The following is a 922,746-nucleotide window of genomic DNA, read 5'->3' on the forward strand; positions in this document are numbered from 1 at the left end:
AGACCGTATGAATAGCCGCTATCGCCGTCAGTTCTAGTGTGGCTTGCAACTGCCAATAAACTGTTTGTTGTAGTGACATAGTTAGACGGATAGTTGTCGACGTTGTCATTGTCTGAACCAGAGTTACCTGCTGCAGCAACAAACAAAATTCCAGCTTGGCCTGCCACTTCAATAGCTGTCTCTAGCGCTTCACTGTAGCCGCCACCGCCCCAGCTGTTGTTCGTAGCTTTTACGTTGACGCCACGGTTTTCTTTCAGGTCGGTGAAGTAATCAATACATTCGATAGCGCCAGCGGTTGACCCCGTTCCATCTGCACCGAGGAATTTACAGGCAGCGATAGACACATCGTGGTTTACGCCAACTACACCTATACCGTTTCCGCCCACAGCGCCAATAGTCCCAGCTACGTGCGTACCATGAGAATCATCGTCCATAGGGTCGGTATCACCGTTTGCTGTATCAATTCCGTAAACGTCATCAATGTAGCCGTTGCCATCATCATCAATACCGTTGCCGGCGATTTCACCTGGGTTTACCCATGCATTATCTGCAAGGTCTTCATGGTTGTAGTCAACGCCGGTATCGATAACACCTATCACTACATCGCTATCACCTGTTGTAATATCCCATGCTTCTGGTGCATCGATATCTACATCTGCAGTGCCGCCTGCTTGCCCGGTATTATCCAAGCCCCACAAATCACCGTAAGACGGGTCGTTAGGAATTAATGCTTTGCGATATAAAAAGTTTGGCTCGGCAATTTTAACCGCCGGGTTTTTCTTTAACGTTTCAATGGCGTCTTTAACCGATTTTCCACGAAGTTGAAGTTTGGCAATGCGGCCATTTAGAAGGTTGGCGAAGCGATCATCAACTTCATCACGGTTAGCGTCGCTGATTCTTGCGCCCACTGATGAACGAGCGCGCATTTTTTCCGCTTTGCTTACATTTTCTTTGTACACAACAATAACGCTATCGTCGAAAATTTCGGCTTTCGCGGCATGTGCGTGGCTAGAAGCCATTAGCGGAAGTAGGGCTAATGACAGTGCTGAAAGGCCTGTTTTAAAAGGCTTTGTTTTCATAGTTAGATTCCATAATTAGCAATAATGCTTTAATCACGAAACCTTCTCATTCGGTCTGATATAACTAACGGTTAAAACTTATAACGCAAATTTTAAAACCTGCCACCCTTAATGCAAAAAATAGTACAAAAATACAACTTAACCACTAGGCCATTACGATAAATAATGAGTGATGTGGTACTTAATTATTAGACAGCGTACCCAGAACGAGACGCTATCTCCTATTTCCATCAAGAGGTCTTACCAATAATTTTTTTTGGTGTGATTTTTAAACAAAACTAGCACTAAGGTATTAGCTTTAACCGCAAGAACGCTAATGAAGCGCATACTAATGTTATTTCGATTGCAATAAATACAACTTAATGGTGATGGATTCTCTCGCTTTTAAGGCGTTTTATAGAAGGGTCACCTTTGTTGTTAATCAAGGAAGCAGTCGTTCTCATGGACAAGAAACTAAAGGTTAAAAAATACCAATGCGCTAAAAACGTAAGAGCATTAAAAGCCTCTTCGCTTTTAGCTTCAGCGGTGTGTGGTCTTCTAACCGTCAACTCTTCTGTCTATGCCCAACAGTCTGATTTATCAACAAGCTCCGACATGGTGGAATCTTCTCTTTCAATGAGTCTGAATGCTCAAGCTATTACGATAGACGATGAAACGGTCTTCATTGCTGTCAGTCAGTTTGGGCTGAATAACATAACTAACATTATCCAAAGCGGCAACGGCGCCAACCTATCGAACGTTGTTCAAAACGGCAGTAATAACGAAGCTATCATCACTCAACTTGGTGAAGGCAACGTTGTGAATTTGCTGCAGCAAAACAACAACAACCATTTCGAAATTATTCAAGACGGGTTCGACAATGTTGCCAATGTTAATCAATTAGGTGAGCAGTCTTTCACTGTTTATCAGATAGGGAACGAAATGGTAATTAACATCACACAATATCAAGAATGATGTGATTGCCATAGGGAGACAAATGTGAAAATGAAAAAAACAAAAATAGCTAGTGCATTGCTTTTAGTAGCAGCCTCAGGATGGGCGTCAGCTCAGGAAGTTCCTGCAACTAAAACTGTCGACTTAAACGCCACAGCAGATTTTGTAGCAGCGGCAGAAGGCAATGAAATTACGCTAACTCAAACGGCACCAGAGGGAAACGAAGTAGGTAATGAATCAGTATTAAGCCAAGAAGGCGACCTTAACGCTATCGTTGTAGAGGTAACTGGTGACGCTAACGAAGTGCTTGCATCGCAAATGCAATCGGGTAACACCTTTTTTGCAAGCGTTACTGGTAACGGCAATTTCTTGGAATCAGAGCAAGATAGCTTAAGCAGCACGGCTGATTTCGTAGTTGAGGGTGACGACAACACGGTTTCACTTGTTCAATTAGGTGACGGTGGCCCCATTGGTTTTATCTTCAACCGCTCAATAAATAGCATTACGGGTAGCGGCAATATGCTATCTGTGTATCAAGGCGATGGTGGTAACTGGGCTAATAATGCGATTTCTGGTAATGACAATACGATTTTTGTTGATCAAAGCGGTGACTGGCACGAATCCTATGTGCGTGAACTTAGCGGCGATGCTAACGTGATTGATGTTATTCAGGACGGTTACTACAACATTTCAGATTTAACCGTAATCGGGTCTGACAATGAAGTTGAAATTGACCAAGATGGCGACCAGAACGTTATTGGTTGGACCATGATTGGCGATGCTAATGTGCTTGAGTTCGAACAAGACGGCGATGGCAATGAAATTGCCACTGGCGTGTTTGAAGGTTCGGGTAACGAAGTCAATGTTGACCAAATTGGCGATGTAAACCTTGCTACCGTTGAAACTGTCGGCGGAGCATCTAATACGTTCGAAATTAACCAGGTGGGCGAAGGAAATACGGCTTACGCTGGCGTGATTGGCTTATTAAACGAGTTCGATTTAACCCAGGTAGGTGATGGCAACGAAATCAGCACAGTAAACTTTGATGGTATTTTAAACACCGTTGAAATTGAACAAGATGGCGATGCTAACTTGGCGTTAGCGCAAGCCGGAATTGGTGATGCAACTTATTATGCAGATGGCAATATCATCGAAATGTCGCAAGAGGGTATTGAAAATACGGCATCAGTTGAGTTAGCTAGCAATGTTACTTCAAGCTACAACGAAATTATGGTTTCCCAAACAGGTGAGCTTAACTTACTAGACCTGCTGGTTAACGGTGACGAAAATATAGTTAGTGTTATGCAAGAAGGTGTTGGAAACTGGGTAACGGATGAAACGGGTGGGCAGTTTGTTATATCAGGCGATATGAATACCTTTGAAGTTACGCAAATGGGTAACGACAACTTAGTTACAGGTAGCATCACTGGCAATGGCGGCACGGTAAGTGTTACGCAGGTTGGTGACTACAACGTAGCTACCGTTGTTCAGATGTAAATGTGCTAACGTACAAAGTGAATAGCCGGGCGAGTGCCCGGCTCAGTTCAATAAAATGAAGTATCTGTATCGATTCTCCTTTCTCACACTAGTTTTAGGTGTGCTCTTTTCTCCGATTCACGCGGAAGAAATTCGCTTAGGCGGGTTACTGCTCGATAACAGTATAAGCCGCCAAGGTCATGAATTTGCTTCGCGAATTAGTCAATATTGGCGGGAGGTTCCCGACAGCTCAGGTAAAAACCTGGTAGTCAAAGAAATCATAGTGCCTCAAGCAGGTACCTTGCTATCAGTAATCTACGACAACAAAGTGGTTTACCAAACTTATATGGGGCGTAGGCAAGTTCCGATAGATGAGAAAGTGCAGCAAGCAATCATGTTGGTATTAGACGCAGTAGCAAATGCGAGTATAGACAGTAGAAGCCCAGATTTAGCAGGGGACGAATGGTAATGAAGAAAAAAATTGTAATTGCAGCGCTTGCAGTGGCGGCGGTAGTAGCGCCTGCAATAACGCAGGCAACTGAATTAGTTTATGAGCCAATAAACCCGTCTTTTGGTGGCAACCCACTTAACGGTTCATTTTTATTAAGTAAAGCAAATTCACAAAATGCGCATAGTGCTTCTCTAAGCGAGCGCTCCTATGATGAGCGTCTTCAAGAGTCACTAGAGCGTGCCTATATAAATCGCATCGTTCGTGAAATTACAGATATCGCTTTTGGCGAGCAAGAATACGACGAAGATGGCAATCCGATAGACAGTATTTTTAACCAAGATAGTATTTTTGTTAGCGGTGACTTCCAAGTTGAGCTTATAACAAGTAACGCTGATAGTATTATCGTAAACATTACTAACTTGTTGACAGGTGAAGTCACCATTGTAGAAATTCCACGGTTTGGGTAGGGACACACATGAGAAGTACCGTTTATTTATTATTGGCTTTGGCATTAACTGGTTGCCAGTCCATCACAAATACAATCCCGCCTGATACTACGGCTGCGGATATTATCAAAGATAGCGCCACCCTTTCTGAAGTCAAAAGCCTACCGGCACCCATGGGGCAAATTCCGGTTTCCGTTTATGCGTTTAGAGATCAAACTGGGCAATATAAGCCGAGTACAGGAGCAAGCTCTTTTTCAACCGCAGTGACACAGGGGGCTACGTCTATCCTTGTACAAACCCTAAGTGAAACATCGTGGTTTTTGCCTGTTGAGCGCGAAGGGCTACAAAATATTCTCACTGAAAGAAAAATTATCCGGGCCGACGAAAAAAGCGGGGGCGATTTACCGCCACTCACGACTGCTAGAATTATTATAGAAGGCGGCATAATTAGCTACGACACCAATATTCGTACTGGCGGGGCTGGCGTTGAGTACTTTGGTATCGGCGCGAGCGAGCTGTTTAGAGAAGATCAAATTTCTATATATATGCGCGCGGTTGACGTAAGAACGGGTCAAGTATTGGTATCAGTTTCTACATCTAAAAAGGTGCTTAGCCAAGAGATTAGAGCGGGATTATTCAGATACGTTTCTTTAAAGCGCTTGCTTGAAGCAGAGACGGGTTACACCACTAACGAACCCATGTTTGAATGCGTTAAACAAAGCATAGAGAAAGCGGTGAGTGAATTAGTATTACAAGGAATGGAGAAAGGAGTATGGCGCGCCAAAGCGTAAGCGCCATACAGTGTTTTAACTTACATTGCTCGTCAGTTTAGTAGCTTACCTGCTGGGGCTGGCTAAACTGATGGTCGAACCATTTGATGAGTTCAACCCTATTTCTGCATTCTGTTTTCCTGAATATGCTGTATACGTGTGTTTTCACCGTATTCACACTGATATGCAAGCAATCTGCAATTTCTTGGTTCTGTGCGCCGTCGGCAATTTTTCGTGTAATGGCCAATTCTCGTTTGGTTAAGACAGTCGTTGACGATTGAAGCGCAGCAACGGGCTTAGTTTTTGGTACTAGATTGGCATCAATATAACGGCTCATAATTTCGCGACTAAACCATTTGTTTCCTGCCTGAACCTGCTGAACACCTCTAACTAACAACTCTAAACTATCTTCAATATGAAACACCCCATTGATACCGTGTTGAAGTGCCGCGTAATGAAAGTCGATGTTACTTTCTGGCACGTTGAAAATCACCTTGTTCAATTCAGGGTAATCGTTAACAACCGGCAAGCTGAACATAGCAGCAGGGTCACAATACTGTGCATCAATGAAGAAGGTATAAGTGTTGTTGAGCACGCTTCTAGGCGGGTGGATAGCGCCAGTCGTAACGTTAAATCCACACGAAGGCAAAATACTAAGGAATCGTTCGTAAGCCCCATCCTTTTTAGTATTTTCCGAGAAACTACTTTTTGTTAAAACGAACGCTTGGTGTGACATGAAAGCTCCTTTTCGTGTACATCAACCTTACGAACTATACAATAGCTTTACAATACTCCTGTAGTCTTACTTGTAGCGCCAAAGCGTAACAAAATGTAACAGTGAAAAGCTTATATTAATTTTGCTTAAAAATAGCTGTTTTTTAAGCACTCGGTGAATTAAATATAAGTAAATTATCTCTATAAAAAACGTTTGCCCCCTTTGTTAAAAATGACGTTAGTGTATAGTTCATCACCAAACTAATCCTTCCAAAACTTCAACACACAGAGAGAACCATGACCGTAAATGTTGACACTCAGTCTTTGATTGCATCTATGCGCGATGTAGTAGGGCAAGCCTATTTGTTAACTGATAAAGCGAAGAAGCAGCCTTATACCAAAGGGTTTCGCTTTGGCGCAGGTGAGGCGCTCGCGGTAGTAAGACCGGGAACATTAGTGGAAATTTGGCGCGTGTTGAAGCTTTGTGTTGAAGCCGATGTTGCGGTAATTATGCAGGCGGCAAATACAGGATTGACAGGTGGTTCTACGCCAGACGGTAAAGATTACGATAGGCCTCTTGTTATCATAAGCACCATGCGAATTGATGAGATTCAGCTGGTGGACAATGGAAAGCAAATTGTTGGCTTAGCGGGTAGCACTTTGTTTGGGTTGGAAGAGACGCTTGCGCCTTACGGTCGAGAGCCACATTCGGTTATTGGCTCTTCGTGCATTGGTGCTTCTATCGTGGGTGGTATTTGCAACAATTCAGGTGGCGCTTTAGTAAAAAGAGGCCCTGCCTATACCGAGCTTGCTCTTTTTGCGCAAATTGATGCCAGCGGCAAGTTATCTTTAGTAAACAACCTTGGCATCAATCTAGGTAGCGAACCAGAAGAGATTTTAAATAATCTTGAAAACAAGCGTTATAAAGAAACTGATGTACAGCACCCCGACGCTCGCGCCTCAGACAACGAATATGATGAGCGTGTACGAGACGTTGACTCTAACACGCCATCGCGTTTTAACAATGACGGCAGGCGTCTTCATGAGGCTTCAGGCTGTGCAGGTAAACTTGCTGTGTTTGCAGTAAGGCTAGACACGTTTCCTATTCCTGAGAAAAAGCAGGTATTTTATGTGGGGTCTAACGACGCTGCAGTGTTTACCAAAGTGCGTCGCGACATTCTTTCTACCTTTGAGAACTTGCCTGACTCGGGTGAGTACCTTCACCGCGATTGCTACGACGTGTCGAAGAAATACGGCAAAGATATGTTTATCGTTATCAGCAAGCTTGGGGCGAAGTTCATTCCAAAACTGTTTGCGTTTAAACGCAAATTCGATGCATTTACTGACAAGTTAGGTTTTTTACCCAACAAAATGTCAGACCGCGTCATGCAGTACATGAGCTATATTTTTCCTAATCACTTACCTAAGCGCATGGAAGAGTTTAGGGACAAGTATCAACACCACTGGATTTTGGAAATGAGTAATGATGGGGTAGATGAAGCCAAAGCCTACCTAGATGAGTTCTTCAAAGCTAATGAAGGCAGCTACTTTGAGTGTACTGAGGAAGAAGCAGATAAAGCGATTTTACACCGCTTTGTTGCCGGTGGAGCAATAGGTCGTTACCACGTAATGCACAGTAAAGACGTGGGTGCCATGATGACCATAGACGTTGCGCTTCGCCGTAACGACCCTGATTGGTTTGAAGTGTTGCCTAAAGAAATAGACGACCAGATAGATACCAAACTCTATTACGGTCATTTGTTTTGCCACGTAATGCACCAAAACTATGTATTGAAGAAAGGCGCCGACGCGAAAGTGCTAAAAGGAAAAATCCTTGAAACCTTTGATGCTAGAAGTGCTGAGTATCCTGCAGAGCATAATGTGGGTCATGAGTATTTTGCCAAAGACGCACTTAAGAATTTCTATCGCGAACTTGACCCCACCAACAGCTTCAACCCGGGCATAGGTAAAACCACCAAACTCAAAAACTGGGCTGAGCATGAAGGTGGCTGTTGTGGTGGGCATCATTAAAAGCAAATAACTCGACTCCAATTTAAATATTGGCAAACATTGCGATAGAGTGGCATTTTATGACTACTAATTTCTTCAAATTGTCAGTCATCTCGAAAATTAAGCTGTTAATAGAATATATTAGCAGCGCTATATATCTATACTTTCTTATTTGATTGAACGCCAACGTTATTAAGTGTTGGCGTTAAAGTGAAATTAGCCTAAAAATAAACAACTAGTAGAGTGAGTTGTGATGTTTGTAAGGTTCTGTATTGCTGAAAAGCCTTTCATTCATAAGGTCGTAGGGATATGTCATAGCATTGCCAGAGTCTGTTTTTTCGATATCGAAAGCATCGTAAAGTTCTCCTGTTAGAGTATACGAGCGATATGTAAGGGTGCTCTCGTGTATTTTTATAGCTTGGTAGGTCGGTGTATTTTCTCCGACTCTTTCTAACATAACATTGAATTCTTCGTATTCATCCCATCGCGTACTCTTTAGTGGATAAGCTTTAGGACTGCTACTTGCCGTAACAAAAACACTATTTACATGTGTTCCCTGCTTGTTTTTTATACTTCCTCTAGAGTACGCGTGATCGTGTCCTTGTAAAACCAGATCAACTTTGAATTCTGTTATCAGTGGCAATAAAGCACTGCGAACTGCGGGCTCGTCTTGCCCCTGACTATTTAATGGCATCCCACAGTTTGAAAATATTGGGTGATGAAAGGCGATAACTTTCCATTTTGCTTTACTCTCACTAAGTGCATTTCTTAGCCATTTTGTTTGCATTGCGAATGCTGTTTCGTTGTGCCTGATTTCCGTATTAACAATGAATACGTCGGTGTTAGGGTAATGCAAAGTATAAGCAGTTTCTTGTAATTGGTTTGATAACTCTGGTGAGGACGGAAGCTTAAACTGATCTTGCCAAAAGCGGCTTAAAGCCCACTTTTTTTTGCCATCGTGAAAATGATGATGGGCATATTCATGATTTCCAACCACTGGGACTACAGGAATTTCTGCATGTATGAACTGCCCTGCAGAAAACCACTGCGCCCATTCGAAGTCCCTAGCTCCATGGTCCACAAGATCGCCAGTATAAAGAGCAAAGTCTGCATCAGGCATCGCCTTAAAGCCTTTTCTTAGAAGTGCCGGAAACTGTTCACGCACGCCATTCTGTGCGTCTGAAAAGTACAGAAATCGTGTAGTTGAAGAGGAGGGGAGATCGGCCGTCTTCGTTATAAACCATTCAGACCATTTACCTAAGCTTCCTCGTACTCTATACGCGTAACGCATATTTGGTTTTAAGTTTTCAAATGTAACTTCGTGATATGCAACGTCGGCAAGGTGCGTGTTGTAGTGATATTGAGCTCTCTCTTGATGAACCTCGTCTCTAGATTGTTCATGAACGTTAGAAGACATTAAGTTACCTCTACGCAATTCAACGCGCTGTGTTTTTGCTTTGTAGGTCTTTGCTCCCAAATCGAATCTGGCGGCTGATGTAACAGGTGCAATTTGGGCAACCGTAACTTCAACTTCATCCGACGTACGCCAATTAACAGAAAAGCTTTCACTCGGAAGTTGGGTAGGATTAAGTATAACTCTGTCAGGGTATTCGCTTGCTTGCTGCCAAACTGGTGTGGTAGCAAGTGCTATGGTAGGTAGGCAACTAAATAATAGTATAAGTACGAGCTGCTTCATAACAATGCCTCTTGTGGGCAGGCATCTGCAACCTGCAGATGCCTGCATTAGACTAGAAGGTAGTGCGAACGCCTACGCCGTATGTTGCTGGAGCACCAACGAGACGAGCACCTGCATTGAGTTCTAGAAAATACTCTTCATCAGTAATGTTTCTCCCATATGCAAATGCGGTAAACCCATTACCCAACTCAAGATCCATATTGATATTAAGCAAGCCGTAATCAGGCACCGTATTGCCAGCTCCTGCATTCAATCGGTTAGTTTCTTCGTCGTGGTAGGTATAAGTCAGACGAGTAGAGAGTAACCGGTTGGTTGCAACGAAAATGCTATGATTGAGCGAGATTGAATATGAAAGCTCGGGTGAGCCCGGTAACGGGTCACCAACTGTGTTTTGCACATCATCGACACGGTTAGATGAAAACTCCGTAATTTCTGTATCGAGATAGGTGACGGATGAATTGAACGTTAATTGTTGGTCGCTACTGTTAAACAGCTGGGAGTTGAAAGAAACTTCTGCGCCACGAACTTCAGCCGCTCCAACATTTGTCCGTCCATTGGTGTCATTTGAAAGTCGGGTGGTTGCTTGCATTTCTTCGAAATCGTACGCAAATAAGTCGACGCTAGCACTCAAGGTCTCATCTGTATAACGCAGTCCTAGTTCAAACGAATCTACGGTTTCAGAGTCAAATGGCTCCGTCTCTTCTAAGGAAAATATTGATGTACCATCAAAGCCACCTGCTCTGTATCCATTGCCTAACGAGGCAAAAATATTCAGGTTATCAGAAAGGTAGTATTGAGCGGTTAGCTTACCTGAGACATTATTGTCATCAAAATCTCTGTCCCAAGAAAACAGGCCAGGGGAGTTGAATACGTCTTCATAAATAGAAGTTCCCCAAGGGTCTAAGTCTTGGTTGTAGCCTGAAAACTTAGCGGTATCTTGAGTATAACGAACGCCTGCAGATAGTTTCAGGTCGTTGCTTACAAACCAATCAATATTGGCAAACGTAGCAAAGCTGTTTCGAGTCTGACTATACGGAGAGGTGTATTGTGAGCGAACTGCGAAGCTTGTCCAATCGCTTACGAAATCCACCGAGTCGCTGACATAGAAGACACCTGCGATCCAATCAATGTCTCCTCCTTGACTATCACTGAAGCGAATTTCTAAAGAGGACTGATCAAGTGTTTCATCAAATGCATATTTGTAGCGAGGAAATGAGGTTCCGTCACCATTTCCCTCCATAACACGCTCACTTTCTTGATAGCCAAATAACACGTTTACGTTCAGATCGGCGTCTATTTGATGAGCTAATTCTCCATTTACACCTTCGATATCTATAGTGTGTCGATAGTACTCATCCGAGTAAAACGCATAAGGGTCGTCGTTTTCGCCTGCATTTCTGCTTATGCCAGAGCCTGTCTCATTTTCCAAAGCGATACGATCGTATTGAAGTGTGTCGCCATTATCAGAGCTCATAAAGTAGCGCAAGGTTAAGTCAGTGTTAGTCTGGAAGGTATAAACCCCGGTTGCACGGAAGGCAAATAGGTCTTTATCACCAAACCCGTCTCGCTCTCCCGGATCGTTCACTGCCGGAATTACACCTTCAAATCCTTCTGGCACATAACCTGAGAACAGGCCCGCTCCCTTGCCGTCCATGTAGCCACCACCTTGCTCAAACTTGGTAGCGATACGTACCTTTAAATTATCAGAAACGCTTCCGCCAAAAGCAGCTTCACCCTGCGTATACTCGTAACTTCCATACTCTACGCTGGCATAGCCTTCGAATTCTTCTGTAGGACGCTTTGTGATGGCGTTAATGACTCCTGCTGTTGTATTACGTCCGTAAAGTGTTCCTTGAGGGCCCTTGAGGACTTCAATTCGCTCTAAGTCGAACAACGGCATGCCAAGATAAGCATTAGACGTTTGGTAGATACCATCAACATGTAATGCGACAGAGGGGTTGCCATTAGGTTTGTAGTCATCAGCCCCACCAATACCACGAATTGTAATGAAACTATTGTTGGCTCCGCCAAATGCAGAGTTAATTGAAATACCTGGCAGTGCGTCTACCAAGCCTTTAAAGTCAGTGACCCCCGCATCTTGAATCTGCTGTGTATTTAATACAGATACAGCCGCAGATACATCCATTAAATTGGTGTCGCGCTTTGTAGCCGTAACCACTATTTCATCGATAGGTGCTTCAGTATCAGCAGTATCCTTTGGGGTATGAGGCATCTTGGGCCCTCGTTTCTTTATTACAAACGCCCCGTTCGATTGCTTGACGGCCTCTAACTCAGAGTTGGAAAGCAATTTTTCAAGCGCTTCACCTATTTCATAGTTCCCATTTAGCGCAGGAGCTTTAATATTATTGACCAGTCGCCCAGGTGCGATGATCACAATGCCCGACTTGAATGAAAGTTGGTTGAGTGCTGATGCCAAAGGAGCTGGCTCAAGTTCAACGCTTATGCTTTCTTGGGCAGCCGCAATTGCAGCGGTATTTAGTGACAAAGCTGTACAAATGGAAAAAGCTAACAAGTGTTTCTTTACACAACGCGACGATGTCATTTTACATTCTCCGGTACGGTCAGTGGTTTACTGCCGATTGAGTTCAAATTAAGTGTGTTGCAGTCGACTGTCGTGAACAAAGAGGCAAAGGGAGGAAATCTTTTTCAGAATTATGTCAGGTTTCACAAAACCTTCATGAATGTAACTGAAATGTTTGCGGTACTTCAGCATTCAAAAAAGCACCGCTAGCTGTTAATTTTCCGAATAAGTAAATGTAATCGTGCTACTTGTTCTTACCATTTCTAGCGGATAAGCCGCAGGCAAAGAATCAAGCAATGTGTGAACATTGGAAGGGGTAACTATGGTGTTTATCGTAACAGCATCAGAACTAAAACCTTCAAGAGAGAGGGTTTGCTCTACATAAGGCTGTATTCGATACAAGAACTCTGTAATAGGGGTATTATTAAAAATAAGTTTATTGTCCATCCAAGCGAGTGTTTCTTTATCTGAGAAAGTCGTTATGCCCGTCATCGGACCCCCAGTCAGTGGTGCAGAAACTCGTTCTCCTTGAGATAGGAACACAGGTGCTTCGCCTTGACCTGAGACTTTAACACTGCCCTCCACAACACTTACCCGAGTGGTTTTTTTGAAGCTATTTACATCTACTTCAAATTCAGTGCCTGTCACTTCTACAGTATTAACACCACTACTTACTATGAAAGGTTTATTGGTCATCGAGACAACATCAAAAAATGCTCTTCCTTGACTCAGCTCAATAGAACGGGTGTTATCTAGCTCCGTATACGAAACCCTACTTGTAGGGCCGAGAGTGAGTTTGCTGCCATCAGGCAACGTAATACTTTTTATCTGTGCTGTTTTCGTAGAGTAAGCAAAGACTTGGCTGGGTTGAGAAAATGATTGGTCCTGTTTACTTAGCAAAGTAATAACTGTAATAACTAAGGTCGCGGCGAACGCTACGAGCGCACCAACTTTCTTGTGTAGCGCTTTATACTTGAATTGGGTTGATTTACCTGTTTCTAGTGTTGAATTTATTTCGGTCTCATATGCAATAATGTCATCAGTAAAACCTGTTTTATCCCACATTTTGGCGATAGCTTTAAACGCGTTCCGATGAAGTACGGATTGCGTGTACCATTTGGTAAATGCTTCCTGATTTTGATGTGCTAAGTCTTCATCATTTATTAAAGTAAACCAATGAATGGCTTGTTCATCGATAGACTTTTCAATATTAAGGTGGGTGACGTTCGAATCCTGTTTCACGTTCTGTCTCTTTGTTTGTTTTTCGCTAAGGCACAATCAATCATTAGCATCTAATGAGCTTGCGAGGATAACCAGTGCACTGTTAAGTTGACGACATATATCGGCTATACTCCACCCCGTATCGTCAGAAATTTGCTGATAGGTTTTGCCTTCAAGTCGGCTTGCACTTACGATGTATTTTTGCTTTTCCGACAAAGTACAATACAAAGCCCCTAGTTGCTGTAAAGCTTGCTGTGAATGCAAAATTTTATCGGGCTCAGATAGTGACAGTAACTCTGATTCAAACGACTCGTCGTTACCGGGTACAACGTTCGCAATCCATCTATCTGATTTCAAAAAACGCAGTGTCAGGTTAATTGAAATTTTATATAGAAACGCCTTAGGGTTTTCAATATGCTCGCGAGACTTCATCTTTGCCAGCTGGTAAAACGCGTCTTGTGCTACATCCTCAGGATCTGGAGGACCTGAACCAAAGGTTTTTCTTAAGAAAGCGCATAATCCCTCCCAATGCATATGATAAAACGAAGAAAAATCTGACTTTTTAGTGGGCACTTTCGCCTTTGGCAATCCTTTGCAAGGGGAGGCTATTTCATTTTCTTGTTCACCAACAAAATTAACAGCATGTACTTTAGATAACGTATTCACATCAATCCCAAACAAATATCTTTCGAAAAGCGGTGTATTTTGGAAGGGGGACTATGTTAATTACTAATTATTACAGAATTAGTGTATGTGCCTAGACAGGCAAGCAGTATGTTTTTGAGAACGTTTAAATGTCGCTGGAAGATAGATAAATAAAACACCATGAACGCTCGCTATATGGGGAGATTTTTGAGTTAACGCAGTCGGAATCTGAACGTTCCGATTTCATACGTTTACACCAAGCCTGAACCGATTTAGACCTTCACAAGTAGAAAATACAAAGTTTGTACGCATTACACAGGGTTTCAACTTACCTGTAAGTGAAAAGGGATTTGCTATGAAAGGTCAAGTAAACAACTCCACCATCCTTCTTCCTGTATTTCTTCCCGCCGTTGCCATTATTCTGCTTCTGGTTATCGGAACAATCAGTAACCCCGAACTCGCAGCCGAGGCTTTCAACAACACATTGGCATGGATCACCGAAAGCTTCGGTTGGTTCTATATGCTGTCGGTGGCGATCTTTTTGGTCTTTATCGTATCGATTGCGTCATCTAGCTGGGGGAATATCAAATTGGGGCCCGATCATGCTGAGCCTCAATATAGCTTTCCTGAGTGGTTTTCAATGTTATTTTCTGCGGGCTACGGGGTAGCGCTGCTCTACTTCGGCGTGGCAGAGCCTGTACTGCACTATTCTTCACCGCCAGCAGGATCGGCTGAAACTGTTGATGCGGCGAAACAAGCTATGCAAATCGCGTTTTTTCACTGGGGTTTCCACATATGGGCGATTTATGGGTTAGTGGGCTTGGTGCTTGCCTATTTCGCTTTTCGTCATGGTTTGCCCCTATCTATTCGCTCTGCTTTGTATCCGCTGATAGGTGATAAAATTTATGGCCCAATAGGTCATGCAGTAGATGTATTTGCCATTCTAGGAACACTGTTTGGTATCGCCACTACCCTTGGACTATCTGTTACGCAAATCAATGCGGGGCTTAACTATCTGTCCGGTGATATCCCCATCGACATCATGGTACAGGTAGGTACTATCGCTATAGTGACGATAGCCGCAACAATATCGGTTATTGCGGGAATGGATAAAGGCATCAAGCGACTTTCTATTCTGAACATGCTTTTGGCTGTATCTCTTATGGGCACAGTTTTTGTCATGGGGGAAACCGTTCATATTTTAGAGACTTTTCTGCAAAATACAGGGAGTTATGTTAACGGTATTATCGAGCGCACTTTTAATCTACAAGCTTACAGTCGTAGTGACTGGATAGGGAACTGGACCCTGTTTATTTTTGGCTGGACCATCGCTTGGGCGCCGTTTGTAGGCATGTTTATCGCCAAAATAAGTCGAGGCAGGACCATTAGACAGTTTGTGTTTGGTGTAATGCTAGTGCCTACCATGTTTACTTTCCTTTGGTTTTCCGTGTTTGGTGACACCGCACTAAATGCCATTATGAACCAAGGGGTGACAACGCTTATTAGTGATGTACAGGAAAACGAGGCCGTAGCTTTGTTTAAGCTCTACGACTTGTTACCCGGTGCGTCAATCATGTCAGGTTTGACCGTGTTATTAATCATTACGTTTTTTGTGACCTCATCAGACTCAGGGTCGCTGGTTATTGATTCACTTGCTTCTGGGGGGAAAGAGGAAAGTCCGGTTTGGCAGCGTATATTCTGGGCGTGTTTGGAAGGAACCGTTGCAGCGGTACTGCTGTTGGCTGGTGGACTAAATGCACTGCAAACGATGACCATAGCAAGCGCCTTACCTTTTGCCTTCATAATGTTAGCGTCTGCAGCAGGACTTTGGCGTGCACTTGTCATCGAGGGCTATCGAAACAATAGTTTGACGGCGAATACGCTTAATAGAAATCATGGCCGCTCAGCTAGCCTCAAAGGGCGGTTTGCCGCAATGGTCGATTACCCGAGTCGAAACGAGGTGCATGAATTTATTGATAAAACCGTGATTGCTGCGATGAAAGACGTTCAGGCTGCTTTGAAAGCGCGAGAGTGGGAGGCGTTCGTTAAACTTGATGAGGAAACGGGAAGAGCCACCTTCACTGTTGAGCGTCACGATCACATGGACTTTATCTACGACATTCGCGTGACCGAGTATTTAGTACCAGGGTTTAGCTACGCAGAGCTGCGCTCGGACGAAGACGAGTCGGAAAAGTACTTTCGCGCTGAAGTGTTCCTTCGACGCGGCGGTCAAGCCTACGATATTTATGGTTATGATAAGGAGAGTATAGCTAAGGATATCTTAGACCAGTTTGAAAGCTACTTGCATTTCCTTGATACCAGTCCAGGTGAACTTCCTTGGGAAATGGATGCTTATGACGATATGCTTAACCAGCCAAAAAAGTAGATGAACTTTAGTGAATTGAAGGGAAAGCATTATCGCTTTCCCCTCGTATCCCCTAATTGCTCATTTACTTAATAGTAATTAGCGATCTGGTTGATTACCGTGTTTACCGCACGATAAGCATTTGACTCATTCTCAACACCACACGCTTGACCATTACAGCCCGACCAGTAAGGGTCAGAAAAATAATCTAGCTGGGTAGCACTACCGAATGCCTGAGGGTAGGCCATGATAGTTGAGAAGTTATTATCAACGCCATGTCCTATACCGTCACTATAAACACCACCAACTGAACCCTGGCGCACAGAGTGACCTAAGCCCATGTTGTGACCAAGCTCATGAACGAATGTAGATAACCCGCAATCAACGGCGCTGATGCTGTACATACGACTTTGCGAACTAGAGTACAATATACCGTTGTTGCCTTGGCCTACCCAGCCAATACCGCACACATAGCCTGCCAATTGGCCGCCTTCATAAATGTTTTCACGGTTACCTAGAAGCACAACCATGTCTGCGCCGTTAGAGGTTCGCGCGTTTTGTACACCACTGCTATCAGTTAACAAATCTAATGCACTTTCAGTGGGTTGTAGGTCGCTAGATGTAGCAGCAGAAGACTGAGCGCCCACTAAACGCAACTGTAAATCTATAGCATTATTTTGATAAACACGGTTGGCGTGTGAAATGTATTGGTTAATTTTAGTGTCGATATTAGACACATTGTTTGCAGCAGGTTGGGTGTAAAGCACCATTACATCGATGGTGGCTGCTGTTACTGATGTTGCACAAAGCAGTGAAACTGCCATTGCCGTTAAACACTTAAATGTGTGTTTCATTTTTATTTCCTTCTTGTTGTTTTATTTGAGCTTGTTGAATTTCCTGTGAAGCTCAACAGGCACTAGGGGATTAGTTTTGGCCGAGATCGAAGACTTCTTCAGCGTTATCGTCACTAAGCGGGCGCTCACTGTCGGGTTCGCGTTCGATGTGGTTTTGCATCATTGAAGACTTCGGCGCGATCCATGCGTATTTATCGTTGCCTTCAAGCACAAACACATCGCGAGGCGTGGCTAAGTTTCCATAGGTAGCATTTTCGCCAAGCGTTATAACGGCAGCGTAGAGAGAGCCTGCACCTGGGATATGCGCCTCTACAGTGCGGTCGCCGTTTGGATGAGTGACAACGTGGTCAACTTCACCGGTGTAACTGCCACCGAACTGTGGGATGTATAAATCGAGATACTCGCCAACTTCTACCGTCATTAATTCTTCACGATCAAGCTCAATGTAAGCTTCATCGGTCACATCAGCGGGAATATGGCCTTCTGCTTGAAGTACCTTTTTACCATCTTCTGATGTCGTCCAGACGATGGTATCTTTCTCTGACTTACCGTTGGTGTTAGTTACAGCCTGAGCTTTTAAGTCGGCTTTATTTTTCGGTTTGAAGGTATCGACACCTGTCGATAGCACTTTGCCGTTTCGTTGCTTTTCAACAGCGCCTCCGTTACCAACCGATTTTGACTCCGTTTTGGTCGCTACTACCTCTTTTTTGCCCGAGGACGTAGTATCGATAAAGGCGAAAATACAACCAATAGCTACAATTGCCGTCGAAGCGGCAACAATACGCTTTTTCATAGTGTGTTCCTTTTATTTTTACTTACTGAATTTAGGAAGTTGAACGTTCGAAATTAGCGACACCCTGCTTCTTCAAGCTTGCTTTAAATGAGCGGCACGAAGAACCAATGTGTTTAGTGAAATTGCTTAGTGAATTAAGTAAGTCATTAAAATGTATAATGTTTTTACAGTTAAAAAAGTATCGATTTGCATAAGGGGGTATAAAATTTAGCCCTTTAGTGCAGTGTAGATTTCTTCGTTGAAATAGCGGATTGCAAGATGTAGACCTAACATCGAATCAGCTTGTTTTAATCAGGTCGGTGAGAACGAATAAGTCACCTAAAAGTGGATTTTTGATGGTGAAAAGGGAACACCAAATAACAAAGGAATAATCCCGCTTGGTAAGGGGGTTAGCGAATGTAACAACAGCGCCATCTGAGTGGGTAATTATCTGTGTGGACTGATATAAGTTGAAATAAAAAAAGAGCGAGTAAAATCCTTTACTCGCTCAGTAAGAAGGCCACCTCTTCTGAGGGAAAGTAGCCGTCGGAGAACTGTTGGTTTTCTCTTATGCTAATCGGTTGATTATTGAAGAGAAATCCATTTCTGCATTGCCTTCTTCACAATGCATTTCAAACCACTTTGCAGCAAGTTCACCCATTGGTACTTGCGCGTTGACGCCCTTCGCGCCCTGCATGGCCAGCCCCAAGTCTTTGAGCATAAGCGCAGAAGCGAAACCGCCAGCAAAATCGTTATCAGCAGGGCTTTGTGGTCCCACACCTTTTACAGGGCAGTAGGTGGTCATTGACCATGTCTGTCCCGAGGCATTTGACGCGATATCGAAGAACACTTGCGCATCTAAGCCTAGTTTTTGTGCCAGCTGGAAACTCTCGCAAGTCGCAATCATAGTCGCTCCCAGCAGCATGTTGTTGCAAATCTTCGCCGCTTGCCCCGCACCATGGCCGCCTGCATGAACAATTTTTTTGCCCATCGCACCAAGAACGCCTTGCGCTTTATCGAAAGCGTCAGTATCGCCGCCCACCATGAACGTGAGCGTGCCGCCTGCGGCTGCTGCAACGCCGCCTGAGACAGGGGCATCGAGCATTTTGAGGCCTTTTTTCTCAGCCAGTTCTGACACACTTTTCGCCGTTTCAACGTCAATGGTCGAGCAGTCAATAAGCAATGTGCCTTCGCGTACAGAAGCCAGGATCTGATTTGAATAGATATCTTTTACGTGCTTGCCTGCGGGTAGCATAGTTATAACGATGTCAGCTTCAGAAACAGCTTGTTCGGTACTTTGAGCGGTAGTGCATCCCGCTTCTTTAGCTTTTGCCAGCGCCACTTCGCTTAAGTCAAAGGCCAGTACGTTGTAATCGTTCTTAACTAGATTATCTGCCATCCCCGAGCCCATGTTACCTAGGCCAATAAATGCAACTGTGGTCATAATCGTCTCCTCACTTAGCCCATGGTTGGAATAACAAAGGCGTTGTCGTTGGTATCTGAGCCATCAGGCCAGCGCTGCGTAATGGTTTTAACCTTGGTCCAGAACTTCACTCCTTCCATACCATGTTGATTGGTATCGCCAAATGCAGAGCGTTTCCAGCCACCAAAAGTGTGATAAGCAACCGGCACAGGAATAGGCACGTTAATTCCCACCATGCCTACGTTTACACGTTGCGCAAATTCACGCGCCGCATGGCCGTTACGGGTGTACATAGCAACACCATTACCGTATTGATGGTCGCTAGCTAAGTTAACCGCTTCGTTGAAATCTTTTGCGCGCACCATTTGCAGCACGGGGCCAAAAATTTCTTCTTGGTATGAGCGCATGTCTTTGGTTACGTGGTCGAAGAATGTGGGGCCGATGAAGTAGCCTTGACTGTCGTCAGGGATCTGACTGGTTCTACCGTCGTAAACAAGCTCAGCACCTTCTTCTATGCAAAGGTCGATATAGCCTTCAACGCGCTCTTTGTGCGCAGCAGTAACCACAGGGCCATAATGAGCGTTAGGATCTTCACTATGACTTACCATAATGTCTTTAATCGCCGGAATAAGCTTGGCTTTAAGTTTTTCAGCGGTCTCGTCACCAACCGGAACGACAACCGGTAGCGCCATGCAGCGTTCACCGGCACTGCCGTATGCAGCACCCACTAAGTCGGTTACCACCTGATCTAAATCAGCATCAGGCATTACTATGCCGTGGTTTTTCGCGCCTCCCATAGCTTGAACACGCTTACCAGCACGAGCGCCACGCTCATATACATAGTTGGCTATATCAGAAGAGCCTACAAAGCTCACCGCCTTGATAGTTTGATGATCTAAAATACCATCAACCACTTCTTTATTGCCGTGTACAACGTTAAGTACGCCAGCAGGAAGGCCCGCTTCAATCATAAGCTTTGCCAATTCAACAGGTACAGACGGATCGCGCTCCGATGGTTTCAGAATAAACGCGTTACCGCAGGCAATAGCCACACCGAACATCCACATTGGGATCATAGCCGGGAAGTTAAATGGCGTAATACCTGCCACTACACCCAGTGCTTGGCGCATAGAATAGACATCGATTCCCGGGCCTGCGCCTTCGGTATATTCACCTTTTTGCGCATGAGGAATACCGCAGGCAAACTCGATAACTTCAAGACCGCGCTGAATATCACCTTGCGCATCAACCAACACTTTACCGTGCTCGCTTGATAATAGTGCCGCTAAGCGGTCGCGGTTTGCTTCAACTAACTCCTTAAACTTGAACATTACACGAGCGCGTCGTTGAGGATTTGTTGCTGCCCACTCAACCTGTGCAGCTTGGGCTGTTTCAATTGCATAGGCCAACGTTGAAGTGTTAGCCAAGCTTACTTCAGCCTGTACTTCACCTGTGTTAGGCGCAAATACCGACGCGGTATTTTCGCTGCTATCCTCAAAATCTTTACCTGCAATAAAGTGAACAATCTTTCTCATGACATAGCTCCTAGGGTTTTTAACAATATTGAAACCTTGTGTTTGCAAAGACAATACATATACTTGCAGTATGGTGCTGTAAAAATGCAGGTGTTTAAGTGAATTGGGACGACATGCGCTTGTTTCTTGGTTTGGCAAGAAATGGTCGTGTAGCTATTGCAGCTAAAGGCTTGAAGGTAGACCCTACGACATTAATTCGTCGTGTAAAAAAACTGGAGGACTCATTAAATTGCAAGTTGTTCGAGCTTACGAAAAAGGGATATGTGCTAACCACCCATGGTAGTGAGTTGGTTACGTATATTGAAAAAGCAGAGCATTACTTTCTAGAGGCACAAAATGAATTAGGTGATGAACGCTCGCATTTGGCAGGTACGATCAGAGTGAGTGTTTCTGAAGGTTTCGGTAGCTGGTTTTTAGCGCCTTTACTACCCGATTTTAAAAAGCAGTATCCGGGGATCAGTATTGAGCTTGTGGCAACCAGCGGCTTTTTAAACCTGAACAAACGAGAAGCCGATATGGCTATCTTGTTAGAAAAGCCCAGTAAAGGCTTGCTGGTTACACAAAAATTAACTGACTATAACCTTTATCTTTATACCCACCAGTCCCTTATCAGCGACAACGAACCACGAACATTACAAGAGCTCACCGCCTTCAATTTAGTGAGTTACGTGCCCGATTTGGTTTACGCTCCTCAATTAAAGTTCATTGAAGAGACTGCTTTGTCACAGTTAAGTGCGCTTCGCAGCACCAGTATTAATGCGCAATATCAAATGCTTGTTAATGGCGCAGGGGTAGGCATTTTACCTAAATTTATGGCTGAAACTCAGCCAGGCTTAGTTCGACTCATTGAAAACGAGATTCATATTAAGCGTACATTCTGGCTTGCCACACACAAAGAGACTCATTCTCAGGCACGCTTTCAGGTATTTACAAAATGGCTTACAGATAAAGTTACACAATACCATTCAAAATTTCTCGACTAAAAAATTAGACGTTTATCTACTGTCTTTTGCAGGGTAAATATGTGAAAAAACGCAGGATAAAATCGAAGAAATTTGTCTGTATTCATTTAACCCAAGTGGTGAATGTGGTCTAGGCTATATTTATTGCATGACTAAACTAGATCATAAGGTACTGTCGAAAAAACAAACTTAAGCATCACGCTTTGTAAATCTTGCATACATTTATCAAATTATAGTTAAGGCACGATAAATAACTGCCGATACATTTTATATTACTGCCATTCTCTGTCAGGGAAGATCCTATGTTCAATAAACACTTAGTTAAAGAAAACGAAGCACTTAGAGAGGAACTACACATACTCAAGCAAGTGCGAGACGGGTTACGTGAAGACATGATTTTTCTTCGCCTAAACGAGCGTGGTGAGATTGACGAGGTCAATAGGATGTTCGAAGAGGAACTAGGTTACTCTCTGTCTCAAGTAAAAGGTAAACGCTTTTTTGAATTTGTTCCTGAAATTGCACGGAACACTCCTCATTTTAAAAAGTTAAAAGATGCCCTTGAACAGCGCGTTCACTACTGGGGGGCAATAGAATTTGTGCGTGCAACTGGTGATGAGGCGTGGCTGCGGGGTGTAGTAGAGCCTATTTTCGATATTAATGGCAACATACATAAATACTCGGTAAACCTAAATGACCTCACGCGCACCATCGCCAAGTCGAAAGAACACGAAGACTTAGTAGCTGCTTTACACAAATCTAATGCGGCGATTGAGTTCGATCTTAATGGTGTAATTCAAGACGCTAACGAAGCCTTTTTGAAAACCGTCAAATACAGTTTGAACGAAATAAAGGGCAAGCACCATAGAATATTCTGCGATACTGAATACGCTAATTCTATGGAATACAAAAATTTTTGGGATCGTCTAGCCCGTGGTGAATTCGTTGCAGGGCGCTTTGAACGTTTTGATGCGCATGGCAACAGCTTTTGGTTAGAGGCAACTTATAACCCTATTTGTGACTCTCACGGCCGCATGTATAAAGTGGTTAAACTAGCTACTGATATTACTGAGCAAGTTGCTAGAGAAAATGCAATCTCTAATGCTGCTGATATTGCCTATCGTTCTTCTAATACTACTGATCAAATTGCATCACGAGGGAAGGAAGTCGTAAGTGAATTGCTTTCTGAAATGTCTTCGCTGTCGGATCAAATGGACAGAGCTAAGGAAGGAATAAACGCGCTAGATAGCCAGTCTCAGCAGATAGCCACTATCATAGGTAGTATTAGTGCCATCGCCGAGCAAACTAACCTACTAGCTTTAAATGCGGCCATTGAAGCCGCGCGCGCTGGCGATCAGGGACGAGGTTTCGCTGTAGTGGCAGACGAAGTACGCCAGTTAGCGTCGCGCACTACCGAGGCTACGGAAGAAATTATTAATGTGGTTAAGCACAACCAAACGTTGGCAACCGATGCCGTAAACCTTGTGAATGAGGGTGATGCAAAAGCACAGTCTGGGCTTAATTACGCCAACGAAGCGGGTGAGGTTATTGAGCAAATCCAAAACGGCGCGAAGGAAGTTGTGGATGCAGTCGGGCAGTTTAGCAGTCAGCTTGTAAATTAAACATTAATAAGTAGCGTTGACATGAACGTGTAGAACGTAATCAATAAGCGTACCTATTGCCTCACTTGTAACACCTATGCTTGAAAAAGTGAGTTCATCCTACCTTGGTAGGATGAATTCGCCCCTATTGCAGGATGTGCTTTTGAGCGCATGCTGTATAGCATAACCCTGTAATAAAAGGCTTGCAGGGGCGCTTATGTCAGGTTTTACGAAAATATCTACAGCTGTAGTGGCCGTATTCATTGGCTGCTTTTTGGTTTTTACCTGTCTGGTCTACTTCCACATACAGGATAATATAGAGGAAGAAATGACCGGCGCGCTTAATCAAGTGCGAGAAATGGTAAACCTCAATATCCCTGTCGCTGATATCGAAGCAATTGTAGAGCCTAGTCCTCACTTATCTGCCCATTATTTCACGGGCCGTCTTCGGGCAGAGCAGCCCTCAGCAATGTCTACATCTGAACGCAATGCACTGACACCCGTTATCATCCCAATTCAGGAAAATCAGTATCTTATTGTTACGCCTTCCGATACTACTGAGCTCACTCAGAATCTTACGTTTTTTGCCTTGGTAGCGGGGCTGTTTTTTGCGACTTTTGTTCTGCTTCTATTTACATTAAATGTAGCGGTTAAACAAAGGTTAGTGCCGCTAAATCAGCTCGCTGAAGCGTTATCTAAGCTACGAGAAGGCAAGGAATCACAGCCTCTACCACATTCAGATATTACCGAAATGAACAGGGTGTTAAATCAATTTAAGCACCTGCAAAATGCGCTTAAAACAAAAGAAAAGCAGCTCATCAAAATAGATAAGCAGTTAGCTCTTCTTCAAGAGCAAGAGCGAAATTACCTTGCCAGAGAACTTCACGATAACGTGGGGCAGTTGCTGACAACGATAAAAGCCCACGCCTATATTCTGGTTAACGCAAAAGAGCGCTCTGTTGTTGAATTCTCTGCTCAGAAAGTTCAGGTGATGTCACATCAAATAAGCGATGCAATTAGAAAGCTCACTGCTCACCTTCACCCGCTTGTTTTGGATAGAGTCTCTCTTCAGTCGTCGCTAGAACGTCTGGTTTACGAACAAGAAGTGGCACAGCCCGATACGCAGTGGAACGTGTCAATTAATCTAAAGCGCTATCAAGAAGATAATGAGCGAGATATTCATCTTTACCGATTTGCTCAAGAAGCCATTAATAACGTGATTAAGCATGCGAAGGCCACCAAGGTTAGCATTCAAATTTATGGCGATACTCACCGGGTTTCTGTGATGGTCAAAGACAACGGCCGGGGATTGGGTAACCACATTGTAGAAAATATTGGCATGTCTTCAATGCGCAGCCGAGCGCGTTGTATAGGAGCAAATTGCAGTGTGACGTCACCAGATGATGGCGGCGTTGCTGTATCGCTGTCCCTTACCCTTAAAAAAATGCCTCCTCTTATGGGCGCTAACGTCGCATGAATATTCTGATTGTCGACGACCACGCTGTGGTACGTGAAGGATACAAAGCTTTACTCAATGCGATGATGCCCGATTGCCGTATTTTTGATGCTGAAAACGGTGCACAAACCCATCGTTTATTAGCCAGTAGTGACATTGAGATCTTAATCCTCGACATAAACCTTTCAAATGAAAGTGGCCTTGTTTTAGCCAAGATTTTTTTGAAGCGACATCCAGATTTAAAAATTATCTTTTTCAGTATGTTCGAAGACAGTGTCATATTGCACCGCGCCATGCAGACCGGTGCTATGGGGTACATCAGTAAAAGTAGTTCGCCTGAAATATTGATCTCGGCAATTAAGGTCGTCGCAAAAGGGCAAAAGTATATTGAGCGAGGCCTGGCGGTAAATTTAGCCAATCAACTTCTTGATACCAATGTGGACATTGCTGCCAAATTAACAAAACGTGAGTTCGAAATATTTATTGCGATAGCAATGAATAAATCCCGCTTCGATATTGCTGATGAGTTGGGCCTATCGGCTAAGACTGTCTCTAACGCACTTACCGTCATTAAGCGAAAGCTCGACGCGGTGCCCTCCCAGTTTGCAGCCATTGCGGCTAAACACGGTTACATCGGTGATGCAGAGCTTTCACCGTCTCAATCGGTGTCTTTTGTCGAGAAAAGTGGCAAGTAGCCATAGGTTTCCCCTCCTAAAGTAGGAGTCAAATCGGTCTATCGCATCATGGTAGGTACAACGTAAAAGTACCATTATCAAACTACACAACAAACCAAGTTAGTGCGCGTGGTACGCGCAAAGTTATCAAAAGGTACTTCTTATGATTTATGCAAAGCCAGGTAGTGAAGGTTCGGTCGTAAGCTTCAATGAAAGCTACGGTAATTTTATCAATGGCGAATGGGTTGCACCGGTTAAAGGTGAGTACTTCACCGCGACATCACCAGTAGATGGCAGTGACATCGCACAAATCCCTCGCTCAACGTCTGAAGATATTGAGCTTGCTTTAGATGCCGCTCACGCTGCGAAAAAAGGTTGGGCAGATACATCAGTAGCTGAGCGTTCTAACATTCTTCTGAAAATAGCCGATCGCATCGAAGAAAACCTAGAGCTACTCGCCGTTGCAGAAACTTGGGATAACGGTAAAGCCGTTCGTGAAACACTGAATGCCGATATCCCGCTTTGCGCAGACCATTACCGTTATTACGCAGGCTGTATTCGAAGCCAAGAAGGCACCATCGGTGAAATTGATAAAAACACGGTGGCGTATCACTTCCATGAACCTTATGGTGTAGTTGGACAAATCATTCCATGGAACTTCCCGCTACTTATGGCGGCATGGAAACTTGCGCCAGCACTTGTTACCGGTAACGTAGTGGTGTTAAAGCCAGCAGAACAAACGCCAGTATCTATCTTATTGTTCGCCGAACTAATCCAAGACCTATTACCGCCGGGTGTACTAAACATTGTTAACGGGTTCGGCGCAGAGGCTGGACAGGCCCTTGCAACAAGCACAAGAATCGCAAAAATTGCATTTACTGGCTCTACGCCGGTTGGCGGGCACATCCTTCGCTGTGCTGCCGAAAACCTTATTCCATCTACTGTAGAGCTTGGCGGCAAATCGCCAAACTTATTCTTCGCAGACATTATGGATCACGAACCAGAATTTATCGATAAGTGTGCGGAAGGGTTAGTGCTTGGCTATTTCAACCAAGGTGAAGTATGTACGTGTCCTTCTCGAGCGATTATTCACGAAGACATCTATGATGCGTTCATGGAAAAAGTGTTGGAAAAAATTCAGAAGATCAAACGCGGCAACCCACTAGACACAGACACCATGGTAGGCGCGCAGGCATCTAACGAGCAGTTCGAAAAGATCCTTAAATACATCGATATCGGTAAGTCAGAAGGAGCTCAGGTTGTCACTGGAGGTGAGAAAGAACAGTTACCAGGCTTTGATGGAGGCTACTACATTCAGCCGACTATCTTGAAGGGGGAAAACCACATGCGTGTGTTCCAGGAAGAGATTTTTGGTCCGGTAATCGCTGTTCAAACCTTCAAAACCGAAGAAGAGGCGATTGAGATTGCCAATAATACAAGCTTCGGACTTGGCGCTGGTGTATGGAGCCGCGATGCGAATGTAGCATTCCGCGTAGGTCGAGCGATTGAAGCAGGTCGCGTATGGACGAACTGTTATCACTTGTATCCAGCTCACGCTGCATTTGGCGGCTACAAGAAATCGGGGATTGGCCGCGAAACCCACAAGATGATGCTAGATCACTACCAGCAGACAAAAAATCTATTGGTAAGCTACGACATCAACCCACTTGGTTTCTTCTAAGTAAACCTGAGGGCGGCGCCTACCGCCGCCCGCTACTTTTATGCGCATCGCATTTTCCTCAATCATTTTCTTGCTGTTTCTCAGCTCCAATGTGTTGGCGCAGTCTGACGCGACAGACATTCCACAAGACATTTACAAAATATTTCCTAACGCTACACGCGTGGGAGAAATGCACACAGATATCAAGGTAACCCCGGTCTATCAGCTTCAGCAAATACTCGGATATGTTTTTGAGTCGAATGACTTTGTCGACTTCATAGGCTTTTCAGGCAAACCGGTTAATGTGGTTATTGGGCTAGATACACAAGGCAATGTGGTCGATCTTTTCGTTAAGCAGCATAGCGAGCCGATTTTTTTGCACGGGCTTGGCGAGAAATCCATGTTTGATTTCGTTGCTCAATATCAAGGGCACAGTGTCAAAGAGCGTTTTATCATTGGTGGGAAAAGCAATGTAGGCAAAGACGCTACCTACTTTGATGGGGTTACGAAAGCCACCGTATCGGTGCTGGTTATCAACGATACCATCGTGACATCTGCATTAGCCGTTGCCAGAGCTAAGCTCGATGGCTTTGTTGCGCCTAGCAATAATATTATCAATCCAGACTTTTACGAACCTCTTACTTTTAGCGAGTTGGTGGACAAGGGCTACATCCAAAAGCACCAGATTATCCAGCAAAATACCAAAGGCCTCTCGAGAGAAGTGGTTCGGGCGGTTGACGATATTCAAAGAGAGTTTGCTCTTGATGGTGACATCATTGCCGAACACTACTATGCGTTTTTAAGTCTTCCTATTGTGGGGAAAAACCTGCTGGATGAAGAGGAGTTTGCTCGGTTACAGGAAAATCTAAATCCAGGAGAAATGGCACTGATGGTACTGAATACGAAAGGGTTCAGTTTTATCAGCGATGAGTTTATTCCCCAAACCACGCCTGAGCATTTACGGGTATCTCAAGGCGGTTTTCCCACGGCAATCCGCGATATCGATTTTTATAGCTTCTATGACCCCGCATTTTCACAACCATTGCCCGACTACAACGAGATCAAAGTACTTCGCGTAAAATCGAAAGGTGGGCTGTCACTTGACCAAGAAATGGAATTAGCGATTAGTGTGCCGTTTAAGCCAAGTTTCTTCGAGCAAGATGAGCATCTGTTCCCTTTGAAAGTGACACTGCCTAGTGAACTATTTATGGAAAATCCTGAGGCTCAGTTAGCGAAGCCCATTCCGTTGTGGCAGAAAATTTGGGGGGACAGAGCCTTAACGATAAGCATCACCGTTGTTTATCTTGTAGCGCTGTCGTTGTTTTTTGCATTCCAGCAAAGGCTAACGCCTTACACCAAGTTTGTGCATACAGTGCGGGCATTTTCCCTTGTGTTTGTGCTGTTTTTTATTGGCTTTTACGCTCAAGGGCAACTGTCTGTTGTCAACATATACACGCTGCTACTGGATATTGTCGATGGATTTTCCCTAGAGGTATATCTTCTCGACCCGGTCATTTTTATTTTGTGGAGCTTTGTATTTGTCTCGTTGTTTATTGTTGGTCGGGGACTATTTTGTGGCTGGCTTTGCCCCTTCGGAGCACTCCAGGAAATGATGGGAATACTGGCTGAAAAGCTCAGGATAAAACAAATTAGAATTAAGCCACAGCACCACAAACGGGCACAAAAAATTAAATATGTATTGCTTCTAGGCCTAGTTGCGTGCTCATTCTATTCGCTAAACCTTGCGGAGAAGCTCGCTGAGATAGAGCCGTTCAAAACGTCCATAACCCTACACTTTGTTCGATATTGGCCCTTTGTGCTGTATTCGGTTTTATTGCTGCTACTTAGCTTAAAAATTCATAAAGTGTACTGCCGCTATTTATGTCCGTTGGGAGCGGGGCTTGCCATTCTGGGGCGTTTCCCTTTAGTTAAGTTGCTTACACGTAAAGATGCCTGCGGTAATCCGTGTCAGCTGTGCAAACAAAAGAAATGTGGTATTGATGCTATAGAACAAGACGGCAGCATTGACTATGCTGAATGTATTCAGTGCCTTGAGTGTGTGGTTACGTTAGATAACCCTGACTTGTGCAAAATCGATAAATATAAAAAGAAAAAGGTGCCAACGCGTGTCAAAAACCTCAATCCTGTCCGCACTTAGTCAACCTGCTAATAGCAAGGTTAACGATGACAACCATTCTAGTTTATACGGTGCTAAAGAAGCCTGCCGTGATGTGGCCAATGAGATTTTAGCCAACGTTAAGTGCGATGAAATAGAGCTATTACTCTTTCATACCAGCACGCTTTTTGACTTAGACACCGTAGCAAAGGAAATCTCCGCACGTTTTCCGCACGTGAATATTGTTGGCTGCACCAGTGCAGGAGAATTTAATAAAAACGGCTACGGAACAGAAAAACTTTTGGCCGTCGCGTTTTTGAAAAACGAATTTTCTATTGCCACAGCATTGGTGCCTAATTTGGGCGAAGTAAACTTTGATGAAGCCCACGATATTGCCAGTGGTTTGCGCCGAGCCTTACAGGGGAGGGAGCGTCGTTACGATACAGAGCAGCACTTCGTTATTTCTGTGCTCGATGGACTTACCCGCCATGAGGAACATTTTCTAGAAACCTTTGCGACTGCATTTGGCAATATTCCACACTTAGGTGGTAGCGCTGGCGACGATTTAAAGCTTGAAGCCACCTATGTGTTTTACAACGGTGAATTTCATCGAGACGCAGCAGTACTGCTGCTTGTTGGCACGGGAAAGCCCTTCACGGTATTCTCCACTGATCACATTAACTCTCCCGTATCGAAGTTGGTGGTAACCCACGCCGATCCAGAATCGCGAACCGTGTATGAAATTAACGGAGAACCCGCAGCGCAATATTACGCAAGCTTGTTAGGGATGAAAGCAGAAGACTTAACGCCTGACGTGTTTTCTCTTTTTCCTTTGGCAGTATTGGTGGGTGGAAAATACTTTATTCGCTCAATCCAGAAAGTAGATCTGGCGACTAACGCTATTACGTTCTATTGCGCGGTTGATATTGGCATTATTCTTACGTTCATTCAGCTAGGCGATTGTATTGAAGCACTAGAAGACAAGTTGGATAAATTGCAAACCGAGCTTGGCGAGCCCGAGTTTGTTTATGCCTGTGACTGTTTCTTACGAAGGCTCGAAATTCAGCAAGGTAAAAATGACCACGAGATAAAACGCTTACAGCAAAAATACAAGGTTGCGGGCTTCAATGCCTATGGCGAGCATATCCACTCGGTTCACTTGAACCAAACGTTTACGGGGGTGTATTTTGCAGCCCAATAATCAATTTACCGACGTGGAAGCGCTCCAAAAGGCGCTTTACGATCAACGGCGTGAAAACGAAAAGCTTGAAAAAATAAACGCAGCGCTGATGTATCGCATGGAAGAGGGCGGTTTTAATCATCACAGTTATCGCGCCTTCGAACATTCGGTTCAACTTTCTGAAAAAGTAAGTCAGAAAACGGAAGAGCTTCAGTCAGTACTACAAAAGCTGGAACAGTCAAACGCCGAACTGGTGCGAGCTCACGAAGAAACCCATCAGGTTAAACAGCGTTTACATGACGCCATTGAAAGCACCAATCAGGCGATGGTGTTGCTAGATAGACTTGGCGGGATCATCTTCTTTAATCGGCACTTTGAAACTGTTTGGGATGACCTTTCCATTACCCCTAAAATTGGCGATAACTATTACGATATCACCCAAGCTGCCAAGCATTCCGGGGTTATTCGCCGCGCCCTGCCTGCTGATGTCGAAGGCAGGATGATCTATCAGTTGTCGACCCGGCGATGGTATCAGCTGACCAATCGACCCACGCAAGAAGGCGGGAACGTTATTCTGTTTAACGACATCACTGAAGTAAAACTGCTTGAATCGAATCGTTACGAGCAAGTCATTAAAGAGAAAAACAAGCTGTTGCAAAGCCTTATCGATAATATTGATGTTGGAATATTGCTCATTGATAAAGAAGGTGGCATTGCGTTTTGGAATAACACGTTTTTGACCCAATCAAACGTGCCCCAGCACGTACTGGTAAACAGTAAGAATATTTATGCCCTTCAAAATAACCGTCACTGGAGCGGGCTCAACTTAAACCCGGTGGGGCCAAGTACCCAGATTATACACGAGCAATTGGTGGTTGAACGCAACATCACTACACTGCCCGACGGCAATACGCTGTGCACGTTCACCAATGTTACATCGCAGCATCACTACGCGGAAACGCTGAAGCAAAACGAAAGCTGGATCCGCATGATAACCGATAACGTACCGGCGCTTATTGCTTACATTGGTACCGATAAAAAGTTTCAATACACCAATAAAGGTTATCGCGATTGGTATGGCGTTAGTGAGCAAGACATTAATGATATGCCCATGGATCGAAGCCATCTGAAAGAGGTTTACCCCAATCTTATTCAGTACTTGCGCCGTGTTAACCAAGGCGAAGTGGTGAGCTTTCAAAGCAAAGAAAAAAATGCTCATGGCGACGTTGGCTTTTTACAGAAAGTTTATTTGCCTCATTTCAATGAATCTGGCGATATCACCGGGCACTTTGTCTTGGCTACAGACGTGTCGCAGCAGGTAGAAAGCCAGCTTCAGCTTAAAGCGGCTAAGGATCAGTTAGAATCGAATGTAGAAAAGCGTACCCGTGAACTCAATCACGCCAACATCGCCCTTCAAGAAGCGATTGATTCAAAGAGCAAATTTTTGGCTGCTATTAGCCACGATCTTATGCAGCCCCTTAGCGCTGCCATCTTGTTCAACGAAACATTGAAAGATCAAGTGGATAGTTCATCCAGCACCATTGTTGCCGCCCTCGATAATTCACTGTCTGATTTACATGGCCTTATTCGCACGCTTATTGAAACATCCAAACTTGACGCTGGGGTGTTACAGCCCGATAAGCAGCAAGAAAATGTATTGCCGTTACTTATGCAGCTAGCCGAAGAGTTTACACATATCAGTAAAGACTACAGTGTAGATTTTCGCTATCGCTTGAAAGAAGCCTTCGTGGTGACAGACGTGAACTTACTTTCTCGAATATTGCGAAATTTATTAATAAATGCAATGAAATACGGTGCCAACGGTAAGGTGTTACTGGCAGCTCGAAAGGTGAATGAGAACCTGGAAATTAGCATCTATGATCAAGGTGTGGGTATAAGCGAAGACGATCAGAAAGTTATTTTTAAAGAGTTTTCCAGATTAGAAAACGATTTTAACTACTCTTACAGTTTGGGGCTGGGACTATACATTGTAGATAAAATGAGTAAGTTGCTAGAGCACAATATTCGAGTGCGCTCGAAAGAGGGCGTAGGCGCATGTTTCACGGTGACCATTCCTATTACCGATGTTTGTGATACGAGCCAGGAACAAGACTATCTTTATACTTTGGAGCCATCGTTACCAGATTACGTTTTGGATAAGCATATATGGCATATTGATAACGATGCGAATATGCGTATTGCTATGCAAACGTTGTTCGCAAACTGGGACATGGAAGTAGACACCTTCTCAGGTTTTGAACAATGCAGTGCCGTAAATAATGGCAGCTTTGACGAGTGCGACATGCTTATTGTCGATTACCACTTAGATGAAGAAGAAACCGGTTTAGACATTGCGAAACGCGTAAGAAAAATCGCGCCTTCAATGCCCATTATGATTTGCACCGCTAATCACTCAAAAGCGTTAGCGAATGAACTTGAAGGCACCGACATTCAGCTGCTGCACAAACCTGTTAACTCTTCGGTGCTTAAGGCGGCGCTAGTCTCAAGCTTGAATGGCTAAAAGTATAGGAACATGAGGCCTGTTAATCTTAGGTGCACAGCAAAGATCAACAGGTCTTAATTAAATACGTATTGGTTAAAGTCGATATTCGCGGCACTGGCCACAACCTTTACTCGGTTGCTTGCGCCTAATTTTTTGAGAATAGATGAGACGTGAGACTTAACCGTGGTTTCAGAAATATTAAGCTCGTAGGCAATCACTTTATTGGCTAACCCTTGAGTTAGATATTTCAGTACAGTCAGCTCTTTTCGTGTTAATGAACGAATTTGCTCCGGTGAAATACCGTTGTCATTGGTCATACGTGTTCTGGTAGACGGCGTTCTCAATATCTCTGAAGGTAAACACACGTTCCCTTCAAAAATACTCTCGATAGATGTGGCTATTTCTTCAATCTTGCTGCTTTTTGAAATAAAGCCAACGGCACCATAAGAAATGGTTTGCAGTATATTTTGCTTTTCCGTTTCAGCTGAAATAATCACTACAGGTACGTTAGGGTGTTGGTTTCGAATTTCTAAAAGTCCGTTTAGGCCACAGGTTTCCGGCATATTTAAATCAAGCATGATTAAGTCGAACTTCGCGTCTTGCTCTAGTAACGTTAACGCTTCAGAAATTGAATTGGCTTCGAGGGTTTCTGAGTCGGGAAACTTTTTCCCTAAGATAGTAATCATTGCGTGACGAAAAATAGGGTGGTCGTCAATTATCAGGATACGGTGCATGGTCTTTCCCTCAGCTAAAAAAGCGACATTTGCCGCTGGCCTTGTGACTTATTTGGGCTGGCGTTTTATTCACACATAAGCCTTTTAGTAAGACAAAATTATGGCGTAAATGAAACGCTTCAAAGTGACCAAATTCCCCGAAATATTAAAAGCTAAACAGTCACTTCATGTGTTTACAATGTTAACATTAATATAACATTAAATCAGGCCTAATAAGACCAATGGCTTATAATAAAAAAGCACGTAAGACCAGTACGGACGGGACTTTCGTTCTATAACTCGTCAAGTAACTGCCTTCTTTTTTCGGCGTATTCTGTTTCGCTAATTAGGTTTGCCTTTTTTAGTGCGTCTAACCGTTTAAAACGAGCAACGATATCGTTATCTGCTGGAAAGGAGCCCGAGCCAGCTACGTCTTTCTTACTGGGTGTGTTTTCCCTATTCGCTGGGGAAAGTGTTTCCTTTTCTACAGGTGCTTCAAATGCCAGCTGAGTCGGTGCGACCACCCAATCGAAGCGATTTTTCGTTTTCAGTTCTATACCAGGTGCGGAAAAAGAGAGTGGGGAATCGAATGAGAACTTTGCTTGTTTGCGATTACCAAAATCAAAGTCGTATTTTACCAAGCCCTGAGAAGTAGGATCATAGGCCATTTCGTAGGCTTTATTGGCTACTTTATCGAACTCGCCAATAAGAATATTGAGCTGGTCGTCTGCAACGAAAATACTGCCTGCAACGTAATACGTTTGGGTTTTAAGGCCTGCCAAATAGCGCTTCTCTTTACTAAGGGCAAAAATTACGTCTTGCTGAGCAGTCGCTGTTCGCAGCGCCTCAGGCAGATAGGCGGCAAGTAACGCAACCTGTTCGTTGGAAAAAAGCGGTGTTGAGGTATTTTTGTTCTTAACCACATCAATAGCGCTAAGTATGGCGGATACATCCTGCTCTTGCAGCGTAAAGGGGTGCTGGTTGGCACGCATGTCACCGTCTGTTTCGTTTTGCTTTTCAACAAGGCGAATAAAATTGTTTTTGTCCTCCTGAAATATGACCTGTGCGTCTGCGATATGTACTGTCGTTATGAAGAGTAGGGCTAACAGAATGGGTTGAGCTGAACGTAATGAAAATAGAGATATATTTTTCATGATCTTTCCTTTTTCAATAGGAAAAGCGAGAGTGAATCTCGCTTTTTTTATGTCATATCTTTTAGCTTAATTTTAATTTCTGACTTAAGTTTAAAATTGATCAGTTTTTTATCATTAATTAAATGAATCGAGTAATTTTTAAATTTAAGAGTAATTAGATATAAGTTCACTGTTAAAATATGACTGATTTTTAATTCTCAATTAAAAGAACACAGTGCCACCTAGTTGAATTAGGGTTAAGTCTTCTGCGCTGTTATAAATTCCTTGCGCAGATTCTGAACCATCAATATCTAAACTTAGATTTTCGTATTTCGCGTACACCAAGAAGCGCGAGCCAAAATACTGTTCCGCTGCAACACCCCACTGACTAAGCTCTGAGCCGGTAACGCCATCTAAATGAGCCATGCCGTATTGGTCGTTATAACTGGCATATTCAGCGTAGAAGGCAGAATCACCAAAGCGATTAAACTGTTTTCTAATGCCTGCCTTAAAGTAATAGGCATCCGTATCGTCACCCGAGCCAACAATCGCATCGTCAGCTTCTTCCATCTGATAAGTGGCTACCCCAAATACTCCTGACTTAATATGCATGAGCCCTGCTTGCAGTTGTAGCGTAGTTGAACTGTTGCCCCCAACATTGCTACCGCCATCTTTATTCACTGAGTAACCTGCGTGAAGGTTAGTTTTGAAGCCTTCGTGTTCAGCAGCATATTTAACCGCAATATCGTAGATTTCGTCGTTTGCATAACCAACTGCAATACTCACATTGCCCATTTGAGGAAGATCGTAGCGTACGCCATTACGGTAAATCCCGTTACAATCTAGTCCTATACCCAACCCAGGCGTAGCCAAGCACTGAGCAAATTGACCCCACGCGACATTGGTTGAACCTTCTTCCACGCCTTGAATAAAGAAGCCATTTGCTCTAAATAATGGAGAAATTCCCGACCAGATTGTGCCAGAGGGGTCGGCTAGAACGGCAATGTTATCGGTGGGAAGGCTTTGTAAACCAATGGTGATTTTACCCCAGTCGCCACCAAAGTAGAGGCTACTGCCCAACAGGCCTATGTCGCCGCCATTGAAGGTGTCTAAGTTATCCTGATTGGCAAACAAAAGCGGGGTTTGATGGCCACCACCGGCGTAGTTCGGTGCGCCTGAAAGAGGTTCAATAATGACCTCAAAGCCCACGTCAATGCCTTGTTCTTCCAGTTTATAATTCCCTGAAAGCGTAATACGGCTGCCTAGCGTTGTACCGTTGTCTGAAAGTTGTGCCACATCACTACCCACACCGTCGTCGTAATAGGTTAAGCCTTCGTTTATCCACCCAGAGATATTCCATGAATAGGGCTCGTCTTGGGCAAAACTATGGCTACTGACTGTGCTTAAAATGGCAATAGATAAACAGGTTTTTGTAAATGTATTCTTTTTCATTTTACTGTCCCAATATTGGTAGTGTTGATTAATTACAGTGGCTTTTTATTTTTATTTTTGACTGGTTTAATGCTTTCGGTGTCCAGTAAATTGATAATAGGTTTTATTGAATTTTGAACCATCAGCCGTAAGGCGTGTTAATCTCCTTCTTTAGTAGCGGGAAAATTAAATGTATAAATGATAAGAAACGCGACTACTGTAAAAAGTAAGTCGCGTTTTTTTTGTTTTTGTTGCAGTTATAGCGGCTTAATTAGTTGGCGATCGACCCACCGCAATCAGCGTTTATGCTATTATTAGAACCACCTCTTATTCTACAATTGAGTGTCCCTCTTACTTTTCCGCTATTTACCTTAGTGTTGGATGAGTCTTGAATATAAATACCTTCTTTATTGCTCGATGCTATATCTACATAGTTTACTGTTGTACCACTTGAGCCGCTGACGCTAAAGAAGCCGCGTCCGGAATTACGAGATTTGACTGAGCCTACTTGAATATTTCCGCCATTATTATTCGCAACTCTGAACGTGGCGTATCCCCCATATTGATCATTTTTGTCGCCTTCTACGCGAGAAACAGTACCAATTCTGCTGCGATTAAGTAGTAAACCACATCCATCTGTATTGTTCGCTTTGATTGTACCTATTGTAAACCCATTGGTGTCCCACAATTCCACGGCATGGCCACCCACATTGTCGGCTTCAACGTTGTTTATGGTGACGGTTTTATTTTCGGTGCCTTTATCAAACCTTATTCCGCCAACACTATTGCTCATATTTGTCATTTTAAAGTTTTCGATGGTGAAACTACTACACCCTCTTGCAAGTAAGGCGTAGCGAGGGCTGTTGGTTACCGTTACATTTTTTATCGTTACGCCCCGCCGGTTGAAGCAACGGAACAAACCATTGTCTGAAATATTGCCTCCATCAATGGTTCTGCCTCCAAAGTCGTAGGTCTCATTATCAATTAAATTAATAGCAGAGGAGGGTTTATTTGGAATCTGAGTGGTGTCCGCTGCATCAGCCACACTTACCAATGATAGAGCAATTGCCAATGCACCCAGTGGTGATATCCACGAAGCCTGTTTTCTTGCTATTTTTAAAGACATAAAGCATTCCTATTGTGTTGTTATGTTAACTGTGTGTTAAATTATTATTTGTTCAATCAATATTGGTCAGAATCAATTGCTAATATTCAATTTGATTCATAATTGAAACCTATTACGCGGATGGTACTAAATAGGAAAACATGCAGTGAGGTGAGCGAGTGAAAAAGGGGGATGGCATTGTACTAGGTGTCGCAATTGGCGTAGCTGTTTCATTTCTAGTATTCACAAAATGGTATGGAGAAATGAGTTACGACAACAACAAGCCTTTGCTGAGCGAAGTGAGTAATGGCAACGAAGCAATCGTAAATTGTACTATGCCTTCTTTAATATCATGGCAAAGTTCGCGTTCAGAGAGCAACGTAACAGCTAATATAGACGCTGGTTATAACGCGTTGATCAGCGGCGATAAATCAAAACTTCTGGATTTCTTGTTTTTGCTCCGAACCCATCCATCACCCCATGAGTTTATGGTTCACAAACTATTAAGCGCGAATTATTCCAACCTGATCTGGCACTAAGGCGAGCGGCCATTAAAGCAATGTACAGTGTCGAAGCATCGTGGCTCCACGCCAACTTGATTCATGAAGTAGAACACATTGCAAAAAAACCAATCTCAAGAAAATTCCTTACAAAAACTGGCTGAGGATATTATACATTTTCACGGCCTATGAAGTATTCGCGCGCTCATAATTCATCTATTGTTATGTTTCTCATTTGAACTTTAATGTTTCCTAGTATTTACATTGCTTGAGCATTTATGATTGAATTTGAATGTTAAAGGCTGGTGTGTGAAGTTTGACCGGTGTTACATAGGTTTTCGTGTTAATACGAGAAAACCATCGTCGATGTCAAAGTAAACGCGAGAGTCGTTTGTATATTTTTTGGCGCGTTTACGCATAATCACCTCAAACCCTACATGTAGGCGCGCCGCCTTATTTAAACCTTGCGCCACAGGGGGACTCGGCATAATCATTTTCATTTTACGAAATCAGTGCTGGGTAAGTGCGTTGTCAGTGAGCTCTAATAGGATATTTGAAATGGAAAAAATAGCGTTTGTAATGCAGTTGCTGCCCGGTTTTGAGGATGAATATAAAAAACGTCACGATGAGATTTGGCCTGAACTTGTGGCTTTATTGAAAAAAGCGGGTATCCACGACTACTCAATATTTCTGCACCCAGACACCTTGCAGTTGTTCGCGGTGTTAAAACGGGAATCGACTCACGATATGGATAACTTACCCGAATACGAAATCATGCAAAAGTGGTGGGCATTTATGGGCGATATTATGGAACACAACCCCGATAACAGCCCAGTTGTTCAGCCGCTTACGCGAGTATTTCATCTAGACTAGAGCCTGTTAGCTGCTGCCAAAAAGTTCTACAAAAAACAACAGGTTCGAGTATCACTTTTTGTTAGTTCGCATGTAGAGAAAATTAAGCCAGCTATGACACTGGCTTAGTGAGTGCTATGGGGTTGTATTGGCCCATACTTTTAAATTTCTATACTGGAACTGAGTCCATTTCATCTGTCTAAAACCTATAAAGCCGTCTGTCAAAGGTTTACCCGTGTCGACGTTGTCTATAACCGAGGTGTTATCTATATAGTCAATCACCTTTTCGTCATCAACAAACAGCTGTATGTGCGCGCTTTGCTTCACTAGCGTGATGTTATGTATCTGTGTTGACTGAGCAGGAATGCCTACTTTTCCTTTTTGCAGTAATGAGAACGTGTTGTTTTTTCTCAAATTTGCGTGTTGACGATTGGGATTGTGGGCCGCGTTTGCATAGTAAGATATATGATAGCTTTTAATATCACCCTCGGTATATTGAGTGAAAGTACCATTTCGAGGTACAAGCTGGTCGTCGAAAATAGACTCTCCATTTACCCCTTTAGCCGCGAAAAAAATAATGACTAACCCAGCGTCAGTATTGAGGGCTTGCGCTTGCCAACTCGCTACAAAGCTGTCTGGAAATGACACGGGAGCCCAATACACATGATGCATGGCTTCATCAGGTGACCACATTTGCATCCAATTACTCTTGAAGCTTACCTGCCCAGGCCCCTCCATTCGCCAACCAGCCATATCTTCGTCACTTTGCATGGGGTTGTCATAGATAAGCTGCATATGTTGAGTTACTTGTGCAGGGACAGCGTTAAGGGGCATAGTATCAGGTGCTTTTTGGTAGCTAGGCAATAACAGCACTACGAGTGTAAATAAGCTAGCTTTGGCTAGTAAAGTAAATATATTCGACACAGTGATCTCTCCCCTGAAGATTTAAATGCGCAATTATTATCAATCAAATCCAATCATAATTGGTTATTTTATTTCTTTTGTGATAAAAATTAAACAAAGATTAAAAACTAATTAACAATAAGCGTTATCGGAGTCCACATGGATAGACGAGAATTTATTATCCGTTCTGGGGTGGCAGCATCTGTGCCATTTTCATTAACAGCGTGTTCAGCATCAACGAAGCCGGCTAGCGGTACGCCTCTTCAATCATCAAAAAAAATAGAGCGTATTAAAGGCGCTCTCAATTGGCTAGACGGTGATGAGCCCGGCGAACTAAAAGGGACGACTTTTGGTTATCCATGGAAACAGGGTGCGTTGCGTAAAGGAGAGCCACTTTCGCTTGTTAATGAAAAAAGCGAGCAGATTCCTCTGCAAACATGGGTAACAGCATTTTGGCCTGATGGTTCTATAAAGTGGACGGCTCATGCTATACCTGCATCAGCAGAAGTCGGTCGCGCGGCAAAGATCATAAAATCAGCTCCAAAGATTCCCAGAACACCGGTCAAGGTAAGTGAAAACGCCAATGCGGTGACACTTTCAACAGGCATAGCGCAGTTTGAAATTCCTAAACAGGGTACGCATATTGTTAGTAAGTTGATGCGTGGTAACAAGTTAATTGGGCAAAACGCACATCTTGTCGGATTGGTAAAGTCCTCCCCTGACTTCGATGCAGTTACTACTCAATTTTCTTCAAAAATACAAAGCGTTACGGTTGAGCAGACCGGACCTGTGCGTGCTGTCATCAAAGTTAAGGGGGTTCATGCTAGAGAAAATAGTAAACAATGGTTGCCCTTCACAATACGACTGTATGGATACGCTGGCAGCGAGGCGTTACACATAACTCACTCTTTTGTTTTTGACGGCGATGTAAACAATGACTTTATACAAGGTTTAGGTTTGCGTTTCTCGGTACTGCAAAACGATGCACTTTACGACAGGCATCTGCGTTTAGTAGGGGAAGGAGAAGGGCTATGGGCAGAAGCGGTAAAGGGTATTACGGGACTTAGGCGAGACCCCGGTCAAGCGGTAAAAGATGCCCAGATCGCGGGACGCAAAACACCTCCTTTAAGTGAATGGGATGAGCGTGTAAGTAGTCGCTTGCAATACATCCCAGTTTGGAACGATGTTACATTAACGCAAATAGGTGCTAACGGCTTTGAGATCAAAAAGAGAACCAAAGCAGGTCACGGTTGGATAGGTGTAGATCAAGGGGCGCGTTCAAGTGGGGTAGGTTATCTGGGCGGTTGTAGTGGCGGTATCGCTTTTGGCATGCGTGACTTCTGGCAATTGCACCCAGTACAAATCGATATACGCGATGCAGGAGAAGCGATTTCTCACGCCACAATATGGTTTTACTCCCCTGAAGCTCCCGCCATGGACGTACGCTTTTATCACGACGGAATGGGTCAAGAAACCTATGAGGAGCAACTCGACGCCCTCAATATCATCTACGAAGATTATGAGCCTGGATTTGGCGATGCTCATGGCATCGCGCGTACCACCGAATTTACCCTTTCAGTGAAAGACAGTATACCAGCGAGAGATGATATTATTCGCATGGCGGAGCAAGTACGCCACCCCTCTAGATTAGTGGCGGCGCCAATTGATTACTTAGAAGCTAAAGTATTTGGCGGCGTGTGGAGCTTACCAGATCGTTCAACACCTGCACGCAAACAAATAGAGGACCGACTAGCATGGCAGGTTCACTATTATGCTGGACAAGTTGAACAGCGTCATTGGTACGGATTTTGGAATTACGGGGATATTATGCATACCTATGATGCTGATCGTCACGTTTGGCGATACGACATAGGGGGGTATGCATGGGATAATTCTGAGTTGTCTCCTGATTTATGGCTATGGTACTCGTTTTTACGTAGTGGCGATCCTACCAGCTTTCATTTAGCTGAGCGCATGACTCGGCACAATCGCGATGTGGATATATATCACGCCGGTAAATTTAAGGGGCTAGGTACTCGTCACAACGTACAGCATTGGGGGTGTAGTGCTAAACAAATGCGCATAAGCACCGCGGCTTATCGTCGTTTTCACTACTACATTACCGGTGACGAACGAACTGGTGATGTTCTCAACGAAGTTGCAAATGCAGACGCTGCACTAGCTGTGGTAAATCCAACCCGGAAGGTAGATAAAGTTAACCCTATTCCTGGATTGGCGAAGATGGGAGTAGGAACAGATTGGGGCTCTACTGCTGCAAACTGGCTGACGGCATGGGAGCGCAGCGGTAACGACGAGTACAAAGAAAAGCTCGTTAATGCGATGAAAGTTATTGGTTCTCACCCTCAAGGGTTCTTTGCAGGCGCATTTGGCTACAATGTGAAAACACAAAAATTAGTTCCCTATGAAGATACAGGGCCTAAGCTATCCCATTTAAGCTCTGTATTCGGACTAATAGAGATATCCACTGAATTACTGCAATTACTCGACGTGCCTGAATACAAAAAAGCATGGCTGCAATACGGCCGCTTATATAGTGCGCCCGCGAGTGAACAAACAGCAGTACTTGGCAAGCGTATGAAAGGCAACAGTCTTACGGTGGCTCATTCTAGACTTACAGCCTATGTTGCAGCTCAAGAGAATGATGAAACCCTGGCTAAACGAGCTTGGCGGGAGTTCAATAAGGCTAGTAGTCAAGGTGCCATCCAAACTGACTGCATTGCGGGGCCGAGAACCCTAAATTCGGTTGACGAGGCAGCTTGGCTTGCAACGAATGATGCGTCCCAGTGGGGACTTGCTGCAATCCAAAATCTTGCTCTTATTAAAGACGCCTTATAGAGCAGCCAACAATTAATCGTTTAACCTTTTATAAGGCGCTTAATTTTTGAGCGCCTTTTCTTATTTGAACAAATAAATTTCATATATGAATTTAAATTGTAAAAATCACTTCGGTAATCATGTTAAATTGATGTGAAATGATGTATTGTGATTGAAAGTGATTTTTTACGGCGGCTATATTTGAGCCCGTATTGTTTAATTAGAGGAATTGTTATGCCTGCTATCGTAAACGACATCGCCTATTCAACGGTTCGCAATAAGATTGATTTACTTATCGATAATCTTGTCAATATTACTGATGAAACCGGCGAGTTTTTGCTTAAACTCGAAGATGGACGTGTTATTGACACTAAAGGCTGGGGAGATTGGGAGTGGACGCACGGTATAGGTCTGTACGGCTTGCTAAAGTATTGGGATATTACCGGAGACAGCAAGGCGCAGGAAATTATTGAAGCATGGTTTGCTGACCGATTTGCAGAAGGCACGCCGACGAAAAACGTTAACACTATGTCTCCTTTCCTAACCCTTGCTTACATGCAAGAACGCACGAGTAATCGCAGCTACCTCCCTTATTTAGATGTGTGGGCAGAGTGGGTAATGCGAGACATGCCGCGCACCGAAGAAGATGGTTTACAACATATTGTGTTTAACGCAGACAACTATCAGCACTTGTGGGATGACACATTAATGATGAGTGTGCTTCCCCTGGCTAAAATAGGCCTGCTATTAGACAGACCTCATTATGTTGAAGAAGCGAAGCGTCAGTTTATGTTACATACCAAATACCTCGCTGATAGAAAAACAGGACTTTGGTTCCACGGGTGGACATTTGATGGTCGTCACAACTTTGCCGATGCGCGTTGGGCTAGGGGAAACTGTTGGGTCACTATCGCTATTCCTGAGTTTATCGAGTTGCTCGATTTACCAGAGACTGACAGCTTGAGATTGTTTTTAATTGAAACATTAGAAGCACAAATTAAAGCACTCGTTGAGACACAGCATGAAGATGGTTTATGGCATACCTTGCTTGATGATCCTGACTCTTATCTAGAGGCGTCTGCAGCCGCAGGATTTGCTTACGGCATTTTGAAAGCAGTGCGAAAAGGTTACGTTGGTAAGGAGTATCTCCCTTGCGCAGAAAAAGCAATCAAAGCGGTGATTGAACATATTGATGAAACCGGTGAACTTCAGCAGGTCTCATTTGGTACGCCTGTTTTCGATACCCTTCAAGGCTACAAGGATATCCCGTTAACGTCGATGCCGTATGGCCAGTCTATGGCGATACTGGCTCTGGTTGAGTATATGAATAACTACATCTAATCAACAATCACACGGGAAGAGGGAATAGAATAATGGCAAGACGAGAACTAAAACCCGTCAATTATATCGCGTATGGTCTTAATGACATCCTCGGTGCAGGCTCCATGGCCGTCATCAGTGGTTGGATTTTGTTTTTCTATACAACGTTTTGTGGTCTATCAGCAGTGGAAGCTGCGAGTATTTTTGCCATAGCACGTATACTAGACGCGGTTGCAAGTCCTCTTATTGGTCATATATCAGACGGCCTAGGCAATACGCGACTTGGGCGCCGGTTCGGCCGTCGCAGAGTCTTTTTATTGTTTTCTATTCCCTTGCTTCCGAGCTTTGCATTAATGTGGGTTAGTGGTCAGCATTACCTCTACTATTTAGTTACTTACGTATTTTTCGAATTAGTTTACGCAGCGGTGATCATTCCTTATGAAACGCTTGCTGCCGAAATGACAGATGACTATAAGAAAAAAGCAAAGCTTGCCGGTGCGCGTATTCTTACCGGACAAATGTCGGCAATTTTGGCGGGCATTCTACCTAGTTGGATTGTCAGTTCAGTTGGGGGGAAAGAGTCAGCATCAACTTTCCTAATTATGGGGGTTATTTTTGCGGCCTTGTTTATGGCAGTGGTTTTCATTGTGTGGTTGTTTACGTGGGAACGTGAACAAACCGGTGTGAGTGAAGACGCGCTGGCGCAGGAACGCAAAGGAAGTGTGGCTGATACCTTCAAAGTGTTATATACCAATCTCACTTCTACACTGAAGATTCGAGCATTTCGTTTACATCTAGGTATGTATCTCGGTGGTTATATTAGCCAAGATGTATTTAATGCTGTGTTCACCTATTTTGTCGTATTCGCAATTGGCGGAACCGTTGTCGTGGCATCTGAAATGATGGCGGTAACTTACATTGCACAGCTCGCCGCCGTGGCAGTGGCAATACCGTTAGTTATGCGGTTTGGACCTGCACCAACCTATCGCGTAGCAATTTCACTTTATATCGTTGCTATTGTCGCGCTAGTGCTGATGTACGTCATGAGTGGAGAGTTTAACCTGTTATGGTTAGCCGCAGGCGTGATTATTGCTGGTCTTGGTCGGGGCGCGCTTAATTACATTCCTTGGAACACGTACAACTACATGGCGGATGTAGACCAAATCGTGACCGCTCAGCGTCGCGAAGGAAGTTTTGCGGGTGTCATGACGTTCATTCGAAAAGCAACACAGGCGCTTGCGGTCATGTCAGTGGGGATCATCCTGGAAATGGGGGGATTTATTTCAGGCGCGGACGCGCAAAGTGACCAAGCAGTTTCCACTATTGTGGTCATGCTAGCGGTTGGGCCTATTATCGTTTTGTTGCTCGGCTTCTACGTTTCTACGTTCTTTAAATTAAGTAAAGAGACCCATGAAGTATTGATGGGAGAGATTGCTCATCTGAAAACAGGCGCCACTGCGCCAACGTCGGAACAAAACAAGCGCATTGTAGAAGATCTATCTGGTTTTAAATACGACGACCTCTGGGGACGCAATAACGTAGGGCGTTTTTCTCCTTCAGTTACCAAACCAGGAGTGAGAGATGCACTCAATGAAAAGTAATCACGCGTTTTCTAGCCTCCTACTCACTTTGGCATTATTCGCTACCTCAAGTGTTGCCAACACGATTCCTAAGGAGTGGATAGACGAGACGACGGGCCACCGTGTTGTAAGGCTGTCTGAAGAACCTGGCTCTCGCTCATTGTACTTCCATCAAAACGGTTACAGCGCCGAAGGAGATAAAATGGTTATCTCTGTTGATAATCCGCGAGGCATTGCAACAGTAGATTTGACTACCTTTGAAGTACGCAGGCTCTACGAACATCCTGATGTCGGGTTGTTATTCATGGGGCCGAAAAGTCGCAATGTGTATGTAACACAGATCGAAGGAGTTGGTAGCGGGAAAGTTGTAGCGAAAAACGAACTGCAGCAACCTACCCAAGTACTTGCGATTGATATTGATACTGGTGATGCAAAGCACGTTGCTACTGTGCCTAGGGGGAAAGTTCACTCAATCAATGCCGATGAAACTTTGCTTATAGGTGCGTTTGCAGAGCGTGCTTATCAACTTGAATCGGGACCAAGACATGCTCGATTTGAAGCGCGATATGAGGCGCTAGGTGAGGACGGTAAACCACTTACTTTTGCTGAAGCCAAAGAGGTAAGAATTAATGAACGCCTTGAAGCTAGAATTCCTATGCAGATGTTTGTGGTCGATATCAAGACCGGAGAACAGCGAACCATCTATAAAGCGACAGACTGGTTAAATCACATTCAGTTTTCTCCTCAAGATCCTAACAAGATTATGTATTGCCATGAGGGTCCATGGCATAAAGTTGATCGCATTTGGACCATGAATTTAGATGGCAGTGAACGTAAAAAAATGCACGCGCGGACGATGAATATGGAAATAGCAGGGCATGAGTTTTTTGATGCCTCAGGGGAACGAATTTTCTACGACCTGCAAACGCCGCGAGGAGAGGTATTTTGGCTGGCTAGTGTAAACATAAACACTAACGAGCGGGTATGGCGCCACCTTCCTCGAGACTGGTGGTCGGTTCATTTTAATATTGCGCCTAACGGAACTCTATTTGCCGGTGATGGCGGCGACAGTGAGATGGTTGCTCGCGCCAATGATGGCAAATGGATATACCTTTTTGATTCGCAACTTGTTAAAGACGTGGCAGGAATAAGTGCGCCCGATGCTGAGCATTTGATTAAGCCGTCAGTTTTGAAAGCAACTAAGTTAGTGAATATGGAAAACCACGATTACAGGTTAGAGCCTAATGTTACCTTCACACCAGATAATAAATGGGTTGTTTTCCGTTCCAATATGCACGGCCCAGTCCACGTATATGCCGTTGAAGTTGCACCAGCAAAGGTGCAGTAAATCGATAACTACTTTTAGCAATCAATTTTAGTATTAGGGAGCAAGAAGCGATGGCTTTAAATTTTGAACTACATGGCAAGACAGCCCTGGTTACAGGAGCAAGCCGAGGTATCGGACAAGCGCTTGCGGTGGGTCTGGCTCAATCAGGTGCAACTGTAATTTGTGCCAGTAGTCGAAAAGGTGGCTGTGATGACACAGTGACTAAAATTAAGGAACTAGGCCTGAATGCATATGCCCTTAGTGCTGATTTAAGTGACGCGGATGCAACGCGCGCTCTTGCTGATGAAGCACTGACAATAAAAGGTAGCATAGATATTTTAGTTAACAACGGCGGTACCATTTATCGCGCGCCAGCAACGGAATTTCCACTTGAACAATGGCAGAATGTGATGCATGTGAATATTGATTCTGCATTTATATTGTCCCAAGCAATTGGTAAGACTATGGTCAAACACGGGCGTGGAAAAATCATCAATATAGCTTCAATGCTCAGTTACAGCGGGGGTATTACGGTGCCTGCATACACCGCTAGCAAACATGCTATCGCTGGCTTAACTAAGGCATTAGCGAACGAGTGGGGGCAGCACAATATTCAAGTTAACGCCATTGCTCCTGGCTACATTCGTACCGATAACACGCAAGCGCTTCAAGATGACAGTGAACGCAGCAATGAAATACTCAAGCGTATCCCAGCAAATCGTTGGGGCGAGGCAGAAGATTTACAAGGTGCGGCGGTATTCTTAGCCAGTGATGCCAGTGCCTATGTAAATGGTCATATCCTTGCAGTCGATGGCGGTTTCTTAGCGCGTTAATAACCTTGAGTCCGAGGCGCGAAAGCGCTTCAGCACTTCAAAAAGATGGAGTCAACATGGCGACAGAACGTTACACAATACCCAGTGTGGTTCATGCTTGCGAAATTTTACGATTGATGGCAAACAGCGAGCAAGGGTTAAGTATGCAAGCCCTAGAGGAAGCGTTGTCTCTTCCAAGAACCACAGTGTTTCGTTTGTTAAAAACGCTACTGGCAGAAAACCTGCTCGAAAAGCGGGGCAAACTCTATTTCAGCGGAGCAAGTCTATTACAGCTAGGGTTACAAGTTATCCATTCTGACCGTCTGCAGCATTTTGCCATCCCCCATATTCAACGTTTAGCGCTGCAAACGGGGTATACCGCCCACTTAGCGGTGCCAAACCATGGGAAAGCACTAATAGTGGAAGTGTTTGACAGTCCTAGCCCCTTGATGGTGTCTAAGCGTCCGGGGGGGAAGCTCAGCTTCATTGCTCTGCCACAGGAAAGGTATTTCTCGCATTCTTATATGCAGATAATGTCGAGCTACTTATGGAAGAGCATCCGATGGAAAAACATACTGACCTGACGATTACTGAGATTGATGTGCTTGAGAAAGAGTTATCTAGGGTAAGAGCCATGGGGTATGCCGTCGATGAAAGGGAATACAACAAGGATATACGCTGTGTCGCTGTACCTGTCAGAGATAGCATGGGTACAGTAGTAGCCGCACTTGGTATCACAGCTCCTGCGGCAGTATTTCCTAAAGGTAATATCCAACAAGTATCCGACTTGGTTAAAGAAGCCGCTCGTGGCATCTATAAAGATACGTATCAGCTAGATAGAGCAAAATAAATTTTTCCGATTATCGCAAAACCACAAACAACCTAGAGCAAATTTATGTACCACAGTGTTTTTATTGGCGAGGTGATGGTAGAGCTGCCTATGACAGAGAGTAATAACGTTACCCTAAACGTCGCAGGTGATACCTTCAATAGTGCAATCTACTTCAAGCGGGTGTTTAACGAGAGTCAGGTGAGCTATTTAACCGCAATTGGTACTGATAAATTTAGTCAGCGTATAAGCCATTTCGCTGAAGAGGAGGGGATAGATAGCTCGCTGATGTTAAAACATCGCAACCGTTTGCCTGGACTTTATGCAATAGAAACCGACTCACAAGGTGAGCGCTCTTTTCATTATTGGCGTGATAGGTCCGCTGCTAAAGATCTTATGAATCTTGCTTTTAATCACGGTATAACGCTAGACAACGCTGATCTCATTTATTTTACAGGCATAACCCTTGCCGTGCTTTGTGCGGCTCAACGACAGATGTTGCTCGACTTCCTAGAAGAGAGTAAGGCCAAGGGGGCAACCATTGCTTTTGATCCGAACTATCGCCCTATGTTGTGGGAAGGGCTTGAAGATGCAGTCTATTGGACACAAAAAGCTTATTCTTTAAGCGATATTGTATTTCCAGGGTTGGAAGATCATACCGCATTATTTGGACATGCTTCTATACCTGAAATAGTAGACTTTTTTTCCTCTATGTCGCCACAGGAGATGATCTTAAAAGATGGGGTTAAACCTGTAAGAGTCGTTACTCCATTCGAAGACACCTCTGTCTCTATCGTACCAGTAACAGACGTAGTCGATACCACATCAGCGGGCGACGGTTTTACCGCAGGGTACTTGGCGTGCAGGGCAAAAAAAATGTCAGTAACGCACGCTGTTGAAGTTGCCGCAAAATTAGCGGGTACGATTATTCGCCATCCTGGCGCTATCATTCCTCGCCAAGTGATGGACTGTAACCATGTTGATTTATTATCTAGCCCGGTAGGTTAATCGCCTTAATTTAGGCACAAATACCATAAGGAAGTATTCATTCATGAGAAAAGCCGTTTTAGACATAGGGAAAACACACATTAAGCTGTTGTTTCTCGAAAATAATACTGAATTAGCCAGTTTTAGCTGTAAAAACTCGCCGGTTATAGGTATGTATAGTCAGTGCGATGTCAATGCAATCTGGTCTTGGCTTACCGAGACACTACGCTCATGTAATTTCACAGCCTCGGTAGAAGCGATTAGCGTAACAACGCACGGAGCAGCTGGTGCTTTAATTAATCATACAGATAAATCTAACCCTACGGGGTTGGTACTGCCTATATTAGACTACGAATACGAAGGTGTAGATAGTTGCGAAAAAGATTATATGACTGTGAGACCTAGTTTCAATGAAACGTTCTCTCCTTCGCTACCTTGCGGTCTAAACCTTGGTAAACAGTTGTTTTGGCTTGAGAGTCATTACCCAAAAGCATTTTCCTCTGCAACCGCGATGTTAATGTACCCGCAATATTGGGCCTGGAGGCTCTGCGGTGAACTGGCTACAGAAGTCACCTCCCTAGGGTGCCATACGGACCTATGGGAACCGGTTTCAGGTCAGTATTCCACCTTAGTCGAGAAACAAAGTTGGCACCGGCTTTTTCCCCCTTTAAAAAATGCGTGGGATTGTTTAGGCACTGTGACAGATAAGGTTAGTGAAGAGACGGGGTTACCGATAAGTTGCAAAGTCTATACGGGGGTCCATGACAGCAATGCGAGCTTACTGCGGTACTTGAAACTAAACCATAATAAAGCATTCTCTGTCATTTCAACGGGAACCTGGACCATTTTAATGCAAGTAAACGGTAACCTTGAAGGCTTGGGAAATCATAAGGATACTCTGTCAAACGTCGATGTTTATGGTAACCCCGTTGCTTGCGCCCGTTTTATGGGAGGTCGTGAATACGAACGAATCTGTGCTTCTTTGGGGGGCAATATAGTGATGTCACCGACCCAGCAAGATCTTCAAACCGCCATAGATAATTTGTGGATGGTAACGCCCGATTACAGTAACGGAAATGGGCCTTTTGGTGGACTTTCGCCCAGACAGTATTGCCCAGAGAACTCGAGTTCTGTGCACGCCATTGCAACCTTATATTGTGCATTGATGATTGATCGGCGATTAGACGATTTAGACGCGCACGGCGAAATTTATATTGAGGGCGCATTCTTAAAAAACCAACTACTCTGTGCGTTAGTAGCTCAATTACGCCCTCATCAAAAAGTTTGGTTGTCTGCTGACAATACCGGTACTGTACTGGGAGCATCGGCATTGACGGAATTTGAGCATTATGATGGAAGTGATATCGCAGTAGAGCCATGCTTAGCGTCAAATTTTAGCGGTATGGAAAAATACAGAGCACAATGGCTATTTCGCATAAACCAATCAAATTAACGCGTTTTCAATAGTGTATGATTGATGTTGAGCGTAACTGTGGTTATATTAATGTTAACAAAAAGACCTAACGACAAGGGATATTCATGCTTGAGAAACAGCGCCACCAATTGATTCTCGATATTCTTGATGAAGCCACCTTCATCAGCGTGCGAGATTTGTGCACGCAGCTGAATTCATCAGAAGCCACTATACGCCGAGACCTCAATAAATTGGCGGCACAAAATAAGCTAGAGAAAATACGTGGCGGCGCTCAAGTGATAGAGAGTCGATCCGTATCGAATATACGCCTATCAGGTAATGCATTCCTAGTCGATAGAGAAAAAAATACCAACACTAAACGTATGATTGCCAAGGCTGCTACGGAAATGTGTGAAGATGGCGAATCAATTATTATCAATGGTGGAAGCTCGACGTTCATGATGTCGGAGTTCTTAGTTGATCGACGTATGAATGTATTAACCAACTCGTTTGTACTTGCTCATGAGCTGCTTGAAAATAGTCAGAATCAGGTAACTTTGCCTGGCGGTGAGGTGTACCGAAAACAAAGCATAATTTTAAGTTCGTTTGAGAATGACACCACGCAAAATTATCGCGGCAGTAAAATGTTCATGGGTTCCCCTGGCGTAAGTGAATTCGGTGTAGTGGAGGGAGACCCGCTGCTTATACTTGCCGAGCAGAAGCTACGAAAACGGGCTGAGAAGCTTATTGTGCTTGCCGATAGCTCAAAAATTGGCGTGAAAGGGAATCTTATCTTTTGCGGGATAAAAGACGTAGATACCGTTATTACTGATAGTAATGCCGACGCTGCAACCTTGAAAAAATTGGAAGACAACGGCGTAAATGTGATTGTGGTACAGGCCTGCGATTAACTCGTGTTTGTTAGCGCTTTACTACCGCGTTTTTGTTTTGTAACGCGCTAAACATCAACTCCATTTTTTATAAAACACTCTTCTATTGCTGCATACCTTAAGCGTCTTAGCTAGGGTTCACTCCTACAATGCCTTTCTCTCTTTATTAACTTATTGCTGATGTAATCTTCATGTGTTTCATATGTAACATTAATGTTTAATTGTGATTGAAAATGATTGACATAGATTGTTGTGGATGTATATTGAGCGTTAGTGGGCTGGTTTAGTTTGCTTTTTGCCCAAAACTCGTAAAATACATTCACAGGACGCGCTTACATGCCTTATAAGCCAGAAGACTACAAATTCGTAAAGTACCTATGGGAAGATGACGTTGCTGACAAACTTGATCCCGTCGAAAACCTTGTATATCGCTCCAATAAACTTGGTGAAGACCAGCGAATTACTAATACCGGTGGCGGCAATACGTCAGCGAAACTTATTGAAACGGACCCCCTTACTGGAGAGGACGTCGAAGTATTGTGGGTAAAAGGGTCTGGTGGTGACTTAAGAACATCTAAAAAAGAGAACTTTTCATCACTTTATCAGGATAAGTTGAATGCCCTGGATAATACTTATCAGTCGTTTAGCGATAAGGGTTACAAATCTGCTGGTGAAGACCGCATGGTCGGTATGTTTAAGCACTGTAACTTTTGTTTAAACCCTCGCGCTTCTTCAATTGATACACCTTTGCACTCAATGATTAGTGAGAAGCATGTCGATCATTTACACCCGAATGCAGTGATATCTGTCGCATCTTGCAAAGATCAAAGAGTATTAACTGAGGTTATATGGGGAGGTAAGTTAGCTTATGTACCTTGGATGCGTCCGGGGTGGGAAGCTGCGAAACTGTGTGAAGATACTTATGCTGAAAACCCGGAAATATGGGGTATTCTGTTAGGCCAACACGGTCACACCAATTGGTCGAATGAAAGCAAAAGCTGTTATGAAACATCATTATGGGTTGTTGAAACGGCGGCGCGCTATATTGAAGAACACGATAAAGGTGAAATGACATTTGGTGGTCAAAAATACCCATCGCTCGATGAATATAGTAGTAAATCGATGCTAACTAAGTTTCTACCCGTAGCACGTGGTATGTTGTCTAACAATGTGAAGTTTATAGGCACAGTCCAAAACGATGAAGCTACATTGCGTTTTGTTAACAGTGTTGATGCGCCACGATTAGCCGAATTAGGTACGTCTTGTCCAGATCATTTCTTACGTACGAAGATAAAACCGCTTTATGTCGATTTTAATCCTGAGCAAGACGACATACATATCCTGATTGAGAAGTTCGAACGCGGTCTTGCGAAATATCGCGAGGATTACACGGCTTACTATAACGCGTGTAAACGGGCCGATTCTCCTAAGATGCGCGACCCGAGTCCAACGGTCGTATTGATTCCCGGTGTGGGTATGATTGCTTGGGGCAAAAACAAAAGTGAGTCGCGGGTTACCGCAGAATTCTACAATTGTGCTATTGAAGTGATGCGTGGGGCCGAGGCTATCTCTGAATATACGGCGCTGCCTGCTCAAGAAGCTTTTGACATAGAATACTGGGCACTTGAAGAAGCTAAACTGCAGCGTATGCCGGCCGAGAAAACACTGGCAAGAGATGTAGTGGTGGTTATTGGTGCTGGTGATGGCATCGGTAAAGCTACGGCGCACCGGGTTGCCAGAGAAGGGGCACATGTTGTATGCGCTGACCTTAATTTGGATAGTGCTGAAGCGACGGCTAAAGAGCTAACTGATATATATGGCCAAGGTATTGGCGTTGCAGGCAGTGGAATATCAGCTTGTGGCCCTGCTATTGCTTTAGCTGTCGATATCACACGGCGTGAAGCCGTTGAAGCAATGTTGGCAGAGGTTGTTTTCGCCTATGGCGGTATTGATAAGGTCATTGTTACTGCAGGCGTCTTTATTGCCGAAGGGCCAGATCTAATTAAAAACGACAGCGTCTTTGATGTTAGCTTCGGTGTGAACGTTAAAGGCGGTTACATTGTGGCGTCTGAAGCGCAAAAAATTTGGGAAAAGCAGGGGCTGAATGGCGCCATGGTTTTAACGACGAGTGTTAACGCCGCGGTATCGAAAAAGGGTTCACTTGCTTATGACACGAGTAAAGCCGCTGCAAATCACTTGATGCGTGAACTTGCGGTGACGCTTTCGCCGTTGATCAATGTGAATGCATTAGCGCCAGCGACTGTGGTACAAGGAAGCAACATGTTCCCTAGAGATCGCGTTATCTCTTCTCTTTCAAAATATGATATAGCCTTTGAAGATAGTGAATCAACAGAGTCACTGAGAAATAAGCTAGCGCAATTTTACGCACAACGCACACTAACAAAACAACCTATTACACCAGAAGACCAAGCTGAGGCGGCGTATTTACTTGTGTCGGGACAGTTGAGCAAAACTACCGGACAAGTTATCAGTGTTGATGGTGGTTTACACGAAGCATTTCTGCGGTAGGAGCGACTTTATGTTAAAACGAATAGATCAAACATTACTAGAAAAAGAGAACGTCACACTAAAGCGTGATTTAGAAGCAGATTATGCAGCGCTAGGCGAGAAGCTAGCACGGAGTGACGTGGATATTGAGCGGCTTACCTGCGCCGCGGGCGAATTTCAGATTGCTGTTCCTTCTTGGGGAACCGGTACGGGTGGAACACGATTTGCGCGTTTTCCTGGCGAAGGCGAACCTCGCAATATTTGGGAAAAGCTGGAGGATTGCGCCGTAATCAATGAGCTTTCTGGTTGTACTGATAGTGTTTCTCCGCACTTTCCGTGGGACAAGGTCTCAGATTTTAGTGAGCTAAAAGAGAAAGCAGACGAATATGGCATAAAGTGGGTATCGGTCAATTCTAATACCTTTCAAGATCAAGTGGGGCAAACCGCGTCTTACAAGTACGGCAGCTTGAGCAATACACAAAAAGCCTCTCGAGAACTCGCTATTGCCCACAATTTAGACTGTATTGAATACGGTAGAAAACTCGGTGCGAAAAGTCTCACGGTATGGGTAGGTGACGGCTCAAATCACCCCGGTCAACAACACTTCCAACGCGCATTTGAACGTTATCTGTCAAGCATGGAAGAAATTTATAAAGGGTTGCCTGACGATTGGGAAATGCATATTGAGCACAAAATGTTCGAGCCTGCGTTTTACTCGACCATTATTCAAGATTGGGGGTCAAATATTCTAGCAGCTATGCAGCTAGGACCTAAATGTAAATCGCTTGTTGATTTAGGGCATCATGCACCCAATACCAATATTGAGATGATTGTGTCTCGTCTAATTCAATTTAAAAAATTGGGCGGGTTCCACTTCAATGACAGTAAATACGGAGATGACGATTTAGACAGTGGCTCTCTGCATCCTTATCAGCAATTTCTTATTTTTAGTGAATTGGTTGATGCAGAATATCGTCAGCAAGAAGAGTTTGGGCCTGCATATATGTTGGACCAGTCGCACAATGTGACTGACCCTGCGGAGAGTTTGATTAACTCAGCGATTGAGGTTCAGCGTTCATATGTGAAAGCGCTCATCGTTGACCGTGAAAAGCTATATGGTTATCAAGATGAAAACGACGCACTAATGGCATCTCTTGAACTAAAAAATGCGTTTAATCTGGACGTGTCGCCTATTTTGGCAATGGCTCGATTGCGCAAAGGGGCGGCAATAGATCCGCTGGCGGTTTATCGCAAATCTAATTATCGAGAGAATATGGCGAAAGCACGCCCGAGAGATCCTAATGCAACGGGCTCAGGGATTGTGTAATGAGGAAGGCTCGACAACATATTTACACTATTGCTGGCAAGTAGTGTCATCAGTGTAAGTGTGCTTTATCATTAATTTTCAGCCCGTTTACGCGGGCTGTTTTCGTTTCATTCATCACTTTTGATGGCGGAGTTTTCATGAAATTGAGTCATTGTCACAACTTCCATGATTTCAGAAAGTTGGCACAAAAGAAATTACCCGGCCCCATATTTAATTACATTGATGGGGGCGCAGACGACGAAACAACGTTACGACGCAATTCCAATGCTTTCAATGACTGCGACCTAGTGCCTAATGTACTAACTGGTGTTAAAGAGATTGATTTAAGCGTGAGCGTAATGGGGCAACAGCTCAAGTTGCCTGTATATCTTTCACCTACCGCGCTGCAACGACTCTTTCATCACCAAGGGGAAAGGGCAGTGGCGTCGGTTGCAGAGAAGTACGGCACCATGTTTGGCGTATCCTCACTAGGTACTGTGAGTATGGAGGAGATAGCTAAGCAATTTAACACCCCACAAGTTTATCAATTTTACTTTCATAAAGACCGTGGTTTAAACCAAGCAATGATGGAGCGGGCTAAAGCGTCTGGGATCGAAGTAATGATGTTGACCGTTGACTCCATTACTGGGGGGAATCGAGAGCGTGATTTACGGACTGGATTTTCAATTCCGTTTAAATTGAATGCTGCTGGCCTGTGGCAATTTTTATCGAAGCCCGCTTGGGGCATTAACTACGTCACGCATGAAAAGTTTTCTCTGCCTCAATTAGATGCACACATCAATATGGGGGGCGGAACAAGTTCGATAGGCGACTATTTTACCAACATGTTAGACCCATCCATGAACTGGGACGATGTGGCCGAAATGGTTAAGTTTTGGGATGGTCAATTTTGTCTTAAGGGGATTATGAGTGTAGAAGATGCCAAGCGTGCTGTTGATATAGGCTGTACGGGCATTGTTATTTCTAACCATGGTGGTAGGCAATTAGACGGTTCAAGGAGCTCATTTGATCAACTCGCTGAGATAGTGGATGCGGTCGGTGAGCAAATCGACGTGATATTTGACAGCGGTATTCAACGAGGTACGCATGTGTTGAAAGCGCTGGCGCTCGGAGCTAAGGCGGTCGGATTAGGGCGCTACTACCTCTACGCCCTCGCCGCGGCTGGAGAGAAGGGCGTTGAGCGCGCAATGAAACTAATGGTGGCTGAAATTGAGCGTGATATGCGTTTGATGGGGTGTAGCTGTATAAGTGAACTTAATCGAGACCATATTCGTTTTCGTTAGCCTCTATGGCAACCAAAGCAAAAACTTCTTTTTGCATCAGAAGCAAAAGCATATACATCGTTTATTTCAAATATGGAACTAAGTCATAGTAGTTGAGAGTACACAGTGAGGTGTAAATTGTAGGTATGCTAGGCTAGCTCAATCTCGGATAAAGAAAGAATCAGTTTGGAGAAGTTATGAAAATTGCACTAATGATGGAAAACAGTCAAGCGACTAAGAATCCGATAATATTAAATGAGCTCACGAGCGTCGCAGACTCGTTGGGACACGATGTATTCAACGTGGGTATGAATAGTGAAACGGATCATCACCTTACCTATGTGCACTTGGGCATAATGGGAGCTATCTTACTCAATTCTAAGGCTGTCGATTTCGTCATTTCCGGCTGTGGAACGGGTCAAGGAGCAATGATGTCTTTGAATGCTCACCCAGGCGTTTTTTGCGGTTACTGCATCGACCCTTCAGATGCATTTCTGTTTAACCAAGTTAACAATGGAAATGCGTTAGCGCTACCTTTTGCCAAAGGCTTTGGGTGGGGCGCTGAACTTAATGCGCGCTATATCTTTGAGAAAGCGTTAACAGGCGAGCGTGGTGCTGGCTATCCTGTTGAACGTAAAGAACCCCAAGTACGAAACGCTGGTATTCTCGCAGATTTGAAACGTGGGTTGGCTCCAGAGAGCTATGTTGATTCACTGAAAAAAATGGACGTTGAACTGGTTAAAACAGCTGTATCTGGCGAGCGTTTTCAACAATGTCTATTTGACCACGGTCAAGATGAAGATATTAAAGCATACGTGAAGTCGTTATTGGCATAGGCGGTCGACATATAGTGAGACAATGAAAATGTCGGAAAAACGCTGATGCTCAGAAAAAAGCTTCAGCGTTTTTTTATTTGTCGACAAAAGCGATAGCTCAAGGCTTAACGCGTAAACGTAAATAACACGCCTAACCCGCGCCCTTTAAGAAGCGGGTAATGAATGAACCAAATGCTTCCATCGTGTAGCTTCACAATGGCGTATACGAGTGATAAGCCCAACCCATTTTCTTTGCTGGTTCTACTCCCGTCTGCCCGATAAAACCGGCGTTCTCGATTCACAATTACATGCTCACCCTCGCCAACTCCAGCACAGTTCACGGCAATCACGCTATGACTCGCCGTGATAGAAAGTTCTACGGTAACTACATTGTTTTCGTTACAGAACTTTATGGCACCATCTAACACGTTCGCTACAGCTTAAATAAGTAGATTAGGATCAGCAAGCATTGTGGCTGCGTCGAGCTCGATAGGGCGATATTGCGCTCCTCTGCAAGGGAATGGAAAGGTCAGCCACGTCTTCCACTATGGCGCGCACGTCGGTGGTACAAAAGCCTTCTTTTTTGTTAGGAGTTTCAAGGCTACTTATGTGTAGCAAGCTATTAAACATATTAAGCAGGTTATCTGCTTCTTGCGTTGTGTCTTCCCTAAGTTGGTCATCTTCGATTTTTTCTTTGTTTAAAAAAGCGGCCTGTACGGATTTCTTCGTCCTTTAGACTTAATGCAGACCTATCGTTTAGAAATGGGCACTAAATTAGCAAACCCTGAAGGTAAAGACCTGTATGCGTTATGGGACGCTCGCATAACTTATTTGCTAAATAGGGCATTAGAAGCACAGCGTGACAATGTGTTGAACAACCTTGCTCCAAATGAGTACTTTAAAGCAGTGAAGAAGAAGTCTTTAGACGGCATGAACATCACGCCAACGTTTAAAGACTGTAAAACGGTCAGTATAAATTTATGAGTTTTTTTGCGAAGAAAGCGCGTGGTTTAATGGCGCGCTATATTCTTGAAAACCAAGTAGAAGATGTAAAAGGTTTGAAAAACTTCGACGTAGACGATTATGCGTTTGGTGAATAACAAAGTTCATCAACTGAACTCGTGTTTCTACGTAACCAAGAGTGACCATTAGTTAAGTAAAATAGGGGCTATTAGCCCCTATATCTACATACTGCTATTTACATCTTATAAGTGAAGCCTACAGAAAACTCTCTTCCAGAGTATCGGATGTCACTGATACGGCCTGGGCCATTGACATATATATTGCCTTCTTTAAGTAGATTTCTAACGTCGAAGTGAAATTTGAAGTTTTCCAACATGCCATCTTGAGGGCGATAGACCACTTTCGCGTCTAAGAAACCTGCATCATCTACGTATACAGGGTTACCGCCTCTATCTGCAGGTGCTTGCAGATAGCTATCTCTGTAATTATAAGCGAATTTAACACTCACTTGTGGCGTCTCATAAAACCACGTAATGTTATAGCTATTTTGCGATTGAGAAGGGAAGTCTAGTTCCTCTCCCGTTAGTTGATTGAACAAGCCGACATCTTCGGAAGTCATGTAAGTGTAGTTTGCATTGATCCCCATATTGTTAAACGGGGCTGGTAGCATAGAGAAAAAGGTCGACCCTGCCAATTCTATACCATTTGTTGTTACGCCACTTCCATTAATTTTCTGTCTTACATCGTATAAGTTCCCGTCACCAAAAAAGTCCTGATCAAACGTTTCAATTGCATCTAGAATCCAACTATCCATTTTTTTGGTAAAATACGCCCCAGAAAGCATTGAATCCTCATTAGGATACCAATTTAATGCTACGTCCAGTTGCTTAGCCACGTAGGGCTGAAGGCGAGGGTTACCCGCAGTACACGTATTTGGTCGACCTTCTTGTTGTGAGAGTGCGTCTAAACGAAGAGTACAGCTCGCTGATATATTGAGATCTTTAGCTTTTGGGTGGGCCATAACTTTGGCAGCGCCAAAATAAAGAATTAGTTCATCAGGAATCAATCCAAAGTTTACATTAACGCTGGGCAAAAGCTCATTATAGTCGTTTGATAACGTCGTTTGGTCGTTAAAAGCTTCCGGGTGGTCTGGGTCAATCATATTGCCTTGATCTGGATCGCCATCTACCACATCTACCTGTACTTGAACGATAGCATTACCCGTTGTATCTACTTGGGTGCGAACGTAACGCATGCCCATGTTTCCCCAATAGGGAATATCGCCTATTTCAGATTCAAAATCAGCCTGGACATAAAAGGCCTGGGAGTCCATCTCTACTTCATAGTAGCCTGCCTGAGTAAAGGCTTTTTCAGCGTCGGATATATTGTCTCCGTGAATGTCCATAAAGCCGTTGTAAAACTCTAGGGGCTTAAGTGCTAACCAGCTATCAATAACTGGCACACCAGGATCATAGTTTCCAAAATAGTTATCAACAGTATAGGAGTTAGCGTCAATTAACGAGGCCTGGTCTTCTAAGGTCCACTCAGTACCGCTGTATTCATTGCCGGCAATTCTAGTAATACGGCGGTCTAGTAATTCATGATCTTGGTACTCTGAGCTTAAGCGTACACCTGAACGGACTTTGGAGAAAAAGCCTTCTGGTATATAATAGGTAAAATCAAGTTTACCCATTAGTTGGTCATTATCTTGCGCAATTGGCTTATCGTAGATTCGAGAGTAAAACCAATATGAGTCTGCGCTATTTGCGTCAAACATTTGATCGACATCGGCGCGATTGTTACCGGTATTGAGGTCATATATCGGAGCGCCATTATCAGCAAATTCTACCAAGACATTCTCGACTCTGTTGGCATTTACACGTGATTCGATTTGATAAATATTTTGAGTCTGCTTGGTATAACCTAGGACCCCTGAGACTGAAAATAGATCGTTGCTATAGTCAAAACCTGCATCGTATATTGCCGTTTTTAAATTCCAATCATTATTAATGCTACGATTTACTATTGTGGCGTCACGTGTGAGGAAAGATGAGGCGTTGTGATTATCGCCAACAGTAAAGCTGTCTTCGTATAGATGACTTTCACTAGGAACTTCTAATTGAAGATTAGTATCGACTTGAGTGAAGTCGCGCTCGGTATATGTAACACCAAAATGAGTTGAAAGGTCTGTACTAATCCGATACTGAAACATAGCGTTAGCACTTATTCTGTCTTCATCTCTAGACCATACACTGTTTCGCGGAATTCTCGCACGGAAATCATACCATTGAGCTTCACAGGCAGAGTCGGGGCAATCCGATACGTCAGTTATATCGGCATAGTCTTCATCAACAAAAGTCTTTTCTAAAGAGCCATCGTAATCAGCTTGTCGTACCCATTCGGTATTTCTCAATGCATGAAACGCTGTTGCACGATCTTGAGTTGTAAGGTTTAACATGGCGCCAACATCATCGCTAAACTTATAAACACCTGTGAAATTGTACTTCTGATTATTAATTTCAGTTAAGTCGTTGTACTGATTTTCAGCGCTTACTTGCAAGAAGTTTTCTTCGAAATCGTTAGGCTTACGGGTTATCACTTTAATTGTGCCGCCAATGCCCCCTTCGGTTAAACGAGCCTCAGAGCCTTTAATGACGTCTAGGGCTTTTACTAGTTCAGAAGACATACTAGCAAAGTCAACAGAGCGTCCAGAGCCGGCAAATGGATCAGATGCCCCTACAGCAGCAACGCCGTTAACTTCAACATTCACTAATTGAGGCTCGACACCGCGGATACTTACAGCTGTACCCTCACCGAATTCTCGCCCTAATTGAACGCCAGTTACGCGTTGTAATGCTTCACCAATATTTTTGTCAGGAAACTCACTAATATCTTCAGCTACGATAGAATCCGTTGCTGTGCCAGCTTCTTTTTTTCTATCGATAGCACTTCTCAAGCTAGAGCGCATTCCATAGACTTCAATAATTTCCGTTTGCTCCTCTTTCGCTTCTTCATCTTTATCGGAAACTTGCTCTTGGGCAAATGTTGGTATCGAAGCAAAAGTGACTCCAGTCAATAGTGCAATTGAAATACTGTTGGCAATAAATTTACGTGTAGCAGGCAATGAACCATCGGCGTATTTTGTGTTTTTCATTGTAACCTCGTTCTCCATATCAAAACTGGTTTAACAATCTGGCAATTAATGAATGACCTAAACCAACCTAAATAAACTTTTTATTAATATCTTGTTTACATATATTGCATGCTAGTGACAATTTAGGTGTCAAGTCAACACAAAATCCATCAAAACCACTCATAATGAAGCTTTATTGCTCAATGAGTTTCATATATGAATTTTCAAAGTTTCGAATATACTATAACGTTGGTAAAGTGCTTGGTGCTCAATAAGGTTGATATTCTAATTGCTTGTAGAATCTATTTGACCATGTGTGGGTAAAGGGTTTAGCTTTACCCACGCACACAGTTCGAACTGGCTAGAAGCATATTAATTTAGGTTTTAACTCTCTGGAATTGCTGAGATTCCAACTATTGGCGCAAGTTGCTTTGCCACGATACCTGCAGTGAGCTTCGCGCCCTCTTTATTCGTGTGAGTGCGGGCATCGCCAAAGAGAGCGTTGACTTCATATCGACCTAGCGCTTCGTAGCGTTGGGCAACTAAATTATGTAAATCGATAAAAGGCGTGTTGCTTTGTCGCGCTACCTGCAAAGCCCACAAAGGATAACTTTCATCATCTCTAGCAATAAAGGGTGTATTTTCATGCCATATTTTGCGGGGGACAGGCGAGCATATTATTGGAAGTATTCCATTTGCTTTTGCATCACCGATAATTTGCCGCAAATAAGCACCATAACTTTTCACAACTTCCTTTTGTCCTGTTAGCATATTTTCTATTGCTTTTCGCTCATGTCCTATTCCTGGAAGCGTACCACGTGCCCGAGTGGCATCATTGATTTGACTTGAATCATTATGACCAAACTGCACAAGAACGATGTCTCCAGGTTTCATCATAGCAAGAGCGCGTTTCCAATGTCCTTGGGTAATGTAAGTTCGGCTAGATAACCCTCCTACCGCGCGATTAACAATATTTATCCCAGAATCATCTAGCCACTCATAAACAAAATCACCCCAACCCCATTGTTGATCAGCGCCGTCTCCTCGACCATTTCTCACTGTAGAATCTCCTACAAAGAAAACACTTCTGTGCTCTTTATTGGCTACAACCGGTAGTTTTACAAAAGTCCACTCATAACCTTTTACCGCGTTTCCTTTATCAGAATAAAGAGATTGAGCTAATGACGGCCGTAAACCTTTAAGCTGGGCCACTATTAAACGGGCATGGAGGTCTGCTCCTTCACTATTGAAATGAGTATGATCTTTGGGGTATAAGGCGTCAGTGCTTGTTTTACCTAGGATCTCAAGTTCGTCAGCTGCGGAATTTGAAAGGTCGATATAAGGAATGTCGAGTTCTTTTGCTAACTGATACATCCATAAGCCATACTGTCCTGAGCCTCGTTCTATTCGGTGGTTTTTCCAGATGTTCCTAACAGTAAGAGAGACTAATATAGGTAGCGCCTTTTTTGCTTTCACATCCTCGACCATTTTGCGAATATAGTGGCCAAAAGAATATACGCGCTCTTGTTGATTGGTTATCAGGTTTTGTATATCAACAGTATTATCACCAATCCCTGCTAGTGTGCCGCGTGCCCTCCGACTATCATTAATTGGGCTTGCATCATTATGACCAAATTGAATTATGACTACATCTCCGGCAGTCACATTAGCAATCAATTTCTGCCACAATCCTTCAGTTATGAATGTCCGTGAACTTTTACCGCCACTAGCGTGATTTTCAATACTTATGTTGTCATTGTTAAAATAGCGCTGGAACATCGAACCCCAACCTTGCTGCGCCGAGTTTGTATAACTAGCTGCTGTTGAATCTCCAGCGATGAAAATTGTTGAAGGAGTTAGGGGATCGAAAGACTCCGCGCTCGCTTTATGGGCGAATAATAATATAAATAGTAAAAAAGCGTTTTTTGTTATAAATTTCATGTGTATAAATCTCATTGATGAGCGGTTGTCAACGCGATAACCAAATAGCTGTAGCCGCGATTAATGTAAGTTTGAATTTTTGTTAATTTATTTATTAGGACATTAACACTGCATTATTTAAGCGAAAATGTCGTAACTCTGTGGATGTACGTGATTTGATAATTTGTTCCATATTTGGAAAAAGCGTATTTTTCCATTGAAATTTGTTTTCAAAGACGTGGGGTCAAGCGAGAGGTATCTTTTTCGAAAAGGTAATGCACTGGGATCAAGGCTATAGAGCAGGTGAACACATGTTTTTATAAACCTTACAGTCAACATTAATTGAATTGAGTTACGCAGTGAGCAGATTAAGAACCAGAGTAGGCCAAAAGAAATCACTGCCATTCCTGCTTTACTTAACCTGCTGCATATAAAAGGCTGTTTGATATCAATTGATGCGATGGGTTGCCAACCCGATATTGCAGAACAAATTGTCGGTAGAAACGCATGTGCTAACAACTGCTACCTTATTAGAATCTCGCTTTTAGATTTACACTGACCATTCGCGGTTGTGCGGGGCCCACGAACTCTGCACCTTCTACGTCGGGATAAATGTCTTCTAATACCTCATCAGCCTCGCCATAAGTGCCAAAGGTTTCGTAGTCTTTGTCAAACAGGTTGTTCACACGTAGCGATGCGGTAAATGTGTCGTTGAAACGGTACGATGCAAAAATGTTTGCAATAACGTATCCGTCAATCTTTTCATTTTCGTTCGCCTCATCGCCCCTAAAGTACTGACTCGATGCTGAAATAACTTCTGCCCCCAAACGCGCTTTATCCGTTAAGGCGTAATCTGCGTAGAGCTTGACTAGATGCTCTGGCTGGCCTGGAATTTTGTCACCTGGCGTTACGACCCGATCCGGGCCCTGAGGGTTAAAGGGGCTAAACGACGTGAATGTCGATTCATAGGTTGCGTTAAGATAGTTGTAGTTTAACCGGTAGGTTAGTTTTTCCCACGTTGAGCCTACGCTGAATTCAACGCCCTGACGCTGGGTTTCATCAACGTTAATAAAGTATCCGCGAGAGGCAACAGAGCCTGCTTGTTGGAAGATAATGTCGTCCTTACTTCTACTATGAAAAACATTTAGCATCAGGTCGATGTTATCAATGCGTGTGGTGTAGTTCGCTTCAATAGTTTGGGTGACCACCTGATCAAGAGGTGGATCGGCCACAAATCCATTCGGTAAGCGGCACGGGTCGTCTTCATCTGCACAGCTTAACTCTGCTGGGCTTGGCGTTCTTGAAGACTGGCTGATTGCAAGATTCAACTGGCTTTGCTCATCAATAGTAATGTCTACACCTACCGCTGGGTTAAATTGGGTAAAACGGTGATTACCGTCCAATGAACCTTCACCGTCATCAATCAGGTCTTCCATAACAATATGGTCTCGGTTAAAACGTCCACCAAGATTGAGTGATACGGCTGAAGAGAGCTGTGTACTATTCATGAAAAATAGCGACCATGCGGTAGTGTCTACATCTAATCTAACCCTGGCTTCTTGTGCCATGAGCCCGTCGATGGGTAAAACGGTGCGTGAGTCTTGTGCAGATTCGTTTTCCAAAATACCAAATGTAGTATCAGCGGCGTAGTTAACATCTCCTTTGGTGTAGCTGGCACCAACAATTAACTCTGAACTGAAGCCGCTTAAGGCATATTGTTTGGCTAGCTGAAAAGATAACCCAGTCGCTTTGGCGTCTGTGCGGCCCGTATTGTATGTTCCATCAAGTTCATCTGCGTCCACATCTGATATTTCGGCAAGCGCGGTGTCGTCATCAAAGCCAATAAATTCAATCGCTTCTATATCGTCACCTTCTCCTACAACAGGCAAATCATCGTCATCGTCGTCGCCATCATCATCACTATCAAGCGGATCATCATCTTCATCGTCGTCATCATCTTCAAATTCACACAGTGTTACGCGTCCATCAGCGAACTGGCAGGCACCAAAATCACTGTCATCGCCGTTGATTGATTGAGTTTGTGTGTCGCGATAAAACATATTGGCGGTTAAAGATAAGGTGTCAGTTAAAACGAAATCACCGGTTATATTAACGTGCGTAAGTTCGTTGTTGGTCTGATCGGGGTGGGTGTAGACCGCTTCTCTTCCTTCAATATCCAGCAGTTCTATAGGTGACGCACCATTTCCGAGTAACTCGTTATCGGCCATAAACAGGTTCAAGTCGAGATGCATTTTGTCACTTTTATAGGCAAGCGATGTAAATACTTGCTGCACTTCAGAAGGCGAATAGTCGCGCCAGCCATCTTCCTCATAGTGATTCAGGTTCACATAATACGCCCAGTGATCGTTATGACCACCTGATTCCACAGACGCGGCTTTCTGGCCGAATTGTCCAGCCTGTAAATCTATTTCATTGGCGTTGAAGCTAAACCCTGTTTTCGTTCTTAGCGCAAGGGCGCCGCCTAGCGTGTTTTGGCCAAACAGAGGGTTTGAACCAGAGTACAAAGAAACGGTATCTATAGCATCTAGAGGCATTAGGTCCCAATGAACAGTATCGCCAAACGCTTCATTAACCCGACCGCCGTTCAAGTACACCGAAATGCCCTGAGGTAGACCAAGCAGCGGAGAGGCAGTAAACCCGCGGTATTGCAGATCGGGTTGGAACGGATTGTTTTGAACATCGTTTAGGTTCACGCTTGCCAGCTGAGTTTTGAGTAGCTCCGGCAATGAACGGTTGACGCCCCCTTCAATGTCATCTTGAGTGATTGTTTGAACGTTACCAAATACGGCAGAGTTATTGCTGTTGGCGCTAAGCGGCGTCGCTCCCTGCACCTCTATAACCTCGTAGTGGTCCATTGCATCGTTAGCTTCTGCAGCAGAGCTAAACGCATAGGTTACAGCGCTTGCAATAATCGCAAGAGCAAATGGTGAACGGGCAAGTTGGTGTGTTGGAAATCGTGAAACGTTTTGGCTAGAGCTTTTAGTAGAAATTCGCGTAGGCATGGTCTTGACTGCTTCGTTATTATTTATACTTTCAGTATTGCCTTAACCATTCCCTAAAAATATCCTCCTTAAGTGGGAGGAAGTATCATAAATTAGTAGCAGTGTTTTTTCCTGAATTCCCTACGATAGAATCGAAAAAACCTTATGACACCAGTTTTCACGCTCTGTGATATTTGTATCGCTGGCACCAAATAGAAAAAGATTATTTTCAAAAGTCGCAGCGCCCAGTGCGTAGCATTCCCCCGAGGTTCTTGGTTGCCAGAAAAGGTGGTGTGCCAGTACCGCTTGTAGTCTTGACTGTTGATAGAATGCGATGCGATACACCCAGTGTGAGGCTGAATAACCATAAGCTGAATTTGGAGAAGTCGGCGCTAGAGTTGTTGAGAGTGATTGGATGGCAAACGGCGTTAAGTGCAAAGCAATGTGTTCAGCGTTAAAGCGTTTTAAATTGGTGGTATTGTTGGCGAGTGGCCGCAATAAACGTGGAAGTGCAGGCAAGTGCTCTAACCCAACAAAATGTTGGTATTTAGAGACAAGACGCGGCATTAAAAGTGACTGGTCGCTATTGGAAGCGCTGGCCTGCGCGGAAAAGCCTTTACGTGCCTTTCTAATCCGCTCGCGAACGATTGACTTTTCAGGTGAAGGTAGAGCCCGCAAATAGGAGAGCGATACCTTATTAGCACTCGCCAAATAAGCGCTTTTGGTGGCACAATCTTTGGCGGCACGCCCGTTCAAAGACAACCCATTCGTTAGTTGCGCAAAATAGCGAATAGCCGCCCCCACACCTTCTGCGTGTTTATCAGTGTTTGCCATCGGGTTTGAAGGCGCGATATCTAATGAGGCGAGACACGTGGATACCACATTTTTTAGTCGTCGCAGCCTTTTATCATAATCATCGCTCACGAGCTTGTGTGTCAGATGTTGTGAAAGCTTTGGAAGTGCTTCTATCGAAAACTCTCTTGCTTCTTCTTTAATCGCTTCTTTTGTGACGAGGCGAATTGCGAATTTACCTTGTTGATTAATTTCGGGGTCAATAAATAAGGTGTTTTCAGGGCCTACTACAGTGTTAAGCGTTGCCTCTTGCTTCTGTAAACCATTTAGAAAGCACTGAGGAAACCACCAGGTTAAGACATGGCTTATTGATTCATTTTTGCCATTTATTGTTTGTGCATCAAGAGAGGCTTCTTTGTCTGAATATGAGTGTTCGCGTTGAGGTGGGTGCTGATTCAGAGGGGCGTCTCTGTTCAGGGGTGGACCTTCGCTTAAAGCCGCTTTCTCGCTCAGGTTTTTTTCAGCCCTCAAGGCTGTTTTTTCGCTCAAGGCTGTTTCCGAGCTCAAGGCTGTAACCACCTCTTTGCACTGTTCAAATAATAGGGTTGAATCGCTGTAAACCAGCGTAGTGATATTGTTTGGCTGATACCACTGGCGTTTGTAGTCTTGAAGCGCTTGAATACTGTTGCTGCCTATGGTTTGTGTAAAACCACCTGCGTGTTGATAGGCATCTTTATCGGTATCGGCTAATCGAATAGCGGCGTTTAACGCATAGTCGCTGTTTGCCTCTAACATGGCGAGCTCTTTAAAAATAACCCCGTCACGCTCCAAAGTAACCTCATCGGTACCGTAATCCCGGTTAAGCAGGCCACAGTACAGGTAATGTATAGCATCAAGCAGTACATTCGCTTTATCAGACGAGGCGAAAAAGAAGGTGTACTGGGCGAGCGTGGTAGCGTTAATAGTGACGGGCAGAAGTGTATTGGCCGTAAAAAGCTCGTGGGCAGCGGGGTAGTGGTGAGAGCGTCGAAAACTCATGTGCTCAGCTAAATGAGACAACCCAGTGTGGCCTGCTGCAGGGGTTTTTAGCGCAAAAACGACGCTATGCACTTTTGACCCAGAGCCGGCATCAATGAAATGAAATTCAGACATACACTTTTATCATAACGGGTTAACAGTCTCTCTTACCACTTAGCGCTCACCATTTCGTACTCGCCACATAGTATTTATCCCAAACACTTAGCTTGATGTATTTACTTCTAGAATGGGAATCGGCTTTTCCACCTTCCGATACTGTAGTGCCTTCGACGGTGCAGTACCTGCTTTATCGGTAATGTCTTTCATCAAATGGTGATCGGGCGACTTACTGCAAACCGGATCCGTCTTATACATATCACCTGTTAGTAGGTAGGCCTGACATCGGCAGCCGCCAAAGTCTTTATCTTTTTCATCGCAGTCCCTACAGGGCGAAGGCATCCAGCTATCGCCACGGAAATGATTAAAGCTAAAGTCTTGGTGCCAAATATCGTGCAACGAGCGTTCTTTCACATTAGGAAAACGAAGGGGCAATATTTTTGCACTGTGACACGGAAGGGCACTGCCATCTGGCGTTACGGTTAAAAACGTTGTGCCCCAGCCATTCATGCACGCCTTAGGGCGAGATTCGTAGTAGTCGGGCGACACAAATATGAAGGTTGGGCCTTTACCGTTTTGTTGCGCGCGGTAGCGGTTCACTGCGGTCTCAGCTTCCTGTAATTGCTGTGACGTAGGCAGCAAATGGTCTCTATTTTCATAGGCCCAGCCGTAATACTGTACGGTAGCTAGCTCGACAAAATCAGCGTTCAGCTGCTCGCTGAGCGCCATCACGTCTTCTATTTCGTGAATGTTCTGCGCGGTAATACAGAAGTTAAGCACCATAGGGTAGTTGTATTGTTTTACCAGCTTCGCAATTTTAAGTTTTTGTTCAAATGAGTGACGCTTGTTGCCTATTAAGTCGTTGACTTCAGCATTGGCTGCCTGAAAGCTCAGCTGAATGTGGTCAAGGCCGGCTTCTTTGAGCTTGGCAATACGTTTTTCTGTCATGCCAATGCCAGAGGTGATCAAGTTGGTGTAAAACCCCAAAGCCCGCGCATAAGCGACTAAGTGCTCTAAGTCTTTTCGAAGCAATGGCTCACCGCCAGAAAAGCCCAATTGCACGGCGCCCATTTCCCGCGCTTCACGCAGCACACGCTCCCAATGCTCAGTAGAGAGCTCATTAAATGTTTCTTCCATGTTTACTGGGTTTGAGCAATATGGGCAATGCAATGGGCACTGATAGGTAATTTCGGCTAGGAGCCACAGCGGAGGCGTTATGCTATTTTGTACGTCGGTTTGTAAATCAACGTCTGTATTATTCGTCATAGCGGATCCACTTCTTTTGCTCGGCATGGACTAGAAATGCATGAACATCTTCTTCTAAGTCATCGGGTGCATCTGGAAACGCTTGGCGAAGTTCAGCACAAATGGCATTTTCCGTATTGCTTCCATCTACTCGCTTAAGAATTTCTGCCGCAGAAGGGTTAAGTTTGATCATTCCTTCTGGGAACAACAAAACATAACAACCCTGAGCTTTCTCGTACTGCATACGAAAAAGCGGATTTAAAGAAGCTATTTTGTCTCTTGTGCGGCCGCCCTCGTTGCTGTGATTGCTGCTATTTTCAATGTTGTCTTCCGGGTTATTTGAACCAATGTCATCAGCACCGACGCTATCAGCATCTAAGTGGTGTTCGGTTTGCGATTGTAAATTCGACATCATTAAAACCTCCCTTTATGGCACACCCGTTGGTCGGCAATCCCATCAAACGGCTTTCTCTTATATTCATAGGCAAAGCAGATGGCATCAGCAATGCTCCACAAAATATCAATTTTGAACTGCAGTATATTGAGCGCACGTTCTTGCTGTTGTCGGGTAATAAAGTGGTCAAGGGTAATCTGCAGGCCATGCTCTACATCACGGCGCGCCTGACTTAACCGCATTTGAAAGTAGGTAAAGCCTTCACTATCAATCCATGTATAGTGCCCAGGCCAGGTATCTAATCGGCTTTGATGTATTTCAGGGGCAAACATTTCAGTTAGCGATGAGCAGGCTGCCTCTTCCCACGATGCACGGCGGGCAAAATTCACATAGGCATTCACGGCAAACTTAACTGCAGGCAACAGATGGGTCTCATCAAGTAATTCACTGCGGTTTAAGCCTACCGCTTCGCCTAACCGCAACCAGGCTTCTATACCGCCCAGTCCGTCTTCACCTTGCCGTCCATCGTGATCAATAATTCGTTGGATCCAGGTTCTGCGTACCGACTGGTCTTCGCAATTCGCTAAAATGGCCGCGTCTTTAACTGGTATCGCCATTTGATAATACAGTCGGTTGGCCACCCAGCCCTGAATCTCATCAACGCTGCAGTGTCCTTCATTCATACGTTTATGAAAGGGATGATGAATATGGTAGTAAGCGCCTTTTTCTCTCAGTTTTTGTTCGAATTCTTGTCTAGACCATGCGTGTTCTGTCATTGCTACACCTCAATTTCCATACCGTCGTAAGCCAATTCAATACCTTGCTCACACAGGCTGTGATAAGCACTGGAGTCTTCGTCAAGCACGCGATTTGTGTTGTTGATATGAATAAGCACTTTACGCTCGACGTTAAATTCATTTAAAAGCGCTATGGCTCCGCCTTTTCCATTAACCGGCATGTGGCCCATATCCGTGCCCAGCTTGTTGCTGAAACCGTGATCTATCATTTCTTCATTGGCCCACAGCGTACCGTCAAATAGCACGCAGTGAGATTCGCGCATCACCTGTTTTACTGTGTCGTTTGCCTGCATACATCCCGGCGCGTAAAAAAGCACGTTGCCCGTGGTGTCGTCAGTTATCTTCAGGCCGATATTGTTGCCCGGCACAATGTTGTCGCGATACGTCGAATAAGGGGGCGCATTAGACTCTAATACCACCGGTTGGAAAGTCAGCCCTTCTGCCCCTTTTGGTACAAACTGTTGATGATAATCGGTATTAATTGAATGCTGCTGTAGTCCGCCGTGCCAGTGATTTAATACGGTAAAAAGGGGGAAGCTGGTGGTTAGGTCTTCGGCCACAACATCGGTACAATAAACGGGAAGGGGTAAGCCTTCGCGCAATGTTAGCAGGCCTGTAGTATGGTCTATTTGACTGTCGGTAAGCACAATTGCGCTTATGCGTGTGCCGCGAGACACATGGGCGTCGGGCCACAGCTGCGGGTGGCTATTTATCTGCTCCCTTAAATCGGGGGAGGCATTAATGAGAACCCAATTTTTACCATCGCTACTGACAGCAATGCTCGACTGTGTTCTGCCTTTCGCCTTTATTTTACCTTCCCGTAAACCCTTACAATTTGGGCAGTGACAATTCCATTGCGGAAATCCACCCCCGGCGGCAGCACCAAGAATCAATACGTGCATAACAACTCCATACTACAAGTAAAAAAAGGCTGCATCGGCAGCCTTTTTGTTCATCATCCCAGAGGGCGTTGCCTAGCGGTTATTGATGTAAAGAGTTACTTCAAAACCAAGGCGCATTTCTGTGTATTGGGGTTTAGTCCACATAGTTGTTCCTCTTCTTTATGATTAAACGCATGACTGAGTATATGTTGAATATGTGTTAACAGATATCCTCCTAAGGGAGGAGAACTGTCATGAATTTTGATGATTTATTGATTATTTTTGATAGCGCAGCGGCTTAAATAAGATAAGAGTAAAGGAATAGGGCGGCCGGTTGCCGATAACGATTTGGTGTAGGTAAAAGCGGTTCCTGCTACATCGAGGTGAGCCCATGGTGTGCCTTCAGCAAATCGAGAGAGAAAGCAGCCTGCCGATATAGCACCGGGAGAGTTTATGCCCGTATTCATCATATCCGCGTGTTGAGAGGTAATGGCGTCTTGATATTCTGGCCAAAGTGGGAAAGGCCAGCACCTGTCGTTAGCCTGTTCACCCGCTTCAACTAACGCATTTTCAAGCGCTGGAGCGTTGCTAAAAAGCGCAGTGGCTTTGTGCCCCAGTGCGCTAATAGCCGCGCCGGTTAGCGTTGCAACATCAATAATAACCGAAGGGGAGAATTGTCTCGCGTAGCTGATTGCATCAGCCATGAGCATACGCCCCTCAGCATCGGTGCTCATGACTTCCACGGTTTTTCCTGAGTGCATAGTAATGATGTCACCCGGGCGATAGGCTTTGCCGTCAATGGCATTGTCGGCGCTTGCCACAATACCAATAATATTTAGATCTAACCCCAGTGTGGCAACCGCCTGAATAACGGCCAATACGCAGCCGGCGCCAGCCATGTCGTAAATCATATGGCGCATATCGGGGCTGCGTTTTAGCGTTATGCCGCCGCTGTCAAACGTTACGCCTTTGCCAATTAACACTACCGGCGGTGAATTCTCTAAACCTTTGGCTGTGTAGCGAAGAATAGGCATGGTGGCAGCGAACTGTGAACCTGCGTTTACCGCTAAATACCCGCTCATGCCTAACTGCTTTAGCGTGCTTTCATTGAGTATATCGCAAGACACCGTATTAAAGGTTTGCGCCAGATGCTGAGCTTGTTCGGCCAGATAATCTGGCGTACATAAGTTGGCTGGCATGTGGGCGAGGTCTTTAGCCCAGGTCATCGCGTCATTAAGGGCTGATTCATAGCGCATAGTGTGTGAAACGAGACGCTTTTGCGCGTTATTAAAATGCTTGGCATCTAATGCAAGAGACAGCGAGCCCCTAATATCAAGTGCTTGGTTAATCGCTTGATTAATTGCTTCAATATTTGCGTTGTTGTTGTCATTGAGAGGCTGACTGTTGGAAACCGATCGATTATTCGTTTTGTAGCCTTTAAAGTGATAGCCCTGTTTGAAATAGCTTCTAAGTAGCGCACTTAGAAACTGTGAATGGCTCGCAACGAAATTAACAGGATCACTGCTTGCCGTTTCATAGGTAGAAAGCGCCATTAACGACAGCTTTTCCAAGGTTACCGACATGCTTTTAAGCTTTTTAAATAATGCATCGAACTGCTGTTCTACGTAGCGAAATGCTGGCGCGTTAGTTTGCTTCAAGTCACTAGTGCTTTTCGAATTAAACGCGGAGTTTGAATCGCTAGCGTAGCTTGAGCGGTTGACTATGGAGGGGGCATTAGTTTTAGATAAAGTCGAGGCACGGCTAGAGACGTTGGGTGCATCTGACGCTTCAAAAAACGCAAAATCGACACCATAAAACAGCATTCGTTTTACTTCAGCTAATTGTTGGCTAATTTTGTTTTGTCCGCTGTTTTCAGTGTCTGGGATGTAACTTGTTTTAAACGCCTTAAGGCCTTGTACGAATATACATTCGCCTTTATTTCCTGCAAAACCTTCATCGTCAAAAACCTGCTCAATGTATGTCTTAGCGGGTGTTGAAAAGTGAAAGAGTTGGCTCGCTAATAACTCGGGCGTAGTTAAAATAAGTAAGCAGTCACTATCTTCTAACGCTTCAACTTTATTGCTTTCATTACCCCAGGCTAGATTTGCTTTTATCACGAGAAGCGCCCTTTTGAGGCTTTGGGGCGAAAGCTTCTCACAGCGAAAATAAAAGTGATAGCCGTAAGGCAAAGTACAACGGCAAGCGCGTTGTGTTCGAGTTTTTCATAGAGCGCGAATCGCAGTAATTCTACGCCGCTACTAAAGGGGTTAAAGGCGCAAATCTGATACAGCCATTCGCTGGCCTCACGCATTTTCCAAAGCGGGTATAGGGCGCTTGATAGAAAGAACAACGGGAAAATGACAAAATTCATTACCCCGGCAAAGTTCTCTAGCTGCTTAATATAGTTTGCCAGTAATAATCCTAACGAACCTAAAAACAATGACAGTAGCGCGATAACAGGCAACGCATAAACGTATCCCAACGCAGATAGGCGTACATCTAGTAAAAGCGCAAAGGCAAAGAAGATGTACACCTGAATAGCGCTTACCAAAGTGTTGGCTATAAGCTTGCTGCCTAGCAGAAAAGGGCGGGGAACTGGGCTTAACAGCAGTACTTTCATGCTGCCCATTTCTCTGTCGTACACCATGGACAATGAACTTTGCATACTATTAAAAAGCACAATCATGGCGGCAAGCCCAGGTACAATATACTCTTCGTATAAAATATAACTCTCGTACGGCTCGGTCATTGAAAGACCCAGGGCCGAACGAAACCCTGCGGCAAAAACAAATAGCCAAAGCAGCGGGCGCACCAATGCACTTAACAGGCGTGTACGTTGCTGCCAGAACTTCAGCATCTCTCGGGTAAGTACGCCCACAAAACAGCGCCAATACATCAGGAGCCTTCCTGCATCAAATGCTGCCAAAGGTGTTCAATATCTTGTTGATGATACTTGGCTAACAAGGCTTCACATTGGTCGTGGGCTAACACTCGTCCTTTTGATAAGACTATCAAGTTGTTTTTGTGCTTCACTTCTTCAAATAAATGCGTGGCCCACAGTACACTTACGTTTTGGGAATGAGCGAGTGCTTGTACTACCCGCAAAATAAGGTGACGGGATTCTATATCTAAGCCAACGGTAGGCTCGTCTAGTAGCAGCAAGGATGGCTTGTGAATAAGGCAGCGAGCTAACTCGACCCGACGTCTGTGCCCGCCATTTAAGTTGCGAATTTTTGTGTTGAGCTTACTCGTAAGATCGAGCTCGTCGAGCAGGCCATGAATATGAGATAGCGCGCTAGCGGTAGTTATGCCGTGGAGCGAAGCAAAGTAGGACAAATTTTGTTTTACTGATAAGTCGATATCTAAGGTACTTTGCTGAAATACCACGCCCATTTTCGCCATAATACTTGTGCGAGATTGAGACAGGGTAGCACCATCAAAGGTAATACTGCCTTGCGTGAGTTTTTGAAGGCCCGTAATAAGCGCAAATAAGGTACTTTTGCCTGCGCCATTTGGCCCAAGCAGCATGGTTAAGCCAGGTTTTAGGCAAAGGTTTATATTGTCCAGCGCGTGGTGGCCGCCGTACTGATGTGAAACTGCTTGAACCGCTATTTCCATTTAACCGCCACGCCCCAAGGGTAACGCCCCACTTTTACCGTATGCTCTACGTTTAACGTGTGGGTATTGATGACAGAAACATCACCGCTCACACCGTTAGTGGTCAGCAATAAAGACTGATCTTGATTAAACGCTAGTTGCCACACTCGTCGCCCAACCAAAATGTAGTCTTCCACTTCGAAGGTATCGGTATTGATGACCGCTATGCGATTCGCTGGGCCAAGCGCCACGAAGGCGTAGGGCTTATCTTTCATAAGCACAATACCCACTGGCTGAACCTTGTCGCGATAAACGCCTTTAATGGCAAAGGAAAGGGTCTTCACTTTTTGCTTAGTAGTAGTATCGAAAATACTAACGGTGCCACCTATTTCCGAGCTTACCCAAAGGTACTTGTCATCTTTGGTAAAGTGAGCATCTCTGGGTCTTGCATCAACTAAGCTATTTGCAATATTTTCATGCGTTTTGGTATCTATCCAGTGCACCATGTTAGTGGTTTCTGATGTGACGACCATCATGCTGCCGTCGTGACTCACAGCCAGCCCCTCAGGCTCTACGCCCACATCTATCTGAGAAATGACCTGAGCCGTTGGAATGTCGATAACAGTAAGAAGGGCATCGTCTTCATTAGCTGTGTAAATAGTGGTGCCGTTAGGATGTAATGCTATGGTTTCAGGATCTGCACCTGAGGGAAGATCGCCGACTATGGAATGGGTAGACAAATCCATAATTTGAATGCGATCAGCATCAGAGGCACAGATATACGCGTGGGACTGGTCCGCACTCAAAATAAACCCTCGGGGTCGCTCTCCAACCTCGATAGTTTCAATCACATCAAATGTCGTCATATCAATGACAGATAGCGTGTTGTCTTTTTCGTTAGTGACATACGCTTGAGGAAGTGCAAAGGCTTGAGGAAGTGCTAAGGCAAAGGCTGCCATTAAACTGCCAAGCAAGAGGGCAAAGCGATAGCTCATAACTTGTCCTTACAGGTAGTGTGTGTTGCGCCTAATGTGTCCAGTTCGTTGGTTTGGTGCAAAAAGCCTTCAAGGGGCGCATGAGTCACCAATGCGTCTTCGTGGGCCAGCGCAATAGGCTGACGAAATTGGTGGGTGTAGGGGCGAATAGAAAGAGGGCGGCCTTTATAGGCACCCAGCGTGTAGTGGTCGCTAAGCAAGGTTTTAAGTATTCCCTGCTGCGTTAAATCGCTTCCTTGCTGCGCAGCATTTGCCACCGCCGCTACCGCAAGATACGCGGCGAAGTCGACTTCATTCATGTGTCTGTTAAACCCGTCGTTAAAACGGCTTTGAAGCTGACGGGCGCCCCATTGTTCGTGGGTAAAGTGCCAACCTAGTGCTTTTAGGCCGGCAGCGCCTACCACAGGTACGGGATAATAGGTGTTAAAGGGTAGGCTATACGCGAATTGCGCCGCGCTATCGGCGGTAAAAACTGCCTGATAGGTTTCTGTTGTTCGCGTAAATTGAGGAATTTCAGCAAAGGCAGCCCTGCGTAAATCAAAACTGTCCTGCCACTGTTTAGTTTCAACAAGTGAAAGCTTAAATTTTTTAGCGCTGCGTTTAAACGCGGCTAGGTATGCAGCATCGTCAGCGGTTTTTCCGTAAACTGCAAATATCTCGTCAATACGCTTAGTGCGAAACCACTGGGCTAGCGCGTCGGCTTTCATCTGATAACTGGGGATCGTATGAAACAAAGGCAGGCGACATGAATTTTGTCTCAGCAAATCATCGCTATTAGCTACGTTAAAAAATACGGCATTAGGAAGCGTGCTTTGAATATTGGCAATCAACGGCTCAATTGAGGCAGCCTTTACCTTATCACTGCTTCGCATGTCCAGTAGTACAACGGGTGCAATGTTGCCTTGCTGATTGCTGCTTATTTCTTTGTGATTTGTGTTAGCACTTGAAGCAGAGTGCTGGCGTGTTTTAGCTAAAGAAGCTTGCAGTTCGCTGATAGAAGGTACACTGATTTTAGTTAACTCAAACTGATAACCAAGAAACTTTCCCGTGATATTGGCATCCTTTATCGCCACACTTGCACCAGCTGTCCCCTCATTGCTGGGGGACTTTAAATAGTCTGGTGTGCCTGGTGGAGATGTGCCCGCAACTTTTATGTAAATGACCACAATAGTGGCAAAAGAGGCCTGTGGTGCAGCTTGTTGGGCCTGAGAAGATTGCTCTTCATTAAATGCGAGCGCGCTGTTTAAAAACGACAACAGAACGCAGCAAAAAAGTGACGCTACACACTTTTGATAGCGCTTACCGGTTAATCGTTTTTTAACCGTGCTTTTTACACCCTTTGCCATATACCACCCCGAGCTCAGCTGCATGCTTTTGCTGATATCTGTTTGTCTGACATAAGGGTATATGGCAATTTTCCCGAAGAACATCCTCCTAAAGGAGGAATGCTATGGCGCTAAAGTAGCATTAGTAAAATCACGCTAACCCCTTAGTATGCTTAAGAAGTTCGATTGAATAAGTGGGTAAGCTGTGCAGTTAGTTAAACCTTTTCGAGTTATTTTCATTTTACTCTGCCTGATAACGGGTTCTGCGCTTTCTGCGTTCGGGGAAGCGAGGTCGTTAGACGATATTAAAGACAGCGGTTTAATTAGAATTGCGGTGTACACCGACTATCCTCCATTTTCATTTATTGAAAACGACAGCCCCACAGGTATTGATATTGATATCGCTCGTGAAATCGCGAGCGCCCTTGATGTTGAGCTAGAACTGATATGGATGACACCAGGTGAAACGACAGAGGACGATTTCAGAAATTACCTATGGAAGGGCCATATAATTCATCGCATCAAGGCTGATGTGATGATGCGCGCGCCTTACGACCCAAGCTTTTCTCAAAAACGTGACGACGTGGGCTTGTTGGTTAATGAGCTCGTTCATATGTTTGCCCCCTATCAGCGTGAAAGCTGGCAAATCATTCATAACACGCAAACCTTGCCCGAAGTGGAAACCATGGGCATGTTTCAGTATCACACGATTGGGGCGGAAATAGACAGCATTCCCCACTTTTACTTAACGTCAGCGTTTGGCGGCCGATTGCGAGAAAAAACATCGCACTATGGCTCAAACGCAGAAGCGTTTGACGCGATGAAAGCGGGAACCGTCGAAGCGGTAATGGGATTGCGCTCGCAAATATCCTACCTCAGTCAGTTTGTTGATAATGAGCAATATCGCCTTGCAAGCAACGCGTTTCCGCTTATTGGAAAGCAAAAGTGGGATATAGGACTTGCTGTTCATACTAATTATCGCGCGCTAGGCTATGAAATTGGTGATGTAATTACGCGAATGGTGGTCGAGGGCGATATGCAACGGCTATTTGAGAAATACAAAACCATTTATGAGATGCCGCCCTATTTTGCGGGGCAAGAGCGTTCAGATTAAGATAATTCAGTATAAAAGCATCTGACCAATAGCATTCAGCGCGATAGTACTTTAGGCAATAACTCTATGACCAACCGCCTTCTTACCTCTAGCGCCGTCATCAGTAACGCTTTACTTTAAAAAGACGTGAAAGCATAAAGGCATTGATCAAAAGGGAAAATAGCCCTTCATTCCTCCTCCTAAAGGAGGAGTCAAATCACTCCGCTGTTGCATAGGCATCGACATCCCCCCTAGCTATGCTAATCCTAACGAATAGTCTGAAACAGACCATTTATGGCCTACATGCAACTAGGAACCGTTATGAATAATAATATGCCAATTAAAAAACTTGCCCTATCTATGCTGGTTTGTGCAAGTGCGTTAACTCCTGTCCATGCTGTTGTCACCGACAAAGATATTCAAAATGACCACGTTACCACTGACGACGTAGTGACGTATGGAATGGGCCTGAAAGCTCAGCGCTATAGCCCGCTAACCGCCATTAACCGCGATACAGTAGAAGAAGTGCGTCCCGTGTGGGCGTTCTCATTAGGTGGTGAAAAGCAGCGAGGGCAAGAATCGCAGCCTCTGGTAAAAGATGGTGTGATGTATGTAACCGGATCTTACTCTCGTGTGTGGGCCATCGATGCGAGAACGGGTGAAGAATTATGGCAATATGAGGCGCGTTTGCCAGACGGCATTATGCCTTGCTGTGACGTTATAAACCGTGGCGTTGCGCTTTACGATAATCTGGTCATATTTGGCACCTTGGACGCCAAGCTAGTAGCACTGGATAAAGACACGGGCAAAACCGTTTGGAAGAAAAAAGTTGAAGACTACCGAGCGGGCTACGCCATTACTGCAGCGCCTATTGTTGTTGACGGAAAAGTCATTACAGGCATCTCCGGTGGTGAATTCGGTATCGTCGGTAAAGTGTATGCTTACGACGCGAAGTCTGGCAAACAGCTATGGGTTAGACCTACCGTTGAAGGGCACATGGGGTACTTATGGAAAGACGGTAAGAAAACCGAAAATGGAATTTCAGGCGGCGCGCCAGGCAAAACATGGCCTGCTGATTTATGGAAAACCGGTGGTGCAGCAACCTGGCTAGGCGGCACTTACGACTCAGATACAGGCTTGCTATTCTTCGGTACGGGTAACCCTGCACCGTGGAACTCTCACCTACGTCCGGGCGATAACTACTTCTCGTCGTCGCGCTTAGCTATCGACCCTAATACAGGAAAAATTGTTTGGCACTTCCAAACCACGCCGCACGATGGCTGGGACTTCGATGGCGTAAACGAGCTTATCTCGTTTGACTACAAGGAAAACGGCAAGACAGTGAAAGCGGCGGCAACCGCCGACAGAAACGGCTTTTTCTACGTCCTTAACCGCGAAAACGGTGACTTCATTCGCGGCTTTCCGTTTGTTGATAAATTAAACTGGGCAAAGGGGCTAGATGAAAAAGGTCGACCTATCTACATTGAAGAAAATCGTCCAGGAAGCCCAGCGCAATCAGCCGATGGTAAACAAGGTGCACAGGTCGTAGCGCGTCCTGCGTTCTTAGGTGGTAAAAACTGGATGCCAATGGCCTATTCAAAGGATACTGAACTCTTTTATGTGCCTTCAAACGAATGGGAAATGGATATCTGGAACGAGCCTACCTCTTACAAGAAAGGTGCAGCGTACCTAGGTGCGGGTTTCACCATCAAATCAGTGAATGAGGACTTTATCGGTGTGCTTAAAGCGATTGACCCTAAAACAGGTAAAACCGTTTGGCGCTACAACAACTTCTCTCCACTTTGGGGCGGTGTGTTAACTACAGGTGGTGGTTTGGTTTGGACCGGTAACCCTGAAGGTTATCTTATGGCCTTTGACGACAAAACTGGCGAAATGGTTTACAAGTTCCAAACTGGCTCAGGTATTGTTGGCTCTCCAGTGACATGGGAAATGGATGGTGAGCAGTACATCTCTGTACTATCAGGATGGGGCGGCGCAGTGCCATTATGGGGCGGTGAAGTTGCAAAACGCGTGAAGCACTTCAACCAAGGCGGCACAGTGTGGACGTTTAAATTGCCCAAGCGCTATCAGCAGGTGGCAAAAAACTAATCTTAGCTGAGCAGTAAATAGTGATTAATACATGGCCAGCGCCTACGTGCGCTGGCCTTTTTTCATCACCTATTCATTAACCTGTTGCAAGGTAAGTCTTTATCATTCTTATGGACGTTATTTCGACTCTGACTTTAGCTCTGACGTTGAAGCAGCTACGGTAAAGCTTGCGCTTTCAGAGGCTATCATTGTGGACTCCTACCAAAGGAGGAGCCTTTCGAAACCAAAGTAGAGTTACCCCTTATTTCCTCGTACGTATACTTAATTCATAGTCTTTTGAGGATGTATGAATTATGAAAACAAAAATATCGATGTTGTTTGCGGCACTCGTGGTAACTGGCTTGTCTGGCCACGTGTTTGCACATGGAAATGTTATCCCTCAAGGAGCAGATAGCTCAGCTATGCCGCCAATCACTGATGGCGATGAGTCTGAAAATGGCTGGGTGTTTGAAAACCCATATCGAAGCCTTGATGAAGAAACCAAAACGAAGGTCATCAAGTTTGGTGAGTCAGCTTATGCAAATAACTGTGCAGGTTGTCACGGCTTGCACGCGCAGTCTGGCGGAATAAACCCAGACCTTCGTGAACTCGACCCAGAAAGCTTTGAAGACGACGAATGGTTCGTTGAGCGCTTGCGTTTTGGCTCGGCGAAAGGCATGCCCGCACTTGGCGGTATTCCTGAAGGTCAAACCGATCCTATCCTAGATCAAGAAACACTTTGGGCTATTAAAACCTACGTTGAAGCACGTCGTGTTGTCGCTATTGAAGAGGGTGAGATAGAAGCAGATTAAGGTGACTGCTACACCTTTTTCGCCGGGTTAACGTCGAGTTGCCCGGCGCTTTTCGTTTTAGCGTGATTTTCGTACAACTTGGCTGTTTCTATTGCAATAGTGTCGGTAACTTAGCAGCATGGTGTTTGTGTTTACCGTTTAAAATGCTCTCTTCAATTGGAAACCTAATGACCACGTCAATTGCTCGCTCTTTTTGTGTCATCACGTTAATCACTTCTCCTATGTTGTGGAGTTCGTCCTATGCCAAAGCGACACAAGTCGCGTCTCCATCAGATGGGAACGAAACAGTAAAAAGCGCTTCGTTATTAGAAAATAAAGCGCCGCTTATCCCTATGGTCACCTATCCGGTAGATAACAAGCCTCTGCCTCGATTTAGCGTTGATGCAAGTTGGCCATCGTTGCCAGAAACCTGGATGTTAGGGCAGGTGTCGGGTCTTTCTATCGATAAATATGATCACGTGTGGATATTGCAGCGTCCCAACTCTCTGGGTAAAACCGATACAGGGCTTGTTGCAACACCTCCTACTGCGGTGTGTTGTGAACCAGCCCCCCATGTTATTCGTTTTACGCCCGATGGCGAGGTAGCTACAGCATGGGGCGGTGAAAACAATGCGCCTACGATTGACGGTGTAAACCAATGGCCGGTAAACGTACACGGGCTGTATGTTGATGAGAATGACACGGTTTGGTTAGCTGGCAACGGCAAAGATGACCATGTGTCTGTGGGTTTTACTTTTGATGGCGAGTTTGTGAAAGGCATAGGTAGGCGAGGGCAGACCAACGGCAATATGGACCTGCATACTTTGGGTAACCCCGCAGATATGTTCATGGACAGTACACACAACGAGTTAGTGATTGCAGATGGCTATATCAATGCGCGCATTGCAAGTTTTGATGTTGAGAAAGAGAAGGCCACTCACGTGCTTGGTGCTTATGGAGAAAAGCCATTAGGGCCCACTCGCGAAGGAGATTTCGATCAGTCCCAAGCTACTCAGCCGCAAAAGCAGGGAATAGACCCGGAAAATCCTTTGTTTGGGAATATCGTGCATTGTATAAATCAAGACCGCGACGAATTTATTTATGTATGTGACCGTCGAAACAACCGCCTTCAAATATTTAAACGGGAAAAAAGCGGAGATATCCGCTTTGTAAAAAACTTTGCCGTACGGCCAGAAACCGGGGGGTTAGGTACAGCAACTGATGTGGCATTTTCACCCGACGGAAAATACTTTTACGTTGCCGACATGATGAATGGGCGTATTTGGATTTACGATAGAAAATCTCATGAAAAGCTAGGTTCGATAGGTAAAAACGGCCGCTATCCAGGTCAATTTATTTGGCTACACAGTATTGATACCGATAGCGAAGGAAACTTGTACACCACCGAAGTTAATACGGGTAGACGAGTTCAAAAGCTGGTATTTCAGGGCGTTAAATAACGCCCTTTTATAACAGTAATGAACCGTTATCGGATTTGGGCGCAAAGGCAAAGAAAAATACCTTAATGCGCCCCAGAAATTTACTATCGGTTTTCTAGAAAGTAATGACTACGTGGAAATTAGTCATGTAATGCGTCTAAAAATGGCACCTTAAATCGCTCAAAAGCTTCAATGTGGGGCAGGTGCCCTAACCCTTCTAATTCAACAACATGGATGTTTGAATTGCGTGCTTTTACTTCATTGCCTAACCTGTCGTAGCGACCTAACTCTCTACTTACGTCGTCATGTTTATTAGCACTACCAGGCGCTGTGCGATCGCGGGTACCTAATAATAGTGTGGTTGGCAGGGTTAAACTATCAAACTCTTCAATAACTGGTTGCGTGAATATCATATCGTAGGTTAGGGCATTAACGCGCGCTAGCGTTTGCCAGTCTGGGCCGTTTATCCACCCTTGTAAAAACTCGGCATGCTCGGCATATGTGTTGTTCCACGCCCCATCATAATAGTTTTTTGTTTGATAATTAACGATCATCTCTGGCGTTTTCTTAAGCTCACTTTGGTATACCGTTTCAATGTCGGTGTAACTTTCATACAGCAAGTAGTTTTCTAAACCTATGGGGTTTATCAAAATAAGGCTTTCGCTTGTGTCGGGGGAAAGCAATGCAAATCGCGTAGCTAACATGCCGCCCATGGAGTGCCCTACAATAATACTTTTTTCGATGTTTAAAGACTGCATCAATTGTCGCGTATTGTTCGCAAGCGTGGCAAAACTGTATTGATATTGTGTAGGTTTAGACGATTTTCCAAAGCCTATTTGTTCGGGTATAAGCACACCATAGCCCTGGCTTTGCAGAAGGCGAGCTGTACTTTCCCAATAAGAGCCGTTGAAATTTTTGCCGTGAAAAAGTGTTACAACCGGCTTGTCTTTTTTAGGGGGCAAAAACATATAAGCCATTTCAAGATCGATCCCCTGTGAAGAGAAGCTAAACATTTTTACATCGAATGGATATTTCACCGTGCTTAAGCGTTTATCAAATGCGGGGCGGGCTAGCGAATTGGCGTCGGTTCCCAGTGCAAGAGAGACGTGTGAAAAGAGTAGCAATGACAGCATGCCATGAATTAGCAATACCTTTACATTTTTGAGCATAAATCACCTTCTGGCCGGATCAAAAGCGGAACGAGCCCAGTATGGCATACCCGCTTTTATCTACCCACTCATCCTCGCCTAGACACGACAACAGTACAAAATTTAGCGATGCTTCCCGATAATCTCAATATGGTGCAAATGCTCTTGCATTGTTCTTTTGATTATTCTTGCTTTATTTTTTCAATATTTGTAATCAAAAATAACCCTTTTGATAGCCTTTAAAGGTAAGGTTGTGTAAAAAGTGATTTTACTTTTTATTAAATTTTGAAAATTTACAATTAAAGTTAACAATTTAAAGCTCTTTAATATCAATTGCTTGTGATGTTTTCGCTATGCATTGATAAAAACTTGTTAATTTTTTGGTTGACGGGGGGTAACAAACAGTGGTCATATTCTCTCATGTTGAGCATTTGATCTTTATGTGAGCATTTGGGTTTTGGTGATGTTTTCCCGATTTCTCCAAGATACGAAGACTCTTCAAAAATTACACTCCACACAATTACGAAAGAATAATAGAGGGTTCACAATGGGACTAGATACAACGAAACACGTGACGCAATCAACTAAGTTCGCTAAACGCGCATCTTTAAGTCTGATCGCTGCCGCTGTATTGGCGGCCACCGTGCCAACGTTAGGTATGGCGCAAGAGCTAAGCCAAGAAAAGCCGATGTACGTACCACCTAGTGAACCCAATGAATTTCTTGATGGACGAGTGCAAGTTAACTTCTTAGCTATGCAGAACTACCAAGCTATCCAAGCCAAAGATGGTGCGTTTCGCCCAGAAGATGAAACTCAGTCTGACGGATTCGGACGCCTTCGCGTTAACTTAATGTTTAAGTTCAAAATTACCGAAAACATAACTGCCGATATTGATATCGCAGAAGAGCCAAATGACTTCGGTAATAATGGCGACAGAGACTTCTCATTCCACCAAGATTTTGCCGGTGTCGAGTTTGATATGTTTGGACTGACTGGCTATGAAAAAGAGAACGCTAGCCTTATTCTGCGTGTGGGCAACATAGGTGCTTCTCCTTTCCAGTTTAAAGGTTTCCAAGACGGTGCGGACAACCAAGGTAACGCACTTATCGGTAACGGCATTAACGACTACGCCACTGCCGAAAACGGTATTCAGCTAAGCTACACCGAAACCTTCGATAGCGGCATTCTTCGCTCTTACAATGTGGCTGGTCACATGACTACGTCAAGCTTTGGTGAAGCTTTTCAGGAAGATCGCGGCTACAACTACCGTTTGCAAGGTACCTTGGAATTTGAAGGTGGCTTTAAAGCCGGTCTTAACTTCTTCAATGCTAATCAAGGCGAGCAACTTGAATTCGAAAACGGTCTTGCCAGCTTAGATGGCGTTACCACTACCAACTATCGTTTTGGTGACGGTGAAAACTATAACTTTTCTGCGTCTGCCTCTAGTGAACGTGATACTCACGTAGGTGCACTACCAGGGCTTAATCAATCAATTATGCAGCTTAACTTGGCGTATCAGCCAAGTGACCAAACCAGCGTTATTTTAATGTTAGGTAAAGCAACTGATGATTATACCTTTGCAGACGTAGAAGGTAATGCTGTTGCAGGTATCACTTACTTCGGTAATGAAGGCGTGTTAGACCCAACAGGTACTACGTTCGATTCTAACCAAGTCATTGAAGCTGATTCGTCAGTTGAATACTGGGTAGTAGAAGCGCAGCAGTACATTATTCCAGAGAAGCTATATGTTGCTGCACGTTATGCAGAATCTGAAAATACGTCAGACCTTATTGAGCAAACAGATAATGAAGTTACTCGTCTACAGGTATCAGCGGGCTATTGGATCAACGACCGTACCCTTTGGAAAGTTGAATACGTAGACCAAGACGAAGGCGTTAACTCTGGCGGTCAGATTGGCGCAGGTTTCGACGGTCTAACGTCTGAAATTTCAGTTAAGTTTTAATCGCTAACCAAGTTTTAACACAAAAGGTTAGGCACTGAATTGCTTCGCTGCCTAACCACCTAACTTACTTTAATACCTCGGATTTTTTCATCCCCGCGTTAACCAAATTTGGGCGGGGAGGGGAAAGTCATATCTGATAAGAGTACAAAGGGGAGAGACCCGATGTTAAAAAAACTATCTTTAATTGTAGCCAGCGCACTAACCATTAACGCGGCGGCACAAGCAGAAACTATCACCATCGCTACCGTAAATAATGGCGATATGATCACCATGAAGTCGCTTAGCAGCGAGTTTGAGAAGCAGCACCCTGATATCGACCTCAAATGGGTAACGTTAGAAGAAAACATTCTTCGTCAGCGCGTTACTACCGACGTTGCTACTAGCGGTGGGCAGTACGATGTAATGACAATTGGCACTTATGAAGTACCAATTTGGGGCAAGCAAGGCTGGCTTACCGAACTTAACGGGCTAGGTGACGATTACGATATTGACGACTTATTGCCTGCTATTCGCAGCGGCCTTTCCGTAAACGACAAGCTTTATGCAGCGCCGTTTTATGGTGAAAGTTCAATGGTGATGTACCGCACTGACCTCATGGAAAAAGCGGGCTTAGAAATGCCAAAAGCGCCTACGTGGAGCTTTATCAAAGAAGCTGCTGCAGCAATGACTGATAAAGACGCCGGGGTATACGGCATTTGTCTTCGCGGTAAAGCTGGATGGGGCGAAAACATTGCGCTATTAACGTCAATGTCTAACTCTTTTGGTGCTCGCTGGTTCGACGAAAATTGGAAGCCGCAGTTCGACTCTAAAGCGTGGAAAGATACGCTGGAATACTACGTAGATGTGATGGAGAAATACGGTCCTCCAGGTTCTTCAGCCAATGGTTTTAACGAAAACTTAGCACTGTTCCAAACCGGTAAATGCGGCATGTGGATTGACGCTACCGTAGCGGGTGGCTTTGTTACTAATGAAAAAGACTCTGAAGTTGCCGACAAAGTAGGTTTCGCGCTTGCTCCTGATAACGGTCTAGGTAAACGTGGTAATTGGCTATGGGCTTGGACTTTAGCTATTCCATCAAGCAGTAAGAAAACCGATGCGGCGATGAAGTTCATCAGCTGGGCAACATCAAAGGGCTATTCAAACTTAGTTGCAGACAAAAAAGGGTGGGCGAATGTCCCTCCGGGCACACGTACCTCATTGTATGAGAACGACGCTTATTTAGAAGCCGCGCCGTTTGCACAAATTACCCTAGATTCGATTAATTCTGCAGACCCGAAAAAACCAACAGTAGAGCCTGTGCCCTACGTAGGTATTCAGTTTGTGGCAATTCCTGAGTTCCAAGGTATTGGTACCGCAGTAGGTCAGCAGTTTAGCGCCGCGTTAACCGGCCGAATGACGGTAGACCAAGCACTGCAAAGCTCACAGCGTTTAGTTGAACGCGCTATGCGCAAAGCGCGCTACCCAAAATAAACAGCGTTAACCACAGGGAAAGTGCTTTATTGCACTTTCCCATTTAATAATTATAAGAGGGCTAGTCATGGCGACCACACAATCTCGTACTTTAGCCAAAATCATGCTTTTTCCTTCGGTCTCTCTGCTTTTAGCATGGATGATCGTGCCTTTATGCATGACCCTTTATTTCTCGGTTTTAGACTACAACTTGCTGATGCCGGGCGATAACGAATTTATCGGCTTTCTCAACTACGAGTTCTTTTTAACTGACCCCGCGTTTATCGAGTCATTTTTTAACACCTTGCTGCTAGTAGGCGGTGTGTTGTTTATTACCATTTGCGGCGGAATTGGCTTAGCGGTTTTATTAGACCAGGCAATATGGGGGCGAAACTACGTACGTATTATGGTGCTAGCGCCATTTTTCGTTATGCCTACGGTATCTGCGCTGGTATGGAAAAACATGTTTATGAACCCAGTAAACGGTCTGTTTGCCCACTTCGCTGAGTTTATTGGCGTAACGCCTATCGACTTTTTTGCGGAACTACCTTTACTGTCAATCATCATCATTGTGTCGTGGCAGTGGCTACCGTTTGCTGCACTGATTTTACTTACGGCTATTCAATCGCTTGACCGAGAGCAGCTAGAAGCGGCAGATCTTGACGGTGCAGGCCCGTGGAGCAAGTTCGTTTATATTGTGCTACCTCACCTTTCTCGTGCGGTCACGGCGGTGATCCTCATTGAGACGATCTTCTTACTGTCTATTTTCGCTGAAATCCTAGTAACGACCAGCGGTGGCCCTGGATATTCATCGACCAACATTACTTACCTTATTTATACCCAATCGCTTTTGCAGTTTGATGTAGGCGGTGGTTCGGCAGGCGGCATCGTGGCAGTGGTTATTGCCAACATAGTCGCTATTTTCCTAATGCGCCTTATTGGCAAGAACTTAGAGGGATAAGTAATGGCGATTAAAGATACGAATAAATCAAAACTTATCTACACCTTTGCGGCGTGGACAGTAAGCGGGATGATTTTCTTCCCCATTCTTTGGACGATTATTACAAGCTTCAAAACAGAGTCAGAGGCCATTTCTGCTTCGCCTAGTTTGTTTATGTTCGATTGGACCTTAGAGAACTATGCAGAGGTGCTTTCTCGCTCTCCTTATTTCGACCATTTTATGAACTCAGTTGTGATTTCGCTTGGGGCTAGCCTTCTTGGGTTGCTTATTGCTATTCCAGCTGCTTGGTCTATGGCTTTCGTTCAAACGAAGCGCACAAAGAACCTACTTATGTGGATGCTATCGACCAAAATGCTTCCTCCTGTGGGCGTGTTAATTCCTATTTATCTGCTATTTCGCGACTTTGGATTATTAGATACACGCATTGGTTTGGTCATTGTAATGACGCTTATTAACCTGCCTATTATGGTGTGGATGCTTTATACCTACTTTAGAGAAATCCCTAATGAAATATTAGAAGCGGCACGCATGGATGGCGCGGGAATAAAGCAAGAGATCTTCCAAGTGCTGCTGCCGATAGCGCTGCCAGGCATTGCCTCAACATTATTGTTAAACGTTATTTTGGCGTGGAACGAGGCGTTTTGGACACTCATTCTTACCGCAGCTAACGCTGCGCCTTTAACCGCATTTATTGCCAGTTACTCAAGCCCAGAGGGTTTATTTTACGCAAAATTATCAGCCGCCTCAGTAATGGCCGTAGTGCCCATTCTTATTCTTGGTTGGTTTAGTCAGAAACAGTTAGTGCGCGGCTTAAGCTTCGGCGCAGTTAAATAGGAGAGCTTCAAAATGGGAAGTATTACCTTAAAACAAGTAACAAAGAGCTTCGGCGACGTCAACGTGATTAAGCCGCTGGACTTAGAAATTCGAGATGGTGAATTTATTGTATTCGTTGGGCCGTCGGGTTGCGGCAAGTCAACCTTACTTCGCATGATTGCCGGCCTTGAAGATACCACAAGTGGTACTATCGAAATCGATAACCAAGACGCAACTGACATGCCGCCCGCCCAGCGTGGTTTGGCTATGGTGTTTCAATCTTATGCCCTTTACCCTCATATGTCGGTAAGAAACAACATTGCGTTTCCGCTAAAACAAGCGAAAGTAGACCCTGCAATCATTGAGCAGAAAATTGAAAAAGCGGCGAAAATGCTTAACCTTACCGATTACCTTGACCGTAAACCAGGTCAGCTTTCGGGCGGACAGCGCCAGCGTGTTGCTATTGGACGTGCTATAGTACGCCAGCCTTCAGCGTTCTTGTTTGATGAGCCGCTTTCGAACTTAGATGCATCACTTCGCGTTAATATGCGCCTAGAAATATCTGAACTTCATAAAAGCTTAGATACCACCATGATTTATGTTACTCACGATCAAGTTGAAGCCATGACCATGGCCGACCGTATTGCGGTATTTAATGGCGGTATTATTGAACAAGTGGGTACGCCTTTAGAGCTTTATCAAAAGCCAGTAAACCAGTTCGTGGCAGGTTTTATCGGTTCACCAAAAATGAACTTTATTAGCGTAGATGCAAAAACGGGTGACCCGACGTGCAGCTTGGGCGTGCGCCCAGAGCACTTCAGAATTACCGAAGAAAAAGGCCTGTGGACCGGTAGAGTTGGCGTGATTGAACACTTAGGGTCCGAAACCTTTTTGCATGTTCATGTTGACGGTGCCGGTACGTTAACAGTGAAAGCTGATGGGGATTGTAAAGTCGCTTACGGAGACACCATTAACCTAACGGTTGCCGAGGAAAAAATTATGCACTTCGACAAAGATGGCGTAACCATCCCCGAGTTGTCTTGGGGAGAAAAAACGTCGTCTTCTGCGGCTTAGTTGCATTGTTGACGCGTTGAACACAAGGTATCAATGAGCGCATAGCAAGTACACTATTAGGTTCTCAACATTAGTTAATAGTGTACTTCTTTGCCGTTAGGACATTAGCGCTCACCGGAAAGACAGAACATAGATAGCATGTTTTAAACCAAGATTTAGTCAGTAACCGTAGCAAGGTATGGAAGGCATATCTGGCAAACAACGGGCAAAATAAGCAAGGAATTATTATGGAGCAGAAAAAGCCAACAGCACTTAACACCGATATCGAGTTGGTTATTTTCGACTGTGATGGCGTACTTATTGACAGTGAAATTTTGTGTAAACGCGTGCTTATTTCTATGCTTTACGACCTTGGCGTTAGAATAGATGGTGATTACTTTGATAGACACTTTTTAGGCAAGAGTTATGAGTCTGCAAAAGCGCAGATAGCCGAAGACTTTAACATCAACCTACCCGTGGCTTTTAAGGACGATTATCTAACTGCACTATTGGCTGTGTTCGCGGAAGAGCTTACCCCAACACCTGGCTTAGAGGCTATTTTACAGCGTCTTTTGGTTAGAAAATGTATTGCGACGAGTAGTCATCCTGAACGAGTCACCTTTTCTTTAAAAACAACGGCATTAGACAGTATTTTTAATGGCGATGTAACCACAAGTACTGAAGTTACAAGAGGGAAACCGGCGCCTGATATTTTTCTGTTGGCGGCAGAAAAGATGGGCGTATTACCTGAAAAATGCCTAGTTATAGAAGATTCTGATGCAGGCATTGAAGGTGCGTTAAGTGCTGGAATGTCAGTAGTTAAATACACGGGCGCAAGTCACTTAGAAAGAGGGGAAAAAAGTGCATTTGAAGGCGTACCGGTGATCGAGCACTGGCGCGAGCTCCCTGGTCTTTATCCAACGTTGTTTACACCATTTAACTAAGCTCAGTACTAATACCTCACAATATTGAAGGTACTTCTTAAGCTTATTTCCACTCTTCCCTTGTCTCCCATTGCTCCACCCAAGTAGGTAGGGCTTTGGAGGGCATAGGGCGTGCTATGCCGAACCCCTGCGCAAGCTCACAACCTAGTGCTAATAATGATGCTCCATGGGCAACACTTTCCACACCTTCAGCGATAACACTGCGGTTAAATGAATTAGCCAGCGCTATTACACCAGTAACAATCGTTTTATCTTCTAAGTCTACTAACATATCGCGAACGAATGACTGGTCTATTTTAATCACCTCAGCGGGCAGGCGTCTTAAGTAAGTTAAAGACGAATAACCCGTTCCAAAATCATCAATGGCAAAGGTTACACCGAGATTTACACAGTCTTCCATAATCTCAGACACCTTTTTGATATTAGATAGCTTGCTGGTTTCAAGTACTTCTAATTGGATTGCTTTAGGTGGTGTTTCGGGTACTTTTGAAAGCAAATGTTCTAAACGAGTAGGGAAGTTTCTTTGTTGTATCTGCAATGCAGAAATATTCACGCTAATTTTGATGTCTATGCCCAATTGCTTCCATTGGTGGTATTGCCGCAACGATTGTTCAATAACCCATTCGCCAACATCAATACTAAGCGGGTGATTTTCGATAAAGGGTAAAAACTCTGCCGGAGAAAGAAGCCCGCGGGTTGAATGCTGCCAGCGAATCAGCGCTTCTGCGCCAACGATTTCCCCCGTACGCATATTCACTTTAGGTTGGTAGTAAAGTTCAAATTCATTGTTTTTAAGCGCGCTGCCTATATTTTTAACTGTTTCGTGGCGAGTTTTAATCGCATCTTCTGACTCGATATCGAAAAGGTGGAAACAGTTTTTACCTTTCTGTTTCGCTAAATACATAGCTTGGTCTGCATGTCTAATTAGCTGCTCGGCATCGGTATCGTCAGTAGGGTAGACGGTTAATCCAATGCTTGCTGAGACTTTAAGTTCATTTTTACCATATTTAACCGGGGTTGAAGCTGCTCTAAGCATGTTCTTTACAGTAGACCTAAAGTCTTGGGCTTGCTTTAAATTGGTAAGTACTGCTACAAACTCATCTCCACCAAAACGGGAAATGGTATCTCCCTGGTTGAGTGTGCTTTTGAAGCGGTGAGCCAGTGTAATAAGTAGCTCGTCTCCCACGCTGTGTCCAAACGTATCGTTTATCTCTTTGAACCCGTCTAAATCAAGCAAAACAACAGCGGCGTAGCGTTTATCGGTCTGACATTGCCTAAGTGCACTATCCAAACGTTCAGCGAGTAGAGTGCGGTTAGGTAAGTTAGTTAAGATATCGTAGTGAGCCATCTGCTCAAGACGATATTGCTGTTCTTTTGTCTCGGAGATATCGCTAAAAATAGCAATGTAATTTTTAACTGTGCCGTCATCATCTTTTACAGCACTAACCGTTAGTAATTGAGCATATATTTCGTGGTTTTTTCTCTTGTTCCAAATTTCTCCCGCCCAATAGCCGTCATTGATTATCGATTTCCATAGATTCTCGTAAAATTCCTTAGACTGCTTTCCAGATTTAAACATACTGGGCTTCTTGCCTAATACGTCGCTTCGGGAGTAGCCAGTTATCTCTTCAAAGGTTTTGTTTACATCAATAATGTTCGATTCGCTATCGGTAATAAAGATACCTTCTCGGGCGTGAGAGAAGACGCTGGCTGATAACTTTAATTTATCTTCTAAGCGTTTGTTTACAGTAATGTCTTGAACTAATGAAACGACGCTTATTACTTTGCCAGAGAAGTCCAAGATTGGGGTGCTGTACCATTCGCAAGTGATTGTTTCGAGCAGTCTAGTGAGGTTATCGTTTACTCTACGGACAGTTTTTTTTCCCTCGACTAGTATTTCGAATACGTCATTTATTTCATGACGCAGTTCAATTGGAACCACAAGCTCCGAGGCATGCTTACCTATAGCTTCTTCTTTGCTATAGCCAAAGATCACCTCAGCCGATTTGTTCCAATCAGTGCAGATGAAGTCAGTATCCCAAGTAACGCACCCTAAAGGTGTGTTTTCAATATGACTCGCTAAGATATCTCGACTTTCCTGCAGTGAATTTTGACTATCAATAAGTTGTTTTTCAGCATCTAGGCGCGTTCTAGCCATCTGTGCAAAACGTAGCTGAAGCTTTCTTAGTTCTATACTGCCCTTTGTCGATGTCTCATCAACTTCTTTACCTTCGGCCAACGCTGTAGTCGACTTCAAAAGGGTTTTTATGGGTATCAAAACGTTTTTTCGAATCAGCCATACTGAAACACCGACGAAAAATAAAACAATCAACGCTAATATAAGGGTGGTTGTCGTTAACCTGGTATCAATTGCTTCAAACGTATGTTTCAGCGGAATACCAATGGTGATGTTGATATGCTTCCCATCATCAAATAGTGGGTGCGTTACATAAACCCGTTGATAAGGGTCTTCGGTCAGAAAAACAGTATTACCCAATGTTATGTCTGTATATTCGCTCTTATCACCCTTTTCTTCTATATCTAGCTGAGTGCCAATCAGCTCTTGTCTAGCAGGGAATGCTGCCACAATTTTGTTTTCACTATCAGTTATAAATGCCACGGTAGCATCAGGCAGGTAAGACTCAGAAAGTATTTCGTTCCACCACTCGAGTGATATAACAGCTACAACCAAACCGACTAAATTACCTTGTTTTGAATTTATAACAGGGTAGGCAAAGTTAATACTGGTTAAATTTGTCGCCCGGTCTATTTGAAATTCACTGATTGAAAATTTACGGGTGGCGATGGCTTGTTGTATATAAGGTCGGTCGTAAACGTTTACCGAACGTTTTAATTCTCGGGCATTACATAACAATTCACCATCTGCGCTTGGTACACCTAGATTTACATAATTACTGTTTACTTTAAGCACGTTAGCAAGGAAGCGACTACACTGTTGTGAACTAGGCTGCTGCACTGCATCGAATTGCGCCAAGTTCTTTAGAAAATGTTGTGTTTTATCAATGAGGTTTGCTTGGATCTTCGAGTGTGTTTTTGTGGTATTTACTGCTTGGATAACTGCAGCCTTTATTGCTTGTTCTCTTTCCACGAATGCATCGTAAAAGATGCTAATGAAGCCGGGCACGGCAATCATTAAAATCAGAATAATAACTCTTGCCTGTAGAGTCTGAAAAAGTTGTGACATGTAATTTGTTTAAATCCATTTAAGCTTGATTAGATTGGAGAACATCGGTGATTTTCGATATCCACAACTTTCCAAAAAATTATACGTGCGCTCAATTGTTAGTTACTAAAGGTAGTATAGTAAAAATATTATAGAAGGGTTATTAAAGTTAAAATGCTCAGCTCAAGAAAGTGACGGGCAAATTTTATAGGTAATGGGCTCCCTTGAAATAGCGCCACCAGCTATTCCTTTTTAGCGCGTGCTATTAATAAGAAAAATGGGGGAATATCCATTGCTAAAGTAAAAAGTAAGAATTTAAAATGAACAAAGCCTCTAATGAGGCTTTGTTTTAAGTTACTTCGCGATAAGAGTGAAGCGCTTTTCACCTATAGGCTTTTACATATAAAAGTAAGGGCCTACCCAGCTATAGCTATCACCGTTAATCTCAACCTTGTGTTTTGCGCTGTTATCATTATTGCTATTAGCGATAATAAACAGCTGAGTGTTACCTTTTACATCGGTAATACGCACGGCAGTGTACGCGTCACTATCTAAAACCACCTCAAGACTTTTGATACTGCTTCTTGAGTTAATCGACGATTCACTTACTGGGCTGTATGAACCATGAGGCTCTACCACAGAAACAAATAAAGTGTCTTGGGTGTCATTTCGTCTAAGCGTAATCGCCGCGTCGCGACGTAGGTTGAAGTCTGGATCGTTTGCGCCGATGCGAGTCAAATACACCTCGTCTTCAGCGTTGGTAACCGTAGTCAGCGTATAATACTTGCCATGCTGAAGCCACTGGAACTTAGTGTTGCCGTCACTCGCGTTACCCTTGCCCTCTACAAATAAATGTTGATAGCCATTGTCTTCACCAAATGGTGATAAGCTGGTAGGCGACACGTGAGTAAAGTTCTTATCGATTATCTGACCCATGTAATAGAAGGGCAGGTCGTATTGATTTTTCTTGTCAGAATCAACGCGTAAAATGTCTAGTACAAACGGCTTTTCAAAGTTTTCGTCTTTTATCACTGCCATGGTGCGGTGCATTAACGTACCCGGGTAGGCATTTTCTTCTGTTGCACTAACCACTTTTACATTGTCATTTTCTGCGTCGAAAGTGAAAAGTTCTGAGTGATGCTGGCTGGCAACCTCATACTTCCCGTCGAAATGCTTTGTGCCATTTATTGATAGGGTATTATGTGCAATGGTTGTTTTAGCCCACGTAGTGTTTTCTTTTAGATAGTTACCACCGCCTTTTTGACCTATATTCACAAAGCGAGCTAGACCATAATCTTGCAGGACTTCCTCACCTTTTTCATATAAAGAGAACGACAACTTATCGTAGTGGCCGTGACTTAAACCCTGAGCGGCATATTTAAACACCAGCGTTAGGTCTTCATTGCCATAACGCAAAATGCCTACACCCCCTTGGTCACCGTTCGGGCCATCACTTAAATTCACGGAAGACTTTACAAAAGGAACTGCTTTGCCATCTCGAATATCAATAGCGGCTTCAAGCCCCGACTCTTGGAGAAGCACTTGTCCTTGCTTCTCTACCACGCTTAGCAAGCGAGGATCTTTTTCTCCGTAAAAGTAGGCGAGATCGACTGCAGTTACCAAAGAGGCTTTCTTATAAGACATGCCCTTTTGAGCATCGTTAAGCGGGAAAAATTCGCCATCTGCGTCAGACAAATTAAGAAGCGCATCGATACCTTTTAACAATACATTGTCTTTATGCTGTAGCACTTTTAAGTCTGGACGATTGTTCTCCATAGCCAGCGCAAGTATTAGGAAAGGATACATTGCATAGCGCTGATAGTAAGGGCCTTCGGTATAGTAGCCATCAGGAGAGAAGGGCTCTTCTAAATTAGCAAAAAAGCCCTTACGCTGACCTTCTACTTTAATAGTGCCGCCATCGTTGTCTTTACCACCTACTTCTAAGCCATCATCTTCAATACCATAAAGCGCGCGTTGAATAAGCTCTTCATCGTTCATAACAAGGCCAATCATGCCTACGGCAGCGATGCCCCAAGTACTGTGATTGTGAACGCGGTTAAAAAATTGTGGGTTTTCTAATGAAATGAAATCGGCAAACGGACGGAAGAGGTTGTCCTCTAGTGTTTTGCGTTCTTCAGCAGAAAGGTAATCGTAAATAGCATCATAAGCTTGGCTCATGTAAACCAGCCAGTTGCTGTCGTTTAAGCATTGCCAGAAAAGTTTTCCACGAGAGTACGAACGCTCTTGCGGGTGCAAAGGTAAGTCTTTGTACATGGCTTCATATTGAAACAACATGTCACGGATGTATTTAGCGTATTTTTCTTCTTCTAATACTTGATAGAGTACGCCTGCTTTTTGCGCAATGAAGAAGTTTTGTTTATGGCGCTGGTGGGTGTAACCACCTGAAAAGTCTTTAGGGATGGGCGTATCAATACCCATTGCAATTTCGACGTCTACTTCTTGCTTAACGATTGCCAAGCTTTTATCAAACAGCGGAACTTCACCCAAGTTGTCTCTCATTCTTTCTACGCCAGGCTCGGTAAGAATAAGGTTAGGGTGACCTTTTGCTTCGCTAGCAAAAGACGACAGGCTGATACCAACAGCTAGCATGGTAAGGCTAAATTTTTTGATGTTCATTGTATTTATTTCCTTGTTATCAAATAGCCATTGATGAAAACAGGCAATAACGGTTGTAGGGTAAAAATGTTGTTATTTAAAAATGACAATTTGTAATAAACACAATAACAGAATAGAAGATATGATGGATAGGCCAATTTTAATTTTTGGTAAAAAATAAAAATAAAATTGGTAATATGCGTTGGCTAGCTGTTGCTAGGCTATGGGAGCTTTTTTTACTCAAGTGGAACGCTGTGAACGAGAAAATTGCGAAATAGCTCTATGCAAATAGGAATAGCCTTGATGCGTTACACAAGGTGCAATTTGCTTAGTACCCCAAAGGCGAGGGCGGTAATCGGTAAAGACACCAATGTGCTTACTGCGATTATGCTTGCCGCTAAGCGATAATCCCCGCCTAAATTTCTCACCATGACATAGCTTGCTGCAGCGGTTGGTGAGATGGCTAATAAAAGAACAATACCCAGCTCCATCCCTTTAAAACCAAATGCATAGGCAAGGGCAACCAATACAAATGGGTAAACTACACATTTGCTGGTTGTACTAAGCACAATATTAAACCTGTCACTGGAAAAAGAGCGGAACTGCAGTGATGCGCCGGTGCATATAAGTGCAAGTGGCAGGGTAAGCTGTGCGAAGTACTCCCCTGTTTTCACTAGGGTATCGGGAAGCTGCCATTCGAAGTATGAAAAGGGCAGTGCTGCGGCAATCGATAAGATCAACGGGTTTTTCGCCATGCCGGTAACTTGGCCCATTAAGGAGCGCGACGTACCTTGGTAAAAGTTAAGAACAAACACTGAAAGTACATTAAATAAGATGGTAATACACCCCATGTAGACAGACGCTACAGCAAGCCCTTCTTGCCCATAAGTGTTAGCACAATAGGCTAAGCCGATAATACCCATATTGGCTCGAAAGCCGCCCTGAACAACTACACCTCTGGCTTTGTAAGGATGTACTGTCAAATGAGAAATAACCATAAGCGCTGCAAATACAATAAGTGTACCTATCACGCCCACGCTCATAAGGGATAGATTCGCGGCTTTGGAAAAGTCAGCTCTGGCGATTGATAAGAACAGTAGAGCAGGGAGCGCAACGTTAAATACGAGTTTAGAGCCAGCCTCTATAAAGCCTTCATTGAGCCACTTAATACGAAAGAAAAGCCAACCCATTAAAAGAAGGATCAATACAGGAATAAGCGTACTGGTTATAAAGCTAAGCATAAAAAGAATTAACGCCATTGAGTAGATTTGCGAAACAAAGCAGTAGATTGCTGCTTTGCAAATAGGCATACAGGACCATAGTATGCCAAGCTTCTGAGCTTATGCATAAAGTAAATGTGTAATTTACGAAAGAAAAAGCGGCTACATAGTGATCTACTAAATAAACTTATTCACAAACCTTGTTGATAAGCGTAAGTTAATATTTAAGTTTACAAGGGTTAAGCTTTTCTAATTCCAACCCTGTCTCTGAACCCCTATTAGAAAGAACTGATGTATGAGAGCATTTCTTTTCTTTGTTGGCTTGGTGATAGTTTACAGTCTTTGGGGCGGGCTTTCTTTCGCTTATGCTAAAGGAACAGCGCCATTAGATAAGATGGAGCTGATAAATCACAAGCTTTGGATGTATTTCGAGGGCGGTAGTGCGTCAGCCGCCGAAGACATTTTAGCCAAATACCAGCAGAATAGTTTAGTCAAAAATGTAGGAAGGCAAGTCAGTTATGGGTTTACCGATAACACCGTTTGGGGTGTGCTAAAGATTGAACTTAATAACTACAACGTACTTACCAATCAGGTTGATGAAACCCGGCAACAAACGATTTCACCTTTACCTCTTACAATAAAAATAGACAATGCGTGGATCGATGATATCGACGTTTATTTTTTTGAAAGCGGTAAAAGAAAACACCATGTTCGTCTTGGCGACAACCAGGTGCATAGCGCACGTCGTGAAGATACTCGCATGCCATCACTTTCCTATCGGTTTATTCAGCCAGAAACGCTGGTAATTTTTCGGTTTGCGTCCCAAGACCCGATGACTATCCCCATTTATGTCGGACCTCCCAGAGCGGCAAAAGATAAATCGACGGAAAATGCGTATTTTTATGGTGCTCTATATGGGGCGCTTATCATTCTGTTGCTGTATAACCTCGTCTTATACTCTTATCTTAGAGAACAGCGCTACCTGCTTTATTCACTATATCTTTCGTCGTTTCTGTTGTTTAACTTCACCTACACAGGTCACGGTTTTTGGTGGTTGTGGTCAGAGTCGGTATTCATTCAGCAGTGGCTAATGCCAGCGCTTATGTTTTTTTATTTATTCAGCGCGGTAAGATTCACTATCGAGTTTCTTAATACCCAGCTTTACCTGCCCAGGCTTTATCGGTCAAGGAAGTATATTTACGGTGCTCTAGTTGGGCTTGCGGTATTCATCGTGCTAGTTGGAAACCGCTCTTTTGCGGTGATGTCACAACTGGTGGTACTGACATCAATTTCGGTTTGGATGCTGTGTATCGGAATACTAGCCTATCGCAATGGTGACACCCTTGCTAAGTTTTTTCTCCCCGCTATTTTGTGTGGAACAGGTGGTGCAACGGTGTCGAGTTTGGCCACGTGGGGGCTTATTCCTTATTCAAAATGGGTATTTAGAGGTATTGAAATTGGCATGGTATTGGAAATGTCTCTACTGTCTATTTCACTAGCGTTTAACTACAAGCAAGTGCAGCAAGCGCGAAAAAACGCTGAGCGCGACGCAAGACTCGATCCTCTCACTTCGCTCTATAACCGGCGTGCTTTTGAAGATTTGGTGTACCCTATTTGGGAGCTAGGAAAACGCAGTAATAAGTTTATGTCAGTTATGCTTATTGATATCGACTGGTTTAAAAAAGTTAACGATAAGTATGGTCATGACATGGGCGACAAGGTGCTGCAAAAAGTGGCAGAAGAAATAAAAGGGCAGGTTAGAGGCTCTGACATCACCTTTCGTTGGGGGGAGAAGAGTTTTTAGTATTTTTACCTAATACCCGCGTTCAGTACGCTAAGCAAATAGCCGAAAACCTGCGCCTACATCTATTCACTCATGACATCAATAAACTGCTTCGTGTAACCGTAAGTATCGGCGTGGCAGGCACCACTCCGGGCGAACATGATATCAATGTGTTAATTAAAGAGTCAGACCAAGCCTTGTATTTAGCAAAAGCGAAAGGGCGCAATAAGGTGGTGCTGTGGAACGAAGGCGTCGAGTAAAGAAAGAAGCCAAGAACCAAAGAAATTAAAAAGGAGTAGTTTGAAATAAGAGGAAGTACCTCGCTGTTTTATATATACAGCATTCTCACGTATGATTCTGTTTTCGTTTTCTCAGAGTATCCTTTTCATGTACCAAGACTTTCAAGCAGAGCTGGCGTGGGCCAGCCTTCATATGCCGCGCACTCGCAAAGCCATTGCATCACTTCCCGATCTGTCTAACGTCAAGCTTGCCTGCAACATGCATTTAGATTTAAAAATGGCACCTTTGGTAGAGGGGCTACTTTCACGTGGCTGCGATATCTTTTTAACCACGTGCAACCCTACTACGGTTCAAGATGACGTGGTGTCTTACCTTGTTGATAAAGGTGCAACAGCACATGCATGGCGAGACATGAACGACGCTGACTGGTCTGAGTCATTTGATAAAGCGCTAGCATGGCAACCCACTCACTTATGTGAAATGGGGGCAGACCTTACTACTCGACTGCATGAAAATATAAAAGCAAACAAGCCAGTTCCAAGCATTGTATCGGGCTTGGAAGCAACGGGTTCTGGCATTAACCGCCTAAACGGTATGGCGCCAAACTACCCGATATTTAACTGGGACGATTTGCCAGTTAAAGAAGGGCTTCACAACAGGCATATGGTGGGTTTAAGCGCATGGCAAACCTTTTTCCAAACCACACATTTAACCCTGCACGAAAAAGTAGTGGTTGTTATTGGTTATGGTTTGGTAGGGCAGGGCGTTGCTGCGTCGGCAAAGGCGTTTGGTGCACAGGTTCAAGTTGCAGAACTTGACCCAGCAAGAGCACTTCAGGCGAAATACGACGGCTGGCCAGTAGTAGATTTAAATGAAGCAGCTAGCCAAGCTGATGTTATTGCCACTGCAACTGGTGCGTATGGCGTAGTGAATTCGAGCCATTTAGAAAGCATGAAAGATGGGGCGTTTATTTTAAATGTGGGTCACGTGGCACAAGAAATTGATGTGCCGTATCTTAAAGATAACGCTACTCACAGTGAGCCAATGCCTTATGTTAACGCTTATAAGCTAGGCGATAAAACGCTGTATCTTCTCGCTGATGGCTCTATGTTTAACTTAACGGCGGGCTATGGCGACAGCATCAATGCGTTTGACGTAACCCTAGCCGTGATGGCTGCGGGCATCGGCTATATCGTGAATGAAGGTGCAGCAAGCGAGAAAGGTTTGTACTTACTTCCAGAAGCTGCGTGGAAAAGTGCACTGTAAAACTGAGTTGTAGTAAGCGAGTGTTCAGCAATAGTTACGCCATTTAACAGGCATCACTACCCTCGCTTATCTCGACTTTCCTACCCATTATTGTACAGTGTGCCCGTTTTAATAAATTTATAGTTAAGGCGGGCTGAGCGCACTCCAATAGATTATCAGCCTTGCGCTAGTGTAGGGACAAAAAATGGGCAGAACAATAGGCACAAAAACACCACAACAGGCTTTAGATAGCCTCGTCAACATGACAGGCGACCTAACACCCATCCCACTTTCAGAATACAAAGCCCGAATTGCCAAGGCGCAGCATTACATGCAGCAGCATGGCATTGGCGCGTTATATCTAAATGCGGGGACTAACTTAGCGTATTTTACAGGCATGCAATGGTACGCCAGTGAGCGTTTAGTTGGCGCGCTTATGCCCGCAAAAGGTGACCTTGTATATCTGGCCCCTACGTTTGAAATCGACTCATTAAACGAGCGTAAACTAGTAGAAGGCGAGATTATCGGTTGGCAAGAACATGAAAGCCCTTACGCGCTTGCCATTTCTATGTTAAGCGAGCTGGATACCGCGGGTGGCAGCAAGCTGGGTGTTGATGAGTCTACGCAATTTTTTATTGTAGATGGCTTTAATAAACTGCTTGAAAAACCATGGCAAATTATCAATGGTGCTGAGGTTACTACACACTGTCGTATGCACAAATCTAGCAATGAACTCGCGCTCATTCAGCGAGCCATGGACATGACCCTTGCTGTACACAAAGCCACAGCCAGTATGCTTTATGAAGGCATTACCACCACAGAAGTTGAAGCATTTATTAATGATGCACATAAAAAAGTAGGCGCCAGCGGTAACTATTTTTGTATTGTGCTTTTTGGTAAAGCGACCTCGTTTCCCCACGGCGTTAAAGACCCTCAAGTATTAAAGAAAAACGATCTTGTATTGATTGATACGGGTTGTAAAGTTCACGGCTACCTGTCTGATATTACTCGAACCTATTGCTTCGGTGAGCCAACCGATAAACAGCGCGCACTATGGGAAAGCGAAAAGCGCGCGCAGCTTGCGGCATTTAACGCTGCAAAGGTCGGTGTACCTTGTGGTGACGTGGATAAAGCCGCCCGAGATAGCTTAGCGAAAGACGGCTTAGGGCCAGACTATAACTTACCAGGCTTGCCACATCGAACAGGACATGGCATCGGCATGGATATTCACGAATGGCCGTATCTAGTAAAAGATAATCCTCACCCGCTAGCACCTGGCATGTGTTTCAGTAACGAGCCTATGATCGTGGTGCCAAACGAGTTCGGTATTCGCTTAGAAGATCATTTCTATATGACCGAAGAGGGCCCGGTTTGGTTTACTGAGCCTAGTGAATCTATCGAGTCTTTGTAAGTAAACTGAAGCTGCTCTTTATTACGAAGAGCAGCTGTAGTGGGCAACACCGCCAGCACTGAAAAATTCAAGTGGGCGCAGTTGGTAATACTTATTCTCTACCTCTTCTGTTTGCTCATCATAAGGCGCGGTAAGTATATTCTGTAGTTCGTGAATTTGGGTAAAGTCACCTTTCTCTGCAGCTTTGTAGGCAGGCACAATAAGCCATTCACGCCATGTGAATTTAGGGTTAGCTTGGCGCATGTTCTCTGCGGTAGCAGCAATAGCGTTGGCTGGATCAACTTGTGCTTCAGCGTCCTTTTCAATACGCTCACGCCAGTTTTGTAGCCAGGCTTCCCATTCTGTCATCACCTCTGCTTTAGGCGGGTAGTAAAAGCTCTTCGTCAAACTCGCCATATCTTCAGGTATTGATGATAGCTCTCTGAAAAACATATTGTAGTCAACGCCAGTGCGAAGCATTAATTGCAGCAGCTTAATTAGCAAGTCGTGGTCGTAGCTGGCAATGCCAAGCTTCGTTGCCCACATGCTCTCCATGGCGCGTTCCATAACAGCAGAAAAACCGTCGTTAATATCGTCAAGCTGAGCGAGTTGTTCACTGTTGCCTTCAAGTAACGTCATCAGTGAGCGACAGAACATATCAAAGTTCTTTTGGGCGGCAATGGGCTGGTTTAAAAACGAGAAGTGTCGACCTCCACCTGTCCAAGGCTGGTAGTCTGCTTCAAAAAACTCACAAAAGCCGAATGGTCCATAATCCAGCGTAAAGCCGCCGGCGGCGCAGTTGTCGCTATTAAAATTACCTTGGCAGTAACCTACGCGAACCCAATTAGAAACAAGACGCGTTCAGCCGGTCTCGAAATAGTGCAGCCAGCGTTACCACTTGCTCTTCAAATGGTGCTGCTGCGTCTATTTCACTTGCGTACTCTCGCTCAATAAGGTGTTTAATAATGGCTTCTAGCTCGTTTAATGCTTCGCTGTGTTCGTTACAGCGTGCTCGCCTAGCGAAAAGCTCTATTTGTCCTACGCGCAAAAACGATGGGGCGACGCGGGTGGATATCGCCGTTATATTTTCTACCATCACTTCAGGCTCATAGGAATGAGAGCCTTCGCGATACCAAGGCCTGTCTACTGTGTCTGATTCAGACATGAACAAACTTAAAGAGCGGGAAGTGGGTATACCAAGCGCATGCATGTGTTCTTGTACTAAAAATTCGCGCACGCTAGAGCGCAATACGGCTCGACCATCTGCGCCGCGACAATAAGGCGTGCGACCCGCGCCTTTTAACTGCATTTCCCAACGCTTACCGTTAAATATCCCTTCAACAATAGAGATTGCGCGACCGTCACCATAGCCATTACCCGTTCTAAAGGGGCATTGCTGTGTGTACTCCGTACCGTAAATAGAAAGCGCATAGCCGGTCGCCCAGCCGAAAGGCTTCATAGATTCAGGCACTGCAGACATTTCGCCTGAAAACAGCTGGGTGAAATCTTTAGTTGTAGCCAAGTTATCGTCTAAGCCCAATTCAGCAAATAGCGTTTCGCTGTGCGCAATATATTTGGGTGAAGATAATGGGGTCGGAGTAACCGGCACATAGTGACCAGAGAACACTTGGCGCGGGTCATGGTCGTTTCCATCACACGTCGACTGTGGGTCTGGGGTAAGGGTATTTAGTAATGAATAATCTACATGCTTTGCAAATTCATCTAGCGTTTTGATACGTTCTGTCACTATGCCTGCCTATTTCACTGAATGGGAAAATCTGTTTGCGAGCATCGAGGCTCAGGTTACTTTAGTACCTTTAACAATTAGTAACCTCGACACTGCTTACGGTGTTTCAATGATTATTGTTTAGGTCGAAGCGCAAGCTGCCCTTGCTCAACGGTTAGCTGTAAAGGCACGGTTGAAAGTACGTTCACCGCTTTGTTTGCTGGGTCTAAGCGATAAACCGGGTTCGATGCTAAATAACCGTTTATTAGCTGCATAAATTCACCGCTTACAGGCGCTAAGTTACCTTTAAAACCGCCTGCATCAATGGTGCTATCAAGTAGCGACAACGAGCGCACAAAAATCGCTTTTTCTTCACTGTCGTAATAAGGCGTGCCTTCTAATGAAAGGCTTACCTTAGCAGGGTAGTTCAAACCAAAGGCACTAACGCGAGCGGTGGCAATTGCGCCTAGCTGCACCACGTCTCTGCCATCTGGCCCAATGATCGCCGTCATATCTTCCACATCCAAATACAGAGGAATACCAGCAAGTGACGTTTGCTTTTGCAGTTTGCTTACTTGGCTATCAAGTACTTGTTCTAGCTCGGCATTAGAAACCGTATAAACCGCTAACTGAGAAAGGGTTGCACAGCCTGCAAGCGCAATAGTGAAAGCTATCGAAAGTAGAAATCTCATAAAAAAAGTCTCTTCAGTAATTAGGTGTCGAATTACACAGCGCGAGTCACTAATGCTAACGCCGTAACAACAGAATGCATTCATTGTAAGGGCTGAGGCAATAGATGAACAACGAAATCGTAAACGGGCTAAGACAACTGCTTATTCAGGCAATACATTTCTTTGTTTAATCTAGATATTCATAACAAAGAAACACCTAGTCTGTAGTGATGACTTTAAGGAAGCGCCATGAAAAAACAGCCATATACCAATTCCAATGATGCTGCAGAGCCTGAAAAACAAGATGATAGTAGCAGTGACTTTGACAGAGAAACTATCCAATCAACCAAGGATGCTCTGAATGAATCGATGGTGCTAACAGATAGCGAAGTAGAAACCTACCTTAAGTGGCTAAGCGGTTATCCAATGGAAAGCCGAGGCGAAGGAGTCTCTATTACCATCGAGTTTTTACCCGGCTTTGGTGAGCGTATAGTCGCTAAGCTTTCCAACAGCGAGTGTGTGTTGAGGGATTATTTTTAAAAAGGAAGCTAAGATTCAGGTTAGGTCCATACTAGTTAAATCTATGGACCTGCCTATCTCAATTGTCTAACTATATTTCGTTTGAAGTTGTTCCATCATGAATGTTACGACATTGAAGATCTCATCAATATCATCAGCTCTTGGGCGTACCTCAATATCTTTTTTAATCCCAGCTCGCTCAAGATAATTCTGCAACCCAATGTAGCTGCCTACACTGCCATTATTTACTTTTAGTGGGGCCATGGCCTGTGCAAAGCGCGTCTTCGATTCTTTATCTGTATTGGTGCTTACAAACTCTGGGCTGATCGTTCTTCCAGCTAATGGTAGTTTTAGCCTAATCGAAATGTCTATCGCAGGGTTATTTATCCATAAACCAGTGTCAGCAGGTGACTTACCGATAATTTCACTTACTGAATATTCAGTATCTTCAAGCAGAGGCTCGATATTCTCTTTGATTGACTCAAGCTTGGCTTCAATGTTGTTTTTCACAAACTTTTCTTGCTGAGCTTTAGTGAACGAACCGTCGTTGAGGCTAGGTGTGTACTCCACATCAATACCTGGGATCGTTTCGTAATTACCTATTGTTCGTATTAGCGCAGAATAACGGCCATGCACTTTATTCGTAAGGTTATCAAAGCCGTAAACCCACTTTATAAGCACAGTTTCAACAGCATGGGCTTCGCTCTCTGTATGGTATCGGCCCACAACACGTTTGCCGAATCGGTTGTCCTTTTGTAAGGCTTTTATCTTTTCAGTTTTTTCACTTTCGATAGCATCATTTTCATGATGATCAATTCTGAAACCTTTACCTTTCCCTACGTAGAAAACGTCGTTGGTCTTGGTATCAAACAGTATATAAACGTAATAATCCATATTGAAACTTCTCAGTGGTTGCTTTTATAAGTCTTTCTCTATCTATAGCCCAGTTAAAGGCAGCGCACTATAAGAGGATTTCCTACTTCTGGTTTACCATAAGAGTAGAGAAGCTTCGGTTATCTCGTTTCTAATAAGCTTAAACATATTCACTACAAAAACTTTTGCCATAACGTCTGTAACAAAGCAGTATAAGAAACTCTTCTTATTAAAAATAAAAACACGACAAGGCACTATCTATGGTTTCTCAGAGACTGGTTTCTCGGAAAATAGCGGCCGCTTTTGCTATTTGCGTAAGCGCACTTTCTAGTTTCTCGCATTCCGCATTCGCACTTGAAGATACGGTTAACCCCAAACTTTTCGATAAAATGGAGTATCGCTTCATTGGGCCATACCGTGGGGGACGCTCGGTGGCGGTTACTGGAGTTGAAGGTAATACCAACCTTTATTTCATGGGCACCGCAGGTGGCGGTGTTTGGAAAACCGAAAACGCGGGTTTATCCTGGAAAGCTATATCCGATAAAACATTTAAGGTAGGCAGCATAGGTTCTATCGCCGTTGCGCCTTCAGACCCTAACGTTATTTATGTAGGTACGGGTGAAGGCCCTATTCGAGGTGTAACTACTAGCCACGGAAAAGGTGTTTATAAATCTACAGACGGCGGTGAAACCTGGAAGCTGGTAGGCTTAGATAAGCGCGGTCAAATCCCTAAAATTCGCATACATCCCACCAACCCCGATATAGCTTGGGCTGCAGTGCAGGGCAATATCTGGGGGCCGAATGAAGAGCGCGGCATTTTCAAAACGACCGATGGCGGCGAAACATGGCAGCACGTATTAAAAGTGAATGCAGATACCGGCGCTGCCGATTTGGCTATTGACCCCACTAACCCCAGAATTCTTTATGCCAGCATGTGGCATCACGGCAGAACGCCTTGGTTTATTAAATCGGGCGGTGAGGGCGGTGGCCTTTATAAGTCAACAGATGGCGGCGAAAGCTGGGACAAGCTAGAAAAAGGCCTGCCCAAGCTTATTGGTAAAGTAGGTGTTGATATCGCCGCGTCTAACCCAAAGCGTCTTTACGCCATTATCGAGGCTGATGAAGGTGGTTTATATCGTAGTGATGATGCGGGTAAGTCTTGGTCGTTAATGAACGGCGATAATATTCTTAAAGCCCGTGCGTGGTACTACAATCATATTAAGGTTGACCCTAACGACGAAAATACCCTGTATGTGATGAATGTGCAGCTGCATAAATCCATTGATGGCGGTAAAACCTTCGAAATTAAATCTTTGCCCCACGGTGATACCCACGATATGTGGATAAACCCAGAAAACAGCTTAAACATGATCAACGCTAATGACGGTGGCGCAACCGTTACCTTCGACGGTGGTGAATCCTGGTCAAGCATTTACAATCAGCCAACAGCGCAGTTTTATCGTGTAATTACCGACAACTTAAACCCTTACTATGTTTATGGCGGGCAGCAAGATAACACGACCATGGCAACACCTTCTCAAACTTGGGGTGACGGCATGGGAATAGAAGACCAGTTTGCCGTGGGCGGCGGTGAAAGCGCGCATATTGCGTTCAACCCTGATGATCCAACCCTGATCTACGCTACTACCATCAACGGCACATTAACCGAATACAACCGCGATACTGGGCTAACGCGGCCCATTATGCCTTACCCTGAATATGTGTTCGGCAGAAACGCACGTGACCAAAAGTACCGCACCAACTGGAATGCCCCAGTGATAGTATCAAAGCATGATCCTGATACAGTCTATTACGGCACGCAGATGATCTTAAAAACCACAGATCGCGGTGTGAATTGGCAAGAAATCAGCCCAGATTTAACCCGTAACGAGCCTAAAAAGCAGGGGCTAAACGGCGGGCCGATCACCAATGAGCAAGCTGGTGCTGAATACTACAATACGGTTTTCTATATTGCCGAATCAGCAGTTAACAAAGGCGAGCTTTGGGTGGGAGCTGATGACGGTAAGCTTCATATAACCCGTAATGAAGGTAAAAACTGGAAAGATATTACTCCTCACAAAAAAGAAGCGCAGGTCAATGCCATAGAACTTAGCCCTCATGCACAGGGCAGAGCTTACGTTGCGGTAGCAGGCTATAAGTTAAATGACTATACGCCTTATATTTACAAAACCGACAACTACGGCAAGCGCTGGAAGCGTATTGACGAGGGGCTACCAAAAGACGCCTTTGTTCGTGTAGTGCGCGAAGATACAGAGCGCGAAGGTATGCTGTTCGCTGGCACAGAAAGCGGCATGTTTATTAGCTTTGACGACGGTAAACACTGGCAAGAACTAGACTTAAACCTGCCGCCTGTGGCGATTACCGATATGCAGGTTAAAGGTGATGATCTGGTCATTGCAACCCAAGGGCGAGGCTTTTGGATTTTAGACGACATTAGCCCGCTACGTGAAGTACATAAGTCGTTAGATAACGAAGCACTGTTTCAGTTTGAACCCATAGATGGTATTCGCTTGCTATCTGGCGGTGGCATGACTGACCAGCCTCAAGCGAAGAATCCACCGCGTGGCGCTACCTTCCGTTATTACTTGAAAGACGCATTAGAAGAAGAGCAAACGCTGCGCATTGATATATTTAATGCCGATAACGAGCTTGTTCGCACACTGTCATCGGCACCTAGTGCATTTGAAAAATGCGCGAAGGGTAATGAAGACGTTCGTAGCCCCATCAAATTTAAACACCCAGCAGCAAAAGCGGGTTACAACGAATTTGTATGGGATCTTCGACGTGAGCCGTTGAACTGCATCGAGAATGTAAAGCTGTTTGGTGGTTGGAAAGGCGCCCGTGTTATGCCTGGAGACTACAAAGCGAAAATCACAGTAGGTGAACAGGCACAAACCCGCACATTTAAAGTACTTCCAGACCCAAGGGAAGATGCAGATAAAGCGCAGCTTCAAGTAGTTGAAAAGAGCATTCAGGCTACAGAAACTTTACTGAATGATTTGTTTGCACACCTGCAAAAAGCCCGTGATGTGCGAGCGCAATTAAACGGTGTGTCTGAAAATAACGTAATGCTGGCGAGTGATGTGTCGGCTTCAATCGAGCGCATTGTTAGTGCAATCGACGACTGGGAAGCTTTGGTTATTCAGCCAAAACATCAAACTTTCGAAGACGACATTAACTGGCCGAATATGCTCGACAGACAAGTCCGCTTCTTAATGGATAACTTCGACAGAACAGGCGCGCCTGCACAAGCTGGCGCACTAAAACGGTTAGAAGATTTAGACGCAAAGTGGCAGCAGTACAAAGTGCAGCTAGAAACCTTGTTTGGTGAAGAAGTGAAACCGTTGAACGAAAAGCTTTCAAAGCAAGGCGCGTTTGATTTAGAGAGTTTATAACAAGGCAAACAACCCTTATATTTGCTGGAGTTATAAAATTGAAAAGCCGGAAGCGTGAAAACGCTTCCGGCTTTTGTTTTCGGTTTCAAACGTGCTCTTTGCGCAGTTTTAATAAACTTACTGAAACAGAGGTTCTCGAAACTGAATACTAGAACTGGTATTTAACGCTCACCGTATAGTTAGTTGGTGAGCCCGGCATGGTCCAAAGCTGATGGTATGAGTTCTCAAAGTAATCTCTGTCGAACAGATTGTTCACGTCAAATCTCATAGAAAGTTCATCGCTGATATTCACCGACCCTGCCAAGTTCACAAGGGTATAAGACGGCAAAATGAATGTTGGATCGGTAGTTTGCCCTAAGCGATCGCCCACGTAACGCATGGTCACACCAAAGAACGCTTCTTTTTCAAATACGCTGGTGTAATGGTTCAGCGAGATATAACCCGAATGCTTGGCAATATTGATTAAGCGCGACCCTTTTGGAATAGGCACGCCAAAATCTAAGTCATTCACTGCTTTCGCGGTCTTAGCGTCGGTATACGCATAGGCCATATCAAGGCGAATGTCTGAAGTAAGGTCAGTCGTTAACTGAAATTCTACCCCTTGGCTTTCAACTTCACCGAGTGTAGCTGAAAAGCCAGTGTTAGGTTCAGCGGTAAGCATGTTGGTCTTTTCAGCATCAAAAATAGCGACGCTACCAGAAAACATATCAGCAATGTTTTCCCACTTAGCTCCTACCTCAAAAGAGGTGGTCTCTTCAGGGTCAAACGCATTGCGGTCAGAGTCAAGTCCTGGGTTGGGTCTGAAACCTTCTGCATAACTAGTGTAAAGGCTTACAGAATCATTGATTTCATATACGAAGCCAAAGCGCGGTGTCACTTCCGTTTGGTCTTGTTCTTGCCCTTCATTGCTTAACTTATTAAGAATGTCTTGCTCGAATTTGTCCACGCGAAAGCCAACCAAAAGCTTGGTTGCATCGGTGAGTTCAATAACATCTTGTGCGTAGAAACCTAACCCTTTTTGCTTTTCAGCTGTGAGTGTAGTGGGCGTAACGTCAGGTCTGAAAATAGTGTAGTCTGGATTTTCAGGGTTGATGCTGTAAGTGGTATCACCAGCACCCCACGCAGTGCGCCAACGACGATAGTCTGTGTCGATGTGGTAGTTGTAATAGTCCAAACCAAACAAGACGTTATTTACGAAGCCTGCCACGTCTACCACGCCACTTAATTCAAAGCGTAGTGATAAGTCTTGCGCTTGATAGTCACGGGTTCTGCGTTGCCTTGAAAGTATAGATGGGTCGGTATACAAAAGCTGACGGCCTTCTGACAGTTCAGTATCTGAAGACTGCCCTTCAAAAGAAGAGTCTCTGTAGGCGAAGCCACTGAGTAAATGCCAGTTGTGATTCAACTCGTGATTTAACACTAGCTGATGTCCGAAGGCTTTAACTTCATGGGCTCCGTCTCTAACATCACCATAAAAGTCTTCGGCATCTACGGCGTCAAAGTCGTTATTTAATATGAACACACCGCGATCAAGCGGCTTTTCCTGATCCAGTATTTCCATCTGATAGCTTAAGCTGGTGTGATCAGAAATGTTCCAAATGAATGAAGGGTTAAGGTTCAAATTCTTGAAAAACACGTTATCGCGATAAGTATCAGAGTCTTCGTATGAACCGTTAACGCGATACGCCATGTCTGAATTAATGCCGTTCGTGTAATCGAACTCTACTTGTTTTTTATCAAAATTACCTACCGTGCCTTGAATGTAGCCTTGCTCTTCAAACTGAGGTTTTTTGGTAATAACGTTAATGGTACCGCCAGGTTCCCCTTGACCATATAAGGCTGATCCCGGACCCTTCATTACTTCTATGGTTTGAACGTTAACCGTGCTTCTATTACCGCTATAGCCACGCACGTTGAAGCCGTTTATTAAATAACCCGATGGGTTATTTTCATCGCCAGAAAAACCTCGGATCGCAAAGCTATCGAACATGCCGCCAGAGTTGTTTTGTCTAACAATGGTGGGCGCAAAATCTAGCGCATCGATGAAGCGAGTGATCCCTTCATTCGCTAAGGTATCAGCAGTAATTCGGTCGATTGCTTGTGGGGTGTCGATTAGCGGTACATTACCACGGTATGGCTGAAAGTGTCTTTTTACCTCAATGTGTTCAAGTTCATCATGAGCACCTTGAAGGGAGCTTTCATCACTTTGCGCAGCGGCGCTTACTGATAATGCAACTAAAGAAAATATAAACGGTGTTTTAAGGTCAAGCATAAGCAAGGTATTACGTGTCTTTGGCAGATTTTGCAGAGGTCGCGAATGTTATGTTATCTCGTTTCTTTCCGCAAGAGGTTCTAGGGGCCAAAAGGGTGAGATTGATGATTCTTGAAGACTAATTGCATACAGGGCACTTCATTTGGAAAGTGAAAACGCGCAAAGCGTTATTACAAAGCGTTGATGCAAAGTGAAAATACTGGTCCAAACTCAACTATCTGGCGTTTTCCTCTGCCTGCCAATGCTATACACTTCGCGTCTTTGTTACGCCTCCTTGCTGGCTACCCGTAAATTTGAACTAGGACCCTAAATGCGTCATACAACCCTCTCATTACTCTTTTGTACTCTACCTTTTTCTGTCATGGCCGCTGAAAGTGTTGATACTTCAAGCGCTAACGCTGGCGTGAACAGTAACGAAAAAGGCGTGGAGAAAATTACGATTGAAGGGGCGGCGACTGCGAATGACAAGCCAGTAGGCACGTTTAATTCACCTATTTCAAATTTAGAGTATGACCCGCGTGTCGATTTGCAGTCGAGGAACATGGCAGAAGCGCAGGCTGATGTCACTATTCGCGGCGGTATATTCGAAAACACGGGGTTTCGCATAGGAAGCGCGACGCTTATTGACCCGCAAACGGGGCACTATTTCGCTGAAATTCCTATTGCGCCAGAAATGTTGACGAAACCGAGTATTTTCACAGGCGTCGATAATGCGCTTTACGGCGTCAACAGCTCAGTAGGTACGGTGTCTTACGGCTGGCGTCCTATCCAAACAGCAGGCAGTGTGTCAGTGGGAGTAGGTAATAACAACTTCAATTTGCAGCGTGTACACGGTGCAGTAAAGCACTCGCTTGATGGCTTAATTGGTTTGAAAGCCGATTGGTCTGTTGGAGTTGAAGGCGAGTACTCTCGTTCTGAAAGTGATGGCACTATTGCTAATGGTGATCATAATTTCGAACGGGCGTCAGGGCGAATTCAGCTGGCAAGTGACGACTCACAAACAGACGTGTTTTATGGTTTTCAGCAAAAGTTTTTTGGCTGGCCTAACTTGTACACGCCTTTCAACGTCAACGAAACAGAAGACATTCAAACTCGTTTGGTTATGCTAAATCACAAACAGCGCTACGGCGAAAAGGGTATAGAAAATAACTTTGAAGTTTCTGCTTACTACAGAGAGAATGACGACCATTACGTATTCTCACGAGAAAACCCTGAAGCGTTTCAGGCATTTCACGAAACCCAATTGAAGTCATTTGCGTTTTCCGGTACTCATAATGTATCGCAAGAATTTGGTATCAACTACGCAGCACAGCTTACCGCAGACGATATCACTTCGACCACGCTAGAGAACAACTTTACCTCTCGCGATTACTACAAAATAAGCCTAGTACCCGAGTACCGAACTCAGTTGAACAGCAATGAATCGCTTACCGTTCGTTTAGGTGGAGCGTTTGACGATACGAATCGCGACGACGACCGACTGTCTTTTGTGGGCGATATTAGTTGGCTTACCCACACGGGCAACAACACCTCGCGTACACTCTATCTTTCGTATGCAGAGGCGACGCAGGTGGCTGGCTACACTGCTGTAGGCGGCAGTACCACAAGCGGTCTGTTTAGAAGTAACAAGCAGTTACAGCGAGAAGTCAGCAAAAACCTAGAGTTTGGGGCGTCATTTGATAAATCCTCTTTCAAAGTTGATACCGCCGTATTCTATCGCTGGGATAACGAGCTGACAGATTGGACGTATAGCTTCGACGCTACTTCAGCACGCAGTGCAAACCCAGTTGATATTGAAACCCTGGGTATTGAGTTAATTGCCATTAAACGCTTTGATAGCGCAGATGTGGTAGCAAGCTATACCTATTTAGATAAGTCTGAAGACTATCGAATTGATGAGGTAGACGCGAGCTTTTACGCGCTTAACTATCCGCCGCATCGCGCAACCCTTGGGTTGGTGTGGTTTGCAACCGATACGGTCGAGGTTCGCATTGATAACGAGTGGCGAAAACAAGAAGCCAATGCGCTTAGAAACGGCGGTGACTCTGCGTTTTTCTCACATGTCACTTTCACATATTCACCGGCTCAAATTGAAGGGTTAAACCTAGTATTGGCCGTGGATAATTTGTGGGATGAGCGCTTTGAAGAAATCCCAGGAACGCCAGGCCGAGGCGACCAATATTCAGCCACTGTAACCTATTTTTGGTAAGGGAGGCGCAATGACCATTAATTCTCCTAATACCTTGGACGATTTTGCTGGACGATGGACGCTATCGCGCAAAATTCTCCAGAGAAACGGCGATGTATTTACCTTTTCTGGCAAAGCTGAATTTAGCTGGCTTGAAGGCAAAAGCTACATAGGTGAAAGCTATGTAGATAACGGCCACATCGGCAAAGACAATATAGCCAAAAAACACAAAGGCAAAAAACACGAAGACAACGTCGGCGCAAAAAAGGAAATGTGCAGCTTAGCGTATAACGAAAAAGGTGAGGTAATTGCGCCTAACGGCAATGTAATGCCTGCAGAACGTCGGTATTTCTGGCAGCAGCCTCAAACTGGTTTGTTTGAGGTGTTGTTCGACGATGAACGCTATTTTCATACATTTAGTGCGAGCAACCCGAACGCCGAACACTTATGCGGCGATGACAAATACGTAGTGCGCTATGATTTCTCTGCCTGGCCGGTGTGGCGCTCAACATGGCAGGTCAAAGGCCCGCGCAAAGACTACACCATGGTAAGTGAGTATAGCCCAGCGTAGAGTCGGCTTTGTTTAGACTTAGATCTGCTTCTGTTTTTTGTTGTATTGATGAGACATCCAAAGCGCAATAGCAATGATAGCACCGCCAAGAAACAGACGAGTGAAATCAGTGTCTTTTTGCCAAAGCAGTAAGTTAACCACAAGCCCTGCCGGAATCAGCGCGTTATTCATTATGGCTAACGTACCACCAGAGACTTTTAGCGCGCCTTGATTCCAAAAGTAATAGCCAAGCCCCGATGCGACAATACCCAACCACAGTAGCACTCCCCACTGCTCGGTATTCTGCGGGAGCTGGCTTGTGTTGCCGAATAGGAAAAATGCAGGCAAGGCTACAACTAACGCGCCTAAATAAAACCACGCGAATACGTTGTGATAGGGTACTTGAGCTGTAAAAGTCGAGGTCAGCTTTTTATAACCCACTTGCCCTAGCGCAAAGGAAAGGTTAGCACCTTGAACAATGGCAAAACCAAACCAGTAGTTATCAGTCACGCCATCAAAACGAATTATTGCTGCCCCAGCGGTGGCGATAAGTGCGCACAATAAATAAAACGGGGTAAACCGCTTAAACAGGGCGTCGTTTAACATAACGACATAAAGTGGCGTAAAAATGGTGAAAAGCAACACTTCTGGCACGGTTAAATACAAAAACGCGTGGTAGAAGAAAATGTACATTAACCCCAGCTGCACAGCACCTAAAGCCGCCAACGCCGCTTTTTGCTTTGCGTTTAACAATGATACTTTTAGAAACGGAAGGAACACCGCTGCAGCAAGAATTATGCGGGTTAATACGGCAAAGTAGCTATCTACTGAGCCGGCCAAGAATTCACCGATAAGCGAAAAGGAAAATGCCCATAGGACTGTAACTGCAACAAGGTATAGCACGCGTTTCTCTTTTTCTAAGTAGGACGCGCGCTAAAGTATTGCAATGGGCAGTATTTATCAACTAATAGCTTGTTTGGACATTACTGATAACATTTAGTGAACAACGCTAGAAAGTACAGGCACTGGCGCTGACTCAACTTTTTTGTTGCCCTTATTACTTTCCTTAAATTCGCCAGCTTCCTCAACCAGCGCCGTCATAGCGTCAATAATATCTAAAAAGCTTGATAACTGCTCTGGCGTTAGGCCATTAGACAAATTTTCGATTTTATTGATAAGTTGTTTAGTAGGTAGGCGCATAGTGTCAAAATCTCGTTGTTTTCTAGCATGAAAGCTAAATTTTCAAGGTATAGCGTTATCAAAAACGTTATTTTCAACTAAATACTTCAATAAACTTGCCAACTTTTTTCTGACGGTTTTGTGCAAAAATCGTTGCTTATCAGTTTTTTGTATCATTTAAATTATTTCTAATCTTGTTTTGCGTTCAGCGATATCTATTAAACCTAATGATAACGGCTGCTTTTCCATGTCGAAATTATAAGTAGTTTCTCCGCGTGTTGCTCTATTAGCACGTTGTAGTGAGTTATTACTAAGCAGTGAGTTCATGATTAAGTACGTTTTAATCTGTTCTCGTAAACCTAGTTACTTCTTGTAGAAGTGAAAGAAGGCGTTGAATATGAAAAAAGTAAGAATGTCACTGACAGCAGCTGTTATTGCCATCAGTGCCTGTAGTTCTGATGAAAACAATGTTAATACACCCCCTGTAGTAGAAGCAGGGGAGAGGCAAACAATAGATGAAAGGTCTATGGTAGTGCTTCAGGGTAATGCTAGCGATACACAAGGTAGCGTTAGCGTTCAATGGGAGCAAATATCAGGAGAGTCGGTTGATATCGAAGATGCAAGCTCACTTAATGCGAGTTTTCGAGCACCGTCTACCTCAGATGACGAAACCCTAGTGTTTCGACTTACCGCAACAGATAGTGAAGGGGTTACGGCCTCAGACGATGTAACTGTTGTGGTAAACGACCGTAGAGCCTCGTCACAAGGTATCGACGAAGACGCCAATGAACGACGTGAACGAGTAAATAACGACAGGGACGACGACAACGACTTTGTTGATAACAGAGAAGTGAGAACAATTGATGGCTCTTTAAATAATAATGCCAATCCACTTTGGGGGGCAGCATTTACTCAATTAAAACGGTGGGTTGATCCTGATTACGAAGATGGCGTTGCTTCAATGTCAGGCATTAATCGTCCTAGTGCTCGTTTGATTTCCAATAATATACATCATCAAGATACGGGCGAAGTTATCCCAAACACTTTCGGTACATCTGATTTTGTTTGGCAGTGGGGGCAATTTATCGATCATGATTTTGGTCTAACGGATGGCTTAGAAGAAGTGGCCGATATTCCGGTGCCCGTTGGAGATGCGCTTTTTGACCCTCGAAGTACGGGAACCGCAACTATCCTGTTCTCAAGAGCTATTTTCGACCATGATACGGGCACATCTACCCGAAATCCGCGAGAGCAAGAAAACGAGCTAACTGCGTGGATCGATGGAAGCATGGTCTATGGGTCTGACGAAGAACGTGCTTTGGCGATAAGAGTAGGGGAAAATAGCCCTTACTTAGACACAAGCGAGGGTAACTTACTGCCTTTCAATACCAGCGGGCAAACCAATGGTAACGCGTTTGGTGTGGAAGACGACGAGCTGTTTCTAGGTGGTGAAGTGCGTGCCAATGAGCAGGTTGGACTTACTGTTATGCACACTCTGTGGGTAAGGGAGCACAATCGACTTGCGGCTATATTGGAAGAACAGTCGCCAGGTGCATCTGGTGAAGAAATTTTCCAAGCAGCACGGCGACTGGTTATAGCTGAAATACAGTCTATTACTTACAACGAATACTTGCCTGCACTGATAGGTGACAACGCATTGTCTCGCTATCAAGGCTATGACAACACAGTGGACCCTGGGCTTTATAATGCATTTTCTGTGGCTGCGTTTCGTCATGGTCATTCGCTAATAAACGACCAAATTTTGCGACTTGATGCACAAGGAAATACGATTGACGAAGGGAATTTGTCGGTAAGAGAAGTGTTCTTTACTGCGCCCAGCATTCTTACCGATGAGCAAAGTATTGAGCCTATTTTAAGAGGCCTCGCAAGTCAGTTGCACCAAGCCATCGACGTGAAAGTAACCAGTGAGCTGCGTAACTTTCTATTCGGTTTGCCGGGGCAAGGCGGACTAGACCTAGTTGCACTAAACATTCAACGAGGGCGAGATCATGGCGTACCTTCTTACAATGAAATGCGTGCCCAATTCGGTTTGGAGCCTAGACAGTCCTTTAGTGAAGTAACCTCAAATACTGAGTTACAACTTGCGCTAGAGGCGACCTACGACAGTATTGACGATATTGACTTGTTCACGGGCGGTCTTGCTGAAGACCCTGTGGCGGAAGAAGGTTCCCAGTTAGGCCCTTTGTTTCGCGCAATGATTACCGAGCAGTTTGAAGCACTTCGAGATGGTGACAGATTTTGGTACCAAAATTATCTAACAGATGAAGAGCTAGACATGATTGAGGGGGTGACGCTAGCTGATGTTATTCGTAACAACACAGGTATTGGAAATGAAATACCAGACAATGTGTTTTACGTAAGCGACTCGACTAACTAGCTACAAATTACATACCGCTACACAACTTGTGTAGTGGTATTTTCTTTATTCCAATTTATCTTTTAGTAGGGGAATACTATTTCTAAAAATAGAAAGGAATAGGCAACTTTTCTTTCAGTTCAGCTTTTTGGTATTCCTTCTTTCACTTCTCCATGTTGTTTACTCCACATCTTTCCACTGTTTTTGTCGCACAAGGCTGAAAATTTTATCATTGCCTATCATTCTGTTTTTATTGCAAAAAGCGTTTAAAAATAAATGGCCATGTGGGGTATTTATACTGAATATCCATTTTTCTTCTTGCAAAACGTTTCTAAATAAATAAGATCAAACGCAAATCATTATCATTTGCGTTAAAAGAAAAATAAATGAAACGAGCCTACGTTGTACCTTCACTTGCCATAGCCGCCACGCTTCCTTTGGCTTTTTCAGTTTTAGCGGAAGATGACCTAGAGCGCGTTGTGGTGACTGGTACTAGGACGCCGAAATTACTGGCTTCTTCACCAGTGAAGGTTGATGTAGTTGATAAAGAAGAGATTGCTCGATTAAGTAAAGGCACGCTACGCCAAGTGCTTGAAGTGATGCCCGGTGTTGTGGTTAGGCGCAGTCAAAAAGACGGGTACAACGTTCAGCTAAATGGCTTCAATGGTGACCATGTGCTGGTGCTAATCAACGGCCAACCTATTATTTCACCTACAGGTTCTTCGGTCGACCTTGACCAAATTAGCGTGGCTAATATTAAGCAAATTGAAATTGTGCGAGGCGCTGCTTCTGTGCTTTACGGCAGCTCTGCTATGGGCGGTGTTATCAATATCATTACCGAAAGGGTAGAAGGCTCGCGGTTTTCAGCAGACTACGAGGCATCTTATTTTACCGATGATGCAATTGACGGTGATGAATTCGGGCACACGTCTAGGGTTACTGCAGCGAAAGCAGTAAGCAATTGGCAGCTTGGCATAACGGCTCAGAACATTACTAACCCGGGTTTTGATTACGACGGCGAAACTACATCACAAGATGGTGGCGCGGTAGACAAATCTTTTGTGCAAATGTCTTTATCTACGTTGATAAATAGCGTTAGCGTGCAATATAAAGGGCAATGGCTGGACGAGCAAAAAGACAAACCTCAGTCATCAATACCAGGCCAAGCCACCATTATTAGTTATCTTTCTAACGTTACTCAGTGGCAGCACGATGTTCGCGTTGAGCAACAATACGATTGGCATATCAACACGCGCTATCTTTCACATGATGAAGAGAGTGGTAACAGCAACGGGTTGCGTCAAACCGATATTCAGCTAGCGGAACTAGAAGCGCAGAAAATTTATTCTACCGAAGATATCGAGTGGGTAGGCGGCCTTGTTTTACATGGCGACACGCTGGACCAGCAAAACCTCAGCACGGGCACGGTTGAAGTTGACGATGTAAGTCGTGAAAGTGCCGAGCTTTATTTACAAGGAAACTGGCAGAAAAACGACACCCAGCTTTTAGCAGGCGCAAGAATACAAAACGATTCTGATTTTGGTTGGCATACTGCATTTAAAGCAAGTGCAAGCCAGTCAATTAGTGCTGACAGTACTTCGTGGCAACTTCGCGCAGGGGCTGGCAGTAGTTATCGCGTGCCTAACCTTAAGGAACGCTATTACATATTTGACCACAGTAACTTGGGTTATATGGTGCTTGGCAACGACGCGCTTACCCCTGAAACAGCGCTAAATGCCAACTTAGGCGCTAACCTTCGAGTAGAACCGACCCAAAGTGACTGGTTATATCACCTTGATATTAACCTTCATTACACTAAAGCTGATGACTTCATCACCACGGCGGTAGATGTGGACGCATCGCAAGAAGCAGGTTTAGATATTTCAGTTTATCAAAACCTCGATGAAGCCACCCTTTACGGTGCAGATCTAAGCGCCAGCGTGCAGAATGATAATTGGCAGTGGCAACTGAATTACAGTTATTTAATTGCTGAAGATGGTAATTCTCAGCGCTTGCCTGAACGCCCTACGCACTTAGTTAAAGCATCCGTTACTTATCAGTTTAGCCAAACCGACACCAGCCTTCAGCTTTACGGAGTGCATGAGGGAAATGTATCTCCTTCCAGTGGCTATACATCAGTTTTCAAAGACAGCTTTACCACGCTAAACGCAGTTGTACAGCACCAGTTCACGCCTCAGTGGCAAGCGCGCCTCGGGCTTGAAAACCTCACCGATGAGCATCGCTCAACCGACGCACTTCTAGCGGGGACTTTCGACGCAAGGCCGATTGCTGCAAGGCGGTTGTATCTGGGCGTGAGTTTTCAGTATTGAAATAACCATTAAACGAAAGCACCGACATAGAAAACAGCGTTTGAGATCAAAACAAAAAATACCTAACGGCAGATCCCAAACCAACAACTAAAAACCGCTGGTTAATTCGGCGAACTTTAAAAAAGGAAAACACATGAACAAAACGTATTTGGCGCTATTGCTTGCCATGACATTCGGTTTAACTGCTTGTGGTGGTTCAAGTAGCGATGACACCTCAGTTGAAACGCCTGATCAAGTAACCGATGGCAGTGGAGATTCAGATGACGGAAGCAGTAACGGCGAAAACGAAGAGGCAACAATTTATGGGCCTTTTAGTACAGGGTCTACATCCGAGCCTGTGGCCGTTTATTTTGACTTAGATACACAAACACAACTTACGCTTACTGAAGAAGAAGCCGCAACGGATACCACGTGGGATATTGGCTTTAAGCGTACCAATGTGTTTTTGAATACAAACCAGGAAACCGCTGTTAGCCTTTACTTTACCGGAAATAACAGCGACTTTTACGATGATACGGGCGCACCAGTGTCTGACTTGTTCTTAAATGCTACGGCTGATAGCGAACTAGACGACTACTTAGCTGTTACTCAAAGCGATATACCAGAAGCTGAAGCGTTCAGCACAGATACAGAAACCCAAGTGATCGGCGATACCTTTTACAACTACGACTTTACTACTCACGTAGTAACGCCAAATGAAGAGACGTATTACATTGTGTCCTCTGACAGCAACTACACAAAATTTCACGTTACCGACATTGTCACTGAAGGGCGAGGTATTGGCGAAATAACCCTTGGCGTTATGCATCAAAGTGTACTTGACGGGCAAAGCACCTTTGCTGAAGAAGTTGCACTTACCGTTGATGCAGTGGGTTGTAGCGACGCCGTTTACGTTGACTTTGATATGCAGCAAGTAGTTACACAAGCGGACGGTTGGGACTTATCTATTCCGTGTGCGGACGGGGCGGGGGAATTTACCCTTTCTATTGCTGATGATGCAACCGTACTTCGCACCGACGCTGAAACGTACGATGGCGTGGATACCGAAGCGGCACAGTTTTATGGCTTCAGTGAAGAGACCGTTAGCGAGTACGCTATGGCTACGAACAACTGGTATTTCTACGACAGTACCAGCCACTTACTTTACTCACAGTTTGGGGTTTATTTAGTTCAGTCTGGCGACACTACCTACAAGCTTCAAATTACCAGCTATTACGATGAAGAGGGAACATCAGGTGCGTACAGTTTCCGCGCCGACCCGGTAAGTGGAGAGTAAACAATGTTGCAAAAGGCTCTTTCACTTTCATCTATTGCCGTAAAAGCGATGTGTACTGTGATGGCGGGGTGGAGTTTGTTTGCGGGAGGGGCGTTTAGCGCCCCTTTAGTTGAACCGCAAACTACATCTCCTAGAATTGTTACCGCTGGCGGCAGTATCACCGAAATTGTTTTCGCGTTAGGACGAGGCGATTGGGTAATTGCTACTGACAGTACCAGTATGTACCCAAAAGAAGCGGCAAGTTTAACTAAGCTTGGGTACTTTCGACAGCTCAGCACTGAAGGAGTATTGGCCCAACAGCCCACAATGCTGCTAGGAGCTGAGGCGACAGGCCCAAGTGTTGCGCTTGAACAAATAGCCCATGCTGGCGTAGAGGTTACTACCTTTAACGTAGACAAAAACTTAAGTGGCCTTAAGCGCCTAGTACTGGATATTGGCGAAAAACTATCGGCAAGTGATAACGCCATTACCCTTGTTCACGATATTGAAAAGAAGGTAGAGCAACAAAAAGCGCGGTTCGCAGATAAAACCTTAGCGTTCAATACGCCAATTAAAGCACTCTTTGTGGTGGCGAACAATGACAGAGGAATAACGGTTGCGGGTAAAAATACTGTGCCCCAAGCGCTATTCGATACGCTGGGTATCGTTAATATAGGTGCAGCAGTGGAAGGTTACAAAGTGATGAGCGCAGAGTCTGTGCTGATGCAAAATCCTGATATTGTGATTGCCGCTGGGCACATGCTACGTGGGAAAAGCGCGAAGGACGCCCTTTGTACGCACCATGCGTTGGCAGCCACCTTTGCTGGTATCCATTGCCTGGTTGAAGCCATGGATAGCAGCATAAGTTTGGGCCTTTCTCCGCGCTTTGATGTAGCGCTTCAGCATGTTGCAGAGTATGCAGAAAAAGCTATTGAAATTAAGCAAGCGCAAAACGCGGCTAACAGTAGTACGAGTCAATAATGCAGTTATCTTCGGCAGCTAAGCACAGTGATAACCTAGCTGATAAGCCAGGCGATAGTGCGTCTATGTCTGTGGTACTTCAGCTTATTAATGCCCGCGCGCAGCGAAAACGTATTGGCATAGGAATATTGGTTGTATTGCTGTTGCTCTGTGCTTATGTGGGGTTAACCCGCGGCAGTTTACCAATTGATATTGAACAGCAACTTAGATACTTCATTAGCGGCGGAAATACCGCGGCAAATAGCACCCATTGGTATGTGTTGTCTGAAATAAGGCTGCCGAGGGTGATCATGACAATGCTGATTGGCGCGCTTCTAGCCGTATCTGGCTGTGCAATGCAGGGGCTAGTGCGTAATCCTCTTGCCGACCCTGGTTTAATTGGTATTGCAGGTGGCGCAGCCGCAGCCGCAGCTCTTAGTATGACCATAGTACCTCCCCTCATCCCTGCGCTTGAGTCTATATGGGTAGCCATGTGGGCCTTTGGTGGTGCACTACTTTCTGTATGGACAGTGCTTCGGTTTTCAAATGGGCCGCAAGGCGTTTCAGTAGCCGCGCTTATTTTGGCAGGGGTTGCCATTAACGCCTTAACCGGAACTGTGATAGGGGCTATTAGTTATGTAGCAAGCGATGATGCACTTCGCCAAATAAGCTACTGGACCATGGGTAGCCTTGCCGGAGCAAGCTGGACGCTTTGTGGTCTTATTGCGCTAGCTGGGCTTGTTGCTTTTACTGGTCTTATGAAGTCACGTAATGCGCTTAATTTACTTGCGCTTGGTGAAAAAGAGGCGGCCTATATGGGGCTTAATGTTACCCGATACAAACACTGGGTTTTATGGCTGGTGGCGTTCTCTGTGGCACTAGCGACGGCGCTGTGCGGCATTATTGGCTTTGTAGGTTTGGTGGTGCCCCACATGTGCAGGGCAATTTTTGGTGTAAACCACCGGGTGCTAATACCTGCCTGCGCACTAATGGGCGCGTTGCTATTAATGGTTGCCGATACATTGGCTCGTACCTTATTTGTGCCTATGGAAATACCTATTGGTATTGTTACATCAGCAGTAGGGGCGCCATTTTTCCTTTACTTACTGTGGCAACAACGCCGTATATTTAGTGGTGGGGTGTAGCTGCTATGAAAATTGAAAGCTTAGAGCAAAGCGATAACGATAAACGGTTAAACACTGAGTTGCTTACATTAAAAAATGTTGTCATTGCCAGAGGTAAAAAGCGCTTGCTAGAGCAAATATCGTTGTCATTTAACACTGGCGAATTTACAGCGATAGCGGGTGAAAACGGATGTGGCAAATCTACGCTTCTAAGTATGCTCAGTGGTGTAGAAACGCCATCTGGTGGAACGCTAACCCTTGACGGGCAAGAGATTAGCTCGCTAAGCGCAAACCAGTTAGCAAAGCAGCGTGCAGTGATGGCACAAAGCGCTGCAACGCCATTTGGATTTATCGCCGACGAGCTACTTCATTTGGCGCGGTATCAGCATATTGAATCGCTAGAACACAAAAGTCGTCTGATTAATCTTGTAGCCGAGCAGTTCGACATTACGCACTTACTTACTCGAAATATTCAAACCTTATCTGGCGGAGAAAGGCAAAGGGTTTTTTTAGCCAAGGCAGTTCTTCAAATATTGCCAAGTGATCAGAATGAGACGTTGGAAGGCAAGCTTTTGCTGTTAGATGAACCCACCTCAGCGCTGGATTTACGTCACCAGAAACTGGTCATGCAGCAACTGGTCGCGTTACGAGAAAAAGGGCTTTGCATTATTTGCGTAAGTCACGATCTGAATTTAATTTCGCCTTACTGCAACAGACTTATTTTACTGGGTGAAAAGCGTTGCTTAGCCGACGGAGCACCAACGCAAGTGCTCACTACCGATATGCTATCTCGGTGCTATCACACCCAGTTAAACCTAATTAAAAACGAACAAAAACAAGTTTTCGTCACACATTAACTATAGCGAAAATATAGCGAAAACCGATAAACAAGAACGGAGTTAACCATGAGTATGCAATATATTGCATTTCAAGCAAAACAGCTAAGCCGCACCCATCACAGCGGTGTATTGGGAACGCATTCAACATCAATGCCCGGCTACCCTTTTGGTTCGGTTGTACCTTATTATTTAACGTCTGCCGGTGACGCAGTTATTTACATCAGCGATATCGCTCTGCATACGCGCAATATTAAAGCGAACGACAAGGTTAGCTTAACCATTTTCGATGCTAGTGAAGATGACTCTCAGGCGAATGGTCGCGTGACTATTATGGGGAGTGCGGAGCTAGCGAACCAAGATGACGTGAAAGCGCAGTATCTTCGTTTATTCCCACAAGCTAAAAAATACGAGCAAACTCACGACTTCAATTTTTACGTTATTCGTACTGAGCGAGTCCGTTTTATTGGTGGGTTCGGAAAAATCCATTGGGTTGATAAAAACTATTGGCGCGTTGAAGCCCAAGACTGGCATAGCGCACCAGAGGGCATGATTACCCATATGAATGAAGACCATCAGGACGCGATGCAGCTTATCTTGCAGCACAAAATAGGCGTTAACGTTGAAGCGCCGATAATGCACAGTGTATTTCCAGAAGGCATGCATTGCGGTACAGAAAAACAGACTTGGTTTATCCCCTTCGAGGAGCTATGCGCGTCTTCGACGGATGTAAGGAAAGCGTTAGTGAAACTGACCAATGACGCCCGGGAAGCGCTTAATGTACCAAAAGCGGTGTCATAGCTGCTGCAGTTTAGACGATAGCTGGCTGTTTTAAATAATAGCTGGCTATAGTTGCTTCGTTTTCGTCATAGTGCGATGGTAGGTAGACCTTCGATAAAGCGCTTAACCATGGAGCATCAAAGATGACGGATATAAAACGTAGAAAGTTTGTAACGAGTGCCGGCGCACTGGCTTCTTTTGCTGCATTACCTGCTAGTGCCAGTTCTCCAAGTTCTATACCTTCAGCCTCTGCTAAGTATTCAAGCATGAAAAGTAGTATGCTTCCCCCCATACTTCATATGGTTTATTTTTGGCTTAACAATCCCGACTCTAATGAAGATAGAGCGAAGTTGATAGCTGGCTTAGAATCTCTAAAAGCTATACCGCAAATTCATTCCCTTCATATCGGTGTACCTGCCAATACTTTAAAGCGCGATGTTATTGATAATTCCTTTGATGTTTCTGAGCTCATGTTTTTTGAAAGCGTCGAGGCCCAAAATGAATACCAATCTCATCCAATTCATAAACAGTTTGTTGAGCAGTGCTCGGGTTTATGGCGGAAAGTTGTAGTGCGAGATTCTGTCTCGGTATAGGGCTTATTGATTGCTTCTCTTTGTTAATAAAAGTTAGGTTCTGTATTTCGTTGTCGATACCAAGACGCTCAGTAAGAATATGTATTGAAGTGCTAAGGATTGCTTTAGGAGTCACTTCCGAAATACATTTTGGGGACAAATTTTTATCTCTTTGAAACCAATAAGCAGTGCTTGGAAAAATTAAAAGGAGCGTAATGTAAAGTTTCATCATCAAGCATTGAATTTCGCTATACTCCCGTTTTTTCCTCAAGGCATCTTTTATGTTTTTAACTCGTTTTCTAAAGCTTTGCGTACTTGTTGCGGTTGGCCTTTTTTCTTATGAAGCTGTCGCAGGTGTATCGATTAAAAACAAAGAACTTGTGTATGAAGGGCCAATTTCCCAACAAAATAACGAGCGAGCTTTTGAGCTGTATGAAAAAGCCAAAGAGAAGCCATCGTTGCTGGCGATTACCAGTGGTGGTGGCAATGTAGATTTAGGTATGGACTTAGGCGAGTTTATTCTTAAACACAACTTAGATATTAAGGTGAGTACGTTCTGTTTTTCTTCATGCGCAAATTACGTGTTCACTGCGGGCAAAAACAAATGGCTTGGTGAAAACGCAATATTGGGTTGGCACGGGGATGCGGCTTCTGCGTATTGGCGGGATAGCGATATCGATGCCATGGTAAGCCATTTAGAAGGCGAAGAGAAAAGCAAAAAATGGCAAGAACTTCGACAATACTACAACGACATTACACGAAGATCTGTAGCCCGAGAAAAGCGTTTTTTTGAACGAATTTCTACCGACCATGCACTGCTTACCATTGGTTTATCGAAAGAGTTAGTCAAAGCAGCCGTTGAACAAAAGGCAAGAGGGTGGACGGCAACCCCATCACTGCTAAAAAAAATGGGGGTTAATAACATCATGTCTATATCAATTCCTTGGCAGCCGAAGAACAATCCTCGTTTCCCGCTTTTAATTCTTCAATAAAGAAATGTAAAGATTTGAACTTTACATAAATGATAATTGATATCATTCGTATTATTTATTAGTATGCGCTCCCTTTTTGCTTGGAGTTGGCATATATGGCACTTAAGTTCGTTCAAAACAAAGAAAATAAACGAAGAGTTAATGGAAAATTGGCGTATGTGGCTACGTCTGTTTTAGCACTATCTGCATGCGGTGGCGGAAGTGGGGGCAATAGCGCACCTAGCTTAAGCCAAGCTAGTCTATCCATAACTACGCTTGAAGATAATGCCGTAACGGGAACTGTTGTGGCGTCCGACTCAGACGGTGACACGCTAGGCTATTCAGTTGGATCAAGCCCTACCAACGGAAGCTTAACGGTAAGCCAAGACGGTAGTTTTGTTTACACACCAAGTGCCGACTTTTTTGGTGAAGACACCGCAAGTATTATCGTATCTGACAGTATCGAGTCAGTAACTGCATCGCTTACTTTTACTGTTACCAATGTAAACGATTTACCTGTTATCCAAACCTCATCGCTTGTTGTTGGTAGTAATGGTGAAACTACGGGCGTTATCAACGCCACAGATGTTGATGGCGATGCATTAACATTTACTGTTAATACCCAACCTGAACAAGGTGTAGTTGAGATTGATAGTGCCACTGGAGCGTTTACTTTCATCGCGAATGAACTTGCTACGGTTGACGATAGCTTTGTGGTGAGTGTGTCAGATAGCATCGGTGAGCCAGTATTAGGCACTATCGATTTAGGCGCCTCGTATGTCAGTAACGAAGACAAACTGACTTATTATTACGCTTCCTCTCACTCACACATTGCAAACGCTGAAAGCTTGGTTGAAAGCGATAGTGCTGACGATGTAGTTGTTATTACTGACGCAGAAGTGGCAGAAGATAGCTACATCAATATTGCCGTTGGCTACGCGCTAGCAGGCTTCGCAGACTTGAGTTTGCAAACAATCAACGAAAAAATTATCACCCGCCCAGGTAAAGCAGAAGCGTTGCGCTTAAGTGCAAACGAACTGGAAAGGATCGGTAATAGCGACACTGCAAAAACCTTCAGAACCGAAGCCGTAATTCAGCAAAATGCGTATATTGCTGAGCTTGGTTTAGACAACCTAGGCTCGAGCGACGCCAACTTCTATCGTGAGCTTGTAGAAGATTATATAGCGGCGGATGATTTTGACTCTGCAAAGGTTGTGCTAAACATAACCCAAGCCTACGCCGATGAATTGTCAGATTTGACACAAGAGCGCACCACAGCACACGGCAGGTTCGGTGTTTTAGCCACTGATTTGTTAGCAAGCCGTATAGAAGCCTATGCTGAAGAGCAGTCTGATATAAACTACGAATCGGTTATTACCGCAATAGATTATGCTACGCATATTGCAGAGACCACAAGTTTTAACGAAGTAGGTGGGAACAACTATTTTACCAATCGAACCTACCTTTTAGTCGAGGCAACGCGTTATGCCTATGCAGCTAGCTTGATTGGTGATGATAATCAGCAAGTAGCACTTACTGATAGGGCAAAAACATTATTAGCACAAGCCATATCCATGTATGTTACCGCTGATTACGACGAAGACTACCTTGTTGATGTGGCCGATTACGCAGAAGAAACCTTGCGTCGTTACCCTACCGGTCTTGGTTTCCTCGCTGGTCCTTTTGCTGCACTGTATCCAGACTATGTTGCAGCAAACTCTACCGAGACTACTATTGGTAATTTACCCTTAATGTTAGTTGAAGAGGAAGAAGGATCTACAGACTCTGACACTAAAAGAGCCTATCGCGATCACTATGCTTACAGCATTGTAAGTGCCGCATTTAACGGCGAAGACATTGCCCCACTTATTGATGCGCTTACTTATACCTTTACTGAAACCTACAGTGACACCGAATACGTGGTTGAAGCGTTAGTAGAGCAGGATAATTCTGGCTTTTTGGATAAGCGAGCAGCATGGTTTTTACACTATGCGGGCCTGAATGCTGAAGCTCAGCAAGTAACCACAGCGGCTATCGACGTGCTGTCTACACAAGCCTATTTTGATGATGTTGGTTTTAATGTAGACAAATTAGTAGAAAACTATGGCTGTAGCCGTTTCGTCGAGCTTTACGCTGAATTTGGCGGTGATAGTGAAACGCGAAACTCTCTTTACAATACGTGTTTGAATATTGTGGATACGTATTTTGGTGAAGACAGTCAAGCCTCTGAATCGCAAAAAATGAATGCGTATATCAATGCTGCGTTAATTTATCGTACCTTGGGTGACGATGAAGGTATGCAAAGTGCTATGAATACCGCACAAGCAAACGTGGAAGCCCTAGCCGAAGGTGGCGAAGATATTGATAGTTTATTCGAATACCGAATCTATATTGCCAATACTTTCGCGTCGGTAGGCGAGCTTGAAACAGCGGCATCTCTATTTTCTACTATCGCAGACCAAGCGGTAGAAGCGGTAGCTAACGCTGCCACAATTGAAGACAAAGTTGATGCGGTAGACGATATTCTTGGTGAACTTGAGGCGGTTTTCGAACCTGACGACAGCAACGCATTCTTAAACATCGACCACCTGTTACTTGCCACTAAAAAGCATGCTGGAACAAATGAAGAGTACGCCCAGGCTATAGGTAGTATAAAAGCCACGGGTGCTTCTTTATTAGAAAGTTTGCTGGCAGCCACATCTGAATTCGCAGACAGTGAAAACGTCGATTTCTACGAGTCGTTCATTGAGCAATTTGCATGGTTAGGCAATTACGAAGACGCCCAGTCGTTGGCGATTAACGAGATTTACACCACCGCAGATAGCGAAGCCTTATTTGCTGTTATAGCAGAAACAATGGCGACACAAGATGACTTCCCGGCATCGACAATAGCTAACGTAGATACAGACAACGATGGTCTTCCAAACTTCTTTTTATTAAATGCAAGTGATGACGCTATCTCGCAGTCTGGACTTAGTACAGATAACGACGCTGATAACGATGGCATTGAAGATCCCAACGATCTTAACCCTTTAGATCAAGATTAAGCACAAGGTAACTTCCTATGAAATATGCAGCCCCTAGCGGGCTGCTGTTGTCGTTTTTAGCAAGCGCACCGTTTGCTAATGCCCAACAGCAGCAAGATGTAGTTGCTCCTAAGAGTGATGTTTGCATTTCTGAAGACGCATTGAACAGGATGACCGATGCTGAACGTTTGGCGTGTGTGGAAGAAAAAGAACACGCTAAAAAAGTAGAGCGTATTTTAGTTGAAGGCCGTTTTATCGGCCTACAAGTGCCAGAAGTAGAAGGCCGCTTTACGCTTGATAGAAACTTTATCGAGTATACGCCACGTACGGGCGGTGATTTTACCGAGTTACTCGGTTTATTGCCGGGCGTGGTGTTGGGCGGCGAGCAATACGACGCATCAGAGCAAGGTGAAATTAAGGCGCAACGCGTTTCAATAATGGGCGCTGAAGCATGGCAGACCGGGTTCTTTCTTGATGGTATGAATTTCAATAGCCGTCAAGATCCAAGCTCTTATCGTTCAAATACAACGCTTATAAATGATGTAGAGGGTACAACCCAAACCTTTAATATTAATCAGCAAATTATAGATAATATTACGGTTTACACGAACAATGTGCCGGCTCAGTACGGCAGTTTTAGTGGCGGAGTGGTAGATGTGGAAACCCGCGAAAGCTACAAAGAAACCGAGTTTGGTTTTAACTACCGCACGTCTCGAAGCGATTGGAACAGCTATAAAACCTTTTTAGCGGAAGATGTGACCGAGGGTAATGAAGAGGCACCTGATGAGCCCGCTTTCGAAAAGCAGATATTAAACGTTAATTTTGCCAAAGCACTTAACGAATACTACCACTTGCTGGTGTCGGCAAATTACACAACCAGTGAAATATCAAAGCTAAGTTTAAACCAACCGGTTGCCACCGAACGTGAGAATGCGAACGTACTTGTTAAACTGACCCAACGAAACCTGTGGGTAGACAAACTCACGCTTACGGCTAACTATTCGCCGTATACAAGTAACGATATTATAGCTAATGCTATTGATAGCGACTTTGAAATAGAGGGCGGCGGCTTCAGCAGTAGCATTAAAGTAGAGCATGGTTTTGACAAATTTGCCCTTGAATCAAAGCTTAGCTTCGCAGAAAGTTACAATACGCGCTCTGCAAACCCACATTATTATCCATGGGCTAAAGCTATTGGAAGAGAGTGGGGGATAGGCGACCCAACCCAAGAAACAGCAACGTCTAATCAAGGCGGCTACGGAGATTTAGATAAAACGCAACAAACTATCTTTTTTGATAATTTAGTCAGGTTTAATGAGTTTAATTGGTTGGATATTGAACACAGTATAAAAGCTGGTTTTCAGTACAATAATGAATCGCTTGAGCGTCAGCGATATTACGATACCTATGTGTATAACTCGCCGATTACAGGGGTGAGCAACTTAAACTGTAACGGCGCGGTGTTTGATTGCGTAGCGCTAACAACATCAATGAGCATAGAAGATTTAGAGGTACAGCTTGGTGAGCCTTTAGATTTTACAAACCCTGACCACGTATTGGCGTATTCAAATATTGTCACTGCGTCTCCCCAGTACTTCGCGTTGCGAAGCGTTTACCCAGAAGAATACATAGATGTAAATGTGCAAAATGTTTCATTTCACGTTACCGACAGTATGGATTTGGGCGATGTAACACTAAATGCTGCGCTGCGTGCTGACTACGATGATTTTCTTCAGAACTTAAATATTGCTCCTCGAATTAGTGGTGGTTACCGACTGTTTGGCGACGGGGATAAACTTATTACCTTTGGTGCAAACCGCTACTACGATACCAACTTGCTTTCATATGCAGTACGAGAAGCTCAGTTGCCCTATCAGCTGGAGCGCCGAAGTATTTCCTTAAATGGTGAACTTCAAGGTTGGTCGCCGTTATCTGGTGGCAGCGACTATCGTTACCGTTTTGATAACTTAGACACGCCTTATAACGACGAGATTGTACTTGGCTGGAAACAGGCTACCGATTGGGGGAACTATGCCATTGAGTATGTGAAACGTTGGCGTCGCGATCAGATTTCCGTTAGCGGTGACCCCGTTTATAACCCAGAAGACGGCTACTATTACCGTACTCAAACTAATAATGGTAAAGGTCAGAACGACCGTATTTCGCTTTCGTGGGCATGGCAATTTAATACCAGTAGTTTCTGGTTTAATACCACCTACCAAATAAGTGAAGAAGTCAGCTTCGACGAAGAAGACATAGATGTAGCGCCTATCGATGAGCTTATCTTTCTGCGTAGCGGAGATGAAGAGACCGGCTATACCTATGTAGAAACGACGCTCAACAATTTAAGTCTTGCTGAAACTGAATTTTCACAGCCTTTGGCGTTTAACTTAGGGTGGACGACAGGATGGACGGATACCTTTACCACCAGCTTAACAGGTTCCTATCGCCAATCGTTTGATGATTATGTTGCTACTGATGATGTACAGTCTAGCGGACAGCTTTTGCGTGTTTGCTCAATTTGTGACGGTGAAGAGGTGCTCAATGTTCCAGTGTATCAGCTGGTTAATGTTCCAAGCCGCTTCTTAGTTAATGCATCTGCTACCTGGATGCCTGAGGTAATTGGAGACCATGCGCTTCGATTTAGATTAGATGTCCAGAATCTTCTTGATTCGAGAACCTATTCGGTGGCGCCGGGTGAATCAGGTATCGAAACAGGTCGTTCAATTTGGTTTGAAGTAGGTTATCAATGGCATTAAGGGTTATCCCACTAATTGTTTGTGCTCTTTTGGCGTTTTCGACGTTCGCCAATGACAACTTAAGGCACATGTACGCAAAGCCGATAAAAAGTTGGCCAACAGCAGAAACCGCTGACGGCCAGCCTGCTGCTGCCCTAGCTCCATTAAACCCCAAAGCGCCTTTGGCGACCGCCCAGCAGATTGCATTGGGAAAAATGTTATTCAACGACCCGCTGTTATCTCGTGATAACAGTGTTAGTTGTGCAAGTTGCCATTTAAGCGAACGTGACTTTCAAGATGGCAAGCGAAGTGCTACTGGAGTTAGAGAACAAGTGGGAAGACGGAATACGCCACCTATTTTTGGTATTGATCACTGGGAAAGCTTTTTTTGGGATGGGCGTGCCCAGAGCGCCACTGAGCAAGCACTAAAGCCTATTGAAAACCCAATAGAAATGGATTTACCTATTGCGGACGCACTAAAGCGGTTAAATGAATCTGAGGTTTACCCCAGTTTGTTCAAAAACGCATATGGAAGAGAAGATATAACATCGCCTATGCTTGCAATGGCGTTAGTGGCATTTGAAAGAACTATTCCACCACCAAACAGTAAGTACCAGCAATTCATTACTTTTGCTGAAACGTCGCCAGAGAAAGCGCAAAGCATGCTATCTGACTCCGAGCTTCAAGGGTTACATCTTTTCAGAACTAAAGCGCAATGCATGACCTGCCACGAAGGCGCGCTACTTAGTGATAACGAGTTTCACGTAACAGGGTTTCATCTATATGGCAGACGCTTTGAGGACTTAGGAAGAAGTGAGTTCACACAAGATGCTAAAGACATTGGTAAATTCAGAACACCTTCCTTACTGGGTGTTTCCAACACAGGACCTTGGATGCACAATGGATTGTTCACGCAATTTCGCCCTATGATTATGCAATATAATGCAGGTGGTTTTAGACCGAAGGCTAGAGGAAGTAAAGCCAGCGACCCTTTTTTCCCCGAAACAACACCACTTATTCAACCGCTTAACTTAACGGAAGAAGAAGTTACAGCATTGGTAGAGTTTTTGAACATTCTCTAATCAAAGCAGATAGCGGAATAAATACACTTAGTAATAATAAACAATACAGCGAACACTTTTAGCCAATCACCTTATCCTCGCATAGTCGTAACTAAACCGCGGCTTTTTCAAAAAAGCCGCGTAAAATTTAATCGCTCTTTACATTCGACTTATAGCGACAGAAGAAGTCTTAATCTATTATTTACACACGTTTTCTTCGCACTTTGTGTAACCTTCCAACCCCTCGCTAATTGAATCAACAATGACACTACCAACATGCTTCTTTAAAGAAAAAAGAACTCGCAATCTATCATGCCTTTGCGTACTCATAGCTCTGTTATTTTCATTTTCAGCCTATGCTCATCACGGAAGTAGCGGACAATTCGATACCAATGCAACGGTCGAGTTTAGCGGTAACATCACTAGGGTTCGTCTTGTTAACCCACATGCTTACGTGTATTTCGACTCAATTGATGAAACCGGTAAGGTTACGAACAAACGTTGCGAATTACAGTCTGGTTCTTTGTTAAAGCGAAGAGGCTGGACTCAGTCGCTCTTTAAAACGGGTAGCTTCATTTCCATCAAGGGTTCACCAGACAGAACCGATCCTACTACTTGTTACATGAAAGAAATTACGTTTGAAAATGGCGTTGTTGCATCACGAAATAGCGAGTTTGATGAACAAGGGAATGTACTTGTAGCAAGTGAAGGGGCTTTAGAAGACGAGCCTTCCAAAGACTATCACGCTGAAGAGCATGACGAGGAAGACCATCATGATGAGGGTGATCACCATGATGAGGACGGCCATGTTGATACCACCTCTCCAGAGCAGGACGTAGAATTGAGTTCGCGTGAGCGTCTTCGCGAAGATGGTTCACTAAATATTGCCGGAAACTGGGCTATGGTTCGCGCGGGCGGTGGCCCTCCAGGTGGGGGAGGAGGCAGAGTTGTGTTAACGTCTGCTGGAGAAAAAGCGGTTGAAGGCGCTACATCTGCTGACAATCCTCGATATCAATGTGAGCCAACTAACATCATAATGGACTGGTGGTTCGATATGATGGTCAATCGTATTGATCAAACAGATGAACGAATCACGTTGACTTACGGCTTCATGAACTTAAAGCGTACGATTTACTTAGATGGCACTACTATTCCAAAAGACTACCAGCCTAATCGTGCCGGTTTTTCTACTGGACATTGGGAAGGCGATGAATTAGTTGTGACAACCACAGGGTTTGATGAAGGGTGGATCATGGCGCCTCTTGGGGGGAATCCTGGAGGACCGCCACCGGGAGAAGGAGGAGATCGACAAAAACGTCCACCTAGACCTGATAGTGCACAAGGTGCATCTGGTGCTGGCAGAAATGGCCCAGAGGGAAGACCAGGCCCACCTTCTCCAGCTAAGAACAGTACACAAATGACTATAGTAGAGCGCTTTACGCTAAGTGAAGATGGCACTGTTTTAACCAGAAAATATACGATAACAGACCCACTATATTTAGCGTCACCAATGGAAGGGCAAGATCAGGTAACCTTCACCAATGACAAATACATAGACTACGAATGTGAAGATCTAACCGCTGAACGAGGGTCAGACAGTTTAGGTGGGGTAGGTGTAACACGCGCCTCAGAAAAAGTTGGAGCAGGTCAATCGGTAAAACCTCTTTTGTATTGGTTAGAAGAGACAAAAATTGGAACAACGGTATCAAGCACGCAATGGGGCTATCCCATTATCCTGTCGCTGCATGCTATTGGTATGGCGATTATGGTGGGCGTTTCATTGATGTTATGTGCTCGTGTCTTAGGGTTTGCATCAACGATACCGCTCTCATCTTTTACTCCCTATTGGTCGATAGGCTTGATTGGTTTCGTGATTAATTTTCTATCGGGGTCAGCTTTGTTTTTCGGTAACGCTTCCGAACTTTATTTCAACTTAGCTTTTCGAGTAAAAATTGTAATGGTCATTTTGGGACTTACTTTTACTAAGTTGATGGTCAAAAAAGCGATGTCATCACCAAGCGAAAACGATAAAAGGCATAAAACGCTGGCTGTCGTCGCACTGCTTTGTTGGGTGTTTGCTATTATTGCTGGCCGCTTGATTGGCTACACAGGTTAGGGGCGTAAAAATGAATACTTTTCTATCCACAGTGATCGATACATTACAATCAAGCCAGCTTAATCATTTCGTTATGGACAATGCCGCAGTATTTCCAATATTAGAAATGGCACATTTTTTAGGTTTAAGCATGCTTTTTGGGGCTTTACTTGTCGTCGATTTAAGGCTTGTAGGTGTTGCCAAAAAAATTCCGCTAAACAATGTTGAGTTGTTTCTCCGTTTTGCCCTTATCGGTTTCGCTATTAATTTGATTTCGGGTGTTTTATTTGTAGTAGGCGACCCTGGACGATACCTAGTTAACCTTGCTTTCGGGCTTAAGATGCTGGCTATTGGGCTAGCCGGTGTTAATACGATTTACTTTGTAAAAAGAGTAAAACCGCAACTACATAAGACTCACCAGCCACCAACGATAGGCAAAGAAGCAGCGGTAGTGGCCTGGTTATCCCTAGCGCTTTGGTTGAGCGTTATTGTATTAGGTCGCTTCATTCCTTATGTAGAAACACCTTAAATAAAACTCATTTATTAAATCTTTCCATATTTTCATTGCAACGGAAGTCGTATTTTTAGCAAGATAAGAAGGTGTTACTTCGACTCAATAAGCCTTATCCAGTGGTTAAACACCCCTAAGTTTGCCAGTATTATTTTCACACACATTAAGATAGGTACAGCAAGCAACACACCAATTACGCCCCACAACCAACCTGTTATTGCTATCCAAATTATAATAATGAGTGGATTAAGCTGCATACTTCGTCCTAAAACAGCCGGTGTGATCAACTGAGACTCGGTGATATTTAAAATAAGAAAGACCCCCGCGGGTAAAAATACACTACTTGTAAGCCCAAACTGAACGAGCCCTACAACAAGAAGTACAACGCAGCTTGCAATGCCACCTAAATAGGGTACGAAGTTCATTAAAGCGACCAGTGCCCCCCACAATAAGGCATCTTCGATACCAAAGTAATGAAATGCGCCTGCAGTAGCCAGCCCTAAACAAGTATTTATAATACTAATCGTTACTATGTATGAAGAGAGTTCTCGTTGAATTTGATCGACTAACACTAATGCTCGCCTCTTATCCGTAACCACGGGGAAGTCTCTTATGAAAACGTGAAACAGGTTAGGACCAAAAACTAACAAGAAAAAGATTAATACTACACAGCCCAGCATTTGCGCTAGTAAAAAAGGCGCGCTACTAAAAAGCGTTAAACCCATATCAATACCGGTTTGCTTAATTTTGTCGGTCACTGAATTTGTTTTATCAGACTGAGTCTCCGGAATATCGGGTTCATCCTTGTCGCCAAACCAATCAAAAATCGAAGACTCTTTTCTTTCGGGCTCGGCCTCGGGAGGAGGTGGAGGGGTAGTAAAGGCGTCAATACTGCTACTAATTTCTTCTATCTCTTCCGTTATTTCGGCGGCTATTTTAGGAAGGGAGTGTAGCCAACGTTCAGCAGGCTCAGCGAGCTGTACTGATAACAAAGTAAAGGGTGCTACCAACAGTACAATTAGAGCGCCAGCCGAAATTGTCCGTGGCACATATACCTTTCTAGCAATGGCGACAAGTGGGCTGAGTAGTAAGGCTATAAAAGCTGAAAAGAACAGTGGAATTAGAAGTGATTTCGCTAAATACATGGTGTAAATAAAGGCGAAGATCACCAGGGTGTTCAGCAACTTAGTTTGCTTGGCTATTTTAGGGTACGCACCAGTTAAATTCTTTCGTTGTTGTTCGTTAGTAGAGCCAGCGTTATCCATGTCTTAGCCTTGGGTGAGAAGCGAAATTTGCGCGATTTTTTCGTCAATCTTGAAGAAGAAAGAGTATAAATATTACGAAAATTTCATGTTTAAAGTTCAATTCCTTCAAACCCTAGTCTTCTTATCTTCTTTGGCAATAGATGGGTGATCTGTATAGACAAGTAAAGCACTATTAAAAGCATACATGGATTATTGTCTAATGGAGAGGGCTAATGCCTCGTATTACTCGTCGTCACTTCCTTCAAATAGCGGGTTCAGGATTACTCGTTGCCCACAGCCCTTATTTACTCGCTCAGACACCTAAGAAGAAACTAGGCATAGCCTTGCTTGGTTTAGGCAATTACAGCACAAATTTATTAGCGCCAGCGCTACAGCACACCAAGCATTGCGAGCTGCGAGGCATCATCACGGGTAGCGAGGAAAAAATTCCCAAGTGGCAAAGAAAGTACGGCATTAAAGACGCCAACGTATATACATACGGCTCTATGGCTGAAATAGCCAATAACGACGATATCGACGTTATCTATGTCGTTACCCCCACAGGTACGCATAAAAACTTCGCAGTGCAAGCCGCAAATACGGGGAAACACGTGTGGTGTGAAAAGCCAATGGCCATGGATAGTGAGGAGTGCCAGGCCATCATCAATGCCTGTAGTAAAAATAATGTGACCCTGTCTATTGGTTATCGCATGCAGCACGAACCTAATACCCGCACTTTTCATCAATACCTCGAAACGAAACCCTACGGAGATATAACTGCCGTGTCGAGCTTCGCCGGTTATGCGGGGCAGGGTAGACCAGCTGACAACTGGCGTATGAAAAAGCATATGGGAGGCGGTGCTCTTTATGACATGGGCGTTTATGCAATAAACAGTGCGCGCTTTTTAACGGGGCGAGAGCCCTTGTCTGTTATCGGCAGCCATCCTCCACAACGTTTCCCAAACAAGTTTACTGAAGTTGATGAAACTACCTTATTCACTATGGACTTTGGTAACGGGCTGGTGGCGGATTGCGGCACTAGCGTAGTAAAAGGGTTGAATCATTTTAAAGCAGACTGTGAAGACGGTTGGTATCAATTAAAACCTATGCAGAGCTACAACGGTGTTACGGGTACAACATCTGATGGGAAAACACTGCCACCTGTTGACGGCATGCAGCAAACACTTCAAATGGATAACGACGCCCTAGCCATATTAACTGGGCGACAGCCAATGGTACCTGGTAGTGAAGGGCTTGCTGATATAAAAATTGTAAACGCTATATTTGACGCTGCGAAAACTGGTCAAATGGTTAGGCTGTAAGGTTTTATCACAAAGTTAATTAGGGTAAAGCGAACATCATTAATTAGTAGCTTACAATGCGCTCAGTTAGACATTCGCTTCGCCCTGAAAGTACACAGCCTTAAACTACAATACTTTTATATCCTAATTATTCCTCGGCGAGCGAATCGATCAGCGAATTTAGCTTTTTCGCGTCGGTTAACTCGCTAAACCATGAAGTTATCTCGACCCCGTGCATTAAACCTAGTATGGCCCCTAAAACAAAACCGCGATGCACGTTGTCACCGCCCACGTTAGTGTTTGCCATCAGTGCTTTTTTCGGATTATCTGCGTAGCGGTATGCGAAATACAAAACGGCGGGCCAGGCGTCTGAGATATAACACGCTGGCGAATACATGCGCCCTACAACTTCAATATCGCTTTTGTTTTTTGCCGTAAGGGACGGCAAGTTCAACCCTGCTGAGTTACGCGCAATTTCATCTAAAATGTCTTTGGGTGATTCATCTTGGCGGTGAACCAATTTGTATATCAGCTCTACATAGTGATCACAGACTGAAGCTAACGACTCATCGGGATGAGTTAGATACAAATGTTCACGGCACAGGTGTTTGATATCGCTAAACGCGTTATTTTTAGCTGCTTCTACTATCGCTAAAGGTGTTACTGATACAAAAGCCCCTATCGAAGCTGTATCGTGGGTAACCGCTCCACATTTTTCTGCGGGAATGCCTTGCTCAAGATTTGCGAAAAAACCTCTGTGATAAGACTCGGCGTATGTGTCAGGGTGTTTAGGAGCATCGGCGCGCATAAAGCTGATGTATTGGTTTAAAAATTCATCTGAATCATAGCCCTTAAGAGCACATGCTAGGACGATGTGCGCACAGTGGGCATTAAGCGTATTTTCACCAGCTTTCATTCCCTGATGGTAATGCACATTGTCTTTACCCCAGTACTGTCTTTTTCCTTTTAGAATGACCTCACCCACAATTTCTTTTTGGCTAGCTGATGCTTTGTTTGCACGACCACCTTGTTGTGTGGAATGCAGCGACATTATTGAAGAAGGGTGGAACGTAGGAGCATCTTCAAATTGTTCGATACCTAGTGGAAAGGCTTTATAGATATCAGCAGGGTTGTAAAACCAGTGTACCGGCATTGCGAGTGCGTCGCCGATGAATGCGTTTTTGAGTGCCGCTTTCGCTCGCTCGATCTTTATTGAAGCCATATATTCTTTCTCCTGCCAACAAAGCAGTATAGGTGGAAATGTGTGTAGTAAACTGTTTTAAACTACGCACAAATGGCTAAAAATGATCGCTTTCAATGCTCGTCAAAAAGCGACTTATTGCGAATATATTTCCGCATGTAGTGGTAGGTAATAGGGCGCAACAACCAGCTTTTAAGAGACATTAAAAATCGCCTGTGAGTAGGCGTGTTTTCATAAATTTTATCATCATGCAGCCACAGCATTTTACCCACATGCCAGAAGTAAAAAGGGAAGGGAGGCATAAAGGTAATAACGTCTAGGTCGCAGCAAATGCGATACGTTCGATGATGTAACAAGTAATGCTTGTACCAAGAGCGGGTGCCAACAGCAGGTTGCCCAAAGGTAACCACTCTTTTTACTGACTTAGGGAACCGTCTTTCGAAATAATCGGCCATGAGCACGGCGACCGCACCACCGGATGAGTGACCGATGAACGAAAACCGTTTGCCTTGTGCGCGAAGTGGCTCTAGTACTTTTACGAGTAGTTCTCTGAGTGGTAAGGCGTCATCAGAGGTTTTTGTACTTGAATACATTGGCTGCGCAAGTAATCGGGCAAACCCCCAGTGGACAAAGAAACATCTATTTAATTGGTGCAACTTATAGGGGATGAAAAATAAGTTAGCAAACCAATCTTTGAAGCCTAAGGAACCTCGAAAAACGATGATGACTTCTTTTTTGTTCTCAACCCACAATATCCTTACGCTCATTCTGCCATACTTGTCGACAAGATGACGTTCATGAAAAGGGTCGAGTATTTTTTCGTATTGCGCGTCGGCATCGGGGTAGGCGAGTTGACAGAGGATGGCATATCGTTCGTATTGATAGCGTTTCAATTTCTTCATGAAAACTCATATCGGAGCAATGTGCATTTTGAGATAGTGCTTTTGACAGCACTTTCAGAGAACCTTATACGCTATAGGATATTTATTTCAGAGATATGACGGCGAGAAAAATTTGGATAAGTTTAGCATGGAAGGGCTCTATGCAATTGCGGTATATCATCAATCATAGAGCCTTAGAATCCGTTCTTGCTTTTAATGCTTAGACTGCAATCTCAGCAGCAACAACAGAGATTTCTACGAGCAGAGCGTCGCGTGCCATATCGGCAGTAACACAAGCTCGCGCTGGGGCGTAACCCTCTGGTACCCAGTTGTCCCACACCTCATTCATTTTCGCAAAATCATCCATGGTCTTAAGGTAGATGGTCGCTGAAAGCATATGCTTTCTATCGCTTCCCGCTTGAACAAGTAAGTTATCCACTTTATCAAGCATGGTTTGAGTTTGGTGGGTAATATCTTGCGTGGCATCTGCGCATACTTGCCCGCATAAGTAGATAACGCCATTGTGCTTCACAATGCGACTCATGCGCTGCTTGGTTTCCATTCGTTCGATATTCATTAATTAAAGCCTTTTAAGAAGTGAGAAGGGTTTGTGCTGAGCGACTTTAATTGGTTTGGTGGGGGACTTCAATTGTTAGGCAGCACCAAATGAAGTAACCCCAACACATCCCACTATGAGTAAATTAAAAACGATAACCCAACATAAAAGCTGCGCTAGATTCATATTCATCGGCAACTTTCTGTATATTCACTTCAAAATCTAACGCGATGTTTTCGAAACCATATTGGTGCAAGCTAAGTGATGCTGCATCGATTGGCTCATCACTTCCATATTGGTTGAAGGTCCTACTTAAGCTAATCGCCAACTTACTATTCAGTTTTGTATATGCATATAGCCCAATAACGGGTTTGGCGTACACAAATGCTTCGTCCTTGTTAGCGCCTGCACCTACTATGATGTCGCTATACACCCCTAAACCTTGCATTACTTCACGTGTTAAGCCTAACCCAAACTCCGATTGAACAATGAGTTTGCGTTTTAGCTCGCCAGTTAACACGCGATTTATTCCAATGTTAAATGATGATGACCAGTTGCTTATATTTTGTGTAACAGGTACCCGCGACACCATTTTGTAAAGCATGGCCTTGTCCATATAGATATCACCTAAGTTGTTTTGTTCTAGACCAACTCTGAACTCAACGTCGGCCAAGATAAGCTCGGTTTCACCAATCATGCTCCTGTTGTCGTCGGCTAACCTTCTTGCAACAGGAAAGGCACGAAACGCCATGAACGAACGGCTGTCTTGATGAGTGAAGCCGGCAGCAACATAACCTTCTTGCTGGCGAGTGGAAGGAACAGGAAACTCAGACACGTCTAAAGAAAGGTGGTTATATTTAGCATCAAACGCTGCAATTTCACCGGAGTTCTTTTGATATTTCTGTTCTGAAATTGTTTGAGCTGACCTAAAGTATTGATTAAGCGCCAGTGCGTATTTGGTTTCAACAAACGAAAGTGATAATGAATCTAACTGAGCATGGGCTAAATGCGAAGATATGGCAGACGCACGTTTACTGCCGATATTTTCTTCTAACGTCGTTATCTCCCACTTATTAGAAGGTACGAATTGGGTCGATGCAACGAGAGAGTTTGCTTGTGCAAACTTAACAACATCTAGAGGGGTCAACCAGCTTGCAACCTGATTTAGATGAGCAGGACGAGCAATATTTACCAACAACTGAGTAACGGTGGCACAGTTGAATATATGAAAAAAATAAGCGGGGCTCTGCTGTCCCAATTCCCATATGTAGTCTTGTACAAAGTGACGCTGCTCTTTGTTGAAATCTAGCGTGTATCGCCAAATATTTCTTTGCTCTTCATAGAGATAAAACTGCTCAAATTCTTGGTAAGGAGCAACCTTAAACACGCCTTCTTTTCCTGTCATCAATGTTTCGTACATGATGTGAGGGACGTTTAAAGAGTCTAATTCTGTAAAAAACGTAATACCGTGCTTAACGGGAATGCCTTTATCGTTAGTTCCATCTAGACGAAGCATAATATGCCCCATCATAGAGCTCGCAGATGTAACATTTTCTGAGGCATAAATTAGTTTGATACTATCGGCCGGAACACTTTCAACAAATTTGCGATATTCTGCGCAGTGCACGACAGGTGTAATAGATGCAAACTCGGGTATGTAGCGCTTGAGCAGCCGTAAACGAGCAGGGTAGTTGCAAATGTTTTGGGTATTACGCTGAAAAAGGTCTATGGTAGCTTGCGCTTCGGCCAACGGGCTGACGAACGACTCTAATATATAAATAGAGGTGTCGTTAGTAATTGGCTTCCCATTTTTTAGTTGTAACAATAGGTGCCACAACGGGTCGTTAGCTATTTGCTGTAACGTTGCGCTATCAACTTTTGAGTAGCTAGTTTGAGTAACGTCACTGGCCGTGGAATTAGCTGAAAAAATCAAAAAAAAGGAAGCAAGAATGCTTCCTTTTAAAATTCGAGTAAACATATCTTATTTACAAGGTACGCTTACTGAATCTTGGTATTTCCACATTTTGTCTGAGCCGTAATCGGTAGACGAACCGAATACACCGCCACTAATAATGTTGATGAAAAACGCAGATTCGACTTCTTTGTTCAAGTTAACGTCGGTACATTTTGCATCGTCAGCAACTAGCACTTTATCTTTGTTCTCTTTCTTAACAGTAACTACACCAGGAACTGTTTGAGACATGCCATCAACAGTAACTGTAGTCGTTTCACCGCTAGTTGTTGTAACGTTTATTTTGTGTGTTTCTTCGGTAAGAATGGTGGCACAACCTGAGGTAAGAATAAGGCTTGCAGCAGCTAGTCCAATTATTTTTTTCATTATATTTCCCTTTCTGATTTTGAATGTCGAATTTTCGACGAGCGTTAATATAATGTTTACGCTATAAAAATCAAATAAAGATTGTTTCTAAATTGGTCTGCTGGTGGGAAAGGGCAAATATAAGTAAGCGTATGCGCCAAGATAATGAAGTTAGTGCCAAGTAACCCTGACACTAACCTTAAACGCGTTCCTATCACTTACTATAATCGAAGGCTTGGTTATTTAGCTTCCACAATTATTGCAGTAATCGTTGAGTCACCAATATTTTTAACTTGGTGCTCCCATTCGTCATGCCACATGACATAACCATCAGGGATTTCCAAGGTCATTGCTTTGTCAGCTGTTTTGATGATGGCTTTTCCGCCATCTTCAAAATAAACGGTTTCAGCATTGTGTTTGTGCCAAGTGTCTTCCTCGCCGGGCTGAAGCGTCATCTTTAAAACGAGCACGTTTTCGTTTTCTAAAAGAAGAGTGTAGTGCTTTGGCGATACAATATGAGCGTGTCCTGTATTGTCATCGTTCGCCATAGCGCACCCAGATAACATAGCACCCGTTGCCAAAAGGGCTGCTACGAAATTAGCCACTTTTTTCATAGAAGCTCCTATTTGTGCATACCGCGAATAGGGTAGTTGTTATCAGGGTTACGAATCCAGCCCAAACCACTTACTAATGTCTCTAACTCAGGTCTAACAAATGGGTTGTTAGAAATATCAGCGACGTGCACGTTACCTTCATTGTTCACAACAAACAGCGCGGGTTCAGAAAACGGGTGATCAGTTTCCTGAGGCGACCTTGGATCAGAGATATAAACGCCTAATTCTTCCATTTGCTCCACCGTTAAGCCGTACGCAATTGGAAAGTTAATGTCCAACCTAGGAAGGTGACTTTCAAGCTGCGCTTTACTGTCGCCAGACACTGCAATAAGGTCTACGCCAGTTTCGGCAAGATAACCTCTAACACTCTCAAGTTGATTGAGGTATCGAGTGCAAAGTGGGCAATGTTGCCCTCGGTAAACCACTATCATTTTCCAATCAAGACCGTTCTCAGGTGTCGCTAACTTTATAGTGTCGCCATTTAACAGCTTTGCTGAAATATCTGGAAAAGCAGAACCTGCATGTAACTTATTGGTGTATTCAGTACTCATGATAAATCCTTAAAAATGCTTGTTGATGTGGGCTTCAAAACGTTTGAAATCGTTTTCTACATCGGCGTTTTTCATTACGTCAAAGCTAGCGAAAGTTTCCATTGGCTTCATGCCAAAGAACTTGAAGTTCATATGCATTGGAAACAGTAAATCGTCTACAGATTTACCTTCAAAAAACTCTTCGCTGTCGTTAAATGACTCTTCTGGAGCATTGAAGGTTAAAGACATCATATATTTAACGTCGGTAAGGGTACCGCCTGTGCCGTAGTTTTTCTTCGGCGCTTCTTCAACGCGACCATCGCCGGCACATAGGGCTCCACCCATACCTGCAGTGTAAATTTCATCCATATACTTCTTGAAAGACCATGGCACACCCATCCAGTTAATTGGTGCCTGTAGAAGGACAATGTCAGCCCACTGATGATGGGCCAACTGTTCTTCAACGTTGTGTTCTTCAGTCATTGTCACTACGCGAGTGTTGTAGCCTTTAGCTTCAAGTAGCGTTACTGCTTTATCGACGAAAGATGCGTTTAGCTTGCCTTCCGAGAAAGGGTAATACTGGTGTGCATTAATAATTAGTACATTGCCTGTCTTTGTGGTGGTCATCTCAAAACTCCCAAAAATTGAAATAAATCTCGTTGTCTTCATGTGGTTTATTTTAGTAACCTTTTAACTGTTTTCAACTAGTGGTGTTTTGGTGACTATGTTGGGGACTAACTAAATATTGTATAAATTGACTTTAAATCAATTGGTTAAGTGATTAAAGAAAGTGGGTTGTTGAGCGAAGTTTATTGCAGCCTTCAAGCGCTTACTGCAACGAAGCTTATTTTTTATTGCTTCTAGGCAAGCAGTAAATTTTCACTCTATTCAATTAGACAAGACTTGGTGTATTTCATTTCTTAACCACCTTCTCATTGGGTCCTGATGCGTGCGTCCATGCCATATTTGGCTAATGTTTACCTTTGGTAAGTCAATCGGACACTCATGTATAGTTAATCTGTCAAAAGTGAAAGCATACATTTTTGCGATAGACTCCAAGCACACTAAAATGCAGTTTGTATCTTTTGCAATAAGCGGGGGCGTTAAAAAACTTGAAACGCCAGCAACAACATTTCTGGTTAAGTTTAGATTACGTAGTGCTTTATCTACTATTCCGTCAAGATCTCCGGTTAGTGTAGTGACGATATGCCTAGCGTCTAAAAAAGTGTTTAGGTCTAGTTGCGTTGTTGGGGCAAGCTTTTCGCTGCTACTTAAAACAACAAAAGACTCGTCTCTTAGTTTTTGCTGATAAAAGGTATCAGGTAACTCATTGTAAAAGCCTGCAATAGCTAAATCACATTCGCCTGTTTCCAACTCTTTTTTGGGCACTTTGCCCAAGGTATTGTGGCAGACTATCTTAAGGTTTGGTGCCTTCGTTTCTATTCGCGTTAGCAGATCAGGCAATAACAGTTGTTCAATAAAGTCTGTCGTATATATGTGAACAATATCTTCATTAAGTAAAAAGTTTTGAGATTCGAGTTGATGATATAAGCCTTCGATAGATTGAACGGCTTGCAATACGAGCGGCGCAATTTGTTCAGCTAATGGGGTTATGGTTAAGCCTCTAGCTGCCCTTACGAAAAGCGCGTCATCGAATTCATTCCTTAACTTATTTAGCTTATGGCTAAGCGCAGGTTGGCTAAGAGCCATGCGTTTAGCTGCATTGGATAAGTTCCTCTCTTCAAATAAAACCTTGAATACATAAAGTAAGTTTACGTCTTTCGTTGAGATATTCATAAATTGGATTGGTGTTATTTAAGCTATTCATTTCTTGTGATTCTAGTTCGTACTTAAACTTCCCGTCAATTAATCACTGGAGGTAAGTATGAATAAGTTACGTTTAGGTATTGTTGGTTCAGGCATGATAGCGGGTATTATCGCAAATGCAGTAAAGCAGGTAGAAAGTATTGAATTAGCAGCCGTGGCAAGTCGCCGCCCGGTTTCAGCTAAAGCATTTGCTGATGAGCATGGCATTAACCTCGTGTTTGATACATGGCAAGAGATGTTAGCGTCAGACTCGATTGATGCAATTTATGTAGCAACACCAACGGCAAGCAAAGAAGAAATTGCGATTTATGGCGCACAAAACAAAAAGCATTTGCTGGTGGAAAAGCCTTACTCAAGCGCAAAGTCACTAGAAAACATGATAAATGCTGCAAATGAGAATGGTGTTAGCTTTATGGACGCCACGCATTTCACCCATAATCCGCGGACTAAAGTCGTTAATGACATAATGGAGAAGGAAATAGGTGCACCACAAGCGGTTAGAACGTCTTTTTTCTTCCCATTCATGGATAAAACTAACATCCGTTTCGATACCTCAAAAGAACCGACAGGCGCAGTGGGTGACATGACTTGGTATTCAATGCGGGCCATTGCCGAGTATTTGAAGCCAACGGCACCGCTAAAACTAATTTCTGGCGCAATTGTTAGAGACGAGGAAACCAATGCTGTCATCCGAGGTTCGGGCGTTGCAGTGTTTGAAGATGGCAAATCGTCTACCTTTGACTTTGGCTACAACGTTGGAACGTGCCTGATGGATTTAGATATTCTGGGTCATGAGGGTGTATTTAGCATGTCTGACTATGTACTTGACTGGAAGAATGGTTTTGCATTTGATAACCAAGACCATGTTGTCGGTTTTACTAAGCGCAAAGAAATGCAGCAACCCAGCGAGCATCAATATATTGAAGCAGATTCCTCAGAAGCGCAGTCAGCCTTTATGATGAGAAATTTTGCGGCGCTAACATCAGATGTGGAATCGGCCGACAACAAGCAAGCGCAGTACCTAGCCTTGTTAACTCAGAGGTTGCTAGACGCATATTGGGATGCAGTGGCATAGAAGAGCAGACACTTAAATCCGGCCTTGATTGGTCCCAATGCGATGAAGCGAAGCTCGGCCGCCACGCTTGCGTGGCGATTTGCTGAATTCTGGACACAAAAAAACCGACTCAAAAGTCGGTTTCAGTATCTACTTCTGTAAAGAAAAAGATGGTACCAGTGGGCGGTCTTTGATTGGTCGCTACGCGATGGACCGATACTCGGCCGACACGCTATCGCTAGCAACGAATTTTGAAAAGATTGTTTTTATTTCAACCTTTAATAATCAATGTCTTATATGTTTTTTTGTGCACTTTGCGAATTCTTTGCAAATAAAGGTGCCAGCCCGCCCTAAATTAATACGTTGCAATCATACTAGCTCTAACTAGGTGACCAATCTTATGATGCCACTACAGTAATTAATATTCACATAGGGTCAACTCTTGACCCTGTATCTAATTATCATTCTTCAAAAATCAGTTAGCAGCCTCTCTTTTTAAGTTGCTGTGTAATAAATTGGATGGAAATGATAATGAAACATATAATAAAAGTGTTCGGACTGTTCAGTGTGCTTGTCAATTTGTCTGCAAACTCGGCAATTATTGACAGCCAATCATTCACGCAGGACAGCTTTGTCGATACGAATACCGGATTGGCATGGATGGACTTTGGTATTAACAACGGTCAGTCATATAGTTATGTCGAGACCCAATTGGCTGACAATGGTGACTACTTTGGCTGGCGATTACCCACCACAGATGAAATATTTACTCTATGGAGTAATGTAGCTGACCTAGATAATGTTGAAGCCGATTACGAAGACCCAAATAAGTATGGCGCCGGTCAATTTTATGCATGGGATAACAATTCCCGTAAGGTGGGCGGTGATGACTCCGTATGGGATGATGCTTTCTCAGTTATGGGTCATAACACTTCCAACAGCACAGACTTTGTAGAAAGAACAAACGCAATCGGTTTTTTCATGGGAGAGAACGGCTTAGCTAGCGTATCTCTTAGTGATGCTAAAAGTAAAACTGCCTATTATTTTACCTTTAAGGATGAAATCAGACTCCGGGACGATGCAGCTTATTCAGATTTCTTTTTAGACTTGGCACACGAAAATTACTCAACGATGTTAGTCAGAGAGGCCAAAGTGCCTGAACCAAGTACTGTTGGCATCTTTGCTAGTACGTTGACACTATTGGTTATGCGTCGAACGCGTAGCCACCGGCCCTCTCTCAAAAATCGATAGGTTAAATTAATCATCATCCATTGAACTATTTTATAAATAAAAAATTCGTATTGTGGCAGGTTATCAGAATTGGTAATCTGCTAAGTAACTACTTTCCATCACACCTTTGTCGCAGTGTGATAGTCATGCCAGCATACCAATCTAATTTCGCTAACTACTTTTTAAATATTAGTTCTCTTTACATGCACCACATCTAGTCGATGCTGCAACTCAAATTACTCATTAATATTTATAAGCCTCAAGCATAGCAAGCTTCTAAACTTGTCAGCAAAAACTGCGATGGGTCAGAGATTGGCCCTCTCGTAATGTACCTTTATCGTTCTATATGTTTGAAAGGTGACAAGATATGGCATATCCGCTTAACGTAATTATACCTACTAAATACGATACAGCATCTTTTGTATTTGAAGGCGACAAAGTGCCCTTTACGCGCTGGTTGCTGGATACTGAGAAGCTTATGCCCTTTTTGATGATGCAGGCTTTGCACCTTGCTACGTTGCGCCGCATTACATTGAAGCTGGAGTGCGAGTTTTATATCAAAGGCGAATCAGCATTTTTACTGCAAGGTAAAATGCCAGAGCTGAGTGCGCTTCCAGCCTGCGAACGCAGCACCTTGCAACGCCTGCTTAAAGAAGCGGCAACCGACCTGCTGGATACTTTTTTTCCCGTCGACAACGCTGGTAAAAGCGACACACCACTATCCCTGAAACTTTTTCTGCTGAGTTATTCTCATTTCTTGTTTGAACACTATGGCGATGGCGAAGTGGTAACCACCTCAGGGGTTATTCATTACTTGTTTGGCGGGAGGCCCTTTGATACCTATAAGCAGTCACAGGATTTATCTCACTTTTTGCCTGGCTCGCCTTTGAACGGTAAACAGTTTCAGGTCATCCACAAGAGCAACACGGAGAATAGAAATGGCGAACATAACATTGCCCCGATTATGCCTACGATGAAACAAATTCTCTGCCGCCCGGCAGTGGCACTTAAACCATTGATTAGCCGTTTTCAACACATCGCTAAGGCCAGTAGGAAGGATAAACCCATTGATGATACCGCCCTGCTAGCAGCGTTTATATCGGTGAAATCGGTACGCAATATATTTAAAGCCATGATGGGGGTAAAGCACGACATAATCGCTCCTCTCGCAGTTAATCAGTTACTGCAATTACTGACTGATAGCGTGGACATGCAACTTTGCTGCTCAGGGGAAGATGATGGAAAAAGCTGGTTCGCTACCAGATTACCAGACGTTACGCCAGCTCATTTTACCCAGTCGGCAGCGAATTTGTTGCAGCAATGCTGCGAATATGATGGCACAACGGATTCTACCAGCCTGTCGGATTATGCAATCTCTGAGTTGTGTGAAAATAAGAGGGTAAACACGTCGTCTATATTTTCGGAGTTTGTTACTTTTAACTTCCAATTTAACGAATCAAAAGAAAAGCGTTGCCTGCTGAGCTTAGTACAAAGCCAAATGGAAGCCGATGTGGTTGGACAGCCGACTGTGAAGAAAGCACTGCTTAGTAGCCTGCGCCAGCAACTTGATGGGGTGCCGAAGGAACAGCGGGGACCAGTATTTATTTATGGAGCGTCGGGCGTAGGGAAAACCTCTTTAGCTAAATCCTTCGCTAAATCTCTTAACGTCCATCTGGCAGATAGTTACGAACTACAAGTGATAAATATGGAGCAGTTTTACCATAAAAATGCTGCATTACAACTCTTCGGAGCTGGCTTTCAGTTTAACGCCGCAAACCTTGGTACGCTAACTACGCCAGGTGAATTTATCTCCAAACGGATTATTGTGTTTGATGAGATAGAAAAAGCACATGCCAACACTATCAATGCGCTGCTTACACTGTTATCAGAACACCAGGCGAAAGACGCTTCAACTAATCGGATGGTAGATTTCAGCGAGTGTATTTTTATTTTCACTTCAAATGTAGGCGAACAAAGCCGTACAGATGGTTTCGCCACTGATTACCGGAGCGAGTTGGCCACTACTTTCAGCCCTGAATTTATCAACCGTATTTCTCGTGGCTCGGTAGCCAAAGCCACCCCATTAAAGGAATCCGAAGTTGCCAGTCTGGCAACACAGCTGGCATATGATTTGGCTCTTGAATTCAATGCAGATATAGATGGTGACATAGCTAAAGCTATATGTCATCTAGCAGGCGAGCTCAATCCCAGAGCAATGCTTGGAGCAGTTGCCAGGCTTCGAGCTGAGATTCATGAGGAACTCGATAAGTCTTTTATCGATAATTGGGTATCAATACAGAAGTTCATCATTGAGTTTGATTTGAATGCAATTAATGACACAGTTGAGAGCTTATCGACATTTATCCATCGTCATTATTCACGAGTATGGCAATCGTCACTGTCATTACAAAGCGAATCAGGTGATGATGGAATGGTATTGCGACTTACATGCAAAGCCCCTAAACCACTTATTAGCCTAGTAGACAGACAAACCTCATTTATGCATTTCGTATCAGGTACCAACTGTTATTATCACGACCTCATTGGTAACCGCGAGGCAATAGAAAATATAAAACAGATGGTGAATATGCTAAATGCCCACTCTCACAATGCTCCGACCGCTAATACCGCACTTGCTCATACATTGTTGGTCGGCAAACCGGGAGCCGGCAAAACACATTTAGCTAGAGCAATTGCCACTGAGTTTGAGGGGGTGTTTATTCACGTGAATGCCTCGGAGCTGACCATCGGTGACACGGATAAAAATTTGAAAAGCCTGTTCACCGCAGCTAGAAAATATGCACCTTGTATTGTTTTTATTGATGAAATTGATGCCATAGCAGCAAAAAGGCAGCCTAACACCAAGACTAATAACATGATGGTAAATTCGTTATTGACCGGGTTGGATGGATTTGACAATAACACCGACACGGTGCTGGTGATAGGCGCGACTAATCACCCCGATTACATCGACGATGCCGTGGTACGGGTGGGTAGAATGAGTAACAGGCTTACCCTTAAATTCCCTACCCAGACAGAGCTGACAGCGTACCTCAAAAGTAGAATAAAAGAAGAGGAACTCACTTCGCATGTCGCTGATATTTTAAAAGCCATCGCTGGAAAACTGCAATATCATCCGGTTGCCATGGTAGATACGATTCTGCGTAACGCATTGGCCACGACTAATAAACATGGCAATATAGTTCAAGCCTTGCTAGCAGCCTATATCAACGAGATAGAAGGTGAACCTGAAGCTGAGATTGACATAAGCACTAGCCAAACCCAACGTTGCGCCTATCAAGAAGCTGGCCACGCCTTAGTTATTGCTGAGCTGTATGCACCCGAAGATGTGCTGGCAATTGATATCTGCAAAAGAGCTAATACCAAAGGTGTGGTACTGTTTTCAGATCTTCAGGGAAAATACGGTATTACCCGCGCCACAGTAAAAAAGCAATTACAGGTGTTATTGGCAGGGCGTGCTGCAGAACAAGTATTTTTAAACGACCCAGAGCAGCTTAGTCGCGCAAATGCGATGGATATTCGAAAGGCCACAGAACTGGCAAAAAAAGCAATCGGTCGATGGGGACTAGGGGGCTTTAGTGACATGGTAGATAAAAGCCAGTTCAGCATGAGTGAAGCAGAACTTCTCGATGAAGTAAATTTTTGGATCAAAAACGCGTTTGATAAGGCCAGACTAATTTGTGAAAAGAAGAGAGATAAGCTTGAGCGCCTTTCTGAAGCACTAATAAATCAGAATTCCTTGTACTACCATGAAATACAGCGCCTGATAAGCTATAAATGTAAACATAGTGTTCACTAATGTGTGAATGAATTCGAAAAAAAAGCCGCTATTAGCGGCTTATTTGCTTTGAATCGGTGCCATCGAATAGCCCCTAGGATGAGTTTCTTCTGAACACACGATGGGTTTAAAGCAAGATAACAAGTCCATGTCTCGATAAATCGTTTTCTTTGAGCACTCAAACCCATGAGTGGCCAGATCCTGTTGTAATTGAGCAACGGTTTTATGCTTAGGAAAACTGGGAATCAGTCTTTCCAATAAAAAACAACGAGCCACCCTCTCACCCGAACCTTTAACGACAGACGCACTAATCACCTTTTCCATTATCACCTACCTTTGTTGAGTTAGGATTCCTTCCTATTCACAGATAGCAAGCCATTGCTGACCCTATCTGTCTCAACATCAATCAACGATTGATTTGCTTCCTTCCTGCATGGTGGGCATGCCTTCCAGCATTATTCTTTTAAGTCATTAGTAAGACCAGTCAAATTTAGGTTTTTTGTTCTTCCAATGCAACTTTTATCTCCCTTATGCAAACAGTTTGATTGGATTCATTCAGTATTTTTTGTTTAAGGTTGAGGCTAAGTAGCTAGTAAAAATTTATTGATTTACCTGCTGGGACATTTTTTGACTCAGCGGAGTGTTAATTTTCTATTTGTAGCGTAGTTCTTTGTTTTCGCGAGAAGTAGAAAGAAAGCATGCAATTTGCCGCATGATATCCAAATGGAATTTTACGTGAAGGAGCATAGAACGATTGACGATATTGTTTGTTGGAATATCAATACGATAAGTGCCGAAGCTAACATAACCATAATTAGCTACGGCTCATAAGTGCAGGAAGTTATCAAAGATTCAACAAATAGTCTTGTTTGGACAGGCATTGATATGAAAAAAATGCTCAGCCATATAATTATTTAGCTACGGAGTTAAGCGATGAAGGTGACTATTTTGGCAAGTATTTTACCTAGTTCGAGTTTAGTTTTCTCCAGTGGGCTGATATTGTCATTTTAGCTCTGATTAATATAGCTCCCGTCAATTTTATGCTTAGGATAAGAAGTTTAGTAAGTTTAAGGGGTTCAGTTAAAGTAAGCACGGTAGATTAATTGAAAGCATTTACAATGTGCTTGATATATCGGGCTTCGTAAGTTACATCTACAAAAGCTAGCTGCGACTTAGAGGCTAAGGTAGACATTCGGGACTTTATTAAAACTTGGCACTTATTTGGGTGTTGAGAATAGGTAGAAAAGTATAGGGTAGTATCGAAATGGAATTGAATAACTGGGATTTATATTTTGAAGGGCGCCAAGACCAATTAGTTTGGCTAACTCAGCAGTGGAAGGAAGCGAAGCAAGGGAGACCTAAGTTAATCACTATATTGGGTGAGTCCGGGTTAGGTAAAACACGCTTAGTACAGGAATTATTCACTCATTTATCGCAAGACCAAACAGAAGACCCTAACGGATATTGGCCTCCATATTTAGACAAAGGTCACAACTTAGCGTGTAACCCCCCTTCATCATCCGTGAATACGAATGTCAATATTCCTTGGCTGTGGTGGGGAATGCGTTTCCCTATTCCTAGCGACCGAAATCAAGTTGTGTTGAAAAGCCCTTTTGTCGATCAAGACCCTAACTTAGCGATTCACGCCATACCGATATTACGAATGAGAAAACGTAGAGAGGCGCAATGGGAGAGCGCTAAAACACTGTCGACTCTCTTGGCTGACGCAGCTAGTTTTGGCATTTATGGTCAAGCACTCAGCATCATGGACATGCTCAAGCAGCGTACAAACTACAAGGAAAATATTGATTGGTCAGCAGCGCAAATCCTCGCTAAGCAAGTAGAAGATGTGGTTGAACAAACTTTATCTACATTATGCATGTTTTTAAAGCCTACCGAAACTGATGCCCCAACGGTTCCGGTGATCATGTTTGTAGATGACGCGCAATGGATAGATCCTGTCACGCTACATGCTATACATACACTTATGACGATGGCATTGGATGAGAATTGGCCATTGCTGATCGTGTGTACCCATTGGCATAAAGAGTGGAATCAATATTCAGGACTAGATGTCAACCAGCATGCCGCACTTCCGGAAAATTTAAAACAGTTAGCTGACATACTTAACCATAGGAGTGTAGATTGCGCGCTAACTCTGCAATTAAACAAGTTGAACAAGCACGAGCTGAAGCCTATAGTTACAACGGCCTTGCCTGGTATTGGCAGTACCAATCACGACTATTTACTCAATGAAGCTGACGGTAACCCCAGAGCACTGGAAGAAATGATCAGGTTATTACTTAATAAGCCTGTTCGCTATTTTCAGGCTGGCGATGTTAAAGGCACGCTGACCAGCCGGGGACAGAAGCGGTTGTCGAAAATGCAGGCTACTGATATCTATCAATTGGTTGCTGCCCGATTCGACGAGCTTGAGGCACCATTGCAGGATTTACTAAGTACAGGCGCGTTGATCGGACCTGAATTTCTCAAGCCTTTGGTGGTTGACATGCTCATAGCCTGTGAGGAATCGACCCCTGAATTCCTTGCAAATATTGGTTTATTAGCGAGAAAAGCACAAGACTTGCACGCCCTAATTAAGGCAAAAAGCAAACAAGCAGACGCATTTCAACAAAAACTTTACCAATCTGTAGCATTGAACTTTCTAAAAGACGAAGACGAGGATCGTTATCATTCTTTGATTGATGCTCAAGGCAAGGTGTATCACGAATGGTTACTCCCAAAGAAATATCAGCAGCTTGACGCTTCTGAGCAAATTCAACTGTTTGAACTAATCTTGGAGTTCGCCTGTGATACAGAGGATCACCGCCTCTCTGCAGAGTACCTAGCTCATGCTTTTGATGAACTTTATGTCCATTACAACCATAACAATCTGCAAGGCATGATTGCATCGTGGTGGGGAAGACTATTACAGCAGTCCCAGCATTGGTTGCAGGCCTTTGCATTGAATCTTCACGCAAGCAAATATGGACTCATCACGCTGCTTGAGTACGATACCAATCAGCTTCAGTCGATCCTTTTGTTAGAGAGCTCACTTACAGCTCATTTACATAATTTTAGTCATCCACCACTACATCATATTACTTGGCATAGCATTTTTGGAAAAATTCATTCTGAATATGCTTCTTATTCTGAGAAAAATGCCAGTATTCATTTTCAACAGCTGTATAAAAAAATCGTAGATTTGGCGGATGAAGGCGACCATTCCGAGAGTTCTTTAAGGGTTGTAAGCAACAGCTTGATCGAAATCGCTGACTGGATAGATAAAGCTGAATGTGATGAGGGCTTTACTGAAATCGATCATGACGGTTCTTCGAACACTCGCACGAGAATTGCAAAAGAATATGACGAGATGCAGGGTTCTCAAGGCACGTCATCTTTTCTCGGAATAGAGTTTCACACACCAGATTACTTATTTACAGCACTAGCCCTTTGTTCTGAATCTTTAAAAATTAGTCGTGACATTGCAGATAGGTTCGGTGACAGCCCCGAGCGTTTAAAGTCTATCGCGGCCAATCTCAATATTATGGCTGATTTCACAAAAAAAGCACACGATGACTTGGCTGCAGTTGAAGTCTATCTCAGAGAATCATTGCAAATTAATCGAGATGTCGTTGACCGCTATGGTGAAACTCCAAGCAGTTTAAGGTGTGTATCGGTCAGTCTCGGTAATGTTGCCGACCTAGCGCTATTGGCACGAGATGATGAAGCTACCGCCAAGCTCAACTATATGGAGTCGCTTCAGCTTGATAGAGAGATTGTTACCCGCTTTGGCGAGAACCCCGAGCGCTTGAGGGATATTTCGGTCAGTCTTGAAAAGGTTGCTTCTCTTGAACTGAATGAATATGGTGATGTGGCCACAGCAGAGGCTTATTACGAAGAGTCGTTAAGGATTCGGCGTGATATAGTGACGCGCTTTGGCGAAAGTCCCCAACGATTATGTGATATCTCAGATAGCCTAGAGCTTTTATCTGTTAATGTTCGCAATCCGTTAACTACGCAAGCTTATCTTGAAGAGTCTTCGGAAATAAATAGAGGCATCATAGATAAATATGGCCCTAGCTGGAGGAGAATCGAAAATGCCTTAGTTTCAAAGGCTCTTGTCGATTTGCAGTTTTAAGGTAAATGCACGAATTTAAATAGAAAATCACGTTAATGTTGATTAACATGCCTTAAATTTTTGAAATTCTATGCTATTGAATTGCGTTATTTTCGAAGTGTTGTTCGAGTTGATGATCTAGATAGCGGCATTTACTAATTTGCAAACCCTGTCTACTAGGTTCCGAGCTCGAGCAATATGGCATTCAACAATTAGCTATTGGTCGAAAGGGAGCTTCATAAACACCGTTGCTATGGAGGGGTTAAAATGGATAAGGCAATTCACAAAGAAATTTTCTACTATGAAGCACTTCGAACCATTGTTGGTTTGTTGGCAATTGCAACCGCCTTTATAACTACTATTACTTATTTTCTTTACACAAATATATCCTGGACTGTTTCCAATATTCCTACCAGCATAAGCGTTACTTTTTACTTAGGCTCGGTTATCCCGTTTGTTGGGATACTATTTATCGTTGCTGCATTTTTAATTGTCTTTCACGGCACAAGTAGGGCTCAATTCTTCTTAACCAAATTTGCTGGGGTATTTGCGCTTATGGTGGCCTGCTTCCCCACTGATATAAATGGAAAATGGATTGTACAACTAGCGGAAGAGAATCCAGATATAATTAATGACTTGCCTACAAAATGTAAAGAGTTGTGGGAAATATCCCCTGATGCTTATTGTAATATGTACTCTTGGGAGCATACGCCAATTTTACATTTTGTGGGGGCATTCGGACTTATCGGCATCTTGTGCATTTTGTGTTTTATATTCGCGAGGAGAACATGGGAGAAAGAGAAGAGGTATCCGCAATTTAAAAAACAGCTTCTTAGACGCAGAATAATTTACTATATTTGCGGTGGAATTATGATTGTCTCAATTGGTGTAAGGTTTCTATGCGCAGATACTGATGCACCTGGAGACCAGTCTATATTCTGGGTCGAAGTGGTTTGTTTAATAGCATTCGGAATAAGTTGGCTTGTGGCAGGGCTCAAGTTCGAGGCTACGGGGCTTTCTAGTGGTAAAGAAGATGAGCATAATATGTCAGCTGAGCTCGATAAAAAATTTTAAAGTGCACCTATTGTATGTGTGCGTCTATGTAGACACTACGACTCTAATTTAGTGAATATGTAGACTAGTTAATGACCAACTTGTGTTGTTATAAAGTACTAGGCAAATTTAAGATGTAAAAATTTGCAATAAATCTCTTATTGTAAATTGGAGAATACATATCTCAATAACTAGAAAAATAAACACTCTTACTTCTGCTGACTCCGTGATTTTGTACATGTGAAAATCACAAATACCTCGCTCCCTTCGGCTTCAATCCTTACCAGATTACGCATTTAAATTTGACACAAAAAGGATTTCCATTGACCTATTATCACTTTAAAATCAAACAGATAGATAAAGCAATGAGAAACTTAGCGAATACAAGTCACTTCACGTCAAAAATTAGGCTATTATAGAGCAATCGATGCTAATTTAATTGTGGGGTACAACATTTTTGTTGTGATTTTTCCCAAATTAAAGTATTGTTAGTACATATCTTAAGGAGCTTTCTCATGAATCGTCCAACAAACCCAGGATATTTGCGTCCAACAAACCCTAGGTATCTATAGTACTTTTGACTTATCCCTTGGCACTCTAAGCTTATTCAAGTTGCTAATGATACTGACTTTAGCACCTGGCTGTATCAGTATTATGTGTACTAGACTTTTTTCCCGATCTTTTCAAGCGAAGAAGTAGCTTTAAGTAACTACATTATCTTGGCAATGTCCTGTTTTACCCACACTTGTTTAAAAATCATATTCGTTAGTCAGGCGAGATATTTTGTATTCCCTAATCTGAGTATTTGGGATGGCCTTTCCCCCCGAATTTGCGCAAATCTCTCGATGAGAATAATAGAGTCATGCTGCCCGCTTTGCATACTCAACATGCGACATATAACTCAATAGACTACGTGGTCTGTGGTGGAACTTTATTTTAGTGAATCCGCCATAGACCGATATCGCATCTTGCTTCGCCCAACGCCTAAAGGGTTGGTTTAAGGAGCTGAACAAGACAAAGTTCCACGTTTATTTACTCCAGAAGAACATAGACTTGCTTGTGAACTCAGTAGCGTTGTCACAAAACACCTGTTTTGGCTGCCCAAATTGATTACTTAACTCATTGATTGAAGAGAAGATACTATTTTTCTGTCGTCAGAAAACGTATCATATTTTTTCCAGTAGAATTCATAATTCATTTTGTACACATTATTTTTAACGTTCAGTACATCTAGGTTTGTGTTATTTTCTAATATTTCCTCTGTCAATACACAAACTCTTTCCTTTGCTACCTCAGCATTACAGATTTGGGCTTCACCTATACACATTTTAACAAATAAAATACTGTCTGATATACCTGCTGCTCTATTTATAAACTCATCTAAATTGTCTTCATAATTTTTTATTTCGATATCAACCCATTTCTGAATATTACCTTCAAAGGCACTTAAGTCACTCTTTATTCGGGTAATAGCATCATTACGCAATTTTCCATAGCGAGTCATTTCACACTTATAATAAGCTAAATCCAGATGGGACTCATAATATAGCATTGCAGCTTCTAACACTTCATCCATTGCAAAACTAAACCGTTTAATAGCTTCTTTTTGGATTGATATTAGTTCATGCAGAACACTAGGTTGAAACTTATTATTCTCATGTTTTTTAAGTTCATCTTCATCTAGTTCACTAGGATCAAGGTAGTCAGAATAATTGTCTTCAACAAGGTATCTCATGCCATATAAGGCTACAGCAAGATTCTTGTAAATTAACCCATTTTTCATTTCATTTTCAGCCATAAGTTTACTATATGCGTCTTGAGCATCTTGAATTTTCGCCATATTTAGCTTTTCAAGTCTCGCCAGTTTCGCCTCATGACCAATGGTTAATCTTTCAATATCGGACAAGTGCTTCTCAGAAATTTTATCAAGCCTCTTTTTAGTTTCATCTTCAAATTGCCTTAAATCTCTATCGGACTCCTCTTTCACACTCTTTGTAGCTTTTGATTGGTTATACTGAGTAATCCCCACAAATAATCCAATTGCTGTAAAAACCAATGAGCAGATGGCGATAGAGTAAGTTATAGTTGAAGATATTTCCTTGTCTGTATAATCTCTAGCTTGGAGCAAGGTTTGACCTTTAACAATTGCATCATCTTGTTTCCACTCAACACTCAAATCCTCAGCTAAATCTTCAAACTCTAAATTAGATAATTTATCTCTAATATCCTTAATTTCTTTATCATAATGAGAACGGCTAAATGAGTTAGAATTATTCACTATTGATAAAAACAATTCCTTCACACTATTTATGTCTTGTTCTAACTCATGAATACGTTGTGAAATCTCCCGAGAAGAAAGTGAAGCATTTTGTAAGACCAAAATATCTCTGTTGATCTGGTCTATTTGATAATTGATACCTGCAAGACTTTTCAAGAATTGAGAGTCATTTTGCTGACCAAAACTTACAAATGACACAAAAATAAGGAAAGATAGTACAGCTCTTAACTGATTCAGCATAAACCCTGCCCATAGTTATTCCATTACTAATTATAAATGATATTAACAATTGATTAGTAAAAAACAAAAAGCTTTGTTTAAGATGACTCAAGTTAAGTTTTTACTATTGCTATATTTCAGAGTTTGAGACTTACTCTGCTTTTCTAGTGCTAGCGGCAGATAAGTGACATTAATGCTTATTAACGTTACCAATCTTTTGTCTTCTAGACGACGTTTAAAACTTGATAGCGACAAAGTCAATTAAGGGCGCAAAGATCCTACAGTTCACAAAGTGTTGATTAAAAAATGAACATCCTGTAAGTTGGAAGTATCCTTTTTCTTTTTTTTAACTTCGCGCGTGTAAAGGATGACACTCATGCGATTCAGGACAAGTGTTCAGGCAAAAATCTTAACGATAATTAGCATCATCTTCATCTCTTCTGGTTGTGCCCTTCAATATGTCGATACTGAAGGCAATCACAATACGATCGGTTTTGTGAATATCAAAAGCAATACAAATCTAAACAGCGAATACTGCACTGTTGAAAACATTGAAGTAACCACCTTTGGCATAAGCGGGATAAACATGCCCTCTCATGGCGCATTGACCTTGGGCTATTCCACTAATACCACCAAAATAGTTCAATCAACATCAAGAAAGGAAACAGATGATGAAATGGAGAACTAGTATAATTTTTATCTTAGCCTCCTTAACCATGGGATGCGCAAGTCGAGACGAAGCGGTATTTGTAACTAGTACATCGATAAGCGTCTTGGAGGGAGACACTAAGCCCGCAGGATTAAATGTCGGTTACAAAAGAGTGGAAGGATACATCGGACCTAATAATGCCGATGGCACTGCGCCACCAGTATTAGCCTCTATCGAGTCGAACTCTTCAATCACCAACCCAAAATATCGTCAGCTTTATGCCACTGGGGACGCGGCTGTTATCGCGGTTGGTGGGCAGCCTGCTGCCTTATCGACAGGCTCAGTAACCAAATCCGATGTCATGTTTTTCGGGACATCTACAAACATAGGCTTGAGTATTGGCACGACATCGGACATTCCTGACAGCTTTAACTTAGGATACAAGAGACAAGAATTATCTGTCATTCCTTTAGTAAAAGACGGTGATAAGTACCGATACCCGTCGGTCATAGCATCGATTGATAATGTAACTGAAACCAGTGTTGAAAATGTATCGTTGAATACTAATCAATTCTTCGCATCAGGTAATGCAGCCCGTGCACTTGCGCCAGAATTAGGCAACACTTTCATAGAAAGATCGAATGTTACACTCGATGCCGCGCAGAAGGTTGAGTCAAGTAGCATACTTAGTTGCTATTCAGGGATTGCACTAAATGACTTGGAAAAGGTTTGGAGGCATGCCACTGACCTCAACCTATTTCGAGAAGGAGAAGCCGAACTAGGAGAAATATATACTTTTTTAATGGAGCAACTTGACAGTGCGGTTGGTGTAATCGCTCCCACGCCCAATAGCGTTGAAAATGGGGGAGCTGACACAAGAGGCAACAATAGCCCACAAATTGTCGTAACTAACTACGACGTTCTGGTTAACGCTAACAAAGTCTACTCGCAGTCTGTCAATATATCGAATGCACTAGAAACTGATCGATTAGTAAATTTAAAACAACACAGAGCGTTTGTCTGTGGCCTTTCCAAAACCAATCGTTAATGGATTCAAATATGCCTAGCATGACTATTTTGTGTAAAGAATGCGCTAAAAAAAAGCGCGAGATAGAAGAAAACGGTGCATTTGAAGTAGTTTCTTGTAAGCCATTGAGCGCGCAGCAAAATGTGCCCGAAGAACAGAAGAAATGCGAGATTAAATGGAAGATTCGTAGATCGTAAGGTCGCACACTACTGTGCTACAAGAAAATAGAATAAATGGCAATAATCTATCTTTCTGCTGATTTGGAAGGTGCGGAAATTCAGAGTATGCTCGTTAGTAATCACCTAGAGAACCACAAGTGTCTAGGAAATCAGTAGCTATTACAGACTAGCAGAGGCATTGTGAAAACAGTTTTGCCTTAAGGTGTTTTATTGTATTGGCGAAACTACGTTATTCACATTGAGATATGAGCCATTTTACTTATTCTCTTTGTTTTCATCTTGACGCGAGTTATTCTGCGCCCATTGCCCACGCTCAACGCTGATTAACTGCTCGCAATTTTCTACCAGCAGGTTAAAGGCTTTTCGACGGTCTTTATACATTCCCGCGACAGCTCTGAACTGGGCCAGATGCGACTTTAGGTCTTCACAGGTGCTTCTAAATTTAATCCAATTGGTCTGAAACTGGAACAAACTCAACATTCCCGAGATGGCGGCACTTAGCCCCCCTAAGGACGCTATCAAGAAATTCTCTGGTGATGGCATGCTGCTAAAAACCGGTACAGAGGCGGCCGCTATGACAGCGACAGTTTGGAAGAGATAAAAGTAGAAGCGGCTTCTCGTGGCCTTATTGTCATACCTGGCAACGAGGCCATCCAAACGTTTGAGGTAGTTGGTTTGCCGTGCAGTGAGGTGTTCATCCATTTCCACGGGTTCGTACATCAACTCAAATTTGCACTTTTTTATGGCGTAAGCATCGCCTCCAACGGCTCGATCAAATACCAAATAATCGCCTGTTTCGTATGACGTTTTCCCTTCAAGCGTTTCAATGTCACCATCTTCCGTAGCTTCCTCGGCCCATACAGCGCCGATTTTATTGAACTGACCCGGTGAGATTTCCTGATAATTGCTATGAAAATAGTCTGCGGCTACAGTGTAGATATCCCCGCCATTATTCAAAAGCCAGTCACCTTGTACGCTTGTTTGCTCGTTGTTCCACTTGCGATAAGAAAAACCGTCAAAATCCAAGTCCAGCCTGACAGCGGTGACATGAAAATTGTCCCGTTTGCGATACTCTATTCGTTTGCTCACCTTTTACTCTCTCCAGTCAAACGCATTGACGCAGGTTATTTCATTACAGTTGCCTGTATTAATTCGACAGATATTCACCGATTGGGATGTAATAGCGTTGGTCTGCTTCACTTATAATGTAGTCGGCATCCTCTTCACTGATTGCTTGTTTGGATAGTTCCCTTAGTTCCGGGAATCCAGGTAATATAGGGACTAATAGTTGCTCGCCACTGCTTGTGACAAGCATAGTATTGTGTTGGTCGATGACTGTAACACCAAACAAGTGGGCGTGTTGCAACTGCGGATTTTTGTAAAAGAGTTGCACTTTTTGTTCTACGAGGTCCCAAACCCGCAATTGACCAATGTTCGTAACCCCTACCAGTCTCGCATCGCTATCATCACCGATAAAATCGATCGCCGAAAAATCCTCTCTCAGTTGCAAAGCCGTCATTTGCCGATTCAAAAAATCGTAAAGATGTACTTGCTGATAAGTCATGGTGGCAGCCCAGCGGCCTCCTTGACTAAACACTATTTCATCGGCATTGGTGACCGAATTGGGTAAATCGATGACGGTAGAGAGGTCCGGGATTCTTAAGACAGAGGCAATATCATCTGATCTGGCTATCACCGCAAATTTGCCCGACGGGTGAAATGCAGTATTAGGGTAGTAAGAACGGCCATCAGAGTTGAGCGGTAAGGTAGTGGTGGATAACTGCTGCAATGTGTTAGCGTCCCAAAGACTTAAAGTGTTTTCACTATGCATCACCAAAATATGCTGGCGATTTGCAGCAATGCTATGGATGTTAGTTATCGAATCTGTATCGGGCAAGGCTTGAAATGATGGAGCGTCAATATCAGTAAGATCCAGTACTTCTATGTCAACTCCTGTGGCAGCAACAAATCGATGCTGAGCAATTTTTGCAATCTGATTGTAACCACTGGCTTTATTTCGAATAGGGCGCACGTTGTCTTTCTGTGAACTCTTTTGCCAGAGAAAAAGTTCACCGCTGTCATTCCCAGCCAACAGATAGTTTCCACTTTCGCCAAATTCAATCGTGCGCACAAAGGAGCCTGAATCTGACTTCTCAGGCTCAAGCACATGGCGCTCAATAAGCGAGGCTTCAGGCAATGACCAAAACGCAAGCTCCCCTTCGTGAGTGCCAATGGCCGCCAGCTCCTCATCAGAACTCACAGCAACCTCAGATACCGTGCCTTTATGGGCTGCGAATTTTAGAGGCTGCCCAAGTTTTGTGTAGCTGAAAAAACGTATTGTCGTGTCCTCTGATGCCGCGGCGAAAACATCCTTACCCATACTTAGCCCAGATACCATACCAGAATTTTCACTGATATCGGTTCTTGTCCCCTTTGATTCTGTGTCAAACAACATGATCCTGCCGATGTTGTCCGCTACAGCCAACCACTTTCCATCGGGCGAGAAAGAGGCCGTATTTAAAAACAGACCATCAACTTTCGTTTCGACAGTGAGAGAGGACTCACCATTGCGCAAAGCATCAATAGCGTAAACTATGATGTGCCCCTCTTCACTGACCATGGCCACCTGGTCTTGGGCTTCGTCAACCGTTACCCAGAGCAAGGCCGAGGAGTGTTTCTCTTGTTTAATCAGATGGCCTTTTTTGTCGTACACCGTCAGTAGACCATACTCATAATCCTGATCGCTACCCACGACAAACACCAAGCCTGATTTTTCGTGTATGCTTGCGCACCAAGCAAACATTGCATCATTCGCATCAATAAGTAATTCCTGCTGGAAATCAGGCGTCTTTAATATCTCAACCTTTCCATCACCATCAGTGATTACAACTAACTGCTCTGAACGGGTACCCGTCAAACACACCGGCAATGCGCTTTCATGTATTATTTGATTTACCCTGTTTTCATCTATGAGGTACTCTTGTAAGCCGTCTATGTTGTCTACTACCAATAGTTTGTTTTGACTAGTTAAATCAACGAATCCTATGATTGCCGCTTCATTACCATCAGCGTTTTTTTTACCTGCTAAACCTAACGATAGCCTTGGCAGGTAGGGACCTGGGGTGTGGATATCTTCGATATAGAAATCCCCATATCTAGTCACAGCCGTAATTGAATCGTCCTCCTCGTTCCATGCAACATCGTACATTTGTGATTCGAAATTCATTAGTTCAATTTGTTGTAACTCTTGGTATGCCAATCCCAATGCAACGTTTGCCTGCCAAACATAAGGGCGGGGACTGTCAGTATCCGGTAATGCTTGAAGTGCTAAACTAACCCCCATCGCAGGACTATTATCTTTTACTGCATCGTGAGCGTGATTGGCTAGAGCACTCGACTCTCCTTTAAGTGCTCTAGACTCTTGAATCTTGGCTAGTCTTTGCTCATTCAAAGCCCAGGCTGTCAAACCAGACAGGATGATGATGACAAATGTGGCTAAGCTAGTATAGAGAGTATTGGCTTTTCTCAGCTCTCGTTTATTTCTTAAATTGTGCGCTGTTAGTTCATCGCCTTTGATATCAAAAAGGGTTGCCGTCAATTTGTACAAACCGTCGTTAATATGTTCACGGGAAGTAAAAGGCAAGGCTTTTTTCCAAGAATACAGATTCCAGTCAACCCAATCCCAGGTTGTTGACATGTTCTGCATGCAGCCAGGAATATCTTTTTCAGTAGTACCGGAACACAAGACAGGAATAATGCGTGTTCTTGGATCTATTTTTTTGCGTAAACAGATTTTTTCAAATTCTAAGAGTTCTTTAAGCGTCCAGTTTCTTTCGACGTCAGAGGCATTTTCATTGATAGAAGGACTGACCAGCACAATCAGAAAGTCGGCTTTTTCTAATTCAGGAACGATTTTCTCTAGCCAAAAATCAGAGCCTGCTCTCTCATACATTACGTCTAAAAAGACATGTGGCTGTTTGTAGAGAGATTGAAAGTTCTTATTGAGTTTAAATGATAAGAGCTTTTTGCGCAGGTAACGCGCTGGCGATGCAGCATCACGGCGTCGGTAGCTTAAAAACACATTAATAGACAAGGTAACCTCCTGTAAAAAAATCCAATTTTTAATTTCAATAAAGTTACACAAACCTAATAGCAGTGTTGCCATAGAGACTTAAATAGCAATTCATTTTTTAAGTGACGAAAGCCTTCCGACTTACCACTAACTGTATCTGAGTAAAATATTCTTCAAACGCTTTGCATCCGATTGAAGTACAAAATATAAACTAATGCAACAATTTACGAACTACTGCCAATGGCATTAACCACAAATAAAGACTGAAGCATTGTTCATAACATCAAGGTCCTTTTTCAAAAATCCCATTGTTTATGTTTTCTATTGGGGCGAATCAACATGAAATCATTGTTACAGCAAAGCAATATGCACAAGAGCATTTTAACGTACTTTATAAAGCTAATAGGATTAATTATTACCTTGCTGACCAGTATGAGGGAGTACGAAATATTAAGGCTAAAGAAAATGCTGAAGAAATGAGAAGTCAGTTAATCAACGCAATGACTGAAGGATATCTAAAAGTATTAATTGCTCGTAATGATAATTCTTCCATGTTTGATTAAATGGATAAAATTTTAATGAAACTCGTTGAGATACCCGAGAATGAAGCCTTAGAGCATTACATGGAGCTTGAATGAATTCCCAATATGGTACTGCGGGATTGAATATCTTCAAGAAGTTGATGAAAAACAGTCTTGGCAGGAGTACTTCGATTGCGGAAGTTTCGAAAGAATGATTCCCCATACCCAAAAGCCAAAAGCAAAAACTTGGTTTCATCTGGTTTCACACGTTTTTGAGCAATTTGACTGTGATAATTGGCTCGAACGGAATGCATTTGCAATGAAAGTTGCGCAGTTTGTTGCAGTTTTCCATCTGCTAGAAGCAGCGAGTGGCAATGACTGGAACAACATTGATGGAGAAGAGCTTCTTAGATTACCGTTTGATTCATTATGGATAGGAATTATGGCCCGTGATCTTGATATTTCATTAGAAGAGTATGTTGAATCGTCAGATGCCGAAGCTGCCATTGTCGAAAGACTTGCTATCCAGAATGTCTCGGAAGCGATTAGTGAGTTAAGAGATATTTTTTCGGGGCCTTCTGCGCTTCTTTTTGTATTGTGGGCTTCAATTTATCCCAATTACTTAGATACAATTAGCGAGAAATTTTTAAATATTACTGAAGGGCTTTCTGACAATCATGAGCTTGAAAAGGTATGGCATTTTATAGAATCAGAAAGTGTGTAAAATTGCTAAGCAAAGGTGAATCAACCTATAATATCATTAGTCGTCGTGACTAGTTTTTACGCCGCATACAAAAGGAAACTGTTAGAACTGGACGTTTCCACAGCGAATTAGATTGTACTTCTTGAAACAAAAAAACGACTAAAAGGTCGGTTTAATCAAGCAACTAGCTTTGCAAAGAATTCAAAGAATGGTACCAGAGGCCGGACTTAACCGGCACGCTATTTCTAGCAACGGATTTTGAATCCGTCATGTCTACCAATTTCATCACTCTGGCATCAAATTGTGTAATTGCGAAGTGTAAAAACTTTGCAAATCTTTGCAAGCAATTTTTAGCTTGTTAAAGTCAAAAGGCGCTTTCCTTTCAGTGACTTGCCTGTTTGAGGTTGTTAGACACTATCAGTTTTGAATCCGCCATGTCTACCAATTCCATCACACTGGCATAGTGTATAGACATCAACGTGGTGTTGATGCTTGGCATTATAGCGATGCGGCGCGCCTATACAACAACTTTTTACGCTTTTTATGATTAAGTGCCGAAAGATTGTCCAAAAGCAAGTACAGTCAAATCTATTTCTTTATTAATCAACAATGCAATGACGTTTACCACCGTTGCAGTGTCCAATTAAGTGCTATTACCGCAATTATTGATGACGCAATTGGCATAATGGCTTTCGAATATAACCTGACGTTTCTAAGTAGGATAAGTATGGGAAGTAGCAGTGCAACTATGGCAAGTTGTCCTATTTCTACACCTAAATTAAATGCAAGCACGTTCATCACCAAACTGCCTGACTGGGCATTTAGGTCGCTAAACACGCTTGCGAATCCCATCCCGTGAAGTAGGCCGAATCCAAAAGTAACAAATCCCAAGCGCATGATAACGGGGTACACGTTATTTAGTGCAGTAATGGCCACCGAAATCGCAATGCCTAGCTCAACAATACGACTATTAAGCGTTATTAAATCAAGAGCTGTAAGGGTCAACGTAATTGAGTGCGCTAAAGTAAAAGTGCTTACCAAAATCACCGTGCTTTTTACAATCCGTTTGATACTTTTTTCTTTTACCCAACGTTTACTTTTTCTAAGTAAGTTAACGGTCAGCAATGTGGCGACTAAAAACAGTATGTGATCTAACCCAATAAAAATGTGCCAAATACCCTGATAAACCATTTCGCTAAACTGTGAAATCCAGTGACTATTTTTAGGAGATACAGATACGAAAGTTTGCTCACTATCAAGTACATGCACACTTGTTTGTTCATTAAGGGTGACGGAAGTAAGCAGTTTATGTGTAGGAAAATCGCTCACTAAACCTGTGTAACGTACAGACACTTCGTTTAAAAAAGCGCAATTCACCGAAAGTGGATATACCAATAATGACTCCGCAGATATGTCACGTATGGAAGGTGATGCAAGACTTAATGTACATCGTGTTTCGCTACCGCGAATTATCAGGTGATTTTGAATGTAATCATTCGCTAGATTGTGGTTTCTTTTCACTTCACCCCATGTCAGATTGCCGTCATTATTGGTATCGAGTCCGGCAGCTTGCCCTATGTCTTTGGGTTTTAGCAAAAGCTCGCCTGAAAGTGTCTCGCCAGAATCATTTTTAAGGGTTAAATAACCGTTGCTTAGCTCGTGAGAAATGGTTGGAAAACTGAAAGACGCTACTATGAAAAATACAATAAATCTTATCATGGTTCGTTCGCTGAAATAGTTGGAAGACCTAAGCATTGGTTGATTCACCATTAGCTTTGCGGGCACGCTCTAAAAGCTTTTTGTCACTTAATGCTTGGGCATACTGCCAATTGATTTCAGCAAACTTGAGGGCTTGCGGGTAATTTTGCTCTATCTCTAAAAAGTAGGTGGCAACTTGTGCCGCGTGCGAGCTATCCTCTCGCCACACTCTAATTTCCATATTTTTTGACAGTTGAGATTGCACCGTTGAGGACGTGATACCCTGTGCACGTTCTGCGATAGCCCATTTCAAAAGCAAGCCGTCATCTGCTTTTTTGATATCGGGTACATTGCGGGCGAGCGTGGTGGTAACAGCCTCATAATTTCTTAATTGAAAATTAGCGTCTGACCATACTAACAGGGCACTTATAGGAAGCTTTTCAAACTCTGTTTGTGATAGATACTCAAGCGCTGCTTCAGGGTAGCCAAGCTGCAGTGACATATCCGCAAGTACTTCATAAAACCACTGGCGTTCAGAAGGCCGAGCATTACTGGTATGAGTTTCAAAGGCCTTCAGTTTTTGAAGCAGCCTCGCTTGAGCGTTCTGGGAAAACTCTGCGTTTACCATGCAAGTAAATGCAATTAGAAAACTCGTCTTCCCTACCAGTCTTTCACAGTTTTCTTTTGCTTTTTTAACATCACCTTGTTGCGTGGCAATGTCAGCCATAAGTAAGTGAGCGGCCGGCGAGCGAAAGTAGGCAATTTGTTTTAAATGTTGCTTGGCTTCTTCGAACCTATGAGTGCCTTGTAACAAGCGAGCCTCTAAGATTACTAGGCGTTCTTGTTGCCCAGCATTTAACGATGTGAAGTTTGCTCGCATAGAGTTGGCGAAGCGAGCCACCCGCTCTCTTTCGTCTCCTTTTGCGGAAATATAGCGACTTGATGACAGCACTTTTTCTGCTTCATTCAAACTTGTTATTGATAACTGTTCAGGCTCCCAGCTTGCTATTACAGTATTGATATCAGGGATTTGTTGTTGAGCGTATATTGAAAAAGTCGAAAGGGTTAGTGATGTACTCGCCAAAATGAACTTCAGAGCAGAGTACTTTATAAACTTCATTGCTACTTCCTTAAAAAAAGCCGTCCTTGGCTTTACGGTTGACACTGGTTATGTGCTAACAAACTCCTGTTATTTGATGCGTGTTATTGGTCTATCAACAAGTCATCAAATGTAGAGTCGTCAGCATCTTGGATGAACTCCCTTCCATTTATTGGTAATGGATCATCCGTTGGCGCTTGATTGAAGGCGTCGCGTGTATAGCTAGAAAGCGATACCTGCTGTGCCTCAATCGTAACGCTAATGGTGGCCGTAACCTCTGGGTTAACACCGTCAGAAACGGTGAATGTAAAGCTATCGCTTCCTGTTACCTGAGCGTTAGGTGTGTAGGTAAAGCTGCCATCAGCATTAACTTCTGCATTACCTAACGTACCGTTTTCACCAAGCCCGAACGTAAGCGCATCACCATCGGCATCGGTAGCTGACAAGGTGCCATCAATCGCAATATCCGCTTGTGTCGTCAACATTTCATCAACGGCTACCGGCGCAGCATTTTCTTCTGGGGCTTGATAGTCGTTATCGTCGTCACTATCGAAGCAACCTGAAAGTGCTAATACCAACCCTGAAGCAATCCACATACGGTGTTGTTGACGTTTACCTGACGTTTGCTTTTTAGGCGCAGTTGCATCACTGAGCTTATTTAATAACCTAATCTTCGTAGACATGATGGATCTCCTTATTCAGAGCCAGCAAGTGGTGTTTTTAGGTAAGGGAATGATGTATCAATCATGCTCGCATCTACAGGCGCGCCATCAGTGAATGGTACATTACCTACACTCGCGTCTTCAGGTGCACAAAGGCCAAGGTCTGTGTCTTCGCCTGCAACTGGAATGGGGTAGCATAAACGGCCCATTACTACGCGAAGCGCAATATCAACCACGTCATCACCAGGGCGACGACCATTTGGGAAGCCTGCTAAGTCATCACCTGCTACACCAAAAGCTGACTGCGATTCTGCTGGTGTTGCTGGGATCCCTGTATTTAGGCGCAGCATTTCAGACGCTGTAACCGTTGCTTGCTGGTTAACGCCAGGGAAGCCAGTAAGGAAGGCTGTGACCAAGTCCATACGCGGGAAGTTAGTAGGTGCAAGGGTTTCAATATCCGTACCCAGTGTGGTGTTCACTGCATCTTTAAACAGAATGTTCAGTAATTCTGGCAGCGATGGGTGAGTGACGTAATCGGCAAATTGACCATCTGCACTTGGATGAGAGCTAGAAAATTTATCTTTATCGCCAATACCAATAACAAGCTCATTCACTAGCGGACTACCTAAACGAGACACTTGTGTCATTGCGCCGCCGTTGGTTTCTGGTTTTTCAAACGTGGCATCTGGGTTAAGAATGCGCGCCTGAGGTAAACTTGCCGTGGTCCAGCTACCAATTACGCCATTGCCTTCACCGGTAACACAAGCCTTTGGTACTTCAATAGAGAGGGCAGTCACGTTTTTGTCGACTAAGTCATCATTCATTTCACTCTGTGTGATGCCGCCAGGGAAGCCCTCGCCATCGCCTGCACCCGGTGCGCTATCGCCCTCAACAGGTACATAATTGACCAAGTCGAAGGTTTTGCCTAAGTTAACAACGAAGGGGTCTTTGCGCTGGCCAACAAATACTTTGGCCATGTCGTCACAGCCAGGGATGTTGAATGAGTAGATAAAGCTTTCAGCATAGCGCGCGTATTCTGCTTCGCTGGTAAAGGTTTTATTACCGATGTAATCAAGGGGCTTTTTAAACATATCACCCATCGCTGGTGTTAGCGTTGTGCGCGTACCTGTTTGCATGTCACCGCTTACCATCGTAAGGCTATACATTTCTGAGAAATTCGCTGCGCTTGAATCATCTGCGCTTATACCACCTACATTTTTAAGCGGCACTTTCACCATCTTTTGATCGCCTTCAGGGCCTATTGGCAGGGCAATACCTTCGTTATCTGCAGCGAGCATATTGTTAAATTGGAAAACAAAGCTTAAATCTTCAACCGCGTCGCCGTCGCTATCGATATGGATGGCATAGTGCGCGTTCGGATCCATCGCAAAATAATTAGGGCCACCGTACGCATCCTGCAATGGAATGTAGTTTGCTATGAAAGTCACATAGTCTTCACGGCCTTCTTCATAACTGTTAAAAGCGTAAAAGTCTGTGCTATCTAAGGCTGGGTGACGGGTAATGTTCGGTGCTTCTCTGTGGCTTGATGCAATTGCACCCGCAGTGACGGCGGCGCATGTCACGGCAATAGCCAATGGTAAAGTTTTGCGTTTGAATTGGATCATGTTGGGTCTCTCTGTTTTTTTATGAGTTCAAAAGTTAAACGTCTGAGAATTCATGTTGGATGCAAAAGTTTTTAAAAAAATTAAAATAAAATTTTAGTTAAGTGTAAAAGCAGGTAGAGGGGAAAAGGAATAACGAAAAAGCGTTAGCAGTTAGAAGAGCAAGAGAGCCCTGAGAGACTACTGGTGAAAACTAAGCAAGCAGCGATAGAAAAATAAAAGGCCACAGATTGTGGCCTTTTGACGGAAAGTTTAGTGTTTAAAACTACACAGACACAATGGGTGCTATGTAAAGTACTTCGGTCGGTGCACCCGTTACCGAGCCACCAGGCGCTTCTAAACTCACTGCCAAAGCCATGATGCTTTGATCTAGCAGTATATCTGGTGTTGCCCTGGTATCTCCATTTGCTTCAGGCATTAGACCAAGGGAAATTGGCGCTTCACCGTTTGCCGGTACCATCCACAGCTCGTAGTCTTTGTCTGCTAGAGCCACGAAAGCATCGGTAACCTTAACATTCATGGTCGTGTCAGATACCTCTATCACCCACAGTGGCGTGTTATCAGCGTTGTTGACTACGGCGATATGGGAAACCTCTGGTGCAGGCACAGGTTGCATAACAAAGAGTAGTACGGCTAACACCATTGCAGCAGCCGTGGATATGAATGACAAGCTCTTCCAGCGTTTCTGCTTTTCTTTCTCAAAGTCAATAACCTCGCCAGACTTACTGGAGGGTTGTGTATCGCTAGCTATGTTTGCGTCGTTAGCGGCTTTATGTCCAAGTTTTACTTGGATGTTTTCCCACACGTTGTCTGGCGGCGTCACAGGCGGGAGCGTCTCCGCAAAGCCGGTTAGATATTGTTCCCATTGGGCCGTTGCATCGCTCACCGCTTGATATTGCATCATTAACTTTTGATAGCGTGTGCGCGCTTTACCTCTGAGGGTACCAACAACGTATTCCGCTGCCAGTGCATTAAGTCGTTCTTCTTTCAAATAATTCATAGTGACAGGCACCTCTGCAAGCTCTGCAAGCCTCGTCTTATCCAGCTTTTAATTGTACCAAGGGGCGAGGCCAAGTGACTCACCACTTCCTGGTGAGACATGCCGTTAACGTAAGCTAAGTGAATGGCTTGGCGCTGAGGGCCGTCTAATTCATCCAAGCACGCGGCTAATCTAGCTTGCTCTGCACCCAGTTTAACATTTTGTGAGCTTTCTACTCCTGATGGTGCATCATCGTTCAGCTCAACTTCATTTCTTACATTGTGATAGCGAATTAAATCCAGCGCTCGATAGCGTGCAATGCTTACCATCCAAGTTAGCACCGTACCTTTTCCTCGCTGATAATTGCCAGCGTTATGCCATATTTTAATGTAAGCATCTTGTGTGGCTTCATCGGCTAGCTCTGGCCTTTTTAAAAGCTTTAAAACAACAGCGTAGAGCTGACCACTTGTTAGTTCGTAAAGCTTTGCGAAAGCTTCTTTATTTCCCTCTGCTGTTTTACACAGCAGAGGGAACAGGGTTTCATGTTCCATAGATGCTCCTACATCTTGAATGTTGGCAGTGCCATATTCTTTTTGTTTGTTAGAAACTTACCATTTATCTGCTTTATTAAAGTAGCACGCTTTCTGAGCAAACGCTTCAAAGCTTTAGGCTAAAGAGCCACGTACATTATTAGTACTTCAACGAGAGTGTAAGGCGCACGTTTCTTGGTTCAACTGGGTGGTAATGCAAATCTTCAATACCTTCTTCAGGTTCACCCAGTAAGCGTGATGCATAGAAATAATCAATATCGTGATCGTCGCTATCCAGAACGTTGAGCACTTCTAATGTTACGTCCCATGACGGCTCGCGATAGGCAACCTGCGCATTCAACAAAAAGGTTGAAGGTGGTGAAATTTCATCGAAGCTTTCAACGGTACGAGAACTCAAATAGCGGCCACGTAAGGTATAGCTAAAACCTAACTGATTGCTTTGTTGGTAATAGGTTAGACCTGCGCTGACTACTCCCGGTACTGTTCCGTCTATGTGGCGGCCTTCGCCTTCCACACTGTCACTAAACCTTGCTTTCGTCCAAGCAGCTTCAATATCAGTAGTCAGGTGATGGCTGATCCAATAGTAGGCACTCACTTCGATACCATGTCTTTCGGACGGACGGCTGGCTTCAGTAAAACCGGCGTCGCCCACGTAAACCAGTTCGCTATCAAGCTCTAAGCGCCATAAGGCAGCGGATACGTTGTACGTCTTATTATCGGTATAATTAACACCCGCCTCATAGCCAAGGCTTTTTACTAGTAAAGGCGCTGGTTCGGTAGCATCACCGCTTACCGGGTCTATGCTAATGGTTGCTCCTCGCGCATCGTTAGAATGAAAGCCCTGACCAATATTGGCAAACGCGGTAAGTTCGTCAGAAACGCTATATTTTAAGCCTGCCTTTAGTGTAAATAAGCCATCGCTCTCATTACCTGAATTAGCATCAAGGTTACTCGTTACATCAACATCTAAATAGTCGTATCGGCCACCTAATGACAAACTAAGTGCGTCACTCAATACAATATTTGACTGAGCAAAAAGTGCATAGCTATTGCTGTCTATCTCGTCTTCTCGGACAGTGCCAAAGCGGACTAAGTTTTGGGTGCGGTACAAGCCTACATTATCGATATCATCAAAACGCCACTGGCCGCCAAGGGTAATACTACTGCCATCGGTAATGGCTAAGGGCAGGGTAGTAAATATTTCACCGCCATAGATTTTTCTATCATCAGCTTGTTCGAACTGATCGCCTCGCTCAGGGTTATCGAGGAAGTAAGTGAAGTTAGAAAATAAACTAAGCTCAGTATCTATGGCATAAATAGAGGCGTTCCATGTGTCGCTAGCGTAGTTTGCAGATAAACTATACCGAGAGGATTCACCGCCAACTTGAGTATCGATAGAGCCAAGACGGTCTATTAAGCCGCTTTGAATAGCACGCTCTGGTACCTGATCAGCGCCGTTCCAGCTATTGTCATAAGCCATGCCTGTTATGGTAAGTTGGCCATCTAGCAAGGGCGTAATATAACGAATGTGTGCGTTTTTCTTTTTTACGTCTTCGTCAACATCAGTCCATGGGCCGTCATAGGTTTGGTATTCTAAAGCCGTAATAATGCGGCTTTCTCCGGCTTCGAACTGGTTTAGTGCAACGGCGCGCTTAAAACCATATTCGCCCAAACCTAAGAATACCTGGTTGTTTTTAAGGGAATCTCTCAAATTAAAAATTGCGCCGCCTGCGCTAGAAAAATCGCCAATGTTGGCGTAATAGGTGCCTTTGAAGTAGCTAAGGTTGTCGATAAATTCAGGAATGATGAAGTTCAGGTCACTGTAGCCTTGACCGTGGCCATGACTACGCATGTTGACCGGCATTCCATCAACGCTTACGGTGAAATCGGTGCCATGGTCGAGGTTAAATCCGCGCAAAAAGTACTGGTTGGCTTTACCCGAACCGCTGTGCTGGGTCACCATCATGCCGGGGATAAATTCCAATATTTCGCCTGCCCGCAGCATAGGGCGGTCAATCATAGTGTCACCCGACACCCAGCCCTGAGAAGCCGAGATAAATTCACCATCTTTGACCGACGAGTCACCACTCACTCGAATATGCTCGATATCGCCTTCGGGGTCGTCGTAAGACCACGCTAGCGGATGTATAAAGCAAAGTGTACTAAGAGTAGAAAACGTTATTAATTTTGTATTGGTCACACTCGATGTCCTTTATGTGGTGTTTAACCATATAACGATTCATCGAGTGGATTGGATGCAAAAAAGTGAAACCAAAGTTTCACTTCAATGAATATTTATTAGAACCCTGTTCAAAATGCAGCAAGAATGACGTAGCTATCCATGCTTGGTGACGTAGGCGCTCTGAAGAGACTTTGGGACGACACTTCTCTTTCGCTGACTTTTTTTTCGAAACAGACATGTACTATTCCTCTTAAAGTCGATTTGATTTTGTGTATGTTCGAACACTTAAATTCGATCACTTTTAACCGCAACTGCAAAACTTTAAAATGGCGTTAAGGATACCTGCGCCTGTTTAAGCAATCACGCACATATGCCAAAATATAGACTGTCTAGGAAATATTGAAGAGAAACGCGTGGCAAAACACGACAAAAAAGCGAAACGAAGAGCTGAATCTACTTATCACTCTAAAAATATCGGCAGAGATAGTGCTAAAAAAAACGATGCCGAAAACAACCCAGTGCAAAGAGCAGGCTTCGTTAGACGTTTATTGGCAATGATTTACGATACGCTAGTGGCTACTGCTGTCGGTATGTGTGCGGCTATGGTGATGATAGTAACCTTGGTGGTTATGTTGAAAAATGGTGCGCTTGATTTACAAGGCTATGCTGAACCTGCCGACCTTATCCAGGCATCTTTTGGTTATAAGCTGCTTATTCAAACCTGGGTAGGCTTATGGATTGCGGGCTTCTTCTTGTGGTTTTGGCGTAGAGGCGGGCAAACGCTTGGCATGCGTGCTTGGCGGTTACGAATCTACAGCACAGTTGAAGAGCCTATGACATGGCCGCGTTTGTTAATTCGCCTTGTCGCATCATTGGGTGGTTTAGGGACATTACTTGTTTTGTTCGATTTTAAAAACAAACAATCTCTACAGGACCGCTTAGCAAAAACAGAAGTGTTGAAGCTGAGCAAAGAAGCGAACGACCACAAAAGTTGGTAGGACACAGCTTGTAGGGCGCTAAAAAATCATAAGAAAGAGGCTGCAAAGAGCCTCTTTTTTGTAAGCGTTGAGCGTTTAATTAGCCTATCGCTGATAGCTTTATCAACGTTTAAGCATCACACCTGCGACAGCAGCGAACAGTAAACTCGGTAGTAGAGCGCCCAAGAAAGGCGGCAGCTGATATACCAAACTGACAGGGCCAAACACTTCGTTAAGAATAAAGAAACCAAAGCCCGTGAGTACGCCCATAATAACTCTTGCGCCCATGGTAACGCTACGAAGCGGGCCGAAGATGAAAGACAACGCCATTAACAGCATTACGCCAACAGAAATAGGCTGAAAGATTTTTCGCCAAAGCGCTAGCTCATAGCGCGAGGGATCTTGGTCGTTGTTATCTAGATAGTTTACGTAATCTAGCAACCCAGTGATGGATAAAGCCTCTGGCTTAACGGCAACAATCCCTAGCTTGTCAGGCGTAAGCGTTGAGTTCCATCGCATACGCTCGTTTTCTTCTACCGACACCTTGGTCTCTGAAAACTCAGTTACTTCAACATCGCTTAACCACCAACCGTCGCCATCGAAAGCACTATTTTTCGCGTAGGTAATACTTTCAAGAGACAGGTCAGGGTTAAAGCTAAAAATGCTTACGTCTTTGAGTGAGTCTTGGCTAAGTACTTGGCCAATACTCACAAATCGGTCGCCATCTTTTGCCCACACCAGCTTATCGGAAGAAAATAAACTACCGCCTGAAATAGCCTCGGTTCTTATCTGTTTTGCTTTGGTTTCGCTGTATGGAGTAACCCATTCACCAACAGCCATCACCAGTAAAATCATTACAAGGGTGGATTTCATGGCTGAGTTTATGATGTTCCAACGGCTCATACCCGCGGCTTGCATTACTACCAATTCGCTGTTGCTGGCCAATACGCCCATTCCAATAAGGCCGCCAAGTAAGGTAGCCATAGGGAAGAATTGCTCTAGGTCGCGAGGCAAACTAAGTAAAACGTAGATAAAAGCGACCAGCATGTCATAGTCGCCTTCGCCAATTTTACGTAGCTGTTCTACAAATTTAATGAGCGCGCTCAAGCCGATAAGTACGCTAAGCGTAACGGTAATAGTACCTAACAGCGTACGGGCAATATATAAATCGAGGATCTTAAACATCTACTTTTTCCCCAATATCCAAGCGCGAAGCTCTGTGCCAGTTTTTCTGTCCCGCACGATTAACATGACTCCAATGACCAGCATGATGGTATGTACCCACCATAAGCCAAGCTGTGGCGGCATTTTTCCATCTTCCAGTACGCGTCTACTTGCAAGTAATAGCAAGAAGTAGCCTAAGTAAAGCAGGATGGCAGGGAACATTTTACCAAAGCGGCCCTGGCGCGGGTCGACTGCGCTTAGCGGCACAGCAATCAGTACTAAAAATGGAATGGAAAGCGGTATGGCAATACGCCACTGAAGCTCGGCTCTGGCTTCAATACTGTCGTCTTCCCACAGTTCGTTAGTAGGCAATACGCTTACCTTACGACGAGTTTCGTCAGCAGGTTTATCGGCAATCTGAATTTGGTATTCGTCAAATTCTACTTTGCGGTAAGCCTTTTCAGATTGTTTGCCTTCGTACTGCACACCTTCTTTTAATACAAGATTTCGGGTACCGTCGGGGTTGTTTGCAACTTCACCAGTTTGTGCATATACAACGCGCACATCGCCTTCGCTGTCGTCCGTTTGATTTTGCGATAAAAATACGCGTTGCAGCTTATCGTTGCTATCTACATCGTGCACAAATATAACCGCTTTTTCGTTACCCGTTTGCTGGAATCTACCTGGCATTAGGGCAGAAAGCCCCGCTTCGTTACGGGCTTTTTCACGTAGTTGGTATTCGTTTTCAGCGGCCAAGGGCGCGAAATAAAGAGTGATTGCGCCTGTGACTATCATGATGATTACGGATAAAAACAGCATCACCCGTGTGACGTACCATTCACTGATGCCACAAGCCCGCATTACGGTCATTTCGCTGTCTACATACAGCCTGCCGTGTGCCAGCATAATGCCCAAATAAGCACTGATAGGCAGCACCAAAGATGAGAGAATAGGAGCATATAAACCTAAGAAGCCAAGCACTAGCCCAGCAGGGATATCACCGTCTGATGCGTCGCCCAAAACGCGCACAAATCTTAAGGTGACAAAAATTGCCATTAGGATAAAGAAAATCGCTAACTGAGATTTCAGCGTTTCCTTAAGTAAATAGCGGAATATCAGCATCTCAGCCCTTCCGGAAAATTAGGAATTTTAGTGAAAGAAAGCACAATTTTGTTTAAACTTACCGTTTTTACAAGTTTTGCCTGCAATCATAAACCGTTTGCATGGTGTTTTGACGCAAATTTAACCTATATTCAATAGGTCTGTAAGCGTGAATTGCAGCGAACTAAAAAGTTATGCTGCGTATTAAAACATAAAGCAGCGCGAAACGTTACGTGATTTTAGTCATCGTGCAAACCATAAACGACGAAAAGCGAGGTGATATCGTGGAGTTTAGTGTAAAAAGTGGCAGTCCTGAAAAACAACGCAGCGCATGTATTGTTGTGGGTGTCTTCGAGCCGCGCCGCCTTACGGCAGTGGCTGAACAACTAGACGAAATCAGTGAAGGTTATATCAGCAACTTGTTGCGCCGTGGCGACCTTGAAGGTAAAGCGGGCCAAATGTTGTTGCTACACAACGTGCCAAACGTACTAAGCGAGCGCGTGCTTCTTGTTGGTTGTGGTAAAGAACGCGAGCTAGATGAGCGTCAGTACAAAAATATTATTGCTAAAACCATTCAAACATTGAATGAAACCGGCTCGATGGAAGCGGTGTGTTTCTTAACCGAGCTTCACGTTAAAGGTCGCGATACTTACTGGAAAGTGCGTCAGGCTGTAGAAGCGACTGAAGATACGCTTTACACCTTTATGCAGCTTAAAACCAAAAAAGGCGAGCCTCGCCGCCCGCTGCGTAAAATTGTATTTAACGTGCCTACCCGTCGCGAGCTTACTGTTGGTGAGCGCGCGGTTGAGCATGGTTTAGCTGTAGCCCGTGGCTCGAAAGTAACCAAAGACGTAGCTAACATGCCACCAAATATCTGTAACCCAGCGTATCTGTGGCAGCAAGCACAAGAATTAGCAAGCCAGTACGACAGCGTAACCGCCGAAGTAGTAGACGAAACTCAAATGGCAGAGCTGGGTATGCAGTCTTACCTTGCCGTTGGTCGTGGTTCTGCAAATGAAAGCATGATGAGTATTATGCATCACCGCGGTGGCCCAACTGATCAAGCGCCAATCGTGCTTGTAGGTAAAGGCCTTACTTTCGATTCAGGCGGTATTTCAATAAAGCCTGGTGAAGCCATGGATGAAATGAAGTACGACATGGGTGGGGCAGCAGGCGTATTAGGTACAATGCACACTATCGCGGCGCTTAACTTGCCAATTAACGTTATTGGCGTATTGGCTGGCTGTGAAAACATGCCAGATGGCAAAGCGTACCGTCCGGGCGACATACTAACGACTATGTCGGGTCAAACTGTTGAAGTACTAAATACTGATGCGGAAGGCCGTTTGGTGTTGTGCGACGCGCTGACCTACGTTGAGCGTTACGAGCCAGAGCTAGTGATTGACGTAGCCACGCTAACTGGCGCAGCGATTATCGCACTTGGTCATCACGCAACAGCAGTAATGAGCACGCACAACCCACTAGCTCACGAGCTACTTAATGCATCAGAGCAAAGTTCAGATCGCGCATGGCGCTTACCGCTATGGGACGATTACCAAGAGCAGCTTGAAAGCCCGTTTGCCGACATGACGAACCTTGGTGGTCGTCCAGCTGGGTCAATTACGGCGGGTTGTTTCTTGTCACGCTTCACTAAGAAGTACAACTGGGCTCACCTTGATATTGCCGGTACGGCATGGCGCAGTGGTAAGAACAAAGGCGCAACAGGCCGTCCAGTGCCTATGCTGTCTCAGTTCTTAATGAACCGCGCTGATATCAAGCTAGAGGACTAATCATTTATGCCACAAGTGATTTTTTATCAACTTACCCGCGGTGACAATGGTGTGGCAGGCCGCGCCAGTGAAGTCATTGCCTCAGCGTTTGCTAATAAGCAAAAAATTAGCGTGCTGTGTGATACACAGGCGCAAGCTGAAGAAGTTGATGAATTGTTATGGCAGCTGCCGGCAGACCGCTTTGTGCCCCATAACCTTTATGGTGAAGGGCCGCAATCGGGAACGCCGGTGGAAATTTGTTGGCAGCCCGAGCAGGTAGCCAGACGACAAATGGTGGTGAACGTGGGTTCCGGTATGGTGCCTTCACCCAACCAGCATCGTCAAATCATCGATTTTGTACCCGTGGACGAGAATGCCAAACAGGCCGCGCGGGTAAGATACAAAAACTATCAGCAAGCTGGATGCAACATGCAGTTCAAATCTGCATAAGTCATTCGCGTTTAGCTTCAATTTGAGAGTGTGTAATGGATAAAACCTTCGAACCGCAGTCCATCGAGCAGCAATGCTACAAGTCATGGGAAGAGGCGGGTTTATTTAAAGCTTCAGGCAGCGGCGACCCATATTGTATTCTGCTTCCGCCGCCGAACGTTACCGGTAGCCTTCACATGGGCCATGGCTTCCAGCAAACCATTATGGATGCCCTAACTCGTTATCACCGCATGAAGGGCGACAACACCCTTTGGCAAGTGGGTACCGACCACGCAGGTATTGCTACCCAAATGGTAGTAGAACGCCAACTTAACGCTGAAGGTAAGACGCGCCACGATTTAGGTCGCGAAGACTTCATCAAAAAAGTGTGGGAATGGAAAGAGCACAGCGGCGGTACTATTACTAGTCAAATGCGCCGTTTAGGTACGTCACCTGACTGGTCTCGCGAAGTATTCACCATGGACGAAGACCTGTCTAAAGCCGTAACCGAAGTATTCGTGAAACTACACGAAGAAGGTCTTATCTACCGTGGTAAGCGTTTGGTTAACTGGGATCCAGTGCTTCACACTGCAGTATCTGATCTTGAAGTACTAAACGAAGAAGAAGACGGCCACATGTGGCACATGCGCTACCCGTTAGCTGATGGTAGCGGTGAGCTAGTGGTTGCAACAACGCGCCCTGAAACCATGCTAGGTGATACAGCGGTTGCGGTTCACCCAGATGACGAGCGTTATCAGGGCTTTATCGGCAAAGAAATTAAGCTGCCTATTACTGGTCGTTTAATTCCGGTTATTGCCGATGACTATGTAGATCAAGAATTCGGTACAGGCTGCGTTAAAATTACGCCTGCTCACGATTTTAACGACTACGATATGGGTAAGCGTCACAATCTACCTATGATCAACATTCTTACCGACGATGCGAAAATTAACGATGATGCGCCAGAAGCGTACCGTGGTTTAGATCGCTTCGATGCCCGTAAGCAAATTGTTGCTGATTTAGAAGCCCAGGGCGCATTGGTTAAGATTGAGCCGCACAAGCTTAAAGTGCCACGTGGCGACAGAACCAACGCGGTTATCGAGCCATACCTAACTGACCAGTGGTATGTAGCGGTTGAGTCTCTTGCTAAACCTGCGATTGAAGCGGTTGAAAGTGGCGAAATTCGTTTTGTGCCAGAGAACTGGAACAAAACCTACTACCAGTGGATGCACAACATTCAAGACTGGTGTATTTCGCGTCAGCTGTGGTGGGGACACCGCATTCCGGCGTGGTACGACGAAAACGGCAAGGTTTTTGTTGGCCGCACCGAAGAAGAAGTACGTGAAAAGCACGGCCTTGGCAGTGAGGTAACCCTTTCTCAAGACGACGATGTACTAGATACCTGGTTCTCAAGTGCATTATGGCCGTTCGCCACCATGGGCTGGCCAGAAGAAACGCCTGATCTAGAAACTTTCGTGCCGTCTTCAGTGCTAGTAACCGGTTTTGACATCATTTTCTTCTGGGTTGCCAGAATGATCATGATGACCAAGAAGTTCACTGGCAAAATTCCGTTTAAAGACATCTACATTACTGGTCTTATCCGCGATGAGAACGGCGATAAAATGTCAAAGTCGAAGGGCAACGTGCTTGACCCAATCGACTTGATTGACGGTATCGATATTGAGTCACTAGTCACAAAACGCACCGCGGGCATGATGCAGCCTCAGCTTGCAGAAAAGATTGCTAAGCGTACTCGCAAGCAATTCCCTGATGGTATTCAGGCCTATGGTACAGATGCACTACGCTTTACCTTTGCAGCTATGGCGTCAACCAGCCGCGATATCAACTTTGATATGGCCCGTGTTGAAGGCTACCGCAACTTCTGTAACAAAATTTGGAATGCATCGCGTTTCGTATTGATGAACACAGAAGAGCACGATACAGGTCGTGACGGTGGCGAAATGGTACTTAGTATGGCCGATCGCTGGATTTGGGCTAAGTTCCAACAAACGCTAGTTGAGTTTGAAAAAGCGCTTGAAGACTACCGTTTCGACATTGCAGCGCAAACCGTTTACGAGTTTACCTGGAACCAGTTCTGTGACTGGTATCTAGAGCTTACTAAGCCAGTGCTTAACAATGACGCCAGCACCGAAGCTGAAAAGCGCGGTACGCGTCATACGCTTATCAATGTACTTGAAAGCCTGCTGCGCTTATTGCACCCGCTAATGCCATTTATCACCGACACTATTTGGCAGCGTGTGGTGCCACTAAGTGCGCTTAAGGTGGAAGAGGGCGCTAGCATTATGGTTCAGGCATTCCCTGAAATTGATGCAGCGAAACAAGACGACAAAGTACTTGCTGATATCGAGTGGGTGAAGAAGTTTATCGTGGGTATTCGTAATATCCGTGGTGAAATGGATATCTCGCCAAACAAACCGCTTAATGCGCTACTTAAAAACGTAAGCGACGAAGACGCTCGTCGTCTTGATGCGGCTAAGGCATTCCTTGATAAGCTTTCTAAGCTTGAAACCGTAACCATATTAAAAGACGGTGAAGAAGCGCCAGCCAGCGCGACCGCGCTTGTGGGTGAGATGGAAATTCTTATCCCAATGGCAGGACTTATCGACAAAGACGCAGAGCTTGCGCGTATTACTAAAGCCATGGAGAAAATCGAGAAAGATGTATCTCGTACACGTGGCAAGTTGGGTAATGATAAGTTTGTAAGTAACGCGCCAGAAGCGGTAATTGAAAAAGAACGCGGTAAGTTGGAAGAGGGTGAAAAAGCCCTAGCCAAACTTAAAGAGCAGTTCGAGACTATCAAAGCGCTATAGCTAGATACGCTTCATCATAATGACTAAAAACTAAAACGCTGCCATTTGGCAGCGTTTTTTTATGAATATTTTGGTCGCTATACCAACGTTGTTTCTGCTATGACCTCTGGCGACACCCTGTTTCGCCCTGTTTTTTTTGCGTTATACAGTTCTTTATCTGCCCGATTAAACAGTGTATTCCACGTATCTTCGACGTTGCTTGAAGAAGACATACCTACGCTAATGGTTACTTTAATTTCTTCAGAGCCACTGAATATAACAAGCGAAGACACCGATTCTCTCAATCTATCGGCAACGGTAAAAGGGGGCTCAGAATGTCGATTAGAGATAATAACGCCGAACTCTTCTCCGCCTAAGCGACCCACTATGTCACCTTTGCGCAACTGTGCTTGTAGACACTGTGCCACATTTTTTAGCACTCTATCGCCTTCAGGATGACCATAGCTGTCGTTAATGGTTTTAAAAAAATCGATGTCAATTACTAGTAAAGTGAAAGGCCTTTTGCTTTTGGACTTCAACTTTTTCAATACCGTGCGAATAAACGCGCGACGTCCTAACACGCCGGTTAACTCGTCGAAGTTTGCCATTGCTTCCCATTCGCCTTTTTCTTTTGACAGAATAATAAATGGGAGAAGTGCTGAGGTGGCAAGGCAAAGTAGTACGTGGAGCCCGACAGTAACCGTTATAAAAACTTGCAAGTTAGATACTAAGCCATAATAGGTAACACCAGTGGTAAGCCCCGCCCGTATCACCATTATGATAAAGTGAATGAACAGTATGCTTCGTATCAGAACAGAAATACCCTCAATGGTTTTCCATTGCTGTGATTGAAAGCTCTGAAAACAAAATAGAAACATTAAAGCAATAAAAAAGGACGTTGTTGGCTCGACTAATTCAGGGTACCAAGACGCTCCAATCAAAGAGAGAATAGCTATTACAAAAACACGGTTACCTGTGCGTTTGACGGTAGAATGTACACATTGAATGTTAAAACTTAAAAAGCCATGAAGTAGCAAATAGCTGGCCGTTAAATAAAGAAGCCCAGTGAGTGTGCTGAGCACGTTTATACTTGGCGCGAACATAGTGAGCGCGCTGCCGACTAGCCCTAAGCAATACACCAAGCACGATGCGGCCCAAAAGTTGAACGCGACAGGTTCGTATTGGTTTTTCGCCAAGATGCGAAAATATCCACCTACCGCAGCATTTATAGCGAGCGACAGGAGCAACACAATTAAAACGGAACTTGTCATTTTTTCGCCAACAAAATTAGACAAAAGTATTATTAATAATGGCGTTGAATTAAAAATTTACGTAACGATAAAGGTATGGTGGTGAATAAATAAGTATTTTTTTATATACCTTTGAGGCAAAAGTCTTTTTGAAAAAGAGGTGCTAAGCTTATGCAATATAAGAATTTGTTAATTTATTTAGGGCTCGCTGTTTGTGAACGTCAACTTAAAAAGTTTTTTACCACTGCAATAAGCGACTTCTGCTTTATAGGCTTGGTTAAATAATCATTCATTCCCGATTGAAGCGCGTTTTGTTTATCTTCTTTCATCGCATTGGCTGACAGGCCAATGATAGGTACGGCTGTAAAGCCTTTTTCGCGAAGCAGCTTAGTGGCTTCATATCCATCCATAACGGGCATTTGTACGTCCATTAAGATAAGATCGTATTGAGGGGCGTTTTCTACTTTTTGTACTGCTTGCTTACCATCTTCAGCGATATCAAACGTAAGTCCCAGGTTTGTTAGAATTTCACCGGTAACGAGTTGGTTTATATTATTGTCCTCTACAAGCAATATGTGCCCTTCAAGTTTTAAGCTATCGGGTTCCTCGTTATATTCTTTACTTTGATAATTAGCATCTTTTGAGATTATTTGGTGTACAAAAATTTCAAATTGGGCGGGGGTGAAAGGGTGCATAATTAAAGGGCCTTTCCACAGCGAATCATATTTAGACTGCAGGGCACTACCAGCGCTCTCCATCACTAAGCCTACAGACTTTCCGCTTTCTAAAAGACTGTTCAGCCAGCTAATATTTTTCCTAAACGAGCTAAATTCATGAACGTCAACAACAATATGATCAGGGAGAGTAGCAGCATTTTTAGCATTTTCAATTGACATGCTTGATGCTGTCGACAGCTGAATTTGAGAGCAATAGGCTTCTGGGAGTAACGGCGATTCAGTTACGTAAAGGCTATTAGCAGGCAACTGTGGAGAGTTTTGTAATACCCCTGGCTGATTCTTAAATGCTTTAAGAGGAAGTTCAACCTCGAATCTACTGCCTTTCCCCATAGTCGAGGTTGCATCAAGGCGTCCATTCATAAGTTCAGTAAGCTGGCTGACAATGGCAAGACCCAGTCCAGTACCGCCGTATTTGCGGTTAGTTGAGCCATCAGCCTGTGTAAAAGGCTTAAATATTTTATCGAGCTGTGCTGGGCTCATGCCTATACCTGAGTCGGCAATTCGCATGATGAGGTTTAGTAGGTTACCTTTTTCATTCAAGTTACCGTCAAACTCTATATCTATACGCCCTTGTTCGGTAAATTTCACGGCGTTGTTGCCAATGTTCATAATAATTTGAGCAATACGCAACGGGTCGCCTATAACCTGAGGTGGTATTCTAGGGTTAACCGTAAAATGAACAGATAGATTCTTCTCTTTTGCTCGCAGCGCTATTACGGCGATGAGGTTGTCAAATAGCGAGTGCAGTGAAAAGCTAACCTCTTCTATCTTTAATTCACCTGCTTCAATCTTGGAAAAGTCCAGAATGTCGTTAATTACGCTCAGTAATATTTGCCCAGAGTACGAAGCTTTATCAAGATAGCCTCGTACTGTTGGAGATAGTTCTTGCTGTTGGGCTAGCTCTATCAGGCCAATAATGCCGTTCATAGGCGTGCGTATTTCGTGACTCATATTGGCCAAAAACATACTTTTCGATGCGGTAGCTTGCTCGGCTTTAACTTTAGATTCAGTAATAACCTTGTTCAAGCTTTCTAGCTGAGAGTTCATCGATCTCGCTTCATTTAATAGCTTTTCTGTCTCACGATTCTTATCACTAAACACAAGCGCTGCTTTCGCTAGCTTGCCAATTTCGTCTTTTCGATTGCTGCCAGGAATATTAGAGATTTGTATGCCTTGAGCGAGCTTGTTGAAAACTTCAGTGATAGACCGGATAGGACCAAGGATACGGAAGGTAGAAAAAAGCGCAGCCGACAGAGCAAGTAAAATGGCAAATAGAGAAAAGAGCTCGCCATTGCGTTGTGTACTCTCTGCTATTTGGTAGGTACGCTGGGTTATAACTTCAGAATCGGTACTTACCTTTTTAGCCAGCTCTCCACTTAAATAGAGAAATTCGTTGGCAGAGCCTGCCATAACAACATTAACCAGAAAAAGGTTGCCCTGTGTTATTTGCGTCAGCTTAAAAAAGTCGTTTTTAATTCTATCTATAATGCGCTCAATACGCTGCTGCAGTTCAGGGGAAGCAGCAGATGGTAAGCGTTTCAAAGCGTCAATAGCATCATTAAACGACTGGATGAATTCCATATCAGGCTTCATCAGGTATTTCAGCATCGCATTTTCTGTACGTATAAGAATGACCTTGGCATCGTCTACGAAAGCTGCAGAAACCTTTCCTTGTGCTAAAGCCTTATCTAGCTCACTCCCGAGTAGCGTAATGTCAGACATAGTGCCTTGGTCGATGAGGTTGTCTCTTTCTGAGCGTGCTTCAACAACCTGAGAGAAGTTTTCTTGATAAGCGTTCAAATGCTCTCTCATTCTATTGAGAATTTGATTGCTGTCATCTTTTTGTTCGGCGCGTTCGTTCACCACCGCAAGCTTATCGAGTTTACTGTTGATGGTAACCATCAGGCGACTAAAGCGCGTAATGGCCGACTTACTGGCATTTTCTTTAAATATTAAAACATTGCGCTGAAGGTCGACAACGTCTCGCTCAAGCTCTTTAACTATACCAACATCAATGACGGCTTTCGCAGCAGACGCAACCCCTTCGTTTAAGACCTCTTGGTTTTTTCGTGCCACAAAACCTTGGGCGAGTATCAGCGCGATTAAGGCAACTAAAACTGTTATAAGCTGTATCCGGATTGACGATAACATATAAGCCTAAAGAACCTTCTTCCATTTAAGATGTGGTATTACACTGTTTTATGCAGTGATAAATTCGTACCACTTTTGTAAGCTATATTCATAGCTTGGCATAACCGTATTCCAAACTGCAACGTTGCTAAAGCGCTCTTCATAACTACCGCCGGTCCGCTGCGCGCCTTTTTGTACACTCACCTTGCCATCTGGGCCTTTTAGCGGTGTGGAGGCAATTTGCCCTCTATACCAATAGTCCCACTCAGCTTGCGACAAATACTCGGCAGAACGTTGAGGGTTTGAAATGTAATAGCCTTGTCTTGCTATAAATGCACCAGGCCAGCCTGAAAGCCACCAATTCATATATTCGTAAGCTACATCTTTCATTCTTCCTTGGGTAGCAGAAGAAAGGCACATGACGCCGTGCCATCCTCTATACCCTTCTTTAGGGGCTGCAAATGTGACGGGAATATTCTGGCCATTTAGCGCGGAGACCGCTGGGGAGAACATACTTTCAATGGCAACCCGGCCACTTTTCATAAATTCAACAGATTCGGGAACCGATGTCCAAAACCCACTAAAGTGATTCAACTGATTTAACTCTATAAGCAGGTTAAACAGGTCGTCTAGCTCGTATTCCGTGATAGCACCAATATCTTTAAAAGTGATAAACCCTTTAGCTTGTGCTGCTAGCGCTAAATCGAATAGCCCGATAGTAGGGTCGTTCACAATGCCCACTTTTCCAGAAAAATTACGGTCTAACAGCCATCCCCAACTTTCTTCTTGCCCTTTTAGTTCAGCGGGGAGTTTTGAAGTGTCGTAACCAAATGAGTCTACGTTGTGCACATAAGGTAAAAAGCTGATGGTATCGGTGTGCTTCTCACCCAAAGAGCCATCTCCTTGCACATTAAGAATCTTGTGGGGAGCGTCGCCCGCGCCCATGCGAGCGTTTTCAGTGAGCTTACCGGTTTTGCTTAAGTCATTTATTTCTTCCCAATAGCGAAGGCGCTTTTTTTGTATCGGTTGAATAGCCTTCGCACGCCACAGCACGTTAATGCTATTTGACCATTGTTCGTATAAATCAAAGGAGTTGGGATTCATAGAGGCTTTTTGTAGCACAGTTGCGCTACCGCCAGGTTCAAACACTATGTTAATACCTAAGTCTTCGATAGCCCGCTGACGAATAGCCTCCTGTAAAGTAACGTGAGTTCCCATAACCCGAAGTGTTGGCTTAGCTTTACCTATAGCGAAAGGTGTTATGCCGGCTGATAATCCAAACGCTAATCCGCCTTTTAGTAAAGTTCGGCGTGATGCTGAAGAGTCATTGTTTTTAGAAGGCTTAGTAGGCATTGTGAAATTCCGTATAAAGAAGTTCCTTTGATACATTCTGGCACTTATTTCATTTTGTTACCAAAAAAAGTAAGAAGATTGTTGAAAAAGTGGTTGTGGAGGTCGAAGATATTCAACCGTCGAAGGGGGATGGTTTATAAGGATCACTAAGAGGCCTAGTGTTTAACAGCGCGAGCATTTTTAAAGTGAGTGGTATGCGCTTTTTTTTGATGTAGTTTAGAGCGCTTCCCGTGATGTATCGTCCAATGGCTCTGACGCTGAAATTTGTGAAATTTTAGTATCTTCCTGAATGCACTCCACCGTATTTCGGCCATTGTTTTTGGCTTTATAAAGCGCTTTATCAGCATAGGTCAAAAGCTGTTTAGTGCTTTTGTGCTGAAGCTCATGCGTTTGCACTGCCCCAATACTTACCGTGATTTTATGCCCTTTTAAAAGCGGCTGGGTTTCGTGTAATTTGCTTATTTTCTGCCTTAGTCTATCTAGTATTTGGTAGGGGGAAACCTGGCTTAGAAGCACAATGCAAAAAGCAAATTCTTCCCCTCCAATTCTGCCTATTGCGTCTTCGGCGCGAAAAAAACTCTGCATTGTTTGCGCAACGATAGTCAGGACTTCATCGCCAAACCCATGGCCATTGTTGTCGTTTATTGATTTAAAGTGATCAACATCTGCAATGCCTACCAGAACTTCATGGTTGTTGCGCTTAGCAAACATTAAAGATTTAGAGAACGCATCCATAAACGCTCGCCTGTTAGGAATATTGGTTAAGGCGTCAAAATATGCCAGCTTTTCTAATTTCAGGTTTGCATCTCGCAGCTCACTTGTACGTTCGTGAACCAAGTTCTCTAAATCTTGTTTTATTCTTTTTAGCTCTGAATTTCTTTTATCCAGCTGTTCAGACTGAAACTTCATCTCGCTTACATTGCGCTGAACCGCAGCAAAATGCGTAACTTCACCAAAATCGTTTGTTAGAGGGAATATATTCATTTGTACCCAGAACGGTGTACCTGCTTTCGTATAGTTCAGCAGTGTCTCAGTACACGGAATTTGTTCAACAAGGGCTTGGCGAATGCGATCAGTGGAGGCTTTGTCTGTTAGGGGTCCTTGGAAAATCCTGGGTGTTTCGCCAATTAGCTCTTCGAAGTCATACTCAGTATGTTTACAGAGGGCTTCGTTGGCGTAAATTATTTTAGGAGAGAGTGGGGCATTGATGTTTTTCGCTTCTGTCACCAGGATCATGTCTTGTGAATTTTGCACAATATCTTTATAGGAAAAGTCGTTTATTTTCTTGGTGATGTTCGTAAAGTAAACGACCACAAAGGGCGGTGTAATTCCCTTCCCGCTATGTTTCTCTGGGTAGGCATTTACACTAAACCAAGCTGTCGTTTCTGTGGTTTTGTCGATAATGCCTACTATTTGATTATCTACAGGTTTACCCGTCGATAGTACGCGAACTACGGGTAATTCATTGTAGGAAATCCGTCGGTTTTGCCTATCAATGAACTCCCACGTCTCAGCATCCATACTTTTGTTTTTAAGCGCCTCAAGACTTAATTTAAGCATCAACAACGCAGCAGGGTTGGCGTACTCCACAGCGCCAGTCGCGTTGTGAATGACCACACCAATTTGCGTGTTTTCTAATAGATTGAACAAGTTAACATTGTTGAAGCTCATTGCACTACACCACTTGAAAGCGTCAGTATGTACTGTTTTTCCTTGTACATTGGCGAATCAACGTTAATTAGAAAGAAGAGTTAACCTATATATTAGACTTTAGTTTAAAAAATAGCCAAAAGCTGTGATTAAAACAGCTTTTGGCAAAGATAAATTTAGAAGGAATATTAATGGCGAGCGGATTTGCTCAAGCGTCTCGTAAGTACAATGCCTCCTAGTAGGAACAATGGAAGTAGCGACCAAGCACCGCCGTGCTCTTCTACTATTACTACCGTATCCTCTACGATGTACTCGTTGTTTTCGCTTTCAAGAGGAAGATAGGCAAGTGCGTTGTCATCATAAGCATCGGTAAATGCCACTAGCTCTTCAGTGTCGGCATCGTAAAGTTCTAGCAGTATGTCGTATTCACCAGGAGGGAAACCAGATACTAATGAACTTTCGATAGTAAATGTATCGGTTGAATCTTCTGAATAAATATAAAACTCAGACGACACGTGAATGGCATCGTAAATACCGTCTTTACCTAAATACAATACAGCGTATACCGGTGCTCGAGTAAAGATAGTGTCGGCATCAAATTCAATCGAAAACGTGGAGTGATAGCCATCGTAATCGATATCTTGTTCTAGCGTTACCCAACTTTCATAAATCCAAAATTCATTAACGCTGCTAACTACAATATCGCTTGATGACTTGGTTAAACCTAGGTGTTGTTGATGCTTATTCGTTTGGGCGTGTGTAGTGTGTTGTGCGTTGATCTTATCGGTAGACTGCTCGACAACACTATCATTGACCAATTCACTCGTGGTTTTTGGCTGTAGTGATTCAGCGGCGGCAAAGGGTTTGTCGTAGCGGAATTCAGTTGAGTTAACCTGTTTTTCTTCTGAACTATTATCAGTATTTGCATGCACAGGTGACAAAAACGCAAGCTGTAATGTGACGATAGCAGAATATGCTGTAAGTGCTGATACTAAGTTTTTCATCTGTCCATCCTTTTCCAATCGATAATGACAGGGTCATTGTTGAATAAAAAAGATGAACAAAAGCTGAAGAGTAACTTAATACCCCTTCAGCTTTATCGGGGAATTTAAGAATTAGTCGTCGAAGTGATAGTCTTCTTCTTCGTACTCGCCTTCTTCACGCGGTTCAAAATAGGTGCCCCATCCATCGTAGGTTACATCGTGTTTGTCGGCAATTTTTAACAGTGCGTCTGAATCAGCATTAAGCTTTTCAATATCTAGCTTTCTTTCTACCACGGCGTCGAAGCAAAAAATGGTTTCGCCGTCATCAAGAATTAGCTCTTCGGCGTCAGTCACCTCAAAGCCCGCTTTAAAGGCATCTACAGCGGCTTTTTCTAATACGTCGAAGTCGGTACTGGCGAAATGGTGCTCAATGGTATAGTCGGCATCTGCTTGACTGCCATCTTCTAGAAGGGCATCAATAGTTTCTTGGTTAAACTCGTACCACTCTTCTCTTTCATCGAACTGGGTCATAATAAACACTCGTTAGCAATTTAGGCGCAAGTTTACCTGCTTTTTTCCAGTTCATCGACCTGTGTATTAAGCACATCAAACTTTTGTTTCATTTCATCATTGAATTGCACCATCCACTCTTTAATTGTATGTTCTTCGGTCAGTGGTTGAGGCGCTGCAATATCAATCAGCACAATTCCATTGTTCCAGCGGTTCCATTTAACCTTCTTATGCAGGTTGCTCGCTGTAACCATAACAACAGGTTCATTCGTGGTTTTGGCTAAACGAAAAGCCCCTTGTTTAAACGGCAAAATGCCTCTGCCGTAACTTCGGGTACCTTCAGGGAATAGCCACACAGACGTTTTCTTTTTAGCTATGCGGTTAGCGGCAATATCTAAGGTGTTTCGCGCTTTTCCTGAATTTTTTCTATCGATCATGATATTCCCCGACAGCCAATAAATTTGGCCGAAAATAGGGATCCATTTCAAACTCTTTTTACCGATGGTAACTACGCCGGGAAGTGCTGCCTTACAAATTGTAATAACGTCAAAGCTGTTTTGGTGATTAGCGATGAAAACATAGGGCTCGTTCGTTTTTACAGCGGGGTCTCTTTTTATAATAATTTTGAGGCCCACTATTTTAGCCATAAGCGAATACAAACTACCGGCAGCATGCACGTTGTCTTTGTGAAAAGGGCGCACAATACAAATGATCAGCAAAATAATGTTGATTAATAAAAAGGCGATAAATAGTGCCGGTATGCGAAATAAAGCGATCAAAACAACTCCTAGATACAATTGACGCGCGCAGTATAGATGAAGTTTCAGCGTACACTTGTCCGATGAGTTTTTACAGCGTTTAGATCTAATTTGGTCATTACTTGTGAAAGCTCTTTTTTATCGCCTTTAGTATGAGGAAATTTTGCCGATACCGAATTACAATAATAGAAAGCTTAATAGAACCTAACTCGGTATTCATTACATGCAGACATTTACTCCAGACGACCTAGAAGAAGATATTCTTGCTGACCTTATGGAGGAAATTAACGAACTCTATGAATCAAGTGAGCAAACTTTGATTGAATTAGAGCTTCGGCCGGAAGATAACGAGTTGCAACGAGCCCTGTTTCGTTCAATCCACACTATTAAGGGCGATTTAGGCTTAGTTAATTTCTCTCCGATGATCCCCCTTTTACAGCATGTTGAAGATTTGCTCGATTACTTACGCAAAGGGCAGGTGGCATATACCAGCACTATGAGTGATTTGGTACTTCTTACCATGGACAGGGTAAAAGCCTTTGTCGAAGCTGTAATGGCTGACGGTAAGGCCGAGTATGATGACAATCTTCACAACCAGCTAGTGCTGGCTATCAGTCGTGTTACGCCAGAGAATTCTGCTGAGCATGAAAAGCGTCTTACCGAAGCGGTGTTGTTACTTAATCCTGCGTTAGACATTGTCGCTGACGGCGACGACCCCGAAAACGTGCAAATAAAGCCGCCCACATTAGCTGCGACAGGTATACCTAAAGACATTAGCAGTGAGAAGAAACAAGACATTTTGTTTTTCCGCGATCTTATGCAAACCATTGAGCGGCGTTCTAACTATTGGGTTGGAAGAGGTGATCGCATTGCTAAATTGGCCATGTACATTAACGATGTTGCTGAAAATCCAATTGACGAAGACCAGCTGGCGGTAGCCAGTTACGTTCATGATTTTGGCATGGCGTTTATGCCTTTAAAGCTGCTGCATAAAGGCGATGAATTGACTGATATCGAGTTTAATCTGATGCGATCTCATGTTTACAAAAGCGCCCGTTTGTTAGAGCACCTAGATCAATGGGACATGGCACGTAAAATAGTGATGCAACACCATGAGCGCACGGATGGGACCGGTTATCCGCTAGGCATAAAAGAAGACGATATCTGTGAAGGCGCGAAGCTACTTGCCATTGTCGATACCTACGATGCAATGACGCACCCCAGAGCGCACAATGAAGATAATGTGCTTTCCAAAAAAGAAGCGGTGATCGAGATAAATCGCAGTGCCAAAGGACAGTTCAGTATGAAGTGGGTGAGGCTGTTTAATCAGGCTATGACAGCGCTATTGACTAAAGGGCAGTAAACACCGCCCTAATCTTGCTACGTGATGTTGGCTGAGAGCCTAATTCAGCTAAAGGCTTCTCAGCTACTTCAAGAAGCGAAGCAGGTTTAATTTACCCCTAATTCCTTTAGTTTACGGGTAAGGGTATTTCGCCCCCAACCTAAACGCTTAGCCGCATCTTGCTTGTGACCGTGAGTGTGCTGGAGTGCTCGCTCAAGCATAACGCGTTCGAAAGTAAGCATAGCGTCGTTAAGAATATTATGGTGACCATCGCGTAGTTGTTTGTCGGTCCAACTCGCAAGCAATTCTGGCCAATCACCCGATTCGGCACTAGGTTTTTCGATACTGCTATCGCTGTGAATTTCTGGCGGCAGATCGCTCGGTAAGACTTCTTGTCCACTCGCCATCACCGTTAACCAGCGGCACACGTTTTCTAACTGCCGTACGTTACCCGGCCACGGTAACTGAGACATAACGCGCTCAGCTTCTTTTGAAATGCTTTTCGCCTCCACATCAAGTTCTTTGGCTGCTCGGCGAAGGAAGTGACGCGTTAACAAAGGAATATCTTCTCGGCGCTCGTTCAGCGATGGAAGGTGCACACGAATAACGTTCAGGCGGTGAAATAAATCTTCCCTGAATTTTCCTTCAGCGACACGCTGCTCTAGGTTTTGGTGGGTTGCTGCAATAATGCGTACATCAACGCTTACCGACTGATGGCCACCTACGCGATAAAACTGACCATCCGCGAGTACTCGCAAAAGGCGTGTTTGCACATCTAACGGCATATCGCCTATTTCATCTAAGAAAAGTGTACCGCCGTCAGCTTGCTCAAAACGCCCTTGGCGTGCCGCTTGTGCACCGGTAAAGGCGCCTTTTTCATGACCAAACAGTTCGGATTCTACAAGATCTGCAGGTATGGCCGCCATATTAAGCGCAATAAAAGGCTTACTCGATCTAGGGCTGTGTCGGTGAAGTGCGTGCGCTACCAATTCTTTACCCGTACCTGATTGGCCGTTGATAAGCACGCTTATCGAAGAACGTGAAAGTCGACCTATAGCACGGAAAACTTCCTGCATAGCAGGTGCTTCACCAATTATTTCGGTTACAACGTCTTCAACTTGTGATTTGGATACCGTCGACTGCTCTCTTGCATGAGCAAGGGCGCGCTGGGTTAAGGTTACCGCTTCGTCAATATCAAAAGGTTTTGGCAAGTATTCAAATGCCCCTTTTTGATAAGCGTTTACCGCACTGTCTAAATCCGAATGCGCCGTCATAATGATAACGGGAAGCAACGGATGGGAAGCGTGCACTTCGTTCAGTAATGTCATGCCGTCCATTTGTGGCATTCTTATGTCTGAAATGATGACTTCGGGGGCTTGGCCGCTTTGAAGTTGAAGCAATAAATCTTCAGGGTTTTCAAAACTCAAGCAGCTGATGTCAGCGGCTTGTAAGGCCTTTTGCAGCACCCAACGAATAGAACTGTCATCATCGACAATCCACACAGACTCATTCGTCATCGTCTGTCTCCTTACGATCTATTGGTAGGTAAATTACGAACTCAGTGTGACCAGGGTAGCTGTCTACATCTATTTTGCCGCCGTGGTGGTTAATAAGGGTTTGTGAAATAGACAAACCCAGCCCAGAGCCATTTTGTTTACTTGTGACCATGGGATAGAAAAGTGTGTCTTTAATTTCAGCGGGAATACCCGGGCCGTTATCTATAATTTTTATTTTTGCTACCAGCGCATGACGTTTCGTTTGAATCGTCATCTGGCGCTCTATTCGCGTAACTAGCCTAATCTCTGGGTTAGGGGTTTGGCTCTCGGTTAAAGCCTGAATACTATTCCTGACTATATTGAGCACCGCCTGCTGAATCATGTCTGGGTCTAGTAAAAGTGGTGGTATGCTAGGGTCATAGTCGCGAACTATGGTTATAGGGTTGTCTGAATCAAAACGCATAAGACTACGTATTTTTTCAAGTGCTTGATGCACATTGCTTTCTTCGAATCTAGGCAGTGAATTCGGTCCTAGCAAACGGTCTACCAGGTTGCGCAGACGGTCAGACTGCTCAATGATCATACGGGTGAATTCTTTATGTTCTTCCGACAGCTCCTTTTCTAAAAGCTGCGCCGCGCCGCGAATGCCACCTAGTGGATTTTTTATCTCATGCGCTAAACCACGTACTAGCTCTCGAGCCGCATAATGCTGTGCGTTTTGTAAGTTTTCGCGAGAAATTCGTTTTTGTTGATCAATCTTTTTGACTTCGAACAGCAGTCGAGGGCCATCGTCAAAGTGTAAGTTGGTAACGGTCAAATCCGCAGAAACATAGCGGTTGTCTCTGAACGCTAGTTTAATTTCGTTCTCGGTAAAGTCTTCACCTTTTCTAATGGCCGCTTTTAGTCGGGTAGTCTCTATTGTTCCCGGTAAGAAAAAGTCTTGAAGCGGGTGCCCGATAAGTTGCTTCAAGCCTGTTTCGAACAAAGCTTCACCCGCGTGGTTAGCGTAAACAATGGTAAGTTTGTTATCTACCATTACCAACGCTGTGTTTAGGCTATTTATAAGCTGTTGTGTTTCTAACTCGGTGGAATGCATCCGAGCTCGTCTCCTTTGCACCATAATTGTGCATTGTAGCTTGCAATGATGCGATGCGCGAGTAAGAGGCTAAGCAAACATAGTCTACTGAACCTCGGTGGTGCGCTTACAGAACAATGATTGCACGCTATTAGTTATTAATTAACGCCGATGCCTGATGTAGGTAAAGGGTTTGTTCTGGAGACGATGCAAGAGTCTTGCCCGTATTGTTCGTTAGCTCAACTTTGTAGGTATGTGCTCCACGATGGATACCTGAAAGTTTAAATACGCCTGAACTATTGCTTGCAAATGGGGCGTTATCGAAAATTAAGCGATAGATAGGCGCTTTGGGTGCACCAGTTTGTGCCGCAGAAATAATTAACTCACCTAGATTATTTCTAATAGTTGCTTCTGGTGCAGGAGATTTGATAACTACGCGATAATTTGGTTTAGGGGAATCAGGCTTAAGCGGCGGTGGGGGGGCAACTTTGGCTGCTGTAACTACGTTTTGCGTTTTATCATCGAATGCCAACGGCTCAGCATTTTTTTGCGGCTTATCGGTGAAAGTAATAGAGCCGTCTTTTCCTACCACCTTATAGATTGTTGTAGTCGATGGGGATGTCGTAGTCGATGCATCGGGAGCTCGTTCTGCCTCGTTCGTCAGTGGTTCTTGCTGCGCATTGTCTTGCTCTAAACCAAGCGTAGCGGCTTGCAAAGGTAACACTCCATTACTGCAACACAATAATAGGGAAGTTAAGCAGATATATCGCATCATGTTTTGCACGTGTTGTTACCTAATCATTGTATTTGAAAACTGCCAGCTTACTACTTTTATCATAAGAGGCCTGTGGCTAAATCTTTTCAGCATTGCCTATATGAGATTAGCCCCTAGGTCATTGTCCTAAGTGAGCAAACGTAGAAGATGCTTTTAGCGCAGACACAAATATATAGTAGTTAATTAGCACCCATAAAAAAAGCCCGCAGAGCGGGCTTTAGTATATATCGCTATACAGTGTGTTATTACACGCTGTAGTACATGTCGAACTCAACTGGGTGAGTTGTCATGTTAAGTTTAGTTACTTCTTCTGACTTAAGGTCGATGTATGCATCGATCATGTCGTCAGTCATTACGCCACCGGCTTTAAGGAAGTCACGGTCGTTATCAAGTGCTTCAAGTGCCATTTCAAGCGAGCTTGCAACAGTTGGAATTTCAGCCGCTTCTTCTGCAGGTAGATCGTACAAGTCTTTATCCATAGCATCGCCAGGGTGGATCTTGTTTTTGATACCGTCAAGGCCAGCCATTAGCATCGCAGAGAATGCAAGGTAAGGGTTAGCTGTTGGGTCAGGGAAACGTACTTCAATACGACGCGCTTTATCGCTAGTTACGTGAGGAATACGAATTGATGCAGAACGGTTACGTGCAGAGTATGCAAGCATTACCGGCGCTTCGAAGCCAGGAACTAGACGCTTGTAAGAGTTAGTAGAAGCGTTAGCGAAGGCATTGATTGCACGCGCGTGCTTAATGATACCGCCGATGTAGTAAAGTGCTTCTTCAGAAAGACCTGCGTATTTGTCACCTGCGAAGATGTTAACGCCGTCTTTAGAGATAGACTGGTGACAATGCATACCAGAACCGTTATCGCCAACAAGTGGCTTAGGCATAAAGGTAGCAGTTTGGCCGTATGCGTGTGCAACGTTGTGTACCACATACTTGTAAACTTGAATTTCGTCAGCTTTCTTAACTAGCGTGTTGAATTCACAAGCGATCTCGTTTTGACCCGCTGTCGCTACTTCGTGGTGGTGAGCTTCAATAACAAGGCCCATTTCTTCCATAACCATACACATAGCAGCACGAATGTCGTGAGCAGAATCTACCGGAGGTACTGGGAAGTAGCCGCCTTTAACGCCAGGGCGGTGAGCCATGTTGCCGCCTTCGAATTCTTCACCTGAGTTCCACTTTGCTTCTGAAGAGTCAATCTTGTAGAACGAGCCTGCCATATCTGTGTGGAAACGCACGTCGTCGAAAAGGAAGAACTCTGGCTCTGGGCCGAAGAAGCATGTGTCGCCGATACCTGTAGATTTCAAGTACTCTTCTGCGCGACGTGCAACAGAACGTGGGTCACGCTCGTAACCTTCCATTGTTGAAGGCTCAACAATGTCACAACGGATGTTTACTTGTGTTTCTTCTGCGAAAGGGTCTACTACGCAGCTGTCTGCGTCTGGAAGAAGAACCATATCTGATTCGTTGATGCCTTTCCAACCAGCAATTGAAGAACCGTCGAACATTTTACCTTCTTCGAAGAATTCTTCATCAACAACACTTGCAGGAATTGATACGTGTTGTTCTTTACCTTTGGTGTCGGTAAAACGTAAATCTACAAACTTCGCTTCACTTTCTTTAATCAGTTCTAATGCCTTATCTACTGACATCGTGTCCTCCAGGTTTAATGTAAAAATGCGGAATGATCAGCTTCACTCCAACAGTGGCAAAAGTGAAAGCGATTATCATGCCATTTACAAGCATGCCGGTTTTTGTGGCATGGACAGGCATCTATCACTTCCATTTGAATAGCAATGCACCAGAAGGGTGCATCAATGCTTCATAGTGGTGCTTAATTGTTACTTTTATGTCATCTAGCCTAGATCACTTTGTATCACACCACCACTGTATATGTTCAATTCGGTGCAAATAATATTGTCTATTTTTTAAACTGAAGAGTTAATTCTAATAAAAGTGACTTCTTATCAAAAAAAGGTGCGCAAACGTCGTGGTTTTTCTGTACAATCCGCGCAAATTTCTCTATCTGCATTTTTTTGCAACAAATCTAATGCAGACTTATTCGATTCCCGAATTAAGTTGGCATCGATTTACACAGGCTCTATATAAGCATGAATACCACTGATATTAGTAAATTGCGTAACATCGCAATCATCGCCCACGTTGACCACGGTAAAACCACCCTGGTAGACAAACTGTTACAGCAGTCTGGCACCCTTGAATCTCGAGGCGAGCAAGAAGAGCGCGTAATGGACTCGAACGACATCGAGAAAGAACGTGGCATTACCATCCTAGCTAAGAACACAGCGATTAACTGGAACGACTACCGTATCAATATCGTAGATACTCCAGGACACGCTGACTTCGGTGGTGAAGTAGAACGTGTAATGTCAATGGCCGACTCTGTACTTCTACTTGTAGATGCACAAGAAGGCCCAATGCCACAAACGCGTTTCGTTACGCAAAAGGCATTTGCTCAAGGTCTTAAGCCAATTGTTGTTATTAATAAAATCGACAAGCCTGGCGCACGCCCTGATTGGGTAATGGATCAAGTATTCGACCTTTTCGATAACTTAGGCGCAACTGATGAGCAGCTTGACTTCCAAGTTGTTTACGCTTCTGCACTAAATGGCTGGGCATCACACGATGCAGACGAGCCTCAAGAAGACATGAATGCACTATTTGAAACTATCGTTGAGCAAGTTTCTGCACCTGATGCAGACGTAGACGGTCCTTTCCAAATGCAGATTTCTCAGCTTGATTACAACTCATACGTAGGTGTAATCGGTGTAGGTCGTGTTAAGCGCGGTTCAGTTAAGCCAAACCAACAAGTAACGGTTGTTACTGCTGATGGCGAAAAACGCAACGGTAAAGTTGGCTTAGTTTACGGCTATCTTGGTCTTGCACGTCATGAAGTTGAATCAGCGCATGCTGGCGACATCATTGCTATTACAGGTCTTGGCGAACTTAAGATTTCTGACACAATCTGTGACCAAAACACAGTTGAAGCGCTTCCTCCGCTTACGGTTGATGAGCCTACTGTAACTATGACTTTCCAGGTAAACACGTCTCCGTTTGCGGGTAAAGAAGGTAAGTATGTAACGTCACGTAATATCCTAGAGCGTCTTAACGACGAATTAGTACACAACGTTGCGCTTCGCGTTGAAGAAACTCAAGACCCTGATAAGTTCCGCGTATCAGGTCGTGGTGAACTTCACCTAGGTATTCTTATTGAAAACATGCGTCGTGAAGGTTACGAGCTTGCTGTATCTCGTCCAGAAGTAATTCTTAAAGAAGTTGATGGCGAAACACAAGAACCTTACGAAACACTAACGATTGACTGTGAAGAAGAGCACCAAGGCTCAATCATGGAACAGCTTGGTCTTCGTAAAGCTGAAATGACCGATATGTCTCCAGATGGCAAAGGTCGTGTACGTATCGACTTCATTATTCCAAGCCGTGGCCTAATTGGTTTCCAAACAGACTTTATGACAATGACATCTGGTTCTGGTTTGCTTTACCACACGTTCGATCACTACGGTCCGTACAAGGGCGGTATTATCGGTAAGCGTAAAAACGGTGTACTTATCGCAAACGCAAACGGTAAAGCATTAACTAACGCCCTGTTTAACTTGCAAGAGCGTGGTCGCCTATTTATCGGTCACGGTGTTGAAGTGTACGAAGGTATGGTTATTGGTATTCACAGCCGTGACAATGACCTAACTGTAAACGCACTTAAAGGTAAGCAGCTTACAAACGTTCGTGCCTCTGGTACTGACGAAGCGCAAACCCTAGTTCCACCAATCAAGATGTCACTTGAGCAAGCGCTTGAGTTTATTGATGACGACGAACTAGTAGAAGTAACACCTGAATCTATCCGTATTCGTAAGAAGCTTCTTACAGAAAACGAACGTAAGCGTGCATCTCGCGCACCTAAGTCTTAATACTCTTTAAGACTTTAACAATCTTAAAAATGCCAGCTTATGCTGGCATTTTTTATTTAGCGTTTAAACTTTGTTAATCTAGTATTTGCCGCTGGTCTTTCCTATTTTTGAACGGTTGAAGGTTTTCTTTTCGAAATCACCAACTCAGTTAATTCACTGTAATGGTGAACATCGAAAAGCGTAAATATCGACCAAAGGTTAGTGGTCAAACATGCTTAGAGCTTCTATGCTTATTCAAGTACATGTTTACGCATTAACTCGTAAGCTAAGTCGTTGTAATATCGACGGATAATGACCTAACAAAAGGGGAAGGGTAGTGTTTTCTGTAGCCGTTGTTGAAGATGATCCTATTACGCTAGACCTCATTACTGATGCGTTAGAGACGCAGTTAGACGCTACTGTTTTTCCATTTACGCGTAGTAAATTTGCAAGAGATTTCTTGCTGCAACAAACTTCCGACACTATAAGCTTAATCATAAGCGACCAAGTAATGCCGGATTATGACGGGCTTAGCCTTTTAAAAACTTGTCAATCGTCTGGTTTGGACGTCCCTTTTTTGCTTATTACTGCCGACCCTAACAAAGAGCTCGTTATTGAAGCGCGTAAGCTCCAAGTATCAGGCTTTTTAGCTAAACCCCTGAATATGGAAGAACTGGTTCAAAAGTCGAAAGAAGCAGTTACACAAGCAAGTTAGCCTTAAAGCTTGTCTTACATGTTACGGTTTTATTGACGCCGTCAATTTATAATGGACACCTAATAACGAAAGTAAGCAGGCTTTCACCGTAACTTGGTATAAAATGGAAAAGTCCACTTTGCCATTGCTTGTTTAACGCCTTAACTTTACCTCTATAAAAGTACATTTCGATATAGCAAATCTGAGTTAATTCATCTTAAGCCACTAGTTTATGAGGCGCTAAAATTCTACACTGGTGTCATAAGTTTTTGAGCAACAGGATGTAATGTGAGCGCCTTATTCGATAATACCCCTTCTAGAAAAGATACGTTTTCGTTCAAATGGCAAAAGTACAAAGGAAAAGACATCATTCCTGCTTGGGTGGCTGATACCGAGTTTCGTTGTGCTCAGCCAATCTTAGATGCCATCTCTGGTCAAGTTGAACATGGCAATATGGGGTATATACTGCCTGCCCATCACGCTGGTGCTATTCAGGCTGTAGTACGATGGCTTAAAGATAAGCATAATTGGGAAATCCAGCCCGAGTGGCTAGTGTGGACACCAGGAGTTGTACCTGCGTTCAACGTAGCGTGCAAAGCGTATTGTGACCCCGGCGATAAAGTGCTTATTCAAACGCCTAATTACCCGCCACTGCTGGCGGCGCCAAAGCTAAACGGCCTAGAGCGAGTAGATATAGGTACGGTCGTAGAAAGCGCGAACGGTGAACGTTTAGATAGTATCAGTGAAGTCGATGGAGCGCGCTATACACTGGACTTTGACGCGTTAGAAAAAGAAGCTGCGGATCCTAAGTGCAAGCTGTTTATTCTTTGTAACCCAATGAACCCTGTAGGTTCGGTACTTTCAAAAGCGGAGCTGGACCGCATTGCCGAAATCTGTAATGCGAACAATGTTAAGCTTTGCTCTGATGAAATACACTGTGACCTTATTTTAGAAGACGGGAAGCAGCATATCCCAGCAGGCCGCGAGGCTAATCTTGCTGAAAATAGCGTAACGCTTATGGCTGCCAGTAAAACATTCAATATTGCGGGGTTAGGTACGTCTTTTGCCATTATTCCTAATCGCCAACTGCGTCAGGCATTTACTAATGCCGCAGCAGGCATAGTGCCGTGGGTAACCGTATTAGGCTTAGCGGCAACAGAAGCTGCATTTACTCAGTGTGACGATTGGCATCAGCAGCAGCTTAGCTACTTACGTGAAAACAGAGACATGGTGTTTAACACCATCAACAGTATTGACGGGCTTAAAATGCTAAAAGCCGATGCGACGTTTCTTGCGTGGGTAGACGCCAGCGGGCTTGGCGTAGAAAACGTACAGGAATGGGCGGAAGAGAAGGGCGTTGGCCCATCTCCGGGTATTGATTTCCACAAAGCGGATCATTTCAGAATCAATTTTGGCTGTAGCAAATCCATGCTTCAAGACATACTCCAACGCCTCGCCAGCTAAAAAAAACTGTGGGGTCAGAGTCAGGACTCTGACCCACACCTCAAAGGTGTTAGCTGAAAACACCGATCAGTTTATATAGGCCTAAACCAATCACTGTGCCTACTACCACAAAGCCTGCCAGATTACTTTTCCACGTGTTTCTAAACTCACCCAGCGCTGTGCTTTTATTCATAACGACCAGCAAAAATATCGCGATAATAGGTAGCAGTAGGGCATTAGTTGCCTGCGCAAACAAAATAGCGGGTAGAGGCTTAAAGCCAAGTGCTGCAACACTTACCCCAACTACAATGATAATGAACCAAACAGCTTTAAAGCTTTTACTTTGCATATCATCAGATAGTCCTAGCGCGCCAGTTACGGCATAAGCGGCGGCTAAAGGCGCGGTAATGGCGCTGGTTAAACCGGCCGCGAACAAACCTAATGCAAAGAACCACTGCGCCTTATCACCTAACACCGGTTTAAGCTGCTCGCCCATATTAGACGCGTCCATGGTGGCTGCTTGGTTGAAAAACGCCATCATAGCTGTAGCCATAACAATTAGCGTAATAAGCCCTCCCATACTGATTGCCCTAGCCGACTGGTTTCGACAGGCTATTACGGCGTCATTTTTATCCTGCCCTTTTGACGATTTCGCAACTAGGCTGGCGTGAAGGAATAAGTTGTATGGCACAATGGTTGTACCAATGAGGGCTAGCACAGTGGTAATAGCATCTGTGTCTAGTCGCGGTGAAGTAAGCTGGCTAAACATAGCAGCAATATCAGGCTTGGCTACAAGCAGCGTCACTAAAAATACCCCCGCCATGATAAAGACAAGGTAAACCAATACTGTTTCTATCCACTTGTAGCTGCCTGACCATAGCAACACAATTGCGATAGTGCCCAATATGCTGGCCCACTGACCAATGCCTAAATTGATAAACGCGTCTAGACCGATTGCAGCGCCGGTTAGGTTGCCCGATTCATAGGCTGCGTTACCAATGCCAATAGCGCTAACGATGAGTACAATGAAGGCGTTTTTAAGCCATGGCTTATACGCCATGTTTTTCATTGCGCTTGCCAAGCCTTGACCACTTGCAACACCAAGACGTGCCGCCATGTCTTGCAATATTATGGTTGCAAAAATGGAAAAAAGCAGCGCCCATACCAAGTGAAAACCAAAGTTTGCACCCGCCAAGCTTGCTGTAGTTACTGTTCCAGGGCCAATGAAGGCGGCCGCGATGATATATCCTGATTTATCTTTTGCCATTGCAACGACTCTTAGTTAAGTTTTGCTATCATGACAATAGGTGGGCGAGCACGCAACAGTACCGCTAAACCAATACAGTAACAGATTGGTTTTAAACCTATTGTCGCGTACCCAGTGCAAAGGACTTATTTTTTCTGCGTGCCTAACCCCAACTATGTGGGAGAAGTATAAGGTCAGAAAACACGCCCTCTGCAAAGTGGCCGCGCAGACTACCGTTTCGAGAAAGAGAACGCAAATTAAAAAAGGAAGGTAATGATGAAAGACGGGTTTCCAGTACACATCATCAGCGATATTGTTTCGCATCCCAATTTCAAAAATGTACTTCCGAATGCTTATCAGGTTGATGGGATGATCTTTGCGGTTGCCGCCGCACCAGAAATCCCCATGCCCGAGCAATGGATGCCTTGGCTCATTCAATCTAGTGATAGCAAGCTAGTAGATAAAGATGTCGATAAGCTTGCAGATACCCTGATGAACGGCTTGCGCTCCCATTTAGATTTAATGCGCCAGAGTAAACCACCTTTATCTAGTGAACTCACCGAAGCGATAGAAGTGAAAGGAGTGATGAGGCCTTCAAAGGAATTAGAAAGCTGGCTGAACGGGCTTTTACAAGTACATAAGCAGTTAGAGCCAGTGTGGCAAAATGCTTGGAACCATCTTGATAAGCGCTCTGCACAGAATACAAGTGACGACAAGGATAAACTAGCTGAACCTGCGGAGGCGAGGTTGTCCCGTTGTTTAAAACTTTTTTCAACGCTTGCCAATATAGAATTGGCTTTGTCCTACAGAAACGAAACGCAAGTTGCACAGCTTGAAAGTAATATACACATGCTTGTTAAGCAGTTGCCATCGGTACTCGCAGATTACACAAAGTTATCCGGAGAGCTGGCGCAAGCACTACCCAATCAATTCGAAACCTTTAACAAAGTTACTTAAGGCTTAATATAATCGGTCTCACCGTAGCTGGTTAACGCTGCCGTTGCTGTTGGTGACGTTGATTTAACGTGTGTTTTAGCGAAGCCGTGTAGCTATCTAGCTCAAGTTTCGCCTTCTCGTATTGCTCATTTAACAGTATAGAGGCTGGCTCTCTCATTAGCGCCTTAAACGCAATATCCGTCTGTTGTAGTAGGTGTTTGAGGTGTTGATTACTGTCATCCATGGTAAACATTCCGATAAAAACAATTCAATAAACCCGATATATCGTGACTCTCGGGCGGCTATGTGTGATGTCTACAACACTCTCTACATAAAGATTCAAAAACTTTTTTGCATCACACTGTAGTACGAATTCCTTGAATACTGACTTCCTTACTGACTATGGATGTCTGCGTGTAGCTAAGCCCTAGAAGGGTTTAACTACAGCTAGACATACAACTGCGAGAATAATTAACACTGGGGCTTCATTCAAAAAGCGATAGAAGCGGGGAGTGTGCCTATTTTCATCTCGTGCGAACTGCTTCATCAACTTAAACAAATAGAAGTGGTAAGCGTAAATAGCAAGTAGCAGCAGCAATTTTATGTGAAGCCATCCTGACATTTTAAACCAGGTGCCACCATAGCTGACAATAAGCGCAACGCCGAATGCCAGAGTTAATAAGGCGAATGGAGTAACGAAGAGCCACAATCGGCGCTCCATAACTTTAAATTCATCTTTAACTATTTGAGACTTAGTCGTGGCGTGATAAACGAAAAGTCGTGGTAAATAGAAAAGACCTGCCATCCACGCCAGCATGAAAAAGATGTGCAGTGCCTTAAACCATAAAATGTACATATTAGTAGTGTGCCTTTTGTAAGAAGCTTTGCAAAATATTCCAGGTTACTACGCCAATGATATCGTTAAGCTCCTGATCGTAAATATAAACTGCGCCAGAGCGCGAATTTTTAAGATGTTCGTATACTTCGTGCAGCGTAGACTGCGCGCTGATGCCTTCCATTTCATAATAGTTTAACGCGGAGGCATCGTGTTCCAAACTTACATTGTATTGGACCAGTTTATACTGCACATCTATTTCAAATTTTGACTTCTGAATGACAATTTTTGTCGGATCGCCTTCTAAATAGTTAATTAGCGCTTGTTCTGGGGCATCGTGAAAAAGCTTATAATCTCTATTCATTGCTGCCAGTACACCGGTCTTTTCAAGAGCCTCTCGGATAGATGAAATGGCGTATGGTAGATTCTGATAGTCAAGCTGACGTATAAAAATAGAGCGGTTGCCGAAAAACTGCGTTGAAGTTACGTAAGCAGGTACTATCACCAGCATGGCTGGCAGAATGATTTGAGGGCTATAGGAAAGCTCCATAACCGCAGATAGTGCAGCGAGAGGCGCGTGTAATACCGCCGTCAACATACCCGCAATACCTAGCAATGCGAAGCTGTTAGTGAACTCAGGCACGTTGATAAAGTAGGATAGCGGCAATAAAAGCACGGCACCAGCGAGCATACCGATAACCATCACCGGGCCTATGATCCCACCAGGAATACCAAGGCCGATAGCAAATACCGCTAAGATAACCTTAAACACAAGGGTAGATACCAACAATAGCGCGCCAGGTGAACTATCGAATAAGTGCTCTACATCGATAAAGTTCGCCCCAAGTGCCTCAGGTATAAACATACCTATAGTACCGGTAATTAGCGCTGCAAGTATTAAACGCCACACCATAGAAACCGGTCGGAACCAGGTCATAACACGCATAAGTTGGCTATTAAAAAGCACAGCCAACATACCCAGTAAAATGCCTAACAGTACTAAATAGAAATACATCCACTGGCTAAAGGCATTGAAAGATAAGAACGAAAGTTCGTTGACCTCTCCAAATACAATACGGGTAAGCACAGAGCCACAGGCTGCGGCCAGCATGATAGGTACAAATATGTGGATTTTGTATTCTCGAAGCACGACTTCCATTACAAAGATAACGGCAGCGAAAGGGGTATTAAACGATGCAGAAATGCCCGCAGCAATGCCACAGCCTGCAAGAATTCTAATACTGTTATAGGGCAGACGAAGCCATTGCCCAAGAAAACTACTGCCCGATGCTCCCATATGAACAGAAGGACCTTCTCTTCCTACGACGAAGCCTCCAGCAAGCGCTAGCATACCGCCAAAGAACTGATTGATGGTCGTTCGAAACGGAATATGACCGTAATAGTATTTTACCCGGTGAATAACGAAAGGAATACCCAAGCGGTAGTGTTTGAAGCCAGTGAGAAAAGCAATGAATAGTATTAAGCCAACACTAATAAGCGGCATGATAAGCCACACTAACCAGTCGTAAGCAAGAACTGACTTAAGCGACGATCCCCCTGTTTCTTGAAGCCATTCAACGCATAGTCGAAACAGTATGATAATAAGCGCCGCGCAGGTTCCCCCTACAATGCCCAGCATGCACAACTGAATAGTAGTGCGTGGATGAGCTAACTCCTCTCTTAAAGCCTGCAAGCGCATGTTGTGGTACAGTAGATTAACGTAGCTAGCAGCTTACCATAAACACTTAAAATTCATAATATTTAGAACGCGTTAGCGTTTTTGTAGTTTTTTATTGAAGAAATTATGACGACAGACCAATTAAAAGAATTATTAGGCAACTATAAATGGACCTTGATGGTAGCGCTCATCATGTTCGTCATGATTGGGTTCGGTTACAAGCTGGCGCGAATTATTGACGAAGGCGACAGCAAGAAAGTGCAGGCTCAAAAGGAAACTATTGCTATTTTATCTGAAGAGAATAATGCGCTAACGACGAAAGTAAACCAGCTTGAAGTAGCCGTGGAACTTGCCTCACTCGAGTCAGAAAATATCGCAAAAACGTTAAGTGAACAGAAGAAAGAGCTAGAAGCACAACAAGAGCTGTTAAGCTTCTATGAGCGTGTTATGGCGCCCGAGAAAACCGATGAAGGTTTTGCTATTGAAGGGGTAGAGATCTTTAAATTAAGCGATACATCATATCAGCTCAGGTTAGTCTTACTGCAATCTAAACAGAGAAAAGCAGTGATAAATGGCAACTTAGATATTGCTATTGTAGGCAAAAGAGATGGAAAGCCTGTTAGGCTAGAATCTGGCAGTTCAAGCCTACTTGCTGAAGACGTTAAGTATCGTTTTCGTTTTTTCCAAGCGGTTAACGTAACGCTTAATATCGAAGAGGATATAGATGTAGAGTCTATTGATTTTACTACACGGGTTTATCAATATAAAACCCGCAAGGGCAACTATGAAGTTAGCGTCCCATGGAGCGAAGCGCTTTCAGTTGACCTAGAGTAAGTCTCTAACAACCATAGTTTAGCTAAGCACATAGCTAGGTATACTTAGGTTTTCCACACATATGATTTATTCACGCCCATGGTTTTGGTAAGTAAAAGCTTAATAATTTCTAGGGCATGATCTTGTTAATATTCAAACAGGTACCAGTAGCCATAGCCTACAAGAAAAGCTGGAATGGCAGAGTAGACAGTAGCGATAAGGGCTGCCTTTGGTGAAAGCGCGATAGCGGGAAACAAGGCATCGCCATCGTTACTAATCGCGTTGCCTAATTGAGCTGAAAAAGGGACTGCGCCATTTAAATACAAACTGGTGACCAATATTTGAGGGCCGCAGCCGGGTAGAAAACCTATAACAATAGCCAAGCCGACCAAGCCAAGTCCCATAGCTTTAAGCATTCCCGCTATGTCTAGTCCAAACCAGACAACAGAAAGCTCGAAAATCAAAAATGCGAGTATCACCCATGCCAATACAAATTGCGTATCTAATGCGGCTTTTTCCTGCCACTTAGGCGGGGGCGGAATGACGTCTTCTTTGGCAATAGAGGCGTATCCGCTTCCAGAACCACATAGTGACCAAAGCACCAAACTTGCTATACACAAACAGGCGCCAATTAGTGTTAGTGTATTCTCACTGATAGCCAAGTAACTGTGAACGGGGAGTTGAAACGCCATCGCTAAGGCAATTGCTAGCGACGGTAAGCTCACAATCATCCAGAATGCTGTAGATAGTGAAGCGGCTTTATGGCTTAGTGCTTTCGGTTTATCTGTGTTCAGGGGCTCTTGGTTAGAATCAACAGTTTCAGGTGCTCGATAATTATGGAATTTATTAACCACTAATCCCGTTGCAGCGCCTACAGTGACACTTACTGCCATTACCGTTAACGCATCTAATGGTGCTTGGGCTAGTAATAGAAACGCCGCATCTCCCATGGTGCTGGTTAATACCGCTACCACGGCTCCAAAACTGGTAACACCTCGTGTGTACTGCGTTACCACAATAATTGCACCACCACAGCCGGGTAAAGCACCAAGCAGTGCCGAAAGGCCTACCTCGTGGACGGGGTGGGTTTTCATGTAGTTGCCAATAGCATCGGCTGAGACCCGCAATGTGGCCACGTAATAAAGTGCAAGCGATGCATAAACAAATGCTGCTACTTGGAAGTATGCGTCTGATAAAACTGAAAGCGTCACAGAGCGGGTACTGCTGTATGTGAGTAGGGCGATAACTAATAGCGGCATAAGCAGACGCTTGTTAGCTAACAGCGGGTAAAGAGTGCTTTGCATAAAACCTTGAGTAAAGCCACCAAGAAAACGTGGCCGATAATTATCGCGCTCCAACGCTTTTGCATTTTTCGATGTGTGGGACGCTGTATTCATTACAACTTCACTCTTAAATTACTGAACACTGTTTTGAAGGCGCACAATTGAAAGTGCGCCTTCCGTTTGCCTATCGGCAAATTGCATACGCTTAGCTAGAAAGGGTAACCGTGCCTTGCATAATTCCGATATGACCGGGGAAGGAGCAGAAGAACATGTATTCTTCATCTTTACTTAGACCTTCAACAGAAAACGTAGTAGAAGTTTGTTCACCACCACCAATAATCTCTGTAGCGCCAATTACACGTTCGTCACCAGGCTTAATGTAGTCATTATCGAGTCCAGCACTCATGCCATCTGTTGCTACCGCTTGCCCATTGGCCTTGGTGGTCATTACCCAATTATGACCCATAGATTGCTTCGGGAGTTGACCAGTATGCTTAAGCGTTACGGTAAATTCGCTGCAGCTTGCAGGAATCGTTACGTTTTTTGTATTGAACTGCATCGCGTCATTTGATTCCACAGTAGTCTCACATTCGTTAGCAAATGCACTGGAAGCTAAAAGGAAAAGGGCTGTGCCGCCAAGTAGTTTCTTAATCATGAATAATATCCTTTGAATATAGATTAACCGCACCTTTCGGTGGAATTAGAAGATTCCATCTTCAATACGAAGAAGCATAGCACTGGATCATGTTAAATGCTAATAATTATCATTTGAGTTTTTGTGGTGGGTTTGCTATCAATAGTTCTTGCCTATTCATCGCGTTATTTTTTGATGCACTCTTGATAAACGATAAAGCTAATGTCATCGATACGAAATGCACGTAAACAAATTCGTTTTGGACACAACGGTGGTGAACTGAATGTATTGGTTAACTATCTAGAAAGTGTGGCCTGCATCGCAAATTTATTACCACAGAAAAGCGACAAATTTACGATTTATAAAAATGCAGTCGAATTGCTGTATGAAGTCATTTGTGACCCGCTAGTTTGTAAACAATGGCGTTATGCCTGTTTAGACAACTTATACAGGCCTTTACTTAACGCTGAGCGCTACGCCTGTACCGAGAGTGATCGAATTACGCTTGCAAGATTAAAAATAGATATGCATGTGCTAGTCCCACATTTTTTATGAGCGGCTAACGAGGGAGATACCTACTGAGTACTCTTAGTTTGCACTTGGTAGCCCGAGTAGACCTTTGATGACAGTGTGATAAGCACACCGAAAATTAAGTTACATCAACACAAGGATACGAATTATGACAGCAACACGCACAGAACGGGACAGTATGGGTGAGTTACAGGTGCCTGAAAATGCGCTATACGGCGCACAAACTCAACGTGCTATTCAAAACTTTCCGGTCAGTGGACAGCGAATGCCTGAAGCTTTTATACGCGCGTTGCTCACTGTGAAAAAAGCCGCAGCACAAGCAAATATGAAGCTCAAAGCACTAGATAGCGACCGCGGTTTGGCGATAGTTAAAGCCTGTGATGAACTGTTAGCCCTAGAAGATGTTATGCAGCACTTTCCGGTAGATGTCTTTCAGACGGGGTCCGGCACCAGCACAAACATGAATGCCAACGAGGTAGTAGCGCGGTTGGCATCTCGCTATTCAAGTGAAGAGGTTCACCCGAACGATCATGTAAATTATGGGCAAAGTTCAAATGATGTAATACCAACAACCATTCACGTAAGCGCAGCTAATGCCTTGTCAAATGAGCTAGTGCCTGCTGTGGAAGGTTTGGTTAGCATTATTGAAACGAAAGCAAAGTCTGTCGCGCAATATTGTAAAACGGGGCGCACTCACTTAATGGATGCGATGCCAGTAAGGATGGATCAAAGCCTACTAGCATGGGCATCTCAACTTAAGCAGCAGTTAAAAAATCTTCGCGCTGTGCAACCTGCTATCCAAACCCTTGCTCAGGGAGGCACTGCGGTGGGGACGGGTGTAAACGCTCATGCTGACTTCGCAACAACATTTTCAGACACCCTAGGAGAGCTGACCGATATCGCGTTTAAACCAGCAGATAATTTCTTTGCGCTTATTGGTTCTCAAGACACCGCAGTAACGCTTTCAGGTGCCACGAAAAGCCTGGCTGTAACACTTATGAAGATTGCTAACGACCTGCGTTGGATGAATTCCGGTCCGCTAGCAGGTTTGGGTGAAATAGCATTGCCTGCGTTACAGCCTGGATCATCGATTATGCCAGGCAAGGTTAACCCAGTTATTCCTGAAGCGGTGGCAATGGCTTCAGCACAGGTAATAGGTAACGACGCGGCAATTACTGTAGGCGGGCAGTCTGGAAACTTTGAGCTCAATGTCATGCTGCCTATGATTGCCAGTAATCTACTATCAAGCTTGTCGCTAATGACCAACAGTGCAACGCTTATCGGCGAACAAGCAATAGAAGGATTCACAGTGAATCAAGATAACATTGAAGCGCCTCTTTATAGAAATCCTGTCCTAGTTACCGCGCTTAACCCTGTCATTGGCTATGCTAAAGCCGCGGAAATTGCCAAAGCAGCTTACAAAGAGAATAAGCCTGTTATCGATGTGGCTGAAGCAATGACGGACATCTCTAGAGACGAGCTAGAAACCTTACTAGACCCTAGAAATCTCACTTAGCTGAAATAGGACCTAAACAAGGTCTAAACCAAGTGCTATAGACCGATGTGGACTGAAAAAAGTGCGACTAACCATCGCACTTTTTTTGTGGTTTGGCTCAAAGGGGGTTGGGTAAAAAAATCGCAGAGCGCCTGCTAGCCTAAAAACTATTCGATGGTTGGCACGTTCCTAGCTAAAAGCTTGGGTAAAACCTGTTTTAACCGGTATACAGTTGCTGTATGTAATCAGGAATTTTGGTACAGTGATGTTATAAATTATTTGTATAGCTGCGTAAGACAGCGACAGACATTAGCGCTAATAGGTTTTACTTATTTTGATGGCCAATTGCTAGGAAAAAAGTAACGCCTTTTCGGGATGAAAAAATGACAGAAACTTGCTTTCGCATGAAGGGCACTACGCTCACCAGTATTGTGTTAGAAGTAATAGATTTTGAGCCAGATAACTTCGAAGCTCAGTTATCTAAGAAAGTTGAGAGCGCACCGCAGTTCTTTACCCGTTCCTCATTGATTTTGCATTTGATAAAGCCTTTGTCTGCTACCGAGTTTGAACTGCTCGTGGCCCTTTGCCGTCGTTTGCAATTACAGCCTATGGCGGTGAAAGGTGAAGTGGCAGAGCTGAAACCGACCATTAATGATTTGGGATTAGCTGATGTAAGCCAAAGTAAATTTACAGATAGCGCGCTTCGTTCACAAAAAGAGAACGCTAATAACGGCACTGAAAGCGGCAGCGACAAAGCCCATAGCAACGAGCACGCGCCTCAGACTCAACAGCAAGCGGCTGCAGAGCCATCCAAAAGCGAGCCTGCGCCTACAGCAGCTCCCGCACTTAAGCCTGCTAAAGTTGTCAATCGTCCTGTACGTTCTGGTCAGCAAGTTTATGCTGAAGGCAGTGACTTAGTAGTAACTGCGTCAGTGAGCGAAGGTGCTGAGCTTTTGGCTGATGGCAACATTCATGTTTACGGTACGTTGCGCGGACGCGCGTTAGCTGGCGTAAAAGGCAACACGGGGGCTCGTGTTTTTTGTCAGTCATTAGACGCAGAACTCATTTCAATTGCTGGGCAATTCATTATGCACGACACCGTAAAGGGAGAGTGCTGGAAGAAGCCTGCACAAGTGTATTTAGAAGAAGAAACATTACGTATAGAGCCGTTAGCTTAATGCTTTGTACGCACTAATAGGAAAGAACAGATGGCAAAGATTATCGTAGTAACCTCAGGAAAAGGTGGTGTAGGTAAAACTACATCGAGTGCAGCAATAAGTACGGGGCTTGCGTTAGCAGGCCATAAAACGGTAGTGATAGATTTCGATGTTGGCTTGCGAAACCTTGACCTTATCATGGGTTGTGAGCGCCGCGTTGTTTACGATTTTGTTAACGTTATCAACAAAGAAGCGTCACTAAAACAAGCGCTAATTAAAGATAAAAGAACAGAAAACCTTTTCATCCTTCCCGCTTCTCAAACTCGCGATAAAGATGCACTCACTGTAGAGGGTGTACAAGCAGTATTAGATGAGCTTAAGAAAGACTTCGAGTACATCATTTGTGATTCGCCAGCAGGTATCGAACAAGGTGCTCAAATGGCGCTTTATTTTGCTGATGAAGCCATTGTAGTAACCAATCCGGAAGTATCGTCGGTACGTGACTCAGATCGTATTTTAGGTATTTTACAAAGCAAATCGATGCGCGCAGAAAAAGGCGAACCAGTTAAAGAGCACCTGCTTCTTACTCGCTACAACCCAATGCGTGTAGAAAGTGCGGAAATGTTGAGTGTTGCCGATGTGGAAGAAATTTTGGCTATTCCACTTTTAGGTGTCATTCCAGAATCAGAGTCAGTGCTTAAAGCGTCAAACCAAGGGCAGCCGGTTATTCTTGACGAAGAGGCTAATGCAGGACAAGCTTATGCTGACGCCGTTAAACGTCTGCTAGGCGAAACTGTTCCACATCGTTTCCTTGAAGCAGAAAAGAAAGGGTTCTTTAAGCGTCTTCTAGGAGGGAAGTAATGGGAATTTTCGACCTGCTCAAAAAGAAGCAAAAGCCGAGCACTGCCGCTGTAGCTAAAGAGCGGTTACAAATTATCGTTGCACATGAACGTAAAAAGCGTACCGAACCTGATTACTTGCCCATGATGCAGCAAGAAATTATCCAAGTGATTAGAAAATACGTTTCTATCGCGGATGATCAGGTATCAGTTCAGCTTGATAATAATGACGAATGCAGCGTACTAGAGCTAAACGTAACGCTTCCGGAAAACTAGTTGGTAATAACCGATAGAAAATAGTAATAGATTATTCTTTATCGGTGCTTCTTAGCTTTTCCTCATTAACGTCTAGTTGTTTTGAAGCCATAGCAATGAGCTTCTCATCTAAAGGGGGAGGGGTAATATCTACCCCTTCACTTAATGCTTGAACGAGGGTCTCAAGTACGTCAACTCTCGCCTGCCACTTGTACTCTCCATTTATAATATGCCATGGGGCGTAATCGGTATGAGTCTTCTCGAACATATCGTTGATAGCTTCAACGTAATGTTCGCGCATGCGACGATTATGTAAATCCTCTTCAGTGAGCTTCCAACGCTTAAAAGGGTTGTGTAAGCGCTCTTCAAACCTTTCGCGCTGCTCGTCGGCAGAGATATGCATAAACAACTTTATGATGCGAACGCCATTATCGCTAAGCGTTTTTTCAAATTCGTTTATCTCTTTATAACTACGCTGCCAGTCTGTGGCCGGGGTTAGCCCGTCAACACGCTCTACCAGCACTCGTCCATAGTGGGAGCGGTCAAAAATTGTGAGCTTTCCAGGTGAAGGGATCTGTTTCCAAAAACGATAAAGAAAGTGTTTTTCACGCTCTTCCTTGGTTGGTGCAGCTACTGGACACACGTTCACGGAGCGAGGATCTAACTTTTCTGTGATACGTCGTATAACTCCACCTTTGCCTGACGCATCCCAACCTTCAAAAACGATAAGCGCGCGTCTTTTTTGGTGATAGTAGGACTGCTGAACATGAAAAAGAGATTCTTGGCATGCACTTAACTGATTTTTGTATTCTTCTTTCTCACTAAATCGAGAACGACCGAAATCGTCAAACAAGGTAACGGAAGTTTTTGAATGAGAAGAGCTCATATAAATAACCTATATTTCAGATAGATATCAGATTTTTTTACCACGAATTATTAATTTTTAAGAAATCTCATGCAGAATTAAAAAGAGCGTCTACACTTACCTGTCAAATTACGCTAACAGGATTTAAGTATGCAGTTCAACGTTTATTCGTTGGTTCTTTTGACGGCAATTTTTCTTTTTTCTCTTAATACCCATAGTGCAACATGGAGTGAAAACGAGCTTCATATCCAGCACGGGAAGCTCAATCAGCCTTTTGCCGAGGCCTCGGGTACCGAACTTACTACAACAATTTTTACGTTCCAGCATGCCAGCGGGTGGGAGTATGGCGGAAACTTCTTTTTTGCTGACTATTCAAGCACGTCCGCCGGTGATGAACTATACGCAGAGTGGTACCCCACTTTAAGCTCTAAAGCTCTATTTAATGCTAATTACAGTGGCGTGCTTAGCGATATCAGTTTTGTCATGGGCGTAAATATGGCGCCAGAGTCAGACGTTTTAAAATATCTGCCAGGCATTCAACTTCATCTCAACGTAGAAGGCTTCCAGTTTTTGAATGTGCTTGTCACCGCATATTTAGATGATAGCGAGGGACTCAGTGCTGGTGGAGCACCTAAAGAAGACGACAGCTGGATGGTTGATATTGCTTGGCGATACCCCCTAAGTCTTTATTCACAGCAATTTTATATTGAAGGACATGCAGAGTACATCGATGAAAGAACGTCTGAAATACCTGGCGCTGTAGTCGAGTCGTGGGTATTGGCTCAAATCCAAGCGCGATGGGACGCTGGTCAGGCTTTCTTCAATGTGAAGGACAGGTTGTTTCTAGGGGTAGAGTATCAGTATTGGAACAATAAGCTAGGAACGCAAGAAGAAGACAGCGTTGTTCAAGCGCTGGCAGTATGGCGTTTTTAAGCCACACATAGTGTTGATAGTTATTTAATTTTATTTGGAGTAAATAAATATGCAATTAAAGCGTTTGCTTTTCATTGCGTTAATTTCCGCGCTTATTGTACCTGTGGTGATTACCACGGCCGTATTTGCAACGTCTATTTTAACTTTTCTTACTAATAAGGTAGAGACATCAGACCTACCTACTGCCCTTGAAGAGGTCAAGAATGCTGTTGAACTAGATTTGCAGAGTACAATACTCCCAAGCCGTTCATTGGCTAATAATATGTACATAAAGCGTTGGATGCAAAATGGTGAGCCTTCAGAAGGCGTTAACGTACTCACCAGCCACCTTGCAGAAATAAAGCGAGAAAGTAATGCCATTAGTGCTTATGTTGTGTCGGGAAACTCTAATAATTACTATACCCATGATGGTATAGATCGCCAGATCACACCTCAAGGCGACGCTTGGTTTCAAACCTTTATTAATAGTAGCCAGCCTTTTGAAATAGCTATTGATATCGACAAATCGAACGGTGTTGCTTCGGCGTTTATTAACTATGCGATAAAAATTGAAGGTGAGCGCGTAGCGCTGGCAGGAGTGGGTTTATCGTTAGATGCCATGTCTAAGCTGATAGCTTCTTATAAAGTTGCTGAGAGTGGCATTGTTTATCTAGTTGACGACGCCGGTAGTATTGCTTTGCACCCAAACATGTCAAAGCGTGGCGAAAAGTTGAATGCAAGTGCATTTGTGAACAATCCCAGTAAACTAGAAGTGTCTGGCAATGATGTAACACGTCTTGCAGTAAAACTGAATTCCTTGGATTGGTATTTAGTTACAGAAGTTCCAACCGATGAGCTTTACGGAGCCATTAACACGGCTGTTTTAACTAACATACTCATTGCGCTTGTTATCATAGCGCTAGGTTTGGTGGGAATGAGATTCTTGTCGAACAAGATTTTTGCGCCTATTGATACTATTACCGCCGCTGTTACTTCGTTAAACGAACGGGATGGCGACCTTACTGCTCGCTTGAATATCAGTGAAGATAACGAGGTTGGCGCTTTATCTGCTCAAATAGATTTATTTTTGGAAAAGCTCCATGCCATGTTCATCCAAGTTTCAGAAAGCGCGCAGCACGTAAAGGGCATAGCTGCCCAAGTTTACGAACAAATAGAGCTTTCCCAAAGCTACTCTTCAAGACAAACCGACAGCACCAACTCGGTAGCTGCAGCAATTGAAGAAATGGACTTGACCGTACGTGAAATATCAAACAGTGCCCAGGGCGCATCTGAAGTCGCTAATACTACCGAAGAAAACGTCAGCGCTAGTGCCAATACAATAGACAAAGCTATGCAAAACATGAGTGAGCTTAGCGGTGTCATGACAAAGTCGGTCAACTCAGTTAACGAGCTCTCTAGCAGTATTAATTCTATTTCTTCTATTTTAGATGAGATTAGAGGCATTTCTGAGCAGACTAATCTACTTGCGTTAAATGCAGCTATTGAAGCGGCTAGAGCTGGGGAACAGGGCAGAGGTTTCGCAGTGGTGGCAGACGAGGTTAGAAACCTTGCGAAAAGAACAAACGAGTCTACGACAGAAATTAGCCAGCTTATGGATGAATTAAACAAGCGCACGTCGGACACAGTAGCGGATATTCTGCGAGGTAACGAAAGTACACAAGCCACGTCTGAGTTCTTATCAACCTGTGTGCAGGCTCTCTCAAACATATCGGCTGAGGTAAGCAAGTTAACCGAAGCCAATACCCATGTGGCTTCAGCAACACGGGAGCAATCTGCGGCTACCGGTGAGATCAGCGAAAATATTTCTGTCATTTCGCAAACGGCAGAGGAAACATCTCGCAGTATGGAAAGAAGCTATAGCTTGGTAAATGAGCTAGATGATGAGGCGAAAGCGTTGGATAACACTATCAGTAAATTTACGCTTTAATGCAGGTTAGCCACAGTCGTTGTTTGGATAGTTCGAGAGCTACTAGAGTTAATTCAGGTGCTACTAGTTGGTTCAAGTGCTATTACATGGCTTAATTTTTATCTCATGGTTTGCTTGTTATCTCATGGTTTGATTGTTAACTCATGGCTGAGGTTGATTCGTTAAGTTTTGCCCCAATAATTGCTAACTATCCGCAAGTATTAGATAATTGCGGGCAAGCAGAAAGTGCGTTAGCACGAGATTATTGTAGAGGTGGGTATGTCTGTAGAAACGGCGTTGCCAATTGAGTTTTCAGACGCTGCAGCAGCGAAAGTGAAAGCCCTTGTTTCAGAAGAAGAAAATCCTGATTTGAAATTACGTGTATACGTAACAGGTGGTGGTTGTTCGGGCTTTCAATATGGCTTCACATTCGATGAGAAGGTGAACGAAGGCGATATGACTATTGAGAAAGACACAGTAACTATGGTTGTCGACCCAATGAGCCTACAATATCTAGTAGGTGGTATTGTTGATTACGTGGATGGTCTGGAAGGGTCACGCTTTTTAGTTCAAAACCCAAATGCCACGACTACCTGTGGCTGTGGTGCAAGTTTTAGCGTTTAAATAAATTCGCTTAAAAGCGAGCTAAACGCTGTGCTTTTTAAACCCGAAAGTCTGCATTTATAACCATTTGCAGTTAAAGCGATAGGCATACATCGCACCATTTTGTATGCCTGTCGGTTGTTCTGCTTACAATACTTCCTTTTAATTTCAAATTCTGGCTACACTGATTTCAACAAGCGACCATAGTTTAGGACAGCGTTTATGAAATTATATGGCTCTACTACTTCTCCCTATGTACGCCGCATTCGCATTGTATTAGCGTCTACAGAACACGAATTTTTAAATCTTCAAATCTTTTCAGGTGAAGACCGCGAACTGCTTGCTTCGCGCAACCCAACCTTAAAAGTACCTTGCCTTGAAGACGATGGGCAAATGATTTTCGATTCTCGCATTATCTATAGTTATCTTGCCGATAAGCTTGATCATGATGGGTTAAGTTGGGAAGAAGAAAATCAGCTAACGTTAATTGACGCCGCTAACGATTCATTTGTTCAGCTTATGCTTCTAAAGCGTTCAGATTTTGATATCAGCGAAGATAAAATGTATTACCGACTTCAAAATGAGCGGATTGAAGCAGTATTGGATGCGTTGTCAGAACAACTCGATGCGGGTGGCTTTAGTGGGTGGACTTACCCGGAAATCTGTTTGTATAGCATGATCGACTGGGTGCTCTTTCGCGAATTACACAGCATGAAAGACTACCCACAATTGTTAGCGTTTCACGAAAAGCACCATGACAGAATTGAAGTAACCGCAACTGACCCGCGTAGTTAGATTTAGTCAGATATCATGGCCAGGTAAATGTAGGCAAATTAGGTATAAATAGGTAAGGTTGTCCTAACTTACAATCACCACTCTATAGTTACGCTCAACCAAGTTTCCGACTTTGCTACAGAGAGGGCTGCTATAGAAAAGGCTGCTAAAATAAGGGCTGTTAAACAATTAATAGCCCTTATTAAAATCAAACTGGTATTTGAGCGGTTCGCCTTTAATATAGCGCAGCGCATTGTCTAAAAACACATCTGCCACATCGCTAGGTTGAGATTCTGCGGCCGTGTGAGCAGTCACTGAAATATTAGGGTGCTGCCAAAACGGGTGAACGGGGTCGAGGGGCTCGCTGCGAAATACGTCCAATACTGCATGCGCCAAAGCGCCTTTGTCTAAAGCTTGCAAAAGCGCATCGTCGTCAACTGCACTGCCTCTACCCGCGTTAATGAAGACACTATGAGGTTTAAGTGCATTAAAAAAGCCGTGAGATAGCAAGTTTTGTGTTGTGGGAGTATCTGGCATTAAATTTACTACGTGGTCACACGCACTGGCAAACCCTTCGATGTCGTCAGGAGTGTAAACAGCATTAGCGCCTTCCACCCTTTGCCCGCTTCTCGTTAAGCCTACAACCTGCATACCGAAGGCGTGAGCAACCGGCATAAGTGCTTGCCCGATACTGCCAAGTCCGACTATACCCAGCGTTTGGCCATTTAACGGTACCCGTTTTGATGCCTCCCACTTTGGACGGGCGGCTCGCTGATTTTGTTCAAACGCTTTTGTATTTCTGGCATGCTCCAGTAAATAGGCAAAAACGTATTCCCGCATTAACTTACCGAAAATTCCTTTTAAGCCGGTAAGTGTGTAGTCTGATTTATTCGCATTCAGCAGCGGGGCATTGCCCGCCCACGTTGATTGACACCAAGTAATCGCTGCACAGCTGTGGATGATATTAGAAGCGAGATCAGGGTCTGCGAGCATCACGCTGACGTCTTTGGTATCTACATCTTCTGAACGCGTAGTTATTTGTTTAAGCGTTATAAGTGGGCAGCCATCGGCCCCGATAAAGCTATCGTTATCTGCTATTTTTTCTCGAAGTGCATCTGCAATATCGTTAGCTTCATTGCTTAAAATAGTAAGTTCAATCACTTTCGAACTCCTTGCTGTCATTGGCCTAACACTCCTAAAGTAAACTTTTCTTTCCTCTGCCTGAATGCATTATCGTCAAGCTGGTTGTTCTAAAAATGTGATTTAAGTTTTACATTTTTGTAAACATTGTCGGTGTTATGTATTTACACCTGAAGTTAAATTGCAACGGAATCGCTATGCAGTCAGAAAACAAATTCCAAAATTCAATAGATGTTGATGTAATGCACGCTAAAGTGCTATCACCTAAGCGTAACACGACCCAAGCCTCAACATCGCAGGCTTTAGTTGAAGAGCAACTTTCACATTTCGGCATAAGCGCCGAAAGCGACTATGGCAAGGCACTCGCCAATACGGCTCATCACTTGTACGGTGCTCAGGCCAGCGTTATGCAGCTTTGGGATATTACTAGCAACACGTTGCAAGAACTTGATAAAGAAGACAGACTTGCCTACTTCAATGCCAAAAAGTTTTTGTCTTTTCAAATTGCTAAGATATTAGATACGCTGCAAAACCCGTTTCGAGCCACATACCAAAGCTTGTCGAGCGGCAACGGCTCACAAGGGCACTATCCGCTGTTCGACAATGTCACTGCACTTTTTTCAGCTACACCCGTGGTGGTAAGAACAGCAACCTATGTGTATGCCTGTACTGAATGGGTAGACGATGCTTTTCAAGGAAAAGAGTTTACCCATCAAATTTATTCGCGATTATTAAACCCTACCAACATCTCCCTTGCCAACGCAATTGTAGATATGGAAGCGGGCCCTTACGCCGCTGAATACTTGGCGTGGAATTTTAATTCGGGCATGGCGGCAATTGATGCCTGTTTATCGAACGTGCTGAGTCATGGCGATGTGCTCATTGTTTCTAGAAACGTATATGGTGGGGTGTATCAGCTGCTTCATGATTACTTCGCTCGCAGCAACCGTATGGATATTCAAATTGCATGGTTTGATGGCTATGACGCACAAAGCTTTGCGTCATTTATGCAGCAAACAAAGGCCGAGCATGCCTCACGTTTAGACAATGGCGCCAAAATGCATGTGTATCTAGAGTCGCCATGCAACCCACATGGCTACGTACTGGACGTACCCGGAATATGTGAGTTAGCACACGCACAAAATGCGTTAGTTATGTTGGACTCTACGCTTGCTACGCCTGTGTTGCACCAACCGCTACAGCATAAAAACAAAGCCTCACGTCCCGATTATGTCATCCACAGCTACACCAAAGATCTGTGTGGTAGTGGCGCAACCACAGCGGGCGTTGTAATAGGCGAGGGACATCGCATGTTCCAGCCAAAAGGCAGCTCAGTAAACGGGGTAGACTGGTCCGAAACCATGTTCTGGGATGTGTACTACATCAAAGGTGCATTCCTAGATTCTGAAAAGGCGTTTGATGTATTAAACGGTATGAAGACCTTGGAACAGCGCATGATGACTAAGGTTATCAATACTCAAGTCTTTACCTCGTTTCTTAACGCCCACGAGCAAATTCGCGTCAACTGTCATGCGTTGCCTGAACACAGCAATGCAGGGTTGCGCGAGAAACAGCATACGCATGGTTGGCCTTGCACCTTATTCACCGTAGACATGGCGCCCGCGAATTTACCTCGCGACGTGTTTGTGCGCTTTTTCGATGCCCTAGAGCCGGCCTTTAGCCACCAAGTAAGCATAGGTCAAAACAATACAATAATTTTGTGTCCTGCGCTGACGTCTCATTCAGAACTCAGTGGCGACGAACAGAAAAAAGCCGGAATAGAATTAACGACTATGCGTATTGCAATGGGTACAGACAATGTTAAGCAGCTTATTGCTCATTTCATGTTGGCCGCCAAGCATTTTATCGAACCTCATGCGCCTGGTTTTTGTGAGAAGTTTATGGCAAACGCCGACATTGATAACTTGTATTTATCAGTAAGTGAGAGAGTAAGCTCACAGCATTTTGGCAGCAAGGCCAGTATGGATTCACTGATGAAAGGGGCTTAGGTGCACTTTTAGTTCAAGAATTTGTCTTGAACTGTCGATAAAACATATTGAGGATGTTCTCCTTCTCCCGGGCCTTTCCTTACGCGGGCTCGGGATTTTTTATTTTTGGCAAAGCTTATTAGTGATGATGAGCGATTCTCTTTGCTATAAAGTGAAAAGACACTAAAACCCTTACCTTCATAAAATAACTAAGGCGGCTTTATGCACGAGTTTAAAATTGATGTAACGCTAGATGCATCATTGCCCTTTATTTTTACAGCATTTCACGAACCTGAGTATCTCTCAGAGTGGTTTGCACCAGGCGATTGTTCAGTCACACAAATTATGAGTGACTTCAAAGAGGGCGGACGTTATCGCATCAAGATGATGGATCCCAGCGGTATAGAAATGTCATTGACCGGTGAATACGTGAAAATTTTAGCCAACGAACAGTTATCGTTCTCTTGGGCGTGGGAAGATGACATGGAAGAGTCGGTAATGACATCGGTGGACATTCACTTCGAAAACACCGAAGAAGACAACGTAAGGCTAGTTCTTATTCAACAGGGCTTTTTAAACAAGCAAGAGTGCGATCAGCACAACTTCGCGTGGATGTCGTGCTTGGAAAAACTTGCCGTGTTAGCAGCTAGGACGAAATCGTTTAATTAACCATTTTTCTGCAGTCACCAGCTTTCTGCAAGTTAGGCATAGTTTAAGCCTAGTTTAGGCATAGATCAGGTATAGTTTAGGTATAGTACTAAGAGCGACGCGAATACATGGAGCATCGTATTTGATACAAACTGTTTGATTAAAATTCAGTGGGCGCAAGGCAAGGGCAGAGCGGCTTGCTCTGCCCTTAGCTAATTTAGGTTAGCGACGTCATCGCGTCTTTTCCGCTTTTTTCTCGGTAAGTGTCAAAGTCGTTATAGCCTTCTTCACCTCCCCCGTACCATGCAGACGGATCGTCAAACGACGCTAACAGGTAGCCGTGTTTAAAGCGAGTAGGTAGATCCGGGTTTGTGATCCAAGGTCTTCCAAAAGCAATCATGTCTCCATCACCGTCAGATAACCGCTTTTCCGCTTCTTCTTTTGTATAGCCACAATTCCCCATCAACATACCGTCAAAAAGGGCCCTGAATTCTGCTAACGTCATGGCTTCACCACGCTCATGAAACCCGAATGCTAGGCCATCCATTACATGTAAATAGCCTATCTCTAGTTTATTTAGCTGTTGGGCCACATAAGTAAAGGTTTCTCGAAAGTCGTCAGCACCCATGTCGTTAAATGCGCCATTTGGCGATAACCTTACACCGACATGCTCTTTTTCCCATACGCTCAGTACTGCGTTCATTACCTCGCTTAAGAAGCGATATCGATTGTCTACGCCACCTCCGTAATTATCGTCGCGTTGGTTGCTACGGCTATCTAAGAATTGGTTTATAAGGTAGCCATTTGCCGCATGTACTTCCACGCCATCAAACCCTGCAGCTTTGGCGTTAATAGCTGCCTTTTTGTAGTCTTCTACAGTGCGCTTTATATCATCAAATGTCATGGCTTTCGGCACCTCGTAGGGCTTTTTGCCCTTAGGCGTGTGAATCTCATCGCCTTCAATTTTGATAGCAGATGCTGAAAGAGGTAAATTACCGTTGTGAAAGTCGCTGTGAGATGCGCGCCCGGTGTGCCAGAGTTGAAGTACAATCTTTCCACCCGCTTCATGAACGCGGTTCACGATTGAGCGCCAGCCTTCAACCATCTCGTCAGTGTAAATTCCAGGGGTATCAACCCAACCAATGCCTTCTTCTGATATGGTCGTTGCTTCAGTGATAATAAGCCCTGCATCTGCACGCTGAACATAGTGATCGCCCATAATTTTATTGGGTATGCGGTCGGCGCCCGCTCTACCTCTTGTCATTGGTGCCAATACCATGCGGTTTTGCAATGTGTTACCTGCCCAATCGAACGAGCTGAAAAGTACTGAGTCTGTCATTCGTATTCCTTATTCAACGAAGAAGAGTTTGTTGATGAAGCGTTACGCTTGTTAGCGCTATAAACGCCATAAGATAAGTATTGAATACAGGAATAGCGGGGAGTTGGATTTATAAAAGAGCGCCCGAAGGCGCTATTGAGTGTATTGCAGGGAGAAAAACTTTACAGTAAAGCTGCTAGGTTGACGTCGAACCTTAGGCCTAGAACAATAGCATCATCAAGTGCCATTACTCTGTCGCGCTCTGCGAATTGGTCGGGATTGATGATGTAGTGAACGTTTGGCTGAATCCTTACGTGGTCGTTGAGTTGATAGCCATAACTCAGCTCTAACATGGTTTGGCTACTTGCTGGAGTACCAACCCCGCCGTTTATGGCTCTTAATATACGCTGATCCTCTAGCGCTTCATCACTGTATTGCTGACGGGTAAACACGAAGCCCAGAGTATCGTCAGGACGTGACGCCATGGTACCTCTTAGTACAAAGCCTGCTTTGACATAATAGTCTTCAATCAATTCGCCAGATGTACCGGTTAGCACGGCGCCGAAAAGCGTTAACCCTTCTTTCGTGAGTGGGTTAGGGCGAGTAACAGTTTGTTCAAATCGAGCAAATATACCCGAGCGACCGTTTCTAACAGCGTAATCATTACCTGTTTGCGCCGCATAGTTGCCTTCATCATCAAAGACAGGATCGGTGTAGTCTGCGCCATCATACCAACCGCCAATTTCATATCTTCTTGGTAGTTCGTCATTATCCCAAGTAGTTTGATACCCTAGAGTGAACGGAACAACAACGCCAGTAGCTTCATTAGTCGCCCAATCGAAGCCGTGATCGCCTAAGTCCTGATGACTGGTATTATCTTCGTACACGCCGGTATGAAAGTATGTTTTTGGTGAAAGCCAGTATTTAGCATGGCCACCCCAACTCGAAACCGGCCACCAAGTAAAATTACTGGTTCTAAATACAAAAGTCGGGTTCCCACAGGCAGCATTGGTTTGAAAGTACTGGCAAAGTTCAGAGCCTAAAAAGCTGATATTCGCTACAGTACGGCCACCTTCTAGTTCTAAATCGCCATCAAGAAATGTGGAAGAAATCGTAAACCGTGCAAGACGGGTATTTTGACCGCCAAAGATCTCTTGTACAGATGTGCTGTTTCCGATGTAGTGCTCGGCTAAGTTTTTACCGTGTCGATTTGTCATGGCAATATGAATTTTAGTGTCATCCCAACCTGCTAACGTATTTAAGTCGAGTTCTCCACCTACAAAAAGCTGACCAGCATAGGCACTACCTCTGCGCTCACCACCGTCAATGTTGGTTGCTGACTCGCCTGTGTAACTTGCTTGAAAGTCAAACGCTTCTTGAAACTTACTTTGTGATGCTGACGCGGTGGCAGCAAAAAGAACGGTACCAGCGAGTATTGTGGTGTATGACCCTCTCTTATATCTAGAAAGGCGACGTGTAGCTGTAGTTGTTTTCATCGTTATTCTCTCAATTAAAAATGTTTATCAGCCGTAGCTTGTTACGAGCGTGTGACTGATGGCATCTAAACATTCTTTGCTAACTCTTTGTTGACGCTAGATAAATCAGAGCGGGCTCTCGTTACAGCGTTTTAACATGTCTATGCTTTTGACGAAATTTAACGAACCTTTGCCAATAAATCAACCATGTTTATTTATTTGATTTTCTAATTTTGTGTATTTTTGGTTAATAAAAAAATGGTGTCTTGGAAATGAACGCGTCACGATAAAATTTTTTCGGTTAGTTATCTTATTCATGTATCATTCTGATTATTAAGTGGATTTTTATTTGTGGTTGTAATGAATAGAAGTGGGTGGGATTATTTTGTTAATGCTCATCTAAATATAAAGTCTAATTCTTAACGTATTTTAGTATAAATAAATTAAATTGATTTATTGACAGAGGAAATGGTCGGTGCTTAAATTGCTTAACTAATTTTTTACAAGCGAAAGGCCGTTTTTATGAAAAACAACGCCCCTTTGGTTTCCAAAGACACACTGATTCCCTTTGTATTGTTAACGATTTGCTTTGCTGCATGGGGTGTGGCTGCGAACATGACAGACCCTTTGGTAAAGGTATTTAGTAAGATATTTACTATGTCGTCTCTGCAATCGGCACTGGTTCAATTTGCTTACTATGGCGCATATTTTTGCTTAGCCATTCCAGCTGCTTTTATTAACAAGCGCTTTTCTTACAAAACAGGCGTTTTGACAGGATTGGGCTGCGCGGCCGCGGGAGCATTTCTTTTCTACCCTGCTAGCCAAACTATGACGTATGGTTTTTTTCTAGCCGCTCTTTTTGTATTGGCTGGTGGCTTATCTATTCTTGAAACGTCGGCCAACCCTTACGTTATGGCGATGGGAAATCAAAAAAGTGCGACACGTCGTTTAAATTTAGCGCAAGCGTTTAACCCTGTCGGTACCAATTTAGGTGTATTTTTGGCCGCAACACTTATATTGCCAAATTTGAATCAAGCATCTGCACAAGAGCGTGCCGCCATGTCAGTAAGCGAGCTTAAAAACGTGATAGGGGCGGAGCTTGATGCAGTAATGCTTCCTTACGTAGGTATGGCATGTGTGCTTGTTTTAGTTTGGGTTGCTATCTTCCTAATTAAAGCGCCAATTCAAGAATCGGTTGAGTCAAGTGTGGAAGACGTTAAATTGGGCGCATCGCTTAAGCGCTTAGTTGCTAACAGGCATTACCGTTTTGGTGTATTGGCTCAGTTTTTCAACGTTGGCGCACAAACATGCGTGTGGACCTTCACTATTCAATATGCGATGAAAGCGACTGGCGGCAATGAGGTGAGTGGTGGCGAAATCTTACAGTACAGCATGATTGTATTTCTAATTTCTCGCTTTGTGATGACGTGGGTAATGCAATATCTCTACCCAGCTAGACTACTAATGATCATGTCACTGGTTGCCATGGCGCTATGTATCTTCATGACACAGTCTCCTAATTTAGCAGGCGTAATCGCATTGGTATCTATCTCTGCTTGTTTGTCACTAATGTTTCCAACGATTTACGGCATTGCGCTTGAAGGGCTGGGTGAAGATACCAAACTAGGCGCAGCTGGCCTTGTGATGGCGATTCTCGGCGGCGCTATCATGCCACTCTTCCAAGCAGCCATTATTGACAGTGCTGGTGTGGTTGTATCTTACGTCGTACCGGCCATCTGCTTTTTACTTGTGGGCGGTTATGGCTATTTCGATATGCGAGCCAAAAAGAGCATTGCTAAACCACATTCTGATAGTGATGTTAGCACATTAAAAGATATGGAAATGGAAATCGCTAAATAGTACTTCTGAATGAATGGTATCAAAGGGCCGCTGATTGCATCAGTGGCTCTTTTTTATGCTTTTTTAAATAGCGCACCTAAAACCGCTGCTTTTGAAGCGCCAGTCACTGTAGGCACATTACCGGGAATATCATGCAAATAAGCATGTGCAAACCACGCAAACGCAGCGCCTTCTACATGCTGTGGATGTATGCCCAGAGCATAACTGTCAGCTACGGCATAGTCGCTCAAAGCGTTGTTTAAATAGACCATTAACGCTTTATTAAACGCGCCGCCACCGCACACAATCACTTCACTTTGTAAGTTCGCATTGCTCGCTTTTGGGAGGTGTTTCATTATTTCCTGAGCGATGGTGCTGCCGGTAAGGCTAAGCAAAGTGGCTTGAACATCCTCTGGAGCTAAATTATTGTTTTCTTCGTCGCTTTGTAAATCAGCACTAGAGGGAAAGTAATCGGCAAGGGCGTTGCTTAACCAATCAATATTGAAATGCTCTCTACCTGTGCTCTTAGGTGCGGGTAAAGAAAAGTAGTTATCTAATAAAAACCTGCCTAGTAAGCCGCTATGGCATTGTCCTGTCGCGGCCCATTTCCCGTCTTTATCGAAACTTTCATTTAAATGTAGGCTAATCCATTGGTCCATCAAGGTGTTACCTGGCCCAGTATCAAACCCTCTAGGTGGTGTGCTATCTTGCTTTGGCGCAAGCAATGAGATGTTTGCGATACCGCCAATATTTACCAACGCTCGATATTTGTTTTCAGTGGCGAAGACCGCATTATGAAAAGCGGGGACCAGGGGTGCACCTTGTCCGCCTAACGCAATATCTTTGCGCCTAAAATCGGCGATAACATCAATGCCGGTTAGCGCAGCGATAGTGTTAGGGTCGCCAATCTGACAAGTGAAGCCTCGGATAGAATGGCTGGTAAAATGGCCAGACATCACATCAGAGTTTGGGTAGTGCCGCACTGTTTGGCCGTGAGATCCAATGGCAGTGATATCTGACGCATTAAGATTGTTTTTATCAAGTAACGCTAACGTAACTTCTGAAAAGGCTTCTGCAACGAGTCTATCTGCAATGCCAAGCGTGTTGAGCTCGTCAGGGCCTTCATTACACAAATCATTAAGCGCGTGAAGCAGTTCGCTAGGGTAGGGGATGGTATGTGCTGAAAGCGTTTTGCACGTCGTTGCAGAGATGTCGCATAGAACGGCGTCAACGCCGTCCATGCTTGTGCCTGACATCAAGCCAATATATTTTGCCATAGCGCAACTATTTCATCGCGAGCATAATACGCTTGTTGTTGTTGAGTTGCTGCTGACGAAGTTTTGCAATTTCCATAAATCTTTCTCGCTCTTCCTTTGCTATGGGTAAAGCTTTTGGCAGCTCTACAGTGCGTGGATTTCTATGCACACCATCTACTAAAAATTCATAGTGAAGATGTGCACCTGTCACCATGCCAGAACTTCCAAGGTAACCGACCGTTTGGCCCTGTTTAACGATGTCGCCCACTTTGACCGCACGTTTTTTAAAGTGAAGGTACTTAGTGGTGTATTTCTCGCCGTGCTGGATAAATACATGATGACCGTTATATTTATCATAGCCTGCTTTGATAACTTTTCCATCGCCAGCGGCCATAATTGGTGTACCAACGGCTGCTACGTAGTCGGTACCACGGTGTGCTTTCCAGCGTTTTTGTACTGGGTGGAAACGTGCCTTCGTGAAATTAGAGCTGACGTATCTGAAATTAACTGGCGCACGTAAAAAGCTCTTGCGCATACTACGACCTTCCGGGGTGTAGTAGGTACCGTCTTCATGAAGGATTGCACTGAACTGTTCGCCTTGGTTGGTAAATTCAGCCGCTACGATATCGCCGTATCCTACGAATTCGCCATCAATGTATTGCTCTTCAAAAACAACGTTGAACGTATCACCAGAGCGTATTTCCATCGCGAAATCTATGTCCCAGCCGAAAATACCTGCCAAATTCATAATTTGGTTGCTGGTAAGCCCAGCATCTCTCGCGGCATTCCAAAAGCTTGAGTGAATTTCACCTTGGGCAAAGTTGTAGCGAATATCTACATCGCGTTTTTCTAATTCAGCGACAAGACTGCTGTTCTCGTCAGTCGAATCCGGACGAACGAAAAGAGTCTCCGTTGAAGATAGCTTGTACTTTAACTCGCCGAAGCTACCGTCTTTGTTCGCTTTAAACGATAATTCGTCGCCAGGCAGTAAAGTAACAAGCGTTTTTGTTAGTTCACCAGCCTGAGTCACATTGTAAACATCGCGCGATGTGAACCCTGCACGCTTAAAAAGCTTTGCTAGGGTATCGCCACTTCGCACTTTATACGTTTGCCAAGTAGACTCTTCTTCATTCGAAAAAACGTCGGTTGACGGTGTAATGTTAAGATCTACAGGGTAGCGGACACCTGCGTCTAAGATATGTGCCTCTTGATGACGGCTAGCCTCTACAGACTCCGACGGCAAAAGGATAAGCCCGCCAAGAAACAAGCTTGCGATAGCAATGCCGGTTCTATGTTGCTTAGGTAAATTTTTATATAAATGTAGCGCTTTAGAAGCGTCTAATTTCTTTCTCATACTACAACCCACCTGAGAAATGTTATGTGCACAACACTATTTCACATACGTTGCTTAAAAATGCAACTTTTCTCATTATTTTGTTAGCGCAAATTGTTACACCCAATAGCTCTTAAACTCGCAATTACATAATGCGCTATCTAAATATCAGTGAATGTAAGGGGAGGGTTGGAGCAAACTCTCCACCGCAGGGAAGCGGTGGCGGAGCGCCCATGGGTGGGGTTACCGCGTGTTTGCGAAAGCCCTTCCCCTCTCTTTCAGTTCAGCTATATTAATACGCTAATTTTGCGTTCAAAGCTGTTGGGTTTAACAACATGACTGTTTGTAATCCTTTTTTGACGCGCAAAGCTTTTAATGGTTCCGTTGTACGCGTAAAATGCCCGCCAATATTGAATGTACAGTTATGTAGAGTGTGATTAACAAATGAAAGATTGGCAAACAGCGATAGCTGAGATTAAACGGGGCGTTGATGAAATACTCCCCGAAGAGGATTTAATTGAAAAACTAAAATCCGGCAAAACCCTAACCATTAAAGCGGGTTTTGATCCAACTGCGCCTGATCTGCATCTAGGTCATACTGTGTTGCTCAACAAGTTGCGTACATTCCAGCAACTAGGCCACAAAGTTGTTTTTCTTATTGGTGATTTTACTGGCCTAATTGGCGATCCTACAGGTAAAAATGTCACACGCAAGCCTTTAAGTAAAGAACAGGTATTAGAAAACGCTAAAACGTATCAAGAACAAGTGTTCAAGATCCTTGATGAAGATAAAACGGAAATTCGTTTTAACTCTGAGTGGATGGACGGTCTTGGTGCGGCGGGTATGATCAAACTTGCGGCAAGCCAAACCGTGGCGCGTATGCTAGAGCGTGATGATTTTAAGAAGCGCTACAACAACGGCCAGCCTATTGCTATCCACGAATTCCTATATCCACTGGTGCAAGGTTGGGACTCGGTAGCCCTTGAGTCAGACGTTGAAATGGGCGGTACTGACCAGCGTTTCAACTTGCTAATGGGCCGTGAGCTTCAAAAAGAGCAAGGCCAAAAGCAGCAGTCAATTGTGATGGTTCCGCTACTTGAAGGCTTAGACGGTGTTCAAAAGATGTCGAAGTCATTGAACAACTACATTGGTATCACAGACGCGCCAAACGATATGTTTGGTAAAGTGATGTCTATCTCTGATGACTTGATGTGGCGTTACTACGACCTTATCAGCTTCCGTCCGTTAGAAGAGATAGCAGAGCTTAAAGCGCGCGTTGAAGGCGGTGAAAATCCGCGTGATATCAAAATCATGTTGGCAAAAGAAATTATCGCTCGTTTCCACGACGATGCTGCCGCTGAAGGCGCGCACCAAGACTTTATTCAACGCTTCCAGAAAAATGCTATTCCTGATGACATGCCAGAGCTTGAAGTAGCGCTAGGTGAAGAAGGCATCGCTATCGGCAATTTATTAAAAGAAGCGAAACTTGTTGGTTCAACGTCAGATGCCATGCGCATGATCAAACAGGGCGCAGTTAAAATAAACGGCGACAAAGTAGAAGACACCCGTTTAGTGCTCACTGAAAAAGGTGAAAACGTGTATCAAGTAGGTAAACGCAAGTTTGCCCGTATCACGTTAGCTTAACGCTTCACTAAGCTAGTATTGGAAAGCCCGCTTATTTAAGCGGGCTTTTTTTTGCCTTAAATATCTCGTTCAAGAAAGGGCGAACTTTCTAAAAAAAGGATTTTTTGCTGATATGCAACAGCGTTGTACTTCCCGTTTGGGCGTGAGGGATTTGCTTTTTATTGTTTAAATGGTTGATTTAATTTTATTTTTAATTTTATTCACTTTTTTTGAAAAAAGTTTGTCAGTTTTTTGTCATAGCCATCGTCTATAGGGGAAAAGTTAAACAATAATCCCAACTGTACGATGAGCAGTTTACGCGTAGCAGCCTGGGTGAAATTCCAATGATACTTAGGTCAACTGACCTTTAAATATACGCTTACGCAATGCGAAAGGATAATGTGATGACAACTGTAACTACAACCCGTGCAACATACCAACAAGTTAACCAAAGTCTTCAAGCTAAAGAAGCGCTCACATGGCTTAAAGAGGGCTGGCAGCTTTTTGCAAAAGCGCCATTTAAACTATTAGGGCTCTCATTTGCTACGCTACTTACTGCTGGCCTTATGCAGGCTTTGGCAGGTCCTGTAGGTTTAGGGATATCTAAATGGGTAAGCCCGCTTTTAGCCACAGTAATGTGGTTGGCCATTGCTAATTTAGCGGTAAAAGGCAAGGTAAGCTTAACGGGCGGAACCGTACGTTCATGGGCAAACATCGCACTTTGGAGTTTAACCGGTCCGTTGATCGCATGGATGCAGTTTCAAATTGGCGCTATGTTAATGGGAGCAGAACCAGTAGCGGCATTAGCAAGCGGTAATGTGGTAGACGTACCGGCGTGGAAAGTAAGCCTAATGATGGGCTCGGCAACACCAATAAACCTACTGCTTTTATTTGTACCTATGTTGCTTATTTTAAAGCATCGTTCACTTTCAGCGTCATTTTCAAATAGTATTGCTACAGTAGCGGGAGCTTATAAGCCAATGTTGGTAATAGGTGCCATGATTTTCTTAACAGTTGCACTTGCACCTTATACCTTCGCACTGTCGGGGTTAGTGTTCGGCCCTGTTGTTTCTTGTGTGTGCTTTATTGCTTACCAACGTTTGTTTCGCTAATCGACAACAAAAAAGTTACCAGCTATTTAATGCGTGGAATTAATAAGAATAAAAATGGAATTGCAGTGAAAGAAACCATTCAAATAGAAAAACTGCTCAGTGAATACGCGCCGCTTATGGCGCGTATTGCCGCAACGTTTGAGGCCAATAAATCACTTCAAGATGAACTGATACAAGAAATGTCACTGGCGGTCTGGCGCGCCTTTGATGGAGCTTCGAAAGGTAGTGATAGTGGCTTTCGCGGTGAGGCGAGTGTGAAAACCTTTGTGGCCAAAATTGCGCATAACAAGGCGGTAGACCACGTAATTAAAGAGCAGCGACACAAAGAGTTCACCCACGACGGAGAATTTGACCCCTCTAATGCACCGGGCGCCGGTTCATCTCGTGATGCGACGTTGCAAGAGAATGCGATGGATCTTATGACAGGCTTACGTCAGCTAGAAATAAAGTACAGACAGGTACTTTCTATGATGCTAGAAGGGTTCAGTCAGATAGAAATAGCCAATATGTTGGGCATCAACGAGGGCGCTGTCGCCAAGCGAATAGCTCGAGCCCGCCAACAGCTTACTCAGGTAATGGAGCAGCAGCCATGAGCGACAACAAAAAAGTGATTAGCGAAGATAAAAAAGCTATTAGCGAGGATAAAAAACTCGTTAGCGAATACAGAGAAGGTGTGCGTGACCAAGAATCAGATACTAGCGCCAACAGCCCGCAAATGAGCGAGTTAGATAAGCAATTTTCACAGTGGCAAAGTGCCTATAAGAATGCAACCCCTTCGGTAGATACAGATTCACTGTTTAAAGAAATCAAAAGCGTGAGGTTTAAACTAAAACTAAAAGGTGCCGTTGATTTGCTACTCGGGCTTGCGGTTTCAGTGTGGTGTTTGACTTTGGTATTGTTTGAGCCGCTCTCCACGTACCAATTTTTGTTATTCACGGTACTGGCGCCTATCCCTGCCGCTTTTGGGGTATGGGGATATCGGGTAAGACAAAAACAGTGGAAAGCTCAAACGTTAGATGTGCATTCGATGCTGTCATTTAAACAAACCCAGCTACAGCAGCAGTTACATTACTGGAAAATTAGTCTTTATGGGTGTGCAGCACTTTGGTGTGGGTTATTTGTATTAGCCATTTTCAACGTAGTCATGTTCAACGCCTATACTCTGTGGGGCACGCAGCTGGTGATAAACAGCGTGGTCGTCTATATCGTATACCGCAGGTACAAAAAGCTAAACGCCGATTTGCCGTCGGCGCTAAAGAAAATAGAGGATATGAAATAGCTGAAACTGATAGTGTTACAATTCCAACATAGGAACGAAGCCCCCGTAAATAAGGCGTTTACCGTCAAAAGGCATGGGGTTTTCGTTCTCCTGCATTCGTGGATCTTCCATTACTTTTTTCCACGCAGTATCGCGTACTTCTTTTGATGGCCAGAACGCGATAGAAAACACCACGGTTTCATTTTCTTTGGCTTGTACCGCTAAAGGAAAAGACGTTATCTCACCGTCGGGTACATCGTCACCCCAAGCTTCAAGAATTTTAGTGGCACCATACTCTTTAAAAATATCGCCAGCGAGTTTGGCGTGTTCAATGTATAACGCTTTGTTTTCTGTGGGAACGGCTACAGCAAAGGCATCGATGTATGACATGAGGTGGCTCCGTCAGTGATTAGAATACTAACATAGCCTAAATAACGAACAGTGCGCAATGGTGAATACGGCAGACTTTTCGTAAACAATCTACTAAGACTAACGCTCTGCAATTTTAGCCCACTGATATAAACCGTGCAGCGCTAGTCTTCTTGCCTTGGGAAATGGATATTTTTTAAGGGGCGATTGATAAATAGGAAGAGATAAGTCGAGGTCGCTTGTGCCCATCATTCGCTGAGCAAGCCGCTGCCCGGCAAAGGCGGCAAAGGAAACCCCTGAACCACAATACCCCATAGCATAACCGATAGAATAAGCAGAACGGTTTGCGTTATTACTGCTGGCTTCACTGTCTACGAAAATACGTGGCATGCTATCTAGCGACACGCTCACCCAACCACTCCAAAAATAATCCATGGCGATTCCGCTAAGTGAGGGGAAGCTTTTAACCATAGCGCGGTATAAGCGCTGCTTCTCTGAAGCGTTATCTGCATCTTTACCTTTTACGGCACCACGACCGCCAAATAACAATCGACCATCTGGCAATACCCGATAGTAGTATTTCATCATTCGCGTATCCATAAAGCTCATGGGGGTGGTCAACCCGGTCGATGCGCGTTGTTCCTTATTTAAAGGGGCGGTAACAAAGATACTCGACTGTACGGGGAATTGCTTATTATCTACGCTGTCGTGAAAGCGTTTGGGGGTATAGGCGTTAGTAGCAATGAGTAAATGCTTAGCAGATACCGAGCCGCTCGGCGTGGTGACAAGGAACCCTGTTTTTTGCTTTTCAATGCGAATGGCTGGTGAGTCGTAAAAAAGTGTGGCACCAAGTTCTTTAGCGAAACTTGCATATTCACTTGCCAGTTTTAAAGGGTGTAAGCATGCACCTTCAAGTTCAATGCCACCGTAAGCCCCGTTTATTCCAAAACGGGCAGCAAGGTCTTTTGAAGTGAGGGTAGTGCTTGGTACATTGAAGCTTGATGCTAGATGATTAGCACTGGCGTATAGTTGCTCGGCTTGCTTAACGTTATGGGCCAATTTTAAATAAGGCCCTTCTACTAAATCGACCTGCATATCAAAGGCTGTAATACGCTTTTTAAGCAAATCCACGGCGCCGTCAAACTCGGCCTGCATGCCCGTAGCAACTGTATGACCCCATTTATCTTCTATAGCGCTTAACGACAGTCTACCGCTTCCAGAGAGGATAAAGCCGCCATTGCGGCCTGCACAGCCGAACCCAAGTGAGTTTGCATCAAGTAGCGTAACATCATGCTTAGCTTGAGCAAGCGTAATTGCAGCAGACAAGCCGGTATAGCCACCCCCGATAACGAGATATTCGGAATCAACCTTTTTGTTCAAAGGCGGCAGTGCTGGCACCTTATGCGTGGCATGCCAGTAGCTTTTGGGCGCGGGAAGCATTGATGAAACGCCGCGGGAAATAAGAGGGTCGTAGGTCATAAAATAAGATGGCTGTGAGCGTTTACGTCATGTTGGGCATTAGAATTGTAGTAGCATTTCCGCACCTTCACATTCACAGTAGCCCTCACAGACTGGGCAATCATAGCCCTCGTGAATAGATGCGTAGCGCCATTTGTTGGCGTGTTTTTTTATCAATTGGCCGCCATTTTTGGTGAAGTATTTAAATGCACTATTGCCCGGGCTTGCCAACCAAATATGCGCTAAACCCGCTTCTGCACCTTGAGCTTGCGCACACTTTATAGACTTGCGTAATAGCGCACTGCCAATTCCACAACCCTGCATGGCGGGGTCTACAGTGTTGCATTTAAAATAACATACGGTATTTGACTCTACGGGCCAAAGAGTAGGCGTACACCACTCATCGGTTTGCCACTGCGTATGTGCAAAGGTAAGCCTGAAACCCACCACCTTATTTTTGTATAGTGCTACCCAGCTAGCATTAGTATTGCCAACAAAACTTTTGGTGTAGTAATCAGCGAGCAACGCATCGGTCAGGTAGTTGTCTCCGTGCACTAAGTTACCAAGAGAAATAACGCCAGCAAAAAACTCAGGCGCTAGCGGCTCGTAGTAAATGTCACTCTGAATTATGTGGCTCAGATGGTTAGAGGGTTTCATACTTTTTCTTTTTGTGGAGCGTTTTTCATCCCATCAAGGTGAACATCTAACGCTTCTACAGAAATTAGAATTTCTCTTACCGACATCCACAATGAATAGAGTAGTGACACTAAACTTGCTGCGAATACCCAGTTTCCCACTTGTTGATAGGTGAGATAAATGGCCAACATTGAGACCACACAAAGAAAAAAGCTGCCCACCCCCGCTATTTGCATACGCTTAATCAGTTGAATGCGCAACCGAAGGTTTTTTATTTGGGCTTGAGTGTTGTCATCTTTCTCTTCTTTTGAAAAGTTTCGGATGATAGTTGCAAGGGTTAAAAAGCGATTGGTATAGGCTAGAAGCAATAAAGAAATTGCCGGAAATAACATAGCCGGAGTAGCAATATCTATTTTCATAGGTGTTTCATGCAATCGTCGAATAAAAAGAGTGTATCACAGGGGATGCGTTACACACAGTTATCAGCTAAGCGCTTGGTTTTTAGCGCATTGCGTGGTTTTCAGGGGAAAGCAACTAGACTACATTCTGTCAACTGTCATGCCTGCCGCGCTCCAGCCTAACATGTCGCCTTCTAAATGCATGACTTCGGAGAAATCGAGTTCTTCCAACACTTTCATCGCCAATTTAGCGCGTCTACCGGAACGGCAGTAAATGATGATAGGTTTGTTTTTGTGGCCTTCTAATTCGCTGAGGTAGTCATTGATGTTCTCGTGGGGCATATTCACGGCACCAGGAATGTGGCCATCGGCAAATTCTTTAGGTGAGCGAACATCAATAAGCAGCCAGTCATTATTAGCCACACGTTCGATAAGATAGGGAGAAGCGGCAACAGAAGCTTGTGCGGTCGCTTTCGCTGTACACTGAAGCGAAACGAATAATGCAACACTAACAATAACTAGAAAACCCGCAACAACAATCCGCATGAAATGATGCTCTTACCTTCTTACTGATATTTTAGACTTAAGTATAACGCTTATGCGTTTTATTTAATACCTTCACATAATGATTTTAGTTCATTTATTAATCGTAGTGAAAAGCGGCTAGTGACATCCGGGTCGACCACAATAAGCGGTGCATCAAGAAACCCGCGATGAGCGCGCCAGAATACTTCTAGGTCTTCGTGTGAACTCTTGGAGGCGGCAATGAGTGCATGAGGTTTGCGAACTAGCACGTCTTTAACCGCTACTTGAGGGTAATCTATCGGGCTATCGTGAAATAGCGTTTGCGCCCCACAAACATTTAATAGTTTATTTCCCCATGCATTGGGGCCAATAGTCATAAGTGGCGCCGTCCATGAATAGTAAAACACTGGTTTACGTGGCTTCTTATCGTATTTTTGTCTTAGGTTTTTTAACTCGCTGAGAAAATCATTGGCGAGCTGGGTGGCTTTTTTTTGCGTGTTAGTAAGTGCACCAAGCCTTTTTATTTCACTAGCAATATCTGTGATATTTCCAACCTTGCTGGTAAATACATTAAGCCCCATTGAAGAAAGTCTATGTATATCCTGAGGTTTGTTACCTCCGTCCCAAGCAAGTATTAAATCTGGTTCTAATGCCACTATTGCCGCAATGTCAGCACCTTGAAAATCGGCTATTCGTTGAATACTCTTGGCAGCTTCTGGATAGTCACTGTAGTCGCTTACACCTACAAGGTTTGACCCTAAACCTAAACTAAATGCCCATTCTGTAAGGTGTGGTGCAAGGCTAATTATTTTTAAGTAGGAAGGTTCCGCATCCAATTGTTCATTTAAACCGCCGGAAGGAAGTTGCTCTTCGTTGGTAATTTTTCTTGTCCCGACGGTAGGCTCTGTTGCTTTGTTGGCATGTGCGCAAATAGGCATTGAGCACAGCATAAAAAAAGAAAAAGCGCTTAGTGCGCGCAATATTTTCATAGCGCGACGGCCATGGCAAACAGGGTTAAAGATGCAAATGCACTCGTTGCTATCATTGCCAAAGTAACCGTGTTTTTAGCTTTTAACATGTGAGAATACTTAACGTCATTTATGCCTCCTACGCGGGCATATCGGATTTTCTTATTGGCATAAATGGCAGGGCCCCCCAGTTTTACATCTAGTACACCACCCATAAGCGCCAGAAGTAGTGACGTCTTATCTTTTACTGGTGAGCGTTTTATAGCGCTAATGCCTTTTACGGGGTGGCTAATCAACAGAGTTATAAAGCCACCAATAGCAGCGGGTGGAAGGGAAAGTAGATAAACCAGTTTGCGAACGGGTTTTGCAAAGAGTGCCATTGCAGGCGTGCGGTAGTGCCATTGCCACGACGTAAGCAAAAGTAACCTATAGATTAATGCGCCTATTGGCCCTGCAACCACAAAGTAAAAAATAACGCCGCAATACAGGTAAAGAAATTTAAGCCAAAGCGACTCAATCGCTGCTTTAGCAATACCAATATCTGTTAGAGAGTTACATTGTCGTGCGGTAATGGTTTGGACCATTTCTCGGGCAAGAGACTTTTTGTTTCTACCTACACTTGCCAGCACTTTTTTATACTGCTGGCGCTGGTAGCCAAAATCGAGCAGCGCGACGAGAATGATTGCTTCAAAGAAAACGGGGTACTGAGCCATATACACTAAGATGGCAATACAAACTACTAAAGGCGCAAGTAAAACTAGAGCGGCTAACGAACCTGAAATGTAGTGTTGAGACGGGCCGAAGTCTCGGGATGGCACTACCTTTCGTCCCATTTGCAAAACAAGATAGCGCATAAGTGTTAGGGGATGTGTACTTTGAGGCCAGCGCCACAATGCGTCTACGGCGAGAGCCAGCCAAAGTACTAATAGCGACTGATATTGCGGGTCGCTAATTACCTCTGTCATATTATTTTGCGAGGGCCTTGATCATTGCCATAACTAGCTGTGCAGAATGCTTAGCAGCAGTGTCTAAATATTCTTTAAAGCTCACTGACGATGTTTTACCAGCAATATCTGATAACGAGCGAATCACAAGAAACGGTGTATCTAGCATATGGCAGGTTTGACCGATAGCCGCACCTTCCATTTCTACCGCTTTCATATCAGGAAAGTTTTCACGCAATTCCGCCACCGCTTCATCGCTCCCGATAAATGCATCACCAGTGCAAATCAAGCCCGTTGTCGATTGTAATGAAGTTATCTCTGCAGCTGCACTACGTGCTGTTTCCATCAATGCGGTATCACAGCGAAAATCTTCAGGCATACCTGCACATTGACCCAGCTTGTAACCAAAATGGGTTAAATCGGCGTCGTGGTGAATAACGTGACTTGCTATCACTAAGTCACCAATATTCAGGTTCTTGTCAAAACCACCTGCAGAACCTGTATTAACAACTGCATCAGGAGCGTACTGCTCAATCAATACAGTGGTAGCGATAGCCGCTGCTACTTTACCAATGCCGCATTTAACCAACACCACTTCAATGTCGTTGAGTGTGCCTTCATAGAATGTAAGGTGTTTCCACTGTGTTTCTTTTACGTTCCAAAGCGATGCTTTAAGTAGCGCAACTTCTTCATCCATTGCACCTAAAATACCAATTTTTTTCATAACATTACCGAGGGTGTTAAGAGAGTTAAAAGCGTGAACACGCTATTGAATGCACTAATTGTATAAGGAAAATAGAGAAACTGACAGAAAAATGCCTTTGTTACCGCTATTTGAGAGTAAGAAAACAGCAAAGTAACAAAGGCTAGGGGAAGCTCTGATTAACCGTATCAGGCGGCAGCTGGTCTGCTTGAACGCACAGGACGGGTAGGGCGCTTAGGTGGTTCTGGGTTGTGCGTAGGTAGCTGTGCCATTTTATTTTGTAAACGGCGAAAAGGAATCAGTTTGTTTTCCAAGCACTCGCGAATATCGTCAACCGTGTAGCCAGATTTAACTTTAATCCTTGCGTGCGGAAGGCCTGCAGCATCTAAAGCGCCCGTTACAAACCAGTCTTTTTGCGTTTTATAGCCTTCTTTGCCTTGGCTGTGAACCAAATCGATAGCCATAACAGGGCTCATATCTTGTTTATCGACCAGTACAAAGTCGAGTTGTCTGCTAGATGCTCTGCTAAGCGCTTGGCTTGCTGTCTTCTTGTTGGTTGATTGACGTACTGATACAAGGTCATTAAGACGTACGCGGCACACTATTCTAAACTCTCGACCCATGGCCTGTTCAATAAGGTTTAAAAAAGTATGCTCTACCGGAGTGAACAGTTGTGCTTTCCGCCTAAATGGAAATGCCACTCCACCGTCTGACAACTTTATGGCACCTAGTGCAACGACTATAAGTAACATCATTAAAATAATTGCCAATTCCATCGTAACCCTCGCAAATATCAATAGAAAAAGTCATGACATGAGTAACTGAAGGTCAGCCTGGCCCAGTGTATATAGCTTAGCGGCATGTGCTTCGTTTACGGCATAGGCGTCATAAAAATGACGCTTATTGCTGTCATGAAGTAGTTATTGATGAAATTGCAAAGCGGGTGCCAACATTAGCTTTGTTGGCAAATTTCTACGATGTATTTATTGATTTTTTGAGGTGACTAGAATATCAACCTGAGAACCGGCATTGTCAGGGCTTATAACTACCCTTACGGCATTATCTTGAGAGGACAATAATGTACGGCCTCTAATAGCTGGATGGGGTTTAAGTAGTGGGTGAGCGCCTTGGTATTCGCTAAGTATCTCACTTGGGGAGCGTGGTGAGTGATAAACCATAACTGCCGACGTGTCTTTTTCGAAGGCTTGGCACTGTCTTGCATCATTAGATATTTTCACCTGCTGGAACTCGGCGGGGCACGACACAATAGAAGGTTGGCTTAAAGACGGCATCGCACCCTGGTTAACTTTTTGCTCATTAACTTGGGCGTTCGACGAAGAATCTACTGAAAGAGTGTCTGCAAAACAGGCACTTCCTGAGGCTAATGCTAAACAAAATAAAAGCTTCTTAGTGTTGACGTGCTTCATAGGTAGGTTCTTCATCCAGTGGGCGATATTCTTAATTCCTTGTTACGATACTAGAGGCGTTGCGCTTTTGCTTCAACTAAACCTTGGTCTATTAAGGTATGTAAGTAGAGCTTTTCGTATCTTCTGTGGCGTGTAAAACAAAAAAGCTCGATAGCGAGGCTATCGAGCTTTTAATGACCAGGAATATTCGCGAAGGTTAAACGCCAATATAATCCATGATACCTTCGGCAGCTTTACGGCCTTCGTCGATAGCGGTAACAACCAGGTCACTACCACGCACCATATCACCACCAGCAAAAACTTGAGGGTGTGAGGTTTGGAAGGCAAACTTACCAGCAGAAGGCGCGCGTACACGACCTTTCTCATCAAGCATAATGCCGAAATCGGCAAACCATGGTGCAGGGCTTGGTTGGAAACCAAATGCAATGATAACTGCATCTGCTTCAAGTACGTGTTCAGAACCTTCTACTTCAACAGGGCGGCGGCGACCATTTACATCTGGCGGCCCCATTTCTGTTTTTACGAACTTAACGCCACAGGCTTTTCCGTTTTCATCAACGGCTATATCAAGAGGCTGTAGATTGAATTTGAATTCAACACCCTCTTCTTTAGCGTTAACTACTTCGCGGCGTGAACCAGGCATACTTTCTTCGTCACGACGATACGCACAGGTTACTTGCGCAGCGTCTTGACGAATAGAGGTGCGTACACAGTCCATAGTGGTATCACCACCACCTAGCACAACAACACGCTTGCCTTTCATGTCAACAAAGTCAGCAGGGTCTTTTTCAAGACCCATTACGCGGTTGGTGTTGGCGATAAGGAAAGGAAGTGCGTCATATACGCCTTCAACGTGTTCGTTATCGAAACCACCTTGCATCGACTTGTACGTACCCATGCCCAGAAATACTGCATCGTATTTATCAAGCAAATCCTGGAACTGGATGTCTTTACCAATTTCGGTATTGAGTACGAACTCAACACCCATCTCGGTAAAAATTTGGCGGCGTAGCTTAATTACGTCTTTCTCTAATTTAAAAGACGGAATACCAAATGTAAGTAGGCCACCAATTTCTTCGTATTTATCGTAAACAACAGGTTTAACGCCGTTGCGAACGAGAATATCAGCACATGCAAGACCCGCAGGGCCTGCACCTACAATCGCCACTTTCTTGTCGGTCCATACCACGTCAGACATATCTGGGCGCCAGCCCATTTTGAATGCCGTATCGGTAATGTATTTTTCAATACTACCGATGGTAACAGCACCAAAATCGTCATTCAGCGTACACGCACCTTCGCAAAGTCTGTCCTGCGGGCATACGCGACCACATACTTCCGGCAAGCTGTTGGTTTTATGAGAAAGTTCTGCCGCTTCTAGAATACGGCCTTCATTTGCCAAGCTTAACCATTGGGGAATGTAGTTGTGCACAGGGCACTTCCATTCACAGTATGGGTTACCGCAGTCCAAGCAGCGATCTGCTTGGCCTTCGGTTTGAGATTGGCTTAGCGGCTGATAAATTTCCGCGAACTCTTGCTTACGTACCATGATCGGCTTTTTAGGCGGATCGATACGTTCAACATCGACAAATTGATATACGTTCTTTGCCATAAACTAAATCCTCCTACTGAGCCTGAATGCGTAATTCAGCACTTGAACGACTGATGTGACCAAGCAAGTTTTTCACATCACTGGTTTTTGGCTTAATAAGCTTGAAGCGTTTCAGCGTTGCGGCGAAGTCAGTAAGCAACGACAACGAGTGCTCGCTTCCTGTTTCTTCGTAATGCTGATTAATTAAGCCACGTAAGTGCTCAGCAAGAATCGCTTTATCTTCAATTGGCATTACATCGACCAGTTCGGCGTTCACGCGGTTATCAAGGTCGTCGCCATCATCCATAAGATAAGCAAAACCACCAGTCATACCTGCACCGAAGTTAACACCAACCGGACCAAGTACAGCCACGATACCGCCTGTCATATACTCACAGCCGTTATCGCCAATGCCTTCAACTACCGCAATAGCACCAGAGTTACGTACGCCAAAGCGCTCACCAGCACGGCCAGCAGCAAACAGCTTACCGCCTGTTGCACCGTAAAGGCAGGTGTTACCCATAATGGCGCTGTCGTGGGCGTCATACGAGATATCGCGCGGCGGGTGGATAACAAGCTTACCGCCAGTCATACCTTTACCTACGTAATCGTTGGCATCACCCTCAAGGTGCATATGTAAGCCGCCAGCATTCCACACGCCAAAGCTCTGACCCGCTGTGCCGGTAAGTTCAACTTTAATCGGTGTATCTTCAAAGTCGTGATTACCGTGATGTTTAGCAATTTCACCCGACAGCAGAGCGCCTACAGAGCGGTCAGTATTGCGTACAGGGTATTTAAGGGTAATTGACTCACCATCTACCACAGCTTGCTGAGCATCTTTAAGCATCTGAGCATTTAACTCGCCTTTATCGATAGGCGCGTTAGTGGTTTGCGAGCAGAATAGGCGAGTGTGGTCGCCCGCTTTAGGCTGCGCAAGTAGTGGCGACAGGTCCAAGCGATTTTGTTTAGCAGTAATGCCGTCTAGCACTTTAAGTAGCTCTGTGCGGCCAACTAAGTCGTCGAACTTAGCCACACCCATAGACGCCATGATCTCACGTACTTCCTGAGCGATAAACTTGAAGTAGTTCATCACCATGTCAGGTAAGCCAATAAAGTGATCGTCACGCAGCTTTTGATCCTGCGTTGCTACACCGGTCGCACAGTTGTTTAAGTGGCAAATTCGTAAGTATTTACAACCAAGCGCTACCATTGGGCCTGTACCAAAACCAAAGCTCTCAGCACCTAAAATACCTGCCTTAACTACGTCAAGACCGGTCTTCAAACCTCCGTCGGTTTGAACGCGTACTTTATGACGCAAGCCGTTTTCAATTAGGGCTTGTTGCGTTTCAGATAGGCCTAGTTCGAACGGACTACCGGCGTACTTAACAGACGTTAATGGGCTTGCTCCTGTACCGCCGTCGTAGCCTGAAACGGTAATAAGGTCGGCATAAGCTTTTGCTACACCTGTTGCAATGGTGCCTACACCCGGCTCAGATACCAGCTTAACCGATATAAGTGCCGTTGGATTAACCTGCTTCAAATCAAAAATTAGCTGAGCCAAATCTTCAATTGAATAGATATCGTGGTGCGGTGGTGGTGAAATAAGGGTTACACCTGGCACAGAGAAACGAAGCTGTGCGATGTACTTATTTACTTTATCACCAGGAAGCTGACCACCTTCACCCGGTTTAGCACCTTGCGCCACTTTAATTTGGATAACGTTAGCGTTAACCAAATAGTGAGGTGTTACACCGAAGCGACCTGACGCAACTTGCTTAATTTTAGAATTCTTTTCAGTACCAAAACGAGAAGGGTGTTCGCCGCCTTCACCTGAGTTAGACTGACCGCCTAAGCGGTTCATGGCAATCGCTAGCGCTTCGTGCGCTTCAGGGCTTAGTGCACCGATTGACATGGCTGCGGTATCAAAGCGCGGGAATAAGTTCTCCGCTGCTTCTACTTCGCTAACATCAATAGGATCGCAATCAGGGTTAATAGCTAGCAAGTCACGAATGTGCGCTGGCGCACGGTCGTTAACAAGCTTGGCATATTGCTGATAGTCGTCGTAGTTACCTGACACCACAGCCTTTTGAAGCGTACTCACTACGTCTGGGTTATAGGCGTGATATTCGCCACCGTGAACGTATTTAAGCAAGCCGCCGTGATCGACAGATTTACGCTTAAGCCAAGCAATACGGTTTAGGTTGATAAGATCTTGCTGGAAATCATCGAAGCCCGCACCTTGAATGCGTGAGGTCACACCTTTAAAGCATAACTTCATCACTTCGTTGTTAATACCCACTGCTTCAAACAGTTTAGAGCTACGGTAGCTAGCAACAGTGCTAATACCCATTTTCGACATGATCTTGTACAAGCCTTTGTTGATACCCTTACGGTAGTTCAACGTGGCCTGCATAGGAGAAATATCTAGCTCGCCTTTTTCACAAAGCTGCTCAATAGTTTCATATGCTAGGAATGGGTAAACCGCAGTGGCACCTAAGCCAATCAACACCGCGAAATGGTGTGGATCGCGGGCACTTGCTGTCTCAACAACAACGTTCGCGTCACAGCGCAATGACTTTTCAACAAGACGGCGCTGTACCGCACCTACCGCCATAGCTGCTGGAATAACCAAACGGTTTTGCTTAATGTTTCTGTCAGACAGAATAACGAATGCTGCACGCTTGTTCTTAACCAGCATTTCTACTTCGTTACACACGCGCTCGATGGCTTTCTTTAAACCTTCTTGCGGTGAGTATTGAAGCTCTACAACCTCTGAATAGTAGTTGTCAGGGTTAAATTCACGCAGCTGCTTAAGATCGGTATACATTAATACAGGCGAGTCGAACAACACGCGGTCAGCGTAACCTGAAGTTTCGCTAAAGACGTTTTGCTCGCGGCCAATACAGGTTGCTAACGACATAACGTGGTTTTCACGTAGCGGGTCGATAGGCGGGTTAGTAACCTGTGCAAATTGCTGACGGAAGTAATCGTAAACAGTACGCTGGCGCGATGACATAACCGCCATTGGGGTGTCGTCACCCATTGAACCAACGGCTTCTTGACCGTCTTTTGCAAGCACTTTAACCACTTGCTGAATTTCTTCGTAGCTGTAGGCGTGTAGCTTGTGATATACCGCCATGGCATCATCGTCAAACACGCGTTTGCCAATTAGAGAGGCGTCAAGCTGCTCGATAGGGGTCAAGCGACGAATGTGTTTTTCTAGCCACTCTTTATATGGATGACGCGCTTTTAAGTCGTCATCAATTTCTGTAGAACGCCATATTTTGCCTGTGTAGGTATCTACAGCAAGCATTTCACCTGGGCCTACTCGGCCTTTCTCAATAACGTCAGCTTGCTCGTAGTCCCAAATACCCACTTCTGAGGCAAGAGTAATAAACCCGTTTTTGGTGATAACGTAACGTGCTGGACGTAGGCCATTTCTATCCAGGTTACAGGCAACGTGACGGCCATTCGTTAATACAATGCCGGCAGGGCCATCCCATGGTTCCATGTGCATCGAGTTAAACTCGTAGAATGCTCGAAGGTCATCATCCATGGTTTTGTTATTTTGATATGCAGGTGGAACAAGCAAGCGCATGGCGCGGAATAAATCCATACCACCGGCTGAGGAATAGTTCCAGCATGTTATCCAGTGACGATGAGTCTGAACCTTCAGTATTTACAAAAGGTGCGGCATCTTTAAGGTCGGGGATAAGCGGCGTTGAAAACTTAGCAGCACGAGCCATCGCCCAATCGCGGTTACCTTTAATAGTGTTAATTTCACCATTATGGGCAAGGAAACGGAAAGGTTGGGCTAGCGGCCAGCGTGGTAGTGTATTCGTTGAAAAGCGTTGGTGGAAAACACAGATTGCGCTTTGCATACGTTCATCGGCAAGATCGTGATAAAAGGCGGGTAAATCTTTTGGCATTACCAAGCCTTTATAGATAGTTACCAAGCCTGATAAACAAGCTACGTAAAAATCGGGATCTTTTTCAAGACGTTTTTCAGCGCGGCGACGGATCATATACAAACGACGCTCTAGGTCGCGTTTTCTCCAGCCCGCAGGGGCGTTCACAAAAACCTGTTCGATCTGTGGAACGCCGGTCAGCGCTAATTCACCCAGTACTGAGCGGTCGACAGGCACTTCGCGCCATCCCACTACTGAAAGTGTTTCTTTTTCTAGTTCTTCATTAAGTACTTCACGCGCAGTTTGCGCAAGTACCGGGTCCTGACTTAAGAAAATCATGCCCACGCCGTATTTTTTGCTGAGTTTCCAGCCATTTTCTTCGGCGATTGCATGGAAGAACGCATCCGGTTTCTGTAGTAATAAACCACAGCCGTCACCGGTTTTCCCGTCGGCGGCGATACCGCCACGATGCTGCATACGGTCAAGACCGTGTATAGCAGTAGTTACCAATTCGTGACTGGCTTCCCCATGAGTGTGAGCAATTAAGCCAAACCCACAGTTGTCCCGGGAATCATTGGGATTATATAAACTCATCTCTTAACTCCTTCAACCTTTTGACTGGGCAAGGTATGCGTTGCGTGTAGATGCGCCTAGGTTTGCGTATCACAACATTATTAGACGTCTTTTAAACCTGCGAGCGGTATTGCTCGCGGCATGCGCCTTTCTTGTCGTTATTTATTATTAGAGGATTCCAGTCTTTTCCGCATGTTTATGCATTATTGCTGTGCGGGCCGTACAAAATACCCACATTGAAAAATAAAATCAAACGCTAAAAATTCGAGGTTTATAGAGAATTGGTATAAATATAAATAAGTTTATTAAAATCATGGGTTTGTAGTTGAGCTTTCAGGTTTGTAACAAAAATGTTATCAGCGAATAAAAATGATAAGTTTTAGCTGGACAAATGATATTGGTTCTCATTTGCTTTTATGGGGTGAATAATTATGCTCTAAGATTGTCGTTTTATGTTGTCAAATGCCATTTACTTGTATTTTTATTAAATCGTAAAGTTACGGTTCCACTCATATAAGTAGTTTGCTATATTGATTAAAAATTATTCGTATGTAAGGTTGTGCCTCACTTGATAGGACATTCGTGTAATTTCCACGAGCGCAATAGCGTTAGTTAGAGAATAAAAATTCACTGAAAGCACATGCTACCAAGTCAGTGAGGACTATCGAATGACAGCATTACAGGCAAGCCCCAACAGCACCTTTATTATAAACGACCATATAATAACCGGCGAAGGCGTGAGTTTTAAGCCTTCTCCCAATACCTCAGGGCTCTTTAAGCAGGGCTTTCCTGACACTATCGTCATACACTTCACCGCAGGCAGTAGTCTAGCGTCGTCAGTTAATGTATTAACCAGGCCAGGCAGTGGCGTGTCGGCTCATTTTGCCGTGGGACGCAGTGGCAATATCGTACAAATGTTGCCAACCAATAAGATTGCATGGCATGCAGGGGAAAGCTATTTCGAAGGGCGTAGCGGATTAAACCAATATTCAATAGGTATTGAACTAGATAACGCAGGCCAGCTTAAAGAAAGAAGTGACGGCACTTATGAGAGTTGGTTCGGTAAAGTGTTTGAAAAAAACGAAGTATTCGAAGCTAAAAAGAAAAAACAGCATGCCACTGGCTATTGGCATAAGTATTCTGATATTCAAATTTCGCGAACCCTTACCTTGTGTAAAGCACTGTGTGAGCACTACCAAATTTCTACCATTGTAGGGCATGAAGAGATTGCGCCCTCGCGTAAAGTAGATCCCGGCCCCGCCTTTCCCTTACAAAAATTTAAAGAACTCGCATTACATCCCGACAGTAACGTTTGGGAAACTGATTCAAATAACACCAATTCACAGCGAGAAGCCCACGACCAATTCCGACGTGACATAACTAGCCCCATAAAGAAAATTGCGAATGTAAGTGCAAATGCGCTTAATGTTAGAAAAGGGCCTGGCACTTCATTTCCCATTATTGATAATGGTTTAAATAAAGGAGAAATATTAAAAGTACTAGAGAGGCAGGGCGACTGGGCGAAAGTATCTTTTACTAAAGTTGGCTGGGTTAACACTGCGTTTATTCACGAAGTTACGGAAAAGTCGCCGTTTAAATCGTGAATGTGAAGTGGTGTCATCGCTTTGCTACAACAAACCGCATTCCCGAAGTGATTAAAGCCTGATAGGATACAGGCAAAATAAGACTAGATTAGACGTACATGCATTCAGATTCACCAAACGATTCTTGGGCAATCCGCTTTGCTCAATTTGTTCAGCGTTTTGGCACTCTCAAACTCAGCATTTTGTTTGTTGTTCTTTCGCTGGTGTTCACGCTAGGCGGTTCTTACGTGATACGCGTGAGTATGGGAAGCCAAGTTCAACCTGACGATTTCATAAGTGCAGTCATTCTCACGATGCTATCTGCGCCTTGGGTACTCTACTTTTTCAGTGAACTAATAAAGCAGCTAGAGAATTCGCGTACCAACTTAAAAGAAGTTGTTAGCCAATTAGAAAGCTTACGTGAAGAAGACGTATTTCTTAACCGAGAATTACAGAGCAATATTCGTCAGCTTAATCATGAAATTGAGCAGCGTAAACAGGCGCAGGAAGAGCGAGAAGCTCTGTTCAAAGATTTAGAAAGAGAAATTCAAGACAAATCTGAGCAAGAGGCTCAAGCGCGTCGTTTGTCCACGCTATTGCGCTCTATTATTGATGCGTCGCCTGACTTAATTTACTACCGCAATGAGGAGGGTCGATTTGCAGGCTGTAACCGCATTGCCGAGTTAATGACGGGCAAAACCGAGCAAGAGTTGCTTGGGCTGACGCCAAAAGATGTATACGAAGAAGAGCTAGCCCGCCAAATTGTAGCAAGCGACCATGAAGTATTAGAAACCAACGCAAGTATCACAGAAGAGTTGTGGCTTCGCTTCGCTGACGGCCGTCGTCGCTACTTTGAAATGAAGCGCGTACCTTTCTTCGACAAAGAAGGTAATCGTCTAGGTTTATTGTCTTTCGGTCGAGATATGACGGAACGTAAACAAGCCGAAAATGCTGCGGCGAAAGCTAGCACCGATAAGACGCGCTTTATAGCGACCATCAGTCATGAACTTCGTACCCCATTGAACGGTATTGTAGGCCTAAGCCGCATGCTGCGTGATACAGAGTTAAGCGACGAGCAATTTAGCTGGGTTAGTACCATTTACGCTAGTGCTATTACATTAGGTAATATCTTCAACGATATTATTGATCTCGACAAATTAGACAGAGATAAACTAGAGCTAAGCCTTAAAACGATTTCGCTAAAAGATTTCACAGAAGAATTAAGCAGTATTATTCGACTGCTAGCGGCAGATAAACAGCTTGAACTAAAAACAACGATTAATGAGCCGTTACCCCGTTTAGTGGAAATTGACGGTACCCGTCTTCGCCAAATTTTGTGGAATATATTGTTTAACGCAGTGAAGTTCACACAAAAGGGGCACGTGAGTTTATCAGTATCATCAACGAAACCTGATGGTGATAAGGCATACGTTACCTTCATTATTGAAGATACCGGCGTGGGTATTCCTGAAAGCGAAATCGATAAGATTTTTGCTATGTATTACCAAGTCGATCACCCCGATCACCAGTCAGCCACAGGCACGGGTATCGGTCTGGCTATTTGTAAGCAAATGGTCGATTTAATGAAAGGTGAAATTCACGTTTCTAGTAGCGTGGGTAAAGGCACCCGTTTTGAGATTGTACTGCCAGTGCAAATCTCTAACAGCCCAATGAAGGTCGCACAGCTTCAAGTGACGGGGCTTAATATCTTGTTGGTAGAAGATATTGAGCTGAACGTTATGGTTGCCAAAGCCTTGCTTGAGAAGCTTGGGCAAAAGGTTGATGTTGCAATGACGGGCCAAGAAGCTATTGATAAGGTAAGGGAGAACCAATACGACCTTATCCTGCTCGACATTCAGCTGCCTGATATGACTGGGTTCGATGTGGCGAGCACTATTATTGAAGAAGACTTGGTCATGCAGACGCCTATTGTGGCGCTAACGGCTAACGTAATTAAAAAGCGTGATGAATATTTAGAAAACGGTATGGACGATGTGATTGCAAAGCCAATCAAGAAGTCTCGGGTTATTGAGGTGTTCAACGAGCTGTTCCATGCACCTCCAGCTCCGCTAGAAGTAGACGGCGAAGTAGAGCGCCCTGAACCAACTAAAACATTAAGTAACATTTTAGATATGGACTTATTACAGATGTTAGTTGATACCATAGGGGATGAGATGGTTCGCGCTAGCGTCAAAGTATTCCAAGAAAAAATGCCTGAATACATGGAAATACTGCAGCTTAGCTTAAGCGCCGATGAAAAGTCCGAAGTGTGCTCACAGGCTCACAAAATTAAAGGTGCAGCTGGCTCTGTAGGCTTGGCTCGCGTACAACGTATCGCTAATCAAATCCAACAAGGTGATCACCCAACGTGGTGGGAGAACGTGCACGATTGGGTAGAAGAGCTTCAAATGGCGGTTCAACACGACATGAAGGCGCTGCACGATTGGTTAAACGAACAACAGGTTGACGACTAGTCAGCGCAACGCGCTCTTTGATTTGTAATGTTAAAAAGAGGGCTTGCCCTCTTTTTTGTTATAAAAATAGCGGTAGAGTAGACGTTAAGAACAGCGTTGCTACGTAGCTAAATGGCTCTCAAAAAGGCGGAAGGCTTTTTATATCTATTCAGTGGTAAAAGGAATTAATGTGATGACAATAAGCGCACAACAAGAAACCGTATTTTCAAACGATCAGTTAAGCGTTGACGAGATTCCCTCACTTCAAACGCTCGCGTTACTGCCTATTTCTAAAAAGTACCGAGCGCTGAATATTTTCTCAATTGGATTGATAGCTTTAGTGCTAATAGGCATCGCCACTGGACTACGAGTACAAAACTTTTGGTCACTACCAGAAGGGTTACTACACGCTTATCCATATGTTATCGCAGGTATCGTCGCTTTAGGCAGCGTGTGGGCGCTGTACCACTTCTTTGCTGATGTCCGCATATTTTATGCAATACGAGAGCAAGACATTAGCAAGCAGTCTGGGCTCTTTTTTAGAAAGCTTTCGTGTCAGCCTATATTACGTGTTCAACACGTTGAAGTTAACCGCGGGCCGTTTGATAGATGGGCGGGTCTTGCTTCTCTTCAAGTATTTTCGGCTGGCGGTGAAATGCACACCTTTGAAATACCCGGGCTAAGTATTGAAAGGGCTGAGCAGTTACGTGAATTTATACTTGCTCACAAAGATATTGGTGCTCGCTAATGTCGGTATCAGAAACGTCCTCAAACGAAGCGTCAGAACATAATCTGTCACAAGAGATAAAACCTGATGCTGCTGTGCAAGCACCGACATTAAAGGTAGAAACGGGTGATGAGTGGCAGCGTCTTTCTCTTATTTCTATTCTGTACTTTACCATTCGTAATTTTTCCGCCTCGGCACAAGTACTTATCTACACCATTCCCGCGTTAGCCATATCGTTTAATATTTGGGATAACTTGCTGTCGCCTGAAGTGCTAATTGGTGCCGGGATCCTGTTTTTATCTACTAGTAGTAGCGGCGTAATAAGCTTTCTTATGTACAAGTTTCGCGTGCACAACCAACACGTTGAGATTCACCATGGTGTGTTTCAGCGCCGCTATACCAACTTGCCTTTGTGGCGTATTCAAAACGTTAAAATAGAACGCCCTTTCTATTATCGCCCGTTTGGGTATGCGTTAGTGGTGCTTGATACCGCAGGAAGCGGTAAAGAAGAAGCAAAAATAGTGGCGGTGCCTCAAGACTATGCTGAAGCACTGAAGAAGCAGGTGCTGTATGAAAAAGCTCATCATGACGTGGGCGATATAGATGAGCTAGCTGGTGAGAACCTTTCTGATAGTGAATTGGCTGACGGAAGTTCGATTTCACGTACAAAAAGCATGAGTGATAAAGCTGCAAGTAACGCCCATACAAGTGAAGAAGTATTAAATCGTCGTTCCGTAAAAGACATTATTATTCACGGCATCACTAACAATCGAGTTTGGATCATACTGGGTGCGGCAGCGCCTTTTTACGACGATGTGTTTAGGATTGTGTCAGAGTGGTTAGCTGATAAGGGATTGCAGCTTAATCAGCTGGTCGGTGAACAAACGGTAGCTTGGTGGCAGTTTGGACTGTATGCCTTCGTCATACTAATGATGCTAATGGCTTTAGTTGCGCTACTTAGCGTAGGTGGCGCTCTTTTCACGTTCTATGGCTATACGCTTTCACGATCGGGAGACCGCTATATCCGTCGCAGCGGCTTGCTCAATAAGCTGGAAGTCAGCATGCGTGCATCACGCATTCAAATGATTACGGCGAAGCAAGACTGGCTGGATAAAATACTAAAGCGGGTGAATTTGTATTTTGAGCAGAACTCTACGGCTGGGCAGCAAATGCAAGAATTGATGTCGCCAAATAAACTCATTGTGCCATCGGTAACTGAAAATGAAGCCTTTGAACTTAGCCAAGAGGTTATGCCTGGTTGCGACCTGAGAGGTAAAAGTTATCAAACCATCAGTAAGCGGTTTATTAGGTTTTGGTTACTTGCCGTTTGGGCGTTGCCAGTTTTTGGTTTTTTCACACTGGGAGCCGTCACTTCCCATTTAGACATTATGATTGGCGCAGTTACTATTTTTATCTCTGTTGCGCTTTTGCTGACACTTAGATGGTGGCGATGGGGAATAGCTTACGATAACAAATATGTGTATATAAGACGAGGTCGTATAGGTGTCGACTATCAATGTTTTGAGCCCTATAAAGCACAGCAAGTAATTTTGAAACAGAGCGTTTTCATGAAACGAAAAAAGCTTGCCACGATAAAATTTGTGCTGGCCTCAGGCGCGGTGACGGTACCGTTTTTACCAGAGGAATACGTCGATAAACTAGCAGATAGTGTTTTGTTTGAAGTGGAGTCGACGAGAAAGTCTTGGATGTAATGTAAGGCACTTCTACAGCGCAATTATCTATTCACTGTTTTAAGTACTGTTTCTATACACCGTTTTTTTATGCAAACAGCGCGAGTTTGTGTAAAGGTAGATATCAAGTTACACAACCCTGCGTTTATATGGATATTCTTGATTACAGTGTTATTGCGATCTACCTCATTATTTTACTTATCATTGGTTTTAGTCTACGAGGACAGCAGTCGAAGAAAGACTACTTTTTAGCTGGCAGAAGCTTAAGTTGGAAGCCGCTATTGCTGTCCATCATGGCGACTCAACTTTCAGCGGTTAGTTTTATTTCGGCTCCGGCGTTTGTTGGGTTTCGCGAGGGGGGCGGGCTAATTTGGCTTTCTTACGAACTTGCTGTGCCTTTAGCAATGCTGTTACTCGCTACTGTTGTATTGCCAACCCTGTATCGAAGTGGCGTAGTGAGTATATACGACTACCTTGAACGCCGCTTTTCCACCTCCACGCGTATTTTTATTAGTATTGTGTTTCAATTCAGTAGAGCGTTCGCCACCGGGATAATGGTTTACGCCTTGTCTATTATCTTGCAAGGAACGATGCAAGTATCAGCTACACAGGCGATATTGCTAATTGGTGTTATTACGCTTTTGTATTCCTTACAGGGCGGTATGAAAGCGGTCGTTTACGGTGACGCTGTTCAAATGATCGTTATCGTGATGGGCACCGCTGTTTGTATCGCGTTTGGTCTTAATGCACTGGGTGGCTGGGACGCCTTTATGCAACTCCTCCCCAGTGAGCGGGTATCGACCATTAACTTCTCCTCACTAGGCTTCGACGGCGATAGTTTTGGTTTTTTACCCATGGTGTTAGGAGGTGTAATACTTTATGCCTCCTATTATGGATGCGATCAATCTGAAGCGCAGCGAGCATTATCCGCTCAGTCCGAAAACGATCTTAAAAAGATGATGTTAGCTAATGGAATATTTAGGTTTCCAATTACGCTTCTTTATTGTTTAGCTGGTTTAGTGGTTGGCACTTTGGCGTTCAACGATGGCGACTTGTTATCTCAAATTCCCAAAGATAATCCAGACTGGCTAATGCCAGTATTTATTCTTAACTACTTGCCCCACGGACTTATAGGCTTGTTAGTCGTCGCTATACTTGCTGCCGCCATGTCATCGTTAAGCTCAGCAATAAATTCTCTCGCAGCAGTATCACTGGAAGATTTTTTCAAGTTAACGGGAAGGCAGTCCAAACCTGAAGGCTACCTTCGCAGCGCTAAACTCGCGGGATTGATATGGGGCGTGATCATTTTGTTGCTTTCGCTCAATGCCGGCGACATAGCGCCCACTGTAATAGAAGCAGTGAATAAGGTGGGCTCAGTCTTTTTCGGTCCTGTGTTGTCTGTTTTTTTACTTGGTATTTTGACTAAAAAAGTAGATACAAAGCACGTTAACCTCGCGCTTTTATGTGGTGTTGCAACAAATCTAAGCTTCGCATTTTTTGTAGAGGGCGTATTTTGGTTTTGGTGGAACGTCACAGGGTTTTTGGGAACAATGTTACCTGCGGTTATTTTTTCGGTGCTTGTTCCTAGCGATAAAGCTAACACTAGCAATGCCCGTCGAGAGAATGAAGGCAATGCACTGAAAAACAAAACCATTGCCGCCTTGTTAGTAAGCTATTTCGGCTTACTGGTGGTTTTCTGTTATTTGATACCAGGGGGGCTGCAGTAGCGTTGACATTTTAAGCTTAAGCAGTTTGTGCAACTGCATCCCTAAGAATAATCTGATCTTTGCCGGCATGTTTAGCTTTATACAAACGCGCGTCGGCTTTTTCTAGCTGCGACTCTAAACATTTGTGCTCTTCAGTACTCACACCGATACTGCACGTAATGTTAAATTTGTGGCTGGTAAAGAGCGTAGTGCGAACTGCATCCATAAATGCTGAAAGCGCCGATAAATACACCTTAGGCGGCCTCACCGATACCACCGTAAACTCTTCGCCGCCGTAGCGCACAATTAGGTCGTCAGGAAAGTAATCTTTCAGTAACGCTGCGAACTCCTGCAATAACATGTCGCCAGTTTTGTGGCCATACGTATCGTTCACGCTTTTAAAGTTGTCAGCATCAATCATAGATACAATAACGTCTTTTCTAGACGTACTATTGGCGAAAAGCTCCTCCGCTTTTTCGTGTAGAAAACGGCGATTATACACTTTCGTCAATGCGTCTAAGTTCGCCGAGTTACGAATGGTTTGAATCATTTCTTGGGATTCAAGGTTTTGCATTACACGGCAGTAAAATTCTTCGTGATAAAACGGCTTAGATAAAAAGTCATTAGCACCGCTTTTAATAAACTTAGAAGTGAGCACGCTGTCGCCGGTGGCTGAAAGGCCAATAAAAACTAAGTCTTGCATCCGCCTTTCGTGTCTAATCGTTTTAACTAGCTCATAGCCATCCATATTAGGCATTCTATGATCTGCGATCACCATTTTGATATCGCGATGGTTTTCCAGCACCTCAAGCGCTTCAAGACCGTCGTTGGCCTCATGCACCTGAAACTGGAATTTGCGAAGTAATGAACAAATGTGATTGCGGCTCGTTTTTGAATCTTCTACAACAAGCACTTTAGTCGTTAGGTTTTTTCTTAAGCGGTCAACTAATTTAGAAACTTGAAGGTATGAGTAACGAGATTCTTTTGTAATGTAGTCCAGTACGCCTTGATCTAATAATTGGGCTCGAGTGAACTCGTCAAAGTTCCCAGTTAGCACTATAGTTGGAACGTTGTAAGAAAGCGCGAGCTCAACGCTCTCGCCATTCGGAGCATCGGGAAGATTCAAGTCGACGATAGCTGCCAAGTATTCGGTATCGCTCTCAAGCGCACTTCGGGCTTCAGCGAGGTCTTCACAAAGATCACAGGTAAAGTGAGGGTTATCCTCAATGAGTTTGTTTACTATCTTTCGGACAGTTAAGCTGTCTTCTACTACAAGAACTTTATACATGTGATTTACTCAAGGCATTTAACTTATGATAATAACCAATAAAATATAAAAAAGCCCTCAATGAGAGGGCGTTTCATACTTATGTCTAAATAAGGTTCTTCTAATATTGTATTAGTTAGAAAGGCGCTACTAACTTTGCTCAACGGGAACGCGCACCTTACCTTCCATCAAAACACGGGCGCTTCTGCTCATTACAGCTTGCTCGATTTTCCACTTGTCGTTTTCAAAAGTGGCTTTAGCGCCTACTCGAAGCGTTCCGGATGGGTGGCCAAAAGTCACCGATTCTCTGTCTTCACCTCCTGCGGCTATATTCACCAAGGTTCCTGGAATGGCAGCAGCGGCGGCAATAGCTACTGCTGCTGTGCCCATCATGGCGTGGTGAAGTTTCCCCATAGAAAGCGCGCGTACTAGTACGTCTATGTCGGAACCTAATATATCTTTGCCGCTTGACGCTTTATAACCTCTCGGAGAGGCGACAAACGCAACCTTAGGTGTATGCTGCCTGTTTGCAGCTTCACCGACATCTTTGATTAGCCCCATTTGAACCGCGCCGTATGCACGAATGGCTTCGAACTTCGAAAGCGCCTCTGCATCACTGTTAATGTCGTCTTGCAGCTCAGTGCCTGTGTAGCCAAGATCTTCCGCATTAATAAAAATAGTCGGAATACCCGCGTTTATCATAGTCGCCTGAAGTGAACCTACGCCCGGTACTTCAAGCGTGTCGACTAAGCGTCCAGTAGGGAAAATAGCGCCTTCACCGTCGGCTGGGTCAACAAAAGCTACCTCTACTTCTGCGGCTGGGAAAGTAACGCCGTCTAGCTCAAAATCGCCCGTTTCCTGTACTTCGCCATTGGTCATTGGCACCTTAGCGATTATGGCTTTGTTAATATTCGCCTGCCAAATGTTGACGGTGGCAATGCCGTTTTCCGGAATCTTACTTTCATCAACTAAGCCATTGCTAATAGCAAAAGCACCAACCGCTGCGGTAAGATTTCCGCAGTTTCCGCTCCAGTCTACAAAAGGTTTGTCGATAGCTACTTGACCAAACAGGTAGTCGACATCAAAACCTTCACGTTCGCTTTTGCTTAAAATCACTGTTTTGCTAGTACTTGAGGTAGCACCGCCCATACCGTCAGTTTGTTTGCCGTATGGATCTGGGCTTCCGATGACACGAAGAAGTAGGGCATCGCGCGCCGGTCCCGGCTGTTGTGCTGCCTCTGGCAAATCAGTTAAATTAAAAAACACACCTTTACTGGTACCGCCACGCATGTAGGTAGCCGGTACTCGAAGTTGTGGCGCATACTTTGTCATGTTCTTTCCCTCAGCTAGCTTCCGCTTCTAAGAAGTCCTTGGCGAAGCGCTGTAATACGCCGCCTGCGCTGTAAATAGAGACTTCCTCTGCTGTATCTAAGCGACAGGTTACCGGCACGTCTAGTTGCTCGCCGTTTTGACGGTTCACTACCAGTGTTAGCGTTGCACCTGGTGACGGTTCGCCGTTAACGTCGTAAGTTTCTGTACCATCTAGTTCTAACGTTTTACGGGTTGTGCCCGGTTTAAACTCAAGCGGTAACACGCCCATTCCAATTAGGTTGGTACGGTGAATACGCTCAAAGCCTTCTGCCACAATTACTTCAACGCCTGCTAGACGTACACCTTTAGCTGCCCAGTCACGTGATGAACCCTGACCATAATCAGCACCTGCTACAATAATCAGCGGTTGTTTACGGTTCATGTAAGTTTCGATAGCTTCCCACATGCGTACTACTTTACCCTCGGGCTCAACGCGGGCCAGTGAACCTTGCTTCACTTCACCGTTTTCCAGCACCATCTCATTGAACACTTTCGGATTCGCAAGAGTAGCGCGCTGTGCGGTTAAATGATCGCCCCGGTGGGTAGCGTAGGAGTTGAAGTCTTCTTCGGGTAGCCCCATTTTTGCTAAGTATTCACCTGCAGCACTGCTTGCCATAATGGCGTTCGAAGGTGATAGATGGTCAGTGGTGATGTTGTCACCCAAAATGGCTAACGGACGCATACCTTTCATTGTACGCTCGGCATCCATTGCGCCTTCCCAGTAGGGCGGGCGGCGAATGTAGGTGCTCATTTCACGCCAGTCATAAAGCGGGTTAATGTCTTTGCCATAGTCCACGCTTAAATCGAACATTGGCTCGTACACTTTTCTGAAGTGTTCAGGCTTCACTGACTTCGCAACAATAGCATCAATTTCTTCGTCGCTTGGCCAAATGTCTTTAAGCGTTACTGGGTTGCCTTCTTTGTCAGTGCCCAATACGTCTTTTTCAATATCAAAACGCACGGTACCGGCGATGGCGTAAGCTACAACAAGTGGTGGCGAAGCTAGGAATGCTTGCTTTGCGTAAGGGTGAATACGGCCGTCGAAGTTACGGTTACCCGACAATACTGCTGTTGAGTAAAGATCGCGGTCGATGATCTCTTGCTGAATTTTTGGGTCTAGCGCACCGCTCATACCGTTACAGGTAGTACACGCAAACGCCACAACGCCAAAGCCTAAATCTTCCAGTTCGCTCATTAAGTTAGCTTCTTCAAGATACAACTTAACGGCTTTAGAGCCTGGTGCTAGTGAGCTTTTAACCCACGGTTTGCGGGTTAGACCGCGCTGGTTGGCATTGCGCGCAAGTAGGCCTGCTGCAATAACATTGCGCGGGTTTGACGTATTAGTACAGCTGGTGATAGCCGCGATAATAACCGCGCCATCAGGCATTTTGCCTTCTTCTTCGGTCCATTTCGCTGCTATACCGCGACTTTCTAAATCGCTGGTAGGTAAACGTGCGTGAGGGTTAGACGGGCCAGCCATGTTACGGCCAACTGCAGAAAGGTCGAATGTAAGCACGCGCTCGTATTCGGCGGTTTCTAAATCCTCTGCCCATAAACCAGTATGCTTAGCGTATTGCTCAACAAGTGCAATTTGCTTTTCTTCACGCCCCGTTAGGCGCAAGTAATCAATGGTTTGCTGATCGATGTAGAACATCGCTGCAGTGGCGCCGTATTCCGGCGTCATGTTCGAAATGGTGGCACGGTCACCCAGCGTTAAGTGCGATGCACCTTCACCGTAGAATTCAAGATAAGCAGATACCACGCGTTCTTTACGCAAAAATTCAGTAAGCGCTAATACAATGTCAGTAGCGGTAATACCCGGCTGTGGTTTGCCTGTTAGCTCAACACCTACAATATCAGGTAATCGCATATATGACGCGCGGCCCAGCATTACGCTTTCCGCTTCAAGGCCGCCCACACCCACGGCAATTACGCCAAGTGCATCAACATGCGGCGTATGGCTGTCTGTACCTACTAGCGTGTCAGGGAAGGCTACGCCGTCGCGAGCTTGAATAACCGGCGACATACGCTCCAAGTTGATTTGGTGCATAATGCCGTTACCCGGGGGGATAACATCCACGTTCTTAAATGCCGTTTTTGTCCAGTTGATAAAGTGGAAACGGTCGTCGTTACGTCTGTCTTCGATAGCGCGGTTTTTCTCGAACGCGTCTTTTTCAAACCCTGCGTGTTCCACCGCTAATGAGTGATCCACAATTAGCTGTGTAGGAACAACAGGATTTACCTTCGCTGGGTCGCCGCCCTTGGCCGCAATAGCATCCCGAAGACCTGCCAAGTCTACCAGTGCCGTTTGACCCAAAATGTCATGACACACTACGCGAGCAGGAAACCACGGAAAGTCCAAGTCGCGCTTGCGGTAAACAAGCTGTTTAAGCGAGTCGGTAAGCATTTCAGGGGCGCATTTGCGCACTAAGTTTTCAGCCAGCACACGCGACGTATAAGGCAGTTTGGCGTAGGCGCCAGGTTCAATAGCATCTACCGCTTCACGGGTATCGAAAAAATCGATCCCCGCGTTTGGAAGCGGTTTACGGTAATCAATATTCATAAAACCTCAACCTTACGCGCGTTCGTTGATAGCAGGCACTGGGCGAAGTTCTTCGCCTGTGTATTCTGCTGACGGACGAATAATACGGTTGTCAGCGCGCTGTTCCATAACGTGTGCCGCCCAACCGGTTAGGCGTGACATTACGAAGATTGGCGTAAATAGCGGTGTAGGAATACCCATGAAGTTATACGCAGAGGCGTGGAAGAAATCAGCGTTACAGAATAGTTTCTTCTCGCGCCACATCACTTCTTCACAACGAACTGATACAGGGTAAAGCACGTCGTCGCCCACATCGGCAGCTAGCTTTTCAGACCATTGTTTAATGATTTCATTACGCGGGTCAGACTCTGAGTAAATCGCGTGACCAAAGCCCATAATTTTCTCTTTACGCTCAAGCATGCCCATCATTTTTTCTTCAGCATCATCGGCAGACGTAAAGCCTTCAATCATTTCCATTGCTGCTTCGTTGGCACCACCGTGAAGCGGGCCGCGAAGTGAGCCGATAGCACCGGTCACGCAAGAATGCATATCAGATAGAGTTGATGCACATACACGAGCGGTAAAGGTAGACGCGTTGAATTCATGCTCGGCATATAGAATTAGCGATACATGCATCACTTGCTCATGAAGTTCACGTGGCTTTTCGCCATGAAGCATATGAAGGAAGTGACCACCGATTGAATCGTCATCGGTTTCAACATCTACGCGCACACCATCGTGCGAGAAGCGGTACCAGTAGCAGATAATACTTGGGAAACATGCCAACATACGGTCTGTCACGTCTTGCTGCTCATCGAAGCTGGTTTCCATTTCAAGGTTACCCAGCATTGAACAGCCTGTGCGAAGTACGTCCATTGGGTGAGCATTCTTCGGAATGCGCTCTAGCACTTCTTTAAGTGCTGTTGGAAGGCCGCGCATGCCGCGAAGTTTTGTTTTATATGCGTCAAGTTCAGACTGATTAGGTAGCTTGCCCTTAAGAATAAGATACGCCACTTCTTCAAATTGACAGTTTTGCGCTAAGTCTTTTACGTCGTAACCACGATACGTTAAACCAGAACCTGATTTACCTACGGTTGATAATGCCGTTTTACCTGCAACTTGGCCGCGTAAACCCGCGCCACTTAACTGTTTAGCCATCTTGTTGTCTCCGGTCTTGTATAATATGTAAGGTACTTTTTAGTGTGATATCTTCGTCATTTGGCGCTTGAAGTTGGCGGGCACATTGGCTGCAGGAGCAAAGCACAGTTCCCTGCCACGCCGTAAACCCATCCATGGGGGCTCCGCTTCGGCATCCATGCCTCAGAGGGGCAGGGAACTGTACTTCACCCCTGCATCTTCGCGCCCGCCAACTTCAAGCTGAATTTATTTACTAATTTTTGCCTTCTGCGAATAGCGCATCTAGCTTTTGCTCGTACTCGTGGTAGCCAAGATAATCGTACAGTTCCATGCGTGTTTGCATACTGTCGACAACGGCTTTTTGGTCGCCGTTTTCAAGTATAGATTTGTACACCATTTCTGCTGCTTTATTCATGGCGCGGAATGCACTTAGCGGGTAAAGCACCATGTCGGCACCCCATTCTCCAAGCTCTTCTTTGTTCCATAGTTCGGTTTTGCCGAACTCAGTGATATTGGCAAGGATCGGTACGTCTAGGGCCTCTGAGAATGCACGATAGTGCTCTTCAGTTTGAACCGCTTCTGCGAATATGCCGTCGGCACCTGCTGCCACATAGGCTTTTGCGCGCTCAATGGCTTTTTCTAAACCTTCTTGTGCGAACGCATCGGTGCGCGCCATAATGAAAAAGTCTGGATCGGTTCTGGCATCTACCGCTGCTTTAATCCGGTCTACCATTTCAGCCGTGCTCACGATTTCTTTGTTAGGGCGGTGGCCACAGCGCTTTTGCGCAACCTGGTCTTCCATATGAACTGCCGCCGCGCCTGCTTTTTCCATATCGCGAATGGTTTTGGCAATGTTAAATGCACCGCCCCAACCCGTGTCGATGTCTACCATTAATGGAAGGTCGCATGCGCTGGTAATGCGCTGAACATCCGCAATCACATCGTTAAGCGATGTCATGCCTAAATCGGGTAGGCCGTAAGATGCATTCGCTACTCCGCCACCTGATAGATAAATAGCTTGGTGTCCAATGGCTTTGGCCATCATTGCGGTATAGGCGTTTATGGTGCCTACAATTTGTAGCGGTTTGTTTTTCTCTAATGCGGTTCTGAATTTCTTTCCTGCACTCATGATAATCACTCGCTTATTTGAAAGTAGGGTAGAGGTGAATTAGGTATGAAGAAGACTGATTGGTGTTAACCATGACTAAGCTTCTTCTCGATATTGTTTTTGGAATATAGGATGTGGCGACGCATTAGCATTTCAGCTAATTCCTCGTCGCGATTGGCAATAGCGTTGACGATGTGCCTGTGCTCATCAAACGCTGTGCTTACGCGAGGGCCAGCCATACCGAGCTGCACGCGATACATGCGCACTAAATGGTAAAGCCCGTCTACAAGTACACTGATGAGATGATCATTCTTACTGCCAGTTACAATTCTGTAGTGAAAGTCTACATCGCCCGCTTCTTGGTAGTAGCTTTGGCCATCTTTTACTTTATCGAAGTGGCTATCGAGCAATGCCTGCATATCGGCAATTTCTTCATCGCTCATGTAGCGTGCGGCTAAGCGTGCCGCCATGCCTTCTAACGCTTCGCGCACTTGATAAAGCTGAATAAGGCCTTCAGGTGAAAGTGCAACCACGCGAGCGCCTACGTTCGCTTTACGTTCTACTAGGTGGCAAGTGGCTAGGCGGTTTATAGCTTCACGTATAACGGCGCGACTAACTTCATACTTTGTCGACAATTCCATTTCACTAAGCTTACTGCCTGCTGGAATGATGCCCTCAACAATATCCTTTCTTAATTGAAAGAAAGTGCGGTCGGCATTGGTGATGGCTTGTTCGCTTTTTACTAACACTTTACATCGTCTTTGATTAACTAATGTCGACAATATATGCCTGTTAGACGTCTTTTTCAACCTTTCTAAGCCCAAATTGTCGACAACGAGCGTAAGCTGTTGGTCTTATGGAGGTGTTTAAAATATTGCTTAAACGAGGGGTAGAAAGCTTTGGTTCTATCTGAATATGAACGCAAACTAGTTGTCGGAACTCGCATTCGAACGCTGTAGCAGCGGGGTTGAAAGTTGGGGGCGGGTATTGATTGGAATTATGTGTGGTAACCAGCGTCACAACAGAAATATCTGCAGTGAGTAATTTGATTAAAGTTTGTCCGCTTGGTCTAGGTTTTGATTTATCATTCTAAACAGACTTTGTTAGGTGGTTGTTATATTTATTTGTTTGATATTTATTCTCTTTTTTGGCTTTTAAAGAAATCGGAGTCTTGGTGTTTAACTTAACCAATTAGTCTAATTTTGAAGTCTTATTTTAGTAAAAGTGTAATATTTTACTTTGCAAGGTCGCAATCTAACGGTAACATATCGTTCCAGTCTTCAAGCCTAAATTCTTCTACTGAGTTTTAGAGGACTGGAAAAGTATTCACTACTTTTAAAGCAGAGTTTTATTGAAAGTAAGTTTGTAATGTTTTATTGCGACTTACTTTTTTATTGCCTGTAATCCAGTATTAGCACAAGGTTATGTGTGCCTCTTAGTTCAATGAGTTTAGTCTTTCAAGGTTCCAAAGAAGAACTTGAAGCAGCTTATAACAACAAATTTATACCTAACACTCACGCAAAAGGGGTTACACCATGAAATCCAATACTGACGTGTCTAAGACACTCGCCAGTAAGCTTTCACCTGTCGCACTAGCAGTAGCGATGATCGTTCCAGCTCTTTCAAACATTGCTGTTGCTCAAGAAGCTGAAGCAACTGAAGAACAACAGTTTGAAGCCATTACCGTTACCGCGACAAAACGCCCTCAAGTTATTTATGAAGTACCAATTGCTATCAGTGCTTTTGACGGCGATAAGCTAGCTTCTCAAGGTATTACTGACCTGACGGACGTTGGTAAGTTTGTACCAAATCTAAACGTTACTGGTTTTTCTGCCGGTCATACGTCTTCTGTAAACCCATTTATTCGTGGTATTGGTCTTCAAGATCACCTAATTACTACAGACCCGGGTGTAAGTGTTTATGTTGATGGTGTTTACCTAGGCCGCCAAGTTGGTCAAAACTGGAGCCTTAACAACATTGAGCGTATTGAGGTACTTCGTGGTCCTCAAGGCACCCTGTACGGTCGTAACTCTATTGGTGGTGCAATAAACATCATCACTAAAGAGCCAGACCAAGGCGATGTAACTAAAATCAATACTGAGTTTGGTACACGTGGTCGCGTAAAAGCAGACCTTTTTGTTAACCACGCTTTATCAGAAACTGTTGCGTTCAATATGAATTTGGCTTTCAACAAGCGCGACGGGCTTGGCGAATTTATCAACGTGCCAAATGCTGAATACGACGTAGGTGAAACTGAAGATATTTCAGGTCGTGTTTCACTTAAGTGGGAGCCTTCAAATGACTTCCGTATGGTATTAACTGCAGACGCTAACAATGGCGACGGCGGCCTTCGCCCATACACTGTGCTTATTGATGAAGTGGGCTCAGCACGTTACTTTGGTGGTGGTAATGGCCTTGGTATAGAGCTGCGTAATAGCGATGTGACGCCTGAAGGCGCTGATATCTACGATAACGCAACAGGTACTGAAGCAGTAACTGGCGTATCGAACGAAGCGCGCGGCATTTCATTGACTACCGAATGGGACATCAACGACGACTACACAGCTAAAGTGGTAGCAAGCCAACGTACATCAAAGTACAAGGCTGGCCTTGACGATGACGGCACGGTTTTCTCTCTAGACCAGTTCCCTGAGCGCGGTGAAGCAGATCAAACGTCAATTGAGCTTCAGCTTAATGGCTATATCAACGAATACACGGACTTCGTAGCCGGTCTTTACTACTTCAACGAAGAAGGTAGCAACCGCCAAGGTGATGACTCTAGTTTTGACGGCGGGGCTAACCTCCTAGAACTAGATCAAGAAACCACCTCTAAAGCCGTATATGTAAATGTACGTCATGATTTGACTGACGAGCTAAGCGTATCTGGTGGCCTTCGCTACACCAAAGATGAAAAAGACGCGTCTGCGAACGTATTCTCAGCACTTGGAACTATCTACGATTCAAACGATTGGGATGAAGTAACTTGGGAGCTTGCTACAAACTATACGTTTGAAAATGGCATGACAGGTTATGCGACTATTCAATCTGGTTATCAGTCTGGTCAGTTCCCAGCGCGCCCTTACTGCCTAATAGGCCAGTTCTTTGGTGCTGGTGGATTCGATGATATCGAAGGTGCACAAGCAGCAGTTCGTGCAAACAACTGTTTCACAGCTTCAGACAATATTACCGCTACTAACTACGAAGTGGGTATTAAAGGTCGTGTGAATGACTACTTCGATATCAGTGTTGCCGTATTTAACACTGAGTTTGAAGATCTTCCTTACCAAGTAAGTCGAGTTAGCGAAGGTGGTTTCGATACAGCAAACCTTGTTGTTGAACAAACTTCTCGTGGTGTTGAAGCTGATGCTACGTTTTCTTACGGCAACTTCAGCATGATGACCAGCATTGGTTACATGGATGTTGATGTTGAAGAGCAAGACGGTTTCAACCCTGTTGCACCGCTTACGCCTGATCTAACGTTAGCAATTGGCCCGCAATATACCTTCGAGCTTGATGGTGGCGATTCAATTCGCGTGCGTGCTGATTACTCATACCGCGCTGAAATGTATGGCGAGCCGACGTCTGCACCTGAGCGTATGACCGAGCTAGATAGCCGTGAGCTAGTAAACTTTGACATTGCTTACACGCCAGCGAATGATGCTTACACCGTAGCCCTTTATGGTCGCAACATTTTCGATGAGCGTTACGACAACGCACGCTTGAATACAGGTGACTATATCCTGCAAATTTTAAGCAACGATGCGAGCGAGTTTGGTGTTAGGTTCTCAACTGAATTCTAATATCAACAACGAGTTATAATAATAAAGCCAGTCTTGTGACTGGCTTTTTTTTGCTTATTTTTTCTTGTTTTATCTGCATTATTAGCATAGTTTTAGAATTGTATTAAAAGTAATCGACCAATAACAATGAAGCTAAAATCAATTTCTCGTTTAATCACCATGTTTGCGACAAGTCTGCTTTTTAGCTGCACATACACTGTATATCTACCGGATGATGAAGCAGGTAATGCCACTCGCAACGAAAGAGCAGCATTAGCCAACCCTGAGTTTGGTAACCAGTGCCGCTATGGTAGTAACGGCGAGTACGGCACATGCCCCACGTCGAACGGTGAAATGGTTGGTACGTCTTGTTCTTGTCCGACTCCTTCAGGGCAAATTATGGGAACGGTGTCGAAATATTAGAAATGCTTTAGCTGCACGTTAAGCCTTTCAATCATACGGAGATGGAGCGTGGGTTTTTTTACCAGTTTCAAAAAATCGCGGTTAGAAAGAAAGTTTAAGAAAAACGAATGGGTAATCATTCAGCCTATTCCGTTCTCTCAATTCGAACAACTTATCGTAGAGCATGTTGACGCAGGTTGGGAAATTGAGGATGACTATGAACGACTTGCTGAAACCACAGCTAAATGGCAGTGTGAATTACGCAAAGGTACCAGCATTTTAACCTGCGTATGGACTGCAAAGCATCAAGGAATACTCTACGGTCCTGAGCGCGTGCTTACCGGTTTGTCAGAAAAATTAACTATACCCACGTCTACGACAATTTCTACGACGTGGTTTTAAGCTTCTATTAAAGCCAGCCTTTTTGTTTCGCGATGCGTGCTGCGTCGACACGGTTCGTTGCATCAAGCTTTGATATCGCTTCGGAAAGATAGTTTCTTACTGTACCTTCTGATAAAAACAACGATTGCGCGATGTCTTGGGTTTTGAGTCCGTCAGAAGCAAGCTTAAGTGCCGCCATTTCTTTCTGCGAAAGCGGATTGTTGTCGTCGAGGGCCATGATAGCCAGCTCTGTCGAAATCACTTTTTCCCCCGCAGATACTCTATGTATGGCATCTATCAGGTAGTCGCTGTCAGACTCTTTTAAAATAAAACCTTTAACCCCTAAGCTTAATGCACGTTTAATATATCCCGGTTTCGAAAATGTCGTCATTAAAACTACCTTGGTACTAAGGCATTTTTCTGTCACGTGGGCGGCCAAATCTAGGCCTGAGACCAGCGGCATTTCAATATCGCTTAGGATAATGTCTGGCGCAGGGTGATCGCTTAAATACTTAATCGCTTCTTGCCCATTACTGCATTTAGCTGCGATGGTTAGGTCGTCCTCTAGTGACAGAAGCATGGCTATGGCATCTCGAATTAGCGATTGGTCTTCAACAATTAAAATGGTTGTTTTCGCTTTTAAATTCATAGTGCCACCTTTTCAGACGATGGGTTTTCTATAATAAGCTGCACGTTTACAGAAGGGTGGGGGTGAAACGAAATGCTCACATCTGCATTTATAGATGCTGCACGTTCTCTAATACCCATTAATCCGTTTCCTTCTTTAATTGACCCGCTGTCCTCAACTACACCGTCATCTTGATAGGTCATGACCAAAGTTTGCGGATTATCGTTAAGGTCAAAATTAATAGATACCGTCTTTCCCTTTGAATAGCGCAAGGTATTGGTGGTTAATTCCTTTACTATAAGCGCAAGCTGGCTTTCTTGCTTTGAAGTCAGCTTCATCAAAGCGCTGTCATCAATAGTGGTTGAAACGTTAAAGCCGTTTTCTTCTAGCAGTGCTTTATCTTTCGCTATTTCATCGCCAAGGGAAAGTTGTTTAATGTCTGATACTGCCTGACGAATGTCGCTTAATAATGCTTGAGATAGTTGCGCCAACGCCTTTACTTCCCTATGCGCGTCAGCAATTTTATCCTTACTAATAAGCTTATCAGCCAGTTGAGCTTTCAACGAAATTGAGCTTAATGCGTGACCTGCAACATCGTGTAAGTCTCTGCCAATGCGTTCTCTTTCAGCTATCGCGGATAATACGTGCAAGGCTTCAGCTTGCTGGCTTTCTTTTAGGCCATGAAGGGTTTCCTTACGCTCCATAACGCCAAAACCAAACAATACCAAACTGTTAATTATTGAAGCACCTAAGAGGAAGTGTGCATTTTCAAACATAGTAATATTTAGCGTGAAGAGCACGATCATCATTATGCTTATGCTTGCTAACCCCGTTTTGAACGAGTTGTAATAGCCAATAATGAATGCAATGAAACCTATAATCGTCGCGCCACCTGGATTTTGAAAACAACAGGCGACAGAAAGCAAAAACATAGACAATAAATAGGAAGGAATAGCTTTGACAGGCTGGCTTATCGCTTTGATGTACAGAACAATAAAGCTTAGGTATCCCAAGCTTTGAATTACCCATACCTCGATGGGAAGAGGATGGGAAATTATGAGGGGCACAAAAAAGAACAGCGAAAAAAACAAGCTGGCATGAGACCAGCGCTTTTTTCTACCACTTCCCAATAATGGCATGACCGGCGCCATATCGCTTTTGCCTACATTATTTATTGAGCCACCCACTGTCGCAGTGCCTTCATTTAAATGAGCTGTAGGCACTGCGTCGTTGTTATTTTGCATGCTGTTATGGCTGCGCATTGTGAGTACTTCGTCCTTACTGAAATACAACGGCTGACTTGCTAGTAATTAGCAAGGTACCAGAGATAATTAACATAATACCTAGCACGGCATAAATGTCGAAAGTTTGTTTCCAAAATATCACCGAAGCAGCAGTGATTAGCGCGATACCCATCCCTGACCATATCGCATAGGCAACGCCAATTCCCATGTTTTTTAGGACCATGGCAAACAACATTCCTGACACCGTATAAAAAAATATAGCGCCGTAGCCAAAGGCCCATTTCTCCCAACCGTTCGACATTTTAAGCAGCATGGTAGCCGTAACCTCAGTGATAATTGCAACCGCTAAAAGTAAGTAAGTCATCGTATGTTCCTTCTTGTTAAAGTGAAATTAGTTAGATTTGATTGTTTGAAAACGGCGTTCAAGAGTGATGAGCGACACAATGTAAACCGCGACAATTACCGCCGAAATTGCTTCTACTCGTGCTTCGGGAAACAGGTACCAAGCTACAACAATCCCGAAGGTTCTTGCGATAGTGTGAAAATAGCCAACCCAATGCTCTATAGCCCACGATAAAGGCATCCACATTAGTCCAGCAAGAATGCCGATACTCAACGGCACGGTTGTGTGGTCGATGGCTGCAACCGGAAGGGCGATGGCAAAGACCAGTAGGCTCATAAACATACCAACAAAGAAAAGGCGGTCGAAGCTGTTCTTTACTGCGCTTTTCGCAAAGAATCTTTCACCGGTAAGGTAAGACAAGCCTGCGCCTAGATAGAAAATTGCCCCTGTGCCGATATAAATCATCCAGGTTATGGTGAGCTCAGATACAAAGGGAGCACTAATACCAAGCAACGCCCAAACAAGGGTGCCTGCAAGCGGCATTGCAATGAATCTATTGTTTTTGAAGTCTTCACGCTGTTCTTCCAATGAAAGAGGGAAACTCTGAACATTGGTTCCAGGAGTGTGATTTAGGAGGTGTTCCATTTGCTTTACCTAGTGTTGTAATGTCGATAGGTAAAGTATGCAAAAGTGTCTTAGATAGCGTTAGTCACAAACGTCACCAATCGCATGTGACATTTGTCACAAGATTTACAAGCATGGGCTTGGGCTAGCTTTGTCGCGCTTTTTTCGCCTTGCGCTTGTTTAAGACAGAGTCACCATCTTCTTTCGAAAGCATTAAGCTGTCGTAAATACTCACTAGCGCCACCGCTCCCATAAACATCATAGATAGGGTGAAGGTTTGTAGATTTGGCGTGTCGGGGCTTTGTCCAAGAATGAAAGCTGCAGCAGCGATTGCAAGCGCTGATAAGGTAATACCAAGGCCACGATTCATTTGCATTAGAATAGCGCCTAGCGTATTCGCATCTCGCATTTTATTAGGCGGTACGTCGGCAAAAGCAATAGTATTTATTAACGTTAAGTGCATTGAACGAGTGACACCGTTAGCAAACAAGATAGCGGCAATGGTAAACGACGACGTAGTGTGATTTATCATCGCTAGTGCGACAAACCCAAGAGCGATGAGCACGCCGTTCACTACAAGTACACGTTTGAAACCAAACGTATTCATGATCCACGTTGTAGCGGGCTTTATTGCTAAGTTTCCTGCAAAAAGCCACAGCAAAAGGGAACCAGCCTCTACAGGCGAGTAACCTAGACCTAGCTGTAGCATAAGCGGCACAAGAAAAGGCGCACTTCCAAGTGCCACTCGCACAACAGAGCCTCCGTAGACTGAAAGTCTGAAGGTTTTATGCTGCATGGCATCGAATGAAAATAGGGGATTTTTGGCTTTTTTAACATGTTGTATTGCGAGAATCATGAGTGTTAAGCCAACGGCAATGACGCCAAGAGACTGAAGAAGTTTGTCGCTGGTACTGGCAAGAAACTCGATACCAGCCATAAAAAGCGCAAAGCCTACGCCGGTAAGCAAAAAGCCTTTAATATCAAACTTGCCTACATCACCTTTGGTGTTTCGCAATAGGTAAAGAGAGGCGAGGATCGCGATAATACCCAGCGGAATATTCATATAAAAAATCCACTGCCAGCTAAAATGTGTGGCTATGTAGCCGCCAAGTACTGGGCCTAATAGCGGCGCACTCAAGGCGGGCCATGTAATAATCGCTACGGTTTTTACTAGTTTTTCTTTTGGCAAATCCCGCAATACTACCAATCTACCAACCGGCACCATCATAGAACCACCTAAACCTTGAAGAATACGGGATAAGGTAAATTCAAATAAACTGGTACTTAAGCCACAAAGAACCGAAGCAAAAGTAAAAACCGCAATCGCCGCTATAAATATTGTGCGAGCCCCAAATTTGTCAGCAGCGTAACCACTTAAAGGGATAAAGAGCGTAACGGCTACCAAATAAGCCGACACGCCGATAGAAAGGTGAGCTGCTGGCACGTTAAAGTCAGCAGCAATAACAGGGAGCGCCGTGGTAATTACCGTGGCGTCTAGAATTTCCATAAAGAGTGCCCCTGCTACCAAAAGGGCAGTGGCAAGCTCTTTATTGAACAATTTCAAAGGCTCTAACGACGCGAGCTACACCCGTAATATTACGAGCAATATCGACCGCTGCTGTAGCTTCAAGGTTGGTTAATCGACCCATTAAAAATACCTCTGAGTCTTGCACAACCACTTTAATCTGAAGCGCCGGTACGCGCTCATCAGCGACTATCTTAGTGCGTACTTTTGACGCGAGCCACAGGTCGTTGGCTTGTGTGCCAGCACCTATGGGTTCACCAATGCGTATTTGGTTGTGAATTTTTTTAATGTAGCTGACTTCCTGAGCACGGCTAACTGCCTCGTCTATAAGCCCTTGATTAGGGGCTTGACCGGTAAGTAAGGCAACACCGTTATAAACATCAACCTGAAGGTTAGTCTGCTCTTTAAGCGCGTCACTTTTCGACCATTGGTAAGACACCGCCGCATCGGCATTTTGATCGTCAAGTTGTGTACCTACCGTACGTCTATCGTTAGCCACTTTTGCTGCCATGGCGCCGGCAGCACCGACTGCCACTACGCAACCTTGTAATGTTAAAATTAGGGCTAATACAGTGCCAAGCAGGCTTAAGTTTTTTATTTGTCTACTCATAGTTAGTTTGATCAGTCGTCGCCATGATCAGCAGGGAATAAGCTGTCGTCAATGCATTCACATAGGTTGTGAATAACTAGAAGGTGCACTTCTTGAATACGTGCGGTACGGTTAGAAGGAACGCGAATTTCTACGTCATGCTCACTCAAAAAACCAGCCATTTCGCCGCCGTCTTTGCCGGTAAGGGCCACAATAGTCATATCGCGAGACAATGCCGCTTCCATTGCTGCGATAACATTACGAGAATTACCGCTAGTGGAGATAGCCAAAAGAATATCTCCCGGCTGGCCTAACGCACGTACTTGCTTGGCAAATATTTCGTCGTAGCTGTAGTCATTAGCGATAGACGTGATGGTCGACGTGTCTGTGCTTAACGCAATAGCAGGCAGGCTAGGGCGGTCACGTTCGTAGCGGTTTAACATTTCTGATGAAAAGTGCTGGGCATCGCCAGCAGAACCGCCATTACCACAGCTCAGTACTTTATTGCCTCTTATCAAGGCTTCAACCATCATGTACGCCGCTTTTTCAATATATTCTGGCAATATTTCCGATGCTGCAATTTTTGTCTGAATGCTCTCGGTAAAGTTCGCTTTTATTTGTTCAATCATCTGTTATCTCTTTTTTTCAACTGCCTACTGATCATTATTTAGTGGTTGCAGCACTAAGTTACAACGCATGGCTAAACATAATGATCAGTATCTGAGAAATATTTGCTTATGTTTTGCATTATCAAAATCAAATATCAAATACCACGTGACATTGGCCTTTACTGCAATGCCAAGGCGTTATTTATTGAAGCGAGCGAAAAAACTCTACTAAGTTCTTTGCTTCATCTTCAACCTTAAAGTTTTTTACAACGTGTTCGCGACCTGCTTTGCCCATTTCTGCAAGTTTATCCATATCTGAAAGTAGCAGGTCCATTTTTTCAGTTACAGATTGCTGGTCTCTGGTAGGAACGATGTATCCGTCAATGCCTGGTCTAACGATATCTTCCCAAGCTCCCGCCTGTGTCGCTAGTACAGCCGCGCCAGCACTCATGGCTTCCGGCACGGTTAAACCAAAGCCTTCATTGTAACTAAGAGCACTCACAAGTGACAGTGCACTGAATATTTTAGGAATCTGTTCAAACGGCAACTCACCGGTGAAAATAATGCGATCAGTTAAACCTGCTTCACACACCTTTTCTTTAAGTTCGTTTACAAACCCTTGGTTGCTTGGCGAAATGGCACCCACCACTACCGCATTCACATTAGGGTATTTAGGTAATATTTTGATGCAGGCCTCCACAAAAAGGTGAACCCCTTTTTGCTCTCTTACTCTACCTAAAATTCCTATTCCGTATTTTCCTCCGTAACCTAATGACTGCCAAGCTTCCTGCTTGTTTTCTGCTGGTGTGTAATTATCAATTTGCACACCGTGAAGATTAATCTTGGCAGGAGGTTTGTTTAAGTACTTTGCAGAACGGTTACTCATCGCAATAATAGCGTCCATTCTGTTGCTTAACCATACGGTGGAAGCGGAACGCTCCCGTTGAGCCGCTGAGCTAAATACAAGCTTTATCTTTGCGCGAAAAATGTATTTCAGCAGCACTCCCTGAATCATTTCGTCAACGCGGCGTGCGTGAAAAATACGCCACTTACCATTGCTAAGCGGGCGTCGGCACATTTTAACGACTTCCCAGAATGTTATCGTCATCGACGGATCTGAAACAAAGTGTTTACCCATGATCCGCAAATTGATCATGTGCTTTTGTATCGATGTTACTTGCAACATAGTAGACGTTACACCAGAAAAGTTGGCACTAGAGTTACCGACTATTAATTCTATTTCTTGGTTATCAAGGTTACAGGGCGACATCTTGTTGTTGGGGTGACTCATTATTTGTAGGAACCTAAGCACTATTTGCCAAATAGAAGAAAGCTTGTAAAACTAAGATAAAACAAATGGAATAGCGCTTACTTAAAGACCTTGCCATTTATTCTTGAACACGTTCACATCCAACACTTATATTCTTCCGTTTAAGCGAACATAAACCGTCAAGCTATATGCTGTGAGCATCTATCCAACGTTCTTCAGCCACTGAAGGTTGCTTCCGTCTATGGCAATAACGTCTATCCGTAAGGGCGTAGATGCTGGATTCAGGTTATTATCTAACAAATAGAAACCAAACGCAGCATGAATTCGGTTTAGCTTTTTAGCCGTTACAAATTCTATTGCACTGCCAAAATGATTCCGTTTCCTATATTTGACTTCAATACACACAATAGTATTGCCGTCTTGCATTACAATATCTAACTCACCACGTCGCGTACGGTAGTTTCTACACAGAAGCCTAAGACCTTGTTCCTCAAGATATTGACAGGCTTTGTCTTCTGCTGCATTCCCTTGCAGTTTTGACATATTTTACTCCGACAGCATCTGTACTTTTTCGTTACGGATCATAGCTTGAGGCTGCCGGCGAATTACTTCGCCTTTCTCATTAAGCGAAAGGGTTCCGGTCAAGCCTTCATGTGAAAGGTATTTAAGCGTGTTTAGCATGCCTAGCTGAGGAAGCAGCTGGTAAGCATCGAAGCCAAACGCAAACAAACGTTTTTGCATGGTATTCTGATTTTGCCAAGCTTGCTCCACCTCTTGCTGAAGAGGTTGCCAATTGTGTGAAGGCATCAACCATGGCATATCGATAAAATGCACATTTTGTAAATCACGCCATTGGTTTTTTCCGCTGTCGTAATCCATCGAACGAGATGTGGCATACACAGGAACTTGCTTACCGTCGTAAGGGTTTAAGCTTGCTTCAATTATTGGGTTAAGTAGCTCTGTGTCTTGCGGAGACGCAAATGCGACAATAGCATCAATATCACGCCTGCTGCGAGGCATGTTATATACCTCATCGTTGGTCATATACTCAATTTGATTAATGCGATCATTGCTTTGGGCAACATCGAGTGCTTGAGTGATTCCCTCGCGAAGCGAGTTACTGTCGTTAAAAGAAACCGATGTTATGTTAGTGCGACGCTTATTCTCTTTATTGTTAAGCGCTCTCCAATGCGTCTTAAACGTGGTGTCCATTCGCTGATATAAACTGCTTTGAGCCGCAATAACGATAGGGGCACGGTAGCCTTTATTGAAGATATATTCAGCAAGCTGCTTGGCTTCATCTTCTGGGGCAAGACCGAAATAGTTCAACGAAGTGGCTAGACCTAATGCATCCAACTCCCCTTGGGGTTCGGTGGCTTTCAAAACGTTGGCAGGCATAGTTGAATCATTATTTAGCGCAGGACTGGGCGATGTCGTTAGCGTATTGCTGGTCGACGTATCATTTGCTACTACTTTGTCTATCAGTTCTTCTGGCCGATTCAATGCTAGTACGTTCACACCTGTCGGTAAATTAGGAATTAAACTTTCTACGGTATCTTTTAACAGCGGGCCAACAATGAATTTAGTGTCGCCAATTTCATTTAGTAGGTGCTGCGTATCAACGCCATTAGTGTCAATAAAACGAAGTCGCGGCAGTAAGTGCTCATCTTGACGTTTTTCAACATCGGTATAATAGGCCGACATTATACCATTTTTTACTACTTGCCCCGTGCGCGCTAAGCGGCCGGAAAGTGGAAGTAGTACTGCAATATCATTGGCGCCAGCGTCAGTAAGCTGTGTTGCTTTAAGCACATTGTTAGGCAAAGTCGTTTCTAAAATGTGCCCGCGATAAACTTGTTGAAACTTTTGAAGTTCTCTTGCTAATGTTGCGGGCGATGAAGCATTCGCTTCAGTCAACTCGCGAAGCGTGATGAAAGGTGATAGAGCGGGATACGCTTTTCCTACTTTTGAAAGCGTTTCTGTCGGTATGGAAGTGAGCCACTGCCATACCTGCTGTACTTTATCTTCGTCTGGCAAGTTGGTTTGTAGCACACTATTGGCTGCTGCTGCAAAATTACCTTGCTGTGAGTACAGCTGAGTTTGAAGTTTTGCTTTTTGGAATGCAGTTTCCCCTGTGCCCATTACACCATCGAGCATTGCCAGCAATTCGTCTGCTGACGCATCAGGCATCCCCGCATAGGCTTTGGTAACTAAAAGAGAATAGTACGAGTAGTTACGTTCTGACACACCATCTTCTTTAACTTCATACAACACCTGCTGCGCTAATACAGGTTGCTGGTTTTGAAGGTATAAATCAGCGGCTTGCAGTAATAAGCTATTACGCTGTTCTTTATCTCGGGTACGTTCCCATACCTTCTTAGCTTCTAGGAGTTTGTGCGAAGGTGTGACGTTCTCTTCAACCTGGGTGGTTTCAATTGGAGTCGGTTCCACTACCACAGGTTTCGACTGAGTTTTTGGAGTACTCCCACAACCCGATAGTACCAATACCATAGCAATGGCTGATAGCGTAAAAATTTTTCCAGATTGTCCGATATGACGCACAGTTTCATTCCTTTTACATCGTTATAGGTCAAGTTTATCTTAACCAGTGTGAAAATCTACGCTTGCCAGCATAATCTGGACTAATGGCGTGATACACTTATCGCATAACCTTTCAATTTAACGTAAGACTTAACCACTGTTATGACAGACACCGCCACTCTTTATATTGTTCCTACGCCTATTGGCAACTTAGATGACATCAGTGCTAGAGCAATTCGCGTATTAAGTGAAGTTAACTGGATTGCTGCCGAGGACACCCGTCATAGCGCGCGACTTCTACAGCACTTTAGTATTGGAACTAAGACCCTTTCACTTCACGAGCATAATGAAGATAAGCGTACAGCTATGCTTTGTGAACGTTTGAAAGGTGGTGAATCTGTTGCTTTGATAAGTGATGCGGGCACGCCACTTATCAGCGACCCTGGTTTTGTTTTAGTGCGTAAATGCCGTGAGCAAGGCATTCCAGTTAGTGCTTTGCCCGGACCATGCGCCGCAATTACTGCATTAAGCGCGTCAGGACTGCCTACAGATAAATTTACATTTGAAGGCTTTTTGCCAGTTAAAACCCAAGCGCGTGAAGGTGTATTATCAGCGCTATTAGATAGAACTTTCACCACGGTTTACTATGAAGCGCCTCGTCGAATTCTAGATACGGTTACCGACATTCAGCGTGTATTAGGCGAACGCCACATTGTTGTGGCTAAAGAGTTGACTAAAACCTTTGAAACCTATGTAAGTGGTAACGCACAAGATGTGATTGATTATCTTAATGCCGATGCTGCACACCAAAAAGGTGAGTTCGTTGTGATGATTGGTCCCGCTAAGGTAAGTGACCAAGCAATACCCAGTGAAGCAATGTCACTCCTAAATACCTTGTGCGAGCACATGCCGTTGAAAAAAGCAGCGGCTGTGGTAGCAAGTCATTATGACTTGAAAAAGAATGCGCTGTATCAAGCAGGGCTAGATGCAAAAGCGTAATTTGCTCTAAGAAAGATTGATCTTAAGCGTCATAGGCGAAATACAAAGTAGTACATTGTATGACAGTCCAAGATGAATGGGCTGGTTACTAAAGGAGGCGCAGATGACAAAGACTCTTAAAATCACCATGTCTGATGGCAAATGGCTGGTAGATATATTCTCTCAAACGAATGACTCTGGCGTTTACGATTTAATTCATCCAAATGATGTGACAGAAGTCTCATTGAACGAAGGTGAGATGTACGGCTTTCGCTACAGTTTGCAGGGGAAGCCTGGCACAACCTTTAAAATAGAATTAGGTAATGATGTCCTTGCTGAAGGAGAGATTGACAAATCTGAAGCTGCTTCGGGTAGTGGTGTGGTATAGCTATAACGTGTTACTACTATCAAAAGTATTGAGAGCCGAAGCCGCAATTTGCGGCTTCGGGTTCAATGTTCTAATAGCTAAATACCCTCTGGGAACAAGCTTTCTTTTGTTACTACCTGTATGCTTTCAATAACTTGACGCACTTCGTCGTCGAGTTTTTCATTTCGAAGCGCTAATGTCCGGTTTCGCTCAAACAGCTCGGTGTGGCTTTCCAACCTTCTTCCCATTTTTCTCCATGCTTGCACCCTAGCTTCATATGGCCATGCTTCAAGTTCAATACGGTGAGAATCTAACTGAGTTAGAAGCATGGTCGCGGCTGCCGCCATAGACATTCCGCCTGGCCAGTTAGGATTGTTATTTTCGGGGTCGAAGGAGACGAACGCAGTCATTAACGGGCCATAGTTTTTCAGCCAGTCATAGTACCTATTAAAGGCTTTTTCATCGTATTCATCGACGTCAAAATTGTAAGACCTGCGGTCTGAAACGGTGACCCTAGAAGGCGTGTTGTCGACATAGACGGCAGTGGTTGTTGTTGAGGTAGTTATCGCTGGCGCATCGGTAGCATCTGGCATGGCATCATCAGCGCCCCCCACTGTTAACCTTCCTCCTTTTCCTAGCCCCCCTTCAACTTCTTGTGCTTTGTAAGAGCGAAGTGCGACCACCATCTGGTTAAAAGAATCGGCAAAAGCAGTGACCAGCATTTTACCTTCAGGTGTTTTTGAGAAGCCGCCAGCGCCACCTGCTGCTGCGCCAGCAAACATGCCGCCAAACAAGCTAAAGTCGTGATTCGCAGCACTACCTGTTGCAGCAGAAACCTGGACACCGGAGCGGTTATCTATAAGCAGTAACGAGGTAGCCGCTTCATTCTTGCTAAAACCTCCGCCAACGATAGAGCCTAATGTGCCAAACAGTGCACCGGCTATGGCTTTACCACCCTGGGTTTTTTCGGCAAAAAGTACAGATGGGCTGAGCGTGTAATCAGCTGCTACCATTTGGCCGCCCCCAATATTTGAACCAGAGCGAAGTTGCCCAGATTGCATTAGCTGACGCTCGGTGTTCATTGCATTCATAGCGCGGCCACGCTCAACAATGACAAAACAGTTAGACTGTTGAATCATTAACCTGATAACAGGAATGGTACTGCCGAGTTTTGGGTAAGTTCTGCGGTACTCTGACCACCAGGGCAAACTTGTATCTTCAAAAACACTTAATGTACCGAGTGTTTCGTCACAATTTTCTAATTGCGCATTATTGTTTGAAGCCGTAGCGCCGCCGGCGCCACCACTTACTGCGCCTGAACTTCCACCTCCCATAGAAGGAGTTGTCGACATACAGGCCGTGGTTAAAAGTAGCGCACTAAGCGCAGATACGATAGGTTTGGCAAATGTGTGTACTTGAGTTGCACAGTTTGAGCCTAGATTATTCCTTCTCACGATCAATTCCTCTGATAAAGATAAGATATAACCGAGACAGGCAATTTTTGATGGTTTGATACAACACCTGAATTCGGTGTTGAACAAAAGACGACGGAGATTAAGGACTCACCTTAAAAGGACTGGTAGGTCGAAATTCCCTTTTGACTACTCAACAATCTCAAAATAGCACTAGAGCAGATTGGGAACAAGCTAATTGATCAAATATTGATCAATTAGCTTTTGGTATACTTTTTAGTGAAGGGTTAAGACTAAGACAAACGGCCTTTAAAGTCTTCGTAACTGAACTCACGAACTAGTTCGAAGTCGCCATTAGTTCGTAAAATACCAATAGCAGGGTGCTCTACACCGTTAAAGAATGTGGTTTTTACCATGGTGTAATGCATCATATCTTCGAACTGTAAACGATCGCCAGCTTTTAACGGTGCGTCAAATGAATAGACATCAATAACATCGCCAGCAAGACATGAATTTCCGCCTAGCTTTACGTTACACGCTTTTTCATCTGGCATACCTGCACCTAAAATGGCAGGGCGGTAAGGCATTTCCAAAACGTCCGGCATGTGAGCGGTTGCCGAGATATCTAGAATGGCAATATCACCATCGTTTTCTACCATATCAACCACTTCGCAAATTAGAGGACCTGTTTGCCACGCAACCGCAGAGCCTGGCTCTAAGATAACGTCTAAGTGCGGGTAACGCGCTTTAAAGTCTTTTAGTGTTTTAATAAGGTGCTCAACATCATAACCGTCTCGGGTCATAAGATGACCGCCGCCTAGGTTCAACCATTTCAATTGACCAAGCCATTTACCAAAGCGTTTTTCGATGGCCTCAAGGGTACGTGCAGTAGCAAAAGAATCACACTCACAAAGGTTGTGGCAGTGAAAACCCTCTATACCTGTCAGAGCTACGCCTTCTAGTTCACTGGCGCGTATGCCCAAGCGCGAACCTGGCGCTGCTGGATCGTACAGTGGTGTATCAGCCTCTTGATGCTCAGGGTTTATGCGAAGGCCTAATGAAACGTTCGATAACGTTTCTTTATGCGCATTCCACTGAGACAAACTATTGAAAGACAGATGGTTAACAAGGCTCGCTAGTTCCTTAGCGTCATTAATTTTATACGCTGGAGAATAAGCGTGAACTTCTTTACCCATCTCTGCAGCAAGTTTCGCTTCCCATACCGAGCTTGCTGTTGCACCGTGTAAATACTGCTTAATAATGTCGAAGCAAGACCACATCGAAAAGCCTTTCAGCGCGAGAATAATGCGGGCGCCAGATTCATCTTGAACCCGTTTCATTAGCTCAAGGTTTTTAATTAATTTTGCTTCTTCCAGCACGTAGCAAGGAGAGGGGATATCAGTGCGTTGAGTTAAATCGGTCAATGGGGTAAAGCTCCAAAAATAAAACTGCTTTCAATATTTATCTAACGCCCAATGTATTACATTACAGGTCATAGCTCAAAACTACGCGGAATAATACGCTCGCGTAATTTGGCCTAGTTTAAACTGTGGCGTTAATAAAAAAGGCGCTTGAATTAAGCGCCCGGGTATCTACTATTTGGTGAAAGGGCTGCTTTCACATTCAAGAACGTGCCATGGTAGGCCGTGCTCGTTAAGCATATCCATGAATGGGTCCGGGTCGAATTGTTCCATGTTCCAAACGCCCGACTCTTTCCATGTACCGTTAAGCATAAGCGCCGCACCAATCATTGCCGGAACACCTGTAGTATAAGATACCGCTTGTGCGCCCACTTCTTCATTACATTTTGCATGGTCACAGTTATTGTAGATAAAGATGGTCTTTTCTTTGCCGTCTTTAATACCTGTGATGTAAGTGCCAATGCACGTCATACCGCTATAGCCTTCAGCAAGTGAGCCTGGGTTAGGCAGTACTGCTTTCAAGAACTCCAAAGGCACAATCTTCTGACCTTGGAATTCTACTGGCTCAATGCTAGTCATACCAATGCCTTCAAGTACGCGCAGGTGGTTAAGATAAGCATCGCCGAAGGTCATCCAGAAGCGTGCGCGCTTCAAAGTAGGGAAGTGCTTAACAATAGACTCTAGTTCTTCGTGGAACATCAGATAAGACGCACGAACTCCAATGTTTTGGTAATCTAGGTCTTCACGTACGCTTAGCGGATCCGTTTCTTTCCACTCACCGTTTTCCCAAAAACGACCGCGCTGAGTAATTTCGCGAATATTGATTTCTGGGTTGAAATTAGTTGCGAAAGCCTGACCGTGATCGCCGCCATTACAGTCTACGATATCAAGGTAGTGGATTTCGTCAAAATAGTGCTTTGCTGCGTACGCCGTATAAACGTTCGTTACACCTGGATCGAAGCCACTGCCAAGAAGGGCCATAATGCCCGCGTCTTTAAATTTGTCTTGGTAAGCCCACTGCCATGAGTATTCGAATTTTGCTTCGTCTTTAGGCTCATAGTTGGCAGTGTCTAAGTAATCTGTGTTAGTCGCAAGACACGCATCCATAATAGGAAGGTCTTGGTATGGCAACGCTAGGTTGATTACTAGGTCTGGTTTTACTTCGTTGATAAGTGCTTCAACTTCTTTTGCATTGTCGGCATCAACAGCGAAAACGCCCTTAACGCGATCTGCACCTACTTCTTGCTGTAGCGCTTCACACTTAGATACCGTGCGGCTTGCTAAGTAAATTTCGTCGAAATGTTGCGGTAAACGTGCACATTTTTTCACAGTTACCGACGCAACTCCGCCAGCACCAATAATTAAAACGCGAGACATAATAACTAATCCCTAATTTTGCTAATGAATTTTGGGCTGAATGCTAGCAGACCAATGGGATTTGGCAAGCAAAGACAGCCTATGAAAGGACAAAAAATTTTAATCGTAACAACGAATGTAAAAGGTAGTGCACGCACTAGCGATACTACCTTAAAAGACTATTGTAATAACCGATCCGGGTTTGTACTAGGTAATTTGAAAAACAATGCTTTCACTACCGTATTGCACTAACGGGTTACCGTATCTATAGGCGGAGAAATGACTACTTTGTCATCTACTTTGTAGTAAGGATAAAGTATGAGTCGTTCTTCGTGATTTGGTGTGGCAGTTGCAATGGCAATCGCATCAAGGGTCTTACTGTCTTGAGTGTTAACTGCCGCAGCATATACTAAGACACTGTAACTGTTTGTATCTGTTGTGGTATCGATTATTCGCCACTGAAGCTGTTCAATAAGCTGTGACTCGCGCTTTTTAGTTCCAGACTCGTCGGCAAATATACAGCCGATGCGACCATTTTCATAAATAGCAGCAAAAGGATAAAACACATCACACACGGGTAACATAAGCCCACATAGATTTAGTGACTTTGACACGAGTGCATTTAACTGCGTTGGCAATGTAACTGGACGGTCGATCATAGCGTATCTCCTGTGAGTTAGCGTTGCTGTACACCTGATAATACCTACGCGTTCTCAGTCACATTAGTTTAATAATCAAAATTTTGATAGTAAAAAATTGCCTGTTCAGACAAAAAGATTATAAGTCACATCACCTTTCTCAAACCGCAATTACGCGTGCGGCAAGGTTAATAACGAAATACGCTTACTCTTCTGATATTAGCTGTTTTTGATACTTAAGCGGTGTGGTGGAAAACCACTTTTTAAACGCGTGGGTAAATGATGATTGCTCTTGAAACCCCAATAAATCTGCGGTGTCGGCAATAGAGTATTGTTTAAGAAGGTCGTCTAAACGAGATTTGCGCTCACTATCAAGAATTTGATGAAAGCTGGTGTTACTTTGCTTCAACTTCCGCTGCAGTGTGCGTGGGCTTATGAATAACGCTTCAGCCATACGCTTTTGATTACAGCCCTTTAGCGTAGGGTTAGCGTTTAAAAGCGAAGCGACTTCGTAGGCGATATCTTCGTGTGGATTAGGGCCAAAATGGCGTTTGTTGGTTTTAGCAAGCCGTTCACCTTTGCATTCGCTCATCTCTTTTTCTGTCACTTCTATAAGCGCGCTGAACATAGCCTTATTTTCACTGGTAAACGGAACATGCAGTAAGTGTAGGGGAAAAATAATGGCGTTAGTGTGGGCGCAATCAATCACCTCGCAGTTAAACCACTGCGCTAACGTATTTTTTTCCAATGTACTTAAGGGGAAAGTAAAGGTAATAGCGTTTAATTGGCAGGCTGAACCCAATATTTTATAAACGGTTGCTACCCAAGCAGTGGTATTGCGCAACACCATTTGTTTGCAATCTGAGCTTTTAGGCACCCATTCAACCCGGGCATTGTTAGACTCAAAAAGTACGTTTGTTGTGCCGATGTCCGCGACTAGCGCATCAAACCGAGTAAGCGCCCCTATGGCTTGAGCTAAATTCTCGCAACTTTCAACGAGGTATCCCAACACCCCATAATCTTTTGCCTGAATATGTTTGCCTAACTCAAACCCAAATAATGCATTGTTGGTGAGCGATGCACCTTGGTTTAACAGCTCGACGTAGGCTGCCATGGAAACACGGGATGAACCTGGAAGTGAGCTATGCTTTTGCGTGAGTCGCGACAGTTCTCTTGTATCAACCTCTAAGCTAGCTAAATAGCTTTCTATACTTTGAATATAGGCAAAAGAAACTGATGGCATATACATGTCGCAAAATAACAAAAAACATGACGTATTAACGCAAGATCAAATATGAATGTCAATTTATGCTATTGGCCATGAGAAGAGGACATATCGTAAATGGTTGACGTTCACTACCAAAGAATTATTCATGCAACGCCACAAGTGCTTCGCGATACGCTGCTTGATCACCCGAATTTAAGCGATTTCTTTAACGCTTCGTTTAAGGTATTAAGGGCAGCAAATAATAGTGAAGTCAGTGGCGGAGTGGGCTGCGTGAGAGAAGTGAGTATTCTAGGCGTTAGCTTTAAAGAAGAGATTGTGAAAGCAGACACAGATGGTATTGAATATCGTGTTGTTGACGACTTTCCAGTAAAAGATCATCGGGGAGTTATCAGGTTTTCCGCACAGGGTAGCCTAACCAAAGTTTCTTATCGCATTAGCTGTTGCGCGCCTTGGTATATACCCAACTGGCTACTGACACGCCTTTTACAAAACGACGTAGAGCAATGTTTGAATAAGTTAGGAGCACGTTTTGATCCCTGTTGAACTTATTTTACTTGGCTTAAGCCCGGTTTTCTTACTGTGTGTTTTTGTGGAGTTCAAAAAGGCACGGCAGTTTTATAACGTAAAAGACAGTGTGAACAATGCATTACTTGCATTACTTCATCAGGGCTCTGATGCTTTGGTATTACTACTACTAATGCCTTTGTTTCTTTGGCTGCACCAGTTTTCTCTATTTAACATAGAGCTTACGGCAGTATCGCTTGTTACAGGTTTTATCCTGCAAGACTTTTTGTACTACTGGTTTCATCGGGCTTCACACAACATACACTGGTTTTGGCTGGCCCATGTGGTGCATCACAGCTCAACAAAAATGAATTTCACGACAGCGTTTAGACAAAGTATTTTGTACCCATTCGTGGGCATGTGGCTGTTCTGGGTGCCAATGATACTCATCGGTTTTTCACCAAGTTTGGTCTTCGCCATTGTCGCAATAAATCTTGCTTATCAGTTTTTTGTACATACGCAAACGATTGGTCATTTAGGCTGGGCAGAGCATATCTTCAACACGCCTACTCATCACCGCATTCACCACGCAACCAATAAGCCTTATATTGATAAGAATTATGGTGGCGTACTTATTATATGGGATAAGTTATTCGGCACTTTTGCTGAAGAAGACAAAACAATCAGTATAAAGTACGGCATCGTCGGAAAGATGCCTAATGATAACCCCTTAAGCGCAAACTTCAGTCAATTAGGCGTGCTGCGTGAACAGCTTCAGCAGGCAAAAGGAATAAAAGCAAAGTTGAAAAGGTTGTTTGGCTATCCTGTTGCAGATTGATGAAATCATCTAGCTCCTTGCAAACCTCCTGTATGCAATACAACAATGCGTGAACCGTCCTCAAACTTGCCTTTAGCCAGCATATCTTTAACGGCCCAGAAGGCTTTGCCCGAGTATACGGGCTCTATCTCAAAATCCATAGTGTTATTGAAATCGCTGCAAAAGGTTTGAAGTTCACTTGGCGCTTTCGCGTAGCCACCAAAATGGTAGTTATGCTCAATATGCCAATTTGTCGAGTTAGTTATTGGAAGAAATTGCTCAACCAACCCCTCTAGGTAGCCTTCACCTTTTAGTGCGCCTATGCCAATGGCTTTGCTGCGAGAACGAAAGTCAGTAGCCATTGAACTATTACGTTTATTTAATGCATTTACAATTCCCGCCATTGTGGCGCCGCTTGCGACAGGGGCAACGATAAAATCGAAGTCTACCTCGATTTCATCGACCATATCTTTTATCCCCTGAAGCGCCAGGGCCTGGCTTCCACCTTCAGGAATGATAATCGCATTGGGGAACTCCAGCTTTAGTTCATCTAAATAAGTACTATCGTTACGCCTTTTGTAGGTAATTCTATTTACATATTCAATGCGAGTCTGCCACTGCATCAAATCCTTAATCATTGGCGATGGTGCAGCACTGTAGTCGCCGCGAATAATGGCGGTAAGGGGAATTCCAAGTTTGTAACAAGCAAACCCCAACGCATGAAGGTGGTTAGAAAAGCCGCCTCCGAAACTGATGACGGCGTTTGGCAAAGGACTCGTTAGCGCATGGCTTAGCTTTCGCCATTTATTTCCTGACATCACAGGGTGAATAGCATCGTCACGCTTAACATAAAGCGATACCTTATTTGCACCCTCCCAGTTCGGTTTAAAAGGGATAAGAGGCGAAGGAAGAGCGAGTGACGTTTTAAATTCATCAAGGGAAAGCACGATGAGAGCCTAGAGACAGTTGATCAATTGGACATAGACAAGAGTATAACCAGATAGAAATTCAATAAAAGACCTGTAATTTTTATTACGCTTTATAAGAGCATTTTTATGGTTACTAATAAAAACGGTATTTTACGAAAAGCTGTGATTTATACCCCATCATGGTTTCTTCATTACGTAAAAAACGCTAGCGCTTTTTTTATGTCTTACGTTAATAAAATAGGCGCGGTATTCACCTTTGCTATGTTTGTTTCCATATCACTGAGCGGACTAACCATGCCAAACAACGCCCATGCACAAGAGCCAAATTTGAAGAACATTTCTGAGCATGTCCCTAATGCGAAACTGGTGGGGGAGGGCATGTTTTCTTACTACTTTTGGGACGTATATACCGGTGAGCTTTTTGCTTCTGAAGGCAAGTACGCAAAGCAGCCTCCTTTCGCCCTTCGTTTGACCTACCAACGAGATCTTGAAGGGAAAAAGATTGCCGAGCGCTCTATTGATGAAATGAAAAAACAGGGAGATATCGCTGCCGATGATGCAGAAAAATGGCTGTCGCTAATGGAGCGTATCTTTCCTGACGTTAGCGAGGGCGATGTAATTACAGGGATTGCAACGAAAGAAGGCACAAGCGTGTTTTACGTAAATGGCGAAAAAGCGGATGAGATAAGTGACAAAACGTTTACGCAGCGTTTTTTTGATATCTGGTTAAGTGATGAAACATCGGAACCTAAGTTTAGAAGAAAGCTACTCGGAAAAGATTAGTTTAGTGATTTTATAGATATAAAGCCCAAGCAGGGTTAGTTGAGCAGGATAAGTAAAATGATAAAAAATATGATGAAGTTATGTTTAGGGGTAGGGTTTGCAGCATTGACCATGGCAGGGCTTTCTGGATGCTCTGTGTCGGTCGATGGTGAAGATTATCAGTCGGTATCTCCGGTTTTTGATATTGAGCAGTTTTTCGATGGAAATGTTAAGGCATGGGGCATAGTACAAAACCGCTCAGGTGAGGTGGTACAAAGGTTTGTGGTAAACATTGATGGCTCAATAGTGGGGAATACCCTAACACTTGATGAAACGTTTGATTATGGCGTAGGTGAAGGGCCAGAATCTCGGACTTGGAAAATAGTAAAGCAAAGCGATAACACTTTTGTCGGTAACGCGGGTGATATTGATGGTCCTGCAAAAGGTACGAGCTATGGTAACGCTTTCAATTTTCACTACCAGATGGATTTGCCGGTAGATGATACTACTTATTCAGTAACATTTGATGACTGGTTTTGGGCTTTCGATGACACTACCATGATGAACCGTTCGTACATTCGTAAGTTCGGTATTGTGATGGCAGAAGTTACTATCTTTATGCAAAAGCAAATTGATTGATAATTTACAGATATAAATCTGGAAGGTTTGCTGACCTGTACCATCCATAGGTCAGCTTCCAGAAAAAGAAAAATAAAATTAGCGAGTACAACTTAGCGCACCAGATATCTAGATAGTGCCTGCAATTTGCTGATTCAGACTAGCTGATTTTGACGCAGATTAATCGGAAAACAAAAAACAACACCAAGACCATGTCCTTGCATTAGCGGGTCGTGCACAAACCAAGTTTGCCCACCGTGAAGCTTCACTATTGCGGAGACAAGTGATAAGCCTAGCCCATTGCCTTTGCTCGTTCTGCTGCCATCAGCGCGATAAAAGCGGCGTTCTAGATTTAATATCTCGTGTTCACCCACGCCTATGCCTGCATCATTGACGGCAATAACGATGTGTTTTTCCGTGGTAATTAGCTGAACCGCAACCATACTATTTTCATTTGAATACTTGATAGCATTATCTAATACGTTGGCTACAGCTTGGAAAAGTAAGTTAGGGTCAGCAAGCATAGTCACGCTTTCAAGCTGACTGGACAGCTGAATATTGCGCTCCTCGGCAAGGGGGTGGTAAAGGTCGACCACATCTTCAACAATAGCTTGGGCATCGGTACTACAGAACCCCTCTTTTTTGTTCGTGGTCTCAAGACCGCTTATGCGCAATAAACTGTTGAACATATTGAGTAGGTTATCTGCTTCTTGAGTCGTGTCTTCTCGTAGCTGGTCGTCTTCAATTCTTTCTAGGGTATTACGAAGTCTGGAAAGCGGTGTGCGTAGGTCATGAGCAATACTGTCTGTGACTGACTTGATGTTATTAACCGAGCTTTCAATGGTATCCAGCATTTGATTAAAAACGAAGGAAAGACTGCTGAGATCGTCCCAATTGCTATCAATCTCTAGCCGCTCTTCAAGGTTACCAGTCTTTATAATCTTATCAGCGGTTTGAGACATGCGGTTAATTCGATTGACCACATACACGGCAATGGCGAAGCTTAGAATACTTAAGGCACAAAGCAACACAACGATAATCCAGCTAAAGGTTTTGCCAAACCACTGTGCGCTATATAAGTCATCGATACCACGCCCGACATAGAGGGTATAGTCCCCTAGTACATCTTCCCTCATCAATGCTTGGCGTAAGGTTTTCCTTGATGAGCTGTTAGGCCGGGTAATAACGATTTCTGCAGTATCAAAGTTGGCCCCTTTGTGCCGCTCTAATACCAGAGGGATAGATGCTAAGTTCCCCGCAACTACTTGCTCATCTTTGCTCAGAACGACAAATGATCGCAAATGTTCGAATGAATGAGAGGGTGTTTTCGCGCTAGAAGGGTTGTGGTTATTATCGTTTACAATGGCCGACTTAACGGCATCAATACCAAGGTTTTCATAGAGAGTTACGAGCGCGTTTGCTTTGGCATTAACGGCAGCATTCGACTCGGAAATAAACAAGTCACTGCTCGTTAATCGCCAAAAGTAAACAATTAAAACAATGGCAATACAAGCTAGGGTGGTGAGCAATACGCCTACGCGAAAACTAGAACTACGCGTAAAGTCGCGTATTGCTATCATGCAAGCTCGTCCGCTATGCGGTAGCCAGTGCCTCTTACGGTTTCAATAAGTGGAACATTAAACGCTTTATCCACTTTCTGACGTAGACGGCTAATGTGAACATCAATCACGTTAGTTTGCGGGTCAAAATGATAATTCCAAACCTGCTCCAACAACATGCTCCGCGTTACAACTTTACCTTTATGACGAAGTAGACATTCAAGTAGTTGGAATTCCTTTGATTGAAGATCAATTTCTTGATCGCCACGCAATACTTTACGGTTAACTAAGTCTAGCGTGAGGTCTCCAACTTTTATCAAGGTCTTGTCATCGCCGTCTTTATTGCGACCAGCCAAACCTTCAACGCGAGCAAGCAGCTCTTCAAAGGCGAAGGGTTTAGTTAGATAGTCGTTAGCGCCGGTGCGAAGGCCTTTAACCTTATCTTCAACTTGGCTCTTGGCGCTTAGTAATAGAACAGGGGTCGTGTTACCTTCTTCGCGAAGTTTCTCAAGCACAGTGAAACCGTCGAGTTCGGGTAACATTACGTCTAAAATTACCGCGTCTAGTTCGTTACTAGCGGCTTGTTGGTAGCCTGATGTTCCATCACCTACAGTAATACATTCATGCCCTTCACCCAACAGTCCATTTGCAATGTGCGAGGCAACCTTTGGATCATCTTCTACAAGTAGCACTTTCATTATCAGGATTCTTCTATTTATCTACATTCACACACTTGTTTGGCATTGCTGATACCGATATACGGTATTTAACAAACAGCAAGCGAGAACAAGTAGTCAAAAAGCAATATCGCTTTGCCTCTTTTACGAGCTATACGACTTAAAACGATCACTTTTAAGCTTTTTCGCATGTAGCTAAATTTTGTCCTTATTTATAGAGCGCTATATCCCTTTGAACGTTAGTTTAAGATGATACGGAGGATGCTTTTTATTCACGTATCCAGTCTATTCACCTTTGTTAAAGCGCATGCTCGGGTTATAAGGGGTAAAATGCTGCACATCTCCACGGGCACACTTCTTTTGTACACCGTGCCAGTACTCCGGTGTCATCAAGTCGCCGTGCAATGACTTAAGTATATCTTTGAACTTTCGCTTACCAACGATGAAGTGCTCGAATTGTTCGGGGAATACGTCGTTAGGCGCTACTGAAAGTGTATCAATGGCATAGGGGTCATCAGATTTTGGCAACTCCCTGAAGTTACGCTCGTTCATTAAGCAAATTTCATCATAGTCGTAGAAGATCACGCGACCATGACGGGTAATGCCGAAGTTTTTGTGCAGCATGTCGCCGGGAAAGATATTTGCCATGGCAATTTGCTTAATACATAGACCCAGCTCATCAAGCGCACGCGTTATTTTTTCATCGTCGGTTTCTTCTTGAAGGTATATATTTAGCGGCGTCATTTTCCGCTCAATGTACATGTGCTTGATGATAAGTTCTGTCTCAGTAAATTCTAAACTCGACGCACAAGTTTCTTTTAGTTCTTCAATAAGCTCGGGTTCAATTCTATTTAACGGGAACCTAAAATTAACGTATTCATGGGTGTCAGCCATTCGGCCAACACGATCTGACATCTTCACTAACTTGTAGCATTCTTTTACGTGCTCACGAGTGATTTTCTTACTTTCTGCAAATTCATCTTTAATAATTTTAAAAACAACGCCATAAGAGGGCAGATGGAAAACCATCATCACTAAGCCGCGAATTCCCGGCGCAGCTTCGAACTTGTCATCAGTCTCGTCCATGTGTGCCAAAAAGTTGCGATAGAAAACCGTTTTGCCGTGTTTGTAATGCCCCATCGACATATATAATTCGAAGTGTTTTTTATTCGGCAATAACTCTTGTAGAAAAGCGGCAACCTCGGCCGGGTTTTGCGTGTCGGCCATAAAATAGCTACGAGCAAAACCAAAAATGACGCTTAGGTCTTTGCGGTCGGTCAGAAGGGCATCAACGAACATATGTGGCTCGTTGTATCTTCGCATGGCGATGACAAACGGCAGGGTTTCATCGGGCATACAAATGCGACCAATCAAATAAGCCGCTTTACCACGAAAAAAAGTAGGCTTAAGGATCTCAACGGCTTGTACACTGGCTAGTTGTTCTTTGTTTAATCGTGCGCGTAGGGCCGTTTCAAGGTTTTGTAAGTCCCGTTCAAAGTTTTCAAACGGAATATTGTATCGATAAATTTTGAATATCGACTCGTACATTTCACGTACGGTAGTGGTGGTGTCAAAGCTGTTGACTACTTTGTCTCTGTCTTGCCCCGGCAAAAAGCAACGGCTAGGCAGAACAAACATCATGTCGTTGTCTATTTTTCTGTGCTTAAACAGTCGACCAATCACTGAGTTATAAAAGGTTTCAGCTAACTCAAACTGCGGGTGCCCTTCAAGCTGTAGCGCAAACACTTTTTTGAGCTCTTGCCAAAAAGCATCATCTTTTTGGTGGACCTGAGTAAGCTGATAAATTTCGGCAACCGCATCTGACAGGCTTTGTTCATAAATAGTAATGCGCTCTTTAGAGGCTAGCTGTGTTTCTTTCCAATTACCCTTTTCAAATCTTTCTTGAGCGCCCCGTGTAATTCGGGTGAACCATCGGTAACTCTTATCAAAATGAGACAAAATCTGATAGGCAACTTTTCTGACCAAGTTTTTGTCTTGGGTCGCAGCTAACTCTTGCATAGGGATGTTTTCCTTTTTTGTTACGCCTTATATCTACCACAAAACATGCTAATAGGAGAGGAGAGTTTGGTGTCGTTATCGAGTAAGTAGCCAATAATTCGATGTTTTTATTATTTTCTTATACTTTCGTTTAATGTATTCTAACGGTGGATTAGTAACCAATTATAAGATTGTAGTTAATGGGTTTTAATATTCTGATTTGTGACGATTCAGCGCTTGCACGGAAAATGGCTAGAAGTAACTTGCCTGGTGGGTTCGCTGAAGCTATTTATGAAGTGTCAAATGGTATGGACGCTCTAGAAGTATTAGCCCATCATACTATTGACCTTGTATTACTAGATTTAACAATGCCTGTGCTGGGCGGGCTCAGCGTTTTGAGCGAAATTAAACGCCGTAAACTTGAGACTTTTGTCATTGTTATTTCAGGTGATATTCAGCCATTGATGCAAGAGAAAGTGATGTCTTTGGGCGCATTAGGTTTTATTGAAAAGCCAATTAAGCGAAACGAACTTACGGCGGTTCTACAACGCTTTGGTTTCATTCTTCCCGATACTTATAAAGCGCCAATTGCGGTTTAAGAATTTAAAAGATGAGAAGGGCGAGCCATGGGCTCGCCCTTTTTTATTTCCGCGATGTCACCGCTGCAGACTGGGATAACACTGCTTAGTCAAACCAATGGCGAGTTTTGTTTGCAAACCACACTAGCGAAAGCATAACGGGCACTTCAACTAGTACGCCAACGACGGTGGCAAGCGCTGCGCCGCTGTGTAAACCAAATAGTGAAATGGCTACGGCTACCGCCAACTCGAAGAAGTTAGACGTACCTATCATACATGCTGGTGCAGCTACATTGTGCGGCAGTTTCATGCGCTTTGCGGCAAAGTAGGCAATAGCAAAAATACCGTAAGTTTGTATAAGCAGGGGTATCGCAATAAGCACGATATCTTGGGGCTGCGATAATATCGTTTCTGCTTGAAGGCCAAACAAAATAACTATTGTCAGCAGTAACCCAATTACTGAAAACGGCTTAAATTTACTTACTAGCGCGTCGACCGCGTTATTTCCTGAACCTGTTTTCTGTGTGCTGTTGTTTTTGTTTTCCAAGTGGCGGCGCGTGATATAACCCGCTACCAGCGGCAATACTACATAGAGCGCTACAGACAGTAGCAGGGTGTCCCAAGGAACCGTGATATCTGTTACACCCAACAGCATGGCGGTAAGCGGTGCAAAGGCAACGACCATAATAAGGTCGTTAATTGATACCTGAACTAGAGTGTAGTTAGCATCTCCTTTGGTAAGGTGGCTCCATACAAAAACCATGGCAGTACAAGGAGCAACACCAAGTAAGATCATACCTGCAATGTATTCTGTGGCAGTTTGCGGGTCTACCCAGTCGGCAAAAATACCTTTAAAGAATAGCCAGCCTAATAGCGCCATAGTGAAAGGCTTTATCAGCCAGTTAACCACAAGCGTTAGCACCAGGCCTTTTGGCTTTTTACCCACATCTTTAATAGAGCCAAAGTCTATTTGCACCATCATTGGGTAAATCATTAGCCAAATAAGTACTGCCACTACAAGATTTACGTGTGCATATTCAAGCGCTGCAATAGACTCGAATACGCCAGGCAAAGTATAACCTAGGCCCACCCCCGCAATAATGCAAAGACCAACCCACACTGATAAATAACGTTCAAAGAACCCCATTTCTACTCACCTTTGTCTTAATTTTACAGCGATTTTTGATTAACACGCTTACTCACTTCCTCTGCGCTTTCAACGCGCTCGGAATAGCGATCAACAAGAAAGTCTTTGTTGTCGCGGGTAAGCAAAGTAAATTTCACCAATTCTTCAACTACATCTACTATTCGGTTGTAGTAAGGTGACGGTTTCATGCGTCCATTGTCTTCAAATTCTAAAAACGCTTTTGCCACAGAAGACTGGTTAGGGATGGTTAACATGCGCATCCAGCGGCCTAAAATGCGCATTTGGTTTACCGCATTAAACGATTGTGAACCGCCTGATACCTGCATAATGGCCAGCGTTTTCCCTTGAGTAGGGCGCACGCCACCAAGGCTAAGCGGTACCCAGTCGATCATGCTTTTCATGATGCCGGTCATGCTGCCGTGACGCTCAGGTGAACACCAAATTTGACCTTCAGACCACATCATAAGCTCGCGTAGCTCTTTTACTTTCGGATGTGATTCATCTTCAGTATCGGGCTGCGGCAAACCGTGCGGGTCAAAAATCTTGGCCTCTGCACCAAAGTATTCAAGCAATCGGGCTGATTCTTCTATAACTAGGCGGCTGTAAGAGCGTTCTCTAAGCGAACCGTAAAGCAACAAAATGCGCGGTTTGTGGTCTGAAAACCTTGTTGCAAAGTTTGCCATAATCGGCTTGTGCATTTGCTCCATTACTGCATTATTAGAGGGGCTTTCAGCTGTTAATGTTTTCTGTTCCATTGATTTACCTTTACTCTTTACTGGGCGCCTAATTTTGATAGCGCCTCTTTAAGCGCTGCTTTATCTAAGTTTTTTTCAGCAAGCTCTGCTAATGCCGCTACACGCTTTTCAATAATATTGATAGTGTTGTTGAATGCTTCAGCTTTTTCCTGTTCGCTACCTTCTAACTTAGACGGGTCTTCTAAGCCCCAGTGCACCTTAAGCGATTTGCCGAAATAAACGGGGCATGATTCACCCGCCGCTGAATCACAAACGGTAACAACGAGATCAGCGTCATAATCTTCAAATTCATCCCACGATTGGCTTTGAAGCCCGTTGGTCTCAAATCCGCGCTCTGCAAGGTATTTAAGAGAGAGAGGGTGAACTTCACCGACAGGCTGACTGCCCGCGCTGCGCGCTTCTACATTACCGTTAGAGGCATTAGTGATGGCCTCGCAAAGAATACTGCGGCAACGGTTGTGCGTACAAATGTATAAAATCTTCATATAAAAACCTTATTTAAATGACTGAAGCTACTTTAGTTAGCTATCAAAAAGTTGAAAAAATATTGAAAAATAGAAAACTGGCGGCTTACCAAGATGCAATCATCACTATTGATTTGCACCACACTACGTAAGAGTTAGCAATTCTCGCAGAGCAAGTTCGCTAATGGCTCTTCGATGTATGCACTATTATTCGAGGCAGTGTTTTTGATAACGTCTAGCGCCCAAGCAGGCAAGTCAGGATGAAGTTGGTAATACACCCATTTGCCCTTACGGGTATCGAGCACTAAACCGCATTTTCGTAAATCTGCAAGATGACGTGAAATTTTTGGCTGGCTTAGTTGAAGCGCATCGGTGAGATCGCACACGCATAACTCGCCTTTTACGCTAAGCATAAGCAGCGTCTTTAAGCGAGTGTCTTCCGACAGACATTTAAAAAATGCTAGGGGCGCTACCTGCGCAGGTTCACAACAATTCGACATAAAAACATCACATATGAAATTTCGTATGTGATATATCGTATATGAAATTTCGTATGTGTCAATAACGCATCTGAAATTTCATATATGTGTAATAGAAATGAAGTGGTTTAAAAGCTAATTAAGGAAGTGCTTAAATCTATTGGCTTTCAGAAACGGCGGCCTCAAACGACATCGCTACTTGTTTGCCGCTTACCCCGTTGTAGTGAGTGATAACTTCGTTCATAAAGGCGTACCATGTCGGGTTCGGGTGCCAAATAGCCATAAGGTCTTTTTTAGCATTTTGTTCACTTTCGCCCAGTACGTTAATTCTATAAAGATAGGTAAAAGCAGCACCCCGCCAATTCAGTTTACAGTGGGTGAGTACCTTGTCTTCCTTAACATCTACGCTTTGCATAAATGCCGCGTAATTTAAAAAGTTAGCGAGCGTTGGGCCTTCCCAATCTACGGGCACATTAAAGTAGTCGAGTCCTAATTCTGAGGTCGTTAAAATCTCACTCGCTCGATTTCCAGGAATCAAATCTATAACGTGTGTCACCCCTTCCTCTTTTAGCAAAGAAAGATGAGAGGCATCAGGCAAGCCTGAAGAATACATAAAGGGCGCGTTTTTTTGGTAGTTAGTGAGCGTTGAAAGGGTAGGTGTGGTCTCAACCTGCGTGTCGGCACTTGTTTTCGATGCTGTAGCGTGAGCGTTCACAGGTGCACTTAAACCTAGCCCTAGACCGATACAAGCAGCGGTAACAGTAAAACTAAATGTAGGCTTTTTAAACGATAGTGACTTTTTCATTCTTGTATCTACTGCTGGCTGGGGCTTTTTCATAATTTAGCGCTCAATGTTGACACTGTTTAAAGGTGGCAATGTTGCCACGTCTTACGTTACACACTTGATTGCGTGTTGTCCAAACGGTAAAGCCACCCTTTTGTAATTAGGGCCAGTTGACCTTTGATTTTAAGTAAAGGTCAACAAGCCCAAACACTAACATAGATAACTGCCGTTATATTTTGGATTCAGCCCTCAGCTTTTTACCGCCTTAGGCTTTAAAGAAGGTGCCTTATTTCAGTTGAAGATCAAATACTGACGTGAGAGATAGAACAAGGGCCGTGCTCAAAGCATTAGAGCACCGAGTTATTTAGTTATACTTTTATACGACATGCTAAAGAATAAGATACACAGGTTGGACCACTTGATAAAATATACTTATAGAATCGCGCGTGGTTTTGGAGAAGTACATGAGCAAGTGGTTACAAGTTCTATTTTTAGTTTTAGGTGTGAGTACGTCCGCTCATGCTAACTTGATATTAAATGGTAGTTTTGAAAATAACGATATCAGAAGTAACAGCTGGAAAGCCTTTACCGCCGGAACCGTAGAGGGTTGGAGCGGCACGAATATGGAGTTATGGGATAACTTTCAACGTTTAAACGCTTTTGATGGTAGTCAATACGCTGAACTAAATGCTAATGGAAACGGCGGTCGATATTCTATTTTTCAGACTTTTTCTACTGAGGTAGGAAATACTTACGATGTGTCATTTGCCTATGCAGCACGACGCAGTGGAGAAAGTTTCCAGTTAGACATACTCAGTGATACCAATAGCGTTTTATACAGTCAGGTGTTTGATGATCATGCCATAAAAAGTTGGTCTGAGTTCTACGGTGATTTTGTTGCACAAACTGCTCTAACTACCATTCGTTTCTCTACCATTAATACAGGAACCTATGGCAACTTTGTTGACGATATCGTGGTAACTGCAGCGCCTAGCTTTGCAGCAAGCGTATCGAGTGTTTCTGTTTCTGAACCGGCAAGCTTGGCAATATTGCTACCTCTATCGGCTTTGGCGCTGATAAGACGCAAGAGAGCCAAGTAAATTCACATATGAAGTAATTACGAAAAGGCCCGCATTTATGCGGGCCTTTGTTTTACATTCAAAAAATATCTGCGCTTTGGTTCTAACGCTTATTTATCCATATGCACAACGGAGCGGATACTTTCGCCTTTATGCATTAAATCAAAGGCTTCGTTTATTTCATCAAGGCCCATAGTATGAGTGATAAACTCTTGGAGGCCAAAATCACCGTTTAGGTATTGTTCAACAATACCTGGCAGTTCTGAGCGACCTTTAACACCACCAAAAGCAGAACCGCGCCATACACGACCTGTCACCAACTGGAATGGACGCGTTGAAATTTCTTGCCCTGCACCTGCAACACCGATGATTACTGATTCACCCCAACCTTTGTGGCAGCACTCAAGTGCAGAACGCATTACGTTGACGTTACCAATACATTCAAATGAGTAGTCAACGCCGCCGTCAGTCATTTCAACAATCACTTCCTGAATAGGCTTGTCGAAATTCTTAGGATTGACTAGGTCAGTTGCGCCAAGCTGTTTCGCTAGGTCAAATTTGCTCTCGTTAATATCAATACCAATAATGCGACCAGCGCCCGCCATGCGCGCTCCAATGATGGCTGATAGACCAATTCCGCCTAGGCCAAAAATAGCAACCGTGTCGCCTTGTTGCACTTTTGCAGTTTTAAGTACAGCACCCATACCCGTAGTTACACCACAACCAAGCAGGCAAACTTCGTCTAGCGGCGCATTTTTGTTTACTTTCGCTAGCGATATTTCAGGTAGAACTGTGTACTCAGAAAACGTTGAGCAGCCCATATAGTGATAAATTGGCTCGCCATCTTTAGAAAAACGACTTGTGCCATCTGGCATTAGGCCTTTACCTTGCGTCTCGCGCACTGCTTGGCAAAGGTTAGTCTTACCTGATTTACAGAACTTACATTCGCCACACTCGGCGGTATAAAGAGGGATAACGTGGTCGCCAACTTCTACACTAGTAACGCCTTCGCCCACCATTTCAACAATACCACCACCTTCGTGGCCAAGAATTGAAGGGAATACGCCTTCAGGATCATCACCGGACAGCGTAAATGCGTCAGTGTGGCATACACCAGTTGCAACGATGCGTACAAGTACCTCGCCTTTCTTAGGAAGCTCTACGTCAACTTCTTCCATCTTTAACGGCTCACCTGGGCCCCAAGCCACCGCAGCTTTCGACTTGATGTGGGTTTGACCTTCTTGCAACGAATCTTTAAACGATGTCATGTGATGACTCCTTAATCATAAATATACGATGATGTTTTATAGGCCAAAGTATAGGAGACGGATTACTAATGATAAATACATTTTCAGTAAATCACTTTTGCAAATTTGTAATAATTGCGCTTGACGAATAGAATTGGTGGATAGAAAAGAGTACTACATTGAGTAACGCTCAATTAACGGGTGAGAATAATGAAATATCTAGAGGGAATAGCTGAGTTTTGTGCAGTAGCAGACGTAGGAAATTTTACAGGGGCTGCAAATAAGCTAGATACTTCAGTGGCGCAAATAAGCCGTAAAGTCGCATCGTTAGAAAAGCAGTTAGGCGTTAAATTATTGCAGCGTACTACGCGAAGTGTTTCACTTACTGAAGCAGGTTCCCAGTATTTTCAGCAAGTTTTACCCGCGTTAAAAGTGCTTGAAGATGCCCAGCTATCCGTAAGCGCGCTTCAAGCATCGCCGCAAGGGTTAATTAAGCTCACCGCACCAGTCGCCTTTGGCGAAGCATTTATTGCGCCTCTGCTCAATACCTTTATGCAAAAGTATTCTGGCATTAGCGTACAGTGCACCTTCTCAAACGAAAAGCTCGATATTGTCGAGCAAGGCCTCGACCTGGCCATCCGTATTGGCAAACTAGAAGACTCGACGCTGGTTGCCAAAAAGCTGGCTACTCGTCACTTGTTTGTATGCGGAAGTAGGGAATATTTAAAAGATAAAGGACAGCCTAAAAGTATTGAAGAGTTAAAAGCGCACTCGCTACTGGTGGGGTCACAACCCTATTGGCGTTTACTTATTGATAATAAAATTCAATCAATTCCAGTACAGGGAAGGGTTCGGTATAACAGCGGTAATGCACTATGTAGCGCCGCGATTGCTGGTTTAGGTATTGCACAACTGCCCGGGTTTTACGTGCGTAAAGCACTAGCCTCAGGTCAGCTAATAGAGCTGTTCCCCGAGTATAAAGATAAGCAAGAAGCTATTTGGGCGGTATTTCCTTCAAACAGAAATGTTGCACCTAAAATTAGGTTACTGGTGGACTTTTTAGCTCAACATCTTGTCTCAGATAGCTAAAGTGCCTGTTTTAAAAATAGTGATCGAAATATAGCGCCTGCATCTAAGTAATCTTTAATTAAGGTGACATGCAGGTGATGAAGTGCTCAATGATGAGGGAAAAATTCACGTACGCGGTGCCCGTGTACACAACTTAAAGAATATTAGTATCGATATACCGCGAAATGAAGTGGTGGTGTTCACCGGTGTATCTGGTTCAGGAAAATCTTCTTTGGCTTTCGGCACGCTTTATGCCGAGGCTCAGCACCGCTATTTAGATTCAATATCACCTTATGCCCGGCGGTTGATTGAGCAGGTGGAGAAACCTGACGTAGACGCGATTGAAGGCCTACCTCCTGCTGTGGGCCTCCATCAGCGCCGTGGCGCACCTTCCGTTCGTTCTTCTGTTGGCAGTATCACCACGCTATCTAATAGCCTGCGAATGCTTTATTCCCGGGCAGGCGACTATCCCGAAGGGCAGAACATTGTTTACGCAGACAGTTTCTCTCCTAATACGCCTGAAGGTGCATGTGAACACTGTGACGGTATTGGAAAAGTTTTTGACACACAAGCTCATCGCCTTGTACCCGACGATAGCCTTACTATACGGAAGGGCGCTGTGGCAGCTTGGCCTGGGGCGTGGCAGGGCAAAAACCTAGTAAGGGTATTGTTATCGCTTGATATTGATGTTGATATTCCATGGCGTGAACTGCCTCAAAAAACGCGCGACTGGATCCTGTATACCGACGAAATGCCACAGGTACCCGTCTATCGAAATTACAATCTAGCGCAAACTCGTAAAGCACAACAAGAAGGTGAACCTGCTAGCTACAATGGAAAGTTTATCAGCGCGCGGCGTCATGTGCTCGACACCTTCAAAACGTCTCAAAAAGAGAAAATGAAGCAGCGAATCGCTCCCTTCATATCTGTTGAAGCATGTCCAGTTTGCCGTGGAAAAAAGCTTAAGCAAAAAGCGCTGGCAGTGAAAGTTGATGGCTTAGATATTATTGATTTTTCAAGGCTGCCACTACAGCAAGTTCATGAAAAGCTTCAGGCGTTAAGAAAGTCAGTCGACGGCGATACTTCAGAGCGTGGTCAGGTAATACGCAATATTACGGGCGACATTATTGAAAGAGTGAAACCGATAATAGCGCTTGGGCTTCATTACCTGTCGTTAGATAGAAGTACAACAAGTATCTCAGTAGGCGAACTACAGCGATTGCGTCTGGCGACCCAGCTTAAATCGAACTTATTTGGCGTTGTATTTGTGATGGATGAACCCTCATCAGGTCTTCACCCTCGCGATGTAGAAGGGCTTATTCGCGCGCTTCACACTATTACCGAAACGGGAAATTCGTTGCTTGTTGTCGAGCACAATCCTTATGTTATCAAAGGCGCTAACTGGGTTGTAGACGTAGGGCCGCGAGCGGGAGTGAACGGAGGTGATCTGGTTTATAGTGGGCCGGTTAAAGAACTGGCAAGCAATAAAAGCTCCCCAACGGCAGACTACGTTTTTAACAATAAAGCCCTAAGCCAGCGTAGCAAACGCAAATCATCAAAGGCATTGCGTTTAAAAGACGTTTCCAAAAATAATGTCAGCCATGTTGATATTAATATTCCACTTGGCGTGATGACCTGTGTTACTGGCGTTTCCGGCTCTGGAAAGTCGAGTTTGATTAGCCAAGCATTAGTTGAGTTAGTCAAAGATGGTTTAAGTACAGTCGAGAAAGAAGAGAAGCGAGCGAAAGAAACGAAAGAGACGAGAAAAACGAAAGAACTGCTTACTGACGCCAATTCGCTCCTTGCTCAAGACGCTTTTTCTCATGAAACTGAGCCGCAGCAAGGCTATGTTGAAAGCGGGCTTGATGAGTTAAGTCGTATAGTTGTGGTAGATCAGTCTCCCATCGGCAGGACACCTCGTTCAACATTGGCAACCTATACCGGCATATTTGATCAAATCAGAAGTTTATTTGCTTCAACCGAAGAAGCGAAAGCCCGTGGGTACGATGCGGGTCATTTTTCGTTTAACGTCGCAAAAGGGCGGTGCCCACATTGTGAAGGCTTGGGCGTGGTATCGGTAGAACTACTGTTTATGCCGAGTGTTTATTCCCCCTGTACCGTTTGTAACGGACAGCGTTTTAACGATAACGTACTGGAAGTTGGTTACAACGAACACTCTATCGCTGACGTACTATCGCTTACGGTTGAAGAAGCACTATCTATATTCAAGAGTAATCAAGTCATTACGCGGGGGCTTCGAACGCTAATGAATGTAGGGCTTGGCTATTTAACTCTGGGGCAAAGTGCTACTGAATTATCAGGCGGCGAGGCGCAGCGCATTAAATTAGCGTCAGAACTTAAACGTGCTCAAAATGCTAATACTCTTTACGTGCTGGATGAACCTACAACAGGTTTACACCTTTCAGACACCTCGCTACTTATGCAGCATTTAACCACGCTAGTTGAAGCGGGGAATACGGTGGTGATGGTTGAGCACAATATGCAGGTGGCTGTGGCTTGTGACCACATTATAGATATGGGGCCGGGCGCTGGTGATGAGGGGGGAGAAATCGTTGCTGAAGGTAGCCCAGAGGAGGTTGCTAAGGTTAAACAAAGTGCAACAGCCCCATTTTTGAAGGCGAGCTTGCTCTAACAAAGGCTTTCACTGAATGAGTTCGGTTTAAATGATCGTAGAAATAAGTACTTGTTTAAAGCTACTTAAGTACAAGTAAGCCAATTTAGAAACTGCTTAAACTGTATTTGTACCTCAAAAAGAAATATTAATTAAAGAGTGTTTCATATTTTGCAATACAGTGTGGTGAAAACTGCGGTTGACTTATAGACGTCTATACGGCAAATTGCTTGTATGAAAAAGATTCTACTTACTCGCACCACCATTATGTTAATTACCACCTTAAAAAGGGCGGTCGCTGACTAGTGCAAGTAAGCAAAAGACAACGAAAGCCCGCCTAACACAGAGCGGGCTTTTTTTTACACACGTTTTAGCATGCGTAACCTTAAGGAGCAGCATATGAAAGTCTTAAAGTTTGGGGGTTCTTCTCTAGCCGATGCACCGCGATACATGCGCGTTATGGAAATTAGCACGGCAACCCACCAAACCGACGGTGCTGCGGTTGTACTCTCTGCCCCAAAGGGGGTAACGAACGCGCTTTCACTACTTTGTGAACAAGCAGCCGCGGGTGAAGATTTCCAGCCATTATTCGATAAGTTGAATGACACGGTCACAGGCATTGCCAACGACCTGAACGATGAACTCGACGGATTTGAACACGCAAGCGTGGTGGAATTTATCAATAGTCACTTATCAGTATTAAAACAGCACCTTGAAGGCATTAAACTGCTCGGCGTTGCGCCAGATAATGTTGCTGCTGGTATTCTTAGTATTGGCGAATACATCTCGGTTACGCTCTTTAGCGCTATGTTATCGGCTAAAGGCATTGCAAACCGCGTTATCGACCCAGTTAAATATGTGCTTGCTGAGGGCGATTACTTAGACAGTATTGCCGACGTATCGCTAAGTAAAGCGCGTTTTTCAGATGTGCCTACCGATGGCAGTGAGTTTTTGGTTATGCCTGGCTTTGTAGCTGTTAACGAAGCAGGCGAAAAAGTAACGCTAGGACGTAATGGCTCTGACTATTCAGCGGCTATTTTAGCGGCGTGTATAGACGCTAGCTGCTGTGAAATTTGGACAGACGTAGACGGTGTGTATAACGCTGACCCCAATCAAGTGGAAGGCGCGGTGCTGCTAGACAAGCTTACTTATCAAGAGGCGATGGAGCTGTCTTACTTCGGTGCCAAGGTGCTTCACCCTAAAACTATCGGGCCTATCGCCCAGCATCACATACCTTGTTTGATCAGAAATACGTTGAACCCGGCAGCGCCTGGTACGTTAATCAGTAATGAGAAAAGCGAAGTGTGGACGTCGGTGAAAGGTATTTCACAGCTTGATAACGTCACCATGTTCAACGTTGCAGGGCCAGGCCTTAAAGGCATGGTGGGTATGGCGAGCCGTGTGTTTGAGGTTATGTCGAACGCTAATATTTCAATTAGCCTTATTACGCAGTCATCTTCGGAATACTCAATTAGTTTTTGTATTCAAAGCAAAGACGCCAGCCGTGCATTAACGCTACTTGAAGATGCTTTCGCGCTAGAGCTGCAAAATCAATTGCTAGATCCTATCGAAGTACGTCACGATCTGGCCATTGTTACTTTGGTAGGCGATGGTATGCGTCAAACCAAAGGTTTGGCAGCGCGATTCTTTAACTCACTAGCCCAAGCACGAGTAAATAACGTTGCTATCGCACAGGGCTCTTCAGAACGCTCAATTTCCACAGTAATCGAAAGTAAGCGTGCTAAGAAAGCGGTTAAGGTTATTCATCAGAATTTTTTCTCTGACCGCCATACCATAGACGTATTCCTAGTAGGGTGTGGCAATGTAGGCACTGAACTGCTAGGTCAGATTGAAAAACAACAGCCAGCACTTTTAAAACGTAATATTCAGCTGCGCGTTTACGGTATAGCAAATAGCCGTAAATTGCTGTTGAACAGCCAAGGTATTGATTTAAGCAGCGATTGGAAAGCGGCCCTGGACTCTGCAAGTGAAGGCTTGAGTGTAGAGCGCTTGCATCAGTTCGCAAACGATACCAGCTTGGTCAACCCAGTCATTGTTGATTGTACAAGCCATGAAGCCATCGCTAATCAGTACGTTGATATGATGGAAAGCGGCTTCCACGTAGTAACGCCTAACAAAAAGGCGAATACCAGCGCTATGTCTTATTACCGCAAGTTACGTAAGACTGCACTTAATACGAATCGCCAATATTTGTATGAGACAACAGTGGGCGCGGGCCTTCCTGTTATCGACAACCTGCAAAAACTATTCAGTGCAGGTGATGTGCTGCATCGTTTTGAAGGTATTCTTTCAGGCAGCTTGTCTTACGTATTCGGTAAGCTTGAAGAGGGCATGAGCCTGTCGCAAGCGACACAAACGGCCAAAGACAACGGTTTTACCGAGCCAGATCCTCGCGACGATTTAAGCGGTATGGACGTTGCTCGTAAGTTGCTTATTATGGCCCGTGAAGCCGATTTAGAGCTTGAGCTTTCTGATATAGAGATTGAGTCGGTACTGCCTTCGGGATTTGCAGAAAACTGTTCTATCGACGAATTTATGCAGCAGCTACCCGAGTTAGATGCTGCGATGAATGATAAAGTTGAGGCGGCTAAAGCGGAAGGCAAAGTGCTTCGCTATATTGGCAGCATTGAAGATGGAAAGTGCAAAGTTAGTGTACAGGCCGTCCCTGCTAGCAATCCGCTTTCTCAGGTGAAAGACGGCGAGAATGCACTGGCGATTAATAGTGACTACTACAGTCCAATCCCTTATGTAATTAGAGGATATGGTGCAGGTGGTACGGTAACGGCGGCAGGGGTATTTGCCGACATTTTACGCACTATGCCGTGGAAACAAATGGCGCATTAACCGCTAAATAACGCAAAGCATGCTTTGCGTAATGGGTAAGTGGCTAAAGTAAGAAATTCGAAGGTGTGACTTAGGCCAGTGATTTATCGCGTTAAGTCGCAAGCGAAGTAAGAGAAATTATATGAAAGCATTCAAGGCCTTTGCGCCGGCATCAATTGGAAATGTAAGCCTAGGCTTTGACGTACTGGGCGCAGCGCTTGCGCCGGTTGACGGTACTAAGCTCGGTGATGAAGTTGAAATAAAAGCGGCTGAGTCATTTTCATTAGAAACGGTGGGGCGCTTTGCTCACAAGCTTCCGGGCGATGCGGATAGCAATATAGTTACTAAGTGCTATCACTATTTTTGTGAGCAAATGGAAAAGGCTGGAAAGCCAACCTCTCCTGTTGCACTAACGCTACATAAAAATCTACCTATTGGTAGTGGTTTAGGTTCAAGCGCAAGTTCTATTGTGGCAGCGTTTGCGGCACTTAATGCTTACTTCGATACGCCATTTGATGAAGATACGCTACTTATTATGATGGGTGAGTTAGAAGGTCAAATAAGCGGTAGTATTCACTTTGACAATGTTGCGCCATGTTATTTAGGTGGCATGACTTTGATGACAGGTAGCGATGCGCCGGTCACTCTGTCTCTACCTCTTAACGATGACTGGTACTATGCAGTTTGCTATTCGGGTATTAGCGTATCCACAGCCGCAGCGCGTGACATCTTGCCTAAGCAGGTGGATATGGCGACGGCGCTTACCTTTGGTCGACAACTTGGCGTGTTCGTACACGCACTGCATGCGGGTAACTTTGACTTGGCGGCGTCGGTAATGAAAGATGTTATTGCCGAGCCTTACAGAAAATCGCTATTGCCAGGTTTTGATGAAGCTCGCGCGTTTAGCGAGCAAGCCGGGGCACTAGCTTTTGGCATTTCGGGCTCGGGGCCTACGGTGTTCGCTGTATGCCCAAGCAAGGCGCAAGCGGAAGAAGTCGCGGCATATTTAACCGCGAACTACATCCAAAACGAAGATGGCTTTAGCCATGTGTGCCAAATACCAAGCCAAGGTACTACTATTTGTTAAAAGCACATGTATTTGTTAAAAGCACATGATTTCTTAAAGTCATAGTAACTTTTAAAAGCAAAAAGATTATTTAAAAGATTGAAAGGGCGAAGTATTTGCCCACATAAAAAGGTAACAGCAAGTGGAATTGGTAAATTTAAAAGATTCATCGGACACAGCAAATTTTGCTGAAGCCGTTAAGCGCGGCTTAGGTAAAAACCAAGGGCTTTATTTTCCAGAGCATATACCAACACTAGATAATATCGATGAACTGTTGGAAAAACCGTTTGTCGAGCGCAGCATTGACGTGCTTCGCGCGCTCATCGGTGACGAACTGAACAATGGCGAACTAGAAGAAATTGTTAAAACCGCATTTGCTTTTGGTGCGCCGGTTGAGCAGGTTAATGATAATGTCTACAGCCTAGAGCTTTTCCACGGTCCAACGCTGGCATTTAAAGATTTCGGCGGCCGTTTCATGGCGCAAACCCTTTCGCGCATCAGCGAGGGCAAGCCAGTGACTATTTTAACCGCAACATCAGGTGATACAGGTGCCGCAGTTGCTCACGCGTTCCATGGTATTGATAACATCAACGTGGTTATCTTGTTCCCGAAAGGAAAGATTAGCGCGCTGCAAGAAAAGTTATTCACTACGCTAGGCGGTAACATTCATACCGTTGCTGTAGAGTCAGACTTCGATGCATGCCAATCGCTAGTGAAAACCGCGTTTGACGACCCTGATGTGCGTGAAGGTCTTCACTTAAACTCAGCAAACTCAATCAATATTAGCCGTTTGTTGGCGCAGGTTTGCTATTACTTTGAAGCGGTAAGTCAGCTGCCTAAAGAGAAGCGCGATCAGCTTGTTATATCAGTTCCTAGCGGTAACTTTGGTAACCTGACCGCAGGCATGATTGCTAAATCTTTGGGTCTACCTATTAAGCGTTTTATCGCGGCAACTAACCTAAATGATACGGTACCTCGCTACCTTAAAACTGGCGAGTGGGACCCTAAAGCGACGGTTGCAACTATGTCTAACGCGATGGATGTTAGTCAGCCAAACAACTGGCCTCGTATTGAGGCGCTTATAGAGCGTGGTTATATCGACAAAGCGTGCCTGAAAGGTGAGATGGTAGACGAAGAGTATACTCAGCTTGCAATGCGTCAACTAGCGCAGCAGGGCTATACCAGTGAGCCGCACGCCGCTATTGCCTATCGCGCGGTAAGTCACGACTTAGAAGACGGTGAAATTGGTTTGTTCTTAGGAACAGCGCACCCGGCTAAGTTCAGAGAAACAGTTGAAAACGTGTTAGGTAACCCAATCAGTTTACCGAAAGCCTTGGCCGATGTAGCGGGAGAAGACAGCTTAGCGGTGGACTTACCCGCGTCCTACGATGCACTTAAACAGCACATGATGGATTTGCTTAAGTAATGTCATCATCGGAGTTGACTTGGCAAAGCACGTTAGGTGATGAAAAACAAAAAGACTATTTTGTTGAATTGCTTGAACGGGTGAAAAACGCTCGTGAAGCGGGTAGCGTTATTTACCCGCCTCAGTCTGACGTATTTAATGCACTTAAATACACCCCGCTTGATAAGGTTAAAGTCGTGATCTTAGGGCAAGATCCCTATCACGGACCTAATCAAGCACACGGGCTATGTTTTTCAGTAAAAGCGGGCGTTAAGACACCTCCATCTCTGAAAAACATGTACAAAGAATTGTCAGCCGATATAGACGGTTTTAGCGAGCCTAATCATGGCACGCTTACGTCTTGGGCAGAACAAGGCGTACTTTTACTCAATACCGTGCTAACGGTAGAGCAGGGGAAAGCCCACAGCCATGCGAAATGGGGATGGGAAACCTTCACCAATAAGGTAATCGATGTGGTCAATACGCACGGCCACAACGTTGTATTCCTTTTGTGGGGAAGTCACGCGCAAAAAAAAGGTAAGCACATAGACCGTGAAAAACACCACGTCTTACATGCACCTCATCCATCTCCGCTTTCAGCGCACAGAGGCTTTTTAGGTTGTAAACACTTCAGCCAAACCAACCAATATTTGGTCGACAAAGGTAAAACGCCGATCACCTGGCAGGTATAGCGTTAGCTTTTACGCTAAGTATTTACACCATGCTAGAAAGTAAAAAGGCCGCCTGTATTACAGGCGGCCTTTTTATTTATCTTTCCAGTGTCTCTAGCTCGTACTCGAAACCACAATCGAGTTCGGCGAGTTCTTTTTCTAAAGCGTACCTATCGCGTAGTGCCTCGATTTCTCTCCACTTCCTTTTTTTGCTTTTGGTTTTTGCTGGGCTTGCTTCGATGTCTAACATGGCAAATAGATCTGATTTATCCACTGGGATCTCCTTTTTATACCACTACAACTAATACAGAGTTTTTGTTTTTAATTCCCTCTGTACGATTTTGTATCACAGCCGCCACTAAAATAAAATAGTTTAATTTACCTTTTATTAACAAATTGTGACGATATGATGACAAGGGTTAGGAAATGTCCAGTGTGTTTAAAGCGTGAACAATAACTGTATGTAATTGATCCTATTTGGTTTCTTAGTAATCAACTGTACAGTGTTACGGGCATCAAAAATGTCTGTCGTGTGCTTGATAAATACCGCAACAAAAAACGGCTAGCTTCCGAAAAAGCTAGCCGTTCAGTTTGTTATTTGCACCAAGTGGGTGATTTTAAATCACCTCGCATTCCTTATTTTGGTGCATTCGCTGCTCTGAATTTAGCAATCAATTGTTGTGTTGAAGCGTCGAAATTATCTTTGTCTGCTTCGCCTTGAATGCCAGCAAGTACTTGGTTTCCTAGTACTTTACCTAACTCTACGCCCCATTGGTCGAATGAGTTAAGGTTCCAGATAACACCCTGAACGAATACCTTATGCTCATACATTGCAACCAGCGCGCCAAGTGTTTTAGGCGTAAGGCTATCAAACAAGAAAGTATTGCTAGGCTTGTTGCCAGGCATGGTTTTATGAGCCGCCAAGCGTTTGCGTTCAGCGTCGTCTAGGCCTTTACCGTCAAGGTCTGCATAACACTCTTCAAAGGTTTTACCCTGCATCAGCGCTTGGGTTTGACCAAAACAATTAGACGCAAGCATAGCGTGATGCGTGTCGTCTTGGTTAGGAACGTTAAGCGGCAGCATAAAGTCTGCTGGTATAACCCCAGAGCCTTGGTGAATAAGCTGATGGAAACTGTGCTGCCCGTTTGTACCTTCGCTACCCCAAATAATTGGGCCAGTAGGGTAGTCTACGCTTTCACCTTCTTGCGTTACTTCCTTGCCATTACTTTCCATATCCAACTGCTGTACGTAGGCAGGTAAACCGCGAAGATAGTGGTAATAAGGCAGCAATACATGAGACTGTGCATCGAAAAAGTTTCTGTACCATACGCCTAACAACGCAAGCAATACAGGCATGTTTTCTTCAAGTGGTGCAGTAGTGAAATGGTTATCCATCTCAAACGCACCTTCAAGTAAGCCTTTAAAGTTTTCAAAGCCGAGAGCTAATGAAATAGGTAGGCCTATAGCAGACCAAAGCGAATAACGACCGCCTACCCAGTCCCACATAGGGAAAATGTTATCAGCGCTGATACCAAATTCGGTCGCTGCTTTAACGTTTGAAGATACCGCGACAAAGTGCTTAGCGATATCTTCTTGTGTACCGCCAGACTTTAAGAACCAGTCTTTAGCCGTTAGCGTGTTCTGCAGCGTCTCTTGGGTAGAGAAAGACTTTGATGACATAACCACAAGGGTTTCTTCAAAATCAACGCTAGATAGCACGTCGTGAATGTGGCAACCGTCAACGTTGGCCACGAAGTGAACCTTAACCGCCTCAACCGTATGAGGTTTTAACGCCTCGGTCATGATTTTAGGGCCAAGGAACGAACCACCAATACCAATCGCTACAATGTGCTTAATAGGTTTGCCAGTATAGCCCTTGTGTTCACCACTGTGGATTGAGGCAGTAAAGGCTTCAATTTTTTCAAGGGTGGCGTGCACCTCAGGCATGACGTCTTCACCGTCTACCAATACTTTGCGGTCAGAGAAGTTACGAAGCGCGGTATGCAGCACTGCGCGACCTTCTGTTGAGTTAATCTGCTCACCAGAAAACATTGCGTCGCGCAGGGTTTCTAGTTTGCACGCTCGAGCAAGATCGAAAAGCCCTTTAAGCGCGTCGTCATTTACACGGTTTTTTGAGTAATCAAGAAAAATACCGCAGGCTTCAAGCTGCATCTTTTCTGCGCGATTTGCATCTTGTGCAAACCAGTCGCGCATATGGGCATCTTTCACCGCTGATGCAAGTTCAGACAGCTTTTTCCATTCGGGAAGAGAAGTTAAAACACTCATTGTCTCGTCGGTTCCTTATGCACTTAGTTTTTCGCGAAGCATGGTTTCAAGCTTTTCTTGGTCAGCTGCGAAGTTGCGAATGCCTTCAGATAGTTTTTCCGTTGCCATCGCATCTTCGTTCATTGCCCAGCGGAACTCACTTTCTGTTAAACGGTCGCCTGGCGTTTTTGTCGCACCATTGTCTTTAAGCTTAACTTCTAGTTCACCTGGCTCGTTGGCTAGTTCTTCAAGTAGTGCAGGGCTGATAGTTAGACGGTCACAGCCAGCTAGTGCCTGAATTTCGCCAATGTTGCGGAAGCTTGCGCCCATTACAACCGTGTTGTAGCCGTGCTCTTTGTAGTAGTTATAAATTTTGGTCACTGACACTACGCCAGGATCTTCATCTGCTGCGTAAGATTCAGTGCCAGTCGCCTTTTTGTACCAGTCTAGAATACGGCCTACAAATGGAGAGATAAGGTAAACGCCTGCTTCTGCACATGCTTGTGCTTGGGCGAAGCTGAATAGCAGGGTTAGGTTGCACTGAATACCTTTTTTCTCAAGTGCTTCAGCAGCTTGAATACCTTCCCACGTAGACGCAATTTTAATAAGAATGCGTGACTTATCGATACCTGCATCTTCGTACAACTGTACCAAGCGCTCTGCTTTTTCAATAGTAGCGGCAGTATCAAATGATAGGCGGGCGTCTACTTCTGTAGAAATACGGCCAGGGATGGTTGCAGAAATTTCTTTACCAATGGCTACTGCTAACTTGTCAGAGGCATCAGTTAATTGCTGGTCAGCATCGTTTGACTGAAGTTTTGCCCACGCTACAGCGTCATCAATTAAGCTTGCATACTGAGGAAGACCTGCTGCTTTTAGCAGTAGCGACGGGTTGGTAGTAGCGTCAACCGGCTGATATTTTTTGATGGCATCGATGTCGCCGGTATCGGCAACTACGGTAGTGATATCACGTAATGAAGCTAACTGATTGCTCATAATTCTCTCTGTACTTTATCAATAATAAACTTGGACAACTCGCTAGAATAGCCAGTTGAATAAAACGATACGCTTGCGCGTTTTTGTAGGATATTGCGCTTGCGTTTTCTCTTTGTTTACTTAGCTTTTAAAAAACAAACTAAGCTAAGTCGAAAATAGCGCTTTGGTTTTCAAGAAGCACTCATAAGCAGTGCATCAAGGTTATTGTTTGAATATTTTTTGTAATGCTATTTATATCAAACCCGTGTGACAATTCATACATTGAATAATGACAAATTCGCTAATCGGATTTCTCTGTTAAGCCAATTTGTGTCTTTCTTATGCCATTTTGCTTTTTACTGCGTATCAGGTGGTACAATAAGTGCGTAAAAATTTAAGGAGTCGAAATGTTAGTTGTAGTATCCCCAGCAAAAAATTTAGATTTTGAAAGCGAAGTTCCTGTAAGTCAGTTTACACAACCTGACATGCTTGAAGACACTGAACGTTTGATGGAAGTGTGCCGCACTTTGTCTCCGGCTGACTTATCATCGCTAATGAAAATAAGCGATAAATTGGCAACCTTAAATGCTAACCGTTTTGCTGAGTTTTCTACACCGTTCACACCAGAGAATGCGCGTCAGGCAATGTATGCATTTAACGGTGATGTTTATACTGGGCTTGATGCTTACTCGCTAGACAGCGACAGTGTAGAATACGCACAAAAACATCTTCGTATTTTGTCTGGTCTGTATGGGCTGCTAAGACCGCTAGATTTAATGCAGGCCTATCGTCTAGAAATGGGCACTAAACTCGCGAATCCTGAAGGTAAAGACCTGTATGCGTTTTGGGATGACCGCATTACCTACGTCTTAAACAAGGCGTTAAAGGCGCAGGGTGATAATGTGTTAATTAATCTTGCGTCGAATGAATACTTTAAAGCAGTAAAGAAAAAGTCCTTAGACGGCATGATCATTACGCCCACCTTCAAAGATTACAAAAACGGTCAGTATAAAATTATCAGCTTTTTCGCGAAGAAAGCCCGCGGCCTAATGGCGCGCTACATTCTTGAAAACCGTGTTGAAGATGTAGAAGGCTTGAAAAACTTCGACGTAGACGGCTATCAATTTAGCGAAGAGCAAAGCTCATCAACAGAATTGGTATTTCTGCGTAACCAAGAAAGTTAATAGCTTTTTTGAGTAATAATGACTGATAGTGAGCCGGGCTCAGCAGCTTCGCTCTGGATTAGCTAAAGAAACTTCGCCTTCGATACATAGCCATCGCATTTGCGCGATGGCTATTCTATATCGAGGCCCAATCACACGCTTACAATAGCTGAAGTCAAATCTTTTACCTTCTTTGTAATAAAAGCGAATCGCCGTACTACGATAAGATTAGCTATCATACTAACTGCTGCATGCTACAATACGCATAGTACTTTTCAGCCACAAAGTAAGGCACAAACTTGAGCATATTAGTTCGTAATTTACCCAAATCATTTACTCATGAAAATCTTGAAGATTTGTTTTTTGAGTTTGGCACTATAGAGTCATGCGACCTAGTGATGGATGAGGCCTCGGGTTTATCTAAAGGCTTCGGCTTCGTTGAAATGAGTACCCAAGAAGAAACCGATAAAGCGATTAAAACGCTTAACGCCAAAGTTATCGAAGGTAAAAAGATTCGAGTTAAATGGTCAAATCAAGAGAAGAAGCAAGCAGCAATAGACGATGCTCCCGCGCATAAAAGAGACATCCCAGAAGATGTATGGGGAAGTGTTTCTCGCAATAATTCCGAACTCGAAAACGACGACCGTTAATAGTTGAGTTAACTAAATAGCAAAACTTTGTCTTATTTTTAAACTTTTGTTTTGAGAATTAGAGCAGTGCTGACAACCATTGTTGTCAGCACTAACAGGTAACTCAGCTAGATAATGCTGTTGCTCGCTCTCGGGTATTGCGAGCAGTCATAACAATGGCTAGCCATATCAACACGCCACCACCGGCAAGCGCTAGGCCTACCCAACCCGTTGATGTATAGCCGTAACCCGCTGACAGCGTCATTCCAGCCAACCAAGGCCCAAGCGCATTAGCGGTATTAAATGCTGCATGGTTCATGGCGCCTGCCAAAGTTTGCGCTTCGCCAGCTACGTCCATCAAGCGTGTTTGCAGTGGCACGACCATACCGCCGCCGATGCCAATAAAAAACAGCGAGGCCGCCATCAGGTAAGGGTTGCCCATAGACGCGGCGTATGCGGCTGCAGATAAGCCCAATAGAACCTGAAAAACGATAGCTGATGTCAGTAATCTGCCTTCAGAATATCTACCCGCAATAATGTTGCCGAGGGTTACGCCAATGCCATAGATAAGCAAGGTTGCAGAGATTCCCCATTCTGGTGCTGAGGTCGTGTTTAAGTATGAGGCACTGAAATAAGAATAAACGGAGAACATGCCCCCAAAGCCAATTGCGCCCATGAGTAATACCAGCAGCACGTCTTTGTTTTTCAGAGCTTTAAGTTCGGTTAGCGGTTTGGCATCTGGATTAGGTCCGCGGTATGGTGCAGTTTTCCACACCATAAGCGCAGTCACTAACGCAAAGGCTGAAATAATAAAGAAGCCAGTTCGCCATCCGAACAATTGCCCGATACCGCTAATTGAGGGCACACCAATAATATTGGCAATAGCCAAGCCTAAAATGACGTTACTGACAGCTTGCGCCCGTTTGTTTTTACCGGCAATGTCTGCAGCAAAGAGCATGGCAATGCCGAAATAAGCGCCATGAGGAAGGCCAGCAATAAAGCGCGCTATATTCATTGTCCATTCTGACCACGCTAGTGCTGTTAGCAAGTTTCCGCCAGCATAAAATACCATCATTGAAATAAGCATGGTGCGTCGGGCAAGGCGAGAAAAGAAAATAGTGATGAGCGGTGCGCCTACTACAACGCCAATGGCATAGGCACTAATCGCATGGCCCGCAACGTTTTCCGTGATACCAAAATCTTCAGCAAAGTAAGGCAGTAAACCCATTGCCGCAAATTCGCTGCAACCTATTACGAAAGTACCGAAAGCTAGCCAGAATGTAATTGTCGCCAGTGAATATTCTTCTGCCGCTGATTGCTCTTCCGAACGGGCTCCCTTATACGCTGCCTGAGTAGAAGTGATATTGTCAGTTTGATTCGCCATAAACTATCTTTTTTCCTTCATATCGTACCATTCAGTCGCTTGCTTGCTGCTTGAGCATGGCGCACTTGCACAAGGTTAAAATACAAAAACCGGCAAATGGTATGTTTGCCGGCTTTCTATTTTTAAAAGCTATTGCTTTGGTTATTCAAAAAAGGCCAAAAGCCCCAAGTTTGTGCTTTGTTCATTCATTAATAAGCTGAGATCTTAGCAGCGAATGACTATTTAGTAACGGTAGCTGATAAGATTTCTTAATCATTTCAGCGCTTTAAATGTAGTGTGTTTGTTAATGATTTGATTCACGTCATTTTTTCAGTAATACACATGAGAGCTAACTCAATACTAAAGTGGTTGTTTTCTGAGTGTAAAAGCCTTCGGCATCTTTCGTTTTTACTCAGCTAACTATTAACATTTTATGCAGGGCTAGCTGTCATAGCTGGTTTTATCTTTTAACGATTATTCGTATAAAAAACAAACATCTTGACTTTGAGGTGTTCTATATATAGAACGTTCTTTAAATGGAACAAAATGAAGTTGGTAAGCTGTGAATCAATCAACGCTCAACATTCTCGGAAGGCATTTGCAGAAACTCAGGCAAGACAAAGGTGTCTCGCTGTCGCAATTGGCAGCAGGGGCAGGTATCGCAAAATCTAACCTCTCTAGGCTAGAGCAGGGCAACGGCAATCCGACGTTAGATACGATTTGGCGATTGGCCAAACAACTAGACGTGCCCTTTGGTCAGCTTGTTCAGCCCCTTAGCACAAGTGTAGGAGAGAATGGTGTGGAAGTGCGCCTTATTGAACAAGGGCAGGGTGTACCTAATGTTGATGCTTACTGGATGTCGGTCGCACCTAATACACTGCGAGAAGCCGAGGCTCACGCGACTGGAACAAAGGAAACCATTACGGTAATAAGCGGTTCCTTAGAAGCCGGGAATATGGGCAGTACTCAGCTACTGCTACCCGGCCAAAGTACCGACTTTAGGGCTGATTTACCTCACGTTTACAAAACTCAAGATGACTGGGCAACCTGCCTTATCACTATCGTTTATCACAAAGAGGCAACGGAATGAGCCAAATTCCTTCAAAAAGTGGGCTTAAGCAGGGGATTATAGATGGGTTACCCTTGCTAGGAGGTTATATCCCAGTTGCTATCTCATTTGGCGTGATCGCTATTCAAGCTGGCTTTTCAACATTAGAAGCAACACTGATCTCTGTGTTCATTTACGCTGGCGCGTCGCAGTTTCTTCTAGTTGCCATGGTGGCTTCAGGTGGACCCCTTTGGCTAGCGGTGTGTATGACGTTATTAGTTAATGTACGCCATGTGGTTTACGCGCCCAATTTAGTGCCTTACTTACCACAGAGTAAGGCGTGGCCCTATTTAATGCATGGGCTTACCGATCAAATTTTTGCGCTAGCCCATACACGTTTACCCTCTATGGAAGACGCAAAGAAAGTTGATTGGTTTAAAGGTGTTTCAATGGTGGCGTGGTTTAGTTGGATTTTAGGTACTGCGCTTGGCGGGTTAGCTGGAGATTCGCTTACACAGAAATGGCCTGTCTTAGATAGTGTAATGCCGTTTGCCTTACCAGCCTTATTTCTCGTTCTGCTAGCGCCAAAGTTTTCTAGTAAACAATGGGTTGTTACCTTATTGGTCACTATCTCTATCGCCCTTTTCATTGCACTTAGTAGTTTCAAAAATGCGGCTATTCCTTTAGCTGCACTGTTTGGGGCGCTTACATTTTATGTTCTTACCTCCCATGTCGGAAGGAAACCGTCTCATGCAAACTGATATTTGGGTAGCAATTATCGTAGCGGCTATAGGCACCTATGCATTGCGCGTTGCACCATTGTTATGGACACAGCGTCACTTCAATAAACACAAAGCCAATAATTCCGAAGCGCGCCTGCCTACATGGTTGAGTGTGCTAGGACCACTAATGATAGCCGCTATGTTAGGGGCTTCCCTTGTTCCTAAGGTTCCGTCAACGTCTAGTTGGATAGCAACAGTTGTGGCAACAGCCATAACAATACTCGTTTGGAGAAAAACCAAAACATTGGGCCTACCTGTTTTTTCAGGCGTCGCCTTTTTTGGCGTAATATATTGGTGCGCTTTACATTTTCTATATATATAACGCAGGCTAAATGGAAAAGTTAATTGATAGTTAGCCTCCCATGGCTTTGTCACCCCAGATTTCTCTTAAGCGCTGGTCGCGACCACAGTTCCAACGGTAGAATTTGTAGCGAACAGGGCTTTTCTTATAGAAATCTTGGTGACCTATTTCATCACCTTTAATTGGATAAAAGGTGGAAGCATCGAGTATTGGTGTTACCACGTCTTTATTCGGAAACTGGGAGATTACGTTAGCTTTTGTTTTTTTGGCGATAGCGCGTTCTTTATCGTTCGCAACAAAAATAGCGCTCAAGTAGCTGGGGCCTTTATCACAAAACTGGCCTCGGTCATCAAAAGGGTCAATATTTACCCAAAAATGATCGAGTATATCTTTATAAGAAAGCACTTCACCGTCATAAGTGATTTTAACGGCTTCGTAATGCCCTTTGTGATTGCCATTGTAGGTAGGGTTTGGTGCACTTCCACCAGTAAACCCAGAAACTACGTCGGTTACGCCTTCTAATTTTTCAAAGTCAGACTCCATACACCAAAAGCAGCCTCCCGCTAAAATAGCTTCATCGGCTTTTGTCGATGGTGTAAATACCGCGGCACTCAAAGATGCGCCGAACAATACTGCGGTGATTGTAGATTTCATCTTGTACCTTTTACGTTTTGACAGAGCCATATAGCTATGCGCTTTGGCTAAGTTTTCCTTTTAAGCTTTTCGACTTATAAAGTGAGGCTATGTTAGTGAACATATACGAGTATCAAATAAAGAACGGTTTAGGCTGCAATTTATTTCACTGCAATTTGAAGCATCACCTTTTCCTCGCTTACAAAAGAAAGAGCTTAGCTAGCGATTAATAGCATCGCACTAGAATCAAAAACAATTAATGCCAAAAGAGGGTAAGTAAAATTTTCATCAGACTCTGTAGTCTGCGTTCACTGATAGCAAAGTCACTGCAATTTCATTTCCCCAAACTGCTCTGTAGCCCTTCCATGACAGGGCCTTAGAATAAGAGGCTGTCGGTCGGCAGAGCACTTGCATCTCAGCAAGTACGTGTGAGTCAAAATACGCGACAACTTGTGATTTCACTTAGTGAGGTAGTTCAGCTTTGTTTAGCGCTGATCAAACACTGCTTTACTTAGTGCAGCCGGTTGTCGGTTATTCGGCTCTCTAAAAGAGCTTGGCTCAGATTTAATTAAGTCGAAAGTAAGGAAGGTAATATGTCTATAGTCAAATCAGGTAGTGCAGCTTACAAACCGTTAGGTAAAAAAGGGAAGGGCAGCATTTCTACGGAAACAGGCGCTTTGTCTAATCAACCTTATGGTTTTAATACGCGGTTTGAAGATGAAAAAGGGACAAACCCTGAAGAGTTAATTGGAGCGGCCCATGCGAGCTGCTTCACTATGGCGCTTTCTTTTGCATTATCCGATGCAGGGTATGAAGACGGTGAACTAAATACAACGGCCAAGATCAGCCTAGACAAAAACGATGATGGTTTTGAAATTACTCAGTCGGCATTGACGTTAGATGCTGAAGTTGATGGTATCACTGAAGATGAATTTGAAAAAATAGCTCAAGAAGCGAAAGAGAATTGCCCTGTTTCTCAACTACTGAATGCCAATATTACGTTAGAGTACCGATTAAATAGGGGCTAACTGTTTTAACCGAAATCGCCTGCTTGAGTAGTGGGCCATTCTTTTACATTTTAAAAATAGTGAAAAAAAAGCGGCTTATCAAAGCCGCTTTCCTCTATTTACAGCGAGTAGAAGTGATTTATTTTCCTATTACACCACAAGCCACACGTTCGCCACCGCCGCCAAGCTTTTTGGGTGAATCAGAATAGTTATCACCACCGGCATGAATCATCAGCGCACGACCTTCAATATCTTCCAGTTCAAGTTCTGGCGCGAAAATCGGCTGAGTAGCCTCGCCTTCTTCGTTCACATAAAGCACAGGAAGATCGCCTTCATGACCGCGCTCAGACCATGGGGCGCTATGTTTATCGGTATTTTCTAGGTCAAAGTGACCGCCAGCTGCGCCACCTAGCACCTTTTTTCCATCCTTCATTGCTGAGGAGCAATCTCCATTTTGATGAACGTGGAAGCCATGGACTCCCGGCGTTAACCCTGACAGCTTAGGTGTGAATACCACGCCATCATCATCGTGACTACTCACCATAACCGTACCAATAGCATTGCCAGTTTCTAAATTTTTCATCATCACTTCTTTTCCTTCTTCGTGATGACCGGCAAAACTCCCAGCACTTAGCACTAAAGAAATTGAGCCTGCTAACGTAGTAAGTAAACATTTCTTCATAGTATTCTCCTTCACTAAATTAATGATTCGTTTTCGAGCAACTACAGAGTTAACCAGCATAAAATAAACCAGTTCGAGCGAAGTGGCAGAGAAGGTGCTGAAGGCCTTATCACTGTGAGCCTTAGGCCATACATAGCTCTCAGCATTTAAAAAAATCCCCTACGTAGGCTGCAAGACTTATAGCGTCCCTATGAAAAAGTTACCGAATGCATTTCTATATTTTTTTATGCGTTTTATGAAATGAAGGCGGGTAAGTTTGTAGTAGCGCGGTAAAACTCAGTAACAATATGGTAGTGGCACTTTTCTCCTATTCGACTTACAGTTAGCACCAATTAGGCTATCAAAGGACATAGGCATGTATACACTTTATGGTTATCCGAAAACCCGCTCGGTTCGCGTGGCATGGGCATTGGAAGAGCTCGGCTTGCCTTTTGATTACAAGTTGGTTGACCTAAAACAAGGACAGCACCTATCAGAGGAATACAAAGCTATAAGCCCGGCTGCAAAAATTCCAGCGCTAGCGACACCCGAAGGCACCTTGACTGAGTCTGCTGCTATTGTCACCTTTTTAGCTGAAAGACACGGCATGCATGAATTTATCCCAGAGCCAGGCAGTTTTGAGCGTGCAAAATATGAAGAGATGATGCTGTTTCTTACCAGTGAATTAGAGCAGCCCATTTGGAATTTAGCAAAACACACTTTCGCACTGCCTAAAGAGCAAAGACTTGAACAAATGCGTGAAGTGGCGGTATGGGAGTTTAAGCGCGTACTGCCGGTGTTTTCTTCTATGCTGGGCGATAAAGAATTTGTATGCGGCACCATGTTTACCATGGCCGACGTGATAGCAGGTCATATTTTGGCGTGGGCAAAAGGCAGTAAACTCGATATTGTGCTTGACGGCAAAACGGACAATGTAGGGGTTTACGCGAAACGTGTATTGGGCCGTGAAGCCTATGAAAGGGCATGGCGACGAGAGATGGCTCATTTGCCTGAGTAAACCGTGCTGCGATTAGAAAACACATAACGACAGCGCTTTTTTTGCGAAATATAAGCAAAAACAGCGACGAAATAACAAGGGAATAAAAATGAAAGCATTTAAAACACTGCTCGTAAGTAGTGCTGTAACTATGGCTCTGGGCCTTAGCTCAGCTGTGGCTCATGCACACAATCACGCAGATATGCAGACTCCATCAACAAGTGAATCAGTGACAAAAGAAGCGTCTGAGCACGAGAAGCTTTTTGGGTTATTTGCAGCCGCTGACCAGCGCAATATCGAGTTAAACCCAATTATGGCCATTTTTCGCGGCGATATGCGTTACGCAGACAGAATGGGCGATTTCTTTACAGACTCTCACGCTTTAGCGGGAAAAACGGCCACATTACTCAACTTGTCAGAACTTAAACAAATTGACCGCAGTAAGCTAAGCGATACTGACAAACTTGCCTACGATGTATTCAAATACAATCAAGAGCGCTCGCTAAAAATGTCGAGCGATGAAATTGAAGCACTGACAGCTGTGCGCCCTATAAACCACTTTAGCGGATTCCACACTTTTTACCCGACCTTTGCGAGCGGAAAAGGCGCTGCGCCATTTAAAACAGTAGAAGATTACGAAAATAATTTATCTCGCCATAAGGATTACATTGCTATTTCTGACCGCGCTATCGGAAAGTTCCGCGAGGGCATGGAAACCGGTGTGCTTGAAACTAAGCTGACTATCGACCGCGTGATCAAGCAGTTCGATACACAGCTGGCTATCCCTATCAAAGAGTCACAGTTTTGGGGGCCAATTACCATGTTCCCAGAAAGTTTCTCTGACGAAGAAAAAGCCCGTTTAACCGCTGAGTACGAACAAGCGACGCAAGAAATTTACGATGCAACCACCCGTATGCGCGATTTCCTTCGCGACGAGTATTTGCCTGTTGCCCGTGAAAGCATTGGCCTTAGCGATATGAAAGGTGGTGCAAAGCTATATCAATTGATGGTGGAAGGTTCAACGACACTGCCAATGACCCCTGATGAGCTGCATAATCTTGGTTTAAAAGAAGTTAAGCGTATCAAAAATGATATGCTTGAAATTAAAGACGAAGTAAAGTTTGAAGGAACATTAAACGAGTTCTTCGACTATGTACGCACCGATCCTAAGTTCAAGCCTGAAAGCCGTGAGGCGCTAACCCAGAGCTATTATGATATTGGTCGTGAAGTGGATGAAAAAATTGACCAATACTTTTCTCTACTGCCAAAATCTGAGTTAGAAATAAAACCTTACGACCCTGCTATTGAGCAATTCAGTGCGGGTGGATCCTATCAACCAGGCACGCCAGATGGCTCTCGTCCTGGTACTTTCTATTTTAACGCCTACGATTTGCCTAGCCGCTTAACCACCGGCAACGTTACCTTGTACCTACACGAAGGTGCTCCGGGCCATCATTTCCAAGTGAGCCTTGCCCAGGAAAACGAAGCGCTGCCGTCTTTCATGCGCTTTAGCTTCCTACCAGCCTTCGGTGAAGGGTGGGCGCTATATTCAGAAACCTTGGGCTATGAAATGGGCTTTTTTGATGACCCATGGAACCGTTACGGAACGCTTCAGGATGAGCAGCTGCGCGCTATGCGTTTGGTAGTAGATACGGGGATTCACGCCAAAGGTTGGAGCCGTGAACAAGCTATCGATTTTATGCTCGAAAACTCAGGCATGACTCGCACGGAAGTCGTGGTAGAAGTAGAGCGTTATATTGCTATACCATCGCAAGCGCTATCTTACAAAGTAGGCGCGCTAAAAATTCAAGAATTGCGTGCGCGCGCAGAGAAGGCATTAGGTGATGATTTCGATATCCGTGAATTCCACGCACAAGTGTTAAACACGGGCGGCATTCCACTTGCTATTCTTGAACAGAAAATTGACCGCTGGATTGCTAGCCAACAAAGTTAGTGAAAAACGGCAAATTAAATAGAACTTAAAACACTATAAAGCCAGTAAGTTTCAGACCTTGCTGGCTTTTTTGGTTTTTGCGACCAATAGCAGTGATATTGACGTACAGCTTCACTAGAGTAGTAATTGTACAATTTTTCTAAAGGTTTAAAGGAGCGCAAGGTGGAGTTAGGGTTATTTTCATTAAGTTTAACGGTCAAGGATATTAATAAATCGAAAGCCTTCTACGAAGCATTAGGTTTTGAAGCTATGCCTTCATGTGGCTCGGTGGAAGACAAATGGTTAATGATGAAAAACGGCACCACCATGATTGGCTTATTCGAAGGTATGTTTGAAGACAACATTATGACTTTTAACCCCAGCGATGTTAGAGCACTTCAGGCGAGTTTAGTTGAGCAAGACGTTGCATTAGAAGTGCCGGTGAAAGGCGACAGTGGCCCAGGGCATTTTATTGTTAAAGACCCTGACGGCAACACTATTATGTTTGATCAATTTTAAGAAGAATTTCTTCTCATTGCCATTGGAAGCTAACTAGCCAACTTTTTTGAACAATTACTCTTATACAAAAGGAAGTGAGGGAGGGAAGGCAGGTTGAAAACAAAACTGTTATTTCTAGCTATAGCATTGATGGCTAATGTGGCGTGCCAGAGCACTAAAAGCAGTGATGACCAGAATAAGAGTGAGTTAGCTCCTTTCAATTGGCAGATTAGCGAATTCGCATTGGTCGATGTGGAAGAGCCCGAGGCACTCTTTGCGTTATCTGAGCAGCAAAAGCAGCACTTTCTTTCTTATTATAACTCGCCGAGTAAAGCACATGTATCACCTAATTTTCGCCTTGCAAAGTACTTAGAAAATCTGGTCTCAAACTTTAGTTACGCAGGGGACACGCTCAAAGCAAGAGATGTTTTAAACAACCGTTACGGAAACTGTATGTCGCTTGCTTTACTTACTACAGCGCTTGCTAAGCTCGTTAACCTTGATGTGGTTTATCAACAAGTCCATACCCCACCACTGTATCGGCGATTTGGAAACATGCTCACTACGTCAACACATGTGAGAAGTATTATTTTAGGGCCTGAACCTGAAAAAACAGGCGACAGCATTGTTTTTAGGGGAAGAGCGATCATTGATTATTTTCCATCAAGCCGAAACGACCGGGGAGTTTACATCTCCGAGGCTGACTTCATCTCAATGTATTACCAAAATATGTCTGCTGAAGTGATGAGTGACAACCCTGATTTAGCCTACAGTTATTTGTATCGCGCAATGCAGTTAAACACAGCGAATGCATCTACGCTAAATTCTCTCGCTGTACTCTACCGTTCAAACGGCTACGAAGAAGAAGCTCGGAGACTATACGAATTCGCTATCGAGAATCATATCCAGTCGGTACATACGCTATCAAATTTCGCAGTGTTGCTTAAAAAGGTAGGCGATGTAGAAACGCTATCGCGTATTGGGGATATGTATTTAAAAACAGACGACGATAACCCTTATCGTTGGATAGATTTAGGTAATGCATTTTTAGCGAAGGGCAAGCTTTCGGAGGCAGAAATGTTTTTCAACAAAGCCATCGCTACAGGCCCTTATCTGGGAGAAAGCTACTCGGCTATGGCTAAGACTTATTTTTTACAGGGGAAGGTGCTTAAAGCTGAAAGTATGATGGAAAAAGCGCTCTCTCTTTCACTGCCTTCGCAGAACAGAGCGCTTTACACCGCTAAGCTAAAGGCTATTCAAAATAGCCATTAATGACTTAGTTTCCATAGCTCGCTTAGCACTTAGATTCGCGCTGCCAGTTCAGCGCCTTGACGAATAGCACGCTTGGCATCGAGTTCAGCCGCGACGTCAGCACCGCCGATAATGTGCACGGTAAATCCTGCCTCTTCTAGAGGTTGCTGCAGAGGTTTAAAGGGCTCTTGGCCTGCACATACAATAACATTATCGACAGGCAGCACCTTAGGCGTGTCGTTAATGAGTACGTGAAGGCCTTCATCATCCACTTTGTCGTAGGAAACGCCATTTATCATTTGAACGTTGTGGTGTTTCAATGATTGCCTATGGATCCAGCCCGTAGTTTTGCCCAGCCCTTTACCTACTTTAGAGGTCTTTCGTTGTAGTAAATACACTTCGCGTTCAGAAGGCTCTATCGCCTTTTCTTTAAGTGCCCCTGGTGCTGAGTAATTTTTGTCGATACCCCAGTGAGCTAGCCATTTTTCTTTATCCTTAGCTAAGTGTTCGTGCTCAACTAAGAACTCTGCTACGTCGAAGCCAATACCGCCAGCACCAACAATAGCCACTTTCTTACCTACGGGCTTGTGGTCACGCAATACGTCTAAATAACTCATCACTTTAGGGTGGTCGTGCCCTTCAATTGTAAGCGTTCGAGGATTGATGCCTGTGGCTAACACCACTTCATCAAACCCCTCATCGACAAGGCTTTCTGCGTTCACTTCTGTGTTAAGGTGAATCGTAACGCCAACTCTCGCAAGTTGATTGTCAAAATAACGCAGGGTTTCATAAAACTCTTCTTTACCCGGCACTTGCTTGGCGTAATTAAATTGACCGCCAATTTCACTGGCCTTATCAAACAAATGTACGTCGTGGCCACGCTCTGCGGCATACATAGAAAACGCCAAACCCGCAGGCCCTGCACCTACTACCGCTAGTTTTTTCTTGTTTTGAGTAGGGGTAAAGGTAAGTTCGGTTTCATAGCACGCTTGTGGATTTACTAAGCAACTTGCACGCTTTTGCTCAAACGCATGATCAAGGCAGGCCTGGTTACAGGCAATACAGGTATTGATAAGTTTAGATTCATTGCGCATGGCCTTGGCCACAAAATGAGCGTCAGCTAAGAAAGGGCGGGCCATCGATACCATGTCAGCATGCCCTTGCGCCAATACCGATTCTGCCACTTCTGGGGTATTAATACGGTTAGTGGTAATAAGAGGGATAGACACCTCTTTTTTCATGCGTTCGGTTATCCAGGTAAACGCCGCGCGAGGTACAGAAGTGGAAATCGTAGGAACACGGGCTTCATGCCATCCAATACCAGTATTAATAAGCGTAGCACCTGCTTTTTCAATTTCTTTAGCCAAGTACACGACTTCATCCCACTTAGCGCCACCTTCAACCAAATCCAGCATAGACAGGCGATAAATAATAATGAAGTTAGTACCTAATTTCTCGCGCACACCTTTAACTATCTCAATAGCTAAGCGGGCTCGGTTTTCTAAACTTCCGCCCCATTCATCATTTCTGTGGTTAGTACGTTCGCAAAAGAATTGATTAATGAGGTAACCTTCTGAACCCATTATTTCTACACCGTCGTAACCTGCTTGTTGGGCAAGGGCAGCACATTTAACATAGTCTTTAATGGTGCTTCTTACACCGCGTGAGGACAATTCGCGAGGCTTAAAAGGGGTAATGGGCGACTTCATAGGTGAAGCTGAAACGGCAAGCGGGTGATAACCATAGCGACCCGAATGCAGTATTTGCATGCAAATTTTACCGTCTTCTTTATGCACAGCATCGGTAATAACACGGTGCTTCTTGGCATGACGAGAGCGCGTCATTCTGCCGGCGAAGGGCGCAACCCAACCTGAAATGTTAGGGCTAATACCGCCAGTCACAATTAGCCCAGCACCGCCTTTGGCCCGCTCGGCATAGAAAGCGGCCAGTTTATCAAAGCCGCCTTTTTCCTCCTCTAAACCTAAATGCATCGAGCCCATCAGGGTACGGTTACGTAGTGTAGTGAAACCTAAATCTAATGGGGCTAATAGGTTAGGGTAAAAAGGTGACTGCTGTTCTGACGTATTTACAGAATGGGCAGCGGCGGTCTGAGGTGCAGACTGTGACGAGGGCGTATTCATATTTATTCTCTATTTTTTACTATGAAGGCATTTAGCATGTTGTGTAGTAATTAAAGTACGTAGAAACTGATTTTAATCGCGCTTCAGCAGGCTTCAGTAACTAATGCTTTAATCTTTACGAGCCAACTTGCCCGACCAGTTGCTTTGATTATTTACTACTGCATCAGATTGGTAAAGGGGAGTTATCAATTTTTTAACACAATAAAAAAAGCGAGATACCGATTATCGGCAATCTCGCTAAATCGTTTTAAAATTATGTTTAGTAAAAAGAGGTTACAAATTACTAGGGTTGGCATGGTTTAACGAGTAAACAATATTGCCCTTAGAAAGTAATCTGCAGTTGCCTATTCATCCACATACATTTTTTGTTGGAATTTCAGCGTCTGTTTACTTGCACCCTTTTGCACGTCTATTTCAAACCTGAACGTTTCCTGATCGCGAAACGGTAGTACAGCGAGGTAATAAATGGCATCGCCTTCTTCCACTTTCTTAAAGGTAAGTTTGCGAGCATTGCCTAAAAGGTTCTTTGCCGTACCTGTTACGTCTGCACGCTGCGCTTCACCTGAAACCTTGTCGAGTACGGAAATGTTGACCAGCGCGTTAAACTTGCTTCTTACAATACCGTAATTAGCCGCAACTTCAGGCGTTAGAAATGGCGTACTTACGACCATGTAGTGTACATCCCATTCGCCGAGCGTTTTCTTCTGTTCAGCAAATGCAGAGAAGCTTAAGCAAGCTATAGCTATTGCAAGAAGGGCTACGTACCCTTTCTTAAGTTGTTTTATCTTACTCATGATAGACCTTACTTTGCCTTCATATTTATCTTTTACAAAACAGCGGGCTTACCCGCTGCCTGATACCGTATGACCTAAGGTTTCACCGTTAATACATGTAATAAACATTGTTTACATAGGGAAACTGTCTTGGATCAGAAGCTGTAAAAACTGTAATGCGATGATGGCAATCAGTACCGACAAGTCAAGGCCACCTAGCGGAGGAATGACTTTGCGAATAGGCGCTAGAAAGGGTTCAGTTAGTTGATACAGCACATAGTCTACCGGAGATTGACCTTGCGATACCCAGCTTAAAATTGCACGTAACAGCAATACCCAGAACATTAGCGATAGGGTTTCTTTTACCACGCCAATTACCGATAAAATGGCTATGCCTACGGGGTTTAGCGTACCGCCAAACATAAGCCCAAGAGTAACGAGTTTAAGCGCGCATACCGCTATCGCCAATACAAAGGTAGCGGTGTCGAATCTGCCGATTGACGGGATAACACGGCGCAACGGCCCCACGATAGGGTGGGTTGCTTTTACTACAAATTGACTCATTGGGTTATAAAAGTCTGCTTGAACCATTTGTAACCAAAGGCGCAGAATAACCACCATCAAATAAAGGCTAAATAAGGTATCAACCAAAAATACCGTTGCATTCATGTTGTGTTTTTCCTAAAACGTTATAGCTGTTTTGCCATTTCTTCAGCACGCGCTACGGCTGCCCGCATCGACTTGCTAACAATATCTTTTAAGCCTTCATTAATGAAGGTATTTACGGCCTCGGCTGTAGTGCCGCCCTTTGACGTAACTTGGGCACGAAGCTCACTTAATTCAAGGTCTGGGTTGTTACAAACCATTTCAGCTGCACCCAACATAGCCTGCTGCACCATAAGGCGTGACTGGGCTTGATCAAATCCCATGTTCATGGCTTCTTCTTGCATGTTTTGTAGGAACAAGAAGAAATAGGCTGGGCTGCTACCCGCTGCGGCAATAACACCGTTAATGCCATCTTCTTTATCTACCCAAACGGTTTCGCCCACGCTGTTCATCACATCGTCTACGTACTGTCTGTCAGAATCAGACACTGTATCGTCGGCGTACATACCCGACATGCCTTTGCCTAACAAGCTTGGTGTATTTGGCATAATACGAACCACAGGGTATTCGCCGCCTAACATCTCTTGTAATCTGGCAACGGGTAGACCGGCTGCGATGCTCATAAACAACTTACCCGATAGGTCGTTATTTTTTTGCAGTTCGCCGCACATATCACCCATAATTTGTGGTTTTACCGCAAGCACAATGGCGTCAGCGAATTGGCACGCTTCATCGTTAGATTGCGTGGTGTGAATACCAAACTCGGCTTTAAGGCCGTCTAACTTTGGAGTGGACGGGTTTGCCGCAAGAATATTTTCTTTCGCATACCCAGATTTGATAAGACCACTGATGATGCTGCGGCTCATGTTACCCGCGCCAATAAATGCTAATTTTTTCTGTTGCATGTAAATCCTATTTGTTGATTGCATTTAAGTCTGTGTAGCATGGCTAATCACTAAAAGCTCAGCACGATAGGTATCACTAAGTACGTTTTCCGAAAATAGCGGTACCTATTCGAACCATGGTAGAGCCATGTTGAATTGCTTCTGCCATATCACTACTCATTCCTACGGATAGGGTATCAAAATTGCTCAGTGATGTATGGTAGTGGTCAAATAATTCTTTTAGCTCAGTTAGCGTAGCGCGCTGTTGTTCTTCACTAGGATTGGCCTTGGGAATAGCCATCAAACCGCGTAAGCAAAGGCGCTCCTGTGACGTTACGAACTCAACTAAAGACGCTAATTCGTCGAGCGCTACGCCAGACTTACTGCCTTCATCATCAATATTCACCTGAATACATACGTTTAATGGCGGCATTGAGGCAGGGCGTTGCTCATTTAGACGGCGGGCTATTTTCTCTCTATCTACTGACTGAACCCAGTCGAAATGTTCAGCTACTACTTTAGTTTTATTTGACTGAATAGGGCCAATCATATGCCACTCAATATTTTCAAGCCTTGCAAGTTCCTGAACCTTTTCAACACCTTCCTGCACGTAGTTTTCGCCAAACATTCGTTGTCCCGCTTCATACGCTTCAATGATATCTGATACGGGTTTTGTTTTGCTAACCGCTAGCAATTTAACGGTTTTTGGTGGACGATGTGCACTGGTAGCGGCTTGGTCTATTCCTTTTCGTGCGGAATCTAGTCTTTCTGCTATTGTTTGCATTATTCACCTTGTTTTGGAGAAGTGGTTGTGGATATTACCGAACTTTTGGCTTTCAGTGTTAAGAATAACGCCTCAGATTTACACTTATCAGCGGGCCTACCACCAATTATTCGTGTAGATGGAGAGATGCGTAAACTTAACGTGCCTGCCCTCGATCACAAGCAAGTTCATGGTCTTGTTTATGAGATTATGAATGACATGCAGCGCAAAGAGTACGAAGAAAACTTAGAAACCGATTTTTCATTCGAAGTAAATGGCTTGTCTCGTTTTCGTGTTAATGCCTTTGTTCAAAATCGCGGTGCCGCGGCGGTGCTGCGTACCATTCCTAGCAAGGTGTTAACCTTAGACGACCTTGGCGCGCCCGAAATTTTTAAAGACATCATCAATCAGCCTACCGGAATTGTGCTAGTCACTGGCGCTACAGGTTCGGGTAAAAGTACCACCCTAGCAGCCATGGTTGACCATATTAATACGCATAAACGTGAGCATATTCTTACCATTGAAGACCCGATTGAATTTGTTCACGACAATAAACTTAGTTTGGTAAACCAGCGTGAAGTACACCGCGATACGCACTCGTTTAATAACGCCCTGCGCTCAGCCCTTCGTGAAGATCCAGATGTTATTCTGGTGGGTGAGCTTCGTGACTTAGAAACCATTCGCCTTGCAATTTCAGCTGCAGAAACAGGCCACTTGGTATTTGGTACCCTGCACACTAATTCAGCACCGAAAACCATTGACCGTATCATTGATGTGTTCCCTGCAGAAGAAAAAGCCATGGTGCGCTCAATGTTATCGGAGTCGCTTCGCGCGGTTATATCGCAAACGTTACTTAAGAAAGTAGGTGGGGGCCGTGTTGCTGCTCACGAGATCATGGTGGGCATCCCAGCTATTAGAAACCTTATTCGTGAAGATAAAGTGCCGCAGATGTACTCGGTTATTCAAACCGGGCAAGCGCACGGTATGCAAACCATGGATCAATGCTTACAGAGATTGGTTGCTATGGGGGTCATTAGCAAAGAAGATGCGGCGGCAAAGTCGGTAGATAAACAGTCTATGAACAACTTCTAGAGGGCATCATGCTAGATTCACTATTACAAAAAATGGTTGATACCAATGCCTCTGATTTGTTTATAACGGCAGAGTTTCCGGTAAGTGCCAAAATCAACGGCAAACTTACCCCAGTAACAGAAAATGCTACGTCGGTAGAAGAATCGCTCGCGCTGGTTCACGAAGCGATGACTGAAAAGCAGCGAGACGAATTTCATACGTCGAAGGAGTGCAATTTTGCTATTGTGCGCGATGGCATTGGCCGTTTCCGTTGTTCTGCGTTTTGGCAACGAGACCAAGCGGGTATGGTTATCCGTCGTATTGTTACTCAAATCCCGAAAGCGGATGATTTAGGTCTTCCTCGGGTATTAAAAGAAATTATTATGTCTAAGCGCGGCCTTGTTCTATTTGTAGGTGGGACAGGTACCGGTAAGTCAACCTCGCTCGCGGCACTTATTGGGCATAGAAATGAAAACACTCATGGGCATATATTAACCATTGAAGACCCTATTGAGTTTGTGCACGAGCACAAAAACTGTGTTATCACACAGCGTGAAGTGGGCATTGATACCCAGTCTTTCGACGATGCTCTTAAAAGCTCGTTGCGTCAGGCGCCGGACGTGATTCTTATTGGTGAAATTCGCTCAATGGAAACCATGGAATATGCCATGTCGTTTGCCGATACGGGGCATTTATGTGTAGCCACACTGCATGCCAACAACGCGAACCAGGCCATTGAGCGTATCATGCATTTAGCACCTAAAGATCAGCACGATAAGCTGCGTTTCGATTTAAGCTTAAACATACGCGCTATTGTGGCACAGCAACTTGTGCCTACTCCTGACGGTAAGGGCAGGGTAGCGGCAATAGAAATACTGCTTAACTCGCCGTTAGTGCGCGATCTTATTCAGCGCAACGAAATAGGCGCATTAAAAGAAGCTATGAAAAAGGGTAAAGAGCAGGGCATGCAAAGCTTTGATATGGCTCTTTATGACCTTTATAAAGCGGGCAAGATTGATATGGACCAGGCACTTCACCATGCTGACTCGCCTAACGATTTGCGCTTAATGATCAAGCTTGATACCAGTGACGGCTCTAGCTTAGGCACCTTGTCTAATGTATCTATTGATATGGATGACTAGACGCAGCTTCTTCAGTGCTGCAGTTACACTTTGAAAAAGCGGCACCTAGATAATTACGTCATTGAGTAATTCGGTTTTCTTACTTAAAAAGCAGCTAAAGGGCTGCTTTTTCGTATAAGCTTTACGCGATGTGCATTATTTTTTGCAATAGGATAGCCATTGAAAAAACTTTTCACTTCACAAGACGCTTTTGAAATGCAAGCGGTTCGCAGCGAACTCGATGCGCTGTCTATTCCCTACATGGTAAAAAACGAATTTGCTGGTGGTGCTATAGGAGAGCTACCTTGGCAGGATTCTCAGCAGGAAGTATGGCTCGTCGACGATAGCTGGTATGCGCGAGCGTCGAAAGTTATCGAGGCCTTCGTTCACAAATCACGTAATACGAATAACAGCAATGAAGACTGGCGATGTGACGCGTGTGGAGAGGAAAACGGCAGCGCATTCGATGTATGCTGGCAGTGCGGCGCGGAAAAATAGAAGTACAGGAACTTAAAATTAAAAGCAAAGAGTAGCGCAAAAGCGGCTACTCGTATTGGCTTTCGCTCCAGCTGGTGAAGATCACGCAAGCTGATACGCTATCCACTTTATCCTTAGTAAGCTTTTTGTAGCCACCTAACTCAAACAGCATAGCTTTAGCGTCTGTAGTAGTAAGACGCTCGTCACAGGTTTCCACTGCAACACGAAAACGACCGTGGAGTCGATTGGCGAACTTGCGAGCTCGTTGGGTCATTTCCTGCTCTGTGCCGTCCATATTTAGCGGTAAACCCACTACGACAACATGGGGTTGCCATTCTTCATAAAGCTTTTCTATCAATGCCCAATCTGGAATGCCGTCTCGTGCCTTAAGCGCTGCAAGAGGTGAAGCAGTGCCCGTAATTTCTTGGCCTACCGCTACGCCAATACTCTTGGTACCAAAGTCAAACGCAAGTACAGTACGATTTCCTATATCAGGCATGCCCGGCTCCTGGCGCTAGCTGCCATACATCAACACCGAGTTTATTTACTGTTGCTTGCCATTTTTTATGCATAGGTGTGTTAAACAAAATTTCTTCGTCCGCTTCTATGGTTAGCCAGGCGTTTTCCTGCATTTCCTTTTCAAGCTGCCCAGGTGTCCACCCGGCGTAACCTAAAGCAATAAGTACGTCTTCTGGGCCCTCATCATTGGCGATAGCTGTCAAAATGTCCTTTGATGTGGTAACCATGATTCCCGGCGCGAGCTTAAGGCTAGATGCCCAAGACTTTTGCGACGAATGCAAAACAAAGCCACGTTCTTGGTTGACCGGTCCGCCCGCAAGTACGATTTGTTCCGCCTTGTCTTCAGAAACTGTCAACTCTTTGTCAGTTTGTTCAAGAAGTTGTTTGACGTTCATAGTAGAGGGCTGATTTACCACAATGCCCATAGCGCCTTCAGCGTTGTGCTCACAAACATAAATGAGTGAACGAGAAAAGTAGGGATCGTCTAAGCTAGGCATTGCGACCAAAAAGTGATTTTGTAGGCTTTTTAATTCCGTCATAGTTTGCTTTTTACTACTATATTTTACTAACGTCTTTTACTTTAGAGGGCCTTTAAATATTAAGTACAAAGGCCCTGTATTCACCCATGTTGAGCTTTATCTGAGCTACTCGCGCCGGTGACTAGTGCAAAGTACGTTTTATCTGTTGGCTAAGCGCTTTTCAATTGCGTCAAACAGTGCGCCCATAATGTCTACGTCGTACGCGGCTTCTATTTCTCTTACGCACGTTGGGCTGGTAATGTTTATTTCTGTAATTTTATTGCCAATGACATCAAGCCCTACAAACAAAATATTATTATCTTTAAGCGTAGGAGCTATGGCTTCAGCCAATGCGCGGTCTGAATCAGAAATTGGCTGAGGGCGGCCAGTGCCACCGGCGGCCAAGTTCCCTCTTGTTTCCCCTTTGGTTGGCAGTCGCGCTAAGCAGTATGGCATTACTTCACCATCTACAATCAATACACGCTTGTCACCGTCTTTAATCTCTGGAAGGTACTCTTGTACCATCATATAGCGGGTGCCTAGATGCGTCAGCGTTTCAATAATTACACCTAAATTATTACCGTCAGGTTTTACTCTAAATATAGAGGCCCCACCCATGCCATCCAGAGGCTTACAAATAATATCTTGATGCTTGGCATGAAACTCACGAATAAGCGCCTGATTGTTCGAAACTAGAGTATTCGGGATATGCTCTGGGAAATACGACGTAAACAATTTTTCGTTGTAGTCACGTAGGGCCTGAGGATTATTTACAACCAGTGCTCCAGCGTCTTGCGCTAGCGACAATATCTGGGTAGCGTACAGAAATTCGCTGTCAAAAGGCGGGTCTTTACGCATAAGTAAAACATCAATATCCCCTAAATGCAGGGTCGCTTCGTCTTCAATCGCATAGAAATCTGTCGCTTGGTCTTTAACCGACACGGTTTTGCCCAACCCCATAGGCTTACCATTGTCTAAATACAGGTCTTTTAGTTCGAAATAAACAACCTTTGCACCGCGGCGCTGAGCTTCAAGCATCATCGCAAAGCTTGTGTCTTTATGTGGCTTAACGCTTGCGATGGGGTCCATAATTACGCCAACGGTATATTGCATAATGTTCTCACCTTGATGTTTATAAAATGCCGGCTCATATAGCCCTGCTGATAATCTTTGTATATTGGGTCACACCCTAATACTTCAAGTTATGGGTATAGCATAGGCCTGTAAAAAAAAGGGTTTAGACTATATCCTCAAAAGTCGCCGTGTTGTGCCTGGAGAATACTTAAACTGGTAATTGCCGCCGTTTCGGTACGTAAAATACGTGGGCCTAAACTTACCGATTGATAACCGTTTTCGTTAGCTTGGTGAATTTCTGTGTCTGATAACCCGCCTTCTGGACCTATTAGTAGTCGAAACCCTTGCTTATTATAGGGTTGCCTCGCTAAGCTTTGTTCTGCACCGGGTGCTAATACCAACCGCGTAGTATTGGTCGATGAGGACAGCCACTGACTTAAATTTACCGGGGCGTTAAGCACAGGAATAATATTGCGACCACTTTGTTCACAGGCTCCAATGATAATTTTCTGCCATTGCTGAATTTTCTTTTCCCAACGCGACTCGTCAAGCTTTACTGTGCATCGTTCAGTAATAACCGGCGTTATTTCTGTTACGCCAAGTTCGACGCTTTTTTGAAGCACAGTGTCCATTCTATCGCCCTTAGAAACACCTTGACCTAAGTGAAGGTAGAGGGGGGACTCTTTTGCTAAGGAAAGGCATGCATCGGCCTCAACCGTTACTTTCTTCCTTTGAACACTTATGACTTGTGCACTGTATTCGTTGCCATCGCCATTAAATAGCACGATAGGGCGATTGGGTTTTATGCGCAGCACAGTAGCGATGTGATGACCCGCATCTTCGGTTAATTCAAATTCTTGTTCTAAAGGAATGGGGTTGGGGTAATAAACTCTTGGTATACGCATAAGGAATCAGGTGTTTGGTTTTGATGCGTATGATACGTGTCAGTATATGCAGGTTGCAATGCTGTCGACGGCATCATGTAAATAATTGGAGAAAAACTTACACAAACGGCAACACGCGACCTATCTTTAATAATCACCTGACTCGTAGGTTTACTCTATGCCGCAGAGGGCGAAGAGTTGCTCGAAGAGTTTTCCAACACTGTGGAAGATGGCTTCGATTTTTGTGCTGGGCGGTATTCCGCTCTTGCATACTTAGTGTGTTTTCCTTTATCGGTGCGAAGTGAATACAAAAATAAACACAAAACAACCGAAAATAGGGTTATGAGAAGCAACATGCGTTAATCCTTTAAGTGACATAGTTTGCTAAAGCTCGTTCACAAGAAATAAAACAAATTCATCAAAAACGATAATTTGGTTTAGTTCTTATGAGACTTTAGTCTAAAACTTTAAGGCTAAAAAATCATCAAAAAAAAAGTCTTAAAACTCGGTAACTTCCGACAAAGTTAAAAAGACAACAAAGCGCATTCAAGCTTCGGTGTAAAATAGTGCATTTGTTGAGTGACATGTGTGTGACAATTATTCAAAAAAATACTTAAACTTTGGTATACGTTGTACCCAAGATTAGCGTTATGTATCGCTACTTTTGGATAATGCTAACACTATCAAAGGCCTATGGGGCTTAGACTTTAGGGCGAATTTATGCTGTTTGGACCTATTGTGTATTGGTGATAATACGAATAGCTGCTACCGTATACGTGCTAATTACAACTAACCATGACAAGGACCATATTATGGAAGAAAAACTCTCACTTTTTTCAGCAAGTGATGTTGAAAGGTACATAAACGACTACGCCATTCCGTGGGGTATCAACATTTTAATGGCAATAGCGATTTATGTAGTCGGTAAAATCGTAGTTGGATTTATTTTGTCTTTATTTAGACGCCTGATGGCTAAGTCTAAATATGATGACATGTTAGTAGATTTCCTAGAGGCGATAATCAGCGCTATTTTGATGTTATTCGTTATAGTAGCGTCACTGAATCAACTAGGTGTGGATACTACTTCTCTTGTTGCTATTTTAGGTGCGGCTGGTTTAGCCATTGGTCTGTCACTTCAAGACTCACTTAAAAACTTTGCAGCAGGCGTAATGCTATTAGTATTTAAGCCGTTCAAAGCAGGTGATTTTGTTGAAGCTGCGGGTACTGCTGGATCAATCAAAAAGATTGGTATTTTCACAACTACAATGAATACGCCTGATAACAAAGAAATTATCGTTCCAAACGGTAATATCTATAGCGGTAACATCACTAACTACTCTGCTAAAGATACTCGCCGTGTAGATATGGTTGTTGGTATTGGTTATGACGCTGACTTGCTTAAAGCTAAGCAAGTATTGCAAGAAATGGTTGCAGCAGACGACAGAATTTTAGCTGAACCTGCTCCAACTGTAGCGGTTTCTGAACTTGCCGATAGCAGCGTTAACTTTGTAGTACGCCCTTGGGTAAATGCTGCAGATTTCTGGGCAGTTAAGTTCGATTTTACAGAGCAAGTTAAACTTCGCTTTGATAAAGAAGGTATATCAATTCCATTCCCACAAATGGATGTGCACCTACACAAACAAGACGGCGAGTAATCGTTATCTTGAAAACGAAAAACGCTGCTTGATGCAGCGTTTTTTTTTGCCTAAAAAAGTATAACTCTATAAGACTGTACTTTTATTTACAGTTAGGTCGATAAGCAGTAGCCTGATAGTCAGCATAGGCAGCGGGCATATTTGCCTGTAAATTATCTATTCTTGTTTGTGGCGCAGGGTGGGTAGATAGTAATTCCATTGGGCGTTCACCGCCGCTCGCCGCATCCATATTTTGCCACAAGTTTACAGACTGCCTTGGGTCAAACCCAGATTTCGCCATCAACTGAAGACCGATAACATCGGCTTCCGATTCATGGGTTCTGCTAAAAGGTAACTGAACACCTACTTGCACGCCTAAACCAATCGCTGCCATGATAGGGCCTGATTGAGGAACTTCGTTCGCGGCCAACACTTGACCTACTGCCTGACTACCTACATTAATTAACGTTGACTGAGACATACGCTCGTTACCGTGCTCTGCTATAACGTGTCCTACTTCGTGACCAATAACAGCTGCTAGCTGATGTTGATTTTCCGCTACGTTAAGTAACCCGGTATATACGCCTATTTTCCCGCCAGGTAACGCGAAAGCATTAACCTGTTCATCTTCAAACACTACTACTTCCCATTGACCACTAAAAACGCTTGTCGGAACTTGGGCAGTAATGGCGTTTGCAACGCATTCCACATAGGTATTTTGTACTGCTTTACTCGATATTTTTAGCTCTTCTTTCATACCTGAAAAAGCTTGATCGCCCATTTGTGCTAGCTGAGCTTCTGAATAAAGTAATACTTGATTTCTGCCGGTAGGAGATGTTGCACATGCAGTTAATGTGAGCGCAGCAGCAATAACCGCTGAGGCAGTGAATTTCAATTTCATAGTTAATCCTTTTGATTGCTGAATACACTCATTTTTCGTGACGCTGTCACAAAAAATGATATTCCATTCAGTTTATACATCTGTTTGACCGTATTAGTATCAGATAGCGAGAGCAAATAAAACTAGACCTTCGCGCTAAAGATACTGCTTTGTGCTCACGGGCGTTTCTATTGGATTCAATAAGTAATAAAAGATGTTGAAATATGCACTTACAATTGGCGCAAAGTCGGCTAGGTGTGTACTTTTTATAGAAAAATGACACGCTTTTGCCTTCTTAATATTTGTGTCATAAACTGATTTTAATTTATACATAGAAGTTGAATAAATTTTCTGGTGTACTAAGAGCAGAAATCCCAGATTTCTCGGACCTCGCAACGTACGACAAAAAACAAATAAAAAGGAAATCAAATGGCAGTGCGTAACAAGTTTAAATACGGATTAATTGCATTTTTAGTTTCAGCTGCGCTCACAGGATGCGGCCTTGATGGTGACGATGGTGCTCAGGGTGAAACAGGGGCACAAGGGCCACAGGGCGAACAGGGTGATCCAGGTACTGATGGCAGCGACGGCACCGATGCTTCTATCGGTATTGCAATGGATATCGTTGGTCGTGCCTTCTTAGGCAATCAAACGGCAGCTGAAATCGTTCAATATCATTCTGATTCCAGCACTATTTACGCCACTAACGGCGAAACAAATACAATTGCAGTTATTGATGCCTCAGGCGTTAGTACGGCAACAATGTCAGATCCAATCAATACGACCACGCTAACACCGACTACGATAGCATTACCTGCTGACATTAACGGTGTGGCACTAGGCAGTTTAACAAGCATTGCAATAAGCGGTGACCTTATGGCCGTTGCAGTACCTGCGGATGTTAAAACTGATAATGGTTACGTGTTGTTTTACAACGGACTTGATAGCTCTGCTCCCGCATTTTTAGACTCGGTAGAGGTAGGCGCACTACCTGATATGGTCACTTTCACCCCTGATGGTGGTAAAGTGTTAGTGGCCAACGAAGGCGAACCGTCTGATGACTATACTGTTGATCCTGAAGGTTCTATCACGGTTATCAACATTCTTGCCAGTGGTGAGCCTGAAGAAACAGGCACTACCGTAGGCTTTAGCGCATTTAACGGCAGTGAAGCTGAGCTTATAGCACAAGGAATGATGTTCCCAAATCCAGCAGGACGCACAATTAATGGAACAGCTATCACCTCAACTGTAGCGAAAGACCTAGAGCCTGAATATATTACGGCGACTAACGACGTTGCCTATGTAAGCCTTCAGGAAAACAATGGCCTGGCGATATTAGATTTAGAAGAGTTAACCGTGGATGTTGTTGGTTTAGGGACTAAGTCTTGGGCTGGCCTTAACATAGATATCCAAGAGGATGATGCGGTTAGCTTTGGCCAATATACTGGCCTGTATGGTGTATATCAGCCAGATACTATCGCTAATTTTACGTGGAAAGACGCAACTTTCATCGTGACGGCGAACGAAGGTGACGCCCGTGAGTACTTCTTTGAAGCTGCTGATGAAGCTGCATGTACTGCCGCTGGTGGTGTTGATTTCGACGAAGATGATGGTTGCCTTGCCTACACAGATGAAGTGAAAGTAGAAGACCTAACGGCTGCTGCAAACTCTGAATTGGCCATGCTACAAGCAACAGGTGAGGCTGATGATTTACGTGTAACTTCAGCTATGGGTGATGCTGATGGAGACGGTGAGTACGAGGCAGCATACGCTTATGGTGCGCGCTCATTTACCATTTGGGATCAAAACGGCTTAGTGGTTTATGACTCTGGCGACGATTTTGAACGCATTACCGCTTCAGTTCACGGCGCACAGTTCAATAACGGTGACGACGAAAACGCTAGCGATTCACGTTCTGAGAACAAAGGACCAGAGCCAGAGGCATTGACCGTGGGTCAAGTTGGCGACCGTACTTATGCATTTATCGGTACAGAGCGCATGGGGGGTATTTTTGTTTACGATGTAACGAACCCTTACGATGTTCAATTTGCTGAGTATGTGATCAACCGCAATCTTACCGAAGGTTTAACCAGCGATGATGTTATTGGTGACCTTGCGCCAGAAAGTTTGGTATTTGTTAGCGCTGACGACAGCCCAAGTGGTGTGCCTCTTCTTGTTGTAGGCAATGAAGTTAGCGGTACAGTATCGGTATGGCAAATTAACCAGCTGTAATTTAACACTAAATAGTTAAACAAAAAACCGCTTAATTAAGCGGGTTTTTTATTATCTAATAAAAAAGCCCGAGCTTGAACTCGGGCCTTTCAGAGTCGCGTAATGCCTTGCGTTTGCTAAGGCATTATCTGTTGCGATTGGAAGTGCTTAGTACTTAACCGTGACACCTGCAAACAAGCGAGGACCATAGTCGTTAACTTCGCCAAGGTTACCTTGAACGTAGTAGTCTTGAGACTTAGGTGCGCTGAATAGGTTAATTGCTTCAACCTTAACACGTACGTGGTCATTAACCTTGTACGATGCGCGTGCTTCCCACACACCTACCTCGTCTACGTAACGCAAGCGCGTCCCGTTGCTGGTGTAAGGTTGGAAATATTCGCTTCTGTACTTATAGATAAGCGCTGTATCTAGGTCTCCAATCTGGTAATAAACCTGACCGCTAAACACATGCTCAGAGAATCCAGGTACGGCGCCCGGAGGTATGATACCTTGGGTTAACTGAGTAGTATTACCGTCAAGGTCGGTAATAAATGTATCACCGTAATTACTATCCTCAAACTCGTAATCTGTGTCAGCATAGTTATAACCAAACTTAACACCAATACCGCTATCCCAACGATAAGCGATTGAGGTTTCGATACCAATGATGCTGCTGCTTTCGTCTGTTGTTACAGAGTTAGTAATAGGCAAGTCATAATCATCGCCCTCAATTTCAAACGTTTCTAGCACCGTTTGCTGTTGGAAGCCACCGTTAAACTGCTTGTAGTAAACACCGAAAGCAAAAATTGAGTCTTCATTCGGATACCATTCAATGGCAACGTCATAGTTCCAAGACATAAGTGGCTTAGTACTCGGGTTACCAGAACCGTTTACGCCAACAATTAAGTCTGAAATAGTCGTAGGAGCCACTTCATCATCAGTTTGGAACGTACGGCTAAAGCCTAGGTCTGATGGGTCTGCGCGAGACATACCGCGATAAATACCAGCACGTAGCAGAATATCGTCGCTATAATCCATTACGAAGTTAGCGCTAGGCAGCACTTCAGTGTAGCTACCACCACCTTCGATACGCTCAACTACTGAGTCATCTTCAACAAGTGTCAGTGTACCCAGTTCACCTTCAATAACTTCAAATGAATTTCTGAAGCCAATTGAAGTAACTTCAGTGTTTACAACACGAACACCAAAGTTACCGCGAATGAATTTACCCCACATTTCTGTGTCGTAGTTCGCCATCAAATAACCGGCATAAGTGCGCTCAGTGACATCTATTGTTCCCGAGTTTTCATATTCCAACTCAGGGTAATCGAAATCATCGCCGTTAGATGCAGCTACGGCACGGGCGAAGCAGTTGTTGTCATAGGTTGCCCACGAAGAACCAGTGCCGCTATCTACGGTATTTCCGTCTCCATCAACGTGAGTAATAATGTCACCGTCTGAAACAGAAGATAAGAAGTCACTTTCTGGGAAGTCAATTTGACAGCCTTGCATAAGCGCAATTGCTTGGGCGATCTCTTCTTCGTCAGATGAGCCTTCAGTAGGAGAGAACGTCCACTCAGTTCTAGAACCGTTGCCCTGAGAGCCACCAAGTTGAACGAATGTCATTTCAGATGCACGTAAGCCACCTTCGATGCTTACGAAAACGTCGTGGTCAAGAATATAGCTGAAATCTACCCTAGCCGACTTAACTTCGTTTTCGCGCGTATTTTCTCTGTCTGCACGGGTACGTAAGCTATCGTAGAAGTTAGTGATATCAGTCACGTCAAAGTTCTGTACCGTGAAATGAGGAATATCATCACCCATATCCCACGAGAAGAATTGTCTGTCTTCGGTGCGGGCACGGTTTGAAATTTGTAGCTCTTCACGCTCGGTTTTTGAGTAGGCAAGGTCGAAACTTAACGTTAATGCATCAGTAGCGAAGTGCTCTACGTTAATACCAAAACCGTGGTAAGTCTCGTCACGCGAGAACTGTTCACCAGAGCTTTCAATACGATCTTGACCTTCCCAGTGTAGAATGCCGCCCACATCATTGGTTACTAACGTAGGGCCGGTCAAGCCAGGTATCGCACGCTTTTGTAGGAAGATTAAGTCGTGTCTTGCTTCTTGTTGCAAGCGATTCGAGTACTGGAAGTCAGTGTTAATATCCCAGGCGTCATTAGGCTGAAACTGTAGTGCTAAGAAGAATGCATCTCGCTCATCAGATGTTTCGTTTTGACGATAGCTACGAGAACTACCTGTCCACGCATAAGGTGAACCTGCACTGATTGCCTCACCAGTTTCTGGGTCGATTTCTGTGTTGTAGCCTTGGTTTGAGCTACCGCTAACCTGGTCTTCACAGTCGCCAGCGCTGCTGCGGAAAAAACCTTCATTAGTGTTGGTAGGATCGTTCAAACACGCCCATAGTGAAGAGCCCGTCGGGCTTGAGCTTCTGTACTCGGCCTCAGGTTGAGTTATATCCTGGCGCTGGGCACCGATAGAGATACCTAACGCAGAGCCGTTATTGAACTCAAACTGGTCAACATAGCTTATCGTTCCACGATAGCCTAAGTCACTGTGCAGTGAGTTATCTACATTGCCTTCGTCAGGGTTATAGTTGCCTTTAACTTCACCCTGAATACGCTGTTTGCCGTAATCAAGAGGGGCAACAGTTTCAAGGGCGATAACACCAGCCACACCACCTTCAATCATAGAGGCGTCTTGGGTTTTATAGATAGCAATTTTCTTAACCAGTTCGCTTGGGAACTGTGAGAAATTAACCGAACGGTCACCGCTACCGTTAGTCGCTTCACGGCCGTTAATGTGCGTCGCACTTAAGAACGGACCTAGACCACGAATAGTAATTTCTGTAGCACCACCATTTTCACGGTGTGATGCTGCGCCCGTAATTGATTCTAGTGCTTCACCAATAGAAAGCGCAGGTAGATCACCAATGTCTTCGGCCGATAAGCCGTCAACAACAGTAGTAGATTCGCGCTTGATTGAAATTTGGTCTTGTATAGTACGACGTGAGCCAACAACGTCGATAACTTCTACGTCCTCCGCCGCGGTCTGCTCTTGCGTTTCTTGCGCTTGTACTGAAAAAGCGGCAGTGCTGGCTACACCAGCGATGAATGCGGCTCTTACCCAACGCGCAGTTGGGTTTAGGGTAAAGGGTGTGCTTCTTTTCAACGACATTACAATTTCTCCGTTGTGTTATCGATGCACTAACGCCCCGAAGGGCGCAGTGACTTAATGTGTAGGGTATTTGTGTTTTATGTATTAATTATCTGCCGTCCATGTAGAGCCAGCACCTACATCAGTAGACTGAATGTAGTAAAGCCCTTTAGCTCCAGCGACTGCTTGTGCACCGTTCGGGTCGGTTTCAATTAGACCGTTGGTAGCGGTAACAAACTCTGGCACTTCCTTGCCATTGTCTGCGGGGGCTTGGTCGATAGCGCCGTCGGTATCAAATTCGCCGTTGCCGTTAAGGTTGCGAATGTCTACCCAAGACTCATCTTCAACATCGCCCGATGCATAGCTATCGGTAAAGCCGAAGTTGTTAGAAAGTAGTGATTCTTCGTGGTTAATTAGATCACAGTCGTATTCAAAAGCGTGGTCACTACTAATCGCTTCAGAATCAAATGCAAGCCCAAGCGTGCTTTCTTTATCTGCTTCGTTAAAGCCATTTGCAATTGCATTAGCATCGAAGTCGATTACAAAGAAGTTTTTGGTAAGACCATAAAGAACTGGCGCGTTATCTGCAGTTAGTTCGTCACAGTCACCCACAGGTGCTCTGCTGCCAATCTCGGTGCTGAACACAATGGGTTGAAGTGAGTTTAGTACGGTATTCTTGGTAACAGTTAGCGTTAGGTCACCGCTGCCGTCAAGCACAGCTTGGTTACCTGCGTTAGGTACACCGCCGTCAGCTTGAGAAAATGGGTTAGCCGTGAACACTAAGCCGCCAGCTTCTTTATTGCCTGAACGAATACCTGCAATGTAGTTATTCGTTACCGTATGACCGAGCGGTGTCATCAATACACCACTTGGGCGTTCGTCTGAACCAGAAATATCAGTGGTCCGAATAATGATATTGTCAGCAACGGTGTTAAACCCACCGTCTTCTAAGGAAATACCGCCTTTCGGGTCAATAATCGTGTTACCTTGAATAGTAGCGCCAGACGTTTGAACACGCATTAGGCGACGGCCTGAAGTGAAGTTATCAATACGGTTGTACTGAACAACAAAGTTAGCGTCTTCTGCCGCATCTGCACCCGTAGTGCTTCCGATGTTAAGAAGCAGTAGGCTTGATTGGTTGAAGTTCGGGTTAACCGCATTTTCAAACAAATTGTACTGGATTGTATGGTTTAGGCCCGAAGAAGAGAGCTTGATTACCGAGCCTTTAACCGCGTTGTTTCTATTGCGGAAGGTATTACGCTCAATCATGGCGCCTTCACCATTAACAACAAGCCAATGATGAGTTTCTTCATTCAATGTGGTCTGGTCGCCGTCCATTGTATTTTCAGCAAAAGTGAAGTTATCGCCTTCTGAATAAATAACTGCGGCTGCTTCGCTTTCACAGTAAGAATCTAATGCCGTATCAATGCTTTCAAAACGCATGCCCTTTATTGCTGCACCGTCTACAGTACTAGCAACATTTATACATGCTTCACCAGATATGACCGGCGTTTCGCCTTCTACTGCAGTCATGGTTACAGCACTGGTTAATAAAATTGGTGCTAGGTCAGCATAAACGTTGGTGTTTAGACCTAAGACATCGCCGTCGGCAAGGCCGCTATTAAGTGCACTTTCAAGACCGGCTTTATCGTTAACTACAGTAGTATAAACAATGGTATCAACAGCATCTGATGCTGAACCTTCAAAACCGTCATTATCGGTGTAAGAGGCTTCTACAGAAATGATTGCGCCAGCGTTAGCACTTGGTGTGAAAGTGCTGCTGTTGCTATCAGCAATCGCTACGCCATCAGCAAACCATGTGTATTCAACGCTTGCTTCGTCAAACCCATTATTGTCTGTCAGTGTTGCCGTTAATACACCGTCTACCAAATAAGGGACGGTTCCCGTTATTTCAATTGAGCCAGCCTCGTCAACAGCTTGCTCATTAACAGGAATGGTAGGTTCTGAGGTAATAACTTCTTCAAAACCATTATCATCAGTATAAGACGCTTCTACCGTAATGACCTGGCCTACAAGGCTTGCGTCAACGACGTAACTGCTTTGAGTAGCACCTGAGATGGCAACGTCATCGCCATACCATTGGTATGTCACTTCACCGGTAGCGCCATCTTCATCGCTAATTTCTGTAGAAAGGGTGTTGCCAACAGTAGGCGTGCCTACAATAACGATTGCACCTTCTGAATTTACGCGACCTACAGGGTCTGTTGGTTCAGACATAGGGGCTTCATCGAAGCCGCGGTTATCAGTAAAAGCCGCTGATACGGTAATAACCTTACCAAACTCATTTTCTGTAAGCGTGATTGTAGATGTAACTTCATTCTCAATAGCAACATCATCTGCATACCACGTATAAACAATGCTTTCTGGTTCTACACCGTTTTCATCTGAAACTGTGGCAGTAAGCATACCGCCTACTACAACATCGCCAGAGATGGCAATACTTGACTCAAACGCTATTGCCATTACATCACTTGTTGGTTCACTCACGTGAGATTCGTTAATACCACCATCGTCAGTATAAGAGCCTTGCACCGTAATAGCCGAACCAATTTGATCGTCAGTAAGAGTAAAACTTGCACCGCTTGCGTCAGCAATAAGTTGATTGTCAGCGTACCAAAAGTAGTTTACGTCTGATGAAATACCATCTGGGTCGCTGACTGAGGCAGTTAGCGTTTCGCCAGAAGTTGGCGTACCAGATAGCGTGATACTACCTAGGGTATTAGGGTTGTTGTCAGAATCTACATCACATCCCGTAATGGCTGCGGCTATGGCGCAAAGTGCAAATGCTTTAATCTTCATGATGGCATCGTGCTCCAAGTTTAATTATAGGGTGGTAAAGTTTTTATTGTATTTTGGTGTTACCAATATGTGTATTTGTTTTTACCAAATTGGTAATAAGGCTAATAAAAACACAATTTATTAACATTTGCTAGCAAATTTACTAAATTTCTTAAAAATTAAGACGTTTAAAATGAGCTCGATAAGAGGGATTGGCGGAATTGGTCAGACAGGTCTGGGGTCAGAGTACTTTTTAGGCTCGAAGTCAGAGTACTTTTCACTGTGACATCCAAATGAGTTTTAGGTTAGGGGCAGGTTATAGACACCTGTTAATTGCGTTTACGTTATGGGTAAAAAATGCGCTACCAGACACCTAATAATTCTGATAGCGCACCAATTTACTAACTCTTAGGCTTAAGCATTTCTATTTTTGGGATAAGAAGCCAAATGGCTGCAATTGCAATGATAGCTAACGACGCTCCGATGACGAAGGCTGGCGTATAATTTCCATCTGCAGTAAGCCATGGAACCAAAGATGTTAAGCCCACCGCACCCAGCTTCGCCGCCATACCTGAAAAACCAGATAGCGTACCCACAGCTTTTTTACCAAATAAATCGCTCGGAAGGGTTTGAACGTTACCTATTGCTGTTTGGAAACCGAAAAGGATAACCGCCATAATAAGCACCGCTACCGTTGGCGCGCCAGGGTCTGACATTGCGATAAGAGCAGGGAGCATTATTAGACAACCCAAGGTGATAACTAGCTTCCTTGTCTTGTTCGGCGTCCAGCCAGCCGCTATACGATTTTGCGCCAACAAACCGCCAAACCATGCGCCAAGCATTGCGCCCACATAGGGCACCCAGCCGTATATACCTATCTCGGTAACGTTCATGCCATACACTTCGTTAAGGTAGATAGGGATCCAGAATACAAATAACCACCAAATAGGGTCGATTGCCGCCGAAGCGATAATTACGCCCCAGCTTTCTTTGCGAGAAAGCAGTTCACCTGTTGAAGGGCTGTATTCCTCCATTTCCTTGGCATTACCATTTTCATCTTTATCTTCGCTCACAGTACGCTGACCAGAAAGAATATAGTGTTTTTCTTCCTCAGTAATCCATGCGTGCATCGCTGGTGGAGCTTTAACTATGATAACCCAAGGCAATAGCCATAAAAGACCGATGACACCTACGATAATAAATACCGCCTGCCAGCTAAAATGCAGAGTTAAAAAGCCAATGATTGGAAAGGCTATGATGCCACCAATAGCCGCACCAGAGTTAAAGATGCCTTGGGCTAGCGCACGTTCTTTCGTAGGAAACCATTCGGCGTTACCTTTGGTTGCACCAGGCCAGTTACCAGCTTCGGCAATACCTAAAATCGATCTGAAGATACTGAAGCTCAACATGCCTTGCGCAAATGCATGAGCAATAGTGGCGAGTGACCAAACACCGATAGAAAGAACGAAGCCAATTCGCGTTCCAATCCAGTCGAAAATCTTACCGAAAATCGCCTGGCCAAACGCGTAAGAGAAAACAAACACGATGGAGATATTAGCGTAAATCTGTTTCCTTTCTAACGCTGATTCATCGGGAAACAAGTCTTCTACAATAGCAGGCCATAATACGCTTAAAGCTTGTCTATCGATGTAATTTATAATTGTTGCGAGAGCAATAAGTGTAATTACCCACCAACGTAGACCTTGAATTTTCACGGCATCACTTCTCTTTTAGGTTGTGTATAGTTTCGCCTGAGCGTTCGTTTACTACTTATCTAATTTGACAAAATAGTCGTAGATTTCAGGTACGTTGCCGTTACCCAAGCCGGCGTCTAATGCTGCTTGTAAATTAGCAGATGAACCTTCAGCAATTTTTGACTCAGTACCTAAGTCTTCTACCATCTTCAAGAAATAGCCTAAATCCTTGTTGGCATTAGCAATAGAAAAGCCTAAGTCACTATTATTATCCACTGCATAGTTTTTGCAGAATTGCATAAATGGCGAGTTAGATGGACCTGCAGACATGATGTCGAAAAGCTGTTGGCGGTCAACGCTAGCGCGCTCTGCTACAGCAAAAGCTTGTGACATTGCACATACGGTGGTCATACCCATGAAGTTATTAATCAGTTTTGTAGTGTGACCTGCACCAAGCTGACCGAGGTAAAAGACATTTTCACCTTGTTCATCAAGAACTGGTTTCACTTTTTCAAACGTTTCTTTGTCGCCAGACGCCATAATATTAAGTAGGCCATCTTTCGCATGTGCAGGAGTTCGACCTAGTGGTGCATCTACCATACCTACGCCTTTGGCTGCTAAGTCTGCGCCAATTTTTCTTGTTGAAGAAGGAATAGAAGTTCCAAAATCAATAACCACGGCACCTTCTTTTAGCCCCGCCATAATGCCGTCTTCAGCATACATTACTGATTCGACAATATTCGATGTCGTTAAGCAAAGCATGACGATATCCGCGGTTTCAGCTAATTCCTTACCTGTTTTTGCAACCTTTGCGCCGCGTTCGGTGCACTTAGCCACTGCATCAGGGTTTAAGTCCATAACTGTGGTTGGAAAACCTTTGTTTAAAAGGTTTTCAACCATGTTGCCGCCCATTAGACCAAGTCCGATGAAACCAATTGATGGTTTAGACATTATCTTTTCCTCATAAGTAAAATTTCGAAGGTTAGATACAACCTCGTCACCTTTGGTATCACCTAGTCTTAAACAGATTATTGCCGAAAAAACGGCACTGAATAATCGAGAGACTATTGTTATTACCAATTTAATGTTTAAACCCTATTTCTATCTTGCCAATTTGTCAACCAATATCGCGTTGAAGGTCATTATTTTGTAAATAAATTGTAGAGGTGTGAGGGCGTCTATTTGCTAGTCACTTTAATTTACGCTCGTTTTAAATCTCTAACTCTTTAATATTTTGAGGTTTCTGTTTGCTTACTTAAGCTGTGGATGTGAAAGGGAAAGAAGTTAATTTTGTTTCTTTGAATAAACAATTCTTTTTAATGTAGTTCAATGGATGCTGTTTTATTGGTCAAGTCAATTCTATTTCAGCAGCGATTTAGGTGTTTGAGAGGGAACGGTGGCTTTCACCATAGTTACAGTGACCACGGATTAAGGTAAGCTATAGCTCATAAAACGCAGTCGTATTGCTAACAAAAGGTACGATTAGGCTTAATTGCACTGGCACCGTAGCGTGAAGGACACGAAGTAACGCGACGTTTTAAAAGCCAGAAGTGTTAACAGATAATAGAGAATGCTTATGTCTCAACAAATAGTGATTAGCGGTGTGGGTGTTTGGCACCCAAAAGACAGTATTACCAATGAAGAACTAGTAGAAAGTTATAACGCATACGCCGACGCGTTTAACGCTGAAAACAAAACTAAAATTGAAGCAGGTGAGCTAGCCGCCGTGCCTTACTCAAGTGCAGAGTTTATTGAAAAGGCGTCGGGAATTATAAGCCGCTATATTTATCAAAAAGAGGGCGCGCTAGACATCACTCGCATGAAACCAAAAATTGCGCCGCGAGAAGATGATGAACTTTCTCATCAGGCAGAAATTGCCGTTGAAGCCGCTAAGTTAGCTATGGCTTCAGCGAACGTGAGTTCGGATGAAATTGATGCCGTCATTGTATCGTGTGCCTATACACAACGCGCCTATCCCGCTATCGCTATTGAAGTGCAAGAAGCACTGAACATTGAGGGCTTTGGCTTTGATATGTTAGTCGCCTGCTCAGCAGCAACTTTCGGCATGCATCGCGCTTATGAGATGCTAAGCGCTAAAAATGCTACTCGCGTACTTGTTATCAACCCTGAGCTAGTTTCTCCTCAAATTAACTACGCAGACCGCGACAGCCACTTTATCTTTGGTGATGTAGCAACAGCGACTGTGTTAGAACTCGCTGAAACGGCAAAAAGCGAACACGTTTATGACGTACTTAGCACTAAGGCACTGACGAAGTATTCAAATAATATTCGTTCGAATTTTGGCTATATGACCCGTGCTGAAGATGTAGACCCTTACGGTCCTGACAAACTTTTCCACCAAGCTGGGCGCAAAGTATTTAAAGAGGTTTGCCCGATGGCTGCAGCTCATATAGAAGCGCACCTGGCAAGTCATAACATTACACCAGAAGGCGTGAAGCGTTGGTGGCTACATCAGGCTAATATCAATATGAACACCTTAATTTGTAAGCGCTTATTAGGGCGCGATGCAGACAGAACAGAAGCGCCTATCGTACTCGATGAATACGCAAATACTGCTTCTGCTGGTTCTGTCATTGCTTTTGGTTTGAATCATGAAGACTTAGTCTCTGGCGATATCGGTGTGCTTTGCTCATTTGGCGCGGGCTATTCAATTGGTTCCTTGGTAATTCAAAAACGATAAAGGTTTAATCGGTAAAAGCTCATAGCGCAGGCTTGGCCTGCGCATCACAAAGGGCGTAAGTTAACTATTTATTTTGTGAGCCCGTTTTACCAACTCGTTGCTTTATCTAATGCGGCAATAGGACTAGGTGCACAGCATAAGTGCGGTTCTTGCTGCTACTTAGGAGTTATACAAAAAACGAGATGGAGTTTTGCAGCATCTAACATGGTCGGTATATATCGAGTGTTATCAATGTAATGATCTGCTAGCACGCAGATCTATGCCTCCTAATAATGATAATAAAGGTGAGATAAAAGGATGATTTCAGATGTAGGCTACGGGCTAAATAGTCTCGCGCACCTAGCCCTTTTATTGTTATTGCTAACAGTAAGAAAGCCAGGCGTTGCCAAGCACCTGCTTGTCGTTGCGACCGCTGCCACTTTTTTATGGTCGACAAGTTTAATTACCTCGCTGTTCGGCCCCATTTCCCTTAGCTGGCTGTTAAGCGTTGACGTTGTAAAGCAATTGGCTTGGCTTCTGTTTTTGTCTGCTTGTATTCAAACTAACTTCAGTAATATAGCTGCTGTATTAAAACGCCCCATTACGCTGATTATTGTCGCCCCAGCGCTTATCGCGCTTCTTGCACCCTATTTATTGGCAATTAACCCTGCGTGGAGCTTTCTCGTTTTAATCGTACTTTCTTTAGAAGTTCTTGTACTTTTAGAGGTTGTTTATCGGCAAGCAGGAAGAGAGCAGTGGGCCTTCAAACCGCTTATTATCTATCTTGGCGCAACAAATTTGTTCGAATTTGTAACCTACGCTAATGCGACCATGGTTAACCAAGTGGAAATTGGTTATATCGCTGCACGGGGTTATATCTACTTCTTGCTCATGCCTTTACTCGTAATATCAATTCGCCGTATTCATCACTGGGGGATAGATATATTTATATCCCGCGATGTCGTCTTACATAGCTCGTTATTACTTGTAGCGGGCGGTTACTTATTCGTAATGGCTGTGGTTGGCTATGCCATCAACTATGTCGGGGGTAACTGGGGCGCTACCGTACAAATTATCTTGGTGGTGATGTCATTCGCGTTGTTAGCTACCGTATTTTTATCGAATGCCTTTCGTACTAAGATAAAAGTTTTTATTACGAAGCATTTCTTTGCTAATCAGTTCGACTATCGCGTCGAATGGGTGAAGTTAACCCAGTGGCTAACTAGGGCCGGGGATTCGTCATCAGATGTTTATCACGCTGGGCTAACGGGCATGCTTAACGCTATTCAGTATGAATCGGGCCTGCTCTATAGGGTGAATGCAAATGGTTATGAACGTGTGGCCGAAGCATCGCCTATTACAGATATAGCCAGTGAAGCGAAAGGCAGTGCCACCTACACTACGTTAGAAACGTTAGCGCAATATAGTGATAAAAACGGTTGGATTATTGATACAGATGCTTATCTGGTGAAGCCTTTTGATTACGAAGGGTTAAAACTAGACCGCAATGCTTTAAAAGAGTGGGGCTACCAGCTCTTTGTACCTTTCTTGAAAGACGGAGGGTTATGGGGATTTGCCTTACTTGCGCCTGGAGACAAAGAAAAAATTAGTCTCAATTGGGAAGTTAAAGACTATCTTACTGCGGTCTCTGAGCAGGTAGGTACCTATATGCAGCATCATGAGGCGGCACAAGTAGTTGCTGAAAATGCACAGTTTGCTGCGTTTAACAGAATGTCTGCATTCGTACTGCATGATTTAAAAAATGTACTAGCGCAAGTGGACCTTATTTTGGCGAACGCGCAACAACATAAGCACAATCCCGAGTTTATCGACGATACCTTTGAAACTTTAGAACATACTAAAGCTAGAATGGAGAAAATGTTAAAGCAACTCACAGACAAAAAGGCGGTACAGGAAGGGGTTGACGCTGAGCTTTTACTCTCGGAAGTTGCCAAGGATGTGGTAAGTAGTCGTTGCTCAGGTTTAAACCCTATACCGAAAGTGCATGTGCTTAAAGAAACAGCTGTTATGGTTGATAAAGAAAAAGTAGCCAATGTCTTTTACCATTTAATCAGTAACGCGCAACAAGCAACAGGCGATGACGGTGAAGTTGATGTAGTGATAACTGCCAATTCCGACAGCAATATCCAGCTTGTCATGATAGAAGATACTGGCGTGGGGATGGAAAAAAGCTTTATTGAAGAACGTTTATTTAAACCCTTTGATACGACAAAAGGGAATGCAGGTATGGGAATAGGCGCTTACGATGCGAAAACCTATATCGAGTCTATCGGTGGTAAACTAACGGTCCAAAGTGAACCGGGACGCGGTAGCTGTTTTACTCTGCATTTTCCGATAGGATAGACAAATAATTAGAAAGCGGATCCGTACCTGACAAAAATCCACATTCCTCGGATGGATGAAGTAGATTAATAGGATGATGAAATGACCGATACCATTTTGGTAGTAGATGATGATTTAGGCATTCAAAAGCAGCTTAAATGGAGCCTTACGGATTACAATGTTGTTTTTGCTGACGATCATACTTCTGCCATTGCGCAGCTGCGTCGTTTTGAACCTAAAGTGGTTACGCTAGATTTGGGGCTTCCACCAGACCCTGCCAACGCTTCTGAGGGCTTACGAATCCTTCACGACATCATTAAGCTGGCGCCAAGAACAAAGGTCATAGTGGTCACAGGTAACAGTGATAAGCAAAATGCGCTAAAAGCAATTGATTTCGGGGCGTACGATTTTTATCAAAAACCTATCGACTCAGACACTATTAAATTATTGGTCAATCGCGCACTAAACCTGTCGAAATTAGAACATGAGAACAGTATTTTAGCGCGCACGCGTTCAGGTATGTCGAGGATAGTTGGCAATAGTGAAGCTATTCAAAAAGTGGTTCGTCGCGCCGAGAAAATTGCCAACACCGATATCAGCACGCTTCTACTTGGTGAAAGTGGTACCGGTAAAGAAGTGTTTGCACGAAGCATTCATGAACACAGCCCTAGAAAAGATAAACCCTTTGTGGCGATTAACTGTGCTTCTATTCCCGAAAATTTGCTTGAAAGTGAGCTGTTTGGGTATGAAAAAGGGGCATTTACAGGCGCTAATAAAACCACGGTAGGCAAGATTGAAACGGCACAGGGCGGTACCCTATTTTTAGATGAAATTGGCGATATGCCTATTGGTTTGCAAGCTAAGATGCTACGTTTCTTGCAAGAGAGAGTGATTGAACGGGTTGGTGGGCGCAATGAAATTCCCGTTGATATACGCGTGATTTGTGCGACTCACCGAGATTTGCAAGCCATGGTCGCGCAAGAAACCTTTAGAGAAGATTTATATTATCGAGTGGGCGAAATGCCCATTATGATCCCGCCGCTACGGGAGAGGGATCAAGACATTATTCTGCTTGCTCGTACCTTCTTGAACATTTACCGAGAAGAGTTTAAAGCCAAAGCTAAGAGTTTTTCAGAAACGGCGGTCAATGCCATGTTAGCTCACAAATGGCCGGGCAACATTCGTGAGATGCAAAACAAGCTCAAGTCAGCAGTGATTATGGCTGAAGGGACGGTAATACAGCCTGATGACCTAGGGTTAATGCCAGTTGACGCCCACGATGAGCCTGAAACATTAAACTTGCGTGAAGTGAGAGAAATAGCTGAAAGTCGCGCCATACGAAGGGCATATCAAAAAGCGGACAAAAACATGTCGAAAACTGCCGAGCTGCTTGGCGTTACCCGACCTACACTTTATTCGTTAATTGATAAGTATCACATGGAAGACATTAAAAGCAGTGACTAAGCGTTTGTCATCATAGCTTTAGGTGCTAACGGAAAAAGGGTGAGATGCATCCCACCCTTTTCATCCGCGTTATTAAACAGTCAATAGGCTTTGTTGTATATCGCTTGTTCTTATTTAACTGAGCTGAACTGAGCTAAACCGACTAGAACTGCTTTATAAGATAAATTGGCGGTGAGGCTCAGCTAAAGCGTCGTGACCGCTAAACGCGACGTCAAGTAGCACTTTATTTGGGCTCACCTCTATGCATATTACGCTTCCACACACGTTACATACATGGTGCGTTTCACCGTTTGCTTGATGTAACTCGGCTAACGCGGAAGGCGCGCAGTCAATGACAAGCCTTTCTTTTTCAACTGCCATACGCAGTTTACTAGTGTCTGTCTGAGTGAGTGTCTCATCGTCGGCTTCGAACTCATCAATATGTTCAATTTCATATTGAATGGCTTGGCAACTGCAACTTCCTCTATACATATCTCATTTCCTCTACTGCTATTTATCGAGGGTATCTGGCCATTGAATACTGGCTACGTTATTAAAAGACGTGGCAATTCTAGAACCAGGAAAGTTGAACTTAGTATCTAACAAAGTTGGGTGCGCTCTCGGTGTTTCAAGGGTTTCGATAACGCCCACCCAGCCGTTTCTACCGGACAGCTTAGTTGCGTACAGCGCATAATCTACAACGGCAAACGTGCGCTTCCATGCGGTATCAAAATCATCTTCTTTATCTGGGGGAAGAAGAGAGAAACCAATGCTACAGGTAATGTAGATAGGCTCTTCTAAACCGATATCAAAAGAAGTGCGAGCCACCATTTCCCGACAACGCTCAGCCAGCTCTGGTAATTCTTCTCTGTTTGATTGTCGACACACTACTAAGAACTCTTCGCCGCCCCAACGAATAATCAGGTCGGTTTGCCGGAATACCTCTTTTAGGACGCCGGCAAATGCTGACAACACCTTGTCTCCTGCTATATGCCCATAGTCATCGTTAATTCGCTTGAAGTGATCAATATCAATCAGAAGGCAAAGTAAGTCTTGTTTAGACTTATTGGCATTTGGGTTTTGTCTTGCTGAAAATTGACTACGCCTAATTTCGCCCGGAAGCTGTGACTCCAGATAGTGCCTGTTGTACAAGCCGGTTAATGGGTCGCGTAAGCTTACTTCCTCTAGGGTTTTGTAAGCGCGTTCTAGTTCTTGGTTTTTCTCTTGTAGCGTTAGCGTTTGCTGTCTAACTTCGCGACGTAGAATAATAGTTTGTTGGCGCTGTTTGTATCGACTCCAAACTAAAAATGTGAGCAGAAGTGCAGCTAGAGATACACTCCAAAACAAGGTAGTTTGTAAGTTTTCACGTTCAGCTTGGGCAAGTACAAGCTGCTTAGACTCTTCCAGCTTTTCAAGCGTACGGGACTGACGCACAAGCTCGATTTCAGCCTGAAGCCCCTCAATGGCTGACTTGTTTTCTGAGTCGAGTAAAACTTCGCGCAACTGTTGAATGACAGATTGAACATCCAAGGCTTTCTTAAATTCACCTAAAGATACAAAAGCACTAAGCTGCAATGAAAGGAAGCTTAACTGCCCACGAATATCTCTGTTTGTACGCGCATCGATAGTACCTGTTCTCGCTTCTGTAAGTGCCAGTTCGAAATTTTGTTCTTTCATATAGGCTTGAGCGAGGGCGAGTCGGCCTTCTTTCATTAATTTTGTCTGCCCCGATGAACTTGCGAACTGCATGGCTTCTTGCAGAAGCGCTCTACCTTTAGCAACCTCGCCACTTTCAACGAAGGCTTTACCCATTAGCATCTTTGCTTGTGCAATGGCACCAACGTCGTTAGTTGAAAGCAGAAGAGTGAGGCCCTCATTTATGGTTTGTATGGCTTGCTTAATGGCGCCGGATTTTAGTGACAGCTCGCCCATGCGTGTTTTTATTGAACCGAGAAGTTTAGGCGTCCCTGTGCTTTGAATGCTATCGAATGCATCTTGGTAGTAGGTGTGGGCTAACGTGGACTGATTAAGTAAACTATAAATTTCGCCAATGCGAAGAAGGGAGAGGCTCATTTCGTTAGCCATGTTATTTTCCCGAAAGTAACGTAGCGCATTTTTCAGTGGCTCTAACGCCGCTTCTATTTCGCCTTGTTCTTGTTGGATTATACCTAGCTCGAGATTTAATCGGGCTTTTAAAAGATCATCGCCCTCAATTTGAGCGATAGACATTGCGCGCCTGACATAGGTTACGGCATTCGTATAATTAGACAGGTGCCGCTCTGAGGTGGCGAGCTGTAAAAGCGTTGACGCCATTTTATTAAGACGGCCTTCAAGGGTGTAACGCTCTAACGCAGCATTAAAAATGGCTTTTGCTACCTCAAAGCGAGATGCGTTTTGCAGTAGCTCACCTAGTGATGAAAAGGTATCTGCAGGCATCTGCTTTTGTTGCAACGCTTGTTCTAAAAGCAAGAGCGCAGTGCTGTCTGCATCCGAATACTGCTTGGCATTGAGCAGGTTTTCAATTCGTGTAACTTCAGTATGAAAAAGTTCGAATGCCTTTACCGGTTTGCTCGGTATAAGATATACAGCAATCACTAGGGCACACAACAGCACGCGCGCTGTGCTTATTCCTCCACGGCCCATTCTATTGTATCTCCTATACGCTGTCAGAATACGCTTAATACTAAGTATCTCAATAGGCCTTTGGCCTAGCAACTTTATTATTTTGAAAGATAAAACGAATCTTATACGTATTTGGATTTATACTTTAGTTTAATATTTGCTATTTTCTTCAATCCACTCGCGAATAAGCGCTGACTTTGCTTTTCCTGTTCTATGAGCAATATTTGCAAGCTTTTCAATACACTGCGGCGTTAAGGTAAAGGTAGCGTGACGCATACCTTCCGTTTTCGCCGGTTTTCTTATTGGTGCAACGTTCTGGTTGTTTACGGTTTTAACGCAACCTTTTCTTCCTTGTTCTTCTTGTTTATCAACTTTGCCTTGCGCATAAAGCAGCGCATCATCGATAAAATCTTCTATCGAACGAAGATTGGGCTTAGCTAACGGCTTCGACTTTTTGAGGTTGAGCAAACTCATAAGCATCCTCCAATTTGCCAGCTAATAGCTCTTCAAACAGCGTTCGTATTTCCGTAGCGGCTTTGCCTTCAGGTTCACTCTCAATCACTGATTGCCCTGATTCTTCAGAATCGTCATACATGTTTCTACTGAAAGTGACAGCGTTTAAAACAGGGATGCCGAACGAACGACACACTTCTTTTGCCTCTAAAATGCGGTTAGCGAGACTAGGAAGAGAAGGGCATTGTGTAATGACAAATGCCGCGTTCATTTTTGGGTTGACCATTTTACAAGTCGACAATATATCTTCCATATGAGGCACGGTTTTAAGGTCACGACGCTTAGGTCTAAGTGGAATCAGTATGTGATCAGCAACCGCCATTGATGAGCGCAAGGCTAGGTTGTCTTGACCACCACAATCGATCACTACGTAATCGTAATACTGTCGTAGACTGAGTAATTCGTTGCGTATTTTGCCGTATAATTGAACACAGTTAATTTCAGCAAGACGAGGGTTTGCTTTACGCTCTTGGATCCAGTCTGAGGTCGTTCGCTGCGGGTCACAATCTACCATCAATACCTTGGCACCTTTTTCAGTGCGAAGATACACCGCAATGTTCTGTGCCAAGCAGCTTTTTCCGCTACCGCCTTTTTCTCCACCAACTAAAATAATCATGGTGATAACCCTCGAATATCGCTTACGTTAAAATGTTGAGCGTTGCGGGAACCGTCATTGATAACATGACTCTCCCCAACCTCGGCTAAAAGCATAGGCAGGCTAGAAGCGAGCTTCAGCATCAAAATCGATATTAACGAATGTAAGATAATACCTATTGATTTGTGACTGGACTCATTCTAGTCTTCTACTCTTAAATGAATATTTACAGTAGAAATTACCGATAAGAGGTTGTTATGTCAGAAAGTCGCTTCACTTCCAAAGAAGGCCAAAAAGTACCAAGCGTGTCGTTTCCATGTCGAGAAGGGGATGCATGGGTAACGAAAACGACCGATGAATTATTTTCTGGCAAAAATGTCGTGGTGTTCTCACTTCCAGGTGCTTTTACACCAACTTGCTCGTCCACGCATCTACCTCGTTATAACGCATTAGCAAAGAAGTTTGCGAAGCACGGTATCGACAACATAGTGTGTATCTCAGTAAACGACACTTTCGTTATGAACGCATGGGCAGCTGACCAAGAAGCCGCAAACATAACGGTGATCCCAGATGGCAATGGTGAATTTACTCACGGCATGGGCATGTTAGTAGATAAAGCGGAGCTAGGCTTTGGAAAAAGAAGCTGGCGTTACTCTATGCTTGTGAAAGATGGCGTTGTGGACAAGATGTTTATTGAGCCAGATGTTCCTGGAGACCCGTTTGAAGTGTCAGATGCAGATACTATGTTGGCTTACATTGCGCCAGAAGAGCAAACTAATGCGCCTGTGTCTATTATCACAAAACCAGGCTGCCCTTTCTGCGCTAAAGCTAAACAGTTGCTAGATGAAAAGGGTTATGAATACGAAGAAGTAGTGTTGGGCAAAGATGCCTCTCTAACAAGCTTAACGGCGATTAGTGGTCGCGAAACCGTGCCGCAAGTTTTCATTGGCGGTAAGCACATCGGTGGTTCTGATGATCTAGAGGCGTACTTTAGTTAATACCTTGTAGGTTTTAATCGGTACAAAAAACGGGAGCATGGTAAACTGCTCCCGTTTTTTATTAATTATCCGTAGCGGAGAATAATGGTGTCATCGAAGTTTTTTGTAAAAATGCTTGTAGGTATTGTTGCGCTTTTAGGCGCGAATCTGGCCATAGCTGCAAATGTGTCTATACCCGATACTAGCGAAATGAAAAGCAGAGGTTTTTCAGATCTGCAAAATCTGTTCAAAGCATTTTATGAAAAAGAGTGGGGTCAAACCCAGCCGTGTAGAGAAACAGCACTCAATCGCTTTTCTGTTTGCAGCAACGTATTGCGTAATGAAGGCAATGCCCCTTTCATGCTGACTAACAAGTCAAGCAGCAAGGTGGCAGTGCTTATCCACGGCCTAAGTGATTCGCCTTTCTTCATGCGTGAAATCGCCAACATCTTATTTGAACAGGGTTTTACCGTAGTCGTGCCGCTTCTACCTGGGCATGGTAAACGCGACGCCGGTGATGACATGTCTGACTGGGATTTAGCTGAACGCTGGCAGTCACACGTTGATGAGGTCATTAAATTGGCTGATAGCATGGGTGATACCTTGCTTGTTGGTGGCTTTTCTACAGGTGGGGCACTGGCGGTTGAACATTATCTAGATAATGCTAATAACGAACTAAATAATATCGATGGTCTTATGTTATTTTCTGGTGCGCTAGCCCTGTCTGATAACGCGGAAAGCATGTCTCGAATATGGGGAATTAAGCTTTTAGCGCGAGTGATTGATGGTAGTTATCAAACCCATGGGCCTAACCCTTACAAATATCCTAACGTGGCGGGTTTAGCTGGGTTGGAATTGATGGACTTAATTAACACCATTCGCGACAAAGTCGAGGAAGGGCAGCAAATTGAAGTGCCATTGTTTGCCGCTCATTCTCAAGCTGATGTCACTACGCCAATTCACGGCATAGAGCAGTTAATGGAAGCAAGTAAAGGTCCGAACACTTTTTTCGTTATCGATGAATCCTACGGGTTGTGCCACGCAGATTTAGTCGTGAATACAAGCTTGCTCAATAAAATGAATTTCAACGCAAACATGGTGAATCAGCAGGAAGAATGTGCGGTACCTAAAGCAAACCCACTGTTCTCGACAATGGGCTTGATGTTGAAAGATTATTTGTCGCAATTTAAGTAAATTTGAAGCGTGATGAAACACTCCCTTGCCTTTACTGAACAGTGACATCACGCTATTATTTGAGTGAATTTTAAGTCGATACAGCAGTGTTCTGAGTACAGTATTTGAAAACGTTTCGGATTGGTTTAACGCTTAATCGGTATAAATCGGCGAATGCAAGTTCGTGGTTTATTATACTGTTTTTAATGATGGCCCTTGTGTCTTCAGGTAGCGCTGTATCTATTGAACATTCATATGAACATGCCCATTCAGAGTCGGCGATGACGCAGCAATCTGATTCACCTCATGCTAAGCATCAAGTTCAATCACCTGAGTCTGCTAATACACATTGTCAGCACCACGAGGTGTCATCACAACATGCAGATTTAAGTACTAAAACCAGCATGAGCGAGCCTGCCCAAATCGATGGCGTCCACGTCAGCGAGGCAGGCGTGAATAGCGTGAAAGTTGCGCAGAAGAGCGACATGTCTTGCTGCAAAGACGAATGTAATTGCCCAACCGATCATTGTTTTAATATTAGCGCTAGTGCGCTTATCCAGCCTACAGTCGAGACCGAAATATCGGTAGCAAGAATGGCTGCAGCTGCACCTATTCTAGGACAGTGTACACCTCCTCACTTCGGGCAGTTTCGCCCACCTAAATCACTTTTCACAGCATAGATCTATCTCGCGGATTTATTTCGCAGCAGAGACGTTTTTGATTCAACGAGGTGTCTTTTCGTTTTGAGATATCTCTGATCTTTTATCTATGTAACGCGTGGTAAGCCTTTTTGCTAATCCCCTTTGTCGAATTTAGCGAAGAGCGGGGCAACGTCAACACGCCTTACACCTAAAAAGTGATGTTATACATGAGCAACTATTCGGTACCTAAAAAAGTGGGCACTGCCAGGCTTAATAAAATAAGAGCCTTGTTCGGCCTATTTTTTGTCCTTTCTTCTTGTTTGATGACTAATAAACCTGTTAAGGCGCAGACTTTGAGCCTAGAACAAGCGCTGCAGTTAGCTATTCAACACGACCCTTTGCTTAAAGGGAATGTGCATCGCAAGAATAGCTTTAATGCAGAAGCTGAAGCGTCATCATATTGGGCAAATCCACAGGTTTCAGCGTCTGTACAAAACTTGCCTACCGACGGCTTCGCATTTGACCAAGAGCCTATGACGCAATTTAAAGTTGGTTTGAAGCAGCAGTTACCGCGAGGCGATGAAAACCTCTACAGCCAGCAAAAGTATCAGGTTATGGCTGATCAAATGTCGGTACAGAGCCAAGCAAGAAAGGCGTGGCTTAAACGTGAAGTTACCCTTACTTGGTTAGACTGGGTTTATGCAACACGTCGCATTGGATTATTGGACAAAGAGAAATCATTGCTTACACAGCTACTCGATTTTACTGACTCCAGATACAGCCAAGGCGTTGGTGCAGCGGCGCAGCAAGACATACTGCAAGTGCGGTTGGCATTGTTGTCACTAGACGACAAATATGTGCAGGCCTACCAGCAAAAAAATGAAGCGAGATCTGCACTTTCAAAATGGTTCGGCGCACCGCTAGATGCGTCTGTAATCACGCCGCTAGGTGACTCTGTAAGCGCACCGCTGGCTCAATCAACGCAAGAATCAACTTCTTATCCAAAGCGCTTCGAGATCGATGCTATCTTAAACGACAGCAACCTCAACCTTTCTTCGTTCTTAACGATTATTGAGAGCAGTGAGCCTTTTTCAATACTACAGCATCATCCTGAGGCTATGCTACTTCAAATTCAGACCCAGATAGAAGCGCAAAATGTGAACATAGCGCGAGAGCAAACTAAGCCTCAGTGGGCATTTGAAGCGAGCTATGGGTACAGGCAAGACGCGCAAAACGGCGCAAGCCGCGCTGATTTTGTGTCAGTGGGTGTTCAAGTAGACCTTCCGTTTTTCAATAAGTCTCGTCAAGACGCTTCAATAGCCGCGGCGGCTTCCAAAATGAGTGCGTCTGAAACGGATTTCCGCTTGAAAGTGAACGAGCTTGCCGCGAATGCAGAGGTGCTTAAGTCTCGCTTGTCGGCGTTAAGTGAGCGCAAAGCGCTTTATGAAACGGTATTAATTAGTGAAACACAGCAACTTTCTGAAGCTGAACTGACAGCTTACACCACGGATACCGGTGATATTAGTGATGTTGTCAATGCTAACCTCAAGCAAGTACAGGTACAGGATGATTTACTCAAAATCGACATCGAGCGCGCCAAGACACTGGCGTCACTTGCTTATTTGTATTTGCCCACTCACGCCCATTTTTCGAATAAAGAGTAGTTAATATGACATCTTCAACTAACCCTGCTCCCGATACAAAAAGCACGCTTATAAAAGGCTTGCTAATAGGTCTGCTACTCGGCGGCCTTTTAGCGTTTGGCTTGGCCTCACTATTGTTGGCTGATTCATCAAAACACGGAAATGCTGAAAGTGCCCACAGCGGAGTAAACACCCGCAGCGATAAAAGTGCTCAAAGCGACAACAAAGCCCCTTTATATTGGGTTGCGCCTATGGATGACAGTTATCGCCGTGACGAACCGGGAAAGTCACCAATGGGAATGGACTTGGTGCCGGTTTACGCCACTGACGAAGCAACGTCTGCGCAAAGTAAAGAGCGTACGCCGGGTACGGTAATGATTCCGCCAAATGTACAGCACAATATGGGGGTTAAAGTCGCGCCCGTTACCATTGGAACACTTCAACAGACCGTAACGGCGGTGGGCAACGTTGCCTACGATGAAGAGAGTATTATGCACATCCACCCTAGAGTATCAGGTTGGGTCGACAGGCTTTTCATTAAATCTCAAGGTGAGCAAGTTGAAAAAGGACAGGCACTTTATACCCTGTATTCGCCAGAATTAGTTAGCGCACAGGAAGAGTTCGTTCTAGCCCTTAGACGAGGAGACGCACGTTTAATTGATGGCGCAGCCGAGCGCCTAAAAACTCTGGGGCTATCAAAGGGCGTTATTGATGCATTGCAAAAAACTAGACGGGTAACACAAACCGTTACATTTAACGCGCCACAAAGCGGTGTGGTAGAAGCGCTGAATATTAGAGAAGGGTTTTACGTTCAGCCCGGGACAACCTTAATGAGCATCGCACAGCTGGATACGGTGTGGGTGATTGCTGAGGTGCCAGAAAAATACGCGCAAATCATAGCGCCTCATAATAGCGCTGTAGTTACCCTTGATGAAATGGCCCATGGGTCCGATGCTAAATGGGAAAGCCACGTTGAGTATATTTATCCCTCTTTATCAGAAGTAACGCGAACCTTAAAGGTACGCATACCGCTAAACAATAACAACCACACGTTAAAGCCCAATATGCTTGCCCACGTTGGAATAAAGCCTACTCAACGCAAGGCGGCGTTACTGGTTCCTCGCAGTGCCGTTATTCGCACGGCTGAGGGCGCAAAAGTGGTACTCAGTGATGGCGATGGCAACTTTAAGTCGGTACGGGTAAAACTGGGGCAAAGCGATAGTACACATTTTGAAGTCGTCGAAGGCTTGCTGCCAGAGGATGATGTGGTGGTATCCGCACAATTTTTGATTGATTCAGAGTCGTCGAAAAGCAGTGACTTTGGGCGAATGAAAGCGCCCGACCACCAGGCCACGACAACAGGTACTATTAAATCGATTGAATTACCCGTTAAAAACACGGCAGATGACAGTGAATACAATGCAGAAGTAGTTATTGCCCGTGGTCCCATAGAAAAGTGGAATCGAGGACCTGCGACAATGTCATTTGCGGTATCAAAGCATATTGACTTATCTCAGTTCAAAGAAGGCGACAACATCATGTTCACCTTTGTGACTGGCGAAGAATTCACGGTTATTGATATGCGTAAACATAGTGAACATGCGGTGGGCAAGGGCATGGTGCATGACTCAGGTCACAGTAATCATAAACATGATAAGGGCAACCTGAAGGGCGATGGAAAGCAAAGCGATGCTCATGAGTTCACGGTTCGTAAGTCAATGGCTCATAAATCTATGGAGCATAAATCAATAGAGCATAAGTCGGCAGAACAAAAATCGATAAATCATAAGGAGCATATGCACCATGATTGAATCGGTAATTCGCTGGTCGGTAAACAATAGAATACTGGTATTGCTGAGCGCTATTATTCTCAGTATTGCGGGTGTCTGGGCGGTGAAAAACACCCCCGTTGATGCTATCCCTGATTTATCTGATGTCCAAGTCATAGTGAAAGTAAGTTATCCCGGTCAGTCGCCGCAAGTGGTGGAAGATCAGGTGACCTTTCCTCTCACCTCTGCGCTAATGTCAGTGCCTGGCGCACAGACGGTGCGAGGGTATTCATTCTTCGGCGATGCCTACGTGTATATTATCTTTGATGACGATACAGACATGTACTGGGCTCGAAGCCGCGTTCTGGAATACCTAAGCCAGGCGTCTTCGCAACTTCCAGAAGGCGTGACACCCCAGCTAGGTCCAGATGCGACAGGGGTAGGTTGGGTTTACATTTATGCGTTGGAAAACGATGCTAGTCAGCCAAATGCGCTAGATGCTGGTAAGTTAAGGGCGTTGCAAGACTGGTTCTTAAAGTTTGAGCTTCAGTCAGTTGAAGGCGTATCTGAAGTTGCGTCTGTTGGAGGGATGGTTAAACAATACCAAGTTATTGTCGACCCTGAAAAATTACGTGCCTATAACATTCAGCCATCCATGATAGACATTGCCCTTCAGCGGGGTAACCGCGCGTCAGGCGCTTCGGTTATCGAAATGGCGGAAGCGGAATATATGGTCACTGCGCAAAGCTACATACAGGGCATAGACGATATAAAGGCCTTGCCAACGGGCGTTATTAAGGATGGGGTAAGTATAGCGATCAATGATGTGGCCCAAGTTGTAGAAAGTCCGATAATGCGCCGCGGTATTGCCGAGCTAAACGGAAAAGGGGAAACTGTTGGCGGCATCATTGTGATGCGCTACGGCGAAAACGCGAAAGCCACTATTGATGCGGTCAAAGCTAAATTGAATACGCTAAAAGCGAGTTTGCCTGAAGGCGTTAATATTGTTTCGGTTTACGACCGTTCGACATTAATCGATAACGCAATCGATACCCTCTCCGATAAGCTTCTTGAAGAGCTATTAGTGGTAGGTGTGGTATGCGCAATCTTTTTGTTCCACTTACGTTCCTCAATGGTGGCGATGATCAGTTTACCCATCGGTATTCTCACCGCCTTTATCGTAATGAAGCTGCAGGGACTTAATGCCAACATCATGTCTTTAGGTGGCATTGCTATCGCTATTGGTGCAATGGTGGATGGTGCTATTGTTGTGGTTGAAAATTTACACAAGCACATTCATCAGCATGCTGTTTCATCAAGTCAGGGAGCCTCAGCGAGTCAAAGGGATTCAGCAAGTCAAAGGGTTCCAGCAAGTCATGTGGGGTCAGGGAGTGCCCAAGCGCGAACATCTATACCAGCCTCTGCGCCAACATCTGCAAAGCTTTCGGCAGCCAAACGTTGGGAACTGGTGATTAAGTCGACCACCGAAGTTGGTCCAGCTTTATTCTTTGCGCTCCTAATAATAACCGTATCCTTTATTCCTGTTTTTGCATTGGAAGCGCAAGAAGGGCGTCTTTTTGCGCCTCTTGCCTTTACCAAAACCTATGCCATGGCAGCAGCTGCGGCGCTGGCAATTACTTTAGTTCCTGTGCTGGCGGGTTATTTTGTACGCGGAAAAATACGTTCTGAAGCCCAGAACCCGGTAAATCGAGCTTTAGAGCGTGTGTATCAACCATTGTTGATGCGGTTGCTTAACTACCCACGGACCACCTTGGTGGGTGCATTTTGCTTATTGCTTTCCATGTACTGGCCGCTAAGTCACCTAGGTAGTGAATTTATGCCCGAACTGGACGAAGGCGATTTGATGTATATGCCTACAACCTACCCGGGTATTTCGGTGGGCAAAGCCAGAGAGCTTTTACAGCAGACGGATAAGCTTATTGCAACCTTGCCCGAGGTTGAAACGGTATTTGGGAAAATTGGACGCGCAGATACGGCCACAGACCCTGCACCATTGACCATGATTGAAACCTTCATTCAGCTTAAACCGAAAGCCCAGTGGAGGGAGGGCGTGACCACTGAAAAGCTCAAAGAAGAGCTTAACGCTCTGGTGCAATTTCCTGGGCTGACCAATGCGTGGGTAATGCCAATTAAAACCCGTATCGACATGTTGGCAACCGGGATAAAAACACCGGTTGGGATCAAGATTGCGGGGCCTGACCTTGCGGGCATTGAAGCCGTTGGAAAGGATATTGAGATACTGCTTAAAGACCTACCCAATACAGCATCAGTATACGCTGAGCGGGTAGTGGGTGGTCGCTACGTTTATATCGATGTCGACAGGCAGTTGGCGGCGCGTTACGGCATGACCATAGACGATGTTCACAGTATTCTAGCGTCGTCAGTGGGCGGCAAAGTGGTTACACAAGCAGTAGAAGGGCGTGAGCGTTTTCCTATTGCCATGCGTTTTTTACAGCACTACCGCGATACGCCTGAATCTTTAGCATCCATGCCTTTCGTCACACCAAGCGGTGTTCACATTACCCTTGGAGATGTGGCAACTGTGCGTATTGACGACGGGCCGGCGGGGATTAAAAGCGAAAATGCTCGATTAAATGGGTGGGTGTATGTTGATATATCGTCAAACTCAGCCACGGGCGTTGACTTAGGGGGCTATGTAGATAGCGCGAAACGTCATTTGTCAGAGCACCTCGATTTACCCACTGGATACTCCATTACGTGGGCGGGGCAGTTTGCTTACCTTGAGCGCGCGAAAGCAAAACTGTCGGTGGTTATACCGCTAACATTAGCCATTATCTGCCTTTTGCTTTATCTGGCATTTAAACGCCTTCGCGATGTGGCGCTCATACTTGCTACCCTACCTTTGGCGCTGGTGGGCAGTGTGTGGTTGCTCTATCTTCTTAATTTTAATCTATCGGTGGCGGTAGGCGTAGGGTTTATTGCCTTAGCTGGTGTAGCGGTAGAAATAGGCGTTATCATGTTGGTCTATCTAAACCAATATGTATCAGAAGCACTCACTAGCCACTCAACAGAAAATGGCAACATTAAAAAAGATGAGCTTGTCAAAACGGCTATTGTCCATGCTGCATCTGCAAGGCTTCGCCCTGTTATGATGACATCGCTTTCTATTATTGTGGGCTTATTACCTGTGCTTTATGCCACTGGAACCGGTAGTGAGGTGATGCAGCGAATTGCGGCGCCTATGGTAGGTGGTATGGCGAGTGCACTGGTATTAACGCTGTTGGTATTGCCAAGCGCGTTTTACTTAAGTGTGTCACGCAAAAGATAATAGAATTGAAAATACTATAGAGTAGATAAAGCATGGGGAAGCGATAACACGCTTCCCTACGCTTCATTTTTAAAGCGTTGTGCGACTAGTGCGATGCCGCCTGATCTTTCGAATAACCTTCCGCATAAACTTCCACTTGTTGCCAAACGCGCAAAAGGTTTCCGCTCAATATCTTTTCAATATCGGTACGGCTATATCCTCTATCCAGCAATCCTTGTACTAAGTTTGGAAAACTCGCCACGTCTTTAAGCCCAATGGGGAGTGAGTCACCTACACCGTCATAGTCTGAACCAATACCTACATGATCAACACCAATCAGTTTTACCACGTGATCGATATGGTCAAGCACTTCATCAAGGGTTGAATAAGGGTAAGGTACTTTTTCACGGTAGCTTTCTTCAAAGTTCTCTAGCTTAGGGCTGTCTTCGCCTTCTTTCTCAACCAAGGCTTTGCGCGCAGCATTAAGGCCACTACGCCACTTACCAGCTTCTTTAGACACAAAACTTGAACCAAAGTTAATCATAATTACACCGCCATTTTCGCCGAGTTTTTTGATCATCTCGTCGTCCATGTTGCGCTCAAAGCCAGGAGTAAATCGGCGCAGTGAAGAGTGCGATGCTATGACTGGCACCTTTGTTAACTCAATAACCTGATAAAAGGCGTCGTCAGACACATGGGAAATATCCAGCATGATGCCGATGTTGTTCATTTCGCCCACTAGGGTTTTGCCAAACGGGCTTAAGCCTTTCCATTTTCTACGCAGATCATACGAAGAGTCAGAGATGTGGTTGGCTTGACTATGAGCAAGGGTAATATAGCGAATGCCGCGCTCGTAAAAAGCCGTTAAATTTGCTAAGTCACCTTGAATAGGCGAACCATTTTCCATACCCATTGGCAGTGAAATTAACCCCTTTTCAAATTGGACTTTTACGTCAGAAGGGCTTTTAGCAATAGCAAATTTATCCGGGGCGCGGGCAACAATGGCTTCTACTGAATCGATGAGCTCATGCGCAAGTTGAGTAGATTCAGGCGAATTGTCCAAGCTGGCAGGTACATAAATACTCATAAAGGGGGCGTTCAGGCCGCCAGATACTGCACGAGGGTAGTCAAAGTCTCCACCTTCAGTGGCTTTAGTAACATCCACCCACTTTTCCTTTACGCGATAGGGAACGTCGATGTGACCATCTACAATAATAGTTTCTTGTGCGATCGTGATAGCTTTTTCAGATGCTGAATAAGTTGAGCTCTTAGCAAGAGAAGAGTGTGAAGCAAAAAGCGCAGAGATAAGTAATGCGCAAGTAGAGAGTGGGAAGCGCCCCTTCATAGAAAATCCTTATTTTGTTTTTTTGTCGCTTAGGTCAACAACCGCTAACTAAGTAGCAATACGAGACTAAAGGATTATGCACACCGCGACAATAGACTTTTACTTGCTATGCATTTACCTCAGATTGAACACGTACATCCCTAAATTAGTCGATATTGCTCATTTTTAGAGCGCTTGTGCTTGTTTACCTCAAGTTTACATTGCAATAAAAATTTAAAACTTGTTATGGTGAAGACTGCGTGACTTCATTGCGCGAATACGGGATACTCCCAAGCGCTCCGCCAACTATCGATGACTACTAAGCATCAGCGCGGCCGACGTAATTTTTTTAGTGGCACCCGCTCTTCTCACATAATTAAGCTGGGGCCACAGCTAACAAGTATGAGAAATAAATATGGCTATTAATTTTGTACCGCTAGATAAAGAAAAGCATAAAGACCTAAAGGTTGCGGTAAACACATCTTTCAGCTTCGCGAAAAACACACACCTTGCAGCAGCAACTATCCGTGAATTTGCACAACTTGCTGCAACAATGCCGCTAGTGTTCATTGAAGACACTGCATCTAAGCGTCACCACGTTGTGACTATGCTTGGTATGGAGCAAGGTCAAAACCTTTTCCTAACTGGCGACAGCTGGAAAGGTCCTCACGTTCCAATGAACATCCTTCGCTACCCGTTTGACGTACGTCCAGACGGCGATAAGCTTGGGGTTTATATTGATGAAAATTCTGACCTAATTTCTGATGAAGGCCAAGCTCTATTCACTGAAGCTGGTGAAGCCAGTGAATTCCTTGATAGCCGTCAGAAGTTCCTAGCAGACCTTGCTAATAGTGAAATGCTAACACAGCGTTTTGTAGCAAAAGTTGTTGAACTAGACCTTCTTGATCCAATTCAAATTCGCCTTACTTACCAAGACGGTAAGCAGCGCAATGTTACAGGCATGATGAGCATTAACGAGAAGAAACTTCTTGAGCTACCTGAAGAGCAAGTACTTGAGCTACATAAACAAGGCTTCCTAGGTGCAATTTATGCGGTAATGATGTCAGTGGGTCAGCTTAATCGTCTTGTTGAGCTTTCAAACGATACAGATAACCCAATTCGCAACATGCAGCTTTCTGCTGTTAAAGCGGAAGAAGCGCCAGCGGAAGCGACGCCAAACGCGTAATCGCTCCTTCATTTTTTAAGTTTAAAAGCCCGCAAAGTTGCGGGTTTTTTTGTACCTTAAATTTACGTTCAGACTTCGTCATGTTTCGTTCAGAAACCGTTAAGTTTTAATACTTTATCTTACACATCGTTCCCAACACATTTTTTAAGGACAAAAGACATGAACATCAAATCTAATAAGCTTTCAACAACGCTAACTGCACTGTCACTCATAACGGCTTCAGTATTTTCAGTCTCAGCAGTACATGCCGCTACACAAAACGAAGTACAAGTTACCGCTGTCGATTTTGAAGGGGTAGATGATAACCTCTACGGTGCTAGATATGTGCGCTACCTTGACGAGGTGAGTGGCGATAGCGGCGCTTACCTTATTAATCCTTATCTACAGCGCGTATCAAGTCTGTCTGGTGGATACGCTAATTTAGACGGTATCGACGTGTTTAATTTAGGTACAACTTTCTATTTCGACGATACGTGGATGCTAGCCATTGAAGGTGCCCATAGTAAATTTGACGACGACTTTGGTGATGAGGATTACACCAATATCGATTTAAAAGTAGGGTTTAACTTATCACGCCAATGGCAAATAGGCGCAGGTGTCATCTATCAGCGTGCCACGTACGACTTCAATGCCGGTGAAGAAAGCTACAGCGAAAGCGAGAATGAAACTTCACCTCTTGTCTTCACACGCTACACCACGGTAGGTAATGGGGGAACTGGCTGGGACTTCGCCGCCCAATACATCGCCGATGATGTTGATGTATTATCTGGAAGTGCGCGTTACTTCTTTAGCCCAGGTCTAAGTGTTCAAGGCAGCTATAGCTACACCAATGCGCCAGATGGCTTTGACAACTTAAAAACTGTAGGGGTGGCTTTAGATTACTGGGTGAATGAACAATTCTCAGTAGCGGCAAGCTATGAAACAGATATTGATAGCGATATCGAAAGCGACGTAGCGTCGCTCACAGCTTCTTACCGTTTTTAAGGTAACTCAGCCATCAACTATCGATAGCTAGCAATTGTTAATAATGAACTATCAGTTTCGGTTGGTAGTTCATTTTTTGCGTTTATTCCTAGACACTGCTTTTAACTTAACCAACGTATTTAATTTAGATAAAAACAGCCATTCATCGATAAATTTTAAGTTTAATTTTGCCCACCTGAATATTTTTTAATCTTTTTTACACGCCTAATCATACACTTCCTAAAAATACTGTATATCTAACCAGTTTAATCCCAGTGTTTATGCGGCTTTCACGCCTTTTTCTACTTGACAGTGGGGATCATTGGTACCTAAACTGTATCTCAGTGGGTAAATGTGGCGAATTGTGGATCAAATCATCATCACTTTGCAGATTAGTACTCAAAAAACAAGAAAACCAAGAGCAAATAATAAAAGGCTAGGGGAATGTTCCGCGGCGCTAACGCAATCAATCTGGATACAAAAGGCAGACTGGCTATACCGACGAAGTATCGTCAGTCGCTGCTGGATGATTGTCAGGGACAACTGGTCTGCACAGTCGATACACAACAAAGTTGTTTGCTGCTTTACCCACTTCCCGAATGGGAAGAGATTGAGCTAAAACTCTCTAAACTTTCAAGCATGATCCCAGCCGAGCGTCGCTTGCAGCGATTGCTACTAGGTTATGCTTCAGAAGGCGAGATGGATAAAAGCGGACGTATTCTTATTCCTACTCCACTGCGAAGTTTCGCAAAACTCTCAAAAGAAGTCATGTTAGTTGGTCAGTTAAACAAATTCGAAATTTGGGATGCCGATATTTGGGCGCAACAAGTTGAAGCTGATATAGACACCGAACGCAAAGGCGAATTTGAACTTACCGAACGATTACAGGACTTTTCTCTATGACGCAGCCTAGCGAATTTAAACACATTTCAGTACTGCTTGATGAGTGCATTGAAGCGCTGGCCATTAAACCGGACGGCATTTATATCGATGCTACGTTTGGACGTGGTGGGCATTCAGCACATATTTTGAAGGCTTTAGGTGAAAATGGGCGTCTCATCGCTTTTGACCGTGACCCGCAAGCAATCAAAGCGGCGGAACGCTTCGCTGAAGATAAGCGTTTTAGCATTATCCATTCACCGTTTGGTGATATGGCAGAAGAAATCGAAGCGCTAGGGCTAACCGGTAAGATTGACGGTGTGCTTATGGACTTAGGCGTATCTTCACCTCAACTTGACGATGCTGAACGCGGCTTTAGCTTTCTTCGTGACGGCCCGCTGGATATGCGTATGGACACCTCACGTGGACAAAGTGCTGCAGACTGGTTGGCTAGCGCAGAAGAGCAAGACATAACACAGGTCATTAAAGAGTTTGGCGAAGAGAAGTTCGGCAAGCGCATTGCTCACGCTATTGTTAACACACGTAAAGATACACCTATTACCCGTACTGCTCAGCTTGCCAAAATCATCGATGAAGCCGTACCTGTAAAAGACAAATTCAAGCATCCTGCAACCCGCGCATTCCAAGGTATCCGCATTTATATCAATGCTGAGCTAGAGCAACTTCGCGTGGGTCTTAAAGCTGCCACACAAGTGTTAGCAAAAGAAGGCCGATTAGCCGTTATTTCATTTCACTCGTTAGAAGACCGCTTAGTAAAGCGTTTCATTAAGGATCAAAGTAAAGGGAAAGTTGTACCGCACAATTTACCGATAACCCAAGCTGAAATAGATGCAGATAAAGTGCTCAAAGCTCTGGGTAAAGCAATAAAACCCTCAGAACAGGAGATTGCGAACAACGTTCGCTCCCGCAGTTCGGTATTGCGTGTGGCAGAAAAGTTATGACCAAAGCCATACCAGACAAGGCCAGCACTAATTTCAAATTACTGCTCATTATTGTTTCAGATTTGACCCGCAACAAGTTGCGGGTTTTGTTGTATTTAATGGTTATCACAAGTGCTATGGCGGTAACGCTTAGCAGTCACCACAACAGACAGCAAGTCATCGCCCTTGAAGACCTAATGCAAGAGAAAGATGAGCTTGATGTTGAGTGGCGTAACCTGGTGCTTGAGCAACGGGCGTTAACTGAGCACAATCGCATAGAAAACCTGGTTGAAAAGCAGTTAGAAATGTACCGTGCCACGGCAGACGATGAAGTAGTGGTGAGGCTGAAATGAGTACATCTGCACTTTCTCGCAAGCGCAACAAGACAGGCGCAAAACAAAATGTGACGCCAAGCCTAGTACACTGGCGTTTTGTGGTTGTGCTTATTGTGATCATGCTAGTGTTTGGTGTGTTAGCCGCACGGGCTGCTTACATTCAAGTTATCGAACCTGATGAGCTTATTCAACAAGGCGACAACCGCACGCTTAGAACCCGTGACATGCCAACTTATCGCGGCTTGATCACCGACCGAAACGGTGTTGAACTGGCGGTAAGTGTTCCTGTTCGCGCCATTTACGCAGACCCTAAGATTATCCATGAGAACAACGGCTTCGAGGAAGAACGCCGCTGGGAAGCGCTGGCAGATGTACTGCGCCAAGACGTAAATGAATTGAAAGATAAAGTGGCAAACCCTAAACGCCGCTTTGTTTATTTGCAGCGTCAGGTGTCGCCGGCTATGGCAGAATACGTTGATAAACTGGACATTCCAGGCATTTATCTTCGCCGTGAAAGCCGCCGCTACTATCCTACCGGTGAGGTGTCAGCACAGTTAATCGGTGTTACCGATGTGGATGACACAGGTGTTGAAGGCTTAGAGCGCATGTATAACGAGTGGCTAACGGGCACCCCTGGCTCTCGTAAAATACGCCGTGATGCGAAAGGCCGTCAGGTAGAAATCTTAGAAACTAAATCTGGTGAAAAAGCCGGTGACCTGCAGTTGACTATCGATCAGCGCATTCAAGCACTTGCTTACAAAGAAATTAAAGAAGCCATGATTTACTATCAATCAAGTTCGGCTTCCGCCATTGTCATCGATGTAAAAAGCGGTGATGTATTAGCAATGGTTAACGCGCCTTCATTTAATCCGAACGACAGAAGCAAATTGTCTGCGCATAGAATGCGTAACCGAGTTATTACTGACGCGTTCGAGCCGGGTTCAGCATTGAAGCCGCTGGCCGTGCTTACTGCATTAGAATTCGGTGAAGTTGAGCCTGAAGATTCAGTAAACACCCACCCAGGTTGGATGCGTTTAGGCGGCAGTCTAGTAAAAGACTCACGCAACTATGGCGAGCTAACGCTAGAAGAAATTATTCAGCACTCCTCGAACATGGGCACATCTAAACTGGCGTTGTCTGTGCCTAAGCAGTTCCTGCTGGATACCTACTACAACATGGGCCTTATGAGTGATACTGGGCTTAATATGGCGGGTGAAAGTAGCGGTATCTTTCATGAGCGCAGTCGCTGGTCTGAGTTTGAATTAGCCACGCTGTCGTTTGGGTACGGTATCTCTGTAACTACAGCACAGCTAGGGCGTCTTTACGCTACATTGGCAAACGGCGGTACAAAAACACCACTAAATATCATCAAGTCACCAGAGCAACCTTCGTGGCAAGCTCAATCAGAACGCGTGATCAGCGAAGAAAATGCAAAAGCCATTGTTCAAATGATGGAAAGCGTAACCCAGCGCGGTGGCACGGCAACCAAAGCTGCAGTTCCAGGTTATCGAGTAGCGGGCAAAACAGGTACCAGCCGCAAAGCAGTAGCCGGCGGTTACGGGGAAGAGTACGTCAATATTTTCGCCGGTATTGCACCAGTGTCTGACCCAAGACTAGTGACTATTGTGTTGATCAACGAACCCGGCGGCGATTTGTATCACGCGGGGGATACCGCTGCACCTGTCTTTTCATCAATTATGGGTGGTGCACTGCACATGCTAAACGTAACGCCCGATGACAAGCAGGTTACTTCTAGTCGCTTATTGAAAGGAGGTCAAAGTGGTAGTTAGTGCCTTTATTCAAAGTATAAAAGCCTTGTTAGCGAAATTTGGAGTGGATGCTCCCGATATTCGCATTGAGGGTTTAACTCTAGACAGCCGAGAAGTGAATACACGCTTAGCGTTTGTTGCGGTGAAAGGCCACGAACGCGATGGTCGCGATTTTATACCCCAGGCAATAAGTTTAGGGGCCCGTGTAATTCTGGCGCAAACTGAAGACAGTCGCGCTCACGGTCAAATGGAAATGCGTGACCACAGCGTCATCATTTCGCTTTATGAACTACCGCAAATGCTCTCTGCATTGGCTGCTGCGTTTTATGACTACCCTGCCCAGAAAATGACAACGGTAGCAGTGACAGGAACTAATGGAAAAACCTCCACAGTTCAACTGCTTACCCAGCTTAAGGATGCATTGGGTACCCGTTGCGCGAGCATAGGAACCTTAGGAAGTAGTGTGTTTGAGGGCGATGAAACTCAGTGGTCGAACACGCCAGCGGCAAATACCACCCCCGATGCCATACGTATGCAATATTTGTTGGCAGACTTTGTGCAGAGCGAAGTGCGCCATACGGCCTTTGAAGCAAGTTCTCACGCATTGGTTCAAGGACGTCTTGGTACAGTAAAAACCGATATCGCTGTTTTCACCAACCTTACTCGTGACCACTTAGATTATCACGGCACAATGGAAGAGTATGGCAGAGCCAAGCGCTTGCTACTTCAGCAGCCAGGTTTAAAGGCTGTGGTATTAAACGCTAACGACGATGAAAGTAAGAAGTGGGATGGCGCAGCAGATAAGACGATTACACGAATCTGGACAGGAATAGACGAAGGTGGTCTGGATGGAAGCGGTCTGGATGAAAACGGTGACAGTGAGTTCTTGCGAGAGCATAACAATCCTCAAAGTCGCCATTGTTTCGCCACAAATGCTTCTTATCATGCAGGTGGATGTAGCTTTGAACTGTTAAGTTCGTGGGGAAGCGCTGCTATTTCGCTGCCACTATTTGGAAAGTTCAATATCAGCAATGTACTTAGCGCTATAGGTACGCTACTCGCTGAGGGTGAGCGTTTCGATGACGTGGTTAACGCGGTAAATGCAATCACGCCTGTACCCGGGCGAATGGAAGTTTTCCCTGTAACGGGTGCTGCTAACTTGGTGGTGGACTACGCGCACACGCCAGATGCACTAGAAAAAGTGCTGCTAAGCGCCAAATTCCACACCGCGGGCAAAGTATGGTGTGTGTTTGGTTGTGGCGGAGACCGAGACAAAGGTAAGCGACCACTAATGGGCCAGGCTGCTGAGTCAGGCGCTGACGCTATTGTGATCACCACCGACAACAGCAGAAGCGAAAGCCCTGAGTCTATTGCTAAGGACATCATTGCGGGCTTAAAAAACTCTGAGCTGGCAGTGTCTATTCCCGACCGCGAGCAAGCTATTCGCCACTGCCTTAAGCATGGGCATGAAAGCGACATCATCATTGTGGCCGGAAAAGGCCATGAAGATTACCAAATTATCGGTGACAAAAAGACTAACTATAACGAACGTGCAGTTGTGGCGCGACTGCAACAGGAGTACAGCAAATGATAACAACAACGCTGTCATGGATAGCCGAAAAGGTTAATGGAAAATTATTAAAAGGTGCTGCTGACGTTGAAGTGTCAGCGGTAAGTACCGATACCCGCACCCTTGAAGATGGCGCAGTTTATTTGGCCTTGAAAGGCCCGAATTTCAATGGCCATGATTTTATTTCAACGGCTGAGAAAGCGGGAGCTAGCGCGGTTATTGCCAGTGAAGACGTAGCGACCACGTTACCTGTCATCATGGTTGAAGATACCAAAGAAGCGCTTGGCCTCTTAGGCGCGGCCGTAAAATCACACGTGGCGCCCAAAACGATTGCTATCACCGGAAGCAGTGGTAAAACCACCGTAAAGGAAATGTGCGCGGCTATTTTGGCGCGAAGAGGAAATGTATTAGCCACAAACGGTAACTTCAATAATGATATCGGTGTGCCGCTAACCCTTTTACGCCTAGAGCCTCAGCATGAATACGCGGTTATGGAGTTAGGCGCAAATCACATTGGTGAAATTGCCTATACCACGAACCTTGTTAAGCCGGACGTAGCGACTATCGTAAATGCCGCCGCTTCTCATCTAGAAGGTTTTGGCAGTTTGCTAGGCGTGGCACGCGCTAAAAGCGAAATCTTTAAAGGCTTAGGCAGTGACGGTGTAGCGATAGTCAATGTTGATAGCCAGTTTGCTGAATTTTGGCAAGGCAAACTTAAACAGACCAAAACGCTAACGTTTTCGCCCCAGCAGAAAAACGATGCTGACTTTAGAGCAGAAGATATCACCATTGGATTAGATGGGTGCGCCGAATTCCACTTGGTTTGCCCGCAAGGTGATATGTCTATTCAGCTTACTATTCCAGGCGTTCACAACGTGGGTAATGCACTTGTAGCTGCCGCATTAACCCTGCAAGTTGGCGCAACATTAGAAAACGTGCGCGACGGCTTACTTGCCATGAAGCAAGTTAGCGGCCGCTTAAATGTAAAACAACTTACCGAACAAGTTCGCCTGTTAGATGACACCTACAACGCCAACGTTGCGTCTGTTAATGCAGCAATTGATACGCTAAGTAGCTTTTCAGGCATCCGCGTTCTTGTATTAGGCGATATGAAAGAGCTGGGCGAAAAAGCGCGTTATTACCACGAGCAGGTAGGGGAATACGCTAAACAAAAAGGAATTAATTACCTGTATACCATGGGTGTTTTGAGTCAATCAGCGAGTGCTGTGTTTAATGAAAACGGTGGTCATTTCAGCGATGTTGAAAGTTTGTTGGCCGCAATGGAGAGTGATTTGTTAGTGCAGCAGCGCGATATTTCAATTTTAGTTAAAGGTTCACGCAGCTCCAAAATGGAGCGTGTGGTAGAGGCGGTAGAGGCCTCTGCGCTGGGAAAGCACGATAGCCGTCGGGAGCGAATAGCATGTTAATTTGGCTAGCCGACTGGCTGACACAATTCGATTCAGGGTTTAACGTATTTTCATACCTTACCCTTCGTGCAATTTTAAGCACGCTGACCGCATTACTTATTGCCATTCTAATTGGCCCTAAGATGATTCGTTATTTGCAGCGCATGCAAATTGGTCAAACTGTACGAGACGATGGCCCGCAAAGCCATTTATCAAAATCAGGCACACCCACAATGGGCGGGTTACTTATACTCGCAGCAATTGTAGTAAGCGGCCTGCTTTGGGCTGACCTGACTAACCGTTATGTGTTGGTAACCCTTACCGTGGTTGTGGCCTACGGTATTATTGGGTTTGTCGACGACTACAGAAAAGTGATCCGCAAAGACTCTAAGGGGCTCATCGCCCGTTGGAAGTATTTCTGGCAATCGGTAGTTGCATTAGGGGTTGCGTTCTATCTATATAGCAGCGCAACGATAAGCGCTGAAACCTCGCTGCTAGTGCCTTTTTTCAAAGAAGTGTTCCCGCAGTTAGGGGCGTTCTTCATCATCATTACTTACTTTGCCATTGTAGGCACAAGTAACGCGGTAAACCTTACCGATGGACTGGATGGACTTGCCATCGTTCCAACCATACTAGTCGCGGGCGCATTTGCCATTTTTGCCTATGTGACAGGCAACGCGAACTTTGCTGAATACCTGAATATTCCTCATATTCCGCTTACTAGTGAACTGGTGATTGTGTGTACCGCTATGGTCGGTGCAGGCTTAGGCTTCTTATGGTTTAACACGTACCCAGCACAAGTTTTTATGGGCGATGTTGGTTCACTAGCACTAGGCGGCACATTAGGCGTGCTTGCAGTACTAGTGCGTCAGGAACTGGTATTAATCATTATGGGTGGTGTTTTTGTTATGGAAACCCTGTCGGTCATCCTTCAGGTAGGTTCTTACAAATTGCGTGGTCAGCGAATTTTCCGCATGGCCCCTATTCACCACCACTATGAATTGAAGGGCTGGCCAGAGCCGCGGGTTATCGTGCGTTTTTGGATCATTTCAATCATTTTGGTGTTGGTGGGTCTTGCTACCCTCAAACTTAGATAAGCGGTAAAGAGATAAATCGTAATGTCGTATAACGTACGTGAGCATAGTTATGTAGTCGGTGGCCTAGGTGTTACAGGTCAGGCTTGCGTGCGCTTTTTGTTGCAAAAGAAAGCAACGGTTAAAGCGTTTGATACCCGTGCTAATTTTACTGCACCTGCTGATCTTGATACTGACATGCAAGCGTTTATGGCAGACAAGGTCACTTGCCATGCCCTAAGCGAAGATTACTTTGATGGTGTAAACACCTTGGTGTTAAGCCCGGGGCTTGCTCTGGATATTGAACAAGTGGCTTTAGCGCAAAAGTGTGGCGTTGAGGTGATCGGCGATGTTGAGTTGTTCGCCCGTTTAAATGCCAACACGAGCAGTACTGCGCCAACTAAACGCGTAGTCGGCATAACCGGTTCTAACGGTAAAACCACGGTTACTCTATTAGTGAACCATCTGCTTAAAAGCTGTGGTGTAAAAAGCATTGAAGCGGGCAATGTAGGCCGCCCTGTGCTTGAAGCACTACAAAGTGATGCAGATGTAGTGGTGATGGAGCTATCAAGTTTTCAACTTGAAACAACCTCTAGCCTTGTGCTTGAAGCTGCTACTGTGCTTAATATTTCCGATGATCACCTAGACCGTCATATCACCCTTGAGGCATATATTGATGCTAAGCATCGCATTTTTGATAACGCAAAATCTGCGGTTGTGTGGCGAGACGGTGAGTTTGTAGCGCCAGACGAGCAGATTATTGCTGATGCTAAGGCTAATGTTGCATTAAACGCCGTATCTATTGAAGATTCGCTAGCGTCAATGAATATCATTGAATATGGGCTGGGGGAGTCGACCACAGGGTTTGCGATTGCGTCATTTAACGGTGACAGTAACACGCTTAGCGATAAACAAGGTCTATACATCACGTTTAACGGCGAAAAGCTTATTGCCCTTAGCGATATTCACTTAGCGGGCATGCATAACGTTCTAAACATCATGGCTGCATTAGGCATCTGCCTTCAGCTAGGTGTTTCGCCAGAGCTAGCGGTTAAACATCTACACAGTTTTAAAGCAGCACCACATCGGTGTGTGGAAATAGCCAGTGTAAACGACGTTCGCTATATCGACGATTCCAAAGCAACCAACATTGGTGCCACGGTCGCAGCTCTTGAAGGGTTAGCCCCGACTATACAAGGGAAGCTTATTCTTATTGCAGGTGGTGACGCTAAAGGCGCTGATATAGCGAGCCTCTCGCCTTATCTAACTAAATATGTATCGCATGTGTTTGCTTTGGGCAAAGATGCACACCTGTTTGAAAAGAGCTTTGCGCATACCACTCGTGTGGCAACCATGAAAGATGCCGTAAAAGCAGCAACAAGACTTGCTGCCCCTGGTGATGTAGTGCTGCTTTCTCCGGCGTGTGCAAGTTTAGATATGTTTAAAAACTATATGCATCGCGGTGACGTGTTTAAACAAGACGTGCACGACCTACATAATTTACACAGTAAGGGCAAGGGCGCTGTGGAGGCTGCATCATGATGACTGCCTCTACTAAACTTAGCGCGTTATTTGCCGCGAAGCACGACGGGCAGCCCTCGGTAACGCAACCCTATGATGTAACGCTGATCTTGATTGCGCTTGCACTGATGAGCATTGGGGTTGTTATTGTTACCTCGGCGTCTATGCCGGTGGCAGATAGGCTGCACGACAATCCCTTCTACTTTGCTATTCGCCACGGTATTTATATTGCGTGTGCCTTGACGGCTGCAATGATAACCCTTCAACTGCCGATGCAGTTTTGGCGTACCACTAACCCGTACCTGTTACTCGCGGCGATTGCGCTGCTCGTAGCAGTATTGCTTGTTGGTCGAACAGTGAACGGCAGTACCCGTTGGTTAGTCATCGGTCCTATTACGGTGCAAGCCGCTGAACCTGCTAAACTCTACTTTTTCGCTTATCTAGCAGGGTATCTGGTTCGCCGATACGAAGAAGTTACCGAGAACCTAAAAGGCTTCATAAAGCCCCTTGTGGTGTTCTTTGCACTTGCAATGTTGCTTTTGCTTCAGCCCGACTTAGGTACAGTAGTCGTGATGTTTGCCACCACAATTGGCCTGTTGTTTTTAGCAGGTGCACGACTTTGGCAGTTCTTTGCATTGGTGTTCGCGGGCATATTGGCGGTTGTAGCGCTTATTGTGTTTGAAGAATACCGAATGAAACGGGTTACCTCATTTTTAGATCCTTGGGCCGATCCATTTGGTGCTGGTTATCAGCTTACCCAGTCTTTAATGGCCTATGGCCGTGGTAACTGGTTTGGGCAAGGCCTGGGTAACAGCTTACAAAAATTAGAATTTCTGCCAGAAGCGCACACTGACTTTGTTATGGCTATTTTAGCTGAAGAGCTCGGCTTTGTTGGCGTACTTGCCGTACTTGGCCTTATTTTATGGATGGTATTGCGTGCACTGAGTATTGGAAATAAGGCACTTGAAAAAGGGCGAGCGTTTGATGGTTACATGGCTTACAGCATAGGCATCTGGTTCAGTTTCCAAACGGCGGTAAATATTGGTGCAAGCGCCGGTATTCTGCCAACCAAAGGGTTAACACTGCCGTTGGTTAGCTACGGTGGCTCGTCACTTATCATTATGTCAGTAGCGGTAGCCATATTACTTCGAATCGATTTTGAATTACGCGTTGATGGCGTACAGGCGATTGGCCGAGGAGACAGCAAATCCGGTAAAAGCAAAGCCCGACGTAAAAAGCCTATTCCTACAAGCGCGTCTCAATCTAAAGCGGCACATGCTGATGATGGAGCGAGTGTAGAGAGCAATAAAGATGAAACAGACTTTTCTACAGCGACGGTTGAAGCTAAACCTAGCGCCAAAACATCAAGTGCGGAAGATGAAGGCAAGGCCGGCATTAAAGCCATACTCGCGCGCGTAGCGCAGGAGGCTGATAATGGCTAAGCGTTGCTTAATTATGGCTGGTGGTACAGGCGGGCATGTTTTCCCTGGTCTTGCGGTAGCAAACGCGCTTCGAAATGAAGGCTGGGACATTCATTGGCTAGGCACTGCCGAGCGAATGGAAGCGCAGGTTGTGCCTAAGCACGAGATACCTATTCACTTTATTCCGGTAAAAGGGCTTCGTGGCAAAGGTATGTCGGCACGCCTTCAAGGTGCTGTCGCTTTAGTAAAAAGCTTATTTTCTGCAAGACGAATTATAAAACGTCTACAGCCGGATATTGTTATTGGTTTTGGCGGCTATGCGAGCGGTCCTGGCGGCGTTGCAGCGAAGAGCTTAGGTATTCCTGTGATAGTGCATGAACAAAACGCAGCGGCTGGCATGACTAATAAGCTTCTCAGTAAATTTGCAAGCCGTGTGTTGCTTGGCTTTAACGATGCTAAAGAACAATTTTCAGGGGTTGCAGATAAGGTGCATACTGTTGGCAATCCTGTTCGCGATGAAATTTGGCAGGTGATACCTAAACCTGTAGACATTAACGCAGACGCTCGTGCAAACACCTTTGAAAACACTAGTGAGCACAAGCAAGGTTTAAATATGCTTGTAGTTGGCGGCAGTTTAGGTGCACAGATTTTGAATGAAACTGTGCCTGAGACATGCGGTGTCCTAGAAGGTTTATCAATAAAGCACCAGTGCGGTAAAGGCAACAGTGAAAGTGTTGCTCAAGCTTATAAATCCGTAGGCGCTGATATGGCGAAAGTTGATGTCAGTGATTTTATTGATGATATGGCCGCAGCCTATGAATGGGCTGACTTTATTGTCTGCAGAGCCGGTGCGCTTACGGTGAGCGAGGTTGCAGCTGCAGGACGCGCGGCGATTTTCGTTCCGCTACCTTTTGCGGTGGACGATCACCAAGCCAAAAATGCGCAGTCGTTGGTGAAGCAAAATGCGGCACTGATGATTGCTCAATCTGTATTGAAAGAAAATTTGGGGCAGGCGGTGCGTCAGTGGTTAAAACACCCTGAAGACTGCTTAAGAATGGGTGCTGTAGCGAAAATATGTGCAAGCACTCATGCCACGGAAAATGTAGTAAGCCACGTTAAAAGCGTGGTAGGAGTAGGGGACTAATGGTTTTTAAAACCCCATTTGAAAGCCCGCAAATGCGCCGGGTTAAAAATATATTCTTTATTGGTATCGGCGGTGCCGGTATGGGTGGTATTGCCGAAGTATTACTAAACGAAGGTTATGCTATTGCTGGCTCTGACATTCAAGAAGGGCCAATGACCCAGCGCTTAAGCGAATTAGGTGCTGATGTTAAAATAGGTCATCGCGCGGAAAATGTCGAAGGCATGGACGTTATTGTGGTTTCTAGCGCCATCAATGAGCAAAACCCAGAAATTATCGTAGCTCGTGAAAAGCGCATTCCGATCATTCGTCGTGCAGAAATGTTGGCAGAGCTGATGCGCTTCCGCCACGGTATTGCAGTAGCGGGTACCCATGGAAAAACGACCACAACCAGTTTGATTTCTACGATTTTCGCAGAAGCTGAGTATGACCCTACCTTTGTTATTGGTGGCCTGCTTAATAGCGCTGGTACGAATGCGCGACTAGGCAAAAGCCGTTATCTAATCGCCGAGGCTGATGAGAGTGACGCGTCCTTCCTTCACTTGCAGCCAATGGTATCGGTTGTAACCAATATTGAAGCGGACCATATGGATACCTATGGTGGCGACTTCTCGAAAGTAAAAGATACCTTTGTTGAGTTTTTGTCAAACCTACCGTTTTACGGTCAGGCCATCGTATGTGGTGACGATGCGAATATTCAAGAGATTCGTCCTCGCATAGGCCGAAGTATTCTCACCTACGGCTTTGAATCTCATAACGACTATCGTGCAGAGAATATTTCACTGTCATTTGGTAAAGCGAGTTTTACCGTTATTCGACCAGAGCGTGAACCGTTAGATATTACGTTGAACCTCACCGGTAACCACAACGTGCTTAATGCCCTTGCTGCTATTGCTGTAGCAACGGATGAAGGTGTAGATGACGACGCTATCATTCGCGCGCTAGCCAGCTTTGGCGGCATAGGCCGTCGTTTCGAGCAGCTAGGTACGTTTACTACCAGTAAAGGTGAAGTTTGTTTGGTGGATGACTATGGTCACCACCCAACGGAAGTTAAAGCGACTATCGCTGCGGCTCGGGCAAACTGGCCTGATAAACGCTTAGTTATGGTTTATCAGCCCCATCGCTTTACGCGAACCCGCGACCTCTATGAAGATTTCGTTGAAGTGCTATCTAGCGTCGATGCACTGTTGCTTCTAGATGTATATGCCGCCAGCGAACAGCCTATTGAAGGCGCTGACAGTAAAGCACTGTGCCGCTCCATACGTCAGCGCGGCCAGATAGAGCCTGTTTATGTGGGCGATAAAGAGGCGCTGCCAGGTATTTTGGCGAATATCATACAGGATGGCGATATCGTCATGACCCAAGGTGCCGGTAATATCGGACAAATTGCTAAGCTTCTAGCACGCCATGAGTTAGAGCCTGCCACACTTGCTAAGGAAGGGGAATAACATGATTAGTCCTTCGGTAAGTGCTCGCTCGCAGAAAACTCATTCGCCCAGCGAGTACGGTAAAGTGGCTGTGCTGCTTGGTGGTGACTCTGCAGAGCGCGAAGTATCACTTAATTCAGGTAACGCGGTATTAAAAGCGCTATTGAGGCAAGGCGTGGATGCCTTTGGTTTTGACCCAGCAGAGCGGCCGCTTACGGATCTTCTTGAATTAAACGTCGACAGAGCACTAATCATGCTTCACGGTCGCGGCGGTGAAGATGGCTCTATGCAAGGGGCCCTTCAGTTCCTAAAAATTCCCTATACGGGGAGCCCAGTTTTAGGCTCTGCGCTGGCAATGGATAAAATTCATACTAAGCAAGTGTGGCAAAGTTTAGGTTTACCCACTGCAAAATATGAAATTGCTGATAAAAGGCACTTTGAAGCTGGTAAGTGCAGCGCTATAATGGATAAATTGGGGAATGAAGTCATGGTAAAACCGGCCAGAGAAGGGTCGAGTATTGGCATGGCGAGAGTGACAAGCGCTAAACAACTCGAAACTGCCATTCAGGACGCCTTTAAATACGATAATCAAGTCCTGTTAGAGCAGTATATAGACGGCCCCGAATTCACTGTTTCTGTTTTACAGGGGCAGGCGTTGCCGTCTATTCGCATGTCTACTCCACATACGTTCTATGATTATGCTGCGAAATATCAGGATAATACAACAGAATACTATTGCCCAAGCGGCTTGTCTGAAGAGCAAGAAGCACAGTTAGCAAAACTGGCATCTCGTGCTTTTGACGCTATTTCTGGCAGCGGTTGGGGAAGAATTGACGTTATGCAGGACAACCAAAGGCAATTTTACTTGCTAGAGGCGAACACAGTACCTGGCATGACAGAAAAGAGTTTGGTGCCCAAGGCAGCCAAAGTTGCAGGATTAACATTTGACGAACTGGTACTAAGTATTCTTTCTACCAGTTTTGATGACGTTGCAAACAAGGCGTAAACGTGGCGGATACCAATACTAACCAAGTTAAGTCTGCTTCTGAAAAAGGCGGAAAAAGCAAAACGGCAGTGTGGGGCGGTGTCGCGTTCTTACTGTTTGTAATTGCTGGGTTAGTATTTGGCGGGCTTAAAGCAAACCAGTATTTGCAAGACGAACAGCAAATGCCGGTTCAGGTTATCGATTTTTCTGGTGATTATCAGCACATCGATATTACCAAGCTAGAGCGGTTAATACGCAAGGCGCAGCCTGGAAGCTTTTTTGCGCTTGACGTAAACGAAGTATTTGAGCTTGTTGAAGCGCAGCCTTGGGTTTATCGCGCGTCAGTAAGAAAGAAGTGGCCAAATACGTTAAAAATTTATTTGGTTGAGCAGCAGCCGGTTGCGCAATGGAATGAAGATTTGTTGTTAAACCCTTATGGGGACACGTTTAACGACGAAGGCGTGAAGCTTGATTTGCCGCGCTTGTACGGTCCGGGCGGCAGTGAAAAAACCGCCCTCGAAGGCTACAACGCGATGCACGCGTTAATAGCAACAACAGACATGACAATTGATGAATTGTCACTGAGTGAGCGATTTGCGTGGCAAGTGCAGTTGGAAAACGGCATTAAATTGAATTTAGGGCGTCAGGAGTTTATCGATAGGCTACAAAGGTTTATTGATGTTTATCCACTTTTGGCGCAACAAGAGAAGGCGGTGAAATACGTCGACCTTCGCTATGACACGGGCGTTGCAGTCGGATGGAAAGATGACAGCGCCACAGATGAAGAGAGTTAAGGAAACCATGTCAAAACCTGCTGAACGCAATTTGATTGTAGGGCTAGATATCGGCACCAGCCAAGTAAAGGCCGTGGTGGGTGAATTACTAGAAGACGATCAAATCAGTATCGTTGGCGTGGGCACCCATGCATCGAAAGGCATGGATAAGGGCGGCGTTAACGATTTAAACCTGGTCGTTAAGTCAGTACAGCGTGCAGTAAACGAGATGGAGTTAATGGCAGATTGCCGTGTATCTTCAGTTTTCATGTCTATCTCGGGGCGTCACGTAAAATGCCAAAACGAAAACGGCATGGTACCGATTAACAACCAAGAAGTAACACAAGAAGATGTAGATAACGTTATTCATGCGGCGCGCAGTGTGCCAATTGCTGCAGAACGTCGTTTACTTCATGTGTTACCTCAAGAGTTTACCATTGATGTACAAGAAGGTATTAAAAACCCTATCGGTATGTCAGGAGTACGAATGGAAGCCGACGCCCACATTATCACCTGCGCCGACGATATGGCGAAAAACATGGTGAAATGTGTAGAGCGTTGTGAACTGAATGCCGACCAGCTGATTTTTTCAGCGTTGGCGTCAAGTTATGCTGTGTTAACTGACGACGAGCGAGAGCTTGGCGTGTGTGTGGTTGACATTGGTGGCGGCACTATGGATATGGTTATATTCACAGATGGTGCGATTCGCCACACGGCAGTTATACCGGTTGCGGGTAATCAAATTACTAGCGACATTGCTAAAATATTTAGAACGCCTATCAGCAATGCAGAAGAAATTAAGGTGAATTATGCCTGTGCATTGAAAGATATGGTGAGTATGGAAGACAGTATTGAAGTACCTAGCGTGGGCGGGCGCCCGGCTAGAGTGATGTCTCGACATACGCTAGCTGAGGTGATTGAACCTCGCTATCAAGAGCTTTTTGAGCTGGTACATGATGAAATTCGTGCCAGCGGTCTGGAAGAGCAAATCGCAGCAGGTCTTGTACTTACTGGTGGTACCGCTAAGATGGAAGGTGCTGTGGAATTTGCCGAAGAACTTTTCCAGATGCCCGTGCGCGTGGGCAAACCCATCGACGTAAAAGGCTTGTCTGAATACGTTGATGATGCTGGCTTTGCAACAGTCGTAGGGCTGCTGCAATATGGCAAAGTACAATCTGATAATAAGAAGTCCAGTACGCAGAAAACCGGTGAAAGCTTATTTCATCGAGTGCAAAGCTGGTTTAAAGGTGAATTTTAATTTTATTTTGGGGGCGCTATAGCTACGGCATTAAGGCTAGCAGGAAGCAATTAGCCTAAGGGAATGACCTGGCGTAGTGTTTAAAAAGACGTACAACCGGAGAGTAAGTATGTTCGAATTAATGGATAGTCACGGCGAAGAAGCCGTAATCAAAGTCATCGGTGTCGGTGGCGGCGGTGGTAATGCCGTTGAGCACATGGTGTCTCAAAGCATTGAAGGCGTAGAATTTATCGCAGTGAATACTGACGCACAGGTGCTTCGTAGCTCAAGTGCAGACGTAACACTTCAAATTGGCTCAAGCGTAACCAAAGGCTTAGGTGCAGGTGCCGATCCAAATATTGGCCGCGAAGCTGCGCAAGAAGACAGAGAAACCATTCGTCAGGCGCTAGACGGTGCCGATATGGTTTTCATCACGGCCGGCATGGGCGGTGGTACAGGTACAGGTGCAGCACCTGAAGTGGCGAAGATCGCCCGAGAAATGGGTATTCTTACGGTAGCGGTAGTGACTAAGCCCTTCCCATTTGAAGGTAAAAAACGTACCTCGTTTGCTGAACAAGGTATTGTTGAGCTAGCTAACAACGTTGACTCGCTTATTACTATTCCGAATGAAAAGCTATTAAAAGTGATGGGTCCAGGCACGCCGCTTCTGCAAGCATTTAGCGCAGCAAATGATGTTTTGCGCGGCGCAGTTCAAGGTATTGCGGAGCTAATCACTCGCCCTGGTCTGATCAATGTTGACTTCGCAGACGTACGTACTGTTATGTCTGAGATGGGTAAAGCTATGATGGGTAGCGGTGCAGCAAGCGGCCCAGACCGCGCTGAAGAAGCCGCTGAATCAGCGATTGCTAGTCCATTGCTTGAAGATATCGACTTGTCAGGCGCGCGCGGTATTCTTGTGAATATCACTGCGGGTCCGGATTTCGCTATCGATGAGTTTGAGACTGTAGGTAACGCTGTTAAAGCGTTCGCATCAGAAAATGCGACTGTGGTTGTCGGTACCGTTATCGATATGGAAATGACAGATGAGCTTCGCGTAACGGTTGTTGCAACCGGTATTGGCGCAGAGCGTAAGCCTGACATTTCATTAGTAAGCGCAGAAGGTTCTCGCCTTACACAGCCGGCTAAGGAATACGGTAATTCACAAACAAGTGAACCGCGTTCTGCAGTAGGTGGTACAGAAGGCAACCAAGCGCTGAAAGCTGACGACAGTGCTCAGCCAGACAACGATTTAGAGTATTTGGATATTCCTGCGTTTCTTCGCAAGCAGGCAGACTAATTTAGCTGCCTGAAAAGGAAGGGAATTATTTTACGTTTGTGTTGTCTTACTTAGTAAGGTGTATTTACACAGCGTGAAGAATTTCGCGTGAATAGGTTAAGAAAATGCGTAATCTGACAGGGTGAAACTTGCCAGAACGGGTGTTTTTTGACATGTGAGTAATAACTCACTATAATTCGCGCCCGCTTTTTTAATAGGTAAAAGCTTAAGCAGATGATTAGACAACGTACAATCAAGCAATCGGTACAAGAGACCGGAATTGGGCTTCATAAAGGGGAAAAGGTCACAATGACTCTCCGACCTGCGCCAGCAAACACGGGTATCGTGTTTAGGCGTGTTGACCTTGAACCACATGTTGACATACCTTCGCGTGCGAACGCGGTAGGTAATACCATGCTGTGTACGTGCCTAAACAACGAAGACGGTGTAACTATCCAAACGGTAGAGCACTTAGCGTCTGCACTTGCAGGTTTAGGCATCGACAACATTATTGTTGAAGTAGACAGTAACGAGCTGCCAATTATGGACGGAAGTGCTAGCCCGTTCGTATTTTTACTTCAATCTGCTGGTGTTGAAGAGCTAAACGCGCCTAAGCAGTTTATTCGTATTAAAAAGCCAGTTCGTGTAGAAGATGGCGATAAGTGGGCCGAGTTAGTGCCTTACGACGGCTTCCGTGTTGATTTCCAAATTGACTTTGACCACCCTGTGATCAGTCAAACTCGTCAGCATATGGTGATGGATTTCGATTCGTGTTCGTATGTTAACGAAGTGAGCCGTGCGCGTACCTTTGGCTTCATGCGCGACTTAGAATACATGAATGCTAACAATCTAGCGTTGGGTGGCAGCATGGAAAATGCAGTAGCGTTAGATGAGTTCCGCGTGCTTAACCCTGAAGGGTTACGCTACGATGATGAATTCTTGAAGCACAAGATTTTGGACGCTATTGGTGACTTGTATCTTGGCGGCCACAGTTTGATTGGTGAATTGCGTGCGTACAAAACAGGCCATGGTCTGAACAACAAACTACTAAACGCAGTACTTGCGCAAAAGGAGTGTTGGGAGTTTGTGACCTACGACTCGCAGGAAACGGCACCCATTCGTTATGCTCAACCCGCGTTAGCGTAAAAATTTAGAAAAGCCGCCTAACGGGCGGCTTTTTTTCATATGGCAATTACTGAAATAAATGATACAGTAGCCAAATAATTAATATAAATTTCACCCATGCGACAAAAAACTATAAGTTGAAGGTTGTCGCCTTTGGCTAATACACATTCATAGTGTTATGAAGTGGTATGAAAAAGAGTGGCGTGAAACAGCAATTTTCTTCGTGGTATGAAATTAACAATCACATTAGCAGGTAAAAACAAACGCTACAGGCACAGCATTAGTGTTCGTACGCTCGTGAGCGCGACCGTGCTCTCGTCTATTTTTATGCTAGTGTCGAGCCGTTCTACAGAATCTGTGTCGGAAGATGTCGCACGGGTTCGTTTAGCGCAAACTGAAGTCAGCGAAAAACAAAAAGACGTTGAAGCGCTAAAGCAACAAACAACGATAAAACTAAAAGCTTTGCTTTCTCATGTAGCAGAATTGTCTGCACAGGCCTCGCTACTTGACGAAAAGGGCAAGCAAATCGCAACAGAATTAGGTATGTCAGCGGCTGACCTGGACGCTTTCGTACCGGTATCGATACCGGAAAACCTCCAAGACGACCCCATCCTTCATGATATAGCCAAACTAGAGCAATCACTTGATTTAAAGTCTCAACAGTTGTCTATGCTTGAAAGTTTGGTAAGGGGTCACCATATCAACGAACAGAGCCAATTATCTGGTCGTCCGATAGAGTCAGGGTGGTTGTCTTCTTATTATGGTATGCGGGCCGACCCGTTTACTGGCGAACCTACTATGCACAAAGGGCTAGACTTCGCGGGTAAAGCAGGGGAAAACGTAGTAGCAACTGCCGCAGGTATTGTAACCTGGGCGGGTGAGCGCTATGGCTATGGCCAACTAGTAGAAATTGATCACGGTGATGGCTATGTTACCCGCTATGGGCACAACGACACCCTTACTGTTTCAATAGGCGATGTGGTGACCAAAGGGGAGCCAATTGCAAAAATGGGCAATACGGGGCGCTCAACTGGCGTTCATGTCCACTACGAAGTAATAAGAAACGGAAAACCAATCGATCCTCTGCCTTTCGTTTACAAAAAGTAGCGTAGGTAGCAGCCAGGTAATTCTCGTTGATGATGCCTTGTTAGTTAAGTCATTTGAAGCGAAGAAGCATAATTTAAGAACATCGCAGAACACAACGCATTTAATATTGTGTTTTATACGTTTAATTTAGCTGTGCACGATGTGCGGCGCCTCGACAAGTAGTGGAATATAAAAGCTAATGTTTTCAAGCATCCTTCGAAAAGTATTCGGTAGTAGAAACGACCGATTATTAAAAAAATTACGCAAAAACGTAGATGCCATTAATGCACTGGAAGCAGAATTTGAAAAGCTTTCCGATGAGGCGCTAAAGGCTAAGACGGACGAATTTAAAGCCCGTATCGAAAAAGGTGAAAGCCTAGATAGTATCCTTATTGAGGCCTTTGCTACGGTACGTGAAGCCAGTAAACGTGTTTACGGTATGCGTCACTTTGACGTGCAAATGCTTGGCGGTCAAGTACTGCACGAAGGCAAAATTTCGGAAATGCGTACCGGTGAAGGTAAAACCCTTACGGCTACTTTGCCAACTTACCTTAATGCCCTATCGGGCAAAGGTGTTCATGTTGTTACCGTGAATGACTACCTAGCACGTCGTGATGCTGAGTGGAGTAATCAGTTATTCATGTTTTTAGGTATGCGCGTAGGTTGCAACGTACCGGGTATGTCACCTGAGCAAAAGCGCGACGCTTACCAAGCAGATGTTACCTATGGAACCAACAACGAGTTTGGTTTTGATTACCTGCGCGACAATATGGCGTTTAGCCCGCAAGATCGCGTTCAGCGCCCGCTTAACTATGCGGTAGTGGATGAAGTTGACTCCATCCTAATCGACGAAGCCCGTACGCCACTTATTATCTCTGGCCAGGCTGAAGATAGCTCAGAATTATATCGCCGTATCAACGTCATTATTCCTAAGCTTGTTCAGCAAGAAAAAGAAGATGAAGAAGGCCAAGAAGGCGATGGTGATTACACTATCGACCTTAAAGCAAAACAAATACACCTTACCGAGCGCGGTCAATTACACGTTGAAGAGATACTTCATGAAGAAGGCTTATTGCCTGAAGGTGAGTCGCTGTTCGCTGCTGGTAATATTTCATTGCTGCACCATATCAATGCGGCACTTCGCGCGCACAAGCTGTTCGCGAAAGACGTAGATTACATTGTTAAAGACGACCAAATAGTCATTGTTGACGAGCACACGGGTCGTACGATGGAAGGCCGTCGCTGGTCTGAAGGTTTACACCAGGCCGTAGAAGCGAAAGAAGGTGTTCGTATTCAAAACGAAAACCAAACCCTTGCTTCAATTACCTTCCAGAATTACTTCCGCTTGTATAACAAGCTTGCGGGTATGACAGGTACTGCCGATACAGAAGCCTTCGAATTTAACCATATTTACGGCTTAGAAACGGTAGTTATCCCGACAAACCGTCCTATGCAGCGTAAAGATATGGCTGACCTTATCTACCTAACGGCAGAAGAAAAATACGAAGCTATTGTTGAAGACATTAAAGAGTGCGTTAAACGCGGTCAGCCCACCCTTGTAGGTACGGTTTCTATCGAGAACTCAGAGCTGATTTCTCGCATTCTTAAAAAGTCGAAAATTCCTCATAAGGTGCTAAACGCAAAGTTCCACGAACACGAAGCTGATATCGTTGCACAAGCTGGTAAGCCAGGCGCGGTTACGATTGCGACTAACATGGCAGGTCGTGGTACCGACATCGTGTTAGGTGGTAACTGGCAAGCGGAAGTTGAGAAAATTGAAAATCCAACTGAAGCGCAAATCGAAAAGATCAAGGCTGAGTGGAAGAAGAGCCACGACGCAGTACTTGAATCTGGTGGTTTACACATTATTGGTACAGAGCGTCACGAGTCTCGCCGTATTGATAACCAGCTTCGCGGTCGTTCAGGCCGTCAGGGTGACCCAGGTTCAAGCCGTTTCTACCTGTCATTAGACGATGCACTAATGCGTATCTTTGCCTCTGAAAAAATGGGCAATATGATGAAGCGTTTGGGCATGGAGCGCGGTGAAGCTATTGAGCACCCATGGGTAACGCGCGCCATTGAAAATGCACAGCGCAAGGTAGAAGGCCGTAACTTCGATATTCGTAAGCAGTTGCTTGAATACGATGATGTAGCCAACGATCAGCGTAAAGTTATTTACGAGCAGCGTAATGAACTTCTTGATGAAGGTGATATTAGCGAGACTATCGCAGCTATTCGTGAAGATGTTATCTCAAGCGTTGTCGATGAGTACATTCCGCCGCAGTCACTAGAAGAAATGTGGGACGTAAGCGGCCTTGAAGAGCGCATGCGTGCCGACTTCGCCGTAGATCTGCCAATTAAGACTTGGCTTGAAAATGACGACAAGCTTTACGAAGAGAAGCTTCGTGAGCGCATTTTAGGTGAAGTGGTCAGTGCCTATAAGCAAAAAGAAGAAGTGGTAGGTGAACAAGTACTGCGTCAGTTTGAAAAAGCGGTAATGCTTCAAAACCTAGATAGCCATTGGAAAGAGCATTTGGCAGCAATGGACCACCTACGCCAAGGCATTCACCTACGTGGCTATGCACAGAAGAACCCTAAGCAAGAATACAAGCGTGAGTCGTTTGCACTGTTCTCGCAAATGCTAGAAGCACTTAAAGTTGAAGTAATCACTATTCTTGCGCGTGTAAAAGTACAAGCCGAAGAAGACGTGCAAAAAGTAGAAGAGCAGCGTCGTCAAGCTGACGATGTGCCTAAGAACTTTGAGCACGAAGAAGCGAGTGCGACGCCAGAAGAAGCAAGTGACAAGGTACGTACGCAAGTTCGCGAAGGTGCGAAAGTAGGCCGTAACGACCCATGCCCATGTGGTTCGGGTAAGAAGTATAAGCAGTGTCACGGAAAGCTTAAGTAATGAAAGTGGTACACGTTGCTGTGGGTGTTATCGCCCGCGGCGATGAAATATTTATTACCCTTCGCCCTGACGATGTTCATCAGGGCGGAAAATGGGAATTTCCTGGCGGCAAAGTGGAAGCGGGTGAAACCGTTCTACAAGCGTTAAAGCGAGAGCTTGCTGAAGAAGTAGGTATTAGCGTAAACCACAGTGAACCGGTGATTGTGATAACCCATGATTACGGTGACAAGCAAGTTAAACTAGACGTTCATCGCGTATGTGACTTTAACGGTGAACCTCATGGCAAAGAAGGCCAACAGTCGCGGTGGGTCAATGTGCAGGCGCTTAACGCGGCAGACTTCCCAGAAGCGAACGTTCCTATAATCAACGCATTGCAAAGCTGATACCTGGTATACTTATATAGTTATACAGCTAACAGCAGAAGCGAAGCATCGTTAAAATATCAAAGCGGCTAATAGCCGCTTTTTTCTTATACTTAGGTATAAGTTAATCATTTCTAAGTAGTTTATCACCAAAAAACTTTACCCTAACGTTAGCCCTATTAGACTTTTGTACTTTGACAAAGTCGGTTTTGTCGTCTTCGACTTCAATACATATATAAGCTTTTGTTTTTATGTAAATATACGAAATTGTGTCTTTTATGACATTTGCGTCATATTGTTTTGTAAGCCACAGTAAAAGAAGTTGTCGTAGTAATAATCATACAAAAGTATTTGGTTTTATACTCAAATAGCGCTTTTTTTAAACGATATTTAATGCAGTCAACGAATGGCCATTTAAATATCGAGGTTAATTATGGCGCTCAAAAAGTCCACTGAACAAGCTGTAACCCCTACCGTCCGCGTAGACGCTAAAATGAGAAAAGAAGCGGAAGAGGAGCGCCGCAAAGCAAGAACCCTAGCAAGACAGCAGCAAGCTGCAGAGCGCGTAGCATCAGCAACAGCTGAGCTTGCTAGCGGTATTAACCAGGCCTCCAGCGCTACCGATCAATTGTCTACTGCAGTTAACGAGATTGCCGCAGGAGCAGAGGAATCCAGCAGCGCAAGCCAGGAAAGCTTGGCGGCAGTGACACAGATTTCCGGTGGTTTAGTGGCACAGCTTGAACTAGCTGCCTCTACAATGGGTAAAACCAACGAGCTCCAAACCTACCTTGAACGGGTAGTTGGTGATTTAAGTGCCATGATGACCAGCGTTAAAACTGCATCAGAGCACCAATCACGCTCGGTGGTGATGATGAGTGAGTTAGAGCAGCAAGCCTCAAACATCGGTGAAGCTGTTAAGCAGGTTACCCGAATTGCAGATCAAACTAACTTGCTAGCCCTCAATGCCGCAATAGAGGCAGGCCGCGCAGGTAAACACGGAAAAGGATTTGCGGTGGTCGCTGATACTGTCCGTGCACTTGCCGAAGTGTCAGATAAAAGTGCGGCGGATATTGCAAAGCAGATAGAGCAAATTCAAGAGCAGTCAAATCGCGTTTCAGATGCTGTTAAATCTTCTTCGGAAGCAGCGCTTGAAGAAGTGAATAAAGGGGAAGCCGTTACCGAACAGCTCACCACTATCAAAGCGGATATGCAAAGCATTGCTGACGGCGCAGAAGAATTGCAGGCACAGGTGAAGTCAATGGACGCTGCGGCTCGCGAAATTCAAGCTGGTTCAGAAACTATCTCTTGTGCTGCCGATGAGCAATCCACTGCGGCACAAGAAGTTTCATCGAATGTTTCTGAGCAAAGTGTCGCTTTGTCACAGGCTGAACAGGCATCGCAGTCTTTAGAGGTAATCACCGAAGAGCTTAAAAACAGCACTGATATCAATAAAAGCGCAGAGGAAGTCGCATCTTCAGCTGAGGAACTGTCGGCGAGTTTAGAAGAGATTAACCGCTCTTCAAGCGAAATAATGACGGCACTTACTCAGGTCAATAACGGTGCTCAACAGGCTGCGAGTTCAGTTGACCAAGCTGTGGGTAATATCGATCTGTTGAGAGAAGGCGTCGAAAGAGCATCAACGCAAAGTGATATAGCACTTGAAAAAGGCGAAGCAATTACGAGGCTGCTTCAAGAGAATCGCTCGCTAATTGAAGAAATGGTTAGCGGTATAAATTTGGCCTTGGAAACCAGTAAAGAAAACGTCAGCGCCATCAGTGAGATGGAAGTTATGACACGCCAAATAGATAAAGTGATAGATACGATCACAACGGTTTCGGTTAAAACCAGCATGCTAGCCGTTAATGGTGCGGTAGAGGCTGCACGCGCAGGTGAGTACGGTAAAGGTTTTGCGGTGGTGTCCGCGGATATACAAAGCCTAGCTGATGAAGCTGCAGAAAATGTAGAGCAAATAAAAGACCTAATCAAAGCGATTCAAGATCAGACAGTAAGTGTAAAGACCGACCTAACTAATGTTGCTGAAAGCGCTTCGAGAGAGGTAATGAAAGCCAAACAGACTACAAGAGATGTTGAACAAATCTCAACAGACATAGGCGAAGTGGTGGATTACAACAAGGCAATGAAAGACCGTGGTGAAGAAATTGCTGCAGGAGTGACTCAGGCCCAGCGCGGTTTAGAACAAATTGCAACGGCCAACGAACAAGCGAGCAGCAATTGTCAGCAAGCGCTTAGCGCAGCTGAGCAGCAAAGTAAAGGTATGGAAATGTTAGCCAAGTCTATTGAAGAAATTGCTTCGGTAGCTGACGAAATGCAAAACGGCTAGTTCATCGCAAAAGACTTTACAGGGGGAGCTTGCCTCATGAGTAACGACACTACATTCAATGAAACTGACGCTAACCTGGAGCAGGTTTCAGACGGTGAGCAACAGTTCGTATCTTTCTTAGTCGAACAAGAACGCTTTACCTTTCCCATGTTATCGGTGGGTGAAATTATTCGTGTACCGACTATGGTTTCAGTGCCTCTCGGCCCACCGCAAATGATGGGGTTAGCAAACCTACGGGGAAATGTGCTTCCAGTTTATGACTTAAGCGCTATTTTGCTTGGTCGCCATGCAGAAGTTAGTGATGCTACTCGTGTTGTTGTGGTGGAAACTGACCTTGGAAGTATAGGCTTTTTAGTTGACCGAGTGCTTCGCGTTTACAGTGTGGCTGAAGGCGCTGTTATCGATAAAGCATCAATGACCGACTCTATCGCTTATGACTATATGCTTGGCATTATTAAACAAAGCGAAGAGCCGGTAGAGCAAATTTTAGATGTATTAGCATTGGCAAAAGCGCAAGCGGTGACCAAGCAAGGCGGAAGCGCAATGCAATTATCCGGTATGCAGCGCATAGATAGCGATGAAAGTGAGTGTATAGACGCTGATGACAGCTTACAGCAGCTAGTCTGTTTTTCGCTAGAAGACCAAGAATTTGCTTTCCATCTTCAAGATGTGGAAGAGATTGTGAGAGTTCCCGCAGAGATATCACAACTACCAGAAAGTGCCCCGGCTGTCCTCGGTTTGGTTAATCTGCGCGGCCGCATTATTCCTATAGTCGACTTATCAAATGCCATTGGCATGATGCCCACACAAATTAATGAAACATCTCGCATTGTGGTCACTCAAAACACTGAGTTTGGTAGTGTAGGCTTTATTGTTGCTAAGGTCAGTAACGTCGTTTCCATTTCCGAAACTGAGCTAGAAAGCGTGCCATCAGTCTGTAACGACGGTGCGGAATCTGGACTTCTTGAAGCTGTGTACCGCAGCGATGGTGGAAAGCGTCTGGTCTCCATTATTAACCTTCCTAATATCTATGGGCGCGCGCTCATGAGTGCGCTTACGAGTATCGATGATGATATTAAGCAGGAGTCGCAAATGAGCGAAAGTAACGAAGTTGCGTTTGATGAAGATGATTGCGAGCAATACGTGATTTTCTGGATTAATGGTCAGGAATTTGGCGTAAGTATTGACGATACACAAGAGATTACGAGGGTGCCCGAAAAGCTAGAAAGCGTGCCGAGCACGCCAGATTATCTCAAAGGCATCGTCAATCTTCGCGGAACGGTACTGCCTGTTATTGATCTACGCAGCCGTTTGGGGATGCCGTGTAGTGAGACTTCAGAGCGTCAACGAATCGTTGTCCTCACAAAAGATAAACAGCGCACAGGTTTTATCGTGGACGGTGTAGCGGAAGTAAAAACGGTGGTCAGGCAAACTATCGAAGAGGCCCCATCACTATCAGAGATGCAGTCTGAATTCTTAAACCGTTTGATAAAGCTGAACGACGAAAAGCGCATCATCCAAATCATTGAACCCAATGTGTTGCTCAACGACAATGCCGTAGCAGCGGCCCAAGAGCAATGTTAGCTAACGTTTGAGGCTATCTATGTCAGTTAAAGTGCTTATTGTTGATGATTCAGCGTTAATGCGAAAGTTATTTACGGAGCTCTTCGAGAAAGAGGGCTTTATCGTTCGGGTAGCGCGCAATGGTGAAGAAGCCTTAACCAAAGCCGTAGAGTTCGAACCAGACTGCATAACATTAGATATTAACATGCCGGTAATGGACGGTATGACATGCTTAGCCATGCTGAAAAAGATTTATACCTGCCCCATCATTATGGTGTCTTCATTAACACAAAAAGGCGCGACTATTACGTTAGAGGCACTGGCACTTGGTGCCAGTGACTTTGTTCTAAAGACTGGGGGCACTGTTTCACGGGATATCTCAAATTTAGAAGTCCCGCTTATTAATAAAATCCATGCGCTAGCGAAAACCGGTAAACCCCAGCGTCCCACCACCAAAACACCGCCTGTCGTTAAACAAAAAGTGGTTCGGAATAACAAAAATGTACCCTTTGAAGTGGTGTTAGTCGGGGTTTCAACCGGTGGTCCTAAGAAACTAGAGCATTTGGTTGCGAATCTGAATCCTTCTTTTCCTGTGCCGATTGTCATCTCTCAGCATATGCCAGCATCTTTTACCTGTGCACTGGCGAAGCGGTTAGATGGTTTAAGTTCGCTTAATGTTGTTGAAGTCGAAAGTAAGATGTCAATAAAACCAGGCACCGTCTATTTAGCGAAAGGTGATGCGGATCTTGCTTTTTCTAAAGCAGGTAGTGAGGTTTTTGCTCGACCAGTACCCTCTAGTCCGAGCTTTTTATGGCACCCCAGTGTAGATCGAATGGTTGATAGTGCGCTTTCCTGCTATAAACCACTTTCCATGCTATGCGTTCAGCTAACAGGAATGGGAAGTGATGGCGTTACCGCTATGAGTAAAGCTTATAAAGAGGGTGCAACAACAATCGCAGAGAGCGAGGCCACATCGGTGGTGTTTGGTATGCCTAAAGAGCTTATCGAAGCTGGCTGTGCCAGTTTTGTACTTGACAGTCCGAAGGTCGCGTCGAAGTTAAATGCGCTTTGTCGTTAATAGGAGTAGTAAAAAATGGGTTTAAAAAAGAAAGTGGAGCCTGTTTCCAATATTTCCGAAGACTTTGAAGAAAAGCGCGAGACCCCCCGAACTACAGAACAACTCGTTAGCGACCTTAACTCAAACGATGGTGACGTGCGTCGATGGGCTATTAGAGATTTAAGTGGTCAGAAAGTAGCCTGTGACGAGTTTCTCAAACGGCTGCCTTTCGAAGACGATCCGACCGTTATTGAAGCGCTATTTAGTGCACTTGAGCAAGATATGTCAGGTCGTCACGCATCCCAAGTGCTCACCTTACTTAAGAGCGAAAACGTGCAGCTTCGAAACGGTGCTATAGAACTTATGCAACAAAATCCAGATGTATTTGCAGCGAATGTTACCCTTCTTATGCAGGATAAAGATCCGGATACACGTATTTTTTGTGTAGATATCATTGGTGCCGTAGCGCACATTGAAGCGGTAAATTGGCTGCACCAGTTTGCTCTGAACGATGACAATGAAAATGTAGTTGGTACAGCGCTGGATAAACTTGCTGAGATTGCCGATGCATCAACCCTCGACATTTTGCAAACAGTAGAAAGCCGCTTTCCGAATCATAGCTACATTCAATTTGTCATTTCTTTGATAAGAAGTCAGGTAAGGGATGCCGATGAGTAACGCAGCATTAGAAAAAATAGATGCTGCCGACTTCGAGCGGTTCCGCTCTATGTTTTACCGAAAAACGGGGATCCACTTCGAAGACTCGAAGCGCTATTTTGTGGATAAACGTCTCCACGAACGCATGAAAGCCACGGGGCATCCGAACTTTAAAAGCTACTTTACATACATGCGGTTCCAGGCATCCGGCGAAGAGTTTCAAAACCTCGTTAATTCGATGACGGTAAATGAGACCTACTTCTTCCGAGAAGAATATCAGTTTGAGGCAATGGTACGAGACATCATGGATGAGCTAGATGGTTACCGTGCGCCAGGAGAAGATTTGAGAATTTGGTCAGTTCCCTCGAGCACGGGAGAGGAGCCATACTCCATTGCAATATACCTTATTGAGTATTGGAAAGGCCTAGCACACAGAGATGTAGAGTTGGTTTCATCTGATATCGACAGCAACGTGCTGGCTTCAGCAAAGAAAGGGCTCTATTCAAAACGTTCTGTACAGAATATCCCGCTGCCTCTCGTCAAAAAATACTTCAAAGAAGTCAATGGACAATACCAGCTAAGTGAAGATATTCGTGAGTCGGTGTCATTCACATTGGCTAATATTTTGTCGGGCAGCAACATGAAACAGTTTCGGCATTTTGACCTTATTTTTTGTCGCAACCTGCTTATTTATTTTGATGATGAATCTCGAAAGAAAGCGGCGCACGTGCTTTACGACGCCATGAAGCCTGGCGGCTATATCTTTTTGGGACACAGCGAGTCGATGAGTCGAATTTCGTCAATGTTTAAGGTTCGCAAGTTTGGCGATGTGATTGCCTATCAAAAGCCACTTGCAGGAGGGGCTTAACATGAAAACAGTAATGATTGTTGATGATGCCTCTACGGTAAGAATGTTCCATAAAATGCTGGTATCTACTCCTGACAGGATCATTGAAGAAGCAGAAAACGGTGTAGAGGCGCTAGAAAAAGCAATAGGGACGCAGGTCGACTTGTTTCTCGTTGATGTGAATATGCCAAAAATGGATGGCTATCGACTGTGTAAAGAGATTCGCCGCAACGATGCCTTACGCGCAGTGCCTATAATCATGATCAGCACAGAGTCGGCTAATCAAGATGCTGAGCGCGCTTATCAGTGCGGTGCAAATTACTACATGACCAAACCTGTCGATGCAGACATGCTGAAGTCGGTGGTGAGTGCAGTGATTGGAGGGAGCGCCAATGAGTGAATTACTTGATGTCTTTATTGGAGAGTCGCGAGAAAACTTAGAATCGGCAAGCCAAGAACTGTTAGCAATTCAATCGTCGGGACCAGCATCAGAACGCGTAGATAAAATCTTCCGGGACTTACACACTATCAAAGGGTCGTCTGACTTATTTGAAATTAAACCTTTAACTCGGTTAGCCCATGCGGCAGAGGACTTGCTCGATAGTGTAAGAGCGAACGAAGTTGCTTTTAGTGACGATATAGGCGACCTACTGCTTGAAGCCTTAGATCAAATTTCGATATGGTTTGACGAACTAGAGGTGGGCTCACAAGACCTAGAGCAGTGGCAACCCATCTCGGCTAAGTTAGGGGCACAGTTAAGGCATTTTATCGACCCTAATGGTTTAGACGCGCCTGGTAACGAAAATAACGCTGCACATAATGATTTGACATCATCAGATGATAAAACACTCACTGACGAACAAAGAGACATGTTGGCGGCTTTTAGTGATAACGCTGACCTTAAGCTTTTAAGTCAGGTCGAAGGGCCATTTTGTTACCACATTAAATACACGCCAGATGAAGGCTGTTTCTTTCGGGGTGAAGACCCTATAAATGTGGCGCTTGCTTTACCGGGTCTTAAAGCGTTCAACATAGATATGCCCGAACTTAACCATGATGCCGATATTTACAACTGTATGACCAATATCAAAGCACTTGGTTGTGCAGATGCAGACGCAATTAAGCAGCACATGGCTTATTACGAAGGGCAATATTCCCTTACGGTATTTACTAGCCAAGCGTTAAGAGCAAGTTGCGTAGATAAAATCAAAGATAATGTTGCCCTCATTGCTGATCAAACGTTATCGGATGCACTGAAAGAGAATGATCTTGAGCAGGTGCACGCTAGTGCAGGGCTATTGCTTGCTTCCCAGGACGTAAGTGATGCTCTTTTTGATGATGCGAAGCGCGCGGTGCTGGAATGCTTATCGACAGCAGGCGAACTCGACTTTCTGAATCGGGACGCGCAAGCCAATGAAAGTGGTAGTGAAGATACTCATATTGATAAGGACAGTACTGCATTTAGCGCAGAAAGTACTTCTACCGACAGCACGGCTGGCAAACTTGGCGACGATAGCCCACAGGAAGCTGGAGAAAATTCACCACATGCTTCTATGCTGTGTGGAAAAACGTTAGCGCCCCATGAAAAAGCGATCCTTACACAACAGCTCACGCTTTTGAATTCAGACAGCTATAAGTCAGAGTTTATGTTTCCTTCTATCGCAGGACTGGTAGGAAATATCTTAGGCGAAACCTTTAGTGACGAAGACGCCGTGGCCATTGCCATTTGTAATGCGCTAGATGACGAAACAATTAAGGAGCAAGCCGATGAAGTACAAAAGCAACAAAGCGCAGAAGAAACATCAGTAGAAGCATCGCAGACCGAGCATACAGCAGAGAGCGCTGAAGCTGTGGGCGACACTAAACCCTTAAGCAGCGCAGAAGACAATGCACAGCCAGTAAAAACCGAGCGCCAAGCAGTTAAGATGCTAAAAGTCGACCAAGCTAAAATTGATTACTTAATGGATATTGTTGGCGAACTCACGGTGGCGAAAAACTCATTGCCTTATCTGGCCAAACAAGCCGAGGAGGAAGGAGGAAGTAGAAAGCTTAGTAAGCAAATTAAAGCGCATTTTTCTATTGTTAATCGCTTAACTGAGTCGCTGCAAAGTGCGGTATTGCAAATACGCATGGTACCCGTCTCTCATGTATTCCAACGCTATCCTCGCTTAGTGAGGGACTTAGCGAGGAAGCTCGATAAAAAAATTGAGCTTTGTATGCAGGGTGAAGACACTGAGTTCGATAAAAACTTAATTGAATCACTTTCAGAGCCGCTTATTCATTTATTGAGAAACAGCATTGATCACGGTATTGAGTCACCGTCTGAGCGGATTTCAGCGGGCAAGTCAGAAATGGGTCGTATTGACCTTATTGCTACGCCTCTTGATGACAGCGTAATTATTGAAATCCGCGATGATGGTAACGGGATAGACCCACAAAAAATTAAACTACTCGCCTTTCAAAAAGGGGTCATCAGCGAAGCTCAACTAGAGAGCCTAGACGATAACGAAGCCCTACAGCTTATATTCGCTGCTGGTTTTTCTACCTCAGAACAAGTCTCAGATTTGTCTGGACGCGGCGTCGGTATGGATGCGGTAAAAACAATGGTAAGCCAGGCAGGCGGCACTATCGAAATGCACAGCGAAGTAGGCGTAGGTACTACTTTCAAATTGCTGCTACCTCAAACTATGTCGGTTAACCGTGTAATGATGTTTGAAGTAAACGACCAAATGTTTGGTGTGGGAATGGATGCGGTGGTGGAAACTGTGAAAGTGCCCACCTCAGACATTCAGCGCATTCGCAACGAACAGGTTCTTGTTATTCGAGAAAAGCTAATACCACTGTGTAATCTGCGCGACGCATTGGGTTTTGAAGAGGCAGAGGAAAAAGAAGAGCACTCAATTTTGGTGGTAGCAACACGACAGGGAGAGTTCGGGTTAATCATCGATAAATTTCATGAGGGTATTGATGTTATTCAAAAACCTCTTGAAGGGGTGCTAGCGGGATACGCGCACTTTTCGGGAACAGCGTTGCTTGGTGACGGGCGTGTGCTGTTAATCATCAATGTACAAGAGGTGTTAGCCAAATGCCTATAGCGTTCAAAAAGAAAGTGGCGGTGATGACCGGACATTGCGAAATTGAAGAGGCAGAAAGTCTGTTTGCCTGGCTAAACGAAGAGGTCTCTAGGCAAGTTAATTTAAAGGCCTTAGTCAGTGCACACACTGCGGTATATCAGGTACTGCTCGCAAAGAAGCCAAAAGTCAGTGTGTGGCCAGAATCTGAAAAGCTGATTTGGCTCACTAAAATGATGAATAACAAAAGCAATGTGTGGTGCGAATGAAAGTAATAACGGTGGCTAATCGCAAAGGCGGTACAGCAAAAACTACAACGGTAGTAAACCTTGATAATCAGGGACACGTGATGCATGGCTTAAAAGCGCTTGGATGTACACCACAGAGCGAGATTACCGAATTGCCAATTAGCCACTTTTTCACGTCAGTAGTGAAATGCTCAGAAAATATTTACGCAACCAATGTAGATACGAACAAGGCCAATACGAACGATAACATTACTTTAGACACTTTACGTAATTGGTGCGACTCAGTTCCTGTTACAACACATTTCGACATTGTGTTAATCGATACACCGCCGACCCTGAGTCCGCAACTGATGGCCGCGCTATCAGCCGCTACCGACATTATTATTCCCGCTACGCCTTTACCGCTTGCCAGTGACGGCGTGCAAAAATTATTAACGGCCTGCAGAAACGCTATGGAGGAGCGAAAGTTCAGAGCGACTAGGCTAACCATTTTACCCGTAATGGTTGAACAAAATTTAAAGCTTCACAGGCAAGAACTTGGTGGCTGGTATGAACGCTACGGGCGCAACAAAGTGCTGCTTCCCATAAGAAAGAGTATCAAATTAGCCGAGGCATTTGCTCAAAACAAACCCGTTTTTACTTATGCACCTCAAAGTCGTGGCGCACACGACTATACTGAATTATGTAAACAATTAATCGGCTAGAAACAAGAGGTAATGCAATGAGCGCAATACACTTAGTAGATGATTCAGCAACAATGCTAATGAGTATGGAAATGCTGCTTAAACGGGCAGGCTATACAGTAACAAAATCAGAAAGTGCAGAGGCAGCGATGGCGGCACTTGAGTCCATATCGCCCAAATTAATAATAACGGATTTAAACATGCCGGGTATGAACGGTATAGAACTAATAAAAACACTAAAGCAGCAAGCTAAATTTAGGTTTACCCCCATGTTGATGTTAACCACGGAGTCGCAGCAAAGTCGTCGAGAAGAAGCGAAAGCTGCTGGTGCTACAGGCTGGCTTGTCAAACCCGTCGAGCCAGAGCAATTGTTAGGTGTAGTAAAGCAGTTGGTACCAGCTGCATAAGGTAAAAACATGAAAGTACTTGAAAAAGCAAAGCAGTATTACGAAACAGTGCTCGCGGAGAAAATAAAAGTGCTTAAGGAAAAGACAGGTAACATGCAGGATTCGCTTTTACTTTGGGGCGGGCTTTTAACCGTAACAGTAGTAGGCGTAGTGGGGGCGCTGAGTATACCAATAGAGATAATGGGCCTGCAGGGGGGAGTCTGTGCAACTATTTTAGCAATGTTGACCTTTGTGCCTTGGTATGCAAACCGACAGAATCGCATGTTTGCTGCCAAGTTAAGTCGTCAAGAAAGCTATTTGCAAGAAACTTCATCGCAGTTAAGCGAAACCCATGCTCAGGTTAATGATTACGTAGCCATATTAAAAGGGCAAATGGATGGCATAAGTGCAATAACTGAAGACGCCTCAATGGAGCTAATGAAAGCGCTGTATGAGATTGAAAGCAGTATTCAAGATAGTATAGACAACGTTGAATTGGGTCAGAAGAATGCTCTCAATTGCAAGGAGAAAAGCGCAGCCGAGTTTGAGTTGGCGGCGCAGCGCCTGTCTAATATAAAAGAAATGATTAATACACAGCGCGCGCAACAGATTGCAGATACTGAAGCCATTCAAGGGGTAATGCGTGAGGTTGAAAACCTAAAGGAACTCACCGAATTAGTTAAAAATATTGCTTCGCAAACCAATTTATTAGCCCTTAATGCTGCAATTGAAGCGGCGCGAGCTGGTGAATACGGACGGGGGTTTGCTGTGGTAGCTGAACAGGTACGTATATTATCGTCACAGTCTTCAGAAGCGGCTGAAAAAATAGAGTCGGGCATAAAATCAGCGCTGGACGCTGCACATGTTCAAGGTGAAAAAATGCTTAATTCAACACGTGCGAACGATACGTGTGAATTATTAACTGGGTTTTCTGATTCGCTTGAAAATATAACGCAACACTATCGTGTGCTTGAAGAACTAAACCCTAAAATGCTGGCGTGCTTCTCGCAAAGCGCCACCGACGTTGCGGTAAAAGTAAGCGGTGCCATCGCGAAAATTCAGTTCCAAGACATTATTCGCCAGCGCACCGAGCATGTGAAACTAGAGCAAGACGCTATTGTAAGTTTATTTGGGCAGTTTTCGTCATACATTAACAACCGCGAGCATTTTGATGAGTCGTTTAATTTAAGCACCAAAGAAATGTTTGAAAAATATGTGATGGAAGATCAGCGTAAAATACATTTCGATATTAATGAGTCTTCATCTGAAGAGAAAAATGAGTTTGAAGAGGCCCGAGAGCCTAAAATAGAACTGTTTTAATAAGAATTTCAATAAATTAGGACAGAGCTGAAAGTAACAATGATTAGAAGCCATGAAAGTTAATACGGGTACGTAGGTAAGTGATATCACTACTGTAAAATTGCCAGTCAGTTCCACTGACTGGCAATTTCAAAACCAAGTATCTAATGAGTCTAAGCTCGGTTTCCCGTGAAGACGCATTCAAACACTGTGGCAAGTTTCCGAGGGGCTAACGAAACTAACGCCTTATCCTTACAGAGTAATGCGCTGGGCCGTAGCAAACGCAACGTCCAGTTTAAAGTACGCCGCTTCATTAATGAAATGAGGGTAGGTTTCTTTCTCACCGTCCCAGAGAATATCTTTTCCGTCAAAAGTTCTAAACATGGGAGAACCTGGTAATAGACGCTTAAAATCATTGTCTTGCAATGAGTGGTGGATCATCGCGGTACGCGCGCCATTTCCATCTAATGGAAAGCCGACGTTTTCACCAAGGCGAAAGGCTTCACACTCAGGCAGTGCGTCTGTTTCTATCTTTTGGTTATTATAGGCTACACAAAAATCTAAAATAGCCTCGGCCATAGTTTGTGTTAAAAGGTAAACATCTTCTCTTAATACGCCTTGAGGCTGACCGCCCACTTCAATCATTACCCCTTTCTTACCGGTAGTACACAAATAACCGTGTTCAAGATAAGGCTTTTCGTCTTCCACCAAAATATTCGCTTCGGGCATTTGTTGTTTAACAAATCGTGCTAACTGAACGTGAAATTCATCCGCTTCTAGAATAATTAGCGTGGCGCCCATCTCGCTGGTGGTATTGTGAATATCAATAACAAAATCGGTATTTGAGTTACCTTTCGGCCCGAATTTTTCATTCAGCGATTTCGCAAGTGCAGCTTCTTTAGCGGTGTTTTCATCAGATAAGCGCTCAAAGGTAAACTGACGATTTAAATCTTCTTCTACAAACCGCACGTTAGCAGCAAGGGCAGCTTCATTGGCTATATTCAATGAAACATTCAACTCATTAAATCGCGAAGGTAGCCCGAACTGTTGCCAGTTTCGAATAAGCTGAATACCACTGGTTTCATTGCCATGAGTGCCACCAATAAGCGCGATAGAATTAAACATTCATATTCCTTTTTTACTAATGTGAATAAGCGGTAGAGCGGTGTTTAACAGTCAAAAACCGGTGAAAACCAAAAGCGCTGTTGCCAGATTTTTATACGAAACTAGCGGGGTGTTTGTAACACCAGGTTTCGATAGCAGTGAAACGCGAAATCTGAACTTAAATACACTAACTCTGATTGCCTTGATACTACACCAGCGAAGGTGGCTCGAAAACAGGAAAAATAGCAGAGAGAGCGAGTTTACCCACTTACCTCGCGTAGATTTTTAGATAACTGACTAGCGTCTTAGTGTTTAAAAAAGTCGTCAGACTGCTGTGCCAACATAGCCTCGATTTCTTCTACATCTATATGTTTTGGCCTGGCATCCTCTGCAGGCTTGCCGGCAATTTTTCTGTCTTCTGCAGCCCATTCACCCAAATCGATAAGTTGACATTTTTTGCTACAAAAAGGGCGGTATTCGCTTGTTGGGGCCCAAACAACCTGTTTGGCGCAAATAGGGCATTTCACTTCCATAATAGACTCCAGTGAAATACGTCTTGGCGGCACAATCTATGAACTATAAACAAAGAAAGTACCCAAGACGATAAATATTGGATAAAGGCGGAGTTTAGCAGGCCGCTAAACGAAACTGAATACTGTTTTCTACTGCGCCAGCCTGGCCTTCTTGCGGTGAAAACATCATAAAACGCAGGGCGTAACGGTATTTATTGCCGCTTAAGGTTGGGTAATAGCCTTCATCTACGCTGCACTTTACGCGAATAAGTTCGTTTTTATCTTCCGCTGCACCTTGATAAAAGCCATTCTCTGCAACCGCATTTACAAACTGCCCTCGTTCGCGGATAAACGATAGGCTAACCGCAATTGCATCGTCAAGAAGCCCTAAAGTCTCTAACCATTGTGCAATCTCAATTTGACGCTGTTCTAGCGGCTGCTGTAACCAAAAGTGCAAATTAGGAAGGTCGAAACTACATGCGCCGCCGGGTATGGCAAAGCGCTGTCTTATGGCGCTAAGCAATTTGTCATCTTTAAGCGCGCTACCAAAACGGCGATCTGTTTTAAGCTTTTGCTTTAATGTAAGTACTGTTTTTAACGCTTGCTCTAACGCCGTACTGTCTATTTTGGGGTGTTTTGACCAATAGACTAAATTCTTCTCGTGAGCTTCAAGATCTTTAGTTAAATCTGAACGAAGATCGAGCCTTTCTATTAGGTCGAGCAGTTCGAAAAGTTGTTCAAAAAACACAAGCTGAAGGTGCGTGTGTTCTGATTTGGCGGTTATTTTAAGTTGACCAAGCAGCTGCTCAACACGTAAATAGTTACGTACTTTTTCCTTTAGTGGAAACTCGAATACAGCGCTACCCATGGAACCCCTTAAAACACATAGACTTAGAGAAACTGCACTACGACCTTGTAGTGCGGCGAATAACAGCAAGCCTAAAGCATCAAGGCTTTTAAGCCAAGTCTACTTGTTCGACAAATGCTTACTTTGACGCTGATTGTTCAAAAAAGTTTCAAAAAGCAAAGCTGTTGATTGGGAAGACCCGTTATAAGCTAAATATGGTAAGAAACGGATGGTAAGGCCCCACAAGGAAAAAGAAGAGCGAATCAGAAGAGTTAGGTAGAAAAGGGAAAAAGGGAAGCAGAAAAGCCAGGCAGGAACGGAGGATATGAAAGGTAAAGGTAGAAGCAGTTTGCTATTGTGCAAACCGCTTATGCTTATACTGAAGCAAGGCTGAGTAGCTTCTGGTGTATAGTCGCTATTTGGCTGGCAAGCGCTTCTAGCGTCGTGCTGTTATCCAGCACATCGTCCGCTGCGCTAACACGTTCTTGACGTGAAGCCTGCGAAGCCATAATGCTTCTAATAGTTTGCTCTGTGCTGCCGTCCCGTTTTAATGCCCGTTCAAGCTGCATTGTTTCTGGACAATCTACCACCACTACATGGTTGCACATTTCAGTTAGTTTGTTTTCAACAAGTAAAGGCACAGATAAAATACAATAGGGTGATGTCGATTCGCTGATTAGCTGTTGCATTCGAGAGCGAATAAGTGGGTGCAGCAAACCATTTAACCAATGCTTTTCTTCTGCATCGGCAAAGACCTTTTCGCGTAGGGCGGCGCGATTAAGGCTTCCATCTTCTAGCAGAATAGTTTCGCCAAAATGCTCGGCAATGTGCCGTAAGCCTTCTGAACCTACTTCAACTACGTCACGTGCGACTTCGTCAGCATCAACAATATCAATGCCGAGTTTTTCAAAAATAGCAGTAGCAGCCGATTTACCGCTGCCTATACCGCCAGTCAGGCCCACTACGAACATGTTTTGTTTATCCATCATCACTAAGCCTTGAAGTTAAATCGTTACTTGAGGTTAAGTAACACTTGGTTTTATAGCACTGCATTAAGATAGGCAGTAATGATTTCTTCTTTAAAAAGCAACGTCAGCCAGCCTGCCACGGCCAAATAGGGGCCAAAAGGAATTGCTAACGACTTGCCCTTATTCTGAATGACCATAATGAGTATGCCTGCAATGGCACCCACAAATGAAGACAGCAAGATAATAACAGGTAGCCCTTGCCAGCCAGTAAATGCCCCAAGTGCCGCGAGCAGTTTAAAATCGCCATAGCCCATGCCTTCCTTGTCCGTAGCTAATTTAAATAGCCAATAGACTGACCATAAGCTTAAATAGCCAGCAGCGGCTCCGATAATGGCGTCAGTAGTACCAACAAATATGTTTTGTGTACTTAACAGTAAGCCTAACCAAAGCAGAGGCAGTGTTAACTGGTCGGGTAGCAACATTTTATCTAAGTCAATAAACAGCAGTGCAACAAGCACATAAGTGAAGATGACCGCCCATACCGCCTGTAAAGTCACGCCGAACTGATACGCAGCGAAGGTACAGGCTATAGCTGTGAAAAGCTCAACAAGCGGATAGCGTATTGAAATACCTACTTTGCACTTAGCACACTTGCCCTTTAGAAACAGGTAGCTGATAACCGGGATATTTTCCCAAGCGCGAATTTTGTGACCGCAGCTTGGGCAGGTACTGTCTGGTTTTACAAGGTTGAATGTATCTGTGGATAGCGGGGACTTGTCATCGGCAGATGTGGTGCCGCCGTCATTTTCGCTGCCACTTACGCTGTCATTTGCGGCATCAGTAAAATAGCTTTCATACTCTTGCTGCCAGCTGCGCTCCATCATAATAGGCAGGCGATAAATCACCACGTTTAGGAAACTGCCCACCATTAAGCTTACGAAAAAAACAAGAGAATAAAATAAAGCAGGGTAGAGCTGACTAAGCGTTATTATGGCATCCATGAAGTGCAGTTCTTTTTTCTTTTAATAGTAATTGGAAAAAGTCGGGTTTTAAACCTTGTTTATGGACGCCACTAAAAAGCGCCGCCCAAATTGTTGACATTTATAGAGCTAGCAATCGTAAAACAATTAATCACAAAGCTAGCAACATGTGCAATTTATACCACGTTACCCATTTCGAATATAGGCATGTACATGGCCACAATCAAACCGCCGATAACCACACCGAGGACAGCCATGATCATAGGTTCAAGTAAACTGGTTAAACCGTCTACCATGTCGTCGACCTCTGCTTCGTAAATGGTTGCAATTTTACTCAGCATTTCGTCGACCGCGCCCGATTCCTCACCAATGGCAATCATTTGCGTCACCATGTCAGGGAACACTTGGGTAGCACGCATGGCCACATGCATTGGCATACCGCCAGCCACTTCTTTACGTATATACAAAATGGCATCACGATAAACCGCATTGCCAGATGCACCCGCAGCAGATTCTAGAGCGCCGATAAGCGGAACACCTGCTGCAAAGGTAGTTGCTAGGGTACGGGTAAAGCGCGCAATACTGGCTTTTTTAAGTATTTCACCAATAACAGGAATTTTTAAAATATTACGGTCTACGCTATCGCGCAGCTTCTGGCTACGTCTGTGTGCACGCACAAACATAAAGCCTGCTGCTGCCACACCTATGGCGATAAAGATACCGTAGTCTTGCACAAACCGGGAAATTCCCAGCACAAATACAGTAAAGGCAGGAAGCTCAGCGCCAAAACTGCTAAAGATTTCTTCAAACTGGGGAACTACGAAAATAAGAAGAATAGTCGTAACAATAAAAGCAACAACCAAAACTGCGATAGGGTAGAACATCGCTTTTTTGATCTTTGATTTTAGTGCTTCAGCTTTTTCTTTATAGGTGGCTATACGGTCGTAAATAGTTTCAAGGGCACCAGATTGCTCACCTGTGTAAACTAAGTCGCAATACAAATCGTCAAAATAAAGGGGGTGTTTTCTCAGCGCCGAAGAAAGCGGATTACCGGATTTAACTTCTTCAGTAATTTCACCAAGCAGTTTTCGCATTGAAGGATTTGCATGGCCCTGCGCAATCATTTCTAAAGATTGGATAAGGGTAACGCCAGCTGCTAGCATAGTCGCGATTTGACGAGAAATGACAGAAATATCGGCAGGTTTTATCTTTTGTGCACCGCCGAACAAAGGTTTAGCGAGCTTTTTAACTTTATTTGCAGAAATGCCTTGTCGACGGAGAAGGTTTTTGGCTTCTGAGAGTGAGGTTGCAGAAATTTCGCCTTTTCGAGCTTGGCCATGGCGATCTTTCCCTTGCCAAGTGAATACTGTCGCTGCCTTTGCCATACCCAGAACCTTCTGTTGATTAAAACAAAAAAAGCCCAGTAAAACCGGGCCTTTCGGAATAGAAATCTTCTAGCAGATGGTTGCTGGGTCGCACGATGCATTCCAAACTACACGGTTGCCTTCCATTGTTGCATCTAAGGTATAAGTAGCTCCGTCAAGACCAGAGTTAACTGATGAAGTAGCAGTAATGTCACCATCTTCAGTAGTTATAAGAACGGTATTATCAGTAACTCCGTCACCGTCAGCTGCGATGTCTGCTGGAATACCGTTAGCACCGCCAGAGCATCCTTCCAAAGTACCAAGGGTCTGCGCACAAATCTCAACTGCAGTCTTCGCAGCAGCAGTAGCATTAGTCACTTCAGTAAACTTCGCTTTCTGCGTGTAGTTCTGATAAGCAGGCAATGCGATTGCTGCAAGAATACCGATGATTGCTACAACAATCATTAGTTCGATAAGGGTAAAACCTTTTTGGTTTTTGTTATTCATGTTCATCATGGTTTTTCTCCGGGACGTGTATAACACGTAAAGTTTAAAATCTAATTCAAATTGACGTTTATACCCGAGTCGTCCTTTTCAACGCCCCTGGTACTTGTTACTCAGTATAGAATTTTATTTGTTACTGACAAGTATAGGCAAATATACGTATGTCTAGCTTTTGCAGTATGACATGAATAACTGCGCTATGGCAGGCGCGATCACTTGTACTTTCGTATAAAAGTTAATGACTTATCTACGTATATCTATCTATACACAGAAAAACATGACGAGAAATAACTGGGAATGATCGTGAGTTCTAGTATCTTTGATCATACTACAACTCACGCTTTTTGCTTAGCGGCTAACTAAGGTGTTGACACCGAATTAGCTGACTAAAGCGCCTTCTAAACTGCTCTACTACGACAAAGTAATTCGAAGTGACAAATCAATCGCCTGAACATGTTTGGTTAAGGCGCCAGATGAAATGTAATCTACACCTAGTTGTGCAAGTGATGCCAGTCGTTCATCAGTAATGTTCCCTGATACTTCCAGTTTACATTGGCCTTTATTAAGCGCTACTGCCTGTTGGATCTGTTCGTTAGTAAAATTATCCAGCATGACAATGTCGGCACCCGCTGAAAGGGCCTGTTCGAATTCAGCTAGACTCTCAACTTCTACTTCCACTGGCTTGCCCGGCATCATGGATTTTGCTCGACTCACGGCTTTTTCAATATTTCCACAAGAAAAAATGTGGTTTTCTTTAATTAGAAACGCATCGAATAAACCTACGCGGTGGTTTTGACCGCCGCCACAACGTACTGCGTATTTCTGAGCATAGCGCAGGCCGGGTAAAGTTTTGCGGGTGTCTAAAATTTTAGTGTTAGAGCCAGCTAGAAATTTGGCATAAAAAGCCGTCACTGTAGCGGTTGACGAAAGTGTCTGCAGAAAGTTAAGCGCTGTACGTTCGGCGGTTAATATAGCGCGAGCAGAGCCTTCTAAACTAACTAATACCGTTTCTGCATCAACCTTGTCGCCATCTTTCACATGCCAGGTTAGCGACACTGACTCGTCAATAAGCGCAAATGCTTGATTAGCCCAAGCTATTCCGCAAACCACGCAAGGTTCGCGAGTAATAATAGTCGCTTTTGCGGTAACGCTTTCATCTATCAGGTTTGCGGTAATGTCGTTTGCAGCATTTAATTCGCCGCCAAGATCTTCTACAAGTGCGTTTGATACTTGCTCTCGGATCGCCTGCATATCTGGTGATGTCATTTTCATCGCTTTTATCTATGCTATTTATATATTCAAAGGGTACGCAATATTAACCATTCTCCGCGCTGAGTAAACTCTAATTGGCGAAGAACACTCATTCCAAGCAGTATATGGTCATCTTGCATGCCGGGGTTTAAGTTTGCATCTACATTACGCACTACTATTTCGCCAATGCGTAAGGTGTCAATTGTCGATTCGGCAACCCTCACTACGCCATTGGCAGTACTGGCTAAACCCTCTCGTCCTGCTTTTAGTTGAAGCCTGTTCGCTAAGTGTGCGGGGACCGCTACATCAGTGGCACCCGTATCAACAAGAAATACCACTTCCTCACCGTTGATATAGCCTGTTGTTACATAATGCCCTTGGCGGTTTTGCTTAAGGCGTACCTCAGTTTGTGAACCAATACGTTCGGACGTGGGCTCGCTGTTCGGGTTAATTTGTTTTTCAAGTAAGTCAGAGAAGACAAAAACAAGTAAACCGAAACCGCAAATCCATGCAAGGGCGACCATCCATTTGCCCGCTGATGTCGTCGGGTCTTGTTGTTCATTCATGTTTTTACCTTATTGATAACTGCCTAACTAATAGCAGTGATATGTTGCTTTCTATGCAAGCTTTCTATTCAAGTTTTCAAGAGGGCTCTCTATTAAAACAGTGGCTTAAAAAATTGCCCTAGCAACGGCATGCAGCGCTTCTAGCCCTATACACATATATCCCTATACAATGTAGGCTATAAAACAGAAAATCAATTACCGAAGCAAATACTATGGTGCTTTATAACAAAGCGAAGTACACCCAAAGTCCGCATTATGATGCTCGCCCTGACGATACCGATGTTAGTCTTTTAGTGGTACACAATATTTCACTGCCGCCTTCACAGTTTGGTACGCCGGGTATACGACAATTGTTTACCGGCACACTTAACCCAAATGAACACCCGTTTTATAAAGAAATTGCAGGGTTACGAGTCTCAGCCCATTGCGTGATTTATCGAACGGGAGAAATTGAACAGTTCGTACCCTTTGAACAAAGGGCGTGGCATGCAGGTGTGTCCACATTTCAAGGCCGCAGTCGCTGCAACGATTATGCTATTGGCATTGAGCTGGAGGGCACTGATACATTGCCTTTTACCGATGCGCAGTATAAAGCACTTGGCGAGGTCACTGATTTTATTACACGACACTATCCTCGGATCACTTTAGGGCGTATTGTAGGTCATAATGATATTGCGCCGGGGCGTAAAACTGACCCCGGTGTTGCTTTCGATTGGGCAAGATACAGAATGCGCGTTACTGGGTTGAAGAAGGCCGATTAATCCAGGTCGCCAGGAAAAAAGGGAACGCAATACTTATGATGTTAATGAGCCTCTTATTAGTCCTCAGTCTTGAGCGACTGATAACGAAAACACCTAACTGGCATATTGAAAGGTATGCCGCTCAATATCGTGCTTTTCTTCAAGATAAAGGTTTAATCAAATTCCAGGAAACGGATGAGGAAAGAGAAGGTAAGGGAAAGAAGGCATCGTCTACTGCGCTTTATTTCTACCTTCTACTTCCTGCACTCATGCTAGGTGCTATTGAATACTGGATGCTCGGCGCATTCCTTACTTTTATAGAGCAGAGTTTAGTGCTGTTCATATGTATTGGCTGTCCGGTATTAAGAAGCGTTTATAAAAATTTCCTGAATGCTGCCGACCGAGGTGACCTTCAGGCGTGCAGTATGTACACCGACCAATTAGGGCATTGTGCAAGTCAATCAGACAGTGACGGAAGTGCGGGTATAGAAGGCAAAACTTTTGGCCAACACCTTACCTGGCTTAACTATCAACACTATGCCGCTGTGATGCTGTGGTTTATTGCTTTTGGTGCACCTGGCGCGCTGGTTTATAGCTTGAGTCGAAGCACAACCGAGGCATTGTGTGATGCAAATCACCCTTTAAAAGCCGCTGCGGGAAGATTGATGTTTGCGCTTGATTATATTCCTGTTCGCGTTACCGCATTTGGCATGCTGATGATGGGACATTTCTCACGAGCGTTGCCTGAGTGGATTAAGTATGCACTTCAGTTCGATGTACCTGCATACGATGTGCTTACACAAATTTCTTCGAAAGCTGAGATTCTAACGCCTGATGAACAGCAGTTGCAGGCTGAAAATGCAGCAATAGAACCGAAGGTGCTTGTAAAGTTAGCAAAACGTAATGTTATTTTTCTGCTTGTAATAACATCAGCGCTCACGCTTGTAGGCAGTCTTGCATAGTCATTATTTTTAACATTTACTAGCCTACTTGGCTTAGAAGGGCGTTTGGTCTATTTATTAATTGTATGTAGATCAGGCGCTTTGCCCCTATTACTGCATTCTCCCTTCCTCATCAGACCAGTTTGCGGTTACTGATTTTTCTTAACAAATTCAACAATAAAGCTTAACACCCAGCAAAAGGTAAATGCTTTGCTATGCTTGTGAGTATTTACCTCGAAATCGATCTGCCTTAAACTAGATAGGTAAAATGGTATTACCAATTGTGTTTGTGATTAAATATTCCACGATTATTTTTTACATTCACCGCTCTTATAACGTCGCTATTGTTATAGAGCACGGTTTAAATAAAAGGATACGTAGCGCGCATGCGGCAGCAGCGAAAAAAACTCTCTGATGTGATTACCGAGCAACTCGAGTCAATGATACTCGACGGTACGTTATTGGCTGGTCAGAAATTACCGCCAGAGAGAGAGCTTGCGCTTGAATTTGATGTATCGCGACCTTCGCTTAGGGAAGCCATTGGTAATTTACAGGCACGTGGGTTGGTAGAACGTAAGCAAGGCGGCGGTACGTTTGTTAATCGCAACCTTAATTCTGCCATGACAGACCCCCTAATGGACTTAGTCAGCCAGCGTCCTGAAACTCAATTTGATTTGCTTGAATTTCGTCATGCGCTTGAAGGGATGGCGGCGTACTATGCGGCACTTCGTGGTCAACCTGAAGATTACAACGCATTGAAGCAAGCACTGAACGACGTACCTACGCCTAAAGCGCACGAAAGCAAGCGTGCCCAAGCTGAGGCGCTAGGACAGTTTTATATCATTATGGCAAGAGCATCACACAATATGGTGTTGTTGCACGTAATGAGCACCATGCAAAGCATGCTGGTGGACAATATTGAACGAAACTTTGACATGCTGGCAGCGCACCCTGAAGCGGTGGAAGACATTGCTAAGCAGCGTCGTGAAATTGTAGAAGCCATTGCTTCTCGCGACCCTGAAGCTGCGCGTCAGGCATGTAATACGCATTTGGCGTTTATTGAAAAAACGCTTTTAACCATTAATCAACGCGATACCCGTGTACAGCGCGCATTGCGACGATTAGAGATTTAGTTATTTAGCTTCGCTTTTAAAAAAGCTAGATAGCTATTCATTCGCAGAGGCCGGTCAGGTTTTTCCTGTGCCACTGCAAAAGCAGGTGAGCCAGATTGGGTCACTGTGAGTACAACGTAATTTAGTTTTCCTTCTTTTAGCGCCTTTAAGAGTAGAGGCAATGCTAAGGGAGGATTTTCTATATAAGCAAAAAATAGGATGGCACCATGTCTGATATGATGCACCAAGATGTAGATCCTCAAGAAACTAAAGAGTGGATTGATGCGCTTGAGTCGGTTTTAGAAGAGGAAGGCGTAGAACGCGCCCACTATTTACTCGAAAAACTTATTGATAAAGCTCGTCGCAGCGGAGCGCATCTACCGTATGACGCAACTACTGCCTACATCAATACTATCCCTGCAGCACAAGAGCCAAAAATGCCTGGTGACTTGACCATCGAAGCGCGCATCCGTGCGGCAATTCGTTGGAACGCATTGATGATTGTATTGCGTGCATCTAAGAAAGACCTAGAGCTTGGTGGTCACATTGGTAGCTTCGCATCATCGGCTATGCTTTACGATGTTGGCTTTAACCACTTCTTCAAAGCGCCTAACGAGAACCAAGGCGGCGACTTTATTTTCGCACAGGGCCATATTTCTCCAGGTATTTATGCGCGCTCTTACATGGAAGGCAACTTAACTGAAGAGCAGTTAAATAACTTCCGTCAAGAGTGTGCTGGCGATGGTCTATCGTCTTACCCGCACCCTCACTTGATGAAAGACTACTGGCAGTTCCCAACCGTATCTATGGGTCTTGGTCCACTTCAAGCTATCTACACAGCGCGCTTCCTTAAGTACCTAACTAACCGTGGTATCAAAGACTGTTCAGGTCAGCGCGTTTACTGCTACATGGGTGACGGTGAGTGTGATGAGCCAGAGAGCTTGGGTGCAATTGGTCTTGCTTCTCGTGAAGGCCTAGACAACCTAACGTTTGTTATCAACTGTAACCTTCAGCGTCTAGACGGCCCGGTACGTGGTAACGGCAAAATTATCCAAGAACTTGAAGGCACATTCCGCGGCGCTGGCTGGGAAGTTGTGAAAGTTATTTGGGGTAGCTACTGGGATGAGCTACTGGCTCGTGATAAATCTGGCAAGCTTATCCAGCTTATGGGCGAAACGGTAGACGGTGAATACCAAAACTGTAAAGCCAAAGGCGGCAAGTACACCCGTGAAAACTTCTTCAACAAGTATCCTGAAACAGCGGCACTTGTAGCTAACATGTCTGACGACGACATCTGGCGCTTGAACCGTGGTGGTCACGATCCGGTTAAAGTATTCGCGGCTTACCAAAAAGCCATTGATACGAAAGGTCGTCCAACGGTAATCCTTGCTAAAACGGTTAAAGGTTTCGGTCTAGGTGCATCAGGCGAAGCACAAAACGTAGCGCACAACGTTAAGAAAATGGACGTTGATTCAATCAAAGCGTTCCGCGACCGTTTCAATATTCCAGTAGCAGACGAGAAAATTGCTGACCTGCCATACTTCAAGTTCGACGAAGACAGCGAAGAAATGAAGTACCTTCGCGAGCGTCGTGAAGCACTAGGTGGTTATCTGCCTTCTCGCCGTGAACAGGCTGAAGAGCAGCTTGAAATTCCTGAGCTAAGTGCATTCGACGCTATCTTAAAAGGGTCAGGCGATCGTCAAGTATCATCAACCATGACGTTTGTACGTGTACTTAACGCATTGTTGAAAGATAAGAAAATTGGTAAGCGTATTGTGCCAATTATTCCTGATGAAGCCCGTACATTCGGTATGGAAGGCTTATTCCGTCAGGTAGGTATTTACGCCAATGAAGGCCAGAAATACGTACCACAAGATGCCGACCAAGTCGCTTACTATCGCGAAGATAAGAAAGGTCAGGTATTACAAGAAGGTATTAACGAACTAGGTGCAATGGCGTCGTGGGTAGCGTCGGGTACGTCTTACTCAACGTGTAACGCTACCACTATTCCGTTCTACATCTACTACTCGATGTTTGGTTTCCAACGTGTTGGTGACTTGGCATGGGCAGCAGGCGATAGCCAAGCACGTGGTTTCCTTTTAGGCGCAACTGCAGGTAGAACCACGCTTAACGGTGAAGGTCTACAGCACCAAGACGGCCACTCACATGTGCAAGCGAACCTAATTCCTAACTGTATTACTTACGACCCAACGTATGGCTACGAAGTAGCAGTTATCGTTCAAGACGGTCTACGTCGCATGTACGGTAATAACGAGAATATTTTCTATTACCTAACATTGATGAACGAAAACTATCAGCACCCAGAAATGCCTGAAGGTGATGATGTTGCCGAGCAAATCATTAAAGGTATTTACAAGCTAGAGCGTGTTGAAAACGACAAGTCTAAGCTTAACGTACAGCTAATGGGCTCTGGTACTATCTTGAACGAAGTGCGTAAAGCGGCACAGATTCTGTGTGAAGACTACAACGTATCTTCTGACGTTTACTCTGTGACCTCATTCAACGAGCTAGCCCGTGAAGGTCAAGACGTAGCACGCTGGAACATGCTAAACCCAGAAGCTGAGCAAAAAGTACCTTACATTGGTCAGGTCATTACGAAAGACGCAGGTCCTGCGATTTCTGCCACTGACTATGTGAAGAACTACTCAGACCAAGTACGCGCGTTCATCGAAACTGAATACCGCTGCCTAGGTACAGACGGTTTCGGTCGAAGCGATAGCCGTGAAAACTTGCGTACTCACTTTGAAGTTAATGCGTCATACATTGTGGTGGCATCACTTTACGAATTGGCTCAGCGTGGTGACGTTGAGAAGAAAGTGGTAGCAGAAGCCATTAAGCGTTTTGAAATTAACGCTGAAAAACTTAACCCACTTTACGCGTAAGCCAGATAAGGTATTTTACATATGTCAGATATTCAAAAGATTATCGTACCCGACGTAGGCGGTGACGAAGTTGAAGTTATCGAGCTATGTGTTGCCGTAGGCGACAACATTGAGGCTGATGAAGGCGTTGTTACTGTTGAAAGTGACAAGGCGTCAATGGACATCCCAGCACCGTTTGAAGGTGAGATTGTAAGCCTGTCTGTATCAGTAGGCGATAAAATCAAAGAAGGCGATGTGATTGGTGAAATGAAAGTTGCCAATGGTGACAGTGTCGATGAAGGCGCGTCTGAAGAAAACGCTTCAGATGAATCTTCTAAAGAAGATGCACCTAAGCAAGAAGAAGCACCAAAAGACGAAAGCAAGTCAGAGGCAGCACCTGCTGCGTCTGGCGGCAGCGAAGTGATTGAAGTTGCAGTACCGGATATCGGTTCTGACGACGAAGTAGACGTAATTGACGTATTGGTTTCAGTGGGCGACACCATTGAAACAGAAGATGGGCTAATTACCCTTGAAACCGATAAAGCAACCATGGACGTTCCTTCAACACACGCAGGTACGGTGAAAGAAGTATTCATCAGTACTGGCGATAAAGTGAAAGAAGGCACAGTTGTTATTAAGCTTGAAGTAGCGGGCTCAGGCTCGTCTTCAAGTGAATCGGCGTCTAGCGATGCTTCTTCTGAAGCATCTGCATCGGCTGCGCAGGAAAGTTCAAAGCAAGAATCAGCGCCAGCGGCGTCTGCAGGTAGCGAGACTATCGAAGTTGCTGTACCAGACATTGGTGAAGACGGTGAAGTTGACGTCATCGACGTACTTGTATCGGTTGGCGACACCGTTGAAAAAGAAGACGGTCTTATCACGCTAGAAACTGATAAAGCGACCATGGATGTGCCTTCAACACATGCAGGTACGATTAAAGAAGTCTTTATCAAAGCGGGTGACAAAGTTAAGCAAGGCACCTTAGTTGTTAAGCTTGAAACCAGCGGTGGTTCGTCTTCAAGTGCAGCTGAAGCGCCTAAGCAAGAAGCACCTAAACAGGAAGCAGCTAAAAAAGAAGAACCCAAGCAAGCGTCACAGCAAGAAGCCTCGCAAGGCCGTTCTCCTGTGCCGCCAGCGCCAGAAGCTAAGAATACAGGTAAAGCACATGCTTCTCCTTCGGTTCGTCGTATCGCGCGTGAATTTGGTGTAGACCTGACTCAAGTTAACGGCTCTGGCCCTAAAAACCGTATCTTGAAAGAAGACGTTCAAGCCTATGTGAAAGCTGAGCTTGCGAAACCTCGCACAGCAGCAGCTTCAGGCAGTGCGCCAGCAGGCGATAACGTACTTCAAATCGTGCCAGTTAAGCCGGTTGATCACAGCAAGTTTGGTGAGATTGAAGAGCAAAAGCTTTCTCGAATTCAAAAGATCTCTGGACCGTTCTTACACCGTAACTGGGCGACTATCCCGCACGTTACGCAGTTCGACGAAGCAGATATCACTGAAGTTGAAGACTTCCGTAAAGAGCAAAACGCTTACCACGCGAAAATTAAGTCTGGTCTTAAGATCACGCCATTAGTATTCGTTATGAAAGCGGTAGCGAAAGCCCTTGAGAAATATGAAGTATTTAACTCATCACTGTCTGACGACGGCGAAAGCTTAATCATCAAGAAGTTCATCAACATTGGTATTGCGGTTGAAACACCGGGAGGCCTTGTTGTACCTGTTATTCGCGATGTGAATAAGAAAGGTATTGAAGAGCTTTCTCGTGAGCTTATCGAGACATCTAAGAAAGCCCGTGAAGGCAAGCTTAAAGCGGCCGACATGCAGGGTGGAACGTTTACCATCTCTAGCCTAGGTGGTATTGGTGGCACGGCGTTTACGCCTATTGTAAATGCACCAGAAGTCGCCATATTAGGTGTATCTAAGTCTGAGATGAAGCCTAAGTGGAATGGTAAAGAGTTTGAGCCGCGCCTAATGGTGCCGCTAAGCCTGTCTTATGACCACCGAGTGATCGATGGTGCGGTAGGTGCAAGATTCTCTACTGAGGTTGCTGCCAACCTAACTGACTTACGCAGAATCATACTTTAAATAAAAGGCCGAAAAAATTTACAATATCAGTAACATTTTCGATGATTTTATCAGCCTTTTTGACGGCATTTAGGTTATGCTATTACACAAAAGTAATAGCATGACCCTACAAGAACAGGATTGAGGTTCACAATGAGCGAAATTAAAACGCAATTGGTGGTACTGGGCGGCGGCCCTGGCGGTTATTCAGCAGCATTCCGTGCGGCTGACTTAGGTATTGAAACAGTTATCGTAGACTCACGCGACACGCTTGGTGGTGTTTGTCTTAACGTTGGTTGTATCCCTTCAAAAGCCCTTCTTCACGTTGCTAAAGTGATGAAAGAAGCGAAGCACCTTGCTAGCCACGGTGTATCGTTTGGCGAGCCTACCATCGATTTAGATAAAATCCGCGAATACAAAGACGGCGTTGTTAAGCAATTAACAAATGGTCTTAGCGGTATGTCTAAAATGCGTAAAACCAAGCATGTACAAGGCTTCGGTAAATTTACAGGCGCAAACACCCTAGAAGTAAAAAATGGTGACGACGTTACTACTATTACTTTTGAAAAAGCGATTATCGCTGCGGGTTCTGAGCCAGTAAGCCTACCGTTCATCCCAGAAGATGACCGTGTAATTGACTCAACTGGCGCACTGGAAATGAAAGACATTCCAGAGAAAATGCTAGTACTAGGCGGTGGTATCATCGGTCTAGAAATGGGTACTGTGTACGAAGCACTTGGCTCGAAAATCGATGTAGTTGAATTCTTAGATCAGCTAATTCCAGCCGCTGACAAAGACATCATGAAAGTGTTCATGAAAGACTACAAAGACAAGTTTAACATCATGCTTGAAACTAAAGTGACTGCGGTTGAAGCAAAAGACGATGGCTTGTATGTAACATTTGAAGGTAAGAACGCACCTGCTGAGCCAGTGCGCTACGACAAAGTACTTGTTGCTGTTGGTCGTAAGCCAAACGGTAAGCTAGTTGGCGCAGATGCAGCTGGCGTAAACGTTGATGAGCGTGGCTTCATCAACGTTGATAAGCAAATGCGTACTAACGTTGACCACATCTTCGCAATCGGTGACCTTGTAGGTCAGCCAATGCTTGCGCACAAAGCGGTTCACGAAGGTCACGTTGCAGCAGAAGTTATTGCTGGACAGAAGCATTACTTCGACCCACGTGCTATTCCTTCAGTAGCGTACACTGAGCCAGAAGTTGCTTGGGTTGGTCTAACTGAAAAAGAAGCGAAAGAGCAGGGCGTAAGCTATGAAACAGCAACCTTCCCATGGGCTGCTTCAGGCCGTGCAATTGCATCTGATGCAACTAACGGTATGACTAAGATGATCTTCGATAAAGAAACGGGCCGCGTAATCGGTGGTGCTATGGTAGGTACCAACGCGGGCGAAATGCTTGGCGAAATTGGCCTAGCTATTGAGATGGGTGCTGATGCTGAAGACGTAGCATTAACTATCCATGCTCACCCAACGCTTAACGAATCAATTGGTCTTGCGTCTGAAATCTTCGAAGGAAGCATTACTGACCTGCCAAACCCGAAAGCAAAGAAAAAGAAGTAAATTAGCTTCTTTATAAGTCACTTTAAAAACCCGCTTTTAAGCGGGTTTTTTGTCTATACCAGTCCGCATAGATAATTACCCACTCAATTCAGTATCGCTATGTTCAGTCTTTCGAATAAAGAATAGAACTGGAAGATAAAGGAGCCAACTGTTGGCTATTATCTAGGGCCGAAATACGATTCGTTTCCACCTCTTTGGCATTATGCAGTACTATATGAATGTCGTTATCATCATGCAGCGCCACATTAGATAGGTTTACGCCGTTTACATCATCAAACACCATTGCAGGTCTAAAATCATACGCTCTGGTTTTAAGTGAAATATCCTTGAGCGTTATCCCTTTTACGTGTCTTACAAAGAGCCCCCAGCTAGGAAGTTCGCCAAACATGGTATATTCGGGGTAAGCATCGCGTTCTTGTGGTACTAGGAATAGTTGGTCATGGGGACGGTATGCTAAACCTTTGTTGGCTCTTCCAGGATAGCTAATGGTGATCTTTTCAAGAATAACGTTTTCTACAAACGCGTCCGGTAAACCCGTAATTGAAGCAGGGATAGGATTGAAGAACGCGTTTAACCCAGGCCCTCGCAAATCGTAGTCAATATCGGCTCTATCAAAACTAATTTCCGCATTTACGTTGCTGATCACCACATTTTTTATTTTGCCTAGCGGTGTATCTTTAGGCACGTCTCTATTGCGTTGCCCTAGACGTATAAAAATAGCGCATCCCACATTTTTTGCATCTACGTTTTTCACACTGACATTTTCGAGAATTGCGCCGTCTACAGTTTCAAGCGCTATTGCACTTCTGTAGGTGTCAAATACAACAATGTCTTCAATTTTTACATTGTGAAAACCATTTTGACTTTCCGTTCCAAATTTAATGCCGTTAGAGCTAGAACGCAGTGTGCAATTGCCAATGTAAACATCGTTGTTGCGCATATTTTGCTTGGTTGTGGATTTAAGGCAAATCGCGTCGTCGGCAGCATTAACAAAGCAGCCAGTAATGCGGACATGCTCACAGTCATTGATATCAATGCCATCGTTGTTCCAAAATGCGTCGCTTTGAACCACAATATTGTCAATGTGTAAATCGCGGCATGCTGCGTAGTGTTGAACCCATGATGCGCCGTTTTGAACAGTAATATCGTAAATTTTTATCTGGTTACACGAATGCATTGCAATTACATTGGGGCGATGGCGAGAGCGATTGCGACGTGCATTAAAATCTTCTTCGATGCGCTCTTTGGCGTGATGAAGCCGATTTATATTTAATGCTAACTTACGGCCTTGAGCATTGATGGTTCCTTGGCCAAATATACCGATATTGTCGCAATCATGTGCTTCGATTAGCGCGTGAACCTTACCATCGTCAGTTTCATAGTGTCGTATGTCAGTACTACCGAGCAAGACAGCGTCTTTATCTAGCTCTAGGCTTATGTTGCTCGACAAGTGAAGTGTTCCTGAGTAATAGATACCTGCTGGTAACCAAACCACACCCGGTTCGCCACTATCAATCACCGCCTGAACGGTTGCTTGAATGGCGCCTGTATCTAAAGACTGACCGTTTCCTGTTGCACCAAAGTCCTTTACGTTGAAACGTTTACCTTTTTGGGGAGGTTCACGCCTACTCGGTTTTCGTGTTGCGTTAAATTGCTCGTAATATTGATTGAGCATTTTTGCATTCAAGGCGTGTGAAAAGCACGAGGTTACAGCTATCGTCGATAGTGCTGTTTTGATAAATTTTCGTCTGGATAGCGGAGCAAACATAGCTAACAATCCTTTTTTCTTTGTTGGGGTTGTCGAGCGCCGCTAAAAATAAACGGAAAGAATCGACAACGTCTAATTCAGGTCTTTCTAAAGCGTAAATATCTGTTACGTTTTAAATTTTCATAATAATTTCATGGTGTTGATTCTAAAATTAAGAATAAATACTTAAGGTCGTAAAGACGTTACTTGAAATTTGACACCGGTGTCAATAGCGTGTTAAAAAAACGTTATAAGAAAATGATTAACAGGATCTTGTTTTGTCTAATAAGTACTTAAAAGCTGCTTCGACGAAGCTCTTGCTAAGAACGACGCTATTATTATTGTTTTGCCTACCTTTATCGAAAGGGTACACGAAGGATAGTAGCTATCATCAATACATTGACCCGTTTATTGGCTCTGAAGGATTGGGAAATGTATTTGTTGGCCCAAGTACACCTTTTGGAATGGTTAAGCCTGGGCCTGACATTGGTACCCACAGTAATAGTGGTTACGATCCGGATTTAACAAAATCGTTGGTCGGCTTTAGCCAAGTACATGTTAGCGGAACCGGTGGTGGCCCTAAATATGGAAACATTTCCGTTATGCCGTTTTCGGGTAATGTTGAGTCAATCGACCAGCGCAGTTTACGCAAGAATGAGCAAGCTCAAACGGGGTATTATGCAACAGTACTGACTAAGTGGGATATAAAAGCTGAACTGACCACAGCTGAGCGCGCCGCGTTTCATCAGTACACCTTTCGAGATACCGCTTACAATGCCATAAAAATTGATGGAGGTTTTTTTCTAGGGGAAAACCCTGTGCCAGATGCCCGAGAAGCACAGCAGTTCGTCGGGTCAGAGGTTGACGTTTTATCTTCCACTCAGATTCGAGGATATAGTCGTATCCGGGGTGGCTGGAACAATGGTAGTGCCTATACGGTTTATTATCACGCAGAATTAGACCAACCTTGTGATCGTTTTAGTACATTTAAAGGCGAAACTTTATTTCCCTCTGTAAATAAGCAATTTGATTCCGGCGAGAAAACGGGGGTGCTTTGTTTCTTCACTGATCATCAACGAAAAACAGTTAAGATGAAGATAGGCATTTCATTTATTAGTGAAGCTAAAGCTGCGGAAAATTTAAAAAATGACATACCTCACTGGGACTTTAACTTAGTGCGTCAGCAAGCTGAGCAAAAGTGGGAGAGGTTGCTGTCTAGGATCGAATTAGATTCGACAGCGAGTCTTGAGCAGCGAAAGATGTTTTACACGGGTCTTTATCACACAATGTTAATGCCTGTAGACCGCTCAGGGGAAAATCCTTTGTGGACAGCCACGCCATACTATGACGATTTTTATGCTATTTGGGATACGTTTCGCACGTCCTCCCCCCTTCTTACAATCATCGATCCCGAGCGCCAAGCCGATATCATCAACGGCATGTTAAATATCTACAAGTATGACGGGTATTTACCAGAGGGGCGAAGTGGAAATACTAATGGCCGCACCCAAGGGGGCTCTAATGCGGATATTGTCATTGCCGACGCCTACGTTAAAAATCTTCGAGGGGTAAATTATCACCTTGCCCTTGAAGCTATGATTAAAAATGCCACTGTTGCACCGGGCGGAAACAGTGAAAAAGAGGGGCGCGGTGGTTTGCCAGACTACAATCGTCTCGGCTACGTTTCTACTGATTATGTGCGCGCGGGAAACAGAACATTAGAGTACGCCTATAACGATTTCGCGCTGGCTACGGTGGCTAAAGGGTTGCATCGAATGGGGGAGTATTATCGCTTTATAGAACAGGCCAATAATTGGCAAAACCTGTGGCGCAATATAGAACATGATGGTGCACGTGGTTTTATTATGCCAAAAGATGTTAACGGAAAATGGATAGACGAAATCCCGTGTGACATTAAAGATGGTGTGGCCACGCGCGTTAGCTATACGCCCATTGCACAAGACTGGCCTAACTGCGTGTGCTGGTGGTGCGGTTTTTTCTACGAAGCGAGTTCGTGGGAATACTCGTTTTATGTTCCGCATGATATTGCTGCAATCATAGAGAAAAGCGGCGGCAGCGACGCTTTTGAATCTCGCTTGAACACATTCTTTGAGCACAATTATTACAACGTCGCTAATGAACCCTCATTTTTGACGCCCACGCTATATCACTGGCTGGGTAAACCTCATTTGAGTTCAGACAGGGTGCGCAAAATAGTCCAAGAGCATTATTCTAGCAAGCGCGATGGCCTACCTGGTAATGATGACTCTGGAGCAATGTCGTCGTGGCTTGCTTTTCATATGATTGGGCTTTTTCCAAATGCAGGGCAGCCTTACTATTTAATTAATTCTCCACAAGTGAAGTCGGCAACGTTGCATGTTGAAGGAGGCAATATCTTTAAAGTGATCACAGAAAATTACAGCGAAAAAAACCGGTATATCGTTTCTGCCACCTTAAATGGCAAGCCATTTCACAATACGTGGATAAACCACTCTGAAGTAATAAAAGGGGGAGAATTAAGATTGAAAATGGCAGCAAAGCCTTCGAATTGGGGAGAGGGCAAGTTCCCGCCCTCACTATCCACCACTCAGAAATAGTCAAAACCAACGCCTGCACGTACCTTTAATACTGGTGCGTGTCGGCCGCTAAATCATTCCTTTACGCTAATAAACACAGGGTTGCTGTAAAACCATAAATCAGTCCAGGGATCTTCTCCTGCCGTGTCTATCTGTGGTTCCAATTCATTCTTATTATTAGTACCTCTGATGCGAACATACTGTGCCTGTTTTACCGCTTCAATGTCCATCTTTATCGTACGAAACTGTCCATCCACATACCAGTCTTTTGATGTAAAGCGATGAATTACTGGGGACGGCGCTGCAGCAACGTCGCTATTGATCATGCCAATAATCACGTCTACCCGTTCTACACTGGGGTTTTGACGGCCAAAATTAAGGGTGTCAGGGTCGCGAAATTTGATTTCTATAGAGCTTGTTTCGCCTGATTTTAATTCTATGGTTTCCCCAATATCTGCGGATTGGCCCTTTTTATTACTGACTTTAACCGAAAGTGAATCAATTAAATCTCCGGTAGTTGCAAACATTTTCCCTGCTCGTATCGCCTGCATTATGTCGTCGTACTGTTTTCTCGCGAACACATAGGTTTTTGAATATTCACCAGGCCAAAAGTCGGTTCGCCCCTCTGTGTAGTGCATATGGCTATCAGAAGTGGCTGTTATCCACCAGCGTCTGCCTTCACTCAACAGACTGTCCCATACGCCGCCGACCACTGCCGTCATCTGATCAAAACCACCCATTGTTGGAAAGTCGTTATATCCGCCCCTTAATCCACTCTCTCGAATGGAGCCGTCGGGGTTGAGTGCGTTGGCTTGGTGGCCGGGTGCGCCTTCCATGCCAATAACGACATCAGGTGCAGTGTCTTGCCATTTTCTTAGTTTTTGAGGCGTGACTTTTTTAAAACTAGAGAGCTTTTCAGCCAAGCGAGCCGGGTGATTTACAATCAAAATAGGTGGTTTTTGTTCTTCCTCCATTGCTCTGAGCGCTTGAAGCATAAACTCATCGGTATCTCTAGAGGCGGTGTCAGGCTCAATTTCCCTTCTATTAAACTGCGACTCTAACCGGAAAAGCTGTTCTGCTTCAGTCTCGCTATAAGGGATAATTAAGCTGCAGTGACGAGCGCCAGGTGTGTCGAACTCCATGCCGTAAAACTGTAAGACCTCAGGTGTCGCTTTTCGCGAAGCGACAAGCTCTGGATAGGCGTGTTCTAAGTTAACGGAACTGTGCCCAGGACCACCATGATCTGTGGTCACCATCCAGCTCAAATTATGATGCCTCGCCATTTGTGCGTATAGCGCAGTGGCGTACTGCGCATCGCCCCGCAATATAGGTGTTGGTGGAGTCGTGCTCCAGTCCCATCTAGCACTGTATTTACCATGGATATGATGATCGCCCGCAAGCCATGCTGTCGTAGGCTCTGCTTCTGCTAGGGAACGGCTTGATGCAGACGCATTGTGCGTTTTGCTGTGGGAAGTTTTACACGACACAGTGAATAAAGAAGTGAGTAGTATAATGAAGTAAAACAAAGGGTAGCGCATTGGAAGGGCCTTTAACGTTCGTTGCGAAAAAAGTAGTGCGGTTTAGAGATGCAAAAAGGGAAGCATAAATCAACAGCTCTACTAAAACTACAAATAGAAAAGGCGCCGGAAAACAAGGCGCCTGTCATCGTTAATTATTTATAGCTAACTAAAATCTATAGGTAGCACCTGCCATAAATGTTCTTCCGCTGGTCGTTGTGTTGTACTGACGGTCACTGGAGTCACTGTATTGTATTTCTTGTTCATTCGTTAAGTTAATTCCCTCAATGTTTAACTTAAGCGACTCGTTAACTTGATAGAATGCTGAGAAGTCCACATAGGTTGTTTCGTGGAATCCGCGCTCATCTTCATCCCCAAGACCCGCTTCTACGCTACTGATATATCTATCTCGGTAGGCTGCTGAAACGCGCGCTCCCCATTCGTCAGTCTCGTAATAAAGAGTTAAGTTATAGCTGCTTTTCGATAAGCCTTGAAAGGCTTTAATTTGATCCTCGCCACTTCCTTGCACATTTCGATACGTGCTGTTGCCGTCTGCCCACGTATAGTTGGCAATTAAACCAAAGTTCTGGAACGGCTCAGGTAAGAAATCGAAGTCACGTTGGAAAGCGAGTTCGAAGCCTTTGATGGTCGATGAATCTGAATTTTGAGGGGTCGTCACGTTAAACTGCGTAGTTGGCGTTCCGCCATTTGGCAATAAGCTATTTGGCAACGATAGTTCTTCAAGGGTTTTTGTTTGTTCTGCAGTTTCAGTGACAATAAAGTCTTTGATATCTTTATAAAAAACCGCGACAGAAAAGTAACCTACACCGTCAAAATAAGACTCCAAGGAGGTATCAATGTTCACAGAAGAGTAAGGCTCTAAGCTGGGGTTGCCGATAGTAACTGAACCAACATCTCCCTCAGATAGCGTAGCTTGCGATACATTTGCAGATACTGATAAGGCACTTAAGGAAGGACGCGTCAGATTTTTACTTGCACTAAAGCGAAGTAGCACATCTTCACTCACTTCATAAACCACATTGAGTGTTGGCAGAACGCCGGAATAGTCACGAACCATGGTAATATCTTCACCGCCAGAGATACCCTTTGAGGTCAATTCAGTATTGTAATAGCGAAGACCCACGCTTCCTCTAAAATTGGCGTCGTTTAGCATACTATCCCAGCTATACATACCATAGAGGGCTTGGGTTTGTTCTTCTACATCGTATGCAAATGTACTGACAACCTTATCTTCACCTAATGAAAGATCAGAAAGACCATAAAATTCTTGTATCTTCGCCATATCAAGCTCGAGCCAATCTTGATCTGGGTGGTCTGAGTAAACGTTGGTAACATCAGATGAAATTGTGGTTACACCGTTGTTAAGTGGGGTTTCTTTACTCTGAACATAACCTGAATCTTGTCTACGTTCGCCCGTGTTCGAGAATTTTTTATAATTGGCGCCGAAGCTAATGGTTCCTGTATCGCCAACGAAGTACTTAAAATCTACTTTGGCATTGTCGAAATCGTTTGTGATGTAGTCTTCTTGGAAATACAAATCTTTAACTAGCCAGCCTTCAGGGGAAGCAGGGTCAAAGTCATACGTATTTACACCGTAAAAGCGGTCTTGAGTAAAATCGGTTGTTATACCGCTGCCAGGTCGCATAAGGTTGGCTTTGTTGACCTTGGGCTGGTCGTAGTCAGAAGAACTTGTACCAATCTGTACGTTTGCTATGAAATCCTCTGAGATGTTCCAGTCAACACTGAAAGTTAGTTGAGTGAAAACAGACTCATTGTAATCTTCTCGAGACTCTGTTCTTATCGTGGTATCTGAATAACGTCCAAAAACGACTTCTTTATCGCCATTGTTGTCAATGAACTCTAGCTCCTCCACGCGCCCCAACGCCGTACTGCTAGAACCCCCGGTCGAAATGTGGTGCTCATCAAGCGTATTGTTTAGCTCACCGCGCAGAAAATCTAAGCTTATATTTAAATCATCAGAGGGGCGATATTGCAAAGACGCCGTTATACCTAAGCGCTCTTGTTGGTTATTCCATACTGAGTATCGATTTCCTCTCGAAAACCATAGTTCACCTTCTTCGAGTAATTGAGCAGTATTGGCATCTAGACTCTCACTATAGTTTGACGTGCTTCTCTTACGCCATCTATAGGTGTTGTAGCCAAATTCGCGCGACTCTCGTGTGCTATAAGCTACTGACGCTAGCGCACCGAAGTTATCCCATGTGTTGGACAGCATCCCAACTAACCGATTATCAAAGTTATCGGTATTGGTGTTGGTGCCACCTTGAACGCCCACTACGCCTTTCATTCCAGAGAAGTCGAAAGGTTTCGCGGTTTTTAAGTTAACTGTACCGCCTATACCGCCTTCTTCTATTTCGGCTGAATACGACTTTTTAACATCGATTTGATTAAAAAGTTCTGAAGCAAAGATGTTAAAGTCGAACGCGCGCGAGCGGGTTACAGCCCCGCGACTGTCCATGGGAGACGACGAAGACCCTAGAGCCTCCATGCCGTTTACTTCAACACGTGTGAATTGGGGCCCCATCCCTCGAAGTGATATTTGACGACCTTCACCGCCTTCTCGAGTAATAGCAATGCCCGGCACGCGCTGTAAAGAGTCTGCCAAGTTTAAATCAGGAAAGTCTGCGATGTCTTCTGCAACAATAGAATCTTGTGCAACCAAAGATTCTCGTTTTAAGTCTTTAGCTTTAATTACTGCGCTTCGAAAGCCTTGAACTTCTACTACTTCTATTGATTCTTCATCGCTTTCTTGAGCATAAACAGGTAAAACATAAAGTGTGGATAGCGCGTGAGCAACGCTCAACGCGACAGCGGTTTTTACGGTCTTATTCATTATTATCTCCCATTAACATTTCAGCAACATGAATTTACAAGGTTTATGACACCGGTGTCAATTGCTGGTTTGGGAATTTTTACATTTTTTTTATAATTAAGTAACGAAGCGGCATATTTGGGTTGCAATTAACTCAAAGAAGAACTTTGGTTACAGAATGTATGACATGTTCTGCAGAAATTATTCATTACAAGGTTCGGAAGGCAGCTATAAACTAGAAAAAGTGTTACTTCTAAGAGCCATTGACACCGGTTGCATTAAGGTTGTTATGGGATGGTCTCGATAGGCACATATGCCAAACTACGTATGCTAGAGTGAATAGGCTAGTGGTAGAACAGCTTAGTTAATATTTCTACCCTAACTCTGGTACTTCAACAGCTATTTTCTGTGTATCCAAGTGGGCGGGCATAAATTCTTCACAGTCCATATTACGCTGGTCCATAAAGCGCTTAACCGTTTCAGCGCAGTAAGCTTTGCGGCAGCATTGAGACAGCAGCATTTCATGACGCTGCACGCGTTCGCGAATAAATTTTACTACTAATCCTCTTAACCATTGCAGGCCTGCATCTTGATCCTGACGTTTGTGCCACATTACAGATAGCGGAGAGCTAACAATTTCTATTGGTGTTTCAAACACTGCCAGTTCACCTGAGAATATTTCTTTTTCCATTACCAAAGATGGTGCTACACAAATAAGGTTGCTTTCTTTTAATAGCGGTGTGGCGTTATAAAATTGGTTTACGGACATGGCTACACGGCGCTTAAGGCCTAAATTTGCCAGCACTTGATCTGTAGGACCCGTCACATCGCCTGTAACAGAAACCAGAAGGTGATCGGCAGCGACAAAGTCTTCTAACGTTAGTTGAGATTTGGCTAAAGGGTGATCGGGGCGCATTACCACAACCCAGCTTGGGTCGAGAACATGTTCGGCACGAATAACAGAGCCAGGCTCCTGATATTTAGAGAAAGTGAGCTCTGCTTCAGCATCTTTGAGTATTTTATCGGTTTCCATGTCGTAATTAGGAATGGCATGGATGTTAATACCAGGCGCTTCATTCTCAATAACTTTGCGTAGCGGGCCCCACACCATAGACACAATGCTATCAGTTGCTGCAATACGAAAAGTGCGCTTTGCCGTCGCGGGGTTGAAATCACTCGGGTTAACGGCAACTTCAAGCTCGCCTAGAGGGCCTTGTATTTGACTCCAAAGATTTTTAGCGAAAGATGTAGGCTGAATACCTCGCCCATCTTTAACAAACAGCTCGTCATTCCAAGCGGTGCGCATCCTAGATAGCGCATTAGAGACCGCAGGTTGCGTCATAGATAACCTGTCAGCAGCTCGGGTTATAGCACCCTCGGTCATGATGGCATCAAAAATCATCAATAAATTTAAATCATGTGGACGCATTGTTGTCTCCGGCGCTCATTACCTATCATCTACATTCATCTATCAATTAATGAATCAATATAATTATAGGTTTTACTTTAATGACACTATTTAGTTATAGATTATAGCTAAACGTATTTATTTTCTATATGAATACGACGAGCGACGCCTGTATATTATGACGCCGCAGCCCTTTATTTACCTAAGCTTCGGCTTTTCTTACGGATTTTTGGGTTTTCTCTATAACAAAGCCCTTCTTATTTTTAGAAAAGCGCTCCACTCATTCGACATATAATATCAACGTATAACATCATGTGATGTGTTTCATATAAAAATATAATTATTTTTATTCTTTTCGCATATGCATAATGCGCGGCATCAAACTTTAGTTTAATTTTTTAGAGAATCTTGCAATGAAAACTTTTACCCGTTTATTGGCAATAGTCAGCCTAACTGCGTTAGTCGCTGCATGCGGTGGTGACGAGCAGGATCCAAGTCAATCAATGAGCGCAAACGCGAATGCAGGCGTTCCTGTTGATGTGGCTACCGTGGTGACACAACGTTTAACCGAGTGGGATAATTTTACAGGGCGTTTAGAATCGCCGCACATCGTTGCACTTCGACCTCGCGTGTCGGGCTATATCGATTTTGTCGCGTTTGATGAAGGTGAATACGTTGAACAAGGGCAAACCTTATTCTTAATCGATAATCGCACATTTAAAGCGGAAGTTGACCGTTTGACCGCACAGCTTGAAGAAGCGAAGAGCCGCGTGAAACTGGCTGAGCAAAACTTTAACCGCGCCTTTAAATTGCGCAAAACCCAAGCGGTATCTGAAGAAGTGCTTGACGCTCGCCTAGCAGAAAAAAATCAAGCGCTAGCAAGCTTAAACCAAACACAAGCCGCACTTGAAGTAGCTCGCTTAAATCGCGGTTTCGCCCGTGTTGAAGCGCCAATCTCTGGACGTGTATCCCGTGCTAATATTACAGAAGGTAACTTTGTTACTGCGGGACAAACTGAGTTAACCCGTATTGTATCCACTGACCGTTTGTATGCGTATTTCGATATCGATGAGCAGACCTACCTTAACTATTTAACCGATAAAACAACGGCTTCAACAGCAGTAAGCGACCAGCCAGTAGCGATGCGCCTTGCTAACGAGTCTGATTATAACCACTGGGGTCAAATTGATTTTATCGACAACCAGGTTAACGGTAGTACCGGCACACTTCGCGTTCGCGCGGTTTTTAATAATAAAGAAGGTCGTTTAATCCCTGGCTTGTTTGCGCATCTAAAATTGGCGGGTGATACAGATGAACAAGGCATTCTAATTAAAGAAAAAGCCATAGGTACAGACCTTAATAACAAATTCGTGTTAGTGGTTAACGACGAAAAAAAAGTGGAATATCGTGCAGTTAAGCTGGGTGATAAAGTGGGAAGCATGCGCATTATCACAAGTGGCCTAAATGCTAACGATACTATTGTAGTTGATGGTCTACAGCGCGTGCGCCCTGGTGCACAAGTTGCCGCAAATAAAGTCCCCATGGGTGATGAGGATGCGCTTGCAAACTTATCCAACTGGCAGTCACGTGTTGATAACGCTACTCAAGTCACCCAAAACATGGCGCAGTATGAAGATGTTTTATCTGGTGGTTCATTTACCACGGGTACAGCAACGGCAGGTCTTAAGTAATGAATATCTCGCAGTTTTTCATTAGCCGCCCGATTTTTGCGGGCGTGCTTTCCCTACTAATTTTTATCGGTGGTGCCATCGCAGTTTGGCAACTGCCCATCACTGAATACCCTGAAGTGGTGCCGCCTACTGTTGTGGTAACCGCGAATTATCCTGGCGCTAACCCTGAGGTTATTGCTGAAACCGTTGCTACGCCGTTAGAACAAGAAATTAACGGTGTTGAAGATATGCTGTATATGTCTTCTCAAGCTACCAGCGACGGCCGCATGACCTTAACGGTAACGTTTGCGATTGGCACCGACCCAGATGAAGCAACAACGCTGGTACAAAACCGTGTAAATCGCGCTACGCCACGTTTACCTCAAGAAGTGCAGCGCTTAGGCGTGGTTACCGAAAAATCATCACCAGATTTAACCATGGTGGTGCATTTAACGTCGCCCGATAATCGTTATGACATGCTGTATCTTTCAAACTATGCCGACCAGTTTGTAAAAGACGAACTAGCTCGAATAAATGGAGTAGGGCAAGTACGCCTGTTCGGTGCAGGCGAGTTCAGCATGCGAGTATGGCTAGATCCTAACAAGCTTGCGGCGCTTCAGTTAAACCCCGGCGATGTGGCAGCGGCTATAGCCGATCAGAACCAGCAGGCTGCGGCAGGTAGCCTTGGTGCGCAGCCAACAGGTACCAGTGAATTTCAGCTACTTATTAATGTTCGCGGTCGTCTAAAAGACGAAACGGAATTTGAAAATATCATAGTTAAGTCAGGCGAAAATGGCGAGATTACCCGACTTAAAGACGTGGCTCGCGTTGAGCTAGGGGCGAACAATTACGCGTTACGTTCGCTATTAAATAATAACCCAGCTGCGGCAATTCCAATATTCCAAGCCCCAGGCTCTAACGCTATTCAGATATCGGATGATGTACGAGCGCGCATGGCAGAGCTTTCAAAGGTGTTTCCCGATGGCTTAGAGTACGACATTGTTTACGACCCTACTGTGTTTGTAAGAGGCTCGATTGAAGCCGTGGTAAACACGCTTTTAGAAGCGGTATTACTTGTTGTTCTTGTAGTTGTACTGTTTCTTCAAACATGGCGTGCGTCTATTATTCCGTTAGTTGCAGTACCCATATCACTAGTGGGCACCTTTGCTTTCATGCAGCTCATGGGGTTCTCACTTAACGCCTTGTCGCTGTTTGGCTTGGTGCTAGCAATTGGTATCGTGGTCGATGACGCCATTGTTGTAGTGGAAAACGTCGAGCGAAATATCGCTGAAGGTAAATCACCATTTGACGCTACAGTCCAAGCAATGAAAGAAGTAACTGGGCCGATTATCGCTACCACGCTGGTTTTGGCTGCCGTATTTATACCAACGGCTTTCATGAGCGGCCTAACCGGGCAATTCTATAAACAGTTTGCACTTACTATCACTATTTCAACGGTAATATCTGCAATTAACTCGTTAACACTAAGCCCTGCTTTATCTGCTCTACTATTGAAGCCTCACGGTAAAGCAAACGATTGGCTTACTCGCGGTATGGACAAGGTGTTTGGTCGCTTTGTATTTGCGCCATTTAACCGAGTATTTGATCGTGGTTCGAAACAATACACAGGTGCGGTTGGCGGCTTAATTCGCAAAAGCGGCATTGTACTGGTGTTATATGCAGGCCTTATTGCGCTCACTTATAACCAATTTGCGACTACACCTACGGGTTACGTACCAGGGCAAGATAAGCAATATTTGGTGGCCTTTGCACAACTACCCAATGCGGCAAGTTTAGACAGAACGGAAGAAGTGGTTCGTGAAATGTCACGGATTGCCATGGAACACCCAGGCGTGTCAGACGCCGTAGCGTTTCCGGGCTTAAATATTAACGGTTTTACTAATAGCCCAAGTTCTGGAATTTTATTTACGCCGCTAAAGCCTTTTAGCGAAAGACAATCACCAGAGTTATCTGCAGGCGCCATTGCTGCAAAACTTAATCAGCAGTTTGGTTCGATTAAAGGGGCCTATGTCGCTATTTTCCCGCCACCTCCGGTTATGGGGCTAGGCACGATTGGTGGTTTCCGTTTGCAGGTTGAAGACAGAGGGAACCTAGGCTTTGAAGAACTTGAGCGTGTAACGCAAGAAGTGATTGGCAAAGCGTGGGCACACCCAGCGCTTACCGATGCGTTCACCAGCTTCACTGTTGCTGTACCTCAGCTCGATGTAGATGTAGACCGTGAAAAAGCGGTAAGCCAAGGTGTAAACATCGATACCTTGTTTACCACCATGCAGGGCTACTTAGGTTCGTTATACGTGAACGACTTCAACTTGTTCGGTAGAACTTACCAAGTAAATGTACAAGCTGATGCCCAATACCGTCAGGATATTGAGAACATTGCGCAGTTTAAAGTGCGTAATGCACAAGGTGAGATGATCCCGCTTGGCTCATTCTTGAACATTGAGCACAGTGCAGGCCCTGACCGTGTTATGCACTATAACGGATACGTCACCGCTGAAATAAACGGAGCAGCAGCGCCAGGCTATTCGTCTGACCAAGCGAAGGCAGCTATTGAAGAAATACTGGCTGAAACGTTACCACTTGGCATGACTTATGAGTGGACTGAGATCACCTATCAGCAAATATTAGCGGGCAATGCATCAGCGTTTGTATTCCCATTAGTTGTGCTTTTGGTGTTCTTAGTACTGGCTGCACAATACGAAAGCCTGCGTTTGCCACTGGCAATCATATTGATTGTACCTATGACCTTGCTGAGCGCCCTTATTGGTGTGCAAGTTTATGGCGGCGACAACAATATATTTACCCAAATAGGCTTAATTGTATTGGTTGGCCTTGCCACTAAAAATGCCATTCTTATTGTTGAGTTTGCCAAAGAACTTCAAGACAAAGGAATGGACGCGCTTTCAGCCATTAAAGAGGCTAGCCGTTTACGTCTTCGCCCAATACTCATGACATCCATTGCTTTCATCATGGGTGTGCTGCCAATGGCGGTATCGAGCCGGTGCCGGCTCTGAAATGCGTCAAGCCATGGGTGTGGCAGTATTCTCTGGCATGATTGGTGTTACCGTATTTGGACTTATCTTAACTCCGGTATTTTATTACCTGATACAGCGTAAAGGTTAACTCTTCCGTCTACCCAAGCGTTGCCCTCTTAAGGGGCTTTTTAGGCCACTCATTTGAGTGGCCTTTTTTTTGCCACCTTTGGTCAGCATTTATCTCGTATTACATTATCTAAATGCTTATATTTCCCTGCATCCTTAAGATAAAGTTAAAAAGTACAGCAGATAAACGGAGATTCGAATGAAAATAGGTGCGGCGTTAGTAATGGCCTTGGGCATGGTGGTTGCGGTGGCTTTGCTTGGTGTTCAGGTATCATCGTCAATGAACGATATGCAAACGTGGGATAGGGTAGTTACCGTAAAAGGACTGTCGGAGCGAGAGTACATAGCAGATCAGGTTATTTGGCCTATTCAATTTGTTGATGCGGGCAATGACTTACCTCAACTGTATGAACATATCGAAAAGAATAGCCTTCAGGTGGCTAACTTTTTAGAAGAGAAGGGCATTTCAGCAGAAAGTATTACCATTGGAAAGCCCGAAATAAATGACAAACTAGCACAGCAGTATGGAAGTAGTGAAAAAGCGCCATTTCGCTACAGCGCCATTCAAACCGTTACTGTCTTTTCAAATGATGTCGAAAAAGTACGAGCGCTCATGCAGCAAATTGGGGAGTTAATTAAAACCGGTATTGTATTATCAGACCAAAGCTACCGCGCTCAGCCCGACTATGTGTTTACCCGCTTAAACGAAGTAAAGCCTGAAATGATTGAAGAAGCTACCCTTAATGCGCGAGAGGTGGCGGAAAAGTTTGCCAAAGATTCAAAAAGTACATTAGGTAAAATTAAACGCGCCAACCAAGGGCAGTTCAGTATTTCAAGTCGCGACAGTCATCATCCTCACATTAAGAAGGTGCGGGTAGTGTCTACCATTGAATATACGCTTGTAGATTGATATTCATGCTATGCTAAGACTGGCAACGTGAATTGACTAGACACGGCGAGTTCACGCATTTGTGCACTTTATGTATTAGATTACTGCTAATGTCTAGTGGCTAGATTTGCGGGTATACGTTTTAATTTAAAGAAGTGCTGAGTACTTCAGCGCTTAACGCTTATTAATTAAGGTGGCAAGCCTGAAATGAAGGACCCTAAAGCGCAGTCCCAGCAGCTTGAATTTTTCGAAATTCCAAGCCCTTGTATTGGTGTCTGCGAGTCTGGTCCAAGAGGGTTTTGTAAAGGCTGTTACAGAAGTCGAGATGAACGCCTTTATTGGCTCAAAGTTGATGATGCGACAAAACGAAAAATAATCAGTGCGTGTGTAAGACGTGAAAAAGCCGTATTGGCGAAGTTACGCAAAGCGCAAGAGCTAAAAAGTGAAGAGTCAGCCGAACAATTTTCTCTTTTCAATGAGCCGCCTGAAAGAAGTTAAAAAGAGTTAGAGAATTTTTGATGTTGTTAGATAAGTATGTTTCGTATGCTACAAAATCGTTTACGTTACCCGATATATGCGTTCGCTTGCGCTCAACGCTAGATGATCCTCGCTCTAGTATCGAAGAGATTGCTGTATTAGTTAGTGCCGACCCTTCGCTTACTGCTAAAGTTTTACGGCTAGCCAATAGTTCACTTTTTCGTTTTCCCTCTCAAATCGCGTCTCTGACAAAAGCGATTAACGTAATAGGTGGCGAAGCGCTTTATAATTTAGTGATTGCTGAAACGGCAACCACTGCTTTTAAGCACTTCGATACATTGCTAATTGATTTAGACAAGCATTGGCATGCCTCTGTTTATTGCGGCATGGTCGCGAAAAGTCTAGCGATGCGACTGAATATTCGCGGCGCTGAACGTTTTTTTGTAATGGGAATTCTTCAGAATCTAAGTGAGCTCATTGTCGCTAAGAAAGAACCCAAGCGTTATGACGATTACCGTCACGCCAAAAAAAGCGAGTTGCCACATACTGAACAGTTAGCTCATTTCGGTTTTACGTTTGCACATTGTAGCGGTATCATACTGGAAAAATGGCACTTGCCTATTGGTTTGTACTATCCGATATCATTTATGAACTACGAAGCAAAGTACGCTTCTGATGTTGATATTTGTGTCCTTGCTCTTGCTAGTCGAATAACGCTTAGTCAACTTGATAAAGAAAGTTATGCTGACATTGAACTTTTTACGCCTGAGATAGCCAATACAGTAAGTCTCGATATGGAAGTGATAAGTAATTCAATTGAATATGCTGAGCAAGAAACAGCAAAAATTGTCTCGCTTATTCACTGAGCTTTCAGTGCCTCAATTCTGTTATAGCACTGATAAACTGTAAAACACAGTAAAGTTCTTCCAGAGGATTGGTATTATAAGCGTCTTATTTAGACGTAATCTAATAACTAAAAAGCTCGACGTAAAATCAGATTATGTTCACAAAAATCTTCCGGCCGCACGTTGTTGTAGGTGCTATTTGTATTGGTATGTGTTTCTCAGCACATGCAAGGGACCTTATTGAGACCCTTTATCACGCCGATTTTACTCCAGACGCAGATGACGAAATTCCCCGTTTTACAATGGATGGAGAACTGGGTGTTCTTCTCAATACAGGCAATACGTCTGCTGCGAGTGTGAAAGCGGCAGTGAATGCCGATCATGAAACCGAAAATTGGAGCAGTGTTTATTTTGCTGAGCTGCTCTACAAAGAAAGCGGCACGCCTACCACAGAGCGCGACATAAGCGCACAGCGCTTTTTTACCAGCGCGCAATTCGACTATAAGCTACTTACGCCAGGCCGCCGCCTTTTTATGTACGGCGACTATGAAGATGATAAATTTACAGGGTATGAGCACCGAGCTTCATTAGCCGCAGGTTGGTCCCAGCGCGTTTGGCGAAACGAAGACAGCGAATTTCGTTATAGTGTAGGGCCTGGATACACCTTTATCGAAGCAGAAGAAGACAGCGATAATCTTGTTAACGACGGGGTAATAGTACGCGCATCAGCCGAGTACAAATATCACTGGAGCTCGGGTGCCAAACTGCGTCAATTTGTGAGCACAGAAGCTGGTGAAGAAAATACCAAGTCCCGTTCTGAAACCTCGCTTTCTGCAAATGTATTCGGCTCATTAGCGATGAAGCTTTCGTTTATACTAAATCATGAAACCGACACCCCTGAAGATGTCGCAGCGTTAAGCACAGAGACATCTGTAGCATTGGTCTATCAGTTTTTTTAGTCAATTAGTGTAAATTTAAGGCTTAAAACAGGCTTTTTACCGCGGGTGGATTGACTGAGAGCGTTGAAAATGTACACTGCGCACCATTGTTTGTAGCGTTGGTTTATTTTTCGACGCTATTTAGCTGACCTCTTTTAAAACTCGTGTTGTACCGCCTTGCAGTACTTAAGGTGTCGTGTACAACGAATGGACCGATAATCAATAGGATTGTTCAATGAAAAAGCAAGTGCTTGCATCTCTAGTTGCAATTTCTCTTTCTCCTGCCGTATTCGCTCAAGCTAAAGAAGTAAAACCTTTCACAATGGAAGGGGAGCTTGGCTTCATATCTACATCAGGTAACACTGAGACGACTTCAATCAGCGCGGGTATTACCGCACACCAAGAGTTAGAAAATTGGAGCAATGACTACGCCCTTGAAGGTCTATACAAAAAAGAGACTACAGAAGATGATAATGGCGAAGACGTTGAGTACACATCTGCGCAAAAGTTCTTCGGCTCGGCGCAGGGTAACTATAAGCTAGAAAACCCTGATAACCGTTTATTTGCCTTCGCATCATATGAAGACGACCGCTTTAGCAACTTTAACTACCAAGCAACGGTAGCAGCGGGTTGGAACCAAAAAGTGCTAGAGAATGATCGCCACACTCTAGAATATTCAATTGGTCCTGGTTACTCGTTCATCGAAACACAAGAAGATGAAAATCTTGATAGCATGATTGTTCGTGCATCAACAGCGTATTCTTGGAAAATTTCTGACACTGCTAAATTTACGCAAACCGTGAGTACTGAAGTGGGCTCTGACAACACGAAGTCACGTGCTGAATCTGCACTTACTGCTACGATCAGCGGGAACCTTTCTATGCGTCTTTCGTTCAAATTAGATCACAACACTAACGTTGATGAAGACGTAGAAAAACTTGATACAGAAACTGCAGTAAGCTTAGTTTACAACTTCTTTTAAGCTTTGCTGAAGCGCCTTGACTGCTCGGTTGTGCGTTGAGGCGGTTAAATGTTTTACCTAGGTAATTCCTTTATACACTGATGCCATAGTGTTGTTGGAATAGGCGCTAGAACCAGTGCATTGCTAAGTAAAACAAAAGTACAGATACAAAAAAACGCTGCAAATTTGCAGCGTTTTTTTTAACTAAATATCAAGCAAGTGTTTTATTAAACGTTTTGTTTAATGAAGGATTCTGGTCTTAATAGTGCCGTCTATTTGTTGAAGTTCTGCTAGTGCTTCATAGCCACGATCTTCTTTAACATCTACTACTACATAACCAATTTCAGCATTAGTTTGTAGATACTGAGCTTCAATATTGATGTCTTTTTCCGCAAAGGCTTGGTTAATTTGCGTAAGAATGCCCGGCTGGTTTTTGTGTACGTGCAGCAAACGCGAACGACCTGTGTGCTCAGGCAGTGATACTTCAGGGAAGTTAACTGCCGACAACGTAGAGCCGTTATCGCTGTATTTTGCTAACTTACCCGCTACTTCAATACCAATGTTTTCTTGCGCTTCCTGCGTGCTTCCGCCAACGTGTGGCGTAAGAATAACGTTGTCGAACGCGCGAAGCGGCGATTCAAATTCTTCAGTATTAGACTTAGGCTCTACTGGGAATACATCAATTGCTGCGCCATTAAGGTGACCGCTTTCCAGTGCTTTGGCAAGTGCGTCAATATCAACCACAGTACCGCGAGATGCGTTAATAAGAATGCTGCCTTTCTTCATTTGAGACAGCTCTTTTTCGCCAATCATATCTTGGGTTTGCGGCGTTTCGGGAACGTGTAGTGATACCACATCAGAGGTATTAAGTAGCTTTTCAAGCGACTTCACCTGAGCTGAGTTACCCAGCACTAGCTTGTCTTCGATATCGAAGAATTGAACGCGCATACCAAGGTGCTCAGCAAGAATACTTAGCTGTGTACCTATGTGGCCATAGCCGATAATACCTAAAGTTTTTCCGCGAGCTTCGTACGAACCTACTGCGGTTTTTTCCCATTCACCGCGGTGAGCTTTGGCGTTTTTGCTAGGCACTTGGCGAAGCAAAAGAATAATTTGCCCAAGAACAAGTTCTGCAACCGAGCGAGTATTAGAAAAAGGCGCGTTGAAAACGGGAATACCACGGCGCTGCGTAGCTTCAAGATTAACCTGGTTGGTACCAATGCAGAAACAACCAATAGCAACAAGTTTTTGTGCCGCATCAACTACTTTCTCGGTAATCTGTGTACGTGAACGAATACCAACAAAGTGGGCGTCTTTAATCTTCTCAATTAACTCATCTTCAGGAAGAGAGGTTTTGAGAAATTCAATGTTGCTATACCCATTGCTTTGTAGTGTTTCCAAAGCACTTTGGTGAACACCTTCCAACAACAAAATTCGGATTTTATCCTTCTCTAATGAAACTTTGCTCATGAACTCGCTATCTCTCGCTGATTTAATTGGGGTTTCTGGCAGTGCCAACCATAGCATCTCATAAATTCTCAGTAGCTAACATTTAAAGATGCACTACCTTATTTGCAACAGAGCCTTGGTTTAGCGCCTGCTATCTAGCGTTTTAGTTACGCTAATTGCTCTAATAAAAAAGGTTCATAACCTTAAGCAACATAAACATCTAGCTGCAAAAATATCATTAATTAAGACATCTAGACGTCTAAACGGAAATTAACAGAAAACGCGCTAAGTTAAAAGCAGTATTTCGCTTAGCTTTTCAACAAAACACTAGAATAGGGGCGGTTAAGCCGCCCGTATCACTTAAAGGTTTCAACACCATTGTCGGTTGCACTTAACACGATATCTGCGCCACGTAGCGCAAAAATACCGTTAGTTACTACGCCCGGAATATTATTGATTTTTTGCTCTAACTCACGTGGGTTTAGTATTTCAAGATTGTGAACATCTAAAATAACGTTACCGTTATCTGTCACAACGCCTTGTCGATACTCGGGGTCGCCACCCAGTTTTACCAGTTCGCGAGCGACAAAAGAGCGAGCCATTGGAATAACTTCTACAGGAAGTGGGAAGTCACCTAAAACAGGTACGCGCTTACTTTCATCTACAATGCAAACGAACGTGGTAGCGGCACCGGCTACAATTTTCTCGCGGGTCAGAGCGGCGCCGCCGCCTTTAATCATGTGCTTGTGTTCGGTAACTTCGTCGGCACCGTCAATATAAACTGAAAGGTTGCTAACTTCATTTAACTCGAAAACTTCAATGCCCAAGGCTTTCAAGCGCTCGGTAGATGCCTCTGAACTTGAAACCGCGCCTTCAATTTTGTGCTTAATTTTGCCCAGTTCTTCTATGAAAAAATTAACAGTAGAGCCCGTACCCACACCGACAATACTGTCTGCTTCAACATAGTCGATGGCTGCTTTGGCTACGGCTTGCTTTTTTTCGTTCTGATCCATGGTTACTCTCCAACTTATTATGCTTGCAAGTGTAACTTATAAGTGCACATGAACCCATAAGTTCATAGGTTCAATTTGATATAGTGAAATTACGGTTTAGTGAATATAAGTGTGCGAGAAGGGGTAACGATAGCATCCAGCGGCACATCCCACGGGGCAACGGGCAGGGCATCAACTTCTTGCACATCGTGAGCGATACCTACCAATTTTGGCGTATGCTGGTTTAAGGCCGATTGAGTATTCAGCTTGCGTTGTGTAAAGCTTAAGGTGCGGTCGTAATAGCCCCCACCCATACCCAAGCGGTTACCGCTGGTATCAAAGCCCACTAGTGGCATAAGAATAACATCGCATTGTGTAACAGGTATAACAGCTTCACAGGACAATGCAGGCTCTTCAATATTATATTTGTTATAAATCAACAAAGAATCGGGGGTATAAGATAAAAAAAGCAAGTGCCCTTTGCATACAGGGTGTAGCACAGGCAATGCGAATTGTTTGCGCGAGAGCTGCCAATTTGATTCGATGTAGTATTTTAAGTTTACTTCGCCATCGTTAACCAAGTACCCGGCTACAGTAGTTGCGCTATTAACAAAGGAGAGGGTGTTTAGCTGAGCGGCGATGCACTGGGCAGCGTCTTCATGGCGTTCATCAGGTAAACTACGGCGTGCTTCGCGAAGCTTTTTGCGAAGTTGGGCTCTAGCTTGCTGTTTTTCTGGTGAAACGCTTACTTGCATATTGGGCAACCTTGCTTGGCGTGAAGGGCCGTTAGTGGTTCTTCTGCCCTAAATAGTGATTCAGTACACGAACCAACTCACTATTGTCTATGGGTTTGGTTAGTACGTCATCAAGACCTCGCTCTCGCAAATACTCTGACTCAGTTATTACGTCAGCGGTTAATGCTACAACAGGTAAGCTTGGCTTGTGAGCTTTTATCTGTGCCGTCGCTTCGTCGCCTTGAATGCCGGGTAAGTTAAGGTCCATTAGCACTAGGTCGACAGGATTAGATCTAGCGTATTCAACCCCTTCTTCACCTGTGCTTACCACAGAAAGCGCCACGCCTAATTTTTCAAACACGGTTTGAATAACCACTTGGTTTATATAGTGGTCTTCAACCACTAACACGTTTGCAGATTTATCAATGTTAACTTGTGCTACAAAGCTCTGTGGTTGTGCCTCAACGAACTGATTCGCACTTAGCGCATCGGCGGGCAAGGTTACGCTTATGCGGGTACCGTGATTTAATTTACTGCTAACTTTAATCGTCCCATCCATAAGCTCGATAAGACGCCTGGATATATTTAAGCCTAAGCCAGTTCCACTAATCTCTTGCGCGTTACCCATCCGTTCGAAAGGCTCAAAGAGTCGCTTTTGATCGTCTTCGCTAATACCAATGCCTTCATCTATGACATTGAATATAACTTTTCCACCCTTGTATTTTACTTGCGCTCTTACAGACTTATCTTTATTGGTAAATTTAATGGCGTTAGACAGTAAATTTAGTGCAACCTGTCCAAACTTGGTGTCATCAAAAAATAGCGAGTCGGGCACCGATTTATCAATGCTGGTGGAAAAGGTAATACCGCTGTCTTCGGCGCGAATCTTAGTTAACGAAAAAAGATGTGTAAAGAAGTCGCTTGTATTCACCGCTCGTGCCATTACGCGCATTTTACCGGCTTCTATTTGCTTGATATCTAACACCGAATTTACAATTTCTAGAAGCCTTTCGCCGCTTTGGCTTACATGTGAAAGCGGGGTGGTAAAAGACGGGGGGAGATCTAACTTTTTAGCTTCGCCTTCAAGAAGACGGCTGAACGTGTTTATAGCATTAAGTGGTGTTCTGATTTCGTGGCTAACATAGGACAGGAAATCAGACTTGAATTGGCTAGTACGTTCAAGTTCACGGTTTTTCCGCTTAAGCTCTAAATGTGCTACCACTGATTTACTTAACGTCTGTAACGACGTCTTTTGTGCTTCAGTTAGCGTTCTAGGCTTGCGGTCGATAGCGCAAAGCGTACCAATAGCGTGGCCTGATGGTGTAATGAGTGGCGCACCTGCATAAAAGCGTATATCTGGCGAACCAGTTACTAAAGGGTTGTCATGGAATCGCGGGTCTAACGTGGCATTAGGGATTTCAAACACTTCTTCTTGCAAAATAGCGTGGGAGCAAAAGGCTATTTCGCGAGATGTTTCTTCAGCATCTAGACCAACGCGAGATTTGAACCACTGCCTGTCAGGGTCAATAAGACTGATAAGTGCAATAGGGGTTTCGCATATTTGAGAAGCTAACGTGGTAAGGTCGTCGAAAAGCTGCTCCGCTTCAGTATCAAGAACATCGTAGCTGAGTAGTTCGGCAAGACGTTCATCTTCATTTTCAGGGAGTGCAGCTGCTTCCATCTATATAAACCTAACGCTGAAATAAAAAAGGGATTGTTCATTAACAATCCCTTAAACATATCACAAAGCGTAGGTGTCTATGAATAGTTGTTCCAGTTTTTGATGGTCAACTTTAGTCGCTACCTTTATGGTATTTGCTTCATTCCATAGTGGGCTAGGTGTTGTACCAGTTGGCGCAACCACCGTTTGGCCTCTGTCCAGCGTGCCAGTACCAACGCGAACGTGGCCTTCAGTCAGTTCAAATAACTCTGGGTGACGAAGGTGAGCAATTGGGAATGCATCGTGGAAGAAACATACACGGTCTTCACGGTTTTGTGAGTAGAAGTCCATGTAGAACTGAGCACTTTCCTTCACAAAGCCACCAAGGGTATTGTTTTTCTCTTCAAGTTTTTCAACAAAAGCTGGCGAGAATGGCGTGAAGTTCGTCACGTCCAAACCAAACATAGTCAATTCCCAATCTGCCGCAAATACGATTTCTGCTGCGTGGGCGTCATTCCAAATGTTTGCTTCTGCTACAGGCGTAACGTTGCCAGGTACAAACGCAGCGCCACCCATAATGCTAACGCCTTTAACCAGCTTAGGTAGCTCAGGCTCTAGACGAAGGGCTAGGGCTAAGTTACCCAATGGACCAATAGCCACTAATGTAATTTCGCCTGGGTACTTACGCGCCATGTCTACGATAAACTGCGCAGAGCTGCGAGGGTCTAGTTCCGTCTTAGGCGCTTCAGGTTTAATATGACCGAATCCGTGTTCGCCGTGCACAAAGTGTGCATAGGTAGACTCAGGGCCTACCCACGGCATGCCTACGCCTTTGGTTACAGGAATGTCTTTACCGGCAATTTCACAAAGGGTAAGCGCATTTTGCGCAGCCATTGTTACCGGAACGTTCCCGTAAACTGTGGTTAAACCAAGTACTTCAATGTCTGGTGATTGGAAAGCGAAAAAAATCGCCATTGCATCATCAATCCCCGGATCCGTATCTAATATGATCTTATGTGCCATCAAATTTTCTCAGTGCGTCTTGCTAGTTGGCGTGTTTCGCTAAGAAACGATCCACTTCTTTTTGTGTTGGAATACTCTGTGCTGCGCCTTCACGAGTTACTGCAATCGCAGAGGCGGCACAGCCACGACGCAACGCCTGTTTAGCATCGGTGTGGTTACTGTAGGCAGATAAGAAATAACCGATAAAGGTATCGCCTGCCGCAGTTGTATCAACTGCATCTACAGAAAAAGCGTTTACTTCTATGACGTCGTCTTTACGCAGCATCATTACGCCTGCTTTACCCAGTGTAATGATAACTTCGCAGTGTGACCATTGTTCTTTGAACACTGTCACAATATCTTCAAATTCTTCTTTGCCAGTTATAGCTGCCGCTTCTGTTTCATTTACAATAAGTAAATCGACGCATTCCAGTGGTAGCTGTTTAACCGACTCGCTCATAGGCGCAGGGTTAAAGGCAACCTTCAACTGTTTTTCTTTCGCTTGGCGAAGTACTTCTTCAATGCTGCTGGTTTCGTTTTGGGTTAGTACCCAATCTGAAGGGCGTGTATCGTCTAGCGCTTGCATTACCGTTTTTGCTGTAATGGTTTGGTTAGCACCACCAAAAAGCACAATGGCATTTTCGCCGCTAGGCGTAACTTGAATGATAGCGTGACCAGAAGGAACTTCTGAACACTTAACACCACGGCAATCTACCCCTTTTTTGATAAGGGCTTGCTTGAAAGAGGCGTCGTTTTCGTGAATGCTGCCGACGTGACGTACGTCTGCACCTGCTTGCGCTAAAGCAATCGACTGGTTTGCACCCTTACCACCTAGCAGTGTTTGGTAATGGGTTGAGGCCAACGTTTCTCCAGGTTGCACAAAGTGTTCTACCTGATAAACGTGGTCAATATTTATAGAGCCAAAATTTATTATTGCCATTTCTTCTTCCGTCGAAAGAGGGCGCTTCCCAGAATGCCGCTGTCCATGTTTCGCCCGTGAACCGAAAAGTTCAGGGCGGAAGAATCACAATTGCCGTAGGCTTCTCGATACGCGTCGAGCTTGCACAATAGCAGCTGTTTCAACTTCCTAGGTTTAAAGCATCGGCCAGGGACATGAATGAACTAGCAAACATCCCAGGAAACATTGTTGTTGTATTAACGCAACAGGGTATAACAAACGCGAGATCCAGTGAAGAGGATCACCTAACGCGCTTTATAACTATTTTTGCGTGGTGAATATAAAAGCGGTAAAAAAATACTATTTTCTTGACCAATTGGTCAGTAATTATACACGCATACAAGATAAGCTCAATAATAACCAAACAGGTAATTTAGTTACAAACTTAAAAGTCTTTTAAATACTGCTGCGAGAGGAATTCCGTATCCAGCAATGATGATCTTAGATTAATTATGCGTTCGTTACTAGGGATAGCAGCGTGCATTTCGTTAAATTAACGCCAATTCGCGGTTGTTTGAACAGTCAGTAAACAATGTATGAGTTTGTTGTACAAAGTATAATCTTTACTATAAATGCGCTGTTCAAACACTACACGCTAAATTGTCAAAAGTGGGCTTTGTATATTGATTTTTGCTAGTATTAACGCCATCACGGAGTAACGGCCGAAATCAAAAAGGGCTGTGAAAACTCAACTCATCTTAAACAAAGAGAACGAATCGTGGAAAAACAGCTCGATTACGATAGCGTAACTAATAAATTGTCACAGCAAGGTATCATTGTAGATGCGGCAGAAGTACACGGCATTCTAACCGGAATGCTTTGTGGTGGCATGTCGCTTACCGACCAAAAGTGGCTTGAAGCCCTTAGCGAAACCATCAACCAAGGTGATGCGTTCAGCGACCAAACTCAACACCTTCTCAATACGCTTTTCAATCAAACCTGTCAGCAGTTATTAGAGCCTGAATTTGCGCTTAGCTTGCTACTTCCAGAAGACCAAGCGCCTATCAACGACCGCGGCGCTGCGCTTATCAACTGGGTGCAGGGTTTTATGCTTGGTTTCGGTTTACATCAGCAGGACCTTGTGCAGTGCTCTGACGATGTTAAAGAAGCCCTTGAAGACTTCTCAGATATCTCTCGTATGGAAGAGCCAATGGATGCTGATGAAGAATCTGAAAAAGCGCTTTTTGAAGTGGAAGAATACGTGAAAATCTCAGCTATTTTATGCTTCAGTGAACTTGGTCAATCACTTCTTGATGATCAACAAGACACGCCATCCGTACACTAGTAGTTAGGGAAAGTTAAAAGTAGCAGCTGTTTAATCGGCTCACTTTACAGTGAATTAGTTAGGGTTTTCTAGTTTATGATTAGCGCTCAAGAGTTTATTGCCAGACAAGACAGGCTGTTGGCGCAGTGCCAACCAAACAGTGTATGTATAGTACCTGCCGCTGGGCTGGTAACGCGAAGCCGAGATACCGAGTATACCTTTAGGCAAGATAGCGACTTTTGGTATTTAACGGGTTTTGAAGAGCCTGATGCATGGTTGATATTGTCTAATCACCCTCGCTACGGCGAGAGCTATCGGGCAATGGTGGTTCAGGAAAAAGACAAAAGCGCTGAAATTTGGCACGGTAAGCGCCTCGGTGCTGAAGCTGCGCTTTCCCGATTTAGCTTAGATGAAGCGTTTGAAACACATGAATTAGAAGAAGCCTTATTGGCGTCTATTCAAGGGCAAGACAATGTTTACTTCGCTTTAGGTCACAGTAAACGTCACGACCGATTATTTACCGAAGCCCTAAATTCTTTGCGTGAAGCGCCAAAAGAATCATTAGCGCCTGGCGCGATACACGATTTTCGCCCACAGCTTCATGAAATGCGATTGTTTAAATCAGCCTGCGAAGTAGCAATGATGAAAGCGGCGGGGGAAATCAGTGCCCGAGCTCACAAGCGCGCTATGCAATTTGCTTCTCCTGGCTGTTTTGAATATCAGTTAGAAGCTGAAATTCACCATGAGTTTGCTATGGCTGGCGCACGTTCGCCTGCGTACAGCACTATTGTAGGAAGCGGTGACAATGCCTGTATTTTGCATTACACGCAAAACAGCGCACAGGTAAATGATGGTGATTTGATCTTGATCGACGCAGGCGCAGAATATCAAGGCTATGCTGCAGACATTACTCGAACATTTCCTGCAAATGGTAAGTTTAGTCATGCTCAGCGTGAAATTTACAGCGTTGTATTGAAGGCGCAAAAAAGCGTATTGGATATGCTAGCGCCCGGCGTCACGCTTTCCGAGGCAATGCTACACAGCGCAGAAATTATTACCGAAGGTTTAGTTGACCTTGGTATATTAGAAGGTAGTGTGGCAGAAAACTTAGAGAACGAAAGCTGGCGCCAGTTCTACATGCACGGGTTAGGTCACTTTTTAGGGCTAGATGTGCACGACGTAGGTAACTACAAAATAGACGGCCAAGACCGACCATTAAAGCCAGGAATGGTTATAACAGTAGAGCCGGGTATTTATATCAGTCAAGAAAGTGTGGCACCTGACAAGTACAAGGGGATAGGTGTTCGCATAGAAGATGATGTGGTCATCACAGCATCGGGTGTTGAAATTTTGACATCCGACGTGCCTAAAGAGATTGACGAAATCGAATCACTAATGGCGAAAAACTAAAACAATAAAAAGCGCAAAAGTTAGAGCGACGGGAAGACAAATATAGTGGAATCGGCAGCGGTTGATGTAGTTATTATCGGTGGTGGGATTGTAGGAACCGTGCTTGCTAAAGCACTTTGCGAAGACATTGCTATTGAAACGCCCGAAGGTAAAAAAAGCGGATTGAATGTTGCGCTTATTGACGCTGCAGACCCAAAAGAAACCTCACCCTCCTACAATGATTTCAACCCGTTTACCGATACACGAGTTATTGCGTTAGCAAGACGTACGGTTAACGAATTAGCCGATGTTGGTTTAAGCCTTGACGACTTAGCCAAGCAGCACAACGGCGAACTACCTCCTAAAATAAAGCAGATAGAAGTGAGCGATAAGGGCCACCTTGGTCTTTTAAATCTGCATAGCCAAGATTATCACATCGACGCGTTTGGCCAGGTGGTAAGTTTAAGCGCGCTAACGCGCTTAGCAGCAAATGCGAGTACTGCGTATCAGCACATAGCACCAGCAAAAGTGACCGGTGTTGAGCAGCACCGTGACAATGTAGACGTGTTGCTAGATAGCGGGGAGGTGCTAACCACTAAGCTGCTAATACTTGCAGATGGCGGGCGTTCAGGTTTAGCCGAGCGTGTGGGTATTGCCAAAACAGTCAGTGATTATCACCAAACCGCCATTGTATTTAACGTGCATACGCAAATGCCTCATGAAAACAAAGCGTACGAACGCTTTACCGATTCTGGCCCTCTTGCTTTTTTACCCTTCGATAGTGAAATTGACGGCGTAAAGGCAAAGGGCAATGGTTTTTCAGTGGTATGGACGCTAGAAACCCAAGCCGCTCAAGCACTTATGGAAATGGATAAAGCGTCGTTTATTAACGCGCTTCAACAAGCCTTCGGCTATCGGCAGGGCAAAATACTAAGAGTGAGTGATACGGCTAGCTATCCCTTAGCGCTGACTAAAGCCCAACAAGTTACCAGCCACCGAACGGTAGTGGTGGGGAACGCTGCGCAGGCGCTACATCCTATAGCGGGGCAGGGGTTCAACTTGGGCTTACGCGATTTGAGTGCACTCGTTTCTGTACTGAAAAAAGAATCCGTACTAAAAAGTGCTGTATCTGAGCGTTCTAGGTCGCAAGCTTTGAAGCAAGAAAGCAATCAAGAAAGGCAAGCGGAAAGCGGTGCTGACCACTTTGATGCTGGGGCATTTAATATCGTTCAGCGCTATGCGAACGAGCGTAAGAAAGACCGAGACAACACGATTGCGCTTACCGATACCCTAGTGCGAACTTTCTCCAACCAGTATTTTCCTACCGTCATAGGCCGAAACGTTTCCTTGCTGGCACTAAGTATGATGCCGCAAGCGAAGAAAACCTTCGTAAAGCACACAACAGGTTATGGCGTAACACCACACGGAAATAGAGATAACAATGCAGCATGTTGATATAGCAATAGTGGGCGGTGGAATTGTAGGGTTAACCCTAGCCGCAGCGCTAAAAGACAGTGAACTAAATATAGCAGTTATTGATAAGTCGCCTTGTTATCAGGAGCTTGCAGGCAAGCCAACGGCGCGTGTTAGCGCAATCAATCAGGCTAATATTAAAACGCTGCAACAGTTTGATGTGTGGCCTCATTTACAGCAGGATCGCGCCAACCCGTACACCGCTATGCATGTGTGGGACAAAGACAGTTTTGGTGATATACATTTTTCGTGTGACGAAATGGGAAGCGATACACTTGGCGTGATTGTAGAAAACCAAGCTTTAGTTAATGCACTGTCTAAAGCTGTGGAATCGCAGCCTAATGTAGAGTTGATTACTGCGTGTATTGAAAGGGTGCTTGCTGGCCCTAATCAAACCATGCTGATGTTAGACAACGACGACGTGCTAAGCTGCAGGTTGCTTGTTGGCGCAGACGGCGCTAACTCTTTTGTAAGAAAGCAGGCTGGCCTGCCAATTACCTTTAAAGATTATGAGCATACGGCCATAGTCGCTAATATCAAAACCGACGAACCACACAACAATGTGGCGCGCCAAGCGTTTACGCCCACAGGGCCACTTGCGTTACTTCCAATGGCCGAACCGAATGTTTGCTCAATTGTGTGGTCGCAAACTCCAGGGCAAGCAAGCGCGCTAATGGCACTGGATGACGACGCTTTTTGTCACGCTTTAACTGCCGCAAGTAATAGTGTTCTAGGCACAATATCGCTTGAAACCGAGCGGGCCGCGTTTCCATTAACCATGCGCTATGCAAGACAATGGGCCAAAGATGGGGTAGTGCTGGTGGGCGATGCAGCGCATACTATTCACCCGCTAGCCGGACAGGGCGCTAACTTAGGAATGCAAGATGCCCTAGCGCTAGCTGAATTACTAAGCAGCCTGAGTACTACCGGTAAAGACATAGGTTTGTACAAGCACCTGCGCAGCTACGAGCGAAGCCGCAAAACAGAAGCCACAAAAATGATAGCAGCAATGGATGGCTTCAAATTCCTATTCGACGGCAACGACCCTATAAAAAAACTAGTACGCGGTATAGGACTTTCAGCTACAGACAAACTCACAACCATCAAAAATGCCTTTGTCAGCCACGCCATGGGCCTTTAAACCCAAATAATGGGGTCAGAGTACATTTCCGAACGTCAATAATGGGGTCAGAGTACATTTCTCCAGTTTTGAAGTAGGGAAAGCTAATAATGTACACTGACCCCTTTCTTGGCGTTGAGATAGTCGGCGGTAAAGGATACTCTTCGGTATCCTTTTTTTATTTCTAGCAATGGCTTATGTTTACTTTCTTGTGCAAACCTTATCGCGCCTTTTCCTTTGCATGCGCAGCGTCTCTACTTACTTCTACTTTACTTACTGGTTCGGCGAATGCTGACGTCACTAGTTCCAGCTTGACCTCGGTTGAGCCTTCGTCGGCTACAGCAAAAAACGTAGAGATGTCGCTGAGTAGCGCTTCTATCGATTTAGATGTGTATCGTCAGCACGTTAAAACATTGGCTAGTGACGAGTTCGAAGGGCGAGGACCTTTATCAAAAGGCGAGAAAAAAACCGTAGACTACTTGGTAGCAGAGTATAAGAAGTTAGGGCTGAAGCCGGCTTTTGGTGACAGCTATACACAAGCTGTGCCGCTCGCAAAAATTACGCCCAGCAACATGAGCACATTAAACATTGGCGACCTTTCTTTTGAAGGGGGAAGCGAGTTTACTGCTCGAACACAACGTATAGTAAATGAATACTCACTAACTGATAGTGACTTGATTTTCGTGGGGTACGGTATAAATGCGCCCGAGTATAACTGGAATGATTACGCTGGCCTTGATGTAAAAGGAAAAACGGTGGTAATGCTGGTAAACGACCCGGGCTTTGCATCTAAAGATCCAAATTTATTTCAAGGCAATGCGATGACCTATTATGGTCGTTGGACATACAAATACGAAGAGGCCGCTAGGCAAGGCGCAGAAGCTGTTTTCATTGTTCATGAAACCATGCCTGCGGGTTACGGCTGGGGCGTAGTCGAAAACTCAAATTCTAATACCAAATTTAGCCTAGTCGATGACAATGGTAATGCGTCACAAGTAGGCGTAATGGGGTGGCTTCATCTAAATGCCGCTAGGCAGCTTTTCGAAAAAGCAGGTTTAGATTACGGCGAGCTTAAAAGAAAAGCATCTACGCCCGGCTTTACGCCTATCCCGTTAAACACTACAGCATCGTTAAGTTTCGCTAACTCTATAGAGCATGCTGAATCGCAGAATGTTGCCGGTATTTTAGAAGGCACCTCAAAGCCAGAAGAGTGGGTAATGCTGCACGCTCATTGGGACCACCTTGGTAAAGTAGAGAAGAACGGCAAGACTACTATTTACAATGGTGCGGTAGATAATGCGTCTGGCACAGCTGGAGTGCTAACGCTGGCAGATGCGCTATCAAAGCACAAAGAAGGCTTTGCGCGTACGCTAATGTTTAGCGCGTTTACCGCAGAGGAAACGGGGCTGCTGGGTGCTGATTATTTTGCAAATAACCCCCCTGTACCTACCAAGAACATGGTGGCGTTTTTAAATATCGACGGTATGAACGTAAACGATGATGTTGATTATATCTTGCAGTATGGCGAAGGCTATTTATCTATTGAAGATGATTTAGCTACGGCAGCAGCGTTACAGGGGCGAACCGTTAAGATGGACCCGCGCCCTCAAAATGGCCTGTTCTTCCGCTCAGACCATTTCGCGCTTGCTAAACAGGGCGTGCCCTCTATTTTGTTCATGAGCTTAGGCGATACCGACCCAAGCTTTATCGCTAAACGCTATCACAAAGCAGATGATGATTATCTTCCAAGCTGGACACTAGGTGGCGTTAAACAAGACCTATCTCTTATCGGGACCATGCTTACTCATTATGCTCAAGGCGATGTATGGCCTTATTGGAAGCGCGAAAGTGACTTCAAAGCAAAGCGTCTACAGGCGTTATCTGGTAGCGAAACCACTGCCAAATAAAAAAGCTCGAAAGGCAGGTAGTAAAATAACTTTGAAGGTAAAGCAACGCTAATGAGTTGGGTTTTATTTACATTGGGCGCGGTTATCATGCAAACCGTGCGTAATGCGCTGCAAAGCAGACTGAGTGGTTCAGTTAACACCTCGGGTGTTACGCTATCTCGTTTTATCTTGGCTCCGCCAATTGCCCTTGTCTACCTGCTCATACTTTTTAATGGTACTGACAGTCAACTACCTCAATTCTCATATTCTTTCATGGTAGTAGTGCTGTTTGCATCGTTACTTCAAATAGCAGCCACTTCTTTAATGGTGATTTTGTTTAAGCAAAAGAACTTTGCTATTGGAGCAGGCTTGGCTAAAAGTGAAGCTTTAGTGGCGGGTGTGGTAGGTATGTTGTTTTTTGGTAGTTACCTAACACCTCTTGGGTGGGCTGGCATAGTCATAGGTGGAATAGCTGTATTCGTGCTTAGCAGCGGTAACCGACTCCATGGTATTAGTGTGAAAACCATGGCTATCGGTCTAGCTTGCGGTACTTGCTTTGCGCTGACATCACTTCTAGTGCGCGAAGCTAGCCACATGCTTAATATTCAGCATACAGTAGCCGCAGCATGGGTTTTATTATGGGTGCTGTGCGTTCAGACGGTAGCTTTAAGTTCATACATAGCATTAACCAAACCCTTCGTGTTTAAGCAACTAGTGAGCGCTAAGAAGCAGGTGCTAGCGATAAGTACAGTAAGCTGTTTAGGCTCTATATGCTGGTTTACAGCTATGGCGCTACAACATGTGGCGCTAGTGAAAACGCTTGGGCAACTAGAGGTTTTACTCACTTTAGTACTCTCACATTTTTGGCTAAAAAACGCAGTTACAAAACGCGAAATTACTGGGCTGCTCTTAATCGGCGCTGCCGCTATTATGGTGATGTGGGCTTGATGTTATGTAGCTTGTCTTTTTTGTTTTTTGCTTAGCTTTAAGAAGGTAAGAAACAGATATTTTTAATGGGAATAAAAAATTTTGAAACATCTATTGGGTCTTTTGATTTTCTCAGTACTAAGCGCTTGCAGCACCGTTTCAGTGGATGACAGTGAAGCGCAAAATAACACTGCCTTAGAAGCAAGAAAAAACGATGTAGAGCCTGCATTTCAACTTGTTACATTGGGCGATACTGGCGGTATTAAAGACGGTAATTTGAGCGCATTTTTACTGCGAAGTTTAGAAGAGGAGCGCTATGTTGCTCTAGACGCCGGAAGCATAGTTAATGGTATTGATATTGCGTTAAAAGAAGGGGCTTTTGACCACTTAAAAAGCAAGCCCGACGATAACTTGAGAGCCAATGGCAATGTACTGCATAATCACGTTGCTGCATACCTGATTAGCCATGGTCACCTAGATCATGTAGCCGGGTTACTCATAGCTTCACCAGATGACAACAATAAACCAATCTATGCCCTAAAGTCAGTAAACGACACCATGGGGGCGACCTATTTCAATTGGCAGGCATGGGCAAACTTTACCAATCGAGGTATAGAGCCAAAGCTGAATAAATACGATGTTATCGACTTGGCTCCGCAACATACCACTGCCATTGAAGGCACCAATTTAACGGTAACCCCTTTTAGTTTAAGTCATCCCTTAGAATCGACGGCTTTCGCTATTGAAAGTGACAACGATATGTTTGTTTATTTTGGTGATACTGGCCCGGACGATGTCGAAAAAGAAGGCAAGCTGGGCGTAATATGGCGCTATCTTGCACAGCAAATGCGAAACAAAACGCTAAGAGGCATGGTTATTGAAGTGTCGTTTGATAACAGTCGCCCTGACAATTTGTTGTTCGGACACCTTACACCTAAGTGGTTGATGCAAGAACTTACTCGCTTCTACGAACTAGTTGAAGATAAAAGTCAGGTTCCAGTCATAAATATTGTGATAAGCCACATCAAGTACAGTTTAAAAGCAGGAGAAAACCCGCGTTCTGTCATATCAAAAGAGCTAGAGCAGGCTAATAAACTAGGCTTTAATTTTATATTAGCCACACAAGGCCAATCGCTTATCTTCTAATAGCCTTTTGGAATAGTGAAGTAAGTAAACATTTGAGGAATCAGGCCTTTAGTTATACTTTCGTCGCGTTTTACGACTTTGTAATCAAAATCTATATAGGTAATCTCTCAAAATTTTTACTAGCTGTTACACTTACTTGATAATCGTTAATAAAGGAAACACGTGATGTCAGAACGAAAGTTTAGATTAGTTACCCGAAGTGATTTTGACGGGCTAGTATGTGCAGTATTACTGAAAGACTTAGACATAATTGATGATATTTTGTTTGTGCACCCTAAAGACATGCAAGACGGCAAAATAGACATCACCGAGAACGACATTACCACCAACTTACCTTACGTTGCAGGCTGCTATCTAGCCTTTGACCATCACCTTAGCGAAACCGTACGAAACGACAGCGATATCGAAAATCATATTATCGATCCAGAAGCGCCGTCTGCTGCCCGTGTTGTTTACGACTATTACGGAGGTGCAGATAAATTTCCTAATATCTCAGTAGATATGATGGACGCGGTAGATAAAGGTGATTCTGCGCAGTTTTCAAAAGAAGAAATTTTAGAGCCTACCGACTGGGTGCTTATGAATTTCATTATGGACGCGCGTACTGGGCTTGGCCGTTTCAGAGATTTTAAGATCTCTAACTACCAGCTAATGATGAAGCTAATAGATGCATGCAAAGACCACAGTATTGAAGAAATACTGCAAATGGAAGATGTTGCTGAGCGCGTAAGTTTGTATCACGAGCACAACGAAATGGCGAAGGCACAAATTGCTAAGTGCTCCACCGTACACGACAACCTCGTTGTGCTCGACTTAACAGATCAAGAAACCATTTACGCTACAAACCGTTTTGTTATTTACGCAATGTACCCCGACTGCAATATCTCTATTCACAAAATGTGGGGGCTTAAAAAGCAGAACGTGGTGTTCGCGATTGGTAAGTCTATTACTAACCGCAGTTCAAAAACAAATGTTGGTGAGTTATGTTTGAAGTACGGTGGCGGCGGTCATATGAACGCAGGCACGTGCCAAGTTGAAACCAGCAAAGCAGAGACTGTGCTTGCTGAGATTATCGACACCATCACAAGCGACGGCTAACGCAAATTAGCACACGGAAGAAGGGGCAGAAAAAGTACTCTGACCCCTTTTTTACTGGGTTAGGCGCACTTTAAAGAATTCGGCGAGTGTTTTGCTTATAACTGGGTGTTGTGTGTCTTGGTTAAATAGGCAAATGTTGACCTTGCCTAACTTAGGCAGGTGCGGGTGGTTCAGTACGGCTAAGTTAGCCGGTAGGCTCGATTTTGCTAATGCAGTCACGCCAAGGCCTTGCTGAATGGCGGCAACCAATCCGCCTAAATCTGCATTGGTGTAGCTGATTTTCCAAGCAAACGTTTGCTGCTTTAGCTGTTCGATTACTCGGCTTCTATACATGCAGCCATCTGGCGCTAGCACTAGTGGAATGTTATTCCCCACTAACGGGTGAGACGTATCACCAACCCACACCACGTCATCTTCTAAAACAACTTCGCCCTCAGTTTCTTCATCTGGATTAACAAGTGCCAGAATTAAATCGAAGTGATCTCGTTGAGACGGATGAAGCAGATCGCGACTTAGCGCAGACGTTACCTCTAACGATACATCAGGGTAGCGCTTTGAAAACTCACCAATTAGGCCAGGCAGTAGCGTAGAGGCAAACTCGTTGGGGATGCCTAAACGTAACCTGCCGCTAAGTGGTGCAGGAGTGAGGCTTCTAAAAATGTTGTCGTTAAGTTCTAACAGTTCTTTCGCTTTTGGGTACAACCAGTTTCCATCGGCGCTAGGTACATGGCGCTGACCCACTTTAGTAAATAGCTTTCGGTCTAGCTGCGATTCAAGCTTTTTGATTTGCAAACTAATAGCAGGCTGAGAACGACCTAAAAAGTCGCCCGCCTTTGCATAGCCACCAAGTTCAATAACGCTAACAAAGGTGCGTAAAGTATCTAGAGAAAGCTGCTTCATTGTTAAAGATGGGTTCCGATATCACCGTTATTAAACACATCAATCAAGAATACCACTTATGCGTATGTTAAACCCACCAAGTCGTCGCCTAAATTACCATTCTCTTAGACGCCACCCTTTCAGCGCATAGAAAAGAATAAAGGCATAGCAAGGTATCGTTGTCCAATAAGCATTTAAAACGCCGAAGTGGTCAGCCGCAAATCCGAATAGTAACGGAATAATTGCTCCTCCAGCTATACCCATTATCAAGAGTGCAGAACCGCGAGCAGTGAATTTACCTAGCCCCTCTAATGCTAGAGGCCAAACTGCAGGCCAAACAATGGCGTTAGCAAGTCCCAAAAGTGCAATAAGAGTAATAGGATCAGGAAGCGTTGCAATACCTGTCCAACCCCACAGAAAACCTGCAAAGACGTGGCTTTCAGCGTTAGTGAACGGTATACCGATTGACAAAACAATACCTAAAACTGAAGAGAGAGTAAGTAATTGGTGCTGAGTGCAAATTCGGGGCACAAGCGCTAAACCAAGGCTGTACCCAATGACCATAAAAAACATGGTGTATGACGTGAGCCCTAGTGCTCCCGGAACGCCAAGTTGCGAGCCCGCTAGACCAATGGTATCTCCGGCAACAACTTCTACGCCTACATAACAAAAAAGTGCAATTACACCTAATACTAGCTGAGGGAATTGTAATACTGAGCCTTTACCTTTTCCGTATTCAGCGAGTTTTTTATCCTCAACATCAAGGTCCAATTCAGGCAAGCCAGAAAAGCTTAGCGCAACAGCAAGTAATACTAACGCTGCGGCCATACCTAAGTAGGGCAATACAAGGCTTTGTGCTAATTGCTGTATTTGTGCATTACGCTCAGCTTCTGGCAATGCAGCGATACTTTGTTCGGTGATACCTGATAAGTCACCGAGTACAAGAGCAATAAACACCATTGGTGCGAGCCAGCCAGCTCCTTTATTTAACAAACCCATAATGGATATTCTTGCTGCCGCACTTTCTGACGGCCCAATTTTTACTAAATATGGGTTTGATGCGGTTTGTAAAATAGTTAAACCGGAACCGACGATGAACTGAGCTGTAATAAATAATATGAATGTTTGCGTTTTAGCGGCAGGAACAAATAAACAGCACCCTGCAGCAATTAATAAAAGCCCGAAAGTCATGGCGTTTTTATAGCCCAATTTATTGAGCACGAATGACATAGGAAGTGCCATAACAACATATGCGATATAAAAACTAAACGCGATTAGCAGTGCTTCTGTTCCGTTCAAATTGCAAACAATTTGCAAGAAGGGGATGAGTGCTCCATTTAACCATGTGATAAAACCAAAAACGAAAAACAATGTGCCGATTATTGCCATGGGGAGTATCGTCGACGGGGGGGATTTAACTGCAGTTTGCATCACGTTTCCTTCTTATAATGTTTTTATTTCACTGTATTGCTTACTTAATATTTTAATTTTTTGTGAGTACGTATTATCTGTTGTTCAAAAGAATACCGGGCTATGCATATTAGCTGCATACCTACCGGACGACTTCGCCATTGCGCCAACAGCGTGTCACCCTTAAGTCTTTATTTAGCGTTATGAAGTTAGCGAAAGAACCTGTGCGTAACGTTCCAATGTTCGCGTCGCTTTTTATAAATGAAGCAGGGGTAGACGTTGCCATTTTCAGTGTTGCTTGCAGATCAATGCTTAGGTCGAAATGCGTATGCTGGATAGCTTTCTCCATCGTTAATAGCGAACCCGCTAACGTACCGTCATCAAGACGTAACGTATCATTTTTACGTATGACTTTTACGCCTTGGTAGACGAAGTGGTCGACGTCACTCGCGGCCGGCGCCATAGCGTCAGTTACCAACATTAAGCGTTCATCACCTTTGAGCTTTATTGCTAATGACGCTGACACAGGATGAACGTGATGATGGTCAACGATTAGTCCGCAATAGACATCATCTGTGTAAAGTGAGGCCCCAACCACACCAGGCTCTCTGCTGGTAAACGGTGACATGGCATTGAAAAGATGTGTAGCACCGGTAGCCCCCGCATCAAAAGCGGCAAAGCAATCGTTGGAGGTGGCGTTAGTGTGGCCTATGGACACAATTACGCCTGCATTGGTTAGGGTCTCAATATCTGAGGGCGAGACCGCTTCTGGTGCTAGCGTGACAATTACTTTACCAAGATCATTTCGAGTAAATAAGGCCAACTCTTTGTCGCTCAGTGATCGGATGTGCTTTGAACTATGCATGCCCTTTTTGGTTGTGCTGAGGTGAGGCCCTTCAAAGTGGACACCTGGGATAGCGCCTGGATCCCATTTGTGACCTAACGCTATAGCGTCAGCGCCTTTATTCATAACGTCGATGTCGTCAGTGATAATGGTTGGCATTAAGCTGCCCGTACCCACTTTTAAAAAGGCCTCTGCCATTTGCTGAAGCGTAGATACTGTAGGCGATTCGTTAAACTGAACGCCGCCTCCACCGTTTACCTGAACATCTACCATGGCGGGTATGACTAGCTCATGGATGACCTCAGCATTGCTATCATCCACGCTGCCTGCGCAGAAAGCGGACACTCGGTTGTTAATCACTTCAAAGCGCACGTTCGAATGAAATGAAAAGCCGTCAAAAAGGAGTTTGGCAAAATAAGATTTCATTGCTAGAGGGTTTCCGTTACTTTTTTAAGTCCGATAGGGCTGTCTGGATCCATATCCATCTCGCGCGCAGCTTTTTCAATATCTAAGTAAAAACGTTGCATAACAATGAGCGCCGATGTGAGAGGATGCACATCCAATGGTACCTCAAATAAAGGGAAAACTTGTGCTCCTCTGCGGATCACTTCTTCAATTTGTGACTTATGTACAGCACTTGAAGCGTCAGGAATATGGGCATCGATAATAGCTGTTTTGCGGTTTAGAAGGGATATGGGCCCGTGAAGAAATTCCGCGCTACTGAAAGCCTCAGCCTGTATTCCACAGACTTCTTTCATTTTAAGCGCTATTTCTCTGGATATGGCGTAACCGAAAGCGCGGCCTAGTACAACGCATCGTTCAAGCGGAGCTAAGTGCTCTGCGGTAAGTACAAAGGGGGAAGTTATTACCGACTCTAATTGTGTAGGTAGGGCAAGTAAAGCTTCGTGAAGATCGTTGCGTTTAGTGAAATTTGCAACAATGCTTAATAACGCATACAAGGTCGCCAGATAGCTTTTGGTGGCGGCAACGGCAATTTCTGGCCCGGCACAAAGTGGTATAAATATGTCTACAATATCTTTAACTGGTGATGACTCGTCATTTACCAGCGCAACACAAAGCGCACCTTTTTCCTTTGCCATTTTGGCTTGTGCAAGTATATCTGGGCTTCTGCCCGATTGAGAAATGATAAAAACCAGTGCTCTATTTAATCGAAGGGACTTGCCGAAAACGCTGTTTACCGATGGCGCGGCAGAAGCAACGGGCAGCCCCATTTCAGTTTCAATCAGGTATTTTCCAAACACGCCGGCATGGTCTGAGGTGCCGCGACCAATAATATACACAAATTCTGGATCGTGCTTTTCTATCTCTTCAGATAGTTTGTTATATATATGGCTATTGTTGTTTAGTTGTCGTTTCAGCACTTGCGGCGTTTCTGTTGCTTCAGACGCCATTTTGGTCACATAAGCCATATTAACACTCCTTTACCAGGTCTTTTATCAATGAAATTGCACCAAATTCAGGTGAACACTTCGCGGATTGTAAACGTTGCTGAATATTGTCAGGTAGCCACTCAACCCATTGCGAAGATAAGCCACCAATCATTGAAATGCGTTTAGCACCGAGCTCCTCTAGTTGAGAAATGACACCTAAAAGGTACTGTTTTCCTTCGTTCACAATATTAAGAGCGGCGGGGTCAGTGCCGTTAGCACATTTCACAACAATTGGCGCAAACTTACCGAAATCACTCGATTTGAAGTGCAGCGACTTACCGACTATCGCTTGAGGGTCGTCTGTACCAAGAGCTTCGCACATATCAGTAACGAGCCGAGAGGAAGGTACCAAGGAATCGAGTGCTTCAAGGGTGTATTGCAAGGCCTGCAGGCCAAGCCATGCGCCTCCCGCTTTGTCGCCTAAAGGGAAACCGTGGCCACCGATACTTGTTAAGTTTCCACTCAAGCTTGCAAGTGCTGAACTACCGGTTCCAGTTATTATAATTGCGCCGTCTTGACCTGCATGAGCGCCTAAACAAGCAATGTGTAGATCGGTGGTTACGTGTGTACGTTTAAATGGAAATATCCAACTCTGTGCAATTTCTCGATAACGCGTAACGTTTACACCTGCAAGACCTAGACAAACATTAAGATCGCTTATTTTTGTCGCTGACATTGAGGCTGCCTCTAATGCCAGTGTCGTAGCTTCGATAATTGATGCGAACGCGGTGTCGGCTGATTGAGCAGGGTTGCATGGACCTGACAATCCTTCGCCAAGCAATTCGCCTTGTTCGTTTTCAAGTCGCGCTTTGCATTTAGTGCCACCGCCATCAACGCCTACAAAGTAATTCTGAGTCACAGATTCCACCTTAAATCTTTACGAAAATTTGTTTGCGATAGAGGACATATACAGGAATAAAACAAACGCTGAGAAACAGAATGACCCACAACGTTGCACTTATAAAATCACTTGCTCCCATATCAGACATAAATGTGGTGTAGCTGTTGTGAACGGATACACCGGCGATTTCCCAATCAAGTAGCTTCTCTATGATTACGTGCAGGATATATGCGGTGATTGCGTTAGCCCCAAAGATGGTGGCTATTTTAGTACCGTTTCTGAAGCCTTTAATATCGGTGTACCACATCATACAGGCCAATATCATGGCGCCTATGCCGCCGGTGGCTAATACAAATGAGCTGGTCCACGCCTGTTTGATGAAAGGAAAACCTAGGCTCCAAATACATCCTAGAGAAAAAGTAACAAAGCCGAATACAAATAAATTCATCACCGTGGTAGGTAAGTCGTCTTTGCCTTTAACTATAATCTGGCCAATGAGCATACCCATAATACCGGTAACAATGGCAGGAAAAGTACTGAGCAGACCTTCGGGATCCCAAGTACCACGCCACAGCATACCCGGTACAAATTGATCGAACCAGTTTATAATGTTTTCTCCACGAGCAAGATGCCCGCTAGGGAGGCCCGGGGCAGGAACTAATAGAATAAATACCCAGTACAGAAGCAAGATACCAATGCCCACTTTAACCACGCTCTTTGGTTTGCAGTAAATTGCAAGATAACAGCAGGCAATATAAACAATGCCAATTCGCTGTAAGACGCCTAGTAACCTTATTTGTTCGAAGTGGGTATAGAACAAATTAACAACGAGCCCGAGCCCAATGAGCGTAAAGCCTCTTCTCCACACTTTTTTCAAAATACTGGTCAATTGTGGTGAAGATGAATCAATATTCTTGAACCCCAAACTAATTGCTACACCCACAATGAGAATGAAAAAAGGAAACACTAAATCGGCAAAGTTGATGCCTATCCAATGTGCGTGCGCGAGTTCTCCATAAGTATTCGGACTGTTTACTACAATCATTGCGATTATGGTGAGCCCTCGAAATACATCGAGAGACAGAAGTCGTGAAGATGTCGTGTTTGTTGTCATGTTTCTTGCTTTTTTTATATTCAGTTGTTTAACCCTAACCCTTTTCTTTAACTTATGTCAACGTTGTCATTGTTGTTTTTTTGAACCTTGATGAAATTGTATTAGTTATTCATTGGTTTACGAAGACCAAGAAATTTGCTTAAACAGGGGGTTCACTTTATTCTCTCTAACACTCAATACCTTTCACCGAAAAAGAGTTTCATGAAAAAGCCAACTATTAAGGATGTCGCGAAATTAGCGGGAGTATCGTTTAAAACGGTTTCGCGAGTGGTTAACCAAGAACCAAATGTTAGTGAGTCGGTAAAGGAAAAAGTGCTTGAGTCAATAAAGCAGTTGAACTATCAGCCTAACCACACAGCAAGGGTAATGCGTAAAGCACCGTTCTCTCTTGCGTTTGTTTATGACAATCCCAACAGCCATTATGTGATTGAAATGCAAAATGGAATTATTTCTGAATGCAGAAAAAAAGGGTTTGAATTAGTTATTCATCCCACCGATTCTCATTCTGATGAGGTAGGCAATGAGCTTGCGGCTATGATTGGTTCAAATCAGATTGGCGGAATTATTCTCACCCCGCCATTGTCCGAAAATAAAGAGCTTGTTACATTTTTACTCAGTAGAGATGCTAAAGTAGTTAGGATCTTATCTGGCGAGCAACCCCCTGATAATCTAGCCCCGGTGTTGCATGTAGACGACGTGGATGCGGGATTTAAAATAACGCAGTATTTGCTGGATTTAGGCCACAGAGATATTGCTTTTCTTGGTTTTCATGCATCGCATGAGTCTAGTTTAGGGAGAGTAAGAGGTTTTAAAAAGGCACATGAAGCAGCAAAATTACCTTTTGATAAAAATTTTATCATTGATGGAGAGTTTACATTCGAATCCGGCATGGATATGACTAAACAAGTACTTGCCATGCCCAAACGACCTTCCGCCATTTTTGCATGTAACGACGAAATTGCAGCGGGAGCTGTATTTATGGCGCGTCTTAACAATCTTAAAGTTCCAGAAGACATCTCGATTGTTGGTTTCGAAAACAGTCCCTTCGCCATGCAAACGTGGCCTCATCTTACTACGATTGACCAGCCTAACTTTGATATTGCAGCAACAGCTGCAGCAATGGTTATTGAAATGATGAAATCCAATGATATTCATGCTGTTGATTCAAAAGGGTTTTCTCTTGATGTGGTTGTAAGAGACTCGGCTTCTAATTATTCGCTTGAAAGCGTAGTTTAGCGTTTTCGTCTTACTGAAAGTTCATATTTTGGTCTACCCAATATCGTAGTAATAATTCCTTATTTTTTGTTGACAACGTTGACATTGGTTGGTAGCGTCAATGGCAGGTGATGAAAAAATCATCGTTAATAATAAGAAATAAAATTAATCAGCTGGTTGCCTAAAGCTGAACAACAACCACTACAAAGAAGATGGGAACCACATCATGAATAACGCTCGTCCAAAGAAAACGTTACTCGCCAGTGCTATCGTAGGCATTCTTAGCTCGCCTGCACTGGTTTTTGCTCAAGCTGCCCCAGGCGTAAGTGACAGTGAAGTTGAACGTATTGACGTTACTTATCGTTCTAGTTTGGTCCAAGCTGCGGCACTAAAACGCGATGAAACGAAAGTTGCAGACATTATTACATCAGAAGATATCGGAAAGTTTCCTACAGAGAACATTGCTGAAGCAATCCAGCGAATCCCTGGCGTACAGATATCAAATATTAACGGTAGAGGTTCTACAATCAGTGTTCGCGGTTTAGGCTCGCAATATGCCAGAACTACCGTGAATGGCCAAACTATGGCGAGTGCGGATTTTACTGGTGGCTTTCGTTACGACATTATACAGTCTGAGCTAGCTTCAAGTATTTCAGTAATTAAATCTCCCAGTGCAGACATGGATACTGGTGGTTTGTCAGGTACTATTAATATCGATACTACGAAGCCACTTTCCTACAGTGAGCGTAAAGTTGTAGCTTCCGTTAAGGGGCAATATTCGGAATTCTCACCCACAGATGATGTGACCCCCAAAGGTAATATCACCTATATCGACCAATTTGCTGATGACACAGTAGGATTATTTTTAAACGCAGGTTATCAGGAACTTGACGACAGGGTAGATAACTTCTGGATGGGTAGGTGGTTCAGCGACGATGAAGGCAATGATATTCCTCGACGTCCGCGTTACCGCCGTATTGACCGCGAAACCAAACGCTATTTGATGAACGGCGCAGTACAGTGGCGTCCTAGCGATAATTTCGAAACAACGTTTACCGCAATTTATGCTGATGACGATACGGTACAAGATTTGAACCAGCAGGTTTTCTTGTTCGATCGCGACGATATCACGCTACTTGGTGAGCCGGTAAATGGCGTTTATAACCAAGTGCGTATTGACGACTTTACTCTTGAAAATAATCGCCAAGCTGAGGACAAACAGGCTACCAGTAAAGCGTTTACGCTTGAGTCAAAGTACGAGACAGAAAACTGGACTTTAGTCGGTGTAGCTCATTACACGAAAGGCGAGGCTGTGCATGCAGAAGAAGCGGTAATCTTAGCGACTACGGTATCTGCAAACATGGATATTTCAGATCGCAATAACGTTATCTTCAACGTGGATGAAGATCTAACCGACCCGTCTTTATACCCTGCTGACATGCCAAGGAACGAGTACCCAAACGGAGCAACTCGATACATGGACTCTTCTGAAAGTGCACTTCAATTTGACGCAATTCGCGTGCTTGAAGGCGACTTCTTCACTGGTTTTGCTTTTGGAGGAAAATTCCGTAAAGAAGAATTCAATAGAGACGTTTTTCGTACGGATAGATTCGCCATTGGTGAAGCTGACCCAAGTGACCTTCCGTTAATGAGTGACTTTAACTATATGGTAACTGACTTCTTGGACAACCAAATGTCCATAGAGCATGGCTGGATCGCGCCAGATATTCAAGCTTACCGAGATGCGCTTGTGGCTGAAGGGGTAACAGTTCCAACTTTATTCGCTGCTCAATCTTCATATTCAATAGAGCGAGATATTCTATCGGTTTACGGAAAAGTTGATTTCGAAAGTTACATCGGTGAAATGACGTTGAGAGGAAATATTGGTGGTCGTTATGAAACTACCGACAGGACGATCAATACCTATCTGACCGGTGAAGATAACCCGATTAACTCTGAAATCAGTTTAGTGATTGGCGAAACGGCATTTGACTACGATTACAACAATTTTTTACCGAGCGTAAACCTTGTGCTTGAATTGACAGACGAAGTACAAGCGCGATTTGCTGCTGCCAAGGTGCTAGTCCGTCCATTACTGACATCGCGCACACAAATTGCTGCCTCTGAAACGTCGGTAAATAATTCTTTCGGTACGCGTACTTACACTGTAGATCTTGGCCAGCCTAACATGAAAGCGCTGACTGCCGATCAAGCCGACTTAGGGCTTGAGTGGTACTACGGCGAGGGTAATAGCTTAGCACTTACCCTTTTCTGGAAAGAAATTAAGAATGGTTCGGTTTCTGAGTTTGTTTGCCCTGATAGCTACAATGACGTTGCGCTAAGTGGAACGCCGGAAGATTGTGTGGACACAGAAGGTAACATCTATGAAATCACCAGCACCTATAACGATGATAGTGGTACGACTATCAAAGGGTATGAACTAGGTTGGAACCAGAGCCTTGATGCACTGCTACCTATCGATGGTTTCGGTTTCTCAGCAAACTATACTTTCATCGATGCAGAAGATAGCGAAGACTTCGTGCTAACTAATTCGTCAGAAGAGACTTGGAATTTCATCGGATACTGGGAAAACGACACCTTTAGTGCAAGGGTCGCAGTGAACAACCGTAGCCCTTACGTTCAAGATAACACTGATGCATTCTTTGCGCGCGAGGGAAGGGTAGTCGACGGTAGAAATCAGGTTGATATTCTATTGAGCTATAACGTTACTGAAGCACTTAACCTTCGTTTTGGAGCCCTGAATATCAACGGTAACAACGAAGAAGCCTATTTCACAGAAGAGAAGCCGGTGTGGCAAACGACAAGTATTATAGGCACTAGCTATTATCTGAGTGCGGTTTACTCATTTTAAGACAATTATGCTGCGGGCAACCGCAGCATTTTTTTACGATTTTATCAGGATATTAAGCAATGAAGAAAACGTGGTCACTCTCGATAAGCGCATTGTGCCTAAGCTTATCTGCTGTATTAGCTGGCTGCGAACAGCAGCAAGAAGTCTCAGAAGTTGCATCTAAACCGTTAGACCCTCAGGTGAGCGCCGTTCTAGAGCGAGTTACACAGGGACAAGTAAAAAATATATCAACGATTAAAGTAACTGATAAAGAGCCTGAGTGGTTTGAAGTAAATGTCATTGATGGGCAAGCGGAAGTGCTGGCAAATAGTCATACCGCACTAGCGTATGGCGCTTATCAATACTTACGAGAACAGGGCGCTTTGTCAGTAAGTTGGGAAGGAAAGCGCGTTGCGTTCCCTGACGTGTTTGAAGACTTTGATGGGGCAAAAACAACAACCCCATTTGCACAACGTACTTATCTGAATGTTTGTGCTTACGGTTATACAACACCGTGGTGGGACTGGGAGCGTTGGGAGAAAGAAATAGACTGGATGGCGCTTCACGGAGTAAACAATCCTGTAGCAATGGAAGGGCAAGAATTTGTATGGCAAGCATTATGGAAGGATTTCGACGTTACCGATAAAGAACTAGCCGATTACTTTTCTGGCCCAGCATTCACGCCATGGCAACGCATGGGGAATATCGAAGGGCACGAGGGGCCTCTCCCGCAAAGTTGGATAAACAAAAAACATCAATTGCAAAAACAAATCCTCAAGCGCATGAAAGCGTTGGGTATGCAGCCCGTTGTACCTGCGTTTAGTGGCTACGTACCTAAAGCGTTTGTTGAGCGTTTTCCCGACGCCAAGGTTTATGAAATGCCACGCTGGACTGGATTTGAAAATGCTACCTATTGGTTAGACCCCGCTGACCCCCTCTTTAAAACAGTGGCTAAGCGATTTATTGAGCTTTATACCGAAATTTATGGTGTACAGGACTATTACCTATCAGACGCATTTAACGAAATGCTACCGCCGGTTTCTGAGGAGAACCGACACGCCGAGCTCGCATCCTATGGAAAACGCATCTACGAATCTATTGCGCAGGTTGCACCTGATGCTGTGTGGGTAATGCAAGGATGGATGTTTGGCGCAGACGAAGAATTCTGGGACCTCGCATCTATCGAAGCGTTCTTAAAAGATGTTCCTGATCAAAAAGCAATGATCCACGATATCGGAAATGACAGATATCACGTGTGGCAGCGAACGGAAGGTTTCAAAGGCAAGCCATGGGTGTTTGGCTTCATTCACAACTATGGAGGTTCAGATCCTGTTTATGCTGACTTCACAGACTATGTCGAGCAGCTAGACGTGGTGACAAACTCTGATAAAAAAGGTGCGCTGACCGGGTTTGGTGTATTTCCCGAAGGGCTCCATAACAATTCTGTGGCCTATGAATTTCTGTTCGATTTGCCTTGGAACGCCAAGCCCGATATGAAAGAGTGGCTAGCAAATTATACTAAAGCGCGCTATGGAAAGACTTCACCCGAACTTATCGCAGCATGGGAAAAGGTGATAAAAGGAGTGTTCTCTGTAAGCTATTGGAAAAGCCGCTGGTGGGAAGGCTCAGCTGGCGCGTACTTGCTGTTTAAGCGCCCAACAATCGACATTGTAAACTTTGATGGGCACCCGGGTAATTTAATGGCTTTAGACGATGGTATCTCACAGCTAATTGAGCTGGCACCGTTGATGGATAATGCGTACCTATATCAGTACGATATTGTCGATTTTGTGAAGCACGCAGTGTCTTTGCATGTTGACCTTATGCTGCAAGAGGTGGTTAACGCGTATTCATCAAAAGACTTCGAACGTGGCGACGAACTTATGGCCTCAATTGACGTTGCCATCACTAAGCTAGACAACTTGCTAGGGTTTCATCAAGAAAGCCTGCACACGTGGTTAAGTGACGCCTCAGCTTATGGTGAAACTGCGCAAGAGTCTGCTTATTACGTAAATAATGCGCGCCTGCAAGTAACGCAATGGGGTGGACCAAAGCTGAAAGATTATGCATCTAAAGCGTGGCAGGGTATGTACAAAGACTATTATTTGCCTCGCTGGAAAATGTATTTATCTGCGTACCGCATCGCACAGGAAGCTCAAACGCCGTTTGACGATGCTGCGCTTCAGGAAGCGCTGATAAACTGGGAGCGTGATTGGATAAAGCAAACGGAAATTCCAACGCAATATACCCCAGAAACACCAATCGAAGATGCGCAAGCGCTTATGGATACGATCTCGCTATAATAAAAATTGTTGTTCCGCTCTTATCAGAAGCCCCGTTACCAACTTGAGTACGGGGCTTTTTATATTTGTATTCCTAATCCAGTTGCATTAATACATTTGCTTTTTAAATGTATTGATAAAAATTTCCAATTTGTTGCATAAACGTTAGCTCACTATACTCAATTTCGTTTTCTACCTTTCAAATTAAAAAGAGTAAGTGGAATGTCTAGTACCACCGCCCTACACGCAAAGCACCTAGAAGCCGGTGCGAAAATGGTCGATTTCTTCGGCTGGGATATGCCAATTAACTATGGTTCACAAATTGAAGAGCATCACGCTGTGCGTCAAGACGCCGGTATGTTTGATGTGTCTCACATGACCATTGTTGACGTAAAAGGCGCACAAGCCAAAGCGTATCTTCAGTACCTTTTAGCCAACGACGTGGCAAAACTAAAAGACAAAGGCAAAGCGCTATACAGCGGCATGCTTAACGAAGAAGGCGGTGTTGTAGACGACCTTATCGTTTATCACTTCGACGAAACTAACTATCGCCTAGTAGTTAACTCAGCAACGCGCGAAAAAGACATGAACTGGTTAATGAGCAAAGCAGAAGGCTTTGACGTAACCATCACCGAGCGCCCTGAGTTTGCCATGATTGCAGTACAAGGCCCTAACGCAAAAGAAAAAGCCGCCACCTTGTTCAGCGCAGCGCAAAAAGAAGCGGTAGCGGGAATGAAGCCATTCTTTGGTGTACAAGCAGAAGATTTATTTATCGCTACCACAGGTTACACCGGTGAAGCAGGCTATGAAATTATGGTGCCAGCTGAACAAGCGGAAAGCTTCTGGCAAGCACTACTAGACGCGGGTGTTAAGCCATGCGGCCTGGGTGCTCGCGACACACTTCGCCTAGAAGCAGGCATGAACCTGTACGGCCAAGATATGGATGAAACCGTATCACCACTAGCCGCCAACATGGGCTGGACAATTACATGGGAACCGGCTGATCGCGACTTCGTAGGGCGTAAAGCACTAGAAGCGCAGCGCGAAGCAGGTACCGACAAGCTAGTAGGCTTAGTGATGACGGAAAAAGGCGTGCTGCGTCACGGTCTTAAAGTGAAAACAGAAAGCGGCGAAGGCGTTATCACTTCAGGTACGTTCTCTCCAACTTTAGGTCACTCAATTGCGATGGCACGAGTACCAAGTGATGTTGGTGAAACAGTAGAAGTGGAAATGCGCAAAAAGTGGGTTACAGTAAAAGTGGTTAAGCCCTCCTTTGTTCGCAATGGAAAAAGTGTTTTATAAGTTAACAGAGAATAACAGGAACGATTATGAGCAACATCCCAACTGATTTACGCTATGCCGCTACGCACGAATGGGTTCGCCCTGAAGGTGACGGTGTTTTCACTGTAGGTATTTCTGAGCACGCACAAGGCTTACTTGGCGACATGGTTTTCGTTGATTTGCCAGATGTTGGCGACGCAGTAAGCACGGGCGACGACGTATGTGTTGCTGAATCGGTAAAAGCAGCGTCTGACGTTTACGCGCCAATTTCAGGTGAAATTGTAGCGATTAACGAAGACCTAGAAGATTCACCAGAACTAGTTAACTCTGACCCATACGGCGACGGTTGGCTATTCAAAATTAAAGCTGACGATGCGGCAGAAGTAGAAGGTCTACTAGACGCTGAAGGCTACGAAAACAGCATCGACGAAGAGTAATTCGTTACGCAGTTTTAAAAGAACCATAATTTGAAAAGGGGCATGAAGATAATTCAGCCCCTTTTTAACTTAAAGATTTAACGCGCCCTTGCGGCAACCATTACGAGTGCTTAACAACGTTATGTCGAATACTTCCCCTACATTGGCTCAACTAGAGCAAAAAGATACATTTATCCGCCGTCACATTGGCCCGGGTAAAGGCGAAATTGAAGAAATGCTGTCTGCCATTGGTGCAAGCTCACTAGACGATTTAATTGAGCAAACTGTACCGGCAGGTATTGCGCTACCAGAGCCACTAAAATGTGGTGAAGGGGCGACAGAAGTTGAAGCATTAAGAGAACTTAAAGCCGTTGCACAAAAGAACAAAATTAACCGTTCTTTCATTGGTATGGGTTACTACGATACCCACGTACCAAACGTTATTCTTCGCAACGTGCTAGAAAACCCAGGTTGGTACACAGCGTACACGCCGTACCAACCAGAAATTGCCCAAGGCCGTTTGGAAGCTATTCTTAACTTCCAACAAGTAACCATTGACCTAACTGGCTTAGAGCTAGCATCTGCGTCATTACTTGATGAAGGTACAGCGGCAGCAGAAGCCATGGGCCTTGCTAAGCGTGTATCTAAGAACAAAAAAGCGAATGCGTTCTTTATTGCTAACGACGTTCACCCGCAAACCATTGACGTGGTTGAAACCCGCGCTGAAATGTTTGGGTTTGAAATCATCAAAGGTGCGGCAGAAGAAGCAGCAGAACACGATATTTTTGGTGCGCTACTTCAATATCCAACCTCTACCGGTGAAGTAAAAGACATCAGCGACATCATTGCTGCGGTACAAGCGAAAAAAGGGATTGTGGCAGTAGCCGCTGACCTAATGAGCTTGGTAATGCTTAAGTCGCCTGGCGAGCTAGGTGCAGACGTGGCACTGGGTAGTGCACAGCGCTTTGGTGTACCTATGGGTTATGGTGGCCCACATGCGGCATTCTTTGCTACACGCGACAGCTACAAGCGTTCACTACCTGGCCGTATTATTGGTGTAAGTAAAGACACCCGTGGTCGCCCAGCACTTCGCATGGCGCTACAAACCCGTGAACAGCACATTCGCCGCGAAAAAGCGAACTCTAACATTTGTACAGCGCAGGTGCTGCTAGCCAACATGGCAAGCTTCTATGCGGTGTACCACGGCCCACAAGGCCTTAAAACTATTGCTGAGCGCATTCATCGTTTCGCCGACATTCTTGCTACTGGTTTAAACCAAAAAGGTGCAGAAAAAGGTGTAGCTCTTAAACATAGCACGTACTTCGACACGCTAACCGTAATGGTTAACAATAAAGAAGACGTACTAGAGAAAGCCTATGCAAAAGGCATGAACCTGCGTGCTGACCTTGAAGGTGCGGTAGGTGTGTCGCTAGACGAAACCACCACACGTGAAGACATTGTTGCACTATTCGACGTACTTCTTGGTGAAGAGCACGGCTTAACAGTGGAAGGTCTGGATGCAGAAGTAACCACGCAAGACGTAAAATCTATTCCTGAAGGTTTAGTACGTACTAGCGACTTCCTAACCCACGAAGTGTTTAACAAGTATCACTCTGAAACAGAGATGCTTCGTTACATCAAGAGCCTTGAAAACAAAGACTTGGCGCTTAACCACTCAATGATTTCATTGGGTTCGTGCACCATGAAGCTAAACGCAACGGCTGAAATGATCCCAGTAACATGGGCTGAATTCGGTCAGCTTCACCCGTTTGCGCCACTAGACCAAGCTGTAGGCTATCAAGAAATGATTGCGGAGCTTAGCGAGTGGTTAATTAACGTAACAGGTTACGACGCGCTTTCAATGCAGCCTAACTCAGGTGCACAAGGTGAATACGCAGGCCTATTGGCTATTCAGCGTTACCACGAAAGCCGTGGCGAAGGTCACAGAAACGTGTGCTTAATTCCAAGCTCTGCCCACGGTACTAACCCTGCGTCTGCGCAAATGGTTAGCCTTAAAGTGGTAGTAGTTGCGTGTGATAGCAAAGGTAACGTAGACCTTAACGACCTTCGCAAAAAAGCGGAAGAAGTGGGTGACAATCTATCGTGCGCCATGATTACGTACCCGTCAACTCACGGTGTATATGAAGAAACCGTGCGCGAGATTTGTGACATTGTTCACCAATACGGCGGTCAGGTTTACATGGACGGCGCGAACATGAACGCGCAGGTGGGCATTACGTCACCTGGTTTCATTGGTTCAGACGTGTCGCACCTTAACCTACACAAAACCTTCTGTATTCCACACGGCGGTGGTGGCCCAGGTATGGGACCAATTGGTGTTAAATCGCACCTTGCGCCTTTCCTACCAAACCACACGGTTGTTAACGTAGAAACGGCAGGCAAAGACTGTGGTGCGGTATCGGCAGCGCCATGGGGCAGTGCGTCAATTCTGCCTATTAGCTACATGTACATCAAAATGATGGGTAGCGCAGGCCTTCGTCGTGCAACCGAAGTTGCTATTCTTAACGCTAACTATGTGGCTAAGAAGCTAGAAGGGCACTTCCCAGTGCTTTACAAAGGCAACAATGGCCGCGTAGCGCACGAGTGTATTATTGACCTTCGCCCGCTTAAAGAAGCAAGCGGTGTAACCGAGCTAGATATCGCGAAGCGCCTAAACGACTACGGTTTCCATGCGCCAACCATGAGCTTCCCAGTAGCGGGTACGCTTATGATTGAGCCAACCGAGTCGGAAGCGAAGTACGAACTAGACCGTTTCATTAATGCGATGGTGAGCATTCGCCAAGAAATTGCGAAAGTAGAAAGCGGTGAGTGGGATGCCACTGACAACCCTCTACACAACGCACCACACACGCTAGCTGACATCTGTGACAGCGACTGGAACCGCAGCTACGACCGCATGTTAGCGGCGTACCCAGCGCCAGAAGTACACAGAAACAAGTTCTGGCCAACGGTTAACCGTATTGATGACGTATACGGCGACCGAAACCTAATTTGTTCTTGCCCTAGCATTGAGAGCTATGTTGAGGAGTAGGGTGGTTGTGAGAATCGAATGAAGTTTGTGAAAAGGGCCGGAAGGCCCTTTTTAGTCTCTGATAACGAGTTTGTCGCAGGCTTGTTAATTCCTAAATTTTCAGATAAAGGTTAGCTGGCTAACAAGCCTTTAAGAAGGATTTTAGCGTGTTAAATCCTCTGGATACGTCAACTTTATAAGCAGCAGCTTGATGCTCATTTGAAGTCAACTGAGAAGAGTACCCTTTGCTGTTGAAGCCTCTGTAGTTTGAACTGGATATATAACGTGAACCTTTGCCGGGGCTGATACTCACGCCGTTCATTTTGCTCGCCACGCTATCCAATTTAGAGGCCATGCTAGGATGGAATGTGACAACTAGTACCCCTTTTTTGAGCCCTGTTTTACGACTGATATAGGCGACAGTATTATCACCACGCAAAATAGCCAATTCTTTTGATGTTCTGGATTTGCTTAGAGCTGCTTCAAGGTTTAACTCAGCTACCTGCTCACGTATTTGTTGTTCTATGTTTTCAAGCATAAAACCGTCCGCAGCTGACACCATTGAGCTGAGGCTGGCAGCAGAAACTGACTGACTTTTTTTCTCAATACCTTTTTCGGATGGGGCACTCATTTGCGCTGCCGGTGTTATTCTAGAGCGCTGTTGTGTGCCTCCGAAGCGTTTCAATGGCTCGCCACTCAATTTCTGTCGATTGAGTTGAGTTAAAAGCTGTCGCTTAGCGTCGTCAATCGTGTCAGCGTTAGTTTTATCTGACAGCTTGTCCCGAGCTTTCTCTCCCAAAAAGTAAGCGACCCTTTCGGCGTTTGCACCCGACGGGTGTGGCAAACCAATGAGTAATTGATTCCTATTTAATAGTCCACGCTCGCACAGAGCGAGTAAAATCTTATCTACGCCTTGACCCAAAGGAAGATAAAATGCTGATTGATGTAACTGACGAACCTCGTCAGCTAGACAATTGTCAACCATTTGCTTTAATAGCGGGTCTGAAAGTCCTTTTTTGGCTGAACTGATAGGCTTACCAGCCTGCAATGTCGGATAGCGAAAAACTGATGTACTGTGGAGCAAGTGTTTGTTTTCGTTAAACAGCGTTTCACAGCTATCTATGCCAAGCTTACTGTTAATATCAATGTAGTCCAGCAAGCGAATAAGGTTATTTCTTAAAGCGCCACTGAATGCACCGGATTGCTTAGCCTTTTCGGATATACTATCTATGCTCTCGCCAGTTTTGATTAGTGCAGAGGCCTTTAGATTGGCTATATTGGCCTGAGTTGCGCCCGGCGATATGCCGACCAACACAACTTTTGCTTGCTTGTTCACGTGTTCAAATGGCGAAAAGTACACATCAATGTTGCCACAAGACTCGATACTAAGTTCTTCGCAAAAAGGCGAACCGTTGGCATACACGCTAAGCGCTTCGATATGTTTATTTAATTGATTGTTGTCCATATTGTCCTCAGTGGTTTCTTGTCAAACGACGTGCGGTGTAATGTCCGCAAGTGATCACTGTGTCTTCCTCGTCATAACTTACAAAATAGGGCTGGTTCTTAGCACTCAGTCTCTCAATGGTACGGGCAAGTACTTTGCGTACTCGTTTTTTTTCTTGCAGAGGTATGTTCGTAAGGCCACAAAGCATTGAGAGAGCCTCTTTTATTGTCCCTATCCATTTTGCTTTTTCAGCCTTCGGAACAATAGACAAAGATGTGCCACCTTTTTGTTCAACGACAACACCAATCGCAGCAAGAATTTTCAACTCCTCTTCATAAAAAGAGCGCTGTGCAAGGCGGAGCTCGGCGTGATTCGTTATTTTCACTTTTCATCCTCCAATATAATACCGAGAAGCATCAGGATAAATTCTGCGTCAGCAGAGATACGCTTTGTGGATACTGCTTTCTTATATTTAACTTGTGATTTCACGTGAGCCCACTCCCTTTAATTAAACTTCCAAAACTTCATCTTTAGAAATAAACGTCCATTCGACAGCTGTAACAACGCCAAAATTTCCCTTATCGTTTGGTCGGCGCCACTTCGCTAGTGGCATATAAAGTAGTTCATTTCTAGCATCTATAAACGACTCGATATAACGCTCGGCACCTTTTTCACCAATTTGATATCCTCGAGTCATTCTGCATTTACTAGAGAAGTAAGTACCGTCTTTTGCAACAGGCACGTAGAAAGTATTATCACGCTGCTCACGCTCGTGTAGCTCATTAAAGTTTATTGTTGGCTTGAAAGAGTTTCGTTGTTTAAGCCAGCTCTTAGCTTCCTCTACAGAGGTATAGTGTTTTCCGCTTATAGACTTAAACTTTATTGGCGTAGTGCTTTTTGAATTCTCATTCCTGACACTTTGGACTGACATATCAGCGATAGAAGCGAGCTCTCGCAACTCTATCTGGCCACTCGTGTATTCAAAATCGTCGTCCAACTCGTACAGCTCACGCATACTGACGCCATCGTTTATCACTAGCTCGTGACGTGCTCTGGCTGCCAGCTTTATTGTCTCAATAACGGCTATAGAGTTATCATCGAACGCGTGAAACGGATAGCCTGCGTAGAGCTTTTCTAATAATGAAAATATCTCCATCATCGAAAAATCATCGGGTAACATTTCGCCTTCAAACAGGTGTCCACAGATCCCGTAGCGGAATTGACGCTCTATTGTGTACTGCAATTCGTCCGCATAAATGTCGCCTTCAATTTTTGGCATGAAAGAGGTCATGCATTTACTTGCCTTAATATGAGCACTAAGCAATTGCTCTGCTCGCTCTTCAATAAGCTTTTGGGTAATGAGTTTATGTTTAATCTGCTTCATGTCAGCCTTAATGTTATGGTTATTATTAATATTTCGGCTAGTGATTCTACGGATTATTCTTTCCTTTGCAAGTCGAAATGTTATTAATATTAATAATATTCTGGCGGAATTCCTTAAGTTATTGAAAAGTAATCTATATTTTTAGCTGTTTAAGCGCCTTTTCAATTTCTGAAGGGGTGAAAAGTAGTTCTTTCCAAGAGGTTCTTTTAAGAGAGTGATTCCTTTGAGCGAGCCAAATTTCAGCACAAGTGACAGTTTCCTTTGTCTTGAGAAGAGCATTATCCAAAGAGTAGAGAAGTAGTGCGTGCTCGGGGGACTCCGGATGAATATCGTTGAGAGAAGGACACTGTAACTCAAGAGGAAATAATATCTCAGGTAAGTACTTTTCAAATAATTTTAGATCGTTCTTAGACCAATTAACGACAAATACGCTAGGCCAACTGTGAGTTAGTAAGACGGCGCCATAATTGTTAGCGAAGCACTTATAAATATACTTTTCATCAGTAAGCTTTCGGTACATCGCTAGCCCGTATGCTTTGTCGACGTGATACGATGCGTAGTGTGCAAACGCGGATAATGAGTCGTGTGATATTATCGCTTCATCTTTCTGTTTAAGCAGGGAGTCTTTTAGACGGCCATAGAAAGGCTTGCTGACCTTTAATATCGGCTCGATAAGGTTTAGATATATTGATTCGACTGACGTAAGTTCAGTATCAAAAGATATGTGACGCCACTTTGATGCTGTACCTAGGAAAAAATAGCTCAGCACAAATGGGTTTCTCTGAACTTCAATTTCTAATACTTCATATCCTTTGTTTTTTATAGATTCTGTGTTTGCTTTCGACATATAGCTCAGGTTGGAAGATACCTGCACCAAAACCTCAATGTCCAGTGATGCTGAATACATCCCCAGCTCACCCCATTTAGAAACATAGGCAGTAAAGCCTGACGTTTTAAATGCTTTCAGCATTAGCTTGAGCGCAGGATTGATTACATTGAAGAATTCTCTGTCAGCGGGTATGCAAGGTTTGATGTCCGAACCGTAGATTGAGATGGGCAGAAGCTTTCTCGACTGGCGTATCGACCTTAGCACATTATTAACGTTCATCACTGGGCCTCAACGAAACAAAAGCCGTTTCGGTGCGTTTTCCGAGAGTTCCATTTTTCAGTACTTTAATACCGTCTAGAAATAACGTTCCATCATGATAGCGGATTGAGGTTATCTGGATCTCAATATGCTTGTTGTCGATTTTAGTCTGCGTAACTACCCTATCGCCAATGGAGATATTAAATACTTCTTTACAGAGGTATTGGCACTGTTCTTCAATGGTATGCTCAAGTTGCTCTGTCTTTTTCTTAAGCTCCTTAATTTCACAACTTACCTCAATAGCAAGGTTGCCGATTTTACTATTTCGAACGATCAGGCTTGATGGTTTCAAGTTATCAAGCGATTGAGCGAGAGATTCAAGGCTATCTTGTCTATCCCAAGCTATTTCGAATTCTCTTTCCAAATTCTCGATATCACTAATTATACTCTGCGATAGGCTCAAGGATAACAGTGAAAGATTGAGCTCACTCAACTCGATAGCTGAGAGCGGTAATCTGGTAGATACAAAAACCGGGATCTTGTCTGGGGCGAAAGCGCCAGAAAAATACAGAAAAATAAATACTGCGACTGGTGATGTGAAGGCTAGAGTAAATCTCCTGAAAGATTACATTGTTGAGCGAGCTAAACCAGTTTACATCGAATGTACGAAAAGCGACTTCTTCTAAGTCGTATTCTTCGATTAGTTGCTGTGCCTTATAAATCGTATCGATGAGTTTTGTAGTGACAATGGCACTACAAAGGCGAGGGAAAGGTAACCTGAACGCGTATGCAGGCCTCGCATGCTCATGAGCCTTAAGCAATTCTACATTTAAGCACAGCAGTTTCTTCTTCAAGGTGTTCTAATCGTTCAATCTTGCAAACGGCGTTTTTTCAATTCGGTGAGCCTGCCAATTAGCTCAAGAATAAGTGCCGCATCTGCCGCATCGGTTGAGAACTCACAGTTATCGCCAAAACCGAATGCAACTTTGCCGTCGCTAGTCAATACACAAGCCGCAAGTGCATCGCTCATCAAAGGTGTACAGATTTCGCTGACGAGATTTGTATTTGGTTGTTTTCATTATGTGTATTCCATTACGTGTGAGCGTATCAGCGTACGTTTCTTACGTCATTGGGTCAACCAAACTACTTTCAAAGGAAAACTATTGGGCAAATATCAGATACATGTGCCATTCTTTTTTGAACGATGGCTTTAATTTAGAAGCAGCGATATTGGAAAAAAAAGATCGGATTCAAAACGGAGAAGCTACATGTTAGACAAGCTTGGAAATTATGTATATGCCTTAGTAGACCCGGGCACTAACGAAATTTTTTACGTTGGAATGGCAAGTAAGAAAACAAACAATAGAACAAATGAGCGCCCAACTGAACACTTTAGATTTGCAAAAGCTGTAACTGCAAAGGAAAAGAGAATCAAGGCTTTATTAAAACGTTATGATATGTCTGAAATAATACACATTGTAAGGCATAGTTTACCTGATGGTGTTGCTACTCATGTAGAGGCAGCATTGATAGATGCATTGAGCATGAATACACAATTGACGAACCTGAAACGCGGAAATAAGACCGAGGTCGGAATAAAAACCTGGGCGCAAGTAGCTATCGAATTAGGAACAGATTTTATTGAAGTAGAAAAGCTTAAAGAGTTTGCACGTGAAAAGAACATTAGGCTAACTCTCCTGCATGTTAAAAACTATCAAGCGCACCTTAAAGCTCACGAATTATATGACCGAACAAGAGGTATTTGGAGAATAGCGGAAAAAAAAGCGATGTTAGACAAGCCAACATTTGCTATAGCTTGCGTCGGTGATTCGATTATAGGAGCCTACCGAGTCGTTTCGTGGTTACCAGCAGGCTCGACCTTTTCTTCAGTGTACGGTAAGAAAGAAATTGAGGTGATACAAAACACAGGGGAAGTTAAAGAAGAAAAGAAAAGGTTAAAGGAGTTTGTAGGGCAGTTAGCTACAACTGCAGAGTTTCCTTTCTCGCAATTTAGAATAACTGAGAATGGAAAACTTTTCGTGTGGCCTCGACAATCTGTAAAACATATAGAGTAAGGAAAACATGAGATGAAAGCTAGGGTGACGACAAAAGAGCATAGGCAATACGAAGAATCTTTGAACTCACCTTCTTCTGAAGTATCAGAACAACTTAATAAGGTACCCAAACTTATTCAAACTAGTCATTTGCCAACTGAAGTAGAGAGAAATTTACAGCAGTTATTTGCTTACAAAACGTTAATTGCTAGTACAGACGATGAGTTTTGCTTTGGCGATACATTGGAGACAATCGGGTTCCGCCTTCAAGATGCGTTAGCCGAAGAGTATGTGAAAGTAGATATTGAGTTACAGAGTATTGCTCGTGCTACCGCTCGGTTGTTGGACAAAGAAACGGAGTATCAGGCCGACTTAGACCTTTTTGGCGATTATTGTCTTACTAATTGGACACGCTTACACCACGACAACATTTTTCTTCTGGCTTGTTACATTCAGCTTTATGAGATACATGCACTCAAAGAAAGGGACTGCTAATAATTTTTATAGAAAGAACAACCGCTCATAACCTTTCTCACTAGAATTAAACTCGGTTTGTGTGATGAGTAGGCAATGTTAACCGCTTAATCAATCTTTACAGTCACAATGCGTAGCTGTGCTAATAACGAAACCAAAGGGCCTGAGAGTAAAGTTTTACAAAGCTACAGAACCAAAAGGTTTTAAATAGAGCATTTTACTAAATTCTTGCTTACTTATTAATAAGATGAATTTATAGATAGAGTCGCAGAAAAAAGCCGCAATCAGCAACGTGATGCGGCTTTCCGAGCTGGGCTGACTAGGCAGCCTTATAGAGCAATTGCGTAAAAGGGGTTAGCTAGAACGACCCTCACTCATAGCTGCCTGTTCAAATACCTTAACTCTAGACATATGATCACCTCCTTATCTTCGTTGCTAAAACTAAATCGAAAATAACATAGGCGGGGCTTAAGTAAAGTATGGCTTCATTAAAGAAAGTTTAGGGAAGTACATACCGTTCAAAATACAAATAACAAAACCACCGCGACAATATAAACCTGTTTAATTAAATCTACGTAACTAATGCTAACTAAAACCCTTTGCGCCGCCCGTTGACGTGTAATTAACGCCTCAACGTGTAACCAGTAGTACGCAAACCTTCAAAAAGGTTAGAACGCAGATGCAAACAACAAATTCGCACAAAAACAGCATGAGCCGAAAAGCTGCACTATTGGTTATGCTTTTGGCTACCTCTTTTTTTACGTTTGGCCAGCCAAACTCATCTGAACAAATTGATATGAAAGGCAGTAATGGCACGACCGTTAAAGGTAGTGTTCAAGCTACCTTCGACAGTCCCTGGGCCATGACGTTTTTGCCGGATGGTCACAGCTTGGTAACGGAAAAGGCAGGCACTTTATGGCTGCTTGATGAAAACCAGCAAAAGCGTTTTGCGGTAAGTAATGTGCCAAATGTTACTGCGCGTGGGCAGGGCGGTTTGGGGGACGTTATTATTCACCCTGACTTTGCGTCAAACAACACGATTTATATTTCCTACATTGAACGAGATGAAAAAGATGAGGCGTTTAGCGGCGCAGTAATTGAGCGCGCCACGCTTACCATTTCTGATAGCGGTGCGAAGCTATCTGATAGAGAGCTTATTTGGCGTCAATCGCCGAAGGTGACCGGTAATGGTCACTACTCTCATCGCATGGCGTTTTCACCTGGCGGGCATTTGTTTGTTACCTCTGGCGAGCGTCAAAAATTCACCCCAGCCCAAAATATGGCAATGAATTTAGGTAAAGTTGTACGCTTAAACGACGAGGGTAGTGTGCCAGAAGATAATCCGTTTTATGGTCAAGGCAGTGTAACCGAACAAATTTGGACGCTAGGGCACCGCAATCCGCTTGGTATAGATTTTGATGATCAAGGGAATTTATGGGTTCACGAAATGGGACCGCGCCATGGAGATGAACTCAACCTTATCGAAAAAGCTCGCAACTACGGTTACCCCACCGTGTCGCAAGGCGACCATTATTCGGGCGTAAAAATTCCTAATCACGAAGATATTCCTATTTTTAAATCGCCGGAATTAGCGTGGGTGCCTGCTATCAGCCCTGCCGGTTTTATTATTTATAAAGGCGATAAATTTAGCGACTGGAAAGGTAACGGCTTTATCGGTGGTTTGTCTTCAAAAGCGCTGGTACGTGTTGCTTTTGGCAAAGATGAAGAAGGTAAGTGGAAAGTGGAAGAAGCAGAGCGTTACGAATGGGGTAAACGCGTACGTGAAGTCGAGCAGGACAGCATGGGTAATATCTATGTGCTTGAAGATAAGGAAGGTGGGCGTTTGATTAAATTAAGCCAGTAAAACGTAAGCACGTTATTATTTGGCTTGTTGATGTGATAGTTTTCAATTCACGCTCAAATATGGAAAACGGAAACAAATTTTAGGACCTCTATGATTCAATCTCCTCAAAACTTTAACTTTGAACGTTGTGAAGACGAGCCAATACACATTCCCGAAAGTGTACAAAGTTATGGGTTTCTTATCGCGTTTAGCTACGACGATTTAAATATCTCAATTGTTAGTGAAAACTGCGAAACGATATTTGCTGAGAAGATCATAGGTAAAAACTTTTTAGATATTCTTTCCTCTGATACTAATGAGCGCGCGTTTCTTGAAGAAACCTTCGATAGAGTGTCGAAGAGCAAAATACGGCTACCCATTAAGCTGATTTTAAATTCGTCGCTTTTAGTAGAAGGGGAAGCAGGAGATTATTTAGCGGTTGTTTACGATTCAGGTCATCATTATGTGGTCGAGCTCGAGCCTGCTACAGAATTTAGAGATGCCTACAGCGCAGAGCAATTCATTAAGCTTTATTCAATGTCTATCGCGCCACGCTTCAAGGAAATGACATCTCTCGGTGAGATGGCGCAAGAGATGGTGTCGACCATTAAATATCTCACTAACATGGATAGAGTGGTGCTTTACAAGTTCAACGATGACTACTCAGGTAAGGTTATCGCGGAAGCTAAGGCTGAAGATATGGAGTCTTATCAAGATTTGTACTTTCCCGCTTCAGACATACCAAAACAAGCAAGGGAGCTCTACAAAACAAATTGGGTAAGGTTAACGCCTGACACAGAATTGCCCCCAGCTAGATTGGTGCCGTCCATCGAGGAGACTGGAAGAGACCGGTTAGACCTCACTCGTTCGCTGTTGCGCACCTTCTCGCCTATTCACCTTCAATATATTAGAAACCAAGGGTTACGCGCTTCGTTCTCCATATCGCTAGTGACAGACGGAGAGTTATACGGGCTTATTTCCTGTCATCATCGCGAACCCTGCTATATACCGCAAAATGTAAGGCTACAGTGCGAAAATTTAAGCCAACTGTTTAGCTGGCATCTGTTGGCAAAAGAAGAAGAAATCGCGAAACGCAAAAAGCATATTACCGATAAAGCGGTAGACGCCATGTTGGACAGAATAGGGCCAGCAAACCCTATCAGTCGCGTGGTGAAAAGCGGAGAACGGGCGTTTTTAGATGCGCTTAATAGCTCTGGTTTTGTTTACTATTCGCAGTACGAAACCATTACGCTTGGTGAGACCTTACCAATAGAACTTATCAAAGATATTTTTTCTAAAGCGAGCGGCGAAGGCGGTTTCCCTTACACTAACGATTCACTTTATGATGATTATCCTGAAGCGCGAGAGTATGGGATAGCGGGGATTATGATTATCCCGCTGTTTGAGAAAAAGCAGTATTTTACCGCTTGGTTTAGAAAAGAAACCCATCGCGTTCAAAAGTGGATTGGCGCTGAAGATGAAAAATCTGAAGATGCGCCAAAAGCAGAACGTCTTAAACCCCGTTCAGCGTTTACTATCCATACCCGCACAATTGAAGGGCGTTCAACAACATTTGATAAAACTGACGTTGATACTGCCAACCGATTAAACAGGATGTTTTTGGTTTATGCACTTGATGTGCAAGAACGTATGCATATCAGTATCCAAGAACTTGAAAAGCAGGATAACTACAGAAACGAATTTCTTGCTACCTTGGCGCATGAGTTGCGAAACCCATTGGGCCCAATTATGTCGGGCGCAAGCATTTTAGAATCGGTTGATGATGATAAAACCCGCAAAAGAGTAACGGCAATTATTAATCGTCAAGCCGAATACATGTCCAAACTCATTAACGATTTAATGGACGTATCTCGTATTACGCGAGGCAAAGTTAAGCTTGAATTTGAGCGGTTAAGCATTCAAGACGTGCTTTCTGATTCTCTTGAAATTGTCGAACAGCAAGTAAAGGCGAAAAAGCACGATATAACCGTAAGTTGTCTTGAGGAAGATGTGACCGTTTACGGCGACAAAGCGCGTTTAAGCCAGATCTTCTCTAACATTATTCACAATGCGACCAAGTATACAAAAGAGTCTGGAAAGATTGTTGTAGATATCAGAAAAGAAGGCGTGATGATCGTCGTTTCTGTAAAAGATAACGGAATGGGTATTCCTGAAGATAGGCTAAAAGACGTGTTTAACATGTTCACTCAAATTGAAGCCCATTCTACCCATACCAAAGGCGGTCTTGGTATTGGCCTAACCCTTGTGAGTAAGCTTGTGGCTTTGCACCACGGTGAAGTCTCTGTAGTGAGTGATGGCGTTGACCAAGGCAGTACCTTTGAAGTAAGGCTACCTATTTCTAAAACCGCTTACGAACAGACAGAAAGTACAGAGCTGGAGTCTTCTGTTCAAAGCAAAGGTAAAGTGATGTTTGTAGATGATAACGCAGACCTTATCGACGCTTATTGTTTGCTGACTGAATCTATGGGGGTTACCGCTCTGGGCATTACCTCGCCTAAGGAAGCTGTTGATGCATTTAAAACCTTCAAACCTGACTATGCATTTCTAGATATCGGCATGCCAGATATAGACGGTTACGAGTTAGTTAAAATGCTTAAGGTGTTACCTGAAGCGGAGAATACGAAATTTTATTCTCAAAGCGGGTGGGGGTCAGACAAATACGTAGAAGACTCTAAAACTGCCGGGTTTGACGAACACTTTGTAAAACCCCTGTCTAAAGAGACTATTAAGTCTGTGCTAAGTTAGGTTTGCTAGGCCGGCCAGTGCGGTAGCCAAAGATTGGTGCTGAGTAAAGAAAAGTGCTCACAAGTGAATAACAGCTGCGAAACGGGTTATAATAGCAGGCAAACGTAATTAGGAATAAATATGAAAGTCTGTGGTATAGATTTAAAAGGTAACGAAGCAATTATTAGTTTAGTGTCGCTAGCTGACGGTTTGTTTCATTTGCCCGACTGCCGTACGCGCCGTTTAACCCTTGCCGATACCAGCGCTAAGGGCTTAAAAAGCTTTCAAAGCACCTTCGCAAAGCTTGTCGAAGACTATAAAATTGATGCGGTAATCATTCGCCAGCGTCAAAGCAAAGGTAAATTTGCGGGAAGTGCAATTGGCTTTAAGCTAGAGGCTGCTATTGAGTTAATTGATGGGTTAGAAGTTATTGTATTTAGCCCAACAGATATTAAAGAGTCGCTTCGCAGAAACCCGCTAGCTGTGCCGTTCTCTGAAACTGGTTTAAAACAGTTCCAAGAAACCGCGTTTACCACAGCCTATGCATGGCTGATGAAAAATGAGTATGCGTCGCAAGAGTCTGATCAATAATAAACATAGGTTTGCTGCTTAAACGGAGAATTTTTTATGCCTGCATCTATTTTGCGGGCTCTACTCCTTCTGGTTATGAATTTTCGAGATTGATTTTTAGCTTGAATATGGCAGACTTTGGCTAGACGTCGTTATTATAAGAACAAGGAATGTTAAAAGTCGTTTTCTCTTCCAAGCTTTCACCGCAGCTGAATCTCACTACACTGATCCTATCTATCTTCTCAATATTCTTTGTCATAAGGCTCATATTTCTTTTAGATATTGATGAACACAGGCTATCTATTCCAGTGTTTGATTTCATAAAACTGTTTACAAATTTAAAGCTTTTTCAGTTAGCTATGTTGCCTGAATTTTGGAACTTCAGTGATCTGACATTAAGTAATTTCTTGGCAATTCTGGGCACTATGGCAAATGCGTACGCCGCTATTTCGTTATGCATCTTCTGCACGGGGTTATTGATTTTTCACCGCTCTATGATGCGATTACCCCTGCGCTATTGTGGGTTAATGCTTTTTGTCATGGGGTGGACACACCTTTTCGTCGCGAAGCTTGTATTGCTCTCATCACTGCCTGTATTACTGACAGGTCCCGTTGTAGCCGTTGGATTAATGTCTGTACTGTATTTTAGTATTCCTTGTTTTGTCATTGAAGCGATTTACTTGCTCAAAGGAAGAAGAAACCAGTGAAAAAACTATTTCTAATAGCTTCCTTGTTTTCTTCCTTTGAGGTAGATGCGGTATCAGACGCTGTTTTTGAGTATCAAGAAGTGGCAGCGAATGCCATTATGCTCGCTATTATATTGGCTATAAACCTACTGTTTTTCTTTTCACTTTTAACGATAGCTGGCTTTTTGAGTAGAAAAAAAGGTGCTGCTTTAAAAGCGGCGGAAACGTCTGCGAATCATGATCCGCTTACCACACTGCTAAACCGCAGAGGCTTTGAAGCTGCGATGGAGAAGAAAGAGGGTGAAAAAGGGTTTCTCCTGATTGTTGATATTGATGACTTCAAACAAATTAACGACTCTTATGGGCATTCTCACGGCGATAAAGTTCTTCAGGAGGTTTCAGCACGTCTATCAAACGTCATCAGAAGTGAAGATGTATTAGCAAGACTCGGAGGAGAAGAGTTCGTTATATTTATATGTTCTGAAGATAAGGTAGAAGAGTTGGCCGATAGGTTAGTAAAAAGCGTAGCAAGCAAACGTTTTTATTTAGATAGTGATATTAACATTCAGGTCACTATAAGCGTTGGCGCCGCACGACTTAACGACTTTTATGCACACTATGAGGCTGCATATGAAAAAGCGGACATGTCTCTTTATCAAGCTAAAAAACAGGGCAAAAATCAGTTTGTTATTTCGCTGCGTCATGGCGTATAAGCACGGAAATATGTTAAACAACTAAAAGGTAAGGGTAGCAACAAGCCCATTCCGCTCGATTATTTACCCCATCATCCCCTTAACTTTTTCACTTAATTCCAACAAAGCGCCGTGAAGGGTTTCCAACTTTTCATTAAAGTCGTCAGTTGTTTTATGTTCGTTGCGCTTTATGGTTAGTTCTATCGTGCTTGCTAATTCAGCGAGTGGAAATGCGCCGATATATCGAAGCGCCGTTGTGAAGATGTGCGCTATTCTTGCGATGGAAGGGTAGTCATGGGTATCAATGGCTTGTTTGAGCGCGCTTATCTCACCTTCTAAAGCCACAAAATCGTTAAGCAAGTCGTTATAAAGCGTTTCATCACCAAGCAAGGTTTCTAGGGCTTTTGATTTGTCTATTAACGTAAGTGAATCAGTCGCTATGAGCTTGTCTTTAGCGACTTCTGAGGTGGCCGAAGACTGTCTTTTATCCAACACCTCAACAAGTACATCAAAAAAGCGATTAGGGTCGACTGGTTTATTGATATGGCCATCCATGCCAGCCGCTAGGCTTTTATCAATGTCCTGTTGCATGGCATGAGCGGTTGTGGCGATGATAGGTAAAGTTAACTTCAGCTCTTCTCTAATGTGTTTGGCTGCCGTTAAACCATCCATTACCGGCATCTGAATATCCATCAATACTACGTCGAATGCGCTGTCTTTACGCAGTATGCTTATTGCTTCTAAACCATTATTGGCAACTTCAATTGAGGCTTTGGTTTCAGCTAAAAGGCCAATCGTTACTTTTTGGTTGAGTGCATTGTCTTCAGCAAAAAGAATACGTGTACCTTTTAAGTTAGGCACTGTTGGTTTGTCTTTAGGCAAGGCTTTAGTTTTTACGTTAAGACAAAGCTCTTGCAGTTCATCTATCAGTTCACTCGTGCTAAATGGTTTCTTAATAAAGTTTCGTATACCAAGTTGGTTCGCCTGTTCTCTCATACGTGGCGATTCAAACGCATAGAGCATGATCACTTTTGGCTGCTTAATTGAAAACTCTTGGCTCATTATTGCCGCTACATCCAGGCCATCTATATCTGGCATATTCCAATCTAAAATGAGGACGTCGTAGGGTGATGATGCGGCTAATGCTGCGCGCATTTTTACAACCGCGTCTTTTCCGCCAGAGGCGATATCAGCTTGAATGTTGGCCATTGAAAGGGCTTCAGAAATTGCGTCTCGCGATGCTTCAATATCGTCTGCGATAAGCACTTTCAGTGCAGAAAGCTGCTTAGATGGCGAAATAATTTGTTGAGAAGCGTCCTGCGTCACTTTTACGGTAAAGTGAAAAATAGAGCCTTTTCCTAGCTGGCTTTCTACCCAAATTTCGCCGCCCATTAAAGCGGTGAGCTGTTTACAAATTGCTAGGCCTAAACCTGTGCCACCATAGCGCCTTGAAATGGACTCGTCACCTTGATTAAAAGGTTGGAAAAGTTGGGCTTGATGGGCGCTACTTAAGCCAACGCCTGAATCTTTCACTTCAAACTCAAGTTGAATATCGTCTGCGGTTTGTGTGCACCTAACGCTTACTGAGATAAGACCATCTTCAGTGAATTTAAGCGCGTTACTTAGTAGGTTGTTAAGCACTTGCTGTATACGCAACGGGTCGCCAATCAAGTTTAGCGGCACGTCTCGAGAAATATGTTGTATAAGTTCTATGTGCTTTTCTTGTGCGCGAGTTAGGTGCAGTCTAATAGTTTGGTTTACTAAAGCATCCAAATTGAATTGCGTCGACTCGATATCCAGCTTGCCAGCTTCAATTTTAGAAAAATCGAGAATGTCGTTGATTATACTGAGTAGCGTTTGCGATGCGCCTTCAATCTGAATCAAATTGGTTTGCTGATCTTTGTCTTCTGCAGCGCGTTGAGAAAGCTTGGTAAGGCCTATAATTGCGTTTAGCGGTGTGCGAATTTCATGGCTCATACGGGCCAGAAAATCTGACTTCGCTTTGGTCGCTTTACGTAAGTCCTGCGTCAGAGTATTAAGTGCTTTTCGCTGTAGTCGGGTTCTAAGCCATAGCCCGACTACTAAACCTAATGAAAGGATAACAAAGCCAATAAAATAAAGTTGCTGAGTGTTCTTTTTCTGTTGGATAAGGTTTCGCTGTTCTTTTAACTGATTGTCTTTTTCTAAAAGCTTTATTGTCTCTTCTTTTTCGGACACGGCTAATCGCACGCGGTGTAGCGCCATCAGCCTCGACTGTTGCTCATTAAAACTTTTCTTGAATGCTTGTTGATGTTGCTTTGAATAGCTAAGTGCGGCTTCGAGGTTTCCGTTTTGTTCGTGAAGCTCGATAAGTTGGTTTAAAAGGTCGGTAACCAATACTTTGTCATTTTTAATGACGTCTTTTTCAAGCCCAGCTTCAAGTTCGCTGATAGCAAGCTCAATTTCACCCTGTTGCTTATAAATGTCTACAAGATGAAGAAGGTGAGAGCCTTCGTTATAGCGAAACCCAACCTGACGGTCGGCTTCTGCTGCTTGATTCAGTTTTTTCAGTGCTTCGCTCAAATTCCCTTGTGCAATGTGCAGCTCTACCATTGCGCTGTGTACAATGCCAATAAACGGGTAGTTAGCTTCGCGAAGCATATTTTCGGCTAACAATAGGCTTACTTTCGCATTTTGATATTCGCCTAACGCACGCTGTGCATACCCCTGGAAAAAGTACGCGGTTCCTTCTCCCTCTTTATTATTAAAACGTTGCGCTGCAGCCAAATACTGATGCGCAAATGTCAGCATCAGTTCATAATTCTTTAGCGACATGTAAACGTTGCCCATGGCGCTATACACCAAAAGAACGCGGTCGCTTCCTACTTCATTGTAAAAATCTAGTGCTTGGTGCATGGCTTCTAGTGCGCTGGCATGCTCGCCTGAAAAGTCTAAAATTAAGCCCTCTAAACGATACGATTCTGCAAGCGCCCGCAGATTTTCTGATGAATTCGCATACTTTCGGGCTTCAAGTAACGCTTGGTAGGCCGACGCATAATCCTGTTTTAAAACATAAAAATACGATTTAATGTTTAAGAACTGTGCATGTTCGAAAGCATCTGGCTGAGCTGCAAAAAAAGCATGCAATTCTGTAAACGTATTTTGAACGTTCGGGTCGTTCTCTTGAATTCGAGCTCTAAGCTCAGAAAGCTGATGTACAGCAGAGGAAACCTTGTCTTGCGGTGTAGCGAGAGCGCGCGCAGGCAGTGTCATTAGGGCAATGACACTAATAATGCACAAGACAAAGCGCTTCATAATTCGCTTACTATGAGTTAGTAGCTAACAACACGAATCGTCTTACTGGTATCGTCAAAGCGCTTAGATAATTCGTCCCAGTTTTTATCTGCAATAATTTTTACTTCATCGGCAGGTAAGCCGTATTTCTTTGCTGTTGCAACAGGGTCGCTTTTGTAGGCGTCCATAAGCTTACTGTTGGTATCTAGTTCAACCATGAAATCTTGAATAGATTTTGCCATTTTTATTATCCTTTTTAATTTACAGTCGGGTTTCTATAGTTAGTCACTTGTTTTTCTGTTAGCCCTAGCTTTGCTAATCGGTCCTGCCTATACGCTGGCATTCCTCTGGAAGGAACAACGAGAGTAGAGATTAAAGTGGGTTTTGCGAATTCTAGTTCACGAAGCAGAACTTTTTCTATTTTGGGTTCGCAAAGTGGCAGTGTCGCCGCTTCATAAATAATTAGTTCGTGATCCGCTGGATAATGCTCCGCCAATATATCTGCCAACATGGCCAGCCCTGATTGGCTATGATTTGCGTCTAATACGCTCAATGTGGCTTCTCCGGCTAAACCAATTTGCCAGATTATTTGCGTCATATGTGGGTCGATGCGGTAATCGCGAAACAGGAACTGGGTGGCTTCGTAAGACTGACAGCCAAAGCGTGAGGGGTCTATGCCTAAATCGGCAATTAAGCAGTCTTCTGCCGATACACCAGGCAACATTTTTGCCTCTAAGTTCATCTGTTGAACACGGCGGACAGCTTCATGAGAGGGGGTAACAAAAACACCAGGGTGACCATAAAAAGCAACGCAAACTTTATTGCCTTCTACTACAGAATCTACAATTCTATCGGCCATTTGAGAATAGGTGAGGGCGCGGGATTTACCTTCTTCATAAAGGTCGTCTAGCGATACACTATTAGGATTAAGTTTGGTTACTACGTGTTCGCCAATTTTGTTCATGATGCCCATGAAGACGATGTCGGCATTTTCAATATGGCTTCTAGCGGAAAGCGTCATTTGGCCTGCAACACTAATGCCTGTGCCGACCACAACGAGTGACCCTTTTTTATTGGTGTCCATACTTCCTATACCGTCTACGACACTGTTGTTTTGCCCACTATAAAATAGAATTAAGGTTTTTGCTATATTCACAAGTTAGCCCAAGACCAATAAATTATATTAAGTAAACGTTTGATTGTGTTTAGGCTATTATCGAAAAATATCGCTAATAAGAATGTATAAAAAGGATTAAAGCGTGTTCTCAATTCATGTAGAGCGAACCATAAATAAACCTGTTAAAGAGGTTTTTTCCATATTAAGTGACCATGCTAACTATGCACAGTTCAAAGCTATTGAGCAGTCTAATTTATTGGTTAAAGGTAAACATGAACCAAATGGACTGGGTGCTGTACGAGAAATTATTTCTGGGGGCTCGAACCTTCATGAAGAGATAGTGGCTTACGAGCCGCCTTATAAACTAGGCTACAAAGTGGTGAAGTCGAAGCCTTTACCATACGATCATCAGTTAGGTGAAATAACACTGAAAGAAGAAGATGGAAAAACGCATGTTACTTGGCGCTCGAAAGGGCACATTACCATTTTTCTCTTAGGTAGCCTTTACTTTGATAAACAGATTCAAAGTGTTGGGAGCCGTGCCTTCGGCAGCATTCTAAAGCAGATTGATAATATGGCGTAATCAGGCGGAATAAAGCGTAATCAAGCGTAATCAGGCGTTAGTGTTAAAGTTTCGCTAAACCGGCGGTAAACACGGCTCATGTAACGGGTATATAGTAAGAAGCATATGCCCGTTTTTAGTAACAGGCACGAGTTTAATTTAAGGCTGGGCCGTTATTGGTCCTTAACAGCTGGTTCTACAAGTCATTGGCATAGAGCTGTGTTCACTTCTTCTAGAACGTCTGCATATCGGCAGTGTTCAAAACTGCCAAATCCTTTCACTTGTCTTATTTTTAAGCGGCTAAATAAAGGCATTGTCATACCAGTTAGAAAGCGGCAATAAATAGAAGGGGTAATAGTGCCTTCAAACTTACCGCTTAAATGCGTTTTCAGCGCTGTCATAGCTTCAGATATTTGTTCACTATCTGGTGTTGATATTGGTGATGAATAGCTAAGCTTTGCCACATCGCCTGTACATACACTGCAATGTCCACATGTCTTCGGCGCTTGAGTATCATCAAAATATGCTGACAAGTTGTGGCTTAAGCAGGTGTTTTGTTCGAAAAAGCTTACAAGTGCGGCGATGCGCTCAACCTCTTTACGCTCGTTTTCCGCAAAATAGTGGGCTAGTTTGTATGACAAATCGCCGTCTTGCAGTAGTTTGTTGTTAACACGGTATACTTCTGTAATTAAGCGCGATGCGAGCTCTATATGGTTGTGTTCGTGTAAGTATTCTAAGGCAGCCACTACTCTAGAACGTTCTGCGCCGTAGTGCTGATAAATACTATCAAAATCGACCACGCCCCAGACTTTTTTCATATTTGAATGGGTAAATACGGCATTTAGAAAGCGCGCACGCTCTTCTGAAAACAGACTTAATATAGTGGCTTTATCGGTAATGAAGCGGAATTTGTATTCTGCGAAATAGGCATATAAAGGGCGAATAACCTCGGCGAGTTCGAGCTGTACCAAAAGAGTCTTTAGCGGAAGCTGACGAATATTACTCGCACTTGATAAGCTGTTTATCTGTGTTTCCCATTGGTATACGCTAGCTTCATTGCTAATTGAAGGGCTAATTGGGTTAGCAGCATCTTGCGCTACTCTTGTTTCCATTGCTGGGGCTTGCGACTTAATGTCGTTAATTACGCGTTCAATAGCGCTTTTATCTGGCGTGTCGCCGTAAACAAAGTTTTCTATGGTGACAAGCCCATCTAGGTTCGCGAGTACGGTACAGTTTGCAGCTTCTCCATCCCGTCCGCCCCTGCCAATTTCCTGGCTGTAGTTTTCGATAGATTTTGGCAGGTCGTAATGAATTACAAAACGAATATCTGCTTTATCTATGCCCATACCAAAGGCAATAGTAGCCACAACAACTTGAAGCTTATTGTGCATGAAGTCTTGTTGGATACTTTGTCTTATTTCACTGTCGAGGCCAGCGTGGTAGGCCTTCGCAGCAAACCCTTGCTGCTGCAAAAAGCGCGCTACTTCCTCTGCGCTATTTTGTAATGTAACGTAAACAATCCCAGCACCTTGTTGTTTTTTAATTTCTTCAATCAATGCTTGGTTTTTATGGGGCTCGAGAACGGGCCGCACATATAAATTTAAGTTAGGTCGATAAAACCCCGTTTGAATAATATTGTTTGGCGCGATATCAAAGCGGGCCGACATATCTTCTTTTACTTTTTTAGTGGCCGTTGCTGTAAGTAGCAATACCAGTGGGATATTAAGCTCTTTTTGGTAGGCAGGAAGCTTAAGGTAATCAGGGCGAAAGTTATGGCCCCATTCAGAAATACAGTGCGCTTCGTCAACCACCAACATACTGACCTGAACGGATTCAATAAACTGCCTAAAGCGCTCGTTCTTAAAACGCTCCACTGACACCATTAAAATTTTACACTGCCCTGAACGCACGTCATTCATCACTTGTTTGTTTTGCTCAGGTGTTAACGTGGAATCGATGCTAGCTGCTGCAATGCCTTTGCTATGCAAGAATTCCAGCTGATCTTTCATTAGCGCCAGTAATGGAGAAACCACCAGAGTTAAATGTGGCAGCTGCGTAGCGACGAACTGGTAACACAACGATTTGCCCGAACCAGTTGGAAAGATCGCTAACGTTGAATGCCCACTAAGTAGAGAATCCACCGCCTCTTTCTGCCCCTCACGAAACGCTGAGAAACCAAAAGTTTGCTGTAAAATATTGGGGTCAGAGTACATTAATTTATTCCCAAACAGTTTGTCGTTAAGTGTTTGCCGTTTTGCGTTAGTTGAACCAACGCGACGTTCTCATAAAATTTAAAGGGGTCAGAGTACATTAAGCTATTTACGATTGGTCAGTGGTCAACTGTTGACTGGTTTGCGGTGGTCTACCCAAAGTTTCGTGCTTTAAGCGGTGCCCAGTTAGCGTTTCAATTTCTAACTTGAAAGTATCACTTCCTAGTACTAACCCCTTTCGTGTACCGCTTTGTATTTTATTGATGACAGTTTGTGGTAATTCTTCTTTGAACAAAGCACGGTAGTTCGCAAGTCGCTGATTTTGTGTAGTTCCTAGGTTCAAAAACACAAGATGTGGAGTGCAAAGTGTCGAAGATGTGCCTAGCGCATTGATCCTATAGCTTGACCATTTGTATTCAACCGGTTTTTCAACCATATTCGCCCTAACGGGGTTAAGCTCAATATATCTGTAAACTGTAAGAAGATATTCATCGTTGGAAACTAAGCTGGAATGAAACCTTCCTTCCCACAACGTCCCAGTGCGCTCGTATTTATGATTAAAGTACCTCACATACATGCGTCCAAGCGCCTGCATCATCTTACTTACTCCGAGGTTATCAAGGTTAGGAGTGCAAAGTAAATGAACGTGATTAGTCATTAATACCCAAGCATGTATACCGACGTTGAACTTCGAAGAGAACTTTTTAAGCCAGCTTATATAAGCGATATAGTCACTCTCACACTTAAAGCATACTGAGCGGTTGTTGCCTCTTTGTATCACGTGTTGAGGGTAGCCCGCGGGGGCCAAACGGGGTTTTCTCGCCATAGCTTCACAAGATTCCTATCTATTTTTTATATTAAGATGAGGGAATTAAATACAGGCGGCAATCCTGTACCTGCTAAAACTGGCCTAAGGGGCAATTCATCATACAGTAGCGGGCTTCAAAGCAGTGACGGAGCAGAAAATGTACTCTGACCCCATTATTCGTAGCCCCACGGTACGCTGGGAAGGGTAATGGTGTGTGTGGTGTCAAAGTCTACTTGTACTTCGCGCGCTGGGCGAATCAATCGGTAGCTAAAGCGGTTGGGGTAAATCATCATTTGCCACACGTTATCGGTGGATGCTGCTATCCCAGATTCTATAAATAATGCTTTTGAGTAGGCGTCTGCGGGAAATGATTGAACTTGCACGTACCCTTCATCTACAGTATGCCCGCCATACATGGTTGAAGAATGGAAACTGCCGTCTTTATTTCTGTGGTCGTGTTTTAACATAAGACCAGCGCCAGTCTTTGTTAATATCCAGGTGCGGGACGCGTCATCACCCACATGAAAAGGTATCTGAATTTCTGAGTCTGTACACTTTCGTATGTGCATAACAAGTTCTGCATCACCGAAGGTATTACCTACATTATCTTTACTCACTTTTCCTTGAAAGGCTTTTCCGCAGTGCGCTTTTATTGAGTTAAAAAACGCGTCCTGGGTAGGAATTGAGACCAAAGGTGCAGCTTTACCAAACGCCACATTGCTTATGCCGATGAGTCCTAGAAAGAGGTATATACAGTGTCTTTTCATTTTTTATTCGCTATTACAAGTCGATATTCGCTTTGCAGTGTAACTCATCTAAATAATCGGGTGTATAAACCATCGAAACGCATATGTATTCGAAATATAAATACTGCTGATAGTGGTGGCGTGTTAGCTTAACAATACATAGAGCGTTCAATTTTTAGGGCACAAGAGTCAATATGAATAAATCTAAACAACTATTTACGCTAATTACATCAGAAGGTGAGCTTCAGGTATCGCTAAAAGAGGTTGATGTTCCAGAGCCGAAGCCGCATGAAGTGATTGTGCGCATGGAAGCTTCTCCAATAAATCCGTCAGATATGTGGCCTATGTTTGGCCCGGCAAGCCTTGATAAAGCCACTTTCGATGCTGATAAAAATGCATTGATTGCGCCGGTACACAAGCCTTTACTTAGCCGTATAAAGTCTCGTCTCGACCAAACTTTGCCTATCGGAAATGAAGGTGCAGGTACGGTTGTTAAGACAGGTGAAAGCCCGGAGGCGCAAGCATTAATGGGCAAAACCGTATCTATTCTTACGGGCGCAGCATACACCGAGTTTGCCTGTGTGCCTATGCAGGCATGTTTACCTCATATGGATAGCACTACGCCGCAACAAGCTGCGTCTTCATTTGTTAATCCGCTTACTGCACTTGGTATGGTTGAAACCATGCGTATGGAAGGGCACAAAGCCTTGGTTCACACCGCCGCGGCGTCTAACCTTGGGCAAATGCTGAACAAGATTTGTTTAGAGGAAGGCGTAGAGCTAGTAAACATCGTTCGTAGCCAAGAGCAGGTGGATTTGCTTAAAAGTATTGGCGCGAAAATTGTGCTTGATTCCAGCAGTGAGAATTTCAAAGCTGAACTTTACCAGGCCATAGACAGCACTGGCGCTACACTTGCGTTCGACGCCATTGGTGGCGGTGAGTTAGTTAGCGATATCCTTACCATGATGGAAGCATCGGGCAGTAAAGATGCAAAAGGGTTCAATACCTATGGCTCGGACAGCAATAAACAAGTGTATATCTACGGTGGCTTAGACTTCTCACCGACTATTTTGAACCGTGCTTATGGTATGACGTGGAGCATTGGTGGTTGGTTGCTAATGCGCTTCTTAGGCAAGCTTGATAAGAAACGCGTAGGCGAGCTATATCAAAAAGTGGCTACAGAAATTAACACTACCTTTGCTTCATCGTACAGCAAAGAGTTAAGCCTTGAAGAAGCACTACAGCCAGAGAATGTGGCTTTGTATAATGCGAAAAAGACAGGCACTAAGTATCTGATTGTGCCAAACAAGGGCTAATCAGTAGAACGTTTAGATACGACAATCTGAGTTTAATTTTAATCAATAAAAAGGGTCTGTTGATCTTTGATGTACTAACTTCGGTTTAAAGTACATTAAAGGGCTACAGGCCTTTTTTGTATTCGTTATCATATAGCTGCAAAGATGCTGAAAATGATGCGAAGTAACCAGTAAACAGTAACCGAGAGAAAGGTATTTAAGACAGCATGCCTGAAGGCCCAGAGATTCGTCGCGCTGCAGATAAAGTCGAAGCGGTGATAAAAGATACTCCCTTAGAAAAAGTAGAGTTTGGGTTAGCACAGCTTAAACCCTACGCTAAGCAGCTGGAAGGCGAAAAAGTCTTGCGTATGGAAACCCGTGGCAAGGCGCTAATCACCCATTTCAGTAACGCGCTTTCTATGTATTCACACAATCAGCTTTATGGCGTGTGGAATACCTGTAAACGCAACGAAATGCCCGAGACTACCCGTCAGCTAAGAGTAGGGCTTCATACCGCAACACACAGTGCTATTTTGTATAGTGCGTCTGATATAAGTATTTGGCCAACACAAACTATTCATGAGCACCCTTTTTTACAAAGAGTTGGGCCAGACGTACTCAACGTTTCAGTGACAGAAGAGCTGGTTTTAGAACGACTAGGTTCAAAAGTATTCTATAACCGCGCGCTAAGCGGTTTATATTTGGATCAGCGCTTTATGGCGGGGCTGGGCAACTACCTTCGCAGCGAAATATTGTTTGCAGCAGGCGTTCACCCATCACTCAAACCTTCTCAATTAGATGATGAGCAGCTACGCGGCTTGGCACATCACACCTTAGCCATATGCAAACGCAGCTATGAAACCGGTGGCTATACTGTGTACACAGAACTACGCGAAGTGCTTGAAGCAAAAGGCGTTAACTTTGAAGGTACGCGGTTTATGGTGTTCGACAGGGAAGAGCAGCCTTGTAGAGTCTGCGCCACCCCAATAAAACGCCAAACGTATAACGGGCGACGTCTTTATTGGTGTAGCCAGTGCCAGGCGAAGTGAACCACATCCCCGTTTTTTGATGATCAAATAATAATCTGTTTGACTTGTCTCCAATTACGATTAATTATATCCGTAACTGGTTACGGAGTTTTGTGAGATGAAGTCATTTAATGAATTGGGGCATATTGCATTAGGTTCTGCCTTACGTCAGTTAGCTGCGCAGGTGTCAAAGGATGCGGAAAATACTTATGCGAAATTTGGATTTGCGATAGAGCCAAAGTGGTTTCCAGTATTTTACGTGCTCGCGTCAAAAGGTGCTGATTCTGTCGTGAATATCGCTAAAGAGATAAATCATTCTCACGTGTCGGTGAGTAAAATCGTAAAAGAAATGAAAGCACGCGACCTTATTGAAAGTTATAAATCGAGCGACGATTCGCGGGTTACGCTGGTGGCTTTAAACAGCAAAGCGAAAGCGATGGTGCCCCAAATGGAAAAGCAGTGCGATGCCATAGACGCTGCTATGCGCGAACTAAAGGAAGAAACGGGTATCGATTTATGGGAAGCGGTGAGCGTAGTTGAACGGCACCTTCGATATCGCCCAATTAGTGCAAGAGTGGACGGTGACTCGCCTGATATTAAGGTAGTCGATTATGCGCCAAAGTATCGCGAGGCATTTAAATCGCTCAATGTAGAATGGATAAGCAAATATTGGGAGCTCGAAGAGCCCGACTTTAAAGCGCTCGACGACCCTGAAGGCTACATTTTGAATCAGTCGGGTGTGATATTGATCGCGTTAGATAAGGGCGAACCCATAGGCTGCTGTGCACTTATCAAACAAACTGACGATACGTTTGAACTTGCCAAAATGGCGGTGTCTCCCAAAGCTCAAGGCAAAGGGGTAGGGCTGCTGTTAGGTAAAAGTATTGTCGAAAGAGCGAAACTGATGGGGTTAAAGCGGCTTTATTTAGAGAGCAATTCGGTACTTAAGCCCGCAATACGTTTGTACGAAAAGATAGGGTTTAAGCATATTAAGGGGGCGTCATCGCCTTACGCGAGATGTGATGTGCAGATGGAGCTACGATTAAAATAGTCTGGGTGTACTAAAGCATAAAGAAAGTACGCGCAAAAAAAGGCAGGCTTCTAGCGACCTACCCGGTGCTTTACAAACATGAACACTAACATCACGTTTAAGCCGAATATGGCAATGCACAGCGACCCTATGGTGGCATCTCTAAAACTAAAGAATTGGGCCACAGTGCCCGCGCCAATGGTGCCTAACATCATACCCACACGGGTGGCATTTGAATAAAACGCTGATGTGAACCCTGTTAAATCGGGTGCTTGTTGTTGCAGTAGTGTCAGCCCAATACCGGCATATAAACCGTAGAACAGTGCGTTTAATATTTGAAGTGTTAACAGCTCCCAACTTGACTGAGAAAAGTACACGCCAACGTAAAAGCAACAGCCGAAAATAAAAGCCACAGCCATAATACCCGCAGGAGGGAAGCGTCGAGCCAGTTTGGCCGCGAGTAACATAGTAGGTATTTCAAGCGCAGCCACTACGCCCATCATTAGCCCTGGCAAATTTTCCGCTAATCCTAGCTCATTCATAACGTATAAAGGCATGGATGATAAATACATAACGTTACCCGCCATTCCGGCAAGTATGGCCAACCCAACTAGCCAAAAAGGCAGCGATAGCGAGCCTTTGAGGCTTGTATTGAGTGACTGTTGGTTGGCTTTTTGAGGCGGCACAACATTCACTACGAAAAGCGTTGCAACAACCACGCACGCGATGGCCACCGAGAAGGACGCTGCGAAGCCAAAATTGGCAACCAGCGTAAATGCTAGCGGCGGACCTACTACCCAAGCGAGAGAGATAGCAGCGCGAACTTTTGAGTTAAAGGCGGCTAAGTCGATGTCTTGGTTTTTTGCCCATAATCCCGAAACGGTCAACATCTGAGACACCGCCCCGGCACCTACCGACATAAACAATACGCCTGCTAGAAAAACGTGCCAAAACTGTTTGCTGAATATAAACGCGACCATGGCTATACCCACGCAAATCATGGTGAGCCCGTAAAGACGATTTGCGTTAAAACCTTTGTCTGCCAAGTGACCTAAGTATTGACTGATCACTAAACCTGATAACGTCACAGACACCATATATATACTGATATAAATAGGCTCAACATTGATCTCATCAATGAGAAAGTAGCTCATCAGTGGCGTAACAAATGACGAGGTTAACCCCGTTAATAGACTTAACAACAGAAAAGGAAGTTGCGGTGAAAATGTGTGACGCGATGACATGAGGATACGAGCTCCGAGGGGCTGTTAAACGAGGTTTATCGAAAATCGTAAAGAAAAGGTCGCAGCCCTTAATAACGAGGGCGCATTATAAGTGCTGCGTATCTCATGTCTATGACAAAGCTTTTATTAGTTATGCTGTTTTAGAGGCTCGGTTTATATTATACGCTCAAGCCCTGCGCGCTTTTTAAATTTACAGAAAACTCGCAATCTCGCTAAGCGATTTCTTATTTTTTGCGTGAGCAGGAATGGTGGCATTATTCGCCGGATAGCCGGCAATAATGAGCATGTAAGCGCGCTCATTGTCTGGTCGCTGACAAACATCGGTTAAAAAGTTCATCGGTTTTGGTGTGTGGGTCAAGGTTGCCAAACCTGCGTTGTGAAGTGAGGTGATAAGCATACCCACCGCGATACCCACCGATTCGTGCACATAATAGTTTTGGCTTTTTTCGCCTGTTTCTGTCTCTCCAAACTTTTGACTGAATACGGCAATTAGCCAAGGCGCGGTTTCCAGATAGGGTTTACTTGCGTCAGTACCTAAAGGCTTAAGGTCATCCAGCCACTGTTGCCCCGCACGTCCATTGTAAAAGCCTTGTTCATGGGCTTCAGCTTGTTCGCGTATTTGTTGTTTTACTTCGGGCGACTGTATTGCGGCAAAATGCCAAGGCTGATGATTCGCTCCACTAGGAGCAGTGCCAGCGGTCAAAATACAGTTTTCAATTACTGCTTTATCAACGGAGCGGTCGCTAAAGTGTCGAATGCTGTGGCGACGCTGCATGGTTTTCAAGAATTCTTCGCTGCGAGCTAGCATTTGCTCTTTAGGATATTCAATAAAATCGTTGAGTGGTGAATGGTCGTGAGGCTGCATTTACTATCTCTTATTTGTTTTCTATTACTTTATCGCTTCTGACGCGTTAATAAAAATAAAACGGGCAAAACAAATGTTTAGTGCAGAGCAAAATACCAGGTTACGTGATTATGTATGCACAATAAAAAAGCGATTCACTCAGGCAAAAGTGAATCGCTTTGGTGCAATCGGTTGGAAGTTGCAAGCAACGACTAGTTACGCTTGAACGGCGGGCGCGTGCCTCGTTTTTGTGTGTCAGCTTGCTCTCCGAGTACCTCAAGTTGAGCTACGTCGTAAACCGGCATCATTTTTGTCACTCTACGATATGGGGGCTTGCCACGCATAATGACGTCTTTCACTTCTACATACTCGATGGCGTCTTGTCCTACCGACTCTAGTTGTGCAACATCGTTAACCGACAAGCTTACGATTTTGCGTTTAAACGGTGGCTTACCTGAATAATCAACAACTTGCACATCAACCGTTTCATCGCTTGATGCGGACATTGCCTGTGCTGCATTTGCAGAAAAGCCAAGTGAAACAGCGGTAATTAACGAACCCAATACATAGCGTAATTTCATGTTGTGTCCTCTCATTGAATTGCTACTTTAGTCTATTGTATGACCAAAAAAGTTCTAAACAATGGCGATTGGTGATAGCCATTTACTATCACTTAACTGCTTATAGAAAATTTCAACAATCAAGAAGATCGCGAGCGAGTTTAGTGATAGCGGGCCATAATAGAAATTAGATGGTTAATCATAGTGCAGGAAAAATGAGTGAATGCACCGTTGTGGTGCCATAGCGCTACGTGGTTTTAAAGACTGCTGGCTAAATCAATCACTTACCCTTTGGTCTTTATCTTGCTGTCACCTAATACCTATTTTAATTCGGCAGAAGGTATCGTTGCGGTGAAGTTAAAATTCAGGGTGCCGTCTTCGGCGCTATCAACTTTATTATTCGCTTTTGCATCGACAGTGTCGGCGATAGAACAAAGTATTCCACTTTCACAAAGCAAAGGCGGCACGCTTTATTTAGAGGCGACCTTGGAAACGAATGTGAATGCTTCATTTTTATTGGATACGGGCTCAAGTCTGCTGACCCTAAATCAAGCCACCTTCGATGCTTTAACACGTAACCAAAAGCTGCTTGCCACGCGAACTTCGGCAGCGAGAATGGCGAACGGGAAGATCGTAAAAATATCTCAGTATCAGTTAAATTCTGTTCGAATTGGTAACACTTGTGAAGTAGGACCGGTTGAGGTCGCTGTGCTCCCGAAAGGCAATAATATTTTAGGCATTAATACCTTATTAAGGGTTGCCCCCTTAACGATAACGTCCGATTCTGTGATTTTAGCGGGGTGTGAATAGCCTTAATTAAAAACACCTGTTTTAGCAAACGCCAACAAAAAAGCGAACCCGAAGGTTCGCTCTCTATTTTTTATAGCGCGATTAACTTAATCGTCGCACTCGCTAACGTCGCCGCCCATTTGCTCTTTCATTTTCACGCAAGCTTCATGTGCTTTCTTCGCTGCTGCATCTTTAAACTCACCTGCTTTTTCTGCAGTTGCGTCATACGCGTCAGAGGCCATATCTTTGCCGTCTTCATATGCGTCTGAAGCCATCTCTTTGCCATCTTCATAGGCATCAGAAGCCATTTTCTTACCGTCATCAAAGGCATCAGATGTTGCATCTTTGGTTTCATCCCAAGAATCTGCCGCGCCTTCTTTCGCCTCTTCATAGGCTTCAGAAGTTGTCTCGCCTGCTTTTTCCATCTCTTTGCTTACTTCGCTTTTTGTTTCTTCGTTAGATTCTGTACAGCCCATTAAAGACAGTAGTAGTGCTAACGCCATTGCTTTAGTTTTCATTATGAAGCTCCTTTTGCTGGGATAGTGGCTATTTATATAACCGGTCAACATGGTGTTCGAACATGCAGCATAAGGCTAAGTGGTACTAGCCATTTAAAATCAATATTTGGCAAGCTGAATATTCAACTAATCCAGTCTAGCCTACTTATCTAGTAAAGTGTAAGTAGACTTTATGCGGAAAAATGAAAGGTTTATAACAAAATTTACGCGATTTATAGAATATGTGTGCATCGCAAGACGTGGTTTTGTGATGTACTACGCGCGTTAATCTTCTGGACCTTGCGTAGTGAATACAAGATGTCGACGCATGTCTTTCAACACTACACCTTTTTTAAGTAGCGCTGCGCTTAATCGTCGCTGCCAATTTTTTAATTCAGGCTCGGCCCGTGACAGCGTCTCTTCACTTTCGAATTGAAATCTAAGCAGTAAAGAGCCGGGGAATTGATGATATTGAACGTCGAACCAGCATTGTTGCATACCTTCAAGTTCTTCAATTCCTTGTGCTTCCAAGCTATCGGCTACACTGAAAACCAGTGCTTGTTGTTTAAGCTGAACGGCAGAGAGCTTTTTCATTACAGGTGTTTCTCGATAGCTACTTCAACGCTTTCGGTGATATCGGCACCTTCTATAGTTAACCAGACTTGCCCGTCTTGAATGGTAACCTGTATTTGCATAGAGCGATGAACTGCTTTAGCCAACGTAGCGGCTAGCGACTCTGGTAAAGTAAAAACTGACAGGTTCTTTCTTGCCTGTAACTTGTTTTGCTCTTTCTTCCACCAGGCATCAAAGCTATTGTCAGCGTATGAATAAATCATCATTTGTTGGCTCTGATTGCAGCCCTTTTTGATGCGCTGTTCGGACGGTTGGCCTAATTCTATCCACAATTCTATTTCATCGCTGAAGCTCTTCTGCCATAGATCAGGCACGTCGTCATCAGAGAGCCCTTTGGTAAACTCCAAACGCTCGTGAGCATTAACAATAAAGGCGATAATGCGGAGCATCATGCGCTCGTCATTTTCGGATGGATGCCGGGCAATAGTAAGGTTGTGATCGTTATAGTAGTTACGATCCATATCTGTAATTGATATGTCAGCTTTAAAAATGGTCGCTTTAAGAGCCATGATGATCCTGCTTTGTGTTTATTAAGGCTTGCGAAAAGCCTTGTATATTATGCGAACAAACGCTACTGCAAATTTTGACGCAATAGTACCAGTAAAATGCGTTGCCTGCTGTAGCTAAGAGGCCTATATCACAAGTAAGTACGCGTTTATTTTCATGCGTAATGAAATTTTAAACAAACCTTCTCGGTCATGTTCTTGGGCATCGCGCGAAGCGCGAATAACTAAAACAGTAAACAAGCCACAATAAGAATATAAATTTGGAGAAGGATTAATGAAAAGACTCGTCGCTATGGCAGCTATGGTATTCGCCTGTATTGCGGGTACATCAAATGTACATGCTTTAGAGCGCGGAGCCATTGCAGAAGATGCTAATTCGGTGACGCCATTACTCAATGGCCAGGTTGCGCCTAAAACAACGCTTAAAATGGCTGACGGATCACCGGTAAGCTTACAAGCGCTGACTATGCAAAAGCCCAGTATTGTACTTTTTTATCGTGGCGGGTGGTGCCCATACTGCAACGAACAGCTTGCCCAGCTAAAAGATATTGAAAAAGACTTAGTGGACATGGGGTATCAGATATTGGCAATTTCGCCTGAATCACCTGCGCGTTTACAAGAGCAAAAACTTGAAACTGAGTTTTTGGTTACACTGCTATCTGATGATAAATTAAATACGATCCGCGAATTCGGCGTTGGGTTCTACGTAGATACCATGACTGAATTAAAATACAAAACCTATGGTATTGATTTAACCAAAGATGAAAGTGGAAAAAGCGTGTTGCCAGCGCCTGCTATTTTTATGCTAGATAAAAAAGGGAAAGTTTTATTTAGTTATGTGAACCCAGACTACAAAGTTCGCCCTTCGGCAGAACTGGTATTAGCGGTAGCGAAAACCCTTAAAAAAGAGATGTAATGACTCGTGCAAGCCTTATCAAGGCGCAGTCCTTGAGCCTTGATAAGCTATCGCCACCACCACTTAAAAAGTCGCCAGCACTTAAACGGCAAGTAGAGTTGCGATTTGCGATGCTAGTTTTTTAGGGGCAATGTAGGTATCGCCCTTACAGTCTTTTACTACGTTCAATAGTGCTTTAAGCAGCGGTTTATTTTCTACATTGCGCTGACAGACCGCGTGAATAGTATTGAGCGCTAGTGTACCTCCCAACGTTTGGATATCGTCAATGTTCAAATTTTGTAAAACGCGATTTGCCGTATAGCGGCGCCATGACATGTGGTAGCTGTCGAAATCGCACGATAGGTCAACGCTGAGTGCCGCTTGAAGCGCCCAACTTGAAGGTCGGTAGTGCAATAGGTGTTCGGTAAGTAAAAAGATCTCTAGTGCGTGCTCGACAAATAAACAAGGCTTAGCGTGTTTACTTAGTTCAACAATTGGGAACACACCCTCTGCAGCAAACATCGACGTTACAAATTCAAAGGTGTAATAGCCATCGCCATGAATGGCAAGCAGTAACGATTCTATCTCATTTAAAAGAGCTGCATTCGAATGGTTACCGATGTGCTGCAACGATAAGTTATCTAAAAATTGCGCAACGATTGGGTAGCGAGCATTAAGCTCTACCCATTCGTTGCCTGCTGAATAACGTTTTGTTTTTTGGTTTTCCAAGTGACGGTCATAGCAGGCCAAATCGACAGAGGTTTGAGGCGAATTGGTTGAATAAATATACCCGGCCCATGCGATTAGAGGCGATGAATTTAGGCCGAGCGCCTTTATACCTTCCATTGACGTACTTGGCGAACAAACTATTTCGACAAACCCATGGGCGGACATCACATCTAGTCCCATAAACTCGGGGTCTTCTTGCATGTGTTCGAATGAATACGCACCATTACGCCAGCCTGCTAAATAGCAGCCTTCTATACACTTTCCGCACATGACTGTGCTCCTGTTATTTACGTTGTAAGGGGAGATGACTGGTTAGTCTTAGATGGAAAACAGCTTATATAAAAAGCCACATCAGAAATTGGGAGAATGTAGCTTTGAAAAACTGCACAGAGCATCGATAAATATTGCATCGACACGATGGGCTAAACGTAAAACAAATTTCGTTTCAAAAAAAGTACAGTTTTGTCCCGCAATAAAAAAGTTATTTTCTGGCAGCAAGCGAGGTTTAACGCGGCAAGTGTTATACTTAAGAATGCTCTTATTCAAATCGTATTCCCATGATTAATAACACACTTCCGCTTCTAGATTTACACCGCCACCTAGATGGTAATGTGCGTCCGCAAACTATTCTTGAGCTTGGGCAGCAGTTTAATATTGATCTGCCCGCTAACTCGATAGAGGGGTTGCGTCCACACGTTCAAGTAATGAAAATCGCGCCGGATTTGGTATCGTTTCTAAATAAGCTAACGTGGGGCGTTAAGGTTTTAGGCAATCTTGATGCTTGTAGAAGGGTGGCTATTGAAAACGTTGAGGATGCGGCAAGGCAGGGCATTGATTACGCAGAGCTGCGCTTTAGCCCCTACTTTATGGCAGAAAACCACGGTTTGCCTACACAAGGTGTGGTTGAAGCGGTTATAGATGGTGTAAAAAGCGCAGGCGAAGAGTACGATGTTAAGGTTAACCTGATAGGGATATTGTCGCGCTCTTATGGCGCAAAAGCATGTCAGCAAGAGTTAGATGCAATACTGGCATGCAAAACGAACATTACTGCCATTGATTTGGCGGGCGATGAAAAAGGCTTTCTTGGTAACCTGTTCGTAGAGCACTTTGAACAGGTGCAGCGTGAAGGATTAGCTATCACAGTACACGCGGGCGAGGCGGTGGGCCCTCAGAGTATATGGCAAGCTATCGATGATTTAGGTGCTACGCGAATAGGGCATGGTGTTAATGCTATTTGTGATAGCAAGCTAATGGACTATTTGCGCGATAAGCGCATTGGCATAGAAAGTTGTTTAACCAGTAACATACTCACAAATACGGTAACTTCATTACCAGAACACCCGTTAAAAACCTTTTTGGATCACGGCATATTAGCCTGCCTAAATACCGACGATCCAGCCGTTCAAGGTATAGAGCTAGATCATGAATTTAATGTGGCGGCCAAGCAAGCAGGCCTGACTGCTTCTCATATTAAACAAGCGCAGAAAAACGCCTTAGAAATAGCGTTTCTAAGCGAAAGCGAGAAAGCCGCACTCGTCAAGAAAGTGGGGTCAGAGTAAAGACTCTGACCCCACAACTTCAGTTTTATGAAGGCTTGAGCTCGACAACTAACCTTAAATGGTTGTCTTGGGCGATAGAATGAAATGGATAGCATGTCACCAAATACAGCCTTTTTTGATTGAGTTGAACATTCAGCGTTTGCTTTTTTGTATCAACAATGCGCTTGGCCGAAATTCGATAAGGGTGCCATATCCCATCAGAAGTTTGAAGTTGTAGCGCATCACCAATATTTACCTTTTCAAGAAAGGCGAAATGGGTGTCTTTGTGGCCTCCAATAACGCTGGTTTCACTGGCCAGCTCTCCAGCATTGATATGTCTTCCTGGGCCAAAAGCCAACGCATTACCCTGGGCACCTTCTAGAATATATAAGTCGGTATCGCTTTTGGGATGCACTAACCGCCCGACGGGCCACGTGTCTGCCCATTGCCATGGCTTAACTTCAGCCTCCGTTTGCAAGGTTTCTGCCCAAGCTTTTTCAATCAGTACTTGGGCTAACTCTGCTTTTATCGATATCCACGCAACATTGCCAAATCCAAAGGTTGCAGCTGCAATAAGCAACACACTTATGAGTATTTTGGGCTTAACCATTGTGCGTTACTCTTTCGTCTTTTATGAAAATACGGCATTGCCTTAAAAGAAAACCTTGAGTTTTCCTCGTGTAAAGCAGTACCAAAAAGAGGAGTGAAAAAGCACCAATAGCGAGGTAAAAGTTAATTCCTGCAGAAGTTTGCGGATAGCTAACGGTACGCATTTGTGTACCCTGCGGCATTAGGTTTTTTATGTTTTGCGATTGAACGTTTGCCGATTCAGGTCTTGATACTACCTCTTCAATAGCAACAAAGCTGGTATATGACGTAATTAGATTGTGGGCTAGGGCTACGTTAATAATGTCGTTTTTAACCTCGTTTTCTTCTCTACCAAGAGCCTTTTCATCCATTAGCGCCGCAATTTTTTTACGTGCCCATGCTGTAGCGATACCATTACGTTGAGTTGAGAGTGATGGTTTAGCATTAGCCGAATTATCGCTTACGTTATTGGTACACAGAGCTGTTAAAGAACGAGCTTGTATACTGCGTTGCCACTGATGGGTATTGCCCTCTTTGTCAGTTAAAGTACCCTCAAGCACCAAGCTATTGTCCGCAGTATTCTGTTCCAAATTATTACCATGATTACGCTTTTCGTGGGTAAAATCGGGCACTTTTAAATTAATGAGCAGTGGCTCGCCAGCGTACAAATCAGGCAGACGTTTCGGGTAAACTTCAACATTATCCTTGTGCCGCATATTCATTGGCAGCGTTAAAGAAAGATTGCTCAATACAGGGCTTTCAAGCTTGCTAAATAAGCGCTGCATTTCTTTTTGAATGTTATTTTGGTTGTCGACAAACACATAACTACCTCGGCCGAATTGTGCTGCGCGGGTCATAAAGTAGCTGTTAGGTGCGCTGCCAATTCCTACCGTAAAAAGCCTTGCGCTACCTAGCTGTTGTTGAATCATTGAAAAGAGTGCAGCTTCATTTCCGACGGCGCCATCAGTGATAAATACAACCTGTTTAATGTAGTTTTCTTTTGGCTGTGCGCTTAGCGCTTCTAAAAGGGCGCCCGCCATTTCGGTCCCACCGTTTGCGTGTAGCTCAGAGATAAAAGATAGGGCCGTTTTTATATTATGTGGCTTAGCATTGGCAGGTTGACTGAATAGTTTTGTGTAGCTTGAATTGAATGCCACAATATTGAACCTGTCCTTTGTGTCTAGTCTTTCAATCGCTAGCTTCAACGCGGCTTTGGCATCTTTAATCGGACGTCCGCCCATCGAACCCGATGTATCTATGATAAAAGTAATGTCGCGCGGAAAGTCTTGAAGATCGTCAGGGTTAACTTGAGGTGGTGTTAGCATAACTAGCGCATAGTGATCTGAATCTATATCTTCAGCGAAATAGGCTGCTTGTGGAGTAGCGTCCTTCGATGGACGCCACCGCAACCACACATCTTTATTCATGGTTACGTGTTTATCATCAATCCAAGCGCGGTATTGATATTTAGTGTTTTCAATAGCATGCCAGTTAAGTTGATGGCCTGTGCTATTGATAGAATCAAGCGGCACTCCCGCGTTTATTGTTGCATTAAAAGAAAGCTGATTCGTAATACTATCGGGCTGAGCTGGCGCTATAAACGGTGTTATTTTATCGGCGTCACTTACTTCATTTGTGGGTAGTGCCCAGCCTGAAATAAATGTGTTGTTGCTCGATAAACGACTGCTGCCATGCTCTGTGGTTTGCGGAGCTCGCTCACTTCTACTTTCAGCGTCGTCGCTGGACGCGTCATTGAAATTTTCTTCTTTGTGATTGTTTGCGCCAGTGTTGCCAGGGTAAGCATGTTCAATTAAATCGGCATCGCTTAAGTTTCTTGTAGGAATGCCAGGGATATAGCGAGGAGTAAGGGTGGTAGGAAGGTGGAAGCTAAACTCTCCATTATCATACGCAACCTGCTGTATGTACTGTAACTTAACCGTGATCTGTTCATGTGGAGCTATATTTGCTAAGTATTGAGTGAATAAGTTCGGGCGCTGTTGTTGCGTTAAGCTGGCTTTCTTTCCCGCTTTTTTTGCTGCATCAAACGCTTGTTTGGCTTGAGCTTTCGGCTTTATTTTCCCGACGATAACTCTATCGCCAATAAGCATTTTCATACTATTTATCGCCGTGTTTTCATTAAGCGGAAAGGTATACACACCATGTTTCCATTCATCGCTATCATTGGTAAACGTTTGAGAATAGGTGACGTGAGCAATCATGCCGTTAACTTGCAGTTCAACGTGAGTAGAGTGTAATAAGGCGGGTGACGGTTCTCCACCCTTGCTCTGCATCATGAGCTCACCTGACTCTGCGCGACTTAGTGGGCTTACCGCCATACCAAGCAAGAAACACAGAAATGAAATAAGTATTAACAAGGTATGGCTGCGAGACTTTGGCGCGTGTTGCCGCTCGCGAAACAAGGGCCTATGTATGCGACTAGGGGTAATGTAGTCACGCTTGGGTGTTTTGGTAAATAGCATGGAATAAGCTCGCTTTAAGTGACGATGCTTATTATTAAACGCCCAGAATAGGGCGAATTATGAACAGTTATTATGGCGAGGTGGTGAAGAAAAATGGCGAAAGTGTGTTTCCCGCTTGCCGTTCAGTGCATTCTGGAAGGCGCAACATTTAAACGCGCCAACATTAAACAACCTATGCAAGCTACAAACAACGAAGAGCTTCCTAGGTTTAAAACGCGTTAGCCCAGAAACGCGTTGCATTAGATAAAACTGTTCACAGGCTAGCGCTTTATTATAGGGGAGGGGAAGACATTCAGCTTTTTTGCTCCGATAGTGCAAAGCAGAGTTATGACGAAAATGACTGTTGTTGTAATCACCATTTCAGCATGCTCATGAAAACGAAAAAAATATGATAGTGTCCTTAGCGCAAATACGCTCACTACAATTATAAAAAGCATGTAGGCAATATATTTACCTATTTGAACAATTGATATATTCATTGAAAAGCTCCGAAGTCGGAGGCGTTACGCCTCCGGATTTTTATTCTAGAGACGTGCGTTCTGACATTTTGTCGCCTATTTTTCCTCCAGCGTAACCTAGGCCGCCAGAAATACCGCCTAAAGCTGCGCCAGCCCAGCCTCCACCGATACCACCTAGTGCCCCTGCACCTACAGAAGCCATGAAGCCCGCAAAACTAAAATCACCCCAACAGTGCTCTTCACAGCCGCCGGAAACGTTCTCTATTTCAGTAAAACTTAACTCTTGCATTGTATAATTCCTTTTATGAATTTACCCAACATTGGGTAAGAGAAAAGGTATACAAAACGCTGACTGAATTTAACTGAATAGAAGTATAGTTTTGTCAGAAACCCCTATTGCGCGGTTCACTAGCTGCTTGCAAGATTAGCTTTCAATATTATCGCGCGCTGCTTGATTTAAGACCGCTTACGTTTCAGGTCATCTGGGGTATGGTCAGCTACAAAAGCATTCCTTTCCCCCATAGGCTTGTCTTCGCCTTTGGTACTATCTGCTGTTGTTTGAAGCTCTATTGCAGAATTGACCTCTGCACCGATAAGGATGATGTAGGCACTTATATATAGCCACATGAGTAAGATGATAATGCCGCCCACAGAGCCATAGGTTTTGTTATAACTTGCAAATTCATTTAGGTAGAAAGAAAACGCATAGGATGCAACCAGCCATAGTATGGTGGCGAACAGCGAACCTGGTGTCACCCAACGCCATTGGGCTTCACGGCGGTGGGGCGCATAGCGGTACAACGCTGATAAGGCTAGGTTGAACAAGCCAAGCATGATAGGCCAGGTTATCCATGTAGCTTGTTCAGCGGTAATGGCCTTTGCCGTTATCCAGACTATTGCTTCTGGTAAAATGGTTATGCAGGCTAAGGCGACTATTACAGTTAAGATCATAAATATCGTGCAGGTCACACGAGCCAGTATCCCTCTTAAAAAGCCTCGCCCTTCCGATTCACTGTACGTGATATTACAGGCTTTTATAAGTGCATTAGCGCCTTTGCTACTGCTCCAAAGTGAGAGCAAAAGGGTAAATAAAAAGCCCCAACCGAGGGCCGAGCTTGATTTTTCGGTCAAATTGGTAAGCTGCTCTTCAATAATATACCGGCTATCGGCTGGCACTACGTTAACAAGTAACGACATATGGGATTGTAATTCTTCTGGTGAAACCATAAGACCGTATAGGGCGATAGTGGCACCAAGTAATGGGAATATTGCCAGTAAACAGTAGAAAGCAACACCTGCAGCAATAAGGGGAATATTGTCTTTTTGCAGGCTAGTAAATATACGTTTTGTTATGCTCCACCAGCTTTTTAGTGAAAGCTCGAACGCAGATTTTGCGTGGCTGAATCGTCCCTTGCTCATAGTTCCTCGAATCTTTCTCGGTAAGTACGCGTTTGTATACTTTGATACATCAAATTAAAGAAGACGGCTTAATAAGCTCTGTAAATCATTCATGGAGCGTGCGAATAATTGATAAAGCCTTCAATAAAGCTCAATTTGAACATTAATGAATAAATTGATTTTAAACAATGGATTACGTGTTGTTGAATATGGTGGTTTGTAATTTGCAGTCTACTTTTTATCAAATTGATAAGCGTAGCCCTAGATAATCGTTCTAGCGTCTGTAGGGCTTCGGAAATTCGATAGAACGTTCAAAAGGAGTAACTAGTATGAGCAACACGCAAAACCTTCAGGGTAAAAAAATTGCTATTTTAGCAACCAATGGTTTTGAGCAAAGTGAATTGGTTCAACCTAAAGAGATGTTCACCGAACGTGGCGCAAAGGTTGATATCCTATCTATTGAAGATCAAACCACTATTAAAGCCTGGGATGAAGACGACTGGGGTAAAGACGTAAATGTTGATTTGCAGGTTACATCGGCAAATCTAAGTGATTACGACGCTCTTGTTCTTCCGGGCGGTCAGATAAACCCAGATGTACTTCGTACCAACAAAGACGCGGTAAGCTTTATTAAGGAAGCAAACAGTACTGACAGCATCAAAGCCGTAGGTGCAATTTGTCACGGCCCATGGCTATTAGTGGAATCGGGTTTAGCGAAAGGTGCAACACTTACTTCATTCCCTAGCATTCAAACGGATTTGAAAAACGCAGGTGCGAATTGGGTAGATGAAGAAGTGGTGACCGATGACAAGTTAGTTACCAGCAGGAATCCTAACGACATCCCAGCCTTTGTCGACCAAATTAGTAAGATGATTGCATAGTGTCTTTCCTAACTTTAGCTTCTCTTCATAGTGCGAAGCTGTGAGAGAAGCAGTCTAACGCTAATTTCTATGAGTTAAAAATGGGAGATGATATGTCAGATTCGACATCGAGCGAAAAGGTTATTGCGATTACCGGTGCATCTAGCGGTATAGGTAAAGAAACAGCAAAGCAGCTAGTTGATAAAGGTTACAAAGTTGCGCTTATCGCGCGAAGTGAAGATAAGTTAACCGAATTAGTTAACGAATTGGGCGAAGACAATGCACGCGCTATCAAGGCTGATGTGAGTAACTTCGACGAAGTGAACCGCGCATTTGAGCAAGCACATGAACATTTTGGCCGTTTAGATGGCGTATTTGCAAACGCTGGGCGCGGCGCCAAAGCTGCTGGTATTGAAAAAGGAGATGTAGAAGACTGGAACGGCATGTTAGGGGCAAACGTCAACGGTTTACTCTATACCGCTAAAGCAAGTTTACCTTTTCTTCGAAAAACGAAAGGGCACTTTATTATCACCAGTTCTGTAGCCGGAAGAGTGGCTATTAAAGGTTCTGTTTACGGTGCAAGTAAGTGGTTTGCCTATGGTTTCGGTCAAAATCTTGCCGAGGAGATGCGCGAGTGGGGCGGTCGATGCACCACCATCTGCCCCGGCATGGTAAACACACCATTTTTTGACGAGCCCAAGGAAGATAAGCTTCAGCCAGCAGATATAGCAAAGTCGGTATTGTTTGCGCTAAGTGCAGATGAATCGGCCTGTATTCGAGAAGTTTATGTGATGCCTGCGAAGTAAACGAACTAACCACCGGGTAAGAGATAATTTATTCAAGCAAAGGGCAGGGTTAGTCACTGCCCTTTTGTGTTTGCCCCGCTACTATTTTTAACCTGCCTTATTAATTTCATGAAGCTATCCAAATTAGCCAAATAAAGTATTTTCCCCATCCTGTTACCCCTAATCTAGGTGTGTAGATAAGCGCTAATTGAGTGAGATAGGCGATTTCTAATTCTTCATTGAAATGGCTTTGCCTAAGGGTCCGCGGCGCAATAACAATAACAGGAGAGTAAGATGTCTAACGAATTTACGGGTAAGACCGCTATTATTTCTGGCGCCGCTGGCGGTATAGGGTTAGCGCTGGCAGAGGCATTGGCAAGGCAGGGTATGAATATCGTCATGGGCGATATTGATAATAATGCATTAGCCGAGTCGGGCAATGATTTACGAGAGAAAGGTTTTGATGTACTGACTTGCGCCCTAGATGTTACCGACTACTCCCAGTGGGAAGATATAGTTGCCAATGCCAAAGAGAAATTTGGCAAGGTTCACATGGTCATTAACAATGCTGGTGTGGGCGGCACCCCTAGTAAAGTAGAAGATTCAGAGCATGAAACCTGGCGCTGGGTTATGGATGTGAACGTAATGGGCGTGCTTTATGGCGCACAAGCATGCGTACCAGCCATCAAAGAACACGGCGAAGGAGGCTGGGTATTAAACGTAGCGTCAATGGCGGGAATGATGGGAATGCCATATGCTGGTGCTTATTGCGCTTCAAAAGCGGCGGTGGTATCTATGACAGAAAGTTGGGTGCCAGAGTTGAAACCTTTTGGTATTCACACCTCGGTATTGTGTCCAGCATTTGTAAAAACTCGCATCCATGAGTCGTACAGAAACAGACAAGAAAAGTATGCAGTGGCAGCTGAAAAGCGCATTGATAAAGAGAAGCTCAAAGCAGGCGCTCAAGCGGCAACTAAAGCAGTAGAGTCGGGAATCGATGCCTCTGTGCTAGCTGAACGCGTGATAGAGGCGCTTCAGTCAGAGCAAACTTATATTTATACACACCCGAATTATCGAAAGGTTACTACGGCCCGCTTCAGCGCGATTGATAGCGCCTTTGTCGATGCTGAGCAGAGTCAGGCTGTAGGTCATCTTATTGATGATGAAATCGTGACTTTTTAGTTCATTCGCGGCTACGGTTTGCGTATAAACACACGAAAGAGCCCTGAATCTTGTCTTCCAAAAGCCGTTATATAACGGCTTTTGATGTCGTGGGAGTCTGAAGGTCAATGACGCGGTCACAGACTTTTTCTAGCTGTGTTCTATCGTGACTGATAAAGAGCACCGTGCAACTTTCTTCTCTACATTGATCGACAAGTAAGTGAGTAATTGCCTTACTTGTAATGGGATCGAGCCTAGATGTTGGCTCATCAGCTATAAGTAGCTTGGGCCTTAGTAGCAGCGCGCGCAGCAAGGCAATGCGTTGAAGCTCACCTCCACTTACCTCAGAGGCGCTGCGCTCAAACAATTGCTGGTTAAGGCCTAGTTGAGATGAAAGTAAATCGGCACGCTTTTTAGACACCTTGTGAAGCTTTATTACGTCATCAATCAATGATTTAAGCGTAGTGTGATCGGCAAATGAACTGGGGGGATCTTGATATAGCTTTAGGGTTTGATAACGGTGTAAAAGCGTATGAAACGCAATATTGCCTTGATAGGGTAGAAGCCCAAGTAGAGCATCACCTAGAGACGTTTTTCCACAGCCGCTATCACCACAAAGCCCGACAATTTCGCCTTCCCCTAAAGAAAAACTAAGGCCAGTAAATAGTGTACGGTTACCTCTCATAATTGTGAGGTCATTCACCGATACCAGCGGTGCAAACCTATGCGTTTTTTTTGTTGTAGCCGTCCAGTGTTGCGGAGCCGACGCAATAAGGGCTTTGGTATAATTTGATGAAGGGGAGGACAGTATCTTGCGGGTATCACCTGTTTCAACCAGTTTCCCGTTTTTAAGCACCATACATTTACCACCCAATGCCTCTGCCACTGAAACATCGTGCGTAATGGTAAGTAGCGTACCGTCGTTAGCTTTTTGCCTTAGTTGCTCAATAATATGATGTTTGCGTCCGGCATCTAGCCCTTTTGTGGGTTCGTCGGCTAGAAATAAAGGTGCATTAGTCGCTGATGCACAGGCAAAAGCAACACGCTGTGACATTCCACCGGAAAGTTGAGAAGGGACCTTATCACTGTCGTCTTTAAGAGCCAGGTTGTCTAGCTGTGTCTTCGCACTCTTTTGTGCTTCGCGAGCACCGTTGCCCAATGTAAATCGAAAAACTTCGGCGACTTGCTGGCGAATTTTCATCATTGGGCTTAGAGAATGCCATGGCTCTTGCGGCAGCATAACAATGTCTCGCCCCCACAATTGTTCACATTCACGTCGGTTCGCACGAAGCATATCTACACCGTTTACCAGAACATTTCCCGTAACCTTCAGTGCAGGCGGTAAATCGCCCATAATTGCTTGCGCTAGCAGACTTTTACCTGCCCCGGTTTCACCCAATATAGTAAGCGTCTCGCCTTGTTCAAGGTTAAGGGATAAATCCTCTACAATAACGGTGTCTTGCGCGTAAATTGATAAGTGTTCAATAGCAATATATTGGCTCACAGTTTGCGCTCCAATGCATCACTCTTTGATAGTCTACTGCTGCTGTCAAAAATGAACTTATTTAAACGAGGTGTATTGTCACTCTTCGCAGAAAGTAAGTGAAAGCCCAGTACGAGAACGAATAGGATGAAAATAGGTTGTGCGAGCAGCCAAGGTGCTTCGTGATAGTATGGAAAAAGCTCAACTATCATCAGCCCGAGCTCAGGGCTGGGTGGTTTTAAACCAACATAAACGAAGCCCACCGATGCCATGGCGATAATTGAGGAGGAGGCACCAAAAGCAGCAAGTGATAACACGTCTTGTCGAATGGCGGGCCATATATGCTCACTAAATAAATAGCGTTTTGGAAAACCCATTAGCGCAGAGTTTTCCAGTGCAGGGCCTGCCACTACTGGTAGAGTGATAGCACGTACCAGCCTGAAGTACTCGACGGCCAGTACTAAGGAAATGGCTAAATACAGCATAATGAAAGAGCCTGGTACTAGCGCCGCGAAAAGAAGAATAAGTACCAGTCCGGGGAGCGCCAATATTGTATTGGCAATGAAATTCAATGTCGTATCTACCCAACCTCTACACCACGCTGCAATTACGCCCGTTAGCACGCCAATGATTGATGAACTTAGTACACACAGTGCAGCGAGAGAAAGTGATATGCGTAGACCCTCTGAGATTCTGGCCAGCATATCGCGTCCGAATTGATCTGTACCTAACCAATGTTCCGCACTTGGGGCTTCGAGCACTTGCTTTAAATTTTGTTGGTTACCGTTTGTTCCCAATAGAACAGGCTCGCCCAACGCAAGTAATAAGAGCAGCATCAAAAGTGAAAAGCCAATCACTTTTTCAACAGGTAAGGCGGGTGTATTCATTGGCTATGTCCTCGATTTTCCCTCACCCTTGGGTCGAGTGCATACTGACTTAAATCGACAAGTGTGTTGACCAATACGAATAACAAGCCCATTAGCAAAGCAGTGCCTTGTAACATAGTGATGTCGCGGGCAAAGACAGCATGGGAAAGTCCGTGTCCTATGCCGGGCCAAGCAAAAAGGCTTTCAATCATAATTACGCCTTCAATCAACCCAATGAGCTGAATGCCCATGAAGGCTAGAGCAGGTATAACGATGTTTGGAAGCGCATGGCACCTGAACGCCTCTAGAGCGCTTAACCCTTTGATCTTGGCGAAATGGAAATAACCCGACTGAACCGCATTAACAGTACTGTTGCGAATTACGCGGTTTGATATAGCGGCCAGGCTTAACCCTAAGGTCATTACAGGTAAAATGGTATAGACAAAGCCTGAAGAGCCCGCAACCGGAAGCCAGTTGAGCTCTAGAGCAAAAATAAAGATGAGAATTAGCCCTAAACAAAATACCGGTTGAGAGCGCACGAACGTGGAAAATACTAATACTGTTTTATCGAAGAGAGAGGCGCGGCTTTTAGGAGAATTTTCACTTTTTCTAGCGCTTCTGATGCCGCTATAAATTCCCAGAGGAAACGCAATTAATGTGGATACAAGAATAGCGAGCCCAGCGAGAACAAGGGTGTAAGAAAGCTGATTTTGTAGCTCAACAACAATAGGGGCTCCCGTAACCAAACTTGTGCCTAAATCCAGAGAGGCTAAATCGGCCATCCAGCTTACGTACTGTTCGAAAGCGCTTCTGTGTAGACCAAGTTCTTCTGCTACGGCATTAGCGGCACTTGTGCTTACCGCATCATCACCGTAGCGGCCAGCCGCTATTTTGTAAGCCATATCTCCAGGTAGTGAACGGGCTATAATAAATGTGAGTGTGCCTACACTCCACGCCATCAGTACTGCTTGAAGCAGCCGTTGAAGTAGGATTTTTCTCATTGCTATGGGGTTATTCTCATTTGAGATACACGAAAAGAGCGCTCGTAAGGGTCGAAGCTAAAGTTTCTAAGTCGCCTAGATGTAGCCGTTTGCTGTACATAGTACATAACGGGGATGAGAGGAACGTCTTTTTGAACTTCTTGCATAATTGATGATATCAACGATTTGTAAGCGTGTTCATCCGTGGTGTGACTTAAGGTTTTTAAATCACTAAACACTTTTTCATTTTGCCAGTTCATTGGCCCCCAATCACCGCCTTCTTTTGAAGAAAAGTCAGCCAGCATTATACCGAGAGGGTCTGGGATGTTAGCAAAGTTACGCGCCATAAGTGCAGTCTGCAATGTACCATCAGCATGCCCTGAAGGAATGGCACTTACATTTTCCATATGGACAGAGAGCTTCACTCCAATGCTAGCCCACTGATCTTGAATTGCCGTGGCAATGGTAATGAGTTCTGGGCGATTGGCATAGGTAATCATATCCAGCGTTAAAGGTGAGCTATCTTTGTAGCGCACGCCATTCTCACCTACTAACCATCCTGCGTCGGTAAGCAGTTGTTCCGCTTTTTTCCTGTTTAACAATGAGTCGCCATTTTCAACGCTATTATTAATTGTTGGGTTATTGTCAGCGTCACTCATTGAAATAGTATTGGTAGCATTATCTGTAGTAGAACGAATATGCCAGTCTCGAATATTTGGGCCAAATAGCTGATCAGCAGAGATATTCGATATACGCATTACGCCAGATGCAATGCCTTTTCTGTCAATCGCTAAACTCAGTGCTTGTCTTACTTTTACATCTGAGAGAATAGGATGGCCGCTATTTAACTTAACTAAAGTGGTGCGAGGGATCCTGTCGCTAAACACGTTTACGTTAGAGTCAGTGCGCAACATGCTAACCGCGGCAGGGTCGAGGTTGTACACAATATCTGCTTGCCCCGTTCGTACCATAAGCGCCCGCGTTTCAGAGCGGTGACCCGTTACGTACTCAACGTTTTCAATAACAGCGGGCTCGCCCCAATAATTGTCGAAGCGTGTGGTTGTGATATTGTGGGGTGGTTCAAAGTGCGTAATTTGATAGGGGCCTGTACCTATTAAGGTTTTAATTCGATTGAACTTGCCGAAGGTAGCAGGTGCCACGATCGCAGTTGCATAATTACTTAACAGAGAAGGGAAAGGACGGTAACTTTGGTTCAAGGTGAACTTGATAGAATATTCTGATACCACCTCCATGTTGGCGATCATATCTTTTGAAAATGGCGTTGGTTTACCAAACGCGACCGAAAGGCTTTTGTAGACGGCGTCGGCGGTCATTAATGTGCCGTCATGAAAATACACATCAGGACGTAAATTAAATGTCCAAACAGTAAAGTCCTCATCATTTGACCATGAGCTAGCAAGTCCTGGGATAAGCTGACCTTGGGTATCCACGTCTATGAGAGTTTCCAGAATTTGCATTCGTGTAAACATGTAGCCGGTACTTGCCGGATCGTTATTGACTGGTTCAAAAGGACCACTGATCAGAATTTTGTTTGTAGGTTGTGAAGGTGTGCAGGCACTAAGTAGAACGCTGGCAACGACGAGTAAAATTGTTAGATGTCTAATCCGCATATTATTTTTATGTATTCCCTTCGAGCCTTTAAGCTTTTTCGTGTCTATTTGAATCCTGTGAATCAGTATCAGTATTCTTAGGCTGACGCCCTGAATAGTAAAACAAAGATCCAGCTCGGATAATATACGATTTGTTGAATGAATGTACAGATTGAGTCGGTAGGGCTAAACTACTTTTTGAAAAAATGCACTGGCTAATGACCATCAAGATATTAAGTAATGTTAAGTCGGTGCACAATATTTTCAACTTTTGTAATGGGCAGTTGGTCGTATGTTACATTGTAACTTTAAGCATTTATTAGTAATGCTATAGAGTGATAGTACTACAAATTAAAAAAGGGTTTTGAGCCCTATCAAACACACTGGATAACAATAATGAAAAAGTTTCTTAAAGCGGCAGTTGCTGTATCAGTTGCACTTGCGTGCCCCCCCGCCTTTGCAGACAAAAACGACAAGAATGAAGTCTTCAGCAGTTCAACATTCAAAGCCATGGAACTTAGAAACATTGGACCTGCTTATATGTCGGGCCGAATAGCCGATATTGCAATTGACCAGAACAACCCATCTACTTGGTACACCGCTGTTGGCTCTGGCGGTGTGTGGAAAACTACCAACGCGGGCACAACCTGGGAGCCTATCTTTGATGACCAGCCTGTTTATTCCATTGGTGATGTGACCATTGCGCCAAGTAACTCAAATATCATTTGGGTGGGAACGGGCGAAAATAATGGCGGTCGCCACATCAGCTTCGGCGATGGTGTTTACAAATCTTTAGATGGCGGACAGACCTGGAAAAACATGGGGCTGTCGAAGTCAGAGCACGTTTCAGACATTATCATCCATCCTACTAACCCAGATATCGTGTGGGTTTCAGCTCAAGGTCCTCTCTGGAGTGGTGGCGGCGAGCGCGGCTTGTATAAAACTACCGACGGGGGAGAAACCTGGAAGCAAGTACTTAAGCCTGCTGATAAATGGACGGGCGTAACATCCTTACTTATCGACCCGCGCAATCCAGATAAACTTTACGCAGCAACGTGGGCACGTCAACGCTCAATTGGTGCTTACGTAGGTACAAACGAAGGTGCTGGTATTCATACTTCTAACGATGGTGGCGAAACCTGGACTGAGCTTAAAACAGGGTTGCCGAAAGGAAATATGGGTAAAATTGGTATGGCTATATCGCCTATGAACCCCGATGTTATCTATGCCACCATTGAAACTGATAATCGCGGTGGTGGTTTTTATCGCTCAGCTGATCAGGGCGCTAGCTGGATTAAAATGTCTGATGAAGTAGGTGGCGGTACTGGCCCTCACTATTATCAAGAAATTTTCGCGGACCAGCATCAGTTTGACCGTGTTTATATCGCCAGCAACTACAGTAAAGTATCAGACGATGGCGGTAAAACATGGACGCCTATTAATACCAAGCGCAAGCACGTGGACGACCACGCCATGGCGTTCCACCCTACCGATCCGGATTTTGTGTTAATGGGATCTGACGGTGGTATTTACATGTCTCACGACAGAATGGCGAACTGGCGCTTCATGGCTAATTTGCCATTGACCCAGTTCTATAAAGTTGCGCCGGACGATTCAAAGCCTTTTTACAAGATTTACGCAGGGGCGCAGGATAATTCTACACAAGGCGGCCCTTCACGCACTATGCGAGAAGAAGGAATAAAGAACAAAGATTGGTTCTTAACGTTAGGTGGTGACGGACACGGCCCTGCGGTAGAACCAGGCAACCCTGATATTATGTATTCTCAGTGGCAGCAGGGTAACTTGACCCGCGTTGATATGAAAACCCGAGAAGGCGTATACATTAAGCCTCAGCCACTTCCAGGCGACCCGGCAGAACGATACAACTGGGACGCGCCGATAAATGTTTCAGCTCATGACCCAGCGCGTATTTACTTTGCATCGCAGCGGGTCTGGCGTAGCGATGATCGCGGTGACAGCTGGACACCAGTATCAGGCGATTTAACGAAAAACGGCAATCGTATGCACTCGCCATTAATGGGGCGCACGTGGTCAGTAGAGGCCGGTTGGGACTTATATGCCATGACCGAATTCCACACCATCGCCAACTTTGCTGAAAGCCCGGTAGATGAAAATATTCTGTGGGCAGGCACTGACGATGGCATTATTCAAGTGACCACCAACGGCGGCAAATCGTGGAAAAAGATTGAGTTAGACGATATTAGAGGCATTCCTGCCAATTCTTATGTGAATGATATTCGCGCTGACTTGTTCGACCCTAATACCGTATATGTGGCGCTGGATAACCACAAATATGGTGACTACAAGCCTTATCTTATTAAATCAACTAACTTGGGTAAAAGCTGGACATCACTTGCTGAAGACTTGCCTGAGAAGCATTTGGTTTGGCGCATTGTGCAAGACCATGTGAACAAAGACCTGCTCTTTATTGGTACAGAGTTTGGTGTGTTTTTCTCGGTAGATGGCGGTAAAGACTGGGTTGAGTTAGATGGTGGCATGCCGACCATTTCGACTCGTGACGTGAAAATTCAGCGCCGTGAGAATGACCTGGTGGCAGGTACTTTTGGTCGTGGTATCTACATTCTTGATGACTATGCGCCGCTGCGTTCATTAACTGAAAAGTCTATGCAGCAAGACGCTATTTTGTTTGGCCCGAGCCGCCCAGTTAAATGGTTCCAGCTAGATGACAATCATACTGACTCTGACGGCGACGACCGCTTTGTTGCAGAAAACCCTGAGCATGGTGCAACGTTCACTTATTACCTGAAAGACAGTTTGCTTACGGCAAAAGAAAAACGCCAAGAAGCAGAGAAGAAGTTAATAGAAGATAAGAAGTACCCTAAATACCCAAGCTGGGAAGCCGTAGAAGCAGAGAACCAAGAAGCAGCGCCTGCGGTTTATGTTGAGGTACGCGACAGCGACGGAGAAGTTATAAAGCGCGTTGAGGGTAAAGCGAAGAAGGGCTTACACCGTATTACCTGGGATATGAAGCATACATCGACGAGTCCGCTTACGGATAAGGAAAGCAAAGACAGAGGTCTAATGGCGTTGCCAGGCACCTACACTGCTACCTTGTTTAAGCGCGTTAATGCTGAGGTAACACAACTTTCTGAGCCTGTTTCGTTTGAACTTAAGCCTATTGTTCAGGGGGCGCTTGAAGGTGCTACTTATGAAGAAATTGCTGCTTATTCAGATAAGGTAAGCACAGCGCAAAAACGTGCACTTTCTTCAACGACAGTGCTGACGCAGCTTAAAGATACAATGGCTCTATTGCGCACAGCTATTGACCGCACGCCAAATGATGTGGCAAAACTTGAAGCCCAATTTGCTGCGATTCAAGACGAGATAAACGAAGTGAACAGAGCGTTTTACGGTCTTAAATCACGCGATAAAATGGGCATTAAGCCAGCGAATATCATGAGTCGCCTGCGCTATGCTCGTTCTGCGTTAGGTTCATCTTATGGTCCTACACAGCAGCACAAAGATCAGCTCGGTTATGCTCAAGACAGCCTAGATAGCGTAGTTACACGCATCAGTACTTTACAAAATACTGCTGTACCTAAGCTGCAACAAGCTGTGGTTGATGCTGGGGGACCGTGGACAACAGGTCTTCCTGTAATCGCTAAATAGCGGCCGACTAGCCTGATTTTCAGTCTAATTGTTAGTCTAGTTGGCTTTGCACGCGGCAGTAGCATTACTGCCGCGTCTTTCTTTTCATTTTTAACCAGATTTTTTCGGTCCGTACTCCTATCATTCGTACGTATCGGTTAGTGAGACTTTTATTGTTTTCTTGTTTTCCAGCTCAACGTTCTTCAATGTTTATTGATACTTCATCAGGTTTACCTGCATCTATGACTTCGCCTTTAATATGTTCGTCGCCTATATCTTCGACAAGGGCTTTTGCAGTGTTTTTGCTATTACTTTTATCGACACCGAGCTTTGCTCAAAGCGAACCATCTAATAGCGTTGAACGCTATACGGTAACGGCTACGCGCCCCTATTATGACGATGCGCTATCACGCATATTTCCACAATATGATTTTGATAAAAGTAGTCTTGTTTCGCCTTTGCACGCCAATGATGTGCTTCTTCAATCGCCGTCAGTATCGTTAAATGGGCAGGGAGGACAGATACAAAGTATTAATGTGCGAGGGTATTCGCGATGGCGAATTCAAACCTTGCTGGATGGTATACCTATTGTCAGCGATAGGCGAGCAGGCTCAAGTGTAGGCTTTATTCCGCCTGATTTTATTTCTTCAGCCACCGTATTACCGGGCGCAGCTTCCACTTATCTAGGCTCGGGCGCTATTGGCGGCGCGGTGAACTTACAGTTTGAATCACTCAAAGAGTCCTATTTGAGAGTAGGTTACAGTAGTAATCAGCGGATGAAAGCCGTGAGTTATGCCGGAACCAGTGCTACCGATAGCAGCAAAAATGGCGCAAACGGCACAGACAATTCAGGCATTACAGATTGGAATATCTCATACAGAAGCGCGAATAACGGTGAGGATGCGAACGGAAACCCGCTGTTTGATCAATTTGAACAAACAGGGTTGTTTCTTAGGCACAGACCTGAAAATAGCATGATAAAAGAAGCCTGGACACTATATTCAAACAACAACGACATTGGTAAATCCAGCAGTGATTATCCTGAAAGCAGAATAACAACCTACCCAAATAATACCCATTGGCTTGGCAAAATAGCGTTTGAAGATAAACTATTTGCTGGGAATATTTGGTGGCATAAATCAAGCTTAGATACCTCGGTGTTGCGACCAGAAAGCAGGATAAATGACAGCGAAAACGAGGCGTTTGATTATGGTTTCAATATCAATACAGACACGCAGTTAAAAGGCTGGGACTTCAACTGGCAGTTTCAGTTATCCGGTCGTGAAGGTGTGGTGGCAGATGAGAGAGAATTCACTTTAACCCCAGTAGAAAGCGCATCGCTTAACTCTTCATTGCCCAGTTTGATAACAAACGCATTTGAATCAGAACTTGCCTATGAAGTGCGTACTCTGGACGCTAGCGAGATTAATACTGCAGCCGTTGTTGATGCTTCACATCAATGGCAACGCTGGTCCGTTGCCATGGGGGCAAGGATTGATTGGCAGCGACAGTCTGATGATTCAGGTGCCAGCCCAACCCAGCCTAATAATGCCCAGCCTATTAGGTCGCTATCTAACACTAATTTGAGTGGCTATTTGGGTGCAAATTATCAGCTCTCTCCCTATTGGTCGGCTAGCGTGTATGTTTCTAGTGCATTTAGAAACCCATCGTTAACTGAACGTTTTTTTGTTGGGGAAACGCCTCGAGGTACGGTGCTGGGTAGTACTCAGCTTGAAACCGAACAAGCCCTTAATAAACAGCTAACCCTGGCCTATAGCGCAAGACACATTCAGGGCTCGATTGAAGTGTTTCATCAGCAAATTGATAACTATATTGAACGTATTACAGTTGCTGGAGATGTACTTCAATATGCTAATTTAGATAGTGCAACCATAGAAGGCGCAAGCTATCAGGTTAGCTGGCAATCACAAGACTGCTTTTTAAATGCTCGGCTTAGCGGCATGTGGATTAAGGGGGAAGATAAAAGCGAAGGCAACGTTGGCGGTACCATTGCAGATATACCCGCAAACAATCAGCGCCTAGATGTAGGTGTTAATTGGCAAGACACGCGTTTGTTCACGGTACTAAGCTATCGCGCCAGTAAGTCAGACATTGCAGACGGCGAACGAGTCCTTAGCGATGTTTTTACCCTGGATATTGGCGCGAACTGGCAGTTAAGTGAGGATATGCAACTTCAGGCCAGCTGGAGTAACTTCACTAACCAACACTATTACACCAGCGCCGATGACAAAGCCGCGTTTGCTCAAGGGGAAAGTGTACAGTTAGCCATTACTTACCAACTATGAGTTATTAAGCGGCTGGCGGTATTTCTTTTTTCGGTATTTGCTTTTCAGTGTGGTGTACAGCATGACAAGGCCGGTTACCCACAGCACAAAAAGTAGAAGGGCAGCGGGTAGAAACAGCCATAGTTTGGCGCCCTCAAAGAACCAGCTGCCGTCATGAATAGCTTCGATGGTGTCTGTGCGTCGGTAGGCAACCTGAAGTACGTCGCCATTTTGGGCATTAAGCTGCACCTCCCAGTGGTTCTTGCCGCGCACTTTTATGATGCCTTTTTTGGGGCGAACATCTAAACGGTCGATATCGTCCCACGTATTTAAGTTAACCTGAGGCACCTGTTTTACAGCATCAAGCACTTCCTCAAAGGGCAGCGTCGGCGCGCTGTTTTGGCCTTTTTGCACTTTTTGCGTAGGCGGTTGGATCCAGTCGAATTCTTTTTTAACCTGCAATAACAAGCCGCTAGCGATAACAATGATCACAGGGATAAAAATAACCAGCGACAGCCACAAGTGAATACTGCGACTATACTTGCGACTGTTTTTGCGAAAGGAAGCGGACATGAAACAACACTTAAAACAAAACGTTAAATACACCGCATACTATACGGTAATCTCGATAGGCAGTAAAAACCATCTAGCGCGAGGTTTATCTGTTTAAACGGAATTATCCAACGTCATTTGATTGCGGGGTGATTAAAGTGAAGCTTTGTATCGCAGGTAAGTGAAACAACCGACTCGGTCAATATAATTTCGCCAATTTCTTTCCAATGTGCTTTGTCTATTCCTGCATTATTAAACCCGGCGGCAGAAATAGTCCAAGTCAGTGTCTGATTGGGGTAATGTTGTAACGATAACTCATCTCTGAAATCATCTTCGTCTACCAGCGGTGTATCTGACCTTAATGCAGCTCTTAGCCAGTGAGGGCTTTGTATTTCGGTTTGTGTATCAGCTTTGCTTTTTACTTCAAGCTCTCGCTCTATCTTGGTTTCTTTCGAAGTAATTGGCGCTGAAATGCTCAGTTCTGACGTACTTTCTTCTGTATGCCCCGCCATTCTGGAGTTTGCATCACCAACCTTTACCGCGGCTAAATGTGAAACGGGTCTAAACCGCGCATTGGCTTTTTTACCGCTAAAGGCTTTATCGGCTTTCTCAAAGTCGCTTTCCAATCGATAGGCAGTAAGCAATTGGCTAAAGGGCGGCAGCTCACCAAGCACTGGTTCGTTAGTCAATCGCAAGCTTGCAACATGCTGGGTTTTAGTTCCCCCCAGCGAGTGCATTAAAAATATGTTCTCAGTAAGTGCACTATGGGCATTGGGGAAGAGCTTAACTGCCATACCAAAAGCACGCTTATCTCGCTGCTTTGTTCCGCTTAAACTGACGGATGCCCTAACAATAATAGGTACCTCTGTGCCCGGTTGAAAAAGTCCAGAGTAAGGGCTGCTTTGATTCATCTTCCACGTGCCAGCAAAGCATATCCCGTTGGCTTGAAGTAGCTTATGTTTGGTGTTTAGTTCGATAAAATTTGCATCAGATGAAAGGGTTCTTTGAGCGTGTTTTAGCAGTATGTTTTCGCCGTTAACATCAAAGTGTTTGCGCGACACTTTATATTGCGGAAGGTTTGAGTAAGGGTCAGAAAAAACAAGGCTTTTCACTTCCTCGAACGTACTCAATTGCGCAGCTAAATCGAGCTTTGCTTCACTAGTTTCTGCATGACTTGTTACACAATAAAACAATGTGGCTAGTGCAAAAAAGCGCCATGCCTTGAAAGTATTTTCAAGTGTAAAAGGTCTTTGTTGATACTGAGTAGGTTGGAAAAGGCACATTGAAATGACGTGTTCCCCTGGTACCACAAGAAATCAACAACTTGCCTCTACACGAAAGCGAATGGGCGAACATTTTACTCCCAATCAACTTTTGGGGCGAACGCATACCATTGGCTGTGTTGCTGTCGAAATCACGCAAAAATGTAATCTTGATTGCACCTTATGCTATTTGTCAGAGCATTCGCAAGCAGTTCGTGATATTCCCATTCAAGAAGTGTTCAAGCGATTAGACAACGTGCTTAAACACTATGGGCCTGGAACTAGCGTGCAAATTACTGGGGGCGATCCTACCTTAAGAAAGCGCAGCGAGCTTATCGATATTGTTGCCTATGCAAATCAACTTGGCCTACATACGGCGCTATTTACAAATGGAATTGCTGCTACCAGAGACCTGCTCACTGAGCTTGCCGAAGCTGGGCTTAACGATGTGGCGTTTCATGTTGACACTACACAAGAGCGCAAAGGTTATGATGATGAGCATTCGTTAAATGCTATTCGTGAAGAGTACATAGAGCGAGCCAAAGGCCTGGGCCTTATGGTTATCTTTAACACCACGGTACATACCGACAATTTCAAAGAACTGCCCATGCTGGTGGATTTTTTTGTACAGCACGCAGATGCGGTAAGTTTTGCCTCTTTTCAGCTACAAGCTGAAACCGGCCGAGGCGAGTGGGGCGCCCGAACGGATGTGGTCGACCCACTTACCGTAAAAGCTGCAATCGAGAAAACAATTTCTAAATCGTTGCCGTGGGAAAAGGTACGCATAGGCCATAGTGATTGCCATAGCTACATGCCCACTTTAGTTGCCGATAATCAAGTCTATTCGGTAGTTGACGATAGCGAACTATTCGCCGAGTTCATTGAAGATTTCAAGCATATACAAACTACCCGCCAGCATGGTAAGGCAAAAATAGTAAGAGATTACATTCAAGCTTTACTGTTGCGCCCTCACTGGATTTGGCGGTTGGCAAAGGCATCATCGGCAAAGCTGTTAGAAATGCGCAGTAGTTTAGTTAAAAGTCGGGGGCGCGTGCATAAACTGTCGTTTTTCGTTCAAAACTTTATGGATGCCAGTGCGCTGCAGCAGGACAGAATTGATGCGTGTTCATTCATGGTAATGACAGCAGACGGCCCTGTTTCCATGTGTAAACACAACGCCGAGCGCGACGAGCACATATTAAAGCCGCTTTCTTACACCAACCATCGCGGGCAGGTTAAGCAATATCAGCCGTTGGGCGAACGCTATCGAGAGGATAACGTGATCCCTATTCGACTGCTTGCCGATGATAAGCCTGTTCACGAATCCAACATTGGGGCCTCAATTGATTCAATCAACGAGTCATCTAAGGTGTTAAATAAAGGGCCAAGTCAAGAGTTAAGCCAAGAGCTAAGTCATGAGGCAGTTCTCGGGGTAAATAACGATCTTGGCGCTAAACCAAGTAGCGGTCCCTCAAATCAACAAACTTCAGAAATAGGGTAAGGATAAAGCCATGCAGTATTCTAATTCGCTCAAGTTTAACAGTGCTTTCGGTGACGCTTTACGGGTGTTTGTTTCATGGGTTTTAGCGTTTTTCTTGTTGTTATTTGTACAAAACGCTAGTGCAAGCGAAAAGCCAAATGAAGTAAATTCAATGAGTGCTAACGCTGAAAACCAAGCGCTTGTTAAGTTGAAGCAAGCATACAAACAAGCGACCCAAGACTGGGAGTATGTATTAGCAAATTATGTTGATGAAGAAGGGCGAACTAATTTTAAGGCCTTGTCTGAGGATATAGCGCCGCTCGAAAATGTTGTGACGTTTATTGGTTTTGCTAGCCCAACTGCAACACCCGAATTATTCACTTCGCCAGATGAAGTAATGAGCTATCACATCAATAGCTACAACGCATTAGCAATGTTTGGCGTGATTGAAAAAGGTATTCCAGATGGCTTTACAAGTTTCTTCTCTCGCGCCGCTTTTTTTAAGTTTCGTGATGTGGTGATTGGCGGGAAAGTCACTAATTTATACGACTATGAAAATGACGTAATAAGGCCGCTAAACGAACCAAGGGCACACTTCGCACTTAACTGTATGGTGAAAGATTGTCCACGACTACCTAAAACGCCATTTTACCCAGAGCAATTAAATGAAACGCTAGAAGAGCTTACCTATGAATTTTTCAACAAGAAAAAGCACTTCTATTTGGACGATAAACGCAAGCGAGCGTATGTGTCAGAAATATTAGATTTCTATACAGAAGACTTTGTTGCGTCGGGCAAAGCCCGAGACTTACCTCAATATATCAACAAATATATTGAGCAACCTATACCTTCCAATTACAAGCTTCGCTTTATTGATTACGACTGGCGTATTAATGCACAGCCGGAACAATCGAAGGTTTCAACATCTATAAATAGAGACGTAGATAATGCTTCGAGCCAAGCAGCAAAGAACCCCATAGTTAAAGCTGCCCTTACTCTGCATTATAATGAGAGTAAAACTGCAGGTTTAGTGCATGCTCCAGCGTCTGAATTAGCACCGTTGCTATCAACAAACTCATCATCCAATGAATCAACAGACGCGCCTTTCATACTTACCAGCACGCCCAACCAAACAACCGTCTTGGAGCTTTATACATCCCAAGGTTGCAGCAGCTGCCCGCCAGCAGAAAAATGGATTTCAGGGTTTGTAGATAGTAAAAAATTATGGACAGAGCTGGTTCCTATTAACTTTCACGTGGACTACTGGGATTATCTGGGTTGGAAAGATCCGTTTGCTGATAGCGCTTTTAGTGAAAGGCAGCGAGATTACAAGCGTGTAGGCAAAGCCAACACTATCGCCACTCCCGGTTTTGCTCTAAATGGCCGAGCTTGGAACGGTTGGTTTCGCGGGCAGCCGTTACCGAACAACACCGCCCCTTTGTCTGGCGTACTTCACGCTTCGGTAGAAAACGGCAACATAGACGTGACGTTCAATAAAGCAAACGCCAACAAGGATAATCCTTCACTAACGGTACATACGGCATTACTGGGCTTTGGCATAGAAACATCGGTAAAGCGAGGTGAGAACGCAGGGCGTAAGCTAACTCATGATTTTGTAGTGTTAGATTATGAAAAAGCGGTGTTAAATAGCGAAACTGACGATGCTCGCGCATTTCAATATGAGACAAGCTTACCTTTGCCCAGCAATACGCATGTAGCAACCACAAAACGCGCCCTAGTTATATGGGTATCCCGTACTAACGACCCTTCTCCAATTCAAGTCGCCGCGTCTTGGTGGATGTGAAGCGGCCTTGTTAGACCGCTCCTTTATTATTTAGTTTTTACCAGCGATTATTTTATCCATAGTAATGGGAAAGTCTCGTACTCGCACTTTGCATGCGTCAAAAATCGCGTTAGCGATAGCGGCACCTGCTCCAGTAATGCCTAGCTCCCCAATGCCTTTTGCGCCTACCGGCGATGCGGCATAATCAGGCTCTTGTAAGAAATCTAAACTTACCTCGGCAATGTCTCGGTTTACAGCAACGTGATACTCACCGAAGTCTGGGTTTACGAAGCTTGCCGTGTCTGTATGGTGGTGGATCCCTTCTGTAAGCGCATAGCCTGCGCCCCATACCATTCCACCTTTTATTTGAGACGACGCCGTTTTCATATTTAAAATTTGCCCCGCACTGAACATGCCGTACTGTCGAAGAAGCCTAACTTCACCTGTGTATTCATCTACCTCAACTTCCGCGAAATGCGCGCCGCAGGAGTACTGCTCATCGTCGCTGGTGTCGTCTTCGGATACTTTGCCGCTTGCTGATAACGGGAAGTCGCTGCGAGAGATAAAGTCGTCTAGCAAGTGCGTGTCAGTCGTAACATCAATGTTACCTTGTGCACTAGGCTGTAACTTTATCTGACCATCTGAAATATGCACTTCCGCTTGGCTAAGGGCAGAGGGAAGTGAGCTTTTAATATTCGCAATAAGCGCTTCACACGCCTTTTTCACCGCCGAACCAGAGCTAGCGGCTCCGAATGAACCACCTGAACCGCAAGAGGCTGGGTAGCGGCTATCGCCGAGTTTTACAGTGACATTGTCTACCGACGTATTTAAAGTATCGGCGGCAATTTGAGTAAGAATAGTGTAGGTTCCCGTACCAATATCTGTCATGTCAGTACGAACCGTTACCTCACCATTGGCACTTAATTCAACTTCAGCGGAACTCTCTACCAACACATTCATACGCATAGCGCTCGCTACGCCATGACCGATTTTTTTACCCGGTGTGGGCTGTGCTTTGTGCTGCCAATTGAAGTTTTGCGCGCCTTGGCGAAGGCACTCACCTAATTTGTGGGTGGTAAACCGCGTGCCTTTCATAGGGTGTACGACAGGCAGGTTTTTTATGCGAAACGTAAGCGGGTCGATACCTGCTTCGTGAGCAAGTTCATCAATAGCCGACTCAAAAGCAAGAGAGCCAATGGCATCTCCGGGAGAGCGGGTAGAGTCGATAAGCGGTAGATCTACGTCTTTAACCCTATGCGTGCTCTCGATAAACTGTGATTTATAGGTAACCCGTGCGCCAGCCCCCGTTGCTTCGGCAAATTCATAGCCTTTAGCTTTTGGCATAGCGCTTTTGTGCTGTACGCTTTGCAGTGCATGGTCATCACCAGACGCAAGGTTTATCTGTTGTGTACTGTGCCCGCGGTGAGGAGTGTTATAAAAGACTTGTCGTCTACTTAACACCACCTTTACTGCGCGCTCTAAATGCCTAGCCCCTATACAAGCGAGCGTTGCATCGTAGTGAAGACCTAATTTAGAGCCAAAGCCACCACCTACGAAGGGGCTCTGCACGACAATGTCTTCTGGATCCATTTCAAGGGTGATAGCGAGCGCTTCTACAGCCGTCGCAATAATTTGCACGCTACAATAGACCTCAAGCTTTCCATCTTTAAAATCGGCAACCGTGGCGTGAGGCTCCATAGCGGCGGAGATTTGACTTGGCGTGGTATAGGTTGTCTGGACGCTTGCGCGAATATCGCTTTGCTGTGGTTTATTTCCGCTAGATGCGTCTGCCTCAAATCCACCATCTAACGACTCTGGCTTTTGCGTAGCATCATCAAACTCTGTGAGTAAGTCTGGTGTTTTACCATTAATGGTATAGCTGACTAGACTTGCAGCATAGCGTGCTTGCTCCAAAGTGTCTGCAATAACTAATGCTACGGGTGCACCAAAATGACGAATGTGAGGTTCGTTAAGTACAGCGCGACTTTGGGTAAACCTGCTTTCATTTTCAGGCTTACTAAATGGCTTAAGGGGCCCTGCATTAATATGTGTGATCACCGCGTGTACGCCATCGGCTTGTTCTGCTTGCTCTGTATTAAGAGATGTGATTTCACCTACGGCAGTGTCACTTGATACAACCCAGCCTATTAAAGGAGTACGTTCGCTCATATGCTCTGCAGCATACCTTGCTTGGCCTGTTACTTTTGCAGCGCCATCAACACGGCTAACTGACGTTCCTACCGTTTTAGCGATATGCGTTGTCATATAAAGCTCCTTCATGCTCGGGGTGCTTTTCCTGATGTTCTGCTATCTCTAAAAGCACTTTTTCTAACGTCCTGCGCAATAGTTCTGGTTTGAAATCGTTACTGCCGTAGGTTCTTGCGCTAGATAATTCAGACTCAGCCGCCTGCGATATAACTTCAGGTGTTATCTCAGCGCCTTCAAGAACACGAATAGCCTTTTGCGGGTACCAAGGCTTGGTGCCTACACCACCAAATGCGAGCGTAAGGTCTTTAACTCGTCCATCGACAATTTTTAAGCCAGCGGCAACAGACACAAGGGCAAATGCGTACGAAGAACGGTCACGTACTTTGTGGTAGTACTGTGTGCCGTTAGCTTTCTTCTCTATGCTGACATGGGTGATAAGTTCATCTTCGCCTAACTGATTTTCTATGTGTGGTGTATCGCCCGGTTCACGGTAGAAATCTCGTAGCGCGATTTGACGCGTGTTGCCATCAGGCTGCTGCGTATGTACCTGTGCGTCAAGGGCCATCATGGCCACCGCCATGTCGGAAGGATGGGTAGCAATACAATGTTCACTGGTGCCAAAAATAGCGTGAATTCTATTCATGCTATTAATAGCGCTACAGCCTGTGCCAGGCTCTCTTTTATTGCAGGCTTTCGTTGTATCGTAGAAGTAGTAACAACGGGTACGCTGTAATAAGTTGCCGGCCGTTGTCGCACGGTTTCTAAGTTGAACCGTTGCGCCGCTTAATAAAGCTTGTGCAAGTAAAGACAGCGAGGGCTGCGTGTGAGCAAACTTCGCTAAGTTTGAATTAGTCACCATGGCGCCAATATAATAGTGATTGTCGTCTTCGGTGATAGCGTTAGCTTTTTCCCATTTCGCAAGACTCACCAATGTTTTAGGCGTTTCTACCTGTAATTTCATTAGGTCTATTAGGTTGGTACCGCCGGCCAAAAAACGTGATGTATTATCTAGCGGGACATTATCTAGCGGGGCATTATCTAACGGGGTTTCGCCGTCGTAGTGATGGAGATTAAATGGCTGCATTACTGTTTCTCCAAAGCAATCACATCTGTGATTGCGTCCACAATATTTGGATAAGCGCCGCATCGACAAAGGTTACCGCTCATGCGTTCGCTGATGTCTTCCTTAAGAGATGCTGTACTATTTCGTGAACGGCTGTAAGTAACAGCGCTAGGGTCTTCATTACTTAACTCACGAAGCAAAGATACCCCTGAACATATCTGACCGGATGTGCAGTACCCACATTGAAACGCATCGCGTTCGATAAAAGCCTGTTGTAAGGGATGAAGCGCTTCATCTTCATTTGCACCGTTACCTATACCTTCAATAGTTGTAACTTCAGCGCCTTCTAGCTGAAAGGCAAACACTAAGCACGCGTTGATGCGCTCGCCGTCGGCGATTACAGTACACGCACCGCACTGACCGTGGTCGCAGCCTTTTTTAGTGCCAAACAGTGATAAATGTTGATGAAGAAAATCTAACAGTGTAGTTCGCGGGTCATCAGGAAGACTGACGTCTTTCCCATTGAGATTTAACGTTGCCATGGAAGGTTCCTTTTACCAATGAGCTCAATTTCGGTACTCCAGTGAAATGAGCGTGACGAGATTTACAATATGGTTACGCCATCAAAGTTAATTTGGTTTCACCATGAGCCAACTGGTGACGCTTGCTTTTAGCCCGTGATAGATGGAAATGCTTAAGTGGTGTAAAATATAAAAAAGAGCGGATCGCTCTACACCTTTAATCTATGCCGCTTATTGGCTACTCCACCTTTCAGGCCTACTTACATGATTCACAACGATGTTCTACGTCGCCTTCGTTATGCATTAGCTATAAACGACACCGCCGCAATAAGTATTTTTAAATTAGTTAACTACGATATGGAGATTGACTATTTACATGCCGTAATGAAGCGAGAAGATGAAGCGGGTTATTTGCCGTGTCGTGATAAGATTATTGCGCTGTTTCTTGATGGATTGATTATAAAGAACCGAGGCCGACAAGAAGGGCAAGCGCCCAGAGAGCTTGGGCCAAAAGAGCGATTAAGTAACAACGAAGTACTTCGCAAAATTCGTATAGCAATGAGTTACAAAGATGAAGATATGATTGAAGTACTTCAACTGGCTGGCTTTAGAATTAGCAAAAGTGAACTTTCTGCATTGTTTAGAAAGCCAGACCATCGCAATTACAAACCAGCGGGTGATCAAGTGGTCCGTAATTTATTGCAAGGTATGGTGAAAAAGTATCGACCTGATTCATCAGGTACCGGCCGCAGCGCGCAAACAAGTCTTAACAAGCCAGCCGCTAAAGTGTCAGACGAGGATCGGCCAAACGATAGTAAACGCGTTAAAGGTAAACCGAACGAGAATAATCCTCATACTAACAAGCCAGGAGTTACATCGTCGGCAACTAACAAGGCAAAGCGCTCAGTTAGCCACAGTGCTAACAATGAAATGCAGAAAGGCAAGAAGCAAACTAATACATCTGTGTGGGGTGAGCTACCTGCTAAAAAGCGGTGAATAAAGTTCACCGCTAGATGACTTCCATTTGCCAGTGCTTGAGAGCTTGTTAGGCTTACTGACTTCAATCAACATAGGATGGAGTTTTCATTTATGCGGTTTACTTTTGGGCTTGCTACGCTTCTAGGTATAGCAATCATGCTAGTAGGGTGCGGTACGACTAAAAGCGATAAGAGCGAAACAAAGAGCTACAAGGCCGAAACGCCATCTTTAAATGTAGACAACATTAGCCCCCAGTCTATAGTTTACAAGACAGTTAATGGTAAACGTTTAGCATTGGATCTATACATGCCAACTTCCTCTGAAACTGCCCCTACACTCGCCGTATGGGTTCATGGTGGTGCTTGGATGAGAGGGAGTAAAAACGAAACCCTGTCCAAAAATGGTAATTTAGTCGCCTCTTTGCTCAATGAAGGTGTAGCGGTTGCGGCAGTAAATTATCGACTTAGCGGTGAGGCTATTTATCCTGCAGCACCCAATGACATAAACGATGCGATTAATTTCTTAGTTGATAATAGCGATAATCTTAAACTAAGCGCTGATCACGTGATCATGATGGGGCGCTCAGCGGGAGGGCATCTGGCCTCGCTTTTGACAACATCAAACAACGACGACGCTCCATTTCTTGATGCAAAGCCGCGCTACCGCGTTATTGGTATGGTCGACTTTTTTGGGCCTTCTGATCTTATGGCCTTGCGGGGTAACAGCGGCAAAGTGGATCACGACGCGCCTGATGCCGCAGAAGCTCAATTTTTGGGTGAATCTCCGCTGGCCAACGAAGCTCTAGCGCGAGAAGCCTCGCCGACCACTTATATAGATAACGAAACGCCGCCTTTTATTATTTTCCATGGACTTGATGATGGCGTAGTACCCGCTTCGCAAAGCGAATTATTAAGTCGCCGCCTAGACCATTTTGGCGTGCCAAGTGAGTTATTCCTTGTTAAAGGTAAGCGCCATGGCGATCCGGTATTTGATACCGACGAATTTGTCTCGAAAGTAGTTAACTTTGTAAGAGAAGTTAAAAAGGAAAATAACTAAATTTATTTCAATAGAGTAAAAGGGAAAAATTATGAGCCGACATTTTGATAAGGCCGAAGGCCTGTATGAAGAAAAAGATGCCGCCACACAAGGCTTTGTGTTCAATCAAACTATGCTGCGCATTGCGGACCCTAAGCGATCGCTAGACTTTTACACGCGAGTGATGGGGATGACGCTCATTAAACGTCTAGACTTTGAAGAAATGAAGTTCAGCCTTTATTTTTTGGCGGCAGGTGATGATTTCTCTGATATTGCCGATGATGAAAATGAACGTACCCAGCAGACTTTCGGTCGCCCAGCAATGCTTGAATTAACACATAACTGGGGCGATACGCCAGAAACCGTTAGCTATCATAACGGTAATGCCGAGCCTAAAGGTTTTGGTCACATTGGTTTTCATGTACCTGATGCTGAAGCTGCGTGCGCAAGGTTTGCATCGTTAGACGTTCCTTTTCAAAAAGGCCTAAACGATGGCTCTATGAAAGGCATCGCATTCATTAAAGACCCTGATGGTTACTGGATAGAAATTTTTAATGCGTCTAATGTATCCGCAACCTGTGCACCGCATTTGAAAAAGTAGCCTAGAGGTTCTCAAGGCTCTTGCTTGCAGCATTTGGTTAGCTGGAAATTTCAAATAAGTATTCCAGGAAAAGGGTAGCCCAGAGAAAGCGGCTACCCTTTTTTTCGTTAGTTCGCTTCCAAGGTTAACTCAACACCGCTAACTTCAGTATGTAAGTCATGCTGAGTATTAAGCAAAAATAAACGACTTGCTTCAATTTCCCCTTCGTTGGCTAAATAGCTTTTTACCGCTTTACTGCGCAAGTCGGCAAGTTCAATTAACTCACTTTCAGGAATGTCGATACTATTGCGAAGCGTGTTGTAACGGGCAATCATCAGCGCTCTTTGCACGTCCTCTTCGTTAATCGCGTCAATAAGGTCATCATTACTGTTTTGACCTTTACCTTCACTTACTAACTCAGGGTATAACTGAGCCACCATCTTCTTATATTCTTGATCAAGGTCTGGCGTAAACATCTCTACATAATGTGACAAAAGGGCGTCGGCTAGTGGACCTTCCAGTGGTACACGGCTGCCAGTTAATGACTCATCTTGCGCGCTATCACTGTTGCTGGGATTTTCAACCTCACTATCGGCAGAAGTACTCTCGTTCGCACTCCCATTGCCTGAAATTCTAGATGGTTCAACAAGCCCACTTTTTGCAAACAGCGTGGTGTTTAACTGGCGTTGTGCCAGCGTACTTGAATCTGATACCGCATTTACCGTTCCTTCAATGTTCACTCTAAGCCCTGGGCGTTTTTTTAACGCCTCGGCTAGGGTATTCAGCTTTTCCTGTGCATCCGCGCCGAGTGAATGTTCTCCAAATCCAAACGCAACGCTGTCTAGCTCGTCATCGCTGCCAACCAGATTTGCTAGTAGCGAAAACGGCGCGGTCACAGCCTTGATAACGATATTGCCAATAGCATTAAGGATTATAGAGCCAAAGCTGAAATCTGGGCTGTCTACGTCTCCAGATACATCTAAACCTAAATCAATAACGCCGTTGCTATCTTCTAGCAGCGCGATAGCGAGCCCAAGCGGCAAACTTAGCGCTTGGTCAGAATTAGATTTTTTGCCTAACGTAAGCTGGTCGATAACCACGTGATTCTTACCTTCCAGCACTTTCCCGTTTAGCTTGTATTGCACGGCTAATGACAACAAGCCTTTGTCAATGTAATAGCCCATGTAGGTGCCAGAGTAGGGGTTAACTGAAGTCAGTTCAGCGCCTTTTACAGAGAAATTTAAATCTAGGTCTAGGTCACTTTTTAAAGGGTGAATGGTGCCCGCTAGTTTTACCGGTGCATAGTTATCTATTTTTCCAGTGATATCCACATTAGCTGGCGTATCTGAACGGGAGTCTATGCCTGTTACTTTGCCATTTAGGCTTTCTATGGCCGACGCGAATTTCGGTGTTAATGAGTGATCAGCAAAGTAGGCTTTACCGTTCTCTATTGATATAGCGTTCACGGCAATAGCAAGCTCTTCAGTGTTTGAAGATGTCTTTTCACTAGTAATAGATGCTGCCGAATTTGCTGGGTTTATGCTGTCAGGTTCACCAGCGATATCACTCTTAGCGGGCTGCTCTTCATTGTTGTTTTCTTTTGAGGAAACAACTAGCTTGCTCACATTGGTTTGCTTGGCTTCGTCAATAATGAGTCGAGCGAAGGGAGCTTGTAACTGAATATTGTCTACGCTTAGCTGGTTTAAAGCGTGGTTAAAATCAATATCGTCTACTATTAAAGATTGCCATTGCAACAACGGCTCTTTGGCGTCATCTAGAACACTTAAGTCAGACACCTTTGTATTTGCCTTAACGTTTAATGCTTCAGTTCCCTTATCACTAACTGCAGCGTCAAATTCAACATTCAGATTGAAAAGGCCTTTTTCAAGGGTGACGTTAGCGTAGGGTGAAACATATTGCTGAAACTGATTAAGTGCTAGTTGCTCAATGGCTGCTTTGCCTTGCACCTCTTGTTCTGCAATAACTAGGCTTCCGCTACTTGTCAGGGTACCTTTTGATGTATTGCTAAAGGCTTGGGGATCGGCAGAGACTTGTAGGCTTGTGGTGTAAGAAATGGGTTTAGATAAATCAGTGGTGATTTCACCGCTTTCAATATCCAATCGACTAATTCTATAGTAGGTGCCATTACTTATGCTGCGCTCTAGCATATCAACGGTGCCGTTATTGAATGCAAACTTTTGTAGCGCTACTTTCCATGTCGTCTCTTGCTCTAGTTCCGGTGAGCCATTTTTAGTTTGGGTTGCTGTTTGCATCTCTTCGCCTGTTGATTCTGGCGAAACGGTCTCTGCATCAACGCTGTTGTCAGTTTCAGGTGTTATTTCACCTTCTAGCTGAGGTGTTATTTGTTCTTTAAGCTGACGGCTCTTTTCCTTTACTTCGGGCTCAGAAGGCGAATTTGTGTTCGCTTTGGCGCTTGCTTGAGTAGCAGAAGCGGTCAGACTTTTAGGTGTAAACAGGCGTTGTAAATCGAGCCCTGTTTCGTCAAACAAGCCAGACACTCTGACATCGTCTAGCGCAACTTTAGCAATATTTACCTGCTGCTTTGCGCCATTTACGTTTATGTCGTGAACGGCAAATGAAGGGATGGCGAGGATCTCTTTCGAGGTACTGACACTATCTGGCGAGCTTGATGACGCGGCTGATGATGTGGGTGATGATGCAGTGGAACTAAACACCAAGTTATTGACGGAAAACTCACCGCCTTCCAGTAAAAACTGAAACGCCTCTCCCTCTTCAAAAGCCTGTGCTCGAAGGCTTAAGTTAACCGTGCCGTCCACTAGTTTCGCTTCTACCAAATCTTTCGATAGCGACCAAAGCGGTGCTAAAGCAAAGTCACTTATCGCAACGTCTGTAGCAACTTTAAAGGGAGACAGTTGGAACTCACCTTTAATCGAAATTTTGCCTTTTTCGGCGGTAAGCAAATCAAACTGGTATTGATTAAACGCTGCTTCGCTATTGTCATTAACACTAATTACAGCATGCGTATCTAGATCTTGAAGTGCAACGTCCAATTCAGGGTAATCAAGCAAGGTATCGGTAATTTCGTCTTCTAAAACAATATGGCCGTTACTTAGTTTAAATTGACCTAATGTTATTCTAGGGAGCTGCCCGTCAGATACCTCTTTCTCTTCATCTTTCTCATTTGTACTGCGCTTCTCAATGTGGGAAAGAATGTCGGAAAAGTTAAATGTTAGTGTGTCGCTATCGGCATTTAACCGTGCCACTTTTGCATATGGCGACTTGATGCTTAAAGACTCAACCGCAGGAGTAAGAGTAAATAATGTTTTCCAAAAACCGATGTCTAATGAAATATTATCGACACTGAAAAAACGGTCGCGTAACAATTCACTGTTAGTATCGCTTTCACTGCTATTTTTACTCTGCTCGTCACTATTACTGGTGGTTGATGGCTTAATTTCTGAATAGATGACAAAATCAGTAATGCCTGCCTTCAATAGAAAAGGGTTTATTGCAATATCTTTTACCGTGGCATTTCGGCCTGTATTTTCTTTTATTAGGTTAGGTAACTTTGCCTCTAGTACCGCAGGAGTTACTGCGCCTAAAAGCAGGGCATAAATAAGATAGAAAAGGACAAGGTAGGTAGAAACCCGAAACCACTTTGGTTTCGCTGAAAACCAAGATGTTGCATTTTGCATAGGCGATTAGGCTGCGTAATTGAGAATGAAAAGATGAGCAAGGTTGCCATTAGAAATGCAGCCTTGCAAAAAAGATTTAAAGCGTATTGATTTATGCAAGGCTGCATATATCAATACGCTTCTAATAGACTACAGAGCCGCTAGCAAATTATCTAGGCCAGATTTGAAGAGTGCTTGTGTTTCTTCGTCGGCATTTACATTTAAATATGAGCTAATTTGCGTGGCAAAGCTGGCAATCATATCAGTTGATAAGCCAAGCGCTTCAAACTGTTGTTTCAAGTCATTTACAGATTTAAGTGTAGAGCTATATTCAGAGGCTTTATTAAGCAAGCCAGTTAGTGACGAGCTAGAACTTGCAGCTGTATCACTGCTAAGTGACGGCACATTTTCAAGTAGGCCATCAATGCCAGGAATACTGTTTGCCAGTTGCGCATAGTCACCGCTAGAAAGGTTACCTTGAACATAGTTCATAATAGAGGCAATACCGCCCTCTGACTGCGTTTCAGATACATTAAGATTGTCAGAAACTGTACCTATCAAGCTAGATAGGTCGATACCAGACGCAGCACTTGTTGCCATTTCAGTTAGGCTACTAGTAGTAACAGTCGAGTCAGCTTTCTTATCGCCTAAAAGGCCTTTAAGCTGGTCGATATTGGCGTTTGCGTTTGTTGTAAAGACGGTAAGAGCAAGCACAGCAGGTGCTAAAGCGAAACGGTTCATAGTAAGTTTCCTTGTTGTACGCCAAAAAAGTAAAAGCCCTAATGGCGTTAAGCGATTGCAAATAATCGTAGTTATTAGCTATCGATTATCTAAACCTTCCATAAATTAGAAGTATTAAGGTATGTGATTACTTACATTCTACCTTAGAAAAGCGGTGTTTTCTTCATGTAAAATGTAAAGGTGCTTTACACTTTTACTTAACTGAAGTGGAGCTAGGCAGTACGCAATAGTGAGATCTAGGCTAGTTTGGATCAACGAAAAATTAAGTCAATTAGACAAAACACTAAAAGGAGCGGTGTGCTCCTTTTAATATTCTGACTGATTGTTGGCCTTGCTTAATTTGTTTCTGGCGGAATGATTATACGCTCTACATTTGGAGAAGCGTTCTTTCCAGCATTCGTGGTATCGAGTTGCGAGCCCAGTTGATAGTCTAATTGGACGAGAAGCCCAGTTTGTCTGACGCCTTTGCCACCTTGAATACGTGGTTTATATTCCCACTGTTTTAATGCCACTTTAGCACTTTTATCAAACACGCCCGCTGGCTGAGATTTAACCACTTTTACATTATTTGTTGCGCCTGTTTCAGTGATATCGAAAGAGAGCACGACAAAACCTTCAAGTTCATTTTGTTCTGCTTTTTCTGGGTAGATGGGTGGGACGCGTTTAACTGGTGATGCTTCATTAACTTTTGATTTATCCATGTTGGCATCAGCTTTTGGCGGCGGCTGAGGCACATTAGCCAATGCGGTATTAATAGTCAGTAAAGCTGCAACAGAAAGTACGCTCGCTGCCAGTACTTTATTGCTGCGCATAGGTTGTTTTATAGCATTTAGACGTTTGATCATAGTCGTCTTTTCTCCAAAGGTTGGGTACAAATTTATAGTGCGTGAACAATGCTCGGCACACTGCACAAGTGCTTTTGCATAGGTGAGTTTTTCCTTCTCTGTCTTGTTTTTTAGTACAGCATGATCACAAGCCAGCTCTTGGTTTATTCTGAAAGACTTAAGCGCAAGCCAAACTAGTGGGTTAAACCAAAATAGAATGGCGATAGTGAGTGCTAGCGTATTCCACAGGTGGTCATAATGTTTGCGATGAACGTTTTCATGTTCCAATACCAGCGCTTGTTGCTGTTTTGAAAACGTGCTTTTAAATGAAAAGGGAATAAGCACTTTGGGCGCGATGAAACCAAATAACATAGGGGTGGCTGCCTTGCTGGAATAGTAGGCATTGGTGTGGATAGCGCGTCGCTTCCCTATCGATGTCCATGTTGTAATATGATGTACTAAAACATAGGCAGTGATAATGCTTGCGCCTATGGCCCAAAGAGTAAACCAAGTTTCGAACGCAACAGTATTCACTGAAGGTTTAACACCCACTACATAGCGCGCAAAGTTATTTGACGGGATACTAACCATCGACAGCGGAAGGTTATTAACTATCAAGCTGCCTGGTATCAACGCCCATAGCTTATAGGTTAATGAGGCACCTAATTTAGGTGTGAAAAAGTGCTCAGAAGCAATGAGTAAAATGAGCGTGAGAGACAAAATGCCTTGTTGAGCGATAATCCAATCAATCATTATTTTCTTCCCACTCTTTTATAAGCGCTTTAAGCTCGTTCACATCTTGCTTAGACAATGAGTTTTGATTTGCAAACCCGGCGACCATAGGCGCGATTTTCCCTTTAAACAGGCGACTAACGAAGCTCGCTGCTTCTTTTTTCGTATAGTCTTCGCGCGCAATCAGTGGGTAATAAAGGTACTGACGCTGCTGTTTTTCAAAACCTAATACTTCCTTTTTTACCAAGCGACCCAATAGGGTTTTTACGGTTTTTTCGTGCCAGTCTTTTTTATCATTTAACCTTGAAACCACTTGACTTGATGTAGCGGGGTGGTCGTCCCACAGTACGTCTAGTACTTCAAATTCGGCGTTCGAAATTTCGGGCTTATCTGACATTTTACTCATAGTGACCATATCTAATTTATTGATTACAGTTGTAGTCGATATATTTAGATTACACTTGTAATTCTAAAGAGCAAGGTTTTTTTGTGTGTTTTTTAAACCAGTTTTGTAAGAGAAGAGAAATATGTTCAGTGCTTTCGTATTTTAGATCAGGGGAGTGCCTGAAAACGTGAGACAAATAGGCTAAGGCGTCGGCATTGGCGTGACGACGTGTTAAAAAAGCGTGTAGTTCTTTTTAGTAGAGCACGTTAAAGTTAAGTTCGTTTGACTCTAAAAATTCGCCTAAAATACGCGATTGTTGGTTTCCTCTTGGAACCATTACGTAACATGATGGCTTAGGAGATACTTCCTGAAGGTCGTACCATAAGGTATCCAACACATCATTGCCGAATTTTAAAAACGTTTCCCCCCAAGACGTTTTATAGATTACCGCCACATCTTCAACCGTAGCTTTTTGACGTAAAGTGGGAAAATTCACAATAGAGAAGCATGCGGTTATACGCTCAGGAGCAAGTAGGTCATTTCGGGGGAGGGACGACACTCTGACGGGCGGGAAATGCTTGCACAAGTGCTTCAGAAGATCGTTAAGGTCTAATTCACTTACTTCGCCATAGTTATAATCTAAATAAACTTTACTGCGAGTATCAATTATTTTACTTGAGACCAACCATATCATTAGCGCAATCGCACTAGGCGCTTGGGATATTTTCTGTGCTTCATCAATAATGCCGGATTTACTCAACAAATCACCGGCATAGGCAGACCATACTTCATCACCGTTTTTAAGCTGGCGCATGGCGATAGTGATTTTTTCGCAGTAAAGGCTTTCGTCGAAGGCGCGCCGAAGAAATTCTATTTTATCTTCTTTTTTTGCGTAATAGGTACTTAAGCGCCTGCCCAACACCGTCATGTCCTTTTCGTCCATAACTTGCTGGTGGTCGCTAAGCTCTTTAGAAATACGTCGATAGCACTTCAAAAGAAAACTATGAACACGGCGACTAAGTTGTACACGCTCACTAAATGTCCAATCCTGTTGGTTGTCTAGGTGGTGAATTTGCTTTCGGCTCCACCCCCATTGTCTAGCATAAGACGCCAAAATTCTGCGTTTAAAGTTTGGCTTCTCTCCCTCAAAAAGCGGCTGACTTAATGGGCATGCACATTTTAAGTACAAGCATTGCTGCAATATCTCAATGTCCTCGGGCTGCCCGTTGGCTTTATAGTGGGTAATAAGTTCGTCAAACATCAATGCGTAAGGGTCGATGTCTGTGACGCGACCCGGTGCTTCAACCCCACGATGAACGTGCTTTTTAAGCAGATTACAAAGGGGCTGCCCGTGGGTAATATTGGCTAAGTAGACTTCGAGCTTTGCCATTTTCAAAACCGACTTGAATGGGGAGTCCATTGCTTTTCCCAGTTGCCAAATGGCTGCACCAAACAGTTCACTGGCATCAAGTTTTTCTAAGTGGCCTAAATCCATAAACCAGTCTAAATCTGGTGAGCCGCCTTTTTCCAGACTGTTATAAATAGCCTGATATTGCTTCTCGCTGGTTTTTTCTGGAGTAAGCCACCAAAAGGGCGCTTTTCCCGCTACCACTATGTTGGTGTTGTAAAATTCTGCTTTTAGAAACAGTGCTTGTGCAGAGCCTGCGCTTTCACCCTCAGCAATACCGAAGTCATTTGCCTTTACTTTCTCTATCTCAGATAAAAAGAAGTGAACTTCAATGTCAAAGGTACTTTCCGCCCATTTTTCAATAGCAGTTAGCTTTTGTTGTAGTAAGGAAAGTTCAGTTTCTGAAAAGCGATGGCCTTCAATGCACACCCAAAAATCGAAGTCTGAGTCATCGGTTTGCGCAATAGTGCCCACGCTACCCATGAGTACGAGTGACTCAATGGCTCGCTGTCTAGGCCAGATCTGCTTGATATCAGAGAATAGATGATTCTTCGTTGGGAAAGACCGTATAAGCGCTTTTTCTATATCAGGTCGAAAAGAATAGTTATTGATGCCAAAAGGTACGCTTTCGCCGGACGAAAGCGGGGCAATATAACCAGGAAGATCTTCGTGATTTATGTGAACTAGAAATGGAAGCACATGAAAAAGTGGTTTGTGCTTATCAGGCATGAGGGTAAGCGCACGTTCGATGCGGGCCTTGTTATACCTTAATACTCGCAATAACCTAATGGTAAGGTTTTGCTGAACGGAAAGCGGCTGCTGCGTTGCCATTATGTTAATCTGCACTTCTTCATGCCGCCAAGCATAACGCTAATTCGCGTCGACTTCCTCTATTTTTGGTAACTAGTTAAACTTGGTCGTGGAATCGATTTTGTGCAGTAAGCCATCATTTATCAAGTGAACGCATTGTGCCATTGATAAGTCCAGGCTGCTTTCCAGAAAAAGATGTTTCACAATTGTTTTGGTGTGTTCTTAGGTAACGTAATTTCAACCCTAAGCCCGCCTTGTTCTGGACTTTGCATGACAAGCGTTCCGCCATGCTTTTCCACTGCTTTTAGCGCAATGGTTAAACCCAGTCCAAAGCCTTCGGTATGCATCTGATTTCCAGCTCGGTAAAACGGCTGCATCAACTTTTCAATTTCATCGTTATCTACGCCTACGCCATTGTCTTCAACCACGATGACAACATTTTTAGTATCAGCAGAGACTTTTACAGATACTGGCTGCCCTTTGTCGGAGTACTTACATGCATTACCTACGATGTTGTCTAAAGCCTGGTGCAGCGCTTCAGGAAACCCTTTTATTATTGCTTCTTTTTCACAAGACTCGCTAAAGTCTAGTGAAGTTGGAATACCAGGATAGTTAATAGCCATATCGTCCAAAACACGATTGCATAACGCAATCACATCGCAAGGTTCAGCTGTCTGTGGTGTATGTTCTAGCGTTGAAAAGTTCAGAATTTGCTGAATGAGTTGGTCCATTCGGTGGCAGTCATTATGTATCTGCAGAACGTGTTTGTTATCTGGTTGATGCTGTTCGATTATTGCTGCTGACGTTTGAAGCCGAGCTAGTGGTGCGCGCAATTCATGGGACACGTCGTGCAATAACCTTTTTTGTGCCTCTATAGCATCGGAGGTTTTACGAACCATAAAGTTTATATCGGCTGCTAAATCGCTGAGTTCGTCTCCACGAGAAAGCAGCTGAGAGGGAACCTGCGTCGCTGTTTGGTCGTTGGCGTATTTTCGACTAAAGGCGCCTAAATACTTAATCGGTTTTACAATGCTCCAACTAAGTAGGGCACTTACTAATGCCGAGGCTAAAAATATAAATACAAACTGTACTGACTGAAAGCGGCTTAACACGTGTTTATAGATCCGCGGCGTTTGCGGTTGTCTAAATTGAACGATGTACTGCGTGTTTGAAGGGCCATAGATTTCACGTGTTACCCGTTGGTCCTCAGGCACCTTATTCATTCGGTAGTGATAAATTGCATCGCCATCTACCGAGGATATTAACATGGGGATTAGCTGGTTTTCTCGGCCATTTCTTCGTTTAATCCACTCTTTAATCTCGTTTCTAGTCCTGCCTTTTGTAAACGTTTCATGCTCGTATCGCCATACAATTCTTTCTGCCTGATTGGTCGCATCGTCAAAAAAACGTTTAGTATAGTTACTTGAGGCATATTCGTTTACTAAGACGTAGCCAGTTGCCGCCATAACCGCTAGGCTTGCAATCCAAAAAGCAACAAAAATTCGCCAGAACAAGCGCTTAATCCCTAAGTTGGCTTTTATGTCCGACCATTTGATGTTACTTATCATGATCCATATCTTCTATTCTGGTTGCTGAGGAGCAGTAAGCATTTGATAGCCCACGCCGCGAACAGATTGAATGACGTTCGAAACACCGACTGCTGACAGCTTTTGACGAATTCGGCTTACGTGGACATCCATCGCTCTGTCATAAGCTTCTAATGGACGTTTTAATACTTCCTGCGTCATTTCTTGCTTCGATATAGTTTGTCCTACACGCTCCATGAGATAGCTGAGTGCATTGAATTCAGCGCCAGTTAGCGTAAGAGCTTTACCATTAACGGTTGCTTGCCGTGCACCTAGATCTAGGTGTATTCCATGCAATTCACTTGGCGAAGCTGAGGGCGTGGCCTTCAGGTATTGTGTTCTTCGAATGATGGCGCGGATACGGGCACCAAGCTCTCTTGGGTTACAAGGCTTAGGTAAGTAATCATCAGCACCCAGCTCAAGGCCTACAATTCGGTCTATGTCATCGCCACGACCTGTCAGCATAAGAATAGGGGTTTGCTTTTCGGCCCTTACTGATTTCAACACATCAAGGCCCGACATACCGGGCATCATAATATCCAGCACTACGGTGTCGTACTGATCGGTGTTGAGTAGTGTTTTTATTGCTTCATCGCCGCTGTGAATAGCATCTACACGAAAGCCATCCCCTTCTAGAAATTCTTTAAGTAAGGCGCACAAGTCTTTGTCATCGTCGACGAGTAAAACGTTTATTTTTTCATTTTCCATGCCCCGAATATTATCCCTATTAACTGCAGTGTTTTTCAACTTTACCGAACTTTACACTAGCTTAACCCTACTTATCGATTGATTCACGCATACTTAATTCCGTTGATGAAACAACATTATTTTTTAACGTCATGCATAAACATGGCAAAACAAGTAGGAAGATTAAGATGAAAAAATTAATTACCGGTGTTTTATTAAGTGCATGTATCGCAACCACTGCTTACGCAGGCGGTAAGAATTCAGATGAACGTAGAAGTGGAGATTTCTTACCTTTGCATAAAATGGAAAGAGTACTTGATCTAACTGACGAGCAAATAGTGCAGTTTGAGGCATTGAAAGAGGAGCTTAAAGCTGAGCGTCAGGCAAAAAGAGCTGAAATGGGTGAAGAAGGTAAGCGCAGAAAAATGCATGCACTAGCGGGCCTAAACCCAGACGACGCGAACTATCAAGAAAAGGTAAATGCGATTGCAGAGCAAAAAGCTGAAAAAGCCAAAGCTCGCTTTCTTAAAAGCGCAGAGCTTCGCATGAAAGTAGCGGATATTTTAACCGATGAGCAACTTGAGAAGTTCGATGATATGAAAAAGAAACGTGGCAAAAAGCAGCGTCAGCACGGCTAATTCATACCACGTTTAATCAGTAAAAAGCGCCTTTATGGCGCTTTTTTCTACAACGTTATTGTGTTGTCAGCATTTTTTAAAAGAACAGCATGGTTCTCAAGCTTGATAAATGTGTTTCGCTAGTCCTTATTAATTCTTGCTGGATATTGTTCAAGTAAGCTTGTTACTAGTTCATCAAGCTTGTTTTGAATACTAATGCTGTCTTTCGATTCAAGTTCAACACTACCTGAAGCGCTATAGATAAACTTTCCATCTTTCACGATATCTATTTGAAGACCTTGTTGGAAAGAGGTTTGCTCGCCCACAGGTATGCTGAATATACTTCCGAGAGAAATGCCACCAGAGCGCCCAAAGGTGCCTGTACCCAACCCTAAATTAAACGTGGTTCCATCTTCTTTAGTTGTGGTGGAAGGAAGGTAACCTACTGACACATCGGCCTCGTTCTCTGTTGTTGGCGTTAAACCTTTTGTAACCAGGCGCTCGGTTATGGTTGAAGACAAATGGTTAGCAAGAGTTTCATTAATAGGATTCAACGGCGATTGAATGTAAAAGGTTTTAATGTCAGCAAAGTTTTGCGTGTCATCTACGCTTACTTGAGGTTTGCTAGCGCACCCAACAACTAACGCTAAACTTAAAAACGACAACAAGACTGACTTAATACCATACTTCTGTTGCCAAAAACTTTTATGACATTCTGTTGAAGTGCTACTTCCCATAATAATTTCCCTCTAAATTGCTGCTGTTAAAAGGATGCTCTGTCAGCAGAAATGTTTAACGATTGCTAACTTTAACGACACAATACCCTGTTTTAGATCTGAATTAACACTAAATGTGGTAACAAAAGGCCACAGCCTTTTGCTCACTGAGCATAATTCGCTGAATTGTCGTCACTCGTCGTCGAATTGTGCTCTGCCACGGTGTTTAAACCGTATGCTTAGTTATCTAAAGTTGCTTACCTACTTTCTAATACGCATGCTAAAGCGTACGCGTAGAAGTTTACGGTAGGCGAGCGGCTATGTCTTAAGAAAAGGTTTGAAGGTAAAGGGTATGCATAATAAACGCACGTTAACAGCTACTGCGATAGCGGCCGTTTTTTCTATTAATGCAGCAGCACACGAAGCATATGATTCTCAAGTTGAATTGGTCGGCGACATTAAAGGCACACAAATTACTGGCGTGACGGTAAGTAACGATGGGCGAGTATTTGTAAACGCGCCCAATTGGCGAGACGGCGTAGGGTTTTCTGTGGCTCAGGTTACCGATAACGGAGAGTTTGTTGCATATCCTAATAATGAAGCAAACGAGTGCGTAGCGCAAAGCGAGGTAAGAAAGGATTGCTTTTTGGCCGTGCAGTCAGTGGTTGCCCACAAAGATAAACTGTATGTGTTGGACACCCGCAACCCAAAATTCAACGGGGTAGTGGATGCGCCTCGTTTGTTTGTCGTGGATTTAGCTTCAAATGAAATCGAAGGAACCTTGATCCTCAGTGAAGATGCTTATCACTCTGATTCTTACATTAACGATTTACGCGTAGACGAAGACACAAATCGCATATACATGACGGATTCGGCTCATGCGGGCTTAGTGGTGTATAACCTCGATGACAATACCAGCTATCGCATTTTAGATAATCATGAAACGACAAAAGCTGAGGTAGAGTCTTTAAGTATTCAAGGTAAGCCTTTCAATATGACTGTTCAATCAGACGGCATCGCGTTAGATACGTTGAACGACACATTATATTTCCATGCTTTGTCAGGTTATTCACTGTATGCCATTAATACCTCAGATATAAAGAAAGCCTCAAATGAGGTATTGGCTAAAAAAGTGCGCAAAGTCGCAACAACAGGCGCGCCAGATGGCATGATTTATCACGAGGGCAACGTTTATTTAGCTGACTTAGAAAAGCAAGAGGTGCAGTATCTTACACCGAGTCTCGACCTTCGCACCCTAGTAAAAGGCGATGTTGTGAACTGGGCTGATACCTTTAGTATTTATAATGGTTCGCTTTACTATACGAACAGCAAAATTCAAGATGCGGGCAGTGATGTAAGCAATATGACGTTTGAAGTTTATAAAACAGCGCTACCTGCGCGTTAAAGTACAAGGAATATGGAAATGAGTTTGACAAAAGTGAACAGCAAAGCGGCACTTGTGTTGGCAGTAGCGTTCTTTATAACGGGGCAGGTTTCAGCAAAATCAAATTTTGAGTATGGCCCAGTGTTTAGCTCTTTTGGAAAGCATGCGCCTGTGGAAGGCGTTAGTTTTACTGAAAATCAGGCATTCAAGGTTGCATTTGACGTAGCCAAAGCGGCAAACCCCGGTGAGGTTAACCGCAAGTTTGAGTCGCTGGCGCGGTTTATTAATATGCACGTAGCTAACGGTGTGAAGCCGGAAAATCTTTCGCTTGCGCTTGTGGTTCACGGTTCTGCCACAGAAGAAATGTTAAAGACTGAACTCTTCAAACAGCGCAAGGGGCAACCTAACGGCAATGAAGTTCTACTTACTGCTTTGATAGAGCAAGGCGTTAAAGTGATAGTGTGCGGGCAGTCTGCTGCGGCTCATGGCGTTGAAAAAAGCGCCTTGATAGACGGAGTGGTAATGGACTTATCAGCCATGACAGCCCACGCTCGCCTGGCGCAAAAAGGGTATTCGGTTAATCCATTTTGAGTTGGTTTGTATAGGTGTAGGTAAGTGTTGTTCAGTTTAAGTGGTTTCATGTTTAGTTTAGATATCAAATACACCACTGTAAAAAAAACTATTTTATTTAATTTATTCATATGGTTATGTCTGATTTTTGTAAGTTAAAATCCGAAGCTTGAATCTCAACTATAAATATCGATTGATACCCATACAGAAATCTAACGTACCAAACCACCATGTTGATAAACTCATCAGGTTCATGATGAAGAGTATGGCAGTACAACACCGCGTCGCACGGCAGTCACTTCCTTCAGGCCCAGTGACAGCGGCGTATGAACGCAAGGTGGATGCGGGGGAGGTGCAACAAGATAACGCGCAATTTGCTCTGGCGGCAAAACTCGATGCTCTATACAAGTCTCTTGCTTCGCTCCCCCCAGTACCCATGCGCACCGACCATCAGACAGTGGGCAGCACTACAAGCAACGGTCCGCTGTTATTGGTGCGTTCTTTGGCATCCGCGCAGTCCTTTCTTCGAAAGAAGTTCCATTTGTGGTCTTCTGGTCCACCACCGCGAGGTATTTACATTCATGGGCCGGTAGGGGTCGGCAAAAGCTTTCTAATGGATCTCTTTTACGACTTGGTTAATGTTCCTGATGATTCTTGCTTTAAAGATAACAGTCACAAACACGCAAAAATAACCAAACGCCGCGTTCACTTTCATGAGTTCATGCTGGACGTCCATCATCGAATCTTTGTCTACAAACAAGAGCACCCACGGGATGATGCGATCCCCATAATTGCGCAACAATTGGCACAAGAAGCCCAACTCCTCTGTTTCGATGAATTTCAAGTGACAGACGTTGCCGATGCCATGATTTTGAAACGACTTTTTTTATACTTATCGGATTGGAATGTCGTGGTGGTGGCTACCTCGAATCGCTCCCCCGACGCCCTTTATGAGGGAGGCATTAACCGCTCTCTCTTTTTGCCATTCATAGACATGTTAAAAGACGCGTTCGACGTTATTTCTATGGATAATTCCCAGAAGGATTATCGACTTGAAAGTAGGGCGGATGGCCAATCCTATTTTTGGTCAGATAAAAGTATTCATGGCGATAATAATATTAGCAACAACATACAGGGGCAGTTGGAAGAAATATTTGGTGGCACTACATCCACAAATGAGACCGAGAGCATTTCCGTCCTCTTTGGTCGCAGCGTCCAGGTCGCCCGATTCAATGACCGGTGTGCCTGGTTTCACTTTTCCGAGTTATGCTACCAACCGCTGGGGGCGGCCGATTATATTTCCCTCTGCCGGCGATTTCCGGTCATCATCATGGACCGCGTCCCCCAACTGGACGCCAATTACCTTAACGAAGCTCGACGGTTCGTGACTCTCATTGACGCGTGTTATGAATCTCGTACCCGCTTGGTGCTAGCGGCACACGTCCCGCTCGACGAATTGTTTGTTGATTTTGAAGCGCAAGTCGAAAGCAGTGACGGTGATGGCGAATTGATTGTCAATGACAAGGGAGGAAACTCGAGTTCTTTTGCGACCACAATGATCCGCACCAAAGAGGGCGAATATTATGAATGGTCGGCGACGGGGCGAATTGGCGTGTCACTGGCACAATTTTCGTCTGCCAATGATCTCGCTTTTTCTTTTCGACGAGCCGCGTCTCGGTTAGTTGAAATGGGTGGTAAGGGATGGGGGCGGCAATAACGAAAAGTTTTTATCTTGCTCAATTATAACAAACCTGCCCCAGCGCAATAATGCGTTCAAATGGCGTGGTGTCGGGTAATGTACCTAAAGCAAAACCACTCGCGTTACCGAGTCTAGATTCACAAAAAGTGTGGGCAATGTCGATAAAGGCGTCGTTGTTATTGTGCGACGTAGCAAGAAGAGAACATGCTTGTAGCGCTAGCGCCATTTGCTCAGTTAAATATCGGCTTCGCATTTCCATATTCTGCGTATTTGATAACTCGTCAAACAGCTTACTAAGGTGCATATCATAGTGCTTATTTTTGCCTAACTGTGTTTTAAGCTCTTTAAACAAGGCCTCTTTAACATTCGGCTCTTTGGCAAGTGCGCGCAGTACATCCAAGCATTGCACGTTTCCACTGCCTTCCCAAATAGAGTTTAGCGGGGCTTGGCGGTAATAACGGGGCATAGGGTTTTCTTCAACGTAACCAATACCACCTAAACACTCTTGCGCTTCGTTTACAAACATAGACGTGCGCTTACAAATCCAGTATTTTCCAATTGCAGTGGCCAGCCTCGCCACTGCTACTTCATGGCTATCACCCGGTGCACTATCTACCGCTTTTGCCACGCGCATAGTAAGCGCGGTAGCAGCTGCGCATTCTATCGTTAGGTCTGCCAACACATTTTGCATTAAAGGCTGATTGATTAGCGTTTTGCCGAAGGCATCGCGGTGACTGACGTGATGTAAGGCGTGAACCAGTGATTGCCGCATAAGAGCAGATGAGCCAATCATGCAGTCTAATCGGGTCAATGACACCATATCTATTATTACCGGCACGCCACGGCCTTCTTCGCCAATTAAATATGCTGTAGCGTCCTGAAATTCAACTTCCGAAGAGGCATTGCTCCAATCGCCTAACTTGTCTTTCAAGCGCTGAATGCGAACGTTATTAAGTTCACCGTTTTCCAATACCCTTGGTAGTAGAAAGCAGCTTAGTCCGCCTTCGGCTTGCGCAAGAATAAGATGTGCATCGCACATGGGGGCAGAGAAAAAGAACTTATGTCCTACAATATGGTAACTGCCATCAGCCTGCTTAGTCGCTTTAGTTGTATTACGCCTAACATCTGAACCTCCTTGTTTTTCAGTCATCCCCATACCAATTGTCAGCCCGTATTTTTGGCTTGCCGGTAAGGAACGAGGGTCGTACTCGCCGTTGATAACTTTATCTAAGTAGTAAGGTGGTAAGTCGTTTCCATACCGCATAGCCGGAATAGCGGCGTGTGTCATGGTCAGTGGGCAAGACGTACCAGACTCAGCTTGATAATGCATATACATTAATGCTGCGCGAACAGTATGTGCACCCTCAACCCCCTCATGCTTCCACGAATAGTTATGCACATTGTGTTGCATCGCACTTTCCATAAGCGCGTGATAGCTAGGATGAAACTCTACATTGTCTGCACGACGGCCATAGCGATCAAAGGTCTGAAGAACGGGCTTATTTTTGTTAGCGAGTTCTCCATGATTCATAAGTGCATTACCTGCAAGTTGACCATATTTATCTAGTAACCCTTCGTCATACTGGTGGGGTGGTGGCAAATGCTGGTTTACAAACACACGTAGCAACGCATCATCACGCCACAAATTGTAGGGGGCAGGAATGGTGGGTTGGTTTTCTACAAGATGCGTAACAAATCTATTAGATGAGGTCATGGCATTTCCACTTAATGAATATGTAAAGCGTATCGTTGTCCTAAGGCTTTACATTAAATCATTACACTAGAATATTACAGTAATAGTTTTAAATTAATAAATTATGTAATGTTTGTGCCTGGCCTTTGTTTATATAATGATGGAAGCGACATGGCTGAGCTTATGCCATGTAAGCAATCAAATAAGTTGAAACAGAAGTCATTGCTTAGCCACTATCTAAAAAAAGAAGTAAATAGAACTTGCTGCTAGAAAAAGAGAAAAAGCCCGTCGCACGAAAGCTACTGCTAAAGCTGCTGGGTTCCCGTGACAATATTAAAATGAATGCTAGTGCAGCCGTTCGTGTGGGAGCACTGTTTGGTATTTCTGAAAACAACATTCGAGTAACACTCACACGCCTGCAGTCTGCCCAGCTCATCACCTTGGTTGACAGGGGAGATTATAAATTGGCTGACAAGGGGATTAGATTTGCTAAAGAAATACATCAGTGGCGAGAGGATGAAAATAGCCTTGTACCTTGGCAGAACGATTGGATTATTGCTCAAACCAGTTTACTCCCTAAAAGTGATAAAAAGCAGCTGAGGACTACTGAACGTGCCCTTAAGCTTGTGGGTATGATGAAACTTTCAAGTGATATGTATATTAGGCCGAACAATTTTTCAGGTGGTGTAAGTGAGGTGCGAGACAAACTTCACACTCTTGGTCTATCAGGCAAAGCACTTGTGTTTCGCGCCAGCGATTTTGATAATCAAACGCAAGCTAAGGCTATGAAACTATGGAGCCACCTAAACTTAGAAACGCTTTATAAAGAAGGATGCAGTGAACTAGAGAAATCTCTTGCCCGATTGCCTACTTTACCCCTTGAAGAATCCACCAAAGAATCTTATGTGATAGGAGATAAGGCGTTATATCACTTGGTCTTTGACCCTTTGCTGCCAACACCACTTGTGGATGTGGCGATGCGAGAGCGTTACCGTAACCTTGTAAAAAAATACGATGATATGGGCGCACAGATATGGCTTCGCTTTTTAAAACACAATTAGGTAAGTAAACGCTGAATTAGAACGGAAGTAGCTGAAATGGAAGTAAATATGACCGCATCAAGACCGTTATTTAAACATATTCGCAATCATACTGCGCTTTTTACTGAGCTTTCTCAATATAGAAACGCCGCAGTGAATTTGCTGGGGTTCACAGGTTATGAATTTCACAAAACACCGAAATTCGTTACTGAAGATGGAAGCAGACTTACTATAGAGCCTGAAAGAAGTATTGTTCTTCCAAAAGTGAACACGCTGGCAGGGCTTAAAAATAAGCTAACACAAGCTATTCCAACGTTACACATGGTTGAGCATAGTGAAATAGGTTATCGCTATCCAACAGCAGCATTAGCAGGGTTAGATGCACCATTTATAAAGCGTATGCGCTCTGAGTATTTTCATAAAGTAGATGAAGATAGAAGTATTTGTCGTCCTGTAAATTTGTCATATGGAATAAAAAGTCGCGGGAAAGCAGATAACCGACAAGAATACGAAGTGTGGATGCCAGAAGAAGCGCCAGATCAAAATCCGCTGCCTTTGCTCATAAACGCGTACGGTGAAGATTTACCCGATGATGTGAGGCACTTCGTGGAGCAGCCATCAAAGGTGCATGGTTGGATGGGCGTTAAGCGCGCGGCATTTGAAGCGCTTTATACAAATAAGCAATACTGCGGTGATCTAATTATTTGTATCGCCATGAGCGTAGATGCTTACAATATCGGCGCCAAGCCAGATTTGGCCTATTCTCCAGAAGCCGAGAGCTCTATTGCGGTGAGTAATGCCGAGTTTGAATGGGAAATAGAAGGTTATTATGCCCCGCGAGGCTGGGCATTTGATCACGATGAGGTATGGGCTGCAATCAATCACACGTTAGAAGCTATTAATGAGCCGCTCGATAGATTATACGGTAACGAAATTATTCCTATTGCAGAAAGCAAAACAGAGCGAATTTTGTCAACGCTAAAATCTCTAGGCATTAAGCAGGAAGAGGTAGACGAACTCAATCTTCAGCCATGGGAGTTCATGCTTACTGAAAGCGAGCACAGAGTTAAAGCGCATGATCCTAGTCGTTCCGTTAATTTATTAGGTAGACTCAATCGCCTCTTTTACCAACCAGAACAGCAGTTGCCATCACTTAATTGGATGCACGATCTCATTTTGTAGGTCAAAAATTTAAGGTTACGCTGGCAACAACTATTACCTCACTATAATTTTTTGAATTAAGCGCGCTGAAAGTAATTTCATGCGCGCTTTTTTGTGCGCTTGTAATGGGCGACCTGTAACTAAAAAGACTTATATGTAAATTTTTATATAAATGTTGTTATTTTATGTAAATTACTTTCATTTTTGTCGTGATCTGTATGTTTAAATCCTATTTTCTGTAATTAAATTACGAAAAATGCTTTATTTTTTGAAAGTTTTGGTCATAATGTACACATCACTTAGGTGATATCTAATTTAGTTACAAAATAGGAATTCAAAAATGAAACTGTCTACTTTCGCTATTGCTCTAACACTATCTGTTGCTGCTACTCAATCTTTCGCAAAAGATGTAGTACTAAAGCCAATTAACGACAACATCGAAACACAAGCGTGTTTGACTGCGGCTAAAGAGGGTTTTGGCTCTGCTTTGCGTCTTGTACGCTCTAAAGGTATCAACGCTGAAGAGTTCAGTGCATCTGTACGTTGTAACGGTGAATCACTTCGCACTTTCGCTTACATGTACAAGAACAACAAGGCAACTGAAAACGCAAAAACAGTAGCACTTGTTGCAAAGAATAAAGATGTTGCTTCACAAGCGTGTCTAGAAGCACTTTCTGTAGGTAAAGATGCAGCACTAGCGAAGTTTGGTCTGGAAGGTGAGAACATTATCTGTAACCACAAAGAAATGTCTGACTTTGTACGTGAATACAGCGCAGAAAACGTAGTAGTTCGCACTGCAGCTGAATAAGACCGCGTTTTAGGATAGCAACCTACTGCTAATATTTTGTACAGTTTCATGGCCTTTCGCTTGAAAAGGCGAAAGGCCTGACACTTTACGAGTTTTACTTTTAAATCCCTTTTCTACACTGGCTTTTCTTGCCAATAGATACCTCTTACTTTTTGAAAAAGGCATGAAGCTATACGCTTATTTATTGCTCTTCATCTGAATGAATCAAATGAAATTCGGTCTGCCTGCCATCTAAATAGCTTACTGACCTCCCGTCAAAAAATGCGTCCTCTTCCAGCATAATTCTAATTTCTTTGTTCCACTCTTTAATAAAGCTCGCTGCATTAAGCTCAATTGAATAGGCCGTCTGTGCAAACATTGGGTAGTCACCTTGAATTGGCACACCTTCTTGTGCATCCCACATTCCTATTGTTGGCCCTGCCGCGTGCCCGTGAAAACCAAGCGGGTGAGTATAAATAGCGGGCGTGATCCCTTGTTCGATAGCCTGCTGTCGCGACTTACTCAAAATAGTATTGCCCGTTCTTCCTACTTTAAAATTGCTGGTCAAAATGTCTTGCAGCTTATTACCCGCTTCAAGTGCTTTTTTAAGTGACGCTGGCGCGTCTTTTTCTCCAGGTTTTAATACGTAGGCATGCTGCTGTTGATCCGTGTTAAGTCGCAAGTAGGTAATGCCAAAATCAACGTGTATCAGGTCGCCCGGTCGTATGATGTTTTCTCCGGGACGTTTGCTGAAAGCACTGATTTGATCAAACACTTCATTGTCTTGCCTTTGGATGGAAACCGTAGGATGAAACCAATTGGTGAGCCCTAGCGCACGAGTTTGATCCCGAAGCCACCAGACAACATCATCTGTAGTGGTTACGTTAGGTGTGATGACTTCATTTGAAAATGCTGTCGCTATCAGAGAGTGACCAATTTGAGTGAGTACGGGATAATACTGCATTTCCAGTTCACTTCGAGTTTCTAACCAACCTATAGCCAGCCTTTCACCACTCACTACTCGGCTTTTTAGTTCTTCAGAAAGTCCACCCATAAATTTTTCGTGTTCAGTAGCAGTCATGCCATCTGCAAGAGCAAATGCATTCGACGTATTAATAGCTATTTTTGAGGGATTCCGGGTCTCGATAATATGTTTCAATGCTTCCCACTGGTCGGGTTGTGCTTCCTTGTCCCACGCTTTTTTAAATAGCGAGCCTACTGCATATCTTGCAACGGCTAAACGTTCCAGTGGTTGACCATCGCCAGGGTTATAAATGACTAACATGGTATGGCGTCGTGCGGAAATCCAGGTTGAAGGCAGCATGGTTTTTAAAACAGGGTCTTCGTTGTATTCCCGTGACATCAACACCCACATGTCGATGCCTTCACGCTCCATTATTTGGGGGAGTACGGAATTGAAGCGTTCAACGGTGATCTTATCTATCAGCTCGCTGCGCTGTTTCATACTAAGTATGTTATCTGCCCATACGCTTGCTGATAGGGATAACATTACTAAACCTAGACTTATCGCTAGTACCTTTCTCATCCATGTTTCCTGTCTATTATTATTGAAATGATCACAGTGCGCGTACATTTTTAGCAAACAAACTTAGCAAAAAAATTAAGTAAAAACGCGCACGAGTGAGGTAACGTTAATCTAACACTAAAATTGAAAGTTCAGCTAGATGTAATACTCGATAGCATTACACATATGAAACGACTTCAATTTCTATGTTTTGCTGAGCCATAAAATAAAAGCGTCTACCTGGTTCATAATCACCGTGGCTGTAGGTACTGAAATTTAAGGAAAGAACCCGTTGTTCGATTTCGTCTAAATTTGGAACAACAATGCCTATATGGTTAACGTTAGCCAGGGTTTTATAGTCGCTCTCTATCTCATTAATAGTTTTCGGTCTGTACAGGGCAAGGTAGTCTTTATCGTTTCCTACATGTACCGTGTAGCCGTCGTTTTTAGCGCCGCCGCTCCACCTTATTTTCCAGTCGAACAAAGTGCAGAGAAGGCTTGCTAGCTCATCAGGGTTTTCAACGGTGATATTTGTGTGCTCTAAGTATGCCGTGGTCATGTGTTTTTCCTTGTATAGATAATCAACGAAAAACAGCTTAATATCTAAAGCTAACTTTAGATCAAGCGTTTTTTTACCCGCTATTTTGAAATTGGAAAAAGGGGCGTTATGGCACCAGAACCTATGGTAAGCATTGGCTTTATTGCTAAACGTACTGGCAATGCTGTTTCACTAATTCGCTATTATGCTAACGAAGGGCTCATTCCTTCTGTGCGCACAAATGGCGGAAATAGAGCATTCCCTCGTTCTGTCATTCGCAGAGTTTCTTTTATTTTAATCGCGCAAAATATGGGGTATTCCCTTGCTGATATAAAGAATTTGTTGTCTACGTTGCCAGATAACAGAACACCCACCCAAGCCGATTGGGCTAAACTGAGCACAGTATTTAATAAGCATATTGAGGCAAAAATTGCGGCGCTGACCAGTTTGAAAAGCTCGTTGGAAGGCTGTATTGGATGTGGGTGTTTGTCATTAGAGCGCTGCAGGCTTTACAATACTGACGATAAGGTGGCAGCCCAAGGTAGTGGCGCCCAGTTGCTCGATGAAAACGTGCAATCTCAGTTTTTAGTTTCACACAAAAAGTAGCGCTTCATGCACCCTAAAAATCTCCATAAAAACGGCTATCCAATGGATGCGCTGTGCCAGTCATACCCTGCGCTTAAGCCTTTTCTCTTCAAAGCTAAAAGTGGCAATATCAGTATAGATTTCTCTAATCCACAAGCGGTGAAGGGACTTAATGCAGCTTTGCTTCGTCACTATTATCGGCTTGAGTATTGGGATATTCCTGAAGGCTACTTATGCCCCCCTGTACCTGGAAGAGCAGATTATATCCACGGTATTGCTGACTTATTAAAATCAGCAAGGCCTAATTTAAAAAACGGGCGTGGGCGAGATATACGTGGATTAGATATCGGCGTGGGCGCTAATGCTATCTATCCTATTATTGGTATTGCGTCCTACGACTGGTCGTTTGTGGGGAGCGATGTTGATGAAGTTGCTGTAAAAAGCGCTAAAGTCATTTCGAGCAAAAACAGTGTGTTGGCCGATAAATTCCAAGTGCGTAAACAAACCAATAGAGCAAGTATTTTCAATGGCGTAATTGAAGAGAACGAACAGTTTACCTTTACTATGTGCAACCCGCCGTTTCATAAATCTGCCCAAGAAGCCCTGTCTGGCACGCGTAGGAAGACATCCAATTTAACTCGCAATAAGCAGAAGCGAAGTGGTGCAAAGTTTACCGATAATCGAGTTCAAGGTTTAGGGGGTAGTACATCTAAGCTACAAGGTAAAAATGCCGCTTACCAAGGTAAGGACGCAAACTTGAATTTTGCGGGCCAAGCGAATGAACTGTGGTGCGAAGGCGGTGAACTTGCCTTCATTCAGCGCATGGTTCAAGAAAGTGTTTCTGTGAAAGACAACGTAGAATGGTTCACCTGCTTAGTGTCGAAAAGTGCTCATTTGAAACCGCTTAAAACCAGCATCAATTATTATGGTGCGACGCAGTGTAAAGTCATTGATATGGGGCAGGGGAGCAAGTTAAGCCGCTTCATAGCGTGGTCTTTTTCTGATTAAATTCATACGAATGTTGATTTGACAGTGTAGGTGATGTGAACAACTATTGTCGTAAAGGTTTGTTCTTAAATAGCACGTCTCCATTATTGTGAAATTCAAGCTACCGACGTCTTTAATTGTTTTCTTTGAGGTTCAATGAAAAACCGTCCCTTTTCTTTATTCAATATCACCTGTCTATCTTCTTTAATTATTGTACTTTTGGGTCTTTCGAGTGCTGCTTCGTGGGGCGAAAGCTACCGCGTTGAAAAGTGGAGTGTGGCTGGCGTACCTACCTATGATGTAGGGCAATATGTATCGGCAAAAGGGTTGCCTCAGATATCTATCAAATCAATAGTCAAAGATAACAATGGTTTTGTGTGGCTTGGCACAGAGAACGGACTTGCTCGATTTGACGGACGCAAATTCGAGTTTTTCAATACCATTAATACACCGGAGTTAGGCTCTAATTGGATCAATGCACTGTTTCTTGATAATACAGGACGACTTTGGATAGTGACTGGCGTCGGGTTAGTGAGCTTCGATGATGGTAAGTTCAAGGCATTTGGCGTTAATTTTGATGACAAACCAATAAAGCAAGTTATCACCGATGCTAAAAACACGGTGTGGGTAATTACTGATTCACTATGGTCACTTCAAGGCGACAAAGCCAAGCCTTACAGTTACGCAGATATTACTTTTACAAACTCGTATTATGACACTCGTCATTTGTGGTTGCTAACGTCTCAAGGTGAGTTGCTGCAGACCAGTCTTACATCCTCAGTGCATGAGAAGTGCCGCTACCCCATTGGCGTTTTTGCCAACGCAGAACGTCTGTTAGTGCAAAAAGATACAGTCTACATATTGCAAAAGCAAAAACTTCACCGCTTCACACTATCATCTGAAAGCTGTCTTTTTAAGACAATGCCAGCCTTTGCTGAAATTAAATTTAAGAGCCTATTTAGCACTCAAAACGGGGGCGTAGTGGCGGTTTCGGATAAAGGCCAGCTTCTTGATATTTCTTCAGAAGCTGAGCCAACTTTCAATAGCTTAACACCGTTTGTAGATAATAACCTTCTGCTCGACAACAGCGTGCTTCTTAACGATGAAGAAACGTGGTTTCTTGGAACGAAAGCAAATGGGTTAGTAATATACTGGAAAACGAACGTAAGGCGCGTAGCTCCTACACAAAATATATCTAGTGCTCGTATATGGTCATTTTTTGCCCGGGAAGATCGCTTGTACACAGCAACAAACAAAGGTGTGTTTGAAAGTAACTCCGAAGACGACTGGACACTAATAGTTCCTCCCAGCGCAATAGAAGGTAGCGATGCTTATAGCATTTTTGAAGGTAACGGCGAATTCTGGGTTGGCACTCGTAGAGGCCTTTTTAGGAGCAAGAACGGAGCATCACAGTTTGAGGCGATACCTGAATTTACAGGTCTGCAAATAAATACCTTATATCAAGGAGATGATGCGTTTTATATAGCGTCGACAAAGGGCCTATTCCAATTTGACGGTGTCGATTTTAAGTCCGTTCCACTATTTGAAAAGCAATCAGTTCGCAGCATCCTGACAGCGAAGGACGGTGTACTGTGGGTAGGCACAGAGTCAGGATTGTTTAGCCAAACAGATGGAAAGTGGGAGGAAGTAGAGTTACTTAACGGTACCAGTGTGTTTGCTTCTTCACTACTTGAGTTAAATGATGGAAGGCTTTTCGTAGGAACTTACGGTCAGGGTTTGTTGATGCTTGATGAAAGTAAGCAGTGGCGCTCATTTAACATTAAGAACGGACTACCATTTCAAAATTTTTTCAGTGTAACAACCCGTGGTAATAAACTTTGGTTAAGCGGTGCAAGTGGCGTTGCGTATGTGGAAATCGACGATATTACTGACTCGCATGTAAAGAGCACTGTTGTCTTGCGAGATGATGGCACTTTCAGCGCACGAGCCGATTTGAGATGTTGTAATGGCGCGGGTAATTTAAGATCTATAGTGTTTAAAGATACCCTATATTTGCCAACATTAAACGGTGTAGTAGCGGTTCAGAAAAGTGAAAACCATGAGTTAGCGGCGCGAACTGTCATTACGGGTGTTTATGTTGATGGCAAGCGAGAAAATAACTACAGCAATCGAATAAATCTCAACACAAAGAGAAATGCAGAGATTATTTTTTCACGTCCAATTTTTTCGGCAGAGTCGGTCCCAGAATATCGATATCGTTTAGATGACAGTGATTGGATATATTCCGGTTCAAGAGAAGAGGCTTTTTTAGCTAAGTTGTCAGCGGGAGAAACGGTTTTTGAAGTCCAGTCTAGAATTGATGGCGAGGGTTGGCTGCCTGGAGACGCAATAGTACTCTATGTAACGCCTCATTGGTGGGAGTCTAACTGGGCTAAGCTAGTCGGCGTTTTAGCCTTGCTTGCAGTTTTTTATATTATTTACCGCCTTCGCATTGCTTCGTATCAACAACGAAACGAGATACTTGAAGCTAGAGTCAATGAGCGTACTGCCGCTTTTGAGCGCGTAAACAGCGAGCTTCAACAAAAAAACAAAGCGCTAGAAGAGGCGGCAATTACCGACCCGCTAACAGGTTTATACAATCGAAGAGCAGTTAAAAATTTCGCTCCCAAGATCTTTGATGCAGTAAATGCGAAAACAGAACAGCAGGATGCGTCAGTTGGCGTCGATGAAGTGTGCGCTATTTTTCTTATCGACCTTGATAACTTTAAACAACTAAACGACACATACGGTCATGATAAGGGTGATAGTGCACTACATCATGTTGGCCAAGCGCTACGAACAGTCAGTCGAAATACTGATAGGTTAATAAGGTGGGGTGGAGAAGAGTTTTTGTTAGTCGTCCCGTCAATAAATCCAAACGATATTGGTGAGTTTAATAAGCGACTTCATAACGCTATAGCGACGCTTCACCATGTTTTGGAATTACCTAAGCCCATTACAATGTCAATAGGAGCAACTAAGCTTCCTTGGGATGATTGCATACTAGATTCAAAGGTATGGGAACATGCCATTTTGATTGCGGACTGGGCATTGTATCAAGCAAAAAATAATGGTCGAAATACCACTGTTTTTATTGATGCATATAAAGAAATGGCAGCGTGGACGGACTGGAGTGTCGATGGTCTTTCCAACGCTGCAAATAAAGGTCTACTGCTGTCTACATCTCTAAAAAATAAAAGCGATGATTAGTGCGAGCCTATTGGATTAAAAGCTGAAGGTTTTCGATACACCAAACACAATACGTTCATCGGCGGTGTCTATATCAAGGTTTGTGTTTTCAGCAGCAATTTCAAAGTCTAATCCTTTGTAGCTTGTCTGGTAGGCCAAACGGTAGTGATAGAAAGACGTGTTTTCGTCACGCCATACCCAAGTATCGCTGTCTAAAGAGTTAGACACGTCAAAGCTAGCGCGAAGGTTGTGGTTAGGTGCAAGTTCAAAGGTGTGAGCAATCATAGCTACAGTGTGTCTTGAGCCCGTGCCAAAGTAGTCCCACGTGTACCACAGGTTAAGCTCTGTATTACCATAGTCGCTCGCATAACCGAATTTAGTATAAATTTCAGGATAGTTACCGTCGCTTGAATCGTCACCGCCGTGATAGGAGTAGTAGGCAATGCCATAGTCAATACTGACAGTTTCAGTGAGCATTTGATAACGACCAATGTAGGCGTCCCACTCAAGGTTGGTGTCGCCACCAAAATCAACGTTAGATGCCCAAGTACCAACGTAAGTCCCGTTATCAAAAGCTTTATCAACACCTCCCTGAAGAGCCGGGTCGTTTTGTGTTTGGCTTAAACCGTTAAAGGTATAATCTGATACTGCAGAGATATTGGCGCTCCAATCAGCGAACGTGACTGAAGAATACAATGCTGTTACGAGAGCCACTGTGAATATCTGAGTTGATGCAAAAAAAGATTTCATATTTTTCATTGTTAAACACCTGTTTTTATCGTTGTTTTATTTGGCCCGTTTTCTATCAAATGCGCTTCTAGGCAGATTTCGGGCAATACTTACCTCCGTTAGCTCAAAACTGAGCCAACGCTAACGAGGTAAGCAGTGATTGTTCTAATTAGTTAAGGTTTTCTATCTTGGTAAAGTCGATCTTGTTTTCTTTCGGCGAGGTTTTGATGGCCGTCACCGATTTAAACTTCTGACTTAGAATGAACGCAAAGCAGCTGAAGAAGATGGCAATAACTAACGCACCCACCCACTGAATTTGCAAGAAGTCTAGTTTGAATAACAGCGTAAGCAGCGATAGTGCGACTATGTTAAGGGCAATATAATTACCTTTACCAATACGCTCCACGGTCATATTAAGGTTGTCGGTATAAAGTCTTATGAGTGAATCAAGTGAGTTGATTACAAAAACGACACCTACAAATACCATCGCCATATTGGTTATTCCTTCTGTAGGAATACCTGCGCTGTGGTAGTGGTACAGTACCGAAAACCATGCGGCGATAGGGATAGATGGGATAACCATCATAGCCAGCATAACTTGATAGGTTTTGAGACCGCCTACAAAGCGAGAGGTAAACTGACCTATCATGATGCTCCAGCTGAACCACCAGAATAGATAAAACTCATGGTAATCATTGATGGGTAATACGAAGTTATCAATATTCGCAAAATATCCGCCAATTAGGCCTAGATTCTTGAAATAAGCCGTTATCTCGCTTTCACCAAACACAAATGCCGCAGCCCACATGCCAACAATGAGAGCGATAAATACCCAAGTTGTAGTAAGGCTTAAAATACGCACGTACTTAATGCTAGTACTTGAGTACACAGCAAAGGCAATGGCTGCAAACACGATCAGGTAGAACGCAGGCACGACCGATTCACCATCACCTACTGACGGTAAATACCATGGAAGGTTAGACAGCAGTAAGAAAGCTGTGAAAGCACAGGTCCCTATGATTACCACGTTGTTTACGAACTTAACGATAGGAAGCTCGAAGAATTTAACCTTGGGTTCTATTACGCAGAAATAAAAACAAGTAAGAAAGTAGAATCCCCAAATTAAGAAACCCCAAAACCCAAACTCAATGGCGAGAGGATTGGTGAATGCGTATTCAGGACTTGCGCTTATGTCAGCATAACCAGCAAATTCAGTGAGTGGGAACATAATGAGGCCCACATCCAAACCCGAGGTAAAAAGAATGGCAATAAAGGTAAAGGTTCTAACTGGCGTTACACCTACCACTTTCATGTTGCCCCATTTAAATAGAATATAGGCCACTGAAAGTAGAGTGAAAATAATGCCTGCACTAAGCCATACTGTCATTATCACCCTCCCAGTATTGATAAAATTGAAACATGTTTTTTCCTTTTTTTCGTTATTAAACAGACCACCCAGCTACATGCATCGTCACCTTGATTGGCGGCATATAGGCACTGTGGAAGGTGCGCTCGTTGCAAGAACAAGCGCACTGGTGCAAAAACGTTTTAACGTTTAGCGTTGCTCGGTTTGCCAATTAGGGTGTATGTCTACCGCCACATTTTGTGGTGGTAGAGCGGGTTTACCCAAAATTTTGTCCGCCGCTTTTTCCGCTACCATTATGGTCGGTGCATTTAGGTTTCCATTTGGAATGGTAGGGAAGATAGATGAGTCCACCACTCGCAGGCCTTCAATACCATGTACCTTGGTTTGAGAATCTACTACTGCCATGTCGTCTTCACCCATTTTGCATGAACACGAAGGGTGGTAAGCGCTCTCAACGGCTTCACGCACAAAAGCATCGATTTCTTCATCCGTTTGAATGTGCTCGCCAGGCTGGATTTCGCCATCTCTGAAGTCGTCGAATGCTGACTGTGCGATGATTTCTCTTGTTAGTCTTACGCAAGCTCGAAATCCTTCAATATCATCTTGATGCTGTAAGTAGTTAAACAAGATTTTTGGCGGTACTGTTGGGTCAGCCGACTGAATGGTAACGCTACCTCTACTTTTTGGTTTATTGTGACCTACGTGTACCTGAAAGCCGTCGCCGTCGAATGCTGATTTACCATCGTAACGGATAGCAGCTGGTAAGAAGTGATACTGAATATCAGGCCATTCCACATCAGCTTTCGAGCGAATAAACGCACAAGATTCAAAGTGATTCGTTGCGCCTAAACCAGAACGGTTAAGTAACCAGCGGGCGCCTATCAAGCCTTTTGAAATTAAGCCCAGTTTGCGATTTAACGTTATTGGCTGTTTACACTTGTACTGGAAATAGAACTCCAAGTGATCTTGCAGGTTTTGGCCCACACCCGGCAGGTGGTGGTTAACATCGATACCTGCTTTTTCAAGAATCTCTTTATCGCCAATACCTGAAAGTTGCAGAATTTGCGGCGAGCCAATAGAGCCGGCACTTAAAATAACTTCGTTAGACGTATTTGCCGTTTCGGTTTTGCCGTTAACAACATACTCAACGCCTTTTGCGACTTTGTTATCAAGAACAACTTTAGTCACCAGCGCGCCAGTCACTATGGTTAAATTCTTACGCGATTTTACCGGGTCAAGATATTCACGGCTTGCCGAACTGCGCACACCGTCTTTCACGGTCATGTGCATAGGTCCGAAGCCTTCTTGTTGCTTGCCATTATAATCGCTAGTGATGTCGTAACCCGCCTGTTCACCGGCTTTAATAAAGGCGGTATAAAGCGGGTTCTTCATTTCGTTGCCGTTGTTAACGCCAAGTTCACCATTGCCACCACGATAAGCGTCATTACCCTTGTACCAAGTTTCTGCTTTTTGGAAATAGGGAAGGCAAGCCTGATAATTCCAGCCCTCTGCGCCGTGAGCTTCCCATTCATCAAAGTCTTTAGCGTGGCCGCGCACATACACCATACCGTTAATGGATGACGAGCCGCCCAGCACTTTACCGCGGGGGCAGTGCATTTCACGGTTGTTTAAATAGGGCTCTTTTTCAGTGTTGAATTGCCACGCATACTTGTCGGTATTCATAGGAATAGACAGCGCCGTTGGCATCTTAATGAAAATGCTTTTATCTGAGCCACCGGTTTCCAGTAGCAACACCTTGTGCTTTGGGTTTTCTGATAAGCGGTTCGCTAGCACACAGCCAGCAGAACCAGCTCCAACAATAATGTAATCAAATGTCTGCATATGTACTCCTACTGCGGCTTAAAACGGGCTTTCAATTTGGCTCATACCTACATAAACCGACTTGGTTTGCGTGTAGCTATTAAGCGTTTCAACACCGTTTTCCCGTCCAATGCCAGATTGCTTGTAGCCGCCTACAGGCATTTCAGCAGGAGAGTTTCCATATGCATTTATCCAGCAAATACCAGCTTGTAACTGGTGGATAACGCGGTGCGCGCGCTTGATATCTTTACTAAATACGCCCGCTGCCAAACCTAGCTCGGTATCATTCGCCCGTGCGATCACTTCGTCTTCATCATCGAATACCAACACGCTCATTACTGGCCCGAAGATCTCTTCCTTAACGATAGTCATATCGTCGGTGCAATCTGTGAAAATTGTTGGTTCAACAAAATAGCCGTTAGGCGCAGAAGTTGGAGAGGCAGCGTTACCACCGGTTAACAGCGTTGCGCCTTCTTCTTTCCCTTTCGCAATATAGCTAAGAACTAGCTCTTGGTGCTTTTTAGAAATAAGTGCGCCTAGGTTTACATTAGGGTCTAGCGGGTCGCCCATAATGATATTGTTTTCGGTACGGGTTTTAAGCTCATCAATAAAGGCTTGATATACAGAGCGCTGGACGTAAACACGAGTACAGTTAGTACAGATTTCCCCTTGAGTATAAAAATTGCCTAGCATGGCGGCGCTAATAGCCTGAGTAATATCGGCATCTTCAAATACTACAAGCGGAGACTTACCGCCAAGCTCCATAGTCACGTCTTTTAAGTTCGAAGCAGCGGCGCTTTGCATCACTTTTTTACCTGTGCCTACTTCACCGGTAAACGATACTTTCTCAATGTCTGGGCTGTTAGTAAGCCATTGGCCTACTTGCGCTGCGCCTTGAACCACATTAAATACGCCAGCAGGTACACCAGCTTCAGTGAAAATTTCAGCCAGTTTAAGCGCACCCATCGGCGTTTCTTCTGATGGCTTAAATATAAATGCATTACCAGCAGCTAGCGCTGGGCCTGACTTCCAGCAAGCGATTTGGATAGGGTAGTTCCATGCGCCAATACCGGCACAGATACCTAGCGCTTCTTTACGCGTGTAGAAGAAGTCGGCGCCCACAGGCTGTTGAGTACCCAATTGAGTAGGTGCAAGGCCCGCATAGTACTCAATAACATCAGCGCCAGTTTCAATATCAACACAGTCGGCTTCTTGAATAGGCTTACCGGTGTCGAGTACTTCTAATTTAGCGAGTTCATCATTACGTTCGCGAAGCAGTGCAACCGCCTTGTTAAGAATGCGAGTTCTTTCGATAGGCATCATTGCTGACCATACCGCAAATCCTTCTTTAGCACTCTTGATCGCTTCTTGTTGAATAAACTCATCAGCCACTTCTACGTGGTAAATTACCTCACCGGTTGCGGGGTTGGTGACTGCAAAGGTCTCTTTGCTTTTGTTTGCCATCGGCTTGCCGTGAATGAAATTCTGATAAGTCGGTAATGACATGCATAAACTCCTACTTTAATAGTGCTGACAACGCTCGCCAATTAGCGCGCTCTTTGCGTGAAAAATAAATACGTACAAGCTAATACACATATTTGGTTTCAATACGATGAATAGTGTTGAAACTATTTTTCTCGCTAAGCGTTCGAAACGTTCGAACTAATCGCTCTTCGCTTAATAAACACCACTTTAACTTTCTTTACCTTGACCTCTCTCTAAGCCGCGTTTCTACAGGCTTTATAGGAGTTAATTTAGATGCGCTTAAGTAGTGTTTTTATTTTAATTGGCTGTTCAATAAAAATAAATTGTATAGTGTTCTAACTATTGTTTCAACGTCGAAGCATATTTAACGGCAAGTGATAAGGATGTTAAGTGCGTGTTTTTACAGCTTAACTGACTGATTTATAGTGATTTAAGGCGTAACATTAAATATATAAATAAAGCGCTAACTTTGTATTAAAGCTTTTAGTTCGAACAGGATGGAGTATTAAAAAGTGTTTAATTGAAACTATTCGACAGAGAGTAGTGGCAGATAAAGTAGAATAGGTAAACCACAAATTGGTTTAAACAAAGAAGCGCTCTTTATTAAGGGCGGCTGAATAATTAAAGGTGAGAACAAAGGCACGTGTAGCTTATGACAAGTACTTCGGGTTTCGAGACGTTATCCAAAACGCCAAAGCATGACATGAATATTACTGAAACTTTTTAAATAAATTGCGACGGCAGTATTACAGGTTAATACTGCCGTCTGATTTCTAATGATTAATTGTACAGTGGTAGTAGCCAGAGTTTATAGAAACAGTGGCAACATCACCTTTATTCCAATACACCACACCTTTGTTATTGGTATATTTTGCACCTGATGCAGAGCGTGATAGTTGCACAATGTGATGGGCATTGTTGAGCGAGAGTGCTTTTGTATCTGGGCCAAGCGTACTAACGTACAACTCCGTGATACTGGCGTTTGGCGTCTCACACTTATAGGTTCTGCTATTGGCTTGCGTAGAACTGTTTGCAATATCCTGCTTTTTAGCTACATCTTTTGGCTTTTTGTTAACTCCTGCCCCGGGTTTACCTGCATTACCGGTATTGGAACCTTGTGAAGGAGATGAGATTATTGCTTGAACTGTTTCATTGTCATTACTGTCATACAGGACTAGCCACGTGTTATCCAATATTGCATAAGTTTTCGATGAAGCTAAAGCATCAACAAAGCTTTGCTCTTGCTTCATAAGCGCTGGGGCACACATCTTTCTGGTAAGTACAATTTTATCGGCGGAGAAAGGTTGAGCATTGTTGTCAGCACTGAATACTTTATTGGCATTCGCAACGTTGAGCGCCCCTGTATACTGATTACAGCCTGTGCTTCCGCTTATTCTGCTAATATCCCCGCTTACATTTACATTAAGCGTAACGTGGCTAAAGTCGATAATACCTGATTGATTTATGCTTTCGACCTGCCAATGGCTACCTGAAAGCGCAAGTTTGTTTTCTTCACTACGTTGCTCTTGCTCATCAGTCGAATACATTGAAGAAACTGAACTACAAGCCGTTAAGGAGAGAAATGCAGGCATGGCTAAAGTTAAAAGGTACTTCCTTTTATTCATGAAAACTCCACTTATTATTCATCAATAGCGGTAGGAGTCGCTTTTCACAACTAAGTTCAGCAATATTACTCACTTAAAAATCGGAAATGCATAGTCGGTTTTAATATGTTTGTCGCCAAGCCGACAGTTTGTATGTGATCGCAAGGAGTAAACTAACTACCACAATACAAATAAAACGTTGGCGCAGTATGAAAAATTTAGAACAACACTTAAGTGAGTATGCTAAGTACCACCGAGATCAAAGAAACATATACACCCATTACATTGGTATCCCGCTAATTGTATTCTCGGTATTCTGCTTGTTGAGTAAGCCAGCGTTTCTTGTAAATGCCCCCATTTGGGGAGCTATGGTCATCAGCCCGGCTTTGTTCGTATGGATGATTGGCAATGCATTTTATATCAAATTAGACATAAAGCTGGGCGTTTTTATGACATTTATTACAGGGGCTATGGTCTATTTCGCTCAACCCATTGCACAGCTTAGTGTAAGTATGTGGCTTGCTATCTCGTTAGGCATTTTTATCGGTGGGTGGGTACTGCAATTTATTGGTCATCATTTCGAGGGAAAAAAGCCAGCGTTCGTGGACGATATTATGGGGCTGGCGATAGGACCACTCTTTGTGCTTGCTGAATTGAGTTTTGAATTGGGCCTTAGAAGTGCACTTAAAGAAGAGATTGAACGCCGCTCTGGACCCGTAAAGTAACTGCTTTAGACAGCGCGTTGAAACAACCAGTCTCAACGCGCTGTTATAACATAAGCGCTAAGCTTTCATCTTCTCTATCGTTTCTTTACGCAATTGTATTTTAGATTCAGCAAAAGACTGTCTAGGCAACATCTTCAGCTTTTCAGCATAACCCATGGCCGTTGCTAGTACTTGCTCCTGAGGTACTGCAGCATCTAAAAAGCCCGCTTTTACCGCTTCACTGCCTTGATAGATGCGCGAGAAAAGTAAGGCTTCAGTTTGAGACGTATTCGCGAGTCTGGCTTTGGCTAGTTCCATACCGAATGGCGGCAGCACCATACCAATGGCGGTTTCATTAAGACCATACTTAGTATCTGCATCTTTACCGATACGTAAATCTGCAGCCATAAGTATAATTGCGCCCATTGCAATGCTGTGACCTTCTGCAGCAACGACTACAGGTAGTGGGAAGCTATATAGGCGTACGATTAATTCAGCGCCTTTTGATACCAACTCGTGTTGTTTTGCTTGGTCATCGGCTTTCATTACCGATAAATCAAACCCGCCGCAAAACTTGCCTTCACCACCGTGTAATACAACCGCTTTTGCGTTTTGCTCCGCTTCATCTAAGGCATCGTTGAACTGCTGAATAAGATCAAAGCCTACGGCGTTAACTTTTCCGTCGTCAAAGGTGATTACTGCAATATCGTTATTAATAGCTAAATTAAACGCCATGGTATGTCCTGTCACTTTCTGGGTAGGGATGCTGTGTATAAATAATGTACGTCACACTCTGTTAAGCGCAACTTTCTAGCAGTGATTGTAGGTAATTGATTTCTTTTATGATAGTGCTTTAGGCTTCATCTTCGGGATATGTGCTATGAATATCGGTAATAATTCGCGGAAGTTCTGCAATAAGCTTCTTTTTATATCGACGTTGCCTGCGTCGCGCTTTCGCGTTATTAGCCCTCCACTGCGCACGTTTATCCTTAACAATTCGCTCTAGGTCTTGGCCGTCTTGAATCAATACTGCATCGTTGGGGGATGTTCGTTTTGTCATACTAAAACTCTAACTTTAGCTGTTTATTGCGCCATTGTTTCGAGCGTTGGTTGAGTGCGTGAAGCGAAACACTTTCAGTGGCTATTTGTTTGGCGAGGCATAGCGCGGCGCAGGCTTGTTCGTCGGTCAGGTTGTTATAGGCCGGCGTTGGAATGGCCTCATACCATGCACAACCGACAACGTTATCCAAAATTACTCTCATAAAGCAGTGGTCATGACAAATTGGCCAAGCGTTTTTCTTTGTTGATGCAATGGATGGGAGTACGTTTTTCGCGTAATGTAGAAATTCCCGTAGGTTACTTTTGTGCTTTGTTGATTTTGAAAGATAAGCGTGTGGGAATTGGTTTTGAAGGGAAGGTGTGTGCATGAGTGGTTTAGCCCCGGTCCAATTCGTTTAGGCACTATTATTACGACATAGCAAGAGTTTACACGACACCAGTGAAATTCAGAGTTACACTATTTTTAGTTTTACTGTGTTTAGTTTATAGATTCTTAGTTTTATGAGTTTTAGCTTAGTGCTAAATGCTCATTATTAATTTTATGGTTGGTTAATGCGCCCTCATTTAAAGATTCTTGTTATAGAAGATGCTGTTGATCTGTTGGAACAAATTACGTCGAGTATAGGCAACACGATTGCTTACTTTGACCGAAGTGACGTCGAAATAAGCCTGCTTGAAGCGAACTCCGTTGCAAAGGCACTACAATTTGTTCGTGAAGACGGTGACATTCAGGCTGTGGTATTTAGCTGGGATGTGGTAGCGAAGGTTAAAGAGTTGACAGACGTAGCGCCTTTAAATGGCGTACCTAATGAAAATACGAGCCCCGCAGCCGAAAGCGTCAGTTCACAAAACGCGAACGAGAAAACTACAAGCGAAAAGTCGTCTGCAAGCAACGCGGTAATTGATAATAACGCCAGAGTGATCGACGCCATTAAACGTATTCGGCCTGAGCTTCCCGTGTATGTCTTAGGCGATGCAGTAAAAGGATTGGATATTGTAAACCAAGCCAATGGCATTGAATCGTTTTTCTATCGTAACGATATTATTTCAGACCCAGAATCTATTCTTGGCTATATCATCAATGACTTTGATGACAGAAACGAAACGCCGTTTTGGACTGAATACAAAGACTATGTGGTAGAGTCCAATGACTCGTGGCATACGCCAGGTCACAGCGGTGGCGCAAGCTTTAGAAACTCACCCTATATTAGTGATTTCTATCGCTTCTTTGGGCGTAACGTGTTCGTCAGCGATTTGTCTGTTAGCGTTGACTCACTGGGCTCATTATCAGATGGCACCCACGCTATTGGTAAAGCGCAAGCCGCTGTTGCGAATACATTTGAGGTTCGCCATTCCTATTTCGTTACGAACGGCTCTTCTACATCAAACAAAATTATTTTGCAGACGCTGTTGCGTGAGGGCGACAAAGTTATTGCCGACAGAAACTGCCACAAGTCAGTACACTACGGCATTATTCAGGCGCGAGCCATGCCAGTGTATCTAGACAGTGTGTTTGACCCTGAATACGGTATTTTTTCACCGCCCAGAATGGCGCAAATTAAGCAGCTTATTGAAGAAAATACTGACGCTAAACTTATCGTACTGACGGGCTGTACCTACGACGGGTTATTGACTGACCTTAAGCAAGTCGTAAATTTAGCCCATGAGCATGGCATTAAAGTGTTCATTGACGAAGCATGGTTTGCGTATTCCTTGTTCCACCCTGCATTGCGTGACTACTCGGCTATCGCCGCTGGGGCAGACTATATTACTCACTCTGCGCACAAAGTGGTGTCGGCGTTCTCGCAAGCATCCTTTATTCATGTAAACGATCCAGATTTCGATAAAGACTTCTTTAAAGAAGTGTTTGCAATTCACACCAGCACTTCGCCTAAGTATCAACTCATTGCTTCACTTGATGTATGTCGACAACAGCTAGAGATGGAAGGTTACAAAATCCTTAATGAGCTGCTAAGCAATGTTGCCGAACTCAAATCGCAAATGGCCAAGTTTAAGCGACTTAAAATACTCTCGCCTAGTGACTTTGCGAATATGTTTTCTCACTTTGAAAGTGACAATATTGGGCACGACCCGCTTAAAATCTTAATTGACGTATCGGCGCTTGATTATTCAAACCAAGAAATACATCGTTTCTTGATGGACGAGGTTGGTTTAGAAATAGAGAAGTTCACTCATAGCACTATTCTAGTATTGCTTACGCTAGGCGGAATGCGCTCTAAAATTGTAAGGCTGTACAACGCATTAAAACGTCTTGATGATGGCGCCGTTAACCTAAGCAAGCGTAAGAGCAAAAGCCCGTTACCGGCAGACATTCCACCAATCCAATTAGACGACCTTCCGTCAAAAGCGTTTTTCAGCCCTAGGGAAGCCATTCCATGGCAAAACAGTGTTGGACGCACTGCAGCTGGTTTAATAACACCGTATCCGCCTGGTATTCCGCTTATTGTTCCTGGACAGAAAGTGGAGCAAGCGCATATTGATTACCTTCAGGCACTGGCAAGCCAGAAGCTTACCGTACAAGGTATTTACGACGGTGAAATTTATGTTGTTGCTGAAGAATAATTAAACCATGTTATAGGCAGGGTAAATTGTCACCTTGCCTTTTCCTGAACTTACCTTACACTTGCGCCGAAAGTAACGAAAAGGGCAGTGATAATGAAATTAAGTGACGTAAAGAAGCTTCATCAAAAGAAGTACAGAACCCAATTTGGTTTCTATTTGGTGGAAGGTGAGCACTTAGTTTTAGAGCTGCTAAAAGTTACGCAAAAAGCGTTTAACAGTACGAAAAATGAAAGTGTAAACGCTAAAAGTATAGACAAGACCACGCTTTATATCACGGCAGATTACGAGCAGTGGGTCAAAGAACATGTATTATCATCGGATGCTGAGATGCATGTTGAAACCGTATCGTCGCAACAAATGCAGCAACTCAGCGATACTAAGTCACCTCAAGGTATTATTGCTCGCGTTCCACTTCCTAACACTTCGTTAAGTTCAGAGCGGTCACAAACCAACATTTCCCCAAACAAATCCAGTACCGAAAAGTACATCTATTTGTATGAAGTTCAAGACCCCGGCAACTTAGGCACCATACTAAGAACGCTAGCGTGGTTTGGTGATTTTACGCTATTACTAAGCCCGAACAGTGTGGACCCTTACAACTCAAAAGTTGTACGCTCAAGTATGGGGGCTATTTTCCATGTGAACATGGAATTAAATGTAGCGCTTGAAAGCCTAGGCGAGCGCTTCGAACGTTTCGCCTTCCTGGATATGAATGGTAGTAATATCACCTCTAACTCCTTTGGTGATTACCAGTGTTATCTGTTTGGCAACGAAGCCCGTGGCGTGCCTGTTGACGCACTATCACGGCTAAACGCAACGGCGTATACCATTGCGGGAAGCGGTAAAATTGACTCGTTAAACTTAGCCAGCGCTGTAAATATTTGCGCCTATGAATTAACCCGTTAAGCCCCCCCTCAACTCGATTACGATAGGAAACAACCATGGCATTACAATGGTTTCCAGGGCATATGCACAAAGCCCTGAAAGAAATTAAAGAGTCGCTTAATCAAGTAGACATTCTTATTGAGGTGCTTGACGCACGTATTCCATATTCCAGTGAAAACCCTGAAATTGCAAAAATACGCGGCGATAAGCCCTGTATTAAAATTCTAAATAAGTATGATTTGGCAGATCCAGAAATTACTGCGCGCTGGCAGGAGAGCTTAGAGAAAGAGCGCGGCGTAAAGACGATTACGACCTCTAGCGATAACCCAGGCAACAGCAAGCAAATTATGCAGCTGGTTAAAAGTATCTGCTCGTATAAAGAAGGTCAGCCTAAAGCGATTAAAGCCATGATCACCGGTATACCTAACGTGGGAAAATCGACGCTAATTAATATTTTGGCCGACCGAATCATTGCTAAAACAGGCAACGAGCCGGCTGTAACGAAAAGCCAGCAGCGGATTAACTTGGGAAGCGGTATTATCTTGTTTGATACACCTGGAGTATTGTGGCCTAAGCTTGAAAACCCGCATTCTATTTATCGGCTGGCTTCTTCCGGTGCTGTTAAAAACACCGCTATGGAATACGACGATGTTGGTTTTTTTGCGGCGGATTACCTGATAAAAGCTTATCCAGAGGTCATGAAGGAGCGCTATAAGCTGGACGAATTGCCAGATACAGAAATAGAGTTTCTGGAAGCTGCTGCTAAAACGCGTGGAGCAATTCAAGCGGGTGGTCGCGTAAACCTTCATAAAATTTGCGAGATCCTGCTTAAAGAACTGCAGTCGGGTAAGCTGGGGCGGATTACGCTTGAGACTCCAGAAATGCTGGAAGTCGAAAAAGAGGAAATGGCAATTGAAGCAGCGAAGAAAGCTGAAGCCAAAGCCAAGCGTAAAGCAAAATTCAAAACAGGCTCATTGACCCCAGATAAGAAAGATAGGAAAGAAAAACGAGAAGAGAAGCGTCAAGAACAAAGCCGCAGAATGAAGAAAAATAAATGATTGCTTTTGATAGTTGCGCAATCAGAGGGAGAAGCGATAGGCTTTGATGTAATACCCAAGCATTAAATAGGAAATAACGTTGGACGATATTAAGTATTTTGATAAAGCATTGTTTAGTGAGTTAAAGCAGAAAGCGGCAGAGAGTCCTCGCCGACGAGCTAATTTTAACGTTCACAAATCTTATACTGATATGGTTCAGCGTCTTTTCATTGCCATGATGCCAGACTCCTACGTACGGCCCCATCGACACGTGCAGCCTCACAAATGGGAGTTTTTCATGGTTGTGGAAGGTGAGTTGGATATTCTGTTTTTCAACGACGACGGCGTAGTAAAAGAAAGAGTAACATTAAAGGCAGGTGGAGAAACCTTCGGCATTGAAATTCCCCCTAATACCTGGCATGCGACTGTGTGTTCAAGTCCAGTGGTATTTATGGAGGTTAAGCAAGGGCCGTATGAAGTGACGGATGACAAAGGTTTTGCAAGTTGGTCTCCTGAAGAGGGGAGCGATCTTGTACCGCGCTTTCTCGCTTCGCTTAAACAAGCAAAGGTGGGTTCTGACGTTACTTGCTTAAGCTCGTCTGTTTCCTAAAACGGCGGCTTTCAACTTGCTTTGCAGACTTTCCTTTTTGGAAAGTCATTGCTATTGCTTATCTACATGGTATGGTTAAGGATAAGTGACACGAGGCGGCTACTGTTTTCACAGAATAATCATTAGCCCAACTATTTCACTTAGTCTCGGCAAAATGCCGTTTGTACAAGTACATTGTAAAAAGAGAATTATTATGCGAAACGTTTCAACTGGTTATTTTTATAATTTTAATTACTGATTGCACCTGACCGTCGGTGTTCAGGGGCAAGTATTGGCTTCTGGGCACTGCAGGTAAAAACGTTTTGCAAAAGCCCAGAAGGTATCACCATCTGGGCTTTTTTAATGCCCGAAATTCTCGGTAAAAGACAATGAAAGAAATTACACTAGGTGACATAAGAAAGCAGCACAGAGTTAAACAAGAAGTCGTAGCAATGGCACTATCAGTCACTGCTTCTGGCGTGAGCAAGTTAGAATCGAAGCGTATTCAAGATGTTTCTCTTCAACGCGCAGCTGCATATTTAGCAGCCGTTGGTGGAAATATGAAAATTGAAGTGACTATGCCAGACGGCGCTACTTTGCAAGTAGGGTAATTTAGACTGGATATGCTATGTGTTTTTCACGAAAAATTGAATAACCCGCATTTGTTGTTTTCGTAAAACACGTAGACTTGCTCTAAGTAAACATGAATAAACATATTTTTACGACTAATCGCTTTAACTAAGATACGGCTGGGTTAAAATATAGTGAAATCGATTACAAGGAGTCTTACATGGCCGTTCACGAAATTACCCATCCGCTTATAGCGCACAAGCTAGGGCTTATGCGAAATGCCAAAATTAGCAGCAAAGATTTTCGCGAGCTTGCCTCTGAAGTGGGAAATTTGCTGACCTATGAAGCAACCCGAACTTTGCCTACAGAACGCGCGACCATAAAAAGCTGGTCTGGCGACGAGGTGGAAGTAAGACAAATAAAAGGCAAGAAGATAACCGTAGTGCCTATTCTTCGCGCCGGCTTGGGCATGCTAGAAGGTGTATTGGAGTTAATCCCAAATGCGAAGATTAGTGTTGTTGGCCTTTATCGCGATGAAGATACCCTTCAACCCGTTGCTTACTTTGATAAGGTGGTAAAAAATATCGACGAGCGTACTGCGTTGATTGTAGACCCTATGCTTGCCACAGGCGGAACCCTAATTGCTACTATTGACCTACTTAAAAAGAAAGGTTGTCGCCGAATTATGGGGCTGTTCCTTGTTGCCGCACCAGAAGGCATTAAAGCCGTGGTTGATGCCCACCCTGATGTTGATATATTCACAGCTGCTATTGATGAAAGATTAAATGAAAAAGGCTACATACTGCCAGGACTAGGTGATGCTGGAGATAAAATTTTCGGAACGAGATAAGTCGCCAGTTTCTTAAAATTAAGCTTTCCAATAAAACTTAGGCTCAAACACCAGGTGTGTATTAAAAAAGCAGCGTTAAACGTTTAAGTTAATGTTATAGTCGAAGGGTAGTCGAAGCGCACGCTTGCTACCCTTTTTTAATTACGATTCAGGGTAGTAAGTCTCGTTAAAAGAGCTAATAACAATGAATAAAACGAAACTTACCCTTAAAGATGTTGCTGAACAGTTAGGCGTATCAACAGCAACTATTTCAAATGCGTTTAATCGCCCAGACCAATTATCAAAAGCGAAGCGCGAAGAGATTTTGGCGCAGTGCAAAAAGATTGGTTACAGTGGTCCTAATAAAGCAGCGCAAATTCTTAGAAAGGGCACCTCAAATATTGTGGCTTTAGTCCTTGCCGATAGTATCTCTTACATGGTGAGTGACCCCGTAGCTAGCACATTTATCAAAGGGGTTTCTTCTGCCCTTCAGGAGAATGGAAAGCACTTATTACTCTATGCAGGTGACTCGAACAGCCTCCTTGATGTTGTTGATTTTGTTGACGGTTTTATCTGCTATGGTCAGCCACGCAATAGTAATTTGGTAAAAGAGCTAGCGGTATCTCCTAAGCCGGTTGTTACGGTTGATTTTGATATTGAAGATAAGCCGTCTATTAACATTGATAACGAAGAGGCTGCGTATCGCGTAGCATCTCATGCCCTAAATGAAGGTGACAATGTAGCCATCTTTGGGCTGCGCCTTATCGACTCTCCCTCTACATGTCGAATCTATGATAGTCAGCTGATTGATGTAGACAGCTCGATTGCCCATCGCCGTCTAGATGGTTATTTAAAAGCTGCAAAAGAGAAAAACATTACGGTAAGCAATGAGCGTATATGGCACCTTCCAGAGAGTGATCGACACTTTGCAAGGCAGGCTGCCAAAGAAGTACTGACCAGCTCTCCAAGACCCAATGTCGTCTTGTGTATGAGTGATATCATAGCGCTGGAGTTGCTTAACTTAGCATTAGATATGGGAGTTAGAGTCCCAGAAGAGCTTAAAATAACCGGCTTTGATGGTATTGAAGAAGCCGAACGCGCTCGACCTAGTCTTACTACCGTATGCCAATCTAGTGCAAGTAAAGGTGTTGAAGCAACCAAAGCACTACTTAATATAGTTTCTACCAAAAACACCTTGCCTTTCGAGCTTCGTGTTGGAGAAACTGTTTAAATAAAACCTTATCAAGAAGGTTAATAAGGCGTATGAATTTAGTGCGCCTTATTAACCGGTAGCAACCTTAGATATGGTAATGCCCTTTTTAGTAAAAAGCGTAATTAGTATTAAGCATATATGAAGGGCCAATTTGCGGCCTCCTTAATCCCACACCAACTCTTTAAAGTGCTTTCGACACATTGATTCGTAAGTATCGTTACCACCTATTTGAACTTGGTCGCCATTTTTTACGGCATTGCCATTCTCATCCAAACGCACAACAAAACTTGCTTTTTTACCGCAATGACAGACCGTTTTTAACTCCGACAGCTTATCTGCCCAAGCCAGCAAGTAGTGACTACCTTCAAAGGTTTCACCTAAAAAGTCAGTTCGTAGTCCGTAAGCTAGAACGGGTACGCCTAGTTCATCAACAACGTCTACTAACTGCTTTACTTGGGCTTTAGTTAAAAATTGCGCTTCGTCAATAAATACGCAGTCGGGTTTACGTGCTTCGCAATCTTTACTTATCGACGTGAACAAGTCATCGCCTTTAGCGTATAACTTAGCGTCGGCCTGTAAGCCAATACGTGATGTTACTTTGCCAACGCCGTATCTGTCATCTAGCGCTGCTGTATAGATAATTGAATGCATTCCGCGTTCGCGGTAGTTATAAGCAGATTGAAGTAAAGACGTGGATTTTCCTGCATTCATTGCAGAGTAATAAAAATAAAGTTGAGCCATGGTGATTAATAATTTTCGTTATACCAAGAGATTAAGTCGCCGGCATTCATAGGCTTAGCAAAGTAAAAACCTTGTAAGTAATCAGTACCTAGTTGAGCAAGATGAAGCTTTTGATCTACGGTTTCGATCCCTTCTGCAATAGTCTTACAGCCAAACTCTTTTGCCATTAAAAGTGTCGCTCTTATTATGGTATCACTCTCTTCAGAGCTATTCTGTACAAAAGAACGGTCAATTTTAATAAAATCGCAAGGCATTGACTGTAGGCGACTCAATGATGAGTAGCCTGTACCGAAATCATCAATAGCAACTTTAATTCCTCTAGCTACTAGTTCATTGACTTTTACGCTCACTACTTCTTTATCACTAGCAAAAACGCTTTCTGTTATTTCTAAATGAAGCCGCGCCGAAGAGATTTGGGTAGTCTTGAGTGCGTTGTCTACCGTTTTAAGGAAGCTATCATCAAGCAGTTGAGAGACCGACACATTAACTGAAATCGCAAGGCCTTGTTTAAACTGCCAGTGAGATAAATCTATTAGTGCGCGGTTTAACACCCAAGCACCTATTTCCGGCATAAGTCCACTGCGCTCAGCAAGTGGAATAAATACGGCCGGAGAAATACTTTCATCATCGCATTTCCATCTAAGCAGGGCCTCTACTGAATAAAGTGTATTTGAAGCTACATCCATAATCGGCTGATAGAAAACGGTAAATTCGCTGTTATCGATAGCACAGCGCAAACGTTCGCAAAGTTGCTGCTCTCGTTTAATTTCTTGGTGAAGTGCTTGGCTAAAGACACCTATAGAGCCGCGTTGTTCGCGCTTTTGGTCATACATAGTTAGGTCAGCCTGCTGAATCAAATCAACAGCAGTTTCACCATGTTCGGGAAACATAGCTATGCCAATTGTTGCATCAAGAGTTACTTGGTTATCATTTGCAATGATAGGAACGGTTACACCGCTTCGCATGGCATGGGCGACAGCTTTGGCTGTGTCGACATTCGCGTAGGGGATAACTGCAACAAATTCGTCACCCCCCCACCTGCCAAGGTGGTTTTCTTCTGTGTAGTTGCGTAATCGACTGGCGATTTCCGCCAGTACTATGTCTCCAATCTTATGGCCCAGACTATCGTTCACTTGCTTAAAGCCGTCTAGGTCGATAAACAACAGCGCTAATGAGTTATCGAGTGCTCGTGTGGTGTCAAGTAAGTTATTTAAGTACTTTAAAAAACCGTTTCGGTTGAGTAAGTTAGTTAGCGGGTCTCTATTAGAAAGTTGATAGAGATCAGCGGTTCGTCGTTCGACTTCAGCTTCAAGCGTCGCGTTTGATGCATCTAGTTTTTCGTTAGTCGCAATAAGCAGTTGATTAACTTTTTCTGTCTCGCTGCGCTCAACCTTCATTTGCTCAACCAAGCTATTGTTTCTTGCCTTAAGATGAAGTGTGTTAATAAAAAATTTGTTATAACGAAAGGCACTTGTAAAAATACCGAACCAAAAAACTAACCCTAAAATGCCCAAGATAAAAAATTCCCCTCCATCGTCTGTAACAGCGCATAACGACATAGGAACGAGAAGGGCCGTAGAGTAAAAGCTTACAAGTTTTTTGTTTGGCGATAGAACGGTTCCTGCTCCCCCAGCCATAGCTGCGAGCACTACCATGGTTGCAGCAAGCTCTATGGTGGTCATAGACGAATAAAATAAAATCGAATAGAGGGCCCAAATCCCCCCGGTTATGTATAAGCCAGTAGCGAACCTGATTAAAGCGGGACGAGGATTGTACGCTTTGCCCACCAAATTAACTCGCCAGTAGATAGCATCGACAAGGCGCGCTACAGAAATGCTTACCATAGCAACCCACACTAGCAGCTTATGTGTAAAAACCGACGGTTCGTTGTTTTCGAAGAAAAAGACAAGGCCTGAAAATGCGAAGATAGTCATAAGAAAACCGACGAAACTATTGCCTAAAAGCATGTCAGTGGTGTCTCTTTCTATTTCGACCTTTGAGATTAAGTCTTCTTGTTTATTCAACCTTTTGAAACCTTTACGTAGTGCCTGTTGCGTGCATAAGGGATTTTACTCAAACATCTAGTTCACTTAAGCAGCTATTAATTCTTTCCCATCTAACGCTCAAGAACGTACAGCTATACTATAGTATGTTTTTTAGTTAATAGTTTAAATGAGACCAAAGTTCAGAAAGTTAACGTCAGGACTAATCGATGATTAAAGAAATACTTTCATAGTGTTCCTATTCGTCGTGAATTTTTCTTAATCGATAATAATGTTTTGTTGAAGAAGCGTTTTTGAAGGTGGCGGAGCTACTTTGGGAACAAGTATTTTAACATCAGGAGTGCCTTATCTGGTGCGATGTTAAATAAATTCTTCACAGGTTATTTACAATGTTGGTTTTTTGTTATAGATTCTTAATCGATTAAGTTTGTTGTGTTGCCGCCAACCCTAGTAGTCTAGGGAAAGAGGCTACTTAGGATTTAACAACTCCAACACATTGCCGGAGAAAAAACATGAAAAAACATCACACACTCAATGCACTGACTCTTGCCGTTTGTACAGCGCTTTCAGGAGCGGCTTTTGCTCAGGAAGCTGCGACATCAGACGCTGATACAAAGTCGAAAGAAAAGTTTGAACAAATCGTTGTGACTGCTGCACCTGGTGGCGCAACTATGCAGGAAGCAAGTGTTTCTGTAAGCGCGTTTGACGAAGAAGATATTCTCAAACTCGCACCACGTTCTACCGCTGAAGTTTTCCGCGCACTACCTGGTATACGAGCTGAATCTTCTGGTGGTGGCGGTAACGCAAACATAACAATTCGTGGTATTCCACTGGCTACAGGTGGCTCAAAGTTCTTGCAGCTACATGAAGATGGCCTACCTGTTTTGGAATATGGTGACATTAACTTCGGTAATGCCGACAACTTCTTACGTTACGACTGGTCAGTGGCGAATGTTGAAGCGGTACGTGGTGGCTCTGCATCAACATTTGCTAGTAACTCGCCAGGCGGTGTTATTAACTTAATCAGTAACACTGGTGAAGTGGGTGGAGGCGCAATTGGTACCTCATTCGGCGTTGACTATGAAGAGTTTCGTCTAGATTTCCGCTACGGTGGCGAAATCAGCGACGACCTTTATTACCACATTGCCGGCTTTGCACGCGGAGGCGAAGGCCCTCGTGAAACAGGGTACAACGGCGACCAAGGCGGTCAGGTTAAGTTTAATATCACGAAGATGTTAGATAACGGTCACATTCGCTTCTTCTACAAAAACTTAGATGATAAAGTGTCGACGTATCTTCCTTCACCAGTACTAGTTAAAGGTGATGGCGAATATGGCCCAGTTCCAGGCTACGATGCGAGCTCGCAAGCACTGAATTCAGCTTACAACACGAATATTTCTACTTTCGACAGTTTCGGTAACCCAGAAAACCGTGATGTTCGCGACGGTATCGAGTCAAAAGTAAATTCATTTGGCGTAGAAGTTGACCTTGAAGTGGCTGAGAATTTGTTTCTATTAAACAAATTCCGTATTTCTGATATCTCTGGTGGTTTTATCGCACCATTCACTGACGGTTTCCCAGCAGGCCCTGGTGATGTTTCAAACTTTGCTTCAGCACTTTGCTCTGGCGCAACAGACGGTGATGGCAATGCATTGAACTGTGATAGCACAAGCGTAGTACTAGCCAACGGCCCTGGTGCTGGTGAAGTATATACGGGTCAAGCATTCACGAACCTTCAGTTTGATACGCGCATCAACGACCTTGGCAACATGATCAACGATTTCAGCTTGCGTAAAGAGTTTGATAACGGTATCGACCTAACAGTAGGTTACTACTACTCAAATCAAGACATCGCTACAAGCTGGTCAAGCTGGCAGACGTTTATTCAAACACTCGATGGTGACAATTCTCAGTTGCTTACCATTACAGATGCAGACGGTGTTGAGCTAGTGTCTGATGGTTTACTATCGGCAAGCTTCCTTTCTTGGGAGTGGGACCTTAACTATGTGACTAAAGCACCTTACATGAACGTAGGCTTCGAGTTATCGGACAACATTCTCATTGATGCGTCGGTACGTCACGATACCACTGAAGCATCTGGCGAGCTTATCAGTTCTTGCTGTGGTGGTAATGCTGATTTCGACCTAAACGGTAACGGTGTAATTGAGCAAATTGAAGATGCTTCTGCAGTTAACAGCGGATTCATCAGTGGTGGTGTAATTAACCTAAATCGCGCTGGTGCGGCGTCTCAAATCGTAGATTACAGTGCAAATAACACGTCTTACTCAATTGGTGGTTCATACCTATTGAGCGATAGCCAAACCTTCTTTGCTCGTTACTCAAAAGGTGGTCGGGCGATTGCTGACCGTCTACTTCAGATTGGCGGCACGTTGAATGCTGACGGTAGTTTAACAAGCACTACTTCAGGGTACGACACAACCAAGCAGTTTGAAATCGGTTATAAGTACGGTACAAAAGACTTAATGGTTAACGCCACCTTGTTTGATACTGTTACTGAAGATACGCAAGCAGAAGTAACAAGTGGACTAACATTCATGCGTGAATACGAAGCGACAGGTCTTGAGCTTGAAGGTCGTTGGAATGCAACGGATAACTTTGTGATGTCAGGTAACCTTACATGGACTGACGCTGAGATTAGTGATGACGTTAACAACCCAGCATTAGAGGGCAATACGCCTCGCCGTCAGGCAGACTGGATTTGGACGATTACGCCTGAGTACGTTACAGATTACTGGTCTGTTGGCGCTTCACTACAAGGTTCAACTGAGTACTATGTTCAAGATAACAACGACCTTAAGCAAGAAGGTTATACGCTAGTAAATCTTTTCGCTACCTACTGGGTTAACGATCAATTCTCGGTGTCACTGAGCATGAATAATGCAACTGATGAGTTCATCATTACTGAGTCAGAAGAAGGTTCTGCAGAAGTGGGAAGTTATGTTCGAGCGCGCCCTCTGAATGGTCGTACAACAGTACTTTCACTTAAGTATATGTTTGACTAAAGCTAGGTAAATTAACGCGTAATATAAAGAGATTTTGCCTAGGTAGGATATATATAGCACGTTAAATTTCAAAGTCTTAAAGCGCCCACTTCATATGACGTGGGCGTTTTTATTTGTATCATTTGTTGTTATTCTTTTTTAGTTCGAGTTGTTTGGCTATAGCGCCGGAAAGACGGTCTAATAAATGGGCGTGTTTTTTATGGATAACATGAACTAACTCGTGCTCTACAAGCGGGATATATTCTATTCCTGATTGCTCAAAAATAGCTTTTTCTGAATAGTCACTGGGTAAAATTGCGTAATCAAACCTGCCGTTTAATAATAAACTGATAACATGGTTAAAGTCATCGAACTCAAAGATATTAGCGCTAAGCTCATCCGGGTTTACGTGCATATTGAAGAAAAAACGCGTGGTCACGGCTATTGCTTTATCTGGGGCTTGAATCACGCTTTTTTCGCACTGTGCCCCTCTAATACACAGTAAAAATGATGCGCCATGGGAAAGAGCTGGTGGAACAATAATAATATTATTGTCAGGTTGTGAGACCACATCGTAACGAATAACATCTGCATCTGTCATTCCCTCGTTTAACAGTCGAAGCCCTCGCTCACCACCAACTTTCTCAAATGTTACTTCTATTCCAATATCTCGATAAGCGCGTTGTATTAAGGGTTTATAGAAACTAGTCACGCGAGGGTGGTTAAGTTCGCCTACGATGAAATTTTGTCCATTATCATGAGCTAAGGTACAAAACGGCAAAGATAACGATAAAACTAAAAAGAGAGAGGAAACGCTTTTATTTATTAAAACTAGCGCCTTTATCACAGCACAGATCCTTTCGTTAAGAGATGAGATTAACTAAAGGATAGAGCACGAACTAAACAATAGAAAGGGAGCGGGCCAGTGATTTGAGCAAATACAAAAAAGCCCTGTCACTAACAGTGGCAGGGCTTTTTATCAATATTACTGCACGGTTACGTTTTACGCAGCGTTCTGACCGCCATCAATCGCTTTAAGCGTTTGCGACGCTGGAACAAGTTCCATATCGAACGTGTATTCGTCTACACGAACTGCTAGCTTACGCTTCTCGTTGTAGTCGTGAAGCTTAGCTGCTTCATCAGCTGTAACTACGCCTTTTTCTTGAAGCTTGTTAAGCGCGTGTTCAAAAGAGATGAACGGCACTACAGGCTCTTTGCGAAGTGCTTTTTGCACTTTACCAAGAAGGTGCGCTACTGCGTGTTTCGCTTTAAACGCTTGCTCGTTAATGTCGTTACCATCACCAGGGCTAACACGTACAAGGTGCGTAAGCTGGTCTTTCACGCTGTTATCTTGCATAGACGCAATTGATAGCTCACGTACTAAGTCGTCGCTAATACCCGCTACACTGTTTGTATAGGTATTGGTAAGAAGACGCATTAGACCTCGTGTTGCCGTGTTCGGGAAATTGTTGATGAAGTTAACAATTGCCTGATCAGCTTGTTGTAAAGACCACTGCATAGCGTATTCGAAATACGGAAGAGCTAGCTTTCTGTCTTCAATGCGCTGCTCGTAAAAACGAATTGCTGCCATTGCACCGTATAGGTAGCTCATTACGTCACCTAGACGGGCTGATAGAAGCTCTGCTTTCTTAAGGTCACCGCCTAGTACCGCAAGCGATAGGTCAGCAAGTGGCGCTAGTTTTGCAGAGATGCTGTTTACACGCTTCTCGTACTTACGAACTTCTGGTAATGCCGACTCGCTCTCACGTAGGAAAGGAAGGTAGCCTTTACCTAAGCTGCGGAACGCATTTTTAACGCTGAAGCCAACGGTTTTGCGAAGTACTTTGTTGAACTCTGCATCCGCTGAACTTTCGTTACTGTGAATAAGGTCAACCATATCTTTAAGGTAAGGGTGACAACGCATAGCACCTTGACCAAAGATCATCAGGTTACGAGTAAGAATGTTCGCGCCTTCTACCGTAATTGCGATAGGAAGTGCAGCATAACCACCCGCTAATGTATTTTGAGGACCACGTTGGATCGCTTTACCCGCTTGGATATCCATCGCAGAGTTCATGACGTCACGGCCTAGCTCAGTCATGTGGTACTTAGCAATTGCTGTTACTACCGATGGCTTAACGCCTAGACCAAGACCTTCAGTTGTTAGAACACGCATAGCTTCAAGTAAGAATGTCTTACCCGCGATGTCAGCCATTTTTTCTTGAATACCTTCGAAGCGACCGATTGGAAGACCAAACTGCTCACGTACGAATGAATACTCTACTGTGCCTTTAAATGCAGATTGTGCTGTAGCCACACCCATTGCCGGAAGTGAAATACCACGACCTGCACCTAGACAGCTAACTAGCATCTGCCAGCCACGACCGATGTTCTTTTGACCACCAATGATAAAGTCCATAGGAATGAACACGTCTTGACCACGAGTAGTACCGTTATAGAAACGTACGCCCATAGGATCATGACGGTTACCTAGCTCAACACCTGGGTGTGACTTAGGAAGAAGGGCACAAGTAATGCCTAGCTCTAATTTGTCGCCAAGTAGTTGGTCTGGGTCAAATACTTTAAATGCAAGACCAAGTACAGTCGCAATTGGAGCAAGCGTAATATAGCGCTTGTCCCAGCTTACACGAAGACCAAGAACTTCTTCACCGTTGTATTCGCCTTTAGTAACGATAGCCGCATCAGGAATAGCACCTGCATCTGAACCTGCTTCTGGGCTTGTTAGCGCGAAACAAGGAATGTCGCGACCATCCGCAAGGCGAGGTAGCCAATAGTCTTGCTGCTCGTTTGTGCCGTAGTGCATTAGAAGCTCACCCGGGCCTAACGAGTTAGGTACCATCACAGTTACCGCAATTGCACCGCTTTTCGCAGCAATTGTTGCAACGATAGTCGAGTTTGCATAAGGGCTGAATTCAAGACCACCAAATTTCTTTGGGATGATCATAGAGAAGAAACGGTTCTTACCAAGGAAGTCTAAAACTTCTTGAGGAATGTGCTTACCGTTACCAAGCTCGAAATCATCGATCATATTCAATAATTCAGCTACTGGACCGTCCATGAATGCTTGTTCATCCGCACTCAGTTTTGCCTGAGGGATATCACGCAATGCCTGCATGTCAGGCTTACCCTGATAAATAGAAGATTCAATCCAAACGTCACCCGCGTCTAGGGCTTCTTGTTCTGTGACTGAAATTGGGGGTAATACTTTTTTTAAGCTAGTTCTGATACTCATAATTAACTCATCCGCTCATCTGACCAGTTGTTTTAGTTAATACTACACCTTATTTAGAAAAGATCAAAAAAAATCGCTAATCTTAACGTTAATAAGTGTTAATGTTGCGGTTTATCATATATTTATCAGATAAACCGCTACGTGTTGCATCAACAAAATATACGTAGGTGCGGTTATTTTTGATGATTAAATTTTTGTGTGGGTTATGTTAATTGCTGTTTTCAATGTAAAATTTCGTTATACAAAATCAAGGATACTGTGATGAGTCACACACCTAGCAGCGCGCCAGTAGCAATAAGATTCCCTGTCATAACGCTAATTTTAGTCCTAGCGGTCACAGCCATTTCTCTTATCGGAGCTCAAAACTTATATTTCCGTGGGGACTATAAGGTATTTTTCGAATCTGACGATCCACAACGGCTTGCATTTGAAGAAATGCAGAACATTTTCAATAAAAGCGAAAATGTTGCATTTATGGTTGTGCCTAGCGACGGTCAAGTACTGAAGCCGTCCACGCTTACGCTAGTAAACGAATTAACAGAAGCTGCATGGCAACTACCTTTGTCTACAAGGGTTGAATCTATATCTAATTATCAAAATACCTTCGATGACGATGGCGATTTAATTGTTGAAGATTTAATTACTGCAGAGAAGCTCTCTAGAGAAGGTATTGCGAACATCGCTCAAGTACTTTCTCGCAGTCCAGAAGTCTTCGGTCGACTCATATCAAGAACAACAGATGTTACCGTTATCGATACGACAATTCAGCTACCTGATGGCGATCAAACCCAGCAAGTAATTGAAATAGCCGAAGCTGCAAAACAAATAAAATCTCACTTTGAGAGTAAATATCCCGACCATGACATTTACTTAAATGGCATGGTGATAATGAACGATGCGTTCGCCGTGGCTGCACAGCAAGATGCCGAAACATTAATACCCTTAATGTTTTTGTTAATTTTTATCGCGATTGCTTTGATCGTAAAGTCACTTTGGGCCGCGGTATTCACATTAGTGGTAGTGATTTTTTCCGTAGCGATTACTGTAGGTCTGACAGGCTGGCTTGGAGTTTATTTAAGCACTGCCACTGTAAATGCACCGACTATGATTACAACGCTTGCTGTTGCAGACTGTATTCATATCATAGTTGGAGTGAAGTACTACCTAAACCAAGGCTTCACTAATAAAGATGCTATTAGAAAGAGTATTGAGGTAAATAAAAAGCCTATATTCATTACCAGTATAACTACTGCTATAGGGTTTGTTATGCTAAATTTTTCTGCTGTACCGGTTCTTTCCCACTTAGGCAATATGACAGCGGTTGGTGTAATGCTGGCTTGTGTCTTTTCACTCACGGTATTACCGTCACTTCTAACCCTGCGACCTCTCAAGCCGTCTGTTTCGGTAAATAATTCAGTATTCTCGAAGTGGGCAACCTTAGTTAATCGGCACCATCGGATATTGCTGCCTATTTCGCTCCTCGTCATTGTGGTAATTAGCCTATTTGCTACAAATAATGTTTTAAACGATGTTGCGGTTAAATATTTCGATGAACGTAGTGCGTTTAGGCAAGCTGTAGAAGTAAACGAAGATAAGCTTGGTGGAATGTCAAATATTGACTTCGTAATTTACACGGACCAATCATACGGTGTCACAGACCCTGTCTTTTTAGCGCAGATAGAGGAGTTTTCTAAATGGTTACGGGCGCGAAGTGAAGTTAACCACGTTTTAACTTTTACTGATACGCTTAAACGCTTGAACCGAAACATGAATGGCGATGACCAAAGCTTTAATGTAATACCCGCCGACGGCGAGCTCGCATCCCAGTATTTATTATTATATGAAATGTCTCTGCCATTTGGGTTAGACCTTGGTAACCAAATTGATATAGATAAGTCAGCACTTCGAATAATTGCACTTACTAAAAACTTGGGAAGTCGCGATATAACGACGCTTGAGAGAGAGGCAAAAGATTATTTTGCGAGTCTGTCGGACGATTATAGAATTGAAGCGGCAAGCCCACCGTTGATGTTTGCCCACATCGGTGAGCGAAATATGAAAAACATGGTGTGGGGAAGTGTTTTCGCACTTGTCTTAATTTCCATACTCATTTTATTTGCTTTGAGGTCGATAAAGCTTGGTGGCATAAGTTTAATTACAAACCTACTGCCTGCCGCGATAGGATTTGGAGTATGGGGAATTATCTCAGGTGAAATAAATATGGCACTCTCTGTCGTTATAAGTATGACGATGGGAATAATAGTTGATGATACCGTTCACTTTTTGACGAAATATCAGACCGCTAGAGAGCAAGGTTTAAACGCAAAAGAAAGTGTCGTTTATGCCTTTGAAACTGTCGGAATGGCTTTAACGACGACTACAATTGTCCTTACCTTAGGGTTTGCCGTGTTAGCATCATCAAGCTTTGTCTTAAATGCACATATGGGGATGCTGACAATCATTATTATCGTAGCCGCATTAATTGTTGATTTTATCTTCCTGCCTGCGTTGCTTGCATGGCTAGAGGACACTAGAACGGCCCAGAAGGAGTCTTAATATGAATTTTCTCTCGCGAATAGTGTTGATTGCAACATTAGGTTGTACCGCTAGCTACGGTTTAGCTTCAGAGATAAAGGGTGATGAAAAGGCCATCGCTATAGCAAAGGAACGCAAGGCTAGGGATACTGGTTGGGGCGCTAACGAGGCAAAAGTTCTCATGCTTTTGAAAAACTCGCAGGGAAAAGAAGCGACGAGAAAACTTGAAGTTAAGTCTCTGGAAGTAAAAAATGACGGAGATAAAGCACTTACCGTTTTTGAGTCTCCTAGAGATGTAAAGGGGACGGCATTTTTAAGTTTCTCGCATGCGCTTGAAGCTGATGAACAATGGATATTCTTGCCAGCGTTGAAGCGTGTAAAGCGTATATCATCGCAAAGCAAAAGCGGCCCTTTCGTAGGTAGTGAGTTTGCATTTGAAGATATGACATCGTACGAAGTGGAAAAGTTTTCGTACACATTCTTGGGAGAAGAAGAAATAAACGGGGAGGCCTGTTTCGTTTTAAAGCAGGTTCCAGAATATGATTTTTCAGGATACTCTTATCAAAAAGTTTGGATAGATAAATCACATTATCGTGTTCAGAAAGTTGAGTTTTTTGACCGTAAAGAGTCGTTGTTAAAAACGCTTTATTTGTCTGATTACAAACAATACAAAAACAAATTTTGGCGTCCTATGAAAAGCTTGATGCGAAATGTACAAACTAAAAAGTCGACGTCTTTGATTACCGAAGAATTAACTTTCGACACAGATTTACAAGAAAGTGACTTCGACAAAAACAGATTAAAGAGAGTTCGATGATTAGAAAAGCGGTTGCACTGTTACTAATTTTTAACTTTACCTCTTTCGCCAATTCTGCAGAATTCACCGGCTCTGCAGGCCTTGATTTGCGTTATTATTTGCAGGATTCGTTGTATCCGCAGCAAGAGCGTACGTATGCTTCAGCGTATCTCTCTCCCGAAATCTATGCTGAGTTCAACGATGGCCAAGATACGCTGATTTTCAATCCTTTTTATCGTGTGGATGAGCACGATAGTGAACGCACACATGGCGATATTAGAGAATTGCAGTGGGCGCATTACAGAGATACTTGGGAAACTAAGGTTGGCATAGGTAAGGTGTTTTGGGGGCAAACTGAGTCTGTGCACCTCGTGGACATTATCAACCAAACCGATTCGGTAGAGTCTGTAGATGGTGAAGCCAAGTTAGGCCAACCAATGGTGAACGTTTCATATTTTACGGAGTATGGGAATTTTTCAGTTTTCGTTTTGCCCTATTTCCGCGAGCGAACGTTTCAAAGTACTGAGGGAAGGCTTCGCCCGCCATTGGCGATTTCAGATGCTATTTACGAATCATCAAGTGAAGAGAGTAACCTTGATTACGCACTTAGGTGGCAATCTTCGATTGATGACTGGGAAGTAGGGCTTTCGTATTTTTCTGGTACCACAAGGGAGCCTGAATTAATTACGCAAATTTCCGATTCAGGAGAACTGTCCATAAACCCATATTATGCTCAGATAGAACAAGTAGGTGTAGATCTACTTAAGGTTAGCGGAGCATGGCTACTCAAACTGGAAAGTATTTACAGACAAGGGCAGTCTGAAGACTTTGCGGCACTGGTTACGGGGTTCGAGTACACTCAGGAAGGTGTATTTGGCAGCAGGTATGGGCTCGGTTATTTAGCAGAATATCAATATGATGAGCGGGACGATAATTTTTTTGCTATAGCTCAGAACGATATGATGCTTGGTTTGCGAATTATGGCTAACGATATTGCCGGTAGTGAAATACTTGTGGGGTTCGTAAAAGACTTAGATGCTACGTCAACGTACTCTGCCTATATCGAAGCAAATAGTAGATTGTCAGCGAACTGGCGATGGTCGTTAGATGGGTATTTTTTCTCATCTGACGACCAAGATGACCCCTTCTTTTTCTTAAGAAGAGATGACCATATACAATTTTCACTAGAGTACTATTTTTGAGGGAAAAAAATAGATGAATCGTTTTCTATGGATGCTTGGTGCGGTGACGCTTGGAGTTTCTCAAGCGAATGCTGCACCTAAAACTTACGGATTAGCTACGGTAGCTTATAACGACTTCGAAACATCAACCACAAGCGAAAGCGAATTTGCTTATAGCCTCGCCTTTGGTAAACAAATACATAGGCAGTGGTACGCAGAAGCTGGCTATATCAGTCTTTTTGACTATGCAAAAAATGAGAACGAAAATAAAGGCGATGCCCTCTATCTCGCGCTCCTAGGTAAGGCAAGTGGTGGTACAGGGGAGTTATTCTACAAACTGGGTATTGCTAAAGTAGATGTGGATATTTCTTCAGAGTGTTCTGACGCTGGGGTTGTTACGCAATGCCGAACTTCGGAAAGCATTGCAGCTGGAATCGCTGGTTTAGGGTTTGACTATTATGTCGGCATTAGATCTATGGTTCGCTTAGAATATGTTCATATGACGGGTGAAGATAGCTTTTCTACAAATATGGTTAACGTCGGTTTCAGATATAACTTCAATTGATCTTTAGTATTTTAAATCCAAAACCCGCTTGTTGATGTAAAAGTAAGTAAATTCACAACTATGGATTTACAATGAAAAACGAATTAGACAGCAAGTTCTTACTTCAAGTTTTCGATAAGATTCGCCAACATGGTGCCAAAGAAAACGAGCAGTATAAGCTTAACGGGATAACTGCTTTTACTGACCATGACGGGTATACGCTGTACATTGAAGACGTTAACGTGAAGCTCCAGTTTGGTTTTCATAATCAGTATCACTTTGATTATGATTCAAAAGATCAGTACGAATCTTTTGAAAAAAAACTAAAGGAAATTGATAAAGAATACTGATCAAGGCTCCTTTTATTCTTGCTACAGCAAGTTAAAAACAGGCGGTTATGTAAACGCATAGGCAAGGTGGTGATATTTAGCGAATTGTATAATCCTGTCACTGCCTGCTTCATGTCTGTTTTCATCCCTTTTATCCTAAACATTCTATTGGTCAACTGGCCCAATTAGCCCAGCTAAAAACCTTCTGCTACAATGCCGCCCACTTCACTTAATAGGAAAGATACATTGGCGGCGGCAATTAAAGCTCCTAAGTTTAAATTGGCATTCCTTGGCCCTAAGTTCTGGCCCGTTTGGCTGGGTGTTTTTATTCTATACGCTATTACTTGGCTACCTTTACCTGTTATCCGCACTATAGGGGGCGGTGCAGGAAAGCTAATTGCTCTTGTAGTGCCTAAACGAGCGAAAGTTGCAAAACGAAATTTACAGCTTTGGAATCCGTCGTTGTCTGAAAGTGAAATTGAAGCACTTTATAAAGAAAACATACGCAGAACGGGTATGGCACTGTTCGAAACCGCTATGGGGTGGTGGTGGCCTGACTGGCGGGTTAAACGCGCTATTGAAATAGAGGGCACTGAACATGTTGAAGCTGCCCTTGCCGAGGGCAAAGGCGTTTTTGGTATGGCACTACATAATATGAACTTAGAGTTTGCGTGTCGTGGCATTGGTTTTTATCACCCGAGCATTGCCTTTTATAGGAAGCACAATAACCCGTTAGTGGATTACCTTCAGTATCACGGGCGCAACCGCTCCAATAAATACATGATTGATAAACGTAATGCTAAGGCGCTTATTGCAGCACTTGATGATAAAGAACTATGCCTGTATTTGCCTGACCAAGACTACGGCCCTAGACAAAGCATTTTCGTGCCATTTGGTGGCGTAAAAGAGACGGCTACAACAACGGCGACGCTTATGTTTATTAGGCGCACAAACTCTGAGCCTATGATCATAACGTCTCAATACACCAAACGCGGCTATAAGATAAAAATATATCCCCCACTTTCTGAACTTGGCGCAATGGAAGATGCAGAGGCTTTAACCCTCTTGAATCAGCACGTTGATAGCGCCGTGAAAGAGCAACCAGAGAGCTACTTATGGATGCACAAGCGTTTCAAGACTCGCCCTGAGAGTAATCCTGAATCGCTTTATAAATCATTATAAGCGCTAAACTGAAAGCCAATTTAACGAAGAAAGTGCGTGAAGTGATTGAGCGTAATTAGAGCGGGAGATTTGTCAACATTTGGCAGAGTGTTGAGTATTATAACCTGGCAGTAGGTGACTAATACGCATAAACATTGCTTATATCGTGACTGGCCGCAACCTGTTTGCTCTTACAAAAATAGATAAATAGAATAAAGGCGCATTAAAGCCAATTCGTCTAATATAAATAAACAGAGGTTGGTTCGAGCTGCGACAAAAAAGCGTCGAATTTCTTTTAGTTTATTCACAGATTGGTAGGTTATGGGACAGACGAGTTATTCAAGCTCTTCATTTTGGGCAAAGCAAATTGCTATCGCTGTGGTACTTGTTATCGCTGCGGGCGTTTTGATTTATATGTTACAGACACACGAGCAGTCACCCACACCCGCGTCACAGAAAGAAGAGAAGTCTGTATCGAAAGGCCTTAGCGAGTTTTACCGTGACTTTCGTATGTCTTCCACTGACCCATTAGAGGATGAACAGGGTGATTTCGTGCTCGATATTGCCGGAGTAGATCCTAATCTAGACAGCAAGTTAGCAAAGATGTCCAGTCAAACGCGTCCGGTAGAAAAGAACTGGACTGGCGAACACAAGTACCGAACCTTCAAAGAAGGCAACACGCTTCGCGAGGCTATATCACAGTATGCTCAAGCGGAAGGTATGCAGTTAATTTGGAATTTGGAACAAGACTTTGTTATTAAGCATCAATTTCAATTAGACAACACAGTCGCAGGTTCTTTAGCTAAGATCGCAAGCGCCATCGACAGTAGTTTCGAAGGCGAAGTTCAAGCTTATTTATGTGCAGAGCAGCGCTCTTTAGTTGTAACGGCTCATGAAACCGATTTCTTAAAAAATCAATGTCGCCGGGTTCGCGGGTAGCTCGTTACAGGCTCAGTCACTGAGCCTGCCAAATAATGTATCCCAATGCTGCCTCACTTGCTCGCGTATAATATCTAACTCTTCACTTTGATCAGCGTACTTTGTGTCTGCCAGAGTGAGGTGGTGATATTGCTCACGAAGCCGCAAGTAGGCCTTTTGGAGTTTTTGAGCTGTTGGCGTATCAATGATGTTCGCACTGGCTGCAACATCGAAAATTCTAAGATTATCTGGGTACTCAGTCATTGCTTTCACAGTACAAGCGTGTGCTAATACAAGGTATTGCGCAATAAACTCAATGTCAGTAATACCGCCTTCACACTGCTTCAAATCTACTTTTTCATTATTTTTAGCCAGCAGGTGTTCACGCATTTTCATGCGCATTTTGCATACATCTTGAGACAGTGTTTTAGGCTCTCTAGATTGACTGAGAATTGAATGCCTAACCTGCGAAAAGTCATCCAAAAGGGAAGCGTCGCCGCAGATAGCTCTTGCTCTCACCAATGCCTGGTGTTCCCATGTCCAAGCTTCCTCAACTTGATATTTCTCGAAACCGTTTATATGACAGCACAATAGCCCAGCGTTGCCAGAAGGGCGCAAACGTAAGTCAGTTTCGTAAAGCTGACCAAACAATGTTTTAGTATTGAGGAGGTGCATAATGCGTTGGGCCAATTTAATATAAAACTGTTGTGCCTCAATCGATTTTTTGCCGTCTGTACTGCTTGAACGGGGCGCATTGTGTATAAAAACCAAATCTAAATCTGAGCCGTACCCCAGCTCATACCCGCCTAATTTACCGTAGCCAATAACGGCAAAGCCCTTATCATTACCCTCAAGGTGCGAAGGAACGCCGAAGCGCTGTCGCATTTGCATCCATGCTGCGTTAACGACGTGCTCTAAGATAACTTCTGCTAGAACGGTGAGTTTATCGCTTACATTATTAATGGGGAGGGATTCACTAATATCACTGGCAGCGATACGAAGCTGTTGGCAAAGTTTGAACTGCCTAAGTCCATCCATCAACATTTCCACGTCGTCTTGCTCTATACGGAGCATAGTCTCGCGTAGCTCGGTCTGATATTCCTGCTTGCTGGTTCTAATGTCAGTATTCTGCTGTCCTAGATAGAGTGGGGTGAGCAGTTCATCTAACAATAGCGGGAATCGTCTAATTTCCTGGGCTATCCAATCGCTTCTCTCGCAAAGCCTTACCAACTGCTTAAGCACATCCGGGTTTTCAAGCAAAAGATCAAGATACGTTGTGCGGCCTGTAATTGCTTCAATCACGCCTAGTAATCGGCTCAAAACTTGTGCTGTGTAATTAGGGTGCTGCTTAATTAATACGTATAAAATTTCTGGAAGAAGTTTGTTAAGGGTATCTTCTCCTCTTTGACCTATGCGGTAGTTTCGTTGCTTGTCTTTAAAGGCGACGAGAATGGTGTAGATTTGACTACTTTCTTTACCGGAAAGATTGTCACTAAACGTTTCAGTAAACTCATCTTCTTGCAGTGAAAGGCGCCATGCATCTTGGCACGCAATAAAAAGCTGATCTTCGTCTGAATGTGTGTCATGGCATTCCTCAACTAATTCGTTGAAATGACCGTGAATGCGACTCATGACTTCGTCTAAATGAGTTAAAAAGTCGCTATAAGAAGCAAAATCCATAACATCAATCAGCGCATTTTGTTGCCAAGGCTCGTCGGGTAATGTTTGAGTTTGACGGTCTTGGCTTTGCTGTAATGTATGTTCTACTTTTCTTAAGAACAGATAGTCTTGTTTAAGCTGCTTTGTTACTTCGCTTTCTACAATATCTAATTCGCTCAAAACATCTAACGTGTGGAGCAAAGACTTACTTTGTAGCGCTGGCTCACGACCGCCATGGATAAGCTGAAAACTTTGGGCAAAAAACTCGACTTCTCGAATACCGCCAGCACCCAATTTAATATTGTTGCTTAAACTTCGCCTGCGAATTTCGGTAGCGATAAGCTTTTTCATATTGCGCAGCGCATCTAGCGTGGTGAAGTCTAAATAACGCCTAAACGTAAAGGGGTGAAGAATGCCTTTTAACCACTCAGAGTTATCTGAATGATCATCATTAATGACCCGTGCTTTGACCATGGCAAAGCGTTCCCAGTGCCTGCCCTGATCCTGATAGTAGTCCTCAAGTGCAGCGAAATGCATGACTAAGGGGCCGGAATCCCCGAACGGGCGTAAGCGCATATCAACGCGGTAGACCTGCCCATCGTTGGTTACTTTGTTCAGCGCTTGAATAAGCTTTTGGGCTAGCTTGGTAAAAAACTGTTGATGCTCTAGCGCTTTCTTGCCTCCGCTAGTTTCCCCTTTTTCCGGGTAAGCGAATATCAAGTCAATGTCGGACGAAAAGTTAAGTTCTCGCCCACCGAGCTTGCCCATACCAAGAATATACATGTGCATATCTTGGTTGTTGCTCTTCGGAGTTCCATAGCGGTGACCCAAGTGCTGGTAAATCCAATGGTAAGCGCTAGTTATCAGCGCATCCGCCAATGCCGAAACTTGAACGAGTGAATCTTCAATACTCTGTTTATTGAGCACATCTAAGAAGGTGATACGCGCCATTTCTTGATTGCGGTATTCACGAAGGACCTTTAGTAATTCGTCTTCGCTTTTGAGTGTTTCAAGCTTTGTTTTTAATTCAGTGCTGAAGTGAGTAATGGTTGATTCAGACACAGTTAAATCAGACACAGGCTCGACGACTCTGGAAATAAACGCAGGCTTTTGTACCAGTGTTTCAGCTATGAAAGCGGAGCGAGCAAAAGCGCTTAAAAGGGCTTCGCGATGGTTTTCTGCAATGACTTGGTCGGTTTCGGTTAAGGCGGGTGAATCTAGCAACTGCTGCCATAATTTTCCGGCTTGCTCTACGTTTGTCATGCTATTTTCGTTGTCTATTGGCATAATGCTCGCGTCTTAAGAGATAACATCTGTGTAAAATAATGAATACTCACATCTTTATTGCAAGTATTCATAGCCTGCTGAGTTTTACCGCCTTGGTTAATGACGGTGACTTTTTCAGGTCCTTATTAAAATAAATCTGAACAAGTTCGCTGTCATCCTTGTACCAATTTAGCAAGGATAGATACTGATGCCCTTATCGATATCACTACAACGATACCGATTGAAGAATAGCGATCAGGAAGGAACTTTGTATGTTCAAGGAGCAAAGATAACGTGGAAGCCTTACTAAAACTAGTACCTCTAACGCAGGAACTTTTAATTTACCTTGCCATGGATGTGGCAATAGCGTTAGTGCTACTGATGATTATGAAATGGCTGACTGGTGCATTTAGAAAGTACTCAGTAACTGAAGAACTTGGTGTTAAAGATAACTTTGCGTTTGGCATAAGCATTGCCGGGGGCATGTTGTCTTTATGTATTGTACTGAGTTCAGTAGTAGGACGGCATATAGGGGTAGGGTACCAAGAAGCGGCCATTGGCATGGTTACTTTTGGTTTTGTGGGGATCATGCTAGTGAAGTTTGGTCGCTTTGCTCACGATAAGCTGGTACTTAACAAATTAGACACTCACACAATGATTGCTGAAAGAAGCGTTAGCGTTGCACTTGTTGATGCTGCGAGCTTAGTAGCCAGTGCGATAGTACTTCGCAATATTATGATTTGGGTAGACGGTAGCGACATGAACGCGCTGATTGCCATAGTAACGGGCTTTACCGTAGTTCTGACCATGCTGCTAGTAATGACACGAATTTTAGAGTTCAGATACGCACGGGACAATCAAAATGACTCGTTTCAGGGGGCATTAGAAAAAGGCCAGTTAGCGCTCGCTATCGAGCATAGTGGTAATTTGCTTGGCACGGCTATGATAGTTTCAGCAGCGAAAAACTTACTTATCTACAATCCATCAGGCTATGTGAGTAATGTAACGGGATGGTTGATTGTGAGTGTGGGTTTGGCTATCGCACTTCACTTATTGGTTCTGGTGAATAAAAAAATCATACTTTTTGGCATGAACTTCCGCCGAGAAGTGGACCATCAACATAATGTAGGTGTAGCGGCGTTAGGTTTTACGTTAAGCATCGGTAACGCCATGATCATCAATGGTGTTTTAGGTGGTTAGATTAGCAACTTGGAAGCTATTCTCAGTCCTGGTTTTCAAGATACTCTACCTTTAGCGTTATCATGAAATGATATTTGGCGACAAATATGTCGCCAATTACTCAGTCCTCAAACGCTGACTTTACACATGGCAAATCGTTGAGCCGCTTCTTTTGAATAACGCTGTTCTTCTGAGTGCGGCTCATTTGCTTAACCGCATATTCAAGCTTTGCCGCTTGCGCTTTGTCGGCAACTTCAAATACAGCTCTAAAAATTAAAGGAGACTTGCCTTTAAGCGCCTTTGCGCCTCCTTTTAGTATTCCCCTATGCTGGGCAATACGACGTTTAGGATCGGTAGTAATACCCGTATAAATTTGCCCGAGCTTGTTCTCGACCATATAAAGATACCAAAGTGTATTTGCCTTTGGTTGGTGGGTATTGCCTGTCTTGGCTGTTATACTCTGTGCCAATGTACTCAATGTTTAAAAAATTACTCTCAGCATGATATTACCAGATTTTAGTAAAGCAAAAGTGCTTATTGTTGGCGACCTTATGTTAGATCGTTATTGGAGCGGTGGTACAGGGCGTATATCACCCGAGGCGCCTGTGCCAGTAGTGAATGTTAATAGTTCTGAAGACCGAGCTGGTGGTGCCGCGAACGTTGCAGTAAATGTAGCAACGTTAGGTGCAGAGGTAACCCTGCTGGGAATGTGCGGTAAAGACGAAAACGCCAACATATTAAAAGAGCGATTAGAGACTCACGACATTCGCTGTGAGTTCTTTGAAGTTGATGGCTTCGATACTATTACAAAGCTTCGAGTAATGAGCAGAAATCAGCAGCTTCTACGCTTAGATTTTGAGAAGAGCTTCGAGGAGACAGACAAATCAGCATTGGAACTAGCTTTCGATAAGGCGCTAGATAATGCTGACGTTGTTATTCTAAGCGACTACGCAAAAGGTTGTTTGAGCAATCCACAAGCATTAATTGAAAAAGCGCGCAGTAAGAACAAGCGCGTGGTAGTAGATCCTAAGGGCAGTGATTTTGGTAAATACGCTGGTGCCACATTAGTTACACCGAATATGGACGAGCTTCGCGGTATTGTCGGCGAGATAGATAGTGAGCAAGTGTTGGTAGAAAAAGCGCAGTCCTTAAAAGAGTCGTTGAATTTAAGCGCACTTCTTGTAACGCGTTCAGAAGACGGTATGACATTGTTTGATGGTGACAATACCGAATTCCACTTGCCAGCAAAAGCTAAAGAGGTGTACGACGTAACTGGGGCAGGGGATACGGTTGTCTCAACTTTAGCAGTTGCTATAGCCTGTAAGTTACCGCTGCAAGCAGCCTGTGTACTAGCTAATTTAGCAGCAAGCGTTGTGGTTGGAAAACTGGGTACCTCCACTGTAACTAACACAGAGCTAGCATTGGCGTTAGGCGAACAGTCGGTGCATTTAGATGGCGGTGTGATGAGTGAAGATCAGCTTGAAATAGCGCTTCAAGCAGCTAAAGCCCGCGGAGAGCGGATAGTAATGACCAACGGCTGTTTTGATATATTGCACTCTGGTCATGTTGCTTACCTTGAAGAAGCTGCACAGCTTGGTGACCGCTTAATTGTTGCAGTTAACACTGATGCATCTGTGACCAAGCTAAAAGGACCTGGTCGCCCTGTGAATAACGTTAGCAGGCGAATGGCGGTACTAGCAGGCTTAAGCGCAGTGGATTGGGTTGTGCCCTTTGAAGAAGACACACCTCAGCGAGTGATTGCCCGCTTACTACCAGATGTGCTTGTTAAAGGCGGCGACTACAAAATTGAAGAGATTGCAGGTGGCACTGAAGTGCTGGAAAACGGCGGTGAAGTTAAAGTGTTAACTTTTGAAGATGGTGTATCGACTACTGGTATCATCGAGCGCATTACTGAAAATAAGCTGCAATAATCCTTTAGTGGGAGCTATAAAGATAATACTTCGATAACGGCGCGTTGTTGGTTACCATATGGGTTAAAAGCATAGGTAAAGCACAACGCGCTGTTTAAAACCAACTTTACGCCTTGGTTTTGAACACACATTTCTAATGGAATAACGGTAAATAGCATGTACGAAAGTTACTATGGACTTAACTCGAAACCGTTTCAGTTAACCCCGGACCCTGAATTTTTCTTCGCAAGTAAATGGCACAAGCGCGCCATGTCTTACCTGCAGTATGGCCTGTCTCAAGCCGAGGGATTTATTGTTATTACAGGCGGAATTGGTACAGGAAAAACTACCGTAGCAAATAGCCTGCTTGAAGAAATTGAAGATGATATTGCGGCGGCGCAAATCGTTACGCCAAAGCTTTCTCCAGACGAACTGGTGAAAATGGTTGCGTCAAAATTTGATATCCCTACGGAAGGGCGTTCAAAAGCGGATATCCTTAAAGCGTTAGAAATTTTCTTGTATGACCTAAATAAAGCAGGACGCCGTGCTTTATTGCTTGTAGATGAAGCACAAAACCTTCCGTTAGAAACCATCGAAGAGCTTAGAATGCTGAGCAATTTTCAGCTTAACGGCAAGCCACTTATTCAAAGTTTCTTACTAGGGCAAGAAGAACTCCAGCCAATATTGCGTGCGCCGAATATGGAGCAGTTTAGGCAGCGTATTGTGGCGTCGTGCCATCTTGCACCACTTTCTTTAGAAGAGTGTAAAGAATATATCGAATACCGTTTGCATCACGCCGGATGGAACGGGTCTGCCTTATTTAGCGACGAGGCGTTAGAACGCATTCATATGTTCTCCCGCGGCATACCTCGTAAAATTAATACCCTTATGGATAGGATAATGCTTTATGGCTTTCTTGAAGAGCTAGAGAGCTTCAATGCTGATGCGGTAAACGAGGTTATTGAAGAAGTAAAAGCTGAAATGTTCGAGCCAGATAAAACCGGCGCGGAAGTCACCGAACATATGGGGTTTGCTGACCACCCCGAAAGCCAGACTATTATGACGCCGAAAGGCAATGTTGTTCGCGATACCAAATATTACTTGGATATGTTAGCTGAGTTGGTTGACGCTTTGGATGACGCAATTTCACAGAAAGTGAAAATGACCCAGTACGTAGATAAGCTTATGAAGAAGAAGTTTAAGACGTATGTGCGGTTAAAGAGTGATGACAAGAAAGAGTGATGGTTAGCATAGCTACTAGAGAGTATTTGTAACCTTACCGACGTAACTGAATCGCTAAAGCTAAGTTTATTCAGCCAAGTCATTTTAGAAACGCCCTGAATAGGGCGTTTTTTGCTGAACTTTCTCTCAATCAACGCCTTTGAAGAGCTTCCAGCATGTGATTGATGAGGCTCAAGTAGTGCAAGTCGGGTGGTAACACCTTGAACAATTAATCGTATGTATAGGTGACAGAAGCGCTAATACGTCGATCGGTATAGTTGTTACCAAATTGGCCACCAGCGTTTAAATTACCCTCTTGCTCAAGGTATCTAGCATCAATACTTGCCTTTAATCGACGACCGAACTCTCTTTCTAGACCAATAGAGGCGTTCCAGTTGTCACTCTCACCTCTAAAGGTTTCTTCCGCTCCTTGTCCTGTGATATTCGCATAGCTGATGCTGCTAGTAATATTAGTATAGCTACCAATTTTATAGGCAAGGTTAGTACCGAAAGAGTAAGTGCGTCTTAGTCTATCTTCATCTAAATAATCATCTTCAGAGTAGCGCCATGAAAAAGCGAGAGTTACGCGAGAAAAGTCGTAGCCTGCCTGAAAATTCGAACTTTTCCTTAAGATGATATTGTCGTCGAACTCTACGTTTTGAGACGTAAGTTGAACGAGTTGCTCGCCCGCATTTGGCGTATAGCTCAGGCTATTAGGCTGAAAGCAGTCGGCGATAGATGCAGTTGCCGTAGGGCAAACGAATACGCCTAAATTTTCTGGGTCGGCAAGAAGCCTAGAGGTATTAGTTACGTCCTCTGAATAACTAAACGACGTCCGCAAATATTTAGAATTATAGCCAATACTCGCTGAAGCCGATTCCCCGTAAAAACGACGCCCGTATGTGGCAGCTATACGAGTGCGGGGGCTTAATGCCCACTGAATGTCAAAACCAATGAATGTTTCTCCGTCATCGTCTTCGATATCTGAGTCGCTTTTATTTGCTGTTATCGAGATATAACGGTTTTCAGCCTGTCGATAAGTTAAACCTGCACCGTAAGAGTTAAACTCTCTAACTAAGCTATTGGTATCATCTCTGTCAGATATTTGGTTGGCTTCATGCCTTGCAGTTAAACGAAACGCCCAGTCGCCATAAATTCGAGTGTCTATATAACCATCGCCGGTTCTAGATTCAAAATCACCATTGTTCGTCTGGCTACGCTCAGTATTTTGATAAGTGCCGGTCACTGACCATATGAAGTACTTAGCTTTATCACCATTAACTAAGGTACCAGTAAGCTGATAGCTGTCATTGTTTAAAGCATTGTTATTCGTTAAAGAGCGTTCAGATGCTGTGTCTGAGTATGATGCTGTGCCTTGCCCTCTCACCCAATCACCGTGGTCCAAGGTAAGTGTAGATAAAAGCCTGTTAGAGCGCGTTTTTGCTAAACTGTCAGAGTTTGCAATGAAATCACTTAATAGAAAGTTAGCAGAATTAGTATTTTGGTAACTTAAAGCTCCAGCAGCTTGGAATGATAACAGATTTTTGAAAGGTACCCACTGGGCAGAATAGTTGTACTCTGCGTAGTTTTGGCGCTGACTAGTGTCGTCATTGTCGCGTTCAAGATGGGTATAGGTACCAGACCAAAGGCCCTGGAATGTTCGAGTTTGGTATACGGCATTTACCTGAGGTGCTATCGTAAATGTAGTAAGAGAGCGAGTGCCATCATCTTCCGTTTTCACGTTTTGATGAGTGGTGTCGGCTGACGCTAAAGCGCTTACTTCTAATTTAGCCTGTGAGGGTGTGCTTATTGAAACAGAGAAAGCAATAATCGATAGCTTTATTGCTCTCAGTTTAGGCACAAAACTATGGTTAATCACTGCGCTCTGAGTAGTAGTACCCATAATATCCACTTCCATCTGTGTCGTGATGAACTGACTTGTTTACAACGAAACCTATTGCCATTTCAGGGTTTAGCCTTTCAACTGCCATTTTAATATCACTTACTTTAGCGCGACCCTCTTCAACTACAACAACCGCTTGTCCAGCAAAGTTGGCTAAAATTGCACTCTCATTTATTCCAATTAACGGTGGTGTATCGAAAATTACCACTCTATCGGGATACCTATTTGCGAACTCATTTACAGTTTCATGCATTTTCTTACTTGCTAGCATTTCGGTTGATAAGTGGTGTGATCTTCCTGCGGGAATTATCTTCAGCTTATCTATATTAGTACCGTAAAGAACATCGGAGATATCGTCAACATCTCCAACAAGGTACTCCATGAGTCCCTTTCGTCGTTCGAGCCCCAACGTGTTCAAAACATTAGGTTTAAGTACATCGGCATCTACTAACAACACAGTCTTGTCCTGCTCTGCAGCGATGCTTAACGCCAAATTTGTAGCCGTAAACGTTTTTCCTTCAGAAGGCCTGCTGCTTGAAACCATTATAATATTTGGGTTATGAAGCGTTTTAGCTAAGTTGCCGAAAGCGTTTGCCAATAGCTTCCTTTTTATTTCTCTGTACTCTTCGTTTATTTGCTTACGCTCACCTGACACAGATATATGTCCATTCGCACTCAGTCTTTGCAAGTCAATTTCGAATATGTCGTTAAATGAAGCGCTTGAAGAGTTGTTCGTAAGAGTTTTGTTTTCAACACTAAATTCGGGGGACGCCTTAGAGCTTGAGTCACTCTCTTTAACACTTGTCGATGATTGATTTTGGTTTTGACTAGCATGCTTTTTCTTCAACAACGCTTTTTCTATCGTATTGGACATTATAAATACCTCGTGACCAAGTTTACGTTCATTGTTTCAGCAGCTACAAGAATGCTATATAAGCCAAGTATTACCATACAAGAACAAGCAAAAATAAAAACTCTAGTTCTATTCTTTTTCTTAATTTGCTCTATGTCGAGATGACTCACTGTACCCCATATCGGATATTCAGAAAGAGATGATAACTGCTTAGGCCGGATCAAAATTGGTGATAATTGACTTAACAATAGAGCCAGCCCTACACCTGCCCCAAAACCGACCAGTAAAACGGCTGTGTACAGGATTAGCCTATTTGGACCAGAGGGAGTGTTTGCTACTAAGGGAGGCTCTATTATTCTAAATTGCAATTCTTCAGAAGAAACTTCGGCGCGTCTTGATAAGTCCGCAGACTCCCGTCGAGAAAGTAACTCTTCATACTTCTTTTTTGTTATTCCGTAATCTCTGTTTAAAGCAGTAGACTCTGCTTCAATCTGAGGAATTAAATCAACTTTCGATTCAAATTCCGCAATTTTAGTTACCAAATCTGTTTCTTTTACTTTTAAAGATGCCACTTCACCTTGTAACTTGCTCATTTCTAGACGAATTTCCTGAGTGAGCTCATTGAGTGGAAGCTGATCTTCCTCATCAACCGAAGCTAAAAATGCGTCTATTTCTTTTTTGCGATAATCTTCTAAGCTTTGTAGTAGCTGTCTAGCTTCCACTACATCAGGGTGCTTATCAGTGAAGCGTAATTGTAGCTTATCTAGCTCTTCCTCGAGGTTTCGAATCCTGTCATCATATCGTGTTTTTAAACTGGACTCTTCTTGACTAGAAACTGAGAAGCTATCCGACGCCGAAGATTTCTTTATTTGGGAGCGGAGCGTGTCTACCTGTTGCTGCGTCTGTTTAATACTTAGCCTAGTAAGTTCAAGTTCTGCATAAAGGTTTTGAAGGCTACTGTAGTAGGTGCCTGACATTGGCAAGATATTATTATATTGTCGTTTGAATTGAGCTAAGCGTTGCTCCGCTTCGGTTAGACGGTTCTCATACTCTGCAATCTGTTCTTCAAGAAAGCGCCCTGCGGTATCAGTATCTCGCCTGTTGTTCCCTAAGGAACCTTCAACAAATAGATCCAAAGTTTCTTGTACAACCCTCTGTGCTACAACAGGGTCTTCATGCGAGAAAGAAATGTTATAAATATTTGTTTTACCAGCTGACTTAAGATCAATTGAAGACGATAACTGTGTAACTAAGTCTTCGAACTCCCGGTCACTGGTTGTAGTAATATCTAGATCGCTTTCTCTTGCAATAATTTCAACGTTAGTGCGGCTCAAAAGGGTACGGGCCATCATCCTAACTTCTTCATCAGGATTAGACTGTATAGCCAAGCCCCGAAGAAGAGGTTGAAGCACTGAACGGGTATCTACATATACTTTTGCGTCAGAATTATATTGGTCGGGAAGGGTAGCCACAATAAAAAAACCAATTGGACATATTAACCATGACGCAATAATCACATATCGCTTTTTAATCCAAATACCCTTAACTAAATCCAATAATTGAATTAAGGTTTGTTGTAAATCCTGCATTTAAATGTTCCGTATACTGCTAAGAACTAAAACCAAGCTTCTGGTATGATTATGACATCGCCTGGAAGTATATCGATATTCTTTGTTATGTCACCTTCTCTAATTAAATCGTCGATATTTAAAGAGTAAGTAGTTTTATTATTATTTTCGACCCTAACTAACTTGGCACTATTGCCATCGGCAAATTCAGTCAATCCTCCAACGGCAATCATAAGATCTAGTAACGTCATGTGCTCAGTATAGTTAACTGCGCTGGGATTAGTCGCCTCTCCAATGACTCGTACTTGCTCGCTTAAGGGTCCTGAAAAACTATTGACGCTAACTGTGACCCTCGGATTATTTATATAAACCGAAAGTTGTTCTTCAATCTCTCTTGCAAGCATAGTTGGCGTTCGACCAGCTACATCAATATCCTCAACCAATGATGTTGTCACCTTTCCGTCAGGTCTAACAATGAATTGACCAGAGACTTCAGGGTTCCGCCAAACAAAGATAGTTAGTGAATCCCCTGGGCCGATAAGATATTGATAGTTATTAACGTCTGTAGTGAGGGAAGGTCGTGTTGTCGCTTCTGGTAACGACGAGGAACTATTACATCCAGTGATTAAAGAAATGATTATGCAGACTGTTGCGTTTCGTAACGAGCAGAAGCGGTTCATAAGAGATCATCCTACACTCAAATGGTTAAATTTTCACATTGTGGCGAGTACCCTACGGTAATTATCACTATAATGCCAATAACAATTCTAGTCTATTAGAAAAAATCCCTTTATGATACGTAAGATAAAGTAGTTTTGGGAGGCCAGGGGTGGCAGTTAACAAGCGAAATCAGAATAAACGCTCAAATATTTTAGTTATAACGGAAGCGTTACTTATTGCTTATATTGGGTACATTACCCATTTCATATTGACTCAGATAGGATTATCTTTTGAAGTTCCTGTAGAGAAGCTTTTAGTTAATACCGGCTTATTGACAGTGTCAATTTTGTTATGTTCTTTATCTGTAGGTCTCTACGAGGCCAAGCTTCGTGAAACGTTTAGAGGAATAATACGCCGGATTTTTGTTAGTGTAGGACTAAGCTACTTTTTAGTTGAAGTTGTCAGTCGAGTTTTGTTTGATGACTTACTTATGGATGGATATTTTCTACCCGCTTCAGTTTGCTCCATTATCATAACACTTGTTGTATTTAGGTACTTTACAAACCGACTAGGGTTACTTGGTCTGGGTAAAGTTAGGATCATAGTATTGGGCGCGGGTGAGCGTGCATCTATTATCGAAAAAAGAATGCGTCGCGATGTCGATCGCATAGGCTTCGAACTTGTAGGCTTTATCCCTATTCCGGGGGATAATAGAGAAGATGGGATTCACAAAGAAAAGATTATCCATGTAAAAGTGGACGAGAGTTTTCAAAAGTTCATAGCGGACAATGATATTGAAGAAATTGTTATAGCGTGTGACCAGCGTCGCGGTACTTTGCCTGTTGAAGTGCTCTTTGATTGCCGATTACGAGGCATTGAAGTAACTGAGCTGCTCGATTTTATGGAGCGAGAAACTGGCCAGATAGTTGTGAACCTCATGTATCCTAGCTGGGTCATTTACTCTAACGGTTTTAAAAGCCAAAACTACTTGAGGGACGCTTTAGACTATTCAGTTAATGCAATTCTAGCTTTCATCATATTTTTCTTTGTGTGGCCTGTAATGCTTGCTACCGCAATAATTATTTATCTTGACGATGGTCGACGAACTGGAGTATCCGTGCTTTATAAGCAAGAGCGGGTTGGTCTTAATGGACAACTTTTCAAGATACTTAAATTTAGAAGTATGCGTCCTGATGCAGAAAAAGATGGTGCTAAGTGGGCGAGCAAAAATGATGATAGAGTCACAAGAATAGGCCATTTCATTCGAAAGTACCGAATAGATGAACTTCCTCAATTGCTTAACGTGTTCAAAGGCGAAATGTCATTCATCGGCCCGCGTCCAGAAAGGCCTCAGTTTGTGGAGCAACTAGTTCGTGAAGTGCCTTACTATAATCAACGACACAATGTTAAACCTGGCCTAGCAGGATGGGCACAGCTCAATTACCCCTATGGCGCTAGCGTTGAAGACTCGATGGAAAAGTTAAAGTTTGACCTTTATTACGTGAAGCATCAAAGCTTGTTATTAGATATACTGATTCTGATAAGAACCGTTGAAATTGTGTTATTTGGAAAAGGAAGATAGTTTCCAGTTATAAAAAAGGGACAGGGTAGTATGTTGGCAAGGAGTAACTTAAAAAGCTTTAGCATCGCTTTAGTTATTGCATTATTGTGGGCTGTAGCTAATTACCATGTGATGCGAACACTTTGGGTGCATGGTTTCGATGACGGTACATATTCACATGCTTATCTCGTACCCTTTATCATAGTCTACCTGCTGTATTCATGCGCTCAGACAGGAAAATTTGAATTACGTACTTCCGTTAATCGCTATTGGCTAATTTTTGGTTGTTTAGTCGGCGCAATTTACATAGTTGCTCTTTTTTCACAAATCAGCTTACTATACTGGTGTTTATCATTGGCTATGCTAATAGTCGTAGTTTTCCAAGTATTCAAGTTTAGTTGGTTTTTAGTTTTCCCACTCGTATATCTGATATTAATTTATCCTTTTTGGGGAGCGTTTGCTTCATTCTTTCAAGACCTCTCTGTTTTTGTAGTAACACTTATAATGTCTTTTACAGATATTCCAGTTTTTGTAGAAAATGAGTTTGTTACAATTCCGGCGGGCGTTTTTGAAATTGCAAGGGGATGCAGTGGTTTAAGATATATTATCGTATCCTTAGCCATCAGTTCGTTGTATGTCTATTTGTATCTACGGACAGTTAAAAGTGCGTTAATCTTCGTAATTGTTGCCGTATTCGGCGCTTTAGTAACGAACTGGGTCAGAATAGTTTGCCTTATTCTTATTGGGCACTACACCAACATGGAAAGCTCCCTAATGACTGACCACAATAATTTTGGTTGGTATATTTACATTCCAGTCGTCTTAGTTCAGTTTTACATTGGCGCAAGGCTGGAACGTTCAGAAGAGATATTAGATCTTCATAACAAAAACGTTGTAAAAATTAGACCGTCCGCATCCGTTTCTATCAATAATCACGCGTTGATGGGCTCGATGGCACTTCTTTTTCTGGCATCTTCAGTTTCAGTTAATCTTTACACAACAGCCCACACAAAAAATCATCACGCACAGAGATTCGGTTGTGAGCTAGCCGTTACAGATAATATTTTTACTGTTTATAACTTCGACTCTGTATGTGAATTGGATAGCGATAAAGCTGAACAACGTCAATTTAAGTTTTTATATAGCGGAAGGTTACTCGATGGGAAAGCGAGTTACTACCTAAATACAGTTATACCTGAAACGCATCGACTGTTATCGGAACGTAATGATAAAGAATACAAGACTTTACTCACTAAAAATAATGCTGGTCAGACTTGGTTGTTAAAGTATAACTATGAAATAGATGGCACGACGTACAGTACTTCCAAATTATTCAAATTTGCTCGTTTAAAGAATGCTTTAAAAGGAAATGCAGAGCACTGGTTAAACGTTTCTATTGAAAAGTGCGATTTTACGTGCGTGAAGTCTTTTTCGGGTCAACTGGGCGATTAAAACGTGCAATTAAAAATAATCCGCACAATAGCCGACTTTAAAAGTTTAAAAGAGCATTGGCAATCACTTGACAAAAAAGCGTGTAATAAGAGCATTTTCCTGAGTTTCGACTGGATTGATGCGTGGGTAACTTCGTTTTCTAGCAGTATATCTGCTATGGCCGTGGTCACCGTTTGGGAGGGCAAGGAATTAGTTGCTTCACTGCCTTTGTATACTAAAAGTGGCGATTCTTCCGGTGTATTCTGGTTTCTCGGTAGCGGAGAACCAGAGCGAGCCGAAGTTTGTAGCGAGGGGTTAGATGTTTTACTTCTATTTCCATCAAGAGCAGAATATGGCCAACTATTTAAGGAGGCTTTTATACAAATTGGTTTGAAGAAGTTAATAGTAAGTAACAGCTTTGAAGATAGTTTCCTGGCTAGACAACTTCAAGAAAGTGGCTTTTTTAAGACTAAACAATTTATAGGCAATCGTTATTTCATTCAAGCTAAGGAGGCCAGCACTAAACTTGAAAAGAGAACTGCTCGTTATTCTAGAGCTGCAGAAAAATTAGGGGTTAGCTTTCACGTACTCAACACGGTTGAGGAATTAGACAGTTACTTCGGCGAATTAAAATCACTTCACAACTTGAGGTGGCGCAAGAGTCAACCAATAACTATTTTTGATAATGATCAATTTTGTTCATTCCACTTGAAGCTTGCAGAGGCTTTGATCAAAAAAGATAGTCTGTCGTTAGTTTTGTTAAAAAAAGAAAATAAATCTATTGCTATCAACTACTCGTTGGTATCAGGTAATGATCTTGTTTTTTATCAAAGTGGTGTTGATACATCGTTTAAACCTAATCTGTCTCCGGGAATGCTTCTGCATAGGTATCAGCTTGAACTAGCGCGCGAGCTAAAATTAGACAAATACGACTTTTTACTTTCTATGCCTCCATCCTATAAAGAAAGCATTACAGAACACACTAAGCCCGTTTTCTGCACTATCTACTATAAAAGCTTTTCCGCGTTATTATTAGGTAGGGTTTCAAGACTTGTCTCACAAATTAAAAATAGACTATTTGTTAGAAATAAAGAGGTAAGTTTTGCAGGTTAATACGTCTCACATTCCGGCTGCGAGTAGACAATCACAGGCGGGCTTCGCTTTCTTTCTTCTTTGTGTATACACCATGCTGCTGCTAGCTCGACCTCATGAGTGGCCGGTATTTAACATAGAGTTTCCACTTTTAAGAACATTCTTAATCTTAACGTTTATGTTTTACTTAATTGGTCTCAAACCCAAGGTATGGAACGTACAGTGCACAATACTTATTTTATTACTTTTTTCAATGCTTCTTTCGGAGATTCGAGCGTATAGGTACTTTAGTGATTTAAGCAAATTAATTGAGTGGATTAATGCGAATATAATACCTTTTATTTTATATTTCAGTTTGTTAACTACCGTAAAACGACAAAATATTGTCTTTTTTATTTCGTTATCAGCCGCGCTTATAATGGTGCATCACGCTTATAGTCAAATTCAAAGCCCTGTAGGGCAGGGGTGGGCTGAGTCTGTGGTATATCGTTCCGACGGGGGGGCGAAGTCTATTCAAGCTAGGTTCGTCGGTAATTTTAATGACCCAAATGATATGGGGATGTTTCTAGTAATGAATATCCCCGTAGCAGTCTATTTTTTACTGTCCAGTAAAAGCTTGTTTACTAAATTGTTCGCTCTAGTAACTGTATTTTTTCTTTGCCTTGGTATTTATTGGACCGGAAGTAGAGGCTCATTGTTAGGTGCGCTCAGCGTTTTCTTCTGCTTGTTCTACATAAAGTTCGGTAAAGTGAAAGCTATTATCTTAGCGTCGGTCAGTATTCCTGCAGTTTTTCTTGCTATGGGGGCTTTCAGAAAGATAAGTAAAGATGATGAAAGTGCTAGTCAGCGTCTAACTGCTTGGTACGAAGGCATACAAATGCTTAAACATAGACCATTGTTTGGTTTTGGAAAAGAACGCTTCTTGGAATACCACTCTAAAGTTGCTCATAACACCTATGTGACAGTTATGTCAGAATTAGGCATTATCGGTTACACATTGTGGGCTATGTTTATGTTAATCGCGCTTCACATGCTATTAAGCGTAATGAAAGTGCAAGATGCCAAAGAGGGACACGAGGAGTTGCTTAAGAAAGAAAAGCATCTAAGCCAATATTTGCTTGTAGCTTTAATTGGTTATGCTGTAACGGCATTTTTCATAAGTAGAAGCTATATTATGGTGGTGTATATTGTTGCTTTCGCTTTCAAGCCTCGGTTTTCTTTACGTCCTTATAAGAATTTTGCTTACTATTTAAGTTTTGAGAGATTAAACAAATTGAATGAATTAAAAGCCAGTGTCATCGTGGCGATGTTTAATGGCGAAGCAACCATTGAAAAAACATTGAATAGCTTATTGGCACAAAACTACAACAACTTTGAAATCATCGTGGTTGACGACGGTTCTACGGATTTATCAAGTAAAATAGTTGAACAATATCTAAAAGAAGACAGAGTAAAATATATATATAAACAGAATGGTGGGGTTGCAGCAGCAAGGAATACTGGAATCGAAAATGCTTGTGGCGACATCATTGGTTTTTGCGATCAAGATGACCTCTGGAAACCTGAAAAGCTAACGGAACAAATGAAGGTTTTCAATGATAATGCTCATATTGGCGTTGTTTATAGCTGGATAGAAGTCGACAGAGAAGGGATGTTAAGTGAGAGTCACCCGTGTTTTGAAGGCGATTGTTTTAAAGCCTTATTAATGCAGAACTTTATCTCTTGTTGCACAGGCATGGCAAGACGCGACTTACTTTTAGCGATAGGAGGCTTTGATGAGAGTAGAGAGTTACATGGCGTAGATGACCGGCATGTTTGGCTTCGACTTGCAAGAGTAACGAACTTTGCAGTAGTTAAACAAGTTTTGGCTACTTATGTGATACACGGCGCTAACTATTCTCTAAATGAAAAGAAGATGCTAAAAGCTGACAAAGTATGTATTGAAAAAATATCGCAAGATGAAACATTGAGCGCGGTAGAAAAAAGCTGGTGCTCTGAAGCTATGTTTAAAGTTTATCTTCATTACGCAAACAATTTTTTTTATATTAATGAAATAAGAAATTGTGCTCGGTGTTTATTAGATGCTTGGAGCATAAAAAAATATCGGCTGGACCTACTTATTGCTTCCTTGATATTAAGTGTTGCACCCTCCTCATTTATTAAAGGGTTAAAGCGAGTAAAGCAGTTATTAAAGGGAGTTGCTAAATGAGTCAGAAAGCGATTGTCGTCGTCGGCATGCACCGAAGCGGGACTTCAGCGATATCAGGTCTTTTAGCAGAACTTGGTGTTTTTATGGGAAGCTCGCTATTTGCACCTCAAGAAGGGGTTAATGAAAAGGGCTTTTTTGAAAATTCACTTTTGGTAGACATAAATGACAGGCTTCTAGATGAAAGTTTGCTTTCCTGGGACCACCCTCTCGCTTTGACGCTAGCGGAGGAACAACAGCCTCATTTATCTGCCTACCAAAATGAAGCGAAACTTATAATAGAGAAAGATTATCGCGGAAAATTACTTTGGGGAATGAAAGATCCTCGAACTTCGTTACTTTTGCCTTTTTGGCTCAAAACATTTAAAGACTTAAATGTCGCCGCCAACTTCATACTAATGCTCCGACACCCCATGGAAGTCTTTGGTTCTTTAAAAAAACGAGATGGTTTCTCTTTACAAAAAGCAATGCACCTTTGGCTAAATTATACACTATCTAGTTATTTTGGTTCGCTACAACAACCTTCACTGATTTTAAGGTATGAAGATTTATTAAATACCCCGGAAACTTGTGCAAAGAGAATTTTTGAAACTTTTTCGTTAGGCGAATTAGATAGTCTAGCTTCGCAAAGTTTCATTGATAAAAAACTTCAAAATCAACACTCGCTTAACGTGCCAAACGATAGACTGGTTAATTTGGCTATGACCGTTTATCTGGAATTAGGTAAATCGGTTATCGAACATAACGCTGTTGTTAAAGCCTCAGAAGAGTATCAAGCTTATTTGCATTCGTTGTCCAGTGTACTAGTAGAACATTTAAACGCGGTGAAAAAAGAAGAAGTCTATTTCAAACACCACTTTCTAAATGCTTATGAATCTATTTGGTGGAAATTAAGCTGGCCTTTGAAAAAAATTGAGTCTTTTTTTAGCTCAGGCAGGTATCGAGGTTAAAAAGTGGAGAAATTATTAATATCCGTAATAACATGCAGAAGGCCCATATGGTTAGCAAGGCTTCTAGATGCACTTCAAAATCAAAAGGTAGACGAAGACATAGGTGTATCAATTTTAGTAGTCGATAACGCAGCAGATACTGAAACTGAAAATGTGGTTAAACGCTACAACGATAGTCCTATAAATGTTGTCTACGAAGTTGAAAATAGACCTGGTATTGTGTTTGCTAGAAATAAGTGTATCGAGTTTGCAATAGGTGAAAGCTCAGATTACCTAATCTTTATCGATGACGATGAATGGCCTCAACAAAATTCGTGGGCTCAATCACTACTCAACGCGTGTAAAGAAGCTAATGCAGATATCGTTACAAGTCATGTTATTTCAGTTGATGAAGAGCTGAATCAAAATTGGGCGACAAAGGTTTTATACCCTCCTCCAAACTACATTAACGGCGAACACTTAAAGGTTTTCTATACTAATAATGTCTTGTTGACCAAGCGTGTTTTTCAAAAACTTCACCCTTGTTTTGATGTCCGATTTGCCATGACAGGAGCGAGTGATTATCACTTTTCTCTTCGAGCTAGAAAAGCTGGTTTTGTCACGGTATACACGGACGCTCCTGTTATTGAAGAACTACCAGCATCAAGAACAAACGTTAAATGGTTTTGCAAAAGAGGATTCCGCTCCGGGATTGGTTATACAAGATCGCATCTATTTGAAGAGAAAATAACCTCAGTAATTCTTAAATGCTTTATTCTGGCTATCATTAGGTTGCTAAGAGGCGGGGCGATGATTTTAAAATCTATATTTACAATGAATAAAGGTATCTACGTAGACGGGCTTTTCCGAATGAGCTCCGCTATAGGCACAATTGTAGGGTTGTTCGGTGTGAAGCATAATGAATATAAACAGATTCATGGTCAGTGATGCTAGCTATTTAATGTGAGTTAACAGTTATGATTCTTTCTGCGTTAAAACTCGCCAGTCTACTAATGTTTGTAATAGGTGTAATACTGTGTTCGTTACTGGCCTTCCAGCTTCCAGTATTAGATCAATTTTATTTTATCGACTTTATCCCCGACTATGTAGTCTTGTTTCTTTTTTTACCAGCCATAATTCTCATTAGTAAAAAAAGACTTTATTTATTTCTTACTGGTTGTGTCTTTTTCGTTATGGCATCGCCGTTTCAGGTCAATATTACTCACAATTTAGTCGAAGAAGACAGTATTATTCATAATAGATTCAAAGTCGCATCGTTTAACGTAGCCCAAAGAGTTAATGCTGAAAAACTCTATCAATTTTTTGAGCAAAAAAATTTAGATGTATTGTTTGTGCAAGAAGGGAGTTACGACATGTTTAAAGACGCTTCTCGATATAACTTGTACGGAGAATGTGTGAAGCGACTATGTGTTTTATCTAAATACACTCTTACTCAGTTAGAAAGTTTAAATAGACGAGCGTTAGGAGGCTGGGGGCAATATGTTTCTCTCCACAAAATAAACGTGGGAGGAAACGTTGTTTTGCTGGCAAACGTGCATTTTGCATCGATTTCTAATTTTGGCTATCGCTTCAGTACATTTGCAGGATTTCTATCAAAAATTTCGCTTTTCAAAGATACAAAGGCGATAGAGTTCGGTTTAGTTAAAGCGCTGATAGAAAAATGGAGCGATGATGACGCTATTGTTATAGCCGGGGATTTTAATTTAACCGATAGGAATCAGCAGTTTACGCAGTATTGGGGTGAATTTAGAAACGCCTTTAATGAAAGCGGCTTTGGCTATGGAACTACAAGAAAAAGTTGGTTTCTCTCGCCTCGTATAGATCATATTCTTTCCAATAAGCGGCTTTCACCTGTCGCTACATCGGTTTGGCGTGATATGGAAAGTGACCATTATCCTGTTGTTTCAACTTTACAATTCATAGGACAAACTGAGTGAAAAATGCAAAGTGCATTGTTTATGCTGATAGCAACTCTAACCATCTTCAGCAAGTTTATACAGGCTTGACTATGCTACATCGCCAAGGTGTACTTAACGTTGAAATGAGGGTAAGTAAAGAAGCAAAAAAAACGAAAACGCCCTTTAGCGTACAAGGCAATATATTGCACCTTGAGTTAGAGAGGAAAAAACTCTGCTTTGACACTTCTGACAGTGCTTTAATAGATTCAGAGGCATTAGAACGGTGTGATTTTTTATTTAAACGTAGTTTTAACCCAAATAGTGACCAAGTTAACTATAGTAAAAATGTGCTTCCATACGGCCTAAACTATCTAGTTTATGCGGACGGTTTTGACCGTTTCGCATTTAAACGATGTGCACTTTTTTATCACACGAAAGACTGGAAAAAAGAACTCATCAAGCAGGCCGATTTCTTAGGTAAGCTCCATTATAAAGTATCTACATCAGCATTGTACTCTCGCCCAGTTCTAAGAGAAAACCCTAAAATATTATTTTTAGCTAGGTTATGGGACACCAATACAGATAGCTTTTTTACTGTTACCGAAGAGCAAAGGCTGCAACGAGAACAAATAAATAAACAAAGAGTTGAGTGCATAGCATTGTTGCAGGAAACATTTAAAGATAAATTTACCGGAGGGCTTATAGCTACTGACTTTGCTTTAAAAGAGAAGCCGAAATTCGTACTAAAAAATACTGATTTAACAAGTAAAAAGAATTATATCAATACTGTTAAATCACACGATATTTGTATCGCTTCAACTGGGCTTCATGGTTCTATCGGGTGGAAGTTCGGTGAATATATCGCAATGTCCAAAGCAATCGTTAGCGAAAAAAATGAAAACACAGTTAGAGGTTTAGAGCCTAACATTCATTTTCAAGAGTTTGACTCGGCTACAGATTGTGTTGAACGTGTCAAAGGGCTTGTGGAACGCCATGATGATAGATTTGAAATGATGAAGCAAAATCACCTTTTTTACGAATCACACTTGCGTCCGGACAAGCTATTGATGCGATGTTTTAAACAGATTTTATAAAACGTCAAAAGCTGTTTTAGCAGTAATCTAAACCATTGAGCCTAATTATAATTAAGGCAAGATAACTAGGAAACAAATTTAGTGAGCAATATACCAAGAACCAACCACTTTATATGGATAAGATATCTTGCTGCGTTTTCAATTGTTTTTTCGCATTCAAAGCAATTTGATACAGCCCCTCAAACTTATATAGATGTTGTTTCAAAATTAACTTGGTTAGTTCCAGGTGTGCCTATTTTGTTCTTTATAAGCGGCTTCCTAATTTCGCTTAGCTCATCCAACAGTTCTACGCTAAGTGAGTTTTTCGTAAAGAGAGTTTTAAGAGTTTACCCTCCGTTATGGGCTGCATTTGGTGTCAGCATAGTACTTATTTTCAGCTTAGGCATGGTGGATTTGACGGGGAATGACTGGCTCAAGTTTTTCGCGTGGTGTATAGGGCAGGTTACTGTAGTGTTTTTTTATCACCCAGAGTTCCTGAGTCATGTTGGAACTGGAGTTTTAAATGGGAGCCTCTGGGTAATTCCCGTTATACTTCAGTTTTACTTAGGGGTGCCCTTATTAAGAAGACTAGATGCATATTGGGTAAGTAAAGGCAAAAGCCATTTTGTATACTACTTATTACTTTGTTGTGCGTTGTTTAATATGGTGTTTCACTATGTGAATAACTTTAACCCCAATGTACTAACCAAAATTATTCACTTTCTTACACTTCTACCGTGGTTGTTCTTTTTTCTATTGGGTTACATATTTAGTCGCGACTACGATAAATTAAAAAAACTAACAAAATATGCGAGCCCTTGGCTGCTTTTACACCTATCTCTCTTTTTAAGCTTAGGTGCAATAGGCTTGAAATGGGGAAGAAATGATATTAATCCTATTCTGTTTACTGTTTTAGCTTTTTTTATAATTAGTATAGCCTTTAAAGCTCCTTCCGATTTTGCTTGGTTCACGCGCTTAGAAAAAGCTATTGCTAGAAACGACATATCCTTTGGCCTATTTGTTTATCAGATGGTTATCTTAAATACAATGATGTTTTTAGGTATATTTAGCGACAACTGGACTGCTAGATTGTTTACCTTTTTAATAGCTACAGTAGCGATATCTTCGATAAGCCTACTATTTCTAGAAAAGCCTATTAGGAATAGAAGGGACTGGTTCATTCAGGTTTTTTCTAAAGAAAAAAAATAGAAACTATTGGGCTTATAGCGTGCAGGCCCAAGGCCATTTTTCTAATACTGTAAATCTTTACTCAACTGATAATATAGCTATCAGTTGAGTCTTGTACAATATGAATCTACCAGACTTCACTAGAAGGCACTAGCTTTTAACTACAGTATTGTCTGGTTGTAAGTAACATTATTTACTTTCTAGAAGCAGTTAACCCCAAATTTAAAGAGAATGGATTGCTTCAATCGAATCTTTAATTTTTGCTTCGGGAAACATTTTGTCGTTTAGCTCAATACAGTATTGTGAAGCGACATCGAACAGGAATCCTTTATCTAACTTTTTAAGAATATTCAGTTTTTTCTTTGCTTTGAAACTGTGTGATTGTTCAGTAATAATTCGAGACTCATTTATGTTCAAAAAATTACATAGCTTAGAACTTGAATTAGCTAGTTCCTTTGTTTTTAAGATTAGTAGTCTATTTGAGGGGAACATTATGTAATACGTTGTTATTGTGCTCGCTCCAAAAGTCAAAATATGCGGCAAGTGGGTATAATCCAAGTTTTTCTAATGGCTCGTCGTATTTAGTGTAAGAAAAGCCACGATCGTAATAGTTCCTTCTGCCTAAATCATAGAGAGAGTTTTTCTTTTGTACATTTCTAGCAAGTTGATGATTAAACCAAGAGTCAATCCAAGATACACAGTCACGAATGGTCAAGACAAACTTTGCTTCTTCAAAGGTCTCGACAAGAAGCTGAGCAAACTGACCGTAATAGTGAGAAGAATCCATCTCGAGCCAGTTATATTTATCTCTCTGTTTCAACTCCTTTTTAATGTCTTGGTCTGACAGTAGTCCAGAGTTTCGCAGGTATATCATGGCAATAACGAAGGTGTCATTTATTTCGTGATAGGATCTAAAGTTATTTAGTATGTTGGCTATAGAGTGGGTACCTGATTTAGGCGTACCTAGGCAAAAAGCTTGAAAATTTCTCTTTTGTAAAACTCTTCGAAGTGGTGCTTTGTACTTTTGAGTGCGCGTGAGCCGAGAATACTTTTCAAATTCGCTTCTGCATACAACTACAGGGTCTAGTGTCATTTTTATCGTGTTCCTGAAAGCAAAAAGAGTGTTAAGAAACTATCAATATCTTACATAAAGCAGAGTTTTTTGTTAGCAAAAAATAGAGCAATGAATCGACAAGGCTTTACCAGACACTTTTTCATTACAATTTTCTCTTTATTGTTGAAAACATTAAGCTCATTATTTCTTTTGGTATAAAAAAGTAAGCAAGTGTGGGGACAAAAAATGCATTGAAGATAATAGTAGAAAGAATCAACGAGGCCCATGTGGTAGGCAAAATAAGCTGCTCTCTCGCTACTAACCATAGTACAAAAAAAACAGACGCAGACGCAGCGAAGCAGATATCAAGTTTTGCTAATCCTATTTTGTTATGTCGTTTAAAGGCAATGCGGTAGAGCATGAAATTTACCAAATATGATACCAATACGAAGGCTAAAGCGACGCCAATGACACCATAAATTTTTCCAAGAGCAATACTTAACAATATTGTAAATATTGAACCTATCAAGGAAGCATACATAAGGTTTTTATGATTGGCTTGTGCGATAAGAATATTTCTAAATATCATAGCATATGGCCGAACGAGTAGACCTAAGGCCATTATAGATATGAGAGCAGATGCTTTATTAAATGAGTTCCCCAGCCAAATTCTGATGAAAGGGTCGCTGAAAACAATAAGATTTATAGCTAAAGTTAAGCAGCATAAGAAGCACATTCTCGCGATCGTATCTATGTGATTTTTAAGTTCTCCTCCACGAGCTACCAATTTAGTAAAATATGCTGAAAAAGATTGAAAGATAGAGTTGTTCAATGTTTCAGCATGGTTTATGAGGTTTTGTGCAACTCCAAATATTGCCACTGAATTAACAGTCATAATATTACTGATTAAAATCGGAGCTGAGCGTTGGTTAATCATTTTGGCAAAAGCCATAATGATTATATATTTAGAAAAGTTAAATAGCTCAAGAAATCCATTATAAGAAATGTACTTTCTTTTCAAACACCAGTAAGGATAAATTTTCCTAGCAGCGATAATCTTTAATAAATTTATAAAAATATCGGTAAAAACAGCACATAAAGCCATAGTAACAATACCAAAGTGCCTACCGACAAAATAAATTAAAGTAGATTTCACAATGACGTTTAACGTGGCGAGGGCGGCATCAATATCTACCCTCAAGTGAGCAGCGTATATCGCGTTAATAGGGTTCATCGTGAAATCAACAACTATTTTAACAGCAAAGATAGCTGCCACTTTTGTTAATAGCTGACCCATATCAGCTTCTAAACCGAGTAAGTGTGGGAATTGGAATACCAATAATGCAACGAAGGCTGATATAACTCCAAGTGATAAAAATAAAAATAGGGATGTAGTCAGGTATAGATTAGCGGTATCTCTATCTCCTTTTTCTAAATACAAGGTAACAAACCTTTGAACAGCAGCGGGAAAGCCCAGTTCAATTATATTAAAGAAAGCTAACACAGAGAGGATTAGAAGCCATAAGCCATACCCTTCGCTACCAATACTTTCAATAATACTGGGGGTAAGAATTAGCATTGCTAAAACAGTGATGACTTTTTCAATAAGCGAGAATAGCCCTGAGGACAGTAGTCGTTTTTTACTCAAAATTTATACCTAATTGTGTGGTTCACTATACGAATTTAGCAATGCCTACTTTTAAATACTTGACGCAATCTAGCTGCATTCTCTTTTGTCATTTTGAGTTCATCAGGTAGTCTTTTTTTACCTAATAGTGTTTTTTTGACGGTAAAACGAGATTCTATTACTTTAGGTCTGCTATAGCGCCCGTCCCAACAGTCGATTAACGCTCCAATATCTAGCGCAATACCGCCTTGTTGCTGTATTTCAGCACAATACCCCTTTCCTATAAGGCCTGCTGCTACTAAGTATGGCATTCCGTGATACTCTACGTTTATACTGTTTTTGATTCTTTCGAAATGTTCTGGATAGTGTGGAACAAAGTGTCCCACCTGTCTGGCCGACTTATCTGGGGTGATGTGTTCAGTGACTTTTATACTAAGACATTCTCTAAGTTTTTGTGGTATGTCGGTCCTCGCAGTTATTACGCCAATATGGCCGGCACGTTCTAACAGATTAGTCATTGCCCCTGATAAAAAGTAATCAAAAGAAATCCACTGCGTACAAAACTGCTGCGTCTGAAACTCTCTATGCTTTAGCGTTTTGTAAAGTTTTGCGATTCTAACTGCATCGGCAAAACAAATATTTCTTTCTGTCTCTCTTAATCTAAATGATTCTTTGAAGGTGTCTAAAAATAATTCGGTGTTGTTACTACTGATAAGTGCGTCGTTAAATGAAACACCTAAAACATCATCTCTGACTCCGATAATATCTGCGGTATTTATTAGGTTTGATAGGTTTCTTTTTAAGTCATAGAGCTGGTTTAGAGAAGCTTGTTTGCCAACGTGCTCAGATAGGTACAAAGTATCGTGAATGGTACACTTTTCGTCAAAATCTAAAAGAGCTCCCTCACCATCTCCGAGCCTAATAAAGCTGAACGAAGACTTGTCTTCAAAGGCTTTATTTATAGCTGATTCAAACTGTTTAATAGTTAGTTGTTTAATATCTTTATAACTAGTCATTTTTTTCTAATAAGCCGCGTATCTGGTCCGCCGTATTGCTCCAAGTGAATTGTGAGATAGAAGACCGTATAAATTCTGGATTCCAATGACGCTGTGTCAATTTATATATGGCTTCAACAATTCCCTGGCTATTCAAATCGTCAATGAATACGCCATTACTACAGTCGGTTACTACTTCCGGTATACCCCCAACTTTTGTAACTATGACAGGAGTTCCAGTTGCTAATGATTCCATCACAACATTTGGCACACCTTCCCTGTAACTAGGAAGTATTAACGCATCAGCGTTGTGTAAATAGGGCAATAGTTGATCGTGTGCTACCGAGCCAAGAATATTTATATTCTCATTTAGTTTGTTGACTTTCACTTCATTGCGTATTTTTTGTATTAGCTCCCCGTCACCGATGATGTCTAAAACAATCGAAGTCACGTTTGTTTTCATTAGCGCCATAGCACCAATTAACTCTTCAATACCTTTAGTTTTAATCAACGAGCCAATAAAGAGTAACCGTATTTGTTGTTCTCGAAAAATGGGATGTGGGCGCAAAGAAAAAGTATTAAAATCCACACCGTTATAGACAACGCTTGTGTTTGTTTTTGGAGCGTGATTAGCTATCGCTTTAACTAAAGCAATGCTTTTTCCGGTCACTACATCCGCGCTGTTAAAAGCCCATCTCATTTGAGCTCTATGAAAAGGTTTTTCCATAAGGGCGTTAACATCACTGCCTAACGTTTCTATGATTAATTTTCCCTTGCTAACTTTTTTAAAGAAAGCCGCAGTGACACCTTCCGCATAAGACCAACTTGCTATCACTCTATCAGCTTTTATTAGCCACATTAGAGGCTTTACCGATACGATTATTGAAATAAGCATCATTAGAGGGTGTAGTGAAGTTAGTACTTTGGGAACATATAGAAAAGGAAAAATACAGGTGTTATCAGGTACACGGTGTTTGTTTAAAACAATTTTTTTTAGCCAAACGAACCAAGGCACTGGAATTAACTTTTTTATTTCATAATGTTCACTTAAAAACTTGGTCTCTTCTCCATTGTATGTAGCTCGTGTTGGCTGCCAAGGCAGAGGGTGCAAGTTGGTGAAAAAAAGTAGAGATGGCTTTCCAGTCATGAGTAGAATTTCTGATAAATAGCTGAAACTGATTCGATAGAAAATTGCTTAGAAATAAATTGGTGTGCACTTTTTCCCATTTCTTTTAAAAGTTTACGATCTTCGTGTAATCTAAAAAGACATTTTTTCCATGTTGCCATGTCGTTAATTTCGTAAATAAACCCATTCTCACCATGTGAAATAACAGAGCTAATATTGCCGACATTGGTTGAAACTGCCGGTATGCCCCTAGCCATAGCCTCTACTAATGACATGGGAAGGCCCTCAGTAGTCGAATTAATTAGCAACACATCTTCATTCTCATAGATAAAGTCTTCATCTAGCTGGCTCCCATGAAAAGTGATGAACTTTGATAATTTTAAACGCTCTACTTTATCTTCTAATTTGGCTCTTTCTGGGCCATCACCATATATATCTAAAAGAAACATTTTAAAAAGTTCATGTTTATTAAAGACATCAATAATTTGGGAGACGTTCTTGAGCGGAATGAGGCGGCAAACCATACATAATCTTAGTTTGTTCTTATTTCCTATTTCAACGAATGAGCGGGGAACTACAACACCATTTTCTACTACAGAAACACACTGTTCTGACCAGTTATACCTTTCCTTAATCCCTCGTTTGATAGGCTCTGAAACAGCAAAGATAGTATTTATATATACAGAACTTAGTTTATGCGCAAATTTCAGATACTTAAGAGGAGGTTCAACTTCACCATGAATTGTATAAATCACATTTTTTAGCATTAAAAGCAGAAACAGCGGAGTAAAGGCTCTAATTACGGCGGGAGAGTGAATATGTATCGTCGAGTATTTTAATAGAACAGAAATTGTTCTAAGCGATCTAACGAATACATTTCCATTTATATTAAAAACCTCTATTCCAGACTTCTCGATATCACTTTGAAATGCATCACTCGGTTTACCGAAGGAAAGTATCCCGACACTTAATTGCTGTGACTTTTGTTCAAGTGACAGGTTTCTAACGCATTTTTCTGCCCCCCCGACTTGGAGACTACTTACACAATGTAAAACTTTCATAATTAAAACCTTTTTGCATACCCGAATAGTTTCATTAAATCTTCATTCGATATGCCAGGTGCAATAGGGAACCTATGTAAATCGTAGGGCGATGCTAAAGGCAGACGATTTATGCCAGGTTGGAAATTGAATGCTAATTCATACCCATTATTTTTGAGACCTATTATCACTTTTTCGTTATAAGTTGAGCGATTTCCAACAGGGTATGAAAAAGCCGTTATGTTTGTTTTAAGCTTCGATTCTAGTAGAGCTTTAGAGTGGCTTAATTCGTAAAATAACTCATCTTCGGATAACTTTGTTAGTATATCGTGATTGTGAGAGTGAGCACCAATCTCCATTCCTTCTTCTAATAAATATCGAAGGTGGTCCCAATTCATAAATTCAGCTTCTGGATAGCTATGCTCGAACCCCAACTGTTTCTCTAATTGATATATTTGATTTTGAGCAGAAGTCTTACAACATTTTATTTGAGTAAGTACATCACGTATGAATATTTTTTCATTATGAGTATTTAAAACGGGTTTCTTCCAATTCGACAACTTAACTTGTGTTGGACGATAAGTTTTAAGTAGGTAAGCAACTTTGTCCCACCACGGTACAGTGTTACTCCCTATCAACGCTGTCGCAATAAAAAAGCTAGCAGAAATTTTATGCTTTTTGAGAACAGGTAGTGCGTTGGTGAAATTATCAATATAACCATCGTCGAAGGTAACACACATTAGGCGCTCTTCGATAGGTTGATTTAAACTGAGTAAATTATTTAGTTCAGCAATACTAATAACTCTAAAGTTTTTCTTGAAAAAGGTTATATGCTCATCGAGTTCTTTAGTTGTACAAGAAAACACGCAAGGATCAAACGAAGTATCATCACTATTTCCTATTCGATGAAAATTAACGCTGTATAGACCTGCAGGGCGATTGTTCCAAAAGTAGTGGTCAAGCCCTAACCAGCTACCTATTTTCTTTTTTATACGCGACATTAGCGGTCTCAAAGCCGTTTAAAAGAAGGAGCGCCAAGGATATAGTTTCTATACGAATTTGGGTTTCCTTCTTCACCTGCTTCAGCTGCTTTTATGATGTTATACATCTCTCTAGCAGAGACGTAATGTAGAGCGTAATTCTTTCCATCGTTATATTTAGAGGTTAAATGTCGATGCATTTCCTTTACAGGCTCGCCAAGTAAAGTCTCCATATCGCCATCCTGAGCTCCGTGGGTGTGTACTTTTATAAATATCCATTCAGGTTTTCCTTCGACATGAATAGCTTGATCGACCCACAAATCAACACGATTGGGTGTCGGAGGAAATGTTTTTCTAACATCTGAGTTTTCGATTTGAGGAAAAATTCCTTTCTTTCGCACTTTCCAATTTAAACCCAAAATTCCTTGAATAAGCAGTAGGTCTCCCCAAGCCTTGCCACCTTTTACGATAGGTCGTCCGGTTTCATACGACTTCGGTTTCTCTGGATCGTCTTTCGCATAGTAAATGGTATTTAACATAGCGGGTTGCGATTCATCGGGGGATGGAAACGTGAAATCGGCGTAACACCCGGTTTCTCGAAGTACAATAAGCTCATCGTTTACACCGCACCATTTTCCTTCAGGGTGAGAGTTATCTAACACCCAGTTTCCATGTATAAAGGCGTAGACGGGTTTGCCTGTCTCCGGGTCAACGCTTAATGCATTATGTTCTTCGTGAAGACATTGGGCAAAGCCAGAGAGGGTTTTTCTTAAGTTATCGCTAGTATCATCTTCATGATGTAGGTGTATCTCTATCTCGCCAAAACCTTTAGCGCATAAATCGGAAATTTTATCTAAATGTTCTTTTCGATACTCCTCTTCGGGAAAGAAAAAGCTATGCTTTGGATGATTTCCGTCTGCATCAAGAAATTGTGAGGCCATTTTAGGGTAATCAACCATCCAACGGTCCACACGTTGCCGCTCCAATTCAATGTTCTCTTTATTTTTCCATTGAGGCTCATAGTGGTCTACGAAGCAAAACATGACATGCTGCGTACCACTTACAGTAGGCTTTTGTGTAAATCGGCTTTTCGTGTAATTCCAAAGCCAACTCTGCATTTTCTTTTTCTTTACAATGGCAATGAATGCTACGGAGAGTAATACTAAAAGTGCTAGTGTAAGCGCGATCATCTAGATGTCCTTTGCCATGTCGCTGATAGGTTAGAGGATAGAAACTTAATGTAACCTCTGAAAAGGGATATATTCATTGATACGAAAAATGTTATTAGACTAATAATGTTTCCAACTACCGGAACGTTTTTAAATATTCTCAACTCGCCTAGCATCCAGAATGAATAAAATGCGAGCTGTCCAAATAACATTACCGTATATAAGTAATTAGTGTGCCACAAGAGTACAATGTTGAGAAGCAAGGTAACTATCATTAAATGAGGAACAAACCAGCGAATTACCTTATGGCTTAAATAAGAAAACCAGCGCCACTTATAGCGTGGATTAAGCAACCAAGTTAAGCGGGACAATGATTGATAATTACCTGCGCCTATGCGAATGCGTCGGCCTGCTTCTTCCTTCAAGGTCGGGGCGATCTCTTCTGTCGCCAACGCCTGTTTATTATAGATAATTTGATATTTTCTTTTGGCTACGTTCATCACAATGCAGAAATCATCTATTATTGTGTTGTCCGGCAATGGTTCGTAAAGCGAGGTTCTAATCGCGTAAATCCCACCGTTAGCACCAAGGAGAGCATCAATTTTCGATTCGTGTTTTTTCAAAAATTGTTCATATTTCCAATAAATGCCATCTTTATTGTCGCCTGAAAAAGCATCCACAAGGTTAAGTTCACCACATACGGCACCAACTTTTACATTTTCAAAAGGTGAAACCAAGTTTAGTACAGCATCAGTTGCAAACATGGTATTAGCATCAGAGAACACGGTTATGTCACTTTTAACGCGCTTGAGTAAATCATTGATTACATTTATTTTTCCCCGGTTTTCTTCAAAGCAAAAAACGCAAAGACGTGGATCGCGAAAACTACTGATTATACTGTCGGTTTTGTCTGAGCTACCGTCTGAGGCAATGAAAAATCGTATTTTATCATGAGGGTAATCGAGCGATAACAGGTTCTCTATGCGCTCACCTATACAGCTTTCTTCATTATACGCGGATATCACGACTGACACCGAAGGTAATTCATTACCCTCAGTAATCACGTTTTTCTTGACTTGCTCGCGTTTAGAAAATGCTCTGCTGAAAGAATATAGTACAACCGGATATAATAAGTAGCTGTAAAGAATGAGGAAGATGGCCAACCAAAATAAGAATTCTATGTACTTCATGATATTTATCTAGCTTTTGCTGGTATGCCCAATGCTGTAGCATTTGAAGGGACATCCTTCACGACCACTGCATTAGCGCCAACTTTCACGTTACTTCCTATGTTAATGCCGCCAAAGGCTTTAGCTCCAGCTCCAAAAAAAATATCATCGTTGAGTACCGGTGATTTACCTTTTTCGTCTCCAATCACTACACCACTTTCGAGAGTAATGTTTTTGCCACCAATAACTTTTGAATTAATGACAACCCCAATTGGGTGCATGATAACAAAACCTGGACCAAATTCAGCTTTAACACCAATCATACAGCCGTTATAAACTCTGTTAAGGTGTTGTAGAAGTAGAGCAATTGGAGCTAAGGACTTAGATTTAGAACAGCGAAAAGCTAGTCTATACAAGATGTTAGCGCTAGTGCCATCTGTTATGCAAGCTCTTAGTAATGATATTTTAGAGCCATCTTCTAAAAAGATCTGCTGTTTCCTTTTTAGATCAGACTTAATTAGGCGGATGGTGTTATACATTTAAACGTATTACTCTTATAGGAATGCTACTTGTATTACTTCAAGTAATTTACTCAAGCCGGTTGTATATTCTGCTCCCCGCTAGCTTAAAGTCTATAGGGAGCACAAATATTACGTAGTATAAACTAGTCTACAAGCTAGTTGATAAAAGATCCTTCATACGTCTATAGTCGTTCTGCTGCTTTCGAGTATTTGGAGTAAGTAATTTAAGTGCCTTCTCTGCAGAAACTACTTCGCCAATGTCATAAAGAATCTTGATATATATTAGGCCAATTTCAAAGCTTTTACGGTTCTCAGAATACAGCGATTCAGCAAGTCTAAGGGCTTCTTCATTTTCAGCATTGGCAACTAAGCTTTTTAAATAGGTATCAAGAACTGATATTTCACTAGGCGCATCTTTGTATGCCCTTTTTGAGAGCTCTAGTGCTCTTGCGTTCTCTCCCATTTTTAACAAAAGCCAAGCTTGATTGTTGAGTGAGCCAACGGTTGCCAGTTGGTTATCATCAAGGTACTCATAATGTCGCAATGCTTCAGTCGGAGAGTGGTTAAATAAAAGCTCAGCTAAGCGCATTCTTACAGCACTGTCTTTTGGGTAAAGCTCCAAATGCTGCAGCGCAAAATTTTCTGCTAACTTTCTCTGATTACTTGCGTAATAACTTTGCATCAAATACAGCGCGATCTCTGTAGAGTTATTTAGTTTGTAGGCATCTAGGAAGTACACGCTAGCTTGTTTATAGTCTTTATCCAGAGCAAACGTTTGACCTTTGAGCTTTTTCCACAAAGGTTTTTTCTTAGTTGAATAAGAACAAGAGTTTAAAGTGCTGATAGCGTCGGCCAATCGTTCTAACTTTAATAAATACCTTGTTTTCAATAGACTGAAGTTATCTGACTCTTCTTCGGGAAGCGTAGTTTTTGTTTCTTCTATAGAGAGCAACGCAAATTGTGGATCGTTATTTAGGTCTGCTAGTGTGAGTGCTCTAATAAGGTACTCTTTCGATACTCCCAGACTAGATTTCCATTCAAATAAAGCATTTTTAGCCTTGTCGTATTGTTTTAAAGATAAATGTAGAACGGTTTTTAGTTCGTATACAGCTCTACTCTCCACCTCTTTATTACTTGATTCCTTCTGCCACCGTTCAACAGTTGCTATTGCGTCTTCAAACATATCTGCTGAAGCCTGAGCAAACGCTAAGTCTAAAGTTGGTGCTAAGTGCTTATGCCCTTGATTGTCGTTGTAGACAGATGCGAGAAATTCAACATTTCCTACTAATTCTTTTTTACTATTTGAGCTATTGATAAGTAATTCTACAGCCCAAGGCGAATAAAACTCGTCAGTTATAATCCTTTTCAAAAGACTATGAGAAGCTAGTTTATCTCCCTGCTTCAACAACATAACGGCTCGATATGAATTGATAAGGGGATGGTCTGGAGATATTGCTTCTACTTGACTAATAGTTTCGTTGACTTCTTTCTCATTTCCTAACTTTGCTAACGTCGCCACTTTGAGTAACAGCAACTCTACACTGTTAGGATCATTAAGCAGCCATTCATCTAAATACTTGAGTGCGGTTTCTTCGTCGTCACCTGATAACAGTGTTGTAATCAGTATTGCTTTTTGCTGAATATCCTGTGACGCTTGTGCAAAGGAAGATTCTAAAGAATGAGTATCGACTCGCCCTGTAGATTTGAGGAAACTATCTAAAGCGAATTTGACATTGCCATCAGTAAACTCTCTACTTTTCATTGAATCCAGCAACTCATTTGCTTGCTTTTTCTTACCATCTTCGTCAAGTTTAGAAGCTAGACTGAGTAGTAGAGGGAGGGTGGTATCATTTACTTGAAGCTCCTTCGAAGAATTGTATGCCTCAATGGGTTCCGCAACCATAAGTTTAGTAGCAGTGACATATCGATATATTGGATGTGAGCGTGGAATCCGATCCTCTATTTTTTCAAAGTGATTATACGCTTTTTCAAAATTGCCTAACTGATAGCTTACTAATGCTGCTGTCAATCTAGCTTCAAATGATTCGATACCTCTAGACAAAGCGATATCTATCTCTTGTTCTGCCAGTAAGTAATTACCTAACTTGAAGTTACCACTGGCCTTTATAAGCATTGCAATTGGATTATCTTTATTAGCTTTGAGAATTAGATTGGCAAAATACTCGGCTTCTTCCAGCGATTGAGATTTATAATATGAAATTGCGGCTAAAACTATAACTCTTGTGTCATTGGGCCTCACTTTGTGTAAACCATCAAGAACCGCAGACGCAGAATTGAATTCATTAATAGAAAAGTAAAACTTCGAAGCAATGTATCGCTGAACATAGGAGCTTTGCTCCAACGGTAATGTATTAAGAAAGGACCTCAGCTCTTTAGTTTTACCTTTCCTTAAAAGGGGATACATATCTTTATATATTTTAGTTTGAAGGTTTGAAGAGGAGTCGTTGCCTGCTAAAACTAATAAATCGTTTGCTAAGCCAGCTTCTTCAGATATTGGTTCAAGCGTCTTTGCAAATTCTTGAAGAGAGACAAAGTTTTCAGAAAGGAAATAGATTTCCAAGACCGTTGTGTTCTCATGACTAGACCGCTCCAAATTAACGAAGTCTAAAAATCTATTTATTTCTTTTTCAGCGAAGTCATATTTACCTTGATATAAATAAGCTTTTGCTAAGAGATATCTATACTTAGCGTTTTCAGGTGATGATGCAATAGCACTTCGGAGTTGAACAATAGATGTTGATAGTTCGGAATAAGTGGACTCTGAGGATAGAGAATCGAAAGAGGTTTTTTCGCTGTTCGGCGAACATGCAAAAAGACTGAAAAGAGTGATGGTTAAAACGATGTTTCTCATATTCTACCCTGAATATTAATCTGAATAACTTGAGTTTAAAGGCTATCCTTAGCAATAACCACTCTTCATTTAATGGTAAGCAAAAAAGCGACCTATCGGTCGCTTTTTATTTTTAAAATTTTACGGCTTGCTACTAAGAATTTCTGAATCTACGAAAACCGCCTAAACCAAGTAGACCAAGCCCCATAACAGCGATAGTAGCTGGTGCAGAAACTTGAATTTCAAGGTTAGCACTAGGAAGCGTGGTTGTTCTGCTTAGGAAGACTTCGTTGTCGAAATCGTCCAGGTCTATACCTAGGGAAGCAAGAACCTGGTTGTTAAAAGCGGTCGGAGAGTAGCCGTTATCCGTTGGCGCTTGTTCAGCATTGGTAATTTCCGCTGTAATCTCAGCGCCGTATTGACTTGGATCATTATTTGCTACGATTTCAGCTAGATCTGAGTCACCATTAAATGAAGGATCCATGAAGAAAAGGTTAGAGAGTACCGATTCAATCTCGGCGAATAACGTTAGATTGATACCGCCTCCGTCATTGAAAGTGCTACCGCTTAGTGAAAGCGAAAGAGCTGGGACAGAATCATTAGGCGTAGAGACGTCATCATCGAAGTACATATTGAAGTAACCGCCTACGAAGTCAGCTACCAGCGCGTCACCGTCGTCAAACTGGCCGTTTGCGACTCCATTGTCGATTACACCCGCGTAACCCCATAATTCATAATCGAACGTGAGATTCCATGAGTCTGTAAAGAACTCGCTAGAACCTGTGTCAGGGTTTAAAAAGCCCACTTCACCTTCTGCACTATCAAAAACCAGAGTTCCGTTTTGAATACCATCCCCTTCAAGGTCAAGGTATGCAGAAGTAGGTGTTAAGTTGTTAAACGTAAACATGTCGAAAGTGTATGTAAAGCCGTCGGCATCACCGAATGGAACACCACTATCGTTGTCGCCAGGGTTCATAAATAGCGGTGATGCTCCCGCCGTTGCCGTGCATCCTGCAAAAACTACAGCAGTAAAAATTTTTGTAAGCTTGTTCATGTCGCCTCCGTATGAACTATACATTTGTAAGTACTCCTAGTGGGTAGCTTAAAATGTGCCAACTATTTAAGTTTATGAATAACAATGATTTTTATAATTCCATAGGGGTGAAACTTTTGTTTCTGTAAAAAAAATCGACACTATTTTGATAGCACTAACTTCCTTGCAACTTTTAACTTCAACTTCTGTACAAAACTTTTGTTACCCTTTCGTAGGTGAGTTATTTTAAATTTGTTTCGATATGCATCAAAGTGGATTCCCTTAGGAGCAGTGAGAACATCACCTCTTTTAAGTAGCAGTTTAAGTGCGTTTGTAGCGGCTATACCGGCACAAAGCTTGACGGCCATCGGAGTAGATGGGCCGCGTTTTTCGTTGAAATTAGCTGCTTCTGGAACGACTAGATATTTTCTCTGTAACATCTTGGGAGAAAGCCCGACTAAAAACTTCAAACACTTACTTTCTTCATCATCTTCTTTCTGGATATCAAAATAATCTGAGAAAGTCATACTTGAATCTGTAAAGCAAAGTACAGAAGTTCCCATTCCTAAGGGCGCTGCTGTGATCGCGGGTATACTTTGTAAACGACAATGTTTGAATACTTGTTCTCTAATATCAATAACGAAAAAGTCTAGACTATCTATGTATATGTCTACATTGGCGAGGAATTCAGAAATGTTTGTCGAATTTATTCCGTCAGGAAAAACTTTTATAGAACAATTAGGGTTAATATCTTTCAGCACTCTCTCTAAAACAGAGATTTTTGGCATCTCCAACGTTGAAAGAAAAGCTCCAGCTTGGCGATTTAAGTTATGGACTTCAAAAATATCAAAATCTGAAATAGAGAATTTCTCGATTCCAAGTCTTGCTAGAGTTACAGCGTGTTCAAAGCCCACTCCGCCAGCACCTGCGATAGCAACACGCTTGGCCCTGATGCTCTGCTGTTCATCTTCGGTCAACCATCCAATATTTCTAGAGAAAGCTTTAGTATAGTCAAACATAACTTACACCAATCCTTTTGGGTACTTACCAACCGTTTCTTGGATGTCATTTAACATCACTCTAAAACTAGGTCTGAGGTTATGGAATAGCAATGTAGGGTTGATATAAAACGGCGCTCTTTTACCGTGATAATTTACAACAGGCCCAATTTGTTCAAATTGGATTCCGATGAACCGCATGCTGCGAGCTAGCCTAGGCTCCATCATAACGTATGTATGCTTGATATCATTGTGAATTACTAGGGCTGCTGCAGAAAAATATAAGCCTATAGCTATGAACGGAAAACAGCGTAGCTCGTTTTCCGAGTAAGTGTGCTCATTGATAACACCAATGGCGGCCCCAGAGAACTTATCCATCTGACGTTTTCGAAATTCTAGCGGAACTGCCAAGCGGGATATTTCACAAATATCTTGTCTTGCAAAATTGCGTGGATTTAGCGTTTCATGAGTAATGGAGTCTAAACAAAATTTCTCTATAGGAAGAAGTTGCTCTTCTGATTGAGGCCTAACTAGTCGCACTGTGCCCGCATAGTGACCTGACTTCCTATGCTTTATTAAACAAGGGCTGGAAAACGTATCGAATTCATCTTTCTCAAATTTGTCACTCCGAAGCGGTTCGAATCCTAGTTCTTCACAATATACCTTGTGTCGTATTGTATAGCTTTGATCTCGAACCGACTGAGATTGTGCAACCACCGGCTCTAGAAAGTCTGAGAAGTGTTTAGAGATAAATTTAGCTTCTTGAAGTTTCTCTAATCCGCCAAGTGCTTTTCCTAGTTTACTGTCTCGGCCGACGATAGACTTCATGCGCGCTATTATTGTTTTATTAGCCACTAAACTTCGTTCCACAAAAATCATCCTTCAAGAGAGTTTAGCAAATATTTTTCATAAATTACTTAATCCTTTTATACTATTTTTCTTAGTAATTGATAATTTATGTTTGCCTAACATTCATATTTTTGCTCGTAGCTTCGTAAATAGGCAGTGATTTATGTAGTACAGGCGCGAAAATATCTGTTTCGTAAAAGATAACTTAGTTTATCTAAACCATTTCGGTAGCCATATACAAATGACGTTTTTGCTAAATATCTATAGGCGGAAATAATATGAAAATTTTTAATATCACAGCTTTACTAATGCTCACTATCTTCAGTGAAGGGCTTAAAGCACAATCTAATCGAAGTGATGACTTTGTTGATATGGTCAAAATGGTTTCAGAAGGTACAGTAGCAATTGCTATCGATGCGCCAATCAAACATTCGTCTCCCCGCGTTCTAGGAACTGGTTTTGTTGTTACCAATGGTCACTTCGCAATAACTAATTATCATGTAGTATCAGAAGATCTAGATCCAACTATAGTTGAAAATTATGTCGTTCTTAGCGGGGTGGGAAGTGTCGTTAAAAAAATAAGAGCGGAAGTCGTTGAAATAGATCCCAAACATGACTTGGCTCTATTGAAGTTGAGTTCTCCATTGAAGCCCTTAGAGCTTGGGAGTCAAGAATTACTACTTCCTGGAACTGAAATAGCGTTTACAGGTTTTCCAATCGGTGCTGTTTTAGGGCTATACCCAGCTACCCATAGGGGTTACATTTCAGCTATAACCCCAGATGCAATCCCTGCATCAAACAGTGACCAGTTAAATTTGGTAATGATGAAGCGCCTTCAAAATGTTAGTCTAATTTATCAACTCGACGCTATAGCGTATCCTGGTAACAGTGGTAGCCCATTATATAATCCAGAAACGGGAGAGGTTATTGGAGTGATAAATAAGGTTTTAGTTAAAGATACTAAGGAAAGTGTTCTGGCTTCGCCGACGGGAATTTCTTATGCTATTCCTGTAAAGTTTGTTATTAAGTTAATTGGGAAATATAATGAAGAAAGTTAATATTGGGCTTGTAAAGTCATCTGTGGCCTAATACTTGCACACTTCGTTTAAGATTACAGAAATTCTAGAGTAACTTCTATGTCGTTCAATAGACTTAATGAAAAACGCGTTATTGCTTAGATGACTAACTATAAGCTTAAGCTTACCCTTTCAGAACCCAATGACAATTTTACATCAGTTAGGACGTGACGGATGTACCTCAAAATGACTGAACAATACCCTAGGGATTAATAAATGAAAATCTTAGTCACCGGAGCAGCTGGTTTTATTGGCGCAGCTGTATCGCAATACCTTATCAATCGTGGTGACCAAGTTGTCGGGATTGACAACATAAACGATTATTACGATGTAAATTTAAAGCACGCTCGATTAGATGAAATCAAATCATCATCTGCTGCTGACCTGTTCTCATTCACAGAAATGGGCGTTGAAGAGCGCGATAATATGGCAGCGCTTTTTGAAGAGCATAAGTTCGACAGGGTAGTGCATTTAGCAGCCCAAGCTGGAGTGCGTTATTCTCTTGAAAACCCTAACGCTTACGTCGATTCCAATATCGTTGGCTTTGTAAATATCTTAGAAGGGTGTCGTCATAATAAAGTCGAGCACTTAGTTTATGCGTCATCTAGCTCAGTTTACGGTGCGAATGAAACAATGCCGTTTTCAGAGCAGCATAACGTCGATCACCAAGTCAGCTTGTATGCCGCTTCTAAAAAAGCGAACGAGCTAATGGCTCATACTTATAGCCACCTGTATAGCTTGCCTACAACGGGGCTGCGCTTTTTCACTGTTTACGGGCCTTGGGGCCGTCCAGATATGGCGCTTTTCAAGTTCACTAAAGCTATTCTGGAAGGTAAAACAATACAGGTTTACAACTATGGTAACCACCGTCGTGACTTCACTTATATCGATGATATCGTTGAAGGCGTAATTCGCTCATTGGATAATGTGGCTAAACCTAACGAGAATTGGGACGGCGGCAATCCAGATCCAAGTACGAGTAAGGCGCCCTATAAGGTATACAATATTGGTGCGCAAACACCAGTGCACCTTTTGAAGTTTATTGAAACCCTTGAAAGTGCATTGGGCATTGAGGCGAAGAAAGAGCTTCTTCCTATGCAGCCGGGCGATGTGCCTGACACCTATGCTGATGTGTCGTCGCTAGTTGAAGATACTGGGTATCAACCATCTACCGATGTTGACACAGGCGTAAAAGCGTTTGTCGATTGGTATCGCGACTTTTATAAAGTGTAAGCGCTAGCGACTGATAATTACTTTCTGAAACCGTTAAAGTGCACTGTTTCTCATAAATCCCGCACACTTTTTGGGCAAAAACTCTTTTGTGGTTGAATAACCTAGCTCAAAAAGTGTGTTTTTAATTTCTGGTGTTAGCGAAAAATCTACCGCAGAAATCTCCCCGGTATTCACTACCACGGTATTGTGCCAGTACTTCGCATTAACGTACTCTCTGGATATCGCCGTCATAAACGTACGAATAAGCATGCTGACGTATTGGGGTAATTGAAGTAGGTTCTTTTTAATGGCTTTACGTTTTTGATTGGTGCTTTGTAGCCTGAAGCACACTGACGGCGTGCCATCACCTCGCCAGTCTTCAAACAATGCATCTTCAGACAATATCGCCCCGTCTACTAATAAGTGCTCTTTAAAGGGCTTAAACGAAAAGATAAGCGGAATAGACATAGAATACCGCACTGCTTCTGATACTTTCATATCAGGAGAGGTCTGCTTATTAAATAAAACTGGCCCGCCGCCATTTACGTCGGTAGCGAGTATATGCAGGTCCAAGGGGAGGTCGGCAAAGACTGCACCCTCTAACTGTTCGTCAATCCATCGCTGAAACACATTGCCAGATGACAGCCCTCCTTCTCGAAGCAATCTCACGATAGAAAACTCTGTGAATTGCTTGAAATCGGTAACGAGTGCTAGCTCTCGCATTTGCTCGACAGTGTACCCTTTGGCATAAAGGGATGCGATAATTGAGCCGCCAGATACGCCAACCAAAGTATCGAAACCAATGTTCATATCGTGCAGCGCTTTTATGATACCGATATGGGCACTTAAACGCGTACCCCCACCTGAAAAGATAGGAACTATTTGTGTGACGTTCGCATGTAAAAGTTTATTCGGTATCGCCGCCGAGGCTATCTGCATGTGCATACTCCAAACTAGGGAGGCGTCGCGAACAAGGTTTTAGATACAGCTGTAAAACGAAACGCAGTGCCTCACAGTAAAAGCGTAGTTTAATTGCGCACTATCAGTAAAGCTTGAAACGGAGGAAGAGCGATATCTTTAGTCTAAGGTGTTGCGATATCGCTACATAATGCGATGCTCAGTACTTTTATCAGTGAGTTCGACTGGCACATAAAAAAAAGTGCAAATGATTGAATATCATGCGAACGATACATAAAAAAAGCTCACTTCTGAATTAACAAAAGTGAGCCTAGATAGTATGCGATTGTGTTTTTAACGTGCTTTACGGTCGAGGTTATAAACCTTAGATTCTAACCTATAAATACACGTATGAAATTAACTCTCAGCAAGCTTCGCTTTCATCTCACGTCTTCGAGCGTGCAGTAAAGGTTCAGTGTAACCGCTAGGCTGCTCTTTACCTTTGAAGATAAGGTCGCTTGCAGCTAAGAAGCCGATTGAGCTGTCTAAATCAGGCGCCATAGGAATGTACTCAGGGTCGCCGGCGTTTTGCTCATCTACCAGTACTGCCATACGTGCTAACGATTCTTTTACTTGATCTACACTTACAATGCCGTGCTCTAGCCAGTTCGCGATATGCTGCGATGAAATACGCAAGGTCGCACGGTCTTCCATCAAGCCTACATCGTTGATATCAGGAACCTTAGAGCAGCCAACACCTTGGTGTACCCAGCGTACTACGTAACCCAAGATACCCTGAACGTTATTGTCGATTTCACGCTTAATACTGTCCCGAGTGAGTGTTGAACCATCTTCTAACAATGGAATGGTAAGTATGTCAGCAAGGCCATCAAAGTTTTCATCTAGTGACTTCTGAACGTCAAACACGTTTACGTCATGATAATGAAGCGCGTGAAGTGTCGCGGCAGTAGGTGAGGGCACCCACGCCGTATTAGCACCGGCCTTGGGGTGACCTATTTTAGTGGTCATCATATTTTGCATTTCATCAGGTATTGGCCACATGCCTTTACCAATTTGCGCTTTGCCAGAAAGGCCGCAGCGAAGGCCTACAGCCACATTTGCGGTTTCATAAGCCTTAATCCAGGCCATCGACTTAAGCGCGGCTTTTTCTGCGAAAGGACCTGCAAGCATTGAGGTATGAATTTCATCACCGGTTCTGTCTAAGAAACCCGTGTTGATAAACACAACGCGTGAGGTGGCCTCAGCAATACACGCTTGAAGGTTAATGCTCGTGCGGCGTTCTTCATCCATTATACCCATCTTAAGGGTGTTGGCTGGAACATCGATTATTGCTTCAATCGTACCAAACAATGCGTTAGAGAATGCCACTTCTTCAGGTCCATGCATTTTAGGTTTAACAATATAAATACTGCCTTCACGGCTGTTTTTAAATTTACTGTTTTCTAAAAGGTCATGCTTTGCGATAAGAGACGTCACTAAACCGTCCATGAGCCCTTCTGGTACTTCTTCGCCGTCAAAGAGCATGGCATTGTTAGTCATAAGATGGCCTACGTTTCTAACAAACATCAGGCTTCGACCAGAAAGCACTAGCTCGCCTTCTTTTAGCTTGTCTTGTGAAGCGTGTTTAGACGGCTGATAGCTTCTATCATCATGCATAGCGCGAACAAGCTGTTTACCGCCCTTTGTCATCTCAATGCTAAGGGTGCCTTTCATAAGACCTAGCCAATTGCTGTACACCAAAGTTTTGTCTTCAGCGTCAACGGCGGCAACAGAATCTTCGCAGTCCATAATAGTAGTCAGGGCCGCTTCAACCAATACGTCTTTAACGTTTGCAGCATCGCTCTCGCCAATAGGGTGAGTCGGGTCTAGCTGAATTTCAAAATGCAGGCCGTTGTGGGCAAAAAGCAAACTTGACGGTGCGTTAATGTCACCCTGGTAACCCTGCCACTGTTCGGTATTCGCTAGGGTTGTCTCGTCGCCGTCGGCAAGGGTAATAGCCAGCTTGCCTGATTCGATTTTGTATTTAGTAACGTCAGCGTGGCTGCCTTTTGCTAGCGGTATCATGCTATCTAGGTAGTCTTTCGCTTTCGCAACTACTTTGGCGCCGCGTACAGGGTTGTAGCTCTTGCCAGGCTCGGCGCCACCGTCATTGCTTATAACGTCAGTGCCGTAAAGTGCGTCGTACAGGCTTCCCCAACGTGCGTTTACCGCATTTAGTGCGTAGCGCGCGTTATTGATTGGCACTACTAACTGCGGGCCTGCCATTGTCGCTATTTCAGCATCTACATTTTGTGTTTGTGCGCTTACTTGTGATGGTTGTTCAACAAGGTACCCAATGCTTTTTAGGAAGTCGGTATATTCGTTTCCGTTTACCGGGTTGCCGGCTTTATGATAATCGTCGATAGCACGCTGAAGCTGTTCTCGCTTTTCCAATAGTGCGCGATTTTGAGGAATGAATTTTTCGAAGAGGGTTTCTGCACCTTGCCAAAAGGTGTCTTTATCTACGCCTGTACCAGGAAGTGCCTGTTCATTTATAAAGTTATCTAGCTGTTCGGCAACCTGTAGTCGGCCTCTGGTGATATATCCTTGCATAACTACCTCTATACATTTATCTGTTAACCCAGTGTAGTGTGTATAGAGATAGTTTTTTAATTTATGGTTTGTATTTTTGCCATATATTTTGTGAATGTTTAGCCCGCGTTCATTTCGCTGGCAACGTCGCTGATTAATCGACGCAACCAAATGTGGCCAGCGTCGTGGTGAAGTAGAGCACTCCACGCCATTTTTAGCGCAATAGGTGGTATGTCAAAAGGCGGTTCTTTAATCACTACATCTGGGTCGTGTTTAAACAAACGCGCTGCTTTACTTGGCAAAGTAGCAATAAGCTTTTGCTTTTTGGCAATTTGAAGCGCTGCGTGGTAATGACGCGTAAACACACGAATAGCCCGCTGTTTGCCAATTTTTGTTAGTTCAGCGTCTACCCAACCCAACTTTTGAACTTCATTCGGGTCAATACCTACGCCCACACCAAAACCCGTTTTACTCACCCAGATATGCTGAGCGCTCAAGTAGCCTTCTAGATTGCATTTTTCTACTAGCGGGTGGTCCGCACTCATTACGCAGCTAAAGGTGTCATACCAAATAACTTTTTGGTGAAACGACAAAGGTAGTTCATCGAAACGGTTGATCGCCATATCCACTTTACCTTGCTCAACATCGTGGAAAGTCACATCGCTTGGCGTAATAAGGTCAAGGGTAATATTGGGCGCTAAATCGGCCAGTCTTCCAACGAGTTCAAGTAATAAGGTACTTTCTGCATAGTCACTGGTCATAATGCGGAAGGTTCTGTCGCTGGTTAACGGGTCGAAATCAGTTTCGGGCTGAATAGAGCTTTCTAATCGGCTAAGTACATCGCGAATAATAGGTTGCAACTCAAGGGCACGCTTAGTAGGCGTCATTCCATCGCTGGTTCGCACTAAAAGCGGATCTTTAAACAGATCGCGAAGGCGTTTCAAGCCGTTACTCATTGCTGGCTGAGTAATACTTAGCTGGTTTGCTGCTTTTGTAACACTGCCTTCGCGCAACAGCACATCTAAATAAACCAATAAATTCAGGTCGACCTTCGCTATATTCATTATTCTAATGCTCTTATTAAACCTAATTAAACACACCTATTATAAAGCTTTTTTATTCGAATGTCAGATAAGCGTTTGGTCTTAAATTTTTCATATCTTCATTCGTAACTTATTGAAAGTTATTGAATATATGGATTGGCTATGGGGAGGGGGGGAATATGGCTTCTTTTATGTTTTCTAGAAAGTATAAATTAAATGAATGGGGTGCAGAAAAAAGGGCACCCGAAGGTGCCCTGTAGGAAAGGTTGGGATGCTTTCCGTTTAACTTATTGCCTGTTCGCGTTATACGTCGAACTGATTCATGGTGTTATCTTCACCAGACGCTTTAAGTGCACCTTCACCTGAGAAGTACTCTTTGTGCGTATCACCCAGGTCAGAACCAGCCATTGCTTGGTGCTTAACGCAAGCCAGGCCTTGGCGAATTTCTTGACGCTGAACACCGCGTACATAAGCAAGCATACCTTCTTCACCGAAGTAGCCTTTTGCAAGGTTGTCTGTAGACAGTGCCGCAGTGTGATAAGTCGGTAGCGTGATAAGGTGGTGGAAGATGCCTGCTTCACGTGCTGCATCAGCTTGGAAGCTCTTGATCTTCTCGTCCGCCGCTGCTGCAAGTTCGCTGTCGTCATAGTCAGCAGACATAAGTTTCGCGCGGTCATAACCAGAAACGTCTTTACCTTCTTCTGTCCAAGCATCGAATACTTGCTGACGGAAGTTAAGCGTCCAGTTGAATGATGGAGAGTTGTTGTAAACTAGCTTTGCGTTTGGAACTTGCTCGCGAATAGCGTTGACCATTTCAGCAATTTGACCAACGTGCGGCTTTTCAGTCTCAATCCAAAGTAGATCAGCGCCGTGTTTAAGTGACGTTACACAGTCAAGTACTACACGGTCAAAACCAGTGTTGTCTTTAAAGCGGAATAAACCATTTGGTAAACGTTCAGGCTTAACAAGTTTGCCGCCTTGTTTAAGAACTAGGTCACCTTCTGTTAGGTCGTCTGCGCCTGCAACTTCAGTCGTTTTAAGGAATGCATTGTACTGAGCAGCTAGGTCGCCTTCTGAAGTAGATACTGGGATCTTTTGAGTAAGACCAGCACCTAGTGAGTCGGTACGTGCAACAATTACACCTTCGTCAACACCTAGTTCAAGGAATGCATAGCGCACTGCGTTGATCTTCGCCAGGAAGTCTTCGTGTGGCACGGTTACTTTACCGTCTTGGTGACCACATTGCTTTGCGTCTGATACTTGGTTTTCGATTTGGATACAGCATGCACCCGCTTCAATCATTTGCTTTGCAAGTAGGTACGTTGCTTCTTCATTACCGAAGCCCGCGTCGATATCAGCGATAATTGGAACTACGTGAGTTTCGTAGTTATCGATTTCAGCTTGAATTGCAGCAACATCGCCACCGTTTTTCTTTGCGTCGTCTAGTTTATGGAAAAGGTCACCCAGTTCACGTGCGTCAGCTTGACGAAGGAAAGTGTATAGCTCTTCGATAAGTGCAGACACTGACGTTTTCTCGTGCATAGATTGGTCAGGTAGAGGACCAAACTCAGAGCGAAGTGCTGCTACCATCCAACCTGAAAGGTACAGGTAGCTTTTATTAGTTGTGCCTTGATGCTTTTTAACTGAAAGCATTTTCTGTTGGCCTACAAAACCGTGCCAGCAGCCTAGAGACTGTGTGTACTGAGACGAATCTGCGTCGTATTCAGCCATGTCTTTGCGCATGATGCTTGCAGTATAGCGAGCAATATCTAAACCTGTTTTAAAACGGTTTTGAACCTTCATGCGTGCAGCGAATTCTGGGTTGATACCTTCCCAAGTTCCTTTTTGTGCTGCCTTTAATGTGGCGAAGTTATCAATGTCTTGTTGATATTGCGACATGAGCGTCTCTCCCGACTGTAATTAAAATTCTTAACGTTGTTTGTGTTCACGCTGTAGGGCGTTCCCGTTGATTCCATTTCATCCTAGTGCCGGAATTTTAATAATAGAAATATATATTTTGCATTGCGGTCATTGATATTGTGAATGTTTATCTAGTGCCGCTATGCCACCGAATTTTTCACCAAGTTAGAAAACGTTCATCTAACACTTAGATAATACGGGAACAGCGAACTTAGTCGTTCATCGCTAAAAAGGCATAGAGGTGCCTTACAAAAACCGTGCGCGAAAGTAATCAGAAGAGGCATATTTGAAGTTGTTGGCCTATATTTAAGCTACCTTATTGTTAATAGCGATGCCTCGCCATCGTATTCCTGGACGCCCATCGCGCTTTAACGTATTGGATAAAGTAGCCAGGAGAAGACGCTAATGCATGTAAATAAAAGCTCACTAGAGGTGTGGTCGCTGAAAAGAGTGCCTTACCTATAAGGTATTAATTATGCAGTTTTTTTCAGCTGTCTATTAGCTAAAAGGGGAATAGCTTTGTAATGATGGTCGGGGTAACTTTAGCGGTAAGTTATTGTAGCTAGGCTAAATTCATATGACGGTATTAAGTTAGCTATAGGTCTTTGATTGTAAAATGAATAAGTGGGCGTTATGAGTAACAGTGTATTGTCGTCGGTTGATCAGAGAACCAAGCTTGTAGGGGAAAACAGGCTTGAGCTTTTGATGTTTCAGCTTGGAACTCGTCACATTTTTGCCATGAATGTCTTTAAAATTAAAGAAGTTATCAATGTCCCCAAGCTTAACGTTATGCCTGGTTCCCATAATAATCTAAAAGGTGTAATGAATTACCGCGGTAGCTCTATTCCAATTATAGACTTACGTCAGGCGATAAAAATGCGCGGAGCAGCCACAGAAGCCACAGCGAAAAATGTTATTATCACCGAATACAATAGAAGTGTGCAGGGCTTTATTATTGGCGAAGTTAAAAATATTGTGAATACCTCTTGGGGGACGATACAACCGCCGCCAAGTGGCATTGGTAAATCTAACTATTTGACCGCCATAACTCAGGTGAATGTTGAGGGTAAACAAGAGCTGGTTGAGATAATAGATGTTGAAAAAGTACTCGCGGAAATCATCGATTACGATACGTCAATTTCTGAAGAAGTGTTAGATCAAGATATCGTCAATCACTTTCTAGGCAAGAAAGTGTTGATAGTTGATGATTCCAGCACGGCAAGAAAACAAATAAGAGACACCTTAGAGCAGCTAGGCATCAGCATTATTGAACGAAAGAATGGCGCAGAGGCGTTGGCGCTACTAAAACAGTGGGCTGATGAAGGTAAGAACCCTACCGATGAAATATTGCTTATGTTCACTGATGCAGAAATGCCGGAAATGGACGGTTATCGGCTTACCTCAGAAGTGCGTAACGACCCGCGTATGAGCAACCTGTTTATCGCACTAAACACCTCATTAAGTGGAAGCTTTAACGATGCCATGGTTGAAAAAGTAGGTTGTAATAGATTTATCTCTAAATTTCAGCCCGATATGCTTGTAGACGTGGCGCAGCAGCGCATGCGCGAATACCTTGCTGCACAAAGCAAATAGTCTTTCCTTTCTTAAATATTCTTCAATCCGACGAGGTGGCTAAAACGGTCATCTCATCATAAGCTTATTTTATCCAAAAGCTTTGAGCATATTGCCCGCCTGATTTACACTATTACCTCTTATCGCTTTGCTAATACCTTTATGATCACCAAAGAATCATTCGCGATAATATCGATTTTGCAGTAACTGCGGCTAATAACGTCAGCAGGTATCTTTACTTACTCAGGGAAGTTTAAATGATTAAACAATTTGTTCGCACATCATTGCTAAGTTGTGCGTCTATTGCTGTTCTTGCGAGCTGTGGTATCACTGAATCAAAGACAGAGTCAGCAAACGTAAACAGTAGCCAAATTAAAGGTGTGCCGAAAAATATCATTATGGTTGTTGCCGACGGTATGGGGCCTGCCTACACTACCGCTTATCGCAATTATGTAGATGATCCGTCAACACCGGAAGTAGAGACGGTTGTATTTGACGACATTTTAGTAGGTAACGCGTCGACTTACCCCGCTCGTGTATCGGGTTATGTAACCGATTCAGCCGCTGCCGCAACAGCACTTGCTACCGGCGTGAAGTCATACAATGGTGCAATAGGCGTAGATGTTGATAAACAGCCAGTAAACTCGGTTATGTACTATGCCAAAAGTAAAGGTATGCGTACGGGTTTAGCCGTAACCTCGCAAATTGTTCACGCAACACCAGCGTCATACATTGCGCACAACGAAAGCCGCAAGAACTACAACGAAATTGCTGAGGATTTCTTTGATGTTCGCGCAAACGGCGAGTTTGTAGCAGACGTAATGTTAGGTGGTGGTACTTCCTATTTTGAAAGAGAGGATAGAGATATTCTGGCGCAGTTTATTGATGCGGGCTACGAATATGCTGATTCATATAACCGCTTGGCGTCAGTACCAGCAGGAAGTAACGTACTTGGTCTGTTTGCTCCTGTAGCGCTGCCTGCAGTGCTGGATGATAAGCGTAAAAACCGTCTTGAGTACTTAACTCAACATGCGATCAAACACTTAGAAAACGACAACGGCTTTTTCCTTTTAGTTGAAGCGAGCCAGGTAGATTGGGCAGGGCACGCAAATGATATCGCTTCTGCTATGGCTGAAATGCATGACTTGGCGCTAACCATGGAATATCTGCGCGATTATGTTAAAGCTAACCCGGACACACTGGTTGTACTAACTGCTGACCATAGTACCGGCGGTTTAACAATTGGCGCAAATGGCGACTACCGCTGGAGTCCTGAACATTTAAAATCAATGTCAGCCTCGGTAATGACGATAGCGCTTAATATGGCTAATGAAGAAAATCCTGGCGAGTATGTGGCGCAGAAGCTTGGGCTTTCGCTAAGCGAAGAAGAGTTAGCCACGTTAAATAGTGTATCGAATCAAGATGATAAAACGCGCTTTATGGCGGTGAAAACCTTTCTAGATACAAAAACAAATACAGGGTGGACTACAGGCGGCCATACTGGTGTAGATGTTGAAGTGTTTGCTTTTGGAGCTGGCTATCAGTCGTTCATGGGGCAGATTGACAATACCGATATTGCTAAAACCATTTTCAGTTTTATTGATAACAAGCAACCTATGAAAATCGATAATGACGAAAATGAAGTATCAAGAAAGGTGACCACCAATATCGAGCTTACGTCTGATGAAGATGATGACGGCTTATGCGACTTTAAAGAAGACTGGCGCTGTAACTAAACGTCGGGATAGGTTCGCGTAATAAGGCTTTTGAAGCAGAGTGCGTTATTGAAGCGACACATAGCCAATAGAACTTAACTAAAATAAAAGCGCCGGCGTTTTTTAACAGGCGCTTTTCTTTTATTAATGAAAAAAGATATTTGCAAAAAAGAGGTCAAACGAGAGAATGGAAAGCGAAATGCTATCGTTACTGCAGGATATTTATGACGAAGTCGAGCCTATGCTTGGCATGGGTAAAGTCGCGGACTATATCCCGGCGTTAGCCACTGTTAATCCTCGTCAGTTTGGTATTTCTATCTGTGATATCAATGGGCACATTACGTCTATTGGTGACGCTAGCGTGCCCTTTTCAATACAAAGCATCTCAAAAGTTTTCAACCTGGTTTTGTCCATCAATCACTACGGTGAAACCATGTGGGAGCGGGTGGGGTGTGAGCCATCTGGGCTGCCGTTCAACTCTTTGGTGCAGTTAGAATACGAACATGGTATTCCGCGCAACCCTTTTATTAATGCCGGTGCACTGGTGGTAAGTGACATGGTGCAATCGCGATTTGCATCACCTTTTATTGCCATGAGAGATTTTGTAAGACGCTTAAGCTGCAATGGGGAGATCGTCGTTAATAAAGAAGTTGCCGATTCGGAATTTGAACACCGTTCTCGTAACGCAGCAATGGCGTATTTGATGAAAGCCTACGGCAATTTTGAAAACGACGTGGAAGATGTGCTTCGCAATTACTTTCATAACTGCGCATTAGAAATGAGCTGTGAAGATTTAGCGCGTTCGACAAGCTTCCTTGCTAACGCGGGCTTCTCAACCTGCGCAAATGAGCAGGTATTAACGCCTTACCAAACAAAGCAAGTAAACGCATTGCTTGCAACCAGCGGCATGTATGACGAAGCGGGCAGCTTTGCTTTTAAAGTGGGTCTGCCGGGCAAAAGTGGGGTAGGCGGTGGTATTGTTGCCGTGGTACCTGGTCGTTTTACTATTTGCGTATTTTCTCCTGCTCTTAACAGCGTAGGGAACTCGCAGCTAGGCGTGGCGGCGCTAACTTCGCTAAGTGAACGGATAAATTGGTCTATTTATTAATATCCCGTCAATTCCATGAAGCCGCTCCCTGAGTGGGAGCCTTTTACTTCAATTCGTCCCTCATAGTAGGGAAATAAACTGTTATTCCACTGTTTTTCTTTAAACGCGCTAACGGAAATATCGATGTTTTTTGTCGGTAACTGTATGCGCCAAGCTGTGGGAACGGAACGGACTGAGCTGCCTTGTTCACCTTCTACTTTAATTTCTACTTGAATTGGCTCATAGCCTGCTGGTGTAATAGATAGGCTGTCTTGCTTGATGGTCTCTTTCATTCCATCTTTACTTATGAAGCTGGCCGTTGTGAACACTTCAGCGTTTTGAGTTTTACTTTTTTCTTCGCTGTCAGTATTCGCATGCATTCGAAACGCCATGAGTTTGCTTCCGTCGTTTAAATGCAGCGAGAACCAGTCCCACCCCAATGCCTCGCTGTTGGCCAAGTGGCTCGTCCATTCGTGATCAAACCAGCCTTTACCCTCAACTTTTATGTTATTGCCCTCTATATTTAAAGTGCCCTTTGCATCAATGAAGGGCTGGCTGTAATAGTAAGAGCGAAGCCGTTCGTCTTGCGTTTTTTTGCTATAGCCATTATCGCCTTGCTTTATAAAAGGGCCCGAAGAGTCTAAGTTAAGCGCAACCTTAATGGCTTTATTCATTAGAACTACGTCAGTATTTAACTGTGTATCTGCAGGTGAAGCTCTATTTACAGCACCATTTTGAGCTTCATCGTTTCTAGGTAGCGCACTTTCAGGAGGTTTGGAGGTTGCATTAGACGGCTGATTTGTATCGCGCGTATGTTGTTTACCAAAAGCAAAGGTTAACGTGGAGGGAAACATAGCTTTGCTTTCTACTTTGGCTGCGGCTTCCGACATTGGTTGTGCTGCCTTCCAAACCCAATCATCTATGACCGTAGTGAAGGGGCTTTGTTTTACGTATGCGTTACCTACGCCGCCACTCGCAAATCGCTCTTCAAAATAGTGATGATTTAGGGTGTGTAGTGAGGCGTGCCCCATCCATTGCTGTCCGTTAGCCCAATTTCGCACGACTGGTTTATCAGTACTCATATTGACAGCCGTATCGGTATTGAATCGAAAAAGCGTATATTGCAAGCCGAATTCCTGACCGTTCTCGCCACTTAATACAAAGGTTAAGTACCACCATTCTAATTGGAAGTCGGGATGGCTTTTATGATCTTCAGGAAGCTCAACATACGTGTTTCTTTCTACTGAAGTAAAGGCGTCGCTCGATTGCATCTCGCCAAAGAAACCACGAGGTGAAGAAGCTTTTGAGGACTCACTACTCTTGCTTTGCTCGTTTGTATTTGAACTGTCATTACAGGCAGACAAGAATGAGCAAGTGAGAAAAAGCAATAAACAGCTAAACTTGCTGAAAGGCCAACGAGAATAGTGGCGGGTGCGATTTAATGTATGTGTCATAGCTGCACTTCCTGTCTTAAATCAATTTTGGGTTTTAGTTTTCCTAAAGGCAGTAAAAGCACCAGTGAAACGATAAGCAGAGAAAGGCCCACACTAGATAGAATGACGTTTACTTCAATTGAAAGAGGGTACACCCAGTTAAAGGCATATCGATTGACTAAATTTATAAAGACGTAGGCTAGGTAAATGCCAAAGGGAATGGCGAGCAATGCTGAAACAAAGCAAAGTAACAGGTACTGCATAAATAACGATGCTTTAACTTTAAGCTGGCTAACCCCAAGTGCCCTTAGCACAGACAGTTGTGGTGAACTACCTATCGTCAAAACGGTAAGAGACACCGCGAAGGCAATGCCTGCCACAAGCAAGGTCGTAATATTCAGGCCATCGGTCAACACAAAGGTGCGGTCAAACGTATCCATGGAGGTATTTAGAAGCGCCTGCCTGCTATACAGGGTTATGTCGGCTTCATCTCCAAGGCGAGCTGTTAGCTGTTGTTCGAGCGTTTCTTTTGCGAAAGTAACCTCGCGACCCGCTGTTGTACCCTGGCTGTCGTCTGGATTGGGGTACATAGCCAATACGCCGGAAAATAATTTATTTTTCACCGTAATGTTTTGTTGGTTGAATAAAGGAAGCGGTGCTAATATCTGCCCATTAAGATTGCCATAATCAGGGTATATACCAAGCACTTTCCACTCAGGTCGTGTTGAGAAAATACTTGTATTTGAAGGCCTGCTTGGCAAGTTGTTGGCAGAACTGGCTTTCGCCTCCTCAGCTTGAACGTTTGTTGGGTTTGTGGATAGGGTAGCGTTCGAACTACTTCCAATTATCCCTTTTCGAAACCTAATATTACCTACAGTTAGCGTCTCGCCTAATTCAGCATTAAGCGCGAAGGCTAATTGCTGATTAATAAATACCCCTTTCCCTTCCTTGAACCCACGCCAAGCTGCACTACGGTCGTTGTTTATTACGCTATCGAGGACCAGACCCTCTTTACCATTTTTATGAACAGGGTAACTACTAATAGAAATGTAAGTAGGCGGGAGGGCATTTACTTTACTTACTTCTTCTGTGCCATTTAAACGTAACACATCACCGTCAGCTTTTAGCAAAGGCGTTACGGCCAATGGTGATAGTGAATTGTCCGATAGTGATTCTATATTGCTAAGTGGCGCGTCGGTATAAAGGTAGAAAGGCGCGTAAAGCCTTTGATTTAACCATTGCTCCGTTGCACTTCTAAAGCTGTCGGTCATGGTATTCATGCCGATATTTGCTGTTAAGGCAATGAAAAATGCGCAAACAGCAAGACGTGTCTTGCTAGACAACAAGTGCATATTAGAAATCACGTAATGAAATACAGGCCATTGTCTTGGCACAAATGCGCTAAGTAGTTTTGCTACGATGGGTAGCCACAGAAGCACAAGTCCACAGCTGGTGAGTAATAACAACGCTACAAAGAAAAGTGCAGATGCCGTAGAGGTAACAAAGGCTTCAGCAATAAACAGCAAAACCAAGGCAGCTGATGATACAAACCCTACAGCCCTTTGCCGCATGATTTTCTTTCTGGCAGGGCGCACCGTTAATGCATTTGAAAGCTTAACTATCGAAGCCAAGGAGAATACGACTAACGACGTAAAAGTCGTTATTAACGCGAATCCGAAAATAAAAAGCAGGTTGACGTCAGGATTAATAAATACCGCGTTAAACAACGACGAGAAGGTACCGCTTATAACCGGTGATAACCATGACGCGGCTTGAAAGCCTATGAAGATGCCAATTGGTATACTTATCACGCAGTAAACCAGCAGTTCAGTAAAGAGCGCGCCACTTAATACACGCTGAGATATACCAAGTTGGCGAAGCCGTATCACGTTGGGTAGCCGTGTACGGTACATCAAATTTAGCGCGTTCAGCACTATAAAAAGTGAAACCACGCCCATAAGCGCGCTCATTGCCCATAGATTCAATCTAAAGCTATCTGGTAACGAGCCAGTGTCATTGTCACTGGTGTTACTTGATTGTTTAATGGGTATTCCAAGTAATGCTTCTATTGTCTCAAGGTCTTGTTCGGAAAGCGGCGAGAGAGCTGCTAGGCCAGTAAGCGGTACAAAACTTTTTTGTTGCTTTGAAATATGGTTAGCGCCGGGCTGGGTGTTATCCTTGCTGTGGGTATTAGCTTTGCTGAAGGTATCATTATTGCTGCTAGGGCTTATCCCTCCTTTGTAAAAGTCATCAACAGAGACCAAAATCGTATCTTGCGGCACCAGATTGCTTACATAAGCATTGACCGCTGCTGGCCAATAGGGGCGTGTTGTCGTCGTACTATGATTTTCACTTAGCGTATTGTGACAAGTAAGTTTGGCATTTGTAACAGGGTGAAGCAGTCCGTTTACTGAAAAGGTGTCCGTAGAATTAGCTCGTAATATTCGAGCAGCAGAAGCTGGCTTACTTTCTCCAGCTCTCAAAGAAAGAGACGATAGCGAAGTGTTTTTGTCAGTAGCTCGAAAGGTACTTCCTAGAAGAGGCTGGGTATCAACGCCAAGCAACGTGAGGGTAATTGGCGTTGCTGCCGTATCACTGCATGAAAGGGTAATGCTGCGTTCAGATATAGCAATAAGCTGGGTAAAGCCGTGCCTGCGAAGGTTGGCATAATCTTCCTTCGTGAAGCCTTCACGAGTAAAGCGCTCATGTGTGGTCTGTTCTTGTACAGAGCGCTCATGATCAGGTCGCTCGTGTGAGTACTCACTTTTAACGCTGCCTTGCAAGAGGCTCCCTGGTTCAGATTGTACTCCGCTGTAGACTGGTGTAATGATACTACCGGTAAAAAGACCTTTATTAGATTGGAGAAGCTCACCCTGTGTTGCGCCCTCGTTTATCAGTAAAACGGTAACAAGCCCGGCATTGGCTAATACTATTGCGACCATAATGAGCAAGGGTTCCCAAGGTCTATGCCTTGCCATAGCAAGAAGACTAGAGTTACTCAGCAGTAATGTGCGCAGCAAAGCAGCTTCTCACTCTTTAACGACGTGTTTGTAAAAAGATTCATATTGCTAAATATCTTCACCATTACGCTCCTTTGCGTAAATTGGTGGTGAAACTGTGCCATTTATTACATTTGCAGACTCTATGCTTCCAAGCCTCACATCTTCTAATACGCCTTTATGCAGTCGCAAAACAGAATCCGCTTTTATCGCAACGTCTTGACTGTGGGTAACGACAACAAGAGAGGTATTAGCTTGCTTGCAGGTTTGAAAAAGTAAGTCAGATACGGTTTCGCTGGTGGTCTCGTCTAAATTGCCGGTGGGTTCGTCAGCTAGAATAAGCGCGGGGCGATGTACTAATGCTCGGGCTATGGCACAGCGCTGCTGTTCGCCTCCAGACAATTGGCTTAGCGGCTTTTGCGCTAAGGATAATATTCCAAGCTGTTCCATTAATGCTAATTGATAGTCTTTGTCAAAATTACCTTTTAGCCTTGCGGTAAAGGCAATGTTGTCCCAGGCATTGAAGCAGTCGAACAGGTTAAAGCTTTGGAATACGATGCCCAAATGCTGTTTACGGAAATTATCAACGTCTCTGGTCTGAGTGTTATTGCCTTGGTTGCTAGCACTAGCAATTGCTAACCCATTTACTGCAATCTCGCCGCTATCAGGGCTTTCGAACCCAGCAATGAGCGATAGCAAAGTCGATTTGCCACACCCAGAGGCACCCTGTATGCTCACCGATTCGCCCGAGTGTACAGACAAATTAAGGTTGTTTACAAGCGGCGCTCCCGCCTTTGAAAACGATTTTTTTAACTCTTTTATTGTCAGCATAGTTGGCCGTTTTTTCTTGAACCGTTTTGGTCTGAACATGGGGGCACGAGCATGCACGCTATACACAGTGTTGATGGTTTACTGGCAGAGGAGCTATGTGCGCTTTATGTTAGCGCCAACATGTTCTGATGGAACTGGTTCTTCTTATCTTTAAGAGTATACGTAATACCCACACTTTTTGGTTAAAAGCGGTGTGGGAATTTGATGGCTAATACCCTTGGGCGGCTCAGGATATTTCTTCGGTAGCTTAAAATACTAGATATGTAACAGATTTAGTCGTAGGGCAGGGGACTTCAAATTTAAAAAGGGGCGTTAAGCCCCTTCTAGTTTGTATCGTTACTGATTGATGAAGTTATCGAGCTCTTCGCCAGTGATTTTCTTGATTTGTGCAAATAAATACCAGAGCGCGGCAATAAGTAAAATCATGCTCGGGATCACAATGACAGGGTAGCTAAGCGCAGTCATTCGCCCTAACTCTTCAGTGTAGGCCGTTGTGCCCGGCTCACTGACCAATATCATCTTGGCCAAAATATAATTAAGCGCTGAAGAGAGGAAAAACGAGCTCGCGACAATATAAGAGCTTACCGCCACCTTCTTCTTAAACTCTGGCTGCTTTCCCTTGGCATCTAATACCTGATTGAGATGAGGCCAGTTTATGATCTGGTCGTTAAGAATAAGCATTTTGACCAGGGGTTTGTTCGTGTACTGGGTTACCAACACCGCTATACCGATAATGCCCGGAATGGCCGCTTCTTTAATCGCAATATACTCTGCTGGCAGTTTAAGCAAGCTAAACCCACCGGTCAGTAACACACTGATAATCCCAAGAATAGAAAATCCGTTTACCTTTCCTGATTCTCTTAGGTCCCATAGGCCATAGCCAATAGGAAAGCTAAGAGCAGCTACAATACTCCACGCTGGCCCTAGGTAATCTTCTGAACTTGCATAGCTCATCAATACCACAGGAATAACAATGTTAAACGCGAGGTTGCCGAAAAAGCCTTGATTCTTTTGTGTAGGTTCTTGTACTGCTGACATATCTTTTATTAACGTCTTATCTTAAAGCCAATTATACGGAAAGTAATTAGCGTGCCCAGTGCCATGCGGCAAATAAGCCGCCAATAAAGCCAAACAGATGATATTCAAAGGAAATAAATTTTGATGTGGGAAGTACACCAACCAGCATTCCACCGTATAGCGCTGCAACTACTAGTGAAATAAGCAAATACCGCACTTTGTTACTTCTAAAACCTGCCAGCACGAGGAAACCGAAATAACCATATACCATGCCGCTTGCGCCAATATGCGTAGCGGTTCTGCCGAACAGCCATACACCTAAGCCACCTATCAGCAATGCGCTTAAAGTAGCAATGAGAAATGTACGTTTTCCCCATTGCATAGTAAGCCACATGAACAGCAAAAGAGGCACCAAGTTGGCCATCAAGTGCGTCGGCGTTCCATGAAGAAAAGGTGCAGTAAAGATATAAGGCAGACTTGATAGGGTACGAGGCACCACACCAAACTGATTAAGTGCATTGCCGGTAAGTAAATTTGCTACTTCTATTACAATTAAAAGTGCGCCCAACGTTAGCAGAACGCGAATTTGAAATGAAAGCGGCTTCATAAAATGGCCCCTTAATTAAATTACAGGATAATATGGGGAAGGTAGCGAGAAAGGTCCTGTGTGATCGCTGAGGTATCTTCTCTTACCGAAATACCCGCCGGCATGTCATCTACTAACCAACTACCTATAAGCGTATGATTACCTTCAAAAACGGGCAATGGTTCAAAAGCTTGAACAATAAAACCTTCTTCACCGTAAGGCCCGTCACTTAAAACGTTCTCAACACCACTTTCGATAATTGATACGTTGGCGCCCTCTCTAGAAAATAGGGGCTTTTTAATCCACTTTCCGGACAGACTCTTTGTATTTATTTCGTCTGAAAAATAAGCGGGAAGCAGGTTAGGATGGCCTTCAAATTTCTTCCATAGCTGAGGAAGCAGCGCTTTATTTGAGATAATTGATTTCCACGCAGGCTCCAACCAATTTACTTGGGCGTCTTCTAATACGTCGCCAAACTCTTCGCGCAGCATAAATTCCCAAGGGTAAAGCTTGAAGCAGTCTGTAATTGGCGCGTCTTGAAGGTCAGTAAAAACGCCTGTGTCTGCTAATCCAATATCTTCGATAAACACAAAGTCAGCTATAAGTCCTGCTTCTTTAGCGCAGTCTTGAAGGTATTGCACGGTACCGCGGTCTTCAACGGTATCTTTACAGCATGCCATATGCAGTTGATTTATATTGTAGTGCAGCGCAATTTCACGAAAGCGATGGACTAACTTTTCTTGCAAGCTGTTAAACTGATCGGCATGCAGAGCAAGTTTGCCGGCATCCACATTTTGTGAAAGCCACAGCCATTGCCAAAAACCGGATTCATACAGGCTGGTGGGCGTATCTGCATTATTCTCAAGAAGTTTTGCCGGCCCTTTACCGCTGTAAACAAGGTCAAGGCGAGAGTACAAACTTGGGTCTCTTTCGTTCCAGCTATTGCGCACTAAATCCCAATGCTGCTCGGGGATGCAAAAGCGAGTAAGTAATTCCTCACTATTAACTACATCTTCGGTCACCGCCAAGCACATTTGATGTAACTCGGAAGTGGGGTCTTCAATGTCGTTTTCAATTTGCGCGAGTGTGAATTGGTAGTAGGCACTTTCATCCCAGTACGGCTCGCCATACATGGTGTGGAAGTGAAAGCCAAACTCGTTAGCCAACTGCTGCCAGCCCTTGCGAGGCTGGCAAGGCATTCTAAACATAGTTATCCGCCCCAGCCGCCTTTACGGCTGCTGCTACCCCAAGACGATTTTGCTCGAACACTGCTGCCAAACCCGCCTCGTTTCATGGTGCGGTTCACCGTAGGCTTTGGTTTGTAAACGCTTTTATTTACGCGGTAATTTCTTTTACGAATATCGCCGTCGAACACATAGCCGTCTGCCGTTATCCAGCGTGAACGAAATGGTGAATTGTATGAATAGGAAGTATATAAGGGTTGCGAGTAGTAGCGATTTGGCGATAGCAGAGAACTCACCATGTAGCCAGCCATGAATGGCATAAAAAAGCTGCCGCTACTGTTGTTCACATATTGGCACTGGTTAGGGCCAAATTCATGTTCGCAGTCGTACTCAGAACTAAAGCGCGGGCTCGTGCGCATAGCCTCGTCGACCGCTGTCTGGTAGGCAGCTTCACAACGCTCTACTGCATCAGGAAAATCCTGTTTACAGTCTTCTAGCGAGGTGTAAATGGTGGCGTCCTCTTTTTCACCGCCACAGCCACTAAGGATGACGCTAGCCACGCCTAACGCTAGAGGCTTAACGTTAAAACCTTTGCGCATACTGTCAAGGTTGATGTGCTTGGTGCGCTTCATAACAGGTCGCTCACTTTGCTGGTTATCAACACTTTGACGTTCTAGGTTACTTTTATCTGTCATCGCTGCCCCCTTAATAGGTCATGCAAGCGGCATTGAGTAAGCCTACGGCAATAGACATGCTGGCAAGCATAACACCCGCAGAAACTTCGTTATTGTTTATGCGCTCAGCGATTTTCGGCATAAAGCTGAAACGCAAAATGGCAAACGCTAGGGATTGTGCAATCACAGCAACAAGCGCCCAAATAGCAAAATCTACTACAGCAACAGAGTTTGAAGCTGCGCTGCCAAGGGCGATAGCAAATCCAATAATAGCGCCACCAAAGCCGATGGCAGCAGCAACGTTTTTCTCTTCTTTTACCAGCTTCCATTCATCGTGAGGTGTAACCAAGGCGTACACCAATTTGAAGATAAACAAGAAAACAATCGATAGGCCGAAGTACAGCGCAAAGTTATCCAAGCCGGCCAAAGAGTGCATAATGGTATCCATAGTTATTCCTTTTTTATTAACCGTTTATTGTGATGTCTGCAGGCTCAACATCGAAGCCGGTAGAAATCACTAAGCATCTATCTAAATTATTACCTACTTGCTTTTCTTCACCAACAACAAGCAAGGTCTCAACTCTATCGTTACTGATAGGGCGTTCGTATAACATCTTAAACTGATCTGTTTTACTGACATCACCGTCTTCTTCGTAGGTTGTTTCGGTAACCGCAACAGGTGGCGATTCGTCGCCCACCGCACCCCATACACGGGTATAGACCTTACCCTCAAGCTCGTAGGTAGGCTGACTGATTACGCTCTTTAAACATTCATTCCACTGAGAAGTGTTGCCAATGGTTTTTGTCTCATAAAAGTGCCAAAGTTTCACGTCAGTAATGTGGTTCTCTGATAGACCACCGTCGGTCACCACCTGTAAAAAGCCATCATCGTCAGTGTAAAAACGAAGCAGGGTGCCGCCAGTATCCAAAGGGGCTTCACCTACCGCTTGAATTAACTGCGAACGGGCTGCACCTTCAATAGTGAGCTCCGGTTCTAATAGGGAAAGTTTTAAGTTATCTAATTCGAAAGAACCACCTAAATAAAGCCCCATTATTTCTGGCGACTTAGGTTTTTTAGGCTCTGATTTTTTAAATAGTTTACTAAACATGTTTACGCCTCTTAATCAGCGTCCAGTGACGACCAGTTTATTGCATTAATGCGTCGCTCAGCGATGTAAAACAAGGTGTCACCTGGGTTTAATGTAGCGTCTAACGGCGGGTTTACCACCATTTCTTTCACAAGGCCATTGGGTGCATAACCAATAAAGATAGCGTCGTGTTTACGCTTTAAATTGATAAATAACTTGGCAACGGAAATCGCTTGGCAACTTTGCGGTATTTTTACTGAAAATTGGGCTTGCCCTTCATCAATACTTAGCAAATCGTGATGAAGCATACTTGAACCAGGATCGAATGCAGCTTTAACCAGCATTTCTATTGCAACACTGGGTGTGCATTCCACTTTAGGGCAGTGGTCCTGAAGCAAATTAACTAAGCTGTCATCGTCGAAATAGGCCACCTGATGTGCATCGGGGTTGCGCTTGGTACAATAAAGCGCAGTAGTCATGGTGACATCATCTTGCGGGTTATCAATAAGAATGGTTTTCGCAGTGGATACGCAGGCGCGGTCCATGTCTTCGTCTTTGTTGAACGAATCGACTTTTACAAATTCAATGACGCCAGGCATGGGGTTGGTAATATCAGCTTTTACGCAAAGTACAATGTCAGGACGTTCAGACATTGCATCTCGTTCTTGAAGAATCAAGTCAAGCAGCATCATGGTGCGCTGCTCATTCCACCCAATCACCAAGATATGTTCATTAAGCATCAAGCTATTCATACCCAACAATCCTTTCTTCCACGTTAAAGAAACCCAAGCTGCAATTCGCCCAATCACCATGGCGAAAATACTCAAACCAAGCGGTATGACATAAAGCGCAACAACTAATTTGCCCGCTGGTGTGACGGGAGACAAATCGCCATAACCTACCGTTGAAGCAGTGACCGCTAACCAGTAGACAAAGTCGGTTTTAGCAATTAAGTCGTGTTCGCCTGCAGCGAAAAGAAGCCAATAGCTTGTTACTGCGTAAAACGCGGTCGCACCGACAATGGTGTACCAGCGAGACTCTGCAAAGTATTGCAGCATGATTTTTCGCAGTTTAATCCATGGAGACATAAAACAAACAGCCCTTGTTATGCGTGTCCTTACTCTGCCTTGAAGTACTTGATTTGTCTAGATTAGGTCGTTGTTATCTGGCGATTTATGCAAGGAATTATTGTAACAAGAATTAAAAATGGGAGCCTTTAGCTCCCATCCTTTAACTTACTTGCCTAGAATTCGAGCTAGCTCGTCATCGGCTGAGGTTTTGCCCCCTTTGATGCCCGCTTCGGCTAGGCGTTTTTCTAGGTCGCTGCTCGACTCCTCGCTAGCTAGTTCCTCGGCTGCTTGAAGTTCCGCATTGCGCATCTTTTGCTTGTCCTGAATGCGAGACAAAGACTCAGTCGCTGTCTTCATTTTGCTGTTCGCGCCCATGTGGCGTGAAGATACTGCAACCTGCGCTTTTTGAACACTTTCAGTAGCTTTGACCATATCCACTTGCTGCTCTAAGCGGCGCAAATTCGCTTTAGCTTGCTGAATATTATTAGCTAACTGTTTTTCAGACTGTTTGAACTGATCAAGGTAGGTTTGTTCTTGCTCACGTTCTTCTTTCAACTCTGACACTTTCTGAGCACAGTCAAGAGCAAGCTGACGATCATTATCTATCGCTTTACGCGCATGCTCTTCGTACTCGGCTATTGACGAGTTGAAGCTATCGACTTTTTGTTGAGAAAGTTTACATTTCGCCAAAATCTGCGTGCGCGCATGATCAGACTTACGTAGTTCTTCTTTGGCTTCTCTGATTTCTTGTTCCAAAATTCGAATCGCCTGACTGTCTGCAACAGACTGCGCAGCTTCGGTAGCACCACCTTTTACTGCAGTAATTAGTTTTTTCCACACTGACATTCGCTTCTCCTTAAGAAGTAAATTTTAGTTAAGGTGTGTTTCGTAGGCATCTAGGAAAGATGCAACATTTTGAAACAAGGTTTCCACTTCAATAACAATACTTTCGGCTTTCGACTGGGCACTTAGTGCACCAAAGGCGGTGTAATATTCTTCGCCACCAATATTTGAAATACCTACGGTGGTAAGAGGAAACACCATGTGAGTAGACAGTATTTCATGGTCAAGCGCAGGCTTATCTTTTACTTCCGACGCGGCGAACAAGAGACTTTCTACCAAAATTTGCTCACCGCTAATTGCAAGCCATGCATCAATGCCGTCTTGATTAGCAATAAGTAAGCAGTTTTCCTCATGTGTTACCACAAAGTCATCGTGCTCTTTAAATAAGGCTTCGATGCTTTCCAGTTCCCAGCTCATACCTTTCTCCTTTAGTCATTAAAGCGATAATGTTGAAAATGAATGTCGTATATGTGGTGCCTTACAACGCATTGCTTTGCTTAAAACTGTGTTGAAACACAAAGCTTAAAACCTAGCATTACTAAAAGAACAACCGCGGTTACTGTAACGACTATTTTCGTCTTCGCCAATATCTTGACTTGCAGTGTAGACCTGTTGTGCCATAATCGTCAACATTAAATACATGCTATAAGTGTAAAAAAGTGTGTTTTTGTAAAATATATATCACATTTGTATGGTTTTTGGAGGCTGTGTGAACACAGGAAATACGCAGAGTGCAAAGAGTGCATGGCGACAAACGGTTGCAAGAGTCGTGAAATCTGAAATGTCTGTGCGCGGCGTAAAATATCAAGCGCTAAGCCAAAGACTTGAAGAAATAGGTGTGGATCAAAGCGCTGACAACCTGAGGAATAAAGTGAATAAAGGTATTATGGGGGCCGATTTATTGCTTCAGATTTTATACGTGCTTAAAGCTCGACCTTTAGATGCTGCGCTTTTAGAAGAAATCTTAACTGATCTTAGTGTTTCGAAAGAGTAGAATAGGGCAGATAAAAAAGTACCCGGCACATGCCGGGTACGAACGATAAGGAATGTTATGGGAGAACATCATCACTATCTGGCGCAGATATTAATCGTTTAAGTATTTGCTCGCTAGTACAAAATTCAGCTAGTGCGTATTTTGTGCGATAAGTAGGTATTAATATCTATACATGTAGGCTGAGAGGTAGGATTTCTAAGACTTTGGTCGACATTGATTTCTGTGAAATTTCGCAACTTTAGTATAATTACCTCCTCTTGAAATTGTGTTAAACCATAAAGAAAACAACATAAATTGCGTATAAATTAAGAATCTATTATTTATGAAACTATCTGAATTCAGCTTTACCCTTCCGGAAAGCCTAATTGCAAAATATCCCACCGAAAATCGTTCAGCCAGTCGCCTATTGCAGCTGGACGGCAAATCGGGTGACGTTCGCCACAGTATGTTTGCTGATATGGTCGAGCTTTTAGATGAAGGCGACTTGCTGGTTTTTAATAATACCCGAGTTATTCCCGCACGACTTTTAGGTAAAAAAGAAACTGGCGGTCAGGTAGAAGTGCTGATTGAACGCATTACCTCAGACAATACTGCCTTGGCGCATGTTCGCGCGAGCAAGGCACCTAAGCCAGGAACTAAGCTTATTCTTGAAGAGAAAGTGAATGTGACGGTGACAGGGCGAGACGATGCGCTATTTGTTTTACAGTTTGACCATGACGAAACCGTATTGACGCTATTGGAAGCGCATGGCCACATGCCGCTTCCTCCCTATATTGACCGCCCAGACGAAAACTCAGACAAAGAGCGCTATCAAACCGTTTACAATCAAAAGCCAGGCGCTGTTGCAGCACCTACTGCAGGGCTTCACTTTGACGACGCTATCTTAGAAGCGCTTAAAGAGAAGGGCGTGAATTTGGCTTTTGTAACCTTGCACGTGGGTGCGGGTACCTTTCAACCCGTGCGCGTTGACAATATTCTTGAGCACAAAATGCACGCGGAGTTTGCAGAAGTCCCCCAAGAAGTCGTCGATGCTGTGTTAGCTACAAAAGCTAATGGAAAGCGTGTTATCGCAGTGGGAACAACCTCTGTACGCTCTTTGGAGTCAGCGGCAAAAGCAAGTGCAGAACGCGGTGATCAAGAGGTTATTGCGCCATTTAACGAAGACACAGAAATCTTTATCTACCCGGGCTTCGAATTCAAAGTAGTAGACGCCATGTTCACTAACTTTCACCTTCCAGAGTCTACGCTAATGATGCTAATTAGTGCATTTGCCGGTAAAGACAACGTGATGAATGCCTACCAAGAAGCGATAGAAAAAGAATATCGATTCTTTAGCTATGGTGACTCTATGTTTATTGAGCGTGCCTGAGCACATTCGGCTACGATAGAAGGCGTGTAAATCGGTGTTTTGCAGGCCTTTCCAGCTTAGTTACAGATAAACATAGATACGGGGCATGATCTCAGCCAAATTACTGGTATAATCGCCGCCAATTTATTTTTATACCCAGCGCAGAAGCGCACAAAAGTGGGAATGCTTTCACATGCAATTTGAGTTGTTAAAAACCGAAGGCCGAGCACGACGCGGTCGTTTGGTGTTTGAACGCGGTGTTGTTGAAACGCCAGCGTTCATGCCAGTAGGTACTTACGGTACTGTTAAGGGAATGACCCCTGAAGAATTAAAAGACAGCGGTGCACACATCTGTCTTGGAAATACCTTTCACCTAATGTTACGCCCTGGTACTGGCATTATTCGCCAGCACGGCGATCTGCACGACTTTATGAATTGGGACAAGCCGATCCTCACTGACTCGGGCGGCTTCCAGGTATTTAGTTTGGGTGACTTGCGTAAAATTACTGAAGAAGGCGTAACGTTCCGCTCTCCAATTAATGGCGAAAAGATTTTGCTTACGCCTGAAAAGTCGATGGAAGTTCAGCGCGATTTGGGTTCTGACATCGTAATGATTTTTGACGAGTGCACGCCGTATCCCGCCACTGAGCAAGAAGCGCGCGTTTCAATGGAAATGTCGCTACGTTGGGCCAAACGTAGTAAAGAAGCCCACGGTGATAACCCGGCGGCACTTTTTGGTATCATTCAAGGCGGTATGTACGAAGGTCTGCGTGATGTCTCACTTGCTGGTCTTGAAGCGATTGGATTTGACGGCTATGCCATTGGCGGCCTTTCAGTAGGCGAGCCAAAAGAAGACATGATCCGCATTATCGACCATACTGCGCCGAAGATTCCAGAGGATAAGCCTCGCTATCTTATGGGCGTGGGTAAACCAGAAGATTTGGTTGAGTCTGTGCGTCGCGGTATCGATATGTTTGACTGTGTTATGCCTACGCGTAATGCGCGAAACGGTCACCTGTTTGTGACAGAAGGCGTTATCAAAATTCGCAACGCGAAGCACAGAAATGACACTTCACCATTAGATGAGAATTGCGATTGCTACACTTGTAAAAACTATTCTCGCTCTTATCTACATCATTTGGACAAGTGTAACGAAATACTGGGTGCGCGCTTAAACACCATCCATAACCTTCGTTACTATCAGCGTGTTATGCAGGGTCTTCGCGATGCGATTGACGCAGGTACGCTTGACGAATTTGTACAAGAATTTTATGAACAAAAAGGGTTGCCGGTTCCGGCACTATAACAACGATAATATTTGGGGAATTTTATGAGCCTATTTATCTCGAACGCTTATGCACAGTCTGCTGGTGCACCGCAAGGTGGCGGCATGGAAATGATCATCATGCTAGCTGTATTCGGTTTAATCTTTTACTTCTTGCTTTACCGCCCACAGGCTAAGCGTGTGAAAGAGCATAAAAACCTAGTTTCTTCACTAGGCAAAGGCGATGAAGTATTAACACAAGGTGGTTTGGTAGGAAAAATCACTAAAGTGTCAGAAGAAAAAGACTTCATTGAAGTTGCACTTAACGAATCAAACAACATCGTTGTTCAGAAGTCTTCAGTAACTGCTGTGCTGCCTAAAGGCACCATGAAGTCACTGTAAGTAACAATAGCCGGGGCCGGGACGCTTCCCGGTACTGGCACGAAAGGATTATCCAGTGCTAAACAAAAACTCTATTTGGAAAGTACTGAGTGCACTCATTGTTGTTGCAGTGTGTGCACTTTATGCGCTTCCTAACATTTACGGTGAAGACCACGCCGTACAAATCTCAGCAGGCCGTGATGCCGTGGTGACAGATGCCACTGTTGAACAAGTGAAAGCCGCGCTAAGTGAAAAAAACATCTCTCCAAAGCGTGTTGAATTTGAAGGCGAACAAATTTTAGTTCGCGTTTCTGATTCAGACACCCAGCTAGTTACTCGCGAAACATTAGAAAAAGCCCTTGGCGATGATTATTACGTTGCTATGAACCTTGCTCCGGACACGCCAGAGTGGCTTGAAGGTTTAGGCGGCGCCCCGATGAAGCTAGGCCTTGACCTTCGCGGTGGTGTTCACTTCTTAATGGAAGTGGACATGACAGAAGTGATTACCAAGTCTCTTGAAGATGCAGAAAGTGGTTTCCGTACTTCATTACGCGAAGAAGGCATTCGCTATCGTGGTGTAAAGCAGGTTGACGATCATATCGATATTACTTTTCGCGATGAAGACGCACTTGATAAAGCCGAGTTCTTTCTGCGTAACCAAAGTCGCGACCTTACTTTTAACCAGGTCGACGATTTAACACTTCGCGCTATTTTTGCTGAAAGTAAGCTTCAAGAAATCCGTGACAACGCGGTTAAGCAAAACATTACCATTATTCGTAATCGTGTAAACCAACTTGGTGTTGCTGAGCCGCTTGTTCAAAAGCAAGGTGCTGACCGCATTGTTGTACAGCTTCCAGGTATTCAAGACACTGCTCGCGCGAAAGAAATTCTAAACGCGACGGCGACCCTAGAATTTCGCATGGTGGACCAGAAGAACGACATCCGTGACGCATTAAACGGTCGCGTTCCTCCTGGCTCTCAGGTGATAGAAGATCAGCAGGGCATTCCACAGCTGCTTGAAAAGCGCATTATGCTTACTGGTAGCCACATTATTGATGCGAATAGCGGTGTTGATGAATATGGTCTTCCAAATGTAAACATCTCGCTAGATTCTGAAGGCGGTAACAAAATGTCTCGCTCAACCCGCGGCAACATTGGTAAGCCAATGGCTACGGTCTTTATCGAGTACAAATCTACCGGTGAGAGAAATGACGACGGTAAGCTTGTATTTGAAAAGCATGAGCAAGTTATCTCAGTTGCCACCATTCGTGCGCAGCTTGGCAGCAAGTTCCAAATCACAGGTCTTGATTCACCGAAAGAAGCCCGTGATTTAGCGTTACTACTTCGCGCTGGTGCACTGATTGCGCCTATTCAAATCGTTGAAGAGCGTACGGTAGGGCCAAGTTTAGGTAAAGAAAACATTGAACTGGGTATGCAGGCTATTATGTATGGTCTGGCAGCGGTGCTTGTTTTCATGTTGATTTACTACAAAGCCTTTGGTGTGGTAGCGAACATCGCACTTATTACAAACCTAGTCATGATTGTGGGCATTATGTCGATGATCCCTGGGGCAACACTTACGCTTCCGGGTATGGCAGGTATTGTACTAACCGTCGGTATGGCGGTGGATGCAAACGTGCTAATTTTCGAGCGTATTCGAGAAGAAATGCGCGACGGCCGAAGCCCTCAGCAGGCTATCCACCAAGGTTACGACAGCGCGTTCTCCACCATCTTGGATGCAAATATCACTACTTTCCTTGCTGGTCTAATTCTGTTTGCAGTGGGTACCGGCCCAATCAAAGGCTTCTCAATTACGCTAATGATTGGTATCGCAACGTCTATGTTTACCGCTATTTTGGTTACTCGCGTTATTGTTAACGCAGTATGGGGTGGCAAACGTCTAGAGAAATTAGCGATTTAAGGAGTAAAAAATGCAGTTATTAAAATTATCCGAAACCGTTAATTTCATGCGCCTGCGCATTCCTGCGATGGTACTGTCGACAATTCTTATTATCGGCTCATTCGTTTCTTTGGGTGTCAATAGCCTTAACTGGGGTTTAGACTTCACAGGCGGTACACTTATTGAAGTTGGCTATGAAGACGCGGCGGATTTAGAAGGCATTCGTGTTCAGCTTAATGAGTCGAACTTCGAAGATGCTATCGTGCAAAACTTTGGAAGCAGCCAAGACGTATTGATACGTATAGCGCCACGTGATGGTGTTAAAGCTGTGACTATTGGTGAGCAGGTACTAGAGGCACTGCGTGCTGACGGTACTGCGGTTGATATGCGTCGTATTGAATTCGTGGGCCCTAACGTAGGTGAAGAACTTACCGAGCAGGGCGGCCTTGCGATGCTAGTGGCCCTACTGTGTATCTTAGTATACGTAGCCATGCGATTTGAATGGCGATTTGCCTTAGGGTCGGTTTCGGCGCTAGCTCACGACGTTATACTTACGCTAGGTTTATTTTCGGTACTTCAAATTGAATTTGACCTTACTGTACTTGCAGCGGTACTCGCGGTAATTGGTTATTCACTTAACGATACTATTGTTGTTTGTGACCGTATTCGTGAGAACTTCCGCAAAATTCGTAAAGGCGAGCCTGTTGAGATTATCAATATCTCGCTAACGCAAACCCTAAACCGTACTATTATCACCTCATTAACTACGGTGTTGGTATTGGTTGCATTATTCTACAAGGGTGGTGCACTTATTCACGGATTTGCAACAGCATTGCTGTTTGGTGTAGTGGTAGGTACTTACTCATCGGTGTATATCGCAAGTTCAGTGGCACTTGCATTGGGTATTAGTAAAGAAGACCTAATGCCACCACAAGTAGAAAAGGAAGGCGCAGACTTAGATCCTATGCCTTAGTCCTATCTTCGTGATACGTACAAAAAGCCGCATCTATGATGCGGTTTTTTATTGCTTTATTAAAATTACAATTTACTGTGGATTAGGGGCTAATGCTTGTTTCAGATCATCTTTATATCGCCTAGAAAGCGCTACTGATTGACCGTTATTAAGCATTATTGAGCCATCTCCCGTTTCTTCATATCTTATGGACTCAATGGCAGGTATTCGCACTGCGTGCGACCGGTGCACTCGCATAAAGCCTTGATGCGCTCCTTCTTTACAAAACCGGCCAAGGGTATAACGCAAGGGGTAAACGCCCACGTTAGTATGAAGGTTAATGTAGTTTCCTGAGGCTTCTACTCGCTGTATGTCAGTGACTTGAACTAAAAACTCCTTATTGAGCTTTTTCACCAATAAATAGTCGGGTAAGGTGCTGGCCACGTTGTCATTCGTTATCTGTGATGTGTCGCGTGTAATAGGTGATGCTTCACCAATTAAGCGTTGATAGCCAAACCGTGCAATATAGTAAAAAGTGATCAGGGTAATATAGCCCCATACATCCTTTCGATATTCGTAGATGAACTCATTGAGCCATATCCCAAAGTCATAATTGCGTTCAGAGTACAAGTAGACAAGCTTTCGAAACGCTACCATTAATGATACATGGGCTACTGAAAATAAACTGGCGAAAGCAAAATGCCACCCAAGCCATGTCGCTCCCACTTTTACTTTCTGATCGAGTGTACGTATAGCGATAATTAATGGGATGACAAGCAAAGCGGTGCTCAAAGCACTCGAGTATTCCCAAACGTACGGCTCCCAAATTGCTACGCTGTTATTGTCGCTTCGAGAAAATTCAGTCCAATCAGACGCAGCATTGATTGAATTATTTATAAACAAGTAGGCTGCAAGCAACACAAATGCAGCGTATTTATGTTTTGATTCAGAATCCCTAAGAAACTGACTCCATTTTTCATCCCAGTTATTCACCGCTTAACCCTTTTTCCTTATTTTCCGTCACTTAGGCATTTTCTATCGAACGTCTATCACATTAGATGCAACACGTTAGTTAAGCACTATTGAATAGGAGTGAGGACATTGACGCAAGCATATGTTGGTCAGGAAGCAACGTTTGTTAATAGAACTTCAAAGGGGGAGGCGAGAGAGACGGCCGTGGTCGAGAGTCCTGTCACTCAGCGTTATTTCGAGTTGGATGCGCTGCGTGTCATCGCATTTGGTGTACTCATTTTTTATCACATCGGAATGTATTACGTTTTAGAGTGGGGCTGGCATATAAAAAGCGACGTGCAATTTCCACTACTACAAGATGTGATGATATTGACCAACCAATGGCGTATGTCTTTATTATTTTTGATCTCTGCCATGGTATTTACTGTCGTGCTGCGCCGCGCTTGTGACCAAACGACCTCTCGCTGGCGTGTATCACTTTTATTACTGGGGAAGAGGGCGTTGAGGATATTAGTTCCACTTGTTTTCGGTATGTTCGTTATCGTCGCGCCACAAGTTTACATAGAGTGGACAGTAAGCGGAGTACTAGCCATGCCGTTTAGCGAGTTCTACGTTGCTTACATCAATCCAAATACTGACTTGTTTATCGACAAACAATCGGTAATTGGCTTACTGACATGGAATCACCTTTGGTTTTTACCTTACCTTTTTGTGTATAGCGCTTTCATATTGCTGTTTTTCCCGCTTATCAGATTTGTGGAAGTAAGGGCGATGAGAGTGCTCGATAGTTTGGCGCTGTTTAGCGTGTTAGTGGTTACGATCATGACTGCCATATGGCTGGAACTACGAGAAGCATATCCCACGTCTCACGACTTGCTTAATGATTGGTATAGTCATGCAAAGTACTTTTTTGTGATGCTGGTAGGTATTGTGATTGTGCTTAGACCCGCATTGTATGCTGCAATTATGAGGTCCCGTTACGTAAGTTTAACCATTGCGATAGTACTTTACAGCGTCATAATTTTAGACCGACACGACATGCTTGGCTCCACAGGGCAATTGATGGAGTCGTCTCCTGGATTTCGTATTCTGGTTGGTGTAATCGTTGTACTTAATCACTGGGCATGGTTGGCAGCAATATTGGGGTTCGGTCGAAAATATTTGTCTAACCCGAGTAAGGTGGTGAGCTATTTGAACAAAGGCGTGTTGCCTTACTATATGGTGCATCAAACGATAATTGTGGTGGCGGCGTTCATTTTGAGCTCCCGTGTATCGTCGACACCTGGAGAATTGATTTTAATCACGCTAATAACCGTTGTGGGGTGCGCGCTGACATACGAAGTCGCCAAGCGCTTTTTAATACTTAGATTTTTGTTTGGCCTAAAGTTAAATACCAGTCCACATAGCTCATTACCCAGTCAGCGAAATTTAAAATTTTCGTAATCGCGGCGTGTTACCGCAGGTATAACGAAACCAATAAGTGAGAAAAAGGCGCTATGTCACGTCATTCGTGTCATAGCGCCTTTACTGTTTAACTGTGCTTGGTTTATCGGCTCAGTTTATGTGCTTACGAGCGATTTATTTAAGCTGCTCTTACTTAAGGTGCTTCTTACTTAAGATGCTTCACTAGGCCTTGAACAACCTTCACGCTACCAGCAACAATTTCGCCTTTGTGAAGTGGGTCGTTTCCGCCTTTAAAATCTGTTACCAAACCGCCAGCTTCACGAACAATAAGTTCACCTGCTGCGATATCCCAAGATTTAATGCCGCGCTCCCAGTAACCGTCGTGACGGCCAGCCGCAACATAAGCAAGATCTAGTGCTGCGCTACCTGCGCGGCGAATGTCGCCCACTTCGTGGAAAATTTTGTTTAGGCTTAGTGCATACTCGCCAAATTGAGATTTGTTCTTAAACGGTAAGCCAGTAGCAATAATGGTTTCAGAAAGGTCACGAGGCTTAGAAGCACGAATACGATAGCCATTTAGCTGTGCGCCTTGACCACGGCTTGCGGTAAATAATTCGCTGCGAATTGGGTCGAAAACAACCGCTTGGTCTAGACGACCTTTGTGAAGAAGTGCAATTGAAACGGCAAAGTGAGGAATGCCTTTTACAAAATTAGTGGTGCCATCTAGCGGATCGATAATCCACTGATAGTCAGTTTCTGTACCTAGTACTTCACCCGCTTCTTCACCTAGGAAGCAATGGTTCGGGTAAGACTGCTGAATTTTGGCAATAATTGCTTGTTCCGCTTCTTTATCAACTTGAGTAACGAAGTCGTTTAAGCCTTTTGACTCTGTTGCTACTTCATTATGTTTTTCAAAACCACGAACAATAACTGTTCCAGCCGCACGCGCAGCGCGCACCGCAATATTCAGCATAGGATGCATAGATAAACCACCAATTGTAAAAGACCAATGAAACAAACTAGCTGTACAAAAAATAGCTAGTTGTTTTCGAAAACGGGCGGAGTCTACCAGAATCTATGCGCGATGCAAATGAATTCCCAGCACAATAGCGTGAATAGCCATCTATACTGCCGCTGTGTTAAACTTCAAGCTATTAAGGTCTATAGGATAGTACGCCAAAAGTGCGTAATATCGAATTAATGACGCTATCCAAATAAGTACGTAGGTATTACACGCATGCTCGAGAATATTCGCATTATTTTAGTTAACACGTCTCACACGGGAAACATCGGCTCCACAGCAAGAGCTATGAAAACCATGGGGCTGAGCAGCTTATATCTTGTCGACCCAGTAAATGAGCCAGACGGCCAAGCCAGTGCATTGGCGGCAGGGGCTGGTGATGTGCTTGCTAACGCGAAAATTGTAAGCACGCTGGAAGAGGCAGTTAAAGACTGTGGCTTGGTAGTAGGGACGTCTGCACGCTCTCGCACTCATTCATGGCCGATGTTAGGCCCGCGCGACTGTGGCGAGAAGCTGGTCCAAGAAGTAGAAAAGTACCCGGTAGCCTTGGTTTTTGGGCGTGAGAACAGTGGTTTAACGAATGAAGAGCTGCAGCAGTGTCACTTCCATATGTGTATTCCAGCCAACCCTGAATACAGCTCACTTAATTTAGCAGCAGCAGTGCAAACCCTTTGTTATGAAATTCGCATGGCCTATCTTAATCGCGAAACATACCCAAGCGTTGAAGAAGAATATCCACTAAATGATGATTTAGAGCGTTTTTATACGCATTTGGAAACCACGCTGGAAGGCACATCTTTTATACGTAAAAGCCACCCAGGTGTGGTAATGACTAAGCTACGCCGCTTGTTTAACCGAGCACGCCCTGAGTCTCAAGAGCTTAATATATTACGCGGTATATTGGCGTCTATCGATAAATCGGTGAAGAATGCAAACTCAGGCGACGCAGACCCTGCACCAGCGATAGAAGAAAAAGAGTAAACACTATGTTCGCCCGTATAAAAGATGATATTCAAGGTGTCTTTCATCGCGACCCAGCGGCCAGAAACACCTTTGAAGTGCTAACCAACTATCCAGGCCTTCATGCAGTGTGGCTGCATCGAATTAGTCACAAATTGTGGAAGGCAGAATGGAAATGGTTGGCACGTACTTTATCAACGTTTAGTCGTTGGCTTACGGGCATTGAAATTCATCCAGGGGCAACGTTGGGACGCCGGGTATTTATCGACCACGGTATGGGCGTAGTTATCGGTGAAACCGCAGAAATTGGCAATGATGTTACTCTATACCACGGGGTGACTCTTGGCGGTACTAGCTGGAAAGCCGGTAAGCGCCATCCAACCCTTAAGAACGGCGCAGTCGTGGGGGCGGGGGCTAAAGTCTTAGGGCCGATTACTATTGGTGAAAACGCCAAAGTAGGGTCTAATTCGGTAGTAGTTAAAGATATTCCAGACGGCGCTACAGCAGTTGGCATTCCCGGACGTATCATTATTTCTAAGCAAAGAGAGTCGAATGCCACGGTAAATCCTCAGCGCGATAAAATTGCTCAGAAATATGGTTTTGATGCCTATGCAGTCGCGCCAGATAACCCTGATCCGGTGGCCAATGCAATGGGAGTTATGCTAGAGCACATGCATCAAATGGATACGAAAGTGGAAGAGATGTGCAAGGTCATTCAGTCATTGGGTGGCGATGTGTGTACCGATAATTTACACAACATTAGCGCTGAAGATTTCGCGGATACGGGCTTTGATTTAACCGAGACTCAAGAGCGCGAAAAAGCCCACTCTTCCTTCGACCCAGCAATTTAAAACTTAAGCCCTATTTGATTCTAATAGGGCTACAGATAGTCCGCCACCACACTACAACAGTGATTAAAAGTCTGCTTTTACAATAATTTAACATCATTGTTGACTCGCGTAAGACTCCAACATACATTGTGATAACGTTATTTATGACTTTTCATGGATGTTATGCAGAGCGAGTTACCACTTTTAGACGTTTTGATCGTAGGAGCGGGTATTTCGGGTATCGGCTGCGCCTACCACATTCAAAAAAAATGTCCTGACCTTTCCTATTCTATTATAGAAGCTCGCGGTGATTTGGGCGGCACATGGGACTTATTCAAATATCCGGGAATACGCTCAGATTCTGATTTATTCACCTTTGGTTATGACTTCAAGCCGTGGAAAGAGAAAAAAGCCATTGCTGATGGTCGTTCAATAAAGGCTTATGTTGAAGAAACTGCGGCTGAAAACGGTATTAAAGAGCGTATACGTTTTTTAACTCGTGTGGTGGTTATAGACTGGCAAAGCGATAAGGAATATTGGCGAGTAACGTTAAAGTCAGAAGAAAGCGGGCAGCATGAGCACATTGCCGCCAGGTGGATATTTAATGCTTCGGGTTATTATCGATACGATAAAGGTTATGCACCGAATTTCAAAGGGCAATCACAATTTAACGGTCAGATTGTACATCCACAGCATTGGCCTGAAGATCTGGAATACGAAAACAAACGCGTAGTGGTAATCGGAAGCGGTGCAACGGCGGTAACGCTGGTTCCCGCTCTAGCGAAAAGTGCATCGCACGTGACTATGCTGCAAAGAACGCCATCCTACGTATTGCCTGTTCCCGTAGATGACCCAATCGCAAAACATTTAGGCGCGTGGTTAAGCGAGGATACAGCGTTTAAAGCTGCGCGTTGGTTTAACATAGCGAAACAGCGTTGGGTGTACGCGTTTTGTCAGCGCTTTCCACATCGTGCGCGCAAAATAATACGCAGTCTTAATGCAAAAATGTTACCCGAAGGGTATCCAGTAGATATACACTTTAACCCTCCTTACAATCCTTGGGAGCAGCGACTGTGTGCAGTTCCTGGTGGAGATTTATTCGAGTCAATTTCGAATGGTAAGGCGTCAGTTGCAACAGATATTATAGATACGTTAACTGAGACGGGCATTAAACTTGATTCGGGTCAGCATATTGAAGCAGATATTATAGTAACAGCCACTGGACTAAACCTTCTGCCTTTAGGAGGGATAGTACCAAAAATTGATGGTGAAACTGTTTCGCTTCCAGAATGCATCACGTATAAAGGTATGTTACTCAGTGGCGTGCCTAATTTTGCTATTGCGGTGGGCTATACAGCTTCATCATGGACACTAAAAATTGGCCTTCTATGTGAACATTTCACGCGATTGCTCAATCATATGGAAGAGCACGGCTTTACACAGTGTACACCTATAGCAGATCCAAATATGGAAACACAGCCGTTGTTAAACTTTGGAGCTGGCTACATCCAACGCTCGTTAGAACAGTTGCCACGTCAAGGCATGCACTTTCCTTGGTCTATGTCGTTTAATTATGCACAAGATGTGAAGATTTTTCGGAAAGGTCGTGTAGACGATCCAGCTCTTAAGTTTGAATAGAAATTTCAATAGACGCACACTTTCTTTTATTAAATCAAGAGAGCTTTAAATGAGTTTAGCCCAGCATCATGAGCAATACGTAACGCTTAAAAGCGGTGATAGGTTTTGCTATGCCGAACATGGTGTCGGAAATACCGATACCATTGTACTTATTGCGGGTTTAGGTCTTCAGTTGGTTTATTGGCCAAATGCGCTTTTTGAGCGTTTAGTTGCTAGTGGATTTCGCGTTATTTGCTTTGACAATCGTGACGCGGGAAGGTCAGTACGCAGCGATACACCGCATCCTTCACTTCTTCAGCAACTAATAGGCAAGGCTCCTAGCGGGGCTTACGGACTGGAGCGCATGGCTGAAGATACTGCCCAGCTTTTGGAGGCGCTAAATATTGAAAGTGCACATGTTGCTGGAATGTCTATGGGAGGGATGACTGCTCAAACTCTCGCGAGCCTTCACCCCGAAAAAGTGCAATCTATGACGTCTATTTTCTCTACCACTGGGAGCCGAAAAGTTGGTCAGCCGTCGTATTCAATGCTATGGCGTTTAGCAAGAGCAAAAGCACCAGCAAGCGAAAATGACGCGGTTAGAAATTATAAAGCAATGATGACCCATATAGGCGATGCGGCGGCAGAAGATGCCATAAATCAATGGCAGCAATATGCGAAATTAGCATGGCAGCGAAATGGTGGTAAGAGTGATGCAAAAGCCCTGTTCCGGCAAATCGGCGCAATCATAAAGTCAGGTGATCGAACGTCAATGCTTAGAAACGTCAAAGCACCGACGTTAGTGATACACGGCGATGTTGATCACATGGTACACCCCAGTGGCGGTGTTGCAACAGCCAGAGCGATATCAGGTGCTAAACATCAAGTACTGCGCGGATTGCGCCATCAGATAGATACCGTTCAATCACATCGGATAGCAGACAGTGTCCTTGCTCATATACACTTGCATGCAAACAAGTAGCGCTGCTGGTCGACGTGATTTTTCACCTGAAGAATAAATGATCCCTTAGCATTTAGGACAAGAGATACAAAGCAAATTTAGCGCCTATTAGCGCTTATTTTGATGGGGCTAAAACGAAACAAAACCCTTGATATACAAAAGCGATTACTGGCATCAATAATACCTGACTAATTTACTGGGTCTTATACTTGACCATTTTAGTCGGGTATGTGAGAATTCCCGCACTACAAAACGGCGGGAGAATCCAATGAAACTCACTTCTAAAGGGCGCTATGCGGTTACCGCAATGCTTGATGTCGCTTTGCACTCAAAGCGTGGTCCAGTGCCTCTTGCCGATATTTCAGAACGACAAGAAATTTCCTTATCTTACTTAGAGCAGCTTTTTTCTCGGCTGCGTAAAGAACAACTGGTAGACAGTGTTCGCGGGCCCGGTGGCGGTTATTTGCTGGGCCGGGAAGCAAGTGATATTGCGATAGGCGAAGTTATTCGCGCCGTCGACGAGTCTATTGACGCTACGCGCTGTCAGGGGCAAGCCGATTGCCAAGGCGGCGATCGTTGTTTAACCCATAGCTTATGGCAAGACCTAAGCGACCGTATTGCCGCATTTTTGAATTCGATCACGCTTGGTGAATTAATGGCTAAGCGCGATGTACAGGAAGTGGCCGGTCGCCAGGACGGTAATGCATCACTTCGTCATATCACTAAAGATATAGAAGTCAGTATTCAACTTTAAATTGGTATTGAGTGACATATGGCTTTATCAACACCCATTTACTTAGATTACGCAGCAACGACCCCGGTAGACCCAAGTGTGGCCGAGGCGATGGCAAAATGCTTAACGCTTGAAGGTAACTTTGGTAATCCGGCTTCTCGTAGCTACCGCTTCGGCTGGATGGCTGAAGAAGCGGTAGATGTTGCTAGAAATCAAATTAGCGATGCGCTGAATTGCGACCCCAGAGAGATTGTTTTTACCTCAGGCGCAACTGAGTCAAATAACCTCGCTATTAAAGGTATTGCGCAAGGCTATGCTGACAAAGGCAAGCATATTATTACTGTAAATACCGAGCACAAAGCGGTATTGGATACTTGTGAGTACCTAGAAAAGCAGGGCTTTGATGTTACCTATCTTGAAGTACAGTCAGACGGGTTAATTGATTTAAACGAACTCGAAAACGCGCTACGCGACGACACTATCTTAGTATCGGTCATGCACGTGAACAACGAGCTAGGCGTTATCCAAGACATCAAAGCCATTGGACAACTTTGTCGCGACAAGGGCGTGTTATTTCACATAGATGGCGCGCAGAGTGTGGGCAAGATAGCGATTGATTTGTCAGAGCTTCCGGTAGATTTACTGTCTATATCCGCCCATAAGATTTATGGTCCGAAAGGAATGGGGGCCTTATATGTGCGTCGCCGCCCTAAAATCAATTTGGTGGCACAGATTCATGGCGGTGGACACGAGCGCGGCATGCGTTCAGGTACCTTAGCCACCCATCAAATTGTTGGAATGGGTGAAGCCATCGCACTGGCGTCGTCAAAAATGGAAGAGGACAGTGCGCGCATATTAAAGTTGCGTGAATCACTGTGGCAGGGCCTGCAACAACTTGACGATATTTATTTAAACGGGCATGCCACGCAGCGCATACCTGGCATATTAAATGTAAGTTTCGCGGGTGTAGATGGCGAAAGCTTGATGATGGGCTTAAATGATATTGCCGTATCGTCAGGGTCGGCGTGTACTTCAGCAAGTTTAGAACCCTCATATGTGCTAAAAGCCATTGGCCGCAGCAACGAATTGGCGCATGCAGGGATCAGATTCAGCGTAGGGCGTTTTACGACCCAAGAAGACATTGATTACGTATTAAACAAAGTCGTTGATGTGACAACGCGACTGCGCCAAGCGGTTGTTGCTTAAACGCTTTAATAGTCGTTTAGCTAGGTGTTTGACTAAGCGCTAAAAACAGAGCTTAGTGTAGAGCCTGATCAACCGTTTGAGCGTAGATTTGAGCAAGCGTTATTGTTCGGGACAAGGCGTGGGTTGTGTTAACACATTCTATTGATTTTAGGGAATGTGGACGAAAATTAATGCGAGCTTGAAGAAAATGGAGCTTCAAGCAGCGTTTAGAACATGCAAGTAGCCATAAATTAGTGGCTGAATATTTGAGTGAAATAGTCGGGTATTATATACTACGGCACCAAAAATTTTAGGCTGTCCGCATGTAACTGGCAGTTTCAACAATTTTGTGGGGGATAAGCCCAACTAAATAAGGTTGTTGAAGTTGAAGATTTACATAAATTACCAAGACCGTGGGGTAATTTATTCGCCAGTTGAGTAGAAAGAATAGTGGCAGCAAATGCAGGCAAACAAGTGAGATCCCAACATGAGTGAACAGATCGAACAGGCGTTAGAAAGAAAGTACGATGCAGGTTTCTATTCAGAAATCGAATCTGAAACGTTTGAGAGCGGCCTGGACGAGTCGGTTATCCGCCGCATATCAGCAATGAAAAACGAGCCTGAATGGATGCTTGAATGGCGCTTGAAGTCTTACTATGCATGGCTAGAGATGGAAGAGCCAGACTGGGCGCACGTCGACTATCCAAAAATTGACTATCAAGCCATCTCTTACTACTCGGCACCAAAGAGCATGAAAGATAAACCTCAGTCGTTAGACGAGGTGGACCCAGAGTTACTGCGCACCTACGAAAAACTGGGTATTCCGCTGCACGAACAAGAAATGCTGGCAGGCGTTGCTGTAGATGCGGTATTCGATTCGGTATCAGTAGTTACAACATTCCGTGAGAAGCTTGAAGAAGCAGGCGTTATTTTCTGCCCAATTTCTGAAGCAGTTCAGAAATATCCAGACCTTGTTAAAAAATACATTGGCTCAGTGGTTCCGCGTACTGACAACTATTTCGCCGCACTAAACAGCGCCGTATTTACTGATGGTTCATTTGTTTATATTCCAAAAGGCACACGTTGCCCAATGGAGCTTTCTACTTATTTCCGAATAAACGAAATGAACACGGGTCAGTTCGAGCGTACCTTAATCGTCGCCGATGAAGGCAGCTACGTAAGCTACCTTGAAGGTTGTACTGCTCCGCAACGCGATGAGAACCAGCTGCACGCGGCAGTGGTAGAGCTTGTTGCGATGGACGATGCCCAAATTAAGTACTCAACGGTACAAAACTGGTATCCAGGCGACGAGAACGGTAAAGGTGGTATCTACAATTTCGTGACTAAACGTGGTGTAGCGCATACCAATGCTAAAATATCTTGGACACAGGTAGAAACCGGCTCTGCGGTTACGTGGAAGTACCCAAGCTGTGTACTTAAAGGCGACAACAGTGTAGGTGAATTCTATTCAGTAGCGCTAACACGCGGTCGCCAGCAAGCTGATACCGGTACTAAGATGATCCACGTGGGTAAAAATACCAAGTCGACCATCATCTCTAAAGGTATCTCAGCGGGTAACAGCAATAACGCCTATCGTGGTTTAGTCCAAATGGGCCCGCGTGCAGACGGTGCACGTAACTTCACCGAGTGTGACTCGTTACTTATCGGTGACAAGTGTGGCGCGCATACGTTCCCGTATATCGAAAGCCGTAACCCTTCCGCTATTGTTGAGCACGAAGCAACAACATCGAAGGTGAGCGACGAACAATTATTTTTGTGTCAGCAACGTGGTTTAGACACAGAGAAAGCCGTTTCTATGATCGTTAACGGTTTCTGTAAAGAAGTATTCAAAGAGCTGCCAATGGAATTTGCCGTAGAAGCCGGCAAGCTGCTCGAAATTAGTCTTGAAGGTTCAGTGGGGTAATCAATGCTTAGTATCAAGAATTTACATGCCAGCGTGGAAGAGAAAAACATCATTAAAGGTCTTAACCTTGAAGTTAAACCTGGTGAAGTACACGCTATCATGGGTCCCAACGGAGCCGGTAAAAGTACACTAGGTTACGTGCTATCTGGCCGTGACGGTTATGAGGTTAGCGAAGGCGAAGCCATGCTTAATGGCAAAGACCTACTTGAGCTAGAAGTGGAAGAGCGTGCCCGCGAAGGCCTTTTCCTTGCATTCCAATATCCAGTAGAAATTCCTGGCGTTAGCAACATGGAATTTATGAAAGAGTCGGTAAACGCTATGCGTGAAGAGCGTGGCGAAGAGCCACTTTCGGCTGCTGAGTTCCTTAAAAAAGCTAAAGAAGCCTGTAAGCAAGTTCAGCTTCCGCTAGACTTTCTAAAGCGTGGTGTGAACGAAGGTTTCTCTGGTGGTGAGAAGAAGCGTAACGAAATCATGCAAATGATTTTGCTAGAGCCAAAGCTTTGCATTCTAGATGAATCTGATTCAGGCCTTGACGTTGATGCGTTACAGGTTGTTGCAGATGGCGTTAACAGCCAGCGCGACGGCGAGCGTAGCTTCATCGTTGTTACTCACTATCAGCGTCTTCTTGACTACATTAAGCCTGACTTTGTGCACATTCTTGCTGACGGCAAAATCGTGAAAAGCGGCGACGCTTCACTTGCACTAGAAGTAGAGAAGAGCGGTTATGCATTTTTAGGTAAGGCGTACGAGGAGGCTGAGGCATGAGTCAATGGCTAGAACAGGTCATTGATAGCGCACAGCGGGACGATTATTTATCGCCCGTGCGTCAACAGGCCTTAACACAGTTAAAAGCTGACGGCTGGCCAGCGCGTAGAAGCGAGAGCTGGCGTTTTACGCCGCTCACGCCTGTAGAAAAGCGTGAAGCGAAACAAGCTGTTCAAGCAGACAGCCTGCCAGTTCCAGCAATAGAAAACCTGAATGCTATCGACTTAATTTTCGTTGATGGTGTATTGGTAACGCAAGTAAACACCTTGGACGTGCCTGCTGGCATGACAATTACGTCGCTTAATACCGACGATGCAGCTACGCAGCAAGCTATTAGCAGTGTTTACGGTCAAGTTAAGCCAACCCGTCATATGTTTGGTTTGGTTAACGACGCGCTTTGCCAACACGGTATATTTATCAGTGTTGAAGCAGGCGTAAAAATCGACACGCCGGTACGCATCGTGAACATGGCTTCACAAAATGTAGACGCTCATACGCGCGTGGTAGTGAAAGTAGCAGAAGGCGCAAGTGCGACTGTTATCGAGCAAGGTTTTGGCGATACGGAAAGTTTAACCACAGCGTTTGCTGAATATGATTTGGCGGATGATGCTCACCTAGAGCACTATCGTTTTGCTATGTTTACTGGCAAAGCTAAGCAATTAGGCGGCAGCCACTTTAAGCTTCATAACCGCACTACGCTTAACAGCACTATGGTGGGCTATGGCAGTGAGCTATCTCGTTTAGACGTAGATATTCACCACGCAGGTGAGTTCGCTGACGCGAAAATGAACGCGATTTATCTTTTAGCAGAAGGTGAGCTATTCGACCTTCACTCAACCATTGAGCACGCGATGCCTAATGGTACAACAGAAGAAAACGCGCGCGGTATAGTTGGTGACAAGGCCCGTGCGGTATTTAACGGTCGCATTCATATTCATCGTGACGCGCAAAAAACACTTGCTGAGCTTAATAACCGCAATCTATTGCTATCTCGCCGAGGCGTCATTAATACCAAGCCTGAACTAGAGATTTATGCTGACGACGTGAAATGTGCCCATGGTGCGACTGTGGCAGAGATTGAAGAAGAAGCGCTGTATTACATGCTTACTCGTGGTATTTCGCGTAGTAAAGCACTAGTTATGCTGAACTTCGGTTTTATCCAAGAGCTTATCAACGATGTGCCAAACGTAGCAGTACGTGAGTGGCTTGCGCCTATCTTGAGCGAGCGTTTCGCCCAGATGGAGGTGAAATGAGTTTAGACGTTGCAGCACTTCGTGCCCAGTTTCCTATTTTATCGAAAACGGTAGACGGCAAACCGCTGGTATACCTCGATAACGCGGCAACAACGCAAAAACCACAGGCGGTGATTGACGCCTTGGTAGATTTTTACACGGGTACGAACGCAAACGTGCACCGCGGAGCGCATCATTTATCGGATGAAGCCACGCGCCGCTACGAAAATGCACGTACCAGCGTTGCTACGTTTATTAACGCTAATGTTCGCGAAGAAGTCATTTGGACTGCCGGTACCACCGAAGCTATTAATATTGTCGCTAATGGTTTAAGTCAGCTACTAGCTGAAGGCGATGAAGTGATGGTGACCGAGCTGGAGCACCACGCTAACTTAGTGACTTGGCAGCAAGCTTGCCGCCGCTCGGGGGCAACGTTAAACGTTGTGCCTATTTTCGATAGTGGTGAGCTTGATGTTGAAGCGTTCGACAGATTGCTGTCTGAAAACACTAAGCTGGTGGCTTTTCCTCATGTATCGAATGCGTTAGGAACGGTTAATCCAATTAAGACACTTACCCAAAAAGCGAAAGCAGTTGGCGCATGGGTGCTAGTCGATGGCGCTCAGGGCATTGCTCATGGCGGCGTTGACGTACAAGATATTGGTTGTGACTTTTACGCGTTTTCAGGCCATAAGCTATTTGGTCCAACGGGTATAGGCTGCTTGTGGGGCAAAAAAGAAGTGCTTGAAACCTGGCCAGTATGGCAGGTAGGCGGCGAAATGATCAAAGACGTGACTTACCATGAAGCCACATGGGGTGCATTACCAAACCGCTTAGAAGCAGGCACGCCAAACATTGCTGGCGCTATAGGTATGGGTGCAGCAGTAGATTGGTTTAGCGCCCTTGATATTAATGCGCTGCACGCGCATGAGCAGAAGCTGCTTGCCTATGCTACCGAGCAAGCCGAAGCGCTTGACGGCATGCGTATCATCGGTACTGCACCTAATAAGGTAGGGGTGCTGAGCTTCCTACTTGAAGGTGCGCACCCTGCAGACGTTGGCTTTATTCTGGATAGACAAGGCGTGGCAATTCGTACCGGTGATAACTGTGCACAACCGCTAATGAAACGCTTTGGTATTCCGGGTACTGCCCGTGCGTCGTTCTCAATTTATAATACGCTTGAAGAAGTAGACAGCTTATTCGCTGCGCTTAAGAAAGCAAAAATGATGTTGGCCTAAGGAGGCATTATGAGTGTTGAAACTTTCGTACCTAGTACAAAGCTCATTACGCTAACTGACAGTGCCGTTAAGCATTTCGAAAGTAAGCTTAAAGACAAGCCTGGTCAGTTAATTCGTTTATCAACAAAAGTAAGCGGCTGCACCGGTTATGCATACGTGCTTGATTTCGCTGATGGCGCACAAGCAGGGGATGAAATTGTAGAGATTTCTCCTATTGTAAATGTGGCTGTCGCAGCCGATGCAACAGACCTTTTGCGTAATACAGAAATCGATTACGTGACTGAAGGTGTGAATGGCGTCATCAAGTACAACAACCCTAACGTGGTTGATGAATGTGGGTGTGGCGAGAGCTTCAACGTGGGCTAAAGCCTGCGTTCATAGCCCACAACGAGTATTACCAAGAGTACAAAGTCGTATATGAAGCAAAAAATGGTGACCACCGAGCGTGAATGTAAGGCGCGTTTGGTTCCTGCAGGCAATCCCACCGTTATACCCGAAGGTGAGTTTGTTAATATCACGCAAGAGCTAGGTGGTAATTACACCGTAACCTGGCGTGGTAATATGTACCGTATTGACGGTACCGATGCTGGTGCTATTGGCCGTAAAGCCATGACGCTAAGCTTTGACGCTCCCGAAGATGGGAACATCAGTGAGCAGCAAGTGTGGGATGCTTTAGAAACTATCTATGACCCAGAAATCCCCATCAACCTTGTATCGCTCGGCCTTATCTATAAGGTGGATATTGACCAAGCATCTGGTGCCGTAAATATCGATATGACGCTTACAGCACCGGGCTGTGGTATGGGGCCAGTTTTAGTCGGTGATGTGGAATATCGCGTAGCTATGGTGCCTCATGTTAAAAACGTGAACGTTGAATTGGTTTTTGATCCAGCTTGGTCACGAGACATGATGAGTGAAGAAGCACAGCTTGAAGCGGGTTTGTTCTTTTAAGCGGTTAATATACCGCCTACCTATAATTCTTTTTACACAATTACGGAAATAGCAATGCAACTACCTAGCAGTGACGAAATTATTGATGATTTAGCGTTCTTCGACGATTGGGAACAGCGTTATCAGTACATCATTGATTTAGGAAAATCTATTCCGGGTTTACCAGAAGATGCTAAGACGCCTGAACGTTTAGTAAAGGGGTGTCAGAGCAGCGTGTGGTTGGTAGAGTCTTACGACGGTAATAAAATCAACTTTGATGTGGACAGTGACGCCGTTATTGTTCAAGGGTTACTAGCGTTAGTACTTGCCGCCTACAACGACAAAACGCCAAAGGATATTTTAGCGTTTGATATCGACGGCTATTTTGAAGCGTTAGATCTTGAGCGTCATATCACTCCGACCCGAGGCAATGGCTTACGCGCTATCGTGGGTAAAATTCAAGAGCTTGCAAAAGCTAACGCCTAAAACCTTATTGCTGGGTCAGTTATCCAACTTCACGTTAATTACCGGTAGCAGCTATCATCAGTGTAGATATTATTGCTTTAAAATATCTGCCTTCGCACAATAATGTATACACTGTCATCATATTGTCATAGCTAGTGAGTTAATCTGACACTACATTACAAGTAAAAACAATACGTTACGCCTGATTTAAAAAGGCGCTGGTCAAGCCGTTATTAATTGCCTATAATTCGCGGCCAAAATTTAAAGATACATACACAATTTGTTTGGAGAGAGAACATGGCTCTTGAGCGTACTTTTTCGATTATCAAGCCTGATGCGGTAGCTAAAAACGTAATCGGTGCAATTTACAACCGTTTCGAATCTGCAGGTCTTCGCATTGTGGCATCTAAGATGATCCACATGAGCAAAGAGCAAGCAGAAGGCTTCTATGCAGAACACAAAGAGCGTCCTTTCTTCGGCGCACTTGTAGACTTCATGACGTCTGGTCCAGTTATGGTTCAAGTACTAGAAGGCGAAAACGCTGTTCTAGCTAACCGTGAAATCATGGGCGCAACTAACCCAGCTGATGCAGCTGCAGGTACACTACGTTCAGACTACGCTGCGTCAATCGACGAAAACGCAGTTCACGGTTCTGACGCGCCTGAGTCAGCAGCACGTGAAATTGCTTACTTCTTCTCTGAAGAAGAAATCTGCCCACGTACTCGCTAAGATTACGCTGGTAGAAAGAACGGGGCCCTTATGGCCCCGTTTTTGTTTCTGAGCACGTTTTATGCTGCTTTGCTCGGCGCTCATTTAGGCAAGCTAAACCACGCTTCTCGCGCACTGCCAAACTTAACTTTTCTCTGCGTTAAATCGACTTTTTCTCGTATCTCATCTGTGGTAAAATCCGCGCAAATTTTAATCAGCGCAATTCTTTTTCTTAAATGTCGTTCAAGACATAGTCGAATCGCTGGTTTTTACACCATATTCAGCAGTTAGAGGGGCATCCCTCGAAGGTAAAAGGGTCATCTTATTCATGGCAAAAACTAACTTATTAAACTTAAATCGCGAAGGCTTGCGCAATTTCTTCAAGGAAATGGGCGAGAAACCATTTCGTGCCGACCAGGTAATGAAATGGATTTACCAGCACGGTGTCAGCGATTTTGAGGAAATGAGTAACCTCAATAAAAACCTTCGCGCGATGCTCATTGAAAATTGTGAGATTAAAGCCCCTGAAATCGCTTACTTCCAAGAAGCGAGCGACGGTACTATCAAGTTCGCACTTACCCTTGAAGGCGGCCAGGAAGTTGAGTCAGTTTGGATCCCTGAAACTGATCGTGCGACGTTATGCGTATCGTCACAAGTAGGTTGTGCACTAGAGTGTACCTTCTGTTCAACCGCACAACAGGGCTTCAACCGTAACTTAAGCGTGAGTGAAATTATTGGTCAGGTATGGCGCGTAGCTACTTTCCTTGGCCTTTCTAAAGACTCAAGCAAACGCCCAATCACCAATGTAGTAATGATGGGCATGGGTGAGCCGCTGCTTAATCTTAAAAACGTAGTGCCGGCCATGGACATCATGCTAGACGATTTTGGTTTCGGTCTATCTAAGCGCCGCGTTACGCTAAGTACATCTGGTGTTGTACCTGCACTTGATATGCTGGGCGATCAGATTGATGTGGCACTTGCTATTTCGCTACACGCGCCCACCGACGAACTGCGTAATGAAATTGTACCGGTTAATAAGAAATACAATATCGAAGCATTCTTAGCAGGGGTACGCCGCTACCTAGCTAAATCTAAAGCTAACCAAGGGCGCGTAACCGTTGAATATGTAATGCTTTCGAATATTAATGACAGCACTGAGCAGGCGCACCAGCTGGCTAAAGTATTAAAAGATACTCCTAGTAAGATAAATTTAATACCTTTTAACCCATACCCAGGTTCGCCTTACACTTGCTCTAGTAACTCGCGCATCGACAGATTCTCAAAAGTGCTTATGGAATATGGGTTTACCACTGTTGTGCGTAAAACCCGAGGCGATGACATTGACGCGGCCTGCGGTCAATTAGTGGGCGATGTTGTAGACAGAACGAAAAGATTGTTAAAAAAACAGGTGAAGGGCGAAGCAATTTCAGTAAAAATGGCCCAATAATCATTAAGATAATAGGGTAATACTATGGTTGCAGGATTGCGAACTTCACTTAGAATTGGATTATTAAGCGCGGTAATGCTCACTGCTGGTTGTGTTAGTAACAGCCAGTCAGGCATGTATGGCGGTGACTTTGATCACGAAGAAGCCGCCAAGACGCGCATGTCTCTTGGCCTTACCTACCTCCAAAATAATAACTACACGCAGGCAAAAAAGAACCTCGACAAGGCGCTTGCGTTTAACCCTCGCTCTGCAGATGTTCAGTACGCTATGGCGTATTATTATCAGTTAGTAGGCGATAACTTGCGAGCAGAAGAATATTACAAAACTGCCATTGATATAGCGCCTGACGATGGGGATATTGCCAATAGCTATGGTGCGTTTAAATGCCAAAATGGCGATTACGATAAAGCCAAAGCGTATTTCTTCGACGCGATTAATAACCGTCTATACGCAAACGCGGCGCAAACCTACGAAAACCTGGCCTTGTGCGCGCAAAGCCAAGGTAAACTTGATGAAGCAATCGGTTACTTTAAAGATGCTTTGCAGCACCAACCGGCCCGCGGTAAGAGTCTATTCTTGTTAAGTGAACTGTATACAGTCTCTGAGCAGTGGGACTTAGCTGAAATAACACTTCAAAAATACCAACGTGTTGCCAAGGTTACCCCAGATTCATTGTGGCTGGCTTATGAAATCGCCAAAGGCCAGAAAGATTTAGAAAAAGCGAAGGGGTATGGCGATATGTTGCTTTCTCTGTTCCCTGAAAGTGAACTTACGAAGCGATATTTGGTTCATCGCGACGCGCTACAAAAGAAAGTCGTAATAAAATCCAAGGCTTCTTCTCCTGATAAAAAGGCAGCACAACCCGCTGTTGAGCAAGAATCTGAAAAAGCCGTTCAAAAGCAAACTGGCGAAAGTGCAAGTGAGCCGGCGGCTTCTACTACAACCGCGATTCAACAATCAATCGACACCCTAAGTGGTAAGCAAAAACAGGTTGCCATGGTAGAAGCCGAAGATAGAGGGCAAAATACTGAATTATCTGCGCCTGACGACAAATTCCATGTAGTAAAAGAGGGTGAAAACTTATATCGTATTTCTTTATTGCACAATATCAAAATGGCAACACTGCAAAAGTGGAATAACCTTGAAAATACTGGCGCTATTATTGCTGGTCAGACGATTTGGTTAGTACCACCAAGTATGCAGGAGGGATAAGATTTAATGGTGTCAGAAGAAAGCGCGAAAGAAGAAGTTACTTCGCAACAACAAGAAAATACGCCAAGCCCAGGGGCAATGCTTAAAGCACGTCGCGAAAAGCTAGGTTTGTCTCAGCAAGATATTGCCGATAAGTTGTTTTTAAAGGCTAAACAAATCAATGATTTAGAGAGTGATGTAATTGACGAGAGTTCGTCAGTTACCTTTACTAAAGGCTATGTAAGAAACTATGCCAAACAATTGGGAATGAACTCCCATGCGGTTATTGAGGCATTTGAACGCTTCCACAATCAAACATCAGTACCTTCATCGGAAAAACTACAGAGTTTTTCAAAACGTGTCGCAAAACAGACACACGATGACCGTTGGATGATGGTTACCTATGCGATTTTACTTCTCATCATTGCTGGCGTTGTCGTGTGGTGGTATCAACAGCCAAGCGACGACACCGTTGCTGAACTGCCTTTAAATGAGGCTGTAAAGAGAGAGGCGGCAAACACGCCAGTTTCTTCAACTGATGGCACTGTAAATGGAAATTTTGGTAGTGCTGACACTGTACAAGGTGACTTGGCTGACACATCATCAACGGGAAGCTCAGAGCAAGGCTCATCTCAAATCAATGATGTCTCAAATATAGGCTCTGATGACGCTGAATTAGCAGGTGCAAACAGCGATGTAAATGGGCAGGATAATGGTTTTACTCAAAGCGGCGACCTTGACGATGGCGCCATTTCTGCTCCTGACACTGCAGTTGATAGCAGTAACAATATTACTGCAGTAGTAAACGCGGCAGCTAGCGATAATGAAACGTTAGCTGATAACGCTCTTAACACTCAAACTGATGCTGCGCCTATCTCAATGGTTTTTACCTTTGAAGATGACTGTTGGGTTAATATTAAAGACGCCTCTGGCGAGGCTATCGCCTACGGTGTAAAGCAAAAAGGGCGTGTAATGGAAATTCAAGGTGTTCCTCCTGTTGAAGTTACGCTCGGCGCACCGGATAATGTGCGCATATCAGTTAACGGCGACGCTGTTGATATTTCTCCATATCAAAATGGTAGAACAGCTCGTTTTGTACTTCCTTTATAGGTAATTAGATGTTTGCAGAAAGCCCTATTAAGCGCCGAAAGTCTACGCGTATTAATGTAGGTAACGTTCCCATTGGTGATGGTGCTCCCATTGCTGTTCAATCTATGACAAATACCCGCACCACAGATGTGGCTGCGACTGTCGATCAAATAAACCGTATTGTTGCTGTGGGCGGCGAAATTGTTCGCGTATCGGTACCCACTATGGAAGCCGCTGAAGCCTTTAAAGAAATTAAGCAGCAGGTAAGTGTACCACTTGTTGCAGACATTCATTTTGACTACCGCATTGCGCTTAAAGTAGCTGAATACGGCGTAGATTGTTTGCGGATAAACCCGGGCAATATTGGCAATATGGAGCGTGTACGTTCGGTTGTCGATTGTGCAGAAGATAAAAACATTCCTATCCGAATTGGTGTCAATGGCGGTTCTCTAGAAAAAGATTTACAAGAAAAGTATGGCGAGCCCACGCCAGAAGCCCTTGTTGAGTCGGCTATGCGCCATGTGGATATTTTAGATAAACTCAATTTTGACCAGTTCAAAGTTAGCGTTAAAGCATCTGATGTTTTTCTTGCGGTCGGTGCATACCGCCTATTGGCGCAAAAAATTGATCAACCTTTGCACTTAGGTATTACTGAAGCTGGCGGTCAGCGCGCAGGTGCCGTGAAGAGTGCGGTTGGGCTAGGTATGCTTCTTGCCGAAGGTATTGGCGATACCCTTCGTGTTTCGTTAGCGGCCGACCCAGTAGAAGAGATTAAAGTTGGCTTTGATATTCTAAAGTCACTTCGTATTCGTTCCCGTGGTATCAACTTTATTGCTTGCCCCAGTTGTTCTAGACAAGAGTTTGATGTAATCGGCACCGTAAACGCGCTAGAGCAACGATTAGAAGATATTCTTACCCCAATGGACGTGTCTATCATCGGTTGCGTGGTCAATGGTCCTGGCGAGGCCGAAGTGTCTGATCTGGGACTTACAGGTGCGCGCAATATGAGCGGTCTTTACGAAGACGGAAAGCGCGTAAAAGAGCGCCTTCCAAACGATGATTTGGTCGATAAGCTAGAAGCTAAAATTCGCGCCAAGGCATCGCGTATGAGTGAACAAAATAAAATTCAGGTATCAGTCAAAGACTAAGGCATTTTTTGTTCATTGTTGTTTACTCCCAAAGCCCCTATAATGCGGGGCTTTTCACTATTTAGCAGTATGAGAATTTCACGTGGCTAAGACTATTCAGGCAATTCGAGGCATGAATGACTGCCTACCGGAGATTTCCGGTACATGGCAGAAGGTAGAATCTGTACTTCGTCAAACGGTGGCGAGTTACGGTTACCAAGAAATACGCACACCCATCGTTGAAAGCACCGACTTATTCAAACGTTCTATCGGAGAAGTGACCGATATCGTTGAGAAAGAAATGTATACCTTCGAAGATAGAAATGGCGACAGTTTAACGCTGCGTCCAGAAGGTACAGCAAGTTGCGTGCGCGCGGGTAACGAACACGGTTTATTGTACAATCAGCAGCAACGCCTGTGGTACATGGGGCCCATGTTCAGACACGAACGCCCACAGAAAGGTCGCTATCGCCAGTTCCATCAGTTCGGTGTAGAAACTTATGGCATGGACGGCCCTGACATCGACTTAGAAGTCATTCTTCTTAGTGCACGTTTTTGGAAAGCGTTTGGTATCGAACAGCATGTAAAGCTGCAAATAAATACCTTAGGTTCAAACGAAGCGCGTGCGGCTTATCGCGATACGCTGGTTGAATTTTTAAAAGAGCGTGCAGACCAACTAGACGAAGATTCAATGCGTCGACTTGAAACAAATCCACTTCGCGTACTCGATTCTAAGAACCCTGATGTTCAAGCTGCTATTGCCGATGCGCCAGCGCTAATCGATCACCTCGATGAAGAATCTAAAGCACACTTTGATACGCTGTGTTCACGCTTAACCCAAGCAGGCATTGAGTTCGAAATAAATCCTCGTTTAGTACGCGGGTTAGATTATTACAATCGTAGTGTGTTTGAATGGGTTACCGATAGCCTAGGTGCACAAGGTACAGTATGTGCTGGCGGTCGTTACGATGGTTTAGTAGAGCAGCTAGGCGGTAAAGCAACACCTGCTGTAGGCTTTGCTATGGGTATCGAACGTTTGGTACTGTTGCTGACAACACTAACCGAAGAAGGTCAGGATACGAGCTTTGCCGACGTATATGTAACGGCAATGGGTGATGAAGCGCAGTCATATGCTATTGAAGTGTCGGAACATCTTCGAAATACGCTTCCCAATACTCGCATTATGATGCATTGTGGCGGCGGAAACTTTAAGAAACAATTGAAACGTGCAGATAAAACCGGCGCACGTTTGGCGCTGCTTTTAGGTAATGATGAAATGCAGTCTCGCGAAGTGGGTGTTAAACCAATGCGCGACGGTCAAGAACAAGTTACGGTCAGCTTTGATGCCTTATCTGATAAGGTTGCAGAGATGCTGAGCGCAAAATAAATAGAGGACATCATGGAACAGTTCGCAACAGAAGAACAACAAGTAGAAGCGATTAAGCGTTTTTGGAAAGAGCACGGTACAGCTATTATCGTTGGCGCTGCGCTAGGTTTAGGCGGCCTATGGGGCTGGAGAGCGTATTCTGAAGCGCAAATTGAAAATAAAGAAGCTGCATCGGTTGAATATCAAAACGCGGTAGAAACATTTGGCACCGAAGGAAGTGACGCGAAAGTTAAGGCCTTCATCGAAGAAAATAAAGATAGCGGTTATGCGAGTATTGCCAGCCTTCTTGCGGCTAAGCAAGCGGTAGATGCAGGCGATTTAGACGCTGCTGCTTCGCACCTAAATAGCGTTGTTACCTTTGCTGAAAACGATGAAATGAAGGTGCTTGCGTCGCTTCGTTTATCTCGGGTGCAAATTGAAATGAACCAGCTTGATGCGGCGTTGTCTACGCTTAGCAATGTTACTAACGACGCATTTACAGCAGAGGTTTCTGAACTAAAAGGCGATGTGTATCAAAAACAAGGCAAGTTTGACGATGCTCGTTTAGCTTATTCAAATGCGTTAGATAAAAATGCCAACAATCCGCTTTTACAGATGAAGTTAGATAACCTGTCGGTTTCTGCTGCACAGTAAGCGATGCCCATTGGGCTGGTGTAAATAATAAAGAGGTACGCAATTTGTTTCACAACACGTGTGGCCGTAAAGGTCGATTTGCTCGCACGATAGGTATGGCACTAGCAGTGTCTATCACAATGTCTGGCTGCTCTACGATTTCAGACTGGTTTGCAGATGAAGAAGAACTGGAAATTCGTCGTTTAAAGCCGATTGAAGCTAAGTTTACTCCTGAATTAGTGTGGGACCGTGATATTGGTGATGGTGTAGACCATTACTTCTCACGTCTGCGCCCTGTATATGCTTATGACAAGCTTTTTGCTGCTGATCGTCATGGCACTGTTGTCGCGATGGAGCCTGATACAGGAAAGGTGTTGTGGGAAAAAGACTTCGCACAGTTTCGTTCTGAAGGCATGATGAGTTCAATCACTAAGCTATGGCAAAGTGGTGAAACAGCCCGTATTGGCGGTATTTCTGTTGCAGATAGACATGTATTCATCGGTACTGAAAATGGCTATGTAGCGGCAATGGACGCAGAAACAGGTGAGCTTGTGTGGGAAGCGACGGTACCTGGAGAAATTCTTGCAGCCCCAGCTGCTGATGAAGGGATCCTTGTGGTTAACACAGGCGCTGGAAGTTTGTTTGGCTTTAATACCCGAACCGGCGAGCAAATGTGGAGACACGAAGGCGATACGCCCCCATTAACGCTTCGAGGTATCTCAGGCCCCATTGCTTCAAACGGCGGCGCTATCGTGGGTACCCCGACCGGTAAAATTCAAGTTAACCTTATTGAAACTGGTGTGCTTGCTTGGGAAACAGTCATTGGAACGCCTTCTGGCGCGACAGAACTTGAACGTATTGTCGATATTGATACTACCCCAGTTCTTTACGGCGGGACTATTTACACCGTTTCTTATAACGGCACATTGGCCGCTGTAGAGCTTCGTTCAGGTCGCGTTATTTGGAAGCGTGAATATGCATCATTCCGCAACCTGAATATCGATGGCAACCGTATTTTTGTTGTAGATAACAACTCTAACGTTTATGCCCTTGATAGACGAAATGGCGTAGAGCTATGGTCTCAAGGCTTGCTTAAACAGCGTTCGCTAACTGCAGCGACCCCGGTGGGCGAGCATATTGTAGTAGGTGATAATTGGGGCTTCTTACATTGGATAGAACAAGAATCTGGTGAAGTGGTGGCTCGACTAGATGTGGGGGGCGACGACGAAGACGACGCTATTTTCGCAGCGCCGCTGAATGTTGACGGTAATATTATTGCTGTAACTAGAAATGGTGAAGTAGTCTCCGTACGCGCGCCAAACTAGTACTCCATAATTTAATGCATCTTTTTAAGGGCGTTTTGGGTGTGACCTAAAACGCCCTTTTTATTTACTATTTTATTCATAGTTTGCCGTAGTTTGGCATGAATATCTTTACCTCGATGTAGAACCACTATACCTGCGGTAACACGCCGCGATTACGAACATTTTAATTCTCGCTGAGTGGGCAATTATCTATGCGGATTGGTATTAGGTAGTGAACAAGGTATAATGCGCCCATTCTTAAAAGCCTCATCACAAATTCTTAATCGTTAGAGCATAAACTTCCCAAACGTTGCTTGATTACATGGTGGATGTGGCTTGTGCTTTTTTAGCTTTCATGACCCTTAGGATCTGATAAATGTTACCCGTTGTTGCTTTGGTTGGCCGCCCTAATGTTGGCAAATCAACCTTGTTTAATCGCCTTACTAATACCCGTGATGCACTTGTTGCAGACTACCCTGGGTTAACTCGCGACCGTAAATACGGCCAAGCGAAGTTTGAAAAGCGCCAGTTCATTGTTGTTGATACCGGCGGTATTACAGGTGATGAAGAAGGTATTGATGCTGAAATGGCACAGCAGTCTTTACTCGCTATTGAAGAGGCTGATGTGGTGCTTTTTTTAGTCGATGCAAGAGCAGGTATGTTACCGGCTGACCAAGGCATTGCTGATCACCTAAGACGTATAAACAAACAAGTGTTTGTTGTAGCGAACAAAGTTGACGGTATCGACGGCGATAGTGAAAGCGCAGAATTTTACTCTTTAGGTTTAGGCGAGATAAAGCAAATTGCAGCGGCCCATGGCCGTGGCGTTAGCCAGTTACTACAGGACGCGCTGAAGCCACTGGAAGCAGATTTTCCAGACATGGAAATCGTCGACGAAGAGCCAGAGGAAGAAGAAGATGCCGAAGCTCAGCGTCAGCGTTTACAAGAGTTGCCTATTAAGCTAGCTATTGTAGGAAAGCCAAACGTAGGTAAATCAACACTAACAAACCGCATCTTAGGTGAAGAGCGGGTTGTTGTTTATGATATGCCGGGTACAACCCGTGATAGCGTTTATATCCCTATGGAAAGGGACGAGCGTGAATACATTCTTATAGACACTGCAGGTGTAAGAAAGCGCAGAAAGATCAGTGAAGCCGTAGAGAAGTTCTCTATTGTAAAAACCCTTCAAGCAATTGAAGAAGCAAACGTGGTGTTATTAGTTATCGATGCCAGAGAAGGTATTACTGATCAAGATTTAAGCTTACTCGGTTTTGTTTTAAATTCAGGGCGCTCGCTAGTTGTTGCTGTAAATAAGTGGGATGGGCTGAGCACTGATGTGAAAGACGACATAAAGCGTGAAATGGATCGTCGCTTGGGCTTTGTCGACTTTGCCCGTATTCATTTTATTTCGGCGCTTCACGGCTCAGGTGTGGGGAACCTGTTCGAATCAGTGCAAGAAGCTTATATGAGTGCGACCAAACGTATTAACACAGCATTGCTTACTCAAATCATGGAAATGGCACAGGATGACCATCAGCCACCGCTTGTTCGCGGTCGTCGGGTGAAAATGAAGTATGCTCACGCAGGTGGCTATAACCCGCCCGTTATTGTCATTCACGGCAATCAGGTTGACGATCTTCCGAGTTCGTACAAACGCTTCTTGATGAACTATTTCAGAAGAGCGCTAGAGATTATGGGCACGCCTATCAAGATTGAATTCAGAGAGGGTAGTAACCCGTTTGAGGGTAAAAAAGCTAATCTGACCTTGGCGCAGCAGCGCAAACGTCGCCGTATGATGTCTTACTACAAAGACAAAAAGTAAACCTCACAAGCACCTCTAAAAATTTAGGCGCTATTCCTCGTTCAATTGAAATAGCGTCTTGTTTCTCTCTTCCTCTCCCTCTAGCTAAGTCATAATTACAATCTAGTTGTAGACTTTACGCTGTCCTTTACTATTCAACGTCCCACTTCTTCTCACATAACAACGCTTCGCCCCTTTAAAAACGACGTTTTCTTTCGTTGGTAGGGGTTGGAGTCATTTTTGCAATCACTTGCAGTTCGATGTAGGTAAAACGCACTGTAATTAATTGTATTTGGAAGTCATTTTGTCAGTAGAAAAGTTATTTAAAAGCACCGCACCACTTCAAAAAAATCAAATATACAACTGGTTTGACAGATACAAACCTCAGGAACAGCAAAAAGTCTATATCCTTAATAGTGAAATGGAAAAAAGACCAAAACGGAATTTATCGTTTACTAAACGTAACAGAGTGAAAAAAGCCTAGCGCTGACCTTCCAAAAGCAGGGTGCGAACCTTTTTCATCATTTCAGACTCTCGCGGTACTTCAACCTTAACGATTAGCTGATTGACGATAGTGTCTGAGAAATCAGGAGGGAAGGTGGTAGACACTTTAACTATCTTGTCTTGTTGTCTGAATACATAGGTAGTTGCGAAGATTGTTGGTGATGTTTCTGAATTTGCACTTAAACCCAGCCTCCAGCCAGAAAGCTTATCGTTTACTGCATAAGGAGAAGCTGGACTGACTTCAGATAGAATTAAGTGCTGTAATTCTGCTGTAGCCGACGCTTTCTTTAAGTCGCTTTCTAATTCCTGTGGCAATAGCTCGCTTTCCTCTGAAGAAAGCTGCGCCAAAAATGGGTAGACGGTGACGTCGACCAAAGCGTCTTCGAAGTTTGGATGTATATAACGAGTGATTGCGCCACTAAACGGGTCTGAAAAAAGCTGGGTGTCTAGTTTAGTAAAGTCACCGACGGTTTCCGGAACTTGCATCGCCGAGCTATAATTACTTGCTTGAAGGGCATCAAACAAGAACTCGCTGGTAAATATTTGTTTATGCTTTACGTGTTCAAGCCAGCGAGATACCAGCAAACGTGCATTATTCTCAGTATCTTGTTTCTCTTTTAAATTGGTATCACTGTTTTCTACTGTGATTTCAAACGCCGAAGAATCAATTTCAATGCCCCGCCACTGTAGCGTAAATTCCGCGAATTGTTTCGCATTTTGTTTGTGCACACCCAGCGCAGCACCCACGTTAGCGATAAGCAGTTCGTAGTCATTCCCCTCAGCGTAGGGTAAGAGGTTGTCAAATTTTCTGGTTTCACTGAGCTCTTTGATAAAATTCTCTGGAGAAATAGCATCTTCTTGGCATAAAGTGCTGTCGCTTACGAAATCAGGTTCGAGGTTAATTTTTTCTCGCTGTTCATTACAGGTTTCAAGTAAATCTTCGCTTGGGTAGGTAGAGAAAACAGCAACGCCTTGTTTTACTGAAGCTGCCCAAGCGTGATTAGAAAAATAGACTGCTATAAATAAGCAAAGAGGCAGCGTAGATACTGGCTTAGCAACGCCCTGAGATAGTTTGCAAAACAACACACGAGCCCGCAGCTGAAAAGCGTAAAATGAAAAGATTTTTGCACTAACGGGCATAATATTAAAAGCCGCCTATTGCCGCTGAATGTTCGTCACTGTACTGGTTATTTCACCGTCAGTCACTCGTGTTTTTATCTCATCACCTATTTCAACTTTTTCCACGCTATTTATCGCTGCTTTTTCGGTAAGCGTAATGCTGTAACCACGGGCTAGTGTTGAAAGAGGACTTACGGATTGTAAGAGGCCCACTTTACTGCCAAGTTCACTTTTCTTGTTTTTTATAAGTGCATTCATTCCTGAGATGAGCTTCGTATTCGCGTAGTTAAGTTTATCTTTTGCACGCGCTACACTTGCCGATGGTGATTGATGGCTTAATCTAGACGCTAGCGTATGCAGTTGCTTTTCTGCTTTTGCCAAATCACTTTGCATTTTATGTGTCAACCGCAGCTGAAGCCGGTCTAACGTTTGCCACTGCGACTGTATACGGCTCTGTGGGTGCAAAGCGTTTAACCGCTGTTTCTTTAAAACGAGTTGCTGTTTGCTAGCTTGAAGATATTGATGTATTGCGCGTGCTAAGCGTTGTTTTTGCTGACGCAAGGTTTGATTAAGAGCTGTCGAGTCTTGGCTTAAGATCTCGGCTGCAGCAGAAGGGGTGGGGGCACGCACATCCGCTACAAAGTCACTAATGGTAAAATCTACTTCGTGCCCTACGGCGCTAACAATGGGTAGGGAACTGGCGGCAACTTCTCTTGCTAGGCTTTCGTCATTAAAACACCACAAGTCTTCTAATGAACCACCGCCTCGTGTGAGTAAAAGTACATCGACTTCGGCCCGCCTGTTAGCCGTTCTCAGTGCGTTTATAAGCTGTAGTGGTGCAGTTTCACCCTGAACCATTGAAGGGTAAACAACGACTTCGGTTTGTGGGCTTCTTCGTTTTAATACACTCAATACATCGTGAAGCGCAGCGCCACTTGATGAAGTTATTACACCGATGCGGTTAATACGCTCAGGTAACGGGCGCTTATTAGCCGTATCGAACAAGCCTTCATTATTGAGTTTGAACTTTAAAGCTTCAAACGCTTGCTTAAGCGCACCTTCACCGTCGCTTTCCATATGCTCAACAACAAGTTGATAGTCGCCGCGTGCTTCATAAAGGCCTACTGACGCGCGTACTAAAATTTTATCGCCTTCTTTAGGGCGAATACGAACGTTGCGATTAGAGCCTTTAAACATTGCTGCGCGCACTTGGGCTTTGTTGTCTTTCAGTGTGAAATACCAATGTCCTGATGCTGCCGCAACGAAATTAGATATTTCAGCAGACAACCAGATAAGGCCGATTTCGCCTTCCAATACGGTTCTGGCTAAGCGATTTAGCTTGGTAACTGTTAAAATTTGTCGAGACGTAGATGGAGAATTTGTAAACATAAAAAAAATCACTAGGTTTAATACATTTAGAGTTTACCTGAAAACTAAAAAACACTACAATTGCGCCGCAATTAACCCTCAACTGAATAGGTGTTGTTGCATGCTACGTATCATCCAAGAAGCCCTGACGTTCGACGATGTGCTGCTGGTTCCCGGCCACTCGACCGTCCTCCCTCATACAGCCAACTTACAAACACGCCTTACGCGTGGCGTAACGTTAAATATTCCAATGGTGTCAGCTGCCATGGACACGGTTTCTGAAGCCCGTCTAGCTATTGCGCTAGCCCAAGAAGGTGGTATTGGTTTCATTCACAAAAATATGAAGCCTGAAGAGCAAGCTAAACACGTACGTGAAGTTAAGAAATACGAAAGTGGCGTAGTATCTGACCCTGTAACGGTAGACAAAGACGCAACTATTGGTGACGTTATTTCACTTTCTAAACGCCTTGGCTACTCTGGTTTCCCTGTAACAGATAAAGACAATAACCTTATTGGTATTGTGACAGGTCGTGATCTTCGCTTCGAAAAGCGCCTAGAGCTACCTATTAGCAACGTGATGACCGGTAAGGATGATCTGGTTACCGTTAAAGAAGGCGCAAGTTCTGATGTTGTGCTAGACCTTATGCACGAACACCGCATTGAAAAAATTCTCGTAGTGGACGATGCGTTTAAGCTTACCGGTCTTATCACCGTTAAAGACTTCCAAAAAGCAGAAAACAAGCCTAATGCGTGTAAAGACTCGCTTGGTCGTCTTCGCGTTGGTGCTGCCGTTAGCGTTGGTGCAGGCACTGATGAGCGTATCGCATTACTTGTTGATGCAGGTGTAGATGTTCTGCTAATTGACACTTCTCACGGTCATTCGCAAGGCGTTATTGATCGCGTTAAGAAAGTACGCGCCGATTATCCTGATGTACAAATTATTGCAGGTAACGTTGCAACAGGCGATGGTGCAAGAGCACTAGCTGATGCGGGCGTAGATGCAGTTAAAGTAGGCATTGGCCCTGGTTCTATTTGTACTACTCGTATTGTAACCGGTTGTGGTGTACCTCAAATTACTGCGGTATCTGACGCAGTAGAAGCATTAAAAGATACTGACATTCCAGTAATCGCTGACGGCGGTATTCGTTTTTCTGGCGACATCGCCAAAGCATTAGCTGCTGGCGCAAGCTGCGTAATGGTTGGCAGCATGCTAGCGGGTACTGAAGAAGCGCCAGGGGAAGTTGAGCTTTTCCAAGGCCGTTACTACAAGTCATATCGCGGCATGGGTTCGCTAGGCGCTATGGATCAAAGTCATGGTTCATCAGACCGTTACTTCCAAGACTCTGACAACGCGGAAAAACTAGTACCAGAGGGTATTGAAGGTCGCGTAGCGTATAAAGGTCCTATTGCGAATATTATACACCAGCAAATGGGCGGTCTTCGCTCGGCAATGGGCTTAACAGGCTGTGCTACCATCGAAGAGATGAATACCAAAGCACAATTTGTGCGCGTAACTTCAGCCGGAATGGGTGAGAGCCACGTACACGATGTAAGCATTACTAAAGAAGCGCCAAACTACCGTTTAGGTTAAGGCGACCGACGACTGCGAGGCTGGTACTACACCAGCCTTTGTTCTTTTATTTAACGGGTAAAAATAAAACATGACCACAAATATCCACGACCAACGCATACTTATTTTGGATTTTGGCTCGCAATACACGCAGTTGATAGCACGTCGTGTTCGCGAAATCGGCATTTACTGCGAGCTTTGGGCTTGGGATGTGACCGAAGAGCAAATCCGCGAATTTAATCCTCAAGGGATTATCTTGTCTGGCGGCCCAGAGTCAGTTACCGAAGAAGGCTCGCCACGCGCACCTGAGTATGTGTTTGAAGCAGGCGTGCCCGTGTTAGGCGTGTGCTATGGCATGCAAACAATGGCGCACCAGTTGGGCGGTGGCGTACTGGGCTCAGATAAGCGTGAATTTGGTTATGCACAGGTAGAAGTGATTAAACCAAGCCCTTTGCTAGATAAAATTGAAGATGCCATTGGTGATAACGGCGCGGCGCTGCTCGATGTATGGATGAGCCACGGCGATAAAGTAGCTGCTATTCCTGAAGGCTTTGAAACCATTGCGCAAACCGCTTCATGCCCACATGCGGCAATGTATAACGAAGAAAAGCAATTCTACGGTGTACAATTCCACCCAGAAGTGACTCACACTCGCCAAGGTATGCGTTTACTTACGCATTTTGTAATGGATATCTGTAAGTGTGAAAAGCTTTGGACGGCTGGCGCGATTATCGACGATGCTATTGAACGTATTAAAGAAAAAGTAGGTGATGAGCGCGTCATTTTAGGTTTATCGGGCGGTGTAGACTCTTCAGTAACGGCGATGTTGCTTCACCGTGCTATTGGCAAAAATCTTACCTGTGTATTTGTAGATAACGGATTACTGCGCCTGAATGAAGCAGATCAGGTTATGGAAATGTTTGGTGACCACTTTGGTTTAAACATTATCCGTGTCGATGCTGAAGGCCGTTTCCTTGACCGCTTAAAAGGCATTGAAGACCCTGAGCTTAAGCGTAAAGCTATCGGTAATGAATTTGTTCGTGTATTTGATGAAGAGGCGAGCAAGCTCGAGAACGCTAAATGGCTAGCTCAGGGTACTATCTACCCAGACGTAATTGAGTCAGCAGGTTCAGCAACTGGTAAGGCGCACGTAATTAAGTCGCACCACAACGTGGGCGGTCTTCCTGAAGATATGGAACTGGGTCTTGTTGAGCCACTGCGTGAACTATTTAAAGATGAAGTCCGCAAAATCGGCCTAGAACTAGGTTTACCGTACGACATGCTTTATCGTCACCCGTTCCCTGGACCGGGTCTAGGTGTTCGTGTACTTGGTGAAATTAAGAAAGAATATTGCGACTTACTACGTCGTGCTGACGCTATTTTTATTGAAGAGCTATATGCAGCTGATTTGTACCAAAAAGTAAGCCAAGCGTTTACCGTATTTCTTCCAGTGCGCTCGGTTGGCGTAATGGGTGATGCGCGTAAATATGATTGGGTAGTAAGCCTTCGTGCAGTAGAGACCATCGACTTTATGACAGCTCACTGGGCACACTTGCCATACGATTTCTTAGGCAAAGTGTCGAACCGCATTATCAATGAAATCGACGGTATTAGCCGCGTGGTTTACGATATTTCCGGTAAACCGCCTGCTACGATTGAGTGGGAATAGATACTAATATAGCCCTAAAGCATGGTTATTCCAAAGCTCAGGAATAACCATGCGAATGAAAATTGCTAGGCGGCAGATGGTAAATTTTTATTAGTAGTTACAACGCTTATAAATGCAGCTCTTTTAAGAAGCTCGATCTTATTTTGATAATAGGAGAAGTTATAACTAAAGAATTGAAACTATTGTTTAGAAAGGGTACGTTGTTTCAAATTAATATATATTATAAAGCGCCAGCTTAACCCAAAACTATCTAAGGCACGCACTAAAATTTAATGGTGGCTATATAAAACTTACAGTAGTTACCATTGCACATAAATAGAAACTTTTATTTGCGTTTACTTAGTGTTAAGCCCTTGCGAGGTTGAGGTTTTTCTTCTCCCATTCTACTAATAATTAGCAAGGTTATTTGTAAAGAACTATCTCAGTAACATAGTATATCGGGATAACGAATAAAATCTTTAAAATAGGAATAGGACGTTGTCCAGCACGTTGACTTATAGACCTGAAATTGACGGGCTTAGAGCTTTGGCTGTTCTACCAGTAATTTTTTTTCATGCTGGTTTTGAACACTTCTCTGGAGGCTACATTGGTGTTGATGTTTTCTTTGTCATTAGCGGCTTCTTAATAACTTCAATTCTCCTCAATGAAATAAATAACAATAAATTTAGCCTTATAAGTTTTTATGAGCGAAGAGCGCGGAGAATCCTACCTGCTTTAGCAGTAGTCGTATTTGTTACAATGCCGCTTTCCTGGATGTACTTGAACACCTCACAATTTAAAGACTATTCACAAAGTGTTACCGCTGTAAGTTTATTCGGCTCTAATATTCTTTTTTGGTTAGAGAGTGGCTACTTTCAAGCTGCCTCGGAAGAAAAACCGTTACTGCATACTTGGAGTTTGGCGGTAGAAGAGCAATTCTATCTGTTTTTTCCTATTTTATTGCTACTACTTTACAGGCGAAGCAGGGGAGCTTTGTATACGTGGCTCTTTTTAATTTCGATGATGAGTTTTATACTTTGTGAGTATCTTGTAGTTTCAAAGCCTAGCGCAAACTTTTTTTTACTGCCATCAAGAATTTGGGAGTTATTCGTAGGAGCGTTTGCTGCAATTTTGATGAAGTCAGTAGATCCTAAGGCGAATGATATTTTGTCTATGGTAGGTTTGTCTTTCATAGTGTTAGGAATTTTTTTGTTTGATGAGTATACGCCGTTTCCTAGCGCTTATACTTTGGCCCCAGTTCTTGGCACTTTTTTAGTAATATTATTTGGCAGAAATAACACTCTAGTTAACAAGATTCTCAGTAATAGTCTATTGGTATCAATAGGACTGCTCAGTTATTCAGCTTACCTATGGCATCAGCCAATTTTTGCTTTCGTTAGAGTAAATTCGATCGAAGAACTCGACTTAAATCTCAAATGGATTATGGTGTTAAGCTCTTTGTTTATAGCATTTATAAGCTGGAAATTTATAGAGTCCCCATTTAGAAACAAAAAACATTTTACTCGTGCTCGAATCTTTAAGTTATCATTTTTTACACTCTTGTTATTTTTTCTAATAGGGAATTTAGGAAGTTGGTTTGCTAATGTAGTTAATCCAGGACAGTTCAATGAAGCTATTTTTTTCAAGTTATCAAAAAATTCAATTAGTAACGAGAAATTGAGACTGGAGTCATGGAGCAATTTGAAAGAAAAAAATGAGCATTCTCTCTGGTATGATCTAGATAAAAATATAGAGAAGGTTATGATACTAGGAAATTCTCACTCAAAAGATATCTATAATACTTTAACGTTCTCGAAGACGAATGGTAAGAATTTTCAATTTTCGAGGTATGGCACTCAAATAAGTGAAGTACCGCACAATATAAATAAAATTCGTCGATTACCGAACTACAAATTTGCCGATACAGTGGTTTTTGCTTCGAGGTACGATCTTGCCGACATAGAAGAGTTTGAGAAAGTCATTTCTCTATTTATAGAAGATAATAAGCGATTGGTTATTATACTAAATACCTTTGAGTTTCCCGAGTATAGAACTAGAAAATGGACAATGGCTGAGTATGTGGCATACGAACACAGTGTCGATGACAAGCTATTAAATTTGGTATCCCCCAGTGACCTAGCAAACATAATCAATCAGCAATACTTCATTGCGTATACTGAAAAGAAGTATGCGAGCCGACATGACTTCGATGGCAATGTTCATGATATTAATCAAAGGTTGATAGCTTTAGCAAGAAATCATCCGGAAATTAAAATTCTAGATAGAATGGAATATCAGTGCGAAATAAAAAGTGAAGTCTGTTTTGCTGTTTCTAAAGATTTAGAAAAATATTATTATGATTATGGGCACAACTCTATTGCTGGAGCTCGCTTCTTTGCAACAAGAATTGATGAGTTAGATTGGTTTGTTAAACCAAATGAAAAAAAATAAAAAAAGTAATGAAAATTCATATTTGAATCGACCAGATTTCGCGTTGTTTATACTCTAATTGCTATTGTAAAGAATTTCTGAAGTTTTCTATTCAGAATAAATGTCTATTAAGTTTTTAAGTAATGAAGTTATTATCGTGAGCTAAATCGTATATCAAGTTCTGAGCATCTTTTTCATACATAGCCTCCTAACCTATTTTCCTTATTTAGGAAAAACTATAACTTCTATCTCATGCAGATATTGTTGTTGCTATTTTTTGTGGGGTGTGCTAACACTAAAAATAAATTGATGTCACCTTTCGAGCGGAAATTTTATGTCTTTTGCTACAAAGTTTGAGAAGATTAATATGGCGCTCAGCCATCCTTCATTATTTAGAAGTAAAAAAAACTATCTTTTTATTCTTAGTCACATGAGAAGTCGCTCTTCGTTACTATCCCACCTTTTGGGAAGTCATCCAGAAATTTGTGGATATGGTGAGCTACATTATGATTATCCCACTCCCACGTCACTATTCAAAATGCACTTAGAATTATACAAGGATTTGAACGACATTAATGAAAGTAAATACTATTTAGACAAGGTGCTTCATAATAGTTACGTCATTTCTGATAAAATTCTTAGTAACCCGAAAGTTCATATTTTAGTTTTGTTCAGGGAGCCAAAAGCAACGATCAGAAGTCTAGTTAAAATGGGAGAGGCAACTAATAAACCGGAATATTCAAATACGGATAAAATGCTTCAATACTATATTAAGCGTATTTCTTATTTAATAGATATTTCTAAAAAGTACTCAAAAGTACATATTATAGAATCAGACAAAGTCGTAAAAGACACAGCTCACACTCTAAAGGACCTTAGCGATTGGTTAAATTTAGATTCTGAACTTAGTGAAAACTATAACTTGTTTAATAAGACAGGTAAGGCAGGGCACGGCGATCCGTCATCTAGCATAGGTTCTGGTAAAATCATTGAGACTAATAATAGTCAAAGCATTGAACTTGACGAAGATTTGCTAGAAATAGCACTTCAGCACTATCGTAATTTATCAATACTAGCAAATCGTTAATTTACGTTTTTGGTCGTTTTTGGTTTGAACGTTATTTTGAACTGATAATTATGATGTAAATGTTGTGATTGTATTCTGGGAAACTTATTAAGTCCACTTGCACAACGAAAGTTTATATATGTTGGTTTAGAATACAAACTTAAACGTATTTTATCCTATCTTAGGTTATAAAAATTTATATCTATCATGTAACCATACCGTCATAAAAATATCATCTAATGGCGGCGTCCTCCTTCAACATTATACTAAAGGTTAAGCCGTGTTCAATTACACAAGCATCAGTCGTTTGGTGATGACGCCCGTTCTCGCCAGTCTTTTCATTCTTGTATTACTCAATGGTGCTTCAATTCTAAAGTCATTTTCTTTGCTTAGCGCATTTGATGAGCTAGAGAATACGCTGGTTCAAGCTGAGCGAGACGTCAATACAACGCTTAGTACGTTCAAAACACAAGTTCAAGAATGGAAGAACGTCTTGCTGCGCGGACACAAAAAAGAAGATAGAGAAAAGTACTGGGAGCGATTTAAACAGCGTGAAGCTGATATTACTCGGCAGTTCGACCTAATGCTATCAAGTGATGTGGTAAGTGATAGCGTGAAGTCTGATATCAGACAATTTAAAAAAGCGCATGCCGTGATGGCCGAAAAATATCGAGAAGGCTACAACGCATTTGTTAACTCAGGTTTTGACCCTAAAGTTGGCGATAGCTTTGTGCGCGGTATTGATAGGGAGCCCGCTAAACTTTTATCAAGCATTGCATCAGAAATTGCTGCAGATTCTGCCCATGCAATAGCAGAGCTTAAAGCCAATACCCGCACTATGCTTTGGATCATATTATTGGCCGCTATTGCATTGTCTGTACTTTCAGTCGTGTATGTTGTTGCTCGCTTGCGCTCTCAAGTGATCAAACCAACAAAACAGGTTGCTGCGTGCATATCGAACTTGGCTAACAGCCGTTATGACTATGACTTAACATATTCAAGTGACCACGAACTAGGTATGTTGGCTGATTCCGCTCGCGCGTTGCAATACAAGCTGAAAGATTCTGTTGCACAGCTTCAACAGGCAGAGCGAGAAATGGAAAAGGCGTTTGGCACCCTTGGTAATGTTGGCCAATCTATCATGGAGGGCGCCAATGGACAGCGCGATGCATCGCGCTCGCTTGATAGCAGCACAGATAAACTCAAGGAGATTGTGCAAAACTTAGTGGCTATTACTGATCAAGTTGCTGTTGCTACGAATAATTCTGAAAAGAATGTGGCAAGCTGTTATGCCACGTTTGAAAGCGCGAATGCTGGTTTTAAGCAGCTAGCTAAAACGGTAACCGAATCTAGTAATATTGTTTCAGAACTGCAAAGCCGCAGTACCAATATTCTAAAAGTGGTGAACGTCATTAATGAAATTGCCGATCAAACCAATCTGTTAGCGTTAAATGCAGCAATTGAAGCGGCTAGGGCAGGAGAGCATGGCCGTGGTTTCGCGGTAGTAGCAGACGAAGTGCGTGCGCTTGCGGCTAAAACGCAGCAGTCGACTAAAGAAATCAACGATATTTTGAGCAGCTTTGAAGCTGAAGCTAAAGGTGCGGTTGCGGCTATGTCTTCTGGCAAGCAGCTATCTGATACTAACGCAGCAGAGGCTGCTACGGCACTTGAAACCCTCAATAATGTGGTGAGAGATATTCAAGAAACGGCCAGCGTAGTGGTAGCGCTTAACGAAGCGGCAGATGAGCAAGAAGCGGTGCTTCAGCAGGTTGAACTGATTATAAGCAATGTAGTGACGTCATCAGAAAAATATCATCAGCTTGCGCAGCGTGATGACATGTCTCGTTCAATGAAAAGTATGTCAGAAAACGTTGAAAAGGTGGTTAACAGTTTGACCCGTTAACTGGGCTTTGTCAGTATTAGTACTGGTCCACAAAGATAATAACCTACTCAGCGAGCAATTATCTATTCGGATTGGTATAACGCGAAACATGAATAAAGGAGTGCATAAACAAGTCGCGCTCCTTTTCTTTTTGCTGATACCGATTTCATGCTCCCATAAACTAGTACAGATAATAATGACACCACCACTCGTATTTCACCCTATTTATAGCCAATTAGATCTTCCCGAGCGACACCGCTTTCCCATCGAAAAATATGTGGGCATTCGAGATGAGCTATTAAGGCGCGGTGTCGATAAAGCGCGCTTTATTACCCCGTCACCTGTCGATTTATCCTTTCTTACGGCCTATTACGATTCGGACTATGTCAATGCGCTCACTACCGGCGCACTAGACAAAAAAGCTATGCGCCGTATAGGCTTTCCTTGGTCACAGCAGTTAATTGAACGTACCCGAACCGCCGTTGCAGGCACTTGTTTAACAGCAAACCTTGCGCTAGAGCATGGAAAAGCCTTGAATTTAACAGGTGGGTATCATCATGCATTTTCGGACTTTGGTTCTGGTTTTTGTCTGTTCAACGATTTGTATTTAGCGGCAAAAACTATGCAGCAAACCCCTTCTATTGAAAATGTACTCATTGTCGACCTAGACGTGCATCAAGGCGATGGTACAGCCAAACTTGCTGAGAATGACCGAGATATCTTCACCTTATCAATTCACGGTGAAAAAAACTTCCCGCACAGAAAGCAGCGTTCCGACATTGATATAGGGCTTGAAAAGGGCGCCGAAGACGATGAGTATCTTACTACGCTTGAACAAGCGCTAACCATGGTGTTGAGACAGTTTCAACCCGACGCCATCATCTATGACGCCGGCGTTGATGTGCACGTAAACGACGATCTAGGACACTTACATATATCTACTCAAGGTGTTTATGAAAGGGATAAGAAAGTCTTTGCGTTAGCTGAGCGTTTAGGCGTTCCAATCGCTGCGGTCATTGGTGGAGGGTATCAAAGGGATATTTCTGCGCTGGTGGATGCGCATATCCAGCTTTATCGTGCTGCGGGTGTAATTGATTAGCTGCGGCGAGTGGCAATTTTAAAAAGCGCGCTCAAACGGGATGTTTGCAGTGCGCGCTTTTTTTAAGCATGAGTATCTGTTTTACAAAAAGTGCAGCTGAAAACCGAGGCCAATGCGTTCCTGTGAACGGTTATAGTCGATGAGAGAGTCACCATAGCCGTTGAAGTACTGCAGCAGCAACTCATAGCGGTCCGAAATAGGGTAGGTGAAGTCTAGCTGAATGCTGCCTCTGTTTTCGTCAAAATCCAGGTTGTTTCTCAGCAGCGCAAGCACTTTGAAAGCCCCAATTTTTCTGCCGTAACCAAATTCCATTCTGCCGTAGTAGTCTTGAATATCTGGATTATCGTCCCCTGTCGGGTCAAGCGGGTCTGCTTTTTCATCTTCAGGAATACGATACCAAGTCTTAAAGTAGTAAATATCGTCGTTGTCACTGAATACTATTGATGCGAAAAGACGATTCCAGCTTCGAGAGCGAAGGCCGCTTTGTCCATTCGACATATGATTAAAACCGACTTGGAAGGTATTGAATTTGTAGCCAAGTACCGAATAATCAGCCGTTTCTTGCCAAAAGACTTCCGGTTCGTAATTGGTTTCGCGGAAGGGCTTCGATGCTTCATTGTTATAAAGCTGCCAGAAAGAGGTTAACGTAAAGCCAAAATACAGTCCGTCGAAGCCAGTATCTTCTAAGTACAGTGGTAGCTTGGCACTTACCTGAAACTTAGCCTCTTTATTGTCTATGTTTTCTTCCGTTAATTCTTCATCACCGAATGTATTAGGGTTAGAAACATAAGTGATAGGAAGTAAATAGTTTTGTCTGTGCTGGGTAATAGCAAAAACATTGTCTAGCGCTTCTTTATCACCTTCTAAGCGATTGTCGAGCGCACTCTCTGTAGTGGTATCACGTTTAATGATATCAATCACTTCAATTCCGCTCTCATCTTGCGATGTTTGACCGTTCTCGTCTTCAACAGTGTCAAGTTGTTCACTATTGTCGAGTTCTGAAGTTTGTTCGCTCATCACTTCTTGCGATTGTTGTGCGTACACAGGTGTACAAGCAGCAAACGCTGCCAAAAATACAAAAGGCTTAAACACAGACACCTTTAATTCTCCGTTGCAAGGGGTTGTTATTATGCTTAACTGAAGTCCAGCGTTTGGCCTTCTGAAGATGCAAATACGTGTAAAGTAGACTCTGCCACTGTGACATAGTCATTACAGTGGGTTACGACATCATCTATATCGTCATCAGTGCGTTCTGGATCATGACTATATAACGCTAATTGTTTTACATGACTGGCCATGGCCAGTTTTACTGCTTCCTCTGCAACCGAATGGCCCCAGCCATTTTTTGCCGGCATGTCAGATAGCATGTACTGTGCATCATGAATAAGAAGGTCTGCACCCTGTGCAAATTTAGCAAAATCAATGAAATCTGTTTCTTTTTTGTAAGGAGGGTAGAGCTCGTTATCGGTGATGTAAGCGATCTTAGCACCGTCAGCCTCAATGCAGTAGGCGCTTCCGCTGCCAGGATGATTCATGGCCAAGCGAGTAATAGTCGCACTTTCAATGGTAAATGTATTCTCTGTTGCGGGATACTCAATAAGGCTTATGGAAGACTTTAACGCGCTTTTCGGGACGGGGAATAATGACCCTTCCATTTGCCTTAAAATTTGATCTGGTTCGTTGAGCTGGGTAAGGCCTGGGTAAATGTTTATTTCGCGCGATTCTTGGTAAATGGGCGCAAAAAAGGGAAAACCTTGAATATGGTCCCAATGGTTGTGACTTAACAAAAGGTGAATTGGCGTTGTTTTCTTAATTAACCGATCGCCAAGCAAACGGATACCTGTGCCTGAGTCGAAGATGATATCAGTACCATCCTCGAGCTCAATGTGAACGCATGCGGTGTTGCCACCATAACGAACGTAAGCTGCCCCCGGAGTGGGTATTGACCCTCTTACGCCATAAAAAGTTAACCGCATACGCCCTCATCTACTTATCTAATGGGCAAGTTCAGGTTTTAGAGAGCGGCTACAAAATCTTTTGCTGCGCTGAGATCTAATAACTGTTTCTCGCCAGTACGTCTATTTTTATATTCAACCTGTTGATTATCCAGATTTCTTTCACCAATGACAATGCTGTGAGGTATGCCAATTAATTCCATGTCATTGAACATTACACCCGGGCGCTCTTTCCTGTCGTCAAACAGCACTTCTACGCCAAGGGCAACAAGCTCTTCGTAAAGCGCTTCTGCAGCTTCTTTAATGCGGTGAGACTTGTGCATATTCATAGGTATTAATGCAATTTTAAACGGTGCAATAGGATCTGGCCACTTTATGCCAAATTTATCGTGATTTTGCTCGATAGCTGCAGCAACAATACGTGATACACCAATACCGTAACAGCCCATAGTAAGCGTCTGGTGCTTACCTGATTCACTAAGCACACCGCAATTCATAGCTTCTGAATATTTGCTGCCAAGTTGGAAGATATGACCCACTTCGATACCGCGCTTAATATCAAGTGTGCCTTTACCGTCAGGAGCCGCATCGCCAGCGACGACATTGCGAATATCTACCCCAGAAATAGCATCAGACCAATTTACGTTGATGTTCATTTTGCCGCCAGCGCCAGCGCCTGTTGTAAAATCTGCTAGCGCTGCAGCACTCGCATCCACGTAAGCTGGGATTGGAAGGTTAGTTGCGTCTGCAAAATAGGGTACTACACCAAGCACTTCTTTCGCTTTGTCGAATGACGCTTCAACCAGCGGGGTAGCAACACCTTCAATTTTCTCTGCTTTAACATCATTTAGTTGGTGGTCAGCGCGTAGTACTAATGCAACCCAGTTGTCTGCTTGTACTTCTTCGTTTTTATCATTCTTAACATTCGCCGCTTTTACCACAACAACTTTCACGGCATTGGTTAAATCGGCATCAATACTCTTTAGTATTTTTTCGAAATCTTTGCCTTTGGCATCTTTAGTTTCTACCGCTGCACCGGTTGCTTGTGCTTTTTCTGGCGCCGCAGCGGCGGCCATTTCAACGTTAGCCGCGTAGTCGCTGCCTGATGAGAATGCAATGGCGTCTTCACCAGAGTCAGCTAGCACATGAAACTCATGAGAATGATTTCCACCGATTGAGCCTGAATCAGCAATTACTGCTCTGAAGTCAAGACCCATGCGCGAGAAGATGTTGCAGTAAGCGTTATACATTTTCTGGTAGGTTTCTTCCAGACAGCTTTCTTCTAAGTGAAAGCTATATGCATCTTTCATGGTAAATTCACGACCGCGCATAATGCCAAAACGAGGGCGAACTTCGTCGCGGAACTTAGTCTGGATTTGATACAGGTTCAGTGGAAGTTGCTTGTAGCTACTAATTTCATTGCGTACAAGGGCAGTAATCACTTCTTCGTGAGTTGGGCCTAATACAAAGTCGCGCTGATGGCGGTCTTTTACGCGAAGCAGTTCTGGGCCATATTCTTCCCAGCGTCCTGACTCTTCCCAAAGGTCAGCCGGCTGTACAACAGGCATTAGCACTTCAATAGCGCCTGCTTTGTTCATTTCTTCACGAACAATATTGGCTACTTTATTCAGTACACGAAGACCTGACGGCAGCCATGTGTAAAGACCTGAGGCAAGCTTTCTTATCATACCAGCTCTCAGCATAAGCTGGTGGCTGATAACCTCTGCATCAGCAGGTGTTTCTTTCTGCGTGGCAAGCAAATATTGACTAGTGCGCATGTAAAGCAGGTATCCTGTTTTCAATGTATTTATGACTGTTGGTATGCTGGCCTTTTGCAATAAGTTGTACGCATTATGCAATTTACGAAATTATTGCTAAATGCGTTAACAAAAGAGTGGCCATCACACGTTTGGCGGTATTCTAATTAACTGCGAGCCATTTCGCCACAGACTGTTGACACTAAAAGTGTAATTATCCTAAATGAACGAGCTCAGTAACCCAAACGACATTATTTTTCACTTTAAAACCTACATCAATATCGTACAGGGTAACGCGATAGGTTTTCTCGTCGTCATCCAGTTTTTGTTTATACGCTGGGCGTGGGTCTTGCGCCAGTACTGCTGTAACTAAAGCGGTAAAGTCGCTGTACTTTTTGTCTATTTCAGAAAGCGTTGGCTTGAGCGTATCTAAGAACGCTACGTGGCGTTGGGGAATGGGGCTGATTTCGTCAAGCTTATCGCTCGCGTTTGGAACACTATCTGCGTAACCGATGTAAGGTTTAATATCGACAAGTGGCGTACCGTCTACTAAATCCACGCCTTCTACAAGTAAATGCGTTTTGCCGTTATCGTGCACTAGCCCTTTATTTTTCACAACAGACATGCCAATGCTGTTCGGTCGATGAGTGCTGCGAGTCGCTAATACACCCATAGTGGCATTGCCGCCTAGCCGAGGCGCCTTTACTGTATTTTTCCAACCGCGCTCAATATTCTGATGAAAGATAAAAAGCAGCCACAGATGACTATAACTTTCTATCCCCTTTAGCATGTGAATATCGTTAAACTCTTCTTCAAACGCAATTACCCCATGAGCTTTTGCTAAGTTAGGTTGCCTCGGGATGGCAAACTTTTGTTTGAAAGGCGTAGCGATAGTTGCGATTGTCGATACAGTAAATGAAGTTGGGGGAGTCACGGGGCTGCTTTAACCTAATTGAAAATAATTTTTGCTGTCATATTACTCTCATACTTAACAGGTAATGTAACAGTGCAAGTGAAAACTTGAACCAAATACAGCATTTTTTCGGTTCACGAATGGGATGTTTATTTGGGTTCCCTGGATTAATCCAACATTATTGGGCCTGAACAGTTATTGCACTAGGACTTTTTCTAGCACCAGTTTACAAAACTTGTGTGCATAGCAGAGCAAATAAAAACACTTGTGTTTTACTGCGCAGGCTTATCTTTTTTCATTGTTTCCAATGCGTTCTTAAAATAAGGGCAGCCTAGTGCCTGCGCCTTATCAATGTTATGACTGAATATCTTTTCCGCATCCTCTTCTTTTTTCATATAGCGAGTAATGTCTGCTTCGCGAATTAAATGTAAAAGCGGGTAGGGGGAACGGTTCGTGTAGTTTTCAGCATCGTTAGAATCGCTACCGTCAAACACATAGTCAGGGTGAAAGCTCGCGAGTTGATAGGTACCGCTGTACCCCCAGTCATGCAGCATATTATCGCCAATAGCTAGCACATCAAGATACTCATCAAAATCATCAAGGGTTGGATGTGTCAGTGCAATAAGCGTGGTGGCGGTGCTTTCGTTCTCTTCCAAGTGGCGAAGTTCATCGTACAAAGATTGAATAACGTCCCCTGCATCCCCCGCTATTACTTTACAACGAATTTGATTTGGTGTTCTTACATAGCGCGCAAAGGGGCAGAAATTGTGCTTTATCACAATATCATCAACCCACTTAAGCGTTGCATCAATTACGTGTTGTTCGCACAACGGAGATATTGGTTCTGCCATAAAGAAGTTATTCAATTTAGTTCTGTATTTAAAGAGGGGGAGTATAAAGCAAAAAGGCAGAAATTTAATTTCTGCCTTTAAAATCTGAGTGAATCTTAGTGCTTTAGGAATGAAACTTAACGTATGCCTCAAGCGTGTTTTCTATCAAACTTGCAACTGTCATAGGGCCGACACCGCCAGGTACAGGGGTTATCCAGCCTGCACGCTCTTTGGCTTTTTCAAAATCGACGTCGCCAATTAACGAGCCATCATTAAGACGATTAATGCCTACATCAATTACAATCGCGCCGGGTTTAACCCAGTCGCCAGGTATAAAATTAGGTTTACCTACTGCTACGACAAGTAAGTCTGCACGCTGGACATGACTTTTAAGGTCTTGGGTGAACTTGTGGCAGGTAGTGACGGTGCAGCCTGCTAACAATAATTCAAGACTCATAGGGCGGCCTACAATGTTAGATGCGCCTACTATAACCGCGTCTAAGCCCTTAACAGGGCGTTTGGTAGACTCTATCATGGTCATGATGCCCTTAGGTGTACAAGGACGCAAAGCGGGAATACGTTGAGCAAGACGACCAATGTTATAGGGGTGGAAGCCATCGACATCTTTATGAGGGTGAATACGCTCTAATACTTTCTCTGCGTTGAGACCTGCAGGTAGTGGAAGTTGCACAAGAATACCGTCTATCTCTTTATCTTCGTTGAGCTCATCTACCAAGTTAAGCAAGGTTTCTTCCGTAGTGTCTGAAGGAAGGTCGAAAGAGCGAGAAACAAATCCTACTTCTTCACAGGCTTTACGCTTATTTGAAACATAAACTTGAGAAGCGGCATCACTGCCTACGAGGACAACGGCGAGACCTGGCTGTCTTTTGCCTGCTTGGGTGAGTGACTCAACATAGGAGGTTACGTGTTGGCGAACTTGCTTGGCAATTAATTTGCCGTCAATAAGATGAGCGGTCATAGTCTTGTACGATTCTTATATGGTTGGGTGGTCAACAAGTGCCCTATATTGTTTCATAAAACAGGGGGTATACTCTAGCAATTATTAGATAGTAGTTATTGATTGCCATCGAACATCAATAAGTTGAACAAATAACTTTTCTCGTAATATCAATACGACAAACTCGTTTACGGGTTGCTTAGCGTGGTTAAAAGTAGCGAAATAGAAGCGGAATTGTACAAAAAAACATGATAATGAGTGCTTTGTGAGCGGTTGGCGATTTTATTTAAAAAAGTGTTTGACGAGGTGGGGGGATGTCAGTAATATTCGCACCCCGTAACGGCACAGAGGCTTATGCGTCTTGGTCGATACGACAGTCGGTGAGTGGCGCAGCTTGGTAGCGCACTTGTTTTGGGTACAAGGGGTCGCAGGTTCAAATCCTGTCTCACCGACCACTTTTTGCAGCGAAGATTCGCCAAGCGCCCGTAGCTCAGCTGGATAGAGCAACGGCCTTCTAAGCCGTGGGTCGCAGGTTCGAATCCTGCCGGGCGCGCCATGCGAGTCAGGTAGGTCCTGATAGCAAGGCAGAATTTTTGTATCTATATTGCTAATATAAAGCTTGTAGATTGCAACACACCCTATGGTGGGCGTAGCTCAGTTGGTAGAGCCCCGGATTGTGATTCCGGTTGTCGTGGGTTCAAGTCCCATCGTCCACCCCACTTTTAGCGGAAGTGGTGGAATTGGTAGACACGCTGGATTTAGGTTCCAGTGCTTCACGGCGTGAGAGTTCAAGTCTCTCCTTCCGCACCATATTTTCAAGCTTTTTTAAAAGCTTACCTTAAGCATTCCTGTCGGTGAGTGGCGCAGCTTGGTAGCGCACTTGTTTTGGGTACAAGGGGTCGCAGGTTCAAATCCTGTCTCACCGACCATTTATGCTTATTTGACTTAGCAATAATTCATAGCTCAGCGAGTAAACCAAAGAGTGTTGAATTAAAGTCAAACCAGACTATCGAGCAGTAAAGTGAGATCCTGACAGTTCGATAGTTGTTTATGTGTTTATCAATTCACACGTAGACAAACACAGGATTACTATGGTGGGCGTAGCTCAGTTGGTAGAGCCCCGGATTGTGATTCCGGTTGTCGTGGGTTCAAGTCCCATCGTCCACCCCACTTTTTTGCGGAAGTGGTGGAATTGGTAGACACGCTGGATTTAGGTTCCAGTGCTTCACGGCGTGAGAGTTCAAGTCTCTCCTTCCGCACCATATTCTTGAGACTATCAAGAGTCTTTAAAGAGATATCTATATCGGTGAGTGGCGCAGCTTGGTAGCGCACTTGTTTTGGGTACAAGGGGTCGCAGGTTCAAATCCTGTCTCACCGACCATTATTTCTCATTTTTTCTTTTGTCCTCTTCAAATAGCGTCCCAAACCGCTAGTCAAAGTCGTTTTTCAATCTATTTTTCTTACTAGTTTCGCAATTTGCTTAAAATGCGTTCGATTGGTTGTTACAAACTTGTGTTTCCCTCTCGACTCTTGTGGTGTGCGGCTGTATACTACCGCGTCTTTTTTTAACCAGTACGTTTGTTTCAGGTTGGCTTTGTGGCACGATTTTGTGTCCTAACTTTGATTTTATAAACGTCGAATAACGACCTTCTACCCCGGAGTGATATGCAATTAATGCATGACGGGAGAGGGGATTGAGAACAAAACGCCTATAGAGGCGTATAGTTGAGGTAACATAATGCAAGTTTCAGTCGAGACGACCCAGGGTTTAGAACGCCGTCTTACTATCACCGTTCCATCTGACACGGTTGATTCAGCAGTTAAGTCACGCCTACAGCAGTTGGCAAAAACACAACGCATCAACGGCTTCCGTCCAGGTAAAGTTCCTGTAAGCGTAATCAAAAAGCGTTTCGGCCAGGCAGTTCGCCAAGAAGTTGCTGGCGATGTTATGCAGCAAAACTTCTACCAAGCAGTCATTCAAGAAAAGATTCAGCCTGCTGGTATGCCAAAGTTTGAACTGACTAAAGACGAAGACGGTCAGGACCTAGAATTTGTAGCATCTTTCGAAGTTTACCCAGAAGTAGAAGTGAAAGGTGTTAGCGATATCGAAATCGAAAAGCCAGTAGTAGAAATTACTGATGCAGATCTTGATAACATGATGGAAACGCTTCAAAAGCAGCACGCATCTTGGAAAGAAGTTAAGCGTAAAGCGAAGAAAGACGACAAAGTTATCATCGATTTCGTTGGCTCTATCGACGGTGAAGAGTTCGAAGGTGGAAAAGCAGAAGATTTCGCACTAGAACTTGGCAAAGACCGCATGATCCCAGGTTTCGAGAAGCCACTAGTTGGCGCGAAAGCGGGTGAAGAAGTAACTATCGAAGTTACTTTCCCAGAAGATTACCACGCTGAAAACCTAAAAGGTAAAGACGCAGTTTTCCAAGCTACAGTTAAGAAAGTAGAAGGTCTAGACCTTCCAAAAGTTGACGAAGAGTTTGCTAAGCTATTCGGTGTTGAAGAAGGCGGCGTTGACGCACTTAAAGCTGAAGTTCGTAAGAACATGCAGCGTGAGCTAGACCAAACGCTTAAAGCACAAGTTAAAGAAGACGTAATCTCTAAACTTGTTGAAGCTAACGAGATTGATATTCCTCAAGCGCTTATCGATCAAGAAGTAAACGCGCTACGTGAGCAAGCGAAGCAACGTTTCAGCCAACAAGGCGGTGGTCAGAACCTTCCAGACCTTCCTGCGGAACTGTTTACTGACAACGCTAAGCGTCGCGTATCTATTGGTCTACTTCTAGGTGAAGTAATCAAAGAAAACGAACTAAAAGCAGACGAAGCTAAAGTTAACGAGATGATCGAAACTGCAGCTTCTGCGTATGAAGATCCACAAGAAGTTGTTGACTACTACAACAACAATCAAGAGCTTATGCAGCAAATGCAAAACGTTGCGCTAGAAGAACAAGCGATTGAGTGGGTTCTTGAGCAAGCAAAAGTTACTGAAGTAACTAAAGCTTTTGACGAGGTTATGAACAAACAGGCGTAATTTTTTACTGTCTGATTGACAATACTTGTCAGCAACTGCTTAAATGCTCGGAGCCTTCCGAGCATTTTTGTTTTTAACGCTAGATAATCAAGGTAGCTATGACTAATACCCCGTTTGACCCAATGAATGCACTTGTTCCTATGGTTGTTGAGCAAACCTCAAAAGGTGAGCGCTCATACGACATTTATTCTCGTCTTTTAAAAGAAAACGTAATTTTCTTAGTAGGACAAGTTGAAGATCACATGGCCAACCTCATCGTTGCTCAAATGTTGTTCTTAGAAGCTGAAAACCCAGAGAAAGATATTTTCCTATACATTAACTCGCCGGGCGGGTCAGTGACTGCTGGTATGGCAATCTATGACACAATGAGATTTATCAAGCCAGACGTGAGCACAGTGTGTATGGGCCAAGCTGCGAGCATGGGCGCATTTCTACTCTCTGCAGGAGCAAAAGGTAAGCGTTATTGTCTACCTAACTCTCGCGTTATGATTCACCAACCTCTTGGTGGTTTCCAAGGTCAGGCATCTGATTTTGAAATACATGCGAAAGAAATTCTGTCTATTAAAGAGAAGTTGAATCGCCTAATGGCAGACCATACTGGTCAAGACTATGAAAAAGTCGCGCGCGACACAGACCGTGATAACTTTTTAAGCGCAACCGAGGCAAAAGATTACGGCCTGGTTGACCAAGTTTTAGCAAATCGATCTGACGTAGCCGGAACTAAGTAGTATAGTTATAGATGACCCGGGCCAGTGCATAGCACGAATTTGGTTTTCGGCTCGGGTAAGGCAGAGGCAAAAGTAATGAGTGATAAGCAAAGCGGTGACGGTGATAACAAGCTACTGTACTGTTCGTTTTGTGGCAAAAGCCAACACGAAGTAAGAAAGTTAATAGCAGGCCCGTCGGTATTTATTTGCGACGAGTGTGTTGAGTTATGTAACGATATCATTCGCGAAGAAATTAAGGAAATCGCGCCTAAGCAAAAGCAGGACGCTTTACCTAAACCAACTGAAATTCATGCTCATCTTGACGATTATGTTATCGGCCAAGAACATGCGAAGAAGGTACTATCAGTAGCGGTTTATAACCACTACAAGCGTTTGCGCAATGGCGATGTTCACGAAGGCGTTGAATTAGGCAAAAGTAACATTCTGTTAATTGGCCCTACCGGTAGTGGTAAAACACTATTAGCAGAAACGCTTGCACGTTTACTTGACGTGCCGTTCACAATGGCTGACGCAACCACGCTGACGGAAGCGGGCTATGTGGGTGAAGATGTTGAGAATATCATTCAAAAACTACTTCAGAAGTGTGATTACGACGTAGAGAAAGCACAGCGCGGTATTGTTTACATTGACGAAATCGACAAGATCTCTCGTAAGTCTGACAATCCATCAATTACCCGTGACGTATCGGGTGAAGGTGTTCAGCAAGCGCTTCTTAAGTTGATTGAAGGTACGGTTGCGTCGGTTCCTCCGCAAGGTGGACGTAAGCACCCTCAGCAAGAGTTTTTGCAAGTTGATACTTCAAAAATACTGTTTATCTGTGGTGGTGCGTTTGCGGGCCTCGATAAAGTTATCGAGCAGCGTGCGCAGAAAGACACAGGTATTGGATTTGGTGCTACGGTTAAGTCTAAAGACAACAGTAAGCAAATTAGCGAACTGTTCAAACAGGTTGAACCTGAAGACTTAGTGAAATACGGGTTAATTCCAGAATTCATCGGTCGTCTTCCTGTGGTTACCAGCCTTGAAGAGTTGAACGAAGAGGCGCTAATTCAAATTTTACGTGAACCTAAGAATGCAATCACCAAACAGTATGGTGCATTGTTCTCTATGGAAGACGTTGAACTTGAGTTCCGTGACGATGCACTTAACGCTATTGCTAAAAAGGCAATGGAACGCAAAACCGGCGCTCGCGGCCTTCGCTCAATTGTTGAAGCGGTTTTGCTTGATACCATGTACGATCTTCCTTCAATGGAAGACGTAAGCAAAGTGGTTATCGATGAAACGGTAATTCGTGGTGAATCGAAACCTATTTTGATTTACGACAGTAATGAGAAAAAGGCCGCATCTGAATAGATGTTAGCTTGATTCAAAAAAGGTCCTGCGGGACCTTTTTTTGTTTCTAAAGGTTGATAATTGGTCGTAAGTAACCTCTTGATAACTGACAGCAACTGATGAAGTAATATTGAAGGTGGTTGATATTTAAGCGAATACAAGCAGTAAAGCTATCCTTTCTACTAGAATTTTTAGTTTTGTGTTGCCATTCGGTGCAAAATCGATAATGGTTATATTAAGGTCGACTGGCCCTAGAGCAGGGAAGGTAAGGTTAAGGAATTAACACACTTTAATAAGTTTCGATTGAACTTTGCTCTTGCATCCCCATATAAAAATGACATTTCAAACTAATTGAGAACAAGTATGACAGTTGAGCGTGAAAATCGCATTGAAATTCCTGTGCTTGCCTTGCGGGACGTGGTTGTTTACCCGCATATGGTCATACCCCTATTTGTTGGGCGTGAGAAATCAATCCGTTGCCTTGAAGCGGCAATGGATAATGACAAACAAATTTTTCTAGTAGCACAAAAAGACGCGGGCGTTGATGAGCCTGAAGCAGACGATATTTACACTGTAGGTACCATTGCTACTATCCTACAGCTTTTAAAGCTTCCTGACGGTACTGTAAAGGTACTTGTAGAGGGTAGCGTACGTGGTGCAATCGAAAGCTATAAACAATCAGAGCCTTTCTTTGTCGCTAACGTTGATAAGTTAGAAGATGAAGGCATTGATGAGAGTGAGCAAGAAGTCTTGATTCGCTCTGCAGTCTCACAGTTTGAAGGCTATGTGAAACTGAATAAGAAAATCCCGCCAGAAGTACTGACTTCACTTAATGGGATTGAAGATGCGGCGCGTCTAGCAGATACCATGGCTGCGCACATGCCTCTAAAGCTTACTGAAAAGCAAAAAGTGCTAGAAATGCAGGGTGTTAATGAGCGCCTTGAGTATTTGATGGCACTGATGGAAGGCGAAATTGATTTGCTGCAGGTGGAAAAGAAAATTCGCACCCGCGTTAAAAAGCAAATGGAAAAAAGCCAGCGCGAATATTATTTGAATGAGCAAATGAAAGCCATTCAAAAAGAATTGGGTGAGTTAGACGATGCGCCCGATGAGTTCGAGGCACTATCTAAAAAGATTGCCGACGCGAAAATGCCGAAAGAGGCAGAAGATAAGGCGAAAGCTGAACTTCAAAAGTTAAAAATGATGTCACCGATGTCAGCAGAAGCTACTGTTCTTCGAAGCTACATTGATTGGCTTACTAGTGTTCCTTGGAATAAGCGCTCGCCGGTGAAGAAAGATCTTTCACGGGCTGAAGATGTGCTTAACGAAGACCATTACGGCCTAGAAAAGGTAAAAGAACGTATTCTTGAATACCTAGCGGTTCAGCAGCGTGTTAAAAAGCTTAAAGGCCCAATTCTATGTCTTGTGGGGCCTCCAGGTGTAGGTAAAACCTCGCTTGGCCAGTCTGTCGCTAAAGCGACGGGACGTAAATATGTCCGTATGGCCTTGGGCGGCGTGCGAGACGAGGCCGAGATACGTGGTCACCGTCGTACCTACATAGGCTCACTGCCGGGTAAACTCGTTCAAAAAATGGCGAAAGTCGGGGTTAAAAACCCACTATTCTTGCTTGATGAAATCGATAAGATGTCATCAGACATGCGAGGAGATCCAGCGTCAGCCTTGCTAGAGGTACTTGACCCTGAGCAGAACAACAGCTTTAGCGACCATTATTTAGAAGTTGATTACGATCTATCTGACGTTATGTTCGTCGCAACCTCTAACAGCATGAATATCCCTGGTCCGTTGCTTGACCGTATGGAAGTAATTCGACTGTCTGGTTATACCGAAGACGAAAAGCTTAACATTGCGAAGAACCATTTAATTGGTAAGCAAATGGAGCGCAACGGCCTTAAAGCGAAAGAGCTTGAGATTACAGATTCTGCTGTTATAGGCATGATTCGTTACTACACGCGTGAAGCGGGTGTTAGAAGCTTAGAGCGCGAAGTGTCTAAGGTATGTCGTAAAGCGGTTAAAGATATCTTACTTACGAAAAGCAAAGATAAGGTGGTTGTTACTCAAGATAATCTTAAAGACTATCTTGGTGTTCAGCGCTTTGACTACGGCAAAGCCGACAAAGACAACCAAATCGGTCAAGTTACCGGTTTAGCTTGGACGCAAGTTGGGGGCGACCTACTGACCATTGAAACCACATCGGTTCCAGGTAAAGGAAAAATGACTTCTACAGGCTCTTTGGGCGATGTCATGCAGGAGTCAATTAAGGCGGCGATGACAGTGGTAAGAAGTCGCGCTGAAAAGCTTCGCATTAATGATGACTTTTATGAGAAGCGTGATATTCATGTGCACGTTCCTGAAGGTGCAACACCAAAAGATGGCCCAAGCGCAGGTATTGCAATGTGTACCGCTTTAGTATCTTCACTAACAGGTAACCCTGTGAAGTGTGATGTTGCCATGACGGGGGAAATTACTCTTCGCGGTGAAGTACTTGCTATTGGTGGTCTAAAAGAAAAGTTACTTGCAGCACACCGTGGTGGCATCAAAACCGTGGTTATTCCAAAGGACAACGAGCGTGATCTGGAAGAAATTCCAGACAATGTGAAGAAAGATTTATCAATTCACCCGGTTAAATGGATTGATGATGTTCTTGATATTGCGCTTCAGGAGCCTGTTGAAAGTTTCGAAGTGGTTAAAAAGTAACTTACACGTATAGCTGCATACCTTTAATTTTAAAGGCGTGCAGCCTTGTTTTTGCTATAAAAATGCAATAATTGACTAAATTATGCGCATTAGACGAAAGAAAAGCTTATTTTTTTGAAAATAGGGCTTTCATGTCGCAAAAGTTGTGTTACCTTTAAGTGGTATTCGCTTGAAGCCTTGCCACAAAAGGGATTGCAGCGATTCATTTAAAAAGTTAATTATTTGTGACTGAAGCTTGATGTTAACGATCAAGCTTGCTATAACGTTCAAGCAAAATCGTTTTGGACAAACAGTATAATAACAATCGAAGGGGATCTAATTGTGAACAAGTCTCAACTTATCGACCAAATCGCTGCTGGTGCAGACATTTCTAAAGCAGCAGCTGGCCGCGCTCTTGACGCATTCACTGACTCAGTAACTGCGGCGCTAAAAGACGGCGACCAAGTTGCACTAGTAGGCTTTGGTACTTTCTCAGTTCGCGAACGTTCAGCTCGCAGTGGTCGTAACCCACAAACTGGTGAGACTATTCAGATTTCAGCAGCGAAAGTTCCATCTTTCAAAGCTGGTAAAGCACTGAAAGACGCTTGTAACTAAGCAAAAAAATTATAGAAAAAGGCGATGGCTAGTCCATCGCCTTTTTTATTTCTAAAGCAAAGAATTCAATATTGGGGTCAGAGTAACGACTCTGACCCCAATATTTTAAGAGTAAGAATTTCCCCTTTAGGCATGCCGATTTTCATACATGTCAGAGAAACGCCTTAACTTGACGAAAGACATTACAAATAGTTTGTTTTGGCGTTTATATTCGGCGGCATTGGGTTATAATCATCGCTTATTTTACCTTGAGCTCGCCCGCAAGTGATGGGTTAGGGTAATTGTAGTAAGCAACGGAGTTGAAGAACAATCATGCTAGAAAGAATCAGAGAAGGTTCTCAAGGCCCTTGGGCGATGGCGATTATTGCGCTTATCGTTTTAAGTTTCGTATTCGCAGGTGTAGGTAGCTACCTAACATCATCAGGCACTACAGCAGTAGCAACTGTAAACGGCGAAGAAATTTCGGCACAAGAACTAGAACGTGCATACCAAAACCAGCGTGCACAAATGGAGTCACAGTACGGCGAAAGCATCGCGCAGCTTTTCTCTAGCGAAGAATATCTCGCAGATTTTAGAAAAAATGTACTGGACAGACTTATTGCTGAAAAACTGATTCAGCAACAAGCTACCGATATGGGCTTGCGCGTAAGCGATGAACAAATTCGTGAAACGATAGTGCAAATGCCTGAATTTCAGTTTGGTGGTCAGTTTGATAACGAGCGTTTCCAAGCTATTCTCCGTCAAAATGGTTTTCAAGTTGCAGACTTCCGCGACTACCTAAGAACGCAGATGACTCAGAATCAATTGGCTGCAGCGTTAACGAATTCTTCATTTTCTCTAGACGGTGAAGTGCAGCAGGCTAATGCCCTTCAACGTCAAACTCGTGATGCGAAATACGTATTAGTGAGCTCTGACGAATTTGCCAGTTCTATCGAAGTAACAGATGCTGATGTTGAAGCGTTCTACAACAACAATATTGCCTCTTTCGATACTGAAGAGCAGGTGAAACTGGCTTATGTAAAACTAAGTGTTGAAGATCTAAAAGGTCGCGTTTCTGTAGATGAAGAAGCAGTACGTACCTATTACGACAATAACCTAGGAAGCTATGGTACTGAAGAGGAACGCCGAGTTTCACACATCCTTATCGAAGCAGGTGACGACCAAGACGCTGCGAAAGCAAAAGCAGAGTCATTGAAAACTGAGCTTGATAACGGTGCCGACTTTGCAGTGCTTGCTGAAGAAAACTCTGACGACACATTCTCAGCTGAGAACGGCGGTGACCTAGATTTCATTACACCTGAAATGATGGACCCAGCGTTCGATGAAGCTGCGTTTGCTTTAGAAAACGTCGGTGATGTATCTGACGTTGTTGAGACCGAGTTTGGCTTTCACATCATTAAGCTAACAGATTTAAAAGAAGCGCAAGTAAAATCATTCGATGAAGTGGCCAGTGAAATTCGCGATACCCTTCTTTACGATGCGGCGATGGAAAAGTACTTTGAGCTTCAAAATACCCTAGCTGAGATTGCGTTTGAGGTGCCAGATACACTTGAAGACGCAGCTAATGCTGTAGATCTACCTATACAAGAGTCTGTGCTGTTCAGCCGAAATACGGCGCCTGCGGAACTAAGCTTCCCCGGTTTGCTGGATGTTGCTTTCTCATCAGAGCTAGTTGAAGAAGGTCTTAACAGCGACATCATTGAACTTGATGACGAAACAGTTGTTGTTGCACGTGTTATTGAGCATCAACCACAACGTACTCAGTCACTAGATGAAGTTCGCGAGGGAATTGAAGCATCAGTAAAAGCGGAAAAAGCGAAAGAAGCAGCAGAAGCTTGGGCCTTCGACATTGCACAGAAAGTACGTGCAGAGGAAAGTGTTGAAAGCGAACTAGCAGAAAAATCTGTAGCTTGGGAAACGGCAGCAGCAGTGCCAAGAGCAGGCGGTACACTAGCACGCGCATTGGTTGATACGCTTTTCTCACTGGGCCTTGAAGGTGAAGATAAGGTTGACGTGGCAACAACAGTTAACGGCGATGTTGCAGTTGTTATGCTAGAAGGCGTGAATGCTGCACCTGAACTTGAAAACGAGCTAGGAGAAAGCCTGAAACAACGTCTTGCTCAAGTACAAGGTCAACGTGTTTATCAGCAGTACATCGATGCGCTTCGCGCAAATGCTGACGTGACTATTTCAGAGTCATTGTAAGCAACTTCAGCCACTCGATGGTAGGGTGGTAACAATTAGAAATAGTGAAAAGCCAGCTTTTTAATCAAAGCTGGCTTTTTTGATCGCTTAACTTATTTTGCTAAGTGGTTATTTAATTGGTGCTGCACAGCATAATCAATGCTGCGGTAAATTTACTTGCTAATCTCACAGGCTGCATAGGGTTAGTGCGAAGAGATAGACTTTATGGCAAAAAAGAGCTAATGCGTTAAAAACAGCAAGAGTGTATAAAACGCAGCAATAACTCCGGATAGCACGAATATGTAAAGAAACCCCTGCTTGCCTTGTTCAAGAGTATATTTATTGGCTTGCAAATAACCAAACCAAAGTAATGACAAGATAAGGGGTATTAAAACAATTATTTTTAACACAGTACTGCCTTCTTATAAGTTGTGGCCTATTTATAACAATGTGTGGAGCTATAGACAAATATTAGGGAGGCCGGTCGAAACTTCCATACGCCTACAGTATTCTTATTTGCGGCCATTCACGCCGAAAAAGCCTTGGCTATGTTGTCATGACTTTGTCGCAAATCTGTTATTAGTGTGTCACTTTAAATTTGTGTAATAGACCCATGTTTCTAAATTGGGGTACATGAATGTCAATTCAGCCTTTACCTTCTTTAGCGCCGGCGCGCAGTATTCACTTTGCCGAAGTTTTAATGGCTAGAGAGTCTATCACTCCAATAGATGCGGGTTGTCAAAGCTACCTAATCTATAAGCTTGAAAAGCTCGGTTTTTCATGTGAAAAGCATAAGATTAATGGGGTCAAGAACCTCATCGCCAGATGGGGGCAAGGGCCTGTTCACTTAGCATTTAGCGGCCATACAGATGTCGTGCCTCCTGGCCCTCTCGATAAGTGGAAATCTCCCCCTTTCAGCCCGGTTATAAGTAAAAATAAACTTTACGGACGCGGTGCTGCCGACATGAAAACGGGCATTGCAGCTATGCTAGCGGCGACAGAGCGAACTATTACCTCTTTAGAACCTGATAAAATGTCTTTCTGGTGGCTAATCACCAGTGATGAAGAGGGGGAGGCGGAGTGGGGCTCTAAATGGATAGCTGAATATTTAGCATCTAAAAATGTACAGCTTGATATGTGCTTAGTAGGCGAACCTTCGGCATCTTCTAAAACTGGCGATACGATAAAGATTGGTCGCAGGGGCTCACTTTCAGGCACTATCCATATTGCAGGAAAGCAAGGCCATGTGGCATACCCAAAGACAGCAGTGAATGCTATTCACAAAGCGAGTAGAGTGGTTAATGCACTAACTCAATATCCTTTTGATACAGGAAGCGATGACTTTCCTGGCACCACGCTTCAAGTAACACATATGGATACAGGAAGCTTCACCGATAACATAGTGCCTAGTGCTGTTCGTATAGAGTTTAACGTAAGATACTCGTGGCAGTTTGATCAAGAGCGCTTATCTGCTTTGCTACGCAATATCATCAATACCGTTGATGTAGAAGCCGAAGTCAGCTTTTCAAGGCCCTGTGAAGCATACTTAAGCAAGCCTAATAGTAATGCAGAGTGTTGCCTAATAGCTTGCGTTGAGAAAGCCATTAAAGCCGCCACAGGTCGTTATCCTGTAGTTAGTACGTCCGGCGGCACGTCAGATGGGCGCTTCTTCTCAAGTGAGCACACACAGGTTGTCGAAGTCGGTGTGCCCAACACCACTATCCATCAGGTAAACGAACACATTCACTTATCGGATTTACTTACACTTGAAGATATCTATACGGATATTCTTAAAAATATTGGCGGTCGATAATTACATTTGATATTTCTAGTAAAAATGAAAAGGGAGCGTCAATTAGGCGCTCCCTTTTTAGCTTTTGCGTAGGCTTTATAAAAGACGTGTTCTTTCCTAAAACATTAGGCAGTGGCTTTAAGCTGAATGTCAGTTAAATAGCGTTTGCGTTTCTTCTCGGTAAGGCTTTGCATATCAACCACTACCAAGCCATCAATACAGTCGTTAAAATCTGGGTCGACATTGAATCCAAGGAACGCCACACCACCGTCTTTGGACAGTTCAGAGTATTGCTTATAAAGCGTAGGCACGTTAACGCCCATATTAGCCAATAAATCCTTTAGCTCGGTAAATTCGGCTTTGTAATCGTTACCTTTGAATTGATATAGCGCATCGTTAGCCATTTGATAAGGGCGTTTACAGGTCGCTTCACCAAACTTTGCAGGAAAATACGTGGAGTAAAATTGTACCAATAGGTCTTTAGCTGGTTCTGGATAGGCATTACTAAGTGACACTGCACCAAATAGATAACGATATTTGGGATAACGACTTAAAAATGCACCAATACCAAACCACAAGTAATCTAAACTGCGTTTGCCCCAGTAGCGAGGCTGAACAAAGCTTCGCCCTAGTTCTAGGCCTTCCTTAAAAAGTTTGTCGTTGTTTTTGCCATAATTAAATAAAGTGGCAGAATAAAGTCCCGTAGGGTGATCGGGCGCTGTCAAAAGTTCTGCATCGCCAAAGCGATAGGCGCCTACAATTTCCAAGTCGCTGTCGTCCCATAGCACAAGGTGATAATAGTAAGAGTCGTATTGATCAATATCTCTACGTTTATTGGTGCCTTCTCCCACGGCGCGAAATGCGACTTCTCGCAAGCGGCCTATCTCACGCATAATTGGCGAGCAGCTTTTGTGCTGATACAGGTAGATAGACTTTCCATCACCCGTTTCTCCGAGATGCTCACATTCTCGAATAGCGCGGGCGAGCTCTTTTCTGTCTTCGGGCATAGCAATAGACGCCTGCGTTTCAAATACGCCTTTCTTGTTGCTGCCAATGCGATATAGGTGGCGCTTAAACAGCTTTACCTGCTCTTTTAGCGGAATATTGGTTTGCTGGTAAGCTTCAAAAGGAATAAGTTCGCCAATGCGCATAGGTAAATGCTTTTTGCGCTGTTTGAACATTTCTTTAACCAGCAGTGCGGTGGCGAGTGGTTTGTATACCATAGACACGCTGTAAAAAAGGGGGCTATTTTTAGCGTCAATATAAACCGGCAATATCGGCGCTTTAGCTTGCTTTGCAATACGCAAAAAGCCAGTATGCCATCGCGTGTCGCGAACACCTTGCGGGCGTAATCGAGAGACTTCACCGGCAGGAAAAATCAATATAGCACCGTCGCTTTTGAGGTGTTTTTGGATAGCCGATAAATGCTGCTTCGGTGTACCACCCTGCATATTATTTACTGGTAGCAACATATCGTGAAGAGGCTCGATAGCCATGAGCATTTCATTGGCCACTACTTTTAAGTCGTGCCGCACTTCACTAACTAGTTTAATTAGCGCAAGGGCATCGAGAGAGCCAATAGGGTGGTTTGCGATAATTACCACTTTGCCTTCGCTTGGAATACGTTCTTTTTCGACATCACGGGTGGAGTAGCTGATATTGAAGTACTCCAACACTTGTTCTACAAAATCAATGTCTTCATAGTGCGGATAGGTTTCACCAAATTCGGTAATTTCGCGTTCGTGAAGAAGGTGTCTTAATACGAAAGACAGCGATTTAAACAGAATAGGATTGTTCGCTACTTGAGGATAATGCTTGTTCAGTACGTCGTTTACAGTAAACATAGAACCTGTTTCTCTTTCGGTTTTGGCGAACAATAGCAGGACAATGTGACGCTTTTCACACAGTTTGATGGCAGTTATTTGACAGTGTTAAAAAGATGTTATTGATGCTGGCTCGACAAGTTTGTTTCGCGTAGAAGGGTTCAACAAAAGCAGTGATAGGGGGCCTGTAAGCCCCCCAGAAAAGTAGCAGTAACTACGCAGCTTTTGAACGAGAGGTTTTGGTTGTGATTGATGTTACCGTAGCTGATTCTAGTGAATCGAGATAATGAATAAGAGATAAATTACCATTCATGTCTTCAGCGAGAGCGCTACAGTTTTCTATCCAGTCACCATCATTAATGTAGTGTATGCCGTTTTCAAAACTACTTTCAGGGTGATGAATATGACCACACACTACACCATCTAGCCCCATATCGTCGGCACGCTTGCAGCATGCTTCGCGATATCGAGCAATGGCTTCATTTGCTCCTTTAATATGCTTTTTAATGTAGCCCGCTAGTGACCAGTATTCCCGCTTGCGCCACGCGCGCAAACGGTTGAATTCGCGATTTAGAAAAAGTAAGAGGTCATAACCTTTATCGCCAATCCAAGCATGGAATTTGCCCATGGTCACATCGCCATCGAACTGATCGCCATGTAAAACCAGGTAACGTTTTCCCTGTGCCGTGGTGTGCACCAGCTCACGCTCTATTTCAATATCGCCAAAGGCCATACCAGAGTAAGATTGAATTGGCTCATCATGGTTGCCGGGTAAGTACACTACACGTGTACCTTCCTGACTCATTTGCATGAATTTGTGCATGACTTGATTGTGCGCCTTTGGCCAGCGAAATTGTTTGGTCATTTGCCACATATCAACAATGTCGCCTACCAAATACAAGGTGTCTACCGTGATGCTGTCCAGAAAGGAAAGTAAGTATTCAGCTTTGCAGTCGCGATTTCCCAAATGGATATCTGAAAGCCAAAGCGTACGATAATGTGTCTTTTTCATAGCGGTTTCCCAAAGCGATGCCTTGGACCGTCACTATAGGTCTGCAAATTGACACTACCGTGACGCTTGCTTGACCATTGTGTTACAAACTTAATCTAAAGTATAAGGAGCGGGGGGGCAATTATCGTTACAAATTACATGCAAATTAAATTCGTATCGGATACTCTGGTATTTCAAGGATGAAGTTTCGTAACGTACAAGGTAGTTCAGTCTTAGTATTCAGACCGTTATTAATATCCTCTCGTTCTCTCTTCGTCCTTAGTTTCTATTGTGATGTAACGTAAAAACTAAGAGGCCACTCATGAAAATAAATAAAAAGCTCGCACCGATCCCACTTTTTGTATCCCTCGCTCTTACAGGGTGCATTGAAGTTGATGACGATAGTAACGACGGAGTTGTTGACGCACTTAATCAACAAAATTCTGTACTTACTGAACAAAACAACCTCCTGGCAGAGCAAATCGAAAATAATCAAACTTCGGTTACGCTGGCAGGCGCTGTCGTTGATACACGCACTGATGTACCTTTAGTGGGCTTAAATGTCGCTGTTTATCAAGGAAATACAGTGGTTGCTGAAGGTGTAACTTCAGAGAATGGCGGTTTTAACTTAGAAGGCTTGCCAGCGAGTGCTGACCTTACCGTTGTAGTTTCTTCCACTGATGAAAGTTACTTAGAACGCGCATTTTTTATCACTACTGGTCCTGTGAGCTCAGGTGAAGGATATGACGACATTGGCATCATAGGAGTATCTACACCTGTTGAGGTAGAGTTCAGCGTTACGGACACGGAAAGCGGCGAAGCAGTCGGTGGACTTAGCTTTATTGGTTTTTCTTTTTCGGGGACATCTACCAGCAGCGTATTTGATTTTGCCCATGAGAGCGAATTCAATGAAGAAACACAAACTTATCAAATAACTTTGCCACGTGATTTAAACGTTACATTACGCGCGAACATCGACATAGATAACGACGGAGAAGCAGACTTCGACTTCACTAACATCGGCAACGTGAATATATCTGGTGATACATTATTTATTTACGACGCAAGTGAGTTTTCAGAAGAGGAAATTAGTCTTAGTCAATACGATGAAGTTGCAGCAGAAGAGAAAACTGTTGTAATAAGCCTGATTGACAGTATGGGCGAGCCTATCGCAGGCGCTGAGTTCATGATGGGTACGTCAGAGGAGACGTACACATCTGAATATGATGAAGAAAGTGATTCTTATGAGTTGGTGGTTCCATTTGATGGCGGTATTTCGTTCGAAATGTCCTCTTTCCAGGTAGGTGATATCACCTATTCGACAGGCAGTATTAACCTGAGTCGTTCAACACGTTATGCCACAGGCGAAACTTCAATTAACGTTAGTACAAGTGGGTTTGAGTCAAATAGCTATTACACAGTAGCTGACTCTGAGATTATTAACTTAGTCCTAGTTCCTACTGAAGTTGAGCCCCAAGCAACCGTTGAAGTTATTACTACGAATGTTAACCCGTCTAATTTTGCCTATTCAGTGTATTACAGCGAAGCTGTTGACATAGATCTGGACGCGGTTAGCCTGACTTTCGACGAAGTTTCAATTGTTCGCGGCAATGAGTCTGCTGATGATAGCGTTCCTAATGGTTACACTTATATTTTGAGTGAAGAGGCAAGTGTAGAGCTTAGCCAGAGCGTGGACCTTGGTGGTGTTAAGCACACGTTTTCTCCAGCAACAGAATTGCAAACTAACACTAACTACCGTTTTGCAATTGGTGAAGTTTCTCCAGCCTCTGGTGGTGTTTCAGCAAATATTTATGGTGATGATTATTCATTTACCACCCCCGCTGATGAAACGGCAGAGTTCGATATCAACGCTCTAAAATTAGATAACAGCAATTACTATTCTAATGGCTCAGTTATCGTTAGTGAAAATACAGCCGGGGTTGCAAACTCGGCAAATAATTTTGGTAATTCAGTGAGTATTCTACTACCAACTTCAGTTGAATCACTTAATTACCTTATTATTAATTTTGAAAGTTACACTGAAAATGGAAATGAATACGCTTTTGTGAATAGATATGAGCTAGTTCGAGATGAAAACATTTCTATGCAGCGTTTGCTTGCGATAAACGTGGCTCAAAATGAAAGTATCTCTAATCAGGCTTATACTTCGTATATAAGTGGTACAACAGTAGCTGATGGCGAATACATCTACAGAGATAGAATCAGCCTATATCTAGAGGACAACACTGCGGAAAATCCTGTCAGTGCGACTTTTAGTTATGAGTATCAAACAAAAGCTGGCGAAAATGCATCGGGTAAGTTAACACTTCCAATTCTTTAATTCTGATAACGTGAAGATAGTTTAGCCGATACCTTAGTGTATCGGGTTTTTTTATAGCCCCAATTTATTTGCTACTTCTAAAAGCTTCTCCCGCATCCAAATATTTACTAAATCATCATCGGCATTTTTGTGCCAGTACATGTGCACGGGAAGAGGAGGTACTTCAAACGGAAGTGGCAAAGTCTCGATATAACATTTGTCGCTAAACTGATGTGCAAAGCGTGCTGGCATAGTAAGCAGTAGGTCACACTGACTCACTACATTAACAGCGGCAAAGTAGTGCTCACATTGTAGGGATATTTTTCGATGCAAATTGTGTTGAGCAAGGGCGAGATCAACGGTGTCTAGTTTAGAATCTTTTAAAGACACGAGCGCATGCTGTGCAACTGAGTAGTTTTCAATACTGGGGTTGTCTAGGTAGCTATTTGTTGGTGCACATACTACCACAAAGGTTTCCTCGCAGATAAACTGAGAACGTATCTCACTGCTGGTAGGAACGAGGGCATCAATGACAATATCGACCTCTTTGTTAGTAAGTGCCGGGGCAAGTTCGGGCCAGGTTACTTGCCTGCTATTTACCGTGATATTAGGCGTGTTTTGAACAAGTTCAGGAATTAACGTTGGAAAAAATATAGATTCTAAAATATCACGCATTCCAAGGTTAACTGTGCGTGGTTTATCACCTATGTCAAAGTCCACTTTGCCTTTTAAGGTATTTTCAAGGGTTTCAATTGATGTCACGACCGATGTAATGATGCCTTGGCAGAACGGGGTAGGGACTACTTGTCGCCCATGGCGCGTAAACAATGGGTCATCAAATTTTTCTCGTAGCCTACTGAGCGCATGACTTACCGCAGGCTGAGTAATATGCAGCGCATTGGCGGCTCTAGTAATGCTGCCGTGTTCATAGACCTCACGCAGCACTATGAATAAATTAAAATCTATTTTTCCATGCATAATATTTATGGATTTCCATAATAAGGCATCATTTTTATTTATTGTTAAACAGGGTACACTGGCTTAAATGTTAATAAAAGGTTTCTTTTGTAAGGGGCGTGTGCATGCAGGCATCTGTACTTACCGAGGTGTTGTTACCTCTAGCGTTGGCACTTGTGATGTTTGGCATGGGGCTAACCCTGACCCTTGCTGACTTTGCCCGATTGATTAAAGCGCCTAGGGCGGTAATAACAGGCTTTATCGGTCAAATTATCTTGTTGCCTTTGCTAGCTTTAAGTTTATGTATTGCGTTTAGTGTGCCTGACTATATTGCTGTTGGCGTAATGGTTTTGGCAGCATGCCCTGGCGGTACTACCAGTAATTTAATCAGCCATATTGCAAAAGCCAACCTAGCCCTTTCAGTTAGCCTAACCGCAATTTCAACCATTGCTTGCGTGTTCACCACGCCATTTATTATTCAATTTGCGATTGATTACTTTGTAAAAGAAAACGCGCCAGAATTTTCTATTATCCAAACCGTTATAGGGCTCGTCGGCGTGTCGATTCTACCGGTCGTTATTGGCATGACAATTCGTCGATTTTATCTGGTGTTTGCCAAGAAAACAGAGAACTTTTTTCGGCAGTTTTCGATGTATTTCATGTTGCTCATGATTGTCGGCGTTCTGGTTTCTGAAAGAAATAATTTAGCCGCGTCCTTCGAAAGCGCGTTTTTGATATGTTTAACGTTAAATTTATTATCGGTATTGTTAGGCCTCGGGCTTGCTAAGCTTTCAAACCTAGCATTTAAAGACTCGCTTACGCTTGCTATTGAAATAGGCGTACAAAACGCGGCTCTTGCCATGCTCATATGCATTACTTTTTTACAAGCGCCTGACTATGCCATCGCTCCTGGCGTTTACGGTATAGCCATGTACATCGGTCCTGCATTATTAGCTCTGTGGGCAAAACGAAATGCAAAAATAGCTGTAAAAACAACGCCAAAAGTACTCGTGAAATAATAAATAGGAAACACATGGTGCGTTTATTGATTACCGGTGGTGCTACCGGCTTAGGCCAGGCCATTGCCCTAAAATGGGCGGAAAAATGGGTGAACAAAGATAAAGATATAAATATTTGTGTTGCCGATATTAACCAAGAAAGAGGCGTTGAAACGGTAGATATGCTTTGTGCACAAGGTGCAAATGCGTTTTATGTTCACTGCGATATAACCTCTGACAATGATGTTGAAGCCCTAGCGCAAACTATCGAAACTCGCTGGGGAGGCGTTGATTATGTGTTCAATAACGCTGGGGTCGCTACAGGGGGGAGTCTTTTAGACGAAACTATCGATCAGTGGCAGTGGGTATTCGATATTAACGTGTTAGGCATGGTAAGAGTAAGTCGTGCCCTTTTACCTTTAATGCGAAAGCAAGGCAGTGGTTACTTTATCAATGTTGCCTCGCAAGCAGGGCTAACACCTATTCCTTATATGGGAAGCTATAACTCAGTAAAAGCCGCTGTAGTATCGTTTTCAGAAACCATGAAGTTGGAACTAGCACCGGACAATATAAATGTTAGTGTGGTTTGCCCTAGTTTCTTTAAAACGAATTTAGATGAGTCGATGCGAAGTAGCAATCCAGCCTCGCATAAGATGATCAACAAGTTTTTCGCTAAGGCAGATATGACTAAAGAAGAGGTGGCAGAGTCAATATATCAGCAAGTCAGTCAAGCGAAGTTTCTTATTCTCACTCACAAGTTAGGCAAACGTGCGTTCTTATTGAAAAAGTTGTTACCCACGCAGCGCTATATAAGCAATATGCTCAATCAAACTAAAACGATGAAACGAGCAATGGAAAAGCACAATTAAAGAATAAAAACAGGCTTTTTGTTAGCGCCTTATCGCCAGAAACCTTGTTACCACTCGCTAATATGAGTTAGGTGATGAGCTGCGAAAGACAAAATTAGTTTCGAATAAATGCGTACCAATAACTAGCTTTGAATAAGCGTTTAATACAAAAATAAAAGAAGAACGATATATGCAACAACAGGTAGTAGATAAAGCGGATAGCGTGCGAGCAGGAGAAGAGCTAGACGTCGGCGCTGTACACAATTGGCTTAAGGAAAATATTAGTGCCTCGAATCCATTGTCAGCCGCTATACAAAGTAGCGATAGTTTACCTAAGGTAACCCAGTATTCCGGTGGCGCGTCTAATTGGACGTATTGCTTGGACTATCAAAGCAGCGATCAAAACCAGGGCGAGCAAACGTCATTAATTTTGCGCAGGGCACCAGCAGGTACAAAAGCCAAAGGGGCTCACGATATGGGGCGAGAGTATCGACTACAGCACGCGCTAAAGCCTGTCTACCGGTATGTGCCAGAAATGCTTGGGCTCTGTGAAGATGAAAGCGTATTAGGCACTGAGTTCTACGTAATGGAAAAGTTTACTGGCGTGATACCACGAAAGAACTTACCCAGAGGTTTAGAGACAACAGATCAGCAAACCAAGCAGCTTTGCACTAATGTACTTGATAGTTTAATTGAACTTCATAAAGTTGATTATAAAAAAGCGGGGCTTGAGCACTTGGGGAAAGGTGCTGGGTACATAGAGCGGCAAATAAGCGGGTGGAGTGAGCGTTATAGTAAAGCGAAAACCTGGAATGTCCCCTCGGGTAAAAAAATTATGCGTTGGCTAGAGAACAACATGCCTGACCAAGAACGCATTTGTATAACGCACAATGACTTCCGGTTTGATAACGTGGTGTTAAAGCCTGATAACTATACCCAAATCATCGGTGTGTTAGATTGGGAGCTAGCCACCTTAGGTGACCCGCTTATGGACTTAGGCAATACCTTGGCGTATTGGGTGCAAGCTGATGATGACTTTTTAGCGCAATCAACACGTCGTCAGCCAACTCACTTACCGGGAATGCTCACTCGTGAACAAGTTGTGGCGTATTACTGCAAAGAAATGGAGATAGATGTTGAAGATTTTGCTTTCTATGAGGTTTATGGACTTTTCCGTTTAGCCGGTATTGCCCAGCAAATTTACTATCGCTATCACCACAAGCAAACCAATAATCCAGCTTTTAAAAACTTTTGGATCTTCATTCATTACTTAATGTGGCGCTGTAATAAGGCCATCAAAGCATCAGGAAAACGATAATGACAACAAGACGCAATATTCTGATCACGGGCGCGAGTTCCGGCTTAGGCAAGGGAATGGCGATTGAGTTTGCCAAACAAGGATGTAACTTAGCGCTATGCGCAAGGCGCTTTGAGAACTTAGAAAAACTGAAAGAAGAATTACTTTCAATTAACCCAAACATTGACGTGTACATTCGCTCGCTTGATGTAAATGATCACGATGCGGTTTTTGAAGTGTTCGACGCATTCAAAGCTGACATGGGAACACTCGATAGAGTCATCGTGAATGCAGGGATGGGGAAGGGCGCGTCAATTGGCACAGGGTATTTCCACGCTAATAAGCAAACGGCGGTGACTAACTTTGTGTCGGCGCTAGCACAATGTGAAGCGGCTATGGCTATCTTTAGGGCGCAAAATAGTGGTCATTTAGTAACGATTTCATCTATAAGTGCTGTGCGCGGGTTTAGACGTGCTATGACCGTTTACGCAGCTACGAAGGCAGGTCTAACGTCTATGACTGAGGGCATTCGAATGGATGTAATGAATACGCCGATTAATGTCACCTGCATTCATCCTGGTTTCATTCGAAGTGAAATAAATGAAAAAGTTGAGAAGGTACCATTTATTGTTGATACCGATGTGGGCTGTCGCGCTATGGTCAATGCAATTAATAAAGAGAAGGCGAACGCTTTTGTGCCAAGCTGGCCTTGGGCAATTCTTCACTGGATCATGCGTATCGCGCCGGCTAGCTCAATAAGGAAGATGAGCTGATAGCGTATAAAGTGTGAACACAGCGCAAAGACTTTTTATCTAGTGAGAGAGCTCGCCTAATGGTGGGCTTTATGCTTGTAAGTTTAATGCTTATTCGGAAATGATAAATAAACGTCGATTTGATTACAGATACAAAAAAAGCGCCGAAGGGCGCTTTTTTACTACTAATCGTAAAGATTAACCTAGTGCTTTAATTTGTGCAGCTAGACGGCTCTTATGACGAGCAGCTTTGTTCTTGTGAATCAAGCCTTTAGTAGCCATTCTGTCAAGTACTGGAGTAGCAGCAGTAAGTGCAGCTTGTGCCGCTTCTTTGTCACCGCTTGCAATTGCAGCGATAACTTTCTTGATGCTTGTACGAGTCATTGAACGACGGCTAGCGTTGTGCTGACGACGCTTTTCGGCTTGGATTGCACGCTTCTTAGCAGACTTAATGTTAGCCAAGGTGTAACTCCCAAAATAAATTCATGTCAAAAACGAGGGTGCGGATTGTGCCTACCAAACGCCCAAATGTCAAACGATTTAAAACTTAAATCGTTCCGCGTTAAAACGCGCAAGCTATTGAACACAAAGTATGCTCAACACGTTGCACATTCTCTGCGAAATTTTTTGAAAGATATCTGTAACGGAATTCTTTCAGGACATTTAAGCGATAGACATGCATAAACAACAGCACCCCATATCGGGCGCGGATTATAGCAAGAAAGTCCATAAAGGTGCACAACTATTTTGAATAAATCGTTTCGTAGACCATAGGCTTTCGCTATTATGGCTCGCTCGCAACCTATTGTTGCCTCTTTACTTGGAGCGGACGCCTTTAATCACTCTTAAAAAAAGCGTTTGCTGTTCAGCCTATTCTTTATCTCTTATTGGAAGTGTGACGTGTCACGGAAGTTAATAAAATCTGGTCTTATCGTCAGTATTATGACCTTGGTCTCGCGAGTATTAGGCCTAGTACGTGATGTTGTTGTTGCCAAGCTTATGGGCGATGGGGCAGCCGCAGACGTATTTTTCTTTGCCAACAAAATTCCCAATTTTTTACGTCGTCTATTCGCTGAAGGCGCATTTGCGCAAGCGTTTATTCCGGTGTTAACCGAGGTTCACGAAAACGACGATAAAAAGCAGTTACGAGAATTTGTTGCAAAAATTAGCGGTACGTTGGGCGCTATCGTGTTTGTGGTATCTATTATTGGCGTTATTGCATCACCTGTTTTGGCAGCCCTGTTTGGTACCGGTTGGTTTATGGCATGGCTGGAAGGCGATGAAGCCGGCGACAAATTTGTGCTTGCCTCGACCATGTTGAAAATTACCTTTCCCTATTTAGCATTTATCTCTTTGACTGGCTTGGCAGGGGCGATACTCAATACGCTAAATAAATTTGCGGTTGCCGCTTTTACCCCCGTTTTACTTAATGTATGTATTATCACATGCGCAATATACTTAGCACCTACGCTGGAGCAACCCGCTTACGCCCTAGCTTGGGGCGTGTTTATCGGCGGTATTGTTCAGTTCTTGTTTCAACTACCGTTCTTGTTCAGGGCTGGGCTTTTAGCCAAACCAAAGTGGGGCTGGCACGACGAAAATGTGGTTAAAGTGCGTACCTTAATGATCCCCGCATTGTTCGGTGTGTCAGTAGGTCAGATTAACTTGCTGTTTGATACCTTTATCGCCAGCTTTTTAGTGACCGGTTCAATAAGCTGGTTGTACTATTCTGACAGGCTGCTTGAATTTCCCCTAGGGTTGTTTGGTATCGCCATCGCAACGGTAATTCTACCTACCTTGTCTAGAAATCACGTAAGTAACAACCCCAAAGCGTTTGCCGCGAATATCGATTGGGCGTTTCGTATGGTGTGTTTATTGGGCATTCCTGCTGCAGTAGGGCTCGGCGTAATGGCAAGACCTATTTTAACTGTTATCTTCCAACGCGGAGCCTTTACTGCTGAAACGGCTATTATGGCCTCTTATTCGCTTACCGCGTACTCGTTTGGCTTGCTTAGCTTTATGCTGGTTAAAATTCTTGCGCCAGGTTTTTACTCTCGCCAAGACACCAAAACGCCGGTGAAATTTGGCATCTGGTGTATGGTCGCTAATATGGTGTTTAACGTAGTCCTAGCTATACCTTTTGGTTATGTAGGATTAGCTATTGCAACTAGCATGTCTGCGACGCTCAACGCCGCTTTGCTCTACATAACGCTGCACCGTCAAGGAGTGTTTGCGCTTAGCCGTACATCGGTTCTGTTTATAGCGCGGGTGGTAATTGCAAGTGCAGCTATGGGCGGGCTTATTTATTACCGAGATCAAGGCTTAGCTTTCTTTGATTTATCGCTTTCCGCCCAAATGTTAGAAGTAGGAATAACCATTTCGCTGTCGGTCATACTGTTCATGGCCACCATGGTAGTATTGGGCATGCGCCCTAGGCATTTCAGAAGCGGTGGCGAGTAAATTTTAAAGGTAGTGAAAGGACGCTGAGCGGGAATGTGCACGCGCTTGGTATTGTGCTCGTGGTCGGCTATAATCGCGAGCTTTGAATTTCTAGCAGTTAAAAGGTAGTGGCTAACAGTGGAATTTATCCGCGGGCTAAACAATGTAAAACCTCATCACAAAGGGTGTGTGCTCACTATCGGTAAGTTCGATGGTGTACACCGTGGTCATCAAGCTGTGCTAGCTAATGTGCTTGTAAAAGCGAAATCGCTATCACTTCCTGCCACCGTGATGGTGTTTGAACCGCAGCCTGAAGAAGTTTTTATGCCTGATAAGGCGCCAGCGCGTATTAGCCCTCTTCGTGAAAAGTACGAATTGCTGCGTCAACAAGGTGTCGACAGACTGCTTGCTGTGCGCTTTAACGCTGAGTTTGCAAAACAAAGTGCCGACACGTTTGTCCACGACCTACTGGTAGACAAACTAGGTGTTAAATTTCTAGTGGTTGGTGACGACTTCCGTTTTGGCAATGGTCGCAAAGGGGATTTCGAAATGCTTGAAGCGGCAGGTCGCCAATACGGTTTCGAAGTAGTAAGCACCCACAGTTTTACCATGCATGCCCATCGAATAAGCTCTACCGCGGTGCGAGAAGCCCTGGCTGACAGCGATTTTGGTCTGTCTACCGAAATGCTAGGGCGCCCGTTTGCTATTCACGGCAGGGTTGTTCATGGCGAGAAAAAAGGTCGCACCATTGGTTTTCCCACCGCGAATGTCATGCTAAAACGCCAAAAAACGCCCATTCACGGCGTGTTCGCAGTGCGTGTTGACGTAGATGGAAAACACTATAACGGCGTTGCCAACATTGGCACCCGTCCTACTGTTAACGGGGTAAGAAACCAGCTGGAAGTCCATATTTTTGATTTGTCATCTGACCTATACGGCAAGCCTATTACGGTGTTTCCGATGGCAAAAATAAGAGATGAAATTAAATTTGATTCTTTTGAGGCGTTGAAAGATCAAATCCAAGCAGATGCAGCACAAGCGCGTCTGTTATTAGCATAGTTAAACGTGATAAAGTCACGAAAAGTTTCTGCGCGTATTAGTTTTATTGAGCTCGATTTTTTAAACGTGGATCCTTGTTCGCGAAACGCGTAAGCAAGTCACTTTGCTAGAACATACAACGTCGGCCTTGCGCTAGTGAGAACGACACACAGTTTTACGTTGAACCTTTTACAATCAGCGTTTTAATTTGAACATCGCAAAATGAATATCGCCTTCACAATGTGTTAGTGCATTGGGTGAAAATTAAGGTAACCGGATAATACAATTTTATGAGTGATTACAAAGCCACACTGAACCTTCCAGAAACTGCGTTCCCAATGCGCGGTAACCTTGCTCAGCGCGAGCCGAAAATGCTTAAAGACTGGCAGGAAAAAGGGGTATACAGCAAAATTCGTGAAGCGAAAAAAGGCAAAAAGCCATTTATTCTTCACGATGGTCCTCCTTATGCGAATGGCGATATTCACATTGGTCACGCGGTTAACAAAATTCTTAAAGACATTATTGTAAAGTCGAAAAACCTTTCTGACTTCGATTCTCCGTACGTTCCAGGGTGGGACTGTCACGGTCTGCCGATTGAATTGATGGTAGAAAAGAAAGTTGGTAAGCCAGGTAAGAAAGTTACTGCGGCTGAATTTCGCCAAAAGTGTCGCGAATATGCACAAAAGCAAATTGACGGCCAAATGGCTGACTTTAAACGTTTAGGTGTATTTGGTGAATGGGATAACCCATACAAAACCATGGACTTCAAATCTGAAGCCGACATCATTCGTGCATTAAGCAAAATTGTTGACTCAGGCCATTTAGAAAAAGGCTTTAAGCCTGTTCACTGGTGTACAGATTGTGGTTCTGCACTTGCTGAGGCAGAAGTTGAATACAAAGACAAAGTATCACCGGCAATCGACGTTAAGTTCCCAGTGGCTGATGTGGCGGCTATTGCAGAAGCGTTTGGCGTGTCTGAAGCTGATTTAACCGCTCACAAAGCGGGTGTTGTTATTTGGACTACCACGCCGTGGACGTTACCTGCCAACCGTGCAATTAGCTTACACCCTGAACTTACTTATGCAATTGTTGAAGTTCAGCCATCAAACGAATGGTTGGTAGTAGCGCAGGACCTGCTTGAAAGCTGTATGAACCGTTACGGCGTAGAAGATTTCCGTGAAGTGGCAACCTGTACCGGTGAAGCACTTGATAAGCTTAACGTTAATCACCCGTTCTTAGACATTGAAGTACCACTGATTCTAGGCGACCACGTTACTACAGAATCTGGTACTGGCTGTGTACACACCGCACCTGCCCATGGTGTTGACGACTTCAACGTTGGCAAGCAATACGATATCGAAGTTTATAATCCGGTAGGTAACAATGGTGTATACCTTGAAAACACCCCGTTATTTGCAGGCAAGTTTGTATTTAAAGCTAACGATGAAATTATCGAAACGGTAAAGGAGAAGGGCAACCTCGTCTTAAACGTAAAATACGAGCACAGCTACCCGCACTGCTGGCGCCATAAGACGCCAATTATTTTTCGCGCTACGCCTCAGTGGTTTGTAAGCATGGATAAAAAAGGCCTTCGCGCTGAATCACTTGAACAAATTAAGCAAACCAAGTGGATCCCAGACTGGGGTCAAAACCGCATTGAGAAAATGGTTGAAGGTCGTCCAGACTGGTGTATCTCTCGTCAACGTACGTGGGGCGTGCCTATTCCATTGTATGTGCACAAACTTACTGGTGAAATTCATCCTGAGTCTGCAGCATTGATGGAAAAGGTGGCACAAGAAGTTGAAGCTAAAGGCATTCAAGCGTGGTGGGACCTCGATGATGCAGCACTGCTTGGAAACGAGCTAGACAACTACGAAAAAGTGACTGATACCCTAGACGTTTGGTTTGACTCAGGTGTAACGCACTACTTTGTTGTAGACCGTCGCGACGATATTCCGGCCTCAGCCGATTTATACCTTGAAGGTTCCGACCAGCATCGCGGTTGGTTTATGTCTTCGCTTATGTCATCAACAGCCATGCACGGTCACGCACCGTATAAAGAAGTGCTAACCCACGGCTTTACGGTAGACGCTCACGGCAGAAAAATGTCGAAGTCGGTAGGTAATGTTGTGGCACCTCAGGAAGTGACTAACAAATTAGGCGCAGACATCCTTCGTCTATGGGTAGCATCTACCGATTATCGCGGTGAAATTGCTGTATCGGATGAAATTTTAAAGCGTGCTGCCGATGGCTATCGCCGCGTGCGTAACACCGCACGTTTCTTGCTTGCAAACCTTAATGGTTTTGAGGTTAAAGACGCGGTTGCAGAAGACGATATGGTCGCCCTTGACCGCTGGATTGTTGCTCGCGCCAAGGCACTTCAAGAAGAGCTTATCGAGGCGTATGACAACTACGACTTGCTAGTAGTGTCACAGAAGCTTACGCACTTCTGTTCAATTGAATTGGGCTCATTCTATTTAGACGTGATTAAAGACCGCCAGTACACTGCTAAAGCCGATGGGCTAGCCCGTCGTTCATGCCAAACAGCCATGTATCATATCATTGAAGCATTGGTTCGCTGGATGGCGCCTATTACTAGCTTTACTGCACAAGAAATCTGGGAAACCTTACCTGGCGAGCGCAGTGAGTTTGTATTTACTGAAACTTGGTACGAAGGCTTCAACAACTTCACGCAAAGCGATACGTTTAACGATGCTCTATGGCATCAAGTGCTAAGCGTAAAAGACGCGGCAAACCAAGCAATGGAGCAGGCGCGTAAAGATGGCGAACTAGGTGGCTCACTAGAAGCGAGCATTTCGCTTTATGCTACCGAGTCTCTTTACAACGTACTGGCTAAACTAGAAGACGAGCTTCGCTTCGTGCTTATTACGTCGGGCGTTTCGCTAACCAAAGTCGATGAAGCTCCGTCTGACGCGAAAGCCACAGACGTTGAAGGTTTATGGCTGAGCGTTAATAAAGCAAGCGGTGAAAAGTGTGTGCGCTGCTGGCATCACCGTGAAGATGTAGGCTCGCATGAAGGTCACGAAGAGTTATGTGGTCGCTGTGTGACAAACATTGACGGTGATGGAGAAGAGCGCCACTATGCCTAAGCTTTTTCGCGAAACGGGGTTGCGTTTCTTATGGATAAGCGCGATTGCGTTTATCCTCGACCAATGGAGTAAGTACACGGTTATCGACAGTATGTCACTGTATCAGTCTATACAGGTACTGCCGTTTTTTAACTTTACTTACGTACATAATTACGGCGCCGCATTTAGCTTTCTAGAAAATGCAGGTGGTTGGCAACGTTGGTTCTTCACTGCCATCGCTGTCGTAGTAAGTGTAGTGATTTTGTGGTGGCTGAAGCAGTCTCCCCGTTCGCAAAAAATGCTGCCCGTCGCGTTTGCCTTTATTTTAGGTGGTGCATTAGGAAACGTTTACGACCGTTTAGTTCACGGTTATGTCATCGATTTTTTAGACTTTTACGTAAACAATTATCACTGGCCTGCGTTTAATATAGCCGACAGCGCCATATTTATAGGCGCGGCTTTACTCATAATCGACATGTTTAAAAATGGCGATAAAAGAAGTGAAGAAAAAAGCGCTGACGTGCAAGCAAGCGGCACGAAAAGTAGCGAAACCATTAAGTAGTATTCGGAAAGGTTATGACAGATTCTTTAGTAATTGGCGCAGATAGCGAAGTTATTCTTCACTTCGATTTAAAACTTGAAGACGGTTCTGCTGCAGACAGCACTCGTGTAAACAACAAACCTGCAAAAATGGTTATGGGTGACGGAAGCCTAACACCAAATTTTGAAGCGTGTTTACTTGGGCTAGCAAAGGGCGACAAAAAGTCATTCACATTAGGCCCCGAAGATGCGTTTGGCCAGTCAGATCCTAACAATATTCACTATATGGATAGAAGTCGCTTTGGTGCTGACTTACAAGTAGAAGAAGGCATGATTCTAGCATTTTCGCAGCCAGATGGTTCGGAAATTCCGGGTATTATTCGAAGCGCTGCTGGCGATTCAGTAACGGTAGACTTCAATCATCCGTTAGCGGGTCAGACGGTTATTTTTGATGTAGAAATCATCGATGTTAAACCTGGCGCTTCAGCACAAGGTGGAAATTAGTTATGCAAATTCATTTAGCTAACCCTCGCGGCTTCTGTGCGGGCGTAGACAGAGCTATTACCATAGTTGAGCGTGCGCTAGAAATGTTCGAACCGCCAATTTATGTGCGCCACGAAGTGGTACACAACAAGTTCGTTGTAGACGGGCTGCGCGAGCGCGGTGCGCTGTTTGTGGATGAGCTGCATGAAGTGCCAGACGACAGTATCGTAATTTTTTCGGCGCACGGTGTGTCGCAAGCGGTAAGAAAAGAAGCAGATAATCGTGGTCTTAAGGTTTTCGACGCAACCTGCCCGCTGGTTACAAAGGTGCATATGGAAGTTACTCGTGCTAGCAAAACGGGCACTGAATGCATCTTGATTGGTCACGCTGGTCACCCTGAAGTGGAGGGCACCATGGGTCAGTACAGCAATGAAGAGGGCGGTATTTATTTAGTTGAATCTGAAGCTGATGTGGCAACGCTTGAAGTTAAAGATTCGACCAACCTTTATTATTGCAGCCAAACTACGTTATCTGTTGATGACACCGCCGATGTAATCGACGCCCTTCGCGCTAAGTACCCCAAAATAAACGGTCCGAGAAAAGACGATATTTGCTATGCAACACAGAATCGCCAAGACGCTGTGCGCGACTTATCACAAGACTGTCAGGTTCTGTTGGTTGTTGGGGCACAGAATAGCTCAAACTCGAACCGTCTTCGTGAACTGGCTGAAAAAATTGGTGCTAAAGCTTATTTGATTGCCGACGCTAATTGCATCCAGGAAGAGTGGCTAGAAGGCGTAGAGCACATTGGCGTTACCGCTGGCGCATCTGCCCCTGAAGTCTTAGTGCAGGGTGTGGTAAACAAGCTCAAAGCGTGGGGCGCGGTTTCAGCTTCTGAGCGTGCTGGGCGCGAAGAGAATGTGGAATTTGCTGTTCCTAAAGAATTGCGAGTCAAGCAAGTCGTTTAAACTTGCTACATTATCAAAGCACAAAAAACACCGCACTTTGTTGCGGTGTTTTTTTATGCTTTTGTCTACTGGAAATTCAACGACTTGCGGATAGATAATAATACCTTAAATCAAAACGAGGTTTAGCGACTAAAAGAATTTAGCTACTTGTTTATGGTAAAAGGTCAGCAGTAGTTTTGGCGGAAGTGAAGCCTTAAAACTACTGTAGTGTTCCCTCTGCTTGTGAAGGCGGGATTTTTATATACGCTACTGTGAAAGTGTTCGTGCACCGGTTCCGAAGAAATTAGCGCAACGCTAATCGCCAGTTTGTAACCTTTTAGATAGCTAAAAATTATACGTTTTGATAACCAATGATACCCAGTGTAATGCGCTTTTGTCTTACTATACTAAATTGGTGATAACACCCATTCTTACGTTTCAATTTTGGCAAAAGTGATGAGAGTTAAAAAGGTGGCGAGAAACCCAGTGAAAGGAAGCACAATCTGCACCCAACGCGGTGTAGGTCTTATAGAGATCTTGATTACTCTATTTATTCTAGCGGTAGGGTTACTAGGTGTTGCTGCGCTGCAGTTTACCGGCTCTTTTGCTAATAAAGACGCCATAAGCAGGACGCAAGCGGAAATGGTAGCCGCACAAGTAGCAGAGCGATTACGCGCCGCAGCCCGCCCTGCAACCGTGGGCGACGGCATGGTAGCAAATAACGACTATTTCGCAGATACAACCTATAATTTTTCAGGTTTAAGTTGTGCTAATGGTTCTCAGCCTTACTACAGCTGCTGTTTAACGAGACCTGCAGCTATTCCCAATTGTGAAGGGCAATCTTGCACCGAAACTCAAATGGCCAAATATGACGGCTGGGCATTATCTTGCTCAGCGGTGCAAACCAATCCGCAAACAACAGTATCGGTATCTTGTACTGATAATAATAACGCTGACACTTACAGTTGTAGCCCTGGGTCCCGTGTGGAAATTTTGCTCATGTGGCCCGTCTCATCCTCTGGCAACCAGCAATATAATTTAAATTCGCGCTGCAACGAAGCCGAAGGTGACAGCAATGGATGTGTGTTTAAGGATGTGACGCTATGAAGAGCTATCGTCAACGAGCACAACACGGCTTTTCACTGGTAGAGTTAATGATTACTTTGACGCTGGGCCTGATTATTTCTGGTGCGGTTATTCAGGTTTTGGTCAGTTCAAGTGTTACCAATAAAGTTAATCAAGCGGTAGCCCAAGTTCAAGAATCTGGGCGCTTTATTATGTCCCGCTTGTCGGCGGAGTTTTACGAAGTAGGTCGTTACGACCAAATTGTCGCCGATGTCGATACGTCTGTTGATATTGTTGCTGAAGCTGCTTATGTCGAAAATCATCCTGTTGCCTTACCCGGTGACTTTTCTACTAAAACCGCATTGGGTAGTGTACAGACCACCAGCGGTGGCAGCGATAAACTCGTTGTGAGTCTTTTGAATCACGAAGATTGTACCGGAAACTCACATGGCTATGCCGGGCGCGAATTTCACGTTGTTAATCATTATTTTGTAAGTGGCAGCACACTAAAATGTACCGGTTACGATGGACGCGTTTTACTTGGCATTAAATCGCAATCGGTTGACCCTATTACGGTCACGTTGCTAGATAACGTAGAAAGTTTTCAAGTGCAGTTTGGCGTGTCAGACGTGATCACAAGTTCTAATGGTCAGGCCGTTACTTACGTCACTGCCGATGAGATCGATAATTTAAGGGCGCTGAACCAACAAGTGGTGTCATTACGATGGGCCATTATGCTTAAAAGCTACCAAAATGAAGTGCGGCAAACCCAGGCACAAAAATATGCGCTTTTGAATGAAGCATCAAAAACAATGACGACCGATCACTATTATCAAGTCTTTTCGAAGACCTTAGCCCTAAGAAATATGAAGAATTTTGTCAGGAGTTCGAAATGAAACAGCAAGGCTTAGTAATGGTATTTGCGCTACTTGTTTTGCTGTCTATCACAGTTTTAGGCGTAAGCGCTGTAACGAGCAGCTTGTCTCAATCAAAGATGGCCGTCTCTATGCAGCAAAGTGGATTAGCGTTCGACGCGGCTGAAGCCGCAATTGCCGGTGTTTTTTTCGAATCCGAAGATGAGTCCTTGCTTACTGACACAGCAAAAACGGATCCACTTTCAGAGGCAAGGCAAGGCACTATTTTTGACCCTGATGCAGATACAATGAGCTGTTTTGATGAAAACCAATGGACTGATAGATACATGACTGAAGGTGGTTTAACCATTGGTGATAGGCATATTACAGATGGTACTTATCAAAGCGAGGCGTCTTCAAAAAGCTGGTCGCGTACAGCGTTTATTCGTGAACAAGCTTGCAGAGGGTCAAGCAATGTAATTGGTGGAAGTAATGTTAACTGCCACGTATTTATTATTAGAGGCTGCGGAAAAGTTGCGGGTAAGTCCACAGTGGTAGCTAACAGCTTAGCTGCATCCGTTTTTGGCCCGGCTTCACAATAGGTATTATGATGAAAAAAATAACAAATTACCTTGCTTCGATTACGCTGTTTAGCTGTATTGGATTTTCTGCCTTCGGCGATGACCTTGATATTTATTTAGGGAACGCGAGCAGTGCGGTTACCTATAATCCAAATGTACTCTTTATTATGGACTCATCGGGGAGTATGGGGTCTTACGATAACACCAGTCAGACCAGGATGCTCCGTGTACAAAACGCGCTTAAAGACGCGCTACGCTCTGCCACAAATATTAATGCTGGACTCATGCGCTTTTCTGATTATGGCGGGCCAATTCTTTATCCGATACGTAATATTGACGATGCTGTGCGTCCTGAAATTATTGTTTCAACTAACGACGATAACCATGATGCCCATGAAATAAATGGTAGTGTGACGACAGATAGCAACGACTTGATATTAAGTAGTGGCACCCAAACGGTAACTTCTGGTCTGCGCTTTACCGATTTAAACATACCGCAAGGGGCCACCATTGTTAGTGCTAACATTCGCCTTACCTCTGAAAGGTTTAATATTGCAGGCACATCTCTTGTCATTTCAGCAGAAGCATCTGCATCCAGTACCGAGTTTTCTTCAAGCAGCAACAATCTTAGCGACCGAACCAAGACAGCCGCTAATGTCGAATGGTTAACTAATAATAGCTTTCCCGCCTCAGGCGAGGTTATTACCACACCAGATATTAGTGCAGTAATACAAGAGGTTGTGGACTTGTCTGCTTGGTGTGGCGGAAAAGACCTAAATATCCTGATCGAAGGCTCAAGTTCGGATAACGCTAGCGGTCGAGAAGTAAGAGCAAGTGATGTAGGGCAAAGCGGAGCCCCGCAATTAGTCGTGTCATACGATGACTCTACGGCGACGGGATGTGTGCAAGGTGAGGGTATTTATCAGGTTGGCAACTCGAAAGATAACTCTGAAGAAGCGACAAATGGCTACCCGAACACAGGGAGCGAACTCACATTTCATCCTTCGTATAACGACTACATAGGGGTAAGGTTTAGAAACGTAAATATTCCACAAGGCGCTGAAATAGCAGAGGCGTACCTTGAGTTTACCGCCTACAGTACTGTAACTTATGGCAACCCTAGTATGCGTATACGCGGTGTCGCCGACGATGATGCGTCAGACTTTCATCCAAACCAACGCTATCGCTTGCGAAATCTGCCAAAAACCTCAGGTATTACTTGGTCGATGCCAGACTTCTATAATAACTATAGTTACAGAACACCTGATATAAGCAGTATTGTTAAGCAAATCGTCGACCGTTCAGGGTGGGAATCAGGCAATGATATGGCGTTTGTGATGGACGATTTTGTGTCGTACCGTGGAGCGCACACCTATAACTCACCGTCTAAAGCGCCAAAGCTTATAGTTAAATTTAACGGTGCAGCCACGCCTGGCGCTACAGCATCTGTACGTGAACACTTAGTCAGTAAAATAGATGAATTGAGCGCCAATGGTTTTACACCCATTGTAGATACGCTCTTAGAAGCGACAAACTACTATGGCGGCCGAAGTGTAGATTATGGCCGTAAACGTGGTGAGAATGGTGTTAGCAACTCCGTTAGAAAAAGCACTAGGGTAAGCCATCGTAGCTCTTATATTGGTGAAGACTCTATACTACCTTATGGGTGTACAGAAGATAATCTATCTGACAGCGATTGTGTTACAGAGCAAATTCCTACTCCTGCAACCTACATTTCGCCAGTGTCCGACTTACAGTGTCAAACCAACAACCATATAGTATTGCTTTCTGACGGTGAAGCGAATAACAACCATAGTGTTTCTAAAATTCAGATCCTATTAGGTCAAAGTTGCACCGGTAGTGGCGGCGAAAAGTGTGGCCTTGACTTGGTTAAAAACATCAGCGATGCCTCTACCTCTGTAATTGGGCCTAGAGTCATTACCCATACCATTGGGTTTGCAGCGAACAATACTGCTAATAACTTCCTCAACCAACTTGCGCTGCAAAGTGGTGGTGGTTTCTATCAAGCGGACAACAGCACTGATTTACTCGAAGCATTCAATACCATATTACGCTCTGTAAAAGATGTGAATGCTACGTTTGTTTCCCCCGGTGTTGCAGTGAACCAGTTAAACCGTCTTACGCATAGAGATGAGCTTTATTTCGCACTGTTTAAGCCTAGTGAAGGCGCAATTTGGCCTGGTAACTTGAAGCGCTACAGATTGAGTGGCGACGAAATTCTCGATAAGAACAGCCATAGTGCCGTAGACAGCGAAACCGGGTTCTTCGCTGAGAATTCTCATAGCTATTGGTCAACACTCGCTGACGGCAGTGAGGTGAGCGAAGGTGGCGCCGCAAGTCGTATGGGGTCAAACCGCAACATTTATGTGTTTGACGGAACGGGTTCTATTGTGGATGAGGACAATGCACTTCATGAAGATAACTCTTCTATTACGACTGAAGATCTCGCTATCCAAAATGAGACCGACGCTGAAGACCTAAGAGAGGCTATTCTAAAATGGGCACGAGGTGTTGATGTAAAAGACAGCAATGGTAATGGCAGTACGAGTGATTACAGAACCCAAATGGGTGACCCCATTCATTCACAGCCTATTATTGTGAATTACGGTACTAATGATTCAGCCATTTTTGTCGCGACTAACCAAGGGATGCTTCATTCATTTGATACAGAAACTGGCGAAGAAAACTTTGCCATCATGCCGAAAGAGCTGTTACAAAATCTACATCACTTCTACAAAGATACCCCTTCGTTGAACCACGAGTATGGGCTAGATGGCGATATGGTTCTGCGAACCGTGGATAACAAAATGTATCTTTATGTTGGCATGCGTAGAGGTGGACGTAACTATTATGTTTTTGATGTGACAGCGAAAAACTCGCCTAAGCTTAAGTATCAACTCACTGGCGGTGAAGGTGATTTAACTAAGTTGGGCCAAACGTGGTCAAGGCCAACCATTACGAAAGTAAATATGGGTGGTGAAGTTAAAAACGTGATGATTGTTGGGGGCGGTTATGACGACGCTCAAGATGATCGTTCGATAAGAGCTAACGATGTAGTTGGTAATGCCGTTTACATGTTTGATGCTGATACTGGAAGCTTGCTTTGGCACGCCAGTAATGAAGATTCTGATCTTGATCTAAGTAATATGACTTACAGTATTCCGGGGCGCATTTCCGTTATCGATAGGGATAATGATGGTGAAGCCGACCACATGTATGTTGCTGATACAGGGGGCCAACTATTTCGTCTGGACATCTATAATGGAGAGACTGGCTCTAATTTTATAAAAGGTGCACGTATTGCAGATTTCGGTGGCGATACCGAAGAAACCAATCGCCGTTTTTACTATGGGCCGGATGTAACAGAAATCGCTTTAGGTGATGAATTATACTATGCCGTAGCGCTGGGTAGCGGGTGGCGTGCATCTCCACTTGATACCGTAGTGGAAGACAACTTCTACATGCTTAAAGATAGCGGTGTGTTCAAACGTGATGAAAACGGCAAATACACGTACATGACTACAGTGACCGAAAATAAAATGTACAACGCTACCAGTCACGCGCTAAATAGCAGTGATGAAAACGAACGTGCGCTGGCGACAGCAGAGTTCGCCAATAAAGATGGCTGGTATTTGAACTTAACGACGAATGGAGAGAAAGTGCTGTCTTCTCCGCTTATCATTGACTACAAAGTATTCTTTACCACCTATGTTCCGGCCGTAAGCAGCACCAGCGCCTGTGCACCGCCTACCGGAAACAGTCGTGCGTACCTTGTTAGTATGTTTAATGGCAATGCTGTCACAGATGTGAATAACGACGGTGATGTGAATGGTGATGATCGCGTTGCTGAGTTAAAGCAAACGGGTATTGCACCTGAAACCAAAATACTTATTGAAGATATCGTTAGCCCGGTTGTATGTTTAGGTACTGAGTGTGTGTCTGCGGTGATTGAGGTCGATGAGGATGGTAATGACGAAGCTTGTAACAGTGCTTTTGAGTGCTTAGCCGAAAACATTTACGGGCGATTCGAACGTATTCAGCGCGGAAGCTGGCACTCAGAAACAGAAAGGGAATAACCATGAAGTTCAAAAAACAGTTACAAGGGTTTTCACTTATCGAATTGATGATAGTGGTGGCTATCGTCGGTATAATCGCGGCCGTTGCCTATCCGTCCTATCAGGGGGTTATTGCTGATGGATACCGCGGTACAGGTCAGGCTGATTTGTTAGGCTTAGCGTCCGCGATGGAGCGTCATCATAGCGGTTCTTTTAGCTACAAAGGTGCAGGCGCAAGCGGAGGCGATACAGGAGCGCCTTCTATTTTTGCAACACACTCACCCTCATCAGAGCCCGCGGCTAATCGCCGTTATAATCTAACTATTCAATCTGCCGGTGTCACTGATTATGAATTGAGAGCTACTCCCGTATCGGGCACGGGTCAAGGGTCAGATGGTACCCTTTACTACTTCAGTGATGGTAGAAAAGGGTGGGACAAAAACAATAATGGCTCTCTTGAAACCGGTGAATATTGCTGGTCTTGTTAAAGCTTAACTGATGCAGCTTATTATTGCACCTTGGCGAATTATAACGCGCTAAGGTGTGATTATCGGAATACCAAAAACGGCTATATCCTCCCAGCGTTGATCTAGGTTATCCTGCGTGTAGGTTAATCTAGCAGCATTTAACTGTTGTGTTTGTTCGTCTTGTGACTTTAACGTTGCCTGCCAAAGCACTCGTGTTTTAATTTCGCTTGAAAGTAAAAAAGCACTAGAGGTCATAAAAATCAAAAGCGCTATGAGCACCTCTATTAGCACTCCTCCTTTATTCACAACACTAACGTTTGAGCTATCACTATTATCATCACGCGCGATTTGACGCTTTACTGACAATACGCTTCTGAAATCTTTTTGCTGGGGCTTTTTAATTGTTGTCATACCAAGTTCCTGGAATAGGGATTATTTTCGCCATTTGAGAGCCCGCCTGCAAAGTACTAAGCACCTGCGCTGAAGGCATTAAGGCGCCATTGATCTGCGTTTGCAACTGAGTATTAGATACGAATGCGCCTTTAATTGAACTCGAATGTGCAAGGTGTAGTTCATGAGTAGAAGGGGTTTTAGAGAGCATCATGATCAGCCCAAAGAAATGAGTATTCGCACTTATAGTAAGATCGCCATCCATAACAATTAACAAGACAGGGGCCGAACTCGATGAATGCGTTAGGTCGCTATGGGATAAAACGCAGTCACCATTTATCCAATAGACGGTGGCTTCCACCAAGTTGTAACAATGGGAAGCTGTCACACTGTTTGGAAAAAATGCGGCACTTAGTTCGGCTAAATTGCGATTAAACAACCAATTGGTTAGCTGGCCATCCCATGAAAATAGCTGAGCTACGGTGGGTAGCCTCAGAAGGGCAGGGTAACGAAGAAAGTTAGCTTTATATTTAATGTTTTCTGCATTGTGAGAAACGCTTACTTCGTAGTGGGTCAGCGGCTGATGTCCAACACCCGTAAGGCTTTCTTCGTGTACTGTTGTTGATAGAAAAGGCTGATTTGTTGTGTTTAATGCCGTTAAAACACTTTCCGTTCGAAGGGCTGTCGCTACTTCTTTGAGGTGTTTTTTCAATTGCGAGTGAGAGCTCACCGTTTCTTGTCTGATTTTCTGTATGGCATAGTACTGCTGAACGTTTTGCGAGGTAATTATGGTAGTAAAAGTCAATACACTTAGGAGAATGGCAACAATCGCGAGGACCGCCATACCTTTTTGCTTTGCTTTTAAAAAGTAAGAGTTACACTTAACGTTTAGCGTGCATGCGGTGACGGGCTTCCATTTCACTATCTCTTTATCTTTCATTAACCGCCTCCACCACGAATGTTTTGTTTGTTACTACGTTTGGGTTTACCAAACTCTGTATGCTTAAATTGATTTCATAAGCCGCGCCCCAGCCACCTTTGTGTAATACGCTTACGGCAAATTGTGTCACTTCGACCGTATTTGGGTCGGTTAAGTCAAACCACCCCCCTTGCGTACAGGTTTTTCCTCCAACTCTGTACTCAATTGACTTATCGTGTAGTCGATATCCAAACATTTCGTCCTGCGCTGGAGCTATAGTGCCGTTACGATTTTTGTCATAAGAAAACGTGATGCAGCTATTTGCTGTTTCACCAGCCCGGTGACCAAGGGCAACGTTCGCCATTGTATGAGGGACATTGACGAGAGTTAAAAATGGCGCAAGCGTGCTGCTATTTTCAATAAATCCAGCCCTGCTTAAATGCCGTGAAATAGTATCCTGCAGTGCACGGGCGTCTTCTTCTATTGCGGTTGCGTGTTGAATCGATGATAAACTAACGTGAGACTGCACGCTGTAGGTCGTTATAGCTGCTATCAGTATGCCTGTTAACGTGCAGGCCACCATCAGCTCTGTAATACTATAGCCGCCAATTTTATCTACACTTAAGCCGTTCAATGGCTTTGCGAGGGCTAGCATGCTGTGACGCCTGTAATGTGCTGTTCGCTACATAACTTCACGCGTCCCAGTGGGCTAACGGTGACTTTGGCGGAAAATTGATCGCTGGACAGCTTAAATGTGGTGGCGCTGCCGAAATTGAGCGTACCCTGTTGATTGAAGGCTACGGTTTTGTCTCTTGCGTTTAACGTGGTTAGCTTTGAATTCCATTTTGCTGGAAGCTCCCAAAACGCGGCGTCATTTAGCGCACAGTTCTGGTATGTTGAACAGGTGCAGTTTTCATCGTCACTGATTATTACGCAATTCGCATTTTCAAATTTTGTGATTAGGTAAAAGGGCTTTTTTTGAGTAAGTGCATAAATACGTGCTTGCTTAGCTAAGTTGGCTAATTGCGACGCGAAATGTTTAAAATCGTTTCGTTCTAGCCACGTTTGAAATGACGGAACTGCGCTTACCAACAATATACTTGTAATACCTATCACGATAAGTAATTCAATAAGCGACATGCCTGAAGCGCGCTTGTACCTATTGTTTTCTCTTTTTTCATTTCTTCGTTCAGGCAAAGCCATGCGTAAGTCCAGTAATAGTGACAGTGCTAAATTGATAGGCTTAATGTACTGAAAAACTTAACGAGAGAAAGCTGTACCATGGAAGGGAATGGCATTGGGTTAAACAATCGAATAACTAAGGCTGGATTTACGCTGGTTGAGGTATTAGCTGTGCTGGCTATAGTTAGTGTATTAAGTGTAGCAACTACAAAAGCGATGATTTCAATCTGGCAATTAAGCCAAGTAAATCAAGTTAAAGCGTACTTGTTATCAATACAGTCAATACAGTCGAAAAGTTGGTTAGAGTCAGGTGTCTACCTACCGTTGACTGCTCTACCTCAAGCCAATATCGACAAAGTCAGCATTGCACAGACGATGAGTCAAAGTGGTGAATATGAGGTGGCAGCTACGCTATTATTTAAAAAGCAAAATGACAGTTGTAGGATTATAAAAATTAGTGAAACCTCGTTGGCCCCAATAGAATGCTGGTAGCAGAGTAATCAGCCCAGTTTATCAGCTGCGTATACTAACTTTGGCTGGGAAGTGCGGGAAGCAACTACGGCTATGAACTACAAGATAGCGCATCGCCATCTAAGTCTTCTTTATTACCATCGCCGTCACTGTCTACAGCTACTGAAATTCGTCCGTATAGCGAAAGTAACAGGGCAGAGGCATAGTCGGTATCGTTATCCTTAGGGCACAAGGTAATTGTTGCTGCCGTATCAATTGCACCTTGCTCATCAAAAGTTAAGCTTCCTGTTACTCCGTAGATAGTATTTGCCGAGTTCAGCGGATCGCTTGCGACAATAAGCGCCTCGGTATTGTCGCGACTACCGTTGCCATTTGCATCAACAAATACCATTTTTGCTTTTTTCCAGCTGCTGGTGCAGGCAGTGTAATTTTCTGTTGGACACAAAACCACACTAGCTTGCTCGTCTACCGCGGTGAACCTAGCCCGCTGCACTACGGCACTTAAATTATTTATATCTGAAGTGATTCTATTTTTGATAAGAACGCTTTGAATACTGGGCGCGACAGTAGTAAGAATAATCGCCAGCACAGCAACGGCGACCAACATTTCCAGCAGTGTAAGACCTTTTTGATTAACAAAGGCTTTTGGGTATTTTTTTAATCTTGTTCTTATCATTTTGAGACTGCTATTTTCCCGAACTTTTTTAAATCTTCATTAATGAGTTACGCCATACAAACCGCAGGTAAAGCGATTGCTTTTAGGATGTCTGAGCTTCTGGGGCTTGCCTTGAGCAAAAACCTTATTCACCTACAATTTATTCTTTTATTCTATCTTCGATGTAATGATACTACGCGATAAATATGCATTACTCGCCTATTTTTTAGGGTAAACTAAAATACAGTGGCAAAGGTATGTTTTACCGTGATATCGCATAGTTGACCATACGCCTTACGGTTAACTATTTCGCACAACCTATGCCTACGCTCAAAAACAATAAAATAAACATCCGATGCGCTTTTTTTTGTACAGTAAGCGCACGGTAAATCAAATAGATGCGAGGATACCACTAACATCTGAAGTGATATTGTCGTAGAATCAAGCTCCAGGACGCCTCAAAAATACGTGGATATTACAATGCAAAAACAAGCAGTTATTGATGAAATGAAAGTGCTGCCTGAAATTGACGTCGAATATGAAGTTGCACGTCGAGTATCTTTTATCAAAAAGCAGTTGCTTACCTCAGGTTTGAATTCGCTGGTATTAGGTATTAGTGGGGGAATTGATTCATGTACTTTGGGTCGGTTAGCACAGTTAGCAGTGAACGAGCTAAATGATGAACATCATGAAAACTATCAGTTCATTGCGGTTCGCTTACCTTATGATACGCAAGCTGACGAAGAGGATGCGCAAAAATCTATTGATTTTATTCAGCCCTCCCATTCGCTAGCCGTGAACGTTAAACCAGGCGCAGACGCGATTCACGCCTCTACTTCACAAGCGCTTGCTAATGCCAACCTTCTTCCTGAAAGCGAAGCGAAGCAGGACTTCGTGAAAGGCAACGTCAAAGCACGTACCCGAATGGTTATTCAGTATGAAATTGCGGGTATGGTTGATGGACTTGTTCTAGGTACAGACCATTCGGCTGAAAATATTACAGGGTTTTATACTAAGTACGGTGACGGAGCGTGCGATTTAGCGCCTTTATTTGGACTAAGCAAGCGCCAAGTGCGTGCAGTAGCAGCCCATTTAGGTGCACCGCATAATGTAATCACCAAAGCCCCAACCGCTGATTTAGAAACCCTGTCGCCACAAAAAGCTGACGAGCAAGCGCTAGGCATGTCTTACGACCAAATCGATGACTTTTTGGAAGGCAAGCCTGTTTCTGCAGAAGTGGAAGAGAAATTGCTCTATATTTATGAGCGTACGCAACACAAACGTGTACCAATTCCAACAATTTACGATGAGTTGTAGTCATGAAAAAAATTGAAGCTATCATTAAACCGTTCAAAATGGACGACGTTAGGGAAGCGCTAGCTGAAGTCGGTATCGCAGGGATGACAGTATCAGAAGTGAAGGGGTTTGGCCGCCAAAAAGGTCATACTGAGCTTTATCGTGGTGCTGAATACCAAGTTGACTTCCTACCTAAAATCAAAATTGAGCTTGTGCTAGATGATGACCGCGTTGAACAAGCGGTAGAAGCCATTCAGTCATCTGCTAAAACGGGCAAAATCGGTGACGGAAAAATTTTCGTTTACAGCGTTGAAAGCGCTGTGCGTATTCGTACCGGCGAACAAAACGAAGACGCTATATAAATTAACCGTACTATTCGAAAATGAAAAAGGGAGCCAGCGGCTCCCTTTTTGATACGTTCAACACAATTTAGTGCTTATCTTCTGAACATTCGCCTGTTTTCGGGTCGCAACAGCTGCTCTCTTCCTGATGCACATGACCGTGCTCAAGCTCTTCTTTCGTCGCTTCACGCACGTCCACAACCGTTACATCGAACGTCAACGGAATGCCTGCTAGCGGGTGGTTACCGTCAACAACAACTTCTTCGTCAGTTGTTTCGATAATGATCACAGATTGCTCACCCTGCGGGGTAGTGGCGCGGAAAGACATACCAACTTCAACGTCCATACCATCGAACATTGAGCGAGGTACGGTTTGAACTAGTTCATCAGAACGTTCACCGTAAGCCTTCTCAGGGTTTACAGAAACGTTGAAGCTGTCATCTTTTGATTTACCAATAAGTGCATCTTCTAGTCCTTCAATTAAGAAGCGACGACCTAAAAGTACAACTAGCGGCGATTTACCTTCTGAAGAGTCTAGCGTTGTGCCGTCTTCGGTAGATACGGTGTAGTGTAGCGTTACAACGCTGTCAGAAGTAATTGTCATAACAAATCCTATCTTGGCCCTATGATAAAAAAAGGGCAATAAATTTAATGCAGCAGTAAACTGCTTATCGACGTTTTTTCACAATATTGCTTGCTTGTTGCTCAATACTGTACGGCAAGCTATTAGGGTAACAGGTAATGGCGTTGTTATCAGCCAGTCTGTGTAAATCTTCGGTGGTAGTGTCGTTATTTAACACGGCAATAAACCAGGTTTCGTTATCGAGCGACGCAACATTCAATACTTTACCCGCTATACGCCAATTTTCACCTAATTGCTTTTCAAGGCTATCGCCAGGTTTGATATCTACTTGTTCTTCAAGTTTGAAGCTGTAGGCGGCACGTTTGTTCTTGCCCAAAAATCGTGTTCGCGCAACCACTTCTTGCCCCATGTAGCAGCCTTTATCGAAGTCGATACCGTTAAGCGCCTGCACATTAATCATTTGTGGCACGTATTCCGCTACCGCTTCACCCTGTACTAAGGCGTGCACGCTTTCTATTTGAATGGCGTCAAACACAACGTGGGAATAACAAGCTACAGTTTTTGTTTCAATTAACGTGTTTAATTGCTTTGTGCCGGTTTCATCTAAAAGAACAACAATGCCTCTGCGAGTAGTGTTGGCGACAAATGCCGCGCCATGCTCGCTTTCTATTTTCGGCAGCATACCTTTATCTGCGGTATCGCCCTCAACAAGTTGTGCGACTTCATCGCTTGAAAACAGTTGTCCTAATAGGGCGTTTACCTCATCAGACTTTGCAGCATCGAGTGAAATGAAGTAAGCGCTGTAAGCCTGCGAGTCGTCAACGATATCGACCTTAGAAAACACGCCATACTTATTGAGCTGGGCTAACGAATGGCTGCCCGCATCATCATTTGTCAGCATCAATAACTTGCTTAAGTGTCGGGTCACGTACCCCGTAGACCACGTCTTGCCTTTGTTGTCACAATGCGCAAAATGCCTGGCAGTGTTTTCGTCTAGCTTATTAATGTTGACCGTAATTTGCCCCTGAAGGTAACTGTCGGCCTGTTCTCCTTCCAAAGAAATTATCATGGTGTTTGAAAGCTCGACCATAAACTCTTGAGGAAGATTTTGTAATGCTGCGATAGATGTCATATTCACCACTGTAAAGTTCGCTGTATGTACTCAAGGTATGGTAAAACCAGCAATATTCAAGGGTAATACGCACTAATGTGTACAGATTAAGTTCTATTTAGTTTGCCTATCAGACCAAAAGAGCAGTGATCCCCGGCCGCAGTGCATGGTATTATTGGTAGTGAATAAAAAACGGTATAAAAGACATATGTTTGAACCAAAAAGACTAGCCCGATTAAAGTGGGCGTGCCGCAGAGGCATGCTAGAATTGGATGTACTATTGCTTCCTTTCGTAGAAGAAGCCTTTGACTCCCTAAGTTACGAAGACCAAGAAACATTTGAACGTTTACTTACCAGTGATGACCCTGATTTGTTTGCTTGGATAATGGGGCATCAAAAGTGCGAAGACCCTGAATTAGCCGCCATGGTGGCGACTATTGTTAACCGTGTCAAAGTATAGAGTTAGCATAAAGCATAATAGATTTAGAAAAGTATTTGGGGAATTATGCGTGGCCGTTTGCCTTATGGCGGCACTATGCAGTCTTCCTCAATACCTATGGTCTTGGCTGAGCTTCACCGCAGAATTAGTGTGCATAGCTGCCGTGGCTACGTTAATGATAGTCTGGCGTCTTTATGATTCGTTTAGTAACAATATTTCTACTACTCAATATGCACTCTTGTTGACCAGCGATGGTATTATTCGCGCTATTGACGATAGTACGCTCCCTTTGGAACCAAGAAGCACGACCATGCCCAGTGTGTTAGCCGATGCTTTATCCGATGGTACATCGATGAAGATTCATCAGTCTTCCCAGTTATTTACTTGGGGAATGTGCATTAACGTGTTGCGTCATAGACGGCATTGGTTTGAAAAAGGTCATAACCATTTGACGTGGGTCTTAAAAGGTGAGTGCTGTGAGGCAGACTACCGCAGGTTGGCAAGAGCCATTATTTTCGCAAGAAAAGCGACGCCTTAAAGGAATTTAACAGATGTTTCGTGAGTATACTAAAGCGTTATTCAAACGCGTTGACGCTAGGCAACTTATGCAGTTTAAGCCGCCTACGTTGCCGCAGCGCATATACACAAAAACGCTCAATGTCGATAACGTGCACTATGCTTCTTTTTGTCAAGAAGTCGATTGGCCGGCGAATGAGCATGCTCATCCTCTTTATTTGCAGATGCTTTCGTTACCGTTACAGATGCAATGCTTGCTAGACAAACAAAGCCCATTTCCTTTACTAGGTCTTATTCATGCTGCGAACAAAGTGTTTGTGCTAGAGCATTGTGATTTAAGCGAGCCATTTGAATGTCGTGTGCGTTTTCACGACGTGAGACCCCATAGCCGCGGGTGGGAAGTGGATGTTATGCTAGAAGCACTTCAGTCGGGGAATTTGGTCTATCGGGCCATAAGTAGCTATTTGGTGAAAGTTAAAGCGGTTCATGTAGCGCCACTTGGCCCAAAAACCGACCTAAGTGACGAATGTAACCTTGAAGATAGAGCGCTAATTGCTGAAATTAATGCATCGGCGAATACGGGTCGACGCTACGCTAAGCTTTCGGGCGACTATAATCCTATTCACTTGTCTGCCATATCCGCTAAAGCCTTTGGCTTCAAACAGCCCATAGCTCACGGGATGTGGACCTTATCTCGTGCGGTGTCAGCGTTTGTAAGTCACCAAGAGGACAGTCAATCCATAACCGTGAAAGAAGTAAATTGTCGCTTTAAAAAGCCGGTTTTCTTGCCTAATGACATTCATATTCAACAACACTGTAAAACGGATATTAGTGCGCTGTTAGACGTAACCGATAGTGACGATAGCCTTGTACATTTATCAGCGAGCGTGGCGTTTAATCAAGAAAAACTCTAAAAGGGTGATTGCCCTGAACTGAATATCAAATCTAGGGTTAAGAAAAGACATCTGAAAGAGTGAATGAGAGAGCATACAAATATGCTCTCTTTTTTTGGGCCGTTTTTAAATAGCACTGTTTGTTTGCAAGTGCTGTATTCTTAAAGCATCCGTTCGCTTTGGCAGGCGTTTTTAGTTTAAACATAAGCCCTAAATTAACACTACATTAGCAAGCGTGTATCGTTATGTGTTAGTCGGCGCCAGAAAAGCTATCTTGGGTAATTAATAAACCTACGTCAGAACCCGACAATTGCTTTCTTGGAGTAAGAATCGTGGGAACTGGGTTGTCTAATTGTTCAGGGTGGTCCAAATTGAAATGTAGGCCTCTGCTTTCCTTTCGCGCCATTGCACATCGCACGATTAGCTCGGCAACCGTAACAAGGTTTCGAAGCTCTAGCAGGTTATTACTTACTCTGAAATGTGAGTAATACTCAGTAATTTCTTGCTCTAACAGTTTGATTCGGCGCATGGCCCGTTCAAGGCGCTTATCAGTGCGTACAATCCCTACGTAGTCCCACATAAATAGTCTAAGTTCGTGCCAGTTATGCTGAATGATAACTTCTTCATCTGAGTTTGATACCTGGCTTTCATCCCACGGCGCAATTGCCTCTTCACAGTCTGCCTTGTTAAGGTTTTTAATTATATCGTCTGCAGCGGCGCTTGCGAACACCACACATTCAAGCAAAGAGTTAGACGCCATACGATTAGCGCCGTGTAGACCTGTATAGGCAACTTCACCAATTGCGTACACATTATTTAAATCGGTTTTAGCATTGAAGTCGGTCATTACCCCGCCACAGCTATAATGCGCAGCAGGTACTACTGGAATCGGCTCACGGGTAATATCAATACCAAGAGAGCGGCACTTGCGATAAATATTAGGAAAGTGTTTAACGATAAAGTCAGCTGGCTTATGACTGATATCCAGATACATACAGTCAGCGCCTAATCGCTTCATTTCATAGTCAATAGCGCGGGCAACTACATCACGGGGCGCCAAGTCGCCTCGCTCATCAAATTTGTGCATAAAGCGGGTGCCATCGGCGTGGCAGAGGTTTGCGCCTTCCCCGCGCAGCGCTTCAGTAATTAAGAAATTACGAGCCTGCGGGTGGAATAAGCAGGTAGGGTGGAATTGGTTAAATTCCATATTCGCTACACGGCAGCCTGCGCGCCATGCCATGGCGATCCCGTCACCACTTGATACATCAGGGTTAGAGGTATATTGATAAACTTTGCTGCCACCACCAGTGGCCAAGGCCACGAAAGGCGCGCGTATCACTTCCACGTGTTCTTGTTGTCTATTCCAAACGTAGGCACCTACAACACTGCTTTTCTTCTCTTTTGAAGGGATAAGGTCAATAGCATTGTAACGCTCGAATACATGGATATTCGGATGTGTCGATACTGCGTCATTCAATGTAATTTGAAGTGCTTCACCTGTGGCGTCAGCGGCATGAAGAATTCGGCGATGACTGTGCCCACCTTCTCGGGTAAGGTGAAAGCGTTCCTCGCCAGACTCGCTTTTTTCTGTATCGAAGGGTACGCCATAGCCTATAAGCCATTCAAGAGATGCTTTTGCTCGCTCCGCAGTAAACCTAACGGCTGGCTCTTCACAAAGCCCTGCGCCTGCTGCTAACGTATCGGTTACGTGAGCGTCTATGGAGTCTTGTTCATCGAATACGGCTGCAATACCACCTTGTGCATAGCGGGTGGAGCCTTCATTGCGATCACTTTTACTAAGTACAATAACCTGACAATGGTCGGCAAGCTTTAGCGCCAAGCTTAATCCAGCCGCGCCACTCCCAATAATCAATACGTCACAACGGTGTTCTATTGCATTTGAAGTGGAAGTTAGTGAAGACGATACAGATTTCATGTATTTTTATATCAATTCAAACGAGCAAAGGTTCGGCAAGTCTAAAGGATGAGTAGCAAAACACAATCATTCTTGCCTGCTGACCTAAGCATTTTTTAAAAAATTTAATGCTTTTACAGAACTTTTGTAAAAAGAGCGCGTCTATACACATGCTTGTTAGAGCTATTGTGTAGTTGAAGTAGGGAGTAATGGCTCGAATGAGCGAGCAGATAACCGACCAACAACTGGTCGAAAAAGTACAGCGTGGCGATAAAAATGCATTTAACTTATTGGTAACTCGTTACCAGCATAAAGTAATGCATCTCGTTTCTCGCTATGTAAAAAATACCGGTGACGTTGCTGATGTAACGCAAGAGGCGTTCATTAAAGCATACCGTGCCTTACCTAATTTTCGTGGCGACAGTGCATTTTATACTTGGCTTTATCGCATTGCGGTTAATAGTGCCAAGAACTATCTTGTATCTCAAGGTCGCAAGCCGCCTGCAAGCGATGTCGATGCTGACGAAGCAGATTTTTACGAAGGTAGTGATGCATTAAAAGAGCAATCTACACCCGAGCGAAGCCTGTTATCTGAGGAAATTGAAGAAACTCTGTTTAAGGTAGTTGAGAAGCTGCCGGATGATTTGCGCATGGCGATTACGTTGCGTGAAATTGAAGGGTTGAGCTACGAAGAAATCGCGAACGTAATGTCGTGTCCTGTTGGTACGGTGAGATCCCGTATTTTTAGGGCTCGCGAGGCGATTGATAAAGTTATTCAACCGCTGTTAGAAAATTAAAAAGAAATAAAATCAAAAAAAGATGAACTTTCTTTTTTCCACGATGACTAACAGCTGTGTTAGGGTAGTTAACGATCACTTTGATCTGGAAATGAATATATGACGCAACAGCAAGAAAAATTGTCCGCATTCATGGATGGTGAGATAGAAGGCAATGAAATCATCGACGCTATCAAGCAAGATGAAGCACTTCAAGCCAAATGGCAACGTTACCACGTGTATCGCGGTGCAATGCGAAAAGAGGCAAGCGTAGCCCCTCAGTTGGACATCACAGCCAGTGTAGCAGCTGCGCTTGAAAATGAACCGGCGATTGTCGCACCTAAACGCTCGCGTTGGCAGTCAATTCCACTAATTGGCAGTGTCGTTCCTTTTGCGAAGCAGTCAGGTCAGTTTGCAGTGGCTGCGTCTGTGGCAGTGGCAGTTATTTTTGGTGTTCAATATACCAACCAGGAAGCGCCAACCGAGCCATTTATGACAGCGCCAACGATTGCACCCCAAGGCGGATTGTCTCCAGTGAGTTTGGAGCAAACCCGAACCTTACCGCGCAATGATATGAACGAAATGCTTGAGAAAAAGCGCAAAATAAATGCGCTAATTGCTGACCATGAGCAGCAAATAAAACTCAAGCAAGCGCAGGAAGAAGAGAATGAAAACGAAACAAGTGGACCAGAGCGACCATAGATTTTCGTTGAGCTAGTCAAAATGAGGTGAAATGTGCCTTCGCTCTTAAGTGCGATGAAGATGCATTTCATATTTTAATCATACCAGCATATACTGCTGGTATGTTTGTTTTAAGGCGGGAATAATGCGCTGTAGTTCTATCCTTGCACTTTTTTTCATTTCGGGCGGGGCTATCAATCCCACGTTTTCTCATGCAACGGCACCCAGCGAAGTGGCGAGTTCTTCTGGTGCAAGAGTTCAAGCACATAGTGTTAGCGATGCTAAATCAGAAGACAGTTCCGATACCGGCACAAACGTTTCCCAAGGGGAGGGTGTTAAGCAAGGAGAGGGACTTCAAAGGCAAACTGAACAAAGTCGCAACGAGGATGCTTCTCCCACGCCACAGCTTCAGTCAGCGAATCAGTGGCTGGCCGAACTACAAAACATTATTACCAACGCCAATTTCCAAGTGTCTTTTGTGCAGACTGTCGCAGGAAAGGAAACGGTTCCTTACCTGTGGCGTCATGGGATAATGGAGGATGGTTCTGAACTAGAGCAATTAAACCTTCAAAATGGGCCTGGTCGCGAGCTTATTCGCGTTAATGACGTAGTGAGCGTATTTGAACCCGACGTTCAACCTTACAGCCTACGGTCAAAGCATATAAATGGTCCAATACCTAGTGCATTGCTCTACCATCCAGAACAACTCAGTTCAGCCTATGAGTTTGTCGCTGTTGGAAGAGCGCGGGTGGCAGGGCGTTCAGCACAGCAAATTCGTATTGTCAGCCGAGATAACACACGGTTTGGCTATCAACTATGGCTCGATGAGTCCTCTGGTATGTTGCTGAAGCTTAATATGCTTGATTTGCAAGGGACGTTATTAGAGCAAATTCAAGTTACCGCCTTTGCCATATCGCCTGAACCTGCGGAATATTTCTCGCGAATAAACTCAGCATCATTACCAGCGCCTATGGCTTTGAGTAATACCCCAAGCCGAGCACACAAATGGGATGTCACATATTTGCCGTCGGGCATGCGAGAAATAAAGCAAGATACAAGACGCTTAGCATTAACAGGGCAGGTCGTAGAATATAAACTCTTTTCGGATGGCTTAGTGGACGTATCTGTTTATGTTCAGCCAGCCGAAGATGCGCTCGGCGAAACCCTTGCGTTACGAAACGAAGTCAGCACCTTTTTAACGCTGACCGACGGGAAAGCCCAAGTGACGGTAGTAGGGGAAATTCCACTACAGACTGCTAATGCTATTGCTACGTCTTTACGACCTGTTGCCAATGCAGGGCAATAGAGAGCTAGGGTTTAGCAATGCTTTAACACGGTAATAAAGAGCAAATATGATTAAAGAAACCGCCACTGTGGTTGCCGTTGATGGAGATACGGTAACAGTTGAAGCGGCAATTAAGTCCACCTGTAATGCATGCCAGGCACAAAGTGATTGTGGTACCGGTGTCATTTCTCGTGCTATTGCACCTAAGACTCAGCAATTAACGCTACGTACACCTATGCCAGTACGGGTCGGTCAGCAGGTGACTGTGGGCATACCCGAAGCGGGTATTTTAAGTGCGTCGGCTTTCTTATATTTGTTACCGCTTATTGTTTTTATTGGCGCGTATTCAGTTTTTATATCACTGCTTAGCTCCACAAGTTTTAGCCATGAATTATGGGCACTGGGTCCAAGCGCTTTGGCGACTTTCCTGACTTACAAGCTCATTGCTTACAAGTTACAGCGAGTTGAGCGCACGAAATATCAACCCGTTTTATTAGGCCAGTAAGGCCTAAACTGAGCGAAGCATCTGTTCATAAGTAGGTTTAGCTCTTTTTATTTGCTCGTATACGCTGTAGAGCCCCAAATTAGCAGTGCTTTACATGCTTCAAATTTCAAGGCAGGCGGGTAAAGCCACGCCAAGTTGCCACTTTTATACGCTTTGCGTGCATGGGTATTAAAATTTCCGCCATGCTAATTCGCTTTTCGTGCCAGAAATGGGTAAAATCCGCTCGCGCTGCGTATAAGCCTGAACCCAAGGCAAGCAGCATATTTTGTTTAATGAATTTTTCTGCAGGTAATTTCCAGCATTATGCAACAATCGCACATTCGTAACTTCAGTATTATCGCCCACATTGACCACGGTAAGTCTACGCTGTCAGACCGTCTAATTCAGCACTGTGGAGGGCTAACCGATCGCGAAATGGCCGAGCAGGTTCTCGACTCAATGGACTTGGAAAAAGAGCGCGGTATTACCATTAAAGCGCAAAGCGTGACACTGAACTATGAAGCGCGCGACGGTGAAACCTATCAGCTAAACTTCATTGATACGCCAGGACACGTTGATTTCACTTACGAGGTGTCTCGTTCATTGGCTGCCTGTGAAGGTGCACTACTTGTCGTTGATGCCGGTCAGGGCGTTGAAGCACAGACGCTAGCAAACTGCTATACCGCTATCGAGATGGATATGGAAGTGGTACCTGTGTTGAATAAGATCGACTTGCCGCAGGCTGAACCAGACCGTGTTGCAGAAGAAATTGAAGACATTGTCGGTATTGATGCACTTGACGCTGTGCGCTGCTCAGCGAAAACAGGTATTGGTATTGAGGATGTGCTTGAAGTTATCGTAAACAAGATCCCTCCACCAGAAGGCGATCGTGAAGCGCCACTTAAAGCATTGATTATCGATTCGTGGTTTGACAATTACCAAGGTGTTGTTTCATTGGTACGAATCGTGGAAGGTCAGCTTAGCAAGAAAGACAAAATCCAGATAATGTCTAACGGACAAACTCATCAGGTGGATAAAATTGGTGTGTTTACGCCTAAGCCTTTAGACACGGGTACGTTAAGAGCCGGTGAAGTAGGTTTTATCATCGCTGGTATTAAAGACATTCAAGGCGCTCCAGTAGGTGATACCATTACTTTGGCTCGCGAGCCAGCTGAAGCTATGCTGCCAGGCTTTAAAAAGGTTAAACCTCAGGTTTATGCCGGTATTTTCCCGATAAGCTCAGATGACTACGAAGACTTCCGCGATGCCCTTGCTAAACTAAGTCTGAACGACGCTTCACTATTCTATGAGCCAGAAAGCTCAGCAGCGCTTGGTTTTGGTTTTCGTATTGGATTCCTTGGCATGCTGCACATGGAAATCATTCAAGAGCGTTTAGAACGTGAATATGACCTTGGTCTTATCACTACAGCACCTACAGTAATTTACGAAGTTGAAACAACCAAGGGCGAAACCCTTACCGTAGATAGCCCAGCTAAACTGCCGCCAGTGAACGATATCGCTGAAATTCGTGAGCCTATGGTTGAAGCTAACATTCTTGTTCCTCAAGAGTACTTAGGCAACGTAATTACGCTTTGTGTTGAGAAGCGCGGTATGCAAACCAACATGACATACCACGGTAAACAAGTGGCGGTAACATACGAGCTGCCAATGGCGGAAGTAGTGCTTGATTTCTTTGACCGTTTGAAATCTACCAGCCGTGGCTTTGCGTCGCTTGATTACAACTTCAAGCGCTTCCAAAGCTCAGATATGGTACGCGTAGATATTCTAATTAATGGCGAGCGTGTGGATGCACTAGCGGTAATCACGCACAGAGAAAACTCACAGGGACGTGGTCGTGAATTGGTAGAGAAGCTTCGCGAGCTTATTCCACGTCAAATGTTCGATATCGCTATCCAGGCGGCTATCGGTAACCATATTGTTGCAAGAAGTACGGTGAAACAGCTACGCAAAAACGTAATCGCGAAGTGTTACGGCGGTGATGTAAGCCGTAAGAAGAAGCTACTTCAAAAGCAAAAAGAAGGTAAAAAGCGAATGAAGCAAGTGGGTAATGTTGAATTGCCACAAGATGCGTTCCTTGCAGTACTTAAGGTGGGCAAATAATGGCAAATTATTTCTCCTTAATTTTGGTGGCACTCACCTTAATAACAGGACTAGTCTGGCTAGTGGATAGCCTGGTGTTTGCGCCAAAACGAAAAGCGCGTTTACAGGCTGCAGCGACTGCAGAAGGAGCGGGCTATGGAGAAGACCCTCAGCTGCCGTACCTAGTTGACACCTCACAACAGATATTCCCTGTTATTGCTTTCGTTTTGGTATTGCGCTCCTTTTTATATGAGCCGTTCCAGATTCCATCAGGTTCAATGATGCCTACGTTATTGGTGGGTGATTTCATTTTAGTTGAGAAGTTTGCGTACGGTGTAAAAGACCCTGTTTTCAGAAGTAAGTTAATTGAAACGGGTGTACCAGAACGCGGCGATGTGGTGGTTTTTAAATACCCTGAAGAACCGTCAATAGATTACATCAAGCGCGTAATCGGTTTACCGGGCGATACCGTGGTTTATCAAAATAAGCAGGTTTACATCAAACCTAAGTGTGAATCTGGTAGCAATTGTCCAAAGTTAAAAGCAGTGCCGTTAACGTTCCAAGAGCGCGGTGAGTTTGTACAAGACATGGCGCAACTTATGCGTTACACCGAAGATTTAGGCACAGTAGAGCATGATATTCTTCGCCACCCCGTTCGCGAAATTTCACCGGTTAATTTCTACACTCAACCGGGAACCCGAAGTAACGAGTGGATAGTGCCAGAAGGTCAGTATTTCGTATTGGGCGATAACCGTGATAATAGCCGCGATAGCCGTTTCTGGGGTTTTGTTCCAGATGCAAACTTGGTTGGAAAAGCCGTTGCAATTTGGATTTCCTTTGAGTTTGAGCGCAGCCCTTCAGACTTTCTTCCTACGTGGGTTCCAACAGGTATTCGATTTGAGCGTGCAGGTGGCATTCATTAATGCAGGGTATTGATAAATATCGTCGTCTTTACAAGGCGATAGGCTACACATTTACCAATGAGGCGTTATTAGAACAAGCGCTTACTCACCGCAGTGCAGCCAAACAACACAATGAACGCTTAGAGTTTTTGGGCGATGCTATTTTAGGCATGATTGTGGGGGAAACACTGTTTAAGCGTTTTCCTACAGTACCTGAAGGCAAGCTTACCCGCATGCGCTCTACATTGGTAAAAGGCGAGACGTTAGCTGAGCTCGCTAAGGAAGCCAGCGTGGGTGAATTACTCAACTTGGGGCCAGGTGAGCTTAAAAGTGGCGGTCATCGCAGAAGCTCGATTTTAGCTGACGCAGTTGAAGCTATCTTAGGTGCTATCTATCTCGATTCAGGTATGGACGAAGTGCGTGGCGTTATCGACCGTTTGTGGGAGACTCGCATAAACAAGCTCGACCCTAACGCCCACCCTAAAGACAGTAAAACACGTCTTCAGGAATTCCTGCAAGGTCGCAAGCAGCCATTGCCAACGTACGAGGTGCTGTCTATTTCCGGTAAAGACCATGCGCAAACTTTCGAAGTAAGCTGCAAAGTAGAAAGTCTACCAAAGGCAGTCGTGGCGTCTGGCAATAGCCGTCGTAAAGCAGAACAAGAAGCTGCTCGTTTAACATTGGAGAAGCTTGATGACAACGCATGATGAGTCAAATTTGCCAGAAATGCCAGAGATGCCAGATATACAAACTCGCTGCGGCTTAGTAGCCATAGTCGGGCGCCCTAACGTGGGCAAGTCAACGCTACTTAACCGTTTACTAGGTCAAAAGGTAAGCATTACCTCACGTAAGCCTCAGACCACCCGTCACCGTATTCTAGGTATAGATACTGACGGCGACTATCAAGCGATTTACGTTGATACACCAGGGCTTCACCAAGACGAAAAACGCGCGATTAATCGCTACATGAACCGCGCCGCGTCTAGCTCACTAGCTGAAGTTGGCCTTGTGCTGTTTGTCGTGGAAGGCGATAGATTCAACGCCGAAGATGAAATGGTATTAAGTAAGGTTAAACAAGCAAACCTTCCTTGCTATCTTATCGTAAACAAGATGGATAAGGTTGAAGATAAAGAAAACTTTATGGTTCACCTTCAAAAGCTTGGCGAGAAACACCCGTTTGAGCACATGATCCCTATCAGCGCTAAACAGGGCAAAATGGTCGACGATATTAGAGACTTAGTAGCTAAGTCGTTACCTAAGAGTGAATTTTTCTTTCCAGAAGACTATATCACTGATCGTTCAAGTCGCTTTATGGCTGCTGAAATCATCCGTGAAAAACTAATGCGCTTCACTGGCGATGAGTTGCCTTACTCTACTACGGTAGAAATTGAGCAGTTCAAAATGGCAGACAATGGTGTTTATCGTATTAGTGGCTTAATTTTGGTTGAGCGCGAAACGCAAAAACGCATGATCATCGGTAAAGGCGGTAAGCATTTGAAAACCATTGGCGAGCAAGCCCGTAAAGATATGGAAAACTTGTTCGACAATAAGGTGTTTTTGGAGCTTTGGGTTAAAGTGAAACAAGGCTGGGCAGACGATGAGCGTGCTTTGCGTTCACTAGGCTACGGTGACGACAGCAACTTTTAGCCTAAATCTTTGTTAGCATTAGTACGTTGAGCCTTGTTCTAATGCTAACTAGCGCTACATTCTTGAGTGCTTTTGGTGAACGTGAAGCCAGAAGCATTCGCGTAAAGGTTTGCACAAGCACCTACAATCAGCATTGGCACGTATAGTCATTTCTTTTCAGGAGCGGTATATGGCAATTTCAGATATGCGCAGACAGTACTCGAAAGGCAGTTTATGCGAGACTGATATTACTTCAAGCCCATTTATTTTGTTCGATAAATGGCTGAAAGACGCCATTGATGCTGGTATCCCCGATCCTACAGCGATGACGGTTGCCACCGTTGACGCTAATGGGCAACCCTCTCAACGTATCGTTTTGTTAAAAGATGTCAGTGAAAATGGCTTTGTATTTTTCACAAATCTTGGCAGTCGAAAAGCGCAAGAACTCTCGGTTAACCCCAAAGTATCTTGTCACTTCCCATGGTTCTTTATGGAGCGCCAAGTTCGCGTGTGTGGCAGCGTTGAAAAGCTTTCTGTTTCAGAAAATGCAGCCTATTTCTTCTCTCGCCCTAAAGACAGTCAATTGGCGGCCTATGCGTCTAAACAAAGCAAGCCAATTGGCAGTAGAGAGCTTTTGCTTACCCAATTTAAGCAGTTAAAAGATAAGTTTGCGAACAAAGAACTACCTGTGCCGGACTTTTGGGGAGGCTTTCGTATTGTGCCTCATCAAATTGAATTTTGGCAGGGCGGAGAAGATAGGCTTCACGACCGTTTTGAGTATAACAAAACCGAAGATGGCGCATGGGCAACACAGCGCTTAATGCCTTAAAAGCTCATATTGAATGCATAGGGTAACTAGTCTTATACAATGGCTAGACATTTTAAGCACTTAGTATTTGATTGAGCGTAAAGCGTAAAGCGTAAAGCGAGCAACACCATGATTGATAGTCATTGCCACCTCGATTTACTTGCATCAAAAGTAGACCTTAATACTGCGCTGGAAAGTGCCAAGGCCGCAGGCCTCACTCGCATAATGGCACCAAGTATTAACCCACGTTCTTGGGGAGCAATTCAAGCGCTTAGTGAGCAGCACAGCAGCCTTTTGCCTATCGATACCGCGCTAGGTCTCCATCCTTATTTTTTGACCGATAGCAATCAAGATAATACAGGTTCTACCACTGACGTACCTGAGCAGGCAATTGATGAAAATCTCGAACAGCTTGAAGCGGCTGCTGCCACTCTGCATCCTTCGGTAAAAGCAGTGGGGGAAACCGGTATTGATGGGCACATTGATGTGTCATTGACGCTTCAAAAGAAAGTGCTACACGCCCATTTAAAACTCGCTGATACAAAAGCGCTCCCTGTTATTTTACATCATCGAAAAAGCCATCACTTATTACTTGAAGCCTTTAAGCAAGCTAAGTATCAAGGTATTGGCGTAGTCCATGCTTTTTCGGGTAGTGTGGAAGCGGCCAAAGCCTATATTGAGCGAGGCTTTTACTTGGGAATAGGTGGCACGATAACCTATGAAAGAGCACAAAAAACGCGAGATACCCTTAAGTACCTGCTAGAGCACCACTTCGATAAAATACTGCTAGAGACTGATGCCCCAGATATGCCCATGTACGGCAGACAGGGAACCCCTAATAAACCACGGTATCTATCTGATGTGGTTGATGTAATACACAAGCTTTTCGCTATATCGCCTAAACAAACAATATCTATTACAACACAAAACTATTTTCGCTTGTTTAAAGCAGAATAGAATTGCGATCTCGTGTAAAAGTATCGTGGATACCTGCTTACGTATCTTTGTTCTTTCTCATAGATTCGATGGCTTGTATAAACCAAGGGCGAGATTTATAAAACGCCCGCGTCAGGTAAATGCCTAACATTAAAGCCAAAAACACTAAAATACACGCAATTAACGCCAATTGATAACGCAGGGCAAGGGGACTTTCTAATATTGTCTGCGTATCCATATGAATGTTTACATAGCCTAATACATTATCATTGTTGTCGGTGATCACCCCGACATAGGTGAGCGGCGTCACACCTTGAGACTGGCTCATCGACACAACGCTTTCAATTTGAGGTAAAGGCGCAATGTACCTTCCGTCTTTATCAAACACTGATAGAGCAAGAATATGTGGCTCGTTAACTAAAACGGTGGCAACACTTTCAATGTAGTTTCGTTGGGCAAGGGTATTCGATAGTGAAGAGTCAGAACCTTCTTCGCTTACTTGATTGGCTGCTTGCTCAGCTTCAAATGCGGGGCGAAGTAGTTTAGCGTATTGCCTTGCGATGCTCTCCCCAGAAAAACGAGTTTGCACCGTTAGCCAATCACTTTGGTATTGCTGCAGCAAAAGTATCAATACAATCACCAGCGCAAACACCGTACTTACAATCAGCGTGTGAAATAGTCTTTTTAACGCTGTGTAAAGTGAGTGCGAATTGCTTTTTGATTGTGAAGGGGCTTTGCTCAGCACGTTTAACAATGCGTAATTCCATAATTGCTATGATTTGCCTAACAGTAGGGGAAATCTAAATAATTTTAAAGGGGATATTTTATTAGTTAGCCTAATTGGTTAGCATTAGCGCATCATTTGCCAATTACCACAGTCTCTGTGTGCGTTATGAAAGACATATTCACCATCGAAATCAATAATGACGATATTCATCTAGCTTCATACCTGGCAAACATTGTCAGCGCTGAGCACAATACGCAAGCGTATTCCCATACGCTAACTGTAGTCGGACAAGCTATAACCCCATATTTATTAAGAGGCGTACTAGATAAACTCAAAAACGTATTTTCGCCAGTAAGTGCTGCGTTTCATCATTTGCATCAGCAAATGGGAGATGATGCTATCGAAATAAGAGGGCAGGTAATTAACGCAAAGCCTGAGCAAATAAAGTCTTTACTTGGTGATGTCAGTGATGCTTACAACCTTGATGTTGGACTGCAAACCTCGCGGCCGTCTTTGTCTGAACCCGGACTGCTGGTTATGGATATGGACAGCACGGTTATTGCCATAGAATGTATTGATGAAATAGCAAAACTGGCTGGTGTGGGTGAACAGGTTGCCGAAGTGACCGCAAGAGCAATGCGTGGAGAAATTGCCTTTAACGATAGCTTAACGCATAGAGTGGCGTGTTTAGAAGGGGTACCCATTGACCACCTTAATCAAATACGCGACAGCATTCCTATTATGCCTGGCATTCAGACACTGCTTAGTCATTTAAAAAGACACAACTGGAAGCTAGCTATTGCATCGGGTGGCTTTACTTTCTTTGCTGACCATTTAAAAGCAAGGCTGGGACTGGACTATGCGATATCCAACACGCTTTCGGTTAAAGACGGGCACTTAACAGGAAAGGTGGAAGGCGAAATTATTAATGCTGATGTGAAAGCTCGCACGGTAAAAGCGCTGTCTAAAAAGTGGCAAATACCATCGAGCCAAACCGTCGCCATGGGCGATGGGGCGAACGACTTGGTGATGATGGCTGAATCAGCCTTAGGCGTTGCATGTCACGGCAAACCTTTGGTGAATGAGAAAGCGGACGTTGCCGTACGCGTTGGTAGTCTGCACAGCCTTCTGTATTTTCTAGATAAATAGACGCTAAAGGAATTTGAAAGGCAGCAGCCATTCCTGCATTCCCACGCTTTGCTAGGAAACTTGCCAGCGCCATTGGAGTGGACAATTATCTGTGCGGACTGGTATACAAGCGCCAGTTGTTAAAATAATTGGCGCTTAAACAAACTTGATATTTGTGCTTAGTTTTTTCTAAGCGCAGACCTGAATATGTACGTTAAAATACTGCGTCTTACTTAAGCGTTGGTAACCATGGCTCTAGGTTGTACTGCACTTTTTAGTGTTTTATTCGCCGTAATGTCTTGCATAGTAAAGCCGTATCTTATGAGAACCTCATCGGTGACATCGACAAGATGGGAACAGGCAGCAATACTCCACATTTTCTTTTCTAACTCACGAGCTCTGTGCATGGCGTACATGGTGACGTAGTTAATTTCTGTTTGCAGCATGGTTAAGTCAGGCTTGCCAGTTGTGGTTAGCATAACGTGTATAGCGACAAACTGACCACGCACCATGGCTTCTCTGATAAATGCACGGCGTTGTTCATTGCTTTCAAACTTATGTGAGTAACGAGGAATGATCGCCATTCGCGGCTCTTTTTGAGACGCATCGAAAGATATGAATAACTCTTGTCGTAAGGGCATGTTCTCAAGCTTAACTGCTTTGATACCACTTTGTACGAAAGGAGAGTCTTGCTTTCTATCTCTAAACAAAAACTCCAAATTTACTTTGCCGCGCTCTGCGTATTGCGTGGTAAGGGTAGTGATGCGTTCGTCTTGTTTTCCCACGATACACGCCTGCGGAGTATAGCGAACACCTTCTTTACTCATGAGAAAAGATAAGGAGGTCGCATTTCTTGCATTTATACAACGCAGTGCTTGTCCCATACCCTCTACTTCTTCTTCATCGTTATCGACTTTAAGGTTGGCCTTGTTCTTTTTGATTAATTCTTCAAAAAAGTTGCGAGCACTTTTGCCCTCGTCGCCAGTTGCTGTCTTCAGGTGGAGGATATTCTTTTCGACATTATGATAAATAATTTCATACTGAAGGTGCATTACGTCGAAGTTGTTCGCTATTTCCTGAAGCCGAGGAAAGGCAACTTCTACTCTTCCTTCCAAACTACCTTTATAATCTTTTGCCAGCTCAACACGAAGACCTAATCCGTGAACTGAGATGTCTTCGCTGATGCCTCTATGGACCGTCGATTCGCCATTAAACCTTGCTTCAATTTGTGTCCTTAGCTGGTAACGGCTTTCAATGCGCTGCTCTTCGTACTTAAAACGGACAATATGAATGTTAGATGCTGCACGATTCCTTGGGTGGCCAAAAATCCTTAAATGCGCAAGGTTGTCGCGATTAAACTTAAGTTCGTTGTACGTCTCTTGCCCTGTTACTGAGGTCACGTCTGTAACATGAGCGAGATAACGCAGGTTTTTAAGTTTTGACATTAAACGAGCAGAAGGCGGTGTATTAAGCTTTTTAACTTTATTGCCAACGGAGTCTGGGATAGAAAGCGGAATATGCGCTTGTTCTGGGACCATGTCTGTCAGGGTTATTTTAAACACTCGCCAACTCGCTTTTCTTGAGCCAAAACCCAAAAATACACGGGATAAGACCTCTTTTTGCAGTAACTCTTCATAAGAGGCTGAGTAAAAATAAACTTTATCTGTGTGCAAATGGGTGAAGCTGAAGACAAATATTTCACGAACTTCGTCAGATTTGTTTAGTAACCGAGTCAGTCTTTCTTGCGATAGCAAGAAATTAAGACGACAGTTTTCTTCTTCGTCTTGCCAATACTGTACCGTTTCTCGGTTTACTTCATTTACCATCGCATAGCGTGGCACCAAAGTTTCGTTGACGACGTCGATAAAAACGGGAAGCGTAGGGCTACGAGGTGAAAAATACTGTTCACAGGTCTTACTGGTTATCGCTTCGATGGTGTTTGTCATATTTACTTTATAGCGGCGTTTATTGCCGTGTATAAAGCTTTCTAGGAACTTATCGAATGCTGGGCTTGGATGAGTCTTATCGCGCTGTAAAGCTAAATAGTTAACATCATTTTTCGTAATGATTTTTACTAGTTTGTAAGCAATGCCATTTTTCTTATCCATGGCAAACTCGTTTTCTAGCCCTCTGAAGTAAATGAAGAGCGTTTCGCCTTTTTTGAAAAAGGCGTCTTTAGACAATTTTATCTGAAGGCCTTCAAGAGAAATATCTACGCTTAAGCCTCGCACAGAGCGGTTCTCAGTGTTAAATATTTCTACGGCAACCGCGAAGTTCATGCGCTCTGTATTGCGCTGCCTATAGTCGAGAAGGTTTACAGTGGGAACTTTAAATTGTTCTAAAACCGCAGAACGTTTTTTAACTTCGGGGTTTTCTTTATCTGCGCGCTCTTGAGCAAGCTCTTTTTCGCGCATTAGACGGAAGTTATTCTCAGTGTTTTGAACGGCCTCGTACACACCATAAGTGTATCGACCAAACACGCGCAGTTGTTCTTCAAACTTATCAACGGCCACGTCGTCCATATAGTGGCTTCTACCTTCGTGCACATACTTTTTGCACTTTCCGTCGACATGGCCGCGCAAATCTATGGTACGCATGCAAGGTTTAGCTAAACGCTTTACTTCCATTTTAATTAGAAAGCGTTTTTCTTTTGGAACGTCAGAAGCAGTTTGAAGCAATACCTGGTTAAATTCAGGCTCATTAACCATAGGCTTTAGCTGTTCAATAATGTCAGCATATTGCTTTAAATCTTGACTCATGAATGCGCAACTTTGTTGTTTAGTATCATTATTTTAGTTGTTATCGGCAAATCAGCAAAACTCATTAACGTGTAAGTTTGTTTTATATTTTGGTTGTTTTTCTGAACAAAAACTGACCTTAGGATTGTGCTTAATTCGCTGTTATTAAGTGTTAGAATACTCTTTTTAAGCAATGGATAAAACTGGAATATGGCAAAACGTAAAACTGCTTATGTGTGTTCTGACTGCGGGGCCGAGTTTCCTCGATGGCAAGGGCAGTGTTCGGAGTGTAAAGCGTGGAACACGATAAGTGAGTTTGTGGTTGCAAGTGCTAAAAGTGTCGCGCGCCAAACTACATCAGGGTATGCAGGGCAAACCGCCGCCAAAATCGAAACCTTAAACGCAATAGATTTGGAATCGCTTCCACGTTTTTCTTCAACGTTTAAAGAGCTGGATAGAGTGCTAGGTGGTGGCATTGTCCCTGGTGCAGCTATGCTAATCGGTGGGTCGCCAGGTGCAGGTAAAAGTACACTTTTGCTTCAGGTAATGTGTCAGATGGCGAAAAGCGAAACTGCCCTTTATGTGACAGGGGAAGAGTCTCTTCAGCAGGTTGCAATGCGTGCCAAGCGTTTAAACCTTCCTGACGATAAATTGATGATGTTAGCCGAAACTAACGTGGAAACCATCTGCGATTTAGCGCTTACGAAAAAGCCTAAAATTATGGTTATTGACTCTATTCAGGTCATGCATGTGTCAGATGTTCAATCTGCGCCGGGCAGCGTATCCCAAGTAAGGGAAAGCGCGGCGTATTTGACGCGCTTTGCCAAACAAAATCACATTGCCATGTTTATTGTTGGCCACGTAACGAAAGACGGTAACTTAGCTGGCCCAAAAGTACTTGAGCACTGTATCGATAGCTCAATGATGCTGGAAGGGGAAAGTGATGGTCGTTACCGTACTTTGCGCAGCCACAAAAACCGCTTCGGTGCAGTAAACGAGTTGGGTGTATTTGCCATGACGGAAAAAGGTTTGAAAGAGGTAAGTAATCCTTCAGCTATTTTCTTAAGTCGTGGTGAAAATGAAACACCAGGGTCGAGTGTTATGGTCATTTGGGAGGGCACCCGACCGTTACTTGTTGAAATTCAAGCGTTAGTGGATTATTCGCAGATGTCTAACCCAAGACGGATAGCTGTAGGCCTAGATCAAAATCGTTTGTCCATGCTGTTAGCAGTACTTCACCGTCACGGTAATGTACAAATGAACGACCAAGACGTATTTGTGAACGTAGTAGGCGGTGTACGCGTCTCTGAAACCAGTGCTGATTTGGCGTTATTACTGGCGATGATTTCTAGTTTTAGAAACCGTTCATTACCGCGCGACTTGATTGTGTTTGGTGAAGTAGGGCTAGCCGGTGAAATTCGTCCGGTTCCCAATGGAACAGAGCGCATTATTGAAGCAGCAAAACATGGCTTTAAACGCGCTATTGTTCCCAAAGCGAACGCGCCGAAACAAGCTATTAATGGCATGAAAGTCGTGCCCGTGGCTCGACTTTCTGAAGCATTAGATGCCTTGGAATAAAGCGAAAGGCATTAATGTTAAAGCTGTCGGAAAGGCGCAAGAAGACCAACGAATACGGCTTTTTGCGCAGTTAAAGGGAACAGGCTTTTTTGAAGCCTTACGAAGACTTGTAGTATTTTTATAGTTTAGTTTGGCGCTTGATAAACCGCATTAACCAATGCGTTAAGATCTTTCTCTTCAATACTAGCATCATCGCTGTTTAGTAAGATTAAACGGCGAAGGGCGCTTATGCTTTCCACATCCATACGCTCTACTTTACACCCCAAAGAAACAAGCTCCTGCCTGCTGTCAGCGTGGCGATATAACTGCGAGATTGAAAGGGTAATAACAGGGCTGTCTTCATTTGCTTGGAAGGTAGCAACATAAGGTTCATGGCTGTCGAAAGGTAGGTTTGATAATGCGGTTTCCGTTGCTTGGAGTTTTATGCCCTGCAGAGACACGTCGCTAACTACCACATCAATACTGTTGTCATTATGTGCCAGCTTGCCGTTTACATTAAGTGATACCCGTTGGAATTGGCGTTTGTCTGTCATTACTCATATACCTAATGTTTGTCTATGCCCTCAGTATTGGCTAATTCGCGCTCGTTCGCAACGAAAAGCCGCCAAATAAAAAAGCCGCTATCGATGACAGCGGCTCTTGGGCTTACAAGGTAAAAAAACCTTTATACCAAATTCCCTTTATTTAGACATGCGCTTATATTTGAGGCGATGGGGTTCAACCACATCTTGCCCAAACTCCTGCTTCAACCAGCTTTCGTAGTCAGAGTAGTTACCTTCGAAGAAGTTGATATTACCCTCGTCGCGGTAATCCATAATATGCGTTGCTACACGGTCTAGGAACCAACGGTCGTGCGAGATAACCATGGCACAGCCTGGGAACTCCAACAACGCGTTTTCCAGGGCTCGAAGGGTTTCAACGTCTAGGTCGTTGGTTGGCTCATCCAGTAGCAATACGTTACCGCCTGCTTTAAGCAGTTTCGCAAGGTGAACACGGTTACGCTCACCACCTGACAGGTCTTTGATAAATTTCTGCTGATCGGTGCCTTTGAAGTTAAAGCGGCTACAGTATGCGCGGCTGTTAATTTCAAAGTTACCAATGCGAATGATATCTTGTTCGTCAGAAATTTCTTTCCACACAGTGTTTTCTTCGTTCATGTGGTCGCGGAACTGTTCTACCGCAGCAATCTGAACGGTATCACCTAAATCTATGTTGCCTGAATCAGGTTGCTCAGCGCCAGTAAGCATTCTGAACAAGGTTGATTTACCCGCACCGTTAGGGCCAACAATACCCACGATTGCACCTTTCGGTACTTTGAACGTTAAATCATCAATTAGTACACGGTCGCCATAAGACTTTTTCAGATTACTTACTTCAATAACTTTGTCGCCTAAGCGTTCACCTGGTGGAATGAATAGTTCGTTAGTTTCGTTACGCTTTTGGTAATCGCTGGTCGATAGTTCTTCGAAACGGGCCATACGGGCTTTACTTTTAGCATGACGACCTTTTGGATTTGAGCGAACCCACTCAAGTTCCTGTTTCATGCTCTTCATACGCGCCGTTTCGGTACGCTCTTCTTGCTCTAGTCGGTTTTCTTTTTGCTCCAACCACGAAGAGTAGTTTCCTTCCCATGGAATACCTTCACCTCGGTCAAGCTCTAAAATCCAACCCGCAACGTTATCAAGGAAATATCTATCGTGGGTAATAGCTACCACAGTACCTTCATAATCGTGAAGGAAGCGCTCTAGCCACGCCACTGATTCTGCGTCCAAGTGGTTAGTTGGTTCGTCAAGAAGCAACATTTCAGGTTTTTCTAAAAGTAAGCGGCAAAGGGCAACGCGGCGACGCTCACCACCAGACAGTTTGCTTACGTCCGCATCCCAAGCTGGTAGGCGAAGGGCATCTGCAGCGCGCTCTAGGGCATTTTCTAAGTTGTGGCCATCTTTCGCTTGAATGATAGCTTCTAGCTCACCTTGCTCTTTAGCTAGGGCGTCGAAATCAGCGTCTGCTTCTGCATAAGCGGCATAGACTTCGTCTAGGCGCGTGAGTGCGTGCTTAACATCCGCTACAGCTTCTTCGATATTGCCACGAACATCTTTGGTTTCGTCAAGCTGAGGTTCTTGTGGAAGGTAGCCCACCTTTAAACCTGGTTGAGGACGTGCTTCACCTTCGATGTCGGTATCTACGCCGGCCATAATGCGAAGCAAGGTAGATTTACCTGCACCGTTTAGACCTAGAACACCAATTTTGGCGCCTGGGAAAAAGCTAAGTGAGATATTTTTTAGAATGTGTCTATTAGGTGGGACGATTTTTCCCACGCGATGCATACTGTAAACGTATTGCGCCATGCTCTATCCTCGCTGAATAAGCGGTGAAAAATAAAAAAGTGATTGTGGTCTATTCTACTCGTAACAGGGTAGTTTGTGCCAGTTACTTACGCTTGGTGTATTTGCGCTTGGCGATATTTTAATCACTCATGCCAAAAAGATCGATTTATGCATCGGTTGGCTAGTCGAATTAAGGTAAACTTGCTTTTTATAAGCATGAGTAAACATGGGCTTTAGGGTGAGCTAGCAAGAAGCGATAAAGAACCCAAAGCGATAGACTCAATACTATTCATATTTCTGAACAGGCAATTAAGATGACCGCTATGAATAAACGCATATATAGTCTGGATGAGCTCGCCAAGCATGTAGGTGGGGAAGTGCAGGGTGATGGCAATATCACTATTTCTGCGGTTGGCACACTCTCTGGTGCAGCATCGCATCAAATTTCGTTTCTGACCAACCCAAAATATAAACCACAGTTGAAAGATACAAATGCAGGTGCAGTTATTCTGCACGAGAGCCTAAAAAATGACAGCCCAGTTCCTGCACTAGTTGTGGCAAACCCTCATGCAGCCTTTGCGCTTATCGCTCAATTATTCGATACCACCCCAGCGGTTGCTACAGGCATTTCTGAGTCAGCGGTTATTGCGCCGTCTGCGCGCATTGGCAGTGATGTGTCGCTAGGACACAACGTTATTATTGAAGATAATGTAGTGCTGGGCGATAGAGTTACGGTTGGCGCTAATACCGTTATCCGTAGAGGCACGCACATTGGTGAAGGCTGTACTATCCATCCAAATGTGACCATTTATCACGACGTGGTTATTGGCAAGCGCGTGACCATTCACAGTCAAACGGTAATTGGTGCCGCGGGCTTTGGCTATGCAAATGATAAAGGCGTGTGGATCCCTATTCCGCAAACTGGCTCAGTTCGTATTGGTGACGACAGTCAAATTGGTGCGAGCAGCAGTATTGACCGCGGCGCTATGGAAGATACGATTTTAGGCACCAACGTTATTATTGATAACCAAGTACAAATTGGCCACAACTGTATTATCGGTGATCATTCATGTATTTGCGGCGCTACAGGTATCGCCGGCAGTTGTCATATTGGCAAACACGTTATTATCGGCGGTGGAGTTGGCATCAACGGTCACATTAGCATTTGTGATAATGTTCAGGTGACTGGCTATACCATGATTGTACAAGATATCACTGAACCAGGCGTTTATTCTTCAGGCCAGCCAGCACAAACCAACCGTGATTGGCGCAAAAATACGGTTCGCCTTGCCAAAATTGGTAGTTTATTTGACCGTGTTAAAGCCCTTGAAAAACAGGTCTGATCTCGCGCTGGCGCAGGTATTACGTTAAACCTGCGCCATTTATATTAATTTGGTCATAAAGCGGTATACAAGTAACTGAAAATGACTAGAATATGGCTCGAATTTGAGCAATCAGTGCGTAACGCCATATAAAAACCGCAGTTAAGGAGCCCCCATGTTTTCTCGCGAAATGAATATAGCCGACTTCGATCCTGAATTAGCCGATGCAATGTCTAAAGAGGTTGAGCGTCAAGAACATCACATTGAGCTAATTGCCTCTGAGAACTACTGTAGTCCACGTGTAATGGAAGCACAGGGTTCGCAGCTCACTAACAAATACGCTGAGGGCTATCCAGGCAAGCGTTACTACGGTGGTTGTGAGCACGTAGACGTTGTTGAGCAACTAGCTATCGACCGTGCAAAAGCGCTATTTGGTGCAGACTACGCAAATGTTCAGCCACACGCTGGTTCACAAGCAAACTCAGCTGTTTTCATGGCATTACTTGACGCGGGCGATACGGTACTAGGTATGAGCCTTTCTGAAGGTGGTCACCTTACTCACGGTTCGCACGTAAACTTCTCTGGTAAAACCTACAACGCTGTACAGTACGGTCTAAACAAAGAAACGGGCGAAATTGATTATGCTCAAGTGGAAGCGCTAGCTAAAGAGCACAAGCCGAAAATGATTATCGGTGGTTTCTCTGCGTATTCAGGTGTTGTTGATTGGGCTAAATTCCGCGAAATCGCAGATAGCGTGGGCGCATACTTGCTTGTAGATATGGCGCACGTAGCAGGTCTAGTAGCAGCTGGCGTTTATCCAAACCCGCTTCCTCATGCTCATGTGGTAACTACGACTACTCACAAAACCCTAGCGGGTCCGCGTAGTGGTTTGATCCTATCGTCATGTGGCGATGAAGCGATTTACAAAAAGCTAAACAGCTCTGTATTCCCGGGCAACCAAGGTGGCCCACTTTGCCACGTAATTGCAGCTAAAGCGGTTGCCTTTAAAGAAGCGCTACAACCAGAGTTTAAAGTGTATCAGCAGCAGGTTGTTGCAAACGCGAAAGCGATGGTTGCTGTAATGCAAGAGCGCGGTTATAACATCGTTTCTGGCGGTACTGACAACCACTTGTTCCTACTTGATCTAATCGACAAGGACATTACGGGTAAAGATGCAGACGCGGCGCTAGGCGCAGCAAACATCACGGTAAACAAAAACTCAGTGCCAAATGATCCGCGTTCGCCTTTTGTAACCAGCGGCCTTCGTATCGGTAGCCCAGCAATTACTCGCCGAGGTTTCAAAGAAGATCAAGCTAAGCAAGTAGCCACATGGATTTGCGACATTCTAGATAACATGGGCGATGAGTCAGTTATTAAGCGTGTTCAAGACGAAGTGGTTGCTCTTTGCGCACAATTCCCTGTTTATAAATAAATAGGTTTGTGTTTTATTGCGTACTTTGGTACTAATGCTGGACTAACTAGTCTAGGTTCGATTTAAATACCTAAGTACGCAATATTTAAGGAATATTCATGTTTTGCCCGTTTTGTTCAGAACAAGAAACAAAAGTTATTGATTCTCGTTTGGTTGCAGAAGGGCAACAAGTGCGAAGACGCCGTGAATGTATGGTGTGTCACGAGCGCTTTACGACCTTTGAAAGTGCTGAGCTCGTTATGCCCCGCGTAATAAAGCGCGATGGTTCACGTGAACCCTTTAATGAAGATAAACTTCGTGCAGGCTTGCAACGTGCACTTGAAAAGCGCCCTGTTAGTACTGAAAAAGTTGAACAGTGTATCCTTTCACTGAAATCACAGTTGCGTGCAACCGGTGAACGTGAGGTGAGTAGCGAACTGCTCGGCAACCTCATAATGAAAGCCCTAAAAGAACTCGACAAAGTTGCCTATGTCAGGTTCGCCTCTGTTTATCGTTCCTTCGAAGACATTCGTGAATTTGGAGAAGAAATTGCGCGATTAGGGGACTAGGTCGGGCACACCCAAAACCTCAGGCACTTAGGGCTACAACAGGAATCCAAGTGAACCACGATACGGTTAAAAATGATTATTTTTGGATGGCAAAAGCCATTCAACTTGCCCAAAAAGGGCGCTATACCACTTCTCCTAACCCCCGCGTTGGTTGTGTGATTGTTGATGAAAACAACCAGCTATTAGGTCAGGGGTACCATATCCAAGCAGGCACTCCTCACGCCGAAGTACACGCATTAAGACAAGCATCTAACGTACGAGCACAAGGCGCAAAAGGCGCAACAGCTTACGTTACCCTTGAGCCTTGCAGTCATTTTGGCCGAACGCCGCCTTGTGCGGTGGCTTTGGTTGAAGCGAAGGTGGCGCGTGTTGTTATTGCTATGACCGACCCTAACCCAAATGTATGCGGTAACGGTATCAGCATCTTACAAGAAGCGGGTATTGAAGTGGTCAGTGACGTGATGGCCGCAGAAGCTGCAGCACTAAACCCCGGTTTCATCAAACGCATGCTTACTGGCAAGCCTTTCGTTCGCGTGAAATTAGGCATCAGCCTAGACGGGAAAATAGCCCTTCAAAACGGCGTAAGTCAGTGGATTACGGGTGCAGAGGCAAGACGGGATGTGCAACAGTATCGTGCACAAAGTTGCGTGGTACTTACTGGCTCAGGTACGGTAAGAGCCGATAACCCTAGTTTGTTAGTTAGAGAACAAGAGGCACAGTTCACTGATTATCCTCTAGAACACATTCGACAGCCTGCTCGAGTTGTTGTCGATGGCAAAAGCACACTTTCTCGAGGCTATGCGTTATTTAATGACGGCAATATTACTTTAACGGCTACTTCGCAGTCTCATCCAGATACGGCAACACAGCACTATCTTTCAGTAGATGAAAAAGACGGTAAGCTCAACTTACATTCGCTAATGTCGGCATTAGGCGATAAGCAATATAATGAAGTTTGGGTGGAAGCGGGCCCAGGGTTAGCTGGTGCATTGCTGCAAGAGGGGCTGGTGGATGAGCTAATTTGTTACCAAGCCCCTAAGCTTTTAGGTGAAAAGGGAATAAGTATGGTCAATTTGCCAGCATTTACGTCATTAAGTGAATGTATTTCGCTTTCGCTTATTGAAAATCGTCAGGTAGGGAACGATATTAAGCTTATCTTTCGCCCTGATGTTAGCAACACTCGTGGTCAACGCGATTAAAGAGGAACTTTATGTTTACTGGAATTATTCAAGCGCTCGGTACTATTAAAAAGCTTGATAACCGAGGCAACGATATTCGCCTTACCGTTGCGTCACCTACGCTTGACATGTCTGATGTCGCACTTGGCGACAGTATCGCGACCAATGGTGTTTGCTTAACAGTGACTGATATGGGCCCCGATTATTACTGCGCGGATGTATCGGCCGAAACCATTAAATTAACTGGCTTTGCACATTACAGTGCAGGCTCAACCGTTAACCTTGAAAAAGCGATGCGCCCTAGCGACCGTTTAGGCGGTCATATTGTGTCAGGTCACGTGGACGGCGTGGGCGAGGTTACGCAAATTATCAAACACTCAGACTATGTCGAGTTCTGGGTAAAAGCACCTGAAGCACTAGCGAAATACATTGCGCACAAAGGCAGTATCACCGTCGATGGCATCAGCTTAACCGTTAACGAAGTCAACGGCGCAGAATTTATGCTTTGGATTATTCCTCATACGTTACAAGAAACAATTATGGGAAGCTATAAGGTGGGCACAGCGGTAAACCTAGAGGTTGATGTTATTGCGCGCTATTTAGAGCGATTAATGCTAGGCGATAAAGCCGCAGAGCCTACAACTAAAGGCATCGACATGGCATTTCTTGCCGAGAACGGATTTTTAAGAAAATAACCCTACAAGAAGCACACAACATGGCATTTAACACTACACAAGAAATAATTGAAGACATTCGCCAAGGTAAAATGGTTATTTTGATGGATGATGAAGATAGGGAAAACGAAGGTGATTTAATTATGGCGGCTGAGCATGTCACGCCAGAAGCCATTAACTTTATGGTTACCCACGCCCGCGGCTTGGTGTGTTTGCCTATGACTCAAGAGCGCTGCCGCACGCTAAATCTTCCTTTGATGGTTGATAAAAACGAAGCGCAATTTTCTACCAACTTCACTGTGTCTATTGAAGCTGCAACTGGCGTTACCACTGGTATCTCAGCGGCCGACCGTGCGACAACAATCAAAGCTGCTGTAGCGAAAGACGCGAAAGCGACAGATATTGTGCAGCCTGGTCATATTTTCCCATTAATTGCGAAAGACGGCGGCGTACTGAATCGCGCAGGTCATACTGAAGCGGGGGTAGATTTACCGCGTTTGGCTGGGTTAGAGCCAGCTGGGGTTATTGTAGAAATTCTTAATGAAGACGGCACTATGGCTCGCCGCCCTGAGCTAGAAAAGTTTGCGGCAAAACACGATCTTAAAATCGGCACCATTGCTGATTTAATTGAATATCGCAATCTCAATGAAACCACCATACAGAAGGTTGCTCAGTGCAATATGCCAACCGAGTATGGTGACTTTGAGCTTCACACGTTTAAAGACAGCATCGACAACCAACTTCATTTCGCACTTAAAAAAGGCGAAATTAAAGAAGATGAGCCGACGCTTGTTCGTGTTCACCTTCACAATACGTTTAGTGATCTTCTTGGGTCTACCCGCGGTATTCATCGCTCGATGACGCTTGCAGATGGCATGCGCAAAATTTCAGAAGAAGGTGGTGTGCTAGTACTATTAGGCAAAGAAGAGCATATTGAGAGCCAAGTACGCCGTTTTGCAGCAGAAGACAGAGGCGAGCGCCCAGCTGGCGCCGACTGGCAGGGGTCGTCACGCACTATTGGTGTGGGCAGCCAAATTCTTGCCTCTATGGGCGTTCACAAAATGCGACTTCTTAGTAAGCCAATTAAATATCACGCACTTTCGGGTTACGGCCTTGAAGTGGTGGAGTACGTGCACGACTAGCACTTGGTACAAGCTCTTTGTTGAATCTCTTGGCGCACACAAATAGCGCTATTGACGTGAGGGTTTGATGAACTAGAGTGGGAGAGCAGGCTCGGTTGTGAACCCTCCACCGCATGGATGCGGTGGCGGAGCGTACAGGGATGTATTTACCGCGTGTTCACAACCGAGCCTGCTGGCCCAATCCACTCACGTCAAAAATACGAATGTAAGTTAAAGAAACAATCGATTTAGTTTGGGCGCAGTTGTGGTATACTTCGCGCCGTTTTTTCTCGAGGAATGAATCCATGCAGGTAATTGAAGGTAATATCAGAGCAACCGGTAAGAAGTTTGCTATCGTTGTATCACGCTTTAATAGCTTTGTTGTTGAAAGCTTACTAGAAGGTGCGTTAGACACGCTAGAGCGTCACGGTGAAGTAAGCGATGACGATATCACGGTAGTACGTGTACCTGGTGCTTACGAGTTACCTGTTATTGCTAAGAAATTAGCTGAGAAGAAGTCATTTGACGCCATCATCGCTCTTGGTGCAGTTATTCGTGGCGGCACGCCACACTTTGATTTCGTAGCAGGCGAGAGCAACAAAGGTCTTGCGCAAGTATCACTTGAATACGGCGTACCTGTATCATTTGGCGTAATTACAACAGATTCAATTGAACAAGCTATCGAGCGTTCGGGAACCAAAGCGGGCAATAAGGGTGCAGAAGCTGCACTTGGCGCGCTAGAAATGGTTAACGTTATCGATGCTGTTGAAAAGCTTTAAGGTAAACATTAAGTGAAAGTTTCAGCTCGTCGTAAAGCCCGTGAACTCGCCCTTCAAGGTGTGTATTCATGGCAAATGAGTCACAACGATATTCAGCAGGTTGAACTGGCGCTAGCCACCAGTAACGACATGCAAAAGGTAGACATGGCGTATTTCCAAGCCCTGCTTCGCGGTGTTGCACACAACGCAAGCAACCTTGATGCAACCATTAAACCTTACCTTGGCCGTTTGCCAGAAGAGTTAGACGCTATCGAAAAAGCCATCTTGCGCATTGCGACGCTGGAACTCACTGAGCGCATCGACGTACCTTACCGCGTAATTATTAATGAAGCGATAGAGCTTGCTAAGGCATTTGGTGCTGAAGAAAGCCATAAATTCATTAATGGTGCACTGGATAAAGCAGTGCGCACGTTGCGTAAAGACGAGCGCGACTAACCTTACCGTGGCGGCATGGATTGCCGCTAAAAGGGTTTAAAAATTACCGTGAAAGAATTTGATCTTATCGGCCGCTATTTTTCAAACAGTGGCCACAAACGCAAAGACGTTGTTATTGGTATTGGTGATGACTGTGCTGTAACAACGGTTCCTGAAAACCAACAACTTGCCGTTACTACAGATACCCTTGTCGCAGGCGTGCACTTTTTAAAAGATGCACCGGCCAAGTCTGTAGCCTACAAAACCGTTGCTGTTAATTTAAGTGACCTTGCCGCTATGGGGGCTGAGCCCGCATGGATCAGCTTGTCTTTGTCACTGCCTGAAGTAGATGAAGCCTGGTTAGATGACTTTGTATCCGGGTTATACGAACTTACTCAGTACTATTCTGTCCAGCTTATCGGTGGCGATACAGTAAAAGGCCCTATGGCGTTTACTATTACTGCACAAGGTTTTATTCCGCCGGGTTCGGAACTAACGCGCAGTGGCGCGAAGCCGGGTGATTGGCTTTATGTTACCGGAACACTAGGTGATGCAGGAGCGGGCTTAGATATTCTGCAAAAAAATCTCAGCGTAAGTGGTGAAGCGAAAGACGTTTTGGTTAATCGCCATTACTTCCCAACCCCTCGTGTTGCGGTGGGTACGGCGATTCGTCGTATTGCAACGTCTTGCATTGATATCTCTGATGGCTTGATTTCAGATTTAGGGCACATTTTAAAAGCGTCTAATTGCGGTGCGAATGTTCATGTAGATCGTTTACCGCTATCACGAGCACTAACAAGTGCAGTCACACCTGAACAAGCTATTGAATATGCATTATCCGCTGGCGATGACTACGAACTTATTTTTACTGTAAGTGAAGAGCAGCGCGGTAGCCTTGAAACTTCGTTGGCAAGTACGAATGTAAAAGCCACGTGTATTGGCCAATTAACCGGGCATAGCGGTTCACTTTCGTTGCTAAAAGATAACGAAAAGTATACGCCAGCTAATGCTTCTGGCTACGAGCACGCCTTTTAGGCAAACCACATCTTACAATAGTAAATAAAGGAAGAAGCATGCAGGCGGAATATCGCGCTAGAGTGAGTATGAAAAATCCAATTCATTTTCTCGCACTCGGTTTTGGTAGCGGGCTTGTTCCTTTTATGCCAGGTACATTTGGCTCGCTTGCTGCACTACCGCTTCTTGTAGCGTGCAGCCAGATCTCTGTGGTTTCCTTCATCGCGCTTACGCTGATATTTTCAGTGGTAGGTATCTATCTATGTGGCAAGACTGCAGATGATATGCAGGTACACGATCACGGTTCTATTGTGTGGGATGAGATAGCGGGCATGTTTATCACCTTTCTATTTGTACCAATTTCAGCGTCATCTTTACTCGTGGGCTTTATTCTGTTCAGACTTTTCGACATCTTGAAGCCTTGGCCAATAGGTATTATTGACAAACGCTTACACGGCGGTACAGGCATTATGTTGGATGATATTCTTGCTGGTGCTATGGCGTGTGGCTGTTTACATTTATTAATGGTGTTCTGGCCAGCAGCCCTGGCGTTGTTCTAGCTAAAAGTGAAGATTCAAGGCCGCTCTCATAGATTGGCGACTGAGAACGATTAGGCAGTGAAAACTCAGGCAATAAAAAAACAGACAATAGCGAAATGCATCACGAAAAAGCCCGCAGTTTGCGGGCTTTTTGATCTCTGGCTTAAATGAAAAACATAGTAATCGCTCTTACTAAGGTAGTTTTATAGCTTATTGGCCAGCTGTAAAACTATTTGCTGCAGCAATAATACCATCAGCATCTAAGCCGTGCTCTTTGTACATTTCCTGTTGTGTACCTTGCAGGATGAAACTATCAGGCAGACCTAACATTTTGACTGCCTTAAGAACACCATTTTGCTGCAAGTGTTCAAGCACCGCACTACCAGCACCACCCATAACACAGCCGTCTTCTAACGTGATAAGTGCGCTGTGTTCACTGGCTGCCTTTAAGACTGCCTCGCCGTCTAACGGCTTAATGAAACGCATGTCGATGACGGTGGCATCAATAGCTTCTGCAGCTTCAAGCGCGTAGGGCAGTAAGCAGCCGAAATTCAAAATAGCAACGCTTTCAGATTTATCTTTAGCGGTTTCTCGACAAGTACGTGATTTACCTATTTCAAGTTCTGTCATGGCTTCGTCAGGCGTGACGCCCATGCCCGCGCCACGAGGGTAGCGGACTGCTGCTGGCTTTTGTAGCTTGTGACCAGTATAGAGCATTTGACGACATTCATTTTCGTCTGAAGGTGCCATAACGACCATATTTGGAATGCAGCGAAGGAAAGCAATATCAAACGCACCTTGGTGAGTAGGGCCATCGGCGCCTACAATACCCGCTCTGTCTATAGCAAATAATACCGGTAAGTCTTGAATTGCCACATCGTGAATAAGCTGATCGTAAGCGCGCTGAAGGAACGATGAATAAATCGCAACAACCGCATTCATACCGTCTTTGGCAAGACCGGCGCCAAAGGTCACAGCATGCTGTTCGGCAATGGCAACATCGAAGTATTGTTCGGGAAAACGCTGAGAAAACTCAACCATGCCAGAACCTTCACGCATTGCAGGTGTTACAGCCATTAGTTTTGGGTCTTGGGCGGCCATATCACATAGCCATTTTCCAAAAATGGCAGAATAGGTTGGGGCAGAGGGCTTCGATTTTGGCAGAGCATTATCTGCCGGATTAAATTTTGGCACCGCGTGAAATTTAATAGGGTCTTCTTCAGCAACGGCGTAGCCCTTACCCTTCTTTGTCACAACATGTAAAAGCTGGGGACCTTCAAAGTTACGCATGTTGCGAAGGGTATCGACTACAGCGTTTACATCGTGACCGTCGATAGGACCGATGTAATTAAAGCCTAACTCTTCAAAGATAGTACCGGGCACAACCATACCTTTAAGGTGCTCTTCTGCGCGGCTAGCGAACTCTTTAATAGGTGGTACGTTGCTTAGTAGCTTTTTGCCGCCATCCCGTATTGAGTTGAAAAAGTTACCCGTTAGCAAACGGGCTAGGTGGCTGTTTAACGCACCTACGTTTTCAGAAATAGACATCTCGTTGTCGTTAAGTACAACCACCATGTCTTTTTTGATATCGCCAGCGTGGTTAAGGGCTTCAAATGCCATACCCGCGGTCATTGCGCCATCGCCGATAACGGCCACCACTTTGCGGTCTTCACCTTCTTTTTCTGCCGCTACGGCCATACCCAGCGCAGCGCTAATCGATGTGGAAGAATGACCCACAGCAAAGGTGTCATAGTCGCTCTCAGGCGGCCAAGGAAATGGGTGTAGGCCATTCTTTTGACGAATGGTACTCATGCGCTCTGCTCGGCCCGTCAGGATTTTATGAGGGTAGGCTTGATGCCCTACGTCCCACAACAAACGGTCAAAAGGTGTGTTGTATACATAATGTAACGCGACAGTAAGCTCTACCGTGCCTAAACCGGAAGCGAAGTGACCACTGGTTTGGCTTACGCTATTAAGTAAGTACTCACGCAACTCATCGGCGAGCTCGCGTAATTTATCCTGGGGCAGCTGCCTCAATTTTTCAGGTGTTTGCGCAAGCGCAAGCGTTGGGTAATGTTGGAGATCTAAACTCATGTACTTATTATCTTTTTCAACATGGCGCGTGGCTAATGGTCGCGTTTCACCAAAAGCTCGCTAAACGCAATTAAACTGTCGGTATTGTAGGGTAAACGCGTCAATGCTTGAAGTGCATTATCGTGAAGCATTTCTAATTCTTGTTTAGCGCCAGCCATTCCGAGCTTGGCGGGAAACGTGTTTTTACCCAATGCTTCGTCTGACCCTGCCGGTTTACCTAATTTCTCGCTGCTGCCTTCAACGTCTAAAATGTCGTCTTGAACTTGAAAAGCTAGCCCAATGTCGGCGGCATAAGCCATTAAATCAGTTTTAGTTTGTGGCAGTAAGCTTTCACTGACAATAGCGACCATTTCAACACAGGCCTTCAGCAAAGCCCCAGTTTTTAGTTTGTGAAGCTGTTTCAGTTCTTCTATCGAGATGGCTTTACCTGTACTGGCTAGGTCAATAGCCTGGCCACCACACATGCCTACGTAGCCAGCACTTTTTGCGAGTACAGACAATAACTGACCACGCTTCGTTTCGGCGTACGTACTTAGTGGCGCATCGGCTAAAACCGTGAATGCGAGGGCTTGCAGCGCGTCGCCAGCTAAAATAGCTGTAGCTTCATCAAAGGCAATATGACACGTTGGCATTCCGCGACGTAAATCATCATCGTCCATGGCTGGTAAATCATCATGAACTAACGAGTAGGCGTGCACGCACTCAATAGCCATGCTTATAGCCATCTGATCTTTTTTGGGCACGTCTAGCGTGTTTCCTACAACCTGCACTAGTAGTGGGCGCATGCGCTTGCCACCTGCAAGCAATGCGTGACGCATTGCATCTTTAAGGCGCGGTGCGTAATCGGGTAAATCATCAATTAAGGTAAGAAGGGATGCATCAGTTTGCTGTTTCACTTGCTGATGCAAAGCAGAAAAATTCATAGGTCGCCTGTAAGTTAAAAATGAACGTTTTACGGCTGTTCACTTTCAGGAAGAGTCTGAAGCGTTTCTTCGCCTTGTTCACTAAGCAATATTTTTACTTTTTGCTCGGCGTTTTCAAGTGATTGCTGGCCTTGACGAGATAACGCTATGCCTCGTTCAAATTTTTCCAGTGCTTTATTAAGAGGCAGATCACCGTTTTCCATTTCGTTAACGATAGCTTCTAGTTCTGATAAAGTTTCTTCAAAAGACGCTGATGCTTTTTCTGTCGTCATAAAAACACTCAATACATTGGCCAAAATACGTGTACCGCGCACATTAACTGAGGGCCGCACAAGGGTCAAATGGTTTGTCCGTATATCGCCTATATCACAGTAATATAGCTTTTTTTTCATGCAGCTGACCACGTTGAATAGGAAGATATTGTGCTATATTCGAAATAAGTGGCTACATTACTTTAAATAGAAGGGTGCATGCGTGTTCTGACAGGTAAGCGAACGCTGTAAGCAAGGACAATGTATAGCAAACCTTTGAACAGGTTTTTTTAAAGTCACACTTAATAAATAACAAATAAATATGATATTTTTCAATAATGTCGTTTTAGTATTTTTATCCTTTGCCGATAGAATATTTGTACATTAACAGCACTGACTGCGCATAAATGGGGAAGAGTGAGTGGATTTAGCAACCGTCATAGGTATGTTGGGCGCCATTGGTTTCATAGTTATGGCTATGATTCTAGGCGGCAGCTTAGGCATGTTCATCGACGTCCAATCGATATTGATCGTGTTTGGTGGGACTTTATTTGTTGTCTTGTCACAATTTACTTTAGGTCAGTTCTTCGGTGCAGGTAAGATTGCTGGTAAAGCATTCATGTTCAAGATTGAATCACCAGAAGAGCTTATTGAGAAAATCGTAGAGATGGCGGATGCGGCGCGAAAAGGTGGCTTCTTGGCTTTAGAGGAAGCGGAAATCTCTAACGAGTTTATGCAAAAAGGTGTCGACATGTTGGTGGATGGCCACGATATCGAAGTGGTCAGAGAGACACTTGCTAAAGATATTTCTATGACGTCAGAACGACATGATTTTGGTGCCTCGTTTTTTAAAGGTATGGGCGATATTGCACCCGCCATGGGTATGATCGGTACCTTGATTGGTTTGGTTGCCATGCTGTCAAACATGGATGACCCGAAAGCTATCGGCCCGGCAATGGCAGTAGCACTACTTACCACTCTTTATGGCGCTTTTTTCGCCAACGTTATCTGTTTGCCAATAGCATTCAAACTTTCTGTGCGAGCAGGGGAAGAAAAGCTCAATCAAAGCCTTGTTCTTGACGGTATTGTCGGTATCGCTGACGGTCAAAACCCGCGAGTTATTGAAGGCGTACTGAAAAACTACCTTGCTGCAAGTAAGCGTGGAAGCGCAGAGGAAGAGTAATGGCCGAAGAAGAATGCCCAAAATGCCCCCCCGAGGGGCTTCCAGCTTGGATGGGAACCTTCGCAGACTTAATGTCACTGCTTATGTGCTTCTTTGTACTTTTGCTTTCATTCTCCGAAATGGACGTACTCAAATTTAAGCAAATAGCTGGCTCAATGAAGTTTGCATTCGGTGTGCAAAACAAAATTGAAGTAAAAGATATTCCTAAAGGGACTAGTGTTATTGCTATGGAGTTTCGACCTGGTAAGCCTGATCCCACGCCAATTGAATCTATTCAGCAGCAAACCAACGAAATGACTCAGCAAATGCTAGAATTTCAAGCGGGAAATGAGGATTCAGCCGGCGGCAGGCAAAAACAGCGTGGCGAACAACGGGGCGGTCAGTCTCAACAGACGGCTACTGAGTCATCTTCATCCGCTGAGCAAAGTACAGACCAATCTCAAATGGCTGAGTTGATGAAAAAAGTGGCCCAACAATTAGAAAAGCAAATTTTAGATGGGTCTGTAGAAATGGAGTCGCTGGGGCAGCAGCTTACTATTCGTATTCGCGAGAATGGTTCGTTCTCAGCAGGGTCTGCTTTCTTGCAGCCACAATTTCAGCCCGTATTAAGAAAAATTGGTTCATTGTTAGCGGATGTGCCTGGAGAAATCGAGATTTCGGGCCATAGTGACGGACAGCATATTGCCAATGAGCTCTATCGCTCAAACTGGGATTTATCATCACAACGGGCAGTAGCGGTGGCCGAAGCTATGCGGACAGCGCCTGGGTTTGATGAAAGCCGTATGTCTGTGGTTGGCAAAGCTGATACTAATCCTATCGTTGAAAATGCCACGACCGCGAGTGATAGAGCTAAGAATCGCCGAGTAGAAATTAATATTAACCAAGGTAAACCAATGATATCCAAACCTATATCAGTGGTAGACGATTAAGCGGTACTCTTTTGAATTACAATATCCACTAAAAAGCGGTGCCATATGGCACCGCTTTTTGGTTTAAAATTGCTTGCTGGGTACTCATACCAATCCGCATAGATAATTACCCACCCAGCAACGACAATCAAACTCTGGCTAGTTCTTCTCTGTACTGAGGTTTAGATATAACAAGTTGTACAGTGCTAATGGTTCTTTCTAGAAAGCCACCTTCGCAGTATTTGAGGTAATAGGTCCACATACGCATAAAGCGTTCGTCGTAACCATCATTCAATAACTCATCTTTAGCCGAGATAAATGCTTCATACCAATGATTAAGGGTTTTCGCATAGTCCACACCAATGTCGTGTAAGTCACGGATCATCATATTCGTGTACTTTTTAAGGTGTGCATTTAACTGGTATTGCGATGGTAAAAAACCACCCGGGAAAATGTATTTCTGTATGAAGTCTACGCTGTTTGAGTAGCTGTCATAACGTCTATCGTCGATGGTTATCGACTGAAGTAACATAAGTCCGTCGTCTTTCAAAAGAGAAGCACATTTTTCAAAAAAGTTTCCTAAATACTCTTTACCAACCGCTTCAATCATTTCAATGGATACTAGTTTGTCGTATTTACCTTCAAGCAAGCGATAATCTTTTTTAAGTAAGGTAATTTTACTTTCTAGTCCTTCCCGTTCAATCCAATCTTTCGCCCATGCGTGCTGCTCTTCTGAAATAGTCGTGGTGGTGACACTGCAGCCGTAGTGTTTCGCAGCATAAACTGCAAGGCCGCCCCAGCCAGTGCCTATTTCTAAAAGGTGATCTGCTTCAGAAAGTTGTAATTTGTCACAAATAGCTTTTAGTTTGTAGTTCTGCGCGTCGTTTAGCGTTGCATTCGGGTCAGGGTATATAGCTGATGAATACATCATTGTCGAGTCAAGAAACCGGGTATAAAGCTTATTACCCAAATCATAATGCGCTTCAATGTTCTTTTTAGCTTGGTCTTTTGTGTTTCGACGCGCAAAATGCTGAATTTTATTAATGGGCATGGTTAGCCACTTAAACTTATTTTCCCACTCATCAAGGGTGGGTAAGTTCCGTGCGAAAATCCTTACTACGGCTGTTACATCGTCACTGTCCCATAACCCGTCCATGTACGCCTCGCCAGCGCCCACACTGCCGCCAAGTAATAACTGTCGATAGGCTTGCACATTTTTGATATTTACTGTAGCGCGCAAGTCACTTTCGTCTGTGCCGAAACGCGCCACGACATCGCCGTTTTCTTGAATAGTTAAGCGACCAAATGGAAGCTGATTTAAACACTTCAAAAATAGTGTTCTACAAGTTTTATCTACAAAAGAGACCTCTGAGGTGGTCAGTAGTACAGATTCACCGAAAGACATTGTTATTGTTCCTGACTCTTTTCTGGGTGTGTATATAGTGGCGTTCGTTTCAGCAATAGCTTAAGCGCGTGCCAATAAATTCCGGCCACGGTTTTTATCGTCATACTGGGTATACGTTTAAGTGCGGCAGATAGATTCGCATTATCTAAAGTAAATTTAGTCAAATTAATCCCAGCGCTAAATTCTTTGTCTTCTCTTACGCAATCCATCGCTAAAGAAAGTCTAGACGAAGGCTGGGAAATCGACCATTTATAGGTCATATCCATAGGGTTAAAAGGCGACACATGAAAAGCCTTAGGTGTATCGGCTTGGCTGTTTAGGTTTACCAGATAGTGATGGCGCTCATTCCAAGGAGTATTGCTAACCTCAGCAAGCATATGAGTATATTTACCCTCAGCATTGCGAAGGTAATAAAAGTTAACTGGGCTGAAATACAGCCCCCACATGCGTAACTGACCTAGCATAAAAACGTCGCCGCTTAGCGCTTTACCATCATTTAATTCGGTCATTCTTTGCAACACGGCTTGTTTCAAAGAAATGGAAGGGTCACCTAGATAGTCTTCTCGCTTGAATCGAACTCGTGCTTTGGTGTGCGCGCTAAAATACTTCAGCGTATCCGATAGCACGTTCAGTTCCTCACTTTCCAGTTTTAACCAAAACAGATAAATGTCGTAGTCAAACTTGTGTTGGGTAGGCTTGAAACGTTGATGATATACCTTGCCTTTATATATCGCGCTTTCTATCACAGGGTTTCACCAAAACGAGCACAAACGTCTAGTGCACTGGTAACGCCGTCTTCATGGAAACCGTTGTACCAGTAGGCCCCACAAAAATGTAAATTATCTACGCCGCAAATCTCACTTCTACGTGACTGCGCTTCAACCATGTTGGCACTGTACTGAGGGTGCGCATATTTATAGCTTCGCAAAATACTCTTTTCATTAATTTCAGGCGTATTATTGAGCGTTACGCAATACGTATTCTCCGCTTCTAATCGCTGGAGAATGTTCATATTGTAGGTGACAGAAGCGGGGCGGGCTTCCTCGCTCGCGTCTTCTTTTAAGCTGTAGTTCCAACTAGCCCAAGCCAACTCCCTTTTAGGTAATTGGCCTGTGTCTTTGTGCATGACTACATCATTTTCCGCATAAGGAATATTGCCAAGAATATCTTTGTGCAGTGAAGTAGGGGAATGAATCATTTTTAACGCTTGGTCGCTGTGACACGCAAACACGACATGATCGAACGTCGCAACTGCACCAGATGAATCAGTAACTTCCCACTTATCATCGCGTTTGGCCACAGAAACTACAGCCGTAGATAATTTAATTTTAGACTCAAATGGTGCAACCAATGGCGGTATATATTGGCTAGAGCCACCTTTAATCGTGTACCACTGTGGTCGGTCGGTAATATTGAGCAGGCCGTGATTATTAAAAAACTGCAGGAAAAAAGTTAACGGAAACTTTCGCGTCTGTTCAAGGCTACTAGACCAAATAGCGGCACACATAGGTAGTATATAGTAGCGCGCGAAATCGTCGCTTAGCCCTAATTCTTTAATAACATCTTCCAGCGTTAACGAAGACGTGTCGCGCTCTTCAGCCACCATGGCTTTACACGCTTTATTAAAAGTCAAAATGTCTTTAACGATGCGCCAAAATTTAGGGCGAAGAATGTTACGTCGCTGTGCAAACAAGCTGTTTAAGTTATTACCGTTGTATTCTAAGTTTGCTTTTTTACTCATCACAGAGAAGCTCATCTCTGTTGGTTGGTAGTCAACGTTTAGCTGAGTAATAAGCTTAATGAAGTTCGGGTAAGTCCAGTCATTGAAGACGATAAAACCCGTATCGATATGATGTGTCTGGCCGTTATCATCGATTTTCTTTGTTGCTGTGTGACCGCCAATGTAGTCATTCGCTTCGTAAACTGTGATGTCATGCTGTCTATTTAAAAGGTGTGCGCAGGTTAACCCTGAAATACCTGTGCCTATGATGGCAATCTTATTATTCATTTTTACTTCTCTTATTGTTTTTCTCGCATGGCCAAGGATAGGCGTCTTTGAATTGGCGTAGGCAATATATGCATAAAGCGTAGGATAAACCCAAAGAAACGAGGGAAGAAAACGGTTTGCTTATTACTTTCTATTCCTTTAAGCATAGCTTCAGCGGCTTCGTCAGCGCTAATTTTCATCGGCATTTCAAAGTCGTTTTTGTCAGTCAAAGGTGTTTCAACGAAGCCTGGTGAGACTGCCTGTACTTTCACGCCTTTATGGTGAAGATCGACTTCTAAGGACTTTGTGAAGTAGTGAAGGGCAGCTTTACTAGAGCCGTAGGCCTGAGTGCGTGTGAAAGGTAATAGACGAGCCATACTGTCGACTATGACCAACTTGTCGCCATCTTTCAATCTCGGGAGTAGCGCGTTAACACAGTGAACTACGCCAAAGAAATTAGGCTCGAAAACGCGGCGGAACATGTCTGGCTCGAAATCTTCAAGGTCTACATATTCACAAGTACCAGCATTGAGTACAGCAATATCAAACTTAACATTTGCTAATGCTCGCTTTGTATCTTCTAGATCTGACACATCAAACTGACAAACGCTAATATTGCTATATTTGCTAAGTTCATCAAGGGCTTCTTTGTTTCTTCCACAAGCAATGACACTATACCCATTATCGGCACACTTGATTGCTAATGCTTTACCTATTCCAGATGTTGCGCCAGTAATTAAGATACTCTTCATTTTGCTAGCTTCCCTTTTATCTTTTTGATTATAAAACCTAAGATAGGTACGTGTTCGTAAACCATTTCGCCCAAATCATAATAATCTTTGTGGTAGATGATGATGTCACCGTCAACACCAAGTTGTGTTGTACCGTCTAGCGTGATCTTTTTCGCATTGTTTTTCAGTACGAGGGTCATCGTCCAATTTACAACATGAGTCACCTTGGATTGACTATGGGCGGCTTGTTGAGAACAGTAGAGGATGTCTGCTATATCGAACTTGCACGATTCGGCTTGGGTAAGAAGGTTAGAAAAGTAGTCCTTAACTTCGTCTATCCCCCTGTGTACTGTGATGGGGTCGATAAATGTAATATCGCTGGCATAGATGTCTTCCAAGTCATCTGGAGATATCTGACATATATCTGTGTAAATTTTACAAAAGCGCTCGATGACATCCATACAGCTTCCTTTACATTAAAATCTTGAGTACTGATAAATCATTCAGTTATGATTTTCTCTGAACCTTACAAAAATTTTTTTAATTATTGACTGCAAGTCTCTGATCTAAAATCTGTTAGTAATTTTATACAAAAACTAAATTACATTAATTATTGAACTTAAGATCATGTTTCTCCGTTTATCCGTGAAAAATTTTCCCATTCGATCCTATTTGTACTCAGTCGCGTAAGTATTTCCGTGTTTTCGGAAGTGTTGAGTATGAGTGTAGAACGTTTTCCCTTATTTCCTTTATCTGCGCACCTTTTGCCTGAAGGCAGAATGGCATTGCGTATTTTTGAACCTAGATATGTGCGTATGGTTAAGCAGGCATGCGCCGAAAATAAAGGCTTTGTGATGTGTATGCTAAACGCAAACGGAGACAAAGGCTCAAACGAACACATCCATAAAATAGGGACATACGCACAGGTTGTCGACTTTGATATGCTCGACGATGGTTTGCTTGGCATAAAGGTTGCTGGTTCTCATTTAGTTGAGGTAAGTAGCATTGAAGTTGAAAAAGATGGCCTTCGCACTGGAAGTTGTAAGGTGTTAGAACCTTGGAAATGCGATTTGGCCCCTCAACAAATAGCGCCTATGGACGAGCGGCTTAAAGAAATTTTTGGAAATTACGAAGAACTGGCGTCGTTGTATGAATCACCGAAATTTAATTGTCCCAACTGGGTATTAAATCGATGGTTAGAGTTATTGCCAGTCGATGGCTCGCAAAAGCAGCATTTTTTAGCGCAAAGAGAATGTACTAGTTTGCTAAATTATCTCTCTGCACTAATCGCTTAATATTGAGAGTTGAAATTGACATTACAAATTCGTAATCCAACATTTGCGTTTTTCGCAATCGTTTTAAGTCAGAACGTCGTAGAATGATACAACCAAAACGGAAAAGCGGACGAATCTTATGTTAGTTGGAATTCCTTTGGAACAAAGTAACAGCACAATCAAACCTAAAGAATGTGCTACTGAAATGTCTGATTACCTTGTGGCGGTTGCTGACGCCAGATGCAAACGATCCTTTGCTAGAGTATTTAACTATTTCGCACCTCGCTTGCGCTCATATGCTTTGAAACAAATGGGAAATGAGGCGTTAGCGATGGAACTTGTTCAAGACACCATGTCAAACGTTTGGCAAAAAGCACATCTTTTTAATGCCGAGAAAGGGTCTCCATCGACATGGATTTTTACAATTGCGCGTAATATACGTTTTGACATGTTGCGTAAGTTGCAGAACCGAAAAGAAGACGTCTGTTCTGATGATTTGTGGCCAGTGCTTTGCGAGCAAACGGCAGACGCGAATGAAGCGCCACTTGACGAGCAGGTCACGTTAGAGCAAATTGGTCATTTATTTGAATCACTGCCGGTAAAACAAAAAGCGGTGGTAGAGGCTATCTATATTGATGGCAAATCTCAGCAGGAAGTCGCCGACGAACTTTCCATTCCATTAGGTACAGTAAAGTCTCGTACGCGTTTGGCGCTTCAAAGATTAAAGGTCATGTTAAACGATAATGATTAGGTTTCATCCCAGTGCCCAACAACTGAAAGATTTCGTTGAGGGCACGCTGTCACCTGCTATATCTTTGATGGTTTCGGCACATTGCGATATGTGTCCGAAGTGCCAACGATTTGTTGAGATTGAGACAGAAAGCTTAGCTGCACAAATGATGTCAGGTGTAAGTGAGAATGTTTTCGCGACTTCTAATGCCTCGCTTCAGTTTGGCGATATGTTTTCACAAATTACACAACTCCCACAATCCTCTGGCGAAAGCATTGAGGCCTCTGGTGTTTCTGAATATCGAGAAACTTTTAAAAAGCCTCGGGCACCATCTAAATCAGAAAACTTAAGTTCTATTGAATTGGATGGCAGAACGTTTACTTTACCTCGAACCCTTCACCGGTATATTGACAAGACTGGAAACTGGTCAAGTTTAGTCGGTAAGCTATGGCAGGCCCCGGTTGATTTAGGTAACCAGGGCGTAGCTAATTTTATATTTATGGGCAGTGGAGGGAGTGTGCCAGAGCATACTCATAGAGGAACCGAATACACCCTAGTTATTGATGGTGAATTTAGCGATGGACTTAGCCGTTATGATACCGGCGACTTTATTTTCATGGATGGTGAAAAGACCCATACGCCCAAGGCTGAAGGAAAAGACGGTTGCTTAGTATTTAGCATTGTAGATCAGCCACTACACTTTACTTCAGGTTTAGCGAGACTATTAAATCCATTTAGCCATCTTTTCTTCCGCTAAAGTTTAAAACGATTGCTTATCAGCTACTGTGCTTACAATCGCTAAATAACAAAAAACGCACTTAAGTGCGTTTTTTCGTTTTAACTATTAATGTTCTATAGTCGTTCGCGTCTCAAACTCTCTTCGACTAGCTAATAAACTCGCTGTCCGGATAGTTAAGTCTAAGTGTCTTCATTGCGTTATCACGAAGCTCTGTAAGACCAAGCTGCTCGTAGCTTGAAACCATAATTTCCAAGGCCTGTTGGACCTGCGTAGTGTTCGGGAAGTGCTCAATAACATAGCGACCACGGTTGGCAGCAGCAACATACGCCTCCCGTCTCATATAAAAGCGTGCAATAGCAATTTCATAACGCGCTAGGCGGTCTTTAATATGAACCATACGTTGCTTCGCGTCAGCCGCATACTTGCTGTCTGGATACTGCTGGATAAGCCTGCGAAAGTCTTCAAACGCTGCGCGCGATTTTGATGGGTCTCTATCCGTACGATCGATGTTCATTAACTCTTGGAATAGGTTGCTGTCTGATTCCATGTTAGTTAAGCCACGCATGTAATACGCGTAGTCAACATCAGAGTGATTAGGATTAAGACGGATAAATCTGTCGATAGTGGCAAGTGTTTCTTCGTTCTTACCCGACTTATAGTAGCTGTAAATAAGATCTAGCTGTACTTGGTGAGACAGTGGACCAAACGGGTAACGGGAATCTAGCGCACTTAACGTTTGAGCAGCAGCGCTAAAGTTACCGACCTCCATGCTTTGCTTTGCTCTGTCGTACAGTTGCTGTGCACCCATGTTAGCTAAAACGGCTTTCTCTTCTTTATCTGAAGAACTACATCCTGCGACAGATACCATAGCGCCCAATAAAACGGGAGCCAGTAGACGAAATGATTTCATAATAATTCTATTTTCCTGCTAAACAGTTTAATACTTCGCTGTCTAAGCTCATGTGTTAAACAACAACACTTTAATTGCATTCTAACGTACTAACGACGAGAAAAACCATACAAAAACGTAAACAAGGCAGTGTACAGCGTGAATACTTGTTATAATACCCTTTTTTAGACGTAATCAATGGTGTTATGACACAGTCGCCGAACACAATACAACTAGAAGCTTCAACGGAAGCTGCGCATTTTGGTTTACGCTTAGATCAGGTTTTGGCTGATTTGTTCCCTGAATATTCTCGTTCTAAGTTAAAAACTTGGATTCAGGACGGAAATGTTGCGGTAAATGGTGAAGTGATCACCGTCCCAAGACACAAAATGCAAATGGATGAACTTATTACTGTACAAGCTGAAATGGACGTGCAGGTAACAAGTGTTGCGCAAGACATTGCGCTAGATATTGTTTATGAAGATGAGCACATCTTGGTAATAAATAAACCTGCTGATTTGGTCGTGCATCCTGGCGCGGGAAATCCAAGCGGTACAGTGCTTAATGCATTGCTAAATCACTATCCCGAAATTGACAAAGTTCCACGTGCAGGCATTGTCCACCGTCTTGACAAAGACACTACGGGCTTAATGGTAGTAGCAAAAACAATACCTGCGCAAACGCACCTTGTTGACCAGCTACAGCGCCGCGAGATGAGCCGTGAATATGAAGCTATTGCTCTAGGTACTATGGTTGCGGGTGGTATTGTAGATGAACCTATCGGCAGGCATGCCACAAAGCGCACGCATATGGCAGTTCGCGAAATGGGTAAACCAGCAGTAACGCATTATCGCGTTATTGAAAAGTTCCGCGCTTATACTCATTTGCGTTTAAAGCTTGAAACTGGTCGTACACACCAAATTCGCGTTCACATGGCCCACATTAAGCACCCATTGCTGGGCGACCAGGTTTATGGCGGGCGGCCTCGTTTACCTAAAGGCGCATCTGAAGAATTTATCGCTGCGCTTCGTGGTTTCCAGCGTCAGGCATTGCACGCTGCCCAACTTTCACTGTTTCACCCTGAGACTGAAGAGTGGATGACCTGGAAAGCGCCTCTACCTCAGGATATGCAGGACTTGCTTAAAGCCGTGAAAAAGGACACCGCGGACAATCCTCAGGATATGCTTTAAGCATGGAGTAGGGCTTATGACGTGGTCAGCTGCAAATTCGCCTCTTTCATCCACGCTGGATTTGATTACTCCAGCGTGGTCATGCCCCTCTAATATTGTCGCTTATACAACGACAAGAAAAGGAGGCACGAGCTTAGGTGATTTCGCAGGCTTGAACGTTGGGGCTCACGTGGGGGATGATCTTTTACTAGTTAAAGCCAATAGAAGCCTGATCCCACACAGCGATAAGATAACGTGGCTAGAGCAAATACACAGCAATCGCGTGGTGTCACTGCCAAGTGTGGATACTACTGCTGATGCAGCGTATTCTTCTTCCAATTCACATTTTTGCGCCGTAATGACTGCTGACTGTGTGCCCATCCTATTATGTGATGAGAGTGGACAAGAAGTGGCAGCAGTTCATGCGGGGTGGAAAGGGCTTGAGACTAATATTATCAGAAATGCTGTTGGGCAATTTAACTGCGATGCAAATAAAATCATGGCTTGGATAGGCCCCGCAATCAGCGGTTCTTGCTATGAAGTGGATGCTCAGCTGGCGAGTAAATTTCGCCATGTAGCCGGCGCCGTTGCCAATAGTAGTAATGAGGGTAAATACCTTTTAGATTTACCTTTAGTTGCACAGATGCAATTGCAGCAAGCTGGTGTTGAAGATATCACGCAAAGTAACCTGTGCACTTACACTGAAGAGGGACGCTTCTATTCGCATCGGAGAGCGACTCATCAAAACAAACGCACAACAGGGCGCTTGGTCAGTGTAATAGGTATGCTTTAGATATCTAATCCTATGGGCATTAGTCCTTAATCCCTTCATTTATTTGCGCTAAATCAAAGTTTCTACAGTATTTGTTATCTTTTTGGCTAACTTTTCAATCTCATACTTGAATCACAATTGCGCAGCCTACATAACTAGAACATAAGCAATACCATTCCTCATAGAGCATTGCCCACTCAGCGAGAGTTAAAATGTTCGTAATTGCGGTGTGTTACCGCAGGTATAGTTGTTCACTTATTAGGTTGAGATTATGAGACTAGATAGATTTACCAGTAAATTTCAGCTCGCGATATCCGATGCTCAATCACTCGCATTGGGGCGAGATCATCAATACATTGAACCTGTCCACTTAATGACCGCCATGCTGAATCAGCAAGGTGGTTCAGTACGCCCGTTGCTTGATCAAGCTAACATTAATGTTAACGCACTTCGTTCTGCTTTGAGTCAGGCTATTGAACGTTTACCTAGAATTGAAGGCATTGGTGGTGATGTTCAATTAAGCAAAGACAGTGGCATTTTACTTAACCTTTGCGACAAGATTGCTCAGCAACGAAAAGACGAATATATAACGTCGGAGATCTTCGTGTTAGCAGCCCTTGAAGATAAAGGGCGATTGGGTGAGATCCTGAAAAGTTTGAATATCACCAAAGACGCTATTGAAAGCGCGATAGATGATATGCGTGGGGGGCAGAAGGTAACAGATCCTAACGCTGAAGACGTGCGCCAGGCCCTTGAAAAGTACACCACAGACTTAACTGAGCGAGCTGAACAAGGCAAGCTCGACCCGGTAATTGGACGTGATGACGAAATTCGCCGTACCGTTCAAGTTCTGCAGCGCAGAACAAAAAACAACCCCGTGCTTATTGGTGAGCCTGGTGTAGGTAAAACGGCGATTGTAGAAGGGTTAGCGCAGCGCATTATTAACGGTGAAGTGCCTGAAGGATTGAAGAACAAGCGCGTTCTTGCCCTAGATATGGGCGCGTTAGTGGCTGGGGCTAAATACCGCGGTGAGTTTGAAGAACGTTTAAAGGCCGTTCTCAACGAGCTAGCTAAAGAAGAAGGCCGCGTCATTTTATTCGTTGACGAACTGCACACCATGGTAGGTGCAGGGAAGGGCGATGGCGCAATGGACGCAGGGAATATGCTAAAACCGGCGCTGGCACGCGGTGAACTTCACTGTGTGGGGGCAACCACGCTAGACGAATATCGTCAGTACATTGAAAAAGACGCTGCGCTTGAGCGCCGTTTTCAGAAAGTATTGGTTGAAGAGCCAAGCGTAGAGGACACTATTGCTATTCTTCGAGGCTTAAAAGAGCGTTATGAACTCCATCACTCCGTAGATATTACTGACCCAGCTATTGTCGCAGCGGCAAGTTTGTCGCATCGTTATATTAGTGACCGTCAATTGCCCGATAAAGCCATCGACCTTATTGATGAAGCGGCCTCTAGCATTCGTTTGCAAATAGACTCTAAGCCAGAGGATATGGACCGTTTGGAGCGCAGGATTATCCAGCTTAAGTTGGAAGAGCAAGCGCTTGCTAAAGAAACCGACGACGCCAGCCATAAGCGCCTCGAAATGATTGAACTTGAGCGCGAGCAAGCAGAAACCAAGTATGCAGAGCTTGAAAAAGTATGGCTAGATGAAAAAGATGCCATGCAGGGTACCCAAACCATCAAAGGGGAACTTGAACAAGCAAAGCTAGATTTAGAAATTGCCCGTCGAGCATCTGATTTGAATCGTATGTCGGAACTTCAGTACGGCCGTATTCCTGAGCTTGAAGCCAAGCTCGAACAGGCGGCTGAAAATGAAACCCGTGAGACCACGCTTCTTAAAAATAAAGTAACGGATATTGAAATTGCAGATGTGCTCTCGCGATGGACAGGTATTCCTGTAGCGAGAATGCTTGAAGGCGAGCGCGAGAAACTGTTGCGCATGGAAGATGTGCTTCATAAACGGGTTGTTGGACAAGAAGAAGCCGTTGAAGCAGTATCAAATGCTATTCGCCGTTCACGTGCGGGGCTTGCCGATCCAAACCGTCCAATTGGCTCATTCTTGTTTCTAGGTCCAACGGGCGTAGGTAAAACTGAGCTCTGCAAAGCCTTGGCTGGCTTTATGTTCGATACTGAAGACGCCATGGTGCGTATCGATATGTCTGAGTTTATGGAAAAACACTCGGTCGCTCGTTTAGTAGGTGCGCCTCCTGGCTACGTTGGCTATGAGGAGGGTGGCTACTTAACCGAAGCGGTGCGTCGCAAGCCTTATTCCGTAATTTTATTGGATGAGGTTGAAAAGGCACATCCTGATGTATTCAACATTTTACTTCAGGTGCTGGATGACGGCAGACTGACTGATGGACAAGGCCGCACCGTAGATTTCAAAAATACGGTTGTGATCATGACATCTAATTTGGGTTCGGACATCATTCAAGATAAGCACAACGAAAGTCAGTATGACGATATGAAAGCATCGGTAATGAGCGTAGTAGGGCAGCACTTCAGGCCCGAGTTCATCAACCGTGTGGATGATATTGTGGTATTCCATCCGTTGGGCAAAGAGCAAATTAAGTCTATTGCTAAAATTCAGCTTGCTTCCTTAAGAGCACGATTGGCGGAAAAAGGTTACAAACTTACTTTGTCTGCCGCAGCTATGGACAAGTTAGCCGATGCAGGTTTCGACCCTGTGTTTGGCGCAAGGCCGCTTAAACGAGCGATACAGGTGCAGGTGGAAAATCCACTCGCCCAGCAATTGCTGGCGGGTGAACTAATACCGGAATCCACTATTCGCATTGATGCTGACGAAAGCGGTCTATTTGTAGTAAGCAGTTAATCAGCAGACCAAGTCTTTAATTCGAAGGCACTGGAAACAGTGCCTTTTTTATTGCTTTATTATTGCCTTGGCACTGTCTTTTCCTTTAGTTTACTCTGCTAAAGTAATTTCAGCGTGAGTGTTAGGAGTCATACGTGGAAACAGCCCCAATTATTAACGCATTAAAACGCGTACTCGGGGAAAGCAACCTTGCCGTTGGAAAACGCCAAACTGAGCACTACCGAAAAGGGTGGCGCTCGGGTGAAGGTGAGGCATTGGCCGTACTGTTTCCAAATACGCTAATGCAATATTGGGAAGTGCTTAAGGTTTGCGTTGAATACAACTGCATCATCATTATGCAGGCTGCAAAAACCGGTTTGACCGAAGGTTCTACCCCGAACGGTGATGATTATGATAGGCCGGTGGTGGTAATTAACACCTTAGCCATGGATGATGTCGTTCTAATAAACGACGGTAACCAAGTGTTGAGTTTTCCTGGGGCAACCTTGTTTAAGCTTGAAAAAATGTTAAAGCCCCTTGGCCGCGCGCCACATTCGGTGATTGGATCGTCCTGTTTGGGGGCGTCTATCGTTGGTGGTGTAGCTAATAATTCTGGCGGCGCATTGGTTAAACGAGGCCCCGCTTATACGGAGTTGTCGCTATTTGCTCAAATCGATGCTAACGGTGATTTAAAGCTGGTTAATCATTTAGGGATAGACTTGGGTGAAACACCTGAAGAAATTATCTGTAATCTCGCTTCAGGCAACTTTTCAAAATCCCTCCCAGAAACGAGTAAAAAAGCGTCAGCCAGTGACTATGAAGAAATCGTTCGAGATGTAAATGCTAGTACGCCTAGTCGCTTCAATGCCGACCCATCAAGACTATATGAAGCCAGCGGTTGCGCGGGTAAAATTGCCATTTTTGCCGTGCGCTTAGACACATTTGAAGTACCTAAAAAAGAACAAACGTTTTATATCGGTACAAACGATGCTGCTGTACTTACCCGTATTCGCAGAGACATTCTGTCGACGTTTGAAAACATTCCTGAAGTAGGTGAATACCTGCATAGAGATATGTTTGATATTGCAGATGTGTACGGCAAAGATACCATATTAAGTATTGAGCGTTTAGGAACTGATTCACTACCTAAAATGTTTGCACTAAAAGGGCGGGTGGATGCTGTGCTTAACAAACTGCCTTTTATGCCTCGCTATTTAAGCGACAGAGTTATGCAGTTTGGGAGTAAGTTTTTCTCTGACCAGATCCCCGCAAGTTTAAGAGCCTATCGTGACAAGTACGAGCACCACCTTATTCTTAAGATGAGCGATGGTGGCATTGAAGAGGCAAAGACTCTTTTAGCCAAACTGTTTACTAAAGAGAAGCTAGATGGTGACTACATTACCTGCAATGAAGAGGAGGCGTCTAAAGCCTTTTTAATTCGCTTCGCAGCGGCAGGTGCTGCGGTGCGCTATCAAATGATGCATCATAAACAAGTAGGGGATATTTTAGCGTTAGATATTGCGTTGCGCCGCAATGACCAGTTTTGGGTAGAAGAATTGCCTGAACACATAGCCAAACATGTTGAAAAGCCACTTTATTACGGACATTTCTTCTGTCATGTTTTTCATCAAGATTACATACTAAAGAAGGGCAGCGACGCTCACAAAGTCAAAGCAGACATGTTGGCACTATTAGATAGCCGCGGTGCTAAATATCCTGCCGAGCATAATGTTGGGCATTTGTATAAAGCAGAGAGTGCTCTACAGCAGTTTTACAGAGAGCTAGACCCTACCAATACCTTTAACCCAGGCATTGGTAAGATGGAGAAGCACAAACGCAACTGTTCGTGCTGTCTTTGAATCTATGCGTAGAGAGCCTTACAGGCTCTCTAATAGTGCTCTAGCCTGCGGACGTCTAAAGAAAGGTCGCTCTACATTTACTGCATACTCTAGCTCTTTTTTCGCTTCCTCAATTCTATTGAGTTTTGCAAGCGTGTAGCCAAGGTGATAGCGGATGTTAGGGTCGTTAGCGTCTCTTGCGAAAGCGTCTCTAAGCATTTTAAGACTACCCTCATAATCTCCCTGTAGCGCTTTAATGTGTCCAAAGGTGTCTAGTATTTTAGAAGAATTAGGCTGCAGCTCATAAGCCTGTCGCGCATAGTTTTTAGCGGTGATCAGTGATTTTTCAATATGCATAATAGCTAAGCGGTTGAAGGCCTCGGAAGGGTTCAATAAGTTTGGCTCTTCAATAAGCTCTTTATAGAGTGCTGTTGATTCCTCGAATTCCTGTATAAAGAAAAGGTACTGAGCCAGCAGATTTTTCGCCAACAGGTTATTCTCATTTTCACGAACAAGTTTTCGAGCGGTTTTCAAAAATACATCAACAAACTGTTCGTTTAACGCGTAGTTGTAGATCGCAATAAATGCCTGTGCAAAGGAAGCGTCGACTTCTAGCGCTTTTTGGAAAGCGTTAATCGCGCTTTCGTTATTACCTTTATTCGCAGCTAATCTTCCCTTCAGAAAGTGATAGACCGGATTCTCTTGCTGGTTTGCTGGAATCGTCGCTAATAGCGACTGTGCTTTATCGTTTTTCTGTAAATCTAACAATAAGCTGGTATAGCGCAAAGTTACAAAAGTACTCGTGTTGGCTATTTCGTAAGCGCGAGCCATGGCACCTAGGGCGCTTTCGCTGTTTCCTACATTGCGAGCTTGGTCAGCATAAGCGATAAGCTTTCCAGCATCGTCGTTAATAAAGTTTCTAACAATGCTTAGCGTTTTTTCCGCATCAGCTCGCTGATTATTTGATAGCTGAAGCGCAGCTTTACGAAGAAGGTAGTCAGCATTGTCGAAATCATCTTTTATAAGCAAATCTAAATGATACAGTGCGTTCTTAATGTCGCCTTGCTGCTGGTATAAAGATGAAATGCGCTCTCTAGCACCGACATTCGAAGGGTTGAGCGTTAATATATCAAGGTAAATTTGCTTCGCGTCTTCTACGGCGCCCGCTTTGGTTAAATTAAACGCCTTTAGCATTAATGTTTCGTTATGCTGAGGGGACAAAGCAAGTAGTTCTTCTACAAGTTGGTTAGATTTTTCTACATTTCCTAAACGACTCTCTGTAGCTGCTAAATTGAATTTTGCTGGAAAGAGGGTAGGGTTTTGCGCTAGTGCTTTCTCAATGTTGTCTTTAGCTTCTGCCAATTGACCTTGTCTAATCAAAATGCCGGCTTTTAGGTTGTACACTTCAGCTTCGTCAGGATAAAGTTCACTTAGTAAATTTGCACCCTTCAGCGCATTATCGAATTGCTGCGCTTGTAAATTCATTAATGAATAGGTGAATAGAAAACCTGCGTTGTCTTTGTAGGTCGGCAAATTCTTTTCAAGAATTGATAGCGCTTCGTCCTGCTTACCTCTGGCAGCCATCAATTTGATTTTAAACAGCTGGAGTTTGTTCTCATTCGGGTACTTATATTCAAGGTTTTGCAATAAGCGTTCAGCTTTAAACGCTTTGTTTTGGCGAATAAATAAATCACCTAGAAGAAGTGCCGAGTCAGGGTCTTCCATCAACGCATCTTGATGGCGTTCAAGCAGGGCGAGCGCTTGCTTATCTTGCTGTGTCGCCATATAGACCTGGCTTAGCATCAATACTGCCTGTAGGTCATCAGGCTCCTGTTGCAAATAGCCATTAAAGTCTTTTGCGGCCGTTTCCATGTTGTTATTAAAGAAGTTTGTTAAACCGCTTATGTAGAGCAACATGGGTTGAGAAGTTATGAGCTCAGGATCAAGCTGTGCCATAAAATCATTAAGCTCTTTTAGCTTTTCGTTATCAATAGCTTGTTGGTTGTCTCTGCTTTGCAACCAGCTGTTGAGTAAGATGGCCAAAGGATCATTAGGCGTGTCTTCAATGATCTCATCTACGAATAGCTTTGCAGTATCGTAGTCTTTCGCTTCTAAATACAAGTCCACTAGATTACGCAAGGCAATAGGGTCGTCGCGGTTAAACGTCAGGGCTTTTTGTAAATGTGCGGTTGCGGCGTCTTTATCGCCTTGTCGGTATGCGAGCTGGCCTTTCAAACGCCATGTTATTGCGTTTTCAGGCTCTAATGACATAGCTTTATTGATAAGAGAACTTGCTTTAGATAAGTCTTCATTTTGAAGGGCGATGGAAGCTAACCCATTTATAGCAGGTACGAAGTTGGGCGTGCGGGAAACGATGGTGTTGTAGTCACGTAAGGCGCATTGCTCTTCTTCTAACCTAATACACGCGGTTGCACGAATCATTAACCATTCACGCTCTGCATCACCCGATAGCTTGTTTAAATCAGAAAACTCTACAATCTCCTGGTATCTGTTTAAGAAAAGCCAAGTGTTGCCCAGCGGCTCTGCCAGAAGGTTAATATCGGCACCCATTTCCAGCGCTTCTACAAACTCCATTTCGGCTGCAGTTAAATAGCCGTTAATAAGCAGTATCTCGCCCATTAGTATTTTAGCAGCTAGGTTTTCTGGGTCTTTTTGTAAACTGTTTTTAAGGTGAATATAGGCTTCATCGTATTCGTTTTCGTTAAAGGCAGTTAAGGCCTTTTCATAGTCTTCTGAGGTAGTTGCGAAACTGTTGAATACGATTAAAGAAGAGGCAACTGCAGAGACAATAGCGCGTTGTACAAAACGCTTTTTATTATTAAAAAAATCCATATAAACCTTCGAAATTTAGCCTAGCTACAGGCTTAAAAATAGCATAAAAAAAGGTGGCCTAAGCCACCTTTTAAAGATACGTGTTTTCTAAGCGTTTTTAAACAATTAAACGCGACGCTTACGTCTATAAAGAACAAGACCTAAACCTAAACTCATAAGTGCAAGGGCGCCTGGTTCGCTAACCTGCGTAGGTGGGGGCGGTGTAGTATCATTACTTGCTAGTTCAATACCTAAAGAACTAAGCTTAAACCCGAAGTTGTTTGAAGAAGTACTGTCGTCGAAAAAAGTATTATATGCACCGACAAGCCAATACTGAGCAGAGGTCAAGTTGGTGAACTCTGATACAAAAGAATCACCAACTTTAGTATTGCTTACGCCATAGTGACCTACCGCGGAAGAAATAGTTGTCTCAGCTACGTCGGCCCAAGTAAAGTCTTGATCACTGGAAAATAACGAAACATCATCTAAACCTACAACAGTGACTTCTTTTTCGCTATCTGGATTGCTGCCGAAATTACTCACCCAAGAAAACGATGCGTCTGTAAGCGTCACATCGGTGCTGAACGAAAGTAATACCATATCGAAGTCCGCAATGCCTTTTTCTGCATTATAGTTATCAATAGAGTGCTTATCGCCCTTGTACCTATTGCGTTCATTTAGGTATATATCATTGTTTATTAAACCAAAGCCTTCACCGTAATCTTTCAAACTCCCCTGATTAACAACTAGATCATCATTTTCGGCTTGATAGTACTTACCATTATAATAACCGCCACTCCAAGTGTCGTAATTACCATTATAGTACCCAGTATCTGCCCAAGAAGTAACTCCGACATAAACGGTAGTGTCATCGATCGTTATTGAGGTCCCGCTAGAGCTATCTGGAGAAAGGGTATAACTAATACCGTCTGTGGCTAATGAATATTCGTTGAGGCTACTGTCGGTTGCATGTGCAGAAAAGGCAGACACTACTGACATAACTATTATTAATTTTCTTAACTTCATACATACGACTCTGATACTAGGAAATAATTATATTATTTTCTTTCAAGCATAATTCGGGCCAAATTTTATGTTGTTGTTTTAACGATAATATTTTTTAACAAGGTAGGGTGCAGTAAAAAAAACTGACAGGTTGTACCACCTGTCAGTGATCTAAAGTCTAATTTCCTTAAATGGCCTTTTTGCGACGCCACATGACGAATAAAGAGCAAGCCATTAGTAGGCCGATAGTACCTGGCTCCGACACTTCCGTAGTATCAGGGGTACCTGTCGTTTCGGTAATTGAGAAACCAACATTAGCAAGTTTGAAAGCGTCGTTACCAATGTACCCACCAATATTACCAAATGCGGTGTTGTATGCCCCTACGAGCCAATATTGCGCTGACTCAGTGAACGCAAAATCGGCGCGGTGCTCTACATAGTCACAGTTCTCAATATCGAAAGATGCAGAAGTAAGCGCATCTGCAACAATATCACTCCATGTATTTACACCAGAGGTCAAAGTAGAGGTGTCATTTAAGGCAGCTACTGAAACTTGACTATCATTACTGCTATATAACCATGAAAAGCTCGCGCCGGTTAGTGTTACTGCAGAGTCAAATGAAAGCAGTACAAAGTCATAATCACGCTCAACATTGGTCACTCCACTTTTATAAGCAGCCTTACTACCTTCATAATAGTAGTTTAGGTTGTCGATAGCATGGTCAGAACTACCTTTGTAGTAAGCTTCGTCATTATTGGTAACTCCATAAGCCCAAGTATTTGAGATTTTTTGTAAGCTAGCGGCAACCACTGTTTCGCCGGTCGCATTATTAGTATCTGAAAATGCAGACAAAGAAATGTTTACGCCATCAATCTCCACAGGAGAGTTATCAGGGTTAACACTATTGTAAACACCATCGTCGACTAGATCATAGGTATACTCACCAAGCGGAGAGTTACACTGCTTACTCTGGGTGTTGCTGCTACCCGATGAGCCGCAGTAGGAGTAATCATGCTTTTTATAAGAGGTGGCAAATGCTGAATTAGCGCTCAGCGTCGATACCAGCGCCATTGAAAGTAATAGCAAGGTCTTGGAAGAAAAGGTTTTGTCTAGTAATCGCATAATCACTTTCCTATATAAAAAGCGCATAGCGCTTCAAGTACAAACCTTTCAAGCGTTGTACTATTTATGTACACACACTTTTTCGGAAAGTACTTAGTTTCAACATGGAGTTGTATGATATATAAACGGTGACCTGTTTAAGGTATGTGACCGTATACCTAGTTATTACTGATTGGCGAGGTAAGTAAGGAAGTAGGTTCTAAATTATTAGCCTTTGTGCGTTGTCCTTATTTGATAAAGTGGACTCATCTAAATGTATTGCAAAGCTTTTTGAATATGCCATCGCCGAAATTTATGTATGGAAGCTGGCTGTATCTTTACTTTGCTATGCCTTCTTGCATATCTATGAAATAATTAACTCAATTACATGTAGAAGTACGAGGACATATGTCTGAACAAAAACGTAAAGGGATATACTTACTTCCCAATTTATTAACAACAGCAGGTTTGTTTTCTGGTTTCTTTGCTGTTGTGTCGTCAATGAACGGTCGTTTTGAAGCAGCCGCTGTCGCAATTTTTGTGGCAATGATATTTGATGGGCTGGATGGACGAGTAGCTAGAATGACAAATACGCAAAGTGATTTCGGCGCAGAGTATGACTCTATGGCCGATATGGTCTCTTTTGGTATGGCACCTGCACTTGTTGCTTATAATTGGGGCTTAACCGAATTAGGTAAGTTGGGCTGGTTAGCGGCATTTGTCTATGTAGCTGGTGCAGCATTGCGTCTAGCTCGCTTCAATACTCAGGTTGGAATCGCTGATAAGCGCTTCTTCCAAGGTCTTGCTAGTCCAGCAGCAGCGGCAGTTGTATCCGGTCTTGTATGGGTGGGTGTCGAGTATAATGCAGTAGGGACTGACTACGGGTTGATTGTGGCCGCAGTAACTGGTTTAGCTGGCTTACTTATGGTGAGTAACTTTAAGTATAATTCTTTCAAAGAAGTTAACTGGCATGGCAAGGTTCCATTTGTTGGCCTTCTATTAGTGCTTTTAATATTCGTTGTTGTTGCAACAGAGCCAGCGCTTGTACTGTTTTTAGTATTTGCTTTGTATGCACTGGCAGGGCCTATCAATACTTTCCGCACGGTAGAGAAAGTGACTTTGGATGACGTGGTAGGCGATCACGAAGAAGACGCGGACTTCAATGCTGATAAAAAGAATCAAAGCGAAAGTGAAGACGTTACTAAATAGTAAGTAGGCAATTCTTTACGCTATGAAAAGAGGGAAAATTTCTTTTAGTGTTATTAAACAGAGCGTTTTCCGATAAATCTGCCTGCAAAATGAACGAATAGAGTGAAAAGCGACCGAATGGTCGCTTTTTTTGTATTTATTTAAAATAAGTGTTGACGTGAGCGCTCATTTCCCTAAAATGCGCATCCGCTTCGGGGGAAAAGCAAAACAGCAAGCCTCCTGAAGTAAGTCTCTACTATCTTTATAGGCCAGTAAAGACGGGAGTTTAGAAGAAACGCTTCAGAAAATAAATTTTCAAAAAGTGTTGACAACGAAAGCTTCCAGCGTATAATGCGCACCTCACTCGAACAGGGTGAGTCACCAAGAAGCAGCGGCTTCTAGTGAATAGCAGCGAAGCTGCTACGTTCTTTAACAATTTAGACAAGACAATCTGTGTGGGCACTCGTTAAGAGTGTCACAACGACGATTCATATTTCGATATATTTAATTGAAGAGTTTGATCATGGCTCAGATTGAACGCTGGCGGCAGGCCTAACACATGCAAGTCGAACGGTAACAGGAAGTGCTTGCACTTCGCTGACGAGTGGCGGACGGGTGAGTAATGCTTGGGAACTTGCCTTTGCGAGGGGGATAACAGTTGGAAACGACTGCTAATACCGCATAATGTCTACGGACCAAACGGGGCTTCGGCTCCGGCGCAAAGAGAGGCCCAAGTGAGATTAGCTAGTTGGTAAGGTAAAGGCTTACCAAGGCGACGATCTCTAGCTGTTCTGAGAGGAAGATCAGCCACACTGGGACTGAGACACGGCCCAGACTCCTACGGGAGGCAGCAGTGGGGAATATTGCACAATGGGGGAAACCCTGATGCAGCCATGCCGCGTGTGTGAAGAAGGCCTTCGGGTTGTAAAGCACTTTCAGTTGTGAGGAAAAGTTAGTAGTTAATACCTGCTAGCCGTGACGTTAACAACAGAAGAAGCACCGGCTAACTCCGTGCCAGCAGCCGCGGTAATACGGAGGGTGCGAGCGTTAATCGGAATTACTGGGCGTAAAGCGCACGCAGGCGGTTTGTTAAGCTAGATGTGAAAGCCCCGGGCTCAACCTGGGATGGTCATTTAGAACTGGCAGACTAGAGTCTTGGAGAGGGGAGTGGAATTCCAGGTGTAGCGGTGAAATGCGTAGATATCTGGAGGAACATCAGTGGCGAAGGCGACTCCCTGGCCAAAGACTGACGCTCATGTGCGAAAGTGTGGGTAGCGAACAGGATTAGATACCCTGGTAGTCCACACCGTAAACGCTGTCTACTAGCTGTTTGTGACTTTAAGTCGTGAGTAGCGAAGCTAACGCGCTAAGTAGACCGCCTGGGGAGTACGGCCGCAAGGTTAAAACTCAAATGAATTGACGGGGGCCCGCACAAGCGGTGGAGCATGTGGTTTAATTCGATGCAACGCGAAGAACCTTACCTACACTTGACATGCTGAGAAGTTACTAGAGATAGTTTCGTGCCTTCGGGAACTCAGACACAGGTGCTGCATGGCTGTCGTCAGCTCGTGTCGTGAGATGTTGGGTTAAGTCCCGCAACGAGCGCAACCCTTGTCCTTAGTTGCCAGCATTAAGTTGGGCACTCTAAGGAGACTGCCGGTGACAAACCGGAGGAAGGTGGGGACGACGTCAAGTCATCATGGCCCTTACGTGTAGGGCTACACACGTGCTACAATGGCATTTACAGAGGGAAGCGAGACAGTGATGTGGAGCGGACCCCTTAAAGAATGTCGTAGTCCGGATTGGAGTCTGCAACTCGACTCCATGAAGTCGGAATCGCTAGTAATCGCAGGTCAGAATACTGCGGTGAATACGTTCCCGGGCCTTGTACACACCGCCCGTCACACCATGGGAGTGGGATGCAAAAGAAGTAGTTAGTCTAACCTTCGGGAGGACGATTACCACTTTGTGTTTCATGACTGGGGTGAAGTCGTAACAAGGTAACCCTAGGGGAACCTGGGGTTGGATCACCTCCTTACCATTACGTCGATAGACGCACTTGATGCAGTGCCTACACAGATAGTCTTGTTTAAAATGAAGAACGACACAAGTTTATGGGGCTATAGCTCAGCTGGGAGAGCGCCTGATTTGCATTCAGGAGGTCAGCAGTTCGATCCTGCTTAGCTCCACCATCTACTTGAATCTGAGCTTGAACAACGTTTAAGTGCAGTATACTGAAGGCTTGTAGCTCAGCTGGTTAGAGCGCACCCCTGATAAGGGTGAGGTCGGCAGTTCAAGTCTGCCCAAGCCTACCATTCACCTGCACTTGCTTCGCAAGTGGTCGTGAAAAAGCCGCTTAACCGGAAGGGGACCTTCCTGACGGTTTTTCTACTCGCTAAAGTTGGCAGTAGTCAAAGGCTAAGGTGGAAACTAATTTTTGTGTCACGTTGGACCCGAAATCCTAATGAATATTTACTGTTTCAGTAAGCATTGATTAGGGTTTTTTACTCTAAAGATGAAAGTACTGCTTTTGCAGGAAACATCGAATGTTCTTTAACAATTTGGAAAGCTGATATTAATAGTAATCAATCAAAATTGAGTAACTGAGAAATCGAAAGATGAACTTTTTACTCTACTTGACTGAATTGCTTGTTATCAATTTATTGATAGCAAGGCAATTCTTCCGATTAGCTTGTCATTCATGCGACATAACTTAGACAGAAGTCAAAAGGCTGTTTGGGGTTGTATGGTTAAGTGACGAAGCGTATACGGTGGATGCCTTGGCAGTTAGAGGCGATGAAGGACGTGTAAGTCTGCGAAAAGCTGTGGTGAGCCGACAAAATGCATTTGAGCCACAGATGTCCGAATGGGGAAACCCACCTGTTTACAGGTATCGTTACATGAATACATAGTGTAACGAGGCGAACGAGGGGAACTGAAACATCTAAGTACCCTTAGGAAAAGAAATCAATTGAGATTCCCCTAGTAGCGGCGAGCGAACGGGGAACAGCCCTTAAACTGTATTGAATGTAGTGGAATCCTTTGGGAAGAGGAGCGATACAAGGTGATAGCCCTGTACACGACGCAATCTTTACAGTGAAATCGAGTAGGTCGGGACACGTGTTATCTTGACTGAATATGGGGGGACCATCCTCCAAGGCTAAATACTCCTAACTGACCGATAGTGAACCAGTACCGTGAGGGAAAGGCGAAAAGAACCCCTGTGAGGGGAGTGAAATAGAACCTGAAACCGTATACGTACAAGCAGTGGGAGCCCTTCGGGGTGACTGCGTACCTTTTGTATAATGGGTCAGCGACTTATATTTAGTAGCAAGGTTAAGCGAATAGCGGAGCCGTAGCGAAAGCGAGTGTTAACTGCGCGTTTAGTTGCTAGGTATAGACCCGAAACCCGGTGATCTAGCCATGAGCAGGTTGAAGGTTGAGTAACATCAACTGGAGGACCGAACCCACTAACGTTGAAAAGTTAGGGGATGACTTGTGGCTGGGGGTGAAAGGCCAATCAAACCGGGAGATAGCTGGTTCTCCCCGAAATCTATTTAGGTAGAGCCTCGGACGAATTCCATTGGGGGTAGAGCACTGTTAAGGCTAGGGGGTCATCCCGACTTACCAACCCTTTGCAAACTCCGAATACCAATGAGAACTATCCGGGAGACACACGGCGGGTGCTAACGTCCGTCGTGGAGAGGGAAACAACCCAGACCGCCAGCTAAGGTCCCAAAATATTGCTAAGTGGGAAACGATGTGGGAAGGCATAGACAGCTAGGAGGTTGGCTTAGAAGCAGCCACCCTTTAAAGAAAGCGTAATAGCTCACTAGTCGAGTCGGCCTGCGCGGAAGATGTAACGGGGCTAAGCAATATACCGAAGCTGCGGCAGCATGTTAACATGCTGGGTAGGGGAGCGTTGTGTAAGTGGATGAAGGTGAGTTGTAAAGCTTGCTGGACATATCACAAGTGCGAATGCTGACATGAGTAACGATAATGGGAGTGAAAAACTCCCACGCCGGAAGACCAAGGTTTCCTGTCCCATGCTAATCAGGGCAGGGTAAGTCGGCCCCTAAGGCGAGGCAGAAATGCGTAGTCGATGGGAAACGGATTAATATTTCCGTACTTATATAATCAGTGATGGAGGGACGGAGAAGGCTAGGCAAGCTTGGCGTTGGTTGTCCAAGTGAAAGTGCGTAGGCTGGAATTTTAGGTAAATCCGGAATTCTAAGGCCGAGACACGAGACGAGCTCCCAAGGGAGTGAAGTTGTTGATGCCCTGCTTCCAGGAAAAGCTTCTAAACTTATGATTATATGAACCGTACCCCAAACCGACACAGGTGGTCAGGTAGAGAATACTAAGGCGCTTGAGAGAACTCGGGTGAAGGAACTCGGCAAAATTGTACCGTAACTTCGGGAGAAGGTACGCCTCTGTTTGTGAACACTTTACGTGGTAAGCAAATGGAGGCCGCAGTGACCAGGTGGCTGGGACTGTTTATTAAAAACACAGCACTCTGCAAACTCGTAAGAGGACGTATAGGGTGTGACACCTGCCCGGTGCCGGAAGGTTAATTGATGGGGTTAGTTTTCGGACGAAGCTCTTGATCGAAGCCCCGGTAAACGGCGGCCGTAACTATAACGGTCCTAAGGTAGCGAAATTCCTTGTCGGGTAAGTTCCGACCTGCACGAATGGTGTAACCATGGCCACGCTGTCTCCACCCGAGACTCAGTGAAATTGAAATCGCAGTGAAGATGCTGTGTACCCGCACCTAGACGGAAAGACCCCGTGAACCTTTACTACAGCTTGGCACTGAACATTGAACCTACATGTGTAGGATAGGTGGGAGGCTTTGAAGCACAGTCGCTAGATTGTGTGGAGCCGTCCTTGAAATACCACCCTTGTATGTTTGATGTTCTAACATTGGCCCCTAATCGGGGTTGTGGACAGTGTCTGGTGGGTAGTTTGACTGGGGCGGTCTCCTCCCAAATAGTAACGGAGGAGCACGAAGGTTAGCTAATCACGGTCGGACATCGTGAGGTTAGTGCAATGGCATAAGCTAGCTTAACTGCGAGACAGACACGTCGAGCAGGTACGAAAGTAGGTCATAGTGATCCGGTGGTTCTGTATGGAAGGGCCATCGCTCAACGGATAAAAGGTACTCCGGGGATAACAGGCTGATACCGCCCAAGAGTTCATATCGACGGCGGTGTTTGGCACCTCGATGTCGGCTCATCACATCCTGGGGCTGAAGTCGGTCCCAAGGGTATGGCTGTTCGCCATTTAAAGTGGTACGCGAGCTGGGTTTAGAACGTCGTGAGACAGTTCGGTCCCTATCTGGTGTGGGCGTTGGATGATTGATGGGAGCTGCTCCTAGTACGAGAGGACCGGAGTGGACGAACCGCTGGTGTTCGGGTTGTGATGCCAATCGCATTGCCCGGTAGCTATGTTCGGAACGGATAACCGCTGAAAGCATCTAAGCGGGAAGCCGGCCCAAAGATGAGTCATCCCTGACCTTTAAGGTCTGGAAGGGTTGTTATAGACGATGACGTTGATAGGCAGGGTGTGGAAGCGTTGTAAGGCGTTAAGCTAACCTGTACTAATTGCCCGAGAGGCTTAACCATACAACGCCCAAAAAGCTTTAGGCTTTTGAAGTGTTGTAGACAAGCTAAAGTAAGTAGAGTGAAAAGTAGTTACTCACTGATTGAATTGATATCCAGTTTTCTAGATTGTTACCAGTTTTTCCTGGCAGCCATAGCGATACGGTACCACCTGAATCCATTCCGAACTCAGAAGTGAAACGTATTAGCGCCGATGGTAGTGTGGGGCTTCCCCATGTGAGAGTAGGACACTGCCAGGTCCCATTAAGAAGAACCCGCCTAACGGCGGGTTTTTTGCTTTCTGCACCAAAGAAAAATAATGGGGTCAGAGTCACGACTCTGACCCCATTCCTCCTTCAGCCGAACCTCAAAAATGGGGTCGAAGTACTTTATTACTATCAAGGTGAGTACGCAGTTATACCGTTATCCCCAGTACCGAAAATTCAGAAAAAGTACTCTGACCCCTTTGCTTGTTACTTATTCAAGCTTTAATGTGCATTTCGAATTTTATAAAAATCAATAATATCAATTGGATATAAAATAACTGTAAAAAAATTAATTATAATGAAATATCCTTTAAGCAAACAGGGTCTTTTAAAGTACACGTGCTTACTGTACGTCAAACACGACTAATATTATTGAGGGTAGATCAATGAAACAAATCAAAAAATCATCAGTAGCGACAGCTTTGGGTGCAGTTGTAATTGGCTCTTTGGCGTCAACAGTTGCAGTAGCAGACGTAAACCCATTTGGTATGCAAGCACTAGAGTCTGGCTACAGCCAATTTGCTGCAGAGGGCAAATGTGGTGAAGGCAAGTGCGGCGAAGGTAAATGTGGCGGAGACAAAGCAGAGAAAGAAGGCAAGTGCGGCGAAGGTAAATGTGGCGGCGACAAAGCAGAAAAAGAAGGCAAGTGCGGCGAAGGCAAATGTGGCGGCGACAAGAAAGCTGAAAAAGAAGGCAAGTGCGGCGAAGGTAAATGTGGCGGCGACAAGAAAGCAGCTAAAGAAGGTAAGTGCGGCGAAGGCAAATGCGGTAGCATGTAATTGTTATTCAATTAACATTGTGTAGCGTGAGATAGAATGATGTAAGGCTATACGAGTTAAGCTTAGCAACAAATGGCTGTCGAATGATGGCCATTTTTGTCTAAAAATATATTTTGCTGTTGTGCAATTCCATGCGGTAAAAGGGGAAGATATGAAAAACATTTGTGGCGCAGGTCTTGGGTTTCGTCGTGAAATGCTAAATGACCTTTTACCTACATTGCCATCTGAGGTCGATTTTTGGGAAGTAGCCCCTGAAAATTGGATCCCACTTGGTGGAAAGTACCAAGAACAATTTCAGCGAGCGTCTTCACAAGCTCACTTTACAACGCATGGTTTATCTTTGTCTATCGGGAGTAGCGACAAACTAGATGTCGAGTTTGTAAAAACCATTAAGCGATTCTTGGATGCAAACAACATTGCATTGTACAGCGAGCACTTAAGCTTTTGTTCTGGCAACGGTCATATGTATGATCTGATGCCAATTCCTTTTACTGAAGACGCAATTAAGCATGTAGTATCTCGAATTGTTCAAGTTCAAGATACTATTGACCGACCGCTAGTCCTAGAAAATGTTTCTTATTACATAGCTCCCGGCCAAGAGATGAATGAGCTTGAATTTACCACGCGCATATTAAAAGAGTCGGGTTGCCAAATGCTTCTGGACGTAAACAATGTTTACGTGAACAGTATCAACCATAAATACGATGCGAAAGCGTTTATCAACGGCTTGCCCTCAGACAAAATTGTGTATGGGCATATTGCTGGTCATTATGATGAAGCGGAGGATTTGAAAGTTGATACTCACGGCGCTGATGTCATTGAGCCCGTTTGGGAATTGTTGGAGCACGCTTACCTCACTCACGGCGTATTTCCGACTTTGCTAGAGCGTGATTTTAATATTCCCCCGTTAAGCGAATTACTTTCTGAAGTGAAGAAAATTAAGCAAATTCAAGCAAAATGCGAAGCTGTTCAAGCATCAAACGTTAAAGGAAGTGTCGCGTGACTCAGTCATTTCAAACCACTCAAAAAACGTTCGTTGATGCGATCAAAGACCCACAGACATTTTGTGATACCGACGCTGATCACACTCGTCGGATGAAAATATATCAAACCCTTTTTTTTAATAACATCGACAATTTTGTGAGTACGGGTTTTCCCGTTTTAAAATCTATTGTGGTAAAACAGTACGGTGAAAAAGGATGGGAGAGTATTGTCCGTCAATTTTTTATTGAGCACGAATGCCGCTCTCCTTATTTTGCTGAAATAAGTAAAGAGTTCGTTGAGTACCTTTCAACGCAGCCAACCTTCGATATTACTCTGCCCGACTTTGCTGCGGAGCTTGCTCACTATGAGTGGCTCGAGCTTGACGTCAGTATTAGAAAAAATGAAGAGAATGTTGAATTCTATCAACAAGGAAACAGTGTTACCGCTATTAGGGTGTCACCGTATGCCTCGTTGGCAGCATATCAGTTCGAAGTCCATCTAATTGGTGAGGATTATATCCCAGAGCAACCCGCCCAAGAACAGCAGTTTTATATAGTTTATAGAGACCGAGAGTTTGACGTTCAATTTACTCATGTTAATCCGGTAACGGCTATTCTAGTCAACACACTGGAACAACATGAACTGGGAATGGAAATAGAACAATTATCAGAGTCGTTGTGCCAGCAACTTCCTCAAGTTCCGTCAAACGTGCTTGTAAATGGTATGAACCAGACCCTCACCGATATGTTACAAAAGGGAATACTGCTTCCAGTATCCTAAGCAACTCTTACTATTTATCTGCTTTATATTAAACTTTCGATAGGATCTGGTCTGAAAGTGAGCGATCGATCATATTAGCGCTGTCAATCAGGCTTGCTTTCGATTAACATTTAGCACCATTTTTTTGTTCACAAAATTGTTTAGGTAGTGCAAATGGCTGACAATTCAGATTTCAAAGAAGTCTATAACAAGTGGTACTTTCTAGCATCGCTAGTAACTCTAATCGCGTTCCCGTTGATGCATATCATCGCCGGCTGGTTCACCTTCTGGTTATAACGCAGACATTCAAGGCATAATTGTGACTGCAGAATATATTAAATCAGTAGTGAAAACCGTACCTGACTATCCAAAGCCAGGTATTTTATTTAGAGATGTGACTAGCGTTTTAGAAGATCACAAAGCTTTTAGTAGCTGTATCTCGTTACTTGTAGAAAAGTATCAGGGTATGGGATTTACCAAGATCGCAGGTACTGAAGCGCGCGGGTTCCTTTTTGGTGCGCCATTGGCCATCGAAATGGGCATAGGCTTCGTTCCAGTAAGAAAACCCAACAAACTTCCTCGTGAAGTAGTTAGCGAGAGCTACGAGCTTGAATACGGCATGGATACATTGGAAATCCATAAAGATGCCATTGAGCCAGGTGATAAAGTCCTTCTTATTGACGATTTACTTGCAACAGGTGGAACGATAGCCGCTTCTGCAAAACTAATTCGTTCATTGGGCGGTGAAATAAATCACGCAGGTTTTGTGATTAACTTACCGGACCTAGGTGGCGAAAAGAAATTGAGTGCGCTTGATATAGAAAGCTACTCTATTTGTGAGTTTGAAGGCGAATAATCGCTATAAAGCATAACTAGCAAAAGGCGAAATACGTAATAATGAGTTATCAGGTACTAGCAAGGAAGTGGCGACCGGGCAAGTTCAGTGAACTTGTGGGTCAGGAACATGTTGTCTCTGCCATTTCAAATGCTTTGGATAACGATCGTCTACACCACGCTTATCTGTTTACAGGTACGCGAGGCGTAGGTAAAACCACCATTGCACGTATTTTTTCGAAAAGCCTTAACTGCGAAGAAGGACAAGGGGCCAACCCTTGCGGTCAATGTAACACCTGTAAAGAAATAGAGCAGGGCAACTACGTTGATTTGTTAGAGATTGACGCTGCATCAAGAACCAAAGTTGAGGATACTCGCGAACTTCTTGATAACGTGCAATACAAACCAACTCGCGGGCGTTACAAAGTGTACCTTATCGATGAGGTACACATGCTTTCAAAACACAGTTTTAATGCGCTGTTGAAAACACTGGAAGAGCCACCTCCACACGTTAAGTTCTTACTGGCGACCACCGATCCTCAAAAGCTTCCGATAACCATCTTATCGCGTTGCTTGCAGTTTAATCTGAAAGCCATGTCTCGGGAGCAGATTGTTGGGCAGCTGCAGCATATTTTAGAGCATGAACAGCTACCTTTCGAGCCACAAGCGCTAGCGCTTCTGGCAAGAGCCGCCCAAGGCAGTATGCGTGATGCGCTGAGTTTAACTGACCAAGCGATTGCACAGGGTGGAAATCAAGTGCTGGCATCGGTGGTAACCGATATGCTGGGGCTGATGGACAAGAACCAGTTGCTTAAAGTGGTTCATGCTGTGGTAAGTAAAAGTCCTGCTGATGTATTGCAGTTAGTTAATGACATTGCGGAGCAAGCACCAGACTATGACAACGTCCACAGCGAATTGGCCAGCCTGCTGCATCAAATAGCGTTAACGCAATGGGTGCCTGAAGCATGTAAGCTAGAAACCACGTCGGCTAAAGCGATATTTCAATTAGCGAAAACTATTCCAGCAGAGCAAGTGCAGTTGCTTTACCAGATTGCGCTGCAAGGAAGAAAAGACTTACCGTTTGCGGCAGACGGAAAAAGTGCGTTTGAAATGACATTGATGCGTATGATGTCGTTTGCTCCAAACATCCCCATCGACGACACCACAAGTGAGATTGAAAACGGGAGGAGTGAGCATAGTTTACCTGTAGATCATGCTTCTTCCAGTGGTGGCCCGGGAAACGTCGGTAAGCAGGAGGAAGCGCCATTAAGCGAAACTTCTGCAACCAATGTGCAGGAGGCGACGTCTTCACATCTATCGGTTGAATCTACCTCTACCCAATCGTCAGAAAGTGCGCCATCTACCCCTGATTCACTTGCTACATCAATAATTGATGAAGAGCAGCAAGAACAGCCTCAAAAGACGTCGGCATTTGAATCACAGCAAGAACAGCAGTCTGCAGCCGTTGATGAAAGCGAGTTGAGTGAAAGTAATGCTCAGTCGGCGCTATCTCATGTGGAATCAGGTGCAACGTCGACTCAAACAACAGGGCTGGACCGTGACGCTGCACATGGTGATGAATCTGTAAAGTTAGCACCAACTTCGTCTATTGAAGATGTAGCTGCAGAAAATACCGCCGTACAAACAGGAAACGTTTCTACCCAGCGTGAACCATCGCCAAAGGACACCAGTGCGCCCCAAAACGAGGCCGAGCAGCTTTTTGATGAGCCTCCGCTAGATGCTTACATGGACGATATGCCGCCTCCGTCAGAAGTCGATGTATCCTTAGGTTTTGAAGAATTTCATAACGCTGAGGGCTCTCACAACGCTGAAGGTTTTCATGACGCTGAGGGCTCTTATGACGCTGAAGGCTCTCATAAAAACAGCGAGTCGTTGTCGCGCGAAAGTGAAGCGTCCTCATTAACCGCAGAGGAACAGCTTACCTCTACGGCAGATATGTTGGCACTTCGTCAAAAGCTAAAGCAAAGAAAAGCACAAGACGCAGAAGCAAAAAGTACCAGCGCAGCAAATGCTAAGACCGAAAGTGCAAGTGATATTCAAGCGCGCTTTACCAGAAGTAAAGCCGAGGCCTTAAGTACTGCACAAACTGCAAATGGAATTAATAAGGGTGGCGATAATAGTGTAGGGCAGGCTAGCGCTGATAACGAAAGCAAGAGTGGTAATTTAAGTCCCGTTGGGCATGACGATAGCCTTGAGTTGCAAGATCATACCCCAGAGCTTAAAGGTCATAACCCTGAGCCTGTAAATAGTAGCCCTGAACTTGAAGATAACAGCCTGGAGCCTATAGAAAGCAGCTCAGGATATAAAGACAATAGCATTGCACGTGATGACAATCCTCAACTGGATAGTACAAATTCAGGCTCGTCTATAGGCATTTCTCACTCGCACTCTACTGACACTATGCAAACTAGCGAGTCAGAAAGTAATCATTCTAGCTCAAACAACACGAGCGATTTCTCGCTAGATGAATTTGAAGAGGATATGCCTTTTTCAAATGATGAAGCTGTCGCTCAACCAAGTACAGCGCCCTCTACAGAAGATATGCCACCTTGGGCTACTGATTACGATAATCAACCACCCCAACACGTTGAAGGTGCTGACTATGCTGAAGCGCCCTCTGATAGCAGTTCGAATTACGGCAGTTCCCCAGAGCAGATGGAAAGTGCGGGAGATCGGTCTTTTGCGCGGGATGCTCTAAATTTTGATACGCCGCTGAGCAGTACCTATGAAGGGCAGTTAAAAGCGTACTTAAATGACGGAAGCAAATTAACTCACGCTAGCCAAATTGACGAATGGAGCAATCTAGTTGAGCAAATGCCAGTTGCTGGTCTACTCAAACAATTGGTGCTGCACGCATCATTTTCTCGAGCGGGCAATCAAGTGTCCCTTGAAATTGACCATAGTCAGACGCATTTATTAAATGATAGTGCGAAAAAGCAATTGGTTGATGCAATCCATCATGGGTTGGGTGAAAACGTTGAAGTAAATATCACGTTAGGTGAACCAGCATCTACACCTTTTGCGTTACAACAAGAGATTCATGCCATGCGCCATGCGCATGCACACTCGGTGATTAAAACCGACGATACAATTCAAGCATTGCTATCGACTTTCGATGCGTCAGTGCTAACCGATTCGGTTAAAGCGCGATAGCAGAATTATTAACACCAAAACGAAGTGAGACAAAAATTATGTTTAAAGGTGGAATGGGCAATATCATGAAGCAGGCGCAGCAAATGCAAGAGCGCATGCAAAAAGCACAAGACGACCTAGCCAAAATTGAAGTAACAGGTGAAGCGGGTGCAGGCATGGTTAAAGTCACCATGACGTGCAACCACAACGTGCGTCGTGTAGACATTGATGAGTCATTGATGGACGACGACAAAGATATGGTTGAAGATTTGGTTGCTGCAGCATTTAACGACGCGGTACGTCGAGTTCAAGAAACTAGCAAAGAGAAGATGGGTGATGTAACTGGCGGAATGCCATTACCTCCTGGCTTCAAAATGCCGTTTTAAAAAACTAAGCCCTTAGCGCCCGCCTCTATACACCAGTTTAAGTTTACAAAACTAACGGGGTCACATAGGGGCTAAAACTCCAAAAAGCTCTGGTTCTGCACTAGAGCTTTTTTGTGTCTACCGTTTCAATCATAAGTTTCAAATGAGTGGTACATTCGACGACTAATTTAATCACACTTGCCAGCGTAAATTAGGTTATTGCTATATTGTTAAGCCTACTTCATGTCTAACGCTAAAAAAACACACGTCTGCTTATATTTACACTAATATTAATAAACATGCATAAAGAGTTTAGATTCGCTAGAACCTAGGCTATATTTTATCTGGAATGTTTGTTTAGTTTTTCTTAAAGGCTCCTGTGACGCTTGATACTGCTAAGTTTCCATAGGCGTCATCTAATATGAAGTGGTTGGGATAATAATAATGCACGATGAAGCAGGCGAACTTTCATCATTAGTCGATCAATGCGATAAAGAACCGATACACCTTCTAGGTCGGATACAAAGCAATGGTTTTATGATTATCGTCGATAAGGCGGGGGTTGTTACTCATTTTTCAGAAAACCTGAACCAATTTGCTGATGTTCCGAGCAATCAACTGCTCGGTTGCACATTTTGGGAATTAGTCGATCGTGAACTTGTGCACGCGATACGTGGTGCGCAAAGCCAGGCAATGATCCTTGGCAAAGCAGCCTACCTTCATTCTGTATCAATACCGCATTGTAAAGACACATTCGACCTGTGCATTCATCAAAGTGCCGAACACCTCATCCTTGAATTCGAAGAATTAGAGAGTTTGGGTAAGTATGAGGGGGTTATCACAGCGCTAATGGCTCAGATATCGATGTTTCCTGAGCTTGAGGACCTTTATCAAGGTTTAGTTGAAAGCGTGAGAACTGCGACTGGACACGACAGAGTGATGCTTTACCAATTTTTATCCGACGGTTCAGGCGAAGTTATCGCAGAGTCAGTGTCAAACGAAATGACCCCTTTCTTGGGGTTGCGTTACCCCGCGTCGGACATTCCGCGTCAAGCAAGACAGCTTTACAAGAAAAACCTTATTAGAACTATTTCTGACGTTAACGGTGAAACTTTTCCTATTATTGGTAACAAAAAAAGCGATGGAGCTTCTATAGATCTCTCACTTTCACGCCTAAGGGCTGTTTCCGAAGTTCATATTCAATATCTAAAGAATATGAAAGTCGGCGCCTCTATGTCTATATCACTTATTGTGGAAGGTGAGTTGTGGGGGTTGATTGCATGTCATCACAACACTAAAAAAGTTATCCCTAGTCGCTTAGTTTCGCAATTAGAACTCTTCGCAGAGATGTTTTCACTAGAATTATCCAGAAGGCTGGTAAATGAACGGATAAGAGTAAGCGAGAAAGCAAATGCTACATTTACACGTGTACTTAGCAACCTTTCTCTAGGCAAGTCACTCAATAATGCTATCGTAGAACAGTTATCCCTGCTTAAAACGCTTATAGATATTGACGGCATCGGCTGTATTTTTAGCAATGAATATACTAAGTCAGGTGCTGCATTTAGCGCACGAAAAATCAAACGTCTTACAGCAATACTCGCTGAACTTCCCGAAGAAGAAATCCATCAATTTGACAACTTAGCAGACATTCACAACGAGTTAGCGGATGAGAGTGTTGCCGGGGTATTGGCATTAAAGATCTCTCATCAGCCAATGGACTATATTTTTCTTTTTAGAAACTCAGTTGTGCAACAAGTCTATTGGGCGGGTAACCCTGCAAAACGCGTCGAGCTGAAAGAGGGGAAGGAAACGCTTACTCCACGAGCGAGTTTTGATAAATGGGTAGAAAATAATGAATCTACTTCTACTCCATGGACAACGCTGGATATTGAACGTGCTAAATCTATTAGGCTCGGTGTAATGGAACTAACCATTCGCCATTTGCACGAAAAAGAACTACTGCAACGTGAAGCCAAAAAAAGACTCGAGTTACTGATTGGTGAACTAAACCATCGCGTTCGCAATATCTTAAATTTAGTCAGTGCGATTATCGGACAGACATCACAGAGCAAAAAAGATATTGATGAATTTGTGGTTTCTTTATCGTCGAGAATATCTGCACTTGCTCTGGGGCATGATCAGCTTACGCATGCCTCATACAACAGTGTAAGATTCAAAGAGCTTCTTCATAACGAGCTCAAAGCTTACATGATCAATGAGTCATCTTTTAAGATAGACGGGCCTGATATAAGAATCTTACCCTATGCAGTAACGCCTATCGTGTTAGTCTTTCATGAAATGATTACCAATGCTGCCAAGTATGGAGCGCTAAGCGCGACAAGTAATGATGGCAGAGTGGCGATAACCTGGGAATTAGACGAAAAAGGCTGCTCTATTAAATGGGAAGAAATAGGGGGGCCTCCCTTACATGGTTTAGGTGATGAAGGGTTTGGAATGACGGTTATAAAGTCAGTCATCCCCCATGAATTAAAAGGCAAAGCGTCATTGAGTACTAAAATTACCGGGCTCAATGCAGAGTTTCTCATTCCTCGTAAATTTATAGAATTGGGTGCTAGCCAAACAAGTACTCCACATGCAACCCATGGCGAAAAGCCTCAATCCATCAGTAAAGCTAATACCGAAAAAATCCTCACAAGCGCCTTTATCGTTGAAGATAACTTACTTATATCGCTAGACCTCAAGAAGCACCTTAAACAATTGGGAATTGATAAAATTGATATTTTTGGTGATATCAGTTCAGCAAGAGCGGCGTTGGCCAAACTTAAACCTTCGATGATGTTTTTAGATGTTCATTTGGGAAATGAAAATACCTTTCAGTTAGGTATTGAAATACAAAAGTTATCAATACCCTTTATCTTCATTACGGGTTATGGAGCGACAATAGAGCTGCCAAACGAGTTATCTAATGTGGATGTATTAACCAAACCCGTCGACACAACATTGCTAAAGCGCTCCATCGAAGCTTTTGGCTTTAAGGTGTAAAGCTGTGACTGATATAACTCCGCCCTTGATACTTGTTGTTGAAGACAATTTAGTTGAAGCAATGAATGTTAAGAATGCGCTTACCGAAGCAGGTATGCAGGTGTTAGGCATAGCAAAGACGGAAAGCGAACTGTATGCGTTAGTAGATAAACGTGTTCCTGATCTGATTTTGATGGACATTGATTTGGGTGGTTCAGATTCTGGTATTGGAATTGCCAAAAGCATTACAGAGAGGTTTAAAGTACCCGTAGTGTTTAGTACCTCTTATTGTGATGACACGACAATTTCTAATGCGCTCGCGATTTCCCCGTATGGATATCTAGTAAAACCGTACGGCGTGCTTTCGCTTACAACGACTATTCAAGTTGCGCTGGAAAGAAAGAAAACGGAGAAAGCGCTCGCTTCTTCTAATAGACGTTTCGCAATGGCCTCAAAGATTGCTAAGTTAGGCGTGTTAGAAGTCGATACCTCTACTCAGTCAGTCGTTATTAAAAGCGTCGAGAACCTTTTTGATTTTCCACGCAAAATGCCAATATCCAAATTCCTTTCGTTGTTTCCCGAAGAAACGGAAGTCGAGTTAAAAGAGGCTATACATTTAAAGTCGAATTATCTCACAACCTTGCAGCTGAAAATTGAAGGGCAAGCGACTAAATGGTTTCAGATTGTCCTTTCCGATGTAGGGTGGGGCGAAGACTACGTTCAAATTGGCGCCATACAAGATATATCAATCCTACAGAGCGCTCAGTCAAACCTGAGTGTTGCAGATAAGATTGTAAGTGAAATTAAAGAAGGCGTTTTAGTCTGTGATGCTGAAGGTCTCATAATAAAAGCTAACCAATCCTTATGTGAGATGCTAGGTACCCAAGCCGAGCATCTAATATCTACCCACATTAACAATGTTTTTCCTAAAGCGCGAAAACACGATCCTCGTCCAGACTATTTGATAGACGGTTTAAGGACAGAACTCACTATTGTAAGCGAAGGTCAAAGGTTTCATTTAACCATGTCGGTAACGTCATTCGAAATTGATGTTGGTGAAACTAATTATGTTGCCATTCTCACAGATGTTTCAGAACTAAAGTCATCGGAAAGTCAACTCAAGTACCTTGCATTCACTGACGCCCTCACCGGTGCTGGAAATCGAAACTTTTTGAACAGTATTGTCGAGACTTACAGTGAATCATGCGAGCCTTGCTCAATCATTTTTATTGATATCGATGAATTCAAGCTCATCAACGATACCCATGGGCATGAGGTGGGAGATGAAATACTAAGAGCATGCGCGAGCCGATTTAAGGCAGCGCTAAGAGACGATGATACTGTTATTAGGTTTGGCGGTGACGAGTTTGTTGTTGTAACAAGCACTACCTGCCATAAGCTTTTAAGTAAAATGACATCCCGGTTATCCTCTTCATTGAAAAAAACATTTAGAACAACATCAGGTGACTTTCAAATTACAGCGAGTATCGGCCTTGCTTCATCTACAGAAAGTATGTCGCCAACAGAGCTACTAAAAAATGCCGATATCGCAATGTTTTCAGCAAAGCAAGGTGGTAAAAACAGCATTGTCACTTTCAACGATAATCTGTCGAAAAACATTGAATATAGGCTGTTTATCCAACAAGGGCTTAAAAGCGCTATCCAAAGTAAACAAATTACCGCTTATTTTCAGCCTATAGTGGGCTCTAACGGTGAGGTTTTGGCCGTGGAGGCATTAGCTCGTTGGCACATTCCCAGCCATGGACCAATCAGCCCAGAAAAGTTTATTCCAATAGCTGAACGTACAAAGTATATTCATGATATTGGGTTACTGATGCTTGATGAAGTCTGTTTTGCACTCAAAGCACTAAGCGGATGGGGTTTTTCAAAGATAAAATTCAATCTAAATATGTCTGCGGTACAGTTACAGAATGATGGCGTCGTAGAACTGTTTGCGGAGCGCTTTGCTTTCCATAATATTGACCCTGGACGAATAGTCATCGAAATAACTGAATCCACGCTTCAAAGTTCAAAGGCGAGGGAAGTGCTTACCAAAATTAAAGGTCTTGGGGTCATTATTTCCATCGATGACTTTGGAACAGGCTTTTCTTGCATATCAGAATTAGCTGACGAAACGTATGATGCAATCAAAATCGATCGCTCGCTACTGCCTGACTTTCCACTACAAAGTAAACAAGAAAAACGCAGAGCGCTGATCATCGAGAATGTGGTGTCAATGTGTGTGAAACTAGGCATGCCGTGCACGTTAGAAGGTTTAGAAACCTCTGAACAGGTAACCTTCGCCAAAAAGATTGGTGCCAAAGCTATGCAAGGATATTACTTCACGAAGCCTTTGAGCTTAGTCGGCTTGATGGAGTATTTGCAAGCAGAGCATGCTTCACCGCTTGTTAGCATTACCGCACTAGCCGAAGGGCAATGAAGACGCTAGTTATTTGAGTTAGTACTGCTGAGTTTTTGTTCCACTTTTATATCATTCTTCATTTCTTAGGCATCCGTTCACACTAGAGAGGTTTCAAGCAGTATTTTACGTCGACAGAAGCGTACCTATCGCACTAAAATGTCGCTTCACTTAGAGTTGGTCCTTTATCTGACCTGATTCGTTATATTATTGATTCTTTATTTCCTCTGCGTGTAGGCAGCTTCCTGCAATGAAAAGCGCAGGGAGAACGTAAAACCAATCACCCTAAATAGAGGTTTGTAGTGCTAAGGAAAGGCTTAGTTATCACCACGGTTCTTTTGCTCCCTATCGCAGCCGTGCTGTTTTTTATGAGTGTTCACGAACTGTTTAAAATGAAAACGGTAACGGTAGACCCAAAACTCAAAGAAATTTCTGGAATAGAGTTCGACAAATATAAAAGGCTGTGGGCTATTAATGATAGTGGTGACGGACCTATTTTGTATTTGCTGGGCAAGAACGGCAGTATTGTTAGAGAGGTTACGGTTTCAAACGCTAAAAATGTAGATTGGGAAGATATGACCCAAAATAGTTTTGGTCATTTTTTTCTAGGAGATTTTGGTAACAATGACAATAAACGCCGCTGGCTCACTATCTATAAAATAGAAAATCCCATTGACATTGAAGGGGATACTACTGAAGCAGAGATTATAAAGTTCACCTATCCAGAAATGGGTAAAGGCAAAGTGAAGCCCCAAGACAAAAACTACGATTTAGAAGCCTTCGTAGAATACAAGCGTAATTTGTATTTATTCACCAAAAATAGAACCAAGCCCTTTGATGGCATTACAAAGCTATACAAAGTGGGCGACCATGCTGCCAACTTCGATGCACAGCTAATAGGTGAGTTCAAAACCTGCACTACCCTAGAGAAGCTATGCTGGATAACCTCTGCGGCGATAAGCCCTGATAGAACAAAGCTGGTACTACTCGATTCAACTAGCTTGTGGCTTTTCGAAAATTTTGAAGGCGACAACTTTTTTAGCGGTGACGTTTCTCGTATCGACCTTGGTGTGGTAACACAAAAAGAGGCGGTAACTTTCTACGATGACAATACGTTGGTGTTCACTGACGAAGAATACAAAGGGCTATTTGGCGGCAATGTCTACGAAGTTAAACTCGACCAAGTGAAGCGTAACGTGATTAAATACCGCGAAAGCCCGAAACTAACCGAACAAATACCTAAGCAGTAAACATTATGAAGTTCAGCCCGCTACTCTCAGAACTAATACAGGCATTAACCTGTCTTCCCGGCGTTGGCAATAAGAGCGCCCAACGAATGGCATTTCATCTTTTAGAGCGAAACCGTACGGGGGCGATTGATTTAAGCAATGTGCTACACAATGCCATGGAGCATATTCATCATTGTAAGCGTTGTAGAACGTTCACAGAAGATGAGCTATGTGACATTTGCCGCCACCCAGAAAGAGAGGCTAGCGGTTTATTGTGTATTGTAGAAAGTCCTCAAGATGTATTAGCGATAGAACAAACGTTAAGCTACAAAGGCCAGTATTTTGTATTAATGGGGCATTTGTCTCCTATCGATGGTGTCGGGCCTGAAGAAATTGGTTTAACCGAGCTTGAGGCGCGTTTAGCCGCTGGTGGGATAAATGAAGTTATCTTAGCCACAAACCCCACTGTAGAAGGGGAAGCAACAGCGCACTATATTGCTCAGCTATGCACAAGTCACAATGTCGACGCCTCTCGCATTGCCCATGGTGTACCGGTTGGGGGAGAACTTGAATACATTGACGGCAATACACTTACCCACGCTTTTTCGGGTCGCCGCAAGCTGTAAGTAACATACCGAGCGTTTTGAGTACACAAAACGCTCTTTTTCTTAAAACCGTTCTTCCATTTCCAAGATAACACCTTCCTATTCGCTAGTTAAATAAGCGGTATATACCTTTTCTCGAAAAAGTTTACGAATAGAAAATAAATTTTCGTTCTAAACGTTGAAAAGTGCGTTGAGTGACCTTACCTGTTTAACATCAAACGTGATCCATTCAACGAGGAGATATTGGATTATGGCTGAAGCAGCCCACAAAGAAACCCACGGTTTTCAAACAGAAGTAAAACAGCTTCTTCAACTGATGATTCACTCTTTGTATTCAAACAAAGAAATTTTTCTACGCGAGCTAGTGTCGAACGCGGCAGATGCTGCGGATAAGCTCCGTTTTCGCGCCCTAGAAAATGATAGCCTGTACGAAAACGATGGTGAATTAAACGTAAAACTTAGCGTTGATAAAGAAGCGAACACAGTTACGATTACCGATAACGGTATTGGTATGACACGCGATGAAGTCATTGCCAACTTAGGTACCATTGCCAAATCTGGTACTAAAGACTTCTTTAGTAAGCTTTCTGGCGATAGCGCGAAAGACTCCCAGCTTATTGGTCAGTTCGGTGTAGGTTTCTACTCAGCATTTATCGTTGCAGACAAAGTGACTGTCCGCACTCGTGCGGCTGGTGCTGATGCATCTACAGGTGTTGAATGGGTTTCAGACGGTGAAGGTGAGTTCACTATCGCCGAAATCAACAAGCCTACACGCGGTACAGAAATTACGCTTCACCTTCGCGAAGACGAAAAAGAATTTGCCGACACATGGCGTCTGCGCTCGATTGTAAGCAAATACTCGGACCACATCAGTATTCCTGTGCAAATGTGGAAAGATGAAGTGCCTGAGAGTGAAGGTCCGGATGGCGAGAAAATCGAAGCTCAGCCTGGTGAGTGGGAAGTGGTTAACAAAGCCACTGCGCTTTGGACTCGTGAGAAGTCTGATATTACTGATGAAGAGTACAACGAGTTCTATAAGCATATCTCTCACGACTTTGCAGATCCGCTAGCATGGGCGCACAACAAGGTGGAAGGTAAAACTGAATATACCAGCTTACTTTATATCCCTTCCAAAGCGCCTTTCGATATGTGGAACCGCGACCAAAACCATGGTCTTAAGCTTTACGTTCAACGCGTTTTCATCATGGATGACGCAGAGCAGTTCATGCCGACCTACTTGCGTTTTGTTAAAGGTTTGCTAGATAGCAACGACCTTCCGCTAAACGTGTCTCGAGAGATTCTTCAAGACAACAAGATTACCCAAGCACTACGTCAAGGTTGTACCAAGCGCGTTCTACAAATGCTTGAGAAAATGGCGAAGAATGACAGTGAAAAATATCAGTCGTTCTGGAATGAGTTTGGTAATGTACTAAAAGAAGGTCCAGCGGAAGACTTCAGTAACCGTGAGAAGATCGCTGGTCTATTGCGCTTTGCATCTACCCACGGAGAATCTGACGCACAAACAGTTTCATTAGCTGATTACATTGAGCGAATGAAAGAAGGCCAGGATAAGATTTACTACGTGACTGCAGACAGCCTTCAAGCGGCTAAGTCTAGCCCACACCTTGAGATTTTCCGTAAGAAGGGAATCGAAGTATTGCTAATGGGCGAGCGCATTGACGAGTGGCTAATGTCTCACCTAACTGAGTTTAACGAGAAACAATTTGTTTCTATCGCGAAAGGAAACTTAGACTTAGGCGACTTAGAAGACGAAGAGTCTAAGAAAGCTCAAGAAGAAGCAGAGAAAGAAGTAGAAGGCGTTCTAGAGCGAGCGAAAACAGCACTTGGTGACAAGGTTGTAGACGTTAAGTTCACGCATCGCTTAACTGACTCCCCTGCTGTTATTGTTGCCGACGACAATGGCATGACTACACAGATGATGAAGTTGATGCAGGCGGCTGGCCAAACCGTGCCAGACGTGAAGTATCACTTTGAACTTAACCCTGAGCACAGCTTAGTTAAACTGCTTGCCGACACGCAAGATGAAGAGCTATTCAATCAATGGGTTGGTGTACTCTTTGATCAAGCAGCGTTGTCAGAGCAGGGTAGTTTGAAAGACCCGTCTACGTTCGTTCAGAACTTGAACACCTTGCTAATGAAGTTGGCAAAATAAGCAGGTAGACAGCAGGTTTATACTTAAAAACGGGCATCACGCCCGTTTTTTTATGTCTACTACTAACAAAAATAAATTTGGCTGTTTTATTGTGCTATATTTTGGCAGTTAAAATTTCTAGTTAATCACTTAAAACTTTAAAAATTCATGCTTTAAAGAAGATGAATTACCGGGCGATTAGCTTACAGGTTTAGACTTAAATTTATAAAAACGCCTATAAGCTGAGTATATATTCGCCATTAGTCTTAAGATTAACTTTACGGTACTTCTTACACTTGTCACTACAGTGTTGAATGTGTAAAGTGCCCGAAGTAAAAAGTTCAAAAATCATAAGCGGAGAACGCACTCATGCGAATCATTCTTCTCGGCGCTCCTGGCGCGGGTAAGGGCACACAAGCTCAGTTCTTGATGGGCAAATATGGCATTCCACAAATTTCAACGGGCGATATGCTTCGTGCTGCGATTAAAGCAGGTACAGAGCTAGGTCTAGAAGCTAAACGTGTAATGGACGAAGGTAAACTAGTGTCTGATGAGATTATCATCGGTCTGGTTAAAGAGCGTATTGCACAAGATGACTGCAAAGACGGTTTCTTGTTAGACGGTTTCCCTCGTACTATTCCACAAGCTGATGCAATGAAAGAAGCCGGTGTTTCTGTTGACCATTGCATTGAGTTTGACGTTCCAGATGACGTCATTGTTGAGCGTATGGGCGGTCGTCGCGTACACCCAGCATCGGGCCGCGTTTATCACGTTGTTTACAATCCGCCTAAGGTGGAAGGTAAAGACAATGAAACAGGTGATGACCTAATCGTTCGTGACGATGATAAAGAAGAAACAGTGCGCAAACGTCTTGCTATCTACCACGAGCAAACTAAGCCACTTGTAAACTACTACAGTGCTGAAGCTGAAGCTGGAAACTGTGAATACCACAAGCTAGACGGAACACGTCCAGTTGAAGAAGTAAGTGCTGAGCTAGCTGAGCGTTTAGGCTAAGTACCAAAGAGAACTACAAAAGGTCGCATATGCGGCCTTTTTTGTTGCTTGTAACTTAATAGCGGATAACGTTTAATAGCTTCTAATGAACGTATGATGTAATCACTGATTAAAATTACGCGCTATAATTATAACATGTGGAGTAGACCATGGTTTTACCAATCACGGCGTTTTATGCCAGCCTATTGGGTATTTGTTACCTGTATTTGTCGTTTTTAGTTATTGGTGCCAGGCGTCGTCACCAAGTGAGTATTGGCGATGGTGGTCACGAAGATCTTGGTCGTTTAGCGAGAGCCCACGGTAATTTCAGTGAGTACGTGCCCATTACTCTCATTATGATAGCGTGTTTTGAAGCCAATACGGGCCAAGTATGGGCAGTTCACGCTCTGGGAAGTGCATTGTTATTCGGGCGCGTCTTTCACGCTTACGGATTAGGGAGACACTCTGGCGTCAGTTGGCAACGCTTTGCGGGGATGATATTGACGTTTCTAGCTATGCTTTGTGCTGCAATAGGTAATTTGGTGCTTATCCATTTCGGATTGTAGTCGCAGTATAACTACTAAATTCATATAAAAATGCCAGCTTAATGGAATCACTTCATTAGCTGGCATTTTTTATATCACTTCTAAGCAGATTAAATTAATCAGGTATTTAAGACAGGTTCGCTTTACGTGTTGCGAAGGTATAGTACGAAAACCAACTGAATATTCTCACGTAGCTATGTACTTTGCTGGCACATTCGAGAATACGCAAGAAGACCCATCGCCTCAGGCGTTTAACTGTTAAATAATCTTGGTTGTTATTTAAGTGCTTAAAATCTTGATGACTCTGGTATTTATGATTTTCTACACTTACTTGTTGAAGCGCAGGTTTAAAGTGAAGATGATGGATGCTTGGCGCGCCGACATTGTGGGGTCAGAGATTATGGTTTATATCATGATCATTCTGCCGTTACTTTTCGCATGGCTCACGACGGTTCTAATTGAATATTTGTTCTTTTAGAGCAAGCTAATCGACGTTAAGAAAGCGCTCAAGGCACAGTAATGTAAAGTAATACCATTGAGCGCTTTGTCGTTTTACAAGCCTTTAGAAGCGGTAAGTTAGTTTAGAGTAAACAAAGCGGCCACGAGGATTGTGTACGCTACCTACGTAACCGTAAAGGTCGCTATCACCATCACCAATAGCAAACGGTGGCTCTTCATCAAGCAAGTTGTTAGAACCAATTACTAAGCGAAGATTGTCGCTGTAGTTATAACCAAACTGTAAGTCTACCAACATTTGCGAATCTACTGTTCTAGACGTATTTTCTTCAAAGTCCAATACACCGTCGAAATCAATGTCAGGTGTGTCTTCAAACTCACCAATAAAGCTAATGTTCAAGTTTGCATCGAACGAACCTTTAGACCACGTTGTACCGAACAACCAACGATGCTCGGGGTAACCGTATTCGCCCGTGTATTCCAGACCGTCTTTTTCAAACTCGTCCATATATGACCAGTCTAGGTTGAAGCGTACGTTACCGTATTCTTGAAGCTCCATGCTGTAATTAGCACTGAAGTCTACACCAGAGGCTTCTTGTGACGACACGTTTTGGTAGGTGTTGAAAATTTTCTGAATAACACCTAATGACTCACCTTCCTGAGGGTCTAAACGAACACAGATTGTACTGTCTTGGTTATTACACTCGGCATTGTAAACCAAACCAAACTGCTGCTCGTCAATTTTGTTGTCTTGGGTGATGCTCCAAACGTCAATGCTCAAACCAAGCTCTTGAATAGGTGCATAGATAACACCCACGTTCCATGACTCTGATTCTTCTGCATCTAGGTCAGGGTTACCCGCAAACTCGATGTTGTAATCTAGCGATTCACAATCTTGACCTGTAGCTTCACAGCGATATTGGTCTACAAAAAATACGCTTTTCTGTGATGGACCAAGGCCAACTTGTGCAAGAGACGGTGCTCTAAAGCCTTGTGCCCAAGAGCCGCGTACGGTTACTTCGTCGCTCGGCGCCCAGCGTAACGCAATTTTAGGGTTGGTTGTGCTGCCAAAGTCACTGTAGTGGTCGTAGCGGCCAGCTAATTGAAGTTCTAGCTCTTCAGCCAACGGAATTGAAAGCTCTAAATACGCAGCATACTGGTCGCGTTCTGCTGAAGCTGACACAGACTCAGTACCAAATATTAAACCGCGTTGGAACTGTACGTCTGGTACGTCAGACACTTGTTCTTCACGGTACTCCACGCCCGCAGCCATCATGACAACGTCGTCACCAAATTCAAAGGCTTCGCCCGTAATGTGTGCATCAACGCTGGTCATGCGAGATTCACCGCGACGCACTAGGCTGGTGGTTATATCATCAATTACGCTTTGCGGGTTAGTAACGCCACCAAATGGATTGTAGTTGCCAAGATCGATTTGCTCTTGTAACCAGTCAACGCGAACCCAGCCTTGTGATTGGTCACCGCTTTGCTCTGAACGGCTGCGACCCTTTTGTACCGACGCTTCCCAATCATAGTCATTAAATGTACCGCGAAGACCCGCGACAAGACGTAGGGTATCAGACTCAATGTCCCAACGACGAGCGCCAGCGTCAACAGGGCGGTAGCGGCCAATTTCGATATCTTGACCAAAAGGATTATCAGGGTGAGTGCCTGGAACGGTTAAACCCGCGTCTTCATCAAGTGGGGTTGCTGCGCCGCCTGCTTCAGACGTATTGTGTTGCATAGCCACTTCCATAAACGCTGTGGTTTCATCGCCAATTTTGTAATCAAACTGGCCGATAAAGCCTACGCGCTCGGAAGAAGGGATCACCAAGCCAAACGGGCCGTAATCGAACAGGCAACTGCCAGACGCCGTAGCGCTATCTTCAGGACAATCTGGGTCGATGGTTTTAACACCATCTACATAAAAGTAGCCAGGGTAGCCGCGCGATGAACGAAAATCCATGCCGCCATAAGGTGATTGATTTGCTGTACCATAACGACCCATTTCATCAGCGCCTAGCGTGCTGTTGTTAAAGTAGTCAATAATAACAGTAGCACTGCTTTTTTCGCTTTGAGAGCCCCACAAAATGCTCGCTGTGGTTTCATCATAACTTGGTCCCGTAGTGCCACCGTAACCGGCGTTAATTTCAAGACCTTCATAGTCTTTCTTAAGAACCACGTTAACCACACCTGCTACCGCGTCTGAACCATAAATCGCCGATGCACCGTCTTTTAAGATATCAATGCGCTCAATGGCAGATACAGGAATAGAGTTAATATCAACAAATGAATTCGTAATGCTTTCTGCAAATGCGCTAATTGCTACACGGCGACCGTTAATGAGTACCAGCGTCGCGTCTGGGCCCATACCGCGAAGCGATACTGCTGCCGCACCATTCGCAGTCGAGTCTTGGCTATTGTTACGAGTTGAGAAGGTACCTGCACCGGTTGCTGGCATTCTTTCTAATAGCTGCTGTAAATTTTCATAGCCCATGCCTTCAATCATGGTTGCATCAATTGATTGAATAGGAGAAGGGCCTTCCATATCTGTGCGCTTAATACGAGAACCGGTGACCGCAATTCGTTCGAGGTTAGCTGATTCTTCGTCAGCTTGCTGTGCATACGCAGGAGAAAGAGAAGTTAATCCTGAAAGTGCTAATCCCACTGCAATTGCACTTACTTTACGACCTTGTTTCATTATTATTTCCTTATTGTCCATCTTACTTGTTGTGTGTCTCTGCAACATAGTTATGCTGCAAAATTATGAATAGCATTCCTTATACTAAAGTTGCAATAGGGAAAAATAGGAAAAATGTGACACTTGGTTACAAGGTGTGTAAATAAAGACTTACTTTTTAGTGTAATGCTTGTCTAAACAAAGTGTTCTTAATGGGGTGAAATCTCGAACGGGCGGAGAGTTGAAGCGTATCGCCGAGTGCTACTGACTTGGTATAATTAAGAAATAATTTGTCCGTACAAGCGTATGGTTTTTAATATGTGTGTAGCGGTCTGGTGCACATATTTTTTTCGTGAGATATCCGCGACCACTCGTTTTCGCAGAGCTGACCAGTCTTTTTATGATGAAAATTTGAACGTGAGTAAAGGTCGCTTTCAAAACGCAATGAATACTGAACTTGAACAGCTTTATTGAAGTGCCACAAAAACTCTGTCTCTTCTCGGTAAATACATATCATGCGTGTCTAAAGAAAATGCAACAGATGTCGCCTTACCTTGAATCTCTTCAACTGGAATGAACCCATAGTAGCGGGAATCGACACTATTGTTTCTGTTATCACCCATAGCGAGGACATGAGCCTTGGGCACAGTGACCATATTAAAACTCTTTGCAGGGCTTGGTATTGGGTTAAGCGCTATAGTGCGGTTATGACCTAGAATGTCTTCAGAATAAACCTGCTCATTTGTGGGGGTTAACGCCGCTTTCTCACCGTTAATAAAGAGCACATTATTGTTTAACGCGACCTTATCGCCTTCGACGGCAACGACTCTTTTAATAAGCCTTGTGTTAGCTGCGCTGCTGTCGATAATCACGATATCACCGCGTCTAATATCATCAGTTCGAGCAATTACAACATCAGTAAAGGGAAGCTCTAGCGTGTATGCTGATTTATCTACCACGACCCGGTCCCCGACCATAATGGTTGGCTCCATAGAGCCCGTGGGAACATGATACCAGTCGGCCACGCTGCTTCTAAACGAGAAAAGCAAAACGATCAATAAGATAAAAGGCAGATTGTTTTTTACGCTTTGTTTAATATTTTTCAAAATTGAGTGCTCGCTAATCGCATCTGGCAAAATCATGCAAAGACTTTTGAGGTCTTACTGTTCATTAAATATAGAGGTCAATCTAACCCATTCGTTCAACTTTCCGGTTTGAAAAATGTAAGCAACTGTGTCTTTGCTTATTCAGAATCGCCTCACCTCCAATACTTCTATCTTAGTTTGTTTAAATACGAACTTCTAAAGAGTGTAATTAATATGACCGAAAAGGTGCGAAACCGACGTACCTGTATAAGAACACGTATTAGTGTAATTAATATCGTCGTGCATTACTCACTTGCTATTACGCTGTTGAAAATGTTTGAACGAAGTTTAGAAGTTTAAAAAAATGTTACGGAGGCATAAGTGACTGAGAAAGAGAAGGAGTCTGGGCGTCGAGAACAGGATGTTGCGCTTAGTCATACTGAAGAAAAGGATGTTCAAAATAATCAAAGTTTAAACTCTGTCTCTTTATACGCAATTGTGCATCGAGAAGGTCTGGAGGAGCTTCAGCGGCCCATGATGTCGCTGTGGTGGTCTGGGGTTGCGGCGGGTATTGGAATTTCGCTGTCTATTCTGGCTGAGGGGATCCTGCATCACCTCTTTTCCGGTTCTCCTTATCAGTTTGTGATAGAGAACTTAGGTTATACGGTGGGCTTTGTACTAGTTATAGTTGGTCGGTTACAGCTATTTACCGAAAATACACTGTCCGTTATTTTGCCGTTGCTAAGTAAGCCATCCTTTAATATGGGAGTGTGCATTGCACGACTGTGGACTATTGTTTTTGCCGCAAATATGGTGGGCACCTTTTTAGCCGCCTTTTTCAGCTATACCCTACAAGCGGTTCCATCAGAGCTGGTGGAAGGAATGACTGCTATATCTGAACACTATGCCAAGTTATCACCGTCAGACGCCTTCTCATATGGCATAACGTCTGGATTTATCATTGCCGCTATCGTTTGGATGAAGCCTTCGGTTAAGCACTCTCAAATACTGATGATCGTTATCTTTACCTACCTTATTGCCATCGGAAACTTTACCCACGTAATAGCGGGCTCTACTGAACTCTTTCTATTGGCTCTGCAAGGGCATATCAGTATTGCCGAAACGGCTGCGTTAATAGGCGCAACGTTGATGGGTAATATCGTCGGGGGAACGGGGCTTTTCGCACTATTAGCTTATGGGCAGGTAGTAAGGGAAATCGAGAAATAACACGCAATAAATAAAAATGCCCATAGCGCTTATCGCACTTAGGGCATTTCAAATAAAACGTTAGCGTGCTCGCAGATTACTTATGACGCTCGCGAAGCACATCAAGCGCATCGTTTAACGACATATCACTGGCTTGAAGAAGAACCGTTAGGTGATACAACAAATCAGCGGCCTCGTTTTTAAGCTCTTCTTTGTCGTGCACTGTAGCCGCTAGCGCGGTTTCAACACCTTCTTCACCCACCTTCTGTGCTATGCGCTTAATGCCTTTGTTATAAAGGCTTGCGGTGTAACTGCTTTTAGGGTCGGCATCTTTACGAGCAGCCAAGACACGTTCTAAATCTGCAAGAAAGGTAAATGCGGGTGTGTTGCCGTCAAACCAACAGCTTTCAACACCAGTGTGGCATGTCGGGCCGTTAGGGTTGGCTAGTACCAACAGTGAATCTTGGTCGCAATCGCAGGCAACGCTCACTAAATCTAGCGTGTTACCCGAGGTTTCACCCTTGGTCCAAAGGCGCTGCTTTGAGCGGCTGAAAAAGGTTACTTTGCCAGTATCAAGGGTTTTCGCTAGCGCGTCTTGGTCCATGTAACCCTGCATTAATACCTTGCCTGTTAGTGCGTCTTGCACAATCGCAGGCAGCAGGTTGTCCATTTTATCCCAGGCTAACTTATTACTGTTTTCATTGGTAATGATCACGGGTTTACTCCTTCTGCTTGCGCCGTTAATCCGTGACGCTTACGCATGGCAACGCCATTGCTGGTTAACTCTGCTTTTAGCTCATCAATGTTGATGATGCCTTTGTGAAATACCGATGCTGCAAGTGCGCCATCTACGTCAGCCTGTTGAAACACATCCGTAAAGTGGGCAATTTCGCCTGCACCACCCGATGCAATTAGCGGCACTTCACAGACATCGCGCACGGCTTTAAGCTGCTTCACATCATAACCTTTACGTACGCCGTCTTGGTTCATACAATTCAGTACAATTTCACCAGCACCACGTGACTGTACTTCTTTGATCCAGTCGATGGTTTGCCACTTGCTTTTCTGTGTGCGGCTCTCATCACCTGTGAACTTGTATACTTCGTATTGGTCGGTTGCTTCGTTATAGAAACTGTCGATACCAATCACGACACACTGCTGACCGTATACATCGTGCAGCTGATTAATTAGATCAGGGTTATTAAGGGCAGGGGAGTTAATCGAGATCTTATCCGCACCCATTTCCAAAATGCGCCCAGCATCTTCAATGCTTTTAATGCCACCTGCGACACAAAACGGTATATCAATAACCTGTGCAATACGGCTTACCCAGCTTTTATCTACCACTCGGGCGTCAGAACTTGCGGTAATATCGTAAAATACCAACTCGTCGGCACCCGCTTTTGCGTACTGCTCGGCAAGTGGCACGATGTCACCAATAATTTCATGGTTTCTAAATTGAACGCCCTTAACGACTTTACCGTCGCGTACATCCAAACAGGGAATTATGCGCTTTGCCAGCATGCAATAGCCTCCTTCACCGTGAATTTACCTTCAAGTAATGCGCGACCTAAAATTACGCCGCCAACGTTAGTCGGCTTCAAGGCTTCGATATCAGCAATGCTGCCAATACCGCCAGACGCTTGCCAGCTTACATTAGGGAAACGGGCTGCCATTTCTTGATACAGCTCAGTGTTAGCGCCTTGTAGTGTACCATCGCGGCTAATATCGGTGCATAGCACGTGCTTAGCGCCAACTGTAGCGAAGTCTTCAAGCAAGCCTTCAAGAGCAACGCCAGAATTCTCTTGCCAACCGTGGGTAGCAATAAGCTTTTCACCGCTGTCGCTAATATTGATATCAAGAGCTAAAACGATGTGCTCTGGACCGTACTTTTCTACCCAAGACTTTACTAGCTCAGGTTGTTTTACCGCCAAAGAGCCTATTACTACGCGGCTTACGCCAGTTTCAAGTAACTGCGCAACTTCTTCTTCGCTACGAATACCGCCGCCGGCTTGAAACTTCATGCGCTTAGTGTCGACCATAGACTTAATCAGTGAAAGCTGACGCTTACTAGTGTCTTTAGCGCCCGTAAGGTCAACAATGTGCAGCCAAGTTGCGCCTTGGTCAGCATAGTCGTGAACCACGTCAACAGGGTCCAGTTCGTATTGGGTTTTTTGCTCGTAGTCACCTTGATAAAGGCGGACTACATGTCCTTCAATAAGATCAATCGCTGGAATAATCATTATAGGTTCACAAAGTTAGTCAGTAGTTGTGCTCCGGCTTCGCCAGAACGTTCTGGGTGGAATTGCACCCCGTAAAAATTGTCTTTGTTTATGGCCGCAGAGAACGTATTTCCATAAGTGCAGCTTGCAAGCGTGTGCTCGTATTCAGGAACGGCAAAACTGTGCACAAAGTAAAAGTAGGTATCTTGCGGAATGCCTTTGAACAGACTTTCGTTGTTGTGTAAGACAGTGTTCCAGCCCATATGAGGTAAGCGCACGCCTTTTGATTCCATGCGCGCCACGTGACCTGGCATAAGGTTTAAACAGTCGATGTTACCTGTGCCTTGAAAACCACCCTCAGCACTAGTTTCAACCATAAGCTGCATGCCTAAACATACACCCAGCACAGGTTGGGTTAGCGCCTGAAGGGTTTCTACCAGCGCTTTTTGCTTAATGCTTGCCATAGCCGCTGCTGCGGTACCAACACCGGGTAAAAACACTTTGTCAGCGCTTTTAATCACGTCTACATCGTCAGATACGTCTACTTGAACGCCTAGGCGTTCAAGGGCAAAGCGTACCGATGAGATGTTGGCACAGCCGGTATTCACTATTACTATTTTTTGTCGCTGGCTAGTGTTTACCACTGACATTACAGTGCTCCTTTACTGCTTGGTAATGCATCACCTTGGCGCGTAATGGCTTGGCGAAGGGCGCGACCAAAGACTTTAAACAAGCTTTCTACCTGGTGGTGGGCATTACCTTCGCTGGTGGATAGGTGCAGCGAAAGCCCCATGCTTTGCGCAATCGAGTAGAAGAAGTGTGGCACCATTTCAGTGGCCATTTCGCCTACTTGATCACGACTAAATTCAGCGTCGAACTTAAGGTGAGGGCGGTTAGAAATGTCCATAATACATTCCGCACGGCACTCATCCATTGGCAAGGCAAAACCAAAACGGCCAATACCGCGTTTGTCGCCCAGTGCCTTTTTAAGCGCCTCACCTAGTGCAAGGGCGGTGTCTTCTACACTATGGTGGTCGTCAATGTGCAAATCGCCATTGGTAGTAAGATTTAGCTCGAAGCCACCGTGTGTAGCAATTTGGTCAAGCATGTGGTCAAAAAAGCCCATGCCGGTTTGAATGGTTGATTTAGCCTGCGAATCAAGATCTACACGTACTTTAATGTCTGTTTCAGAAGTCGTGCGTACCACTTCAGCAATACGTGAAGATGCAAGCAAGCTTTTCTGAATATCGTTCCAGTTTAAGCTTTCTCGGTTGTATTGGAAGCTGCGAATACCCATGTTTTCAGCAAGCTGTACGTCGGTAATTCTGTCACCAATTACAAAAGAGCGGGTGAAGTCCACCTTGCCTTGCTGCAAGTATTCTTGCACTAGGCCAAGCTTTGGTTTGCGGCATGTGCAGTTATCAGCATCGAAGTGCGGGCAAATAAGCACATCGTCAAACACCACGCCTTGGCTTTCAAAAATCGCCATCATGGCGTTGTGTGGCTTGTCAAAGTCTTCTTGAGGGAAGCTGTCTGTGCCCAACCCGTCTTGGTTACTTACCATAACGAGTTTAAACCCAGCTGCTTTAAGCTTTAGCAACACGGGAATGACGTTTGGCTCGAAAACCAGCTTTTCAAGACTATCTAGTTGCTTATCTACCGGAGGCTCTTCAACAAGTGTACCGTCGCGGTCGATAAATAAAATGGCTTGCTGACTCATGCCGCATCCTCACTATTTTTAAATTCGTTAATCAACTGCATTAAACGCTGATTTTGTTCTTCTGTGCCAATGCTTACCCGTAAACAGTTTTGTAAGTTAAGCTGTTTTGATTGGTCGCGGATTAGCATGCCTTGGCTTACCAAGTACTGCATTAGAGCTTGCGCTTTCGCGTAGCGGAATAAGATAAAGTTTGCTCGCCTGTCACCAACTAGCTCAAAGCCTTCAACTGCTTCTAACGCTTCAGCTAATGCTTCTTTTTCGCGGTTAAGCGTTGCAACCTGCAGCTCAAGTAACGTTAGCGACTCTGGCGACAATGCTTGTGCGGCAATCTGTGCCACTGGCTCTGGAATAGGATAGGGCGCTATCACTTTAAGTAGTGCTTGAATGACGGGGGCCTGAGCAAGCGTAAAACCACAGCGAAGACCGGCAAGAGCAAACGCTTTCGATAGCGTACGAAGTACAACTAAGTTCGGGTAGTTGTTTATTTCATTTGCCCATGTATTGTCGGCATCGAACTCGATGTAGGCTTCATCTACCACTACCAATGCCTTATCAGCAAAGTGATTAAGCACAGTCTTAATATCTTCACGAGCGACCGGCGTACCGGTTGGATTATTAGGCGCGCAGATAAAAATCACGTTAACGTCTTCTTCTGCGCAAACTGCATTCACATTAAGGCTAAAGTTGTCGTTAAGCGGCACTTTCTTAATGCCCACATCGCAGGTTTCAGCACTGATGGCATACATACCGTAAGTAGGCGGGCAAATCAGAATCTTGTCTTTGCCCGGCGTACAGAAAGTACGAATAAGCAGTTCAATACCTTCATCGGCGCCACGAGTAACGATTAACTGAGACTTATCAAGGCCAGCATAATCGGCATAACCACTCACTACCGCTTCAGGCTGACACGATGGATAGCGGTTAAAGTTACCGCTATCTACATTATATTCGTTGGCATAAGGTGACTCGTTGGCGTTAAGCCAATCTTGACCGCCTGAAAACAAGCGGCGCGCCGATTCGTAAGGCTTTAACGGCACTAAGTTTTCGTTAATTAGGTTATCGATAAGTGCCGACATTAGGCGTCTCCTTGCTTAAGTGCCTGCATACGAAGTGCAACAGCTTGCTCGTGGGCGTCTAGCCCTTCCGCTGCCGCTAGTGCCATAATCGCAGGGCCTAAATTACGCATGCCGTCTTCACTTAGTTCTTGAATGGTGTAGCGACGCATAAAGTCCAAAAGCCCAAGGCTAGAATAATTCTTAGCATAGCCGTATGTGGGCAGCACGTGGTTAGTGCCGGACGCATAGTCACCGGCAGATTCTGGAGACCACGGGCCTAAGAAAATAGAGCCTGCGTACTTAATCTTTGGTAAGTAATCACGGGCACTCTCAATTTGTACAATCAAGTGTTCAGCCGCGTAGGCATTGCTTGCCTCTATGGCTTGTTCAATTGAATCGGCCAAGATATAGCGCGCATTTTCCATAGCAGGGCGAGCGATTTCAGCGCGAGAAAGGGTCGCCAACTGACGCTCAACCGCGGCTTTTGCTTCTTCTATAAGCGTAGCGCTGTTAGATACCAAAATGGCCTGTGAATCTGGCCCGTGTTCGGCTTGGGAAAGTAAGTCTGCAGCCACAAATTCAGGGTTTGCAAATTCATCAGCAAGTACCAACACTTCTGATGGACCCGCCGGCATATCAATAGCAGCACCATCAGCGCGTTGGCTAACTTGCTGTTTAGCTTCGGTAACAAAGCTATTGCCAGGGCCGAAGATTTTATCGACCTGAGGAATCGTTTCAGTACCTAATGCCATGGCTGCAACCGCTTGCGCTCCGCCACACAAGAAGATTTTATCAATGCCGCATTTTCTTGCCGCATAGGCAATTTCAGGCGCAATAAGTTGTTCTTTATTTGGCGGTGTGCACAGTAGTTTATTTTCACAACCTGCCACCAACGCAGGTACACCAAGCATAAGCACGGTTGATGGAAGCGGTGCGCTGCCGCCTGGAATATACAGGCCTACTGCGTCAAGCGCGGTAAAGCGGAGCTCACATTTGACGCCAGGCGTTGTGGTCAGCGCAATATCACTGGGCATTTGCGCTTCGTGAAAGGTCTTTATATTGTTAAACGCTGTGTCGATAGCGTTTGCGACTTCAGGTGTTACCTTAGCTGCAAGTGCATCGATATTCTCTTGCGAAAGCACAAGGCTTTTTAGATCTGGGCAGTCAAACTTACGTGTGTAATCAAGTACTGCCGCATCACCTTCTGCTTCAACGCGGGCGATAATCTCGCCCACGGTTTGCTTTAACTGTTGGCTATTGGCCATAGCCGGGCGGGCTAGCGCCTGTTTTTTCTCATTTGTCGAGAGAGATGACCAAGTAATCATAATTGTCTGCCTTTTAGCCCATCATTTTTTCGATTGGCATTACAAGAATAGAGCTACAACCAAGGGCTTTAAGCTTTTCCATGGTTTCCCAGAACAAGGTTTCTGTAGAAACTACGTGGATAGCAACTTGCTCTTCATTTCCAGCAAGTGGAAGCACCGTTGGGTTTTCAGCACCTGGAAGTAGGCTCTTAACCTGTTCTAGGTAAGCTTTAGGCGCGTGTAGCATGATGTACTTGCTTTCTTTTGCTAGCAGTACACCATCGACACGAGGCATTAGGCGGTTAACCAGTGTAACTTTTTCGTCACTAAGTTCGCTGTCAGTACGTTTGATAAGTACTGCTTTACTGCGGAAGATGACATCTTTTTCTACAAGGCCATTTGCTTCAAGGGTTGCGCCTGTTGATACCAGGTCACAAATAGCGTCAGCGACACCAGCGCGAGGTGCTACTTCTACTGAGCCTTGTAGCATTACGGCTTTCGCGTTAATACCCTGGTCTTTGAAGTAGCGCTCAAGAAGGTAAGGGTAAGTGGTTGCTACTTTTTTGCCTTCTAAAGACTTAATACCGTCGTAATCCATCTCATTAGGTACGGCAATTGATAAGCGACAGCCGCCGTAGTCTAGACGACGCAATACTTCATACTCAAACGGCTTACCTGCTGCTTTGCGTTCAAGCATTTTTTCTTCTAGCTCGTTCTCGCCAATGAAACCAAGGTCGCAAACGCCGTCCATCACTAGGCCTGGAATATCGTCGTCACGTACGCGAAGTAAATCAATTGGCTCGTTCGTTGAGTGCGCAATCAGCAGGCGATCACGAATGTTCAATTTAATGCCGATAGCTTTAAGAAGTGCGATGCTGTCATCACTCAAGCGACCTGATTTTTGTACGGCAATTCGAAGTCTGTTGCTGTTACTCATTGAAACGTTCCTTACACGTTGTGTTTTAACTTTTGATTGCGCCTAAAACGAAAAACCCCCGGAAGTTTCCTTCCGAGGGTCGAGAATTTTTCTATCTGCGCCGTTGGAAGGAAATATAGACCTTCCAGCACGAACCTGAAAGGTTATGCTTTGTGGTGATGGTGATGTTTCGCCGCGCAGTTAATCATTTTGGTGAATCTAATTCCTAATTTCGAACGGCTGAAACATTAGCGGTTTGAGCATCGATTTGCAAGGCAAAAGTGAACTCTTTTCCTACATTAACTCTAAATTAATATACATATAATAAAACTATTCGTTATGAATTAGTTGTGAACCATAATTTTAAGCACCATTCGGCCGATAAATTATATAAACCTTTACACATTTTAGGAGGGCGTATGAGCAACGATTTACTGTTTCCCATTTTGCCTCGTAACACCAAAGTGCCGATTGAACCTGATGAGCGGGTGAAAAAAGTGCAGAAGACAAAGAAGTCTGAGCATCTTAGTGAAGACGAGCGCGACAACTATCAAGACATAAAACGCACCGAAGTGGTTGATGCGTCAGTAGAGAACACGAAAGACAAAGAGCGAAGCAATAGCGGCGGTGGGCTTAAGCACATTGATATTGATGTTTAGATTATTCTAGTGATTACTTTTTCTCTGCGTTTAGCGCTTCAAATAATGCTTCTATTTGACCGGTGACCTTGTGCTTTGGTAGATAGAAGGGCAGCGGCACACGCTTAGAATGAGACTCTTTCACCTTCACCGTAGCACTTATATAGCTTTCTAACACTGGCAACCCTTGTTGCTTGAGTGATTGTACTAGTTCTGTAGGCAGTTTTGCCTGACTATTAAATTGATTAACTACAATGCCCAATAGCTTAAGTTCTGGGTTATGGTCCTCTTTAAGTTCTGTTGCATTGTCGAGTAAGTGGTCGATAGCTTGTGCGGAAAAGTCATCACAATCAAAAGGAACACAGAAACCATCTGCAGCAATAAGTGCCGCTTTTGAATAGAAATTAAAATTTGGTGGTGTATCAATAAAAATATGGTCGAATTCCCCATTTAACTCCTTCAGTGCATCTTTAAGCTTAAAAATTTTGTATCGAGATTCGAGTTCTCGCTCTACATCAGCTAAGGCTGGTGAAGACGGCATGACGTAAAGGTTTTCAAAAGGGGTTGGATGAACAAACTCAGCAGGTTTTTTAGCCGTTCTAAATATTCCCACCACTTGTTTGAACATATCAGCAACCGAAAGGCTTTTCTCGTTGGGGTTAAACCCCGTGTAGTGAGTACTGTTACCTTGGGCATCCAGATCCACTAATAACGTTTTGTGACCCAATTTCGCGCTTTGTGCGGCTAAATTGGTACTAATCGTTGATTTTCCCACCCCACCTTTTTGATTAAATACCACGACAATCATACGCGATCCCTATGTTGAAACGGTTATTGAATAAACTGATTGACTAAAATATGCCCAAATACGATTGTGGATGCAAAGTATTGTTTTTATTTGGAGCGTTTGCTTTCTGTAAAAATACCTAAGCGTGACGATAAAAATGAAATTCAACTTTACATATTAATGATAATGATTATCATCAGCTTATTCTTTTTATATTAATCGATTAAGTATGCGTTTTACTCCCACTTTACTGGCAATTTCACTGTATTCACTGTTCTCTCAGAATGTTCTTGCTCAATCTAACGAACAAGATGATATGGAGAGCATCACTGTTACAGCTTCTGGCTTCGAGCAACTTTTGTCTCAAGCACCCGCGTCAGTAAGCGTCATCGATAGAAAACAACTGGCGCAGCGAGCGTACAAAGACATCACAGACGCACTTCGAGACGTGCCGGGGGTTACTGTAACGGGGGGCGGGTACCGCCAAGATATCAGCGTTCGAGGCCTACCTGCACAATATACATCTATACTTGTTGATGGTAAAAAACAAACAGGTAGAGAGTCCCAGCCAAATGGCAGCGGCGGGTATGAACAAGATTGGTTGCCGCCTTTGGACAGCATAGAACGTATTGAAATTGTGCGCGGGCCTATGTCTACCTTATATGGTTCAGACGCAATGGGTGGGGTGATCAATATCATTACGCGAAAAAACTTCAGAAAATGGAGTGGTAACCTTCGCGCAGAAACAAAAATTCAAGAAAATTCAGACAGTGGCTCAGATAGTCAAGTTCAACTGGCATTTTCTGGGCCGTTAATCGAGAATTTGTTGAGCATTACAGCCAGCGGTCTTTATCAAAAGCGAGAAGAGGACGATATTGAACGAGGCTACGCAGAAAAAGATCTAAGCAACATTCGTACAGCGTTTCACTTAACACCAAATACTACAGATACACTCACGTTTGAGTACATCTTCCAAGATCAGACACGTATATCCACACCTGGTAAGTCTTTGCCAGAAAGAAATTCCTTATCAGAGACTGAAAGCGAGAGACATTCATATGCGCTGACTCACGAAGGGAAGTATGATGATGTGACTGCTCGAAGTTACATTCAGCAAGAGTCGGTTGAAAACGTAGGGCGAGATATCACTATTGATAATCTGGTCTTTAATTCTCAATGGTCTTGGGCTGCAAGCGATAGCCACATGCTTACGGTTGGCACAGAGTTTCTTGAAGAGTCGCTGGATGATTTTGATACAAACGGCGGCGAGGCGACCAATATTGAAAACAGTCAATGGTCTTTATATGGCGAAGATGAATGGCGTGTTAACGATAGGTTGGCCTTTACGCTAGGTATTCGTCTTGATGACAACGAACAGTTTAGTTCCCAAGTTAGCCCTCGTGCGTATGCGGTGTACAACCTCAATGATAATTGGGTAGTGAAAGGAGGTGTCTCTACCGGCTATCGTACACCTGAGCTTCGAGAAATGGCTGATGGTTGGATTCAAGAAAGCCGAGGGGGAGATGTTTACGGTAATCCGGACTTGTCACCTGAAACTACGTTAAACAAAGAGCTCGCGCTTTACTATTCCGGTGATGCTGGCTTGGAGTACAGTATTACGGTGTTCCATAACGACTTCGATGATAAAATTGCCATCGCATCATGTGAACTATCAGTCTGTTTGGATGAAACGGACCGCTACAATATCAATATCGATGAAGCTGAATCTTACGGTGCAGAATTCGCTGCAAAGTATAACGTTGGAAACTGGTCATTTAACGGTGCATACAGCTACACGCGTTCTGAACAAAAGACAGGTTCAAATGAAGGCCTACCTTTGGTTCAACAGCCTAAGCATTTGTTCACGCTAAACACCACATATCGCCTATCTCAAGAAAGCGAAATCTGGTCAAGGTGGACAGTAAGAGGGGAAGAAACGGCGCTAACGTCAGTATCTTCACGTTCTATTTTATCCCCAGGGGTCGGTTTGTTTGACATAGGTTACAACACCAAGCTTACGCGCAATATTAAATTGCAAACGGGGCTCTACAATGCATTTGATAAAACAATGCGATACGAAGAGTTTGGGTACGTTGAAGACGGAAGAAGATTGTGGCTAGGGTTAAATTGGACGTTCTGAAAATAGCGGTTATTGCCTGGGCTGTTTGTGTGTGCGCTAGTTGCACTGCTAGCTCTTCGCTAACCGCTCAAGATTATGCCCGAAAGGGCCTAGAGAGCGCTACGCATTTTCCTGGCTTGGCAAACCTCTGTGATATTAGTGCTCCACCTAGAAATGTGTTCAAACTCGATGAAAAACGACGAGAACGACCTAAGCGTGCCGAAAGTGGAAGCAAGCCCGACCGCAAAGGCAAGGGGCGGCGTCAAATACCACCCCAGCAGGTCTTTGATAACCTCTATTATGTAGGGGCAGGCAACGTTGCAAGTTGGGCAATAGATACGGGCGAAAGCATTGTTCTGGTGGATGCGTTGAATAATGACGAGCAAGCTCAACAGTACATAATTGATGGTCTTTCTGCGCTCGGATTAGGCAACAAGCCCATATCTCACCTCATTATTTCTCATGGCCATGGCGATCACTATGGTGGGTTTGAAGTTATCAAGTCAACATATAGCCCTCGCATAGTCATGAGTAATGTAGAGTGGGATTACCTCGAAAACGATAAATTTGCCAGTTATCGTTGGGGTAAAAAGCCAAGCCGAGATGTGGCGGTAGCCGATGGTGAAAAATTGAATGTTAACGGTACTGAGTTAACGCTTTATGTTACGCCGGGCCATACGCCAGGAACGTTAACGGTCGTTTTTCCCGTAATTGACGGAAGCGAAAAACATCGGGCTGTGTTGTGGGGCGGTACTGGGCTCAACTACGGCCCTGATGTCTCGCGCATTCAGTCTTATACCGACTCAGCCATGACGATGAAACGATTAGTAAAAGACCAAAATATTGATGTTTTTTTATCGAACCACCCTGGGCGTGCCGGAACAAGAGAAAAGCTTGAAGCTTTAAGTAACCGGGAAAGTAATGAAAAACATGCCTTTGTTCAAGGTCGAGATGTCGTTGTTGAAGCGTTTGAACTGCTTGAAAACTGCACGCGCGCACAGTGGATGAGAATTGAGGAAAAACAACACGAGCAACGTAAATAGCTTGGCTGAATCAAGGCAAGAAGAAGAGGGCGCTTTATGGTTGCCTCACTCCTCTTGCCAGTTCATTACCAGATGCTATTTGCAAAGAGTACGGTGCTTGTTAAACCTTCTCGCACTCAGCAAGCCTACTGCGAGAAAAAAAATCGCAAACGTAGAGGGGGCACTTACTTCAGTTGAAGATGAGGTGGTAGCAAACGAACTTGCTAATATGATTTCTCCGTTAACAATGGGATTATTGGTTAGATTGAACACCGGCCCGTTTAACGGCACACCAGCGGGGAAAAGTGCATCGTAAAACGCGTTCAGAGAAAAATTATCAAAAGATACTCTTACTGCATTTCGAGACTCAGAGCATGAAGTGTTTGAGCACGACTTTTCAACTTCATTAACGAATATCCCCAAGCCAAAGTCGGCAATATTTAAACCAGTAAAAAGAGACTGATTTTCAAGTGTCGTAGCCTTTACGCTATTTCCCCAAAGGCTTACTTCCACTTCCGCAATGTTAGATGTACCTGCTGTAGATAGGTGAACGTTCGAACCGGATGTAGCACTTCCGTCAATTTGCGATACGGTTGAAAGTACATCAGCACTTAACGTTAAAAAGCCACTGATGCCAAGCACGTCTGAAAATAAATCAAGATTGAGGTCGTTTATTGTTCCGCGGCCTGAGGTAAAAAAGTTTGCTGAAACAAAACTCGTTAAAGACGATTGAGATTCTCCTTCAATAATGGCTGTAGATGCTATGCCGTCAAACTCTGTAACGTCAATCGAGCCGCCCAATGTGCCTGATGTGTCTGCGCTTGCGCCGACCATAGTTTCGAGCTGTGAATAATTTTCAGGTGCACTACCGCTGGTGTGAGCTAAGTTGATAGTTGAGTTAGCAACAGCGGTGACAATATTACCGACATTGCTAGTAATGGACAGGTCGACATGAACGGCATTCCCATAACTGCTGCCTATGATCGCTGCGTTAGTTGAAAAGCCTACCGTCGCAGAAGCGAACAATGCGCTCGTTAATATTGTTCTTGCTAGTGCTCTTATCACTTTGTTGTTTTGTGGTTGCATGATGAACCCCTCGTTAATGGCTTAGCGTGCTGCTAAGCGAGCCTTTTACAAATAAAGCGTAGTCACGAGTATTCAATTCAGTTATGAGGGTTTCCCCCTAAATTTAGACTTTCGTATAAAGGAGCGGTGGAAAAAGAATCTATGTTGGTAACACAACACTGCTTATTTATTTGTTCCAAATTGCCTTTATATTTTGAGTGGAAGAGAGCATATTGTGCAGAGAAAAAAATAAAAAGGCCTCTTGCATTCAAGAGACCTTCGGTGGGTTGGAGCACTAATCGCTAATTTGATTAGGAATAGTTAGGGCTGAGTTAGTTTAGTTCTTTATCTACCCAAAATTTCGTGCCTTTTACCGTGGCCTGCAATGTAAGACCGCTTTCAGTCATAGTGTAAACCGTTACATTACCAAGGTAACCTTCGCCTTCAGCAGACGCGCCTTTATTGCCTGCTTTCGCTGCCACATCTGCGTTACCACCGACGGTCCAACCATTTTCAATGAAATGATTAATCGCTTTTTGAGTATGGAAGACCATAACAATACGATAATCTTTAGCGCCTAATCCTAAGCCAACACCACCTTCAGCCATGTTCATGTAGGTTTTTGCGCCGGTGACGTTATTGTTTACCACACCGTAGCCGGTGCCTGCGGCCACAAAAAACACATTAATGTTGGCGTTAGTGAATACGGCGTAGCCTGCGGCATCCCTTATTTGCGAGCGAGTATCTGGTTTCTCGGTATAGAGACGTGCAAGCGCATTCTCTTGCATGTCTAAAATAGCTTGTTGCTTTTCAGCAACAGTGCCATCACCCATAGAAGCGCAAGCAGTTAATGCCAAAACCGCCGCTATAAATACAGACTTAATCGCTAACTTACTAATCTTCATGCAATTCTCCTTAGCATGTAGGTACTTTATTACTTGCGATAAAAGACATTTTCTACCGCTAGTAATTCAATAAAATACCGTTTTTATTTACGTTACATGAGTTGTACGCAAAAAATGTGCTAAGTGGAGCATGTGTACATGAAATAGTAGGCGCCTTTGATGAATTGTTAGCTTCGTGCTATTAATTTTAGCCCAAGTTGGGTTCGCTAACAGTCAGCATTCACCATTCTATTTCAAGCTCTAGCGCACCGGGATGATCGGTTTGACCGACCATTTCTTCATACGGAGTACTCTGGCGAAGCCAAACGTGCTCAAATGCTTGCGAATCGAAATGTTCTCTAATTTCATTCAGGCAGTGAAACGTTTTAGGTTGCGACTTTTTGTCTCTGACCAAACTGCGTGATGCACCCATGCCCGTAGCAGCAAGGTAGTTACCACCTTCTAATGATTCAATATATAAATTCATAAAATAGCCCTCGTTAGGTCGCAGCGAACTTTGGCTGCGTCTTATATCTAATTAGTCGAAAACAGCCACAATGATCATTAATTTTGTGTCATGAAGGTTCTCATCATCAATCATTAGTACCTAGAAAAAGGGAACAGAAGAGAGTTTGTCAGATGCAAAATAAGACAACGAGCCTTACCACCATTTGTTCGTGCACACCATGATCCCGGCCTTGTGCAAATTATCGTGTACTAGCTTTTTATCTTCCGAGTTTAAAAAAGCGCCTAACTCAAACTGCTGCATAGAAGTTTGTAAAATTAACCGTGAAATACGTTTTAGGTTTGTGTCCTTTTGATAGAGCAAGGAGGTATCTGGACGTGGGAAGCATAAGCTAGTGCCGTTCGAGCAGGATATAAGGATGCGGTCAGCCGAAATTAAAATGGTTTCCCATCGGTAGGTGGCTCTAGACACCAAGTACATAACTAGCGCGAGCAACCCCACTTCTAATCCTGCAAACGGCAAAATTACCCAGGCCCCCGCTATTGACCACGCGATAGCGATTAGACCAATAAACAAAGCAAACGCCATGATTAAGTATTTAGTCTGGCGCCATGTTGCTGAGCGGTTTGGCGAAAGATGCAGTTGCACCTGCTGCTCAAATGTAGATACTTCAACCATATTTTACAAAATACTGTATATAACAATTGTGTAAGTAAAAGCTTATACGTTATGAGCTAACAATAGTTTGAAAAATGTACTGATGCGAATGGTTAACGTATCAAACAAGTTTATTTTCTGACAATTATCATAGTTGTGTCGTAAGGACGTGTGTGATCTCTTTATTAAAGCGCCAACCTGGCAAGTCAATTTTTGTTCTACTTCTTCTTACTTGGTGTAGCCTTTTATTATCGCAGCCTGCATCTATTGAACTTGTTAAAGAGTTCGGACTTTTCAGCGTTCTTGGTGTGATAGGTGCTATATTTGCAAATGCTACAGGCGCCGGTGGCGGTGTGGTGTTTGTTCCGTTTTTTAACTATCTATCGTTTTCCCCTCAAAGCGTAGTGGCAACCAGCTTTGCTATTCAATGCTGCGGCATGACTGCGGGGGCATTGACCTGGGCGGCGTATTATAAAAGACAGCACCAGCACGATGGCTACTGGCAAGGGCTGCCGAGCGCACTAATGCTAACCGTTCCTTCATCTATTTGTGGCATAGGGTTTGCGCAATATTCGTCGCAAAGCCAATTGTTGTTAGCGCAATTGTGGGGCGGTGCCAATAACCTTCACATTGCCTTCGGTGGGTTTTCTATTTTATTAGCCATTGCCATATTCGCGTCTGTTCCATTAATGAAGCGCACTCATTTAGTTAAGGATTTACAAACAAAAGATTTAGTGTTTTTACCATTCATTGGTTTTGTCGGGGGCGTTATTACAGCTTGGCTTTCAGTGGGAGTGGGTGAGTTAGTGGCGGTTTACCTCATTATTCGTGGGTTTAATGTCACTATGTCTATCGCGGTAGCGGTTATTTTATCCGCGTTTACTGTGTGGTCAGCGTTGCCGTATCACGCTTTTATAAATCCGTCGGTGGTTTGGCAGGTCGTTTTGTTTGCGGGGGCTGGTGCAATTATCGGTGGAATGATTGCCAAATATGTAGTTTTGGCATTTTCTGTTCAGCGTCTAAAACTTTTTTTCGGTATGTGGGTACTAATTTTAGGCATCACAAGTTTACCTATATTTTAAGCGTAGCTATCGCCGCTATACAAATGCTAGTGATTAAGGTCGTGAGTGTGATGCGAATTCTTCTTTAAAAACGCTAATCTGTAAAAGGAAAGATAATATGGATATCAATCCTACTCCCCAGAAACGCTATAACGTGCTTCAGCCAAAATGGTCATCTCATGCGGTTATTTATCAAGTAAATACCCGTCAGTTTTCAAAAGAAGGTAATTTTGAGGGAGTAAGAAAGGGACTTGCGCATATTAAATCCCTCGGCGCGGATATCATTTGGCTAATGCCTGTACATCCTATCGGTGAAAAAAACAGAAAAGGTGAGCTTGGCAGCCCCTATGCCGTTAAAGACTACTTGGCTATCAACCCAGAATTCGGTAGCGAAGAAGATTTTAAAGTGCTGGTGGACGAAGCGCATCGGCTATCGCTGAAAGTTATTATAGATTGGGTACCAAATCACAGTGCATGGGATAATCCACTGGTTGAACAACACCCTGAGTGGTACGCCAAAGACTACAAAGGAGATTTTCGTCCATCTCCGTGGTGGGATTGGAGCGATATCATTGAGTTCGATTATGAACAAATTGGCCTTCGAAAATACATGATAAATGCACTGTGTTACTGGGTTGAAAAGTTCAACATCGACGGCTTTCGCTGTGACGTAGCAGGCTATGTACCTAACGACTTCTGGCGTCAAGCGGTTGAAACATTGAATGCAATTCGACCGATCTTTATGTTGGCTGAATGGGAGAATCGCGATCTCCACGAAAATGCGTTCAACATGACTTATGCATGGAGCTGGAATGAAACACTGCATGAACTCGCTCACGGAAAGTGTTCACTAGATAGGTTGCGTAAATATTATTCGTGGAACGAACGAAGCTGGCCTCGTTCGGCTTACAGAATGACCTTCGTTAGTAATCATGACAAAAATGCTTGGGATGGCACACAGCGTGAACAGTTTGGCGAAGCACTTGAAGCGTGCATTGCTTTATCGGTAATAGGTGAGGGCATGCCGCTTATTCACAACGGGCAAGAAGTGGGAGAAACCAAACGCTTAGCATTCTTCGAGCGCGATCCTATACGGTGGCAAGACCATGAAATCGGCAACTTGTATCGCGAGCTTATTGCACTCAAAAAATCTAAAGCCGTGTTAGGAAATGGAGAGTATGGCGCAAGAATGATTCAGGTGCCTAACTCTAAGATGGGTGAGGTTTTTAGCTTTGTACGTTGTAGTGAAAATGAAAAAGTGTTCGTCATAATTAATTTCTCGAACGATCAGCTTGAAGTAACGTTTGAAGAACCATTATTTGAAGGTGAGTATGCGCACTGGGAGCGTGACGAGAAGCAAAGTTTTGAATCTGATTCTGTCTGTAAACTTGCACCTTGGCAGTTTGAAATATGGGTGGCTTGAAGCGTTGATCGTTTAACGTCGTGATTAACTACAAATGGTATATGAGATTTTTATATTCCACTGAATAAAAATTAAGGACGAACTATGCCTGCGAACGATTCAAGTGAGAAAACCGAAGACCGCTCGTTAAATAATCATGCTGCTCTGAAAACTTCCATTGCCAATGGTGATGTGGAAGAGGTTAGAGCGCGTCTTAAAGGCCACGCATTAGATAAGCTAGAAAAAGGTTATCTTATCGATCTCGCCCGCTTGAGTGGTAACAGTGAAATCGAGGAAGTGATCAAATCTACACCGGAAATTTGAATCTATGCCTTATAGATCTAATGTGTAATACATAAGGTCTATTGGTGTGATTACTAAGGGAAAACTGACGGTATAAGTTCTAAGCTATTCTGACATAATCTGGCAGGCGGCTATAGACAAGGAGCGGATATTCGTCGTGGCTCCTAGTGCATTGCCGCACGTACTATCATGCGGTTAATATTGGCTATCTAGTGATTAAGTGCTTCCAAGGCGAGCTTAGGATCAGCATCTAAGATCTTAAGCAAAGCACGAGCAGGACCCGTTGGGTGGCGTCGGCCTTGTTCCCAATTCTCTAGTGTGCGTTTACTCACCCCCAAAACGTCAGCAAAACGGGTTTGTGTTAACCCCGTTTTTGCACGAATGGCTTTAACTTGAGGCTTAGCAAATTCAGTTGTACGGGAAGGCTTTGCTTTACCTTTGATGATATCGTCTGCCTGAGACACACTTTCTATCAATTGTTCAAACATGTCACCATTCATTCTGACCACCTCTCTACGATCTTCTTCAGCGCTTTAAGCTGCGTATCTGTCAAATTATCCTGCACATTTTTTGGGTATGCCAACAGCATATAAAGTTGGTCGTTGTCGGTCATCCAATAATAGATAACTCTAGCACCACCACGTTTACCCCTTCCTTCCAGCGCCCAGCGTACCTTTCTAAGGCCACCACTATTTTTAATTAATGAGCCTCTATCTGGCCTGCTGACAAGTGCTTCCTGCAAGTCTTTGTATTCATCATCATCCATCAACTCTTTTATGAGCTTGGTGAATATGGGGGTTTCTATAATTACCATGTGTTAACTATAACATTAACACCAGAATACGCCAATGGCGTATGCGGATATTTAAAGCCCAACTAACCTTTTCCCTAAAAATAACAAATCACATCTCGCAGAAGTATGGATGATATCCTTAACTTTCTAGGCACCATTGTAAGCATTAAACAACAAGCCTATGCAAGTGTGTTCCCTCACTAAAAAAGTGAGGAAACATGCCTTAACTCGTATTTCCGTGATTAGTATTGTTTAAATCGATTCTGCAGGTGAGAGCTTTGCTTCAGGTTTTCAACTTCAGCTTCAACGGGCTTTTCGAGTTTAGACACGGCGTAGGCAACGCCAAAGCCTAAACAGCTTCCCACCAAAACATCTGATAAATGATGTGCATCGCGCTTAGTCCTCGACTTTCCAATGACTGCCGTAGCAGCTAAGCCTGCGGCTGATGCTAATAGTAAAGGTCCGGAAGTTCGAGGTATTGAGCCTGCCACTGCCGCTACTGCTGCCGCATGTCCTGATGGCATAGAGTTAAATTTGTCTTTCAATGCCGGGCCTTTTATTTCAGGGCCAGCCTCAGCTCTAGGACGCTTTCGTCCAATCAATCTCTTAAGGCCCGCATTAAGTAGACCAGCCACTGAGGCTGATAACGTCGATTTTAGAAGGAAGCGTTGTATTTTTGGAGCGTCCGTCATCTTAGATACGGCATAGGCTGAACCTGTTATTGCGACGACTGATGGTGGCGTCGTTGCATTACTTAACTTGCTAGACGTAATAAGGCTATCTTTACTGTGCGCTCCATCTGCACCGGGCACATTCATTTTTCGCAGAGCTCTGTACGCGAGTAAACTTTTAATTCCTGTGGAAGCTAACATAAAAAATCCTTTATTCGATGAAGTGGTGTGGAAGGAAATCGATACGTGCAGGCTCGATAGCACGTCTAATTAAAAGTATCTGAACAATAAAAAGAGCCGCACGAGCGGCCCTTGTCTTGTTAAGACATTACTCTTCCGAATTACCGTCTAAATTTCCTTTAGATGAGCGCTGATAACGCTTAAATTCGGTGCGTGTAATCAATTCATCATCATTCAAATCGATTTTGTCGAAATTGCGTGTTACGCCACTTCTTGAGGCTTCCGCTTTTGTAAGCTCGCCATCGTTATTCGCGTCCATCATATCGAATTTACTACGCGCAACTACTGCTTCATCTGCGATCACAGTCTTATCGTTCACAACAGTATCTTTGGCTACTTTATCGACCTTTGTCTTTTCTAGGTTTCCATTAGCTTTAAGCTCAGTTTCAGCTCTTAACTCGTGAGTGAGCCTTTTATCTTTTGTCGCGGCAACCACTTCATCTACATCGGAATCAACGTTAACCTTCGTTTCCATTGTACCTTTTGCCCCCATGCTTTCTTTCATCGACTTGACCGTGGAAAGCACTTCATCATCGAAATGTTGAGGGTGTTTCATGACATGAGCATTGAATTCTTTGGCTGAAAGTTGCATGTCTGAATTAGTATCAATTTTAGAAAAATGTGCATAAATCTCATCGTCGTCAGCTTCTTCTCGTGAGATGTAGCCGTTATCATCGTGGTCTAAATCGACGAACGTTGTGTCGATTTTCTCCATGTCGTTGCCAGCAAATGCACCAGCAGACAGAGCGGCACTAATCAATGTAGCAATAGTTAACTTTTTCATATCTTACTCCTTGGTTTTCGGCCTCCATACTGCATAAAAACGGAGGAGAGAATTCACAAAGGATTATTCACAGCATATGCCATTCAAATAAAGTTTATTTAAATCAATGTGTTGGTTTTTTTAAGGGACAGGTGGAGGCAGGAGGAATTGTGAGAACTATAGAATTTTATGAAAAAGTTACCCGTTATTTTTAACAAAAATGGAACATATTAAGCGGGGCATGTTGTGAATGTGAGCAACGATCGACCTGCCGTTATTCAAACCGCGATTTCTATCTAGTATAAAGCCACTATGTTTCGAATGAGCACCCAATGTTTGTTACGGTAAACGTTCGAATGTTGTAATTGTTTCTAAGCTTTCTTCCCACGCAGCTTTGCTTACACTGAAGATATGTGCAGTAGGTTTAATCAGTAGATTTGTATCCAGGCACCCGGCGGGTACGGCTAAAACGTTACCGAGTTGAGAACACGGAAGGGATGAACCACAAATTTTACAGAAACTTTTTCTGTGACGCGTGTTCTCGAGCGTGAAGTTGACTACAGCGTCAACACCCGATGCCCAAGTTAATATAGCCGAACTTGAAAACAGGTTGGCTGCGAAGGCCGAACCTGTATCCTTTTGACAGTGTTTGCAGTGGCACAGATAAAAACTGTCAAAATCACCCTCAATTTTAAAAGTTACCGACCCGCACAAACAAGACCCTTTGTAATTGTTCATCAAAACTCCTTTTTTGTGAAATAACACTATTTAAAGCAACAAGGTAGCTACTGTTTAGCAAGCCAATCGTAAAAATGCGCCACGCCCGCTTCTAAAAACGGTTCTATGGGGCCTTGTTCTTCTTCGCCTGATAAATAAAGTGCCCTTCGGCCTTTTTCTAACAATAGGCAGGCTTCTTCATCTTCTACAGCTGTTTCCATATAGGCCGCTTTTTCCGCGGCAAAGTAGTCTGGCATATCTTTATAAAGTGATTTGGGATAATAAAATTCTACGTGGTTTATACACGCGGCCGCTCCCTTAGGGTAAATCGTGCTGACAACGATAATATCTGGGTACCACTCAATCATAATATTCGGGTACAAAAAGCACCATATCGCACCATAGCGGGGAAGTGTTTGCCCGTAGCGCTCTATTAATGCGTCTTGGAACTCTCTGTAACGCGGTGTTGTGCGCTTGGTAAGCTGGTCGCCTAGCCCAACTTTTTGAACTGAAAAATCATCGCCAAACGACCACTCTAAATCATCGGGTTTAACAAACTGGCGAAGCCCAGGATGCATGGAGTACACGTGATAGTTCTCTAGATAGATTTCGATGAATGTCTTCCAGTTAAATTGATATTCCGTGGTTTCAGAGCCGGCGTAAAAGTAATCGGTAAAGTCGATATAATCCTCAAGCCCAAGGGCAGATAAGTCCATATTAGGAGAGCGCCCTCGAAATAGAAGACCGTTCCACACTGATAGCGATTCCTTTTTCAACTGACCATTAGGTACACCCTTAAAGTGGGGGGTACCTTTAAGCTGGCCTGTGTTGTCATAGCTCCAGCAGTGGAGTTTACAAACAATGCTGCGTGCTCGACCTTGCCCTTCAAGAAGTTGAGCTTGTCGATGTAAGCAAACATTGGATATAAGTTCATAATTCTCACCCTGATTAAACAACGCATAACGGTCGTTAAAGTGAGGAAGCACTTGATAACTAAACTTCTCTGGCACCATGAGAGAATGGCCCGCATAAGCAAGCCCCCGAGAGAATGCCTGCTCGACTTCCTGTCGGCTTTCATCAGCATCAAAGTAACTTTTTATAGAAGGGTGGGTAACGGTTTTCATAGTTTAAAATGAGTGCTCAAAACGCATTGCGTTAAGTCGAAATTATATAGGCGCTATGTATCACTGAATTGATTAAAAAAATAGCAATATTTTTGTTCAAAGCACTATTTTTTTTTAAATAACGGAGTAGAATCCGCGCACCTTAATTTCGATGTGACTCTCATGGACATTGGCTTCCATCACCTTGAAGAAAAGCGTTTATTAACGCTTTCTTTTTACATTGCCGGTGCATTTGTCGTTATTGCACTTGGTTTTGCCATTTTAACAAGTTCAGGCGCTATTTTATTTGATGCCGCGTACTCGTTAATCGCTTTTATTATGTCAATGCTAACGCTTAAAGTAGCTAACTTGGTTCAACGCCCTGATGATGACCGATTTCATTTTGGTTACACGGCAATTGAGCCTACGCTAAACATGTTTAAGTCGCTTATTATCATTGCCACTTGTGTATATGCCGTCGCGAGCTCTGTTCAGAGTTTATTAGCAGGTGGTCACGCAGCTGAATATGGTATTGGTATGGTCTACGGTGTTGTGGCAACAGTTGGCTGTTTTAGTATCTCTCTTTACATGCGTGTAAAAGGTAAGCATTTACTGTCCGATTTAGTAAAAGTGGATTCTCACACTTGGATGATAGACGGTGTGCTAAGTGCATCCATCTTGTTCGCTTTTATTTTGGCCTACGGACTGGAGTTGACGGAATATAGAACGCTGTCGCCTTACGTTGACCCCGTTTTATTGATTATTCTTGGCACGGTAATGCTGCCGGTTCCGTTTAAGATCCTGCGCGAAAGTCTTAACGAGGTCATTAATAAGGCGCCTCCTGAAGCAATATCCGCAGTAATTGAAAAGAAGTTCAAAAAGACATTGGCCGACGTACCATACGAACATGTAGAAGTGCGAATTAGTAAACGGGGTAGGGATGTTTATCTTTTAGTCCACATTATAGTGGATGACGCATTCTCGATTGCTACGATAAGTGAGTTAGACGAAATTCGACTGAAATGCGAAGCAGAGATGCGCGAGTGGGACCCTGCAATTATCATGGATATTCTGTTCATAAAAGATCCTGAACTAGCAGAGTAATGATAAAGGGTGGAAATGAGATTTCTCGTATTCACCCTCTTCGTGGCTGGCAAAATACTCCAAATTTTCCGATAATCAAGTCTTTAAACTAATTGAAGATGTGATGGAAACGCGACTTCCGCTATATAAAAAGCTGCTGGTGATGTACCGCATAGAACCGGGGTGTCTTGGGCCGCAAGGTGCAGACTATGTCGAGGAGTTTTGTGTATTTGCCAAAAAAAAGCTAAAGGACAACAATGGTCATTGCTTGAGATGGACCATTAAGCCCCGCTACGACAAGACACTGCCCGAGCTTGAATTTCAGATAAAAAACGCCGTACTTTCCCGTGACAATGCGGCTAAATATATGGATAGCTTTGGCATTGATATCGACGCTTTTGAAGAAGAGTTAGAGGAGGCACTGGCCGATTTGGTTGATGCATTTTTTGAGCGTTAACTTTTATATTGAGCTGCTATGGTATACGTCGCCGTCAAAAACGCTGAACAGCTAAAAATTTTTCTAAGACCAGAGCCCGAAACCACGCCCCAAAAAAGGAAAAGACCAAAAAAGAAAAGTACAAAAAAGCCCCGCCATTTCTGGCGAGGCTCGTTTATCAATTCAGATAAAGTGAATCAGTAACTCACCTTATTAGATTAGTTTAAAGATTTCAGCTTTTGGTAACCTTCAGCTTCTAGCTCATCATTCACGCACTCTAATACAAATGCATCTTCCGACTTGTCTTTTGTGCCTTCTTCTTCAGCGATTTCTTTACAGAACTGAGTTAATTCAGCTACTAGTTCCGCAGGTGCTTCTTCTGATGCAGCTGCAATTACAGAGAACGCCATTGCGCTTAAACCTACTAAGCCTAAACCTATAAAGCGTAAACCTTTCATAATTACCTCGTTAAATAGTTGAGTGTAAACATTTACGAGCTGGATTTTGCGCCTAAGTATTAAGTTTAAAAAGCAAATTCTTTTGTTCTAGAAGATAAATTCTTTTCATCAAAAAATTAACATTAGTGTTGCTCGATAAGTGAAGTTAAGCACTACGTGCTTTTAGTAATTTAACTATCAAGCTAGGCAAATGAATGGAAGAAGACGACGTTAAAATGCAAACCTTTATTGGGCATTCTAAAGGCTTTTTGGCATAATGCGCGGCCTAAAGTAGAAAAGTAATTATAGCGCTTAAACCATGCCCACAATAAATAATGTATTCTCATCAGATGGCCTTCTTGCTGGTGCTATCAAGGGGTTCGTACCTCGCGAAGCTCAAACTGAGATGGCGAAGGCGGTTAAGCGCGCTATTGATACCACAGGTAGTTTAATCGTAGAGGCGGGTACAGGAACCGGTAAAACCTTCGCCTATCTTGCTCCTGCATTGCTAAGCGACGGAAAAGCCATCGTCTCTACCGGTACTAAAAACCTACAAGAACAGCTGTTTCACCGCGACCTACCTTTGGTAAAAAAGGCTTTGGGCAGCAAGCGAAAAACGGCACTGCTAAAAGGCCGTTCAAACTATCTTTGCCTGCACCGGGTAGCGCAGCACAGCGGCAATTCTACTCTGGTTGAAAAAGAGGTATTGGGACAGCTTTCAGAAGTGAAACGCTGGTCTAGTACAACGAAAACGGGTGACATGGGTGAGCTTAAAACCCTTCCTGAAGATGCCCGTGTTTTACCGTTGGTTACCTCTACAGTAGATAATTGCTTGGGTCGCGATTGCCCAGATTATGAAGATTGCTACTTGGTAAAAGCGCGCAGAAAGGCGCTGGATGCTGATATTATTGTGGTAAACCACCACCTTTTCTTTGCAGATATGGCACTGAAAGACACGGGGTTTGGCGAACTTATCCCAGAAGCTGACGCGATTATTTTTGATGAGGCTCATCAAATTCCTGATATTGCGAGTGATTACTTTGGCGAGTCACTTTCGACAAGACAAATTCACGATATTGCGAAAGATATCACGCTGTTGTTCAGAACAGTGCTAAAAGATGCTGGGCAGCTAGATAAAGCGGCTGATAAATGCAGAATGATAGCCTCTGATTTACGTTTATTGTTCCCGGATACGGCTGAACGTGGCAACTGGGCCGAGGCACTAGACCGTGACGACGTGCGCATGCAGGTGGGCAAGCTGGCCGAAGCGCTTGGCGTACTGCATGAGGTGTGTAAGTTACACATTGGCCGCGATAAAGATTTAGACAACATGTATGAACGTGTTGTCGCGGCACGAGAGCAGTTAGATGCGTTAAGTGACAATAAGCAAGAAAATGTAAGTTTGTGGTATGAAACTACTCAGCGCCACCTCATTATGCATTTAACGCCCTTATCAATTGCCGCTAAATTCAGACGTTTCGTATCATCGCCGCCGCGCGGGTGGATTTTCACCTCGGCGACCTTAATGGTAAATGGCGGTTTTGATCACTTTCAACGCCGCATGGGCTTAGAAGACGCAGAAACGTTAGGATTAGATAGCCCATTTAATTATCCTGAACAGGCCATGCTGTGCGTGCCCCGCTATTTACCAGAACCAAACAGCTACGCTATGCGCGAAACTTTGCTAGAAACAGCCAAACGGCTAATCAAAGCAAGTCGCGGCAGATGTTTTTTGTTGTTTACTAGTCACGCCATGCTTCGAGAAATTGCGCAGAAGCTAGAAGATGAGATAGACAACCCGCTACTGGTGCAAGGGACTACCACCAAGCAAGCATTGCTGGATGCGTACCTTGCAGATGAAAAAGCGGTATTAATGGGCACAGGCGCTTTTTGGGAAGGAGTAGACGTTCGCGGCAACGACTTGGTTTGCGTGATGATTGATAAGCTGCCCTTTGCGTCACCTGATGATCCGCTGCTTCAAGCGCGTATGGAAGATGTAAAAAAACGTGGAGCAAACCCGTTTGGTGTTATTCAAATTCCCCAAGCTGTTATTACGTTAAAGCAGGGCGCAGGACGACTCATTCGAGACCCATCAGATAAGGGCGTACTGGTAATATGTGACAACCGATTAGTGACAAAACCTTACGCCAAAACCTTTGTCGGCAGCTTGCCGGATATGAAAAGAACAAGAAGCCTGGACGAAGTGGAAAAATTTTTAGCCGGCATTGATGAAGCCTAAGTTAAAGCGCTGAAAGCGGTTAATGTGACTTCACCCACTAACACTATTTTCAGCTTATATGAAATAAGAGATAAACATGAATATTTTAGCTATAGATACGGCAACCGAAGCTTGCTCGGTAGCGCTTCATTATAACGACACTGTTGTTACGCGCTTTGAAATATGCCCTCAGCAGCATAGTCAGCGTCTTCTACCCATGGTGGATGAGGTGTTAAAGGAAGCAAAGATTTCGCTGGGCGATCTAGATTTACTGGCTTTCGGTCGAGGCCCTGGCAGCTTTACCGGTGTTCGAATAGCGACGGGAATGATTCAAGGTTTAGCGTTAGGAACAGGCTTAAAAGTAGCGGGCGTGAGTACGCTTGAAGCTATGGCGTTTGAAGTGGCGTCTGAAACTCAGAACAAAGATGCATTTGTCGCCGTTGCATCGGATGCGCGTATGGGGGAAGTGTATTTTGCTGTTTATAGGCAGACAGAAGAAGGTGTTTCTCTCACTATAGAAGAGCAAGTTTGTCCGCCGGAAGTGGCTATTGAACAGCTAAACGCGCTTAAGGAAGAGAATAGCGCCTCTGTGATTGCAGCTGGCACCGGCTGGTCTGCCTTTGAGGAGCTTGATAACTGGAAGTCTGAGTTATGTGGTGAAGTAACGTCTGAAGTGACGCTTCCAAACGCACAGTACATGCTTAAGCTTGCAATAGATGCACATAGCAAAGGCGAAGTATTTGACGCTTTGAATGTAGAACCTGTATATCTGCGCGATAAAGTCACGTGGAAAAAATTACCAGGCAGAGAGTAACGACGCGCCATAATTATGGGGCGCCCATTTCTAATAAAAAGGTTAATAGTAAAACGGCCAACATTGACAAAAAAAGCGAGTCTCGACGATGAAGCTCGCTTTCCATTGGTATGATTCTTGCTTTAATTAACTTCGTATGATTATCAACAACAATTTCGCCGTACCGTCTTCCGAACCTTCGCAAGGCCGTGTCGCTAAAATTAACAAAGACCCTGAACAGCAAAGTAAAGGGCAAAGTGAATCGTCTGCCAGGGCGATCGTTGTTGCGCCCGACGAACAGGGAACGGATAACGCCAAAGCGTACCAACAATTTATCCGTGAAGACGGCAACACCTATTCTCAAAATGCCATAGCGTCATACACAAGCTTCGAAAAGCAGCAGCAACGGGATTCTATTCAATCGATGTTTGGTGTAGATATTTACGCATAACATCATCTCACTGCTGTATGTTCACTCGCCTGTAAGTTCTAACGATTTGTTAAATTTCGCATACCTTTTTGAACTAACTACCGTTATATCCGTTCCAATTATTGTGGCCCAAACCCCATTCTTTATGTATGTATTACATTAATTGAACGACAGTGGTAGTCGTCTCGTAATAATGCTAATGTTTAGCTGGTAGGGTGTGGTTTTTCTTTGTAACTTAAAGAGATACGTAAAAGTATATTAGAGTTTTTAGATGTGTTACCGCACGAGGATTTCATAAAGAGCACTTACTGCTCCCCTTATGATCCAAACAGGTGCAACATTTTTTCTAGGGTTCAGAGGAGCGCTTTGATGTCTCGTTATTTAGTTTTAATTACGGTCATGTTATTTACTGGCTGTACCATAGTTCCAGATAGTATCGATGTACCAGAAGGCACCCAGCTTGTTAGCTATTCAAAAGCGGTGACCTCAGGCGCTAATGCGCAAGGTCAAAAAGCGCGGTGGGGTGGTATGATTGTTGGGGTTGAAAATAAGCCCAACAAGACGTTGATCGAGCTTGCTCACTTTCCTTTGAACCACTACGGTAAACCTTCCACTAATGGCGAAACGTCAGGCCGATTTAAAGTGCAAATAGATGGCTTTGTTGACCCTATCGTTTTTGAAGAAGGCCGGTCTGCAACATTTTTAGGCAGCATAACAGCGCCAACGGCAGGCATGGTAGGAGAGCAACCTTATATCTACCCAACGATTATCGCTGACGATTATCATATGTGGAGAAAACAAGAGGTTTACGACGTAAATACTTACTTCTTTAATTATCACACCGGCTGGTATTCACCATTCTATCGCTTTAATGGGCCGTGGATGTACCCGCATTTTAATAGAACCCGCGTTATCCGGTATCAAAATGCACCGAGCAAAGCAAAGTTACCATCTACCAACAGTAGACCAAGTAACAACAATTCGGAGCCGCGCGGTAAATCACCAAGTACCAACAAGCGACAATAGGGATAGTTAAATGGGCGGCATATAATTGCCGCCTTATTGGTTTTAGTGGAATGGAACTGTAAGGGAGGCGGCGGTTATTTGCCGGTACGGAGCGTTATGATTGAAACAGAGTTCAATATTGGAGCACTACACCTAGCTGCGTTAGACAACCAAGGTGCAGGCAAAGTTGTTATCGGTTTGCACGGGTACTTGGATAACGCAGAAAGCTTAAGGTTGCTAGCTCCTTACCTACAAACCCACCGCTTTGTTGCAATTGACCTAGCAGGGCATGGGCGTTCATCTCATCGTGTTCATGGCGCGCATTATAATCAAGCTGACTACCTGCAAGACTTGTATGCCTTAATTGAATCTCAAAACTGGGAAAAGGTAATCCTACTGGGGCATTCGCTTGGTGGAATCCTTGCTAGCCTATTTGCTGCGCTCTTCCCCGATAAAGTCTCTGCCGTGATTAGCATTGATGCATGTGGCCCGCTTACTGAAAGTGAAGAGACTACCGCATCGCAAATGCGAGAGTCTATTATCAGCCGTCATGCCAAATCCCGTAATAAATTGCGGATCGTTGATTTAGAAGATGCCGTAAAAGCGAGATGCAAAATTTCAGACATTCCAGAAGAGCACGCCCGCTCAATATTGTCTCGAAACTTAACCCAAGATGCTGGTGGGCACTGTTTCTGGGCGAGCGATCCAAAACTTCGTACAAAATCATCGCTAAGGCTTACAGAAAAGCAGGCAGAATCTCTTATGCGTGCTATTGTATGTCCTGTACTTTTTATCGGTGCATCTAATAGCTTTAAAAATCTAGAGTCAGTCTTTCCAAAGAGGAAGGGGTGGTTTTTAAATGCACAATACGAACAATTAGTAGGCGGTCATCATATTCACATGGAAAATACTGATGATGTAGGGCTATTAATTCGCAATTTTGTTGAGCAATTGTAAATTGCGCCGTTTATTTTTTTTTACACTTCCTATACTATTCGCAAGTTATCAGACCAGTTACATGAGCACGTCTTCTAAAGTGCTCATTAAATAGTATAAGAATAAAGTAGAGGAGGTTTTGGTGGAAAAAACCTGGCTTAAGCATTACGACCCTCGCGTTTCCGCAGAAATCGATGCCGATCGTTACGCATCTGTAGTAGACATTTTCGAGCAGTCGGTTAAGAAGTTTAAAAACAAAGAAGCCTTCATTAACATGGGGCACTCAATTTCGTTTGAGGAGCTAGATACCTTATCAGCGCAGTTTGCTGCATACTTACAGTCTAGCGGCTTAAAACGCGGCGATGCCGTGGCAATTATGATGCCTAACCTCCTTCAGTACCCTGTTGCTATGTTTGGGATATTGCGCGCAGGTATGGTTGTGGTTAATGTCAACCCTCTTTATACCGCTCGCGAGTTGAAGCACCAGCTAAACGATGCCAACGCTAAAGCTATCGTTATAGTCGAGAACTTCGCTTGTACTCTCGAAGAGGTCATCGCAGATACTAATTTACAAGAAGTCTTTTTAACGGCATTGGGTGATATGTTGCCTGCTCCTAAGCGTTGGGTTGTGAACGCGGTGGTTAAGTACGTTAAAAAGATGGTGCCTTCATTCAATTTACCTGAAACCACTTCGTTTATGTCGGCGGTTAAAAAAGGTCAGTCCTTAGAATATACGCGTCCAGACATCGATAGCGGTGATTTAGCCTTCCTTCAATACACAGGTGGAACAACCGGTGTTTCTAAAGGGGCTATGCTAACTCACCGCAACATGGTGGCAAATTTAGAGCAGGTGTCAGGTATTCTAGAAACCGTTATAGAAGAAGGCGAAGACTTTGTTGTTACCGCGCTTCCGCTTTATCATATCTTTGCGCTATTGGCGAACTGCCTCATGTTCGTTAAATATGGCTGCCGCAATTTGCTTATTACCAATCCCCGCGACATGCCAGCTTTTGTGAATGAACTTAGCAAATACCCATTTACTATCCTGCCTGGCGTAAACACCTTGTTTAACGGCCTGTTGAACACGCCTGGGTTCAGCGAGCTTGATTTCAGTAAGTTTAAATTTGGCTTAGGTGGCGGCATGGCGGTTCAGCGCCCCGTTGCAGAGAAGTGGGAGAAGGTTACTAACACTGTGCTTCTTGAAGGCTATGGCCTTACAGAATGCTCACCTGTGGTTGCAGTAAACCCTCCACAAATTGAAGCTTATAAAGGCGCAATCGGTATGCCGGTGCCTTCTACAGATATCAAGCTGCTTGATGATGACGGTAATCCAGTTGAAAAAGGCGAGCCTGGTGAAATGTGGGTGAAAGGCCCTCAGGTGATGAAAGGATATTTGAATCGCCCTGAAGCAACAGAAGAAATTCTGAAAGACGGTTGGCTAGCCACTGGTGACATTGCAACAATAGATGATGAAGGTTACTTCTATATTGTTGACCGTAAAAAGGATATGATCCTAGTTTCTGGCTTCAACGTGTTCCCTAATGAAATTGAAGAAGTAGCTGCAATGCATGACAACATTGTTGAGGCGGCGGCAGTTGGGGTTCCTCATGAGGTCAGCGGTGAAGTCGTGAAACTATTCGTAGTTAAAAATAACGATTCACTCACTGAAAAAGACGTTATCGCGCACTGTCGTAACCATTTAACGGGTTACAAAGTGCCTAAGCAAGTCGTTTTCAAAGACGACTTACCAAAAACCAATGTAGGTAAAATACTGCGTCGGGAGCTTCGAGACTAGTTTCATTGAAATAGTTTTGTGAAAGCCGGCGTAAGCCGGCTTTTTTATTACTGTGCAAAAATATGCAATATCAATTAATTACAACATCTGAACAACTTGAAAAAGTGTGCACTGCAGCTCAGCGTCAAGAGGCCGTAGCCTTAGACACCGAATTTGTAAGAACGAGAACCCTTACTCCTCACCTTGGCCTGATTCAGCTTTACGACGGCCATCAACTGGTTCTTATTGACCCGCTTGCCATCGACAACATGCGGCCGTTTATCGAGCTTATGGAAAATACTGAAGTAGTAAAAGTACTGCATTCGTGTTCAGAAGATATAGAGGCATTTCTCACCGCCTTCGACACGGTACCAACACCCGTTTTCGATACACAGTTGGCAGGAAGCATTTTGGATATGGGGCCGTCACTGGGCTATGCAAAGCTGGTAGAGTTGCTGTGCGATATTACGCTAGATAAAGGTGAATCGCGAACAGACTGGATAGCGAGACCCCTTCGCGAATCTCAGCTTAGCTATGCAGCAAACGACGTATTGTACTTACTGCCGTGCTATCAAGAGCTAGCCAGTAAAGTCCAAGAAGCGGGCAAAGTGCATTGGATTTACCAAGAGATCGCTTTGCTAGTAGATAAAAAGCGTGCCCAAATGCCAGAAGATTTTGCTTATCTAAGCATTAAGAACAACTGGCGATTAAACAGCGAGCAGCTCACAGTATTACAAGCGCTGGCCGCATGGCGTTTAAATACGGCACGTAAGAAAGACTTGGCGCTAAACTTCGTTTTTAAAGAAGGTCATTTGTTTGAAGCGGCGCAGCGCCTGATTGATAGTAAATCTGGCCTTTCGCGCATTAACGGCGTGAATCACCAATCGGTACGCCGCTACGGCGATACTATTATTACGCTAATTGAAGAAGCAAGAGCGAAGTATGCGCAAACGCCAGAGAAGCTACGGTTACCTGTTGTGTTGCGGCTTATCGATATTGCTAAATACAAGAAAACCCTTGCCGAACTTAAAGTAATTAGTGATCAAATTGCAAAAGATAACAACGTCAATAGCGACGTTATAGCGTCTAAAAAACAGCTAAATCAATTGTTAAAATGGTACTGGTTTCCAGTTGACGAGACCCGTGTACAAGGGTTAACGCCTGATGTGCTATCTACTTGGCGTGAGCCATTGTTTCGACCTCACGTAACCCGACTGTTAGGCGACGCGCCTTCTCAGTAACTTTCTACAAAACATCGCGGTCGTGAAAAAGTGAAAATTTTTACGACCGCACTCATTACAAAGCGAGTAAAACATTTATGTTATGCGCAGTTTATAAAACGCTTAAAAAAGAAGGCATGTATTTATATGTGCCCAAAAAAGATCATTTCGAAGATGTGCCCGAAGCGCTAATGGAAACCTTTGGGCGCCCGGAATTAGTGACCATTATCGCTTTAGAAAAACGGGAAAAACTGGGTATGGTCGATAAGCAAAAGCTTATCGATGAACTTACTGAAAAAGGTTTTTACCTGCAAATGCCACCTAAGGAAGACAACTTGTTAGAGCAGCATCGCGAATCTCTTGGACTTTCAAAAACTCCGGATAAAAAGTTTTAAATATTCATGTTAGTAAAGATAATAAACCGCTTAGTCTCACAATTGGCAGTTCACACCAAGCGTGGAAGCAACAGGTTACTGCTTAAGCCACTTAAGATTGCCGCACTTTTACTTAGTGTCACTTTAAGCCTTTCGCTAACGGCTTACGCTGAAAACAAGCCGAGTAGTGACAATGGGCTTAGTGAAGAAGGCTTTAAACGCTATGTTGTTCAGCTTGAAAACGAAGCGGCTACAAAAGGTATAGATAAAGCTAAGCTAGAGCAGGCGTTCGCTGACATCGCCTTTAGACCTACCGTCGTTAAATCTGATAAAAGCCAGCCAGAGAAAAAAATCACGTTAGATGACTATCTGGCAACGCGAGTACCCGACTGGAAAGTAAAGCAGGCGGTGGAGCAGTACAACGAACATAAAGTACTGCTTGAAGAAATTGCTCAAAAATATGGCGTACAAGCACGCTTTATTGTTGCGCTGTGGGGAAACGAGTCTAACTTTGGTAAAATTCAGGGTAATTTCAGCGTGCTGTCCGCTCTTGCATCTTTAGCGTATGAAGGGCGAAGAGAAAAGCTGTTCAAAGATAATTTTTTTGCGGCACTTCAGATACTAGATGAAGGGCATATCTCTGTAGAGGCGCTTAAAGGCTCATGGGCTGGCGCGATGGGGCAAACACAGTTTATGCCCATATCCTTTTTAAACTATGCGGTAGATTATGACGGCGACGGCAGAAAGGATATTTGGGGCACCAAGGCAGACGTGTTTGCGTCAATCGCCAACTACTTATCCTCTGAAGGATGGGATAGTGAGGGAACGTGGGGGCGCCAAGTCACTCTCACACAACCTGTACCCTTTTCAGGGCTCGCGAAATCTAATATGAAGCCGCTATCTTTTTGGAGCTCAAATGGCGTTAGGCGCTATAACGGCAGTGAGCTTCCCAAAGCTAATGTCGATGCGTCACTTATTATGCCGGATGGTGAAAAAGGGCGAATTTACTTGGTGTATAAAAATTTCCATACGCTAATGAAGTGGAACCGTTCGTCTTATTTCGGCGTTTCGGTTGGGTATTTATCTGAACGAATAAAGCGAGGTTACTAATGGCATATCGTCACATTGATACCCAAGGTAATGAAATATCATTACCTGTTAGTAAAGTGCTATGCATTGGTCGAAATTACCTCGACCACATTCAAGAAATGAACTCTACGGTGTCTGAAGCACCGCTGCTGTTTATGAAACCTAAGGCTGCGCTGTGCCATATGCATGAGCCCATTGCTATTCCCACTGACAAAGGCGAATGCCATAACGAGCTTGAAGTGTCGGTACTGCTTAAGTCACCACTTAAAAATGCAAGTGAAGATGAGATCAAAGGTGCTATTTGGGGGATTGGCCTAGGGCTTGATTTAACTCTCCGCGAAGTCCAAGCAGCGCTTAAAAAGCAAGGGCAACCCTGGGAACGAGCCAAATCTTTTGATAACAGCGCGCCACTTTCTGGCTTTGTGCCGTACAGCGAAGTTGGGAATCTTGATGATTTGCGCTTTACCTTAACCATAAACGGAGAGGTCAGGCAGCAGGGGCATACCGAACTCATGCTACACAGAATCATTCCTCTAATCGCTCACATGTCATCTATATTTACCCTAGATAGCGGAGACGTGGTCCTTACCGGTACGCCAAAAGGGGTAGGTAAATTGAGTCCTGCAGATAAGGTCGAGGCATCGCTAGATAGTTTGCTCGCTTTAAGTACAGAGGTGGTGGCGCAATGACGGTGGCATTTTGGGAAACTAAGTCATTAGAAGAAATGAACCAAAAGGAATGGGAATCACTTTGTGATGGATGTGGTAAATGCTGCCTGCAAAAATTTATTGATGATGACGCGGTAGAAGAATACGAAGTTACCGACCATATTAACGATAATGAAAAGATTCACTACACCAATATTGTGTGTTCATATTTGAATACGAAAAAGTGTGAATGTACTCAGTATGAAAGGCGCACCGAGCTCGTACCAGATTGCGTGAAGCTTACCAAAGAAAATCTAAAGGATATTTTCTTTATGCCCAATAGCTGCACCTATCGTCGGCTTTACGAGGGCAGAGGAATACCATCGTGGCACCCTTTGCTGAATAAGGGTAAGAAACACGTAATGCATGCGAAAGGAATGTCGGTGCGGAATAAAACGGTGTTTGAAAGTGATGTGGATCTCAATCATTTTGAAGACTATATAGCGCTTTGGCCTCTTGAAGATATTGACTAAGAGGCCAAAATTTATAGTACTTGGCTAAAGTGACAACACGCAAATAGGTAAAGGTAACCCCAATTTGACAGTGTTAAACTTTAAATCGATTAACATTACCTTCTATATTACGGGTAACGGAACTGACGCGCTCACTGGCTGTTCTCGCTTCCACTACCGTATTCATCACTTGCTGACTTAATTCATTTAGGGCCGTAATAGTGTGATTCAAATTGTCTACTACTTGACTCTGTTCCTCAGTGGCAGAGGCAATCTGGTAGATGCGATCATTAGCACTCACGACAGAGGATGAAACCTTGTCGAGCTTTTCCCTCAACGTGTCCGATATGGTAACGACTTCAGACATTTGCGAAGAACCGTTATCAATGGCGCTGACCGCTTCTTCCACACCGCGATTTAAGTTAACAAGCATTTCATTAATATCAGTTGTCGCCTGTTGCGAACGGTTTGCCAAAGAACGTACTTCATCCGCAACTACTGCGAAACCTCTACCTTGTTCGCCTGCTCTAGCGGCTTCGATTGCCGCATTAAGTGCAAGCAAGTTAGTTTGCTCTGAAATATCGCTAATCACACTCAGTAGCGAGGAGATTTGTTTAGTTTCTTGAGCTAGCTTTTGGATAACTGAACTTGCTCGTCCAATGGCCTCTGCGGTACTTGCAACACTGTTGGTGGAATTCACAACTGCTTGATGGCTGTTTCCTGCATCTTCGTTAGCCATTTGGGTGTCATTTAGCGCAACTTGGGTGTTGTCTGCGACTTCTCTTAACGCGTGACTAAGTTGATTAACAGCAGTGGCTATCTGATCGAGATTATCCCGTTGTTCAGATGAGATAGTGGTCACGGCCCCTGATGAGTCACTCATTGCTCGTTCGGCTTCAGCTAAGGAAGACGCATCGTCTTTAATCAATGAAATTAGCCTTTGTAAATTATCCATCAAAGCGTTGAAAGCATAAGCGACATCGGTAATTTCATCTTTTCCAGTGGTGTTGATACGTTTTGTAAGATCGCCTTCGCCTTTACTGATTGAATCTAACATGTCACGTAACACCGCTATGCGTTTGGTAATCAAACGAGGGCCAATCACGATAGTGACGGCACACGCCACTATGGCAAGAATGATCGCCACGATCAAATACAGGGTTTGCTGGTTACTCGATGATAAATTTTGCTGGGTGATTTCATCTGACAGTAACTTGATTTCTTCCCCAACACGGTCAAAATTACCGCGAAGCGTGTCAAACAAAGGCATACCCTGTTCACGGTATTCGCGCGCGGCCTGACGTACCTGTCCCACTTGTACTTGCTCAATGACGCGTTGGTTTACAGTTGTCCATTTATCGAAATCTAGCTGGTAAGACTTGGCTTTTCCCGCCACTGAACCGTAGTCACCGGTTAGGTTCAACACCTTTGCTAATCGATCTTTAGCTTGCTGAACGTTTTCTTCGTAGTCGGCAATTATTGCACTGCTAAGCTCATCTTGATTGAGCTGGGATGCGAGCATTAAATCCAGAAGTGCAGAATGCGCTTGATACAAATCGCGATCTGCGTTTAGCGCAGCACTTAATGCCTGCGTGAAAACAGATGACAGCGTCGTTGTATTTTGTGATAGAAACCTTCCGTTTGAAATACTTATAAAACTCACTACCAAAAGTAGGATAGCGACAAAGCTAGTCGGTACAGAAAGTTTTTTACGTATCGTCAGATTATCGAAATTGAGCATAGTTGTCACTTATAAATAGCGTCAGCATTGTTCGGATTTTGGTACATATTTGAACAAATCACAAACAGCGAGGGATATAGGAAGATAATCAAATTTAAATGAACAATCGATTAGACTTTGTGAGAAATTCGTGCTTCGTTTTAACTCCGTGTTATGTTTTTTTATACCTTATCTATACAAAAGGAGGAGGGCGTTTTGTTTAGCGCCAATTTATACTCTCACTTATATTCAGTTCTTGGAACGCCACTCTACACACAAGGGTTTTTAATGGGGAAATTAACAGGTAAGGTTTCACTGCTGGTAGTGGGAGTAACACTCTCTATAAGCACATTTGTACAAGCTGATGAGTTGACATTTGATTATAGTGGATCGCTGAGAGTGCGCTATGAAACGCTAAATAACCCCATATTTCCGACTACAAAAGAAGCTCGACCGAAAACTAACGACCGTGTATCCACTCGAGTTAGGCTCAAAGGTGAAGCGCATTACGGTGATTGGGATGCAGTAGCTGAGATAGAAGATTCTAGAGCCTATTTAGATGACAATGACGTCACACTAAAATCATCTCAGGTCAACACGTTGGAGCCCGTGCAGTTTTATCTGAGTTATAAAGATTTTTCTAAACATGTTAAGCGGGTTACTGTCGGACGGGTTACCTTAGACCATGGCAGCCGCCGATTAATTGCTCGTACACGTTATCGCAATGCGACAAGCAGTTTTGAGGGGGTAGTGGTCGACACGGTTTTCAACAACTGGGATGTACGTGGATTTTATCTGCAACCTGTGTCCCGGTTTCCTTCAGATTCAGCTTCGGTAGAAGATAACAAGCGAGCATTCGACAAGAGTTTCAGTAATAGAAAACTTTTTGGTATCTATGCACAATCTGACGACAATGCCTGGAAGGTTCACAGTTATTGGCTAAAAGAAAGCGATTCGCCGGAACTCTCTACTAAAAACCGGGATTTGTATACCCTTTCAGTAGATTATTCAAAAAGCTTTGCCGAGAGTTGGAAAAGCAATATTGAGGTCATTGGTCAAACCGGTACCTCACGGCAGTCGACATCGGCTTCGGATACTACAGACCGCGACGTAAGAGCGTGGATGGTGCACGCTCATCTAGGAAAGCAACTTACCAACAACACTTTTCTAAGAGCAGAGATCGATGCAGCCAGTGGCGATGACAACTCAACTGACGATACTATCCATGCATTTGATTCGTTATACGGTTTACGTAGATTTGATTTTGGTCCTACAGATGTATACCAAACTTTTCCTCGTAGCAATATACTAGCCCCAGGCTTACGCAGTGTGACCAAACTCGATGGCGTACACAATGTTATGGTGGGCTATAAGGGATTGTGGCTCCAAAATGTGGCAAAGGGTGAAGAAGATTTCTTGGGTCACCAGGTAGAGGTGCGGTGGCGCTATCAGGTGTTAGAACCTCTTCGCCTAGAGTTCGGAGGAGCTTATCTGGCAAAAGGTGAAGCTCTTGAATCCGGTGCTTACCCAGATAACAGTATGTATGCTTATACTGCCATTATGTATACCTTTTAATGCACAAGGGGTCAGGTGCGCATCAAAATGTGACAGCTGACCCCCTTTAACACATATTATGTTGTTATAGCGTAAAGAAGGGCATCCCTTCCAAATACCCGTTTTTTGCACAAGCCTTCTTTCACTCCGCCTATCCTTTCAGCAACTCTGATACTCGCCTTATTGTTTGGCTCTACATAACACTCAAGACGATGCAGGTTCATCTGAGAAAAGGCTAGCTTTTTAAGTGCTTCACAGATTGCCGTCGCTAATCCCTTGCCACATGCTTGGGGCGTGAGCCAGTAACCGAGATTGGCAGAGAGGTGGACAGGGTGGATATAGTTGATAATGCCCATGCCCAAACACTTTTCGTCATGCATTAACAAATACGTAAGACCGTAGCCTGTCTGACGGGCTTTTTCCATATTAGTTATGCACTGCTTTGACAACGCTGGCGTAACAGGGCAGACCGCAGAGCCGAACCAAGGCTTTACATGGTGAATAGATTGTTGGCCCGCATCACACAGCGCATTGCAGTGTTTCTCTGCGATGCGCTGAATGCTAATTGGGCCTTGCTCCGACTGTATGGGAGGTAGGCGAGAGGGTAAAATGGATAAGTCGATCAAAAGGGTTTCTTATCCAGTAAGCGGCAGGCAAATACAATGGCAAATACAGCGAAGTAAGCAGCAAAAATTATTTGCATCCACTCTGCCATTCCCATAGACAAAAACTGCCACGCGTCTTCTAAACAGTCCCCCTCAGCAGCAAACACCGCGGGCAACCATTCGTGAAGCTGTAACCATGAAGGAAAGTTAGGCACTATTTCACAGCTGGCAAAAAACGGGTTGGCAGCGTTGAGAATACCTACGTGTTCTTTGGCTATTAAAAATCCCCAGCCTGAAGATACCGCCCAGCCAGCAAAGCCAAGCATACGGGTAAACCCGTTGTTTTTTATTACGACAATAAGTGCCGACAACACAATGCCGTACATAGCCGTACGCTGATAAATACACATAATGCACGGCTTTAAACCCATGCCATATTGGAAGTACAGGGCAGCAATTTCCAATGCTAGTGATGTAGCAAAAAGCACAAGCCATGAAGACTTGTGCTCTGCCCACTGGCTTATGCCGTGAATGACACCGCGCATAGATTAATGACCTACCGCTTGTGCGCCTGCTTCAGCTGCAGTGTGGTGTTCTATAAGGTGCATGTCGTATAGCCACTGAGTAGCATCAGCAAGCCCAATATAGGTCGCTACCAGACCAACAATAGTAAGTACTATCGTATATGGCAATGCCATCATAACCATGCGGCCGTACGACAAACGAAGCAGTGGCGCGATGGCTGAGGTCAGCAAGAATAGGAAAGCAGCTTGACCGTTTGGTGTTGCCACACTGGGTAAGTTGGTTCCCGTATTGATTGCTACAGCAAGCATATCGTACTGGTCACGTGTAATTTGACCGGCCTGTAGAGCAGCTGTGACTTCAGTGATATAAACAGAGCCCACAAACACGTTGTCACTCACCATCGAAAGCACACCGTTAGCAAGATAGAACATAACCATTTGCGTTTCGCCTTCAAACGACAGTACCCAATGGATTACCGGCTGGAAAAGGCCTTGGTCAATAATAACGGCTACTACGCCAAAGAATACGCAAAGTAGTGCGGTAAATGGCAGTGCTTCCTCGAACGCTTTACCAAGTGCGTGCTCTTCGATAACACCGCTCATTGAAGTAGCAAGTACAATAACTGACAGACCGATAAGACCCACTGACGCCATATGCGTAGCAAGGCCAATGATTAACCAAACACCAATTAGCGCTTGTACTATCAGTTTAGCGGTTTCACGCTTACTGCGGCCCTTGTCCATATGGTCGTTGTAGTCGACCAAAATTTGTCTTACCGCCGAAGGTAATTTTGCACCGTAAGAAAACATGCCGGTTTTTTCTAACACGACGGTAGTTAACAAGCCAAATACAAACACTGGCAGTGTGACAGGCGCCATGCGGATAAAGAACTCAACGAAGTCCCAGCCGGCCTTGTCTGCAATAATCAGGTTTTGTGGTTCACCTACCATGGTCATAACACCACCAAGGGCTGTACCTACCGCGGAGTGCATCATAAGGTTGCGTAAAAACGCTCTGAAGTCTTCTAGGTCGTGACTTCCTAATTCGTCATCACTGGTGTGGTCGTGATCTGAATGAAACTCTTTGCCCGACGCCACTTTGTGATAAATAGAGTAAAAGCCCAAGCCGACACTGATGATTACCGCCACTACCGTTAGCGCATCTAGGAAAGCCGATAGAAATGCAGAGGCAAAAATAAATGAAAGCGACAGTATTAGCTTATTACGTACCTTAATAACCAATTTGGTGAATAAGTACATAAGTAAATCTTTCATGAAGTAGATGCCAGCCACCATAAATACAAGCAGTAGCAGAACCTCTAAGTTCACTTCAATCTCATGCATCATATGACCGGGTGTCGTCATGCCGATAAACATGGCTTCGATAAGTAGGAGTCCGCCTGGTTGGAGCGGGTAGCATTTAAGCGCCATTGCTAGCGTAAAAATAAACTGAATGACAAGCGTCCAGCCAGCTATATATGGGTCCACCATAAAGATGAAGGGATTAACAATGAGAAAGGCAATAATGGTTTTTTTATACCAGTCGGGCGCATGTCCCAGGAAATTCTTATAGATCGCCGCGATCATTGAGGTTTGCATGAGTTCCTGTTCCTTTTACAACAAAGCACGCATTTTGCGCATCTTTATACTGTGTAGTTCCGGTTATTGCATACTTAAACTGCTGGTGCTGTACGATTTAGTTCGTATAACCGCCGTTTCGTTGCTGTCATTATAGTCGGAAATTAAGCGTACATGATATTACCGCCTTGAGAAAGCAATTCACAGACCCCACCATATGAAAGTCACTGAATATTTATCACTTTTTTGATGATAATTATCATTAAGATAGGAAATGCTGACTATTTTGAACATAAAGTAAACAAGCGTTGCTTTATGGTTTTTGAAATAACACTTAAATTTTAACAAGTTGTTAAAACCTTTAGTGGACGAAGCATAATTCATTGTGATAATAAAACAGCATCTGGTACAATCAGTTGCAAAATAACAAGAACGTGCAGGCGATTAGTTATGATTTATAAGGCACAGAGTCCAGCCGGATTCGCCGAAGAATATATTGTTGAATCTATTTGGAGTGGAAGATTTCCACCTGGCACCATTTTGCCTGCAGAGAGAGAGCTTTCTGAGTTAATTGGTGTAACGCGAACCACTTTGCGAGAAGTATTACAGCGTTTGGCGCGCGATGGCTGGTTGACCATTCAACACGGCAAGCCAACCAAGGTAAACAACTTCTGGGAAACGTGCGGTCTGAACATTCTTGAAACTCTTGCTCGCTTAGACCAAGAGGGCATTCCTGAGCTTGTCGATAATTTGCTTGCTGCGCGCACTAATTTAAGTGCGGTTTTCATTCGAGGTGCTATTCGAAACAACCCTCAAGCGTCTGCAGATATTATCGCGAGATACAAAGATGTTGAGCAAGAAGGGTTAGCGTTTGCGCAATTTGATTATCAGATGACTCATGATCTAGCGCTTGCCTCTAACAACAACGTATTTGTTTTGATGATGAATGGTTTCCGCGGGCTGTACTCGCGAATAGGTGGGTACTTCTTTTCGCATCAGCCGGCACGAGATATCGCCATGAAATATTACGCAGACCTGCTTGATGCGGCAGAGAAGGGCGAATACGACAGGGTTCCTGTTGTGGTAAGAAACTACGGTATTGAGAGTGGTAAGGTGTGGCAAGCCATTCGTGACGAAATGCCAAAGGATTTAGTCGATTAAGGTTAGTGACGTTTAGGTTCAAAGAAGCATAAACGTTGTTCCAAATTAGATAACACGTTTTTATTTTAAACACCGCATTTCTCTATGAGTTATGCGGTGTTTTTGTTTGTGCAATCTGCACAATATTTGTTTGCCTGTAAGGCGTGTATATTTTGTAACACTTAATCCCCGCCTTACCCCCATGCATTTGCCATTAACGCTAGAACCTCACTTTCATTTATATATACTCGTTATATAAAACAGCGAAGGGCTCTTTGCGCACAAATTCAAAATTACAACAGTGTTGAAGAAACACTTTTTGACAGCGATAAAGCACCAAGCGTGGATAAACGTAATCAAACGCGAGATAAAGGAAAAATAATGAAATTCATATGGATAGCACTAGCTGCAGGCGGGCTGATGTCAGGCTGTAGCCTTGAGAACAAAACGGAAAACGTTCAACAAGAGTTAGACAAGGCGGCTCCATCAGTTATGTTAAATACAAAAGTAGATGCTCCAATAGCGAAAAAAGTGCCTTATGAGATGTCGGCGCATGGAGTGACTAGAAACGACAATTATTACTGGATGCGCGATGATTTACGCACAGATGAAGAGATATTGGCGCATCTAGAGCAAGAAAACAGCTATGTAGAGACTGTACTTGCGCCGCTCAAAGAAAACCGCGAAGCACTTTATGAAGAGCTGGTTTCTCGTATAGAGAAAGACGATTCCACTGTACCTGTGTTCGATAACGGCTACTGGTACTACACCCGTTATTCAGGAGAGAACGAGTACCCTGTATATCTAAGAAAGCCTTCGCTAGATGCTGAGCCGCAAGTGTTGCTTGATGCGAATGTTATGTCTGAAGGACATGACTATTTCAGTATTGGTAGTTACGCGGTAAGCAGTAACAACATGCTTATGGCGTACTCTGAAGACACGCTTAGTCGTCGAATTTATACCGTATACGTTAAAAACCTGGATAACGGCGAAAAGCTTGACGATGTTCTAGAAGGCACGTCAGGCAACGCAGTGTGGGCTAACGACAATGAACATTTATTTTATGTGAAAAAAGACCCGCAAACCCTTCTAGGCTATCAAGTGTATCGCCATAAGCTGGGTACCTCACAAGAGGACGATGTATTAGTTTACGAAGAAAGCGACCCTACATTTTATACCTACATCAGTAAAAGCAAAGACGACAGTGTCATTTATATTTATCATTCTCACACTGACAAAACTGGCGTGACTTTGATCGATGCTGATAACCCTACATCTCAATCAGAAATATTCTTACCCATTGAAGATGGCCAGGAGTATAGCGTAGCAAAAGCAAGTGACGGCTATTACGTATTAACTAACATTGATGCAAAAAACTTCAAAGTAATGAAGGCGCCATTAGATGCCACAAGTGACGTGTCAAAATGGCAAGAAGTAGTCCCACATCGTCCAGAGGTCTTTCTTCAAAGTATTGAAGTGATGAAAAATCATCTGGTTGTGAAAGAAAAAGAAAATGGCATGCTGCGCTTAGTTGTACACAACCTAACTTCAAACGAGCAAAAGGTTATACCAACTCAAGATCCTATTTACGGTGCATACTTTAATGCCAACCCTGAAATGGATACTAATAAGCTTAGAATCTATTACAGCTCATTGACTACGCCAGGCTCTATCATTGATATCAACCTTGATACGCTTGAGAGTGAAGTCATGAAGCAAACCCATGTATCTGACACCTTTGATTCTTCAGCTTACGCCTCAGAGCGAGTAATGATTGAGGCGCGAGATGGCGCTATGGTTCCAGTGTCCTTGGTTTATCGTAAAGATAAGTTCAAAAAAGACGGCTCTAATCCGCTATATCAATATGCCTACGGCTCGTATGGTGCAACTATCGACCCTACATTTAGAAGCAGCTGGCTCTCTTTGATAGACAGAGGTTTTGTTGTTGCCATTGCGCATATTCGCGGTGGGCAAATGCTGGGGCGTGAATGGTATGAGAGCGGCAAAATGCATCAAAAAATGAATACATTTACTGATTTTATTGATGTATCAAAAGGCTTAATCGCTAAACAGTACGCTGATAAAGATCGCGTATTTGCAATGGGCGGTAGCGCAGGTGGTTTGCTAATGGGAGCTGTTGTGAATATGGCCCCTGAGCTTTACCAAGGGGTGAGTGCCCACGTGCCGTTTGTTGATGTGGTGACCACGATGAGCGATGAGACTATTCCATTGACCACAGGTGAATATACCGAATGGGGTAACCCAGCAAATAAAGATGAGTTTGACTATATGCTGTCTTACTCGCCTTACGACCAAATAGAAGCTAAAGATTATCCACACATGCTGGTGACTACAGGGCTACACGATTCTCAAGTGCAATACTTTGAGCCTATGAAGTGGGTTGCGAAACTTAGAGAGTATAAAACAGATGATAACTTGCTTCTGTTTAAGACCGACATGGAAGCAGGGCACGGCGGCGCGTCGGGACGCTTTAAGCGTTTTGAATCAACTGCTTTAGAATATGCCTTTGTGTTGCATCTTGCAGGTGTACCGCTGTAAGCAGCCGCGTTCTTAGGGAAAATTGACGTCAGTCGTTACTTAAGTTGGTTCGCTTTTCAAAGAACAAGCGCTTCAGTATTTAAGCCCGAATAAGCACACGCTTTTCGGGCTTTTTTATTTTTTAGTGTTTTTAGTATGCGGATTCTAATTGTTAAGCGTAAAGTTTAATCATGGTGTTGAAACACACTCAAATTTAGCATTCATAGGAGCTGAACATGACTACTACTGACACAATTAAAGGCAAAATTAACGAAGCCGAAGAGATGGCGCGTAAAATTTGGTTAGCAGGCCTAGGCGCTTATGGTAAAAGCGTTGAAGAAGCGCAAGGGCGTTACGAGAAACTAAGCGAAGAAGCGAACAAAATGTTCGACGAGCTAGTGACTAAAGGTGAAACGCTAGAAGACGATGCTAAGAGCAAGTTTAAATCGACTACTAACGATGTGGAAAATCGTGTAGCTGACGTTCGCAAAAAACTTGGTCTTGATTCTGAGCCAGCAGATCAGCGTATTGAAGAGCTGTCGGCTAAAATCGATGCCTTGACTGAAGCTGTTGCTAAACTGGCGGCAAGCAAGTAAAGCGATAGTCTTTTTTGGGCTCCGCTTGCGGTGCTCAAAATGCAGTTTTTGATTACTACTTCGCTAAAGTAGGGTACTAATAAAATTGCAACTGAGTGGCAGTGAAAGCCGTGCGTTCAAGCTTAAAGTAAGCTATTTAGCAAAGCTTTGAGACTAGGCTGTGAATAGCCCTTACACTGCCATGCTTACAAATCTCCGCATTGGAGGCGTTATGAGCAACAAAAATATCCCTAATCCAGAAATTGTGCCTGTTGCCGAAAGAAAAACGACAACACTAAATGGTAGCAACGCTTCACCTCTGAAATCGTCCCCCTTATTTGGATGGCTCTTTGCTGGTTCGGACCTATTATCTGAAAAGCTAGACCAAGCTGCAGGTGTGGTCAGCCAGAGAATTGACGATACACACGAAACCATTAACGCTATGCAGGTTAAAGGCCTTGAAGTGGAAAGTGAACTTAGGCGTACACTTAATCCATTCGCTTTAGTCGACACTGCGCAAAAACTGGTGGCATCAACGCCGTTATTTTCAGCATTATCAGGTGGTCAAAAACGTCAACAGAAAGAGCAGCAACTTGAAATGTTGAGTGCAAAAGTGGATTTGCTTGTCGAGCAAGTAGCCCTTTTAGCTGCAAAAGAAGCGGCTAAAAAAGCAGAAGCAACAAGTACTGCAAGTAAGGCTGCTGCCACTAAGAGCGCAGCATCTAAAAGTGCTTCAGCTAAGTCAACAACGGCCTCGTCGACAACTACCGGTACCCGCAAAGCGAGTACAGCAAAAACAGCCACTACAACGGCCGCTTCATCGTCTAGTTCGACTAAAAAGGCCGCTACTGGAACAGCTAACAAACGGACTGCGGCAAAGTCAACGGCAGCTAAGAGTACAGCACGTAAAACAACAGCTAGTACTAAGGCAACACCGGCCAAGAGCACGACTAACAGTGCAACGAGTTCGTCTGAAAGCACTAAGAACGACGAGTAAAAAGACTCGTTAAAAGTATGTCTTTTTTGTTTCTCAGGACTAAGCGCGTTTGGATAAAACTAAAGATCCTGAGCGAGGTGTCGGCGCTGCACTGTTTGCAGCCCCCTACCGAATATACGAAGCTTTTGGCGGTTGGTTTGTACAAACAAAGTAATTGATAATGACAATTTATACTTGCAGTGGTGGTTATCAAAATTACTAGTGGATCTCATTTCTGGGTAGTGCTGTTTGATTATTGTTCAATAAACACTTGCAGATGTTGTTTGTATAACCTATTGTTTAACTGAACATTAAATGAAGGAATGTGGCATGAGAATACTTTTAGTAGCGTCTGTAATTTTTTTAACGGCATGCGATTCAACAGAAATGGCACAGCAACAGCCATAAGCAAATAGCGGCGCGGTTGCGCTTTATGACGCACAGGGCTTTTTCGTTAGACAATACCAAGATGCACAGGATTGTCATGCTGCTGCGATACGTCATAATATGAGAGCCGTTAACAATAATACGGAAAATAATAACACCTACCGACGAGCTGGCATTATGAATGAACCTCGACTAACTTCATCATGTCGCGATGTATAACGGCACTTTGGTCATAAATAAGGTTCAACAAAAACGCCCTTAAATGGGCGTTTTTTTATGCTTCAAACTTACCGCTTATTAACTATTTTTCGTCCACAAATTCTGGTGTTTTTTAAAGCCAAAGAAGTCATAGGGTTCCCAAAAGCTTGGCACTAAATCGTCAATAGCATCCGGCGTGAAATTGTTCGACAGCTGGCTCATAATTTCGCCTAACCTTTCTTGGCCCACGCGCATTAACTTTTTTCTGTTCGCAGGGAAATACAGGTTTCTGCCTTTTGGAATGACTTCTTGCGCACCGCTAGTGATGTATTTTTGGTTCCTTGTCACGACTTTGCATAAAGGTTCTGCGGGGTTCGCGGGGTTCAATCCAACTACTATGGCGCACTCGTATTGGTCTTTTTCTTGGCCTTTTTCATTCACAGGAATATAAGTAACTCCAAAACCTTGCGGGAAGTAGCCCACCAGCTCAACAAAGTCCTGTGCTAATTGTTTATTTAGGCTACCTTTCTTCGCAAGTTGCTCAATTAGCATATACCCCTTGGGTAAGCTCATTCGTGAGTAGTCTGACTTAGTAGAAAGCACGATGGAAACGTAAATTTGAGGGATTTTTACAATCTCGCCTAAACCGGTTTTTGACACAAAGGCGTCTTTAACCAAACTCAGCAAAAATTCGTTAGCGTCTTTGTGAGTTTGATTAAAACGGTCTCTTTCTTCTTTGTTGTTACCTACGTAGTTAGGCTGCCCTAAACCATCGGATAAGTAACGTAACGTGAAGTGATAGTTTAGCTTCAGCAGGTCTTTTCGCTGCGATTCTTCTAACAAACGAAACTCATCTAGGTCGCCATTTTCACCTTTTAATATGGTTTGCGCAGCAGGGCTTTGTAAACCAATATCTTGCAGAAGGGCGGCGGTGATAAGAGGGCGGCCTAACTCAGTTTTCCATTTGTCTCGCCAATAGCGGTTTCCGCGAAAGCGAGAGGCGGCTTCACGATACTTTGATAAGTATCTGTGGGCGATAGTGTCGTGTTCTAAAAGTCTATCTACCAAACGTAAAGTTAAAACAGCCTTGTAAAGCGGTTTGAAGCGCATATGCACACGAGCGAAATTGCCCTCAGGCCCTCGTGTCAGCAACATTATAGTTCCAAGCAGCTTAGCGCTTAGCTGTTGTGTTTCTTGCCAGTTATCGCCTTCACAGAGCTCGATTATTTTAGTGCTTACAGCGTCCAAACGCTCCAATCTCGCTAAACGCTCTTCTTCAAGTTTTTCTGAGCTATTTTTTATTTGTTGGGCAAGCTGTTCAGCTAATAATTCTTTCTTTTTATTACCTTCAATTCGTTTAAGCTGTGCTTTTAATTCTTCAATATGCTGCTCGAGAGAAGGGGTGAGGGAAAAGTAATGACTGGCATCCTCAAAAACCGAACCGAAGCCCGAGTCTTTAGGATAAATCATGTTGATAAGTTGTTTTACCTGCTGCGTAAAAATGCTATCGGGGTTTTGGCTTTGTGCGCTCACCGTCTTCCTTTCAAATGATGCTGCGAATTGCTATTACGTTGCTATAAGCAATTCAGGACAGACCAAGCGACACAAAGGTTACCTAACCTCGTGCCCAAGCTCTACTGCCTCACGTTTTTTCAATTGACCTAAATGATACCGTAAATTTTCACTAATTTTGGTATTTCTTTTAATAACATGTAGTTGCGGCCATGATGCCCGCTCACCACTTACAATTAACTGGCTAATGCTTTCGCGGGTTGGGTTAGACAATACCTGAGATAAATTCCTTATTTGGCGCTTGGGTAAAATATTGATATTGCCTACATACTGCTGATCAATAATAGAACGTACTTTGTGAATTGCTAGCTTGGCGCTCTTATTCCCAGTCAAACGTTCAATGATATCGATAGCGAAAATACTATTGGTTTTTGCAAGTTGTCCAATGTGACGTGCCGACATATCCCATAGCGAGTTGGGGTCAATGCGATTTGATGAAATGAACGGCACCGCTAGCGGATTTGTTTGGCTAACGATACTGTGATTGACACCGTATAACCTAGCTAACCGTTCGTAGGGGAGGTCAGCCATTAACGAACCGTCGGCAAAACGTCGGTTAGGGATATAAGGAACTATCTCGCCAGATGGAGTTTTCGCTCTTAGCTGCACAGGGCTAAAGATAACGGGTACCGCACACGATGCACGTACCGCTTGGGTAATAATAGCATTGGGCGAGGTTTTGGCATTTAACAGTCGTGAATGCTGATGCAAATCCGCGGGGGAAACGGTTACGGTTATGTGCCGTCCTGTCTTCTTAAAGGCTTCTTCAAAGGTTGTAAGGTCGAACAGTTCAATCAGTGCATTTTCAAGTACTGAGCTATCAAATAGTCCTTTTTTCCCAAGACCTGCAAAGCTTCGCCAATGTTTGAAGGTTTCGTATATAAAATCAGCGCTTAGCGCTTCTAGCAACTGGTCGTGCGTTCGCGTGCCTAACATCGCAGCAATGATCGACCCTGCACTTGAGCCAGACACTACGGTAGGTAGTAAATTCTTTTCGTTTAACGACTTAACCACACCTGCATGAAAAAAACCTAAGCCTGCGCCACCTGACAGCATGAGGCAGCTTCGCCCGAAGGCGTGCGCGGTTTCGTCAAAAAACGATAGCTTTTCATAGAAGTCTACGTCTTGTTCATCGGCGTTATAGATCTGTTCTAGCGCCAATATCACTTCATCAATAAATTGTTCAATAAGGTATTTAGTGCCAATTTTGCACTGGCTAAGCAGTATAGGGTTGGCGATATTGCCCAAATTACCGTGTAGCCCTTCGTGCAGTATGGACATCAGAGCATGTAAATCGCCTCTGCTTCTAGCAAGCTGTAGGCGTTGAACACGCTTTCGAATAAGCTTGTAGTCATAGTCATCGCTGGCATCTTCTGCTTTCCACTCGTCAGCGCCAGACAGCGCATCGTGCGCTAGGCACGCGGCTTCATATTCATCGTAACTGCTTGCATGTTCAATATCATGTTCAAGTTTTTTTAACCGAAAATCGAATACTGCCATAACGATTACCTATTTTAATTGATGAGCACTGTTGCCTTTTCTTATATGACGAGCGAACAGGTGCGTTTAACACCAGTAAAGGATAGATACGTATTTCGAACCCTGTTTACTAAGTGGCGCAGTTATCGGCATTTGCCAAAAAGCATGTGGTAAGCCTGCGCACATCAACAGCGGTCTCTACGCTATATTGAGTGTATGGCGTAAATTTAGAATCCACTACCTAAACCCTTTTTCTTAATTAACCGCTTTGTGCTTTTAGCGCGTGACTCAAGGCGGTATCTTTTAATAGTTAGACTTTCAGAGGGTTGTTTTCAATCAACAATTAGCAGTAATTTTGTTTTTTACATTGACCATTTCATAAGCACTCAGTAGCCTGAGAGTGAAAATAATAATGTGGACCTCTTTTTTGTAGTATGGAATGGAATTTTCAAACGCTAAGCCTGCTATCAATTCCTTTAATTAGTGCCATCGTCGGGTGGCTGACTAACTATTTGGCGGTAAAAATGATGTTTTACCCCATAGAGTTCGTAGGTATTAAGCCTTTCTTTGGATGGCAGGGGCTCATTCCCGCAAAGCGCCGCCAAATGGCAGAGATCGAGGTTGAGCTAGTTTTAGGCAAATTGTTAAGTGTTGAAGAATTAGCGCAGCGCTTAGATGCAGATGAACTAACGAAGGCTATTGAGCGCCGCTTAGGGCAGGTTATACGCAAAGTCGTCAATGACGTAATGGCCGAATCAGCGCCTCAACTTTGGGCTGCTTTGCCTGTGCAAGGCAAAAATTTAGTTTACCAGCGTATCGAAAACGACATCCCCAATGTGGTTCACAAAATGGTGGACGACTTTCAGCATAACGTTTCAGAAATTTTGGATATTAAAGAGTTGGTGGTTGAGCAACTGGTTAATACTCCAGAACTCGTTAATGAGATTTTCTTAACCGCAGGCAGCAAAGAGTTCCCATTTATAGTGCGTTCTGGCTTTTATTTCGGCTTCCTGTTCGGCTTACCAACCATGCTGCTTTGGTATTTCTATCAAGCATGGTGGATTCTACCGTTAGGTGGACTGCTTGTGGGCTATGCTACCAACTGGATTGCCATCAAGATAATTTTCGAACCCAAACGCCCGAGAAAACTGGGGCCTATTACTATTCAAGGTATGTTTTTAAAGCGGCAAAAAGAAGTATCAGAAGTTTACTCAAGCATTATTGAAAAAAAGCTGATAACGCCGAAAAACATTACCCACGTTATATTGCACGGTTCTGGTTCTGCGCAGCTTTTAGAACTAATCGAGCTTCATGTTAACGACGCTATTGAACGCTATGTAGCTATCGCGCAACCTTATTTTGCGCTAGGTGTTGGGTCAGAAAATTACCATCAAATGAAGGCGCTAGCCGTACGTCAAATATTTGATAATTCCGATAAATACTTACTTTATGCCTTTGATTATGCCAACAATGCGATGCAGATTGGGCACGATTTGAGCGAGCGCATGCAGGCACTGAGTGTTGAAGAATTCGAAGGGGTGTTGCGCCCAGCTTATCAGCAAGATGAGTGGAAACTCATCGTAACGGGCGCTATTTTAGGTATGGTAGCTGGTGTTGCCCAACTTTATCTGGTGTTTATGTAAGGTGTTCCATTAGTAAAAACTAACGCACAGGGTTGGCAAAGGGTCGGACTGAACTATGAAAACCGCGCAGAAAATACTACTCACCGCGCTAACGTTATTTAACGAGCACGGCGAAAACACGGTAACCAGTGTTGATATCGCCGTTGAGATGGACATTAGTCCGGGAAACCTTTATTACCACTTTAAAGGCAAGGACAGCCTGGTTAACGCGTTGATGAAAATGCATGAACAACAAATGCAGAAGATACTGAATCGAGAAAAGCTCGATACACTTCATCCCGAAGAAATTATGTATTATCTGTATTTGCTCATAGACAGTATTCATGTATTTCGCTTTTTCTATCGCAGTCCAGCTGACTTGGCGGAAAAATACCCGAGCATTGTTCGGCCTAGACAGCACATACTATCGAGCTTAAATAAACAATTAGCCTTTCTTTTTGAGTCACTATCAAAGCGAGATATTCTTATTGCCTCAGATGCAGATAGGGCGCTATTAGTAGATTTGATATCTTTAATTATTACCCAGTCTTGTCAGTTTGATGAGCTAAACAGTCATATGGATAGCACAATGCAGCGTTATCATGCTCTGTCACTCATGATGGTGAGTGTATTGCCAAGGCTGACGCTGCCTGATGAACAAAAGCTTCTGCTAGAACAGATGCTGCACTCACATGACTTTGTGAGAAATGCCTCAACCCCGTCACCCCTCGACTTCGCGTAAAGGAATAGTAATGGCAAAAACGCTCAGTTTCTTAGATAAGTCATTTTGGATAACAGAGTCAGACGAGAACCCCAAACATGTTGCTTGCTTGCAGCTACTCGCAATTCCCAAAGGGGCAAAAAGTACTGAATATGTACCTCAGTTATTCCAAGAAATAAGAAGCTTTGCTCGGGCTACTTCTCCGTTCAACTGTTCGGTAAAAACGGTGCTAGGTTACCCTGTTGGGTTTGCGCCGGTGAAAAAGCTAAACATGGATTATCATGTGCAAATTCATCGAGTAGCAGATATTACAAACCGAGAGGCACTGGACGCCTTCGTTGCAAGGTTACATGCGTCGCGGTTAGACCCTGACAAACCTTTGTGGCAATACCATTTTATTTTTGACGATAATAGCGAAACATTCGCCATTTATGCTCGTGTCCATCATATGTATGGTGATGGTGCGACTTTGGTACGCTGGTTTCAGGCTGGGTACGTTTCCAACTCTCACGAAACAAAGTTTACGCCTGTTTGGGCAGTGAAGCGGCTTCGCCATAAGCGTAGAGACTCGGTGAGTTTTTACAAGCGCTTAGTTGGGGTGGGTTACGCGCTTAAAACCGCACTTGATCTGCTTGTCATCTTTATCCGCATATTTATGAAAGCGCTGCGAGTAAATCCACATTATATGCCTATTCCTTTCACTGGTACGAAAACAGTGCTTACCGGGCAAGTGAAAGCGGGTAGGGCCGTGGCAACTATGGATTTAGATTTCAAGCGGGTGAAAGCGCTAGCAAGGCGCACGCGCTCTACCGCAAACGAGGTATTGCTATGCGCCTTTGATATCGGCGTACATAAGTTACTACAAGATCATGGTCAGGTATTTAAAAAAGCCTTATTCACCAATATGCCGATTAACTTGCGCAAACCCGGTGAGAAAACCACAGGTAACAAAATAGCGATTGTGCCGGTGGAGTTAGCACATGGTGAAAACGACCCCTATCTTAGGTTGCGTCAAATTGTAGTGAATCATCGTATTGTTAAAAACGCAGCGCAGCATGCGCGTCCTGCAGCATTTAGTGGCTATACCATTGCCATTCAATCTCTTGCGTTGGTCTTCGAATGGTTAAAGCTATCTAGCGTGGTTAAACCTATTGCAAATATTCTTATTTCAAACGTACCCGGCCCTAAAGATACAAGGTATTTAAAAGATGCGGAGTTGTTGGCCTGCTATCCCATTTCTACCATGACGCCAGGCGGAGGGGTAAATATTACGCTTATGACCTACGCGGGCACTGCAAATGTTGGGTTGGTGTGCTGCAATAAAAATATCGAGTCGTTACAACCATTAGCGCGTTACGTTAAAGAGGCATTCGACATGCTAGAAGCGAGCGTGGACGATCCAAGGCTAAACATCGACGATATTGGTGAGCAGGTGGATACCGTGCCTGTCTCTATTGTGTCAGATCACTAGTATGCGTAACTTTTAGACTGAGCGCTATTCAATGAGATAGAAGCGCAGTACGTTGTCTTCTACATGTACATTTTGACCTAGTTTCGAGAAGAGCACTTCGCGCCAGTGGTCACCACGCATAGTATGGCTTAGGTCTTCTTGGTTAATTTGTTTTTTAATAGCGTCGTTAATATGGGGAATGTGGTATTCCAATACTGCTTGTTTCGAGCCCGTTAAATAAACTTGTAAATAGTCTGCAGCAATATCAGACGTCCCGGCGCTAAAAATCGATAGTGCCGACTTTAAGGAGCCGCCAAGCAGAGTGTTTACACTTTTAGGAAAGAACCGCGAAACCAAAAACTGTGTGTCTTTAATCAGCGCGTAATCATCGTTAACTAAGCTGACACTATCAGTGGAAAGGCCGGTGAAATAAAGCGTGCTCATATTTTTGTCGTAGTGAGGCGATGCTGACACAGTAAACACCACGTGAGCACGGTAAATGGTGGTAGAAGCTACCACAATATTAAGTGCCGCAAGGCACTGAAGACCAATACGGTTGTTTGCATTATCTAATGTAATGTTGCCTTCAAGCACGGTCACAGTGCCACTTCCCATAGGGATGTTGAAGGTGAAGGTGTAAGGAAAGCTATGGTTTATAAGGTCTTGGAGTTCAGCTTTGGTAAAGTCGTCGTGCGTCAGCTTACCCCATTTCACAAGCCATTGTGCCAGGTACACTTTGCATTTGTCTTTGAAGGATAGGTTATTGGTCAAGGTGTATTCTTAGCCTAATTTTTCTAGGCAGTGGCTTGTAGCTAGATAGTTTAATGTAATGCATATACCAGTACAGCACTTAAGTTATCAGGATTATTAGATTTTTTAAATCTTACAATTTAATTCTTTTATTGATGAAGTATTGTTTGCTAATCTGGTCGTACCACAACGTTTTATTAACATTTAAAAGTCTTGCCCTCAAGGAGTTGGCGAAATGAGCGAAGTACTCAGCAAATACGATTACATCATTGTAGGCGGGGGCTCTGCGGGTGCAGTGCTTGCCACTCGATTATCGGAAAATCCTGCGTTAGATATTTTGCTATTGGAAGCTGGCTCAAAGGATACTAACCCACTTATTCATATTCCTTTTGGTTTGTCTCTGCTCAGTAGGTTTGAAGGTATTGGTTGGGGTTATCATACGGCTCCTCAAAAAGAAATGTATGACAGAGAGCTGTTCTGGCCTCGCGGTAAAACCTTGGGCGGCAGCAGTTCAGTCAACGCCATGTGCTATATTCGAGGGCAAAAAGAAGACTACGACCGCTGGGCTAATGAAGAAGGGGCCGAGGGCTGGTCATTTGAAGATGTACTGCCTTATTTCAAACGCTCTGAGAACTTTGAAGAAGGGGCTGATGAGTACCACGGCACAGGTGGCCCACTAAATGTTAGCAAGCTTAGGCATACCAGCGTACTGTCCGATGCTTTTGTGAACTCTGCGTCGATTGCTGGCTATCAACAGCTCGACGACTTTAACCGAGACGATAGGGAAGGGCTTGGTTACTACCATGTTACACAAGTCAACGGCCAGCGCTGCTCAACAGCAAAAGGGTACTTAACGCAGGCAAAGCACCGCAACAATTTAACCGTGCTTACAAGAGTCGCTGCTGAAAAGGTGTTATTAAAAGAAGGGCGTGCTATTGGGGTTCAAGTACGTGAAAAAGGGGTAGTAAACCGCTATTTCGCTAAAAGCGAAGTTATTCTTTGCGGCGGCGCAATTAATTCACCTCAACTTCTAATGCTTTCGGGGATTGGACCCAGAGCAGAACTAGAAGAAAAGGGGATTTTTGTACAGCAAGACTTGCCAGGTGTGGGCCAAAACCTACAAGATCACCTAGATGCCATCGTGCAATATACCTGTAAAGCCAGAGAAGGTTATGCCGTGGCATTCGGAGCGCTGCCTTCTTACGTTAAAGCCACCGCAGACTACGCGTTTAAGCGCAAAGGTATTCTTTCTTCAAATATCGCTGAAGCCGGTGGTTTTGTTAGTTCAAGCTTAGCGACACAGGGCCCTGATATTCAATTTCACTTTTTACCTGCAATTTTAAACGACCATGGAAGACAGTTAGCTTTTGGTTACGGTTATGGCCTGCACGTATGTTGTCTATATCCTAAAAGCCGCGGCACTATTTCGCTTCAAAGTAACCATCCTGCCGATCAAGCGCTTATTGACCCGAATTACTTGTCCGCAGAGGAAGACCAGCAAGTCATGATTGAAGGCGTGCGTATTGCCAGAAAGCTGCTATCTGCGCCAGACTTCGACAAGTTCCAAGGTAGTGAGTTATACCCAGGGGAAGATGCGCAAACTGATGAAGAAATCTTAGAGTTTTTACGTGAGCGTGCTGAAACCATCTATCACCCAATTGGTACGTGTAAAATGGGCAGTGATGACGATGAGATGGCAGTGGTTGATACTCAATTGCGGGTAAGAGGTGTAAAAAGTCTAAGAGTAGTAGATGCCTCGGTGATGCCAAGCTTGATTGGCGGCAATACCAACGCCCCCACCGTCATGATTGCCGAACGTGCTGCTGAGTTTATTAAAGCGACGCACGAAGGTCAGCCAGTATCTTTGGCTAAAGCAGAATCGGCGTAAACAAAAAATGCTAAGAGCGAGCCCTCGTCTCGCTCTGGCAATTCATCCGCTTTTAAGTATTCATTTGCTTGAAGCAGTTTTACCACACGGTGCTGATCGTCTCTTGAAGGCGACTTGGTCGCTTTAAGCTATTTTTCCGCTCTAGGCTATTTTTTTGCTCTAGGCTAATTTTTTCCGCTCTAGGCTAATTTTTCCGCTCTAGGCAGTTAAACACTTTTCGCGGCGTACAAGCGCAACGCTATATTCAAGTGGTTGCGTTGATAAGACGTTATACCTGCTTTTGCATAAATAAATCCGCTGCACAATCACACATTTCGTCGATATGACTGCTGTCAGCGTATATTCCGTCAATAAGTAAACGCGCAATACCGTGTAACGTACCCCACGTTACCTGTGCTAGTCTCAGTGCATCCTGATTGTTCGGAAGTAGCCCTTTATCCTGCCAATAACGCGTCATCGTCACTTGAAACTGAAAGCAGGGGAATGCAACATCTTTCAGATCGTTGGTTGCCGCTTGGTTTTGCCAAATAGTGCGACCAAACATCAATTCGTACATCTCTGGGTTGTCGGCAGCATAGCCAATGTATTCGTGCACAAATTCGCGAAAACGCGCCTGTGGTGTCTTATCTTCTTGCTCAAATATACGTTTAGCTGCGCTATGCCAGTCGCTAAAGCCTTTGGCTGCAATAGCGCTTAACAGCGCACTCTTGTCCTTAAAATGATGATAGGGCGCAGTACGTGACACACCGGCATCCTCTGCTAGCTTTCTAAGAGATAAACTATCAACGCCGTGCTCAGAGAGACGCGCGGTAGCTGCCTCAATCAGTGCGCTGCGCAGGTCGCCGTGATGGTAGCTTTGTACTGCATTAGCCATAAACCCAATGTTTCCATTTTCAAAATTGAGACGAATAGATAACGTTTTATCTTGACAGTGTCAACATAGCCTTTTATCTTGACGCTGTCTAGTTTGCAAATTTGTTAACAGGAACAGCCCAAGGAGACAGCGCAAACCATGAAGTACTCTACATTAGAAGTAAAACAAGAGGGCCATATTGCCCACGTAGTACTTAACCGCCCCGATGCAATGAACAGTATGATCCCTGAGTTCTGGACCGAATTGCCAGCGGCTATTCGTGAAATCGATGACGAGGGTCAAGCCCGCGTCATCGTTATTTCATCTACGGGTAAGCATTTCTCTGCCGGTATGGACTTATCGGTGTTCCTGAATATGAAAGAAGACTTTAAGGGCGACCCGTCGCGCAGAGCAGAGCGCATGCGCCGTATGGTGATGTTGCTTCAAGATAGCTTTACCGCCATAGAACAGGCACGTATGCCGGTTATTGGTGCAGTTCAGGGCGGGGCAATTGGTGGTGCAGTAGATTTACTAAGTGCATGTGATATGCGTTATTGCACTCAAGACGCTTTTTTCACTATTAAAGAAACCCAATTAGGTATGACAGCAGATGTCGGTACGCTCCAGCGATTACCAAAGCTTATACCTATTGGCATAGTAAAAGAACTGGCTTATACCGGGCGCAATTTTGGTGCCGCAGAAGCGCAGCAACTTGGTTTTGTGAATCAGGTATTCGATGACCAAGCTTCCATGCTAGACGCGGTGATGAAAATAGCGCAGCAGATTGCAATGAATTCGCCGCTCGCAGTTTCAGGCACTAAGACTATGATTAACTACGCGGTAGAACACACGGTGGCAGAAAGCTTGACCTATATGGCCACATGGCAAGCGGGCATGTTTCAAATGGAAGATGTGTTTAAAGCCATGGAAGCACAGAAAACCAAAACGCTGCCAGAATATCCGCCATTACACCCGGCCATTAAGAAAATGAATTCGTAAGTTTATGTATGAACGCGCGCTGTCCTTGCTGCTAATTGCTCATTGTTGGCCCAATGATAATTACCATACGTTAAGGCTGGTGCGCGACGTGATTTCTATTACATAAATTAAGTAGCTAATCAAATTAAGTAAACACTTAGACAAATAGCGCTTCTACAAAAGAAGCGCATCAAATAAGAACATTTGAACAGGCTTTTTAACGGCTTCTACCAAGCCAAAACCACTTTCAGGAATGTATCATGAATCAGACCGTTACCGATCATCCCGTTTACCCTCATTTATTTCGGCCATTAGATTTAGGGTTTACTACCCTAAAAAATCGCGTGCTTATGGGCTCTATGCACACGGGTTTAGAAGAATTACCCGACGGCCATAAACGTATGGCAGCATTTTATGGCGAACGTGCCAGAGGCGGTGTAGGTCTTATTGTTACAGGTGGCATCGGGCCAAATGAAGAGGGCGCTACCCATCCATCAACGTTTCGTTTAGACACAGACGAAGCAGTGAAAAACCACAAAGAAGTGACTGATGCGGTGCACATTGCAGGCGGCAAAATTTGTATGCAAATATTGCATACGGGCCGTTATGCGTATAGCCCTAAGCTTGTTGCACCTTCTGCGGTACAAGCGCCAATTAACCCGTTTAAGCCAAAAGCGCTAGAAGCTGACGAGATTGAAAAGCAAATTAAAGATTTCATCACTGCAGCAACTCAAGCCCAGCGCGCTGGCTACGATGGCGTTGAAATCATGGGTTCTGAAGGCTATTTCCTTAACCAGTTTATTGCTAAACGCACTAACCATCGTGACGATGAATGGGGCGGTGAATACGAGAACCGTATCCGCTTACCTATTGAAGTCGTGCGCCGCGTGCGTGAGGCTGTAGGTAAGAACTTTATCATTATCTACCGTTTGTCGATGCTTGACCTTGTTGAAGGAGGCTCTACTTATGAAGAAGTCGTACAGCTTGGCAAAGAAATCGAAAAAGCGGGTGCTACTATCATTAACACCGGTATTGGCTGGCACGAAGCGCGTATCCCAACCATTGCTACTAAAGTACCGCGTGCGGCATTTACGTGGGTAACGGCTAAATTCCGCGAAGCACTTTCGATTCCGGTAATCACATCGAACCGTATCAACACCCCTGAAGTTGCCGAAGAAGTACTGTCTCGCGGTGATGCAGACATGGTATCAATGGCTCGCCCATTCTTGGCCGACCCTGACTTTGTGCGCAAGGCGCAGCAAAATAAGGCCGATGAAATCAATACCTGTATTGGCTGTAACCAAGCCTGTCTTGATCACGTATTTAACGGCAAAATGACCAGCTGTTTGGTAAATCCTCGTGCGTGTCACGAGCTTGAAATTAACGTTAAGCCAGCAGAGACTAAAAAGCGTGTAGCGGTTGTAGGCGCAGGTCCTGCGGGATTAGCAGCAGCAGTGACCTCGGCCGAGCGTGGTCACGACGTTGTGATTTATGACGCATCTAGCGAAATTGGTGGGCAGTTTAATATTGCTAAACAAATCCCTGGCAAAGAAGAATTCTATGAAACGCTGCGTTATTTCAAGCGCCAAATTGAGCTTCATAAAAATATTACCCTCAAATTGAATACTTATGTTGACGCGGCTGCGCTTAACGATGAAGGTTTCGATGAAGTTATGATTGCGACGGGTATTAAGCCACGCACGCCAGCAATTGATGGTATTGAGCACGAAAAAGTGCTGACCTATATCGAAGTGTTAAAAGAGAAAAAGCCTGTAGGGAATAAGGTGGCCATTATCGGTGCTGGCGGTATTGGTTTTGATACCGCTGAGTATTTGTCTCATGGCAAAGAAACGCCAAGCCAAGATATTCCTGCATTTATGAAAGAGTGGGGCATTGATATGACCTTCTCGGCTCGCGCGGGTATTGAAGGCGTTAAGCCGCAGCCAGAGCCATCGCCAAGAGAGATTTTCCTATTGCAGCGCAAGACCACAAAAGTTGGCGCGGGTTTAGGCAAAACAACAGGATGGGCGCACAGAGTAGGCTTGCTGGCCAAAGGCGTGACCATGATCCCTGGCGTAAGCTACGATAAAATTGATGATGAAGGGCTACACATTACGGTAGAAGGCAATAGCCAAGTATTGCCGGTAGACAACATCATCATCTGTGCAGGCCAAGAGCCGATGCGTGATATCGTTGAAGGCTTAAACATGCCTTATCACTTAATTGGTGGTGCCGATGAAGCGTTGGAACTAGACGCTAAACGCGCCATCGACCAAGGTACACGGGTGTGTGCTGCGGTTTAATGACCTAGTGCAAACGCGTTTAGAAATAGAAGTGCCGCATCAAAAGGTGCTTTAAATTGATGATAAACCCCTCTTTTTTTCGGAGGGGTTTATTTTTTTAAGCCGAAGGCTGTGATTTTTTATGAAAATACCGAAACCACACCTGTTTTAGCCTGTTGAAGTTACCTAGACCTGCTATTATCGTTTTCTTTTTTCACTGAGATAAACATGACGTTCAGCAACACTCAAGACTTAGTTCAAGCCGTTAGCAATTCACCAGAGACTATCGAGTTTAACGATGTTATCGCGCTCGTTGATAGCATGTTTGCTTTTACGCCAACCGCGTTCACCAATGGTGATGTAACAAACGAAGCTAACCAGAATAATGGCTCATGCAAGCTGCTTGCACTGGGTCAGTATTTAAACCTAAACCAAGCACAAACACTGGCTTTGTTTGGGCGCTTTTATCGTGAAGACGTACTCAATAACCCCGATGGTAACGACCACGCCAATATCCGCAACTTTATGAAAACAGGGCATGAAGGCGTGGCGTTTGAGACGTTTCCTTTAGTTGTAGTAAATGCTGATTAGTGGCTTTTTACAGCTAGAACGCTTGCCCATTAGGGCATGCAAAGCATGACCTCAGTAGTACGGTGATTTGTTTATCGCCTAACTTTAGACTGGAATAAGCGGTACGACGCTTCATCGCCTATTTTTTGTGAAAGTGACAACCCCAAGCTGATAAGCGAATTATCAGACTGTCTCTTTATGGCTTTTTTTAGTACGTTGAGTGCGCTTTTCGTTTGACCTACACTATCTAAAGCGAGGGCGTAAATATACCAATTTTGTGGGTTCTCAGGGGCAAGTTCTTTTGCTTTTTTGAAAAATGTAACTGCAGTTGCTTTATCCTGTTTACGAACATGCAGCATGCCTAACGAATAATGGATGAGAGCGCTATCAGGTAAATTGCTCATTCCATCAAGGAGGGTTTGTTCTTCTAACAGAAGTTTATTTTGAGCGCGATACAATTCGGCCAAGTTGATGTAGTTTGCCTCAAAGTAAGGGTCTACAGTTAGACCTCGTTTTAGCAGCTTTTCTGTTTGATGAATATTGCCGAGCTGATATTCAACCAGACTTTGATTGAGGTTACCTTCCCCCCGCCATTGATTTACGGTATTCGACAACCTAAGCTCTCCAAGCGCTTTCTTAAAGGTCTCTGTGTTTAAGCCCTGACCAAGCAAGTTATTAGCTGCAGTCACTCGAATGGCTTTATACTTATCATCAAGTAGATTAGCGTACGTTTTCGTTCGTTCATTAGGAAGAAGTGCACGACCGGCTTGCGCCGCCCCCAGTCTTAGCAAAGGCTCTTCATGCAGAATAAATTTCCGTAAATCTTTATCAGTAAGTGCCTGGTTCGACGATGCCAACAAGCTCAGCGCAGTAGCCCGTTTTATAACTGGAAGAGACGACGAATGGGCAATACGCAGCACAGTTTGTTTACTATGAATATTACCCTGCATAACAGAGATATAGTTTTCTTCTTGTTTGTTTAGTGTAGAGTCTTTGCCATACCAGTTGATTAGCTTTTCTGATACCCAATCATTATCTTGGTCGTGACAGTTTAAACATGCGTTGGGTGCGCCAGTAGTTGAAGAAACGTTGGGAGTTGGAATACTAAAGCTATGATCCCGCCGTGCATCTACACCCATATAGGTGCGCGTAGGCATGTGGCAGTTTACGCACTGATTTGCATCTTCACTCCCCACATGCTTTGTATGCTTTTCACCTTCATAAGCCGATGCCGAGTGACACTGAAGGCACAAACCATTTCCCTCTATTTTGAGCTTCATAGAGTGTGGGTTGTGGCAGTCTATACAGTTAACACCAGCTTCATACATGCGGCTTTGTAAAAAAGAGCCGTATACATAAACCTCTTCACGTATTTGCCCATCAGCAAAATACAATGGTGAGATAAGAAGCGAAGGTGAGAACTGGTCTAGGAAAGGTTTTTTAGGGTCTATTCCATCAGAAAGTGAGGTGCGCAGAGAGTGACACGCAAAGCACGTTTCCATAAACCGATTGTCTCGTTTTGCAGGAATAAATTCGCCATCTTTTTGTTCGTGCCAAGTAGCGATGTTGCTTCCATCTTTTAACAGCCACCTTCCAATTGCTTGTTGTTCATTTTGAGACAGCTCGTGAGAAGTGAGCGATGACCTATGGTGATTGACTTCTTCAACTTGCGTAACGTTGCCCTTTTTATTTGGTTCGCTGTCATTAACGCTTGTTGTATTTGCAGTATAATGCGATGCCATATCACCGTGGCAGGATGCGCACGACACATTGATTTCATCAAACTGGCTGTCGAATGTAAGCGTCTTAGTATCAAAATTGCGCTTTAATCCGCTTGAGTGGCAGTCTGCACACATACCATTCCAGTTTTGCATCGGTTGTTTCCAATGCAACCTGTCTTTAGGAGTAATATCCTCAGATGGATAATTGGGGTACCAACGTTGGCCGCCTTTTGATTCGTCTCGAGCATCCCAAGCAAAAGGAAAAACTTGAAGTTTACCTGCTTGTGTTTCGATGAGGTATTGCTGCAACGGAAAATGACCAAAAACATAAGTGATTGGATAGATATTCGTACTTCCTGCTTCTGTGAGCTCGGCAAAAAATTTATTTTCGTTTTTGAAAAAACGTGTCTTCTGCGTGAAGTGAGTTATAGAAACATTATCGAAATTGGCAAGCACGGTTTTATCATTAGCATGGGCCATTGCTTTCGCGTGGTCTGATTGTTGCCACAACGTAACTTGTTCCTGATGGCAGCTAACACAATTAGCATACTCTTGTGCGTGTAAACTTTTAACTAAACTTGATAGATAAATTATGCTTAAAAGAAAAACCAACCGTGGCATTACAACTGCTGTCTGAATATTTGTGAACTCTCTGAACTTTATCACAGAGGCACGAGTAGCGGTAAACAAAGTTTGCGCGCTAATTATCACGCTCAGTCAAAATCAATTCACTAGACTGGGGCATTATCGCAAAGTCAAATTGGCCTAAGACGTTCATTCCCAACAACCCATCAGCATCGGGTAATGCGTCTTCGGGCAGCACGATGGCAGAAACATCGTTGAACTCGTAGCCCGCAAAGTAAAATCGCGGTATTTGTACTAGTGGTGCTTCAATAGTTCCTGAGGCGGTTCTCACGTTGAAGTTACCGATAAACGTGAGGTTTCGCATACGACCCAAGCGAGCAAATAATCGCGACGATATTGCAGTAGTACTGGCACCCGTATCTAAAATCATGGTGGCTTTTTGGTTAAGCGCCTTTGCTTCAAGGCGATATTGGTCACCAATACGCTGCAAAGCTAAGCGAGTTTCATAACGTGCGTTCTCCCCGTCTGGCGGCGTTAGTTCACTGTTGTTCGGTGTAGTGTCGGCATTAGCAATATCGCGCATGTCATAGGCTTTATCGCGAATGATATTGGCGTCTCTATCGTTTATCGGCAGAGCAGCGAGTACATCTTCCATTAGCGTAAGCTTTTGCTGGTAAGCATAAGCTTCAGCCAAATTTAGGGTGTAGTGTTTTGCGTCGGGTATGCGTTGATAAAGAGGCTCATTTAATCTAGCCACCAGTTCCCATTGTTGGTCTTGACTTAACTGCGTTTGCGCTTGTTGATACAAAGTAGCAATTTTTGTGTCGATAAACGCGAGAGTTTTAGTTGAAAGAGGCAGTTCAGCCAAGTCGTAGTAGTGTACTATCGCTGTGGGCAGAGGCTTAGTTAACTCAATTAGTTCAGCTTCTAGCAACAGCAGCGATTCGTTGAGCGGGTCATTTTTTAAAAGGTTTGTAAGCTCTGTGGTGAGCAACGCATATTGTCCATTATTGAGTAGGGTAGTTAGCGTAGCGATATCACTTTGGGTAATTTGTTGCGAAGATAAGCGCAGATCTTCACGCTCATTTGACGGTATGTTAGTTCTGTCAGCGTTCGAAAAAGAGGTGGATTCACGATCTTTGTTGAAGGGCTCTATATTGCCCTTCGCCTGAGTCTCACTTTCCAGCGCTGCTTCATGTTGTAAATGATGCTCATAGTCTGCTTCTAACTTATAAGCACCGTTATTATGCTGCTTTAAGCTAATCCATAGGTAAACATTGATGCCCAACGACACACATAAAAACAGTGTAAGCAGAACTGCAAGCCCTGTTTTCATTGGTCTAAACACGCCTTTCCATAGACGTCCACAAATTGCTTAGGCATCCGCTTTGGCGCGCCAGTATCAAGGCTGACGCAAACGAAAGTTGTTAGTGCATCAAATACGGTTTTGTTTCGCTTTGGGCAGATAAATTGAAACTGGCGTTTCAAGGTCAATTTTTTATCGCAGTGTACTATCCAAGTGGCGCATTCTAACGTATCACCAAGATGAGTTGGCAGATGATAGTTAAGTTCGTGACGTTTTATTACCATCCCACGGTTTAGCGCCTGATAATCGGCAAACTGCAGGCCGAGGGCGTTTGAATGAGCCCAAGCTAAGGTTTCGAGCTGAGAGAGGTACGCCACATTGTTCACGTGCTGATAGTGATCGATGTGTGTTTCATTAATATGCCATTGCTGCACGTAGGGGTTATCTAACATCCAATTAAGCGTTGGGTTGCTCAAACCTTTTCCTTATTCATATATCTTATTTATACCCTATTTGCTTCATTACCGTCGGCGTAGCGCCGGTGCTCTCGAAGACCTATTATTGCATTTCTGTTTCGGCAACTTATACCTTTGGCAACGGATTATCTTCAGGCAAGATTAAATCGTCACTTAACAATGACTGCATAATTGCTTTTTCTCTTACCAAAACAGGTTGTATAAAGCCTTGCACATCGCCTAGCGCTTTAAATGCATTAAAACCACGCTCTAAAAACTCATGCAGAGCCAGTAAGCCCGCTAATTTGGCTGGACGTCGAGATAGCGAAATCAACATACCTATACCACGAATCTTTATTACGTCAGAGAGTTGATCGCCCAAGTGCGAAATTATGTCGATTTGATGCGCTCTGTCTTCCATCCTGCCCACATTGCGATAAGCCAAAGCGTAGTTGTCTCGGTTAATGGGCTCCCCAGGAAAATGACTTTGTAAGTACTGGGCCACTGCCATATCCAAATCGAATGATAGTGCATTTAGCGATAGGGCATCGTCCATAGCGTTCATGGCTTTGTCTGGCAATACTTTTGCAAGCTTCGGAATAACGCGAACTAAATCAGCGTCGCGCTGGCTAAAATCTTTCGGGCCGTACAATTCATCTACAAAAAACGCCATGGCTTTTTGATAACGTTTTTGCTGCGCCAAATCGTCGTGCGTGACCAGTAAGCGTTCGCACTGCCAATGCTGCAGCTGATGAATGATAGGCATTACTCCCAACTGATTGGCCAAATCACGAAGGGCATTTACCCGGTGAATATGTTTAATTATCTCTTGCGCCAAATGAGAAACTCCCTGTTGAGCTAGTGTGGCTTATCTGCTGTTGTAAACCTAGATTGACCTAAGCAAGCGTGCCTTTCAAGTGAGAAGACAAAGTTTTACTGGTATACTCTGCCGCCATTAGTTTAGCTTGCTTATTTAGATTTTTAATTTACTTAATGAACAGTCAAAGTAGTCAGTCATCATTGAACAATGCCTGTAAAAATGAGACCACTGGCGCACACGCCCCGGGCTTAGAAAAAGACAGCGATGTTCCAACGTTAATATCACTGTTTAATAGCACGTTTGAAGATTTCAATACGCGCTTGGTTTTGGGCGATGATGAACCTATTTACATCCCCGCGGATAACGAAAAGCCTTACCATCAAATCGTCTTTGCTCATGGGTTCTTTTCAAGTGCCTTACATGAAATAGCGCATTGGTGCATTGCAGGCGAAAAGCGCAGACTTTTAGAAGATTACGGTTACTGGTATTGCCCTGATGGCCGCGATGCAGTGCAGCAAGCAGACTTTGAAAAAGTAGAAATTAAGCCACAGGCTATTGAATGGGCGTTTACCGAAGCCGCCGGCAGGAAATTTCAGGTGAGTACGGATAACTTGAATGGTGCTGAGCCCGACAGAGAAGGTTTTACCCGAAACGTGGCTGCTCAGCTAGAAGCTTTTAAAACTAATGGTTTTCCACCACGCGCTGAACGTTTTATACAAGCGCTGTCATCTGTGTTTGGCGAAAGTAAATTAACTGATCCGCCTAGCAGTGTCATGAATAGCACGGCAGCAGTCTCGCGCCAAAACACCGCAAGTAGTGACGTAGTCGATGGGATAGGAGTAAATGCTGAATGAGTCAAATTGACCTTAGCCAATCAACGTCTAATAACAAGCCCAAATTCAAACTGGGTGTTGTGGTAAACCCATTTGCAGGTATTGGCGGAGCGCTTGCGCTTAAAGGTAGCGATGGGGCTGAAATTCGTGAAAAAGCCCTCGCTATGGGAGCAGAGAAAAAAGCTAACGAAAAAATGGCCAAAGCGCTCAGTATCTTAGAAGCGTTGTCGGGGAAATTTACTGTTGTGACTGCGTCGGGCGATATGGGCGAAACAGTTTGTGAATCTCTAGGTATTCCTTATGAGGTAATCTACACGCCTAGTGCTGCACAAACCGAAGGCGAAGACTCAGAACGCGCAGCTAAAGCCATGGTGGATGCCAACGTTGACTTGCTGCTTTTTGCAGGCGGCGACGGCACAGCCCGTAATATCTGTAGTGTAGTCAGCACACAAGTTCCCGTGTTAGGCGTGCCTGCCGGTTGTAAAATTCATTCTGGCGTTTACTGCGTGTCGCCGTCAGCAGCAGGGCAGGTAGTAAGTCAAATGATTGCAGGCGAGCTTGTAAGTGAAATGGACGCCGAAGTGCGTGATATTGACGAAAACGCGTTTCGCGAAGGGAAAGTTATTGCTAAGCATTATGGCGAAATGCGCGTACCGGCAGAACTCACTTACGTTCAAGCCGTAAAAATGGGCGGCAAAGAAGACGAGGCTTTGGTGCTTGATGATATTGCGGCATATGTGAGCGAGATCATGGACGATGAGCCTGATACGTACTTTGTTATGGGCTCGGGCTCTACAGTAGGCGCTGTCATGGAGTTCCTTGGCTTAGACAATACCTTGTTAGGCGTTGATGTGGTGAAGCAAGGTGAACTAATCGCAAGTGATGTGACTGCCAGCGAGCTAATTGCGCTGACTCATGACAAACCCACTAAAGTCATTTTGACGGTTATTGGTGGTCAGGGCCACATTTTGGGGCGTGGAAATCAACAGTTAAGCCCAGCGTTTATTCGTCAAATTGGCAAACAAAATATGCTTGTCGTTGCCACTAAACAAAAACTACAGGCATTAAATGGCAAACCGCTTCGTTTAGATTCAAGCGATGCCGCGCTAGACGCTAAATTAGCAGGCGCTTTTACGGTTATTACCGGCTACAAAGACAAAGTACTTTGCCAAGCTGTTTAAAGGCATTACGCCATACACTAAAGCGAATTTATTGCCTTTAGAACAACGAGGTTTATCTCGACCTGAAAACATAGAGATAAACAACTGAAATTAACAACAGGAAGGAGTAAGACGTGTTACCACCTGCTGCAGCACCAGAAAGTGTCGTTAAAGCTATTGCAGATATTGAGGCATCGCTTGATGACGTGGTAAATCACGGTAGTGATGACGAATTGTTTATTGCCAGCTACTTACAAGGCCATTTCGCGGTAGAGGCACGCCAACTAGAGATGCAAGAAGGCGCTACCATTGCGATGCTTAATGACAAAATGCTCGAAAGCCTTAATAATGCTTTCGCTAACAACGAATTAGACAGTGAAGATGCTCAGCAAGTCAAAGCACTTTGGGCACGGTTAGTCGCAATGTAATTGCGGCTTTCCTTATTTACTTTCTCACAAGAACTATCTCCCCCGCACATCGTTTTTCCTCTTTTACAATCCGTTACAGTTTTCTGCATTACAGCCCTTTATTAACCGCCAGATTAGTTTATGTTTAGTACAGGCGTAAAGCCGCTTTGTGGTGCCTGGCACATTCTGGTGTTCAGCGCAGAAAATAAGATTAAGGATGACGACATGACTGTACTTAAACATCTCACCAAGGGCTTTAAATTAAGCGTGGGTGTGCTGGCAGTAAGTAGTTCGCTGATGGGCTCAGCGTTTGCTAAAAACGATATTAATATCGACTATGAAAAGTTTACTACCGATAACGGGCTAACCGTAATTGTTCATGAAGACCGCAAAGCGCCAGTAGTTGCTGTAGCTGTGTGGTATAAAGTGGGGTCAAAAGATGAACCCAACGGCAAATCTGGGTTTGCTCATTTATTTGAACACCTCATGTTCAATGGTACCGAAAACTATGACGATGAGTGGTTCGGGCCGCTTCAAGAAGCCGGAGCTACAGGCCTCAACGGTACCACAAATTTTGACCGAACTAACTATTTTCAAACCGTTCCAACGCCGGCTCTAGACCGTATATTGTGGATGGAATCTGACCGTATGGGACACCTGTTAGGTGCGGTAACACAAGAGAAGTTAGACGAACAGCGTGGCGTTGTACAAAATGAAAAGCGCCAAGGCGAAGACCAGCCTTACGGAAGCGTATTCACCCATATTTTTGAAGGCTTATTTCCCGTAGGGCATCCCTATCACCACACTGTAATAGGCTCAATGGAAGATCTTAACTCAGCGTCGCTTGACGACGTTAAGGGCTGGTTTAACCAATATTATGGCCCCAACAACGCAATACTGGTGCTAAGCGGCGACATTAACGCCGAAGAAGCCAAACCTCTGGTTAACAAGTACTTCGCTGATATTGAGCCGGGCCCCGCATTGTCTAAGTGGGAAGCATGGGTACCGAAACGTAGCGCAAACACCCGAGAAGTGATCCAAGACAAAGTGCCACAGTCGCGCATTTATCGCCTTTGGGTTTCACCTGAAAACACGTCATCAACTGCAACCGACCTGTTTATCGCTGCAAGTGTGATGGGTGATGGCAAAAACTCACGTCTTTATAAAGAACTTGTTTACGATCAGCAAATCGCTACCAATGCGTCGGTATTTAATTACGAGCTACAAATGGCGTCCATCTTTGGAGTTACGGTTGACGTAAAAGACGGCGTTGACGTAGCAAAGGTAGAAAAAGAGATTGATAAGGTCATTAGCGAATTCTTGCGTAAAGGCCCTAGCAAAGACGAAGTTAAGCTTGTGTCGACGAAACAACGCGCTTCAATTATTCGAGGGCTAGAAGAAGTTGGGGGCTTTGGCGGGAAAGCAGACACCCTTGCTAGCGGGGAGTTTATTGCTGGTGACCCTAACTATTTTAAAACTGAGTTAGACGAGCTAGGAGAGGCGACGCCCAAAGACGTTAAAGCGGCTGCGAATAAATGGTTAAAAGAAGGGTGGCACCAAATCACGGTTGTGCCGTTTATTGAACATACAGCATCAACTGAAAGCGTTGATCGCAGTTCAGGTTTGCCGTCAATTGATGCAGAGACACAACTAAGCTTCCCAGAGGTTACGCAGACCACTTTATCTAACGGTGTGAATGTGGTGTTTGCGAAACGCTCTACGGTACCTTTGGTTAATGTGGCAGTGCAATTTGACGCAGGGTATGCTGCTGATGCAGGTGGAAAGTTAGGACTTGCGAGTTTCACCACACAGATGCTTGATGAAGGGGCGGGTAAATACGATGCCTTGGAACTAGCGGCAGAGCTTGAGCAGTTGGGAACAAATTTAAATGCTGGCTCAAATCTAGACACCACTACAGTTAGCATGTCGATGCTTACCGAAAACATGAAGCCTTCTTTGGCACTTTTGGGGGATATATTAAAATCGCCCACGTTTAAAGAAGAAGAGATTGAACGTCAACGTGCCCTTATTTTAAGCAATATTGCCCAGCAAAAAACACGCCCTGTAAGTATTGCGCTAACCTTACTTCCACCGCTTATCTATGGTGATGATCATGCCTATGGTATTCCATTTACCGGTACAGGAACTGAGCAAGACGTGAAAGCAGTGACGCGAAGCGATCTAGTTAGCTTTAAAGATACGTGGCTACGCCCTGATAATGCGACAATTTTTGTCGTTGGTGACACTACGTTAGACGTCATAAAACCTATGCTTGAAAAAGAGTTTGGTAAATGGAAAGTAGAAGGCAATAAAGGAACGAAACAAATAGCTGAAGCGTCCATGCCTGAGCAGGGCCAAGCGATTATTATTGATCGCCCAGGTGCGCAACAGTCGCTAATTCTGGCCGCGCATTTAGCGCCACCAACAGGTGCAGACAACAATATAGCCATCAATGCTATGAACCAAACACTAGGTGGCGCTTTCACTGCTCGCGTGAATATGAATTTACGCGAAGATAAAAGCTGGTCTTATGGCGCGTATACCTTTCTTCAAGACGCAAGAGGTCAACGCCCATTTATGGTGTATGCACCAGTGCAAACCGATAAAACAGGGCCGTCTCTACTTGAACTCAAAAAAGAGCTCAATGCATATATAGGGGATAAGCCGCCGATGGCGAATGAATTGGAAAGAGCGCGATTGGATGAAGTACGCTCGTTGCCTGGTCAATTCGAAACGGCCAATGCGGTAATGTATAGCCTCTTATCAAGTAAGAGGTTCAATAGAGAATATAATTATCCAGAGTCTTTGGTCGAAAAGTACAATGGCTTATCTTTAGACGATTTAAGTAGCGCGGCGAAAGAGGTGTTGCATCCGGAAAAATTGACTTGGATAATCATTGGTGATGCCGAAAAAATCAAAGCGGATGTTGAAGCAGCTGAGATTGGACCTGTCAGTGTGCAGAGTATGAATTCACTGTAATAAGCGACACTGCAAAGCAAGCGAAAGGGCCGAAAATTTTCTCGGCCTTTTTTATTAGGAATTATTCACTAAACTCATCAAATGCACGCAAAGCATCTGCAGCGTACATAAACGATGGGCCTCCGCCCATGTAAACCGACATACCGCACACTTCTTCGATTTCTTCACGGGTAG

General features: G+C 44.0%; 757 protein-coding genes, 11 tRNA genes, 3 rRNA genes, 1 other RNA gene, 6 pseudogenes and 1 other annotated feature (2 of these 779 cut by a window edge). Of the genes and pseudogenes, 431 read left to right on the forward strand and 347 right to left on the reverse strand.

Annotation, left to right across the window (positions count from 1 at the left end; all coding sequences use genetic code 11):
* Window positions 1-1,079: the 5' end (the start) of a S8 family serine peptidase gene (locus tag ACXACS_RS05405; RefSeq protein WP_474804929.1), read on the reverse strand. 1,444 nt of this gene lie to the left of the window's left edge; 1,079 of the gene's 2,523 nt are visible here — the first part of the coding sequence; the start codon lies at window positions 1,077-1,079; its stop codon lies off the left edge, out of view.
* Window positions 1,080-1,520: 441 nt separating this feature from the next.
* Between ACXACS_RS05405 and ACXACS_RS05410 the strand changes: the two genes are divergently transcribed.
* From ACXACS_RS05410 to ACXACS_RS05430, 5 genes are all read left to right on the forward strand, one after another.
* Window positions 1,521-2,033 carry a curlin repeat-containing protein gene (locus tag ACXACS_RS05410; protein WP_474804931.1) on the forward strand — a complete coding sequence of 171 codons (513 nt, stop codon included), beginning with the start codon at window positions 1,521-1,523 and terminating at the stop codon, window positions 2,031-2,033.
* Between the two features lie 30 nt (window positions 2,034-2,063).
* Window positions 2,064-3,509: an autotransporter outer membrane beta-barrel domain-containing protein gene (locus ACXACS_RS05415; protein WP_474804933.1), complete on the forward strand. Its 1,446-nt coding sequence runs from the start codon at window positions 2,064-2,066 to the stop codon at window positions 3,507-3,509.
* 100 nt (window positions 3,510-3,609) lie between these two features.
* On the forward strand, window positions 3,610-3,957 hold the full coding sequence (locus ACXACS_RS05420) for a CsgE family curli-type amyloid fiber assembly protein (RefSeq protein ID WP_474804935.1): 348 nt from the start codon (window positions 3,610-3,612) through the stop codon (window positions 3,955-3,957).
* On the forward strand, window positions 3,951-4,406 hold the full coding sequence (locus tag ACXACS_RS05425; protein WP_474804936.1) for a curli assembly protein CsgF: 456 nt from the start codon (window positions 3,951-3,953) through the stop codon (window positions 4,404-4,406). The genes ACXACS_RS05420 and ACXACS_RS05425 overlap by 7 nt, the downstream gene beginning before the upstream one ends.
* A gap of 8 nt (window positions 4,407-4,414) precedes the next feature.
* Window positions 4,415-5,176 carry a CsgG/HfaB family protein gene (locus ACXACS_RS05430; protein WP_474804937.1) on the forward strand — a complete coding sequence of 254 codons (762 nt, stop codon included), beginning with the start codon at window positions 4,415-4,417 and terminating at the stop codon, window positions 5,174-5,176.
* Between the two features lie 37 nt (window positions 5,177-5,213).
* On the opposite strand, the gene ACXACS_RS05435 is transcribed toward ACXACS_RS05430, so the two are convergent.
* Window positions 5,214-5,891: a helix-turn-helix transcriptional regulator gene (locus ACXACS_RS05435; protein WP_474804939.1), complete on the reverse strand. Its 678-nt coding sequence runs from the start codon at window positions 5,889-5,891 to the stop codon at window positions 5,214-5,216.
* 275 nt (window positions 5,892-6,166) lie between these two features.
* Between ACXACS_RS05435 and dld (ACXACS_RS05440) the strand changes: the two genes are divergently transcribed.
* On the forward strand, window positions 6,167-7,900 hold the full coding sequence (gene dld / locus ACXACS_RS05440; protein WP_474804940.1) for a D-lactate dehydrogenase: 1,734 nt from the start codon (window positions 6,167-6,169) through the stop codon (window positions 7,898-7,900).
* A gap of 214 nt (window positions 7,901-8,114) precedes the next feature.
* On the opposite strand, the gene ACXACS_RS05445 is transcribed toward dld (ACXACS_RS05440), so the two are convergent.
* From ACXACS_RS05445 to ACXACS_RS05460, 4 genes are all read right to left on the reverse strand, one after another.
* Window positions 8,115-9,575: a purple acid phosphatase family protein gene (locus tag ACXACS_RS05445; protein ID WP_474804941.1), complete on the reverse strand. Its 1,461-nt coding sequence runs from the start codon at window positions 9,573-9,575 to the stop codon at window positions 8,115-8,117.
* 52 nt (window positions 9,576-9,627) lie between these two features.
* Window positions 9,628-12,138, reverse strand: coding sequence for a TonB-dependent receptor (locus ACXACS_RS05450; RefSeq protein WP_474804943.1), 2,511 nt, complete (start codon window positions 12,136-12,138; stop codon window positions 9,628-9,630).
* 192 nt (window positions 12,139-12,330) lie between these two features.
* Window positions 12,331-13,359 (reverse strand): FecR family protein, encoded by a 1,029-nt coding sequence (locus ACXACS_RS05455; RefSeq protein ID WP_474804945.1) that lies wholly within the window; start codon window positions 13,357-13,359, stop codon window positions 12,331-12,333.
* A 36-nt stretch (window positions 13,360-13,395) separates the two neighbouring features.
* Window positions 13,396-14,004, reverse strand: a complete 609-nt coding sequence (locus ACXACS_RS05460; RefSeq protein WP_474804947.1) for an RNA polymerase sigma factor — start codon at window positions 14,002-14,004, stop codon at window positions 13,396-13,398.
* Window positions 14,005-14,338: 334 nt separating this feature from the next.
* On the opposite strand from ACXACS_RS05460, the gene ACXACS_RS05465 reads away from it, so the two are divergent.
* Complete coding sequence (locus ACXACS_RS05465; RefSeq protein WP_474804949.1) at window positions 14,339-16,369, forward strand: BCCT family transporter; 2,031 nt, start codon at window positions 14,339-14,341, stop codon at window positions 16,367-16,369.
* Between the two features lie 68 nt (window positions 16,370-16,437).
* Here the strand turns inward: ACXACS_RS05465 and ACXACS_RS05470 are convergent, their stop codons facing one another.
* The 4 genes from ACXACS_RS05470 to ACXACS_RS05485 form a co-directional block, all read right to left on the reverse strand.
* Complete coding sequence (locus ACXACS_RS05470) at window positions 16,438-17,202, reverse strand: M12 family metallo-peptidase (protein WP_474804951.1); 765 nt, start codon at window positions 17,200-17,202, stop codon at window positions 16,438-16,440.
* A gap of 70 nt (window positions 17,203-17,272) precedes the next feature.
* Window positions 17,273-17,995: a lipocalin/fatty-acid binding family protein gene (locus ACXACS_RS05475; RefSeq protein ID WP_474804953.1), complete on the reverse strand. Its 723-nt coding sequence runs from the start codon at window positions 17,993-17,995 to the stop codon at window positions 17,273-17,275.
* 547 nt (window positions 17,996-18,542) lie between these two features.
* Window positions 18,543-19,418, reverse strand: a complete 876-nt coding sequence (gene mmsB, locus ACXACS_RS05480; RefSeq protein WP_474804955.1) for a 3-hydroxyisobutyrate dehydrogenase — start codon at window positions 19,416-19,418, stop codon at window positions 18,543-18,545.
* A gap of 14 nt (window positions 19,419-19,432) precedes the next feature.
* Window positions 19,433-20,932 carry a CoA-acylating methylmalonate-semialdehyde dehydrogenase gene (locus ACXACS_RS05485; protein WP_020744244.1) on the reverse strand — a complete coding sequence of 500 codons (1,500 nt, stop codon included), beginning with the start codon at window positions 20,930-20,932 and terminating at the stop codon, window positions 19,433-19,435.
* A 98-nt stretch (window positions 20,933-21,030) separates the two neighbouring features.
* On the opposite strand from ACXACS_RS05485, the gene ACXACS_RS05490 reads away from it, so the two are divergent.
* The 8 genes from ACXACS_RS05490 to ACXACS_RS05525 all read left to right on the forward strand — a co-directional run bounded on the left by ACXACS_RS05490 (window position 21,031) and on the right by ACXACS_RS05525 (window position 33,099).
* Window positions 21,031-21,915: a LysR family transcriptional regulator gene (locus tag ACXACS_RS05490; protein ID WP_014950688.1), complete on the forward strand. Its 885-nt coding sequence runs from the start codon at window positions 21,031-21,033 to the stop codon at window positions 21,913-21,915.
* A gap of 281 nt (window positions 21,916-22,196) precedes the next feature.
* Window positions 22,197-23,513, forward strand: coding sequence for a methyl-accepting chemotaxis protein (locus ACXACS_RS05495; protein WP_474804959.1), 1,317 nt, complete (start codon window positions 22,197-22,199; stop codon window positions 23,511-23,513).
* A 196-nt stretch (window positions 23,514-23,709) separates the two neighbouring features.
* Window positions 23,710-24,969, forward strand: a complete 1,260-nt coding sequence (locus ACXACS_RS05500) for a sensor histidine kinase (protein ID WP_474804961.1) — start codon at window positions 23,710-23,712, stop codon at window positions 24,967-24,969.
* On the forward strand, window positions 24,966-25,643 hold the full coding sequence (locus tag ACXACS_RS05505; RefSeq protein WP_474804963.1) for a response regulator: 678 nt from the start codon (window positions 24,966-24,968) through the stop codon (window positions 25,641-25,643). Before ACXACS_RS05500 ends, ACXACS_RS05505 begins: the two co-directional genes overlap by 4 nt.
* Before the next feature lie 142 nt (window positions 25,644-25,785).
* A complete protein-coding gene (gene exaC, locus ACXACS_RS05510; RefSeq protein WP_474804965.1) occupies window positions 25,786-27,303 on the forward strand; it encodes an acetaldehyde dehydrogenase ExaC in 1,518 nt (505 codons plus the stop codon).
* Window positions 27,304-27,343: 40 nt separating this feature from the next.
* Complete coding sequence (locus tag ACXACS_RS05515) at window positions 27,344-29,440, forward strand: 4Fe-4S binding protein (RefSeq protein WP_474804967.1); 2,097 nt, start codon at window positions 27,344-27,346, stop codon at window positions 29,438-29,440.
* Window positions 29,409-30,599, forward strand: a complete 1,191-nt coding sequence (nosP, locus tag ACXACS_RS05520) for a nitric oxide-sensing protein NosP (RefSeq protein WP_474804969.1) — start codon at window positions 29,409-29,411, stop codon at window positions 30,597-30,599. Before ACXACS_RS05515 ends, nosP begins: the two co-directional genes overlap by 32 nt.
* Window positions 30,586-33,099 (forward strand): hybrid sensor histidine kinase/response regulator, encoded by a 2,514-nt coding sequence (locus ACXACS_RS05525; protein WP_474804971.1) that lies wholly within the window; start codon window positions 30,586-30,588, stop codon window positions 33,097-33,099. The genes nosP and ACXACS_RS05525 overlap by 14 nt, the downstream gene beginning before the upstream one ends.
* Before the next feature lie 56 nt (window positions 33,100-33,155).
* Here the strand turns inward: ACXACS_RS05525 and ACXACS_RS05530 are convergent, their stop codons facing one another.
* From ACXACS_RS05530 to ACXACS_RS05545, 4 genes are all read right to left on the reverse strand, one after another.
* A complete protein-coding gene (locus tag ACXACS_RS05530; protein WP_014950680.1) occupies window positions 33,156-33,815 on the reverse strand; it encodes a response regulator in 660 nt (219 codons plus the stop codon).
* 272 nt (window positions 33,816-34,087) lie between these two features.
* The gene (locus ACXACS_RS05535) at window positions 34,088-34,948 is read right to left on the reverse strand and encodes a hypothetical protein (protein ID WP_474804974.1); all 861 of its coding nucleotides are present in this window, start codon (window positions 34,946-34,948) and stop codon (window positions 34,088-34,090) included.
* 201 nt (window positions 34,949-35,149) lie between these two features.
* Window positions 35,150-36,379: a porin family protein gene (locus ACXACS_RS05540; protein WP_474804976.1), complete on the reverse strand. Its 1,230-nt coding sequence runs from the start codon at window positions 36,377-36,379 to the stop codon at window positions 35,150-35,152.
* 250 nt (window positions 36,380-36,629) lie between these two features.
* Window positions 36,630-37,484, reverse strand: a complete 855-nt coding sequence (locus ACXACS_RS05545; protein WP_474804978.1) for a right-handed parallel beta-helix repeat-containing protein — start codon at window positions 37,482-37,484, stop codon at window positions 36,630-36,632.
* Window positions 37,485-37,642: 158 nt separating this feature from the next.
* Between ACXACS_RS05545 and ACXACS_RS05550 the strand changes: the two genes are divergently transcribed.
* On the forward strand, window positions 37,643-38,002 hold the full coding sequence (locus ACXACS_RS05550; protein WP_474804980.1) for a hypothetical protein: 360 nt from the start codon (window positions 37,643-37,645) through the stop codon (window positions 38,000-38,002).
* Window positions 38,003-38,521: 519 nt separating this feature from the next.
* Entirely contained in the window at window positions 38,522-38,836 is a 315-nt protein-coding gene (gene rhaM, locus ACXACS_RS05555; RefSeq protein WP_474804981.1) for an L-rhamnose mutarotase, read from the forward strand.
* A 114-nt stretch (window positions 38,837-38,950) separates the two neighbouring features.
* Here rhaM and ACXACS_RS05560 read toward each other — a convergent pair whose 3' ends face one another.
* Window positions 38,951-39,739: a DUF1961 family protein gene (locus ACXACS_RS05560; RefSeq protein ID WP_474804982.1), complete on the reverse strand. Its 789-nt coding sequence runs from the start codon at window positions 39,737-39,739 to the stop codon at window positions 38,951-38,953.
* A 138-nt stretch (window positions 39,740-39,877) separates the two neighbouring features.
* On the opposite strand from ACXACS_RS05560, the gene ACXACS_RS05565 reads away from it, so the two are divergent.
* The 14 genes and pseudogenes from ACXACS_RS05565 to ACXACS_RS05630 all read left to right on the forward strand — a co-directional run bounded on the left by ACXACS_RS05565 (window position 39,878) and on the right by ACXACS_RS05630 (window position 57,645).
* The gene (locus tag ACXACS_RS05565; RefSeq protein ID WP_474804983.1) at window positions 39,878-42,574 is read left to right on the forward strand and encodes an exo-rhamnogalacturonan lyase family protein; all 2,697 of its coding nucleotides are present in this window, start codon (window positions 39,878-39,880) and stop codon (window positions 42,572-42,574) included.
* Between the two features lie 213 nt (window positions 42,575-42,787).
* Window positions 42,788-43,894, forward strand: a complete 1,107-nt coding sequence (bglB, locus tag ACXACS_RS05570) for a beta-galactosidase BglB (protein ID WP_474804985.1) — start codon at window positions 42,788-42,790, stop codon at window positions 43,892-43,894.
* Between the two features lie 32 nt (window positions 43,895-43,926).
* A complete protein-coding gene (locus ACXACS_RS05575; RefSeq protein ID WP_474804987.1) occupies window positions 43,927-45,474 on the forward strand; it encodes an MFS transporter in 1,548 nt (515 codons plus the stop codon).
* Window positions 45,464-46,801: an oligogalacturonate lyase family protein gene (locus tag ACXACS_RS05580; RefSeq protein WP_474804989.1), complete on the forward strand. Its 1,338-nt coding sequence runs from the start codon at window positions 45,464-45,466 to the stop codon at window positions 46,799-46,801. The genes ACXACS_RS05575 and ACXACS_RS05580 overlap by 11 nt, the downstream gene beginning before the upstream one ends.
* A 50-nt stretch (window positions 46,802-46,851) precedes the next feature.
* Window positions 46,852-47,613, forward strand: coding sequence for a 2-dehydro-3-deoxy-D-gluconate 5-dehydrogenase KduD (kduD, locus tag ACXACS_RS05585; RefSeq protein WP_334019963.1), 762 nt, complete (start codon window positions 46,852-46,854; stop codon window positions 47,611-47,613).
* Between the two features lie 56 nt (window positions 47,614-47,669).
* Complete coding sequence (locus ACXACS_RS05590) at window positions 47,670-48,176, forward strand: IclR family transcriptional regulator (protein ID WP_474804991.1); 507 nt, start codon at window positions 47,670-47,672, stop codon at window positions 48,174-48,176.
* A pseudogene (locus ACXACS_RS05595) lies at window positions 48,119-48,442 on the forward strand (IclR family transcriptional regulator domain-containing protein); the annotation flags it as partial. The gene ACXACS_RS05590 and the pseudogene ACXACS_RS05595, both read left to right, overlap by 58 nt.
* Window positions 48,443-48,487: 45 nt before the next feature.
* A complete protein-coding gene (locus ACXACS_RS05600) occupies window positions 48,488-49,429 on the forward strand; it encodes a sugar kinase (protein WP_474804993.1) in 942 nt (313 codons plus the stop codon).
* 43 nt (window positions 49,430-49,472) lie between these two features.
* Complete coding sequence (locus tag ACXACS_RS05605; RefSeq protein WP_474804995.1) at window positions 49,473-50,861, forward strand: FGGY-family carbohydrate kinase; 1,389 nt, start codon at window positions 49,473-49,475, stop codon at window positions 50,859-50,861.
* Window positions 50,862-50,947: 86 nt separating this feature from the next.
* The gene (locus ACXACS_RS05610) at window positions 50,948-51,733 is read left to right on the forward strand and encodes a DeoR/GlpR family DNA-binding transcription regulator (RefSeq protein ID WP_474804997.1); all 786 of its coding nucleotides are present in this window, start codon (window positions 50,948-50,950) and stop codon (window positions 51,731-51,733) included.
* Window positions 51,734-52,048: 315 nt separating this feature from the next.
* On the forward strand, window positions 52,049-54,241 hold the full coding sequence (locus ACXACS_RS05615; RefSeq protein WP_474804999.1) for a bifunctional rhamnulose-1-phosphate aldolase/short-chain dehydrogenase: 2,193 nt from the start codon (window positions 52,049-52,051) through the stop codon (window positions 54,239-54,241).
* Window positions 54,242-54,251: 10 nt separating this feature from the next.
* Window positions 54,252-55,547, forward strand: a complete 1,296-nt coding sequence (gene rhaI / locus ACXACS_RS05620; protein WP_474805001.1) for an L-rhamnose catabolism isomerase — start codon at window positions 54,252-54,254, stop codon at window positions 55,545-55,547.
* A 137-nt stretch (window positions 55,548-55,684) separates the two neighbouring features.
* Window positions 55,685-56,830, forward strand: a complete 1,146-nt coding sequence (locus ACXACS_RS05625) for an alpha-hydroxy acid oxidase (RefSeq protein ID WP_474805003.1) — start codon at window positions 55,685-55,687, stop codon at window positions 56,828-56,830.
* A 176-nt stretch (window positions 56,831-57,006) separates the two neighbouring features.
* Window positions 57,007-57,645, forward strand: a complete 639-nt coding sequence (locus tag ACXACS_RS05630; RefSeq protein ID WP_474805005.1) for an RpiB/LacA/LacB family sugar-phosphate isomerase — start codon at window positions 57,007-57,009, stop codon at window positions 57,643-57,645.
* Window positions 57,646-57,749: 104 nt separating this feature from the next.
* Here ACXACS_RS05630 and ACXACS_RS05635 read toward each other — a convergent pair whose 3' ends face one another.
* Entirely contained in the window at window positions 57,750-58,052 is a 303-nt protein-coding gene (locus tag ACXACS_RS05635) for an ATP-binding protein (RefSeq protein ID WP_474805007.1), read from the reverse strand.
* A gap of 277 nt (window positions 58,053-58,329) precedes the next feature.
* Between ACXACS_RS05635 and ACXACS_RS05640 the strand changes: the two are divergent.
* Window positions 58,330-58,724 (forward strand): annotated as a pseudogene (locus tag ACXACS_RS05640) (YaaA family protein); the annotation flags it as partial.
* Between the two features lie 98 nt (window positions 58,725-58,822).
* Here ACXACS_RS05640 and ACXACS_RS05645 read toward each other — a convergent pair.
* From ACXACS_RS05645 to ACXACS_RS05710, 14 genes are all read right to left on the reverse strand, one after another.
* Complete coding sequence (locus ACXACS_RS05645; protein ID WP_474805009.1) at window positions 58,823-61,741, reverse strand: TonB-dependent receptor; 2,919 nt, start codon at window positions 61,739-61,741, stop codon at window positions 58,823-58,825.
* A 363-nt stretch (window positions 61,742-62,104) separates the two neighbouring features.
* On the reverse strand, window positions 62,105-63,661 hold the full coding sequence (locus ACXACS_RS05650; protein WP_474805011.1) for a rhamnogalacturonan acetylesterase: 1,557 nt from the start codon (window positions 63,659-63,661) through the stop codon (window positions 62,105-62,107).
* Between the two features lie 509 nt (window positions 63,662-64,170).
* Window positions 64,171-66,663: a TonB-dependent receptor gene (locus ACXACS_RS05655; RefSeq protein ID WP_474805013.1), complete on the reverse strand. Its 2,493-nt coding sequence runs from the start codon at window positions 66,661-66,663 to the stop codon at window positions 64,171-64,173.
* A gap of 120 nt (window positions 66,664-66,783) precedes the next feature.
* Entirely contained in the window at window positions 66,784-68,586 is a 1,803-nt protein-coding gene (locus ACXACS_RS05660; protein ID WP_474805015.1) for an insulinase family protein, read from the reverse strand.
* An 87-nt stretch (window positions 68,587-68,673) separates the two neighbouring features.
* A complete protein-coding gene (gene pqqE / locus ACXACS_RS05665; RefSeq protein WP_474805017.1) occupies window positions 68,674-69,834 on the reverse strand; it encodes a pyrroloquinoline quinone biosynthesis protein PqqE in 1,161 nt (386 codons plus the stop codon).
* Window positions 69,824-70,228: a pyrroloquinoline quinone biosynthesis peptide chaperone PqqD gene (gene pqqD / locus ACXACS_RS05670; protein ID WP_474805019.1), complete on the reverse strand. Its 405-nt coding sequence runs from the start codon at window positions 70,226-70,228 to the stop codon at window positions 69,824-69,826. Before pqqD ends, pqqE begins: the two co-directional genes overlap by 11 nt.
* Window positions 70,228-70,983: a pyrroloquinoline-quinone synthase PqqC gene (gene pqqC, locus ACXACS_RS05675; RefSeq protein ID WP_474805021.1), complete on the reverse strand. Its 756-nt coding sequence runs from the start codon at window positions 70,981-70,983 to the stop codon at window positions 70,228-70,230. The genes pqqD and pqqC overlap by 1 nt, the downstream gene beginning before the upstream one ends.
* Before the next feature lie 2 nt (window positions 70,984-70,985).
* Window positions 70,986-71,906 carry a pyrroloquinoline quinone biosynthesis protein PqqB gene (pqqB, locus tag ACXACS_RS05680; RefSeq protein WP_474805023.1) on the reverse strand — a complete coding sequence of 307 codons (921 nt, stop codon included), beginning with the start codon at window positions 71,904-71,906 and terminating at the stop codon, window positions 70,986-70,988.
* 72 nt (window positions 71,907-71,978) lie between these two features.
* The gene (gene pqqA / locus ACXACS_RS05685) at window positions 71,979-72,050 is read right to left on the reverse strand and encodes a pyrroloquinoline quinone precursor peptide PqqA (protein ID WP_071953288.1); all 72 of its coding nucleotides are present in this window, start codon (window positions 72,048-72,050) and stop codon (window positions 71,979-71,981) included.
* Between the two features lie 104 nt (window positions 72,051-72,154).
* Window positions 72,155-74,002, reverse strand: coding sequence for a leucyl aminopeptidase (locus ACXACS_RS05690; RefSeq protein WP_474805025.1), 1,848 nt, complete (start codon window positions 74,000-74,002; stop codon window positions 72,155-72,157).
* Window positions 73,999-74,781, reverse strand: coding sequence for an ABC transporter permease (locus ACXACS_RS05695; RefSeq protein ID WP_015068005.1), 783 nt, complete (start codon window positions 74,779-74,781; stop codon window positions 73,999-74,001). The genes ACXACS_RS05690 and ACXACS_RS05695 overlap by 4 nt, the downstream gene beginning before the upstream one ends.
* Window positions 74,781-75,503 carry an ATP-binding cassette domain-containing protein gene (locus ACXACS_RS05700; protein WP_474805028.1) on the reverse strand — a complete coding sequence of 241 codons (723 nt, stop codon included), beginning with the start codon at window positions 75,501-75,503 and terminating at the stop codon, window positions 74,781-74,783. Before ACXACS_RS05700 ends, ACXACS_RS05695 begins: the two co-directional genes overlap by 1 nt.
* Complete coding sequence (locus ACXACS_RS05705; protein ID WP_474805029.1) at window positions 75,494-76,477, reverse strand: PQQ-dependent catabolism-associated beta-propeller protein; 984 nt, start codon at window positions 76,475-76,477, stop codon at window positions 75,494-75,496. The genes ACXACS_RS05700 and ACXACS_RS05705 overlap by 10 nt, the downstream gene beginning before the upstream one ends.
* Entirely contained in the window at window positions 76,474-77,823 is a 1,350-nt protein-coding gene (locus tag ACXACS_RS05710) for a type 1 periplasmic-binding domain-containing protein (RefSeq protein WP_474805030.1), read from the reverse strand. The genes ACXACS_RS05705 and ACXACS_RS05710 overlap by 4 nt, the downstream gene beginning before the upstream one ends.
* A 184-nt stretch (window positions 77,824-78,007) precedes the next feature.
* Here ACXACS_RS05710 and ACXACS_RS05715 point away from each other — a divergent pair, with 184 nt between their 5' ends.
* From ACXACS_RS05715 to ACXACS_RS05730, 4 genes are all read left to right on the forward strand, one after another.
* Window positions 78,008-78,916 (forward strand): substrate-binding periplasmic protein, encoded by a 909-nt coding sequence (locus ACXACS_RS05715; protein ID WP_474805031.1) that lies wholly within the window; start codon window positions 78,008-78,010, stop codon window positions 78,914-78,916.
* A 300-nt stretch (window positions 78,917-79,216) separates the two neighbouring features.
* Entirely contained in the window at window positions 79,217-81,004 is a 1,788-nt protein-coding gene (locus ACXACS_RS05720; RefSeq protein ID WP_474805033.1) for a PQQ-dependent methanol/ethanol family dehydrogenase, read from the forward strand.
* A gap of 293 nt (window positions 81,005-81,297) precedes the next feature.
* Window positions 81,298-81,795 (forward strand): cytochrome c-550 PedF, encoded by a 498-nt coding sequence (gene pedF / locus ACXACS_RS05725; protein WP_014980237.1) that lies wholly within the window; start codon window positions 81,298-81,300, stop codon window positions 81,793-81,795.
* 167 nt (window positions 81,796-81,962) lie between these two features.
* Window positions 81,963-83,234, forward strand: coding sequence for a beta-propeller fold lactonase family protein (locus tag ACXACS_RS05730; protein WP_474805035.1), 1,272 nt, complete (start codon window positions 81,963-81,965; stop codon window positions 83,232-83,234).
* 119 nt (window positions 83,235-83,353) lie between these two features.
* Here the strand turns inward: ACXACS_RS05730 and ACXACS_RS05735 are convergent, their stop codons facing one another.
* Complete coding sequence (locus ACXACS_RS05735) at window positions 83,354-84,382, reverse strand: alpha/beta fold hydrolase (protein WP_474805037.1); 1,029 nt, start codon at window positions 84,380-84,382, stop codon at window positions 83,354-83,356.
* A 667-nt stretch (window positions 84,383-85,049) separates the two neighbouring features.
* On the opposite strand from ACXACS_RS05735, the gene ACXACS_RS05740 reads away from it, so the two are divergent.
* The 6 genes from ACXACS_RS05740 to ACXACS_RS05765 all read left to right on the forward strand — a co-directional run bounded on the left by ACXACS_RS05740 (window position 85,050) and on the right by ACXACS_RS05765 (window position 91,544).
* Complete coding sequence (locus ACXACS_RS05740; RefSeq protein ID WP_474809212.1) at window positions 85,050-86,324, forward strand: hypothetical protein; 1,275 nt, start codon at window positions 85,050-85,052, stop codon at window positions 86,322-86,324.
* A gap of 162 nt (window positions 86,325-86,486) precedes the next feature.
* Window positions 86,487-87,794 carry an ABC transporter substrate-binding protein gene (locus tag ACXACS_RS05745; RefSeq protein ID WP_474805039.1) on the forward strand — a complete coding sequence of 436 codons (1,308 nt, stop codon included), beginning with the start codon at window positions 86,487-86,489 and terminating at the stop codon, window positions 87,792-87,794.
* 67 nt (window positions 87,795-87,861) lie between these two features.
* Window positions 87,862-88,734, forward strand: coding sequence for a carbohydrate ABC transporter permease (locus tag ACXACS_RS05750; protein WP_071952603.1), 873 nt, complete (start codon window positions 87,862-87,864; stop codon window positions 88,732-88,734).
* Between the two features lie 3 nt (window positions 88,735-88,737).
* Complete coding sequence (locus tag ACXACS_RS05755) at window positions 88,738-89,568, forward strand: carbohydrate ABC transporter permease (RefSeq protein WP_474805041.1); 831 nt, start codon at window positions 88,738-88,740, stop codon at window positions 89,566-89,568.
* 12 nt (window positions 89,569-89,580) lie between these two features.
* Window positions 89,581-90,621, forward strand: a complete 1,041-nt coding sequence (locus tag ACXACS_RS05760) for an ABC transporter ATP-binding protein (protein ID WP_474805043.1) — start codon at window positions 89,581-89,583, stop codon at window positions 90,619-90,621.
* Window positions 90,622-90,848: 227 nt separating this feature from the next.
* On the forward strand, window positions 90,849-91,544 hold the full coding sequence (locus ACXACS_RS05765; RefSeq protein ID WP_474805044.1) for an HAD family hydrolase: 696 nt from the start codon (window positions 90,849-90,851) through the stop codon (window positions 91,542-91,544).
* Window positions 91,545-91,587: 43 nt separating this feature from the next.
* On the opposite strand, the gene ACXACS_RS05770 is transcribed toward ACXACS_RS05765, so the two are convergent.
* The 3 genes from ACXACS_RS05770 to ACXACS_RS05780 all read right to left on the reverse strand — a co-directional run bounded on the left by ACXACS_RS05770 (window position 91,588) and on the right by ACXACS_RS05780 (window position 98,585).
* Complete coding sequence (locus ACXACS_RS05770; protein ID WP_474805045.1) at window positions 91,588-94,749, reverse strand: bifunctional diguanylate cyclase/phosphodiesterase; 3,162 nt, start codon at window positions 94,747-94,749, stop codon at window positions 91,588-91,590.
* Window positions 94,750-95,124: 375 nt separating this feature from the next.
* Window positions 95,125-97,365, reverse strand: a complete 2,241-nt coding sequence (locus ACXACS_RS05775; RefSeq protein WP_474805047.1) for an alginate lyase family protein — start codon at window positions 97,363-97,365, stop codon at window positions 95,125-95,127.
* Between the two features lie 287 nt (window positions 97,366-97,652).
* Entirely contained in the window at window positions 97,653-98,585 is a 933-nt protein-coding gene (locus tag ACXACS_RS05780; RefSeq protein WP_474805049.1) for an AEC family transporter, read from the reverse strand.
* A 400-nt stretch (window positions 98,586-98,985) separates the two neighbouring features.
* On the opposite strand from ACXACS_RS05780, the pseudogene ACXACS_RS05785 reads away from it, so the two are divergent.
* The 3 genes and pseudogenes from ACXACS_RS05785 to ACXACS_RS05795 all read left to right on the forward strand — a co-directional run bounded on the left by ACXACS_RS05785 (window position 98,986) and on the right by ACXACS_RS05795 (window position 103,243).
* Window positions 98,986-100,607, forward strand: a pseudogene (locus tag ACXACS_RS05785) (sensor domain-containing diguanylate cyclase).
* A 127-nt stretch (window positions 100,608-100,734) separates the two neighbouring features.
* On the forward strand, window positions 100,735-101,853 hold the full coding sequence (locus ACXACS_RS05790) for an adenosylhomocysteinase (protein WP_474805051.1): 1,119 nt from the start codon (window positions 100,735-100,737) through the stop codon (window positions 101,851-101,853).
* Window positions 101,854-102,037: 184 nt separating this feature from the next.
* A complete protein-coding gene (locus tag ACXACS_RS05795) occupies window positions 102,038-103,243 on the forward strand; it encodes a M24 family metallopeptidase (RefSeq protein ID WP_474805053.1) in 1,206 nt (401 codons plus the stop codon).
* A gap of 21 nt (window positions 103,244-103,264) precedes the next feature.
* On the opposite strand, the pseudogene ACXACS_RS05800 reads toward ACXACS_RS05795, so the two are convergent.
* From ACXACS_RS05800 to ACXACS_RS05810, 3 genes and pseudogenes are all read right to left on the reverse strand, one after another.
* A pseudogene (locus ACXACS_RS05800) lies at window positions 103,265-104,020 on the reverse strand (protein adenylyltransferase SelO family protein); the annotation flags it as partial.
* Window positions 104,021-104,066: 46 nt separating this feature from the next.
* Window positions 104,067-104,969 (reverse strand): protein adenylyltransferase SelO family protein, encoded by a 903-nt coding sequence (locus ACXACS_RS05805; protein ID WP_474805055.1) that lies wholly within the window; start codon window positions 104,967-104,969, stop codon window positions 104,067-104,069.
* Between the two features lie 113 nt (window positions 104,970-105,082).
* Complete coding sequence (locus ACXACS_RS05810; RefSeq protein WP_474805057.1) at window positions 105,083-105,640, reverse strand: YceB family lipoprotein; 558 nt, start codon at window positions 105,638-105,640, stop codon at window positions 105,083-105,085.
* 228 nt (window positions 105,641-105,868) lie between these two features.
* Between ACXACS_RS05810 and ACXACS_RS05815 the strand changes: the two genes are divergently transcribed.
* Window positions 105,869-106,159 carry a hypothetical protein gene (locus ACXACS_RS05815; protein WP_474805059.1) on the forward strand — a complete coding sequence of 97 codons (291 nt, stop codon included), beginning with the start codon at window positions 105,869-105,871 and terminating at the stop codon, window positions 106,157-106,159.
* 66 nt (window positions 106,160-106,225) lie between these two features.
* Here the strand turns inward: ACXACS_RS05815 and ACXACS_RS05820 are convergent, their stop codons facing one another.
* Entirely contained in the window at window positions 106,226-107,032 is an 807-nt protein-coding gene (locus ACXACS_RS05820) for an LEM-3-like GIY-YIG domain-containing protein (protein ID WP_474805061.1), read from the reverse strand.
* A gap of 239 nt (window positions 107,033-107,271) precedes the next feature.
* On the opposite strand from ACXACS_RS05820, the gene ACXACS_RS05825 reads away from it, so the two are divergent.
* Window positions 107,272-110,427, forward strand: a complete 3,156-nt coding sequence (locus ACXACS_RS05825; RefSeq protein ID WP_474805063.1) for a WD40/YVTN/BNR-like repeat-containing protein — start codon at window positions 107,272-107,274, stop codon at window positions 110,425-110,427.
* Between the two features lie 148 nt (window positions 110,428-110,575).
* On the opposite strand, the gene ACXACS_RS05830 is transcribed toward ACXACS_RS05825, so the two are convergent.
* Window positions 110,576-112,699: a TonB-dependent siderophore receptor gene (locus ACXACS_RS05830; RefSeq protein ID WP_474805065.1), complete on the reverse strand. Its 2,124-nt coding sequence runs from the start codon at window positions 112,697-112,699 to the stop codon at window positions 110,576-110,578.
* A gap of 310 nt (window positions 112,700-113,009) precedes the next feature.
* On the opposite strand from ACXACS_RS05830, the gene ACXACS_RS05835 reads away from it, so the two are divergent.
* Window positions 113,010-114,908: a TonB-dependent receptor domain-containing protein gene (locus ACXACS_RS05835; RefSeq protein ID WP_474805067.1), complete on the forward strand. Its 1,899-nt coding sequence runs from the start codon at window positions 113,010-113,012 to the stop codon at window positions 114,906-114,908.
* Between the two features lie 10 nt (window positions 114,909-114,918).
* On the forward strand, window positions 114,919-115,458 hold the full coding sequence (locus tag ACXACS_RS05840) for a DUF6314 family protein (RefSeq protein WP_474805069.1): 540 nt from the start codon (window positions 114,919-114,921) through the stop codon (window positions 115,456-115,458).
* Window positions 115,459-115,476: 18 nt separating this feature from the next.
* On the opposite strand, the gene ACXACS_RS05845 is transcribed toward ACXACS_RS05840, so the two are convergent.
* Window positions 115,477-116,340, reverse strand: a complete 864-nt coding sequence (locus ACXACS_RS05845; protein WP_474805071.1) for a DMT family transporter — start codon at window positions 116,338-116,340, stop codon at window positions 115,477-115,479.
* Window positions 116,341-116,433: 93 nt separating this feature from the next.
* Window positions 116,434-116,637, reverse strand: a complete 204-nt coding sequence (locus ACXACS_RS05850; RefSeq protein ID WP_474805073.1) for a hypothetical protein — start codon at window positions 116,635-116,637, stop codon at window positions 116,434-116,436.
* Window positions 116,638-117,013: 376 nt separating this feature from the next.
* On the opposite strand from ACXACS_RS05850, the gene ACXACS_RS05855 reads away from it, so the two are divergent.
* The 7 genes from ACXACS_RS05855 to ACXACS_RS05885 all read left to right on the forward strand — a co-directional run bounded on the left by ACXACS_RS05855 (window position 117,014) and on the right by ACXACS_RS05885 (window position 126,299).
* Entirely contained in the window at window positions 117,014-119,014 is a 2,001-nt protein-coding gene (locus tag ACXACS_RS05855) for a peroxidase family protein (RefSeq protein WP_474805074.1), read from the forward strand.
* A gap of 365 nt (window positions 119,015-119,379) precedes the next feature.
* Complete coding sequence (locus tag ACXACS_RS05860) at window positions 119,380-121,323, forward strand: TonB-dependent receptor plug domain-containing protein (RefSeq protein WP_474805076.1); 1,944 nt, start codon at window positions 119,380-119,382, stop codon at window positions 121,321-121,323.
* Between the two features lie 133 nt (window positions 121,324-121,456).
* Entirely contained in the window at window positions 121,457-122,599 is a 1,143-nt protein-coding gene (locus tag ACXACS_RS05865) for an HmuY family protein (protein WP_474805077.1), read from the forward strand.
* A gap of 3 nt (window positions 122,600-122,602) precedes the next feature.
* On the forward strand, window positions 122,603-123,559 hold the full coding sequence (locus tag ACXACS_RS05870) for a heme/hemin ABC transporter substrate-binding protein (protein WP_474805079.1): 957 nt from the start codon (window positions 122,603-122,605) through the stop codon (window positions 123,557-123,559).
* Complete coding sequence (locus ACXACS_RS05875; RefSeq protein ID WP_474805081.1) at window positions 123,559-124,683, forward strand: FecCD family ABC transporter permease; 1,125 nt, start codon at window positions 123,559-123,561, stop codon at window positions 124,681-124,683. Before ACXACS_RS05870 ends, ACXACS_RS05875 begins: the two co-directional genes overlap by 1 nt.
* Window positions 124,684-124,688: 5 nt before the next feature.
* Window positions 124,689-125,519 carry an ABC transporter ATP-binding protein gene (locus ACXACS_RS05880; protein WP_474805083.1) on the forward strand — a complete coding sequence of 277 codons (831 nt, stop codon included), beginning with the start codon at window positions 124,689-124,691 and terminating at the stop codon, window positions 125,517-125,519.
* Between the two features lie 48 nt (window positions 125,520-125,567).
* Window positions 125,568-126,299, forward strand: coding sequence for a HugZ family pyridoxamine 5'-phosphate oxidase (locus tag ACXACS_RS05885; protein ID WP_474805085.1), 732 nt, complete (start codon window positions 125,568-125,570; stop codon window positions 126,297-126,299).
* A gap of 10 nt (window positions 126,300-126,309) precedes the next feature.
* Here the strand turns inward: ACXACS_RS05885 and ACXACS_RS05890 are convergent, their stop codons facing one another.
* Window positions 126,310-126,546 (reverse strand): hypothetical protein, encoded by a 237-nt coding sequence (locus ACXACS_RS05890; protein WP_474809344.1) that lies wholly within the window; start codon window positions 126,544-126,546, stop codon window positions 126,310-126,312.
* Here ACXACS_RS05890 and ACXACS_RS05895 point away from each other — a divergent pair.
* The 7 genes from ACXACS_RS05895 (at window position 126,515) to ACXACS_RS05925 (ending at window position 137,270) form a co-directional block, all read left to right on the forward strand.
* The gene (locus ACXACS_RS05895) at window positions 126,515-126,871 is read left to right on the forward strand and encodes a Dabb family protein (protein WP_474809213.1); all 357 of its coding nucleotides are present in this window, start codon (window positions 126,515-126,517) and stop codon (window positions 126,869-126,871) included. The genes ACXACS_RS05890 and ACXACS_RS05895 overlap by 32 nt on opposite strands.
* A 260-nt stretch (window positions 126,872-127,131) precedes the next feature.
* Entirely contained in the window at window positions 127,132-127,842 is a 711-nt protein-coding gene (locus ACXACS_RS05900) for a hypothetical protein (RefSeq protein WP_474805087.1), read from the forward strand.
* Window positions 127,843-127,937: 95 nt separating this feature from the next.
* Window positions 127,938-130,868 (forward strand): cadherin-like domain-containing protein, encoded by a 2,931-nt coding sequence (locus ACXACS_RS05905; protein WP_474805089.1) that lies wholly within the window; start codon window positions 127,938-127,940, stop codon window positions 130,866-130,868.
* 17 nt (window positions 130,869-130,885) lie between these two features.
* A complete protein-coding gene (locus ACXACS_RS05910; protein ID WP_474805092.1) occupies window positions 130,886-133,606 on the forward strand; it encodes a TonB-dependent receptor plug domain-containing protein in 2,721 nt (906 codons plus the stop codon).
* Entirely contained in the window at window positions 133,597-134,667 is a 1,071-nt protein-coding gene (locus ACXACS_RS05915) for a cytochrome-c peroxidase (RefSeq protein WP_474805094.1), read from the forward strand. The genes ACXACS_RS05910 and ACXACS_RS05915 overlap by 10 nt, the downstream gene beginning before the upstream one ends.
* A 241-nt stretch (window positions 134,668-134,908) precedes the next feature.
* A complete protein-coding gene (locus ACXACS_RS05920) occupies window positions 134,909-136,762 on the forward strand; it encodes a DUF6152 family protein (protein WP_474805096.1) in 1,854 nt (617 codons plus the stop codon).
* 10 nt (window positions 136,763-136,772) lie between these two features.
* On the forward strand, window positions 136,773-137,270 hold the full coding sequence (locus ACXACS_RS05925; protein ID WP_474805098.1) for a DUF6644 family protein: 498 nt from the start codon (window positions 136,773-136,775) through the stop codon (window positions 137,268-137,270).
* Between the two features lie 74 nt (window positions 137,271-137,344).
* On the opposite strand, the gene ACXACS_RS05930 is transcribed toward ACXACS_RS05925, so the two are convergent.
* The gene (locus ACXACS_RS05930) at window positions 137,345-138,517 is read right to left on the reverse strand and encodes an AI-2E family transporter (protein WP_474805100.1); all 1,173 of its coding nucleotides are present in this window, start codon (window positions 138,515-138,517) and stop codon (window positions 137,345-137,347) included.
* 212 nt (window positions 138,518-138,729) lie between these two features.
* On the opposite strand from ACXACS_RS05930, the gene ACXACS_RS05935 reads away from it, so the two are divergent.
* Window positions 138,730-139,818 (forward strand): Gfo/Idh/MocA family protein, encoded by a 1,089-nt coding sequence (locus tag ACXACS_RS05935; RefSeq protein ID WP_474805102.1) that lies wholly within the window; start codon window positions 138,730-138,732, stop codon window positions 139,816-139,818.
* A gap of 127 nt (window positions 139,819-139,945) precedes the next feature.
* On the opposite strand, the gene ACXACS_RS05940 is transcribed toward ACXACS_RS05935, so the two are convergent.
* The 9 genes from ACXACS_RS05940 to ACXACS_RS05980 all read right to left on the reverse strand — a co-directional run bounded on the left by ACXACS_RS05940 (window position 139,946) and on the right by ACXACS_RS05980 (window position 147,693).
* Complete coding sequence (locus tag ACXACS_RS05940) at window positions 139,946-141,019, reverse strand: ADP-ribosylglycohydrolase family protein (protein ID WP_474805103.1); 1,074 nt, start codon at window positions 141,017-141,019, stop codon at window positions 139,946-139,948.
* 92 nt (window positions 141,020-141,111) lie between these two features.
* Window positions 141,112-141,900, reverse strand: coding sequence for a lipase family protein (locus ACXACS_RS05945; protein WP_474805105.1), 789 nt, complete (start codon window positions 141,898-141,900; stop codon window positions 141,112-141,114).
* Between the two features lie 199 nt (window positions 141,901-142,099).
* On the reverse strand, window positions 142,100-142,456 hold the full coding sequence (locus ACXACS_RS05950; protein ID WP_474805107.1) for a RidA family protein: 357 nt from the start codon (window positions 142,454-142,456) through the stop codon (window positions 142,100-142,102).
* 124 nt (window positions 142,457-142,580) lie between these two features.
* The gene (locus ACXACS_RS05955) at window positions 142,581-144,413 is read right to left on the reverse strand and encodes a lipoprotein N-acyltransferase Lnb domain-containing protein (protein WP_474805109.1); all 1,833 of its coding nucleotides are present in this window, start codon (window positions 144,411-144,413) and stop codon (window positions 142,581-142,583) included.
* Window positions 144,414-144,416: 3 nt separating this feature from the next.
* The gene (locus tag ACXACS_RS05960; RefSeq protein ID WP_039223413.1) at window positions 144,417-144,773 is read right to left on the reverse strand and encodes a hypothetical protein; all 357 of its coding nucleotides are present in this window, start codon (window positions 144,771-144,773) and stop codon (window positions 144,417-144,419) included.
* Window positions 144,774-144,991: 218 nt separating this feature from the next.
* The gene (locus tag ACXACS_RS05965; protein WP_156086905.1) at window positions 144,992-145,366 is read right to left on the reverse strand and encodes a cupin domain-containing protein; all 375 of its coding nucleotides are present in this window, start codon (window positions 145,364-145,366) and stop codon (window positions 144,992-144,994) included.
* An 8-nt stretch (window positions 145,367-145,374) separates the two neighbouring features.
* Window positions 145,375-145,917, reverse strand: a complete 543-nt coding sequence (locus ACXACS_RS05970) for a redoxin domain-containing protein (protein WP_156086904.1) — start codon at window positions 145,915-145,917, stop codon at window positions 145,375-145,377.
* A gap of 9 nt (window positions 145,918-145,926) precedes the next feature.
* Window positions 145,927-146,523 carry an NAD(P)H-dependent oxidoreductase gene (locus ACXACS_RS05975; RefSeq protein WP_474805112.1) on the reverse strand — a complete coding sequence of 199 codons (597 nt, stop codon included), beginning with the start codon at window positions 146,521-146,523 and terminating at the stop codon, window positions 145,927-145,929.
* A gap of 261 nt (window positions 146,524-146,784) precedes the next feature.
* Window positions 146,785-147,693: a LysR family transcriptional regulator gene (locus tag ACXACS_RS05980; protein ID WP_474805114.1), complete on the reverse strand. Its 909-nt coding sequence runs from the start codon at window positions 147,691-147,693 to the stop codon at window positions 146,785-146,787.
* Between the two features lie 88 nt (window positions 147,694-147,781).
* Between ACXACS_RS05980 and ACXACS_RS05985 the strand changes: the two genes are divergently transcribed.
* From ACXACS_RS05985 to ACXACS_RS05995, 3 genes are all read left to right on the forward strand, one after another.
* The gene (locus tag ACXACS_RS05985; protein ID WP_474805116.1) at window positions 147,782-148,798 is read left to right on the forward strand and encodes a Gfo/Idh/MocA family protein; all 1,017 of its coding nucleotides are present in this window, start codon (window positions 147,782-147,784) and stop codon (window positions 148,796-148,798) included.
* A gap of 510 nt (window positions 148,799-149,308) precedes the next feature.
* Window positions 149,309-150,028: an Lcl C-terminal domain-containing protein gene (locus tag ACXACS_RS05990; protein WP_474805118.1), complete on the forward strand. Its 720-nt coding sequence runs from the start codon at window positions 149,309-149,311 to the stop codon at window positions 150,026-150,028.
* A gap of 346 nt (window positions 150,029-150,374) precedes the next feature.
* Window positions 150,375-153,827, forward strand: coding sequence for an AAA family ATPase (locus ACXACS_RS05995; protein ID WP_474805119.1), 3,453 nt, complete (start codon window positions 150,375-150,377; stop codon window positions 153,825-153,827).
* Between the two features lie 39 nt (window positions 153,828-153,866).
* On the opposite strand, the gene ACXACS_RS06000 is transcribed toward ACXACS_RS05995, so the two are convergent.
* Window positions 153,867-154,130, reverse strand: a complete 264-nt coding sequence (locus ACXACS_RS06000) for a hypothetical protein (RefSeq protein WP_474805121.1) — start codon at window positions 154,128-154,130, stop codon at window positions 153,867-153,869.
* A 940-nt stretch (window positions 154,131-155,070) separates the two neighbouring features.
* Between ACXACS_RS06000 and ACXACS_RS06005 the strand changes: the two genes are divergently transcribed.
* A complete protein-coding gene (locus tag ACXACS_RS06005; protein ID WP_474805123.1) occupies window positions 155,071-157,947 on the forward strand; it encodes an AAA family ATPase in 2,877 nt (958 codons plus the stop codon).
* Between the two features lie 246 nt (window positions 157,948-158,193).
* The gene (locus tag ACXACS_RS06010; protein ID WP_474805125.1) at window positions 158,194-159,000 is read left to right on the forward strand and encodes a hypothetical protein; all 807 of its coding nucleotides are present in this window, start codon (window positions 158,194-158,196) and stop codon (window positions 158,998-159,000) included.
* Between the two features lie 1,093 nt (window positions 159,001-160,093).
* On the opposite strand, the gene ACXACS_RS06015 is transcribed toward ACXACS_RS06010, so the two are convergent.
* The gene (locus ACXACS_RS06015) at window positions 160,094-161,497 is read right to left on the reverse strand and encodes a hypothetical protein (protein ID WP_474805127.1); all 1,404 of its coding nucleotides are present in this window, start codon (window positions 161,495-161,497) and stop codon (window positions 160,094-160,096) included.
* Window positions 161,498-161,852: 355 nt separating this feature from the next.
* Here ACXACS_RS06015 and ACXACS_RS06020 point away from each other — a divergent pair, with 355 nt between their 5' ends.
* Window positions 161,853-162,164 (forward strand): hypothetical protein, encoded by a 312-nt coding sequence (locus tag ACXACS_RS06020; protein ID WP_474805129.1) that lies wholly within the window; start codon window positions 161,853-161,855, stop codon window positions 162,162-162,164.
* On the forward strand, window positions 162,148-163,173 hold the full coding sequence (locus ACXACS_RS06025; protein ID WP_474805131.1) for a hypothetical protein: 1,026 nt from the start codon (window positions 162,148-162,150) through the stop codon (window positions 163,171-163,173). Before ACXACS_RS06020 ends, ACXACS_RS06025 begins: the two co-directional genes overlap by 17 nt.
* 413 nt (window positions 163,174-163,586) lie before the next feature.
* On the opposite strand, the gene ACXACS_RS06030 is transcribed toward ACXACS_RS06025, so the two are convergent.
* The gene (locus ACXACS_RS06030) at window positions 163,587-164,420 is read right to left on the reverse strand and encodes a DUF4231 domain-containing protein (RefSeq protein WP_474805133.1); all 834 of its coding nucleotides are present in this window, start codon (window positions 164,418-164,420) and stop codon (window positions 163,587-163,589) included.
* A 58-nt stretch (window positions 164,421-164,478) separates the two neighbouring features.
* A complete protein-coding gene (locus ACXACS_RS06035; protein WP_474805135.1) occupies window positions 164,479-167,496 on the reverse strand; it encodes a toll/interleukin-1 receptor domain-containing protein in 3,018 nt (1,005 codons plus the stop codon).
* A 221-nt stretch (window positions 167,497-167,717) separates the two neighbouring features.
* Between ACXACS_RS06035 and ACXACS_RS06040 the strand changes: the two genes are divergently transcribed.
* Together ACXACS_RS06040 and ACXACS_RS06045 are read left to right on the forward strand one after the other, a co-directional pair.
* On the forward strand, window positions 167,718-167,966 hold the full coding sequence (locus ACXACS_RS06040; protein ID WP_474805137.1) for a hypothetical protein: 249 nt from the start codon (window positions 167,718-167,720) through the stop codon (window positions 167,964-167,966).
* Window positions 167,967-168,033: 67 nt separating this feature from the next.
* Entirely contained in the window at window positions 168,034-168,648 is a 615-nt protein-coding gene (locus ACXACS_RS06045) for a hypothetical protein (RefSeq protein WP_474805139.1), read from the forward strand.
* 188 nt (window positions 168,649-168,836) lie between these two features.
* Here ACXACS_RS06045 and ACXACS_RS06050 read toward each other — a convergent pair.
* The 9 genes from ACXACS_RS06050 to ACXACS_RS06090 form a co-directional block, all read right to left on the reverse strand.
* Window positions 168,837-168,922: transfer RNA gene (locus ACXACS_RS06050), tRNA-Leu, on the reverse strand.
* A gap of 326 nt (window positions 168,923-169,248) precedes the next feature.
* A complete protein-coding gene (locus ACXACS_RS06055; protein WP_474805141.1) occupies window positions 169,249-170,346 on the reverse strand; it encodes a HupE/UreJ family protein in 1,098 nt (365 codons plus the stop codon).
* 28 nt (window positions 170,347-170,374) lie between these two features.
* Window positions 170,375-171,445 (reverse strand): tetratricopeptide repeat protein, encoded by a 1,071-nt coding sequence (locus ACXACS_RS06060; RefSeq protein WP_474805143.1) that lies wholly within the window; start codon window positions 171,443-171,445, stop codon window positions 170,375-170,377.
* An 83-nt stretch (window positions 171,446-171,528) separates the two neighbouring features.
* Window positions 171,529-172,107 carry an Ig-like domain-containing protein gene (locus tag ACXACS_RS06065; protein ID WP_474805145.1) on the reverse strand — a complete coding sequence of 193 codons (579 nt, stop codon included), beginning with the start codon at window positions 172,105-172,107 and terminating at the stop codon, window positions 171,529-171,531.
* A gap of 11 nt (window positions 172,108-172,118) precedes the next feature.
* On the reverse strand, window positions 172,119-173,711 hold the full coding sequence (locus ACXACS_RS06070) for a DUF4331 domain-containing protein (RefSeq protein ID WP_474805147.1): 1,593 nt from the start codon (window positions 173,709-173,711) through the stop codon (window positions 172,119-172,121).
* A gap of 262 nt (window positions 173,712-173,973) precedes the next feature.
* The gene (locus ACXACS_RS06075; protein ID WP_474805149.1) at window positions 173,974-174,708 is read right to left on the reverse strand and encodes an anti-sigma factor; all 735 of its coding nucleotides are present in this window, start codon (window positions 174,706-174,708) and stop codon (window positions 173,974-173,976) included.
* Window positions 174,705-175,238, reverse strand: coding sequence for a sigma-70 family RNA polymerase sigma factor (locus ACXACS_RS06080; protein WP_474805150.1), 534 nt, complete (start codon window positions 175,236-175,238; stop codon window positions 174,705-174,707). Before ACXACS_RS06080 ends, ACXACS_RS06075 begins: the two co-directional genes overlap by 4 nt.
* Before the next feature lie 139 nt (window positions 175,239-175,377).
* Window positions 175,378-177,420, reverse strand: a complete 2,043-nt coding sequence (locus tag ACXACS_RS06085; RefSeq protein WP_474809214.1) for a TonB-dependent receptor — start codon at window positions 177,418-177,420, stop codon at window positions 175,378-175,380.
* A gap of 97 nt (window positions 177,421-177,517) precedes the next feature.
* The gene (locus ACXACS_RS06090) at window positions 177,518-177,658 is read right to left on the reverse strand and encodes a hypothetical protein (protein WP_474805152.1); all 141 of its coding nucleotides are present in this window, start codon (window positions 177,656-177,658) and stop codon (window positions 177,518-177,520) included.
* Between the two features lie 316 nt (window positions 177,659-177,974).
* On the opposite strand from ACXACS_RS06090, the gene ACXACS_RS06095 reads away from it, so the two are divergent.
* Window positions 177,975-178,418 carry an RDD family protein gene (locus ACXACS_RS06095; RefSeq protein WP_474809215.1) on the forward strand — a complete coding sequence of 148 codons (444 nt, stop codon included), beginning with the start codon at window positions 177,975-177,977 and terminating at the stop codon, window positions 178,416-178,418.
* A gap of 102 nt (window positions 178,419-178,520) precedes the next feature.
* On the opposite strand, the gene lptG is transcribed toward ACXACS_RS06095, so the two are convergent.
* Window positions 178,521-179,582: an LPS export ABC transporter permease LptG gene (lptG, locus tag ACXACS_RS06100; protein ID WP_474805154.1), complete on the reverse strand. Its 1,062-nt coding sequence runs from the start codon at window positions 179,580-179,582 to the stop codon at window positions 178,521-178,523.
* Window positions 179,583-180,683, reverse strand: a complete 1,101-nt coding sequence (gene lptF, locus ACXACS_RS06105; protein WP_474805156.1) for an LPS export ABC transporter permease LptF — start codon at window positions 180,681-180,683, stop codon at window positions 179,583-179,585.
* 263 nt (window positions 180,684-180,946) lie between these two features.
* On the opposite strand from lptF, the gene pepA reads away from it, so the two are divergent.
* Genes pepA through ACXACS_RS06120 form a run of 3 tightly spaced genes read left to right on the forward strand, consistent with a single transcriptional unit; the run spans window position 180,947 to window position 185,691 of the window.
* Window positions 180,947-182,452 (forward strand): leucyl aminopeptidase, encoded by a 1,506-nt coding sequence (gene pepA, locus ACXACS_RS06110; RefSeq protein WP_474809216.1) that lies wholly within the window; start codon window positions 180,947-180,949, stop codon window positions 182,450-182,452.
* Between the two features lie 6 nt (window positions 182,453-182,458).
* A complete protein-coding gene (locus tag ACXACS_RS06115; protein ID WP_474805158.1) occupies window positions 182,459-182,881 on the forward strand; it encodes a DNA polymerase III subunit chi in 423 nt (140 codons plus the stop codon).
* A 35-nt stretch (window positions 182,882-182,916) separates the two neighbouring features.
* Entirely contained in the window at window positions 182,917-185,691 is a 2,775-nt protein-coding gene (locus ACXACS_RS06120; RefSeq protein WP_474805160.1) for a valine--tRNA ligase, read from the forward strand.
* 77 nt (window positions 185,692-185,768) lie between these two features.
* Here ACXACS_RS06120 and ACXACS_RS06125 read toward each other — a convergent pair whose 3' ends face one another.
* From ACXACS_RS06125 to ACXACS_RS06155, 7 genes are all read right to left on the reverse strand, one after another.
* Window positions 185,769-186,941: a GGDEF domain-containing protein gene (locus ACXACS_RS06125; protein WP_474805162.1), complete on the reverse strand. Its 1,173-nt coding sequence runs from the start codon at window positions 186,939-186,941 to the stop codon at window positions 185,769-185,771.
* A gap of 200 nt (window positions 186,942-187,141) precedes the next feature.
* Complete coding sequence (locus ACXACS_RS06130; RefSeq protein WP_474805164.1) at window positions 187,142-189,808, reverse strand: hybrid sensor histidine kinase/response regulator; 2,667 nt, start codon at window positions 189,806-189,808, stop codon at window positions 187,142-187,144.
* Between the two features lie 48 nt (window positions 189,809-189,856).
* Window positions 189,857-191,140 (reverse strand): ABC transporter substrate-binding protein, encoded by a 1,284-nt coding sequence (locus ACXACS_RS06135; RefSeq protein WP_474805166.1) that lies wholly within the window; start codon window positions 191,138-191,140, stop codon window positions 189,857-189,859.
* Between the two features lie 216 nt (window positions 191,141-191,356).
* Window positions 191,357-192,811, reverse strand: a complete 1,455-nt coding sequence (locus ACXACS_RS06140) for a sensor domain-containing diguanylate cyclase (protein ID WP_474805169.1) — start codon at window positions 192,809-192,811, stop codon at window positions 191,357-191,359.
* 167 nt (window positions 192,812-192,978) lie between these two features.
* Window positions 192,979-193,794, reverse strand: coding sequence for a choice-of-anchor H family protein (locus tag ACXACS_RS06145; protein WP_474805171.1), 816 nt, complete (start codon window positions 193,792-193,794; stop codon window positions 192,979-192,981).
* 111 nt (window positions 193,795-193,905) lie between these two features.
* Window positions 193,906-194,304, reverse strand: coding sequence for a ribonuclease E inhibitor RraB (rraB, locus tag ACXACS_RS06150; protein ID WP_474805173.1), 399 nt, complete (start codon window positions 194,302-194,304; stop codon window positions 193,906-193,908).
* 32 nt (window positions 194,305-194,336) lie between these two features.
* Window positions 194,337-195,062: a 1-acylglycerol-3-phosphate O-acyltransferase gene (locus ACXACS_RS06155; protein WP_474805175.1), complete on the reverse strand. Its 726-nt coding sequence runs from the start codon at window positions 195,060-195,062 to the stop codon at window positions 194,337-194,339.
* A gap of 202 nt (window positions 195,063-195,264) precedes the next feature.
* Here ACXACS_RS06155 and ACXACS_RS06160 point away from each other — a divergent pair, with 202 nt between their 5' ends.
* Entirely contained in the window at window positions 195,265-196,404 is a 1,140-nt protein-coding gene (locus tag ACXACS_RS06160) for an HD-GYP domain-containing protein (protein ID WP_474805177.1), read from the forward strand.
* Window positions 196,405-196,490: 86 nt separating this feature from the next.
* Here the strand turns inward: ACXACS_RS06160 and glnG are convergent, their stop codons facing one another.
* The 4 genes from glnG to glnA form a co-directional block, all read right to left on the reverse strand.
* The gene (glnG, locus tag ACXACS_RS06165) at window positions 196,491-197,900 is read right to left on the reverse strand and encodes a nitrogen regulation protein NR(I) (protein WP_474805179.1); all 1,410 of its coding nucleotides are present in this window, start codon (window positions 197,898-197,900) and stop codon (window positions 196,491-196,493) included.
* Window positions 197,890-198,975, reverse strand: a complete 1,086-nt coding sequence (gene glnL, locus ACXACS_RS06170; RefSeq protein WP_474805181.1) for a nitrogen regulation protein NR(II) — start codon at window positions 198,973-198,975, stop codon at window positions 197,890-197,892. The genes glnG and glnL overlap by 11 nt, the downstream gene beginning before the upstream one ends.
* Window positions 198,976-199,105: 130 nt before the next feature.
* Window positions 199,106-199,678 carry a DUF4124 domain-containing protein gene (locus ACXACS_RS06175; RefSeq protein ID WP_474805183.1) on the reverse strand — a complete coding sequence of 191 codons (573 nt, stop codon included), beginning with the start codon at window positions 199,676-199,678 and terminating at the stop codon, window positions 199,106-199,108.
* Window positions 199,679-199,974: 296 nt separating this feature from the next.
* Window positions 199,975-201,384, reverse strand: a complete 1,410-nt coding sequence (gene glnA / locus ACXACS_RS06180; protein ID WP_020746516.1) for a glutamate--ammonia ligase — start codon at window positions 201,382-201,384, stop codon at window positions 199,975-199,977.
* Between the two features lie 459 nt (window positions 201,385-201,843).
* Here glnA and typA point away from each other — a divergent pair, with 459 nt between their 5' ends.
* The 3 genes from typA (at window position 201,844) to ACXACS_RS06195 (ending at window position 205,813) form a co-directional block, all read left to right on the forward strand.
* Window positions 201,844-203,676: a translational GTPase TypA gene (gene typA / locus ACXACS_RS06185; RefSeq protein ID WP_179984410.1), complete on the forward strand. Its 1,833-nt coding sequence runs from the start codon at window positions 201,844-201,846 to the stop codon at window positions 203,674-203,676.
* A gap of 316 nt (window positions 203,677-203,992) precedes the next feature.
* Window positions 203,993-204,370 carry a response regulator gene (locus ACXACS_RS06190; RefSeq protein WP_474805186.1) on the forward strand — a complete coding sequence of 126 codons (378 nt, stop codon included), beginning with the start codon at window positions 203,993-203,995 and terminating at the stop codon, window positions 204,368-204,370.
* A 267-nt stretch (window positions 204,371-204,637) separates the two neighbouring features.
* Entirely contained in the window at window positions 204,638-205,813 is a 1,176-nt protein-coding gene (locus ACXACS_RS06195; RefSeq protein ID WP_474805188.1) for a MalY/PatB family protein, read from the forward strand.
* Between the two features lie 49 nt (window positions 205,814-205,862).
* Here ACXACS_RS06195 and ACXACS_RS06200 read toward each other — a convergent pair whose 3' ends face one another.
* Window positions 205,863-207,059, reverse strand: coding sequence for an Nramp family divalent metal transporter (locus ACXACS_RS06200; RefSeq protein WP_474805190.1), 1,197 nt, complete (start codon window positions 207,057-207,059; stop codon window positions 205,863-205,865).
* A 252-nt stretch (window positions 207,060-207,311) separates the two neighbouring features.
* Between ACXACS_RS06200 and ACXACS_RS06205 the strand changes: the two genes are divergently transcribed.
* On the forward strand, window positions 207,312-207,995 hold the full coding sequence (locus tag ACXACS_RS06205) for a UPF0149 family protein (RefSeq protein WP_474805192.1): 684 nt from the start codon (window positions 207,312-207,314) through the stop codon (window positions 207,993-207,995).
* Between the two features lie 31 nt (window positions 207,996-208,026).
* Here the strand turns inward: ACXACS_RS06205 and ACXACS_RS06210 are convergent, their stop codons facing one another.
* The 3 genes from ACXACS_RS06210 to ACXACS_RS06220 form a co-directional block, all read right to left on the reverse strand.
* Window positions 208,027-208,218, reverse strand: coding sequence for a hypothetical protein (locus ACXACS_RS06210; protein WP_474805194.1), 192 nt, complete (start codon window positions 208,216-208,218; stop codon window positions 208,027-208,029).
* Window positions 208,219-208,401: 183 nt separating this feature from the next.
* Window positions 208,402-208,830 carry a CopD family protein gene (locus ACXACS_RS06215; protein WP_474805196.1) on the reverse strand — a complete coding sequence of 143 codons (429 nt, stop codon included), beginning with the start codon at window positions 208,828-208,830 and terminating at the stop codon, window positions 208,402-208,404.
* Window position 208,831: 1 nt separating this feature from the next.
* Window positions 208,832-210,508, reverse strand: coding sequence for a chloride channel protein (locus ACXACS_RS06220; RefSeq protein ID WP_474805198.1), 1,677 nt, complete (start codon window positions 210,506-210,508; stop codon window positions 208,832-208,834).
* Window positions 210,509-210,613: 105 nt separating this feature from the next.
* On the opposite strand from ACXACS_RS06220, the gene ACXACS_RS06225 reads away from it, so the two are divergent.
* On the forward strand, window positions 210,614-211,321 hold the full coding sequence (locus tag ACXACS_RS06225; protein WP_474805200.1) for a DUF6776 family protein: 708 nt from the start codon (window positions 210,614-210,616) through the stop codon (window positions 211,319-211,321).
* Between the two features lie 125 nt (window positions 211,322-211,446).
* Here the strand turns inward: ACXACS_RS06225 and ACXACS_RS06230 are convergent, their stop codons facing one another.
* Window positions 211,447-212,697, reverse strand: a complete 1,251-nt coding sequence (locus ACXACS_RS06230; RefSeq protein ID WP_474805202.1) for a putative manganese transporter — start codon at window positions 212,695-212,697, stop codon at window positions 211,447-211,449.
* Between the two features lie 91 nt (window positions 212,698-212,788).
* Entirely contained in the window at window positions 212,789-213,238 is a 450-nt protein-coding gene (gene azu / locus ACXACS_RS06235; protein WP_474805204.1) for an azurin, read from the reverse strand.
* Between the two features lie 201 nt (window positions 213,239-213,439).
* Here azu and ACXACS_RS06240 point away from each other — a divergent pair, with 201 nt between their 5' ends.
* The 5 genes from ACXACS_RS06240 to minE all read left to right on the forward strand — a co-directional run bounded on the left by ACXACS_RS06240 (window position 213,440) and on the right by minE (window position 217,515).
* Window positions 213,440-213,772 carry a hypothetical protein gene (locus ACXACS_RS06240; protein ID WP_474805206.1) on the forward strand — a complete coding sequence of 111 codons (333 nt, stop codon included), beginning with the start codon at window positions 213,440-213,442 and terminating at the stop codon, window positions 213,770-213,772.
* Window positions 213,773-213,896: 124 nt separating this feature from the next.
* Window positions 213,897-215,264: a class II fumarate hydratase gene (locus ACXACS_RS06245; RefSeq protein ID WP_474805208.1), complete on the forward strand. Its 1,368-nt coding sequence runs from the start codon at window positions 213,897-213,899 to the stop codon at window positions 215,262-215,264.
* Window positions 215,265-215,626: 362 nt separating this feature from the next.
* A complete protein-coding gene (gene minC, locus ACXACS_RS06250; protein ID WP_474805210.1) occupies window positions 215,627-216,421 on the forward strand; it encodes a septum site-determining protein MinC in 795 nt (264 codons plus the stop codon).
* A gap of 30 nt (window positions 216,422-216,451) precedes the next feature.
* On the forward strand, window positions 216,452-217,261 hold the full coding sequence (gene minD / locus ACXACS_RS06255) for a septum site-determining protein MinD (protein ID WP_269916709.1): 810 nt from the start codon (window positions 216,452-216,454) through the stop codon (window positions 217,259-217,261).
* Window positions 217,261-217,515 carry a cell division topological specificity factor MinE gene (gene minE / locus ACXACS_RS06260; RefSeq protein ID WP_118492536.1) on the forward strand — a complete coding sequence of 85 codons (255 nt, stop codon included), beginning with the start codon at window positions 217,261-217,263 and terminating at the stop codon, window positions 217,513-217,515. Before minD ends, minE begins: the two co-directional genes overlap by 1 nt.
* Window positions 217,516-217,546: 31 nt before the next feature.
* Here minE and ACXACS_RS06265 read toward each other — a convergent pair whose 3' ends face one another.
* A complete protein-coding gene (locus ACXACS_RS06265) occupies window positions 217,547-218,380 on the reverse strand; it encodes a polyphosphate kinase 2 family protein (protein WP_474805212.1) in 834 nt (277 codons plus the stop codon).
* Window positions 218,381-218,509: 129 nt separating this feature from the next.
* Between ACXACS_RS06265 and ACXACS_RS06270 the strand changes: the two genes are divergently transcribed.
* The 4 genes from ACXACS_RS06270 (at window position 218,510) to ACXACS_RS06285 (ending at window position 222,596) form a co-directional block, all read left to right on the forward strand.
* Entirely contained in the window at window positions 218,510-219,292 is a 783-nt protein-coding gene (locus tag ACXACS_RS06270; protein ID WP_474805214.1) for a hypothetical protein, read from the forward strand.
* A gap of 49 nt (window positions 219,293-219,341) precedes the next feature.
* Window positions 219,342-221,219 (forward strand): methyl-accepting chemotaxis protein, encoded by a 1,878-nt coding sequence (locus tag ACXACS_RS06275; protein ID WP_474805216.1) that lies wholly within the window; start codon window positions 219,342-219,344, stop codon window positions 221,217-221,219.
* 258 nt (window positions 221,220-221,477) lie between these two features.
* A complete protein-coding gene (erpA, locus tag ACXACS_RS06280; RefSeq protein ID WP_025256292.1) occupies window positions 221,478-221,822 on the forward strand; it encodes an iron-sulfur cluster insertion protein ErpA in 345 nt (114 codons plus the stop codon).
* Between the two features lie 201 nt (window positions 221,823-222,023).
* Entirely contained in the window at window positions 222,024-222,596 is a 573-nt protein-coding gene (locus ACXACS_RS06285; RefSeq protein ID WP_474805219.1) for a glutathione S-transferase family protein, read from the forward strand.
* A 168-nt stretch (window positions 222,597-222,764) separates the two neighbouring features.
* On the opposite strand, the gene ACXACS_RS06290 is transcribed toward ACXACS_RS06285, so the two are convergent.
* Entirely contained in the window at window positions 222,765-223,757 is a 993-nt protein-coding gene (locus ACXACS_RS06290; RefSeq protein ID WP_474805221.1) for a D-2-hydroxyacid dehydrogenase, read from the reverse strand.
* A gap of 155 nt (window positions 223,758-223,912) precedes the next feature.
* Between ACXACS_RS06290 and ACXACS_RS06295 the strand changes: the two genes are divergently transcribed.
* Both ACXACS_RS06295 and ACXACS_RS06300 read left to right on the forward strand, forming a co-directional pair.
* The gene (locus tag ACXACS_RS06295; RefSeq protein ID WP_474805223.1) at window positions 223,913-225,724 is read left to right on the forward strand and encodes a trans-sulfuration enzyme family protein; all 1,812 of its coding nucleotides are present in this window, start codon (window positions 223,913-223,915) and stop codon (window positions 225,722-225,724) included.
* A 201-nt stretch (window positions 225,725-225,925) separates the two neighbouring features.
* Window positions 225,926-226,372, forward strand: coding sequence for an SRPBCC family protein (locus ACXACS_RS06300; protein WP_474805225.1), 447 nt, complete (start codon window positions 225,926-225,928; stop codon window positions 226,370-226,372).
* Between the two features lie 196 nt (window positions 226,373-226,568).
* Here ACXACS_RS06300 and ACXACS_RS06305 read toward each other — a convergent pair whose 3' ends face one another.
* The gene (locus ACXACS_RS06305) at window positions 226,569-227,690 is read right to left on the reverse strand and encodes an alkene reductase (RefSeq protein WP_474805227.1); all 1,122 of its coding nucleotides are present in this window, start codon (window positions 227,688-227,690) and stop codon (window positions 226,569-226,571) included.
* 161 nt (window positions 227,691-227,851) lie between these two features.
* Window positions 227,852-229,165, reverse strand: a complete 1,314-nt coding sequence (locus ACXACS_RS06310; protein ID WP_474805229.1) for a carbohydrate porin — start codon at window positions 229,163-229,165, stop codon at window positions 227,852-227,854.
* A gap of 501 nt (window positions 229,166-229,666) precedes the next feature.
* On the opposite strand from ACXACS_RS06310, the gene fucP reads away from it, so the two are divergent.
* Window positions 229,667-231,004, forward strand: a complete 1,338-nt coding sequence (fucP, locus tag ACXACS_RS06315) for an L-fucose:H+ symporter permease (RefSeq protein WP_474805231.1) — start codon at window positions 229,667-229,669, stop codon at window positions 231,002-231,004.
* A gap of 53 nt (window positions 231,005-231,057) precedes the next feature.
* Here the strand turns inward: fucP and ACXACS_RS06320 are convergent, their stop codons facing one another.
* Together ACXACS_RS06320 and ACXACS_RS06325 are read right to left on the reverse strand one after the other, a co-directional pair.
* Window positions 231,058-232,260, reverse strand: a complete 1,203-nt coding sequence (locus tag ACXACS_RS06320; RefSeq protein ID WP_474805233.1) for an anhydro-N-acetylmuramic acid kinase — start codon at window positions 232,258-232,260, stop codon at window positions 231,058-231,060.
* Window positions 232,261-232,267: 7 nt separating this feature from the next.
* Window positions 232,268-233,593: an OapA family protein gene (locus ACXACS_RS06325; RefSeq protein WP_269916719.1), complete on the reverse strand. Its 1,326-nt coding sequence runs from the start codon at window positions 233,591-233,593 to the stop codon at window positions 232,268-232,270.
* A gap of 423 nt (window positions 233,594-234,016) precedes the next feature.
* On the opposite strand from ACXACS_RS06325, the gene tyrS reads away from it, so the two are divergent.
* The 4 genes from tyrS to ACXACS_RS06345 all read left to right on the forward strand — a co-directional run bounded on the left by tyrS (window position 234,017) and on the right by ACXACS_RS06345 (window position 237,586).
* The gene (tyrS, locus tag ACXACS_RS06330) at window positions 234,017-235,216 is read left to right on the forward strand and encodes a tyrosine--tRNA ligase (protein ID WP_474805235.1); all 1,200 of its coding nucleotides are present in this window, start codon (window positions 234,017-234,019) and stop codon (window positions 235,214-235,216) included.
* Window positions 235,217-235,599: 383 nt separating this feature from the next.
* On the forward strand, window positions 235,600-236,307 hold the full coding sequence (locus tag ACXACS_RS06335) for a hypothetical protein (protein WP_474805237.1): 708 nt from the start codon (window positions 235,600-235,602) through the stop codon (window positions 236,305-236,307).
* A gap of 65 nt (window positions 236,308-236,372) precedes the next feature.
* Window positions 236,373-236,900, forward strand: coding sequence for an RNA polymerase sigma factor (locus tag ACXACS_RS06340; RefSeq protein ID WP_474805239.1), 528 nt, complete (start codon window positions 236,373-236,375; stop codon window positions 236,898-236,900).
* Window positions 236,897-237,586: a hypothetical protein gene (locus ACXACS_RS06345; protein WP_474805241.1), complete on the forward strand. Its 690-nt coding sequence runs from the start codon at window positions 236,897-236,899 to the stop codon at window positions 237,584-237,586. The genes ACXACS_RS06340 and ACXACS_RS06345 overlap by 4 nt, the downstream gene beginning before the upstream one ends.
* 15 nt (window positions 237,587-237,601) lie before the next feature.
* Here ACXACS_RS06345 and ACXACS_RS06350 read toward each other — a convergent pair whose 3' ends face one another.
* The 12 genes and pseudogenes from ACXACS_RS06350 to gltB form a co-directional block, all read right to left on the reverse strand.
* A complete protein-coding gene (locus ACXACS_RS06350; protein ID WP_474805242.1) occupies window positions 237,602-237,955 on the reverse strand; it encodes a DUF1428 domain-containing protein in 354 nt (117 codons plus the stop codon).
* Window positions 237,956-238,054: 99 nt separating this feature from the next.
* The gene (locus ACXACS_RS06355) at window positions 238,055-239,413 is read right to left on the reverse strand and encodes an NAD(P)/FAD-dependent oxidoreductase (RefSeq protein WP_474805244.1); all 1,359 of its coding nucleotides are present in this window, start codon (window positions 239,411-239,413) and stop codon (window positions 238,055-238,057) included.
* 39 nt (window positions 239,414-239,452) lie between these two features.
* Window positions 239,453-240,049, reverse strand: a complete 597-nt coding sequence (locus tag ACXACS_RS06360) for a GNAT family N-acetyltransferase (protein WP_474805246.1) — start codon at window positions 240,047-240,049, stop codon at window positions 239,453-239,455.
* Window positions 240,046-240,447 carry a DUF2721 domain-containing protein gene (locus ACXACS_RS06365; protein WP_071815818.1) on the reverse strand — a complete coding sequence of 134 codons (402 nt, stop codon included), beginning with the start codon at window positions 240,445-240,447 and terminating at the stop codon, window positions 240,046-240,048. Before ACXACS_RS06365 ends, ACXACS_RS06360 begins: the two co-directional genes overlap by 4 nt.
* A gap of 120 nt (window positions 240,448-240,567) precedes the next feature.
* Window positions 240,568-240,972 (reverse strand): rhodanese-like domain-containing protein, encoded by a 405-nt coding sequence (locus ACXACS_RS06370; RefSeq protein WP_474805249.1) that lies wholly within the window; start codon window positions 240,970-240,972, stop codon window positions 240,568-240,570.
* Window positions 240,973-241,031: 59 nt separating this feature from the next.
* A complete protein-coding gene (locus ACXACS_RS06375; RefSeq protein WP_474805250.1) occupies window positions 241,032-241,940 on the reverse strand; it encodes a cobalamin-binding protein in 909 nt (302 codons plus the stop codon).
* Window positions 241,937-242,884: a cobalamin biosynthesis protein CobD/CbiB gene (locus ACXACS_RS06380; protein WP_474805251.1), complete on the reverse strand. Its 948-nt coding sequence runs from the start codon at window positions 242,882-242,884 to the stop codon at window positions 241,937-241,939. Before ACXACS_RS06380 ends, ACXACS_RS06375 begins: the two co-directional genes overlap by 4 nt.
* 1 nt (window position 242,885) lies before the next feature.
* Window positions 242,886-243,587 carry a 5'-methylthioadenosine/adenosylhomocysteine nucleosidase gene (locus ACXACS_RS06385; protein ID WP_474805252.1) on the reverse strand — a complete coding sequence of 234 codons (702 nt, stop codon included), beginning with the start codon at window positions 243,585-243,587 and terminating at the stop codon, window positions 242,886-242,888.
* A gap of 167 nt (window positions 243,588-243,754) precedes the next feature.
* Window positions 243,755-244,342 carry a DUF2726 domain-containing protein gene (locus tag ACXACS_RS06390; RefSeq protein WP_474805253.1) on the reverse strand — a complete coding sequence of 196 codons (588 nt, stop codon included), beginning with the start codon at window positions 244,340-244,342 and terminating at the stop codon, window positions 243,755-243,757.
* A 207-nt stretch (window positions 244,343-244,549) separates the two neighbouring features.
* Window positions 244,550-244,993, reverse strand: a complete 444-nt coding sequence (locus ACXACS_RS06395; RefSeq protein WP_474805254.1) for a hypothetical protein — start codon at window positions 244,991-244,993, stop codon at window positions 244,550-244,552.
* 196 nt (window positions 244,994-245,189) lie between these two features.
* Window positions 245,190-246,605, reverse strand: a complete 1,416-nt coding sequence (locus ACXACS_RS06400) for an FAD-dependent oxidoreductase (RefSeq protein WP_474805255.1) — start codon at window positions 246,603-246,605, stop codon at window positions 245,190-245,192.
* Between the two features lie 13 nt (window positions 246,606-246,618).
* A pseudogene (gltB, locus tag ACXACS_RS06405) lies at window positions 246,619-251,086 on the reverse strand (glutamate synthase large subunit).
* Window positions 251,087-251,733: 647 nt separating this feature from the next.
* Between gltB and ACXACS_RS06410 the strand changes: the two are divergent.
* The 5 genes from ACXACS_RS06410 (at window position 251,734) to ACXACS_RS06430 (ending at window position 259,246) form a co-directional block, all read left to right on the forward strand.
* Window positions 251,734-252,669: an N-acetylmuramoyl-L-alanine amidase gene (locus ACXACS_RS06410; RefSeq protein WP_474805256.1), complete on the forward strand. Its 936-nt coding sequence runs from the start codon at window positions 251,734-251,736 to the stop codon at window positions 252,667-252,669.
* 98 nt (window positions 252,670-252,767) lie between these two features.
* Window positions 252,768-255,122, forward strand: coding sequence for an aerobic respiration two-component sensor histidine kinase ArcB (gene arcB / locus ACXACS_RS06415; protein ID WP_474805257.1), 2,355 nt, complete (start codon window positions 252,768-252,770; stop codon window positions 255,120-255,122).
* 172 nt (window positions 255,123-255,294) lie between these two features.
* Window positions 255,295-255,849: a PH domain-containing protein gene (locus tag ACXACS_RS06420; protein ID WP_474809219.1), complete on the forward strand. Its 555-nt coding sequence runs from the start codon at window positions 255,295-255,297 to the stop codon at window positions 255,847-255,849.
* Window positions 255,849-257,540 carry a PH domain-containing protein gene (locus ACXACS_RS06425; protein ID WP_474805258.1) on the forward strand — a complete coding sequence of 564 codons (1,692 nt, stop codon included), beginning with the start codon at window positions 255,849-255,851 and terminating at the stop codon, window positions 257,538-257,540. Before ACXACS_RS06420 ends, ACXACS_RS06425 begins: the two co-directional genes overlap by 1 nt.
* A gap of 128 nt (window positions 257,541-257,668) precedes the next feature.
* Entirely contained in the window at window positions 257,669-259,246 is a 1,578-nt protein-coding gene (locus ACXACS_RS06430) for a sodium:solute symporter family transporter (protein ID WP_474805259.1), read from the forward strand.
* Between the two features lie 16 nt (window positions 259,247-259,262).
* Here ACXACS_RS06430 and ACXACS_RS06435 read toward each other — a convergent pair whose 3' ends face one another.
* The 6 genes from ACXACS_RS06435 to ACXACS_RS06460 all read right to left on the reverse strand — a co-directional run bounded on the left by ACXACS_RS06435 (window position 259,263) and on the right by ACXACS_RS06460 (window position 267,399).
* Window positions 259,263-260,513: a diguanylate cyclase gene (locus ACXACS_RS06435; RefSeq protein ID WP_474805260.1), complete on the reverse strand. Its 1,251-nt coding sequence runs from the start codon at window positions 260,511-260,513 to the stop codon at window positions 259,263-259,265.
* Between the two features lie 129 nt (window positions 260,514-260,642).
* On the reverse strand, window positions 260,643-261,824 hold the full coding sequence (gene prpF / locus ACXACS_RS06440) for a 2-methylaconitate cis-trans isomerase PrpF (RefSeq protein ID WP_474805261.1): 1,182 nt from the start codon (window positions 261,822-261,824) through the stop codon (window positions 260,643-260,645).
* A gap of 10 nt (window positions 261,825-261,834) precedes the next feature.
* A complete protein-coding gene (gene acnD / locus ACXACS_RS06445) occupies window positions 261,835-264,426 on the reverse strand; it encodes a Fe/S-dependent 2-methylisocitrate dehydratase AcnD (RefSeq protein WP_474805262.1) in 2,592 nt (863 codons plus the stop codon).
* 12 nt (window positions 264,427-264,438) lie between these two features.
* Window positions 264,439-265,563, reverse strand: a complete 1,125-nt coding sequence (gene prpC / locus ACXACS_RS06450) for a bifunctional 2-methylcitrate synthase/citrate synthase (RefSeq protein WP_474805263.1) — start codon at window positions 265,561-265,563, stop codon at window positions 264,439-264,441.
* A 232-nt stretch (window positions 265,564-265,795) separates the two neighbouring features.
* Window positions 265,796-266,671 (reverse strand): methylisocitrate lyase, encoded by an 876-nt coding sequence (gene prpB / locus ACXACS_RS06455; protein WP_474805264.1) that lies wholly within the window; start codon window positions 266,669-266,671, stop codon window positions 265,796-265,798.
* A 65-nt stretch (window positions 266,672-266,736) separates the two neighbouring features.
* Entirely contained in the window at window positions 266,737-267,399 is a 663-nt protein-coding gene (locus ACXACS_RS06460) for a GntR family transcriptional regulator (protein WP_474805265.1), read from the reverse strand.
* 786 nt (window positions 267,400-268,185) lie between these two features.
* Between ACXACS_RS06460 and ACXACS_RS06465 the strand changes: the two genes are divergently transcribed.
* From ACXACS_RS06465 to ACXACS_RS06475, 3 genes are all read left to right on the forward strand, one after another.
* Entirely contained in the window at window positions 268,186-270,450 is a 2,265-nt protein-coding gene (locus ACXACS_RS06465) for a TonB-dependent receptor (RefSeq protein ID WP_474805266.1), read from the forward strand.
* 126 nt (window positions 270,451-270,576) lie between these two features.
* Window positions 270,577-270,852: a hypothetical protein gene (locus tag ACXACS_RS06470; RefSeq protein WP_474805267.1), complete on the forward strand. Its 276-nt coding sequence runs from the start codon at window positions 270,577-270,579 to the stop codon at window positions 270,850-270,852.
* A gap of 48 nt (window positions 270,853-270,900) precedes the next feature.
* Window positions 270,901-271,233: a hypothetical protein gene (locus ACXACS_RS06475; RefSeq protein WP_474805268.1), complete on the forward strand. Its 333-nt coding sequence runs from the start codon at window positions 270,901-270,903 to the stop codon at window positions 271,231-271,233.
* A gap of 7 nt (window positions 271,234-271,240) precedes the next feature.
* Here the strand turns inward: ACXACS_RS06475 and ACXACS_RS06480 are convergent, their stop codons facing one another.
* The 10 genes from ACXACS_RS06480 to ACXACS_RS06525 all read right to left on the reverse strand — a co-directional run bounded on the left by ACXACS_RS06480 (window position 271,241) and on the right by ACXACS_RS06525 (window position 280,605).
* On the reverse strand, window positions 271,241-271,861 hold the full coding sequence (locus tag ACXACS_RS06480) for a response regulator transcription factor (RefSeq protein ID WP_474805269.1): 621 nt from the start codon (window positions 271,859-271,861) through the stop codon (window positions 271,241-271,243).
* Entirely contained in the window at window positions 271,858-273,102 is a 1,245-nt protein-coding gene (locus ACXACS_RS06485) for a sensor histidine kinase (RefSeq protein ID WP_474805270.1), read from the reverse strand. Before ACXACS_RS06485 ends, ACXACS_RS06480 begins: the two co-directional genes overlap by 4 nt.
* A 16-nt stretch (window positions 273,103-273,118) precedes the next feature.
* Window positions 273,119-273,448: a DMT family transporter gene (locus tag ACXACS_RS06490; protein WP_474805271.1), complete on the reverse strand. Its 330-nt coding sequence runs from the start codon at window positions 273,446-273,448 to the stop codon at window positions 273,119-273,121.
* A gap of 27 nt (window positions 273,449-273,475) precedes the next feature.
* Complete coding sequence (locus ACXACS_RS06495; RefSeq protein WP_474805272.1) at window positions 273,476-274,072, reverse strand: DUF7010 family protein; 597 nt, start codon at window positions 274,070-274,072, stop codon at window positions 273,476-273,478.
* 124 nt (window positions 274,073-274,196) lie between these two features.
* Entirely contained in the window at window positions 274,197-275,615 is a 1,419-nt protein-coding gene (locus ACXACS_RS06500) for an MFS transporter (RefSeq protein ID WP_474805273.1), read from the reverse strand.
* A complete protein-coding gene (locus tag ACXACS_RS06505; protein WP_474809221.1) occupies window positions 275,599-276,174 on the reverse strand; it encodes a BON domain-containing protein in 576 nt (191 codons plus the stop codon). Before ACXACS_RS06505 ends, ACXACS_RS06500 begins: the two co-directional genes overlap by 17 nt.
* Before the next feature lie 23 nt (window positions 276,175-276,197).
* A complete protein-coding gene (locus tag ACXACS_RS06510) occupies window positions 276,198-276,794 on the reverse strand; it encodes a phosphoheptose isomerase (RefSeq protein ID WP_118492632.1) in 597 nt (198 codons plus the stop codon).
* 181 nt (window positions 276,795-276,975) lie between these two features.
* A complete protein-coding gene (locus ACXACS_RS06515) occupies window positions 276,976-278,064 on the reverse strand; it encodes a glycosyltransferase family 4 protein (RefSeq protein ID WP_474805274.1) in 1,089 nt (362 codons plus the stop codon).
* Window positions 278,065-278,244: 180 nt separating this feature from the next.
* Window positions 278,245-278,586 carry a YraN family protein gene (locus tag ACXACS_RS06520; protein ID WP_269916749.1) on the reverse strand — a complete coding sequence of 114 codons (342 nt, stop codon included), beginning with the start codon at window positions 278,584-278,586 and terminating at the stop codon, window positions 278,245-278,247.
* A gap of 3 nt (window positions 278,587-278,589) precedes the next feature.
* Window positions 278,590-280,605: a penicillin-binding protein activator gene (locus tag ACXACS_RS06525; RefSeq protein ID WP_474805275.1), complete on the reverse strand. Its 2,016-nt coding sequence runs from the start codon at window positions 280,603-280,605 to the stop codon at window positions 278,590-278,592.
* Window positions 280,606-280,746: 141 nt separating this feature from the next.
* Between ACXACS_RS06525 and rsmI the strand changes: the two genes are divergently transcribed.
* Together rsmI and ACXACS_RS06535 are read left to right on the forward strand one after the other, a co-directional pair.
* Window positions 280,747-281,583: a 16S rRNA (cytidine(1402)-2'-O)-methyltransferase gene (gene rsmI, locus ACXACS_RS06530; protein WP_474805276.1), complete on the forward strand. Its 837-nt coding sequence runs from the start codon at window positions 280,747-280,749 to the stop codon at window positions 281,581-281,583.
* Between the two features lie 103 nt (window positions 281,584-281,686).
* A complete protein-coding gene (locus tag ACXACS_RS06535; protein ID WP_474805277.1) occupies window positions 281,687-281,950 on the forward strand; it encodes a hypothetical protein in 264 nt (87 codons plus the stop codon).
* 77 nt (window positions 281,951-282,027) lie between these two features.
* Here the strand turns inward: ACXACS_RS06535 and ACXACS_RS06540 are convergent, their stop codons facing one another.
* From ACXACS_RS06540 to ACXACS_RS06560, 5 genes are all read right to left on the reverse strand, one after another.
* A complete protein-coding gene (locus ACXACS_RS06540; protein ID WP_474805278.1) occupies window positions 282,028-283,383 on the reverse strand; it encodes a CsgG/HfaB family protein in 1,356 nt (451 codons plus the stop codon).
* Window positions 283,384-283,634: 251 nt separating this feature from the next.
* Window positions 283,635-284,765, reverse strand: coding sequence for a carboxynorspermidine decarboxylase (nspC, locus tag ACXACS_RS06545; RefSeq protein WP_474805279.1), 1,131 nt, complete (start codon window positions 284,763-284,765; stop codon window positions 283,635-283,637).
* Window positions 284,766-284,936: 171 nt separating this feature from the next.
* Entirely contained in the window at window positions 284,937-286,139 is a 1,203-nt protein-coding gene (locus tag ACXACS_RS06550) for a saccharopine dehydrogenase family protein (RefSeq protein WP_269916754.1), read from the reverse strand.
* A 227-nt stretch (window positions 286,140-286,366) separates the two neighbouring features.
* Complete coding sequence (locus tag ACXACS_RS06555; RefSeq protein WP_474805280.1) at window positions 286,367-286,777, reverse strand: hypothetical protein; 411 nt, start codon at window positions 286,775-286,777, stop codon at window positions 286,367-286,369.
* A 184-nt stretch (window positions 286,778-286,961) separates the two neighbouring features.
* On the reverse strand, window positions 286,962-287,999 hold the full coding sequence (locus ACXACS_RS06560) for an AraC family transcriptional regulator ligand-binding domain-containing protein (RefSeq protein ID WP_474805281.1): 1,038 nt from the start codon (window positions 287,997-287,999) through the stop codon (window positions 286,962-286,964).
* Between the two features lie 99 nt (window positions 288,000-288,098).
* Between ACXACS_RS06560 and ACXACS_RS06565 the strand changes: the two genes are divergently transcribed.
* A complete protein-coding gene (locus ACXACS_RS06565; protein ID WP_474805282.1) occupies window positions 288,099-288,527 on the forward strand; it encodes an SRPBCC family protein in 429 nt (142 codons plus the stop codon).
* Window positions 288,514-289,326 carry a sterol desaturase family protein gene (locus ACXACS_RS06570; RefSeq protein ID WP_474805283.1) on the forward strand — a complete coding sequence of 271 codons (813 nt, stop codon included), beginning with the start codon at window positions 288,514-288,516 and terminating at the stop codon, window positions 289,324-289,326. Before ACXACS_RS06565 ends, ACXACS_RS06570 begins: the two co-directional genes overlap by 14 nt.
* Window positions 289,327-289,331: 5 nt before the next feature.
* Here the strand turns inward: ACXACS_RS06570 and ACXACS_RS06575 are convergent, their stop codons facing one another.
* A complete protein-coding gene (locus ACXACS_RS06575; protein ID WP_474805284.1) occupies window positions 289,332-290,252 on the reverse strand; it encodes a 1-aminocyclopropane-1-carboxylate deaminase/D-cysteine desulfhydrase in 921 nt (306 codons plus the stop codon).
* A 108-nt stretch (window positions 290,253-290,360) separates the two neighbouring features.
* Between ACXACS_RS06575 and ACXACS_RS06580 the strand changes: the two genes are divergently transcribed.
* Together ACXACS_RS06580 and ACXACS_RS06585 are read left to right on the forward strand one after the other, a co-directional pair.
* The gene (locus tag ACXACS_RS06580; RefSeq protein ID WP_474805285.1) at window positions 290,361-291,017 is read left to right on the forward strand and encodes a chalcone isomerase family protein; all 657 of its coding nucleotides are present in this window, start codon (window positions 290,361-290,363) and stop codon (window positions 291,015-291,017) included.
* A gap of 57 nt (window positions 291,018-291,074) precedes the next feature.
* Window positions 291,075-291,635 (forward strand): DUF3833 domain-containing protein, encoded by a 561-nt coding sequence (locus ACXACS_RS06585; protein ID WP_474805286.1) that lies wholly within the window; start codon window positions 291,075-291,077, stop codon window positions 291,633-291,635.
* A gap of 134 nt (window positions 291,636-291,769) precedes the next feature.
* Here ACXACS_RS06585 and ACXACS_RS06590 read toward each other — a convergent pair whose 3' ends face one another.
* The 3 genes from ACXACS_RS06590 to aceK all read right to left on the reverse strand — a co-directional run bounded on the left by ACXACS_RS06590 (window position 291,770) and on the right by aceK (window position 295,869).
* Entirely contained in the window at window positions 291,770-293,194 is a 1,425-nt protein-coding gene (locus ACXACS_RS06590) for a sensor histidine kinase (RefSeq protein WP_474805287.1), read from the reverse strand.
* On the reverse strand, window positions 293,191-293,871 hold the full coding sequence (locus ACXACS_RS06595; RefSeq protein ID WP_474805288.1) for a response regulator transcription factor: 681 nt from the start codon (window positions 293,869-293,871) through the stop codon (window positions 293,191-293,193). The genes ACXACS_RS06590 and ACXACS_RS06595 overlap by 4 nt, the downstream gene beginning before the upstream one ends.
* A gap of 264 nt (window positions 293,872-294,135) precedes the next feature.
* Complete coding sequence (aceK, locus tag ACXACS_RS06600; RefSeq protein WP_474805289.1) at window positions 294,136-295,869, reverse strand: bifunctional isocitrate dehydrogenase kinase/phosphatase; 1,734 nt, start codon at window positions 295,867-295,869, stop codon at window positions 294,136-294,138.
* Window positions 295,870-296,048: 179 nt separating this feature from the next.
* On the opposite strand from aceK, the gene ACXACS_RS06605 reads away from it, so the two are divergent.
* Complete coding sequence (locus ACXACS_RS06605) at window positions 296,049-296,447, forward strand: response regulator (protein ID WP_474805290.1); 399 nt, start codon at window positions 296,049-296,051, stop codon at window positions 296,445-296,447.
* A gap of 85 nt (window positions 296,448-296,532) precedes the next feature.
* Here ACXACS_RS06605 and arsB read toward each other — a convergent pair whose 3' ends face one another.
* The 5 genes from arsB to ACXACS_RS06630 all read right to left on the reverse strand — a co-directional run bounded on the left by arsB (window position 296,533) and on the right by ACXACS_RS06630 (window position 300,109).
* Window positions 296,533-297,573, reverse strand: a complete 1,041-nt coding sequence (gene arsB / locus ACXACS_RS06610; RefSeq protein ID WP_474805291.1) for an ACR3 family arsenite efflux transporter — start codon at window positions 297,571-297,573, stop codon at window positions 296,533-296,535.
* Between the two features lie 23 nt (window positions 297,574-297,596).
* A complete protein-coding gene (arsH, locus tag ACXACS_RS06615) occupies window positions 297,597-298,280 on the reverse strand; it encodes an arsenical resistance protein ArsH (RefSeq protein WP_474809222.1) in 684 nt (227 codons plus the stop codon).
* A gap of 65 nt (window positions 298,281-298,345) precedes the next feature.
* On the reverse strand, window positions 298,346-298,813 hold the full coding sequence (locus tag ACXACS_RS06620; RefSeq protein ID WP_474805292.1) for an arsenate reductase ArsC: 468 nt from the start codon (window positions 298,811-298,813) through the stop codon (window positions 298,346-298,348).
* Window positions 298,814-298,947: 134 nt separating this feature from the next.
* On the reverse strand, window positions 298,948-299,292 hold the full coding sequence (locus tag ACXACS_RS06625) for a metalloregulator ArsR/SmtB family transcription factor (protein WP_474805293.1): 345 nt from the start codon (window positions 299,290-299,292) through the stop codon (window positions 298,948-298,950).
* A 136-nt stretch (window positions 299,293-299,428) separates the two neighbouring features.
* Window positions 299,429-300,109 (reverse strand): protein-tyrosine phosphatase family protein, encoded by a 681-nt coding sequence (locus ACXACS_RS06630; RefSeq protein WP_474805294.1) that lies wholly within the window; start codon window positions 300,107-300,109, stop codon window positions 299,429-299,431.
* 410 nt (window positions 300,110-300,519) lie between these two features.
* Here ACXACS_RS06630 and ACXACS_RS06635 point away from each other — a divergent pair, with 410 nt between their 5' ends.
* Window positions 300,520-301,155, forward strand: a complete 636-nt coding sequence (locus tag ACXACS_RS06635; protein ID WP_474805295.1) for a carbohydrate binding domain-containing protein — start codon at window positions 300,520-300,522, stop codon at window positions 301,153-301,155.
* Between the two features lie 89 nt (window positions 301,156-301,244).
* On the opposite strand, the gene ACXACS_RS06640 is transcribed toward ACXACS_RS06635, so the two are convergent.
* Complete coding sequence (locus tag ACXACS_RS06640) at window positions 301,245-302,402, reverse strand: S-(hydroxymethyl)glutathione dehydrogenase/class III alcohol dehydrogenase (protein WP_474805296.1); 1,158 nt, start codon at window positions 302,400-302,402, stop codon at window positions 301,245-301,247.
* A gap of 189 nt (window positions 302,403-302,591) precedes the next feature.
* On the opposite strand from ACXACS_RS06640, the gene ACXACS_RS06645 reads away from it, so the two are divergent.
* The 6 genes from ACXACS_RS06645 (at window position 302,592) to ung (ending at window position 312,088) form a co-directional block, all read left to right on the forward strand.
* Window positions 302,592-303,470 (forward strand): LysR substrate-binding domain-containing protein, encoded by an 879-nt coding sequence (locus ACXACS_RS06645; protein ID WP_474805297.1) that lies wholly within the window; start codon window positions 302,592-302,594, stop codon window positions 303,468-303,470.
* Between the two features lie 82 nt (window positions 303,471-303,552).
* Window positions 303,553-306,102 (forward strand): excinuclease ABC subunit UvrA, encoded by a 2,550-nt coding sequence (locus ACXACS_RS06650; RefSeq protein ID WP_474805298.1) that lies wholly within the window; start codon window positions 303,553-303,555, stop codon window positions 306,100-306,102.
* A gap of 378 nt (window positions 306,103-306,480) precedes the next feature.
* Window positions 306,481-308,946 carry a bifunctional aspartate kinase/homoserine dehydrogenase I gene (gene thrA, locus ACXACS_RS06655; RefSeq protein WP_474805299.1) on the forward strand — a complete coding sequence of 822 codons (2,466 nt, stop codon included), beginning with the start codon at window positions 306,481-306,483 and terminating at the stop codon, window positions 308,944-308,946.
* A 121-nt stretch (window positions 308,947-309,067) separates the two neighbouring features.
* Window positions 309,068-310,012 (forward strand): homoserine kinase, encoded by a 945-nt coding sequence (gene thrB / locus ACXACS_RS06660; protein ID WP_474805300.1) that lies wholly within the window; start codon window positions 309,068-309,070, stop codon window positions 310,010-310,012.
* A 121-nt stretch (window positions 310,013-310,133) separates the two neighbouring features.
* Entirely contained in the window at window positions 310,134-311,417 is a 1,284-nt protein-coding gene (gene thrC, locus ACXACS_RS06665; protein ID WP_474805301.1) for a threonine synthase, read from the forward strand.
* Window positions 311,417-312,088, forward strand: coding sequence for a uracil-DNA glycosylase (ung, locus tag ACXACS_RS06670; protein ID WP_474805302.1), 672 nt, complete (start codon window positions 311,417-311,419; stop codon window positions 312,086-312,088). Before thrC ends, ung begins: the two co-directional genes overlap by 1 nt.
* A gap of 76 nt (window positions 312,089-312,164) precedes the next feature.
* Here the strand turns inward: ung and ACXACS_RS06675 are convergent, their stop codons facing one another.
* The 3 genes from ACXACS_RS06675 to tal form a co-directional block, all read right to left on the reverse strand.
* Complete coding sequence (locus tag ACXACS_RS06675) at window positions 312,165-312,341, reverse strand: DUF3545 family protein (RefSeq protein WP_081765847.1); 177 nt, start codon at window positions 312,339-312,341, stop codon at window positions 312,165-312,167.
* A gap of 362 nt (window positions 312,342-312,703) precedes the next feature.
* Window positions 312,704-314,353 (reverse strand): glucose-6-phosphate isomerase, encoded by a 1,650-nt coding sequence (gene pgi / locus ACXACS_RS06680; protein ID WP_474805303.1) that lies wholly within the window; start codon window positions 314,351-314,353, stop codon window positions 312,704-312,706.
* Window positions 314,354-314,368: 15 nt separating this feature from the next.
* Window positions 314,369-315,328 carry a transaldolase gene (gene tal, locus ACXACS_RS06685; RefSeq protein WP_179984321.1) on the reverse strand — a complete coding sequence of 320 codons (960 nt, stop codon included), beginning with the start codon at window positions 315,326-315,328 and terminating at the stop codon, window positions 314,369-314,371.
* Window positions 315,329-315,714: 386 nt separating this feature from the next.
* Between tal and yaaA the strand changes: the two genes are divergently transcribed.
* Together yaaA and ACXACS_RS06695 are read left to right on the forward strand one after the other, a co-directional pair.
* Complete coding sequence (yaaA, locus tag ACXACS_RS06690) at window positions 315,715-316,491, forward strand: peroxide stress protein YaaA (protein ID WP_474805304.1); 777 nt, start codon at window positions 315,715-315,717, stop codon at window positions 316,489-316,491.
* A gap of 278 nt (window positions 316,492-316,769) precedes the next feature.
* Window positions 316,770-317,120: an RNA recognition motif domain-containing protein gene (locus ACXACS_RS06695; protein WP_474805305.1), complete on the forward strand. Its 351-nt coding sequence runs from the start codon at window positions 316,770-316,772 to the stop codon at window positions 317,118-317,120.
* Between the two features lie 103 nt (window positions 317,121-317,223).
* On the opposite strand, the gene ACXACS_RS06700 is transcribed toward ACXACS_RS06695, so the two are convergent.
* Window positions 317,224-318,483: an MFS transporter gene (locus ACXACS_RS06700; protein WP_474805306.1), complete on the reverse strand. Its 1,260-nt coding sequence runs from the start codon at window positions 318,481-318,483 to the stop codon at window positions 317,224-317,226.
* Between the two features lie 577 nt (window positions 318,484-319,060).
* Here ACXACS_RS06700 and ACXACS_RS06705 point away from each other — a divergent pair.
* The 3 genes from ACXACS_RS06705 to ACXACS_RS06715 are packed head-to-tail and all read left to right on the forward strand — an operon-like array spanning window position 319,061 to window position 320,614.
* Window positions 319,061-319,552, forward strand: a complete 492-nt coding sequence (locus ACXACS_RS06705; RefSeq protein ID WP_474805307.1) for a helix-turn-helix domain-containing protein — start codon at window positions 319,061-319,063, stop codon at window positions 319,550-319,552.
* Window positions 319,549-320,271 carry an AzlC family ABC transporter permease gene (locus ACXACS_RS06710; RefSeq protein WP_474805308.1) on the forward strand — a complete coding sequence of 241 codons (723 nt, stop codon included), beginning with the start codon at window positions 319,549-319,551 and terminating at the stop codon, window positions 320,269-320,271. The genes ACXACS_RS06705 and ACXACS_RS06710 overlap by 4 nt, the downstream gene beginning before the upstream one ends.
* On the forward strand, window positions 320,261-320,614 hold the full coding sequence (locus tag ACXACS_RS06715) for an AzlD domain-containing protein (protein ID WP_474805309.1): 354 nt from the start codon (window positions 320,261-320,263) through the stop codon (window positions 320,612-320,614). Before ACXACS_RS06710 ends, ACXACS_RS06715 begins: the two co-directional genes overlap by 11 nt.
* A gap of 30 nt (window positions 320,615-320,644) precedes the next feature.
* Here ACXACS_RS06715 and msrA read toward each other — a convergent pair whose 3' ends face one another.
* Window positions 320,645-321,247: a peptide-methionine (S)-S-oxide reductase MsrA gene (gene msrA, locus ACXACS_RS06720; protein ID WP_474805310.1), complete on the reverse strand. Its 603-nt coding sequence runs from the start codon at window positions 321,245-321,247 to the stop codon at window positions 320,645-320,647.
* 572 nt (window positions 321,248-321,819) lie between these two features.
* Between msrA and ACXACS_RS06725 the strand changes: the two genes are divergently transcribed.
* Entirely contained in the window at window positions 321,820-322,254 is a 435-nt protein-coding gene (locus ACXACS_RS06725; RefSeq protein WP_474805311.1) for an OsmC family protein, read from the forward strand.
* 118 nt (window positions 322,255-322,372) lie between these two features.
* On the opposite strand, the gene sodC is transcribed toward ACXACS_RS06725, so the two are convergent.
* Complete coding sequence (gene sodC, locus ACXACS_RS06730; protein ID WP_474805312.1) at window positions 322,373-322,915, reverse strand: superoxide dismutase [Cu-Zn] SodC; 543 nt, start codon at window positions 322,913-322,915, stop codon at window positions 322,373-322,375.
* A 355-nt stretch (window positions 322,916-323,270) separates the two neighbouring features.
* Between sodC and ACXACS_RS06735 the strand changes: the two genes are divergently transcribed.
* From ACXACS_RS06735 to ACXACS_RS06750, 4 genes are all read left to right on the forward strand, one after another.
* Complete coding sequence (locus tag ACXACS_RS06735; protein WP_474805313.1) at window positions 323,271-323,912, forward strand: glutathione S-transferase family protein; 642 nt, start codon at window positions 323,271-323,273, stop codon at window positions 323,910-323,912.
* Between the two features lie 88 nt (window positions 323,913-324,000).
* Window positions 324,001-325,845, forward strand: a complete 1,845-nt coding sequence (locus tag ACXACS_RS06740) for a DUF885 domain-containing protein (RefSeq protein ID WP_474805314.1) — start codon at window positions 324,001-324,003, stop codon at window positions 325,843-325,845.
* Between the two features lie 162 nt (window positions 325,846-326,007).
* Window positions 326,008-326,343 carry a VOC family protein gene (locus tag ACXACS_RS06745; protein WP_474805315.1) on the forward strand — a complete coding sequence of 112 codons (336 nt, stop codon included), beginning with the start codon at window positions 326,008-326,010 and terminating at the stop codon, window positions 326,341-326,343.
* Between the two features lie 93 nt (window positions 326,344-326,436).
* Window positions 326,437-327,594 (forward strand): tetratricopeptide repeat protein, encoded by a 1,158-nt coding sequence (locus ACXACS_RS06750; RefSeq protein WP_474805316.1) that lies wholly within the window; start codon window positions 326,437-326,439, stop codon window positions 327,592-327,594.
* Between the two features lie 29 nt (window positions 327,595-327,623).
* Here the strand turns inward: ACXACS_RS06750 and ACXACS_RS06755 are convergent, their stop codons facing one another.
* The 5 genes from ACXACS_RS06755 to ACXACS_RS06775 all read right to left on the reverse strand — a co-directional run bounded on the left by ACXACS_RS06755 (window position 327,624) and on the right by ACXACS_RS06775 (window position 332,761).
* On the reverse strand, window positions 327,624-329,714 hold the full coding sequence (locus ACXACS_RS06755; RefSeq protein ID WP_474805317.1) for an oxidoreductase: 2,091 nt from the start codon (window positions 329,712-329,714) through the stop codon (window positions 327,624-327,626).
* A 344-nt stretch (window positions 329,715-330,058) separates the two neighbouring features.
* Window positions 330,059-330,508 (reverse strand): DUF4426 domain-containing protein, encoded by a 450-nt coding sequence (locus tag ACXACS_RS06760; protein ID WP_474805318.1) that lies wholly within the window; start codon window positions 330,506-330,508, stop codon window positions 330,059-330,061.
* 111 nt (window positions 330,509-330,619) lie between these two features.
* Entirely contained in the window at window positions 330,620-331,156 is a 537-nt protein-coding gene (locus ACXACS_RS06765; protein WP_474805319.1) for a YggT family protein, read from the reverse strand.
* A 20-nt stretch (window positions 331,157-331,176) separates the two neighbouring features.
* The gene (gene proC / locus ACXACS_RS06770; RefSeq protein WP_474805320.1) at window positions 331,177-331,998 is read right to left on the reverse strand and encodes a pyrroline-5-carboxylate reductase; all 822 of its coding nucleotides are present in this window, start codon (window positions 331,996-331,998) and stop codon (window positions 331,177-331,179) included.
* Between the two features lie 76 nt (window positions 331,999-332,074).
* Window positions 332,075-332,761, reverse strand: coding sequence for a YggS family pyridoxal phosphate-dependent enzyme (locus tag ACXACS_RS06775; protein WP_474805321.1), 687 nt, complete (start codon window positions 332,759-332,761; stop codon window positions 332,075-332,077).
* A 27-nt stretch (window positions 332,762-332,788) separates the two neighbouring features.
* On the opposite strand from ACXACS_RS06775, the gene ACXACS_RS06780 reads away from it, so the two are divergent.
* From ACXACS_RS06780 to ACXACS_RS06790, 3 genes are all read left to right on the forward strand, one after another.
* Window positions 332,789-333,832 carry a type IV pilus twitching motility protein PilT gene (locus tag ACXACS_RS06780; protein ID WP_179984303.1) on the forward strand — a complete coding sequence of 348 codons (1,044 nt, stop codon included), beginning with the start codon at window positions 332,789-332,791 and terminating at the stop codon, window positions 333,830-333,832.
* Window positions 333,833-333,840: 8 nt separating this feature from the next.
* Window positions 333,841-334,953, forward strand: coding sequence for a PilT/PilU family type 4a pilus ATPase (locus tag ACXACS_RS06785; protein WP_474805322.1), 1,113 nt, complete (start codon window positions 333,841-333,843; stop codon window positions 334,951-334,953).
* A 159-nt stretch (window positions 334,954-335,112) separates the two neighbouring features.
* Window positions 335,113-335,430, forward strand: a complete 318-nt coding sequence (locus ACXACS_RS06790) for a putative signal transducing protein (protein ID WP_474805323.1) — start codon at window positions 335,113-335,115, stop codon at window positions 335,428-335,430.
* A gap of 46 nt (window positions 335,431-335,476) precedes the next feature.
* Here ACXACS_RS06790 and ruvX read toward each other — a convergent pair whose 3' ends face one another.
* The 4 genes from ruvX to ACXACS_RS06810 form a co-directional block, all read right to left on the reverse strand.
* Window positions 335,477-335,908: a Holliday junction resolvase RuvX gene (ruvX, locus tag ACXACS_RS06795; RefSeq protein ID WP_179984300.1), complete on the reverse strand. Its 432-nt coding sequence runs from the start codon at window positions 335,906-335,908 to the stop codon at window positions 335,477-335,479.
* Complete coding sequence (locus ACXACS_RS06800; protein WP_179984299.1) at window positions 335,901-336,467, reverse strand: YqgE/AlgH family protein; 567 nt, start codon at window positions 336,465-336,467, stop codon at window positions 335,901-335,903. The genes ruvX and ACXACS_RS06800 overlap by 8 nt, the downstream gene beginning before the upstream one ends.
* A 138-nt stretch (window positions 336,468-336,605) precedes the next feature.
* A complete protein-coding gene (gene gshB / locus ACXACS_RS06805; RefSeq protein ID WP_474805324.1) occupies window positions 336,606-337,559 on the reverse strand; it encodes a glutathione synthase in 954 nt (317 codons plus the stop codon).
* Window positions 337,560-337,696: 137 nt separating this feature from the next.
* Window positions 337,697-338,425 carry a 16S rRNA (uracil(1498)-N(3))-methyltransferase gene (locus tag ACXACS_RS06810; RefSeq protein WP_474805325.1) on the reverse strand — a complete coding sequence of 243 codons (729 nt, stop codon included), beginning with the start codon at window positions 338,423-338,425 and terminating at the stop codon, window positions 337,697-337,699.
* Window positions 338,426-339,216: 791 nt separating this feature from the next.
* Here ACXACS_RS06810 and ACXACS_RS06815 point away from each other — a divergent pair.
* Window positions 339,217-340,059, forward strand: a complete 843-nt coding sequence (locus tag ACXACS_RS06815) for a mechanosensitive ion channel family protein (protein ID WP_474805326.1) — start codon at window positions 339,217-339,219, stop codon at window positions 340,057-340,059.
* Between the two features lie 82 nt (window positions 340,060-340,141).
* On the opposite strand, the gene ACXACS_RS06820 is transcribed toward ACXACS_RS06815, so the two are convergent.
* Window positions 340,142-340,939 (reverse strand): M48 family metallopeptidase, encoded by a 798-nt coding sequence (locus ACXACS_RS06820; protein WP_474805327.1) that lies wholly within the window; start codon window positions 340,937-340,939, stop codon window positions 340,142-340,144.
* Window positions 340,940-341,347: 408 nt separating this feature from the next.
* Here ACXACS_RS06820 and ACXACS_RS06825 point away from each other — a divergent pair, with 408 nt between their 5' ends.
* Entirely contained in the window at window positions 341,348-343,150 is a 1,803-nt protein-coding gene (locus ACXACS_RS06825; protein ID WP_474805328.1) for a choice-of-anchor I family protein, read from the forward strand.
* Window positions 343,151-343,297: 147 nt separating this feature from the next.
* Here ACXACS_RS06825 and ACXACS_RS06830 read toward each other — a convergent pair whose 3' ends face one another.
* From ACXACS_RS06830 to ACXACS_RS06845, 4 genes are all read right to left on the reverse strand, one after another.
* A complete protein-coding gene (locus tag ACXACS_RS06830) occupies window positions 343,298-346,324 on the reverse strand; it encodes a TonB-dependent receptor (RefSeq protein WP_474805329.1) in 3,027 nt (1,008 codons plus the stop codon).
* A gap of 84 nt (window positions 346,325-346,408) precedes the next feature.
* Window positions 346,409-349,123 (reverse strand): poly(beta-D-mannuronate) lyase, encoded by a 2,715-nt coding sequence (locus tag ACXACS_RS06835; protein WP_474805330.1) that lies wholly within the window; start codon window positions 349,121-349,123, stop codon window positions 346,409-346,411.
* Between the two features lie 380 nt (window positions 349,124-349,503).
* The gene (locus tag ACXACS_RS06840) at window positions 349,504-350,817 is read right to left on the reverse strand and encodes an MFS transporter (protein WP_474805331.1); all 1,314 of its coding nucleotides are present in this window, start codon (window positions 350,815-350,817) and stop codon (window positions 349,504-349,506) included.
* Between the two features lie 51 nt (window positions 350,818-350,868).
* Window positions 350,869-351,747: an NAD(P)-dependent oxidoreductase gene (locus tag ACXACS_RS06845; RefSeq protein WP_474805332.1), complete on the reverse strand. Its 879-nt coding sequence runs from the start codon at window positions 351,745-351,747 to the stop codon at window positions 350,869-350,871.
* 625 nt (window positions 351,748-352,372) lie between these two features.
* Here ACXACS_RS06845 and ACXACS_RS06850 point away from each other — a divergent pair.
* From ACXACS_RS06850 to prsR, 3 genes are all read left to right on the forward strand, one after another.
* Window positions 352,373-353,497 (forward strand): beta-ketoacyl-ACP synthase III, encoded by a 1,125-nt coding sequence (locus ACXACS_RS06850; RefSeq protein WP_474805333.1) that lies wholly within the window; start codon window positions 352,373-352,375, stop codon window positions 353,495-353,497.
* A 297-nt stretch (window positions 353,498-353,794) separates the two neighbouring features.
* On the forward strand, window positions 353,795-355,840 hold the full coding sequence (gene prsK / locus ACXACS_RS06855; protein WP_474805334.1) for an XrtA/PEP-CTERM system histidine kinase PrsK: 2,046 nt from the start codon (window positions 353,795-353,797) through the stop codon (window positions 355,838-355,840).
* 81 nt (window positions 355,841-355,921) lie between these two features.
* Complete coding sequence (gene prsR / locus ACXACS_RS06860; RefSeq protein ID WP_474805335.1) at window positions 355,922-357,283, forward strand: PEP-CTERM-box response regulator transcription factor; 1,362 nt, start codon at window positions 355,922-355,924, stop codon at window positions 357,281-357,283.
* A gap of 153 nt (window positions 357,284-357,436) precedes the next feature.
* On the opposite strand, the gene ACXACS_RS06865 is transcribed toward prsR, so the two are convergent.
* The 4 genes from ACXACS_RS06865 to ACXACS_RS06880 form a co-directional block, all read right to left on the reverse strand.
* A complete protein-coding gene (locus ACXACS_RS06865) occupies window positions 357,437-357,754 on the reverse strand; it encodes a GFA family protein (RefSeq protein ID WP_179984288.1) in 318 nt (105 codons plus the stop codon).
* Window positions 357,755-357,772: 18 nt separating this feature from the next.
* Complete coding sequence (locus ACXACS_RS06870; RefSeq protein WP_474805336.1) at window positions 357,773-359,905, reverse strand: tetratricopeptide repeat-containing diguanylate cyclase; 2,133 nt, start codon at window positions 359,903-359,905, stop codon at window positions 357,773-357,775.
* 129 nt (window positions 359,906-360,034) lie between these two features.
* The gene (locus tag ACXACS_RS06875) at window positions 360,035-360,358 is read right to left on the reverse strand and encodes a replication protein RepA (protein ID WP_474805337.1); all 324 of its coding nucleotides are present in this window, start codon (window positions 360,356-360,358) and stop codon (window positions 360,035-360,037) included.
* Window positions 360,318-361,013 carry an AAA family ATPase gene (locus tag ACXACS_RS06880; protein WP_118492777.1) on the reverse strand — a complete coding sequence of 232 codons (696 nt, stop codon included), beginning with the start codon at window positions 361,011-361,013 and terminating at the stop codon, window positions 360,318-360,320. The genes ACXACS_RS06875 and ACXACS_RS06880 overlap by 41 nt, the downstream gene beginning before the upstream one ends.
* 236 nt (window positions 361,014-361,249) lie before the next feature.
* Here ACXACS_RS06880 and ACXACS_RS06885 point away from each other — a divergent pair, with 236 nt between their 5' ends.
* The 6 genes from ACXACS_RS06885 to ACXACS_RS06910 all read left to right on the forward strand — a co-directional run bounded on the left by ACXACS_RS06885 (window position 361,250) and on the right by ACXACS_RS06910 (window position 370,505).
* Window positions 361,250-361,990, forward strand: a complete 741-nt coding sequence (locus ACXACS_RS06885) for a glutathione peroxidase (RefSeq protein WP_474805338.1) — start codon at window positions 361,250-361,252, stop codon at window positions 361,988-361,990.
* A gap of 84 nt (window positions 361,991-362,074) precedes the next feature.
* Entirely contained in the window at window positions 362,075-363,163 is a 1,089-nt protein-coding gene (locus ACXACS_RS06890; protein ID WP_474805339.1) for an alpha/beta hydrolase, read from the forward strand.
* Window positions 363,164-363,267: 104 nt separating this feature from the next.
* Complete coding sequence (locus ACXACS_RS06895; RefSeq protein WP_474805340.1) at window positions 363,268-363,822, forward strand: hypothetical protein; 555 nt, start codon at window positions 363,268-363,270, stop codon at window positions 363,820-363,822.
* 314 nt (window positions 363,823-364,136) lie between these two features.
* Complete coding sequence (locus tag ACXACS_RS06900) at window positions 364,137-365,447, forward strand: TolC family protein (protein ID WP_474805341.1); 1,311 nt, start codon at window positions 364,137-364,139, stop codon at window positions 365,445-365,447.
* A 5-nt stretch (window positions 365,448-365,452) separates the two neighbouring features.
* Window positions 365,453-367,237 (forward strand): efflux RND transporter periplasmic adaptor subunit, encoded by a 1,785-nt coding sequence (locus tag ACXACS_RS06905; protein WP_474805342.1) that lies wholly within the window; start codon window positions 365,453-365,455, stop codon window positions 367,235-367,237.
* Window positions 367,230-370,505, forward strand: coding sequence for an efflux RND transporter permease subunit (locus ACXACS_RS06910; protein WP_474805343.1), 3,276 nt, complete (start codon window positions 367,230-367,232; stop codon window positions 370,503-370,505). Before ACXACS_RS06905 ends, ACXACS_RS06910 begins: the two co-directional genes overlap by 8 nt.
* A gap of 85 nt (window positions 370,506-370,590) precedes the next feature.
* Here ACXACS_RS06910 and ACXACS_RS06915 read toward each other — a convergent pair whose 3' ends face one another.
* Window positions 370,591-371,829: a dipeptidase gene (locus ACXACS_RS06915; protein ID WP_474805344.1), complete on the reverse strand. Its 1,239-nt coding sequence runs from the start codon at window positions 371,827-371,829 to the stop codon at window positions 370,591-370,593.
* A 394-nt stretch (window positions 371,830-372,223) separates the two neighbouring features.
* Between ACXACS_RS06915 and ACXACS_RS06920 the strand changes: the two genes are divergently transcribed.
* The 32 genes from ACXACS_RS06920 (at window position 372,224) to ACXACS_RS07075 (ending at window position 409,365) form a co-directional block, all read left to right on the forward strand.
* A complete protein-coding gene (locus ACXACS_RS06920) occupies window positions 372,224-372,994 on the forward strand; it encodes a SapC family protein (protein ID WP_474805345.1) in 771 nt (256 codons plus the stop codon).
* Between the two features lie 159 nt (window positions 372,995-373,153).
* Window positions 373,154-373,978 carry a hypothetical protein gene (locus ACXACS_RS06925; RefSeq protein ID WP_474805346.1) on the forward strand — a complete coding sequence of 275 codons (825 nt, stop codon included), beginning with the start codon at window positions 373,154-373,156 and terminating at the stop codon, window positions 373,976-373,978.
* A gap of 423 nt (window positions 373,979-374,401) precedes the next feature.
* The gene (gene mraZ / locus ACXACS_RS06930; protein ID WP_024016783.1) at window positions 374,402-374,860 is read left to right on the forward strand and encodes a division/cell wall cluster transcriptional repressor MraZ; all 459 of its coding nucleotides are present in this window, start codon (window positions 374,402-374,404) and stop codon (window positions 374,858-374,860) included.
* A complete protein-coding gene (gene rsmH / locus ACXACS_RS06935) occupies window positions 374,857-375,798 on the forward strand; it encodes a 16S rRNA (cytosine(1402)-N(4))-methyltransferase RsmH (RefSeq protein WP_474805347.1) in 942 nt (313 codons plus the stop codon). The genes mraZ and rsmH overlap by 4 nt, the downstream gene beginning before the upstream one ends.
* A complete protein-coding gene (ftsL, locus tag ACXACS_RS06940; RefSeq protein ID WP_118492788.1) occupies window positions 375,795-376,130 on the forward strand; it encodes a cell division protein FtsL in 336 nt (111 codons plus the stop codon). Before rsmH ends, ftsL begins: the two co-directional genes overlap by 4 nt.
* Entirely contained in the window at window positions 376,127-377,902 is a 1,776-nt protein-coding gene (locus ACXACS_RS06945; protein ID WP_474805348.1) for a peptidoglycan D,D-transpeptidase FtsI family protein, read from the forward strand. Before ftsL ends, ACXACS_RS06945 begins: the two co-directional genes overlap by 4 nt.
* On the forward strand, window positions 377,892-379,472 hold the full coding sequence (locus ACXACS_RS06950; RefSeq protein ID WP_474805349.1) for a Mur ligase family protein: 1,581 nt from the start codon (window positions 377,892-377,894) through the stop codon (window positions 379,470-379,472). The genes ACXACS_RS06945 and ACXACS_RS06950 overlap by 11 nt, the downstream gene beginning before the upstream one ends.
* Window positions 379,469-380,878, forward strand: a complete 1,410-nt coding sequence (locus ACXACS_RS06955; protein ID WP_474805350.1) for a UDP-N-acetylmuramoyl-tripeptide--D-alanyl-D-alanine ligase — start codon at window positions 379,469-379,471, stop codon at window positions 380,876-380,878. Before ACXACS_RS06950 ends, ACXACS_RS06955 begins: the two co-directional genes overlap by 4 nt.
* Entirely contained in the window at window positions 380,872-381,954 is a 1,083-nt protein-coding gene (gene mraY / locus ACXACS_RS06960) for a phospho-N-acetylmuramoyl-pentapeptide-transferase (protein WP_014950432.1), read from the forward strand. The genes ACXACS_RS06955 and mraY overlap by 7 nt, the downstream gene beginning before the upstream one ends.
* Before the next feature lie 21 nt (window positions 381,955-381,975).
* Entirely contained in the window at window positions 381,976-383,472 is a 1,497-nt protein-coding gene (murD, locus tag ACXACS_RS06965) for a UDP-N-acetylmuramoyl-L-alanine--D-glutamate ligase (RefSeq protein WP_474805351.1), read from the forward strand.
* Complete coding sequence (gene ftsW, locus ACXACS_RS06970; protein WP_474805352.1) at window positions 383,469-384,893, forward strand: cell division protein FtsW; 1,425 nt, start codon at window positions 383,469-383,471, stop codon at window positions 384,891-384,893. The genes murD and ftsW overlap by 4 nt, the downstream gene beginning before the upstream one ends.
* Window positions 384,886-386,016: an undecaprenyldiphospho-muramoylpentapeptide beta-N-acetylglucosaminyltransferase gene (gene murG / locus ACXACS_RS06975; RefSeq protein WP_474805353.1), complete on the forward strand. Its 1,131-nt coding sequence runs from the start codon at window positions 384,886-384,888 to the stop codon at window positions 386,014-386,016. The genes ftsW and murG overlap by 8 nt, the downstream gene beginning before the upstream one ends.
* Window positions 386,016-387,461 carry a UDP-N-acetylmuramate--L-alanine ligase gene (murC, locus tag ACXACS_RS06980; protein WP_474805354.1) on the forward strand — a complete coding sequence of 482 codons (1,446 nt, stop codon included), beginning with the start codon at window positions 386,016-386,018 and terminating at the stop codon, window positions 387,459-387,461. The genes murG and murC overlap by 1 nt, the downstream gene beginning before the upstream one ends.
* 1 nt (window position 387,462) lies before the next feature.
* Window positions 387,463-388,446 (forward strand): D-alanine--D-alanine ligase, encoded by a 984-nt coding sequence (locus ACXACS_RS06985; protein ID WP_269916831.1) that lies wholly within the window; start codon window positions 387,463-387,465, stop codon window positions 388,444-388,446.
* A gap of 2 nt (window positions 388,447-388,448) precedes the next feature.
* Window positions 388,449-389,219: a cell division protein FtsQ/DivIB gene (locus ACXACS_RS06990; protein WP_474805355.1), complete on the forward strand. Its 771-nt coding sequence runs from the start codon at window positions 388,449-388,451 to the stop codon at window positions 389,217-389,219.
* Window positions 389,220-389,226: 7 nt separating this feature from the next.
* The gene (gene ftsA / locus ACXACS_RS06995; protein ID WP_474805356.1) at window positions 389,227-390,456 is read left to right on the forward strand and encodes a cell division protein FtsA; all 1,230 of its coding nucleotides are present in this window, start codon (window positions 389,227-389,229) and stop codon (window positions 390,454-390,456) included.
* Window positions 390,457-390,565: 109 nt separating this feature from the next.
* Window positions 390,566-391,732 carry a cell division protein FtsZ gene (ftsZ, locus tag ACXACS_RS07000; RefSeq protein ID WP_474805357.1) on the forward strand — a complete coding sequence of 389 codons (1,167 nt, stop codon included), beginning with the start codon at window positions 390,566-390,568 and terminating at the stop codon, window positions 391,730-391,732.
* Window positions 391,733-391,945: 213 nt separating this feature from the next.
* Entirely contained in the window at window positions 391,946-392,857 is a 912-nt protein-coding gene (lpxC, locus tag ACXACS_RS07005; RefSeq protein WP_474805358.1) for a UDP-3-O-acyl-N-acetylglucosamine deacetylase, read from the forward strand.
* Between the two features lie 207 nt (window positions 392,858-393,064).
* Window positions 393,065-393,943 (forward strand): peptidoglycan DD-metalloendopeptidase family protein, encoded by an 879-nt coding sequence (locus ACXACS_RS07010; protein ID WP_474805359.1) that lies wholly within the window; start codon window positions 393,065-393,067, stop codon window positions 393,941-393,943.
* A gap of 178 nt (window positions 393,944-394,121) precedes the next feature.
* Entirely contained in the window at window positions 394,122-396,830 is a 2,709-nt protein-coding gene (gene secA / locus ACXACS_RS07015; RefSeq protein WP_474805360.1) for a preprotein translocase subunit SecA, read from the forward strand.
* Window positions 396,830-397,213: an 8-oxo-dGTP diphosphatase MutT gene (gene mutT, locus ACXACS_RS07020; protein ID WP_474805361.1), complete on the forward strand. Its 384-nt coding sequence runs from the start codon at window positions 396,830-396,832 to the stop codon at window positions 397,211-397,213. The genes secA and mutT overlap by 1 nt, the downstream gene beginning before the upstream one ends.
* Before the next feature lie 412 nt (window positions 397,214-397,625).
* A complete protein-coding gene (locus ACXACS_RS07025) occupies window positions 397,626-399,533 on the forward strand; it encodes a methyl-accepting chemotaxis protein (protein ID WP_474805362.1) in 1,908 nt (635 codons plus the stop codon).
* 36 nt (window positions 399,534-399,569) lie between these two features.
* Window positions 399,570-401,117 (forward strand): chemotaxis protein CheW, encoded by a 1,548-nt coding sequence (locus ACXACS_RS07030; protein WP_474805363.1) that lies wholly within the window; start codon window positions 399,570-399,572, stop codon window positions 401,115-401,117.
* 19 nt (window positions 401,118-401,136) lie between these two features.
* Window positions 401,137-402,174 carry a chemotaxis-specific protein-glutamate methyltransferase CheB gene (gene cheB, locus ACXACS_RS07035; protein ID WP_474805364.1) on the forward strand — a complete coding sequence of 346 codons (1,038 nt, stop codon included), beginning with the start codon at window positions 401,137-401,139 and terminating at the stop codon, window positions 402,172-402,174.
* Window positions 402,175-402,189: 15 nt separating this feature from the next.
* Complete coding sequence (locus tag ACXACS_RS07040; protein ID WP_474805365.1) at window positions 402,190-402,831, forward strand: HEAT repeat domain-containing protein; 642 nt, start codon at window positions 402,190-402,192, stop codon at window positions 402,829-402,831.
* Window positions 402,824-403,678: a CheR family methyltransferase gene (locus ACXACS_RS07045; RefSeq protein WP_474805366.1), complete on the forward strand. Its 855-nt coding sequence runs from the start codon at window positions 402,824-402,826 to the stop codon at window positions 403,676-403,678. The genes ACXACS_RS07040 and ACXACS_RS07045 overlap by 8 nt, the downstream gene beginning before the upstream one ends.
* A 1-nt stretch (window position 403,679) precedes the next feature.
* Window positions 403,680-404,057 (forward strand): response regulator, encoded by a 378-nt coding sequence (locus tag ACXACS_RS07050; RefSeq protein WP_179984258.1) that lies wholly within the window; start codon window positions 403,680-403,682, stop codon window positions 404,055-404,057.
* Window positions 404,050-406,752, forward strand: coding sequence for a chemotaxis protein CheA (locus ACXACS_RS07055; RefSeq protein ID WP_474805367.1), 2,703 nt, complete (start codon window positions 404,050-404,052; stop codon window positions 406,750-406,752). Before ACXACS_RS07050 ends, ACXACS_RS07055 begins: the two co-directional genes overlap by 8 nt.
* A complete protein-coding gene (locus ACXACS_RS07060; protein ID WP_136782013.1) occupies window positions 406,743-406,997 on the forward strand; it encodes a hypothetical protein in 255 nt (84 codons plus the stop codon). The genes ACXACS_RS07055 and ACXACS_RS07060 overlap by 10 nt, the downstream gene beginning before the upstream one ends.
* Window positions 406,994-407,680, forward strand: a complete 687-nt coding sequence (locus ACXACS_RS07065; protein ID WP_474805368.1) for a ParA family protein — start codon at window positions 406,994-406,996, stop codon at window positions 407,678-407,680. Before ACXACS_RS07060 ends, ACXACS_RS07065 begins: the two co-directional genes overlap by 4 nt.
* 17 nt (window positions 407,681-407,697) lie before the next feature.
* The gene (locus ACXACS_RS07070; protein WP_474805369.1) at window positions 407,698-408,066 is read left to right on the forward strand and encodes a response regulator; all 369 of its coding nucleotides are present in this window, start codon (window positions 407,698-407,700) and stop codon (window positions 408,064-408,066) included.
* Window positions 408,067-408,075: 9 nt separating this feature from the next.
* Window positions 408,076-409,365, forward strand: coding sequence for a methyl-accepting chemotaxis protein (locus tag ACXACS_RS07075; RefSeq protein WP_474805370.1), 1,290 nt, complete (start codon window positions 408,076-408,078; stop codon window positions 409,363-409,365).
* A 231-nt stretch (window positions 409,366-409,596) separates the two neighbouring features.
* On the opposite strand, the gene ACXACS_RS07080 is transcribed toward ACXACS_RS07075, so the two are convergent.
* The 9 genes from ACXACS_RS07080 to ACXACS_RS07120 all read right to left on the reverse strand — a co-directional run bounded on the left by ACXACS_RS07080 (window position 409,597) and on the right by ACXACS_RS07120 (window position 417,440).
* On the reverse strand, window positions 409,597-410,469 hold the full coding sequence (locus ACXACS_RS07080) for an aspartoacylase (protein WP_474805371.1): 873 nt from the start codon (window positions 410,467-410,469) through the stop codon (window positions 409,597-409,599).
* A gap of 284 nt (window positions 410,470-410,753) precedes the next feature.
* A complete protein-coding gene (gene yacG, locus ACXACS_RS07085; protein ID WP_474805372.1) occupies window positions 410,754-410,981 on the reverse strand; it encodes a DNA gyrase inhibitor YacG in 228 nt (75 codons plus the stop codon).
* Window positions 410,982-411,075: 94 nt separating this feature from the next.
* Window positions 411,076-411,828, reverse strand: a complete 753-nt coding sequence (gene zapD / locus ACXACS_RS07090) for a cell division protein ZapD (RefSeq protein WP_474805373.1) — start codon at window positions 411,826-411,828, stop codon at window positions 411,076-411,078.
* A gap of 353 nt (window positions 411,829-412,181) precedes the next feature.
* The gene (gene coaE, locus ACXACS_RS07095; protein WP_474809224.1) at window positions 412,182-412,793 is read right to left on the reverse strand and encodes a dephospho-CoA kinase; all 612 of its coding nucleotides are present in this window, start codon (window positions 412,791-412,793) and stop codon (window positions 412,182-412,184) included.
* A 53-nt stretch (window positions 412,794-412,846) separates the two neighbouring features.
* Entirely contained in the window at window positions 412,847-413,776 is a 930-nt protein-coding gene (locus tag ACXACS_RS07100) for a prepilin peptidase (protein WP_474805374.1), read from the reverse strand.
* Between the two features lie 155 nt (window positions 413,777-413,931).
* Window positions 413,932-415,140, reverse strand: a complete 1,209-nt coding sequence (locus ACXACS_RS07105; protein ID WP_474805375.1) for a type II secretion system F family protein — start codon at window positions 415,138-415,140, stop codon at window positions 413,932-413,934.
* A 69-nt stretch (window positions 415,141-415,209) separates the two neighbouring features.
* Window positions 415,210-415,635: a pilin gene (locus ACXACS_RS07110; protein ID WP_474805376.1), complete on the reverse strand. Its 426-nt coding sequence runs from the start codon at window positions 415,633-415,635 to the stop codon at window positions 415,210-415,212.
* A 399-nt stretch (window positions 415,636-416,034) separates the two neighbouring features.
* Window positions 416,035-416,889, reverse strand: coding sequence for a carboxylating nicotinate-nucleotide diphosphorylase (gene nadC / locus ACXACS_RS07115; protein WP_474805377.1), 855 nt, complete (start codon window positions 416,887-416,889; stop codon window positions 416,035-416,037).
* 32 nt (window positions 416,890-416,921) lie between these two features.
* Window positions 416,922-417,440: a retropepsin-like aspartic protease family protein gene (locus tag ACXACS_RS07120; protein ID WP_474805378.1), complete on the reverse strand. Its 519-nt coding sequence runs from the start codon at window positions 417,438-417,440 to the stop codon at window positions 416,922-416,924.
* A 212-nt stretch (window positions 417,441-417,652) separates the two neighbouring features.
* On the opposite strand from ACXACS_RS07120, the gene ampD reads away from it, so the two are divergent.
* The 6 genes from ampD (at window position 417,653) to lpdA (ending at window position 426,754) form a co-directional block, all read left to right on the forward strand.
* Window positions 417,653-418,201 carry a 1,6-anhydro-N-acetylmuramyl-L-alanine amidase AmpD gene (gene ampD, locus ACXACS_RS07125; RefSeq protein ID WP_474805379.1) on the forward strand — a complete coding sequence of 183 codons (549 nt, stop codon included), beginning with the start codon at window positions 417,653-417,655 and terminating at the stop codon, window positions 418,199-418,201.
* A gap of 35 nt (window positions 418,202-418,236) precedes the next feature.
* Window positions 418,237-419,142 (forward strand): beta-lactamase regulator AmpE, encoded by a 906-nt coding sequence (ampE, locus tag ACXACS_RS07130; RefSeq protein ID WP_474805380.1) that lies wholly within the window; start codon window positions 418,237-418,239, stop codon window positions 419,140-419,142.
* A gap of 365 nt (window positions 419,143-419,507) precedes the next feature.
* A complete protein-coding gene (pdhR, locus tag ACXACS_RS07135) occupies window positions 419,508-420,254 on the forward strand; it encodes a pyruvate dehydrogenase complex transcriptional repressor PdhR (RefSeq protein ID WP_014950397.1) in 747 nt (248 codons plus the stop codon).
* A 206-nt stretch (window positions 420,255-420,460) separates the two neighbouring features.
* Window positions 420,461-423,136: a pyruvate dehydrogenase (acetyl-transferring), homodimeric type gene (aceE, locus tag ACXACS_RS07140; protein WP_474805381.1), complete on the forward strand. Its 2,676-nt coding sequence runs from the start codon at window positions 420,461-420,463 to the stop codon at window positions 423,134-423,136.
* 21 nt (window positions 423,137-423,157) lie between these two features.
* Window positions 423,158-425,200 carry a pyruvate dehydrogenase complex dihydrolipoyllysine-residue acetyltransferase gene (gene aceF / locus ACXACS_RS07145; RefSeq protein ID WP_474805382.1) on the forward strand — a complete coding sequence of 681 codons (2,043 nt, stop codon included), beginning with the start codon at window positions 423,158-423,160 and terminating at the stop codon, window positions 425,198-425,200.
* Between the two features lie 132 nt (window positions 425,201-425,332).
* The gene (lpdA, locus tag ACXACS_RS07150; RefSeq protein WP_474805383.1) at window positions 425,333-426,754 is read left to right on the forward strand and encodes a dihydrolipoyl dehydrogenase; all 1,422 of its coding nucleotides are present in this window, start codon (window positions 425,333-425,335) and stop codon (window positions 426,752-426,754) included.
* Window positions 426,755-426,857: 103 nt separating this feature from the next.
* Here the strand turns inward: lpdA and ACXACS_RS07155 are convergent, their stop codons facing one another.
* The gene (locus ACXACS_RS07155; RefSeq protein WP_474805384.1) at window positions 426,858-428,522 is read right to left on the reverse strand and encodes a glycoside hydrolase family 28 protein; all 1,665 of its coding nucleotides are present in this window, start codon (window positions 428,520-428,522) and stop codon (window positions 426,858-426,860) included.
* Between the two features lie 257 nt (window positions 428,523-428,779).
* Between ACXACS_RS07155 and ACXACS_RS07160 the strand changes: the two genes are divergently transcribed.
* Window positions 428,780-431,098 carry a GH92 family glycosyl hydrolase gene (locus tag ACXACS_RS07160; protein WP_474805385.1) on the forward strand — a complete coding sequence of 773 codons (2,319 nt, stop codon included), beginning with the start codon at window positions 428,780-428,782 and terminating at the stop codon, window positions 431,096-431,098.
* Window positions 431,099-431,151: 53 nt separating this feature from the next.
* Here the strand turns inward: ACXACS_RS07160 and ACXACS_RS07165 are convergent, their stop codons facing one another.
* The 3 genes from ACXACS_RS07165 to ACXACS_RS07175 all read right to left on the reverse strand — a co-directional run bounded on the left by ACXACS_RS07165 (window position 431,152) and on the right by ACXACS_RS07175 (window position 436,877).
* Complete coding sequence (locus ACXACS_RS07165; RefSeq protein WP_474805386.1) at window positions 431,152-432,615, reverse strand: CehA/McbA family metallohydrolase domain-containing protein; 1,464 nt, start codon at window positions 432,613-432,615, stop codon at window positions 431,152-431,154.
* A 148-nt stretch (window positions 432,616-432,763) separates the two neighbouring features.
* Entirely contained in the window at window positions 432,764-435,469 is a 2,706-nt protein-coding gene (locus ACXACS_RS07170) for a TonB-dependent receptor (RefSeq protein ID WP_474805387.1), read from the reverse strand.
* 352 nt (window positions 435,470-435,821) lie between these two features.
* Window positions 435,822-436,877, reverse strand: coding sequence for a LysR family transcriptional regulator (locus tag ACXACS_RS07175; protein WP_474805388.1), 1,056 nt, complete (start codon window positions 436,875-436,877; stop codon window positions 435,822-435,824).
* A gap of 392 nt (window positions 436,878-437,269) precedes the next feature.
* Between ACXACS_RS07175 and ACXACS_RS07180 the strand changes: the two genes are divergently transcribed.
* From ACXACS_RS07180 to ACXACS_RS07210, 7 genes and pseudogenes are all read left to right on the forward strand, one after another.
* Window positions 437,270-438,547 carry an efflux RND transporter periplasmic adaptor subunit gene (locus ACXACS_RS07180; RefSeq protein WP_474805389.1) on the forward strand — a complete coding sequence of 426 codons (1,278 nt, stop codon included), beginning with the start codon at window positions 437,270-437,272 and terminating at the stop codon, window positions 438,545-438,547.
* Window positions 438,547-441,670, forward strand: a pseudogene (locus ACXACS_RS07185) (efflux RND transporter permease subunit). Before ACXACS_RS07180 ends, ACXACS_RS07185 begins: the two are co-directional and overlap by 1 nt.
* Window positions 441,671-441,847: 177 nt before the next feature.
* Window positions 441,848-442,558: an SIMPL domain-containing protein gene (locus ACXACS_RS07190; RefSeq protein ID WP_474805390.1), complete on the forward strand. Its 711-nt coding sequence runs from the start codon at window positions 441,848-441,850 to the stop codon at window positions 442,556-442,558.
* Between the two features lie 186 nt (window positions 442,559-442,744).
* Window positions 442,745-443,035 (forward strand): DUF1289 domain-containing protein, encoded by a 291-nt coding sequence (locus ACXACS_RS07195; RefSeq protein WP_474805391.1) that lies wholly within the window; start codon window positions 442,745-442,747, stop codon window positions 443,033-443,035.
* Between the two features lie 20 nt (window positions 443,036-443,055).
* Window positions 443,056-443,880 (forward strand): HDOD domain-containing protein, encoded by an 825-nt coding sequence (locus tag ACXACS_RS07200; RefSeq protein WP_474805392.1) that lies wholly within the window; start codon window positions 443,056-443,058, stop codon window positions 443,878-443,880.
* 134 nt (window positions 443,881-444,014) lie between these two features.
* Window positions 444,015-444,818, forward strand: coding sequence for a DUF481 domain-containing protein (locus tag ACXACS_RS07205; RefSeq protein ID WP_474805393.1), 804 nt, complete (start codon window positions 444,015-444,017; stop codon window positions 444,816-444,818).
* Between the two features lie 214 nt (window positions 444,819-445,032).
* Window positions 445,033-445,779, forward strand: a complete 747-nt coding sequence (locus ACXACS_RS07210; protein WP_474805394.1) for a DUF481 domain-containing protein — start codon at window positions 445,033-445,035, stop codon at window positions 445,777-445,779.
* Window positions 445,780-445,998: 219 nt separating this feature from the next.
* Here the strand turns inward: ACXACS_RS07210 and serA are convergent, their stop codons facing one another.
* From serA to ssrS, 7 genes are all read right to left on the reverse strand, one after another.
* The gene (serA, locus tag ACXACS_RS07215) at window positions 445,999-447,228 is read right to left on the reverse strand and encodes a phosphoglycerate dehydrogenase (RefSeq protein WP_474805395.1); all 1,230 of its coding nucleotides are present in this window, start codon (window positions 447,226-447,228) and stop codon (window positions 445,999-446,001) included.
* Between the two features lie 335 nt (window positions 447,229-447,563).
* Complete coding sequence (gene rpiA, locus ACXACS_RS07220; RefSeq protein WP_474805396.1) at window positions 447,564-448,220, reverse strand: ribose-5-phosphate isomerase RpiA; 657 nt, start codon at window positions 448,218-448,220, stop codon at window positions 447,564-447,566.
* Window positions 448,221-448,309: 89 nt separating this feature from the next.
* Complete coding sequence (locus ACXACS_RS07225) at window positions 448,310-448,954, reverse strand: 5-formyltetrahydrofolate cyclo-ligase (RefSeq protein ID WP_474805397.1); 645 nt, start codon at window positions 448,952-448,954, stop codon at window positions 448,310-448,312.
* 31 nt (window positions 448,955-448,985) lie between these two features.
* Window positions 448,986-450,614 (reverse strand): ATP-binding protein, encoded by a 1,629-nt coding sequence (locus tag ACXACS_RS07230; protein ID WP_474805398.1) that lies wholly within the window; start codon window positions 450,612-450,614, stop codon window positions 448,986-448,988.
* 60 nt (window positions 450,615-450,674) lie between these two features.
* The gene (locus tag ACXACS_RS07235) at window positions 450,675-451,616 is read right to left on the reverse strand and encodes a nucleoside hydrolase (RefSeq protein ID WP_474805399.1); all 942 of its coding nucleotides are present in this window, start codon (window positions 451,614-451,616) and stop codon (window positions 450,675-450,677) included.
* Between the two features lie 22 nt (window positions 451,617-451,638).
* Window positions 451,639-452,535 (reverse strand): ribokinase, encoded by an 897-nt coding sequence (locus ACXACS_RS07240; RefSeq protein ID WP_474805400.1) that lies wholly within the window; start codon window positions 452,533-452,535, stop codon window positions 451,639-451,641.
* Window positions 452,536-452,556: 21 nt separating this feature from the next.
* A non-coding RNA gene (gene ssrS / locus ACXACS_RS07245) (6S RNA) lies at window positions 452,557-452,739 on the reverse strand.
* A 532-nt stretch (window positions 452,740-453,271) separates the two neighbouring features.
* Here ssrS and ACXACS_RS07250 point away from each other — a divergent pair.
* From ACXACS_RS07250 to ACXACS_RS07285, 8 genes are all read left to right on the forward strand, one after another.
* The gene (locus ACXACS_RS07250) at window positions 453,272-453,838 is read left to right on the forward strand and encodes a UPF0149 family protein (protein WP_179984225.1); all 567 of its coding nucleotides are present in this window, start codon (window positions 453,272-453,274) and stop codon (window positions 453,836-453,838) included.
* 75 nt (window positions 453,839-453,913) lie between these two features.
* Window positions 453,914-455,227 (forward strand): Xaa-Pro aminopeptidase, encoded by a 1,314-nt coding sequence (gene pepP / locus ACXACS_RS07255; protein WP_474805401.1) that lies wholly within the window; start codon window positions 453,914-453,916, stop codon window positions 455,225-455,227.
* Between the two features lie 42 nt (window positions 455,228-455,269).
* Entirely contained in the window at window positions 455,270-456,661 is a 1,392-nt protein-coding gene (locus ACXACS_RS07260) for an FAD-dependent monooxygenase (RefSeq protein WP_474809226.1), read from the forward strand.
* The gene (locus tag ACXACS_RS07265; RefSeq protein WP_474805402.1) at window positions 456,648-457,820 is read left to right on the forward strand and encodes an FAD-dependent monooxygenase; all 1,173 of its coding nucleotides are present in this window, start codon (window positions 456,648-456,650) and stop codon (window positions 457,818-457,820) included. Before ACXACS_RS07260 ends, ACXACS_RS07265 begins: the two co-directional genes overlap by 14 nt.
* Before the next feature lie 335 nt (window positions 457,821-458,155).
* Window positions 458,156-459,706 (forward strand): M28 family metallopeptidase, encoded by a 1,551-nt coding sequence (locus ACXACS_RS07270; RefSeq protein ID WP_474809228.1) that lies wholly within the window; start codon window positions 458,156-458,158, stop codon window positions 459,704-459,706.
* Between the two features lie 51 nt (window positions 459,707-459,757).
* Complete coding sequence (locus tag ACXACS_RS07275; protein WP_474805403.1) at window positions 459,758-460,633, forward strand: EamA family transporter; 876 nt, start codon at window positions 459,758-459,760, stop codon at window positions 460,631-460,633.
* A gap of 81 nt (window positions 460,634-460,714) precedes the next feature.
* On the forward strand, window positions 460,715-461,758 hold the full coding sequence (locus ACXACS_RS07280) for an MBL fold metallo-hydrolase (protein ID WP_474805404.1): 1,044 nt from the start codon (window positions 460,715-460,717) through the stop codon (window positions 461,756-461,758).
* A 165-nt stretch (window positions 461,759-461,923) separates the two neighbouring features.
* Window positions 461,924-462,856, forward strand: coding sequence for an exopolyphosphatase (locus tag ACXACS_RS07285; RefSeq protein WP_474805405.1), 933 nt, complete (start codon window positions 461,924-461,926; stop codon window positions 462,854-462,856).
* Between the two features lie 51 nt (window positions 462,857-462,907).
* Here ACXACS_RS07285 and ACXACS_RS07290 read toward each other — a convergent pair whose 3' ends face one another.
* The 6 genes from ACXACS_RS07290 to ACXACS_RS07315 all read right to left on the reverse strand — a co-directional run bounded on the left by ACXACS_RS07290 (window position 462,908) and on the right by ACXACS_RS07315 (window position 469,395).
* Window positions 462,908-463,756: a LysR family transcriptional regulator gene (locus tag ACXACS_RS07290; RefSeq protein ID WP_159117926.1), complete on the reverse strand. Its 849-nt coding sequence runs from the start codon at window positions 463,754-463,756 to the stop codon at window positions 462,908-462,910.
* 93 nt (window positions 463,757-463,849) lie between these two features.
* On the reverse strand, window positions 463,850-465,166 hold the full coding sequence (locus ACXACS_RS07295) for a sugar MFS transporter (RefSeq protein WP_474805406.1): 1,317 nt from the start codon (window positions 465,164-465,166) through the stop codon (window positions 463,850-463,852).
* A 121-nt stretch (window positions 465,167-465,287) separates the two neighbouring features.
* On the reverse strand, window positions 465,288-466,415 hold the full coding sequence (nagA, locus tag ACXACS_RS07300) for an N-acetylglucosamine-6-phosphate deacetylase (protein ID WP_474805407.1): 1,128 nt from the start codon (window positions 466,413-466,415) through the stop codon (window positions 465,288-465,290).
* A gap of 2 nt (window positions 466,416-466,417) precedes the next feature.
* A complete protein-coding gene (gene nagB-II / locus ACXACS_RS07305) occupies window positions 466,418-467,419 on the reverse strand; it encodes a glucosamine-6-phosphate deaminase NagB-II (protein ID WP_474805408.1) in 1,002 nt (333 codons plus the stop codon).
* A 1-nt stretch (window position 467,420) separates the two neighbouring features.
* Window positions 467,421-468,299, reverse strand: a complete 879-nt coding sequence (locus ACXACS_RS07310; RefSeq protein ID WP_474805409.1) for a glucosamine kinase nucleotide-binding domain-containing protein — start codon at window positions 468,297-468,299, stop codon at window positions 467,421-467,423.
* A 10-nt stretch (window positions 468,300-468,309) separates the two neighbouring features.
* A complete protein-coding gene (locus ACXACS_RS07315; protein ID WP_474805410.1) occupies window positions 468,310-469,395 on the reverse strand; it encodes an acyltransferase family protein in 1,086 nt (361 codons plus the stop codon).
* Window positions 469,396-469,596: 201 nt separating this feature from the next.
* On the opposite strand from ACXACS_RS07315, the gene ACXACS_RS07320 reads away from it, so the two are divergent.
* From ACXACS_RS07320 to gcvP, 6 genes are all read left to right on the forward strand, one after another.
* Complete coding sequence (locus ACXACS_RS07320) at window positions 469,597-470,631, forward strand: LacI family DNA-binding transcriptional regulator (protein ID WP_474805411.1); 1,035 nt, start codon at window positions 469,597-469,599, stop codon at window positions 470,629-470,631.
* A 205-nt stretch (window positions 470,632-470,836) separates the two neighbouring features.
* The gene (locus ACXACS_RS07325; protein ID WP_474805412.1) at window positions 470,837-473,482 is read left to right on the forward strand and encodes a TonB-dependent receptor; all 2,646 of its coding nucleotides are present in this window, start codon (window positions 470,837-470,839) and stop codon (window positions 473,480-473,482) included.
* A gap of 59 nt (window positions 473,483-473,541) precedes the next feature.
* On the forward strand, window positions 473,542-475,764 hold the full coding sequence (locus tag ACXACS_RS07330) for an alpha-N-acetylglucosaminidase (RefSeq protein WP_474805413.1): 2,223 nt from the start codon (window positions 473,542-473,544) through the stop codon (window positions 475,762-475,764).
* 201 nt (window positions 475,765-475,965) lie between these two features.
* Window positions 475,966-477,045 carry a glycine cleavage system aminomethyltransferase GcvT gene (gene gcvT, locus ACXACS_RS07335; protein WP_014950361.1) on the forward strand — a complete coding sequence of 360 codons (1,080 nt, stop codon included), beginning with the start codon at window positions 475,966-475,968 and terminating at the stop codon, window positions 477,043-477,045.
* A 26-nt stretch (window positions 477,046-477,071) separates the two neighbouring features.
* Window positions 477,072-477,461, forward strand: a complete 390-nt coding sequence (gene gcvH / locus ACXACS_RS07340) for a glycine cleavage system protein GcvH (RefSeq protein ID WP_014950360.1) — start codon at window positions 477,072-477,074, stop codon at window positions 477,459-477,461.
* A gap of 121 nt (window positions 477,462-477,582) precedes the next feature.
* The gene (gene gcvP, locus ACXACS_RS07345; protein WP_474805414.1) at window positions 477,583-480,492 is read left to right on the forward strand and encodes an aminomethyl-transferring glycine dehydrogenase; all 2,910 of its coding nucleotides are present in this window, start codon (window positions 477,583-477,585) and stop codon (window positions 480,490-480,492) included.
* 118 nt (window positions 480,493-480,610) lie between these two features.
* Here gcvP and ACXACS_RS07350 read toward each other — a convergent pair whose 3' ends face one another.
* From ACXACS_RS07350 to ACXACS_RS07375, 6 genes are all read right to left on the reverse strand, one after another.
* Window positions 480,611-481,936: a hypothetical protein gene (locus ACXACS_RS07350; RefSeq protein ID WP_474805415.1), complete on the reverse strand. Its 1,326-nt coding sequence runs from the start codon at window positions 481,934-481,936 to the stop codon at window positions 480,611-480,613.
* A gap of 7 nt (window positions 481,937-481,943) precedes the next feature.
* Entirely contained in the window at window positions 481,944-482,300 is a 357-nt protein-coding gene (locus tag ACXACS_RS07355; protein WP_377947973.1) for a hypothetical protein, read from the reverse strand.
* A gap of 123 nt (window positions 482,301-482,423) precedes the next feature.
* Window positions 482,424-483,299, reverse strand: coding sequence for a hypothetical protein (locus tag ACXACS_RS07360; protein ID WP_474805416.1), 876 nt, complete (start codon window positions 483,297-483,299; stop codon window positions 482,424-482,426).
* A 133-nt stretch (window positions 483,300-483,432) separates the two neighbouring features.
* Window positions 483,433-484,407, reverse strand: a complete 975-nt coding sequence (locus ACXACS_RS07365) for a hypothetical protein (protein WP_474805418.1) — start codon at window positions 484,405-484,407, stop codon at window positions 483,433-483,435.
* Window positions 484,397-484,810: a hypothetical protein gene (locus ACXACS_RS07370; protein WP_474805419.1), complete on the reverse strand. Its 414-nt coding sequence runs from the start codon at window positions 484,808-484,810 to the stop codon at window positions 484,397-484,399. The genes ACXACS_RS07365 and ACXACS_RS07370 overlap by 11 nt, the downstream gene beginning before the upstream one ends.
* Window positions 484,811-485,254: 444 nt before the next feature.
* Window positions 485,255-485,416, reverse strand: a complete 162-nt coding sequence (locus ACXACS_RS07375) for a hypothetical protein (protein WP_474805421.1) — start codon at window positions 485,414-485,416, stop codon at window positions 485,255-485,257.
* Between the two features lie 238 nt (window positions 485,417-485,654).
* Here ACXACS_RS07375 and ACXACS_RS07380 point away from each other — a divergent pair, with 238 nt between their 5' ends.
* From ACXACS_RS07380 to ACXACS_RS07410, 7 genes are all read left to right on the forward strand, one after another.
* A complete protein-coding gene (locus tag ACXACS_RS07380) occupies window positions 485,655-486,461 on the forward strand; it encodes an LEM-3-like GIY-YIG domain-containing protein (protein ID WP_474805423.1) in 807 nt (268 codons plus the stop codon).
* Between the two features lie 12 nt (window positions 486,462-486,473).
* A complete protein-coding gene (locus ACXACS_RS07385) occupies window positions 486,474-486,935 on the forward strand; it encodes a hypothetical protein (RefSeq protein WP_474805425.1) in 462 nt (153 codons plus the stop codon).
* 658 nt (window positions 486,936-487,593) lie between these two features.
* Window positions 487,594-488,778, forward strand: coding sequence for a PQQ-dependent sugar dehydrogenase (locus ACXACS_RS07390; protein ID WP_474805426.1), 1,185 nt, complete (start codon window positions 487,594-487,596; stop codon window positions 488,776-488,778).
* 90 nt (window positions 488,779-488,868) lie between these two features.
* Window positions 488,869-491,523: an ATP-binding protein gene (locus ACXACS_RS07395; RefSeq protein WP_474805428.1), complete on the forward strand. Its 2,655-nt coding sequence runs from the start codon at window positions 488,869-488,871 to the stop codon at window positions 491,521-491,523.
* 120 nt (window positions 491,524-491,643) lie between these two features.
* Window positions 491,644-492,093: a DUF3010 family protein gene (locus tag ACXACS_RS07400; protein ID WP_020746386.1), complete on the forward strand. Its 450-nt coding sequence runs from the start codon at window positions 491,644-491,646 to the stop codon at window positions 492,091-492,093.
* A 149-nt stretch (window positions 492,094-492,242) separates the two neighbouring features.
* Entirely contained in the window at window positions 492,243-492,779 is a 537-nt protein-coding gene (locus tag ACXACS_RS07405) for a hypothetical protein (protein WP_474805429.1), read from the forward strand.
* Complete coding sequence (locus ACXACS_RS07410; protein WP_474805431.1) at window positions 492,776-493,471, forward strand: GGDEF domain-containing protein; 696 nt, start codon at window positions 492,776-492,778, stop codon at window positions 493,469-493,471. The genes ACXACS_RS07405 and ACXACS_RS07410 overlap by 4 nt, the downstream gene beginning before the upstream one ends.
* Before the next feature lie 63 nt (window positions 493,472-493,534).
* Here the strand turns inward: ACXACS_RS07410 and ACXACS_RS07415 are convergent, their stop codons facing one another.
* Genes ACXACS_RS07415 through ACXACS_RS07425 form a run of 3 tightly spaced genes read right to left on the reverse strand, consistent with a single transcriptional unit; the run spans window position 493,535 to window position 497,807 of the window.
* Complete coding sequence (locus tag ACXACS_RS07415; protein WP_474805433.1) at window positions 493,535-496,744, reverse strand: tetratricopeptide repeat-containing hybrid sensor histidine kinase/response regulator; 3,210 nt, start codon at window positions 496,742-496,744, stop codon at window positions 493,535-493,537.
* A 17-nt stretch (window positions 496,745-496,761) separates the two neighbouring features.
* Window positions 496,762-496,965: a hypothetical protein gene (locus ACXACS_RS07420; protein ID WP_474805435.1), complete on the reverse strand. Its 204-nt coding sequence runs from the start codon at window positions 496,963-496,965 to the stop codon at window positions 496,762-496,764.
* Window positions 496,966-496,979: 14 nt separating this feature from the next.
* A complete protein-coding gene (locus tag ACXACS_RS07425; RefSeq protein ID WP_474805437.1) occupies window positions 496,980-497,807 on the reverse strand; it encodes an SAM-dependent methyltransferase in 828 nt (275 codons plus the stop codon).
* Window positions 497,808-497,982: 175 nt separating this feature from the next.
* Here ACXACS_RS07425 and ACXACS_RS07430 point away from each other — a divergent pair, with 175 nt between their 5' ends.
* Entirely contained in the window at window positions 497,983-498,423 is a 441-nt protein-coding gene (locus tag ACXACS_RS07430; RefSeq protein ID WP_474805439.1) for an SRPBCC family protein, read from the forward strand.
* 182 nt (window positions 498,424-498,605) lie between these two features.
* Here ACXACS_RS07430 and ACXACS_RS07435 read toward each other — a convergent pair whose 3' ends face one another.
* From ACXACS_RS07435 to ACXACS_RS07445, 3 genes are all read right to left on the reverse strand, one after another.
* A complete protein-coding gene (locus ACXACS_RS07435) occupies window positions 498,606-500,615 on the reverse strand; it encodes a RecQ family ATP-dependent DNA helicase (RefSeq protein WP_474805441.1) in 2,010 nt (669 codons plus the stop codon).
* Between the two features lie 106 nt (window positions 500,616-500,721).
* A complete protein-coding gene (locus ACXACS_RS07440) occupies window positions 500,722-501,438 on the reverse strand; it encodes a transposase (protein ID WP_474805442.1) in 717 nt (238 codons plus the stop codon).
* A gap of 155 nt (window positions 501,439-501,593) precedes the next feature.
* Entirely contained in the window at window positions 501,594-502,187 is a 594-nt protein-coding gene (locus ACXACS_RS07445) for a hypothetical protein (RefSeq protein ID WP_474805444.1), read from the reverse strand.
* Window positions 502,188-502,360: 173 nt separating this feature from the next.
* Here ACXACS_RS07445 and ACXACS_RS07450 point away from each other — a divergent pair, with 173 nt between their 5' ends.
* The 3 genes from ACXACS_RS07450 to ACXACS_RS07460 all read left to right on the forward strand — a co-directional run bounded on the left by ACXACS_RS07450 (window position 502,361) and on the right by ACXACS_RS07460 (window position 505,540).
* Window positions 502,361-503,482, forward strand: coding sequence for a zinc-binding dehydrogenase (locus ACXACS_RS07450; RefSeq protein WP_474805445.1), 1,122 nt, complete (start codon window positions 502,361-502,363; stop codon window positions 503,480-503,482).
* Window positions 503,483-503,688: 206 nt separating this feature from the next.
* Window positions 503,689-504,510 carry an endonuclease VIII gene (nei, locus tag ACXACS_RS07455; RefSeq protein ID WP_474805447.1) on the forward strand — a complete coding sequence of 274 codons (822 nt, stop codon included), beginning with the start codon at window positions 503,689-503,691 and terminating at the stop codon, window positions 504,508-504,510.
* 97 nt (window positions 504,511-504,607) lie between these two features.
* Entirely contained in the window at window positions 504,608-505,540 is a 933-nt protein-coding gene (locus tag ACXACS_RS07460) for a GNAT family N-acetyltransferase (RefSeq protein ID WP_474805448.1), read from the forward strand.
* A gap of 50 nt (window positions 505,541-505,590) precedes the next feature.
* Here ACXACS_RS07460 and ACXACS_RS07465 read toward each other — a convergent pair whose 3' ends face one another.
* From ACXACS_RS07465 to ACXACS_RS07475, 3 genes are all read right to left on the reverse strand, one after another.
* Complete coding sequence (locus ACXACS_RS07465; protein ID WP_474805449.1) at window positions 505,591-506,763, reverse strand: sugar efflux transporter; 1,173 nt, start codon at window positions 506,761-506,763, stop codon at window positions 505,591-505,593.
* A gap of 190 nt (window positions 506,764-506,953) precedes the next feature.
* Window positions 506,954-507,628: a nitroreductase family protein gene (locus tag ACXACS_RS07470; RefSeq protein ID WP_474805451.1), complete on the reverse strand. Its 675-nt coding sequence runs from the start codon at window positions 507,626-507,628 to the stop codon at window positions 506,954-506,956.
* A gap of 191 nt (window positions 507,629-507,819) precedes the next feature.
* Window positions 507,820-508,188 carry a hypothetical protein gene (locus ACXACS_RS07475; protein ID WP_474805453.1) on the reverse strand — a complete coding sequence of 123 codons (369 nt, stop codon included), beginning with the start codon at window positions 508,186-508,188 and terminating at the stop codon, window positions 507,820-507,822.
* A gap of 330 nt (window positions 508,189-508,518) precedes the next feature.
* On the opposite strand from ACXACS_RS07475, the gene ACXACS_RS07480 reads away from it, so the two are divergent.
* Complete coding sequence (locus tag ACXACS_RS07480; protein WP_474805455.1) at window positions 508,519-508,977, forward strand: aspartyl protease family protein; 459 nt, start codon at window positions 508,519-508,521, stop codon at window positions 508,975-508,977.
* 86 nt (window positions 508,978-509,063) lie between these two features.
* Here ACXACS_RS07480 and ACXACS_RS07485 read toward each other — a convergent pair whose 3' ends face one another.
* From ACXACS_RS07485 to ACXACS_RS07495, 3 genes are all read right to left on the reverse strand, one after another.
* Complete coding sequence (locus ACXACS_RS07485) at window positions 509,064-509,474, reverse strand: hypothetical protein (RefSeq protein ID WP_474805457.1); 411 nt, start codon at window positions 509,472-509,474, stop codon at window positions 509,064-509,066.
* 264 nt (window positions 509,475-509,738) lie between these two features.
* A complete protein-coding gene (locus tag ACXACS_RS07490; RefSeq protein WP_474805459.1) occupies window positions 509,739-510,047 on the reverse strand; it encodes a hypothetical protein in 309 nt (102 codons plus the stop codon).
* Complete coding sequence (locus ACXACS_RS07495; protein ID WP_474805461.1) at window positions 510,047-510,595, reverse strand: YaeQ family protein; 549 nt, start codon at window positions 510,593-510,595, stop codon at window positions 510,047-510,049. The genes ACXACS_RS07490 and ACXACS_RS07495 overlap by 1 nt, the downstream gene beginning before the upstream one ends.
* A gap of 271 nt (window positions 510,596-510,866) precedes the next feature.
* Here ACXACS_RS07495 and ACXACS_RS07500 point away from each other — a divergent pair, with 271 nt between their 5' ends.
* Window positions 510,867-511,508, forward strand: a complete 642-nt coding sequence (locus tag ACXACS_RS07500; protein WP_474805463.1) for a peroxiredoxin-like family protein — start codon at window positions 510,867-510,869, stop codon at window positions 511,506-511,508.
* A gap of 81 nt (window positions 511,509-511,589) precedes the next feature.
* Here the strand turns inward: ACXACS_RS07500 and ACXACS_RS07505 are convergent, their stop codons facing one another.
* Window positions 511,590-512,486 carry a hypothetical protein gene (locus tag ACXACS_RS07505; protein WP_474805464.1) on the reverse strand — a complete coding sequence of 299 codons (897 nt, stop codon included), beginning with the start codon at window positions 512,484-512,486 and terminating at the stop codon, window positions 511,590-511,592.
* A gap of 287 nt (window positions 512,487-512,773) precedes the next feature.
* Between ACXACS_RS07505 and add the strand changes: the two genes are divergently transcribed.
* Window positions 512,774-513,775: an adenosine deaminase gene (gene add, locus ACXACS_RS07510; RefSeq protein ID WP_474805466.1), complete on the forward strand. Its 1,002-nt coding sequence runs from the start codon at window positions 512,774-512,776 to the stop codon at window positions 513,773-513,775.
* A 25-nt stretch (window positions 513,776-513,800) separates the two neighbouring features.
* Here the strand turns inward: add and ACXACS_RS07515 are convergent, their stop codons facing one another.
* The 4 genes from ACXACS_RS07515 to ACXACS_RS07530 form a co-directional block, all read right to left on the reverse strand.
* Window positions 513,801-514,364 (reverse strand): class GN sortase, encoded by a 564-nt coding sequence (locus ACXACS_RS07515; protein WP_474805468.1) that lies wholly within the window; start codon window positions 514,362-514,364, stop codon window positions 513,801-513,803.
* Entirely contained in the window at window positions 514,357-516,822 is a 2,466-nt protein-coding gene (locus ACXACS_RS07520; RefSeq protein WP_474805470.1) for a marine proteobacterial sortase target protein, read from the reverse strand. The genes ACXACS_RS07515 and ACXACS_RS07520 overlap by 8 nt, the downstream gene beginning before the upstream one ends.
* Window positions 516,823-517,341: 519 nt before the next feature.
* Window positions 517,342-517,569, reverse strand: a complete 228-nt coding sequence (locus tag ACXACS_RS07525) for a hypothetical protein (protein WP_474805471.1) — start codon at window positions 517,567-517,569, stop codon at window positions 517,342-517,344.
* 167 nt (window positions 517,570-517,736) lie between these two features.
* On the reverse strand, window positions 517,737-518,699 hold the full coding sequence (locus tag ACXACS_RS07530; RefSeq protein WP_474805473.1) for a YihY/virulence factor BrkB family protein: 963 nt from the start codon (window positions 518,697-518,699) through the stop codon (window positions 517,737-517,739).
* A gap of 308 nt (window positions 518,700-519,007) precedes the next feature.
* On the opposite strand from ACXACS_RS07530, the gene ACXACS_RS07535 reads away from it, so the two are divergent.
* The 3 genes from ACXACS_RS07535 (at window position 519,008) to ACXACS_RS07545 (ending at window position 521,505) form a co-directional block, all read left to right on the forward strand.
* A complete protein-coding gene (locus ACXACS_RS07535; RefSeq protein WP_474805474.1) occupies window positions 519,008-519,559 on the forward strand; it encodes a type 1 glutamine amidotransferase domain-containing protein in 552 nt (183 codons plus the stop codon).
* 92 nt (window positions 519,560-519,651) lie between these two features.
* Window positions 519,652-520,344 carry an SDR family oxidoreductase gene (locus ACXACS_RS07540; protein ID WP_474805476.1) on the forward strand — a complete coding sequence of 231 codons (693 nt, stop codon included), beginning with the start codon at window positions 519,652-519,654 and terminating at the stop codon, window positions 520,342-520,344.
* Between the two features lie 273 nt (window positions 520,345-520,617).
* The gene (locus ACXACS_RS07545; RefSeq protein ID WP_474805478.1) at window positions 520,618-521,505 is read left to right on the forward strand and encodes an SDR family NAD(P)-dependent oxidoreductase; all 888 of its coding nucleotides are present in this window, start codon (window positions 520,618-520,620) and stop codon (window positions 521,503-521,505) included.
* A 67-nt stretch (window positions 521,506-521,572) separates the two neighbouring features.
* On the opposite strand, the gene ACXACS_RS07550 is transcribed toward ACXACS_RS07545, so the two are convergent.
* Genes ACXACS_RS07550 through ACXACS_RS07565 form a run of 4 tightly spaced genes read right to left on the reverse strand, consistent with a single transcriptional unit; the run spans window position 521,573 to window position 526,303 of the window.
* On the reverse strand, window positions 521,573-522,988 hold the full coding sequence (locus ACXACS_RS07550) for an ABC transporter ATP-binding protein (protein WP_474805480.1): 1,416 nt from the start codon (window positions 522,986-522,988) through the stop codon (window positions 521,573-521,575).
* Window positions 522,985-523,854: an ABC transporter permease gene (locus ACXACS_RS07555; protein WP_474805482.1), complete on the reverse strand. Its 870-nt coding sequence runs from the start codon at window positions 523,852-523,854 to the stop codon at window positions 522,985-522,987. The genes ACXACS_RS07550 and ACXACS_RS07555 overlap by 4 nt, the downstream gene beginning before the upstream one ends.
* Window positions 523,851-524,834: an ABC transporter permease gene (locus ACXACS_RS07560; RefSeq protein ID WP_474805483.1), complete on the reverse strand. Its 984-nt coding sequence runs from the start codon at window positions 524,832-524,834 to the stop codon at window positions 523,851-523,853. The genes ACXACS_RS07555 and ACXACS_RS07560 overlap by 4 nt, the downstream gene beginning before the upstream one ends.
* Window positions 524,835-524,836: 2 nt before the next feature.
* On the reverse strand, window positions 524,837-526,303 hold the full coding sequence (locus tag ACXACS_RS07565; protein ID WP_474805484.1) for an ABC transporter substrate-binding protein: 1,467 nt from the start codon (window positions 526,301-526,303) through the stop codon (window positions 524,837-524,839).
* A gap of 516 nt (window positions 526,304-526,819) precedes the next feature.
* On the opposite strand from ACXACS_RS07565, the gene ACXACS_RS07570 reads away from it, so the two are divergent.
* Window positions 526,820-530,074, forward strand: a complete 3,255-nt coding sequence (locus tag ACXACS_RS07570) for a WD40/YVTN/BNR-like repeat-containing protein (protein WP_474805485.1) — start codon at window positions 526,820-526,822, stop codon at window positions 530,072-530,074.
* 275 nt (window positions 530,075-530,349) lie between these two features.
* Complete coding sequence (locus ACXACS_RS07575; RefSeq protein WP_474805487.1) at window positions 530,350-532,359, forward strand: TonB-dependent receptor domain-containing protein; 2,010 nt, start codon at window positions 530,350-530,352, stop codon at window positions 532,357-532,359.
* Here the strand turns inward: ACXACS_RS07575 and ACXACS_RS07580 are convergent.
* Both ACXACS_RS07580 and ACXACS_RS07585 read right to left on the reverse strand, forming a co-directional pair.
* Entirely contained in the window at window positions 532,354-532,911 is a 558-nt protein-coding gene (locus ACXACS_RS07580; protein ID WP_474805489.1) for a PepSY domain-containing protein, read from the reverse strand. The genes ACXACS_RS07575 and ACXACS_RS07580 overlap by 6 nt on opposite strands.
* A gap of 113 nt (window positions 532,912-533,024) precedes the next feature.
* Window positions 533,025-534,173 (reverse strand): hypothetical protein, encoded by a 1,149-nt coding sequence (locus ACXACS_RS07585; RefSeq protein WP_474805491.1) that lies wholly within the window; start codon window positions 534,171-534,173, stop codon window positions 533,025-533,027.
* 4 nt (window positions 534,174-534,177) lie between these two features.
* On the opposite strand from ACXACS_RS07585, the gene ACXACS_RS07590 reads away from it, so the two are divergent.
* Window positions 534,178-535,653 (forward strand): radical SAM protein, encoded by a 1,476-nt coding sequence (locus ACXACS_RS07590; protein ID WP_474805493.1) that lies wholly within the window; start codon window positions 534,178-534,180, stop codon window positions 535,651-535,653.
* Window positions 535,654-535,663: 10 nt separating this feature from the next.
* On the forward strand, window positions 535,664-537,436 hold the full coding sequence (locus ACXACS_RS07595; RefSeq protein ID WP_474805495.1) for a DUF1223 domain-containing protein: 1,773 nt from the start codon (window positions 535,664-535,666) through the stop codon (window positions 537,434-537,436).
* Between the two features lie 30 nt (window positions 537,437-537,466).
* Here ACXACS_RS07595 and ACXACS_RS07600 read toward each other — a convergent pair whose 3' ends face one another.
* Genes ACXACS_RS07600 through ACXACS_RS07610 form a run of 3 tightly spaced genes read right to left on the reverse strand, consistent with a single transcriptional unit; the run spans window position 537,467 to window position 541,228 of the window.
* Window positions 537,467-539,680 carry a xanthine dehydrogenase family protein molybdopterin-binding subunit gene (locus tag ACXACS_RS07600; protein ID WP_474805497.1) on the reverse strand — a complete coding sequence of 738 codons (2,214 nt, stop codon included), beginning with the start codon at window positions 539,678-539,680 and terminating at the stop codon, window positions 537,467-537,469.
* Window positions 539,661-540,707, reverse strand: coding sequence for an FAD binding domain-containing protein (locus tag ACXACS_RS07605; protein ID WP_474805498.1), 1,047 nt, complete (start codon window positions 540,705-540,707; stop codon window positions 539,661-539,663). The genes ACXACS_RS07600 and ACXACS_RS07605 overlap by 20 nt, the downstream gene beginning before the upstream one ends.
* Window positions 540,707-541,228, reverse strand: a complete 522-nt coding sequence (locus tag ACXACS_RS07610; protein ID WP_269916918.1) for a (2Fe-2S)-binding protein — start codon at window positions 541,226-541,228, stop codon at window positions 540,707-540,709. Before ACXACS_RS07610 ends, ACXACS_RS07605 begins: the two co-directional genes overlap by 1 nt.
* Before the next feature lie 243 nt (window positions 541,229-541,471).
* Between ACXACS_RS07610 and ACXACS_RS07615 the strand changes: the two genes are divergently transcribed.
* From ACXACS_RS07615 to gloA, 3 genes are all read left to right on the forward strand, one after another.
* Window positions 541,472-542,203 (forward strand): YehS family protein, encoded by a 732-nt coding sequence (locus ACXACS_RS07615; protein WP_474805500.1) that lies wholly within the window; start codon window positions 541,472-541,474, stop codon window positions 542,201-542,203.
* A gap of 93 nt (window positions 542,204-542,296) precedes the next feature.
* A complete protein-coding gene (locus ACXACS_RS07620; protein WP_474805502.1) occupies window positions 542,297-543,241 on the forward strand; it encodes an alpha/beta hydrolase fold domain-containing protein in 945 nt (314 codons plus the stop codon).
* Between the two features lie 31 nt (window positions 543,242-543,272).
* On the forward strand, window positions 543,273-543,821 hold the full coding sequence (gloA, locus tag ACXACS_RS07625) for a lactoylglutathione lyase (RefSeq protein WP_474805504.1): 549 nt from the start codon (window positions 543,273-543,275) through the stop codon (window positions 543,819-543,821).
* A gap of 107 nt (window positions 543,822-543,928) precedes the next feature.
* Here gloA and ACXACS_RS07630 read toward each other — a convergent pair whose 3' ends face one another.
* From ACXACS_RS07630 to ACXACS_RS07660, 7 genes are all read right to left on the reverse strand, one after another.
* On the reverse strand, window positions 543,929-547,477 hold the full coding sequence (locus ACXACS_RS07630; RefSeq protein WP_474805506.1) for a DUF748 domain-containing protein: 3,549 nt from the start codon (window positions 547,475-547,477) through the stop codon (window positions 543,929-543,931).
* A gap of 129 nt (window positions 547,478-547,606) precedes the next feature.
* The gene (locus tag ACXACS_RS07635; protein ID WP_474805508.1) at window positions 547,607-548,197 is read right to left on the reverse strand and encodes a DUF2780 domain-containing protein; all 591 of its coding nucleotides are present in this window, start codon (window positions 548,195-548,197) and stop codon (window positions 547,607-547,609) included.
* 335 nt (window positions 548,198-548,532) lie between these two features.
* Complete coding sequence (locus ACXACS_RS07640; RefSeq protein ID WP_474805509.1) at window positions 548,533-549,774, reverse strand: M56 family metallopeptidase; 1,242 nt, start codon at window positions 549,772-549,774, stop codon at window positions 548,533-548,535.
* Window positions 549,767-550,159 (reverse strand): BlaI/MecI/CopY family transcriptional regulator, encoded by a 393-nt coding sequence (locus ACXACS_RS07645; protein ID WP_474805511.1) that lies wholly within the window; start codon window positions 550,157-550,159, stop codon window positions 549,767-549,769. The genes ACXACS_RS07640 and ACXACS_RS07645 overlap by 8 nt, the downstream gene beginning before the upstream one ends.
* A 232-nt stretch (window positions 550,160-550,391) precedes the next feature.
* Window positions 550,392-552,377, reverse strand: a complete 1,986-nt coding sequence (locus ACXACS_RS07650) for a class I adenylate cyclase (protein WP_474805513.1) — start codon at window positions 552,375-552,377, stop codon at window positions 550,392-550,394.
* A 179-nt stretch (window positions 552,378-552,556) separates the two neighbouring features.
* Window positions 552,557-553,924 (reverse strand): HAMP domain-containing sensor histidine kinase, encoded by a 1,368-nt coding sequence (locus ACXACS_RS07655; RefSeq protein WP_474805515.1) that lies wholly within the window; start codon window positions 553,922-553,924, stop codon window positions 552,557-552,559.
* A 12-nt stretch (window positions 553,925-553,936) separates the two neighbouring features.
* On the reverse strand, window positions 553,937-554,650 hold the full coding sequence (locus ACXACS_RS07660) for a response regulator (RefSeq protein WP_474805517.1): 714 nt from the start codon (window positions 554,648-554,650) through the stop codon (window positions 553,937-553,939).
* 167 nt (window positions 554,651-554,817) lie between these two features.
* On the opposite strand from ACXACS_RS07660, the gene ACXACS_RS07665 reads away from it, so the two are divergent.
* The gene (locus ACXACS_RS07665) at window positions 554,818-555,267 is read left to right on the forward strand and encodes a Spy/CpxP family protein refolding chaperone (RefSeq protein WP_474805519.1); all 450 of its coding nucleotides are present in this window, start codon (window positions 554,818-554,820) and stop codon (window positions 555,265-555,267) included.
* A 119-nt stretch (window positions 555,268-555,386) separates the two neighbouring features.
* On the opposite strand, the gene ACXACS_RS07670 is transcribed toward ACXACS_RS07665, so the two are convergent.
* Window positions 555,387-555,983, reverse strand: a complete 597-nt coding sequence (locus tag ACXACS_RS07670) for a DUF4136 domain-containing protein (protein ID WP_474805521.1) — start codon at window positions 555,981-555,983, stop codon at window positions 555,387-555,389.
* 331 nt (window positions 555,984-556,314) lie between these two features.
* On the opposite strand from ACXACS_RS07670, the gene ACXACS_RS07675 reads away from it, so the two are divergent.
* From ACXACS_RS07675 to zapE, 3 genes are all read left to right on the forward strand, one after another.
* Window positions 556,315-557,367 (forward strand): L-dopachrome tautomerase-related protein, encoded by a 1,053-nt coding sequence (locus ACXACS_RS07675; RefSeq protein WP_474805523.1) that lies wholly within the window; start codon window positions 556,315-556,317, stop codon window positions 557,365-557,367.
* Between the two features lie 18 nt (window positions 557,368-557,385).
* A complete protein-coding gene (locus ACXACS_RS07680; RefSeq protein WP_474805525.1) occupies window positions 557,386-557,937 on the forward strand; it encodes a DsrE family protein in 552 nt (183 codons plus the stop codon).
* Window positions 557,938-558,181: 244 nt separating this feature from the next.
* Window positions 558,182-559,633: a cell division protein ZapE gene (gene zapE / locus ACXACS_RS07685; protein ID WP_474805527.1), complete on the forward strand. Its 1,452-nt coding sequence runs from the start codon at window positions 558,182-558,184 to the stop codon at window positions 559,631-559,633.
* A gap of 19 nt (window positions 559,634-559,652) precedes the next feature.
* On the opposite strand, the gene ACXACS_RS07690 is transcribed toward zapE, so the two are convergent.
* A complete protein-coding gene (locus ACXACS_RS07690) occupies window positions 559,653-561,329 on the reverse strand; it encodes an acyl-CoA dehydrogenase family protein (protein WP_474805529.1) in 1,677 nt (558 codons plus the stop codon).
* A gap of 239 nt (window positions 561,330-561,568) precedes the next feature.
* Here ACXACS_RS07690 and ACXACS_RS07695 point away from each other — a divergent pair, with 239 nt between their 5' ends.
* The 3 genes from ACXACS_RS07695 to ACXACS_RS07705 all read left to right on the forward strand — a co-directional run bounded on the left by ACXACS_RS07695 (window position 561,569) and on the right by ACXACS_RS07705 (window position 564,317).
* Window positions 561,569-562,369, forward strand: coding sequence for a PaaX family transcriptional regulator (locus tag ACXACS_RS07695; RefSeq protein ID WP_474805531.1), 801 nt, complete (start codon window positions 561,569-561,571; stop codon window positions 562,367-562,369).
* Between the two features lie 48 nt (window positions 562,370-562,417).
* Entirely contained in the window at window positions 562,418-563,530 is a 1,113-nt protein-coding gene (locus ACXACS_RS07700; protein ID WP_474805533.1) for a hypothetical protein, read from the forward strand.
* Window positions 563,531-563,849: 319 nt separating this feature from the next.
* The gene (locus tag ACXACS_RS07705) at window positions 563,850-564,317 is read left to right on the forward strand and encodes a DUF3718 domain-containing protein (RefSeq protein WP_474805534.1); all 468 of its coding nucleotides are present in this window, start codon (window positions 563,850-563,852) and stop codon (window positions 564,315-564,317) included.
* A gap of 181 nt (window positions 564,318-564,498) precedes the next feature.
* Here the strand turns inward: ACXACS_RS07705 and ACXACS_RS07710 are convergent, their stop codons facing one another.
* Together ACXACS_RS07710 and ACXACS_RS07715 are read right to left on the reverse strand one after the other, a co-directional pair.
* The gene (locus ACXACS_RS07710) at window positions 564,499-565,842 is read right to left on the reverse strand and encodes a M24 family metallopeptidase (RefSeq protein WP_474805536.1); all 1,344 of its coding nucleotides are present in this window, start codon (window positions 565,840-565,842) and stop codon (window positions 564,499-564,501) included.
* A 157-nt stretch (window positions 565,843-565,999) separates the two neighbouring features.
* Window positions 566,000-566,380, reverse strand: a complete 381-nt coding sequence (locus ACXACS_RS07715; RefSeq protein ID WP_474805538.1) for a VOC family protein — start codon at window positions 566,378-566,380, stop codon at window positions 566,000-566,002.
* Window positions 566,381-566,488: 108 nt separating this feature from the next.
* Between ACXACS_RS07715 and soxR the strand changes: the two genes are divergently transcribed.
* The 3 genes from soxR to ACXACS_RS07730 all read left to right on the forward strand — a co-directional run bounded on the left by soxR (window position 566,489) and on the right by ACXACS_RS07730 (window position 571,141).
* Window positions 566,489-566,965, forward strand: a complete 477-nt coding sequence (gene soxR, locus ACXACS_RS07720) for a redox-sensitive transcriptional activator SoxR (protein ID WP_474805540.1) — start codon at window positions 566,489-566,491, stop codon at window positions 566,963-566,965.
* Window positions 566,966-566,971: 6 nt separating this feature from the next.
* On the forward strand, window positions 566,972-567,952 hold the full coding sequence (gene rlmF, locus ACXACS_RS07725) for a 23S rRNA (adenine(1618)-N(6))-methyltransferase RlmF (protein ID WP_474805542.1): 981 nt from the start codon (window positions 566,972-566,974) through the stop codon (window positions 567,950-567,952).
* Between the two features lie 135 nt (window positions 567,953-568,087).
* The gene (locus tag ACXACS_RS07730) at window positions 568,088-571,141 is read left to right on the forward strand and encodes a ligand-binding sensor domain-containing diguanylate cyclase (protein WP_474805543.1); all 3,054 of its coding nucleotides are present in this window, start codon (window positions 568,088-568,090) and stop codon (window positions 571,139-571,141) included.
* A gap of 15 nt (window positions 571,142-571,156) precedes the next feature.
* Here the strand turns inward: ACXACS_RS07730 and ACXACS_RS07735 are convergent, their stop codons facing one another.
* The 5 genes from ACXACS_RS07735 to ACXACS_RS07755 form a co-directional block, all read right to left on the reverse strand.
* Window positions 571,157-571,879: a TorF family putative porin gene (locus tag ACXACS_RS07735; RefSeq protein ID WP_474805545.1), complete on the reverse strand. Its 723-nt coding sequence runs from the start codon at window positions 571,877-571,879 to the stop codon at window positions 571,157-571,159.
* Between the two features lie 139 nt (window positions 571,880-572,018).
* Window positions 572,019-573,236, reverse strand: coding sequence for a BCCT family transporter (locus tag ACXACS_RS07740; RefSeq protein ID WP_474805547.1), 1,218 nt, complete (start codon window positions 573,234-573,236; stop codon window positions 572,019-572,021).
* Between the two features lie 168 nt (window positions 573,237-573,404).
* A complete protein-coding gene (gene betA, locus ACXACS_RS07745) occupies window positions 573,405-575,057 on the reverse strand; it encodes a choline dehydrogenase (RefSeq protein WP_474805550.1) in 1,653 nt (550 codons plus the stop codon).
* A gap of 18 nt (window positions 575,058-575,075) precedes the next feature.
* Window positions 575,076-576,542 (reverse strand): betaine-aldehyde dehydrogenase, encoded by a 1,467-nt coding sequence (gene betB / locus ACXACS_RS07750; RefSeq protein ID WP_474805552.1) that lies wholly within the window; start codon window positions 576,540-576,542, stop codon window positions 575,076-575,078.
* A 752-nt stretch (window positions 576,543-577,294) separates the two neighbouring features.
* The gene (locus tag ACXACS_RS07755; RefSeq protein WP_474805554.1) at window positions 577,295-578,146 is read right to left on the reverse strand and encodes an META domain-containing protein; all 852 of its coding nucleotides are present in this window, start codon (window positions 578,144-578,146) and stop codon (window positions 577,295-577,297) included.
* Window positions 578,147-578,334: 188 nt separating this feature from the next.
* Here ACXACS_RS07755 and ACXACS_RS07760 point away from each other — a divergent pair, with 188 nt between their 5' ends.
* Window positions 578,335-578,850: an Mpo1 family 2-hydroxy fatty acid dioxygenase gene (locus tag ACXACS_RS07760; protein ID WP_474805556.1), complete on the forward strand. Its 516-nt coding sequence runs from the start codon at window positions 578,335-578,337 to the stop codon at window positions 578,848-578,850.
* A 57-nt stretch (window positions 578,851-578,907) separates the two neighbouring features.
* Here ACXACS_RS07760 and ACXACS_RS07765 read toward each other — a convergent pair whose 3' ends face one another.
* From ACXACS_RS07765 to ACXACS_RS07775, 3 genes are all read right to left on the reverse strand, one after another.
* Window positions 578,908-579,564, reverse strand: a complete 657-nt coding sequence (locus tag ACXACS_RS07765) for a crotonase/enoyl-CoA hydratase family protein (RefSeq protein WP_474805558.1) — start codon at window positions 579,562-579,564, stop codon at window positions 578,908-578,910.
* Window positions 579,565-579,682: 118 nt separating this feature from the next.
* On the reverse strand, window positions 579,683-579,889 hold the full coding sequence (locus ACXACS_RS07770; protein ID WP_474805560.1) for a hypothetical protein: 207 nt from the start codon (window positions 579,887-579,889) through the stop codon (window positions 579,683-579,685).
* 1 nt (window position 579,890) lies between these two features.
* The gene (locus ACXACS_RS07775; RefSeq protein WP_474805562.1) at window positions 579,891-580,079 is read right to left on the reverse strand and encodes a hypothetical protein; all 189 of its coding nucleotides are present in this window, start codon (window positions 580,077-580,079) and stop codon (window positions 579,891-579,893) included.
* Between the two features lie 361 nt (window positions 580,080-580,440).
* On the opposite strand from ACXACS_RS07775, the gene ACXACS_RS07780 reads away from it, so the two are divergent.
* From ACXACS_RS07780 to ACXACS_RS07810, 7 genes are all read left to right on the forward strand, one after another.
* Window positions 580,441-582,471, forward strand: a complete 2,031-nt coding sequence (locus tag ACXACS_RS07780) for an aminotransferase class I/II-fold pyridoxal phosphate-dependent enzyme (protein ID WP_474805564.1) — start codon at window positions 580,441-580,443, stop codon at window positions 582,469-582,471.
* 93 nt (window positions 582,472-582,564) lie between these two features.
* On the forward strand, window positions 582,565-583,377 hold the full coding sequence (locus tag ACXACS_RS07785; protein WP_474805566.1) for a TrmH family RNA methyltransferase: 813 nt from the start codon (window positions 582,565-582,567) through the stop codon (window positions 583,375-583,377).
* Window positions 583,378-583,412: 35 nt separating this feature from the next.
* Window positions 583,413-584,414: a ribosome biogenesis GTPase YlqF gene (ylqF, locus tag ACXACS_RS07790; RefSeq protein ID WP_474805568.1), complete on the forward strand. Its 1,002-nt coding sequence runs from the start codon at window positions 583,413-583,415 to the stop codon at window positions 584,412-584,414.
* A 79-nt stretch (window positions 584,415-584,493) separates the two neighbouring features.
* The gene (locus tag ACXACS_RS07795) at window positions 584,494-585,003 is read left to right on the forward strand and encodes a WbuC family cupin fold metalloprotein (protein ID WP_474805570.1); all 510 of its coding nucleotides are present in this window, start codon (window positions 584,494-584,496) and stop codon (window positions 585,001-585,003) included.
* A 368-nt stretch (window positions 585,004-585,371) separates the two neighbouring features.
* Window positions 585,372-585,593 carry a helix-turn-helix domain-containing protein gene (locus ACXACS_RS07800; RefSeq protein WP_014950268.1) on the forward strand — a complete coding sequence of 74 codons (222 nt, stop codon included), beginning with the start codon at window positions 585,372-585,374 and terminating at the stop codon, window positions 585,591-585,593.
* Between the two features lie 179 nt (window positions 585,594-585,772).
* On the forward strand, window positions 585,773-586,402 hold the full coding sequence (upp, locus tag ACXACS_RS07805; RefSeq protein ID WP_474805573.1) for a uracil phosphoribosyltransferase: 630 nt from the start codon (window positions 585,773-585,775) through the stop codon (window positions 586,400-586,402).
* A 184-nt stretch (window positions 586,403-586,586) separates the two neighbouring features.
* A complete protein-coding gene (locus ACXACS_RS07810) occupies window positions 586,587-587,612 on the forward strand; it encodes a LacI family DNA-binding transcriptional regulator (RefSeq protein ID WP_474805575.1) in 1,026 nt (341 codons plus the stop codon).
* A gap of 144 nt (window positions 587,613-587,756) precedes the next feature.
* On the opposite strand, the gene ACXACS_RS07815 is transcribed toward ACXACS_RS07810, so the two are convergent.
* Window positions 587,757-588,335, reverse strand: a complete 579-nt coding sequence (locus ACXACS_RS07815; protein ID WP_474805577.1) for a thymidine kinase — start codon at window positions 588,333-588,335, stop codon at window positions 587,757-587,759.
* Between the two features lie 5 nt (window positions 588,336-588,340).
* Window positions 588,341-590,359 carry a putative bifunctional diguanylate cyclase/phosphodiesterase gene (locus tag ACXACS_RS07820; RefSeq protein WP_474805579.1) on the reverse strand — a complete coding sequence of 673 codons (2,019 nt, stop codon included), beginning with the start codon at window positions 590,357-590,359 and terminating at the stop codon, window positions 588,341-588,343.
* A 491-nt stretch (window positions 590,360-590,850) separates the two neighbouring features.
* On the opposite strand from ACXACS_RS07820, the gene ACXACS_RS07825 reads away from it, so the two are divergent.
* Window positions 590,851-593,361, forward strand: a complete 2,511-nt coding sequence (locus ACXACS_RS07825) for a TonB-dependent receptor (RefSeq protein WP_474805581.1) — start codon at window positions 590,851-590,853, stop codon at window positions 593,359-593,361.
* A 118-nt stretch (window positions 593,362-593,479) separates the two neighbouring features.
* On the opposite strand, the gene ACXACS_RS07830 is transcribed toward ACXACS_RS07825, so the two are convergent.
* Together ACXACS_RS07830 and ACXACS_RS07835 are read right to left on the reverse strand one after the other, a co-directional pair.
* Window positions 593,480-594,187, reverse strand: a complete 708-nt coding sequence (locus ACXACS_RS07830; protein ID WP_474805583.1) for a hypothetical protein — start codon at window positions 594,185-594,187, stop codon at window positions 593,480-593,482.
* 156 nt (window positions 594,188-594,343) lie between these two features.
* Window positions 594,344-596,593: an acyl-CoA dehydrogenase gene (locus tag ACXACS_RS07835; RefSeq protein ID WP_269917480.1), complete on the reverse strand. Its 2,250-nt coding sequence runs from the start codon at window positions 596,591-596,593 to the stop codon at window positions 594,344-594,346.
* A 261-nt stretch (window positions 596,594-596,854) separates the two neighbouring features.
* On the opposite strand from ACXACS_RS07835, the gene ACXACS_RS07840 reads away from it, so the two are divergent.
* From ACXACS_RS07840 to ACXACS_RS07870, 7 genes are all read left to right on the forward strand, one after another.
* On the forward strand, window positions 596,855-599,149 hold the full coding sequence (locus ACXACS_RS07840) for an efflux RND transporter permease subunit (RefSeq protein ID WP_474805586.1): 2,295 nt from the start codon (window positions 596,855-596,857) through the stop codon (window positions 599,147-599,149).
* 1 nt (window position 599,150) lies between these two features.
* Window positions 599,151-599,945 (forward strand): outer membrane lipoprotein-sorting protein, encoded by a 795-nt coding sequence (locus tag ACXACS_RS07845; RefSeq protein ID WP_474805588.1) that lies wholly within the window; start codon window positions 599,151-599,153, stop codon window positions 599,943-599,945.
* Window positions 599,942-601,126, forward strand: a complete 1,185-nt coding sequence (locus ACXACS_RS07850; protein ID WP_474805590.1) for a hypothetical protein — start codon at window positions 599,942-599,944, stop codon at window positions 601,124-601,126. The genes ACXACS_RS07845 and ACXACS_RS07850 overlap by 4 nt, the downstream gene beginning before the upstream one ends.
* Before the next feature lie 13 nt (window positions 601,127-601,139).
* Window positions 601,140-601,670, forward strand: a complete 531-nt coding sequence (locus ACXACS_RS07855) for a porin family protein (RefSeq protein WP_474805592.1) — start codon at window positions 601,140-601,142, stop codon at window positions 601,668-601,670.
* 71 nt (window positions 601,671-601,741) lie between these two features.
* Window positions 601,742-601,999, forward strand: a complete 258-nt coding sequence (locus ACXACS_RS07860) for a DUF3081 family protein (RefSeq protein ID WP_474805594.1) — start codon at window positions 601,742-601,744, stop codon at window positions 601,997-601,999.
* A 225-nt stretch (window positions 602,000-602,224) separates the two neighbouring features.
* Window positions 602,225-603,160, forward strand: coding sequence for an LpxL/LpxP family Kdo(2)-lipid IV(A) lauroyl/palmitoleoyl acyltransferase (gene lpxL, locus ACXACS_RS07865; RefSeq protein ID WP_269917475.1), 936 nt, complete (start codon window positions 602,225-602,227; stop codon window positions 603,158-603,160).
* A 300-nt stretch (window positions 603,161-603,460) separates the two neighbouring features.
* A complete protein-coding gene (locus ACXACS_RS07870; RefSeq protein WP_474805596.1) occupies window positions 603,461-604,078 on the forward strand; it encodes a TcpQ domain-containing protein in 618 nt (205 codons plus the stop codon).
* 12 nt (window positions 604,079-604,090) lie between these two features.
* On the opposite strand, the gene glnE is transcribed toward ACXACS_RS07870, so the two are convergent.
* Complete coding sequence (gene glnE, locus ACXACS_RS07875; protein WP_474805598.1) at window positions 604,091-607,003, reverse strand: bifunctional [glutamate--ammonia ligase]-adenylyl-L-tyrosine phosphorylase/[glutamate--ammonia-ligase] adenylyltransferase; 2,913 nt, start codon at window positions 607,001-607,003, stop codon at window positions 604,091-604,093.
* 273 nt (window positions 607,004-607,276) lie between these two features.
* Between glnE and ACXACS_RS07880 the strand changes: the two genes are divergently transcribed.
* The gene (locus tag ACXACS_RS07880; RefSeq protein ID WP_269917472.1) at window positions 607,277-608,182 is read left to right on the forward strand and encodes a DUF350 domain-containing protein; all 906 of its coding nucleotides are present in this window, start codon (window positions 607,277-607,279) and stop codon (window positions 608,180-608,182) included.
* A 100-nt stretch (window positions 608,183-608,282) separates the two neighbouring features.
* Here ACXACS_RS07880 and ACXACS_RS07885 read toward each other — a convergent pair whose 3' ends face one another.
* Entirely contained in the window at window positions 608,283-608,558 is a 276-nt protein-coding gene (locus tag ACXACS_RS07885; protein ID WP_474805601.1) for a GIY-YIG nuclease family protein, read from the reverse strand.
* 103 nt (window positions 608,559-608,661) lie between these two features.
* Here ACXACS_RS07885 and hldE point away from each other — a divergent pair, with 103 nt between their 5' ends.
* Both hldE and ACXACS_RS07895 read left to right on the forward strand, forming a co-directional pair.
* On the forward strand, window positions 608,662-610,092 hold the full coding sequence (gene hldE / locus ACXACS_RS07890) for a bifunctional D-glycero-beta-D-manno-heptose-7-phosphate kinase/D-glycero-beta-D-manno-heptose 1-phosphate adenylyltransferase HldE (protein ID WP_474805602.1): 1,431 nt from the start codon (window positions 608,662-608,664) through the stop codon (window positions 610,090-610,092).
* Window positions 610,093-610,248: 156 nt separating this feature from the next.
* Window positions 610,249-611,313 (forward strand): XrtA/PEP-CTERM system-associated ATPase, encoded by a 1,065-nt coding sequence (locus ACXACS_RS07895; protein WP_474805604.1) that lies wholly within the window; start codon window positions 610,249-610,251, stop codon window positions 611,311-611,313.
* 208 nt (window positions 611,314-611,521) lie between these two features.
* On the opposite strand, the gene ACXACS_RS07900 is transcribed toward ACXACS_RS07895, so the two are convergent.
* The 4 genes from ACXACS_RS07900 to ACXACS_RS07915 are packed head-to-tail and all read right to left on the reverse strand — an operon-like array spanning window position 611,522 to window position 616,296.
* Complete coding sequence (locus ACXACS_RS07900; RefSeq protein WP_474805606.1) at window positions 611,522-613,195, reverse strand: porin family protein; 1,674 nt, start codon at window positions 613,193-613,195, stop codon at window positions 611,522-611,524.
* Window positions 613,164-614,069, reverse strand: coding sequence for an XrtA-associated tyrosine autokinase (locus ACXACS_RS07905; RefSeq protein WP_474805608.1), 906 nt, complete (start codon window positions 614,067-614,069; stop codon window positions 613,164-613,166). Before ACXACS_RS07905 ends, ACXACS_RS07900 begins: the two co-directional genes overlap by 32 nt.
* Window positions 614,069-615,637 (reverse strand): XrtA system polysaccharide chain length determinant, encoded by a 1,569-nt coding sequence (locus tag ACXACS_RS07910; protein ID WP_474805610.1) that lies wholly within the window; start codon window positions 615,635-615,637, stop codon window positions 614,069-614,071. The genes ACXACS_RS07905 and ACXACS_RS07910 overlap by 1 nt, the downstream gene beginning before the upstream one ends.
* Before the next feature lie 26 nt (window positions 615,638-615,663).
* Entirely contained in the window at window positions 615,664-616,296 is a 633-nt protein-coding gene (locus ACXACS_RS07915) for an XrtA/PEP-CTERM system exopolysaccharide export protein (protein WP_474805611.1), read from the reverse strand.
* A gap of 149 nt (window positions 616,297-616,445) precedes the next feature.
* Here ACXACS_RS07915 and ACXACS_RS07920 point away from each other — a divergent pair, with 149 nt between their 5' ends.
* The 9 genes from ACXACS_RS07920 (at window position 616,446) to ACXACS_RS07960 (ending at window position 627,696) form a co-directional block, all read left to right on the forward strand.
* On the forward strand, window positions 616,446-617,858 hold the full coding sequence (locus ACXACS_RS07920; RefSeq protein ID WP_474805612.1) for a TIGR03013 family XrtA/PEP-CTERM system glycosyltransferase: 1,413 nt from the start codon (window positions 616,446-616,448) through the stop codon (window positions 617,856-617,858).
* A 30-nt stretch (window positions 617,859-617,888) separates the two neighbouring features.
* Window positions 617,889-619,289 carry an exosortase gene (gene xrt / locus ACXACS_RS07925; RefSeq protein WP_474805613.1) on the forward strand — a complete coding sequence of 467 codons (1,401 nt, stop codon included), beginning with the start codon at window positions 617,889-617,891 and terminating at the stop codon, window positions 619,287-619,289.
* Between the two features lie 3 nt (window positions 619,290-619,292).
* On the forward strand, window positions 619,293-620,381 hold the full coding sequence (locus tag ACXACS_RS07930; RefSeq protein ID WP_474805615.1) for a GNAT family N-acetyltransferase: 1,089 nt from the start codon (window positions 619,293-619,295) through the stop codon (window positions 620,379-620,381).
* On the forward strand, window positions 620,371-622,569 hold the full coding sequence (locus ACXACS_RS07935; protein WP_474805617.1) for a glycosyltransferase: 2,199 nt from the start codon (window positions 620,371-620,373) through the stop codon (window positions 622,567-622,569). The genes ACXACS_RS07930 and ACXACS_RS07935 overlap by 11 nt, the downstream gene beginning before the upstream one ends.
* Window positions 622,566-623,516, forward strand: a complete 951-nt coding sequence (locus ACXACS_RS07940; RefSeq protein ID WP_474805619.1) for a sulfotransferase family protein — start codon at window positions 622,566-622,568, stop codon at window positions 623,514-623,516. The genes ACXACS_RS07935 and ACXACS_RS07940 overlap by 4 nt, the downstream gene beginning before the upstream one ends.
* 3 nt (window positions 623,517-623,519) lie before the next feature.
* The gene (locus tag ACXACS_RS07945) at window positions 623,520-624,443 is read left to right on the forward strand and encodes a glycosyltransferase family 2 protein (RefSeq protein WP_474805620.1); all 924 of its coding nucleotides are present in this window, start codon (window positions 623,520-623,522) and stop codon (window positions 624,441-624,443) included.
* Between the two features lie 29 nt (window positions 624,444-624,472).
* On the forward strand, window positions 624,473-625,453 hold the full coding sequence (locus tag ACXACS_RS07950) for an endonuclease/exonuclease/phosphatase family protein (protein ID WP_474805622.1): 981 nt from the start codon (window positions 624,473-624,475) through the stop codon (window positions 625,451-625,453).
* Entirely contained in the window at window positions 625,450-626,508 is a 1,059-nt protein-coding gene (locus ACXACS_RS07955; protein WP_474805623.1) for a hypothetical protein, read from the forward strand. The genes ACXACS_RS07950 and ACXACS_RS07955 overlap by 4 nt, the downstream gene beginning before the upstream one ends.
* An 81-nt stretch (window positions 626,509-626,589) precedes the next feature.
* Complete coding sequence (locus ACXACS_RS07960) at window positions 626,590-627,696, forward strand: acyltransferase family protein (protein ID WP_474805625.1); 1,107 nt, start codon at window positions 626,590-626,592, stop codon at window positions 627,694-627,696.
* A gap of 454 nt (window positions 627,697-628,150) precedes the next feature.
* Here the strand turns inward: ACXACS_RS07960 and ACXACS_RS07965 are convergent, their stop codons facing one another.
* The 13 genes from ACXACS_RS07965 to ACXACS_RS08025 all read right to left on the reverse strand — a co-directional run bounded on the left by ACXACS_RS07965 (window position 628,151) and on the right by ACXACS_RS08025 (window position 643,066).
* Complete coding sequence (locus ACXACS_RS07965; RefSeq protein ID WP_474805627.1) at window positions 628,151-628,768, reverse strand: sulfotransferase; 618 nt, start codon at window positions 628,766-628,768, stop codon at window positions 628,151-628,153.
* Between the two features lie 124 nt (window positions 628,769-628,892).
* On the reverse strand, window positions 628,893-630,377 hold the full coding sequence (locus tag ACXACS_RS07970) for an oligosaccharide flippase family protein (RefSeq protein ID WP_474805629.1): 1,485 nt from the start codon (window positions 630,375-630,377) through the stop codon (window positions 628,893-628,895).
* A 35-nt stretch (window positions 630,378-630,412) separates the two neighbouring features.
* The gene (locus ACXACS_RS07975; RefSeq protein ID WP_474805631.1) at window positions 630,413-631,372 is read right to left on the reverse strand and encodes a GT-D fold domain-containing protein; all 960 of its coding nucleotides are present in this window, start codon (window positions 631,370-631,372) and stop codon (window positions 630,413-630,415) included.
* Complete coding sequence (locus tag ACXACS_RS07980) at window positions 631,365-632,498, reverse strand: glycosyltransferase (RefSeq protein WP_474805633.1); 1,134 nt, start codon at window positions 632,496-632,498, stop codon at window positions 631,365-631,367. Before ACXACS_RS07980 ends, ACXACS_RS07975 begins: the two co-directional genes overlap by 8 nt.
* Window positions 632,495-633,538 carry a glycosyltransferase family 4 protein gene (locus ACXACS_RS07985; RefSeq protein WP_474805635.1) on the reverse strand — a complete coding sequence of 348 codons (1,044 nt, stop codon included), beginning with the start codon at window positions 633,536-633,538 and terminating at the stop codon, window positions 632,495-632,497. The genes ACXACS_RS07980 and ACXACS_RS07985 overlap by 4 nt, the downstream gene beginning before the upstream one ends.
* A 2-nt stretch (window positions 633,539-633,540) precedes the next feature.
* Window positions 633,541-634,518 (reverse strand): polysaccharide deacetylase family protein, encoded by a 978-nt coding sequence (locus ACXACS_RS07990; RefSeq protein WP_474805636.1) that lies wholly within the window; start codon window positions 634,516-634,518, stop codon window positions 633,541-633,543.
* A gap of 8 nt (window positions 634,519-634,526) precedes the next feature.
* Window positions 634,527-635,687, reverse strand: coding sequence for a hypothetical protein (locus ACXACS_RS07995; protein ID WP_474805637.1), 1,161 nt, complete (start codon window positions 635,685-635,687; stop codon window positions 634,527-634,529).
* The gene (locus ACXACS_RS08000; protein ID WP_474805639.1) at window positions 635,684-636,856 is read right to left on the reverse strand and encodes a glycosyltransferase family 2 protein; all 1,173 of its coding nucleotides are present in this window, start codon (window positions 636,854-636,856) and stop codon (window positions 635,684-635,686) included. Before ACXACS_RS08000 ends, ACXACS_RS07995 begins: the two co-directional genes overlap by 4 nt.
* A gap of 5 nt (window positions 636,857-636,861) precedes the next feature.
* Entirely contained in the window at window positions 636,862-637,374 is a 513-nt protein-coding gene (locus tag ACXACS_RS08005) for a serine O-acetyltransferase (protein WP_474805641.1), read from the reverse strand.
* A gap of 130 nt (window positions 637,375-637,504) precedes the next feature.
* Window positions 637,505-640,228, reverse strand: coding sequence for a tetratricopeptide repeat protein (locus ACXACS_RS08010; protein ID WP_474805643.1), 2,724 nt, complete (start codon window positions 640,226-640,228; stop codon window positions 637,505-637,507).
* A gap of 133 nt (window positions 640,229-640,361) precedes the next feature.
* A complete protein-coding gene (locus ACXACS_RS08015; RefSeq protein ID WP_474805645.1) occupies window positions 640,362-641,261 on the reverse strand; it encodes a hypothetical protein in 900 nt (299 codons plus the stop codon).
* 140 nt (window positions 641,262-641,401) lie between these two features.
* Window positions 641,402-642,259 (reverse strand): ThiF family adenylyltransferase, encoded by an 858-nt coding sequence (locus tag ACXACS_RS08020; protein ID WP_474805647.1) that lies wholly within the window; start codon window positions 642,257-642,259, stop codon window positions 641,402-641,404.
* A gap of 3 nt (window positions 642,260-642,262) precedes the next feature.
* Complete coding sequence (locus ACXACS_RS08025; protein WP_474809230.1) at window positions 642,263-643,066, reverse strand: PEP-CTERM/exosortase system-associated acyltransferase; 804 nt, start codon at window positions 643,064-643,066, stop codon at window positions 642,263-642,265.
* 299 nt (window positions 643,067-643,365) lie between these two features.
* Here ACXACS_RS08025 and ACXACS_RS08030 point away from each other — a divergent pair, with 299 nt between their 5' ends.
* Window positions 643,366-644,145: a S1 family peptidase gene (locus ACXACS_RS08030; RefSeq protein ID WP_474805648.1), complete on the forward strand. Its 780-nt coding sequence runs from the start codon at window positions 643,366-643,368 to the stop codon at window positions 644,143-644,145.
* Window positions 644,146-644,379: 234 nt separating this feature from the next.
* The gene (locus ACXACS_RS08035) at window positions 644,380-645,396 is read left to right on the forward strand and encodes an NAD-dependent epimerase (RefSeq protein ID WP_474805650.1); all 1,017 of its coding nucleotides are present in this window, start codon (window positions 644,380-644,382) and stop codon (window positions 645,394-645,396) included.
* 33 nt (window positions 645,397-645,429) lie between these two features.
* Here ACXACS_RS08035 and ACXACS_RS08040 read toward each other — a convergent pair whose 3' ends face one another.
* From ACXACS_RS08040 to ACXACS_RS08055, 4 genes are all read right to left on the reverse strand, one after another.
* On the reverse strand, window positions 645,430-646,314 hold the full coding sequence (locus ACXACS_RS08040) for a patatin-like phospholipase family protein (protein WP_474805652.1): 885 nt from the start codon (window positions 646,312-646,314) through the stop codon (window positions 645,430-645,432).
* A 375-nt stretch (window positions 646,315-646,689) separates the two neighbouring features.
* Window positions 646,690-648,885 (reverse strand): malate synthase G, encoded by a 2,196-nt coding sequence (locus ACXACS_RS08045; RefSeq protein WP_474805654.1) that lies wholly within the window; start codon window positions 648,883-648,885, stop codon window positions 646,690-646,692.
* A 98-nt stretch (window positions 648,886-648,983) separates the two neighbouring features.
* Entirely contained in the window at window positions 648,984-649,928 is a 945-nt protein-coding gene (locus ACXACS_RS08050; RefSeq protein ID WP_071959609.1) for a LysR family transcriptional regulator, read from the reverse strand.
* 282 nt (window positions 649,929-650,210) lie between these two features.
* The gene (locus ACXACS_RS08055) at window positions 650,211-651,806 is read right to left on the reverse strand and encodes an isocitrate lyase (protein ID WP_474805656.1); all 1,596 of its coding nucleotides are present in this window, start codon (window positions 651,804-651,806) and stop codon (window positions 650,211-650,213) included.
* A gap of 654 nt (window positions 651,807-652,460) precedes the next feature.
* Here ACXACS_RS08055 and ACXACS_RS08060 point away from each other — a divergent pair.
* The 3 genes from ACXACS_RS08060 (at window position 652,461) to glsB (ending at window position 656,222) form a co-directional block, all read left to right on the forward strand.
* A complete protein-coding gene (locus ACXACS_RS08060) occupies window positions 652,461-653,420 on the forward strand; it encodes a chemotaxis protein CheV (RefSeq protein ID WP_474805657.1) in 960 nt (319 codons plus the stop codon).
* Between the two features lie 236 nt (window positions 653,421-653,656).
* Complete coding sequence (locus ACXACS_RS08065) at window positions 653,657-655,135, forward strand: alkaline phosphatase (protein ID WP_474805658.1); 1,479 nt, start codon at window positions 653,657-653,659, stop codon at window positions 655,133-655,135.
* Between the two features lie 178 nt (window positions 655,136-655,313).
* The gene (glsB, locus tag ACXACS_RS08070; protein ID WP_025255947.1) at window positions 655,314-656,222 is read left to right on the forward strand and encodes a glutaminase B; all 909 of its coding nucleotides are present in this window, start codon (window positions 655,314-655,316) and stop codon (window positions 656,220-656,222) included.
* Here the strand turns inward: glsB and ACXACS_RS08075 are convergent.
* The 12 genes from ACXACS_RS08075 to ACXACS_RS08130 all read right to left on the reverse strand — a co-directional run bounded on the left by ACXACS_RS08075 (window position 656,219) and on the right by ACXACS_RS08130 (window position 668,343).
* Window positions 656,219-657,655, reverse strand: a complete 1,437-nt coding sequence (locus ACXACS_RS08075) for a lipocalin-like domain-containing protein (RefSeq protein ID WP_474805661.1) — start codon at window positions 657,653-657,655, stop codon at window positions 656,219-656,221. The two genes, glsB and ACXACS_RS08075, sit on opposite strands and share 4 nt — an antisense overlap.
* On the reverse strand, window positions 657,652-660,654 hold the full coding sequence (locus ACXACS_RS08080) for an ABC transporter permease (RefSeq protein WP_474805663.1): 3,003 nt from the start codon (window positions 660,652-660,654) through the stop codon (window positions 657,652-657,654). Before ACXACS_RS08080 ends, ACXACS_RS08075 begins: the two co-directional genes overlap by 4 nt.
* Before the next feature lie 48 nt (window positions 660,655-660,702).
* Entirely contained in the window at window positions 660,703-661,464 is a 762-nt protein-coding gene (locus ACXACS_RS08085; protein WP_474805665.1) for an ABC transporter ATP-binding protein, read from the reverse strand.
* Between the two features lie 336 nt (window positions 661,465-661,800).
* On the reverse strand, window positions 661,801-662,502 hold the full coding sequence (locus ACXACS_RS08090) for a VC0807 family protein (protein WP_474805666.1): 702 nt from the start codon (window positions 662,500-662,502) through the stop codon (window positions 661,801-661,803).
* A 46-nt stretch (window positions 662,503-662,548) separates the two neighbouring features.
* Complete coding sequence (locus ACXACS_RS08095; RefSeq protein ID WP_269917431.1) at window positions 662,549-663,088, reverse strand: rhomboid family intramembrane serine protease; 540 nt, start codon at window positions 663,086-663,088, stop codon at window positions 662,549-662,551.
* Window positions 663,089-663,108: 20 nt separating this feature from the next.
* Entirely contained in the window at window positions 663,109-664,275 is a 1,167-nt protein-coding gene (locus tag ACXACS_RS08100; protein ID WP_474805667.1) for a glutathionylspermidine synthase family protein, read from the reverse strand.
* Window positions 664,276-664,277: 2 nt separating this feature from the next.
* Window positions 664,278-664,883 (reverse strand): DUF1190 family protein, encoded by a 606-nt coding sequence (locus ACXACS_RS08105; protein WP_474809232.1) that lies wholly within the window; start codon window positions 664,881-664,883, stop codon window positions 664,278-664,280.
* Between the two features lie 73 nt (window positions 664,884-664,956).
* Complete coding sequence (locus ACXACS_RS08110; protein ID WP_474805668.1) at window positions 664,957-665,373, reverse strand: DUF350 domain-containing protein; 417 nt, start codon at window positions 665,371-665,373, stop codon at window positions 664,957-664,959.
* Between the two features lie 16 nt (window positions 665,374-665,389).
* Window positions 665,390-666,034, reverse strand: a complete 645-nt coding sequence (locus ACXACS_RS08115; RefSeq protein WP_474805670.1) for a YjfK family protein — start codon at window positions 666,032-666,034, stop codon at window positions 665,390-665,392.
* An 11-nt stretch (window positions 666,035-666,045) separates the two neighbouring features.
* Complete coding sequence (locus tag ACXACS_RS08120) at window positions 666,046-667,101, reverse strand: potassium channel family protein (RefSeq protein WP_474805672.1); 1,056 nt, start codon at window positions 667,099-667,101, stop codon at window positions 666,046-666,048.
* A gap of 147 nt (window positions 667,102-667,248) precedes the next feature.
* Window positions 667,249-667,929, reverse strand: a complete 681-nt coding sequence (locus tag ACXACS_RS08125; RefSeq protein WP_118493215.1) for a PspA/IM30 family protein — start codon at window positions 667,927-667,929, stop codon at window positions 667,249-667,251.
* A 24-nt stretch (window positions 667,930-667,953) separates the two neighbouring features.
* A complete protein-coding gene (locus tag ACXACS_RS08130) occupies window positions 667,954-668,343 on the reverse strand; it encodes a DUF2170 family protein (RefSeq protein WP_118493217.1) in 390 nt (129 codons plus the stop codon).
* Between the two features lie 292 nt (window positions 668,344-668,635).
* On the opposite strand from ACXACS_RS08130, the gene ACXACS_RS08135 reads away from it, so the two are divergent.
* The 6 genes from ACXACS_RS08135 to secF all read left to right on the forward strand — a co-directional run bounded on the left by ACXACS_RS08135 (window position 668,636) and on the right by secF (window position 674,786).
* Window positions 668,636-668,920, forward strand: a complete 285-nt coding sequence (locus tag ACXACS_RS08135) for a DUF6471 domain-containing protein (protein WP_474805674.1) — start codon at window positions 668,636-668,638, stop codon at window positions 668,918-668,920.
* 322 nt (window positions 668,921-669,242) lie between these two features.
* Window positions 669,243-670,289, forward strand: a complete 1,047-nt coding sequence (queA, locus tag ACXACS_RS08140; protein WP_474805676.1) for a tRNA preQ1(34) S-adenosylmethionine ribosyltransferase-isomerase QueA — start codon at window positions 669,243-669,245, stop codon at window positions 670,287-670,289.
* Between the two features lie 172 nt (window positions 670,290-670,461).
* Complete coding sequence (tgt, locus tag ACXACS_RS08145) at window positions 670,462-671,574, forward strand: tRNA guanosine(34) transglycosylase Tgt (RefSeq protein WP_118493223.1); 1,113 nt, start codon at window positions 670,462-670,464, stop codon at window positions 671,572-671,574.
* Between the two features lie 24 nt (window positions 671,575-671,598).
* On the forward strand, window positions 671,599-671,934 hold the full coding sequence (gene yajC / locus ACXACS_RS08150; RefSeq protein ID WP_390607436.1) for a preprotein translocase subunit YajC: 336 nt from the start codon (window positions 671,599-671,601) through the stop codon (window positions 671,932-671,934).
* 55 nt (window positions 671,935-671,989) lie between these two features.
* On the forward strand, window positions 671,990-673,834 hold the full coding sequence (gene secD / locus ACXACS_RS08155) for a protein translocase subunit SecD (protein WP_474805679.1): 1,845 nt from the start codon (window positions 671,990-671,992) through the stop codon (window positions 673,832-673,834).
* Between the two features lie 10 nt (window positions 673,835-673,844).
* Window positions 673,845-674,786 carry a protein translocase subunit SecF gene (secF, locus tag ACXACS_RS08160; RefSeq protein ID WP_474805681.1) on the forward strand — a complete coding sequence of 314 codons (942 nt, stop codon included), beginning with the start codon at window positions 673,845-673,847 and terminating at the stop codon, window positions 674,784-674,786.
* Window positions 674,787-674,858: 72 nt separating this feature from the next.
* Here secF and ACXACS_RS08165 read toward each other — a convergent pair whose 3' ends face one another.
* Window positions 674,859-675,758, reverse strand: a complete 900-nt coding sequence (locus tag ACXACS_RS08165) for a LytTR family DNA-binding domain-containing protein (RefSeq protein WP_474805682.1) — start codon at window positions 675,756-675,758, stop codon at window positions 674,859-674,861.
* A 99-nt stretch (window positions 675,759-675,857) separates the two neighbouring features.
* Here ACXACS_RS08165 and ACXACS_RS08170 point away from each other — a divergent pair, with 99 nt between their 5' ends.
* Window positions 675,858-677,180 (forward strand): acyltransferase family protein, encoded by a 1,323-nt coding sequence (locus ACXACS_RS08170; protein ID WP_474805683.1) that lies wholly within the window; start codon window positions 675,858-675,860, stop codon window positions 677,178-677,180.
* Window positions 677,181-677,346: 166 nt separating this feature from the next.
* On the opposite strand, the gene suhB is transcribed toward ACXACS_RS08170, so the two are convergent.
* Complete coding sequence (gene suhB, locus ACXACS_RS08175) at window positions 677,347-678,123, reverse strand: inositol-1-monophosphatase (protein WP_474805685.1); 777 nt, start codon at window positions 678,121-678,123, stop codon at window positions 677,347-677,349.
* Window positions 678,124-678,378: 255 nt separating this feature from the next.
* Here suhB and trmJ point away from each other — a divergent pair, with 255 nt between their 5' ends.
* The 22 genes from trmJ (at window position 678,379) to der (ending at window position 701,686) form a co-directional block, all read left to right on the forward strand.
* Window positions 678,379-679,143, forward strand: a complete 765-nt coding sequence (trmJ, locus tag ACXACS_RS08180) for a tRNA (cytosine(32)/uridine(32)-2'-O)-methyltransferase TrmJ (RefSeq protein ID WP_014950182.1) — start codon at window positions 678,379-678,381, stop codon at window positions 679,141-679,143.
* Between the two features lie 5 nt (window positions 679,144-679,148).
* Window positions 679,149-679,973, forward strand: coding sequence for a serine O-acetyltransferase (cysE, locus tag ACXACS_RS08185; protein WP_474805688.1), 825 nt, complete (start codon window positions 679,149-679,151; stop codon window positions 679,971-679,973).
* 153 nt (window positions 679,974-680,126) lie between these two features.
* Entirely contained in the window at window positions 680,127-681,590 is a 1,464-nt protein-coding gene (locus ACXACS_RS08190; protein WP_474805689.1) for a flavin-containing monooxygenase, read from the forward strand.
* Between the two features lie 49 nt (window positions 681,591-681,639).
* Complete coding sequence (locus ACXACS_RS08195; RefSeq protein ID WP_474805691.1) at window positions 681,640-682,551, forward strand: alpha/beta fold hydrolase; 912 nt, start codon at window positions 681,640-681,642, stop codon at window positions 682,549-682,551.
* 247 nt (window positions 682,552-682,798) lie between these two features.
* Entirely contained in the window at window positions 682,799-683,284 is a 486-nt protein-coding gene (gene iscR / locus ACXACS_RS08200) for a Fe-S cluster assembly transcriptional regulator IscR (protein WP_179984062.1), read from the forward strand.
* An 18-nt stretch (window positions 683,285-683,302) separates the two neighbouring features.
* Window positions 683,303-684,469 carry an IscS subfamily cysteine desulfurase gene (locus ACXACS_RS08205; protein ID WP_474805693.1) on the forward strand — a complete coding sequence of 389 codons (1,167 nt, stop codon included), beginning with the start codon at window positions 683,303-683,305 and terminating at the stop codon, window positions 684,467-684,469.
* 466 nt (window positions 684,470-684,935) lie between these two features.
* Window positions 684,936-686,372 (forward strand): Fe-S cluster assembly protein SufB, encoded by a 1,437-nt coding sequence (gene sufB, locus ACXACS_RS08210; protein ID WP_474805695.1) that lies wholly within the window; start codon window positions 684,936-684,938, stop codon window positions 686,370-686,372.
* 3 nt (window positions 686,373-686,375) lie between these two features.
* On the forward strand, window positions 686,376-687,137 hold the full coding sequence (gene sufC / locus ACXACS_RS08215; protein ID WP_474805697.1) for a Fe-S cluster assembly ATPase SufC: 762 nt from the start codon (window positions 686,376-686,378) through the stop codon (window positions 687,135-687,137).
* Entirely contained in the window at window positions 687,134-688,390 is a 1,257-nt protein-coding gene (sufD, locus tag ACXACS_RS08220; RefSeq protein ID WP_474805699.1) for a Fe-S cluster assembly protein SufD, read from the forward strand. The genes sufC and sufD overlap by 4 nt, the downstream gene beginning before the upstream one ends.
* Complete coding sequence (locus ACXACS_RS08225; RefSeq protein ID WP_474805701.1) at window positions 688,387-689,604, forward strand: aminotransferase class V-fold PLP-dependent enzyme; 1,218 nt, start codon at window positions 688,387-688,389, stop codon at window positions 689,602-689,604. Before sufD ends, ACXACS_RS08225 begins: the two co-directional genes overlap by 4 nt.
* A 9-nt stretch (window positions 689,605-689,613) precedes the next feature.
* The gene (locus tag ACXACS_RS08230; protein WP_474805703.1) at window positions 689,614-689,970 is read left to right on the forward strand and encodes a HesB/IscA family protein; all 357 of its coding nucleotides are present in this window, start codon (window positions 689,614-689,616) and stop codon (window positions 689,968-689,970) included.
* Between the two features lie 51 nt (window positions 689,971-690,021).
* Window positions 690,022-690,555, forward strand: a complete 534-nt coding sequence (sufT, locus tag ACXACS_RS08235) for a putative Fe-S cluster assembly protein SufT (protein ID WP_179984056.1) — start codon at window positions 690,022-690,024, stop codon at window positions 690,553-690,555.
* Window positions 690,556-690,609: 54 nt separating this feature from the next.
* On the forward strand, window positions 690,610-691,020 hold the full coding sequence (locus ACXACS_RS08240) for a SufE family protein (RefSeq protein WP_014999055.1): 411 nt from the start codon (window positions 690,610-690,612) through the stop codon (window positions 691,018-691,020).
* A gap of 276 nt (window positions 691,021-691,296) precedes the next feature.
* Entirely contained in the window at window positions 691,297-691,728 is a 432-nt protein-coding gene (gene ndk / locus ACXACS_RS08245; protein WP_012519000.1) for a nucleoside-diphosphate kinase, read from the forward strand.
* Between the two features lie 307 nt (window positions 691,729-692,035).
* Window positions 692,036-693,154, forward strand: coding sequence for a dual-specificity RNA methyltransferase RlmN (rlmN, locus tag ACXACS_RS08250; RefSeq protein WP_012518999.1), 1,119 nt, complete (start codon window positions 692,036-692,038; stop codon window positions 693,152-693,154).
* A gap of 24 nt (window positions 693,155-693,178) precedes the next feature.
* Entirely contained in the window at window positions 693,179-694,366 is a 1,188-nt protein-coding gene (pilW, locus tag ACXACS_RS08255) for a type IV pilus biogenesis/stability protein PilW (protein ID WP_474805707.1), read from the forward strand.
* A gap of 6 nt (window positions 694,367-694,372) precedes the next feature.
* On the forward strand, window positions 694,373-695,455 hold the full coding sequence (locus ACXACS_RS08260; protein ID WP_474805709.1) for a RodZ domain-containing protein: 1,083 nt from the start codon (window positions 694,373-694,375) through the stop codon (window positions 695,453-695,455).
* Window positions 695,456-695,463: 8 nt separating this feature from the next.
* Complete coding sequence (gene ispG / locus ACXACS_RS08265; RefSeq protein WP_474805711.1) at window positions 695,464-696,582, forward strand: flavodoxin-dependent (E)-4-hydroxy-3-methylbut-2-enyl-diphosphate synthase; 1,119 nt, start codon at window positions 695,464-695,466, stop codon at window positions 696,580-696,582.
* A gap of 82 nt (window positions 696,583-696,664) precedes the next feature.
* Entirely contained in the window at window positions 696,665-697,948 is a 1,284-nt protein-coding gene (hisS, locus tag ACXACS_RS08270) for a histidine--tRNA ligase (RefSeq protein ID WP_474805713.1), read from the forward strand.
* 12 nt (window positions 697,949-697,960) lie between these two features.
* A complete protein-coding gene (locus ACXACS_RS08275) occupies window positions 697,961-698,581 on the forward strand; it encodes a YfgM family protein (protein WP_474805715.1) in 621 nt (206 codons plus the stop codon).
* 44 nt (window positions 698,582-698,625) lie between these two features.
* Window positions 698,626-699,885: an outer membrane protein assembly factor BamB gene (bamB, locus tag ACXACS_RS08280; protein ID WP_474805717.1), complete on the forward strand. Its 1,260-nt coding sequence runs from the start codon at window positions 698,626-698,628 to the stop codon at window positions 699,883-699,885.
* 355 nt (window positions 699,886-700,240) lie between these two features.
* Window positions 700,241-701,686, forward strand: coding sequence for a ribosome biogenesis GTPase Der (der, locus tag ACXACS_RS08285; RefSeq protein ID WP_474805719.1), 1,446 nt, complete (start codon window positions 700,241-700,243; stop codon window positions 701,684-701,686).
* A gap of 459 nt (window positions 701,687-702,145) precedes the next feature.
* On the opposite strand, the gene ACXACS_RS08290 is transcribed toward der, so the two are convergent.
* Together ACXACS_RS08290 and xseA are read right to left on the reverse strand one after the other, a co-directional pair.
* On the reverse strand, window positions 702,146-703,309 hold the full coding sequence (locus ACXACS_RS08290; RefSeq protein WP_474805720.1) for a hypothetical protein: 1,164 nt from the start codon (window positions 703,307-703,309) through the stop codon (window positions 702,146-702,148).
* Window positions 703,310-703,324: 15 nt separating this feature from the next.
* Window positions 703,325-704,677, reverse strand: a complete 1,353-nt coding sequence (gene xseA, locus ACXACS_RS08295) for an exodeoxyribonuclease VII large subunit (protein ID WP_474805722.1) — start codon at window positions 704,675-704,677, stop codon at window positions 703,325-703,327.
* A gap of 100 nt (window positions 704,678-704,777) precedes the next feature.
* Between xseA and guaB the strand changes: the two genes are divergently transcribed.
* The 6 genes from guaB (at window position 704,778) to ACXACS_RS08325 (ending at window position 714,351) form a co-directional block, all read left to right on the forward strand.
* A complete protein-coding gene (gene guaB, locus ACXACS_RS08300; protein ID WP_474805723.1) occupies window positions 704,778-706,247 on the forward strand; it encodes an IMP dehydrogenase in 1,470 nt (489 codons plus the stop codon).
* Between the two features lie 70 nt (window positions 706,248-706,317).
* Window positions 706,318-707,895 (forward strand): glutamine-hydrolyzing GMP synthase, encoded by a 1,578-nt coding sequence (guaA, locus tag ACXACS_RS08305; RefSeq protein WP_474805725.1) that lies wholly within the window; start codon window positions 706,318-706,320, stop codon window positions 707,893-707,895.
* 477 nt (window positions 707,896-708,372) lie between these two features.
* Window positions 708,373-710,325 carry an acyltransferase family protein gene (locus ACXACS_RS08310; RefSeq protein WP_474805726.1) on the forward strand — a complete coding sequence of 651 codons (1,953 nt, stop codon included), beginning with the start codon at window positions 708,373-708,375 and terminating at the stop codon, window positions 710,323-710,325.
* A gap of 313 nt (window positions 710,326-710,638) precedes the next feature.
* Window positions 710,639-711,391 (forward strand): hypothetical protein, encoded by a 753-nt coding sequence (locus tag ACXACS_RS08315; protein WP_474805728.1) that lies wholly within the window; start codon window positions 710,639-710,641, stop codon window positions 711,389-711,391.
* A gap of 259 nt (window positions 711,392-711,650) precedes the next feature.
* Window positions 711,651-713,273 carry a methyl-accepting chemotaxis protein gene (locus ACXACS_RS08320; RefSeq protein WP_474805729.1) on the forward strand — a complete coding sequence of 541 codons (1,623 nt, stop codon included), beginning with the start codon at window positions 711,651-711,653 and terminating at the stop codon, window positions 713,271-713,273.
* Between the two features lie 175 nt (window positions 713,274-713,448).
* Window positions 713,449-714,351, forward strand: a complete 903-nt coding sequence (locus ACXACS_RS08325; RefSeq protein WP_474805731.1) for a histone deacetylase family protein — start codon at window positions 713,449-713,451, stop codon at window positions 714,349-714,351.
* A gap of 81 nt (window positions 714,352-714,432) precedes the next feature.
* Here the strand turns inward: ACXACS_RS08325 and ACXACS_RS08330 are convergent, their stop codons facing one another.
* The 6 genes from ACXACS_RS08330 to folD form a co-directional block, all read right to left on the reverse strand.
* Entirely contained in the window at window positions 714,433-715,449 is a 1,017-nt protein-coding gene (locus ACXACS_RS08330; RefSeq protein ID WP_474805732.1) for a phospholipase A, read from the reverse strand.
* A gap of 35 nt (window positions 715,450-715,484) precedes the next feature.
* Entirely contained in the window at window positions 715,485-716,327 is an 843-nt protein-coding gene (locus tag ACXACS_RS08335; protein ID WP_474805734.1) for an MBL fold metallo-hydrolase, read from the reverse strand.
* A 38-nt stretch (window positions 716,328-716,365) separates the two neighbouring features.
* A complete protein-coding gene (locus ACXACS_RS08340; protein ID WP_474805736.1) occupies window positions 716,366-718,084 on the reverse strand; it encodes a proline--tRNA ligase in 1,719 nt (572 codons plus the stop codon).
* Between the two features lie 193 nt (window positions 718,085-718,277).
* The gene (tsaA, locus tag ACXACS_RS08345) at window positions 718,278-718,997 is read right to left on the reverse strand and encodes a tRNA (N6-threonylcarbamoyladenosine(37)-N6)-methyltransferase TrmO (protein ID WP_474805738.1); all 720 of its coding nucleotides are present in this window, start codon (window positions 718,995-718,997) and stop codon (window positions 718,278-718,280) included.
* 251 nt (window positions 718,998-719,248) lie between these two features.
* Window positions 719,249-719,827: a DUF1415 domain-containing protein gene (locus tag ACXACS_RS08350; RefSeq protein WP_474805740.1), complete on the reverse strand. Its 579-nt coding sequence runs from the start codon at window positions 719,825-719,827 to the stop codon at window positions 719,249-719,251.
* A 103-nt stretch (window positions 719,828-719,930) separates the two neighbouring features.
* A complete protein-coding gene (gene folD / locus ACXACS_RS08355; protein ID WP_118493308.1) occupies window positions 719,931-720,785 on the reverse strand; it encodes a bifunctional methylenetetrahydrofolate dehydrogenase/methenyltetrahydrofolate cyclohydrolase FolD in 855 nt (284 codons plus the stop codon).
* A 357-nt stretch (window positions 720,786-721,142) separates the two neighbouring features.
* On the opposite strand from folD, the gene ACXACS_RS08360 reads away from it, so the two are divergent.
* The 15 genes from ACXACS_RS08360 to dapE all read left to right on the forward strand — a co-directional run bounded on the left by ACXACS_RS08360 (window position 721,143) and on the right by dapE (window position 733,170).
* A tRNA-Pro gene (locus ACXACS_RS08360) sits at window positions 721,143-721,219 on the forward strand.
* 24 nt (window positions 721,220-721,243) lie between these two features.
* A tRNA-Arg gene (locus ACXACS_RS08365) sits at window positions 721,244-721,320 on the forward strand.
* 87 nt (window positions 721,321-721,407) lie between these two features.
* Window positions 721,408-721,483, forward strand: a tRNA-His gene (locus ACXACS_RS08370).
* A gap of 6 nt (window positions 721,484-721,489) precedes the next feature.
* Window positions 721,490-721,574: transfer RNA gene (locus ACXACS_RS08375), tRNA-Leu, on the forward strand.
* A gap of 42 nt (window positions 721,575-721,616) precedes the next feature.
* Window positions 721,617-721,693, forward strand: a tRNA-Pro gene (locus ACXACS_RS08380).
* A 165-nt stretch (window positions 721,694-721,858) separates the two neighbouring features.
* Window positions 721,859-721,934, forward strand: a tRNA-His gene (locus tag ACXACS_RS08385).
* A gap of 7 nt (window positions 721,935-721,941) precedes the next feature.
* Window positions 721,942-722,026: transfer RNA gene (locus ACXACS_RS08390), tRNA-Leu, on the forward strand.
* Window positions 722,027-722,068: 42 nt separating this feature from the next.
* A tRNA-Pro gene (locus ACXACS_RS08395) sits at window positions 722,069-722,145 on the forward strand.
* A gap of 357 nt (window positions 722,146-722,502) precedes the next feature.
* Window positions 722,503-723,807, forward strand: a complete 1,305-nt coding sequence (gene tig / locus ACXACS_RS08400; RefSeq protein WP_474805742.1) for a trigger factor — start codon at window positions 722,503-722,505, stop codon at window positions 723,805-723,807.
* 98 nt (window positions 723,808-723,905) lie between these two features.
* Window positions 723,906-724,535 carry an ATP-dependent Clp endopeptidase proteolytic subunit ClpP gene (clpP, locus tag ACXACS_RS08405; protein WP_118493312.1) on the forward strand — a complete coding sequence of 210 codons (630 nt, stop codon included), beginning with the start codon at window positions 723,906-723,908 and terminating at the stop codon, window positions 724,533-724,535.
* Window positions 724,536-724,610: 75 nt separating this feature from the next.
* On the forward strand, window positions 724,611-725,885 hold the full coding sequence (gene clpX / locus ACXACS_RS08410; protein WP_269917387.1) for an ATP-dependent protease ATP-binding subunit ClpX: 1,275 nt from the start codon (window positions 724,611-724,613) through the stop codon (window positions 725,883-725,885).
* Window positions 725,886-726,227: 342 nt separating this feature from the next.
* Window positions 726,228-728,579: an endopeptidase La gene (gene lon, locus ACXACS_RS08415; RefSeq protein WP_474805745.1), complete on the forward strand. Its 2,352-nt coding sequence runs from the start codon at window positions 726,228-726,230 to the stop codon at window positions 728,577-728,579.
* A gap of 321 nt (window positions 728,580-728,900) precedes the next feature.
* A complete protein-coding gene (hupB, locus tag ACXACS_RS08420) occupies window positions 728,901-729,173 on the forward strand; it encodes a nucleoid-associated protein HU-beta (RefSeq protein ID WP_012518978.1) in 273 nt (90 codons plus the stop codon).
* A 312-nt stretch (window positions 729,174-729,485) separates the two neighbouring features.
* Entirely contained in the window at window positions 729,486-731,378 is a 1,893-nt protein-coding gene (locus tag ACXACS_RS08425; RefSeq protein WP_474805748.1) for a SurA N-terminal domain-containing protein, read from the forward strand.
* Between the two features lie 616 nt (window positions 731,379-731,994).
* Window positions 731,995-733,170, forward strand: a complete 1,176-nt coding sequence (gene dapE, locus ACXACS_RS08430) for a succinyl-diaminopimelate desuccinylase (protein ID WP_474805750.1) — start codon at window positions 731,995-731,997, stop codon at window positions 733,168-733,170.
* Window positions 733,171-733,274: 104 nt separating this feature from the next.
* Here the strand turns inward: dapE and olsF are convergent, their stop codons facing one another.
* Together olsF and ACXACS_RS08440 are read right to left on the reverse strand one after the other, a co-directional pair.
* Window positions 733,275-734,993, reverse strand: coding sequence for a bifunctional ornithine lipid synthase OlsF (gene olsF / locus ACXACS_RS08435; protein WP_474805752.1), 1,719 nt, complete (start codon window positions 734,991-734,993; stop codon window positions 733,275-733,277).
* Window positions 734,994-735,186: 193 nt separating this feature from the next.
* Window positions 735,187-735,984: a UDP-2,3-diacylglucosamine diphosphatase gene (locus ACXACS_RS08440; protein ID WP_474805753.1), complete on the reverse strand. Its 798-nt coding sequence runs from the start codon at window positions 735,982-735,984 to the stop codon at window positions 735,187-735,189.
* Window positions 735,985-736,285: 301 nt separating this feature from the next.
* Here ACXACS_RS08440 and ACXACS_RS08445 point away from each other — a divergent pair, with 301 nt between their 5' ends.
* On the forward strand, window positions 736,286-738,304 hold the full coding sequence (locus ACXACS_RS08445) for a hypothetical protein (RefSeq protein WP_474805755.1): 2,019 nt from the start codon (window positions 736,286-736,288) through the stop codon (window positions 738,302-738,304).
* Window positions 738,305-738,355: 51 nt separating this feature from the next.
* Here the strand turns inward: ACXACS_RS08445 and ACXACS_RS08450 are convergent, their stop codons facing one another.
* The gene (locus ACXACS_RS08450; RefSeq protein ID WP_474805757.1) at window positions 738,356-739,261 is read right to left on the reverse strand and encodes a LysR family transcriptional regulator; all 906 of its coding nucleotides are present in this window, start codon (window positions 739,259-739,261) and stop codon (window positions 738,356-738,358) included.
* A gap of 104 nt (window positions 739,262-739,365) precedes the next feature.
* On the opposite strand from ACXACS_RS08450, the gene ACXACS_RS08455 reads away from it, so the two are divergent.
* The 4 genes from ACXACS_RS08455 to ACXACS_RS08470 all read left to right on the forward strand — a co-directional run bounded on the left by ACXACS_RS08455 (window position 739,366) and on the right by ACXACS_RS08470 (window position 743,156).
* Complete coding sequence (locus tag ACXACS_RS08455; protein WP_474805758.1) at window positions 739,366-740,259, forward strand: bile acid:sodium symporter family protein; 894 nt, start codon at window positions 739,366-739,368, stop codon at window positions 740,257-740,259.
* A 17-nt stretch (window positions 740,260-740,276) separates the two neighbouring features.
* Entirely contained in the window at window positions 740,277-741,107 is an 831-nt protein-coding gene (locus ACXACS_RS08460; protein WP_474809234.1) for an SDR family oxidoreductase, read from the forward strand.
* Window positions 741,108-741,276: 169 nt separating this feature from the next.
* Complete coding sequence (locus ACXACS_RS08465) at window positions 741,277-742,404, forward strand: phosphotransferase family protein (protein WP_474805760.1); 1,128 nt, start codon at window positions 741,277-741,279, stop codon at window positions 742,402-742,404.
* The gene (locus tag ACXACS_RS08470) at window positions 742,404-743,156 is read left to right on the forward strand and encodes an SDR family oxidoreductase (protein WP_239257843.1); all 753 of its coding nucleotides are present in this window, start codon (window positions 742,404-742,406) and stop codon (window positions 743,154-743,156) included. The genes ACXACS_RS08465 and ACXACS_RS08470 overlap by 1 nt, the downstream gene beginning before the upstream one ends.
* A gap of 177 nt (window positions 743,157-743,333) precedes the next feature.
* Here the strand turns inward: ACXACS_RS08470 and rpsT are convergent, their stop codons facing one another.
* Window positions 743,334-743,597, reverse strand: coding sequence for a 30S ribosomal protein S20 (rpsT, locus tag ACXACS_RS08475; RefSeq protein WP_014950134.1), 264 nt, complete (start codon window positions 743,595-743,597; stop codon window positions 743,334-743,336).
* A 438-nt stretch (window positions 743,598-744,035) separates the two neighbouring features.
* On the opposite strand from rpsT, the gene murJ reads away from it, so the two are divergent.
* The 11 genes from murJ to ACXACS_RS08530 all read left to right on the forward strand — a co-directional run bounded on the left by murJ (window position 744,036) and on the right by ACXACS_RS08530 (window position 758,735).
* Complete coding sequence (murJ, locus tag ACXACS_RS08480) at window positions 744,036-745,595, forward strand: murein biosynthesis integral membrane protein MurJ (RefSeq protein WP_474805762.1); 1,560 nt, start codon at window positions 744,036-744,038, stop codon at window positions 745,593-745,595.
* Between the two features lie 117 nt (window positions 745,596-745,712).
* Window positions 745,713-746,633 (forward strand): bifunctional riboflavin kinase/FAD synthetase, encoded by a 921-nt coding sequence (gene ribF, locus ACXACS_RS08485; RefSeq protein ID WP_474805764.1) that lies wholly within the window; start codon window positions 745,713-745,715, stop codon window positions 746,631-746,633.
* A 269-nt stretch (window positions 746,634-746,902) separates the two neighbouring features.
* A complete protein-coding gene (gene ileS / locus ACXACS_RS08490; protein ID WP_474805766.1) occupies window positions 746,903-749,722 on the forward strand; it encodes an isoleucine--tRNA ligase in 2,820 nt (939 codons plus the stop codon).
* A complete protein-coding gene (lspA, locus tag ACXACS_RS08495; RefSeq protein ID WP_474805768.1) occupies window positions 749,715-750,263 on the forward strand; it encodes a signal peptidase II in 549 nt (182 codons plus the stop codon). The genes ileS and lspA overlap by 8 nt, the downstream gene beginning before the upstream one ends.
* A 14-nt stretch (window positions 750,264-750,277) precedes the next feature.
* Window positions 750,278-750,745 carry an FKBP-type peptidyl-prolyl cis-trans isomerase gene (gene fkpB / locus ACXACS_RS08500; RefSeq protein ID WP_474805770.1) on the forward strand — a complete coding sequence of 156 codons (468 nt, stop codon included), beginning with the start codon at window positions 750,278-750,280 and terminating at the stop codon, window positions 750,743-750,745.
* A 2-nt stretch (window positions 750,746-750,747) separates the two neighbouring features.
* Window positions 750,748-751,692: a 4-hydroxy-3-methylbut-2-enyl diphosphate reductase gene (ispH, locus tag ACXACS_RS08505; protein WP_474805772.1), complete on the forward strand. Its 945-nt coding sequence runs from the start codon at window positions 750,748-750,750 to the stop codon at window positions 751,690-751,692.
* 435 nt (window positions 751,693-752,127) lie between these two features.
* The gene (gene pilV, locus ACXACS_RS08510; RefSeq protein ID WP_474805774.1) at window positions 752,128-752,778 is read left to right on the forward strand and encodes a type IV pilus modification protein PilV; all 651 of its coding nucleotides are present in this window, start codon (window positions 752,128-752,130) and stop codon (window positions 752,776-752,778) included.
* Window positions 752,775-753,632 carry a PilW family protein gene (locus ACXACS_RS08515; protein ID WP_474805776.1) on the forward strand — a complete coding sequence of 286 codons (858 nt, stop codon included), beginning with the start codon at window positions 752,775-752,777 and terminating at the stop codon, window positions 753,630-753,632. Before pilV ends, ACXACS_RS08515 begins: the two co-directional genes overlap by 4 nt.
* The gene (locus ACXACS_RS08520) at window positions 753,629-754,192 is read left to right on the forward strand and encodes a PilX N-terminal domain-containing pilus assembly protein (RefSeq protein WP_474805777.1); all 564 of its coding nucleotides are present in this window, start codon (window positions 753,629-753,631) and stop codon (window positions 754,190-754,192) included. Before ACXACS_RS08515 ends, ACXACS_RS08520 begins: the two co-directional genes overlap by 4 nt.
* A gap of 8 nt (window positions 754,193-754,200) precedes the next feature.
* Window positions 754,201-758,268, forward strand: a complete 4,068-nt coding sequence (locus tag ACXACS_RS08525; RefSeq protein ID WP_474805779.1) for a PilC/PilY family type IV pilus protein — start codon at window positions 754,201-754,203, stop codon at window positions 758,266-758,268.
* 2 nt (window positions 758,269-758,270) lie between these two features.
* The gene (locus tag ACXACS_RS08530; protein ID WP_474805781.1) at window positions 758,271-758,735 is read left to right on the forward strand and encodes a type IV pilin protein; all 465 of its coding nucleotides are present in this window, start codon (window positions 758,271-758,273) and stop codon (window positions 758,733-758,735) included.
* Window positions 758,736-758,783: 48 nt separating this feature from the next.
* On the opposite strand, the gene ACXACS_RS08535 is transcribed toward ACXACS_RS08530, so the two are convergent.
* From ACXACS_RS08535 to ACXACS_RS08550, 4 genes are read right to left on the reverse strand one after another with little or no spacing between them, the layout of a single operon-like run.
* A complete protein-coding gene (locus ACXACS_RS08535; protein ID WP_474805782.1) occupies window positions 758,784-759,125 on the reverse strand; it encodes a hypothetical protein in 342 nt (113 codons plus the stop codon).
* Window positions 759,112-760,044 carry a hypothetical protein gene (locus ACXACS_RS08540; protein WP_474805784.1) on the reverse strand — a complete coding sequence of 311 codons (933 nt, stop codon included), beginning with the start codon at window positions 760,042-760,044 and terminating at the stop codon, window positions 759,112-759,114. The genes ACXACS_RS08535 and ACXACS_RS08540 overlap by 14 nt, the downstream gene beginning before the upstream one ends.
* Window positions 760,034-760,678, reverse strand: coding sequence for a potassium:proton antiporter (locus ACXACS_RS08545; protein ID WP_474805786.1), 645 nt, complete (start codon window positions 760,676-760,678; stop codon window positions 760,034-760,036). The genes ACXACS_RS08540 and ACXACS_RS08545 overlap by 11 nt, the downstream gene beginning before the upstream one ends.
* A complete protein-coding gene (locus ACXACS_RS08550; protein WP_474805788.1) occupies window positions 760,672-761,226 on the reverse strand; it encodes a GspH/FimT family pseudopilin in 555 nt (184 codons plus the stop codon). The genes ACXACS_RS08545 and ACXACS_RS08550 overlap by 7 nt, the downstream gene beginning before the upstream one ends.
* 78 nt (window positions 761,227-761,304) lie before the next feature.
* On the opposite strand from ACXACS_RS08550, the gene ACXACS_RS08555 reads away from it, so the two are divergent.
* Window positions 761,305-761,697 carry a prepilin-type N-terminal cleavage/methylation domain-containing protein gene (locus ACXACS_RS08555; RefSeq protein WP_474805790.1) on the forward strand — a complete coding sequence of 131 codons (393 nt, stop codon included), beginning with the start codon at window positions 761,305-761,307 and terminating at the stop codon, window positions 761,695-761,697.
* Window positions 761,698-761,767: 70 nt separating this feature from the next.
* Here the strand turns inward: ACXACS_RS08555 and ACXACS_RS08560 are convergent, their stop codons facing one another.
* A complete protein-coding gene (locus ACXACS_RS08560; RefSeq protein ID WP_474805792.1) occupies window positions 761,768-762,352 on the reverse strand; it encodes a GspH/FimT family pseudopilin in 585 nt (194 codons plus the stop codon).
* A 459-nt stretch (window positions 762,353-762,811) separates the two neighbouring features.
* On the opposite strand from ACXACS_RS08560, the gene nadE reads away from it, so the two are divergent.
* Both nadE and ACXACS_RS08570 read left to right on the forward strand, forming a co-directional pair.
* Window positions 762,812-763,648 (forward strand): ammonia-dependent NAD(+) synthetase, encoded by an 837-nt coding sequence (gene nadE / locus ACXACS_RS08565; RefSeq protein WP_474805794.1) that lies wholly within the window; start codon window positions 762,812-762,814, stop codon window positions 763,646-763,648.
* A 2-nt stretch (window positions 763,649-763,650) separates the two neighbouring features.
* Window positions 763,651-763,989 carry a P-II family nitrogen regulator gene (locus tag ACXACS_RS08570; RefSeq protein ID WP_012517511.1) on the forward strand — a complete coding sequence of 113 codons (339 nt, stop codon included), beginning with the start codon at window positions 763,651-763,653 and terminating at the stop codon, window positions 763,987-763,989.
* Between the two features lie 67 nt (window positions 763,990-764,056).
* On the opposite strand, the gene ACXACS_RS08575 is transcribed toward ACXACS_RS08570, so the two are convergent.
* Together ACXACS_RS08575 and ygfZ are read right to left on the reverse strand one after the other, a co-directional pair.
* On the reverse strand, window positions 764,057-764,572 hold the full coding sequence (locus tag ACXACS_RS08575; RefSeq protein WP_118493376.1) for an FKBP-type peptidyl-prolyl cis-trans isomerase: 516 nt from the start codon (window positions 764,570-764,572) through the stop codon (window positions 764,057-764,059).
* A gap of 64 nt (window positions 764,573-764,636) precedes the next feature.
* A complete protein-coding gene (ygfZ, locus tag ACXACS_RS08580) occupies window positions 764,637-765,683 on the reverse strand; it encodes a CAF17-like 4Fe-4S cluster assembly/insertion protein YgfZ (protein WP_474805797.1) in 1,047 nt (348 codons plus the stop codon).
* A gap of 187 nt (window positions 765,684-765,870) precedes the next feature.
* Between ygfZ and ACXACS_RS08585 the strand changes: the two genes are divergently transcribed.
* From ACXACS_RS08585 to ACXACS_RS08595, 3 genes are read left to right on the forward strand one after another with little or no spacing between them, the layout of a single operon-like run.
* Window positions 765,871-766,122, forward strand: a complete 252-nt coding sequence (locus ACXACS_RS08585) for an FAD assembly factor SdhE (RefSeq protein WP_014950112.1) — start codon at window positions 765,871-765,873, stop codon at window positions 766,120-766,122.
* A 49-nt stretch (window positions 766,123-766,171) separates the two neighbouring features.
* Complete coding sequence (locus tag ACXACS_RS08590) at window positions 766,172-766,639, forward strand: hypothetical protein (RefSeq protein ID WP_474805799.1); 468 nt, start codon at window positions 766,172-766,174, stop codon at window positions 766,637-766,639.
* A 13-nt stretch (window positions 766,640-766,652) separates the two neighbouring features.
* The gene (locus ACXACS_RS08595) at window positions 766,653-767,531 is read left to right on the forward strand and encodes a MaoC family dehydratase (RefSeq protein ID WP_474805801.1); all 879 of its coding nucleotides are present in this window, start codon (window positions 766,653-766,655) and stop codon (window positions 767,529-767,531) included.
* Between the two features lie 229 nt (window positions 767,532-767,760).
* Here ACXACS_RS08595 and nadB read toward each other — a convergent pair whose 3' ends face one another.
* Entirely contained in the window at window positions 767,761-769,446 is a 1,686-nt protein-coding gene (gene nadB / locus ACXACS_RS08600) for an L-aspartate oxidase (RefSeq protein ID WP_474805803.1), read from the reverse strand.
* A gap of 197 nt (window positions 769,447-769,643) precedes the next feature.
* On the opposite strand from nadB, the gene rpoE reads away from it, so the two are divergent.
* From rpoE to ACXACS_RS08650, 10 genes are all read left to right on the forward strand, one after another.
* The gene (gene rpoE / locus ACXACS_RS08605; RefSeq protein WP_012518957.1) at window positions 769,644-770,222 is read left to right on the forward strand and encodes an RNA polymerase sigma factor RpoE; all 579 of its coding nucleotides are present in this window, start codon (window positions 769,644-769,646) and stop codon (window positions 770,220-770,222) included.
* A gap of 99 nt (window positions 770,223-770,321) precedes the next feature.
* Complete coding sequence (locus ACXACS_RS08610; protein WP_474805806.1) at window positions 770,322-770,903, forward strand: sigma-E factor negative regulatory protein; 582 nt, start codon at window positions 770,322-770,324, stop codon at window positions 770,901-770,903.
* Window positions 770,904-771,027: 124 nt separating this feature from the next.
* On the forward strand, window positions 771,028-772,188 hold the full coding sequence (locus ACXACS_RS08615) for a MucB/RseB C-terminal domain-containing protein (protein WP_474805808.1): 1,161 nt from the start codon (window positions 771,028-771,030) through the stop codon (window positions 772,186-772,188).
* 46 nt (window positions 772,189-772,234) lie between these two features.
* Window positions 772,235-772,672, forward strand: a complete 438-nt coding sequence (locus tag ACXACS_RS08620; protein WP_474805809.1) for a SoxR reducing system RseC family protein — start codon at window positions 772,235-772,237, stop codon at window positions 772,670-772,672.
* Window positions 772,673-772,975: 303 nt separating this feature from the next.
* A complete protein-coding gene (gene lepA, locus ACXACS_RS08625) occupies window positions 772,976-774,772 on the forward strand; it encodes a translation elongation factor 4 (protein WP_179984001.1) in 1,797 nt (598 codons plus the stop codon).
* Entirely contained in the window at window positions 774,772-775,674 is a 903-nt protein-coding gene (gene lepB / locus ACXACS_RS08630; protein ID WP_179984000.1) for a signal peptidase I, read from the forward strand. The genes lepA and lepB (ACXACS_RS08630) overlap by 1 nt, the downstream gene beginning before the upstream one ends.
* Window positions 775,674-776,360: a ribonuclease III gene (rnc, locus tag ACXACS_RS08635; RefSeq protein WP_474805810.1), complete on the forward strand. Its 687-nt coding sequence runs from the start codon at window positions 775,674-775,676 to the stop codon at window positions 776,358-776,360. Before lepB (ACXACS_RS08630) ends, rnc begins: the two co-directional genes overlap by 1 nt.
* Before the next feature lie 28 nt (window positions 776,361-776,388).
* Entirely contained in the window at window positions 776,389-777,300 is a 912-nt protein-coding gene (gene era / locus ACXACS_RS08640; protein WP_269917495.1) for a GTPase Era, read from the forward strand.
* Window positions 777,301-777,469: 169 nt separating this feature from the next.
* Window positions 777,470-778,108 (forward strand): pyridoxamine 5'-phosphate oxidase, encoded by a 639-nt coding sequence (pdxH, locus tag ACXACS_RS08645; RefSeq protein ID WP_474805812.1) that lies wholly within the window; start codon window positions 777,470-777,472, stop codon window positions 778,106-778,108.
* Between the two features lie 108 nt (window positions 778,109-778,216).
* Window positions 778,217-779,044 carry a TatD family hydrolase gene (locus ACXACS_RS08650; protein WP_474805814.1) on the forward strand — a complete coding sequence of 276 codons (828 nt, stop codon included), beginning with the start codon at window positions 778,217-778,219 and terminating at the stop codon, window positions 779,042-779,044.
* A gap of 37 nt (window positions 779,045-779,081) precedes the next feature.
* Here ACXACS_RS08650 and ACXACS_RS08655 read toward each other — a convergent pair whose 3' ends face one another.
* Window positions 779,082-779,663, reverse strand: coding sequence for a hypothetical protein (locus ACXACS_RS08655; protein WP_474805815.1), 582 nt, complete (start codon window positions 779,661-779,663; stop codon window positions 779,082-779,084).
* A 252-nt stretch (window positions 779,664-779,915) separates the two neighbouring features.
* Between ACXACS_RS08655 and serB the strand changes: the two genes are divergently transcribed.
* A complete protein-coding gene (gene serB, locus ACXACS_RS08660; protein ID WP_474805817.1) occupies window positions 779,916-780,899 on the forward strand; it encodes a phosphoserine phosphatase SerB in 984 nt (327 codons plus the stop codon).
* Between the two features lie 212 nt (window positions 780,900-781,111).
* Here serB and ACXACS_RS08665 read toward each other — a convergent pair whose 3' ends face one another.
* Window positions 781,112-783,637, reverse strand: a complete 2,526-nt coding sequence (locus ACXACS_RS08665) for a PilZ domain-containing protein (RefSeq protein ID WP_474805819.1) — start codon at window positions 783,635-783,637, stop codon at window positions 781,112-781,114.
* A gap of 189 nt (window positions 783,638-783,826) precedes the next feature.
* Here ACXACS_RS08665 and radA point away from each other — a divergent pair, with 189 nt between their 5' ends.
* Window positions 783,827-785,194 carry a DNA repair protein RadA gene (gene radA / locus ACXACS_RS08670; RefSeq protein ID WP_461851788.1) on the forward strand — a complete coding sequence of 456 codons (1,368 nt, stop codon included), beginning with the start codon at window positions 783,827-783,829 and terminating at the stop codon, window positions 785,192-785,194.
* A gap of 125 nt (window positions 785,195-785,319) precedes the next feature.
* On the opposite strand, the gene ACXACS_RS08675 is transcribed toward radA, so the two are convergent.
* Window positions 785,320-785,727, reverse strand: coding sequence for a PilZ domain-containing protein (locus ACXACS_RS08675; RefSeq protein WP_474805821.1), 408 nt, complete (start codon window positions 785,725-785,727; stop codon window positions 785,320-785,322).
* Window positions 785,728-785,874: 147 nt separating this feature from the next.
* Window positions 785,875-787,542, reverse strand: a complete 1,668-nt coding sequence (ettA, locus tag ACXACS_RS08680) for an energy-dependent translational throttle protein EttA (protein ID WP_179983992.1) — start codon at window positions 787,540-787,542, stop codon at window positions 785,875-785,877.
* Between the two features lie 293 nt (window positions 787,543-787,835).
* Between ettA and lpxD the strand changes: the two genes are divergently transcribed.
* The 10 genes from lpxD to ACXACS_RS08730 all read left to right on the forward strand — a co-directional run bounded on the left by lpxD (window position 787,836) and on the right by ACXACS_RS08730 (window position 796,563).
* Window positions 787,836-788,864, forward strand: coding sequence for a UDP-3-O-(3-hydroxymyristoyl)glucosamine N-acyltransferase (lpxD, locus tag ACXACS_RS08685; protein WP_474805824.1), 1,029 nt, complete (start codon window positions 787,836-787,838; stop codon window positions 788,862-788,864).
* A gap of 154 nt (window positions 788,865-789,018) precedes the next feature.
* Entirely contained in the window at window positions 789,019-790,275 is a 1,257-nt protein-coding gene (gene glyA, locus ACXACS_RS08690; RefSeq protein WP_474805825.1) for a serine hydroxymethyltransferase, read from the forward strand.
* Between the two features lie 98 nt (window positions 790,276-790,373).
* Window positions 790,374-790,823, forward strand: a complete 450-nt coding sequence (gene nrdR, locus ACXACS_RS08695) for a transcriptional regulator NrdR (protein ID WP_012517538.1) — start codon at window positions 790,374-790,376, stop codon at window positions 790,821-790,823.
* A gap of 50 nt (window positions 790,824-790,873) precedes the next feature.
* Window positions 790,874-792,022, forward strand: coding sequence for a bifunctional diaminohydroxyphosphoribosylaminopyrimidine deaminase/5-amino-6-(5-phosphoribosylamino)uracil reductase RibD (ribD, locus tag ACXACS_RS08700; protein WP_474805826.1), 1,149 nt, complete (start codon window positions 790,874-790,876; stop codon window positions 792,020-792,022).
* A gap of 11 nt (window positions 792,023-792,033) precedes the next feature.
* Window positions 792,034-792,696 (forward strand): riboflavin synthase, encoded by a 663-nt coding sequence (locus ACXACS_RS08705; protein ID WP_474805827.1) that lies wholly within the window; start codon window positions 792,034-792,036, stop codon window positions 792,694-792,696.
* Window positions 792,697-792,716: 20 nt separating this feature from the next.
* Window positions 792,717-793,817 (forward strand): bifunctional 3,4-dihydroxy-2-butanone-4-phosphate synthase/GTP cyclohydrolase II, encoded by a 1,101-nt coding sequence (ribBA, locus tag ACXACS_RS08710; protein ID WP_474805828.1) that lies wholly within the window; start codon window positions 792,717-792,719, stop codon window positions 793,815-793,817.
* Window positions 793,818-794,101: 284 nt separating this feature from the next.
* Window positions 794,102-794,575: a 6,7-dimethyl-8-ribityllumazine synthase gene (gene ribH, locus ACXACS_RS08715; protein WP_025255832.1), complete on the forward strand. Its 474-nt coding sequence runs from the start codon at window positions 794,102-794,104 to the stop codon at window positions 794,573-794,575.
* Between the two features lie 12 nt (window positions 794,576-794,587).
* Window positions 794,588-795,010 (forward strand): transcription antitermination factor NusB, encoded by a 423-nt coding sequence (gene nusB, locus ACXACS_RS08720; protein ID WP_014979773.1) that lies wholly within the window; start codon window positions 794,588-794,590, stop codon window positions 795,008-795,010.
* Between the two features lie 48 nt (window positions 795,011-795,058).
* Window positions 795,059-796,024, forward strand: a complete 966-nt coding sequence (gene thiL / locus ACXACS_RS08725) for a thiamine-phosphate kinase (protein ID WP_474805829.1) — start codon at window positions 795,059-795,061, stop codon at window positions 796,022-796,024.
* Between the two features lie 38 nt (window positions 796,025-796,062).
* Entirely contained in the window at window positions 796,063-796,563 is a 501-nt protein-coding gene (locus tag ACXACS_RS08730) for a phosphatidylglycerophosphatase A family protein (protein ID WP_474805830.1), read from the forward strand.
* 189 nt (window positions 796,564-796,752) lie between these two features.
* Here the strand turns inward: ACXACS_RS08730 and dxs are convergent, their stop codons facing one another.
* From dxs to xseB, 3 genes are read right to left on the reverse strand one after another with little or no spacing between them, the layout of a single operon-like run.
* A complete protein-coding gene (gene dxs / locus ACXACS_RS08735) occupies window positions 796,753-798,636 on the reverse strand; it encodes a 1-deoxy-D-xylulose-5-phosphate synthase (protein WP_474805832.1) in 1,884 nt (627 codons plus the stop codon).
* Between the two features lie 32 nt (window positions 798,637-798,668).
* Complete coding sequence (locus ACXACS_RS08740) at window positions 798,669-799,559, reverse strand: farnesyl diphosphate synthase (protein ID WP_474805834.1); 891 nt, start codon at window positions 799,557-799,559, stop codon at window positions 798,669-798,671.
* Between the two features lie 29 nt (window positions 799,560-799,588).
* On the reverse strand, window positions 799,589-799,831 hold the full coding sequence (gene xseB / locus ACXACS_RS08745; RefSeq protein WP_136782332.1) for an exodeoxyribonuclease VII small subunit: 243 nt from the start codon (window positions 799,829-799,831) through the stop codon (window positions 799,589-799,591).
* Between the two features lie 400 nt (window positions 799,832-800,231).
* On the opposite strand from xseB, the gene pomA reads away from it, so the two are divergent.
* Window positions 800,232-800,993, forward strand: coding sequence for a flagellar motor protein PomA (pomA, locus tag ACXACS_RS08750; RefSeq protein ID WP_012518934.1), 762 nt, complete (start codon window positions 800,232-800,234; stop codon window positions 800,991-800,993).
* The gene (locus ACXACS_RS08755) at window positions 800,993-801,922 is read left to right on the forward strand and encodes a flagellar motor protein MotB (RefSeq protein ID WP_179983981.1); all 930 of its coding nucleotides are present in this window, start codon (window positions 800,993-800,995) and stop codon (window positions 801,920-801,922) included. Before pomA ends, ACXACS_RS08755 begins: the two co-directional genes overlap by 1 nt.
* A gap of 127 nt (window positions 801,923-802,049) precedes the next feature.
* Here the strand turns inward: ACXACS_RS08755 and ACXACS_RS08760 are convergent, their stop codons facing one another.
* The 5 genes from ACXACS_RS08760 to ACXACS_RS08780 are packed head-to-tail and all read right to left on the reverse strand — an operon-like array spanning window position 802,050 to window position 806,485.
* Window positions 802,050-803,306: a class I SAM-dependent methyltransferase gene (locus ACXACS_RS08760; RefSeq protein ID WP_474805836.1), complete on the reverse strand. Its 1,257-nt coding sequence runs from the start codon at window positions 803,304-803,306 to the stop codon at window positions 802,050-802,052.
* Between the two features lie 2 nt (window positions 803,307-803,308).
* Window positions 803,309-804,052: a DUF1365 domain-containing protein gene (locus tag ACXACS_RS08765; protein WP_474805838.1), complete on the reverse strand. Its 744-nt coding sequence runs from the start codon at window positions 804,050-804,052 to the stop codon at window positions 803,309-803,311.
* Window positions 804,049-805,314, reverse strand: a complete 1,266-nt coding sequence (locus ACXACS_RS08770; RefSeq protein ID WP_474805840.1) for an NAD(P)/FAD-dependent oxidoreductase — start codon at window positions 805,312-805,314, stop codon at window positions 804,049-804,051. The genes ACXACS_RS08765 and ACXACS_RS08770 overlap by 4 nt, the downstream gene beginning before the upstream one ends.
* An 11-nt stretch (window positions 805,315-805,325) precedes the next feature.
* Entirely contained in the window at window positions 805,326-806,045 is a 720-nt protein-coding gene (locus ACXACS_RS08775; protein ID WP_474805842.1) for an SDR family NAD(P)-dependent oxidoreductase, read from the reverse strand.
* Window positions 806,042-806,485, reverse strand: a complete 444-nt coding sequence (locus tag ACXACS_RS08780; protein WP_474805844.1) for a nuclear transport factor 2 family protein — start codon at window positions 806,483-806,485, stop codon at window positions 806,042-806,044. The genes ACXACS_RS08775 and ACXACS_RS08780 overlap by 4 nt, the downstream gene beginning before the upstream one ends.
* A gap of 258 nt (window positions 806,486-806,743) precedes the next feature.
* Between ACXACS_RS08780 and ACXACS_RS08785 the strand changes: the two genes are divergently transcribed.
* The 3 genes from ACXACS_RS08785 to ACXACS_RS08795 all read left to right on the forward strand — a co-directional run bounded on the left by ACXACS_RS08785 (window position 806,744) and on the right by ACXACS_RS08795 (window position 808,785).
* On the forward strand, window positions 806,744-807,319 hold the full coding sequence (locus ACXACS_RS08785; protein ID WP_474805845.1) for an LON peptidase substrate-binding domain-containing protein: 576 nt from the start codon (window positions 806,744-806,746) through the stop codon (window positions 807,317-807,319).
* A 118-nt stretch (window positions 807,320-807,437) separates the two neighbouring features.
* A complete protein-coding gene (locus tag ACXACS_RS08790) occupies window positions 807,438-808,049 on the forward strand; it encodes a sigma-70 family RNA polymerase sigma factor (RefSeq protein ID WP_179983974.1) in 612 nt (203 codons plus the stop codon).
* Complete coding sequence (locus tag ACXACS_RS08795) at window positions 808,042-808,785, forward strand: ChrR family anti-sigma-E factor (protein WP_474805847.1); 744 nt, start codon at window positions 808,042-808,044, stop codon at window positions 808,783-808,785. Before ACXACS_RS08790 ends, ACXACS_RS08795 begins: the two co-directional genes overlap by 8 nt.
* Before the next feature lie 127 nt (window positions 808,786-808,912).
* Here the strand turns inward: ACXACS_RS08795 and ACXACS_RS08800 are convergent, their stop codons facing one another.
* A complete protein-coding gene (locus tag ACXACS_RS08800) occupies window positions 808,913-809,677 on the reverse strand; it encodes an outer membrane protein assembly factor BamD (RefSeq protein WP_461851800.1) in 765 nt (254 codons plus the stop codon).
* A gap of 185 nt (window positions 809,678-809,862) precedes the next feature.
* Between ACXACS_RS08800 and rluD the strand changes: the two genes are divergently transcribed.
* The 4 genes from rluD (at window position 809,863) to dld (ACXACS_RS08820) (ending at window position 816,283) form a co-directional block, all read left to right on the forward strand.
* Window positions 809,863-810,846 carry a 23S rRNA pseudouridine(1911/1915/1917) synthase RluD gene (gene rluD, locus ACXACS_RS08805; RefSeq protein WP_334059725.1) on the forward strand — a complete coding sequence of 328 codons (984 nt, stop codon included), beginning with the start codon at window positions 809,863-809,865 and terminating at the stop codon, window positions 810,844-810,846.
* A gap of 16 nt (window positions 810,847-810,862) precedes the next feature.
* Entirely contained in the window at window positions 810,863-811,618 is a 756-nt protein-coding gene (gene pgeF / locus ACXACS_RS08810; RefSeq protein WP_474805850.1) for a peptidoglycan editing factor PgeF, read from the forward strand.
* Between the two features lie 250 nt (window positions 811,619-811,868).
* The gene (clpB, locus tag ACXACS_RS08815; protein ID WP_474805852.1) at window positions 811,869-814,445 is read left to right on the forward strand and encodes an ATP-dependent chaperone ClpB; all 2,577 of its coding nucleotides are present in this window, start codon (window positions 811,869-811,871) and stop codon (window positions 814,443-814,445) included.
* Window positions 814,446-814,579: 134 nt separating this feature from the next.
* Entirely contained in the window at window positions 814,580-816,283 is a 1,704-nt protein-coding gene (gene dld, locus ACXACS_RS08820) for a D-lactate dehydrogenase (RefSeq protein WP_474805854.1), read from the forward strand.
* Window positions 816,284-816,301: 18 nt separating this feature from the next.
* Here dld (ACXACS_RS08820) and prsT read toward each other — a convergent pair whose 3' ends face one another.
* From prsT to xdp1 (ACXACS_RS08835), 3 genes are all read right to left on the reverse strand, one after another.
* Window positions 816,302-819,115: an XrtA/PEP-CTERM system TPR-repeat protein PrsT gene (gene prsT, locus ACXACS_RS08825; protein ID WP_474805856.1), complete on the reverse strand. Its 2,814-nt coding sequence runs from the start codon at window positions 819,113-819,115 to the stop codon at window positions 816,302-816,304.
* A gap of 105 nt (window positions 819,116-819,220) precedes the next feature.
* Entirely contained in the window at window positions 819,221-820,120 is a 900-nt protein-coding gene (gene xdp1, locus ACXACS_RS08830) for an exosortase-dependent surface protein XDP1 (protein WP_474805857.1), read from the reverse strand.
* A gap of 166 nt (window positions 820,121-820,286) precedes the next feature.
* Complete coding sequence (xdp1, locus tag ACXACS_RS08835; RefSeq protein WP_474805859.1) at window positions 820,287-821,222, reverse strand: exosortase-dependent surface protein XDP1; 936 nt, start codon at window positions 821,220-821,222, stop codon at window positions 820,287-820,289.
* Between the two features lie 387 nt (window positions 821,223-821,609).
* On the opposite strand from xdp1 (ACXACS_RS08835), the gene pssA reads away from it, so the two are divergent.
* The 20 genes from pssA (at window position 821,610) to ACXACS_RS08935 (ending at window position 846,078) form a co-directional block, all read left to right on the forward strand.
* Complete coding sequence (gene pssA / locus ACXACS_RS08840; protein WP_474805861.1) at window positions 821,610-822,410, forward strand: CDP-diacylglycerol--serine O-phosphatidyltransferase; 801 nt, start codon at window positions 821,610-821,612, stop codon at window positions 822,408-822,410.
* A gap of 484 nt (window positions 822,411-822,894) precedes the next feature.
* A 16S ribosomal RNA gene (locus ACXACS_RS08845) occupies window positions 822,895-824,427 on the forward strand.
* A 78-nt stretch (window positions 824,428-824,505) separates the two neighbouring features.
* Window positions 824,506-824,581: transfer RNA gene (locus ACXACS_RS08850), tRNA-Ala, on the forward strand.
* Between the two features lie 46 nt (window positions 824,582-824,627).
* Window positions 824,628-824,704 (forward strand) — tRNA-Ile (locus ACXACS_RS08855).
* 433 nt (window positions 824,705-825,137) lie between these two features.
* Window positions 825,138-828,013, forward strand: a 23S ribosomal RNA gene (locus tag ACXACS_RS08860).
* Between the two features lie 120 nt (window positions 828,014-828,133).
* A 5S ribosomal RNA gene (rrf, locus tag ACXACS_RS08865) occupies window positions 828,134-828,249 on the forward strand.
* Together the 16S, 23S and 5S rRNA genes with 2 tRNA genes alongside form the textbook arrangement of a ribosomal RNA operon.
* A 392-nt stretch (window positions 828,250-828,641) precedes the next feature.
* Window positions 828,642-829,034 (forward strand): HvfA family oxazolone/thioamide-modified RiPP metallophore, encoded by a 393-nt coding sequence (locus ACXACS_RS08870; RefSeq protein WP_474805862.1) that lies wholly within the window; start codon window positions 828,642-828,644, stop codon window positions 829,032-829,034.
* 151 nt (window positions 829,035-829,185) lie between these two features.
* Entirely contained in the window at window positions 829,186-830,037 is an 852-nt protein-coding gene (locus ACXACS_RS08875) for an HvfB family MNIO-type RiPP peptide maturase (RefSeq protein ID WP_474805864.1), read from the forward strand.
* Window positions 830,034-830,798 (forward strand): HvfC family RiPP maturation protein, encoded by a 765-nt coding sequence (locus ACXACS_RS08880; RefSeq protein WP_474805866.1) that lies wholly within the window; start codon window positions 830,034-830,036, stop codon window positions 830,796-830,798. Before ACXACS_RS08875 ends, ACXACS_RS08880 begins: the two co-directional genes overlap by 4 nt.
* Window positions 830,799-830,951: 153 nt before the next feature.
* Window positions 830,952-831,074, forward strand: a complete 123-nt coding sequence (locus tag ACXACS_RS08885) for a hypothetical protein (RefSeq protein WP_256253717.1) — start codon at window positions 830,952-830,954, stop codon at window positions 831,072-831,074.
* 22 nt (window positions 831,075-831,096) lie between these two features.
* Window positions 831,097-831,633, forward strand: coding sequence for an adenine phosphoribosyltransferase (gene apt, locus ACXACS_RS08890; protein WP_202942946.1), 537 nt, complete (start codon window positions 831,097-831,099; stop codon window positions 831,631-831,633).
* Window positions 831,634-831,674: 41 nt separating this feature from the next.
* Entirely contained in the window at window positions 831,675-834,785 is a 3,111-nt protein-coding gene (dnaX, locus tag ACXACS_RS08895) for a DNA polymerase III subunit gamma/tau (protein WP_474805867.1), read from the forward strand.
* 38 nt (window positions 834,786-834,823) lie between these two features.
* A complete protein-coding gene (locus tag ACXACS_RS08900; RefSeq protein ID WP_014950049.1) occupies window positions 834,824-835,150 on the forward strand; it encodes a YbaB/EbfC family nucleoid-associated protein in 327 nt (108 codons plus the stop codon).
* A 423-nt stretch (window positions 835,151-835,573) separates the two neighbouring features.
* Window positions 835,574-838,135 (forward strand): HWE histidine kinase domain-containing protein, encoded by a 2,562-nt coding sequence (locus ACXACS_RS08905; protein WP_474805869.1) that lies wholly within the window; start codon window positions 835,574-835,576, stop codon window positions 838,133-838,135.
* A 4-nt stretch (window positions 838,136-838,139) separates the two neighbouring features.
* On the forward strand, window positions 838,140-840,554 hold the full coding sequence (locus ACXACS_RS08910) for a GGDEF/EAL domain-containing response regulator (protein ID WP_474805870.1): 2,415 nt from the start codon (window positions 838,140-838,142) through the stop codon (window positions 840,552-840,554).
* A 281-nt stretch (window positions 840,555-840,835) separates the two neighbouring features.
* Complete coding sequence (locus ACXACS_RS08915) at window positions 840,836-841,783, forward strand: hypothetical protein (RefSeq protein ID WP_474805872.1); 948 nt, start codon at window positions 840,836-840,838, stop codon at window positions 841,781-841,783.
* A 5-nt stretch (window positions 841,784-841,788) separates the two neighbouring features.
* Window positions 841,789-842,388: a recombination mediator RecR gene (gene recR, locus ACXACS_RS08920; RefSeq protein ID WP_039222833.1), complete on the forward strand. Its 600-nt coding sequence runs from the start codon at window positions 841,789-841,791 to the stop codon at window positions 842,386-842,388.
* A gap of 229 nt (window positions 842,389-842,617) precedes the next feature.
* Complete coding sequence (gene htpG, locus ACXACS_RS08925) at window positions 842,618-844,540, forward strand: molecular chaperone HtpG (RefSeq protein ID WP_474805874.1); 1,923 nt, start codon at window positions 842,618-842,620, stop codon at window positions 844,538-844,540.
* Window positions 844,541-844,888: 348 nt separating this feature from the next.
* A complete protein-coding gene (gene adk, locus ACXACS_RS08930; protein WP_012519076.1) occupies window positions 844,889-845,533 on the forward strand; it encodes an adenylate kinase in 645 nt (214 codons plus the stop codon).
* Between the two features lie 149 nt (window positions 845,534-845,682).
* Complete coding sequence (locus tag ACXACS_RS08935) at window positions 845,683-846,078, forward strand: MAPEG family protein (RefSeq protein ID WP_474805876.1); 396 nt, start codon at window positions 845,683-845,685, stop codon at window positions 846,076-846,078.
* A gap of 541 nt (window positions 846,079-846,619) precedes the next feature.
* Here ACXACS_RS08935 and ACXACS_RS08940 read toward each other — a convergent pair.
* Entirely contained in the window at window positions 846,620-849,214 is a 2,595-nt protein-coding gene (locus ACXACS_RS08940) for a TonB-dependent receptor (protein WP_474805878.1), read from the reverse strand.
* 446 nt (window positions 849,215-849,660) lie between these two features.
* Window positions 849,661-850,335 (reverse strand): signal peptidase I, encoded by a 675-nt coding sequence (gene lepB / locus ACXACS_RS08945; RefSeq protein ID WP_474805880.1) that lies wholly within the window; start codon window positions 850,333-850,335, stop codon window positions 849,661-849,663.
* Window positions 850,336-850,659: 324 nt separating this feature from the next.
* Between lepB (ACXACS_RS08945) and ACXACS_RS08950 the strand changes: the two genes are divergently transcribed.
* Window positions 850,660-851,505, forward strand: coding sequence for a formate/nitrite transporter family protein (locus ACXACS_RS08950; protein WP_474805882.1), 846 nt, complete (start codon window positions 850,660-850,662; stop codon window positions 851,503-851,505).
* A 76-nt stretch (window positions 851,506-851,581) separates the two neighbouring features.
* Here ACXACS_RS08950 and hisIE read toward each other — a convergent pair whose 3' ends face one another.
* Genes hisIE through hisG form a run of 8 tightly spaced genes read right to left on the reverse strand, consistent with a single transcriptional unit; the run spans window position 851,582 to window position 858,722 of the window.
* On the reverse strand, window positions 851,582-852,199 hold the full coding sequence (gene hisIE / locus ACXACS_RS08955) for a bifunctional phosphoribosyl-AMP cyclohydrolase/phosphoribosyl-ATP diphosphatase HisIE (protein WP_474805884.1): 618 nt from the start codon (window positions 852,197-852,199) through the stop codon (window positions 851,582-851,584).
* Window positions 852,196-853,008: an imidazole glycerol phosphate synthase subunit HisF gene (gene hisF, locus ACXACS_RS08960; protein ID WP_474805886.1), complete on the reverse strand. Its 813-nt coding sequence runs from the start codon at window positions 853,006-853,008 to the stop codon at window positions 852,196-852,198. The genes hisIE and hisF overlap by 4 nt, the downstream gene beginning before the upstream one ends.
* Window positions 852,990-853,727, reverse strand: coding sequence for a 1-(5-phosphoribosyl)-5-[(5-phosphoribosylamino)methylideneamino]imidazole-4-carboxamide isomerase (hisA, locus tag ACXACS_RS08965; RefSeq protein WP_179983944.1), 738 nt, complete (start codon window positions 853,725-853,727; stop codon window positions 852,990-852,992). Before hisA ends, hisF begins: the two co-directional genes overlap by 19 nt.
* Entirely contained in the window at window positions 853,727-854,356 is a 630-nt protein-coding gene (gene hisH / locus ACXACS_RS08970; RefSeq protein WP_474805888.1) for an imidazole glycerol phosphate synthase subunit HisH, read from the reverse strand. The genes hisA and hisH overlap by 1 nt, the downstream gene beginning before the upstream one ends.
* A complete protein-coding gene (gene hisB / locus ACXACS_RS08975; RefSeq protein ID WP_474805889.1) occupies window positions 854,356-855,426 on the reverse strand; it encodes a bifunctional histidinol-phosphatase/imidazoleglycerol-phosphate dehydratase HisB in 1,071 nt (356 codons plus the stop codon). The genes hisH and hisB overlap by 1 nt, the downstream gene beginning before the upstream one ends.
* Entirely contained in the window at window positions 855,423-856,502 is a 1,080-nt protein-coding gene (gene hisC, locus ACXACS_RS08980; RefSeq protein WP_474805891.1) for a histidinol-phosphate transaminase, read from the reverse strand. The genes hisB and hisC overlap by 4 nt, the downstream gene beginning before the upstream one ends.
* Window positions 856,502-857,806: a histidinol dehydrogenase gene (gene hisD, locus ACXACS_RS08985; protein ID WP_474805892.1), complete on the reverse strand. Its 1,305-nt coding sequence runs from the start codon at window positions 857,804-857,806 to the stop codon at window positions 856,502-856,504. Before hisD ends, hisC begins: the two co-directional genes overlap by 1 nt.
* 13 nt (window positions 857,807-857,819) lie before the next feature.
* A complete protein-coding gene (gene hisG, locus ACXACS_RS08990; protein WP_179983939.1) occupies window positions 857,820-858,722 on the reverse strand; it encodes an ATP phosphoribosyltransferase in 903 nt (300 codons plus the stop codon).
* 50 nt (window positions 858,723-858,772) lie between these two features.
* Window positions 858,773-858,890 (reverse strand) — a sequence feature (His leader region).
* A 230-nt stretch (window positions 858,891-859,120) separates the two neighbouring features.
* Here hisG and ACXACS_RS08995 point away from each other — a divergent pair.
* Window positions 859,121-859,360, forward strand: coding sequence for a hypothetical protein (locus ACXACS_RS08995; protein ID WP_474805895.1), 240 nt, complete (start codon window positions 859,121-859,123; stop codon window positions 859,358-859,360).
* Between the two features lie 13 nt (window positions 859,361-859,373).
* Here ACXACS_RS08995 and ACXACS_RS09000 read toward each other — a convergent pair whose 3' ends face one another.
* Window positions 859,374-860,147, reverse strand: coding sequence for a ParA family protein (locus tag ACXACS_RS09000; protein ID WP_474805897.1), 774 nt, complete (start codon window positions 860,145-860,147; stop codon window positions 859,374-859,376).
* Between the two features lie 208 nt (window positions 860,148-860,355).
* Between ACXACS_RS09000 and ACXACS_RS09005 the strand changes: the two genes are divergently transcribed.
* Window positions 860,356-862,266, forward strand: a complete 1,911-nt coding sequence (locus ACXACS_RS09005) for a TonB-dependent receptor domain-containing protein (RefSeq protein ID WP_474805898.1) — start codon at window positions 860,356-860,358, stop codon at window positions 862,264-862,266.
* The gene (locus ACXACS_RS09010) at window positions 862,239-863,288 is read left to right on the forward strand and encodes an MBL fold metallo-hydrolase (RefSeq protein ID WP_474805900.1); all 1,050 of its coding nucleotides are present in this window, start codon (window positions 862,239-862,241) and stop codon (window positions 863,286-863,288) included. Before ACXACS_RS09005 ends, ACXACS_RS09010 begins: the two co-directional genes overlap by 28 nt.
* Before the next feature lie 75 nt (window positions 863,289-863,363).
* Here ACXACS_RS09010 and ACXACS_RS09015 read toward each other — a convergent pair whose 3' ends face one another.
* From ACXACS_RS09015 to ACXACS_RS09030, 4 genes are all read right to left on the reverse strand, one after another.
* On the reverse strand, window positions 863,364-864,353 hold the full coding sequence (locus ACXACS_RS09015) for a hypothetical protein (RefSeq protein WP_474805901.1): 990 nt from the start codon (window positions 864,351-864,353) through the stop codon (window positions 863,364-863,366).
* Between the two features lie 311 nt (window positions 864,354-864,664).
* Window positions 864,665-865,237 carry a lipid-binding SYLF domain-containing protein gene (locus tag ACXACS_RS09020; protein WP_474805903.1) on the reverse strand — a complete coding sequence of 191 codons (573 nt, stop codon included), beginning with the start codon at window positions 865,235-865,237 and terminating at the stop codon, window positions 864,665-864,667.
* A 220-nt stretch (window positions 865,238-865,457) separates the two neighbouring features.
* Entirely contained in the window at window positions 865,458-865,727 is a 270-nt protein-coding gene (locus ACXACS_RS09025; protein ID WP_474809236.1) for a DUF6482 family protein, read from the reverse strand.
* Window positions 865,728-865,877: 150 nt separating this feature from the next.
* Window positions 865,878-866,360, reverse strand: coding sequence for a DUF2244 domain-containing protein (locus ACXACS_RS09030; RefSeq protein ID WP_474805904.1), 483 nt, complete (start codon window positions 866,358-866,360; stop codon window positions 865,878-865,880).
* A gap of 152 nt (window positions 866,361-866,512) precedes the next feature.
* On the opposite strand from ACXACS_RS09030, the gene ACXACS_RS09035 reads away from it, so the two are divergent.
* From ACXACS_RS09035 to ACXACS_RS09045, 3 genes are all read left to right on the forward strand, one after another.
* Window positions 866,513-867,421, forward strand: coding sequence for a sulfite exporter TauE/SafE family protein (locus ACXACS_RS09035; protein WP_474805906.1), 909 nt, complete (start codon window positions 866,513-866,515; stop codon window positions 867,419-867,421).
* Between the two features lie 97 nt (window positions 867,422-867,518).
* Complete coding sequence (locus ACXACS_RS09040) at window positions 867,519-868,823, forward strand: alpha-amylase family glycosyl hydrolase (protein ID WP_474805908.1); 1,305 nt, start codon at window positions 867,519-867,521, stop codon at window positions 868,821-868,823.
* An 84-nt stretch (window positions 868,824-868,907) separates the two neighbouring features.
* Complete coding sequence (locus ACXACS_RS09045; protein WP_474805909.1) at window positions 868,908-869,126, forward strand: hypothetical protein; 219 nt, start codon at window positions 868,908-868,910, stop codon at window positions 869,124-869,126.
* A gap of 188 nt (window positions 869,127-869,314) precedes the next feature.
* On the opposite strand, the gene nadS is transcribed toward ACXACS_RS09045, so the two are convergent.
* The 6 genes from nadS to ACXACS_RS09075 form a co-directional block, all read right to left on the reverse strand.
* Entirely contained in the window at window positions 869,315-869,605 is a 291-nt protein-coding gene (nadS, locus tag ACXACS_RS09050; protein ID WP_474805911.1) for a NadS family protein, read from the reverse strand.
* Window positions 869,602-869,871 (reverse strand): type II toxin-antitoxin system RelE/ParE family toxin, encoded by a 270-nt coding sequence (locus ACXACS_RS09055; RefSeq protein ID WP_474805913.1) that lies wholly within the window; start codon window positions 869,869-869,871, stop codon window positions 869,602-869,604. Before ACXACS_RS09055 ends, nadS begins: the two co-directional genes overlap by 4 nt.
* Before the next feature lie 269 nt (window positions 869,872-870,140).
* Complete coding sequence (locus ACXACS_RS09060) at window positions 870,141-870,770, reverse strand: phosphatase PAP2 family protein (RefSeq protein ID WP_474805915.1); 630 nt, start codon at window positions 870,768-870,770, stop codon at window positions 870,141-870,143.
* 127 nt (window positions 870,771-870,897) lie between these two features.
* Window positions 870,898-871,593 carry an EF-hand domain-containing protein gene (locus ACXACS_RS09065; RefSeq protein WP_474805917.1) on the reverse strand — a complete coding sequence of 232 codons (696 nt, stop codon included), beginning with the start codon at window positions 871,591-871,593 and terminating at the stop codon, window positions 870,898-870,900.
* 318 nt (window positions 871,594-871,911) lie between these two features.
* Complete coding sequence (locus ACXACS_RS09070; RefSeq protein ID WP_474805919.1) at window positions 871,912-872,310, reverse strand: GFA family protein; 399 nt, start codon at window positions 872,308-872,310, stop codon at window positions 871,912-871,914.
* A 47-nt stretch (window positions 872,311-872,357) separates the two neighbouring features.
* Window positions 872,358-873,413: an aromatic ring-hydroxylating oxygenase subunit alpha gene (locus tag ACXACS_RS09075; RefSeq protein WP_474805920.1), complete on the reverse strand. Its 1,056-nt coding sequence runs from the start codon at window positions 873,411-873,413 to the stop codon at window positions 872,358-872,360.
* Window positions 873,414-873,575: 162 nt separating this feature from the next.
* Between ACXACS_RS09075 and ACXACS_RS09080 the strand changes: the two genes are divergently transcribed.
* Both ACXACS_RS09080 and ACXACS_RS09085 read left to right on the forward strand, forming a co-directional pair.
* Window positions 873,576-874,496: a cation diffusion facilitator family transporter gene (locus ACXACS_RS09080; protein WP_474805922.1), complete on the forward strand. Its 921-nt coding sequence runs from the start codon at window positions 873,576-873,578 to the stop codon at window positions 874,494-874,496.
* Between the two features lie 103 nt (window positions 874,497-874,599).
* Entirely contained in the window at window positions 874,600-874,932 is a 333-nt protein-coding gene (locus tag ACXACS_RS09085) for a hypothetical protein (RefSeq protein ID WP_474805923.1), read from the forward strand.
* Window positions 874,933-875,129: 197 nt separating this feature from the next.
* Here the strand turns inward: ACXACS_RS09085 and ACXACS_RS09090 are convergent, their stop codons facing one another.
* Entirely contained in the window at window positions 875,130-875,369 is a 240-nt protein-coding gene (locus ACXACS_RS09090) for a hypothetical protein (protein ID WP_474805925.1), read from the reverse strand.
* A 298-nt stretch (window positions 875,370-875,667) separates the two neighbouring features.
* Between ACXACS_RS09090 and ACXACS_RS09095 the strand changes: the two genes are divergently transcribed.
* The 11 genes from ACXACS_RS09095 (at window position 875,668) to ACXACS_RS09145 (ending at window position 886,367) form a co-directional block, all read left to right on the forward strand.
* Window positions 875,668-877,587, forward strand: a complete 1,920-nt coding sequence (locus ACXACS_RS09095) for a DNA repair helicase YoaA (protein ID WP_014950010.1) — start codon at window positions 875,668-875,670, stop codon at window positions 877,585-877,587.
* Between the two features lie 76 nt (window positions 877,588-877,663).
* Window positions 877,664-878,380 carry a tRNA (adenosine(37)-N6)-threonylcarbamoyltransferase complex dimerization subunit type 1 TsaB gene (gene tsaB / locus ACXACS_RS09100; RefSeq protein WP_474805927.1) on the forward strand — a complete coding sequence of 239 codons (717 nt, stop codon included), beginning with the start codon at window positions 877,664-877,666 and terminating at the stop codon, window positions 878,378-878,380.
* 136 nt (window positions 878,381-878,516) lie between these two features.
* Window positions 878,517-878,810 carry a hypothetical protein gene (locus ACXACS_RS09105; RefSeq protein WP_474805929.1) on the forward strand — a complete coding sequence of 98 codons (294 nt, stop codon included), beginning with the start codon at window positions 878,517-878,519 and terminating at the stop codon, window positions 878,808-878,810.
* Window positions 878,811-879,158: 348 nt separating this feature from the next.
* Window positions 879,159-879,815 carry a Slp family lipoprotein gene (locus ACXACS_RS09110; protein ID WP_474805931.1) on the forward strand — a complete coding sequence of 219 codons (657 nt, stop codon included), beginning with the start codon at window positions 879,159-879,161 and terminating at the stop codon, window positions 879,813-879,815.
* Window positions 879,816-879,911: 96 nt separating this feature from the next.
* Complete coding sequence (locus ACXACS_RS09115) at window positions 879,912-880,751, forward strand: alpha/beta fold hydrolase (RefSeq protein WP_474805932.1); 840 nt, start codon at window positions 879,912-879,914, stop codon at window positions 880,749-880,751.
* A 121-nt stretch (window positions 880,752-880,872) separates the two neighbouring features.
* Window positions 880,873-882,525 (forward strand): long-chain-fatty-acid--CoA ligase FadD, encoded by a 1,653-nt coding sequence (gene fadD / locus ACXACS_RS09120; RefSeq protein WP_474805934.1) that lies wholly within the window; start codon window positions 880,873-880,875, stop codon window positions 882,523-882,525.
* Between the two features lie 62 nt (window positions 882,526-882,587).
* A complete protein-coding gene (rnd, locus tag ACXACS_RS09125; RefSeq protein WP_474805936.1) occupies window positions 882,588-883,745 on the forward strand; it encodes a ribonuclease D in 1,158 nt (385 codons plus the stop codon).
* 77 nt (window positions 883,746-883,822) lie between these two features.
* Window positions 883,823-884,119 carry a YcgL domain-containing protein gene (locus ACXACS_RS09130; RefSeq protein ID WP_474805938.1) on the forward strand — a complete coding sequence of 99 codons (297 nt, stop codon included), beginning with the start codon at window positions 883,823-883,825 and terminating at the stop codon, window positions 884,117-884,119.
* Between the two features lie 6 nt (window positions 884,120-884,125).
* Window positions 884,126-885,208 carry a lytic murein transglycosylase gene (locus tag ACXACS_RS09135; RefSeq protein ID WP_474805940.1) on the forward strand — a complete coding sequence of 361 codons (1,083 nt, stop codon included), beginning with the start codon at window positions 884,126-884,128 and terminating at the stop codon, window positions 885,206-885,208.
* A complete protein-coding gene (locus ACXACS_RS09140) occupies window positions 885,208-885,876 on the forward strand; it encodes a fumarylacetoacetate hydrolase family protein (protein ID WP_474805942.1) in 669 nt (222 codons plus the stop codon). Before ACXACS_RS09135 ends, ACXACS_RS09140 begins: the two co-directional genes overlap by 1 nt.
* A complete protein-coding gene (locus tag ACXACS_RS09145; protein ID WP_474805944.1) occupies window positions 885,873-886,367 on the forward strand; it encodes a YcgN family cysteine cluster protein in 495 nt (164 codons plus the stop codon). Before ACXACS_RS09140 ends, ACXACS_RS09145 begins: the two co-directional genes overlap by 4 nt.
* Before the next feature lie 73 nt (window positions 886,368-886,440).
* Here the strand turns inward: ACXACS_RS09145 and ACXACS_RS09150 are convergent, their stop codons facing one another.
* The gene (locus ACXACS_RS09150) at window positions 886,441-888,087 is read right to left on the reverse strand and encodes a methyl-accepting chemotaxis protein (RefSeq protein ID WP_474805946.1); all 1,647 of its coding nucleotides are present in this window, start codon (window positions 888,085-888,087) and stop codon (window positions 886,441-886,443) included.
* Between the two features lie 267 nt (window positions 888,088-888,354).
* Between ACXACS_RS09150 and ACXACS_RS09155 the strand changes: the two genes are divergently transcribed.
* Window positions 888,355-889,641 carry an alginate export family protein gene (locus ACXACS_RS09155; RefSeq protein WP_474805947.1) on the forward strand — a complete coding sequence of 429 codons (1,287 nt, stop codon included), beginning with the start codon at window positions 888,355-888,357 and terminating at the stop codon, window positions 889,639-889,641.
* Window positions 889,642-889,697: 56 nt separating this feature from the next.
* Here ACXACS_RS09155 and ACXACS_RS09160 read toward each other — a convergent pair whose 3' ends face one another.
* The 3 genes from ACXACS_RS09160 to nhaB are packed head-to-tail and all read right to left on the reverse strand — an operon-like array spanning window position 889,698 to window position 892,348.
* Complete coding sequence (locus ACXACS_RS09160) at window positions 889,698-890,246, reverse strand: GNAT family N-acetyltransferase (RefSeq protein ID WP_474805949.1); 549 nt, start codon at window positions 890,244-890,246, stop codon at window positions 889,698-889,700.
* Window positions 890,243-890,770, reverse strand: a complete 528-nt coding sequence (gene dsbB, locus ACXACS_RS09165) for a disulfide bond formation protein DsbB (protein WP_474805951.1) — start codon at window positions 890,768-890,770, stop codon at window positions 890,243-890,245. The genes ACXACS_RS09160 and dsbB overlap by 4 nt, the downstream gene beginning before the upstream one ends.
* Before the next feature lie 3 nt (window positions 890,771-890,773).
* The gene (gene nhaB / locus ACXACS_RS09170; protein WP_474805953.1) at window positions 890,774-892,348 is read right to left on the reverse strand and encodes a sodium/proton antiporter NhaB; all 1,575 of its coding nucleotides are present in this window, start codon (window positions 892,346-892,348) and stop codon (window positions 890,774-890,776) included.
* A 429-nt stretch (window positions 892,349-892,777) separates the two neighbouring features.
* Here nhaB and fadR point away from each other — a divergent pair, with 429 nt between their 5' ends.
* The 4 genes from fadR to ACXACS_RS09190 all read left to right on the forward strand — a co-directional run bounded on the left by fadR (window position 892,778) and on the right by ACXACS_RS09190 (window position 897,577).
* Window positions 892,778-893,488, forward strand: a complete 711-nt coding sequence (fadR, locus tag ACXACS_RS09175; protein WP_474805955.1) for a fatty acid metabolism transcriptional regulator FadR — start codon at window positions 892,778-892,780, stop codon at window positions 893,486-893,488.
* A 360-nt stretch (window positions 893,489-893,848) separates the two neighbouring features.
* Complete coding sequence (locus ACXACS_RS09180) at window positions 893,849-896,026, forward strand: S9 family peptidase (RefSeq protein ID WP_474805956.1); 2,178 nt, start codon at window positions 893,849-893,851, stop codon at window positions 896,024-896,026.
* A gap of 215 nt (window positions 896,027-896,241) precedes the next feature.
* Entirely contained in the window at window positions 896,242-896,601 is a 360-nt protein-coding gene (locus ACXACS_RS09185; protein WP_025255732.1) for a phasin-related domain-containing protein, read from the forward strand.
* A gap of 211 nt (window positions 896,602-896,812) precedes the next feature.
* The gene (locus ACXACS_RS09190) at window positions 896,813-897,577 is read left to right on the forward strand and encodes a hypothetical protein (protein ID WP_474805959.1); all 765 of its coding nucleotides are present in this window, start codon (window positions 896,813-896,815) and stop codon (window positions 897,575-897,577) included.
* Between the two features lie 663 nt (window positions 897,578-898,240).
* Here ACXACS_RS09190 and ACXACS_RS09195 read toward each other — a convergent pair.
* Entirely contained in the window at window positions 898,241-899,674 is a 1,434-nt protein-coding gene (locus ACXACS_RS09195; RefSeq protein WP_474805960.1) for a hypothetical protein, read from the reverse strand.
* Between the two features lie 78 nt (window positions 899,675-899,752).
* Window positions 899,753-901,213, reverse strand: a complete 1,461-nt coding sequence (locus ACXACS_RS09200) for a DUF3336 domain-containing protein (protein ID WP_474805962.1) — start codon at window positions 901,211-901,213, stop codon at window positions 899,753-899,755.
* Window positions 901,214-901,626: 413 nt separating this feature from the next.
* On the opposite strand from ACXACS_RS09200, the gene ACXACS_RS09205 reads away from it, so the two are divergent.
* From ACXACS_RS09205 to ACXACS_RS09215, 3 genes are read left to right on the forward strand one after another with little or no spacing between them, the layout of a single operon-like run.
* Window positions 901,627-902,835 carry a DUF445 domain-containing protein gene (locus ACXACS_RS09205; protein ID WP_474805964.1) on the forward strand — a complete coding sequence of 403 codons (1,209 nt, stop codon included), beginning with the start codon at window positions 901,627-901,629 and terminating at the stop codon, window positions 902,833-902,835.
* A 55-nt stretch (window positions 902,836-902,890) separates the two neighbouring features.
* Window positions 902,891-903,556, forward strand: a complete 666-nt coding sequence (locus ACXACS_RS09210; protein ID WP_474805965.1) for a TetR/AcrR family transcriptional regulator — start codon at window positions 902,891-902,893, stop codon at window positions 903,554-903,556.
* A gap of 10 nt (window positions 903,557-903,566) precedes the next feature.
* Window positions 903,567-905,006, forward strand: coding sequence for a wax ester/triacylglycerol synthase domain-containing protein (locus ACXACS_RS09215; RefSeq protein ID WP_474805967.1), 1,440 nt, complete (start codon window positions 903,567-903,569; stop codon window positions 905,004-905,006).
* Window positions 905,007-905,030: 24 nt separating this feature from the next.
* On the opposite strand, the gene ACXACS_RS09220 is transcribed toward ACXACS_RS09215, so the two are convergent.
* Window positions 905,031-905,756, reverse strand: a complete 726-nt coding sequence (locus ACXACS_RS09220; RefSeq protein ID WP_474805969.1) for a DUF1439 domain-containing protein — start codon at window positions 905,754-905,756, stop codon at window positions 905,031-905,033.
* A gap of 214 nt (window positions 905,757-905,970) precedes the next feature.
* On the opposite strand from ACXACS_RS09220, the gene ACXACS_RS09225 reads away from it, so the two are divergent.
* The gene (locus ACXACS_RS09225; RefSeq protein WP_474805971.1) at window positions 905,971-907,623 is read left to right on the forward strand and encodes a GMC family oxidoreductase; all 1,653 of its coding nucleotides are present in this window, start codon (window positions 905,971-905,973) and stop codon (window positions 907,621-907,623) included.
* Window positions 907,624-907,891: 268 nt separating this feature from the next.
* Here ACXACS_RS09225 and ACXACS_RS09230 read toward each other — a convergent pair whose 3' ends face one another.
* Window positions 907,892-908,497, reverse strand: a complete 606-nt coding sequence (locus ACXACS_RS09230) for a TetR/AcrR family transcriptional regulator (RefSeq protein ID WP_474805973.1) — start codon at window positions 908,495-908,497, stop codon at window positions 907,892-907,894.
* Window positions 908,498-908,635: 138 nt separating this feature from the next.
* On the opposite strand from ACXACS_RS09230, the gene ACXACS_RS09235 reads away from it, so the two are divergent.
* The 3 genes from ACXACS_RS09235 to ACXACS_RS09245 all read left to right on the forward strand — a co-directional run bounded on the left by ACXACS_RS09235 (window position 908,636) and on the right by ACXACS_RS09245 (window position 912,327).
* Window positions 908,636-909,475: a crotonase/enoyl-CoA hydratase family protein gene (locus tag ACXACS_RS09235; RefSeq protein WP_474805975.1), complete on the forward strand. Its 840-nt coding sequence runs from the start codon at window positions 908,636-908,638 to the stop codon at window positions 909,473-909,475.
* 239 nt (window positions 909,476-909,714) lie between these two features.
* Complete coding sequence (locus ACXACS_RS09240; protein WP_474805976.1) at window positions 909,715-911,757, forward strand: oxidoreductase; 2,043 nt, start codon at window positions 909,715-909,717, stop codon at window positions 911,755-911,757.
* Between the two features lie 207 nt (window positions 911,758-911,964).
* The gene (locus ACXACS_RS09245) at window positions 911,965-912,327 is read left to right on the forward strand and encodes a HopJ type III effector protein (protein ID WP_474805978.1); all 363 of its coding nucleotides are present in this window, start codon (window positions 911,965-911,967) and stop codon (window positions 912,325-912,327) included.
* Between the two features lie 71 nt (window positions 912,328-912,398).
* Here ACXACS_RS09245 and ACXACS_RS09250 read toward each other — a convergent pair whose 3' ends face one another.
* From ACXACS_RS09250 to ACXACS_RS09265, 4 genes are all read right to left on the reverse strand, one after another.
* The gene (locus ACXACS_RS09250) at window positions 912,399-914,648 is read right to left on the reverse strand and encodes an ammonia-forming cytochrome c nitrite reductase subunit c552 (RefSeq protein ID WP_474805980.1); all 2,250 of its coding nucleotides are present in this window, start codon (window positions 914,646-914,648) and stop codon (window positions 912,399-912,401) included.
* Between the two features lie 79 nt (window positions 914,649-914,727).
* Window positions 914,728-915,948: a retropepsin-like aspartic protease family protein gene (locus ACXACS_RS09255; protein WP_474805982.1), complete on the reverse strand. Its 1,221-nt coding sequence runs from the start codon at window positions 915,946-915,948 to the stop codon at window positions 914,728-914,730.
* Window positions 915,945-916,394, reverse strand: a complete 450-nt coding sequence (locus ACXACS_RS09260; RefSeq protein WP_474805984.1) for an acyl-CoA thioesterase — start codon at window positions 916,392-916,394, stop codon at window positions 915,945-915,947. Before ACXACS_RS09260 ends, ACXACS_RS09255 begins: the two co-directional genes overlap by 4 nt.
* A gap of 106 nt (window positions 916,395-916,500) precedes the next feature.
* Complete coding sequence (locus ACXACS_RS09265; protein WP_474805985.1) at window positions 916,501-917,211, reverse strand: DUF8198 family protein; 711 nt, start codon at window positions 917,209-917,211, stop codon at window positions 916,501-916,503.
* A 155-nt stretch (window positions 917,212-917,366) separates the two neighbouring features.
* On the opposite strand from ACXACS_RS09265, the gene ACXACS_RS09270 reads away from it, so the two are divergent.
* The 4 genes from ACXACS_RS09270 to ACXACS_RS09285 all read left to right on the forward strand — a co-directional run bounded on the left by ACXACS_RS09270 (window position 917,367) and on the right by ACXACS_RS09285 (window position 922,572).
* Entirely contained in the window at window positions 917,367-918,047 is a 681-nt protein-coding gene (locus ACXACS_RS09270; protein ID WP_474805987.1) for an elongation factor P hydroxylase, read from the forward strand.
* Window positions 918,044-919,207 (forward strand): ATP-NAD kinase family protein, encoded by a 1,164-nt coding sequence (locus ACXACS_RS09275; protein WP_474805989.1) that lies wholly within the window; start codon window positions 918,044-918,046, stop codon window positions 919,205-919,207. The genes ACXACS_RS09270 and ACXACS_RS09275 overlap by 4 nt, the downstream gene beginning before the upstream one ends.
* Window positions 919,208-919,320: 113 nt before the next feature.
* Window positions 919,321-919,614 carry a YfcL family protein gene (locus tag ACXACS_RS09280; RefSeq protein ID WP_474805991.1) on the forward strand — a complete coding sequence of 98 codons (294 nt, stop codon included), beginning with the start codon at window positions 919,321-919,323 and terminating at the stop codon, window positions 919,612-919,614.
* Window positions 919,615-919,818: 204 nt separating this feature from the next.
* A complete protein-coding gene (locus ACXACS_RS09285; RefSeq protein ID WP_474805993.1) occupies window positions 919,819-922,572 on the forward strand; it encodes a M16 family metallopeptidase in 2,754 nt (917 codons plus the stop codon).
* Window positions 922,573-922,633: 61 nt separating this feature from the next.
* Here the strand turns inward: ACXACS_RS09285 and ACXACS_RS09290 are convergent, their stop codons facing one another.
* Window positions 922,634-922,746: the end of a carboxymuconolactone decarboxylase family protein gene (locus ACXACS_RS09290; protein WP_039222723.1), read on the reverse strand. 229 nt of this gene lie beyond the right edge of the window; only the last 113 of its 342 coding nucleotides appear in the window; its start codon lies beyond the right edge, outside the window; its stop codon occupies window positions 922,634-922,636.

The sequence above is a fragment of the Alteromonas sp. AWM4_230 genome (assembly GCF_056158305.1).

What these genes read in the sequence shown, in the direction of transcription:
- lpxD (WP_474805824.1), top strand. Translation starts at nt 787,836, where the DNA reads ATGACCGCTATGAATAAACGCATATATAGTCTGGATGAGCTCGCCAAG.
- ACXACS_RS06875 (WP_474805337.1), bottom strand. Translation starts at nt 360,358, where the DNA reads ATGAGTTTGCTCAACCTCAAAAAGTCGAAGCCGTTAGCTAAGCCCAAT.
- ACXACS_RS08030 (WP_474805648.1), top strand. Translation starts at nt 643,366, where the DNA reads ATGAAAATTTTTAATATCACAGCTTTACTAATGCTCACTATCTTCAGT.
- ACXACS_RS09130 (WP_474805938.1), top strand. Translation starts at nt 883,823, where the DNA reads ATGTTATGCGCAGTTTATAAAACGCTTAAAAAAGAAGGCATGTATTTA.
- ACXACS_RS05610 (WP_474804997.1), top strand. Translation starts at nt 50,948, where the DNA reads ATGCTTGAGAAACAGCGCCACCAATTGATTCTCGATATTCTTGATGAA.
- tgt (WP_118493223.1), top strand. Translation starts at nt 670,462, where the DNA reads ATGCAATTTGAGTTGTTAAAAACCGAAGGCCGAGCACGACGCGGTCGT.
- ACXACS_RS09135 (WP_474805940.1), top strand. Translation starts at nt 884,126, where the DNA reads ATGTTAGTAAAGATAATAAACCGCTTAGTCTCACAATTGGCAGTTCAC.
- ACXACS_RS06535 (WP_474805277.1), top strand. Translation starts at nt 281,687, where the DNA reads ATGACAAAGACTCTTAAAATCACCATGTCTGATGGCAAATGGCTGGTA.
- ACXACS_RS06810 (WP_474805325.1), bottom strand. Translation starts at nt 338,425, where the DNA reads ATGCGTATACCAAGAGTTTATTACCCCAACCCCATTCCTTTAGAACAA.
- lptF (WP_474805156.1), bottom strand. Translation starts at nt 180,683, where the DNA reads ATGCTGATATTCCGCTATTTACTTAAGGAAACGCTGAAATCTCAGTTA.
- zapE (WP_474805527.1), top strand. Translation starts at nt 558,182, where the DNA reads ATGGCAGTACAACACCGCGTCGCACGGCAGTCACTTCCTTCAGGCCCA.
- ACXACS_RS06410 (WP_474805256.1), top strand. Translation starts at nt 251,734, where the DNA reads ATGACAGCATTACAGGCAAGCCCCAACAGCACCTTTATTATAAACGAC.
- ACXACS_RS07590 (WP_474805493.1), top strand. Translation starts at nt 534,178, where the DNA reads ATGACGTGTTCCCCTGGTACCACAAGAAATCAACAACTTGCCTCTACA.
- ACXACS_RS07385 (WP_474805425.1), top strand. Translation starts at nt 486,474, where the DNA reads ATGAAAGCTAGGGTGACGACAAAAGAGCATAGGCAATACGAAGAATCT.
- ACXACS_RS07680 (WP_474805525.1), top strand. Translation starts at nt 557,386, where the DNA reads ATGAGTTTGACAAAAGTGAACAGCAAAGCGGCACTTGTGTTGGCAGTA.
- ampD (WP_474805379.1), top strand. Translation starts at nt 417,653, where the DNA reads ATGGTGCTTTATAACAAAGCGAAGTACACCCAAAGTCCGCATTATGAT.
- ACXACS_RS08870 (WP_474805862.1), top strand. Translation starts at nt 828,642, where the DNA reads ATGAAACAAATCAAAAAATCATCAGTAGCGACAGCTTTGGGTGCAGTT.
- ACXACS_RS05450 (WP_474804943.1), bottom strand. Translation starts at nt 12,138, where the DNA reads ATGACATCGTCGCGTTGTGTAAAGAAACACTTGTTAGCTTTTTCCATT.
- murD (WP_474805351.1), top strand. Translation starts at nt 381,976, where the DNA reads ATGTCGTATAACGTACGTGAGCATAGTTATGTAGTCGGTGGCCTAGGT.
- ACXACS_RS07655 (WP_474805515.1), bottom strand. Translation starts at nt 553,924, where the DNA reads ATGATAAGTAACATCAAATGGTCGGACATAAAAGCCAACTTAGGGATT.
- minC (WP_474805210.1), top strand. Translation starts at nt 215,627, where the DNA reads ATGACAGAAACTTGCTTTCGCATGAAGGGCACTACGCTCACCAGTATT.
- ACXACS_RS08195 (WP_474805691.1), top strand. Translation starts at nt 681,640, where the DNA reads ATGAGTTTAGCCCAGCATCATGAGCAATACGTAACGCTTAAAAGCGGT.
- ACXACS_RS06145 (WP_474805171.1), bottom strand. Translation starts at nt 193,794, where the DNA reads ATGAAAAACTTAGTATCAGCACTTACAGCATATTCTGCTATCGTCACA.
- ACXACS_RS09075 (WP_474805920.1), bottom strand. Translation starts at nt 873,413, where the DNA reads ATGAAAACCGTTACCCACCCTTCTATAAAAAGTTACTTTGATGCTGAT.
- ACXACS_RS05465 (WP_474804949.1), top strand. Translation starts at nt 14,339, where the DNA reads ATGAAAGGTCAAGTAAACAACTCCACCATCCTTCTTCCTGTATTTCTT.
- ACXACS_RS08935 (WP_474805876.1), top strand. Translation starts at nt 845,683, where the DNA reads ATGGTTTTACCAATCACGGCGTTTTATGCCAGCCTATTGGGTATTTGT.
- ACXACS_RS06585 (WP_474805286.1), top strand. Translation starts at nt 291,075, where the DNA reads ATGATAAAAAATATGATGAAGTTATGTTTAGGGGTAGGGTTTGCAGCA.
- ACXACS_RS05705 (WP_474805029.1), bottom strand. Translation starts at nt 76,477, where the DNA reads ATGAGCTATCGCTTTGCCCTCTTGCTTGGCAGTTTAATGGCAGCCTTT.
- mraZ (WP_024016783.1), top strand. Translation starts at nt 374,402, where the DNA reads ATGTTCCGCGGCGCTAACGCAATCAATCTGGATACAAAAGGCAGACTG.
- gcvT (WP_014950361.1), top strand. Translation starts at nt 475,966, where the DNA reads ATGTCTAGTACCACCGCCCTACACGCAAAGCACCTAGAAGCCGGTGCG.
- ACXACS_RS06725 (WP_474805311.1), top strand. Translation starts at nt 321,820, where the DNA reads ATGTCTATAGTCAAATCAGGTAGTGCAGCTTACAAACCGTTAGGTAAA.
- ACXACS_RS07560 (WP_474805483.1), bottom strand. Translation starts at nt 524,834, where the DNA reads ATGAGAAAAATCCTACTTCAACGGCTGCTTCAAGCAGTACTGATGGCG.
- gshB (WP_474805324.1), bottom strand. Translation starts at nt 337,559, where the DNA reads ATGCAATATACCGTTGGCGTAATTATGGACCCCATCGCAAGCGTTAAG.
- ACXACS_RS08115 (WP_474805670.1), bottom strand. Translation starts at nt 666,034, where the DNA reads ATGTTTAGTAAACTATTTAAAAAATCAGAGCCTAAAAAACCTAAGTCG.
- ACXACS_RS06275 (WP_474805216.1), top strand. Translation starts at nt 219,342, where the DNA reads ATGCAATTAAAGCGTTTGCTTTTCATTGCGTTAATTTCCGCGCTTATT.
- ACXACS_RS05865 (WP_474805077.1), top strand. Translation starts at nt 121,457, where the DNA reads ATGAACAAAACGTATTTGGCGCTATTGCTTGCCATGACATTCGGTTTA.
- ACXACS_RS07980 (WP_474805633.1), bottom strand. Translation starts at nt 632,498, where the DNA reads ATGACTGGAAAGCCATCTCTACTTTTTTTCACCAACTTGCACCCTCTG.
- ACXACS_RS05890 (WP_474809344.1), bottom strand. Translation starts at nt 126,546, where the DNA reads ATGCTTGAATACTTAGCAGAGGCTGAAGGTATAGAACTTGGAGAACTG.
- ACXACS_RS07770 (WP_474805560.1), bottom strand. Translation starts at nt 579,889, where the DNA reads ATGACAAAACGAACATCCCCCAACGATGCAGTATTGATTCAAGACGGC.
- ACXACS_RS07065 (WP_474805368.1), top strand. Translation starts at nt 406,994, where the DNA reads ATGAAAGTAATAACGGTGGCTAATCGCAAAGGCGGTACAGCAAAAACT.
- ACXACS_RS08065 (WP_474805658.1), top strand. Translation starts at nt 653,657, where the DNA reads ATGATTAAACAATTTGTTCGCACATCATTGCTAAGTTGTGCGTCTATT.
- ACXACS_RS06555 (WP_474805280.1), bottom strand. Translation starts at nt 286,777, where the DNA reads ATGATCGACCGTCCAGTTACATTGCCAACGCAGTTAAATGCACTCGTG.
- ACXACS_RS09190 (WP_474805959.1), top strand. Translation starts at nt 896,813, where the DNA reads ATGAGCAACAAAAATATCCCTAATCCAGAAATTGTGCCTGTTGCCGAA.
- ACXACS_RS06890 (WP_474805339.1), top strand. Translation starts at nt 362,075, where the DNA reads ATGGTGTCATCGAAGTTTTTTGTAAAAATGCTTGTAGGTATTGTTGCG.
- nhaB (WP_474805953.1), bottom strand. Translation starts at nt 892,348, where the DNA reads ATGCAAACCTCAATGATCGCGGCGATCTATAAGAATTTCCTGGGACAT.
- ACXACS_RS05960 (WP_039223413.1), bottom strand. Translation starts at nt 144,773, where the DNA reads ATGAAAAAAATAATTGGACTAGCTGCTGCAAGCCTTATTCTTACCTCA.
- ACXACS_RS05935 (WP_474805102.1), top strand. Translation starts at nt 138,730, where the DNA reads ATGCCTCGTATTACTCGTCGTCACTTCCTTCAAATAGCGGGTTCAGGA.
- ACXACS_RS07205 (WP_474805393.1), top strand. Translation starts at nt 444,015, where the DNA reads ATGTTCACAAAAATCTTCCGGCCGCACGTTGTTGTAGGTGCTATTTGT.
- ACXACS_RS05840 (WP_474805069.1), top strand. Translation starts at nt 114,919, where the DNA reads ATGACCATTAATTCTCCTAATACCTTGGACGATTTTGCTGGACGATGG.
- mmsB (WP_474804955.1), bottom strand. Translation starts at nt 19,418, where the DNA reads ATGACCACAGTTGCATTTATTGGCCTAGGTAACATGGGCTCGGGGATG.
- ACXACS_RS09225 (WP_474805971.1), top strand. Translation starts at nt 905,971, where the DNA reads ATGAGCGAAGTACTCAGCAAATACGATTACATCATTGTAGGCGGGGGC.
- ACXACS_RS08335 (WP_474805734.1), bottom strand. Translation starts at nt 716,327, where the DNA reads ATGCGGTTAACTTTTTATGGCGTAAGAGGGTCAATACCCACTCCGGGG.
- ACXACS_RS08620 (WP_474805809.1), top strand. Translation starts at nt 772,235, where the DNA reads ATGATTAAAGAAACCGCCACTGTGGTTGCCGTTGATGGAGATACGGTA.
- ACXACS_RS08785 (WP_474805845.1), top strand. Translation starts at nt 806,744, where the DNA reads ATGAGTGTAGAACGTTTTCCCTTATTTCCTTTATCTGCGCACCTTTTG.
- ACXACS_RS08795 (WP_474805847.1), top strand. Translation starts at nt 808,042, where the DNA reads ATGATTAGGTTTCATCCCAGTGCCCAACAACTGAAAGATTTCGTTGAG.
- ACXACS_RS09095 (WP_014950010.1), top strand. Translation starts at nt 875,668, where the DNA reads ATGCCCACAATAAATAATGTATTCTCATCAGATGGCCTTCTTGCTGGT.
- glnG (WP_474805179.1), bottom strand. Translation starts at nt 197,900, where the DNA reads ATGACGAATGAGTCTGTGTGGATTGTCGATGATGACAGTTCTATTCGT.
- erpA (WP_025256292.1), top strand. Translation starts at nt 221,478, where the DNA reads ATGTCTGTAGAAACGGCGTTGCCAATTGAGTTTTCAGACGCTGCAGCA.
- gcvP (WP_474805414.1), top strand. Translation starts at nt 477,583, where the DNA reads ATGTCGAATACTTCCCCTACATTGGCTCAACTAGAGCAAAAAGATACA.
- bglB (WP_474804985.1), top strand. Translation starts at nt 42,788, where the DNA reads ATGCCTGCTATCGTAAACGACATCGCCTATTCAACGGTTCGCAATAAG.
- ACXACS_RS09270 (WP_474805987.1), top strand. Translation starts at nt 917,367, where the DNA reads ATGAACAGTCAAAGTAGTCAGTCATCATTGAACAATGCCTGTAAAAAT.
- ACXACS_RS05625 (WP_474805003.1), top strand. Translation starts at nt 55,685, where the DNA reads ATGAAATTGAGTCATTGTCACAACTTCCATGATTTCAGAAAGTTGGCA.
- lepB (WP_179984000.1), top strand. Translation starts at nt 774,772, where the DNA reads ATGGCAAATTATTTCTCCTTAATTTTGGTGGCACTCACCTTAATAACA.
- ACXACS_RS05830 (WP_474805065.1), bottom strand. Translation starts at nt 112,699, where the DNA reads ATGCTTGACCTTAAAACACCGTTTATATTTTCTTTAGTTGCATTATCA.
- ACXACS_RS07500 (WP_474805463.1), top strand. Translation starts at nt 510,867, where the DNA reads ATGAAAAGACTCGTCGCTATGGCAGCTATGGTATTCGCCTGTATTGCG.
- ACXACS_RS07660 (WP_474805517.1), bottom strand. Translation starts at nt 554,650, where the DNA reads ATGGAAAATGAAAAAATAAACGTTTTACTCGTCGACGATGACAAAGAC.
- ACXACS_RS07055 (WP_474805367.1), top strand. Translation starts at nt 404,050, where the DNA reads ATGAGTGAATTACTTGATGTCTTTATTGGAGAGTCGCGAGAAAACTTA.
- ACXACS_RS08610 (WP_474805806.1), top strand. Translation starts at nt 770,322, where the DNA reads ATGACGCAACAGCAAGAAAAATTGTCCGCATTCATGGATGGTGAGATA.
- ACXACS_RS06335 (WP_474805237.1), top strand. Translation starts at nt 235,600, where the DNA reads ATGACAACTGTAACTACAACCCGTGCAACATACCAACAAGTTAACCAA.
- ACXACS_RS06625 (WP_474805293.1), bottom strand. Translation starts at nt 299,292, where the DNA reads ATGTCGAATTGTTGTGAACCTGCGCAGGTAGCGCCCCTAGCATTTTTT.
- ACXACS_RS06910 (WP_474805343.1), top strand. Translation starts at nt 367,230, where the DNA reads ATGATTGAATCGGTAATTCGCTGGTCGGTAAACAATAGAATACTGGTA.
- mutT (WP_474805361.1), top strand. Translation starts at nt 396,830, where the DNA reads ATGAAAGTGGTACACGTTGCTGTGGGTGTTATCGCCCGCGGCGATGAA.
- ACXACS_RS06480 (WP_474805269.1), bottom strand. Translation starts at nt 271,861, where the DNA reads ATGAATTTAAAAGCGAAAACAACCATTTTAATTGTTGAAGACCAATCG.
- ACXACS_RS06000 (WP_474805121.1), bottom strand. Translation starts at nt 154,130, where the DNA reads ATGGAAAAGGTGATTAGTGCGTCTGTCGTTAAAGGTTCGGGTGAGAGG.
- ACXACS_RS05905 (WP_474805089.1), top strand. Translation starts at nt 127,938, where the DNA reads ATGGCACTTAAGTTCGTTCAAAACAAAGAAAATAAACGAAGAGTTAAT.
- ndk (WP_012519000.1), top strand. Translation starts at nt 691,297, where the DNA reads ATGGCTCTTGAGCGTACTTTTTCGATTATCAAGCCTGATGCGGTAGCT.
- ACXACS_RS08615 (WP_474805808.1), top strand. Translation starts at nt 771,028, where the DNA reads ATGCGCTGTAGTTCTATCCTTGCACTTTTTTTCATTTCGGGCGGGGCT.
- ACXACS_RS06095 (WP_474809215.1), top strand. Translation starts at nt 177,975, where the DNA reads ATGATTTACGATACGCTAGTGGCTACTGCTGTCGGTATGTGTGCGGCT.
- betA (WP_474805550.1), bottom strand. Translation starts at nt 575,057, where the DNA reads ATGCAGACATTTGATTACATTATTGTTGGAGCTGGTTCTGCTGGCTGT.
- ACXACS_RS05790 (WP_474805051.1), top strand. Translation starts at nt 100,735, where the DNA reads ATGTACCAAGACTTTCAAGCAGAGCTGGCGTGGGCCAGCCTTCATATG.
- ACXACS_RS05925 (WP_474805098.1), top strand. Translation starts at nt 136,773, where the DNA reads ATGAATACTTTTCTATCCACAGTGATCGATACATTACAATCAAGCCAG.
- minE (WP_118492536.1), top strand. Translation starts at nt 217,261, where the DNA reads ATGGGAATTTTCGACCTGCTCAAAAAGAAGCAAAAGCCGAGCACTGCC.
- ACXACS_RS09215 (WP_474805967.1), top strand. Translation starts at nt 903,567, where the DNA reads ATGGCAAAAACGCTCAGTTTCTTAGATAAGTCATTTTGGATAACAGAG.
- ACXACS_RS07850 (WP_474805590.1), top strand. Translation starts at nt 599,942, where the DNA reads ATGATTAGAAAAGCGGTTGCACTGTTACTAATTTTTAACTTTACCTCT.
- ftsA (WP_474805356.1), top strand. Translation starts at nt 389,227, where the DNA reads ATGTCAAAACCTGCTGAACGCAATTTGATTGTAGGGCTAGATATCGGC.
- ACXACS_RS06350 (WP_474805242.1), bottom strand. Translation starts at nt 237,955, where the DNA reads ATGTCATACATCGATGCCTTTGCTGTAGCCGTTCCCACAGAAAACAAA.
- ACXACS_RS08050 (WP_071959609.1), bottom strand. Translation starts at nt 649,928, where the DNA reads ATGAATATAGCGAAGGTCGACCTGAATTTATTGGTTTATTTAGATGTG.
- ACXACS_RS08900 (WP_014950049.1), top strand. Translation starts at nt 834,824, where the DNA reads ATGTTTAAAGGTGGAATGGGCAATATCATGAAGCAGGCGCAGCAAATG.
- ACXACS_RS08035 (WP_474805650.1), top strand. Translation starts at nt 644,380, where the DNA reads ATGAAAATCTTAGTCACCGGAGCAGCTGGTTTTATTGGCGCAGCTGTA.
- ACXACS_RS06025 (WP_474805131.1), top strand. Translation starts at nt 162,148, where the DNA reads ATGAAATGGAGAACTAGTATAATTTTTATCTTAGCCTCCTTAACCATG.
- ACXACS_RS05580 (WP_474804989.1), top strand. Translation starts at nt 45,464, where the DNA reads ATGAAAAGTAATCACGCGTTTTCTAGCCTCCTACTCACTTTGGCATTA.
- ACXACS_RS06830 (WP_474805329.1), bottom strand. Translation starts at nt 346,324, where the DNA reads ATGTCGTTGAAAAGAAGCACACCCTTTACCCTAAACCCAACTGCGCGT.
- ACXACS_RS09245 (WP_474805978.1), top strand. Translation starts at nt 911,965, where the DNA reads ATGACGTTCAGCAACACTCAAGACTTAGTTCAAGCCGTTAGCAATTCA.
- yaaA (WP_474805304.1), top strand. Translation starts at nt 315,715, where the DNA reads ATGTTAGTTGTAGTATCCCCAGCAAAAAATTTAGATTTTGAAAGCGAA.
- ACXACS_RS05930 (WP_474805100.1), bottom strand. Translation starts at nt 138,517, where the DNA reads ATGGATAACGCTGGCTCTACTAACGAACAACAACGAAAGAATTTAACT.
- ACXACS_RS06385 (WP_474805252.1), bottom strand. Translation starts at nt 243,587, where the DNA reads ATGAAAAAAATTGGTATTTTAGGTGCAATGGATGAAGAAGTTGCGCTA.
- thrB (WP_474805300.1), top strand. Translation starts at nt 309,068, where the DNA reads ATGAAAGCATTCAAGGCCTTTGCGCCGGCATCAATTGGAAATGTAAGC.
- ACXACS_RS06495 (WP_474805272.1), bottom strand. Translation starts at nt 274,072, where the DNA reads ATGGAACACCTCCTAAATCACACTCCTGGAACCAATGTTCAGAGTTTC.
- hisH (WP_474805888.1), bottom strand. Translation starts at nt 854,356, where the DNA reads ATGTCAGTGGTAAACACTAGCCAGCGACAAAAAATAGTAATAGTGAAT.
- ACXACS_RS06850 (WP_474805333.1), top strand. Translation starts at nt 352,373, where the DNA reads ATGTCTCAACAAATAGTGATTAGCGGTGTGGGTGTTTGGCACCCAAAA.
- ACXACS_RS05990 (WP_474805118.1), top strand. Translation starts at nt 149,309, where the DNA reads ATGAAACATATAATAAAAGTGTTCGGACTGTTCAGTGTGCTTGTCAAT.
- ylqF (WP_474805568.1), top strand. Translation starts at nt 583,413, where the DNA reads ATGGCATTACAATGGTTTCCAGGGCATATGCACAAAGCCCTGAAAGAA.
- rlmF (WP_474805542.1), top strand. Translation starts at nt 566,972, where the DNA reads ATGCACCCTAAAAATCTCCATAAAAACGGCTATCCAATGGATGCGCTG.
- ACXACS_RS09285 (WP_474805993.1), top strand. Translation starts at nt 919,819, where the DNA reads ATGACTGTACTTAAACATCTCACCAAGGGCTTTAAATTAAGCGTGGGT.
- ACXACS_RS05975 (WP_474805112.1), bottom strand. Translation starts at nt 146,523, where the DNA reads ATGACCACCACAAAGACAGGCAATGTACTAATTATTAATGCACACCAG.
- ACXACS_RS06865 (WP_179984288.1), bottom strand. Translation starts at nt 357,754, where the DNA reads ATGTATAGAGGAAGTTGCAGTTGCCAAGCCATTCAATATGAAATTGAA.
- ACXACS_RS07405 (WP_474805429.1), top strand. Translation starts at nt 492,243, where the DNA reads ATGTTAAAAGTCGTTTTCTCTTCCAAGCTTTCACCGCAGCTGAATCTC.
- ACXACS_RS05750 (WP_071952603.1), top strand. Translation starts at nt 87,862, where the DNA reads ATGGCGACCACACAATCTCGTACTTTAGCCAAAATCATGCTTTTTCCT.
- lepB (WP_474805880.1), bottom strand. Translation starts at nt 850,335, where the DNA reads ATGATTTTGCCAGATGCGATTAGCGAGCACTCAATTTTGAAAAATATT.
- ACXACS_RS05600 (WP_474804993.1), top strand. Translation starts at nt 48,488, where the DNA reads ATGTACCACAGTGTTTTTATTGGCGAGGTGATGGTAGAGCTGCCTATG.
- ACXACS_RS07490 (WP_474805459.1), bottom strand. Translation starts at nt 510,047, where the DNA reads ATGAAAAAGCTCTCTGCCGTTCAGCTTAAACAACAAGCACTGGTTTTC.
- ACXACS_RS07195 (WP_474805391.1), top strand. Translation starts at nt 442,745, where the DNA reads ATGAAGGACCCTAAAGCGCAGTCCCAGCAGCTTGAATTTTTCGAAATT.
- ACXACS_RS07540 (WP_474805476.1), top strand. Translation starts at nt 519,652, where the DNA reads ATGTCAGATTCGACATCGAGCGAAAAGGTTATTGCGATTACCGGTGCA.
- lspA (WP_474805768.1), top strand. Translation starts at nt 749,715, where the DNA reads ATGCCTAAGCTTTTTCGCGAAACGGGGTTGCGTTTCTTATGGATAAGC.
- soxR (WP_474805540.1), top strand. Translation starts at nt 566,489, where the DNA reads ATGGCACCAGAACCTATGGTAAGCATTGGCTTTATTGCTAAACGTACT.
- ACXACS_RS07495 (WP_474805461.1), bottom strand. Translation starts at nt 510,595, where the DNA reads ATGGCTCTTAAAGCGACCATTTTTAAAGCTGACATATCAATTACAGAT.
- ACXACS_RS09275 (WP_474805989.1), top strand. Translation starts at nt 918,044, where the DNA reads ATGAGTCAAATTGACCTTAGCCAATCAACGTCTAATAACAAGCCCAAA.
- ACXACS_RS07360 (WP_474805416.1), bottom strand. Translation starts at nt 483,299, where the DNA reads ATGAAGCAGATTAAACATAAACTCATTACCCAAAAGCTTATTGAAGAG.
- ACXACS_RS07440 (WP_474805442.1), bottom strand. Translation starts at nt 501,438, where the DNA reads ATGGCGAGAAAACCCCGTTTGGCCCCCGCGGGCTACCCTCAACACGTG.
- ACXACS_RS09080 (WP_474805922.1), top strand. Translation starts at nt 873,576, where the DNA reads ATGGACATTGGCTTCCATCACCTTGAAGAAAAGCGTTTATTAACGCTT.
- yacG (WP_474805372.1), bottom strand. Translation starts at nt 410,981, where the DNA reads ATGGAAGTGAAATGCCCTATTTGCGCCAAACAGGTTGTTTGGGCCCCA.
- ACXACS_RS06035 (WP_474805135.1), bottom strand. Translation starts at nt 167,496, where the DNA reads ATGGCAACACTGCTATTAGGTTTGTGTAACTTTATTGAAATTAAAAAT.
- ACXACS_RS05410 (WP_474804931.1), top strand. Translation starts at nt 1,521, where the DNA reads ATGGACAAGAAACTAAAGGTTAAAAAATACCAATGCGCTAAAAACGTA.
- ACXACS_RS09200 (WP_474805962.1), bottom strand. Translation starts at nt 901,213, where the DNA reads ATGGCAGTATTCGATTTTCGGTTAAAAAAACTTGAACATGATATTGAA.
- rluD (WP_334059725.1), top strand. Translation starts at nt 809,863, where the DNA reads ATGACACAGTCGCCGAACACAATACAACTAGAAGCTTCAACGGAAGCT.
- ACXACS_RS06395 (WP_474805254.1), bottom strand. Translation starts at nt 244,993, where the DNA reads ATGAAGCACGTCAACACTAAGAAGCTTTTATTTTGTTTAGCATTAGCC.
- ACXACS_RS07915 (WP_474805611.1), bottom strand. Translation starts at nt 616,296, where the DNA reads ATGAACCGCTTCTGCTCGTTACGAAACGCAACAGTCTGCATAATCATT.
- nagB-II (WP_474805408.1), bottom strand. Translation starts at nt 467,419, where the DNA reads ATGGCTTATGTGACCAAAATGGCGTCTGAAGCAACAGAAACGCCGCAA.
- rsmH (WP_474805347.1), top strand. Translation starts at nt 374,857, where the DNA reads ATGACGCAGCCTAGCGAATTTAAACACATTTCAGTACTGCTTGATGAG.
- xseB (WP_136782332.1), bottom strand. Translation starts at nt 799,831, where the DNA reads ATGACGACAGAAAAAGCATCAGCGTCTTTTGAAGAAACTTTATCAGAA.
- ACXACS_RS08040 (WP_474805652.1), bottom strand. Translation starts at nt 646,314, where the DNA reads ATGCAGATAGCCTCGGCGGCGATACCGAATAAACTTTTACATGCGAAC.
- ACXACS_RS08205 (WP_474805693.1), top strand. Translation starts at nt 683,303, where the DNA reads ATGGCTTTATCAACACCCATTTACTTAGATTACGCAGCAACGACCCCG.
- ACXACS_RS09055 (WP_474805913.1), bottom strand. Translation starts at nt 869,871, where the DNA reads ATGGATGATGATGAATACAAAGACTTGCAGGAAGCACTTGTCAGCAGG.
- ACXACS_RS06520 (WP_269916749.1), bottom strand. Translation starts at nt 278,586, where the DNA reads ATGTCAAAACTGCAAGGGAATGCAGCAGAAGACAAAGCCTGTCAATAT.
- guaA (WP_474805725.1), top strand. Translation starts at nt 706,318, where the DNA reads ATGACCACAAATATCCACGACCAACGCATACTTATTTTGGATTTTGGC.
- ACXACS_RS07465 (WP_474805449.1), bottom strand. Translation starts at nt 506,763, where the DNA reads ATGTCATCGCGTCACACATTTTCACCGCAACTTCCTTTTCTGTTGTTA.
- ACXACS_RS05630 (WP_474805005.1), top strand. Translation starts at nt 57,007, where the DNA reads ATGAAAATTGCACTAATGATGGAAAACAGTCAAGCGACTAAGAATCCG.
- acnD (WP_474805262.1), bottom strand. Translation starts at nt 264,426, where the DNA reads ATGAATATTGATTACCGTAAACCGCTTCCAAACGCGGGGATCGATTTT.
- ACXACS_RS07835 (WP_269917480.1), bottom strand. Translation starts at nt 596,593, where the DNA reads ATGAGTATCAGAACTAGCTTAAAAAAAGTATTACCCCCAATTTCAGTC.
- ACXACS_RS07225 (WP_474805397.1), bottom strand. Translation starts at nt 448,954, where the DNA reads ATGCAAGTAAGCGTTTCACCAGAAAAACAGCAAGCTAGAGCCCAACTT.
- ACXACS_RS07425 (WP_474805437.1), bottom strand. Translation starts at nt 497,807, where the DNA reads ATGGACACCAATAAAAAAGGGTCACTCGTTGTGGTCGGCACAGGCATT.
- ACXACS_RS07445 (WP_474805444.1), bottom strand. Translation starts at nt 502,187, where the DNA reads ATGAAAAGACACTGTATATACCTCTTTCTAGGACTCATCGGCATAAGC.
- ACXACS_RS06380 (WP_474805251.1), bottom strand. Translation starts at nt 242,884, where the DNA reads ATGACAGAGGTAATTAGCGACCCGCAATATCAGTCGCTATTAGTACTT.
- cheB (WP_474805364.1), top strand. Translation starts at nt 401,137, where the DNA reads ATGTCAGTTAAAGTGCTTATTGTTGATGATTCAGCGTTAATGCGAAAG.
- ribBA (WP_474805828.1), top strand. Translation starts at nt 792,717, where the DNA reads ATGGCATTTAACACTACACAAGAAATAATTGAAGACATTCGCCAAGGT.
- ACXACS_RS05760 (WP_474805043.1), top strand. Translation starts at nt 89,581, where the DNA reads ATGGGAAGTATTACCTTAAAACAAGTAACAAAGAGCTTCGGCGACGTC.
- ACXACS_RS08595 (WP_474805801.1), top strand. Translation starts at nt 766,653, where the DNA reads ATGTTTCGTGAGTATACTAAAGCGTTATTCAAACGCGTTGACGCTAGG.
- ileS (WP_474805766.1), top strand. Translation starts at nt 746,903, where the DNA reads ATGAGTGATTACAAAGCCACACTGAACCTTCCAGAAACTGCGTTCCCA.
- ACXACS_RS09065 (WP_474805917.1), bottom strand. Translation starts at nt 871,593, where the DNA reads ATGAAAAAGTTAACTATTGCTACATTGATTAGTGCCGCTCTGTCTGCT.
- ACXACS_RS05710 (WP_474805030.1), bottom strand. Translation starts at nt 77,823, where the DNA reads ATGGCAAAGGGTGTAAAAAGCACGGTTAAAAAACGATTAACCGGTAAG.
- adk (WP_012519076.1), top strand. Translation starts at nt 844,889, where the DNA reads ATGCGAATCATTCTTCTCGGCGCTCCTGGCGCGGGTAAGGGCACACAA.
- ACXACS_RS06845 (WP_474805332.1), bottom strand. Translation starts at nt 351,747, where the DNA reads ATGTCTAAACCATCAATTGGTTTCATCGGACTTGGTCTAATGGGCGGC.
- ACXACS_RS06130 (WP_474805164.1), bottom strand. Translation starts at nt 189,808, where the DNA reads ATGTTATCGTCAATCCGGATACAGCTTATAACAGTTTTAGTTGCCTTA.
- ACXACS_RS05435 (WP_474804939.1), bottom strand. Translation starts at nt 5,891, where the DNA reads ATGTCACACCAAGCGTTCGTTTTAACAAAAAGTAGTTTCTCGGAAAAT.
- ACXACS_RS07950 (WP_474805622.1), top strand. Translation starts at nt 624,473, where the DNA reads ATGATTCTTTCTGCGTTAAAACTCGCCAGTCTACTAATGTTTGTAATA.
- ACXACS_RS05780 (WP_474805049.1), bottom strand. Translation starts at nt 98,585, where the DNA reads ATGCTTAGCTTTATAACCAGTACGCTTATTCCTGTATTGATCCTTCTT.
- ACXACS_RS05500 (WP_474804961.1), top strand. Translation starts at nt 23,710, where the DNA reads ATGTCAGGTTTTACGAAAATATCTACAGCTGTAGTGGCCGTATTCATT.
- ACXACS_RS05730 (WP_474805035.1), top strand. Translation starts at nt 81,963, where the DNA reads ATGACCACGTCAATTGCTCGCTCTTTTTGTGTCATCACGTTAATCACT.
- ACXACS_RS06310 (WP_474805229.1), bottom strand. Translation starts at nt 229,165, where the DNA reads ATGAAAACAACTACAGCTACACGTCGCCTTTCTAGATATAAGAGAGGG.
- dld (WP_474804940.1), top strand. Translation starts at nt 6,167, where the DNA reads ATGACCGTAAATGTTGACACTCAGTCTTTGATTGCATCTATGCGCGAT.
- lptG (WP_474805154.1), bottom strand. Translation starts at nt 179,582, where the DNA reads ATGTTTAAGATCCTCGATTTATATATTGCCCGTACGCTGTTAGGTACT.
- recR (WP_039222833.1), top strand. Translation starts at nt 841,789, where the DNA reads ATGAAGTTCAGCCCGCTACTCTCAGAACTAATACAGGCATTAACCTGT.
- ACXACS_RS06225 (WP_474805200.1), top strand. Translation starts at nt 210,614, where the DNA reads ATGACGACAGACCAATTAAAAGAATTATTAGGCAACTATAAATGGACC.
- prsT (WP_474805856.1), bottom strand. Translation starts at nt 819,115, where the DNA reads ATGGATTTTTTTAATAATAAAAAGCGTTTTGTACAACGCGCTATTGTC.
- ACXACS_RS08230 (WP_474805703.1), top strand. Translation starts at nt 689,614, where the DNA reads ATGAGTGTTGAAACTTTCGTACCTAGTACAAAGCTCATTACGCTAACT.
- arsB (WP_474805291.1), bottom strand. Translation starts at nt 297,573, where the DNA reads ATGGGGTTCTTTGAACGTTATTTATCAGTGTGGGTTGGTCTTTGCATT.
- ACXACS_RS07420 (WP_474805435.1), bottom strand. Translation starts at nt 496,965, where the DNA reads ATGGCAAAATCTATTCAAGATTTCATGGTTGAACTAGATACCAACAGT.
- ftsL (WP_118492788.1), top strand. Translation starts at nt 375,795, where the DNA reads ATGACCAAAGCCATACCAGACAAGGCCAGCACTAATTTCAAATTACTG.
- ACXACS_RS08515 (WP_474805776.1), top strand. Translation starts at nt 752,775, where the DNA reads ATGAAGAGCTATCGTCAACGAGCACAACACGGCTTTTCACTGGTAGAG.
- sodC (WP_474805312.1), bottom strand. Translation starts at nt 322,915, where the DNA reads ATGAAGAAATGTTTACTTACTACGTTAGCAGGCTCAATTTCTTTAGTG.
- ACXACS_RS05965 (WP_156086905.1), bottom strand. Translation starts at nt 145,366, where the DNA reads ATGAAAAAAGTGGCTAATTTCGTAGCAGCCCTTTTGGCAACGGGTGCT.
- ACXACS_RS07815 (WP_474805577.1), bottom strand. Translation starts at nt 588,335, where the DNA reads ATGGCTCAACTTTATTTTTATTACTCTGCAATGAATGCAGGAAAATCC.
- ACXACS_RS05820 (WP_474805061.1), bottom strand. Translation starts at nt 107,032, where the DNA reads ATGGATTATTACGTTTATATACTGTTTGATACCAAGACCAACGACGTT.
- ACXACS_RS07060 (WP_136782013.1), top strand. Translation starts at nt 406,743, where the DNA reads ATGCCTATAGCGTTCAAAAAGAAAGTGGCGGTGATGACCGGACATTGC.
- ACXACS_RS07075 (WP_474805370.1), top strand. Translation starts at nt 408,076, where the DNA reads ATGAAAGTACTTGAAAAAGCAAAGCAGTATTACGAAACAGTGCTCGCG.
- ACXACS_RS07995 (WP_474805637.1), bottom strand. Translation starts at nt 635,687, where the DNA reads ATGATCGCGCTTACACTAGCACTTTTAGTATTACTCTCCGTAGCATTC.
- sufT (WP_179984056.1), top strand. Translation starts at nt 690,022, where the DNA reads ATGAAGCAAAAAATGGTGACCACCGAGCGTGAATGTAAGGCGCGTTTG.
- ACXACS_RS07555 (WP_474805482.1), bottom strand. Translation starts at nt 523,854, where the DNA reads ATGAATACACCCGCCTTACCTGTTGAAAAAGTGATTGGCTTTTCACTT.
- ACXACS_RS05875 (WP_474805081.1), top strand. Translation starts at nt 123,559, where the DNA reads ATGCAGTTATCTTCGGCAGCTAAGCACAGTGATAACCTAGCTGATAAG.
- ACXACS_RS06420 (WP_474809219.1), top strand. Translation starts at nt 255,295, where the DNA reads ATGACAATAAGCGCACAACAAGAAACCGTATTTTCAAACGATCAGTTA.
- ACXACS_RS07740 (WP_474805547.1), bottom strand. Translation starts at nt 573,236, where the DNA reads ATGACAGTATGGCTTAGTGCAGGCATTATTTTCACTCTACTTTCAGTG.
- ACXACS_RS07940 (WP_474805619.1), top strand. Translation starts at nt 622,566, where the DNA reads ATGAGTCAGAAAGCGATTGTCGTCGTCGGCATGCACCGAAGCGGGACT.
- ACXACS_RS07690 (WP_474805529.1), bottom strand. Translation starts at nt 561,329, where the DNA reads ATGACCTCATCTAATAGATTTGTTACGCATCTTGTAGAAAACCAACCC.
- ACXACS_RS09155 (WP_474805947.1), top strand. Translation starts at nt 888,355, where the DNA reads ATGGGGAAATTAACAGGTAAGGTTTCACTGCTGGTAGTGGGAGTAACA.
- ACXACS_RS06270 (WP_474805214.1), top strand. Translation starts at nt 218,510, where the DNA reads ATGCAGTTCAACGTTTATTCGTTGGTTCTTTTGACGGCAATTTTTCTT.
- ACXACS_RS07780 (WP_474805564.1), top strand. Translation starts at nt 580,441, where the DNA reads ATGCGCCCTCATTTAAAGATTCTTGTTATAGAAGATGCTGTTGATCTG.
- ACXACS_RS06295 (WP_474805223.1), top strand. Translation starts at nt 223,913, where the DNA reads ATGCAGTCAGAAAACAAATTCCAAAATTCAATAGATGTTGATGTAATG.
- rsmI (WP_474805276.1), top strand. Translation starts at nt 280,747, where the DNA reads ATGACAGACACCGCCACTCTTTATATTGTTCCTACGCCTATTGGCAAC.
- ACXACS_RS07025 (WP_474805362.1), top strand. Translation starts at nt 397,626, where the DNA reads ATGGCGCTCAAAAAGTCCACTGAACAAGCTGTAACCCCTACCGTCCGC.
- ispH (WP_474805772.1), top strand. Translation starts at nt 750,748, where the DNA reads ATGCAAATTCATTTAGCTAACCCTCGCGGCTTCTGTGCGGGCGTAGAC.
- ACXACS_RS09235 (WP_474805975.1), top strand. Translation starts at nt 908,636, where the DNA reads ATGAAGTACTCTACATTAGAAGTAAAACAAGAGGGCCATATTGCCCAC.
- ACXACS_RS08530 (WP_474805781.1), top strand. Translation starts at nt 758,271, where the DNA reads ATGAAGTTCAAAAAACAGTTACAAGGGTTTTCACTTATCGAATTGATG.
- ACXACS_RS06060 (WP_474805143.1), bottom strand. Translation starts at nt 171,445, where the DNA reads ATGAAGTTTATAAAGTACTCTGCTCTGAAGTTCATTTTGGCGAGTACA.
- ACXACS_RS05425 (WP_474804936.1), top strand. Translation starts at nt 3,951, where the DNA reads ATGGTAATGAAGAAAAAAATTGTAATTGCAGCGCTTGCAGTGGCGGCG.
- ACXACS_RS08110 (WP_474805668.1), bottom strand. Translation starts at nt 665,373, where the DNA reads ATGGATACCATTATGCACTCTTTGGCCGGCTTGGATAACTTTGCGCTG.
- ACXACS_RS08095 (WP_269917431.1), bottom strand. Translation starts at nt 663,088, where the DNA reads ATGAAGCCGCTTTCATTTCAAATTCGCGTTCTGCTAACGTTGGGCGCA.
- pdxH (WP_474805812.1), top strand. Translation starts at nt 777,470, where the DNA reads ATGGCAATTTCAGATATGCGCAGACAGTACTCGAAAGGCAGTTTATGC.
- ACXACS_RS07580 (WP_474805489.1), bottom strand. Translation starts at nt 532,911, where the DNA reads ATGTCCGCTTCCTTTCGCAAAAACAGTCGCAAGTATAGTCGCAGTATT.
- pqqB (WP_474805023.1), bottom strand. Translation starts at nt 71,906, where the DNA reads ATGCACGTATTGATTCTTGGTGCTGCCGCCGGGGGTGGATTTCCGCAA.
- tsaB (WP_474805927.1), top strand. Translation starts at nt 877,664, where the DNA reads ATGAATATTTTAGCTATAGATACGGCAACCGAAGCTTGCTCGGTAGCG.
- ACXACS_RS05850 (WP_474805073.1), bottom strand. Translation starts at nt 116,637, where the DNA reads ATGCGCCTACCTACTAAACAACTTATCAATAAAATCGAAAATTTGTCT.
- ACXACS_RS06590 (WP_474805287.1), bottom strand. Translation starts at nt 293,194, where the DNA reads ATGATAGCAATACGCGACTTTACGCGTAGTTCTAGTTTTCGCGTAGGC.
- secA (WP_474805360.1), top strand. Translation starts at nt 394,122, where the DNA reads ATGTTTTCAAGCATCCTTCGAAAAGTATTCGGTAGTAGAAACGACCGA.
- ACXACS_RS07235 (WP_474805399.1), bottom strand. Translation starts at nt 451,616, where the DNA reads ATGGCACATAAGATCATATTAGATACGGATCCGGGGATTGATGATGCA.
- ACXACS_RS08650 (WP_474805814.1), top strand. Translation starts at nt 778,217, where the DNA reads ATGATTGATAGTCATTGCCACCTCGATTTACTTGCATCAAAAGTAGAC.
- ygfZ (WP_474805797.1), bottom strand. Translation starts at nt 765,683, where the DNA reads ATGACATCTATCGCAGCATTACAAAATCTTCCTCAAGAGTTTATGGTC.
- ACXACS_RS08755 (WP_179983981.1), top strand. Translation starts at nt 800,993, where the DNA reads ATGGCCGAAGAAGAATGCCCAAAATGCCCCCCCGAGGGGCTTCCAGCT.
- ACXACS_RS06205 (WP_474805192.1), top strand. Translation starts at nt 207,312, where the DNA reads ATGATGAAAGACGGGTTTCCAGTACACATCATCAGCGATATTGTTTCG.
- ACXACS_RS08705 (WP_474805827.1), top strand. Translation starts at nt 792,034, where the DNA reads ATGTTTACTGGAATTATTCAAGCGCTCGGTACTATTAAAAAGCTTGAT.
- ACXACS_RS06880 (WP_118492777.1), bottom strand. Translation starts at nt 361,013, where the DNA reads ATGATTATTTTAGTTGGTGGAGAAAAAGGCGGTAGCGGAAAAAGCTGC.
- ACXACS_RS05885 (WP_474805085.1), top strand. Translation starts at nt 125,568, where the DNA reads ATGAGTATGCAATATATTGCATTTCAAGCAAAACAGCTAAGCCGCACC.
- ACXACS_RS06120 (WP_474805160.1), top strand. Translation starts at nt 182,917, where the DNA reads ATGGATAAAACCTTCGAACCGCAGTCCATCGAGCAGCAATGCTACAAG.
- ACXACS_RS05985 (WP_474805116.1), top strand. Translation starts at nt 147,782, where the DNA reads ATGAATAAGTTACGTTTAGGTATTGTTGGTTCAGGCATGATAGCGGGT.
- ACXACS_RS05810 (WP_474805057.1), bottom strand. Translation starts at nt 105,640, where the DNA reads ATGAGATTTCTACTTTCGATAGCTTTCACTATTGCGCTTGCAGGCTGT.
- ACXACS_RS05920 (WP_474805096.1), top strand. Translation starts at nt 134,909, where the DNA reads ATGACACTACCAACATGCTTCTTTAAAGAAAAAAGAACTCGCAATCTA.
- ACXACS_RS07080 (WP_474805371.1), bottom strand. Translation starts at nt 410,469, where the DNA reads ATGTTTAATTCTATCGCGCTTATTGGTGGCACTCATGGCAATGAAACC.
- ACXACS_RS06755 (WP_474805317.1), bottom strand. Translation starts at nt 329,714, where the DNA reads ATGAATACGCCCTCGTCACAGTCTGCACCTCAGACCGCCGCTGCCCAT.
- thrA (WP_474805299.1), top strand. Translation starts at nt 306,481, where the DNA reads ATGAAAGTCTTAAAGTTTGGGGGTTCTTCTCTAGCCGATGCACCGCGA.
- rraB (WP_474805173.1), bottom strand. Translation starts at nt 194,304, where the DNA reads ATGACCCAGTTCGATGAAAGAGAAGAGTGGTACGAGTTTAACCAAGAA.
- ACXACS_RS06135 (WP_474805166.1), bottom strand. Translation starts at nt 191,140, where the DNA reads ATGCCTACTAAGCCTTCTAAAAACAATGACTCTTCAGCATCACGCCGA.
- ACXACS_RS06245 (WP_474805208.1), top strand. Translation starts at nt 213,897, where the DNA reads ATGACAGCAACACGCACAGAACGGGACAGTATGGGTGAGTTACAGGTG.
- ACXACS_RS08740 (WP_474805834.1), bottom strand. Translation starts at nt 799,559, where the DNA reads ATGAATTTTTCTGCTTTGCATCAGCAAGTGAAACAGCAAACTGATGCA.
- ACXACS_RS05540 (WP_474804976.1), bottom strand. Translation starts at nt 36,379, where the DNA reads ATGAAAAAGAATACATTTACAAAAACCTGTTTATCTATTGCCATTTTA.
- ACXACS_RS06345 (WP_474805241.1), top strand. Translation starts at nt 236,897, where the DNA reads ATGAGCGACAACAAAAAAGTGATTAGCGAAGATAAAAAAGCTATTAGC.
- fucP (WP_474805231.1), top strand. Translation starts at nt 229,667, where the DNA reads ATGAAAAACAACGCCCCTTTGGTTTCCAAAGACACACTGATTCCCTTT.
- ACXACS_RS07885 (WP_474805601.1), bottom strand. Translation starts at nt 608,558, where the DNA reads ATGGTCGAGAACAAGCTCGGGCAAATTTATACGGGTATTACTACCGAT.
- zapD (WP_474805373.1), bottom strand. Translation starts at nt 411,828, where the DNA reads ATGGGTAGCGCTGTATTCGAGTTTCCACTAAAGGAAAAAGTACGTAAC.
- ACXACS_RS06470 (WP_474805267.1), top strand. Translation starts at nt 270,577, where the DNA reads ATGAAGCTAAAATCAATTTCTCGTTTAATCACCATGTTTGCGACAAGT.
- aceE (WP_474805381.1), top strand. Translation starts at nt 420,461, where the DNA reads ATGTCTGATATGATGCACCAAGATGTAGATCCTCAAGAAACTAAAGAG.
- ACXACS_RS07730 (WP_474805543.1), top strand. Translation starts at nt 568,088, where the DNA reads ATGAAAAACCGTCCCTTTTCTTTATTCAATATCACCTGTCTATCTTCT.
- pssA (WP_474805861.1), top strand. Translation starts at nt 821,610, where the DNA reads ATGTCTGAACAAAAACGTAAAGGGATATACTTACTTCCCAATTTATTA.
- murC (WP_474805354.1), top strand. Translation starts at nt 386,016, where the DNA reads ATGGTTTTTAAAACCCCATTTGAAAGCCCGCAAATGCGCCGGGTTAAA.
- ftsZ (WP_474805357.1), top strand. Translation starts at nt 390,566, where the DNA reads ATGTTCGAATTAATGGATAGTCACGGCGAAGAAGCCGTAATCAAAGTC.
- ACXACS_RS08340 (WP_474805736.1), bottom strand. Translation starts at nt 718,084, where the DNA reads ATGCGCACTAGTCAATATTTGCTTGCCACGCAGAAAGAAACACCTGCT.
- ACXACS_RS06710 (WP_474805308.1), top strand. Translation starts at nt 319,549, where the DNA reads ATGAGCCAAATTCCTTCAAAAAGTGGGCTTAAGCAGGGGATTATAGAT.
- glsB (WP_025255947.1), top strand. Translation starts at nt 655,314, where the DNA reads ATGCTATCGTTACTGCAGGATATTTATGACGAAGTCGAGCCTATGCTT.
- ACXACS_RS06425 (WP_474805258.1), top strand. Translation starts at nt 255,849, where the DNA reads ATGTCGGTATCAGAAACGTCCTCAAACGAAGCGTCAGAACATAATCTG.
- upp (WP_474805573.1), top strand. Translation starts at nt 585,773, where the DNA reads ATGGCCGTTCACGAAATTACCCATCCGCTTATAGCGCACAAGCTAGGG.
- ACXACS_RS06715 (WP_474805309.1), top strand. Translation starts at nt 320,261, where the DNA reads ATGCAAACTGATATTTGGGTAGCAATTATCGTAGCGGCTATAGGCACC.
- ACXACS_RS08800 (WP_461851800.1), bottom strand. Translation starts at nt 809,677, where the DNA reads ATGAAATCATTTCGTCTACTGGCTCCCGTTTTATTGGGCGCTATGGTA.
- ACXACS_RS08350 (WP_474805740.1), bottom strand. Translation starts at nt 719,827, where the DNA reads ATGGCAGAACCAATATCTCCGTTGTGCGAACAACACGTAATTGATGCA.
- ACXACS_RS09060 (WP_474805915.1), bottom strand. Translation starts at nt 870,770, where the DNA reads ATGTTAGCTTCCACAGGAATTAAAAGTTTACTCGCGTACAGAGCTCTG.
- ACXACS_RS07565 (WP_474805484.1), bottom strand. Translation starts at nt 526,303, where the DNA reads ATGTTTACACGAATGCAAATTCTGGAAACTCTCATAGACGTGGATACC.
- ftsW (WP_474805352.1), top strand. Translation starts at nt 383,469, where the DNA reads ATGATGACTGCCTCTACTAAACTTAGCGCGTTATTTGCCGCGAAGCAC.
- gloA (WP_474805504.1), top strand. Translation starts at nt 543,273, where the DNA reads ATGAGCCGACATTTTGATAAGGCCGAAGGCCTGTATGAAGAAAAAGAT.
- ACXACS_RS06580 (WP_474805285.1), top strand. Translation starts at nt 290,361, where the DNA reads ATGGTTACTAATAAAAACGGTATTTTACGAAAAGCTGTGATTTATACC.
- ACXACS_RS08425 (WP_474805748.1), top strand. Translation starts at nt 729,486, where the DNA reads ATGCTAGAAAGAATCAGAGAAGGTTCTCAAGGCCCTTGGGCGATGGCG.
- ACXACS_RS07190 (WP_474805390.1), top strand. Translation starts at nt 441,848, where the DNA reads ATGAAAATAGGTGCGGCGTTAGTAATGGCCTTGGGCATGGTGGTTGCG.
- ACXACS_RS08465 (WP_474805760.1), top strand. Translation starts at nt 741,277, where the DNA reads ATGCAACAACAGGTAGTAGATAAAGCGGATAGCGTGCGAGCAGGAGAA.
- ACXACS_RS06370 (WP_474805249.1), bottom strand. Translation starts at nt 240,972, where the DNA reads ATGCGGATTGTTGTTGCGGGTTTTCTAGTTATTGTTAGTGTTGCATTA.
- ACXACS_RS07010 (WP_474805359.1), top strand. Translation starts at nt 393,065, where the DNA reads ATGAAATTAACAATCACATTAGCAGGTAAAAACAAACGCTACAGGCAC.
- ACXACS_RS09105 (WP_474805929.1), top strand. Translation starts at nt 878,517, where the DNA reads ATGATTATCAACAACAATTTCGCCGTACCGTCTTCCGAACCTTCGCAA.
- ACXACS_RS05795 (WP_474805053.1), top strand. Translation starts at nt 102,038, where the DNA reads ATGGGCAGAACAATAGGCACAAAAACACCACAACAGGCTTTAGATAGC.
- ACXACS_RS06290 (WP_474805221.1), bottom strand. Translation starts at nt 223,757, where the DNA reads ATGACAGCAAGGAGTTCGAAAGTGATTGAACTTACTATTTTAAGCAAT.
- ACXACS_RS05495 (WP_474804959.1), top strand. Translation starts at nt 22,197, where the DNA reads ATGTTCAATAAACACTTAGTTAAAGAAAACGAAGCACTTAGAGAGGAA.
- fkpB (WP_474805770.1), top strand. Translation starts at nt 750,278, where the DNA reads ATGACAGATTCTTTAGTAATTGGCGCAGATAGCGAAGTTATTCTTCAC.
- ACXACS_RS06300 (WP_474805225.1), top strand. Translation starts at nt 225,926, where the DNA reads ATGCACGAGTTTAAAATTGATGTAACGCTAGATGCATCATTGCCCTTT.
- ACXACS_RS06620 (WP_474805292.1), bottom strand. Translation starts at nt 298,813, where the DNA reads ATGAAGATTTTATACATTTGTACGCACAACCGTTGCCGCAGTATTCTT.
- ACXACS_RS07515 (WP_474805468.1), bottom strand. Translation starts at nt 514,364, where the DNA reads ATGGTTAAGCCCAAAATACTCATAAGTGTGTTGCTTATTGCAGCTGCA.
- rpiA (WP_474805396.1), bottom strand. Translation starts at nt 448,220, where the DNA reads ATGGATCAGAACGAAAAAAAGCAAGCCGTAGCCAAAGCAGCCATCGAC.
- ACXACS_RS05485 (WP_020744244.1), bottom strand. Translation starts at nt 20,932, where the DNA reads ATGAGAAAGATTGTTCACTTTATTGCAGGTAAAGATTTTGAGGATAGC.
- ACXACS_RS08575 (WP_118493376.1), bottom strand. Translation starts at nt 764,572, where the DNA reads ATGACAATTACTTCTGACAGCGTTGTAACGCTACACTACACCGTATCT.
- ACXACS_RS07110 (WP_474805376.1), bottom strand. Translation starts at nt 415,635, where the DNA reads ATGATGAACATGAATAACAAAAACCAAAAAGGTTTTACCCTTATCGAA.
- ACXACS_RS06005 (WP_474805123.1), top strand. Translation starts at nt 155,071, where the DNA reads ATGGAATTGAATAACTGGGATTTATATTTTGAAGGGCGCCAAGACCAA.
- ACXACS_RS07350 (WP_474805415.1), bottom strand. Translation starts at nt 481,936, where the DNA reads ATGGACAACAATCAATTAAATAAACATATCGAAGCGCTTAGCGTGTAT.
- ACXACS_RS08005 (WP_474805641.1), bottom strand. Translation starts at nt 637,374, where the DNA reads ATGTATAACACCATCCGCCTAATTAAGTCTGATCTAAAAAGGAAACAG.
- ACXACS_RS07105 (WP_474805375.1), bottom strand. Translation starts at nt 415,140, where the DNA reads ATGGCAAAGGCAGCGACAGTATTCACTTGGCAAGGGAAAGATCGCCAT.
- ACXACS_RS07705 (WP_474805534.1), top strand. Translation starts at nt 563,850, where the DNA reads ATGAAACTGTCTACTTTCGCTATTGCTCTAACACTATCTGTTGCTGCT.
- radA (WP_461851788.1), top strand. Translation starts at nt 783,827, where the DNA reads ATGGCAAAACGTAAAACTGCTTATGTGTGTTCTGACTGCGGGGCCGAG.
- ACXACS_RS07415 (WP_474805433.1), bottom strand. Translation starts at nt 496,744, where the DNA reads ATGAAGCGCTTTGTCTTGTGCATTATTAGTGTCATTGCCCTAATGACA.
- ACXACS_RS08315 (WP_474805728.1), top strand. Translation starts at nt 710,639, where the DNA reads ATGTCTTTTGCTACAAAGTTTGAGAAGATTAATATGGCGCTCAGCCAT.
- aceF (WP_474805382.1), top strand. Translation starts at nt 423,158, where the DNA reads ATGTCAGATATTCAAAAGATTATCGTACCCGACGTAGGCGGTGACGAA.
- ACXACS_RS06070 (WP_474805147.1), bottom strand. Translation starts at nt 173,711, where the DNA reads ATGATCCAATTCAAACGCAAAACTTTACCATTGGCTATTGCCGTGACA.
- ACXACS_RS07570 (WP_474805485.1), top strand. Translation starts at nt 526,820, where the DNA reads ATGAAAAAGTTTCTTAAAGCGGCAGTTGCTGTATCAGTTGCACTTGCG.
- ACXACS_RS06560 (WP_474805281.1), bottom strand. Translation starts at nt 287,999, where the DNA reads ATGCCATCAGTTTCTTTTGCCTATATTCAAAGTATAGAAAGCTATTTA.
- cysE (WP_474805688.1), top strand. Translation starts at nt 679,149, where the DNA reads ATGTTCGCCCGTATAAAAGATGATATTCAAGGTGTCTTTCATCGCGAC.
- ACXACS_RS06285 (WP_474805219.1), top strand. Translation starts at nt 222,024, where the DNA reads ATGAAATTATATGGCTCTACTACTTCTCCCTATGTACGCCGCATTCGC.
- ACXACS_RS07755 (WP_474805554.1), bottom strand. Translation starts at nt 578,146, where the DNA reads ATGAATAAAAGGAAGTACCTTTTAACTTTAGCCATGCCTGCATTTCTC.
- ACXACS_RS08055 (WP_474805656.1), bottom strand. Translation starts at nt 651,806, where the DNA reads ATGTCGCAATATCAACAAGACATTGATAACTTCGCCACATTAAAGGCA.
- ACXACS_RS07485 (WP_474805457.1), bottom strand. Translation starts at nt 509,474, where the DNA reads ATGAAAACTAAAGCAATGGCGTTAGCACTACTACTGTCTTTAATGGGC.
- ACXACS_RS06955 (WP_474805350.1), top strand. Translation starts at nt 379,469, where the DNA reads ATGATAACAACAACGCTGTCATGGATAGCCGAAAAGGTTAATGGAAAA.
- xseA (WP_474805722.1), bottom strand. Translation starts at nt 704,677, where the DNA reads ATGTTTACAAATTCTCCATCTACGTCTCGACAAATTTTAACAGTTACC.
- serB (WP_474805817.1), top strand. Translation starts at nt 779,916, where the DNA reads ATGAAAGACATATTCACCATCGAAATCAATAATGACGATATTCATCTA.
- ACXACS_RS08730 (WP_474805830.1), top strand. Translation starts at nt 796,063, where the DNA reads ATGCAGGCGGAATATCGCGCTAGAGTGAGTATGAAAAATCCAATTCAT.
- ACXACS_RS06550 (WP_269916754.1), bottom strand. Translation starts at nt 286,139, where the DNA reads ATGTCTCGCGTTTTAATTATTGGTGCTGGCGGAGTTGCGTCGGTAACT.
- ACXACS_RS08440 (WP_474805753.1), bottom strand. Translation starts at nt 735,984, where the DNA reads ATGAAAAAGACACATTATCGTACGCTTTGGCTTTCAGATATCCATTTG.
- ACXACS_RS07810 (WP_474805575.1), top strand. Translation starts at nt 586,587, where the DNA reads ATGAATAAAACGAAACTTACCCTTAAAGATGTTGCTGAACAGTTAGGC.
- ACXACS_RS05860 (WP_474805076.1), top strand. Translation starts at nt 119,380, where the DNA reads ATGAAACGAGCCTACGTTGTACCTTCACTTGCCATAGCCGCCACGCTT.
- ung (WP_474805302.1), top strand. Translation starts at nt 311,417, where the DNA reads ATGTCATCATCGGAGTTGACTTGGCAAAGCACGTTAGGTGATGAAAAA.
- ispG (WP_474805711.1), top strand. Translation starts at nt 695,464, where the DNA reads ATGTTTGCAGAAAGCCCTATTAAGCGCCGAAAGTCTACGCGTATTAAT.
- prpF (WP_474805261.1), bottom strand. Translation starts at nt 261,824, where the DNA reads ATGACAAAGTATGCGCCACAACTTCGAGTACCGGCTACCTACATGCGT.
- rnc (WP_474805810.1), top strand. Translation starts at nt 775,674, where the DNA reads ATGCAGGGTATTGATAAATATCGTCGTCTTTACAAGGCGATAGGCTAC.
- ACXACS_RS07100 (WP_474805374.1), bottom strand. Translation starts at nt 413,776, where the DNA reads ATGGATGCCATAATAACGCTTAGTCAGCTCTACCCTGCTTTATTTTAT.
- pilV (WP_474805774.1), top strand. Translation starts at nt 752,128, where the DNA reads ATGAGAGTTAAAAAGGTGGCGAGAAACCCAGTGAAAGGAAGCACAATC.
- ACXACS_RS05645 (WP_474805009.1), bottom strand. Translation starts at nt 61,741, where the DNA reads ATGAAAAACACAAAATACGCCGATGGTTCATTGCCTGCTACACGTAAA.
- ACXACS_RS05565 (WP_474804983.1), top strand. Translation starts at nt 39,878, where the DNA reads ATGGATAGACGAGAATTTATTATCCGTTCTGGGGTGGCAGCATCTGTG.
- proC (WP_474805320.1), bottom strand. Translation starts at nt 331,998, where the DNA reads ATGCAACAGAAAAAATTAGCATTTATTGGCGCGGGTAACATGAGCCGC.
- ACXACS_RS08450 (WP_474805757.1), bottom strand. Translation starts at nt 739,261, where the DNA reads ATGCATGGAAAAATAGATTTTAATTTATTCATAGTGCTGCGTGAGGTC.
- typA (WP_179984410.1), top strand. Translation starts at nt 201,844, where the DNA reads ATGAATACCACTGATATTAGTAAATTGCGTAACATCGCAATCATCGCC.
- ACXACS_RS08130 (WP_118493217.1), bottom strand. Translation starts at nt 668,343, where the DNA reads ATGAGCTGGGAACTGGAAAGCATCGAAGCCTTATTTAAAGAGCACGAT.
- ACXACS_RS09230 (WP_474805973.1), bottom strand. Translation starts at nt 908,497, where the DNA reads ATGGCTAATGCAGTACAAAGCTACCATCACGGCGACCTGCGCAGCGCA.
- aceK (WP_474805289.1), bottom strand. Translation starts at nt 295,869, where the DNA reads ATGCAAGAGTTAGCTGCGACCCAAGACAAAAACTTGGTCAGAAAAGTT.
- rnd (WP_474805936.1), top strand. Translation starts at nt 882,588, where the DNA reads ATGCAATATCAATTAATTACAACATCTGAACAACTTGAAAAAGTGTGC.
- ACXACS_RS07380 (WP_474805423.1), top strand. Translation starts at nt 485,655, where the DNA reads ATGTTAGACAAGCTTGGAAATTATGTATATGCCTTAGTAGACCCGGGC.
- ACXACS_RS05945 (WP_474805105.1), bottom strand. Translation starts at nt 141,900, where the DNA reads ATGAAGAAATTGAAACGCTATCAATACGAACGATATGCCATCCTCTGT.
- ACXACS_RS08520 (WP_474805777.1), top strand. Translation starts at nt 753,629, where the DNA reads ATGAAACAGCAAGGCTTAGTAATGGTATTTGCGCTACTTGTTTTGCTG.
- ACXACS_RS08020 (WP_474805647.1), bottom strand. Translation starts at nt 642,259, where the DNA reads ATGTTTGACTATACTAAAGCTTTCTCTAGAAATATTGGATGGTTGACC.
- ACXACS_RS07460 (WP_474805448.1), top strand. Translation starts at nt 504,608, where the DNA reads ATGAAGTCATTTAATGAATTGGGGCATATTGCATTAGGTTCTGCCTTA.
- ACXACS_RS08885 (WP_256253717.1), top strand. Translation starts at nt 830,952, where the DNA reads ATGGCTGACAATTCAGATTTCAAAGAAGTCTATAACAAGTGGTACTTT.
- ACXACS_RS05815 (WP_474805059.1), top strand. Translation starts at nt 105,869, where the DNA reads ATGAAAAAACAGCCATATACCAATTCCAATGATGCTGCAGAGCCTGAA.
- pepP (WP_474805401.1), top strand. Translation starts at nt 453,914, where the DNA reads ATGATTAGCGCTCAAGAGTTTATTGCCAGACAAGACAGGCTGTTGGCG.
- ACXACS_RS09000 (WP_474805897.1), bottom strand. Translation starts at nt 860,147, where the DNA reads ATGATTGTCGTGGTATTTAATCAAAAAGGTGGGGTGGGAAAATCAACG.
- ACXACS_RS05415 (WP_474804933.1), top strand. Translation starts at nt 2,064, where the DNA reads ATGAAAAAAACAAAAATAGCTAGTGCATTGCTTTTAGTAGCAGCCTCA.
- ACXACS_RS06700 (WP_474805306.1), bottom strand. Translation starts at nt 318,483, where the DNA reads ATGGCGAATCAAACTGACAATATCACTTCTACTCAGGCAGCGTATAAG.
- ACXACS_RS08535 (WP_474805782.1), bottom strand. Translation starts at nt 759,125, where the DNA reads ATGACAACAATTAAAAAGCCCCAGCAAAAAGATTTCAGAAGCGTATTG.
- trmJ (WP_014950182.1), top strand. Translation starts at nt 678,379, where the DNA reads ATGCTCGAGAATATTCGCATTATTTTAGTTAACACGTCTCACACGGGA.
- ACXACS_RS07390 (WP_474805426.1), top strand. Translation starts at nt 487,594, where the DNA reads ATGCAAACAACAAATTCGCACAAAAACAGCATGAGCCGAAAAGCTGCA.
- ACXACS_RS06765 (WP_474805319.1), bottom strand. Translation starts at nt 331,156, where the DNA reads ATGAATGCAACGGTATTTTTGGTTGATACCTTATTTAGCCTTTATTTG.
- ACXACS_RS05765 (WP_474805044.1), top strand. Translation starts at nt 90,849, where the DNA reads ATGGAGCAGAAAAAGCCAACAGCACTTAACACCGATATCGAGTTGGTT.
- ACXACS_RS06835 (WP_474805330.1), bottom strand. Translation starts at nt 349,123, where the DNA reads ATGAAGATTAAAGCATTTGCACTTTGCGCCATAGCCGCAGCCATTACG.
- kduD (WP_334019963.1), top strand. Translation starts at nt 46,852, where the DNA reads ATGGCTTTAAATTTTGAACTACATGGCAAGACAGCCCTGGTTACAGGA.
- ACXACS_RS09085 (WP_474805923.1), top strand. Translation starts at nt 874,600, where the DNA reads ATGGAAACGCGACTTCCGCTATATAAAAAGCTGCTGGTGATGTACCGC.
- ACXACS_RS08085 (WP_474805665.1), bottom strand. Translation starts at nt 661,464, where the DNA reads ATGCTGACAATAAAAGAGTTAAAAAAATCGTTTTCAAAGGCGGGAGCG.
- ACXACS_RS08525 (WP_474805779.1), top strand. Translation starts at nt 754,201, where the DNA reads ATGAAAAAAATAACAAATTACCTTGCTTCGATTACGCTGTTTAGCTGT.
- ACXACS_RS06595 (WP_474805288.1), bottom strand. Translation starts at nt 293,871, where the DNA reads ATGAAAGTGCTACTTGTAGAAGATGATCCAAAGGTTGCCTCGCACATT.
- minD (WP_269916709.1), top strand. Translation starts at nt 216,452, where the DNA reads ATGGCAAAGATTATCGTAGTAACCTCAGGAAAAGGTGGTGTAGGTAAA.
- ACXACS_RS08010 (WP_474805643.1), bottom strand. Translation starts at nt 640,228, where the DNA reads ATGAGAAACATCGTTTTAACCATCACTCTTTTCAGTCTTTTTGCATGT.
- sufC (WP_474805697.1), top strand. Translation starts at nt 686,376, where the DNA reads ATGCTTAGTATCAAGAATTTACATGCCAGCGTGGAAGAGAAAAACATC.
- nagA (WP_474805407.1), bottom strand. Translation starts at nt 466,415, where the DNA reads ATGAAATCTTATTTTGCCAAACTCCTTTTTGACGGCTTTTCATTTCAT.
- ACXACS_RS07670 (WP_474805521.1), bottom strand. Translation starts at nt 555,983, where the DNA reads ATGGGAAGTAGCACTTCAACAGAATGTCATAAAAGTTTTTGGCAACAG.
- ACXACS_RS06090 (WP_474805152.1), bottom strand. Translation starts at nt 177,658, where the DNA reads ATGTCTGTTTCGAAAAAAAAGTCAGCGAAAGAGAAGTGTCGTCCCAAA.
- rpoE (WP_012518957.1), top strand. Translation starts at nt 769,644, where the DNA reads ATGAGCGAGCAGATAACCGACCAACAACTGGTCGAAAAAGTACAGCGT.
- ACXACS_RS06785 (WP_474805322.1), top strand. Translation starts at nt 333,841, where the DNA reads ATGCTAGATTCACTATTACAAAAAATGGTTGATACCAATGCCTCTGAT.
- exaC (WP_474804965.1), top strand. Translation starts at nt 25,786, where the DNA reads ATGATTTATGCAAAGCCAGGTAGTGAAGGTTCGGTCGTAAGCTTCAAT.
- ACXACS_RS07290 (WP_159117926.1), bottom strand. Translation starts at nt 463,756, where the DNA reads ATGAAGCAGCTTTCTCTAGATACTTTACGCACCTTTGTTAGCGTTATT.
- nadB (WP_474805803.1), bottom strand. Translation starts at nt 769,446, where the DNA reads ATGAAATCTGTATCGTCTTCACTAACTTCCACTTCAAATGCAATAGAA.
- ACXACS_RS07975 (WP_474805631.1), bottom strand. Translation starts at nt 631,372, where the DNA reads ATGACTAGTTATAAAGATATTAAACAACTAACTATTAAACAGTTTGAA.
- ACXACS_RS06055 (WP_474805141.1), bottom strand. Translation starts at nt 170,346, where the DNA reads ATGATAAGATTTATTGTATTTTTCATAGTAGCGTCTTTCAGTTTTCCA.
- coaE (WP_474809224.1), bottom strand. Translation starts at nt 412,793, where the DNA reads ATGGATAAACAAAACATGTTCGTAGTGGGCCTGACTGGCGGTATAGGC.
- ACXACS_RS06320 (WP_474805233.1), bottom strand. Translation starts at nt 232,260, where the DNA reads ATGGCAAAATATATTGGCTTGATGTCAGGCACAAGCATGGACGGCGTT.
- ACXACS_RS08940 (WP_474805878.1), bottom strand. Translation starts at nt 849,214, where the DNA reads ATGAAACAAGGTCGTAAAGTAAGTGCAATTGCAGTGGGATTAGCACTT.
- hisD (WP_474805892.1), bottom strand. Translation starts at nt 857,806, where the DNA reads ATGATTACTTGGTCATCTCTCTCGACAAATGAGAAAAAACAGGCGCTA.
- ACXACS_RS06915 (WP_474805344.1), bottom strand. Translation starts at nt 371,829, where the DNA reads ATGAAGGGGCGCTTCCCACTCTCTACTTGCGCATTACTTATCTCTGCG.
- ACXACS_RS06820 (WP_474805327.1), bottom strand. Translation starts at nt 340,939, where the DNA reads ATGAAATTGAAATTCACTGCCTCAGCGGTTATTGCTGCTGCGCTCACA.
- ACXACS_RS06065 (WP_474805145.1), bottom strand. Translation starts at nt 172,107, where the DNA reads ATGTCTACGAAGATTAGGTTATTAAATAAGCTCAGTGATGCAACTGCG.
- ACXACS_RS07505 (WP_474805464.1), bottom strand. Translation starts at nt 512,486, where the DNA reads ATGTGCGGAAAGTGTATAGAAGGCTGCTATTTAGCAGGCTGGCGTAAT.
- ACXACS_RS06160 (WP_474805177.1), top strand. Translation starts at nt 195,265, where the DNA reads ATGCAGACATTTACTCCAGACGACCTAGAAGAAGATATTCTTGCTGAC.
- ACXACS_RS07585 (WP_474805491.1), bottom strand. Translation starts at nt 534,173, where the DNA reads ATGTGCCTTTTCCAACCTACTCAGTATCAACAAAGACCTTTTACACTT.
- ACXACS_RS08275 (WP_474805715.1), top strand. Translation starts at nt 697,961, where the DNA reads ATGGAACAGTTCGCAACAGAAGAACAACAAGTAGAAGCGATTAAGCGT.
- ACXACS_RS07620 (WP_474805502.1), top strand. Translation starts at nt 542,297, where the DNA reads ATGCGGTTTACTTTTGGGCTTGCTACGCTTCTAGGTATAGCAATCATG.
- ACXACS_RS06365 (WP_071815818.1), bottom strand. Translation starts at nt 240,447, where the DNA reads ATGAAAATAGATATTGCTACTCCGGCTATGTTATTTCCGGCAATTTCT.
- ACXACS_RS06640 (WP_474805296.1), bottom strand. Translation starts at nt 302,402, where the DNA reads ATGACATCGTTTAAAGATTCGTTGCAAGAAGGTCAAACCCACATCAAG.
- ACXACS_RS09210 (WP_474805965.1), top strand. Translation starts at nt 902,891, where the DNA reads ATGAAAACCGCGCAGAAAATACTACTCACCGCGCTAACGTTATTTAAC.
- der (WP_474805719.1), top strand. Translation starts at nt 700,241, where the DNA reads ATGTTACCCGTTGTTGCTTTGGTTGGCCGCCCTAATGTTGGCAAATCA.
- ACXACS_RS07675 (WP_474805523.1), top strand. Translation starts at nt 556,315, where the DNA reads ATGCATAATAAACGCACGTTAACAGCTACTGCGATAGCGGCCGTTTTT.
- prsR (WP_474805335.1), top strand. Translation starts at nt 355,922, where the DNA reads ATGACCGATACCATTTTGGTAGTAGATGATGATTTAGGCATTCAAAAG.
- yajC (WP_390607436.1), top strand. Translation starts at nt 671,599, where the DNA reads ATGAGCCTATTTATCTCGAACGCTTATGCACAGTCTGCTGGTGCACCG.
- ACXACS_RS06305 (WP_474805227.1), bottom strand. Translation starts at nt 227,690, where the DNA reads ATGACAGACTCAGTACTTTTCAGCTCGTTCGATTGGGCAGGTAACACA.
- ACXACS_RS07895 (WP_474805604.1), top strand. Translation starts at nt 610,249, where the DNA reads ATGTACGAAAGTTACTATGGACTTAACTCGAAACCGTTTCAGTTAACC.
- ACXACS_RS07910 (WP_474805610.1), bottom strand. Translation starts at nt 615,637, where the DNA reads ATGCAGGATTTACAACAAACCTTAATTCAATTATTGGATTTAGTTAAG.
- ACXACS_RS06115 (WP_474805158.1), top strand. Translation starts at nt 182,459, where the DNA reads ATGCCACAAGTGATTTTTTATCAACTTACCCGCGGTGACAATGGTGTG.
- ACXACS_RS07155 (WP_474805384.1), bottom strand. Translation starts at nt 428,522, where the DNA reads ATGTTTGCTCCGCTATCCAGACGAAAATTTATCAAAACAGCACTATCG.
- ACXACS_RS05470 (WP_474804951.1), bottom strand. Translation starts at nt 17,202, where the DNA reads ATGAAACACACATTTAAGTGTTTAACGGCAATGGCAGTTTCACTGCTT.
- ACXACS_RS05720 (WP_474805033.1), top strand. Translation starts at nt 79,217, where the DNA reads ATGAATAATAATATGCCAATTAAAAAACTTGCCCTATCTATGCTGGTT.
- ACXACS_RS08125 (WP_118493215.1), bottom strand. Translation starts at nt 667,929, where the DNA reads ATGTCAGTGTGGAAAAAACTAATTACTGCAGTAAAAGGTGGTGCTACC.
- ACXACS_RS08045 (WP_474805654.1), bottom strand. Translation starts at nt 648,885, where the DNA reads ATGCAAGGATATATCACCAGAGGCCGACTACAGGTTGCCGAACAGCTA.
- ACXACS_RS08060 (WP_474805657.1), top strand. Translation starts at nt 652,461, where the DNA reads ATGAGTAACAGTGTATTGTCGTCGGTTGATCAGAGAACCAAGCTTGTA.
- azu (WP_474805204.1), bottom strand. Translation starts at nt 213,238, where the DNA reads ATGATTAAGAAACTACTTGGCGGCACAGCCCTTTTCCTTTTAGCTTCC.
- prsK (WP_474805334.1), top strand. Translation starts at nt 353,795, where the DNA reads ATGATTTCAGATGTAGGCTACGGGCTAAATAGTCTCGCGCACCTAGCC.
- mraY (WP_014950432.1), top strand. Translation starts at nt 380,872, where the DNA reads ATGTTAATTTGGCTAGCCGACTGGCTGACACAATTCGATTCAGGGTTT.
- clpX (WP_269917387.1), top strand. Translation starts at nt 724,611, where the DNA reads ATGAGTGATAAGCAAAGCGGTGACGGTGATAACAAGCTACTGTACTGT.
- ACXACS_RS05880 (WP_474805083.1), top strand. Translation starts at nt 124,689, where the DNA reads ATGAAAATTGAAAGCTTAGAGCAAAGCGATAACGATAAACGGTTAAAC.
- ACXACS_RS05530 (WP_014950680.1), bottom strand. Translation starts at nt 33,815, where the DNA reads ATGCACCGTATCCTGATAATTGACGACCACCCTATTTTTCGTCACGCA.
- ACXACS_RS07450 (WP_474805445.1), top strand. Translation starts at nt 502,361, where the DNA reads ATGAATAAATCTAAACAACTATTTACGCTAATTACATCAGAAGGTGAG.
- ACXACS_RS05775 (WP_474805047.1), bottom strand. Translation starts at nt 97,365, where the DNA reads ATGAACATCAAAAAATTTAGCCTTACCATGCTAGCTGTTGGTATCAGC.
- ACXACS_RS05515 (WP_474804967.1), top strand. Translation starts at nt 27,344, where the DNA reads ATGCGCATCGCATTTTCCTCAATCATTTTCTTGCTGTTTCTCAGCTCC.
- ACXACS_RS09040 (WP_474805908.1), top strand. Translation starts at nt 867,519, where the DNA reads ATGGATATCAATCCTACTCCCCAGAAACGCTATAACGTGCTTCAGCCA.
- ACXACS_RS07045 (WP_474805366.1), top strand. Translation starts at nt 402,824, where the DNA reads ATGAGTAACGCAGCATTAGAAAAAATAGATGCTGCCGACTTCGAGCGG.
- ACXACS_RS05575 (WP_474804987.1), top strand. Translation starts at nt 43,927, where the DNA reads ATGGCAAGACGAGAACTAAAACCCGTCAATTATATCGCGTATGGTCTT.
- pedF (WP_014980237.1), top strand. Translation starts at nt 81,298, where the DNA reads ATGAAAACAAAAATATCGATGTTGTTTGCGGCACTCGTGGTAACTGGC.
- ACXACS_RS06925 (WP_474805346.1), top strand. Translation starts at nt 373,154, where the DNA reads ATGAACATCAAATCTAATAAGCTTTCAACAACGCTAACTGCACTGTCA.
- ACXACS_RS07840 (WP_474805586.1), top strand. Translation starts at nt 596,855, where the DNA reads ATGAGTCACACACCTAGCAGCGCGCCAGTAGCAATAAGATTCCCTGTC.
- betB (WP_474805552.1), bottom strand. Translation starts at nt 576,542, where the DNA reads ATGTCATTACCGACTTATCAGAATTTCATTCACGGCAAGCCGATGGCA.
- ACXACS_RS08325 (WP_474805731.1), top strand. Translation starts at nt 713,449, where the DNA reads ATGACACCACCACTCGTATTTCACCCTATTTATAGCCAATTAGATCTT.
- ACXACS_RS06735 (WP_474805313.1), top strand. Translation starts at nt 323,271, where the DNA reads ATGTATACACTTTATGGTTATCCGAAAACCCGCTCGGTTCGCGTGGCA.
- ACXACS_RS06010 (WP_474805125.1), top strand. Translation starts at nt 158,194, where the DNA reads ATGGATAAGGCAATTCACAAAGAAATTTTCTACTATGAAGCACTTCGA.
- ACXACS_RS08665 (WP_474805819.1), bottom strand. Translation starts at nt 783,637, where the DNA reads ATGAGTCAAGATTTAAAGCAATATGCTGACATTATTGAACAGCTAAAG.
- tyrS (WP_474805235.1), top strand. Translation starts at nt 234,017, where the DNA reads ATGAAAGATTGGCAAACAGCGATAGCTGAGATTAAACGGGGCGTTGAT.
- ACXACS_RS06220 (WP_474805198.1), bottom strand. Translation starts at nt 210,508, where the DNA reads ATGCGCTTGCAGGCTTTAAGAGAGGAGTTAGCTCATCCACGCACTACT.
- glnA (WP_020746516.1), bottom strand. Translation starts at nt 201,384, where the DNA reads ATGTCAGTAGATAAGGCATTAGAACTGATTAAAGAAAGTGAAGCGAAG.
- ACXACS_RS07615 (WP_474805500.1), top strand. Translation starts at nt 541,472, where the DNA reads ATGATTCACAACGATGTTCTACGTCGCCTTCGTTATGCATTAGCTATA.
- ACXACS_RS08875 (WP_474805864.1), top strand. Translation starts at nt 829,186, where the DNA reads ATGAAAAACATTTGTGGCGCAGGTCTTGGGTTTCGTCGTGAAATGCTA.
- lon (WP_474805745.1), top strand. Translation starts at nt 726,228, where the DNA reads ATGACAGTTGAGCGTGAAAATCGCATTGAAATTCCTGTGCTTGCCTTG.
- ACXACS_RS06230 (WP_474805202.1), bottom strand. Translation starts at nt 212,697, where the DNA reads ATGAATACAGCGTCCCACACATCGAAAAATGCAAAAGCGTTGGAGCGC.
- ACXACS_RS09030 (WP_474805904.1), bottom strand. Translation starts at nt 866,360, where the DNA reads ATGGTTGAAGTATCTACATTTGAGCAGCAGGTGCAACTGCATCTTTCG.
- ACXACS_RS09250 (WP_474805980.1), bottom strand. Translation starts at nt 914,648, where the DNA reads ATGCCACGGTTGGTTTTTCTTTTAAGCATAATTTATCTATCAAGTTTA.
- xdp1 (WP_474805857.1), bottom strand. Translation starts at nt 820,120, where the DNA reads ATGAAGTTAAGAAAATTAATAATAGTTATGTCAGTAGTGTCTGCCTTT.
- ACXACS_RS07990 (WP_474805636.1), bottom strand. Translation starts at nt 634,518, where the DNA reads ATGTCGCGTATAAAAAAGAAAATAGGTAGCTGGTTAGGGCTTGACCAC.
- ACXACS_RS09115 (WP_474805932.1), top strand. Translation starts at nt 879,912, where the DNA reads ATGATTGAAACAGAGTTCAATATTGGAGCACTACACCTAGCTGCGTTA.
- ACXACS_RS06645 (WP_474805297.1), top strand. Translation starts at nt 302,592, where the DNA reads ATGAAATATCTAGAGGGAATAGCTGAGTTTTGTGCAGTAGCAGACGTA.
- ACXACS_RS05940 (WP_474805103.1), bottom strand. Translation starts at nt 141,019, where the DNA reads ATGGCTTCAATAAAGATCGAGCGAGCGAAAGCGGCACTCAAAAACGCA.
- ACXACS_RS06905 (WP_474805342.1), top strand. Translation starts at nt 365,453, where the DNA reads ATGACATCTTCAACTAACCCTGCTCCCGATACAAAAAGCACGCTTATA.
- ACXACS_RS05430 (WP_474804937.1), top strand. Translation starts at nt 4,415, where the DNA reads ATGAGAAGTACCGTTTATTTATTATTGGCTTTGGCATTAACTGGTTGC.
- nadS (WP_474805911.1), bottom strand. Translation starts at nt 869,605, where the DNA reads ATGAATGGTGACATGTTTGAACAATTGATAGAAAGTGTGTCTCAGGCA.
- ACXACS_RS09005 (WP_474805898.1), top strand. Translation starts at nt 860,356, where the DNA reads ATGCGTTTTACTCCCACTTTACTGGCAATTTCACTGTATTCACTGTTC.
- ACXACS_RS05695 (WP_015068005.1), bottom strand. Translation starts at nt 74,781, where the DNA reads ATGTATTGGCGCTGTTTTGTGGGCGTACTTACCCGAGAGATGCTGAAG.
- ACXACS_RS06760 (WP_474805318.1), bottom strand. Translation starts at nt 330,508, where the DNA reads ATGAGTAAGATAAAACAACTTAAGAAAGGGTACGTAGCCCTTCTTGCA.
- pgeF (WP_474805850.1), top strand. Translation starts at nt 810,863, where the DNA reads ATGACGTGGTCAGCTGCAAATTCGCCTCTTTCATCCACGCTGGATTTG.
- sufB (WP_474805695.1), top strand. Translation starts at nt 684,936, where the DNA reads ATGAGTGAACAGATCGAACAGGCGTTAGAAAGAAAGTACGATGCAGGT.
- nrdR (WP_012517538.1), top strand. Translation starts at nt 790,374, where the DNA reads ATGTTTTGCCCGTTTTGTTCAGAACAAGAAACAAAAGTTATTGATTCT.
- ACXACS_RS08075 (WP_474805661.1), bottom strand. Translation starts at nt 657,655, where the DNA reads ATGACACATACATTAAATCGCACCCGCCACTATTCTCGTTGGCCTTTC.
- ACXACS_RS06200 (WP_474805190.1), bottom strand. Translation starts at nt 207,059, where the DNA reads ATGGCAAAAGATAAATCAGGATATATCATCGCGGCCGCCTTCATTGGC.
- pqqD (WP_474805019.1), bottom strand. Translation starts at nt 70,228, where the DNA reads ATGATGTCGAATTTACAATCGCAAACCGAACACCACTTAGATGCTGAT.
- ACXACS_RS06815 (WP_474805326.1), top strand. Translation starts at nt 339,217, where the DNA reads ATGGAAGAAAAACTCTCACTTTTTTCAGCAAGTGATGTTGAAAGGTAC.
- ACXACS_RS06040 (WP_474805137.1), top strand. Translation starts at nt 167,718, where the DNA reads ATGTTTTCTATTGGGGCGAATCAACATGAAATCATTGTTACAGCAAAG.
- ACXACS_RS05970 (WP_156086904.1), bottom strand. Translation starts at nt 145,917, where the DNA reads ATGAGTACTGAATACACCAATAAGTTACATGCAGGTTCTGCTTTTCCA.
- ACXACS_RS08675 (WP_474805821.1), bottom strand. Translation starts at nt 785,727, where the DNA reads ATGACAGACAAACGCCAATTCCAACGGGTATCACTTAATGTAAACGGC.
- ACXACS_RS09180 (WP_474805956.1), top strand. Translation starts at nt 893,849, where the DNA reads ATGAAATTCATATGGATAGCACTAGCTGCAGGCGGGCTGATGTCAGGC.
- ACXACS_RS07845 (WP_474805588.1), top strand. Translation starts at nt 599,151, where the DNA reads ATGAATTTTCTCTCGCGAATAGTGTTGATTGCAACATTAGGTTGTACC.
- ACXACS_RS07325 (WP_474805412.1), top strand. Translation starts at nt 470,837, where the DNA reads ATGAATAACGCTCGTCCAAAGAAAACGTTACTCGCCAGTGCTATCGTA.
- ACXACS_RS05660 (WP_474805015.1), bottom strand. Translation starts at nt 68,586, where the DNA reads ATGTCTGAATTTCATTTCATTGATGCCGGCTCTGGGTCAAAAGTGCAT.
- hisF (WP_474805886.1), bottom strand. Translation starts at nt 853,008, where the DNA reads ATGCTGGCAAAGCGCATAATTCCCTGTTTGGATGTACGCGACGGTAAA.
- ACXACS_RS07595 (WP_474805495.1), top strand. Translation starts at nt 535,664, where the DNA reads ATGCAGTATTCTAATTCGCTCAAGTTTAACAGTGCTTTCGGTGACGCT.
- msrA (WP_474805310.1), bottom strand. Translation starts at nt 321,247, where the DNA reads ATGAAATCTACAATCACCGCAGTATTGTTCGGCGCATCTTTGAGTGCC.
- murG (WP_474805353.1), top strand. Translation starts at nt 384,886, where the DNA reads ATGGCTAAGCGTTGCTTAATTATGGCTGGTGGTACAGGCGGGCATGTT.
- serA (WP_474805395.1), bottom strand. Translation starts at nt 447,228, where the DNA reads ATGAGCAAAGTTTCATTAGAGAAGGATAAAATCCGAATTTTGTTGTTG.
- add (WP_474805466.1), top strand. Translation starts at nt 512,774, where the DNA reads ATGATTAATAACACACTTCCGCTTCTAGATTTACACCGCCACCTAGAT.
- hisG (WP_179983939.1), bottom strand. Translation starts at nt 858,722, where the DNA reads ATGAGTAACAGCAACAGACTTCGAATTGCCGTACAAAAATCAGGTCGC.
- ACXACS_RS07645 (WP_474805511.1), bottom strand. Translation starts at nt 550,159, where the DNA reads ATGAGTAAAATGTCAGATAAGCCCGAAATTTCGAACGCCGAATTTGAA.
- ACXACS_RS05770 (WP_474805045.1), bottom strand. Translation starts at nt 94,749, where the DNA reads ATGTCACAACTTTTTCAGACTCTACAGGCAAGAGTTATTATTCTGATT.
- ACXACS_RS08585 (WP_014950112.1), top strand. Translation starts at nt 765,871, where the DNA reads ATGTTTGAACCAAAAAGACTAGCCCGATTAAAGTGGGCGTGCCGCAGA.
- ACXACS_RS07600 (WP_474805497.1), bottom strand. Translation starts at nt 539,680, where the DNA reads ATGACAACGCATATCGCTAAAACGGTAGGAACGTCAGTTAGCCGTGTT.
- ACXACS_RS06945 (WP_474805348.1), top strand. Translation starts at nt 376,127, where the DNA reads ATGAGTACATCTGCACTTTCTCGCAAGCGCAACAAGACAGGCGCAAAA.
- ACXACS_RS07765 (WP_474805558.1), bottom strand. Translation starts at nt 579,564, where the DNA reads ATGGCGTTTAATTTAGCTATTAATAACGATATTGCAGTAATCACCTTT.
- ACXACS_RS05900 (WP_474805087.1), top strand. Translation starts at nt 127,132, where the DNA reads ATGTTTTTAACTCGTTTTCTAAAGCTTTGCGTACTTGTTGCGGTTGGC.
- ACXACS_RS06490 (WP_474805271.1), bottom strand. Translation starts at nt 273,448, where the DNA reads ATGACTTACTTACTTTTAGCGGTTGCAATTATCACTGAGGTTACGGCT.
- ACXACS_RS05980 (WP_474805114.1), bottom strand. Translation starts at nt 147,693, where the DNA reads ATGAATATCTCAACGAAAGACGTAAACTTACTTTATGTATTCAAGGTT.
- ACXACS_RS05825 (WP_474805063.1), top strand. Translation starts at nt 107,272, where the DNA reads ATGGTTTCTCAGAGACTGGTTTCTCGGAAAATAGCGGCCGCTTTTGCT.
- pgi (WP_474805303.1), bottom strand. Translation starts at nt 314,353, where the DNA reads ATGAGTGTTTTAACTTCTCTTCCCGAATGGAAAAAGCTGTCTGAACTT.
- ACXACS_RS05475 (WP_474804953.1), bottom strand. Translation starts at nt 17,995, where the DNA reads ATGAAAAAGCGTATTGTTGCCGCTTCGACGGCAATTGTAGCTATTGGT.
- ACXACS_RS07375 (WP_474805421.1), bottom strand. Translation starts at nt 485,416, where the DNA reads ATGAGCGATGCACTTGCGGCTTGTGTATTGACTAGCGACGGCAAAGTT.
- ACXACS_RS07525 (WP_474805471.1), bottom strand. Translation starts at nt 517,569, where the DNA reads ATGCAAGAGTTAAGTTTTACTGAAATAGAGAACGTTTCCGGCGGCTGT.
- ACXACS_RS07985 (WP_474805635.1), bottom strand. Translation starts at nt 633,538, where the DNA reads ATGAAAGTTTTACATTGTGTAAGTAGTCTCCAAGTCGGGGGGGCAGAA.
- ACXACS_RS08000 (WP_474805639.1), bottom strand. Translation starts at nt 636,856, where the DNA reads ATGAAGTACATAGAATTCTTATTTTGGTTGGCCATCTTCCTCATTCTT.
- ACXACS_RS09015 (WP_474805901.1), bottom strand. Translation starts at nt 864,353, where the DNA reads ATGCAACCACAAAACAACAAAGTGATAAGAGCACTAGCAAGAACAATA.
- ACXACS_RS07050 (WP_179984258.1), top strand. Translation starts at nt 403,680, where the DNA reads ATGAAAACAGTAATGATTGTTGATGATGCCTCTACGGTAAGAATGTTC.
- ACXACS_RS09140 (WP_474805942.1), top strand. Translation starts at nt 885,208, where the DNA reads ATGGCATATCGTCACATTGATACCCAAGGTAATGAAATATCATTACCT.
- ACXACS_RS07710 (WP_474805536.1), bottom strand. Translation starts at nt 565,842, where the DNA reads ATGAGAAAGGTACTAGCGATAAGTCTAGGTTTAGTAATGTTATCCCTA.
- ACXACS_RS07735 (WP_474805545.1), bottom strand. Translation starts at nt 571,879, where the DNA reads ATGAAAAATATGAAATCTTTTTTTGCATCAACTCAGATATTCACAGTG.
- ACXACS_RS07855 (WP_474805592.1), top strand. Translation starts at nt 601,140, where the DNA reads ATGAATCGTTTTCTATGGATGCTTGGTGCGGTGACGCTTGGAGTTTCT.
- ACXACS_RS07330 (WP_474805413.1), top strand. Translation starts at nt 473,542, where the DNA reads ATGAAGAAAACGTGGTCACTCTCGATAAGCGCATTGTGCCTAAGCTTA.
- ACXACS_RS07180 (WP_474805389.1), top strand. Translation starts at nt 437,270, where the DNA reads ATGAAAACTTTTACCCGTTTATTGGCAATAGTCAGCCTAACTGCGTTA.
- ACXACS_RS07040 (WP_474805365.1), top strand. Translation starts at nt 402,190, where the DNA reads ATGGGTTTAAAAAAGAAAGTGGAGCCTGTTTCCAATATTTCCGAAGAC.
- ACXACS_RS06515 (WP_474805274.1), bottom strand. Translation starts at nt 278,064, where the DNA reads ATGAGTCACCCCAACAACAAGATGTCGCCCTGTAACCTTGATAACCAA.
- ACXACS_RS08120 (WP_474805672.1), bottom strand. Translation starts at nt 667,101, where the DNA reads ATGTCTCCATGGATTAAACTGCGAAAAATCATGCTGCAATACTTTGCA.
- ACXACS_RS07635 (WP_474805508.1), bottom strand. Translation starts at nt 548,197, where the DNA reads ATGAACCGTTTCGCTTTAGCACCTGCTGTGCTTGCTCTTACCGTCTTT.
- ACXACS_RS05545 (WP_474804978.1), bottom strand. Translation starts at nt 37,484, where the DNA reads ATGTCTTTAAAAATAGCAAGAAAACAGGCTTCGTGGATATCACCACTG.
- ACXACS_RS07520 (WP_474805470.1), bottom strand. Translation starts at nt 516,822, where the DNA reads ATGCTATTTACCAAAACACCCAAGCGTGACTACATTACCCCTAGTCGC.
- ACXACS_RS08190 (WP_474805689.1), top strand. Translation starts at nt 680,127, where the DNA reads ATGGATGTTATGCAGAGCGAGTTACCACTTTTAGACGTTTTGATCGTA.
- fadR (WP_474805955.1), top strand. Translation starts at nt 892,778, where the DNA reads ATGATTTATAAGGCACAGAGTCCAGCCGGATTCGCCGAAGAATATATT.
- ACXACS_RS07825 (WP_474805581.1), top strand. Translation starts at nt 590,851, where the DNA reads ATGAAAAAACATCACACACTCAATGCACTGACTCTTGCCGTTTGTACA.
- ACXACS_RS07665 (WP_474805519.1), top strand. Translation starts at nt 554,818, where the DNA reads ATGAAAAAATTAATTACCGGTGTTTTATTAAGTGCATGTATCGCAACC.
- arcB (WP_474805257.1), top strand. Translation starts at nt 252,768, where the DNA reads ATGCATTCAGATTCACCAAACGATTCTTGGGCAATCCGCTTTGCTCAA.
- ACXACS_RS07315 (WP_474805410.1), bottom strand. Translation starts at nt 469,395, where the DNA reads ATGACAACAAACACGACATCTTCACGACTTCTGTCTCTCGATGTATTT.
- clpP (WP_118493312.1), top strand. Translation starts at nt 723,906, where the DNA reads ATGACTAATACCCCGTTTGACCCAATGAATGCACTTGTTCCTATGGTT.
- ACXACS_RS05995 (WP_474805119.1), top strand. Translation starts at nt 150,375, where the DNA reads ATGGCATATCCGCTTAACGTAATTATACCTACTAAATACGATACAGCA.
- hisC (WP_474805891.1), bottom strand. Translation starts at nt 856,502, where the DNA reads ATGTCGGCACTTATCGATAACCTAATTAACGAAAACTTAGTGCCGTTA.
- ACXACS_RS06390 (WP_474805253.1), bottom strand. Translation starts at nt 244,342, where the DNA reads ATGGAATTGGCAATTATTTTAATGATGTTACTTATAGTCGTTGCACTA.
- ACXACS_RS08015 (WP_474805645.1), bottom strand. Translation starts at nt 641,261, where the DNA reads ATGAACAAGCTTACAAAAATTTTTACTGCTGTAGTTTTTGCAGGATGC.
- ACXACS_RS06430 (WP_474805259.1), top strand. Translation starts at nt 257,669, where the DNA reads ATGGATATTCTTGATTACAGTGTTATTGCGATCTACCTCATTATTTTA.
- ACXACS_RS07470 (WP_474805451.1), bottom strand. Translation starts at nt 507,628, where the DNA reads ATGCAGCCTCACGACCATTCACCACTCAACGATTTTATTGAATATCCT.
- ACXACS_RS08260 (WP_474805709.1), top strand. Translation starts at nt 694,373, where the DNA reads ATGGTGTCAGAAGAAAGCGCGAAAGAAGAAGTTACTTCGCAACAACAA.
- xdp1 (WP_474805859.1), bottom strand. Translation starts at nt 821,222, where the DNA reads ATGCGATTACTAGACAAAACCTTTTCTTCCAAGACCTTGCTATTACTT.
- ACXACS_RS05950 (WP_474805107.1), bottom strand. Translation starts at nt 142,456, where the DNA reads ATGAATATCGAACGAATGGAAACCAAGCAGCGCATGAGTCGCATTGTG.
- ACXACS_RS08105 (WP_474809232.1), bottom strand. Translation starts at nt 664,883, where the DNA reads ATGAAGCGCACCAAGCACATCAACCTTGACAGTATGCGCAAAGGTTTT.
- ACXACS_RS07230 (WP_474805398.1), bottom strand. Translation starts at nt 450,614, where the DNA reads ATGGAAGCAGCTGCACTCCCTGAAAATGAAGATGAACGTCTTGCCGAA.
- ACXACS_RS05700 (WP_474805028.1), bottom strand. Translation starts at nt 75,503, where the DNA reads ATGGAAATAGCGGTTCAAGCAGTTTCACATCAGTACGGCGGCCACCAC.
- ACXACS_RS08760 (WP_474805836.1), bottom strand. Translation starts at nt 803,306, where the DNA reads ATGTCTTTCGGTGAATCTGTACTACTGACCACCTCAGAGGTCTCTTTT.
- ACXACS_RS06080 (WP_474805150.1), bottom strand. Translation starts at nt 175,238, where the DNA reads ATGGAACATGAAACCCTGTTCCCTCTGCTGTGTAAAACAGCAGAGGGA.
- ACXACS_RS07785 (WP_474805566.1), top strand. Translation starts at nt 582,565, where the DNA reads ATGAAATTAAGTGACGTAAAGAAGCTTCATCAAAAGAAGTACAGAACC.
- ACXACS_RS07715 (WP_474805538.1), bottom strand. Translation starts at nt 566,380, where the DNA reads ATGACCACGGCATACTTAGAGCACACAAATATCACCGTTGAAAACCCT.
- ACXACS_RS08780 (WP_474805844.1), bottom strand. Translation starts at nt 806,485, where the DNA reads ATGGATGTCATCGAGCGCTTTTGTAAAATTTACACAGATATATGTCAG.
- hldE (WP_474805602.1), top strand. Translation starts at nt 608,662, where the DNA reads ATGATATTACCAGATTTTAGTAAAGCAAAAGTGCTTATTGTTGGCGAC.
- lepA (WP_179984001.1), top strand. Translation starts at nt 772,976, where the DNA reads ATGCAACAATCGCACATTCGTAACTTCAGTATTATCGCCCACATTGAC.
- ACXACS_RS08445 (WP_474805755.1), top strand. Translation starts at nt 736,286, where the DNA reads ATGAAAATAAATAAAAAGCTCGCACCGATCCCACTTTTTGTATCCCTC.
- ACXACS_RS06210 (WP_474805194.1), bottom strand. Translation starts at nt 208,218, where the DNA reads ATGGATGACAGTAATCAACACCTCAAACACCTACTACAACAGACGGAT.
- ACXACS_RS05615 (WP_474804999.1), top strand. Translation starts at nt 52,049, where the DNA reads ATGCCTTATAAGCCAGAAGACTACAAATTCGTAAAGTACCTATGGGAA.
- dnaX (WP_474805867.1), top strand. Translation starts at nt 831,675, where the DNA reads ATGAGTTATCAGGTACTAGCAAGGAAGTGGCGACCGGGCAAGTTCAGT.
- sufD (WP_474805699.1), top strand. Translation starts at nt 687,134, where the DNA reads ATGAGTCAATGGCTAGAACAGGTCATTGATAGCGCACAGCGGGACGAT.
- ACXACS_RS07640 (WP_474805509.1), bottom strand. Translation starts at nt 549,774, where the DNA reads ATGATTGATTGGATTATCGCTCAACAAGGCATTTTGTCTCTCACGCTC.
- ACXACS_RS07210 (WP_474805394.1), top strand. Translation starts at nt 445,033, where the DNA reads ATGAAAAAGCAAGTGCTTGCATCTCTAGTTGCAATTTCTCTTTCTCCT.
- ACXACS_RS08770 (WP_474805840.1), bottom strand. Translation starts at nt 805,314, where the DNA reads ATGAATAATAAGATTGCCATCATAGGCACAGGTATTTCAGGGTTAACC.
- ACXACS_RS07175 (WP_474805388.1), bottom strand. Translation starts at nt 436,877, where the DNA reads ATGCGTCCACATGATTTAAATTTATTGATGATTTTTGATGCCATCATG.
- queA (WP_474805676.1), top strand. Translation starts at nt 669,243, where the DNA reads ATGAAACTATCTGAATTCAGCTTTACCCTTCCGGAAAGCCTAATTGCA.
- ACXACS_RS07365 (WP_474805418.1), bottom strand. Translation starts at nt 484,407, where the DNA reads ATGAACGTTAATAATGTGCTAAGGTCGATACGCCAGTCGAGAAAGCTT.
- ACXACS_RS06375 (WP_474805250.1), bottom strand. Translation starts at nt 241,940, where the DNA reads ATGAAAATATTGCGCGCACTAAGCGCTTTTTCTTTTTTTATGCTGTGC.
- ruvX (WP_179984300.1), bottom strand. Translation starts at nt 335,908, where the DNA reads ATGCCTGATATAGGAAATCGTACTGTACTTGCGTTTGACTTTGGTACC.
- ACXACS_RS09150 (WP_474805946.1), bottom strand. Translation starts at nt 888,087, where the DNA reads ATGCTCAATTTCGATAATCTGACGATACGTAAAAAACTTTCTGTACCG.
- ACXACS_RS07270 (WP_474809228.1), top strand. Translation starts at nt 458,156, where the DNA reads ATGTCGCTGAGTAGCGCTTCTATCGATTTAGATGTGTATCGTCAGCAC.
- ACXACS_RS05915 (WP_474805094.1), top strand. Translation starts at nt 133,597, where the DNA reads ATGGCATTAAGGGTTATCCCACTAATTGTTTGTGCTCTTTTGGCGTTT.
- ACXACS_RS07630 (WP_474805506.1), bottom strand. Translation starts at nt 547,477, where the DNA reads ATGCAAAATGCAACATCTTGGTTTTCAGCGAAACCAAAGTGGTTTCGG.
- ACXACS_RS08545 (WP_474805786.1), bottom strand. Translation starts at nt 760,678, where the DNA reads ATGCTAGCCCTCGCAAAGCCATTGAACGGCTTAAGTGTAGATAAAATT.
- ACXACS_RS05740 (WP_474809212.1), top strand. Translation starts at nt 85,050, where the DNA reads ATGTACGTACCACCTAGTGAACCCAATGAATTTCTTGATGGACGAGTG.
- ACXACS_RS06015 (WP_474805127.1), bottom strand. Translation starts at nt 161,497, where the DNA reads ATGCTGAATCAGTTAAGAGCTGTACTATCTTTCCTTATTTTTGTGTCA.
- glnL (WP_474805181.1), bottom strand. Translation starts at nt 198,975, where the DNA reads ATGCATTCCACCGAGTTAGAAACACAACAGCTTATAAATAGCCTAAAC.
- xrt (WP_474805613.1), top strand. Translation starts at nt 617,889, where the DNA reads ATGTTGGCAAGGAGTAACTTAAAAAGCTTTAGCATCGCTTTAGTTATT.
- nei (WP_474805447.1), top strand. Translation starts at nt 503,689, where the DNA reads ATGCCTGAAGGCCCAGAGATTCGTCGCGCTGCAGATAAAGTCGAAGCG.
- dsbB (WP_474805951.1), bottom strand. Translation starts at nt 890,770, where the DNA reads ATGCGCGGTGTCATTCACGGCATAAGCCAGTGGGCAGAGCACAAGTCT.
- ACXACS_RS06775 (WP_474805321.1), bottom strand. Translation starts at nt 332,761, where the DNA reads ATGCAAACAATAGCAGAAAGACTAGATTCCGCACGAAAAGGAATAGAC.
- rlmN (WP_012518999.1), top strand. Translation starts at nt 692,036, where the DNA reads ATGGCAAAAACTAACTTATTAAACTTAAATCGCGAAGGCTTGCGCAAT.
- era (WP_269917495.1), top strand. Translation starts at nt 776,389, where the DNA reads ATGCCAGATATACAAACTCGCTGCGGCTTAGTAGCCATAGTCGGGCGC.
- ACXACS_RS06075 (WP_474805149.1), bottom strand. Translation starts at nt 174,708, where the DNA reads ATGAATTATTTGAAAGAAGAACGACTTAATGCACTGGCAGCGGAATAC.
- htpG (WP_474805874.1), top strand. Translation starts at nt 842,618, where the DNA reads ATGGCTGAAGCAGCCCACAAAGAAACCCACGGTTTTCAAACAGAAGTA.
- ACXACS_RS08905 (WP_474805869.1), top strand. Translation starts at nt 835,574, where the DNA reads ATGCACGATGAAGCAGGCGAACTTTCATCATTAGTCGATCAATGCGAT.
- ACXACS_RS07265 (WP_474805402.1), top strand. Translation starts at nt 456,648, where the DNA reads ATGCAGCATGTTGATATAGCAATAGTGGGCGGTGGAATTGTAGGGTTA.
- ACXACS_RS06400 (WP_474805255.1), bottom strand. Translation starts at nt 246,605, where the DNA reads ATGGCAAAGAACGTATATCAATTTGTCGATGTTGAACGTATCGATCCG.
- ACXACS_RS06140 (WP_474805169.1), bottom strand. Translation starts at nt 192,811, where the DNA reads ATGAGCTTCAACAATGTTAACTTGTTCAATCTATTAGAAAACACGCAA.
- ACXACS_RS06920 (WP_474805345.1), top strand. Translation starts at nt 372,224, where the DNA reads ATGGCTATTAATTTTGTACCGCTAGATAAAGAAAAGCATAAAGACCTA.
- ACXACS_RS09020 (WP_474805903.1), bottom strand. Translation starts at nt 865,237, where the DNA reads ATGAAGATTAGTAAGTTAGCGATTAAGTCTGTATTTATAGCGGCGGTT.
- ACXACS_RS06125 (WP_474805162.1), bottom strand. Translation starts at nt 186,941, where the DNA reads ATGACAAGTTCCGTTTTAATTGTGTTGCTCCTGTCGCTCGCTATAAAT.
- ACXACS_RS08555 (WP_474805790.1), top strand. Translation starts at nt 761,305, where the DNA reads ATGGAAGGGAATGGCATTGGGTTAAACAATCGAATAACTAAGGCTGGA.
- ACXACS_RS07120 (WP_474805378.1), bottom strand. Translation starts at nt 417,440, where the DNA reads ATGAATGAACAACAAGACCCGACGACATCAGCGGGCAAATGGATGGTC.
- ACXACS_RS06870 (WP_474805336.1), bottom strand. Translation starts at nt 359,905, where the DNA reads ATGGGCCGTGGAGGAATAAGCACAGCGCGCGTGCTGTTGTGTGCCCTA.
- ACXACS_RS06605 (WP_474805290.1), top strand. Translation starts at nt 296,049, where the DNA reads ATGGGTTTTAATATTCTGATTTGTGACGATTCAGCGCTTGCACGGAAA.
- tig (WP_474805742.1), top strand. Translation starts at nt 722,503, where the DNA reads ATGCAAGTTTCAGTCGAGACGACCCAGGGTTTAGAACGCCGTCTTACT.
- arsH (WP_474809222.1), bottom strand. Translation starts at nt 298,280, where the DNA reads ATGGAGCAAATGCACAAGCCGATTATGGCAAACTTTGCAACAAGGTTT.
- ACXACS_RS06265 (WP_474805212.1), bottom strand. Translation starts at nt 218,380, where the DNA reads ATGAGCTCTTCTCATTCAAAAACTTCCGTTACCTTGTTTGACGATTTC.
- ACXACS_RS07030 (WP_474805363.1), top strand. Translation starts at nt 399,570, where the DNA reads ATGAGTAACGACACTACATTCAATGAAACTGACGCTAACCTGGAGCAG.
- ACXACS_RS06485 (WP_474805270.1), bottom strand. Translation starts at nt 273,102, where the DNA reads ATGCGCAGCCATAACAGCATGCAAAATAACAACGACGCAGTGCCTACA.
- hisB (WP_474805889.1), bottom strand. Translation starts at nt 855,426, where the DNA reads ATGAGTCAGCAAGCCATTTTATTTATCGACCGCGACGGTACACTTGTT.
- ACXACS_RS06885 (WP_474805338.1), top strand. Translation starts at nt 361,250, where the DNA reads ATGTCAGAAAGTCGCTTCACTTCCAAAGAAGGCCAAAAAGTACCAAGC.
- ACXACS_RS07530 (WP_474805473.1), bottom strand. Translation starts at nt 518,699, where the DNA reads ATGAGCAAGGGACGATTCAGCCACGCAAAATCTGCGTTCGAGCTTTCA.
- ACXACS_RS06635 (WP_474805295.1), top strand. Translation starts at nt 300,520, where the DNA reads ATGAGCAAGTGGTTACAAGTTCTATTTTTAGTTTTAGGTGTGAGTACG.
- olsF (WP_474805752.1), bottom strand. Translation starts at nt 734,993, where the DNA reads ATGTTTACTGTAAACGACGTACTGAACAAGCATTATCCTCAAGTAGCG.
- ACXACS_RS05745 (WP_474805039.1), top strand. Translation starts at nt 86,487, where the DNA reads ATGTTAAAAAAACTATCTTTAATTGTAGCCAGCGCACTAACCATTAAC.
- ACXACS_RS06565 (WP_474805282.1), top strand. Translation starts at nt 288,099, where the DNA reads ATGGTTGACGTTCACTACCAAAGAATTATTCATGCAACGCCACAAGTG.
- ACXACS_RS08550 (WP_474805788.1), bottom strand. Translation starts at nt 761,226, where the DNA reads ATGGCTTTGCCTGAACGAAGAAATGAAAAAAGAGAAAACAATAGGTAC.
- ACXACS_RS08540 (WP_474805784.1), bottom strand. Translation starts at nt 760,044, where the DNA reads ATGAAAGATAAAGAGATAGTGAAATGGAAGCCCGTCACCGCATGCACG.
- folD (WP_118493308.1), bottom strand. Translation starts at nt 720,785, where the DNA reads ATGACCGCTCATCTTATTGACGGCAAATTAATTGCCAAGCAAGTTCGC.
- ACXACS_RS05650 (WP_474805011.1), bottom strand. Translation starts at nt 63,661, where the DNA reads ATGAAATTTATAACAAAAAACGCTTTTTTACTATTTATATTATTATTC.
- ACXACS_RS07275 (WP_474805403.1), top strand. Translation starts at nt 459,758, where the DNA reads ATGAGTTGGGTTTTATTTACATTGGGCGCGGTTATCATGCAAACCGTG.
- ribH (WP_025255832.1), top strand. Translation starts at nt 794,102, where the DNA reads ATGCAGGTAATTGAAGGTAATATCAGAGCAACCGGTAAGAAGTTTGCT.
- ACXACS_RS05870 (WP_474805079.1), top strand. Translation starts at nt 122,603, where the DNA reads ATGTTGCAAAAGGCTCTTTCACTTTCATCTATTGCCGTAAAAGCGATG.
- ACXACS_RS08790 (WP_179983974.1), top strand. Translation starts at nt 807,438, where the DNA reads ATGTTAGTTGGAATTCCTTTGGAACAAAGTAACAGCACAATCAAACCT.
- hisA (WP_179983944.1), bottom strand. Translation starts at nt 853,727, where the DNA reads ATGATTATTCCAGCGATTGATCTTATTGAAGGACATGTAGTCCGCCTT.
- secF (WP_474805681.1), top strand. Translation starts at nt 673,845, where the DNA reads ATGCAGTTATTAAAATTATCCGAAACCGTTAATTTCATGCGCCTGCGC.
- ACXACS_RS06240 (WP_474805206.1), top strand. Translation starts at nt 213,440, where the DNA reads ATGTCATCGATACGAAATGCACGTAAACAAATTCGTTTTGGACACAAC.
- ACXACS_RS07070 (WP_474805369.1), top strand. Translation starts at nt 407,698, where the DNA reads ATGAGCGCAATACACTTAGTAGATGATTCAGCAACAATGCTAATGAGT.
- ACXACS_RS06355 (WP_474805244.1), bottom strand. Translation starts at nt 239,413, where the DNA reads ATGACCTACGACCCTCTTATTTCCCGCGGCGTTTCATCAATGCTTCCC.
- ACXACS_RS08090 (WP_474805666.1), bottom strand. Translation starts at nt 662,502, where the DNA reads ATGTCAGCAGTACAAGAACCTACACAAAAGAATCAAGGCTTTTTCGGC.
- suhB (WP_474805685.1), bottom strand. Translation starts at nt 678,123, where the DNA reads ATGCATCCTATGCTGAATATTGCGGTGCGCGCTGCGCGTGCGGCTGGA.
- ACXACS_RS05605 (WP_474804995.1), top strand. Translation starts at nt 49,473, where the DNA reads ATGAGAAAAGCCGTTTTAGACATAGGGAAAACACACATTAAGCTGTTG.
- ACXACS_RS07905 (WP_474805608.1), bottom strand. Translation starts at nt 614,069, where the DNA reads ATGTCCAATACGATAGAAAAAGCGTTGTTGAAGAAAAAGCATGCTAGT.
- dapE (WP_474805750.1), top strand. Translation starts at nt 731,995, where the DNA reads ATGTCAATTCAGCCTTTACCTTCTTTAGCGCCGGCGCGCAGTATTCAC.
- iscR (WP_179984062.1), top strand. Translation starts at nt 682,799, where the DNA reads ATGAAACTCACTTCTAAAGGGCGCTATGCGGTTACCGCAATGCTTGAT.
- rhaI (WP_474805001.1), top strand. Translation starts at nt 54,252, where the DNA reads ATGTTAAAACGAATAGATCAAACATTACTAGAAAAAGAGAACGTCACA.
- ACXACS_RS05445 (WP_474804941.1), bottom strand. Translation starts at nt 9,575, where the DNA reads ATGAAGCAGCTCGTACTTATACTATTATTTAGTTGCCTACCTACCATA.
- ACXACS_RS07295 (WP_474805406.1), bottom strand. Translation starts at nt 465,166, where the DNA reads ATGCAAACTGCAGTTAAATCCCCCCCGTCGACGATACTCCCCATGGCA.
- ACXACS_RS06825 (WP_474805328.1), top strand. Translation starts at nt 341,348, where the DNA reads ATGGCAGTGCGTAACAAGTTTAAATACGGATTAATTGCATTTTTAGTT.
- ACXACS_RS06435 (WP_474805260.1), bottom strand. Translation starts at nt 260,513, where the DNA reads ATGTATAAAGTTCTTGTAGTAGAAGACAGCTTAACTGTCCGAAAGATA.
- ACXACS_RS05855 (WP_474805074.1), top strand. Translation starts at nt 117,014, where the DNA reads ATGAAAAAAGTAAGAATGTCACTGACAGCAGCTGTTATTGCCATCAGT.
- ACXACS_RS06985 (WP_269916831.1), top strand. Translation starts at nt 387,463, where the DNA reads ATGATTAGTCCTTCGGTAAGTGCTCGCTCGCAGAAAACTCATTCGCCC.
- ACXACS_RS08560 (WP_474805792.1), bottom strand. Translation starts at nt 762,352, where the DNA reads ATGATAAGAACAAGATTAAAAAAATACCCAAAAGCCTTTGTTAATCAA.
- ACXACS_RS05755 (WP_474805041.1), top strand. Translation starts at nt 88,738, where the DNA reads ATGGCGATTAAAGATACGAATAAATCAAAACTTATCTACACCTTTGCG.
- ACXACS_RS06215 (WP_474805196.1), bottom strand. Translation starts at nt 208,830, where the DNA reads ATGTACATTTTATGGTTTAAGGCACTGCACATCTTTTTCATGCTGGCG.
- ACXACS_RS07240 (WP_474805400.1), bottom strand. Translation starts at nt 452,535, where the DNA reads ATGGCAATAATAAATTTTGGCTCTATAAATATTGACCACGTTTATCAG.
- rhaM (WP_474804981.1), top strand. Translation starts at nt 38,522, where the DNA reads ATGGAAAAAATAGCGTTTGTAATGCAGTTGCTGCCCGGTTTTGAGGAT.
- ACXACS_RS09255 (WP_474805982.1), bottom strand. Translation starts at nt 915,948, where the DNA reads ATGAAAACAGGGCTTGCAGTTCTGCTTACACTGTTTTTATGTGTGTCG.
- ACXACS_RS08570 (WP_012517511.1), top strand. Translation starts at nt 763,651, where the DNA reads ATGAAAAAAATTGAAGCTATCATTAAACCGTTCAAAATGGACGACGTT.
- gcvH (WP_014950360.1), top strand. Translation starts at nt 477,072, where the DNA reads ATGAGCAACATCCCAACTGATTTACGCTATGCCGCTACGCACGAATGG.
- ACXACS_RS08025 (WP_474809230.1), bottom strand. Translation starts at nt 643,066, where the DNA reads ATGAAGTCTATCGTCGGCCGAGACAGTAAACTAGGAAAAGCACTTGGC.
- ACXACS_RS06325 (WP_269916719.1), bottom strand. Translation starts at nt 233,593, where the DNA reads ATGAGAAAGAAATTAGACGCTTCTAAAGCGCTACATTTATATAAAAAT.
- ACXACS_RS06020 (WP_474805129.1), top strand. Translation starts at nt 161,853, where the DNA reads ATGCGATTCAGGACAAGTGTTCAGGCAAAAATCTTAACGATAATTAGC.
- ACXACS_RS07610 (WP_269916918.1), bottom strand. Translation starts at nt 541,228, where the DNA reads ATGGCAACGTTAAATCTCAATGGGAAAGACGTCAGTCTTCCTGATGAC.
- ACXACS_RS07545 (WP_474805478.1), top strand. Translation starts at nt 520,618, where the DNA reads ATGTCTAACGAATTTACGGGTAAGACCGCTATTATTTCTGGCGCCGCT.
- ACXACS_RS07400 (WP_020746386.1), top strand. Translation starts at nt 491,644, where the DNA reads ATGAAAGTCTGTGGTATAGATTTAAAAGGTAACGAAGCAATTATTAGT.
- ACXACS_RS07700 (WP_474805533.1), top strand. Translation starts at nt 562,418, where the DNA reads ATGACCGCATCAAGACCGTTATTTAAACATATTCGCAATCATACTGCG.
- ACXACS_RS05655 (WP_474805013.1), bottom strand. Translation starts at nt 66,663, where the DNA reads ATGCCTACGCGAATTTCTACTAAAAGCTCTAGCCAAAACGTTTCACGA.
- ACXACS_RS06510 (WP_118492632.1), bottom strand. Translation starts at nt 276,794, where the DNA reads ATGATTGAACAAATAAAAGCGAACTTTACCGAGAGCATTCAGACAAAA.
- pqqE (WP_474805017.1), bottom strand. Translation starts at nt 69,834, where the DNA reads ATGACGAATAATACAGACGTTGATTTACAAACCGACGTACAAAATAGC.
- ACXACS_RS08240 (WP_014999055.1), top strand. Translation starts at nt 690,610, where the DNA reads ATGCAACTACCTAGCAGTGACGAAATTATTGATGATTTAGCGTTCTTC.
- ACXACS_RS07285 (WP_474805405.1), top strand. Translation starts at nt 461,924, where the DNA reads ATGTCAGAACGAAAGTTTAGATTAGTTACCCGAAGTGATTTTGACGGG.
- tal (WP_179984321.1), bottom strand. Translation starts at nt 315,328, where the DNA reads ATGAGCAATCAGTTAGCTTCATTACGTGATATCACTACCGTAGTTGCC.
- glnE (WP_474805598.1), bottom strand. Translation starts at nt 607,003, where the DNA reads ATGCCAATAGACAACGAAAATAGCATGACAAACGTAGAGCAAGCCGGA.
- ACXACS_RS08225 (WP_474805701.1), top strand. Translation starts at nt 688,387, where the DNA reads ATGAGTTTAGACGTTGCAGCACTTCGTGCCCAGTTTCCTATTTTATCG.
- ACXACS_RS07860 (WP_474805594.1), top strand. Translation starts at nt 601,742, where the DNA reads ATGAAAAACGAATTAGACAGCAAGTTCTTACTTCAAGTTTTCGATAAG.
- ACXACS_RS06465 (WP_474805266.1), top strand. Translation starts at nt 268,186, where the DNA reads ATGAAATCCAATACTGACGTGTCTAAGACACTCGCCAGTAAGCTTTCA.
- ACXACS_RS08455 (WP_474805758.1), top strand. Translation starts at nt 739,366, where the DNA reads ATGCAGGCATCTGTACTTACCGAGGTGTTGTTACCTCTAGCGTTGGCA.
- ACXACS_RS09090 (WP_474805925.1), bottom strand. Translation starts at nt 875,369, where the DNA reads ATGAAAGGTTTACGCTTTATAGGTTTAGGCTTAGTAGGTTTAAGCGCA.
- prpB (WP_474805264.1), bottom strand. Translation starts at nt 266,671, where the DNA reads ATGAGTGCAGGAAAGAAATTCAGAACCGCATTAGAGAAAAACAAACCG.
- ACXACS_RS08290 (WP_474805720.1), bottom strand. Translation starts at nt 703,309, where the DNA reads ATGCCCGTTAGTGCAAAAATCTTTTCATTTTACGCTTTTCAGCTGCGG.
- lpdA (WP_474805383.1), top strand. Translation starts at nt 425,333, where the DNA reads ATGAGCGAAATTAAAACGCAATTGGTGGTACTGGGCGGCGGCCCTGGC.
- ACXACS_RS06800 (WP_179984299.1), bottom strand. Translation starts at nt 336,467, where the DNA reads ATGACGGAATTAAAAAGCCTACAAAATCACTTTTTGGTCGCAATGCCT.
- ACXACS_RS07475 (WP_474805453.1), bottom strand. Translation starts at nt 508,188, where the DNA reads ATGAAATTACGCTATGTATTGGGTTCGTTAATTACCGCTGTTTCACTT.
- ACXACS_RS08470 (WP_239257843.1), top strand. Translation starts at nt 742,404, where the DNA reads ATGACAACAAGACGCAATATTCTGATCACGGGCGCGAGTTCCGGCTTA.
- ACXACS_RS07535 (WP_474805474.1), top strand. Translation starts at nt 519,008, where the DNA reads ATGAGCAACACGCAAAACCTTCAGGGTAAAAAAATTGCTATTTTAGCA.
- clpB (WP_474805852.1), top strand. Translation starts at nt 811,869, where the DNA reads ATGAGACTAGATAGATTTACCAGTAAATTTCAGCTCGCGATATCCGAT.
- nadC (WP_474805377.1), bottom strand. Translation starts at nt 416,889, where the DNA reads ATGACATCACCAGATATGCAGGCGATCCGAGAGCAAGTATCAAACGCA.
- dxs (WP_474805832.1), bottom strand. Translation starts at nt 798,636, where the DNA reads ATGAGTTTAGATCTCCAACATTACCCAACGCTTGCGCTTGCGCAAACA.
- ACXACS_RS06360 (WP_474805246.1), bottom strand. Translation starts at nt 240,049, where the DNA reads ATGAAACCCTCTAACCATCTGAGCCACATAATTCAGAGTGACATTTAC.
- ACXACS_RS09185 (WP_025255732.1), top strand. Translation starts at nt 896,242, where the DNA reads ATGACTACTACTGACACAATTAAAGGCAAAATTAACGAAGCCGAAGAG.
- ACXACS_RS06630 (WP_474805294.1), bottom strand. Translation starts at nt 300,109, where the DNA reads ATGAAAAAGCCCCAGCCAGCAGTAGATACAAGAATGAAAAAGTCACTA.
- ACXACS_RS05535 (WP_474804974.1), bottom strand. Translation starts at nt 34,948, where the DNA reads ATGAAAAATATATCTCTATTTTCATTACGTTCAGCTCAACCCATTCTG.
- lpxC (WP_474805358.1), top strand. Translation starts at nt 391,946, where the DNA reads ATGATTAGACAACGTACAATCAAGCAATCGGTACAAGAGACCGGAATT.
- ACXACS_RS07170 (WP_474805387.1), bottom strand. Translation starts at nt 435,469, where the DNA reads ATGAATAAGACCGTAAAAACCGCTGTCGCGTTGAGCGTTGCTCACGCG.
- ACXACS_RS05505 (WP_474804963.1), top strand. Translation starts at nt 24,966, where the DNA reads ATGAATATTCTGATTGTCGACGACCACGCTGTGGTACGTGAAGGATAC.
- ACXACS_RS07965 (WP_474805627.1), bottom strand. Translation starts at nt 628,768, where the DNA reads ATGACACTAGACCCTGTAGTTGTATGCAGAAGCGAATTTGAAAAGTAT.
- ACXACS_RS07870 (WP_474805596.1), top strand. Translation starts at nt 603,461, where the DNA reads ATGGGACAGACGAGTTATTCAAGCTCTTCATTTTGGGCAAAGCAAATT.
- ettA (WP_179983992.1), bottom strand. Translation starts at nt 787,542, where the DNA reads ATGGCGCAATACGTTTACAGTATGCATCGCGTGGGAAAAATCGTCCCA.
- ACXACS_RS07900 (WP_474805606.1), bottom strand. Translation starts at nt 613,195, where the DNA reads ATGGGTACTACTACTCAGAGCGCAGTGATTAACCATAGTTTTGTGCCT.
- ACXACS_RS09045 (WP_474805909.1), top strand. Translation starts at nt 868,908, where the DNA reads ATGCCTGCGAACGATTCAAGTGAGAAAACCGAAGACCGCTCGTTAAAT.
- guaB (WP_474805723.1), top strand. Translation starts at nt 704,778, where the DNA reads ATGCTACGTATCATCCAAGAAGCCCTGACGTTCGACGATGTGCTGCTG.
- ACXACS_RS07760 (WP_474805556.1), top strand. Translation starts at nt 578,335, where the DNA reads ATGAAAAATTTAGAACAACACTTAAGTGAGTATGCTAAGTACCACCGA.
- ACXACS_RS08775 (WP_474805842.1), bottom strand. Translation starts at nt 806,045, where the DNA reads ATGAAGAGTATCTTAATTACTGGCGCAACATCTGGAATAGGTAAAGCA.
- ACXACS_RS05735 (WP_474805037.1), bottom strand. Translation starts at nt 84,382, where the DNA reads ATGCTCAAAAATGTAAAGGTATTGCTAATTCATGGCATGCTGTCATTG.
- ampE (WP_474805380.1), top strand. Translation starts at nt 418,237, where the DNA reads ATGATGTTAATGAGCCTCTTATTAGTCCTCAGTCTTGAGCGACTGATA.
- ACXACS_RS07800 (WP_014950268.1), top strand. Translation starts at nt 585,372, where the DNA reads ATGAAAGAAATTACACTAGGTGACATAAGAAAGCAGCACAGAGTTAAA.
- ACXACS_RS05955 (WP_474805109.1), bottom strand. Translation starts at nt 144,413, where the DNA reads ATGTTTACTCGAATTTTAAAAGGAAGCATTCTTGCTTCCTTTTTTTTG.
- ACXACS_RS07605 (WP_474805498.1), bottom strand. Translation starts at nt 540,707, where the DNA reads ATGCAGCCATTTAATCTCCATCACTACGACGGCGAAACCCCGTTAGAT.
- ACXACS_RS05835 (WP_474805067.1), top strand. Translation starts at nt 113,010, where the DNA reads ATGCGTCATACAACCCTCTCATTACTCTTTTGTACTCTACCTTTTTCT.
- pqqC (WP_474805021.1), bottom strand. Translation starts at nt 70,983, where the DNA reads ATGACAGAACACGCATGGTCTAGACAAGAATTCGAACAAAAACTGAGA.
- ACXACS_RS09070 (WP_474805919.1), bottom strand. Translation starts at nt 872,310, where the DNA reads ATGAACAATTACAAAGGGTCTTGTTTGTGCGGGTCGGTAACTTTTAAA.
- ACXACS_RS09145 (WP_474805944.1), top strand. Translation starts at nt 885,873, where the DNA reads ATGACGGTGGCATTTTGGGAAACTAAGTCATTAGAAGAAATGAACCAA.
- ACXACS_RS08995 (WP_474805895.1), top strand. Translation starts at nt 859,121, where the DNA reads ATGAGCAACGATTTACTGTTTCCCATTTTGCCTCGTAACACCAAAGTG.
- ACXACS_RS07435 (WP_474805441.1), bottom strand. Translation starts at nt 500,615, where the DNA reads ATGTACTCTGACCCCAATATTTTACAGCAAACTTTTGGTTTCTCAGCG.
- ACXACS_RS05910 (WP_474805092.1), top strand. Translation starts at nt 130,886, where the DNA reads ATGAAATATGCAGCCCCTAGCGGGCTGCTGTTGTCGTTTTTAGCAAGC.
- ACXACS_RS07650 (WP_474805513.1), bottom strand. Translation starts at nt 552,377, where the DNA reads ATGGCAACGCAGCAGCCGCTTTCCGTTCAGCAAAACCTTACCATTAGG.
- ACXACS_RS05590 (WP_474804991.1), top strand. Translation starts at nt 47,670, where the DNA reads ATGGCGACAGAACGTTACACAATACCCAGTGTGGTTCATGCTTGCGAA.
- ACXACS_RS07395 (WP_474805428.1), top strand. Translation starts at nt 488,869, where the DNA reads ATGATTCAATCTCCTCAAAACTTTAACTTTGAACGTTGTGAAGACGAG.
- pdhR (WP_014950397.1), top strand. Translation starts at nt 419,508, where the DNA reads ATGCGGCAGCAGCGAAAAAAACTCTCTGATGTGATTACCGAGCAACTC.
- ACXACS_RS07200 (WP_474805392.1), top strand. Translation starts at nt 443,056, where the DNA reads ATGTTGTTAGATAAGTATGTTTCGTATGCTACAAAATCGTTTACGTTA.
- ACXACS_RS09110 (WP_474805931.1), top strand. Translation starts at nt 879,159, where the DNA reads ATGTCTCGTTATTTAGTTTTAATTACGGTCATGTTATTTACTGGCTGT.
- ACXACS_RS07165 (WP_474805386.1), bottom strand. Translation starts at nt 432,615, where the DNA reads ATGCGCTACCCTTTGTTTTACTTCATTATACTACTCACTTCTTTATTC.
- pilW (WP_474805707.1), top strand. Translation starts at nt 693,179, where the DNA reads ATGGTTGCAGGATTGCGAACTTCACTTAGAATTGGATTATTAAGCGCG.
- ACXACS_RS06740 (WP_474805314.1), top strand. Translation starts at nt 324,001, where the DNA reads ATGAAAGCATTTAAAACACTGCTCGTAAGTAGTGCTGTAACTATGGCT.
- nadE (WP_474805794.1), top strand. Translation starts at nt 762,812, where the DNA reads ATGCAAAAACAAGCAGTTATTGATGAAATGAAAGTGCTGCCTGAAATT.
- glyA (WP_474805825.1), top strand. Translation starts at nt 789,019, where the DNA reads ATGTTTTCTCGCGAAATGAATATAGCCGACTTCGATCCTGAATTAGCC.
- ACXACS_RS09205 (WP_474805964.1), top strand. Translation starts at nt 901,627, where the DNA reads ATGGAATGGAATTTTCAAACGCTAAGCCTGCTATCAATTCCTTTAATT.
- ACXACS_RS08100 (WP_474805667.1), bottom strand. Translation starts at nt 664,275, where the DNA reads ATGTTTAGAATGCCTTGCCAGCCTCGCAAGGGCTGGCAGCAGTTGGCT.
- prpC (WP_474805263.1), bottom strand. Translation starts at nt 265,563, where the DNA reads ATGGCTAAACAGTTAAGTGGCGCGGGTTTACGCGGCCAAGTTGCAGGT.
- ACXACS_RS07320 (WP_474805411.1), top strand. Translation starts at nt 469,597, where the DNA reads ATGAAAAAGCCAACTATTAAGGATGTCGCGAAATTAGCGGGAGTATCG.
- ACXACS_RS09240 (WP_474805976.1), top strand. Translation starts at nt 909,715, where the DNA reads ATGAATCAGACCGTTACCGATCATCCCGTTTACCCTCATTTATTTCGG.